Below are 920,631 nucleotides of genomic sequence, written 5' to 3'. Positions count from 1 at the left end.
GTCCATGAGGGTGTCGATGACGGGGGTGGTGAGCACCGGGTGGGGGCTGATCTCCAGGAAGACGTTCTCCAACCCGTCCTCAGAGGCGGCGAGTTGTCGTACGGCGGCGTGGAAGCGCACGGGTTCGCAGAGGTTGTCCGCCCAGTAGTCGGGGCCCAGTTCGGGACCGGCCACCGGGGCGCAGCGCACGGTCGAGAACAGCTCGGTGTCGGTGTCGCGGGGGGACAACCCGGCCAGAGCGGTGGCGAGTTCGGAGTGCAGCGGCCGCATCTGCGGTGAGTGCGAGGCCACGTCGACGTCCACCGGGCGGCACAGCACCCCGTCCGCCTCCAGTCGGGCCGAGAGGTCCGCGAGGGCGGCCGGGTCGCCCGCGAGCACCGTGCAGACGGGGGAGTTCTCGGCGGCCACGCACACCGACGGGACCCGGGCGACGGCCTCGCGGGCGCGGTCGGCGGACAACTCCACGACGAGCATGGCGCCTCCGCCCGCCACCCGTCGCATCAGCCGGCTGCGACGGCAGATCACCGCCGCCGCGTCCCGCAGCGACAGCGCGCCGCTGACGCAGGCCGCCGCCACCTCTCCCATGCTGTGCCCGACGCACACCTCCGGTTCCACACCGAGGTCCCGCCAGGCCGCCGCCAGGGCCACCTGTACGGCCCACAGGGCGGGCTGGACGATCTCCACCCCGCCGGGGCAGCGGTCCGCGTCCCGGGTCAGCAACTTCTCCACAGACCAGCCCAGTTCAGCCTGCACGGCTCGGTCGCAGGCGCGCAGCGTGGTGCGGAAGGCATCGTTCGTGGCGAGCAGGCCGCGGCCCATGCCGAGCCACTGCGAGCCCTGCCCGGAGAAGACGAACACGGGGCGGCGCGGACCGGCGAACCCCGCCTCACCGAACCCGCCGTCGGGCGTCCGCTCACCGGTCTCCAACGCTCTGAGCACCGAAGCCAGTTCGTCGTGCGAGGTGCCGACGGCCCACAGCCGGTGCGGGCCCGCATCACGGCGCGTCGCCGCGGTCGCGCAGATGTCGCCGAGCGACTGGCCGCGGCCCGCGCCGTCCGGGCCGAGGTGGTCCGCGTACGACGCCGCCAGACGGCGCAGCGCGGCGGCCGAACGGGCGGAGAGGACCAGGAGGTGAGGGTCTTCGGACACCGGCGCGGTCTGCTCGACCGGTTCCCGCTCGTCGATGAACTCCCCTACGACGACATGGGCGTTGGTGCCGGACAGGCCGAAGGAGCTGACGCCCAGGAGCCCTCGCGGGCCGGCCTTGGCCAGCGGGGTGTTCTCGGTGACGACGGAGACGGCCGGGCGCTCGCCGGTGAGCAGTGGGTGCGGGTCGGACAGGTGCAGGGAGGCGGGTATGACGCCGTGGCGGGCGATCAGCACCGACTTGATCAGTCCCGCGATACCGGCGGCGGCCTCGGCATGCCCGATGTTGGTCTTCACGGAGCCGCAGCGCAACGGCCGTTCACCGCCCGCCGCCTCGGCCAGCGCCCGCAGTTCCACGGTGTCACCGGTCGGCGTGCCGGTGCCGTGCGCCTCGACGTAGTCCAGCTGCACCGGTTCGATGCCCGCGCTGCGGCACGCGTCGCCCAGCATCCGGACCTGACCGGACACGGCCGGCTTCAGCAACAGCCCGCTGCCCTGGCCGTCGTTGGTGACCGCGCTGCCGAGCAGCAGGGCGAGCACCGGGTCGCCGTCGCGCAGCGCGTGCGGCAGCGGCTTGAGGACGACCGCGCCGACGCCCTCACTGCGTACGAACCCGTCGGCCGAGGCATCCCCGAACCGGCACCGCCCGTCCGGCGAGAGCATGCCGCCCTGCGAGTAGGCGATGGAGTCCCGTGGGGACACGATGATGTTGACGCCCGCCGCGATCGCGAGACCGCTCTCGCCGGTCAGCAGGCTCTGCCGGGCGGTGTGCACGGCCACCAGCGAGGAGGAGCACGCGGTGTCCAGCACCAGACTCGGTCCGCGCAGGTCGAGCGCGTAGGAGACCCGGCCCGCGGTGACCGCCCGCAGGCGCCCGCCCACGGTGTCGCGGACGCCGGGGCCCTCGTCGGGGCGGCCGGACTCGCCGTACTCGGCGGTCGCCTGCCCCACGAACACGCCGGTACGGGAACCCGCCAGGCCGGCCGGCGCGATCCCCGCCGACTCCAGCGCCTCCCATACGACGTGCAGCAGGATCCGCTGCTGGGGGTCCATGCTCCGGGCCTCGACCGGCGAGATCCCGAAGAACGCCGCGTCGAAGGAGAAGGCGTCATCAAGGAAACCGCCGTCCCGGGAGACGGTCTTTCCGGGGGCCGGAGTCCGCCCGGCGTAGTGGTCGTCGATGTCGAATCGGTCCTCCGGGATCCGGGACACGGCCTGGGAGTTGGCCATCAGGAGATCCCAGAATTCCCCGATGCTGTTGGCGCCAGGAAAGCGGCACCCCATGCCGACGACGGCTATGGGGACGCCACCTGCGCACGGGAAGCGCTCCACGTACGTTCACCTTCGATCAGAGCCGACGAGAACAAACACGACCGCCTCGCCGCGGGGACACGGGCAAAAGCCGAGGTCGGCGGCAGTGGTGAGGCGGGTTTGAGTGCGGTTTGAGGTGCGCGGTGCAAGTGCGATGCAAAGTTACACCGGGAACCAAGATTGACCTGGAGGGTCATGACCGCGTCTCATTACTCGTCTTGCCATGCGAGATGGCGTTGCTCCGACCCTGGGGACTGTGCGCACCGGAGGGCCACCTGAGCATGGCGATAGGCAGATGCTCTACCTCGCTTCTTCGCCGTCATCGCCCTCAGTGGGTGTGATTTGCGGTCGCGATCTACTTTGAGGGGTGGAGGTGGGGCTGGAGGCGTCCTGCGGGATTCCCCCCTGAAGAAAACCCATTGTTAAGTGATGGAGTTGGCTCTCTGGTCGCGGCTGATGCTCACCCCTTCTCACCGCTCCGGGGTTCGCTGGCTGACCATCTTCGCTTATATTCGTATGCAAATCCGGCGATCCGGATTCCGCTATGGCCCCCACTCGCCGCCGCTTCCCCCCGTCCCCCGGCCGACCGGGGTGTCGGCCACTGCCCCGGGCGGCGTAATCTAAGGGCGCCATGCCGTACGAACCTCCCACTCACACTGTCGAGCGCTCCCTGCGTGCCACGACCGGAGCGAAGGTCATCGCCGGTGTCGACGAAGTGGGGCGCGGCGCCTGGGCCGGACCCGTCACCGTCTGCGCGGCGATCACCGGACTGCGTCGACCTCCCGCGGGCCTGACCGACTCCAAGCTGCTGACCGTCAAGCGGCGCACCGCGCTGGACGAGATCCTGCGGGGGTGGGTGACGGCCTACGCGCTGGGGCATGCTTCCCCCGAGGAGATCGACGGCATGGGGATGACGGCCGCGTTGCGGCTCGCCGCAGGCCGCGCCCTGGACGCACTTCCGGTCCGCCCCGACGCCGTGATCCTCGACGGGAAGCACGACTACCTCGGTGCCCCATGGCAGGTGCGTACGGTGATCAAGGGCGATCAGTCGTGCGTCGCCGTCGCGGCGGCCTCGGTGATCGCCAAGGTTCAGCGCGACAAAATGATGGCCGAACTGGCCCTCGACCATGCAGACTTCGGGTTTGCGGACAACGCCGGGTATCCGTCACCCGTGCACAAGGCCGCACTGGAAGAGCGGGGCCCCACCCCGCACCACCGTTTGTCGTGGGCGTATCTTGATGCGCTGCCCCAGTGGCGGCATCTCAAGAAGGTCCGCAACTGGGCGGACGGAAGCGTTCCGGAAATCGAGGGTCAGCTCGGCTTCGACTTCTGACGGTTCCGATCGCACTGATGTGCCACCCCGTTCATCAGCGCCACTTCAACGTTTGATAAAAATCAGCTCATGCCTCTCATTCCCGAGGAGCCTCAGATTCACGAGAGTGCCCAGGGTCCCCGCGTCACGCCGGCCAGCGGCCGCACCGCACCGACCCCTCGCCCCGTACCCGGCCCCCGTCCCGTGGCGCCGTCCCGCCCCGGTCGTCCCGGCCCTCAGCGGCCTACGCCGCCGGTGCAGCGCACGCCGCGTGACGTGGCTCCGGCCAATCCCGGTCCCTCCGGTCCGGCCGCCCCTGCCGCAGTCGCGGGCCCGCAGATCCAGCTGATCCCGGCCTCGGCCGAGGGCGCGGTCGACGCCGCCGAGGAGGCCGTCGACCTGCTGCTGGACTCGGGCCGCGCTCCCGGCGACGTGCTGGTGATCACCACGGGTGCCCAGCACCCGTGGGCCGAGCACGAGCTGTCGTTCGGCGAGACCGCCTACTGGGCCCAGCACGACGCGGGTGACGACGTCTTCTACACGGACGCCGCCATCGCCGCCCGCGCCGGTTCCCGCCCGGTGGTCGTCGTGGCCGTCAACGGGGGCGCCGCCTCCGCCGACGTCCTCTCGCTGGCCCACAGTCGCGCCGGAGCCCTGCTGATCGTCTGCGGCGACCCGCAGCAGATCAACTCGGTTCTCGGCACCAGCGCCTGAACCACGCGCCGGGCTCCTGGAGCCGGCCGCCGCCCGAGGGGGCACCGCACGGTGCGCCCTTCGGCATGCCGTCCGGCCGCGCGCCTCGGCGCCGACCGTCCTGACCATGGGGCGGCCGTGCCTCCGTCAGCGCCTCGGCGGGCCTTGGGGAACCCCTGTGCCTGGGGAACCCCTGTGCCTGGGGAACCCCTGTGCCTGGGGAACCCCTGTGGGGGAGGCACCTGGCAGTTCCAGGGTGCTTGGTCCAGGGTGCTTGAACGGGTCGTGTCCGGTGCTTGAGCAGGTCACGTCCGTGCTTGTGTCGGCGCCCGGCCCGGTCCGCCGGACCCGTCGTCGGACTCGCGCCGTCCCTCAGCGGGCCGCCGCGCGGCGCAGGACCTCGGAGACCGGGCCGCCGGTGCGCGGCACGGGCGGCGGGGCATCCGCCGTGGCGAACGGCTCCGGCGCCGAGTGCGCGTGGGGACGGCGGCCACCGCGCCCCTCGCCCAGCACCTGCCAGCCGTCGTGGGTCAGCGTGATGTACGCCCCGCACCGCAGCCCGTGCAGCGTGCAGGCGTCACGCAGCCCCCACATCCAGGCACCGTCCTCCTCGGTCCAACGCGCGTCGCCCTCACGGCAGTAGAGCAGGACGGCGGTCCGCACCGGGGTACGGCGGCGCAGGTCGTGCGGTATGACCCGGCGCAGCTGGGACAGCAGCGCGTTGCGGAACATCCAGCCGTCCGCCGGTGCGGCCCGGCGGGTGAACGAGGCGCTGGCACACAGCCGTTCGTCCGGATCGAGGACGGCCACGATCACCGTGGACGGCCGCGGTCGATGCCGGGCGTGCAGTCCGCTGACGACCTCACGCGGGTTGCGCAGCAGCGGGATCCCCGCGGCGGCCCACTCCGCCGGCTCCAGTACACGGCCGGCGGAAGCGGCGGACGTCGACAACGAGGCCGCCGAGGGCGAGGCGAATCCGAAGGTCACGTTCCTCCCTTCGGCTACGCGCCCACACAGCGGGCGAGGTCGGATTCGGGGACCGCGCACCGCAGCGAAGCCCAACCGGATCACGAACCGACCGTGCGGGGAGCGGATCTCAATTCTTCCTGTCGAACTGGAATGCGGCAACGAGCAATTGGGGCCGCCGCCGGGTATCGGGTGGTGCGTGGCTTATATCCCTACCCAAGGCTCGGGCGGATGACGCATGGGGTGCTCGGGCGTCTCCAGGACTGGTACCCCGAACAGGGCCTGACCTTCGGACCGACAACGGCTGACTTTCGGGCCGTCGCCGACTGATGTCCAGGCTGACACCGACTGGGTTCCGGGCTGACACCGGCGGGCTTCTGGGCTGACGTCGGCCGCCCTTCGGACCGACACCGGCCGACCTGCGAGCCGGCGCCGAGCGCCCTTCGGGACGAACGACTCCCGCCTTTCAGGACGTCTCCGGCCCCCGGGCTGATCTAACCCCCCGGGCCGACCCCCGCTTCCCGACCGCCCCCGACTTCCAGGCCGCACCCGGTCTTCCCAGCCGCCCCCGGCTTCCGAGCTGAACATCCCCGAACACCCCCTGACGTCGAGCCGAACTCCCGTGACCTCCCTGCCGGGTGCCACCGAGCCGAACGCCTTACACCCCCGCTCAGCCCTGAACCGCGAGGACCAGCGGCAACACCCCCTTCGCACCCGCGCGGCGGAGCAGACGTGCCGCGACCGCGAGGGTCCAGCCGGTCTCCGTGAAGTCGTCGACCAGCAGCACCGGACCGTTCGCCCCGGCCAGCGCCGTCGCGAGGGCGGGCGGCACCGCCAACGCGCCGTCGAGCGCCTTGAGCCGCTGCGCGCTGTTGCTGCGCGACACCCGGGGCGCGTCCTCGTCGTACGTCACCGACCCCAGCAGCGGCATCCGCCCGGTCTCCGCGATCCGCGCGCCGAGGGAGTGGACGAGCTGCGGCCGGGTGCGCGAGGCGACGGTGACCACCCCGACCGGCCTCGCCTGGGCGCCCTCGACACCGGGTGCCCAGCCGCCGGGTCCCTTGGCCCAGTCGGCCAGCACGTCGATCACGGCGCGCGCCACGTCGTCCGGCACGGGCCCGTCCGGTGTCCGCGGCGCGAGCAGCGGACGGAGCCGGTTGCCCCAGCCGATGTCCGAGAGCCGTCCCAGCGCCCGCCCCGGCGCTGCCTGCTCACCAGCCGGAATACGCCCCTTGAGCCCGATCCCGATGGCCCCGAGCCCGGTCGGCCACATCCGCCGGGGCTCCACCTCCACCCCGGCGCGGCCCAGGTCGCTGCGTGCCGCGTCGAGCGCGGCGGAGGAGGCGTCGGCCGTGAAGCGCGGCCCCGCGCAGTTGTCGCAGCGGCCGCACGGCTTGGCCCCCTCGTCGTCCAGCTGCCGTTGCAGGAACTCCATCCGGCACTCGGTGGTGTCCGCGTACCCGCGCATCGCCTGCTGCTCGGCCGCCCGCTGCCGCGCCACCCACGCGTACCGCTCGGCGTCGTACGACCACGGCCGCCCGGTCGCGAGCCAGCCGCCCTTGACCCGGCGCACCGCCCCGTCCACGTCGAGGACCTTGAGCATGGTCTCCAGCCGGGAGCGGCGCAGCTCGACCAGGGGCTCCAGCGCGGGCAGGGACAGGGGCCTGTCCGCGCTGGCGAGGACGTCCAGGGTGCGCCGCACCAGCTCCTCGGAGGGGAAGGCGAGCGAGGCGAAGTACTCCCAGATCGCCTCGTCCTCCCGGCCCGGCAGCAGCAGCACCTCCGCGTGCTCCACCCCGCGGCCGGCGCGGCCCACCTGCTGGTAATAGGCGATGGGGGAGGAGGGCGAGCCGAGGTGGACCACGAAACCGAGGTCGGGCTTGTCGAAGCCCATGCCGAGCGCGGACGTGGCGACCAGCGCCTTGACCCGGTTGGCGAGCAGATCCTCCTCCGCCTGCTGCCGGTCGGCGTTCTCCGTCCTGCCCGTGTACGAGGCGACGGTGTGGCCCCGCTGCCGCAGGAACGCGGTGACCTCCTCGGCGGCGGCGACCGTGAGGGTGTAGATGATGCCGGAGCCCGGCAGATCGTCGAGATGGTCGGCGAGCCAGGCCATCCGGTGCGCCGCGTCCGGGAGCCGCAGCACGCCCAGACTCAGGCTCTCCCGGTCCAGCGGGCCGCGCAGCACCAGCGCGTCGGAGCCGCCGCCGGTGCCCAGCTGCTCGGCGACGTCGGCGGTCACCCGGGCGTTGGCCGTCGCGGTCGTGGCCAGCACGGGGACGCCGGGCGGAAGGTCGGCGAGCATGGTGCGCAGCCGCCGGTAGTCGGGGCGGAAGTCGTGGCCCCAGTCGGAGATGCAGTGCGCCTCGTCCACGACCAGCAGTCCGGTCGCCGCGGACAGCTTGGGCAGGACCTGGTCGCGGAAGTCGGGGTTGTTGAGCCGCTCGGGCGAGACGAGCAGGACATCGACCTCGCCGGCGGCGATCGCGGCCTGCACGTCCTCCCACTCCTCGGTGTTCGAGGAGTTGATGGTCCGGGCGCGGATACCGGCGCGCGCCGCCGCCTCCACCTGGTTGCGCATGAGCGCGAGCAGCGGCGAGACGATCACCGTCGGCCCGCTGCCCCGGGCCCGCAGCAGCGAGGTCGCCACGAAGTACACCGCGGACTTGCCCCATCCCGTGCGCTGCACGACCAGCGCCCGCCGCCGGTCGGCGACCAGCGCCTCGATCGCCCGCCACTGGTCCTCGCGCAGCCGGGCGGCGCCCGTGCCGTCCCCGACGAGCCGGGCGAGGACGGCGTCCGCCCCTGCCCGGAGATCCGCGTTGCTCGTGTGCTCGTGCTCCATGCGTTCCATACAACAGGACGGGACCGACGAACGGGCGGGCCGGCGGCGGATCTGTGGACAACCCTCGACGGCTTGTCGTGTCCCTGATTCGACTTATCCACAGGCCCGAGCGGGTTCGCGGGATCCGCGAGATCGTCGGCGCATGACGAATCACAGCGAAACCACCGCGCAGGTCACCCTGCGCACCCCGGCCGAACTGGCCGACGCCCTGCCCTACCTGCTGGGATACCGGCCGGAGGACAGCATGGTCCTGGTCGCCCTGCACGACAGCGGGGGGAAGGGCAGGTTCGGCGGCCGGGCCCGGCTCGGCATTCCCGCGCACGAGGAGGACTGGGAAGAGGCCGCTCGGCAGCTGGCCCGGGGCCTGGTGACCAGCAGCGAGCGACGGGGCGCCAAGCCCGAGCAGCTGGTGGCCTACGTCTGCCAGGAACCCGCCCCGGGAGAACACGGCCGGGACGTCAAACGCCGTCTCGCCCGCCTCGCCCATCTGCTGCGCATCCAGTGCGGCGACCTCGACGTGCCGGTCATCGAGGCGCTCTGCATCTCCGACGGCCGCTACTGGTCGTACTGCTGCCCCGTCGAGGACTGCTGCCCCGAGGACGGCACGCCGATGGGCCTGCCCGGCACCTCCGTCCTCGCCGCCGCGGCTACCTACGCCGGCATGCAAGTCCGGGGAACCCTCAAGGAGTTGCGCGCCCGGCTCCAGCCCTGGGAGGCCGCTGCGGCACGGGAACAGGAGGCCGCGCTCGACGCGGGCGGGCTGGCCCTGGTGCCCCGCATCCTCGACGAGACGGGCCGCGCGGAAGTGGCCGAGGAGACCATCGTCCTCGCCGAGCGCGTCATCCACCGCCTCGCCGCGACGACCCCGGTCGCGGGCGCCCTTCCGGCCGACCTGCGCGACGACGGCCTGATCGGCCACGACGAGGCGGCACGGCTGATCCTCGGCCTCCAGGACCGCGACACCCGCGACCGCGCCGCCGCCTGGATGGAGGGCGACGAGGCGGCCCCCGCGCTCCGGCTCTGGCGCGCCCTCGCCCGCCGCTGCGTCGGACCGTACGCCGAGCACGCCGCCCCTCCGCTGACCCTGGCCGGCTGGGTCGCCTGGTCCACGGGCGACGAACTCGAAGCCCGCGAGGCCCTGGCCATGGCCCTGGGCGCCGACCCGGACTACCTCTTCGCCCGCCTCCTGCACCAGGCGTGCAACGAGGGGGTGGACGTGGAATCGGTCCGCCGCTGCCTGCGGGCGGGGCGGGCCGGGGGCGCGCCGGGCACGGAACGCGCGCAGGAGGGCGGGGCGCTCCCGGCGGATGCCTCGGCGACGACTGCCTCGGTCGCGACCGGACCCACGAAGTGCGCGGAAAACGTGGCGGGCCCGACGCCCGCCGGCGAATCGGATCCGGCCGCGCGCATCCGCCGGCGCCGCCGACTGCGGTCCGCCCTCGCAGCCGCCGGGGACGGTCCCCGCGCCGCCCGCGTGCCCGGCCCCCGGCGCCGCCCGACGGTCCCCGCTCCGGCCGCCGGACGCGCTCCACGCGCCGGTACCCGGCACCCGGCGGGCACCCGCATGCCCACCAAGGGAACGGGGGAGAGCATGACCTGAACCGGACGGGAGCCTGCCTCGTCTCCCCTGATGCGACGAAGCGGAAGCACCGGCGGCCTCGGCGAAGGACGTGTTTATCGTCAGGAAGACGACTATGATCGCGGCATGCCCTACGACCCGTCAGCCTTTCCGCCCTTCGCCGTCACCGTGGACCTGGTCGTGCTGACCGTTCGCCGCCATGCGCTGTGCGCGTTGGCGGTACGCCGGGGCGAGTCGCCCTTCCAGGGACGGTGGGCACTGCCCGGCGGCTTCGTACGGGCCGACGAGGACCTGAACCAGGCGGCGGCACGCGAACTGGCCGAGGAGACCGGGCTGCACGCGCACGACCCCTCGACCCCCGCCCAGGACAAGGGAGCACACCTGGAGCAACTCGCCACCTACGGCGACCCCGAGCGGGATCCGCGGATGCGCGTGGTCAGCGTCGCGCACCTCGCGCTCGCCCCCGACCTGCCCGCACCCCGCGCGGGCGGCGACGCCAGCAACGCGCGCTGGGCCCCGGTCGAGGAACTGCTCCAGCAGGACGGTTACGGCCGCGACGGCGACCCCGTCGCACCGCTGGCCTTCGACCACGCCCAGATCCTCGCCGACGGCGTGGAGCGGGCCCGCTCCAAGATCGAGTACTCCTCGCTGGCCACCGCGTTCTGCCCGCCCGAATTCACCGTCGGTGAGCTGCGCCGGGTGTACGAGGCGGTGTGGGGGGTGGCCCTCGACCCGCGCAACTTCCACCGCAAGGTCACCGGGACCCCCGGGTTCCTCGTTCCGACGGGAGGCACCACCACACGCCAGGGCGGCCGCCCGGCCCAGCTCTTCCGGGCCGGTGGGGCCACGCTGCTCAACCCGCCGATGCTGCGCCCCGAGGTCTGACCGCCAGGGCAGGAGGCGGCGCGGAGCCCGGCCGCGGCCCAGGGGACCGAGCCTCCCGTTGCGTCGAACGGTGGACAGGGACCGGCGCGAGGGCGCGGCATTCATCGCTAAAGCCCCCCATACACCAAAAAACCGGACATCGCACGCTATCTTGATGCAGGTGATCCAAGCCTTCGGCCTGACCAGCACCTCCCGCAAGGCGCGGCCGCCCGCTGTCGACGACGTCTCCTTCGAAGCGCGGGCCGGCCGGATCACCGTGCTGCTGGGGGCCTCCGGCGCCGGCAAGACCACCGCCCTGAGGCTGATGCTCGCCCTGCGTCCCGGTCGCGGCATCACCTATTTCCGGGGGCGGCCCCTGTACCGGATCGCCCACCCGGCGCGCGAGGTCGGCGTGCTGCTCGGCGACGTACCGGGACATCCGGCACGCTCGGTCCGCGGACATCTGCGCATGCTGTGCGCGGCGTCGGGCGTCCCGGGGCACCGCGCCGACGAGGTCCTCGAAGCCGTCGGCCTCGTCAGCTTCCGGGAGGAACGTCTCGGCACCCTCTCGCGCGGCATGGACCGCAGGCTCGGCCTCGCGTGCGCCCTGCTGCCCGACCCGCACACACTCGTCCTGGACGACCCCACCCGCGGCCTCTCCCCCGGAGAGGCGCAGTGGCTGCACGGCATGCTGCGCGCCCACGCCGACCAGGGCGGCACCGTGCTGACGACCACGGGCGACCCGAGGGAGGCCGCGCGCATCGCCGACCGGGTCGTCACGCTCGACACGGGCAGGCTCGTCGCCGACCAGGAGGCCGGGGAGTTCGCCCGCACCCGGCTGCGCCCGCGCGTGGCCGTGCGCAGCCCGTACGCCGGGCGCCTCGCCGCCGCGCTCACCAAGGAGGCCCGCACCGGCCGCCGTTCCGTCGAGGTCGTACGCGAGGGCGGCAACCGCCTCTCCGTGTACGGCACCACCACCTCGGTCGTCGGCGAGACGGCCTTCCGGCACGGCATCCTCGTCCACCAACTCGCCGACGAGATCGGCGACATGGGACCCGGCATCGCCGTGGACAGCGCGCTTCCCGAGCGCGCGCTGTCCGTGGGTGGCCCGGCGGGCGGCCGTACGCCACCGGAGCGCGAGAAGACGGTGTTCGGCTTCTCCGTGCCGGACCCGCCCACCATGACCCGCACGGAACCAGCCGGTTCGCCCTCCCCCTCTCAACGGCCTCGGACCGGCTCCTCGGGAACCTCGGCGCTCTCGACGGCCCCGGCCCCGGCTTCGCCGAGGAAACCCGTCGAAACCCCACCCCGAGCCGAAGCGCGCGTGGCCCTCGACGCCGAGATCACCGCCCGCCCCACCGGAAGGCTGGAAACCGGCCTGGCGCGCCTCGCCCGCACCCGCGTCATCCCGACCCGCATCGCCACCACCCACATCTCCGCCCTCCGCACCCTCCTGCCCGGAGCCAGGGGACCCTTCGCCCGTCCGTCGTGGACGGTTCACCCCGGAACCCGGACCGACAGGGACAACGACAGCGCCCACGCCTTCGACACGAACTCCCCCCTCCCGCCGCCCATCTCCGTCCGTCCCGCACCCACCCCCCTGCGCCCCCTGCGCTACGAGATCCGGCGGGCCGCGGGCATCGGCACCGGGTTCCTGATCTGCGGCGCGGTGCTCGCGCTGTCCGTGCTGACCGCCGTGGCGCTGGCCGGAATCGGGCACACCCCGCAGGCGCGGCTGTTCGCGGCATGGCCCCGGGAGCTGCCGCTGCCGCCCGTCGCGCTCGCCGCCGGACTGCTCGGGGCGCTCGCCTTCGGCGACGAGTTCCGCCACCCCGCGCTCGCCGCCGACCGGGGCACCGTGCCCCGCCGGCTCGGGCTGCTGGCCGCGAAACTCCTCGTCACCGGCGCCACCGCGACGCTGCTCGCCTTCCTCGTCGCGGGCTGCGACGCCGAGGCGCTCTATCTCGTCTACGGCCGGGAGCTGACCCAGGTTCCCGACGACTGGCTTGCGCTGAGCGCGAGTTGGATCGCCCTCGTCGTCGGGTGCGCCTGGGCCGGGGTGCTCGCGGCCGGTGTCTTCCGGTCCACCTCGGGCGGGCTCGCCGCCGTCCTCGCCGTACCCGTGGCCGTCGTACCCCTCATGCACACGGCGTTCCGGGGGTCGGCCGAGCGCACGGTGGCCGGTCTTCCGTCGCGGATGCGGGAGGTGTTCCTGCTCCAGTGGCCGTTCGGAGGGGACCGGTATGTGCTCGCGGTGGCGCGGCTGCTCGTCCAACCCGTCGGTGGCGCAATGGTGTTGTCCCTGGCGGCACTGCTGTGCGCGTATCTGTTCACCACCCTGCGCGCCAGGGCCTGATGACCGAGGTTCTTACGGTTCTGGTGCCGCTTGTGCCCACAACTCCCCGGGGGCGGCTCGTTTCTTTCCGATAAGGCGTCAATTGCGACGGGGTGAGCGATCACCCTTTCGTGTGCTTTTCACCAAAGACCTCAAGGGAGTTGGAGACGACGCCGACAAAGGATCCGTGAGTACCCTTGCGCACACCATGATGACCGCCGCCCGTTCCACCGACTCCGGTCTGGTCGGTCCGGGCGAACTCGACCGCTACTCCTACGGTGACGCCTCGGTGGGCGACCGCGTAGGAACGCCCGCCTGGGACGGAGGCGAATCCGAGCTGGGCCGGGTCGGCCGGCGGCCCGCGGGCAGCCGCGGCCGCGGGCTGCACGGCCAACTCGTCCAGCAGCTGGGTCAGATGATCGTCTCGGGCGACCTGGGCGCGGACCGCCCGCTGGTGCCCGAGGAGATCGGCCAGCGCTTCGAGGTCTCCCGGACCGTCGTCCGCGAGTCCCTCCGCGTGCTGGAGGCCAAGGGCCTGGTCAGCGCCCGGCCGAACGTGGGCACGCGCGTCCGTCCCGTCAGCGACTGGAACCTCCTCGACCCGGACATCATCGAGTGGCGGGCCTTCGGCCCCCAGCGCGACGACCAGCGCCGCGAGCTCAGCGAGCTGCGCTGGACCATCGAGCCGCTCGCCGCCCGTCTCGCCGCCGGACACGGCCGCGAGGAGGTGCAGCAGCGCCTGTCCGACATGGTCGAGATCATGAGCCACGCCATGGCACAGGGCGACGCGCTCACCTACTCGCGTGCCGACACCGAGTTCCACGCGCTGCTCATCCAGGTCGCGGGCAACCGCATGCTGGAGCACCTCTCCGGCATCGTCGGCGCCGCCCTCCAGGTCTCTGGCGGCCCGGTCACGGGCTGCGACCGGCCGAACGACGCGTCCCTCGCCCAGCACGCACGGATCGTCGACGCCCTCGGCACCGGCGACGGCGGTGCGGCGGAGGCCGCCATGCGCCAACTGCTCACGGCGCACCCCGAGGTGGAGCGGGTGGTTCCCGCCCCGCGCGAGCACTGACCCGCCCCGCGGGCGGTGCGGTCGCCGGTGTGCGGCGTCCCCGCGGTTCCCATGACGCGTCGGCCCGGGTGCAGGTCGTCGTACCCGCCGTCGCCGGACCCCGCCGGATCCCCTCAGGAGCCCGGCGGGGTCCGGCGATGCGGCGGGCGATACCTTTTGCCCGTATCTGACCGTCTATGTTCGCTTACGAGGTGTGACTCGGGCCACGCGGAATGGGCGTAACACTCATGGGAACAGCGCGATGACCTAAGAGGTGACAGCCGCGAAGGGAATACGGACGCCAGACATGGCGCTGTGCATCTTCCCGGCCCGCGCCCGCACCGTCGGCCCATCCCCCGGCCGGTGGTCGGTTCCCGTCCGCAGTGGACGGTGCCGGAAGCCGTTTTCCAACGTTCCGAGAGGTTGTTCGTGTCGGCCAGCACATCCCGTACGCTCCCGCCGGAGATCGCCGAGTCCGTCTCTGTCATGGCGCTCATTGAGCGGGGAAAGGCTGAGGGGCAGATCGCCGGCGACGATGTGCGTCGGGCCTTCGAAGCTGACCAGATTCCGGCCACTCAGTGGAAGAACGTACTGCGCAGCCTCAACCAGATCCTTGAGGAAGAGGGTGTGACGCTGATGGTCAGTGCAGCAGAGCCCAAGCGCACCCGAAAGAGCGTCGCAGCGAAGAGCCCGGCCAAGCGCACCGCCACCAAGACGGTCGCGGCGAAGACGGTGACCACCAGGAAGGCCACCGCCACCACGGCCGCCCCCGCGGCGTCCGCCGACCCGGCGGATCCCGCCGACGAGGCCTCGCCCGCCAAGAAGGCCGTGGCCAAGAAGGCGACCGCCAAGAAGACGGTTGCCAAGAAGGCCACCGCCAAGAAGACGGCGGCCAAGAAGACCACGGGCAAGAAGGACGACGCCGAGATCCTCGAGGACGAGGTCCTCGAGGACACCAAGGTCGGCGACGAGCCCGAGGGTACCGAGAACGCCGGCTTCGTCCTGTCCGACGAGGACGAGGACGACGCGCCCGCGCAGCAGGTCGCCGCGGCCGGCGCCACCGCCGACCCGGTCAAGGACTACCTGAAGCAGATCGGCAAGGTCCCCCTGCTCAACGCCGAGCAGGAGGTCGAGCTCGCCAAGCGCATCGAGGCCGGCCTGTTCGCCGAGGACAAGCTCGCGAACGCCGACAAGCTCGCCCCGAAGCTCAAGCGCGAGCTGGAGATCATCGCCGAGGACGGCCGCCGCGCCAAGAACCACCTGCTGGAGGCCAACCTCCGTCTGGTGGTCTCGCTGGCCAAGCGCTACACCGGCCGCGGCATGCTCTTCCTGGACCTCATCCAGGAGGGCAACCTCGGTCTGATCCGCGCCGTCGAGAAGTTCGACTACACCAAGGGCTACAAGTTCTCCACGTACGCCACCTGGTGGATCCGTCAGGCGATCACCCGCGCCATGGCCGACCAGGCCCGCACCATCCGTATCCCGGTGCACATGGTCGAGGTCATCAACAAGCTCGCCCGTGTGCAGCGCCAGATGCTCCAGGACCTGGGCCGCGAGCCCACCCCGGAGGAGCTGGCCAAGGAACTCGACATGACCCCGGAGAAGGTCATCGAGGTCCAGAAGTACGGCCGCGAGCCCATCTCCCTGCACACCCCCCTGGGTGAGGACGGCGACAGCGAGTTCGGTGACCTCATCGAGGACTCCGAGGCCGTCGTCCCCGCGGACGCCGTCAGCTTCACCCTCCTCCAGGAGCAGCTGCACTCGGTCCTGGACACCCTCTCCGAGCGCGAGGCCGGCGTCGTCTCCATGCGCTTCGGTCTCACCGACGGCCAGCCGAAGACCCTGGACGAGATCGGCAAGGTCTACGGCGTGACGCGTGAGCGCATCCGCCAGATCGAGTCCAAGACCATGTCGAAGCTGCGCCACCCGTCGCGCTCGCAGGTGCTGCGCGACTACCTCGACTAGCCCGCGGTCCGGTCGACGGCCGACCGGTCCCCGGACCGATCGGCCGGGCCGGTCGTACGACACCGAAGGCCCGGCTCCCCTCGTGGGAGCCGGGCCTTCGTGCTGCGGGCGGAGACCATGTGGATCACTCTGGGTTCTCCGGTTCACACCCTGAGTGAGGAGTCGACATGCGCCGATCCCCTGGCCGTGCACTGATCCGGCCGCTCGTCCTCGCGGCCACCGTCACCGCCATACCCCTGGTGAGCGCGTCCCCGGCGGCGCCCGCGGCGGCCCGGAGCGTGGTCGTGGGGGGATTCCCCATCGACGTCTCGCAGGCCCCCTGGACGGTGGCGCTGTCCAGCCGTGACCGGTTCGGAGGCACCCGTGCGGGCCAGTTCTGCGGCGGCGTGGCGATCGCCCCCACCACGGTGCTCACGGCCGCCCACTGCATGAACGACGACGTCCTCGGGGCGCCGCCCGGCCATGTGCGCGACCTCAAGGTGATCGCGGGCCGCACGGACCTGCTGTCCGACGAGGGCCAGGAGATCGCCGTCAAGGACGTCCAGGTCAACCCGGACTTCGACAGCGCGACGAACTCCGGCGACTTCGCCGTCGTCACGCTCGCCGAACCCCTGCCGCAGAGCGCGGTCATCGCCATGGCGGGACCCGGCGACCCGGCCTACGCACCGGGCACCAAGGCCCGGGTCTCCGGCTGGGGCGACCTGACCGGCGGCGGCGACTACGCCCACCGGCTCCACGCCGCGGATGTGCGGGTGCTCGCCGACGACCGTTGCGGCCGCGCCTACCCCGGCGGTCCTGACGGCGTCTACCGGGCCGCCAGCATGCTCTGCGCGGGAGAGGCCGCCGGAGGTCCGGACGCGTGCCAGGGGGACAGTGGTGGCCCGCTGGTGGCCGGCGGCCGGCTGATCGGGCTCGTGTCCTGGGGCAGCGGCTGCGGGCGCGCCGGGAGCCCCGGCGTCTACACCCGTGTCTCGGAGGTCGTACGCGCCCTGGGAACGGGCGGGGACGGGAAATCACCCACGAAAGCCCGCGAGAGGCCCCACAGGAACTCCTGAGGGCCTTGCGCGGGCTGGTGAGGGTATGAGCGCGGGCGGTCGCTCCGAGAAGGAGCGGCCGCCCGTTCACCGGCCTGAGCCGGTGTCGGCTCGTCGTCCGTGCGAGATTCAGCGCTCTTCTTCGGAAGTGGTGCTCGGGGCGGTCGTCAGCCGCTCCGTCTCGTCCTGTATCTCAGCGGCGATCTTCTTGAGTTCCGGCTCGAACTTGCGTCCGTGGTGGGCGCAGAAGAGCAGCTCTCCGCCGCTGAGCAGGACGACGCGCAGGTATGCCTGGGCGCCGCAGCGGTCGCAGCGATCAGCGGCCGTCAGCGGGCTCGCGGGGGTCAGAACAGTAGTCACGTCGCCTCTTCTCTAGCTCGACGAGCTGTCGTACCAGGGTCAACATCCAACCAGCCCGAAAACGTTCCCGCTCGTGGCTTTTCCTGGAAAAATTTTCCGGGGCGGCTGTCTGCTGCCGGTTGGCGGCGAATGTGCCGTAGTGCGTGTTGGGGATGCTTACGGGTTCGCGCTGTCTAGTATCTCGGTCCTCCCGGCTGGCTTGCCGGTCGTTCATGAGGACGTGCCCGGAGCCTAAATGGTTCATGCCTCCAAGGGAACGTGATATGCACTTCACCCCATCGAGGGATCGAACGTGTATGCGAGCCTCGACTAGTCTGTGGAGCCGCCGAGGGTGGCGTTACACCGGCTCTACCTGGCCTCGGTACCCTCTGACGGGCAACCGAAGCCTCCCCCTTACCCAGAAGGGGGCAACCTGAAATTCAGCGAGGAGCGAACCGCGTGACCGCCGATACGTCCGTGCCGTCCACAGCTCTGCTGGCAGGAGCAGACCGCGACGGTTCCAACTACACCGCGCGGCACCTGCTCGTCCTCGAGGGTCTCGAGGCGGTGCGCAAGCGTCCGGGCATGTACATCGGCTCGACCGACAGCCGCGGCCTGATGCACTGCCTGTGGGAGATCATCGACAACTCGGTGGACGAGGCCCTCGGCGGCTACTGCGACCACATCGAGGTGATCCTCCACGACGACGCGTCCGTGGAGGTCCGCGACAACGGCCGCGGCATCCCCGTGGACGTGGAGCCCAAGACCGGCCTGTCCGGCGTGGAGGTCGTCATGACCAAGCTCCACGCGGGCGGCAAGTTCGGCGGCGGCTCGTACGCCGCCTCCGGCGGTCTGCACGGCGTCGGCGCCTCCGTGGTCAACGCCCTCTCCGCCCGTCTCGACGTCGAGGTGGACCGCAGCGGCAACACCCACGCGATCAGCTTCCGGCGCGGCGTGCCGGGTGCCTTCACGGGCGCCGGCGCGGACGCGAAGTTCGAGGCCAAGAGCGGTCTGCGCAAGGCCAAGAAGATCCCCAAGACCCGTACCGGCACGCGCGTGCGCTACTGGGCGGACCGGCAGATCTTCCTCAAGGACGCCAAGCTCAACCTGGAGACGCTGCACCAGCGTGCCCGGCAGACCGCCTTCCTGGTGCCCGGCCTGACCATCGTCGTCCGCGACGAGTACGGCCTGGGCGAGGGCGGCAGCAAGGGCGAGGAGTCCTTCCGCTTCGACGGCGGCATCAGCGAGTTCTGCGAGTACCTGGCGGGCGACAAGCCGGTGTGCGACGTGCTCCGCTTCTCCGGCAAGGGCACCTTCAAGGAGACCGTCCCCGTCCTGGACGAGCACGGCCAGATGACCCCGACCGAGGTCGCCCGCGAACTGGGCGTCGACATCGCCCTGCGCTGGGGCACGGGCTACGACACGAACCTGCGGTCCTTCGTCAACATCATCGCCACGCCCAAGGGCGGCACCCATGTCTCCGGCTTCGAGCAGGCCCTCACCCAGACGATGAACGACGTGCTGCGCGCCAAGAAGATGCTGCGCGTGGCCGAGGACAACGTCGTCAAGGACGACGCCCTGGAGGGCCTCACCGCCGTCGTCACCGTGCGCCTGGCCGAGCCGCAGTTCGAGGGCCAGACCAAGGAGGTCCTCGGCACCTCGGCGGCCCGCCGCATCGTGAACCAGGTGGTCACCAAGGAGCTGAAGGCGTTCCTCACCGCAACCAAGCGGGACGCGGCCGCTCAGGCGCGTGTCGTCATGGAGAAGGTGGTCGCCGCCGCCAGGACGCGTGTCGCGGCCCGCCAGCACAAGGACGCCCAGCGCCGCAAGACGGCCCTGGAGTCCTCGTCCCTGCCGGCCAAGCTCGCCGACTGCCGCAGCGACGACGTCGACCGCAGCGAGCTGTTCATCGTCGAGGGCGACTCCGCGCTCGGCACCGCCAAGCTGGCACGGAACTCCGAGTTCCAGGCCCTGCTGCCGATCCGCGGCAAGATCCTCAATGTGCAGCGCTCGTCCGTGACCGACATGCTCAAGAACGCCGAGTGCGGCGCGATCATCCAGGTCATAGGAGCGGGCTCGGGCCGCACCTTCGACATCGACCAGGCCCGCTACGGCAAGATCATCATGATGACCGACGCCGATGTGGACGGCTCGCACATCCGCTGCCTGCTGCTCACGCTGTTCCAGCGCTACATGCGGCCCATGGTCGAGGCCGGGCGTGTCTTCGCCGCGGTGCCGCCGCTGCACCGCATCGAGGTCGTCCAGCCGAAGAAGGGTCAGGACAAGTACGTCTACACGTACTCGGACCGCGAGCTGCGCGACAAGCTGATGGAGTTCCAGACCAAGGGCATCCGCTACAAGGACTCCATCCAGCGCTACAAGGGCCTCGGCGAGATGGACGCCGACCAGCTGGCCGAGACCACCATGGACCCCCGCCACCGCACCCTGCGCCGCATCAACCTCGCCGACCTCGAAGCCGCCGAACAGGTATTCGATCTCTTGATGGGCAACGACGTGGCGCCTCGCAAGGAGTTCATCTCCAGCTCGGCGGCGACGTTGGACCGGTCGCGGATCGACGCCTGACGCTTGCGGCGGGCTGGGGCCGGGGTTCCGGTCGGGACGCGTGCTTCGGCCGGGGCGAGTGCTCCGGTTGGAGCGGGTTCGACTGAGGCCGTGCGCGCGGGGCGGGGGAGCGGGGGCGGATTTGGTGCCCCGCGCCCGCCTGACCTGCGGGGTACGGCCATGTTGCGGGAGCCGGTGAGGTTCAGATGGTCCGTACCCCCGGCCAGGCGCGGATGGCTCGTGCCCCGGCCAGCGCCGGCCCACCGCGCTGATGGGTCGGCACCGGCCGACGGATCAGCCCACCGGGCACACTCAGCGGCACAAGGTGCGCAGGGCTGTGAGGCAGTCCGCGGCCCGGCGCCGAGGCTCGGTGTCGACGCCGGCCCAGGCGATCCGGGCGTCCGGTCGGATCAGAACGGCGGTGACGTCCCGCCAGACCTGATGCGACGCTTCGGTGTCGACGGTGACCGTCCGCTGGTCCACACCGCCCGCGGCACACGGTGTCCGCCACCCGTCGAGGTCCAGCAGCACAGGCCGGCCACGGCGCATCAACGGGTGCGGGGTGGGTGCCTCGGCCGAGTCCAGGGTGAGGCCGGCCAGCCGCGTACCAACCAGCGGGTGTGCGCCGGGCGCGATGCCGACGGGGAGCGGGTCGTCGAAACCGGCGATCCGGCGGGCCCACTGGCGGTTTGTCCGCGGCTCGGCCAGCGCGGCCGACCAGACCTCGCGCAGCGCGATCTGCTCCGGGCTCGCCGCCGCGAACAGAGCGAGTTGCGCGCGGGTGTTGTCGATGACGGCGCGCCCGGCCGGCCGACGCTCCGTGTCGTAGCTGTTGAGCAGTCCCTCGGGAGCCCGGTCCTGGAGGGTGGCGGCCAGCTTCCAGCCCAGGTTGGTGGCGTCCTGGATACCGAGGTTCATGCCCTGCCCACCGGCAGGGAAGAACATGTGCGCCGCGTCCCCGGCCACCAGCACCCGTCCGGCCCGGTACCGCGCGGCCTGGCGGGTGGCGTTGCCGTAGCGCGAGAGCCACCGGGGGTTGCGGATGCCCAGATCCCGTCCCAGTAGCGCCCGGGTCTGCTCGCGCACCTCTTCCAGCGTGAGCGGTTCACCGGTGCCGCGGTGCATGGTGGCCGTCGACAGGCCCGCCAGCCGGTGGACACCGTCGCCGATCGGTGCCGCCAGGAACGAACCGGCCGGTCCGGAGGCGGAGAGCGGCGCGGTGGGCGGCTCGTCCAGCTCGACGTCGGCGAGCCACCCGGTCAGCGTGGTGTCCTGGCCGGGGAAGTCGATGCCGGCCGCCTGGCGCACCGCACTGCGGGTGCCGTCGCAGCCCACCACCCAGCGGGCCCGCTCGGTCCGGTGGGTGCCGTCGGCCCGTATCACCACCTCGACCGCGTCCGGCCCCTGGGTGAGCGAGACCACCTCCTCCCCGCGCAGCACCCGTGCGCCCACGGCGACCGCGTGCTCCTCCAGGAGCTGTTCGGTGACGGACTGGCCGAGCGCCAGCATGAACGGATGCGCCGCTCCGATCGTGGAGAAGTCCAGCCTGGTGGTCGCCGCCCCGAAGTGACCGGTCGGCACCGGGGTGCCCTGTTCGATGAACCGCTCCGCGAGCCCGCGGGTGGCGAAGGTGTCCAGCGTGCCGGCCTGCATACCGACCGCGCGCGACCGTCCGTCCGGCGCCGCCCGGCGTTCCACGACGGTCACCTCCACCCCGTGCAGGCGCAGCTCCGCGGCCAGCCAGAGCCCCACCGGACCGCCTCCGGCGATGAGCACGTCGAGCATGACCATCACTTCCTCTCGCTCTTGTCCATTGGATAAGAGTGAGCATGCCCTAGAATTGTCCATTGGACAACAGGGGTTGGGGCGACAGGGCGCGCGAGCCGACCGGAGAGGCGCATCGGATGGGTACGACACGGGGCGAGATCGTCGCCGCCACGCTGGCAGTTCTCGACGAGCAGGGACTGGACGGCGTGACCATGCGCGCCGTCGCGGCCCGGCTCGGCGTGCAGCACAACACCGTCCGCTGGCACGCCTCCAGCAAGGGCCGCCTGCTCGAACTCGCCTCCGACGAACTCCTCGCGCACTGTCTCGACGAGCCACTGCCCGAGGCGTTCCCCGAGCGGCTCAGGGAACTGAGCCGCCGCTGCCGCACGGCACTGCTGTCCCACCGCGACGCCGCCAGGATGGTCGCGGGCGTCTTCGCGGCCGAGCCCCACACGCTGCGCTACGCCGACACCGTGATCGACACTCTGCTCGCGGCCGGCCACTCACCGCGCACGGCCGCGTGGACCCACTGGTCGATCTTCTACCTGACCCTCGGTCTCACCCAGGAACAGCAGGCCGCGCAGGAAGCCGCACCGGCTCTCCACCCGGACCAGGCCCCGGCCGACAGCTACCCCGCCCTGGCCCAGGTCCTGCCGCACGTCGGCCCCGACAGCTTCGACGAGCGATTCGAATTCGCCCTCGGCCTGATCATCGCCGGCCTCTCCCGAGCGGAGATGTCCCTTGGGCCGGGGGCCGGCGCCGACGTGGATGACTTTCCGGCCGGCTGACCAGTCGGCCGTTGTTCAGCCAGCCAGCCAGCCAGCCAGCCGGGCAGCAGGGCAGTCGACCGGGCTGGGCCGGGCTGGGCCAGGTCGGGTCCGGCGGGGCCGGGTCGAGTCGGTCCCGACAGATCCGGCACCCGTGGTCCGACCCGCCGGGGCCTGACCCCTGCGCGGTCGATCGGACACGCGCCTGCCGCCCCCACCCCATCCCGCCCTGCGCCGCGCCCGCCCTCACCCCAACCCCACTTCGCCTCAACCTCACCCCCCCCGAGATCCCACCCCCTCCCACCCCACCCCGTCTCCACCCCTGGGTGGAGGTACGTCCGCCAAGATCTCCACCTGTGATCCACCCCGGCTCCGATCTCCCGGCCTGCGGATTTCCGTAACTTCGAAGCGTCGGGCAGCGCTCGCTCCCGGCGAACGACTTCTCGCTCACGGAGGATCTGATGGTGGGGCTCGCCAACGCGCTGGTGATCGTGGCCGTCGTCGCGCTCGTGCTGGTACGACAGTTCCGCGCACGCCCGATCGACACGGACCGCCGCTGGTGGCTGCTGCCCCTGATCCTCGGGGTCATAGCGCTGCGCGAGCCCGGCATCCTCGACGCCCACCACCACGTCGAGTCCGCCGCACTGCTCGCCGTGGAACTCCTCATCGGCCTGGCCATGGGCGCGGGCTGGGCCTGGACCACCCACGTCTGGACCGAGCCGGACGGCGCGGTGTGGAGCAAGGGCACCAAGGCGAGCGCCGCCGTCTGGGTCGCCGGCATCGCCCTTCGCATGGGCGTCTTCGCCATCGGCGCCGCCCTCGGCCTGCACCAGCACAGCTCCGCCCTGCTCCTCGGCTTCGCCGCCTCCCTGCTGGTCCGCGCCGGAATCCTGACCTGGCGGGCGGGCTACCTCGGCGCCCGCAAGCCCCTGACCACCCAGCCTCTCGGCGCCACGAGCCGCCCCGCCGCGGCGTACGGTGACGGCAGGCCCGCCGGAGAGGAGCGCCTGTGACCGAGAGCGCCTGGACGCGGTGGCCCTCGAAAGAGGCGCTCGGCCGCGCCGGAATCACCCGCCCCCGCCGCCTGCTCGCCTGGGCCGTCAGGATTCTGGTGATCGCCCTGCTGCTGTGGGGCGCGTACAACCAGAAGCACGTCGGCGCCTGGACCGGGGCCGCCGCCCTCGCGGGCGTCGTCGCCGCCGGATTCCTCGGCTGGGCCTTCTTCCGCACCACCTATCAGCACCGACTGCTGCCCTCCCTGCTCCTGCTGGCGACGCTCATGGGCATCGCGGTCGCCGCCGAGGCCATGGGATTCACGGCGCTGGCCCTCGTCCTGTGGTGCGGCTGCGGGATCACCGCCCTGGAGCGGCTCCCGCTCGTGGCCGCGACCCCGGTGACCTCGGCGGGCCTCGCCGCGTACTCCGCCTTCAACAACGACGTCTGGCTGACCACCGCCGCCTCGGTCGCGGGCATGGCCCTCGCCGGCTACGTCCTGCGGCTGGACGCGGAGGCCCGTGGCAACGCACAGCGGCTGCTCGACCAGGAGCGGGCCGCGCGAGCCGCCGAGGCCGAGTCCGCGGCACTCGCCGAGCGGGCCAGGATCGCCCGCGAGATCCACGATGTGCTCGCCCACAGCCTCTCCGCGCAGCTCGTCCACCTGGAGGCGGCCCGGCTGCTGATCGAACGGGGCGCCGATCGCGAGCGGATCCTGGAGCGGGTGGTGGCCGCCCGCGGCATGGCCCGCGACGGTCTCGCCGAGACCAGACAGGCGCTGTCCGCGCTGCGCGGCGAGCTGACACCGCTGGAGGACTTCCTCGGCGAACTCGTCAGCGGGGCCGAGGGCGCGGCGGTCACCGTCACGGGTGAGCCCAGGCCCCTGCCGGCCGAGGCGTCCCAGGCCGTGCGCCGGGTCGCCCAGGAGGCGCTGACGAACGTCCGCAAGCACGCCCACGGCGCCAAGGTGGACCTGCGCCTGGACTACAGCGACCACCAAGTGACGCTGAACGTGCGGGACTCGGGCGGTCGGCCCGGCGACCTCACGTCCTCCGGCGGCGGGTACGGTCTGCTCGGTATGCGCGAGCGCGCCGAACTGCTGGGCGGCTCGCTGGACGCGGGGCCGGACGAGGAGGGATTCGCGGTGACACTGAAGGTGCCCGTATGACCGAGCCGGAGGGGGAGAAGAAGCCGGCGCGGGTGGTGGTCGCCGACGATCAGACCGTCGTCCGGGAGGGCATCGTGATGCTGCTCGGACTGCTGCCGGGTGTCGAGGTCATCGGCGCCGCGGGAGACGGTGAGGAAGCGGTGCGGCTGGTCGGGGAGCTGTCCCCGGACGTCGTCCTGATGGACCTTAGGATGCCCCGCTGCGACGGCGTGGAGGCCACCCGGCGGATCCGGGAGCAGTATCCCGGGACCCAGGTGGTGGTGCTCACCACGTACGCCGACGACGAGTCGCTGTTCCCCGCGCTGCGGGCCGGTGCCCGGGGGTATCTGACCAAGGACGCGGGCGGCGAGGAGATCGTGCGGGCAGTGGAGAGCGTGCTGTCGGGGGAGGCGGGGCTGTCGCCGAGCGTGCAGCGCCGGCTGCTGGAGCGGCTGTCCCAGGCCGAGCCCCGGTCGGCCGGGGTGGTGCCCACGGCTCCCGTTCCGCCGGACGGGCTGACCGTGCGGGAGACCGAGGTGCTGGTGCTGATCGCCGAGGGGCTCAGCAACCAGGAGATCGCCCACAGGCTGCATGTCTCGAACGCGACCGTGAAGACGCACATCAACAACCTGTTCGCGAAGACGGGCCTCAAGGACCGGGCGCAGGCGGTGCGTTACGCCTACGCCAAGGGACTGGTGCGGCCGCCCGCGGGGTGAGGTCACCTGATGGGGTGAAGAGCCCGGGGAAGAAGAGTCACGGAACTTCCGGGTCTGCCCATCCTTGGGCATGCAGTCAAGCGATGATCGTGCCCGCGGAGCAGGGGACGGTCCCGAGCGTTCGGCCGGGAACCGGAGGGACCACGGCGCACCCACCCGCGATGTGCGGCACGAGGACCCTTGGTGCGACCCGTCGGCCCAGGGCTGGGACGAACCGCACGGCGCCGGGTCACCCGCGCCGACCGTGCCCTCCGCGCGCGGCGAGCCGGACGCGGCGGAGCGTGCCCGCGACGTGTACATCGAGGTGCAGCGCAGCGCCGCCTTCCAGGAAGTGCGGGGCAGATACCGGCGGTTCGTGGTGCCGGGGGTCGCGGTCTTCCTGAGCTGGTACGTGGCGTACGTGGTCGCGGCGACCACCGTTCCGGGGCTGATGGCGCGGCCCGTGGTGGGCGCGGTGAATGTGGCGATGCTCGCGGGGCTGGGGCAGTTCCTCACCACGTTCCTGCTGACCTGGGCCTACGCCCGGCACGCGCGGCTGCGGCGGGACCGGGCGGCGCTGGAGCTGCGCTGGGACACCCAGGAGATGACCCGGGAGACGCGGGGAGGTGCTCGGTGAGCGGCGAGCATCAGACGCTGGCGCTGCTGCTGTTCAGCGGGTTCGTGGCGGTCACCCTCGGGATCACGACGTGGGTGGGCTGGCGGCGGCACGGTTCGGCGGAGGAGTTCTACACGGGCGGGCGGCTGTTCTCTCCGATGGAGAATGGTTTTGCCATCACGGGCGACTACATCTCGGCGGCCTCCTTCCTGGGCGTCACCGGGCTCATCGCGCTGTACGGCTACGACGGGCTGCTGTATGTGGTGGGCTTTCTCGTGGCATGGCTGATGGTGCTGTTCCTGGTGGCCGAACTGGTGCGCAACTGCGGGCGGTTCACCCTGGCCGATGTGGTGGCCGCGCGGATGAGCGAGCGCCCGGTGCGGATCGCGGCGGGCACATCGTCGGTCGTGGTGTCCGTGCTGTACCTGGTGGCGCAGATGGTCGGCGCGGGCAGCCTGGTGGCGCTGCTGCTGGGGCGTACGAGCGGGGCGGCCCAGGCGTGGACGGTCATCGGGGTCGGCGCCCTCATGGTGATCTATGTGTCGCTGGGCGGGATGCGGGCCACCACCTGGATCCAGATCGTGAAGGCGGTGCTGCTGCTCGGCGGAACGGTCGCGCTGACCGTGCTCCTTCTGCTGCGGTTCCACGGCGATGTCGATCAGTTGCTGGTCACGGCCGCGCAGCGCAGCGGCCACGGGGACGCCTTCCTCGCGCCCGGCCTGAAGTACGGCGGGAGTTGGACCGCCCGCCTCGACTTCATCAGCCTCGGTCTCGCGCTGGTGCTGGGCACCGCCGGACTGCCGCACATCCTGTCCCGCTTCTCCACCGTGCCGACCGCACGCGCCGCGCGGCGTTCCGCGGTGTGGTCGATCGGCCTGATCGGCGGGTTCTATCTGCTGACGATCGTCCTCGGCTTCGGGGCGGCGGCGGTCGTGGGCCCGGGCGCCCTGCGCGCCTCGAACGCGGCCGGGAACACCGCGATACCGCTGCTCGCCCTCGACCTGGGCGGTGGTGCGGGTTCCACTGGAGGAACGGTTCTGTTCGCGGTGGTCGCCGCCATCGCCTTCGCCACGATCCTCGCGGTGGTCGCGGGCATCACGCTCGCCTCCTCCGCCTCCGTGGCCCACGACCTGTACGCCTCCCTCCGCCGTTCGCGCGGCGAGCAGAAGGGCGGCGGGGTGCGTCGCGAGGTGGCCGTGGCGCGGTTTGCCGCCGTCGGGATCGGTGTCGTGGCGATCGCGCTCGGCCTGCTGGCCCGGGACCTCAACGTCGCCTACCTGGTCGGACTCGCCTTCGCGGTCGCCGCGTCGGCGAACCTTCCGGTGCTCATGTACTCGCTGTTCTGGCGCGGCTTCACCACCCGCGGCGCGGTGTGGGCCGTGTACGGCGGGCTGGTCCCGGCGCTCGGGCTGGTGCTGCTGTCCCCGGTGGTGTCCGGCTGCCGCGGCTCGCTGTTCCCCGGCGTCGACTTCCAGTACTTCCCGTTGCAGAACCCGGGCATCGTCTCCATCCCGCTCGGCTTCCTCGCCGGCTGGCTGGGCACGGTCACCTCCGACGAGATCCCCGACGAGGCCAAGTACGCCGAGACGGAGGTGCGCTCCCTCACCGGCGCCGGGGCCGTCTAGCGGGCCGGGGCGGCCACCGTCACGGCGCCACCCACGCGTACCGGTGCTCGGGGCGGCCGGTGTCGCCGTACTTCAGGGAGAGCCGCAGGCGGCCGGCCTGTTCCAGGTGGCGGAGGTAGCGCTGGGCCGTGGAGCGGCTCAGGCCGGTGCGGGCGGCGACCTCGTGGGCGGAGAGCGGATGGTCGGCGTCGTACAGGACGTCGCATATCAGGTCCGTCGTCGGCGCGGTGTGGCCGCTCGGCAGGCCGGGCGCGGAGAGGGCGGGAGCGGTGCGCAGCGCCCCGAAGATCCGGTCCACCTGTTCCTGGCCCGCCACACCCCGGCCGCCGACCCGGTCGACCGTGCGCCGCAGCGCGGCATAGGAGTCGAGGCGGGTGCGCAGCGCGGCGAAGGTGAACGGCTTCACCAGATAGTGCAGGGCGCCCAGACGCATCGCCTGCTGGACGGTGGCCACATCGCCGGCCGCCGTGATCATGATGACGTCCGCGCCATGGCCCTGCTCCCGCATGCGGTGGACGAGTTCCAGGCCGGTACGGTCCGGCAGATAGTGGTCGAGCAGCACCAGATCGATGGCGCCGCGTTCCACGGCGGCCAGCGCCTGGGCGGCACTGTGCGCGCGGGCGGCCACCCGGAACCCCGGAACCTTCCCCACGTATTTGGCGTTTATCTCAGCGACGCGGAAGTCGTCGTCGACCACCAGGACGTCAATCATCAGGCCTCTCCTTCAAGGCCGGCGGGCGTCCGGCCCGCCCGTGCGGCTCCGCAGTTGTAGCGCGAGCAAAAAGAGCACAACAGGTTCTTGCGAGCAAAAGAACGCCTTGCGCACACAAGACTGCTGCTCGTGCGGGGTCGGACCTACCGTCCCGGGTCATGAGCGCACACACCGGCCCCGCCATCGAGCTGCGGGGCGCGAGCAAGACCTTCAGAACCCCGTCAGGGGGACTGCACACGGCCGTGCGCGGTCTGGATCTCACCGTGGGACGCGGTGAGTTCGTGGCCGTCGTGGGTCCGACCGGCTGCGGCAAGTCCACCACGCTGACCCTGGTCAGCGGGCTGGAGGAGCCCACCGAGGGCGAGGTGACGGTCGCCGGGGAGCCGGTCGGCGGCGTCGGCGACAAGGTCGGCTTCGTCTTCCAGCAGGACGCCACCTTCCCCTGGCGCACCGTCCTGTCGAACGTCATGGCGGGCCCCCGCTTCCGGGGCGTCCCCAAGGCGGAGGCCCGGCAGAAGGCCCGCGAGTGGCTGGCCCGGGTCGGGCTCGCCGCCTTCGAGGACCGCTACCCGCACCAGCTCTCCGGCGGCCAGCGCAAGCGCGTCGCCCTTGCCGCCACCTTCGTCAACGACCCCGAGATCCTGCTGATGGACGAGCCGTTCTCGGCGCTCGACGTGCAGACCCGGGCGCTGATGTCGGACGAACTGCTGGAGCTGTGGGAGGGCACCGGCGCCTCGGTCGTCTTCGTCACCCACGACCTGGAGGAGTCCATCGCGCTGGCCGACAAGGTCGTCGTGATGACCGCCGGGCCCGCGACCGTCAAGCAGGTGTTCGAGATCGATCTGCCCCGGCCGCGCAAGGTCGAGTCGGTGCGCCTCCAGCCGCGGTTCATCGAGATCTACCGGGAGATCTGGGAATCGCTCGGCGAAGAGGTCCGCATCACCCGCGAGAGGGGTGCCGCCCATGTCGCCTGAGGTTCTCGACGCCCCGGTCGCCGCCAAGGTCCCCGACCGCGCGCGGAGCCGCGCCCAGGCCGCCCGCCGCCGCAAGCTCCTCGTCAACGCCGCGCGAGTCGTGCTGCTGGTCGCCGTGCTCGGCCTGTGGGAGGCGCTGTCCCGGGCGAAGGTCATCGATCCGTTCAACTTCTCGATGCCCTCCAAGATCTGGGACCAGATCGCCACCTGGATGACGCACGGCACCGCGCTCGGCTCCCTGGGCGAGCAGGTCTGGTTCACGCTCTACGAGGCCCTGCTCGGCTGGCTCGTGGGTGTGGTCGCCGGTGTCCTCCTCGGTATCGCGCTGGGCCGGATCGGCCTGCTCGCCGAGGTGCTTGGTCCATACATCAAGGTGCTCAACTCGATTCCCCGGATCGTCCTGGCGCCCATCTTCCTGATCTGGTTCGGACTCGGTCCGTCCTCCAAGGTCGCCTCCGCCGTGGTGCTGGTCTTCTTCCCGGTGTTCTTCAACGCCTTCCAGGGCGCCCGCGAGGTGGACCGCAACCTGGTGGCCAACGCCCGCATCCTGGGCGCGAGCGACCGCAGGGTGACGCTCCAGGTGGTCATCCCGTCGGCCACCTCCTGGATCTTCACCAGCCTCCATGTCAGCTTCGGCTTCGCGCTGATCGGCGCGATCGTCGGCGAGTACATCGGCGCGACCAAGGGCATCGGCCTGCTCGTCGCGCAGTCGCAGAACACCTTCAACGCGGCCGGTGTGTACGCCGCGATGGTCATCCTCGCCGTCGTCGCCCTCGCCGCCGAGGGCCTGCTGACCTTCGCCGAGCGGCGCATCTTCCGCTGGAAGCCCGCCGGTTCGGACAGCTGAGCCGACGACGGCCGAGCGGGCTGGCCCGCACCACCGGCCGGCCCTGCCCTCCATGCGACCAGCACAGCCCCCCGCACCCTCACCCGCACCGCCCCTCACAAGGACGTGAACCGCCATGCGCAAGACCGCCAGACACGCCTCCCTGGCCGCCGCCGGCCTGCTCGCCCTGTCCTCGCTCACCGCCTGCGCCGACGACGCGGCCGGTTCCGCGGCCGGCTCCGGCGGGGGCGGCGGCAAGGGCGAGAGCGTCAAGATCATGGTCGGCGGCCTCGACAAGGTCATCTACATGCCCGCGATGCTCACCCAGCGCCTCGGCTACTTCCAGGACGAGGGCCTGAACGTCCAGCTCATGTCCGAGCCCGCCGGGGTCCAGGCCGAGACCGCGCTCGTCGCCGGCCAGGTGCAGGGCGCGGTCGGCTTCTACGACCACACCCTCGACCTCCAGGTGAAGGGCAAGTCGGTCGAGTCGGTCGTCCAGTTCTCGCGCGCGCCGGGCGAGGTGGAGGTCGTGTCCGGCAAGGCCGCGGGCGATGTCACCTCGCCCAAGGACTTCAAGGGCCGCAAGCTGGGCGTGACCGGGCTCGGATCCTCGACCGACTTCCTCACCAAATACGTGGCGGTCAAGAACGGTGTGGACGTCAGCGAGTTCACACCGGTCGCGGTGGGCGCCGGACCGACCTTCGTCGCGGCGCTCCAGAAGGGCTCGATCGACGGCGGCATGACCACCGACCCGACCGTGGCGACGATCCTCGACAAGAAGGCCGGGAAGATCCTGCTCGACATGCGCACCCCCGAGGGTTCGCAGGAGGCGCTGGGCGGGCCGTACCCGTCGTCCAGTCTGTACATGCAGACGGAATGGGTGAACGGACACAAGGCGACCGTCCAGAAGTTGGTCAACGCATTCGTCAAGACGCTCAAGTGGATGTCCACCCACAGCGCCGACGAGATAGCCGCCAAGATGCCCGCCGACTACTCCCAGGGCGACAAGGCGCTCTACACCCGGTCCATCAAGAGCACTCTGCCGATGTTCACCGACGACGGTGTGATGCCGGAGAACGGCCCCGAGACCGTGGAGAAGGTGCTCAAGGCGTTCAACCCCAACATCAAGAACGCGGACGTCGACCTGAGCAAGACCTACACGACCGAGTTCGCCAAGGCGGTCAAGTAGCTTCGCCAAGACGGTCAAGGAGTACGGCGGGCGGTCAACACAATCAACTGTTGCGTGCCGTGGGCTCGGGCTCCAGCCTGGGGCCGGGCTCCAGCTCCGGCTCGCTCAGCGCCTCCGGCAGCACCACCGTGAACTCCGCGCCGCCCCCGCCGGCGGTGTCCACGGTCGCGCTGCCACCCTGGCGTTCGGCGAGCCGGCGCACCAGTGACAGCCCGAGCCCCCGCTTGCCGTGCGCGGGCGCCCGCTTGGTCGACCACCCCTCGGTGAAGACCAGCTCCCGCTGGTCCACCGGCACTCCGGGCCCGGTGTCCCGCACCCGGAGCACGACCGTACGGCCCTCGACGCGCAACTCGACCTCCACGCGCGCGTGCGGGGTGCCCGCGACCGCGTCCAGGGCGTTGTCCACCAGGTTGCCGACGACCGTGACCAGCCCCCGCGGATCGACCAGCCGGTCCGGGAGCCTGCTGCGTTCCGACACCCACAGGGCGACCCCGCGCTCGGCCGCCACCGTCGCCTTGCCGACCAGCAGGGCGGCCAGCAACGGGTCCTGGACCTTCTCGGTGACCTGCTCGGCGGTGACCCGGTGATCGCCGACCACCTCCCCGACGAACTCCACCGCGTCGTCGTACATCTCCAGTTCCAGCAGCCCGAGCAGGGTGTGCATCCGGTTGGCGTGCTCGTGGTCCTGGGCGCGCAGGGCGTCGATCAGCCCGCGCGTGGAGTCGAGTTCGCGCCCCAGCTGCTCCAGTTCGGTGCGGTCGCGCAAGGTGGCGACCGCGCCGCCGTCGCCGGTGGGCATGCGGTTGGCGACCAGCACCCGCCGGCCGCGCACCGTCAGCAGATCGGTGCCGGTCACCCGCCCGGCGAGCACATCGGTCGTACGGCCCTCGCCGAGCGCCTCGTCGGGGACACGGCCCACGGCCTCGTCGCCGATGCCCAGCAGCCGCCGCGCCTCGTCGTTGAGCAGCCGGATCCGGCCGCCCCGGTCCAGGGCGACCACCCCCTCGCGGATGCCGTGCAGCATCGCCTCGCGCTCCGCGAGCAGCGCGGAGATATCGGAGAAGGCCAGGTCACGGGTCTGCCGCTGCACCCGGCGAGAGATCAGCCAGGCGGCCAGCGCGCCCACCGCGAGGGCGCCCCCGGCGTAGGCGAGCAGCCCCGGGATGACACCGATCAGCCGGGCGCGCACGCTGTCGTACGCGATACCGACCGAGACCGCCCCGATCAGGCGGTGGCGGGCGTCGTACAGCGGCACCTTGCCGCGCGCGGAGCGCCCCAGGGTGCCCCGGTCGATCTCCATGACCTCCTTGCCCGCGAGGGCGCCGGAGGGGCTGGTGGACACGGTGCGGCCGATCTGCGAGGTGGTCGGATGCGACCAGCGCACCCAGTGCCGGTCCAGGACCACGATGTACTCGGCGTGCGTGGCGCGCCGGATCCGCTCGGCCTCCTGCTGCACCGGGCCGTCCTTGGTCGGCGGCGTGGTCAGCAGGCCCTGGGCGATCTGCGGGTCCTGGGCCGTGGTCTCGGCGATGGCCAGCGCGCGGCGCATCGCCTCGTGGTCCAGCTGTTTGCTCAGCGGCGCCAGGAACAGGCCGGTCACCAGCACCGCGACGCCCGCGGCGATCGTCACCTGCATGAGCAGCACCTGCGAGAACACCCGCCGTGGCATACCGAGACGCAGACGGCGTGCGGAGGGAGTCGGACTCATGGGGGACGACAGTACGGGTTGTGCCCGCCGCGCGGTTCAGCTCGCCAGCGCGGTCGGGCGCAGCTCACGCACCGCGACGACGGTCATCCGCGCCGGTGTGCCGAGCACCGCGGCGCCGCAGCTCTCCGGGCGCGGCGGCAGCGACGCCCCGCGCGCCACGGTGACCCGCCAGCGGCGGCCGTCGGCATGGGCGACGGTGACCGCCCAGCGCGGCGCCGCGCCGTCGGTCCGTACGACGCCCAGCACGCCCGCCCGGTACTCGCCCGCCACCTCACGCACCGCCAGCTCGGCCGCCTGACCGGGGCGTTCGAAGGCGGAGCAGCCGCGGCACCCGACGACCTCCACCCGGCCCTCCCGGACGCCGTCCAGAGCCTTCTTGAGGGTGTGCGCGTCGGCGCGGCCGTAGACGTAGCCGTACGGCAGCACGAGCACCGTCGGCGCGAAACGATGTCCACCCAGATGAGTGACCTCCCAGACCCCGTTCTCGCCCGCCGCGACGAGTTCGGTGGCGAGCGGGCGGCCGAGCAGGGCGCAGCAGCGGTCCCGCTTGCCGTTGGTGCACACGAGCGCGAGCGGATCACCGGTGTGCGGGCGCCCGCCGAGCACCGCGTCGAAGGACCGGTGGTCGCCCGCGCCGAGGGCCCTGAGGTCCAGGTCGAGGAGGCGCCGGGGATCGCGGGTGCCGACCGCGCGCAGCCAGCCGCGGCCCGGCACGGTGTGAGCGGCGTAGACCTGGCGGATCTCGGGGGTGCCGGGGTCCGCGTGGCGGCCGGGGCGGCGGATGAGCGCCACGCGTACGCCGGTGCCCTCGGCGGCCCGCTCCAGCGCGCGGCCGACCGCCGGGTCCAGATGGCTCGAAGTGAGTGCTTTGGCGCCCCACGGGCCGGGCTGTTCCAGCAGCAGCCACGTCGTCGCCGTGGCCGCCGTCGCCGAAACGGGCTCGTCGAGGCTGAGGGAGACGGAGGCGCACCTACTCACAGAGGTGAGCCTAACCTGACTCAGGGCAGGGCGACTTCCGGCCGGGACTGCGCCGCGCTCAGGGGAGCGCGGCGGCCCTCCGGAAGGGGCGCGCGGCCCCGGGCGGGCGGCGCGCGGCGACTCAGTCGGTCTCGGCCTCCGGGAGGGGCTGCGGCGGGCGCGGGCCGACGTAGTGGCCCACGGGGCGCATCCGCAGCGGGCGCTCGCCGTACTCCTCCAGCGCGTGCGCGATCCAGCCCGCAATACGGGCCACGGCGAAGATCGTCTCGCCGGCGGTGGCGGGCATCCCGAAGGAGGAGGTGAACACCGCGAGCGCCAGGTCGACATTGGCGTGCAGCGGGGTGTGCCGGGCGGTCGTGGCGACGATGTCCCGGGCGGCGAGCAGGGCGGGTTCCGCGCGGGGGAGCCGCTCCAGCAGGCCGAACAGGACCTGCGCGCGGGGGTCCTCGCCGGTGTAGAGGCGGTGGCCGAGCCCGGGGATGCGGCGCCCGGCGCGCAGTTCGTCGGCGATCACCGGGGCCGCGTTGCCCAGTTCGAGCACGTCCAGCAGCATCCGGTGGGCCAGCCCGCTGCTGGCGCCGTGCAGCGGACCCTCCAGGACGCCGAGACCGGCCGAGACGGTCGCGTAGGCGTGCGCCCGCGCGGAGGCGGCGACCCGGACCGCGAGCGTGGAGGCCGCCAGGTCGTGGTCGGCGAGCAGGACCAGGGCGGCGTCCAGCACGCGTACGGCGTCCTCGTCCGCCGGGCGGGCGGTCAGCCGCGACCACAGGCGGTGGGCGAGCGGCGCGTCGTCCCCGGGATCGCCCACGACCGGCGGCAGGGCGGTGACGAGCGTGGGGATGAGCACGCGCGCCGTGTTCAGGACGGCCTCTTCGGACAGGTCGAAGCGCAGCGGGTCCTCGGCCGCCGCGGCGATCGTCGCGACCCGCAGCCGGTCGATGGGGGAGGTGTGCTCGGGCAGCGCCTGCACGGCCCAGCGGGCGACGCGCACGGTCGGCTCCGGCGCGGTGAAGGCCGTGCCGGGGACGAGCCGGCCGGTCCACAGCCACTCCGCGACCTCCTCGTAGGAGTGGCGGGAGGCCAGTGCGGTGGCGTCGACGCCCCGGTAGTAGTACCGGTCGGCCTCGATCAGGGTGATCCGGGTGCGCACCGAGAGATCGCCGCCGGAGCCCGGGATCCCGGCGCTCTCACGGCGGTTGCGCCGGGCCAGGTCCTCCACCTCGCGCGCCTCGAAGGTGCTGGCGCGGCCGCCGGGCTCGCGCTTGCTGCTCAGCAGGCCGCGGCTGACATACGCGTAGACCGTCTCCGGCTTCACGCCGAGCAGCTCGGCGGTCTCCTTGGTGGTCAGCCTTCGCCCCGGGCGGTTGGGGGCGGGTTCGTGATCGCGCATGAGGGTCACCGTAGCGGTCTCTGCACACCTTGATGTCCAACTTTTCTTGTATTGATTTAATCAACATTGACAGGTAATGCATCAAGAGTGGACAGTCGGATCAAGCTCAGGGAGGACAATCATGGCCATCAACAGGACCGCAACGCCCCTCGTCGACGTCCCGCGCGGCCTCGCCGGCGTCGTCGTGACCGAGACGCAGATCGGCGACGTACGGGGGCGGGAGGGCTTCTACCACTACCGGCAGTACTCGGCGGTGGACCTCGCGCGCACCCGCCGCTTCGAGGACGTCTGGCATCTTCTCGTGCACGGCACCCTGCCCGACGCCGGGCGCGGTGCCGCCTTCGCCGCCGAGACCGCGGCGCTGCGGCGCCTGCCCGAAGAGGTCCGGGCGAGCCTGCCCGCGATCGCCGCCGCGAGCCGCGTCTCCGGCCCGCTGGCCGGACTGCGCACCGGACTCTCCCTGCTGGGCGCCGCGCGGGGATTCGGGCCGCTGTACGACCTGGACGCCGACCGGCGCCGCGCCGACACGCTCGCCGCCTGCGCCGCCGTACCCACGCTGCTCACCGCGTTGTACCGGCTGGGGCGGGGACTGGAGCCCGTGGAGCCGCGCGAGGACCTGCCGTACGCGGCCAACTACCTGTACATGTTGACCGGTTCGGTGCCCGATCCACGTCGAGCCCGGGCGGTCGAGCAATACTTGATCTCCACTATTGATCACGGATTCAACGCATCAACCTTTACGGCGCGGGTCATCGCGTCCACCGGAGCCGACGTGGCGGCCTGTCTGACCGGTGCCGTGGGCGCGCTGTCCGGCCCGTTGCACGGCGGGGCGCCCAGCCGGGCCCTGGACACCCTGGACGCGATCGGCACGCCCGACCGTGTCGAGCCCTGGATCCGGGAACGGGTGCTGGCCGGCGAGCGGATCATGGGCTTCGGGCACGCCGTCTACCGCACGGAGGACCCGCGTTCGCGGATGCTCCGGGAGATCGCCCTCGGATTCGGCGGCCCCCGGGTGGAGTTCGCGGTGGAGGTCGAACGCCGGGTCGAGGCCGTCCTCGCCGAGCTGAAGCCGGGCCGTGAACTCCACACCAATGTCGAGTTCTACGCCGGTGTGGTCATGGAACTGTGCGGCCTGCCCCGGGAGATGTTCACCCCCACCTTCGCGGCGGGCCGGGTGGTCGGCTGGAGCGCCAACATCCTGGAACAGGCGGCCGACTCGAAGATCATCCGCCCGGCGGCGCGCTATGTGGGGCCGGAGCCGGCGGTGGCGGTCCCCGCCGTCTGACGGGCCGGCCGTACGACCCGGGCCGCCCCGCCTGCCCACCCCGGGGGCGCGCGCCCCCACTCCCCGAACCCTTTTATCCTGGTCCGCAGCCCGGTCACAGGAGAAAGGTCGCCCCTTGGGGAACAGCTTGGCGCACGAGACGGACGGCGGTCGTCGTCCCCAGCAGCAGATCCCGGTCGTCGTCCTGGCCGGGTTTCTCGGATCGGGGAAGACCACGCTGCTCAATCATCTGCTGCACCGCAGCGCGGGCAGCAGGATCGGGGCGATCGTCAATGACTTCGGCGCCATAGAGATCGACGCGCTGGCCGTCGCGGGCGCCCTCGGCGACTCCACCGTCTCCCTCGGCAACGGCTGCCTGTGCTGCGCCGTCGACGCCGGTGAACTCGACGTCTACCTGGGCAAGCTCGCCGCTCCCGCAACCGGCATCGATGTGATCGTCATCGAGGCCAGCGGACTCGCCGAGCCCCAGGAACTGGTGCGGATGGTGCTCGCCAGTGAGCACCCCGGCATCGTCTACGGCGGTCTGGTCGAGGTCGTCGACGCCGCCGAGTTCGACGACACGCGCGCGCGGCACCCCGAGATCGACCGGCATCTCGCGCTGGCCGACCTGGTCGTCGTCAACAAACTGGACCGGACCGCGGACCCCGAACGGGTGCTCGCGCTGGTGGGGTCGCTGACCGACCGGGCCGCCGTCGTGCCCGCCACCTACGGACGCGTCGACCCCGAGTTCCTTTTCGACTGCCGGCCGAGCGAGGAACGCATCGGCCAGCTGACCTTCGACGATCTGCACGAGCACGGCGACGAGCAGGGCGACGACCAGGGCGACGGCCACGACACGGACGGCCTCGGCGGCAGCGGCCACGCCGGGCACCTGCACACCGGCTACGACAGCGTGTCCTTCGTCTCCGACGTCCCCCTGGACCCGCGCCGCCTGATGCGGTTCCTCGACAGCCGGCCCGAGGGGCTGTACCGGATCAAGGGGCATGTCGACCTCGGCCCCAACGACCCCCGCAACCGGTACACCATGCACGCCGTCGGCCGGTTCCTGCGCTTCTACCCCGAGCCCTGGCCGCCCGCCGACGAACGACGCACCCAGCTCGTCCTGATCGGCTCCGGCATCGACACCGAGGCACTCGGCGAGGAACTCAAGGGCTGCGAGAGCGACGCCCCGCACGCCGACGAGCACGGCATGTGGGGCGTCCTGCGCTACGTACAGGGCTCCGAGGACGAACCCGGTCCGGAGCCCTACGACGGCTAGGGCCTCTCGTTTGGATCACGCCGGGCTCGCGGGCCTGATCCAAACGAAAGACCCTAGAAGACCGGCCCCGCGACCACCGACACCGTCTTCGGCAGCGAGGTGCCCGAGCCGTCCCGGCGGGGATCCGGCTCCGGCAGCTCGGCCGGGGTGCCGTTCTTCTGCGCGGCCCGCGCGGGCACCGGGCCCGTCCAGGCCAGCGCCAGACAGTCCTCGCCCTTCAGGAACCGCTGGCAGCGCACGCCGCCGGTGGCCCGGCCCTTGCGCGGGTACTGGTCGAACGGTGTCAGCTTGGCCGTCGTCTGCACCGAGTCGTCCAGGGTGCCGCGCGAGCCGGCCACCGTGAAGACCACCGCGTCGGCGGCCGGGTCGACCGCCGTGAAGCAGATGACCTTCGCGCCCTCGGTGAGCTTGATGCCCGCCATACCGCCCGCCGGGCGGCCCTGCGGACGCACGATCGAGGACTGGAAGCGCAGCAGCTGCGCGTCGTCCGTGATGAAGACCAGGTCCTCCTCGCCGGTGCGCAGCTCCACCGCGCCGACGATCCGGTCGCCCTCCCTGAGCGTGATGACCTCCAACTCGTCCTTGTTGGACGGGTAGTCGGGCACCACGCGCTTGACGACACCCTGCTCGGTGCCGAGCGCGAGACCGGGGGAGGACTCGTCCAGGGTGGTCAGGCAGACCACCGTCTCCTCGCCCTCCAGGGACACGAACTCCGCGAGCGGGGCGCCCCCGGAGAGGTTCGGCGCGCCCGTCGCCTCGGGCAGCTGCGGCAGGTCGACCACATTGATCCGCAGCAGCCGGCCCGTCGAGGTCACCGCCCCGATCTCACCGCGCGCCGTCGCCGGCACCGCCGAGACGATCACGTCGTGCTTGACCCGCTTGCCGCCCGCCTGGTCGGGGAACGGCTCGGCGGTCGCCGTACGCGCCAGCAGCCCCGTGGAGGACAGCAGCACCCGGCACGGGTCGTCGGCCACCTGGAGCGGCACGGCCACCGCCGGGGCGCCGCCCGCCTCCAGCAGGACGGTGCGCCGGTCGGTGCCGAACTTCTTCGCCACGGCGGCCAGTTCGGCCGAGACCAGCTTGCGCAGCTCCTGGTCGGAGTCCAGGATCCGGGTCAGCTCCGCGATCTCCCCGGTGAGCTTGTCCTTCTCCGCCTCCAGCTCGATGCGGTCGTACTTGGTGAGGCGGCGCAGCGGCGTGTCGAGGATGTACTGCGTCTGCACCTCGCTCAGCGAGAAGCGCCCCATCAGGCGCTCCTTGGCCTGCGCGGAGTTGTCGCTGGAGCGGATCAGCCGGATGACCTCGTCGATGTCGACCAGGGCGGTCAGCAGGCCCTCGACCAGGTGCAGCCGGTCGCTCTTCTTGCCGCGGCGGAACTCGCTGCGCCGGCGCACCACGTTGAAGCGGTGGTCGAGGTAGACCTCGAGGAGTTCCTTCAGGCCGAGGGTGAGCGGCTGGCCGTCCACCAGGGCCACGTTGTTGATGCCGAAGGACTCCTCCATCGGCGTCAGCTTGTAGAGCTGCTCCAGGACGGCCTCGGGCACGAAGCCGTTCTTGATCTCGATGACCAGGCGCAGCCCGTGCTCGCGGTCGGTGAGGTCCTTGACGTCGGCGATGCCCTGGATCTTCTTCGCGTTGACCAGGTCCTTGATCTTCGCGATGACCTTCTCCGGGCCCACCGTGAACGGCAGTTCGGTGACCACCAGGCCCTTGCGGCGGGCGGTCACGGGCTCGACCGAGACCGTCGCGCGCATCTTGAAGGTGCCGCGGCCGGTCGCGTACGCGTCCCGGATGCCGTCCAGGCCGACGATCCGGCCGCCGGTGGGCAGGTCCGGGCCGGGGACGTGCTTCATCAGCGCGTCCAGGTCCGCGTTCGGGTTCCTGACCAGATGGCGGGCGGCGGCCACGACCTCGCGCAGGTTGTGCGGCGGCATGTTGGTCGCCATGCCGACCGCGATGCCCGAGGACCCGTTGACCAGCAGGTTCGGGAAGGCGGCGGGCAGGGCCACCGGCTCCTGCTCCTGGCCGTCGTAGTTCGGCGCGAAGTCGACCGTGTCCTCTTCGATCGACTCGGTCATCAGGCTGGTGGCCTCGGCCATCCGGCACTCGGTGTACCGCATGGCGGCCGGCGGGTCGTCGTTGCCCAGCGAGCCGAAGTTGCCGTGGCCGTCGACCAGCGGCAGCCGCATGGAGAAGGGCTGCGCCATGCGCACCAGGGCGTCGTAGATCGACGCGTCTCCGTGCGGGTGCAGCTTGCCCATGACCTCGCCGACGACACGCGCGCACTTCACATAGCCGCGTTCGGGGCGCAGGCCCATCTCGTTCATCTGATAGACGATCCGGCGGTGCACCGGCTTGAGACCGTCACGGGCGTCCGGCAGGGCGCGCGAGTAGATGACCGAGTACGCGTACTCGAGGTAGGAGCCACGCATCTCGTCCACGACGTCGATGTCGAGGATCTTCTCCTCGTACGAATCGTCGGGCGGCGGGGTCTTCGTGCTGCGGCGGGCCATCGCTGCCGGCTCCTCCTGATCTGATCGCTCGCCTTCGGGGCGCGCACCCTTCGGCTCGCTCGTGCTGAAGCGTCTGACGGATCTGTCGCGGACCATTGTGGACCGGGGCACTGACAACCCGGACCGGCGCCCCGGACGATCACCAGGATCCGGGTGCGAGGCAGGCTACGCGATCCGCTGTCGGCGTACGTGCCGCGGGAACTTCGCCGAGGCCTCGCACGCTTTGCATACAGTGGCAGGAACGGCAGGAAGAACGCGGTTTCACAACCGCCTCCGCTCGCGAAGGGACGTACATGCCCATGGGTCACACGACCACAGCCGAGGCAGGCTCCGGGGGCCTGACAGCGACCGAGCACCGCCTGGCCAACGGTCTGCGCGTGGTGCTCTCCGAGGACCACCTGACCCCCGTGGCGGCGGTCTGCCTCTGGTACGACGTCGGCTCCCGCCACGAGGTCAAGGGACGCACCGGCCTGGCCCACCTCTTCGAGCACCTGATGTTCCAGGGTTCCGGACAGGTCAAGGGCAACGGCCACTTCGAGCTGGTGCAGGGCGCAGGCGGCTCGCTCAACGGCACCACCAGCTTCGAGCGCACCAACTACTTCGAGACCATGCCCGCCCACCAGCTGGAGCTCGCGCTCTGGCTGGAGGCCGACCGCATGGGCTCGCTGCTGACCGCCCTGGACGACGAGTCCATGGAGAACCAGCGCGACGTCGTCAAGAACGAGCGCCGCCAGCGCTACGACAACGTCCCCTACGGCACCGCCTTCGAGAAGCTGACCGCGCTGTCGTACCCCGAGGGCCACCCGTACCACCACACGCCGATCGGCTCCATGGCGGACCTGGACGCGGCCACCCTGGAGGACGCCCGCCAGTTCTTCCGCACCTACTACGCGCCGAACAACGCGGTGCTCTCCGTGGTCGGCGACATCGACCCCGAGCAGACCCTCGCCTGGATCGAGAAGTACTTCGGCTCCATCCCGGGCCACGACGGCAAGCCCGCGCCCCGTGACGGCTCCCTGCCGGAGGTCATCGGCGAGCAGCTGCGCGAGGTCGTCGTCGAGGAGGTCCCGGCGCGCGCCCTGATGGCCGCCTACCGGCTGCCGCAGGACGGCACGCGTGAGTGCGACGCGGCCGACCTCGCCCTGACCGTCCTCGGCGGCGGCGAGTCCTCCCGGCTGTACAACCGGCTGGTGCGGCGCGACCGTACGGCCGTCGCGGCCGGCTTCGGGCTGCTGCGGCTGGCCGGCGCGCCCTCCATGGGCTGGCTGGACGTGAAGACCTCCGGCGACGTCGAGGTGCCGGTCATCGAGACCGCCATCGACGAGGAGCTGGCCCGGTTCGCCGAGGAGGGCCCCACCGCGGAGGAGATGGAGCGCGCCCAGGCCCAGTTGGAGCGCGAGTGGCTGGACCGGCTCGGCACCGTCGCGGGCCGCGCCGACGAACTGTGCCGCTACGCCGTCCTGTTCGGCGACCCGCAGCTCGCCCTGAACGCCGTGCAGCGCATCCTGGAGGTCACCCCCGAGGAGGTCCAGGAGGTCGCCAAGGCCCGGCTGCGCCCCGACAACCGCGCGGTCCTGGTCTACGAGCCGAAGTCCCCGCAGGCCGTCGAGGACGCCGAGGTGCCCGAGGACCCCGAGTCACAGGCCACCGTAGAGGCCGGAAACGAGAACGAGGAGACGGCCAAGTGACCGAGCAGCTCGCCACCATGGACTTCCACCCGCAGCCGCAGGCCGGCGAGGCGAAGCCGTGGGCCTTCCCGGCCCCCGAACGCGGCGCGCTCGACAACGGCCTGACCGTGCTGCGCTGCCACCGTCCCGGCCAGCAGGTCGTGGCCGTCGAGGTGCTCCTGGACGCCCCGCTGGACGCCGAGCCGGCCGGCCTGGACGGCGTCGCCACCATCATGGCGCGCGCCTTCTCCGAGGGCACCGACAAGCACTCCGCCGAGGAGTTCGCCGCCGAGCTGGAGCGCGCGGGCGCCACCCTGGACGCCCACGCCGACCACCCCGGCGTCCGGATCAGCCTGGAGGTCCCCGCCTCGCGCCTGGCCAGGGGCCTCGCCCTGACCGCGGACGCGCTGCGCGCCCCCGCCTTCGCCGAGAGCGAGATCGAGCGGCTGGTCCGCAACCGCCTGGACGAGATCCCGCACGAGCTGGCCAGCCCCGCCCGCCGCGCCGCCAAGGAGCTCTCCAAGGAGCTGTTCCCGGCGACCGCGCGCATGTCCCGGTCGCGCCAGGGCACCGAGGAGACCGTCGAGAAGATCGACGCGGCCGCCGTACGCGCGTTCTACGACCGCCATGTGCGCCCCGCCACCGCCACCGCGGTCGTGGTCGGCGACCTCACCGGCATCGACCTGGACGCGCTGCTCGGCGAGACCCTGGGCGCCTGGACCGGCACCCCGGGCGAGCCCCGCCCCGTGCCCGCGGTGACGGCCGACGACACCGGGCGTGTCGTCATCGTCGACCGGCCCGGCGCCGTCCAGACGCAGCTGCTCATCGGCCGGGTCGGCTCGGACCGGCACGACCGGGTGTGGCCCGCCCAGGTGCTCGGCACCTACTGCCTCGGCGGCACCCTCACCTCCCGCCTGGACCGCGTCCTGCGCGAGGAGAAGGGCTACACCTACGGTGTGCGCGCGTTCGGCCAGGTGCTCCGCTCCGGACCCGACGGCAACGGCGCCTCCATGCTGGCCATCAGCGGCTCCGTGGACACCCCCAACACCGGCCCCGCGCTGGACGACCTGTGGAAGGTGCTGCGCACCCTCGCGGCGGAGGGCCTGACCGACGCCGAGCGGGACGTCGCCGTGCAGAACCTCGTCGGGGTCGCGCCGCTGAAGTACGAGACCGCGGCGGCCGTGGCGGCCACGCTCGCCGACCAGGTGGAGCAGCACCTGCCCGACGACTTCCAGGCGACGCTGTACCGGCAGTTGGCCGCGACGGGCACCGTGGAGGCCACCGCGGCGGTCGTCAACGCCTTCCCGGTGGACCGCCTGGTGACGGTCCTCGTGGGTGACGCCTCGGAGATCAAGGCGCCGGTCGAGGCGCTGGGCATCGGCGAGGTCACCGTGGTGGCGGCCGAGTAACCGCACGCGCCCGCGACCCCCTTGGGGGTGGGGCCCTGACGGCCTACGGGTCGTCAGGGCCCCACTTTGTTCCACTCTCCTCCCCAGATGTCCGGATTAAGGCGGAGGTTGCCCGTCTGCCCTGTGGGATGGCTTACAAAAACCGCGTTCTGTTTGGGGATTGGAAGCCGGTCCGCTTAGCGTCGTCCGGGTTGTCCGTCGGGCAGTGCGCCGCAGCCGCGGCACCGGACAGCCATCGCCGAGTCCCCGGGGCGCGAGCCAGGGGAGCCGGGGACCCACACGTCCCTGGGGTGAATCGGGCGTCCGTGCGCGAGCGCGGGGCCCGTAGGAGACCTTCCTGCTCCGAACCCGTCAGCTAACCCGGTAGGCGAGAGGGAAGGAAAGGAACAGCCACACACATGGCGTTCATTTGCGCCGCCGGGAAGCACCGCAAGCCCGGCCGGGTCAAGCGCACCGCCGCCCAGGCGGCCGGCGTCGCGGCCCTGACGACCACCGGTGTCATCGGCACCCTCGCCGCGTCCCCGGCGCTCGCCGCCGAGCACACCGTCGAGCAGACCGGCCTCACCCCGGTGCTCACCGCCGGCGACGACCTCGCCGAGCACATCGACGCCCAGGCCGTCGCCCAGCAGCGGATCGCCGAGCACGAGGCGGCCGAGAAGGCCGCGGCGGTGCGCGCGAAGGAGGCCCGCGCGGCCAAGGCCCGCGCCGCCCGCGAGGCCGAGCGCAAGCGGCTGAACGCCTTCGTCGCCCCGATCGCGCACTCCTACGTGTCCACGGGCTACAAGGCCAGCAGCTCTCTGTGGTCCTCCGGCTCCCACACCGGTATCGACTTCCACGCGATGACCGGTACCTCCGTGCACGCGGTCGGCGCCGGCACCGTCGTCTCCACCGGCTGGGGCGGGGCGTACGGCAACCAGATCGTGCTCCGCATGGCCGACGGCATGTACACCCAGTACGGCCATCTGTCGTCCATCGGTGTCACGGTGGGCCAGCAGGTCACCGCGGGCGAGCAGATCGGCCTGTCCGGCGCGACCGGCAACGTCACCGGCCCGCATCTGCACTTCGAGGCGCGCACCGGCCCCGACTACGGCTCCGACGTCGACCCCCTCGCCTACCTCCGCGGCCACGGCGTGAACGTCTGACCCACCCGCACGGCATCGAAAGCCCCGGCCCACCCGGCCGGGGCTTTCGCCATTCCCCGGCGGTTCTCCCCGGACCCTGTCCAAAAAATATCCATGGTTCGGGGACCGCCATCGGAAATTCCGGCGCGGTGGAATAGAGTCACGGAAAACACGCGTCCGTCGTCGGTGTCGTGTCGCGGGTATTAAGGCGGAGGTCGGTCATGCGTATTCCGGCGCAATCGGTGTGCACGGCGATCCGGGACGACATCGTCGCCGGCGCCCTCGAACGCGGCGGCCGCCTCACCGAGGAGGTGCTCGCCCGCCGCTACGGCGTCTCCCGTGTCCCCGTGCGCGAGGCCCTGCGCACCCTGGAGGCGGAGGGCTTCGTGGTGACCCGCCGGCACGCGGGCGCCTGCGTGGCCGAACCGACCGAGCAGGAGGCCGCCGACCTGCTGGAGATGCGCCTGCTCCTGGAACCGCTCGGTGCGGCGCGGGCCGCCCGGCGCCGTACCGAGGCCCATCTCAAGGTGCTGCGCGGCCTGGTCCGGCTGGGTCAGGAGCGCGCCAGGAGGGGCGGCAGCGAGGACCTGCGCGCCCTGGACGGCTGGTTCCACGAGACGCTGGCCCAGTCCTGCGGCAGCCCCTCGCTGACCTCGACACTCGTCCAGCTGCGCCACAAGATCGCCTGGATGTACACGGTGGACACACCGCCCGACCTGGTCGGCACCTGGGCGGAGCACGGCGCGATCGTGGACGCGGTGGCCCGCGGCGACGGCGAGCGCGCCCGCGCGGTGACCGCGCTGCACACCGAGCGGGCGACGGCGGCGCACCGGCTGCGGATCCCGGGGGCCGCGGCGCGCACGCGGACTTCGCAACATGCCGTAAACATGTCCGGTGCGGGGAATTAACACGGGTGCCGTATACAAAGTGGGTGGGATATTCGGCAGTCGCGTATTTCCCGGTGTCCTGAATTCCCGTGAGCGGGCCGAGGTGAAAGCTGCTCATGGCTAATGCGGTGGCACTCCGAAAACGCGGAAACCGCGCCAGAAACGCGGAAGCCGCGCCACCCGCTGGGGATGGCGCGGCTTCTCAAAATCCGCCTGGACCTGTCCGGATCCCGCTCAGACCGTCTCGGGAAGCTCTTCCAGGCCCTCGGTGACCAGCTTGGCCAGCCGGTCCAGGGCGGCGTCCGCGCCCTCGGCGTCAGAGGCGAGCACGATCTCCTCGCCGCCCTGGGCACCCAGGCCCAGAACACCCAGCATGGACGCCGCGTTGACCGGGGTGCCGCCGGCCTTGCTGATCGTCACCGGGATACCTGCGGCCGTGGCGGCCCGGACGAAGATGGAGGCGGGGCGGGCGTGAAGACCCTCGGCCCAGCCGACGTTGACGCGGCGCTCAGCCATGTGTTGCTGCCCTTCACTGTTCAGGGTTGTCTAGACCAGTGTTCCATATCGTGACGCGTGCCAGAAGAGGGGCTGCGCACCCCCTCCGCCGTGCTCCACAGAGTGCCCCGCGCCGTTGTCGTACGCGAGCCGTACGCTGGGCCCCATGCGAACCTCGGCGGAACCGCAGAGCCGGTATGAGTACCCCGCGCACTGGGAGGCTGACGTGGTGCTGCGGGACGGCGGGACCGCTCGCATCCGGCCCATCACCGTCGACGACGCCGACCGCCTGGTCCACTTCTACGAGCAGGTCTCGGACGAATCCAAGTACTACCGTTTCTTCGCCCCTTACCCCCGGCTCTCCGCCAAGGACGTCCACCGCTTCACCCACCACGACTTCGTGGACCGGGTGGGCCTCGCGGCCACCGTGGGCGGCGAGTTCATCGCGACCGTGCGCTACGACCGCATCGGGGCCGGCGGTGCGCCCGCGTCCGGACCCGCCGACGAGGCCGAGGTCGCCTTCCTCGTGCAGGACGCCCACCAGGGCCGGGGCGTGGCCTCCGCCCTGCTGGAGCACATCGCGGCCGTCGCCCGGGAGCGGGGTATCCGCCGCTTCGCCGCCGAGGTGCTGCCCGCCAACAACAAGATGATCAAGGTGTTCACGGACGCCGGGTACACCCAGAAGCGCAGCTTCGAGGACGGCGTCGTACGCCTGGAGCTGGACCTCGAACCCACGGACCGCGCCCTCGCCGTGCAGCACGCGCGCGAGCAGCGGGCCGAGGCGCGCTCGGTGCAGCGGCTGCTCGCGCCCGGCTCCGTCGCGGTCATCGGCGTCGGCCGCGCGCCCGGCGGGGTCGGCCGCAGCGTCCTGGCCAACATCCGCGACGCCGGGTACGAGGGCCCGCTGTACGCCGTGAACAAGGCGTTCCCGGAGGACCTGGCGGAGGTCGACGGGGTGGCCGCGTACCGCTGCGTGCGGGACGTCGACGGACCGGTGGACCTGGCCGTCGTCGCCGTACCGGCCGAGTACGTGCCCGCGGTGGTCGCCGACTGCGGGGAACACGGCGTCCAGGGGCTGGTGGTGCTCAGCGCCGGGTACGCCGAGAGCGGCCCCGAGGGCAAGGAGCGACAGCGGGCGCTGGTGCGGCAGGCGCGCGCGTACGGCATGCGGATCATCGGGCCCAACGCGTTCGGCGTCATCAACACCGCCGCGGACGTACGGCTGAACGCCTCCCTCGCGCCCGAGATGCCGCGTCCCGGCCGCATCGGCATGTTCGCCCAGTCCGGCGCCATCGGCATCGCGCTGCTGTCCCGGCTGCACCGGCGCGGCGGCGGGGTCACCGGCACGACCGGCGTCTCCACGTTCGTCTCCGCGGGCAACCGGGCGGACGTGTCCGGCAACGACGTCCTCCAGTACTGGTACGAGGACCCCGACACCGACGTCGTCCTCATGTACCTGGAGACCATCGGCAACCCGCGCAAGTTCACCCGGCTCGCCCGGCGGACGGCGGCGGCCAAGCCGCTGGTCGTGGTGCAGGGGACGGGTACGGCACCGCAGGGGCACGCGGTGCGCGCGACGCGGCTGCCGTACGCGACCGTCTCCGCGCTGCTGCGGCAGGCCGGGGTGATCCGGGTCGACACCATCACGGAGCTGGTCGACGCCGGGCTGCTGCTCGCCCGGCAGCCGCTGCCCGCCGGGCCCCGGGTGGCGATCCTCGGGAACTCCGAGTCGCTGGGCGTGCTGACGTACGACCGGTGCCTCGCGGAGGGGCTGCGCCCGGCGCGGCCCCTCGATCTGACGACCGGGGCGACACCGGAGGACTTCCACCGGGCGCTGAGCGCGGCGCTGGCCGACGACACGAACGACTCCGTCGTGGTGACGGCGATACCCGCGATCGGGGAGGCGTCGCCGGGGGACGCGGAGCTGGCGGAGGCCCTGCGGTCGGCCGCCGCCGGGGTGCCGGGGAAGCCGGTGCTGGTGGTGCACGTGGAGCTGGGCGGGCTGGCGGAGGCGTTGTCGGCGGCGGCGAGCACGGCACCGGCGGCAACCGTGAAGGCATCCGGTACCGAGAGGGCACCTGGCACCGGGGACCCGGCCCGGCCTGCGGAACGTCTGCCCACCGCGGAGCCGGTGTCCACCACCCCCGCCCCACCCCCCGACGGCACCCGCCTCATCCCCGCCTACCCCGCCGCCGAACGCGCCGTACGCGCGCTCGCCGAAGCGGTCCGCTACGGGCAGTGGCGGCGGGAGGCGGCCGAGCCCGGGAGGGTGCCCGAGTACGAGGACATCGACGAGAAGGGGGCCGCGCGGCTGATCGGGGAGCTGCTGGAGCGCGGGGAGGGACTCACCATCTCGGACGCGCAGACCTGCGAACTGCTCGCGAAGTACGGCATCCAGGTCCGCCGCGCGCTCCCCGCGCCCACCCCCGAGGACGCCGTCGAGGCCGCCCGCGCCCTGGGCTACCCGGTGGCCCTGAAGGCGACCGCCCCGCACCTGCGGCACCGCGCCGACCTGGGCGGCGTACGCCTCGACCTGGCGGACGAGGAGCAACTGCGCCGGGCGTACGCCGAGTTGAGCGAGCTGTTCGGCAAGCCGGAGGAGCTGCGGCCGGTGGTGCAGGGGATGGCACCCCGGGGCGTCGACACCGTCGTACGGACCGTGATCGACCCGGCGGCCGGTGCCGTGCTGTCCTTCGGTCTCGCCGGCGCGGCCTCCCAGCTGCTGGACGACACGGCGCACCGGCTGATCCCGGTCACCGACCGGGACGCGACCTCCCTGGTCCGGGCGATCCGCACCGCGCCCCTGCTGTTCGGCTGGCGCGGCTCCACCCCCGTCGACACCCCCGCGCTGGAGGAACTGCTGCTGCGGGTCTCCCGCCTGGTCGACGACCACCCCGAGGTGGTCGCCGTCACCCTGGAACCGGTCGTCGTGGCCCCGCACGGCGCGAACGTGCTCGGCGCCACCGTCCGCCTCGCGCCCCCGCCCGCCCGCGACGACCACGGCCCGCGCACCATGCCCGCCTACTGAGCAGCGGCCCATGGAGATCGCCGGCAGCGGCGCTCCCCGAGGGCAGCTGACGGGAATGGGAGATGCGCGGCTGGGACGCCGGGGCGCCGCGGCCGGCCGCCGATCACGGCCTCACGGACCACCACGCCCTGGAAGTGGTCTTCGTCGCACCCGCCCTGGTCTTCTGCCCACTCGCCCTCCAGGACCCCGCCCTCCGCGCCACCGCCGAGGCGAGCGCGCCTGTCCCGGGCCCTCGGAAAGAGGCCGGCCGCCGTGGTCGCGTTCGAGGCGGACGCGAGTGGATTCGAACCCGTGACCTGTCCGATCGCCGCCGAGCGGGTGGAGATCCGGCACGGGCCGGTCCCGAGGAACACGCGGCGACCGGACCCGCCGCCCCCGGTTCCGGCGCCCCGAGGCACCCGGACCCCCGGCCCGCGGCGCGCCCCGTTGGCCCGGAGTGCCCCCGTCCACGCACTAGGATGGACGCCATGGCCAAGACCAGTACGACGACCCAGGGGCTGCGAGCGGCGATCGAGCGCAGCGGCTACTACCCGGCCCTCGTGGCCGAGGCGGTGGAGGCTGCCGTGGGCGGCGAGCCCATCCGGTCGTACCTGGTCCACCAGGAGACCACGTTCGACCAGAACGAGGTGCGCCGCCATGTGACCGTCCTGGTCCTCACCGCCCACCGCTTCATCGTCAGCCACACCGACGAGCAGGCCGCCGACAGCACCTCCCCGACGCCGTACGCCACCACCTCCACCGAGTCCGTGAAGCTCGGCCGGATCTCCTCCGTGGTGCTCAGCCGGGTGGTCGCCAACCCCGAGCAGTACACCCCGGGCACCCTGCCCCGCGAGGTCGTGCTGACCATCGGCTGGGGCGCGGTCAGCCGTATCGACCTGGAGCCCGCCGCCTGCGGCGACCCCAACTGCGACGCCGACCACGGCTACACGGGCAGCTCCACGGCGGACGATCTCAGCCTGCGCGTCAGCGAGGCCGGGGACGGCCCCGAGACGGTGCGCGAGGCGCTCGCCTTCGCGCAGGCCCTCTCCGAGGCGACCGCGGACCTCGACCGCTGATGTCCCAGCTCTCCGCCTGGGACCACCCGGAGCCCCTCGCCCTGGCCACCGCCCCGTTGCCCGAGTACGGCACCGGCTCTCTCGCCGACCTGCTCCCCACGCTCGCCGCCGGCATGGGTGTCCCCGGCACGACCGCCGCGATCACCGAGCTGGCCCCGGTCGACCGCGCCTGCGTCTTCCTGGTCGACGGCCTCGGCTGGGAGCAGCTGCGCGCCCACCCCGACGAGGCGCCCTTCCTCACCTCGCTGCTCGGCAGCTCGCGCGGCGGCACCGGGCGGCCGCTCACCGCGGGCTACCCGGCGACCACCGCGGCCTCCCTCGCCTCCGTCGGCACCGGCCTGCCCCCCGGCGCCCACGGCCTGCCCGGCTACACGGTCCGCGACCCGGCCACCGGCGCGCTGATGAACCAGCTCCGCTGGCAGCCGTACACCGACCCGGGCCGCTGGCAGCCGTACCCCACGGTCTTCCAGCTGGCCCATGACGCGGGGGTGCACGCCGCGCAGGTTTCCTCGCCCACGTTTCAGCACACCCCGCTCACCAAGGTCGCGCTCAGCGGCGGCAGCTTCCACGGCAGGCTGTCCGGCGAGGAGCGGATGGACCTCGCGGCCGCGCAACTGGCCGCCGGTGACCGCGCGCTGGTGTACACGTACTACGCCGAACTCGACGGCGCGGGCCACCGCTACGGCGTCGCCTCCGACACCTGGCGCGGCCAGCTGATGTACGTCGACCGGCTCGCCCAGCGCCTCGCCGAGCAACTGCCCCCGCGCAGCGCGCTCTACGTCACCGCCGACCACGGCATGATCGACGTGCCGTTCGACGAGGAGCACCGCTTCGACTTCGACACGGACTGGGAACTGAGCGCCGGGGTCGCCCTGCTGGGCGGCGAGGGCCGGGCCCGCCATGTGTACGCGGTGCCGGGCGCCGCGAACGACGTACTGACCTGCTGGCGCGAGGTGCTCGGCGAGCAGTTCTGGGTGGCCTCGCGCGACGAGGCGATCGAAGCCGGCTGGTTCGGCCCGCAGGTGGACGAACGGGTGTACGCCCGGCTCGGCGACGTGATCGCGGCGGCGTCCGACGACGTCCTGATCATCGCGTCCGAGCGGGAGCCCAAGGAGTCCGCGCTGGTGGGCAACCACGGTTCGATGACTCCCGTGGAGCAGCTGGTCCCGCTGCTCGAAGTACGCTCCTGACGCTGCCCCTGCCCGCTGTCCCGCCCCTCTCGCCGAAAGGTGCTCAACTCCTCATGCCCGAGCTGGTGTTCTTCTCCGGAACGATGGACTGCGGGAAGTCGACGCTGGCTCTGCAGATCGAGCACAACCGCTCCGCGCGGGGCCTGGCCGGGATGATATTCACCCGTAACGACCGCGCGGGCGCGGGCAAACTGTCCTCGCGTCTCGGCCTGGTCACCGACGCGGTGGAGGTCGCCGACGCCCAGGACCTCTATGTGTACATCGTGGACCACCTCTCGCAGGGCGGCCGGATCGACTATGTGATCGCGGACGAGGCGCAGTTCCTCGCGCCCGTGCAGATCGACCAGCTGGCGCGCGTGGTGGACGACCTCGGCGTGGACGTCTTCGCCTTCGGCATCACCACCGACTTCCGCTCCAAGCTCTTCCCCGGCTCCCAGCGGCTCGTGGAGCTGGCCGACCGTGTCGAGGTGCTCCAGGTGGAGGCGTTGTGCTGGTGCGGCGCCCGCGCCACGCACAACGCCCGTACGGTCGGCGGCGAGATGGTGGTCGAGGGCGCCCAGGTGGTCGTCGGGGACGTCAACCAGGCGGCGGACGAGGTCGGTTACGAGGTGCTGTGCCGCCGCCACCACCGGCGCCGCATGACCGCCGCGACGTCCCGCGCGGCGGCCCTCTCCCCGGACGTCCTGCCGGTCTCCTCCTCCTGACCCGACCAGAACCCCACCCGCGCCAGCCGCGCCGGACCGTGGGCGCAGGTCTTGTCGCCGGTCTTACTGGACCGTTCGGCGCGGATCTCGCTGCGGTTGCATCGGGCTTCAGCGTGGGTGCTGTCGCGGTTCGCATCGGGTGCCCGGCGCGGGTTCCGCCGCGTCGTGCCGGACGGTTGGCGCGGGGCCTTGTCTCCGGTCGTACTGGGCGTTCGGCGCGGGAGCTGTCGCGGCTCGCATCGGGCGCCCCGCGCGGGCTCTGCCGCGCCGCACCGGACCGCCGACGCCGATCTTGTCGCCGGTCGCGCCGATCCGTCGGCGCAATTCCCGCCGCGGTCGTACTGGACCGTTCGGCGTGGGTGCTGTCGCGGATCGCGTCGGGCGCCTAGCGCGGCCCTCGCCGCGTCGGACCGTCGGCGCAGGTCTTGTCGCCCGTCGCACTGGACGCTCCGCGCAGGTGCTGGCGCCCGTCGCACCGGACGCTCGGCGCAGGTGCTGGCGCCTGGCACACCGGGCGTTCGGCGCGGGCCCCACCACCAGCCGCACCGACCGTACCGGCAGGTACCGACCGCACCGGCATGCACCGATCGCCCCAGCGCTCACCGGCCGGACCAGCACTCACCGACCGCCCCGACGTGCTCCGGCCGCCCCGGTCGCGGCCATCGAGGACGCGCGGCGCCGCCCCGTGCCGTCCCACCCCGTCAGCATGGATCCTGGATCACCGAGAAGACGGCGCCCTCCGGATCCGCCACCGTGGCCACCCGTCCGTGCGGACTGTCATGGGCCGGGTGGACGATCCGGCCGCCCAAACCCGTCACCCGGTGCAGCGTCTCCGCCGTGTCGGCCACCTCGAAATAGGTCCCCCAGTACGGCCCCCGGTCCCGGGGCAGCCCATGGCCCACACCCTGCAGCCCGGCCACCGGGCGCCCGTCGACGCGCAGGGTCACATAGTCGAACCCGGCGGACACCTCCGGCTCCGCCTCGTAACCGAACACGCTCGCGTAGAACTTGGCGACGCTCTCCGTCTCGAACGTCAGCAGCTCGTTCCACACGGGCGCGCCCGGCACCCCGGTGATCGCCGGGGCCAGATGCGCGGGCGCCTGCCAGATGCCGAACACCGCGCCCGACGGGTCCGACGCGATGGCCAGCCGCCCGGCCTCGGCCGCGTCCAGCGGGCCGACCGCCACCGTGCCGCCGCACAGCCGTACCGCCTCCGCCGTGCGGTCCACGTCGTCCGAGGCGAGATAGGGCGTCCAGGCGATCGGCAGCCGGTTCTCCGGCGGCAGCTGGCCCATGCCGGCCACCTCGCGCCCGTCGAGCAACGCCCGCACATACGGGCCGAGCTGCTGCGGGCCCGGCCGGAACTCCCAGCCGAACAGCTCCCCGTAGAACTCCTCGGTGGCGGTGAGCCGGTGCGCCATCAGACTCACCCAGCAGGGTGTGCCGGGCGCGCGCAGCGCCTGCGGACCGGCCGACTCCCGTGCCTCGGTCATCGATCACTCTCTCCCCGGCCGCCTTGTGCGGCGGCCGTGTCGCTTTCGCTCCTCCGGCAGGTGTGTGCACGCCGCCGGCGCGTACGCCCGTACCGGTGTGACGGCATCTTCCACGGTTGCGCGCCCCTGTGCTGTCGCCGCGCCGCCGGTTCGGTGGTGTGTTCCGGAAGAATGCCTGGGCTGACGTCCTCCGCCGCTTCCTGACGATGTCCGACTGATGTCCGACTGAAGTCCGCCGGATGTACGGCATGTGCCCGATCCCCTACGGGTCGTGATCGAACCTGCCCGGCCGAGCAGAGTAGCCCTACCTGGACGCCGCGGCCACCCCTGGCGTATGCATGGCGGCATGACAGTCATCATCACCGCACCCGAACTCGCCGAGGCGCTCGCCGGCGAGGCGCCGCCGGTCCTGCTGGACGTGCGCTGGCAGTTGAGCCTGGCGAAGGCGGCGGGCGCCCCGCCCTTCGACGGCCGGGCCGAGCACGCGGCCGGGCACATCCCCGGCGCGGTCTTCGTCGACCTGGACCGGGAGTTGGCCGGGGCCCCGGGCGGGCACGGCCGCCATCCGCTGCCGGACCTCGCGGAGTTCGGCGCCGCGATGCGCCGCGCGGGCGTGTCGGCGAGCCGTCCGGTCGTCGTATACGACGGCGGGCAGGGGTGGGCCGCCGCGCGCGCGTGGTGGATGCTGCGCTGGACAGGTCACCCGGACGTGCGGGTCCTCGACGGCGGGTTGCCGTCCTGGACGGGGGAGTTGTCCACCCGGGTGCCCGTCCCGGCCGAGGGCGACTTCGTGCCGGCGCCGGACGCGACGGGTCTGCTGGACGCGGACGAGGCCGCCGAACTGGCCCGTACAGGCGTGCTGCTGGACGCCCGCGCGGGGGAGCGGTACCGGGGCGAGGTGGAACCCGTGGACCGGGTCGGCGGGCACATCCCCGGCGCGGTCTCGGCGCCGACGACGGAGAACGTGGGCCCCGACGGCCGCTTCCTGCCCGCCGTCGAGCTGAAGGACCGCTTCAAGGCCCTCGGCGTCTCCCCGGACGCGCCGGTGGGCGTCTACTGCGGCTCGGGCGTGTCCGGCGCCCATGAGGTGCTGGCGCTCGCGGTGGCGGGCATTCCGGCGGCCCTGTACGTCGGCTCGTGGTCGGAGTGGTCCGCGGACCCGTCCCGGCCGGTGGCGGTGGGCGCCGACCCCCAGTAGCCGCCACGGCGGCACCAGAAGCGGCGCAAGAAGCGGCACAAGAAGGGGCGGGACACCTCGGTGTCCCGCCCCACTTGGCGTCGTACGGCGTTCTACTCCTGCTTCTTGCGCCGGGTGCCGAACACGATCTCGTCCCAGCTCGGGACGGCCGCGCGGCGGCCTGGGCGGACCCCGTCGGCCTCGGCCTGGCGGTCCGTGGCGCCGGTCAGCCGGTCGCGGTGGCTGCCGACCGAGCGGGGCATGAGGACGTCCGCGTAGGCCGAGCCGGCCGAGGCGGCGGGCGCCGGCGGCTCCTCCACGGCGGCCTCCTCGTCGGGCTCGTCCGGAGTCTCCGGGGCACGCTCCGGCACCACCATGTCGCCGCGGAAGGACGGCACCGCCTCCAACAGGCTGGTCAGCGAGTCCCGTTCGCCGCTGGTCTCCTCGGCGGGCTCGGACGACTGCGCGGGCAGGCTCGGCCGCTCCCGCTCGGTCTGCCGGTCGAGGGCACGGTCCATCGAGCGCTCGCGCGGCAGCCGGGCGATGCGCGGGACGAACGGGAAGCTCGGCTCCGGTACGGCGAGATCGTCGGACTCGCCGATCAGCGAGCGCGCCTCGTCGTCCACGGCCTGGACCAGCCGCCGGGGCGGGTCGTACGTCCAGCTCGCCGAGTGCGGTTCACCGGCGACCAGGTAGACGAGCAGCACCTCCCAGGTGCCGTCGTCGCGGCGCCAGGAGTCCCACTGCACGGTGTCCTTCTCGGCGCCGCGCAGCAACAGGCGTTCCTGGACGGCCTCGCCGAGCAGCGGGCCCGAGTTCTCGCCGGGGCGGCGGACCGGGGTCTTGCGGGCGCGCTCGGCCATGAAGGCGCGTTCGGCCAGCACCGGACCCTCGAAGCGCCGCACCCGGTCGACGGGGATGCCCGCGAGCTGCGCGACCTCTTCCGCCGTGGCACCGGCTCGTATCCGCGCCTGGATGTCACGGGGGCGCAGATGGCTCTCGACCTCGATCTCGATCTGGCCGAGGCGTGGCCGGTCGCCGCGCACGGCGGCGCGCAGCCGCTCGTCGATCGGAAGCGTGTACTCCGTTGCGTCGGCAGCCTTCAGCACCAGCCGTGTGCCGTCATTCGAGACGGCCACGACACGCAGTTCGGGCATGGGGACCTCCCGGGTGGTGCCTGCCGACGTCACGTGCGTCGCTGCTTCCGCTAGTCGAGTGTGGCCTGCCCGGGTGCAGCCTGCCACAACCTTGCCGAGTTGCCCGGCGTGTCGGGCAGGGGCCCTGAATCGCCGTTATGGCACGGTAACCAGTTCGCCACGCTAAGTGACAAAGTCTGTCACCCTGTGCAACTAGCCCCCTCCCGGCGGTCCTTGGTGGCCGCGGACACCCAGGTGGGAGGCCGGACCCAGGGCTCGCAACAGTACTCCATTCGGGCCACGTGCGTGGATTGGCGCGCCGCCCAACTTCTGGCAAGGGAGGCGTTCGAGCCCCGCGCAACCGGTTTTGTGGATCATGAACGTGGCGAAGTTCACGCAATCCCCAGAAACGGAACTAATGGTTTCGCGCATACGTCCCTATCTCGTGCAGTCGGTACCCCGATGTCGATCAAGTACGGGAAAGGCAGGCAAGTTCCGGGTATGCGCGAAACACCCGATGCGGAGCGGAAGCGGATCGACCTGAACGTCCCGCAGGTGGCGGGCAGCGCCCTGGCGGCCGTCATCGCGGCGAAGCTGGCCTCCTCCTTCGGCGTGTACGGCACGATCCTCGGCGCCGGTGTCGTCAGCGTGATCGCCACCTGCGGCGGCACCCTCTTCCAGCATTTCTTCCGGCGCACGGGGGAGCAGTTGAGGGTGGCCAAGACACCGGCCGCGGTGTCCGCGGCGCCGGGCGCGCCCGCCGAGGGCGAGTTCTCCGAGGGCACCGTCTACCGCGCGCGGGTCAAGAGCTGGCGGCGGCCGGTGATCGCGGCCGCTCTCGTGTTCGGGGTGACCATGGGCGGCATCACGACGTACGAACTCGTGTCCGGCAGCAGCTTCAGCGGCGGGTCCGGCACGACGGTCGGCGACGCGGTCGGCGGCCGGAAATCCGGCGTCCACCGAACGGATGACCCCGGTCAGCCCCCCTCGCACACCTCCCCGGGTGACGGCTCCCCGTCGGCCGGCGACGCCACCCCGGGCACGGAGCCGGGATCCGGCTCGGGCACGGACTCCGGCTCGGGCGCGGACTCCGGCAGCGGTACGACGGACTCCCCGACGCCCTCCCCGAGCGGCTCGCCGGACGGGCGGACCGACGGGGACCAGGCCACCCCGGCCCCCACGCCCAGCGGTTCCGCCGGGACGCCTACGAGCCCAGCACCCTCCGCAAGTAGTCGTTCCGGAACAGCCGATCCGGGTCGAGACGCTCCCGCAACGCCGTGAACTCGGCGAACCGCGGATACACCCGCGCGAGGTACTCCGCGTCCCGGGTGTGCACCTTCCCCCAGTGCGGCCGCCCCTCGTGCGCGGTGAAGATCCGCTCGGCGGCGGTGAAGTACGACTGGTACGGCGTGCCCCGGTACATATGGACGGCGATGTAGGCGCTGTCCCGGCCCGAGGCGGTGGACAGGGTGATGTCGTCGGCCGGGGCGGTGCGCACCTCCACCGGGAAGCTGACGCGCAGCCCCGAGCGCTCGACCATCGCCTTCAGTTCGCGCAGCGTCTCCACCAGGGCCGCGCGCGGAACGGCGTACTCCATCTCCACGAAGCGCACCCGGCGCGGCGAGGTGAAGACCTTGTAGGGGATGTCCGTGTACGTCCGCGCGGACAGCACCCTGCTGGAGATCCTCGCGATCCCGGGGATGCTCGCGGGCACGGCCCGGCCGGCCCACTGGGTCACCTGGAAGAGGCCGTTGGAGAGGAACTCGTCCTCGAACCACCCGGCCGGCTGCCCCACGGGCCGCTCGGGACCCGCGCTGCGGTTGTTGCGCTTGGTGTTGGTGTTCCCGGTGTGCGGGAACCAGTAGAACTCGAAGTGCTCGTTCTCCGCCCAGAGTTGATCGAACTCGGCGAGCACCCGGTCGAGGGGCATCGGCTCCTCGCGCGCGGTCAGCAGGAACAGCGGCTCCACGGCGAAGGTGATCGCGGTGACGATGCCGAGCGCGCCGAGCCCCAGCCGGGCGGCGGCGAAGACCTCGGGGTTCTCCGTCGCGGAGCAGGTGAGCACCGAGCCGTCCGCCGTGACGAGTTCGAGGCCCTTGATCTGGGCGGCGATGGAGGCGGAGTCGCGGCCGGTGCCATGGGTGCCGGTGCTGGTGGCCCCGGAGACCGTCTGCTCCATGATGTCGCCCATGTTCGTGAGCGACAGACCCTCGCGCGCCAGCGCGGTGTTGAGCCGCTTGAGCGGGGTGCCCGCCTCGACCGTGACCGTCATGGACTTCCGGTCAATGTTGCGTATGCCGGTCAACAGTTGAGGGCGTATCAACACCCCGTCGGTGGCCGCTATCGAGGTGAAGGAGTGCCCGCTGCCGACGGCCTTCACCGGCAGCCCGTCCTCCCGCGCCCGGCGCACCGCCTCGGCCAGCTCCTCCACCGAGACCGGCGCCACCTGCCGGGCGGGCCGGGCCGCGACGTTCCCGCCCCAGTTACGCCATGTGCTGTTCGCGCCGCTCGTCTTCCCGCTCGCCGTGCTGCTCAACGGTTCCCTCCCGACCCGCGGCCGGCCTGCGCAGCCGGCGGTACCCGAGGAAACCGACCACGACCGCGACGGCCCCGGAGAGCACCGGGACCCCGTACCCGGCACGTGCCCCGGCGGCGTCGATCACCGAACCGGCCAGCGAGGAGCCGAGCGCCACGCCGACCGCGAGGCCGGTGCTCACCCAGGTCATGCCCTCGGTGAGCTGCGCGCGAGGTACGTGCTCTTCGATGAGGGACATCGTCGTGATCATCGTCGGTGCGATGGACAGCCCCGCAACGAACAGCGCCACGGCCAGAAGCGGCAGGTTTCCGACCAGTAGGAGGGGGATCATACTCACGGCCATGGCCGCCACGCCCAGCAGCCAGCGGCGCTCCGCCGCCCCGGCCAGGCGCAGCAGTCCGAAGACCGCGCCGGCCGCGCAGGAACCGGCCGCGTACAGGGCGAGCACCAGGCTCGCGGCGCCCTTGTGGCCGCGTTCGTCGGCGAAGGCGACCGTGACCACGTCCACCGAGCCGAAGATCGCGCCGGTCGCCACGAAGGTCGCCACCAGCACCTGGAGCCCCTTCGAGCGCAGCGCGGTGCCACCTCCCGCGCCGTGCTCCTCGCGGGGGTGCGGCGCGGGCTCGGTGGCGCGCAGGGCGGTCAGCCAGCACACCCCGGCCGCCAGGAAGACGGCGGCGAGCAGCGGGCCCGCCTCCGGGAACCAGACCGTGCACAGGCCGATGGAGACGATCGGCCCGAAGACGAAGCAGACCTCGTCCATGACCGACTCGAACGAGTAGGCGGTGTGCAGCTTGGGCGTGCCCCGGTACAGGGCGGCCCAGCGGGCCCGGATCATCGCGCCCAGGCTCGGCACCGCGCCGATCCCGGCGGCGCAGACGAACAGCACCCAGTCAGGACCCCGGAAGTGCGCGGCCAGCAGCAGCCCGGCGGCCGCGGCGAGGGCCACCAGGGTCGCGGGCCGCAGCACCCGGCTCTGCCCGTGCCGGTCCACCAGCCGGGAGACCTGTGGTCCGAGCACGGCGGCCGACAGCGCGATGGTGGCCGACAGCGCGCCCGCGAGCCCGTAGCGCCCGGTGAGCTGGGAGATCATCGTGACCACACCGATGCCCATCATGGACAGCGGCATCCGGCCGAGGAGCCCCGCGGCCGAGAAGGCCTTGGTGCCGGGCACGTCGAAGAGGGCTCTGTAGGGGCTGGGCACGTGGTCTCCGAGGCGGTTCCGGTAAGGCGCGAATGCGGTGGATACAGCTTACGAGTTAGGTGAACCTAAGTGCACTCGATTTCGGCTGGGGAAATTTCGGTATGAACCATCTGGATCCCGACTCTTCACCCCGCGGTTGCCGGGCTGTCGGTACCGGATGGCAGGATCGAGACATGCCAGACGCGCTCGATGCCACTCCGTACGACGCCCTGCTCCTGCTCTCCTTCGGCGGCCCCGAGGGCCCGGACGACGTGGTCCCGTTCCTGGAGAACGTCACGCGCGGGCGCGGCATCCCGAAGGAACGCCTGAAGGAAGTCGGCAAGCACTACTTCCGGTTCGGCGGGGTCAGCCCCATCAACGGCCAGAACCGCGCCCTCCTGAAGGCCCTGCGCGAGGACTTCGCCGGGCACGGCCTGGATCTGCCGGTCTACTGGGGCAACCGCAACTGGGCGCCGTACCTGACCGACACCCTGCGCGAGATGGTCGCCGACGGCCGCCGCCGCATCCTGGTCCTCGCCACCAGCGCCTACGCCTCCTACTCGGGCTGCCGCCAGTACCGCGAGAACCTCGCCGACGCGCTCGCCGCCCTCGAAGCGGAGGGCCTGGAGCTCCCGAGGATCGACAAGCTGCGGCACTACTTCAACCACCCCGGCTTCGTCGAGCCGATGGTCGACGGCGTGCTGCGCTCCCTCGCCGACCTCCCCGAGGACGTCCGCGACGGCGCCCACATCGCCTTCAGCACCCACTCCATCCCCACGGCCGCCGCCGACACCTCCGGACCCGTCGAGGCCCACGGCGAGGGCGGCGCCTACGTCGAGGAGCACCTGGACGTGGCCCAGCTGATCGCCGACGCCGTCCGCGAGCGCACCGGTGTGGACCACCCCTGGCGCCTCGTCTACCAGTCGCGCTCCGGCGCCCCGCACATCCCGTGGCTGGAGCCCGACATCTGCGACCACCTGGAGGAGCGGCACGCGGCCGGCGTCCCGGCGGTCGTCATGGCCCCCATCGGCTTCGTCTCCGACCACATGGAGGTCCTGTACGACCTCGACACCGAGGCCACCGCCAAGGCCGGGGAACTGGGCCTGCCGGTGCGCCGCTCGGCCACCGTGGGCGACGACCCCCGGTTCGCGGCCGCCGTGCGCGAACTGGTCCTGGAGCGCGCCGCCGCCGAGCGCGGCCAGGACATCACCCCCTGCGCCCTGGGCACCCTGGGCGCGAGCCACGACGTCTGTCCCGTCGGCTGCTGCCCGGCCCGGGCGCCCCGCCCGGCCGCCGCGGGCGCCGACAGCCCCTACGCGTGAGGAGACCCGTGACCGAGGCCCTGCACCGGGACCTGCTGCGGCTGGCCCAGGAGGCCGCCCGCCGGGCCGGCGAGCTGCTGCGGGACGGCCGCCCGGCCGATCTCGCCGTGGCGCGGACCAAGTCGAGTCCGATCGACGTCGTCACCGAGATGGACATCGCGGCCGAGAAGCTGATCACCGATCTGATCTCCGGCCGGCGCCCCGACGACGGCTTCCTCGGCGAGGAGGGCGCCTCCGCCGCCGGGACCAGCGGGGTGCGCTGGGTGATCGACCCGCTCGACGGCACCGTGAACTACCTCTACGGCCTGCCCACCTGGGCGGTGTCCATCGCCGCCGAACAGGACGGCGAGACCGTCGCCGGGGTCGTCGCGGCCCCGATGCGCGGCGAGACGTACCACGCGGTACGCGGCGGCGGCGCCTGGATCACCGGCGCGTGGGAGGGCGAGCGGGCGCTCACCTGCCGCCCCGCGCCCCCGCTGGACCAGGCGCTGGTCTCCACCGGCTTCAACTACGTCACCGAGGTGCGCGCCCACCAGGCCGAGGTGGCCGCCCGGCTCATCCCGCTGGTCAGGGACATCCGGCGGGGCGGCTCGGCGGCCATCGACCTGTGCGACGTGGCCTGCGGCCGGCTCGACGGCTACTACGAGCGCGGCCTGAACCCGTGGGACTACGCGGCGGGGGACCTCATCGCCCGGGAGGCGGGCGCGCTGACCGGTGGACGGCCCGCACAGCGCCCGTCACGGGAGCTGACGCTGGCGGGGACCCCGGGCGTCTTCGAGCCCCTCCAGGGGCTGCTGGAGGACTTCGGCGCCTGGCACGACTGACGGGGCCCGCCTCCCGGCGGCGGCCCGGAGGAATCGCGCCCCGGTGGCGCGGGGGCACCGCCCCGGACGACGCGAAGGGACCCCGGCGCTGGATTCGCCGGGGTCCCTTCGCGTGCTGGTGTCACGCCGGTGCGCTCGGGTGGATCAGACGCGGGTCGCGCCGACCTCCACACCGTGTTCGGCGGCGAGGCGGCGCAGGTCGTCCAGCTCTGCCTGCTCCACCTCCACGAGGAAGTCGTCGCCCTCGTCGCGGGCCCGCGACAGGTCCGACTCGGTCGTCTTTATGCGCTGGAGAAGTCCTGCGGTGAAAGCGTCCATGCTGCGCCCCCTCGTCCTGGGTCGGTGGGTCGGTGGCACGGGGGTGTGCCGGGTGGGAAAGGACGATCACGTCTCCCGCAGGTGCCCGGCGCGCCCGGCCGGGCGCGGCTACGGTGCCGGACACCCGCGCCCGCCCTGCACAAGCGGATCGCGAGGTACCGCATGGTGCTGCGGCACATGCAGAGCGTGATCGCGGGGTGTAAACCCGTCCTCCCCCCGCTCCCGTTCCGGGAAACCTCGGGGTGCGGAAATTCTCGTATTCCCGTCCCGGACGCCCGTTCCTGCGGCCGGACCCCCCTTACAGCCGACTTATGGCCGAAAAGGGCAGGATGGAGGTCACACTCCACGAACACCCCTGCCCGCGCCGGCGCCCCGGAGCGCTGCGCGGGTGGACACAGGAAGGACAAGCGACGTGCGCGTACTCGTCGTCGAGGACGAGCAGCTGCTCGCCGATGCGGTGGCCACCGGACTGCGCCGGGAGGCCATGGCCGTCGACGTCGTGTACGACGGTGCGGCCGCCCTGGAGCGCATCGGCGTCAACGACTACGACGTGGTCGTCCTCGACCGCGACCTCCCGCTCGTGCACGGCGACGACGTCTGCCGCAGGATCGTCGAGCTGGGCATGCCCACCCGGGTGCTGATGCTCACCGCCTCCGGTGACGTCAGCGACCGCGTCGAGGGTCTGGAGATCGGTGCCGACGACTATCTGCCCAAGCCGTTCGCGTTCAGCGAGCTGATCGCCCGCGTGCGCGCCCTCGGCCGCCGCACCAGTATGCCCCTGCCGCCGGTCCTGGAGCGCGCCGGCATCAAGCTGGACCCCAACCGCCGCGAGGTCTTCCGCGACGGCAAGGAGGTCCAGCTCGCGCCCAAGGAGTTCGCGGTCCTGGAGGTGCTGATGCGCAGCGAGGGCGCGGTCGTCTCGGCGGAGCAGCTGCTGGAGAAGGCCTGGGACGAGAACACCGACCCGTTCACCAACGTGGTCCGGGTGACGGTCATGACCCTGCGCCGCAAACTCGGCGAGCCCCCCGTGATCGTCACCGTGCCCGGCTCCGGCTACCGGATCTGACCGGCCATGGCCGCGACCCCCACGCACCCGCAGGCACCCCCGAAGCCCACCTGGGACCCCCGGCGCCCCGAGCCGCCCTTCCCGTGGCTGCGGCCCACGATCCGTATACGGCTCACGCTGCTGTACGGCGGCATGTTCCTGATCGCCGGCATCCTGCTGCTGTCGATCATCTACCTGCTCGCCGCGCAGGCCATCAGCACCGGCAACCAGCCGCTGTTCAAGATCGTCAGCTTCCAGGAGCTGAAGGTCTCCAGCGACAACTGCCCCGCGATCAACACCACCAGCCTGCCGCTGGCGGACTTCAACAACACGATCAGCCAGTGCGTGGACCACCAGCGCCAGGTCGCCCTGGACAACCTGCTCAGCCGCTCGCTGCTGGCCCTGCTGGGCCTCGCCGTGATCGCCTTCGCGTTCGGTTACGCGATGGCCGGCCGGGTGCTCTCCCCGCTCGGCCGGATCACCCGCACCGCCCGCGCGGTGGCCGGCTCCGACCTGTCCCGCCGGATCGAGCTGGACGGCCCGGACGACGAGCTCAAGGAGCTGGCGGACACCTTCGACGAGATGCTGGAGCGCCTTCAGCGGGCCTTCACCGCCCAGCAGCGCTTCGTCGGCAACGCCTCGCACGAACTGCGCACCCCGCTCGCGATCAACCGCACCCTCCTGGAGGTCCACCTCTCCGACCCGGGCGCGCCGGTGGAGCTCCAGCAGCTCGGCAAGACGCTGCTGGCCACCAACGAGCGCAGCGAGCAGCTGGTCGAGGGCCTGCTGCTGCTCGCCCGCAGCGACAACCAGATCGTGGAGCGCAAACCGGTCGACCTGGCCGAGGTGGCCGGCCAGGCCATCGACCAGGTGCGCTCCGAGGCGGAGGCCAAGGGCGTCGAGATCCGCGGCGAGCGCGCCCCGGCCGTGGTGCAGGGCAACGGCGTGCTCCTGGAGCGCATCGCGCTGAACCTCGTACAGAACGCCGTGCGGTACAACGTGGCGGAGGCGGGCTGGGTCGAGGTGGACACCGAGGTCCAGCACGGCCAGGCGGTGCTCACCGTCTCGAACACCGGTCCGGTGGTGCCGGCGTACGAGATCGACAACCTCTTCGAGCCCTTCAGGCGGCTGCGCACCGAGCGCACGGGCAGCGACAAGGGCGTCGGCCTCGGCCTGTCCATCGTGCGATCCGTGGCCCGGGCGCACGGCGGGCACATCGCGGCGCGACCCCGCGAGGGCGGTGGCCTCGTGATGCGTGTGACACTTCCGCTGTGATCCGTGGCCCCTTCCGTCGACACACGCGGGAGATGTTCGCTTCACGCGGAATTTTTCAGGGGCTGAATGGGCTTCTGTCTGTGTGATCGATCACATGGGCGGATTTCCGGCCATGTACGGTCAGTGATTACGACAGAGGCCAGAAAGCCTGAAAAGTCCTGGTTTTCAGGGCTCTTGATCACGGGAAGTACACGTTGAGGCGCCTTTGAGGTGCGGTATTCGAAGCGTGTACGGTCCACACCGCCATCCAAGCCGATCACTCTTGAGGGATCGGGTTGGGTGTCGATTGAGTAACAGCCCTTGATGTGAGGCAAAATCTCCGCCTCAGGTCGGGCACAAGTCCGGCCTCTCACGCGTTACGTGCGCTGGAGACACCGCAGACACCCAGAGGGGGAGAGCGATATGGCAACCGACTACGACACTCCACGCAAGACAGACGATGACGTCGACTCGGACAGCTTGGAAGAGCTGAAGGCCCGGCGGAACGACAAGACCACCTCCGCGGTGGACGTCGACGAGTTCGAGGCCGCCGAGGGCCTGGAACTGCCCGGAGCGGACCTCTCGAACGAGGAGCTGGCCGTCCGGGTCCTGCCGAAGCAGCAGGACGAGTTCACCTGCATGAGCTGCTTCCTGGTCCACCACCGCAGCCAGCTGGCCCGCGAGAAGAACGGTCAGCCGATCTGCCGCGACTGCGACTGAGGACGGGTCGGCCATGACTGGCTCGACCCCTCCCCGGAAGCGCCGCTTCTCCCTGCGGAAAGCGGACCAAGGGCCGCTCGACGGCCCACTCGGCGCGCGTGACGACGAGCGTGGCTCCCCGGACACGGGAGCCCCGCTCGAACCGACGGCGGACCGGGCCGACCACCCGGCGCCGAAGCGGCGACCCGTGCCCATCGCCAGGCGACAGGCACGGGTCATCGGCGGCAAGGCCCGGGTCCTCGCCCGGGAAGGCGCCCGCAGGAGCGGTGACCGCGCTCGTGCGGGTCTGGCGTACCTCGCGGACCGTGTCATCGACATCGCCCCGCGGGTGCCCGTACGCGACCTCGCGACCCTGCGCGGGCAGTTCCCCGGTCTCGGACCCGAGGAACTGGCCGACAAGCTGGTGGCGGGCGCCGCGGCCGCGACCTCGACCATCGGGGCCGGGGTCGGTGCGGCGGCGATGCTGCCCGTGCCGCCCGCCCTGCCGACCGAACTGGCCGCGGAGATCACCGGGGTCGCGGCGGTCGAACTGAAACTCATCGCGGAACTGCACGAGGTCTACGGCCTGAGACCGCCCGGCAGCCTCAAGGTCCGCAGCACCGCGTATCTGTCCTCCTGGTCGGGGGAGCGCGGCGTCGACGTGATGAAGCCGTCGACCTACGACGCGGCCCTCGGCGGCCGCATGAAGCGCGAACTGCGCCAGCAGATCATGAAGCGGATGGTGCGGGACATGCCCACACTGATGCCGTTCATGGTGGGCGCCGCGGTCGGGGCGGTCCTCAACCGCCGCGACACCAGAAGACTCGCGGCCCGGGTCCGCGGCGACCTGCGCAAGATCCAGGTGCCCTGGGAGGAGCTGGACCAGCTGCCGCCCCTGGAGCAGCCTGCGAAGCCCCTGAGACTGCCCGGTCTCCACAAGGGGCTCTGACCCGCCCCGAGATCCCCTGGGCCCTCCCCGGGCCCGTTCCGGCCCTCCTGGGCCCTTCCGGGGACGTCCCGGCGGCCCGGTTCCCGGCTCCGGGCCCGGTTCCTAGCTCTCCGCGCTCTCCGCCGGGGCGGGGGCGTTCGCCGCGCGCGCCGCCTCGATCGCCGCCGCCAGCTGCTCCGGCTCACGCGTCGAGAGGTACAGGTACGGCGTGGGGTCCTCGGGGTCCGTGACGATCACCCGCAGCGCCCTCGGGATGTACGCGCGCAGCAGCAGGAACGCGCGGACGTCGGCCTTGTAGGTGCGCCAGGCGCGGGCCTCCTCCGGCTCCAGCACCTCGCACTCGCCCAGCGCCGACACCGGGATCTTCGCCTCGCCCGCGATCAGCGAGTCGCCGACCACGCGGATGCGCGGGGAGCCGTACGAACTGGCGACCACCGCGGCCGCGGCCGTACCGCCCACCAGGCCGCCCAGGATCGGCAGGGTGCCGAACGGGAACACGATCAGGGCGCAGGAGACGCCCACGAGAAAGCTGATCAGCCACCACGAGCGGGGGGCGGTGAGGCGTTCTTCGTACGGGGTCGCGGAGTGCTGCATGAAGCCAAGCTTGGCACGGGTTCCTGTACGAGCTCGGCGCGGGATCCTGTACGGGCCGACGCGCGGGTAAGGTCTGCGCTCGTGAGTGGTCGTTCCGCAAGCCTTCAGCCCCCAGCCGACGCGGTGAAACCGGTACGGCACCCCGACGCGCCCGCGCCCGGGGACCTTCTCGGCGCCCACTACGAACACTGTTTCGGCTGCGGCCCCGGACAGCCGCACGGGCTGCACCTGGAGGCACGGGCAGGCGAGGGCGTCACCCTGACCGCCGAGTTCACCGTCCAGCCCGCCCACCAGGGCGCCCCCGGCCTCGCGCACGGCGGGGTGCTGGCCACCGCCCTGGACGAGACCCTGGGCTCGCTGAACTGGCTGCTGCGGACCGTCGCCGTCACCGGACGCCTGGAGACCGACTACGTGCGGCCCGTCCCGGTCGGCACCACGCTGCATCTCGCGGCCGAGGTCACCGCCGTCGCCGGGCGGAAGATCTACTCCCGTGCCGTCGGCCGACTCGACGGCCCCGAGGGACCGGTCGCCGTGCGCGCCGACGCCCTCTTCGTCGAGGTGAAGGTCGACCACTTCATCGACCACGGCCGCCCGGAGGAGATCCGGGCCGCGATGAGCGACCCCGACCAGGTCCGCCGGGCCCGCGCCTTCGAGGTGAACCCATGAGCCCCCAGGAGCACGCGAACCCCGCCGGCCGCCCCCCGCTGGACGTGCGGATCCGGCGCGTGGATCCGGACGTACCGCTCCCGGCGTACGAGCACCCCGGGGACGCCGGCGCCGATCTGCGCACCACCGAGACGTGCGAGCTGGCACCCGGTGAGCGGGCCGTTCTGCCCACGGGAGTGTCGATCGCCCTCCCGGAGGGGTACGCGGCCTTCGTGCACCCGCGGTCCGGCCTCGCCGCCCGCTGCGGTGTCGCCCTGGTGAATGCTCCAGGGACGGTTGATGCCGGGTACCGTGGGGAGATCAAGGTGATCGTGGTGAATCTCGACCCGCGCGCGAGCGTGCGGTTCGAGCGCTTCGACCGGATTGCCCAACTGGTCGTCCAGCAGGTCGAGAGGGTCCGCTTCCAGGAGGTCGCGGAGCTTCCCGGCTCCGTGCGGGCCGAAGGGGGCTTCGGGTCCACCGGTGGCCATGCCGCGGTGGGCGACGAGAGCGGCACAAGCGGTCGGTCCGCCGAGGGCGGTCCGACGGGTGGGAATCGATACGCTTCGGTCGTATCCGACCGGGAAGGACAGTGACGTGTTCGGACGTCGCAACAAGAAGGGTGCCGCCGAGGACGCGGCCGGCGAGGCCGAGCAGGTCGTCGACAGCGTCGACACCGAGGCGGACGAGGAAGCGGAGGCCGAGCGCGAGCGCGTCCGGCTGGAGCCCGGCCCGCGGCCCGAGGGCCCGTGGGACAGCACCGAGGTGCACGACCCGGCCGAGGGCCGCGTGGATCTCGGCGGTCTGTTCGTGCCGGGCGTGGACGGCATGGAGCTGCGGGTCGAGGTCGCGGGCGACGCGATCGTGGCCGCCACCGTCGTCCTGAACGACAGCGCCGTCCAGCTCCAGGCCTTCGCCGCGCCCAAGCGCGAGGGCATCTGGGGCGAGGTCCGCGAGGAGATCGGGGCCGGGATCACCCAGCAGGGCGGCATCGTCGACGAGGTCGAGGGTCCGCTGGGCTGGGAGCTGCGGGCCCAGGTGCCGGTGCAGCTGCCGGACGGCACGGGCGGCTTCCAGGTGGTGCGGTTCGTCGGCGTCGACGGCCCCCGCTGGTTCCTGCGCGGTGTGATCTCCGGACAGGGCGCGGTCCAGCCGCAGGCCGCCGGGCTGCTCGAGCAGATCTTCCGGGACACGGTCGTGGTCCGCGGCGAGGGCCCGATGGCGCCCCGCGACCCGATCGTCCTCAAGCTGCCGAACGACGCCCAGATGGTTCCCGAGGGTGTCCAGCAGGAGGAGGGCTCGCGGTTCTCCGGTGGCATGGGACAGCTGCAGCGGGGCCCGGAGATCACCGAGGTCCGCTGACGGCGTCGGCAGCGATACACGGGCCGTGCCGCCGAGGCGCGGCCCGTTTTTGCGGCCGTGCGCCGTTTTCGCGGCCGCCCGCCGTCGGGGGAGCCTTCCGTCGCCGGGTGCGGGTCCGCCGCGGCCGATCGCGCGGTTCCCCCACGGCCCCCGCCCCCGTCAGGGTTCCGTCAAAGTGCTCGCGTACGCCCGCCCCTGTCCGGTTCGTCCCCATCGTTGGCCGTAAGGTCGACGCTGCGTAGGCACGGGTGAGCGGAAGACAATGGAGCCATGGCACGCGGGAAGCTGCGGATCTATCTCGGGGCGGCGCCGGGGGTCGGGAAGACGTACGCGATGCTCGCCGAGGCACACCGGCGGACCGAGCGCGGTACGGACTGCGTCGTGGCGTTCGTGGAACACCATGAGCGGCCGCGCACCGAGGTGATGCTGCACGGCCTCGAACAGGTGCCCCGCAAGGAGCTGGAGTACCGCGGGGGCGTCTTCGGGGAGATGGACGTCGACGCCGTGCTGCGCAGGGCGCCCGCCATCGCCCTGGTGGACGAGCTCGCCCACACCAACGTCCCCGGCTCGCGCAACGCCAAGCGCTGGCAGGACGTCGAGGAACTGCTCGCCGCCGGGATCGACGTCATCTCGACCGTCAATATCCAGCACCTGGAGTCACTCGGCGACGTGGTCGAGTCCATCACCGGGGTGCGCCAGCGCGAGACCGTCCCCGACGAGGTGGTACGGCGGGCCGGGCAGATCGAGCTGGTCGACATGTCCCCGGAGGCGCTGCGCCGCCGGATGGCGCACGGGAACATCTACCAGCCCGACAAGGTCGACGCGGCGCTGTCCAACTACTTCCGCCCCGGCAACCTCACCGCCCTGCGCGAACTGGCGCTGCTGTGGGTCGCCGACCGGGTGGACGAGTACCTGAACCAGTACCGCAGCGAGCACCGGGTCTCCAAGATCTGGGGCTCGCGCGAGCGGATCGTCGTCGGGCTCACCGGCGGCCCCGAGGGCCGTACGCTCATCCGCCGCGCCGCCCGGCTCGCCGAGAAGGGTGCCGGGGGCGAGGTGCTCGCGGTCTACATCGCCCGCAGCGACGGGCTGACCGCCGCCTCCCCGAAGGAACTCGCCGTCCAGCGCACCCTCGTGGAGGACCTCGGCGGCACCTTCCACCACGTGGTCGGCGACGACATACCGGCCGCGCTCCTGGACTTCGCACGCGGCGTCAACGCCACCCAGATCGTGCTCGGCTCCTCGCGCCGCAAGGCCTGGCAGTACGTCTTCGGGCCCGGCGTCGGCGCCACCGTCGCCCGGGAGTCCGGCCCCGACCTCGACGTCCACATCGTCACCCACGAGGCGGTCGCCAAGGGCCGCGGACTGCCCGTGGCCCGCGGCGCCCGGCTCGGCCGCACGCGGATCCTCTCCGGCTGGGCGATGGGGGCCGCGGGCCCCGCCGTGCTCGCGCTGCTGCTGAACACCGTCGACATCGGCCTCGCCAACGACATGCTGCTGTTCCTGGCCGTCACGGTCGCGGCGGCCCTGCTCGGCGGCCTGCTGCCCGCCCTCGCCTCGGTGGCGTTCGGCTCTTTGCTGCTGAACTACTTCTACACACCGCCGCTGCACCGCTGGACCATCGCCGACCCGAAGAACATCGTCGCCATAGTCATCTTCTTCGGCGTCGCCGTGTCGGTCGCCTCCGTGGTGGATCTCGCCGCCCGCCGCACCCACCAGGCGGCCCGGCTGCGCGCCGAGTCCGAGATCCTGTCCTTCCTGGCCGGCAACGTGCTGCGCGGCGAGACCAGCCTGGAGGAGCTGCTGGAGCGGCTGAGGGAGACCTTCGCCATGGAGTCGGCGGCCCTGCTGGAGCGGCAGAGCGACGTCGAACCGTGGACCTGCGTGGGCCGGGCCGGCTTCGGGCCCGTCCTGGAGCGCCCCGAGGAGGCCGACGTCGACATGCCCGTCGGCGACCACATGGCGCTCGCCCTGACCGGCCGGGTGCTGCCCGCCGAGGACCGCAGGGTGCTCGCCGCCTTCGGCGCCCAGGCCGCCGTCGTCCTCGACCGCAGGCGCCTCCAGGAGGAGGCCGACCAGGCCCGGACGCTCGCCGAGGGCAACCGCATCCGCACCGCCCTGCTGGCCGCCGTCAGCCACGATCTGCGCACCCCGCTGGCCGGGATCAAGGCCGCCGTCTCCTCGCTGCGCTCCGCCGACGTCGACTGGTCCGAGGAGGACCGCGCCGAGCTGCTGGAGGGCATCGAGGAGGGCGCCGACCGGCTCGACCACCTCGTCGGCAACCTCCTGGACATGTCCCGCCTCCAGACCGGCACCGTCACCCCGCTGATCCGCGAGATCGACGTGGACGAGGTCGTACCGATGGCCCTGGGCGGCGTGCCGGAGGACAGCGTCGACCTGGACGTGCCCGAGACCCTGCCGATGATCCTGGCCGACCCCGGGCTGCTGGAGCGCTCGGTGGCCAACCTCGTGGAGAACGCCGTCAAGTACAGCCCGGGCGCCCGCCGCGTCCTGGTCTCCGCCAGCGCCCTCGCCGACCGGGTGGAGGTCCGTGTGGTGGACCGCGGCCCCGGCGTGCCGGACGCGGCCAAGGACCGTATCTTCGAACCCTTCCAGCGCTACGGCGACGCCCCGCGCGGCGCGGGCGTCGGGCTCGGCCTCGCGGTCGCCCGGGGCTTCGCCGAGGCCATGGGCGGCACCCTGACCGCGGAGGACACGCCCGGCGGCGGCCTCACCATGGTCCTGAGCCTGCGCAGCATCCACGGTCGGCAGCCGGTCGAGGAGTCCCCCGAGACGGCGTCCACCCCCGCCCCGGCCCACGGTGGGCCGGGCAGCGCGGAACCAGAAAGGCAGACCCTATGCTGAGCCCGAGCGGGGACCGGACCCCCACGCGGGTCCTCGTGGTCGACGACGAGCCGCAGATCGTGCGCGCCCTCGTGATCAACCTCAAGGCACGCAAGTACGACGTCGACGCGGCCGCCGACGGCAGGACCGCCCTCGACCTCGCCGCCTCCCGCCACCCCGACGTGGTCGTCCTCGACCTGGGTCTGCCCGACATGGACGGCGTCGAGGTGATCAAGGGCCTGCGCGGCTGGACCCGGGTGCCGATCCTGGTGCTCTCCGCCCGCCACTCCTCCGACGAGAAGGTCGAGGCCCTGGACGCGGGCGCCGACGACTACGTCACCAAGCCGTTCGGCATGGACGAGCTGCTGGCCCGGCTGCGCGCCGCCGTGCGCCGCGCCGAGCCGGTCGGTGCCGGCGAGGACGACGTCACCACCGTGGAGACCGAGGGTTTCGCCGTCGACCTGGCGGCCAAGAAGGTGCACCGCGGCGGGCGCGACGTCCGGCTCACCCCCACGGAATGGCACCTCCTGGAGGTGCTGGTCCGCAACACCGGCCGTCTGGTCAGCCAGAAGCAGCTCCTCCAGGAGGTGTGGGGGCCGTCGTACGGGACGGAGACGAACTATCTGCGCGTCTACATGGCGCAGTTGCGCCGCAAGCTGGAGACCGACCCCTCGCACCCCCGGCACTTCATCACGGAGCCCGGGATGGGGTACCGGTTCGAGAAGTGACAAGGCCCGTAAGGGGGAAGTGTGAGCGGGGATACGGCGCTGTCGGTGGGCCCCGGTACGCTTCAGATATGAGTGCTGTTCCTCGTTCAGAAAAGCCGGCCGGCCGGTTCCGGCGCATGCTCGACCGGCTCTCCACGTCCCAGGAGGACCTGGAGTCGGAGGAGCTGCGCGAGGACGCCGAGACGGCGGGTTGTACGAAGATCGGCGACTGCCAGGACCGGCAGATCGTCACCGTAACTGGTACCTTGCGCACGGTCACCCTGCGTCCGCGCGCCGGAGTCCCGGCCCTGGAGGCCGAGCTGTTCGACGGCTCCGCGGCACTGGACGTGGTGTGGCTCGGCAGGCGTTCCATCGTGGGCATAGAACCGGGGCGCAAGCTGATCGCATCGGGCCGGATCTCGCTGAGCCGGGGCCGCCGGGTGCTCTTCAACCCGAAGTACGAACTGCGACCCCTCGGACGGGAGTAGCCGGTGACGTCCCTCGACAAGCCGACCGAAGACACCGACCAGAACCCGCCCGGCGAGCCCGGCGAAGGCGACGCCCGCGCGGTGACGGAGGCGGCGCTGTTCGAGGCGTTCGGCGGCGTCCGCGGCATGGTCGAGACGGTCGTGCCGGGCCTGCTGTTCGTCGCGATCTTCACGATCAACAAGGACCTGCACCTCTCGGCGATCGCCGCGCTGGCCGTCTCCCTGGTGCTGGTCGTGGTCCGGCTCGCCATGAAGGACACCGTCAAGCACGCCTTCAGCGGTGTGTTCGGCGTGGTCTTCGGCGTGGTGTTCGCCATGTTCACCGGCAACGCCAAGGACTTCTACCTCCCCGGCATGCTCTACACGCTGGGCCTGGCGCTCGCGTACATCATCTCCACGCTGCTCGGGGTCCCCCTGATCGGCGTCGTGCTGGGCCCGGTCTTCAAGGAGAACCTCTCCTGGCGCACCCGCAACCCGGGCCGCAAGAAGGCCTACGCGAAGTCGAGCTGGGCCTGGGGCCTGATCCTGCTCGCCAAGTGCGCGATCCTCTTCCCGCTGTACTGGTGGTCCGACACCGCCCAGCTCGGCTGGGTCCTCGTCGCCCTGAAGATCCCGCCCTTCCTGCTGGCCGTCTGGCTCACCTGGGTCTTCCTCGCCAAGGCGCCCGCGCCGATCGACGTCTTCGCGGAGATGGAGGCCGAGGAGCAGGCCGAGAAGGCCGAGAAGGAGCGCAAGGCCGCCCTGGCCGCGGAGAGCGGCGAGCCCGAGCCCCTGCCCGGCCGCCATCGCCGGCAGGCGTGAGAGCCGTGCCGTAGGCGGTCGTTACGACGACGAAGGGCGCCCTTGTCCACCAAGGGCGCCCTTTCGCGTGCTCAGGGCCGTCGGACCCGTCAGGCCTCTTCCCGCCTGCGCACCGACAGCAGCTCCTCCAGCTGCTCCTCCCGGGCCTGCGCGGCCACGAACAGCAGCTCGTCGCCCGGCTCCAGGGAGTCGTCCCGGGACGGCGTCAGCACCCGGGTGCCCCGGATGATGGTCACCAGCGAGGTGTCCTCGGGCCAGTGCACGTCCCCGACCTGGGTGCCGGCCAGGGCCGACTCCTCGGGCAGCGTCAGCTCCACCAGGTTGGCGTCGCCGTGGCTGAAGCGCAGCAGCCGTACCAGGTCGCCGACACTCACCGCCTCCTCGACCAGGGCGGACATCAGACGCGGGGTGGAGACGGCCACGTCCACGCCCCACGCCTCGTTGAACAGCCACTCGTTCTTGGGGTTGTTGACCCGGGCGACGACACGCGGGACGCCGTACTCCGTCTTGGCGAGCAGCGACACCACCAGGTTGACCTTGTCGTCACCGGTGGCGGCGATCACCACGTTGCAGCGCTGGAGCGCCGCCTCGTCCAGGGACGTGATCTCGCAGGCGTCGGCCAGCAGCCACTCCGCCTGCGGCACCCGCTCCACCGAGATGGCGGTCGGGGCCTTGTCGATGAGCAGGATCTCGTGGCCGTTCTCCAGCAGCTCGCCCGCGATCGAGCGGCCGACGGCGCCGGCTCCGGCAATGGCGACCCTCATCAGTGACCGCCTTCCTCTTCCGGACCCCCGGCGAACGCCGCCTCGACCGTGTCCACGTCGTCCGTCCGCATCATCACGTGCACGAGGTCGCCCTCCTGGAGCACCGTCTGGGAGGTGGGCAGGATCGCCTCGCCCAGCCGGGTCAGGAACGCCACCCGGACGCCCGTGTCCTCCTGCATCTTGCTGATCTTGTGGCCGACCCACTTCGGGGAGGCGTGCACCTCGGCGAGCTGCACCCCGCCGGTGGGATCGCGCCACAGCGGCTCGGCCCCGGAGGGCAGCAGCCGGCGCAGCATCTGGTCGGCGGTCCAGCGGACCGTGGCCACGGTCGGGATGCCCAGACGCTGGTAGACCTCGGCGCGCCGGGGGTCGTAGATACGGGCCGCCACGTTCTCCACGCCGAACATCTCGCGCGCGACCCGCGCGGAGATGATGTTGGAGTTGTCGCCGCTGGAGACGGCCGCGAAGGCGCCCGCCTCCTCGATCCCCGCCTCGCGCAGGGTGTCCTGGTCGAAGCCGACTCCGGTGACCCGGCGGCCTCCGAATCCGGGTCCCAGCCGACGGAAGGCGGTCGGGTCCTGGTCGATCACGGCGACCGTGTGCCCCTGTTGCTCCAGGGTCTGGGCGAGAGCGGAGCCTACTCGCCCGCAGCCCATGATGACGATGTGCACGACCGTCCTTCCGATGTCAAGAGTCGTTGGCTTGGCCTGAACAGGTTCTCAGACTGTCGCCCAAGCTACACACGCATCACCTTCACCGGGCACCCCCGTGCCCCGGTACGGCCCGCGCACGGGGCCCGGCACCGGTCTCAGCGCCAGGCTCGTACCGGTTCACAGGGGGTCATCCGCTCGTCTGCGAGTGATGCTGCGCACGCTGCACACGGTCAGGATTCCGAGGGCGGCCAGGGCGAGCACCGCTCCGATCAGCTCAGCGGTCGGCGGCATGAGGCCTCCACGGGTCGGCGACAGGCGGGGTTTGCCATCTAGGCACGACCCGAGCCCGAGCCACGGAATCCGTACATCGATCCGCCGCCGAGTTCACCCATGGGGAAGATATTGCGGACAGGGTGGGCGGCTGCCAGTTCGAAGGCTTACGATCCTCTCTCGTGTCCAAACTGACCGACGTGCCCAAACGGATCCTGATCGGGCGCGCACTGCGCAGTGACCGGCTGGGGGAAACCCTCCTGCCCAAGCGCATCGCACTCCCCGTCTTCGCCTCCGACCCGCTGTCCTCCGTCGCCTACGCGCCGGGGGAGGTTCTGCTGGTCCTGTCCATCGCGGGCGTGTCGGCGTACCACTTCAGCCCCTGGATCGCCGTCGCGGTCGTCGTGCTGATGTTCACCGTGGTCGCTTCCTACCGCCAGAACGTGCACGCCTACCCGAGCGGTGGCGGCGACTACGAGGTGGCGACCACCAACCTCGGCCCCAAGGCCGGCCTCACCGTCGCGAGCGCCCTGCTCGTCGACTACGTGCTGACGGTCGCGGTCTCCATCGCCTCGGGCATCGAGAACCTCGGCTCGGCCATCCCGTTCGTGGTCGAGCACAAGGTGCTCTGCGCGACCGTGGTGATCGTCCTGCTGACGCTGATGAACCTGCGCGGCGTCAAGGAGTCCGGCAAGCTCTTCGCCATCCCGACGTACGTGTTCGTCGGCGGCGTCTTCGTCATGATCCTCTGGGGCGCGTTCCGCGGCCTGGTGCTCGGCGACACCATGCGGGCGCCGACCGCCGACTTCCACATCAGGGCCGAGCACCAGGGCCTCGCGGGCTTCGCGCTGGTCTTCCTGCTGCTGCGCGCCTTCTCCTCCGGCTGTGCCGCCCTGACCGGCGTCGAGGCCATCTCCAACGGCGTCCCCGCCTTCCGCAAGCCGAAGTCCAAGAACGCGGCGAGCACCCTCGCGGCGATGGGCCTGCTGGCCGTCACCATGTTCTGCGGCATCATCGCGCTGGCCGCGACGACCAAGGTCCGCATGGCCGAGAACCCGGCCACCGACCTGCTGCACAACGGCCACCCGATCGGCTCCGGCTACGTCCAGAACCCGGTGATCTCCCAGGTCGCCGAGGCGGTCTTCGGCAAGGGCAGCTTCCTGTTCGTGCTCCTCGCGGCCGCCACCGCGCTGGTGCTGTTCCTCGCGGCCAACACCGCGTACAACGGCTTCCCGCTGCTCGGCTCGATCCTCGCCCAGGACCGCTACCTGCCCCGCCAGCTGCACACCCGCGGCGACCGGCTCGCCTTCTCCAACGGCATCGTGCTGCTCGCCGGCGCCGCCGCGCTGCTGACCGTGATCTACGGCGCCGACTCCACCCGCCTGATCCAGCTCTACATCGTCGGCGTGTTCGTCTCCTTCACGCTGAGCCAGACCGGCATGGTCCGGCACTGGAACCGCCACCTCGCGGTCGAGAAGGACCAGGCCAAGCGCCGTCACATGATGCGCTCGCGGGCGATCAACACCTTCGGCGCCTTCCTCACCGGCCTGGTGCTGGTCGTCGTCCTGGTCACCAAGTTCACGCACGGCGCCTGGGTGGCCCTGCTGGGCATGTGCATCTTCTTCGCGACCATGACCGCGATCCGCAAGCACTACGACCGCGTCGCCGAGGAGATCGCCGCGCCCGAGGAGCCGGACGACGACCTGGTCCGCCCCTCCCGGGTGCACTCCGTGGTGCTGATCTCCAAGATCCACCGCCCGACCCTGCGGGCCCTGGCCTACGCCAAGCTGATGCGCTCCGACGGCCTGGAGGCGCTCACGGTCAACGTGGACCCGGCCGAGACCAAGGCGCTGCGCGACGAGTGGGAGCGGCGCGGCATCGACGTACCGCTGAAGGTCCTCGACTCGCCGTACCGCGAGGTCACCCGGCCGGTGATCGAGTACGTCAAGGGCCTGCGCAAGGAGTCCCCGCGCGACGCGGTCTCCGTGATCATCCCCGAGTACGTGGTCGGCCACTGGTACGAGCACCTGCTGCACAACCAGAGCGCGCTGCGCCTCAAGGGCCGCCTGCTGTTCACGCCCGGCGTGATGGTCACCTCCGTGCCCTACCAGCTGGCCTCCTCCGAGGCGGCCAAGATGCGGGCCCGCAGGCGCCAGGAGTGGAGCGCGCCCGGCGCGGTCCGCCGGGGACCCGCGGGGGAGCGGCCCAAGGAGCCGTCCGAGCCGTCGGGATCGGCAGGGGCGTCGGGAGCGTCAGGGACATCGGGCTCGTCGGAGGCACCGGGCTCGTCCGGCTCGTCGGCGAAGGACTGACGGGACACCGAGGTACGGGACCGGGGCGGCGAGGCCGTAGACTGGTGGGCTGTTGTCGGTCCACCGGTCTGCGCTCGACCGCCCCGGACCCGTCTTGGCAGCTCGTCTGCGCCCTGCAGTCCTGTCGTGCAGTCCCGCTGTCGCTGTCCCTCTGTCGCGAACCCGATCCTCTGGAGCCACCCACCATGCAGGCAGAACCGACCACGTCTCTGGTGGGCGAGGAGTACGAGGTCGAGATCGGCCCCGTCGCCCATGGCGGCCACTGCATCGCCCGCACCGCCGAGGGCCAGGTCCTCTTCGTCCGGCACGCGCTGCCGGGCGAGCGAGTGGTGGCGAAGGTGACCGAGGGCGAGGAGGGCGCCCGCTTCCTGCGCGCGGACGCCGTACGGATCCTGGAGGCGTCCAAGGACCGCATCGAGGCACCCTGCCCCTTCGCCGGACCCGGCCGCTGCGGCGGCTGCGACTGGCAGCACGCCAAGCCGGGCGCCCAGCGCCGCCTGAAGGCGGACGTGCTCGCCGAGCAGCTGCGGCGGCTCGCGGGCCTCACCCCGGAGGAGGCGGGCTGGGACGGCACGGTGGTCCCGGCCGAGGGCGACAAGCTGCCCGCCGGCGAGGTGCCGCAGTGGCGCACCCGGGTGCAGTACGCGGTCGACGCCGAGGGCCACGCGGGCCTGCGCCGCCACCGTTCGCACGAGGTCGAGCGCATCGACCACTGCATGATCGCGGCGCCCGGCGTGTCCGAGCTGGGCATCGAGAAGCACGAGTGGGCCGGCATGGAGTCGGTCGAGGCGATCGCGGCGACGGGCTCCCAGGACCGCCAGGTGATCCTCACCCCGCGTCCGGGCGGCCGGCTGCCCCTGGTCGAGCTGGACAAGCCGGTCTCCGTCCTGCGGGTCGACGAGAAGTCCGGGGGCGTGCACCGCGTCCACGGCCGCCCCTTCGTCCGCGAGCGCGCGGACGGCCGTACCCACCGCGTCGGCGCCGGCGGCTTCTGGCAGGTCCACCCGAAGGCGGCGGACACCCTCGTCACCGCGGTCATGCAGGGCCTGCTCCCGCGCAAGGGCGAGATGGCCCTCGACCTCTACTGCGGCGTCGGCCTCTTCGCCGGCGCCCTCGCCGACCGCCTCGGCGACCAGGGCGCGGTCCTCGGCATCGAGTCGGGCAAGCGCGCGGTCGAGGACGCCCGCCACAACCTGGCCGACTTCCCGCGCGTCCGCATCGAACAGGGCAAGGTCGAATCCGTCCTCCCGCGCACGGGCATCACCGAGGTCGACCTGATCGTCCTCGACCCACCCCGCGCGGGCGCCGGCCGCGACACGGTCAAACACCTCGCATCCCTGCGGGCCCGCCGCATCGCCTACGTGGCGTGCGACCCGGCGGCGCTGGCCCGGGATCTGGGGTACTTCGGGGAGAACGGGTATCGGGTGCGGATGCTGCGGGCGTTCGATCTGTTTCCGATGACGCATCATGTGGAGTGCGTGGCGATCCTGGAGCCGGCTGAGAAGGGCCGTTGACCTTCGGTTTTATGCTTTCGGCGGGTCTCTTGGACCTCTTTCCGGGTGAACATCACGTGGACTGCCCAGGTGCTCTGGATGAGCCGTCTGACCTGGTACTTCGTTTAGTGCGCGCGTCGAGCGGCCGGTGCGTCCTCTGCGCGGCCAGGTGGTTGGGAGACGGGTTGACGCCCGTTTGACGCTCGTGCTGATGGCCTGTCAGGGCATGAGACCTAGGTCCAGTGAGTGGTCTTGGTGCGCCCGAAGTGCCCGTCGGACTCTCGCAGCCCGCGGCCAGCGCGCGCATCCAGCGGCTGGAGAGAACGGGGTCATCACCGGCTACCGAGCGACAGTCGACCCAGCAGCCCTCGGTCTGAACATTCACGCGGTTATCCGGCTGCGCACCACGCACAACCAGCTCTCACACGCGCTGGACTTGGCCTCCCGGACTCCTGAGATCGCCTCCACTCTCAGAGTCACCGGGGAAGACTGCCTCATCTTCGACGTCTACTGTCCGCAGGCAGGACGACTCGAAGAAGCCGTCGACGCACTTGCCCGTTACGGCCCTGTCACCACATCCCTCGTGCTGCTCCGCTCCTACCCCCGGAAGCCGCTGACCGACGCCGCGTCAAAAACGTCATGACCCGCAACATCCAGCCTGGTTTCGCGCCGCCGCGGGCGGCTGCAGGGCGAGGGGGGAGTCGATGACCGACCAGGCACCGGGCCCCCTGCCCCTCGCGCGTCACTTCTGCGGTGGGTCGACGGCACACCGAGGTGCTGCGACACGGGCCCCGGTGCTGCCGGGGCCCGTGTCGGAGGGCACTTGCCCGTTGCGGTGCCATTTCCGGACGGCTCTGCTCCGGCGATCGGTTCAGCCGTTACCGAGACATGGCGCTCACACGGCGCAGGACCTCGTCGGGGCCCAGAACACAGGCGACGGCGAAGAGGTCCGGGCTGCGGGTGGAGCCGGTGAGGGCGACACGGATGAGCTGAGACGCCTCGCGGATCGAACCGGGGTACGCATCGGGGTTCTTCTTGTACTCCTTGGGGGTCGCGGCGAAGCCGTGCTTCGCGGCCAGGTTCCTGATCTGGCCGAACCACTGCTGGGGGTCCTCCAGATGCCGGTAGCCGTCGACGAAGTCGCCCGCGAACGCCCTGACCAGGTCGGCTTTCAGGCCACCCAGCCGGTCGTCGTCGGCGGGTACGAGGGAGAACAGTTGGGGGAAGAAGAACCCGTACGCGGACCGGAAATCGGACCACTTGCGCAGGTCTTTGCGTGGGTTGTCGACCCCGTCCCGCTCGACGGCGAGAGCGGCCAGCGCCCGTTCGGGCTCGGCGTCCAGCACAGGTACGAGACCGGGGTCGTGGCTCGCCGCCCACTCGCGCACAGAGGAAAGGATCTGCTCGCCGCTCAGCGTGGCTACGTAATCCGCACTGATGTCCTCGAGCTTGGCGATGTCCACCAGCGGCCCCGCGACCCCGCACTCGGCCAGCCGGATCGGCTCGTCGAGGGCCTGGTCCGGCGGCAGTTCGGCGAGCCGCCCGTTGGCCAGGCCGCGCAGGTAGTACAGGACCGCCTCGGCCGGGTAGCCGGCCGCCATGTAGAAGTCGACCCCCGACTCCTGGTCCTTGCGCTTCGACAGCTTGCGCTTGCCGCCGGGAATCTGCTTCATCAAGGGGGCGATGTGCGCGTACGCGGGAGGTTCGAAGCCGAGTGCCTCGAACAGCTGGAGGTGCACCGGGACGGAGGAGATCCACTCTTCGCCGCGCACCACCAGGTTCACGCGCATCAGGTGATCGTCGACGACGTGTGCGAAGTGGTACGTCGGCAACCGCAGTGCCTTGTCGGACGACTTGAGGATCACCACGTCGTTGCGGTTGTCCTCGTGCTCGATACGGCCCCGGATCAGATCGTCGAACGATCTGCGCGCACCCGCCGCGGCTGTGGAGCGGAAGCGGACGACGTAGGGAGCGCCGTCGTCGAGCCTGGCCCGTACGTCGGCAGGGTCGGCGTCGCGCCAGACGGCCCAGTCGCCGTAGTAGCCCGTGGGCACCTTTGCGGCCTCCTGGCGACTGCGGATGTCGGCCAGCTCCGTCTCCGTCGCGAAGCAGAGGTACGCCTTTCCATCGCGCAGCAGTTCCCTGACGTAGGTCAGATAGATCTCCTGACGCGCCGACTGCTGGTAGGGACCGTACTCCCCGTGTCCCTCCTGCTCGTCGGCGCTCAGCCCGAAGTAGGCGAAGGCGCGGCCGAACTGTGCGACGGCGCCGTCCACTTCACGTGACTGGTCGGTGTCCTCGACCCGCAGCAGATAGACACCGCCGCTACGGCGGGCGAGATCGCGGTCGATCATCGCGACGTAGATGCCGCCGATGTGAACCGTGCCGGTGGGGGAGGGCGCCATGCGGGTGACCTGCGCGCCCTCGGGCAGCGCACGCCGCGGGTAACGCTGTTCCCACTCCTGTGGGCCGGGCAGATCAGAGGGGAACAGCGCGTCGATCGCGCTCCGGTCGAGCATGGGCGGTCTCAGTCTCCAATGTGGGTGCTGGGCAAGGGGATTCAGGCTACCAACCGGCGTCGGCCGGTCCGTCGTGGACGGCCGCGGACGAGGGAATCCGGTTGTGTCTGGAAGCAAGCCCGCGAGGGTCGAACAGTGAAATATTTTTACAAAAAAATAAGCCTGGCGAGATTTAATGAAGCCGACACAATTGACGGTTGTCCCTGGAGTGACGGGCTTTTTTGGCTCCGCCGCCTGAACACCCCCTTTCGGACCCTGGGCCCGTCCGTAACGATCTATGAGTGATCGTCAGGCAAGAGCGAGGGGGAAGCTGATGGGCAGCTTCGCGGAGGACAGGTCCGTCGTCACTGATATCGATCGGCACCCGAGAGACGGGGCCGTATCACCGCACCGTCCGCCCTGGGCAGTCACGCACGGCCGTATCGAAGCCCTCCCGATCGCGTCGTTGCTGCCGGCGGATTCGCCCAGGATGGCGGGAACGGACCAGGAGCACGTCTGCCGCCTGATGGAAGTGGGAAGCGAGCTGCCGCCCATCCTGGTCCAGAGATCGACACGACGAGTCGTCGACGGTATGCACCGAGTGCAGGCCGCGGCCATGCGCGGCGACGACAGGATTCTGGTCCAGTACTTCGAGGGCGACGACGCCGAGTCGTTCGTGCAGTCCGTGCGCGTGAACGTGGCCCATGGGCTCCCGTTGTCCACCGGCGAGCGCGAGATGGCCGCCGAAAGGATAATTCAGGCATACCCGGGCTGGTCGGATCGGGCGATTGCGGTAGTGGCCGGCCTCAGCGCTCCGACGGTCGCGGGCATTCGCCGACGCTCAACTGAAAATTCCTGTCAGTTGAGCAAGAGAATGGGACGCGATGGCCGCATGCGCCCTGTTGACGGAACGGCAGGACGACAGAAGGCCATGGAAATCATACGCGAACGCCCGGATGCGTCTCTTCGGGAGATCGCTCGGGAAGCTGGAATATCGGTCGGAACGGCGCACAACATTCGGGTGAAACTCCGTGCCGACACGAACAGCACCGGAGGCGAGTCCTGTCGGAACGAGATGAACAGGGACCGGCAGCCGGTCCCTTCCGTATCGTCTGACCCGGCCGCCCGTGGCGCGTCGACGTCCCAGGAGGTGCAGCGGGCACATCGCGAGATCCTTCTCAGTCTGCGCAAGGATCCCTCGGTGCGGCTGACCGCGCGAGGCCGGTTCCTGCTCCAGTGGCTCGGCGTCCTCTCTGTCGATGCCGACAGGCTGAAACAGCTGGTCGGCTCGGTGCCGGACCGCTGGGTGGTCGCTGTGGCACGGCTCGCATGGGACTGCTCCAACGCCTGGCAACAGCTGGCCGCCGAACTGGAGCGGCGGACGGACGCGTTGTGAACGCCCTTTGTCATCCTCTGTCCTCCTCGATTCGAAGCGGGTGCACATGGACTACGCCAAGTACCGGGAACTCTTCCGGCGGGACGGATACGTCGTCGTTCGGGGCTTCCTCGATCCGCGGGAACTGCGGGAGATACGCGGCGAACTGCGCCGTTTCCTCGACGAGGTGGTGCCGAGCCTCCCCGAGGCCCAGGTGTTCTTCACCGCGGGTGCCGGCGGCAGACTCGCGGTGCGGCAGATCCACCGGATGAACTGCGATCCATTCTTCGAGGCCTACCAGCGGCACCCCAAGTGGCTGGGACTGGCCCGAACCCTGCTCGGCGAGTCCGTCGTATCCCGTCCTCCGGTCTACTTCAGCAAGCCGCCGCAGAGCGACTTTCCCACTCCACCGCACCAGGACAACTGCGCCTTCGCGCTGAATCCGCCCAACGGAGTGGAGATGCTGCTCGCCGTCGACGAGAGGTTCGACGAGGAGACCGGCTGTCTGCGCTACGTCCCGGGATCGCACCGGGAGGGGCCGCGACGGCATGTCTACAGCGGAGTACGGGGGTTCGCGCTGGAGATAGCGGACTTCGGACCCGAGGACGAGGCCCGTGAGGTCGCGGTCGAGATGGAGCCCGGCGACCTGGTCTGCCACCACCCCCTCACCATCCACCGCGCACGCCGCAACAGGTCTCCGGAGCGCTTCCGGTCGGGCTTCAGCATGTGGTTCCGCGGAGAGAGCACACAGATCGAAGCGGCTGCGGTGGAGGACTACGACCGCAGCGCCCGCCGTGCCCAGCTGGCCGGGCGGTAGGCGATGACCGCCCGCATCAAGGACTTCGAGCCCCGCGACGTTCGACCCGGCGACACCATTGTCGTCTTCGGAGCCGGTGACGTGGCCCAGCTGACCCAACATGCCCTGGAGATGATGGGTATCCCGGTCGGCTTCTTCTGCGATCCGCTGCTCACCGAGGACTCCGCCACCCTGCGCGGAACACCGGTGCTGCCGCCCGCTGCCCTGGACCGGCTGGACCCGGGCACGACCTGCGTCATCGATGCCTGGGACCACACGCGCTACGCGCGTCAGCCGGCGCTGCTCGCACGCTTCAGCCGGCTCTTCGTCGCGGTGTCGCTCCTGGGTCGCACGGCCTTCGGCGAAGCGGCCCCGGTGCTGCCCGCGGAACGCCCCCGGCGGATCGCCCATTACACCGCCCAGTGCGAGCCGCTGCTGACCGGCGCGGGCCGGCTGCGGCTGCGCTCGCTGGACGTGGTGGTCACCGAGGCGTGCACGATGCGCTGCGTCGACTGCTCGAACCTGATGCAGTACTACGCCCACCCGCGCCATTCGGACCTGGACGAATTGCACACGGCGCTGGACAGACTGCTGGCCGCCGTCGACGGTGTCGAGGAGTTCCGCGTCCTTGGTGGTGAGCCGTTCGCCAACCCCCGTGCCGGGCAGGTGGTGCGCACGCTCACCGGTATGGCGGACACCGCCCGGGTGGTGGTGTACACCAACGGCACTATCGTGCCGCGCGGCGACCTGCTGGAGTCGCTGGTGCACCCCAGGATGCTCGTCAAGATCACTGACTACGGTGAGCTGTCGAAGCGGCACGACGACCTGTGCGACACACTGACCGACCACGGTGTCACCTGGGTCAGCCAGAAGCCGGTCTGGACCGACTCCGGTCGCATAGGCCGGGTGGACCGCACCCCGGAAGAGCTCGACCGGACTTTCCGCGACTGCTGTGTCAACGATCTCCTGACCCTGTTGAACGGTCGGCTGTACCTGTGCCCGTTCTCGGCCAACGCCATGAACCTCGGCGCTGTGCCCGACGCCCCGGACGACGTGATCGACCTGCGCACGGACTGGCCCGCCGACGAACTCAGGGCTCGGATCGAGGCCCTGTACCACCGGCACAGGCCCCTCACCGCATGTTCGTTCTGCCGGGGGCGCGACCAGACGACCCCCACGGTGGAGCCGGCGATCCAGGTGCGCCGGCCCCTGCCACTGACGGTCGTATCGGGGCCGCGCTGACATGGACGCGGCCACCGACCGGCCCGCACGGCGGGGAAGAGGGATCCGGCCGCCCAGGGTCGCCGTCCTCTCCATCGACGCCGTCGGCCACCTCAACCCCCTGCTCGCCGTGGTGTCCGCGCTGTCCGGTCAGCCGTGGAGTGCGGTGGTACATGCCTACGGTTCGCCGGGTCTGGGCGGGCTCTACCGGGCGGCGGGTGCCGGGTTCACACCGCTGGCCTTCCGGACGCCCGCCCCGGGAGCGCTGCCCGTGTCCGGTGCCCGCCCCTCGGACCTGGCGGTCAGGAGCTTTCTCGCTCCTCAGCAGGGCCTGGAGGAAGTGGTGCGGAAGCTGGCCGAATTCGGGCCCGACGTGCTCGTGCACGACGTCTTCGACCTGCGCGGAGCGGTCGCGGCGGGAGCGCTCGGCGTACCGGCGGCCACCCTGCTGCCGTTCGCCGGACTGCGTGCCCTGGGCACCGGTTTCGTCGCCGAGCACGGTACCCGCGGACCCGATCTGGAAGCCGCCAACGACCGGCTGGTCAGGGACTTCGGCGTCGATGTCCTGGGGGACGCGGCCTGTCTGCCCGTACTCTTCCCGTCTCGGCGGCTGTCACTGGTCACCGCGGTACAGCCGCAGTCGCCACCACCCGGCGCCCCCGGTACGGGGGGACTGGACGCCCTGGAGCGGGAGCTGGGGGCGGCGCTGCACTGGGTCGGGCCGTGCGTCGGCGAGGTGCACTGGGGGGCGGATGCCGGCGACGGCCTCTCCCCGGACGTGGTACGGCGACGCCGAGCCGACGGTGCGCTGACCGTCCTGTTCTCCCTGGGCACGAACATCACGACGTTTCGCCGCCGCGCGCCCATGGGCGGGGCGCCGTCCGGGGCCGCGTTCTTCGCCTCCGCCGTGGACCTGCTGTTCTCCGCCCTGGGCGACGACGACCGCTTCCAGCTCCTGGTGGCGAGGGGCGGCGCCGACACACCGCGGGCGTGGCCGGGCAACGCGGTGGTGGCGGACGTACTGCCGCAACGACGGCTGCTGGCCGGGGCGGTGGACGTCTTCGTCACGCACCACGGCTACAACTCGACGGTGGAGGCGACGCTCCACGGCGTGCCGATGATCGCCTTCCCGGGCTACGGCGACCAGGTGGCCAACGCGGAGTTCAGCGTGGCGCGCGGGGCCTCCGTCGCCCGCTGGGACCTGCGCAGCCCGGTGACCAGTTGCACGCCGCAGGCCCTGCGCGCGGCGGTGACGGAGGCCGGGTCGCCGGCCGGGCCCGCGGCCGTGCTGCCCGGCCTGCGGCGGGAACTCTTCGCGCCCGGCGGCAGCAACCGCGCTGCCGAACTGATCCTCGCGCTCGCCTGATTCCCCGGCTACCCGAGGCTGCGGCCCGGCGTCCGCGCGCCCGGCACCCGGCGGCTCAGGTACCGAGCGGCTGACGCAGCATGCGCCGCTCGCCGTCCTCGGCACCGGCGGCCGGGGCGTCGACGAAGCCGTTGCGGCGGAACAGGCCGACCGCGGGGTCATTTCCCGCCATGACCGACAGGGCGACCGCGCAGCCGGGATGCGTGCGCCGGGCCCAGGCGAGCACCGCGCCGACGGCCGCGTCCCCCACACCCCACCCGCGCGCCTCCGGCGCCACCCACAGGGAGATCAGCTCCACCAGGCCGCCGGTGCCCGGTGCGGTGCCGCTGACCATGCCGACTGCCCGGTCCCCATACCACAGCACGGCGTTGAAGGATACATCCGTCAGCCGGCCGCGCCAGCGCTCCTCGGTGTCCCGTGGGCCCGTCCAGTCCGCGAGCGCCGACGCATACACCTCGGGGGACTCGGCGAGGGCCCGCAGCCGCAGCCGCCGCCACAGTGCCCAGTCGTCGGCGCAGAGCGTACGAACGTCGATCATGATCCGTCTCCTGGTGTGAATTCCGGTGGCCGGGGTGGCCGATCTTTGAACATTGAGCAGCCTTGACAGTATTTGCACTGCAAATTTAGTGTTGGCGAGCGAAATAGATTCCGGGACTTTTGGTGAAACCGTCTTTGGGGGATTCCTGAATGGATGTGCTGACGCGGCGAATCGGCGAACCTCGGATCCTGTGCCTCTATGCGACACTGCAGTACTATCCCGACGAGGTCTGCCGCCCGGACAGTTCCCTGGGGCTCATCTACCTCCATTCGGCCCTGAGGCAAGCGGGGTTCCAGGCGGACCTGCTCGACGCGAGCATCGGCCGACCGGGACGCGACGATCTGTCCGACACGTTCTACCGGCGAACTCCGCTGCCTGAGGTCGCACCGGACCTTTTTCGCATTGGAATGACGCCCGAACGGATACTGGAGGAGGTCGAGCCGTTCGACGTCATTGCAATCAGTTCCATTTTCACTCAGCAAACCGGTCGCTGCATCGAAATCGCCCAACTGGTGAAGTCGGTCTATCCGGAAAAGATCCTGGTGGCCGGCGGGGTCAACGCGCGCAGCCTCAAAGACTACTTCCTCGACCGGGGCTTCGACGCCATCTTCCTTTCCGAGGGTGAGAAGTCCCTCGTGGCCTTCGCCGAGTTTCTGCGCTCCGGGCGGCCTTCGCTGGACGAGGTTCCCGGCATCAGCTTCCGGCGCGACGGCAGGACCGTGACCGCGCCCGCCGGCCCTCCGGTGACCGATCTGGACGAATACCCCATGCCGTCCTGGGACGCGCTCCCCAACGAGCAGTACTGGGAGATCAGCGAGCCATGGGGCGGCCGTGACGGCTGGCTGGAGGACCAGAAGCCACGCTTCGCGTCGATCCTGACCTCGCGGGGCTGCCCGTACCGCTGCACCTACTGCCACATCTCGAAAGAAGTCGGCGGCGAGGCCGGTGACATCGGGCGGCTGCGTTTCCACAGCGTCGAACGCGTGGAACAGGAACTGGACACCCTCAAAGGGCTCGGCGTCGAGTTGGTCTACATCAACGACGACTCGCTGCTCGCCTGGAAACACAGGGTGCACAAGGTCCTCGACCTGCTCCAGCGCTACGACTTCCTGCTGGCCGACATCAACGGCGTGAACATCCGGCACCTGTTCAAGCGGACGGGCTCCGGTGACCGGCTGGAGGTCGACGTCGAACTCCTGGAACACCTCTACACGGCGGGATTCCGCCGGATCGGCCTCCCCTTCGAGTCGGGATCGCAACGTCTCCTCGACAAGTACTCGACCGCGAAGTGGCGCATCGACAAGTGCGACGTCTTCGAACTCATCCGGACCATGGCCGACATGGGGTTCACGACCAACGCCAACTTCATGGTCGGATACCCCGACGAGACCCTTGAAGAGCTGAGCCAGACCTACATGCTGGCCCGTCGCGCCATGGACGCGGGCCTCGACGGGTGCGGTTTCTTCATGGTGCAGCCCTTCCCCGGCACCGCGCTGTACGACGAGGCCGTGGCCAGCGGGCAACTGGACCCGGTGACCCGGCCGGACGACATGGGATGGTCCAAGTCCCAGTCGCCGTCGCCGTTCCGCGATCTGAAGATCGATCCGCAGGTACTGCACTACTCACGGAACCTCGCCTTCGCGATGCTGAACAGCGACCGGCGGAGCCGGGCCTGGCTGGAACCGACCGCCCCCGCTGCCGCCTCCCCCGTCTCCGCCGCCGCCCCCGGCGCACGGCCCGGTGAACGCCCCCTGCTGCCCGTGGTGTGACCCCGCAACAGTCGGCCGAGAGGGACAAAGGAAGACGCAGATATGATCATCTTGGGCACTAAGCCGGTGCAACACGACGCCTGTTTCGCCCTGCTGAAGGACGGAGAGCCCGTCTTCGTCTACGAGCAGGAGCGCTTCAACCGCGTCAAACACGGTATGTCGAGCGACCTGTCCACGCTCTTCGAGGCACTGCGGGAGCACTCCGTCGATCCGGGCCAGATCGACCTCGTCACCCAGTGCATCGACCCCGCCCGCCTCGACGAACGCAAGCGCCAGACCCGCGGATTCCTGGACGGGCCGGCGGCCGAGGAGACGGAGCGGCACCTCGACTGGAGGCTCCCCACCTGGCGGCGCTCACTGATCGCCGCTGGCTTCCCGGCCGACCGTGTCGTCGACATCCGCCACCACCTCTGTCACGCCGCGGGCGTCTACTACGCCAGCCCGTTCCAGGACGCCGCGATCCTCAGCGTCGACGGCAGCGGCGAGACCGAGACCGCCATGCTCGCGCACGGCTCCGGCAACGACATCAGGACCCTTCGCACCACCCCGCACCCCCAGTCCCTGGGTCACCTCTACCAGGCGGTCACCTTCTGGCTCGGGTGGGGGTTCGGCGAGGAGGGCAAGACCATGGCCCTGGCCGGCTACGGCGATCCCGATCGCTTCCGCAAGCGGCTGGAGGAGTTCGTGCCGGTAGCCGAGGACGGCTCCTTCGCCTTCACGCCCGGATTCGTCCGGCCGGGCAGCCGGTACACATCCGAGGAGATCAAGGACGAGGTCCTCACCGGTGTCTTCGGCCCGCCACGACGCGCTGGTGAACCGCTCTCCTCGGTCCACCAGGACGCGGCGGCCGCCGTCCAGGCCGTCTGCGAGGACATCATGCTGAGGTCCGCCCGCTTCCTGAAGGAACGCACCGGCTCCCGGAACCTGCTGGTCACCGGCGGAGTCGCACTCAACTCCGTGAGCAACGGCGTGATCATGCGCAGCGGGTTGTTCGATCGCGTCGTCGTCTACCCCCAGGCCAACGACTCGGGGACCGCACTGGGCGGCGCCCTGTACGCCCACCACCGGCTCGGCGACCGGGAACGCCGCCGGGTCTGGTTCATGGAGCACGCGTACTGGGGCCGGCACATCGACACCGAAAACGTGGAGAAGGCCGCCGCCACCTTCGGCCAGCAGGGCAGCCGGGTGAGCGACGTGGTCCGCGCGGCCGCCCGGCTCCTCGCCGACGGACGGACGGTGGGCTGGGTGCAGGGGCGATCCGAGATCGGCCCCCGGTCCCTCGGCAACCGCTCCATCCTCGGCAACCCGCTGGTGGACGGCATCAAGCAGCGCATCAACGACGGCATCAAACACCGGGAGAACTGGCGGCCGTTCGCCCCCTCGGTACTGCGCGAGGACCTGTCGACCTACTTCGAGGCCGACCAGGACCTGCCGTACATGACCGTGGTCGCGGAGATCAGGCCGCAGTGGCGCACACGGCTCGCCTCGATCGGGCACGTCGACGGCACGGCACGGGTCCAGACCGTGACCGAGCGGAGCAACCCCCGATTCCATGCCCTGCTCAAGGCGTTCAAGGAGCTGACCGGAGTCGGGGTCCTCCTCAACACCTCGTTCAACGACCGGGGCGAGCCCCTCGTGCAGACCAGCGAGCAGGCACTGCGCCTGTACACCAGCTCGGAGATGGACGCCCTGTGCATCGGAGACTGGCTCTTCACGGACAAGCGCACGTTCGCCGCTCGGCCGTTCGCGCCCTGCACCGACAACTTCGCCAAGCTCCCCGGCAGCCGGCTCCTGCTCCTGGAGGACCGCACGAGGATGCCGGCCGAGATGCGCGCGCACCTGCTGAGGTTGCACCCCGGACTCGTCGTCGCCGACGCGGCGCAGGACGACGTAGCGGACCTGCGCGCCGAGTACGACGCGGCGGTGCGCTACGTGGACCGCACGGCCGACGCGTTCATCTTCGACCGGTCGCTGTACTTCTCGGCGACGGCCGAGACATCACGGCAGATCATGCGGGAGGCCGGAATCCCCGTCTACTGGATCGACCGGCGGGGCGATGTCGTACCCGCTCGTGACGTTCTCTACGTCCACCACGACACCGTGGACTGTCCCGTGCCGTCGTCGTACGAGGGGTACTGGAACCGTGGCCGCTGACCTCGACTGGCTCAAGGGCGAGGTGACCGGCGACGTCATCACCTACACCCATCCAGGCGGGCTGACAGTACGGGCGGAGAGGGGCGAGAAGAAGGACCGGCTGCGCATCCTCCCGCTGACCCGCCTACAGGCCGCCCTGCTGGACCATCTCACGGCCGTGCCGGCCCTCGCCGCCGGGAAGAGGGTCTTCGAACCCTTCGCGGGCTCAGGGGCCTTCGGCTTCATGGCTCTCCGTCTGGGGGCACGCCACGTCGACCTGCTCGACATCAACCCCAGAGCCGCGCAGTTCCATCGCGCGACGACGGCCGCCAACGGGTTCCCACCGGACAGGGTCACCTCCCACACGGCGGACATCCGCACCCACCGGACCGGGGAACCGTACGACCTCGTCCTCGCCAATCCGCCCTTCCTGCCCACTCCCGACTGCATCGCGGGCACGCTCAACTCCAACGGAGGACCGGAGGGGAACACCCTCGTCGAGGTGCTGCTGGAGCGACTGCCGGAGCTGCTGCGGCCCGAGGGCCACATGTTCGTCATCCTCTACCAGTTGATCCGGGAGGGGATGCCCCTGGTGGCGCGGGCCGCGCGCCGGCACGCCACCGGACGACCCATGGAGTTCACGCTGCTACAGGAAACTCCGGTGCCGTTCGAGGTCTACGTCGACGCCTACGAGCGACGGCATCCCGCGGACCGCACGGGGATCCGGCAGTGGCACACCGACCTCGTCCGGCGGCACGGAACCGGGCTGTCTCTCGCCCATCTCGTGATGCACGTCGGAGCACGCACCGCCGCGCCGGGCTCCTGCGTGGTCAGGAACGACGCGGCCGGACGGTTCGGCAGCGCGTACCTGCTCGCCGAGGACGACCCCGACTACCTCCCGGTCGACGGCCGTCGGCACTGAGCCCCGGCCCGCCCGGCGATCCGCACGCACTGGAGTCCCTGGAGACCATGGTGAAACTCCCCACAGTCGACTTCGCACGCCCTGGCGCGGCGGTCGGCCTGCGTACCGCCCTGTCCGCGACCGGGTGCGCCGTACTCGTCGGCGCCCCGGTCATGGCCGGGACGGTGGAGCGCGTCTACGACGAATGGCTCGCGTTCTTCGACTCCGACGCCAAACACCGCTACGCCGCCGGGTCCGTGCGGCCGGACGGCTATTTCGCGCCGCCCCGGCCCACCGCGGGCAGCGATTTCGTCGGAGACCGGAAGGAGTTCTTCCATATCTATCCCCGGGGCCGCTATCCGGTCGAGGTGCCGGACACGGCCCGCCGGTACTACGACGAGGCTCTGGCTCTCGCCCGCACCCTCCTGGGCTGGCTCGATGTGCCGTCGGCCACCGGGCCCGATCCCGCTCCGCTGCCGCTGGCCCGGACGACCGATGGCGCCACGGCCACCGTGCTGCGGGTACAGCGTTACCTGCCGGCGGCAGACGGCGACGCACCGGACACCGAACGGGCGCTGGCCCACACCGATATCAACCTGCTGACCCTGCTGCCCGCACCGAGCGGCCCCGGACTCCAGATCCAGCACGATGGGACGTGGCTGGACGTGCCGGCACCCACCGGCTCGATCGTTGTGCAGGCGGGGGAGATGCTCCAGCTGGCGACCGCAGGGCGCTACCCGGCGGCCCTGCACCGGGTGGTGCATCCCGGCGGCGCGTCGGACAGCGGGTCACGCATGTCCCTGCCGCTGTTCGTCCATCCCGCGGACGACACGGAACTGGAACCCGGATGCACGGCTGCGGGCTTCCGGGCCGAACGCATCGCCCAGCACGGCTCCCGTGGCTGGAACGTCGTGGCCGGTGGTTCGAGAGAGCGAGACGGCGGATGAGTCAGGACCGCACCCCGCCCACCGGATCCGCCGCGCGGGAGACGTCGTACGTCCGGCTGCTTCCGGGCAGTCGCACTCCGACGTACGCCTTCGTGCATCCCGTCGGCGGCTCGGTCAGCGGCTACGTCGATGTGGTCGCGGCGCTGCCCGCGGGGACCGAGTGCGTCGGGGTGCGGGCGCGGGGCCTGTCCCCGCAGGGCGAGCCGCACCACGACATCCCGACCATGGCGACCGACTACCTCGACGAACTGCTCGCCTACCACGAGCCGGAACAGCTGGTACTGGCCGGATACTCGTTCGGCGGGCTGGTCGCCTTCGAGATGGCCCGCCGGCTGCGGGAGCGGGGCCGTACTCCGGCCGGAACCGTTCTGCTCGGCACGTACGTCCCGCGTCACGACGTTCCCCGGGCCGAGCGTGTGGCGACCTTCGCCCGACTGGTGAGCGTCATCTACCGGGTGCCGCTGGAGCGGTTGCGGCTCGACGGGCTGGACGACGCCGAGATGGTCGACCGGGCCGCCGAGGTGGCCGGCCGGTGCGACACCCTGCCCGCCGCATACCGGCAGGCCGACCTGCGCCGCCTGTTCCAGGTGCTCGCCCTCAATCTCCGAATGGCCCAGGAGTACGACGTGCCGCCCTACGACGGCCTCGTGCACCTGGTGCGCCCGGAGCGTCCCGATCCGCGGGACACCCTGCACGCGTGGCGGAGCCGCTGCCCGTCCGGCGTGGTCACCCACGACATCGGCGGCGAGCACAACGAGCTGATGTCCGCGGACCGCGGCGTCCGCATCGCACAGGCCCTCGCCGCCCTGTGGCCGGCGTGAGGCACGGCGTCACCCGGCACCGGCGCACACCCGCAGTACGGAAGCAGAGCAACGAAGGGGAAGAGACCGCCGCTCATGACCGAGACCCTCAAGAAAGCCCCCGACGAACTCAACGAGGTACATGACGTGGCGTCGTTCAGCGACGCCGGAAGGTGCCGGGTCACCCCGGTGGCGCGCTTCGCACCGGCCGTAGCCCAGGCGGTGGTGGACACGCTCACCGGCCTCGTCCGCACCGCCCACGAGACCTCGGACGCCACCACCTGCGACGCGGACGGGATCGTGCGCGCCCAGACCTTCGAGGAGGGCGACGTCTACATGCTGGAGGCGCCCTTCGACGGCTACTTCGCCGACCGCTATCTGATGGACTTCTACGACGTCAACCAGCGTGGCATCTGTTCCCGGATGCATCTGCACACCGGGCTCCGCTTCGTCCGCATGATGACCGGCACCGACACCCGGATCCGGGTGTCGAGCCTCGCACCCTTCGAGGTCCTGGAGGTCAAGGGCGTCACCCCGTTCCTGCCCCACCGGTTCGTGGACGAACTGCCCGATGCGCCGGACGGAACGGCGATCACCCGCTACAACCTCGTCGTCCCCGAGAACTCCTGGATCGACCTTCAGATCCCGCGGGCTGTGTCCCACCAGTTCAACGCCATAGGCCCCAACGCGGTCATCGACTCGGTGCACCCCGAGGAATCGATCGAGACCTTCCGGGAGAAGATGTCCGGCTACCGCATGATGGCGCAGACCGTGTTCCTCGCCGAGGAGCTGCCGGCCGCCGGCACCTGCAACGTGCTGCCCGAGGACGCACCCCGGCGGCACGCCCGGTCCGACGGCCTGCGCCGGCAGGTCGAAGCCGTCGTCAGGGAGACCGTTTCGGACGGGCCGGACACCGACGCAAGCCTGGCCGGCGCCGACTCGCTCGCGGTCGTACGACTCCTGGTGGCCCTGGAGAAGCGGTTCGGGATCAGTATCGCCGCACAGGAGGTGGTGGCGGAGAACTTCCGCTCGCTGCACGCCCTGTGCGCGCTGGTGGACTCCCACCTCGGCCGTCCGGCCGGAGACGCCGGGTGAGGCGGGCGATGTCGACCAGCGCCTCGGAGCCGGCCACCGGTGCGCATCTCCTCGTCCAGGACGGTGTCGCCGCGGACCCGCCCGCACACGCGACCGTGATCGCCTCCCTCCTCGCCCTGGCCCGGAGCGATCCGCGGCGCCCCTTCCTGACCTGGTGCCCGGACGACGGCGGCCCCCAGGTGCTGACCTACGGCGGTCTCGAACAGCGCAGCCGCGTACTCGCCCGCGCTCTCACCGGCCGTCTGCCGGCGGGGGCCACCGTGGCCCTGCTGCCCGGCAACGACATCCCCTCGGTCGTCGCGGTCTTCGCCGCACTCCGCGCCGGGATGCCCTGCCTGTTCCTCAACCCCGGCGACCCGTCCCGGCGGCTGCGGTCGATCCTCGACGAGCACCCGGTGGCCACCGTCCTGTGCTCGCCCTTCGCCGGCCCCGAGGCACGGCAGGTCGCCGACACCGTCCTCGATCCGGACGACGACCCCCGGGGCGACCCTCCCACCGCTGTCGGCCTCCCCGGTGACGGCACCGTACCGGCGAGCCGACCGGCCTTCCTGTTCGGCACCTCGGGGTCCACAGCGGCGAGCAAGCTGGTGGTCCAGCCGCACCGCGCGCTGACCAGCAACGCCGAAGCGGTGCGGCGCCACCACGATCTCGACGGGCACACCACGCTGCTGGGCGGGCTGCCGATCCACCACGTCAACGGTGTGCACTTCACCCTCGTCGCGCCCGTGCACGCCGGCGCCCACGTGGTCCTGCCGCAGCACATCTCGCCGTTCACCTACCGTGCGCTCCTCGACACCCACCGGCCGCACATCGCCAGCGTGGTGCCACCGGTCCTGCGGATGCTGCTGGCCACCGGGCGCGGCTGGCGACCGCCGGCTTCCCTGCGCTACTTCGTGTCGGCCGCCGCGCCGCTCACCAGGAGTTTGGTGCGCGAGGTGGTGGATGTCCTCGGCGTGTGGGTCCTCCAGGGGTACGGGCTCTCCGAGGCGACCAACTTTTCCACCACCGTGCCGCACGATCTGTCCGAGGCCGCCTACCGCGCGGTGATGCTGGACGCCGACATCCCCTCTGTGGGCGTCGCCGTGCACGGCAACGAGGTGGAGGTCTTCGGCCCGGGGCACACCCGGCTGGGCGAGGGCGAGCCGGGGGAGATCCGGATCCGCGGCCACAACGTGATGGAAGGCTACGCGGGCAGACCCGACCTGACCGCCGACGTCCTCGCCGGTGGGTGGCTGTGCACCGGGGACATCGGCTACTGGGCCACGGGCCCGGACGGACGCAGGTACTTCCACCTCACCGGACGCACGAAGAACGTCGCGAAAGTACGCGGAGAGAGCGTGTCCCTCGAAGAGGTCGAGCGGGCGCTGCTGTCGATCCCGGCCGTCGACGACGCCGCCGTTCTGGCCCTGCCGCACGAGACGTCGGACGAAGAACTCCTCGCGCTCGTCGTCGCGCCGGCCGGTGACCTGTCGGTGATCCGCGCCCGGCTCGCCCGGCTGCTCCCCGCAGTGGCCCTGCCTGCCCGCTGGCAGGAGCTCGACCGCATCCCGCGCACCGCCACCGGAAAGCTCCAGCGGCCCCGGCTCGCGGAGCGCTTCGCGCACCAGGCGGCCAAGTGAAAGGGACCTTCCGGGAACGCCCGGACCATCCGCATGTCGCGCTGCGGGACAGGCTCCTCGACCAGGGGCGCGGCTACGACCTGCCCCTCACCCCGCTGCCCGGCCGGGCCGACGCGCCCTGGGAGACCGCCCGGGCGGTCCTGGACGCCCAGGTGCGACCGCACGGAATCGGGCTGCTCGACCTGGACAGGGTCATGTCCAACGAGGAGTTCCTGGCTTTCGGCGCGGTCCTCGGCACCGCGCAGCCCGAGCGGTCCGCCGACGTCGCCGGCATGGTCGACGACGGTGTGATCCTCAACCTGCGGACGTGCCGGCCCGCCACCGCCGACCCGGCCCGGCAGCCCTTCGCGGCCAACCCGCTGACCCTGCACTCCGAGAGCAGCGGCGCCCCGGTGGCCGCCCAGCCGCGCTACATCGTGCTGATGTGCGTTGCGGCGACAGAGCAGAAAACCGCCGGGCAGACCGTGCTGGTGGCCATGTCCGACGTCCACGACGCACTGTCCCCCGGCACCCGGAAACTGCTCGGGCACCTCCGCTACGACCGACCCGGGGAGGTACCGGCCGTCCTGCGCCACTGCGACGGGCGTCCCGTCTTCTCCCTCCGCGACTTCCACCACACTCCCATGGACTGGACCCTCGACACCCGCGCCGACGACCCGGCCGAGGTGAACCGTGCCCTCGCAGAGGCGTACGCCGCCCTGTACAGCAGGCGCTGTTCCGGCTTGCGCTGGGTGCCCGGACGGCTCGCCGTCATCGACAACACCAGGTACTTCCACGGCCGTACCCGTGCCCCGGAGCCGGCACCCGGCCGCGTCCGCCATCTCAAGCGGCTGCGCGTCCTGACCGCGAGCGGCCGATGACGAGCACACAACTGGTGCTGTTCGCCGAGCCGCGGCAGCCCCGCCCGGCGGTCGAGCTGCCCGTCACCCTGGCCGGGGCCCGTCCGGCGCACGTGCCCCTGGCGCCCCTGCGGCTGGACTTCGGCCCGGACGAGCACCTGGCCGAGGTGTACGAGCGGGCCGGCGACCCGGCCGACCCGGCCGAGCTGCGCGACCTCTACGTGGGCCGGGCGGAGGACATGCTCGGCGCCCGTGCGGCCCGCCCCGGGCTCGCGGAGCGGTGGCGGGCCGCCCGTCCGCGCCGCTCGGTGACCCCGGAGGAGATCCTGTCCTCGCGTGCCACCGTCCGTTTCGTCAAGGAGATGTTCAACCACTACTTCCGCGACGACCTCTACGGCTCGCTGCGCCGGCCGGGCCAGCTGATCCTGTCGTCGGGGTCCGTGGACGAGGAGGCCTGGGGCCTGCCCGCCACGGTCAAGGACTGCATCACCTACGCCCTGGACCGGGACTGGTACGGATACTCGGACTCGCGCGGCCGGGAGCCGGCCCGGGAGGCGGTCGCCGCCTACGAGTCGGCGAGACTGCCCGGGGCGCACTACGACCTGCGCAACGTCGCACTGACGATGGGCGGTACCTTCGCGGTCCACAGCATCGCCGACTTCGCGCTGACCGACCGGACCACGTCGGCACCAGCCCTGTGCGCCATACCGAACTACCCGCCACTGGTCGAGTCCCTGGCTCGGCGCGTCGGCACCCGCCTGGTGCCCACTCCGTCGGTGGGCGGGGTGACGTCACTGGCCCCCCTCATCGAACAGCTTCGCCCGGACACCCCGCTGGTGCTCCTCCAGACCGCGGCCAACCCCACCGGCGCCCTGGTGGACGAGGCCGAACTGGAGACGCTCATCCGACGGACGAGCCCCGGCACCCTCGTCGTCCTCGACGAGTGTCATGAGTGGCTGGGGCCGCAGCCGCACTGGTCGCCCGCCCGCGCCGCCGACAACGTGGTGCGGGTGAGCAGCCTGTCCAAGAACTGGTCGGCTCCCGGCCTCAAGGTCGGGTGGCTCCTGGCGAGTTCCGCCTTCATCGACGCGTACTACGAGTACGCGTCGAGCAGCTACGGCGGTCCGCCCTCGTTCTTCTACACGGCCATCGAAGTACTGGCCCGGATGGAGCGCTGGCGCCTACAGGGACGGGAGACGGCGGGCCCGGCGGAACTCGCCGAGTTCGAGAGCGGATACGGCCTGACCGTCGACGGCCTCGGCGCCGCCTACCGGAGCTACGCGGAGGAGCGCGCCGAACGGGAGCTGACGCTCTGCCGGACGCGGGACGAGGTGACGCGCCGGCTGCTCCTGCCTGACACCGACGTCACCGCGGCCCGCTACTCCATCAACCTCGCGGTCGGCCTGCGCGGTTACCCCGACTCCTACCTTGCCTTCAGGGAGCTGTTGCACCGTCAGAACGTGTCGGTGTTCCCGGGACTGCTGACGTTCTGCCTGTCCGGCGGACTTGTGCGGGTGACCACCGCACGCCGCTGGAGCGAGCTGGCACCCGCGCTGTCGCGCATGGAACGCTTCCTCGGCGAGCGCCGGCCTGCCGGGTCAATTGCGGCAGAAGGGTAGCCGGCCCAGGAGCCGGGCCAGGGCGAGCGCGAGCGGAGCCGCAACGGCCGAATCGACCAGCGGACGCACCGTGCCGGCGATCCGCGCGGCGGTCGGCACGGCGACCGCTCCCACCGCCCGGGCCTCCTCGTCCCCGTCGGCGGCCACCACGATCAACGGCGACCTCGCCGCCGTGCGCCGCGCGAACTCCAGGGCCTGTGCCCGGTCGGGGCCCGGAGTGAGGAAGAACAGGACGGGATGGTGTACGCCGTGCCCGAACCGGTGCACATGCCACCAGTCCTCGTCATCGGTCGCCATGGCCGGGACTCCGGCGATCTCGCTGAACTTGGCCGCCAGATAGCGGGCGGTGCCCAGTGCCGAGACCGGGGAGACCACCTGGACCAGCGGTGCCGGTGAGAGCAGCCGAGCCACGGCGCCGGCGCCGGCGCGGGCCCCGAGGATCACCGCCCGCTGCGTCCGTGCGAGCAGGCAGGGATCCAGGGCGGCCGTCGCGCCTGCGTCCGCCCCGCCCCAGGCGTGGGCCAGGTGCAGCAGGGACAGCAGCGTGGCCTGGTAGGTGCGGATGCCCGGGGACGGGGCGGACGGGCCGGGGTCGAGGACCACCGCGGTGTCGGCGGCCCTTGCCAGTTGCCCGTCGGCCGCGCAGGTCACCGCGACGGTGGGGTGGCCGAGCCGGCCGGCCGCCGCCATCGCCTCCAGGACGGTCGGGTTGCCGCCCGAGGCCGAGATGCCCACGACGGTCGCCGGTTTGCCGCACACGGCCTGTGACGGCACCCGGGTGAGGAACTCGCCGCCCGACATGGCCCGGCCCCGGATGCCCGCCGCAGCGAACGCCGGCAGTGCCGCTATCGATGCGTACAGCGAGTCCCCGCTGCCGAGCAGCACCAGCCGCCGGGGCGCACCCAGGCGGCGGGCCGCCGTCGCCGCCTGCGCGGCCGGCGCCGAGAGGGCCAGCAGGTCCTCGGGCAGGGCGGAGGTCTGCCGGTGCACCTCCTCCAGGCTGTAGGCGCGGGCGCTCATCGGCCGGCCTCGTGGACCAGTGCGGCGAGCCGCCGCACCCGGTCGACCTCAAACCTGCCGCTGCCGTCGTCCGCCGTGAGGCAGCCGCTGACGAAGGCCCCGTCCGCGTCGGCCAGCAGCCGTGCGGCGCTGTCGTGCGTGACGAAGCCGCCCAGCATGACCGTCGCCTGCGGCGCCCGGGCCCGCACGTCGGCGATCTTCTCCAGGGTCGCCTTCTCGTCCGGGTGGGCGAGGCAGACCGCGTCGGCGCCGACCTGGATGGCGCGCCGGGCGACCCCGCCGGTCGTCTCGTCCTGGCCAGCCCACCGGAAGTGCATGGAGTCGATGTCGGCGACGAGACGTACACCGAAGGCGTCCAGCGCCCTGCGGTACTCCATGATGCGCAGGGAGTCGGGCTGTACCCAGCCGTGCGTGGACAGGGTGGCCCCCACGAGCGCGTCCGCGCGGACGAAGGACGCGCCGGTGACCTTGGCGACCGCCAGGGAGGCCCGCACCGCGTGCCGCATGATCTGGACGCCGAGGTGGAAGCCGTCCCCGACCTCTGCGGCGACCCGTGCCGCGCACAGGGTCATCGCGGCGATCCGGGCGGGATCGGCGTCGTCGTCGACGGTGTACACGCGGTCCACCGTCTGTAGCAATGCTCCATCGGCTCCCCCGGCACGTAGCGCGGCGGCCGCCCGTACCGCGTCGTCGACGATGGCGGGCAGGGAGTCCGGGACGTGGAACGGAGTGCCCGGAAGCGGCGGCAGGTGGATCACGCCGTAGAGCACCTTGGGGCGGGCGGAGGCCGGGTCAGTCGGCGGGGCGGGGCAGGCCGAAGGCGTAGGTCGTGACATGGGTGTAGGTCCTTCCCGGAAGCAGGACGGCGGAGGGGAACGCGGGATGGTTGGGAGCGTCCGGCCAGGCCGTGGGCTGGAGACACAGCCCGGCGCGCGGCCGGGGGAGATGGTCTCCGCTGTACACGGCGAGCCCGGGCTGGTTCGTCTCCAGGCGCAGGGCCCTGCCGCCGGCGGGGTCGCGGAGTACGGCGGCCGTCCCGCCGTCGGGCCGCAGCACGAGACAGTGGTCCAGCGCCGTGGAGCCGAGGGTGCGGGGCTCGCGCGGGTCGAGCCCGCAGCGGGACACGGGCAGCAGACGTCCGGTGGGCAAGAAGTGGGCGTCCGTTTCGAGTACAGCGTCGGCGTCCACTTCGAGGGTGTGGCCGTCGGCGGTGCCGCCGCCCGACAGGTTCCAGAAGGCGTGCAGAGTCAGCCCGCACAGCGTCGGCCGGTCGGTGGTCGCCGCGTACCGGACCACGAGCCGGTCGTCGGTGTGCAGCTCGAAGGTCGCGGTGCAGTGCAGCCGGCCCGGATAGCCCTGGTCGCCGTCCGGGCTGCGCAGGCTCAGCGTGATGCGGCCCGCGTCCGGCCCGCCGACCGCGTCTCCGTCCCACACCTGGGCGTCGAAACCGCGCGGGCCGCCGTGGATGTGATGGCTTCCCTCGTTGAGGGCGAGCTGGTGCACGCGGTCGGCGACGGGAGCGCGACCCCGCGCCACGATCCGCGCGTAGCGGCCCATCGTGGATCCCACATACGCCCGTCCGGCGCGCTGCTCGTACGCCTTGAGGTCGGGGAGCCGCACGACCAGATTGGTGCGCGAACCGCCGTCCGCCACCGAGACCTCGACCAGGGTGGCGCCGTAGTCCCACACGGCCACACGCATCCTGCCGCTGTCGAGCCCGTACTCGTGCACCGCCCGGCCTTGGGGCTCGTCGGCGGTGTGTCCGACGGGCCGGCTCCAGGCCCGGACCGTCGTCATCGCGGTCCGCCCTCCGGGCCCGTACCGCGGGGGATGGGCAGCTGTAGCCAGGTACGGCGCGGCGCGGTGTCCCTGGTGGCGTGCCGGACGAATCCCAGGGTGGTCAGCAGGGCGAGGACGTCGGACAGATCCGGGTTCGCCTCGGCGCGCAGCGCGTCGGCTCCGGCGGCGGTGGCCCGTTCGATCGCGTGCCGGATGGCACGCAACCCGAGGAACGGGTCGGGAAAGCCCGGACGGACGGCTAGGCGCTGCATGTACCAAGGAGTGCGGGAGTACGGCAGCCGACCGGCGTCCGCGTCGAACGAGGGCATCGCTCCCACCGAGACGGTGGCGACGGGTAACCCGTCCACGGTGCCGAGGCGGACCGAGCCCTGCTCGACCAGGTGCCGGGTCGCAGCCGTCCGGCGGTGGGGTGCGGGGGTGCCGGTACGCAGTGCGGCGGCCCGGTCCGACTCCTCGACCAGGGCGTGCACGGTCTGCGCGTCCCGCGCCGTCTGCCAGTACAAGGTCATCGTCATGCCAATTCCCTCAGGGCCGGGGCCACTTCGGTGGCGAAGCGTTCGACGGTCGTGAAGTCCAGCGGGGGACGCACGCCCAGCAGGAAGTCGCGGACACCCAGTTCGACGTAGGGCGCGAGCCGGTCCAGGCACTGCTGGGCGGTGCCGAAGCCGATGTACTCCGCCAGGTCGGCCGGGTGCCCGACGCTCCCGCACGCGACGGCTTCGCGGGCCTGCCGGGCACCGCGCGCGTCTGCGGTGATGACGGCCCGGAAGGTGACGGAACGACGCACGGAGGAGGGGGCACGGCCGATCCGCGCGCAGTGTTCGTCGAGTGTCGCGGCCGCGGCGGCGTAGGACGCCGGCTCCAGGGCGAGGCAGTTCCACACGTCGGCGTGCTCGGCGGCCACGCGCAGCAGGTGTGGGCCGCGGCCGCCGATCACCAGCGGCACCCGGTGCTGCACCGGCCGGGGGTTGAGATGGGCCCCGCGCAGCGTGAAGTGCTCACCCGCGAAGTCCACCGGGCCGCCCTCCCACAGCGCCCGGACGATACGGCAGGCCTCGTCGAGCCGCTCCAGGCGCACGCGGGGCGGCGGCTGCTCGATGCCGTACTGGGCGAAGGCGAGGTCGTCGCCGCCCGCGCCCAGACCGAGTTCGAGCCGTCCGCCCGAGACCTGGTCGACGGTCGCGGCCGCGATCGCCAGCAGGGCGGGATGGCGCCAGGTGACCGGTGAGACCAGCATGGCGCATCGCACGCGCGGGGTGACCGCCGCCAGCGCGGACAACGCCGTCATTCCGTCCAGACACGGCCCGTCGGCGCCGAATATCGGCGGACGGAAGTGTTCGAACAGGGAAACCCAGTCGTATCCAAGGGACTCCGCCGTATGCCAGAGAGTCCGGAGCGACGCAAAGTCCGGGTACTGCTGGCCCGAGTGGAGGCCTATTCGCAAAGCCGGGGGATCGTCCACTTTCTCTCTTCCCGAGGGGTCTCTACAGGGATTCATTCTTGCCGGGGCGGCGAACCGAGCCGGTGATCAACCAGGGACGAGCGCTCAACTCCCGTTTGCCTCGAAAGGCGTGACGGGTGAATAGACTCCGCGATATGTCTGGCGGAATCGAGTTCACCAGCCGACTTCCGTATTTCTCGATCCGTTTCGCAATTGCCTTGCCAAGCCGGCGTCACGCCGCGGGCAATGGCACAGGGAATCCGCGGCCAGGGGAAGAGGCCGGAGGAAGGAGGGACAGAGCCGTGAAGCACACCGCGCCGCACTTCACGGACGCCCCGACGGTCCGGTACGCGGACGCCGTACGGCAGCGGTGCCGGCTGATGGGCGCGGCGTGGGCCGCGGGGCCGGCGCTGTGCTGCCGGCTCTGGGCGGTGCAGCTCGTGCGCGCCGTGCTGCCGACCCTCGGCGGCCTGGCGACGGGCTGGCTGGTATCGCTGCTGATCTCCGCACCGCACGAACGCGGGGAGCTGGGCGTGGCCGTGGCCCTGTGCTGCCTTCTGCTACTGGCCGGCCAGGCGGCCGACGCCTTCGCACCCGCCGTGGAGTTCAGCGTCTCCCAGCGGGTGGATGCCTGGCAGCGGGACCGGATCGCCGACCTGATGGGCCGTCCGCCGGGCATCGCGCACCTGGAGGACCCCGAGGTGCAGGACCGGCTCGCCGCGGCCACGCTGAAGGGACTGCCCGGCTGGGCCTCGTACACCTTCGGTACCGCCGCGGTGGGTCAGATCGTGCTGGTCACCAGGGTGGCGGGCGCCTGCCTCGCCACCGTGGTGCTGGCCGCCGGGTTCTCCTGGGCGTGGGCGCTCGCGCTGCTGGCGTCGACCCTCGTCGTGCGGGCCCTCACCCGGCGGGAATGGCTGGCCCAGCACGGCACGGTACGGCGGCTCGCCCCCCCGGCGCGGCGGTCGAACTACTGGGCGGACGTGGCGGTCATGCCGTGGGCGGCCAAGGAAGTGCGGATCTTCGGTATGGCCGACTGGACCCTCGGCCGCTTCCGCGAGACGACGAGCGGCCGGGCGGGTGGCCTCGCCCGGGTCCGGCTGGGGCTGTTGCGCCGGTCCGCCGCCACGTCCCTGTTGCTGGCGTCCGGGGTGGCGGCCGTCCTCGCGGCCCTGGCCGGGGCGGCCGCGTCGGGGCGCATCACTCCCGGCTCCCTCGCCGTCCATCTCGGGGCGCTGTGGGGTGTCGTCGCGGTCCACGGTATGGACGTCGAAGCCTTCGACGTGGCCTTCGCGGGTCTTCCCACCCTGGCGGGGCACCGGGAACTCCACGCCCGGGTGGCGAGGACCAGCCGGCCGACCCTGGCCGGGACGGCGCACACGGCCCCTCCCCGGCCCGTGCGCGGCAGGCCGCCGCACGTCCGCCTGGAAGCGGTCGAGTTCCGCTACGGGCCCACCGGCCCCCGTGTGCTGGACCGGCTGGACCTGGAGATCGTCCCCGGTGAACTCCTGGCCCTGGTCGGGGCCAACGGCGCCGGGAAAACCACGCTGACCAAGCTCATCACCGGCATGTACGGGACCACCGGGGGCCGGATCACGGTCGATGGCGTGCCGTTGACGCCCGACTGGGCGCAGGACTGGCGGACGCAGGTGGCGATCGTTTCCCAGGAGCCCGTGCACTACGACCTGTCGTTGCGCGACAACGTGCTCCTTGGCGCACCCGCGCACGGCGTCGACCACGACCTGCTGGAAGCGGTCGCGGCGCGGGCCGGGATCGAGGACCTGGTCGGGAAGGCGGCGGCGGGCTGGGACACGCCGCTGTCCCAGAGCCACCCGGGCGGCATGGACCTCTCCGGAGGCCAGTGGCAGCGGGTGGCTCTGGCGCGGGCTCTGTACGCGGTGGCGCGGGGAGCCCGGCTGATCATCCTCGACGAGCCGACCTCCCACCTCGACGTCCGCGCCGAGTCGGCCGCGTTCGACCGCGTCGCCGCCACCGCCGGGGACGCGAGTGTCCTGTTGATCTCCCACCGTCTGTCCACGGTCCGCCGGGCCGACCGGATCCTGCTGCTCGACGGCGGCCGGATCACGGAGGCGGGACGGCACGACGAACTCGTCGCCCGCGGCGGCACCTACGCGGAGATGTTCGCGGCCCAGGCCGCACGCTTCGGCGAGTCGGCCACGACGGAAGGCCGGGCCTCATGACCCGGCTCGCGGCGATCCGCTGGGCCTATGCGGTGGCCTGGCGGGAACAGCGGGGCGCCGTCGTGTCCCTGCTCGTCCTGCAAGCCGTCGACGTGACGGCCACCGCGGGCTTCGGGCTGGCCATGCGTGCGGTGATCGGAGCCGCCGTGCGCGGCGATACCGGGGGCGCCGTGCTCGACTCCGTACTCGCAGCCCTGTGCTGGGTGTGCACGGCCGTCGGCGGCTCCGCCCGCACCAACCTGATCCTGCTGCTCGCCGAGACGGTCGCCGTACGCCTGGACGAGCGGTTCCTGCGCAACGTCACCCGGATCAGCCGGCTGGACGAGCTGGAGAGCGCGGAGAACGCCGACCGGACGGCGGTGTTGCGCGGCGGTGCCGACCTGGCCGCCACCTATGCCTGGCGGCTGCTGGACGTGGCGGTGACCGTGCTGCGCCTGGCGGTCGTGCTCGCCCTCCTCGGCACGGTCGCGCCCGCCATGACCACCCTGCCGGCGGCCCTCGTCCCCGTGCTGTGGCTGCAGCGGCGCGGGCAGGCGCGGGTGTCCCGCAGTGTGCGCGCCTCCGGGCCGGACACGCGGCTCGCCGAGCACCTCTCCACCCTGCTCACCGAGCCCGGCCCGGGAGTGGAGATCAAGGTGACCGGGGCCGGGCCGCGGCTGCGCGAGCTGGCGGGCGCGGCCTGGTACCGGCTGACACGCCGGCAGGAGCGAGCTCGGTACACGGCGGCCGCGCTGGCCGTCCTCGGCTGGACGGTGTTCACGGCTGTCTACGGGAGCGCCCTGCTCACCACCGTGGACGCGGTGACTGCGGGGCAAGCCGGACCCGGGGACGTACTGCTGGTGGTGACGCTCGCCGCGACCTTGTGCGTACAGACGGAGAACGCGGTGACGACGCTGCAACGGCACGTGCAGGGCGTCCACTACCTCGACGCCTTCCGCCGTCTGGAAGCTCTGGCCGCTTCGGCCGAGGGGCCGGGAACGGTGCCGGTGCCGCGACGACTGCGTGACGGCATCGTCCTGCGGAGCCTCACGTTCACCCACCCGGGCGCCGCGACCCCCGTCCTGCACGGCATCGACCTGAACCTCGTGGCCGGCTCGACCGTCGCGCTCGTCGGCGAACACGGCGCGGGCAAGACAACCCTCGTCAAGCTGCTGTGCCGGCTGTACGAGCCGACCGGCGGCGGCATCAGCGTCGACGGACGGCCACTGGACGGCATCTCCGCGCAGAACTGGTGGGCTCGCACGACCGCGAACTTCCAGGACTACGCGCGCTTCGCCTTCCTGGCCAGGGAGGCGGTGGGCGTCGGGGACCCGACCGCCCTGGACGACCTGCCCCGGATCGAACGAGCCGTGCTGCTAGGCGATGCCCGGCAGGTCGTCGACCGGCTGCCCGCCGGCCTGGAGACACAGCTGGGCGCGACCTTCGCCGGCGTGGAACTCTCCGGAGGCCAGTGGCAGCGCATCGCGCTCAGCAGGGCGTTCATGCGTCAGGACCCCCTGCTGTTCGTCCTCGACGAACCGGCCGCCGCCCTGGACCCGCGGAGCGAACACGACCTGCACCAGCGTCAGATGCGGGTGGCCAGGCAACTGGCCCGGCAGTGGGGGACGGTTTCCCTGGTCGTCTCCCACCGTTTCTCCACCGTGCAGATGGCGGACCACATCGTGGTGCTGCACCACGGCCGTATCGCCGAACAGGGATCCCATCACGAGCTGCTCGCCCGCGACGGCATGTACGCCGAGCTGTACCGCCTCCAGGCCGACGGATACCGGCCGGACGTGCCCCCCGCCCGTGCTGCGGGCACCCCGACGCCCCAGCCCGGCCCTTCGATGGAGAGGGAATGATCCTGCACAACGCCACGAAGCCGCCCCGCCATCCCCGGCTGGTCGAGAGACACAACGCCACCGCACGCGCCGTGACGTGCGGTCCGACGCTGGTGGAACTCCTGGACGAGGCCGCCGCCGAGAACCCCGATCTCCCCGCGCTGCGCACCGTCGAGGGAGTCTCGCTCACCCACTCGGAACTCGTACTGGACAGCGAGCACCTCGCCCACGGCCTGGCCGGGCTCGGGGTGGCACGCGGCACCCCGGTGGCCGTGCTGCTGGATCACACACCGGAAGCCGTGGTCGCCCTCCACGCGGTCGTCCGGGCGGGCGGCCATTATGTTCCGCTCGACGTGCGATGGCCCGTGCAGAGGATGACGGACATCATCAGGACGTTGGCGATCCGCCATCTGATCGTGTCGGCGGGGCTGGAGCGGACCGCGTTCGAGGCGGCCGCCGCCGAGTCCGGTCTGCGGACCGTGGTCGTCGGCGCCGCCCCGAGGAAGGAGCAGTCGTCCGGCGTCGACGCCGCTGCACCGGCGGCCCCCGCGCGTCCCGAGAAGACCCTGGAGATCCGCAGGCTCGTCGGCCCGAGCCCGGTGGCCCGGGCGGACGGGCTGTGGCACGCTCTGGCGCGGCACGGTCTCGGCCCCGGACCGGTGCCGGACGGAGTCGACCGCAGGGCCGTGCTGGACGAGGACTTCCAGGGCCTGCGCTCGGTCGTCCTCGCCGACGCCGTCCGCGAGCTGCCGTCACCGGGCGCGCTCCGGGAGATCCTCCACCTGCTGGCCGACGCGCTCCCCGGGAGAACCGAGATCCTGATCACCGGCATCCACCAGCCCCTCGGCAGGGCGTCGGCCGAGGGCCCGCTGCGCATCCCGCCCGGCTGGTGGGCCACGTACGCCGCCGGCTGCCCCGGAATGGCGTACGAGGTACGGCTGCCCGAGACGGACGCCTCCGCCGGCCACGAACCGGCGTACGAGGTGGTGCTGCGGGTCCCCGCCCGGACGCCCGCGTCGATGGTGAGGCCGGAGCGCGGAACGGCCGAACTCCCCTGGCACGCCACGGAACTCACCGGCGGCCGGCTCCCCGAACGGCCCCGGCCCGACGACCTGGCGTACATTGTCTTCACCTCCGGCTCCACCGGAATACCCAAGGGCGTGGCGGTACGCCATCACAGCGTGCTGAACCTGGTCGACTGGTTCAACCGGCGCAACGGAATCGGCCCGGCCGATGTGCTGCTCCAGACCGCGGCCTTTAGTTTCGACCTGTCCGTCTACGACGTGTTCGGTCTGCTCGCGGCGGGCGGCAGCCTGCTGATGCTGCCGCACCGCGACCTGGCGGAGCCGGACCTGGTCGCCGAGGCCCTGGCCGGACACGGGGTGACCCTGTGGAACTCGGCCCCGGCGGCCTTCACCCGCACCCTGCTGTTCGTGCCGCAGACCCCGACCGCGCACCGCGACTGCCTGCGCCGTGTCTTCCTCAGCGGCGACTGGATCCCGCTGGACACGCTGTCCACGCTGCGCCGTGAGTTCCCGGGCGCGACCCTGGTGGCCCTCGGTGGCGCCACCGAGGCGACGGTGTGGTCCAACGACTTCGTCGTCGACCGGGTCGACCCGGGCTGGCGCAGCATCCCGTACGGACACCCGATGCAGAACGTCCGCTACTACGTGCTGCGCGACGATCTCTCCCCGTGCGCCGTCGACGAACCCGGTGAGCTGTATATCGCGGGCGACTGCGTGGCGGTCGGTTACGTGAACGACCGGGAACTCACCGAGAAGCGGTTCCTGCCGGACCCCTGGGCCACGGAGCACGGCGAGGACGCGCCGACCACACCGGCCGGCCGCATGTACCGCACGGGTGACCGGGCGAAGTGGACCTCGTCCGGCTGGGTCGAGTTCCTCGGCCGCGTCGACGCGCAGGTCAAGGTCCGCGGCTACCGGATCGAACTGGGCGAGATCGAGCACGCGGCAAGGCAACTGCCCGACGTCGACGAGGCCGTCGCACTGACCGTCGGCAACCCACGGGATCCGGTCCTGGCGGTCGCCATACGCACCCGGGTCGCACTGCGCGGCGACGAAGTGCTGCGCGGTCTGCGCACCCGGTTGCCGGAGTACATGGTCCCGGCCCGCGTGCACCTGGCCGACTCGCTGCCCGTCGGGCCGACCGGAAAGGTCGACCGGGCGGTGCTGAGTCGCATCCTGCGCACCGGAGCGGGCCGGCACATACCTGAGGGGAAACAGTGAACACACTTGTGGACGGGGCTACGTGGCCGACGGATACAACAGGGTCACACGGGCTGCCGGACTTCCTCTCCGTGCCTCGGCGCGACCCCAAGCCCCGGCAGCGGGGTGTCACACACGTCCTGGACAAGGGCACGCCGATCGCGCTGCTCGAAGCCTTCCTGGGTACCCAGGCCCATCTCATCGACTACCTGAAGATCGGCTGGGGCACCGCCTACATCGACCCGGTACTCAGGGAACGGATCGCGCTGTGCTCGGCGGCCGACGTACGGCTCTGTCTCGGCGGCACCCTGTTGGAGGTGTCGGCAGCGCAGGGCAGGATCGCCGAACTGTGCCGCTGGGCCTCGGCTGCCGGCGTACACGCCCTGGAGGTCTCCAACGGCCTGCAACTGCTCACCCCCGCCGAGAAGGCGCGGCTGATCCGCACACTGACCCAGGACTTCGTCGTGCTCGCCGAGACCGGCGCGAAGTCGGACGACGTGCCCGTCGTCGCGGACGACTGGGTGCGCGAGCTGGAGGCCGACCTCGACTCGGGTGCCGACCTGGTCATCGCCGAGGGCAGGGAGAGCGGCACCGTCGGCCTTTACGACACCCGCGGTGACGTCCGAGCGGATCTGGTCGAGGCGATCGCCCGTCGGCTGCCGCTGGACCGCATCCTCTTCGAGGCCCCGAGAAAGTCCCAGCAGGTGTGGCTGATCAGCCGGTTCGGCAGCCAGGCCAACCTCGGGAACGTGTCCCTGGAGGAAGTCCTGGCCCTGGAGACCTGCCGGCTCGGACTGCGCGCCGACACCGCCGGGGCGCTGACCATCGGAGGGCACCATGGCGCCTGACGGAGGTACCCTGTCCGCCGCGTCGCAGCCGGTCGCGCCGCACCGGGCCGGCCTGCTGGGCCCACCCGCGCCGAACACGGTGAGCCGCCCCTACCGGGGGTTGTCCGTGCAGGAGACCGACGTCCCGCTGACCACCGAGGCGCTGACGGCTCATCTCACCGGCCGGGAGGTATACCGGCGCACCGACTACCTGGTGCTGCGCAACGGCGACGACCTGGCCCTGGTCCAGGTGCGCAGAGAACCGAGCATCGGACTGTTCGAGACGGTGGCGGAGGCCGCTGTGCTCGCCGGGCCCGGAGAGACGGTGTGGATCGATGCGCCCGGCACCGACGTCGGCAACGCGACGGCGCTGGCGCAGGTGGCCGCCGCGCACCGGGCGGCCGGCATCCGCGCCTATGTGGTGCGGGGGCTGTTCGAACACGTCAACTTCATCTGGGATCCGCAGCCGCTGCGGATCCGGGTCGGCGAGGTGGTGCCGCCCGAACCGCCGAAACTGTACGCCATGGCCCGGCAGGCCCTCGCCTTCGACGAGGAACTTCCGCCGATCGACCTCCAGTTGGAGGCCATCGACATCGAGCGGGAGGTGGCACGGCATCCCGCCCCCGCCTATCTGCTGCCCTGCCGGGGAAGCGGCATCGACCTGGACGTCCCCGTCGCCTTCCTCGACACCCGCCCCGCCCGGCAGAGCGACTGGCTGCTGGTCGGCTGTGAACGGTCCGCGCAGTTCCATCGCCATTTCTACGGTGACGCGCCACCGCGGGCGGACATCTGCCCCCGCCGCCGGGCGCCACAGGACGGCGAGCTGCGGCTCACCAAGTGCTGCCTGCTGGAGCGCGGCATCGAGCACCGGGACAAGACCGTGGTGGTCCCCTGGGGGGCCAACCTCGGCGAAGTGCTCGGCGCCCTGCGCCTGCTCGCCGGACTCACGGACGGCGCCCCCGCACCGAACACAGAAGGGCGATGACGATGAGCGCACACCTATGCGACTCGTTGCTCTACGGGCATCTGTGGAGCACACCCGAACTGCACGAACTGCTCGACGACGAGGGACGTATCGGCGCCTGGCTGGACATCCTCACCGCGCTGGCGCTGGCCCAGGCCGACTCGGGGATCATCCCGGCCGACGCCGCGCGGCAGATCGCCGAGCACGCCCGCCCCGAGCGGATCGATCTGCGGGAACTCGCCACCGAGACCCGGGCGACCGGCCACTCCACGCTGGGCCTGATCCGCTGCCTGCGGCACCGGCTCCCCGCTACCGCCCGCGAGTGGGTCTACTACGGCGCCACGGTTCAGGACCTCTCCGACACCTGGCACGCGCTGATCGCCCGCCAGGTCATGGCGATCGCCGACCGGGAACTGGCCGCCCTGGTCGACAGCTGCGCCGACCTCGCGCGCCGGCACCGGGACACCGTGATGTGCGGCCGGACCCATGGGCAGCCGGGGCAGCCGGTGACCTTCGGGTTCAAGGCGGCGGTGTGGGCCTCCGAGCTGGCACGGCACCGGACGCGCCTGGCCGAGGCCGCCGAACGTATCCAGGTGGTCCAACTGGGCGGCGCGCTCGGGACCATGGAGTTCTGGGGCGCACGCGCTGAGCGGCTCCTGGCCCGTTTCGCCGAACGGCTGGGCCTCGGGGCCCCGGACATGGCCTGGCTCACGGCCCGTGACCGCGTCGCCGAGTTCCTGAACCTGCTGGCCCTGGTCACGGCGACGCTCGCCAAGATCGGGCAGGAGGTGTACACGCTGCAACGCCCGGAGATCGGCGAACTCGGCGAACCCTGGGAGCCGGGCCAGGTCGGCAGCATCACCATGCCGCACAAACGCAACCCCGAACTGTCCGAGCATCTGGTCACCCTCGCCAGGGTGGTCCGCTCCAACGCCGCCCTCGGGGTCGAGGGCATGGTCCACGAGCACGAACGCGACGGCCGTGCCTGGAAGACGGAGTGGCTGATCGTCCCGGAGGCCTGCATGCTCACCGGGGCCGCGCTCTCCCTGGCCCGGCGCCTGCTGAGCGGCCTCGAGGTGCACCCCGAACGGATGCTCGACAACGTACGGGAGCGTGGCGGCTACCTCATGTCGGAGGCCGTGATGCGGACGCTCGCCGAACGCCTCGGCAAGCACACCGCGCACGAAGTCGTGTACGAGGCCGCACTCGCCGGCCGCCGCGACGGCGTGGGGCTGCGGGCGGCGCTGCTCGACGAGGCCAGAGTGACGGAGGTGCTGTCGCCCGACGAGATCGACGACAGTCTGGATTCGGGGCGCTCCGTCGCTGCCGCCGGCGTGTTCGTCGACCGGGTGCTGTCCTCCCTGGCGGCCGCTCCGGGTGGAGCCGGCGCATGAGCCCCCTCGACGCGCTGCCGCGCCTTCCCCTGGTCAACGCCCCCACGCCGCTGCAGCCCGCCGCGCGACTCTCCGCCGTACTGGGCACGGAGGTCTGGTTCAAACGGGACGACCTCACCGGTGTCGGCCTCGGCGGGAACAAGGTCCGTGCCCTGGAGTACCTGATCGCGGATGCCCTGCGCGACGGCTGCGACAGCCTGGTGACCGGGGCGGGCCCCCAGTCCAACTGGGCCACGCTGGCCGCGGTGACGGCGTCCCGGCACGGGCTCGAACCCCACCTCGTCTACTACGGACCGCCCGTCGCACCGGTCGGCAACCATGCCCTGGCCGAGCTGGTCGGCGCCGACATCCGCTTCACCGGGAGCACGGAGCGGACATCCGTCGACGCAGGCATCGAGACCCTGACCCGGGACCTGCGCGCGCGGGGGAGGCGGCCGTACGCGCTGCCGCGCGGCGGGGCGACCCCGCTCGGATCCATCGGCTATCTGCGGGCGAGCGGTGAACTGGCCGACCAATTCGACGAAGCCGGGCTGAAACCGGAGTCGGTCTGGCTGGCCACCGGCTCCTGCGGCACTCAGGCGGGTCTCGTGGCCGGAGCGCGGATGTGGGGCACCTCCTACCGAGTGACGGGCGTGTCGGTGAGCCGTCCGGTGACCGAATGCGCGGCGCGGGTCACCGAACTTGCCGACCAGGCCGGACGGCTGGCCGGCCTCACCGACACCGGCGCCGACGACGTCGAGATCCTCGACGGCCTCGCCGGGTCCGGCTACGGCAGGCCCTCGGCGGCCGGCACCGAGGCCGCCCGGCTCGTGGCCCGCACCGAAGGAGTCTTCCTGGACCCCGTGTTCGGCGCGAAGGCCATGGCGGTACTCGTCGACCGGGCTCGTGCGGGGCGGCAGCGCGGTCCCGTCGTCTTCCTGGTGTCCGGTGGTGCCCCCACGCTCTTCGGCTCCCCGGGGACATCGTTGCCGCCGACTCCGTCCGATTCCCCTGAGAGGCGACCGTGAGCACGACGAGACCCGAGGGATACCTCGGCGCCCAGGCCCGCATCACCCGCGGTCCGGCACCCGAACTGGTCGAGGCCGGATACGCGGTGGAGACCGCCGACGCTCCGCTGCTCCACCACGGTCTGGGTCTGGCCGATCTCGCCCATCTGCTCGCCCTGCACGAGGCGGGCGTGGTGCCGACCCGGGCCGCCGCCGCCCTGTCGGCCGAACTCCTGAGGATCACCGAAGCACCGGCCGAGGCATTCCCCTACGACCCGGTGTACGGCGACGCCTACAACAGCCGGGAGCGCGAGCTGGAGCGCCGGCTGGACACCGCCGCCGGCTGGCTGCACACCGGGCGGACCCGGCGCGAGGCGGGGCGCATCGCCTTCCGTGTCGCGCTGCGCGGACGGCTGTTGGCCCTGCACGAGGCCGTGGCGAAGTTCGTCGCCGTGGCCGGGGCGCGGGCCGACGCCCATGCCGACGCCCTCTGGGCCGACCACACCTACCTGCAACCGGCCCAGCCCTCGACCTTTGGGCACTACCTGGGCGGATTCGGGGAGGAGGCGGTACGGCACCTGGACCGTATAGAACAGGCCTTTGCGCTGGTCGACCAGGCGCCCGTCGGGGTCGGCGGGGTGGGCGGATCCAGGATCGCACTCGACGCGGCGCGGACGGCGGCGCGGCTGGCCTTCACCGACCGGGGGGCGCACACCCGCGACATCATGTGGGCGACCGACGGGGTGACCGATGCCGCCCTCGCCGCGGTGCAGGCCGCCATCACCGCCGACCGGTTCGCCGAGGACATGGAGATCTTCACGAGCCCGGCCTTCGGATACGTCATCCTGGACGCGTCGCTGTGCCGCGCGTCGGTGCTCCTGCCGCAGAAGCGCAACCCGTACGCGCTGGCGGTCGTCCGGGCCGGCGCTTCCGCTCTGATCGGCACGGCCGCCGGCCTCCTGACGACCGCACGTACCCCGTCCGCCCGGACGGACAACTGGCTGCACACCTACCGCCAGGTCACCGAGGCGGTCGATGGCGGTCGGCGCACGGTGGAGCTGGCCGCGCGGGTGATGGACACACTGGAGGTCGACACGTCGGCCCTGCGCACGGCGGCCGGGGCGCATTTCACCGGCGCCGCCGACCTGGCGGAGGAACTGGTCCTGCGCTGCCGGGTCGACTACCGGTCCGCGCACCGGATCGTCGGCGCCGCCGTCGCCCGGGCCCTCGACGAGGGAGTCGCCACGCTCACCCCCGCGGACCTGGACGGTGCGGCCAAGGCGGTACTCGGCCGTCCCCTGACGCTGGACGAGGCCTTGCTGCGTGACGCGCTCGACCCGCGAGCCATCGTCGCCACCCGCACCGTGCGGGGCGGCAGCGCACCGCAGCAAGTCCGGGCCCACGCCGAACGGCTGGCGGAGCGCGCCGGGCGGGCGGCCGACTGGTCCGCGGTCCACCGGACCCGGATCGACACCGCCGAGGAACGGCTGCTCGCCGAGGCGAGGGCCCTGGCGGCGCGCGTTCCCCCTACCTGACCGACACCTGTGGTGCGACCGTCCGAGGAGCTGCCTTGCCCCCTTCCCCGTCCATCCCTTCGCCGCAGCCCTACGACGTCGTCGTCGTAGGAGCCGGAGCCGCCGGACTGTCCGCCGCCGTGCTCCTCGGCCGCTCCAAGCGGCGGATTCTCGTACTGTCCCTTCCCACCCGCCGGAATTCGCCTGCCGAGGCGGTCCGCAACGTCCCCTTCGCCCATGGCATGCCTCCCGCCGAGGTGTACGCCAAGATGGAGGCCGACGCTGCCTCGTACGGTGTGCGCTTCCTCTGGGACGAGGCCGTCTCCGCGCGGTTCTCCGACGACGACGAGTACGTCGTGGTCGAGACGGGGGCCTCGGGGCCGGTCACCGCTCGGAGGTTGCTGCTCGCCGCGGGAACCGTCAACGAACTGCCGCCCTGGCTGCCGGATGGCGTCTGGGGGAAGACGGTCTTCGACTGTCCCTACTGCCACACCTACGAACACAGCGGGAAGCACTTCGTGTCCCTCGGGGCAGGGGAGGAGGCGCTGAAGCACTCACTGCTGTGCCGCCCGTACGCCAAGGGCCTGACCACGCTCGTGCGGGATCCCGCGGCCGCCGAGAGCGGACTGGCCGACCGGCTGCGCGAGCACGGATGTGAGGTCCTTGTCGACACGGTCGGCAAGGCCGAGCGACTGCCGTCCGGCGAACTGGCCCTGACCACGGAAGCGGGCCGGACGATCACCACCGGTGTCGTGGTCCTCGACTTCGTCATCAGGCCCAACCAACGCCTGCCCCGGTCCCTCGGACTGGAACTCAACGCGCACGGCTACCCACGGGCAACCCTCTTCGGGCAGACGTCGCACCGACTCGTCTACAGCGCCGGCAACGCTCCCGGATCTCCATACTTCATGTGGACGGGGGCGGCGTGCAGCGGGATCAACGCAGCCAGGAAGATTTCGGAGGACATGGCCCTTGAGTAGCTCAGCGGCGCGGGGTTCTGGCTCCGACGTGGACCGGATCGTCACCGGCCACTGGCGGGACACCCTGCAACTGGACGACGACTACGAGGACTACACCTTCTACGAACTGGGGGGTACCTCGCTGACCGCAGCCCAGTTGGTCTTGACGCTCGGCCGCGAGCTCGGCTGCCGCATCTCCGTACAGGCTGTCGCCGACTACCCGACGCTTCGGCAGTTCCGCGCCCATGTCCTGAGCATTGCCGCGCAGGCGGGGGCGTGACATTTAGTGGCCGGCTGGAGCAGTGATGCCGCTCCGGCCGGCCTGGTGCACCAGGCCGGTGGCCGGCCGGTCAACTCTGGGGGCCCCATGGTGTAGTCCACCACCGGATCGCTGAATGTCCTCGAGAACCAACGCGTTGCCCCTGCTGGAACGGCAGCAAGACCAACGAGGTTCGCAGCTCGTCATCCAGCAGCGAGTACATGGACATGGGGGTACCGCATGCTGTCGCGGTTGAGGCCGGGCCGTGCGGCTTTCCGCCGGGTGAGGGACCGTCGGCCGTGACGCTCGTTCGACGCTCTGGCATCCCGCCGCGCCCCTTCTCGGGCCGAGAAACCCTTTCCCTGACCTGCACTCTCCCAGCCGCGTGGTGAGCGACCTGTTTCCGATGACGCATCATGTGGAGTGTGTGGCGATTCTAGAGCCGGCCGCGAAGGGCTCCTGAGCTGTGATTTTGTCCGCGCGCTTCATGTGCGGTGTGGGCGTTGCGGGCGATATGTCGACGCTGGAATGACGCTCATTTGACGCTCTTTCTGATGGGGTGTCAGGCCTTCCCTCCGATAGGTCACACCATGTCAAGGTAGCGAGCATCAACGGGGCACTGAGCGCAGACGTACTTGGCCCTGCTGGTCGGATGTCCCGGAAGAAAGAGGTCCCAGGGGGCTCCCTGCGCTGGCAGACGCTGTCAGCCCTTGTGGTGGGCCGTGCGGACACGTTGTCCGGGGTGCCGTTGCGCTCCAGGGCTGTCTTTGGAGCTTCCCCGCATGGGGATACAGGGCTTGGCCGTACGGTGGGGCTTGGCATGCGGCGTGGACAGTACCGGGCTCGGCGCGGTTCTGCTTCGACGGGACGCGAGGGAGGGCTGTGCGGGGTAATCGGCGCGCGGTGATGGTCACGACGGTGCTGGTCCTAGCGGTCTTCGCCGGTGTGCTGTCGTTGCTGAGCTGGGACCGGGCGAATCAGGTGGCTGGGACGGTGTCCGCGGTGGTCGGTGTGGCGGCCCTTGGGGTCGGCGTCTGCGGGTTGCTGGCTCCGGCCGGGAGCACGACCGTACAGGTGTCCAGGACCGGACGTGCCACGGCCACCGACAGCGGGGACGCCGACATGGGTGCCGTCGCCCTCCCGAGGAGCGTGGAATGAACACCAGGAACCAGCGGGCCATCAAGGTGATGGCGGACTATGAGTGCCACCCGCTTTGGCTCACCGGTGCTGATGCCGGCGACGTTGCGCCCAGCGACTCTCGCCTGAATCTGTCGCCTCAGTTGGCGCATCGATTCACCGCTTGGGCTGGACAATTCGATCAAACACTCAACCACGACGACCCCATCTCGTCCGGTTTCCTGACGCGTCAAGCCGAGGAAGAATTCGTCGCGACAGGAGAGTCGCTCGCAAGTGACCTGGCGCGAGAGCTCGGATCCGGCTGGAGAGTTCTCTACCAAGACATTCGGTCGGACACGACACGAGAAGTCCGTCATGGCTGAGTAGCTCCCGTGTGTGGTTGTACAGTTTGTTGAGCTGTACAACCACACACGACGTTCCCGAAACGTCCAGACCGGACTTCGGAAAAATCCGGGTCTCGCCCAACGGGGTCGCGTCCAGGGAGCGGTGTCAACGAGCGCCGCTACCCGGCCGAGCGTCTCATACGCCTCCGCTGGGTACATGAGAGCGCCTACTTCGCTCTACATCACACGATCCTGCACGCACAGATGTTGCGCTCCTGCGCCGGGCGACGGTCAAGGCGGCGGAGTCCCGGCCAGATGTCGATCCCGACCGGTGCGGCCAGCGTCCAGGAGCGGTGCTGGCGCCCGATCCGGATAAGCGCGCCGGGGAGCCGCTGCGTGGCCAACCGCAGTACTGTCCTGCGGCTCCACAGCGGGTCAACCCGCACGCGTCCCTCCCACAGCGCACAGACGGGGAACTGTCCACGCTACGGGCGCCGACCGAGCGTGTCGAGCCCGTTTGCGTGACATGCAAACGCCTTGCAAAAGTGGGGAGTTGATGGCCGTTAGGCTCGTCGGCGCGGTGTGCTGGGTACGCGCCCCGAACTACGGGGCACAGTTGTTCGGAGGCACTCCATGGCAAGCAGCGCTACCCGATCGCCTTGGGCCACCGACCCGACGACCGGTCCCGTCCGCCGTGTACGGGACGTGGCGCCGGCCGACTTGCGGGACAAGCAGGTCGGCCTCTTCATGCGGGACTACCCCTACGACTCGGTCATGGCCGCAATGGTCCTCGGACAGGCGTATGCGTACCTGCTGACCACGATGAGCCACCGGGGCGAGGGGCTGGGCCTGGCACCCGGCAAGCTCGTCGACATCGGCGTCCACATGGTCATTCTGGACACCGTGGCGTATGCCGAGCTGTGCGAGAAGTTCAACGGCGGACAGTTCCCGCACCATCGGCGAACCGACCCACGATGAGATCGCGGCGGCCACGATGGGCCGGGTGACCACCAGCACCGCAGACCTCTGGCACCACTACGGCCGCGCCCGCGCCACCAGTGACCGCACGGTCTCCGGAACCTTCACCTGGAACTGGGAGCAGAACGGCGGGCCCGGCCCGGAGCTGCGCGGTGACCTGACCGGCCGCCTGTGTAGGAGATCTGCGGGCGATGCCTGGCGTGTACGACGCGCTGTACAGCGTCTTCGGCGCCCTGGACTTCACTGTCCCCCCGCGAGTTGCTGCCCGCGGTGGCAGCTTCCCTCAAGCCAGGCGGGCGGCTGGTGTTCGCGACTCTCGCCCACTACCTGAACGGGGCGCCCGCCCAGCCCGATGCCGTGGCCGCCGACATCCCGGCAAGAACCCGGGACGGCGACGCCACCACCATGCGTCGCTGGGGGCCTCCAGGAACACGTGTGGACCAAGCTGCTCGATGAGGCCGGGTTCACTGACATCACCGCCGACACACTGCTGATGAGCGCTCCCCGTCCGTCCTGGAGCGGCACCCTGCTCTACAGCCAGGAGAGAGCCGGTTCCGCCGGGGTCGACCTGCCACCAGCAGATCGAGCACGCGCCGCCCCTCACTACGGCCACGGACCAGGAACGGAAGACATCCGCGGGGGAGCGGGCCGTCTATCCGAGGCACGCGAACGGTGGCAGGCTCCGGCGATCGAGTCTGAGGCGCGAACATCGAGGTTTGGCCGGCGGCGTGGGCGAGGGCGGCGGCCGTAGCGGTGTGGGCGCGGATGAGGCATGGTGACCGACAAAGGACTGGCGGCTATCGACGCCGTTGGCGTGGTGTATGCGATGCACGGGCGGCCTCACCAGCCCGGTGTGGACGATCATGTCGTGCAGGCGCTCGTCGATGACCGCACCCGCCCGGCCGGACACCGGACGATGACCGCCCTCCTGCCCTCCGCGTACCCGCGCGACACCGGGGGCCAGGCCGTGGCTGCGCCTACTGACTCACAACCGGTCCGCGGCCCCTTAGCTTGTCTTTTAACCCCTGAAGCTGTCGCGCTCGATGATGCTCTCGGGACGTCTGGTCGTTTTCCCGACGTCGTGGTGGGTCGCGGGGTGGCGGTTCTTCGGGCCAGGTGGCCTTCCTGGCCAGGGTGTTGAAGGTTTTGGTGCGCGGGCTGGACAGTGCAGGTGCGGGCGGAGGTTTTGAAACCCTCGGCGGACGCGGGCCGGGGTGAGACGTGCGGGTTCGGCTGGCTTCTCCCCGGGGCGGCGGAGGTCGGCCGCGGCTTCGCGGGTGAGCCGGAGCTGGGTGTGGGCCGTGACCACGAGCCACGTCCAGCGTTCTCCGGCCTCGGGGGGCGGAGTCTCGGGCGGGTCCAGCCGAGCGTCTGCAGGCTGTGGCCCGCGTAGTAGACGAGCAGGGTGTCCGTGGCCGTGTCGACGGCTTCCTGGACCGGCCGCGACACGTCACGGGGGACGGAGGGGTTCGCGACCCCGGTGACGTGACCGGGCGGCAGCTTCCACAGGTCTGTGAACAGGTCACGGAGCAGGGCCGGATTGCCCGCCACGGCTGGCAGGTCGTTAAGGGAGGTGAACTCGCTCGCTCCGATCAGCCCGACCCGGGTCCCGTCCGGGTCGGGCAACGCGGTCAAGCCGACGAACCTCCCGTACTCGCGCAGTCGGTCAGGAGGAAGCGCATCAGCTTCTCCGCGTCCTTTTGGCTGTCCCCGCTGATTTCGACGCGGGTGCCGTCGGGCCGCTGTACGACGAGCGTCGGTGACCGCGTGCGGGTGGACCGCCGAGAGGCGACAGCGGCGGTGAGCGAGGCAGCGCTGAAGCCACTGCTGGGGACGAGGAAGAGGATGTCTATCCCGTCGCCTTGCTGCCCGGGCACGGGTGTAAGCGAGCTTCCCAACTCGGCTCGGACATACCGTCGTACCGCCCGGTTCTCTTCCAACCAGGCTCCAAGGGAGCGTAGTTGAACCTCGACGGCGGCTGAATTGCCAGCCGCGCCCACAGTGATGATCGTCGTACGCTCAGCTTGAGGCTCGCAGCGAATCGACATGCTGATTTCTACTCGGTGGAGGTGTTATTCGCGAGGAACGCGGTGAGGTAGCGGGCACGCGGAACCTGGCTGACGTCGGCGGGGTGGTGTAGCTGTGCTCGGCCGGAAGGAACCGGACTTGGCGAACGGCTCTGATGAGGGTGCTGCCGCCGACTCTGATGAGCTGGGCGGTCAGGCCCGCTCCGTGTCAGCTGCCGGCGTCCCTTCTCTGCCAAGACTTCCTTGCCGATGGCCAAGCCGGTTGTCCCCGACCGCAACGGCGATCAGCTCGGGGGTGCCAGGAGGTGGGCCGGAGTGACATGGTGCAGGTGGAAGAGGAGGTCGTAGGAGGCCACGGGGGCGATGTCGTGGAGGCGCTCCGGGTAGGACGTGCCGATGTTGCGGGTGGGGCGGGGGGTGTCCAGCCACGCGCGGGCCGCGGCCGGGGTTGTGCGCAGGTCCATGTAGTAGTCGCCGGGGCGCACCCGGTCGAGGAAGAGCTCGGTGCTGTTCTGCGGCGGGGCTCCCACTGTGTAGACGCGGGCCGTGCCGTCGGGGCCGGTCGCGTTGAAGGAACCGTCGCCGAACGTGGTGGCGACGCTCACGTACCTCTTGCCCAGCCGTTCCCGCAGGAACGCGCCCTGCATCCGCGGGTATCGCCGGTCGGAGGAGAGGTAGGCGATGTGGCTGTCGTGCGCCGACAGGAGGATCTTCTGCCCCGTCCGGGCCTGCCACCAGGCGACATTGTCCGCCATCAGCTGGTCGCGATAGGCCATCGACGCCCGCAGTTGCCGAGGGTTGTCGAAGTCGAAGGCGTAGCCGCGCGCGGTCTGCGCCAGGGCCCGGGCGTTCTGGACCGCCCAGGCGTGGGCGTTCTCCGTCGCACCGGGGGGAACCGGCTGCCGGGCGAGCAGGGACAGCGCCGCCTCCGCGCGGACGGCCATGGCGCGCCGCTCGGCCAGGGGCCGCTTCAGATACGCCTTCATGTAGGTGCCCGCCGGGGTGGTGGGCCGCAGCCCCCGGTAGAGCGCGGTGAGGCGCGGAAGCAGGTCCGGTCGGTGGCGGGCCGCGTACCCCAGCACCCTGTCGTACTGCTCCGGACCCGCCCATGCGAAGTCGTCGCCCATGAACCGCACCGGGTCGCCGGGATGCCGGACGTTGTACGCGCGCATCCACTTGACGAGGGCGAGGTACTCCCCGGTGTTCCACCACGCGTACGTGTCCTGGAACTCCTCCCGCATGATGCGCCGCGGGTCACCCTCGCCCGTGCGCACGTACGCGTCCAGCCGCAGGCCGCTGCTCCAGCTCGTCTCCAGCGCGAAGGCGCGGAAGCCCTTGTGCTCCACCAGATAGCGCAGCACGCGGGACTTCAGGGCGAAGAACTCGTGCGAGCTGTGCGTCGCCTCGCCGAGCCCCACCACCTTCGCACCGTCCACCATGCGTCCCAGCGGGCGCAGGTCGGCCAGGCCGCCGTACGACCCGGTGGTGCGCAGGGGGTGGGCGACGCGCTCGGCCGCCCGCAGCGCACGTGTCTCCTGCGATGGCACTGGGCCGGAGCCGAGGGCCCCCATACAGAGCAACAGGCACAGGATGAGTACGGACCGGTTTCGCTTCATACGGCAAGGGTCCGCTTCCGGGCGGTCTCAGGGCATCCGACGCACCCCCGACTTCCCTGGGTGCTGCCCCTACCCCGGGCATGCCGCTAAACTGGAAGAGGCTCTACCGGTTCCATGGTGAGACGGGCGACCCGCTCGGCGGCCGGCACCAGATAGAAGTGATCGCCCTCCAGCACCGTGACAGCGAAGGAACCCGACGTCACGGCGCTCCACCCGGCCGCCTCCTCCGGTGTGACCCGCGGGTCCCGGTCGCCCGTAAGGGCGTGGACGTCGGCGTGCAGCAGGGGTGCGTCGGTCCGGCGGCGGTAGCTGTCGATCAGGTGGTAGTCGTTCCGGATCGCGGGCATGAGCAGCTCCCGCAGGTCCGGGTCGTCGAAGACGGCCGCGTGGGTACCGCCCAGGCACCGGACGGCCTCGACCAGTTCCTCGTCCGTCTGTACGGCCGGGCCCGCGGCACCATCGGGAGACCGGCCGGAAACGCACAGGCGGGCGATGTGGGCGGCGGCGCCTGCCTGCTGGAGACGCAGGAGCGTTTCGTACGCGACGGCCGCGCCCATGCTGTGACCGAAGAACACCGTGGGCAGCGGCGGCAGGGTCAGCAACTCGTCCGCGATTGCCGACGCCAGCGGGTTCATCGTCGGGATCAGGGCTTCCCGGAAGCGGTTCTCGCGGCCGGGGTACTGGACGGTCAGCAACTCCACCGAGGGGTCCACGTACCGCGCCCATGGGCGGAAGAAGCTCGCCGCGCCGCCCGCGTGCGGAAAGCAGACCAGGCGGCGCGCCGGGTGCTCTGGCCGGGTGTGGCGGGTCACATAGGTCGAGGGGGAGGACGAGGGCATGTCGAGAGGTCCGATCGTGGGTCGAGGTCGGCCTCGCGCAGCGCGGCGAGGCTGTGGACGCGAGGTTTCGGGCTCGATGACCGCGGACGGGCGGCCACCTCCCGTTCGCCGGGGTCTGCGCAGCCGCGTGAGCACATCAGCCCGTGAGGGGGCCCGGCCGGGAGGAGGTCAGCGCCAATTCATGGAAACCTCAAGGCTGCTGTAGCCCTGCACGAGATTGGAGCGCATCCAGCGCACCTCGCCGGCCGGTTCCACCTCCCGTGCCTCGGCGGCCAACTCCTTGAGCAGAGCGGCAAGTTCGAGTCGGGCCAGAGCGGCGCCGAGGCAGTGGTGCGGACCGTTGCCGAACCCCAGGTGCCGGTTGGGCGTACGGTCAGGGACGAAGCGATGCGGGTCGGGGAAATGCCGCTCGTCGCGGTTGGCGGCGGACAGCCACGCCACCACCGACTGCCCCTTGAGGATCTCCTGGCCACCGATCTCGCAATCCTCGGTCGCCACCCGGAGGACGTGCGCCGCCGGGGACGTCCAGCGGACCACCTCCTCCACGGCGGAACCGGCGAGTTCCGGGTCGGCGTGCAGCGCGTCCAGGGTGCCCGGGAACGCCTGGAAGGCATGGAAGGCGCCGGTGATCGAGTGCCGGGTGGTCTCGTTGCCTCCTATCAGGACGTTGTCGCAGTTGATGAGCACGTCCTCGGCGCTCAGCCGCCCGTCCTCCAGCAGCGCGCTCACCAGGTCGGAACCGGGCGTACGGCGGCGCTGTTCGATCAGTTCGTGGAAATAGAAGAGGATCTCTGTGTGCGCCTCGGCCGGGGTCATCTTGTCGAAACTGCTCTCCTCGCCGCCGAAGGCGTGGTTGGTCAGCTCGATCAGCTGCTCCCTCTCGCTGAGCGGCACGCCGATGACCTCGCACACGATGGCCGCGGGGAGCCGCGGGCCGATGCCCTGGGCGATGTCGGTGGAGTCCTGCGACCGCAGCCGGTCGACGATGTCCCGGACCTCCCGGTGGAGCACCGACCGGAGTTCGGGGGCGCGCAGCCGCGAGAGGAACGGACCGATGAGCCGCTTCAGCGTGGAGTGCCAGCCGCCTTCGCTCACCACCAGCATCCTGCCGCCCGAGCTGTCGGGATGCTCGGGGCCGAAGCCGATCATCATGCCGTACTCGGAGGTGAAGGGTGCCTTGGGGGAGAGGACGGCGGCGACGTCGCGGTGGGAGAAGACCGACCAGAAGCCGGAGGGGGAGACGCCGGGATCGCTCCAGACTTTCGCTTCCGCCCGGGTGTACTCGCCCCACATGGTGAAGCGGGCATCGGTGGTGTAGAGATCAGGATCGGCCAGATCAACGGGGGCCGGACGGAAGGGGGTCGGGTCAAGGGCAGTCGGGTCAATGCTCATGGTGGCTGTCTCTGTCTGTCAGCGGACGGGGGGAGGAGTGGCCGCGGCATCAGCGTCGAGGACCTCGCCGGCGCAGGAGTTGCCGGCGTCGGCGTCGGGCCGTGCGGTGACGGCCGCGCCGGGTTGTGGCATGTCACGCAGCGCCGGGCTCAGCGATGTCAGCAGGGCGATCACCGCCATCACGGCCGCGCAGCCGAGCAGGCCGGCGAACCGGCCCGCGAGGTCCAGCACGATGCCGCCGGCCAGTGGGGCGATCGCACCGCCGCCGCCGCTCGCGATGGCCGCCACGCTCACCACCCGCCCACGGTGGCTGTCCGGGGTGAGCCTCAGCTGGTAGGTGGTGAAGCAGGCGTTCGCCGTCGGCGCCGCGAAGGCAATCGCGCCCAGCAGCACCCCCGGCGTCCAGGCGCCCGGCAGCACCGCGATCCCCACCGTGAGCACGACAAACGCCCACAGTACGACGTGGATGGGCCGGGCGCCGGTCAGGACCCGCTGGAGCAGCGGTGCGGCGAGGGAGCCCAGCAGGCCGCCGACGCCCAGCAGCGCCGCCATCACACCGATGAGGCCGGTGGCCATGCCGCCGGTCCGCGCGGAGGCGATGACGACGAAGTAGATGACGCCGAAGAAGAAGTTCGTCGCCGTCGCGCACAGCAGTCCCACGCGCAGGAACGGATGGGAGGTGATCCAGCGGATCCCCTCCAGCAATCCCCGTCCGCTGAGCACCGGCCGGTCGGCCGGGACGCCGGCGGCCGGCGGTTGCCGCTTCAGGAACAGCAGCATGACCAGCGCCGCCAGATGCGCCAGGCAGCCGACGACGAACGGCAACGCGTTCTTCAGCGCCAGCAGGAACCCACCGGCGGACGTGCCGGCCAGTTGGCCCGCGTAGGTGCGCGCCGCGTTCATGGCCACCGCGTCGGAGAGCCTCTCCTCCGCCACCAGGCTCGGGATCATCGCCTCCCCTGCCGCCATCGTCAGGGCGGTCGACACACCGTTGACCAGGGCGAGCGCCACCAGCGCGGGCAGCGAGACAGTGCCCGCCCACAACAGCAGGGCCAGCGCGCCGAACACCGCCACCAGCGCGGCCTGGCACCACAGCATCACCGTCCTGCGGTCGTACCGGTCGGCGATGGCTCCGGCGGGCAGCCCCGCCAGGAGCATCGCCGCCGCGTCGACGAAGCCGATGATCCCCGCTCGCGCGGGTGAACCGGTCAGCGCCAGCACGATCAACGGCAGCACGATCAGCGACGTGCTGTACGCGAACTCACCGAGCGCCGAACCCACCCACAGCAGCGTGAAACCGCCACCCCGCCGTGTCTTCTCCGACGGCATCAGCCGAGGAGCCGTGAACGCGACTTCGTCCGCACATAGGTGCGTCGCAGATCGCGGACCAGGCTGGTGCGCTTGAGCCAGCGATCCGTCCCGTCGTAGCGGGGCGTGAACGTGTCCCGCCCGTGGACGGCCCGGTGGTTGTCGATGAACACGGCGTCCCCGGGGCTCAGGACGACCCGCTCCGCGGCGGCGGCCAGCAGGCCGGCTGCCTCCCGCAGGGCGGTATCCGCTTCGGTGTCACCGGGTACCGCGTCGGTGAAGTCCGCGTCGATCCGCAGGTACGGCGCCTCCTCGGGGCCGAACAGCACGGACGCCACCTCGTGCGGGCGGTCCGCGAGCGCCGACGGGTTCTCCGCGCTGTGCTGCGGCACCACCTGGTGGGAGTCGTCCGGGAAGAACCGGAAGCGGTCCTGGTGCAGGACCCGCCGCGTCGGCTCCGGGAAGTCCACCGACTCCACCAGCGCCACCGTCGTACCCACCGCCTCGGGATTGCGCAGGCACATCAGGGCCACGTAGTCACCCCGGCAGGAGTGGAACACGTCCTCCGTGTGCAGCGTGAGCTGCTGCCGGCTGCTCGCGCTGGTCAGGGAGTTCTCCTGCCCCTTGGACGGGCAGACGTCGTGTACGAGGCGGCCGTCCTGCTGGTTGACCCAGCCGAACGGCTCACCGAGCACGGAGCCGACGAGCAGCAGCACCAGCTCCTCACGGATCGCGGCGGCCTCCTTCTCCGCGACCTCCCAGCTCGGCGGGGTCGGTACGAGAGCCTCGTCGACGGGCAGGTTCCCCAGCAGGATGACGGCGTCCTCGGCCGCGCGGGACGACACCAGGAACCTGCGTATTCCTACCGGGAGCCGCTCCGCCTCGGCGCGGATGTCGTCCGCCCACTCCAGCGGTGTCCAGACGGGATGGGTGGCGAGGAACTCGTCGGCCACGGCGGCCAGTTCGTTCTTCTCGATGTCACTCAGCACATAGCGAGCCACAGCAAAGCCTTCCGATGATGGTCAGTTACCGGCCGCGGCGGCGATCTGCCGCAGGGCGGTGGCGAAGTCGTCCGCGAGTCGGCGAACGGTGGTGGCGGTGTGGGCGGACGGCGCGTACAGCCAGTCGACGCGCAGCTCGCCGCGGCTCACGGCGGCGACGACGTCGATCAGGTGCGGACGGGTCTCGCCGGGCGCCTGGTCGGCGCCGAGGCCGTCCAGCCGGTCCTGGATCAGGCCGCCGCCGTTGTCGGCCGCGCCGTCCCACTGGCCCAGGTAGTTGAAGCTGATCCGCGGCTGCGAGGCGGCGGCGAGGGCGGTGTGCGCGGCGCTGCCCGGCTCGGAGAGGTAGCGCAGGGCCCCGTAGCCGAGCCCGCGGCCGGGCAGCTTGCGCAGGGTCTTCTTGACGGTCTTCAGCGCCGCCTCCCAGGGGCCCTTCGGAACGTCGAGGGCGACGGGATAGATCGTGGTGAACCAGCCGACCGTCCGGGACAGGTCGATGTCGTCGAACAGCTCCTCACGCCCGTGGCCTTCGAGGGCGATCGTCACCGGACCGCCCGTCCAGTCCCGCAGGACCCGGCCCAGCGCGGCCAGCAGTACGTCGTTGATCCGGGTGCGGAACGCGGCGGGCGCGCGCTGGAGCAGCGCGTCCGTCGTGGACCGGTCCAGTGCCGACGACTCCACGGCGACCTCGCCGTACGTGCCGGCCGCCGGCCCGTCGCACGGGATGTCCATGGCGCCGGACAGGGCCTTGCGCCAGTACGCGGTCTCGTGGTCGAGGGCGCCGGAACGGACGTACGTGGTCAGGCGCTCCGCCCATTGCTGGTAGCTGCTGGTCCGGGGGCCGAGGTCCACGGGCCGGCCCTCGGCGAGCTGCGCGTAGGCGATGGACAGGTCGTCCATGACGATGCGCCACGACACGCCGTCCATCACCAGATGGTGCACGGCCAGGAACAGCCGGGGCGGCGCCCCCGCCGGCAGGCGCAGGAAGACGCCCCGCACCAGGGTGCCCGCGCGCAGGTGCAGCGCGCGCTGGGCCTCCAGCGCGGCCTCGTCCAGGGCTCGTTCCCGGTCGGCCACGGCCGTCAGGTCCCGGACCCGGAGCAGCCCCTCCGGGCGCTCGCCGTACTCCTGGACCCAGCCGCCCGCGCCGTCGTCCGCGTACCGCATGCGCAGAGCGTCGTGGTGGTCGACCACCGCCGCGAGGGCACGTTCCAGCACGGCGGGGTCCGTGTCCGGGGCGAGGGCGACGTGCACGGACATCGCGTACCGGTCCGGATCGACGGTGTGCTCGGCGAAGAACCACCGCTGGACGGGTGTCAGTTCGACCCTGCCCGCCGCCTCGGGCGCCTGCTCCCTGGTGGCCGGCGCGTCGGCATCCGAGTGCCCTATGGCGGACGCCAGTTCGGCGACGGTCTGGTGGATGAACATCTGCTTGGAGGTCAGGTGCAGCCCCGCCTGGCGGGCGTGGGAGATGAGTTGGATGGAGAGGATGGAGTCGCCGCCGAGTTCGAAGAAGTTGTCGTGGACGCCGACGTGTTCGACGTCGAGGACCTTGGCCCAGAGGGCCGCGAGGGTTTCTTCCGTCTTGTCGCGGGGTGCTTCGTAGGCGGTGGCGAGCCGTCCCGTCTGCGTCTCCGGTTGGGGTAGTGCGCGGCGGTCGGCTTTGCCGCTGGGGGTGAGGGGGAGGTGGTCGAGGGGGATGAAGAGGGCGGGGATCATGTGGTCGGGGAGGGTGTGGGTGAGGTGGGTGCGGAGTTCGGTGGTGGTGGGGTTGGTGTCGGTGACGGTGTAGGCGATGAGTCGGCGGTGGCCGTCGGTGCTTTCGTGGGTGGTGACGACGCATTCGTTGATGTGGGGGTGGGTGAGGAGTGCGGTTTCGATTTCGCCGAGTTCGATGCGGTGGCCGCGGATCTTGACTTGGTCGTCGGCGCGGCCGAGGTGTTCGAGGGTGCCGTCGGGGAGCCAGCGGGCGATGTCGCCGGAGCGGTACATGCGTTGGCCGTGTGGGTTGTGGGGGTTGTGGGGGTTGTGGGGGAAGCGTTCGGTGGTGAGGGTGGGGCGGTTGAGGTAGCCGCGGGCGAGTCCGCCGCCGGCGACGTGGATTTCTCCGGGGATGCCGGTGGGTGTGGGGTTGCCGTGTTCGTCGAGGAGGTAGACCTGGTATCCGGGCAGGGGGCGGCCTGCGGGCAGGCGGGTGTGGTGGGTGAGGTGGTCGGCGGTGATGTCCTGGTAGGTGACGTGGACGGTGGTCTCGGTGATGCCGTACATGTTGACCAGGCGGGTGTGGGGGGAGTCGTACCGCTCGAACCAGGTCTTCACGTGCTTGGGTTCGAGAGCTTCTCCACCGAAGATCACCCAGCGCAGATCCGGCAGAGTGGGCGCGGAGTTCTGTGCGGCCCGTTCGACCAGCTCGCGGAACATGGACGGCGTCTGGTCCAGGACGGTCACATGTTCGTCACGCAGGAGGTTCCACATGGTGTCGGGGTTGCGTGTGGTGTCGTGGGGGACGATGACGGCTCGGCCGCCGGTCATGAGGGAGCCCCACAGTTCCCAGACGGAGAAGTCGAAGGCGTAGGAGTGGAAGACGGTCCATACGTCGTCCGGGCCGAAGTCGTAGAGGGTCTGGGAGTTGGCCATGAGGTGGAGCACGGTGTGGTGTTCGATGGCCACGCCCTTGGGGCGGCCGGTGGAGCCCGAGGTGTAGATGACGTAGGCCAGGTCCGTCGCGGTCACCTCGGTTGGGGGAGGTGTGCTGGGCAGGCCGGTGATGGTGTCGTGTTCGGCGTCCAGGTCGACGATGTGTATGTCTGTGGTCGGGAGGGTGTTGTTCAGTCCTCGGTGGGTGACGAGGATCGTGGCCTGTGAGTCTTCGAGCATGTAGGCGAGCCGGTCGGCGGGGTATGCGGGGTCGAGGGGGAGGTAGGCGGCGCCGGATTTGAGGATGCCGAGGAGTCCGGTGGCCATCTGGGTGCCGCGTTCGACGGACAGGGCGACGAGGTGTCCGGGGCCTGCGCCCAGGGATATGAGGTGGTGGGCCAGGCGGTTGGCGGTTTCGTCGAGTTCGCGGTAGGTCAGGGCCTCGTCCGCGCAGGTCACGGCTGTGGCGTCCGGGGTGGTCGCGGCGTGTGCGGCGACCCGTTCGTGGATCGTGCCTTCCCAGGGGGCGATTCCGGGGGTGAGCGCCCACTCGTGCAGCAGCCGTTCCCGCTCACCCGGAGCCAGCATCGGCAACCCGGAGACCGACCGCGACGGCTCGGCCACCGCGGCGGCCAGCAGCGTGTTCAGATGCTCCCCGAACCGCGCGACGGTCGACGCGTCGAACAGCTCGGCACTGTATTCGACGAGCGCACGCACTCCGCCCTCGCGTTCCTCGAACTCGACGGTCAGGTCGAACAGCGCCGAGTCCCGCTCCAGCGGGTAGTCCGAGACGTGGACCTCGCCGAGGCTCGGCCGCATGCCGGGCGCGTTCTGCAGCACCACCATCGCCTGCACGAGCGGGGTGCGGCTCGTGTCACGCTCCGGCTGTACCGCTTCCACCAGGCGCTCGAACGGCACCTCTTCGTGGGCGAACGCGTCGAGCACCGTCTCCCGCACCTGTCCGAGCAGGGTGTCGAAGGGCGTGTCCGGGTCGATGTGCGAACGCAGCACGACTGTGTTGACCAGGAAGCCGACCAGCTGCTCCAGACCCGCGCCGCCCCGGCCTGCGGAAGCCGTGCCGACGGCGACGTCCCGCTGCCCGGTGTAGCGGGCGAAGACCACCTTGACGGCCGCCGTCAGCGCCATGAACAGGGTCGCGCCCTGCGCACGCGCCAGCTCTTTGAGCCCGTCCACGGTGGCGGCCGGCACGTCGAAGCCGTGGACGCCCCCCTTGGCCGAGCGCACGGCCGGGCGCGGCCGGTCGGTGGGCAGGTCCAGCGGTGTGATGCCGTCGAGGCGGCCGCGCCACCAGTCGAGCTGCTCCTCCAGCAGCCCGCCGTCCTCCAGGCGTGCGCGCTGCCAGGCGGCGAAGTCCGGGTACTGGACGGCGACTTCCGGCAGGCGGGCCGCGCGGCCCTCGGTGCGGGCCGCGTACAGCTCGCCCAGCTCCCGCGAGGCGACGCCCATCGACCAGCCGTCCGTGACGATGTGATGCATTCCCAGGACGCACACGTGCTCGTCGGCGCCGAGCCGGACGAGGAGAACCCGGACGACGGGGCCGGTGCGCAGGTCGTACGGGCGGGCCAGCTCCTCCTGCGCGAGCTCACGCAGCCGCTGCTCGCTCGCGGCCTCCTCGGCGCGCCACTCCGGTTCCAGCACGGAGTGGACGATCTGCACGCCGCGGCCGTCGACCACGTCGAACGTCGTCCGCAGCGCCTCGTGGCGGGCCACGAGATCACCGACCGCCGCGCGGAGCGCGGCCGAGTCCAAGGGGCCCGTCAGACGCAGCCCGACGGCCGAGTGGTACTCGGTGCCGCCCTCGTCGAAGCCCTCCAGGAACCACAGCCGCTGCTGCCCGAAGGACATCGGCAGCAGACCGTCGCGCGGCACGACCGGGATCACCGCGGCGCCGGCCGCCTCCTGCGCGTTCGGGGCGACGGCGGCAGCGAGCTCGGCGACCGTCGGCGCCTCGAAGAGCAACCGCGGCGAGAGCTGTCCGCCGAGCGCCTGGCGGGCGTGGGAGATGAGTTGGATGGAGAGGATGGAGTCGCCGCCGAGTTCGAAGAAGTTGTCGTGGACGCCGACGCGTTCGACGTCGAGGACCTTGGCCCAGAGAGCGGCGAGGATCTCTTCCGTCTCATTGCGCGGGGCGGTGTAGGTGGCGTCGAGTCGCTCGGCACGAATCCCGGGTTGGGGTAGTGCGCGGCGGTCGGCTTTGCCGCTGGGGGTGAGGGGGAGGTGGTCGAGGGGGATGAAGAGGGCGGGGATCATGTGGTCGGGGAGGGTGTGGGTGAGGTGGGTGCGGAGTTCGGTGGTGGTGGGGTTGGTGTCGGTGACGGTGTAGGCGATGAGTCGGCGGTGGCCGTCGGTGCTTTCGTGGGTGGTGACGACGCATTCGTTGATGTGGGGGTGGGTGAGGAGTGCGGTTTCGATTTCGCCGAGTTCGATGCGGTGGCCGCGGATCTTGACTTGGTCGTCGGCGCGGCCGAGGTGTTCGAGGGTGCCGTCGGGGAGCCAGCGGGCGATGTCGCCGGAGCGGTACATGCGTTGGCCGTGGGGGTCGTGGGGGTTGTGGGGGTTGTGGGGGAAGCGTTCGGTGGTGAGGGTGGGGCGGTTGAGGTAGCCGCGGGCGAGTCCGCCGCCGGCGACGTGGATTTCTCCGGGGATGCCGGTGGGTGTGGGGTTGCCGTGTTCGTCGAGGAGGTAGACCTGGTATCCGGGCAGGGGGCGGCCTGCGGGCAGGCGGGTGTGGTGGGTGAGGTGGTCGGCGGTGATGTCCTGGTAGGTGACGTGGACGGTGGTTTCGGTGATGCCGTACATGTTGACCAGGCGGGTGTGGGGGGAGTCGTACCGCTCGAACCAGGTCTTCACGTGCTTGGGTTCGAGGGCTTCTCCACCGAAGATCACCCAGCGAAGCGCGGGGAGCCGCTCTTCACCGGCCTCCGCGGCGTGCTCCACCAGCTCGCGGAACATCGACGGGGTCTGGTCGAGCACCGTGACGCCCTCCTGTCGCAGGAGGTTCCACATGGTGTCGGGGTTGCGTGTGGTGTCGTGGGGGACGATGACGGCTCGGCCGCCGGTCATGAGGGAGCCCCACAGTTCCCAGACGGAGAAGTCGAAGGCGTAGGAGTGGAACACGGTCCATACGTCGTCCGGGCCGAAGTCGTAGAGGGTCTGGGAGTTGGCCATGAGGTGGAGCACGGTGTGGTGTTCGATGGCCACGCCCTTGGGGCGGCCGGTGGAGCCCGAGGTGTAGATGACGTAGGCCAGGTCCGTCGCCGACACTCCGGTTGGGGGAGGTGTGCTGGGCAGGCCGGTGATGGTGTCGTGTTCGGCGTCCAGGTCGACGATGTGTATGTCTGTGGTCGGGAGGGTGTTGTTCAGTCCTCGGTGGGTGACGAGGATCGTGGCCTGTGAGTCTTCGAGCATGTAGGCGAGCCGGTCGGCGGGGTATGCGGGGTCGAGGGGGAGGTAGGCGGCGCCGGATTTGAGGATGCCGAGGAGTCCGGTGGCCATCTGGGTGCCGCGTTCGACGGACAGGGCGACGAGGTGTCCGGGGCCTGCGCCCAGGGATATGAGGTGGTGGGCCAGGCGGTTGGCGGTTTCGTCGAGTTCGCGGTAGGTCAGGGACTCGTCCGCGCAGGTCACGGCTGTGGCGTCCGGGGTGGTCGCGGCGTGTGCGGCGACCCGTTCGTGGATCGTGCCTTCCCAGGGGGCGATTCCGGGGGTGAGCGCCCACTCGTGCAGCAGTCGTTCCCGCTCGCCCGGAGCCAGCATCGGCAACCCGGAGACCGACCGCGACGGCTCGGCCACCATGCCCGTGAGCAGAGCCTCCAAGTGGCCGGCCAGCCTTTCGACGGTGGTGGCGTCGAACAGCTCGGGGTCGTAGGCCAAGGCGTACGCCAGCTCGTCACCCGCGTACGCGACGAGATTCAGCGGGAAGTTGGTGACGTCGGCACCCTCCAGACCGTGGAGCCGCACGCCGCCGCCAAAATCGCCGGCGTCCCCGTCCACGGGGAAGTTCTCGAACGCCACCAGGCTCTCGAAGAGGTTCGTACCGCGCTCGACTCCGCTCCAGCCCTGGATGCGCGGCAGCGGCACGTACTCGTACTGGCGCGCCTCGACCTGGGCCTCCTGTACGCGGACCAGCCACTCGGCGACCGACGCGTCGCCGTCGACGGCCACCCGCACGGGCAGGGTGTTGATGAGCATGCCCACCATCGACTCGGCACCCGGCAGGGCCGCCGGGCGGCCCGAGACGGTGGCGCCGAACACGACCTCCCGCTCACCGGCGTACCGGGACAGCAGCAGTGCCCAGGCGCCCTGCACCACCGCGTTGACGGTGAGCCGATGGGTCCGGGCGAACGCGTACAGGCGTCGCGAGGCATCGACGGAGAGCCGCGTCACCAGCCGCTCCGTGGACTGCGCGCGGTGGCTGGCGGCGGGACGGCGGTCGTACGGCAGCACGGTCGGCTCGTCGAACCCGTCCAGCAGTGCCCGCCAGTAAGCCTCCGCCTCGGACAGGTCCTGGCGCTCCAGCCACTCCACGTACGCGCTGAACGGGCGCCGCGCGGGCAGCACCGGTTCCGCGCCGGTGGCCAGCGCCCGGTACGCCGTGGTCAGCTCGTCGAGCATCTGGAAGGTGCTCCAGCCGTCCAGCAGCACGTGGTGGGACGTGCGCACCACTCGTACGGACGTGTCCGAGGTACGGGCGATGACGATCCGCGTCATCGGGGCGGCCGACAGGTCGATGCCGCGCTCCCGGTCCTCCGCCAGGTGGAGCTCCAGCGCCCGGCCCTGCTCGTCGGCGCTCAGACCGCGCCAGTCGAGGTGCACGACCGGTGTCGCGACGTGCCGGCGCACGACCAGCAGCGGGCGGTCCACGCCCTCCCACACGACGGCGGCGCGCAGGATCTCCAGGTGGTCGGTGACGTGCTGCCAGGCCCGCTCCAGCAGGCCGGGGTCGGACACCCCGTCGAGAACGAAGCTCATCTGCTCGAAGTAGGCGCCGGACCCGGGTTCGGAGAGGGTGTGGAACAGCATGCCGCTCTGCATGGGGGTGAGCGGGAAGATGTCCTCGACGTCCCGGCCGTCGCCGGCGATACGGTCGACGGCCGCCTGGTCGAGCCCGGCGAGGGGGAAGTCGGACGGCGTCGCACCGCCGGCCGCCGGGCCCAGGCAGTGGTCCACCAGGGCCCGCAGTGCCGCCACGTGCTCGCCCGCCACGCGCTCCACCGTCGACCGGTCGAAGACCTCACCGGAGAAGATCCACGTGAAGTCGAGGTGGCCGTCCTCGACCATGCCGACGACATCGAGGAGGTACGGGCGGGGCTCGTCCGGCGCGTGGTCGTGGCCGAGGGCGGGAAGGCGGTCACGGACCAGCCCGTCCGGCGTGGTCGTGCCGTCCCACTGGCCGAGGTAGTTGAAACTGATGGGCGGGAGCCGGTCCGCGCGCAGCGCATGACCGGGTGTGCCCGGCGCGGACAGGAAGCGCAGCGCGTCGTAGCCGAGGCCGCGGCCCGGCACGGCCCGCAGCTGCTCCTTGACGGACTTGAGCGTGTCGCCCCAGTCGCGTCCGGCGGGCAGCTTCAGGGCGACCGGGAAGTGGGTCGTGTACCAGCCGACCGTGCGTGACAGGTCCAGTTCCTCGAACAGTTCCTCCCGGCCGTGCCCCTCCAGACCCAGGACCAGGCGCTCGGCGCCCGTCCAGTCGGCCAGGGCACGGCCGAGCGCGGTGACCAGCAGGTCGTTGATCTGCGTGCGGTACACCGACGGCAGGCGGTGCAGCAGCGCCTCGGTCTCCTCGCGGCCGAGGCGCACCTCGACGGTCTGCTCGGTGGCCGTGACGTTGCGGCCGCCCGGGTGGTCGACGGGCAGAGCGGAAGCCCCGTCCGGGGCGACCGAGCGCCAGTGGGTGAGTTCGTGGTCGAGGGCGCCGGAGCGGACGTGCGTGGTCAGGCGCTCCGCCCACTGCTGGTAGCTGCTGGTCCTGGGGCCGAGGTCCACGGCGCGGCCCTCGGCGAGCTGGGCGTAGGCGGTGGACAGGTCCTCCAGGACGATCCGCCAGGACACCCCGTCCATGACGATGTGGTGGACGGCGAGGAAGAGGCGGGGTGCGGCGCCGTCCGCGCTGTGGAACAGGACGCCCTTGACCAGGGTGCCGCTCGCCAGGTCGAGGGAGCGCTGCGCCTCCAGAGCCGCACCGTTCAGCACGGCCTCGGTGCTCTCGCCGTCGGCGATGTCGCGGACGGTGAGGAGGCCGGACGGCTGGTCGCCGTACTCCTGGGTCCAGGTGCCGCCGTCGCGGGTGTACCGCATCCGGAGGGCGTCGTGGTGGGCGACGACCGCCTCCAGCGCCCGCTCCAGCAGCGGGGCCTCCGTGCCGGGAGCGAGCTCCAGGTGCACGGACATGGCGTAGTGGTCGGGGGCGACGGTGTGCTCGTCGAGGAACCAGCGCTGGATGGGAGTGAGCTCGACGCGTCCCGAGACCTGCGCCGGCGCCGTCGCGGAAGGCCGCGTCTCGGTGGTGACGACGGGGGCGAGGGTGGCGATGGTCTGGTGGAGGAAGAGGAGGCGGGAGGTGAGGTGGAGTCCGTTCTGGCGGGCTCGGGAGACGACTTGGATGGAGAGGATGGAGTCGCCGCCGAGGTCGAAGAAGTTGTCGTGGACGCCGACGCGTTCGATGCCGAGGACGTCGGCCCAGACGGTGGCGAGGGTTTCCTCGGTGGTGTCGCGGGGTGCGGTGTGGTCGGTGCCGGTGCGGGCCGCGGACAGGTCCGGTGCGGGCAGGGAGCGGCGGTCGACCTTGCCGCTGGGGGTGAGGGGGAGCCGTTCCAGGGGTACGTACAGCGCCGGCACCATGTAATCCGGCAGCAGCTCCGACAAGTGAGCCCGCAGGCCGGGCGCCCCCACGTCGGCGCCCTCGCCCACGACGTACGCCACCAGACGGCTGCGGCTGGTGGCGTCCTGCCAGGGCAGCACGACCGCGTCCCGTACATCCGGGTGGGTCAGCAGGGCGCTCTCCACCTCGCCCAGCTCGATGCGGAAGCCCCGGATCTTCACCTGGTCGTCGGCGCGGCCCAAAAACTCCAGATCCCCGGAAGCCAGCAGGCGCGCCCGGTCGCCGGTGCGGTACAGCCGGTCGCCCGGCACGAACGGGCTGTCGGCGAACCGCTCCGCGGTCAGCTCCGGACGCCCGTGGTAGCCGCGCGACACACCGTCGCCGCCGATCCAGATCTCGCCCGGCACACCCGGCGGGAGGAGGTTGCCGTGCGCGTCGAGGACGTACACGCGGGTGTTGGGCAACGGGCGGCCGATCGGCACGTACACACGGCCGCGCAGGCTCTCCTCGGTCGGGGCGAAGACCGTCGAGTCGACCGTCGCCTCCGTGCCGCCGTATGCGTTGACGACAACGCAGTCGTGCCGGACGCGGTGCAGCAGGGCACGGCAGTCCTCGACGCGCCAGGCCTCGGAGCCGACGGAGATCAGCCGAAGCGGCGGGAACGCCCCACCGCGGCGGTCCACTTCCTGAAGGACGGCATTGAGCAGCGACGGCACGATCTCCAGGCCCGTCGCGTCCGTCTCGGCGATCAGATCGAGGAGCGCCGACGGCTCAGTGGTGACGTCCTTCGACGCGATGATCAGCGCCCCGCCGAAGGGCAGGGAGCGGATCAGGTCGGCGAAGAACAGGTCGACGGACAGGCTGGACACCGACAGGAAACGCGGCTTCAGCTCCTTCAACCCGTACCGCTCGTCCCAGGCGGTGAGGATGTGCCGGACGTTGCGGTGCTCGACGGCGACACCCTTGGGCTCGCCGGTCGACCCGGAGGTGTAGATGACGTACGCCAGATCGGCCGCGGTGACGGCGGTACGCGGCGGGGTGGCGGGCAGCCGCCCGATCGCGTCCCGCTCCGCGTCCAGGTCGACGAACCTCAGCCCCTGCCCGGAGGGCAGACGGTCTCGCACCGCCGACTGCCCGACGACGATCCGGGCACCCGAGTCCGCCAGCATGTACGCGAGGCGGTCGGCCGGGAAGCCCGGGTCGAGCGGCACGTACGCGGCGCCCGCCCGCAGGATGCCGAGCAGGCCGACCGCCATGGCGGACCCGCGCTCCACGCTGAGCCCGACCAGGGAGCCGGGGCCGGCGCCGAGCGCGATCAGGTGGTGGGCGAGCCGATTGGCGCGCTCGTGCAGCTCCCGGTGGGTGAGCGTGGCGTCCTCGGCGATCACGGCGACCGCGTCGGGGGTCTGCGCGGCCTGCGCCGCCAGCCGCTCGTGGACCAGGGAGTCGTCGCCCGTCGCCAGCCGCGTGGCGTTCCACTCCTCGGCGACCTGCCGGCGCTCGTCGTCGGTGAGCAGCGGCAGCGCGGCCACGGGCCGGTCCGGGTCGGCCACGGCGCCGGCCAGCAGCACGCCGAGGTGGCCGGTCAGCCGGGCCACCGTACGCTCGTCGAAGAGCTCGGTGCTGTACTCGACCAGACCGCACAGGCGGCCGTCCCGCTCCTCGAACTCGAAGGTCAGGTCGAACAGCGAGGCGTGGCGCTCCAGCGAGTACGGGGAGACCGTCGTACCCGGCAGGGCCAGGGTGTCGGCGGGGGTGTTCTGCAGGACGACCATGGCCTGCACCAGCGCCGTCCGGCTCGGGTCGCGCTCCGGCTGCACCGTCTCGACCAGCTTGTCGAACGGCACGTCCTCGTGTGCGAACGCGTCCAGGACGGTGTCCCTCACGCGCCTCAGCAGCTCCGTGAACGTCAGCTCCGGGGCCACCTGGGTGCGCAGTACGACCGTGTTGACCAGGAAGCCGACCAGCTGCTCCAGCTCCTCGCGCCCGCGCGCGGCGGCGGAGGTGCCGACGGCGATGTCCTCCTGACCGGACCAGCGGGCGAAGACCGCCTTCACCGCGGCCGTCAGCGCCATGAACAGTGTCGCGTTCCGCTCGCGGGCCAGTTCCTTCAGCCCCGTGACCGTGCCGGTGGGCAGTTCGAACGCGTACACCGCGCCGGCCGATGAGCGGACGGCGGGCCGCGGCCGGTCGGTGGGCAGCTCCAGTGGCGCGATGCCCTTCAGCTGAGTGCGCCACCAGTCGAGCTGTGCCTCCAGCAGCCCGCCGCTCTCCAGACGCGCGCGCTGCCAGGCGGCGAAGTCCGGGTACTGGACGGCGACTTCCGGCAGGCGGGGTTCGCGGCCCTCGACGCGGGCCGCGTACAGCTCGCCCAGCTCGCGGGCGACGATGCCCATGGACCAGCCGTCGGTGACGATGTGGTGCATCCCCAGGACGCAGATGTGCTCGTCGTCGGCCAGGCGCACCAGCAGCACGCGGACGAGGGGGCCCGACTTCAGGTCGTACGGGCGCGTCATCTCCGCCCGCACGGCCTCCCGCGCCGTGTCCTCGCCGTCGGCGTCGGCGGTCACCCAGTCGGGGTCGAGCCGGTCATGGACGATCTGCACGGCTCGGCCGTCACGGGAGGCGAAGGACGTGCGCAGCGCCTCGTGGCGGGTCACCAGGTCGCGTACGGCGGTGCGCAGCGCCTGCGCGTCGAGAAGCCCGGTGATACGCACGGGCAGCGCCGAGTGGTAGTCGGCCCCGCCGGGCGCGAAGTCCTCCAGGAACCACAGGCGCTGCTGGCCGAAGGACAGACGCAGTTCACCGTCGCGCGGTACCGCCGGGACCGGCGGCGCGGTCTCGGCGGCTCCGCCCTGGCCGGCCAGGCGCTGGGCGAGCGCCTCGCGGAGCCGTTCGGGAAGGGCGGCTGCCCGGTCCGCGCGGGAAGACGGTGTGTTCATTGGCGGGATCCCCCAGAGAATTGCTGGTCAGCAGATCGAGAAGGCGGCCCGTCCGGTCCTGCCGGGGTGGTGGCGGGCAGGACCGGGTGGCGGGCGTGGCCGGATGTCGGCCGGGACGAGGCGGGCGGGCTCAGGCGACGGACGTGCGCAGACTGCGCGGGCGCATGTCGGTCCAGTTCGTCTCGACGTACGCGAGGCACTCCTCGCGGGGCCGGCCGGCGAGGACGGTCTCCCAGCCGTCCGGGGCGGCCGTGCCGGACGGCCACAGCGAGTGCTGGCCCTCCTCGTTCACGAGGACGTCGTACGAACGGTCGGACTTCTCGAACGGGTTGGACATGGCGGCGGCCTTTCGGATGAGAGGTGAAGAGTGGGAGAAGGAAGGGGAGGGAGTCAGGACGTCCCGGCGGCGGCTTCCAGCTCCGCCAGGACCAGCTCCTCGACGCCGGCGGCGGTCTCGGCGACCGTCGGACTCTCGAAGAGCGCACGCGGTGACAGATCGGTGGCGAACAGGGCGTTGATCCGCGACACCGTGCGCAGGGCGAGCAGCGAGTCGCCGCCCAGCTCGAAGAAGTCGTCGTGGACCCCGACCCGTTCGGCGCCCAGCAGTTCCTGCCACACCTCGGCGATGAGCTCCTCGGTGGGCGTGGCGGGGGCCTCGTACTCCGTGCCGGTGGCGAAGCGCCGCTCCGGTGCGGGCAGCGCCGCCCGGTCGACCTTGCCGTTGGCGGTCAGCGGCAGCGCCTCCAGCGTGGTGAACACCGCCGGGATCATGTGGTCGGGCAGTGACGCCGCCAGGTGTGCGCGCAGCTCGGCCGCGTCGGGTACCGGCGCCCCACCGGCCGGGACCACGTGGCCGACCATGACGGTGCGGCCCGACGCCGGGTCGGTGTGCGGGACGACAGCCGCGTCGCCGACCGCAGGATGGGTCGCGAGCGCGGCCTCCACCTCACCCGTCTCGACCCGGAACCCGCGGATCTTGACCTGGCCGTCGGTGCGGCCGAGGAACTCCAGGGTGCCGTCCGCCCGCCACGCCACCAGGTCCCCGGACCGGTACATCCGGGCGCCGGGGGCGGCGGCGAACGGATCGGCGACGAACCGCTCCGCCGACAGGCCCGGCCGCCCCAGGTAACCGTGGGCCAGACCGTCGCCGGCGATGTACAGCTCGCCCGGCACGCCGATCGGCGCGGGCGTGAGCCCCTCGGCCAGCACATACACCCGGGTGTTGGGCAGCGGGGAACCCAGCGGCACGGAGCCCGTCCCCGGGGCGTCGCCGCTCACCGGGCGGCGCACGTCGTGCGTGGTGGTGAACGTCGTGGCCTCGGTGGGGCCGTACCCGTTGGTGAGCCGCAGCGCGGGGTGGGCGTCCAGGACCCGGGCGCAGTGCTCCGGAGAGAGCCGGTCACCGCCCGCGACGAGCTGCCGCAGCCCCGCGAGCGCGCCGATGTCGTCGTCGGCGATCTGGTGGAACAGACCCGCGGTGAGCCATAGGTGCGTGACGCCGTGCTCCTTGAGGAACCGGCCCAGCACCGCTGTGGTGGGCAGCCCCTGAGGGTGCACTGCCAGCCGCGCCCCGCGCAGCAGGGCCGCCCAGACCTCGAAGGTCGACGCGTCGAAGGACAGCGAGGCGAACTGCGCGACCGTGTCGCCCGGACCGACGTCCGTGTACGCCGCCTCGTGCACCAGCCGGACGACGGCCCGGTGCGGGGTGAGCACGCCCTTCGGGGTCCCGGTCGAGCCGGACGTGTACATCACGTACGCGACGTCGTCCGGGCCCGGCCCCGGCACGGGCGCCGTCGCCGGCCGCGTGGCGACCGCCGGGGCGTCCCGGTCCAGGTCGACGGCCGGCGTTCCCGAGTACGGCAGCCGGTCGCGCGTCCCCTCCGCGGTGACCACGAGCTGCACCCCGGCGTCGCCGATCATGTACGTGAGCCGGTCGGCGGGGTAGCCCGGGTCCAGCGGTACGTACGCGGCGCCGGCCTTCAGGACCGCGAGCAGCGCGGTGACCGCGTGCGCGCCGCGCTCCAGGCACAGGCCGACGAAGGTGCCGGGGCCGGCGCCCAGGGACACGAGATGGTGGGCGAGCCGGTTGGCCCGCTCGTCCAGCTCCCGGTACGTCACCTCCTCGCCGTCGAACATCACGGCGACGGCGCCGGGGTGCGCGGCGGCCCGGGCGGCGAACAGCTCCGGGAGTGACGCCTCGGGCAGGTCGTGGGCCGTGTCGTTCCAGGCCCGTACGGTCAGTTCGGCCTCCGGGACCGTGAGCATCGAAACCGCGGCCACCGGCGACGCCGCCTCGCCGGCGGCGGGGAGCGCGGTCAGAAGGGCCTCCAGGTGACCGCACAGCCGGTCCGCGGTGTCCCCGTCGTACAACTCCGCGTCGTACGCGAGGGTGTAGGTCAGTTCGTCGCCGCCGTACGCGATGAGGTTCAGCGGATAGTTGGTCGCCTCGGTGCCGGTCAGGCCGCGGACGCGCAGCCCATGGGCGGCGGCCGCCCCGTCGTCCATCGGGTAGTTCTCGAAGACGACCAGGGTGCGGAACAATTCCTCGCCGCGCTCCACCTCGCCGCACGCCTGGACGCGCGGCAGCGGCATGTACTCGTACTGGCGCGCCTCGACCTGCGCCCGCTGCACCTGTGCCAGCCAGTCCGCGACCGGCGCGGTCCCCTCGACGCGGACCCGGACCGGCAGCGTGTTGATCAGCATGCCGACCATCGACTCCGCGCCCGGCAACTCCGCCGGGCGGCCCGAGACGGTGGCGCCGAACACGACGTCGTCGACCCCGGCGTGGCGGGCGAGCAGGAGTGCCCAGGCGCCCTGGAGCACAGTGTTCACGGTGAGCCGGTGTCGGCGGGCGAAGTCGAACAGCTCGCGGGAGGCTCCCGGCGCCAGGCGGCGCGCGATCCGGGAGGTGGAGCCCGTGCGGTGGCCCGGCACAAAGTGCCGGACTGCGGGAAGCGGCGTAGGCGCCCGGAAACCCGCGAGAACCTCCCGCCAGTACGCCTCCGCCCCTGCCAGATCCTGCCGCTCCAGCCACTCCACATAAGCGCCGAACGGCCGCCGCGCGGGCAGCGCCGGCGCCCGCCCGGCCGCCAGGTCCGCGTACGCCCGGTAGGTCTGCGTGAGGACGTCGAACGCGGACCAGCCGTCCAGCAGGATGTGGTGGAAGGCGCACACCAGCCGCACCGACGTGTCCGACAGCCGGACGAGGGTGAGCCGCATCAGCGGAGCGGTGGTCAGATCGACCGGCCGGGCGCGATCCTCCGCGAGGAGGCGGCGCACCGCGTCGTCCCGCTCCGCGGCCGGCAGGGCACGCCAGTCGAGGTGGGTGACGGGCAGCTCCGCCCGGCGGTGGACCACCATCAGGGGGCGCTCCACATCCCGCCACTCCAGCGAGGTGCGCAGCGCGCTGATGTGATCGGCCACCTCCTGCCAGGCGCGGGCGAGCAGCGCCGGGTCGCTCACGCCGTCGAGCTCGAAGGACATCTGCTCCGCGTACGCGCCCGGGTCGGACAGCGTGTGGAAGAGCATGCCGCTCTGCAGCGGGGTGAGCGGGTGGATGTCCTCGACGTCCCGGCCGTCGCCGGCGATGCGGTCCACGGCCGCCTGGTCGAGCCCGGCGAGCGGGAAGTCGGACGGCGTCGCGCCGCCGTTGCCCGGCCGCAGGCAGTGCTCCACCACGCCGCGCAGCGCGGCGAGGAACGCCTTGGCGAGCCGCCGCACGGTCGTGGTGCGGTGCGCGGCGGGGGCGTGGATCCAGTCGATACGCAGCTCGCCGTCGCCGATGGCGGCCACGATGTCGATGACATGCGGCCGGGGCTGCTCGGGCGCCTGGTCGGCGCCGAGCGCGGCCAGGCGGGCGCGCACCAGACCGTTGTCACCGGCGGCCCCGTCCCACTGACCGAGGTAGTTGAAACTGATCTCGGGCTGCGGGGCGGCGGCGAGAGCGGCGTGCGCGGCGCTGCCCGGCTCGGACAGGTGGCGCAGCAACCCGTATCCGATGCCGCGGCCCGGGACCGCCCGCAGCCGCTCCTTCACCGACTTCAGGGCCTGCCCCCAGTCGTCCCCGGTGACGTCCAGCGTCATGGGGTGGATGGTGGTGAACCAGCCGACCGTCCGGGACAGGTCGACGTCGTCGAACAGCTCCTCGCGGCCGTGGCCTTCGAGGGCGATCGTCACCGGGCCGTCCGCCCAGTCGCCCAGGACACGGCCGAGCGCGGTCAGCAGAACGTCGTTGATGTGCGTGCGGTAGGCGGCGGGCACCCGCTGGAGCAGCGCTTCCGTCTCGGCGCGGTTCAGCCGTACGGACGTGACCGCTGCCGCGCCGAAAGTGTTGGCGGAGTTCTCGCCGTGCGCGTCACACGGCAGCGGGCGGACGGTGGCGACCGTGTCCTGCCAGTGGGTGAGTTCGTGGTCGAGGGCGCCGGAGCGGACGTGCGTGGTCAGGCGCTCCGCCCACTGCTGGTAGCTGCTGGTCCTGGGGCCGAGGTCCACGGCGCGGCCCTCGGCGAGCTGGGCGTAGGCGGTGGACAGGTCCTCCAGGACGATCCGCCAGGACACCCCGTCCATGACCAGGTGGTGCACCGACAGGAACAGACGCGGCAGCCGTGACGGGCCGAGGCGGAAGAACACGCCCCTGACCAGGGTGCCGCTCGCCAGATCGAGCGAGCGCTGCGCGGCGAGGGCCGCCTCGTGCAGGGCGGCGTTCCGCTCGTCGTCAGCCAGCGCCGACAGGTCCCGCAGGGTCAGCCGCTGCCCGCCGACGTCACCGTCGCCGTACTCCTGGGTCCAGGTGCCGCCGTCGCGGGTGTACCGCATCCGGAGGGCGTCGTGGTGGGCGACGACCGCGTCCAGCGCCCGCTCCAGCAGCGCCGTGTCGGTGTCCGGGGCCAGCTCCACCTGCGCCGACATGCCGTAGTGGTCGGGGCTGACGGTGTGCTCGGTGAAGAACCAGTCCTGGATGGGAGTGAGTTCGACGCGGCCGACGGCTGCCGGCGGTGTGTCGTCGGCGGGGGCGTGAGTGGGCGTGGTGAGGGGGGCGAGGGTGGCGATGGTCTGGTGGAGGAAGAGGAGGCGGGAGGTGAGGTGGAGTCCGTTCTGGCGGGCTCGGGAGACGACTTGGATGGAGAGGATGGAGTCGCCGCCGAGGTCGAAGAAGTTGTCGTGGATGCCGACGCGTTCGATGCCGAGGACGTCGGCCCAGACGGTGGCGAGGGTTTCCTCGGTGGTGTCGCGGGGTGCGGTGTGGTCGGTGCCGGTGCGGGCCGCGGACAGGTCCGGTGCGGGCAGGGCGCGGCGGTCGACCTTGCCGCTGGGGGTGAGGGGGAGCCGTTCCAGGGGTACGTACAGCGCCGGCACCATGTAATCCGGCAGCGAACCGGCCAGGTGCGCGCGCAGTTCACCGGTGGACAGCTCACGGCCGCCCACCAGGTAGGCGACCAGACGCCCTCGGCCGGTCTCGTCGTGGTGGACGACGACCACCGCGTCCCGCACATCGGGGTGGCGGCCCAGAGCCGTCTCGATCTCGCCCAGCTCGATGCGGAAGCCGCGCAGCTTGACCTGGTCGTCGGCGCGGCCCAGGTACTCCAGGCTGCCGTCCGCCCGCCACCGGGCCACGTCACCCGAGCGGTACATCCGATCGCCCGGCTCGCCGTACGGGTCCGCCGTGAACCGCTCCGCGGTCAGCCCCGGACGCCCGTGGTAGCCGCGCGCCAGGTGCGGGCCGGCGATGTACAGCTCGCCGGGCACGCCGACGGGGACCGGCTGGAGCGCCGCGTCGAGCAGCCGGACGCGGGTGTTGGGCAGCGGCGTGCCGATCGGCGGTACGGCCCCGCCGGTGAGCGGCGCGCTCATGGTCGCGACGACGGTCGCCTCGGTCGGGCCGTACGCGTTGACCATCCGTCGTCCGGCTGACCAGCGGGCCACCAGATCCCCGGTGCTGGCCTCACCGCCGACGACGAGGGTGCGCAGACCGTCGAGTCCGTCCGGCGTCAGGGTGGCGACGGCCGAGGGCGCCAGCAGAGCGTGGGTGATGCGGCGCTCCCGCAGGAACGTCTGCAGCGCCTCGCCGACCAGTGGGCCATGTGGCGGCAGGACGAGCGTGGCGCCCGCGGGGAGCGCCATCAGCACCTCCATGACCGCGCCGTCGAACGACGACGAGGCGAACTGCAGGACTCGGCTGTTTTCGTCCACCTCCAGTCGCTCGGTCTGGGCGGCGGCGAGGTTGCCGACACCGCTGTGGGAGACGAGCACGCCCTTGGGGGTGCCGGTGGAGCCGGAGGTGTAGATGACGTACGCCAGGTCACCGGCGCGCGGACCGGGTTCGGGCGCGGTGGCGGGCAGTGCGGCGAGCACGTCGCCGTCCCGGGCCAGGTCCACGATCCGGGCGCCGGTGTCCGGCAGCCGCCGCACCAGCTCGGTGCGGGTGACCACGAGGCCGGCGCCGGAGTCCCGGAGCATGAACGCGAGCCGGTCCGCGGGATAGCCGGGGTCGAGCGGCAGATAGGCGGCGCCGGACTTCATGATGCCGAGGAGGCCCACGACCAGCTCCGCACCGCGCTCGACGCACAGGCCGACGAACGTACCGGGGCCGGCGCCCAGGGACACCAGGTGGTGGGCGAGCCGGTTGGCCCGTTCGTCCAGCTCTCGGTAACCGAGGACGGTGTGCGCGTCCTCGACGGCGGGCGCGTCCGGACGCCGTCGCGCGCTCTCCGCGACCAGCTCCGGGAACGTGCCGGTGGGGGCGGGGCGCACGGGGCCGTTCCAGCCGATGACGGTCTGCCGGTACTCGTCCTGCGTCAGCATCGGCAGGGTGGCGAGGGGCCGGTCGGCTTCGGCCGGGACGGCGCAGAGCACGGTCGTCAGGTGCCCGGCGAAGCGGGAGATGGTCGCCTCGTCGAAGAGAGCGGTGCTGTATCCCACCCGGGCGGTCAGGCCGTCGCCCGTCTCGAAGAACTCGACCGTCAGGTCGAACGGCGCCGCCTCCCGCGCTACCGGGTGGTCGGCGGCGCGTACGCCGGGCAGCCGCACGGGCTCGGCCGGCGCGTTCTGCAGGACGACCATGGCCTGCACCAGCGGCGTGCGGCTCGCGTCACGTGCGGCACCGACGGCGTCCACCAGCCGCTCGAAGGGCACGTCCTGGTGGGCGAAGGCCTCCAGGACGGTCTCCTTGAGCCGTGTCAGCAGCTGCGCGTACGACATGCCGGGGTCGACATGGGAGCGCAGCACAACGGTGTTGACCAGGAAGCCGACGAGGTTCTCCAGGTCACGGTGGTCGCGCCCGGAGGAGGCGGTGCCGACGGCGATGTCCTCCTGGCCCGACCAGCGGGCGAAGACGGTCTTCACCGCGGCGGTCAGCGCCATGAAGAGGGTCGCGCCGTGCCGCCGCGCGAGGTCCCTGAGGGCGGTGGTGGTGTCGGCGGTGACGGGGAAGGTGTACACGGCGCCGGCCGAGGAGCGCAGCGACGGCCGCGGCCGGTCCGTGGGCAGCTCCAGCGGGGTGACGCCGTCGAGGCGCTCGCGCCACCAGTCGAGCTGCCGGTCGAGGAGCCCGCCCCCCTCCAGGCGACCGCGCTGCCAGGCGGCGAAGTCCGCGTACTGGACGCCGGTCTCCGGCAGGCCGGGTTCGCGGCCCTCGGTGCGGGCCGTGTACAGCTCGCCCAGCTCACGGGTGACGATGCCCATGGACCAGCCGTCGGTGACGATGTGGTGCATGCCGAGGACGCACACGTGCTCGTCGTCGGCGAGGCGGACCAGCAGCACGCGGAACAGCGGCCCGGCCGTCAGATCGTAGGGGCGCTGCGTCTCGGCGCGGACGAGTTCGCGCAGCCGCTCGTCACGCAACGCCTGCGCGAGGCCGCTCAGATCCTCGGTGCGCCACTCGGGGGCGAGCCGGGGGTGGACCACCTGGACACCACGTCCGCCGACGACGCCGAACGTCGTGCGCAGGGATTCATGGCGGCCCGTCAGGTCCTCGGCGGCGGAGCGCAGCGCGGCGGTGTCGAGGGCGCCGGTGAGGCGCAGCGCGGTCGCGGTGTGGTACTCGGCGCTGCCCGGGTCGAAGTCCTCAAGGAACCACAGCCGCTGCTGACCGTATGACATGGGAAGGGCGCCGGCGCGCGGGACGACGGGGATCGCCGGGTCCTCGTCCGTCTCGTCGGGGGCGAGGGAGGCGGTGAGTCCCGCGATCGTCGGGGTGTCGAAGAGGATGCGCGGCGGCAGGGTCATGCCGAGCGCGGCGCGCATCCGGGAGACGGCGCGGACGGACAGGATCGAGTTGCCGCCGAGGTCGAAGAAGTTGTCGTGGACGCCGATGTCCTCGATGCCGAGGACATCGGACCAGACACCCGCGAGGGTCTCCTCGACGGCGTTGCGCGGTGCGGCTCGACCGGCGCCGGACCGCTCCTGGACCGCGGCCGGGTCGGGCAGCGCCTTGCGGTCGACCTTGCCGTTCGGCGTGAGCGGCAGCGTGTCGAGCACCACGATCACGGACGGGACCATGTGGTCGGGCAGGCCCTCGGCGAGGTGGGCGCGCAGGTCCTCGGGGGAGGGGCGGCGCACCCCGGACGGCGACACGTAGGCCAGCAGGTTGGTGTTGTGGGTGAGGACCACGGCCTGGGCCACGTCGGGATGGAGCGCGAGGGCGCTCTCGATCTCACCCGGCTCGATGCGGAAGCCGCGCACCTTCACCTGGTCGTCGGCACGGCCCAGGTACTCCAGGTTCCCGTCGGTGTTCCAGCGCGCCACGTCGCCGGAGCGGTACATGCGCTCGCCGGGCTCGCCGAACGGGTTGGCGACGAACCGCTCGGCGGTGAGGCCCGGACGCCCGTGGTAGCCGCGGGCGAGGCCGACACCGGCGATGTACAGCTCGCCGCGCACACCGGCGGGCACCGGGCGCAGGGCGTCGTCGAGGACGTACACGCGGAAGTTGGCGATGGGCGTGCCGATCGGCGGGACCGTCGCGCCGCTGAGCGGGGCGCTCATGGTGGCGCAGACGGTCGTCTCGGTCGGGCCGTAGGCGTTGATCATGCGCCGGCCGCGGGACCAGCGGGCGACCAGGTCGGCGGTGCTGGCCTCGCCGGCGACGACGAGGGTGGCGTCGTCGGGCAGGCCGTGCCCCTCGGGGAGGACGGCGACGGTGGCGGGGGTGAGGGTGGCATGAGTGACGCCATGTGCGGCGGCGTAGGACGCGAGCGGCTCTCCGGGGGCGAGGGTCTCCTTCGAACCCATGACCAGCGTCGCGCCGGTCAGCAGCGCCATGCACACCTCCCAGAACGCCGCGTCGAAGCTGGCGGAGGCGAACTGCAGCACGCGGCTGCCGGGAGTCACGTCGAACGCCTGAACCTGTACGGCCGCCAGGTTGCCGATGCCGCTGTGGGAGACGAGGACTCCCTTGGGACGGCCGGTGGAGCCGGAGGTGTAGATGGCGTACGCCAGGTCCTCCGGTGCGAGCGCCACGTCGGGCGCGGTGGCCGGGTGGGCGTCGAGGGCGGCGCGGTCGGCGGTGAGGTCGACCAGGGTGGCTCCCGTCTCCGGCAGCCGGTCGCGCAGCTTCTGCTGGCTGACGACGAGGCGGGCGCCGGAGTCCTGGAGCATGTGGGCGAGCCGGTCGGCCGGATAGGACGGGTCGAGCGGCAGGTAGGCGGCGCCGGCCTTCATGATGCCGAGCAGAGCGGCGGCCATCTCGCCGCTCCGCTCGACGCACAGCCCGACCAACTGGTCGCGCCCGGCGCCGCGTTCGATCAGGTGGTGGGCGATCCGGTTGGCCCGCTCGTCCAGTTCGCGGTACGTGAGGGAGCCGTGTTCGTCGATGACGGCGACGGCGTCGGGCCGGGCGGTGACCTGGGCGGCGTACAGCTCGGGAAAGGTGCCGGTGGGCACCTCGCGCGCGGTGTCGTTCCAGCCGCGCACGACCTGTTCGAACTCGCCGTCGGTGAGCAGCGGCAGCGTGGTGAGGGGCGACTCCGGGCTCTCGGCGGCGCCGGCCAGCAGGACCGTCAGGTGGTCCGCCAGGCGGGCGGCCGTGGCCTCGTCGAACAGGGCGGTGCTGTACCTGACCCGCAGACGCCGCCCGGCGGGGGCGATCTCGACGGACAGGTCCAGCGGGTCGAAGTCCCGCTCCTTTTCGGTCAGCTCGCCGAGGTCGGCGACCATGGCCTGGATGTACGGCGTGATGCTGGTGTCCGGCGCGGGGGCCAGGGCCTCGACGAGGTCCGGGAAGGGGACGCCGTCGTGGGCGAGGGCGTCCGCCAGGGTGCGGGCCGTGTCGCGCAGCAGGGCCGTGAAGGGGGCTGCGGCGTCCACTTCGGTCCGCAGGACGATCGTGTGCCCGGTGCGTGGGGAGACGGTGCCGAGGGCTGTGTCCTCCTGCCCGGAGTAGCGGGTGAGCAGGGCGGTGACGGCGGCCGCGAGGACGGCCGTGCGGCTGGTGGCATGGCGTCGGGCCAGCTCCGTCAGCGTTCGGGCGGCGGAGCCGGGTAGCGCGCGGGTGTGGACCGCGGTGTCGGCCGACCGGACGACGGGGCGTGACCGGTCGGCCGGGAGCTCCAGGGGTGGGACGCCGTCCAGCCGGGCCCGCCAGAACTCGGTCTGGTCGGACACTGCCCGGTTCACCGGTGCGTCGGCGCGAGCCACGTGGGTACCTCCAGAAACGGGGCGGCTTCCGGCCACTGGTGGGCATGGCGAGGCACGGAAACCGGAGAGAGCCGGAAAGTTGGAATGCTGGAAAGGTGGAGCGGGGAGGGCGGTGCCGGCCGGAGCGTGATGGCGGGGGCCGGCGCGCGTCCGCGGTCGGCGAGGGGCTACGCGGCCGACGTCCGCCGGGCGGAGCGTCCGCCGAGTTGCATGAGGACCACATCGCCCGTGGCGGTTTCGGTGACGAACCGGCCGGAGAAGGGGGCGGTCTCGGCGTCCGTGCGCCGGGCGTCGAAGGTCAGGTCGCCGCGGAGCGCGAGGCCGGCGGTGAGACCGGTGGCGTCTGTCAGGCGCAGGGTGGTGCCGTCCTGGTGGGTGCGGACGGTGAAGCGCGTGTCGCCGTTGCGGTAGTCACCGGTGAAACGGTTGAGACCCGTCTGCACGGCAGGTGCGGTGGAGGTCGTGGGGCGGTGGTCGCCCACCGGTATACCGTGCTCCCGCAGGATGTCGACGAGGTCGGCCCACAGCAGGGTGCCGGTGGTCGCGTTGGTGGTCAGTGCGACGGCGGTGCCGGTGCGCGGATGGAACCGCAGGTGCGCGGTGCCGCCGTCGGCCGTGCCATCGTGTCCGAGCCAGGGGCCGTCGGGCGAGGCGTAGTGGGCGAGGCCGAGGCCCCATCCGTCGGCCATACCGAAGGCGTTCGCGCGGGGATCCCGGGCCGCCATCTCGGCACGGTCCGCGGCGGGGAGCAGGGCGTCGGCGTCGGGGTGGTCGCCCAGGTGCAGGGCGGCGAGCGCGACCAGGTCGTCGGCGCTGCCGGCCAGCCCGCTCGCCGGTGCCCAGCCGTCCGGCACGTACACGCCGACGGGGTGCACGCCGCGCTCGCGGCCCGGCCGTACGGTGTGGCCGTCGGCGACGGTGCGAAGGCCTGCCGCCGGGCCGCCGCTCAGGAACACCGGGTCGATACCGAGCGGTCGTAAGAGGGAATTTTCGACGACCGCCTGCCATTTCATGTCACCGACCGTCTCGATGACGTGTCCGGCGATGTTGTAGCCGGTGTTCGAGTAGGAGAAGTATCGACCGGGTTCGTGCAGGGGAGAGGTGAGCACGGCGCTTGCCGTGTAACGCGCCAGGGACGATTCCCGGCTGCTGTCGAGTTCATGGTCGGCGACCAGCCCCGCGGTGTGAGAAAGCAGGTGCCTCAGGGTGACGGCGGACATTCTCCCGTCCACCGCCCCGTCGAACTCCGCCAGGTATTCACAGACCGGGTCGTCCCATTCCAGTTCGCCCTGCGCGACGAGTTGGGCGACTACGGTGGCCGTGAACGCCTTGGTCACCGAGCCCAGGGCGAAGGCGGTGTCCACCGTCACCGGCCGGGCGGTCCCGACGCGTGTCACACCCGTGGCCACCGATACCCTTTTCCCGGCCCGGCGGATGGTCAGCTGCGCGCCGGGAACAGAGTGGTCGTGCGTGAGTCCTCGCAACCGGTCCGCCGTGAAAGGCGCTTCCACATCTCCCCCTTGATGGATGTCATCGGTACGGCTACCCGCACCGCGGAGGTGCGGGTAGCCGTACCCCTTCATCCTCGATCACACGTTCAACGAACGGCAAGGGCTTTCGATTTAGAGAAAAGATGCAGGTCAGACAGGGTGAATCGACCAAGGGAGAGTGGCGGTCACCGTGGTCGGCCCACCCGGCGGACTGCTGACCTCCAGCTGCCCGTTGAGGGCGGCCGCCCGGTCCTCCAGCCCCCGCAGGCCCGTCCCGGCCGCCGGTGAGGCGCCGCCCGTGCCGTCGTCCGTCACCGCGACGACGAGCTGGTTGTCGTGTTCGTCCAGGCGGACCCGAATGCACGTGGCGGACGCGTGCTTGACCGTGTTCGCGAGGCATTCCGCGACGATGTAGTACGCGGTCGACTCCACGCTCACATCCGGGCGCCGAGCGAGCGCGCCGCACACGGTCACGGGCACGTGAAAACGTTCGGTCAATGCCGTGACGGCCGCTTCGAGACCGCGGTCGCTCAGAATGGGCGGCTGAATGCCGCGCACCAGGTCCCGGATGTCGTCGAGCGCCCTGCCGATTTCCTGGTGGGCTTCTTCGACGAGCGCGGACAGGTATTCCGCATTGTCGCTCCGGCGGTGTTTCGCGTACGACAGGCGCATGAGCAGAGCCGCCAGGCGCGCCTGTGCCCCGTCGTGCAGATCCCTTTCCAGGCGGCGGAAATCCGCGTCGTTGACCCGCAGCGCCGCAACGCGCTGGCGTTCGGCCGCCTGCTCCCGCAGCTGCGCCTCGGCCTCGTCGATACGGCTGAGGACGCGCCGCACCAGCCGGGCCCGGAGCTTGCCCATCCAGAACAGCAGCACCACGAGCACCGAGAAGAGCACCACGGCCGCGGCAGCCACCGACACGCGCGTGACCGCCCCGGTCACCAGCAGGGTCACGCCGGGTCCGAACGCGAGTTGCTCGGGCGGCCCGACCGGCAGGGCCACGGCGAACAGGACCACAGGGAGCGCGAGTGCCGCGAGCGGCAACAGCCAGACCGAGCCCAGCAGCAGCAGTCCGAGGTAGCCGATGTCGTCCCGGCGCGGCTTGGTGGAGCGGCGCTCCCGCTCCACCTCCCGGTTCGCCTCCGCCGACCGGTGCGAGGGGTCCCCGGGGTCGCCGACGACCGAGTGGGCGAGCAGGCGTTCCAGGTCGGCGACGGCCCGCAGCAGCGGCAGGCTGAATGACATGCCGTCGTGCAGGGCCGCCATCCGGGCTGCCACCTGCCGCGGAACCTCGCCCACGGCCTGGTCGGCTCCCGGCGGTCGCCGCCGCGCCGCGGCAACGGCCCGCCGAACCACCGCCGCCGTACCGTGCACAAGGGTGACGACCACCGTCGGCAGGCCGACGAGCAGGAGCCACGAGACGGCGCGCAGCGCCAGGGAGGCCGCCAGAAGGGGGACCAGCAGCAGGCCGACCAGACTGCCCACGGAGAGGTAGATCAGGCCCGCGGCCACACGGTAGGGGGTCGGAAAAGTCATGGGGCTACGAATTGCGATACGTCAGCCGGCTCAGTCCTTCAGCCTGTCCAGGCCCCGTAGATAATCCAGCACCGCCAGCACCCGGCGATGGTTCTCACCCGAGTTGGGAATCTGCAACTTGCCCAGGATCGACGTGACATGCTTTTCCACCGCGCGTTCGGAAATACCGAGCCGATTCATGATTCCACTGTTGGTCAGCCCCGTCGCCATGAGTTCGAGTACCTGGCGTTCGCGCGGTGTCAGCAACTCGGTGGCACGCTTCTCGCGCGGACTGCCGACGAACTGCTTGAAGACGTCGGAGTCAAGGACGGTCTCCCCGTGCTGCACCCGGTGCAGGGCCGAGAGGAACTCCTCGAAATCTCCGACGCGTTGCTTCAGCAGATAACCCGCCCCTGCCGACGCGTTCCGCACCAACTCCTCCGCATAGGTGGGCTCCACGTACTGGGAAAGGAGCAACACGGCCGTGTCCGTGCGGAGCTGCTGTATGTCCAGAGCGGCACGTATGCCCTCGTCCGTGAATGTGGGCGGCATGCGGACGTCCATGATGACCACATGCGGCCGAGCGGTACGGACGACTTCCAGAATCCCCGTCGCGTCGCCCAGCGAGGCGACCACTTCAATTCCCTCGTCCGCCAGCAGCCTCGCCATCCCGGCTCGCAGGAGCGCGGAATCCTCGGCGATCGCGACGCGCATGGAGACTCCCGCTCGTTAGGATCGTGCCAGCCAATGGCCGGGCATGATGCCACCCGATGGCTGAAAGAAGTGAAGTTGTATGGGGGGCATCAGCATAGGGCGGCACGATGGACGACGCCACGCCCGGCAAGGCGCGGCCAGGGGCCCGACGGGCCTACCGGCGGGAAGCGACCATCGAGACGCCGGCTTGCCGCAGCAAACGCCCCGACGCCGCCAGACTCACCACCACCCCCGCGAGCACGCACGCCGCCGTAAGTGCCGAGAGCATCCCCCACTCCACGCTCAGCGGCGCCTCGCCACCGAACACGGTGAGCGCTCCCCGGTAGGCCCGCGCACCCAGCGCGACCACTCCCGCCGCGATCAGCACACCCAGCGCGGAGGTGGACAGCGTCTCCCACAGAGCCATGCGGCGGACCTGCCCCGCGCTGACGCCGAGCATCCGCATACCCGCGACCTCCCCGCCGCGCCGGCTGTACGACATCACCAGCGTGCCCGCCACGGCGATCAGCGCGTACAGGGACGCGGGCACCGTCAGCACTCCCAGCACCAGCCGGTTGAGCCGGTCCTGGTCGGTCGCCGTCCTGCCGAGCCACTGCGCCGACGGCACGACCCTGACCCGGTCGCCCCCCAGACGCGCGGTCAGCTCGGCGGCCGTCGCCCGTGCCGAGCCCGCGGCCTCCTCGTGGAGCAGCACGGTGGCACGCGACGGGGCCGGGGCCGTACCCCGCGCACCGTCCGGCAGCAGCAGTGAGGGCACGGCCGAGCCGCCGTCCAGCACCGCCACCACGCGGGCCTTGATGGGCCGACCGCCGAACAACCCGTAGGTCACGGTCGATCCCGCACGTTTCCCGTACCAGTCGGCGAACTCCCGCGACACGGCGACCGTCCCCGGCCGTAGCGGTCCGAGCGTTCCGCCGACCACGGAGATCCGGTGCGTGCGGGCCAGGGCCGGCGGGTCCGCGATCGCCGCCTGTTCCTTCCACACCGAGTACGGGCCCGCCACCGCCACCTCCAGCTCGGCGGGGGCGGAGACGGCCGCCACCGCCGGATCGGCACGTAGCGCCTTGATGTCGGCCGCGCTCAGCGCGTCGCCCCGAGTGGGTTCCACGACGAGCTGTGCGACCGTGCGCGCACGGTCGTCCGCCTGCGTCGCCGCGCCCGTGGTGGACAGCACCGTGGTGAAGGCGCCGACGACCGTGAGGATCGCCAGTACCGGCCCCACCAGGGACGCCGTGCGCCGCCGCGACGTACGCACCGACTCGGCGGCCAGGCGCCCGGCCACCGGGTCCAGCCAGCGCAGCGGCAGCGCCATCAGCCTCAGCAGCGGCGGCAGGTACACCGGTCCCAGCAGCGTGGCGGCGACCGCCAGCGCCATGGTGCCGAACAACGCGAGCGGAGTCGCCGCCTCCGCCCCGGCGCCGGGCGCCAGAGCCAGCATCACCGCACCGCTCACCAGCGCCAGCCCGCCCGTCACCCCGCGCCCCGCCGTCATGGTCCGGGCGTCCAGGTCCGCCTCGCGCAGCGCCTCCGTCGGGCGGACCCGGGCGGCGCGCCTCGACGCGGCGAGGGTTCCCAGCACGGCCATGAACAGGCCACTGCCCGCCGCGAACACGAGCGGCCAGAGCAACGGTCCCTGCCGCAAATCGACCGGGGACAGGCCGGTGCCGTTGAGTGCCCCGACGGCGACCGGCGCGGTCACAGCGGCGACCGCGCACCCCACGAGCGCGGCGGGCACCGCCACCGCCAGCGCCTCGCCCAGCACCATCCGGCGCACCTGCGGCCCGCCCGCGCCCACCAGGCGCAGCAGCCCCATGTCGCGTCGGCGCAGGGCGATGCCGAACGCGCAGGTGCCGGTGACGACGACGATCGTCACGAAGGCGGACACCACCCCCGCCATCGCCAGCACGCTCTGCACCCCGCCCATGTCCACGTCACCGCCGGACAGGGTGTGCGCCGCACCGGTGCCGTCCGTGAGCGTCACCGAAGGGCGGCCGGCATCCGTCGAGGTCGGCACCGCCCAGGTCGCGGCCAGCGCCGAGGCGGACACGCCGATCAGCGCCACGCCGAGCGTGAGGGCCACGAAGGTACCGGTGAACAGGGCCCAGTAGTGCCGCACCGAGCGCACGGAGATCCGCCACATCACCGCTCCCACATGCTCAGCCGCTGGGCGACCGCGTCGGCCGTAGGGTGGTCGAGCCGCCCGACGACCTGGCCGTCCGAGAGGAACACGACCCGGTCCGCGCAGGCCGCCACCGCCGGATCGTGCGTCACCATGACGACCGTGCGCCCCGCCCGGTCCACCACGGTCCGCAGCAGTTCCATGACCTGCCGGCCGCTGGACCGGTCCAGAGACCCGGTCGGCTCGTCGGCGAAGACGATCTCGGGCTCGGCGACCAGCGTGCGCGCGATCGCCACCCGCTGCTGCTGGCCGCCGGACAGCTGCGCGGGCCGTCGGTCCGCCTTGTCCTCCAGGCCCACCTCGCGCAAGGCCTCCAGGACCCGGTCCCGTTTCACCCGCCGGCCCTGCAGCCGCAGCGGCAGCGCCACGTTCTCGTACGCGCTCAGCATCGGCAGCAGATTGAACTGCTGGAAGACGAAGCCGATCCGGCTCCTGCGGACCGCGGTGAGTTCCCTCTCGTCGCAGGCGGCGAGATCCGTGTCGCCGAGCAGGACCCTGCCGCTGTCGGGCTTGTCCAGACCGGCCGCGCAGTTCAGCAGTGTCGTCTTGCCGGAGCCGGACGGGCCCATCACAGCGGTCATCGCGCGCTGCGAAAAGCCCAGACTGACCTCGCGCAGCACCGGGACCGGGCTCGCGGCGCCCGCGTAACTCTTGGAGACGGCGGCCAGCTGGACAGCGGGAAGCTGGACATCGGTGAGCAATGACATGCTCCCAGTCCAGCAGAGCGGGCCGCCCAGGTCAGTGGACCTTCGCAGAGTCCCGGGGGGCGGGTTTTCCCTACCATCCGCCGGGCGCGCCGGCCGGATAGAGTAGCCGGTGGCCCCGCACGCGCACGCCCCGGAGGGACACGCACCATGACCGTCGCCGTCTGGGAGTCCTTACGGCGGAACCCCCTGCGGTTCGCCTTCTCCACGTGGCCGCTGCGGTGCTGGGCCTTCCTGCTGAGCGGAACCGTCCTCGGCTTCGCCGTGCTGTTCCTGCTGACCGCCCTCCTCTTCGTCGGCGTCGGCCTGTCCGTGGTCGGAGTCGGCCTGCTCGTCCTCATGGCGGTCGCCGTCTCCGGCATCCCCGTCGCCGCCCTGGAACGGCGCCGGTTACGGCTTGTGGAACCGGAGCCCCTCCTCGACCCGCACGGCTCCCTGCCCGGTACGGGTGCCTGGCCGTGGCTGCGCACCCGGCTGCGTGAACGGGCCACATGGCGGGAACTGGGGTACACGCTCGCCCTGGGGGTCGTCTCCACCACCACGGGGTTCGGCTTCGCCGCCTTGTTCGGCCTGTCGGTGATCCTCACGCTGACACCGGCCATCGTGTGGGCGATCGCACCCGACACGGTGATGCTGGTGCCCGGCAGGTCCATCTCCGACCCCGTGGCAGCCCTGCCGGGCAGCGCCATCGGCCTGTTCGGGCTGTTCGTCTCGGCCTACGTGGGCGGGCTGCTCACCGGCGCGCACGTCTGGGTCGCCCAGTTCCTGCTGTCGGCGCGGGACGAGGACCTGAGTTCCCGGGTCATCGAACTGACCCGCTCCCGCGCCCGGTTGATCGACGCCTTCGAAGCCGAGAGGCGACGCATCGAACGCGATCTGCACGACGGCGCCCAGCAGCAACTCGTGGCACTCAGCATGACCCTGGGGCTGGCCGAGATGGAGCTGCGAGGCCAGGACTCGCCGGCTGTCGCGCTCATCGCCCGAGCCCGCGGCGAGGCCCGCGAGGCCCTGGGCCAGTTGCGTTCCCTGGTCCGCGGCATCCATCCCCAGGTCCTCACCGACCACGGCCTGCCCGCCGCTCTCGCCGAACTCGCCCTGCGCAACCCGATCCCGGTGACCGTCGACATCGATCTGCCGCACCGGTTGCCACCGGCCATCGAGACGACGGCGTACTTCACCGTCACCGAGGCGCTGACCAACGCCTCCAAGCACAGCGGTGCCGACCAGGTCACCGTCGTCGGACGGCTGCGCGACGACAAGCTGGTCCTGCTGATCACCGACAATGGGCACGGCGGCGCCGATCCGGCCGCCGGTGCCGGTCTGCAGGGACTGGCGGACCGCGTGGCCATTCTGAAAGGGAGACTCGTCGTGACAAGTCCCGTCGGCGGACCCACGCAACTGCGGGCGGAGGTGCCGTGCTCCGCATAGTGCTCGCCGAGGACGCCGTCCTGCTCCGCGCCGGCCTGGTGGAGCTGCTGTCCCAGGTCGGACACGAGGTGACAGCCGCTGTCGGGGATGCCGGGGAACTGGCGCGTGCCGTGGACGCCGACCGGCCGGACGTGGTCATCACCGATGTCCGGATGCCGCCCGGCTTCCGCGACGAAGGGCTGAAGGCGGCTTTGGAACTGCGCGGCCGGCACCCCGGCCTGCCGGTGCTCGTGCTGTCGCAGTACATCGCCACGGCCTACGCGACACAGTTGTTCAGCGGCAGTTCGCCGGCCGAGGGGGGACTCGGGTATCTGCTCAAGGACCGGGTCGGAGAGGTCGCCGACTTCCTCGACGCGCTGGACCGCATCGCCGACGGGCAGACGGTGATCGATCCGGAAGTGGTTCGCGTGCTGCTGCAGCAGCGTGCCGCCGACGAGCCGCTGCAGCGCCTGACGCCCCGCGAGCGGGAGGTACTGGCTCTCATGGCGGAAGGCCTCAACAACCAGGCCATCGCGCAGCGGCTCACCATCACGGAGGCGTCGGTGGTCAAGCACTCGAGCAACATCTTCATGAAGCTGGATCTCGACCCGGCGGAGGGCAACCGCCGAGTCCTGGCCGTCCTCGCCCACCTGCGCGGGCAGCCCCCGCGAGTCTGAGCGGAGGCACCCTCAGGAGGCCGCGGCTCCGTCAGCCTTCCCCGCCACTTCGCTCGGACACCGCCGCGCTGAGATCCGCACCGGGGGAGAGCAGCTGGGCCAGCCGCTGTGCCGACACGTCCCAGGACCACCGCGAAGCCACCCAGGACCGGCCGGACTCGCCCATCGCCGCGGCCTTGTCCGGGTCGCGCAGGATCCCCGTCACAGCACGGGCCACGGCCCCTTCATCCGTGCCGTCCACGACGGTCCCCGTCACCCCGTCGACGACCGCGTCCGGCGCGCCCCCCGAGTCTCCGGCGACCACGGGCAGCCCGCTGGCGGCGGCCTCCAGGAACACGATGCCCAGCCCTTCCGCCTCCAGCCCGGCCTTGCGGGTCCGGCACGGCATGGCGAACACGTCCGCCGCCGAGTAGTACGCAGCCGTCGACGCGTGATCCAGCCCGCCGACGAACACCACGTGGCCGTCGGCGTGCAGCCGTGCGAGCCGGCGCAACCGGTGCTCGTCCGGGCCGCGGCCCACGATCACCAGCACCGCTTCCGGCACGGCCTGCCGTATGCGGGGCATCGCCCGGATCAGCATGTCCTGGCCCTTGCGCCGGACCAGCCGTGAGACGCACAGGACGACTTTGCGGTCCACGATGCCGTGCCGCTCCCGGATCTGCCGGGCCCGGCCGGGCTCCGGCAGGAACGCCGAGGTGTCCACGCCGGGAACCAGCCGCGCGAGTCCGGCCCGCGGCCCCAGCGCCGGCGCGATACGACGCCGGGTGTACTCGCCGAGGTAGGTGACCGCGTCCACATGGTCGCCGATGCGTCGTAGCACCTGCCTGGCGCCCGGTGTGCGTGCCCACCAGATCTCGTGACCGTGCGTGGTGGCCACCATCCGCTGGATCCCGCCGCGCCGCAGTGCCGGCGCCATCGCCGCGAGGGGAGCGGCGGCGCCGAACCAGACCCGGTCGCAGCCGTACCGCCGGGCGATCTCCAGAGCGCGGCGGGTCACCCTGGGGGTGGGCAGCAGCTTGCCGCTGGGATCCCGGACCACCGGGAACGGCAGCGTGGCGTCGTACTCGGCGGCGCCCGGCTCACCGGACGTGTAGACGACCACGTCGTTGTCGGGTATGCGCGTCGCCATGGCGTGGACGAACGTTTCGATGCCCCCTTGGCGGGGCGGGAAGTCGTTGGTGACGATGAGAGTGGTGCCCATGGTCGGTCGCTGCCTTCGGGACGGGGACGGTCAGGTGGTGAAGAGGTAGTTGCGGCGGTCGTCGGTGATGCGGGTGACGGGATCCCAGCGGCCACGGCGCCAGCAGTGGGCCCGGTAGCCCAAGTCCCGCAGGTGGGTGAGGACATCGGCCGGATCCGCGCCGTACTTCGCCAGGTGGCGCCGCTCGATCTCCAGCAGCAGCGTGGGCCGGTGGCGGAGCAGAGTGGCCGAGCCTCCCTTCAGCAGGGCGAGTTCAGTGCCCTCGACATCGGCCTTGACGAACGTCAGCCGCTCCAGGGCGATCTCCTGGGCCAGCTGGTCGAGGGTCCGGACCGGGGCCGGCACGGTGCGGGAGTCGCGGAACTCGGTATTGGGGCCGGGCCCGTCCGCGCCCGCGGTGAGATAGGCCCGCCCGTGCACCGGCAGACCTCGCCGTACCGGCAGGCTGAGCGTTCCGTATCCGCACCAGTCACCGAGGGCGGCGCGGTGCACGGTCACGTTGCGGGCGCCCAGGAGCCGCGCGGTGCTGCGCAGCAGGCGGTAGGGACCGGGCAGCGGCTCGACGCTGTGCACCCGGCCGGACGGCCCGGCCAGGGCGGCCAGCACCCAGGTGTACAGCCCGTACTCCGCGCCCGCGTCCACGCACACCGATCCCGCCGGTACGAACGCCCGTAGACCCGCCACCTCGTCCTCGACGAACGGGAACCGGTGGGCGCCCCACCGCAGGGTGGCCGCCACCGCCGCGATACGACGGGCCCTCACCGGGTGCCCCCCGGGGCCGCCACGGGGGTGGGACGCGCAGGCCGGGAGTCCCGTACGACGAGGCCGTGCGCGGGCTCCTTGCGCTCGGTGCCGCCCAACAGCCGGGCGAACACGACCAGGGCGACCGGCAGGGCGAGGTACCCGAAGCGTCCGGCCGGCGCGAGGAGGAACGCCGCGGACAGACCGACGGCGAGCCGGTCGGCGGCCGACACGAGATCGTGCGGCGGCCGTACCAGAAGGGACAGGGCGACGGCCAGCCCCGCGGCCAGTAGCAGGGCGACCGCCGCGTACCAGCCGGCCGGCCCGCCGTCGGCGAGCAGTCTGCCCGGCAGCGGGCTGGCCGCCGGAGTCTCCCATGGCCCCCGCCCGATCGGAAAGGCGAACACCTGCTGCACCAGGGGCCCGGGTGACGACAGCGCGCTCGGCAGAACGAGCAGGGCCGTGCCCGCCACTGCCACGGCCGCCCCGCGCACAGCTGGGCGGGGGCCGCCCCGGCGGGCGAGCAGCGCCACGGCGACCGCGACGGCGGGCCAGGCCGTCCACTTGAGGGAGCAGGCAGCGGCGAGCGCGAGACCGCTGGCCGACGACCGCCCCCGCGCCGCATACGCCAGCGCGAGAACCAGCAGCCCGATCAGCGGCAGGTCCACGCCGCTGACGCACAGCGGCAGGGCCACGGCCGGTGAGGCGACGAACGCGCCGACACCGTACATGCTCGTCGTGTTTCCGGCAGCCGCCCTCGGACCGCGGGCAGGGCGCCGGGCCGCACGCCGAGCCGTCCACAGGCAGCCGAGGAACGCCGCCGCACACCAGAGCCGGGCGTCACCCAGCACCCTGGGCAGTGCGCCGCTGTCGCCCAGCACCGCACGCGGCAGCCCGAACACCGCCATGCCCGGCAGGTACGGGGTGACCTCGGCCACAGTGCGGGGATGCGCCAGGTACGGTGTGGACTGGTGCACCGTCAGCAGCCCGGCGCGCTCGATCACGCCGACCTCGCTCTGCGCCGAGCCGGTCAGTACCAGCAGTGCGAGGGGCACGACGACGGCACCGCCGACGGCGAGCCAGACCGATACGGCATGTCCGCGCCGGCGCGGTGACAACGCGGCGACCGCCGCGCAGAGGTAGCCCGCGCAGGCGCTCATGCCCCACAAACGGTGCGGCTCGGGTGCCGTGATCAGCGGGAAGACGGCGGCCCATACGGCGGCCGCGAGCCAGCCGCAACACCACAATGCGCGGTTGTCCGAGGGAAGTTGATGCCTATGAGTCAGCACCCGTCCATTGCACCGGGGAGCGCCTTGCCGGGGCATGACAGCCAGGTCGAGACCTCAAGGTCGGGTTTACCCGACCATGGAACCGATGTGTACCGCAGGGGGTCTCGGCATCAGGGCAGGTCAGCTTGTCTCAAAGTCGTCAGCAAGGGATCAGCGGGATCTACGCTCGGTGGCGCCCTGCGATCTTGAAGGAGCGAGAACAGCAGTGAAGAAGAAGCGAGTTGTCATCGTGACCGGCGGGGGTACGGGCATCGGGGAGGCCACCGCCCGGCTGCTGCGCGAGGGAGAGCACCATGTGGTCGTCTCCGGCCGGCGCAGCGAGCCGTTGCGACGCCTCGAACAAGAGACCGGGGCGCTCGCGCATCCGTCCGACGTGCGGGACCCCGAGGCCGCCGACAGTCTCGTCGCGGCAGCGTTGGACGCGTACGGACGGATCGACGGAGTGGTGCTCAACGCGGGCATCGGGCGCGGAGGGGCCGTGGGCGACCTGTCGTTGGAGGACTGGGACGAGGTGATGCGCACCAATGTCACCGGCCCACTGCTGCTCCTGCGCGCGGCGATCCCGCACCTGCTGGAGGCGAGCGGCGCGGTGGTCGCCGTCGCTTCGGTGTCCGCGCTGCGCAACGGCACGAGCAACGCGCCGTACGCCACGTCCAAGGCAGCCCTGCTCCAGCTGTGCCGTTCCGTCGCCGTCGACTACGGCGGTCAGGGGGTGCGAGCCAACGTCGTGTGCCCGAGCTGGGTGCGGAGCGAGATGGCCGACCGCCGCATGGCGCGCTTCGCCGCCGAAGCGGACCTGCCGGGAGACGGCGTGGACACGGCCTACGAGGAGGTGACCGGATTCCTTCCGCTGGGTCGTCCGGGTGAGCCGCGGGAGATCGCGGAGGCCGTTGCCTGGCTGCTGTCCCCCGCGGCGTCGTATGTGAATGGCGCCGTGCTCACCGTCGACGGCGGGGCGACGGCCCTGGACCCCGGGACGCTCGGCTTCGACTTCCGTGTGGTGCCGCGCGACGACGAGGCGGGCACTCGTCGGTAGTACCGTCGGTCCCGCGGCTCCCGGCCCGTCCTCTGTCGCTCGCGAGGGGGTGGGTCAGGGCCGCCGGGCCGCGACGGCTTCGCTGTCGCACGGCAGCGCGTCCGTCATCGACGGCCACATCCGGGCGATCGTCAGCAAGGTCGCCGCGCTTCCGTGCTCCACGCCGGGGAGGGGGCGGGCGGCGGACGGTGACGCACCGACGAGTTTGGCCCGCCTCGCCTGTCCCAGTGCGCCGGCGAGTGCGGCGGCGGCGAGCCGGTCGTCCCGCACTCCTGCCCGCTGGGCGTGTCGGCGCGCGTCCTCGTAGGCGCCGGGCCGGGAGTATTGCTGGAGCACCAGGAGCGCGTCATAGGTCTCGATGGTCTGTCTGTGCGCCTGCAGCGCCAGCGGGGAACGCGGGCGCAGCACCTCCTGGATCCTGGTCTGCTGTGGACTGGCAAGCGCCACTTGGGGCACTGCCACGACGAGATCGCGCCACAGCGGCCACAGCCGCCAGGTGACCCGCAGAGCAGTCCAGGTTCGGGCCGCGGCCGTCGCCGTGGGGACCAGCAGTGATACCGCCCGGATGATGCCGTGAACGCCGATGACCAGCGACAGGTAGGGAAGGATGGCGGGGGCGCCGCCGAAGAGGTACCAGAGATAGCCGCCCCAGAAGGCGACCGCGAAGACGCTTCCCACCGCGAACAGCCGCAGCGACCAGACGAGATCGCGGTCTGCGGTACGCAGGCTGTACGACCAGCACACCGTGAGGGCGACGGCGTCACCGACCAGATGGGCCACGACGAGGATCAGCCAGTAGGCGGACCCCGCATCGGCGGGTCCCTGAACGGAGGGAGCGCTCTCGCCGGGGTGGACCGCCTGCAACAGGCTCAGGACGAGCAACGCGCCCATGGCTGCCGCCAGCCCCACCACGACGGAGAGGTGCAGGCGGCGAGCGCGGGTGGAGTCGACCATGAAGAGAAGGACCAGCCCGGCACTGAGGACACCGATCAGGTTGCGGACCAGGGCGATGGTGCGGACGTCCGTGCCGGCGTCCGTGAGCAGTTCGACGATCCTGGGCTGGAAGAGGGTGATGGCGACGGTCGCGGCCAGGACGCTGAGCCACAGTCCCCGTTGCTGGGCCTGACGCAACGCGGGCCGGGCGCGGCATACGACGGCGAACCACATGATGAAAACGCTGCCGAGCCCCACCTGAGTCGCCAGCTCACTCGCCGACATCGACCGTCACTCCCAGGAAGGCGCCGAGTCGTCCCAGCGGGCCGGCCATGGGGCCCGTCTTTCCGGCGCTCTGTATAAGGCTGGCAATCATCTCGGCTTCTTGTTCCTCGGTGGTCGTGTAACTGGTGCGTGCCATCAATCGTTTGACGAGGTGGGGCTGCAGGCCGCCGAGGAGCTGACCCGCCAGTTCATCGCCGTGGGCCGTCGTCCCCCGGTGGTGGTCGCACAGCACATGGCCGATCTCGTGCAGAATGATGTGTTCGCGATGCAGGGGCGCCGTACGCGCCTCGTAGAAGACGTAATCGGCGTCATCGGTACCCAGCCAGAGACCGCAGGCTCCGGCGATCGCCGCCTGCTCCGGCAGCTCTTTCAGAACGAGCGGGCGGCCCCTCAGCTCCTCCACCCGCACAAGAATCGCGTCGAGGGACAATGACCCGTGCATCCCGAGATCGCGCAGGATAGCCGTACACTTCCGCTGCAACTCGGCGTAGTCGCCCGTCCTTCTCACCTGCTGTCACCCCCGTCCCGGCAGACGCAACCACGGAAACGTCACAGGGCGCCTGAGTGGGTGCGTGAGCGGGCATCGTTGCTTCTGCTCTCGTCGGTCGTTAACGCGCCGGCGCTCTGAATGATTCCTATCGGTTGTGGCGTCCCTGCGCGCCGGACTCGTCGGACATCGCGTTCACGAGCGCGAGCAGAGCGTCGAGTCCTGCCTCCGACAGGCCATCGGCGCGAAAGGCCAGCGTGCGGACCTTGTTGTTCCCCAGGGCGACGGCGAACTCCATCTGGCGCCGCACCCTCTCCGAGACCTCCTCGTCGGTGAAGTAGTCCGGTGTGACGCCGAAGTGCTCGGCCAGGACGCGGAGATGGTCGCGGGTGACGTTCCGTTTCCGCCCCGTCGCCAACTCCCAGAGGTAGGTGGCCGAAAATGTACGCCCTGTGCTTTCGTGGATTTCTTCGGCGATTTTGCTGTAAGGGGGCCGGTTGCCCCGGTAGTACGCGTTGATGATGTCCTCAAGCCGCCGAGCCAGGGACGCCGGACCTGTGGTGCCCTTGTCATCGCTGCTGATACTGGCCAATTCTCCAACTCCTGTGTGCCACGCCGCTCCTGTGTCCCGTCAACAAGATATGGCACTCGATGTGCGCACAACCATTCCCGGAGGCCGTCCAGCCCTGAGCGCGGAGCCGGTACGCGTCGCGTGGCCGCCCTGACGCGGGAAATGAGGGCCCCAGCGGATCAGTTGACACCCTTTCATCCGCTGAGTACGGTTCCCGAGTGCTTGTGTCGGCCTATGCGTATGGGGAACGCCTGACGACCCGGTGACCCGCCACGCGTTCTTCGTCGGCACGTCCGGCGCCGCGGGGGTGCCGAGAGGGAACAGCACAGGGGGAACAGCAGGCATGACATCCGCTCCACAGCCAGACGAACTGCGACCACATGACCCACGAATCGCACGTGTCGAGTTGAGGAGATAGCGCAGTGGTCTGCCTGCGTCTCACGGTGGAAGATCTTTCCCGTATTCGCTTCGTCGACTCCCTCGGGCCGGACATCGAGGCCCGCTTCGCCGAACTCAGGTACACGGAGGTGCGACCGGACGAGCTCGCGGAGTGGCGCATGAAAGTACGGAGAAGGCTGCGGGGGCCGGGGTCGGCACCTCACGCCGACATCCGCCGCTTCCGCTCGGTGGCCGTCGTGCCCTTCTGGGGGCGCATACGGAACTACCTGCGGCTGGAGCGTGAGACACGCGGACGCGCCGTCCTCTCCGGCGGCGTCGAGGGTGTCCTCAACGAACTGCACCCGGACATCAGTTGGCGCGCCCCGCTGCTTCACGTGGACAACGAGCGGCAAGGGCATGGCATCGAGCTGTGCGGGCAGGGCCTGGTCATCGCCCCGTCGCTGTTCGCGCCCGGTCCCATGGTCCTGGACGCGCAGACCGGGGGCCACGACGCTCCCGTCCTTGTCTACAACGTCACGCCCACCACCGAATCGGCGGCCGGGCTCTGGCAGCAGGAGGAAGAGGACCGGGCCGCAGCTCTGAGCGAGCTCCTCGGACAGACCCGTGCGAACGTCCTGGAGACTTTGCAGGCTCCCGTGTCCATCGGCGAGATAGCGCGCCGTCTCGACCTCTCGCACCCTTCCGTCAGCAGGCACCTGGGCATCCTGCGCCGGTCCGGGCTGGTCTCCGCCGAGCGCCGCGACAACCTGACCATGCATCGGCTGACACACCTCGGTGAGGCGGTTCTCGGCCGGCAGGACTGACAGGCCGGACGGACAGCGGTCATAAGGGGGCGAATCCGGCCATGATGTTCGTTTGACGCTCCGGGGCCGGCGGATGTGACGTCGGCAGAAAGACCACGCATCACCCGCTCCGGGCGAAGGTCTCCTGATCCGCGGCTTGTGTGCGCATCCGCTCGGTCTTCGCGCAGTTCGCCGCGTTGCGTCCCGCAAAGGCGCCGGGAAACTGGCTGCGCGCTGCGGCGGCCGCCGAGCAGCGCGTCATGTCCGTCCGGACCGCAGGCGCGCGGCAGGGTTTTGATGCCGACGTACGACCGTTCCGCCCGCGCCCTCCCTTTCGAAGGCGCGGGCGGTCCGTGTCGGCCGGGACGTGGGTCAGACCCGGACGCCGAACATGAACGGCCCGCCGATGGTGTCCATCGACTCGTAGCGCACGACCGTGCCGGTGCGCGGGGCGTGGAGGATCTGGCCGTTGCCGGCGTAGAGGCCGACGTGGTGGAGGTCGTCGAAGAAGAAGACCAGGTCGCCGACCTGGAGCTGGCTCCGGGTGAGGCGGGTGCCGATGCCCGCCTGTTCCTCGGAGGTGCGCGGTATGTGGACGCCGGCCTGTGCGTAGGCCCAGGAGGTCAGGCCCGAGCAGTCGTAGGAGGCGGTGCCGGTGGCGCCGCGGAAGTACGGCTTGCCGAGCTGGCCCTGGGCGGCGGCGAAAGCGGCGGCGGCCCTGCCGGAGGCGGAGTTCTCGTCGCCGAGCTGCACCCGCTCGGTGGCGGAGCGGCTGGCCCGCTGCTGTTCGTCGGCGAGGGCCGTCTTCTCCTTGGCGGTCAAGGTGTTGAGCAGCTTCTGCGCCTCGGCCAGCTTGCCCTGCATCTCCTGCTTCTTGTGCCCCAGCTCGGTACGGGTGGTGGCCAGATCCTTGAGCTTCTCGGTGGCCTCGGCGCGCTGCTGGGCCAGTTCGCGCTGCTTGGCCTGGATCTTCTTCAGGGCGGCGACCTGCTGGCCGCTCAACTGGTCGAGCGTGGACGCCTTGTCCAGGAAGTCGTCCGGGTCGGAGGACAGGAAGAGCTGGACCGAGGCGTCGAGACCACCGGAGCGGTACTGCGCGCTGGCCATCGAACCCAGGCCGTCCCGCAGCTTGTTCAGCTCCTGCTGGCCCCGGGCGACACCGTCCTGGATCGCGGAGATCTCCTTCTGGAGCTTCTGCTGCTTCTCCTTGGCGCCGTTGTACTTCTCGGTCGCCTGCTCCGCCTGTTCGTAGAGCTTGTCGACCTTCGCCTTGACCTCGTCCTTGCCGGGTTTCTGGCCCGGTGCGGCGTTGGCGGCCTGCGCGCTCAGGGCGACGGCTGCGGCTGCGGCGGTGGTCAGTACGGTGACACGCGTTCGGCTGGGCTGCCTGGGTCGTCGATGGGAGGCCACGGGGGCGAACTCCTTGCTCCTTCAGCCGCCTGCCAGCACGGCGGTGGGCGGGACCCTCCGCCGTCACTCCGTTCGAGTGAGCACTGAAACGGGGGTTGGAGCATGACCTTAATGAATTTCTTACCATTGGATCAAACGTTTGCGTGGCCTCGCGGTCGGTCGACGGGACGCAGTCGCCTGAGGCAACGAGCGCACGGCATCGCGGAATTGGGCGTCCCTCACCGGCGGGACCGACCGCGTCGCCGGTGGCCGTGCCTCACATCGTGGCCGTGGTCTCGTCCAGGGCCGACAGTGCCGCGGCGGCCTCCGTCTGGCGTGGGCTGCGCAGTTCGGTGAGGTCGTCTCGCGCGGCCAGCAGGGTCGCGCGGGCCTCCGGGTGGCCCAGGGCACTGAGGACGTGGCCCAGGTCGAGGCGGGCCGGGGCGGCCCATGCGGGCATCTGGGCGGCGTCGAAGGCGGAGAGGGCCTGGCGGAGCGGGGGTTCGGCCTCGGTCCAGCGTTCCAGGGCGGCCAGGTCGTTGCCGATCTGCTGGCGGGCGACCGCGTGGTACAGCGCGATCAGCTCGTCCGTACGGCCCGGGATCCCCGCGCGGCAGATCCGCTCGCTGCGGCGGTGGGTCTCCAGCGCCTCCACCGGCTGACCGGCCTGACGGAGCAGTGTGCCGAGGGAGTTGAGGATCGTCAGCTCGGCCAGCCGGGCCTGCGCGGAGTCCTGCGAGGCCAGGCAGCCGGCCCCCGCGCGCAGCCGCGCCTGCGCCTGCGGCACCAGGCCCTGCCGGTGCAGCGCGCCCGCGCCGTAGCCGAGCGCCCAGCCCTCCTGGAGGCCGTCCCCGCAGTCGCGGGCCGCCGCGAGCGCGGCATCGGCGGTGGCCAGCGCGCTGTGCGGGTCGTAGGCGCACATGTTGTAGGACCAGGCGAGGTAGTTCAGGTGGATCGCCTCGTCCCGTCTGCTGCCCAGCAGGCGCGCGGAGTCGGCGGAGCGCTGGAACACCTCCACCCACTGCTCCCAGTGCTGGTTGAGGTCGGAGAACCAGTGCATCGCCTGCGCGGCGTCGAGAACCTGCTGGTGACGGCCGGTCTCATGGGCCCGGCGCAGCGCGGCGAGCCACTGGGCGCGCTCGGCCTCCAGCCAGGCCCGCGCCTCCTCCCGGCCGGCGGGGGCGCTGTCCGGGTCGGGGTCGCCGTCGTACGCACCGCCCGGAGGGCTCCCCTCGTGCTCCACGTCGAAGTGCAGCGCGGCCGCGGTGGCCCGGCGCAGCATCCACCGCGTGGTCCGGTCGAGGGCGGCGTCGCGAAGCTCGGGGGCGTCCTCAAGGGCGACCTGCTCGGCCGCGTAGAGCCTGAGCAGGTCGTGGAAGCGGTACCGCTCGGCGGTGGCATCGCTCTGCAGCAGCCCGGCGTCGGTCAGCTCCTCGGCGCAGGCGACGGCGTCGTCGTAGGACAGCCCGGCCAGCAGTGCGCCGGTCTCCGGGCTGAAGTCCGCACCGGCGGCCAGTGCGGCACGGCGCAGGAACGTCCGTACATCTGGGCGCAGTTGGCGGTACGACAGGGCGAACGCGGCACGCACCCGCAGGCTTCCGGCCTGGAGGCCGTCCAGTCGGCGGCCCTCGGCGGCGAGGCGGGTGACGAGCTTGCTCAGACGTTCGTGCGGGCGGCTGAGGAGCCGTTGCCCGGCGATCCGCACGGCCAGCGGCAGATGTCCGCACAGGTCGGCGAGGTCGCGCGCGGCCTGCGCCTCCGCCCGTACCCGGTCCGGGCCGATGATGCGGGTCAGGAGTTGGACCGCCTCCTCGCGCCGCAGCAGGGCCAGACCGGTGCGGTGGACGGACTCCAGACCCGCCAGGGAGTGCCGGCTGGTGACGATGGTCAGCGCCGGTCCGGAGCCGGGCAGCAGCGGGCTGACCTGGGACTCGTCGACGGCGTTGTCCAGCAGCAGGAGGATCCGCCGGTCGCCGGCCAGGGATCGCCACAGGCCCGCGCGGTCGTCGGTGCCGGCCGGTATCGCGGCGTCGGCGATGCCCATCGCGCCCAGCAGCCGGGCGAGCGCGTCCCGGGGCGTGGTCGGCTCGGGGTCCATGCCGTGCAGGTCCAGCGCGAACTGCCCGTCCGGGAAGTGCGGGGCGAGGCGGTGCGCGGCGTGCACCGCGAACGTGGTTTTCCCCAGGCCGGGTTGACCGGTGACCACGGTGACCGCCGGCCGGTCAGGACCGGTGTCCCGCGCCAGCTCCAGCAGCCGGCCGAGGGCCGGACCGCGAGCGGTGAAGTCCTTGATGTCGCGGGGCAGCGCCAGGGTGCCGGGGCCGGCCGGTCCGGTGGCGGTGCGGGGGCGCGGACGGCCCACGGCGGCGGACTTCTCCAGGTCGGCCGCCTCGGTGTCGTCCAGGCCCAGGGCCCCGGCCAGCATCTGGACCGTACGACGCTGCGGTCCCCGGGTGCGCCCGCGCTCCATGTCGGCCAGGGCCCGCACGCTCACCCCGGCGGCGTGCGAGAGCGCCTCCTGGCTCAGTCCGGCGCGGGTCCGCAGATGGCGCAGCCGCTGCCCGAAGTCTCCTGTGACAGGCGTGCCGTCGCGCACCGTCGAAGCCCCCTGACCGTCCGGCTCGTCCGGATGCGAGCCCCCGGCAGAAGTATGGCGGACGGCATTTCTGCCGGTGGAATCGCATGGGACGCGCGGGCCGGGGGTGGTGGACTCAACTCCGGGCACCGACAACCGAGTTGCCGTACCGCGCGCACGCCGGTCCCGGCGAGTTCGTGGGCACTCCGTCGCCCGGCTTCGCGCTCCCGCCGTACGACTTCGCGCGCACCCTCCGACCGACTGGCGGCCGGGTGGGGCGCGGAGAACCACGTAACAGGAACAGCACGACCTCAGGCCGGGGCGCCGAGCCCCGGCCCTTCACCACCCAACGGGGGAACCTCCATGAACGCGCTCCACCGCACCGCCCTGCTCGCCGCCACGGGCACGGTCCTCGTCCTGTCCCTCACCGCCTGCCAAGGTGACGGTGACACCAAGTCGGCGCCGAAGTCCGGCTCTTCGGTGACCGTGCGGCCGCCGAGCGGCAAGGCGACCGACGTGTCCGGTACGGCGGGGTCCACCAACTCGGCCGGTACGGGCAGCTCTTCCGGTTCGAACGGCTCCAACGGATCGTCGGGTGCGGCCGGTTCCCACCGCGGCGGCTCCACCGGGACATCCGGTACCTCCGGCGAGCAGGCGTCCGCCTCCACCCCGGTCTGCACCGCCGGGGACGTCCACATCACCGCCGCCACGCAGGGCGGCCCGCCGTACACCCACATCGTGCTCACGGCGAAGAACACCTCCCGCCACTCCTGCCGGCTGACCGGCTTCCCGCACATCCAGTTCCTGGAGAGCCACAAGCAGGACGTGCCGGCCGTGGCCAAGAGCAAGCCGGAGGCGCCGGTCGTGCTCGCGGCGGGTGACCCCGCCTACGCCCTGGTCAAGCTGTCGGACGGCGGGCGCGAGGAGGACAACGAGCCCGTGACCGCGTTCTCCGTCATGCTCGCGGGCGACCCGACGGTCATCGCCGTCACCGCGCCCGGCAGCGAGGGCATCGCCGTCGACCCGGCGAAGGCCCTCACCGGGTACTGGACCCCCGAACTCCGCAACGGCGCGGACGACTTCTGAGCCGCGCGGCGGGCCGGGGACCCGCCACACGCCCACGATCACACCGGTGTCGGTGTCGGTGTCGGTGTCGTGTTCCTGGCCCACGCCGGTGTGATCGCATCACGGTACGACGTCACCGCCGTCACCGAACAACCCTGCCCCCAAAGGGCGTTGACGATCGAACCCGGGCAGGATCAGAAACGTCCCGCCCGCCGTCGTCGTCGTGAAATCCAGCAGCGCGTCGGCGGCGTCCATGTGGGTGAGCGTGGCGGTGAACGTCCGCAGGTCGTTCTGGAAGCTGATGAAGAGCAGACCGGGGGCGGGCTCGTCGACGCTGTAGGAGCGGCGGAGCATGAGGCCTGCGCCGACCACGTTGGCGTGGGCCCTGCGCACATGGGCGTTCGCGGGGACCAGGTAGCGGCCGTCGGGCGTCTTGGCCCCGAGATCCGGACCCGAGGCGGCCGTGCCCCCGGAGAGCGGGACCCCGCTGGACCGGCGGCGACCGAAGACCGCCTCCTGCTCGGCGACCGACAGGGCGGCGAACCGCGGCAGGTCCAGCTCCATGCGTCGTACGACGGCCAGGGTGCCCCCGGTGACCGCGGGCGGCCCGGTCAGCCACAGGTCGCGGCGTTGTTCGGCGGCCGTGTGCGGACCCACGATGCCGTCGATGAAGCCCAGCAGGTTCCGCGGCGCGGCGAGATCCGTACCGACGGGCACGTTCGTACCGCGGCGCCCCGACTGCCGCCAGCGTTCACGGACGCGGTCACCGGCCCGGTCCAGGAGCGCGGCGGCGGCGACCGGGACGACCAGCGGGTCGCTCGCGCAGATCTGGAGCAGCAGGTCACCGCCGCGCGCCCCGGGGGCGATGCGTTCGCGGGAGAACCGCGGAAGGTCGGTCGCGCCGGGCAGCGAGGCACCGGCCGCACGCACCAGCCGGGGGCCCACGCCGACGGTCACGGTGAGGTCGCCCGGCGAGAGCCCCAGCAGCCGGGGGTCGGTCCCCGCTGTCAACGTACGGATGGACGCTCCGAGTTCGGCCAGCAGCGGTTCGACTGGCACGGTCGTACCGATGTCGGCGACCACGATCAGCAGGTTGCCCTGGGCCGGTTGGGGAAGCGTGACCCCCGCCTGGTGCGGGCCCAGCGCCGGGACCCGGGTCTCTGTCGTCCTGGCGGAAGCGCCGTGCCGCCCCGGCCCGTTGGCGTCCGCCGTGCACCCGGCCGTGAGACCCGCGGCCATCATGGCGCCGGTGACATCGAGGAACGCGCGGCGTGACGGGCGGTGATCGGCTCGGTGCATGGGGTGCAGGGTGCCACACCCGAAACGCCCATGCCGCTCAAGTTCCTTATTCCGGTGCGGAATTCGCCATCGTGCCAGACTGGGATCATGCCTCGATCAGCTCTTCGCCTGATGGCGGTGGCAGTACTCGGCGCGCTGGCGTTCGTGACCGGCTGCGGTGGTGGCGACGGAGGCGGCGGCGGTGGTGACGGCGGATCGGGCACGGGCCGGCGACCGGACGGCGCGCGGGTGACGATCCACGTGCCCGCCGACGCCCCGACCATCTCGGCGGCGGTGTCCCTGGCCCACCCCGGTGATCTGGTGCTGGTCACCCCCGGCGTCTACCACGAGTCGGTGCGGATCAAGACGCCCCGCGTCACCCTGCGCGGCGCGTCCCGGGACAAGGTCGTCATCGACGGGCGGCTGCGGCAGCCGAACGGGGTCGTCGTGGCGGCGCCCGGGGTGGCCGTGGAGAACCTGACCGTGGAGAACAACACGCAGAACGGGGTGCTGGTGACCGGTTCGGCGGCGGCGGTGGCCGGACTGCCGGGGCGAAATGGCGGCTACGACACGGGAGATGAGCCGGTCACCTTCCTGAAGTCGTTCCTGGTCTCGTACGTGACCGCGACCCGCAACGGGCTGTACGGCATCTACGCGTTCTCCGCCCAGAACGGCGTCATCGAGCACTCCTACACCTCGGGTGGCGCCGACTCGGGGATCTACGTCGGACAGTGCAAGCCGTGCCGGGTCGTGGTGCGGGACAACATCGCCGAGCTGAACGCGGTCGGATACGAGGGCACCAACGCGAGCGGCGACATGTACGTCGTCGGCAACCGCCTCGTCGGCAACCGCGTCGGCCTGACCACCGACTCCGACCACCAGGAGAAGCTGCTTCCGCAGCGCGGAGCCGTCGTCGCCGGGAACCTGATCGCGGACAACCAGCAGACCCGGACCCCCGAACAGGCCGACGGCGGCTGGGGGATCGGTATCGGCGTCGACGGCGGCAGCGACAACCGGTTCCTCCGCAACCGCGTCACCGGAAATACCAACGCCGGGTTCGTGATCACCGCGACCGCCGACGTACCGCCCGACGGCAACCGGATCACCGACAACACCTTCGCCGGCAACGGCGTCGACGTCGGCTGGACGTTCCCCACCGCCACGCACGGCAAGGGCAATTGCCTGCACGGCAATGCGCTTCGTACGACCGTGCCCGCGCGGCTCGCCACGACGGCGAGGTGTCCTGCGGCAGCCGACTCACCCTCCCCGTCTGGCACTTGGACGGCGCCGACGGGGCCCAGAGGCATCCCGTTCACCGAGGTGGCCGCGCCCGGCCCGCAGCCGCAGTTCCCGGATGCCACGACCACCGGCGCCACCGAGGTGCCGGCGGTTCCGGTGCTCCCGGACATCGCGAACATTCCCCTGCCGCCGACGTCACTGCTCGCCACCGACGCGCGCGTGCGGATCTCCTGAACGACGGGAACGGGAACGGGAACGGGAACGGGGGCGGGGACGGGGACGGGGACGGACCAGGCCGTGAGCGACGGGGTGGGGCCAGGCCGAGGACGACGGGGTCGGGCCCGGCCGCCACGCCATCTGCCGCCCCACCTCCTGCCTCCGGCCGCCCCACCGCCTGCCTCCGGCCACCCCGCCCCCCTGCCTCCGGCCACCCCATCACCCTGCCTCCGGCCGTCCCGCCCCTGCCATCGACCACCCCTCCCGCCCGCTACCCGGCCGGTGTGACCCCTGGTGCGGGCCGCACGGGAACGTATTTCCGGTCGTCGAAATCAATGACCACCGGCTGCGATTCGGAAGCCACGCTCGCCCGCACCCGATACATGGTCCCGTCCGCGCCGATCCAATACCGAACGGAATCCCCGGTATTGGATGTGGCGGCGGCTCCCGAAGTGCCTAATTTCGCATGCGCGTTCGGCCCGGTCATGACTTCCACCGAATGGCCACGCACCGTGTCCTGCCCGACCGTCTCCGCGCCATTCTGCGGCAGCAACTCCGCGTTGTCCGGCCGGTCGCTGCCCAGGCCGAGCGCGATGGCCAGCGAACTGTCCAGCGAGCTGCCGGACTTCTGGAGCGGGCGGCGGTACCAGCCGGACGCGGGCGGCGAAGGCGGTGCCGTGGCCGGGGCGTCGGCCATGGGGTGGACGAGTACGGCGGCGGCCGTCCACTGGATCAGCCCGTCACCGGACGTGTCGCGCCCGGCGCCGCGCACCACCCCGTACCCGATCCCGGCCCGGTAGTCGACGGACCCGGTGATCACCAGGCCACCGGCGGTGCTCGGCACGGTGATCGTCACCGCGCGCCCGCCCGCCTGATAGTTGAGGAAGCGCGTGATGGCGAGCCGGTTCGCCTCGTCCGGCGTCAGCGCGCGCCGGGGCGCCGAGTCACCGCCGTCGCCGATGAGGAAGAACGTCGTCGCCGCGACGGCCGCGAGGGCGAGCGCGCCCGCGACCCAAGCCGGTCCGCGCCATCGGCGGCGCCCGTCCGCCGTACCCCGCCGTAGACCTCGCTCGATTCTCTTGGTCCGCACGCGGCGCGATGCTAACAGCTGCCGCGGACGTGTCTTCTCTTTTCCCGTTTCGGTCATATGACGCGACGTCAACTTGTACTCTCCGAGCGGGGGTTGCCGTCATTCTGCCGCGTCGGGCGATGACGTAGACAACGCGAAGGAATGCGATGCCATTACGTAGGCTGCTGCGGGTGGGGCTGTCCGGTCTGTTATTGATGGGCGGCGCCACCGGTACGATCGCGACAAGCGCCGGGCAGGCCGGCGCCTCGGCCTCCGACGGCACTCTGACCGTCGAGACACTGCGGGACTTCTTCGGCACCGGTGTCATCAACACGACCATGGACGTCCCGCAACGGGGCATGAAGGTCGATGTCACCGACCCCGCCGGGCACCATGTCACCGGCGTCACGGACGCCACCGGAAAGGTCGTCGTCCAACCCTCCGACAAGGGGCTGTCCGGCGGCCGGTACCGCGTCGACGTCACCGTCCCCGCGCCCTACAGCGACTATCTGCGGGCGGCGCCGGCCTCGACGGCGGAGAACCACTTCGACAGCTTCACCTCGTTCGCGGACGTCGCGGGCGGCAAGGACGCCTCGGTGATCACCGGTGTCTGGGATGCCGCCGACTACGCCCTGCCGGACTCCCGGTACTTCGTGCCGGTCCAGAACGGCGGCAGCGGCACGGACACCCGGGCACTGGTGGCCTTCGGCACGGGCGCCCGCGGCAACTGCCCCGACAAGTCGGCGTGTCCGGACGTACTCGACACACAGGAACAGGTGGGCACCACGTTCGGGCTCGCCTACGACAAGGGCCGACAGCGGCTCTTCCAGGCGGAGTTCGCCCGGCGGTACACCAAGTACGGTCCCGACGGCGGCGATGCGATCTACACCGTGCCGGCTACCGGCGGGGGCGCCCCGAAGCTGTTCGCGAAGGTGCCGGGCGCCTCGGTCACCCCGCACGACACCGCCCGTCTGATCAAGGACGCGGGCTTCACCGACGCGCCCGGCAAGGAGAGCATCGGCGGGCTGGCCCTGTCCGAGGACGGCTCGACGCTGTACGCGGTGGACCTGCGCACGCGGTCACTGGTGAGCTTCGACGCGACCGGCACCTCCGCCTCGGCGCCCCGGGCGACCGTGCCGATCCCGGACCCGGGCTGCGCGGCGTCCGGCGACTGGCGGCCCTTCGGACTGACCACCCATGACAACACCCTGTACATCGGCGGGGTGTGCGACGCGGAGAGCACGCAGAAGCGCGATGACCTGAAGGCCGTCGTCTATACCTACGACGGCAAGCGGTTCACCCCGGTGCTGACCCACGCGCTGACCGACCAGCGCGGCAATGTGCTCAGCAGCGACGCCGCCTTCCCGCAGGCCCACTTCTGGAACCCGTGGAACGGCAGTCCGAAGGACTGGGACAGCTTCAAACTGAACGGTACGATGATCGACCCGCAGCCGGAACTGGCCTCCATGGCCTTCGCCCGCGACGGCTCGATGGTCCTCGGCTTCCGCGACCGGTTCATGGACATCGTCAGCTGGGGCGGCCTCGACCCGAGGCCGTCGAACGACGACGCCGAGAACGGCATGTCCGGCGGCGACATCAACATGGCCTGCGCCAAGCCCACCGGCGGATACGACTGGGAAGGCACCGGAACCTGCCCGAACCACGCCGCTCCCGCCGTCGACGGCGCCGAGGCGGCGGGCGTCGTCGAGTACTTCCCGGGCGACTTCTTCCCGAACGGCGGCTCCGCGACCCAGCCCGGACCGCACCAGGAGTCCTCGCTCGGCTCGGTCGCCTACATCCCGCAGCAGCAGTGGGTCGTCAGCACGCAGATGGACCCGACCGGCAACGTCATCACCGACGGCACCGGCTACTACGACATCACCACCGGCGCCGGGCCCGGCAACGCCCCGGCCGCCAACGCCTACCAGTTCATCGGCCCGAACCAGAACGGGTTCGGCAAGGCCGGCGGCCTCGGCGACATCGCGTACGCCGCGGCCAACGCGCCGATCCAGATCGGCAACGTGGTCTGGTACGACGGCGACCACAACGGCATCCAGGACGCCGGGCAGGTGCTGCTGCCGGGCGCGACGGTCAGCCTGCTGGACGCCGACGGCAAGCAGGTCGCCACGACGAGGACCGACGCCGACGGGGAGTACTACTTCGGCGGGGTCGGCGCGGACTACCAGCTGACGCCCGGCGCGAAGTACACCGTGCAGTTCGACGTGTGTACGGCGGACACCAGCGGCGTGCCGGGCCAACCCGCCGCCGACGACCTGAGGTTCACCCTCCCGCGCGTCGGCACCGACCGGGCCCACGACTCCAACGTGACCCCGCCGACCACCGGGCAGCTGTGCAGTGGGCAGGCGCCGGTCACCGCACCCGCGAGGCCGGGCGGTGTCGACCACACCATCGACGCCGGCGTGTACATCCCCAAGGCGAAGCCGCCGACCCCCACCCCGTCGCCCTCGGCATCCACACCCTCACCCTCGGCGCCGCCGACCGCCGCACCGTCCACCGGCCCGGCCCCGGGCGGCACCGATCAGGGCGGCGGCGGCCCCCTCGCCAGCACCGGCATGGCCGACATGGGGAGGATCCTCGCCCTCGTCGCCCTGCTGCTCAGCGCGGGCGCGGCAGCCGTCCACTTCGGCCGCAGGCGTCGTACCAGGCGCCCCTGACACATCCCGAACCCCTGGGGCCACCAGGCCCTTTACGACCCCCACGCCCCCTAGGGAAGACGGGCCGGTGCGCACCGCACCGGCCCGTCGCCACGACCACCCGACCTTCACGGGAGGGGGTGCCGCACCGCTGTCGACGTCGCCCTACCCGGCCGCCATGCCGACGACGGCGAGCAGCACGATGCCGACCACCAGGCACAGCGGGATCAGCCCGAGGATGCCCTGCAGCCGCTTGAACACCGACTTGCCCGGATTCAGCGGAGGCCGGTGCCCGGCCACGACCGGCTCCGGAATACGGCGGACCGTGGACAGCGCGCCGAGGTTGATCAGCAGCGTGATGGGCGTGATCACCACGGACATCGGCCCCCACCACCCCTGCACCATGGTGTCGGCCTGCATCTCCCGGAAGGTCGCCAGCGCACAGGGACGGCACATCGTCCCCCGGCGGCGCAGGGAACGCATGATGATCACCATGCCCTGATGCCCCCGCATCGTGACCTGCGCCGCGGGCCCGGCTCCGCACAGCTGGCACGCCTGCATCGCCCCACCGACCGGCATCCCACCGCTGTACGGCTGCGCCTGCGGCTGCTGGTACGGGCCGGGAACAGGGGCTTGCTGATACGGCCCCGGAGCGGCGACGGGCGCGTACTGCGCCGCCCCCGGCTGCGCATAGGGCCCCGGCGCGGGCGCGTACGCCCCCGGCACCTGGGCGTACGCCCCCGGCGCCTGCTGCTGATATGGCCCTGGAGCCTGCGGATACGGCCCCGGCGCCTGCCGAGGGTCGGGATACGACGGTGGCGTGCTCAACTGCGGCCTTTCAAATGGGCATGACAGAACTGAGTGGAACGGCACCGCAGCCTACTCATGCTGCGCAGATGAATTCGCCCCGAAGCCGTGCTGACTCGACGCGAGGAGCGTTCCGTACGCTCCGTCAGCGTACGGGCACAATCCGTGGATTGTACGGGGCGTCTTGCGCCACTCTGAGTGCTGTCGAGCGCGTTGACACAGCACAGCACGTACGCACCTGGAGGTGGCCGCGGATGGGGAACGGCGCGAGCGAGAACGAAGACGACCCGAATGCCTACCAGTTGGACCGGGAGCCCGATCCCTCCGACAGCCTGCGGACGTTCGGTGCCTTCGTCCAGGCCCTGCGCGAGCACGCGGGGTACAGCAGGGCCGAGTTCGGGGCGCTGGTCGGGTACTCCAAGTACACCGTCGAGTCCGTGGAGTACGGACGGCGCATGCCGGACAGGTCCTTCGTGGAGGGGGCCGACTCGGCGACCGGGAACACGGGCGCCCTGAAGAGGGCGGCGAAGCACCTGACGCGGAGCGACGTGGGGTTCGCGGCGTGGTTTCGGCAATGGGCCCGGCTGGAGCGGATCGCGGTCAGTCTGCTGACGTACGAGTGCCGGGTGGTGCCAGGGCTGCTGCAGACGGAGGCGTACGCGAGGGCGGTCTTCGAAGGGACCGTGCCCGTGGCGCCGGACGACCAGCTGGCGAACTTCATGGCTCAGCGAATGGAACGGCAACGAATGCTGTTCGAGCGGCCCACCACGCCGTTCGACTTCATTGTCGAGGAGCATGTCTTCCGGCGCCGGTTCGGGAACACCGAGCAGATGCGAGAGCTGTTCGACCACGTGCTGGAGCTGACCTCGCTGCGTAACGTGACGCTCCAAGTCGTCCCGCTGGAGAGCGGGCTGCACAGCTGTCTCGATGGCCCGCTTCAGCTCCTGGAGACACCGAAGGGCCAGCGACTCGCATACTCAGAAGGCCAGCAGAACGGTCGGCTGATCTCCGATCCCAAAGAGGTCAGTCTGCTCTACCGGCGCTATGACACACTGCGCTCGCAGGCCCTGAACGCCAAGTACTCGCGGGGTCTGTTGGAGCGACTGCGAGGAGAGCTATGAGCAGGACAGAACTGGCCTGGTTCAAGTCAAGCTACAGCGGCAGCCAGGGTGACGACTGCGTCGAGGTCGGCCTGGCCTGGTTCAAGTCAAGCTACAGCGGCAGCCAAGGTGACAGCTGCGTCGAGGTCGCCCTCGCCGAGCAGGCCGTTCACGTACGCGACTCCAAGGACATCACGCGCCCGGACTTCGCCGTCGGGCCGGAGGGCTGGACGCGGTTCGTACGGTACGCGGCCGGAATCTGAACCGAACGCGAGGCGTGCCCTGACCCCCGGGTGGGGCCGGTGGCACGCCTCTCGGCGTCCTAGGCCGTCTCGTACCGGTTCTGCTCCTTGACGACGCGGGGACGAAACGAGCGACGCCGTTTCCCATCTCCTTCCCTGAAGGCCGGGTACGCCAGGCGCGATGCGCGAGGTGACGATGGTCACCGTGCGCCGTGCTCCCTCGGGGTTTCGTCCGTGCGGCCTGCTCTGGTGGACCGGTGGTCGGCCGGTCGTGCCGGCTCAGGGCCGGTGTCGTAACTCTCCCTCGGAGCAGACCGAATGGACCCCGTCCAGAAGCTTCAACGTGCCCTGCTGATCCTGGTCGTCGCGGGGCTGGTCACCTACGTGGCCTTCCTCAACCCGCCGCTCGGCGTAGCCCTGCTCGTGGGCGTCGGCGTCGCCGTCTTCGTTCACCAGGTGCTGAGTTGAGCGTCCGGTCGCTCGAACTCGTGGTCCGAAAACGCACCGTACCGGGTCCGCCCCACGGCATGGATGGATGAAGCGGTGAACCGCCGCAGGACAGTGCCGAGTTGGCTGACCGACGGGAAGGACTGGTCCCTATGCGCAATGCCCCCGATGTTCGAGGGCCGACGGAGCCGAACGACCCACCGAGTATCCCGCCGGACTCCGTCCCCGTCCCCGGCACCCGTCCCGCCCCGGAGTCCAAGCCCCGTCGGTGGCTGACGGCCGAACAGGTCGAGGAATTGCGGCGGTTGAAGCCGTTCCTCGAAGGCATGGTGCGCCAGGCGCGCATGCAGTACATGCCGGAGGACCTGGTGCAGAGCTGCGTGCTCCAGCTGGTGCGCGCCTGGTCGAGGCCGGACTTCGCCCTGGACCGACGGGACGGCGGACGGGCCTTCGCGCGCAAGGTCATGCGCGATGTCATCGCGGACGCGGTGCGCGGCAGGGACCGTGATCTCTCGTCCCCGGTGCGCGAGTTCCCCGAGGTGCCGGTCGAGGCGGACGAGGGTGACCACGCACGGGAGGTCCGGCTCAAGGCCATCGACCGGTTCCTCGCCGAGAAGCTGACGGACAAGCTGTACCCGGTCGGCAGGCTCGCGATCGTCGAGGGTCTCGGCCAGGCGGAGATCGCGCGTTGCCTCAGGATCGACCGGCATACGGTGGGCCGCCGGTTCAAGGACGTGTGCAAGGCCCTGGAGCCCTACAAGGAAACGATCTACGACGAGGTACTGGGCGACGTGACGAGCTAGTGCCGCTACTCGGACTCACGGGAGGGGGCCCACAAGTCGCCTCCCGTGAGCCCAGGTTGGGTCCTAGCGACCCGGAGAACGACAAGGGTCACACACGCACCTCGGGAGGGAACACGCGGGATGTATCAAACATTCGAACTACTCCGCCAGGCGGCGGAGGCATGCCGGGCGCCGACTCGGCGGCCACCGGAGGAGATTGATCCGGTGAGCTGGGAGGCGCTGCTGGATCGCGTCGAGGATCAGATGGAGGAGGACGACCGAGACGGCGAAATCGTCTCGGCCGACTCGCTCACGCTTCATATCCGCTGAACGGCGATGAGGAGAACCAGCGGCCGGGGAATGCGCGGGGGGTTCGAGGCCAGATCCGCACGGGGGAGGGACCCGGGCTCGGACACGTAGCGCCGCGGCGGCTGGACACCAGGCCCGGCGTGCTGGCTCTTCGGGGGAGAGGGGCGGCACGCCGGGCAAGCGTCTGTTCTGCCGGGATGATCAAGCCGATCGAGCTCGTCATGTTCGATTGCGACGGTGTCCTGGTCGACAGCGAGCGCATCGCCGTCCGCCTCCAGGTCGTCCTCGGCGCCGCACTGGGCCGGCCGTTGAGCGAGGACGACGTCGTCGGCCGGTTCATCGGCCGCTCGCACGCCGCGATCCGCGCACAGGTCGCCGACCGGCTCGGCGCGGAGACCGCCGCGATCTGGTCGGAGCGTTTCGAGGAGCTGCACCACGAGGCCGTCGACACCGAACTCGCCCCCGTCGAAGGGCTGGTGGAGGCCCTCGACGCGATCACGCTGCCGACGTGCGTGGCCTCCAGCGGTTCCCATGACAAAATGCGGCACACTCTGGGCCGTACCGGAATGCGGCACACTCTGGGCCGTACCGGACTGTACGACCGGTTCGCGGGCCGCATCCAAAGCGCCTCCGAGGTCGCCCGCGGCAAGCCCGCGCCGGATCTTTTCCTCCACGCCGCCCGGAGCATGGGAGTCGAGCCGGCCGCCTGTGTGGTGGTCGAGGACAGCGGGCCCGGTGTGCGGGCCGCGCGCGCGGGGATGCGTGCGTGCGGGTACGCCGGGGGGGGGGGCTCACGCCCGCCGAGCGGCTCGCGGGACCCGACACCATCGTCTTCCACGACATGCGCAAGCTGCCCGCGCTCGTTACCGAGCAGTAACACGCCGCGCTGTCAGTGCCGTGCGCTTCACTGTCCGTCGTGGGGCTCACGCAAGCGCGGGCTTTCAGTAGCCGCCCAGCAAGGTCCGCACCCGGCGCAGGGTCTCCGGGCCCACCGCGCTGTGCCAGCGGGAGGGGTCGGCGGGGCGGCGGCCCCACAGGAGGAGGAGCCGGGTGGCCGCGTCGCTCTCGATGGTGGCGGGACCCTCCGGAGCGGCCAGGCGGATGCCGGCGGTGTCGGCGTCGGCGGTCAGCACGACGTCGTCCGTGCCGGGTGTACGCAGCCGGGCTTCGAGGCGTTCGTCCGGGCCGAGGTTCAGATCGGCTCGGCCGCGGGCCAGCAGGGGGCGGCCGACGGAGACGACGCTGTGTTCCGTCATCCAGGGCTCGTCGAGCGCTCGTACGGCCGTACGGTCGTCGCCGGTCAGGTCCCAGCGGTGCAGGATCAGCTCCTCGCGCATGTGCTCGGCGAAGAAGGGGGCCGTCACCGTCCGGCCGGTCCATGTGATCTCCGTGTCCGGCGAGAGGTCCCGCGCGGCGGCCGCGGTGATGTCCGTCAGGTGCGCGCAGTTGCGCAGGAAGGCCGACCAGAGGTCGGCGTCGGACAGGCGGCGGTAGGGGGCCTCACGGTCGAAGCCGCGGGTCTCCACAGGCGTGCCCGCGAGGAACGCCTGAAGGACACGGGCCAGTTCCTCGGCGTTCCCCGTCTGGTGGATCAGCACGTCCCGTACCGTCCACGCCTCGCACCACGTGCCGTCGTCGGGCCGCCGCGCCTGCACGGCGCGGACGAAGGGGACGAGTTCCGGCAGGGTCTCGGCGACCTCGTTGGGGATCATGCGGCCATGGGTGACCGGGGCGGGGGGTCGGCCAAACCGGCCGGACGACTCAGCTCGTGCCCGTGTCGGCGACCAGGTCCGTGAGGCGGTGCAGCAGCGTGACCAGCAGGGCGCGCTCGGCCGGGGTGAACGCCTCGTAGGCGCGCGCCTGGCGCTCGCGCAGATGGCTCCGGAGCACGGCGAGCCGCTCGGCGCCGTCGTCGGTGAGGCTGACGAGGACGCGCCGTTCGTCCTCGGGGGAGCGGCGGCGTACGACGATCCCCTTCGACTCCAGCTGCTGGAGCATCCGGGTCGCGGTCGGGACGCTGACGTCCGCGCTGCCGGCCAGCCGGCCCACCGGCAGGTGCGGCTCCGTGGCCAGCGGTTCGAGGAGGGCGACCTGGGGGAGGGAGAGGCCGCCGTAGCGCTCCGCGCCGGTCGTACGGGCCCGGCGCATCGCGAAGAAGAGGGCGTCGGCGGCCTGGGAGATCTCCTCCGCGCCGATGTCGCCGTGCGCCGTCGGCCGGGAGGTGTCGGCCGTCGGGGGGCGGTCGTCGTCCGCGGTCGGCCGGTCGCCGATGCCGTCGCCGTCGCCGTCGTCGAAAAGGTTGTTGCGTCTGTCACTCACGGGTGCTACTTTAGCAAAGCAATCGTTAGCAGACTAAATGTTAGGAGGGTAAGAGGGGATGGCCGCTTCTCGACGTATCGATGTCCACCAGCACCTCATTCCAGGGGCCTATCGGGAGGTGATGGAGCGGCATGGCGCCACAGCCGCGGGCTGGCCCACCCCCGCATGGGACGCGGAGAGCGCGATCGCGATGATGGACCGCCGCTCGATCGCCACTGGTGTCCTCTCGGTCAGTTCGCCGGGCACTCACTTCGGTGACGACGCGGAGGCGCGCGCGGTGACCCGGAGTGTCAATGAGTACGGCGCGGAGCTGGTCAAGGACCGCCCCGACCGCTTCGGACTCTTCGCGAGCCTTCCGCTGCCGGACGTGGACGGCGCACTCGCCGAGGCCGCGTACGCACTGGACGAACTGCGTGCCGACGGCGTGGTGCTGATGTCCAACGCCCACGGCCGTTACCTCGGCGACAAGGAGTTCGCCCCGCTCTGGGAAGAGCTGGACGCCCGCGGCGCCGTGGTGTTCATCCACCCCACCGGCTCGGCCCTGCCCATGCTCGACGGCCTGCCCGGCCCCGTGGTCGACTTCCCCTTCGACACCACCCGCACCGCGCTGCACATGGCGGTCAACGGGGTGATGAGCCGGCACACCCGGATGAAGGTGATCCTCTCCCACGCGGGCGGCTTCCTGCCCTACGCGGCCTGGCGGTTCACCGCCGGCGCCCAGTTCAACCCCGGCACCACACCCGAGGGCATCCTGGCCGACCTGCGGCGCTTCTACTTCGACACCGCCCTCTCCGCCAGCCCGTCCGCCCTGCCCTCCCTGCTCGCCTTCGCGGCTCCGGGCCATGTCCTCTACGGCAGCGACTGGCCCTTCGCGGCCGAGGAGTACGGCACAGTCTTCGACTCGATGCTCGACGGCTACGACGGATACGAACCGGGACGGCTCGACGCGATCAACCGGGGCAGCGCTGAGGCCCTCTTCCCGAGACTCCGGGCGGCCTGACCGGTCGCCTTGGAGCGCGGGGGAGCGGCGGTACGGCTCCGGTCGTGCTCCCCGTCTCAGCCGGGGTCGGCCGGTCTGCGCGGGTGGGTGCCGGTCGGTAGGTGGAGCGGGAGCGGTGGTGCTCTTCGCCGGGGCCGGGGCCGGGGGCGGTGCCTGTGCTGGCGCCTGGGGCGGGGGCGGGGGCGGACATGGAGTCTGGGCGGCGGTGGGGCCTGGTCTCGGGGCCAGGGTCGAGGGGCGGGCCCGGACCTGGCGGGGCCGGGGTGGGCCGGTGGCGGGTCAGGCCGACGGGGTGCGGAGGGCCAGGACCGCCATGTCGTCGTGGCCGTCGCTGGGGTGGTGGTCGGCGAGGGCCTGGACGAAGTCGTCCAGGGGGAGGGAGGCGTACTCGGTGACGAGTTCGGACAGTTCGGCCAGGCTCTGGTCGATCGGGTGGTCGGGGTGTTCGACCAGGCCGTCGGTGAAGAAGACCACGGTGGCGCCGGGTGGCAGGGGACACGAGTGGTCGGGGCGGGGCAGCCCGGGGTCGACGCCGAGCGGCAGGCCGGGATCGGCGAACAGGTACTCAGGCGGGCGGCCCGGCGCGAGCAGCAGGTGCGGGACATGGCCGGCGCTGCTCCAGGTCAGCCGCCAGCCTGCCCCTTCCGGTTCGATACGGGCCAGCGTGGTGGTGGTGATGGGGTTGTCGGTGATGGCCTGAAGGGTGTGATCCAGTTGGGACAGGATGGTGCCGGGCGCGCTGGCCCGGTCGAACAGCAGGGCGCGCAGCATATTGCGGGTGGAGGCCATGGCGGCCGCGGCCGGCAGATCGTGGCCGACCACGTCCCCGATGACGACCGCCACGACATCGCCGGGCAGCGGGATGGCGTCGTACCAGTCACCGCCGAGCTGGCTGGGCTCGGCGGCGGGCCGGTAGACCGCGGCGGCGGTGAAGGGGCGCAGATCGGGCAGGGTCGGCAGGAGCAGGCGCTGGAACTGCTCGGCGCCCTCGCGGACCCGTTCGAAGAGGCGGACGTTCTCGATGGCGATGCCGGCGGCGCCGGCCAGGGCGATGACCACGCTCTCGTCGTCGGCGTCGAAGGGCTCTCCGTCCTGGCGCTCGGAGAGATAGAGGTCGCCGTAGATCTCGCCGCGGACGCTGATGGCGACGCCGAGCAGGGTGCCCATGTACGGATGGTTGGGCGGGAAGCCCACGGAGGACGGATGGGCGGCGATGTCGTCGACCCGCAGCGGCTCGGGGTGGTGGATCAGCTCGCCGAGGACGCCCCGGCCATGGGGGAAGTCGGTTCCGGCGAGGGCGGCCCGTTCCTCCTCGGTGAGTCCGGCGGTGATGAACTGCTCCAGCTCGTCGCCGGAGGGGGCGAGCACCCCGAGGGCTCCGTAGCGGGCGCCCACCAGATCCATGGCGGTGGTCACGATGCGGTAGAGGACCGAGGGCAGTTCGTTCTCACGGGTGATGGCGACCACCGCGTCCAGCAGGCCCTGGAGCCGGTCCATGGCGTCCAGCAGGCTGCGCATCTGCTCGTCCATGCGGCCCAGCTCGGTCCGCAGGCGGACATGCAGGGCGGAGTCCTCCGGCGGCCTCGGCGACGCCCCGTTCTCGGGCCCGGCCATCAGGGACTCCCCGCGGCCGGACGCCCGGACTCGGAGCGGTACATCGCGCCCTCCTGGGGTGACCCTGAGTCATCAGCGGCCGGGGCACGGCACGGCGAAACTGGCCTTTCGGTCATCTGTCAAAAAATAGGGCAGTGTGCGCCGTCCCACCGCTCGCCCGGGGCTGCGACACGCGGGCGGACCTCGAAACATGGGCGCGGCGGCCGCCCCGGACCGAGGCCCCGGGCTCTCGAACGCGGCCGGGTACGGCCCAAGTGATGGGATAACTCCCCGCTCAAACAGGTCAGTTGAGGCAATCACGGAGCGTGGTGCGCTGTGCTGGCCTCTTGGATTCCGTCCATGGACCGATGACGGCCACGCCGGTCGAGCACAGCTCCTTCCATCTCGCTTTCCTGGACGGTCTGTTCAGCCCGCGCCCACAAGCCCCCACCCACCCGGACCCGCGCAGCTCGGTCCTCCCCGTCCGAGGCCACTCCCGCCCTCCCCACCCGGCGCACCCCCTCCCCACCCAATGCGACCCCCACTCCCCCCGGCCGAAACTCGCCCCAGCCTCCCCCCCCAGCACCGCCTGCCCTCCCTCCCCCCAGCGCCCCACTGCCCCTCACCCAGCCCCCTTCCCCCAGCGCCCCCTCCCTCCCCACCCAGCCCCCGCTCCCCCCTCCCACACCCCCTCCCGCCCCCGCCCCCCGCGCCCTCGTGTGTCCCGGTCGGCCGGGGTCGGGAAGGGATGCGATGGTGGAAACAGGGCAGGTGGTCGGTCTGGTGAAGGCAGGCAGGGAGGAGCACGATGGACTGGCGCGCGTTCGCCGAACGGATGGCAGCTCTGGCGCGGGATCTGCTGGCGCAGGAGACGGTCACCGACACCCTGGAGCGGATCACCCGCTCCGCCACCGAGCTCGTGCCCGGCTGTGACGCGGCCGGGGTCCTCATCCTGCACGCCAAGGGCGTCCGCACCCTCGCGCCGACCGACCAGGTGGTGATCGACAGCGACCAGTTGCAGGAGAGCCTCCAGGAAGGACCCTGCTACGACGTCGCACGCCCCGAGAGCGACGAGCGGGTGTTCCGGATCACCGATTTCCGCGAGGAGCACCCGGGCTGGCCCCGCTATGTGAGACAGGCCCGCGAGCTGGGGCTCGGCAGCATGATGGGTTTCCTGCTGTACACCGAGGAGGAGGACCTCGGCGCGCTCAACCTCTACTCCCGCAGTCCGGGCGCCTTCGGCGACGCCAGCGAGACGGCCGGCTGGCTGCTCGCCTCGCACGCCGCCGTCGCCTTCTCCAGCGCCCGTACCCACGCCCAGCTGGAGCAGGCCGTCGCCACCCGGCACGTCATCGGCGAGGCCATGGGCATCCTCATGGGCAGCCGCGACCTCACCGAGGACCAGGCCTTCGCCGTGCTGCGCCGCTACTCCCAGGACAAGAACGTCAAGCTCCGCGACGTGGCCCGGCGGGTCTGCGAGCGGGGCGGCCTCGGCTGACCGGACCCCGGCCGACCAAAACCCAGTCGACCAAAGCTCAGTCGACCAAAGCTCAGCCGATCAAGACTCAGCCGACCGGATCCGACCGGCTCCCGCCGCCTCCCCCGAACGCCCCCAGGATCCGTTCCGCCGCCAGCGTCGCCGTCAACTTCCCTTCCCTGACCTGCCGTTCGAGCTCCGGGGCCGCCGCCCGTACCGCAGGGTCCGCGTGCAGCCGGCCGAGGAGTTCGTCGCGGACCATCGCCCAGGTCCAGCCGACCTGCTGGTCCCGCCGCTTGGCGGCGAGCCGGCCCGTGGAGTCCAGCAGCGCCCGATGCTGCTCCAGCCGTTCCCACACCGTGCCGAGGCCCGTGGACTCGCGCGCGCTGCAGTGCAGCACCGGCGGGGTCCAGAACGCGTCCTTGCCGTGCATCAGCCGCAGCGCGCCCGCCAACTCCCGTGCCGCCGCCCGCGCGTCGCGTTCGTGCGGGCCGTCCGCCTTGTTGACGGCGATCACGTCGGCCAGCTCCAGGACGCCCTTCTTGATGCCCTGCAACTGATCGCCGGTGCGGGCGAGGGTCAGCAGCAGGAAGGTGTCGACCATGTCGGCGACCGCCGTCTCCGACTGCCCGACGCCGACGGTCTCCACGAGGATCACGTCGTAGCCCGCCGCCTCCATCACCACCATCGACTCCCGGGTGGCCTTCGTGACCCCGCCCAGCGTGCCCGCGCTGGGGGAGGGCCGTACGAAGGCCACCGGGTCGACGGACAGCCGTTCCATCCGCGTCTTGTCGCCGAGGATGGAGCCGCCGGTGCGGGTCGAGGAGGGGTCCACGGCGAGGACCGCGACCCGGTGGCCCAGCGAGGTCAGCATGGTGCCGAACGCGTCGATGAACGTCGACTTGCCGACCCCCGGCACCCCGCTGATGCCGATCCGCCGGGCCCGGCCGCTGTGCGGCAGCAGCCGGGTCAGCAACTCCTGCGCCAGCACCCGGTGCTGCGGCCGGGTGGACTCGACGAGGGTGATGGCGCGGGCCACCAGGGCCCGCTTCCCGTCGAGCACACCCTTCACGTACGTGTCGAGATCGATCGGGGCCATCGCGGCCCTACAGCTCGTGGCCGAGGTCGGTCGCCAGGCGCTGGACCAGGTCGTACGCCGCGTCCGGGATCACCGTCCCGGGCGGGAACACGGCCGTGGCGCCCATCTCCAGCAGCGTGGGCACGTCCTGCGGCGGGATCACCCCGCCGACCACGACCATGATGTCCTCACGGCCCTCCTCCGCCAGCTTCTCGCGCAGCGCCGGTACGAGGGTCAGGTGGCCCGCGGCCAGCGAGGACACGCCGACCACGTGCACATCCGCCTCGACCGCCTGCCGGGCGACCTCGTCCGGCGTCTGGAACAGCGGGCCGACGTCGACGTCGAAGCCGAGGTCGGCGAACGCGGTCGCGATCACCTTCTGGCCCCGGTCATGGCCGTCCTGGCCCATCTTGGCGACCAGGATGCGCGGCCGGCGTCCCTCCGCCTCCTCGAAGGCGTCCACCAGGGCGCGGGTGCGGTCCACGGACGGGGACTCGCCTGCTTCGTTGCGGTACACACCGGAGATCGTACGGATCTGGCTCGCGTGCCGGCCGTACACCTTCTCCAGGGCGTCGGAGATCTCGCCGACGGTCGCCTTGGCGCGGGCCGCCCGCACCGCCAGCTCCAGCAGGTTCCCGGTGCCCTCGGCGGCCCGGGTGAGCGCGTCCAGCGCGTCCCGGCACGCCTGCTCGTCCCGCTCCGCGCGCAGCCGGCGCAGCTTCTCGATCTGCTGGGCGCGCACCGAGGAGTTGTCGACCTTGAGCACGTCGATCTGCTCGTCGCTGTCGACGCGGTACTTGTTGACGCCGATCACCGGCTGGCGCCCGGAGTCGATGCGGGCCTGGACGCGGGCCGCCGCCTCCTCCACGCGCAGCTTGGGGATGCCGGCGTCGATGGCCTGCGCCATGCCGCCCGCCTGCTCCACCTCCTGGATGTGCGCCCAGGCCCGGCGGGCGAGGTCGTACGTCAGCCGCTCCACATAGGCGCTGCCGCCCCACGGGTCGATGACCCGGGTGGTGCCCGACTCCTGCTGGAGGAGCAGCTGGGTGTTGCGGGCGATGCGCGCGGAGAAGTCGGTGGGCAGCGCGAGCGCCTCGTCCAGCGCGTTGGTGTGCAGCGACTGGGTGTGGCCCTGGGTCGCAGCCATCGCCTCCACACAGGTGCGCGTGACGTTGTTGAACACGTCCTGCGCGGTCAGCGACCAGCCCGAGGTCTGCGAATGGGTGCGCAGCGACAGGGACTTGGTGTTCTTCGGCTCGAACTGCGCGACCAGCTTGGACCACAGCAGCCGGGCCGCCCGGAGCTTGGCGACCTCCATGAAGAAGTTCATGCCGATCGCCCAGAAGAACGACAGGCGCGGTGCGAACGCGTCCACGTCCAGGCCGGCTTCGCGCCCCGCGCGGATGTACTCCACACCGTCGGCGAGGGTGTACGCCAGCTCCAGGTCGGCCGTCGCACCCGCCTCCTGGATGTGATAGCCGGAGATGGAGATGGAGTTGTAGCGCGGCATCCGCTGCGAGGTGTACGCGAAGATGTCGGAGATGATCCGCATCGACGGCTTCGGCGGATAGATGTAGGTGTTGCGGACCATGAACTCCTTGAGGATGTCGTTCTGGATGGTCCCGGCCAACTTCTCGGGCGGTACGCCCTGTTCCTCCGCCGCCACGATGTACAGCGCGAGCACCGGCAGCACGGCGCCGTTCATCGTCATCGACACGGTCATCCGGTCGAGCGGGATCCCGTCGAACAGCTGCCGCATGTCGTAGATCGAGTCGATCGCCACGCCCGCCATGCCGACGTCGCCGGTCACCCGCGGGTGGTCGCTGTCGTAACCGCGGTGCGTGGGCAGGTCGAAGGCGACCGACAGGCCCTTCTGGCCGGCCGCGAGGTTGCGCCGGTAGAAGGCGTTGGACTCCTCGGCGGTGGAGAAGCCCGCGTACTGGCGGATCGTCCAGGGCTGGTTGACGTACATCGTCGGGTACGGGCCGCGCAGGTACGGCGCCATGCCCGGGTAGGTGTCCAGGAAGTCCAGGCCCTCCAGGTCACGCCCGGTGTACAGCGGCTTGACCCCGATGCCCTCCGGGGTCTCCCACAGCGGCTCGGCGCCGCCGGTGGCCTGCTTGAGGGCCGCCTGCCACTCCTCGGCGCCGCCACCGGCCACCGGGGTCCCCAGCTCGATGCCGGAGAAGTCGGGGATTCCCATCAGGACACTCCCATGCGGTCGAGGGTCGCGGACAGCACATCGACGGCGTCGCAGCCCGCGAAGACGTGACGGTCGACGCCGGCGTACTCGCCCCGGCCCGCCAGGAACACCTGCCGGGCACCGGCGGCGCGCAGCGCCCCGGCCGCCCGCTCGGCCTGTTCGGCGTACGTCGCGTCGCCGGAGCACAGCACGGCCTCGGTGGCGCCGCTGTCCTCGAAGGTTCCCTCGGAAACCGGCTCGATGCCGCCGGCCTGGAACAGGTTGGCGGCGAAGGAGGCCCGCGCGGTGTACTCGGCGGCCGAGCCGAGCGTGGCGAGGTAGATCCGGGGCCGGGCGCCGGTCGTCGCGAGATGGGCGTCGGAGCGGGCCCGCAGCTCCTCGAACGCCTCGTCCCGGCGCACCCGGGGCAGCCCGCCGGACGGCGCCTGCGGCGCGGGCGCGCGCTCCACCGGCTTCTCGGCCAGCAGCGGGAACTCGCTGACCCCGGTGATGGGTTCGCGCCGCTTGGCGAGCTTCTTGGAGCGCTCCGCCCAGGTCGTCGCGAGGTCGGTGCGCAGCCGTCCGGAGCGCAGCACGGCCGCCTGGCCGCCGTCGCGCTCGATCGTCCGGAAGAACTCCCAGGCGGCCTCGGCCAGTTCGTCGGTCAGCCGCTCCACGTACCAGGAGCCGCCCGCCGGGTCGATGACGCGGGCGAGGTACGACTCCTCGATCAGGATCGTGGAGGTGTTGCGGGCGATGCGCCGGGCGAACGCGTCCGGCAGGCCGAGCGCGTGGTCGAACGGCAGCACCGTCACGGAGTCGGCGCCGCCCACCCCGGCGGCGAGCGTGGCGACCGTGGTGCGCAGCATGTTCACCCACGGGTCGCGGCGGGACATCATCACCGGCGACGTCACCACGTGCTGCGTCTGGGCGCCGGGCGCCCCGCTGACCTCCGCGACCCGCGCCCACAGCCGGCGCGCGGCGCGCAGCTTGGCGATGGTCAGGAACTGGTCGGCGGTGGCCGCGTACCGGAACTCCAGCTGCCCGGCGGCCTGTTCGACGGTCAGGCCCGCCTCGGTGAGCGCGCGCAGATAGGCCACACCGGTGGCGAGCGAGGCGCCCAGCTCCTGCGCGGCCGAGCCGCCGGCCTCGTGGTACGGCAGCGCGTCCACGGTCAGCGCGCGCAGCCCCGGACAGGTGTCGGCGCAGCGCGCGGCCAGGGCGGCGTACGGCGCGAAGTCCTGCGCGGCGCCGGTGCGGGCCTCGTGGCCGAGCGGGTCGCCGCCGAGGTTGCCGCGTACGTCCTCGGGCTCGATGCCCTTGTCCGCGTACAGGGCCAGCAGCGCCTCGGCCGCCTCGGCGGTGTCCCGCCCGGCGTCCAGCACGACGGGCGCGAGGTCCAGGTAGACGCCCTCCAGGGCCCGGCCCAGGTCGGCGAGCGGGATGCCGCCCTCGCCCAGTGCCAGCCACAGCGAGGTGCCGCCGTTCTCCAGATCGGCGAGGACCGCGCCGTCGGCGAGCGCCGTGTGCCGCTGGCGTACGTCCCAGCCGCCCGCGACCCCGCCCTCGGGGCGCGCGCCCCGTACGAACGGGGCGAAGCCCGGCAGACCGGGGTCGGGCGCGGTGTCGCGCGCCGTGTACAGGGGACGGGTGCGCAGCCCGTCCTCCAGCGTCGTGGACAGAGCGTCCTCAGCTGCCGCGCCCGAGACTTCCTTGCCCGACTTGCGCAGCACACCCTCGACCAGGCGTTGCCACTGCTCGTGTGTCGCGTCAGGGAACTCGGCGGCCAGTGGGAGCCCGTCGTCAGGCAGGACCGTCATGGCTCGGATGCTAGGCCAGGGCGCTCAAAAGAGTGCAGAGCAATCGCTTGTGAGTTTTCTCCCCTTGCGGCTGTGACCGGCACCGCTCCCGTAGGTGATCACCCTGGTACGACGGCGCGGCCCGGCCTCGACGGAGACCGGGCCGCAGGGGGCGGGTGGGGCCGTTCAGCCCTTGACGCGCAGCTCGGACCGGCGTACGTCCCGGGTGGAGAGCGTCTGGGGGCCGCCGGTGAAGGCCCGCAGCCGCAGCCGGGTGTTCCGTTTCCTCGGGAGCGTGAAGCTGCCGGAGGGGGCGCGGAGTTCGACGGTCGCCGCGCCGTGCGCGGGGATGGTGGCCGGGCCGTGGGCGAGCGGCCAGTAGCGGGTCATGCCCTGGCCGGTGGTGAGCATGTAGTGCGGGGTGAGCGGGTCGTCGCCGGTGTTGGCGACCCTCAGGGTCACCCCGGAGACCGTGCCGGGCGTGAGGGGCCGTACCGCCGTGATGTCCATCCGCAGCGGCGGGCTCCCGGTGGCCGCGAGGACCGCGCTGACCAGGGCGGGCGCGAGCAGCACCGGGACGGCCGCGAGCCGGACGGCCCTGCGCCGGGGACCGGCCAGGAAGCGCGGCCGGGGCTGCCACGCCTGCGCGAACTCCGGCAGGGGCGCGGTGACCGCGGCCGCCAGCCACAGTGGGGTCATCATCAGGTAGTAGCCGTCCTGCGAGCGCGTCGCCAGGAAGAACGCGCACCACGGCAGCACGGTCGCGGCCGGTCCCAGGCGCCGTACGAACAGCACGAACAGGGCGAGCAGGGCGGCGGCCAGCAGCATGCTCGCGTGGCCGTACCAGTCGAGGCGGTCGCTGCCGTGGGTGAAGTACAGCGAGATGCCGACGATGCCCTGGCCGTGCAGCACCGCGCCCTGGGTCAGCGGCAGCACGATGCCGCGCAGCCACGGGCCGGGCTCGGTCACGATCAGATAGGCGTCGATCAGCAGGAAGGCCAGGACGGCGACCCCGGTGATCCGCAGCACCACGCGCGCGGCCGCCCGGCCGCCCAGCTCGCCGCGGCGCACCGCGTAGATCCCGGCGAGCAGGAACGGCGTGACGAACCAGGGGAGTTGCTGGGCGGCGCAGGCCGCGCCGAGGCAGGCGGCACGGGCGACGCCGACCGCGCCGAGCCGGCCGCGCGCGCCGAGCCGGGGCCAGCGGACCACCACCGGGACCAGCAGCGCGAGGGCGAGGATCGCCGGGTAGCCCTGGCGGCCGTAGCTGGGCAGCAGGCCGAAGCCGAGGAAGACCATCGTGGCCGCCGACCGCCACTGCGCCGGGACCAGCCGCCACAGCGCGATCGCACCCGCGATCAGGGCGAGGGTGCCCACCGCCGTCGCCGGGGCGCCGCCGTGGCCGAGCCACAGGAACGGGACGGTGAGCAGCGGCGCGAGCGGGGGATAGCCGTACGTGTAGTCGTATCCGCCGGTCGTCGTCGCGGTCAGGGCGACGCCCTTGACGCGGAACAGCCATGGCCACGGATGCTCGTACAGGTTGTGCCCGTGGACGAGTTCCTTCGCGGCCTGGGTGGTCAGCAGCGCCTCGTCGCCGCCGCCGTGGTTCAGCGCCCACGCGCACAGGGCGAGGACGACCGCGGTCACCAGCACCACCAGGTCGAGGCGCGCCAGCGAGCGGGTCCGGCGGACCGTCAGCGCGAGGACGCCGGTCACCAGGATCGCCGCGTAGCACAGGGAGATGACCCCGGCGAGGACCAGGCGGTGCGTGGCCGCCTGCGTCCAGACGGAACGCGTGCCGATGAAGAGGCTCACGTCGGCCAGGAGCGTGAGGACGCGATGCCACTGCGCGGGCCCGCCGGACGCCTGCGCGCGCGGCCCGGGTACGGCGGACACCGCCGACTGCGTCCGCCGGCCGGGCGTCACCTGCTGTGTTTCTGCCAAGTGCACGGGACCGGACGCTAGCGGCGGTGCGTGACCGGTGTGCGACCAGCGGTGAAGAGTCCGGTATGAGGGCGGTAAGAAGCGGGCATATTCGCACATCTGCTCATGGATGGGGCGGTGTCGGCGCCACCGGACCGATCGACTCCGTGTCGTTGTGTGTCGCTGTTGGGCCGAACGGGTGACTTGGCGTAAGAATTGCCTGGTGCAGGCATGGAAAGCGAGCAAGGTCGGGGGGAGCCGGTGAGCCGTTACGACGTCACCGATGAACAGTGGGAAGGGCTCGCCCAGGTCGTGCCACTACGGGGCCGCGACGCGTGGCCCTCGGCGGTCAACCACCGCTCCCTACCGGACGACGAGACCGAGACCCGGCGCCGTTTCGTGGTCCTCCGCGTCAACGTCTTCGCCGACGCCCGCGAGGTCGCCGAGACGGTGATGGCGGGCGCGCCCGTCCTCCTCGACCTCTCCGGAGCCGAGGGGGACGTCGCCAAGCGGGTCCTCGACTTCAGCACGGGCGTCGTCTTCGGCCTGGGCAGCGGGATGCACCGGGTGGACCGCAACGTCTTCCTGCTGACCCCGCCGGGCACGGAGGTCAGCGGGCTGCTGGAGGGCGCGGGGTGAGCGCGGGCCCACCCCATGGCTCCCCGTAGCTCTCCGGAGTGAGGCCGGTCCCGTTGTTGCCGTGAACGCCCCCGATCGTGGGAACCTCCACCGGGGAAACGGTTCGCCCCCTCGGTGGCGCCCTACGTTCCGGGGATGGCCATGCCTTTCGCGTCCGCTGAGCCGCCGGTGGCCGAGGGGTTCTGCGGGACCCTTCCGCCGAAGTCCCGCGAGCCCCTCGATGTACGGCCCCGGATCACCGAGCTGCGCCTGTCGGCGTTCGCCGGGCACCGGGGCGCCGGATTCCCCCTCGGGGCGGTCACGGTGTTCGCCGGCCCCAGCGGCTCGGGGAAGACCACGGCGCTGGCGGCCTACGAGGCGCTGGCCCGGCTCTCCGGCGGCGCCCCGCTCGTGGAGGCGTTCCCGGATCCCGTCGCCTGCGTGCCCGACCGGGCCCGGCCCGACGGCGAGGGACGGCGCGGCTTCCGGATCGGCTGTACGGCCGACGGCGCCGAGGGGCCGGTCCGGCTCGACCTCGCCGTACAGGCCGAACCGCAGCTGCGGATCGTGGGCGAGCGGCTGAGCGCGGGCGATGTCGTCCTGCTCCAGACCGCGTTACGGGACCCGGGGCGCCGCGCCGTGCAGGCCGCCTGGCACACCGCGGGCACCGCTCCGGTGACCCGCGCGCCGCTGCCCGACGACCGCCTCGGCACCGCCCTGCTCCCGCTGCGCGTGGCCGGCAAGACCGACGGCCAGCGCAGGGTGCTGGCCGCGGCCGAGCAGATGGTCGTCGCCCTGCGCTCGGTCTTCGTCTGCGATCCCCGCCCCGACTGCATGCGCACCCCCGTGCCCACCGGCTCCGGCCGGCTGATGCCCGGCTGCGACAACCTCGCCGACGTGCTCTGGCGCACCCGCGCCGAGTGCGCCCGCAGACACGGCCGGCTGGTCGAGGCGCTGCGCGCGGGCTGCGCGGGACCGGTGCACGACCTGATCGCCGAACCCCTCTTCGACGGCACGGTGCGCGCCCTGCTCGACCGCGGTGACGGCCACCGCACGGAACTGGCCCGCCTCGGCGAGGGCGAACTGCGCTATCTCGCCCACACCTTGGTCCTGCTGACCGGCCCCGGCGTCCTGGCCATGGACCCGCCCGGCGAGGTCCCCGACGCCCTGCGCTCCCTCACCGTCCTCGCCGACGGCTTCGACCGCTCCCTCGACCCGGGCCAGCGCCGGTCCCTGCTGCGCCTCGCGGCGGCCATGGGCGAGTACGGGCACATCCGGCTCGTGGCCGCGGTGAACGACGCCTCCTGGTGCGCGGGGGCCGAGGGCGTCACAGTGGTACACCTGAACCGTGACGGAACACCCTGACCTCCCCCGACTCCAGCGCCGACTCGCCGAGTTCGCCGCCGCCCGGAACTGGGGGCAGTACCACACCCCCAAGAACCTCGCCTCCGCGCTGAGCGTGGAGAGCTCCGAACTGGTCGAGATCTTCCAGTGGTTGACCCCCGAGGAGTCGGCCCGGGTGATGTCCGACCCCGCAACCGCGCACCGCGTCCGCGACGAGGTCGCCGATGTCCTCGCCTATCTCCTCCAGTTCTGCGCGGTCCTGGACATCGACCCGCTGACCGCCCTGTCCGAGAAGATCGATCGCAACGAACACCGCTTTCCGGCGCCCGAGAAGTGACAACAGACGGACTCCCTGGTTCCATTATCACTCTCCGAAGTCAATTCACCTGTCGAATCCGAATTGTTGTCCCCAGATTTCGGGCTTCCTCTAGCTTTTCGCACCAACGACCCTCACTCTGGGTAGTGGACAGGAGAGCCAGTGAACGTACGAGCGAGTGCGTGGAGGGACGGGGGCGACGGATGGACGCGGTACGACTCATCCTCACCGGCAGACGAGCCCTGGCGAGCGGCGCGGACACACACGAGTTGATGGCGGAGGTGTGGCAGGCACAGGCCCTCGCCCAGGCGATCGGCAGCAGGCTCGCGGTCTCCGGACCGCCGGAACTGCGCGGCGAGGCGCTCGGGCTGACCGAGCTGGCGGGCCGGGGCTGCGGCGTCCTCGACCCGCCCGAGCTGGACCTCGGCGATCTGCGCGCCGCCCAGCTCACCCGGCTGGACGACGCCCGCGAGACCCTGCTCTGCCTCGGCGGACTGCTCGGCGAGGTCGGCATGGCCCTGGTCGGCATGGCCAGCGCCGCAGCGGACGAGACGACGTACTGGCAGTGCATGGAGGCCATCGACGCCGCCGACGAGTCCCGCGACCGGGTCCGCGAGATGCTGCGCAAGCTCGCCGCGCGGGAGGAGGTGTTATCGGCCGACGACAACCAGCGCAGCCCCTTCGGAGGCGCGCCCTGCGCGTAGCCGCCGCGCAGGGACCGTGTACGACGGTTCGCGCCGGGAGCCCCGCGTCGGCGCGCGGCACCGCCCGCGGGAGACGGTGCCGGTCCCGGCCGCCCGGTCAGGCGACGTGCGGCATGACCTCGGACGCGATCAGCTCCAGGTGGGCCAGGTCGTCCAGGTCCAGCATCTGCAGGTAGACCCGCCCCGAACCCACCGCCGCATAGCGCCCCAGCTTCTCCACGACCTCCGCCGGGGAGCCCGCGAGACCGTTGGCCTTCAGCTCGTCCACCTCGCGGCCGATGGCCTCCGCCCGCCGCTCGACCTCGGCGTCGTTCCTGCCGACACAGGCGACCAGCGCGGTGGAGTAGACGAGGTCGTCGCCCTTGCGCCCGCGCTCCTCGGCCGCCGCCCGCACCCGGCCGAACTGCCGCTCGCTGTCCTCGACGGAGGCGAAGGGAATGTTGAACTCGGTGGCGTACTCCGCCGCCAGCGCCGGCGTCCGCTTGGCACCGTGACCGCCGATGAGCACCGGCACCCGGCTCTGCGCCGGCTTCGGCAGCGCGGGGGAGTCCTGCAACCGGTAGTACGAACCGTCGTAACTGAACCGCTCGCCGACCGGCGTCTCCCACAGCCCCGTGACGATCGCCAGCTGCTCCTCCAGCCGCCCGAACTTCTCCTTCGGGAACGGGATGCCGTACGCCTTGTGCTCCTCCTCGTACCAGCCCGAACCGAGCCCCAGCTCCACCCGGCCGCCGGACATCTGGTCGACCTGCGCCACCTGGATGGCCAGCACACCGGGGAGGCGGAAGGTACCGGCCGTCATCAGGGTGCCGAGCCGGATGCGGCTGGTCTCCCGGGCGATGCCGGCGAGGGTGATCCAGGCGTCGGTGGGGCCGGGCAGACCGTCCGCGTTGCCCATGTGGAGATAGTGGTCCGAGCGGAAAAACGCGTCATAGCCCAGTTCCTCGGCGGCCTTGGCGACACGCAGCAGCGTGTCGTAGGTCGCGCCCTGCTGGGGTTCGGTGAAGACTCGAAGATCCATGCGTCCATCATGCCTGCCGTTGCGCGCGCAACCAGGCACAAAGCCGCCCGGAGGCGTGAAAACCGGTGGTCAGCGGGGTGCTCGGGCCGCCAGACTCGGACATGTGTTCCTGACGATCTCTCTCCGCGGCGACGCCGCCCACCCGGCCACCGACCTCGGGTACCTGTTGCACAAGCACCCGGGCAAGGCACAGCGCTTCTCCACGTCCTACGGCACCGCGCACGTCTTCTACCCGGAGGCGGACGACGCGCGCTGCACGGCCGCCCTGCTGCTGGAGACCGACCCCGCGGCGCTGGTGCGGCGCGGCAAGGGCAAGGGCCGCGGCGGCGCCCCCGACGCCGCCCTCGCGCAGTACGTCAACGACCGCCCCTACGCCGCCTCCTCCCTCCTCGCCGTCGCGCTGAGCAGCGTCTTCTCCAGCGCCATGCGCGGGATGTGCGCCGCCCGCCCCGAGCGGGCCGCCGCCCCGCTGCCGCTGCGCATCGAGGTCCCGGCCCTGCCCGCCCGCGGTGGCGCCGCGCTCGTACGCAAGCTGTTCGAGCCGCTGGGCTGGACCGTGGACGCCGAACCGGTGCCGCTGGACGCGGAGTTCCCGCAGTGGGGCGACTCGCGGTACGTCCGGCTCGTGCTCGAATCCGAGACGCTGACCCTCGCCGAGGCGCTGCGCCACCTGTACGTGCTGCTGCCGGTCCTGGACGACGCCAAGCACTACTGGGTCTGTGCCGACGAGGTCGACAAGCTGCTGCGGGCCGGCGAGGGCTGGCTGCCCGGCCACCCGGAGCAGCAGCTGATCACCAGCCGCTATCTCTCCCGCCGCTGGTCGCTGACCCGGCAGGCGCGCGAGGCGCTGGAGCTGGTGCGGCTCGCCGAGGCCGACGACAGCGAGGTCGAGGCCATCGACAACGCGGTCGGCGAGGAGACCGAGGCGGAGGAGAAGCCGACCCCGCTCGCGGTGCTGCGCCGGGAGGTGATCGTCGGCGTGCTGCGCGCCCGCGGCGCCGCCCGGGTGCTCGACCTCGGGTGCGGGCAGGGGCAGTTGGTGCAGGAACTCCTCAAGGACGTCCGGTTCACCGAGATCGTCGGGGTCGATGTGTCGGTGCGGGCGCTCACCATCGCCGCCCGGCGGCTCAAGCTCGACCGCATGGGCGAACGGCAGGCGTCCCGCGTCCGGTTGACGCAGGGCTCGCTCGCCTACACCGACAAGCGGCTCAAGGGCTACGACGCCGCCGTGCTCAGCGAGGTCGTCGAACACCTCGACCTGCCCCGGCTGCCCGCCCTGGAGTACGCCGTGTTCGGGCACGCCCGCCCCCGCACGGTCGTGGTGACCACCCCGAACGTCGAGTACAACGTCCGCTGGGAGACCCTGCCCGCCGGACACGTCCGGCACGGCGACCACCGCTTCGAGTGGACCCGCGCCGAGTTCCGCGCCTGGGCCACCGAGGTCGCCGAACGGCACGAGTACGACGTCGAGTTCGCGCCCGTCGGCCCCGACGACCCCGAGGTGGGACCGCCCACCCAGCTGGCCCTGTTCACCCTCCGCGCCGAGAAGGAGGCGAAGGCGGCATGACCGAGACACGCAAGGGGCGGGCCCTGCCCGTCACCGACCTCTCCCTCGTGGTCCTCGTCGGCGCCTCCGGCTCCGGCAAGTCCACCTTCGCCCGCAGGAACTTCAAGCCCACCGAGGTGATCTCCTCCGACTTCTGCCGGGGCCTGGTCTGCGACGACGAGAACGACCAGGGCGCCACCCGCGACGCCTTCGACGTCCTGCACTACATCGCCGGCAAGCGGCTCGCCGCCGGGCGCCGCACCGTCGTGGACGCCACCAGCGTGCAGCAGGACAGCCGCCGCCGGCTGATCGAACTGGCCAAGCAGCACGACGTGCTGCCCATCGCCATCGTCCTCGACATACCGGAGGAGGTGTGCGCCGAGCGCAACGCGGCCCGCGCCGACCGCGCCGACATGCCGCGCCGGGTCGTCCAGCGGCACATCCGCGAACTGCGCCGCTCCCTGCGCCACCTGGAGCGCGAGGGCTTCCGCAAGGTGCATGTGCTGCGCGGGACCGAGGAGGCCGAGAGCGCCACCGTCGTCACCGAGAAGCGCTACAACGACCTCACCCACCTCACCGGCCCCTTCGACATCATCGGCGACATCCACGGCTGCTCCGCCGAACTTGAGTCGCTGCTGGGCACGTTGGGCTATGTGGACGGCGCCCACCCGGAGGGCCGTACGGCCGTCTTCGTCGGCGACCTGGTCGACCGCGGCCCGGACTCCCCGGGCGTGCTGCGCCGCGTGATGTCGATGGTCGAGTCGGGCCACGCCCTGTGTGTGCCGGGCAACCACGAGAACAAGTACGGCCGTCACCTCAAGGGCCGCGATGTCCAGCACACCCACGGCCTCGCCGAGACCATCGCCCAGATGGAGGGCGAGAGCGAGGAGTTCCGGGCGCGGGTACGCACGTTCCTCGACGGACTGGTCAGCCACTACGTCCTCGACGGCGGCAGGCTCGTCGTCTGCCACGCCGGACTGCCCGAGAAGTACCACGGCCGCACCTCCGGCCGGGTCCGCTCGCACGCCCTGTACGGCGACACCACCGGCGAGACCGACGAGTTCGGCCTGCCCGTGCGCTACCCGTGGGCGGAGGACTACCGGGGCCGGGCGGCGGTCGTCTACGGCCACACCCCGGTACCGGACGCCACCTGGCTCAACAACACCATCTGCCTGGACACCGGCGCCGTCTTCGGCGGCAAGCTGACCGCGCTGCGCTGGCCGGAGCGGGAACTGGTCGACGTACCGGCCGAGCGCGTCTGGTACGAGCCGGCGCGCCCGCTGCGCGCCGAGGCGCCCGGCGGAGCGGACGGGCGGCCGCTGGACCTCGCCGATGTGCGGGGGCGCCGGGCGGTCGAGACCCGGCACGCCGGCCTGGTCGCGGTCCGCGAGGAGAACGCGGCGGCGGCCCTGGAGGTCATGAGCCGCTTCGCGATCGACCCGCGCCTGCTGCCGTATCTCCCGCCGACCATGGCGCCGACGGCCACCTCCGAGGTGGACGGCTATCTGGAGCACCCGAGGGAGGCGTTCGCGCAGTACGCGGCGGACGGGGTCGCGCGGGTGGTGTGCGAGGAGAAGCACATGGGCTCGCGGGCCGTGGTCCTGGTGTGCCGGGACGCGGCGGCGGCGGTGAAGCGGTTCGGTGTGGACGGCCCCACGGGCGCGCTGTACACCCGCACCGGGCGCCCCTTCTTCGACGACCGGACGATGACCGAGGAGATCCTCACCCGACTGCGCACGGCGGTGTCGGACGCCGGTCTCTGGTCCGAACTGGACACGGAATGGCTGCTGCTGGACGCCGAGCTGATGCCGTGGTCGCTGAAGGCGGCGGGTCTGCTGCGCAGCCAGTACGCGGCCGTCGGCGCGGCGGCCGGGGCGGTGTTCCCGGGTGCGCTGGCCGCGCTGGAGGCGGCGGCGTCCCGGGGCGCGGAGGTGGGCGAGCTGCTCGACCGGCAGCGCGAACGCGCCTCGGACGCGGCCGCGTTCACCGCCGCGTACCGGCGCTACTGCTGGACCACCGACGGCCTCTCCGGCGTCCGCCTCGCCCCCTTCCAGATCCTCGCCACCGAGGGCCGCAGCCTCGCCGCGCTCCCGCACGACGAGCAACTGGCCCTGCTGGACCGCCTGGTGGAACACGACGGCACCGGCCTGCTGGCCACCACCCGCCGCCTCTACGTCGACACGGGCGACCCCGAGTCGGTCGCGGCGGGCGTCGACTGGTGGCTGGAGATGACCGGCCGCGGCGGCGAGGGCATGGTCGTCAAGCCCCTCACCGCCCTGGCCCACCGCCCGGACGGCCGCCTGGTCCAGCCCGGCATCAAGTGCCGGGGCCGCGAGTACCTCCGGATCATCTACGGCCCGGAGTACACCCGCCCCGACAACCTCGCCCGCCTGCGCCGCCGCTTCCTCAACCACAAGCGCTCCCTCGCCCTGCGCGAGTACGCCCTCGGTCTGGAAGCACTGGACCGCTCGGCCGGCGGCGAGCCGCTGTGGCGGGTCCACGAGGCGGTCTTCGGCGTCCTGGCCCTGGAGTCGGAGCCGGTGGACCCCCGGCTGTAGGGCGCCCCCGAGCCGGGTGCCCTCACCCCACCAGCCGCAGCCGCTCCCCCCACACCCCCACCCGGACCCGCTGCCCCCACGTCAGCTGGAGCGCGTCGGTCTCGATGCCGTCGCCGAAGGCGATGAGGTGGTCGGACTCCACGGTGAGGGTCAGGGTGGCGGACGTGTCCAGTTGCCCGGCGACCAGGGTCGTACCGGTGGCCGGGGAGGGCCAGGCCTCGCGGACGTACCAGAGGAGGCGGGGCTCGGTGGGGGAGGGGAGCGGGAGGTGCGCGCCCCGCTCCTGCCACAGGGAGCGGAGCCAGCCCGTGGCGCCCGTCCCCGTACCCACGAGGACCCCGGAGGAGGCCTGGGTCTCGACGGCACCCCTGTCGCCGTCGAGACCCAGGCGGTACCGGGCGGTCTGGTGGCCCGCCGCGCCGAGGTAGATCTCGTTGAGCGCGACCAGCCGCTGCGTGTCGTCGGCCTCCGCCGCCACCATCGTCAGCTCCTCGCAGCCAGTACTCGGTGCAGCGAGCAACTTCGCCGCGTCCCGCGGCCGGTGCCGTACCAGCACCCCCGGATTGCGTCCCGGGTCGGTGTCGATGCCGATCACCGGCTGCCCGGTCAGATACTTCGCCACGTTGGCGACCAGACCGTCCTGTCCGACGACCACGACGACGTCCTCGGGCGCGAACAGGAACCGTTCGAGGTCCGCGCGTTCCACCCGGGCCTGCCGCCAGGTGAGCGGCACGGCCGCCGCCACCTCCGCCAGCGCCCGCCGCGTCCCTTGGTGCCGGGCCGCGATCTCCTCGATGTCCCGGCCCCGGGAGGCGAGCACGAACGCGGCCTGGCCGTGCGTGCCGTACCGGGCCACCAACTCCTCGTACTCCGTGGTGCGATGGACCAGCACGGCCCGCGGCGCGAGACTCACGCCCCGGCCCCGCCGGAACCGGAGCCCGCCCCACCGAGCTTCGCCAGCAACCCCGTCAGCACATCCGGCGAGATCGTCACGCTCTCGATGTCCGGCAGATTCTCCGCCACCCGCATCGCCGCCAGCGCGTGCAGCGTCGCCACGTCCGCCTCGCCGTGCACCCGCAGCCACGCCGCCCGCGCCTGCGCCCGCGCCTCGCCCACCTCGCGCTCCTGCTCGGCCGCCGCGCGGGCCAGCCGTACCACCTTGTCCGCCTCGGCCTCCGCGAGCCGTACCGTGCGGGCCGCCTCGGCCTCCGCCCGCACCGCGTCCGCGGCCGCCTGCTCCTCCGCCTCGCGCCGGGCGTTGGTGCCGCGCTGCTCCACCAACTGCTCCTCGCGCCGGGCGAGTTCGATGCGGCTGGCCAGCTCGTTCTCGGCGATCGCGCGCTCCCGCTCGACGGCCACCGCGCGCCGCTCGTACGTCGCCCGGTCCGCCTCCTGCTGGATCTGCTCCCGCGCGGGGGTGCGCAGCGCGCGTTCGACCTCGGGCTCGGGGCGTACGGCCACCACGCGCACCGCGACCACCTCGACCCCGGTGTCCGGCAGCCGGGGCTGTGCCGCGAGCCCGGCCGCGAGCCGCTCGCGCACCGCGCTCACCCCGTCGGTCAGCGCGGCCGACAGCGGGGTGCGGGCCAGCACGTCCAGGGCGTGCTCCTGCGCCGTCTCCGTGAGCAGGGTGGCCAGTTGCTCCAGCGGCGTGCCCCGCCAGGCGCCGGTGTCCGGGTCGACCGAGAAGTCGAGCCGGGCGGCGGCGAGCGCCGGGTCGCCGATGCGGTAGGTGACCGTCGCCTGCACCGTCACGTCCTGGAAGTCGGCCGTACGGGCGTGGAAGGTCATCGCCAGCTCACGGTCGTCCACCGGCACTTCCGAGAGGGCGGCCGTCAACGAGCGGAACCAGAAGCTGAGTCCGGGGCCGTCGTGCACCAACGTCCCGGAGCGGTGATGGCGGATGTGGGCCGTCGGTGTGCCCCGCAGATGGCGCCAGCCGAGACGCCGGGTGATGTCGGCCATGAGGCCCCCCTCGCTTCTTTTCGTCGTCAAGACGATAAGCGGGGCATCCGGTTGTCGTCAAGTAGACGACAACCTCCCGAGGTGGAGGCGATCGAACTGAAGTCGCAACAAGAGCGCTCCGAAATGGCCGAGGGGAGGGTGAATCCGGTCCCCGGTGGTCAGGATGGTCACATGGGATTCCATGTCGACTCCGAGGCCGGGCGGCTGCGCCGCGTCATCCTGCACCGGCCCGATCTCGAGCTCAAAAGGCTCACCCCCAGCAACAAGGACGCCCTCCTCTTCGACGACGTCCTCTGGGTGCGCCGGGCCCGCGCCGAACACGACGGCTTCGCGGACGTCCTGCGCGACCGGGGCGTCGCCGTCCACCTCTTCGGCGATCTGCTGGTCGAGGCCCTGGAGCTGCCCGAGGCCCGCACCCTGGTCCTCGACCGCGTCTTCGACGAGCGGGAGTACGGCCCCCTCGCCACCTCCCATCTGCGCGCCGCCTTCGAGAACCTGCCCGCCCGCGAGCTGGCCGAGGCGCTCGTCGGCGGCATGACCAAGCGGGAGTTCCTCGCGGCGCACGCGGAGCCGACCTCCGTCCGCTTCCATGTGATGGACCTGGACGAATTCCTCCTCGCCCCGCTGCCCAACCACCTCTTCACCCGCGACACCTCCGCCTGGATCTACGACGGGGTCTCCATCAACGCCATGCGGCTGCCCGCCCGGCAGCGCGAGACCGTGCATTTCGAGGCGATCTACCGGCACCATCCGCTCTTTTGCGACGAGCCGTTCCACATCTGGTCCCAGGGCCAGGCCGACTACCCCTCCACCATCGAGGGCGGCGACGTCCTGGTGATCGGCAACGGCGCGGTCCTCGTCGGGATGAGTGAGCGCACCACCCCGCAGGCCGTGGAGATGCTCGCGCACAAACTGTTCGCGGCCGGGTCCGCCCGTACGATCGTGGCGCTCGACATGCCCAAGCGGCGCGCCTTCATGCACCTCGACACGGTGATGACGATGGTCGACGGCGACACCTTCACCCAGTACGCCGGGCTCGGCATGCTGCGCTCGTACACCATCGAACCGGGCGTGAGCGAGAAGGAGCTGAAGGTCACCGACCACCCGCCGGAGCACATGCACCGCGCGATCGCCGCCGCCCTCGGGCTCGGCGAGATCCGGGTGCTGACCGCCACCCAGGACGTGCACGCGGCCGAGCGCGAGCAGTGGGACGACGGCTGCAATGTGCTCGCCGTCGAACCCGGTGTCGTCGTCGCCTATGAACGCAACTCCACCACCAACACCCATCTGCGCAAACAGGGCATCGAGGTCATCGAGATCCCGGGCAGCGAGCTGGGGCGGGGCCGGGGCGGACCCCGGTGCATGAGCTGTCCGGTGGAACGGGATCCTGTGTGAGAAGCCGCACCTCACGGGGCTGCATAAACTTACTGAAGGTCGTATAGAATTCCGGAGTATCTACAGCCGTACCCCTGTACCCCTGGAGCGCCCCCCATGGCGACAGTCCCGACCGCCCTCGCCGGCCGCCACTTCCTCAAGGAGCTGGACTTCACCGAGGAGGAGTTCCGCGGCCTGATCGAGCTGGCCGCGGAGCTGAAGGCCGCCAAGCGGGCCGGGACCGAGGTCCAGCACCTCCGGGGCCGTCATATCGCGTTGATCTTCGAGAAGACCTCGACGCGCACCCGCTGCGCGTTCGAGGTCGCGGCCGCCGACCAGGGCGCCCGCACGACGTACCTCGACCCGTCCGGCTCGCAGATCGGGCACAAGGAGTCCGTGGGGGACACCGCCCGGGTGCTCGGCCGGATGTTCGACGGCATCGAGTACCGCGGCGACAGCCAGGCCAAGGTCGAGGAGCTGGCCGCCCGGGCCGGCGTGCCCGTCTACAACGGGCTCACCGACGACTGGCACCCCACCCAGATGCTGGCCGACGTGCTCACCATGACCGAGCACTGCGCCAAGCCGCTGACCGGGACCGCCTTCGCCTACCTCGGCGACGCCCGCTTCAACATGGGCAACTCCTACCTGGTCACCGGCGCCCTGCTCGGCATGGACGTCCGCATCGTCGCGCCCGAGGAGTACTGGCCCGCCCCGCAGATCGTGGCCCGCGCCCGCGAGCTGGCGAGGACCAGCGGCGCGGTGATCACCCTGACCGAGGACATCGCGGAGGGCGTCCGCGGCGCCGACTTCGTCGCCACCGACGTCTGGGTCTCCATGGGCGAGCCCAAGGAGGTCTGGGCCGACCGGATCAAGGCGCTCGCGCCGTACGCCGTGACCATGGACGTCCTGCGCGCCACCGGCAACCCGGACGTCAGGTTCCTGCACTGCCTGCCCGCCTTCCACGACCTCGGCACCAAGGTCGGCCAGGAGATCCACGAGGCGTACGGCCTGACCTCCCTGGAGGTCACCGACGAGGTGTTCGAATCGGCGTACTCCGTCGTCTTCGACCAGGCCGAGAACCGGCTGCACACCATCAAGGCCGTGCTGGTCGCCACACTCGGCCGCTGAGTCTGTTGCCCTCCGCCGACCAGGGATTATCCTGATCGGCGGCCTCGGAACCACCCATTCCGAGGCCGCCGGCGCGACCGTCGTCCCGTCGCTCGCACCCGCGACGCCACCCGTCGCACCCGCCGCTCGCACCGGCGGCCGTCACCCGGCCGCCCGCACCACCAGAAACGAGCACCGTCCGCAATGCCCGCTCCCCGCATCAAGTCCCCCCACCTGCTCGTCGCCGAATCCGGCGCCGACCGCGAGGGACACGGCCTGAAGCGCACGATGGGGCTCTTCCAGCTCATCTGCTTCGGCGTCGGCGCCATCGTCGGCACCGGCATCTTCGTCGGCCTCTCCGACTCCGTCGCCCAGGCCGGCCCCGCCGTCGTCGTCTCCTTCGTGCTCGCCGCGATCACCTGCGTGTTCACCGCCTTCTCCTTCGCGGAGCTGGGCGGCGCGATCCCGGTCTCCGGCTCCTCGTACTCCTTCGCCTACGCCGGCCTCGGCGAGTCCACCGCCTTCCTGGTCGGCTGGTGCCTGCTGCTGGAGTACGGCATCTCCATCTCGGCCGTCGCGGTCGGCTGGAGCCAGTACGTCAACGAGCTGCTGCACAGCCTCATCGGCTGGCAGCTGCCCGCCGCGCTGTCGGCGGGTCCGGGCGACGGCGGCATCGTCAACCTCCCGGCCGTGCTCGTGATCGCCATGGCCTCCGTGCTGCTGGTGCGCGGCGTGCGCGAGAGCGCCGGCGCGACCGCCGCCATGGCCGCCGTCAAGCTGGTGATCCTGATCGCCTTCTGCGCGATCGGCTACAGCGCCTTCAAGCACGGAAACCTCACCCCGTTCTCCCCGGCCGGCCTCGGCGGCATCGGCGCGGGCACCACCGCCGCGTTCTTCTCGTACATCGGCTTCGACGCGATCACCACCGCCGGTGAGGAGGCCAAGAACCCGCGCCGCGACATCCCCGTGGCGATCATGGTCTGCATGGGCATCGTGACGCTGCTGTACTGCGCCGTCGCGCTCGCGGCCATCGGCGCCATCGGCGGCAAGCAGGTCGCGGGCCGCCCCGCCGCCCTGTCCTACGTCGTCAACCAGGTCACCGGCTCCACCATCGGCGGCGGCGTGATCGCCTTCGGCGCGGTCGTCGCCATCGCCTCCGTGGTCCTCGCGGTGATGTACGGCCAGACGCGCATCCTGATGTCGATGTCCCGCGACGGCCTGATCCCGCGCGTCTTCGAGAAGGTCTCCCCGAAGACCTCCACGCCGGTCGTCGGCACCCTGATCGTCGCGGGCGTCTTCGCGCTCCCGGCGGCCTTCGCCTCGCTCGACGCGGTGATGAACCTGTGCACCATCGGCACGCTCGCGATCATGGCCGTGGTGAACCTCGCGGTGATGACCCTGCGCCGCCGCGAGCCGGGCCTCGCCCGCAGCTTCCGGGTGCCGCTCTACCCCGTGGTCCCGCTGCTCGGCATCGCCTTCTGCCTGTACCTGGTGTACGAGACCGGCTGGCGCACCTGGATCCAGTTCGCGCTGTTCCTCGCGGTGGGCTTCCTCGTCTACGTCGCCTACGGGCGCCGGCACTCCACGCTGGGCCGCGCCCTGGCCGCCGAGGCGGACCGGGCCGGTGTCACAGCGGCCGGCGCGGAGCGGGAATCGCAGGCAGTGTGAACCACACCGCCTTGCCCCTCGGGGTGGGGCGGTGTCCGCAGGCGGCGCTCAGGGCGCGGATCAGCAGCAGTCCGCGCCCGCCCTCCTGCCACAGGTCCGGTTCTTCCATGACCGGCTGGGTCAGCCGGCCGGGCGGCGCGGGGTCGGGGTCGTGCACCTCGACCTGGCAGCCGGTCGGCAGCAGCTCCACCACCAGCTCTATCGGGCCGCGGCCCGCGGTGTGCTCCACCGCGTTGGCCACCAGCTCGGCCGTGAGCAGCTCCGCCGTGTCGCAGTCGGCCGCGTGCTCCACCTCGGAAAGGGCCGTCCGCACCAGGGCGCGGGCCACCGGCACCGCCGCGGCGGTGTGCGGCAGCGCCATACGCCAGGAGGCCGACCAGAAGGGCGTCACGAAGTGACTCGACGGGGGTGGTGGTCGGGCGACGGGCGGGCGGGGCGTTCGTGCAAGGCGAGTCCGTTCATGGAGCAGGCTGTCCTGCTTTCGACTGTAGGAATGGTACGGGCCCGGTCGTCCGAATCGGTCGGCGGGCTTCGCCCGGGACCCCCGCTCCGGTGCCCGGCGCCCTGCCCGCCCCGGCGCCCCGCCGCGCACGCCGGGGCCCTCTGTTACGGCCGCCGCGGCCGACCGGTGACACCGGTGACGATCGACGCGATCCGGCCGAAAGACGCCTTCGGCGCCCCGGCTTGTCGCGTGCCCGTGACGACAGTCACAAACGAGTGATAACTTCGGAGGATCGCGCAACGTACGGCACCGCCGCCCAAGGAGGCCGCACGTCATGAGTCCCTTCACCGGCTCCGCCCGCCGCACCGCCGACTGGGAGCATCTGCGCCTCCGGATCGCCGACGGGGTCGCCACGGTCACCCTCGCCCGCCCCGACAAGCTCAACGCCCTCACCTTCGGCGCCTACGCCGACCTGCGCGACCTGCTGGCCGAGCTGTCCCGGGAGCGCGCGGTGCGCGCCCTGGTGCTGGCCGGGGAGGGGCGCGGGTTCTGCTCCGGCGGCGACGTGGACGAGATCATCGGCGCCACCCTCGCCCTGGACACCGCCCAGCTGCTCGACTTCAACCGGATGACCGGCCAGGTGGTACGGGCGATCCGCGAATGCCCGTACCCGGTGATCGCCGCCGTCCACGGGGTCGCGGCGGGCGCCGGCGCCGTCCTCGCCCTCGCGTCGGACTTCCGGGTCGCCGACCCGAGCGCCCGCTTCGCCTTCCTCTTCACCCGGGTCGGCCTGTCCGGCGGCGACATGGGCGCGGCCTATCTGCTGCCCCGGGTCGTCGGCCTCGGCCACGCCACCCGCCTGCTGATGCTGGGCGAGCCGGTCCGCGCGCCCGAGGCCGAGCGGATCGGCCTGATCAGCGAACTGACCGAGGAGGGGCACGCCGACGAGGCCGCGGCCGCGCTGGCCCGCCGCCTGGCCGACGGCCCGGCCCTGGCCCACGCCCAGACGAAGGCCCTGCTGACGGCCGAGCTGGACATGCCGCTGGCCGCGTCGGTCGAACTGGACGCGGCGACCCAGGCGCTGCTGATGAACGGCGAGGACTACCGCGAGTTCCACGCCTCCTTCACGGAGAAGCGACCCCCCAAATGGCAGGGAAGGTGAGCTGTCATGCCGACGGCGCCCGACCACCCCGCGCGCATCGCCGTCATCGGCGGCGGTCCCGGCGGCCTTTACGCCGCCGCCCTCCTCAAACGCCTCGACCCCACCCGCGAGGTGACCGTCTGGGAACGCAACGCCCCCGACGAGACCTTCGGCTTCGGCGTGGTCCTCTCCGACGAGACCCTGGGCGGCATCGAACACGCCGACCCCGTCGTCCACGAGGCCCTGCAACGCCACTTCGTCCGCTGGGACGACATCGACATCGTGCACCGCGGCACCCGCCACACCTCCGGCGGCCACGGCTTCGCGGCCCTCGGCCGGCACCGCCTCCTGGAGATCCTGCACACCCGCTGCCAGGACCTGGGCGTCCGCATCGAGTTCCGCACCGAGGCCCCGCCCGCCGACCGGCTCCTCGCCGAGTACGACCTGGTCGTCGCCGCCGACGGGGTCCACAGCGCCACCCGCGGGGCCTACGCCGACGTCTTCCGGCCCAGGATCACCGGCCACCGCTGCCGCTACATCTGGCTCGCCGCCGACTTCGCCTTCGACTCCTTCCGCTTCGAGATCGCGGAGACCGAGCACGGCGTGATGCAGCTGCACGGCTACCCGTTCTCACCCGACGCCTCCACCGTCATCATCGAGATGCGGGAAGAGGTCTGGCGGGCGGCGGGATTCGACGAGATGGACCCGCGCGAATCGACCGACCGCTGCGCCAAGATCTTCACGGAGGCGCTGCGCGGCCGCCCGCTGCGCTCCAACAACTCCGCCTGGACGACCTTCCGTACGGTGGTCAACGACCGCTGGTCGCACGGCAGCCTCGTCCTCCTCGGCGACGCCGCCCACACCGCCCACTTCTCCATCGGCTCCGGCACCAAACTGGCCGTCGAGGACGCGCTCGCCCTGGCCGCGTGCCTGCGCGAACAGCCGGACGTACCGGCCGCGTTGACGGCGTACGAGGCGGAGCGCAGGCCCGTCGTCGCCTCGACCCAGCGGGCCGCGCGGGCGAGCCTGGAGTGGTTCGAAGACCTGGACCGGTACCGGGACCAGCCGTCCCGCCAGTTCGCCTTCAACCTGCTCACCCGCAGCCGCCGCGTCACCCACGACAACCTCCGGCTGCGCGACGCCCGCTTCACCGAGTCCGTGGAGCGCGAGTTCGGCTGCCCGCCCGGCACGCCCCCGATGTTCACCCCGTTCCGGCTGCGCGGCCTGACCCTGCGCAACCGCGTCGTCGTCTCCCCGATGGACATGTACTCGGCCACCGAGGGCGTCCCCGGCGACTTCCACCTCGTCCACCTCGGCGCCCGCGCGCTCGGCGGCGCGGCCCTGGTCATGACCGAGATGGTGTGCGTGAGCGAGCAGGGCCGCATCACCCCCGGCTGCGCCGGCCTCTACAACGGCCGCCAGGCGGAGGCGTGGCGGCGGGTCACCGACTTCGTGCACCGGCAGGCGCCGGGCACGGCGATCGGGGTCCAGCTCGGCCACTCGGGCCGCAAGGGCTCGACCAAGCTGATGTGGGAGGGCATCGACGAGCCGCTGCCCACCGGCAACTGGCCGATCGTGGCCCCCTCCCCGCTGCCGTACCGCCCGGGCAGCCAGACCCCCCGCGAAGTCTCCCGCGCCCAACTCACCGACATCCGCGAGCAGTTCACCTCGGCCGCCTGGCGGGCCGCCCGCGTCGGCTTCGACCTCCTCGAACTCCACTGCGCCCACGGCTACCTGCTCTCCGGCTTCCTGTCGCCTCTCACCAACCGCCGCACCGACGCGTACGGCGGCTCACTGGAGCGGCGCCTGCGCTTCCCGCTGGAGGTCTTCGACGCCGTACGCTCGGTATGGCCCGCCGAACGCCCCATGACGGTCCGCGTCTCCGCCACCGACTGGGCCGAGGGCGGCACGACCGCCGAGGACGCGGTCGAGATCGCGCGCGCCTTCGCGGCCCACGGTGCCGACGCGATCGACGTCTCCACCGGCCAGGTCGTCTCCGACGAGCGGCCGGACTTCGGCCGCTCCTACCAGACCCCGTTCGCCGACCGCATCCGCCACGAGGTCCGCGTCCCGGTGATCTCGGTGGGCGCGATCTCCTCCTGGGACGACGTCAACTCCCTGATCCTGGCGGGCCGCACCGACCTCTGCGCCCTGGCCCGCCCCCACCTCTACGACCCCCACTGGACCCTGCACGCCGCCGCCGAACAGTCCTACGACGGCCCCGGCATCCACTGGCCCACCCCCTACCGCCCGGGCAGCCGCCGCCCCCAGACGGGCCGCACGGACACCCCCAAACCCCGCCTGTCGTTGAACGATTGAGGACGCCGGTCCTTGCCCTGTCCGGGGGCTGCTCCCGGAGACGACGACGGCGGTGCTCCCGGCTACCACAGCCGGGGGTGGCGGCGGCTTCGACCGCGCTGTCGCCGCTGCGGCACGGCTGCGGCGACAGCGGGGGACGGGGGACGGGGGACGGGGGACGGGGACGCGGAGAACGGGGACGGGGGGCCGACCAGTCCGGCGCGATCGCCGGCACCGCTCCCGTCGCCCCGCCGAACGGCACTCCCACCCCGAGGCTGCCCACGACCCCACCCCGGAGGCTGCCCACGACGACGACCAGGGAACGGCGAGCAGGCCGTAACCCTCCTCATCCTCCTCCCGACCCCTCCTCCCGACCTTGGACCCGCAGTCCATTTTCTCCCCTCCGCCGCTAGAAACACCAGGTCAGCGGCGTGCGGGGGCGCCATGGTCCGGAATTGTGCCGACGGCCACAGCGAACGGGTTGCGCGAAGGCGCATAATGAGTCATGACAAAGCCTCCTGCGCCGAAGCGCCACCTGCCGACGAGCCCCTTCAAGGCCCCGGTCGCACCGGTCCCCAAGCACTTCGCCCTGGGTGATCAGGTCACGCACGACATGTACGGCCTCGGCCGGGTGATCGGCATCGAGGAGGGCGTCGCGGCCCTCGTGGACTTCGGCTCCTCGCAGATGCGGATCTTGAGCCCGTACAGCAAGATGACCAAGCTGTAGCAACACCGCGGTGCCCGGTCACGGCACGCCAGGACCCCGTTCGGGGGACCTGTCACGAAAGAGAGCCCTCCCATCGATTCCTCCTCGCTGTTCTCCGCTCCGGAAGGGCAGCCCCGCTGCCCCACCGCGGCCTCGCCGCCCCCGGCGACCAACCCCTTCCAGGCCCCCGACTTCGGCGAGGCCGACACCTTCCCGCCGGACGACGCCCAGCCGCCCACCTCGAACACCCGCGGACTACGCTCCAAGGCGGCCTAGCCCCGCGCACGCCGGCGGCGCCTGACCCTGGGCGGGAAGCTCCGGGTGGCGGGCCAGGAACACCAGGTAGGCGATCGCCGCCGTCGCCCCCAGCAGAGCCCCCCCCCGCCCACCAGGGCTCGCCGTCCGCCCGCCCGTCCTGCTCTCGACGCCCGGTACTCGACCCAGGCCCGCACCAGCCCGATGAGGGCCGACGGCAGCGCGCCGAAGGAGACCAGCCCCCAGAACGGGCAACAGAACCACCACACCAAGGACGCCCCACCGAACCAAACGGCGACCTCCGCCTCGTGGTGTGCCGCGTCCGACGAGCCGACAGAACCCATGAACTGATCCAAGCGGGGGGCTCGGCGGGGGCGGTCGCCGGGACTCAGGTCAAGAAGGCGCCTGGCGCGCACCACGTCGCGGATCCGGCAGGTTGTGCCACTCGTGAGTGCAACCTCCGGCGCAGTACAGCTTCCTCCTGCGAGTGTCCGCGACCCCGAAGAGGGCCACGAGCAGCCGGAACGCCTTGGTGAGCGCGTGAGCGCGTGGGCCGGAAGCGCCGCCATCTTGAAGCGCCACTTTGTGAGCATCACCGCCGGCGTGCGAGCGGCCCGTATCCCGGACCTCGCGATGCTCTCCGCCACATCACCCTCACCCGCGCGCGCCTGCACCCCCATGGTTGGAATCGACGGTACGCGGTGTTGTGCAGCGTGCAGCGCGTCCGTATCTCGCGGTCCGGAAGCGGTTCGGAAGCCGCTCGGTTCTGGCCACGGAAGCGGTGGCGCTGGTCGCATACAAGACGTCAACCTCTCGTTCCTACAACGCTGTCCACCGCCGGCTCGTGAGGGCCGTAGCGTACGGGACGCGTACAGGCCCGCCACGAGAGCAAGCGGGCGGATGCGCCGCACTGCCATGATCCTTGGAGAACCCCATGACCGCCCCAGGGCCGACCCCGCCTGCCGAGCGTCCCGACACACCGGCAACCCACCGCGCGCCGCCCACCTATCGGCCACCAGGGCTGATCCCCCCGAACGGACCCGCCCGCACCTGGGGGCTCGTGGTCATCGTCACGCCTCTGCTGCTGGTCCTGGTGATGTCGCTGTTCAGCGGTTCGGCCGACGGTTCCGGCCCGACCGGCCCGTCCGGTTCCTCCGGGCCCGGCCTCCTCGGTTCTGGCCCCCGGGGTACAGCTGACCAGCCGACGTACGCGGCTTCGACGGCGCCCGCGTCGCAGTACGACAACACCGGTACACCGGATGTCCCCAGCAGTCCCGAGACGTCCATGACCGACAGCTATGGGGACGACGGCTACGCCGATCCCACGGACACCCCGAGTGCCAGCGCCGGACCGGGCGAGGTCGTCGCCGCCTACTTCGAGGCGATCAACACCCGCGACTACCAGACCGCCTGGGCCCTCGGCGGCAAGAACCTCGACTCCAGCTACAACACCTTCGTCTCGGGCTATGGCTCCACCGAGCAGGACACCATCCACATCGTGTCCGTGCGGGGTGACGAGGTACGGCTGACCATCGAAGCACTTCAGACGGACGGTACGACGCACTCGTACGACGCCGTCTACACCGTCAGCGGCGGTGTGATCACCAGCGGCAAAGGCACCCAGACCGGCTGACACCCACCGGGTGTGCCCGGAGGGGCGTGCCCCACGAGCGGAGCACTGAACCACCATGGTCACAGAAGTATCCACCCCCCGTCCGCCCGGCCCGGCACCTCAGAAGCCGCCGGAACACCGCGGGTACGCGCGCACCAGAGCCACCAGGCTGCTGTCAGCGGGCGCCTACCTGGATCGCGGGTACCGGCGCGCCGTCATCCGCGAACTGCTGACGAGGCGTTTTCGGGTCGTCGCGCCCTCTTTCGGGTACGACGCGGTGTCGGTCCTCGCCCACGCCCTGGCCGCGCGCCGGCTGCATCGCATCCAGTGGGGGATCACGGGCGGCGCGGCAGCCGTGCTCCTGCTGGCGTCGGGCAGCGGGTTGCTCAACGAGCCCCTCGGCGTCATCACGCTGTGCTGGGTGCTATGGGCGGCGGCCTATCTGCGGCGGATCGTCACCCTGCACATCCTGATGACCCGGCTGCGCGAGAACGGCCCGGACGGCGGGTTCGACGGTGCCTGCCCGTCGCACACCAAGCTGACCGCCGAACTCGCGCGCAAGATCGACCACGAGCAGGCCAGTCGCAGCGGGCTGGTCTTCTACGGCGGCTACCGTCCCTTCGTCGGTGCGGGCCTGCCGCTGCGCGACTGGTCCAACGCGCAGTTGTTGCTCGGCGCTCCGAAGACCCGGATCACGTCCCGCAGGAGCGCGGACGGTTCGCCGATCGACCTCGACACGATCGAGCGCAGGCAGGTGATCCCGTTCACCGTGCACGAGATCACCAGCCAGATCGCCGCCCGGATGGCCGCTGATCTGCGTGACGAGGCCTGCGGCGACGAGCGGATCGACGGGCTGACCGTCGAGCAGCGCCGCTACACCACCGCGATCCGCACCAACGACCGTTCCATGGGCGCCGACTGGTCCGAGCTGCCCGGTATGGACGACCAGCCCGGCATCCACTGGCGGGAGGACTATGACGCGGCCCGCGAGTACCTGTGCGTGCGCGTCGGGTCGTGGAACGAGGAGCTGGTCACCTCGATCTTCGTCGGGTTCGATCTCAAGGGCAACACACTGCACACCGAGTTCCACACCTATGTGCTCGGGCCGCTCGTGGAGGACTTCCACCTCGTGGACCAGCTGCCCCGCGCCATCGACGGGCGTCTGGCGGTGCGAGTGGCGTGGGACATGTTCACGGGCCTGCTGCGCTGGTGGACGATGCTGTGGCTATGGCCGCTCCGGCTGGTCCCGGAGCGGTTCCTGCCGACGTGGGCCGTCCGCTGGACCCGGCCTTCGCGGGCCAGGAGGGCCAGGAGGACGATGGCAGAGCTGCTCCTGACGGACCAGGTGACGGACACCAGCGAGTTCCGGCTCGGCCGGTACGCCAGTCCCTGGCTCAACTGCGGAGCATTGGCCAGTGTCAGGGAACTGGCCACCAGCGAGACCTACCATCACTTCTTCCAGCAGGTCGACGCGACCAAGTACATGGAGATCGTCGAGCGCCGTCTGCTCCAGAACATCCGCGCGTTCCTCGATGAACACGACATCGACCTCGCCGATCACGACCGTGCCCAGACCAACATCTTGCTGGGCGACAGGAGCCAGAACTTCTTCGGCGGCCAGCAGAGCGATATCAGCTACAACTTCCAGCCACGACAGAGCAGTTGATGAGAGAGGGCGGGGACATGCCCGGGAGCCAGGGACACACCGGCGGCGACAGGAGCCAGAACTTCTTCGGCGGCCGGCAGAGCGGCATCGGATACAACGTCTACAACACTCCCCAGGAGAGCGAGCCGTCCACCGAGCAGGAGGCGGCGCGGGCGGCCCAGGCGCGCGCGGACCACGGTCGCAGCCGCAGCGTCTTCGTGGTGTACGGCCGCGACGAGGAGGTCCGCACGGCGATGTTCGGGCTGCTGCGCCGGCTGGATCTGCGCCCGCTGGAGTGGGAGCGGCTGGTCCGGGCCACCGGAGGGACCGCACCGTTCCTCGGTGAGGTCATCGAGAAGGCACTGTCGCAAGCGCAGGCGGCGCTCGTGCTCCTCACCCCGGACGATGTCGCCAAGCTCCATCCGCACTTGTCGGGCGACAACGAGCCGTCCTACGAGACTCGGTCGACCGGTCAGCCCCGCCAGAACGTGCTGATCGAGCTCGGCATGGCGCTGATGGCCTACCCGGAGCGGACGATCATCGTGCAGGTCGGTCAAGTACGGCCCGCCGCGGACCTCGCGGGCCGCAACGTGATTCACTTCGACGGCACCGAAGCCGCCGTCGCAAAAATTGTCGAGCGGCTCAAGGGGGCCGAGTGTGACCTCGACGACACACGGCCGGACTGGCGCGACCTCTCATACTTCAGGAATCTGGCGGCCTATCGCCGGCTGGCCTGACGGACGGTGCGACGGCGGGAGGCCATGGGCCTTCCGGCCCTTCGTGCGACATCAACGGATGTACGTACGCCGTCAGATCCGTACGTGTACTAGCGGTACGTATCTGACGCCAGGGCGCCGAGGAACGCGGACAGTTCCCGCATATCGACGCTCCCCAGTTCCTCGGGCCGTATCACCACACGTAGTTCACGACAGATCACGCTCTCCCTGGATCGGGACACGAAGGAAATCAGGATCAGCCGGAGCAGGCTGTCCCGATCGAGGTACCCGAGCCGTGCCAGCCCGGAGCCGACCAACGGCATCGCCACCCGCTCCAGTTGGGCGTGCGTGCGCAGCGCGTCCCACAGACCGCCGAGGCCCCGCCACAGATCCTCCACGCTGGAGGCGGCGACGTAGTCGTTGCCGATCCGGCTGTAGGCCACGCCGAACACCAGCCGTGGTCGGGCACCCAGCACCGCCACCGTGCCGATCGGGTAACGGTCGAGTTTGCCGAGTGGTTTGTCCGCCCGCGCCTCGCGCCTGGTGGGCTCGGCCGAGACGAGTGCCCCGGCCAGCTCCGCGTCCAGGCGGGACGCGTCGCCGCCGTACCCGCGGTCCAGCAGTTGCGCCTGCACGGTCTCGTCGTTGATGACCCGGCCGCCGGCGGACAGGGTGTCGAAGGTGTCGCAGAACCCGACGACGAGATGGGCGGGCTGGTCGAATACGTCCCCTCCCTCGACCACCACCGTCATATCGGGCCGCCGGAAGACCTGTCGCACCCGGGTCGCCGGTCTGGCCCGGAGCAGCCCCCACCCGAGGCAGGCCCCCACTGACAGTCCGACGACCAGGCCGGAAGCGATCTGCGGCACGAACGGACCAACGATCTGGAACACGGCGGACAGCCCGCCGAAAGCCGTCATCGTGTCACGTGCAAAGGCATGCCAGGCGTGCCGTGTGCCCCGCCGAGGACGAGGGAGTGCGCGAGAGCAGCGGCGACCCGGGCGTGGTCGAGGGCGCGGCCCGGTGTGTGGCCGGGCGGATCCCGGGGGTCCTGCAGGGTCCGCCGGGCCTAGAGTGGCGGGATCATCCGAAGACATGAGTACCCCACGATCTGATGGTAATGTTTCAGCCACCGCAATCTGACGCAGAGTGATGAACGAAGGCTCGGGGGGCGACGGGATGTCCGGTGCGGGAACGCGTATCCGAGTGAAGGTACTGGGCCCGGTCCGGCTCGAAGTCGATGGCGTTCCGGTCCGGCTGACGCCGCTGACCGTACGATTGCTGGTCCGTCTGGTGGTGGCCGGGGGCGAGGCGGTACCGGTGCGGCAACTGCGTCGCGACGTATGGGGACTCGCGGACGAACCCCGTCAGCTGGACCAGCGAAACCGCAACGAGGTCCAGAAGAGGATCCTGGAATTGCGGCGGGCGTTGTCCCCCGGTCGGGACGGCGTCGGAATGAGCATCCTGCGCACCGAGCAGCAGGTCACCGTGCAAGGTCCGCAAACCGCGTACCGTCTGGTGCTGCGACCCGAGGAACTGGACAGCACACGCTTCACCACGATCGTCAGCGATGCCCTGCTCGCACCGCCGGCCACCGCGGCACACCGGCTGACCGAGGCGCTGTCCCTGGTGCGCGGTCGCCCATTGGCCGAGGTGAACGGTGAGGGGTTCGCGGTGCCCTTCATACGCCGCCTGACCTCCCTCCAGGATTCCGCGCGCCGTGAGCTGGTGCGTGTGCAGACGGACTTGGGTCATCCCGAACGCGCGCTGCCGGTCGCCGAACTGCTTGTCCATGAATACCCCGAAGACGCTGAGGCCGCGCGTGTCCTCGACGCGCTGCGTGCGGAGCTGCGTGCTCGGCACGGGGACGAACTGCTGCGGCACCGGGTCCCGTTGGCCGGCCAGCGGGCCGATGTGGTGTTGGTGCGCGGCGACCTGTTCGATCAGGCGGACTGCAATCTGGTGATCGGGTTCTCCGACACCTTCGACACGGAGACCGCCGAGGATCTTGTGATCAGCCGCGAAAGCGTTCAGAGCCAGCTTGTCGACCGGCTGTTCGCCGGACAGCGCCGGCTGCTGGACGACAAGCTGAGGATGGGGCTGCGCAGGACGAAGGCGGTCGGTACCGAGAGTGCGCGGTCCAAACCGCTGGGCCGGAGGGTGCGTTACCCGGTGGGCACCACCGTGGTGGTGCCGGTCGACGGCCGCCGGGTGTTCGCCACCGCCTATTCGCATCTCGGCAACGATCTGGTGGCCAGGTCCAGCGACAGTGACCTGCGGCTGAGCCTGGAGAACCTGTGGGCCTCGGTGGCGGTCCACGGCATGTTCAAGCCGGTCGCCGTTCCGCTGATCGGCTCCGGACTGGCCCGTGTCACCGATCTGGACCGTGGCCAGCTCGCCGCCCTGATCGTGGACTCGTTCATCGACGCCTGCCGTCGTCACCCCGCTCTGACCCCCGAACTCCGGCTCGTCGTCCGGCCTCAGGAACTGGGCCAGACCGACCTGACCCCTGTGGAGCAGCGCTTCCAGGACCTGGTGCCCGGACCGCGCGTGACGGATTGACGGCGAGGCCGGGCGGGGGCCGGGACGCTTCCCCCGGGACTGCGGGCCGCTCCGCATCTCGCAGTTCCCCCTTCGCGGATCTCCCGCCGCCCGGCGCCATGTGCCGCCGCACCCGGCCTCGCCGTTGTCCACCAGACCATCCCGGACACTTCCGCCGGTACCTGCCAACCGCTTCCGATCCGATTCCGAAGCCCTCCTGCCGGTGGTGCGTGCCGCCGGTCAGGCGTCCGGTACCGGAACTCCAGGGCCCGGCAAACGTGTTTGCCCTTCGTGGCAGCGGCAACGCGGAGTTCATGACTCAGACGAACAGTGGCACCAATCAGGAATCCGTGGACAAGGCCCGGCGGGCGACCGCCAAGGTGACTGCGCCGGCGGCGCAGGCGGCCGGGAAGGCGGCGGACAAGTCGGACGAGGTGGCGGCGGAGGCCGTCGGGGTGGCGGAGCGTACGGCCGGGGCGGGGGCCGCGGTGGTGCGGGGTACGGCCGAGCGGGTGCAGGCCGGCCGGCAGGCGGTCGTCGCCGCCTCGGGGCACGCCGTGGGCGCCGCCAGGACCGCGTGGACGGTGGTCGCGAAGCGGAAGGCCATCGCCGCCGGGGCGGGCGTCGGGCTGTCCGCGCTGGGGGTGCTGTCGTATCTCGCGGGGCGCCGGGCGGGACGCCGTACGCAGGGGCCGATCACCCGGCTCACCGGCGGACGGATCTGAGAGGGCGTCGGCGGAGGCCCGCTCAGGGGGTCTGCCGTGCGAACTCCGCGCCCGCGTCCCGCAGTCGCTCGTGCAGCGCCCTGAAGACCTCCGACGAGCGCACGCCCGGCCAGTCGGCGGGGAGCAGGTCGGTGGGCAGGCCGGGGTCGGTGTAGGGGAGGTGGCGCCAGGAGTCGAGGGTGCGGAGGTAGTCGCGGTAGGCGTCCTGCGGCGGGGTGTCCGCGCGGTGTTCCCAGGCGCGCAGGAGCGGGGCGTGGGTGTTCAGGAAGCGGATGTGCTCCTCGGCGATCGAGGCGAGGTCCCACCAGCGGGCGACCGCCTCGGAAGTGGGGGCGAAGCCCAGGTGGTCGCCGCGGAAGAAGTCGACGTACGGGTCCAGGCGGAGGCGGCGCAGGGTGTGTTCGGTCTCCTCGTGGAGACGCGACGGGGCGATCCAGACGCCGGGGGCCGCCGTGCCGAAGCCCAGCGCGGACAGGCGGGAGCGCAGCACATGGCGCTTCTGGCGTTCCGTCTCCGGCACCGAGAAGACCGCCAGCACCCAGCCCGCGTCCTCGGGCGGCGCGGCGGCGTAGATGCGGCGGTCGCCGTCCTCCATCAACTGGAGGGCCTCGGGCGAGAGTTCGTAGCCGGCGGCGCCGGTCTCCGTGCGGGCGGGCAGCAGCAGGCCGCGGCGCTTGAGGCGGGACACCGAGGAGCGTACGGAGGGTGCGTCCACGTCGACCGCGGCCAGCAGCCGGATCAGCTCGGCGACGGGCATCGGGCCGGGCATGGAGCGGCCGTACGCGCCGTAGAGCGTGACGATGAGGGATCTGGGGGCGTGCTGCTCGGACACGATGATCATCTTAGGTCGTCGGCATCACTGCTGGTCACTCGGGGTGCGTAGGCGGAACCGCTGCAACTTGCCGGTGGCGGTGCGGGGGAGGGCGGAGAGGAAGACGAACTCGCGCGGGCATTTGTACGGCGCCAGTTCGGCGGTCAGGAACGCGCGCAGCGCCTCCGGATCGCGGCGGGCGCCCTCGCGCAGCACCGCGTAGGCGACCACCACCTGGCCGCGGACCTCGTCCGGACGGCCGACCACCGCCGTCTCCATCACGTCCGGATGGCGCAGCAGGGCGTCCTCCACCTCGGGCCCCGCGATGTTGTACCCGGCCGATATGATCATGTCGTCGGCGCGGGCCACATAGCGGAAGTAGCCGTCGGGTCCACGGACGTACGTGTCGCCGGTGATGTTCCAGCCGCCGCGCACGTACTGGCGCTGGCGGGGGTCCGCCAGATAGCGGCAGCCGACCGGGCCGCGCACGGCCAGCAGCCCGGGTTCGCCGTCGGGCAGCGGGGTGCCGTCCGGATGCTGCACCCGCGCCTGCCAGCCCGGCACCGGCACGCCCGTGGCGCCCGGTCTGGTGCCGTCGTCCGCGGCGGAGACGAAGATGTGCAGCAGCTCGGTCGCGCCGATGCCGTTGATGATCCGCACCCCGGTGCGCTCGTGCCACGCCCGCCAGGTCGCCGCGGGCAGGTTCTCCCCGGCCGACACGCAGCGCCGCAGCGAGGAGACGTCGTGGCCGTCCAGCTCGTCCAGCATGGCGCGGTAGGCGGTCGGGGCGGTGAACAGGACCGAGACGCGGTGCTCGGCTATCGCCGGGAGGAGCCGGCGGGGGCCGGACTGCTCCAGCAGGAGGGCGCTCGCGCCGGCCCGCAGCGGGAAGATCACCAGGCCGCCGAGGCCGAAGGTGAAGCCGAGCGGGGGGCTGCCCGCGAAGACGTCGTCGGGGCGGGGGCGCAGGACGTGCCGGGAGAAGGTGTCGGCGACGGCCAGCACGTCCCGGTGGAAGTGCATGCATCCCTTCGGGCGTCCCGTGGTGCCCGAGGTGAAGGCGATCAGGGCGACGTCGTCGCAGGCGGTGTCGACCGCGGGGTAGGGGGTCCCGGGCGCGGCGCGGCGCAGCAGGTCGTCAGGGGTGTCGCCGCCGTACGTGGTGATGCGCAGCCCGGGTATCCCGGCCTTCGCCAGGTCGTCCACCGCGCGGACGTCGCACAGCGCGTGGCCCACCCGGGCGATCTCGCAGATGGTCGCCAGTTCGTGCGGGCGCTGCTGGGCCAGCACGGTGACGGCGACCGCGCCCGCCTTCAGCACCGCGAGCCAGCAGGCCGCGAGCCAGGGGGTGGTGGGGCCGCGCAGCAGCACCCGGTTGCCGGGTACGACGCCCAGCTCGCCGGTGAGCAGATGCGCGACCCGGTCGACCCGGGCGCGCAGCTCGTCGTACGTCCATAGGGACCCGTCCGGGGTGCGGAAGGCCGGGCGGGTGCCGTCGGCGTGGCCGAGGAGTTCCACCGCGCAGTTCAGCCGGGCCGGATAGCGCAGCTCCGGCAGGTCGAAGCGCAGCTCGGGCCACTCCTGTGGCGGCGGGAGATGGTCGCGCGCGAAGGTGTCCACGTGGGCCGAGAGATGCATGGCGTCGCCCCTTTGCCGTGACGGACGTCCGGACGGGCATTCCTGGCGGGCTCGTGAAGGGAGCGTATCGTGTTGGTGACGGCAGTCAACTGTGCGCGATAACGTCGTACGGGTGGACGGTCGCCGTGGTCCGTCCCGGAGGGAGGACCGGCAGTGCCCGCATTCTCACTCGAACCCGAGCGGCTGGCCTGGTGCGCGCGACTTCGGGCGCTCGCCGCCGAACGGCTGCGCCCGCTCGCCGACAAGGGCGCCCCCGGCCGTGTCAACCGGCCCCTGCTGGCCGAGCTGGGTCAACTCGGCCTGCTCACCAAGCTGTTCACATCCGGAGCGCTCGATCTGTGCCTGATGCGGGAGTCGTTGGCGCAGGGCTGTACGGAGGCGGAGACCGCGCTCGCCCTCCAGGGGCTCGGCGCCCACCCCGTGCACGCGCACGGCAGCCCGGCCCAGCGGGAGCGCTGGCTGCCCCGGGTCGCCGAGGGCGGCGCGGTCGCGGCCTTCGCGCTGAGCGAGCCCGGCGCCGGCTCGGACGCCGCCGCGCTGGCGCTCGCGGCCGAGGAGCGCGGACCGGGGCAGTGGCGTCTTACGGGGGAGAAGTGTTGGATCTCCAACGCGCCCGAGGCCGACTTCTACACCGTCTTCGCGCGCACCGCGCCCCGCGCCGGCGCCCGGGGCGTGACGGCGTTCCTCGTCCCCGCCGACCGGCCCGGACTCACCGGCCGCGCACTGGAGATGATCTCCCCGCACCCCATCGGCGCCCTCGACTTCGACGCGGTGCCCGTCACCTCCGACGACGTGCTCGGCGAGGTCGGCCGGGGCTTCGCCGTCGCGATGGGGACACTCAACCTCTTCCGGCCCAGCGTCGGGGCGTTCGCGGTCGGCATGGCGCAGGCCGCGCTGGACGCGACCCTCGCGCACACCCGTCAACGGCAGGCGTTCAAGGGCCGGTTGATGGATCTCCAGGCGGTGTCGCACCAGGTCGCGGAGATGGCGCTGCGCACCGAGGCGGCCCGGCTGATGGTGTACGCGGCGGCGAGCGCGTACGACGAGGGCGCGCCCGATGTGCCCCGCCGCTCCGCGATGGCCAAGCTGCTCGCGACGGAGACCGCGCAGTATGTCGTCGACACCGCCGTGCAGTTGCACGGCGCGCGCGCCCTCGAACACGGCCATCTGCTGGAACACCTCTACCGCGAGGTGCGGGCGCCGCGCATCTACGAGGGCGCCAGCGAGGTCCAGCGGGGCATCATCGCCAAGGAGTTGTACGCCGCTCAGGACCAGGAGGCCCGGTGACCACCGAACGCGTCAACCCGCCCGAGCTGGCCCCGCCCACGGGGTTCTCGCACGCCGTCGTCGCGACCGGGTCCACGGTGGTGTTCCTCGCCGGGCAGACCGCGCTCGACGCCGACGGGAAGATCACCGGCGACACCCTGGCCGAGCAGTTCGAGCGGGCGCTGGGCAATCTGCTCGCCGCCCTGCGCGCGGCCGGCGGCACGCCCGCGGATCTGGCCCGGGTCACGGTGTACGCCACGGACGTCGCCGCGTACCGGGCGCAGGCACGGGAACTGGGGCGGCTGTGGCGCGCGGCGGCGGGCCGGGACTATCCGGCGATGGCCGTCGTTCAGGTCGTACGACTGTGGGACGAATCGGCGCTGGTGGAGCTGGACGGGTTCGCCGTACTGCCGTGACGCGCCACCGCCCGGGTGACGGTCACGCCCGCCGGGGTGGGTGACGGGTACCAGTGGAGGCCCCCGAAACGGTGCAAACCTGGAGGTATCCATGTCTGTCCGCCCCGCCCTCGCCACGGTTCTCGGCGGCGCCGCCCTGCTGGCCCTCGCCGCGGGACCGGCCCATGCCACGGGACCGGCCCTCACCGCCGGTCCGGCCCGTACCGAGGGATCGGCCCTCACCGCCGGTCCGGCCCGTGCCGCGGGATCGGCCCTCGCCGTGGTGCCGGCCCTCGCCGCGCCCGGCGAGTCCGTCACCGTCGACACGGTCGGCCGCCTCGCCGCCGACGGCACCGTCACCCTGACCGGCACCTACCGCTGCACCGGCAACACCGGCCCGGTCTTCGTGACGTCCGGCCTGAGCCAGCGCGACCCCCGGGTGAGGCACGGCATCGGCGGCACCGTCGCGCGCTGCGACGGTACGACGCGCACCTGGTCCAACTCCGGCCAGGTCACCGGCGAGACCCTCCGGCCCGGCACGGCCCACGTCCAGGCCACGGTGATGGAACTGCGCCCGGTGGGGCTGGTGCCGCTGCCGGTGTTCCACGCCACCGCCGACCAGGACATCACCCTGGCCCGGGGGTGATCCGGGGCGGCCACGCGGGAGCCGGGGTCCAGGGCAGGCGCACCCGTACCGGTGGCGCGCCTCCCTGGGCCGTCCAGGTGGTTACGCCCGCTGCCAGCTGTGCGGCGCGTGGAAGGAATGCGGGCGCCAGGACGTCGTACCCGGGGAGGACGCGTCGGTGCCGGGGCCCGGGAGGGCGCTGCGGCTGAGCAGGAGGACGGTCAGGGCGGCCAGTTCCTCGTCGGTGGCTTCGCCCCGCTCGACCCGGATGGGGGGAGTGGGGGAGGGAGTGGACACGGACATGGGGACCTCCGTCATTGAGGGGGGTTGCCGTGCTTGCGGGCGGGGCTCTCCGCGTGCTTCGTGCGGAGCATCGCCAGCGACCGCACCAGGACCTCGCGGGTCTCGGCGGGATCGATGACGTCGTCGACGAGGCCGCGCTCGGCGGCGTAATAGGGGTGCATCAGCTCGGACTTGTACTCCTTGACCAGCCGCGCGCGCATGGCCTCGGGGTCCTCGGCGTCGGCGATCTGGCGGCGGAAGATGACATTGGCCGCGCCCTCCGCGCCCATCACCGCGATCTCGTTCGTCGGCCAGGCGAACGTCAGGTCCGCGCCGATCGACTGGGAGTCCATCACGATGTACGCGCCGCCGTACGCCTTGCGCAGGATCAGGGAGATGCGCGGCACGGTGGCGTTGCAGTAGGCGTACAGCAGCTTCGCGCCCCGGCGGATGATGCCGCCGTGCTCCTGGCCGACGCCCGGCAGGAAGCCCGGCACGTCCAGCAGGGTGACCAGTGGGATGCTGAACGCGTCGCACATCTGCACGAAACGCGCGGCCTTCTCGGACGCCTCGATGTCGAGGACGCCGGCGAGGGTCTGCGGCTGGTTGGCGATGATGCCGACGACCTGGCCGTCGAGGCGGGCGAGCGCGCAGATGATGTTGCGGGCCCAGCGCTGGTGGACCTCCAGGTACTCGCCGTCGTCGACGATCTCCTCGATCACCTTCGTCATGTCGTACGGCCGGTTGCCGTCCTCCGGCACCAGATCGGCCAGCGCCTCGCAGCGCCGGTCGGCCGGGTCGGAGCACTCCACCCGCGGCGGGTTCTCCCGGTTGTTGCCCGGGAGCAGCGAGAGGAGGTAGCGGACCTCCTCCAGGCAGGTCTCCTCGTCGTCGTAGGCGAAGTGGCAGACCCCGCTGGTCTCGGCGTGCACATCCGCGCCGCCCAGGCCGTTCTGGGTGATCTCCTCGCCGGTGACCGCCTTGACCACGTCGGGTCCGGTGATGAACATCTGCGAGGTCTCGCGCACCATGAAGACGAAGTCGGTCAGCGCGGGGGAGTAGGCGGCGCCGCCCGCGCACGGGCCGAGCATCACGGAGATCTGCGGGATCACCCCGGAGGCGGCGGTGTTCCGCCGGAAGATGCCGCCGTACCCGGCGAGCGCGGTCACGCCCTCCTGGATGCGGGCGCCCGCGCCGTCGTTCAGCGACACGAGCGGCGCGCCGGCCGCGATGGCCATGTCCATGATCTTGTGGATCTTGGTGGCGTGGGCCTCGCCCAGCGCGCCGCCGAAGATCCGGAAGTCGTGCGCGTAGACGAAGACCGTACGGTCCTCGACCGTGCCCCAGCCGGTGATCACACCGTCCGTGTACGGCTTCTTCGCCTCCAGGCCGAAACCGGTGGCCCGGTGCCGCCGCAGCGGCTCGACCTCCTGGAAGGAACCGGGATCCAGGAGCAGTTCGATCCGCTCCCGTGCCGTCAGCTTGCCCTTGGCGTGCTGCGCCGCGGTCGCCTTCTCGCTCGGGCCGGCGAGCACGCTCTCGCGTATGCCGGCCAGTTCCGCGATATGGGACTTCATCTCTGCCTGCCTCTGCGGTGAGGTGACGTGACATCGGACGCCGCCCGCGCCGGGCCGCCGCCGGGGTGATCCGGACACGATCGTGACAACGCGGTCTGACCGGGCGCTGACGGGCCGCTTACGGTCCGGCCCACCGTGCCCCGACCGCCTGCCGCGGTGACACCGGGTGCCGCGCTCACACCGGCTGCAACGCCGTCGGGACCGGGTGATCGCCGGTGAGCGCCGGATCGTGCGAGAGGATCGCCAGCTCCACCTTGCGCAGCGCGGGCGACGGCTGGATCCCCAGCTCCTCGTCCAGCCTGCGGCGCATCCGGCGGAACACGTCGAGCGCGTCGGCCTGCCGGCCCGAGCAGTACAGGGCGACCATCAGCTGCTCGCAGAAGCGCTCGCGCAGCGAGTGGTTGGTGTGCGCCTCGGCCAGCTCCGCGAGCACCGAGGCGTGTCTGCCCAGGCGCAGTTCGGCGTCGAAGCGCAGTTCCATCGCGCGCATCCGGTACTCCTCGTACCGCGCCCCGGCGAGCTGGCACATGGTGCCGCCGGGGAAGCCGCCGAACACCGGGCCCCGCCACAGCGCGAGGGCCTCGCCGAGCATCCGCGCGGTGTGCTCGGGGTCCTTGGGCCCGGCCGACTCGGCCTGCCGTACGGCCCGTACGAACTCCGCCGCGTCCAGCTCGCCCTCGCCGACGCTGAGCCGGTAGCCGGCCGGATGGATGGTCACCCGGGAGGCCGGGCGGTCCGGCTCCAGCGCGCGCAGCCTGCGCCGCAGCCGGCTGATGTGCGCCTGGAGGGCGTTGGCCCGGTGGTCGGGCAGGGTCTCGCCCCACATCTCCTCCGCCAGGCTCTCCCCGGACACCGGCCGGCCCTCGCTGACCAGCAGGGTCTGTACCAGAGTGCGCTGCAGATCGCCGCACACGTCCGCCTCACCGGCGGCGGTGCGTATCTCCAGCGCTCCGAGAACGGAGAACCTCAGCATATCTTTCCCCCTAGATGACAATTCCTCGCCGACGGTGTTTCCGGAGTGGTGCTGCCGTGAAAGAAAGAATGGCCGAACGCGCCTTGCCCCGGCGGGCCTCGACCTGTACCGCGGCCCGCCGGGGCGTTAGTTCCGCCGGGACGGGGGGCGGCCGGCGGCTTCTGGGTGGTGCCGGTGCCCGAATGCGTTCGGAGGGGCACCGGCTGGTGGTGCGGAATTCACGGACGGACGCCTGAGTCGTCCCGCCGCCCGGGGCGGGAAGCGCGTCCAGCCATGGTTCCGGCCGTGGCGGAGAGGGCAGGATTTGAACCTGCGTGGGCCGTAAGGCCCGACCAGCGCGGTGCACACGGTCCCCGATCAGCCACTCCGGGCACCTCTCCCCGTGTCCGGCTCCGGATTCCGTCGCCGTTCACATCAACCACATTGGCAGTAACTGCTGACGGAATGCTGACACGGTTCTGACACAGGTAAATGAATGCCCAACTGCTCTTTTCCAGGGCAACGTCGCGGTGCTGTACTCCCTTTGACGGAAAACGCTCCCGAAAGGGGTAAGGGAATGACCGCGATCACCACCGAGACCGGTGCGGACAGTCTGATTCTCGACGCGATACGAGCCCACACCACGAGCGAGAACCCGAGTTCCTTCCTCGCGCTCAACAGCGGAAACAGTGTCTTCACCGTCCCAGGCGTGGACGGTGTCGTCGTCTACCGCCGCACCGGCCGCTGGGCCGTGCAGTTCGGCGGCCCGTTCACGGCCGAGGGCGACTACGACACCCTCCTGGACGCCTTCCGGACCTACGTCCGGGACGAGGGCCTGAGCCTGGTCGGCGTGCAGCTCCAGCGCGCCGACGCCGAGCGGTACGCGGCGCGCGGCTGTGTCGTCAACCAGATCGGCGCCTCCTGGGCGGTGAGCCTGGCGGACTTCACGCTGCGCGGCACCAAGTTCATGCAGCTGCGCAACAAGATCTCCCGCGCGCTGCGCAACGGCCTCCAGATCCAGGAGGTCGACGCGGCCGAGGTCGCCGACGACATCGCCGTGATCGACAAGGCGTGGCTCGGCTCCAAGGGCGGCGCGCAGCAGCTGGAGTTCCTGGTCGGCCAGATCGGCGGGCCCGCCCAGGCGCAGCGCCGGCTGTTCAGCGGCACCATCGACGGCGAGCCGGTCGCCTACATCTCGTACTCGCCGGTCTACGGCAGCCGGGCCGGCTGGATGCACGACCTCAGCCGGCGCATCCCCGAGGGCTCCCCGGGCCTGATGGAGGCCATCAACGCGCACGCCATCGAGGTCTTCCGCGCCGAGGGCGTCGAGTGGCTGCACTTCGGTTTCACGCCGTTCACCGGGCTCGACGCCGGTCACGAACTGGAGGGCCACAGCCCGGCGTTCCAGTGGCTGATGCACGCCCTGTGGGCCGAGGGCGCGGCGCTGTACCCGGCGCAGACCCAGCTGTCGTACAAGCAGAAGTGGGCCCCCGACCTGCTGATCCCCGAGTACGTCGCCTTCGACGGACCGCAGGCCTCGCTGCCCGGCTTCGCGCACATCTTCCGCGCCTGCAAGGCGTTCTGACACCCGCCCGAACCGACAGGAGACGATGAGATGAGCCAGTCCACCGAGGACCTCTCGCACGCCGTGGTCGAGCAGCTGATGGCCGTCATCGGCGCCCCCGACGACGCCCAGGTCGCCGAGAGCGCCGACGCCGCCGTGCGCGCCCTGGACGACCGTCTGCGCGCCGAGGCGACCGCCTGAGTGGCCGCACGGGCGGCCCGGGTACCGGCCGTCGGGGCGAGCTTGGCCCGATCAGACCGGTATCAGTGCCACATCAGTGGTGCACGGAACGCTGGACGTACGTTCGCCCGGTGGTCCGGGTCCGGGAGTGCCGCACTGTACTCCCGTCGCCCGGGTCCGCCGGGCGGGCCACAGCCCGCGGCGGTGACGCCTCGCGGGAGCTGAAGTTCCGACTCGCGGCGCCCGCAGGTCCGCAGGTCCGCGGGGCAGCGGCGCCGCCGCCCGGTATCGGGCACTTTCTCCCAAGGAGAGCAACGCATGCAGCGTCCGCACATACAGGAAGCCGTGGCCGCGGCCGCACCGGGCGGCGAACGCACCGGCGCGTCGGCCACCTTCGCCGAACTGCTCAAGCGGGTCAAGGCCGAGGGTCTCCTCGATCTGGACCCGCGCTACTACGTGGGCAAGCTCGCCCTCAACACCGCCCTGCTGGCGATCGGGTTCGTCGCGTTCTTCGAACTGGGCAACACCTGGTGGCAGTTGCTCACCGCCGTGTGGATGGGCCTGTGCGGCGGCCAGTCGGCGTTCATGTGGCACGACGCCGGCCACAAGGCCATGTTCCGCAGCAAGAAGGCCGCCTCCGCCGTCGGCTACGTGCACGCCAACCTGGTCAACGGGGTCAGCTACGGCTGGTGGGTCAACCACCACAACCGGCACCACTCCAACCCCAACCACCTCGACATGGACCCGGACATCGGCCGGCGTACCGCCATCTTCGACATCAAGCAGTACCCGACCCGCAAGGGCACCCAGAAGCTCGTGGTGCGCTACCAGAGCGTGATGTTCTTCGTGCTGCTGGTCCTCGAGGGCTTCAAGATGCTGAAGACCGCGGTCGTGTCCATCACCGGCGGCAAGACCAAGCGCCCCCTGCTGGAGACCTCCCTCATCCTGCTGCGCGCCGCCATCTACCTCACCTGCGTCTTCACCGTCCTGTCCCCGGGACTCGCGGTCGCCTTCATCGTCGTCCAGCACGCCGCCCTCGGCGTGTACTTCGGCATGATCTTCGCCCCGAACCACAAGGGCATGGAGGTCCGCGACGGTGAGGTGGAGACCCTGGACTGGCTGCAGCGCCAGGTGCTGACCTCCCGCAACATCCGCCCCAGCCTGTTCATCGACTTCCTGTACGGCGGCCTCAACTACCAGGTCGAGCACCATCTGTTTCCGGCCATGCCGCAGAAGAGCCTGCCCCGGGCCCGCGAGCTGACCATGGAGTACTGCGCCGAACGCGGGGTGCCGTACCACGAGGTCGGCTTCTGGCGCTCGTACCGCGAGGTCGCCTCCTTCCTCCACAAGGTCAGCGCGCCGGTGCGGCGCGGTGACGTCGAGGAGCAGATCCGCCGCCAGGCCGTGGAAGCGGCCTGACCCCCCAACCCCCCTTGAGTACCTCCTGCTTACCCCCACACCTGGCCCCCGGGCCGCACGCCCGGGTCCGCCGGTGACCCGGGCGGTTCCTTCCCCAGAAGCACAGCGAAAGCGTGCGACAGCAGTTTCCAAGGAGCCAGCCCCATGTCCCAGACCACCGCCGCGGCCGGCGGTCGCACCGCTCCCGTCCCGATCGGCGCCCGCCTGGACCGCATGCCGATCACTCCCCTGCACCGAAGACTCACCGCGGTCATCGGTGTCGGCCTGTTCTTCGACACCTTCGAGAACAACCTCTCCGGCACCATCGGCAAGGTGCTGCAGAGCGACTTCGGCTTCGGCACGACCTCGCTCAAACTCGTCCTGGCCTCCGCGTTCGTCGGCCAGTTCATCGGATCCCTGACGCTCGGCCGGATCGCGGACCGGTTCGGCCGGCGTCGGGCCTTCCTGGTCAACCTGGCGATCTACTCGGCCTGTTCACTGCTCGGCGCCTTCGCCCCGAACGCCGCCTGGCTGATCGTCACCCGCTTCCTCGCCGGCCTCGGCATCGGCGCCGAACAGGCCCTGTCCGACTGCTACCTGGCGGACGTCCTGCCCGCCTCCAAGCGCGGCCGGTTCATCGCCTGGGCCTACACCCTCGCCTTCTGCGGGGTCCCCGCGGTCGGCTTCGCCGCCCTGTGGCTGGTGCCGCTCTCCCCGCTCGGGGTGGCCGGCTGGCGCTGGCTGTTCGTGCTCGGCGCCCTCGGCTCCGCCGCCGTCTGGGTGCTGCGCCGCCAGCTGATCGAGTCCCCGCGCTGGCTCGCCGCCACCGGCCGCACCGAGGAGGCCGACCGGCTGGTCGCCCGCCTGGAGGCCGAGGCGGCCGGACAGGGGCTGCCCCTGGACCCGCCCGCCCCGCAGCAGGACACCGGGACCCCCGCGGGGCAGACCCGCCTGCGCGACATCTTCCGGCCCGGTCTGCTGCGCCGCACCCTCGTGCTCTGGGTGTTCTGCGTCCTGTCCGTCGTCGGCTACTACGGCTTCGGCACCCTCGCCCCGCAGATCGTCGCCGCCAAGGGTTACGGCGTCGTCGCCGGGCTCGGCTTCACCGCGCTGTCCTTCCTCGGCTACCCGGTGGGCTCCGCGCTGGTGCTGCCGATCGTGGACCGCATGGAGCGCCGTACCCTCGTCGCCCTCTCGGCCGCCGCGATGGTGGTCGCGGGGCTCGGCTTCGCCTACGCCGGGTCCGCGGAACTCATCGTGCTGTGCGGGTTCGCCTACACCCTGTTCAGCAACGTCTTCTCCAGCGTCTCGCACGTCTACCTCTCCGAGCAGTACCCGACCGAGATCCGGGCCACCGCCGCGGGCGCCGCGTACTCGCTGTCCAAACTCAGCGCCGGCGCCCTGCCGTTCGCGCTGCTGCCGGTCCTCGACGCGCACGGCCCCGGCGCGCTGTTCGCCGTCATCGCCGCCGCCATGGCCGTCCTCGCCGTCACCGTGCTGTCCCTCGGCGAGCGCACCACCGGTGTGTCCCTGAAGTGAACAACACCTATCGAGCAAGGAGTTGAGCATGGCCTACGTCATAGGACTGCCCTGCGTCGACATCAAGGACCGCTCCTGCGTCGACGAATGCCCCGTGGACTGCATCTACGAGGGCCGCCGCGCCCTGTACATCCATCCGGAGGAATGCGTGGACTGCGGAGCCTGCGAACCGGTCTGCCCGGTCGACGCCATCTACTTCGCGGACGACCTGCCCGAGGAGTGGGGCGACGACCACGCCGCCTCCAACGCCGACTTCTTCGCCGCCCTCGGCTCGCCCGGCGGCGGCAGCGCGGTCGGCCCCCAGGACCATGACTCCCCGCTGGTGAACACCCTGCCGAAGAAGGTGTCGGCATGAGCGGCATCCTCGCGGGCAAGCGCATCCTGGTGACCGGCGTGGTCACGGACGCCTCCATCGCCTTCCATGTGGCCCGGATCGCCCAGGAGGAGGGCGCCGAGGTGCTGCTCACCGGCTTCGGGCGGCTCTCCCTGATCGAGCGGTTCGCGGCGAAGCTGCCGAAGCCCGCCCCCGTCATCGAGCTGGACGTCACCGACCAGGACCACCTGGACACCCTGGCCGAGCGGCTCGGCGCGCACACCGACGGTCTCGACGGCGTGGTGCACTCCATCGCCTTCGGGCCCCAGGGCGCCTTCAGCTTCCTCGACGGCACCTGGGACGACGTCTCGACCGCCGTGCACGTCTCGGCGTACTCCCTCAAGTCCCTGACCACCGCCTGCCTCCCGCTGCTCAAGCAGCGCGGCGGCTCGGTCGTCGGGCTCACCTTCGACGCGGCCGTGGCCTGGCCGCACTACGACTGGATGGGCGTCGCCAAGGCCGCCCTGGAGTCCACCAGCCGCTATCTCGCCCGCGACCTGGGCGAGTTCGGCATCCGCAGCAACCTGGTCGCGGCGGGCCCGCTGCGCTCCATGGCCGCCAAGTCCATCCCCGGCTTCGGTGAGCTGGCCGACGTCTGGACCACCGGGCGGGCCCCGGCCGGCTGGGACCTCACCGACCCGGAGCCGGCCGCCCGCGGCGTCGTCGCCCTGCTGTCGGACTTCTTCCCGCGCACCACCGGCGAGATCGTCCATGTGGACGGCGGGGTGCACATGATGGGCGCCTGACGGCGCGGACACGGGAAGGGGGCGGGTGCCGGACCGGCACCCGCCCCCTTCCCGTGGTGTCACTCGGTCGTGCCGCCCGGCAGGATCCGCCGGAACCCGGTGTACGGCTGGAGCGCCGCCGGCAGCAGCACCGAACCGTCGTCCTGCACGCCCTGCTCCAGCAGCGCGGCCACCGTACGGCCGATCGGCAGCGCCGAGCCGTTCAGCGTCGCGGCCGGCGTCTTGCGGCCGTCGGCCCGCTTGACCCGGATGTCCGCGCGCCGCGCCTGGAAGGTGCCGCAGTCGGACACCGAGGAGATCTCCCGGAAGGCGTCACCGCCCGGCAGCCACACCTCGATGTCGTACGTCATCCGCGCCGAGAAGCCCATGTCGCCCGCGGGCAGCAGCACGGTACGGAAGGACAGTTCGAGCCTGCGCAGGCACTCCTCGGCGTGCCCGACCATCAACTCCAGCTGTTCCTGGGCCTCTTCCGGCGCGCAGATCCGCACCAGCTCCACCTTCTCGAACTGGTGCAGCCGCAGCACGCCCCGGGTGTCGCGGCCGTACGCGCCCGCCTCCGCGCGGAAGCAGGGGGTGCGGGCCGTGTAGGCGTACGGCAGCGCCCGCGCGTCCAGCAGCTCGCCGGAGACCAGGTTGGTCAGCGGCACCTCCGCGGTCGGGATCAGGAACAGCTCCCGCTCGCCGACCTGGGTGCGGAACAGGTCCTCCTCGAACTTGGGGAGCTGTCCGGTGCCGGTCATGGTGTCCCGGGAGACGAGGAACGGCACCGACTGCTCGGTGTAGCCGTGCTCGCGGGTGTGCAGGTCGAGGAAGAAGTCGGCGAGGGCGCGCTCCAGGCGGGCCCCGGCGCCGTGCGCCACGCTGAACCGGGCGCCGGACAGCTTGGCCGCGGCCGGCGGGTCCAGGATGCCGAGGGTCTCGCCGATCTCCGCGTGGTGCCGGGCGCCCTTCGCCGGACGCGGCGCGGGTCCGCCCCGGCGCACCTCCACGGCCTCCTTCTCGGAGTCGCCGTCCGGGACGCTGTCCAGCGGCAGGTTGGGGATGCCGAGCAGCAGCTCGGTCAGGTCTCCCGCGGCCACCCGGGCGAGGGCCTCCGCCTGCTGCACCTCGGCGCGCAGCGCGCGGGCGGCCTCCTTCTCCGCCTCGCTGGGCGGGCCCGAACGGCGCGCCTTGGCCGTTCTGTTCAGCTCGGTGCGCAGCCGGGTCACCTCGGCGTTGGCGGCCGAACGGGCGCGCAGCGCACCGCCCACGGCGTCCAGGTCGAGGTCGTAACGGCGGCGGGCCAGGCGGCGCCTGGCGTCCTCGCCGGCCTCGATCAGCTCATTGGGATCGTGCATGGCGGTCTCCTGACGGGGTGGGGGAGAGGTCGGGGGTGGCGGGGGCGGCGGTGTGCCGGGTGCCGAGCAGCCGGTAGCGCAGCGGATGGGCGCCGCGCAGCCGGAGCGCGTAGATGAGGCCGCCGAGCGCGACCAGCGGCAGCAGCCAGGGCAGCGCGGCGATCACCTCGGAGGGGGAACCGGTGAGCATGTCGAAGTTGCCGACCACCAGCCACACGGAGGTGGCGAGCCCGGCGAAGCCCAGCAGCGGGGCGAGGGTCTCCTTCCACCAGTGCCCGTGCCCGGCGCGCAGCCGCAGCCCGAGCACCGACAGCGCGGCCAGTGCCTGGAGCGTGACGATGCCGAGGGTGCCGAGGCCGAGCATGCTGGTGGTCAGGTCGGCGTACGGGTCCAGGCCCGCGACCGCGAACCCGGCCAGCACCAGCGCGGTCACCACGCTCTGCCAGACGCTCGCCCGGTGCGGGGAGCCGTGCCGCCTGTGCTCGGCGGCCAGGGTGCGGGGGAGCAGCCCGTCCTGGGCGAGGACCTGGGCGTAGCGGTTGGCGGCGCTGTGCAGGGCCAGCGTCGCAGCGAACAGGCTGGTGCACAGCAGGACTTGGAGCAGCGTGCTGCCCGCCGAGCCGAGGAAGTCGTCGCCGAGTCCGAAGAACAGGTCGCCCATCTGCTTGCCCGCGACCTCGCGCACATGGTCCGGGCCGATCTCGCCCACCGCCAGCCAGCTGGTCAGCGCGTAGAACCCGGCGATCAGCGCGGCGGCCGCGTACGTCGCCCGGGGCACGCTGCGCTCCGGGTCGCGCGCCTCCTTGCCGTACAGCGCCGCCGACTCGAACCCGATGAAGGACACGAACGCGAACATCAGCGAGACCCCGACGCCGGGGCCGGCGGCGGTGTGCGGGGAGAACGAGGCGGCGGGCAGCGCGTGCACCCCGTGCCGGACGAGGATCGCCACGTCCAGCGCCGCCAGCACCCCGATCTCGCCCAGCATCAGCAGGGCCAGCACCCGGGCGCTCAGCGCGATCTCCCGGTAGCCGAGCACCGCGGTCAGCACCAGCCCGACCGCCGCGCACCACTCCCAGGACACCGTCAGCCCATGGGCGGCCAGCACGAGCCGGGTGAAGTATCCGAGGGCGCCGGCCAGCCCGATGGTCGCGCAGTTGTACGACAGCAGTGCCATGTATCCGGCCGCGACCGCCGGGGGCCGGCCGAGCCCGTCGGCGACGGAGGCGTAGAACCCGCCGGACCCGCCGGTGCGCCGCGCGCTGACCGCGTACCCGGCCGAGAAGCAGAGCAGGGTCACCCCGGCGAACAGGAACGCGGCCGGCACCCCGGCCCCGTCCCCGAACGCGAACGCGAGCGGAACCGTACCGACCATCGCGGAGAGCGGGGCCGCGGCGGCGACGATGAGAAACAGGATGTGCGCCGTACCGAGCCGCCCCGTGGCGGGCGGCGAACCACTGGTGGTGGACATGGGTGCTCCAGATATGGGGAGTGGGGTGGGGACTGTGGGGGGTGGCGTAAGACCAACAGCCGCCCGCGGAGCGTTCTCAGCGGACGGCTGTTGCGATGCGGGGCGGCTGCTCAGGCGGGTGCGATCGCCAGAGCGGTGTTCTGCCCCCCGAACCCGAGGGAGTTGCTCAGCGCCAGATCGATCGGCATCTCGGTCAGGGTCTGTGCCAGCTTGATCTCCATCCGCGCGTCCGGCATCACCAGGTTGGCCGTGGGCGGGATGAGCTCGTGCTCCACGCTGAGCACGGTGAACGCGGCTTCGACCGCCCCCGCCGCACCCAGCAGATGCCCGGTGACCCCCTTCGTGGACGTCACCACCGGATCGCCGCGCAGCGTCCGCTGGATCATCCGCGCCTCGGACAGGTCGTTGAGCGGCGTCGACGTGCCGTGCGCGTTGACGTGCTCGACGTCGTCGGGGTCGGCCCCCGCGTCGGCGAGCGCCGCGCGGACCGCCGCCTCGATGCCGGCGCCGTCGGGATGCGGCGACGTCATGTGGTGGGCGTCGGCCGTGGCGCCGTACCCGATGATCCGCCCGTGGATGTGCGCCCCACGGGCCCGCGCGTCGGCGACGCGCTCCATCACCAGGATCCCGGCCCCCTCGCCGGCCACGAACCCGTCGCGGTCGGCATCGAAGGGACGGGAGGCGGACGCCGGGTCGTCGTGCCGCTTGGAGAGCGCGCCCATCTGGGCGAACCCGGCCATGACCAGCGGGGTGATCATGGCCTCGCTGCCGCCGGCCAGCACGATGTCGCAGCGGCCGAGCGCCAGCAGGTCCCGGGCGGTGCCGATGGCCGTCGCGCCGGACGCGCACGCGGTGGCCACCACCAGGTTGGGACCGGTCGCCCCGAACTCGATGGCCGTCTGACCGGCCAGCATGTTCGGCAGCTGCATCGGCAGCAGCAGCGGTGACACCCGGTCCGCGCCCTGCTCGCGCAGCACATGGTGCTGTTCCTCGACCGTGCCCGGGCCACCGTCGGCGCAGCCGAGGACCACGCCCACCCGGGCGCCGTCCCAGGTCTGCGGGTCCAGGCCCGCGTCGGCCACCGCCTCGTGCGCGGCGACCAGCGCGAACTGCACGAACCTGTCCAGGCGGTGGGCCCGGCGCGCGCTCAGCAGGCTCTCGGGATCGAAGCCGGGGACCCGGCAGGAGAGCTGTACGGGGTTGTCGGCCAGCACCGGATCGAGGGCCGCGGCCGGCCTGCCGTCGCAGACCGCCGCCCAGCTCGGTCCGACCCCGATCCCGCCGGGGGTGATCAGACCGAGCCCGGTGACGGCGATGTCCATCGCGGCCATCAGACCTTCGCGCTCCGCTCCTCCATCAGCCGGACCATGTCGGCCACGGTCTCGGCTTCCAGGAGGTCGTCGTCGCTGACGTCCAGGTCCAGCTCGGACTTCAGCAGCAGCGACAGCTCCACGACGGCCAGCGAGTCCAGCTCGATGTCCTCGCGGGTGGCCTCGGGGGTGATGGCCTCGGGCGACACCTTGAGCTTGTTGGACAGGATTTCCTTGAGCTGCTCCAGCATGACGATTCCTTTCGAAGGTCTTTTCTGACGATCGGTCAGATGGTCTGGAGTTCGGGCCAGACGACCGTGGCCGCGCCCCAGGAGAGCCCGCCGCCGAAGGCGGTGAGCAGCACCCGGTTCCCCGCGGTCAGCCGCCCGTCGGCGGTCGCCTCCGCGAGCAGCAGCGGGATCGAGGCGGCACCGGTGTTGCCGACCCGCGCGATATTGCTGAGCCGCCGCTCCTCGGGGATGCCGAGCCGGTCCGAGACGGCCTCCAGGATCCGGGCGTTGGCCTGGTGCGCCGCGAACCGGTCGACGTCGTCCAGACGCCAGCCGGCCCGCTCGACGGCCTCGGTGGACGCGCTGGTCATCCGCTCCACCGCGTGCCGGTACGTCTCCCGGCCGAGCATCTTGAAGTAGTAATCCTCCGGGGCGGCCGGGCGGCCCGAGGAGCGCTGCCGGGAGCCGCCCGCCGGGACCTCGATGAGATGGCTCAGCTCGCCGTCGCTGCCGAGCACCAGCGGCCCGAGCGCGCCGGGTTCGTCCGGCGAGCCGGCCCGCAGCACCACCGCGCCCGCGCCGTCCGCGAAGATCACCGCGGTGGTGCGGTCCTCCGGGTTGATGATCGTGGTGAAGGCGTCGGCGGCGATCAGGAGCACGCTGTCGGCGACCCCGGAGGCGATCAGCCCGGCGGCGGACGCGAGGCCGTACAGGAACCCGGAGCAGACGGCCGCCACGTCGAAGGCGGGCACCTGGCCGAGCCCGAGCCGCGCGGCCACCTGGGGGGCGGTCGCGGGGCAGGGCTGGTCCGGGGTGGTGGTGGCGAGCACCACCGCGCCGACCTGCTCGTCGCCCGCCGACTTCAGGGCCCTCAGGCCCGCCTCCACCGCGAGGTCGCCGGTGGAGGTGCCGGGGGTGATGTAGAACCGCTCGGCGATCCCGGTACGGGTGCGGATCCACTCGTCGGAGGTGTCGAGGCGCTGCGAGAGATCCTCGTTGGTGACGATGTTGGGCGGGACGTACGAGCCGATCCCGGTGACGACCGCCGCCCGCCCGGTACTCATGCGCCGGCCTCCGAGGCGAGGACCTCGACGGGCAGGCCCATGTACTTCATGCGGACCTCGGCCATCTCGTCGGTCCACTGCTCGGCCATGTCGTAGCGCTGGTCGGCAGTGGTGTCGAGGAGGCGGACGCCCGGCCAGACCTCGTAGTCGCCGATCAGGTCGGCGTGCTTGAACATGCCTTCCTGGAACAGCTCCTCGCGGTGGATGACGAACTCCCGGTCCGGCAGCTCGTCCCACAGCTCGACGCCGGAGCGCAGGATCTCCAGGAGCCGGGGGGTGTACTCGGGGTGCTCGACGAGGTGGTCGCGCAGGATGGTGCTGGCCACGGTGAGGTGGCGGATCTCGTCGATGGCGGTGCCGCGGGAGATCTCGCCGGTCGCCGGGGACAGCGGGGTCCACTTGCGCTCGCTCAGCTCGGCGGCGGGGGCGAGGACGCCCTCGATGATGATGGCGAACACGCCGACGCCGCCGGGGAAGTCGGCCTTGTCGCGGACGATGTCCAGGGTGAAGTCCACCACCGGGTTCAGGACCCGCTTGCGGTAGTCCTGGGTCATCTCCTCGATCTCCCGCAGCAGGGCGCTCTGCGGGATGCCGAGGTCCACCAGGTGCTGGCGGAAGACGCGGGCGTGCCGGGCCTCGTCGATCAGCTGGGTGGCGTAGAACTCCATCTCGGGGATGGAGGGCGCGATGGTCACGTAGTGGCCGAGCAGCCGGGTGGCCAGTTCCTCGGAGAGGGCCCGGAAGCCGAACTCCAGGATCAGCGCCTCGCGCAGCGGGCCGGGGGCCTTCAGGAAGTCGGGGGTGAGGGCGTCCACATGGTGGCCGGTGGCACCCCGGTCGCGCAGGGTGCCCTGGGCGACGGAGGTGAACCAGTAGGCGAGGTCGCACTCCTCGGGGCCGAGGGTGAGTTCCTTCGCGCCGTCCAGCAGGCCGGGGGCCTTCTCCCAGTCGGCCTCGGGGGCAACGGGTGCGGTCATGATGCGGCGGTCTCCTTCGCCGGACGCAGGGAACCGGCGAACAGCCCGCCGGTGTAGCTCAGCAGCGGCAGGCCCTCGTCCGCGGTGGCCCGGACGACATGGCCGAGCAGCAGCTCGCTGTCGCCCGCGGCGTGCGCGGAGTGGAACCGGCAGACATAGTGGGCGAGGGCTCCCGCGATCAGCGGGGCCTGGGCGTAGCGGTCGGTGGTCCAGGCGAGGCCGGCGAAGGCCGCACTGCCGTCGGGCCGCGAGCTGTTCGCGAACCGCCGCGCCACGTCGGCCTGTTCGCCGCCGAGCACATTGATCGCGAACCGGCCCTCGGCGGCGGCGAGCCGGGCGAAGGACGAGCCCGCCCGCAGTACCACCCCGACCAGCAGGGGCGAGCGCGAGACCAGGGTGACGGTGCTCGCGGTGGTGCCGTGCATCCGTTCCTCGGGGCCCGTGGTGAGCACGGACACCGCGGAGGCCAGGTGGTACAGGGCCCGCCGGCGCTCGGCCGGGTCCTGGCGCACCGCCCGGCGCACCGGGGTCGCGGCGGTGGTCATCGTACGGCCTCCGTCTCGCGTACGACGGGCCGCGCGGGGACGTGCCCGACGGGCACCGGGTCCATCTCGTGCCCGACCGGCTTGGGGTGCGCCAGCCCCAGGTCGTCCAGGAGGTGGAGGTATCCCGCCTGGCGCACCGGCTCGAAGGGCAGCGCGAAGGACTTCATGAAGTTGCCGAACAGGCCCCGGTCGCCGAAGAGATGAAACGGCAGCACCAGCAGCGCCCACTCCGGCTTGACCAGCCAGCACCACAGCGCGGCGACCGCGCCCTGGGTGATGAGGCTGTGCATGACGTTGTAGAGGACGTAGTACGCCTTGTGGATCGGCCGCCCGCCGCTCTTGCGGAAGGCGATGGCGCCGGGGATGTAGCCGATCAGGTCGATGTAGAGGAACAGCCCGAGCGCCGGCAGCCAGCGGATGTCACCGAAGTGGTAGATGATCATCCCGGTGGTGACGGCGAGGCCCACCAGGTACTCGGCGCGGTGCAGCGAGTAGGTGCGTGGGGTCTCGAAGGGGTTCGCCTGGTCCATGGTCAGCTCCTTCGGCCGGTGCTACGCGCCGACCGTGGCGGGCGTGTTCAGCTCGATGCCGCCCTGGATGCGCACGGCCGGGTACAGGCCGGTGAGGGCCCAGGCGACCGTCTCCTTGATGACCCGCTCGGCGATCGGGTCGAGGATGCCCTCCAGGCTCGGGATGCCGAAGTCGAAGTCGGCGTCGAAGCGGACCACGACGTCGTCGCCGTTCTGCTTGACCGACCAGACGCCGGTGAAGGAGTCGAAGTCGCCGTCGGACTGCTCGAAGCGGATCTCGCCCGCCTCCGGCAGCACCGTGTCGTCCTCGGTCCAGCGCAGCAGGCCGCTGCGGAAGTGCAGCTCCCAGCTGGAGGAGGGCTTGGGCTCGGGGTACGCGGAGTGCACGGTGGTCGCGTTGACGTGCGGCGCGAGATCCGGGTACTTCTCCCAGCGCCGTACGGCGTGCAGTACCTCCTCGGCCTGCTCCGCGGGAATCAGGGATTCGAGTTCGACGTGCCGCACGATCAGTTACCGCCTTCCGGCATAGTGGCCGCGCCCTTGATGAGGTCCCGGGTGGCCAGGTCGAAGGAGTTGACGAGGTAGTCGAGGTCGGTGTCGCTCAGCACGGCGGGCGGGGTGAACCGGACCACCGAGCTGCCGTTCATGGAGTGGTTGGCGACCACGCCGTGGTTGAACAGCTCGATCAGCAGCTCGCCGGCGAGGCCCGCCTCGACCAGCTCCACGCCGATGAGCAGCCCCTGGCCGCGGACGTCCACGACCAGCTCGGGGATGTTGCGGTGGGCGACCTCCGCGATCCGCGGCAGCAGCCGGGCGCCGAGGTCCATGGAGCGGGTGACCAGGCGCTCCTCCTTGACGGCGCGGACCGCGCCCATCACCGCGGCCATCAGCACCGGCTGCCCGGAGAAGGTGGCGGTGTGGACGTAGGGGTCCTTGTCGAATGGACGGAACGCCTTGCGGGTGGCGACGGCCGCGGACACCGGCATCACACCGCCGCCGAGCGCCTTGCCGGCCAGCAGCACGTCCGGTACGACGCCTTCGAGGTCGGCGCCCCACCACTCGCCGAGCCGTCCGAACCCGGACTGCACCTCGTCGAGGATGAGGAAGCCCTCGTACTCGCGGACCAGTTCCTCGACCCGCTTGAGGTAGCCCTTGGGCGGGATGATCACGCCGCCCTCGCCCTGGACCGGCTCCAGGATCACGCAGACCTCGCCAGGGTGGGCCCTCAGCTCGGCCTCCAGGGCGTCGGCGTCACCGAACGGCAGGTGCTGGAAGTCGGGGATCAGCGGCCGGAACGGCGCCTGGTAGACCTCCTTCGCGGTCGCCGACAGGGCGCCCAGCGTCTTGCCGTGGTAGCCGCCGCGCATCGAGACGGTCCGCTTGAAGCCGCCCGCGCGGGCCAGCTTCAGACCGGTCTCCACCGCCTCGGCGCCGGACAGCGCGAAGTGCACCCGGTCCAGGCCGGTGGGCAGCACCGACACCAGCGCCTCGGCGGCGCGGGCCACCGTCGGCTCCAGCAGGATGCGGGTCGCGGTGGGGTGGGTGCGCAGCTGGCGCTCCACCTCCTCCATGACGATCGGGTGCCGGGCGCCCATGATGAACACGCCGTAGCCGCCCGCGTTCAGGAAGCGCTCACCGTCACTGGTGGTGAGCCAGGCGCCCTCGGACGCCACCTCCATGTGGCTGCCGAACAGCTCCGCGAGCGTGGCCCGGCCCTTGCTCAGGTGGGCCCGGTACAGGTTGAGGATCTCGGCCTCGTCGTCGACGACGGGCGCGTGGGGGGAATCGTGCAAGACGGTCACGTGTCACTCACTCCATGAGAGGGGACTTTTCAACGCCGTTGATGGGAGCGCCCCTTCAGGGGCGCGGGGCTGTGTTCGATGTGCGGCTCCGCCGCGTGGGCGCGCTCAGCCACAACGGACCCGCAGCCGACCGACTACGCGAGAACCAAGGGCCCTCCGTCGAAGTACGTCAGCAGCGGCTCCGACGCGGCGATCCGGGACGGCGGGTGGAAGGCCAGCGCCCTCGTCGCGGCAGCGGCCTGCGCGGAGGCGGAGTTCGTGATGAAGTCCATCCCGCCCAGCAGCTCCAGCGCCCGCGCCACGATCCCCGGCAACGCGTTCTGCACCGCGTACCGGGCGACCAGCACCCGCGCCACCGACTCCTCGTCGCCCGGCTCGCGCCCGGTGCCCCGGGCCACGCCTTCGAGGAGGGCCAGCGCGGCCTCCATGTCGACGGCGAGTGCGGCCCGCTCGTCCGCGCTGCCCCGCTTGCGGGTCAGCACCTGCTCGACCAGCGCCGCCGCGGCGCCCGCGTACCCCGCGGAGATCAGCATCTCGAACCAGACGAACCCGGCGGACTGGAGGTCGTCCAGGCGGGTGGGGTCGTCCGCGCCGGCCCGCACCACCATCTCGCTGGGCACGAACACGTCCTCCAGGCGCACCTCGTCGCTCTCGGCGCCGGCCAGCAGGTCGTTGCCCCAGAACCGGTGCACGGACAGGCCCGGCGCGTCGGCCGGGACCAGCGCGAGCGCCAGCTCGGGCTCGCCGCCGTCCTCGCCGTGGATCGCGGTGGACGCGGTCAGCAGGCTCATCGAACGCGACAGGCTGCACGGCTTCTTGGAGCCGGAGAGCAGGAAGCCACCCTCCACCGGACGCGCGGTCACGGCCGGCTTGAGGATGTTCGCGGCGGTACGGCCCTCCGACCAGCCGGAGCCCAGCACCTGCTGGTCGGGCACGATCTGGTGCAGCAGCTGGGTCTGCGCCGGGGTGAGCCGGCCCGACTTGACGGCGAGCGAGTACAGCATCGCGGCGGTGAAGTGGTGCATGGAGACGGCCGCGACCAGCGACGGCGAGATCGCGCCGAGGGCCAGCTGCACCCGCAGCGCCTCCAGCGGGGCCGCGCCGTGGCCGCCGTACGTCTCGGGTATCAGCAGGCCCACACCACCGTGGATGCGGAACAGGTCGATCACCGGACTGCCGGGTTTCTCCCGTTGCTCGTAAGGGAGTTGCTCCAGTTCCTTGAGCAGTCCGGGGTGGAACCGCTCGCACACGGTCCGGGCGACATCGAGGGAACGCACGGGAAAACCTCCGGGGACGGGGTGGGTTCAGGCGCCGAAGACCGCGTCGTACGGGCTGACGTCGCGGGCGATGCTGACTCCCTGGACGTGGGAGGTCTTGAGCATCGGGTAGTTGGCCTCGCCGAACGCGCCGCCGGTGCGGCCGGTGCCGCCGTGGCTCGGCAGGTAGGGCAGGAAGCCGATGTGGGAGTCGTTGACCTTCAGCAGGCCGCCGTTGACGGTGCGCCGCACGAACGTCTCGACCACGTGGTCGGAGCGCGACCACAGCGAGTTGCGCAGCCCGTAGTCATTGCTGTTGACGAACTGAAGGAACGATTCGAGCAGGGCGTCGTCATGATCGCGCTCGGCGACCACGATCGGGATCAGCGGGAAGAAGGTCTCCTCGCGGACCACGTCGTACGTCCGTGCCCGGTCCAGGCCGTCCACCCGTACCACCGTCGGCTGGAGGAACACACCCGTCTCCGAGACCGTGCCGTCCACCTCGGTGCGGTTGCCGCCGGTGACCAGCTCCGCGCCGTTGTCCAGCGCCTGGCGCAGCAGCCGGAAGAACCGCTCACTGCGCCGCACCGGCGACAGCAGCACGTCCTCCTCCTCGGGCAGACCCGGCTTGATGCCCTTGACCTGCTCCTTGACCTCGGCGATCAGTGCCTCGGCGACATCCGGGTGGGCCAGCACGTAGTTGGGGACCATGCAGATCTGTCCGGAGCCGTAGAACGCCTCCGTGATCGCCTCGGCCGCCCACTTCACGTCGGCGTCCCTCCACACCACGATCCCGTCGTTGCCGGCGAGTTCGAGGATCGGCTTCTTGCCGTGGGCGACGCACTGCTGCTCGAAGCGCAGGCCCTCCTGGCTGCCGCCGATGTAGAAGATGTCGTTGATCAGCGGATCCGCGATCCAGCGGTCCATGGTCTGCTTCGGATTGGAGCAGACCGCGTTGAGCACGCCGGGCGGGGCGTCGAACTCCTCCAGCAGCGGAGCGACGATGTCGCGCAGCAGCCACATGGTGGAGAGCGCGATGCTGCGGGGGGCCCGCACGACCACCGCGTTGCCGGCCATCAGCGCCAGCACGCACAGCGCGGCACTCGGCAGCGGGGCGTTCTGCGGCGGGTTGAAGGCGACCACTCCGTCGGGCTGGCGGTGGAGGATCAGTCGGCGGCCGTTGTACTCCTTCTCGACCCGCATCTGCTTGTCGTACCAGCGCAGCGATCCGGGCGCGTAGATCTGGAGCAGGCAGCTCAGCTCCCAGCGAGCGAGCTTGACGGGGTGGGACTCGGCGACCAGCATCCGCAGGAACTCGTCCTCGTGCTTGATCAGTTCCTCGCGGAAGCGGGTGCCGAGCTTCATCCGCCGCTCCAGCGGAACGGCTTGCCACTCGGCGGCGGCCGCCGCGGCGGCCTGCGTGGCGAGGTCGATGGAAGCGTCGTCCGCGATCGCACAACGCCCCACGACGTAGGGGTGCTTGGCCGCCTCGGACTCCGGGTCCTGTTCGAGGGAGCGCTTCAGGCTCACGCTGGTGAACACGTCTTCCAGCAGCGAACGCCCGCTGACGGTGTACACCCAGCCGTCGCCGGCGACGTCCTTGCCCGCGATGTAGAGGTCGTAACTCTTCAATCCGGAAGGTGCCTCAGCACTCTCCTCCTGCGCGGCTTCGCGAAGCATCTTCAGCCTTTCGGATATGGCGTGTGGATTTCTTGAAGCAATGCGAGCGTGACAGCGGAATCTGATCCGGCGCTGACACCCGACTGATCCAGCCAACCCACCCCACCCGCGCCGTCAGTGGGGCGTCAGCCGCCGCTGCTTGCATGAGGCGCATGTCACCCGTCGACAGCACCATCCAGCGGTTGCGTGAGCTGCCGCGCAGTGAACTGACCGAGGAAATCGAGACAATCGTCCTCAGGAAATTCAAGGCCGTCCTTCTCATGGACGATTCCGAGGACCTCCCCGTCGACATCTCCTACTTCGACCTCGGGCTCACCTCGCTGCGCCTGACCGAGATACGCCAGAGCCTGGAACAGCTCCTGGATCTGTCGATCAACGTCAATGTGCTCTTCAACGAGCCGACCATCACCCACCTCGTCGACCACCTGACCCAGGCCGTCCAGGAAGTTTGAGGAGTCGTTCCATGCCGCGTAAGGAATCAGCGCAGGCGCCCGAGCCGGTAGCGATCGTCGGAATCGGTCTGCGGTTCCCCGGCGGCAGCGGCTCGCCCGACGAGTTCGACGACTTTCTGCGCGAGGGCCGCAGCGGAATCCGCCCCATCCCCACCGATCGCTGGGACGTCGAGGCCTTCACCCCCGAGGGCCCCGACGACAAGGGCAAGATCCGCGCCTCGGCAGGCGGGTTCCTCGACCGCATCGACCTGTTCGACGCGGGCTTCTTCAACATCTCCCCGAAGGAAGCCCGTTACATGGACCCCCAGCAGCGGCTGCTGCTGGAGACCGCCTGGCAGGCGCTGGAGCACGCCGGCATCGACCCGGCCCCGCTGCGCCGCGGCAACGGCGGCGTGTACATCGGCGCCAGCTCCATCGACTACGCGCTGGAGCTGGACTCGCTGCCGTACGAGGAGCTGGACGGCCATCTCGCCTCCGGCATCACCATGTTCCCGCTGTCCGGACGCCTCTCCTACTTCCTCGGCTGGCGCGGCCCGAGCATGAGCGTGGACACCGCCTGCTCCTCCTCGCTGGTCGCCCTGCACCTGGCCGTGCAGGCGCTGCGCGGCGGCGAGACCGACATCGCGCTGTGCGGCGGCGTCAACGCCCTGCACCACCCGCGCATCCCGGTGATGTTCTCCAACGCGCAGATGCTGTCCCCGGACGGCCGGTGCAAGACCTTCGACGAGTCGGCCGACGGGTACGCACGCGCCGAGGGCTGCGGCATCGTCGTCCTCAAGCGGCTCTCCGACGCCGAGCGCGACGGCGACCGGGTGCTCGCCCTGGTGCGCGGCACCGCCGTCGGCCAGGACGGCGACAGCGCCGGCCTGACCGTGCCCAACGGGCCCGCACAGGAGAAGGTCATCCGCAGCGCGCTGAGCGCGGCCCACCTCGCGCCCGAGGACATCAGCTACGTCGAGGCGCACGGCACCGGCACCCCGCTCGGTGACCCCATCGAATTCGGCGCCATCGGCGATGTGTTCGTGGACTCGCACACCAAGGACCAGCCCGTGGTGGTCGGTTCGGTGAAGACGAACCTCGGGCACATGGAGCCGGCCTCGGGCATCGTCGGCGTCATCAAGACGGTGCTCATGCTGCGCTCGGGCACCATCTACCCGCACATCAACCTGGACAACCCCTCCGCGCGCATTCCCTGGGACCTGTACCCGCTGCGCGTGCCGACCGCCCCCGAGCCCTGGAAGGCGGAGGTCAAGCGCGCCGTCGTCAACAGCTTCGGCTTCGCCGGGACGATCGGCGCGGTGGTCCTGGAGGAGGCGCCGGAGCACCCCGCCGAGGAGAACGGACAGACGGGCGCCGCCCCGCTGTTCACCCTCTCCGCGAAGAACGCGGCCGCCCTGCGCGAACTTGCCGCGGACTACCGGGCGTTGCTGGAGGAGCGGCCCGAGATCTCCGTCGCCGCGCTCTGCCACAGCGCCAACACCACCCGCGCGCACCACCCGTACCGCGTCGCCGCCCCCGTCGCCGACCGCGCCGCCCTCGTCAAGCTCCTCGACAAGACCGCCGAGCACGAGCACGAGGGCCCGACCGGCATCCGCAAGACCGCGTTCATGTTCACCGGCCAGGGCTCCCAGTACGCCGGGATGGGCGCCGCCCTCTACGAGGCGCTGCCCGTCTTCCGTGCCCAGGTCGACGCCTGCGACGAGCTGTTCGCCGCCCACCTCGGCCGCTCGATGCGCGAGCTGCTGCTCGGCACCGCCCCCGACCCCGAGGCCATCGACCGCACCGAGTACACCCAGCCCGCCCTGTTCACCCTGGAGTACGCGCTCGCCCAGCAGTGGATGGCCTGGGGCGTGAAGCCCAACGTGCTCATCGGGCACAGCATCGGCGAGGTCGTCGCCGCCGCCGTGGCCGGGCTGTTCAGCCTCCCGGACGCCGTCAAGCTGGTCGCCGCCCGCGCCCGGCTGATGCAGGCCGTCACCGCCGAGGGCGGCATGGCGGCCGTCTCCGCGCCGCTGGAGGACGTCGCCCCGCTCCTGGAGGGCCACGCGGACCTGGCCGTCGCCGGCGTCAACGCCCCCGACCAGACGGTGATATCGGGCGCCACCGCGGCCCTGGACGAGGTGAGCGCCGCCCTCGCCGAGCGGGGCGTGCGCGTCGAGCGGCTCAAGGTCTCCCACGCCTTCCACTCCCCGCTGATGGCCGAGGTCTACGACGACTTCCGCGCCGCCCTCGACGGCATCGAGTTCCACGAGCCGAGGATCAGCCTCATCTCCAACGTGACCGGACGGCTCGCCCGCTTCCGCGAGATCGGCAACCCCGGCTACTGGGTGCGGCACATCGGCGAGCCCGTGCGCTTCCTCGACGGCATCCGCGCCGTCGCCAGGCGCGGCCGGCACGCCCTGATCGAGGTCGGCCCGCAGGCCGGGCTCACCGCGCTGGCCCGCCGCTCGGTCACCGTCGAGGACCACGTCTGGCTGGCCAGCCTGCGCCGCCGCGACACCACCACCGCGACCACGCTGACCGCCCTCGCCGACTACTACGCGGCCGGGCTCGCCGTCGCCTGGGACGGCTACCACGCCGGACACCCCGCGCCCGCCCGGGTGGACCTGCCGACGTACGCCTTCCAGCGCAAGCGCTACTGGCTGCCCTCGGTCACCCCGCGCCGCTCCGCCGCGAACGGCACCGCCCGCCACCCGCTGCTCGGCACCGAGGAGCGATTCGCCAGCGGAGTAAGGGAGTTCACCGCCGAGTTCATGGCCGAGGAGCTGGGCGCGCTCGCCGACCTGGCCGCCGACGACCGCACCGTGCTGCCCGCCGGCGCCTATGTCGACCTGCTGCTCGCGGTGCAGGACGCGGTGCAGGGCCACGCCCGCAACGCCGTCCGCGACCTCAGGCTGCTCGCCCCGCTGGAGCTGCCCGCCGAGACGGTCACCGCGCTGACCACCCGCTGGCGGCCCCGCCCCGGCGGCGGCGCCGATGTCGAGGTGTACACGCTGGTCGGCGGCGAGGAGAACCTGCACGCCACCGCCACGGTCGCCGCCGACCCCGAACCCCTGGTCCCGGTCTCGGAGCTGGCCGAGCTGGACGCGGGGCTCGCCCCGGCCGCCCAGCACATCGACGACGAGGACATCTACACCGACCTCGCCTCCGTCGGCCGCCCTCAAGGCCCCCGCATGCGCCTCCTGGTCAAGGCCGCCCGGCACGGCGACGGACTGGTCACCGGCGAACTGACCGGCCGCGACGCCAGTGCCGTCGAGCACGTCCCGGCCGAGCTGCTGGAGGCCGCCGTACAGGCACTGGTCGTCCTCGACCCCGAGGGCCCGGTGTTCGTGCCCCGCGAGATCGCCTCCGTACGGCACTTCCGCAAGCCGCGCGGCGAGCAGCTGCGCGTCCTCGCCCGGGTCCGCGGCGAACAGGACCGGCGCCTCGCCGATGTGCTGCTGCTGGAGAACGGCGACCCGGTCGCCGAACTCCTCGGGGTGCGCATGGCCCGTCCCGAGGGCCGCGGCGGCCGCCGCCAGTTCCTGCACCGCCCCGAGTGGGTGCGGCGCGCCCTGCCCGCCCGTGGCGGCGCCCCCGCCGCCCGGCACGTCGTCCTCCTCGACCCCTCGGCCGCCCGCGCCGCCGAGCTGACCGCCGAACCCGGCCTCAAGGTCACCTGGCTGCCCGATCTCACCGATCTCAAGGCCGCCCTGGAGGACCCCACCGTCACCGACATCTGCCGGCTGTGGCGCCAGCGCCCGGGACCGATGTCCGCCGAGCAGCTGCGCGCCGAGTGCGAGGACAACTACCGCGAACTCCTCACCCTCATCGGCGCGTTGGAGACCGCGAACCGGCCGCCCAGGCTGTGGCTGGTCACCGAGGGAGCCCAGTGGCTGCCCGGCGACCCGGCCGGTGACGGCGGCCACCTGGGAGCGGCCACCCTGTGGGGCTTCGGCCGGGTGCTGCTCACCGAGTACGCCCAGTACCGGGCCACCCTCGTCGACCTCGCGCCCGGCAGCGGCCTCGCCCCGCTGGCCGAGGAGTGGCGGACCGAACCGGCCGGTGAGTACCAGGTCGCCCACCGTCCAGGCCGCCGCTATGTGCGCCGGCTGCTCGCCGGTGACGCCAGCCTCACCTGGTCCGGCGGCTTCGAGCTGCGGGCCCCCGACTCCGGTGACCTGTCCGACCTGGTGCTCGCGCCGGTCGCCGACCGGGCCCCGGGGCCGGACGAGGTCCAGGTCCGGGTGAGCGCCGTCGGTCTGACCGCCGAGGACGCCCGCGCCGCCCTGGACACCGGGCGCGCCGAACGCGCCGAGGAGACCGGCGAGGTCGAACTCCCGCCGCTGCTCGGCCAGTTGGCCCGAGGTACCGTCCTCGGGGCGGCCGAGGGCACCAGGTTCGCGCCGGGCGACGAGGTCCTCGTACGCCACGACGGGACCTTCCGCGCCACGCTCACCGTGCCCGCGGTCGCCGTCGTACCGGCCACCGGCGACGACGGCTCCGACCTGCGCTTCGGCCTGGACGAGACCGGTGAGGCCCTGCGCACCGCCCTGTCCGACCCGGCCGGACCCGCCTGGGTGACCCTGCCCGAGGACCTCCAGGAGCGGCCCGAGCCGGCCGACGAGGTGCCCGCCGGGCTCCGCGCCGACCGCACCTACCTGGTCACCGGCGGCCTCGGCGGCCTCGGCCTGGTCACCGCCCGCAAGCTGGCCGCGCTCGGCGCCCGCCACCTCACCCTGGTCAGCCGCAGCGGCAAGGCCACCGAGGAGGCCGCACCGGTCCTCGCCGCCCTCGCGGCCGACGTCGAGATCGACCTCGTACGCGCCGACATCTCCCGGCCCGGGGACGTCGAGCGGCTGGTCCGGCACATCGAGGCGGGCGCGCGCCCGCTCGGCGGGATCGTGCACGCCGCCGGTTCCTACGACAAGAAGCTGATCTCCGAGCTGACCTGGGAGTCCATCGACGCCCAGCTCGCCGCGAAGGCCTACGGCGGCTGGCTGCTGCACGAGGCCGCCGAGAACTCCTTCCCCGAGCTGGAGTTCTTCGTCACCTACTCCTCCATCGCCTCCGTCCTCGGCGGCGCCACCCAGGGCCACTACGCCGCCGCCAGCGCCGGGCTCGACGCGCTCGCCGAATGGCGCGGCCGGCGCGGGGTGCCGGGCCTGTCGGTCAACTGGGGCGCCTGGGCCCGGGTCGGCATGTCGGCCCGCCTGGAGGAGCACCTCAGCCAGGAGATCGAGCGCAGCGGCGTCCGCTTCTTCTCCCCGACCCGCGCCCTGGACACCCTGGCCCGGCTCTGGGGCCGGCCCCGCACCCAGCGGATCGTCGGCGAGTTCGACTGGGACCGCTACGTCTCCGGCAGCGTCAACGGCGACCTCTTCTACGACCGGCTCGCCCGCCGGGGCGGCGAGGAGGGCACCGGTCTCGACCTCACCGCCCTCACCGCGCTCCCCGACGCCGAACGGCTCGCCGCCGTCACCGGCGTGGTGAGCGAGAAGGTCGGCGCCGTCCTGCACCTGGAGGAGGGCGACGAGCTGGACCTGAACAGCGAGTTCGTGTCGCTGGGCCTGGACTCCCTGATGGCCCAGCAGGTCAAGGCCGCACTGGAGCAGTCGTTCCGGCTGCCCCTGCCGGCCTCCCTCACCCACGACCACCCCACGGTCCGCGCGCTGGCCCAGTTCGTCGACGGGCAGCTCGCCCCGGCGCCCGCGGCGTGACGGTCGGACAGTTCGACAGAGACGGCACATCACCATGAGCGACATACCGAGAGAGCGCTGGACGCTCCACCACTCCGCCCGCGCCCACGCCGGGACCCGCCCCGACCACCCGGCGATCATCTGCGAGGGGCACGTCACCACCTACGACAAGCTGCACCGCGACAGCAACCGCGCCGCGCACGCCCTGCACACCAGCGGGGTGCGGCACGGCGACCGGGTCGCCTACCTCGGCCGCGAGTCCGCGAACTACTACCTCGTGATGATCGCCTGCGCCAAGGCGGGTGCCGTCCTGGTGCCGGTCAACTGGCGGCTCACCCCGGCCGAGGTCGATCACATCCTGCGCGACTCCGGCGCCACGCTGATCTTCGTGGACGACGAGTTCTGGGACACCGTCGCCGCCGTACGGCCCCAACTGCGCGGCCTGCGCAGGGTGATCCGGGTCGACGGCACCGACGCCGACGGCGAACCCGCCCGCGGCGCCGGGCTGCTCGCCTGGGCCGCCGACCAGCCCGAGACCGACCCGGCGCCCGGCACCGGACCCGACGACGCCGTCATCCAGATCTACACCAGCGGCACCACCGGGCTGCCCAAGGGCGCCGTCCTCGCCCACCGCAGCTTCTTCACCCTGCCGCACGCCAGCCGCGAGCGGGGCGTGGACTGGATCGACTGGCTGCCCGAGGACGTCGCGCTGATCTCCCTGCCGGGCTTCGGCGTCGCCGGCATCGGCTGGTTCCTGCACACCTTCAACGCCGGCGGCACCAATGTGATCATGCCGCAGTTCGACCCGCAGGAGGCCGTCCGCCTCATCCGCGAGCACGGCGTCACCACCACCTTCGCCGCACCCGCGATGCTCCAGGCGATGGCCGCCGAACGCGGCGCCGGACCCGAGGCGTTCACCTCCCTGCGCAAGATCGCCTACGGCGCGGCGCCCATGTCCGAGACGCTGCTCAAGCAGTGCCTGGAGACCTACCGCTGCGAGTTCGCGCAGATCTACGCCAGCACCGAGACCGGCAGCGTCGCGGTCTGCCTGCCGCCCGGCGACCACCACGCGGGCAGCACCCGGCTCATCTCGGTGGGCCTGCCCTGTCCCGGCAACGAGATCAAGGTGGTCGGCCCCGACGGCGAGAGCCTGCCGCCCGGCGAGATCGGCCAGGTCTGCGTGCGCGCCCCCTCCCGGATGCTCGGCTACTGGAACCTGCCCGAGGCCACCGCCCGCACCCTGGTGGGGGAGTGGCTGCACATGGGCGACGCCGGATTCCTCGACGAGGACGGCTATCTCCACCTGTGCGACCGCATCAACGACACGATCATCGTGGCCGGGCAGAACATCTACCCGGCCGAGGTCGAGAAGGCCCTCGCCGCGCATCCGGCGGTCGCCGACGTGGCCGTGGTCGGGCTGCACGACGACCGCTGGGGCGAGAGCGTGCACGCGGTGGTCGTCCTGCGCCCCGGCGCCAGGGCCACCCCCCGCGAGCTCCTGCTGTCCCTGCGCGGCCGGATCGCCGACTACAAGATCCCCGGCACCTACCACTTCGCCGACTCCCTGCCCCGCAACCCCTCGGGCAAGATCCTGCGCCGCGCGGTGCGCGAGCGGCTGACGGCGCAGACCAGGGCCGTCGCCGGGAGTGCCGTATGACCACGTCCCCCGACCTCCCCGCGGAGAGTGACACGCCCATGAGTACCGAACCGCTGCGGATCGGCATCCTCCTGCCCACCCGCGAGCAGGCCATCAACGGCACCTACGCCGCCGCCCCGCTGCTGGACTTCGCCAGGAACGCGGAAGCGCTCGGCTTCGACTCGCTGTGGGCCGGTGACTCCCTCACCGCCCGCCCCCGCCTCGACCCCCTGGTCGTGCTGTCGGCCGCCGCCGCCGCGACCCGGCGCATCACCGTCGGCACCGCCGCCCTCACCCCCGCCCTGCGCCACCCCCTCATCGGCGCCAACATGATCGCGAGCCTCAGCCATGTGGCCGCCGACCGGCTGATCCTGGGGCTGGGTTCGGGCTTCCCGATGCCCGAGACCGAGGCGGAGTTCGAGTCCGTCGGCGCCTCCTTCCAGGGCCGCGTCGGCCGCCTGGACGAGATCGCCGCGCTGTGGCGCGCCGCCTGGCGGGCCGGGGAGGACGGCGAACCCACCGAGTTCGAGGGCAGGTTCTGGCAGGCGGAGAACCTGGACCGGCTGCCCTCGCCCGCCGTGCCCGGCGGCCCGCCGCTGTGGCTGGCCGGCAGCGACACCCCCAAGGTGCTCGCCCGCGCCGCCACCCGCTACGACGGCTGGCTCCCCTTCCTCCCCGACGTCGACGCCTACGGCCGCGCCGCCGCCCGGCTCGGCGAACTCGCCGCGGAGGCGGGGCGCACGGTGGTCCCCGGGCTGTACGCCACGGTCACCGTGAACAGCGACGAGGCCGCCGCCGAGGCCGAGCTGGAGCACTACATCAGCCACTACTACGGCCGCTCGCTCAAGCAGATGAGCACCATCCAGGCATACGCCTGGGGCAGCGCCGAGAAGTGCGCCGAATGGCTCGGCGGATACGTCCGGGCCGGTGCCCGGCACCTGGTGATCCGCATCGGATCCCTCGACCCGGAGCCCCAGTTGAAGGAGATCGCCGAGGTGCTGCTGCCCGCGGTACGCGCCCTCGGCACCGCACCCACCGTAGGGAGTACGCAGTCGTGACCACCGCCATCGGCACCATCGGCAGCCAGATGTCCAGCGAGGGACACTGGTTCCACCCCGTGGAGCCCTCGCCCGACGCCTCCATCCGGCTGTTCCTGCTGCCCCACGCGGGCAGCGGCGCCATCATCTACCGCGACTGGGAACGCCTGCTGCCGCCGGACATCTCCCCGCAGGCCGTCACCCTCCCCGGCCGGCACAACCGCCGCGAGGAGGAGACCTACGAGAACTTCTGGCCGCTGCTCGAAGCCCTGCACGAGGCGGTCCTCAACGACCTCGACGACCGTCCGTTCGCGTTCTTCGGGCACTGCCTCGGGGCCCAGCTGGCCTTCCGGCTCGCCATCCGCATGGAGGAGGAGGGCGGCCCGGTCCCCGCGATGGTCGGCATGTCCGGCTGGTCGCCGGTCGGCTTCTTCAAGCCGACCGAGGAGCAGAGCCGGATGCCGGAGCCCGAACTGGTCGAGTGGATCAAGAAGTTGGGCTCCTTCCCGGCCGAGGTCTACGACAACCCCGAGATGCTCGCCCTGGTCGTGCCCGCCCTGCGCTCCGACCTGCGGGTCGCCGGGGACTACGACGACGACGGCGCCGGCGTCAGCTGCCCGCTCGCCTCCTACGGCGGCCGCAGCGACCCGCTCCAGGAGGCCCCGGACGCCATGACCCACTGGGCCGGGCGCACTCCGACGTACCTGGGCCACAACGAGTACGAGGGCGGCCACTTCTACATCGACACCCACGCCCAGGCCGTCACCGCACACTTCGCGCACCGGCTCCAGCGGACCGTGGCCACCGCCGTGAGCTGACCGGGGGGAACGGCGCATGTCAGCGCCGTGTCAGCGGGCCGCGAGATGGTGACAGGCGGCCCGCCGACACGGCGTTCGTCGGTCTCTCCCCGACGTACTGCCGAGGCCACCCATCCGAGAGAGAAGCAGCAGCATGAGATTCGACAAAGATCTCTTCATCGCGTCGGCCGGGTCATGGATACCGGACACGATCACCGTGGCACAGGCCACCGCCGAGGGCCTGGTCGACCAGGAGCACCGCGACCTCGGCTTCGAGAACATCGCCGTCTCCGACGAACTCTCCGGCCCCGAGATGGCCGTACGCGCGGGCCGTCTCGCCGTCGAGCGCTCCGGTGTGGCGCCCGCGGACGTCGGCCTCGTCCTGCACTCCTCCGGCAGCTACCAGGGCCACGACATGTGGCCCGCCGCGGCGTACGTCGCGAACGAGACCGTCGGTTCCGGCGTCCCCGGCTTCGACCTCCAGCAGCGCTGCAACGCCGCCGTCGGCTCCATCGGCCTGGCCGCCGGATACATCGGCTCCGGTCTCGCCACCGAGGTCCTGCTCACCACCGGCGACCGGTTCGCCGCGCCCTGGGTGGACCGCTGGAACATCCAGATGAACCTCATCTTCGCGGACGGCGGCAGCGCCCTGCTGCTGTCCGGCCGCACCGGCTTCGCCCGGGTGGTCGCCGCCACCCTGGGCGCCGACAACTCGCTGGAGCGCTGGAACCGCGGCCTCGAACCCTTCGCCCTCCAGCCCGGCCCCGAGGTACGCCTGATCGAACGCGGCAGGCAGCACGCGGCCACCCCTCAGGCCGATGGCTCCTGGGAACGCTACGAGGCCGCCCTGATGTCCACCACCGGGCGCGTGATGGCCGAGGCGGGCGTGTCGACCGAGGACATCGCCCGCGTCGTCACCCCGCACGTCCACCGCAACAAGACCCCGGAGAACTTCGACCTGCTGGGCTTCACGGAGAAGCAGAGCACCTGGGAGGTCGGCCGCAAGTACGGGCATGTCGGTCCCGGCGACCAGTTCCTCGGCATCGAACACCTCGTCCTGGAACGCGCCGTCGGACCGGGCGACCTCGTCCTCGTCGTCGCGGCCGGCGCGGGCTTCAGCTTCTCCGCAGCCGTACTGGAGATCCTGCACACCCCGTCCTGGTGACAGGAGGGGCGGCTCCCCAGTCCACCCCCGCCGCACGATGAAAGGAACGGCCGTCATGGCCCTACAAGAACCCCGGGAAGCCGCCCCGGACCAGAACGGGAACCAGCCCGGCGCCACCGGCGAGAGCCCCCCGCGGGCCGCCGCCGCGCCGCCGGCGCCCGCGGCCCCGCACTGGGCGATGCTGCCGATCATCCTGATCGGCACCTTCGTCATCACCCTCGACGTGTTCATCGTCAACGTGGCGATCCCCGCCACCCAGCGTGATCTGCACGCCGGTTCGTCCGCCGTGGAGTTCATCGTCGCCGGGTACGCGCTCGCGTACGCGGCCGGACTGATCACCGGCGGCCGGCTCGGCGACCTCTACGGCCGCCGCCGGATGTTCCTGATCGGCGTGGCCCTGTTCACCCTCTCCTCGGCCTGGGCCGGCAGCGCGCCCACCGCCGGGCAGCTGGTGGCGGCCCGCGTCGCCCAGGGCCTCGCCTCCGCCCTGATGGGCCCCCAGGTGCTCGCCATCATCGGCACCGTCTACAGCGGGCCCGCCCGCATCCGCGCCTTCAACGCCTTCGGTCTGACGATGGGTCTCGCCGGGGTGTTCGGCCAGCTCATCGGTGGTGTCCTGATCCACCTGGACATCGCCGGGCTCAGCTGGCGCACCTGCTTCCTGGTCAATGTGCCGATCGGTGTCGCCGCGCTGGTCTTCGCGCCGCGCGTGGTGCCCGAGTCCAAGGCGCAGGGCAAGTCCCGCCTCGACCCGCTCGGCATGCTGCTGGTCTCCGCCGGTCTGGTCGCCGTCGTCCTGCCGCTCGCCGAGGGCCAGCAGAAGGGCTGGCCGGAGTGGACCTGGGTGTGCCTGGCCGCCTCCCCGGTGCTGCTCGCCCTGTTCGCGCTGTACCAGCGGCGGCTGGCGGCGGCCGGCCGCGGCCCGCTCGTCGACCCGGCGCTGTTCCGCCAGCGCTCCTTCACCGTCGGTGTGACCACGGCCCTCGTCTACTACTCGGGCATGGCCTCGTTCTTCCTGGTGCTCGCCCTCTACCTCCAGCAGGGCTGCGGGCTCAGCGCGCTCGACTCCGGCCTGGTCTTCCTGCCGCTCGGCGTGGGCTTCCTCGGGGTGTCGCTGACCGCCAAGCAGATCGCCGCGGTGCTCGGCCGGCAGACCCTCGCGGTCGGCGCGCTGGTGCTGACGGCCGGCCTGATCGGTTTGTACGCCGCCGTGGAGCACATCGGCACCCACGGGCCGGTCGCTTGGCTGGTGCCCGGACTGCTGGTCGGCGGCGCCGGGATGGCGATGGTGATGGCGCCGCTGGCCACCGTGGCCCTCGCGGGCACCGACCCGCGCTACGCGGGCGCGGCCTCCGGTGTGCTGTCCACCGCCAACCAGGTCGGCGGCGCGATCGGTGTCGCGCTGGTGGGCGTGGTCTTCTACCACGTCCTGGGCCGCGGCACCGGCCCCGACGCCTTCGCCGACGCCTTCCGGGCCAGCGTCTATCTGCTGGTGCCGTTCGCGCTCGCGGTCGCCGCCCTGGTCCAGCTGTTCCCGCGCCCGCCCAAGAAGGCGCCCACGTCCTGAGCCGTGCGGCGACCGGCCCGTCCGCGGGCCCGCCGCCGGCTCCCGTCGCGCGTGTCCGCCGACGGACATGCCGTCAGCGCACCACAGAGGAGACTCGTCCATGACCACCAAAGCGGAACCGACCGGCAGAGTCGCCGCGTCCGCGCCGCCGACGGACCACGGGGAAACCGGCGGCAAGCCCGCCTGGGGTGTTCTCCTCGTGGTGCTGCTCGGCCTCTTCATCGCCAACATCGACTTCTTCATCGTCAATGTGGCCATCCCCTCGCTCCAGCGGGACATGCACGCCACCAGCGCCGAGATCCAGCTGGTGGCGGCGACCTTCAACATCGGCCTGTCCGCCATGCTCATCACCGGCGGCCGGCTCGGCGACCTGTACGGCCGCCGCAAGGTGTTCGCCATCGGCCTGGCCCTGTTCGCGCTGGCCTCGCTGGCCTGCGGTATCGCACCGGACATGGCCGAGCTGATCGCGGCCCGCGCGGTGCAGGGCGCCGCCGCCGCGCTGGTCATCCCGCAGGTCCTCGGCATCCTGACCACCGCGTACTCGGGCAGGGCCAGGGTCGCCGCGTTCAACGCGTACGGCATCACGATGGGCGCCTCCGCCGTGTTCGGCCAGCTGATCGGCGGTCTGCTGATCAAGGCCGACCTCTTCGGCTGGGACTGGCGGACCATCTTCCTGATCAACGCCCCGATCGGCGCCGTCGTCCTGCTGCTCACCCCGAAGGTGGTCCCCGAGTCCCGCGCACAGGGCCGTACGGGACTCGACTGGACCGGTGTCGTGCTGGTGACCGCGGGCCTCACGGCCATCGTGCTGCCGCTGGTCCAGGGCCGCGAGCAGGGCTGGCCGACCTGGACGTGGGAGTGCCTGGTGGCGGCCGTGCCGCTGCTGGCCGCGTTCTGGTGGACGCAGCGCCGCAAGGCCGCCCGCGACGGGTCGCCGCTGGTCCACCCGAGCCTGTTCGCGGACCGCGCGTTCGGCGTCGGCGTCGTCTCCCTGCTGGTGTTCTTCGCCGCGATGGCCTCCTTCTTCCTGGTCCTCGCGCTGTACCTCCAGGAGGGCCGCGGCGTCTCCGCGCTCAGGTCCGGACTGCTGTTCATGCCGCTCGGCCTCGGCTTCTTCCTCGGCTCCGCGCAGTCGCCCAAGGTCGCGGCCAAGCAGGTGCTCGCGCTCGGCGCGGTGCTCCAGGCCGTCGGCAACCTCGGCCTGGCCGAAACCGCGTGGCACCTGGACAGCACCGGGAACGTGGCCTGGTGCATTCCGGCCATGGTCGTGGCCGGTCTCGGCATGGGCTTCGTGATCGCCCCGCTCGCCTCGCTGGTGCTGGCCGGGGTCGCCCCGCAGCACGCGGCCGCCGCGTCCGGTGTGTTCTCCACGGCCCAGGAGATGGGCAACGCGATCGGCATCGCCGTGCTCGGCGTGGTCTTCTTCGGGGTTGCCGGATCACAGGTCACCGCGCACTCCTACGCCCACGCCTTCAGCGTCGGACTGCTGGTCCAGGCGGGGATCTGCGTCCTGGTCGCCTGCCTGGTGCAGCTGCTGCCCCGGCCGGCGGCGGCCGAAGCGGGGGCGGTGCCGGCCACCGAGGCGGCACCGGCCGTCTGAGGCCCCTTCCGATCGCCCCGACGGGGGCCGGCGCACGAGCGCCGGCCCCCGTTCGCGTGTTCCGGAACAGCGCATCCCGCTCCCCTTGACCTCTCGTAAACCAGCCATTGACTGGCCGAAAACGAATCAGTTACCCGTCAGATTTACGTCAGTTACGCTCGCCACGATGTCCTTCCAACGCTGAGATTCAGCCAACGGAGGGAACCCGATGTCCGCCTGCGACCAGCACCAACTCGCCGCGTGGCCGATGCCCCGCACCTGCCCCTACGCGCCGCCGGACGCCTACCGCGACCTGCGCGAGGACGCGCCCACGCGAGTGCGCATCCGCGGCGGCGACGCCTGGCTGGTCACCCGGCACGCGGACGTGCGCCGGGCGCTCAACGACAACCGGTTCAGCGCCGACGACCAGCAGCCCGGCTTCCCCCTCCGGATCCAGCTGCCGCCGGAGCCCGGAGTGATGTCTTTCAGCCGCATGGACGACCCCGAGCACGGCCGGCTGCGCCGGATGGCGCTGACCGAGTTCACCGCCCGCCGCACCCGCGCCCTGCGCCCCGAGGTGGAACTCCTCGTCGACCACCTGCTCGACGAGCTGGAGCGCAGACCCAGACCCGTCGACCTCGTGACCGAGTTCGCCGTACGCCTGCCCGCGCTGGTCATCGCCCGCATGCTCGGCGTGCCCGAGCGGGACGAGGCCGACTTCACCGAGCAGAGCCGCGTCGTGCTGTCCCAGGAGGCCGGCCCCGAGGAGACCTACGCCGCCTTCGTCACCATGACCCGCCTGCTCGACCGGCTGGTGACCGAGCGCACCGCCGACCCGCGCGACGACCTCGTCAGCCGCCTCGCCACCCGCTATGTGGCGAGCGGCGAGCTGACCCACGACGAACTCGTGGCCATGGCCCGCTTCTTCCTCGTCGCCGGGCACGAGACCACGGCCCACCAGATCGCTCTCAGCGTGCTCAGCCTGCTGCGCGACCCCGGGCAGCAGGCCGAACTGCGCGCCGATCCCTCTCTGTTCAAGCCCGCCGTCGAGGAACTCCTGCGCTACTGGTCCATCTCGCAGGACAACCAGGTGAGAGTGGCGGTGGACGACATCGAACTCGGCGGCGCACACATCCGCAAGGGTGAGGGAGTCGTTCTCGCCATCCCCGCCGCCAACCACGACGAGTCGGTCTACCCCGGCGCCGAGCGGCTCGACATCCACCGCGACGCCGCAGGTCACCTCGCTTTCGGCTTCGGCCCCCACCTGTGCCCGGGCGCCTCGCTGGCCCGCATGGAACTGGAGGTCTGTCTCAGCCGGCTCTTCGCCCGCTTCCCCGCGCTGCGCCTGGCCGTGCCGGTCGAGGACGTCCGCTTCCGCGAGAACACCCTGGTCTACGGCCTGGAGGAACTTCCCGTCACCTGGTGACACCCGCTTCAGGTAAAGAGTTCCTCATGGTGGCCGGAACCAGAGGGTCGTGCCCCACCACGGCCCTGCCCCGGCCCCGTCCGTCAGTTCCGGGTCAGCTCCAGGTCAGCGCGGCTTGGCAAAGTCATTACCCACGTCGCTTCTGAAAGATCCCACACCGAACCGCACACGGGCCCCCGCCGGGACCCGTGTCAGTGCTACGTCAGCGCGGTGTCAGCGTGGTGCGCGACAGTGGCGTCACGACGTCCGCGCGCACGGCTCGGAGGAAGGAATTCCCCTTGCCGCCCCGCGTCGACGAACCCACCGTCGTGTCGAGCACAGGAAGCGAGTCGGTGCCGCGGATCGCCTTTGCCCCCCGGACCTGGAGGACAAACATGTCGCTCGCCGACCACACCGACATACTGGACTGGCCCTTCGCCCGGACCGAGGACGGCAGTCCGCCGCCCATCCTCGCCGAACTGCGCCAGGCGCCCCCGTGCGTGGTGCGCATCCCGGCCGGCGCGGCCGAGTCCCGGCTGGGCTGGCTCGTGACCCGGTACGCCGATGTGCGCCAGGCGCTCGCCGACCCCCGGCTCAGCGCCGACGAGACGTTACCGGGTGCCCCCGTGCGCATCCAGGTGCCGCCCGGCGGCAACCCCAGCTCCTTCCTGCGCCTCGACGACCCGGAGCACGCCCGGCTGCGCGGCATGATCCAGACCGAGTTCACCGCCCGCCGGGTCAAGCGGCTGCGCGAGCCCGTGCAACGCCTGGTGGACGAGCTGCTGGACGAGCTGGCCGCCCAGCCCCAGCCCGCCGATCTGCACGCCGTCTTCTCCCGGGCGCTGCCCACCCTCGTGATCGCGCGCCTGCTGGGCGTCCCCGAGGAGGACTCGCCGTTCTTCATCGAGAAGACCCGCGTCACCATCTCCCAGGAGGACCCGGCCGTCTCCCAGGCCGCGTTCGCGGAGATGTCCGAGTACCTCGCCAAGCTGGCGCTGCGCAAGCTCACCGAGCCCGGCGACGACCTGATGAGCCGGCTCGCCGTGCGCCACCACGCCACCGGCGCCATCACCCTGGACGAACTCGTCGGCATCGCCCGCCTGGTGCTGGTCGCGGGCCACGAGACCACCACCAACCAGATCGCCCTGAACATCCTCGCCCTGCTGCGCGACGACGACCTGCGCGCCCGGGTCGCCGCCGACGACGGGGCGCTGATCCCCAACTTCATCGAGGAGTCGCTGCGTTACTGGTCGATCTCCCAGGACGCCATGGTCCGCCTGGCCCTGGAGGACATGGAACTGGGCGGTGTGCGCCTGGAGAAGGGCGACGCCGTGGTGATCTCGGTGCCCGCCGGCAACCACGACGAGACCGTCTTCACCTGTCCGCACCGCATCGACCCCGAGCGCGACACCAGCGGCCACCTCCAGTGGGGCTTCGGCCCGCACTACTGCCAGGGCGCCCCGCTGGCCCGCCTCGAAATGGACCTGGCGCTGCGCACGCTGCTGCGCCGCTTCCCGAACCTTCGCCTCGCCGCCGATCCGCGCACGCTGTTCCGCCGGGGCACCGTTTTCCACGGGGTGACCCGTCTCCCCGTGACCTGGTGACCGCCGGTCACCGCAGCAACCGACCGAAAGATCGAGAAACGGAGTCGTCATGACTCAGGAGTTAACTCCGGACATCGCGGCGGAGGGGCGCGAGCGGACAGCCTCCGACGGCGCCGCGGCCCCCTCGTCGGGCGCCCTGGCGGTGGTCCTCATCGGCACGTTCATCACCGTGCTCGACTTCTTCATCGCCAACGTGGCCGTCCCGGCCATCAAATCCGACCTGCACGCCACCGCCGCCCAGGCCCAGCTGATCATCGTCGGCTACGGCGTCGCCTTCACCTCGGGCCTGATCACCGGCGGCCGGCTCGGCGACCTCTACGGCCGGCGCCGGCTGTTCGCCCTCGGCATGGTGCTCTTCATGATCACCTCGGCCGCGTGCAGCTTCGCGCCCACGGTGACCTTCCTCGGTGTCGCCCGCATCCTCCAGGGCGGCTCCGCCGCGCTGATGGTCCCGCAGGTCCTCGGCATCATCAGCACCGTCTACACCGGCGCCGCCCGCGACCGCGCCTTCACCGTCTACGGCCTGGTCATCGGACTCGCCGGTGTCTTCGGCCAGTTCATCGGCGGCGCACTGATCTCCGTCGACGTGGCGGGGCTCAGCTGGCGCACGATCTTCCTGATCAACGTACCGCTGTGCCTGGTCTCCCTGGCCATGACCCGCCGTACCATCCCCGAGTCCCGGGGCCAGGGCGGCACCCGGCTGGACCTGCTCGGCGCCCTGCTGATCACCGTCGCCCTCGGCCTCATCGTGTTCGCGCTCCTGGAGGGTCAGGAGCGGCACTGGCCGGCGTGGGTGTGGGAGTCGCTGGCCGTCGCGGCCGTGCTGCTCGCCGTCACCGTCTGGCATCTGCGCCGCCGGTCCGCCGCCGGGCGCGGCCCGCTGATCGAGCCGGGCATGTTCCGCTCCCGGCTGTTCTCGGTGGGCCTGCTCGCCACGGTCGCCTACTTCCTGGCCATGGGCTCGTTCTTCTTCACCCTCGCCCTCTACCTCCAACTGGGCCGGGGCATGAGCCCGTTGGAGTCCGGCTCGATGTTCCTGGCGCTGGGCGTCGGCTACTTCGGCGCCTCCATCGTCTCGGCCCGGTTCGCCGCCTCGGTCAACGCCCGCCGGGTCGCGGCCGGTCCGCTGATCCTCGCCATCGGCTACACCGCCATCGCGCTCACCGCCCGGGACCTGAAGCTGGACGGCTCCGCGCTCTGGCTGCTGCCGATGCTGCTGGTCGCCGGGCTCGGCATGGGCCTGACCACCGGCCCGCTGACCAACCTGGTGCTCGGCGGCGCGGTCCCCGAGCACGCGGCCGCGGCCTCCGGACTGCTGAACACCGCGCAGGAGGGCGGCGCCGCCGTCGGCGTGGCCATCGCAGGCGCCGTCTTCTTCCCGGCCCTGGCCCGCGCGGGCGGCAAGGCGGACGCCTACCCGCACGCCTTCACCGTCACCCTGATCCCGCTCGTCTGCCTGGGCCTGCTCGCCTCGCTGCTCGTGCTGTCGGCCCCCGGCCGCACCGCCCGGAGCTGACGCCACGCACCATCGGCGGCACGAGCGTCCCCACCACCACTGGAAAGGAGGCACACCGCGATGCCGTACCTCACCACCCGGGACGGAACCCGGCTGCACTACGACGACTGGGGCGACGGACGCCCCGTCGTACTGCTCGGCGCCGCCATGGCGGACGCGCGCATGTGGGAGTTCCAGGCCCCGTTCCTCGCCGGGAACGGACTGCGCTGCGTCACCTACGACCGGCGCGGCAGCGGCCGTTCGGACAAGCCCTGGACCGGATACGACTACGACACCCTCGCCGGCGACCTCGCCGACCTGCTCGACCACCTCGACCTGAGGGACACCGTGCTGGTCGGCTACGCGGTCGGCGGCGGGGAGTGCGTGCGCTACCTGTCCCGGTACGGCGACGAACGGGTCACGGGCCTCGCCCTGGTCGCCTCGACCACCCCCTACCTGCTGCGCGGCTCCGACAACCCCGACGGGCTCGACCTCGCCCTCTTCGACCAGATCGAGCAGGCCATCAAGGCCGACCGGGCCGCCTGGCTGTCCGAGCTGACCTGGCCGTTCTTCGCGGGCGCCGAACCCGACCCGGAGAACCTGCCGATCTCCCCGCAGCTGGCGAAGTGGCTGATCGAGATGTGCCTGAACACCTCGCCGAGAGCCGGCATCGAGATCTACCGCACGCTGCTCACCACCGACCAGCGCGCGGAGACCGCCGCGGTGCGGACACCCACCCTGGTGATCCACGGGACCGCCGACCTGGCCGCCCCGTACCCGCTGTGCGCCCCGCGCACCACCGGGCTCATCCCGGACAGCAGGCTCATCACCTACGAGGGCGCCGCGCACGGCCTCTTCGCCACCCACGCGGACCGCCTCAACGCCGACCTGCTGGCCTTCGTCAAGGAGTGAGCCCCGCCGCCTCCCGGCAGCCGTGTCCGGCCCCTCACCGCGAGGGGCCGGACACGCGCGTTCGCGGCCCGGGCGCCGTGTCAGCGCCGGGTCAGCGCCATGACAGCGCTCCCCGGCACAGTGGTCATCGCCGCGACACCGGGGCGCACCAGCCCGGTACCCCGGTGCCGACCGACGAAGGAGTACGCCCCATGGCAGACACCGCAGCCCCGGGTCCCACCCGGGCACTCGTCCTGGGCAACCCCGCTTCCGGCAGCCACTCGCCCGAACTGGTCGAGGAGGTACGCCAGTTGTGCGCCTCCACGCTGGAGCGCGCCGAGGTCCACCTGACCACGGGACCGGGTGACGCCACGGTCGCCGTGCGCCGGGCCCTGGAGCGTGCCGACGGCGCCCCCGACCTGATCGTCGCCATCGGCGGCGACGGCACGGTCCGCGAGGCCGTGCAGGGCCTGGTGCCGGCCGACCACGGGGCCAGCCTCGCGGTGATCCCCGGCGGCACCGGCAACTCCGGCTACAAGATGCTGTGGGGCGAGCGGTCCTGGAGCGAGGCGCTCAAGGCGGTCCTCACCGACCACGGCGTCGGCGGCAGCGCCCGGCTGCGCAGGCTCGACCTGGCGCGCCTCGCCGAGACCCGCAACTACGTCTACCTGGGAGCCTGTTCCGGCGTGATCGCCGACGCGCTGATCACCGCCAAGCAGATTCCGCTGAGCGGCCGCGAGCGCTACGTCCGCGCCTTCGCCGACACCGCCGACGGGTACGAGCCGTACCCCGGCCGGGTCACGGTCGACGGCCGGATCGTGCACGAGGGCCCCACCGTCCTCGCCAACGTCGGCGGCGGCCCCTACCGCGGCGGCCGCTTCCACGTACTGCCCGACTCGCTGCTCGACGACGGACTGCTCGACGTCTGCGTCATCGGCGGCGACGTCACCGCGGCCGAGGTCCCCGAACTGACCCTGAACGCCGCCCACATGTCCCATCCGGCGACCGTCTACGCACGGGGCCGCCGGATCACCGTGGAACGCACCGACGGCCGCCGCCTCCCGCTGGAGCACGACGGTGAGTACCAACACGGCATCGGCGCCGCGGCCACCTTCGAGGTGCTCCCCGGAGCCCTCCCCGTGTGGGCGCCTGCCACCCCCTGAACCAACCGTCCGAAGAACCGAAGAAGCACCACCCGAATAAGGAGATCGCCCGCATGAGCGACCTGACCACCACCGTCACCCGCTACCTCGACATCTGGAACGAGGCGGACGCCGACAAGCGCGCCGCGACCATTGCCGAGCTGTTCACCGCCGACGCCCCGTACATCGACCCGCTGGCCGCGGTCGAGGGTCGCGAGGGCTTCGCGGCTGTGGTGGCCGGCGCCCGCGACCAGTTCAAGGGCCTCTCCTTCGAGCTGCACGGCACCGTCGACGCCCACCACAACCAGGCCCGCTTCCAGTGGGGCCTGGTGACCGAGCCGGGCGCCGAGCCGGTCGCCATCGGCTTCGACGTCCTCGTCGCCGACGAGGCCGGCAAGATCAAGGCCGTCTACGGCTTCCTGGACAAGGTCCCGGCCGCGTAACACGGCACGCGCCGCGGGAGCACCGGCTGAGACCGGTGCTCCCGCACCCGTGTCGAGGACCGACGTCCTCTCCCTCGACGCACGCACGGAAGGTACCCGCCATGACCGCCGTCCTCGCGGAGAGCGTCGCCCGGGCGCTGTGCGACGACTGGGCCGAGCAGGCCGAGGTCTCGTCCCTGTCCGCCCGCCATCCCGCCGGTACGGACACCCCGCTGCGCGAACTCTCCCACTGGGCCGCCACCCTGCGCCCGCAGGCCGTGCCCTGCCGGGTGCTCAAACTGGCCGCGAGCCAGGTGCTCTCGCAGATCGCCTCCATCCGGGCCGGGCTCCAACACCCCCTGGGCCGCAAGCTGGTGGCCGCCTTCGGGCACCCCATGCAGCGCGACCCCCGCCAGGCCGCCGGGGTCTTCGCCGCGCTCGGCTCCTGGCTCAACCTGGACGACACCGCGTACGCCGGCCACCTGTCGAACTCCACGGTCGCCGTCCCCCTCGCCTTCGCCTACGCCCGCCGCCTGGACGGCCTCTCCCTGCTGACCTCGGTGGTCGTGGCCAACGAGTGCGCGGCCCGCATCACCGCCTCCGCGACCCTCGGACCGCTGCGCGGCCAGAGCGCCGTGCACACCCATCTGGCCGGCGCGGTCGCCGGGCGGCTGCACGCCGACCGGGCCTCCGCGAGCCTGTACGAGAACGCCTTCGGACTGGCCTTCGCCATGCCCAACTGGCCTTTGATGCGCGCCTTCCTGGCCAGCGACGCCCGGCTGTTCAACACCTTCACCCCGGTGCGCACCGCGATGGACGCCTGCGACGCGGCGTACGCCGGGCTGCGCGGCGCGCCCGACATCATGGAGCACAGCGACGGCTTCCTCGCCCGCTTCGCGACGGTCCCGCTGCCGCAGGCGGTCGCCAAGGGCCTCGGCCGGCGCTGGCACACCGACACGCTGTCCTTCAAGATGCACCCCGGCGGACCCGGCATCGACGCGGCCGTGGACTGCGCGGCCGAGATCCACCGCGAGCTGGGCCCACTGCGGCCGCAGGACGTGGCCGAGGTCGTCGTGGAGGCGTCCCTGTACACCCTGTTCGCGGGGGAGCGGGCCGCCGCCTACGTCACCGGGCCGGGCTCCCCGCTCGGCGCGCTGGTCCTGGACGTGCCGTACCCCGTCGCGACGACCCTCCTCACCGGCGAGTTCTCCGTGGACGACTTCTCCTCGCCGCGCGTGGACGACCTCGACCGGTGGGCGCTGGCCAAGCGGATCCGGCTGGAGCACGACACCGAGATGACCCGCGAACTCTTCCTGTCCGACGCCCCGTTCGGGGAGGCGGTACGGGAGGCGGGGGACCTGGCGGTGCCGTGGCTGCGCGGCTTCGGCGGCGACGAACTCGTGGACCTGGTCGGCGCGATCCGGGCCGACAACCGCGACTTCTCCCGCTCCACCAAGGCGACGGGCGCCCGCGTCACCGTCCGCCTGACCGACGGCCGTACGGTCTCCCGCACCCGCCTGATCCCCGTCGGCGCAGCCGGCCCCGAGACCCGCCACTCCCACGCCGACCTGGTCCGCGAGAAGTTCCTCTCGGTGGGCGGTTCCCACGAGGTCGCCGACACGGTGGACCGCCTGCACCGGATGCGCCCTTCGGCGGTACGACGCTGGATAGAGACGGCGTTCCTCGACTGAGGGCTCTGCTGCTGTCCAGCTCTCCTACGCCCCCCAGACCGCCGGCCGCCGCAACGTCGCCACGAACTTGTACCGCGACCCCCGATACACCGACCGCACCCATTCCACCGGCGTCCCCTCCGCGTCCCGTGAGTGCCGGGACATCAGCAGCATCGGCAGCCCCACATCCGTCGCCAGCAGCGCGGCCTCCCGAGGCGTCGACAGCGAGGTCTCGATCGTCTCGTCGGCCGACGTCAGCCGCACCCCGTACACCTCCGTCAACGCGGTGTACAGCGACGGGCACGACGCCAGCACCCCCCGCAGCCCCGGGAACCGCCGCGCCGACAGATGCGTCGTCTCGATCGCCATCGGCTCCCCGCTGGCGAGCCGCAGCCGCTCGATCCGCAGCACCCTTTCCCCCGCGGCGACCCCCAGCAGCCCCGACAGCCGCTGGTCCGCCGGCACCTCCCCGACATCGAGCACCTGCGAGGCCGGTGACAGCCCCTGCGCCCGCATGTCCTCGGTGTGCGAGGTCAGTTGCAGCGTCCGGTACAGCTTCGGCTGCGCCACGAACGTGCCCTTGCCCTGGATCCGGTCCAGCCGTCCTTCCCCGACCAGCTCCTGGAGCGCCTGCCGCACGGTGGTCCGGGAGGTGTCGAACTGCTCGGCGAGCACCCGTTCCGCCGGCACCGCCGCACCGGGCTGGAGCGCCTCGGTCATGGCGAGCAGCCGCTGCTTGATGCGGTAGTACTTCGGCACGCGCGCGCCGCTGACGTCGGTGGTCATGCCTGCCTTCCGGCTGTGTCGATGGGCTCCCGTTATAGCGACCAAGTGCCCTATGGTCTAGTCCAAATGAACGGACCGGACGAAAGGGACGGACGCGGCCGCGAGCGCGGCCAGGAAGCGGACGAAAGCGCTCCGGTGTCTTTCTCGTAACGGCCTCGATCCGCCGCCCGGACCACCCTTGACACCCCGAAAGGTCTAGGCCAAGCTCCACCGTACTGGTCTACACCATTAGTGGCCAGGTCCCGAGCCCTACGTGCAACAGCGTCGTACGCAGGTCACCGCCGAGGGCGTGGGGGGTTGAGTGGCATCCCTGAGGAGGGTGGCGTGAAGCGCAAGCTCGCTTCCGCGATCGTGATCGCGGGCATGATGGTCTCCGTTGCGGCGTGTGGCGGAAACGACGGCAATGACAGCAAGGACGCGGGTCCCAGCAGCTGGAAGGGCCAGACCCTGACGGTGTGGACCATGGACGGCTCCGCGCCGCCGCAGTGGTCCAAGGACGTGCAGGCCGCCTTCGAGAAGAAGACCGGCGCCAAGCTGAAGTTCGAGACCCAGAAGTGGGACGGGATCCAGCAGAAGATCACCACCGCTCTCTCGGAGGACAACCCGCCGGACGTCCTGGAGGTCGGCAACACGCAGACCCCGGCCTACGCGTCCACCGGCGGTCTCGCGGACCTCGGCGACCTCAAGCAGTCCATCGGCGCCGACTGGACCGCCTCGGTCTCCAAGTCGTCCGTCTACGAGGGCAAGCAGTACGCGGCCCCCTGGTACTTCGCCAACCGCGTCGTCATCTACAACAAGAAGATCTGGGCCCAGGCCGGCATCAAGTCCACGCCGAAGACCCGTGACGAGTTCCTCAAGGACCTCGACACCATCGGCAAGAAGACGGACGCCGAGCCGATCTACCTGCCCGGTCAGAACTGGTACTTCCTGGACGGCCTGATCGTCGGCCAGGGCGGCGACCTGGTGAAGAAGCAGGGCGACAAGTACGTCTCCAACCTCGCGGACCCGAAGGTCACCGCGGCCATGGAGATCTACAAGAAGTACGCCGCCTACTCCAAGGCCCCCAAGGACAAGGACGAGGCCACCCCGCAGCAGGCCACCGTCTTCGCCAAGGGCAAGACCGGCGCCTTCATCGGCATGGGCTGGGAGGCGGCCACCGCCATCCAGGCCAACAAGTCCATCGAGAAGGACCTCGGCTACTTCACCATCCCTGGTGCCACCGCCGACAAGCCCGAGGGCGTCTTCCTCGGCGGCTCCAACCTCGCGGTCGCCCAGAACAGCAAGAAGCAGTCGCTGGCCAAGGAGTTCCTGAAGGTCGCCCTGTCCGACCAGTACGAGGGCGAGCTGGCCAAGCTGAGCGGCATCATCCCGAACAAGGAGTCCCTGGAGAGCAACCTCAAGGGCAACGCCGCCGCCGAGGCCGCGGCTCCGGGCGCCGCGGTGGGCGGCACCACCCCGCTGATCCCCGAGTGGGCCGCGGTGGAGAACACCCCGAACCCCATCAAGTCGTACATGACCGCCGTGCTGAACGGCAAGGCCCCGGCCGCCGCCGCCAAGGACGTCGAGGGCGAGATCAACCAGCGTCTGGCCCAGCAGAACTGACCCCGCGCCGGGGCGTCCCAGCGACGCCCCCGGCACACCTGCGCCGCCCGCGTCCTTCGGCGCCCGGCGGGGCACACGATTTCGTACGGCCACGGAAGAGACGACGACTCATGTCAGTGCAGACCGAAGGCACGGACACGGCCGGGGGGCCCGCTGTCCGCAAGGGCGGGGCGCCGGCGCCGCCGCGCGGTGCGGAGCGGGCCTCCCGGTCCCCGGCGGGCCGCCTTGCCGCCGCCCCCTATCTCCTCCTGCTGCCCGCGCTGGTGGCCACACTGGTCCTGCTGGGCTGGCCGCTGGTCAAGAACGGCATGCTGTCGTTCCAGAACCTCAACCCGCGGCAGCTCATCCAGCACCTCACCGAGTGGAACGGCTTCCACAACTACCAGCAGGTCCTGACCGGTTCGGACTTCTGGAAGGTCGTCGAGCGCTCGGTCCTGTTCACCGCCGCCAACGTCGTCCTGATCATGCTGATCGGCACCCTGATCGGACTGCTGCTGGCCCGCCTCGGCAAGAAGATGCGCCTCACCCTGCTGGTGGGCCTCGTCCTCGCCTGGGCCATGCCCGTCATCGCCGCCACCACCGTCTACCAGTGGCTGTTCGCCCAGCGCTTCGGCGTCGTCAACTGGGTCCTGGACAAGCTGGGCTGGCACTCGATGGCCGACTACAACTGGATGGGCAGCCAGCTCTCCACCTTCTCGGTGATCGTCCTGCTCATCGTGTGGCAGTCGATCCCGTTCGTCGCGATCAACCTCTACGCCGCGACGACCACCATCCCCAAGGAGCTGTACGAGGCCGCCTCCCTGGACGGCGCCGGCGCCTGGCAGAGCTTCACCTCGGTGACCCTGCCCTTCCTGCGGCCCTTCCTCTACTCCACGACCTTCCTCGAGGTCATCTGGGTCTTCAAGGCGTTCCCGCAGGTCTTCGCCATGAACGAGGGCGGACCCGACCGGCTCACCGAGACCCTGCCGATCTACGCCTACGTCGAGGGCGTCGGAAACCAGCACTTCGGGGTCGGCGCGGCGATCTCCTTCCTCACCATCCTGACCCTGCTCGTCATCACCTCGTACTACCTGCGCATGGTGCTCAAGCAAGAGGAGGACGAGCTGTGAAGCGCTCGCTCTTCGGCCGTATCTGGCCCAACGCGACCGCCGTCGTCCTCTTCGTCGGCTTCGTGTTCCCCGTCTACTGGATGTTCGCCACGGCCTTCAAACCGACCGGCGACATCATCACCGACAACCCGGTGTGGTTCCCGAAGCACTTCACCTTCAGCCACTTCGACCGCGCGGTCCACGCCGACCACTTCTGGACCCTGGTCGCCAACTCCGTGACCGTGACGCTCTGTTCGGTCCTGCTGTCGCTCGTCATCGCCCTGTTCGCCGCCTTCGCGCTCGCCCGGATGCGGTTCAAGGGACGGCGCGGGTTCATCGTCACCTTCATGCTGGCGCAGATGGCCCCCTGGGAGGTCATGATCATCGCCATCTACATGATCGTGCGCGACGGCGACATGCTGAACAGCCTCATCCCGCTCACCGTCTTCTACGCGATGATGGTGCTGCCCCTCACCGTCCTGACGCTGCGCGGCTACATCGCCGCCGTGCCGAAGGAGCTGGAGGAGTCGGCGATGGTCGACGGCTGCACCCGCCTCCAGGCCTTCCGCAAGGTGATCTTCCCGCTGCTCGCGCCCGGCCTCATGGCCACCTCGCTGTTCGGGTTCATCACCGCCTGGAACGAGTTCCCGCTGGTCCTGATCCTCAACAAGGACATCGAGAAGCAGACCCTGCCGCTGTGGCTGTCGCAGTTCCAGACCGCCTTCGGCGACGACTGGGGCGCCACCATGGCCGCCTCGTCGCTGTTCGCGCTGCCCATCCTGATCCTCTTCATCTTCCTGCAACGCAAGGCTGTCAGCGGTCTGACCGACGGCGCCGTGAAGGGATGACGTCCGATGACCACACTCGCCACCGGCCCAGACACCCTGACCCGCGACGCCCTCGCGGTGCTGCAACCGGGCTTCGACGGCACCACCGCCCCCGACTGGGTGCGCCGCCGCCTCGGTGAGGGCCTCGCCTCCGTCGCCCTGTTCGGCCGCAACGTCGTCACCGAGGAACAAGTCACCTCCCTGACCGCGCAGTTGCACGCCGAGCGGGACGACCTCCTGATCGCCATCGACGAGGAGAGCGGCGACGTCACCCGCCTCGATGTGCGCACCGGCTCGTCCTTCCCGGGCAACCACGCCCTCGGCGCCGTCGACGACCCCGACCTCACCCGCGCCGTCTCCCGCGAGCTGGGCCGCCGCCTGGCCGCCTGCGGCGTCAACTTCGACTGGGCGCCGTCCGCCGACGTCAACGCCAACGCCGACAACCCGGTCATCGGCGTCCGCTCCTTCGGCGCCGCCACCGACCTCGTCGCCCGGCACACCGCCGCCTGGGTCGAGGGCCTGCAGTCCACCGGCGTCGCCGCCTGCACCAAGCACTTCCCGGGCCACGGCGACACCAACATCGACTCCCATCACGCCGTACCCCGCATCGACGCCGACGCCGAGACCCTCTTCGCCCGCGAACTGCCCCCGTTCCGCGCGGCGATCGCCGCCGGCACCCGGGCCGTCATGAGCGCGCACATCCTCGTCCCGGCCCTGGACCCCGACCGCCCCGGCACCCTCTCCCGCCGCATCCTCACCGAGCTGCTGCGCGAGGAACTCGGCTACCAGGGCCTGATCGTCACCGACGGCATGGAGATGCGCGCCATCTCCGGCACCTACGGCCTGGAACACGGCGTGGTCCTCGCCATCGCGGCCGGCGCCGACGCGATCTGCGTGGGCGGCGGACTGTGCGACGAGGGCACCGTGCTCGGTCTGCGGGACGCGCTCGTGGCCGCCGTGCGCTCCGGTGAACTGCCCGAGGAGCGGCTCGCCGACGCGGCCGCCCGGGTACGGGAGCTGGCCCGATGGACGGCCGGCGCGCGCGGCGACGCGGCACGCACCGAACCGGCACCGGAGGTCGGCCTGACGGCCGCGCGCCGGGCGCTGCGCGTGACCCGCTCCGGGGCCGCCGCTCCCGTCGACTCCCCTGTCTACATCGCCCAGTTCAACCCCGAGCCCAATATCGCCGTCGGCGACCAGACCCCCTGGGGCGTCACCGCCGAGCTGAGACGGCTGGTGCCCGGCAGCGCGGACGGCTCCTTCACCGGCACGGACGCGGGGGCCCGCGCCCTCGCCGCCGCCGGGGACCGCCGGATCGTCGCCGTCGTCCGCGACGAACACCGCCACGACTGGATGCGCTCCGCCCTCGACACCCTCCTCGCCGCCCGCCCTGACACCGTTGTCGTGGAAATGGGCCTGCCCCAGGCGAGACCGCGGGGGGCCGTGCACATCGCCACGTACGGCGCCGCGCGCGTGTGCGGGGTCGCGGCGGCGGAGGCGGTCGTGCGGGGCTGATCGGGGAGTACGAGGGCTCGGGGGAGCCCTGGTGTTCCGGCTGGGGTGGGTCCGTGGGGGCTTACGGCGGGCGGGGCGGGGGCGTCGCGGTGCGCGTACGGCTTGACGCGGTGCGCGTACGGCAGCTCGGCCGGTGCCCGCGCGGGCGTGATTGGCCCACGGGGACGCGGTGGGCCTGCGACCGGGGCGGGCCCCGGGGACGTGCGGCCGGATCGGACTTCGTCCAGGCCGACCGAAACGGGCCCCAGGGCGCCACCCCTGACCGGACCACCCCCGGCGGGCCCTCATAGGGCCCCGGTCGTATCCGCCGATCACCCGGGGCCGCTCACCCTGACCAGCTGAAGCCCCACCGAACCGACCAACCGCGCCCTGTCCGTCCCGGACGGATCGGGCGCGGCCCATCCGGCCCAGGTCTGGACCCCCTTCTGTCCGGACCGCCGCCATCCCAAGCAGGGTGGGCCCGGCCCGACCCGGCAGGGCCGAGCCCACCCACCCCGGTGAGTACCCCGCGCCCCTCAGGCGCGCGGGACCGTCCTCGATATGCGGCTGCGCCGCGGGGCGCGACCAACCACTACGCACCCGCACCCGTTCGTGCGGCGCGTCCCCACCCACTCGAAAATCCTCGTGGCCCCTTCGCACCCTCGCGTATGCCACCGGCACATGTCTCACCGCCACCCACATCCGTCACCCCGGAGTGCTCGCATGCAGACACCAGCCCCTTACCTCCACCGCGCGGCATCCGGCCGCCCCTACTTCAGCGGCGACGGCGAGACCTACCTCGCCCCGACCCCGTTGCGCGACATCGAGAAGTCCCGCCCGCTGCGGGTGCTCTCGGAAGCGGACTTCGCGTTCTGGCAGACGTACGGCTATGTCGTCGTCCGCGAGGCCATCACCCCCGGCGAGGCCAAGCAACTCCTCGACTTCGCCTGGGAGTTCCAGGGCCTGGACCCGGACCGCCCGGAAACCTGGTACGAGCGACCGGACTTCCGCTCCGAACTCGACCAGCACCTCTTCATCTACGGCTTCGTCGAGTCGTACCACCACCAGCTCCTCTGGGACAGCCGGCAGAGCCGGCGGGTCCACGACGCCTTCGTGGACGTCTGGGACTGCGAGGAACTGTGGGTCACCCTCGACCGCCTCAACCTCAACCCGCCCAACACCGGCACCCGTTCACGCTCGCTGATCGAGCCCACCACCGAGGGCTTCGACATCGATCTGCACTGGGACGTGGACACCACCCTGGCCGTGCTGCCCCAGCGCGTGCAGGGCATCATCGCGCTGAACGACACCCGCCCCGAACTCGGCGGCTTCCAGTGCGCCCCCGAACTCTTCCGCCGCTTCGAGGAATGGCGCCTCGCCCAGCCACCCGGCCGCGACCCGATCCGCCCGAACGCCGACCGCGCCGAGTTCCCGGTGGTCCGCCCCGACCTCCAGGCCGGTGACCTGCTCATCTTCAACGGGCTGCTCGCGCACGGCGTCGCCCCCAACCACTCGGAGCGCGGGGTCCGGGCCGTCCAGTACCTGTCGATGATGCCCGCCCTGGAGGAGCACACCGCTTTGCGCGACTCCCGCGTGCACTCCTGGCGCACCCTGGCCACCCCCGACTGGAACGCCACCCTCCTCGGCGACGCCCGCCGCCCCGAGGCGGCGCGCTACGGCACCGCCGAACTCAACCCCCTGGGCCGCAAGTTGCTCGGCCTCGACTCCTGGACCGGCGGAGGCGACGCCCAGTGAAGCACCGCATCTGCCTCAGCCTGCCCACCAACCGCGCCTGCCCCGCGACGATCACCGCCCTGCACCAGGAGGCCGCCTACGCCGTCCGCCACTTCGACGTGGACGTCCACCTCCTGATCCTCGACTCCGCCGACGCCCCCACCCGCGCCGACCACCTCCGGGTGATCGCCGCGCTCCCCGAGATCCCCCAGGTGACCGTCCACCACATGGACGAGGACCAACAGCGCGCGAAGCTTAGCGAGTTGCTTTCCTCAGCGGGTCTGCCCTCCGACCTCCTCCACCTGCTGCTCCCGCCCGCCGTCTCCTACGGCGCCTGCACCAACCGCGCCTTCCTGTTCGCCGCCGCGCTCGGCTGCCGTTCCGTGCACCGCAGGGACTCGGACAGCACCTATCAACTCCACGCCGGACAACCGGTGTTCCCCATCCACCACGAGCTGCCCTGGCTGGGCCGCCCGGCCGCCGAGGCGACGGCCGCCGGTCTGCACACCGACCTGGACCCGGCCCACGCCCACCGCCCGGTCTCCATGGCCGGCGCCTCCTTCATCGGCGAACTCTCCGTCGACATAGCGGAGATACGCCGTCTCGACCCGGCCGTCTACCACGACGTCGTCAGCCTCTGGGCGCCCACCGACTGGCCTGAGGAGCGCAAACGGGACCTGGTCGCCGAGTCCTTCACCGGCGCGGGCACCGCCCCGTTCACCGGTGACCGCTCGACCCTCACCCTGGTCGACCCGATGCGCGTCGACATGTGCAACATCGCCTTCGACCGGGCCGTCTACGAGCGCGTCCCGCTGCCGCCCGCCACGGACACCATCGGCAGCGACTACTTCCTCCTCCACCTGGTCCACGACGCCACCCTGCCCGGCATCCTCCACAACCGGCACATCGAGAACTTCCACACCCCCGAACGCCGCACCCCCACCGGCTTCCCGGCCTATCAGCGCCGCTTCGTGAAGTTCCTGCTGTCGATGCGCTACTTCCACCATGTCTACGACCGCATGACCGCCACGGGCCCCGCCCTCCTGGACGACGACGGCCGGCTCCGCCCCGACCGGATCACCGGGTTCCTCCACGAGAGCACCACCCTGGACCCCGGCGAGAACCTCTGGCGCCTGGACCGCCTGGACACGTCGTACCGCAAACTGGGCGGCGGCTACGCGGAGTTCGCCGACCAACTGCACGCCGAGCGCGACGAGTTGCTGACCGAGGCCGCCTCGGACATCACGGCGTACGCGGACTTGATCGACGCCTGGCCCGCCCTGATCGAAGCGACCCGCACATGAGCGCCCCCAAGGGGCGCGAGGAACCGCGCGACCGACCACAACGCACCCGCACCCGCCCGGCCACACTCCCCGGCACCCCCACAGACGCACTCACCACCGCCCTGTCCACCACCGCCACCGACCGCATCGTCTACAACCTCACCGGCATAGAACACCAATACGACTCCCTCCTCACCGAACTCCCCGGCACCGACATCCGCTTCGCCCTCAAGGCATGCCCCGTCGACGACGTCCTGCACTGCCTCGCCACCCGCGGCGCGGGCTTCGACGCCGCGAGCCCCGCCGAGATATCCCAAGCCCTCCGCACCGGCGTCGACCCGAGCCGTATCCACTACGGCAACACCATCAAGTCCGACCACGACATCGCCGAGGCCCACCGCCAGGGCATCCGCACCTTCGCCACCGACAGCGTCGAGGACGTCACCGCCATCGCCCGGCACGCCCCCCGCGCCCGCGTGTTCTGCCGCCTCGCCACCAGCGGGGAGGGCGCCCTGTGGGGCCTGAACCGCAAGTTCGGCTGCGCCCCCGAGGACGCGGTACGCATCCTGGACACGGCCCGTTCGGCCGGCCTCACCCCCGCCGGTCTGTCCGTGCACGTCGGTTCCCAGCAGATGACCGCCGAGGGCTGGCAGGCCGCCTTCGACCTGCTCGCCGAGACCCTGACGGCGCTGGCCGGGCGGGGGATCGTACCGGACCACGTCAACCTCGGCGGCGGACTGCCCGCGCTCGGCTACCGGGACCGTCACGGCGACCCCCTCGACCCTCCCCTCGACAAGATCTTCGCCGTGCTCCGCGAGGGCATGGACCGGCTGCGCGCCCTCGCCCCCGTCACCTTCGTCATGGAACCGGGCCGCCATCTGGTCGCCGACCACGGCGCCGTCCGCGCCCATGTCGCCCGCCTCACCCACCGCAGCGGGCCGGACGGCGAGGACACGCACTGGCTCTACCTCAGCTGCGGCAAGTTCAACGGCCTTTACGAGATGGACCAGTTGACCCACCACATGGTCTTCCCCGGACAGCCGGACGCGGGGGAGACCGTACCGGCGATCGTCGCCGGCCCGACCTGCGACAGCGACGACGCCTACGGCGCCGGCCTGCACCCGGTCCGCGTCCCGCGGTCCCTCGCCTCCGGTGACCCGGTGTGGATCCTCTCCGCCGGCGCCTACGCCACGAGTTACACCACCGGCGGCTTCAACGGCTTCGGACCGCTGCCCTGCGTCTGCGTCCGCGCGCACAACTCCCCAGACGACGAACGGCCTTGAAATGAACGACCACATACGCATCCGGGAGATAGCGGCCCCCGACTGGCCCGCGCTGGCCGCCCTCGAACACGAGGCGTACGCGCACCTCTCCCTCGCCGAGGGCGAGCATCTGCTGCGCTCCCGCGCCGCCGCCTCACCCGCGACCTGCTTCGCCCTCACCGTGGACGGTCAACTGGCGGGCTACACCCTCACGTTGCCCTACCCCCGCCCGCACTGCCCCGACCCGACCCGCCCCGAACACACCCGCCACGACACCACCAACCTGCATCTGCACGACCTGGTCGTCAGCGCTCCGCTGCGCCGCAGGGGACTGGGCAGCCGCCTGGTGCGCCACGTCACCGAGACGGCACGGGACCGCGGCTTCGAGACGGTCTCCCTGATCGCGGTGGCCGGCAAGGAGACCTTCTGGCGGGCGAACGGCTACGCGCCCCACCCGGAGACCCCCGTCCCGTCGGCCTACGGCGCCGACGCCCTCTACATGTCGGCCCGTCTGCCCCGCGAAGCGCTGAGGACGTCCTGATGCCCACCCCCTCCTTCTCCCGCGCGAAGTGGTCGATCGCGGCCCTGTTCTGCTTCCTCGGCTTCCAGTACGGCACCTGGGTCTCCCGCCTCCCCGCGCTGAAGGCCCGCCTCGATCTGGGAGCCGGGGAAGTGGGCCTCCTCCTGATGGCCTGCGGTGCGGGCGCGGCGGCCGCGTTCCCGCTGGTCGCGGTGCTGATGCGGCGCCTGGGCTCCCGCACCCTGTCGCTCGCGTCGGCGCTGGCCCTGATCGTCGTACTGGCCGCGCTGTCGGTCGTACCGAACTACCCCCTGGCCCTTCTCGCGGTCTGCGCCGACGGGGTCGCCGTCGGCTGCCTCAACGTCGCCATGAACGCGCAGGGCGCCGCACTGGAGTCGTCGTACGACCGCACGGCCATGTCCCAGCTCCACGCCACCTTCAGCGCGGGCCTGCTCACCGCGGCCCTCCTGACCTCCGGGGTCACCAGCCTGACGCCCTCCGTCCCGGCCCATTTCGCCGTCGCCGGCGCGGTGTTGCTGCTCCTGCCGGTGTGCGCCCGCCGCGGCCTGCTCCCCGACGCGCCCGCGCCGACGGAGACCGCGACGGCGACGGCGGCCACGGGGAAACAGCGCACGCGACGCCGGTCCCTCCCCTCCGGCCTGACCCTCCTCATGGGCTGCGCCATGACCTTCGGCACGATCACCGAGGGCGCGATGAACGACTGGTCGACCCTCTACCTCAAGGACACCGTCAAGGCGTCCTCGACGGTCGCCCCGCTGGGCATCGCGGTGGTCTCCGCGACGATGCTCCTGGCCCGCGCCTGCGCCGACCGCTGGCGCGACCGCTGGGGCGACGGCCCGGTGGTGCGCGCGGGCAGCGCACTGGCCGCCGCCGGACTGGGCCTCGCCCTGCTGACCGGCGGCGTGCCCGCGACGCTCCTCGGTTTCGCCTGCGTCGGCCTCGGCGCGGCCGCCATCACGCCGTGCGTGTACGTCGCCGCCGCCGAACGGGGCTCCGACGCCCTGTCGTTGGTCGCCGCCATGGGCACCACGGGCCTACTGGCCGGCCCCGCCTTGATCGGCTTCGTGGCAACGGCGGGCGGCCTCACCCTGGGCATGGCAGTGGTCGCCGCCTCGGCCCTCGCGGTCACCGCCACCGCGATCCGGATCCCCTGGAACATCCGCTCCACCCCGGAGCCTCAGATGAGTCCCTTGCCCTCGATGACCGACGACAACCGAGAGGGCAGCGCCGCGTAGCCACCCCTGCGCGCCGAACTCCCTGCCCGCGCCGGAGACGCCGGACCTGATGCCGGTGTGTCGGCGGTCGACGTCAGCGCGATGTTGCCGTGTGGGAGAGTTCCGGCCTCATCGAGGTGGCATAACGCGGAATGAGGAATTCCGTACATATGCATCACGTGTCTCCTTTAGCGTGATCGCATGAGCGAAGATCGTTCCTTCTCGGTACCGGCCCTTCGGGATCTTGTGTCGGACGAGGACTGGTTGGGGCTGACGCGGTATCCGTCCTGGACGTATCCGACGGACCGAACCGTGTTACGGCAGGGTGAGCGAGGGACTCATGTGCTCGCCCTGATCAGTGGACTGGTCAAAGTGGTCCGAACCGACCGGGACGGGCGGCAGCGACTGCTCGCCTTCCGCGGACCGGGGGAGATCCTGGGCGAGATGGCGCTGCAGCAGGGAGGGGTGCGGCTGGCCGATGTGCAGACGATGAGCAAATGCAAAGCATCTGTGATCCCCGCTGAAGATTTCCACCGTTTCGTGGACGAGCGCGGGCTTGCGTACACCTTGGCCGTGTTGGCGTCCCATCGACTGCGGGAACAGGCCGAGATTTATGACGGCGCTGTGCACGAACGCCTCGCCGCGGCGCTGCTTCGCCTTGTCGAACTCTCCGGCGGCGTGCGGTCCTTTCCGCTGACCAGAGAGGAGATGGCCCAGCACATCGGAGTGGGACGCAAGTCCGTCACCAAGGCACTGCTGCAGCTGGGAACGGATCAAGTGAGGGTCGCCAAGAGCCGGATAAATGTGATCAATGTCGAAGACTTGAGAAAGACCCTCGCCGGCAGCACTGGCATGTGACGGCCGAGTGTCCCACGTCACGTTCCGTCTGTGCCTGTGGAACGGAGCGAATACGCGACCGCTGTGAAGCTCAAGACGCACGACCACCGCACGTACGGCGTCGTCGCCCGGCCTGTCTCGGCCGGGCGGCCTTCACAGAGGAGCGACATGCACGAGCACATCGGCGAATTGCCTCGGGGAATGGCCGGTTCGTACAGCCGCAGCCGCCCGCTGCCCCCGTACCGGGGCATCCTTGCCGTGGATGCCAAGGACTTCACGGGGCGACCGGCCATCGAGCACGAAGTCATCAGCCGTGTTGTACCCGAACTTCTCAGGACGGCGCTTATCAGAGCGGAACTGGGAGAACTCTGGAACGACCGCAAGTTCCCCGCCTCCACGGGCGACGGCTATGTACTCGGCTTCGACCCCTCGCTGATGCCCTTCGTGGTCCATCCTCTCCTGCTCACGCTGCAGGAGGTACTGACGGACCACAACATCCTGTCTCACGGAGTAGCACCCATCAGACTCCGAGTCAGCCTGCACATCGGCCCGCTGCCCGACACCGGTGACGAGTTCAGCGGCAACGGCACGGCACGCAACGACACGCACCGACTGCTCGATTCCCGCCCCGTGAAAGCTGTGCTCGCCTCGCACAAGGCGAACATCACGCATGTCGCGGCCATCCTCTCGGATCGCTGCTTCCAGGAGGCGGTCGCCAGCGGGTACACCGGCCGCCACCCCGATCACTTCGTGGAGGTGGCCGCCACGGTCGACGGCAAGCCGTTCTTCCAGCGGGCCTGGATCTACGTACCCCAGCCGTCCGGACCGCTGCACGAGGAGATTCCGGCCGGTGACGTCGCTCAGGAGCCGTCCCTGGAGAAGGCTGCCCCTCCGGTGGAGGCCGGCGAGCGAGAGAGCCGGCATGTGCGGAACAGTGCCCCGAACGGAAACATCAACACGGGCACCGTCCACGGTGGGCAGAGCGTTTCCAACTCCCACGTCGCCGGGGATCACGTGACAGGCAACAAGGCCGGTCACGTCCGTGGCTTCCAGGGAGACCAGGTCCGCGGCGACAAGTATCAGGGCCGGCAGTGACCGCGGATGCACAGGCGGCTCCCAAAGAGCCTGGACCTGGCACGTCGCCGGAGGACTCGTCCCAGAAGGAGGAGCTTCCCACGGAGGCGGAGCACGACGTCTCCGAGTTGATCGACGCCATCGGCGGGGCGGCAGGCACCCGAGGCCCGGTCGTGTACGCGCCCTATGCGAATCTCAACGCCGGCTCTGTACACGGCGGTCAACGTGTGCACAACGGGCCCGCCGGCGAGGGACGGGGGCGGCAAGCGGCCAGGGTGCGCGAGGGGCCGATCCCGGAGGCCGAAGTGCAGGCGGCGGCATTCGGGTTCGCGGAACCCGAATGGTTCGACACCGCTCTGGAACAGCTGAGCCAGGGACTGCTTTTCCTTGCCGGGCGGCCGGGCTCCGGCCGCCGCACGGCGGCGCTCAATCTACTGCGTGCGAACTGTGGGGAGGAGGCTCCGTTGCGCGCCCTGGACAGCGTCGCGGAGCTGGACCGCTGGCAACCCACCGACACTTCGGCCCGTGGCTACCTGATGGACGGACTGTTCCCGACCCGGCCGCTGGGGCCCGGTGTCCTGGGGCATGTGCGGTCGCTGCTGGAGCGAGCCGGGGCATGCATGGTCATCGTCCTGCCCGATGACGCGGCTCTGCTGCGTCGACTCGAACAGGACCTCCACGTCAGACCCACCGAGTGTGTACCGCCGCGGCCTGCCTTGGTGTTCGCCAGTCACTTCGAAGCCGCTGTCCCGAGTCAACTCGAACGAGAACGCCTGCTTGCGGCGCTGGACCAGAACCATGGTCTGGGAGACCTGCTGGTACCCGAGTTGGTGCCGGCCGAAGTGGTCGAACTGGTGGCGACCCTCGTGGCGGCGGACGGTGACCCGAACGCGCTCGGTGACCTACAGGCCCGGCTGAGTTACCGGGCCGAGCGGGAAGTCCCCGCATTCATCCAGGGGTTACGCGATGAGCCTGACGCCCTGGCCTTCCTGCTGGCTGCCTGTGTCTTCGAGCGGCTGGACTACCGGATCCTCCGGGAGGAGGCGGACCGGTTGCTGAAGTTGTCGAACGGGCGTCTGGCGGCCATGCTGCCGGCGACGGACGCCCAGGGAGCCGAGAACGCGGAACGGCCCAATCCGGACTTCGTCTTCCGGCGCTCCCTGACGGAACTGCTGCACGCTGTCCGCGCTTCTCGGCAAACGCGCGAGATCCGCACCGGGGGCTCCTACGCGCACAGCGTGGAGCCGGTTGTGTTCGTCAGGCACCGGCAGGCCGAAGCGGTGCTCAGGCACGTGTGGCGAGAGTACGGGCAGTTGTCGGATCTCTTGGTCGAATGGCTGCGGGAGGTGAACCGCGCCGCTGAGCTGACCTTGCCGGTAGGTCAGGTCATGGGCAGAGCGGCGAGCTGGGGAGGCGGACGGCGGGCATTGCGGCACATCCAGGCTCTGGCCGAGTCCGAGCGTACGACCAGCCGCCTCATCGCGGCGCACGCGCTGGGTATCGCGGCCGAGGACCCCGTGCTGGTCGGCGAGGTGCGCTATCGCCTCCAGCGCTGGAGCCTGGCAGCCAGCTCCACCTTGAGAACCACGGTGGCGTACGCATGCGCTGCGGAGTTCGGGCTGGCGCGCCCGGACCTGGCACTTCAGCTCCTGCGCACCCTCATCTCAGGCGGACAGTTTCGCGCGGGAGAGGGGGAGGACGAACGGGTGTTCATGGCGGTGCGCGCAGCGGTCCTGAACCTGTTCCAGGCCGGCAACGAGGAAAAGGTGTTCGGTCGGCTTCTTGAGTGGCTGAGCACCGAGGAGTTCGACCAAGAGCCCTTGCTCGTGTTGTTCAGCCAGCTACTGAGATCCCCTTCGTGGTTCCAGCGGAAACTCGCCGAAGAGGCTCCTGAAGCCGGGCTGATCGCCGACACCGTTCGGCACGCACTGAACCTGGACAGCTCGTTCGACTCCACCTGTTCCGACTTGCTGCGCTGGGCTGAATGGGGGCAATGGGACGAAATCCTGTTCCGGGCGGTGGAAAACCTGTTCACCGTCTTGGCCGGTTCCATGCAGTTCGGCGAATTCCGACTGTTCGTGGAGATGGACGAGCGAGGCAGCGATGGCTGGGCGGGGCTGAAAGTGGCACGTGCTGCGCTCAGCAGATGGCGCGAGGGCGATACCGGGAGACGGTCATGAACGACGAAACAACCGAGCGGCTCTACCACAGGGCGTCAAAGCCGCCCTGGCGGGAAATCCTCAGTCATCGCTGGTTCGCCGCGAAGGATTGGTCCCTGGTACTCAGAGACGGCACGGGAGACTACTTCCTCCTCGGCCGCCGTGGGGACCCCGAGGACGTCGGCGCGTACGCGCCCGTGCCCGACGAAGCTGCCGCACCTGCTCTCGGCGGCACCTATACCGAGGCCTTCCGGGTGGATGGGACCGAGCACGTGGACACGCGTGCGGTCGGCCTTCCCACCGTGTACGGCACGGAGTCCGTGGATCTGTGGGTGTCGTGGTGGGTCCACGACCCTGTGCGTGTCGTTCGTACGAGGACTGTGCACGGCTGGCATGTGGTCCGCACGCATCTCACGGCCTCCCTGCACCACTTGGCGGAGGCCCAGATGGTGGCAGGAAACGGGCTCGGCGCTCCCGAGATCATGCAGCATCTCGGCATGCCGCAACGCATGGAGGAGACGGGCCTGAGCTACCGGGTGTTCGATGTGCGGCTCCGGGAAAGCGGTGAGGAACTCCTCCTCGGGCAGGAGGAAGGCGAGGGTGTTCGCTATTCCTGGACTCCCAGTCGGCGTGGAGAGTACGAGTTCTGCCTCCAGGCGCTGCACGCCGGCCCGGTGTCCCTCGCGGCGCTCTGGCTGCTCAGGCACCCCGACCAAGTGCGACAGGTGCTGGACTGGGCAGTCGATCACCCGACCCTGCTCAGTCCGCCGCGCACCGACTGGCAGGAGGAACTGGCTGCCCTGCTCGGGAAGCTGACCGACCAGGAACGCAAGGAGATCTCCTACATCCTGCGTGATCGCATCTCTGCGCTGGGTCGGCCGGTCCCCAGCGCGCCCCTCTGACCCCGGCAGTAAAACTCGGATCTCGAATGAATGGACGGGTATGCGTCTACGGACAGCATGCCCGTCCATTCGCATATGGTGCTCCGGGCGCCACCTGAATGTGATCGCAGTCACCCCCTGTGCGAGCTTCGGGAACAGACCGATGTGCAGATCTCCGGGAACCTTGAGGAAATCCCGGAACCCGCACACGACTCGTCCAGGAGGAGCCCATGCCGCTACCCCCGCACCCCGGAATCTTTGTCACCGTCGAACGGAATTGTGCCGACAGTGACCCGACGCCCAGACTTCGACTTCGCGAAGAAACTGAAGAACTTGCCGTTCCTCTTTCCCTGCCTCAGGCCCGCCAGGCGCTCTATGACCGGTCCATGCGCCCCGCCGTGCGCTCCGACCTGTGGCGCCAGATCGCGGAACGCCGGCGTCTCGGGGACGACGGGGTCGGCTGGCCGCTGGCGGTGGTGTGGCTGGGCCTTCCGGGGCTTCGACGGTCCGCGTTCAGAATCGCCCGGTCGTGCCGTGCCGATCGGGGAGAAGTGGAGGCCGAGCTCGTCACCTGCTATCTCGAAGCGCTGGACGGGGTCGAAGCGTACAGTTCCGACCCCGGCGGTCAGGTGTTGCGCTCAGCCTGTTCGCGGGCATGGGCTTTATGGCGTGCCGCCCGCGCCGAGACGGTCGTGGACGACGTGGAGACCTCCCGACGTGCTCCCGTCGAATGGGATGCGGAAGGTCCCTGGGAAATGTATGACGACCCGCCTGAGGGGTCGTTCGGATTTTCGGCGCCTGTACGAATCGCCGTCCCTGCCCACCGTGTGGAAGGCGTGCGGCTCGGTGCGCTGGCCCAGACATGGAACATGGCCGGGACAGCCAAGGGCGCCCGATACCAGGACCGAGGCCGTCAGGTCGCCAAGATCTCCCTGCGGCGCGTCGGGAGGAAGGGATGAGCGGCCACGCCGAGTCCCCTCTTACCTTCCGTGAGATCTTCAACCTTCCGGTCAGTATCGACTTGAGAACGGCGGCCAGAGCATTCGGCATGTGCCTGGACACCGCCTACCGGCTTGTCGCCGAGGACACCTTTCCCTGCCCCACTGTCCGGGTCGGCCGACGCCACCGGGTGCTCACGGTGGACCTGCTGCAGGCATTGGGCATCGAGGAGCGTCCGGTCTTCGCCGACGAAATCGCCGATGGAATCGCGCTCACTCTCTTCGACTGACGGCCGACCTCGGCTCACGAAGGCGTTGGTGCACGGTCGGTCAACACCGTTGGCACGCACGGCGCCATCGCCCCACCTTCCCCCGCTACCTTCCGGACCGAGCGGCGGCGCAGGGGCGGGAGAGCCAGGCGAGGCTGCCGTCATGGGACCGCGCGGCTGTTTATCCGGGCGGCCGCGGGCAAAACGCAGTCCATGAGAGGCATCGACTCCGTCATACGAACCGTGGCCCACGTGCTCGCGGGCATCCTGGTCGTCTGGATTCTCATGGACCTGCTCCACGCCAACCGGGGCAACACCGTCGTCGGCTGGTTCCACTCCGCCGCCGACTGGCTCGCCGGGTGGTCGATCGGTCTCTTCCACGTCTCCGGGCACACCCTCCAGGTGCTCCTCGACTACGGCATCCCCGCGGTCGTCTACGTGGTGATCGCGAATGTCGTCGCGGGCAGGGCGTTCGCCAGGGCGTAGGTTCTGGCGTCAGATGGGGGCCGTGTGAGGACTGCGAGCCCAGGGATGCCGCCGCACCTCGTTCGGCCCGCTCCTCAGCGGGGCAGGACGAGGTGCGGCGGCATCCGTGTGTCAGATGTCCCGGAAGATCTCGATCTGCGCCCCGATCGAGTTCAGGCGCTCCGCGAGGTCCTCGTAACCCCGGTTGATGACGTACACGTTGCGCAGCACCGACGTCCCCTCCGCCGCCATCATCGCCAGCAGGACGACGACCGCGGGGCGCAGGGCCGGGGGGCACATCATTTCGGCGGCGCGCCAGCGGGTGGGGCCCTCGACGAGGACGCGGTGCGGGTCGAGGAGCTGGAGGCGGCCGCCGAGGCGGTTGAGGTCGGTGAGGTAGATCGCCCGGTTGTCGTAGACCCAGTCGTGGATCAGGGTCTGGCCGGAGGCCACCGCCGCGATCGCCGCGAAGAAGGGGACGTTGTCGATGTTCAGGCCCGGGAACGGCATCGGGTGGATCTTGTCGATCGGCGCCTCCAGCTTGGAGGGACGGACCGTGAGGTCGACCAGGCGGGTACGGCCGTTGTCCGCGAAGTACTCCGGCGAGCGGTCGTGGTCCAGGCCCATCTCCTCCAGGACCGCCAGCTCGATCTCCAGGAACTCGATCGGCACCCGGCGCACGGTGAGTTCGGACTCGGTGACCACCGCCGCGGCCACCAGGCTCATCGCCTCGACCGGGTCCTCGGAGGGCGAGTAGTCCACGTCGACGTCGATGTTGGGCACACCGTGCACGGTCAGCGTGGTGGTGCCGATGCCCTCCACCTTCACGCCCAGCGCCTCCAGGAAGAAGCACAGGTCCTGGACCATGTAGTTGGAGGACGCGTTGCGGATGACGGTCACGCCGTCGTGCCGCGCCGCGGCCAGCAGCGCGTTCTCGGTCACCGTGTCGCCGCGCTCGGTCAGCACGATCGGGCGGTCGGGGCTGACCGTGCGGTCCACCTGCGCGTGGTACTGGTTCTCGGTCGCCGCGATCTGCAGCCCGAACCGGCGCAGCGCGATCATGTGCGGCTCGATGGTCCGGGTGCCGAGGTCGCAGCCGCCGGCGTACGGCAGCTTGAACTGGTCCATGCGGTGCAGCAGCGGGCCGAGGAACATGATGATGGAACGGGTGCGTACGGCCGCCTCGGCGTCGATCGCCGTCATCTCCAGCTCGGCCGGCGGGACCAGTTCCAGGTCGACCCCGTCGTTGATCCAGCGGGTGCGCACGCCGATGGAGTTGAGCACCTCCAGCAGGCGATACACCTCCTCGATGCGCGCGACCCGGCGCAGCACCGTGCGCCCCTTGTTCAGCAGGGACGCGCAGAGCAGGGCCACACAGGCGTTCTTGCTCGTCTTGACGTCGATGGCGCCGGACAGCCGTCGGCCGCCGACGACCCGCAGATGCATCGGGCCCGCGTAGCCCAGCGATACGATCTCGCTGTCCAGAGCCTCACCGATGCGGGCGATCATCTCAAGGCTGATGTTCTGGTTGCCGCGCTCGATGCGGTTGACCGCGCTCTGGCTGGTGCCGAGCGCCTCCGCGAGCTGCGTCTGCGTCCAGCCCCGGTGTTGCCGGGCGTCACGGATGAGCTTGCCGATGCGTACGAGGTAGTCGTCTGCCATGAGGTTGAGGTTATCTCAGATATGAGATGGCGCCCCGCTGGGGGGTCCATTTGGGTGATGGCGCGTCAATGACCTGCGGGTTCCCCGGGGGTGTGCAGGGCGTGGGCGATTCGTTCCGTAATGCCGCTCATTACGGATTTGGCCGCCGATGGGGCGATGAGGCCATGGGATTACGGGGCTGCGATGGCGCGACGGGGGAGCGGGGACGAGTAGACGACGCTGGTCGTCACGGACCCCAGGACACCGATTCGGCCGGAAATCTCCTCCAGGTGGCGCATCGAGCGTGCCGCCACCTTGATGACGAAGCAGTCGTCACCCGTCACGTGATGCGCCTCCAGGATCTCCGGCATCGCCTCGACCAGGTCGTGGAACGGCTTGTAGTTGCCGTTCGGATAGCGCAGTCGTACGAACGCCAGGATCGTCAGCCCGACCCGTTCCGGCTCCACGACCGCCGCGTAGCCGCTGATGACCCCGGCCTCCTCCAGCCTCCGCACGCGTTCCGTGACCGCGCTGGCCGACATGGAGACGGCCCGCGCGAGGTCGGCGAAGCTGGTCCGGCCGTCCCGCTGGAGGGCGTCGAGAATGCGCCAGTCGATGGCGTCCAGTGATATCGCGGTCATGGTCGAGAAATAGCACGGATTCCCCGGCCGAACGGGTGACATCGCCGTGGATCGAACCTTCAGAACGTCGATCGCGGTCCGTAGATTTCTAGCCGGAGGGCCGGACCACCTCAGCGCCGAGCCCCGCCGGACCAAGAGCCGCGCCCCGCCGGACCAAGAGCCGCGCCCCGCCGGACCAAGAGCCGCACCCTGCCGGACCAAGAGCCAAGCCCCGCCGACAAGAAAGGCCCCACCCTCATGTCCACGACCGCCTCCGCCACCCCCACGACCGCCCCCGCCACCCCCGCCGAAACCACCACCCCCACCGAAGCCGCCGCCCACTTCCGCGCCTCCCTCCGCTTCCACACCGACGTCGCCGACGTGGCTGCCGCCCTCGCCGCCCCCGGCGGCCCCGGCTTCGTCCTCCTCGACTCCCGCTCCACCGGCTCCTGGGACCAGGGGCACATCCCCGGCGCCGTCCACCTCCCCACCGCGCTCATCCCCGCACAGGCCCCCGCCCTGCTCGACCGGGCCGTCCCCGTCGTCACCTACTGCTGGGGCCCCGGCTGCGACGGCGCCACCCGTGCCGCCCTCGCCCTCGCCGAACTCGGCTACCAGGTAAGGGAGATGCTCGGCGGCTTCGAGTACTGGGTGCGCGAGGGCTTCGCCTACGAGACCTCGCGGGGCCCGGAGCGCCGCGACGCCGACCCCCTGGTCGCCCCGGTCGCGGCCACCTGCGGCTGCTGACCTACGGCCGCGGACGCGGACGGACCGGGTCCTACGACGCCTCGCGCGTCCAGGCCCGCACCGCCAGCCTGCCCGTCGTACCGAGGTCGAGGTGGGGCGTGACCGTCACCGGCGCGGCGCCCTCCTTCGCCCGCACTCTGACGTACGGGACGTCGACCGCCGTACCGAACTCCGTGGTGTTGCGCCACATGAGGCCCGAGACCGCGCTCTCGCCGGGCTTCAGGACCAGCGGGCGGGCCGGGTCGTCGAAGCCGGTGCCGGTGCTGATGCCGCCGCTCCCGTCAAGGATCCGCACGCCATGGACGGGCGCCAGGTCGTCGTCCAGCAGGTCCAGCCGCGGGTACCCGTCGAGCGGGTAGTCGCGCTTGCCGCAGTTCTCCAGGCGCAGGCCCACCACGCGCAGGCCCATCGCGGCGTCGCCGTCGTCGGCGGTCAGACGGATGCCGGAGGGCGGGCACACGCCGGGCGCGGGCGGTGCCTCGGCGGCGGGCACCCGGGTCACCCGGGCGACCTCGACCCGGCCGACCCGCGACGACCCGGGGGCCGGCGGTCCCAGCCGTACCGTGCCGCGCCTCGTCGCGCCCGGGGCGACCGAGCGCACGGTCTCGAAGTGGTTGCCCATGACCGCGCCGCTGTCCGTGGTGAACTCGAACAGGACCGTGTACGTCAGCGCCCGGGTGCCGCTGTTGGTGACCTCGTACGCGGCCGAGATCCCGGAGTCGGCGCCCGGGAGCGGATCGGCGTGCACCACGTGGTCGGAGGGGATGGGGCTCGGGGTCGCGGCGGGGATCGTCACCGACGTGATCCGGACACCGTCCACGGGCGGATCGGACACGGGAACCGCAGACCCGGAGCCGGACTCAGACCCAGACCCCGGTCTCGCCGCGCCGGAGACTCCCACCTGCTCGGACCCGCACGCCGTGAGCACCAGAAGCGCGGCGACGGCGGGAACGGCGGCGGAAAGGAGCGAGGAGGTGGCAGTGCGCATCCGCGCATCCCATCAGCGCTCCGCCCCCCGGGCCATGGCGGAAGCCACAGTTCCGGCCATCAGCGTGCACCCGCCCGACAAGGAAAGCGGCCGGTCCTGCCCGCGTCGGACATCACGCGGACCGCGCCCTCGTCGAAACCGCGGCGAGGCGCGGCGCAGCACATCCTGGCGGCAGGGGCCGCCCCGGCATGACCATCCGGCACCCATGTACTAGAGTTATCTCGACATCGAGATATCTGCCGAGGCGCACCGTAGCCGCCACCCCAGTAAGGCAAGCCTAACTTAGCCTGACCTTACTGGAAGGGCCAAACCGGCGTGGCGGCAGGATTGACGGTGGTAGGCGCACATCAATGAAGGAGACTGTCGTGTCGGCGAACAGCTTCGACGCCCGCAGCACGCTGCAGGTGGGCGACGAGTCGTACGAGATCTTCCGGCTGGACAAGGTGGAGGGCTCGGCCCGCCTGCCGTACAGCCTCAAGGTCCTGCTGGAGAACCTGCTCCGCACGGAGGACGGCGCGAACATCACCGCCGACCACATCCGTGCCCTCGGCGGCTGGGACTCGCAGGCCCAGCCCAGCCAGGAGATCCAGTTCACGCCGGCCCGCGTGATCATGCAGGACTTCACCGGCGTGCCCTGCGTCGTGGACCTCGCCACCATGCGCGAGGCCGTCGCGGCCCTCGGCGGCGACCCGGCCAAGATCAACCCGCTCTCCCCGGCCGAGATGGTCATCGACCACTCCGTCATCGCCGACAAGTTCGGCACCGCCGACGCGTTCAAGCAGAACGTCGACCTGGAGTACGGCCGCAACCGCGAGCGCTACCAGTTCCTGCGCTGGGGCCAGACCGCGTTCGACGACTTCAAGGTCGTCCCGCCGGGCACCGGCATCGTGCACCAGGTGAACATCGAGCACCTGGCCCGTGTCGTCATGGTCCGCGACGGCAAGGCCTACCCCGACACCCTGGTCGGCACCGACTCGCACACCACCATGGTCAACGGCCTCGGCGTCCTCGGCTGGGGCGTCGGCGGCATCGAGGCCGAGGCCGCGATGCTCGGCCAGCCGGTCTCCATGCTGATCCCGCGCGTCGTCGGCTTCAAGCTCACCGGTGAGCTGCAGCCCGGCACCACCGCCACCGACCTCGTGCTCACGATCACCGAGATGCTGCGCAAGCACGGCGTCGTCGGCAAGTTCGTGGAGTTCTACGGCGAGGGCGTCGCCGCCACCTCCCTGGCCAACCGCGCCACCATCGGCAACATGTCGCCGGAGTTCGGCTCCACCGCCGCGATCTTCCCGATCGACGACGAGACCCTCAACTACCTGCGTCTGACCGGCCGTTCGGACCAGCAGGTCGCGCTGGTCGAGTCGTACGCCAAGACCCAGGGCCTGTGGCTGGACCCGAAGGCCGAGCCGGACTTCTCCGAGAAGCTGGAGCTGGACCTCGCCACGGTCGTCCCCTCCATCGCCGGCCCGAAGCGCCCGCAGGACCGCATCGTCCTCGCGAACGCCGCCGAGCAGTTCAAGCAGGACGTCCTCAACTACGTGGACGTCGTGGACGAGGCGGGCCAGGAGTCCTTCCCGGCCTCCGACTCCCCGGCCGTCCGCCCGAACGGCGGCCCGTCCAACCCGGTCCAGGTCACCGCCCCCGACGGCTCGACCTACACGATCGACCACGGCGCGGTCACCGTCGCGGCCATCACCTCCTGCACCAACACGTCCAACCCGTACGTCATGATCGGCGCCGCCCTGGTCGCCAAGAAGGCGGTCGAGAAGGGCCTGTCCCGCAAGCCGTGGGTCAAGTCCACCCTCGCCCCGGGCTCGAAGGTCGTCACCGACTACTTCGACAAGGCCGGCCTCACGCCGTACCTGGACAAGCTGGGCTTCAACCTGGTCGGCTACGGCTGCACCACCTGCATCGGCAACTCCGGCCCGCTGCCGGAGGAGGTCTCCAAGGCGGTCAACGACCACGACCTCGCCGTGGTCTCGGTCCTCTCCGGCAACCGGAACTTCGAGGGCCGCATCAACCCCGACGTCAAGATGAACTACCTGGCGTCCCCGCCGCTGGTCGTCGCGTACTCCATCGCGGGCTCCATGAAGGTGGACATCACCCGTGACGCCCTGGGCACCGACCAGGACGGCAACCCGGTCTACCTGAAGGACATCTGGCCCTCCGAGGCCGAGGTGAACGAGGTCGTCGCCAGCGCCATCGGCGAGGACATGTTCAACAAGTCCTACCAGGACGTGTTCGCGGGCGACGCCCAGTGGCAGTCGCTCCCGGTCCCGACCGGCAACACCTTCGAGTGGGACGCCGAGTCCACCTACGTGCGCAAGCCCCCCTACTTCGAGGGCATGGGCATGGAGCCGGCCCCGGTCGCCGACATCACCGGCGCCCGCGTGCTGGCCAAGCTGGGCGACTCGGTCACCACCGACCACATCTCCCCGGCCGGCGCCATCAAGGCCGACACCCCGGCCGGCAAGTACCTCACCGAGCACGGTGTGGAGCGCCGCGACTTCAACAGCTACGGCTCGCGCCGCGGCAACCACGAGGTCATGATCCGCGGTACGTTCGCCAACATCCGCCTGCGCAACCAGATCGCGCCGGGCACCGAGGGCGGCTACACCCGCGACTTCACCCAGGCCGACGGCCCGGTGTCCTTCATCTACGACGCCTCGCAGAACTACCAGGCCGCCGGCATCCCGCTGGTCGTCCTGGCGGGCAAGGAGTACGGCTCCGGTTCGTCCCGTGACTGGGCGGCCAAGGGCACCGCGCTCCTCGGCGTCAAGGCCGTCATCGCCGAGTCGTACGAGCGCATCCACCGCTCGAACCTCATCGGCATGGGCGTGCTGCCGCTCCAGTTCCCCGAGGGCGCCTCGGCCGAGTCCCTCGGTCTGACGGGCGAGGAGACCTTCTCCTTCGCCGGTGTCACCGAGCTGAACAACGGCACCACCCCGCGCACGGTCAAGGTCACCACCGACACCGGTGTGGAGTTCGACGCGGTCGTCCGCATCGACACCCCCGGCGAGGCCGACTACTACCGCAACGGCGGCATCATGCAGTACGTCCTGCGCAGCCTGATCCGCAAGTAAGCGATCGGTAACCGCGGTTGAGGGCCGCGCCCCTGTTGACGGGGGTGCGGCCCTCTCTTGTGTCTTTGTCTTTCAGGGGCGCGGGGAACTGCGCGACAAGCCACGACGGACCCGCACCCGGCCACCCACCGCCGAACCCACCCCCATCGCCGCGAACCCGACCTCAGATCGCGTCGAACGAGTCCAGCGTCAGCTCCGGCCCGGCCGGCGGAGCCCCCCGCAGCGCCATCTCCGCCCAGATCACCTTCCCCTGCGGCGAATACCTCGTCCCCCACCGCTCCGTCATCTGCTGCACCAGGAACAGCCCGCGCCCGCCCTCGTCCGTCGTCGCCGCGTACCGCAGATGCGGCGACGTGTTGCTCCCGTCGGCCACCTCGCAGATCAGCGCCCGGTCCCGGATCAGCCGCAGCCGGATCGGCTCGGAGCCGTACCGGATCGCGTTGGTCACCAGCTCGCTGAGCACCAGTTCCATGCCGAACGCCTGCTCGTCCAGCCCCCACTCCTCCAGCCGTTCGGTCACGGCCCGCCGCAGCCCCGCGACGGCGGACGGATCGGCCGGTACGTCCCACTCGGCCACCTGGTCCGACGTGAGCACCCGGGTCCGCGCCACCAGCAGCGCGACATCGTCCTTGGGCCCCTGCGGCAGCAGCTCCTCCAGCACCGCCCCGCAGCTCGCGTCCGGGGAGCGGTCGGGATGCCCGGCCAGCGCCCGCCGCAGCAGTTCGAGGCCCTCGTCCAGGTCGCGGTTGCGGTCCTCGACCAGACCGTCGGTGTACAGCACCAGCTGCGTCCCCTCGGCCAGCTCCAGCTCCGCCGTCTGGAACGGCATGCCCCCGAGGCCGAGCGGCGGACCGCCGGGCAGCTCCGGGTAGGTGACGCTGCCGTCGGGATGCACCAGGGCGGGCGCCAGATGCCCGGCGCGGGCCATGGCGCACCGGCGCGTGATCGGGTCGTAGATCGCGTACAGGCACGTGGCCCCCACGATCGCGCCCGAGTCCTCCCCGTCCCCCTCGTCCTGGTCGATGCGCCCGACCAGGTCGTCCAGATGGCTGAGCAGCTCGTCGGGCGGCAGGTCGAGGGTCGAGAAGTTGTGTACGGCGGTCCGCAGCCGGCCCATCGTGGCGGCGGCGTGCAGCCCGTGCCCGACGACGTCGCCGACCACCAGCGCCACCCGGCTGCCCGGCAGCGGGATCACGTCGAACCAGTCCCCGCTCACCCCCGACTGGGACTGGGCCGGCAGATACCGGTAGGCGACGTCCAGGGCGCTCTGCTCGGGCAGGGCGCGCGGCAGCAGGCTGCGCTGGAGGGTGACCGCGAGGGTGTGCTCACGGGCGAAACGGCGCGCGTTGTCGACGCTGACGGCGGCGCGGGCCACCAGCTCGTCCGCCAGCGTCAGATCCTCCTCGTCGAAGGGGTCGCGCTTGGCCCGGTAGAAGTTGGCGATGCCCAGCACCACCCCGCGGGCCCGGATCGGGGCCGAGATCAGGGACTGGATGCCGTACTCCAGGATGTTCTCGGTGCGCTGCGGGTCCTGGGCCCGCCAGTCCGTCGCGGCGGCCAGATCGGGCACCAGTTCGGAATGGCCGGACCCGTAGCCTCGGGCCTGCGGGGTGAACGGCTTGAAGGCGATCAGCCGGTCCCGCTCGTACAGCGGATGGTCGCCCCGGATGCCGTGCACGGCGATACGGCGCAGGGTGGCCGCCGTGGGCGCGGGCTCCTCGCCGTGCAGGATCCCGTCGTCCAGGTCGACCGTGACGTAGTCCGCGAAGCGCGGTACGGCGATCCGCGCCAGCTCCTCCGCGGTGCGCCGCACGTCCAGGCTGGTGCCGACGCCGAGCCCGGCGTCGTAGAGCAGCTTCAGCCGCTCCCTGGCGACCTCGGCGCGCCCGGACAGTGCCTGGAGTTCGGTGGTGTCCCGCAGGGTCACCACGGTGCCGCCAGGGGCTCCGCCGCGGTCGGTGGGCCGCTGGTTGACGGCGAGCAGCCGTTCGCCCGCGAACAGCACCTCGTCGGTGGCCTCGCGCCCGGAGGCCAGCAGCTCCACCGTCTCGGGGTCGAGGCCGGGCAGCTCGGACAGGTGGGAGCCCTCGGCGTCGGGCGGCAGCCGCAGCAGGCGCCGGGCCTCGTCGTTGGCGAGCAGCAGCAGGCCGTCGTCACCGACGATGAGGACGCCCTCACGCACCGAGTGGAGCACGGTGTCGTGGTGCTCGTACATCCGGGTCATCTCGTCGGGGGCGAGGCTGTGCGTCTGCCGCCGCAGCCGCCGCCCGACCAGCGCGGTGCCGCCGGTGGACACGGCGAGCGCGCCCGCCCCGGCGGTCAGGATGATCGGGATCTGCCGGTCCACCTCGTTGGTGACGTTCTTGACCTTGAGTCCGGCGGAGACGAGGGCGGTCACCTTGCCGTGCGCGTCCTCGATCGGCACGGTGGCCTGCATCTCGCGCCCCAGCGGTCCGTGCACGCTCTCCGTGTAGACCTGCCCGGCCAGCGAGGGCGCGATGGTGCCCACGAACCGCTGGCCGATCTTGCTGGGCATCGGGTGCGTGTAGCGGATGCCGTGCGTGTCCATGACGACGATGAAGTCGACCCCGGCCGCCTTGCGCCCCGCCTCGGTGAGCGGCTGGAGCACCTTGGAGGGCTTGGGGGCCGCCAGCGCCTGGAGGACGCCGGGGGAGTGGGCGAAGGTCTCCGCCACGGCGACGGAACGCCGCCGCGCCTCGGCCTGGGTGTCCCGCTCGGACTGGAGGAAGAGGGCGAGCACGCCGCTGAGCACCAGCAGCACCACGAGGGCCACCTGGAGCAGGAAGACCTGCTTGGCGACGCTCCACTGCCTCCCGCCGATCACAGATCGCCACAGCAGGCGTCTGAGCCGAGCAACGGTGTCCGACATGCCGCATTTGTAGCACCGGGGTCCGCTCCGTGGCCACGCTCCGTCCACGGATTGGACATGTGTTCTAGGGGGTGGAACCGCCGAAGATCCGCAGCGGCGGTTCCGGTGCCGTCGCTACGCGGTGACCGCGGCGGTGAAGGCGGCCCAGCTGAGGGGGCCGACCCGGAGGGTGGGGGCCTCGGAGGGGTCCTGCTTGGAGTCCCGGACGAGGATGGAGTGGGCGCAGGAGGCGACTTCGACGCACTGGCCGCCTTCGCTGCCGCTGTAGCTCGACTTGCGCCAGGAAACGGCCACTTCGAGGCACTGGCCGCCTTCGCTGCTGCTGTAGCTCGACTTGAACCACTGAAGTGCGGCGCTCATTGCTCTCCTACCAGACGATCAAGCAGTTCTCTTGAGACCTCGACGGCGAGGACGGCGCGTCCGCTGTTCACCGGACCGAGGAGGTGAAGGCGGCCCAGGTGAGCGGGCTGACCCGGAGTGTGGGAGCGTGGGAGGGGTCCTGCTTGGAGTCCCGGACGAGGATGGAGTGAGCGCAGGAGGCGACTTCGACGCACTGGCCACCTTCGTCGCCGCTGTAGCTCGACTTGCGCCAGGAGACGGCGACCTCGAGGCAGGCGCCGCCTTCGTCGCTACTGTAGGTCGACTTGAACCACTGAAGTGCTTCCGCGCTCATTGCTCTCCTAGCAGGCGGTCGAGCAGGTCCTTGGAGTACTGGATGTTCAGGGCCTGTGTCCGCAGCATCGCATATTTGCGTGCCAGGCGAGACACCTCTTCGGGGTCGGAAACCCACTGGCTACCGCGTTGCGATTCGGTGTAGGCGATCTGCTGATGGTCGGGGGTCTCAAGTAGAGCGAAGGGTCCAGCGACGCCTGCGTGGACAGGGCTGCCCAGCGGTAGCACCTGGAGTGAGAGGCAAGGCAGTTCGGCCACTTCGCGCAGGAAACGCATCTGCTCCTCCCGGGTCTCCTCGCTGCCGATCCTCAGATGCAGCGCGGGCTCCCACACCACGAAACTCAGCGTCGGCGGGCTCTTACGCTTGAGGATCTCCTGGCGACCGAGCCGCAGGCGCAGCGTCGTCTCCAGTTCCTCGGCGTCGTACGCCGGAACGCGATTTTGCAGTACCGCGCGAGCGTAGGCCTCGGTTTGCAACAGACCAGGGATGACCATGGCGTCGTACCACGACAACGCGACCGCGACTTTCTCCTGATCCACGTACTCCTCGACCCACAGCGGATACTGGTCGATCTCCGGCAGGTTCGTCACTCCCGCCGCCAGCGTCCCCTTGGTGCCCAGAAGCTCGTCACACCTCTCGGCGATATCCAGCTTCAGGGGACGTCGGCCCTGTTCGATCGACGCGATGGTCTCGTCGTTGACATTCAGTGCCGCGGCCAGCGCGGGTTGGCTCATACCCGCCGCCCGGCGCGCCGTGCCCAGTTGACGGCCGAGCATCTTCATGGCCGACTGGTTCTTCCTTCGTGCAGGCGTCATGACTGTTGAACTCCCCGTGCCGTCCGTACGCCACCCCGCACGATCCCGTACAAACAATCTGTACGGGATCACCTACTGCCGCAGAATAGTCACGCTGCGCGACATTCGCCCCGTGAATGAGCAGATTGAACTCCTGCGTCAGCGCGACCAGTTCTACGCGCGGGCCCGCCGCTCCGTCCCCGCCGCCAGACGGTTCACGGAGTGGTCGTTGTCGTACTGGGGGCTGACCGAGTGGGAGCGGAGCGCGGATGTGTTGCTCTGCGTGAGCGAGCTGGCGACGAACGCGGTCGTGCACGGTGTCCCGCCGGGCCGGGGCTTCCTGCTGCGGCTGCGTTACGACGGCGCCCTCGTCCGGATCGAGGTCCACGACAGCGGAACGGGTGTTCCCGAGGTCGCGCACCCGGTCCTGGACGAGGGCGGCCGGGGGCTGCTGCTGGTGTCGGTGCTGTCCGACAAGTGGGGCGTGGGGGAGCGGAACCCCGGCAAGATCGTGTGGTGCGACTTCGCCGTGCCCCGGAGGCGGCCCGTCACATGAAGGGCAGCGGGGTGGCCAGCAGCCAGTTGGCCGAGGCCGCTCCGCCGCCGCAGGCCGTCGCCCAGCCCGCCCACTCCTTGCCGGACAGGACCCGCGCCGCCCGCGCGGCCTCGGCGCCGAGGATCACCCCGAAGAAGAGCGGCAGCCACAGATCGTCCCACGCGGTCTCGGGCCCCCCGATGAGCAGCCATCCCACCACGCCCGCGGCCGGCGCCGCGGCCACATGGGACCAGGAGATCTCCTTCGGGGCACCGGCCGGGGCGCGCCGGCGCTGTACGACGATCAGCGCGATCTCTGCGAGGGCTGCGGCTATGGCGATCAACGGGAGCTTCCTGCGGGGGAGGTGGGAACGAAGTCGGCGAACGGAATCATAAAGGATGCGCTTTACCGACTCTTGGGGTGCCGTCGGCCCGGGTGGACGGCGCGGGGCCCCGGGTGCCGTACCGCACCCGGGGCCCCTGCCTGGCCGCTCACCTCACCCCAGCAGCTCCACCTCCGCCAGCGTCGCCGGACCGTCCAGCACCAGCCGGTACCTGGCGTACGCCCCCGGCGCCGCGATCGTGAACGCCCGGGTCTGCCGGTTCCACGGGAAGGTCTCCCCAAAGCGGTGGTCCAGCGTCCGCCAGGTCGTGCCGTCGGCGGAGCCCTGGAGGGTCCAGCCGGTGGGGGCCTCGGTGTGGTCGGCCGGGGAGGTCAGCGTGTACTGCACCGGCTTCGCGGCGCGGCCCACCGGCAGTTCGACGGTGTCCGCCGTCGCCTCCGTCGCCGAGGTGTTGTCGAACAGAGCGCCTTCGCCGCGCAGCAGGTCCGTCCGGGGCGCGGGCACCTGGTCGTCCTGGGTGATCGACACCGGTCCCGCGTTCTTCCCGGAGCCCCACGCCGAGGGCCGGGGCCCCATGGTGAACGTCAGCTCCCCGCCCTTGGCCAGCAGCGACTGCGGCAGCGAAGTGGACGTCCAGGGAAGGCCGTTGACGGTGACGCTCTGGACGTACACGTTCTTCGCGCTGTTGCCCGCAGCCCTGACCACCAGGTCGCGCCCGTTCTCCAGATGCACGGTGACCTTCTTGAACAGCGGGGACCCGATGGAGTAGTCGCCGCTGCCCATGACCAGCGGGTAGAAGCCGAGCGCGGAGAAGAGGAACCAGCCCGACTGCTCGCCGTTGTCCTCGTCCCCGTGGTAGCCCTGCCCGATCTCGCTGCCGAGATAGAGCCGGGACAGGATCTGCCGCACCGCCGCCTGCGTCTTCCACGGCTGCCCGGCCGCGTCGTACATGTACGAGACGTGGTGCGCGACCTGGTTGGACTGCCCGAGCATGCCCATCCGCACGTCCCGCGCCTCGGTCATCTCATGGATGACCCCGCCGTAGGAGCCGACGAACTCGGGGGACGCGGTCTCCGGGGTAGCGAAGAACTGGTCCAGCTTGTCGGCGAGTTGACCCCGTCCGCCGTACAGATCGGCCAGGCCGCGGGTGTCCTGCGGCACGGAGAAGGCGTAGCCCCAGCCGTTGGTCTCCGTGTAGTCGTAACCCCACACCCGGGGGTCGTAACTCCCGGAATCCAGGCGCCAGTCGCCCTTGGCGTCCTTGCCCTGGAAGAAGCCGGCCTTGGGGTCGAAGAGGTTCACGTAGTCGCGGGCGCGGTTGAGGAAGTAGTCGGACTCCTCCTTGTAGTGCCTCTCGCCCGTCTTCCTGTACAGCGCCGCGCCCATCTCCGCGATGCCGTAGTCGTTGACGTACCCCTCCATCGCCCAGGACAGCCCCTCGGCGGTGTCGGTGCTGGTGTAGCCGAGGAACGGCGAGGTGCTCATGCCCTTGCGGCCCACCCCCGAACTCGGCGGCACCACGGTCGCGTTCTTCAGCGCCGCCTCGTACGCCGCCCTCGCGTCGAACTTCACGCCCTTGACGTAGGCGTCGGCGAACGCCACGTCCGAGGAGGTGCCGGTCATCAGGTCCGCGTAGCCGGGGGAGGACCAGCGCGAGGTCCAGCCGCCGTCCTTGTACTGCTGCACGAATCCGTCGACCATCGCGCCCGCCTGAGAGGGCGTCAGGAACGAGTACGCGGGCCATGTCGTCCGATAGGTGTCCCAGAAGCCGTTGTTGACGTACACCGTGCCGTCCACGATCTTCGCGCCGGTGTGCGTCGGGGTGTCCTGGCTCTGCATCGGGGAGAACGGGGACGCGTACCGGTTCTTCCCGTCCACCTTCTCGTAGCCCGAGTTGGGGTACAGGTACAGCCGGTACATGCTGGAGTACAGCGTGGTCAGCTGGTCCGGCGTGGCGCCCTGGACCTCGACCTTGCCGAACAGCTTGTCCCAGGTGCGCTGCGCCCGCGCCTTCACGGTGCCGAAGGACGTGCCGTCCGGGATCTCCTGGCGCAGATTGTCCTTCGCCTGGTCGACGCTGATCAGGGAGGTCGCCAGGCGCAGGGTGACCGTGCGGTCGGCGCCGGCCGCGAAGCGCAGATAGCCCTTCACCCCGCTCGCCGACCCGTCCGTGACCGGCTTGTCGAACACGCCGTACACGAACAGCCGGGTCGCGCCGGTCGACAGGCCGGACTTGACGTCCGAGTAGCCGGTGACGGTCCCGTGCTCCTTGTCCAGCGTCAGCCCGGCCTGCTCGGTGACGTTGTCGAACAGCACGCCGGCGTCGGAGCCGGGGTAGGTGAAGCGCATCACCGCCGCGTGGTCGGTCGGCGCCATCTCCGCCTTCAGCCCGTTCTCGAACCGTACGCCGTAGTAGTACGGCCGCGCCGTCTCGTTCTCGTGTCGGAACGCCAGCTCCCGCGCCTCCCGGCCGGTGTCCGGGGTCCCGGCGGCGGCCGACGGCATCACCTGGAAGGTCTGCCGGTCGCCCATCCAGGGGCTCGGCTCATGGCTCGCGCTGAACGCCTGGATCGTCGGCAGATTGGCGTCGTTGTTCGCATGCGCGTACTCGTAGAGCCAGCTCAGCGACGACGCGTTGGTCACCGGCGTCCAGAAGTTGAAACCGTGCGGCAGCGCGGTCGCGGGGAAGTTGTTGCCGCGCGAGAAACTGCCGCTGGAGTTGGTGCCGCGCGTGGTCAGCGCGTAGTCGGACAGATGCGCCTTCGGCCGCTCGGGCGCGACCGGCCTCAGCGACACGTCGTCGATCCAGCCGCGGAACTTCGCCGGCCCGGTGGGGGAGTCGTACCCGACGAGGATCCGGTCGACCGTCTTCCCCGCCGCGACCGAGCCGATCCGCGAGACGACGTTGTTCCACTGGTTGACGTACAGCGACTTCGCGTCGCCCTGCCCGCGCGGCGACAGCCCGAACCCGTGCTGGTCCAGCGCGCCCAGGTCGCTGAGGTAGGTGCCGTCGGTGAAGGCCAGGTCGAGCGAGACGTTCGTGGCGTCGTAGTCCCGGTCGCCGTCGGCCATCGAGGGGAAGATCCGGTACGACAACTGCGTGTCGCCCCCGACCTTCACGTTCACGTCGAACACCTTGTTGTAGGAGTACGCGCGCCCGCTCGCCGTGTGCCGCCCCGCGTACCGCAGCGCCCGCGTCCCGGTGAACCCGGCCCGCGCCTTGGCCGTCGGCGAGGCGGTCGGCCCCTTGTCGACCAGCGTCAGCATGTCCTGCGGCACCGGACCACCGCCGCCGCCCGTGGAGAACTGCACATCGGCGAGCTGGAGGATGTCCGGCGCCCCGTTGTTCTTCGTCACCTCAAGCCGGAAGTGCTGGTACTCCGCCGCCTGCTGAAGGTCGTACGACCTGGTCTGGAACCGCTCCGAGAAGGTCTCGCCCGCCCGTGTGTCGAGGGTCTTCCAGTCCTTGCCGTCGGTGGAGCCGAGCAGCGTCCAGTCCCGCGGGTCGCGCTCGGCGCCGTCGTTGGCCGAGGTCAGCGCGTACGTCCGCACCGTGACCGGCTTGTCCAGGTCGAACTCCGCCCAGCCGGTGGGCTGGAAGGTCAGCCACTTGGTGCCGGACTCGCCGTCGGCCAGGTTCTCCTTCACCTCGCCCGCGCCGGCGTTCTCGCCGCTCGCCCGGACCTCGGTGACATGGTCGTTCACATTGCCCGGTATGCCGGTGCTGTAGCCGCCGTCCACGCCCGAGGCGCGCGGGGAGCCGTCCGCGCCGGTGTCGACCGTGCTCAGCCAGTCCGGGGCGGGATCACCCGCCTCGAACGAGGACGCGAACTCCCGGTCGGTCACCGGCGCCTTGGCGGGCAGCGCCACCGCGGCGCCCTGCGCGCTCACGGCCATGACGAAGGCGGCCGTGAGCACGGCCGCCGGGCCCCATCTGTGCCGAGTTCTCCGCTGCATGTACGGATTTCCTCCCCGCGCCCTTGTGGACAACGTTGTCATAGGCGGTACACAGGAACCAAGTAGGTGGTCAAGTGGTGGATGATGTCAAGGGTGTTGGGCGTGTCATTCCGGGGTTGATGTCGCGCGGATTTCCCAGAGGCCGCGCACAGCCCGTTCCCATGTCCGCGAGGTCTCAACTCGGAAAAGACCCGCCGCCTACCCTGTATTCGATCTTGCTCCGCTGGCGGGAAGTGGACTATACCTGTCGGCGCCCGGTACAAGAGCAATCCCGGCAGTTCATGCACGAAGCACTTCCTGCACCACCAGCTCGACCCGACCGCGGTGCCGGGCAGGATCCGGTTCACCGCCTGAGTCCTGGAGAAGGCGAGGACTTGAGCATGGGATCCACTGCGCACCACGACCGTGAGGGTGTCGGCCGCCGAGAACTGATCAGGCGGTCCGCCGCGCTCGGCCTGGTCGCCGTTCCGGGGATGAGCCTGCTGTCCGCCTGCGCGAGCAGCGGCGGCGACGGCCAGACCAAGGCGAAGGCCGGAAAGAAGACCGCCAAGAACCCGCTCGGCGTGAACGGCACCGCCAAACTGGAGTTCGTCCTCTTCGACGGCGGCTTCGGCAAGGAGTACGCGCAGGACGCGGTCAAGATCTACCAGAAGGACTTCCCCAAGGCCCAGGTGAAGTTCTCCGCCACCCAGAAGATCCAGTCCACGCTCCAGCCCCGCTTCAACCAGGGCAACCCGCCGGACCTCATCGACAACTCCGGCGCCGAGCAGATGGACATGGGCGTCCTGGTCGGCAAGGACCAGCTGGCCGACCTCACCCCGCTGCTCGACGCGCCGTCGTACGACGACCCGGGCAAGAAGGTCCGCGACACGCTGCGCCCCGGCATCGTGGAGATGGGCCAGTTCGACGGCAACCCGGTGTGGATCATGTACTACGCGTACACGGTCTACGGCGTCTGGTACTCGCAGAAGGCGCTCGACTCGCTGGACGCCGAGTACCCGAAGACCTGGGACGAGATGCTCCAGGTGTGCGCCAAGGCCAAGAAGAAGGGCATGGCGGGCTGGACGTACGCGGGCAAGTACCCGTACTACATCCCCTTCTCGCTCTACCCGATGATCGGCAAGGTCGGTGGCGTCGAGGTCCTGAACGCCATCGACAACCTGGAGCCGAACGCCTGGAAGCACCCGGCCGTCAAGGCATGTTTCGAGGCGTACTACGAGCTGTTCAAGAAGGGCTACATCCTCAAGGGCACCCCGGGTCTCGACCACATCCAGTCGCAGACGGCGTGGGCCAAGGGCGAGGCCCTGTTCATCCCGAACGGCTCCTGGGTGGAGAACGAGTCGGCGAACGTCATCCCCAAGGACTTCGACCTCGCGGTCTCGGCGCCCTCCGGCATCGACAGCGGCGACAAGATGCCCTTCGGCACCATCTGGGCCTCCGGCGGCGAGCCGTTCATCGTGCCCTCCAAGGCGGCGAACCCCGAGGGCGGCATGGAGCAGCTGCGCATCATGCTCTCCGAGGCGTCCTCGAAGAACTTCACCTCCAAGGTGAAGTCGCTCTCCGCCTACAACGGCGGCACCGACGGCATCGAGCTGACCCCGGGCCTGAAGTCCGGCGTGGCCGCGCTCAAACTGGCCGGCAGCAACGTGGTGAACCCTCGCCTCCAGGACTGGTACGTCCAGTTGCAGAAGGAGAAGATCGGCGTGGGCGCCCTCGGCGAGATGATGGCCGGCCGGCTCACCCCGGCGGAGGCCATAAAGAAGATCCAGGGCTACGCCGACGAGGCGGCCAAGGACACCACCATCAAGCACTACAAGCACCAGTAACCAGCACCCCCGAGCGCACCGGAGTAACGATGCAGCACGGCAAGTACCGGTTCATCGTGGGGTTTTTGGTACTGCCCCTGGGACTGTACGCGCTGTTCGTGGTGTGGCCCTTCATCCAGTCCATCTACTACTCGTTCACGGACTGGACGGGCCTGAGCCCCGAATTCAAGATGGTCGGCTTCGACAATTACAAGAGGATGTTGCACGACGACGTCTTCTGGAAGTCGTTGCAGCACAGCCTGCTCTTCGCTCTGGTGCTGCCGGTCGTGACGATCAGTCTGGCGCTTTTCTTCGCTTTCATGATCAATGTGGGCGGACGACGCAGAAGGGGCGGCCCCGCGATCACGGGTGTGCGGGGCTCCTCCTTCTACAAGATCGTTTATTTCTTTCCGCAGGTCCTGTCCATCGCGATCGTCGCGCTCCTCTTCCAGTTCGCCTACAACCCGGACAGCGGAGCGATCAATTCGCTCCTGCGCGGGATCGGACTCGGGCATGTGCAGCCGCTGTGGCTGGGTGATCCGGGCCTCGCCCTGTGGTGCGTGATGGCGGTGCTGGTCTGGTCCACCACCGGCTTCTTCGTGGTCCTGTTCTCCGCGGGCATGGCCTCGATCCCGGCCGAGCTGTACGAGGCCGCCCTGATCGACGGCGCGGGCCGCGCCACCACCTTCTTCCGCATCACCCTGCCCCTGCTGTGGGACACCGTGCAGTCCGGCTGGGTCTACATGGGCATCCTCGCGCTGGGCGCCGAGTCGTTCGCGGTCGTACAGATCATGACGACCGGACCGGGCGGGCCCGACTACTCGACCACCGTGCTGGTCCTGTACGTGTACCAGAAGGCGTTCCGGGACGGTCAGGCCGCCTACGCCACCACCATCGGCGTCGCCCTGCTGGTCGTCACGCTCGCCTTCGCGGCGATCGTGATGCGGCTGGGCCGTCGCGAGCGGCTGGAGTTCTGAAGCGATGAAGACGACCGAGACCCCCGCCCCGCCGCCGGCCGAGCCCGGTGCGAGCGTCTCCGAGGTGGACGCGCCGGTTTCGAAGCCCGGCCGCCGTAAGAAGGAGGGCGGCGTCCTCAACGTCTTCTCCCACGGCGTGCTGGTCATCTGGGCGATCATGGTGGTCACGCCGCTGCTGTGGGCGGTGATGACGTCCTTCAAGGACGACGGCTCCATCTTCGGCTCGCCCTGGGCGCTGCCGGACCGGCTGCACTTCGGGAACTGGGCGCGCGCCTGGACCGAGGCCAACATGAGCGGCTACTTCCTCAACACCGTCCTGGTGGTGGGCGGTTCACTCGTCGGCACCCTGGTGCTCGGCTCGATGGCCGCCTATGTGCTCGCCCGGTTCGACTTCCCGGGCAACCGCTTCATCTACTACCTGTTCATCGGCGGCATGAGCTTCCCGATCATGCTGGCGCTGGTCCCGCTGTTCTACGTCGTGAACAACATGGGCCTGCTGAACACCATCCACGGGCTGATCCTGGTCTACATCGCGTACTCGCTGCCGTTCACCGTCTTCTTCCTCACGGCGTTCTTCCGCACCCTGCCGACCTCGGTGGCGGAGGCGGCGTTCGTGGACGGTGCTTCGCACACGCGTACGTTCTTCCAGATCATGCTGCCCATGGCCAAGCCCGGTCTGATCAGCGTGGGCATCTTCAACTTCCTGGGCCAGTGGAACCAGTACATGCTGCCCACGGTCCTCAACACCGACCCCGACAAGAAGGTCCTCACCCAGGGACTGGTCCAGCTCGCGGTCAGCCAGGGCTACAAGGGCGACTGGTCGGGCCTGTTCGCGGGCCTGGTGATGGCCATGCTGCCGGTGCTCGGCGCGTACATCATCTTCCAGCGCCAGGTGGTGCAGGGGCTCACCGCGGGGGCGCTCAAGTAGCACCCCCTCCGAGCGGGATCGCTCTCCGTAGTCGTTCGCTCTCCGTAGTCGTACCCGCGCACGCCGTTCCGGACCTCCGGGCGGCGTGCGCCGCTGTGGCGTACCCCTGATCCGGCTCAACCTCTTGACGTGAGTCACCCCGAACGGCTCAGCTTAGAGTTCACTAGTTGGACATACACGGGGCCTCGCCGAAGCGGCCCCGCGCTCAGGAGGTCGTCGTGGAGACTCCAGGGTCGCAGTCGTCACTGCACCGAGCCAACCTGGAGCGGGTGGTACGGGCCGTCCGGCTTGCCGGTTCGCTCACGCAGGCGGAGATCGCGCGGACGACCGGCCTGTCCGCCGCCACGGTCTCCAACATCGTGCGGGAGCTGAAGGACGGCGGGACGGTCGAGGTCACGCCCACCTCGGCGGGCGGGCGCCGGGCCCGCAGCGTCAGCCTCAGCGGCGACGCGGGCATCGTGATCGGCGTGGACTTCGGGCACCAGCACCTGCGGGTCGCGGTCGGCAACCTCGCCCACCAGGTGCTCGCCGAGGAGGCCGAGCCGCTGGACGTGGACGCCTCCGCCGCCCAGGGCTTCGACCGGGCCGAGGAACTGGTCAGCAGGCTGATCGTGGCCACCGGCGTGGACCGCTCCAAGGTCGCGGGCGTCGGCCTCGGCGTGCCGGGCCCCATCGACCTGGAGTCGGGCACCCTCGGACACAGCGCCATCCTCCCCGGCTGGGGCGGCACCAAGCCCGCCGAGGAACTGGAACAACGCCTCGGCGTGCCCGTCCACGTGGACAACGACGCGAACCTCGGCGCCCTCGGCGAGCTGGTCTGGGGCAGCGGCAAGGGGGTGCGCGACCTCGCCTACATCAAGGTCGCCAGCGGCGTCGGCGCCGGCCTGGTCATCGACGGCACGATCTACCGCGGGCCGGGCGGCACCGCGGGCGAGATCGGGCACATCACCCTGGACGAGTCGGGCCCGGTCTGCCGCTGCGGCAACCGCGGCTGCCTGGAGACCTTCGCGGCGGCCCGCTACGTCCTGCCGCTGCTCCAGCCGAGCCACGGCTCCGATCTGACCATGGAGGGCGTCGTACGGCTCGCCAGGGAGGGTGACCCCGGCTGCCGCCGGGTGGTCGCCGACGTCGGCCGCCACATCGGCAGCGGAGTGGCCAACCTCTGCAATCTCCTCAACCCCAGCAGGGTGCTGCTCGGCGGCGATCTCGCGGAGGCCGGCGAGCTGGTCCTCGGCCCCATCCGGGAGTCCGTCAGCCGCTACGCGATCCCCAGCGCCGCCCGCCAACTCACCGTGCTCCCCGGGGCACTTGGGGGCCGCGCCGAGGTCCTCGGCGCGCTCGCCCTGGCCCTGAGCGAGATGGGCGATTCGGCCCTTCTGGACGGATCCGCCACCGGCGCTCCGGCCGTGTCCGCCCCTGCCTTCACTTAGAGAAGGAATGGCACCGTTGCCATCTCGTTAAGGATTTACTTCTTGACGTCGCACGTGTGGCCGAGTTGACTTCCAGCCACCTCGGCCGCAACGACGCGGCCTCGTCAGGGAGGTTTGAGAAGTGAACACGCGTATGCGTCGTGCGGCCTTCGCCGTGGCCGCTGGTGCCATGGCCGTCTCGCTTGCCGCCTGTGGCAGTGCCAAGGAGTCGAAGGGCGACAGCTCTTCCTCCTCGTCCTCCGCGAAGAAGGGCGACAACATCAAGGTCGGCCTCCTGCTCCCGGAGAACAAGACCGCCCGTTACGAAAAGTTCGACCGCCCGCTGATCGAGAAGAAGATCAAGGAGCTGACGAACGGCAAGGCGACGATCGACTACAACAACGCCCGTCAGGACGCGAACCTGCAGGCCCAGCAGGTCGACACCATGATCACCAACAAGGTGGACGTCCTGATCGTGGACGCGGTCGACGCCAAGGCCATCCAGAACTCCGTGCAGAAGGCCGTGGACGCCGGCATCAAGGTCGTCGCCTACGACCGCCTCGCCGAGGGCCCGATCAGCGCCTACACCTCCTTCGACAACGAGAAGGTCGGCGAGACCCAGGGCCAGGCCCTGCTGACGGCGCTGGGCAGCAAGGCCACCAAGTCCTCCAAGATCGTCATGATCAACGGCTCGGTCACCGACCCGAACGCCGCCCAGTTCAAGGCGGGCGCCCACAAGGTCCTCAACGGCAAGGTGACGATCGCCAAGGAGTACGACACCAAGGAGTGGTCGCCGGACAACGCCAACTCCGAGATGGAGGCGGCGATCTCCGCGGTCGGCAAGGACAAGATCGCGGGCGTCTACTCCGCCAACGACGGCATGGCCGGCGGTATCATCACCGCCCTCGACGCGGCCGGCCTCAAGGTCCCGGTCACGGGCCAGGACGCCGAGCTTGCCGGTGTGCAGCGCATCGTCGCCGGTTCGCAGTACATGAGCGTCTACAAGCCGTACGCTCCCGAGGCCGACGCCGCCGCCGAGATGGCCGTCGCCCTCGCCCAGGGCAAGTCGCTGGACTCCGTCGCCAAGGACAAGGTCTCCAGCTCCTCCCAGAAGGACGTCCCGTCGGTCCTCGTCCCGGTCACCGCGCTGACCAAGGACAACGTCAAGGACACCGTCATCAAGGACGGCGTCTACACGGTCGCCGACATCTGCACCTCGCAGTACAAGTCCGCCTGCGACAAGCTCGGCCTGAAGTAAGCCGTGGCAACCCGCCCTCTTTCCCGGGGAGTTCACCCCCGTACCCCCCGGGGAGCCCCCTCGTGAGGGGAGAGGGCGCCCCACTGTCCTCCGGCGCTCCGCGACACATACAGCCCCGCAAGCTCGGCGCGGGGCGCCGGACGGAACCCCCCAAACTTCTGCACAACCTCCCGCCGGGTCAGGCGGCGAAGGAGATGGTTCACGTGTCCGCTACGCCCGTGCTGGCGTTGCGCGGGGTCTCCAAGCGGTTCGGTGCCGTCCAGGCGCTCACCGACGTAGAGCTTGAGGTCCACGCCGGTGAGGTGGTCGCCCTGGTGGGCGACAACGGTGCCGGAAAGTCCACGCTGGTCAAGACGATCGCCGGTGTGCACCCGATCGACGAGGGTGTCATCGAGTGGGACGGCAAGCCCGTCTCCATCGGCCGGCCCCAAGACGCCCAGGCACTGGGCATCGCGACGGTCTACCAGGACCTCGCGCTGTGCGACAACATCGATGTCGTCGGCAACCTGTTCCTCGGCCGCGAGCTGCGGAAGTGGGGCGTGCTGGACGAGGTCGAGATGGAGCGCCGCTCCCGCGAGCTGCTCACCACGCTGTCGATCCGCATCCCCAGCGTCCGCATCCCGATCGCCTCCCTCTCCGGCGGTCAGCGCCAGGTGGTGGCCATCGCCCGCTCCATGCTCGGCGAGCCCAAGCTGGTCATCCTGGACGAGCCCACCGCGGCCCTCGGCGTCGAACAGACCGCCCAGGTCCTCGACCTGGTGGAACGGCTGCGCGAGCGCGGCCACGCCGTCGTCCTCATCAGCCACAACATGGCGGACGTGAAGGCGGTGGCCGACAAGGTCGCCGTGCTGCGCCTCGGCCGCAACAACGGCGTGTTCGACGTCGCCTCGACCTCTCAGGAAGAGATCATCTCCGCCATCACCGGCGCCACCGAAAACGCCGTGACCCGCCGTGCGGCGCGTACCACCAAGGAGGTCCAGAAGTGAGCCTGGACAAGACCTCCACGCCTCCCGAGGACTCCACTCCCAAGGACGCCGTAGTGGAGAACCCCGAGGCGGCGTCCGCCGCGGTCACCGCGGTCGACCCCCGCCTCCTCGTCCGCGAACAGGGCCTGATGGGCTACTGGAGCGAGTTCAAGCGCAAGATGAAGGCCGGCGAGCTGGGCTCCATGCCCGTCGTCGTGGGCCTCGTGATCATCTGCGTGATCTTCCAGGTACTGAACTCCAACTTCCTGTCCGCGCAGAACATCAACGACATCACGATCACGATGGTCGGCACCGGGATGATCTCGGTCGGCATCGTCTTCGTGCTGCTGCTCGGCGAGATCGACCTGTCCGTCGGCTCGGTCAGCGGCGCGGCCAGCGCCCTCGCGGCCGTCCTCGCGGTCAACCAGGGCTGGCCGGAGTGGGCGGCCGTGCTGCTCGCCATCGCCTCCGGCGCCGCCATCGGCGCGCTGCACGGCTTCTTCTTCGCGGTGCTCGGCGCGCCCGCCTTCGCCGTCACCCTGGCCGGTCTGCTGTTCTGGCTCGGCTTCATGCTGAAGGTGCTGGGCGCGGACGGCACGATCAACCTCGACTCGGACGGTCTGGTCGGCAAGCTCACCACGTACTACTTCTCGGACGTGGCCGCCGCCTACGGGCTCGCCGTGGTCGTGGTCGCGGTGTTCTTCCTCACCTCGTTCCTCGCCAACCGGCGCCGGGAGGCCGCGGGCGTCCCGTCCCGGCCGCTCAGCGACACGGTCCTGCGGACCGTGCTGCTGGCCGTGATCTCGTTCGCCGCGGCGTACATGTACAACCAGTACAAGGGCCTGCCGCTGGCCACCGTGATCTTCCTGGTGTTCCTGATCGGCTCGGACTTCGTGCTGCGCCGCACCCCGTACGGCCGCAGGATCTTCGCGCTCGGCGGCAGCGTCGAGGCGTCCCGGCGCGCCGGTATCAACGTGACGGCGGTCCGCATCTCCGTCTTCGCGATCTCCGGTGGCTTCGCGGCGATCGGCGGCCTGTTCCTGGCCTCCAAGATCGCCTCGGCGAACCAGAGCGCCGGCACCGGCGACCTGCTCATGAACGCGATCGCCGCCGCCGTCATCGGCGGCACGTCCCTGTTCGGCGGCCGGGGCCGCACCTGGAACGCCCTGCTGGGTGTCCTGGTGATCGTCTCGATCCAGTACGGACTCCAGCTGGAGTCCATCGCCGAGCCGGTGAAGTACATGATCACCGCGGCCGTTCTGCTCACGACCGTCGTGATCGACTCGATCACCCGCAAGACGCAGAAGACGGCGGGCCGCGCCTGACCGTAAGCGACGAGCAGCCCCCGTGCCCTCACGGCCACGGGGGCTGCCCGTTTGCCGCCCGGAACCGAATTGACGCCCTATCGGTCCCATGGCGATACTTCCCGAACTTCATGATCATCTGTGGGTGTTCCCAGCCCACACATCACGGGAGGGAAGACATGAAGAAAATGCTGGCCGCCCTTGTGTCGGCGGTCTTCTTCGCGACCACGTTCCTGGCGACACCCGCGCTGGCGGCCCCGGCGGCGGCCCCGCAGGCGCGTGCCTCGGCGCAGGCCACCGACCGTGTCCTGTACGACGTCGACTTCTTCGTCGGCGAGCGGGTGGGCGCGAAGGACGTGCGGAAGCTGAAGCTCAAGCCGAAGAAGGCGTGGGACGAACTGCACCGCTGCTTCAACTGCAGCTTCCCGGTGGACGGCGCGCCGAAGAAGTTCCCCTCGGAGAACCAGTACATCAAGCTCAAGGCCTGCGGCATCGGCCACTACGCGTGCAAGAACGCCCCGGTCCGCTACCACAAGAGCAACAGCTACCCCTACACCTGGTTCTTCCTCGCGCAGAAGGGGCACTTCGACGGCAAGGACTCGATGGTCCGCTTCCGCTTCTACGACGACAAGCAGGGCTTCCTGCACCTGAAGGTCTACGCGACCGTCACCCACCCCACCGTCCCGGACTCGGTCAACAAGGAGTTCGCCACCATGAAGTGGCGGGCCTTCGCCCACATCCTGGGCATGCACCTGGAGTAGGGGGGACCGCCGCGGAGCCGGATCGCACGGGCTCCGCGGCCGCCCGCGTGAACCCCGGCCGCCCGGCAGCCGATCCGCGACGCATGAGGTCGGTCACACGACTGTCCGGGCACCTGCCGAGATCGCCCGATCGAGTGATGCCGCTCGGCGACCTGGAGCACCACGCGCCACACCGGAAAGTTAGACTCTGGCGAGCCCGGCAAGCTCGATCAGCTCTATTGCAAGGAGGCACGGGTGCCGCTGCTGACCCGCATCACGGGACCGCGCGATCTGGACCGGCTCAGCCTGGAGGAGCTGGACCAGCTGGCAGGGGAGATCAGGACCTTCCTCGTGGAGGAGGTCTCCAAGACCGGCGGACACCTCGGCCCCAACCTCGGCGTGGTCGAGCTCACCATCGCCCTGCACCGGGTGTTCGAGTCCCCCAAGGACAAGGTGCTCTTCGACACCGGCCACCAGTCCTATGTGCACAAGCTCCTCACCGGCCGGCAGGACTTCTCCCGGCTGAAGATGAAGGGCGGCCTCTCCGGCTACCCCGCACAGGCCGAGTCCGCGCACGACGTCATCGAGAACAGCCACGCCTCCACGGTGCTCGGCTGGGCCGACGGCATCGCCAAGGCCAACCAGCTCATGAAGCGCGACAGCCACGTCGCCGCCGTCATCGGTGACGGCGCGCTGACCGGCGGCATGGCCTGGGAGGCGCTCAACAACATCGCCGCCGCCAAGGACCGCCCCCTCGTCATCGTCGTCAACGACAACGAGCGGTCGTACGCCCCCACCATCGGCGGCCTCGCCAACCACCTGGCCACCCTGCGCACCACCGACGGCTACGAGCGCTTCCTCGCCCGCACCCGCGAGGTGCTGGAGAAGACCCCCGTCGTCGGCCGCCAGCTGTACGAGACCCTGCACGGCGCCAAGAAGGGCCTGAAGGACTTCATCGCCCCGCAGGGCATGTTCGAGGATCTGGGCCTGAAGTACGTCGGCCCGATCGACGGCCACGACATCGAGGCGCTGGAGTCGGCGCTGGCCCGCGCCAAGCGCTTCGGCGGCCCGGTCATCGTGCACTGCCTCACCGAGAAGGGCCGCGGCTACCAGCCCGCCCTCCAGGACGAGGCCGACCGCTTCCACGCCGTCGGCAAGATCCACCCGGACACCGGCCTGCCGATCGCCGCCTCCGGCGCCGACTGGACCTCCGTGTTCGGCGAGGAGATGGTCAGGCTCGGCGAGGAGCGCGAGGACCTCGTCGCCATCACCGCCGCCATGCTCCAGCCGGTGGGCCTCGACAAGTTCGCGAAACGCTTCCCCGAACGGGTGTACGACGTCGGGATCGCGGAGCAGCACGGCGCCGTCTCCGCCGCGGGCCTCGCCCACGCGGGCGTCCACCCCGTCTTCGCCGTCTACGCCACCTTCCTCAACCGCGCCTTCGACCAGGTCCTGATGGATGTGGCGCTGCACAAGTGCGGCGTCACCTTCGTGCTCGACCGGGCCGGCGTCACCGGCACCGACGGCGCCTCCCACAACGGCATGTGGGACATGTCGATCCTCCAGGTCGTCCCGGGCCTGCGGATGGCCGCGCCGCGCGACGCCGACCAGGTGCGGGCCCAGCTGCGCGAGGCCGTCGCCGTGGAGGACGCGCCGACCGTGGTGCGCTTCTCCAAGGGCGCGGTCGGCCCCGCCGTCCCCGCCGTCGGCCGGGTCGGCGGCATGGACGTCCTGCGCGAGGCGGGCACCGAACGCCCCGACGTCCTCCTGGTCTCCGTCGGCGCCCTGGCCCCGATGTGCCTGGAGATCGCCGGCCTGCTCGACAAGCAGGGCATCTCCACCACCGTGGTCGACCCGCGCTGGGTCAAGCCCGTGGACGAGGCGATGGCCCCGCTGGCCGAACGGCACCGGGTCGTCGTCACCGTCGAGGACAACAGCCGGGTCGGCGGCGTCGGCTCCACCATCGCGCAGGCGCTGCGCGACGCGGGCGTCGACGTGCCGCTGCGCGACTTCGGCATCCCGCCGCGCTTCCTCGACCACGCCTCGCGCGCCGAGGTGCTCACCGAGATCGGGCTCACCGCGCCCGACATCGCCCGCCAGGTGACCGGACTGGTCGCCAAGCTGGACGGCCGGTTCGACCGTACGGCGGACCCGGTGGACTCCGTGGAAACCGCGCGCGACTAGGACCAGCGCTCCCGACCGGGCCGGTCCCGCCCCTCCTTGCGGTGGCGGAACCGGCCCGCTTGCGTAAGCCTGCCTGTCACAGGGCTCTCGCGGCCCGACCCTCTCGATCAAGTCGACCAGGTCGAGGACGACACGCGTGGGAGGCAGCAACGTGAGCAGCTCGCTCTTCCGGACGAAGAACGTCGAGCAATCGATCCGGGACACCGAGGAACCCGAGCATGCGCTCAGGAAGTCGCTCTCCGCGCTCGATCTGACCGTTTTCGGCGTCGGCGTGATCATCGGTACCGGAATCTTCGTTCTGACCGGACAGGTCGCGAAGAACAACGCCGGCCCCGCGGTCGCCCTGGGCTTCGTCGCCGCCGGTGTGGTCTGCGCCCTCGCCGCCCTGTGCTACGCCGAGTTCGCGTCCACCGTCCCGGTGGCGGGCTCCGCGTACACCTTCAGCTACGCCTCCCTGGGCGAACTGCCCGCCTGGATCATCGGCTGGGACCTGGTCCTGGAATTCGCGCTCGGCACCGCCGTGGTCGCCGTCGGCTGGTCCGGCTACATCCGCTCACTGCTGGACAACGCGGGCTGGCACCTGCCGGACTACCTCTCCGGACGCGACGGCGCCCACGGCTTCGGCTTCGACATCCTCGCCGCGCTCCTGGTGCTCGTCCTGACCGCGATCCTCGTCCTCGGCATGAAACTGTCGGCCCGGATCACTTCGCTCGTCGTCGCGATCAAAGTGGTCGTCGTGCTCATCGTGATCATCGCCGGCGCGTTCTTCGTGCAGGCGCGCAACTACCACCCCTTCATCCCGCCGGCCCAGCCGGTCCCGGCCGGTGCCAGCCTCAAGGCGCCGCTGGTGCAGCTGATGTTCGGCTGGGCGCCCGCCAACTTCGGCGTGATGGGCATCTTCACCGCCGCCTCCGTGGTGTTCTTCGCCTTCATCGGCTTCGACATCGTGGCCACCGCCGCCGAGGAGACCCGCAACCCGCAGCGCGACGTGCCCCGCGGCATCCTCGGCTCGCTGATCATCTGCACCGTGCTCTACGTGGCCGTCTCCGTCGTCGTCACCGGCATGCAGAACTACACCCGGCTGTCCGTGGACGCGCCGCTCGCCGACGCCTTCAAGTCCATCGGGCACCCCTGGTACGCGGGCGTGATCAGCTTCGGCGCCGCCATCGGCCTGACCACCGTGTGCCTGATCCTGCTGCTCGGCCAGACCCGGGTGTTCTTCGCGATGAGCCGCGACGGGCTGCTGCCGCGCTTCTTCTCCCGGGTGCACCCCCGGTTCCGGACCCCGCACCGGCCGACCATCCTGCTCGGAGTGATCATCGCGATCGTCGCCGGTTTCACCAGCCTGAGCGAGCTTGCCGAACTGGTCAATATCGGCACATTGTTCGCGTTCGTGGTCGTCGCGATCAGTGTGATCATTCTGCGCAGGACGCGCCCCGACCTGCCCCGCGCCTTCCGCACCCCGTGGGTTCCGGTCGTTCCGATCGTATCCGTGTGCGCCACGCTCTGGCTGATGCTCAATCTGCCCGCAGAGACCTGGCTGCGGTTCGCCATCTGGATGGTGATCGGCTTCGCCGTCTACTTCCTCTACGGCCGCTCCCATAGCCGTCTCGCCCACCCCGAGCAGCCGACGGAGCCGGAGCCCGCGCCGCCGGTGTCCTGACCGGCGGCTCAGCCGAGCACCGCGCGCGGCCCGGTGACCCGCGCCCCCAGCGCCGTCACCCGGCGCCGCAGCTCACGGTCCGCGGTGACGACCAGACAGACACGGCCCGCCGCCTGCGCGGCCAGCTCCACGATCCGGTCGTCCCCGCTGCCGGACGCCTCCGTCACCCGCACCCCCGGCACGGACGCCACCCCGCGCGCGGCGCCCTCGACCACCAGCACCAGTTCGACCGGCCCGGGCAGCTCCGCCGTACCGGAGGCGGCGTACGCCACCAGGCGGTCGCGCAGCCGTTCGGCGGCGCCGCGCCGGTCGCGCCACCAGCCGTCGGGCACCGAGCCGACCACGTTGGCGCCGTCGACGACGAGCAGGGGCGGGGGCGTCTCCGAAGCGGGGGTGTCCGCGGCATCCGTCATGTCGGCCATGTTCCCTCCCTCGCGCGCCGCTCGGGCGCCGCGCGGTTCACGTCGTTCCGGTGGAGCGGGCCCAGCCGCCGGTGATCTCGGTGACCGCGGCGACCGCCCGATCGGCCCGGACACCGCCGGCCCGCACCGCCGGGGACCATTCGACGTGCAGGAACGGCACATGGTCGGCATCGGCGTCATGGCCCTGCACGTTCTGCGTCCCCTCCAGCGGGCAGGCGCGCGCCCAGGCCCTGCACACCGACAGCCCGCGCGCTCCCAGGGCGTCCGCCAGCCTGCGCGCGTCCGCCCGTCCCACCGTTCCGGCGCCGGTGGAGGCCACCGCGTCATAGCCGGGGGCGGAGGACGCGGCGAAGCCATGGACCTGGACGCCCGGCAGCGCGCGCCGGGCCAGTTCGGCGCAGACGGCGCTGAAGACGGTGTCCGTGCGGTGCGCCACGTCCGCGGAATTCCCCTCCCCGGCCTTGCGATGCGCCCCCGCGATCACCAGGACACCGCCGGGGGAGCCGCGCAGCACCCGTACGCCGAGCTGTTCGGTGCCCCGGTCGAAGACCGGGTGCGGGACCTGCACCGACCAGCTCGGCCGGTGGTCCAGGTCGATGTACACCCGCCCCCAGCCGCGGGGCGCCACCGCGTCGTCGGTGCGGTCGGCCACCTCGGCGAGACGGCGCCCGGACACCCGGTCGACGACCGTGCGCAGACTGAAGTCCCGCTGGGCGAGCAGCCGTTCGGCCTCACCGCGGTCTCCGTCGAGCAGCAGTCCGACCGCCCTGGCGACGGCCGCGCGGTCCGCGCGGGCCGGGTGCCGGTAACCATGGCCGGGCCCGAACCGGCCGGTGTAGTCGGCGACCGTTCGCGCCAGGTCGATCCGGGCGACGCCCTCGGGCGCGGGCCGCCCGTCGAGGCCCCGGGAGCCGTGCGACAGCAGGGTGAGCGCACCGGCGAGAACGCCCGCCACCAGCAGGAACGCCGCGATCGCCGTCGGGCGTGTACGGGGGAATTTCATGGTTGTATCAAGATATCCCGGTGAACAGACGCCTGAGCCGTACCCTGCTGACCCTGCTGCCCCCGCTCGCCCTCGTCGCCACCGTGTCCGGCTGCGGCCTGCTCGCGGACGGCTCCGACTCCGAAGGCCGAGGGGGCGGCCGCTCCTTCACCGTCGCCGCCGCCGGGGACATCCTGATGCACCCCGAACTGGTCGATCAGGCACGCGCGGACGCCAAGCGCACCGGCAAGGGCGTGGACGGGCTGGACTTCGGGCCGATGATGGCCGGCATCAAGCCCGTGATCAGCAGGGCCGACCTGGCGATCTGCCATTTCGAACCGGTCATGGGCCGGGCCAGGGGCCCGTTCGAGGGCTTCCCGGACTTCCAGGTGCCGCCGCAGACCGCGCGGACCATCAAGGACATCGGGTACGACACCTGCTCCACCGCCTCCAACCACACCCTCGACCACGGCTACGCGGGGGTGAAGCGCACCCTGGACGCGCTCGACGAGGCGGGTCTGAAGCACACCGGATCCGCCCGCACCCGAAAGGAGGCGCTCACTCCACTGGTCCTGGACGTCAAGGGCGTCAAGGTCGCCCAGCTGTCCTTCGCCTACGGCTTCAACGAGCCGCACGAGCTGCCCGCGGGCAAGCCCTGGGTCGCCGACCGGCAGGACCTCGGCCGGATCCAGGCCGCCGAGAAGCGCGCCCGCGAGGCCGGGGCGGAGGTGGTGATCCTCTCCCTGCACTGGGGCCGCGAGCACCACCCCGAGCCTTCGTCCTCGCAGATCTCCTTCGCCCGGCAGATAGCCGAGCACACCGGCATCAACCTGGTCATCGGCCACCACGCGCATGTCGTGGAGCCGATGGAGAAGGTCGGTGACACCTGGATCACCTACGGCCTCGGCAACCAGATCGCCCGCCACGAGGTGCCCACCGGGCTGACCGAGGAAGGGGTGATCGCCTGGTTCACCTTCACCGAGCACGGCAAGGGCCACTGGGCGGTGCGGCCCCGCTTCGAGCCGACGCTGCTGACGATCCCGTCGGACACCGAGGGCGCCGAGGGTGCCGCGGGCGACGGCACCGCCGGCCGGGACGGCGACGGCGTGCGCGACTACCGCCTGCTGGACGTGCCGGCCGCGCTCCGCGACGACTCCGGGCTCAGCGCGGCTCAGCGGGCCCGGCTGCGGCTCGCCTTCGAGCGCACCGAGGGCACCCTCCTCAACCGGGGCGCGGCCGAGGACGGTCTGAAGCCGCTGACGGCCCTGCCCGAGTAGGACCGAATGTGACCGAACCTGTGAGTCTGCTGAGCACTGTTGCCTAGATCACCCTCCTCTTACCGCAACTTCACCTGGTCCTTACATGTCTGGTCTCCGGGCACGTTCCTGCGTTCGACGTGCCCGGAACCCGTAGCCATGAAAGGACCGTCCCGTGGCGTCACCGCCCCCGGCGCGGCAGCACCGAGCCCGTCGCCGCGCCGATATGTCGCTGATCGGCGGTATTCGCCCACCGATCGCGGTCCTGTCGGTGCTCCTGCTGACGCTCGCCGCGATCACGGCGCTCGTGCTCGGCCGGATCGACAACGCCGGGGTGCCGAAGGCGGTCCTCACCTCCCAGCAGCACTTCGCGGAGGACGGCGCCGTCGCGCTGCGCGCCTCCATCGACGAGTCCGTCACCGATGTCACCCGCTCCGCCGCCCTGTTCAGCGCCGGACAGCCGGTCTCCGGCGACGCCGTCCTGGACAAGCTCGGCAGCAGCTACCAGAAATGGGCCGGCGCCGCCGTCGTCGAGATCCGCTCCGGCAAACTGGTCGCCGCCCGCGGCGAGACGGTGCCGCTGCCCTCCGTGGACATCTCCGCCCTCGGCGGCCCAGGCGGCCTCACGCCCCGGACCGTCCGGCTCGGCAACGGCGAGGTACGACTGCTCTCCTTCGGCCTGCTCACCTGGCCGGGCCGGCCCCAGCTGCTGCTGGTGACCTCCAGCAACCTGAAGCTCCCCGGCATCAGCGTCGGCCGGTTCCGCTCCATCGCCGTCGTGGACCGCACCGGCACGATCCTCAGCAGTGACGGGATCCCCGAGCCGGAGCAGGTGAGCAACAAGCTCGACCGCAAGGCGGCCAAGGCCTCCCAGGCCCAGCTGACGGACTTCGCCCGGACCGCCGCCCGCCGGGGCACGCGGGACCCGCGCAGCGGCAGGGAACCCGGCATGGGCGGCTACCAGGGCGTCAGCGGCAGCCTGCTCGGCGGACATGTGCTCAGCGACCGGTCCGTCGCCGGATACGCCACCCTCGCCGCGCCCCAGCCCGGCGAGGCCACCACCGCCGCCGGACTCGGCCTGTCCGTGGTCGCCATGGTTCAGGTCACCGAGGAGTCCACCGGCACCGCCTCACCCGCTTTCGGCCTGTTCGCGGGCGGCGCGCTGCTCGTCGTCGGCGCCCTCGCCACAGCCGTCCTGCTGGGCACCGTGCAGCGCCCGCTGATCCGGCTGTTCCTGGAGTCCCGCCGGCTCACCCGCGGCGATCTGACCCGGCCCGTCACCGTCCCCGGCCACGGTGAGGCCCACCGCATCGGCGCCGCGCTCGACCGGCTGCGCCGCCAACTGCTCGGCGAGACCCCCGAGGCCACCGGCACCGCGCCGCGCCCGCGCGGGCCGCGCCGCGTCGGCATCCGGGCCCTGCTGGCCGCCTGCGCGGTCCTGCTGCTCGCCTGGTCCGCCCCGCTGATGCTGCTGCTCAACCGCGCCGACGACTCGGTCGTCGTACCCAGACAACTCGTCAGCGACCAGCGCGAACGCACCGACACCCTCAGCGACCGGGTGCGCCGCGCGCTCAACGAGGGCGACGCCGACCTGCAGTCGGTCGCCTCCCTGATCGGCAACCGCACCGAGCCCGCGGCCATGAACGCGGTGCTGGAACGCACCATCAACGAGAACCAGCGCTACCGCTCGCTCTACGTCGTCGACTCCGCCGGTGTGATCCAGGCCCGCAAGGGCGCGGCGCCCCAGGTCGTCCAGGCGCAGCGGGTGTCCGACCACCCGCTCAGGCTGCTCGGCCAGGGCGGTCGCAGGCCCGTCGTCGTCGGCGCCGCCGAACTGCCCGGCCGCGGCGGCGCCCGGCTCGTCGGGGAGTTCCGCGTCGAGTTCTTCAACGCCCTGCTGAACCGGCCCGGTCTCGGCGTGGTGCGGCTCGTGGACGACCGCGGCAGGGTCATCGCCGGGAACACCGGCTTCCTCGCCTTCCAGGCACTGCCCGACGAACGCCTGAAGGACCTGGTCGAGGCCAGCGCCCAGCCGCTCGGCAAGAAGCCGCGCGCCAGCGGTGTGCTGTACCGCGCGCACGGGGTGCGCATCGCCGCGGCCGCGCCGTTCTCCGGCAGCGGCGCGGCCCAGCCGCTCGGCTGGAGCGTGGTCAGCTGGCAGCCCGTCTCCCGGCTCGCGATCCCCGGCTACGAGAGCCAGAACCGTACGGTGCTCGCCGGTCTGCTCGGCGGCACCGCGGCCGTGGCCTGCCTGGGCTGGCTGCACATCGTGGTGGCCCGGCCGCTGCGCACGCTCGCCGACCGGGCCGAGGCACTGGCCGACGGCGACCGCAAGACCGTGCTCTTCCCGCAGCACCACGACGAGGTCGGCGCGGTCACCCGGTCCCTGGAACTCGTCCGGCAGCAGCTCCAGAGCAGGCGCCGCCAGGAACCCGGGCACACCCCGGCCGCCCCGTACCGACCCGAGCAGCACTCAAGGAACTGATCACCCGTGCTCTTCCTCTACACCGTGCTGCTCGTCGGCTGCGCGATCCTGCTCGCCGCAGGCGTCGTGGAGCAGCGGCGGCACTTCACCAGCCTCCACCACATACCCACCCGGGTACTGGTCAACGGCATCCGCGGCAAGTCCTCCATCACCCGCCTGTGCGCGGGCGCGCTGCGCGGCGGCGGCCTGACGACGGTCGCCAAGACCACCGGCACCGCCGCCCGGTTCATCCATCCGGATGCCACCGAGGAGCCGGTCTACCGCAAGTTCGGCATCGCCAACGTGGTCGAGCAGATCGGCATCGTGCGCCGCGCCGCCGCCTACCAGCCGGACGCCCTCGTCATCGAGTGCATGGCCGTCATGCCGGCCCTGCAGGAGATCAACCAGTCCAAGCTGATCCGCTCGACCATCGGCGTGCTGTGCAACGTCCGCGAGGACCACCTCGCCGAGATGGGCCCCACCCTGGACGACGTCGCCCGCTCGCTGTGCCGTTCGATGCCCGAGGACGGCATCTGCGTCACCGCCGAGCAGGAGCGCTTCCACATCCTCCAGGAGGAGGCGGACGCCCGGAACTGCCGGCTGGTCTACGCCGACCCGGACACCGTCACCGACGAGGAGCTGCGCGGCTTCAGCTGGTTCACGTTCAAGGAGAACGTGGCCATCGCGCTGACCGTGGCCGAACTCCTCGGCGTCGACCGGGCCACGGCCCTGCGGGGCATGTACGACGCCCCGCCGGACCCCGGTGTGCTCTCCGTCGAGCGGTACCGCACGCCCGAGGGCAAGCGGCTGCGGTTCGCCAACGTCTTCGCGGCCAACGACCCCGAGTCGACCCTGATGAACATCAACCAGCTGCTCGACCTCGGCGCCGTCCACCGCCCGCTCAGCGTGGTCATCAACTGCCGCCCCGACCGGGTCGAGCGCAACGGGCAGATGGGCGAGATCATCCCCCGGCTCGACCCCGAGCACGTCTTCGTCATCGGCCACCCCGCCAAGTCCGCCATCGACGCCATTCCCGCCGAGTTCCGCTCGCGGGCCGTGGACCTCGGCGGCGACCGGCGCGACCCCGGCGAGTTCATGGCCGAGCTGCTCGGCCGGCTCGGCCCCGACTCCTCGCTGGTGGCGATCGGCAACATCCACGGCCAGGGCGAGATCCTGCTGGAGCACCTGGCCGAACTGCCCGCCGACGACACCCCGGACGACACCGGGGGCGGTCCCGCGGACGAGCCGCGATCGGTGCCCGCCCATCCCGAGCACACCGACACCGCACAGCTCTACGTGCCCCGTATCGACCCCTATCAGGGCTACCCGCAGGCGTACGAGGAGCGCTACGCGCAGCAGCCGTACGACGGCCACCAGTACGCCGGACAGCCGTACCCCCCGTCGCACCCGCAGCAGCCCGAGACGCCGCAGCCGTACACCCCGCACCCCCAACAGCCCGACACGCCGCGGCCGTACACCCCGCGGCCGCACGCCCCGCAGCCCCCGCAGGACTTCGGGCGCGGACCGTTCGAACCCCGTGTCGCCCCGGCTCCCCGCCAGCCCCTCGACGACGACAGCCAGCAGTGGCACAGCCCAGGAGAAGCGCGTTGATCCCCTCCGTCCTCACCCCCGAGATCGCCGCGATCGGCATCGGTCTGGGGCTGATGTTCTCGCTGATGTGCTACCTGACGACGAACCTGTCGCCCGGTGGCATGATCACGCCCGGCTGGCTCGCCCTCACCCTGATCGAGGACCTCCAGCGGGCCGCGCTGGTGGTCGGCGTGACCGTGCTGACGTACCTCGCGACCCTGCTCATGCAGAAGTTCGTGATCCTTTACGGCAAGCGGCTGTTCGCGGCCGTCGTGCTCAGCGGTGTGCTCATCCAGGCCACCGTGATCATCGTGCTGCAGATGGAGTTCCCGCTGCTGTACGCCAACCAGACGCTCGGCTTCATCGTCCCCGGCCTCATCGGCTACCAACTGGTGCGCCAGCCCAAGGGGGCCACCCTGCTGTCCGTCGGCTCGGTCACCCTCGCCACCTATGTGGTGCTGACCGCCGGCATCCTCCTCGGCGCCATGCCCTCCGCCTGACCCGCCCGTACCCGACGACGCACCCCCTCGCACCCCTGGAGCCATCACCATGCCGAAGCGCAAAGGCCGCCCCGTCGTCCACGCGGCGACGGTCCTCGCGCTGCTCGCCGGCAGCGCCTACTTCACCTACGACCTGCGCAAGGACGAGCAGGCCAAGGTCCCGGCCGCCCAGACCATCTCCGACGACGGCCTGATGAACTCGGGCCAGGGGACCGGCAAGCAGACCTGGGAACGGCTGAACAACCCGGCTCGCTCGGTGCTGCGCGACGGCAAGGGCGCGGTCGTCGCCACCTTCACGGACGGCGCCCGCACCGCCACCCTCAAGGGCCCCGCCCGCACCTTCGCCGAACCCGCCACCACCAGCACCAAGGTGGTCACCGACGACTGGGTACGGCTGCTGCCCGAGCCGTGGACCAAGGGCTCCGAGAGCCAGCAGTGGTTCAAGGACTGGTTCAAGCAGTACGCCGGCAGCGAGGAGGACGACATCTTCGCGTTCGCCTTCCAGTACGTGCAGGGCGCCCCGGTCAAGAAGGACGCACAGGGCGTGCAGTACGCGGGCCACGCCTTCTACGGGCCGTACAAGCCCGACGGCGTCGACCGCTACGAACAGACCGATTTCTACGACTACCTGGGCATCCCGTACACCTTCCGGGACGGCACCACGATGCGGCCGCGTCCGGACCGGCTGCGGTCCGTGGACTGCTCCGGCTATCTGCGGCTGGTGTACGGCTACCGCGCCCGCTACCCGCTGCGCGCCTCCGACGCCGCCGGTGACGGGCTGCCGCGCACCGCCGACGGGATGGCGCGCTCCACGGCCGGCGTCGACATCGTCAAGATCCAGGGCCCGGGCCCCTGGTACGAGCGGCCGAAGAACATCGACGTCCTCCAGCCGGGCGACCTGCTGTTCTTCAAGATGGACCACCGCACCGGCAACCACATGGACCACTCCGCGATCTACCTCGGACCGGACACCGAGGGCCACAAGGTCTTCGTCTCCAGCCGCAAGGAACAGAACGGACCCACCATCGGGGACAAGGGCGGCGTCTCGCGGCTGGACGGCAACGGCTTCTACGCCGGGCTGTTCCGCAGCGCGAAGCGGCTGTGACCGCGGGCGCGGGCGCGGGCGGCGAGGAGGGCGGGGGCCGGGCGCCCAGGGTCCCGGCTTAAAGTGACCGGGTGAACGGAGACTGGCTCCTTCGCGGCCGAGACGGCCGGCTCAGTGTCTACCAGTCGTCGGGCGACGCCGTCCTGTGCCGGGCGGAGAGCACCCCCGGCGGCCCCTGGACCGGACCGCGCAGGGTCGGCGGCGAACAGAAACTGCATCCCGTCCCGGCCCTCGGCCAGGGCGCGGACGGCTATGCTCACCTGGTGTCCTGGCGGCCCACCGGCACGGGCGAGGCGGGCCTCGTGCACTCCACCCACTTCCGCGCCCACCTCGCCGCCCTGGACTGGAGCCCGGTCGGCCACCCCGACAAGAAGGACGACCGCACCGGGCAGCCCGCCGTCGCCGTGGACGCCGAGGGCCGCGCCCATGTCTTCGTGCGCAACAAGGGCGGCGGCGTCAGCATGCTCGCGCAGAAGGAGAAGGGCGGCTGGGAGCCCTGGCGGGACCTCGGCGGCGAGGGCGTCCAGGACGGACTCGCCGCGGTGACGGGGGAGTCCGGCAGGGTCGAGCTGTACGCGGCGGGCCCCGAGGGCCTCCTGTACTGGCGTCAGGAGGCCCCCGGCGCCCAGCCGGTGCTCCAGGAACCCCTGAAGGCCGCGGTCCGCCCGGGAACCCTGTACGCCCTCGCCACGTCCGCCGGCCGTACGACGCTCTACTGCACCGGCACCGACGGCGAACTGCGCGCCTGGCGGCCCGGCGGCGAACCGGTCACCCTGCTGACGGCCGCGGGCCACGGCCCGGTCAGCGCCGTCCGCTGCGACCTCGACGGCCACGACTGCACCCTGCTGGCCCAGCGCTCCGCCACCGGCCGCGTCGCCTTCGCCGCCTACCCGACCGAACTGGAGTCCGCCGGCGCCTGGTGGACCGAGTCCGGCCCCCCGCTCACGGTGGACGCCCGGGTGTCCCTCACGACGGACCGGGACGGCCGCGTGGTCGCCGCCACCCTGTCCCCGTCGACCGGCCGGCTCCTGCTGACCCGCCGCAAGGACGAACCGGGCCTCGCGCTGGAGGCCTGGCGGACGGTCTGAGCGGGCCGAGAGCCGTACGGCTGTACCGGACGTGAAGGGCCCCCGCCGAGGCGGGGGCCCTTCACGTCGACGCCGCCGGTGTTACGCCGGGACGCTCGCCACGCCCGGGGCCAGGAACGGCTTGCCGTTCACGCGCTCCGAGACGCCCTCGCGGTCCAGGTACGGCGTGATGCCGCCCAGGTGGAAGGGCCAGCCGGCGCCCGTGATCAGGCACAGGTCGATGTCCTGGGCCTCGGCGACGACGCCCTCGTCCAGCATGAGCCCGATCTCCTGCGCCACGGCGTCCAGCACGCGGTCGCGCACCTGCTCCTCGGTCAGGACGACATCGCCCTGCTTGAGGAGCGCCGCGACCTCGGGGTCCAGCTCCGGCTTGCCGCTGTCGTAGACGTAGAAGCCGCGCTTGCCGGCCTCGACCACGGCCTTGAGGTTCGGGGAGACCGTGAAGCGGTCCGGGAAGGCCCGGTTGAGGGTCTCCGAGACGTGCAGGCCGATCGCCGGGCCGACCAGTTCGAGCAGGACCAGCGGGGACATCGGCAGGCCCAGCGGCTCGACCGCCTTCTCGGCGACCTCGACCGGGGTGCCCTCGTCGATGACGTTCTGGATCTCGCCCATGAAGCGGGTCAGGACGCGGTTCACGACGAACGCCGGGGCGTCCTTGACCAGCACCGCGGTCTTCTTCAGCTTCTTGGCGACCGCGAAGGCGGTGGCCAGGGAGGCGTCGTCGGTCTGCTCGCCGCGCACGATCTCCAGCAGCGGCAGGATCGCGACCGGGTTGAAGAAGTGGAAGCCCACGACCCGCTCGGGGTGCTGGAGCTTGGCGGCCATCTCCGACACGGACAGCGAGGAGGTGTTGGTGGCGAGGACCGCGTGCGCCGGGGCGACCGCCTCGACCTCCGCGAACACCTTCTGCTTGACGCTCATCTCCTCGAACACGGCTTCGATGATGAAGTCCGCGTCCGCGAAGCCCTCGGCCTTGTCCAGGACACCGGTGACCAGCGCCTTGAGGCGGTTGGCCTTGTCCTGGTGGATACGGCCCTTGCCGAGCAGCTTGTCGATCTCGGCGTGGACGTAGCCCACACCCTTGTCGACGCGCTCCTGGTCGATGTCGGTCAGGACGACCGGCACCTCCAGACGGCGCAGGAAGAGCAGCGCGAGCTGGCTGGCCATCAGACCGGCGCCGACGACGCCGACCTTGGTGACCGGGCGGGCCAGGCTCTTGTCCGGGGCGCCGACGGGACGCTTGCCGCGCTTCTGCACCAGGTTGAACGAGTAGATGCCGGCGCGCAGTTCGCCGCCCATGATCAGGTCGGCGAGCGCCTGGTCCTCGGCGTCGTACCCCTGCTGGAGGTCACCGCCTCGGGCGGCCTCGATGATCTCCAGGGCGCGGTAGGCGGCCGGGGCCGCGCCGTGCACCTTGGAGTCGGCGATGAAGCGGCCCTTGGCGACGGCCTGGTCCCAGGCCTCGCCGCGGTCGATCTCCGGGCGCTCGACCGTGACGTCGCCCTTGAGGACCTGGGCGGTCCACAGCAGCGACTGCTCCAGGAAGTCGGCACCCTCGAAGAGGGCGTCGGCGATGCCCAGTTCGAAGACCTGCTTGCCCTTGAGCTGCTTGTTCTGGTTCAGCGAGTTCTCGATGATGACCGAGACGGCCTTGTCGGCGCCGATCAGGTTCGGCAGCAGGGTGCAGCCGCCCCAGCCGGGGACCAGACCGAGGAAGACCTCGGGCAGCGAGAACGCCGGGATCGCCTTGGAGACGGTGCGGTAGGTGCAGTGCAGACCGACCTCGACACCGCCGCCCATGGCCGCGCCGTTGTAGTACGCGAAGGTCGGCACGGCGAGGCCCGCGAGGCGCTTGAAGACCTCGTGGCCGCCCTTGCCGATGGCGAGCGCGTGCTCGTGCTCCTTCAGCAGCTCGACGCCCTTGAGGTCGGCGCCGACGGCGAAGATGAACGGCTTGCCGGTGATGCCGATACCGGCGATCGTGCCGTCCGCCGCCTCCTGCTCGACCTGGTCGATCGCCGCGTTCAGGTTGGCGAGCGAGGCCGGTCCGAAGGTGGTCGGCTTGGTGTGGTCCAGGCCGTTGTCCAGCGTGATCAGCGCGAAGCGGCCGGCGCCGAAGGGGAGGTCGAAGTGGCGTACGTGCGCACTGGTGACGACCTCGTCGGGGAACAGGTCCGAAGCCTGCTTCAGAAGCTCGGTGGTGCTCACTTGTCCCCCTCGAAGTGCGGGTTCTCCCAGATGACCGTCGCGCCCATGCCGAAGCCGACACACATGGTGGTCAGGCCGTAGCGGACGTGCGGCTGCTCCTCGAACTGGCGGGCCAGCTGCGTCATGAGCCGGATGCCGGAGGAGGCCAGCGGGTGGCCGAAGGCGATGGCGCCGCCGTACTGGTTGACGCGCGCGTCGTCGTCCGCGATGCCGTAGTGCTCCAGGAAGGCCAGCACCTGCACGGCGAAGGCCTCGTTGATCTCGAACAGGCCGATGTCGGAGATGGACAGGCCCGCCTTGGCGAGCGCCTTCTCGGTGGCCGGGATCGGGCCGTAGCCCATGACCTCGGGCTCCACGCCGGCGAAGGCGTAGGAGACCAGGCGCATCTTGACCGGGAGGCCGTTCTCGCGGGCGAAGTCCTCGCTGGCGACGATCGACGCGGTGGCGCCGTCGTTCAGACCGGCCGAGTTGCCGGCGGTGACACGGCCGTGGACGCGGAACGACGTCTTCAGGTTGGCCAGGCCCTCCAGGGTGGTCCCCGGGCGCATCGGCTCGTCGGCGGTGACCAGGCCCCAGCCGGTCTCGCCGCCGACGGGGGTGGTGCGGCGCACCGAGATCGGCACCAGGTCCCGCTGGATCTTGCCGTCGGCGTACGCCTTGGCGGCCTTCTCCTGCGAGAGCACCGCGTACTGGTCGGCACGCAGCTTGGTGAGGCTCGGATAGCGGTCGTGCAGGTTCTCCGCGGTCATGCCCATGAACAGGGCCGACTCGTCCACCAGCTTCTCGCTGACGAAGCGCGGGTTGGGGTCGACGGCCTCGCCCATCGGGTGGCGGCCCATGTGCTCGACGCCACCGGCGATGACGGCGTCGTAGGCGCCGAAGGCGATGGAGCCCGCGACGGACGTCACGGCGGTCAGACCGCCGGCGCACATGCGGTCGATGGAGTAACCGGGCACCGACTGCGGCAGACCGGCGAGGATGCCGGCCGTGCGGCCGAGGGTCAGACCCTGGTCACCGATCTGCGTGGTCGCGGCGATGGCGACCTCGTCGATCTTCTTCGGGTCCAGGCCGGGGTTGCGGCGCAGCAGCTCCCGGATCGCCTTGACGACGAGGTCGTCGGCGCGAGTCTCGTGGTAGATGCCCTTCGGGCCCGCTTTGCCGAACGGGGTGCGGACGCCGTCGACGAAGACGACGTCCCTGACGGTACGAGGCACGATGGCTCTCCTCCATGGTGCGGGACGCTGAGCGCTTGCTCAAGCCCATGCTACTTGCGAGTAATGTAGTTGCCCAGCGTCAGGGGTGCCAGCGGCGAAGGTCACACCGGCAGGAGAGAGGGAGCCGTCCGGAGGTTGGCGCGATCTGTACGGCCTCGCGGCGCCCCGTCGGGGGGCGGGAAACGGCGCGAGCGGCCACGGGGGACCCGCGGCCGCTCGATCTCGATCCGTTCTACGGCGCTCAGGCGCCCTTTTCCGACAGCGCGCCCACCAGCACCGGCGTCACCAGCTCCACCTGCCACGGACGCGCGCCGTACCCCGCGAGCGCCGCCGAGACGGACCCCGCGTCGACCGCGGGCGGCTGCCAGCAGAGCCGGCGGACCGTGTCCGGGGAGATCAGGTTCTCCTGCGGCATGGACAGCCGCTCGGCGAGCGCCGTGACCGCGGCCCGCGCGGCGGACAGGCGCGCCGCCGCCGACGGGTCCTTGTCCGCCCACGCCCGCGGCGGGGGCGGTCCCGTCACCGGCTGCCCCGGCTGCGGCAGCTCGGACTCCGGGAGCGCCTTGGCCCGGTCCACCGCCGCCTGCCACTGCTCCAGCTGCCGGCGCCCGGTGCGGTGCCCGAACCCGTTCAGCGCGGCCAGCGCGTGCACGTTGCCCGGCAGGGCCAGGGCCGCCTCCACGATCGCCGCGTCCGACAGCACCTTGCCCGGCGACACGTCACGCCGCTGCGCGATGCGGTCCCGCGTCTCCCACAGCTCCCGTACGACGGCCAGCTGCCGGCGGCGCCGCACCTTGTGCATCCCGGACGTACGGCGCCAGGGCTCCTTGCGGGGCTCGGCCGGCGGGGCGCTCGCGATCGCGTCGAACTCCTGGAGGGCCCACTCCAGCTTGCCCTGGCGGTCCAGCTCCTTCTCCAGGGCGTCGCGCAGGTCCACGAGGAGTTCGACGTCCAGCGCGGCGTAGCGCAGCCAGGGCTCGGGCAGCGGGCGGGTGGACCAGTCGACGGCGGAGTGGCCCTTCTCCAGGACGAAGCCGAGGACGTTCTCCACCATGGCGCCGAGGCCGACCCGGGGGAACCCGGCGATCCGGCCGGCCAGCTCGGTGTCGAACAGCCGGGTGGGCAGCATGCCTATCTCGCGCAGGCACGGCAGGTCCTGGGTGGCGGCGTGCAGCACCCACTCCACGCCGGACAGCGCCTCGCCGAGCGCGGACAGGTCGGGGCAGGCGACGGGGTCGATCAGCGCGGTGCCGGCGCCCTCGCGGCGCAGCTGCACCAGATATGCGCGCTGGCCGTAGCGGTACCCGGAGGCGCGCTCGGCGTCCACGGCGACCGGCCCGGAGCCGGCGGCGAAGGCGGCGACCACGTCGGCGAGCGCCGCCTCGTCGGCGACGACGGGCGGAATGCCCTCGCGGGGTTCGAGAAGGGGTGTCGGCGCCTCCGTCACAGAAGATCCGGCGTCGTCGGGAGACGTGTCTCCATTGCTGCGCCGGGTGCTGTCTGCTGCGATGTCTTGGGCGTCGGTCACCTGTCAAGGGTATCCATGCGCGGACAGCGCCCGTCGCCGGAACGTTCCGTCGACGGGCGCCGAGGGGTCGTAAACCAGTCAGCCCGGTGAAATCGCCGGTTCAGGGGAGTGAATCGGCCGCATTCCGGAAGGGGTCGGTGGGAAAGGGGGTGGGGAGGGAGGCGGAACGGGGAGCAGGGAGGGGAGCGGGGCGGAGGACGGGGTGGGAAAAAGGGGAGATCGGGGGAAGGCGGGTGGGGGAGGGGTCAGTGGATGATTCCGGTGCGCAGGGCGACGGCGACCATGCCGGCCCGGTCGCCGGTGCCCAGCTTGCGGGCGATACGGGCGAGGTGGCTCTTCACGGTCAGGGCGGACAGGCCCATGGAGACGCCGATCGCCTTGTTCGACTGGCCCTCCGCGACCAGGCGCAGCACCTCGACCTCGCGTCCGGACAGTTCGCGGTAGCCGCCCGGGTGGCTCGGGGCACCCGGGGGGCGGCGGTGCATGCGCGCGGCGCCGCCGAGGGGGGCGGCACCGGGCCGGGTGGGGAGCCCGATGTTGGTGCGGGTGCCGGTGACGACGTAGCCCTTGACCCCGCCGGCCAGCGCGTTGCGGACCGCGCCGATGTCGTCGGCGGCGGAGAGGGCGAGCCCGTTGGGCCAGCCCGCGGCGCGGGTCTCGGAGAGCAGGGTCAGGCCGGAGCCGTCGGGCAGGTGGACGTCGGCGACGCAGATGTCGCGGGGGTTGCCGATGCGGGGACGAGCCTCCGCGATGGACGAGGCCTCGATCACGTCGCGCACACCGAGCGCCCACAGATGACGGGTGACGGTGGAGCGCACGCGCGGGTCGGCCACGACCACCATGGCGGTCGGCTTGTTCGGGCGGTAGGCGACCAGGCTTGCGGGTTGCTCAAGGAGAACGGACACCAGGCCTCCTGGGTGGGGGGACGGGGCCGGCTTGTGGGGAAGAAGCCGGGACGAACCGTGCTTTCAAGGTCACAGTCGTCTTCGGCAGCAAACGTGTCCGCCTTTAGAGAGTGATCACGATCTAGTGAGTAACAATCCGTGCAATTCGGACACGCGCTCGATCACCCGAAGATCGAATCGGTCCGAGCGAATGCGATTCGAGGTCACAATGTGGCCGTATCGACAAAGAGATGGTCAATAAGGCGCCCCGGAGGATGACGGCGGCGATGACGCGCCGTCACTTCACCGGGACTGCGGACCCCTGCGCTGCGGCAGCGTCACCACCGAGGTGTCGCCCGGACCGGCCGGCGGCAGCCCGCCGACCTGGGCCAGCAGATCGCACCAGGAGATCAGGTGGGCCGCCGCGTCCGGCACCCCGCCGCGGCCCTCGCGCGGCGTCCAGGAGGCCCGGATCTCGATCTGCGAGGCGGCCGGCCGGTCGGCGAGACCGCCGAAGTAGTGCGAACTCGCGCGGGTGACGGTGCCGCTCGGCTCGCCGTAGCCGAGGCCGCGCGCCCCGAGCGCCCCGGTCAGCCAGGACCAGCACACCTCCGGCAGCAGCGGATCGGCCGCCATCTCCGGCTCCAGCTCCGCCCGCACCAGCGTCACCAGCCGGAACGTGCCCCGCCAGGCGTCGTGCCCGGCCGGGTCGTGCAGCAGCACCAGGCGCCCGTCGGCCAGCTCCTGCTCGCCGTCGACCACCACCGCCTCCAGCGCGTACGCGTACGGCGCGAGCCGCTGCGGCGCGGGGGTCGGCTCCACCTCGATCTGCGGGCGCAGCCGGCAGCCGCGCAGGGCGTCGACCGCGGCCCGGAACGCCGGCGGACCCGCGGCACCAGGGTGCCGGTCCGCCTCCTCGGTGTCCTTCACGTCGCCCAATCCGTCAGCGCCTTCCGACCTGTGTCCGTGAGCCGCAGCCATGCGGGGAAGAGTAAGGGGAATCGGGCCTCTGCGCAGGCAAGACACCCCGCGACGTGCGCTTCCTCGCCGCCTGTGCACGGCCCGTCCACACCGCATGCGAGACTTTTCCCGTGACCGCCAACGACGCCCCTCGGGGCAAGCAGCCGACCGCGACGTACGACAGCGCCTTCCTCAAGGCGTGCCGGCGTGAACCCGTGCCCCACACCCCCGTGTGGTTCATGCGCCAGGCCGGCCGCTCCCTGCCCGAGTACCTCAAGGTGCGCGAGGGCATTCCGATGCTGGAGTCCTGCACGCGGCCCGAGCTGGTCACCGAGATCACCCTCCAGCCGGTGCGGCGGCACCACGTGGACGCGGCGATCTACTACAGCGACATCGTCGTCCCGCTCAAGGCCATCGGCCTCGACCTCGACATCAAGCCCGGCGTCGGCCCGGTCGTCGAGCAGCCCGTCCGCACCCGCGCCGACCTGGCCCGGCTGCGCGAGCTGACCCCCGAGGACGTCTCCTACGTCACCGAGGCGATCGGGATGCTCACCCGGGAGCTGGGCCCCACCCCGTTGATCGGCTTCGCCGGCGCCCCCTTCACCCTGGCCAGCTACCTGGTCGAGGGCGGCCCCTCGCGCACGTACGAGAACGCCAAGGCGATGATGTACGGCGACCCCGAGCTGTGGGCCGACCTGCTCGACCGCCTCGCCGGCATCACGGCCGCCTTCCTGAAGGTCCAGATCGAGGCCGGCGCCTCCGCCGTGCAGCTGTTCGACTCCTGGGCCGGCGCGCTCGCCCCCGCCGACTACCGGCGCTCGGTGCTGCCCGCCTCGGCCAAGGTCTTCGACGCGGTCGCGGAGTACGGCGTGCCGCGCCTCCACTTCGGCGTGGGCACCGGCGAGCTGCTGGGCCCGATGGGCGAGGCCGGCGCGGACGTCGTCGGCGTCGACTGGCGCGTCCCGCTGGACGAGGCCGTCCGCCGCGTCGGCCCCGGCAAGGCGCTCCAGGGCAACCTGGACCCGACCGTGCTGTTCGCGGGCAAGGACGTCGTCGAGGCCAAGGCCCAGGAGGTGCTGGACGCCGCCGCGGGCCTGGAGGGCCACATCTTCAACCTCGGCCACGGCGTGATGCCCAAGACCGACCCGGACGCGCTGACCCGCCTGGTGGAGTACGTCCACGGCGCGACCGCCCGCTGACCCTCACCAGGTCGGGTAGGAGGGCCGCGCGCGCCTGCCGAACAGCAGGCCGGGCGGCTCCGGCGGGGGCGGGGTGCCCGGCTTCAGCGGCAGGGCGATGAGCAGGCCCACCAGGAAGCCGATCACATGGGCGACGTACGCCACCGTCCCCGCGTCGGACACGCCCTGCCCGGACGAGTACACGGCCTGGAGCACGAACCAGAAGCCCAGCACCAGCCAGGCGGGCAGCCGCAGCGGCAGGAACACCAGGAACGGCACGAGCACCCAGACCCGGGCCCCGGGCCACAGCACGAGGTAGGCGCCGAGCACCCCGGCGATCGCGCCCGACGCGCCGATCAGCGGGGCGCCAGAACCGGCGTTCAGCAGCGCGAAGCCGTACCCGGCCGCGTAACCGCAGACGACGTAGAAGACGACGTACCGGATGTGGCCCATCCGGTCCTCGACGTTGTTGCCGAAGATCAGCAGGAACAGCATGTTGCCCAGCAGGTGCAGCCAGCTGCCGTGCACGAACATCGCCGTGAACACCGACAGCGGCGGCGACTTGTGGAAGCCGCGCGGCGCCACCACGCAGCCCGGGCCGTGCGGTCCGACGCCCACCTGGCCCGTCGGCACCAGCTGCGGCACCTGACCGTGGACCAGCTCCCTCGGGACCGCCGCGAAGCGGTCCATGAAGGACTCCAGATGGCACAGCTGCGCGAGGCTCTCGCCGCCGGCCAGCGAGCCGGGCATGCCGGGCGTCCACAGGAACACCAGGACGTTCGCGGCGATCAGCGCGTATGTCACCCAGGGGGTGCGGCGCACCGGATTGATGTCATGGACGGGAATGACCACGAAGGAGTAGTGCCCGGCGAGCCCGCGGTCAATCGAGCGGTCCCGCCGGGCGGTCACGCGCCGGTCAGCTCCCGCGCACCTTTCCCGCCGCCTTGCGCGCGGCCACCAGGACCGGGTCCCACACCGGCGAGAACGGCGGCGCGTAGCCGAGGTCCAGGGCGGTCATCTGCTCCACCGTCAGCCGCGCGGTCAGCGCCACCGCCGCGATGTCCACCCGTTTGGCCGCGCCCTCCCGCCCCACGATCTGCACGCCCAACAGGCGTCCGGTGCGGCGCTCGGCGAGCATCTTGACGGTCATCGGGGAGGCATCCGGGTAGTAGCCCGCCCGGCTGGTCGACTCGATGGTGACCGCCTCGAACTCCAGGCCCACCCGGTGCGCGTCCTTCTCGCGCAGCCCGGTGCGGGCGATCTCCAGGTCGCAGACCTTGCTGACCGCCGTGCCGACCACGCCCGGGAAGGTCGCGTAGCCGCCGCCCGCGTTGGTGCCGATGACCTGGCCGTGCTTGTTGGCGTGGGTGCCCAGCGGAACGTACTGCTCCCGCCCCGAGACCAGGTTCAGCACCTCCACGCAGTCACCGCCCGCCCAGATGTTCTCGTGCCCGCGCACCCGCATGGATAGATCGGTGAGCAGCCCCTCGTGGGCGCCGAGCGGCAGCCCGGCGGCGCGCGCGAGGGCGGTCTCGGGGCGGACGCCGATGCCGAGGACCACCACGTCGGCCGGGTACTCGGCGTGCTCGGTGGCCACCGCGCGGACCCGGCCGTCCTCCCCGGTGAGGATCTTGGTGACCTCGGTGCCGTTCACCATGGTGATGCCGAGGCCCTCCATGGCGCGGTGCACCAGGCATCCCATGTCCGGATCGAGGGTCGACATGGGCTGCTCGCCGCGGTTGACGACCGTCACCTCGAAGCCCCGGTCGATCAGCGCCTCGGCCATCTCCACGCCGATGTACCCGGCGCCCACGACCACCGCGCGCCGGCCCTTCGCGCGGGCCAGCGTGTCGATCAGCGCCTGCCCGTCGTCCAGGGTCTGCACGCCGTGCACCCCGGGGGCGTCCGCGCCCGGCAGCTCCGGGCGGACCGGACGGGCCCCCGTCGCGATCACCAGTCTGTCGTACGACGTCCAGGACTCGGCGCCGGAATCCAGCTCCCGCGCGCGTACCCGCTGCCCCGGCACGTCGATCTCCGTGACCTCGGTGCGCAGCCGCAGATCGATGTCCCGTGCGCGGTGCTCCTCGGGGGTGCGGGCGATCAGCTCGTCCCGCCCGGCGACGGCGCCGCCCACCCAGTAGGGGATGCCGCACGCCGAGTACGAGGTGAAGTGACCGCGCTCGAACGCCACGATCTCCAGCTCCCCGGGCCCCCGCTGCCGCCGCGCCTGCGACGCCGCCGACATGCCCGTGGCGTCCCCGCCGACGACGACCAGCCGCTCCCGCCCCTGATGCATGCTCATGGGGACACGCTAGAGGGTCCCGGCCCGACGCGGCGCGGGACCTACGGCCCTGGCGGCGCTGTCAGTGGGGTCTGAGAGAGTGGGGACCATGAGCGCAACGGGTATGAACGCCGGGCACGCCGTCGTCATCGGAGCCGGTGTCGCCGGTCTGGCCGCCGCCCACCGGCTGCTGGAGCGCGGCGCGCGGGTGACGGTGCTGGAGGCGTCCGAGCGGGTCGGCGGCAAGCTGCTGCCCGGCGAGATCGCGGGCGTCCGGGTCGACCTCGGCGCCGAGTCGATGCTCGCCCGCCGCCCCGAGGCAGTGGCCCTCGCCCGCGAGGCCGGCCTCGCCGAGCGGCTCCAGCCCCCGGCGATCGCGAGCGCCGCCATCTGGACCCGGGGCGCGCTGCGCCCCATGCCCAAGGGCCATGTGATGGGCGTGCCCGGCACCGCCGCCGCCCTCGCCGGCGTCCTGTCCGAGGACGGTCTGGCCCGCATCGGCCGGGACGCCGTCCTGCCCCGCACCTCCGTCGGCGACGACGTGTCGGTGGGGGAGTACGTGGCGGCGCGCCTCGGCCGCGAGGTCGTGGACCGCCTCGTGGAACCCCTGCTCGGCGGGGTGTACGCGGGCGACGCGTACCGCATCTCGATGCGCTCCGCCGTCCCCCAGCTCTTCCAGGCCGCCCGCGCGCACGCCTCCCTGACCGAGGGCGTCCGCGAGATCCAGGCCAAGGCCGCCGCGGCTTCGCAGACCGGGCCCGTGTTCATGGGCATCGAGGGCGGCGTGGGCACCCTGCCGCTCGCGGTCGCCGAGTCCGTCCGGGCGCGCGGCGGCGAGATCCGCACCGAGGCACCCGTCACCGAGCTGCGCCGGGACCCCGCGGGCGGCTGGCGGGTCACCGCGGCCGGACAGCTGCTGCACGCCGACGCCGTGGTGGTCGCCGTACCCGCCCCGGCCGCCGCCCGGCTGCTGCGCCCCGAGTCCCCGGCGGCCGCCGCCGAGCTGGCCGCCGTCGAGTACGCCTCGATGGCCCTGATCACCCTCGCCTACCGGCGCGCCGAGGTGTCCCTGCCCGAGGGCAGCGGCTTCCTGGTGCCGCCGGTCGACGGACGCACCATCAAGGCCGCCACGTTCGCCTCCCAGAAGTGGGGCTGGATCGCCGACGAGGACCCGGACACGCTCGTCGTGCGCACCTCGGTGGGGCGGTACGGCGAGACGGCGGTCCTCGGACGCGACGACGCCGACCTGGTGGAGGTCTCCCGGCACGACCTCCGCGAGGCCGCCGGCATCGAGGCCGCGCCCGTCGAGACCCGGGTCACCCGCTGGACCGACGGGCTGCCCCAGTACCCCGTCGGGCACCACGGCAGGGTGGCCCGCATCCGCGAGCACATCGCCAGGCTTCCGGGCCTCGCGGTCTGCGGCGCGCAGTACGACGGCGTGGGCATCCCCGCGTGCGTCGCGAGCGCGAACGCGGCCGTCGACCAGCTGTCCGGTGATCTGCGCGGGGCCGAGGAGCTGACGGCCCACCCGGTGCAGAGCCTCCACGGCGGAGCAGGAGAATAGGGACCATGAGTGACGACGCCCCCACCACCGAGTCCGGCAGGATCCCCAACAAGGGCAAGCTGGCCAAGGACCTGAACGATGTCATCCGCTACACCCTGTGGTCCGTCTTCAAGCTGAAGGACGTGCTGCCGGCCGACCGCGCGGGCTACGCCGACGAGGTCCAGGAGCTGTTCGACCAGCTCGCCGCCAAGGACGTGACGATCCGCGGCACGTACGACCTGTCCGGTCTGCGGGCGGACGCCGATGTGATGATCTGGTGGCACGCGGAGACCAGCGACCAGCTCCAGGAGGCGTACAGCCTCTTCCGCCGCACCAGGCTGGGCCGCGCGCTGGAGCCGGTGTGGTCCAACATGGCGCTGCACCGCCCGGCCGAGTTCAACCGCTCGCACATCCCGGCGTTCCTCGCCGACGAGACGCCCCGCGACTATGTGAGCGTCTACCCCTTCGTGCGCTCGTACGACTGGTACCTGCTGCCCGACGAGGACCGCCGCCGCATGCTCGCCGACCACGGCAAGATGGCCCGCGGCTTCCCGGACGTGCGCGCCAACACGGTCGCCTCGTTCTCGCTGGGCGACTACGAGTGGATCCTCGCCTTCGAGGCGAACGACCTGTCCCGCATCGTCGACCTCATGCGCCATCTGCGCGGCTCCGAGGCCCGGATGCACGTCCGCGAGGAGGTCCCGTTCTACACGGGCCGCCGCAAGGACGTGGCGGAGCTGGTGGCGGGCCTGGCGTAGGGCTCAGCCCGCCTTCCGTCCCTGGCCGGGGACGGGTTCGGCGCGGGGCGCGCAGGACGCGTTCCGCGCCGGGAGGCGGCCCGTCAGCAGGTAGTCGTCCATGTAGTCGTCGACGCACTTGTCGGGGCCGCCGCCGATGCCGTGATTGCCCGCGCCGCGCTCGGTCACCAGCAGGGAGCCGGCCAGCCGCCGGTTCATCTCCAGGGCCCCCGCGTACGGCGCGGCCGCGTCCCGCTCGGCCGCCAGGAGCAGCACCGGGGGCAGCGCGCCGGGCGCGGTGCGCACGTCCAGGGGCCGCTGCCGGGGCGCCGGCCAGTACGCGCAGGGCAGGTTCATCCACGCGTTGTCCCAGGTCTCGAAGGGCGCGACGCGGGCCAGCCGGGTGTTGTCCCGGTCCCACACCGCCCAACGCGTGGGCCAGGGGGCGTCGTTGCACTCGACGGCCGTGTACACGGCGCTGCCGTTCTCCGCCGCCGCGGCCGACCCGGGGTCCGGCGCGGCCAGTCGGACCAGCGGCTTCGGGTCGCCGCGCAGGTACGCGGAGAGGGCGGCGGCCCGGCCCGGCCAGTAGGCGTCGTAGTACCCGGCCGTCAGGAACGCGTTCTGCAACTGGCCGGGACCGACCTTCCCGCCCGCCGGCTTCCGGGCGAGCCGCGCAGCGGCGGTGTCGTAACTGCCCTGCACCTTCCGGGGCGTGTCGCCGAGCCGGTAGACGTCGTCGTGCCGGGCGATCCAGTCCCGCACGTCCGCCCAGCGCTTCTCGAACGCGGCCGACTGGTCGAGGTTGCTGCGGTACCAGACCTGCCGCGGATCCGGGTCCACCGGCGCGTCCAGCACCATCCGGCGCACCTGGGAGGGGAACATCGCCGCGTACAGCGAGCCGTAGTACGTGCCGTACGACGCGCCCATGAACGTCAGCCGGTCCTCGCCCAGCGCGGCCCGCAGGACGTCCAGGTCCCGCGCGTTGTTCAGGGAGTTGAAGAAGCGCAGCCCGGGGCCCGAACGCCGGGCGCAGCCGCGGGCGTACGCCTTCGCCTCCGCCACGCGCCGGCGTTTGTACGCCTCCGAGGGCCGTGTCGGCGCGAGCGTGGGCGCCTTGCCGAACTCCTTCGGGTCCTCGCAGGACAGCGGGGCGGAGCGGCCCACCCCGCGCGGGGCGTAGCCGACCAGGTCGTAGGCGGCGGCGATCCGTTTCCAGACGGGCAGGGTGCCGGCCAGCGCGAAGTACATGCCGGAGGCGCCGGGACCGCCGGGGTCGTAGACGAGGGCGCCCTGCCGGGGGACCTTCCGGCCGCCGTCCTCGCCGGTGGCGGGGGCGCGGCTGACGGTGAGCGCGATCCGCTTCCCGTCGGGGTGGGCGTAGTCGAGGGGGACGGAGACGGTGCCGCAGCGCAGTCCGGCGGGGGAGTGGGGGACGGCCGGCACGTCGGCGGGGTCGCAGGCGCCGTAGCGGATGCCGGTGGCGCGGGCGCGGAGGGCGGCGACGACGGTGCCCCGCAGTTCGGCGGCGCCGGAGGGGAACGGCGCGCCGGGCAGGCCCGGCGCGGCGGTACGGCTCGGCGTGGCGTCCACCGGGGCGGTGGCCAGGGCGGTCAGCACCAGGGAGACGGCGGCCGAGCAGACGGCGACGGCTTTCATTCGGCATCCCTTCGGTCACCGCTGCGGACACCAGGGATGTTTCGTGCCGCCGCCGGGGAAGGCAAGCACCGCCCGGGCGGTGTCGGCGCCAGTGCCCCGATGCGCCCCCTACTCCCGGTGCGGCGCGTCGCGGTGGGCGAAGGCCGCGCGCAGCTCCGGTTCGCCGATCGCGCGGATGCCGCGCAGTGCGACGGAGGTGAGGAACGACGGCTCGGCACCGGGGCGCCGCCGCAGCAGCGCCCCCAGCACGCGCTGCCCGGCGGGGGAGGCCCACGGCGAGTACGGGTGCACCTCGAAGCGGGCTATGGCCAGACAGCTCAGCGACAGGGTGAACGGCAGCAGGAACCACAGGCCGACCATCAGGCGCGAGGTGTCGGCCTGGACCGGCAGCAGCAGCGCGGCGACGGCGAGGACCGGCACGGCGAGCGCGGCGGCGCGGACCTGGCGCACGGCCGCGCCGATGGTGGGGCCCGCCGCGTCGGGCACGGCGAGGCCGCTGCGCACGAGACGGTCGGCGAGGCGTCGGACGGCGTCGGTGCGGGCGGCGCGGATGCGGACCGGCGCGATACGGGACTGGCCGTCGGGGCCGATCGCCCCGATGACGGACCGCTCGATCTCGTCCCGGCCGAGCGGGTCGACGACGGTGGCCCAGCCGGTGTGGGCGAGGTGCAGGCGCCGCTGGCGGGCCATCGACAGGAGCGTGACGTCGGCGACGCGCTGGGGTCCGCCGGACAGGAACGCGGCCTCGTACAGGGTCAGGTCGAGGTCTCCGGCCGCTGCTCCGGGGCCCGGGTCCAGGGCCGCGGCGCGCATCGCCGCGAGACAGAGCCGGACGCAGGCCGTAGCGGTGAACGCCCAGGCGGGGAGCAGGAGGAGGAGCCAGAACATGACGTGTTTTGTATGCCAGGGCGGCGGGTGGGCGCCAGGATTTTTCACATGCGGACGGGGTGCGGCCGGTTCGGCGCGCGCCCCCTTGAGGGGCGGTTCAGGACCGTCCCGGCAACACCCTGCGCGCCGCCCGTGCCACCCGGCCCCGGCGCACCGGTCCCTCCCGTTCCCGCCACCACCGACGCAGCTCGCGCCTCGGGAGCCCCGGCCGCTCCCCGTCCAGCAGGAACCCGGCGAAGTCCAGCGCGTCCCGCCGGTACCCCCCGCGCATCGGCCGCCGGCGCGCGTACTCCAGGAACGCCTCCCGGTACGACGCCCCGAGCAGCACCGGCAGCTCCGGCGCCACCTTCGCCACCACGTCCGCCCGCTTCGCCGCGAGCGCCCGCGCCTGTACCCCCAGCCGTACCCGGTCGAACCCCTCGGGCACGGGCGTCCGGGCCACCAGCGAGGACAGCACGGCGGCCTGCGCGACCCCGAGCCGCTGACGGGCCTCCTCGGTGCCGCCGGGGTCCTCGCCCACCGGCGAGACGGCCCGCGCCTCCACGTCCCCCCGCCGCCCGCCCTCCACCACCTTCCGGATCGCCCCCAACTCCCGCTCCAGCTCGGCCGGTTCCGGGAAGTTCTCGTCGCGCTCCAGCAGGACGCCGGGCGGGGCGACCCGGGCGGCGAGGTCGGCCAGGATGCCGAGCACCGCGTCCGGCACCGGGTGCGCGTGGCTGTCGTGCCACACGCCGTCGCGCTCGACGCCGCCCGCGACATGGACGTAGGCGATCGCCTCCAGCGGCAGCCCGTCCAGCGCCTTCGCCGGGTCCTCGCCGCGGTTGACGTGGTTGGTGTGCAGGTTGGCCACGTCGATCAGCAGCCGTACGCCGGTCCGCTCGGCCAGCTCGTACAGGAACTGCCCCTCGGTCAGCTCCTCGTCCGGCCAGGAGAACAGCGCGGCGATGTTCTCCACGGCGAGCGGCACCGGCAGCGCGTCCTGGGCGATGCGCACGTTCTCGCAGAGCACGTCGAGCGCGTCCCGGGTACGCGGCACGGGCAGCAGGTGGCCCGCCTCCAGCAGCGGCGAGGCGGTGAGCGCGCCGCCCGCCCGGACGAACGCGATGTGCTCGCTCACCAGCGGCGACCCGAGCGTCTGAGCGCGTTCGGCGAGCGCCGCGAGCCGGCCGGCGTCGGGCCGCTGCGCGCCGCCGAGCCCGAGGGAGACACCGTGCGGCACCACGGTCACCCCGCGCTCCCGCAACCGCCCCAGCGACTCGGGGAGATGGCCGGGGCAGACGTTCTCCGCCACGACCTCCACCCAGTCGATGCCGGGCATCCGCTCCACGGCCTCGGCGATCTCCGGCCGCCAGCCGATCCCGGTCCCCAGTCTCCCCATGGCCTGTCCCCCTCCTCGCCCCCCGGCGCACGCGTCGTACATGACCCCCGGAGCCCGCCCCGAACCCCCGTCCGGCCGCCTTCAGAGCAACATTTGAGGTTCGGACCGGGTCGCGGGCCGGGGTTCCGGCCGCGCGTCAGGCCGGACCGGCTTCCCGGGGGACCCGGTCGACGCGGTGCAGATCCGGGACGCAGAGGTTGAGCACGGTCGTCGCGACGATCAGCGCGGCGCAGGCCAGGAGCACCCCCTGGCTGCTCCACGCGCGCACCGCGAGGGCGGTGAGGAGATAGCCGAGGGGGATGGCGAGCCGTTCGCCGACACCGTTGAACGCGCTCATGCGGCCCTGTTCCGCCGAGGGCACATGCTGCTGGAACGCGGTGGTCCAGGCGACGACCGCGACATCGAGCCCGATCCCCGCGAGGAAGGCGGCCCCGAGCACGAACGGCAGCGCCATGCCCCAGGCCATGGCGGCCAGCGGCAACGCGAGCGAACCGCCCGCGGCGACGGCGACCGCGAGCAGCCGGTACGGCTTCCACCGCAGGCACACCACGGTGCCCGCCAGCAGCCCGCAGGAGAACGCCGCCTGGACCAGGCCCCAGTCGCGCGCCCCGGCGTACCGGCGGGCGGCGACGAGCGGGCCGAGCAGCTGGAAGCCCGCCAGCCACGCGGCGACGAGGACGGTCCCGGCGGCCGTGTAGGTCCACAGCCAGGTACGGGACCGGAACCCCGCCCACCCGGCCCGCAGATCGGCCAGGACACCGCGGGCCGCGGCGGGCGGCACGGCCAGGCGCAGGCCCAGCAGCAGGACGGCGGCGACGGCGAACGTGCAGGCGTCCCAGGCCAGCACCCAGGCCGCGCCGCTCAGCGCGACGACGAAGCCGCCGACGACCGGACCCAGCACCTTCACCGCGTTGCCCGGCAGTCGCAGCAGCGCGTTGGCCTGCTGGAGGTGCTCCCCGGGAACGATCTGCGCGACGGCACCCTGGGTGGCCGGCACGATGAACGACGCCGCCGTCCCCGACGCGAAGCCGCACACCGCGATCGACACCGTCGTCGCGTGCCCGGTGGCCACGGTGACGGCCAGCACCCCCTGCGCGCCCGCCGCCGCGAGGTTCCCCAGGAACAGGATGCGGCTGCGCGACCACCGGTCCGCGAACAGGCCGCCCATGAGCAGGAACAGGATCGTGGGCACGGTGTTCACCGCGAGCACGAGCCCCAGCGCCCCAGCCCCGCCGCCCTCCTCGATCACCGAGTAGGCGAGCGCGAGCGGCGCCATCGCGGACCCGGACGCCGAGATCACGTTCGCCGCCACGAACCGCCGGAACGCGGGGAGGCGCAGGGGCGATTCGAGGGTCTTGGGCGCCTCCGGGGGCTTCGATGCCTTCGGTGAGCCGGTGGCCGTCTCCATGATCCCCCTCGGACTTGGTGGAGCGTGCACCTTAATGCAGCCGCTGCCCCACGCGAGACCGTTCTTCGAAGCTAACGACGAGCGCACTCGGGGCAGGCCGTGCCCGCTGCGGTTCGCCGACCGGCCGACCCGGCCAAGCCCGCGGTGACGATGAACGCGGCGATCGCGGCGACGATGCCCAGCCAGGCCGGATGCACGGCGGCGGGCCAGAGGACGAGTCTGCTGATGCCGCCGCCGCTGTCGGGGTTCACAGTGGTGACCGCGGCGGCGGTCGCGGCGATCACAGAGCCGAATTCGAGGAGCGCGAGCCAGCTGAGAAACCTGGACCACCCGTGCTTCTCGACCGGCTTCATGTCCTGGCCGCAGCGCCCACAGTGGCGGCGGCAAACCACCGGTTCCGGTTCGGTGACGGCGGACGCGGCTGCCTTCGTCCTCAACGCTTTGATCGCCTCGATTTTGGCGGTGCCGGTCAGTTCCGGGTGCTCCCGCTCGATCTGGTCCCGGGCATCCCTCAACCGCATCTGTCATCACCTTCCGGCTTCAGAGATGGTCGGGCGGACCATCCCACCGGCCCGACATCCGGTCAAGGCCAAGTTCGGCAGGAGGTGCGCTCAGCGCAACGCCGGATGATCAGCCATCACCGTGCACGAACCTGGAGCGATCTCGGTCAATCCCGGTGTCGTATCAGTCAGCGAGGGACACGGCGCGCCTGTCACCGTCATCTGGAGGGCCGACACGTGAACCACCGCCCGGCTCCCAACGTCGACTGCGCTCTGCACCAGCTGAAGCGAGGGCGCGTCCCCGAACCGCCGCGTTGCCCCGTCACTAACCATCCACGAAGGACGGACACCCCCATTGGTAGACACGTCGCCCGGTGAGACGTACGCCGAGATCGCTGCCGCCACAGCCGCGCTGACCACCGTCCGCAACCAGTGGGCCCGCCACCCGCAGTGGCCCGAGCCGCTGCCCGAGAAGCGCGGCAGATGCCTCGTCTTCGATCCGGCCGCCGTGGACCGGTTCGTCACCGAGTACCTCGACCGCCAGGCCGCCGACCTGGAGCCCGTACGGCTATACACCGCCCGCGAGATCGAGCAGCTGACCGGTATCACCGCCGCCACCATCCGCGCCGACCGCTCCCGAGGACGCGAGCACCGATCACGGCTGGAGTCAGCTTGCCGCAGAGTGGTGGACCGCTCCCTGTCAGCCGGTCGCCGGGCACGTCAGCGGGTGACGGACGCACGGCTGATGAGGCCGACGGCAGATTCGTGACGAATCTGGGGGGGACCAAAGTTTCGGAAAGTTGAGCGCCGCGCGAAGTCGCAAATCTAGCCCGGTTGGGTCGGCCGCCACATTTCCCAGACACCAGATTTGTTGGAGCGCTAGGGTAGAGACATCACGCATCTATGGATGCGTTTGGGTGGGGTCGTGCGGTTCGTGGCACCACCTGATGCGGGTGACCCCTCGTGCCTTTGGCGTAGACGACGAGGGGCCACCTTTACACCAGCCAGTGACCGTGTCGCAGTGCCCAGACCAGGAGGGCGGCAAGGACGGCTGCAACCGTACTGGCCGTTACCTGGTCAAGCCAGCGCTGCGCGCGGTCACTGGTCCATCGGACGCGGAACCGCACGCGCAAGGCTCGGTAGGCATCGGCGCGCTGATCGCGCGAGTCCGCCCACCTGGGTAACAGCGCCTCAATGAGGCGCCGCAGGTTGCCTACAGGACACATGTTCACTTCCTCCCTCACGCTCCGCGAGCAGTCCGGCGCCCACGGCGCCGCCACGGGGACCGTCGCCTTGCTAACTCGTGGCGCACAAGGGGGAGATGAACCTGGTTGGAAGTATGTCCGACGGTGTCCAGTGGTGTCTCAGGATCCACAGAAGACGGGCAATCATGTGGTCGGTGCATGAGGCGTACGCTGGCGTCGAGCCCCCGGCAGAGGGCAGGCGTACCGGGCGGTCGTACACCGTCGGCGTCACGAGCGGGCCGCGCGAACCCGTGCGTCTGGGAGGGGCAGAGCCCCGGCCCGCTCGCAACTTCCCGTAATCGCAAAGCCGTTGTCGGACCCTCGTGTCATCCTTCCTTCCAACTCTGTGTGGAGGGGAGGTGAAGAACATGCCGAAGAAGCAGAAGGCGGCCGTGGCCATGATCGCGGCGCTGGCTGCGCAGGCGTACCTGAGCAAGGTTGCCAAGCAGCAGGGCGCCGCGCTCGGCCTGCCGCTCCTGGCCGTCGGCGCGATCGGCTACGTCATCAGCGCTGCTCTGTAGCCGCAGTCGGGCCCTCGCTCTGCCGGCCGAATCGGCGAAGCCAGGGCCCACCGCGCGTGCTAGGGCCAGCTTGCCATGCAGCACGAACGACACCGTGAGAACCAGCCAGGAGAACGAATGCCGCTCAATCAGGAAACCAGCAACGCCAAGGCTGGGGCGCAGGCGGCCCTCTTCAACGCCATCACCGAGGCAGTGGCCGCCCTTCAGACGAACGGTGGAAGCGCCGCACGAACCGAGGGGCTGAAGAACCTCGCCGAGGCGTACGCGTGGCTCATCTACCCGAACCAGTCCCATTGGCCGACCGCAGTCCAGGCGAGCACCTCGTCGCACTTCCGGGCGGCGAGGCGCTCACCGTGATCAGTCCTCGTCGTCGTACAGAGCAGAGAACGACCGCCGCGCCGCGCCACCCGTGTAGGTCGTCAGCTAGGCCAGTCCTCGGCGGTTAGAGGTCGCGGATCCCGAAGCCTTTGTACGAACTGGTCGATGAAGCCGTGGCCACCGGCGAGCGCGGCCTTGGACGGGCACGGGCCCATGCCGAGCATGCGGCGGATCAGGCGATGCATGCGGCCAGCGTGCCACTGCACATGGCCAAGCCCTCGTCGGTGACGGGAGCCTGGCCGTGCGCGGGCACCACCCCGCGCTGCTGCGCCGGACCCGCCAAGACACAGCGCCAGCACGGCGAACCTACCGATGCCCGGCCCCAACGACTCTCCAGGACTACGGACTCCGGCCATCCTGCGGACCGTGGCCGCACACTGGACGCGGGACCAGCGCGAACACCACCGGACGTGACTGCCGGCCCCTCGTCACCACCCTTCAAGCCGCATGCTCGCTCGGCATGCAGCCCAAGACGTTCCGTGACTGGGCGCGCCGCGGCGCCCTGCACCCGGCCGGATCACGGCCTAACCCCAACCGCGGCCAGGCCCTTGCCCTGTGGGACTTGGCCGACATCGCTGACACTCCTTGCTCCGCCTGACCCAATGTGTGGCCAGCTGCAAGGTCACGAGTGGGGCAATGCCCGTTGAAGCTGCATCGAACCCGTGTTAACTGCCATGACAGTCAACCATTTTGGGAACCGAGAGGAATCGCTGCATGGACGAGAGACCGGAGATCGCTCCCGAGTTGCCGCCGATGCCGACCGCTCCGCCAGCGCCACCCAGGTCCACGCGCAGACGCGCCGTGCTCTGGATGGTGATCGCGGCTGTGCTCATCGCGGGCATCTCATCTGGAGTCACCGTAATGATCATCTCCGGCTCTGACAGCTCGGCTCCGGTCTCCAAGCCCAAGACGGTCGCCTCTGCATCTGCGGCACCTGCTGAGGACGACGCCAAGGCCACCGAGGCGAGCTACAACGACAGTCCAGTGCCGGACGACTTCGCCTTGACCTTGAAGACCACTGAGCGCCAGTGCTTCGGCAGTGCCGGATGCAACGTCACTGTCGAGCCGAACCTGACGTACGCCGGCGTCACGCCGCTCGACCCGGACAAGTCCTATTCGATCACGTATGAAGTTCATGGTGATACCAGCGGCCCCGTCATCCAGACCATGGAACTGAGTGATCAGGACCAGCTCTCCTACACGCCGGTCTCGATTTCCACCGCGAGCCGTTCAGCGAAGGTGAGCGCCAAGATCACGGATGTCACGGTCTCGTCGTAGAGCAGCGACCACAAGGTTGCTCTGCGCCTTCGGAGATCAGCCGAGCTGAACAGCCCATGCTTGACAGAAGATCGCTGCGCGCTGATTGTGTGAGACGTTGGCAGCGCAGTCGAGTGGTCTCCCGCCGAACACTGCCATCCCCCACCACCACGAGCCCGGCCTGTGCGCCGGGCTCCGGCATGTCCAGGGTGGTGATGGCCGTGGACCAAGGCGCGTTGGCCAAGGTACTGGTGAGCACCGAGCTGGCCGACGAATTCGAGGCCCACGCCCACTTCCTGGCCTCCTCCAAGCGCCCGCCGACGACCCGGGCGCGCTGGTCTGCAGAAGGGACAGCACCCCCAGCCGACCGACCACGACACGCCCACCAGCGCGCTGCGGTCCCTCGGACTCGACCCGCAACGCTGACAGCACTGAAAGCGAAGCCCCCGCCGCATCCCTACGGCGGGGGCTCTTCGGCATGCCCGCGGACGAGCAACGTGGAAGGCCCTGCTCGCCCGCCTCGGGGGCAACGGCCGGGCAGGGCCAGCTTGGTCATTGCCTTGGTGTAGCAGGACGGTAGAAGGGCTGGGTAGGGCGCCAGGGTTCGGGCATGGGCGGCAGCTTGCCTAACGCCGGCAGAGGGACGCGCTCGGCACGGGCGTTCGCGTCCCTCCCGGCCTCGGCGGCCGCAGCGCCCCGGTCATCGGCGACGCCGGTGGGTGTCCACTGGCACCCGTCCCACTCCTGGATGAACCGCGGAGTGTCCGGGTCTACGTGCGCGCCCTGTTCCGGCCGGTCGCCGAGCGGGGTGGCCCGCCGCTCCCCGCGTGCCGGGCGGCGCAGCTCGCGGCGCTCTGCCCATTCCGCAAGGGGCTCGTCGTCCATCGGTCCCTCCCTCGTTGGCCGTCTTCAGTGTGCCGCGCATCCACGGGCCGGGCACCCCGAGCCGGTCAGAGCGTGGCCGTCCAGCCGCCCCGCGACAGCGTCGTCACACCGTCAGGGCTGATGGTGACCTGTGCCCCGTACACGGGAAGCTCGCCGTGCTCCAGCCACCGCCAGCGGATTTCGTCCAGCAGGTCGTAAAGGCGGCGCGGGCCGCCCTGGTGGACGGTCGCGGTGCGCTCGCCCGGCGCGGTCCGGGCCCGCGCCCATGACCCGTCAGAGTGCAGCATCCACGTCAAGCGGCCCCCACGGTCATCGGTGCCGGTGCGGTGCTCGATCCCCGGCGCCATCAGCGACAGCATCGACCACAGGTCCCACGCCTGCATCACGTCCAGCACCGGGAACGGTGACAAGGTCACCTCGCCGTCCTCCCCGCTGGCGGCGAACAGTTCATCGAGGCGGGGCGGGTAGTCGGCGTCCGCCCGGGTGGCCATGAAGGAGGCCCGGTCCCACTCGACCCGGCCGATCGCGCCGCCGTCGGGCCCCTTATCGGCCGTGACGATCAGTCCGGTGCCCGCGATCGTCGTCACCAGGCGCCCGTGCGGAGCGAGACCGCGCAGCCACGAGGCGGGAATTCGGGGTACGGACACCATGGACACGATCCGGTCGAAGACGCCAGGCAGGTCGGCGGTGGCGTCGGCGGCGACGACGTCCGGGCGGTAGCCGATACGCTCCAGCCGCTCGGCAGCCGCCTCCGAGAGATACGCATCGACGTCGAGTGTCGTCACCATCTCGGCGCCGAGCCGGTGGCAGGCCAGAGCGGCGCTGTATCCGGAGCCGGTGGCCACGTCCAGCAGGTGCGCGCCCGGGGCGAGGCGGCCGTGCCGGAGCATTGTGAGGACCAGGCTCGGGTGCGTGGAGGACGAGGTGGGCAGTCCGGTGTACGTCTGGCCGGGCTCGGCCAGGTCGGCGTGCACCGGCCCGATCCGCGTGACCAGCGTCGTGTCCGAGTAGGCAGCGCGAGCCCACGTCTCCTTGTCGGCGGGACCGTCGACCATCTTCCAGCCGCCCCCGCCGGGCGTGAACCAGCGCCCCACCAGCTGGTGCCGGGGTGTAGCGCTGACCGGGCCCCACCAGGCCGAGCCCGGATACGTGACCTCGGCCGCGAGGGCGGCTGCATATGGTTTCCAGTCCATCAGCTGACTCCTTGCAGTTCATCGGCGATCGCCTCGGCGATCGGCAGGCCGGTCGCCGAGGCGATCCAGTCCCACTGCCCGCACGGGTTGACCTCCAGGAACGTCCACTGCCCATCGGGTCCCACGATGAAGTCAGCTGCACCGTAACGCAGTTGTAGCCGGTCCATCAGGGTAAGCATCCCAGTCGCCACCACCCCTGGCACTGCGCTGGTCGTGTAGGTGAGAGATCCGTAGTCGCTGCGCCAGTCCTCGTGCCCGGCGTCGCTGTCGGCGTGGATGGCCGCGGCGAACATCTGCCTGCCGACGACGGTCAGGCGCACCTCATACGCCTTGTCCACCCACGCCTGGAACAGGTGCGCGGTTGTGCTGACCCCGCGCAGGTCGAGCAGGTCGTCCGGGCTCAGCCGCTTGGTGTAGACGGACTTCAGGCGACCGTCCTCGATGAGTACGGGCGAGGACACCGGTTTGCACACCACTGGTCCGCCAGCCTCGATGGCGAACTTCTGCACATCGCCTGGCCGGTTGGTGATCAGCGTGGCTGGAATCCGAAGCCCACACGCGCGAGCGGCGGCAAGCTGCACGGGCTTGTACTCGGCGCGCGCCATCGCCGTGGGATGGTTCACCCATCGACAGTCCAGTGCGGACAGGACACCGCCGAGGCCGGCGCGGGCCTGGGCGGCGGCGAACCGCGCCTCCGGGCCGGACATCCCCGTGGGGAACCGGAACGCCCCGGGGGCGCGGTAGTACACCGCGCCGACCCGGGACAGCTCCACCGTCCGGTACTCGGTGGCGAGTTCGCCCGTCCACGCCTGCTCCTGGTCGATCCGGCCGGCCAGGCCGAGTTGCTGCGGGAAGTCCGCGGTATCCATGCGGAACACGTCTACGCTGCGACTCTCCAGCTCGACCACGATCCGGTCCGTAGGCCAGTCATCGCGAGCTGCGACGATCAGAACGGGCGCGGACATCAGTCCTTCGGCCCCTCGTCCAGCGGAGGCGGGTTCGAGACCGAGCCGTCCGGCACCGTCGGCGAGTGCGTGTTGGCCATACAGGTCAGCAGGCCACCGTCGTAGGAGATGCTGACCTGCCGTCCCCGGTCGTACTCGTGAGCCGGGAGGGGGATGGCCGCAGTGGAGTCGGGGATGCGGGCACCCCGCAGCACCCACGGCCGGGTATCCGGGCCGGACGGCATCTCCTTGCTGTAGGGGGTCGTGCTCCCAAGCGGGGTGAGCGGAAACGCTTCGTGGTCGAGCGCTGTTGTCATGTGCCTCTCCTGTCAATGACGGCGCGGCGGATGCCGAGCCTGATCTGTGTGGGCTCCGCACCGATACCCGGCGTGGGTGATGGTGCAGAGACCCGGCATGGGGCGTTGCTTGCCGTGGAAGAACAAGAAGCCATGCTCCCCGCGCCGGGCGCTAAGGCCGGTGTGAGGTGACGCCCTCACACGGGGAGCGGTCTGTCTAAGTGCCTGGACCCAGTCGGCGTTCGGCCGTTCGTCAGGTGGATCGCCCCGGCTGGTACAGAGCGCGTCTACAGCAGCTGGGCCACGAGGGCACTTCGCCCGGGTGCTCTGTGGCGATGTGTCGCGCGAGGTTGATCTGCTCGGCGGAGCAGCCGGCGTCCGCCCAGATCTTCTCGGCCAGGAGGACCAGCAGCCGGTGCAGGTGAACATGAAGGGCGCAGGCACCGGTAAGGCGTTGTCCTCGGATTCCATCGTTCTCCTTCGTGGCGCTCACCCCGCCCGGGTCTTCCGGATTCCGGGCGGGGTGGCGGTCCCGCCGCGCTCGTGGCGGAAGGCGAGCCAGCTGCCTTCCAGCGGCGGGACTGGTGGGTGCGGCCCTGACCCGAGACGGCCGCCATGGGAGTGCTCCAGTGCGAGGCCCTCGTAAGCACAGGACGAGGGCAGAGGCGGTCACAGCGGCTACATCCAGGAGCAGGCCGGCGATCGTCCTCACTGTGACGACGGCGTCCCGGCGTCTTCGAAGTGGTCGAGGAGCGCCCGCAGGACACGGGCCAGGCGACGGGCGTACTCCACCTCGCCGTCGGGGCCGCGGGCCGGGCATGCCTGGAGCTTGCCGCGGGCCTCGCCGACGCACGCGCTCACGCAGTACCGGCCGGAGCTCTCCCTCGGCAGCTGGCCGAGCTTCTTCTCCACCTCGGGGATCAACTGAACCAGATGGTCGCGCAGCATGAAGATGAGGGAGCCGCGCTTCTCGGGTGCCAGGGGCGGCGCGTCGGTCTCGCCCCCGGGCTCGAGTGCCAGGAACACGTTCTGGCGCATGGTGGCGGTGTCCACCTGCTCCGTGCTCGCAGCCTGCTTCGCGGTGGCGTTCATCGGGTCACCGGCCGACCGAGGCGGCGGAGCGGGCACTGGCACGCGGGGTAGGAGTCGCGCTGGGGCAGCGGCGGCAGTTTGCCGTCGATGGCCACGGTGACCGTGCCGCGGTCCTGGGTGATCATGCCGTAGCGGTCCACGGTGTACACCCGCATCGTCATCCGGCCACCCCGTGCGTTCGTCGACGTCTGGGCGGTAGCGTTTGTCATGTCGACGCTCCCTGTTGGGTTCGAGCGCTGGCCATGCCCCCGGGCCGTTGACGCGGTCGCGGGGGTTCGTCTGTAAGCAGGATGCCGACATGAAAAGGCCCTAACTATCAGACATCACTGATAGCTAGGGCCAACGGTTATCGAGGCGTCACATACCCAGCCAGGAACCGTAATTGGTGAAGGAGTCAGGCATTCGACGCCTCGCCGCGTCCAGTCCGGCATAGGTCTCACGGACGGTCGGGTGATAGCGAGTCTGCTGGGGAGCCAGCTTGCGTGCCTTGAGCAGGTTCTTGAAGGCTGCCTCGGTCTGGCCCGTCCACATCTGGGCCCGCGCAACCTCCGCATGATGGTGGGCGAGCCGGGACGGCGGCCACCCGTCCGCGATCACCATGTCCTCTGCCTGGCGTACGGCCTCGGGGTACAGGTCCAACTCCGCCAGGACACTCACTCGATGCGCGCCGACGTTCGTGGGCCCGAAGGACAGCCAATGCACTTTCTCGGCCGGCCCGGTGCGCTTCGCGATGCGGGCCGCCTCGGCGAGGTGTCCCTCAGCGGTGTCCGTGTCCTTCTCCCGGCCGGCGAGTACGGCAGCGCCCAGGTGCAGCTGCCCGGTGACGACGTCCAGGACGTGCCCAGGCTCGGCCTGTTCCAGGGTGGACATGCCGAGGCGGACCAGCCGCTTGCCCGTCTTGTAGTCGCTCGCCCGCAGGTAGGCCAGGGCGCGGAGGTACTGGCGCATGCCGCTCAGCACCGGATCAGAGGCGCGCTGCGCCGCCCAGTCCATGCGGTCCAGAGCGACCGTGCACAAGTCGGGGAAGCCGAGCTTGGTCGTGACGTCGTACGCGGTCCGGTAGGTGGTGGCCAGCAGTTGCCAGCTGCGCGCAGTTCCGCTGATGTGAGCCGTCGTCGTCGCCTCGTGGATCAGCGCTGGCAGCTCCGTCGCGACCTGCTTGATGTTCGTGGCGCGCACCTGGGCGCACAGCTGATCGGCGTGCTCCTGCAGCACTGGTAGCGCGCGCGGACTGACGTCCGGGTCGGGACCGAGGTCGTAGATGTTCAGCGCCTCGCGGATCGGGTTGATGAGGCCATCCAGCTGGTCCTGTCGCAGCTCGTCAACATACGGCTGGCCGTTGAGATCCGAGACCTGGACAGACAGGGCGCGGGCCAGCGCGCCTACCACCGAGGGGCTGGGCGGCATGGCGCCCTGCTCGACCTTGGTGATCGTGCTGTAGGAGACGTGGGAGAGATCGGCCAGTTCACGCTGGGTCAGGCGACGGGCTTTACGCGCGTGCGCGATGCGTGTGCCCGTGTGTTCTACAGAGGGCGGGGGCATACTGGACTCCGTTCTGAACTCGACACTCAGAACGGTACTCCTTGAGGCAACGGGCGTACCTGGTACGGGCCTTACGGTCGTTCGACCGTAAGGCCCCGTTCTGTTCGTGTGGGCGGATCGCGGCGTAGTCAGGACTTCATCGGAATATCGCCTGTCGCATCGGCTCCCCAGTTCCGCGGCGTCCCGAGGCTTCCCGGACGACGTACGCCCATCGCGCTGGCGCACGTTGGCACTGAACCGGGGGCGAATGGCTGGTCAGGGTCGTCGCAAGCGTCCCAGCGGTGCGAAATGTTCGCCGCCCTCCACTGCAACAGTCAGCCCGGGGGCGATCTCGGTGAAACCGGCATCGCGGACCAACGGCAGCCCGCTGTGGGTGAGCCGGGTCCAGTCGGCGGGGGTGGCGGTGCGGACGGAGAGGGGGTAGTCGGCGGCGCGCCAGGCGGTGCGGGCGGGGGCGGGCAGGGCCCACCAGGCGAGTTGGGCGGCGTGGCCGGTCTGGGCCATGGCCTTGCCGGCGGACATGTCGAGATCCGGGTTGAGCCACAGGACGGGTGCGGTGCGGTCGGGGTCCGACGGGGGCTCGGGGTCGTCCAGTTCGGTGCCGGAGACCTGGAGCTTGGCCAGGTCCTTGGGCCAGCCGTCCAGGGGGATCGGCGGGAAGACCCGTACCTCCGCGCTCCCGCCGGTCACCGTGATCCCGGGCAGCGTCCCGGCGCGCCGCCACTCCGCGCCCCGGGCCCGCCGGACCACCTTGCGGATCCGGGCGTCCTCCCAGTTCCGTACGGCCTCGGCCCACTCGCCGTCGCCGAGGGCCCGTTCGTCGCCGAGCAGCGTCAGGACCGCCCGCGCGGACGTCTCCAGGGCGTCGGTGCGGGCGGGCGGCGTATCGCGTTCGAGGCGGACGACGAGGGGCAGCACGTACTGCGGGGCCTCGTCGCGCGGGGACGGAAGGGGGGTCTCGGCGGGGATCGGAACATCGCTCACGGGGGGCCACCCTACGAAGCCGGGCGCACACCGAGCAACGCGCGCCCACCGGGGCGGGACCCGCGCGCGTCCCCCGTCGCGAGGACCGTCCACGCCCCGCGGGCCACCTGAAGAAGAATGACCCCATGCACCGTGACCTGCGACTGACCGCCGTGGGCCGCCGCTACGGCGTCCGCGGCCCCTGGGTGTTACGAGGCGTCGACCTCACCGTCGCCCCCGGCACCCTGACCCGGATAGAGGGGGCGAACGGCACCGGGAAGTCGACCCTGCTGCGGCTGATCGCCCGGCTCGACGCGCCCACCGAGGGCCGGATCACCGGCCGCCCCCGCACGGCCTACGTGCCGGAGCGGTTCCCCTCCGCGCTGCCCTTCACGGCCGCCGGCTACCTGACCCGGCTCGGCACCGTCCACGGCCTGTCCCGCGCCTCCGCCGCCCGTGCCGCCGGGGCCTGGCTGGAGCGGTTCGGGGCGGCCGCGTACGCCGGGACGCCGATGGCGCGGCTCTCCAAGGGCAGCAGCCAGAAGATCGCCGTCGCGCAGGCGCTGCTCGCCGATCCCGAACTGCTGGTCCTGGACGAGGCGTGGACCGGGCTCGACGCGGACGCGCGGGACGAACTGGAGCGGGCGGTGGCCGAGCGGACCGCCGCGGGCGGCGCCGTCGTCTTCGTGGACCACGACCCGCGACGCCTCGCGGGGGCGCCGGACGCGACGTACACCGTGGCCGGCGGGGGGATCGAGGCCCGTACGGGCGGCGGCGGTCCGGCCGCCGGGCCGCTCGCCGCCGTCGTCGTACAGGGCGCCGGACCGCTGCCGCCCGACGCGGCACGGCTCGCCGCCACCGCCGGGGAGACCGGCCCCGGCCGCCACCGGCTGACCGTCCCCGTCTCCCACTCCGACGTCCTGCTGCGCGCCCTGCTCGCGGCCCGCCCGCCCTGGCATGTCGTCAGCGTCGCACCACCCCTCGCCGCCGAGCCCCCGCTCGCCGCCGAGCCACCCCTCGATCCCGGGAGCCGGGCATGAGCGCACTCCTGCGTTACCACGTCGAACTGCTGCTGCGCTCGCAGCGCTGGCTGGCCCCGGTGATCCTGTACGCCGCGTTCCTCGGGGTCGGGGTGCAGGGCGGGCAGCCGGTGCTGGACTCGCTCGGGTACGCGGCCGCCGGGCTGCTGCCGGTGGCGGCCTGGCTGGTGCGGATCTGCGTCACCGGGGAGCCGCCCGCCGCCCGCGCCGTCGTGGCCGCGCCGCACGGACCCGCGCGGGCGCACCTCGCCTGTCTGCTGACGGCGCTGCTCGCGGCGGCCGTCCTCGGTACGGCGGCGACGCTCGTCGTCACCCTGATCAGCGACCCGGCGAGCAACGGCGCCCAGTTCAAGGTGGACCGGCTGGGCGCCGGCGCGGCCGGTCTCGCGGCGGCGTACGCCTGCGCGCTGCTCGGCGCGGCTGTCGGCGCGCTGACCCACTGGCCGCTGCTGCGCTCCGCCGGCCGCGCGGTGCCCGCGATGCTGCTGGGCGCGCTGCTGGCGACGGTGCTCGCGGGTTCCCCGGCGCAGGCCGCGGTCAGCGGCCTGGTCACCGGTTCGCGGTCCGGCCGGGTGCCGGTGCCGCTGCTGCCGCTGGCCGGGGCGGCCCTGCTGGCGGCAGCGGCCTTCGCCGCGGCCTGCGCGCTCACCGCCCGCAGAACGCCCTGACCGGCCGCGGAACGCCATCACCGCTCGCGCAACGCCCTGACCTCAGCGGTGGCCCTGGGTCGCGGCGATCATCTGGGAGACCTTCACGAACGTGTAGCCGCGCTTGCGCAGCTCCGGTACGACGGTGCGGACGACCTGCTCGGTGGTCGGCGCGGCGCTGCGGGTGCAGTGCATGACGACCACCGAGCCGGGCCGCACCCCGTCCAGCACCTGCTTGGCCACCGCGTCGGCGTCCGTGGCGAACGCGTCCCCGCTCACCACGTCCCACTGGATCGCGGTCACCCCGAGCCCGCTGAACGCGCGCAGCGTCTGCTGGTCGTAACAGCCGCCGGGGAAGCGGAGGTAGGGCAGCGCGTTGCGCAGGCCCGCCTTGCGGAAGGCGGTGTACGCCCGCGTGACGTCCGCGCGGCCGTGCTCCGCGTCCATGGTCGGCAGGCCGTAGCAGCTCGGGGTGAACGCGTAGTGGCTGTAGGAGTGGTTGGCGACCTCGAACTGCGGGTCGGCCCCGAGACTGCGGGCCTCGTCCGGGTACTCCTCGGCCCACCGGCCGGTCATGAAGATCGTCGCGGGCACCTTCAGCGTGCGCAGGGCGCCGATCAGACCGGGGTTGTCGAAGTGCTCCCCGGACGCGGCCCGGGGCCCCTCGTCGGCGGTCATGTCGGCGTCGAAGGTGAACGCCACGATCTTGCCCTTGTCGCGCGGGCCGTGTTCGAAGACCGGGGTGAGGCCGCCGGGGCCCGGGGCGAGCACGGGCGGGCGGGTGGCGGACGGGGAGGCGGAGACGGGGGACTTGACCGGGGCCGGGCGGGTGCTGCCCGTGGGGCCCGCGGTTCCGCAGGCGGCGAGAGCCGCGCCCAGGGCACAGACGGCGGTGACGGCGGAAATTCGACGCGCTAGTGGGATCACCGTACGAACGTAAGACTTATTGACCGTTTGTATGGCGATATGTTCCGTGGCGCGGCGGTACGGTCACCCGCGCGGCGGTCGGTTCAGGGACGGTCGGCTCGGGGGTGTGCGGCTCGGGGGTGTGCAGCTCGGGGGTGTGCGGCTCGGGGACGCGCGGGGTCGCGGCGGGGCGTCACTCGGTGTCCCGCTCCGGATCGTCCGCCGCCACGCCCGGGGCCGATTCGAGGTCCCGCTGCTCCAACGGCCGTACCGCGGGCCCCTGGAGCACCCGCCCGTCCACGTCGAAGCGGGAGCCGTGGCAGGGGCATTCCCAGGCGCGTTCGGCGCGGTTGAAGGCGACCAGGCAGCCCAGATGGGTGCAGCGGGCCGAGACGGCGTGCAGCGCGCCCGCGTCGTCGCGGTGCACGGCGAGCCGCTGCTCCCCGGCCCGCACCAGCGCGCCGTCGCCCGGCGCCAGGTCGTCGAGGTCGACCGACGGTTTCATCCGGTCGCCGACGAAGTGCCGGGCCACCTCGGCCTGCGTCTTCAGCAGCGCGGGCGCCTCGCGCACCACCGACTTCAGGCGCCGGGGGTCGTACAGCTCCCGCCAGGGGCTGTCCCGGCCGGTGATCAGCGCGGCCAGCAGCAGCCCCGCCATGATGCCGCCGCTCAGGCCCCAGCCGCCGAAGCCCGTGGCCACATAGGTGTGCCGGGCGCCCGGATGCAGCGGGCCGACCAGCGGCACGGTGTCGGTGGCGTCGTTGTCCTGGGTCGCCCAGGCGTGGTCGAGGCGCACCCCGGGGAAGTGCCGCTCGGCCCACGTGGCCAGCCCGTCGAGAGCGGCGCCGGGATCGCCGGTGCCCGGCGTGAAGTGCTCCCCGGTGACCACGAGCAGCCGCCCGCCGCCGTACGGCGCGGTGCGCACCGAACGGGTGTTCTCCTCGGGTGTGATGTACATGCCCCCGGGATCGGGCCCGTCGCCCAGCGGCCCGGCGACGACCAGTTCGCGGCGCGGGTGCAGCCGGGCGAACAGCAGGGCGCGGTCGAAGATCGGGTAGTGCGTGGCGACGACGACGTCCCGGGCGGTGACGGTACGGCCCGACTCCGTCGTCAGCCTGCACGGTTTCGAGCCGCCGCCCTCGTCCAGGCCGACGACCCGGGTCCCCTCGTACACCCGGCCGCCGCGCGCGATCAGGTCCGCGGTGAGCGCCCGCAGGTACTTCACCGGGTGGAACTGCGCCTGCCCGGCCACCCGCACCGCGCCCGCCACCGGGAACGGCAGCCCGGTCTCCGTGGTGAACGACGCGTCCAGGCCCGCCTCCCGCGCGGCCCGCGCCTCCGCCCGCACCTCGTCCACCCGCTCCGGGTCCCGGACGTAGGTGTACGCGTCCCGGTCCTCCCACTCGCAGTCGGTGCCCCACTCGGCCACCAGGTCCGCCGCGTGCGCGATCGCCTCCGACTGCGAACGGGCGTACAGCCGCGCCCCCTCGGGCCCGCGGGTGTGCCGCAGCCGGTCGTAGATCAGGGTGTGCTGGGCGGTCAGCTTGGCCGTGGTGTACCCGGTGACCCCGGCCGCCACCCGCGCGGCCTCCAGTACGACGACCCGCAGCCCGGCCCTGGCCAGCTCGTACGCGGTGCTCAGGCCGGCCATCCCGGCGCCGATCACGGCCGCGTCGGCCTCGATGTCCTCGGCGGGGACGGGATGGGCGGGACCGGGTGCGGTGTCCAGCCAGTACGACTCGGTGATCTCGCGCATGGCCGCCGGGTACCCCCGGCCGGGGGCGGCTCACGTCTCCTTCAGCAGCCGCTCCCGGCACTCGGCCAGATCGAGCGGCGACTGCGGGTACCTGGGGTCCAGCTCCCGCAGATGTTCGAGGAGCAGCCGGCCGACGGCCCAGTTCCGGTACCACTTGTGATCGGCGGGGATCACGTACCAGGGCGGGGCGGCGCAGTGTTCGAGGGCCCGCTCGTACGCCTCCTGGTAGGCCGGCCACAGGGCGCGCTCGTCGATGTCGGAGGGGGCGAACTTCCAGCGCTTGTCCGGGCGGTCCAGACGGCGCAGCAGCCGGCGGCGCTGCTCCTCGTAGGACAGGTGGAGGAAGCACTTGACCACGGTCACGCCGTCCTCGGCGAGGGCGCGCTCGAAGTCGTTGATCCGGCCGTAGCGGCTGCCGATCTCGGCGGGCGGCACCAGGTGCCGGACACGGGCGACCAGGACGTCCTCGTAGTGCGAGCGGTCGAAGATGCCGATCTCACCGGGCTGGGGGAGCGCGTGGCGCACCCGCCACAGGAAGTCGTGCCGCAGCTCCTCGGCGGTGGGCGCCTTGAAGGCCCGGATACGGCAGCCCGAGGGGTTGAGGTGGCCGATCACATGCTTGACCGTGCCGCCCTTGCCGCTGGTGTCCATCCCCTGGAGCACCAGCAGCACCCGGCGCCGGTCGCCCGCGGTGCCCGCCGCCCACAGCCGCTCCTGGAGCCCGGCCAGTTCCTCGCCCCTGCGCGCGGCGTCGGTGAGCGAGGCGTGTTTGCCGCCGGGGGCGCCGGGTGTGGCCGTCGGGTCGTGCGCGGTCAGGTCGACGGCCTTGCCCGGGTCGAGGCGCAGCAGCCGTCGCAGATCTCGTTTCGCCACGGGCGTCCCTTCCGGTTCGGAGTCCTTCGATGGTGCGCCGCCCGGCATCCGACACGCCAGCCCGGACCTCTCGGCGATGCCGCGGGTACAGGCGGTCAGGGCGCGCCGCGGGCCATCGGGGGAGGCGCCGGGGGAGAGGGGCGGGGCGGTGGTCGGTGGCGTGGGCCGTGAGGACGTGGCGGTGCGGGTGATCGCCGTGCGGCGGGGCAGGGACGGCGGTCAGGGCGACCGCCACGAGCGCGCCGAACTCACGCTCGGCGCGCTAGTCGGTGCGGGGGCCTCCGCCGGGGTTCTGTGCGAGGTGATGGGCGATCCCGGGGGCGGGTGCCGGGGCGCCGTCGAGGTCCGGGGCCTGTGCGCGGTCGGGGTCCGGGGGCTGCGCCGGGTCGCCGTCCGGGGCGGTCTCCTCAGGGGCGATCTGGGGCACGGGCTCCGGCGGGGTGAGCCTTTCGGGGCCCGGATCCGGGGCCCGGTGGGTCGTACGGTCGGCCGGGGTGTCCCCCCGGTTGCCCCGCTCCAGGAAGTGCAGCAGTTCGACCGGGATCGGCAGGACCAGGGTGGAGTTCTTCTCGGCGGAGACCGCCATCACCGTCTGGAGCAGGCGCAGTTGGAGCGCGGCCGGGGTGCCGGACATCTGCTGGGCGGCCTCGGCGAGCTTCTTGGACGCCTGGAGCTCGGCGTCGGCGTTGATGATCCGGGCCCGGCGCTCCCGGTCCGCCTCGGCCTGGCGGGCCATGGACCGCTTCATCGTGTCGGGCAGCGAGACGTCCTTGATCTCGACCCGGTCGACCTGGATGCCCCAGCCCACGGCCGGGCTGTCGATCATCAGCTCCAGGCCCTGGTTGAGCTGCTCGCGGTTGGACAGCAGATCGTCCAGGTCGCTCTTGCCGATGATCGACCGCAGCGAGGTCTGCGCCATCTGCGAGACGGCGAACTTGTAGTCCTCGACCTTGATCAGCGCGCTCGCCGCGTCGACCACCCGGAAGTAGACGACGGCGTCCACCCGCACGGTGACGTTGTCGCGGGTGATGCCCTCCTGGGCGGGGATCGGCAGCGTGACGATCTGCATGTTGACCTTCGCCAGCCGGTCCACGAAGGGAATGATCAGCGTGAGACCCGGCGGCCGTACCTCACCGGCGACCCGGCCGAGCCGGAACAGCACCCCGCGCTCGTACTGCTTGACGACGCGGGCCGCCATCCCCATGTACACCAGGGCGACGCAGACCAGCGCGACGACCGCCCCCACCAGCTCCGGGACCATGACGACCTCCTCATCCAGAGGTCTGATTCGTCTGTCGATGCAACGATATGCCTTTTTTGGCCCAGGCGGATCAGAGGGACTCGAAGGTGTCCGTATCCGCCCGGTGGGCCCGCACCGCGCCGGTGTGCACCTCGTAGTACCAGCCGTGCAGCCCCAGCCGGCCCTCGGCGAGTCCCCGCTCCACGCACGGGTACGAGCGCAGCCGCAGCAGCTGGGTCAGCACATGGCACCGCACGGCCTCGGCGACCTCCGGATCCTCCGGCGCGCCGGACGGGCGCGGGGCGGCATGCGCCAGCCAGTCGCGCACGGCCGGTACGGCGGTCAGGTCGTCGCCCCGCACCAGCGCGCCGACGGCGCCGCAGTGCGAGTGGCCGCAGACCACGACGTCGCGGACGCCGAGCACCTCCACCGCGTACTCGATGGTGGCCGCCTCGCTGGTGGGGTGGGCGGAGGTGTGCGGCGGCACGATGTTGCCCGCCGTGCGCAGCTCGAACAGCTGGCCGGGGCGGGCGCCGGTGATCAGGGCCGGGACGACCCGGGAGTCGGAGCAGGTGATGAACAGGACCTGCGGGGACTGGCCGTCGCCGTGCCGGGCGAACTCCTCAGGGCGGTGTCCGAAGTTACGGGCATTGTCGATGAGGGGCTGCATAGGGGTCCATGCCTCTCGTGCGAGCCAACCATTGGTCAACGGAAGGTCAAGAAAGACATTAGCGCGGCAAAGCCCCCGGTGGGGGGCAATTCACCCTATAGGGGGATGCCGGCCCTCTGATCAGGGACGGACAAGCCCCTTCGCGTCCCGGGCGAGCGCCGTGAGACGGGAGATCGCACGGAAGTACTTCTTGCGGTAGCCGCCGTTCAGCATCTCCTCGCTGAACAGCTGGTCGAACGGCAGTCCGGACGCCAGCACCGGGACCTCGCGGTCGTAGAGCCGGTCCGCGAGCACCACCAGGCGCAGCGCCGTCGACTGGTCCGGCACCGGGCGCACATCGGTGAGGCAGACCGCCTTCAGGCCGTCGGTCAGCGCCCCGTACCGGCTCGGGTGCACCTTGGCCAGGTGGTCCAGCAGATGCGGGAAGTCGTCGAGGGAGGCGCCCTCGGTGGCGTACGCCGCCCTGGTCACCTGCTCGTCGGTGAACGGCGCCGGCGCCTCGGGCAGGCCCCGGTGGCGGTAGTCCTCGCCGTCGATGCGCAGGGCGCGGAAGTGGGCGGACAGGCCCTGGATCTCACGCAGGAAGTCGGCGGCCGCGAACCGGCCCTCGCCCAGCTTGCCGGGCAGCGTGTTGGAGGTGGCGGCGAGCGCGACACCGGCCTCGACCAGCTTGCCGAGCAGCGTGGAGACGAGCACCGTGTCGCCCGGGTCGTCCAGCTCGAACTCGTCGATGCACAGCAGCCGGTGTTCGGACAGGGTGCGCACGGTCTGCTGGAAGCCGAGGGCGCCGACCAGGTTGGTCAGCTCCACGAAGGTGCCGAACGCCTTGCGGGAGGGCTCGGCGGGGGTGGCGTGCCACAGGGAGGCGAGCAGATGGGTCTTGCCGACGCCGTAGCCGCCGTCGAGGTAGACACCGCGGGGGCCCGCCGGGGCCTTGGGCGCCTTGGACCGGCCGAAGCCGAGGAAGCCGCGCCGGCCCGCGCCGGAGGCGTGCGCCCCGCCGAGCCCGGCCGCGAAGCCCTCAAGGACCGTGACGGCCTCGGTCTGGCTCGGCTGGTTCGGGTCCGGTATGTACGTCGAGAAGCGCACCGAGTCGAAGCGCGGTGGCGGCACCATCTCGGCGACCAGGCGCTCCGCGGGGACGTGCGGCTCGCGCTCGCAGAGGGAGAGGGGGCCCGCTTCGGTCAGGGCGCTGGATCCGGGGGCGGTGGTGGAGGACGACACGGTCACCCATGCTAAGCGCCGTGTCACACTGCACGACATGCGACGCCTGTTCCCTGTGACCGACGAAACACCAGCCCAGGCCTCCGATGGGGGCGAAAGGGGCGCGGCGGGCGCCGACCACGAGTGGAGCCTCGCCGAGCTGGCCGCCGCCTACGCGTACCCGGCGGAGCGGCCCTGGCTGCGCGGCAACATGGTGTCCTCGCTCGACGGCGCCGCCCAGCACGACGGCCGCTCCCAGCCCCTCTCCAGCGCCACCGACATGCGGATCTTCGGCACCCTGCGGGCGCTCGCGGATGTCGTGGTCGTCGGTGCGGAAACGGTACGGCAGGAGGGGTACCGCCCGGCCCGCGCGCGGGCGGAGTTCGCCGCGGCGCGCGAGGCGGCCGGCCAGGGCCCCGCACCGGCGATCGCGGTCGTCACCGCGAGCCTGGACCTGGACTTCTCGCTGCCGCTGTTCACCGCGCCCCTGGTGCCCACGCTGATCCTGACCGGCGCCGCGGCCGCGCCCGAGAAGGTCGCCGCCGCCGAGAAGGCCGGCGCCCGGGTCGTCGTCGCCGGTGAGGGCATGGGCGTCGACCCCGAGCGCGCCGTACGCGCCCTCGCCGGGCTCGGCCACCACCGGCTGCTCACCGAGGGCGGGCCCCGGCTGCTCGGCCAGCTGATCGCCGCCGAGGTGCTGGACGAGCTGTGCCTGACCCTCTCGCCGACGCTCACCGCGGGGGCCGCGCAGCGCGTCGCCGGGGGGCCGTCGGTCGCCGTGCCGCGCCGATTCGAACTCGTGTCCCTCCTGGCGGAGGACGGATTTCTGTTCGGTCGCTACCGCAGGCCCTGAAATCAGCGGAATCTGCCGTTCCGTTTGGTCTTCGGCGGGCACACTTAGACCCGCAGTACCCGTGCAGGCGCGGGGGAAAATGGTTTCCGCAGGGGTCCGGCCACGGCCCACGGAGGAGAAGAGGCGTTTGGTGTTCACGAGCGTACTGATGATCGAGAAGGCAATGACGTCCGCGGACGTCGAGTTCGTCACCACCTTGCACGGCGACGAGCCGGTCGCCTTCCATGTGCTCCTCCAGCCGCGCGGCGACCAGGCGGACCGCCTGCTGCGGGCCATCGACGACATCGCGCTCGGCGAACTGGACGAGGCGGTGCGCGAGCACGAGACCCCGGAGGGGGAGGACGCGCGCAGCGTCGGCCGGCAGGCCCTGGACGTCTCCGTCGCCGCCTTGCGGGCCTCCGGCAGCGCGGCCGACGGGCGGCTGGTCGAGGACCATCCGCTGGACGCCCTGAAGGCGATGGTGGCGGAGGTGGGCGCGGACGAGGTGATCGTGCTCACCGACCCGCACTACGTGGAGGAGTTCTTCCACCGGGACTGGGCCTCGCGGGCCCGGCACAGGGTCGGGGTGCCGGTGCTGAAGCTGTTTTCGCACAGCAAGGCGTAGGGGCTTCACCGAAGGCGGGGGCCGAGCGCATAGGCTAGGCCCCGCTTCAGCTCGTACCGTCTCTGGGGAGAAACGCATGGCACCCGGCCTTCCTGCCGCCATGGACCGACCGCACTTCATCGGCATCGGCGGCGCCGGGATGTCGGGGATCGCGAAGATCCTCGCGCAGCGCGGGGCCGAGGTCGCCGGCAGCGACGCCAAGGACTCGGCGACCGCGCGGGCGCTGCGGGAGCTGGGGGTCACCGTGCACCTCGGGCACGCGGCCGGGCACCTCGCCGACGACGCCAGCTGTGTCGTCGTCTCCTCGGCGATCCGCGCGGACAACCCGGAGCTGGCCCGCGCCGCCGAACTGGGCATCCCGGTCGTGCACCGCTCGGACGCGCTGGCCGCGCTGATGGACGGGCTGCGCCCGATCGCCGTGGCCGGCACGCACGGCAAGACGACCACCACCTCGATGCTGGCCGTCTCGCTCGGCGAGCTGGGCCTGAAGCCGTCGTACGCCATCGGCGGCGACCTGGACGCGCCCGGCTCCAACGCGCTGCACGGCGCGGGCGACATCTTCGTGGCCGAGGCGGACGAATCGGACCGCAGCTTCCACAAGTACGCCCCCGAGGTCGCCATCGTCCTCAACGTCGAGCTGGACCACCACGCCAACTACGCCTCGATGGACGAGATCTACGAGTCCTTCGAGACCTTCGCCGGGAGGATCGTGCCCGGCGGCACCCTGGTGATCTCCGCCGACCACGAGGGCGCCCGCGAGCTGACCCGGCGCCTGGCCGGATCGGTGCGGACGGTGACGTACGGCGAGGCCGCGGACGCCGACGTCCGGGTCACCTCGATCGTCCCGCAGGGCCTGAAGAGCCTGGTCACCGCCGTGATCGACGGTGCGGAACTGACCTTCGCGGTCTCCGTGCCCGGCCGGCACTACGCGCTCAACGCCGTCGCCGCGCTGGCCGCCGGTGCCGCGCTCGGCATCCCGGCCGCCGAGCTGGCGCCCGCCATCGCCGCCTACACCGGGGTCAAGCGGCGCCTCCAGCTCAAGGGCGAGGCCGCCGGGGTGCAGGTGATCGACTCCTACGCCCACCACCCCACCGAGATGACCGCGGACCTGGAGGCCATGCGGGCCGCCGCCGGGGACGCCCGGATCCTCGTCGTCTTCCAGCCGCACCTGTTCTCCCGCACCCAGGAACTGGGCAAGGAGATGGGCCAGGCCCTCGCGCTCGCCGACGCCTCGGTGGTCCTGGACATCTACCCGGCCCGCGAGGACCCGATCCCGGGCATCACCAGCGAGTTGGTCATCGACTCCGCGCGGGCCGCGAACGCCGAGGTCACCGCGGTGCACGACAAGACGGAGATCCCGGCCGTGATCGCGGGAATGGCCGGGCCCGGTGATCTCGTTCTCACCATGGGCGCGGGCGATGTGACCGACCTGGGCCCGCTGATCCTGGACCGCCTGTCGCAGCAGTAAGGGGCTGAGACCCATGTCGTACGACATCGAGAAGCCGGACGAGCAGTGGCGCGCGGAGCTGAGTCCGAGCGAGTACGCGGTGCTGCGCCAGGCCGGGACCGAGCCCGCCTTCACCGGTGAGTACACGGACACCACGGCCAAGGGCGTCTACTCCTGCCGTGCCTGCGGGGCCGAACTGTTCACCTCAAAGACCAAGTTCGCCTCGCACTGCGGCTGGCCGTCCTTCTTCGACCCGAAGGACACCGACGCCGTTGAGCTGATCGAGGACCGCTCCCACGGGATGGTCCGCACCGAGGTGCGCTGCGCCCGCTGCGGCTCCCACCTCGGGCATGTCTTCGCGGGGGAGGGGTATCCGACCCCCACCGACCAGCGGTACTGCATCAACTCGATCTCGCTGAGGCTGGCGCCCGAGGAGGGCTGACCCGCCTCGGACGGGCCGGATGGAGCGGGCCGTCGCCGTCTAGACTTTCGCGGCAACGGCCCGCGCGTCGTCGGCCGTGCCGTGGCCGCGGGCGGGCGGAGAGCTGTCAGACCCGAAGGGTGCCCGGCGTTTTGATACGGATAGATGCAGTCACGAAGCGGTACGACGACGGCACGGTCGCGGTCGACCGGCTGTCGCTGGAGATACCGGACCAGGCGATCACCGTCCTCGTCGGGCCCTCCGGCTGCGGCAAGACGACGACCCTGCGGATGATCAACCGGATGGTGGAGCCCACCGAGGGCAGCATCCTCCTGGACGGCGCGGACATCCGGCGGCAGCCGGTGAACTCCCTGCGCCGCTCCATGGGTTACGTCATCCAGAACGCGGGGCTCTTCCAGCACCGCACCATCCTCGACAACATCGCCACCGTGCCCCGGCTGCTCGGCTGGAGCAAGCAGAAGGCGCGCGAGCGGGCCGCGGAGCTGATGGAGCGGGTCGGCCTCGACACCTCGCTGGCCAAGCGGTACCCGTACCAGCTCTCCGGCGGCCAGCAGCAGCGCGTCGGCGTGGCCCGCGCGCTCGCCGCCGATCCGCCGGTGCTGCTGATGGACGAGCCGTTCTCCGCCGTCGACCCCGTGGTCCGCAAGGGACTCCAGGACGAACTGCTGCGGATCCAGGACGAGTTGGGCAAGACGATCGTCTTCGTCACGCACGACATCGACGAGGCGATCAAGCTGGGCACCATGGTCGCCGTGCTGCGCGAGGGCGGCCGGCTGGCCCAGTTCGCCCCGCCGGCCGAGATGCTCAGCGCGCCCGCCGACGCCTTCGTGGAGGACTTCCTCGGCGCCGACCGGGGCATCCGGCGGCTGTCCTTCTTCCCCTCCGACGCACTGGAGCTCGCGACCGCGCCGCTCGTCCCGCTCGACGCGGACGCCGCACGGCTCGCCACCGCCGCCGACGCGCCCTACCTCCTGGTCACCGACGCCGACGGCCGGCCGCTCGGCTGGGCCGAGCCCGGCGCGCCCCTCGACCGGGACCGGCTCCTGGACCACGGGCGGCCGTTCAGGGCCGGCACCGACTCGCTGCGCACCGCCCTGGACGGGGCCGTGCTGTCGCCGACCGGCTGGGCGGTCGCGGTGGACGGCGAGGGGCGCGCCGTGGGCGTCGTGTCGCAGCAGGCCATCGGGGAGGCGATCCGCGCCGCGCACGGCCGGGCGGGGGCCGAGGTGAAGGCCGCCTCATGAACGGTTTCTTCGATCTGCCGAGCGACCTCCAGTACACCTACCTCGGCCTCGTCGGACTGCATCTGCGCGAGGCGCTGATCCCGGTCCTGGCCGGGCTGCTCGTCGCGCTGCCCATCGCCCAGCTGTGCGCACGCTTCCGCTGGGTCTACCCGCCCGTGCTCGGCCTCACCACCGTGCTCTACTCCATCCCCTCGCTCGCCTTCTTCGTCGTCCTCATCGACTACTTCGGGCAGAGCGAGACCACGGTGATGATCCCGCTCGCGGTCTACAGCCTGGTGGTGCTGGTCCCCGGCATCGTGGACGGCGTCCGCTCGGTGCCCCAGGAGACACTGGCCGCCGCCGAGGCGATGGGCTTCGGCCCGCTGCGCCGCTATCTCCAGGTCCAACTCCCCATCGCCGCACCGGCGATCATCGCCGGGCTGCGGGTGGCGGTCATCTCCAGCCTGTCCCTGGTCAGCGTCGGCATGCTCATCGGCAACCAGGGCGCCCTGGGCAACATGCTCTACGACGCCAACACCTACCACCGGCCCGCCCTCGCCGTTAACTCGGTACTGACCACGGCGGTGCTGGGCGTCCTGGCCGATGCCCTGCTGGTCCTCGTGCGCCGACTGCTGACCCCCTGGATGCCGAGGAAGGGCACCGCCCGGTGAACGTACTGCACCTCGTCCACGCCTTCTTCGGCGACGGCGCCCACTGGCACGGCTACGACGGCATACCGGCCCGGCTCGCCGAGCACGTCACCTACTCGCTGGAGGCGCTGCTGATCGCCGCCGTGATCGGGCTGCCCGTCGGCCTGGTCACCGGGCACTACGGCCGGGGCGGCAACGCGCTCGCGCTGATCGCCACCGCCGGGCGGGCGCTGCCCAGCTTCGGGCTGCTGGTGCTGATGGTCCTGTGGATCGGGCTCGGCCTGGTGCCGGTGATGATCCCGCTGGTGGTGCTCGCCGTACCGCCGATCCTGGTCACCACCTACGAGGCGGTGGCGACCGTCGACCCGTCCCCGGTGGACGCCGCCCGGGGCATGGGGATGTCCGAGGGGCGGGTGCTGTTCCGGGTCGAGGTGCCGGTCGCGCTGCCGCTGATCCTCTCCGGGCTGCGCGCGGCGGCCGTGCAGATCATCTCCACCGCCACCATCGCGGCGTACGTCGGTCTCGGCGGGCTCGGCCGGTACATCATCGACGGCCTCTACCAGCGGGACTACGAGAAGGTCGTGGGCGGCGCCGCCCTGGTCGCCGGGCTCGCCCTGGTGACCCTCCTGCTGTTCTGGGCGGCCGCCCGGGTCACCGTGTCCCGCGGTGTGCGCAGGAGCACCTGACCGGCCGTCCGCAGTTCCCCCTCGTCCCCCTTCATCGAGTTCGTTCCCCTTCATCAAGAATGCGTTACAAGAGCCGGGCGCGCCGTTGACTCGGCGCCGAGCCCGTGGATTGGATCAGGTAGTGACTTCAACAAGCCAGATCAGCAGGTCCATACGGAGGAACCGGGGCGCGGCGGCGGCGGTCGCGCTCGCGATGGCGACGGCCCTGCTCGCGGGCTGTTCCGCCAAGTCCGGCGGCGTGGTCGTCGGCTCCAACAACTTCCCCGAGAGCAACCTGCTCGCCGACATCTACGGCGAGGCGCTCAAGGCCAAGGGGATCGACGTCACGTACAAGCCGAACATCGGCAGCCGTGAGACCACCTACGGGCTGCTGAAGAACGGCTCCGTCGCCGTCCTGCCCGAGTACAACGGGGCGCTGCTGGCCTACCTCGACCCCAAGGCGACGCCGAAGAGCGCCGAGGAGACCACGGCGGCCATCAAGGCCAAGCTCGCCTCCAAGCTGACCCTGCTGGACCCCTCGTCGGCGCAGGACAAGGACAGCCTCGCGGTCAACGCCGAGACGGCGCGGAAGTACCACCTCACCACGGACTCCAGCGCCGCCGATCTGAAGGCCGTCGCCAAGGACCTGGTGATCGGGGGCTCGCCGGAGTTCCAGACCCGGCAGCAGGGCCTGGCGGGCCTGAAGTCCGTCTACGGCCTCGACTTCAAGTCCTTCAAGGCCCTGGACGCGGGCGGCACGCTCACCCAGACGGCGCTGAAGAAGAACGATGTCCAGGTCGCCGACATCTTCAGCACCGACCCCACCATCGCCAAGGAGAAGTTCGTCGTCCTCAAGGACCCCCAGAACCTCTTCGGCTTCCAGAACATCCAGCCCGTCGTCTCCAGGACGGCCCTCCCCAAGAAGGGCGTCGCCGCCCTGAACGCGGTCTCCGCCAAGCTCGACACCGCGACCCTGCTGAACCTGGACACCCAGGTCCAGCTCCAGCACAAGGACCCGCTGGACGTGGCGAAGGCGTGGCTGAAGTCGGCGGGGCTCGACTGAGGCACGTGCGACGCGAAGGGCGGGGCGCGGCCGGGAATTCCCGGCCGCGCCCCGCCCTTGTGCCGTCGGTCAGAGGTCGAACTCGTGCGGCGGCAGTTCCAGGGTGAAGCAGGCCTCGCGGACGACGGCCTGTTCGGTCTTGTCGAAGTCGCCGTCGGCGCCGCCGATGACGATGCCGATCTGGATCACGGCGCGGGCCTCGGCGGGCTTCTTCTTGGCCTTGGCGATCTCCTGGAGGATGCTCACCTTGCCGAAGGCGAAGTCGGTGGTGAGCTTGTTCAGGTTCTCGTCGAAGCGGCGGCGCAGGTCGTCCGCAGGGAAGTTCTGGAGCACCTCATTGGTGGCGATGAGCTGAGCGACGCGCTGGCGCTCGGAGGGGTCGACGGTGCCGTCCGCCGCGGCCACGAGGGCGCACATGGCCATGCTCGCGTCCCGGAAGGCGCCGCTCTTCAGGTCGTTCTTCTTCGCCACCAGCTGGTTCTGCATCTGCGACGCGGATTCCTTGACGCGGTCCCACAGGGCCATGCTCGCTCCTCATATCAACGGCAGGTGCCCCGCGGCACCCACCGGCAACTTCTACAACACCGTAGAAACTGACGGTGGGGCCGGAAAGTTCCGGGACGTCATACCGCGCTCGTCCCGGCCTCCTCGGCGAGGGCCCGTGCCCGGCGGCGCCCGCGGCGGCCCACCCGGGGCTCCTGGTCGGGCAGCCAGCCGAAGGCGAGGCAGCTGCCGGCGACACCGAGCAGCAGGCCGATGAAGAAGCCGCCCAGATTGGACGTGACCCAGGTGCCCAGCGACACCAGCACCCCGACGATGGAGTAGAAGAGCCGCTGCGCGGGGTTGAAGAGGATCAGCAGACCCAGCAGCGCCATCAGGCCCGGCAGCAGATAACCGGCCAGCCCCTGCATGCCGATGTGCATCACGACCTTCAGCGACGCCTTCTCGGTCAGCAGGATCTCGCCGCCGCCCAGGGCGAGCAGCAGCCCGCCCCAGAACGGCCGGCGGGCCCGCCAGGACCGGAAGGAGCGCCCGGCACCCGGCCGGGAACGGTCGGCCACGGCGCTCAGCAACCTGAGTCGCTGAAGCGCAGCTTGAGACCCGGCAGCTTGAACACTCCTGCCGTGGTCGCGTAGTTGGTCTGCCGCAGGTGGTCGATGTGCACGCTGTCGGCCTGCTGGCTGAAGACGCCGATCGGGCCCTTCGCGTTGGCCTCGGTCAGCGTGCTCGCGTCGTTGCCGATCTCGATGTGGTTGAACGACGCGTCACCCGACATCGCGGTGGAGTCGGTGGTCAGGTCGGACGCGCTGACCTTGGTGGCGCCGCTGCCCGCGGTGATCAGCAGGTTGGTGCCGCCGAGGTCGACGCTCTGGCACAGCTTGGTGAGGGTCGCCTTCTTGATCGCCGAGGTGACGATGAGCTCCTGGCCGCCGGTGTCACCGGCGTTGGGGCTGCCGTCGGCCATGTTGTCCAGGCCGCCGAACTGTTCGAATCCGGTGCCGTCCAGCTGGCTCGCGGTGACCGTGAACGGCATGCCGGAGATGGCGAACTGCACGCCCAGCGCGCCCTGCGCGGTGAGGACCGCGAGGCCGGCGGCGACGAGGGTGGCGGGCACCGCCATCACCGCGGCGCGACGGGCCCGGACGCGGCCCCGTCTCCCGGTCGCGGGGGCCGCGGTGCTGCTCGGTGCTTCGGACGGTGAACCGCTTTCCGGGTTCTCGGGGGTGTTGCCGGTGGACGAGAGGTCCGGGGACGAGGCCATGTCTGCTCCCATGGGCATGGATCAACGCGGGTTGGGCTTCAGTGGCGCGATGTCCTGGCGCGGACAGCGGCCGCCGCGGACGCCTCCTCGCACTCCCGGCGGGCGCAAGGGCTTTCTCGTTACGCGGCGGTAGCCTTTCGAGGAAGTTACCGCCGGTTACATTTTGGGGTCAAGGGAGATGTGAAAAAAGGGTGTCGACGGTGCGTGCGGGCCGCTGAGGGTCTCAACTTCCCCTGTGTACAGATGGGTTGAGCGGCCCGATGGGTTGACGCCGGTGGTTGACGGGGTTACAAATTCTTCAGATTCCACGGATCCGTGGCGCCGGATCCCCCGAGCGGCAGCGGCCGTGCCCTCTCTGGGCACCGGCCGCGTTCCCGGCCCTTACGCGGCACCCGCTCCATCGGTCACCGATCGTCTCGAACTCGGGCCGCCGCGCACGCCGGCCCCTGCGAACGGCGGCCGCTTCGAACGGTGATCTTCCCGCACCGCGCGCGAGTACGGCACGGACAGCTCCCCATGGGTCCGTACCGGCATTCCCCTTGTTCGTCCGGCCCAGCCGATTCCCCCCGGGCACCGGCCGGTGTCCGGCCCGCCGCCGTCGCCGGTCCGCCGCGTAAGGAGAAGGCGTGACGGACCCGCGCCGGCGGCGACATCCGCACCACCCGGCACCGCCGCGCACCGCCCCCACCCCCCACGTCCGTGTTTCCCCACCTCATGAGAGAGGCACCCGCATGCGTACGCGTACCCTCATCGCTCTCGCCGGCACCGCCACCGCCACCGCGCTCGCCCTCGTGTCGGCCGGTCCGGCCTCCGCGGCCGGCTCGGTCCTCACCAAGGGCAGCGCCGGCGGCACCGCCGTCGCGGTCGGCGACACCCTCACCGCGCCGCTGGCGAGCGGCACCTCGGCCACCTTCTACTCCAGCTCGACCGGCACCAGCGGCGTGAAGTGCGGCACCTCCCAGTTCACCGCCAAGGTGACCGCCAACCCGACCGCGCCGGGCACCGCCACCGAGTCCCTCACCGGTCAGACCTTCAGCGGCTGCACCAGCAATGTCACCGGTGTCCTCGGTGTCGGCAGCGTGACCATCGACAACCTGCCCTACACGGCGGCGGCCTCCTCCAGCGGCACCCTCACGGTCTCGCCCCTGAGCGGCTCCGTCATCCAGTCCACGGTCAAGCTGAACACCCTGCTGGGCAGCGTCACCTGCGTCTACCAGGGCCCGAGCCTGGCCGGGAAGACGGCCAACGCCGACAACAGCATCACCTTCACCAACCAGCAGTTCACCAAGACCTCCGGGTCCTCGCTCTGCTTCTCCACCGCGTACTTCAGCGCCAAGTACGCCCCGGTGACGGACGCTGGGTCCTCGGTCTACGTCAACTGACGTCCCCCGGGCGGTCGTTTCGGGCCGTTCTGAACGCAGCGCCCAGGCGGCGCCGACGCGGTGCTCTCCGGCATCGCGGCGGCGCCGCCCTGCTGTGCGCGGTCATGCCGGCAGGGGTCGTACTGCCTTACAGCGCAAGGCAGTTGGCCTTTTTCGGCCCTCCGGTGAGACGCCGTTGAGGAGCCGGTCGTCCGCCTCGTATCGTGGCGATCATGGGGGCTCCCGTTGTCATTCGGTGAGTTATCGTATGCAAGGGGTTAAAAACAAACCGCATGTCCCGTTCGTTCGTCTCGCGAGGAGGGGTCCCAGCATGGCGAGGCAGTTACGCGCCGAACAGACCCGGGCCACGATCATCACGGCCGCCGCCGATCTGTTCGACCAACACGGCTACGAATCCACCAGTCTGAGCGACATCGTCGCACACGCGAAGGTCACCAAGGGTGCCCTCTACTTCCACTTCGCCGCCAAGGAGGACCTGGCGCACGCGATCCTGGAGCTGGAGAACCGCGCGGCCCGCCGTCTGGTGGCCGATCTCGACGGCCGCGGCTACTCCTCCCTGGAGGGCCTGATGCGCACCACCTTCGGGATCGCCCGGCTCGCCGTGGACGACCCGGTGCCGCGCGCCGGACTGCGCCTCGCCACCGCCGACGTGAAGGTACGGCCGCCACTGCGCCACCCCTACACCGAGTGGCTGGAGTTCGCCGGCCGCAAGTTCACCGGGGCCGTGCGCGAGGCCGATGTGCACGGGGACCTGGACGTCTCGGCCGCCGCCCACTCGCTCGTCTGCTTCTTCTTCGGCACCCGCGTCGCCGGCCGCTTCGAACCCGTGGGACGCCTGCCGCGCCGGGTCGCCGAGATGTGGCACCTGATGATCCGCGGCCTGGTCCCGGTGCACCGCCGCCCCCGCTACGTCACCCTCGCCACGCAGCTGGAGCGGGAGATCAGAACCGCGTGAGACGCGCGGTACGGTGACGGACATGCCCGAAACCCCGTTCGCATCCGTGATTCTCGGCAACGAACCCGGCTCGTTCCCGCACGGTGTGCTGGCCGAGCGGCACCCGGAGATCGTCCGCCAGGTGCGGGACGCCCTCCCGTACGGCCCCGGGCAGCACCGGGCGCTGGACGAACTGCTGAAGAGCTGCGCCGAGGGGACCGTGGAACCCCTGCCCGCCGACGCCCCGGACCGGGCGGCGTGGCACGCGTGGGGCCTGGCCGAGTACGCCGGGCGGTCCTGGTTCGACGTGCCGTGGCTGTGGTCCGAGAGCTACTTCTACCGCCGGCTCCTCGAAGCCGTCGGCTACTTCGCGCCCGGCCCCTGGCGGGGCATCGACCCCTTCCGGCCCGTCAAGCGCGCGGAACTGGCCGCGCCCGAGACCGACCGGGAACTCGCCGCCCTCGACGACCTGCGGGAACTGCCCGAACCGGAGCGGGACCGCGCCCTGCTGCACGGCTCGCTCTGGGGCAACCGCGCCGACCTGGGCTTCCTGCTGTCCGCCGAGGGCGCCGAGGCCCGGGAACCAGCGCCCGCGCTGGTCGCCGACGACAGCGAGCGGCTGTGGACGCTGCTGCCGCCCGGCGGAGCCGCCGACCTCGTCCTGGTCGCGGACAACGCGGGGCGCGAACTCGTCCCCGACCTGCTGCTGATCGCCCATCTCCTCGCCGGGGGCCGGATCGCGCGGGCGGTGCTCCAGGTGAAGCCGTACCCGTACTACGTCTCGGACGCGATCATGGCCGATGTGCTCGACGCCCTGGAACGGCTGCGTACGGCGCCGGGCGCGGCCGGGGAGCACGGGCGGCTGCTCCGCTGCGCCATGGCCGACGGGCGGCTCACCGTGCGCGCCCACCCCTTCTGCTGCGCCCCGCTGCCGTACGAGCGGATGCCGGACGACCTGCGTGCCGAGTTCGCCGCCGCCACCCTCACCGTCTTCAAGGGCGACCTCAACTACCGCCGTCTGGTGGGCGACCGGCGCCGCCCGCCGACCGCGTCGTTCGCCGCGGCGACCGCGTACTTCCCGGGTCCGGTGGCCGCGCTGCGCACCCTGAAGTCCGAGGTGGTCACCGGGCTGGCCGCCGCCACCGAGGAGCGGCTGGTGGCGGCGGAAGGCCAGCGCTGGCGCACGGACGGCACCCACGCGCTGATCCAGGTCAACCCAGGTGCACCGGCAGCGACTTGAGCCCGTTGATGAAGTTCGACACCAGCCGCTCGGCCGGCCCCGCGGGGCGCAGCACCGGCAGGGCGCGCAGCGCCTCCGCGTAGAGCAGCCGCAGTTGCAGGCGGGCGAAGTGGGCGCCCAGGCAGACGTGCGGGCCGTCCCCGAAGGAGACGTGCGGGTTGGGGGAGCGGGCGAGGTCCAGCCGGCCGGGCTCGGCGAAGACCCGCTCGTCGCGGTTGGCGGAGGCGTGGAAGACCACGACCTTGTCGCCCGCCGCGATGCGCCGGCCCGCCAGCTCGGTGTCCCGCGCGGCGGTGCGCCGGAAGGTCAGCACGGGCGGGTGCCAGCGCAGCAACTCCTCCACAGCCGGGGCGAGTTCGGCCTTGCCGGTGCGCAGCAGCTCGTACGGCTCCGGGTGCTCGGCCAGGGCCAGCAGGCCGCCCGGGGCCGCGCCGCGGACGGTGTCGTTGCCCGCGACCGTGAACAGGAAGAAGAACATCTCCAGCTCGGGCCCGGTGAGTTCGGGGTCGGCGGCGAGGGTCGTCATGATGTCGTCGGCGGGGTGCCGGCGCTTGTGCGCGGCCAGTTCGCGCGCGTAGGCGAACATGTCCCGCAGCATCGCCGGGGAGCGCGGGTTCAGCGGCTTGCCCGAGCCGTCGAGGACCCGGGGAGCGGCCTCGTCCGGGTCCTGGTAGCCGATCACCCGCCGCGTCCAGCGCAGCAGCAGCCGGCGGTCGCCCTCCGGGACGCCCAGCAGATCGGTGAGGTTGAGCAGGGCGTACTCGTCGGTGACGGCCGCCACCAGGTCGACCGTGCCGTCCCCGAGCGCGGCCCGCTCCCGTGCCGCCGCGAACAGCGTCCGCGCCCGCTCCCCGGCGAGGGCCGCGAACCGCTCGATCCGCCCCGGGGTGAACGCCCGGCTCACCAGCCGCCGCAACCGCCCGTGGTGGGGCGGGTCCTGGTTGAGCATCATGCGCCGGATGAACGGCAGATCCTCCGGGTCGGGGTCCCGGATCTGGGTCGCGCCGAGGCGCGAGGAGTACGCGGCCGAGTCCTTCAGGACCCGCACGACGTCCGCGTGCCGGGTCACCGCCCAGAACCCGGGACCCGCGGGCCAGCCCAGCACCTCGGGCTCCTCCTGCCAGGCCACCGGATGCTCGTCGCGCAGGACGCGGTAGGCGTCGTACGGCACCCCGGAGGCGTACCGGCGCGGGTCGAAGACGTCCGGCACCGGACCGGCGGTTCCTGTGCTCACGCCTCGTCGCTCCCGTCCGCGCGCAGGAAGTCCTCCACCACCCGGATCAGCTCCAGCGGTGTCTCGTCCATCGCGTAGTGCCCGGCCCCGGGCAGGGCGACGAGATGGCCGTGCCGGTACCAGGACAGCCAGGTCCTGCGCATCAGCTCGGGCGGCAGGGCCGGGTCCAGTTCGCCCGCCACGGCCAGCGCGGGCACCTCGCTGCCGGTCACCTCGGCGTGGAAGTCCTCGCCCGCCCACGAGTCCAGCCAGGCCCGGAACGCCTTCGCGTCGCTGCGCTGGAACGAGGTCCAGACCATCCGGTCCAGCCAGGCGGCCGGGCGGCGCCCGCCGGTGGTGAAGTCGATGATCGCGCGCCGGTTGCCCGCCTTGTGCGCCGCGTCCGTGAACAGCGCGCCCTGCTCGCCCGAGAGCGGCATCCCCGCGGCCGGCACCGGGGACACGCCGACGACCCGGCGCAGCCGCCCGGGCGCGAGCGCGAGCAGCCGCTGGGCTACCGCGCCGCCCATGGAGTGCCCGATCACCGAGAACCTGGCCCAGCCCAGCCGGTCGGCCAGCGCCACCAGGTCCACGGCCGCCTGAGCCGTCGTATACGGCCCCGGGGCGTCCGCGGCCTCCCCGTAGCCGCGCAGATCGACCGGCACATACGTGAAGCTGGTGCGGTCCAGGTCCGGCAGGACGGCCGCGTAGGCGGAGCGGTCGGCGAACCAGCCGTGCACGGCGAACACCCGGTGGGCGCCGTCGCCGTGCACCTCATGGGGCAGCACGAAGGAATTCATGCGCCTACCGTGGCCCGGGCACCTGAGCACGGCAAGGGCGCGGACGGGGCCCACCTCGGGGCCGGTTCACGCGATGGTGTGATCATGTCCCGCGCGTGGGATGGGTGTTCGGGGTGCCGGGTAGGGCCCGGCCATGACGCAGCCGTTCGAACTCCCGCACTTCTACATGCCGTTCCCCGCGCGGCTCAATCCGCACCTCGACGAGGCACGCGCCCATTCCACCGCGTGGGCCCGCGAGATGGGCATGCTGGAGGGCTCCGGGATCTGGGACCAGGCCGACCTGGACGCGCACGACTACGGGCTGCTGTGCGCCTACACCCACCCCGACTGCGACGGCGCCGCCCTCTCGCTGATCACCGACTGGTACGTGTGGGTGTTCTTCTTCGACGACCACTTCCTGGACATGTTCAAGCGGACCCAGGACCGCGCCGCCGGCAAGGCCCACCTCGACCGGCTGCCGCTGTTCATGCCGATCGACCCCCAGGCCCCCGTGCCCGAGCCGGAGAACCCCGTCGAGGCGGGTCTGAAGGACCTGTGGGCGCGTACGGTGCCCGCGATGTCGGTGGACTGGCGCCGCCGCTTCTCGGTGTCCACCGAGCATCTGCTCAACGAGTCGATGTGGGAGCTGTCCAACATCAACGAGGGGCGGATCGCCAACCCCGTCGAGTACATCGAGATGCGCCGCAAGGTGGGCGGGGCGCCCTGGTCCGCCGGGCTCGTGGAGTACGCGACCGCCGAGGTGCCCGCCGCCGTCGCGGAGACCAGGCCGCTGCGGGTGCTCATGGAGACCTTCGCCGACGCCGTCCACCTGCGCAACGACCTGTTCTCCTACCAGCGCGAGGTCGAGGACGAGGGCGAGAACAGCAACGGCGTGCTCGTCCTGGAGACCTTCTTCGGCTGCACCACCCAGCAGGCCGCCGACACCGTCAACGACATCCTCACCTCACGCCTTCACCAGTTCGAGCACACCGCGCTCACCGAGGTGCCCGCGATCGCCCTGGAGCACGGCCTCACCCCGGCCGAGACGGGCGCGATCGCCGCCTACGCCAAGGGACTCCAGGACTGGCAGAGCGGCGGCCACGAATGGCATCTGCGCTCCAGCCGCTACATGAACAAGGGCGCGCGCAGCGACTCGCCCTGGCGGCTGCCGAGCGGCCCCGGCACCTCCGCCGCGCACATCGGCGCCCTGCTCGCCTCCGCCGCGCACGAGCGGCTGCGCGCCTACTCGCATGTGCCCCACCAGAAGGTCGGGCCCTCGATCCTGCCCGAGTTCCACATGCCGTTCGCCCTGGAGCTCAGCCCGCACCTGGACGCCACCCGCCGCAACCTGCGCGCCTGGTGCGACCGGATGGGCATCCTCCAGGAGGGCGTCTGGGACGAGGACAAGCTGCGCGCCTACGACCTCGCCCTGTGCTCCGCCGGACTCGACCCGGACGCCACCCCGGAGGCCCTCGACCTCAGCGCCCAGTGGCTCGCCTTCGGCACCTACGGCGACGACTACTACCCCCTGGTGTACGGCCATCGCCGGGACCTGGCCGCCGCCCGCCTCACCACCGCCCGGCTGTCGGCCTGCATGCCCGTCGACGGCGAGCCCCCGCTGGTGCCCGGCAACGCCATGGAACGCTCCCTGGGTGACCTGTGGGCCCGCACCACCGCCCCGATGAGCACCGGGCAGCGGCGCACCCTCAAGCAGGCCGTGGACACCATGACCGAGAGCTGGGTGTGGGAGCTGTCCAACCAGCTCCAGAACCGCGTCCCCGACCCGGTCGACTACCTGGAGATGCGCCGCGCCACCTTCGGCTCCGACCTCACCCTGAGCCTGTGCCGGATGGGCCGGGGCCCCGCGGTCCCGCCGGAGGTCTACCGCAGCGGCCCGGTGCGCTCCCTGGAGAACGCCGCCATCGACTACGCCTGCCTGCTCAACGACATCTTCTCGTACCAGAAGGAGATCGAGTACGAGGGCGAGATCCACAACGCCGTCCTGGTGGTGCAGAACTTCTTCGGCGTCGACTACCCGACCGCGCTCGGCGTCGTCCACGACCTGACCACCCAGCGCATGCGGCAGTTCGAACACGTGGTCGCCCACGAACTGCCCGTGCTGTACGACGACTTCGGGCTCTCCCCGCAGGCCCGCACGGCGATGGACGGTTACGTCGACGACCTGCGGAACTGGCTCGCGGGGATCCTCAACTGGCACCGCAGCGTGGACCGTTACAAGGACGCCTGGCTGTCCCGGCGCGCCCACGGCTTCCTGCCCGACCGCCCGCCCGTGCGCCCGCTCCTCACTCCGGGCTGATCCACCGTTTCGGTGGGGAGAAGACGGAGGTGCCGGGCGAACTCAGGCTGTATGCGGCGTCACCGGCGGCGGCAACGACGGCTGGGCGGACAACGCGGTCGGCGCCGGCGGAGCCCAGCTGTCGGAGTACCCGAACGACCACCAGACGACCCAGCGGTGGTACCACGACCACGAGCAGTGGAGCTTCCTCGACCTCGCGCCCATCGTGCACCCCATGCACATCCACCTGGCCGACTTCCAGCTGCTGGGCCGGGACGCCCACGACGTCTCCGGCTTCGACCCGGCGGCCGGCGGCACCCGCGCCCCGATCCGCCACGACGCGGGCACCGCGATCCCGCTCGCGCCCAACGAGCAGGGGTACAAGGACGTCTTCAGGGTGCCCGGCGGCCAGCCGCTGCGGGTCATGGGCCTTCGACGGGGCGCACGACGGCGGCCACGGAGGGCACATGGGCTGAGCCGACCCTGAGTGGGGGGCCGGGGCCGGGGCCGGTGCGCGGGGTGTCCGTAGTGACTACCCGCCGCGGGCGCCCCGTCAGTCTCACTCGTTCGTGTCTCGTCGCCGGCCGGTGCGCCGGGTAGATGACCGGCCGGAGGCGAGCGAACCATGGAACACACTGCGTTGCGGCCCAGGCCGCTGCCCGGCCGGGGCCCCCGCACGGGCGGCGGCCCTCGCACGGGCGGCGGCCCCGCCCACCATCCGCACGCCGCGTCCCGGCGCGTACGGCGGCTGCGGACCCTGCTGCTCGGCGTCTGCGCGGGCACCCTGCTGGTGCTGTCCGGCGTGGGCATCGGCGCGGTCGGCGCCACGGTGCTCGGCGCGGGGCAGAGCGCCGAACCGCACCCCCCGGCCGCGGCCCCGCCCGCGCGGGACAGCGGACCCAAGGCCACCCTGGGCGTGGAGGCCGTCGACTACGGCAGCCCGGGCGCGCTGGTGGTGGGTGTGCACACGCCCGGCCCCGGCTCCCGGGCGGGCCTGGCCCGCGGCGACGTCCTGCTCCAGTTCGGCGGCGCCCGCGTCGACACCGCCGCCGACCTGGCCGGGGCCGTCGCCCGCGCCCGCCCCGGCAGCGAGATCCTGCTCACCGTGCGGCACAGCGGCGGCGGATTCCAGCAGCTGACGGTGGTGCCGGGCGTGGTGACCTGAGCGCGGCGGGGTCCGGGGGCCGCCGGCCATGACGGCCGGGTGCCGTAGGTCCTGCCGACCTCTGCGACCCGCCGCGCGCGCGGCCGCGCCGTGCCCGGCGGACGCGGGATCGTCCGATCGGGTCGCGTGGCCCGGTCCGGGCGGGCAGGATGCTGCCCGGGGTGCCTTCCGCGCGCCCCGGCACCTGCCCGACCAGCCAGAACCGCCCGGAGGCCCGGATGACCGGTAGGACGACCACGCCCTTCAGCGCAGCCGACCACAAGGCCCGCATGGAGCGTGCCGCGCGTGCCGCGGCCGACGCCGGACTCGCCGGGCTGCTCGTGGCGCCGGGCCCGGACATGGTGTGGCTGACCGGCTACACCCCCACCGCCGTCACCGAGCGGCTCACCCTGCTGGTCCTCGCCCCCGGCCAGGACCCCGTCCTGGTCGTCCCCACCCTGGAGGCCCCGGACGCCGAGCACTCCGTCGCGGGCGAGGCGCTCACCCTGCGCGACTGGACCGACGGCAAGGACCCCTACGCCGTCACCGCCGAGCTGCTCGACGGCCGCGGCCGCTACGGCATCAGCGACAACACCTGGGGCATGCACGTCCTCGGCCTCCAGCGCACCCTGCCCGACAGCTCGTACGCCGCCCTCACCGACTCCCTGCCCATGCTGCGCGCGGTCAAGGACGCCGCCGAGGTGGAACTGCTCGCGGCCGCCGGAGCCGCCGCCGACGCCGCGTTCGAGGAGATCCGCAAGGTGACCTTCGCCGGGCGCCGCGAGTCCGACCTCGGCCGCGACCTCGCCGCGCTGCTGCGCCGCTTCGGCCACTCCCAGGTCGACTTCACCATCGTCGGCTCCGGACCCAACGGCGCCAACCCGCACCACGAGGTCGGCGACCGCGTCATCCGGCGCGGCGACATGGTCGTCCTCGACTTCGGCGGCCTGAAGGACGGCTACGGCTCCGACACCACGCGCACCGTGCACGTCGGCGAGCCCACCGAGGAGGAGCGCCAAGTCCACGACATCGTGCGCGAGGCCCAGGAGGCCGGCTACCAGGCGGTGCGGCCGGGCGTGGCCTGCCAGGACGTCGACCGGGCCGCCCGCGCGGTGATCACCGACGCCGGGTACGGCGAGTACTTCATCCACCGCACCGGGCACGGCATCGGCGTCACCACGCACGAGCCGCCGTACATGATCGAGGGCGAGGAGCTGCCGCTGGTGCCCGGGATGTGCTTCTCGGTGGAGCCCGGCATCTATCTGCCCGGCCGGTTCGGGGTGCGCATCGAGGACATCGTGACGGTGACCGAGGACGGCGGCCGCCGCCTCAACAACACCGGCCGCGAGATGGTGACCGTGGACTGACGGCACGAGCCCGAGCCCGGGTCCGAGGCGGCCCCGGGCGACCACCCCGACGACACCCGGAACGGCAACGCGCGATCCATGACCCAGGCACCGACCCCCACCGCGGACACCGTCCGCCAGCTGGTCCGTTCGCTGCTCAAGGAAGGCCCGGACGGCGACGGACCCGACGTCCGGCCTGTCCGGGAGGGGCACGCGTACACCTGGTGGGTCGGCACCCGCCAGGTGCTGCGGCTCGCCCCCGACCGGGAGGCGTCCGCCCGCCGCCGCCGGGAACTGCGGCTGCGCGCCCTGGTCCGGCCGCACGTCCCGGTCGCGGTGCCGGTCGGCGTCGCGCACGCCGACTGGGCGCCCGGCCTCGCCTGCACCCTGGACACCGTGGTGCCCGGCGGCACCGCCGAGGAGCACGAGGTCTCGGCGGCCGGCGAGGCCGATCTCGCCGGACTGCTCACCGGGCTGCGCGCGGTGCCGGTACGGCAGGCCGACGCGCTCGGCGTGCCGCGTGCCGCCCCGCGCTCCCTGGAGGCGCTGCGCCGGATGGCCGTGCACGCGGCCGAACGGCTCGCCGCCGCCGACGAGTTCGACGCCGCGCCGATGTACCAGCTCACCCCGGCCGGGGCCGCCCAGCTGGCCGCGCAGCCCGGTGTCGCCGTGCTCACCCACCACGGGCTGACCGGCGAACACGTGGTGGTCAGCGCCGACGGGCGGGTGCGCGGCGTCCTCGACTGGACCGAGGCGGCGCTCGGCGATCCCGCCGAGGACATCGCGGGGCTCGCCGTCGCCGTCGGCTCCCCGGCCGCCGTCCGCGCCGCCACCCTCGCCGGGTACGGGGCCCGCCCCTGCCTGCGCGGCCTCTGGCTCGCCCGCTGCGACACGGTGCTGCGCCTGATGGACCGCCTCGACGACCGCGCTCCCGGCGACCCGACGCTGCTGCGCAGCCGGCTGCACCGGGCGTGGGAGCCGATCCTGCTGGAGCGGGTGACGGACTTCAAGACGGCGGGGGAGGAGCCGTAACGGGCGTTCCCCTCAGGCTACTTCCCCCCCCGCCTCAGGAATCCTCCCCTCAGGGCTGCTTCTTTCCGTCTCAGGGCTGGCTGAGCACCACGCACGACTCCCCGGGCAGCTGGAGCATGCCGTCCGCGCCCGGCGGCTCGACCGGCTCCCACGCGGCGAGGACCAGGGCCGGGCGGGAGCCCAGCGGGATGGCGGCCGGTTCCTCGCCCAGGTTCACCGCGACCCGTACGTCGCCCCGCCGGAAGGCCAGCCAGCGGGCCTGCCCGTCGTAGGCGACCTTCGTGTCGGCGAGGTCCGGGTCGGTCAGGTCCGGCTGGTCGCGGCGCAGCGAGATCAGCCGCCGGTACCAGTCCAGCATCCGTGCGTGCGCCACCCGTTCGGGTTCCGACCAGTCGAGGCAGGAGCGCTCCCGGGTCGCCGGGTCCCCCGGGTCCGGTACGTCCTCCTCGGCCCAGCCGTGCGCCGCGAACTCCCGGCGCCGCCCGCGCCGTACCGCCTCCGCGAGTCCGGGGTCCGTATGGTCGGCGAAGTACTGCCAGGGCGTGCCCGCGGCCCACTCCTCGCCCATGAACAGCATCGGGGTGAACGGCGCGGTCAGCACCAGCGTCGCCGCGCAGGCCAGCAGGCCGGGGGAGAGCCGGGCGGAGAGCCGGTCGCCCTGGGCGCGGTTGCCGATCTGGTCGTGGGTCTGGGAGTAGCCGAGCAGCCGGTGCCCGGCCACCCGCGCCCGGTCCAGCGGTCGCCCGTGGTGCCGGCCCCGGAAACCGGAGTACGTGCCGTCGTGGAAGTAGCCCCCGGTGAGCGTCCTGGCCAGCGCGGCGAAGGGATCGCGCGCGAAGTCCGCGTAGTAGCCCTGGGACTCGCCGGTCAGCGCGGTGTGCAGGGCGTGGTGGAAGTCGTCGTTCCACTGCGCGTGCAGCCCGAGCCCGTTCTCCGCGCGCGGCGTGATGAAGCGGGGGTTGTTGAGGTCGGTCTCGGCGATCAGGAACAGCGGCCGGTCCACCTCCGCCGCGAGGTGGTCGACGGCGGCTGACAGCTCCTCCAGGAAGTGGACGGCCCGGGTGTCGTACAGCGCGTGCACCGCGTCCAGGCGCAGCCCGTCGAGCCGGAAGTCCCGCAGCCACGCCAGCGCGCTGCCGACGAGGAACGCGCGCACCTCGTCCGAACCGGGCGCGTCCAGGTTCATCGCCGCGCCCCACGGCGTGGTGTGGGTGTCGGTGAAGTACGGCCCGAAGGACGGCAGATGATTGCCGGAGGGCCCCAAGTGGTTGTGCACGACGTCCAGGACGACACCGAGTCCCAGCTCGTGCGCCCGGTCCACGAACCGCTTCAGCGCCTCGGGGCCGCCGTACGGCTCGTGCACCGCCCACGGCGACACCCCGTCGTACCCCCAGCCGTGCCGCCCGGGGAACGGACACAGCGGCATCAACTCCACGTGGCTGATGCCCAGTTCCACCAGATGACCGAGCCGGTCCGCCGCCGCGTCCAGGGTGCCCTCGGGGGTGTACGTGCCCACATGCAGCTCGTAGAGCACCGCGCCCGGCAACTCCCGCCCCGGCCACGGCACCCGCCACCGGTACCGCTCCTGGTCCACGACCGCGCTGAGCCCGTCCGGCCCGTCCGGCTGGCGGCGCGAGCGCGGGTCGGGCAGCACCGGACCGTCGTCCAGCGCGAATCCGTACCGGGCGCCGTCACCCGCCGTCGCCTCCCCCTTCCACCAGCCCTCGCGCTCCGGATCGCGCGCCAACGCCCGCGCGGCGCCCTCGCACCGGAGCGTCACCCGGTCTGCCTGCGGTGCCCACACCTCGAACTGCACGGACGGTTCCCCTTCGTCTGTTCACCGTGATGTCCCGCGCTCCCATCGTGCCCGCCCCCGCCGTCGATCTCCCCTTCAATCGGCGCCTTTCCCTCCAGGTGTCGTGCGATGTTCCCCGGCGGGCCGCGCGGAAGTACCGGCCCGTGGGCGCCGATTACCCGTTTTCTGGACACTCGCGGCCCACTGACCGACAATCACAGGCGTGACGTCGTCCTTCGAGTTCCCCACCGCCCCGGCCCCGGCGTCCGCGCGGCTGTCCGACACGGAGCGGGAAGCGGCGCTGGAGGTGCTGCGGGACGGCGCGGCCAAGGGCCGGCTGTCGCACGAGACGTTCGTGCGCCGCATGGAACTGGCGCTCGCCGCGCGCCACGCCGACGAACTCGCCGTCCTCGTCGCCGACCTGCCCCGCGAGAACCGCCTGTCCCGCGCGGTCTTCGGCACCGTGGAGGCCGTCTCCGGCTTCACGGTACGACTGCGCCGCGCCTGGCAGGCCGAGCGGCTGCCCAAGCTGCTGCTGCCGGGACCGGCCCACACCCGCCCGCTGCGGATAGGCCGCGATCCGGGCAACGGGCTGCGGCTGACCCATGAGACGGTCTCCCGGGTGCACGCCGAACTCAGCCACCAGGGCGGGCTGTGGATCCTGCGGGACCTCGGCTCCACCAACGGGACCACCGTCAACGGCCGCCGGGTGATCGGCGCGGTCGCGGTCCGCGAGGGCGACCAGGTGGCGTTCGGGCGGGTGGCGTACCGGCTCTCGCTGAGCTGAGCTGAGCTGAGCTGAGCTGAGCTGAGCTGAGCCGAGCCGAGCCGAGCCGAGGTGGGCTGAGCCGAGCGTGCGGCCCCGGCCCCGGCGCCGCGGTCGCGCGAACGGGTGACCCGCACTGCGGAACGGCGGACGTCCTGCCGATGCAACGGGCATGACGTACTTCACCAGAGCGACCGCGGCCGCCGGCGTGCTGCTGGCCACCGCCGGTCTCCTCGCCGCGGGCCCCGCCCAGGCGGTACCCCATCCGCACGGCAACCGGCTGCACCTCACGATCACCCGCTCGGGCCTGCGGGCCGACAGCGGCCGCAGCGCCCTGCTGCGCTGCCTGCCGCCCCACGGCCATCCGTACGCGGCCGAGGCCTGCGCCGAACTGGCCGTCGCCCGCGGCGACATCGACCGCATCCCGGCCCGCAAGGTGTTCTGCCCGCGGATCTACTCCCCGGTCACCGCCACGGCGCGCGGCCGCTGGAACGGCCGGCTGGTCGACTTCCGGCGGACCTACACCAATTCCTGTGAACTGCGGGCGCGAACGGGGTCGGTCTTCGACCTCGGCGACTGACCGGCGGCCCCCAGGCGCCGCCCGTCCGGCCGGTGTCCCTACTGATACGCCTGCTCCCGGGCCTGCCGGGCCGCCAACAGCACCGTGCGCGACTGGTGCTCCACCTGGTGGTCCAGCGGCACCCAGCGGGCCCGGAAGCGCTGGGCGAAGGCGTCGGACCAGGCGGCCACGAGCCGTTCGAGGTCCGGCGCCGCCCGGTCGCCGCTCTCCCGCAGTACCCGCAGCAGCATCGCGGCCGCCCGCAGCGGCAGCCGCCGCCCGAACGCGTCCACGCTGCCGACGTACGCCATCGTGGTGGCGGCCGGCGCGGTGTGGATCCAGTCCGCGGCCAGGCCCGGGATCAGCTCCAGCGCCCAGCGCGCGGCCCGCAGCAGCGGCCCCTCGGCGCCGTCGAGCCGGGGCAGCGCCTCCGCGAGCACCCGCTCCACCTCCAGCGAGTCCCGCAGCAGCCGCCGGGCCAGGCGCCGTATCGCCGCCGCCGGTGCCGGGTGCGGCGCCGGGTCGTCCACCAGGTCGCTGGCCCACATCGGCACCTCCACCACGGCCGTCAGACCCCCGTAGCGATGCGCGTGGTACCAGGTGCTGTGCCGGGCGTCGTCCGGCATGCTCGGGTAGGCCACGCCCGTCTCCGGGCCCGGCATCACATGCACCCCGGGCCCGGACGCCGGCCAGCCCGCGGCGTCCGAGGCGCCGGTCTCCACCGGGATGTGCAGCTGGGCCGCCGACTTGGCGAACGGCTCCGCGAGACCCGGCACGTCCCGGGTCAACTGCACCCAGCTGCCGCCCAGATCGGTGCCGTGCAGGGTCACCTGGAGGTAGGGGCGCAGCTCGTCGATCACCCCGGTCAGCGCCTGGGTCTCGGGCGGCAGCCGGTCCGGGGGCAGCACGGACGGCGACCACTCCGGCTGCTCGGCGCCCGTGGGCCGGTAGAAGCCGAGGTGGTAGTCGAGCAGGCTGCGCGGGGCGGGGGTGACATGGAGGGCGGCGCCGTCCGGGTCCGCGCACAGCAGGAAGTGCCAGGAGATGCCGGAGCGCAACTCGGGTTCGGCCAGGACCCGTTGGGCCAGTACCCGCAAAGTGGAGCCGCCGGTGGGCTCGTTGGCGTGGGCGCCCGCCACCACCAGCACCGACCGCCGTGCGTGCCCCACCGACAGCAGGTGCAGGGGACGCCCCGCGCGCGAGCGGCCCACCTGCCGCAGCGCGCACAGCCCGGGTTCCGAGGCGGCCAACGCCCGTGCGGAGGCCACCAGTTCGGGAACGCTGGGATAGCGCAGCTCCGGCAGGAGACTCACCCCCGATTCGTCCGCCCTGCTTCGCCCTCCCAGTCCCGCACGGTGCGCGGTGGCTGTCAAGCGTGTGGCCGGATGCCCGGGCGGCATGTGCCGACCGGAGCCGGGGCCACCGCACGCACGGCGCTCACCGCTGGTGCGGCCCCCGCCCCGCGAGCGTCGGAAACACCTCGCCCACCGCCTCCGGGAGCCACCCGTGCACCATCCCGCACCATCCCCTTCGCCGACGCGGGCAACGGCATGCCACGCACGGCAGGCTCATGCCCCGCCCCCGCCCCCGCCCGCGCCCCTGCGCCTCGGCCTCGGCCTCGGTGAGAGGTCCGCGAGTCACGGGGGGCGGGGGCCCCGCCGTGATCGCCCCGGAGCCGCCGCCCGCACGGCGCTGTTGTGCTCCCGGCGGCCCGCCGACCCACCCGTGAGCGGTGGTCCGGCGGTCCGAGTGGCTGTTTCTCATTCCTCCGTGAGGCGTTCCAGCAGCGCGACCGGCTGGGGTCCGAACAGGTCCGCCAGGCGTACCCGGCCGGTGAACTGCCGGGCCGGGTCCAGGACATCGCCCCATCGGCCGGGGGGCAGCGGGAGGCTCGTGTCCTGCCAGCCGCCCGATCCGGTGAGCCGCAGCGAGAGCCGGGTCACCGCTGTGATCACCTCCCCGGAGCGGGCGAAGGCCGTGCAGTGCTCCGCCGCCGGGCCCTCGGCGGCCAGCGGATCGTAGGTCGCTGACGCCCCGAAGGCATCGGGCCTGCGGGCGCGCAGCCGCAGCGCCGCCCGCGTCAACGCGGCCTTCTCGCCCGGGTTCTCGGGCGGCAGGGCGGCCGGGCGGCGGTTGTCCGGGTCCACCAGCGCGCGGAACTCGCCCTCGGTGCCCTGGTAGACGTCCGGGACGCCCGGCATCGTCAGGTGCACCAGGGCCGTGCCGAGGACATTGGCGCGGATGTGCGGCTCCAGCGCCTTGCGGAAGGCGGTCACGCGTTCGCCGGGCGGCCCGCAGGGACCGGCCGCGGCGAAGGCGGTCACCGCCTCCTCGTACGGCGTCTCCCGCTCGGTCCAGCTGGTGTACATGCCGGCCTCGCGCACATGCTTCAGCAGGTACTGCCGCACCCGCTCCTCGTCGGCCGGGCCGAGCCCGAACACCGTCTGCCAGGCCGCCCAGGCCAGCTGCCCGTCCGGGGTGCCCTCCTCGGCCCGGGTCAGCTCGGTCACCAGCTCCGCCCAGCGGCCGGGGCATTCGGTGAGGACGGCGAGGGCCGCGCGGACGTCGGCGCTGCGCTTGGTGTCGTGCGTGGTGACGGCCGTACCGGTGAGCGGCCGCTCGTCCTGGACGCGGGCGCAGTACATGTGGAACTCGCGCGGGGAGATCCCCGGCCGCCCCGGGTCGCCGCCCACCTCGGTCGCCGACAGCAGCGGCACATAGCGGTAGTACGCCGTGTCCTCCACCGACTTGGCCCGCAGCGCGGAGGCCGTCTGCGCGAACCGGGTGCGCAGTTCGAGCCGGTCGGCGTGGTCCGGCGCGGCCGGGTCCCCGGGCGCCTCGACGAGCAGCTGCCGTACGACGTCGACGGCCGCCGCCTCCTCGGGGACCACGAAGGCGAGCCGGGCCTCCTCGGCGGCCTCCTCGGTGACGACGGCGGCCGCGTCCCCGGAGGCGTAAGGCCGGTAGACCCGCATCCGGACCAGGAGTTCCTCCAGGGCCGTGCGCAGCGCCCAGGGCGCCCGGTCGCGCAGCGCGAGGTCGGGGGAGTGGGCGCACAGCCGTGCCGCGACCCGGGTGAGCCGCTCGGTCTCGGTGGCCAGCTCGTGCGTGAGCACCTTGTAGGCGGCCCGGCGGACCGTGGCGTCCCAGACACCGCCCCGGTCCGACTGCGGGGCCGCGAACCGCCGGTACTCCGTGAGGAGCTCCACCGCCCCGTCCGGGTCCGTGAACAGGCCGTCGACCCGGCGCAGCGCGTCGTAGCCGGTGGTGCCCGCGACCGGCCAGGAGGGCGGCAGCCGCTCGTCGTCGGCGAGGATCTTCTCGACCACCGTCCAGCGGCCGCCGCTCGCCTCGTGCAGCCGGGCCAGATAGGCGTCGGGGTCGGCGAGCCCGTCGGGGTGGTCGACGCGCAGCCCGTCGGCCACGCCCTCGTCCAGCAGCTGGAGGATCTTGGCGTGGGTGGCGTCGAACACCTCGGGGTCCTCCACCCGCAGCCCGATCAGCTCCGAGATGCTGAAGAACCGCCGGTAGTTCAGCTCGGTCCGGGCGAGCCGCCACCACACCGGGCGGTACCACTGGGCGTCCAGCAGCTCGGGCAGCGCCAGCCGCTCGGTGCCGGCGCGCAGCGGGAGGACCTGGTCGTACAGGCGCAGCGTGTCGCCGTCGACCCGGAAGTGTCCGAGCTCGGTGCCGAGCGGGCCGCCGAGCACCGGCAGCAGCACCCGGCCGCCCCCGGCGTCCCAGTCGATGTCGAACCAGCGCGCGCAGGCCGATTCCGGTCCCTCGCGCAGCACCTCCCACAGGGCGCGGTTGTGGCCGGGCGCCATCGCCATGTGGTTCGGCACGATGTCCAGGACCAGGCCGAGGCCGTGCTCCCGGGCGGTCCGGGACAGCGCGCGCAGCCCCTCCTCGCCGCCGAGTTCCGCGCGGACACGGGTGTGGTCCACCACGTCGTAGCCGTGCGCGGAACCCGGGACGGCCTCCAGGACGGGGGACAGATGCAGATGGGACACGCCGAGCGAGGCGAGGTGGGGGACGGCCGCCGCGGCGGCCGAGAACGGGAAGGCGGGCTGGAGCTGGAGCCGGTAGGTGGCCGTGGGCACCCCCGGTCCGGGTCGCGCAGAGGTCATGGGGACCTACGTACCCGCCCTGCCGCGTTTCGTGTCACCCGGACCGGGCCGGTGGGTGAGGCGGCTCATCCGCGCTCACCCACATGGCCTACACCGCGCTACGCCGGACGCTGGAGGACCATGAGGCTGCGGTCCTCCAGGGCCAGCCGGTCGCCCGCCCCCGCCTTCGCCCCCGAACCCGGCGGGATCCCTTCGGCGCGGGCCGTGTCGACCACCACCTGCCACTGCCGGCCGTGGTTCACCGGCACCCGGAAGTCCAGCGGCTCCGGGGAGGCGTTGAACAGCAGCAGGAAGGAGTCGTCGGTGATCCGCTCGCCGCGCGGGCCCGGCTCGGAGATCGCGTTGCCGTTGAGGAACACCGTCAGCGCGGAGGCCTCCGCCGCGTCCCAGTCCTGCTGGGTCATCTCCGCCCCTTCCGGAGTGAACCAGGCGATGTCGGACAGCCGGCCGTGGCTGCCCTCCACCGGGCGGCCGTGGAAGAAGCGGCGGCGGCGCAGCACGGGGTGGTCCCGGCGCAGCCACACCATGGTGCGCACGAACTCCAGCAGCTCCCCGCCGTCCTCGGGCCAGTGCAGCCAGGAGATCTCGTTGTCCTGGCAGTAGGCGTTGTTGTTGCCGCGCTGGGTGCGGGCGAACTCGTCGCCGTGGCTGATCATCGGCACGCCCTGGGACAGCATCAGCGTGGCGAGGAAGTTGCGCGTCTGGCGGGCGCGCAGCGCGAGCGCGTCCGGATCGTCGGTCTCGCCCTCGGTGCCGCAGTTCCAGGACCGGTTGTGGCTCTCGCCGTCCCGGTTGCCCTCCTCGTTGGCCTCGTTGTGCTTGTCGTCGTACGACACCAGGTCGCGCAGCGTGAATCCGTCGTGGCAGGTGACGAAGTTGATGGAGGCCAGCGGGCGGCGGCCGTCGTCCTGATAGAGGTCGGAGGAACCGGTCAGCCGGGAGCCGAACTCCGCGAGCGCGCTCGGCTCCCCCCGCCACAGGTCCCGTACGGTGTCACGGTACTTGCCGTTCCACTCGGTCCACAGCGGCGGGAAGTTGCCCACCTGGTAGCCGCCCTCGCCCACGTCCCAGGGCTCGGCGATCAGCTTGACCTGGGAGACCACCGGGTCCTGCTGCACCAGGTCGAAGAACGAGGACAGCCGGTCCACCTCGTGGAACTGCCGGGCCAGCGTGGCCGCGAGGTCGAAGCGGAAGCCGTCGACATGCATCTCGGTGACCCAGTACCGCAGCGAGTCCATGATCATCTGAAGTACGTGCGGGGACCGCATCAGCAGCGAGTTGCCGGTGCCGGTGGTGTCCATGTAGTAGCGGGGGTCGTCGGTGAGGCGGTAGTACGACGGGTTGTCGATGCCCTTGAAGGAGAGTGTCGGGCCCAGGTGGTTGCCCTCGGCGGTGTGGTTGTAGACGACGTCCAGGATGACCTCGATCCCGGCCTCGTGCAGCGCCCGCACCGCCGACTTGAACTCCAGCACCTGCTGGCCGCGATCGCCCCAGGAGGCGTACGCGTTGTGCGGGGCGAAGAACCCGATGGTGTTGTAGCCCCAGTAGTTGCTCAGGCCCAGGTCCACCAGCCGGTGGTCGTTGACGAACTGGTGTACGGGCATCAGCTCCAGCGCGGTCACACCGAGTCTGGTCAGATGCTCGATGACCGCCGGGTGGGCGAGCGCCGCGTACGTGCCGCGCAGCTCCTCCGGGAGCCCCGGGTGCCGCATGGTCAGGCCCTTGACGTGGGCCTCGTAGATCACCGTGTGGTGGTACTCGGTGCGCGGCGGACGGTCGTCGCCCCAGTCGAAGTACGGGTTGATCACCACCGAGGTCATGGTGTGCGGCGCCGAGTCCAGGTCGTTGCGCCGCTCGGGCGCGTCGAAGTGGTAGCCGTACACCTCCTCGCCCCAGCGCACCGCGCCCGCGACCGCCTTCGCGTACGGGTCGAGCAGCAGCTTCGCCGCGTTGCAGCGCAGCCCCCGCCCGGGGTCGTAGGGGCCGTGCACCCGGAATCCGTAGCGCTGCCCGGGCATCACCCCCGGCAGGTACGCGTGCCGCACGAACGCGTCGCTCTCCCGCAGTTCCACCGCCGTCTCCGAGCCGTCGTCGTGCAGCAGACACAGCTCCACTCGGTCCGCGGCTTCGGTGAAGACCGCGAAGTTGGTGCCGGCGCCGTCATAGGTGGCGCCGAGCGGATACGTCTCTCCAGGCCAGACCTGCATGGCAATGACTCTCCCAGGTGGGCGGGCCGCCCGGGGGCCGGTCCGCGCGACGGCACGAAGTCTCCCCGAAAGCAGGAACGGGTCCGGCCGGGTACCCCCGGCTATGAATCCGCTCACTCCTCGTGTGCGGACGGTGGGGAACGGCCCGGAAACGCCAAGCAGTTGAGCAAAGCAGGCGGGGAACCGACCTGTCCATCCGGCTGCACCGCGCAGCGCTCCCGGAGTACCCTTCCTTGATCGTTGAGACGGGAAAGGCCCGGGGACGGAAGGCGGTGCACGGGTGGGCTCGGGAGGGCTGGAGCTGCCCCCTGGTGGCGAGGGTCACGAGGGAGACTCCGCGGACGTCCCGCCCGGCGCGGTGTCCCTGGCACGGCCGATGGACGCGGGTTCCATCGGGCCGGAGCTGGACTGGGGCGCGGACGCCTGGCACGAGGTGCGCACCCGCGCCCAGCGGGCCGGCCGGGCCTACATCTGGCTGAACCTCGTGGAGCAGCGGCTGCGTTCGGTCGTCGCCGCCGTCCTGCGGCCCGTGTACGAGCCCGTGCACGGCGACGAGTGGGTGGTCGCCGCCGCCGGACCGGCCGGGCAGGAATGGGTGCAGCGCGCGGTCGCCGTGCGCGAAGTCAGCCGCCGCAAGGGCTACTTGCTCGACCCGGCCGACGACAACGTGCTCAGCTTCCTGACGCTGCCCCAGCTGCGCGAGCTGATGGTGCAGCACTGGCCCTGCTTCGAGCCGTACTTCGACGAGCGCCGCGACCTCGAACTCGCCCTGGACGAGCTGGAGGTGACCCGCAACGTCGTCTCCCGCAACCGCGCCCTGTCCCAGGCGGTGCTCGGCCAGGCGGAGCGGGCCTCGGCCCGCCTCCTGGAGATGCTCGGCGCGGGCGGCGACGTGCCCTCCGCGCGCCGGCTGCCCGTCGACGCGGTCGAGGACCTGGTCGGCGACCGGTACGCCGATGTGGTCGCCGTCCACTCCGACCGGGTGCGGCTGATGCGCCAGTTCCCCGCCGAGGACATCTTCGGCGGCGCGCGGCGCCTGGACGCCATCGGCATCGGCCTCAACCTGCTGGTGCAGAACTTCTCCGGGCGGCGCCTGGTCCGGCTCGCCGAGTCCGGCTGCCGCATCCGGCTGCTCTTCCTCAACCCCGCCTCCAGCTCGGTCAAGCGCCGCGAGCGCGAACTCGGGATGAAACGGGGCGAACTGAGCCGCTCGGTCGAGATGAACATCCTGCACATGCGCCGGGTGCGCTCCCGGCTGCGCGACCCGGACGCCTTCCAGATCCAGGTGTACGACGAGACACCGCGCTTCACCGCCTACCTGGTGGACGGCGACGGCGCCGACGGCATCGCCGTGGTGCAGTCCTATCTGCGCGGGGCGCGGGGGATGGAGTCGCCGGTCCTGGTGCTGCGCAACGGCAGCCGCCTGGTCACCTCCGACGACGCGGGCGAAGCCGGGCTGTTCCCGACCTACCGCGAGGAATTCGAGCTGACATGGGCGGATTCACGCCCTGTGTCCTGATCCGTCCCTCCTGTCCGCGCCGCCCCTGCCGTCCGTGTCATCCCTGTCGGCCCTGTCGTCCGTGCCGAAAAGCGGAAGGCGGTCCTCTGATTGTCAGTGCCCCGTGCGAGGGTGGAGACCACTGGGGGAACGCACCATCGAGAAGGGGGACCGCCCATGGGCTGGCACCAGGAGCTGCTGGTCGGCTTCGACCTGGAGACGACCGGCACGGATCCGCGCGAGGCACGCATCGTCACCGGCGCGGTGATCGAGGTCAGGGCCGGTGAGCCGCTGGGCCACCGGGAGTGGCTGGCCGATCCGGGCGTCAAGATCCCGGCCGACGCGGTCGCCGTGCACGGGATCAGCAACGAGCGGGCGGCCGCCGAGGGCGAGCCCGCCGACCGGGTCGCCGACGCCATCGCCGAGGCGCTGGTGTCGTACTGGAAGACGGGCGTCCCGGTGGTCGCCTACAACGCGGCGTTCGACCTCACCCTGCTCTCCGCCGAACTGCGCCGCCACCGGCTGCCGTCGCTCGCCGACCGCCTCGGCGGGACGGCCCCCGCGCCGGTGATCGACCCGTACACCATCGACCGGCGGGCCGACCGCTACCGCCGCGGCAAGCGGAACCTGGAAGCGGTCTGCGCCGAGTACGGCATCGTCCTGGACGCGGCGCACAACGCGTCCGCCGACGCCCTCGCCGCGGCCCGCCTCGCCGCCGCGATAGCCGTCCGCCACCCCAAGATCGCCGCCCTCGGCCCGGCCGAACTGCACCGCCGGCAGATCGAGTGGTACGCCGAATGGGCGGCCGACTTCCAGGCGTTCCTGCGCCGCAAGGGTGACGCGACGGCGGTGGTGGACGGGCTGTGGCCGCTGCGGGACCTGACGCCCGAGACGGTGTGACGAGGACCGTCCGGCCGATGTGACCACGGCCGATGTGATCAGAAGGGGTACCAGCGCACCGACTCGTCCCCGTCCCGCAGCGACGCCACCCGGCGGCGGAACTCGGCCAGGGCCTTGGGATTGCTCGGCGCGTGCTGGGAGACCCAGGCACAGCTGGCCGTCTCGCGGGCGCCGCGCAGCACCGAGCAGCCCTCCCACTCCCGCACGTCCCACCCGTAGGTCTCGGTGAAGGCGTCGTACGACGCGGCGGGCAGCCCGTACCGGTCCCGGGAGAGGGCCATCACCACCAGGTCGTGCTCGCGCAGATCGGCGGAGAAGGTCTCCAGGTCCACCAGGACCGGACCGTCGGGCCCGATGTGGACGTTGCGGGGCAGCGCGTCGCCGTGGAGGGGACCCGGTGTCAGACGGGGCGTCAGCGCGGCCGCGGCCGCGGCGAAGCCGTCCCGGCGCGCCCGCAGGAAGGCCGCGTCCTCGGGGTCGATCGCCTCGCCCGCCAGCCGCAGCCAGCGCTCCACCCCGCCCAGCAGCTCCCGCCGCGGCAGCGCGAACGGCGCCGCGGGCAGGGCGTGCACCAGGCGCAGCAGCCCGGCCAGGTCGCGCGGCTCGGCGGGGCGTACGGCGTCCGGCAGCCGGTGCCACACCGTCACCGGATGACCCTCGACCAGCCGCGGCTCCGGCTCGGCCGCCCGCACCGCCGGCACGCCCGCCCCGGCGAGCCACCCGGCGATGTCCAGCTCGCGCCGGGCCCGCTCCAGCAGCTCGGCGTCGCGCCCCACCTTCACGACCAGGTCACCGGCGGCGAACACCGCGTTCTCGCCGAGTGCGAGCAGCGTCGCGTCCCCGGCCCCCGCCGCGGGCACGCCCGCCGCGGCCAGTACGTCCCGCGCCCGTGCCTCGTCCATCGTGGTGCCTCCGTGCCGCCGTCTTCTCCGAGCCGTTCCGGGGAGAGCCGGCGCCGCCGTTCCCCCCGGTCAGTCTCCCATCCGGGCGGCCCGGCACCCGCCGGGCGTCATGGGATGTCCGTTCCGCCGTCAGAGATCCACTTTGTGATTACGAAAGCTTGTTGAACAAGTCACAGCTGTGTTCAGAGGTTGATCCGGCCCCCGCCGAACCGGCATTGTTTCGCGCAGCCCGCCCCCCGGGGGCCGGGCTCCGGCCGTCGTGCCCGCCCCCACGGGGCACGACGGCCGCTCTAAGCTGAGCGCGTGACGACCTATGCGGCGCTGTTGCGCGGGATCAACGTCGGCGGGAACCGTAAGCTCCCGATGGCCGACCTGCGCGCCCTGCTCGGCACCCTCGGCCACACCGGTGTGCGCACCCATCTCCAGAGCGGGCAGGCCGTGTTCACCGCCGACCGGGGCGACGAGGAGTCCCTGGCAAGGGAGTTGAGCCGGGCGATCGAGGAGCGCTTCGGCTTCCCGGTGGACGTGCTGGTGCGCGACCACGCCTATCTGGCCGAGGTGGTCCGCGCCTGCCCCTTCCCGGCCGCCGAACTGGAAGCCAGGCAGCTGCACGTCACCTACCTCTCCGCGCCCGTCACCCCCGACCGTTACGCACACCTCGACCAAGTCGCCTACCTGCCCGAGGAGTTCCGCCTCGGCGACCGCTGCCTGTACCTGTACGCCCCCGACGGCCTCGGCCGCTCCCGGCTCGCCGAGGCGCTCGGCCGCCCGCGGCTCGCCGAGGACCTGGTCGCCACCAGCCGCAACTGGAACACCGCGGTGAGACTCGCCGAGCTGACCGCGCCACCGGCGTGACGCGGGTGTGATGGGATCGGGGCCATGCGCCACATCGTGATCGGAGCGGGAGCGGTCGGCGGGGCCGTCGGCGGGCGGCTGGCCCAGGCCGGGCGCGAGGTCGTCCTCGTGGCCCGGGGCGGGCATCTGAGGGCACTCGCCGAGCACGGGCTGCGGCTGCGCGTCCCCGAGGGGGAGTCGGTGCACCGGCTGCCGGCCGTCGAGGGCCCGGAGCCGCTCGGCGAGCTGCGCGCCGACGACGTCCTGCTGCTCGCCGTGAAGACCCAGGACACCACGGCCGCCCTGGACACCTGGGCCGCCGCCCCGGTGACCGGCGGCGGCACCGCCGGCGAACGGCTGCCGCTGCTCTGCCTCCAGAACGGCGTGGAGGGCCCCCGGATCGCGCTGCGCCGCTTCCGCCGGGTGTACGGCGTCTGCGTCTGGCTGCCCGCCACCTTCGTGGAACCCGGCGTCGTCTCCGCCCCGGGCGCCCCGCTCACCGGCATCCTCCACCTGGGCCGCGCCGAGGGCGGCACCGACGACACCGCCCGGCGGATCGCCGAGGACCTCACGGCCGCGCGCTTCGAGGCGCCGGTCGTGCCGGACGTGGCCCGCTGGCAGTACGCCAAGCTGCTCGGCAACCTCGCCAACGCCCAGGAGGCCCTGAGCGGCCCCATCGAGGGGGCTGCCGCCGAGGGGCTGTACGCGAGGGTACGGGCCGAGGGGGAAGCCGTGCTGGCCGCCGCCGGGATCGCCCACGCGAGCGTCGGGGAGCAGCGGGCGGTGCGCGGCGACAAGGTGAACCTGGTCCCGCCGGCGGGCGCCCCGCGCGGCGGCGGCTCCTCCTGGCAGTCCCTCGCGCGCGGCACCGGCAGCATCGAGGCGGACTACCTCAACGGCGAGATCGCCCTCCTCGGCCGGCTGCACGGCGTGCCCACCCCGCTGAACGAACTCCTCCAGCGCCTCGCCCGCACCTTCGCCCGCGAGCGCCGGGCGGCCGGCTCCCTGCCGCTCGCCGACCTGGTCCGGCTGGCCGACGAGGCGCGGGAGGCGTCGGCCTGAACCACCGCCGAAACGAAAGGCGAGCGGCCGCGAACGGTGAACTCCGCTTCCGGTGAACCGGAGTTCGATCAGACACCCGCCACAGTGGCCGATAACCGCCCCTGTGGAGCGCCGACATGACCGTCCCCTGTGACATCCGCGTCCCCCGGGACGCAGAACGGAGTGCCGTCGCGGTCCGACGTCACAGGGGAACGCCGGACCGCGACGGCTTTTACCACGGGCCTCACTCGTACGGGGACGGCTCCGCGAACAACGCGACAAGTCCGCCCCGTTGTCCCTAGGGTGAGGCACGCCGGACGGCCGGAACGACACCGCTCATCCCCGCAGCGGAGCGTGTGCCCACCGTTCCGCTACCGCGTCCGGGGCCGTCGACGGACACCCGGCCACCCGCGGGAGTGGCGATTTTCGGCCTACCTCCGATCCACGAGCGAGGACAGGACATGAGCACCTACGATTACGGACACCCCAACAATCCCGGACAGTACGGTGAGTTCGTCGGCCTCGACCTGACCCACGGCACCCCGCCGCTTCAGGCCCTGATCGCGGTCTCCGCCCGGCTCACCGAGGCGCTGCGCAGGGAGTGCCCCGGGCTCGTCCGGCAGGGCCAGATCATCGAGGCGGCGTTCGCGGAGTCCGCCGACGACGGGCTGCCGCCCAACCGCGGCCGCATCCGCTCCGCCCTGGACGACATCTGCATCGGGGCCTCGGCCGGCACCGCGAGCCTCGCCTACACCCGGCAGCTGGTGCAGGCCCTCGGGCTGTGACAGCGCGCGGAGGTTCCCCTCAGGCGCCGATCGCCTGGAGCGCCGGGCGGCACGCGGCGTCGTACCGCCGCAGCAGCAGCCGCGCCACCTCCGGCGCGGGCCCCAGCACCTCGGCGAGGACGTCCGCCCCGGCCGCGCCGCGCGCGATACGGTCCGGCAGGAAACCGGGGGCGAGGACGTACGGCGCGACGGCGACCCGCGCGCAGCCGAGCGCCCGCAGCTCCCGTACGGCGTCCTCGGTGCGCGGCAGGCGGGCGGAGGCGAACGCGGGCCGCACCGCGCACCAGCCGGTGCGCCGCCACTCCCGCGCGATACCGGCGATCACCGCGATCGCCTCCGGGTCGCTGGACCCCGCCGAGGCCAGGACGACCCCGGTCGAGGACTTGTCGGCGGGGCTGAGCCCGGCCTCGTACAGCCGTCGCTCCAGGGCCGTCAGCAGCAGCGGCGACGGGCCGAGCACGGCCGCCTGCCGGATCCGCAGCCGGGCCGGCGCCGCCCGCAGCACCGCCGGGATGTCGGCCTTCGCGTGGAAGGCGCGGGTGAGCAGCAGCGGCAGCGCCACCACGTCCCGGGCGCCCTCCGCCGCGAGGGACTCCAGCACCCCGTGGACGGAGGGCACGTTGAAGTCCAGGAAGCCGGTCTCCACGCGCAGCCCGGGGCGCTGCGCGCGCACCCGCTCCACCAGGGCGTGCACGGTGGCGGCGTGCCGCGCGTCGCGGCTGCCGTGGGCGATGACGAGGAGCACGGGCGCTTCCATACGGTTCAGCCTTTCACCAGCAGGCCGCGGCTGCGCAGCACCCACCGCTCCAGCGGACTGAAGATCAGCAGGTCGATGGCGATGCCGACGAACAGGATCAGCAGGATGGCCTCGAACACCATGGCCATGTCGCTGGCCGTACGCGCGTTCTCCAGGAGCTGGCCGAGGCCGGTGCCCAGGTCGGGGAAGTTCGCGATGATCTCGGCGGCCATCAGGGAGCGCCAGGAGAAGGCCCAGCCCTGCTTCATGCCGGCCACATAGCCGGGCAGCGCGGCCGGCAGGGTGATGTGCCAGGTGCCCTTGACGCCGGTGGCGCCGAGCGTACGGCCCGCGCGCAGGAACAGCGGGGGCACCTGGTCCACGCCGGACACCAGCCCGTTGGCGATGGACGGCACCGCGCCGAGCAGGATCACCGTATACATCATGGAGTTGTCCAGACCCAGCCAGATCACGGCCGGGGGCACCCAGGCGACCGAGGGCAGCGACTGGAGGCCGGACAGGATCGGCCCGATCGCGGCGCGCACGAACTTCACCCGGGCCACCAGCAGCCCCAGCGGGGTGCCGATCACCAGGGCGAGGCAGAAGCCGAGCAGACCGCGCGAGACGGACGTCCAGATGTAGCCGAGCAGCTTGCCCTGGAGCCAGTCGTCGCGGAAGGCCCCCCAGACCGCGCCCGGCGTGGGCAGCTTGGTCGGGTCGTCCACGATCCTCAGGGTGATCAGGCCCTGCCACACCAGGAGGACGACGACGATCGCGGTGAGCGGCGGCAGGACCTTGTCGACCAGGGTCCTGCGGAAGGGCGTACGACCCGAGGGGGCCGTCTCCAGCGCGTCGAGGCCCGCCTCCACGCTGCCCGCGGCCGGGGCGTCGGTGGTCGTCGTGTCAGTGCTGGCCATGGCGGCGGATCTCCCCACGCAGTACTTCGGTGATCTCCAGGGACAGCTCCGCCACAGGCGCGTCCTCGATGCGGCGCGGCTGCGCGATGCCGACCTCCCACTCGCGGGCCACCCGGCCCGGCCGGGAGGACAGCAGCACCACCCGCTGCGCGAGCCGCACGGCCTCGCGCACGTTGTGGGTGACGAACAGCACGGACAGGCCGGTCTCCGACCAGATCCGGGTCAGCTCGTCGTGCAGCACGTCCCGGGTGATGGCGTCCAGGGCCGCGAACGGCTCGTCCATCAGCAGCAGCCGGCTCTCCTGGGCGAGCGCCCGGGCCAGCGCGACCCGCTGGCGCATACCGCCCGACAGTTCGTGCACCCGCTTGCCGTACGCGCCCTGGAGACGGACGAGTTCGAGGAGTTCCTCGGCCTTGCCGCGCCGCTCGGGTCGGGGAACTCCCCGCAGCCTGAGGGCGAGTTCGATGTTCTTGCCGGCGGTAAGCCAGGGGAACAGGGCGTGTTCCTGGAACATCAGCGCGGGACGGCCGTCGGTGCGGATGGTGCCGGTGGTGGGCTCGTCCAGGCCCGCCACCAGGTTGAGCAGCGTGGACTTGCCGCAGCCCGAGGCGCCCAGGAGGGTGACGAACTCGCCGGGCGCGACATCGAGGCTGATGTCGTCCAGGACGAGCTGGGAGCCGCCCGGCGTGGCGAAGGACTTCGAGACATGCTCAAGGCGTGCGGCGTACTCCACCGACCGCGCGGCCTTGGCGAGGGTCGTGGCCATGGTCGTCACCTCCTGGGACGTCTTCGGGGCGTCAGCTGGTGCCGAGGCCGGCGGCGTCGACCGGGCTCGCGCCCTGGGCCTTGAGCACCTTGTCGAGGATCGTCAGGTCGTAGATCCCCTTGAGGTCCGGCTTCTTCAGCAGACCGGCCTTGACCGCGTGCGCCGCCTCGGTGTCCAGGGTGGCGGCCAGCGGGTCGTCGGTGAACTGGACGGACTTCCACGCCGGGTCGAGCACATCGGCCGGCAGCGCCTTGCCGGAGTCCTCCGCGAGCTGCTTGTTCGCGGCCTGCTTCGCCTGCTCCGGGTTGGCGTTGATCCACTTGTTGGCCTCGACGGACGCCTTCAGGACCGCCTCGACCGCCTTCGGGTGCTCCTTGAGGAACGCCTGGCGCACGATGATGTTGGTGATCACGAACTTGTTGCCCGGCCACAGCGAGGACTCGTCCAGGAGCACCTTGCCGCCCTCGGCGACCAGCTTGGACGCGGTCGGCTCCGGCACCCAGGCGCCGTCGATGGAGCCGGACTTGAAGGCGTCCGGGGTCACCTTGTTGTCGCTGCGGACGACCGTGACATCGCCCTTGCCGCTCTGCGGGTCGACCTTCCAGCCCTGCTCCGCGGCCCAGTTGAGGAACGCCACGTCCTGGGTGTTGCCCAGCTGCGGGGTGGCGATCTTCTTGCCCTTGACGTCCTTCAGGGACGTGATCTTCTTCGGGTCGACGACCAGCTTGACCCCGCCGGACGCCGAACCGCCGATGATCTTCAGGGACTTGCCGTCGGACTTGGTGTAGCCGTTGATCGCCGGGGACGGGCCGATCCAGCCGATGTCGATGGAGCCGGAGTTCAGCGCCTCGATCTCGGAGGGCCCGGCGTTGAAGGTGGCGTAGTCGGCCTTGGTGGCGCCCAGTTCCTTCTGGAACAGGCCCCGCTCCCGGCCCACCAGCGCGGTGCCGTGCGTCAGGTTCGGGAAGTAGCCGATCTTGACGGAGCCGAGACCGTCGATCTTCCTGGCACCGGCGGCGACCTTGGCGGTGTCGTCGCTCTTGGCGTCGGAGCCGTAGCCGCACGCGGCGAGCGTGAGCAGGGGCAGAGCGGCGAGCGCGGCTATCGAGCGGCGCAGGAACGGGGAGTTGTTGATGGCAGGCACGGGAGGGGTTCCTCTCGTTGGCCCGGCGGGTCACGGTCTCTCAGGTCGTGGCCGGGAGGTCGGCAGGTCTTCGTCTGTGGGGGGTGAGGGCGCGCGAGCGGTGCGCGTACGTCAGCGCACACATCGTGTGACCCCGCCCTGTCCGCTGCCGAGGACGCCGCTGCCGACGCGGCCGCCCTCCTTCGCGAACGTGGAGTAGACATCGGGGGAGTTCATGCTCAGAAGTCCCAGCCCTCGTCGTCGGCGGCGACCTTGACGGGCTCCGGCGCGGCGAAGGACTCGCCGACCATGCCCGCGGTGAGGGTGGTGCCGTCGGCGGGGTCGATCAGGATGAAGGAGCCGGTGCGGCGCGAGTCGGCGTAGGCGTCGACGGGCAGCGGTTCGGCGGTACGGATCTTCACCCGGCCGATGTCGTTGGCGGCGAGCTGCCCGGGGTGCGGGTGCAGGGACAGGTCGTCCAGGGTGAGCCGGGACGGGATGTCCTTGACGATCGCCTTGACGGTCCGGGTGCCGTGCTTGAGCAGCACCCGGTGGCCGACGGTCAGCGGGGCGTCGGCGACATGGCACACCGTCGCCTCCACGTCCTGCGTGGTCGGCGGCGCGTCCTTGGCCGGCACGATCAGGTCGCCGCGCGAGACGTCGAGGTCGTCCGCCAGCAGCAGGGTCACCGACTGGGTGGTCCAGGCGACGTCGACCGGCTCGCCCAGCAGGTCGATGCCGGAGATCGTCGTGGTCCGCCCGGACGGCAGCACCGTGACCTCCTCCCCGACCCGGAAGCTGCCCGCGGCGATCTGGCCCGCGTAGCCCCGGTAGTCGGGGTGCTCGGCGCTCTGCGGGCGGATCACGTACTGCACGGGCAGCCGGGCGTGGCAGTGTGCCAGGTCGTGGCTGACCGGGACGGTCTCCAGGTGTTCCAGGACGGTGGGGCCGCCGTACCAGTCCATGTGCGCGGACGGCTCCACCACGTTGTCCCCGGCGAGCGCGGAGATCGGGATCGCGGTGACCTCGGGGACGCCCAACTCGGTGGCGTAGGCGGTGAATTCCTCGGCGATCGCCGCGAAGACGGGTTCCCGGTAGCCGACCAGGTCCATCTTGTTGACGGCCAGCACCACATGCGGGACGCGCAGCAGGGCGGCGATCGCGGCGTGCCGGCGGGTCTGCTCGACCACGCCGTTGCGGGCGTCGACCAGGATCACCGTCAGCTCGGCGGTGGAGGCGCCGGTGACCATGTTGCGGGTGTACTGCACATGGCCGGGGGTGTCGGCGAGGATGAACCGCCGCCGGGGCGTGGCGAAGTAGCGGTACGCCACGTCGATCGTGATGCCCTGTTCCCGCTCGGCGCGCAGCCCGTCGGTGAGCAGGGCGAGGTCGGGCCCGTCCTGGCCGCGGCTCGCCGACGCCCGCTCCACGGCCTCCAGCTGGTCGGCGAGCACCGACTTGGAGTCGTGCAGCAGCCGTCCCACCAGGGTGGACTTGCCGTCGTCGACGGAGCCGGCGGTGGCGAACCTGAGCAGTGTGGTGGCCGCCAGGGCCTCGGTCGTGACAGTGCTCATGGTTAGAAGTACCCCTCGCGCTTGCGGTCTTCCATCGCGGCCTCGGACAGCTTGTCGTCCGCGCGGGTCGCGCCCCGCTCGGTGAGCCGGGACGCGGCGATCTCCGCGATGACGGCGTCCAGGGTCGTGGCGCCGGAGTCGACGGCGCCGGTGCAGGACATGTCGCCGACCGTGCGGTAGCGCACCAGCCGCGTGACGACCCGCTCGCCCGCGCGCGGGCCGCCCCACTCGCCGGCCGTCAGCCACATCCCGGCCCGCTGGAACACCTCCCGCTCGTGCGCGAAGTAGATCGCCGGCAGCGCGATGCCCTCGCGGGCGATGTACTGCCACACGTCCAGCTCGGTCCAGTTCGACAGCGGGAACACCCGGACGTGCTCACCGGGCGCGTGCCGGCCGTTGTAGAGGTTCCACAGCTCGGGGCGCTGGCGGCGCGGGTCCCACTGGGAGAACTCGTCGCGCAGCGAGAACACCCGCTCCTTCGCGCGGGCCTTCTCCTCGTCCCGGCGCCCGCCGCCGAAGACCGCGTCGAACCGCTCCGACTGGATCCTCTCCGTCAGCGGCAGCGTCTGGAGCGGGTTGCGGGTGCCGTCCGGGCGCTCCTTGAGGACCCCCCGGTCGATGTAGTCCTGCACGGAGGCCACATGGAGGCGCAGCCCGTGCCGCTCGACCGCGCGGTCCCGGTACTCCAGCACCTCGGGGAAGTTGTGCCCGGTGTCCACGTGCAGCAGCGAGAACGGCACCGCCGCCGGCGCGAACGCCTTCAGCGCGAGGTGCAGCATGACGATCGAGTCCTTGCCCCCGGAGAACAGGATCACCGGGTTCTCGAACTCGCCCGCCACCTCACGGAAGATGTGCACGGCCTCGGACTCCAGCGCGTCCAGGTGCGACAGGGCGTACGGGCTGTCCGTACCGCCCTGGGCCTCGGCGAGCGTGGTCATATCAGTCCCCTCTCGCTGAGCAGGGCGGACACGGCGGCCGCGGACTCCTGCACACTCTGGTGCTGCGACTCGACGCGCAGTTCGGGCGCTACGGGCTCCTCGTACGGGTCGTCCACACCGGTCAGCCCGGTCAGTTCGCCCGCCGCCTGCTTGGCGTACAGCCCCTTCACATCGCGGACGCTGCACACCTCGACGGGCGTCGCCACATGCACCTCCAGGTACGGGGTGGCGTTCTCCTCGTGCCGCTTCCGTACGGCGTCCCGGCTGTCCGCGTACGGCGCGATCACCGGTACGAGGGTCAGCACCCCGTTGCGGGACAGCAGTTCGGCGACGAAGCCGATGCGCTGCACATTGGTGTGCCGGTCCGCGCGGGAGAAGCCGAGGCCCGCGGAGATGAACTCGCGGATCTCGTCGCCGTCGAGCACCTCGACCCGGCGGCCCCGGGCACGCAGCCGGCCCGCCAGTTCGTGGGCGATGGTGGTCTTGCCGGCGCTCGGCAGACCCGTGAGCCAGACGGTGGCTCCGGTGGTCACGTCGTTCTCCTGGGTCTGGATCTGGGTCTGAGCTTGAGTCTGGGTCTGGGTCTGGGTCTGGGCTTGGATCTGGGTCTGGGGCTGAGTGCGAGTGATCTGCTGGGGCCGCACCTGATGACCCGTCATCCGTGCAGCCCGCACTCGGTCTTGGCGCGCCCCGCCCAGCGACCGGCGCGCGCGTCCTCGCCCTCCAGCACCCGCCGGGTGCAGGGGGCGCAGCCGATGGAGGCGTAGCCGTCCGCCAGCAACGGGTTGGTGAGGACGCCGTGTTCGGCGACGTACGCGTCCACGTCGTCCTGGGACCAGCGGGCGATGGGGGAGACCTTGACCTTGCGCCGCTTCTCGTCCCAGCCGACCACCGGGGTGTCCGCCCGGGTCGGGGACTCGTCGCGGCGCAGTCCGGTCGCCCAGGCCCGGTAGTTCGCCAGGCCCTCCTGGAGGGGGCGCACCTTGCGCAGGGCGCAGCACAGGTCCGGGTCCCGGTCGTGCAGCCTCGGACCGTACTCGGCGTCCTGCTCGGCCACCGTCTGCCGCGGGGTGAGGGTGCGGACGCTGACGTCCATCACCGCCGCCACGGCGTCCCGGGTGCCGATGGTCTCCGGGAAGTGGTAGCCGGTGTCCAGGAAGACCACGTCCACGCCCGGACGCACCCGGGAGGCGAGATGGGCGACCACGGCGTCCTCCATCGAGGAGGTGACGCAGAACCCCTCGCCGAAGGTGTCCACCGCCCAGCGCAGGATCTCCGGCGCCGGGGCGTCCTCCAGCTCACGCCCCGCGCGCTCGGCCAGGTCGCGCGACTCGTCGTCGGTCAGCGGCTTCTGATCCGTCGTCATGTCCGCTCGCCCTCCTGGTCGTCGGCCCGGCGCAGTCCCTGCGCGAGCAGTCCGAGGAACTTCAGCCGGAACGCCCGGTTGCACGCCCCGCACTGCCAGGCCCCATGGCCCTCCTCGCTCGGCCGCAGGTCCTCGTCGCCGCAGTAGGGGCAGTAGAAGGGGGCCGCGCGCTCGCTCACGACAGGGCCTCCTCGGAGGCGCGGGACGCCCAGACGGCGAACCGCTCGCCGTCCGCGCGCTCGGCCAGATAGCGCCGCAGCACCCGCTCGACGTAGTCGGGCAGCTCGTCCGAGGTGACCTTCAGGCCGCGCACCTTGCGGCCGAAGCCCGCCTCCAGGCCGAGCGCGCCGCCCAGGTGCACCTGGTAGCCCTCGACCTGGTTGCCGTCGTCGTCCAGGACCAGCTGGCCCTTGAGGCCGATGTCGGCGACCTGGATCCGGGCGCAGGCGTTCGGGCAGCCGTTGAGGTTGATGGTCAGCGGCTCGTCGAACTCCGGGAGGCGGCGCTCCAGTTCGTCGATCAGGGCGCTGCCGCGCGCCTTGGTCTCCACGATGGCGAGCTTGCAGAACTCGATGCCGGTGCAGGCCATGGTGCCGCGCCGGAAGGAGGACGGGGAGACGGTGAGACCGAGTGACTCCAGGGCCGAGGACAGCGACTCGACCTGGTCCTGCTCGACGTCCAGCACGATCATCTTCTGCTCGACGGTGGTGCGCACCCGCCCCGAGCCGTGCGCCTCGGCCACCTCGGCGATCTTGGCGAGCGTGGTGCCGTCGACCCGGCCGACGCGCGGCGCGAACCCGACGTAGAAACGGCCGTCCCGCTGCCGGTGCACCCCGACGTGGTCGCGCCACCGCCGCACGGGCTGCGCGGGGGCCGGTCCGTCGGTCAGCTTGCGCCCGAGGTACTCGTCCTCCAGCACCTGCCGGAACTTCTCCGCACCCCAGTCGGCGACCAGGAACTTCAGCCGGGCCCGGTTGCGCAGCCGCCGGTAGCCGTGGTCCCGGAAGATCGAGATGACGCCCTCGTAGACGTCGGCGACCTCCGCCAGCGGCACCCAGGCGCCCAGCCGGACACCGATCTTCGGGTTGGTGGACAGCCCGCCGCCGACCCACAGGTCGAAGCCGGGCCCGTGCTCGGGGTGTTCGACCCCGACGAACGCGACGTCGTTGATCTCGTGCGCCACGTCGAGGAGCGGGGAGCCGGAGATCGCGGACTTGAACTTGCGCGGCAGATTCGAGTACGTCGGGTTGCCGATGACCCGGCGGTGGATCTCCTCGATGGCGGGGGTGCCGTCGATGATCTCGTCCTCGGCGATGCCCGCCACCGGGGAGCCGAGGATCACGCGGGGTGTGTCACCGCACGCCTCGGTGGTGGACAGGCCGACCCCTTCGAGCCGCCGCCAGATCTCCGGCACGTCCTCGATGCGGATCCAGTGCAGCTGGATGTTCTGCCGGTCGGTGATGTCGGCGGTGCCGCGCGCGAACTCCTGGGAGATCTCGCCGATCACCCGCAGCTGCCCGGTGGTCAGCCGGCCGCCGTCGATCCGCACCCGCAGCATGAAGTACTCGTCGTCCAGCTCCTCCGGCTCCAGGATCGCGGTCTTGCCGCCGTCGATCCCGGGCTTGCGCTGGGTGTACAGACCCCACCAGCGCATCCGGCCGCGCAGATCGTTCGGATCGATGGAGTCGAAGCCGCGCTGGGAGTAGATCGTCTCAATACGTGTCCGTACGTTGAGACCGTCGTCGTCCTTCTTGAACTGCTCGTTGCCGTTGAGCGGGGTGAAGTGGCCCTGGGCCCACTGGCCCTCACCGCGGTGACGGCTCACCTTGCGGCGGGGCGCGGAGGCGGCGGGGTTCTGTGGGGAGGCGGCCATCGTTACTACGTCCTTCGGACAGGCTGCGGACAGGGAGAAGCGGCTCTGAAAGGCTCTGACCTGCGCGAAAGCGGGCGCGCGGCGTGAGCTTGGGGCCGGGCGCGGGCAGTGGCCGAGCGGGGAGCGGGAGGCGGGGGAGCGGCGGTGCTGTAAGGGTCAGCTCACCGGACAGATGGCGCTGGACATGCGGCCGAGGTCGACGTGCCGCCGACTCACCAAGGCAATTCCAGTTCCAGGCATGTCGGCAGCGTGTCACGGCGATCTGGACACAGTCCAGCTTCTTCCGTCATGTGGACACCCTTGTCTCGTATCGCGGGACAAGGGTGCGTTGGCTCACATGCGGTGCGGGAAGGCTTGTCGGGGCAGGTCAGGCAGGGTATGCGCCCGGCCACGGACCCGGGTTCGACACGTCCGGCTCCAGCTCGACCCGGGTGTCGTACAGCTTGAAGCCGCGCCGCTGGTAGTTGGCCATGGCGAACTCGCCGTCCTTGTCGCATGTGTGCACCCATACCCGCTTCGTCGGCGCGAGCCCCGGCCGGCGCTCGGCGAGGTCCCAGGCGCGCGCGGTGCCCCGCGCCAGCAGGTGCCCGCCGATGCCACGGCCGCGGAAGGCGGGCAGCAGCCCGAAGTAGAGGATCTCCACGGCGCCGTCGTCCTGCGCCTCCAGCTCCAGGAAGCCGGCCGGGGTGCCGCGGTCGTACGCCACCCAGGTCTCGACGCCGGGCCTCTCCAGCAGCTCCTGCCAGCGCGCGTACGGCCAGCCGAGCCGGTCGGTCCAGCGGATGTCCCCGCCGACGGCCGTGTACAGGAACCGGTTGAACTCGGGGGAGGGCACCTCGGCCCGGACGATCCGCACCTCGCCGTCGGGCGCGGCGGCGGGCAGCAGATCGGCCGGGGACGTCTGCTCCAGGTACCAGGTGGTGACAGGGACGCTGCTCATGCGGGCCAGGGAATCATCCCGTCCCGGTGTCTGTCGATCGACCCCTTCGTGCGCGGCCGGACCGGGAACGGGCCCGGCGGGTCAGCCCAGCGACCGGTCCAGTTCCGCCAGCGGCACCGCGAACAGCATCCGGTCGGACAGGGACCACACCTCACCGGTCGCACGCCCGTACGACAGTGAGCCCGGGGACTCGGCCCAGCAGCGGTGGGTGGCGTCCGCGCCGCACCGGGCCGCCTTCGCGCCCCGGGTGTCCTGCCGCCACAGCCCCCCGTGCCCGTCCTGCGAACCGGGCAGCCGTCCCACATACCAGGACGTGCGCGGGGCGCCGGGCTCCCGGTACGCGAGCACGCCCCGGATCCCGGTCACCCTGGTCCGGTACTCCTCCACCGCGTCCACCCGGCCCTCGGCGTTCGCGGCGAGCAGCCCCGCGCGGCGCGGGTCCGTGCTGAACGCGTACCGCCACAGCCGGGCCGGGCGCTCCCCGCCGGGCGAGGTCCACTCCGCGGCGACCAGGCCGGCCGGTGCCGTGCCCGCGTCCAGGGCGAGCGCGCTCGGACAGGGCGCGCCGGTGGCGGAGCAGCGGCCCGCCGTATAGCTGTAGCTGCCGACCGCGGGCATCACATACCCGTACCCGTCGGCGGACCAGCCGCCGCGCACCCGGCCGATCGCGGGCCCGTCGACCGTGGCGCGCTGGATCCGGTCGAGGTCGTACACATAGAGGACGGCGGAGCCGCCCCGGCGGGCGGTGACCAGCAGCTTGTCCTGGTACCAGACCATGGAGGAGACCCGGGAGCCCAGGCCCCGGTAGTCGCGGCCGCCGTCCACCGGCACCACCAGCAGCACCCAGCGGTAGGCGAGGCGGTCCGGATCGTCGGCGTCCACGACGGCGACCCGGGCGAGACCGCGCTCGGCGTCCGGGCCGGTGCGGGTGCTGTGGGTCCAGCCGCTGAGCAGGACCCGGTGGGTGCCCCGCGCCCCCTCCCCGCCGGTGTCCCCGGGCGCGGTCACCGAGGCCGGCCGCCAGCCCGTGGCACCGGTGTCGGCCGGGTCCCAGCAGTAGGCGCGGCTCGGGGCGGGCGCGACCGGCAGAGAGGCGCGGTCGGTGCCGTCGCAGCCGGATCCCTCGCGCAGGGTGCGGTCCGCGCCCCGGAGCACGGCGTCCACGCCGACCGGCCGGCCCATCGAGGCGGCCAGGGTGTCCAGGGTGCGGGCGGGCACCAGGTGCTCGCGCAGCCGCAGCAGCTTGGTGTCCGTAGGGGCGGTGAGCGGCTTGAGCGCGCCGGGGCGCTCGGTGACCTGCGCCTGGGACGTGCTGATCAGGGTGGCGGCCGCGGTCAGGGCCAGTGCGGTCCCGGTCAGTGCGGCGCGCAGGGCCGCGCCCCGCCTGCGCCGACGATGTCTGCCGCGTTGCTTCATGTCGTCCCCTCTTCAGGGCCCTTGCGCTCCGGCGCGCGCCGTCGCCCCGGCCCCCCGGCCGAGGCGGGTCAACTGCGCCCGCCGGTCGTTGCGTTGACACCGCGGCCGGGCCCGTAGGGGATGCTACGGCAGTAACGGTCCGCGCAGGGCGAAGACCCCGCAAATACCCGGAAGTCACGCCGGAAGCGCCGTGCCCCCGCCGTCACGCGGGCCGGGGCCGCTCCGCCGGCGGGGCCGTCCGCCGGTGCGCCACCACCGCCGCCGTGGAACGGGGCAGCAGGTCACGGGGGTTCTCGGGAAGGACGACCTCGACGTCGGCCGCATCAGAGAAACGATACGGCCGATGCTGGAGAAGTCCCCCGAGATAGCGCCGGATCCGCGACATCTCCGCCCGCACCGTCACCGTACGTGACGGGTCGTGGAAGAGGTCACCGGCCAGCTCCGCCGCCCCCCGTCCGCCCGGGTGTTCGGTCAGCAGGAACAGCAACTCGGCGTGGCGCGGGCTCAGTTCCCGCGACCAGGCGCCCGCCGAGCCGGGCGCCGACACGGTCACCGCGGCGCGCTCCGGCCGGGACAGGTCCAGTACGACACGGGAGGCGGCCGCCGTGCCCGGCTCCTCGTCGGCGCGCAGCAGCCAGCCCTCGCCGAGCGGTTCCGCCGCGCACCAGCCGAGCGAGGGCAGCCACCGGCGGCCCGGCACCAGCGACTTGGGCAGCGTCACCCGCCGCAGATACGGCATCCCGGTCACCGCCGCCGCCCAGCCGTCCCGGTCCACCACCAGCGCCCGCCCGTCCAGCCGGGCCAGCACCGGCGCCGCGACCGCCCGCAGCCGCTCCAGCGAGCCCAGATGCAACTCCCGCAGCCGCGCCTCCGCGAGCTTCGCCACCGCGTCCACCCAGGAGAGGGTCGCCGGATGCATGGTCTCCAGCGGGCCGCTCACATCCACCACTCCGAGCAGCCGGCCGTCCCGCGGATCCGTGATCGGCGCCCCCGTGCACGTCCACGAGGTGTGCGACCGTACGAAGTGCTCGGCGGCGAACACCTGCACCGGCCGCCGTACGACCGCGGGGGTGCCCACCCCGTTGGTGCCGACGACGTCCTCCCGCCAGTCCGCGCCCGGTTCAAAGCCGAGCCCGTCCGCCTTGCGCAGCACCGCCGGGGACCCCTCGCGCCACAGCACCCGCCCGTCCGCGTCGGCGACGACCATGATGTGCTGGGCGACGTCCGCGACCGAAAGCAGCCCCTCGCGCAGCACCGGCAGCACATGCCGCAGCGGTGACTCCTCCCGCCGCCTGCGCACCTCGTCCGGGGGCAGCGGGACCGATCCGGAGCCGCGGTCCGGGTCGACGCCGCTGCGCAGCATCCGCCCCCAGGACTGCTCGATCACCGGCCGCGGCGCGAGCGGCACGCGCTGCCCGGCGAGCGCGGCCTCGCGCACGTCGCTCAGCATCCGCGCCGCCCGCGCCGCGTCCACGGCGGCCAGGCGCGCCACGTTCATCGGCGGGTTCACCACGGGTTCTCCTCCCGGAGCGGGGGGTCGTACTCAATCGGCCGGCCGTCCGGACGGCGCTTTCCGGCCGGTCGTCCCTCACATACTGCCGGGCCGGACAGGCCGGAGGCACAGACTCCGCGCATGCGCACCGACAAGTTGCAACCCCCTGCAACCCTGGTGAACCGTCCGATCCCGGCCGAGACTTGACCAGGACGCCCCGCGTGGCGTCCACGGGCCGCAACGTGCCCGGGTGGCGGGGGTGGTGCCGTGTCGGCGCAGCACCACCCCCGGCCCGCACCGGCGGTTTTCGGCCAGGGCGCCCGACTCCCTTGCACGGCAAGGCGGTTCAGCGGACCGGCCGCGCGCGCTCCACCACCGGCACCAGGTCCAGACCCCCCGGCAGCGTGCCGAACGTCCCGCCGTGGTCGCCGCCGAGCCGGGAGGCGCAGAAGGCGTCCGCGACCGCCGGCGGCGCGTGCCGCACCAGCAGCGAGCCCTGGAGCACCACCGCGAGCCGCTCCACCAGCCGCCGCGCCCGGCCCTCCGCGCCCGCCAGGTCGGCGAGTTCGGTGAAGAGGTCCTTCACCGCCCCATCCAGCCGGTGGTCGGCGCCGTGCGCCCGCCCGATCTCCGTCAGACACGCGTCCAGGGCGTCCGGCTCCCGCTGGAGCGCCCGCAGCACATCGAGCGCCTGCACGTTCCCGGCGCCCTCCCACACGGAGTTGAGCGGCGACTCGCGCACCAGCCGGGGCATCCCCGACTCCTCCACATACCCGTTGCCGCCCAGGCACTCGGCGGCCTCGACCACAACGGGCGCGCACCGCTTGGTGATCCAGTACTTGGCGACCGGCACCGCGAGCCGCAGGAAGGCGCGCTCCCGCTCGCTCCCGTCGTCGTACGCCGCCGCGAGCCGCAGCCCCAACGCGGTCGCCGCCTCCGACTCCAGCGCGAGGTCCGCGAGCACATTGCGCATCAGCGGCTTGTCCAGCAGCCGCCCCCCGAACGCCTCCCGGTACGCGCAGTGGTGCGCCGCCTGCGCCACCGCCTGCCGCATCAGGCCCGCCGAGCCGAGCGCGCAGTCGAGGCGGCTCGCCGCGACCATCCCGATGACGGTCCGCACCCCGTGCCCCTCCTCGCCGACCCGGCGCGCCCAGGTGCCGTCGAACTCGACCTCGGCGCAGGCGTTGGACCGGTTGCCCAGCTTGTCCTTGAGCCGCTGGAGCAGGAAGACATTGCGCGTGCCGTCGTCCAGGACGCGCGGCACCAGGAAGCAGGTCAGGCCCCCGGGCGCCTGCGCCAGCACCAGGAAGGCGTCCGACATCGGGGCGGAGCAGAACCACTTGTGCCCGGTGAGCGCGTAGGCGCCCTCCTCCGCGAGCGGACGGGCCCGCGTGCTGTTGGCGCGCAGATCGCTGCCGCCCTGCTTCTCGGTCAGGCCCATCCCGAAGAGCGCGCCGGGCTTGCGCGCGGCGGGCCGCAGCTCGGGGTCGTACACCGTGGAGGTCACCCGCGGCTCCCAGAGCGCGGCGAGCGCGGGATCGGCGCGCAGCGCGGGCACGGCCGCGTGGGTCATGGACAGCGGGCAGCAGGTGCCCGCCTCGACCTGGGTCCACAGCAGGAACCCGGCCGCCCTGCGCACATGCCCGGCCGGCCGGGCCCAGGCGCCGGTCAGCCCGGCCGAGACGCCCTTGCCGAGCAGCCGGTGCCAGGCCGGGTGGAACTCCACCTCGTCGATCCGGTGGCCGTACCGGTCGTGGGTGCGCAGCCGGGGCGGCTGCTCGTCCGCCTGTCTGCCCCACTCCTGGAGCTGCGCCGAACCCCCGGCCCGCCCCAGCGCGGACAGCTCCGTGCGCACCTCGTCGAGCAGTTCGCCGGGGGTGTGCCGCTCGACGGCGTCCACGAGCGCGCGGTCGGCGGCGAAGAGGTCGTAGCCGGCCAGCGGGGGCGGCTGGTTCGTCACGGTGTGGGTGGAGAAGCCTGCCATGAGGGCGAACCTACCCGGAACGGCGGCGGTGCGAGCATCCAGGATGACACGGGGCGGCCGGGCGGCGGGAGGAAACGGGACAGCCGGGTGCGGGTCGTGCGCGGGCGCCCGCCGGAACGCCCCGCGAGGTGAGCGGGGGCGCTCGCTGCGGATACCTTTGGGTCGTGCAGCCAGCAAGTGATTCCCCCGAACGGCCGGTCGGACGGCTCCACCGGGCCCGCGCTCTCTACCGGAACGTGTCCAAGCGCAGGACCGCCTGGCTGCTGCTCAAGGACACCGTCAACTCCTGCATGGAGTACCGCATCCTCGGCCTCGCCGCCGAGGCCGCGTTCTTCACCCTGCTGTCGGTGCCCCCGCTGCTGCTCTGCCTCATCGGGCTGCTCGCCTACGTCGACACCTGGACCGGCGCGCACACCATCCGCAGCCTGGAGACCAATCTCCTCGACGCCTCCCGGACCGTCCTGTCCGACAAGGGCGTCAAGGAGATCACCGAACCGATCCTGCACGACGTCATCAAGGGCGGCCGGCCCGATGTCATCTCGCTCGGCTTCCTGTTCGCCCTGTGGTCGGGGTCCCGCGCGGTGAACGTCTTCATCGACACCATCACGGTCATGTACGGCCTCGACGGCGTCCGGGGCATCGTGCGCACCCGGATCATGTCCTTCGTGCTGTTCATCGTGGCCCTGCTGATCGGCTCGGTGGCGCTGCCGCTGATGGTCGCGGGACCGGACGCGGTGGTACGGGTGGTGCCCTGGTCGGAGACGGTCGTACAGGTCCTGTACTGGCCGGTCGTCATCGTCCTGTCCGTCGTCTTCCTGACCACGCTCTACCACGTGTCCGTGCCGGTGCGCTCGCCCTGGATCGAGGACGTGCCCGGCGCGCTGGTGGCCCTCGCGATGTGGGTCTTCGGCAGCTTCCTGCTGCGCATCTACCTCGTGCACACCATCGAGGGCGCCACGATCTACGGCTCCCTCGCCGCGTCCGTCGCCGTCATGCTGTGGATCGGGGTGTCCGCCTTCGCCGTCCTGGTCGGCGCGGCGGTCAACGCCGCGATCGACCGGGTCTGGCCGGCCGCCGCGACGGCCGCCGCCCGCGAGGCCAACGAGCGGGTGCGGCACGCGCAGGTCGCCGAGTACGTCGCCCGGGCCACGGGGGCGCGGGAGAACCTCCAGGACGACCCCGACGACCCGGACATGCCGTCCGAGTTCCCCGAGCGCTGGTCGCGCTTCCTGCCGCCGGAGGACGTCACCTCACGGCTGCGGGGGCCCGCGTGGGGCGGCCACGGGACGCACCGACGGGTGACGCCCAAGGGGGAGAAGGGGGACGGCGAGCAGACCGACGGCCCGCAGGTGAACGGCACCGGCCCGCAGGTGAACGGCACCGGCCCGCAGGCCGACGGGGGCGGCCCGCAGTTCCCGGGCAGCGGCGGCGGCCCCCGCATCCCCGGCGACGGAAGCGGCGAGAACCCTTACCGGCAGTGGTGAACCGGGAGGGCCGCCGGCCGCCGCGACGGCCGCCGTCCTTCAGCCGAACGTGACCGGTCCCCGGGGCGTGTCCACGGTGAAGCGGAGCGCCAGGGGCCCCTCGGCCAGGTCGAGCCCGGTGCCCAGGGCCGCCAGCGGGCCGCGCACCTCCTCCGGTCCCGGCACGGTCGCGGACACCTTGAGCAGCGGGGTGACCGGCAGGCCCGAATCGGCGGGGTGGCGCGAGTCGCCCCAGTCGATCAGGAACGGCACCAGGCCCGAGGGATGCGCGTCCTCGCCGCCGGTCAGGCGCCACCGCAGCAGGCCCCCGTCCGGGGTGCGGCGGCTCATCGGGTGCGCGGGCCCCGGGTCGTAGCCCCGCGCGCGGGCCGCCGCGATCGTCCGGTCCAGGTCCGGCGGGCTGATCGCCCAGGTCAGCACGCACGGCCCGGCCAACTGGTCCACACCGAAAGGCCGTTCACCGGCCGGCGCCGGCTGCTCCGGGTCCGGGCCGACGATCTCCAGATAGGCCCGGCCGCCGAGCCCCACCAGATGGTTCCGGGTGCCGTGGCCGAGGTGCGCGCCGCCGGGCGCCGGGGTCACCCCGGTGCGCCGCGCGAACTCGGCGACGGACGCGGCCAGATCGGGGGTGGCGAGGACAAGATGGTCCAGATGCGCGGGAATGGCGTTCACCCGGTGGGAGGCTACGGTCAACGGCCGCCCCGTTCAAGGCCGTCACGCGGGGCCGGCCCTCATCGACCGCACCGTGCGGGCCAGTTGACGTAGACCCACGTCATGAGGTCACCGCAGGCTCCCGCCCCCCCGGTCGCGGACCCGCGCCACCCCGCGATCCGGCACCTGCCCGCCGTGCGGGAACGCGCCGACGAGCGGTACGACTCCGACGCCCGCCCGGACCACCCGCCGGGTCTTCCGCGCCGGGCTCGGGCGCGCCCCTGCGCCTGTAGGGATCCGGACTTTCTCGCTCACCTGGACGGCGGCATCGGTTGGGCGGATCGGCTCCTCAAGTGACGTTTCTGCGGTGAACGGATTGCGCCATTCCAGTGAGTAAAGCTGGCGTCATGGCAAGACAATGTGAGTACCTAGAGATGCTCTTGGATTGGTAAAGGGCACTGAGGTGCTGCGGCCCTCGCCGCCGTGCCGTACCCACAGAAGGAGCCGGACCTTGACCCACGGTAAGAAGCTGCGCGACCGCATCGCCGGGCCCGGGACCACACCGCTGATCGGCGTCTACGACATGTACTCCGCGTCGATCGCGGCCAAGCACTACGACGGGATGTTCGTCTCGGGATTCGGCTTCGCCGCCTCGTACTACGGCCTGCCGGACATCGGATTCATCGCCTGGCCCGACATGGTGGCCTTCGTCCAGCGGCTGCGGGGCGCCTTCCCGCACCACCACCTCCTCGTGGACATCGACGACGGGTACGTCGATCCCGAGGTCGCCTGCCACGTCGTCGAGCACCTGGAGCGCATCGGTGCCTCCGGCGTGATCCTGGAGGACCAGAAGCGGCCCCGCCGCTGCGGACACGCCGACGGCAAGCAGGTGCTGCCGCTGGAGGAGTACCTGGAGAAGCTGAACCAGGTCCTGGAGACCCGCAAGGACCTGGTCGTCGTCGCCCGCACCGACGCGACCGACGAGCACGACATCCTGCACCGCGCCGAGCGGCTCGCCGCGACCGACGCGGACGTGGTGCTGGTCGACGGGGTGCGCAGCGTCGAGTGGATCAAGCGGATCCGGGAGGTCGTCGGCACCAAGCCGCTGCTGTTCAACCAGATCGCCGGCGGCAAGTCGCCCCGCCTCTCCCTCGGCGAGCTGTCCGACCTCGGCGTGGACGTCGCCATCTACAGCACGCCCTGCCTGTTCGCCGCGCACGAGGCGATGGACTCGGCGCTCACCGGGCTGAAGGCCGCCGACGGCCGGCTGCCCGTGGTGGACCCGGCCAGCGGCATCGGGGTGCAGGCGTCCACCACGCTGCTGGAACGCAACATCGCCCGCGACCGGCTCGCCCCCGAGAGCGTGGGCGTGTGAGGGCCGCCCGCTTCGGCACGGCGGCCGTGCTCACCGCGGCCTTCCTCGGCGCGGGAGCCGCCCCGGCACTCGCCGACAACAGCCTGGTCACCCTGGTCGACAACTCGCACGCCGACTCCTGGCTCGAGGTCGACCGCACGGCCAATGTGCAGACCGGCAAGGGCGACGCGGGCAGCGACCACGACGGCAGCGCGGTGGACGCGATCGAGGCCCTCTTCGGCAACCCTCCGGCGCCGGACGAGGACTGAGGACCCGAGGGACTGAGGAGGGCGCGCGCTCACGCGGCCGGTCGGTCGTACGGCCGCGTGCTCGGGGCGGCGAGGGCCGGGTATCCCCCCCGCGAGGGGGGCGCCCGGTCCTTGCCGTACCCGGTCCTTGCCGTACCCGGTCCTTGCCGTACCCGGTCCTTGCCCGTACCCGGCCCGGCGCCGTCGCCCCGGGCCGTCGTGCGGAGGGCGGCCCGGTACGCCGAACGGCCCAGCCGGAGGTCTGTGCACCGGAATACACCGGCCCCCTGTGGTGCTCTGGAAATGAAAGGTGCATGACGGCGAAGGGCTGGTGGGCGATGACGGCAGACCCGATGGGCCCGGTGGTCCGCACGCCCCACGGCGCCGTACGCGGCCGCCGTGAGCGCGGTGTCGCCGTGTTCCGGGGCATCCCGTACGCCGCCCCGCCCGTCGGCCCCCGCCGCTTCCGGCCCCCCGAGCCGCCCGAGCCCTGGGACGGGGTGCGGGACGCGGCCGAGTTCGGCCCGACCGCGCCGAAACCGCCGTACTCCGAGGCGTTCGCCCAGTACCTCTCCGACCCCTCGATCCCCGGCGACGACTGCCTCAACCTCAACGTCTGGACACCCGACCCGGCCCCCGGGGCCCGGCTGCCCGTCCTGGTGTGGCTGCACGGCGGCGCCCTGACCAGGGGCTCCTCGGCCGTCCCGGTCTACGACGGCCGTACCTTCGCCCGTGACGGCGTCGTCTGCGTCTCGGTCAACTACCGGCTGGGCATCGAGGGCTACGGACTGTTCCCGGACGCACCGCCCAACCCCGGCCTGCGCGACCAGCTCGCCGCGCTGCGCTGGGTGCACGAGACGATCGCGGCGTTCGGCGGCGACCCCGACCGGATCACCCTGTGCGGCCAGTCGGCCGGCGCGATCAGCGCGGGCGTCCTGCTCGCCTCGCCGCACACCGACGGCCTGATCCGGCGCGCGGTCCTGCAGAGCGGCCCGCCGGAGGTCTGCGAGCGGGACAAGGTACGGCGGATGGTGCGCCGGATGGCCGCCCGGCTGAAGATCCCCGCGACCGCCGCCGCCTTCGCCGCCGTGGACCGCGAACTGCTGCTGCGCACCCAGGCCGAGGTGGGCCGGCTCGCCGGTCCGGTGCTCGGCGGACCGGCGTTCGGTATCGTCGTGGACGGCGACCTGGTGCCCCGCGACCCGCTGGAGGCCCTGATCGACGGCGACACCGCCCGGGGCGTGGACCTGCTGGCGGGCTGGACCCGGGACGAGTACCGGCTGTGGCTGGTGCCCGGGGGGCTGCTGGAGCACATCGACCGGCTCGGTGCCGTCGCCGTCGCCGGGGCCATGGCCCGCTGCCACGCGAGCCATGAGATACCGCGCGGCTACCGGGCCCTGCACCCGGACGCGGGCGCCGCCGAGATCGTCGGCCAGATGGTCACCGACCACATCCTGCGCGTCCCGCTGCACCGCCTCGCCGACGCCCGCCCCGCCACCAGCCACCTCTACGAGTTCGCCTGGCCCTCCCAGCGCCCCGACCTGCGCGCCTGCCACGCCCTGGAACTCGGCTTCGTGTTCGACTCCGGGGACATCCCGGAGTCCCGGAGACTGGCCGGGGAGGGCGCCCCGCACCAGCTGTGCGACGAGATGCACGGCGCCTGGGTGCGCTTCGCGGCCACCGGCGACCCCGGCTGGGAGTCCTGGAACGCCGACCACCCCGTCCGCGTCTTCGGCGACGGCCCGGCGTACACCGCCCACGGCCCCCGCGACGCCGAGTACGCCCTCTGGTCCACCACCCCCCGCACCCCGCCGCCCCGCCGTCCCGCCTCCGTCCCCCGCGCCCCCGGCGCCGAACTGGCCTCCGCCATGCGCCGCTTGCGCCGGTCGGTGGGGGCGCGTCGACGCTGAGTCCCGCGCCGGGCGCACCCCCGGCTTCGGCGGCGCCCCGGGTGCGGCGATCGGGCCCCGCCCTCGGACGGCCTCGGCGGGGAAGTCCTCGACGGGCCGGGGTCGCCCCTCCGGCCCCTGGGCGGAGCCATGCGGGCCAGTGCGGCGGTCTCCCTCACGGGAATGCCCTGCTCACCACCCGCCGAGAGCGGCTCCCACGCGTGCGGATGGCTCCGTGCTCAGGCGCGTTTGACGCACAGCGCGGTCTCGCCGAGGGAGTGGGTCTGCCAACGGGACGGGTCGCCGAGATGGGAGGTGACCGTACGGTCCGGGCCCAGGATGAGGTTGCCCGCGATCAGTGTCCCGCCGGTCCGCAGCAGGCGATGGAGTTCCCGGACGACCTCGCCGGTCGGTGTGAACCCGTCGAAGAACGCCACGTCGTAGGAGCCGCCGTCCAGGGTCTTCAGGACCGTCTCGGCGTTGCCCGGCAGGACGTCGACCCGGTCGTCCATCCGGTGCGCGGCGATCTGCTCCCGGGCCAGGCGGACGTGGACGGGGTCCATGTCGATCGTCTGCACGCGCGCGCCCGGCGCCGCCCGGGCCATCGAGAGAGCCGTGTAGCCCAGCGCCGTACCGACCTCCACGATCCGCCCGGCACCGGCCGCCGCCACGATCGCCGCGGGCAACGACCCCTCCCCGTAGGCGAACGCCCCGCAGCGGTGGGCGCGCCGGTGCCGCCGGGTCGCGGCCTGGACGTCGGCGAACGGGTCCGCCACCGCCAGTGGCCTGCGGACGGCGGCGATCGCCGCGACGGCCACCGGACGGAACCTGTTCACCAATGTGCTCGGCATCGCCTGCTCCTTCGTTCGCGGCGGGCCGCTCCACTGCCGCGGCCCTCGGGTACCGTCCCGCCCGGATCGAGGCCCAGGCCGTGGAAACGGTTCGCGGACGAACCGCTTCCGGTCGTCGCGCGGGCCGCGACCGGCCCGGTCACGCCCCCAGGGCCCGGCCGGCCGCGGCCAGGGCGATGCGGCGCGGGGCGAGCCGGGCCGCCGTCGCCGACACGCGGTTGCCGAGCCCGGCGATGACGCTGGACGGGGTGCGGCGGCCCGCCAGGGCGCGACGGGTCGCCGCCACCACGTCGGCGGGCGTGGCCATCCGGCCGACGATCGCCTTCCTGCTGCCGACGACGTCGAAGAACTCGGTGGCGACCGGTCCCGGGGACACCGCCAGCACGCGCAGCGCGCGGTCGCGGTTCTCATGGGCGAGGGCCTCGGTCAGGCTGAGGACGAAGGCCTTGGTGGCGCCGTACAGAGCCATGGCCGGGGTGGGCTGGTAGGCCGCCGTGCTGGCGACGTTGACCAGGGCGCCGCGGCCGTCGGCGGCCAGCTGCGGGAGGAAGGCCCGGGACAGTTCGGCGACCGCCCCGACGTTGAGCCGGACCATGCGCGCGATCTGCTCCGGGTCCTGTTCCGCGAACGCGCCGTGGCTGCCGAACCCGGCGTTGTTGATCAGGGTCTGCACGGATCTGCCGCGCGCGGCGAGTTCCTCGCGCAGTGCGGCGGCGGCGCCCGGCTCGGCGAGGTCCATGGCTATGGGCATGGCGGAGACGGAGTACCGCTTCTCCAGTTCGGCGGCGAGGGTCTCCAGCCGGTCGAGGCGGCGGGCGACGAGGACGACGCCGGCGCCGCGCTCGGCCCACTGCCGGGCGAACTCCTCGCCCAGGCCGGAGCTGGCGCCGGTGATCAGGGCCGCGGTCCCCTGATAGGACATGGTGGGCATGGGAGAGGGCTCCGCTTCGGTCGGTCGTGCGGTCGGGGTGTGCCGGTCCCGTCAATGTAGGCAAGTGACATCATTGTAGTCAACTGACAACATCGGGAGGGACAGCGTGGCCGAGGGCTCCTACCATCACGGCAACCTGCGGGCCGCTCTGCTGGAGCGGGCGGAGGAAGTGCTGGCCGAGAGCGGCGCCGTCGGGCTGTCCCTGCGGGGGCTGGCCCGGGACCTCGGCGTGAGCCACGCCGCCCCGACCCGCCATTTCCGCGACCGGCAGACCGTGCTGGACGCGCTCGTGGTCGACGGCTTCACCGACCTGAACCGGCGCATGGCGACGGCGGCCCAGGGCCCCGGCCCCGTCGAACGCCGGATGGCCGCACTGGGGCGCGCCTACGTGGGGTTCGCGACCGAGCGGCCCGCCCTGCTGGAGCTGATGTTCACCGTCAAGCACGAGCAGGAACCGGACGGCGAGATCAGCGCGCTCGGGCACCGCAGCCTGGAGATCGCGGCGGAGCTGATCGCCGAGGCCCAGCGGACCGGCGCCGTCCGCCCCGGCAACCCGGTGCGCCTCGCCCAGGTCGCCTTCTCCACCGTCCATGGCCTGGCCGTGCTCGCGGTCGGCCGGCTGCTGGACGAGACACCGGTCGGGGAGGCGGCCGACCTGGCCCTGGAGATCCTGCTGACCGGCCTGCGCGGCACCCCCTGAGCACGCCCCCCGGATCGCGGACGGGGTGGGACGCCGTCGACTCCGGTGCCGGCAGCGGTCGTACGGGTCAGGCGATCAGTCCTCGCTGCACGGCCACCCGGACGGCCGAGGTGCGGTCGCCGCAGCCGAGCTTCTCGTAGGCGCGGCTCAGGTACGTCTTCACGGTGGTCTCGCTGATGTGGAGCGCCGCGCCGATGGCCGCGTTCGTCCGCCCCTGGGCGGCGTGCCGGAGCACGGCCACCTCCTGCGGGGACAGCGCCGGGGCGGCCTGGGGGTTGCGCACCCGGTTGAGGAGGGTGTGCTGCGCGGGCTCCGCCAGCACGGTCTCGCCGCGCGCCGCCGCCCGCACGGCACGGGCGAGGGCGTCGGGCACGATGTCCTTGAGCAGATAACCGGAGGCGCCCGCCTCGATGGCCCGCAGGATGTCCTGGTCCGTCTCGTAGGTGGTGAGCACCGTCGGTGTGGTGGACATGGGACTTCCCCCTGAACCGGAGACCTGGACGCGCCCCCCCTGCCGTGCGCACCGGTGGGCCCGGTACCGATGACAGGCCGGACCCCGTGTCCTGCGACCGGAGGACACGGCCGCCCCGCCCGCCGGTCAGACCGGCTCAGCCCGCAGCGTCCGCGCGATCGAGGCGATGCTCCGCGGACCCACCCGGCAGCAGCCGCCGATCAGACGCGCGCCGGCGGTGTGCCAGGAGGTGACCTGGGCGGGCGTGAAGGTGCCGGGGCCGCTCCAGGTGTGGGAGGCGGGCTGCCAGGATTCGCCGCTGTTGGGGTAGACCACGACCGGTTTGCCGGTGATACGGGCGGCGAGTCCGACGGCGGGGGCCGCGTCCTGGGGGGCGCAGCAGTTCACGCCCACCGCGATGATCTCGTCCGCGTCGGCCGCGAGCGCGAAAGCCTCCTCCAGGGGCTGGCCGGCCCGGGTGCGGGGGCCGTCGACCGTGTACGACAGCCACGCCGGGACCCCGAGTCCGCGTACCGCCCGCAGCAGCGCGGTGGCCTCGTCGGTGTCCGGGACGGTCTCCAGGGCGAGCACGTCCGGCGCGGCGGCGGCGAGTGCTTCGAGACGGGGGCGGTGGAAGCGCTCCAGTTCGGCCACGTCGAGCCCGTAGCGGCCCCGGTACTCGGAGCCGTCCGCGAGCATCGCGCCGTACGGCCCCGCCGAGGCGGCCACCCACAACGGGCGCTCCACACCCGCGTCCCGCGCCCGCCGGGCCGCGTCCCGGGCCAGCCGGACGCTCAGCGCGAGCAGACGGGCCGCCTCCGGACGGTCGATGCCGCGCCGGGCGAAGCCCTCGAAGGTGGCCTGGTAGCTGGCGGTGATCGCCACGCTCGCGCCCGCCAGGTAGTAGGCGAGATGCGCCTCGGTGATCGCCTCCGGCCGTTCGGCGAGCAGCCGCGCCGACCACAGCTCGTCGCTCAGGTCATGCCCGGCGGACTCCAGCTGGTTGGACAGCCCGCCGTCGAGCACGACCGTCCCGGCGGCGAGGGCCGTGGCGAGGGCGGGGGAGGAAGCGTTGCCGGTCATGACGGCGACGCTAGTCCACCGGACGGGGGAACGGCGGGTGGTGTCCAGGGGGTGGTCACGACACCGGCGCCCCCGCATGCTCCGGTCCGTGCCGAACCGGCCCTAGGGTCTTTCGTTCGGATCAGGCCGGATCAGGGAGCGGGGTCTGGTGCCGTGCGTCGCAAGGCGGAGGAGGGCGGCATGGCGGAGCCATGGCAACCGACGACAACGCCGCGAGGCGCGCGGTGCCAGGGCCCGCGAGCCCGGCGTGATCCGAACGAGAGGCCCTAGCGTGGCCGTATGACCGCAGACCTCAGTGTGACCTCCTTCGCCGCGCTGCACCGCCCCGGTGAGCCGCTGCTGCTGCCGAATGCCTGGGACCACGCCTCGGCCGCCGCCCTGGCCGCCCGGGGCTTCCCCGCGATCGCCACGTCGAGCCTCGCGGTGGCGGCGGGCGTCGGGCTGCCCGACGGGGCGGCGGCCACCCGGGAGCACACGGTGCGGCTCGCCCTGACGCTCGGCGCGGGCTCGTACCACCTGTCCGTGGACGCCGAGGACGGCTTCGGCGACGACCCCGGGGAAGTGGCCCGGCTGGCGGCGGAGTTGTGGGCCGCGGGCGCGGTCGGCGTCAATCTGGAGGACGGCCTCGGGGCGAGCGGGCTGCTCGCCGCGAAGATCCGCGCCGTCAAGGCCGCCGTACCGGGGATGTTCGTCAACGCCCGCACCGACACGTACTGGTCGGGGGACGGCGACGAGCAGGACACCCTCCGCCGTCTGGACGCCTACCAACAGGCTGGCGCCGACGGCGTGTTCGTGCCCGGCCTCACCGACCCGGCCCGCATCGCCGCCCTCGTACGGCACCTCGGCGCCCCCCTCAACCTCCTCCACTCGCCCGCCGGACCCACCGTCGACCGCCTCGCCGAGCTGGGCGTGGCCCGGATCAGCCTCGGCTCCCTGCTGTACCGCAGGGCGCTGGGCGCCGCGCTGGACGCCATGACCGACATCGCCGCCGGTCGGACGCCGGGCGGTACGACCCCCTCCTACGACGAGGTGTGCGCGCTGGAGCGCAGCACCTCGGTCAGCAGGCCGGCGAACTCCGCCGGGTGATCCAGCGCGCCCAGATGCCCGCCGGGGAACTCCGTGAACGCGGCGCCCAGCCGCCCGGCCAGGCACTCGGTCGTCCGGTGCAGGAGTTGACCGCGCGAGTCGGCGCCCGCGACGAGCGTGAGCCGGGCGGCCGGCTCCGGCGCGGGGACCGGCGTGTACGTGGTGAACGGGCGCAGCACCCGGGCCAGGAAGACCCCCATCGGTGTCGCCGACTCGCCCTCGGCGGGCGGCCGTTCACCGCCGTCCAGCTGTCCGAGCAGCTCGGCGCGCCGCTCGGCACCGTCCGGCAGCACGGTCACACACGGCGGCTCGTGCGCGACCGCGTGCGCGAGGCGCTCCGGATGCCGCGCGAGCAGATCGAGCACGGCGATACCGCCCGAGCTGGTCCCGAACACATACGCCGACTCGCCCTCGGGCAGCACCGCCGTCAGCACCCGGTGCGCCCCCTCGCTCCAGTCCGCCACCCGCTGCTCCAGAACCGGCAGGCCGAGCCGGCCATGGGCGAGCCCCAGCGGGTCGTACGTCACCACGGTGAACCGCGCGGCCAGCGCCTCGACCAGCGGCCCGAGACCCATGGGGTGCCCGGCGCCGCCCGGCAGCAGCAACAGCACGGGGCCCTCACCCGTGATGTCGTAGTGGTCGCGGGCGTCGTCCGCCGTCTCGGTCATCGCTCATCCTCTCCGAGGCCCGGAGTCCGGGCGCCGATCGTCCTGACCGGCCGACAGTACGGGCCGCCCCGCCCCGAAGCCTCCGAATTAAGCGGTGCCCGGAGCGGGGGAGAAGACGAAGGAGAACTCGGCCGGTTCCGCGCGCAGTCGGTGGTGGGGGAGCGGGCCGGGGCCGCAGGACTGGGAGCCGATGCCGTGCTGGGCGTGGTCCAGGTTGACCCAGACCGTGTCACCCGGCACCAGATCGGTCCGGTGGGCGGCGGCGTCCAGCTGCTCCGTGGTCCAGCGGCGGGCCGTCAGGAGGAACAGGGGCTCGCCCTCGACCCGCAGACCGCCCAGCTCCGCCCAGCGGACGTCGATCCGGGCGCCGTTCTCCTGCGGACGGACGTACGGCGTCTGGAGGTCGGCCACCGTCGACTCCCAACGCCCGGCCAATGCCGCCGACTTGGTGTCCGGATACGCCTCGCCGGGACCGCCGCCGAACCATCGGACCCGGTCGCTCGGGGGCGCGGGCAGCCCGAGGCGGATGCCGAGCCGGGGCAGCGGCAGCGTCCAGTCGCCCTCCGGTACGACGCTGACGGCCAGCCGCAGCCGGTCCCCGTCCGCCGTCCAGCGGTACATCGCCGCCAGCCCCAACTCCCTTCCGGCGGGCGCCACTCGGGTGCGCACGGTCAGCGCGTGGTCACCCGTCTCCACCGCGTCGAGACGGTGCCGCATCCGGTGCAGGCCGAGTCTCCGCCACAGCGGTCCGCAGCGCGGGTCGTGCTGCCAGGCGGCGCCCTCGTCGTTGTCGGTGGTCGCCCGCCACACGTCCAGCCGGAGACCGGTGACCGTCACGCCGCCGATCGCGGTCAGCGCGCCGGTGCGCGCGTCGAAAGTGCCGGGGCCCAGGGTGAACGCTCCATCGTCCGGGCGGAGTTGGGCGGTCGCCGGAACCCGAGGGGGCGTGCGGTCCGAGACCTGGACCTGGCCCCACGCGACGACATGCCCGCGCCCCGCCCACGGCGCGTCGGCCGCGAGCACCGCCCTGACCAGCCAGTGCGCCTCCCCGTCCGGCGCCCCGGCCGGTGGCGCGGGGAGTCCGACGTCGGCCGACTCGCCGGGCGCCAGGGCGGGCACCGGCAGCGCTCCGGTGGCGAGTGTCTCCCCGTCCACCTGGTACGACCAGGAGAACGCGAGCGCCGACAGATCGGCGGCGTCGTACCCGTTGGTCACCCGGACCGTGCCCGCGCTGCCGTCGCCCGTGATGCCGACCGGCTCCAGCACCTTCTTGTACTCGGCCAGGCCGGGGGACGGCCGCCGGTCCGGGAGGACCAGCCCGTCGCAGACGAAGTTCCCGTCGTGCAGCTCCTCCCCGAAGTCGCCGCCGTAGGCGAAGCCCAGCTCCGGATGCGCGATGCCGTGATCGATCCACTCCCAGACGAAGCCGCCCTGGAGACGCTCGTACGACGTGAACAGCCTCTGGTAGTCGGCGAGTCCGCCGGGGCCGTTGCCCATGGCGTGCGCGTACTCGCACAGCACGAAGGGGAGCCGGCGCCTGCGCCGCGGGCCCCCGTCCAGACGCCGGCCGATGCGCTCCACCTCCGCGTGCCCGGCGTACATCCGTGAATAGACGTCCGTGTCACGGCAGTCGTGGTCGCCCTCGTAGTGGATCGGGCGGGCGGGGTCGCGGGCGCGGATCCACTCGGCCATCGCGGTCAGACCCCGGCCCGTACCGGCCTCGTTGCCCAGCGACCACAGGACGACCGACGGATGGTTCTTGTCCCGCTCGACCGTCCGGGCCGCCCGGTCCAGCAGGGCCGGGGTCCAGCGGTCGTCGTCAACGGGGTTGTCGCGCCAGCCCAGTTCGGTGAAGCCGTGGGTCTCCAGATCGCACTCGTCGATCACCCACAGCCCGTACTCGTCGCACAGGTCCAGGAACGCCGGATGCGGCGGATAGTGGGAGGTGCGCACGGCGTTGATGTTGTGCCGCTTCATCAGCAGCACGTCCGCGCGCATGGTCGCCAGGTCCAGCGCGCGGCCCCGCTCCGGATGCCACTCGTGCCGGTTGACGCCCTTGAACAGCACCGGCCGTCCATTGACCTCGATCAGGCCGTCCGTCACCGCCACCGTGCGGAAACCGATCCGCAGCGGCACCCGTTCACCGCCGGTGGCCAGCACCCCGTCGTACAGGTGTGGCACCTCCGCCGACCAGGGCCGCACCGGCACCGTCACCGGCTGTCCGGCCGGGACGTCGATGCCGAGGTCCGCGACCGTGACCCGGCCCGCGACGTCCGAGTCGACGCGCAGGGTGCCGGTGCCCGTGCGATGGTCGTACGAGGCGTGCACGAAGAAGTCCCGTACGCCGTCGGCGGGGCGGTGCAGCAGGGTGACATCGCGGAAGATGCCGGGCAGCCACCACTGGTCCTGGTCCTCCAGATAGGACCCCGCCGACCACTGGTGCACCCGTACGGCGAGCACATTCCCGGCGGCCCTGAGCAGCGGCCCGACCGCGAACTCATGGGCCAGCCGCGACCCTTTGAACGTGCCCAGCTCGGTGCCGTTCAGCCAGACCCGGGCGCAGGACTCCACCCCGTCGAAGCGCAGCACCGCCCCGTCGCCGTCGCCGTGCGGCCAGTCCGCCGGGAGGTCGAAGCACCGCAGATGGTCGCCGGTCGGGTTCTCGGTCGGCACGCGCGGCGGATCGACGGGGAAGGGGTAGCGGTGGTTGGTGTACACCGGGGAGCCGTGGCCCTGGAGGACCCAGTGGCCGGGGACCGCGATCTCGGCCCAGCCGCCGGCGTCGTACCCCTCCCGCGCGAAGGGCTCGGCCTCGGCCGTGGGCGACAGCCGGAAGCGCCAGGAGCCGTTCAGGGAGAGGGACGGGGCGTCGGAGGACGCGTACCGGGCGCGGGGCGGCAGCGCACCGGAGCCGGGGGAGACGTCCTCGACGTACTCGGTGCCGTTGCCGTTGCAGGGGAAGGGGTCGACGGACATCGGTCTCCGATCTGGAGCCACACACGACGCAGGGGTGGGGTCAGGCGGGAGGGATGCTCACGCGAGGCTAGACACGGCACCCGGCACCCGACAAGGGCGCCCACCCCCTGACCAGACAAGGGCGCCCACTCCCTGCCCGGAACACTCCCCGCCCCCACAGACCGTCAGCCGCCCAGGACATCCGCGACGAACGCGTTGGTGAACTTGCCCGTCGGATCCAGGGACCGGACGAGCGCCCGGAAGTCGCCGAGGCGTTCGTACCGCCCCCGCACCACCGCCGCCGGCATGCCGAACACCTTCCCCCAGTGCGGACGCGGCTCGAACGGCTCCAGCGCCTCCTCCAGGCCGCGCACCACGGGCCGTACGGCCGCCTCGTCCCGCACCCAGGTGAAGTGCAGCGCCACCGAGTCCCGCGCGTACGCCGGACTGAGCCACTGCGGATCGGCGGCGACCGTGCGCACCTCGCAGGTCTGGAGCACCCCCGCGACGCTCTCCCGTATCCCGTCGACCGCCCTCAGCGCGCCGAGGGCCGCCGAGCGCGGCACCAGGTACTCCGACTGGATCTCCGCCCCGCTGCTCGGCGTGAACTCCGCCCGGAAATGCGGCAGTCGCTCATGCCACGGCCCCACGACACCCAGCTGCTCGGTGCAGTTGACGGCGGGCATGCCCGGCACCGGATGCACCGGCCCAGCCGCCGGCGCCGCCCAGGGGAAGTCCACCGCCGGCCGATCCGCGCGCCGCTTGACCCACACCTGGCGGAAGCCCGGGTTCCGCCAGTCCGTGAACAGGCTGACGCTGTACGCCGAGCCGGCGACCGTCTCGAACTCCAGCCCCTCCAGAGGAAGTTCGGTGAACACCCGCTGCTCCACCTCGAACGCCGTTTCGAGGTCGAGGGTGAGCGCGGTGACCACGCCCAGCGCGCCCAGCGAGGTCACGGCGCCGCCGAAGCGGGCGTCGCCCCGGGCGACCGTCACCGTCGTACCGTCCGCGACCACCAGCTCCACCTCCCGCACCGCCGAGGCCAGCGGCGGGTTGGCCATGCCCGAGCCATGGGTGCCGGTCGCCACCGAACCGGCCACCGAGATGTGCGGCAGCGAGGCCATGTTCGGCAGGGCCAGGCCGTGGGCGTGCACGGCGCGGGCCAGCTCGGCGTAGCGGACCCCGCCCGCGACCCGGACCGTCCGCGCCGCCGTGTCCACCTCGGTCACCGGCGCCAGCCCGGCCGTCGACAGCAGCACCCCGTCCGGGCCGGGATCGGCGATCCGGTTGAAGGAGTGCCCGCTGCCCAGGACCCGCACCTTCGCCGCGCCGGACACCAGGGCGCGCAGCGCGTCGAGCGAGGCCGGGCGCCGGTACTCCTTCGCGTCGTAGGCGATCGTGCGGGCCCAGTTGGTGACGGTCTCCCTCATGCTGCCGATCCTCTCGCCGGGGCGGCGGGTCCGTTGGCCCCCTTCTCCGCCGCGACCTACGGTAAGGACAGCCATGCCGCACCGAGCCCGGAGGGTCCGTCCTTGCCCGAGCGCCCGCAGGCCGTGCTCGCCATGGCGGCCGAGAACGTGCCGCACGTCTTCCCGCCCGGCCTCCTCGCCCGCCTGCGCACCCACCTCGACCTCGATCCCGCCCTGGTCGCCCAGGACTTCACCGAGCCCCGGGCGCGCGCGGCCCTCGCCCGCGCCGAGGTCCTCGTCACCGGCTGGGGCTGCCCCCTCCTGGACGCGGCCGCCCTGGACGGCGCCCCGAAGCTGCGCGCCGTGCTGCACGCGGCCGGTTCGGTCAAGGGCTTCACCACCGCCGAGGTGTGGCGGCGCGGCATCCTCGTCTCCTCCGCCGCCGACGCCAACGCGCTGCCCGTCGCCGAGTACACCCTCGCCATGATCCTGCTCACCGGCAAGGACGTCTTCGCCCTGCGCGAGGAACTGCGCGAGCGCCGGGACTTCCCGTACGGCGCGATCCTTCCCGGGCTCGGCAACCACGGCCGCCGCGTGGGCGTCGTCGGCGCCTCCCGCGTCGGCCGCCGGCTGATCGAACTGCTGCGCCCCCACGACCTCGCCGTCACCCTCGCCGACCCCACCCTGGACGCCGGGGAGGCCGCACCCCTCGGGGTGCCGCTGCTGCCCCTGGACGAGCTGCTGCGCACCAGCGACGTCGTCACCCTGCACGCCCCCGGGACCCCCGCCACCCGGTACCTGATCGGCGCCCGCGAGCTGGCCCTGATGCCCACCGGGGCGGTGCTCCTCAACACCGCCCGCGGCTCCCTCGTCGACCATGACGCGCTGGTCGCGGAGGTGCGCACCGGGCGGCTGCGCGCCGTCCTGGACGTCACCGACCCCGAACCGCTGCCCGCCGGCTCCCCGCTGTTCGAGCTGCCGGGCGCCTTCGTCACCCCGCACCTGGCCGGTTCCCAGGGCAACGAGGTGGCCCGCCTCGGCCGGGCGGTGGTCGAGGAGGCCGCGCGGCTGGCGGCCGGCGCGGGACTGCGCCACGCCGTCGACCCGGCCGCGCTGGACCGGCTGGCCTGACCCCGGACCGCCCGGGAACCCCGCCCCGGACGCGCCCACGGGACCCGGCACCGCCGCGCCCTGGCCGGGGGCATACGGTGGGGCAGTACGCCTGAGCCGGGAGGAGACATACGGATGGGCACACGCACCGCACTGGTCGAGGATCTGATGGAGCGCTTCCCGCACGTGCCGCGGGAAGCCGTCTTCAAGGAGGACCTGCTCCGCGGCGGTGTCGCCTTCGACAAATCCGCCCTGAGCGACAACGAGGGCGGCGACGTCAAGCCGAAGTCCTACTTCATCTTCTCCTTCGACCACGGCACCCTGCCCGAGCTGGGCGAGGCCGCGCTGCGCCGGCCCCCGGAGGAGATCATCCTCACCGGCGGGCCGTACGACCTGCGCCGTACGGTCGTCTCCGTACGGGTGAACCCCGCCTCCCCCTACCGGGTCGCCGCCGACGACGGGGGAGTGCTCGGCCTCTACCTCGACGGCAAGCGGATCGCCGACGTCGGGGTGCCGCCGATGCCGGAGTACTACCGGCACACCCTGTCCAACGGGAAGTCCGTGATGGAGGTCGCGCCCACCATCCAGTGGGGTTACCTGATCTATCTGACCGTCTTCCGGGTCTGCCAGTACTTCGGCGCCAAGGAGGAGTGCCAGTACTGCGACATCAACCACAACTGGCGCCAGCACAAGGCGGCGGGGCGGCCGTACACGGGTGTGAAGGACGTCGAGGAGGTCCTCGAAGCCCTGGAGATCATCGACCGGTACGACACCCAGAAGGCGTCCACCGCCTACACGCTCACCGGCGGCGCCATCACCAAGACGGTCGCCGGGCGCGACGAGGCCGACTTCTACGGCCACTACGCCAAGGCCATCGAGGAGCGCTTCCCGGGCCGCTGGATCGGCAAGGTCGTCGCCCAGGCGCTGCCCAAGGACGACGTGCAGCGGTTCAAGGACTACGGCGTGCAGATCTACCACCCCAACTTCGAGGTGTGGGACCGCCGGCTGTTCGAGCTGTACTGCCCCGGCAAGGAGCGCTACGTCGGCCGCGACGAGTGGCACAAGCGGATCCTGGACTCCGCCGAGATCTTCGGCGCGCGCAATGTGATCCCCAACTTCGTGGCGGGCGTGGAGATGGCCGAGCCCTTCGGCTTCACCACCGTCGACGAGGCGATCGCCTCCACCGCCGAGGGGCTGCGCTTCTTCATGTCGCACGGCATCACGCCCCGCTTCACCACCTGGTGCCCGGAGCCGACCACCCCGCTCGGCAAGGCCAACCCGCAGGGCGCGCCGCTGGAGTACCACATCCGGCTGCTCCAGGCCTACCGGCAGACGATGGAGGACTTCGGGCTGTCCTCCCCGCCCGGCTACGGCCCGCCCGGACCCGGCCGCGCGGTCTTCTCGGTCAGCTCCTTCATGGACAGCCTGCCCGCACGGGAGACGGCCGAGGAGGAGCCGCAGGTCAAGGCCTGAGCTGTCACCCTGAGTGATCGCTTGCGCACGGTCCGCTTGTCAGCGGGGCCGGGCCCGTGAAAGGCTCGGTTCCGCGGGGTTTATGACAACTCCGTCGTCCCTGTGGTGAGTTGACCTCGCCCGTGATGCAGGAGTTCCATGCCCGACCTGCCGACCCCTCAGGACGACGCCGAGGCCGCGCTGTTCTCGGAGTCCTGGGACGCGGTGCTCTCGTACGCCGCCCTGTGCGCCTCCGGTTCCGCCACCGCCCACCGGCTGGCCACCGAGGCGTTCACCCTCGGCATGCGCGAGGTCCGCGCCGCCGGTCGCACCCATGTGCGCGGCGCGGGCCGCCGCCCCGCCCGGCTGCCCACGATCCCGGCCCTGCTCACCGCCGTGCGCGCCACCGCCGCCGGCTGGTCGGCCGCGGGCCAGGGCCGGCTGCTCGCCCCTGGCCTTCCCCAGTGGCTGACCTCGCCCGAGGCGTCCCGCCTCACCGGCTCGCCCCGTGCCCATCCACCGGCGCTGCGGGCCCTGCGCGACCTCGGCGGGACGGACGCGGCGCTGCTGTGGCTGGCCGAGGTGGAGGCCCTGCCGCTGCCCGCGGCGGCGCACCGGCTCGGTCTGGACCCGGCCACCGCCCGGACCGAACTCGACCGGGTCCGGGCGCTGTTCCGGGAGCGCTGGCGGCGCGCCCGGGGTGACGCCCCGGAGCCCGAGAGCGCGGGGCTGGCCGCCGTACTGGCGGGCGGGGTGCTCGGCTGGGGCGGGCTCGACTATCTGGAGCGGCGCCGGCGGTCCGCCGAGGCCCGGGCCGGGACCGGCCGGGCGGGGGAGGCCCCCAGGGGTGAACCCGAGGAGCGCCCGGGGCTCAGGCGGCTGCTGCGCGGCGGCGGGATGTTCGCCACCGCCCTGCTGCTGTCGGCGACGGCACTGGGCGTCTCGCTCATGGCCCCCGGCGGTTCGGGCGCGGACTCCTTCACCGCCCGGGACGACACCGCCGCCACCCGCGACGACACCGCGGCACCCGACGACAGCGGTACGTCCGGCCACGGCGCCGCCACCCGGGGCGGCGGCCGGGGCGGCACCCGCCCCACCGTCGCGGGCTCCTCGCCGACCCCGACACCGACCCCGAGGCCGACCCCGAAGTCCGAGTGGAAGTCGACGTCCGGTCGTGAACCGACCTCCGCCCCGGATCCGGCGCCCGCGGGCCCGTCCGCCTCCGCGCGGGTGCCCGCCGGTCAGGGCGGCCGGGACCTCGGCCGTACGAGGCCCGAGCCCGCCCCCGACTCCCCGCCCAGGGCCTTCTCCTCCCTGGCCCACGGCCCGGTGGGCGTGCCGGTCCGCCCGGCCGCCCCGCCGTCGTCGTCCTGCCGGGTCGTCTACGACCTCGTCAGCCAGTGGTCCGGCGGCTTCCAGGCCACCGTCACCGTCACCGCCGAGCGGGCCCTGGACGGATGGCGGGTCGACTGGACGTTCCCGGACGGCCAGCGGATCGGCCGGATCTGGGACGTCACCGCCCGGCAGCACGGTTCCCGGGTCACCGCCACCGCCGCCGCCTACGACCGGGCCGTCCCGGCCCGCACCGCCGTGTCCTTCGGCTTCACCGGCACCTGGACCGGCGCCGACCGCGCCCCGGACGTCTTCACGCTCAACGGCCGGCGCTGCGCGTAGCCGCCGCGCCGCCCCCTTCCCGGGGGCCACTGGTCTCTACCTGACGAGCTGTCGTACGGCCGTCTCACCTGGACGTATCACGAGTCGTGATCGTTCTCAGAGCGTATTGCGTCTTGGACGGCCCCTGGTCCGGTGCTGGACTGGGTCCACTGCGGATCCCGGCCGAACCGGCCGCGGACCGCGCGCCATCGGCGCGACCTCGATCCAGGAGAACGCGATGCCTCTCATCCACGTGCAGCAGACCCCCGGCAAGACCGCCGAGCAGAAGGCCGAGCTGGTCCGCGAGCTCACCGACGCGTACGTCAAGGCCACCGGCAGCAAGCCGGAGAGCGTCTGGGTGACCGTGCAGGAGATCGCCACCGACAGCTGGTCCATCGCCGGTGAGACGCTGGCCGCCCGCGCCGCCAAGCGCTGAACCCAGGGGCCGACACCCGAGCCGCCGTTCCCGGGCGCACATCCCCCGTTTCGCCCGGGAACGGCTTCCCCTTTCGGTCGACACGAGTCTTGACCAAGGAAGTTGCCACGTGCCATGAAGACCGCAACGACACGCACCCCCTACGCGCTGTTGCTCGCCGTCCTGTCCTCGCTGAACGCGGGTGGCCTGTTCGCCTCCGACATCAACCTGCCGGGCGTGCCGGCCACCGCGCACGCCTTCCACACCCCGGTCGCGTCGGTGCAGTGGACGTTCAGCGCGTTCATGATCGGCATCGCGGTCTCGCAGGCGGTCTACGGGCCCATATCCGACGCGTACGGCCGTAAGCGCGTCATCGTCTCCGGGCTCGGCCTGTTCGTCCTCGCCTCCCTGGTGTGCGCCGCGGCGCCCACGGTCGAGGTGTTCGGCGCGAGCCGGCTCCTCCAGGCGCTCGGCGCCGGTTCGGGCATGGTGCTCGGCCGGGCCGTGATCAGCGACCTGTACGAGGAGAAGGACGCGGCCCGGATGTTCGCCACGGTCATGCCGATCGTCGGTGTCTCCCCGTCCGTCGCCCCGCTGATCGGCGGCTATCTGACGACCTACGTCTCCTGGCGCGCGCCGTTCGTGGTCACCGCGGCGATCGGCCTGGTGACCCTGGTCGCGATGATCACCGCGATCCCCGAGAGCCTGCCGCCGGAGCGCCGCAGCAAGCACCTGGGCGCCACCCTCAAGGGCTACCCGAAGCTGCTGTCCCGCCCCCTGTTCTGGGCCTACACGGTCAACCTGTGCGTGGCGTACGGCGGTTACTTCGGCTACCTGGCGGCCTCCCCGCTGGTGTTCGAGAAGATGCGGCTGGCCACCGAGACCACCAGCTACTGCTACATCACCGTCTCCCTCGCCTACGTCGCGGGCAACCTCACCTCGCGCGCCCTGGTCCGCACCCGGTCCGTCAACCGGCTGCTGTGGATGGGCCACGGGTTCTTCCTCGTCGGCGCGCTGATGATGCTGGGCCTCGGGCTTAGCGGGGCCGGCGGCCGCTGGGGTCTGCTGGTGCTGGTCTTCATGCCGGTCATGACGTTCGGCAACGGCTTCCTGCTGCCGCTGTCGATGAGCGCGGGCGTGACCACGTTCCGCGCCACCGCCGGTTCGGCGTCGGGCCTGATGGGCGCGCTCCAGCTGCTCTCCGCCTCGCTGGGCATCTACCTGTCCAGCCGGCTGCCCGCCGGTGACCTGTTCGCCCTCGGCTGGTTCGTGCTGATCGCCGCGGTGCTGGGCATCTGCGCCTTCGCCCTGTTCCTGTCGCTCGCCGCCCGGACGACGGCGCCCGTGCCCGTCTCCGCGCCGGTGCGCGACGGCGGAGAGCGGCCGACCGACCGCCCGGCCGCCGACCTCCAGGAAGCCGCCATGGAATAAGCCCACATGGGGCCGTACGACCGACGACGGCGGCACCCGTACCGCGCTGGTGCGCGTACGGGGGCCGCCGTCAGGTGTGCGAGGATTCCTCTGCGGCGACCCCGAAGCCTGTATCGATCTATTCATCAACAGAGCTGATTTGAGTTTCCATCACAGGGCCGCCCGTCGAGGATTGGGGGGTCCTGTGGAACTGCGCCAGATCCAGTACTTCGTCGCCGTCGCGGAGGAACTGCATTTCGGCAGGGCGGCGCAGCGGCTGCACATCGGCCAGCCCGCGGTCAGCCAGCAGGTGCGCCGGCTGGAACGGGAGCTGCGCACCCAGCTCTTCGACCGCTCCAGCCGCACGGTCACGCTCACCGCGGCCGGGCAGGCGCTGCTGCCCGAGGGCCGCCAACTGCTGAAGGCGCTGGACTCCTTCGCCGCCAAGGCCCAGCGGCTGGCCGCCCAGAAGGACGCCACCTTCCGCGTCGGGATCAGCTCCGCCCTCGGCGAGCGCCTGGACGACTTCCTGGACGCGCTGCCCGGCTCCGGGACCGGCACCCGCTTCGAGTTCCAGACCCTCGGCGCCCACCACCGCCTGGAGGAGGTACGGGCCGGCCGGCTGGACGCCGCCTTCGTGCGGGGCGTCGAGAGCGCCCCCGGACTGCGGCTGCTCACCCTCTGGTACGACCCCCTGGTCGCCGCGCTCCCCGCCGCCCACCCGCTGTCCGGCCGCGCCAGCCTGAACCTCGCCGACCTGGCGGGAGTTCCCCTGCGCATCGCCTCCCGCGGCGAGAACCCGGCGCTCTACGACGCCGTCGTCGCCGCCTGCCGCAAGGCCGGTTTCGAACCCACCTTCGGTGCGCCCTTCACGGGTTTCCAGGACACCCTCGCCGAGATCGGCGCGAGCGGCGACGGCTGGACCCTGATGTACCCGACGGCGGCCGACACGGTCTCCTCCCGCCGGATCGCGCTGCTTCCGCTCGACGGGGAGCCCATCACCATGCGGATGTTCCTCGCGCTGCCGGAGAACGCGGACCCGATGCGGCTGGAACTGCTCACCGAGACGGCGGCGCGGGTTCGCCGCAAGACGATGGGGTCCGCCTGACCGCCTGACGGACCCCGCCGCACGCGCAGCGCCCCGGGAGGGACCGCAGTACGGGTCCCTCCCGGGGCGCTGACACTCGCTCGGACCGGCCGCCCTACAGGCTGAGCATCCTCAGCGGCGCGTCCCGCACGACCTCCGTGATCCGGCTCTCGTCGAGACCGGCCTTCGCGAACCAGTCCCGGCTCTGTGTCGTCCACTCCCCGATGTCCATCTGGGACGTCTGCCCCAGATCGGAGCTGTAGAGGGCGCGCGGCACCTTGGCGAGGACGGCGGAGAAGTCGTCCCAGTCCTGGTAGCCCAGCAGGTGGGTCAGCGCGGTCTGCTCCGCGTACACCTGTTCCGCCGAGGCGATGTCCAGCAGATCGGCGCAGCTCAGACCGGTCATCGGGTTGGCCGGCTGATTGAGCATCACCCGCGGCACGTCGAGCCGTACCGCCTCCTCGACCAGCAGGAGCACCTCGCGCCCGTCGGCGTGGCCGGTGGAGATCACGATCGGCAGGTCCCGGGCCATGCGCAGGATCTCCCGCGCCTCGGGCCGGAGCGCGCCGTCCCCGTCCGTGACGGTGAGCGGCCGCAGCCCGTCCCGGGCCAGCAGCGGATGCGCCGGGGTACGGGACAGCCGGCTCGTGTGGGTCCGCCCGGTCACCGTCGGCAGATGGACGATCAGGCGCAGCCCGCTGTCCTCACCGTGCTGGACGACGGCCTGCTCCACGGCCCGGGTGTCCAGGCCGCCCGCGATGTCGTTGAGCACGATCGAACCGGACACGGGCAGGCCCTGCTGACGGGCCTCCCACGCCTGGGCCGCGGTGGAGCCCAGGTGGTTCTTCAGCACCACCCAGCCGCCGAGCCGGGCGTACTGCTCGCCGGCCGTGGTGGCGGTGTGCCGCCGCACATAGGCGTCCGGGCCGACGTGGTAGTGGACGTCCACGAACGCCGCCTGGCCGGTGCCGGGCGCGGGCCGCGGTTCAGTGGTCGTCACGGCCCTCGTCCTCCCAGGGGCGCGCGTAGCCGTAGCGGGCCCGCGCCTCGTCCAGCCGGATACCGTCCGCCGCGGCCTCCCGGATGCGGCGCTCGGTCCGCTCGACGGCCTCGGCGCGCCGGACGACCTCGTCGACCAGGTCGGCGGGGACGCGCAGCGCCCCGTTGTCGTCCGCGAACACCAGGTCGCCGGGGCGGACCACGGTGCCGGCGATGTCCAGGTCGACACCGGTGCGGTCGAGCACCACCCGGTTCTTGCCGCTGACCATGGTGACGGCGGTGCTGAACAGCGGGTACCCGGACTCGCGGGTCTCCCGTACGTCGCGCACGGCCCCGTGCACGACGGTGCCCGCGATGCCCCGGCGCAGCGCCACCGAGGTGAGCAGGGAACCCCAGTTGGTGCAGGCGCCGGTGCCGCCGTTGTCCGCGACCACGACCGAGCCGGGCGGCACGTCGTCGATGTAGTTGGCGGCGTTGTGGAACGCGCCGTCGTCCTCGACGGGCCGGTAGCGCAGGGTGAACGCGGGCCCGAAGGCCACGCTGCCAGGCGTGCGGGCGGCGATGCCGGGCAGCACGAACGGCGCGGCCCGCAGGCTGTCCAGCGCGTCGGAGAGGGCGGCCGTGTCCAGCCGGGCCAGGCGTGCGCTCAGCTCGCTGTCGAGCAGCGGGTCGGCGGATGCGGTGGTCATACGGTCTCCTCCACGAGCTGACGGGCGATGGTCCAGGCGGCGAACTGTCCGGCGTACCCGAGGACTTCGGGACCCCGGTTGGGGACGGTCAGCTCGCCGGTGCGCTCCCGCGCCCCGTCCCGCACCGCGCACCGGAGGCGGACGGTGCCGGTGTGATCCTGCGGGCCGCCGCCGTCCCAGGCCGCGTCCAGCGTCACGGACACCCGGCCGGACGGCTCCCGGTCCTCGGCCGGCCGCCGCTCGGCGGCCAGTTCGGCGGCGAACCGGCCGCCGGTGACCCGGTCCTCGGCCTCCAGACCCAGGCCACGCGTGTCCAGCAGCTCGGCGAGCTCCTGGACGGCGGTGCGCTCCCTGCTGGTGACGACGTACGCGCCGAGCGCGTCGTCCAGCCGCTTCGCCAGCTCCGCCGCGCTCTGCGGCGGGCAGTCGATCCGGACGTCCACGTAGGGGTAGTGCCAGCGGTAGGCGGGCTTGACCCGCAGCCCCAGGTCCCGCACCAGGGCGTCCACCGCGGCGGCGGCGTCCGCCTCGATGACCCCGAGGGTACGGCGGAACACCGTGACGACGGGCTCCGGTTCGGGGAGGTGGGCGATGCCGTCGCGCAGGAAGGCGTCGAGCATCGGCAGGCACTCGCGCGGCGGGCCGGGGAGCATCACCACGGTGGTGCCCTGCACATCGAGGCGGCAGCCCCAGGCGGTGCCGTTGGTGTTGGGCAGCAGTTCGGCGCCCTCGGGGAACTGCGCCTGGCGGCGGTTGTCCTCGTGGACGGCGACCCCGAAGCGGGTGAGCCGCTCGACGACGCCCTGCCACGCCTCCTCGCGGTGCTCCAGCGGCCGGCCGACGGCGCGGGCCACCCCGACCCGGGTCACATCGTCCGAGGTGGGGCCGAGACCGCCCATCACCACGACCACGTCGTCGCGGCCGAGGCAGGAGCGCACGGCGTCCGCGATCGCCGCCTCGTCGTCACCGACGGTGTGCCGGACGCGGACCGGTACGGCACGGGCGGCCAGCCTGCGGGACGCCTCGCCCGCGTTGCTGTCCTCCAGTACCGCCCGCAGCAGCTCGTCCCCGACGGTGACGACGGCCGCGGTGTGGACGCGCGGCACGGCACGGCAGGCGTCCAGCACGGACGCGGCGCACTCGGCGGTGGTCGCCGTACCGCCCAGGTCGTACGTCACCCGGTCCCGGCGGCGCGTGACATGCGAGACCGCGTCCCGGACCTGCCCGGCGGCCTCGCCGAAGCCGAGGTGTTCGAGGAGCAGGCCGACGGTGAGGAAGGCGGCGAGCGGGTTGGCCCGGCCGGTCCCGGCGAGGGCGGGGGCGCTGCCGTGCACCGGCTCGAAGTAGTTGCCGTTCTCCCCGATGTTGGCGCTGGGCGCGAGGCCGAGGCCGCCCATCACCCCGCCGCCGAGGTCGGACAGGATGTCGCCGAACATGTTCTCGGCGACGATGACCCCGAAGCGCTCCGGGCGGCGCGCCATCCACAGCGCGACCGCGTCCACGTTGAGGATCTCGTACTCGATCTCCGGGTAGTCCGCGGCGATCTCCTCCAGGCGCTCGCGGGCGTAGGCGCTGCTGCGCCGCAGCACGTTCGGCTTGTCCGCGAGGGTGACCCGGCCGTGCCCGTGGGCGCGGGCGTGCTCGAAGGCGTAGCGCAGGATGCGGTCGAGGCCGTGCCGGGTGAGCATCCGCACGCTCGCGGTGGTGGCCTCGCGGCCGCTGATCCGCGCGTTGGGGTGGTCCGCGACGAGCGGCCACATCTGCTCGGGCACCTGGTCCCAGTCGAGGCCCGCGTACAGACCCTCGGTGTTCTCGCGCACCACGCAGAAGCGGTACGGGGTGCCGCCCAGGTAGCTCTCGACCGGCCGGAGATTGGCGAACAGGTCGAGGCGCTGGCGCAGTTGGATGATCGGCGACACGTACTGCGGGGCCTGCTCACGCAGGTGCGGTGCCAGGTCGGCCAGGGCCTCGCGTCCCGGCTTGCTGGTGGTGGCGCCGAGCAGCACCGCGTCGCTGCGGCCGATCAGGTCCCAAGTGCGCTGCGGCACCGGGGTGCCCTCGGTGCGCCAGAACTCCCAGCCGATGTCGCCGTGTTCGAGGGTGATGGGCAGCCCGAGGGCGTCGATCACCGGGAGGGCCGCATCGAGTACCTCGGGGCCGATGCCATCGCCGGGAAGTACTGCGACGGTCTTACTGGTCATGGATCCTCTTCTGTTGCTGTGGTGCCAGGAACGCGGCGACGGCCCGCCGGGTGGCCTCCGGCTGGTCGGCGTGGGGGCGCATGCCCGCCCCTGGAATGCCGACGCCGTTGTGCCCGGGGCCGGTTGCGAGGTGCCGCTCGCCCACGAGGTTCGACTCGGTGCCGTAGACGTGCAGCAGTCTGCCCGGGAACGCCTCGACGCGGTCGCGCAGATCGGCGCGGTGCAGCAGGCGCAGACCGGTGGCCAGGCGCCGGCCGGACAGCGGGTCGTCGGCGCCGTCCCGCCCGCTGTCCGGGGTGTCCCGGGGGCCGGCCGGGGCCGGTAGGGGCGCGGGGTCCGCCGGGCCGCGGACCACCTCGTGCAGCAGGTCGAGCGCGGCGGCTGTGCCCCGCTCGGCCACGGCCGCCGCGATGCGCTCCAGGGTCGCGTCGAGCGTCCCGTCGGCGACCGTGGGGGAGGACAGCAGGACGACGTCGGCCCGGTGCGTCCACGGCTGGTCGAGCAGTTGCTGGACGACGGCGCCGCCCAGGGCGTTGCCCACCAGGACGTCGGGCTCCTCGGCGCGCAGGACCCCCGCCCACCGGTCGGCGAGGAGCCCGAGGTCGTCCCCGTCGCGCAGCAGCGACAGGGTGTCGTACACCGTCACCCGGTGGCCGGTCGTCACCAGCGCCTCGGCGACCGGCTCGAAGAAGGCTCCCCGGTCCCAGCGGGCCATGACGGGCGCGAGCACACAGGCGGTGCGGGGCGCGCCCGCCCCGCCCAGGTGCACGGCGACCGGGGCCCGCAGGGGTGTCGCGGCCGGCGAGGTCATGCCGCGACCACCGGGCTGGTCAGCTCGCGCGCCGCGCTGAAGGCGGCGCCCATGTGGTCCACGGGCAGCTTGGCGCGCTCCTCGACGGAGAGGTCGAAGTGGCCGAGGACCAGGTCGGGCAGCGGCAGCGAGGGTCTCGCCTCGGCGATCTCGGACTCCATGCGGTGCGCGAGGGTGAGGATCCGCCCGAGGTCGTACCGGTCGGTGTGCCCGGCGCGGCCCAGGTAGGCGAGCCACTGCTCGGTGATCAGGTTGCCGGGGCCCTTGCCCATGCCGAGGACCGAGGAGTCGATCCAGGTGGCACCCGCGTCGACCGCCGCGATGGAGTTGGCGAGCGCCAGGCCCAGGTTGTTGTGCGCGTGCAGGCCTATCTCGGCGCGGGTCACCGAGCGCACCAGGGTGACCAGGCGGGAGACCTCGTCCGGCAGCAGACTGCCGTTGGAGTCGGCCAGGTAGATCACGTCCGCGCCCGAGTCCTCGGACATCGCGGACAGTTCCACGAGCCGCCGCCGGTCGAGCTGGCTGACGCGGGTGATGTTCACGGTGGTGGTGAAGCCGAGGTCCGCCGCCTTGCGGAGCACGGCGAGACCGGGCTCGGGCGTCGTGGACGGCAGGCAGAACCGTACGAGCCGTACGCCGGCCTCGTACATCTGGGTGAGGTCGTCGTCCTCGATGTTCTTCGGGTGCAGGATCATGCAGATCCGCTCGGGCGGTATGACCTCGGCCATGGCCCGTATGTAGTCGTCGGCGCCCGTGCCCGTCAGCCCCAGGTCGGGCTTGGGCTGGAAGGACCCCTTGCGGTAGCCGATCTCCACCCATTCGATTCCGGCCGCGACGCTCTCCCGGGCGTGCTCCAGGGCGTATTCGAGGGTGAAGCCGAAGTTGTTGCGGTATCCCCCGTCTCGCAGCGTCACATCGAGATTGGTGACCATGTCTCCTCCGTTGACTGTCCGAGGTGGCGGCGGGGAGCGAGAATGATGGATTCCATCGTGCACCGCAGCGAAAAGTCGGTGTCAGCAGATAAGTGACACATGGTGTCGATTTCCCCCGTCCCCCGTTGCCCTGATTCCTGATTGATTCGTTCGAGAATTCCGGACGCGCCGTCAATGCGTAGTCACTTCGCCGGCCGGGCCCCCGTGGGCGGAATGGATGCTAGCCGTCCCGGCGCGGGAAGTGCAAGGTGGAGATGGCAGCCGGTGGCCATCCTTATATCGCGCCGAATTGGCAGAAGAAATTTACTTTCCATATACCGTCGCCGTCGGGGGTGTTTGGCCTGCGTGGTGCGTCACGCGTCAAGTCCAGCATCGGCGCACGGGTCGTCCAAGACTCAATTTGCTCTGGTATCGATCATGATCGGTGATGATTCGAGGTGGCCGCCGTCATGGCATACTCACCGGACTCGCCCCCGAAACCGAACGTTCAAATTCGTGTTACAGGATCGCGGACGACAGCGTTGTCAATCAAGAGCCCCGAAGGAGAATCCGCGATAGCCGATCCGGTGCCTCTCGCCGGCCTCGACACCGTCCCCTGGGCGGACGCGCTGCCGGTCCCCGCGCTGCGGTCCGCGCCGGCCCGCTGCCTGACGGGGCCCACCCCGGCCCCGGCGCCGCGACCCCCGGTCGAACTGGCCGCCCTGCGCGCACTCACCGACCTGGGGCCCGAAGTCCGGTCCTTCGCACCGCTGTTGCGCGCGTACCGCGACCGCGCCGAACGGCTCTGCGGCGGGGGCGGCCCGCGGGGCATGGCGCTGGACGAGGAGGTGCGACGGCTCGCCGCCACGGCCTGTCGGCCGGAGCGCGTCAATTCGGTGGCACACGCGGCCGTGCCGTCCTAGGGTGATGATCACGTCGTGCGGCGAGGGCCGCCGACGTTCGAGCGCGGAAGAAGCGGAAGGAGGTGTCGACGATGGCTGTCACTGTGCCGGGCGCCGCCCGCATCCAGGAACTCCCCGAGTCCGCCTCCGTGGCCACCGGCTGACCCGAGCGCGTCGCTGACGACCGCTCCCGCCCGGGGCCACCCCCCGAAGGGTCTCCCTTGACTTCCAGCTCCGCTGTGTACTCCGCCCTGGCCCCCTACGGCTGGGACGACGAATGGGCCGACGCGTTCACCCCGTACGCCACCGAAGGCCTGCTGCCCGGCCGGGTGGTCCGGGTCGACCGCGGCCAGTGCGACGTGGTCACCGCCGGCGGGACCGTCCGCGCCGACACCGCGTTCGTCACCCCCCACGACCCCATGCGGGTCGTCTGCACCGGCGACTGGGTCGCCGTCGAGGAGGGCGGCAACCCCCCATACGTCCGGGCGTATCTGCCGCGCCGCACCGCCTTCGTGCGGTCCACCTCCTCCAAGCGGTCCGACGGACAGATCCTCGCGGCCAACGTCGACCACGCCGTCGTCGCCGTGTCCCTCGCCGTCGACCTCGATCTCGGCCGCGTCGAACGCTTCCTCGCCCTCGCGTGGGAGTCCGGGGCGCAGCCCGTGGTCGTGCTCACCAAGGCCGACCTGGTGACCGACCCGGTCACCCTGTCCCACCTCGTGCGGGACGTGGAGAACACCGCGCCCGGCGTACCCGTGCTCGGCGTCAGCGCCCACTGCGGCGACGGCCTCGACGTCCTGCGCGCCCTCGTCGGCGGCGGCACCTCCGTCCTGCTCGGCCAGTCCGGTGCGGGCAAGTCCACCCTGGCCAACGCGCTGATCGGCGAGGACGTGATGGACGTACGGGCCGCCCGGGACGTCGACGGCAAGGGGCGGCACACCACGACCACCCGCAACCTGCTCGCCCTGCCCGGCGGCGGGGTCCTGATCGACACCCCGGGGCTGCGCGGGGTCGGCCTGTACGACGCCGAGAGCGGGGTCGGACAGGTGTTCGCCGAGATCGAGGAACTGGCCGAGCGGTGCCGCTTCCACGACTGCGCCCACGAGAGCGAACCCGGCTGCGCGGTGCGCGCCGCCGTGGACGGCGGGGAACTGCCCGTCCGCCGTCTGGAGAGCTACCGCAAACTGGTCCGCGAGAACCAGTGGATCGTGGCCAAGACCGACGCCCGCCTGCGCGCCGAGATCCGCCGCGACTGGAAGCGCAAGGGCGCCGAGGGCCGGGCCGCGATGCGGGCCAAGCAGGGCCGCTGGGCATGACCCCCGCGGATGGGGCCGCCCCGGCCCCATCCGCACCTCCGGCCATCCGCCCGCCCGACAGTCCGGTACGCCCGGTCATCCGCCCGCCCGACGGTCCGTCACGCCCGACCATCCGCACGCCTGACCGACCCGGTCGGTACGTGTACGGCTCGACCGGTATCCGGCGGGGGTCCCGGCAGGTCGCGCTGTGTCCCCCTCCTCGGCGAATGCTAGAAATACATCATGAAGAGGCGTTTCGGCCTGTTTTCGGGGTGGGACGCTTCCGCCCCGGTCGGAGCGTCCCCCGCTGCCGCCGACTCCGGTCGGTTCAGGTGGCTGCCGCCCGGTGCCCGGAGCGTCGCCGGACAGATGTTCGTACTTCAGTTGATCATCCTGCTGCTGTTCGGTGTGGCGGCGGGCACCGTCCTGGTGGTCCAGGCCAGGCAGGCCGGTGTGAACGAGGCGCGGCAACGCACCTTCGCCGCCGCCGCCGGCTTCGCCCACGCCCCCGGCACCCTGGCCGCGATGAACTCCCCGGACCCCTCACCCCTGCTGCAACCCCACGCCGAGCAGGTCCGCAAGGAGACCGGCATCGACTACCTCGTGGCGTTCAGCCCGGCCGGCATCCGCTGGACCCACCCCAACGCCCACCTCATCGGCCGACATGTGATCGGCGACTACGCGCAGCCGCTGCACGGACACGCGCGCACCTACACCCTGAACACCCCCATCGGCGTGGCCGTGGAGTCCACCGTCCCCGTGCTGGGCGACCACGCCAAGGTCGTCGGACTGGTCACCGCGGGCATCACCGTGCGCAACATCCACCACCAGGTGATCCGGCAGCTGCCCCTGCTGCTCGCGTCCGGCGGCGGCGCGCTGCTGCTGGCGACGGGCGGCATCGCCCTGGTCAACCGCCGGCTGCGGCGCCAGACCCGCGGCCTGGAACCGGCCGAGCTGCGCCGGATGTACGATCACCACGACGCCGTGCTGCACGCCGCCCGCGAGGGCGTCCTCATCGTCGGCGTCGACGGCACCCTGCTGCTCGCCAACGACGAGGCCCGGCGCCTGCTCGGCCTCCCCGAGGACGCCGAGGGCCACCCGCTCACCGACCTCGGACTCGCCCCGTCCCTCGCCGCCCTGCTGTCCTCCGCCCGCCCCGCGACCGACGAGGTGTGCGAGGCCGGCGACCGGCTGCTCGCGGTGAGCGTCCGCCCGACCGCGCCGCACGGCTGCCGGCCCTCCAGCATCGTCACCCTGCGCGACACCACCGAGCTGCGGGCCGTCGCCGGGCGCGCCGCCGTCGCCCAGCGGCGGCTGCGGCTGCTGTACGACGCCATGAGCAGGATCGGCACCACCCTCGACGTAGGGTGCACCGCCGAGGAACTGACCCGGTTCACCGTCCCCCGGTTCGCCGACTACGCCTGTGTGGACCTCCTCGACTCGATCCTGCGCGGCGGGGAGCCCGAGGGCACGATGATGCGTCGTACGGCCCTCACCGCCATCGACACCGGCCACCCGCTCTACCCCGTCGGCACCCTCGTGGACTTCGCCTCCCAGACCCCGCAGGCCATCGGCCTCGGCACCGGCGCCCCGGTCCTGGAACCCGATCTGCGCCAGGACGGCGGATGGGAGCGCAACGACCCCGACAACGCGCGCCGCATCCTCGCCCATGGCATCCGCTCGATGCTGGTGGTGCCGGTGCGCGCCCGGGGCGTCCTGATGGGTGTGGCGAGTTTCTGGCGTAATGCGGACGCCGAGCCGTTCGAGGAGGAGGACCAGGCGGTCGCCGAGGAACTGGTGGCGCGGGCCGCGCTCGCCATCGACAACGCCCGCCGCTACACCCGCGAGCACACCACCGCCGTCACCCTCCAGCGCAGCCTGCTGCCGCGCCGCGTCCCCGACCAGTCCGCGCTGGAGGTGGCCTACCGCTATCTGCCCGCGCAGGCCGGGGTGGGCGGCGACTGGTTCGACGTCATCCCGCTGCCCGGCGCCCGGGTGGCCCTCGTCGTCGGCGATGTCGTGGGACACGGGCTGCACGCGACGGCCACCATGGGCCGGCTGCGCACCGCCGTGGCCAACTTCTCCGCGCTCGACCTCAGCCCCGACGAACTCCTCGTCCACCTGGACGAACTGGTCAGCCGCATCGACAGCGACGAGCGGGGCGACGCCCAGGGCGCGGGGGAGTCCGACGGGTTGCTGCGGGACGGGCGGGTCGCGCGCGACGGCATCGCGAACGTCACCGGCGCCAGCTGCCTGTACGCGGTCTACGACCCGGTCGCCGGGCGCGTCACCATCGCGCGGGCCGGACACCCCGGCCCCGCCCTCGTGCTGCCCGACGGCACCGCCACCTACCCCGACGTGCCGGTCTCCCCGCCGCTGGGCCTCGGCGACGGCATGCCGGTGGAGACGCTGGAGCTGGAGCTGCCCGAGGGCTCGTACCTGGTGCTGTACACCGACGGGCTGCTGGAGGACCGGCAGCGGGACATCGGCGCCGGCCTCGACCTGCTGCGCGACACCCTGGCGGGCCCGGCGGGGGACGGCCCCGAGGCCCTGTGCACGGCCGTCCTGGACGCGGTGCTGCCCGCCCGGCCGATCGATGACGTCGCCCTGCTGGTGGCCCGCACCCGGCTGCTCGGCCCCGAACACGTGGCCGAGTGGGAGGTGCCCCGCGATCCGGCGGCCGTGGGCCCGGTCCGCGCCGAGTGCGCCGCCACGCTGGAGGCATGGGGGCTCGGCGACCTCGGCTACACCGCCGAGCTGATCCTCAGCGAGCTGATCACCAACGCGGTCCGCTACGGCTCCCCGCCCATCCGCGTCCGCCTCCTCCACGACCGGGGCCTGATCTGCGAGGTCGCCGACGGCAGCAGCACCGCCCCGCATCCGCGCCGGGCCGCGGCCACCGACGAGGGCGGCCGCGGACTCTTCCTCGTCGCCCAGCTCGCCTCCCGCTGGGGCACCCGCTACACCGCCCGCGGCAAGGTGATCTGGGCCGAGCTGTCCCCCCAGGAGGACACCCCGGCACCGGCCGCCGGCGCGGACGCGGCGGACAGCGCGGACGACATCCTGGACCAGTGGGAGAGCATCTAGCGGCTCCCGTCCTTGATCTGGCCGGACCGGGGCGTGGGGTCAGATGCCGAACGCGGCGGCGTAGTGGACGGTGCCGCCGGGGAGCGGACGGCCGGCGTCGAGGCTCAGCGCCATCAGGGCGTCGTCGGGGACGTCGACGGTCAGACGGATGCCGTGGTCCGAGGCACGGGTGAACCCGAACCGGGGGTAGTAGGCGGGATGCCCGAGGACGACCACATGGTGTTCGCCCCGCGCCCGCGCCGCGGCCAGGGCGGCGTGGATCGCCGCGGTGCCCGCGCCGGTCCGCTGAAGCTCCGGCCGGACCGCGCAGGGGGCCAGGGCCAGGGCCGGCGCGGTGCCGATATGGCACCGGGTGAGCAGCGCGTGCCCCACCGGCCGGTCGGCCTCGTCCACCGCGACGAGGGAGAGCCCCTCGACCCAGGCGGCCGGATCGGCACGCAGGGCGTCGACCAGGTCGGCCTCGGCGGGGGTCGGGAAGGCGGCGAGATTGATGTCGCGGACGGCGGGAATGTCGGCGCCGGTCTCGGCGCGCGAGATCCAGGTGTTGCCCATGATGTCGGATGTCCGTTCAGGGAGAGGTTCGTGTGGTGGCCCCGCGAGCTCACGCTCTCGGCGGGGCGGCGACAGGAGGGTCAGGCCACGGCCCGGGGCATGAGGGAGACCCGGACACCGCACACGGTGGCCATGAGCGCGGTCATCGACCCCACCTCCCGCGTCTTCCGCTCCTGATCGAACACGAACCCCGCCATCCTACCGGGCGGACTGCGTGTCCGTTTTCCGCCAGCCGTGGTCCGGGCGGCGGGCCACACTGGGACCTGTGATGGACGAGGACAGCAGGTACGAGGCGGTGCGCGGCCGGGACGGACGGTTCGACGGCGCGTTCTTCTTCGCCGTCGAGACGACCGGGATCTACTGCCGGCCCAGCTGCCCCGCGGTGACCCCCAGACGGCGCAATGTGCGGTTCTATCCGACGGCCGCCGCCGCCCAGCGCTCCGGGTTCCGGGCCTGCCGCCGCTGCCGGCCGGACGCGGTGCCCGGCTCGGCGGAGTGGAACGTGCGCGCGGACGTCGTCGGCCGGGCCATGCGGCTGATCGCCGACGGCGTGGTGGACCGCGAGGGCGTCGCCGGGCTCGCCACCCGGCTCGGCTACAGCGCCCGGCAGGTGCAGCGCCAGCTCACCACCGAGCTGGGCGCGGGACCGGTGGCACTGGCCCGCGCGCAGCGGGCGCACACCGCGCGGGTCCTGCTCCAGACCACCGGGCTGCCGGTCACCGAGATCGCGTTCGCCGCCGGGTTCGCCAGCGTGCGGCAGTTCAACGACACGGTCCGCGAGGTGTACGCGGCCACCCCGACCGAGGTGCGCACGGCCGCCCCGCGCGACGGCGCCCGCCGGGCCGCCGACGGCACCGGCATCCCGCTGCGGCTCGCCCACCGTGGCCCCTACCAGGCCGCCGCCGTCTTCGACCAGCTCGCGCGGGAGGCCGTGCCGGGGGTCGAGGAGGTCACGGGACGGCCCGGCGCGCGCACCTACCGGCGCACCCTGCGGCTGCCGTACGGCACCGGGATCGCCGCCGTCGCCGAGCGCACCCGGGCGCCGCGCGCGGGCACCGGCACCCATCCGGGCGGCTGGCTGGACGCGCGGCTGCACCTCACCGACCCGCGGGACCTCACCACCGCCGTGCAGCGACTGCGCCGGCTGTTCGACCTGGACGCCGACCCGTACGCCGTCGACGAGCGCCTGAGCGCCGATCCCCGTCTCGCCCCCCTGGTCGAGGCCCGCCCCGGGCTGCGCGCCCCCGGTGCCGTCGACCCCCTGGAGGCGGCGGCCCGCGCGCTGCTGGGCCCGGCCGGGTGCGGGCGCCTGGTCGAGGCGTACGGCAAGACCCTCGACACCCCGGACGGCGCCCTCACCCACCTCTTCCCGGAGGCGGCGGCGCTCGCACCGCCCCACGGTGTGCCCGCCCCGCTCTCCGCGCTCGCCGCCGCCCTCGCCGACGGCACCCTCCGCCTCGACCCCGGCGCCGACCGGGACGACGCACAGCGGGAGTTGCTCGCGCTGCCGGGGATGGACGCGGCCACCGCCGCGCTGATCCGGGCCCGCGCGCTCGGCGACCCCGATGTGACCCCGCCCGGCGTCCAGGCGTCCGACGCCTGGCGCCCCTGGCGGACCTATGCCACCCAACACCTCTACACGGCAGGAGAGTTGCCCCGATGACCGCCGGAAGCTTCACCCACCTCGACACGCCCCTCGGCCGGCTGCTGCTCACCGCCGACCCGGACGGCACCCTCACCTCGCTGCACTGCGCGCGGGACGTCCCCGCCGGACTGCGGGAGGACCCGGAACCGTTCGCCGAGGTACGCGAACAGCTCGACGCCTACTTCGCCGGTGAACTCAAGGAGTTCCGGCTCCCGTTGCGGGCGTCCGGCACCGAGTTCCGCCGACGGGTCTGGGCCGCCGTCGACGAGGTGCCGTACGGCAGCACCCTCACCTACGGCGAACTGGCCGCCCGCATCGGCGCCCCGCGCGCCGCCGTCCGCGCGGTCGGCGGTGCCCTCGGCGCCAACCCCCTGCTGATCGTGCGCCCCTGCCACCGCGTCATCGGCGCCGACGGCTCCCTGACCGGCTACGCGGGCGGCCTCACCCGCAAGACCCGTCTGCTGACCCTGGAGGGCGCGCTCGCGGGGTAGCCGTATGCTGACCGGGCCGTGGTACGCCTGGTGCGGTCGGAGGACCTGGACGTGAACGGCCTTGTGACGGTGCTCTTCTTCGGCTTCTTCCTCTCGGCACCCCTCTGGATGACCTGGGGCACCGGAAATGCCTCCGGGATCCGTGCCAGGACCAGGCCCGGCTCCGGCGCCGAGCCGGTGGTCGTCGTCTTCGCCGCCGTCCTGCTCTTCGTGCCGGCCGCCGGACTCGCGTCGGTCTTCGGGGTGTGAACTCCGGGGCGTCAGCCGGCCTTGCCGGTCGGCCTCGGCGTCAGCGGCTTGCCCCGGGAGCAACTCGCCCGCGTCAGGGCGAAGGCTCCTCAAGGCCCCAGCTGAGCACGCGCTCGGGGTGGATCCGGATCACCTCCTCACTGAGCTGCGGCCCCAACTCGTGAGGCCCGACGAGGAGTTCGGCCGTGCCCCGGATGTCGACACCGCGCACCCGCCAGGGATCGACGCTCACGATGTCGTCCACGACGAGCGCGATCCTCGGGTTCTCCCGCAGATTGCGCCACTTCTTGGTGGTGCCCATCGCGTAGCCGCCGATCAGGATCGTGCCGTCGTCCTGGAGGCGGTAGCCGACAGGGTTCGCCTGCGGCCGGCCCCGGGGATCGACGGTGGCCATCCGGCCGAGGCGCTGGGAGCGCAGATACGACAGTTCCGCCGCGCTGAATCCGGTCATGACAGCAGCCAAGCACCCCCCGCCGCCGCCCGCATCGGCTGAACGTCCTACGCCCCGCGTCCTACACCCGGCTCACGAGCCCGTGTCGACACCTCCCGCCCCTCGCCCATTGGGCCGACCGGGTGGAATCGCGGCCGACTTACGGCGACGCGGGCCGCCGCTGTGACACGGTCGCCTCCGGCGGAGCACGGGGAAGGGCGGGCGCACATGGGCAAGGTGAAACGGGTCCTCACGGTCCTGCTGCTGGCGCTGGCCCTGCCGGGCACCCGGGCCACCGTCGGCGTCGCCGCCGCACCCGGTGTCGTCCACACCGCGCCCCGCTGGAGCGGAAGTTGGGAGACCGCGCCCTCCGGGACCACCGCCGCGCGGCCCGGCGCGGCGATCCGCAACGTCGTCCGGCTCAGCGTCGGCGGCACCGCCGTACGGGTCCGGATCAGCAACCGGCTCGGCACCGAGCCGCTGCGGCTCGGGGCGGTCACCGTGGCGCTGCGCCGGGCCCAGGGCCCGGACGCCGCACCCGGTACCCTGCGCCCCGTCACCTTCAAGGGCGCCCCCGCAACGACCGTCCCGGCGGGGCGGGACACCGTCAGCGACCGGGTGCCGCTGGCCGTGCCGGACGCCGCCGACCTCCTCGTCACCGTGTACACACCCGAGGACGACGGCCGCGCCACCTACCACGCGAGCGCCCTCCAGACCAGCTACGTGGCCCCCGAGGGCGCGGGCCATGCCGATGACACGAGCGGGTCGTCGTACCGGACGATCATCAAGTCCTGGTACTACGTGACCGGCGTCGACGTCCTCGGCCGCGCCACCGGCAGCGTCGTGGCCTTCGGCGACTCCCTCACCGACGGCACCGGATCCACCCCGGACACCGACCGCCGCTGGCCCGACCGGCTCGCCGCCCGGCTGCGCGACCACGGGCTCGGCGTCCTCAACGCCGGGATCAGCGGCAACCGGCTGCTGCGCGACGGCACCGGCCCCAGCGCCCTCGCCCGCCTCGACGCCGACGCCCTCGACCGGGCCGGGGCCCGCATCCTCGTCGTCCTCGAGGGCATCAACGACATCAAGGGCCTGCCCCCGGCCAACGACCCCGCCGCCTACGCCGACGCCTACCGCACCCTCGTCTCCCGCGCCCACGCCCGGGGCATCCGGGTCGTCGGCGTCACCCTCACCCCGTTCCGCGGCTACGCCGCCTACACCGACGGCCGCGAGGACGTACGGCAGCGGATCAACGCCTTCATCCGCACCGGCGGCGCCTTCGACGCGGTCGCCGACGCCGACGCGGCCGTCCGCGACCCGGCCGAGCCGACCCGGATCCGCCCGGCGTACGACCCCGGCGACCATCTGCACTTCACCGACGCCGGGATGGCGGCGGTGGCGGAGACGGTCCGGAGGGCGCTCGGCCGGATCAGTCCGGGCGGCCACGGGTGACCCAGCCGCGCTCGTAGGCGTGCCAGCCCAGCTGGAGCCGGGTGGTCACCCCGGCCAGCTCCATCAGCCGCTTCACCCGGCGCTGCACGGTGCGCAGGCCCAGATCCAGCTGCTTGGCCACGCTCGCGTCTGTCAGCCCGGCCAGCAGCAGCGACAGCACCTCCAGATCGGTGGCGTCCGGACCGTCCGGCACCTCCTCCGCCGCGCCGTCCGTGTTCAGCCGCAGCGGCAGCGCCTCCCGCCACACCGACTCGAACAGCCCGGCCAGCAGCTCCAGCAGACCGCTGGCATGCACCACGAGCGCGGCCGGCTCCGCGCTGTGCGAGGTCAGCGGCACCATCGCGAGCGAGCGGTCGGCCACCACCAGCTTCGTCGGCACCCGGTCCGCCATCCGCACCCGCTCGCCCCGGCCGAGCGCCTCCGTCAACCCGCCGAGCGCCTGCGGCAGATCGAGCACCGCCCGTTCCACCACCACCCGGTAGCGCACCCCGCGCCCGGTCGCCTGCTCCTCCGCCTCGTTCTCCGGCGCGGTCACCGCCACCGGATCCCCGGTCACCAGCGCGCACACCTCATCGGCGGCGCCCAGTTGCAGCTGGAGGAAGCGCTGCGCGACCGCCGAGGCGCCGGTCACCACCTCCACCAGGTCGTGCACCGCGGGCTCGGCCGCCGCCGCCCGGTACTCCCGCGCGAGCAGCGCCGCCGCCAGCTCGGCCCGCTCCAGCTCGTGCCGCTGCCGGGTGAGCAGCGCGCCCAGCGCCACCGCGGGCGGCGCCGCCACCCAACGGCCGGGCCGCGCCGAGGAACGGGCCGCGAGCCCCTGCCGCTCCAGCCCCTGCAACGCGCGCTCGGTGTCCGGCACCCCCAGCGTCAACCGCCGTGCCAGATCGGCCACATCGGCCGCGCCCACCGCCACCAGCGCCCGGTACGCCGCCTCGTGCCGGTCGTCCAGACCTATCGCCGTCAGCATCGCCCGCGTCCCTCCCCTGAGTACGCCCCGAGTACGTACGTACAAGCCACCTGAGTGCACGGCGTCCCGGGCACCGGCCGTCCGAGAACAGGCCGTCGCCGAGGGCCATGGCTGGCGGGAACCGGCCACGGCGTAAACCCGCCGCCGCCATCATCGCCGGATCACAGGTGTGTCTGCCAAGGTGGGCCTCGGTACGGCAGCCATCGGTGCGCCGCGATCCGGCCACCCGTCGGGTGGCCGACACAGTCCGGTCCGCGAGGACCGAGCACGCCGTCGGGCGGTCCCCCCGTGGGGGGTGGGGCCGTCCGGCGGCCGTTCACCTTTTCGCGGCCGGAATTTCCCGATGCCCCGTTTTCCCCGCGCCCGCGTGGTGACAATCAGGGCATGAGCCAGCAGGGGGGAAGGCCCACCGCCCGTCCCGAGGACGACTGGTGGGGTCAGCTGTACGACGACGCCACCGGGGACACGGGCCCGACGACCACGCCCGACTCCCTGGACGACCGCTTCACCTCGGCCCGGAACACGGTGCGGGAGAGACCGGCCCCGGACGATGCGCAGGCGCCGCCCGACGCCCCGTCCTCGGCCGACGCCCCGTCCTCGGCCGACGCCCCGTCCCCGGCCGACGCCCCGTCCTCGGCCGACGCTCCGGGCAGGCCGGGTGTTCCGGGTCCGTCGGATGGCGGGGTTCCAAGTGGGGCTCGGGGAGCGTCCGATGCTGCGGCTCCGGTGGACGGCCGGGCTCCGGTGGGTGTTCCGTCTCCGGTCGACGCGCCGGATCCGCGTGATGCCCAGGGTCTGCACGACGCCTGGGGTCCGCACGATGACGTGGTCCCGCCTGACGCCCGGACACCGTCGGATGGTGCCGAGGTTTCGGCTGACGCCCCGTCTCGGGCCGATGCGCCGGGCACGCCCGATGTTCCGGGGCCGTCCGCTGGTGTGGCATCGTCCGGCGTTCGGGGGGCGTCCGATGTCGTGGTTCCGGCGGACGGTTCGTCCTGGGGTGACGTTCCGGGCCCGGCGTCCGAGGCTCCGGGCCCGTCCGGTGGCGCGGCTCCGCCCGGCGTCCGGAGGGCGTCCGATGCCGAGGCACCGGCCGATGCCCCGCCGTGGGGCGACATTCCGGGTTCGCCCGACGGCCGGGCCGCGTCCGACGCCACGGATTCGACCGACGTACCGGTAACGCCCGTTGCCCCCACCCCGCCCGGCGCCCCGAGGCCCCCCGACCACCCCACCCCGCCCCGCACCCCCAGGCCCCCCGACAACCCCGCCCCGCCCGGCGCCCCGAGGCTCCCCGACGCCCCCGCCCGTCACGTCCTCCCCGTCCAGTCGGCCCGGCCCGACCTTCCCGCACGGCGTCCGGTCCGCGAGTCCCCTTCCGTCCCCGAGCCCGCCTCGGCTCTCGACTTCGTGGGGTCCGGGCCGCCCACCTACGATCCCGAGCCCACCGCCCTCCCCGAGGCCGAGCCCGAGGAGCTGGGGGAGCTGGTGCCGGACACCGTCCTGGACGGGGCCCGGTACGGGACGTGGACGCTGCGGTCGGTGTCGCTGAGCGGGGACTCGGCGCGCTACCGGGGCGAGCCGCGCCGGGACGCGCTGCTGACCGCGCGGTTCGGCACCGGCGAACACGCCCTCGTACTCGTCGCGATGGCCACCGGCGCCCGGGCCACCCCCGAGGCGCACCTCGCGGCGGCCGAGGCGTGCCGCTGGATCGGCCGGGCGGTGGGCCGCAGCCACCGGCGGCTCGCCGAGGACATCCGCGCCACCCGCCGCGCCGACCTGAAGGCGGGCCTGCACCGGCTCACCGACCGGGGCCTCGGCCGGCTCCGCGCGAGCGCCGCCGAACGGGGCGCACGGCCCGAGGAGTACACGGCCACCCTGCGCTGCCTGCTGCTGCCCGCCGACCCGTACTGCCGTACCCGTGTCTTCTTCGGCGTCGGCGACGGCGGCCTCTTCCTGCTGCGGGACGGCACCTGGCGGGACATCGAGCCGCGCGCCACGGCGGACGAGCCCCCCGCCCCGCCCCGGGCACCCGGGCCCGCCGAGGACGACGACCGCCTCACCCTCGACCTCGGCCTCCCCGCCCCGCCGGACCCGTACGAACCCCGGCCCGAGCCGCCCCCGCCCGCCCGCGACCCCTTCCGCTTCCAGGTCTCGCTAGCCCGCCCGGGTGATGCGCTGCTGATGTGCACCCAGGGCCTCGCGGAGCCGCTGCGCGGTGAGCCCGCCCTGAGCGCCTATCTGTCCCGGCGCTGGTCCGGCCGCCGCGCGCCCGGCCTCGCCGCGTTCCTCGCCGACGCCCGGGTACGGGTCAAGGGCTACGCCGACGACCGTACGGCCGCGGCCCTGTGGGAGGCGTAACCGCCCCTCGTGTGCCTCCATGGAACCGGGGCACCACGCACGGATCCGGGACGGGTCCGGGGTCCCGCACGGATCCCGGACCCCGGAAGGGGCAGACGAGAGAACATGGCCAAGCAGAACGTAGCCGAGCAGTTCGTCGACATCCTCGTCCGCGCCGGCGTGCGCCGCCTGTACGGCGTCGTCGGCGACAGCCTCAACCCGATCGTGGACGCCGTCCGCCGGCACTCCCATATCGACTGGGTGCACGTCCGCCACGAGGAGACCGCCGCCTTCGCGGCCGGCGCCGAGGCCCAGATCACCGGGAAGCTGGCCGCCTGCGCGGGCTCCTGCGGCCCCGGCAACCTGCACCTCATCAACGGCCTGTACGACGCTCACCGCTCCATGGCCCCCGTGCTCGCCCTCGCCTCCCACATCCCCTCCAGCGAGATCGGCCTCGGGTACTTCCAGGAGACCCACCCCGACCGGCTCTTCCAGGAGTGCAGCCACTACAGCGAGCTGATCTCCAGCCCCAAGCAGATGCCCCGGCTGCTCCAGACCGCCATCCAGCACGCGGTCGGCCAGAGCGGCGTCAGCGTGGTCGCGCTGCCCGGCGACATCGCCGCCGAACCGGCCCCGGAGAAGGCCGCGCAGAGCGCCCTGGTCACCTCCCGGCCCACCGTCCGCCCCGGCGACGCCGAGATCGACGCCCTCGTGGAGATGATCGACCAGGCGGGCAAGGTCACCCTGTTCTGCGGCAGCGGCACGGCCGGGGCGCACGCCGAGGTCATGGAGTTCGCCGAGAAGGTCAAGTCCCCGGTGGGACACGCCCTGCGCGGCAAGGAGTTCATCCAGTACGACAACCCGTACGACGTCGGCATGAGCGGGCTGCTCGGCTACGGCGCCGCCTACGAGGCGACCCACGGGTGCGATCTGCTGATCCTGCTCGGCACCGACTTCCCGTACAACGCCTTCCTGCCCGACGATGTGCGGATCGCCCAGATCGACGTACGGCCCGAGGTGCTCGGCCGGCGCTCCCGGCTCGACCTCGCCGTGTGGGGCGATGTGCGCGAGACGTTGCGGTGCCTCGTCCCGCGTGTCAAGGAGAAGACCGACCGGCGCTTCCTGGACCGGATGCTGAAGAAGCACGCCGACGCGCTGGAGGGCGTGGTCAAGGCGTACACCAGGAAGGTCGACCGGCACGTCCCGATCCACCCCGAGTACGTGGCCGCCGTCCTGGACGAAGTCGCCGACGACGACGCGGTGTTCACCGTCGACACCGGCATGTGCAACGTCTGGGCCGCGCGCTACATCTCGCCCAACGGCCGCCGCAGGATCATCGGTTCTTTCTCGCACGGCTCGATGGCCAACGCGCTGCCCATGGCGATCGGCGCGCAGTTCACCGACCGGCGCCGGCAGGTGGTGTCGATGTCGGGCGACGGCGGATTCGCCATGCTGATGGGCGACTTCCTGACGCTGGTGCAGCAGGACCTTCCGGTCAAGGTCGTGCTGTTCGACAACTCCTCGCTCGGCATGGTCGAGTTGGAGATGATGGTCTCCGGACTGCCCGCGTACGGCACCGCCAACGCCAACCCGGACTTCGCCGCCGTGGCCCGCGCGTGCGGGGCGTACGGGGTGCGGGTGGAGAAGCCCAAGCAGCTCGCGGGGGCGCTCAAGGACGCGTTCCGGCACAAGGGACCGGCCCTGGTGGACATCGTCACCGACCCCAACGCCCTGTCCATCCCGCCGAAGATCAGCGCCGAGATGGTCACCGGGTTCGCGCTGTCCGCCTCCAAGATCGTGCTGGACGGCGGGGTCGGCCGCATGGTCCAGATGGCCCGCTCCAACCTGCGCAACGTGCCCCGGCCCTGACACCACCCGGTCCAGGGAGTTGATTTCGGCCAGTTTCACGGCCCGTGACGACATGCCGACCGGCTGTGCCGGGCGCGGCGGTCCGGCCGTCACGGGGCGTCAGCGGCGTCAGGCGGCCGCCCCGAGGGCCCTCACCGGGTCCCCTCGGCCGTCCCGCGCCCGGCTGCGGAGGGCCCCGGGAGTGGCCGAACCGCCGGTCATCGGGCCGGGGCCAGGACTGGCCGTTGGTCCACTGGGCAAGCATCCCCCCGTGAACGTGTTCGACCAGGAGGGGCAGGGTTCGAGCGGCGTGCGGGCGGGGGCCATGGAGAGGCAGGCGCGAGGAGGCGGTCCCGTGACCACCGGGATCCCCTCCGCGGAACCGGGGGACGGCACGGGGGAGACCCCGGGGGAAGTCCTGGGCGGCGCCCGGGAGGCGGTGGGCACCGTACGGACCGTAGGGGAGCCACGGCGGGTACAGGCCGTCGGTGAACCGCGGTCCGCGCCGGCCACCGGGGAGCCACCGGGTCGCCTGGTGCGGATTCCCGTCGACGATTCCTTGCAGGACGGGCGGGACGGGCGGGACGGACGGGAGCGGCGCGGCGGGCGCGGCCGGGTCGTGGAGCCGCCGCAGCGGCTGTGGCGCAGGCTCGGGCGGGCGGATCTGCGCTCGGTGCCCGAGGCCCGCCGGGAGCTGCGCGAGCTGCTGCGGGACTGGGGCAAGCCGGGACGCTCGGAGATCGCCGAGCTGCTCACCAGCGAACTGGTCACCAACGCGCTCGTGCACACCGACGACGACGCCGTGCTCACCGCGGTCGTGGCACCGGGCGGACTCCGGGTGGAGGTACGGGACTTCGTGCCCCGAAGACCCCAGGTGCGCACCCCGGACCCGGACGACGACACCCACGGCCGGGGCATGGTCCTGGTGGAGTCGCTCGCGGACGCCTGGGGCGTACGGCCGCACGGGGTCGGCAAATCGGTGTGGTTCGAACTGGGCGCCGAGGCGGCGTGAGCGGCGACGGCCGGGGGCCGGGTGCGGACATGGGCCGGGGGCGCGACCCGTACGGTCACACCCCCGGCCCATGAACTCCACTCGCTCCCAGGGCCTCTCGTTCGGATCACGCCGGGCTCGCGGGCCCTGGTGCCGCGCCTCGCGGCGTTGTCGTCGGTTGCCATGGCTCCGCCATGTCGCCCCCCTCCGCCTTGCGACGGACGGCACCAGACCCCGCTTTCTGATCCGGCCTGATCCAAACGAAAGACCCTAGCCGAACTGCTGCTCCATCTCCTTGAGCTTGCGCTCCAGGGAGTCCAGTCGGGGCAGGGCCATGGTGTCGTCCTCGGCGGTGAGGTCGACGGTCACCGGCTCGGACCCTTTGGCCACGGGCTCAGACCCTTTGCGGACCGGCTGGAGGGAGGGACGGGAGGGCACCGGCAGCTGTTCCGCGGCCGCTATGGCAGGCTCCGCGGTGGTGGCGCCCGAGGAGCCGCGCTCCACCGCCTGCACCTCGACCTGCCGGCCGCCGCCGACCCGGTTCACGAAGCGGCCGTGGCCCCGGCTGATGGCCTTGAGCTGGGCGCGCTCCATCCGCTGCTGCTCGCGCCTGCGCAGGCGCGACTGCTCCTTCTGCCGGTTGTCCTCGCGGACCTCCTCGACCGCCTCGTCCAGGCTGCGCACGCCCTCCAGGAGCATCAGCGACCACGCCTTGTAGGTCTCGCGGGGCGCGCGCAGCCAGCGCACGATGCGGATCTGCGGCAGCGGACGCGGCACCAGGCCCTGCTCGCGCAGCGCGGCGCGGCGGGTCTGCTTGAGCGCGCGGTCGAACAGGACGGCGGCCGACAGGGACATGCCGGAGAAGAACTGCGGGGCGCCCGCGTGGTCGACGCCGCGCGGCGCGTGCACCCAGTTGAACCAGGCCGCGGCCGCGGCGAACATCCATACGAGGATGCGCGAGCCGAGGGCCGCGTCACCGTGGCTGGCCTCGCGCACCGCGAGGACGGAGCAGAACATGGCCGCACCGTCGAGGCCGAACGGCACCAGGTACTGCCAGCCGTCGGTCAGGCCCAGGTTCTGCTCGCCGAAGCCGACGAGGCCGTGGAAGGACAGCGCGGCCGCCACCGCCGCGCAGCAGAACAGCAGCACGTAGGAGGCGGTGCCGTAGATGGCCTCCTTGCGGCGCCGGCGCTCCTCGCTGCGCTCCCAGGAGTCGTCCGCACTCGCGTTCTCCCCGGAGGAGCGCTTTCCGCGCGCGAGCACCGCTACCGCCGCCACCATGCCCAGGAGCAGTACGGCGCCCGGAAGCAGCCAGTTCAGCGATATGTCGGTCAGTCTCATCAGGGGTCCCTTGCATTGGGATAGGGCGTAACGCCCGCCATATTGACCCACTCCGGGCGGCCCTCAGGGGGTTTCGCGGCAAGAGGCCGCCAAGGAGGTGCGAGGGGATGACCAGGGACGGCGATCTGCTCGAACTGCCGCATGAGGGGCGGGAGTTGAGTTCGAATAAGACTACCCGTACGGATGGTTCAACGGAAAGTTCCTGCGAGAGGTGAGGAAGTTGTGAATCACCTGTCCGTGCGCGGCGGCCCGATTCGAGTTGATCTTAGTGGACCGCGGGGGTCCGCTCACCCCCGATCGACCGTGCTGACCGACCTCGATCGAGTTTGACGTACCGCTCGGTACGTCTAGGGTGCTTGACGAACAACCGACAACCCGTCGTTAATGACCCCAAGTACCGACAAGCCGCCAGGAGGACCCCGTGAGGCAGGGCGCGCAGGGCTCCGCGGCGGCGTACACGCACAGTGAGGGACTGGTTCCCGGCCCGCGCCGGCCCGAGGACGGGCGGCCCGTGATACAGCGGGCCTCGGTGCGCGGGCAGATCCTGGAGGCGCTGCGCACGGCGCTGGTCGCGGGCGAGCTGAAGCCGGGCGAGGTGTACTCGGCGCCGCTGCTCGGGGACCGCTTCGGGGTCTCGGCGACGCCCGTGCGCGAGGCGATGCAGCAGCTGGCCCTGGAGGGCGCCGTCGAGGTGGTGCCCAACCGCGGGTTCCGGGTGGTCGAGCGGGGCGTGCGGGAGCTGGCCGAGCTGGCGGAGGTGCGGGAGCTGCTGGAGGTCCCGGTGATGCTGCGCCTCGCGCGTACGGTCCCGGCCGCGCGCTGGGCCGAGCTGCGGCCGCTCGCCCAGGACACGGTCCGCGCGGCGGCGTCCGGCTGCCCCGCGACGTACGCCGAGTCCGACCGCGCCTTCCACCGCGCGATGCTGGCCCTCTCCGGCAACGACGAACTGGTCCGCATCGCCTGCGACCTGCACCGCCGCGCCCAGTGGCCCCTGGTCGGCGGCCCCGTCCGGCACGCCCGCGCGGACCTCGTCGCGGACGCGGCGGAGCATGTGTCCCTGCTGGAGGCGCTGGTGTCCCGGGACTTCGAGGTGGTGCGGGAACTGGTGGCGGAACACTTCGCGGGCGCGGCCTGAGCGCAGCCGGAACGGGCGCGGGTGGAGCAGGCACGGGCGGCCGTACCCGGGCGCGGGTGCCGGTACCGGCGCGGATCCGTCGTGGCTCGTCGCACGGTTCCCCGCGCCCCCCCCGCACGCTCCCTCCCGCACACCCCCGCGCCCTCCTCACGCCGTGACCGGCCCCGCCGCCGGAGGCACCAGCTGCGCCGCCAGCCACGTCGGCACGCCCCCCAGGAGGCGGAACAGCCGCCGCGCCTCGTCCCGCAGCCGGGTCGCCGCCGGTTCGTCCTCCGTGTCCGCCAGCGACACCAGCGCGGGCGCCGTACCCACGAGGTACCCCAGCTCCTCCCGGATCCGCAGGGACTCGGCGAACCCGTGCCGCGCCTCCGCCAACTCCCCGTCCCGCAGGGCGAGTCCGGCGAGATGGCGCCAGGTGAACGACAGCAGCAGTGGATCGGGGTGCGCGGTCGCGCCCGCGTGCGCCCGGCGGTACGCGGCGCGCGCCGCCTGCGGGGAGCGGGACAGGTTCTCCGCGAGCAGCCCCCGCCGGAAGTCCAGCAGCGCCCGCCCCGCCGCCCCCGGCGGGATCAGCGCCGCCGCCCGCCCCAGCGCGGCCCGCGCCTCGTCCACCCGGTCCCGGACGCCGTGCAGCGTCGCGGCGTACGCGAGCTGCCCGCGCTCGCAGGCGGCCGCGCCCCGCTCCTCGTCGGTGTGCGCGAGCGCCTCCGCCGTACGCAGCGCGTCCTCCGCGTCCGCCCAGCCGCCCTCCGTGTACAGGCAGCGCTCCACCAGCAGCATCGCCCGTTGCAGCGCCGCGCCCGGCGTGTCCCCCGGCAGCAGGGCCGCGGCGTCGGCCCAGCAGGCCCGCGAGCGCAACCGCCATACCGCGGTCTGGAGAGGATCGTCACCGTCGGTCGTTCCGTTCCCAGACATGGCGGTATACGCCACGTTGACCTCCCCAGGCACGCCATCGGGCTGTTGAGTGGTGGCGGCATTCCAGCACCGATCGCCACACCTGGCCAAGGGGGTGGGTGAAAGATTTCACAAAGTCGTGGGGGCGTGGCGCGGACGCGATTGGTCCGCTTCGCCCCGCCCGGCTCAGCTCATCCGCAGCGCCAGGAAGAAATCGAGCTTGTCCTCCAGCCGCGACAGGTCCCGTCCCGTCAACTGCTCGATCCGCCCGACGCGGTAGCGCAGCGTGTTGACGTGCAGATGCAGCCGGGTGGCGCAGCGGGTCCAGGAGCCGTCGCAGTCGAGGAACGCCTCCAGGGTCGGTATCAGCTCCGCGCGGTGCCGGCGGTCGTAGTCCGTCAGCGGGTCGAGCAGCCGGGCCGTGAAGGCGCGGCGCACATCGTCCGGGACGAACGGCAGCAGCAGCACATGGCTGGCCAGCTCCTGGTGCCCGGCCGCGCAGACCCGGCCGGGCCGGGCCGCCGCCACCCGGCGGGCGTGCCGTGCCTCCTCCAGGGCGCCGCGCAGGCCCTCCGCCGAGTGCACGGCCGCGCTGACGCCGAGCGTGAGCCGCCCGTCGCCGTCCAGGCCCGCCGACAGCGGCTCGCGCACCACCTGGAGCAGCGCGTCGGCGAGCAGCCCGGTCTCCGCGCCCGCCCGGTCCGCGGCGACGGCCGGTACGGCGGGCAGCGGCACCAGCGCCACCGCCTCGTCCCCGGTGTGCGCCACGGCGATCCGGTCGGCGGGCTCGGGGCCGGTCGCCAGCGGGTCGACCAGCACCTCCTCCAGGAGCGACTGGGCCACCGGGCCGCCCTCGATCTCCTCGCCGTCCCACTCCACCCGGGCCACCACGACCTGCCAGTGCGGAGCCGCGCCGAGACCGGGCAGCAGCACCGGCGCGGCCACCCGCAGCCGGGCCGCGATCTCCGCTGGCGCCGCGCCCGTCTGCACCAGCTCCAGGACCTCCTGGGCGAGCCGGCGCCGTACCGTACGGGCCGCCTCCCGGCGGTCGCGCTCCACGGCGATCAGCTGGGTGACGCCCTGGAGCAGGTCCATCCGCTGCCCGTCCCAGTCGCTCGCGTCCGCCTCCACGGCCAGCAGCCAGTCCGACAGCACCGTCTCGCGCACATCGCGCGCGGCGCCCGGGGTGCGCCCCGAGGAGCGGATCGGGAAGAGCGAGTACGTCGTACCGTCCAGCTGGACCCGGTGCGGGCCGCGCCGGCCGGTGCGGGTGGCGGCCAGCTGCTCGGCGGCCAGCCGGGCGCAGGTCCCGGCGGGCAGCTCGGGGCCCGCCACCTTGGAGCCGGCGATCAGCCGGCCGGTGGGGGAGAGCACCCAGGCGCGCAGGTCGAGGTCGGTGCCGAGCAGGTCGAGCACCACATCGGGGCCGCCGCCCGCCGGGCCCGAGGTCATCATCCGGCGGTGCCGGTCCACCACGGCGGCCAGGTCCCCGGCGCGCTCACCGGACACCTGTCGTACGACATGCTCGGTGACCGTCGCGAAGGCCACCGACTCGTCCACCGCGAGCAGCGGCAGCCGGTGCCTGGCGCAGGCCGCGACCAGGTCCTCCGGCACCCCGCCCAGCTCGGCGGTGCCCGCCGCGAGGGCCGCCACCCCGGCCTGCACCAGCAGGCGCACGAACGGCTCGGAGTCCGCCGCGTCCCGCCGCCAGGCGAGCCCGGTCAGCACCAGCTCGCCACCGGCGAGGTAGCGGCTCGGGTCCCGCAGGTCGGTCGTCATCACACCGCGCACCGAGCGGTCCAGCTCGTCCTCGCCGCCGAGCAGCAGCAGGCCCAGCGCGTCGGTGTCCAGCAGTGCGCGCAGCCGCATCTCAGTTGCCGCCGTTTCTGTGTCTCGAAACCTACGATGGATCTTCGGAGGGTGACGGGCGTGTGGCCGTTTCCTCGGGAAAACGGAGAGGTTACCGATGTCCTCCGTTCATACGAATCTACAAGATGCTTCCCCTGGCCAGCGAACTCCTTCATGGTTTCGGTGACTGACCCCGTCGGAGTACACGGCGGTGTACTGACTCCACTCCACGTCAACACGACAGGAACGAGCCGGGCCCGCCGCACACGGATTGGCTCAAATCCGCAGAACCCCGAGACGAAGAAGAGAGCCGGTCATGGACTTCCTTCGCCCCGCCAGCTGGGAGGAGGCGCTCGCCGCGAAGGCCGCGCATCCCACCGCTGTGCCGATTGCGGGTGGCACCGATGTGATGGTCGAGATCAACTTCGACCACCGCAGGCCCGAGTACCTGCTCGACCTCAACCGCGTCGTCGATCTCTACGAATGGGAGACCGGCGAGGACTCCGTGCGGCTGGGTGCCTCCGTGCCGTACAGCACCATCATGGAACGGCTCCGTGCCGAGCTGCCGGGCCTCGCGCTCGCCTCGCACACGGTCGCCTCCCCGCAGATCCGCAACCGCGGCGGCGTCGGCGGCAACCTCGGTACGGCGTCGCCCGCCGGCGACGCCCACCCCGCCCTCCTCGCCGCGGGCGCCGAGGTCGAGGTGGCGTCGGCGGCGCGCGGCACCCGGATGATCCCGATCGACGACTTCTACACCGGCGTCAAGCGCAACGCGCTCCAGCCCGACGAACTGATCCGCGCCGTCCATGTGAAGAAGGCGGACGGCCCCCAGCAGTACTCCAAGGTCGGCACCCGCAACGCCATGGTCATCGCCGTGTGCGCCTTCGGCCTCGCCCTGCACCCCGAGAGCCGCACCGTGCGCACCGGCATCGGCTCGGCCGCGCCCACACCGGTGCGCGCCAAGGCCGCCGAGGAGTTCCTGAACGCGGCGCTCGCGGAGGGCGGCTTCTGGGACAACGGGAAGACCATCACCCCCGCCGTCGCCAAGCAGTTCGCCGACCTGTGCGCCGCCTCCTGCAACCCGATCGACGACGTCCGGGGCACCGCGAGCTACCGCCGGCACGCGGTCGGCGTCATGGCCCGCCGGACGCTGACCTGGACCTGGGAGTCGTACCGCGGCACCCGCCGCACCGAGGGAGCTGCGTGATGCGCGTCAACTTCACCGTCAACGGACGCCCGCAGGAGGCCGACGACGTCTGGGAGGGCGAGTCCCTGCTCTACGTGCTGCGCGAGCGGCTCGGCCTGCCCGGCTCCAAGAACGCCTGCGAACAGGGTGAGTGCGGATCCTGCACGGTACGGCTCGACGGCGTGCCGGTCTGTTCCTGTCTGGTCGCGGCCGGACAGGCCGAGGGCCGGGACGTGGTGACCGTCGAGGGCCTCGCCGACCACGCCCGGCAGCGCTCCCGCGGCGGCTCCGGCCAAGCCTCCGACGGCGTCTGCCTGGACGCCGCCAAGGGCTGGGCGGCCAAGGGCGGGACCGACTCCCAGGCCGGCGAGGGCGCCGAACTCGCCCCGGTCCAGCAGGCGTTCATCGACGCCGGCGCCGTCCAGTGCGGCTTCTGCACCCCGGGCCTGCTCGTCGCCTCCGACGAACTCCTGGAGCGCAACCCCAACCCGTCCGACGCCGACATCCGCGAGGCGCTGTCGGGCAACCTGTGCCGCTGCACGGGCTACGAGAAGATCATGGACGCGGTCCGCCTGGCCGCCGCCCGCCAGTCCGAGGGGGTCTGACCATGCCGGCCAACGGAGTTCCCGCGAAGATCACCCAGGGCTCGGGCACCAAGGGCGGCATCGGCGAGTCCACCCTGCGCCCCGACGGCACCCTCAAGGTCACCGGCGAGTTCGCCTACTCCTCGGACATGTGGCACGAGGACATGCTGTGGGGCCAGATCCTGCGCTCCACCGTCGCGCACGCCGAGATCGTCTCCATCGACACCGCCGAGGCCCTCGCCCTGCCGGGCGTGTACGCCGTCATGACGTACGACGACCTGCCCACCGAGGTGAAGCACTACGGCCTGGAGATCCAGGACACCCCGGTCCTCGCGCACGGCAAGGTGCGCCACCACGGGGAGCCGGTCGCGATCGTCGCCGCCGACCACCCGGAGACCGCCCGCCGCGCCGCCGCCAAGATCAAGGTGGAGTACCGCGAACTCCCCGTGATCATCGACGAGAAGTCGGCCCTCGGACCGGACGCCGTCCTCGTCCACGAGCACCGCGACGACCACCACATCGGGCATGTCGCGCACCCGAACATCGTGCACCGCCAGCCGATCGTGCGCGGCGACGCCGCCGCTGCCGCCGCCCGGGCCGATGTGATCGTCAGGGGCGAGTACACCTTCGGCATGCAGGACCAGGCCTTCCTCGGCCCCGAGTCCGGGCTCGCGGTGCCCGAGGAGGACGGCGGTGTCCACCTCTACATCGCCACCCAGTGGCTGCACTCCGACCTGCGCCAGATCGCGCCCGTACTCGGCCTGCCCGAGCGCAAGGTGCGGATGACGCTGTCCGGCGTCGGCGGCGCGTTCGGCGGCCGCGAGGACCTGTCCATGCAGATCCACGCCTGCCTGCTGGCGCTGCGCACCGGCAAGCCCGTCAAGATCGTCTACAACCGGTTCGAGTCCTTCTTCGGCCACGTCCACCGCCACCCGGCCAAGCTGTACTACGAGCACGGCGCCACCCGCGACGGCAAGCTGACCCACGTCACATGCCGGATCGTCCTGGACGGCGGCGCCTACGCCTCCGCCTCCCCGGCCGTCGTCGGCAACGCCTCCTCGCTGAGCATCGGGCCGTACGTCGTGGACGACGTCGACATCGAGGCCATCGCCCTCTACACCAACAACCCGCCCTGCGGCGCGATGCGCGGCTTCGGCGCGGTCCAGGCGTGCTTCGCGTACGAGGCCCAGATGGACAAGCTGGCGAAGGAACTCGGCCTGGACCCGGTGGAGTTCAGGCAGCTGAACGCCATGGAGCAGGGCACGGTCATGCCCACCGGGCAGCCGGTCGACTCCCCGGCGCCGGTCGCCGAGCTGCTGCGCCGCGTCAAGGCGATGCCGCTGCCGCCCGAGCGCCAGTGGGAGTCCAGCGAGGGCGCCGACGTACGGCAGCTGCCCGGCGGCCTGTCCAACACCACGCACGGCGAGGGCGTCGTCCGGGGGATCGGCTACGCGGTCGGCATCAAGAACGTCGGCTTCTCCGAGGGCTTCGACGACTACTCCACCGCCCGGGTGCGCATGGAGGTGATCGCGGGCGAGCCGGTCGCCACCGTGCACACCGCGATGGCGGAGGTCGGCCAGGGCGGTGTCACCGTGCACGCCCAGATCGCCCGCAGCGAGCTCGGCGTCGCCCAGGTCACCATCCACCCCGCCGACACCCAGGTGGGCTCGGCGGGTTCGACCTCCGCCTCCCGGCAGACGTACGTCACCGGCGGCGCCGTCAAGAACGCCTGCGAGCTGGTCCGCGAACGGGTCCTGGACATCGGCCGGCGCAAGTTCGGCTCCTACCACCCCGCCTGGGCCACCGCGGAGCTGCTGCTGGAGGGCGGCAAGGTCGTCACCGACGGCGGCGAGGTGCTCGCCGACCTGGTCGACGTCCTGGAGGACGAGGCGGTGGAGCTGGAGGAGGAGTGGCGGCACCGGCCGACCGAGGCCTTCGACCTGCGCACCGGTCAGGGCAACGGCCACGTCCAGTACTCCTTCGCCGCGCACCGCGCCGTGGTCGAGGTCGACACCGAACTCGGCCTCGTCAAGGTCATCGAACTGGCCTGCGCCCAGGACGTCGGCAAGGCGCTCAACCCGCTCTCCGTCGTCGGCCAGATCCAGGGCGGCACCACACAGGGCCTGGGCGTCGCGGTGATGGAGGAGATCATCGTGGACCCGAAGACCGCGAAGGTCAGGAACCCCTCCTTCACGGACTACCTGATCCCGACCATCCTCGACACGCCGACCATCCCGGTCGACGTCCTCGAACTCGCCGACGAGCACGCCCCGTACGGGCTGCGCGGCATCGGCGAGGCCCCGACGCTGTCCTCGACCCCGGCCGTCCTCGCGGCGATCCGCGCGGCGACGGGCCTCCAGCTCGACCGGACGCCGGTACGCCCGGAGCACCTCACGGGCACGGCCTGACACACCCCCCCGCCGTCGCGGGCACGCGTGCCGCCCCAGGCGGCGCGGGTGGGCGCGACGGCACCCCGACGCCGGGCAACCGCTCGTTCCCGGCCCACCCCCACCCCCCATACGTGCCACACCGGGCCGTCCCCCGGGTTACGTGCACATCCCAAATCCCGCTCAGCTCGATGGAGTTGACCGGGTGCCCCTGTGAACCTTGGGAGACGGCACCATGACCCGATCATCAGTGGAGCCCAGGACCACGGCCGAGGACGCCGGCGACGGCAGCCGCGTCCCGGCCGGCCGGTCCTGGCTCGACCGGTACTTCCACATATCCCGGAGAGGATCCACCGTCGCGCGAGAGGTGCGCGGCGGGGTCACCACCTTCATGGCGATGGCCTACATCCTGCTCCTCAACCCCCTGATCCTGTCCGGCAAGGACGTCCAGGGCGACACGCTCGGCCAGAAGGCCCTGATCACCGCGACCGCGTTCGCCGCGGCCCTCACCACACTGCTGATGGGCTTCGTCGGCAAGGTGCCCCTCGCGCTCGCCGCCGGCCTCTCGGTCTCCGGCGTCCTGTCCGCGCAGGTCGTGCCCGACATGACCTGGCCGCAGGCGATGGGCATGTGCGTGCTGTACGGCGTCGTCATCATGCTGCTGGTCGTCACCGGCCTGCGCGAGATGGTCATGAACGCGATCCCGCTCGCGCTCAAGCACGGCATCACCATGGGCATCGGCCTGTTCATCGCCCTCATCGGCTTCTACAAGTCCGGCTTCGTGCACCAGGGCAAGGGCGGCCCGCTGAGCCTCGGCCCCGCGGGCCAGCTCACCGGCTGGCCGGTGCTGCTCTTCGCCGGCACCCTGCTGCTGATCTTCATGCTCCAGGCCCGCAACGTCCCCGGCGCCATCCTCATCGGCATCGTCTCCGGCACGGTCGTCGCCGCCGTCCTCAACGGGCTCGGCGTCATCGACCCCCGCCAGTGGGCGTCCGGCGCCCCCGAACTGCACGGCGGCGCCGTCTCGATGCCGGACTTCTCGCTCTTCGGACACATCGGCTTCGGCGGCTGGGACAAGGTCGGCGGGATGACCATCGCGGTGATCGTCTTCACCCTGGTGCTCGCCGGGTTCTTCGACGCGATGGCCACCATCATCGGCGTCGGCACGGAGGCCGGGCTCGCCGACGACAAGGGGCGGATGCCGGGGCTGTCCAAGGCGCTGTTCATCGACGGCGCGGGCGGTGCGATCGGCGGTCTGGCCGGCGGCTCCGGCCAGACGGTCTTCATCGAGTCGGCGACCGGTGTCGGCGAGGGCGCCCGCACGGGCCTCGCGTCCGCGGTGACCGGACTGCTCTTCGCGGCCTGCCTGTTCTTCACCCCGGTGACCGCGATCGTCCCGCAGGAGGTGGCCTCCGCGGCGCTGGTGGTCATCGGCGCGATGATGCTGATGAACGCGCGGCACGTGGACTGGGGCGACCGCGCCACGGCGATCCCGGTCTTCCTGACCGTCGTCCTGATGCCGTTCACGTACACGATCACCACGGGCGTCGCGGCCGGAGTCGTCTCGTACACGGCGATCAAGGTGGCCCAGGGCAGGGCGCGGGAGATCGGCGCGTTCATGTGGGGGCTCACCGTGATCTTCCTCGTGTACTTCGCGCTGCACCCCGTCGAGAGCTGGCTCGGCGTCCACTAGCGCCGCGCCGCCGCCCCCTTCCCGGCAACCATCCTGAGGAGACCGACAGATGCTGGACATCGCCGAGGAGTTGAACCGTTGGATCGGCCAGGGACGTGACTTCGCCGTCGCGACCGTCGTCGCCGTCGGCGGCAGCGCGCCCCGGCAGCCCGGTGCCGCGCTCGCGGTGGACGCCGACGGCACGGCCGTCGGGTCGGTCTCCGGGGGGTGCGTGGAGGGCGCGGTGTACGAGCTGTGCAGGCAGGCGCTCACGGACGGGGACACCGTCCTCGAACGCTTCGGGTACAGCGACGAGGACGCCTTCGCGGTCGGCCTGACCTGCGGCGGCGTCATCGACATCCTGGTGGTGCCGGTCCGGGCGGACGACCCCGCCCGGCCGGTGATCGCGGCCACGCTGGCCGCCGCCGCGCGGGGGGAGGCGGCGGCGCTCGCCCGGATCGTGGCCGGCCCGGCCGGCCTCCCCGGCCGCGCCCTGCTGGTCCGGCCCGACGGATCGTACGACGGCGGTTACGGCGCCCACCCCGAACTGGACCGCACCGTCGCCGCCGAGGCCCGCGCCCTGCTGGACGCGGGCCGCACCGGCACCGTGGAGATCGGCGCCCGGGGCTCGCGCTGCGGGGCGCCGGTCACCGTCCTGGTGGAGTCCTCCGTGCCCCCGCCCCGGATGATCGTCTTCGGCGCGATCGACTTCGCCTCCGCGCTGGTCCGGGTCGGCAAGTTCCTCGGCCATCACGTCACCGTGTGCGACGCCCGCCCGGTCTTCGCCACCCGCACCCGCTTCCCGGAGGCCGACGAGATCGTGGTCGAGTGGCCCCACGCCTATCTGGAACGCACCGGGACCGACGGCCGTACCGTCCTGTGCGTCCTCACCCACGACGCCAAGTTCGACGTACCGCTGCTGAAGGTGGCGCTGCGCCTCCCGGTCGCCTACGTCGGCGCGATGGGCTCCCGCCGCACCCACCTGGACCGCGCCCGACGCCTGCGTGAAGTCGGCCTCACCGAGCGGGAGTTGTCCCGCCTGCGGTCCCCGATCGGCCTGGACCTCGGCGCCCGTACGCCCGAGGAGACGGCCCTGTCGATCGCCGCGGAGATCGTCGCCGCCCGCCGCGGCGGCACCGGCACCACCCTGACCGGCGGCCACACCCCGATCCACCACGACCCGGCACCCCGACCCCGGATCGGCTCGGTGGCCTGACCCCCCGGGAGACGCGGGCTGCCGCGTCCCGCTCGGCCCCCGCCGAACCCGAACCCTCGTGTGCCGCCCGGCCCCCGGGGACCGGGCCGGCACCCACACCGCCACCGCCACCGGCCGCGAACCGTCCCCCGCCCAGGGGCGGGGAGGCCCGCACGAGCCGCTACGGCTCACGAGGCGAGGGCCACGGCGAGTTCGCTCGGCCGGGCGGCGAACGGGCTGTGGCCGCCGGGCAGGGTACGCACGCTGAACGGGTTACCGGGGAAGGCCCGGTCGGCCTCCGCGATCATCAGGTCCTGCGCGGCCGGTGCGAGCGCCCGGTCCTCGGCGCAGCGCACGAAAGTTCGTGGAATTCGTCCCCACCGTGCCGCGGTCAGGGTGACCGGAGCCGTCGGGATCGCCAGCGGCAGATCAGGGCTCAGCGCGGACCGCCACCGGTCGAAGCGGTCCAGGGGGGTGTCGTGGTAGTACGTTTCCCGCAGTTCGTCGAGGTAGGCGGGATCCGGTGAGAGCGGATTGATCCGTACGGCGCCCAGGGCCCCGGGGTCGCCGAGGTTCAGGTTCTCGCCCCGGGCGGTGGCGTTCTCGGGTGAGCCCAGGTAGTCGAAGAACCGCGGCCGCCCGCCCGGGACGAACGCGGACAGGTAGACGATCCGGTCCACCAGCCCGGGCGCCCGCTCCGCGGCCAGGGACGCGGGGCCGCCGCCCGCGCTGTGCGCGACGAGCACGACAGCGCGATGGTGACGCACCTGGCGCAGGACGTTCAGTACCGTCTCGGCGCAGTCGTCCATCGTCAGGGGGGCGAGCCGGGACTTCTCGGTCAGCAGGCCCGGCTGACCGGGCAGCAGGTATCCGGTGGGCAGGGGCGCGTCGAAGCCGTGCCCCGGCATGTCGACGGCCACGCTCGCGGCGCCCAGTCCGGCCAGCGCGCGCTGCGTCGCCGCCCACTGTCCGGAGCCGTGCCAGGCGCCGTGCACGAAAACGAAAACGGTGTCGGTCAGAGATACGTTCCTCATGGCTCCATTCCAGACAGGAACCACAGCGCCATCTCTTCGTACATCTGGTAAGCGGCACGGCGATATCTTTGAGGTATCGCCAGTAGCCGATGTGACGTCGATGAAGGGGTGGGTCGTGGAAGCGCGCCACCTGCGGTACGCGGTCGCTCTCGCCGAGCACGGACACTTCGGCCGGGCGGCCGGCGAACTGGGCATCGCGCAGCCGCCGCTGTCCAAGCAGATCGCCGACCTGGAGCGCGAGGTCGGGGCCCGGCTGTTCGACCGCACACGCCGGGGTGTCTTCCCCACCGCCGCCGGTGAGGCGTTCCTCGCGCGGGCGCGCCGGGCGCTCGACGAGATCGCGGCGGCCACGGTCGACGCGGGCCGGGCCGCGCGCGGCGAGACGGGACGTCTGCGCCTCGGCTTCGTCGCCTCGGCACTGCTCGACCCGCTGCCGGGCGTGCTGCGCCGGTTCGGCCGCGAACGGCCCGACGTGAGACTGGAACTGCACGAGATGGCGACCAGCCGCAGCGGCCCGGCTCTCGTCGCCGGGGAACTGGACGTGGCCCTCACCCTCGGCCCGCCACGAGGTGCCGGAGCCGAGCATCTCGTGTCCGTCCCGATCGGACGCGACCACGTGATCGCCGTGGTCAGTACGGTGCACCCGTACGCCGGTCAACACACGGTGAGTGCCGACCAGTTGCGGACACAGCCGCTGATCATGTCGGCCGGCGAGGACGAGCCCGCTGTAGTCGCCGGACTGCGCACCCTGCTGGGCGCGGACTCCCCGGCTCTCGGCGGTGCGACCGTCGCGAGGGACGTGCACACGATCATCGGCCTCGCCGCCTCCGGCGTGGGCGTCGGCCTGGGGCCGTCCCGTATGAGGGCGGTCCCGCGTCCGGGAGTGCGGTTCTGTGAAGTGACCCCGCGCACCCCCCTGCCCGATCTCATCCTGTCCTTCGCGGCCCGCGATCACTCCCCGGTGCTGCGCGCCTTCCTCGACACCATCCGGAAGAACTGCCCCGACGTCGGTGCCGCGCTCGACGACCGGCTTCGGCCTCACAGGTGATGCGGGCCGGTCGTCCCTTCGCCTGCGCGTCCGCTCCGCGACCGGCGCCGAGCGCCCCGGACGGCCGAGGCGCCGCTCGGGAGCGGGCGGCGACAACGGGGCCCCGCCCTTGCGCAATCCAAGGCCCCAGCCTCCGAGACCCGCCCAGTCCCCACTGAACGCCCCCCCGGGCCACGCCTCCCCGAAAAGCCATTGCCGACCGCCTCGGCGCCTGTGTTCCATGAGGGCATGGTCTCCCTCGACCGGCTGTTCGCCTTCTCGGCGCTGGCCCTTGTGCTGATCGTGATACCCGGCCCGAGCGTGCTCTTCGTCGTCGGGCGGGCCCTCGCGCACGGCCGGCGTGCCGCGCTGACCACGGTCGCCGGGAACACCCTGGGCGCGTACGTCCTCGTCGCCGCCGTGGCCCTCGGCATCGGACCGGTGGTGGAGCGCTCGGTGCTCCTCTTCACCGCGCTCAAGCTCGCGGGCGCCGCCTACCTGGTGTACCTCGGCATCAAGGCATGGCGGCAACGCGGTTCGCTGCGGGCCGCGTTCACCCGGCCCGGCCCTCCGGAGCGGGGCGGTCTGCGCACCCTCGGGGAGGGCTTCGCGGTCGGTGTGGCCAACCCCAAGACGATGGTGTTCTTCGCCGCCGTACTGCCCCAGTTCGTGGACCGCGCACAGGGGCACGTGCCCCTCCAGATGCTGTTGCTCGGCCTCGTCTTCAACCTCATCGCGCTGGTCTCGGACAGCGTCTGGGGCCTGGTCGCCTCCGCCGCCCGCGACTGGTTCGCCCGCTCGCCCCGCCGGCTGTCCGCGGTCGGCGGCGCCGGCGGCCTGGCGATGATCGGCCTGGGCGTGACGGTGGCGGCGACGGGCCGCAAGGACTGAACCCCGCCCAGGCGTACGGCCGTTCGGCCCCGCCCGGAGCCGGTCCCGCTCAAGCCCGCCTGAGCAGCCGGTTCACCCCGCGCCCGAAGACGATACGGGCCGTACGCCTCACCACCCCGTCGAACGCCTGCGGCAGGAACCGCACCCGCAGCTCCTCCCGCCACACCACCCGGCTGCGGCCCCCGGGCCCCGGCCGGACCTCGATCTCCGCCCAGCCGAGGATCACCCGGCCCCGCTTCTCCAGCCGGCACAGCCCGCCCTCGCCGTCCGCGGGCGGGCGCCAGACGGTCACCTCCATGGGGTCGTCCATGGTGAGCGGGCCGAGGCCGGAGCGCGCCGTGAAACGGGTGCCCACCCGGGTCGGGCCGGGGGTCAGCACCCTGACCCGGGTCAGCGGCACGGCGATCGAGTGGCGGGGCCACTCGGTGATCCGGCGCCACGCCTCGTCCAGCGGGAGCGGCACGGTCCGGGTGAGGGTGAAGGTCGGCACGTGCCGATCGTAGGCACTGGCCCTCGCGCGGCCGGGAGTTCGGTACCGGCTCACCCGGTCGGCCCAGCACCCCGGGGCTCAGGGCCGGTAGACCTTGCCCGGCTCGGCCCTGCCGGGGGCGAGGAGCTGGGGGACCGTCACGAAGGTGTACCCGCGCTTCTTGAGGGCGTCGATGATGCCCGGTACGGCGGGCACGGTACCGGAGTAGATGTCGTGCAGCAGGATGATCCCGTCCCGGTCGGCCTGGTCGAGGACGCGCTTGGTGATGAGCGCCGAGTCGGTGGTCGCGTAGTCCTTCGCGGTCACGCTCCACAGGACCTCCGCGAGCCCCAACTCCTTGCAGATCTCATGGATGTTGGCATCCGTACGGCCCTGCGGCGGGCGCATCAGCGTGGGCTTGCGTCCGGTGATCCGCTTGATCGCGTCGTTCGGCCGCCGCAACTCCTCGCGCACCTGGTCGTCGGATATGTCCGTGAGGATCTTGTGGTCCCAGGTGTGGCTCGCCACCTCGTGGCCCTCGTTGGCCATGCGCTTGACCAGCTGCGGGTACTTCTCGATGTGCCGCTCGCCGAGCAGGAAGAACGTCGCGTGGACCTTCTTCTCCTTCAGGATGTCCAGCAGCTTCGGGGAGTTCTCGCTGGGACCCGCGTCGAAGGTCAGCGCGATGCACTTGGCCTTGCGGCAGTCGACACCGCCGAGGCTCGCCGGCGCCCCCTGCGCCGCCTCCTTGCGCGCGGTGCTCGGCGAGGTGGTGTCGACCTGAGCGCAGCCGGTCAGCGCCAGCGCCATGCCGACGGCGGCCGGGACGAGCGCGGCCGGACGGAACCCTCGGCGCCGTTCCCGCATCTTCTCTGTCGCGGACACCGGCGCGGGCGTCTTCTTGATCGAAGGAAACACGCCGGGACTATACACACATTTTATAGTCCATTTGTGCGAATGTGGGGCAATTGTTCACATAAGGTGTTCGCCATCGACCCGGGCCCCGGCCTGCTCGATCCGACGGTGGACGACCGGGCTCACCTCCATCGCCTCGACGCCCGGAGGTCGAGCACGGCGGCGGCGCGGCCGCACCATCCACCGGCTCTGCCCGAGCGCTCCCGGATCGACGACCCCGACCACCCGGATCGCCCCGGCCCGTCGCATCCGGCGGTAGCGGCGGGCGACGGTCGGCCCGGAGATCCCGAGGACCTTCGCCGCGGTCGCGGATCCCACCCGTGGATCGATCCGGAGTGCCCGAAGGATTCGCACGTCGTCCGACTCCGGGATGTCGGATGCGGCGATTTCGGGGCGCGGCATGGCGGTGATGCCACAGACGGCGGCGTTTCCAGCTCGCCGTGCGGCGCGCCTGGCCGAGGCTTGCAGGAGCACGACGACACGGGTACGACGACCGACCGATGAAGGGCCTGCAACCATGCCTGCACCCACCTCGAAGAGAACGCCCCCGACCGCCTTGATCGTCGCCGCCGGCCGTGGGCTGGGCCGCGCCGTCGCCGAGCAGTTCCTCGACAGGGGATGGCAGGTCATCGGCACGGTCCGGCCGGGCCGTCCGCGATCCGGGCTGCACGAACTCGCCGAGACCGCCGGCGGCAGGCTGGAGATCGAGACGCTGGACATCGACGAGCCGGACCAGATCGCGGCGCTGCGCGGACGCCTGGACGGCCGCGTGCTGGACGTCCTCTTCGTCAACGCGGGAATCACCACGCGGGACGAGCACATCCCCGTCGGCGAGGTCACGACCGAGGAGTTCAACGCCGTCATGCTCACCAACGCGCTGAGCCCGATGCGCGTCATCGAATCCCTGCAGGACCTCGTCACCCCGACCGGTCTGATCGGCGCGATGTCGTCCGGCCAGGGCAGCATCGCCAACAACGAGACCGGGCGGCGAGAGGTCTACCGGGGCAGCAAGGCGGCCCTGAACCAGTTCATGCGCAGCTTCGCGGTCCGCCAGCCGGAGCCCGCGCGCACGCTGCTGGTCCTGGCACCCGGCTGGATCCGCACCGAACTGGGCGGACCGGACGCCCCCCTCGGGATCGAGGACAGCATCCCCCGGCTGGTGGACGTCATGCTCGCCCAACTCGGCACCCCCGGCGTACAGTTCCTCGACTACCAGGGCCGAACCGTCCCCTGGTAGCCCCCGGGGGGCGTGTTGCGCGAGGCGTACCTCACCCGCCGCCACCCGGCCCCGCCTGGCACCGGGCCTCGCCACCACGCCTCTCCCCGGCCGCCTCCTGCCTGGACGCCTCCGGCACCACGCCGCCCCCGTCCGCGACGCCTGCGGGTCCCGGTCAGGCCTTCGCCCACTCCAGCTTCAGCCGCCGCCCCTGCTCGCGGCCCGCCCTCGCCGCCGGTTCGCGGGTCGCCGGGTCCAGCGGGTTGGCGCCGATCGCGGCGGTCGAGGCGTCGTCGGGGCCGACGACGAGGACCTCGGCGCCCTCGGCGCGCAGGGCCGCGACCGTGTCGTCCAGCGGGTGGTCGCTCGGCAGGGGCTCGACGGGGCCCAGCGGGACGAGGACCAGCACGCGGTCGGCACCGGAGGCGAGGTCGGCGTTGGCGACGGAGCGGACACCGCCGTCGATGTAGCGGCGCCCGGCGATCGTCACCGGCGGCCACACCCCCGGGACGGCGCAGCTGGCGGCGACCGCGTCGACCAGCGGGACACCCGAGTCACGGTCGAAGACCCGCGTGTCACCGGTCTCGGCGTCGACCGCGACGACCTTCAACGCCCGCCGGGGCCAGCCGTGTTCGGGGAGCCTGGACTCGATCACCGCGAGCCGCTCGGGCTCGCCGACCGTCCGCGCGGCGAGGGCCACCCGGCCGACCGCGCCGCGCAGCTCCGCCGCCGAGGACGCCGTGGCCATCGTGACGCCGATCTCCGCGGCGAACCTGTCGATGTCCATCTCGGCCATGATCTCGCGCGCCTGCAGGGCGGGCTCCACCTGCCGCGCGTACAGCTTCTCCACGCCGAGCCCGCTGCCCAGTTGGGCCGCGACGGTCGCCCCCGCCGAGGTGCCCACCAGCAATCCGGCCCCGGTGACGTCCTGCCCGGCATCGGCGAGTCCCGCGAGCAGCCCGGTCATCCAGGCGATCCCGCCCACCCCGCCGCCACCCAGCACCAACGCCTCGGTCATCTCTGCCCCTCCAGCACTCTCCGACATCGCACCGGCCTCACCGGCCCCAGGAGGAACCCTTCCCTCCGCCGCCCCCGCCCAAGGTCCCCCCACGGGTAAAGGCCCAAAAAGGACCGGACGGCGTCCGGAATCACTCCGAGGTACTGATGTCGGCGACGCGCACCTCGGAGGGTGTGCCCTCGGCCGAGGGACGCGACTTCTCGAACGGCGTGTCGACCGTTCCCCGCACGGACACGCCGGACGCGACCCGCCTGGTCACCGTCCGAGTGGTTCCGTTCTCGAAGTCGAACACCACGGTGTAAGTGACCGCGTGGCCCTCGTCGTTGCGGATGGCGTAGTCCGCGCTGAACACCTGCTCGCCGCGCTCGTACCGGACCCCGGAGTCCGTGATCTCCACGGGTTCCGGCGAGCCGGTGGCCGGCTGGTCGTCGGTGTTCATGCGGTGCGCGAGCCAGGCCACCGCCCCGAGGACGACGGCGATAGCCACGATCCAGCCGACGACAACTCTCCCGGCCACCACGCCATCTCCTCCGACACCGGTCCGTCCGCCCATGGCCCGGCCACTGTAGACACCGCGTGTTCACGCAGGTCAAGGGGCGAAGACCGGGGCCGCGCGGGACCGGCGTGAAAGCGACTGCGGCAGCGACCGTCATCCGGAACGCGGTGATCGGGCGTGCGACCCGGCAGGTCACTGGGTGCATTCCGCGATGCGGAGGAGGGCGCGAGGGGGTCGCCGGTGCCACCCGGCGTGGCCGGATCCGTTCGTGGAAACCGGTGTCACCCGGCGTGGCCGGATCCGTTCGTGGAAAGGGGGGCGCTGCGGGCTGCTCGTGGTCGCTCGCAACGCCCCCCTGGCCTTACCCGAGGGGTACTCGGGAGATCTTCCGGGTCACGAGTTCACCTGTGCGGTGACCTGGTCCGAGAAGGTGGCCAGCCGGGTGTAGACACCCGGGTAACCCGCCTCCGCGCACCCCTCGCCCCAAGAAGTGATCCCTGCCAGGACGCCCCCGATGAGCAGGGGACCGCCGCTGTCGCCCTGGCAGGTGTCTACGCCGCCGGAGCTGTATCCGGCGCACACCATGTCGGACTGCACGTAGTCCGAACCGTAGGCGGAACGGCAGCTCGCGTCGGACACGACCGGTACGGTCGCGGTCCGCAGCTGGTTGGAGGAGCTGCCGTTCTCCGAAGTCGTGCCCCAGCCGAGGATCCGCGCCGTGGTACCGGCCGCGTACACACCCGTCTGGGAGGAGGAGACGTACGACACCGGCTGGTACGGCATCGACGTCGACAGGGTCAGCACGGACACGTCGTCGCCGTTGGTGGCGTCCGTGTAGTCCGGGTTCACCCAGATCTTGCTGACCTTGCTCACCGTGCCGTCGGTACCGTTGAGCTTGGTACGGCCGCCGACGACGCGGACACTGTCGGGGGTCTCGCCGGCCATGCAGTGCGCGGCCGTCACCACCTTGGTGGCGGACACCAGGGTGCCGCCGCAGAACTGGCTGCCGGACGCGTCCGTGATCTGCATGACGAACGGGTACGCCGTGGTGGTGGTCGTCGTACCGCCGACGATGGGCTGGGGAGCTGCGCTCGCCGTGGGGGAGGCGAGCAGCGCGGTCGTCGCGGCGGCGGCGGTGGCCACCAGGATCGCGGCGGTGCGTCTGGCACGTGTGGGCCCGAACATGAGTCTCCTCAGTGGGGTTGCACCGGTGGGGGGTTCGCACGGGTAGAGGGGTTGTGCACGGTGGTGGGGGGTGGGTCCGACCCCCTGTACCCGGGCGAGCGGTACGCCCATTACGCTAGGTCCCGGAACCTTCGGCTCCCAATGAGGGAACCCCCTAGGGGGTCGGGTGAGGGAAAACCCTCGGTCCGGTTCAGTTAACAGGCGCCCCGCTCAGTGCGCGCGCCGACCTGCGGCCAATCGGACGATGTCGACCCGCGACCGGATCCCGAGCTTGCGGTAGACCCGGGTGAGCGTGGCCTCGACCGTCTTGACGCTGATGAACAGCCGCGCCGCTATCTCCCTGTTGGTGGCACCCTCCATGACCAGCGCGGCCACCTGACGCTCCATCGCGGCCAGGACGTCCAGCACGTCGAGCGCGTCCAGGGCGGCGGGCACGGTCCGCACGGGTTCGGTGTCGAGGGTGGTGAGCGCCTCGTCCACCTGGCGCAGCCACGGCAGCGCCCGGCAGCGGCGGAACATCCGGGTCGCCTCGTCGAAGGCCGCGGGCCCCGGGCGCCGGCCGCGCAGCCGGGCCAGCGCGAACGCGGCCCGCGCCTCCTCCAGGCCGTAACCCAGCTTGCCGAGCCGGTCCTGAGCCGATCTCAGCCGGTCGAGCGCCGCCTCGCCCGCGCCCTGCGCGGCCCGCACCAGGGCCTCGGAGCGGTCGAGCACGGCGAGCACGCTCTCCCGGCCGAGCCGCAGCGCGTGCTCCCGCGCGGTGTCGATGACGTCCTGCGCCTCGGCGGGTTCACCGATACGGACCAGCGCCTCGGCGAGGTCGCCCTGCCAGCGGCCCCGGGCCGGGTCGGTGATGCCGAGGCCCAGCTCCAGGCTGCGCACCCGGCGCAGCGAGCGCACGGTGCCGGCCGGGTCCCCGGCCACCAACTGGGCGTACCCGAGCGCGCCCAGGGCCCGGGAGAGGTACATCTGGTCGCCGTCCCCCTCGGCGTGCTCCACCGCCTCCCGGGCGAGGGTGAGCGCCCGGTCCACGTCTCCGCCGGACGCCTCCGCGAGCGAGGTCAGCATCGCCGAGGCGGTCTCGCCGATCCCGGAGTCCCGGGCCAGCTTGAGGCCCTCGCGGGCGAGGTCGAGGGCGCGGCCGCAGTGCCCGGCGCGCAGTTCGGTCTCGGCGAGGCCGCGCAGGAAGTGCACCTCGCTCTCCACCGAGCCGCGCCGGCGCACCTCGCGCAGCAGCCCGGTGACGGTGGCCCGCGCCTCGGCCAGCTGGTCGCCCATGACCAGCCAGCGGAACCGGGCGCTGCCCGCCCCGTTGTGATGCCAGGCCACCCGCGGGTCCTGGGGCTCGCGCAGGGCCCGTTTGATGGTGCGGGGCGCCTCCGGATGGCCCATCAGGGTCTCGGTCTGCGCCTGGAAGGCGAGGGCGAGCAGCTCGGTGCGCCGGTCCTTGCTGCGCGCGGCCAGCTCGGCGGCGTGCGCGGCGGCGTCGCGGGCCGCGGTGAAGTCGCCTTCCACGATCAGTGCCCGCCAGCCCAGCTGGTAGTGGACCAGGGCGAGCAGCCGCGGATCGTCACCGGCGTCGGCGAGGGCCTGCGGGAAGAGGGCGTCGACCTCGGCCATGGTGTGGCCGGCGGTGTCGATGACGATGATCCAGGCGCGCACCCGTTCGGCGGGCACACTCGCCCGTTTGAGTACCTCGCGGGCGATGTCCCGGGCGAGGTCCACCTCGCCCGCCGTGATGGCGTCCTCGGCGGCGACCAGCCGCCGTTCCTCCGGGCTGGGCACGCCGTCCACCGGGGTGTGCCGGGCGGCCAGCAGCCCCAGCTGGGCGGCGACCGAGGGCGCGCCGCGGTCCCGGGCGAGGGCGGCGGCCTCGGCGAGCCGGGCGGCGACCTCCGGGTCGGCGCCGGTGGTGGCGAGGGCGAGGTGCCGGGCCCGCTCGATGGGATCGGAGGCGGCCGTGGACAGCGCCGCGTGCGCGGCCCGCCGCTCCTGCGCGGGCGCCTCCGCGTACAGCGCGGCGGAGATGAGGGGATGCGCGAAGCGTACGGCGGGGCCGTCCGACTCCGTTGCCAGCAACCCGAGTTCGGCGGCCTGGGCGCACTCCGCCTCGGCGTTCTCCCGGCCCGCCGCGTGCAGCAGCGCCGGGGTGGGCCGGGCGCCGGCGCTGGCCACCAGCAGGGTGCGGCGGGCCTCCACGGACAGCATGTCCAGGCGGCTGAGCACCAGGGCGCGCAGCGAGGTGGGCACCGGCAGCGGCTCGCCGGGGCGCGGCGGGGTGCGGCTCTCGGCGAGGGCGCGGCCGAGTTCCAGCGCGAACAGCGGGTTGCCGCCGCTGGTGCGGTGCACCTCGCGGACCGTGGAGCGGGGCAGAGCGCCGTGGCCGCGGTGGCCGAGCAGCTCGGCGATCCGGGCGTGCGAGAGCGGCCCGATCCGCACGGCGAGGGTGTCCGGCGGGCAGGACCGCAGATGGCGGTCGTACTCCTGGCTGTCCCGGCCCTCCGTCCTTACGGCGCACAGGAGTTGGACCGGGGTGCCGCCGAGCCGGCGGGCGGCGAAGCCGAGCAGTTCGGCGCTGGCGGGGTCCAGCCACTGGAGGTCGTCGGCGACGACCAGGACCGGGCCGCGGACGGCGAGCGCGCGCAGCGCGGACAGCACCGCGAGGCGCAGGGCGAGGCCGTCGCGCTGGAGGCTGGACTCGCCGCGGCCGGTGAGCGCCGACTCCAGCGCGGTGCGCTGGGCGGCGGGCAGCCGGGGGCAGACGTCGTCGAGCACCAGGCCGAGGAGGTCGGCGAGGGCGAGGAACGGAAGGTGGGATTCGGACTCGGTCGCCGAGCAGCGCAGGACGATGTGCGCGGTGGCGGCGTATTCCTCGGCCAATGCCCGCAGGACGGTCGATTTCCCTATTCCGGCCGGGCCGTGGAGCAGCACACTGCCGCCGGAGGCGAGTCGGGCGCGGGCGGCGGCGCACACGTCCTCGCGGCCGATGACCAGGTCCGAGCGGCATCGGGCAGACTCCTGGAAGTCCCGTCGCACGGTCACCGCTCCCCTCGTGTGTCGTGTCCGGACCAAATTCTAGGCAACGATCCTTGAAATTCGGACGGAAGCCGTGGTGAGGGAAATAACAAACGGTCAAGCATGAGGAAATTCAAAGCATCCGCGCATGAATGGGAAGGTTTCCTTCATGTCTCGGGGGGCTACGGAAGCAGCCCCGCCCTGCGTGCCGCGGTCACCGCCTCCCCCCGCGTATGTGCGCCCAACTTCCGCATGGCCGAACGCAGATAGCCCTTGACCGTCTCCGGGCGCAGCCCCAGCCGCTCGGCCACCGCGGCGTTGGTCGCACCCGCCGCGACCCAGGACAGCACGTCCAGTTCGCGCGGCGCCAGAGCCGGTCCGCCGGACGGCCGCGGCGCCGTCAGCAGCCCGCAGGCGGCCAGCAGATCGGCGCGCAGGGCCGCATCGGTGATCCGGGGCGCCAGCGCCCGCAGCGCCGCGTGCGCCTCCCGCACCTGCTCCCAGGCGCCCGTACCGGGCCCCGCGCCGGTCTCCGGGCCGCCGCACGGCCCTGCCCCCGCGTCCCCGGGAGCGCCCCGCCCGGCCGCCGTCAGCAGCTCCCACGCCTCGTCCCGCAGTATCAGTGTCTGCTCCACGTCCCGCGCCACCGCCACCGCCGCGCCGAGCGCCCGGTCGCCGAGCGGCTGGGCCGAACGCAGCGCGCCGTACAGCACCCCGCGCACCCGGCGCCGTACCACCACCGGCACCGCGAGCACCGAGCGGATGCCCTCGGCGGCCACCGGGATGTCGTACTCGTGGCTGATGTGCCGGGAGTTGGAGTAGTCCGTCACCGCGCACGGCCGGGCCAGTGCCACCGCCTTGCCGCCGAGTCCGCTGCCCGAACTCACCGCGAGCGAGCGCAGCGCGGCCGTCGCCGTGCCGCTCAGCTCGCTGATGCGCACCTGGGGCCGGCCGGACTCCACCAGCCCGCCGAAGGCGACCGGCAGCCCCGTCGCGCGCCGCAGCCTGAGCAGCGCACCGCGGATCTCCACCACCGTCACGGCCTCTGCTGTCACCTCATCGCTCCTTCGGTGCGGCTGATGTGCGGACCACACCCCCGTGCGCACAGGGACCACACCCCCGTTCGGGGGTAGTGAGACCTGCATCACGGATTAGACGATGCCAGGGAGCCGCCCGGCAATGGTCGGGAGCAGAGGAGGACGACGGATGACGACGGCGACCGATGCCTTCAGGAACGCACGGGACTTCCTGCTGGCACACCGCGAGGACTACGCCACCGCCTACGACGGGTTCACGTGGCCCCGGCCGGAGCACTTCAACTGGGCGCTGGACTGGTTCGACGTGATCGCCGCCGGCAACGACCGCACCGCGCTGCACATCGTGGAGGAGGACGGCCGCGAGGTCCGGCTGTCCTTCGCCGAGCTGTCCGAGCGCTCCGACCGGATCGCGAACTGGCTGCGCGCGCGGGGCGTCGCCGCCGAGCACCGCGTCCTGGTCATGCTCGGCAACCAGGCCGAGCTGTGGGAGGTCATGCTGGCCGCGATGAAGCTGCGCGCGGTCGTCATCCCGGCCACCCCGCTGCTCGGCCCCGCCGACCTGCGCGACCGCGTCGGGCGCGGCCGGGTCCGGCATGTGCTGGTGCGGGCCGAGGACACCGCCAAGTTCGCCGAGGTGCCCGGCTCCTACACCCGGATCGCGGTCGGCGGCACACCGGCGCAGGGCTGGCTTTCGTACGAGGACGCGTACGACGCCCCCACCGGCTTCACGGCCGACGGGCCCACCCTCTCCGACGACCCGCTGATGCTCTACTTCACCTCGGGCACCACCGCCCGCCCCAAGCTGGTCGAGCACACCCATGTCTCGTACCCCATCGGCCACTTGGCGACCATGTACTGGGTCGGCCTGAAGCCCGGTGACGTCCATCTGAACATCTCCTCGCCCGGCTGGGCCAAGCACGCCTGGTCCAACCTGTTCGCCCCGTGGAACGCCGAGGCGACCGTCTTCATCTTCAACTACACGAGGTTCGACGCGGGCCGGCTGATGGCCGAGATGGACCGCGCCGGGGTCACCACCTTCTGCGCCCCACCGACCGTGTGGCGCATGCTCATCCAAGCCGACCTCGGCCAACTGCGCACGCCGCCACGCGAAGTGGTGGCCGCGGGCGAGCCGCTCAATCCCGAGGTCATCGAACAGGTGCGCCGTGCCTGGGGGTTGACCATCCGGGACGGCTTCGGGCAGACCGAGACCGCCGTGCAGGTCTCCAACGCACCCGGCCAGCGCCTGAAGACCGGCTCCATGGGCCGCCCCAGCCCCGGCTACAAGGTGGAGCTGCTCGACCCGGTCACCGGCGCGCCCGGCGCCGCCGAGGGCGAGATCGCGCTCGACCTCGGCGACCCGCCCATCGGCCTGATGGCCGGCTACCACGGCGACCCGGACCGCACCGCCGAGGCCATGGCGGGCGGCTACTACCGCACCGGCGACATCGCGGCCCGTGACGAGGACGGCTACCTGACCTACATCGGCCGCGCCGACGACGTCTTCAAGGCGTCCGACTACAAGATCAGCCCCTTCGAGCTGGAGAGCGCGCTGCTGGAGCACCCGGCGGTGGCCGAGGCCGCCGTGGTGCCCGCCCCGGACGACCTGCGGCTCGCGGTGCCCAAGGCGTACGTCGTCCTCGCCGAGGGCTACGAGCCGGGACCCGACACCGCCAAGGTCATTTTCGAGCACTCCCGCCAGGTGCTCGCCCCCTACAAGCGCGTGCGCCGCCTGGAGTTCGGCGCGCTGCCCAAGACCGTCTCCGGCAAGATCCGCCGCATCGAGCTGCGCGAGGCCACCGCGCAGGGCTCGGCGGACGAGTACCGCGAGGAGGACTTCCGGTGAGCGCGGGACGTGCGGCGAGCGCCCCGCTGCTGTCGTACGCGCACGGGACGGGCACCACCGCGCTGCTCGGCGAGACCATCGGCGCCAACCTCGCCCGTACGGCGGCGACCTGGCCGGACCGCGAGGCCCTGGTCGATGTGGCGGCCGGGCGCCGCTGGACGTACGCCGCCTTCGACGCCGACGTGGACCGGCTCGCCCGCGCCCTGCTGGCGAGCGGCATCGCCAAGGGCGACCGGGTGGGCATCTGGGCGGTCAACCGCGCCGAGTGGGTGCTCGTGCAGTACGCCACCGCCCGTGTCGGCGCCGTCATGGTCAACATCAACCCGGCCTACCGCACCCACGAGGTGCGGTTCGTCCTGCGCCAGGCGGGCGTACGGCTGCTGTTCGCCTCCCTCAGCCACAAGACCAGCGACTACCGGGCCATGGTCGAGGAGGTCCGCGGCGACTGCCACGAGCTGCGCGAGGTCGTCCACCTCGGGGACCCCGGCTGGGAGGCGTTCACCGCACGCGGCGAGGGCGAGGACCGGAGCGAACTGGCCGCGCGGGAAGCGGAGTTGTCCTGCGACGACCCGATCAACATCCAGTACACCTCCGGCACCACCGGCTTCCCCAAGGGCGCCACCCTCTCCCACCACAACATCCTCAACAATGGCTATTTCGTCGGGGAGTTGGTCAAGTACACGGAGCAGGACCGCATTTGTATCCCGGTCCCCTTCTACCACTGCTTCGGCATGGTGATGGCCAACCTGGCGGCCACCTCGCACGGCGCCTGCATGGTGATCCCGGCCCCGTCCTTCGAGCCGAGGGCCAGCCTGGAGGCGGTGCAGCGGGAGCGGTGTACGTCCCTGTACGGCGTCCCGACCATGTTCATCGCGGAGCTGAACCTCCCGGACTTCGCGTCGTACGACCTCTCCACCCTGCGCACCGGCATCATGGCGGGCTCGCCCTGCCCGGTGGAGGTGATGAAGCGGGTCGTCGCCGAGATGCACATGGCCGAGGTCGCCATCTGCTACGGCATGACCGAGACCTCGCCGGTGTCCCTGCAGACCCGCACCGACGACGACCTGGAGCACCGCACCGCAACCGTCGGCCGCGTCCTGCCCCACCTGGAGGTCAAGGTCGTCGACCCGGCCACCGGGGTCACCCGACCACGGGGCGCGGCAGGTGAGTTGTGCACCCGCGGCTACAGCGTGATGCTCGGCTACTGGGACGAGCCAGAGAAGAGCGCCGAGGTCATCGACGCGGGCCGCTGGATGCACACCGGGGACCTCGCGATGATGCGCGAGGACGGGTACGTGGAGATCGTCGGCCGCATCAAGGACATGATCATCCGGGGCGGCGAGAACATCTACCCGCGCGAGATCGAGGAGTTCCTCTACGCCCACCCGAAGATCAGGGACGTACAGGTCGTCGGGGTGCCGGACGAGAAGTACGGCGAGGAGGTGCTGGCCTGTGTGATCCCGCGCGACGACGGCGACCCGCTGACCCTGGAGGAACTGCGCGCCTTCTGCCGGGGGCGGCTCGCGCACTACAAGGTGCCGAGCAGGCTCGGCATCCTCGACGCCTTCCCGATGACGGTGTCGGGGAAGGTGCGGAAGATCGAACTGCGGGAGCGGTACCGGGACTGAGCCGTCCCCCTCAGCCCCGACGCGCGCGGCGCCCCGGTTGCGGGGCGCCGTCGGTGTTCAGGGCGTCGGCGGGGTCGTTCACCGGCTGCGGGACGCCCGCGAGGTCGAGGACGAACAGCGGTACACCGAGCGAGTCCGCGCAGGCGCGGGCGGCGTCGGTGTATCCGGCGAGGGAGAAGTGGACGCAGTCGGCGGACTCCGTCATCGCGGTCAGCCACAGGCACTCCACGTCCCGGGGTGCGGCGGGCCGTGCCGTCGGGTCCACCTGGGCGAGCAGTCCCCGGGCGGCGAGCCCGATGCCGTTCACCGGCCGCTGGTCGGCGCGCCGGATGTCCCCGTACCCGAGCCAGCGCAGATACAGCGCGGTCGCGGTGACGGCGTCCCGGGCGGTGCGCACGGCGTGCGGCTGGAAGGCGCGGCGGGACGGGGCCGGGTCGAGGGACTCCGGCCGGGCGCGGGGCTCGGGGTGGGCGGCACCGGGCTCGGCGTGGGCGGGGGACGGCTGGGCGCGGGCCCCCGCCGGGTCCGGGTGTGTCTCCAGCACCGGGATCCGCAGCACCGTGCCGCAGGGGCAGCCCAGTTCCGGGCGGGGCCAGTGGTTGAGCCGCCCGCACACGGCGCACACGGCGTCGATCCACTCGTCGCCCCAGGTCCGGTGCCCGGCGACCACCGGCGCCGCCACCCGGTCCAGCCGCGGGGCGGCCGGGGTTCCGCAGGCGCAGGGATACGCCGGTGCGGTGTAGACATGCTCGCGCCGACAGGCCGGACAGCGCACCGGCACGCTCTCGGGCATGGCCCACTCACTCTCGCACGACACCTCGGGACAGCGCTCTCATGGTGCTCCCGCCGTACGGCGTTTGTCCGGCATTCCCCCACCACTTGCCGGTGTCTTGGTGTCTCTTGACGAGGTCAACACCCACCTCTAGATTACTTCCAGATAGTAGAAAGCAAATTCCATAGTGCGGAATTTGACGGGACTCTCTGGAGACAGTGCTCACCGCGGGGCGCGACGGGAGTACGCATCCGACACCGAGGCAGGAGTACTCGATGGCTCGTATGACCGCTGCCCGCGCGGCAGTTGAGATCCTCAAGCGCGAGGGCGTCAGGGACGCCTTCGGTGTGCCGGGCGCCGCGATCAACCCGTTCTACAAGGCCCTCAAGGAGGGCGGCGGCATCCAGCACACCCTCGCCCGCCATGTCGAGGGCGCCTCGCACATGGCCGAGGGGTACACCCGCGCGCGGCCCGGCAACATCGGCGTGTGCGTCGGCACGTCGGGACCGGCCGGCACCGACATGATCACCGGTCTGTACTCGGCCTCCGGCGACTCGATCCCGATCCTGTGCATCACCGGGCAGGCGCCCACGCATGTGATCCACAAGGAGGACTTCCAGGCCGTCGACATCGCCGCGATCGCGGGCCCGGTCACCAAGATGGCGGTGACCGTGCTGGAGGCGGCCCAGGTCCCCGGCGTCTTCCAGCAGGCGTTCCACCTGATGCGCTCCGGCCGGCCGGGACCGGTGCTGATCGACCTGCCGATCGATGTGCAGCTCACGGAGATCGAGTTCGACCCGGAGACGTACGAGCCGCTGCCGGTGTACAAGCCGGCCGCGACCCGCGCGCAGATCGAGAAGGCGATGTCGTACCTGCTCGCCGCCGAGCGGCCCGTCCTCGTGGCGGGCGGCGGCGTCATCGGCGCCGACGCGTGCGCGCTGCTCACCGAGTTCGCCGAGCTGACCGGCACCCCCGTCATCCCGACTCTGATGGGCTGGGGCGCGCTGCCCGACGACCACGAGCTGAACGCGGGCATGGCCGGCGTGCAGACCGCGCACCGCTACGGCAACGCCACCTTCCTGGAGTCCGACTTCGTCCTCGGCGTCGGCAACCGGTGGGCGAACCGGCACACCGGCTACAAGCTGGACGTCTACCGCGAGGGCCGCACCTTCGTGCACGTGGACATCGAGCCCACGCAGATCGGCCGGATCTTCCCGCCCGACTACGGCGTGGTCTCCGACGCGCGGGCGGCACTCGAGATGTTCGTGGAGGTGGCGCGCGAACTGAAGGCGGCGGGCCGGCTCCCCGACCGCGCGGACTGGATCGCCTCGTGCCAGGAGCGCAAGGCCACGCTGCTGCGCCGTACCCACTTCGACGACGTGCCGATGAAGCCGCAGCGGGTGTACGAGGAGATGAACCGGGCCTTCGGCCCCGAGACGCGGTACGTCACCACGATCGGCCTCTCCCAGATCGCCGGCGCGCAGATGCTGCATGTGTACAAGCCCCGGCACTGGATCAACTGCGGGCAGGCGGGCCCGCTCGGCTGGACGATCCCGGCCGCGATCGGCGTCGCCAGGGCCGACCCGGAGGCGGCGGTGGTCGCGCTGTCCGGCGACTACGACTTCCAGTTCCTGATCGAGGAACTGGCGGTCGCCGCCCAGCACCGGATCCCGTATGTGCACGTCCTGGTCAACAACGCCTACCTGGGCCTGATCCGCCAGGCGCAGCTCGGCCTGGACATCGACTTCCAGGTCAATCTGGAGTTCGAGAACATCAACACGCCTGAGATCGGTGTCTACGGCGTGGACCACGTCAAGGTCGCCGAGGGCCTGGGCTGCAAGGCCCTGCGGGTCACCGAGCCGGACCGGCTGGGCCCCGCCTTCGAGGAGGCGAAGAAGCTGGCGGCGCGGTACCGGGTGCCGGTCGTGGTCGAGGCGATCCTGGAGCGGGTCACGAACATCTCGATGAGCCGCACGATGGACATCAGCGACGTCACCGAGTTCGAGCCTCTCGCCACGGAGGCGTCCCACGCGCCGACGGCGATCGGCGCGCTGAAGCGCTGACGCGATCCTGCGGAAGGGGCGGCCCGTTCACGGGCCGCCCCTTTCTTCCGTACGCGTTCCTACGCCTCGCGCTCCGAGAGCCCCGGCCAGTCCTCGGGCCCGCCGCCCTGCCACTCGATGAGGTCGTCCTCCTCCACCTCGACCCGGTCCAGATCGGCGAGGCGCAGGATCTCCACCACATCGTCCAGGTGCGAGGCCAGCCCGAGCGTCACCTCCCCCTCGGTGACGCGCCGGGAGCCGTCCAGGGCGGGCGCGTGGACGACGATGTGCGGGTGCTGCGTCGGACTGCCCATACCGCCAGCGTGCGACGCCCCCGGTGTTTGCGCACGTCGGGATTGTCAGACCCGGCGGGCAGACTTGCGCGTATGGCGACACGCAGTGACAAGGCCCTGGAGACGCAGCTCCGTGTGGTGGAGAAGGAGACGGCCGCGCCGCCGGTGCGGTTCGCGCTGACCGCCGTCCTCACCCACATGCACAGTGGCCCCGGCGGCAGGCGCAGAGGGGGGAAGGAACTCGTGCGCCTGCTCAAGGTCGCCCGGGGCACCGCGGCGGAGGTGGGGGAGTGGCGGGTCGTACGGCTGCTGCAGGACTCTCTGGACCACGCCGAGGGCCGGATCCTCCGGCCCGACCTCGATGAGCTGTACCGGGTCTACCGGGACGGGGCGCGCAAGGTCCGCAACCGCGATTTCGTGGCGTCCTCCCTGCGTGGCATGCACGAGTGGCTGGTCGCGGTGAGCGAGGCGTATCTGCGGGACCACCCCGGCGCGAGCGCGCAGGACGTGCTCGCCCACTTCAAGGCCCAGCGCGCCGACACCGGCTTCCTGCGCGCCCCGGACGACCGGCCGGGACGCTATGTGATCCCGCGCGGCACGTCGGAGATCTCCCTGTGGCTGGAGCGCCTGCTGCGCAGCGACCGGATCGGCATCGAGGACCCCGCGACGCGGGCCCGCCGCCTCGCGACCTCGCCGGAGGCCCTCGCGTTGCTCGCCGCCGACCACGACGGTCGGCTCATCCTTCAGGCCGCCGAACTCCAGCGCCGTACCGCGGGTCTCCGCGCCCTGCGGGCCGTCGTGGACGACGCCGCCGCCACGGAAGCGGACCTCCAGCGCGCCCTGCAAGGGAACCACTGGATCTTCGGTGGGCGGTACGTCGGGGAGGCCGCCCGGCGCCGGCTGGTGCCCGGTGACGAGGTGGACATCCCGCTGATACGCGCGGACGGCGCCCTGCACATCGTGGAACTGAAGCGGGCCATGGGGCTCAAGCGGCCCCTGATCAGACGGCACCGCAACGCCTGGGTGCCGGCCGACGCCGTGCACGAGGCCGTCGGGCAGGCCGTCAACTACCTCGTCGGGCTGGACGAGAACCGGGCCCGGATCCGCGAGGAGTTCGGCATCGAGACCCGCCGGGCCGGCGCCCTCGTGCTCCTCGGCCACCCCGCCCTGCACGCCGAGGTGCCGGAGGAGGAGGTCGCGGAGACGCTGCGGACCTTCAACGCGCATGTCACCCGCGTGGAGGTCCTCACCTACAAGGAACTCCTCGACAACGCCGAACGCTCCCTCGCCGGGGACTTCGACCCGGCGTAGGGAGCGTCGTGCTGGTGCCGTCCGGCGGCGCGGCGCTGGGCGCGACAGGTAGGTCGCGCCGCCGGACGGGGTAGGGGTGGGTGGGACCGCGGGGGTGTGAGGGAGACGGGGGCTCTTCACTCTGGTCGAGAAGAGACCCGGCTCCTTGACCACCGCACTGGCTCGCACGCCGCCGCGGTCCTCGCCCTGCCCGCGTCCGCCCCGGACGGCCACCCCTCAATCCGGGCCGTCGGTGCGGCGCGGGCCGCGTGCGCGGGAATGACCTCCCGTCAGTCCCCGCACGCCGCCTGCTGATCGGCCGGCTCAGTCCTCGCGCAGGGCCTCGACCGCTTCCCGCACCCGCCTGCCGTACTCCGGGTCCGCCGCCTGGAAGTGCGCGAGGTTCTTCTCGATCACGTCGTCGCGGGAGACCTGGGCGAGACCCCCGGCGATGTTCGCGACCAGGCGCCGCTTCTCCTCCTCCGACATCAGGCGGTACAGCTCGCCCGCCTGGTAGAAGTCGTCGTCCTTGGTGTGCTGCGGCGCGGCGTGGGTGCCGGTGTGGCCGGAGACGGGCAGCGGCGCCGCGAGGGGGCGGCCGGTCTCGGCGGGGCCGTCGTGGGAGTTCGGCTCGTAGTTCTTGGCGTACCGGCCCTGCAAGTTGGCCGCCATCAGACCGTCGCGCCCGTAGTTGTCCGCGGTCGTCGCACGCGGCGCGTTCACCGCCAGCTGGGTGTGGTTGACACCCAGGCGGTACCGGTGGGCGTCCGCGTACGCGAACAGCCGGCCCTGGAGCATCTTGTCCGCCGAGGGACCGATGCCCGGCACGAAGTTGTTCGGGGAGAACGCGGCCTGCTCGACCTCGGCGAACACATTGTCCGGGTTGCGGTCCAGGACCAGGCGGCCCACGCGCTGGAGCGGGTGGTCCCGGTGCGGCCAGACCTTCGTCAGGTCGAACGGGTTGAAGCGGTAGTCCGCCGCGTCCGCCGCCGGCATGATCTGCACGTACAGCGTCCAGGAGGGGTGCACGCCCCGCTCGATCGCCTGGAGCAGGTCCGTCTGGTGGGAGTTGGGGTCCTTGCCCGCCTGCTCCTGCGCCTGCTCGGTGGACAGGCAGCGGATGCCCTGGTTCGTCTTGAAGTGGTACTTGACGAAGAAGCCCTCGCCGGCGGCGTTCGTCCACTGGTAGGTGTGCGAGCCGTAGCCGTTCATGTGCCGGTACGACGCCGGGATGCCGCGGTCGCCCATCAGCCAGGTCACCTGGTGCGTGGCCTCGGGGGCGTGCGCCCAGAAGTCCCAGACGTTGTCCGGCTCCTGCTTGCCGGTGAACGGGTCCCGCTTCTGCGAGTGGATGAAGTCGGGGAACTTCAGCGGGTCCTTGATGAAGAACACCGGGGTGTTGTTGCCGACGAGGTCGTAATTTCCCTCCTCGGTGTAGAACTTGAGCGCGAAGCCGCGCGGGTCGCGCACCGCGTCCGCGCCCCCGAGGTTGTCGGCGACCGTGGAGAACCGCGCGAACACCTCGGTGCGCTTGCCGATCCCGCCGAGGAAGGCGGCGTGGGTGTACCCGGTGACGTCGTCGGTCACCTCGAAGTGGCCGTAGGCACCGGAGCCCCGGGCGTGCACCACCCGCTCCGGGATCCGCTCGCGGTTGAAGCGCGCGAGCTTCTCCAGGAGGTGCTGGTCCTGGAGCAGGAGCGGGCCGCCGACGCCGGCGGTGGCGGAGTTCTGGTTGTCGGCGACCGGGGCGCCGGACTCTGTCGTGAGCACGCGCTGCGACATCGTGGACCTTCCATGCGGGTGGCAGCGGAAATAGTCTTCCGCTTTGTGGAGCCTAGAAGTCTGCGTGGAGCCTAGGAGCGGGGTGAACGGGGCGTCAACAGTTTGTTGAAAGTGGTTCCGGGCCGCGGTGTCGCATCGGGCGCGACGGGACAGGTGTCAGCGGCACCGCGACCCGGAAGTCTCGAAGGGGGCCCGGGGGCCGGTCCCGGGAGGTGTCAGACCTGGGCGCCGGACAGCCGTTCCACCGACCGCAGCAGGGCCGAGTGGTCCAGGCCGCCGTCGCCCTGCGCGCGCAGGGACGCCACCAGTTGGGCGACCACCGCGCCGACCGGCAGGGCCGCGCCGACGCTGCGGGCGGCGTCGGTCACGATGCCCATGTCCTTGTGGTGCAGATCGATCCGGAACCCCGGCGCGAAGTCGCGGTTCAGGAAGTTGTCCTTCTTGCGCGTCAGCACCGTCGAGCCCGCGAGGCCCCCGTTCAGTACGTCGAGCGCGGCCGCGAGGTCCACGCCCGACTTCTCCAGGAAGACCACGGCCTCGGCGCACGCCTGGATGTTGACGGCGACGATCAGCTGGTTGGCCGCCTTCACGGTCTGCCCCGAGCCGTGCGGCCCGCAGAGCACGATGGTCTTGCCGAGGGCCTCGAAGAGGGGCTTCGCCTCGTCGAAGTCGGCCTGCTCGCCGCCGACCATGATGGACAGCACCGCCTCGACGGCACCGGCCTCGCCGCCGGACACCGGGGCGTCCAGCACCCGGACGCCCTTCTCCTTCGCGGCGGCCGCCAGCTCGATCGAGGTGCCCGGCGTGATCGAGGACATGTCGATCAGCAGGGTGCCGGGGCGGACGTTCTCCAGGATGCCGTCCGGGCCGTAGGCGACGGCCTCCACCTGCGGGGACGCGGGCACCATCGTGATCACCACGTCGGCGTCGCGCACCGCCTCGGCGATCGAGGGGGCCGCGGTGCCGCCGGCGGCGGCCAGCCGGTCCAGCTTCGCCCGCTCCAGGGTGTGGCCGGTGACGTCGTAACCCGCCTTGATCAGGTTCTCGGACATGGGGGAGCCCATGATGCCGAGGCCGATCCAGGCGATCTTCGGGAGTGTCTTGCTCATGTTCGGGGGTGCCTCTCTCAACTGCTGTGCGAAGTCGGGGGAGTTCAGCGCGCGGGGCGCGCCTCGCGCGGGAGCCAGTCGAAGGCCTCGGCGCTCGGGCGGTCGCCCGGCTTGTACTCCAGGCCCACCCAGCCCTCGTAACCGGCCTTCCGCAGCCGGCCCAGCAGCTCCGCCAGCGGGAGCGAGCCGGTGCCGGGGGCGCCGCGGCCCGGGCTGTCGGCGATCTGGACATGGCCGGTCCGCGCCGCGTAGCGGTCGATCACGGCGGGCAGGTCCTCGCCGTTCATGGCCAGGTGGTACAGGTCCATCAGGAACGACGCGTTCCCGAGGCCCGTCGCCGCGTTGACCCGGTCGGCGACCTCGACCGCGGCCGGCGCCGACACCAGCGGGTAGCGCGGCGACTCGGGCGCGTTGAGCGCCTCGATCAGCAGCGTCGCGCCGATCCGGTCGGCGGCGCGGGCCGCGAGGGTCAGGTTCTCCAGGGCGAGCGCGTTTTGCTCGGCCGGGTCCACGCCGTCCACGCGGTTGCCGTAGAGCGCGTTGAGCGCCGTGCAGCCGAGGGACGCGGCGAAGTCCGCCGCCACATCGACGTTGGCGCAAAACCGCTCGGACTCCTCGCCGGGGACGGACAGGGCGCCGCGATCGGGGCCCGGAAGCTGTCCGGCGTAGAAGTTCAGTCCGGTCAGCTGTACGCCCGCGTCCTCGACCGCCCGTTTCAGGGCGTCCAGGCGGGACTGCTCGGGGGTGGGTGAGTCGACCCAGGGCCACCACAGCTCGACCGCGGTGAAGCCCGCCGCGGCGGCGGCCGCGGGGCGCTCCAGGAGCGGGAGTTCCGTGAAGAGGATCGACAGGTTGACGTTGAAGCGCTGGTCTGCGGCTGTGCCCCAGTCGAAACCTGGCATGTCGGGCCGCGCTCCCTTCCGTGGTAGTAATTCCGCATTACGGAAGTTCTTTTCTGCGTATTGGAAGATTGCCGCCGTGTGTCAGTGCTTGTCAAGGGGGCCCGCAGGCCGGTTCCCGCTGGGGCGCCCCGGGGCGCGTACCGCGCGTTAGGTTGTGCGCGTGCGATTGAGAGTGGAGTTCACGACCGAACCCTTCGACCTGGAAGAGGCCCCCGCGCACGCCCTGGCGGCGCGCGAGGTCATCGAGACCGCGGCCCTGGACGCCGTGGACGTCGGCCCGTTCGGCAACACCGCCGAGGGTGGCGCCGAGCAGGTGCTCACCGCGGTGGACACGCTGCTGCGCCGGAGCCTCGCGGCCGGTGCCACCCGGATCTCGCTCCAGGTCAACGTGCTGGGCGACGGGGGTACCGAGGGTGGCACCGGCGGCACCGGTGGCGAGCCGGGCAGCGGTGACCAGGCCGGGGAGGGTGATGGATGACCGGGGAGGAGCCCTTCATCGCGGCCGTGAAACCGCTGGTCGACGCCATGGGCGGGACGATGGTGCCGCCCGGCGAGGCCGGCCCCGAGGATGTCGTGCTCGCCTGGGAGGGCGCGGACGTCGTCGCCGTACGGCTGCCGCAGCTCGCCGACTCCCTCGATCACATCCTCGTCGCGATGGAGCGCAGGGAGGGGCGGCCGCTGTCCGAGCTGGACCGCAGGGCCAAGCAGGAGGTCGTGCGGATACTGGAGGCGCGGGGCGCCTTCGCCGTGCGGCACGGGGTGGAGACCGTGGCAGGCGCGCTGGGCGTCAGCCGCTTCACCGTCTACAACTACCTCAACCGGGAGAAGGGTGTGTGAAGCGGGTGTGTGAGGCCCTCCGGGGGGTGTCGTGGCCTGTAACGCCTCGTAACGCGGATTTTTCAACAAAGTGTTGACGTGGCGTTTCCGGGGGCGTTAGCTATCGGCAGCCCGTTCAGCACGAAGGCCGAATCCGGCCACGGAGGCTCCCGTGACGTCGACTTCCACGCCCCCGGGCCTGGCCCGGTTCAACGATCTGGAGGGGCGGGCGGCCTTCGCCGCCCTCCACGAGGCGTGCGCCTCCACGGCATGGGCACGACGGCTGACCGCCGCCCGCCCCTACGCCACCGCCGACGAGCTCTACGCGGCGAGTGACGCCGCCCTGGCCGAGCTGACCGCCGCCGATCTGGCGGAGGCGATGGCCGGGCACCCGCCGATCGGGCGGCCCCGGCCGGGCGATCCGGCCTCGGCCCGCGAGCAGCGCGGCATGGCCGGCGCGTCCGAGGAACTCAAGGCCGAGATGCTCGAACTCAACCTGGCATACCAGGAGAAGTTCGGGCATGTCTTCCTGATCTGCGCCACCGGTCTGACCGGCGAGCGGATGCGGGACGCGGTCCGGGAGCGGATCGGCAACGCGCCGGAGCGGGAGCGGGAGATCGTCCGCACCGAGCTGCGGAAGATCAACCGCATCCGACTGGCCCGACTCGTCGAAGAGGACGCCTGACCCATGAGCACCAGCACCACCGCCTCCGTGTCCACGCACATCCTGGACACCTCGATCGGCCGCCCCGCCGAGGGTGTCGCCGTCCGCCTCTTCGCCCGCGCGGGCGGGGACGCGGACTGGGTGGCGCTCGGCGGCTCCGCGACCGACACCGACGGCCGGTGCAAGGACCTGCCGACGCCACCGGCGGGTACCACCCAGGTACGGCTCGACTTCGCCGTGGAGCCGTATTTCCGAGAGCAATCAGCGAACCAGCAAGCCGATGCGCAGCAGGACGCCCCCGCGAATCGGGACAGCGGACCGGCCGTGTTCTTCCCCGAGGTGGCGATCACCTTCGCCGTCGTACCGGGCGAGCACTACCACGTACCGCTGCTGCTCAACCCGTTCGGCTACTCCGTTTACCGAGGGAGCTAGCTACATGACCGTCAATTCCCGCCCTGGCCGCCCTGTGATCCTGGGACAGAACCAGTACGGCAAGGCCGAGAACCGAGTCGTCAGGATCACGCGGGACGGCGCCACCCATCACATCAAGGACCTCAACGTCTCCGTGGCGCTGAGCGGCGACATGGAGGACGTCCACTACTCCGGCTCCAACGCCCATGTGCTGCCGACCGACACCACCAAGAACACGGTGTTCGCGTTCGCCAAGGAGTACGGCATCGAGTCCGCCGAGCAGTTCGGCATCCACCTCGCCCGGCACTTCGTCACCTCGCAGGAACCGATCCAGCGCGCCCGGATCCGGATCGAGGAGTACGCCTGGGAGCGGATCGCCACCTCCGACGCGAACTCCCGGTTCATCGGCGCCGACGAGGTCAAGCACTCCTTCGTCCGCAAGGGCCAGGAGACCCGGCTGACCCAGATCACCTACGACGGCTCGTCCTGGGAGGTCGTCTCCGGTCTCAAGGACCTGACCGTCATGAACTCGACCAACTCCGAGTTCTGGGGCTACGTCAAGGACAAGTACACGACCCTCCAGGAGGCCCACGACCGCATCCTGGCGACCTCCGTCTCCGGCCGCTGGCGGTTCAACTGGACCGACGACGAGCAGAAGATGCCGCACTGGGAGAAGTCGTACGAGCAGGTCAAGAAGCACATGCTCCAGGCGTTCGCCGAGACCTACTCGCTCTCCCTGCAGCAGACGATGTACCAGATGGGCGCGCGCATCATCAACAACCGCAGCGAGATCGACGAGGTCCGCTTCTCGCTGCCCAACAAGCATCACTTCCTGGTCGACCTGGAGCCGTTCGGGCTCAAGAACGACAACGAGGTCTACTTCGCCGCCGACCGGCCCTACGGCCTGATCGAGGCGACGATCCTGCGGGACGGCTGCGAACCGCGGATCCCGGTGGACCTCACCAACCTCTGATTCACCCCCCGCACCCGATCGACCTCCTTTTCGGCACCCGCGGCCGGGGTACCACCCCCACCGGAGCCCGGCCGCGGCACTCAAATCTCCCCAGGGTCCTGCCGTGCCCTCCCCACAGAAGTCCGTTGAGCGAAAAGGACGCACCATGGCAGCAGCCCAGCGCATCGTCATCGAGAACTGTTCGATCGCGACCGTCGACGCCGACGACACCGAGTACGCCTCCGGGTACCTGGTCCTCGCCGGCAACCGCATCGAGGCGCTCGGCGCGGGGCCGGCACCCGGGAACCTGGAGAACGTGGTCCGCCGGATCGACGCCACCGGTCATCTCGCGACCCCCGGCCTGATCAACACGCACCACCACTTCTACCAGTGGCTCACCCGGGGCCTGGCCACGGACCACAACCTGTTCGACTGGCTGGTCGCGCTCTACCCGGTCTGGGCGCGCATCGACGAGTCCATGGCCTACACGGCGGCCCAGGGCTCGCTCGCCATGATGGCCCGCGGCGGGGTCACCACCGCCATGGACCACCACTACGTCCACCCGCGCGGCACCGGCGACCTGTCCGGCGCGATCATCCGCGCCGCCCGCGAGACGGGCGTCCGCTTCACCCTCGCCCGCGGCTCCATGGACCGCGGCGAGTCGGACGGCGGACTGCCCCCGGACTTCGCCGTGGAGAGCCTGGACGGCGCGCTCGCCGCGACCGAGGCCACCGTCGAGGAGCATCACGACCCCTCCTTCGACGCCATGACCCAGGTCGCCGTCGCGCCCTGCTCCCCCTTCTCCGTCTCCACCGAACTCATGCGCGACGCCGCCCAGTTGGCCCGCCGGCTCGGCGTACGGCTGCACACGCACGGCTCGGAGACGGTGGAGGAGGAGAAGTTCTGCCACGAGCTGTTCGGCATGGGCCCCACCGACTACTTCGAGTCCACCGGCTGGCTGGGCGAGGACGTGTGGATGGCGCACTGCGTCCATATGAACGACTCCGACATCGACGCCTTCGCCCGCACCGGGACCGGCGTCGCGCACTGCCCCTCGTCCAACGCCCGGCTCGCCGCGGGCATCGCCCGGGTCCCGGACATGCTCGCCGCCGGCGTCCCGGTCGGCCTCGGCGTCGACGGCACCGCCTCCAACGAGTCCGGTGAACTCCACACCGAGCTGCGCAACGCCCTGCTCATCAACCGGCTCGGCGCCCACAGGGAGGCCGCGCTCAACGCCCGCCAGGCCCTGCGGCTCGGCACCCACGGGGGCGCCCGCGTCCTCGGCAGGGCCGCCGAGACCGGCTCGCTGGAGGCGGGCAAGCTGGCCGACGTGGTGCTCTGGAAGCTGGACACGCTGGCCCACGCCTCCATCGCCGACCCGGTGACCGCCCTGGTCTTCGGCGCGGCCGCCCCGGTCACCGCGTCGTTCGTGAACGGCCGTCAGATCGTGGCGGACGGCCGCCTGCTGACCGTCGACGAGGACGCGATCGCGCGCGCCACCCGCGACGAGGCCCGGCGCCTGGCGCGGCTCGCCGCTCAGCGCTGACCCCCCGACTCCGGCCGGGAGGGACGGCTCCCGGCCGGCAGCCGTGGACCCGAGCGGGGCCCACGGCGGCCGGCTCCGGGGCGCGCGAGCGTGCGCGCCCCGGAACGGTTCCCTTCACGACCCTTACGGGTCCCCGTCCACGACCCTCCCCACGGGTCCAGTTCACGACCCTCCCCACGGGTCCCCGTCCACGACCCTCCCCTGGGTCCCCGGTCCCTCCCCCACTCTCGGCTGCGCTCGAGCGGGAGGTGCCCCCATGCCCGTCGCGCACCACCTCCCTGACACCCACGTCCACAGCCGACGTGTCTAACCGACCGGAGGAGCCCGCCGTGTCCGCCCAACCCGCCGAAGCAGCGCCAGTCCCCGTCCACCCGGTGGACGAGAAACTCCCCGCCCTGAAGATGGCGACCAGCGGCCTCCAGCACGTGGCCGCCATGTACGCGGGCGTCGTCGCCCCGCCCCTGATCGTCGGCGCGGCCGCCGGTCTGTCCGGCACCGACCTCACCTTCCTCACCGGTGCCTGTCTGTTCACCGCGGGGCTCGCCACCTTCCTCCAGACCCTCGGCTTCTGGAAGATCGGCGCCCGGCTGCCCTTCGTCAACGGCGTCACCTTCGCCGGTGTCGCCCCCATGACGGCGATCATCGCCTCGGCCAAGGACAAGTCGGACGCCCTGCCGATGATCTTCGGCGCGGTCATGGTCGCCGGCCTCCTCGGCTTCCTCGCCGCCCCGGTGTTCTGCAAGGCCGTCCGCTTCTTCCCGCCGGTCGTCACCGGTACGGTCATCACCCTGATCGGGGTCTCCCTGCTCCCGGTCGCCTTCGGCTGGGCCCAGGGCCCCGACCCGTCGGCCCACGACTACGGCTCGGCCACCAACCTCACCCTGGCCGGCGTCACCCTCCTGATCGTCCTGCTGCTGCGCCGCTTCACCCGCGGGTTCGTCAAGCAGATCGCGGTACTGCTCGGCCTGATCGCCGGCACGCTGATCGCGATCCCGTTCGGGGCCACCGACTTCTCCCCGGTCGCGTCGGCCGACCTGGTCGGCTTCCCGACCCCCTTCCACTTCGGCGCCCCGCAGTTCCACATCGCCGCGATCCTGTCGATGTGCGTGGTGATGGTGGTCTCGATGACCGAGTCCACCGCCGACATGCTGGCCCTCGGCGAGATCGTCGAACGGCCCTCCGACGAACGGACCATCGCGGCCGGCCTGCGCGCCGACACCCTGGGCTCCGCCCTCAGCCCCCTCTTCAACGGCTTCATGTGCAGCGCCTTCGCCCAGAACATCGGCCTGGTCGCCATGACCCGCATCCGCAGCCGCTTCGTCGTCGCGTTCGGTGGCGGCTTCCTCGTCCTGATGGGCCTGTGCCCGGCCGCCGCGTCCCTGATCGCCGTCGTCCCCCGCCCGGTCCTCGGCGGCGCGGGCGTCGTCCTCTTCGGCTCGGTCGCCGCGAGCGGCATCCAGACCCTGGTACGGGCCGGCCTGGACAAGGACAACAACGTGCTCATCGTCGCGGTCTCCCTGGCCATCGGCATCGTGCCGATCACGGCCCCGGACTTCTACCACGCGTTCCCGGACACGGCACGGATCGTCCTGGACTCGGGAATCTCCACGGGCTGCGTCATGGCGGTCCTGCTCAACCTGGTCTTCAACCACCTCGGCCGGGGCCGGGACGCACAGGACGTCACCCATCCGATGGAGGCGGGGGAGGAGTTGACGCCGGTGCAGTGAGGGTGGGGGCGGGGGGTGGGGCCGGGTCCGCCAGGGCCTGTCGGCATTCCTCGGCCTCCGCGGTGATGGACGCGGCGAGATCCTGGTTGTCGGCGACGGCCGCGATGACTTCGTCGTAGATCACGACGGCCTGGTCGCATCTGTCGTGTGCACAGCGGCAGCGGGCCCGCCACAGGGGCAGGACCCATTGAGGTACCCCCGGACTGCCGCCGGCCTCGGTCAGGTCTCTCTCGACCTCGTCCAGCATCCGCTCGGCGTCCGTGCACCGATTCTGGACGAGCAGGACGTCCACCAGCAGGACGCGCAGGCGTATCACGCTCGCGTCGGCGGGGTCGAGTTCCGCGAACTCCTCGGTCAGGATGTCCCGTAACCCGGCCTCCGCCCGCTCCGGCTGGTCCGATACGAGCTGGAGGTGCGACCGCTTCTCGGCGAACCGCACCAGGGTGCTGATGCGGTTGGCGGCGGTGGCGGTGTTCGACCGGTACCAGTCCAGCAGCCCGCCGAGCAGGTCCACCGCCTCGTCCGTGCGGTCCTGCTGGGCGAGGTTGTCCGCCAGATGCCGGATCATGTCGCGGTAGAGCGGCGAGCCTTCCTCCGCGGCTTCCTCCAGCCGGACGAGGATTCTGCGGTAGTACGTCTCCGCCCCGGTGAGCAGACCCGCGGCATCCAGGGCGTGGGCGGCCTGGTGGGCGAGGGGGACGTCGAGGGTGTTCTCCGGCCCGTCGGGGACGGCCAGCAACTCTTCTGCTCTCTCGGCGGCTTCGTCCGTCCTGCCCAGCTTCACCAGAACATGCACGAGATCGGCGATGACCAGCACCGGCTTGGGCTGGGACAGTTGACGCGCGGCCTCGGCCATCGCGCGCAGTTCCTGTTCGGCCTCGACCACCCGGCCGGCTCGGCGCAGCGCCCTCGCCACCTCCCGCCGGGCGGAGACCGTGCGTTCGTCGTCCGCGCCGTAGTGCCGAACATATGCCTCGTACACCTGCTTCGCCTCGGCGGAGCGGTCGCTGTCGTCCCACTGGTCATAGCTGACGCGCCGGGCGGCCAGCCGGATCGGATGCCGCTCGGGCAGGGCCGGGGCTCGCTCGCTCAGTGCCGAGGCCAATTCCCGCATGAGCGCGTGATTGTTGGACCCGGCCGCGTAATTGCGCGCCGCCATGCCCGCGCGCAGGAAGACGACGAGCGCCTCCTCGGGTGCGTCGGGCACCTGGCGCAGGCCCGCCCGCACGTGCGGAACCAGGAGCTGCCAGATCTTCCACGTTTCCGGGCCGGTCGTGAACACGGCCAGCAGGGTGGCGATCACCGAGGCCGACCGCCACAGGCGGGTCCGGGTACGCTCCGGGGCGTTGCGGATCTGGAGGGCGTTCGTCTCCAGGACCAGGGGGTGGGCCGTCAGACAGGTCAGGACGACGACCGACTCCGTCCCGTGGCCGAAGGCCAGCGGTATGTCCTCCACGCCCAGCAGGCTCAGGTCCACCAAGGCCTCGATGGCGGCCTCGCAGTGTGCCGCGTCGCCGGGCAGCAGCTCGGGATCCTTCTCCAGAGCGGTGCGCAACAGGTCCATCGGGAAGGGCGCGCGCCCGAAGCAGGAGAGCAGCCGCATCAGCGGTCGAGCCTCGGGTATGCCCTGCCCCGCCAGAAGGTCGAGGCTCATTTCCCAGGTGCGGCCGACCAGGCGGCGCAGCCGGCGTTCGTCCGGGAGGCCGTCCGAGCGCTCGCCACGATCGAGCAGTTCCGCTCCCAGTCGCTCCAACTCCCGTAAATATCCGGCGAAGTCCCGCACCGGGCCGTGGTCTCCTCCTGCGGTGAGCAGCCCGATTCCCCGCCGTGCCCGGGCGAGGAACGATCCGGCCAGCCGCAATGCCAGTGGCAGGCCTCCGAGCTGTTCCGCGAGCCGCCGAGCATCCGCCTCGCTCCCTGCTTCGCCCGCGAGGTCGATCAGGACGGCCGCTCCGTCCTCCGGTGCCAGCGTGTCCACCGGTCGGCAGGCCGCCGCACCGCCCCACAGCACCGGATTGCCGATCCGGGACGTGACCACGGTGAGCCCGGCCGCGCTCGCCCGGATCCATCCCGCGCCGTCACCCACCATGCCGTCCACGGTCGAGGCCACCGACTGCTCGTCCAGATTGTCGACCACCAGCAGCCACGGCCGGTCGGCACCGTCGAGGGCGCGCCACACCAGGTCGGTCGCGCTCGACCTGCCGGACCACGCGGCGTCGATGTCGTGCTCGGACACGCCCAGCTCTCGGGCGACCTGACGCATCCCGGTGCTGAGCCGGTCCCGGGAGGCGCCGGAGATCCAGAAGACGCGGTGGCCCAGACCATGGGCGAACCGTGCCAGCCGCAGCGCCACCGTGGTCTTGCCGCAACCGCCCAGCCCGCACAGCACCTGGATCCGGTCGGAGCCTTCGGTCACGACGCTCTCAAGCGCGGTCAGCAGCTCGTCGCGCCCCCGCACCCGGCACGGTAGTTCACCGTAGGGCGCGCGGACCGAGAAGGTGCCGGGCCCGGCGTCGGCCGCCTCGCGCGTGGCTGCCGTGACCTCGGCGGGCGCCGATGCCCCGGCGCCGTCCGGCCGGCTCCGCCGAGTGCTCTTCCACTCCCGCTCGCTCTCCTTCGCCTGCTCCACGGCGCGCTGCCACTGCGTACTCGCACCCCTCCCGCCCACCCTGAGCAGCGCCGCCACGGTGGTCCAGGTCGGCGCGCGCGAACCCGACAGCGCGTCCGAGACGGTGCTCCGGCCCAGGCCGCAGACGGCCGCGATGTCCCGGACCCCCGTGAACCCCGCGTCGGCCAGCAGTTCCCGCAGCCGTCGCGCCAACTGCCGCATCGGCTCAGGAGCCTGCGGATCGAGGGGCTTCAGCATGATTCCCCCCGTCGACGGCCTCCGCTCCCGGCCCGTCGTCATACCGCCCCCCACCGCGTCGTTGCCCCTCGACCGAGCCTACGTGGTCGGCGCACCCGTCCGCCCGACGACCGCGCATGTCCGCGCGCGGACACCTCGGACACCCGGACAGCGCGTTCCATCCGCAGGTGACGGCCGTGCTGTCCGAGCCCTGTCCGAACGGGCTTCAGGCCGGACGGGGCGCCCCGTAGACCGGAGCCACGAGGCCGGACAGCGGCGCCGGGCAGCGGGTTCGGCAGCGAGAGGGAGGAACGAACGATGCACCTCGTTCAGTTCATCGACCAGCACCGGGCGGAGATCGCCTTCGTGATCCGGGCGACCGCGTCCGTGTGGCGTGCGGTGCGACGGGCAAGGCGGGTCAGGGCGGAGTCTCAGCCCGAGCGCGATCCGCAGGGTGGCCGCGCCGGGAGCCGGTCGGTGAAGTAGGAGCGGGGAGGGACGCCGATCAGGGCGCGGAAGCCGGTGGGTAGGCCGGGGTGCGGTACGTCCGTGACGGCGACAACGCGCTACCACGAGGGGGCGTTCCGTGCCGCTTGGCCGACGCCTCCGGGCTGCCGCCCCTACCCCCTCCCGGCTACAGGCCGAACAGGGCCGGGTCGGAGGCGAGTTCTTCGAAGATCTTGGCCGGGTCGGCGACCAGTCTGCGTTCGTTGAGGTCCAGCAGGCCGCTGAGGCCGGTGACTTCGGCGGCCAGGGTGCCGTCGGCCTTGCGCATTTCCTGGTGGACCTTGAAGGTCTTGCCGGAGGTCCACTCGAAGACGCAGGTCACGTCCACCTCGTCGCCCGCGAGGAGTGCACGCAGGTAGCGGATGGTCGTCTCCAGGACCACCGGGCCGACACCGGTGCGCACCAGGTCGGTCTGGCCGATGCCGGCGGCCTGGAGCAGCGACCAGCGGGCGTGCTCGGCGTAGCTCAGATACACGGCCTGATTCAGGTGGCCCTGCACATCGGTCTCGTACCCGCGGACGGTGACGCGGACGGAGAACGGTTCGCTCACGGCTTTCCCCTCTTGCTCCGGTACGACGGCTGCTCCGGTACAGCGGTTGCTTTGCCACGGCGGCTGCTTGCCACGGCGGCTGCTTGCCGCGGCGGCGCTGCCCGTCCGGTGATCCTTCCACGCGCGGCGCGCGGCACGTCTCCGGGTCAGGCACGGCGCGGGGACGCCAGCAGATACCGCGTCCGGGTCCGGGGCTCGGTGTACTCGCCCGGCTGCCATCCCGCCCGCTCCAGCGTGTCCGCGCAGGCCGACAGTGTTGTCGCGTCCGGCGCGTACACGGCGACCGCATCCGGCTGCGGGGTCGCACGCACCCGGTAGCCCGGGGCGGACGCCGTCTCCGGGGGATGCCCGGCCGCCTCCAGGGCGAGGGCGGCGGCCCGCACCAGATGGCCGCGCTCCCATGCGCAGGGCCGGTCGACCGAGCCGTCCGGGTTGGTCATCCGGCGCAGCTCCAGCAGGCCCTGCCATGCACCGCGCACCTCCCGCAGCCGCCCGGGGTCCGAGGGCAGGACCGCCTCCTCCGCCCCGCCGACGCGTGCCGCGAACACACCGGCGGAGGGCGCCGGTTGCCCGGGTTGCTCCGGTGTGCCGGGTGACCCCTCCTGTACGCGCCGGCCTTCCGGGGTCAGGAAGTGGTCGTGCGGCGGGCGCGGGTGCCGGAAGGCGAGGCCCCGCCGCACCAGCGCCGTGAGCTGCGCCTCCGTACCGCGCAACCGGCCGGTGACCGGGTCGGCGGCGTCGATCACCCGCCGCTGGGCGGCGGTCGGTTCTCGGCTCACGGTGCGCCCCCTCCGGGTTCCGCCGGGTACGGCCGCCGGGTTCAGCGACTCGAAGGAAAGCGTAGGACGAGGGTCTGACAACAAGGCCCCGGAGGAGGACGCGGACCTGACCGTGGGAGCCGTGGATCCCTTCCTCAGCTCGGCCGGATGTTCCAGCCCGCCACCACCGGCCGGCCGTGCTCCGTGCCGAGGCGGCACAGCGCGCCCGTGGCCAGCTGGAACAGGGCGCCGCGCCCGGCGGGGAGGCCGAGGTGGCGGGCGGTCAGGACACGCAGGAAGTGGCCGTGGGCGACGAGGACCACGACGCCCTCGGTGTCGCACAGCGCGGCGTCGACCTTGGCCAGCATGCGGTCGGCACGCTCGCCGACCTGTTCCGGGCTCTCCCCGGGACGGCCGGGCGGACCCGGCGCGACACCGTCGGTGAACAGGAACCAGCCGGGGCGGGTGCGCTGGATCTCCAAGGTGGTGACGCCCTCGTAGCCGCCGTAGTCCCATTCGCGCAGGTCGGCGTCGACCCGGGCGTCGTGGATGCCGATCAGCTCGGCGGTCTCCCGGGCCCGTCGCAGGGGGCTGACGAAGGCGGCGCCGATACGGTGCGAGCGGATCAGCGGCACCAGTCGGCGCGCCTCCTCACGGCCGCGTTCGGTCAGCGGTACGTCGGTCCAGCCGGTGTGCCGTCCGGACCGTGACCACTCGGTCTCACCGTGCCGGACGAGAAAGAGGTCACCCATCCCAGCGCCTTCCCGCTCGTCTGGCAGCACCGTGCCACGGAGGACCGGCGCCCGCAGGCCGGACTGCGCCAGACGGCCCCCGTTCGAAAGATCAGCCGTTCATCGTCCAGCGGATCACCTGCTCATCACTTCACATGTCGTCCGCTCATCATCCAAAGGATCAGCTGCTCATCGGCCCGTTCACCACCAGATCGTGCCTTGTCGGGCACCCCGCCTTGGCCGAAGAGGCTATTGACTCCAAGGAGACAACGGCCGAAGCTCGTGCGCCTTGGCAGGTCCATAGGCTCGGGGGGAATCATCGACGGCGACCGCACGTCCGAAGCACCGTTGAGCGGGTTGTCCTGGGCTCCGCCGGATTCCGCGGGCGCCCCGCACGCCGTGCCCACCCAGGAACAGAGGCGCGTGGCACCTCCGGCACGCCCCCTGGCGGTGCTCCTGCACTCCCGGCAGCCCCTCACCACCGACCCGGCGGCCACCTTCGACCCGGCGCACTGGGAGACCGTCGTCCTCACCGACGCCGAGGGCGGGGCCGACGCGGTGATGCGCGAGGACGCGCCGGGCGGGGCTCCGGCCGTCCGCACGGCGCCGCGCGACACCTGGGCCCCGGAGATACGGCGCCTCGCCGGGGACCGGGCGGTGCAGATCGTCACCAACGACGAGTACTGCCTCATCGGCTGCGCCGGACTGCGCGCCGAGTTCGGCCTGCCCGCCCGGCACCCGGACCGGCCCGCGCACTACATCGACAAGGTGCTGATGAAGGAGCGCCTGGCCGCGGCCGGGGTGCGGGTGCCGCGCTTCCTCGCCCTCACCGAGGGGGTGCCGGAACCGGGCGCCGGTCTCGCCCTCGTCGCCGGCACCGTCGGCCTGCCGGCCGTCGTCAAGCCCCGCCGGGAGGCCAACTCCCGCGGGGTCGCCATCCTGCGCACGGAGGCCGAACTGCGGGACTGGCTGGCCGGGCACCGGGGTGAACAGGACTGGCAGATCGAGGAGTTCCTCGACGGCACCTTCCACCATGTCAACAGCCTGGTCCGCGACGGAGTGCCCACCCCGGTCCAGACCGGCACCTATCTCGGCCCGCTGCTCGACCTGCCCGACGGCCGCCGCCTCGGCGGCTGGACCATCCCGTACGACAGTGAACTGTCCCGGCGCGCGCAGGAGTTGAACCGCGCCGTGGTCGCCGCGCTCGGCGCCGAGGGGGCCTTCGTCGTGCACACGGAGTTCGCCGTCAACGGGGACGGCGAGCTGATCGTGGTGGAGGTCGCGGGGCGGGCGCCCGGCGCCCTGGTCTCCGAACTGGCCCGGCTGCACGCGGGGCTGAACCTGGAAGAGGCCGATCTCGCCCTCCAGGCCGACCTCCCCGTCCCGGAGCCGCGCCCCACGGGCACCCAGGCCGCGTGGGTGTGGATCCCCGTCATGCCGGGCGAGCGGTACCGGCACGCCCCCGGGACGACGAGCGAGCGGCTCGTGCACGTCCGCCGGGCCGCCCGGCGGACCCACACCGGCACCTCGGGAGCCCTCGGCGTCTCGGTACTGCTGTGGCACGCCGACCCGGACGTCCTGGCCGCGGACGTACGGACCGCGTCGACGGCGGCGTGGTGCGGCGCGTGAACCACGCGCACCGGCGCCGCTGACCCTGCGGTCGGCGCCGGTACGGCTGGTGTGCCCCCCTCGCCGCTACTGCCGATACCCCCCGAGGAACCTCCCGATCCGCCCGATCGCCGCCTCCAGGTCGTCGGCCTGGGGCAGGGTGAGGATGCGGAAGTGGTCGGGGGAGGGCCAGTTGAAGCCGGTGCCCTGCACGACCTGGATCTTCTCGCGCAGCAGCAGGTCCAGGACGAACTTCTCGTCGTCGTGGATGCGGTGCACCTTGGGATCGAGGCGCGGGAAGGCGTACAGCGCACCCTTGGGCTTGACGCAGGAGACGCCGGGGATCTCGTTGAGCTTCTCCCAGGCCACGGTGCGCTGCTCGTACAACCGGCCGCCGGGCACGGTGAGTTCGCGGATGGACTGGCGGCCGCCCAGCGCGGCCTGGATGGCGTACTGCGCGGGCGCGTTGGCGCACAGCCGCATGGAGGCGAGCATGGTCAGCCCCTCCAGGTAGTTCTTCGCGTGCTGCCGGGGACCGGTGACGACCAGCCAGCCGGAGCGGAAGCCCGCCACGCGGTACGTCTTGGAGAGCCCGCAGAAGGTGAGGACGACCAGGTCGGGGGCGAGGGCGGCGGCCGAGTGGTGCACGGCGTCGTCGTAGAGGATCTGGTCGTAGATCTCGTCGGCGAACACCATCAGGCCGTGTCGGCGGGCGAGGTCCAGGATGCCCTCGACGACCTCCTTCGGATACACCGCGCCCGTCGGGTTGTTGGGGTTGATGATGACCACGGCCTTGGTGCGGTCCGTGATCTTCGAGGCCATGTCGGCGAGGTCCGGGTTCCAGTCGGACCCCTCGTCGCACAGGTAGTGCACGGCCTTGCCGCCCGCCAGCGTGGTCACCGCGGTCCAGAGCGGGAAGTCCGGGGCGGGGATGAGGATCTCGTCGCCGTCCTCGACCAGCGCCTGTACGGCCATGGAGACCAGCTCCGAGACGCCGTTGCCCAAGTAGACGTCGTCCACGTCGACTTCGAGGCCCAGGTTCTGGTAGCGCTGGGCGACGGCGCGGCGGGCGGAGAGCACGCCCCGGGAGTCCGTGTAGCCATGGGCCCGGGGCAGCATCCTGATCATGTCCTGGAGGATCTCCTCCGGTGCCTCGAACCCGAAGGCCGCGGGGTTGCCGGTGTTCAGGCGCAGCACGCTGTGGCCCGCCTCCTCCAGCGCGTCCGCGTGCTCGATCACCGGGCCGCGGATCTCGTAACAGACCTCGCTGAGCTTGTTCGACTGCCGGAACTCCATGCGTCCCTCCGGGAACTCGTGTTACTTGGTTTTACCAAGCGGGAGCTTGGAAAGTCCAACAAGACGTCTAGACTGCGTCGCATGCCACCTCGCCGAAGCTACGACCAGTACTGCTCCGCGGCCCGTGCGCTCGACCTCGTCGGCGACCGCTGGACCCTGCTGATCGTCCGGGAACTGCTCGCCGGCCCGCGTCGCTACACCGATCTGCACGCGGACCTGCCCGGCGTGAGCACCGACGTCCTCGCCTCCCGGCTGAAGGACATGGAACGCGACAGCCTGGCCACCCGGCGCCGGCTGCCGCCCCCCGGCGCGGCCACGGTCTACGAACTCACGTCACGCGGAGCCGAGTTGCTGCCCGTCCTCCAGGCGTTCGGCGCCTGGGGCGAGGCCGAACTCGGCGAGCGCCGCCCGACGGACGCGGTCCGCGCCCACTGGTTCGCCCTGCCGCTGCTGCGGGCGCTGGAGGGTCTCGGAGTGCGGGGGCTGGTCGAAGTCCGGCTGGAGGAGGGCGACTTCCATGTCCGCGCGGGCAAGGAACCGACGGGCAAGGAACCAACGGACACGGCACCGGTGTACGGCGACGGGCCCGCCCCCACCCCCGCGGACGCGTGTCTCACCCTGACGACCCCGGTCTCCGAGGCCGTGGCCCGCGGCACCCTCTCCCTCCTGGCGGCCCTGCGCGCCGGGGACATCACGGTGGAGGGCGAGGGGCCGGTGGCGAAGGCGCTGCGGGAGGGATGACGGAGCGCCCGAAGTGACGGTCCCGGCCGGTGGGTTCAGGAGAACGCCGACAGGCTCCATTCCCCCGAATGACCGGGCGGGAGCCCGAGGTCGTGCCGGACGGCCGCGTAGTACGCCTCCCGAGCGGCCCGCTGCCGCGCCATCAACGCCCGCCAGGACTCGGGGTCGTGGACCTCGCCGCGCATGAACCGCTCCATGTCCATCACGGCGACGACCCACTCGCGGGCCCGGTCCACCACGCCGGTGCTGCCCAGCATCAGCAGCGCCTCCCCGGCGGGATCCCTGGCGTCGGTCGCCTCGGCCAGCTGGGAAGCGGCCTCTTCGGGGGAGAGCGGGTGCGGATGCGGGTCGACGCCCAGATGGGCCGCCATCCGGTAGGCCAGGGTGACGGACTGCTTGAGCGCCCTCGCGTACTCGGAGTAGATCGCCAGCCGCCGCTCCTCCCAGCGGGCCGCCCGCTCGCGGTGGAAGCGGATCCGATCACCGCGGGCGATCGCCAGATACGAGCCGACGGCGCCGATGACGACCCCGACCAGCGCCGGAAGCTGCTGTATGAACGCGGACATGGCGCCAAGCTATCGGCTGCCGCACCCGGCCGGGGGCAGAAAAAGAGCCCGGCCAGAGTCAGAACGAAACGCCCCACTGGGGGGTAGAAAGGGCTCGGCCGCCGGTTTCAGAGCGAAGCGCCCGGCTGGAGCAGAACAGGGCCCGGCCGGCGTCGGAACGAAGCGCCCGGCTGCGGGCAGATGGCAGCGTCCGGCCGGGTCAGAAGACAGCGCCCGGCCAGGGCCAGGAAGAAGCGCTCAGCCGAAGGCGGAGAAAAGCGCCCCAGCCGAAGACGGGGAGAAGCGCTCGGCCCGGGGCCGGAAAAGAAGCGCTCGGCCCGGGGTCGGAAAAAGGGCCCGCCACACGGGCGGGCCCTTCTCCACGGCGCGGTCAGACGGTCGGCGGCCTGCCGTGTCCCCGCGTCAGCGCGTATCCGCCGATGCCCGCCAGCGCGGCGAGCACCGCGCCGATGCCCGTCCACACCCAGCGGTCGGACCACCAGCCGGAGGACCAGCCGTCGCGGGAGCCGAAGCTGGAGAGCACGGCGGTCTTGGAATCGTCGCCCCGCGCCTCGGACTTGACGGCGATGCCGGGGACGAGCGGCTTGCCCAGGGACCCGTCGACGGCCGAGGGGCCGCCGATGTCCTTGGAGTCCACCTGGATCTCGGCGTTCACCGGCTGACCGAGATCCGAGGCGCCGAGGTCCACGACCGTCAGCCGCACGTAGTACGTGCCGGGCAGCGGGTCGTTGGCCCACGGCTCCGCCCAGCCGCGCACCGTACGCATCACACACGCCAACTCGACCGAGTTGGCACCCTGTTCTGCGGTGCGGGAAGAGGCGCCGTACTGGCAGGACTGGCGGCGGCGCAGCCCGTCGAACACATCGAGCTGCCAGGTCTCGGCGCCGTGCGCCTGCGGCAGCTTCACTCTCGCCGTGACCGTCGGCCGCTGCCCGGTGTCCGCCGGGAACGACCAGTACAGGTAGTCACCGGTGGACCCGGCAGCGGTGGCCCGCTGCCCCTGCTGGAGCTCCGTCGCCGTACGGAAGGACGTGCCCGCCTGCGTGGGCGCCGAGTTCTCGGAGCCGTCGGAGGCGCTGGGGGAGGGCGAGGAATCGGCGGCGGCCGGTCCCGCGGCAAGACCGAGGGCGAGCAGCGTCGCACCCAGGGCGCTCAATACTCGTACGGCACGCATCAGTTCGTCCTCCAGATCGCGACGCGCCAGCGCGACAGCCAGCCCCACAGCACACCCGCGAGGAAGCCGATGAGCACCAGCGTGCCCAGCAGCCACCAGCCGCGGCCGAGACCGAACGAGGCCACGTCGTGCGCCTGGTCGGGACCGTTCACCACGTCCACGGTCAGCTCCAGCGGCAGACCCGGCGTGCTCTTCACGCCCGCGGGCGCCGAGAAGGAGTGCGCGACCTCCAGGCACACCGTCTCCGGCGGCGCGTTGTCGTCGTCGCTCGACGGCTTCGGGTAGCGCAGCCCGGTGGAGATCATGTCGGTGCGCCCGGTACCGGCCGCCTCACCGCGGACGATCTCCCGCCCCTTGGCGGTCACCGCCCGCAGCAGCACCCCGTAGGAGGGGTTCACGGCCCGGTCGTCCGCGACGCTCACCGAGGCGCGCAGCTCCTGGCCGGGCTTGACGTCGACCTTGTACCAGCGCTGCTGCCCGAAGGCCGCGCGGTCGGTGTACAGACCGGACTTCAGCATCGGCGCGCTGGTGCACTGCCCGGCGCCCGAGGTGGCCACCGGCGTCACCACCGGATCGGCCGCCCGGTGCACCAACTGGCCGACACGGTCCGTCAGTTCCTCCTTGTGCTGCACGGAGGTGTACGTGCCGCCGGTCGCGTCCGCGATGCAGCTGAGCTGGTCGCGGGTCTTGGAGTCGGGCACCAGGCCGAGGGTGTCGATGGTCAGGCCGATGCCCTTGGCGGCTATCTCCCGGGCCACCTCGCACGGGTCCAGCGGCTGACAGGTGTCCTCGCCGTCGCTGATCAGCACGATCCGGCGGGTACCGGAACCCCCGTCGAGGTCGTCCGCCGCCTTCAGCAGCGCGGGCCCGATCGGCGTCCAGCCGGTCGGCTGGAGCGTCGCCACCGCGGTCTTCGCGTCGGTCCGGTCCAGCGGGCCGACCGGATACAGCCGCGCGGTGTCCTTGCAGCCCTCCTTGCGGTCGTTGCCGGGGTAGTTGGCGCCGAGCGTGCGGATGCCCAGTTCCACGTCCTGCGGGGTCGCGTCGAGCACATCGTCGAACGCCTGCTTCGCCGCCGCCATCCGGGTGCCGCCGTCGATGTCCCGGGTCCGCATGGATCCGCTGACATCCAGCACCAGTTCGACCTTCGGAGCGGCCTGCTCCGTCTCGTCGGCGGCCGCCGCTGTCGGGAACGTGAGCCCGGCGGTCAGTGCGGCGAGCAGAGCGCACACTCCTACCGCCAGCCGTTGTCTTCTGATCATCGACGGATCCTATTGATCAACCGCGCCGGGCTCCAAAACGAGCGGGTGGGGCAGGTCCGTCCACTGGTCGCCCGGTGTCCCCGGCGACAGCCGCATCAGCGTCAACGCCTTCGCGGGCACCGGACCTTCACGCAGCGCCGCGAGATCGGAGGTGTCCGGAAGGTCCGGCACGACCGCGGCCAGGGCCGCCCCGAGCGCCGCTCCGGAGCCTGCCACCGAGGCCAGCGCGCCCGCCACCAGGGAGCCGAACAGCTTGCGGCGCAGGGCGGTTTCGTCGTCCGTGACCAGCCGTCCGGCGAGCGCGGGCGGTGCGATGCCGTGCCGGGCGAGACGGGCCGGGCTGATCCGGATGTCGGCCAGATCGCGGTAGACCAGCCGCAGCGGGCGCCCGTCGGCGGCCAGCACCACCAGGAGGTTCTGCCCGTGCGCCTCCAGGGCCACCCCGAGATCGAGCAGCCGCAGTCCCACGGTGAGCGCGAGCCGGGTGAACGCGGCCAGCCACCCGGGGTCCCGGGTCAGCGGTGTGGTGGCGAGCGCGGCCACCGGCAGGACCCGCTCGCCCGGCCCCGCACACCGCTCGGGCGACTCCCGCAGCAGCGCCGCCAGTTCGGCGGACCCCGCGGTGACCGCGCTCAGGGTGCGGGTGATGTCCAGCAACCCGCCGCTGCGCTCCGCGAGTTCGGCCGCGAAGTCGGACAGGATCGCCGCCGCCTTTACCGAGTACGGCGAGATGTCCCGCACCGAGGAGGTCAGCCGGGCGCTCAGCGCCGTCTTCACATGGAGTCCGCCGGGCACGGCCAGCGTCCGCAGGGACATCAGCGGGTGGGCCGGGCGCCAGTCGTCGTACGACCGCTTCAGCACATGCGCCGCCTGCCACGGGTGCACCGGCACCAACAGCCGCCCTCCGTCCCGCAGTTCCTGCGGCCACTCACCGGTCACCAGGCATTCGGCGGCCGGCACCGGCAGCGTCCCGAGCGGTACCACGGGCCGGTGCTCCGGGGCGTACGCCAGCTGGTCCGCGACCGAGAACCCGGGCCGGGAGCGGCAGTTGGGATGGAAGGGGTGTCCGTCCACCACCCGCTGCTCCCACTCCCAGTCGAGTTCCGGCCACTCCTCCGGGTGGTCGGCGGCGGCCCGGGACAGCGCCAGGGAGGCCACGCTGTGCCCCAGTTCCGCCGCGAACCCCTCGGCCCCCGGCCCCACCCCGGCACCGGCCGCCAGCTCCGCCGTCAGCCGGGCGGGATCGTCGTACCACTGCCGGTCCAGGCGCACGGCGGTGACATAGGCGTGCGTGGCGTACGGGTCCGGGTGCGGGCCGTGCAGGGTGCGGCCGTCGGCCAGCCGGAGCGTCAGGCCGGACGCCCCGCGCGCCCGCCCGGTGATCCAGGGCAGCGGCTCGTGCGCGAGCCCCCGCCACAGCCGGGTCAGCACGGCCGCGCGGGCACCGGGCAGCTCGGCGCCGTACCGGGGCAGCAGCCCGGGGCGTTCGGACCGCAGCTCCGCGGCGACCTCGGCCTCGGCGGTGGGGGAGTGGGGCACGGTCGGCTCCTCGATCGCGGCCGGTACGGGGCACGATGGTCGGGTACGGAAGACAACATCATGGTCGGCTACGAAGCCATACTGATCGCTTCCGGGTCCCCTGCGAAGAACGCGCCCCCCGGGTGCGACGCTCGAAGGAGAACGGCTCGGCGAAGTACGCCACCGAAGCCCGAAGAAGAACGCCGCCGAAGAACGAATGGATCGCGTGGACCTCAAGCCTCCCGCAGCCGCCCCCGGCCGGCTCGCCGACGCCTATGCGGCCGCCCCCCTGCTCAACTGCCTGCTCCGGGAGGTGGCCGAGCCGCTGCCCGGCGCCCCCGGGGAGCGGCCGGTCCACCGGCTGCCCGACACCGGACGGCTGCTGCGCGTGCGCCCCGGCCGCCGCCCCGCCGACCCCGAGGTGTTGACGGCCGGCGCCTGGCACCGCGTCGGCCATCCCGAACTGGTCAAACTCGTCGCCGAGGAACTGCGCCGGCACACCGGGCTGCCCGGCGGCGACCTGCCCGCCGAGATGATCGACAGCCGTGAGGCCGTCGCCGCGCTGCTCGCCGCCCGCGCGCGTACGGCTCCGCCCGCCGACCCCTATCTGCGCTCCGAGCAGTCCCTGATCACCGGCCACCCCTACCACCCGGCGCCCAAGGCGCGCGGTGGCGGCCCGGTCGCGTCCTGGCTGCCGTACGCCCCGGAGGCGCACGCCCGCTTCCCGCTGGTGCTGCTCGGGGTGCGCGAGGACCAGGTGGCCGAGGAGGGCGACACCCGCGCCCTGGACGCCCTGGGCAGCGCCCCGCCCGGTTACCGGCTGCTGCCCGCCCACCCCTGGCAGCTCGACCTGGTCGCCGACACCCTCGCCCCCGCCTTCGCCGACGGCCGTCTCGTACGGCTGGGCACGACCCCCTTCGACACCTGGCCGACGGCCGCGATCCGCACGGTGTACGAGCCGCGGGCCGACCTGTTCCTGAAGTTCAGCCTGGACGTGCGGATCACCAACGACATCCGCCGGCTCTGGCGCCACGACCTGCGGCGGCTGTGCCGCACCGACAGCGCCGCGGGGCGCGCCTTCACCGCGATGAGGGCGCCCGCCGCGACCGGGGCGACCGCCACGACGGGGGCATCCGGTACGACGGGGGCATCCGCTACGACGGGGGCATCCGCTACGACGGGCATGTCCGCCGCGTGGCTCGCCGACCGGGGCCATCGCACCGCGTCCTTCGCGTACGAGGAGCTGGCCGTGGTGGTCCGCGACGGGCTGCGCGACCATCTGCTGCCGGGCGCCGTGCCACTGCTCGCCGCGGGACTTGCCGAGGGCTTCGACGGCAGCCCGCTCGCCGCGACCGCCGACCCCGCCGCCTGGTGGGAGGCGTACCTGGGGCAGGTCGTGCCGCCCGCGCTGACCGCGTTCGACGCGCACGGGGTCGTCCTGGAGGCGCATCTCCAGAACACCCTGGTCGCGGTGGACGCCTCCGGTATGCCCGTACAGGCGCTGTTCCGGGACGCCGAGGGCGTCAAGCTGCTGACGGAGATCCCGCGCGCCGCGGGCTGGGAGCGGCTGGTCTACTGCCTGCTCGTCAACCACCTCATGGAGATCGCCGGCGCCCTGGCCGAGCGGCATCGCGGGTACGACCCCTGGCCCGCCGTGCGCCGGTCACTGGCCCGGCACGACCTGCCCGAGATCCCCGCCCTGCTCGGCTCGCCGACCCTGCCGGGCAAGACCAACCTGCTGCTGCGGTGGACGGGCGCGGACGGGGCGGACGCGCGGTATCGGCCGCTGCCCAACCCGCTCGCCGGCCGCTGACCCGGCGTCCGTACGGCTCACCGGAGAGGCGGTGGCGGCTACCGGGCCGTGCCGAAGTCCTGTGTCCAGTAGCTGCCGGGCTGGGCGAGACCGACGCCGATCTCCTGGTAGCCGCAGTCGAGGATGTTGGCCCGGTGGCCGGGGCTGGACATCCAGCCCGCCATGACCTCGGCGGCGGTCGAATACCCGTACGCGACGTTCTCGCCGTACGCGCTCCATGTGTACCCCGCCTGCGTGATGCGGGTGCCCGGGTCGGAGCCGTCGGAGCCGGTGTGCGACATGTTCTGGTGGGCCGCCATGTCCGCGCTGTGCGCCTGCGCGGCCTCGGTGAGCTTCGCGTCGAGCGTGAGCGGCCGGCAACCGGCCTTCGCGCGCTCGGCGTTGACCAGCTGCACGATCTGCGCGGTGACGCCGGACGCGGCGGTGGCGGACGGCGTGGCCGTCGTCGGGGTGCTCGACGCGGTGGGGGCGGGCGCCGGGGCGTCGGTCTGCTCGGGCTGGGCGGCCGGGGGCGTGCCGCTCGGCCGCGCGGCGGCCGGCGCGGCGGTGGTGAGCGGGGCGCCGGGTGTCTTCGCGAGATGGCGGGGGTGAGGGTGGTGCGCCCGCTGCTTCGGTACGGCGAGGGATATGCCCGGCTGCCGGGGTATCGCCGGCTGTCCCGGCGTGGCCGTGTCCGTAGTGGGCGCGGGCGTGTCCGCCGACCCGAGAGTGGTGGCGCCGGTGGCGGACGCGCTCTGGTCCGCCGTACCGGACGGCCAGTTCGCGCAGGCCAGTGCGGCGGACGGCACGCCCACCGTGCCGACCGCGACGGCGCCGATGACCATGCGCCGGAAATACTGCGTCTTGCGATGCTTGCCCATTGTGTGAACCTCGCTCGGTGATCGCCGAGCGCCCAGTCTCAGCACGGGCCGCAGAGGACCGCAACGAGCCCTCCTACTACCCGGCCTCGTAGCCACGACGGCCTCTTGTCAGACGCCCGCGAAGGTGCCGACTTCGCGATCGCGACGTTCACTGTCACCCGGTGCCCCGTCAGGAGGGCGCCCGCAGGGACGAATAGGGAGAGGTGTCCCGCGTTCCGGGAGCGGTCGCTCCCGAAGCGGCTCGCGTCGATGCCAAGACGGACAAATCCTATATGTCATCGGACAGTCGCCTACTATGCGGGACCCTTAGTGGCTGATCCCGTGTGAGGGTTGTCACGCGGGTGGCCGGCCACCCGGCACCCTCACCCGCACGCCCTGGGCGGCAACTGATCCCGCTCGCGAACGAGTCCGGTTTGTCTGGAGTCCGCACCGCCATACGCGTTGCCTCGTTCGGCCTGACGCGGTCGTGCCGGCCGGGGGCGGGTCGGATACCGGTCGACCACTCCCCGGCGGCGGCCGGTGCTCAGCATGCGTCCCGGCGGCGGGTGACGGCGAGGGCCGCCTCGTGCTCGGGGTCGGACGGCCGTGTCGCGGACGGAGCAGGGGGGAGGGGCTGCGGTTCGGGGCGGCCGCGTAGTACCGCGACGGCGTGCGCGAGGTCGTCCGCATCACCTGGAGCGCGCCCTCCCGTGAGGTGAGCACGCAGAGGCGGACCGCGTCGTCCCGCACTCCTCGGCCAGGGCCCTGCTCGACATGACGGAGCACGAGAGCGGGCCCGCCCACACGGTGGTCGTCCGCACCGGCAGGGGCCCGCGCGCGCTGTCGTGCCGGCTCGGCGGTACGACCGTGACGGCCGCCGGACCGGGCACGGACCGAGCCGATACCGACTCATCCGCACCACCCGCATCCCCCCGCCCCACCCGCTCGTTCCCGCCCCGCCGGTCCGTTCCCGTCCCACCCTCCCGGATTCGCTTCCGTCCCTGGTCAGAGGCCGTTTCCGGGCGTTACCCGCGGGCGGTAACGGAGCGGGATCCTCGCGGGATCGCCCGTCTCCATATTCGAGGTGTCGGAAAGACCGGAGACACTCCAGGGGGCGGACAACATGGCTCGTAAGCTCACCAACTCGATCCGGATCGCCGTGGCCGTGGTGGCGCTGGCGCTGGGCGCCGCGGCGGCCGAGGCAGGCCACATGGACACGCAGCGGCACGGCCACCACGTGACGGCCGAGGACAAGGGCCCGACCGTCACCACCCCGGTCGTGGGCGCGTAGTTCCCGGCTGTCGGCGGTACGACGGTGCGTGTGGTTCCCGGACCGTCGGCGGTACGACGGTCAGCTCTGTACGGCGGTCAGGTGCGCCGGGCGTTCGGGGGGATGCCCATCGCCGAGAACAGTTCCTCGGCCTGCGCCGCCTGCTCGGCCGCCCACGGTTCGTCGCCCAGTGCCGCCGCCGCGGCGGCCAGGCCGGCCAGGGCGTAGGCCTCCTCGACCCGGTGGCCGACGGAGGACGCCAGTTCATGTGCGCTGCTGTGCAGGGCGAGGGCGGAAGCGTACTCCTGCTTCCGCCGCAGCACCCGGCCGATCACATTCTCCAGCTTCGCCTGGCGCAGCGGCGAGGAACCCGCCTGGGCGAGGGCCAGGGCACGGTCCGCGAAACCGGACGACTCGTTGGGCCGGTCCAGGCGCTGGGCGATGTCGGCCGACAGCGCCAACGTCATCGCGACATGGCCCTGGTCCATCGACTCGTCGCACAACTGACGGGCGAGGGCCAGTGTTTCATCGGCCTCCGCGTAGTCGCCGAGGCCCGTCTGCGCCAGGGCCAGATCGGTGAGCGCCACCAACCTCCCGCCCTGGCGCCCGAGTTGCTCGGCGAGCCGCATCGCGCGCAGGGCCGCCTCGGCGGCCTCCTGGTACTTGCCCCACTGCTCGTACAGGGCGCTCAGCGCGGTGAGGCTCTCCGCCTCGGCGCGAGGCGATTCGAGTTCGCGCTCACAGGTGATCGCCCACTGGAGGTGGGCGAGCGCCTCGGGGAAGCGGCCCAGCAGGCTCTTGTACAGGCCGAGCGTGCTCTCGGTGTGTGCCTGGGTGTGCCGGTCGCCCAGCCGGGCGGCGACGTCCCGGCCCTCCTCGGCGACCTTGACGCCCTCCTCGTAGCGGCCGAGCTTCCAGCAGGCGACGCCCAGGTTGGACAGGCTGACGCCGAGCAGGTCCAGGTCGCCCAGGCGCCGGGCGGCCGTGACCGCGAGACGGCACAGCTGCGCGAACTCCTGGAGGTGGCCGCGTGCGTTGAGGTGGAAGACGAGATTGCGGGTCAGGCACACCGCGTGCCGGTCATGGCCGGACCGCTCGGCCAGGGTGACCAGGGACAGCAGCCCCGGGTGCTCGCGGGAGAACCAGACCTGCGCCAGCTTCTCGTGGGTGAGGTCCGGGAGCGTGGCCGTGGACGGCGGGATCCCGGTGGGCCGGCGCCTGCGCCCGGGGAACAGCACCTCGCAGGCCGCCTCGGTGGCCGTCAGGTAGTAGTCGAGCAGCCGCTCGACCGCGGCCCCGTCGTCCTGCGCGGCCGGCTCGCCGCCGAGGCTCCGGACGAAGCTGCGCACCAGGTCGTGCATGGTGTACAGGCCGATCTCCGGTTGCAGCACCAGGTGCACGTCGAGCAGCCGTTCCAGGGTGTCCTCGGCGGTCCGCACGTCCATGCCGAGCAGGGCGGCCGCCGAGTACACGTCGATGTCCCCGCCGGGGTGCAGGGCGAGGGTCCGGAAGGCGGTCCGGGAGTCCTTGTCCAGGGCCTGGTACGACAACCGCAGCGTCGCCGCGATGCTGCGCTCGCCCAGGCTGAGTTCGTCCAGCCGCCGGGTCTCGTCCCGCAGCCGCTCGACCAGGTAGGCCAGGGTCCAGCGGGGGCGGTTGCGCAGCCGCGCCGTCGCGATGCGCAGGGCGAGCGGCAAGTACCCGCACAGGCGGGCCAGTTCGGCGGCGGCCTCGGGCTCGGCGGACACCCGCTGTCTGCCGAGGATGTCCTCGATCAGGGTGGCGCTCTCCGCGGGGGACATCAGGCCGATGGAGATCCAGTCGGCTCCGTCGAGGTCCACCAGCCGGGCCCGGCTGGTGACGAGGAGGAGGCACTCCGGGGAGGCGGGCAGCAGATGCAGGATCGTTCCGGCTTCGGTGGCGTTGTCGACGAGGACCAGGACCCGCTTGTTTCTCAGGGTCGCCCGCCACAGGGCCGCGCGCCCGGCGTCGTCCTCCGGCAGCTGCTGGCCGGGGCCCGGTACGCCCATGGTGCGCAGCACGGAGGCGAGGGCCGCGCCGATGGTGACGGGCTGCTCGCCGGGGGTGTATCCGCGCAGGTCGATATGGATCTGGCCGTCCGGGTAGGCCGCGGCGAGCCGGTGCGCGGCCCGTACCGCCAGGGTGGTCTTCCCGCTGCCGCCCATGCCGTCGATGGCCACGATCCGGGTGGCCCGGCCGTCCTCGTGCCGCGCGTACCTCAATAACTCCTGGAGTTCACGGTCCCGGCCGGTGAAGTCGGCGAGGTCGTGCGGGAGGGTGGCGGGCGCCTTGATCTCGGGGGCGGCCGGGAGGGCGACGGGGGCTTCCCAGGACTTCGGCGCGGCGGCGAGTTCGGGGCTCTCCCGGAGGATTCCCTCGTGCAGCCTGGTCAGTTCGGGGCCGGGGTCGATGCCGAGTTCCTCGCCGAGGAGCCGGCGGGCCTCGGCGTACTCCTCCAGCGCGGCGGCCTGACGGCCGGACCGGTACAGCGCGAGCATCAGCTGGCCGCGCAGGGTCTCGCGCAGGGGGTTCTGGTGGACGAACTGGCGAAGGTCGACGACGAGTTCGGCGGACTCGCCGAGGCCGAGCCGCAGGTCGAAGAGCTGCTCGGCGGCGGCCAGCATGCGCTCCTCCAGCATGACCGAGGCGCGCTGGATGACCGGAGTGCCCTCGCCGGAGAGCAGAGGGCCGCGCCACAGGGCCAGGGCCGCCTGGAGCGCGTCGACGGTCCGGGCGGGGTTCTCGGCGGCCAGGGCTTCCTTCGCGGTGCGCAGCCGGGCGTCGAACTCGGCCAGGTCCAGCTGGGACTCGGTGACCACGACACGGTAGCCGGGGCCCTCGGTCACCAGGGTCTCGCTGCCGCCGGGTATGCGCCGGCGCAGATCGGCGACGGCTTTGCGAACCTGGTGGGGAGCGGTCGCGGGCGGGTCCTCGTCCCAGACGGCCTCGACGAGCCGGGAGACGGGCAGCATCTTGCCGGACTCCAGCAGCAGCATGAGGAGCACCCGCTCCTGGATCGCCCCGCCCAGACGGAGTTTGCTGCCGCCCTCCCACACCTCCAGCGCGCCCAGCAGATCGAATCTCAGTGGCCCCCCATCACCTGCCACCTTGGATCCCCTCACCGGTCGGAGTCATGGATCTCACTGTCCGTATGATCATATGTCGTCCGTGAAACGGGCGGTAGTGTGGTGTAGACCAGTAGCGGTGAAGGGCGAAGGCCGGAAACGCCGCCGCCTTTCCTCCTGCCATTCTGCCCGCGCATTGCCTGAACGGCCCTTGGTTCGGGACCAAAAAACGCAGAGACATGTCATACGTCATCGCTTCAGCGAAGGCGGGAATTGTGGCGACGCAGCCCTATTGAGGGCACGAAGCAGGAGCGCGCCGAGCCCCCCCCTCGGTCTATGCTCACCCCGTGGCACGCAGGGCGGAAGAGGCTGGTGACGTAGGGACATGCTGAGAGAGGTCACCGCGACCCGCTACATCGAGCCCCTGCGCTCCGGCGGCTCGGTCCCCGGGATCGTCGAGGCCGACGACCTGGGCACGTACGTCGTGAAGTTCACCGGTTCGGCACAGGGGCACAAGGCGCTGGTCGCGGAGGTGATCGTCGGCGAACTGGCCCGCGCGCTCGGGCTGCGCTTCCCGGAGCTGGTCCTCGTGCACTTCGACCCGGCCGTCGCCGCCGCGGAGCCGCACCAGGAGGTGCGCGACCTGCACAGCGCCAGCGCGGGCGTGAACCTCGGCATGGACTGTCTGCCGGGCGCCCGCGACCTCACCCCGGAGCTGGCCCGCGACTTCCCGGTGGACCCGCTGGAGGCCGGCCGCGTGGTGTGGCTGGACGCGCTGACCGTCAACGTCGACCGCACCGTGCACAGCTCCAACCTGATGGTGTGGCCCACCCTCGGCACCGTGCCGCCCCGGCTGTGGCTCATCGACCACGGCGCCGCCCTCGTCTTCCACCACCGCTGGGACACCACGGCCCCGGGCAAGCGCTACGACTTCCGCCACCACGCCCTCGGTTCGTACGGCCCCGACGTCCGCGCCGCCGACGCCGAACTCGCCCCGCGCGTCACGGAGGAGCTGCTGCGCGCGATCGTCGCCGAGGTGCCGGACGCCTGGCTGGCCGAGGACGCCGGGTTCGCCACGCCCGACGACGTACGGGACGCCTACGTCGGCCACCTCCTGGCCCGGGTGCGGCTGTCGGCCGAGTGGCTGCCCACCGACTTCCCGAGCCGCGAGCAGGTCGCCGCCGAGGAGGCCGCCCGCGCCGCCCGTACCCAGGCGGGCCGCCCGGACTGGCTGAAGCAGGTCCCCGATCTGCACGGCAAGCCGGCCGTGGAGCACGACGGGGCGGTCCATCTGCGCTGACGGGCCCGGGTCAGACGCCAGGGTGGCCCGGGGACGGAACCCCGAGCCACCCGGAGACCCCTGGGGGCTCAGCCCCTGAGCTGCTCGTACGCCGGCAGTGTCAAAAAGTCGGCGTAGTCCTCGTCCAGGGACACCCGCAGCAGCAGGTCGTGCGCCTCCTGCCAGTGCCCGGCGGCGAACGCCTCCTCGCCGGTCTCGGCGCGGATGCCGTCGAGTTCCTCGGCGGCGATCCTGCGGGCCAGCTCGGGCGTCGCCTTCTCGCCGTTCTCGAACTCGACGCCCGCGTTGATCCACTGCCAGATCTGCGAGCGGGAGATCTCTGCGGTGGCCGCGTCCTCCATCAGGTTGAAGATGGCGACCGCGCCGAGGCCGCGCAGCCACGCCTCGATGTAACGGATGCCCACCTGCACGGCGTTGACCAGACCGGCGTACGTCGGCTTCGCCTCCAGCGAGTCGACGGCGATCAGGTCGGCGGCTGCCACGTGCACGTCCTCGCGCAGCCGGTCCTTCTGGTTCGGCTTGTCGCCGAGGACCCGGTCGAAGGACTCCATGGCGATCGGCACCAGGTCGGGGTGGGCGACCCAGGAACCGTCGAAACCGTCGTTCGCCTCGCGGTCCTTGTCGGCGCGGACCTTCTCGAAGGCCACCTTGTTGACCTCCGCGTCCCGGCGGGAGGGGATGAAGGCCGCCATGCCGCCGATCGCGTGCGCGCCGCGCTTGTGGCAGGTGCGCACGAGGAGTTCGGTGTAGGCGCGCATGAACGGGGCGGTCATCGTGACCGCGTTGCGGTCCGGCAGCACGAACTTGGGCCCGCCGTCGCGGAAGTTCTTCACGATGGAGAACAGGTAGTCCCAGCGTCCCGCGTTCAACCCCGAGGCGTGGTCGCGCAGTTCGTAGAGGATCTCTTCCATCTCGTACGCCGCCGTGATGGTCTCGATCAGCACGGTGGCGCGGACGCTGCCCTGCGGGACGCCCACGTAGTCCTGCGCGAACACGAACACGTCGTTCCACAGGCGTGCTTCGAGGTGCGACTCGGTCTTCGGCAGGTAGAAGTACGGGCCCTTGCCGAGGTCCAGCAGCCGCTGCGCGTTGTGGAAGAAGTACAGGCCGAAGTCCACCAGCGCGCCCGGCACCTGACTGCCGTCGGCGGCCACGAGATGGCGCTCGTCCAGGTGCCAGCCGCGCGGGCGCATGACGACGGTGGCCAGCTCCTCGTCCGGTCGCAGCGCGTACGACTTGCCGGACCTCGGGTCGGTGAAGTCGATGTCCCGCGTGTAGGCGGCGATCAGGTTGAGCTGGCCGAGGACGACGTTCTCCCAGGTGGGCGCGGAGGCGTCCTCGAAGTCGGCGAGCCAGACCCGGGCGCCCGAGTTGAGCGCGTTGATGGTCATCTTGCGGTCGGTGGGCCCGGTGATCTCGACGCGCCGGTCGTTCAGCGCGGCCGGGGCCGGGGCGACCCGCCAGGAGTCGTCCGCGCGGATCGCGGCGGTCTCGGGCAGGAAGTCGAGCGTGGAGGTGCGGGCGATCTCGGCGCGGCGCTCGGCCCGGCGGGCCAGGAGTTCATCACGGCGCGGGGTGAACCGCCGGTGCAGCTCCGCCACGAAGGCGAGCGCCGCGTCCGTGAGGACCTCTTCCTGCCGGGGCAGGGGCTCGGCGTCGACGATGGCCAGCGGGGACGGCGCTGGTGCGGACATGAGCTGTCACTTCCTTCAGCGGTGGCACCACGTGCCAAGTGGCACGAACGGGATGAATCGCGCCCGCTGTGCGGCCGGACGCTTCTGAGCAGTGGATACTAGTTTCCTCATTGTGGAACTTCAATGGTTTGTTGATGTCGAGATTCTCCGGGTCGAGGCAAGCTGACGCCGGGTGCCACCGATCCCGGCCGACGACACCCCCGTTCATTCGAGGTGGCTCAGGTCGGCCTCGGTGTCGATGTCGTACGGCCGCGCCACATCCGCGCACTCCACCAGCCGGACGGCGCCCTCGTGGGCCTTCAGGTAGGCGCGGGCGCCCCGGTCGCCGGTGGCGGCTTCCGCGATCCCCGCCCAGTGGGCGGCCCCGAACAGCACGGGATGCCCGCGCGTCCCGTCGTACGCGGCCGAGACCAGCGCGTTCTCGCCGTCGTACGCCCCAAGGACCCGCGCCACCGCCTCGGGCCCGATGCCCGGCTGGTCGACCAGCAGGACCAGGGCCGCCCGTGCGTCCGTCCGGGCGAGGGCGGCGAGGCCCGCGCGCAGCGAGGAGCCCATGCCCTCGGCCCAGCGCGGGTTGTCGACCAGGACGCAGTCGCCCAGGTCCGCCCGCGCGCGCACCTCCTCGGCCCGCGCGCCCAGCACCACATGGATACGCCCGGCCCCGGCCGCCCGGAGCACCCCCACCGCGTGCTCGACCAGTGGCCGCCCCCGGTGTTCCAGCAGTGCCTTGGGCCGTCCGCCGAGCCGTCGGCCGCCCCCGGCGGCCAGCACGAGAGCGGCGACCCGGGCGGCGGGGTCCTCGATGTCCGTCATGGCTCCTGCATACCCGACGGCGGCCCGGCTTTCAGGATTCCGCGGGCTGAATTTCGGCATGCCCCATGGCGCTCGCCGGGCCGGGTGGCGTTTACTGGCCCGCGCACGACGGCGTGGCTGCCTGGGGAGGGCTGCTTTGCGGAGCTTGGGGCACAGGCCGGTGACCGGCGGTGAAGAGGATCCGAGGGTGACGGAGCTGCGCACGGCGGTGTCCCGGTTACGCCGCCAACTGGCCGCTCTGCGCACGGACTTCCCGGACCGGGCGACAGCGGAGGACGAACTGGCCGCGCTCGCCGCCATGACCTCCGGCGGCTCCCCGGAGATACCCCGGCTGCGCGGCTCGCTGCTGCTGCTCGCGGGCGCCATCGGCTCGATGAGCGCCCTGTCGGGGGCCCTGCGGGAGGTCAGGGCGGCGGTGGACCTGTTCGGGGAACCCGCGCGCCGGGGCCAGGAGTCGCTGCCCCGCCCGGATCACTCCTCCGACGCGAACAGCCCCCGCTCCTGAGCCTGTTCGCGGATGCGGCGGTACAGCGCGGTCAGCGTCCCGCGCACCCCCACCCGGGGCAGCTGGAGCCGGTCCAGCGCCTCGGCGCCGGCCGGCATGTCGTGCCGGCCCTGACCGGTGAGCGGGCGCATCAGGGCCGGGTCGAGCCGGTCCACCCCGCGCACCAGACGCGCCTCGGGGGTGCCGCTCTCCTCGTACTCGTGCCACAGGTCCGGGAACTCGGCGGCGAGCGGACCGGGCAGCGCGCCGTACCGCCGCCGCGCGACGGCCTCCTCCGCCCGCGCCTTCTGGTCCCGGTCGCCCGCACTCCAGGCCGAGGGGTCGCCGGTGTCGATCTCCACCAGGTCGTGCATCAGGCACATCTTCATCATCCGCGCCAGGTCCAGCGACCGGCCGCTCTCCCGCTCGAACTCGCCGTGCAGCAGCCGGCGGACCAGCGCCAGATGCCAGGAGTGCTCGGCGGCGCTCTCCCGGCGGTCCGGGGTGGCGTTGTCGTGCCGCTCGACATCGCGGAGCCGGGCGGTATGGGCGACGGCGTCGAACAGGTCGCGCGGCCCGGGTTCTCGCATCGGTGGCTCCCCTTCCCCGGCGGCAGGGCGGACGGGACCGGTGCCCGGGGACCCTACATGCCGGAACTCGCCAGCGACCGGGACAGCTCGGCCGCGACCTGCTGGAGCACCGGCACGATCTTGTCCGTGGCGTCCTCGGTCACCCGGCCCGCCGGGCCCGAGATGGAGATCGCCGCGGCCGTCGGGGAATCCGGTACGCAGACGGCGAGGCAGCGCACCCCGACCTCCTGCTCGTTGTCGTCCACGGCGTACCCCTGCCGCCGCACCTCGGCCAGCGCCGCGAGGAAGCCCTCCGGTGTGGTGATGGTCCGGTCCGTCGCCGCGGGCATACCGGTACGGCCCAGCAGTGCCCGCACCTCGTCGTCCGGCACCGCCGAGAGCAGCGCCTTGCCCACGCCCGTGGAGTGCGGCAGCACCCGCCGGCCGACCTCGGTGAACATCCGCATCGAGTGCTTGGACGGCACCTGTGCCACGTACACGATCTCGTCGCCGTCCAGCAGCGCCATGTTCGCGGTCTCGCCGGTCTCCTCCACGAGCCGCGCGAGGTACGGCCGCGCCCAGGTGCCGAGCAGCCGGGACGCCGACTCGCCGAGCCGGATCAGCCGGGGGCCGAGCGCGTAGCGCCGGTTGGGCTGCTGGCGCACATAGCCGCAGGCGACCAGGGTGCGCATCAGCCGGTGGATGGTGGGCAGCGGCAGTCCGCTGGTCGCGGACAGTTCGCTGAGGCCGACCTCGCCGCCCGCGTCCGCCATCCGTTCCAGCAGGTCGAAGGCGCGCTCAAGGGACTGGACCCCGCCACCGCCGGAGGCCTTGGCGGATTCGGGGGTGCTGGCGCTCGACGTCGGCACGGCACGTTCCTTTCGGGGCGAACGGAGGGCAGCAGCCTACCCGGCGGACGGTTGACTCCCCGCTTGTGCGGAGCTACATTCTGTCTACTGGAATTCTAATTCCGCTTTGTGGAAACGTCCAGGGTGTCACCCTCCCCCTCTCGCCGGGCGGACGCCCCTTGACGGCGCCGAACCGGGAGTGAAGACTCCTTCAACAGAACGTTGAAATCCGTTTCGTGGCTGTATATCCCGTTCCCCGGGCATGAAGACCCGGGCGTCCGACGGCGGTACAGAAAGGGGTCCGGGTGTCCGACGCTGAACTGGTGCTGCGCTCCAGGCGTGTCATCACCCCGGAGGGGACACGGGCCGCCACGGTCACCGTGTCCGCCGGGACGATCACGGCCGTACTGCCGTACGACACCGAGGTCCCGCCCGGCGCCCGTCTGGTCGACGTCGGCGACGACGCGCTGCTGCCCGGCCTGGTCGACACCCATGTGCACGTCAACGACCCGGGCCGCACCGAGTGGGAGGGCTTCTGGACCGCCACCCGCGCCGCGGCCGCCGGCGGCATCACCACCCTCGTCGACATGCCGCTCAACTCCCTGCCGCCGACCACCACCGTCGAGCATCTGCGGATCAAGCGGGACGTGGCCCGGGACAAGGCGCACATCGACGTCGGCTTCTGGGGCGGCGCCCTGCCCGACAACGTCAAGGACCTGCGCCCGCTGCACGACGCCGGGGTCTTCGGCTTCAAGGCGTTCCTGTCCCCGTCCGGGGTGGACGAGTTCCCGCACCTCGACCAGGAGCAACTCGCCCGCTCCCTCGCGGAGATCGCCGGCTTCGGCGGCCTGCTGATCGTGCACGCCGAGGACCCGCACCACCTGGCCGCCGCCCCGCAGCACGGCGGCCCCCGCTACGCCGACTTCCTCGCCTCGCGCCCCCGCGACGCCGAGGATACCGCCATCGCCGCGCTGATCGCCCACGCCCGCCGCCTGGACACTCGGGTGCACGTCCTGCACCTGTCCTCCGGCGACGCGCTGCCGCTGATCCGCGCCGCCCGCGCCGACGGCGTCCGGATCACCGTGGAGACCTGCCCGCACTACCTCACCCTCACCGCCGAGGAAGTCCCCGACGGCGCCAGCGAGTTCAAGTGCTGCCCGCCGATCCGCGAGGCCGCCAACCAGGACCTGCTGTGGGCCGCGCTCGCCGACGGCACCATCGACTGCGTCGTCACCGACCACTCGCCCTCCACGGCCGACCTGAAGACCGGCGACTTCGCCACCGCCTGGGGCGGCATCTCCGGCCTCCAGCTCAGCCTCTCCGCCGTGTGGACCGAGGCCCGCAGGCGCGGCCACACCCTGGACGACGTCGTGCGCTGGATGTCCGCGCGCACCGCCGCCCTCGTCGGACTCGACGCCCGCAAGGGCGCCATCGCCCCCGGCCGCGACGCCGACTTCGCGGTCCTCGCCCCCGAGGAGACCTTCACCGTCGACCCGGCCGGACTCCAGCACCGCAACCGGGTCACCGCGTACGCGGGCCGCACCCTGCACGGCGTCGTCAGGTCCACCTGGCTGCGCGGCCGACGCATCGTCGCCGACGGCGAGTTCACCCCGCCGAAGGGCACGCTGCTCGACCGCCCCTGAGCCACGGCCCCGGCCACGGGGTGACCCGCAGACCCATCCGGCCGACCCCGACTCCCGAGAGGAAGCACTGATCACCGTGACGGCGACATCAGGTTTTACCGGCGACGCGCACCCCTACGGAGGCGGTGACCCGTACGCGGACTACCGCACCGCCGACTTCCCCTTCACCCAGTACGCCAACCTCGCCGACCGCCGCCTCGGCGCCGGTGTCGTCGCCGCCAACGACGAGTTCTTCGCCCAGCGGGAGAACCTGCTGGTGCCCGAGCGCGCCGAGTTCGACCCCGAGCACTTCGGGCACAAGGGCAAGATCATGGACGGCTGGGAGACCCGCCGCCGGCGCGGCGCCAGCACCGAGGACCCCTGGCCCACCGCCGAGGACCACGACTGGGCCCTGATCCGCCTCGGCGCCCCCGGGGTGATCCGCGGCATCGTGGTGGACACCGCCCACTTCCGCGGCAACTACCCGCAGGCCGTCTCCGTCGAGGCCGCCTCGGTCCCCGGCTCGCCCTCGCCCGCGCAGCTGCTCGGCGACGACGTGAAGTGGACGACCCTCCTCGCGCGCACCCCCGTCGGCGGCCATGCCGCGAACGGCTTCGCCGTCTCCGTGGAGCAGCGCTTCACCCACCTGCGCGTCAGCCAGCACCCCGACGGCGGCATCGCCCGGCTGCGCGTGTACGGCGAAGTCGTCCCGGATCCCGCGTGGTTGGCGGTGCTCGGCACCTTCGACGTGGTCGCCCTGGAGAACGGCGGCAGCGTCGAGGACGCCTCCGACCGCTTCTACTCCCCGGCCACCAACACCATCCAGCCCGGCCGCTCCCGCAAGATGGACGACGGCTGGGAGACCCGGCGCCGCCGCGACCGGGGCCACGACTGGATCCGCTACCGGCTCGGCACCCAGTCCCGCATCGGCGCCGTCGAGATCGACACCGCGTACCTCAAGGGCAACAGCGCGGGCTGGGCATCGGTCTCGGTGCGCGACGGCGAGGACGGCGAGTGGCGCGAGATCCTGCCCCGCACCCGCCTCCAGCCCGACACCAACCACCGGTTCGTGCTGCCGGAAGCGGCCGTCGGCACCCACGCGCGCATCGACATCTACCCCGACGGCGGCATCTCCCGGCTGCGCCTGTACGGCTCCCCGACCGAGGCCGGGACGGCCCGACTGGCCGCGCGGCACCAGGAACTGGGCGGCTGACACACCGTCACACGGATCGAGGGGCGGGCACCGCGGGGAGGCGGGCGCCCGCCCCTCGTGCTGTCCGCGGTGCGTGCCGCCCGTACAGCGAACCAGCAGGTGGTGGGGGGTGAACAGGGCCGAACGGCCCCATCGGACAGGGCCGGACGGCGCCGGGCCCGCGGTGCAATACTGGCTCGTCTTCCGGCCGGACCTCCGGCGCCGTGAGGCACGGGTCCACCGCCACCGTCTTCTTCCAGCGGTGAACTCGCGCACGGCGCAGGAGAGTTGCGCGGCGCCATGACCAGGCACACCGCGCGGGCCACGCGAAGACGGCGCCGAGAGGGCGCGCCGACGACCGCCGGGTACGGGGCCGGGCACGGGCGGGCGGCGCGCGACGTACCGCAGGGAGAGAGCCAGTCCGTGAACACCACCAGAAGCGACGGCCACGACGAGTACCACGCCCTCCTCGCCCGGCGGGACGCGATGCGCCTGCGCCAGCAGCTCCTGTCCCCGTCCGCCCGTCCGGACGCGGGCACGGGAACCCGGCGGGCCGGTGCGCGAGCCGCTCACGGGCAGCCGTACGACGGCGCCGCCGACCAGCGGATCATCACCCGCCAGCTGCCGCTGGTCACCCCCTTCGCCAAGCTCATCGGGCATCTCTACGACGCGATGTTCGAGCGCCACCCCTATCTGCGCTCGCTCTTCCCCGACTCCATGGAGTTCCAGCGGGTCCATCTGGAACGGGCCTTCTGGTACCTGATCGAACACCTCGACCGGCCGCAGGAGGTGGCCGACTTCTGCGCCCGGCTCGGCCGCGACCACCGCAAACTCGGCGTCCAGCCCGTGCACTTCGAGGTGTTCGAACAGGCGCTCGCCGAGGCCCTGCGGCGCAGCGCGGGCGCGCGCTGGAGCGAGGAGATGGAACAGGCGTGGCTGCGCATGGTGCGCTTAGCCGTCACGGCCATGGTGGACGGCGCGGCGGGCGCGCTGGCCGAACCGCCGTACTGGAACGGCACGGTCACCGCCCACGAGCTGCGCGGCCCCGACCTCGCGGTGCTCCGGGTACGCCCCGCGGAACCGTTCCCCTACGAGGCCGGCCAGTACACCCGGATCCAGACCCCGCTGCTGCCGCTGACCTGGCGGCCGTACTCGATCGCCTGCGCGCCCCGCCCGGACGGCGAACTGGAGTTCCACGTCCGCCGCACCGCCCCCGGCGGCGTCAGCGACGCGCTGGTCACCGGCACCCGCGCCGGCGACCAGCTCCGCCTCGGCCCCGCCCAGGGCTCCATGGTCCTGGACGGCGACCCGGCGCGGGACGTCCTGATCGTGGCCGGCGGCACCGGCTGGGCCACCGCCCGCGCCCTGCTCGAAGAGCTGTCCCAAAGCCCCCTGCACCGCGGCACCCACCTGTTCGTCGGCGCCCGCACCCTGGACGAGCTGTACGACACCGCCGCCCTCGCCCGCCTGGAGAAGAGCTGCTCCTGGCTGCGGGTCGTGCCGGTGATCGGCGAGGAGTCCGGCGCCGCCGAGAGCGGCTCGGTGGCCGACGCGGTGGCCCGGCGCGGCGACTGGTCCGGCCACACCGCCTACGTCAGCGGCCCGCCCATGATGGTCACCGCCACGGTGTACGGCCTGACCGCGCTGGCCCTGCCGCCCGACCGCATCCACCACGACCCGGTCGACGGCACCCTGCCCCCGGCCGCGCGACCGTCCCGGGCCGGGGCACCGGCGGCGATCACCGGAAGGTGAGCCACGCCACGCGCGCCGCCCCGGAACTCTTCCCCCCTCCTCCCGCGTTCTTTCGGACGTGACCCTTCAGCAAGAGATCGTCGGCAACGCCATGCAGATGGCGGTCGTCAACCTGAACCCCGGCCAGACCGTGTACTGCGAGGCCGGGAAGTTCCTGTTCAAGACCACGAACGTGACCATGGAGACCCGGCTGTCCGGCCCCTCCGGGAGCGGCGGGCAGCAGGGCGGCAGCGGCGGCATGGGCGGCCTGCTGCGCCAGGCCATGGGCACCGCCATGCAGGTGGGCCAGCGGATGCTCGCGGGCGAGTCGCTGGCCTTCCAGTACTTCACCGCGCAGGGCGGCCAGGGCACGGTCGGCTTCGCGGGCGTGCTCCCCGGCGAGATGCGCGCGCTGGAACTCGACGGGCACCGCGCCTGGTTCGCCGAGAAGGACGCGTTCGTGGCCGCCGAGTCCTCGGTGGAGTTCGGCATCGCCTTCGCGGGCGGCCGCACCGGCATGAGCGGCGGCGAGGGCTTCATCCTGGAGAAGTTCACCGGGCACGGCACCGTGATCATCGCGGGCGCGGGCAACTTCATCGACCTCGATCCGGCGGACTTCGGCGGCCGCATCGAGGTGGACACCGGCTGCGTGGTCGCCTTCGAGGAGGGCATCCAGTACGGCGTCCAGCGCGTGGGCGGCCTCAACCGTCAGGGCGTCATGAACGCCGTCTTCGGCGGCGAGGGCCTCTCCCTGGCCACCCTGGAGGGCAACGGCCGCGTCATCCTCCAGTCCCTGACCATCGAGAGCCTGGCCAACGCCCTGAAGAAGGCCCAGGGCGGCGACAAGCAGGGCCCGACGGGCGGCCTGTTCTCCACGCACGCGGGGTGAGCGCCGAGAGTCCGCGTGCGCGGGGAGGTCACAGAGCGCGCCGCCACGTCTGGCCGACCAGGTCGTGGCCGAAGCTGTGGTGGGCCTCCGCCGCGACCGGCTCGAAGCCGTGCGCCTCGTAGATGCGGCGGGCCGTCTTCAGTACGTCATTGGTCCACAGCGTGATCGCCCCGCACCCGGCCTCGCGCGCGAAGCGCAGGCATTCCTCGACCAGACGGGTGCCGAGACCGAGCCCGCGCGCGGCGGGGTCCACCAGCAGCAGGCGCAGCTTCGCGGTGCCCTCGTCGTCCCCGGGCGCGCAGAAGACGCAGCCGGCCCGCGCCCCGTCGACCTCGGCGATCCACGCCGCCCGCGGTCCCGGGCCCGCCGCGCGGGTGTGGTCGGCGACGATCCGGGCGACCAGCGCCTCGAAGTCCGCGTCCCAGCCGAACTCCCGGTCGTACAGCTCACCGTGCGCCATCACCACCCAGCCCAGGTCCCCGGGCCGGCCGAGCGGACGGACGACCACCTCGTGTTCCGTCGCCATCGGGACCACCCACCTCTCACTGAAACGACTGTTTCAGTACACTAACCCGGGTGGCCCGATCCGAAGCAACCCCTTCTCCGCGCCGGCAGGAACTGCTGGAGGCGGCGTACGCCCACGCGCTGCGCAGCGGCCTGGCCGGTCTGTCCCTGCGCCCGCTCGCCGAGGAGATCAAGTCCTCCCCGCGGGTGCTGCTGTACCTGTTCGGCAGCAAGGACGGCCTGGTCCGGGCCCTGCTGGCGCGGGCCAGGGCCGATGAGCTGGCCGCCCTGCGACGGCTCGCGGCCGCGCGCGATCCGGCGGCGGGGCTGGGGCCGGTCGCCCGCGAGCTGTGGCGCTGGCTGTCCGAGGACGCCCACCGCGGTCTGCTGACGCTCTGGGTCGAGAGCTACGCCCGCTCCCTCGTGGAGCCCGACGGCCCCTGGGCCGGATTCGCGAGCGACACGGTCGGGGACTGGCTCGCCCTGCTCGCCACCAGCCAGGGGCCCGGGGTGCGCGACACCGAAGCGGGCCTGGCCCAGCGCACGTTCGTGCTCGCCGCCCTCAGGGGAGCCCTGCTGGACCTCCTCGCCACCGGCGACCTGGAGCGGACGAGTGCGGCGGTGCGCGACCTGCTGGCCGCGGTGGAGTGACCCCGGCGCACGACCGGTGGCGCACCGCACATTCGGTGGCTTATATGTGACCTTCTTGTGGGCCTCCCGAGGAGGAAGGTGAACTCGTTGAAAAACACGGTTACCTGCGGGGGAATTCCACGGTGTTGTCGTTGACATGTCCTTGTCTACGCGCGTCATCATGGCGGCATGCGAATCCCCCCACGCGCCGCTCGTATCGGCGCCGCTGCCGCAGTCCTGTCCGCACTCCTCGTCGGCGGCACCGTCTCCGCCACCACGGCGGACGCGTCCGTCGTCTCCGCCGCCTCCGTCGGCAGCATCTGCCACAGCGACCTGCCGTCGCAGGCCGACGACACCCTCGACCTCATCGCCCAGGGCGGCCCCTATCCCTACTCGCAGGACGGCACGGTCTTCTCCAACCGCGAGGGCGTCCTGCCCAGCCGGTCCTCGGGCTACTACCACGAGTACACCGTGGTGACCCCCGGCGCCCCCACCCGCGGCACCCGCCGCATCATCACCGGTGAGCGCAGCCAGGAGGACTACTACACCTCCGACCACTACGAGACGTTCGACCTGATCGACTTCGACTGCTGAACCACCGCCGGACAACAGCTGATCCGCACCGAGCCCCGCCCCGCGGCCCCACCCCACGTGACGGCCGCGGGGCGAGCCGTGTCCGGCCGCCCGGCACATCGTTTCCGGCCATCTCCCGCTTTCCGCACGGCATTTCCGCGCGGCCGGGCACCATGCGGCCACCGTGCGCGTTCTCCAGGCACCGGGATGCGCCCGGACGGCCTCGGGGGGAGTCCGGAAGGGGAGTCATGGACCGACAGGCAGTGGATCTGGGGGAGTTCGGGGACGCGTTCCGGCGCGACCCCCATCCGGTGTACGCCATGCTGCGCGAGCGGGGCCCGGTGCACCGGATCCGGATACCCCACGCGGACGAGGACTACGAGACCTGGCTCGTCGTGGGGTACGAGGAGGCGCGCGCCGCCCTCGCCGACCCCCGGCTCGCCAAGGACGGCACGAAGATCGGCGTGACCTTTCTCGACCAGGAGCTGATCGGCAGAGATCTGCTGGCCACCGACCCGCCCCAGCACACCCGGCTGCGCGGCCTCGTCACCCGGGCCTTCACCATGCGCCGGGTCGAGCAACTGCGCCCGCGCGTCCAGCGGATCACCGACGAGCTGCTGGACGAGATGCTGTCGCCGGGCAGCGCCGGCCGCGCCGACCTCATCGCCGCCCTCGCCTACCCGCTGCCCCTCACCGTCATCTGCGAACTGCTCGGCGTCCCCGAGATGGACCGCACCGAGTTCCGCAAGATCTCCACCCAGGTGGTCGCCCCGACCGACCACGGGTCCGAGCGCGAGGCGATCGACCGGCTCGGCGAGTACCTCACCGAACTGATCGAGGACAAGCGCCGCTCCGGGGTCACCGGCGACCTCCTCGGCGACCTGGTCCGCACCACCGCCGAGGACGGCGACCGGCTCTCGGCCGAGGAGCTGCGCGGCATGGCCTTCCTGTTGCTCATCGCGGGCCACGAGACCACGGTCAACCTCATCGGCAACGGCGTCCTCGCCCTGCTCACCCACCCCGATCAGCTCGCCGCCCTGCGCGCCGACATGAGCCTGATCGACGGCGTGGTCGAGGAGACGCTGCGCTGGGAGGGCCCGGTGGAGAACGCCACGTTCCGGTACGCGGCCGAACCGCTGGAGCTCGGGGGCGTCCGCATCGAGAAGGGCGAGCACGTGATGGTCGGCCTCACCGCCGCCCAGCGCGACGGCGCCCGCTTCCCCGCCCCCGAGCGCTTCGACATCCGCCGCGACACCCGCGGCCACCTCGCCTTCGGCCACGGCCTCCACTACTGCCTGGGCGCACCCCTGGCCCGCCTGGAGGGCCGCGTCGCCCTCTCCGCCCTGCTGGAGCGCGCCCCCGGCCTCGCCCTGGACGGCCCGCACGACGAGTGGCTGCCGGGCATGCTGATGCGCGGCCTGCGGACCCTGCCGGTGCGCTGGTAGGGGGGAGGAGCGGCGGGCGGCCGTACGACGCGGGCGTGAACGCGGACGCCGTACGGCTCGCACCCGGCCGTACGGCTCGCGCCTTACCGTCGTACGACCGCCCCGCGACCGCCTCCCGTACGGCCTCTCAGCCGCCCCCGGCCGTGGGTGCGGGCGCCGCCGGAATCTCCGCCATCGCCACCGCCCGCCGCTCCCGCCGCGAGATCTCGCACGCCTCGGCGATCCGCAGGGCCTGGAGGGCCTCGTGGCCGTCGCAGGGGTTGGCGCGCTCGCCGTGCAGCACCTCCACGAAGGCGCACAGCTCGGCCTCGTACGCGGGCGCGAAGCGTTCCAGGAAGCCGGTCCAGGGCTTGTCGGCGGGCGGTGGCCCGGTCGGTTCGGTGGAGGCGAGCGGGGTGCGGTCGTCCAGGCCGACCACCACGGTGTCGCGCTCCCCGGCCAGCTCCATACGGACGTCGTAGCCCGCGCCGTTCACGCGGGTCGCGGTCGCGGTGGCCAGGGTGCCGTCGTCCAGGGTGAGCAGCGCCGCGCCCGTACAGGCGTCGTCCGCCTCGCGGAACATCGCGGATCCCGTGTCCGAACCGGCCGCGTAGACGTCGCTGACCTCCCGGCCCGTCACCCAGCGCAGGATGTCGAAGTCATGGATGAGCGTGTCCCGGAACAGCCCGCCGGACAGCCGCAGCCAATCGGCCGGGGGAGGGGACTGGTCGCAGGTCAGGGCCCGTACGGTGTGCAGCCGGCCGAGCCGCCCGGCGCGCACCGCCGCGCGCGCCCCGGCGTACCCCGCGTCGAAGCGGCGCTGGAAGCCCATCTGGAGCACCGTCCCGGCCGTCGCCACCTCGGCGAGCGCCTGGAGCGTGCCCGGCAGGTCCAGGGCGATCGGCTTCTCGCAGAAGACCGGCAGCCCCGAGCGCGCCGCCCGGCCGATCAGCTCGGCGTGGGCCGCGGTCGCCGTGCTGATCACCACCGCGTCCACGCCCCACCGGAAGATCTCGTCCACCCCCGGCGCCGCCGTCTCGCCCAGCCGGTGCGCGAGCAGCTGCGCCCGCGCCGGATCGGCGTCCGTGAGGATCAGCGAGCCGACCTCGCGGTGGCGGCTGAGGGTGTTCGCGTGAAGGGTGCCGATGCGGCCCGTACCGATGACCCCGATGCGCATGGAAACAAAGTGACGGCGCGGCCCGCCCCCTGTCAATTCATATGTCAGGACAACCGGACTTCACGACTTCCCGTCAACTGCGCACGCGGCTACGCTCGGGCCCGTGCCGAAACCAGATGTGGACCCGACCGTCGCGCTCGAACTCCGCGTGGACCGCGGTTCGCCGGTGCCGTTGTACTTCCAGCTGTCCCAGCAGCTGGAGGCCGCGATCGAGCACGGAAGCCTGACCCCCGGGAGCCTGCTGGGCAACGAGATCGAGCTGGCCGCGCGGCTCGGCCTGTCCCGGCCCACCGTCCGCCAGGCCATCCAGTCCCTGGTCGACAAGGGGCTGCTGGTGCGCCGCCGGGGCGTCGGCACCCAGGTCGTGCACAGCAGGGTCAAGCGCCCGCTGGAACTGAGCAGCCTCTACGACGACCTGGCGGCGGCCGGCCGGCGCCCCACGACGAAGGTCCTGGTCAACACGGTCGTCCCGGCCACCGCCGAGATCGCGGCCGCGCTCGGGACCACCGAGGGCGGCGACGTCCACCGCGTCGAACGGCTCCGGCTCGCGCACGGCGAGCCGATCGCCTACCTGATCAACCATCTGCCGCCCGGCCTGCTCGACCTGGACACCGCCCAGCTGGAGGCCACCGGCCTGTACCGGCTGCTGCGCGCCGCCGGGATCACCCTGCACAGCGCCCGCCAGTCGATCGGCGCCCGCGGCGCCACTGCCACCGAGGCCGAGCGGCTCGGCGAGGCCGACGGCGCCCCGCTGCTCACCATGTGCCGCACCACCTACGACGACACCGGCCGCGCCGTCGAGTACGGCGACCACACCTACCGCCCGAGCCGCTACGCCTTCGATTTCCAGCTGCTCGTACGGCCCTGAACGCCTCGGTCGTTCGTCGCATTGTCCGGACAAGGTGACCGGAATCTCCTCCCCGGCCGTCCGCCCGCCGGCCCCGGTGACCGATACTGAAGTGTTTGGGGCTGGTGAGATCGCCGCCGGGACACACCCACGGTGAGGTCGCCCGCCCCATCCGCACATCGGAGCAAGGACAGCTGAGAGTCAGCTGGAGACAGCGAGAAGGGCACGGCCTCGTGGCACGGTTTCGGACCTGGGCAGTCATGGCGCTCGCAGGGGCACTCTCGGTGTGCCTGGCGGGCTGCAGCAGCACCGGCGGGAAGCGGGCCGAGGACGCCCGCAAGGCCGCCGTCGCCCAGGGCAGGTCGGCGGTGAACACCCCCCGCTGGACCTTCGCGATGATCACGCACTCGGGAGACGGCGACACCTTCTGGGACATCGTGCAGAGCGGCGCCAAGCAGGCCGCCGTCAAGGACAACATCAACTTCCTGTACTCGCACGACGACGACGCCCAGCAGCAGGCCCAGCTGGTGGACGCGGCGGTCGACAAGAAGGTCGACGGCATCATCGTCACCCTGGCGAAGCCCGACGCCATGAAGGCCGCCGTCCAGCGCGCCGAGAAGGCCGGCATCCCGGTGATCACGGTCAACTCCGGCTCGCAGGAGTCCAAGGCGTTCGGCGCGCTCACCCACATCGGCCAGGACGAGACCATCGCCGGTGAGGCCGTCGGCGACGAGCTGAACGAGCGGGGCAGGAAGAAGGCCCTGTGCGTGCTGCACGAGCAGGGCAACGTGGGCCACGAGCAGCGCTGCGACGGCGTCGCCAAGACCTTCCAGGGCAAGCTCCAGAAGCTCTACGTCAACGGCACGAACATGCCCGACGTGCAGTCCGCCATCGAGGCCAAGCTCCAGGCCGACAAGTCCCTGGACAGCGTCGTCACCCTCGGCGCGCCCTACGCCGACACCGCCGTGAAGGCGAAGAACGACGCGGGCAGCAAGGCCGAGGTGGACACCTTCGACCTCAACGCGCAGGTCGCGACCTCGCTCCAGAACGGCACCCTGGGCTTCGCGGTGGACCAGCAGCCCTACCTCCAGGGCTACGAGGCGATCGACCTGCTGTGGGCCTACAAGTACAACGGCGACGTCCTCGGCGGCGGCAAGCCGGTGCTGACCGGCCCGCAGATCATCACCAAGGACCAGGCGGCCACGCTGAAGGCGTACACCGAGCGGGGCACCCGATGACCGCCGAGCGGACCCCCGAGCGGAACGCGGTCGAACGGAAGACCGAGGTGCCGGTGGCCGACGAGCGGATCCTGCGGACCTCTCCGCTGAAGAAGCTCCTCGCCCGCCCCGAGCTGGGCTCCGTCGTCGGCGCCCTCGCGGTCTTCCTCTTCTTCGCCTTCATCGCCGACGGCTTCCTGCGCGCCTCCAGCCTCAGCACCGTCCTGTACGCCTCCTCGACCATCGGGATCATGGCCGTACCGGTGGCGCTGCTGATGATCGGCGGCGAGTTCGACCTGTCGGCCGGTGTCCTCGTGACGTCCTCGGCGCTGATCTCCTCGATGTTCAGCTACCAGATGACCGCGAACACCTGGGTCGGCGTCGGCGTTTCCCTGCTGGTCAGCCTCGCCATCGGCGCCTTCAACGGCTTCATGCTCACCCGCACCGGGCTGCCCAGCTTCATCATCACGCTGGGCACCTTCCTGATGCTGTGCGGCATGAACCTCGGCTTCACCAAGCTGATCGACGGCACGGTCTCCACCAAGACCATCGCCGACATGCAGGGCTTCTCCAGCGCCCGCGCCGTCTTCGCCTCCACGGTGAGCGTCGGCGGCGTCGACTTCAAGATCACCATCCTGTGGTGGCTCGCCCTGGTCGCCGTCGGCTCCTGGATCCTGCTGCGCACCCGCGTCGGCAACTGGATCTTCGCGGTCGGCGGCAACGAGGACGCGGCCCGCGCGGTCGGCGTGCCGGTGGCGAAGACGAAGATCGGCCTCTACATGGGTGTCGCGTTCGGCGCCTGGATCTCCGGCCAGCACCTGCTCTTCTCCTTCGACGCCGTCCAGTCCGGCGAGGGCGTCGGCAACGAGCTGATCTACATCATCGCCGCCGTCATCGGCGGCTGCCTGATCACCGGCGGCTACGGCAGCGCGATCGGCTCCGCCGTGGGCGCCCTGATCTTCGGCATGACCAGCAAGGGCATCGTCTTCGCCGAGTGGAACCCCGACTGGTTCAAGTTCTTCCTCGGAGCGATGCTGCTCCTCGCGACCCTGCTCAACGCCTGGGTCCGCAAGCGCGCGGAGGCGACGACATGACGGACGACGTGACGCCCGGGACGACGGCCGGGACGACGGACGAGACCACCCCGACGGCGGCGGCGCCCGCCCTGGTCGAGCTGTCCGGCGTCGGCAAGCACTACGGCAATGTGCGCGCCCTGGACGGCGTGTCCCTCCAGGTGCACGCGGGCGAGATCACCTGCGTCCTCGGCGACAACGGCGCGGGCAAGTCCACCCTGATCAAGATGATCGCCGGACTGCACCAGCACGACGGCGGCACTTTGCGCATCGAGGGCGAGGAAACCCGCCTCGCCTCCCCGCGCGACGCCCTGGACCGGGGCATCGCCACCGTCTACCAGGACCTGGCCGTCGTGCCCCTGATGCCGGTCTGGCGCAACTTCTTCCTCGGCTCCGAGCCCCGCACGGGCACCGGCCCCTTCAAGCGCCTCGACACCGCCCTGATGCGCCGCACCACCCGCGAGGCGCTGCTGCGCATGGGCATCGACCTGCGCGACGTCGACCAGCCCATCGGCACTCTCTCCGGCGGCGAACGCCAGTGCGTGGCCATCGCCCGCGCCGTCCACTTCGGCGCCAAGGTCCTCGTCCTGGACGAGCCGACCGCGGCCCTGGGCGTCAAGCAGTCCGGCGTGGTCCTCAAGTACGTCGCCGCCGCCCGCGACGAGGGCCTGGGCGTCGTCCTGATCACCCACAACCCGCACCACGCCTACCTGGTGGGCGACCGGTTCGTACTGCTGCGCCGCGGCACCATGGTGGGTAATCACACACGGGACGAGATCACCCTGGACGAGCTGACCGCGCAGATGGCCGGCGGCTCCGACCTGGACGTCCTGCGCCACGAACTCCAGCGCGACTGAGGGTCCCGAGGGGCGCCGCGGTCAACCGGGACACCACCGGGATCGCCCGCCCCTCGCCCTCGCCCTGTACGACACGCTTACCGTCGTTGAGGCACAATCGACCAACGATGAGCACCTATCGCGACCTCACGGCCCCCATCGGCTCCCGCCGCGCCCCCGTCCTGCGGACGGTCGGCACCCGGGAGCGCCGGTCCCACCTGACGGCCCCCCGTGTCCCCACCGTCGGCATCGACATCGGCGGCACCAAGGTGATGGCGGGCGTCGTGGACGCCGACGGCAACATCCTGGAGAAGCTCCGCACGGAGACCCCGGACAAGTCGAAGAGCCCCAAGGTCGTCGAGGACACCATCGTCGAGCTGGTCCTGGACCTCTCCGACCGGCACGACGTGCACGCGGTCGGCATCGGCGCCGCCGGCTGGGTCGACGCGGACCGCAACCGCGTCCTGTTCGCCCCCCACCTGTCCTGGCGCAACGAACCGCTGCGCGACCGGCTCAGCGGCCGCCTCTCCGTGCCGGTGCTGGTGGACAACGACGCCAACACGGCCGCCTGGGCCGAGTGGCGCTTCGGCGCCGGGCGCGGCGAGGACCACCTGGTGATGATCACCCTGGGTACCGGTATCGGCGGCGCGATCCTGGAGGACGGCCAGGTCAAGCGGGGCAAGTTCGGTGTCGCGGGCGAGTTCGGCCATATGCAGGTCGTGCCCGGCGGCCACCGCTGCCCGTGCGGCAACCGCGGCTGCTGGGAGCAGTACAGCTCCGGGAACGCCCTGGTCCGCGAGGCGCGCGAGCTGGCCCAGGCCGACTCGCCGGTCGCCTACGGGATCATCGAGCACGTCAAGGGCAACATCGGCGACATCACCGGTCCGATGATCACCGAGCTGGCCCGCGAGGGCGACGCGATGTGTGTGGAGCTGCTCCAGGACATCGGCCAGTGGCTCGGCGTCGGCATCGCCAACCTGGCCGCCGCCCTCGACCCCTCCTGCTTCGTCATCGGCGGCGGCGTCTCGGCCGCCGACGATCTGCTCATCGGCCCCGCCAGAGACGCCTTCAAGCGCCATCTCACCGGCCGCGGCTACCGCCCCGAGGCCCGTATCACCCGCGCCCAGCTCGGCCCCGAGGCCGGCATGGTGGGCGCGGCCGACCTGGCCCGCCTGGTGGCCCGCCGGTTCCGGCGGGCCAAGCGCCGCCGGGTCGAGCGGTACGAGCGCTACGAGCGGTACGCCCAGGCCCGCCGCGAACGGGACACCGCATGACCGCCTCCACCTCCGTGCCCCGCCAGGCCGCCGCGCCGCGACCGGGGCGGCCTCCCGAGGACCCCCGCCACAAGGCCAGGCGCCGGGCGCTCACCCTGCTGATCATCGTGCTGCTCATCGGTGTGCCGGCCGGTTATCTGGTGATCTCGGCGAACCAGAGCCGCAACAGCGGCAAGGACAAGGAGGCCAAGTACTCCGCGACCGGCCTCACCGCGGGCTGGCCGTCCAAGGTGCAGCGCCGCCTCTACCAGGTGAACGTCCCGCGCCCCGCCGACCGCATCGCCTCGTACGAGACCAACAACTGGAAGACCAGCCGCCTGTACGTGCAGTTCCGCACCAACCCGGCCGGCCTGGACACCTTCCTCCAGTCCATGGGCTCGCGCCGTGACGAGCTGAAGAAGGGCGACATCGCCGTCGGCTCCCGCGACCGCAAGGTCAGCGGCTGGACCTTCGGCGGCTCCGGCCCCTGGTACGGCCTCACCCACACCCAGAAGAACCCGGCACCCACCCAGGACGTGGTCGTGAACATGGCCGACCCGAGCTTCCCGATGGTGTACGTGGTGTCGCGGACCGTGCCGTAGCCCCTGCTCCGGGGCCGGTTGTCAGACCCCGCCCGTAGAGTCGGAGACGTCTGATCCGAGGTGCGGGCGGGAGGTGGCAGAACGTATGAGCGGTGTGGTGACGACGGCCGAGCGGACGGCGGGTTCCCGGACGGCGTCCGCAGGGGACCCGGTGCCGGTGCGCCTGGCCGCGCTCTACCTGCCCGCGCCGCTGCCGCGCGAGGGCCGTATCGCCTTCTGGGACCCCGACGGCGAGCCCCTGCCCGCCGCGGCCGGCGACCCCGAGGAGCTGACGGTCGTACGACCGCACGGCGCCACCGTGCGCCGCCGACGGGTGCCCGCGCTCAGCCTGCCGCTCGCCGCGGCCCTGCCCCTGCTGGTCCGCGCCCGCCGGGACCCCGCCGCGCACCCCGCCACCGCCTGCTGGGGCGCCGCCGCGCTGCACGCGCTGCGGCTCGTCGCCTGGGGGCGGCTGCTGCCCGGCCTCACCTCGGGCGGCCAGGACGCCTGGCGGGCCGGTCCGCTGGAGCCCGGCGACATCGCCCACCTGCGCGCGATCGCCGCCGCCCTGCCCCCGGAGGGACACGCCGTGCCGCTGCCGGACCCCGGGCCGCTGCGGCTGCCCGAGCCGGAGGCGCTGGTCCGCTCCTTCCTGGACGCGATCGCCGACACCCTGCCCCGCACCCCCGCCGCCGCCCACGCCTGCGGCCGCCCCTTCGCCGCACGCGAGCCCCAGTCCCTGCCGGGCGCGCACGCGTGGGCGGCCGAGGTCGCCGCCGGCATGGACGCGGGCGTACGGATCTCGCTGCGCCTGGACCTGTCCGCGTACGACGCCTTCGACACCGGCGCGAGCGCGGGCGCCCGTGCCGCCGGGGCCGCGATCGTGCAGGTCCACAGCCTCGCCGACCCCACCCTCGTGGCCGACGCGGCCGCCCTGTGGGCGGGCGAGGCCGACACCGCCTTCGGGCCCCGCGCCCGGGTCGACGCGGCCCTCGCCGTGCGCCGCGCCGGACGCGTCTGGCCGCCCCTGGACCGGCTCGCCGAACAGGACGTGCCCGACGTCCTCGCCCTGTCCGAGGAGGAAGTGGGCGACCTGCTCGGCCTCGCGGCGAGCAGGCTGGCCGCCGCCGGGGTCGCCGTGCACTGGCCCCGGGACCTCGCCCGCGACCTCACCGCCACCGCCGAGGTGCGGCCCGCGCCCGGCTCCGCGACCGACGGCACCGGCTTCTTCGAGAGCGCGGACCTGCTGAGCTTCCGCTGGCAGCTCGCGCTCGGCGGGGACCCGCTGGACGAGGCCGAGATGGACGCCCTCGCCGAGGCCCACCGTCCCGTCGTACGACTGCGGGACCGCTGGGTGCTCGTCGACCCCGCCCTCGTCCGCAAGGCCCGCCGCCGGGAACTGGGCCTGCTCGACCCCCTCGACGCGCTGTCCGTGGCGCTCACCGGCACCGCCGAGGTCGACGGCGAGACCGTCCGGGCCGTGCCCGTCGGCGCCCTCGCCGCCCTCCGCGACCGCCTCACCGCGGGCCTGCGCCCCGCCGAGGCGCCCCCCGGCCTCGCCGCCACCCTGCGCGACTACCAGCTGCGCGGCCTCGCCTGGCTCGACCTGATGACCTCCCTCGGCCTCGGCGGCTGCCTGGCCGACGACATGGGCCTCGGCAAGACCGTCACCCTCATCGCCCTGCACCTGAAGCGGGCCCGCAGCGCACCCACCCTCGTCGTCTGCCCCGCCTCCCTGCTGGGCAACTGGCAGCGGGAGATCAACCGGTTCGCCCCCGGCGTCCCCGTCCGCCGCTTCCACGGCACGGAACGCACCCTGGCCGAGCCCGACGGCGGCTTCGTCCTCACCACGTACGGCACGATGCGCTCCGCCGCGGCCCAACTCGCCGGGCACACCTGGGGGATGGTCGTCGCGGACGAGGCCCAGCATGTGAAGAACCCCTACTCGGCCACCGCCAAGGCGCTGCGCACCATCGAGGCCCCCGCGCGGGTGGCGCTCACCGGCACCCCGGTGGAGAACAACCTCTCCGAGCTGTGGGCCCTGCTCGACTGGACCACCCCCGGACTGCTCGGCCCGCTGAAGTCCTTCCGCGCCCGGCACGCCCGCGCGGTGGAGAACGGCGAGGACCAGGAGGCCGTGGACCGGCTCGGCCGCCTCGTCCGGCCCTTCCTGCTGCGGCGCAAGAAGTCCGACCCGGGCATCGTCCCGGAGCTGCCGCCGAAGACCGAGACCGACCACCCGGTGCCGCTCACCCGCGAACAGGCCGCGCTGTACGAGGCGGTGGTGCGTGAGTCGATGCTGGCCATCGAGACCGCCGAGGGCATCGCCCGCCGGGGCCTCGTCCTGAAGCTGCTCGGCGCGCTGAAGCAGATCTGCGACCACCCCGCGCTCTACCTCAAGGAGGCCGGGGCCACCGACCGGCTGGTCCACCGCTCGGGCAAACTCGCCCTGCTGGACGAGCTGTTGGACACGGTCCTCGCCGAGGACGGCTCGGCGCTCGTCTTCACCCAGTACGTCGGCATGGCGCGGCTCATCACCGCCCATCTGTCCGCCCGCGCGGTCCCCGTGGACCTGCTGCACGGCGGCACCCCGGTGCCGGAGCGCGAGCGCATGGTCGACCGGTTCCAGGACGGCGCCACGCCGGTGCTCGTCCTCTCCCTGAAGGCCGCGGGCACCGGCCTCAACCTCACCCGTGCCGGGCATGTCGTGCACTTCGACCGCTGGTGGAACCCGGCCGTCGAGGAACAGGCCACCGACCGCGCCTACCGCATCGGCCAGACCCAGCCCGTCCAGGTCCACCGCCTGGTCACCGAGGGCACGGTCGAGGACCGGATCGCCGAGATGCTCGCCGCGAAGCGGGCTCTGGCCGACGCCATCCTCGGTTCCGGTGAGGCCGCCCTCACCGAACTGACCGACCGCGAACTCTCCGACCTCGTCTCCCTGCGGAGCACCCCATGACCCCCACCGACCCCGCCCGCCCGGCCGACCTGGCCCGCGAGGCCCTGCGGGCGGCACGCCGCCGGGCCCTGCCGGGGGCTGAGCGGGTGGAGACACGGACGGCGTCGGAGGGCTCGGCCGGGACGGAGGGGGCCCGGGGGGCGGACGCGGGGACCCGGGGGGCGGATGTGGGGGCTCAGGAGGCGGACGCGAGGGCCCAGGGGTCGGATGTGAGGGCCCAGGGGGCGGGCGCGGGGACTCGGCGGCCGGATGCGAGGGCTCAGGGGGCGGGCGCGAGGGGTGAGGGAACGGACGCGGGGTTCGAGAGGGCGGACGCGGGGTTCGAGGGGGAGAGGGCGGAAAGGGAGGGAGGGGAGAAGACCGGCCTCGGGCGTGACTCCGCGCCCGCTCGTGACCTCAGCCTGCGCCGTGATTGCAGTGTCGGTCATCACTCCGACCAGGGTCGTCACTCCGACGAGGGCCGTGCCTCTGGCCAGAGCGGTGCCAGCGGTCAGGGCCGTGCTACCGGGCAGGGCCGTGACCCCCGTCTCGACCGTCACTTCGACCTGCGCCGTGATTCCAGCCTCGGCCGTCACTCCGACGAGGGCCGTGCTACCGGGCAGGGCCGTGACCCCCGTCTCGACCGTCACTTCGACCTGCGCCGTGATTCCAGCCTCGGCCGTCACTCCGACCAGGGCCGCCATTCCGGTCAGGGCCGCGGCAACGGCTTCGGCCGTGAGACCGGTCTCGGTCGTGACACCGGTCTCACCCAGGGCGCCGCTCCCGGCCATGACACCGATCCCGGTCGCGACCTCACCCCCGACCGTGATGCACACCCTGACCGTGAGACCCACCCCGACCGTGGCTCCACTCACGGCCGCGTCTCCGACTCTCGCCCCGATCCGGACCTGAGCCCCGATCGTGAGACCGACTCCGACCGTGACCTCACTCCCGGCCGCGTTTCCGACTCTTGCCCCGGCCTGGATCCGAGCCCCGGCCTGGATCCGAGCCCCGGCCTGGATCCGAGCCCCGGCCTGGACCCGAGCCGTGGCCTCGATCCCAGCCCCGGCCCGGACCCCAGCCCCGACTCCGGCCCGGGTCCCGACTCCAGTGCGAGTTCCGGCCCCGGCCCGAGTCTCGCCGCCGACATCACCCCCCGCCCCCGCCCCGGCGACATCGCACGGGAGGCCCTGCGGGCCGCGCGGCGGGAGGCGTTGCGGGTGGAGGCGGAGGCGGCGGAGGCCGAGCGTGGTGGGCGGCGTAAGGCTGGACGTTCGGTGGGGGCCGGCGCCGAGGCCCGTACCACCGAGGGCCGTGGCAAGGGCGGACCCTCCTCCACGCGTCCCGCCGAGCACGACCCCTCCCGTGCCGCGCGGCTCAAGGCGGCCGGTGAGATGCGGCACTTCCTCAAGAACGCCTTCCGGATGCCGCCGGAGACCGATGCCGAGGTGGAGGACGAGCCCGCGCCCTCCCCTCTCCCCGAGCACGAGCACGAGCACGAGCCCGCGCACGAGCCCACCGTCCCGCACGCGCCGCCGACCATGGCCACACCGCACCGGGACGGTGAGCACCGGCGCACGTTCCCGCCGTTCGCGCCCCGTGGGGAGCGCGCCGGGGACGGGCCGTTCGCCGGGACCTGGTGGGGGAACGCGTGGGTGACGGCGCTGGAGCGGGGCGCGCTGGACGCCAAGCGGGTGGCGCGCGGCCGGGGGTACGCGGACCAGGGGCATGTGGACGCGATCACCGTCACCCCGGGATCCGTCCTCGCCTATGTGCGGGGGAGCCGCCCCCGCCCGTACCGCGTCCAGGTGCGGGTGCGGCCGCTGGCGGACGCCGAGTGGGAGCGCTTCCTGGACGCGGCCGTCGACCGGCCCGGCCATATCGCCGCGCTGCTCGACAAGGAGCTGCCCCAGTCCCTCGCCGACTGCGGGGTCCCGCTGCTGCCCGGCCCCGGCGACCTCGCCCCCCGGTGCAGCTGCCCCGACTCGGGCCACCCCTGCAAGCACGCGGCCGCCCTCTGCTACCAGACGGCGCGGCTGCTCGACGCCGACCCCTTCGTGCTGCTGCTCCTGCGCGGCCGGGGCGAGCGGGAGCTGCTCGACGCGCTCTCCCGGCGCAGCGCCGCCCGTGCGGCCCGCGACGGACAGGAACGGCAGCCCTCCGCCCTGCCCGGGATCCGCGCCACCGAGGCCCTCGCCCCGCGCGAGCGCCCCCCGCTGCCCCCGCCCGCGCCGGTCCCCGCGCACCCCGAGCAGCCCCCGGCGTATCCCGCGGCCCCCGGCGGCCCGGACCCGTTCGCGCTGGACCAGCTGGCGACCGACGCCGCCGCCCGCGCGCACGCGCTGCTCGGCACCGGACGCGACCCGGTCGGCGAGCTGTCCCTGTGGCAGGACGCGGTACGGCTCGCCGCGGCCCGCCCCGGCTCCGGCCTGACCGTGACGACCCGCGCGCTCTACGCGACGCTCGCCCGGGCCACCGACCGCACCCCGGCCGACCTCGCCCGGGCCGTCGCCGCCTGGCGGCAGGGCGGGGTGGAGGGGCTGGCCGTCCTGGAGGAGCCGTGGGACCCGCCGGCCGGCCGCTTCGACCGGGCCAGACCGCTGCTGCTCGCCGCCGACCTGCCCGCGTTCCGGCCCTGGCGCAACCGGCTCACCCATCCGCTCGGCCATGTCCAGCTCCGCCTGGGCCGCGACGGGCTGTGGTACGTCTACGAGTCCGAGCCCGGCGAGGAGGACTGGTGGCCCCGGGGCACCCCCGACCTCGATCCGGTCGGCGCGCTCACCGGACTCGGCACCCCGGACGGCGGCTGACCCAACACCCCGGTCCCGCGCGGGCCTGGAAGGCGGACATGGAAAAGGCCGGTGCCGGCAGCGTGGGAGCTGCCGGCACCGGCCTTCGGAGCGGGGACCGCGTCGACTGCCGCGATCAGTACGCCGAGTTGACGTTGTCGATCGAACCGTAGCGGTGGGCGGCGTAGTTGGCCGCGGCGGTGATGTTCGCCACCGGGTCGGTGATGTTCTTCGCGGTACCGGAGACGTGGTACGCGTTGAAGGTGGGGGAGATCACCTGGAGCAGACCCTTGGACGGAACGCCGTTCTTGGCGTTGATGTCCCAGTTGTTCTGCGCGTTGGGGTTACCGCCGGACTCGCGCATGATGTTGCGCTTGAGACCGTCGTAGCTACCGGGGATGCCCTTGGCCTTCATGATGGCCAGCGACTGCTTGATCCAGCCGTCCAGGTTGTTGCCGGAGCCCGCCTTGGCGGCGGTGGTGTGGGATGCCTTGACCACAGAGGCGTGCACCTGCGGCATCTCGGCGGCCTGCGCGCCGGTCGGCACCAGGGTCAGGGCCGCGGCAGCGGCTCCGGTGGTGGCGAGACCGGTGACGGCGAGGCGGGCGATGCGGGTGCGGGTGGTGGCCATGGTCATGCGTGAACTCTTCCTCTGGGGGACAAGGTCGTGCCTGCCGCGAGTCTCGCGGTGGCGGTGGGGCGGTGAGCCCCGCGCTGCGGGTGGGACCGGGCGTTTGATCCCGGCGGAGATCCGCTCGGTCCGGCCCGTTGCTTCCCGGCAACGACAGCAATGGTTAGCCGGGCCCGAAGTGCTTGGCAAGGATGTGACGTACTACCCGACTTCGGAGCGATGACCGTTATGCCCTGGTATGGAGATATCCGCGCAGCTCAGGGCCCCCGGTTCCTACGGCCTGGCCTAGGACGTGATGTGGCTCCTATGGGTGGCGTCACAAGCCGGGGCCCCGAAACGGCCCGAAACGGCCCGATTCGGGGGAGGGGAAGCCGGTCGCGAGGCGGTTTCCGGCGACCCTCCTTTTCGACGCACAGTGGGAGCCCGATGACGGTCCGTGGACCGTGCCGGGGCTTCTCCACGGCGTCCCCGGCGGTCCCTGGGGTTGACGGAGCCCCCGGCCCAAACTGATGATCTTGCCGGACATCCTGACGATCCCCCGGTCGCTCGCGCGACCCAAGGAGAGGGCACCCCTTCTATGGACACCGCGCCGGACACCGCGCCCGCAACGCCCTGGACCATCGCCGTACTGGGCCCCGGAGGCATCGGCGGCCTCCTCGCGGCCCTGCTCTCCCGTGCCGGACACCGCGTGATCTGCCTGGCGGGCGAGGACACCGCGCGTACGTTGGCCCGGGACGGCATCCGGGTGTCCAGCGGGCAGCACGGTGGCTTCACCGCCCGGGTGGAGGCCGACACCGAACTGCGCGAGCCCGTCGACCTGTGCCTGGTCACGGTCAAGCACACCGCGCTCGACGCGGCGCTCGACCGGGTGCCGCCCCGGTTCGCCCGGGGGTTCGTGCTGCCGCTGCTCAACGGCGTCGAGCACGTCGCCGCGCTGCGCGCCCGCTACGGCGACGGACAGGTCGTACCGGCCGTCATCCGGGTCGCGTCCGCCCGCCCCGCCCCGGGCGTCGTCGAGCACGGCAGCCCCTTCACCGAGATCGACGTGGCCGGCGCGGACGAGGCCCGGCTCGCGCCGCTGGCCGCCGTGCTGAACGGCGCCGGGGTGAAGACCCGCACGGTCGCCGACGAGAACGCCGCCCTCTGGGCCAAGCTGGCCTTCCTCGCGCCCTTCGCCCTGCTCACGACACGTTACGGACTGCCGATCGGCGGTGTCCGGGACGAGCACCCCGAGGAGCTGGCGGCGCTGGTCGAGGAGACCACCGCGGTGAGCCGGGCCTGCGGGGGACCGGGCGACGCCGCCCAGGTGCTCGCGCGCTACGACGCCTTCCCGGCGCCGAGCAAGTCCTCCATGCTGCAGGACGCGGAGGCCGGCCGGGCGCTGGAGCTGGACGCGATCGGCGGCGCCGTACTGCGGGCGGCCGAGCGGCACGGCATCGAGGTGCCGCTCGTCACCCGCCTGGTCGCGGAACTGTCCGACGGCACGGCGGTGGCCCCCTCCGCCTGACCACCGGCACACGGGACGGCACGGCGCGGGACGCTGCACGCTCCTCGGCCGTGCCGTCCCGCGCAACGAGCCGGACGATCACCGTGTCGGCTCGTCCGGCAGCAGGGCCGTAGCCCAGTCGGTGACGCCGGTGGCGTCGGGGCCCAGCCGCTCGTTCACGCGTGCGGCGCCGCCCGGTCCGGGGAGACGATCACCCGTCGCGGACGGCGCCCGCGCATTCCGCGCCCCGGTCAGCGGGGCCCCGGCCGCTCCTCGGACCAGAGATCCTCCCGGCCCAGCTCGGATATCTCGTACTTGCCGAGCGAACTGAGCAGCATCCGCATCTCCAGCGCCAGGCACTCCACCAGGTTCACCAGACCGCTCTGGGGATCCTCGTCCACCGCCGCGAGCGCGGCCCGGCCCAGACCCACGGCGCGGGCGCCGAGCGCGAGGCACTTGGTGGCGCGCGCCCCCTCCCAGATCCGCCCGGTGACCAGCAGGCAGTGGTCCTGGGGGTCGATCCGGCCGAGGCACTCCGCGAGCGGCAGCCCGACATGGCCGAGGAACGCCCGCGGCGCCCAGCCGGTGCCGCCCTCGGCGCCGTCCACGCCGACCGCGTCCGCCCCGGCCGCCCAGGCGACGGCCGCCGCCTCGCCCACATCGCGGGCCGGCGGCAGCTTCACCCACACCCGGCAGCGCGGATAGTTGTTCCGCATGAGCCGGATCTGGTGCCGCAGGATCTCGTCGGTGAAGGTGCCCGGACTGCTGCACCGCAGCACCGCGTCGCTGTGGGCGCCGAAGACGTCCATGAGGTCGTACTGCGCGGAGAGCGCCGTGGCCTTCTCCCGAGGTACGAGCGTCATGCCGCCCAGACCGGGCTTGGCGCCCTGGCCCACCTTCAACTCGAAGGCCAGACGGCCCGATTCGAGCAGCGGCTGCACCGCGGGATCGCTGTAGACGAGGTTCCAGACCTCGGCGTCGGCGTCCTCGGTGCTCTGCTGGACGACCACACCGCCCTGTCCGTCGGGGACGGCGGCGGCGTACTCCGTGATCCTTTGCAGCAGCGAGCTGGGAGCCGTCTCCGTCATGCGGCCGTATCCGGCGACAGGGACGATGTTCTCGCCAATGACCATGGGGATGCCCAGCCGGCCCGCCTGGCGTGCTACGGCCTGGCCGAGGTCGCCGCTGGCGACCCGGGTCGAGCCGAACGCGGAGACGTAGACCGGCAGCGGAGCGCTGAACCCCCCGATGGTGGTGGCGAGTTCGGCGTCCGACACCACCGGCTCGCGGCCCAGGTCGATCAGCCGCTCAAGGCGCCGGGGCACGAAGACCGGGGGCACCAGCCGGGTCCGGTCGATCGCGTCCAGGGGCACGTCCGGCTCCGGGGGCCCCTGCCCGAACATGGTCGTCCCGTAGCCGGCGGCTTCGGGGAACGCCGACGCGGTGCCGTGCCGGGCGCGTTCCGCCACCTGCTGCCGGGGGAAGCCCGGGGCGTGGAGATCGGTCATGGCCGCGGGTCCCCCGGGAGCTTCGGGTAGCCCGACGCCTGCCAGGCCGCGTCGAGGCCGCACAGGAACCGGGTGAAGCGCTCCACGCCGAGCCCGAAGCCGGCGCTGGACGGGAGTCCCTCGCGGGCCAGCGTCAAGTACCAGTCATACTTGGCGGGGTTCTCGCCGGTTTCCCGGATGCGCATGACGAGATTGCGATAGTCGGATTCGCGTTCGCTTCCGCTCATCATCTCGCCGAAACCGCCCGGGAAGATGAGGTCGAAGTTGCGCAGCACCCCCGGCTCCGTCGTGCTCTCCTTGTCGTAGAAGCCGCGCGAGCCCTTGGGGTAGTCGGTGATGAAGAAGGGGTGGGCGGCGGCCCGGGAGATGATCTCCTCGCCCTCCCAGTCCACCTCCGCACCGGCCTCCTGCGCGTGCCCGCGGGCCTGGAGGTCCGCGACGACGTCGGCGTGGCTCCGGCGGCCGTAGGGGCCGGCGAGTATCTGCTTGAATGCCTCCAAGTCGCGGCCGAGCACCGCCAGTTCGGGCTGGGCGTGCACGAGGACGTACTCCACCACGTGCTTCGTGAGCCGCTCGGCGATGTCCAGGGCGTCCTCGCGGGAGCCCTCGCCGATCTCCACGTCGAGCTGGTGGAACTCCACCAGGTGGCGGTGGGTGACCGCGGTCTCCAGCGGTTCGAGTCGCACGTTCGGGGCCACGTGGAAGATCTTGTCGAAGCTGAGCAGGGAGGCCTGCTTGTACAGGATTCCGCTGGTCATCAGCTTGTAGCGGTGCCCGTAGTAGTCGATGTCGACCTGCTTGGCACCGCGGGCGCCGGGGTCGGTGACCGGTCCGATCGTGGGCGGCAGCAGCTCCTGGAAGCCCTCGCCGACCAGGAACTCCCTGGCCCCGGCAAGGAACTTGCTCTGCACCGCCAGCGTGGCGCGGGTCCGGTCCGACGTCAGGTGGGCGCGTGGGGTGGGCAGTTGGACCCTACCCGTCTCCTGGGACAACCTCGTAACCTTTCATGTCCGTCGGTCGCGTCGGCCGGCCGATCCGGGGCGAAACATTCCGCTCACCTCAGGCTGAACCAACGTTGAGAAATCATTTGCCTTTGCTCTGACCTATTTCGTAAGCGAACGCAAGCCGGTCGCAACCTTTGCGTGTGAGATGAAGCACAGCCCTTCAAGGCCGTCCCTCGTCCGCGAAGTCAAAGTCGGAGGTTTACTCTCTACTGCGAGCAGCGTCGTGATCTTGACGTAACGTCAGGAGACGTGTCAAGGTCGGACACAAGTCGCATGGCGTCGGCAGAGTTCTTCTGATCCGCCATTTATCTCCTTGTTCGGCCGTCGGCTGTAAAGACCAAGTCTTTTCGGGTGGGTAGCTATGGACGATCTGAAGTTGCACTGGTGTTCGCCTCTGGACAGTGGCCAGCAGAAGGCCACCGACAAGTACCAGGCAGGTGAGCTCGATTTTGACGGGATAGTTGATTTCGCCCGTGAGGCGGATGAACTCGGGGTTGATTCCCTCCTCATGGGAATCAGTTACCACATGCCCGATCCCCTTCCGATGATCGGTGCTCTCGTCCGGGAAACCGAACGGGTCAAGTTCATCCTCGCCTACCGCCCCGGACTGCTTTCTCCCACACTGTTCACCCAGATCGTGAACACCGTCTCCTGGATGTCCGACGGGCGCATCGCGCTGAATCTCGTCGCCGGAATATCCCCGGCCGAGCAGGCTTTTTACGGTGACTTTCTCGCGCATGACCAGCGGTACGCCAGGTCCGAGGAGTTCCTCGATGTCTGCCACCGCTTCTGGCGCGGCGAGACGCCGCTGACCCACAAGGGCGAGCACTACACCATCGAGGACGCGCAGCTCGGCCTCGGCTACAAGGGCGGCGGCCGTCCGCACATCTACATCAGCGGTGCCTCCGCCGTCGCCCAGAAGACCGCGATCAAGTACGCCGACTGCTGGCTGCGTTACGGCGACACCCCCGAGGGCATCGCGGCCGTCACCGAGCCGCTGCTGTCCCAGGGCTGCGAGGTCGGCATCCGGATGCACGTCCTCGCCCGGGAGACCCGCGCCGAGGCGCTCGCCGCCGTCGAGGACATGATGCGCGACCCCGACGAGCAACACCGCGCCTGGGTCAGCGACTTCGTCGGCAAGTCCGACTCCGAGGCCGTCAAGACCTCCTTCCGGCTCGCCGACACCGCCTCCGACGACTGGCTGTCGCCGATGCTGTGGTCCGGCGCCGTCGCCTACCGGGGCGGCCCGGCGCTGTGCGTCGTCGGCAGCTACGCGGAGGTCGCCGAGTACCTCTACGCCTACAAGGCCGCGGGCGTCAGCGAGTTCATCTTCTCCGGCTGGCCGACGCGCGACGAGATGCGGATCTTCTACACGCATGTCGCCCCGCTGATCCGCGAGCACGAGCGGAACGCGGCGGCGGGTTCGTGACCCCTCAACCCCGCTACGGCCGCGGCCTGTTCGGCGCGGGCGTGCTGCTCGGTCTGATGGCCGAGCAGGTCGTGATGTTCGCGGTACCGCTGCTGCTCTTCCAGGACACCAAACAAGTCTCCACGCTGGGTTACGCGTTCGCGCTGGAGTGGCTGCCCGGTCTGATCGCCTATCCCTTCGCCGGCCTCATCGCCGACCGGGACGGCGGCGCCCGGCTGTTCTCCGTCGTGACCGGCTCCCGCGCGGTGGTGCTCGCCGTGGTCGTGGCGGTCCTGCTGACCCGGCCCGGCTGGACCACGCCCGCCCTGATGACCAGCGGTGCGGTCCTGTCGATCCTGGTCGCGCCGACCCGGATGTCCGTCGAGAAGATGGTGCCCCAGCTGGCGGCGGGCGAGGCCATGGCGCGCACCCAGGCACTGGTGCAGAACATGGAGCTGCTCGCGATGGCCCTCGGGCCGGCGCTCGCCACGCTCGCCGCCGCGCTGATCGGCAAGGTGTGGCTGCTGGCCGTCGCCGCCTCCGTGTTCGCCCTCGCCGCCGCCTGCTGGCTGCCGCTGCCGCGCGGCGAGCGGCCGGGCGAACCGACGACCACGCGGGAGACCATGCGCGAACTGGGCCTGGGCTGGAAGCTGATGGCCGGCAACCGCCCCGTCCTGCTGCTCGGCATCCTCAACTTCGGCATCAACCTCGTGGTGGCCTCGGTGCTCAGCGCCAACGCGGCACTGGTGACCGGCGTCTTCGCCGCGCCCGACTGGTCGTTCGCGCTGCTCAACACCTGCGTCGGCGTCGTCGGACTGGTCAACCTGCTGGTGATCCCGCTGGTCCTCAAGCGGTTCGAGGTCCCGCTGCTCGGTGTGCTCGGCTTCGCGGTGCTGTGCGCCGCGCTGCTGCTGATCGGCATCGCCGGCTCCTTCCCGGTCTACGCCGTGCTGTTCATCGCGGTGCTCACCGGGACCGCGTACTACAACGTCTTCAACCGCACCTCGCGGGTGAAGGTGATCCCCAGGGAGCACCTCGGGAAGGTGATGGGGCCCTTCTACCTGCTCAACCTCCTGTCGTACCCCATCGCAGGACTGCTGGTCGGCAGCGTCGGGGCCACGTACGGGCCGCAGCGCCTGGTGGGCGTGCTCGCCGTGGTGCTCAGCGTCTTCGGCGCCGTCCTCCTGCCCCTGACCATGCGCAGCTTCCGCCGGACGCTCACGGATCGTGAACGACTTCCCGTAGGAGTGCAGTCTTGAGTACGTCCTTCCGGTGCCTCGTGAGCACCGTCGAATCCGATTCCCACATCTGGAACCTGGTCTATCTCCAGAAGCTCCTGGAGGAGCACGGCGGCCTGGTGCGCAACCTCGGCAGCTGCACCCCGGTGCCGGAGGTGCTGCGCGGCATCGAGGAGCACCGCCCCGATCTGCTCGTGGTCTCCAGCATCAACGGGCACGGCCATCACGGCGCCCGGCTCCTGATGACCGAACTCCGGCGCCGGGGCGTCGAACTGCCCTGTGTCGTGGGCGGAAAGCTGACCACCTCGGAGTCGGACAACGACCGGGTGCGCCGCGATCTGATCGCCCAGGGCTGGGCCGACGTGTTCACCGGCGAGGAAGCCGTCCCCCGCTTCCGGGACTTCCTCCACCGCGGCAGGCAGCACGGCTTCGCCGCCTGGCAGCCGCCCTCCGCCCCCGTACCGCCGTGGGACAACCAGGAACTCATGATCGCAGGAGCAGTCTGAAATGCACATCGTCATCGTCAACCGCTGGCCGCGTTTCTCCGACGGCGTGCGCTGGGACAACGAGCTGACGCGCTACGAGGAGTTCATCGACCACGACGCCCACCGGGTCAGCTATGTGGTGGACCCGCTCGGCGCCGAGGGCGTGCTCGCCGACCCCGCGAAGATCGCCGCGCAGGTCCAGGTCGACGACGTCAACGACTTCGAGGCGCTGCGGGACGCGGTCGCCGAGATCACCCGCCGGGTCGGCCCGGTGGACCAGCTCGTCGCGCTGTCCGAGTTCACCCTGGAGATCGCCGCCCGGGTCCGCCGGGACCTCGGCATCCCCGGCCCGACCCCGGACGAGGTCGCGGTCTACCGCGACAAGGTGCGGATGAAGGAGATCCTCGCCCTCAAGGGCGTCCGGGTCCCGCGCTTCGGCAGCTGCGAAACCCCGGAAGCGGCCGTGGAGTTCGCGCGGAGCGCCGGCTACCCGGTGATCCTCAAGCCGGTCGACGGCGCCGCCAGCATCGGCGTGCACCGCGTCGAGGACGAGGGCCGGCTCACCGAGCTGCTGCCCACCCTCGACCTGTCCCGGTACGAGATCGAGGAGTTCGTCACCGGCCGCATCTTCCACATCGACGGCTACGCGGACGACCACGCGGAGGTCCCCTTCCAGGTCGTCTCCCGCTATGTGAACGACTGCCTGGCCTTCGGCCTCGGCGCCCCGCTCGGCTCCGTGGTGGTCCAGAACAGCGAACTGCGGGACCGTATCGAGGCGTTCAGCCGGGAGTGCGTCGCCGCCCTCGGCATCCGCACCACCCCCTTCCACCTGGAGGTCTTCGTCACGCCCGACGACGAGCTCGTGTTCCTGGAGATCGGCGGCCGGGTGGGCGGCAGCGAGGTGCCGCACCTGCTGAACAAGCTCTTCGGGGTCAACCTCTTCGAGGTCTGGCTGCGTGCCGTGGGCGGCGAGTCCACCGCGCGGATCACCACCAAGTCCGGCGATCCGTCCGGCGGCTGGCTGTGCGTGCCCAAGCCGGCCGACCTGCCCGCGCGGGTCACCAAGGCCGTCTCGCTGCGCGCGAGCGTGCCCTCGATCTGGCGGGAGCTGCTGCCCCCGGTCGGCGAGGTGCTCCAGCCCGGCGGCTCCTACGACGCCCTGCACAGCGGCCGCTTCATCCTCCTGGGCGACGACGAGTCCCGGGTGGAGGCCGACATCCACCGCATCATCGACACCTTCGAATTCGAGGCCACGCGCATATGAACCAGCACACGGGGGAGCCCGCGAACGAGCGGTACCCGACGCTGCACGCCCAGCTGACCGGCTTCCTCAGCGATGTGGAGCTCGACGGCGTCAAGGCGACCGGAGAACGGCTCGTGGAGGCCGCGGGCGGCATCGACGCGCTGCCCGACTACAAGGTCATGGTGGCCTACGGCGGCGGCAAGGACAGCACGTACGTCGTCGCGTTCGTGCGCGCGGTGCAGCTGCACCTCGCGCTGAACTTCGGCCGCACCTTCACGCTGCGCGTCGCCAACATGCGGCACGCGGGCGTGCCCCGGGCCGTCATGGAGAACATCGACCGCGTCTACCGGGCGCTCGGCCTGCTCGACGACGACCGGGCGGAACTGCTGACCATCGACCACACGCTGGTCCGCCCCTTCCACGTCGACCTGCCGCTGCCCGAGCGCCTGATCGACATGAACCGCGTCGACGTCCTGATGAACGGCCACCGCGCCGCGGGCGACGGCCGGCCGACCTTCTGCAACAGCTGCAACCTGGCCGTCGCCGACTTCTACGGCCGCGCCGCCTGGTTCGACGGCGGTGTCGACGTGGTGATGACCGGCGACTCCCGGCGCGAGCAACTCCTGTACTCCGCCTGGATCATGCGGCTCGCCAAGGCATCCGGCGTGGATGTGCAGGAGTGCCGCACGATGGGCTTCCGGGGCATCCTGCTGGCCCTGCGCGGCATCGGCGACACCTACTTCCGCGAGCTGTTCGGCGACGACAGCGAGAGCGAACTCGCCGAGCGCGAGGTGTCCACCGGCGACCGCTCGATGCAGCCGCAGTTCATCTCGGTCTACGACCTGGTGAGTTACCGGGTGCACGACCACTGGGACCTCATCGTGGACTTCCTCGGGTTCCAGTTCGACGAACTCGCCTTCAGCTTCAGCGAGTCCGACTGCGCCAACCCCGGCCTGATGGCCCATCTGCGCGCGCTGCGGGCCGAGTTCGTCCAGGGCCGGACGTACGACGAGGGCCTGGCCGAGTACCTGGAGCTGGCCGAGGAGCTGATGCACAAGAAGGAGATGCCGCAGAACCTCGTCGACCTCGCGCTCAGCCGCTACGACACCCCGGAGAAGCGGATCCACCGGCGGCAGCTCTCCGCCGAGTTCGCGCGGGAGGCGTTCGGACTGTCCGAGGAGGCGCTCGTGGCCATGGTGTTCTCGCCCTTCACCGACCGCGGCGCACGGCTGGCCGCCTTCCTCGAACGCTGCCACCCCGACAGGGCGGCCGCGGCGGACCGCATCCACGCCGTGCTCGGCGCGGCGGACGCCGGGACCGACGACGAGACCGCCGCCTGGCTCCAGGAGGTCTCCGGCCTCGGCCTCACCCACCTGCGCACCCTCTACACCAGCAGCCTGGTCGACTTCGGCACCCCGGGGACGATCATCTCCCGCGTCCGGGCCGGCGACCCGCACAAGTACCACGTGGCCACCATCGACCCGGCCAGCGGAGCCCCCGCCACCGAACTGATCTCAGGGCGGTGACCGGCTACCTCGACCGGTTCGTGGCCGGCCGCCGGGCCGACCGCACCCTGGTCGTGCAGCCCCGCATGGGCTTCGGCAGGATCGGCGCGATGGCGGCCGGGCTGCGCGAGGTGGCCGCCCTCGACTTCCCCGTGGTGGGCACGATCACCATCGACAGCTACACCCGGGTCGGCGACCACACCACCCCGCTGGAGCGGCTGGCCGCGGACGAGGAGCTGAACGGCTACCCGCTCGTCTCCCACCCCGCGGCCGCCACCCGGGACATGCTGACGGACCTGTACGGACCGGAGTTCCCCGTACAGGTCCGGCACGGCACGGCACGACCGCTGGCCGTGTTCCGCCGGCTGGTCGAGGTCGGCCTGGACGCCACCGAGGGCGGCCCCGTCTCGTACTGCCTGCCCTACAGCAGGCTCCCCCTCGCGGACGCGGTGCGCGCCTGGTCGGAGAGCTGCCTGATGCTGGCCGGGGAGACCGGGCACGGGCACATCGAGAGCTTCGGCGGCTGCCTGCTCGGCCAGCTCTGCCCGCCCTCGCTGCTGGTGGCGACGGCGGTGCTGGAGGGCTGCTTCTTCCACGCCCACGGGCTGCGCCACATGTCCTTCAGCTACGCCCAGGGCACCCTGGCCGCACAGGACCGCGGGGCCCTGCGGGCGCTGCGCACCCTCGCGTCCGAACTGCTGGGGGACACCACCTGGCACGTGGTCCTGTACACGTACATGGGCCTGTTCCCGCGCACCCCGGCGGGCGCCGGGGCCCTCATCGAGGACAGCGCGCGGCTCGCCCGGGACGCGGGCTGCGAGCGGCTGATCGTCAAGACGGTCTCCGAGGCGTGGCAGATCCCGAGCGTCTCGGAGAACCTGTCCGCGCTGCGGCTCGCCGCCGCCGCCGCGCGCGGACCGGCGGCCGCCCGCGGTGCCGAGGAGGACGCGTACTACGAGGAGACGCTCGCCGAGGCCCGGGCCATCGTGGAGGCGGTGCTGAACCTCGACGCGGACATCGGCACCGCGCTGACCGAGGCGTTCCGGCTCGGCCTGCTCGACATCCCCTACTGCCTCCACCCCGACAACAGGGCGGCGGCGACCTGCGTCATCGACGAACGCGGCGCGCTGGCCTGGGGGTCCACCGGAAACCTGCCCCTGAGCACCCCCACCCCCCGTACCGCCGGCCGGCTCTCCTCCGACGATCTGTACGGGATGCTCAACCACGTGGCGCAGCGCTACGACAGCGCGTCGTCCGAGCCCAGATTGGTTCCCCGCCCATGACTGTCCCGCACCAACCCCAGGACCGGCCCGCCCTGGTCCTGGTGGACGCGTTCTCCACGGGGGCGATGCTGGCCCGCGAGGCGGCCGGGACCCATCGCGTCCTGCATGTGCGCTCCCGCGACCTCGCGTCCGGCACCTTCGGCGCGAGCCTGCCGAGCGCACTGCTCGCCGAGGACCTCACCTACCCCGGCCACGAGGCCGAGGTGCTGGACCGCCTGAGGGCGCAGCGCCCCGTGGGCGTCGTCGCCGCCAGCGAGTTCGGCGTCGAGGCGGCGGACGAACTCGCCCACCGGCTCGGGCTGCGCGGCAACGACCCCGCGCTGTCCGCCGCCCGCCGCGACAAGTCCCTGATGATGGAGGCCCTTTCCCGGGCGGGCGTGCCCACGGCCCGGCAGTGCCGCTCCGGCGACCCCGCCGAACTGCTCGCCTGGTGGCGCCGCCACCCGGACATCGCGCGCCTCGTGATCAAGCCGCTGGACAGCGCGGGCTCCGACGACGTCTACACCTGCGACAGCGAGCAGGAGGTCCTGGACGCCTGCCGGGCCGTCCTCGGCAAGACCAACATCATGCTCCGGGTGAACGAGGAGGTGCTCGCCCAGGAGTACCTCGCCGGGGACGAGTACATCGTCAACACCGTGAGCCGCGACGGGAGTCACTGGTTCACCGACGCCTGGATCAGCCGCAAGCAGGTACGGGAGGGCGGCCGCCGGATCTACGAGGCGGAGGACCTGCTGACGCCGGACGACCCGGTGCTCGACGTCGTCCTGCCGTACATCGCACGCTCCCTGGACGCCCTCGGCATCACCGACGGGCCCGCGCACAGCGAGCTGATCCTCACCGCGCGGGGCCCGCTGCTCCTGGAGACCGGGGCGCGCGTCTCGGGGCTGGCCAACCCGGCCGCGCTCGACCTGTGCACCGGCGCCAACCAGGTGAGCCTCACCCTCGACTGCCACGCGGGCGACGGCGTCGCGCTCGCCGCCCGCCCGGCCCGCTACCCGGTGCTCCAGCGGGCGCGCTGCGTCAACCTCATGGCGCGTCGTGCCGTACCGCTGCCGCTCGCGGCCATCACGTCCGCGCTGGAGCGGATCCCGGCCTTCGAGAGCGTCCGGTTCCGGATCGCCGACGGCGCGGCCACCCGGCCGACCGTGGACCTCAACTCCTCGCCCGGCGCCGTGTTCCTGGTGCATCCCGACCCCACCGAGATCGACAACGCACACAAGGTGATCCGCGAGCTCGAGCACGAACTGCTCTGAATCCGAAAGCATGGTGAGATCCACATGTCCCTAGACAGCGAGCGGTTCCGCAAGATCTTCGGCTCCTTCCCGACGGCCGTCGCCATCGTCACGGCGCTGGACGAGCAGGGCAGGCCGCGCGGCTTCACCTGCAACGCCGTCTGCTCGGTCTCGGCCGCGACGCCGAGGCTGCTCGTCGGGGTCGGCAAGAGTTCCCAGACGTTCCCGGCGCTGGCCGCCTCCGGCGCGTTCGTGGTCAACTTCCTCGCCGAATCCGGTGAGCAGGCCTCCCGCACCTTCGCCGACAAGGGGCCGGACAAGTTCGCGGGCCTCGTCTGGGAGCCCTCCGCGCATGCCGGGGGCGCGCCGATCCTCACCGACATCGCGCTCGCCTACGCGGAGTGCCGCACCGTGCAGACCGTCGACGCCGGGGACCACTGGCTGCTGATCGCCGACGTCCACGGGGGAGACACGTACTCCCGGGAGCCGCTGCTGTACTGCCGCGGCTCGTACAGCACCTGGCCGGCCGCGGCGGCGAGTCACTGAAGCGCGGTGATGGTTCGCCAGGAGGCCCGGCCGTCCGCCGGGCCTCTTCCGCACAATTCAGATGCACAGCGCGCGTGCCTGGACCTTGCCGGCGAACTGCCTTGCGTACCAGCCCTTGCCGCCGGCGAGGGGCGCGCTGGCCGTCACCGCGTCCTGGGACTCGCCCCAGCCGTTCTTGTACCAGCTCTGCGCGTAGTAGCCGCCGCCGACCGCGTCGGTGCCCTCCGGGCAGTGCGCGTCCGAGTCGGCGTGCTCGCCGCTGGTCGGTCCCACGACGACGCGCGGTGCCTCGTCCTGCGGCACGCACACCGCGCGGGCCTGGACCCGGCCGGTCATCAGGCCCGCGAACCAGCCCTTGCCGTCCGACAGCGGGGCGTCGGCCTGGACGCCGTCGTAGGGCTCACCGCCGTTGGACTGGCTGAAGGCGGCCGTGTTGTAGCCGCCGTTGAGGACGCGCATGCCCTCCGGGCAGTGGGCCACCGACGGTTCGCCCGGCTCGCTCGCCGGGCCGACCACGGTCCGCGCCCGCGAGACGGGCGCCGCCGCGGCCGTCGCCTGGGCCGACGCGGTGCTCAGGCCCCCGACCGCGACGGCGCTCGCACCCACGAGACCCGCGGCGGCGACGACGGCGGCCAGACGGTGGTTCTTCACGCGTGACACGTTCCCTCCCGATTGCTCTGTGCGTCCTTGGTGTCGCGAACAGTGATTGTCATCGGGATGGGGAGCGGCCGCGTCCGTTGCACGGGTTCCGCCGCGTCAAACCCCTCTTGGGAGGGACGGCGGCGTCGGATGTCCGCTTCCGGAGTCCATTACGGATACGGTTCGGTCGATGAGCGGCTGTCAAATAGGCAAAAGGGCGCGGAAGTCGGGCAAATGCCAGGTGCAACCGGCGGCGAACAGTGTGTAGTTTGCCAACTGATTCAACGGACGCCCCTTGCCCCGACGCCCGTCCCTCCTGTCAGACGCCCAGACGCATCCGAGATCCGCGAGGTCCCCATCCATGATCGAGATACCGGAGCTGGCCTTCGGAGGCCTGGCCGCCGGGACGGTGTCGGCACTAGCTCTGGGCAGCGGCCTGTGGCGCTCCCGGCGTGAACGCGCCCGGCTGCGACAGGAGATGACCGGCCTGCGCCACCAGGCCGAGCAGTCCGCCCGCGCCGGCGCCGAGGAGGCCGAGCGCCTCCGCCAGGCGTTCGCCGCCGAGCTGGAGCACCTCGCCACCCGGCGCATGCCGGCCGAGGCGTCCCGCACCGCGCACCCGCACGTACCGGTGCCCGGCCCGGTCGGCCCCGAGGGTGCCGCGACCGAGCCGGTGCTGGCGGCCCTGCGCACCGCGGTCCTCCAGGAACGCAAGCGGGTCGACGCCGCCGCCCGCGCCGGTATGCGCGGCACCACCCGGGAGATCCAGGCGAGCCTCTACCGCCTCCAGGACATCCTCCACGGACTCCAGCAGCGCTACGACGAACCGGAGTTGGCCCAGGACCTCTACAGCCTGGACCACGAGAACGAGCAGTCGCTGCGCCGCGCCCAGGTCGCCGCCGTGGTCTGCGGGGCCTGGGTCGGCCTGGCCCGCGAGGAGTCGCACCTCGTCGACGCCGTCACCGGCGGACAGGCCCGGCTCTCCGGCTACCGGCGGGTCAAGCTCCACAACCACCTCGACCCCGGCACCGCGCTGGTCTCGCACGCCGTGGAGCCCGTCGCGATCATCGCCGCCGAACTCCTCGACAACGCGCTGCGGCACTCCTCCCCGGACACCTCGGTCGTGGTCAACCTCGAACACGTCCACAACGGCGTCACCGTGACCGTGGACGACGCGGGTGTCGGCATGGCGCCCGACGAACGGGCCGCCGCCCAGCGGGTGGTCGGGGGCACCGATCCGATCATGTTCTCCGACCTGGGCGACCCGCCCCGGATGGGCCTCGCCGCGATCGGCCAGCTGACCCGGCAGTTCGACCTCTCCGTCGACCTGTCCACACCGTCGCCCTACGGGGGCGTACGGGCGGTCCTGCTGGTCGACAGGCACCTGCTGAGCCACATCGACCCGGCGCTGCGCCCCGCCGCCGCCAGCACCTCGCCCTCCACCCGCACCGGGGAGGTGCCCCGGCCCGAACCGCTGGCCGAGCACGCGCGACACGCCAAGCACGTGCAGCACCCCGGGCAGGCGAAGCACGCCGAGCACGTGCAGCACCCCGGGCAGGTGAAGCACGCCGAGCACACCCACGCGCCCGCCCAGCCGGTGCCCGACTCCGCCCGGCAGGCGTCCGGTCTCGACCGCCCGGCACCCGGCCACGATCGACCGGTGTCCGGCTCCGAACGCCCGTCGCCCGGCGACGACCGGCCGACGCCCGGCCCGGACCGGCCCGCGCCCGCCGCCGACGACCTCCCGCGCCGGCGCCGCCGCCAGGTCTCGCCGGACCAGGCCGCGATGATCCGGCCGAGCGCGGCCGAGACCGCCGCCCCCGCCCGCTCGCCCGAGGAGACCGCAGCGGCCCTCGGCGCCCTGCAGTCGGCGACCGCCGCTGCCCGTGATGCAGCTCGATCCGAAGGGACCGCTCCCCGATGACCAACCGCGACACCGGTGACACTGCGTGGGTTCTCGACCCGATCCTCGAAGTCCCGCATGTGAAGGCCGCCGTCCTGCTCACCAGGGACGGCCTGATCTCCGGCTTCTCGGAGGGGCTCACCCAGGAGTCGGCCGAGCGGGTCGCCGCGATCACCTCCACCGTGCAGGGCGCCTGCCGTACCGCGGCCGCCGCGTTCGCCGACATGCCCGCCGCCCAGCTGCGGCAGGTCGTGATCGAGTCCGACCACGGCTACATCCTGGTCGCCCCGACCGACCACGGCACCTGTGTCGCCGCGTACGGCGACCCCGAGGTCCGGCTCGACCTGCTCGGCCACCGCGTGCACTCCCAGGTGGCGCGGCTCGGCGAGAAGGCGATGGCCGCGGCCCCCCGCGCGGCCGAGGGCGGCGCTTTGCTGTGAGGGGCCACCGGTCCGGCCGTCCGCTGGTGCCCGCCTACCTCTCCACCTCGGGGGTGGCCCGGCCCAGCCGTAACAGCCTGGAGCGCCTGTCGGTGCTCACCTCCACCGCCGGGCCGGTCTTCGGCGACCTGCCCGCGGCCCAGCACGCGCTGCTCCAGTCGCTGGAGGGCGGCTCCCTGACCGTGGTGGAGGCGGCGGCGCTGCTGCGGCTGCCCGTCTCCGCCATCCGGGTCCTCGCCGCCGCCCTGATCGACCAGGGGCTGGTGACGGCACGCCCGCCCGTCCCGCCCGCCGCCCAGCCCGACCACGACCTGCTGAAGAGAGTCGCCGATGGCCTCCGCGCCCTCAAGCTCTGAACCCGCCCCGGCCGAGCACCGGGTCGCCGACTCCGGTGTCCGGGCCGGGGAACTCCGGGCCGGGGAACTCCACCTTCCCGCCGCGGCACGGGAGTTGGTGAAGATCGTCGTCGTCGGCCCGTTCGGCGTCGGCAAGACCACCCTGATCGACTCGGTGTCCGAGATCCGCCCCCTGCACACCGAGGAGCACCTCACGCAGGCGTCCACCGCCGTCGACGACCTCGACGGGGTGCGGGACAAGAAGACCACCACCGTCGCCATCGACTTCGGCCGGATCACCCTCGGCGGGGAGACCGTCCTCTACCTGTTCGGCACCCCCGGGCAGGAGCGTTTCCGCGCGCTGTGGGCCGACATCGCCTACGGGGCGCTCGGCGCCCTCGTCCTCGTCGACAGCCGCCGCCTGGACGCCTCCTTCGACGTGCTCGGCCTGGTCGAGGAGTCGGGGCTGACGTACGCCGTCGCCGTCAACACCTTCCCGGACTCCCGCCATTACCCCGAGGAGCAGCTGCGGGAGTCCCTGGACCTGGCTCCGGACACCCCGCTGGTGGAGTGCGACGCCCGGGACCGCAACTCCTCCGTCGACGCGCTGCTCGCCCTCGTGGAGCACCTGATCGACCTCGACGCCCGCGCGGTGGCCGGGGAGGTGCGCTCATGACGCCGTACCCCGCCCCCGCGGAGTCCTTCGACCGCTCCACCCCGGTACGGCTGTGGGAGGACGGCTTCGCCGTCGACCCGCGCCGCTACTACGAGGCGCTGCGCGCCCAGGGCCCGGTCGGCTGGGCCGAACTCGCCCCGGGCGTACCGGCGTACGTGGTCACCGACCGCCGGGCCGCGCTCGACATGCTGCACGACGACGCGACCTGGTCCCGCGACCCGCGCCCCTGGCAGGCGACGGTCCCCGAGGACCTGCCGATCCTCGGCATGATGCGCTGGCGGCCCAACACCCTCTTCTCCGACGGCGCCGAGCACCTCCGCTACCGGACCGCCCTGCTCCAGGCCTTCGACCTGGTCGAGCCGCACGACCTGCGTGAACGGGTGCTGCGCGCCGTGCACATCCTGGTCTCCCGGTTCGGCCCGCGCGGCGAGGCGGACCTGGTGAACGACTTCGCCCGCCCGCTGATGACTCTGGTCTTCAACAGCATCTTCGGCTTCCCCGAGGGCGAGGCCGACCGCCTCAACGACGCGCTCGGCGCGATGATGGAGGGCGGCGAGGCGTCCGTCCAGGGCGAGGCCGAGTACGGCAGGTACGTCATGGACCTGATCGGCGCCAAGACGGCGAAGCGCGGCGACGACCTCACCAGCCGGCTGCTCGACCACCCGCTGGGCCTGACCACCGAGGAGGTCACCTGGCAGGTCTTCCTCACCCTCGGCGCGGGCCACGAGCCGTCCACCAACCTGGTGAGCAACGCGCTCTCCCGCATCCTCGGCAACCCGGCGTACTACTCCACCCTCACCAGCGGCTCCCGCACCGTGCGCGACGCGGTCCTGGAGGTGCTCCGCCACGAGACCCCGCTCACCAACTACGGGGTGCTCTACGCCCGCAAGTCGCTCAGCTTCCACGGCGCGTGGGTGCGGGCCGCGGTGCCCGTCGTCGTGTCGTACGGGGCGCTCGCGCTGTTCGCGGACGAGGGTCAGGGCGCGACGCGCCATCCCCGGGACGCCTCCCACCTCTCCTTCGGCGCGGGCCCGCACACCTGCCCGGTCAAGCACGAGGGGCTGCTGATCGCCACGGAGGCCATCGAGCGGCTCACCCAGTGGCTGCCCGACATGGAGCCCACCGTGCCGCGCGACCGGCTCACCTGGCGCCCGGGCCCCTTCCACCGCTCCCTCGTCTCGCTGCCGGTCCGGTTCACCCCCTGCGCCCCCGACCGTCCCACCGGCCCGACGGCCCCTTCCGCGCTCTCCCAGACTGGAGCCCGAGCATGACCACGACGCCCGTCCGTGTGCCCATCGACCCGTTCGGGTCCGACATCGTCGCGGAGAGCGCGCGGCTGCGCGCCCTGGGACCGGTCGTCCCCGTGGAGCTGCCCGGCGGGATCCCGGCCTGGGCGCCCACCGGGTACGACACCCTGCGCACCCTGATCCTCGACCCGCAGGTCAGCAAGGACCCCCGTAGACACTGGCGGTTGTGGCCCGAGGTCGGCGAACACCCGGAGTGGGGCTGGGTGCTGGGCTGGATCGGCGTGGTCAACATGCTCTCCACCTACGGCGCCGACCACACCCGGCTGCGCCGCCTGGTCGCGCCCAGCTTCACCGCCCGGCGCACCGAGGCGCTGCGCGGCCGGGTCGACGCCGTCGCCGCCGAACTCCTCGACAAGATGGCGGAGTCGGGGGCGTCCGGCGCCGTCGTCGACCTCAAGGAGGCGTTCGCGCAGCCGCTGCCGATGCTGATCATCTGCGAGCTGTTCGGCGTGCCCGACCACCTCCGGCCGAGCGTCGCCGAACTGATCGCGGCGATCATGGACACCAGCGACCCGAGCCCCGAGCACGCGGCCTTCGTGCAGCAGCGGATCGGCACGGTGATCCCCGCGCAGATCGCCTACCGCGCCGAGAACCCGGGCGACGACCTCACCTCCGAGCTGATCCGGGTCCGCGACGAGGAGGGCGACCGGCTCAGCGCAGAGGAACTGCTGTTCACCCTCCTGCTGGTGATCGGCGCCGGATTCGAGACCACGGTGAACCTGATCGCCAACGCCGTGGTCGAGCTGCTGACCCACCCCGAGCAGCTCGCCGCGGTCCGCTCCGGGGAGCTGGGCTGGGACCAGGTCATCGACGAGGTGCTGCGGGTACGGCCCTCCATCGCCTCCCTGCCGCTGCGGTTCGCGGTCCGCGACATCACCGTGGACGGTGTCACCATCCCCGCGGGCGACGCGATCCTCACCACCTACGGCGCGGCCGGCACGGACCCGGCGCACTACGGGGAGACCGCCGAGGCGTTCGACGCCGCGCGCGCCGCCGACGACCACCTCTCCTTCGGCATCGGCGTGCACCGCTGCATCGGCGCCCCGCTGGCCCGGATGGAGGCCCGCACCGCCCTGTCCGCCCTCTTCGACCGCTTCCCCGGCCTGGCCCCCGCCTTCACGGCCGGCGAGCTGCGGCAGGTCCCGTCCTTCATCGCCTACGGCTGGCAGACGGTTCCGGTACGGCTGGACGGCTGACGAACGCCCGACCGCATGCCGGGGCCAGCCGGCCCGCCACGGAGGGGGAGCGCAGATAGGAGACCACCAGCTCCTCCAGGCTGGGGAGTTCGGCGTCGGCCGCCCGTGTCCGCGTCGGCTCGTCCACGCGTACGAGCGTGAGGTGGCGTGGCTCGGCGTCCACCGGGTCCACGGGATGCACCCGCCACGGCGCCAGACCCGCATGGCACTCCAGCAGGCCGAGCCGGTCGAGGAGCCGGTGCGCGGCGAGCAGCTCGGACAGCTCGCCGGCCGGCCGGATCCGGCCGCCGTCGATCAGCAGCAGATGGTCGATGGCCTCTTCTAGGTCCCCCAGCACATGGGAGGAGAGCAGGACTGTGCCGCCGTCCTCCGCGACATCCCCGAGCAGCAGAGCGAGGGCGGCCCGGCGCACCAGCGGGTCGAGATCGCTCAGCGGTTCGTCGAGCGGCAGCATCCCGGGCCGCTTGCCGCGCGCGGGGGCGAGCGCCAGCAGGGAGCACTGACCGCCCGAGAGCGATCCGATCCTGCTGTCGTGGGATATTCGCCCCAACTCCAGGACTTCCTGGGCACGTTCGCGGTCCCAGCGGGGGTTGAGATCGCGGCCCATGGCCAGCAGCTCGGCGGCCCGCAGCCGCGGGTACAGGGGGCGGTGCTGGTCGACGAAGGCGACCTCGGCGAGCAACGCGTCGGCGCCGGCGGGCTGTCCGAGCACGGTGAGCCGGCCCGAGTCCGGACGGACGAGCCCGGCGGCGGCCGACAGCAGCGGGATCTTGCCCGCGCCGTTCGGACCGACGATGCCGCACACCGCGCCGCGCGGCACGCGGAAGGTGCAGTCGGCGAGCAGCTCCCGGCGCCGCGCGCCTCGTCCGGCGCGCAGCCCGACCCCTTCCGCCTGGACGGCCGTCGGGGCGTGCGTCGTCACCGCGTCCGCCCCTCGGGCGCCCGCTCCGCGAAGCACGCGTTGCCGACGGAGACGACCAGGGCCATGACGTCCTCCCGCTCCAGGCCGTGCTCCCTGGCGCGGGCCATCCACTGCTCCAGCTCATGCCGCAACCCGGAGCCGTCGACCCGGTCGGCACTGCCGAGCGTGCCCACCTCGAACGTGCCCAGCCCCGTCCTGGACTCCACCAGGCCTCGCCACCACAACTCCTGACATACCCTCAGCTGGGTATTGCCGTTGACCACGGCGCTCTCCACCGCCTCACGGGCGGGGGGCAACTTGTCCCCGGGCTTCAGGATGCCAGCCGCAGGGCCTGTTCGGTCTGCTCGATGATCTGCTGATAGGCGGGGGTGCCGCTGGATCTGCGTGGCTGGTACTTCATCAGGTAACCCTTTCCCTAGTTGATCAGGGCAAGTAGTCACTGCCTGAGACGGTGTCAAACCGTCGCGCGCGGGGGCTCCGGGATCGACGAAGCCCCACCGGAGCACTCCGGTGGGGCTTGGGTTTCGGATCAGGCGGCCGTCGGTAGTCCCGCCGGTGCCGGGGTGAGCGCTTGCTGATGGCGGCGGGCGACGGTGGTCGTGCCGAGCAGGAGTCCGTCGGGGCTGAAGTGCGGGGGCGGAAGATGGTTTTCGAGGGCTGGGAGGTAGTTCCACCGTGTCGAGGGGTGGGCGGAGTGCGCGTAGTGGTGGAGGTCGCCGTAAGGGAGCCAGGTGAGGGCGGCGAGGGCGGTGAAAATTCGGCTGCGCGGGTAGAGACGCAGACAGCGCCCCGCTTCGATCTGAGCGGGGGTGCCGATGCGTCGCTCGGGATCGAACCAGGTGTGCTCAACCAGCAGAGACATCCAGGCGAGCTGTGGATAGAGCAGCAGTCGCGGCAGCATGACCCCGCACACCAGAGCGGTCCACCCGCCGGCCAGGTACGCGGCTGCGGCGACGGCGGTCGGAGCGCAGACACGGTGCCAGGCGCCAGGCCCCCGGAGGTGCGCGGCGAGGCCGGCGGTGGTGATACGGATGCCTCGCGGTGTGAACGGATGGATCAGAGCGGCCGCATACCGGAGGCCGGAGATGCCGGGGCGCAGGCCCGCCCGGCGGAGTTCGGCGAGATTGGGGTCGCCGGCCAGGGTGGCGTTGGGGTGGTGGTCGCGGACGTGCCGACTGCGGCGCGCCAGGAGAGGGCCGAGCGCGAGGGGGTGATGAACGAATGCCTCGCCGAGCAGGTGGTTGGCGCGGTTGCTGCGGGCCAGGACGCCGTGGACGGCGAAATGGCTGATCTCCTGTAGATGCCGGAAGTGGACCGCGATCGCGGCCGCCGCCGCAGCGGCGAGGAGCGAGCCGTGCGCGGCGAGCATCCACCATCCCGTGATCTGCGCCCACTGCCCGGTCAGCAGCAGGGACGGTGTGAGGTCGTTGGCACGCAGGCGTTGGAGGGCCATGAGCTCCCGAACCCCGGCGGAACGGGGCCGCTGACGCGCGAAGTGCAGTCGGTCGATCTGGCGCAGGGCGACGCCGACGACGATAAGCGCTAAGGCGATCGACATGATGTTCCTGGTACGGACGAGCGGAGACGGGTAGATCACCCGCGAGGTCGTCACGCACAGTACATCTAGTGGACTAGTTTGGTGAATGGGCAAGGGAAACGGCCTCCGCCCCAAGAGGGCGGAGGCCGCGCGTGGCAGACGATCGATTTGCTCTACAAGGCGTCGACGGTCGCGCTGACCCGCTGCTCGTCCCAGGCGCCGGCGTCGAACACGGAGCGCACGACGGTTTCATAGGTCCGCAGGGCACGCGGTGCGGAATCGGCGCCGTTGCCCCAGACGCCTTCGAAACGGAGACGCCAGCGATCGACCCCCTTGAAGTACACCGAACTGCGGCCGCGGGTGTAGTCGGCGTCTCCCTGTTCCTCCTCGACCAGTACAGCGGCGGCGGCGAAGACGACATAGTCGACGGCTTCGTCGGCGCGCAGCCGGTCGCGTACGGCGAGGCCGCAGATGACGCCGATGTCGCGGTGCCGGCCGATGAGTTCCAGCAGGGCCCGGGCGAACTCTTCCTTGAGCAGGTCGTCGCGGTAGACGATGAAGAGACGGTTGATGGTGCCGTGGCCCTCGAGGAAGCGGCGGTTGGCGGCGAGGTATTCGCGGCGCTGGTTGAGCAGTTGGGGGTTGGTGGTCAGGTCCGCGGCGAGGAGGCGTGGGGGATCGGAGGCCGCGTCGGTGAGAGTGTCGATCAGCAGTGCCGACAGGCGGGGGACCTCGGAGGCGTAGACGCGGAGGTGGCCGTCGGCGATCTCGCCGTAGTCGGAGACGAGTTCACGTTCGAGATGGGCGCGGACGAGGTCGTAATACCGGACGTCGTCAATGGACTTGAGGTTGTTGGTTCTGCGCAGGCGGATGTAGGCCCTGTGTGTCCACAGGTGGCCGATGGCCAGGATCACGATGAGGGCGCCCTGGAACACAACGAGCGCTTTGAGGTCGACGCGCTCGGCGGCCCAGCCGATCACCGGCGTGACCAGCCCGGCGATGCCGATCACCGCGCCCAGTACGGGTGAGCCGAGCGCATCGGTGACCCGAGCCAACGGGTCGCGCTGCTGCTCCGGCATGAAGTCTTCCCCCTTCGACGGCCGGAAGGCCGGACAAGAGCATTCCCGGCAGACATGTGGCCAGGTGCTGTCAGATGAGTGGCGAGGGCAGGGTGATGTCGTACTCGATGTTCCAGCGACTTGCCGGGACGAGGAAGTCCGCGGTCTCCACCGCGCGGCCGTCCGCGGCGAAGTGTGTACGCTCGATCAGCGTGGCCTGTGCCCCGGCCGCGATGCCCAGCAGATGTGCCTGGTCGCGGTCGGCCTGGACGGGTCGGGGCCGCTCGACGGCCCGTGCGACGACGATTCCCAGGTGTGCCATACGGGCGATCACTCCGGCGCCGGCCAGTGGGCCGCCCTCGGGCAGGACGACCACGGTGCCGCCGGTGATCGCCATGGGCTCCCAGCTGGTCGCCAGCATCACCGGCTGCCGGTCGGCGAGGAACTCGTAGAAGGTGCGTACGCAAGGATCGCCGGTTCGGATGTTCAGCCGGTCGGCGATGTCCGAGGGCGCGGGGACCTTGGCGGTGGAATCCGCCTCCCAAGTGCCGGTGAACCCCGACGGGGCGACACCCGTCTGATCCGATACGGCCGGGATGCGACGGAGAATGTGCCGCGCAACAGGTGCCCGGACGTAGGTACCGGAGCCCGCACGGCCCTCCAGAAGGCCTTCGGCGATCAGCAATTCCTGCGCGCGGCGGATGACGTTCTCCCCGACCCCGAATTCGGCACCGAGTTTGCCTCGGGAAGGAAGCCGGTCGCCCGGATCCCAGGAGGAGTTGGCGATACGCAGCCGAAGGCCCTCCGCAACCCGCAAGTAAGGCGCGCCTGCTGAGTTGGAGTCAGCCATCGATCTCCTCGGGCACGTTGCCGACCGGTACGTGTTGACAATCTAGTTCACGAGCTGAAATCTAGTTAACTAGAAGTACTCTTTGTGATCACAGGTCGATTCGATTGCGAGCCACTGTGGACCACCCCTGCCCAAAGGCCGCGATCGACGACGCCATCGCCCGGCTCACCGCCCTCACCGGCACCGAGCCCCGGCTCGTCCGCGAACCAGGTGCCGTCCGTATCGAGACCGACGTCACCGAGGACTTGCTCGAACGGTGGGACCAGCTCCTCGCCGTCCTGGAGCTGGGCACCGCTTTCGGGCTCACCGATACCGCTACTGGCCAAATCGCCTGGCTGAGCTTCACGGCAGGAGGAGGCAAGCCGTCATGACCGCCACTGCCGTCGGCCCAACCACGTATCCCTTCGTCAAGGGACACGGCGCCGGCAACGACTTCATCGTGCTGCCCGACCCCGGGGGCCGATTTCCGCTGTCCGCCACCGAGGTTGCGAGGCTGTGCGACCGCCGCTCCGGCATCGGCGCCGACGGCCTCCTGCGCGCCGTCCGCTGCGACGCCACGCTCGAAGCCGATGGCATGGCCGCGGACGCCGAGTGGTTCATGGACTACCGCAACGCCGACGGCTCCCCCGGGCAGATGTGCGGCAACGGCATCCGGGTCCTGGCCCGTTACCTCGTCCATGCCGGACACTGCCCGCCCGGGGCTCTCACGCTCGCCACCCGAGCGGGCCCACGTACCGTCCATGTCCCGCACGGCAGCGCCGGTCTCGACGGGCCTGTCACCGTCGACATGGGCAGGCCCCATCTGTCAGGCCTCGCGGACATCGTCGTCACCGCGGGGGCCGACGCCTGGCCCGCCCTCCATGTCGACATGGGAAATCCGCATGCCGTCGTCTTCGTCGACGACCTCGCCGATCCAGGTGATCTTGTTTCGCCGCCCGTCGTCACCCCGGCGGACGCGTACCCGGAGGGTGTCACCGTCGAATTCGTGGTCCGCCGTGCACCGTTCGACCTCGCCCTACGCGTTCATGAACGGGGCGTCGGGGAAACCCGCGCATGCGGTACCGGCGCCTGCGCCGCTGTGGCTGCCCTGCCCGCTGGCCCTGCGCCCGGCGACCACACGGTTGACATGCCCGGTGGCCGGCTCCGCGTATCCGTTCTTGCCGACGGCTCCATGCGGCTGACGGGCCCTGCGGTCATCGTCGCTCAGGGCACTGTGTCCCTGTAGGGGGTCACCGCCGGCCCGTCATCGGCGGTGAAGGCGCCGGTCATGGCCAGACCCACGGTGCACACGGCCGCAAGGGCCACGGCGGCGAGGACGGTGACGATGGGGCGTTCTCTGCTGTAGAACCGTTCGGGCTTGTCCGAGGCGGGGAGCCGGGCGGTGCGTCGGCTGGACCATCGAAGGTACAACCTTGTCCCTCCGTTCGGTTATTCGCTGGTCGGGTCCGCCCTTACCGAGGGATTCGGAGAGCGGGCGTAGGTGTTGATCGCGGCGGCGATAAGAGTGAGAGCCGGCCCGCCGCTGTGGGCGAGCTGGCTGAGCCGCGTGAAATCGTGCAGGTAGCGCTTGACCTCACCGGCCTGTTTGACGGTCAGGAATGCCGACACCAGCTCGACGTTGACCTGGCGGTCATCGAACACCCAGAAGTCCTCCACCGGCGGCATCAGACTGCGATCGGCGCTCAGGGGGATGATGCCGAGGCTGACGGAGGCCAGCACGCTTACTTCCAGTAGCCTGCTGAGCTGCTCGATCATGACCTCTTGCGGTCCCATCCGCCGGTAGAGCACGGACTCCTCCAGGACCACATCGAACTGCTTACCCCTCTCGGTCAGCACTTTCTGCTTGTCCATGCGGGTGACGACCGCGGCTTCCACGTCGTCGGGAAGGCCGCGGCGCTCCCGGATGCCGGCCAGGACCGCTTTGGTGTAGGCGCGCGTCTGGAGCGGACCGGGGATCAGGTTCTGGGCGTACGCCCTGAATCTGCGTGTCTGGTCCCACAGGGGAAGAACTCTTTCCTGAGCGCGCTTGAGTCCTGCCTTCTCCATGGCCCGCCACTCGACGTACATGCCGTCGATACCCCGGGCGATGCCGATGAGTTCCGCCGCGGCGGAACCATCTCCGCAGGCCCGTGACCAGACCTCGATGTCCTTCGGCGACGCGGCCTTGTGACCGTTCTCGATACGGCTGCACTTGGATTCGTGCCAGCCGCACCGGCGCGCCAGCTCACGGGCCGTCAGGCCGTGTTGCTGCCGTAGGGCGCGTAGCTGCTGCCCCAGGGCGAGTCGGGCTTCCCGGATGCTCGAAGAGGTAGGCATGCGCACAGTGTGCAGCCTTCCGGCTCACGGCATCTAACGGCGTGAATGCCCAACTGGCCCGGGACCCCCGTGGTCAATCGGCTATGTTCTCCGTCTTCTTTGCGGTTTTGTGCGGCATGGCTTCATGTCTCGGGAAGAGGGACAGCAGTCGGGCAGGGAACTCGACGACGGTCTCGTGGTCGGGCACAAGGATGGACGACAGACGGGCGGGGTCGTTCACCTTCCACGACTGCAGCAGGTAGCTGTCCGTCTCATCGTCGTAATAGAGAGTTGGGCTGCCATTGTTCGGGCTCTCCGGGTCCTTGCACAGCAAGTGCAGTGCCACAGATACCTCCATGTGGCCAGGGGCGTCTTGACCCTTCGAGGGTGAACGATTGCGCACCGTGACGCCGGATACTTGCGGGGACTTGCGATGGGTGCTCACCAGATGTCAGAGGGTTTGCGGATACTTGCTCTGCTCCGCTCGTAGGCGAGTCGAGGAGTCAGCTTCAGCCGCATGATCGAACCGTAGATGTGGACTCCGGTCTGACGTGACGATCAAGGGGGAGCGCACAGGGACGGCGGTCGATACACCGTGTCCGGTCGACCACGCAGTGAGCGGAATCCGCGTTCAGACGCTTGCCCAAGGCCAGGACGGCATTCCGAGCCGCTTCCGCATCTTGCTCGCCGCCCGGTCGGTGGACCGGGCGGAAGGCCACCGTACCCATCTGTCACTCCCGTGTCGGCTGTTTGTCCTGGTACGAGACGAATCCGGCGTGGGTGAGGGCCAGCCCGGCCGGATATGCCGTCGGAGCCGAGCGGATGCGACTGACCGGTAGACTGGGGCGTGATGCCGAAAAGCCGCCACGCCCCACCGGAGCCCGGGGAGCCGCAGGACGTGCCCAGTGGAGCCGGGTGGATGCCGCACGGCTACTCCCTGGACCCCCACACCCACACGGCGGGCCAGCTCGTCTACGCGGCCGCCGGAACGCTGGCCACCACGACGGAGCGCGGCACCTGGGTGGCCCCGGCCAACCGCGTGACGTGGACACCGCCCGGCTTCACCCACTCCCACCGCTTCTACGGCCGTACCGACGCGCGCCTGCTGACCGTTCCGGTCGAGCTGTGCGGCGAACTCCTCGGCCGTCCCAGCGTGTTCGCGGTCAGCCCGCTGCTGCGCGAGGCCGTCCTGACTCTGACCGCCGGCCGGCCCGAGACGCGCCCCGGCGCCCACCGGCGGCTGCTCGCCGTGGTCGTCGACGAGTTGTCCGAGACCCCCGAGCAGTCACTGCACCTGCCGGTGGCGGCCGACGACCGGCTCCGCACCGTCACCGACCTCCTGCACGCCGACCCCGCGCGGCCCGCGACCCTGGCCGAACTCGGACGCGCCGCCGGAGCCGGCGAGCGCACCCTGAGCCGGCTGTTCCACAGCGAGTTCGGCATGAGCTTCCACCGGTGGCGCACCATCCTGCGCATCCACCACGCTCTGGCCCACCTGACGGACGGCATGTCGGTCACCGACACCGCGATGGTGTGCGGCTGGTCGAACCCGTCCAGCTTCATCGACGCCTTCAACGACGTCGTCGGCCAGACCCCGGGCAGCTACCAGGCGGACCTGCGCAACAGCCCCGCGGCGATCTAGCGGCCGGCCCCCGAAGGGCCACCGCCCCCCGAAGGGCCACCGCCCCCCGAAGAGCCACCGCCCCTTCCCGAAGAGCCACTGCCCCTTCCCGGAGAGCCACCGCCCCTTCCCGAAGAGCCACTGCCCCTTCCCGGAGAGCTTCGCCCCCGGAGAGCCCGCCCCCAAGCGCCCCCGGACTCGCCGTTGTGGCGGGTTTTCGGTACCGGGTGTCCATTCACCGGTGGCCGGCGGGTGCGGCCGGGTTCCACAGTGGTGTCGACGCCGCGCCACTCGGGCGGCAGGGCCGTCCATGTTCCGCCGTGCGCGGCCCCGTTCTCTGTGAGGAGCTCGAAGAACCATGACCGGAACCGGCAAGGACACGACCGTCGTGATCGTAGGGGGCGGAGTCGCCGGACTCGCGCTCGGCAATTTCCTCCTGCGCGAGAAGATCAGGTGTGTCGTCCTCGAAAAGCACGACCGTGCCTACGTGGAGCAGCGGCAGCGGGCCGGCTCCCTCGATGCCGGCGGCGTGCGCCTGCTGGACGAGTGGGGGCTGGGCGCGGCCGTGGAGGGCTACAGCCATGGCGACCTCGACTCGGGTCTGCCGCTGCTGATAGACGGGGAGAGGCGCCTGTGGAAGAGGGGCGACGACGAGGAGGACGAGGTCGACGGGGCGTTCTGCCCGCAGCAGATCCTCGTCCGCAACCTGATCAGGGTCTTCCTGCGCGACGGCGGTGATCTGCGCTTCGGGGCCCAGGACGTGTCGCTGCACGGCATCGACTCCGACGAGCCGCTGGTCCGCTACCGGGACGCCGACGGCGCGACGCGGACGGTCACCTGCGACTTCGTCGCCGGCGCCGACGGCTACCGCGGTGTCAGCAGGACGGCGATCCCCGAGGACGTCCTCACCTGCTCCGCCCACGAGTTCGGCTACGCCTGGCTGACCGTGATGGCGCAGGCGCCGGCGGACCCGCCGGCCGTGCTGGCCGTGCACTCGCGCGGTTTCGCCGCGCAGATCACACGCGGTCCGAAGGCGAGCCGTCTCTATCTGCAGTGCCCGCTCACCGACACCGTCGAGCAGTGGCCCGACGACCGTGTCTGGAGCGAGTTGGAGGCGCGTTTCGGCGAGCCCGTCAAGGTCGGGGGCCCGATCACGAGCAAGCAGGTGGTGCCGCTGCGCGGAGTGGTCTTCAGCCCCATGAGCCACGGCCGGCTCCATCTGCTCGGGGATGCGGCCCATCTCATCTCGCCGATGAGCGCGCAGGGCATGAGTCTCGCCCTCCACGACGCCGATGTCCTCGCCCGCGCGATCGTCCGGCAGGTCACGGAGAACGACGCGAGCCTGCTCGACGGCTACTCCGACGCCTGTCTGGACCACACCTGGGAACGCCAGGCATCCGCGGTCTGGATGACCCAGACCATGCACGACGCCGGTGACCCCGCCTACGAGGGCGAATTCCGCAGGCAGATCGCCCGGAAGAACCTGGAGACCATGCTGGAGCCGCCGACACCGCCGCACCCGGCCTCGTAAGACGTCGTTCCCCCCCCGGTGGCCGGGCGCGTCGGGCGTGCAGGGGGACAAGGGTTACGACCACGACCACCCGCGGAAGTGGCCGCGCTCCCGCGGTGTCCTTCCGAGCGTCGCGCGCCCCGGGGTGGAGAGTTCGGCCCGCCTGGGCCGCCACCGCCGGGTGGCCGGGCGGACGGTAGCGGGCGTCACGGGACCGGCGACGGAGTGTTCCGGTCGTCGTCGGGGAAGGTGATGCCCATGCCGATGCGTTCCTTGCTGCCGGCGGCCAGAGTGGTCATGACGCGTCGGAGCGGGGGCAGGTTGGAGAGCCGGATCTGCTGCATCTGCAGCCAGAAGCGGGGGCGGGTGACGTAGACGTTCCCGCCGCGGCGCGCGCGTTCCTGGCAGTCCGCGACGAAGGGCCGCATCCGCCGGTCGTAGCGGGCGAACGCGAGGTGGTGATCGCCGTGGGCGGCGGCCAGTTCACCGGCCAGGACGTAGGCGCCGACGATGGCCAGGGTCGTTCCCAGACCGGAGGCGGGTGAGGCGCAGTAGCCCGCGTCTCCGACGAGCGCGACCCGTCCGAGGTGCCACGAGTCCATGTGGACCTGGCGCAGATCGTCGAAGTAGAAATCGGGGCTGCCCGTGACCTCGTCGAGCAGACGGTCGGTCTGCCAGCCGTCACCGGCGAAGTGAGAGCGCAGCAGCGCCCGTAGGCCCTCGTCGTCGTACTGGTCGACGTCGAGGTCCGGGTCGGTTCTGGTGAACATCACGCGAGTGGAACCCGCGCCGGCGAAGTAGCAGACCCGACGATCCGGTCCCGCGGCGTAGAAGGTCTCCCAGCGGTCGTAGCCCAGGAAGTTCGGGACCGCCCCGATGGCGATGTAGCGCCCGAGCCGGTGCAGGCGGTGGCTGTCCGCCGGGAACGCGATCGACCGGGTGGCGGAGCGGATGCCGTCGGCGCCCACCACCAGGTCGAACTCCCTAACCGAGCCGCTCGCGAACGCGACGGTGACCGCTGTGCCGGTCTGTTCGAGTGCCACCGGGTGATCACCGTAGACGTACTCGGTGGTGGCACGGGTGCTGTCCAGTAGCAACGCTGCCAGGTCCATGCGCATCAACTCGATGCCGGGGCCGCCCGCGACTCCGCCCGTGAAACTGAACGCGGTGGTCCGGGCCAGGGTCCGGCCGCGGGCGTCGACGAAGTCCATGCCCCGGATGCCGGTCCGGGCGGCGCGCGCGGCGTCGAGCAGCCCCATTTTCGTCAGCACGTCGACGGCCCTGCCGTGCACGTCGATCGCCTGACCGCCCCCGCGCACCTGCCGCGACCGCTCGACCACCGTCGGGGTGAAGCCGTGGCGGGCGAGCCAGAACGCCAGGGTCGGTCCCGCGATCCCGGCACCGACGATCAGGACCCGGCTGTTGCGCACGCTGACTCTCGGTTCGGTTTCTCCCATGCCAACGAGCCTCATCCACAGGGCCGTTCGCGTCCAACGATGAACGGCGCTGATTACAATCAACGATTGTGATCGGTCTGGAGCTTCGGCAGCTGGAGTACTTCGTCGCCGTGGTGGAGGAGCGGAACTTCACCCGGGCGGCGGCACGGTTGCACGTGGTGCAATCCGCGGTCTCGGCCGGACTCAAGACGCTGGAGAGGCAGCTGCGGGCCGAACTCGTCCACCGCACCTCCCGCGAGGTGTCCCTGACCGAGGCCGGTCGCGCCCTGCTTCCACGGGCCCGCGACACACTCACGGCGGCCCGGGCCGCCGTCGATGCCGTCGACGAGGTCCAGGGCGGGATCCAGGGCGAGGTCCGTGTCGGGGTGATGGCCTCGCTGCCCGACATCGATCTTCCCGCCGCCCTGGGCCGGATGCACGCGGACCACCCACGGGTGCGGGTGCGGCTCAGCCACCGGCCGGGCGGTTCCCGCGAGCTCGCCGACGACCTGGCCGCCGGCCGTCTCGATCTGGCCCTGCTGTCCGAGCCCGGCCCCACCGGTCACCGCCTGCGGCTGACCCCGCTCGTGTCCGTCGGCATGCACCTCGTCGTGGCCCCGGCACATCCCCTGGCGGGCCGCGGAGCAGCGGCCCTGGCCGAGCTGGCCGACGACCTCTTCGTCGACTTCCCGATCGGCTACGGCTGCCGGTCGATCGTCGACCGCGCGTTCACCGCGGCCGGGCGGTCCCGCTACGTCTCCATCGAGGTGACCAACGCCGAGACGGCCACGGCGTACGTGCGCAACGGGTTGGGGGTGGCGATCCTGCCCGACGCCTACATCGGCCCATGCCCCACGCTGCGCATCATCGGCCCGGGCAGTGACAACCTGACCTGGTCGTTGTCGCTCGCAACCGCCAAGAACCGGCGCTCCGGCGCCGCGACGGACGTGCTGGCAGCGATGATCGAGGAAACGGCACGCCGGCGCACGACCGAGCGACAACGCGCCGCGCCGTGACTCAGCCGAGCCAGTGCTCGTACCGCCGCACGGCCAGGACGATGACCGCTGTCCGGCCGGGCGGCCGGGCCCGCCGGCGCGGACCTGTCGCCTTTCAGACGGTTGCGCAGGCGGTCGGCGAGGTGGCCGACGGCGCTCGTGGACAGCGGCAGCCGGCACTGCTGAATCAGGGAGCCGGCGTCCCCGGCGTATGCGTTGGTGGTCTCCACACAGGTCTTGAGCATCACTGGCGCCACAAACTCCGCACCACGGGAAACGACGTCCGAGAACGCCGTCCGCCGGGGCGCCATGGCCTTCCGCCGTGCCCGTGGTGCCGAACGGCGAGGGCCATGAGCCGCCGGGTTCCCCGGCCGTGTGAGGGCTCGTGGGACGTGAGAGGGTCTTGGGCGTGAGCGAGACACCACCGAACACCCTGCAATACCGCCTCGACGGGCCGGAAGAGGCCCCCGTACTGATCCTGGCTCCCTCACTGGGCACCACCTGGCACATGTGGGACCGGCAGATCCCGGAGCTGGCCGAGCAGTGGCGGATCTTCCGGTTCGATCTGCCCGGGCACGGCGGGGCGCCCGCGCATCCGGCCGGGTCCGTGGGGGAGTTGAGCGCCCGGTTGCTCGCGACCCTGGACTCGCTCGGTGTGCAGCGCTTCGGGTACGCCGGCTGCGCGCTCGGCGGTGCCATCGGGATCGAGCTGGCCCTGCGCCACCCCGAGCGGCTGGCCTCGCTCGCGCTGGTCGCGGCCTCGCCCCGGTTCGGGACGGCCGACGAGTTCCGGCAGCGCGGTGTGATCGTACGCACCAACGGCCTGGACCCCATCGCCCGGACCTCGCCGGACCGCTGGTTCACCGGCGGGTTCTCGGCGGCGCAGCCCGCGATCACCGAGTGGGCGGTGCAGATGGTGCGCACCACGGACCCCGGCTGCTACATCGCCTCCTGCGAGGCCCTCGCCGCGTTCGACGTGCGGGCCGAGCTGGGCCGCGTCGCGGCCCCGACGATGGTCCTGGTCGGCTCCGAGGACCAGGTCACCGGCCCGGCCGAGGCCCGCACCCTGGTCGCGGGCATCCCCGACGCCCGGCTCGCGGTCGTGCCCGGCGCCTCCCACCTGGTCCCGGTCGAGCAGCCGGCCGCCGTCACCGATCTGCTGGTCCACCACTTCTCCACGGCCTGGCAGCAGCCGTACGACACCGGGCAGATCGCCCTGCCGGGGGCGCAGGTCACGGCGCCGCTGCCGATGGTGCCGCCGCAGGCCGTGGTCCCGGTCGCGGAGATCGCCCCGCCCGCCGCCGCGCCGCCCGCGGACCGGGCCGACCGGTACGAGACCGGGCTCAAGATCCGGCGCGAGGTGCTCGGTGACGCGCGCGTCGACCAGGAACTGGCCGGAGCGGACCGGTTCTCCGGGGACTTCCAGGAGTTCGTCACCCGCTACGCCTGGGGTGAGATCTGGGACCGGCCGGGCCTGGACCGCCGTACCCGCAGCTGTATCACGCTCACCGCGCTGATCGCCGGCGGTCACCTGGACGAACTCGCCTCCCACACCCGCGCCGCCCTGCGCAACGGCCTCACTCCCGACGAGATCCGCGAGATCCTCCTGCACACCGCCCTCTACTGCGGCCTCCCCGCCGCCACCAGCGCCTTCAAGGTGGCCCAGCGGATCATCCAGGAGGAGACGACCCCGGCGGAGTGAGCCCGGACGGCCACGGGGCGCGCGGGACCCGCCCCACGGGCGCCCCGCGGCCCACCCCCGGGCGTCCCCGCGCCCCCTCGGGCAGGATGGTGAGGCATGAAGCTCACCAAGAAGTCCCATGCCTGCGTCCGGGTGGAGAAGGACGGGCAGGTGCTCGTCATCGATCCTGGGGGGTTCAGCGAGGAGGACGCCGCGCTCGGCGCGGACGCGATCCTCGTGACGCACGAGCACGCGGACCACTTCGACGAGTCCCGGCTGCGGACGGCGATGGAGGACAACCCGGCCGCCCGGATCTGGACGCTGCGGTCCGTCGCGGACAAGATCGCGGCGGCGTTCCCGGGCCGTGTGCACACCGTCGGGCACGGCGACACCTTCACCGCCGCCGGCTTCGACGTACAGGTGCACGGCGAGCTGCACGCCGTGATCCACCCGGACATCCCGCGCATCACCAACGTCGGCTACCTCCTCGACGGCGGGAAGATCTTCCACCCCGGCGACGCCCTCACCGTCCCGGACCGGCCCGTCCAGACGCTGATGCTCCCGGTCATGGCCCCCTGGAACAAGATCGCCGAAGTGATCGACTACGTCCGCGAGGTGCGCCCCCAGCGCGCCTACGACATCCACGACGCCCTGCTCACCGACCTGGCCCGGCCGATCTACGACCACCAGATCGGCGCCCTCGGCGGCACCGACCACCAGCGGCTCGCCCCGGGCGCCTCGGCCCCGGTGTGAGGCGGGGCGGGACGGGTTGTCGTACCCGCCAGGTAGGTTGTGGAGCATGCGCATCGCGACCTGGAACGTGAACTCGATCACCGCCCGCCTCCCGCGCCTGCTGGCCTGGCTGGAGAGCAGCGGCACCGACGTGCTCTGCCTCCAGGAGGCCAAGGTCGCCGAGGAGCAGTTCCCGGTCGAGCCGCTGCGCGAGCTGGGCTACGAGGCCGCGGTGCACGCCACCGGCCGGTGGAACGGCGTGGCGGTGCTCTCCCGCGTCGGCCTGGCCGACGTCGTCAAGGGACTGCCCGGCGACCCCGGCTACGAGGGCGTGACCGAGCCCCGCGCCATCTCCGCCACCTGCGGCCCCGTCCGCGTCTGGTCGGTGTACGTGCCCAACGGCCGCGAGATCGACCACCCGCACTACGCGTACAAGCTCCAGTGGTTCGAGGCCCTGCGCGCCGCCGTCCTCGGCGACGCCCAGGGCAGCCGGCCCTTCGCCGTCCTCGGTGATTACAACGTGGCGCCGACCGACGACGACGTCTACGACCGGGCCGCCTTCGAGGGCGCCACCCACGTCACCCCCGCCGAGCGCGCCGCCCTCACCGCCCTGCGCGAGGCCGGCCTCGACGATGTCGTACCGCGCCCGCTCAAGTACGACCACCCGTTCACCTACTGGGACTACCGCCAGCTCTGCTTCCCCAAGAACCGCGGCATGCGTATCGACCTGGTGTACGGCAACGCGGCCTTCGCGGGCGCCGTCAAGGACGCCTACGTCGACCGCGAGGAGCGCAAGGGCAAGGGCGCCTCCGATCACGCGCCCGTGGTGGTCGACCTCGACGTGTGATGCCACGCTGGGTCCATGAACCTTCCGTTCCTGGGCCCACGGCACAAGAAGCACCCCGCGCTGCCCGCCGACCCCGAGTCGGTGACCGCGCTGCTGTCCGAGTGCGATCTGCTGCGCGCCCAGGCGGCCCGGGGCGGCGTCCGCCTGGACGACACCCCGGCCTCCCTGGAGGCCCTGGACCAGATGGTCCCGCGCTGGCGCGAGGACGCCGAGACGCTGCCCTGGCTCGGCCATGACGCCGGGCTGTACCTGGGCACCGTGGTGGTGCGCACCGTACCCGGCGCCGCCTGGCGGATCAGCGCCGGCGGCGAGCCCGTGCTGCGCCTCGCCTCCGGCCGCGAGGTGGAGGTGGTGGACGCGGGGCGCCAGTGGGCCGCGACCGGCGTGCCCGAGCTGTCCCAGCTGTACGCGGAGATCGCCGAGGTCTGAACCCCCGGCGGCCCCGGGACCACGCCCTCCTCCCCACTCCCTCCTCGCCGTGCCCTCCCCACCACGGCCTTAAAATACGGCTAATGCCGGAAAGGCCGTGTCGCCCCCCGACTCCCGGGCCCGGCTGGATAGTTTGCGGCGACCACCACCCAGCGGAGAGTGGAGTAGGGCTGCGTATGGCCGTCGATCCGTTGATCGAACCGAGGAACGGCGTCTGGAAGAAGGCGCACCAGGCAACGCGCACCGGCCGGTTCACCCGGCGCCCCGTCGATCCCCGTCCGTCACCCGCCTTCGCGGCCCACCCGTTACCGGGGTCCGCGGACGCGTCCGGCATCCGGCCCCGGCGACCGCCCGCGGGCCCTCGGACAGGCCCTGTACCCATGCCGGGAACCCCGGCCCCCGACCTCTCGACTACGATGGTGCGTTCCGCCCCGTGGTGAGGTGATCAAGCCCCACCGCACCGGGACGGAGGCACTGCCGCCGGTTGGGGACCCCATGGCCCCCGCACCGTGAGAGGGGCGGCAGTTCACACGGGCCAGGCTCGTCCGGCGGCAGCCGGAGATCACTGCTCGCACCGGCGAGGAGAAGGTCAGCTGCGCCGGACGAGTTGCGCTCGACGGGCCGTCACCGCCCGCGCCTCACGCGGACCCCGCGGGCTCCGGCTCGGGCAGCGGCAGCGGAGAGCGCGCCGCCCGGCTCACCTCCGCCACCAGTTCCACCATGTCCAGCCCGTACGCCCCCGAGTTGAGAACCTTCAGCAGGAGGACGAACGCGCCGGTGCCGTACTTGCGGGCCAACCGCTCGTGACGGCGGGTGAGATGGCGGGTCGCGTCCTGATGGGTGATCGCGCTCCGGCCGCAGAACAGGAACACCGGACGGGCCCGGCCCTCGGTGGTGACCCGCGCGAGCAGCACGTACTCCACACCCCCCCGCTCCATCCGGTACTCCCGCGCGCCGACGCGGAACGTGCCGCGCTCGGCGACCGGTTCGGCATCGGTGGCGATCCGCAGCCCCGGCGTGCGGGCCGGCCGGCCCAAGGAGGCGGAGAGGGCGGGCGCCACCAGGCCCAGGACGATGTGGCGCACGTCCTCGGGCATGGCCGGGCACGGTAGTGGGCCAGAGTGTCCTGGGCGTACCGGTGTTCGAACTGTGACGGTCGTGTGGCGAGCGGCCGAGGGGTACTGTCGCTAGTGTGACAATCTGGCTACGCTGCGCTGATTGTCCCGACGGGAGGTACGGATGGGTCGTCCAGGCACGCGGAGACTGGCGGTTCTGACGGTGGTGTCGGCCGCCGTGGTGACGATGGGGGCCGCGGCGCCGCCGCCCGCCCCGAAGACGGGCGAACCGGCCGGCAAACAGCCGGTGGCCGTGGGCTACGGCGGTGCCGTCGCCAGCGTCGACAAGGACGCCACCGCCGCCGGCATCGAGGTTCTCAGGAACGGCGGCAACGCGGTGGACGCCGCCGTCGCCACCGCCGCCGCGCTCGGCGTCACCGAGCCCTACTCGTCCGGCGTCGGCGGAGGCGGCTACTTCGTCTACTACGACGCGCGGACCCGCACGGTCCACACCATCGACGGCCGCGAGACGGCACCGCGGAGCGCCGACTCCGACCTGTTCGTGGAGAACGGCAAGCCGCTCTCCTTCAACGACGCCGTCAGCAGCGGACTCAGCGTCGGCACCCCGGGCACCCCCGCCACCTGGCAGACCGCCCTCGACCAGTGGGGCAGCCGGAAACTCGGCAGCGTCCTGAAGCCGGCCGAACGGCTCGCCCGCGACGGCTTCACCGTGGACGACACCTTCCGCTCGCAGACCGCCGACAACGAGACCCGGTTCCGCTACTTCCCGGACACCGCGAGGCTGTTCCTGCCCGGCGGCAAGCTGCCCGCCGTGGGCTCGACCTTCAAGAACCCCGAACTCGCCAAGACCTACGAGGAGTTGGCGAAGAAGGGGATGGGGGCGATCTACCACGGCGACATCGGCGACGACATCGTCAGGACCGTCGAGCACCCGCCCGTGGACCCGGCCTCCGGCTGGAACGCCCGCCCCGGCAAGCTCGCCGAGAAGGACCTCGCCGTCTACCGCGCCAAGCTCCAGGCGCCCACCAGGACGTCGTACCGCGGGCTCAACGTCTACTCCATCGCCCCGTCCTCCTCGGGCGGCACCACGGTCGGTGAGGCGCTCAACATCCTGGAGAGCTCCGACCTGTCGAAGATGAGCGAGGCGCAGTACCTGCACCACTACATCGAGGCCAGCCGGATCGCCTTCGCCGACCGCGGGCGCTGGGTCGGCGACCCCGCCTACGAGAAGGTCCCCACCCGCCAGTTGCTCTCGCAGAAGTTCGCGGACTCGCGGGCCTGCCTGATCAAGGACGACGCGGTCCTCACCAGCCCGCTCGCCCCCGGCGACCCGTACCACCCGAAGGGCTGCGCCCGGGGCGGCAAGGCGGCGCCGACGACGTACGAGGGCCAGAACACCACCCATCTCACGGTGGCCGACAAGTGGGGCGACGTCGTCTCGTACACCCTCACCATCGAGCAGACCGGCGGCAGCGCGATGACCGTGCCCGGCCGGGGCTTCCTGCTCAACAACGAGCTGACGGACTTCTCCTTCACCCCGGCGAGCCCCTCCGTGCCCGACCCGAACCTGCCCGGTCCGGGCAAGCGGCCGCGCTCCTCGATCTCGCCGACGATCGTCCTCGACGGCCACAACCGGCCCGTGGTGGCGCTGGGTTCGCCCGGCGGCGCGACCATCATCACCACCGTGCTCCAGACCCTGACCGAGTTCCTCGACCGGCGTCTGCCCCTGGTCGACGCCATCGCCGCGCCCCGCGCCAGCCAGCGCAACGCGGCCCAGACGGAACTCGAACCCGCCCTGTACGACAGCCCGTTGAGGCAGCAGCTGGAGGCCATCGGCCACCACTTCACCCTCAACCCGGAGATCGGCGCCGCCACCGGAGTGCAGCGGCTGCCGGACGGCAGATGGCTGGCCGCGGCCGAGAAGGTACGACGCGGCGGCGGCTCGGCGATGGTGGTCGACCCCACCCCGTAGGAGCCGTACGCACGACGTGCGCGAAGGTGCCGGGGGCGGCTGGCCCCCGGCACCTTCGCTTACGGGTCTCATCCGGCGGGCGGGGCCTGCGCGGCCTCCGGCGGCGGGGGTGTCAGGAAGTCCAGCTGCCCGTCCTTGACGTCCACCGTGACCCGGCCGCCCTCGGTGACCGTGCCGTTCAGCAGCAGCCGCGACAGCCGGTTGTCCACTTCGCGCTGGATGGTGCGGCGCAACGGCCGGGCGCCGTACTCCGGTTGGTAGCCGCGCTCGGCGATCCAGTCGACCGCCGCGTCCGTGAACCGCACCGAGACGCCCTGGCCGTCCAGCAGCCGCCGGGTGCTCTCCAGCAACAGGTCGGTGATCTGCCGCAGTTGCTCGCTCGTGAGCTGCCGGAAGACCACGATCTCGTCGATGCGGTTGAGGAACTCGGGCCGGAAGTGCTCGCGCAGCGGCCGCATGATCTGCTCCCGCCGCGCCTCCTCGTCGGCCTCCGCGCCGCCCGGCCCGAAGCCGATCCCGGCGCCGCGCCGGGTGATCGCCTCGGAGCCGAGGTTGCTGGTCATCACGATGACCGTGTTGGTGAAGTCGACCGTGCGGCCCTGGGAGTCGGTGAGCCGGCCGTCGTCCAGCACCTGGAGCAGGATGTTGAAGACGTCCGGGTGCGCCTTCTCCACCTCGTCGAGCAGCAGCAGCGAGTACGGGTGCCGGCGCACCACCTCGGTGAGCTGCCCCGCCTCCTCGTGGCCCACGTAGCCGGGCGGGGCGCCGACCAGCCGGGAGACGGTGTGCCGCTCCTGGTACTCGCTCATGTCGAGGCGGACCATGCGGTCCTCGCTGCCGAACAGCGCCTCGGCGAGCGCGCGGGCCAGCTCGGTCTTGCCGACACCGGTCGGGCCGAGGAAGAGGAAGCTGCCGATCGGGCGGGAGGGGCTGGCGAGCCCGGCGCGCGAGCGCAGCACGGCCTCGGCGACCACCGCGACGGCCTCCTCCTGGCCGACGACCCGCTGGTGGAGGTGGTCCTCCAGACCGAGCAGCCGTTCCTTCTCCTCCTGGGTGAGCCGGCTGACCGGGATGCCGGTCTGCCGCGAGACGACCTCGGCGATGGACTCCGCGGTCACCTCCAGCTGCCCCTCGTCGGCCTGCTCGCCCCCGGACGCCTCGGCGATACGTTCCTTCAGCTCGGCGATCCGGTCGCGCAGCTGCTTGGCCTGCTCGTAGTCCTCGTCGGCGACCGCCTGGTCCTTGTCCCGGACCAGCTGGTCCACCTCGCGCTCCATCGCCCGTACATCGGTGCCCTTGGTGCGGGCGCCGAGCCGGACCCGGGCGCCCGCCTGGTCGATCAGGTCGATCGCCTTGTCCGGCAGCCGCCGGTCGGTGAGATACCGGTCGGACAGCTCCACGGCGGCGACGAGCGCCTCGTCGGAGTAGCGGACCTGGTGATGGGCCTCGTAGCGGTCGCGCAGCCCGCGCAGGATCCCGATGGTGTCCTGCACGGTCGGCTCGGGCACCAGGACCGGCTGGAAGCGGCGGGCCAGCGCCGCGTCCTTCTCGATCCGGCGGAACTCCTCCAGGGTGGTCGCGCCCACGATGTGCAGCTCGCCCCGGGCCAGCGCGGGCTTGAGGATGTTGCCCGCGTCCAGCGCGCCGCCCTCGCCGCCGGAGCCCGCGCCGACGACGGTGTGCAGCTCGTCGATGAACACGACCAGCCGGTCGGAGTTGGCGCGGATCTCCTCCACGATGTTGTTCAGCCGCTCCTCGAAGTCGCCCCGGTAGCGGGTGCCGGCCACGACCCCGGTCAGATCGAGGGCGACCACCCGCCGCCCGGCCAGCTGGTCCGGCACGTCCCCGTCGGCGATCCGCTGCGCGAGGCCCTCCACGATGGCCGTCTTGCCCACGCCCGCGTCGCCGATCAGCACGGGGTTGTTCTTGCCGCGCCGGGACAGCACCTCGACGGTCTGCTCGATCTCGGTGTCCCGGCCGATCACCGGGTCGACCCGGCCCTCCCGGGCCAGGTCGGTCAGGTCACGGCCGTACTTGTCCAGGGTGGGCGTGCCGGTGGCCCGCTGCCGCTCCACGCGCACCTGGCCGGTGCCCTCCGGCGGCTCCGGCGGCAGCCCGCTCGCCGGGAAGCGGGCCGCGTGCAGGATGTGCCCTGCGGCCGAGTCCGGGTTCGAGGCCAGCGCGCTGAGCACATGTTCCGGGCCGATGTAGCCCGCGCCGCTGGAGCGGGCCATGTCGTGCGCGTCCAGCAGTGCCCGTTTCACCGCGGGGGTCAGGGACAGCGAGGTCGGCGGCGGTACCTCGCCCGGCGGGTGCCGCACCGGTCCCGCCCGGTCGTCTATCTCCGTGGCGAGCGAGTCCGGATCGGCCCCGGCCCGGGTCAGCAGGCTCCGCGTGGGCTCCGTGGAGACGGCCGCGCGCAGCAGGTGCTGGGTGTCCAGGTCCCGGCTGCCGTGCTCGGCCGCGTACTGCGCCGCCCCTTTGACCAGCTCCCGCGCCGGCTGGCTGAGCAGCCGGCCGATGTCGATGTGCCGCGGGCCTGGCGCGCTGCTGCCTCCGGCGGCGCCGCTGAAGAAGCGGGCGAGGAATTCGCCGAAGGGGTCAGGAGGGTAGCCGTTGGTCATGGCGATGCTTTCCTTCGCTGACGGTGGCTCCGCCGGGTAACCGGGGTGGGGCTGCTCATGCCCACGATGGCATGAAGTGTGGGGGTGGGCATGTTCGCCCAAGAGGGGGGGTGAGCGCGGTTGCACGGCGGCCTGCGGGTCCGTCTCGGTTGATCGCGCAGTTCCCCGCGCCCCTCAGGTCGGGACGCGTGCCGTGAGGATCCGGGGACCCCGCTCCGTGATCGCCACCGTGTGTTCCGCGTGGGCCGCGCGGGAGCCGTCCGTCGTGCGCAGGGTCCAGCCGTCGGGGTCCTCGCGGTACTCGTCGCGGCCGCCGCCGATCAGCATCGGCTCGATCGCCAGGACCAGGCCGGGGCGCAGCGGGAAGCCGCGGCCGGGGCGGCCCTCGTTGGGGACGCCGGGGTCCTCGTGCATACGGCGGCCGATGCCATGGCCGCCGAAGTCCTGCGGGACGCCGTAGCCCGCCGTACGGCAGACCCGGCCGACGGCGTGGGCGATGTCACCGACGCGGTTGCCGACCACGGCCGCCGCGATGCCGGCCGCCAGGGCCCGCTCGGCGGTGCCGACCAGCCGTACGTCCTCGGGGCGCGCGCGGCCCACCGTGAAGCTGATCGCCGAGTCGCCGGCCCAGCCGTCCAGCAGGGCCCCGCAGTCGATCGAGACCAGGTCGCCGTCGCGCAGCCGGTACCCGGTGGGGATGCCGTGCACGATCGCGTCGTTCACCGAGGCGCAGATCACCGCGGGGAACGGGGTCGGGGCGAAGGACGGGCGGTACCCGAGGAAGGGCGAGGTCGCCCCCGCCGCCCGCAGCACCTCCCGTGCGACCTCGTCCAGCTCCAGCAGCGAGACCCCCACGTCCGCCACCTTGCGTACGGCACTCAGGGCCTGCCCGACGACCTGGCCCGCGGCATGCATCGCGTCGACGGACGCGTCCGTCTTCAGTTCCACCATGCCAATTACTATACCGGTATTTGTATTGGGGTCCCGCGCGAGGGCAGGCGGTATTTGAATGGGGGAGCGCGGCGGGCACAATGGACGCATGGTGCGCACCCCCCTCACCCCCGAAGAGCACGAGCGCGGCGAGCGGCTCGGCCGGCTGCTGCGCGAGGCGCGCGGTGACCGCAGCATGGTCGAGGTCGCCGCCGCGGCGGGCGTCTCGGCCGAGACCCTCCGCAAGATCGAGACCGGCCGCGCCCCGACCCCGGCGTTCTTCACGGTGGCGGCGCTGGCGCGAGTGCTCGGCCTGTCGATGGACGACCTGGCGGTGCACTGCGCGCTGGTCGCCATCTGAACGAACGGCGCTCAAGCGCCCCGCCAGGGGTGCGGGGAACCGCGCGACGAGCCGCGGCGGACCCGCGGCGCCCAGGGCCGAAGCCCCCGCTCGCCCACCGGAGTGTGAATCGGCGGGTTGGCGGTGATGGTCTTGGCAAGGCGGCCCAGGAGGCTTACGTTCGTGCCTCTACGGCCTGCTCTACGGGCGTAGAGGCTCTGACGTCATGTCGAAGGAGCGGCTCATGGCCGACGTCGTCCGCGCCGCGCTGGTCCAGGCCACCTGGACCGGCGACACCGAGTCCATGGTGGCGAAACACGAGGAGCACGCCCGGGAGGCGGCCCGGCGGGGCGCGCGGATCATCGGGTTCCAGGAGGTGTTCAACGCCCCCTACTTCTGCCAGGTCCAGGACCGGGAGCACTTCCGGTGGGCCGAGCCCGTGCCCGACGGGCCGACCGTACGGCGGATGCGAGACCTCGCGCGGGAGACCGGGATGGTGATCGTCGCGCCGGTGTTCGAGGTCGAGCGGTCCGGGTTCTACTACAACACCGCCGCCGTGATCGACGCCGACGGCACCTACCTCGGCAAATACCGCAAGCACCACATCCCCCAGGTCGAGGGCTTCTGGGAGAAGTACTACTTCCGCCCCGGCAACATGGGCTGGCCCGTCTTCGGGACCGCCGTCGGCAAGGTCGGCGTCTACATCTGCTACGACCGCCACTTCCCCGAGGGCTGGCGGCAACTCGGCCTCGGAGGCGCCCAGTTGGTGTACAACCCCGCCGCCACCCACCGGGGCCTGTCCGCCCACCTCTGGCAGCTGGAGCAGCCCGCCGCGGCCGTCGCCAACGAGTACTTCGTCGCCGCCATCAACCGGGTGGGCCAGGAGGAGTACGGGACCAACGACTTCTACGGCACGTCGTACTTCGTGGACCCCCGCGGCCGGTTCGTCGGCGAGACCGCGGGCGACGAGGGTGAGGAACTCCTCGTCCGCGACCTGGACTTCGCACTCATCGACGACGTACGGCAGCAGTGGGCCTTCTACCGCGACCGCCGTCCCGACGCCTACGAAGGGCTGGTGCAGCCGTGAGCGACCTCTACTCCCGCCACCGCAGGGTGATGCCCGACTGGCTCGCCCTCTACTACGACGACCCGATCGAGATCACCCACGGCGAGGGCCGCCACGTCTGGGACTCCGACGGCAACCGCTACCTGGACTTCTTCGGCGGCATCCTCACCACCATGACCGCGCACGCGCTGCCCGAGGTCACCAAGGCGGTCGGCGAACAGGCCGGGCGCATCCTGCACTCCTCGACCCTCTACCTCAACCGCCCGATGGTGGACCTCGCCGAGCGCATCGCCCAGGTGAGCAACATCCCCGACGCCCGCGTCTTCTTCACCACCTCCGGCACCGAGGCCAACGACACCGCCCTGCTGCTCGCCACCACGTACCGGCGCAGCAACACCGTCCTGGCCATGCGCAACAGCTACCACGGCCGCTCCTTCTCCACCGTCGGCATCACCGGCAACCGCACCTGGTCCCCGACCTCGCTGTCCCCGCTACAGACCCTCTACGTGCACGGCGGCGTCCGCACCCGGGGCCCCTTCGCGCACCTGGACGACCGCGCCTTCACCGACGCCTGCGTCGCCGACCTGAAAGACGTCCTCGGCCACACCCGGCCCCCGGCCGCGCTGATCGCCGAACCCATCCAGGGCGTCGGCGGGTTCACCTCGCCGCCCGACGGGCTGTACGCCGACTTCCGCGAGGTGCTGCGGGAACGCGGTGTCCTGTGGATCTCCGACGAGGTGCAGACCGGCTGGGGCCGCACCGGCGACCACTTCTGGGGCTGGGGGGCGCACGCCGCGAGCGGCCCGCCGGACATCGTCACCTTCGCCAAGGGCATCGGCAACGGCGCCTCCATCGGCGGTGTCATCGCCCGCGCCGAACTCATGAACTGCCTGGACGCCAACAGCATCTCCACCTTCGGCGGCACCCAGCTCACCATGGCCGCGGGTCTCGCCAACCTCGCCTACCTCCTCGACCACGACCTCCAGGGCAACGCCCGCCGGGTCGGCGGCCTGCTCATCGAGCGGCTGCGGGCCGTCGCCGCCCAGCTGCCCGGGGTGCGGGAGGTCCGCGGGCGCGGGCTGATGATCGGCATCGAGCTGGCGAAGCCGGGCACCGACGAGGCCGATCCGCAGGCGGCCGCCGCCGTCCTGGAGGCGGCCCGCGCCGGTGGCCTGCTCATCGGCAAGGGCGGCGGCCACGACACCAGCGCGCTGCGCGTCGCCCCGCCGCTGTCGCTGACCGTCGCGGAGGCCGAGGAGGGCGCCGCCGTCCTGGAGGACGCGCTCAGGAGCGCCTACGCGTAACAAACGCGTACGACACCAAGGGGACACCTGGCACTGCCGAGCAAGGGGATACGGCCATGACCACCACCTCCGCCTCCCGTCCCGCCGCCCCGCCGGAACCCGCCCTCTCCGTGCGCCAGGTGCTCACGCTGGAACGGGTGCTCGCCGGGGAACCCGAGGTGGTGGCCGGCGCCGGCGGCCTCGACCGGGCGGTGCGCTGGGTGCATGTCGCCGAGGCCGCCGACGTGGGCGTGATGCTCACCGGCGGCGAGATGGTGCTCACCACCGGCGTGCTGCTCGCCGGGGACGAGACCCGGCAGGCCGAGTACATAAGGTCCCTGCACCGCGCCGAGGCCGCCGCCGTGGTCCTCGGCCTCGGGCGGGCCTTCCCCGCCCCGCCCGAGGTGATGCGCCGCGCCGCCGAACGCTGCGGCCTGCCCCTGGTCGTGCTGCACCGGCCCTTCCCCTTCGCCGAGCTGACCGAGGAGGTGCAGTCCCGGCTGGTACGGCGCAAGTTCGCGGCCGTCAGCCTGTCCGAGGCGGTCCGCACCGACCTCACCGCGCTGATCACGGCGGGCGCCCCGCTCCAGCGGCTGCTCGACGAGGTCGCCCGGCACAGCGCCTGCCCCGTCGTCCTCACCAACCTCGCCCACCGCGTCCTCGCCACGGCGGGGGAGCGCTCCGCCGTGGACGACGTGCTGCGCGACTGGGAGCGGGTCGCCCGGCAGGCCGGCGGCGGCGCCCTGGACGCCTGGATCAGCGCCGAACTCGGCGGCCGCGGCGAGCGCTGGGGGAGGCTGCTGCTGTGCGGCTACCGGGGCGAGACGGCCACCGGACGGCTGCTCGCCGACCGCGCCGCCGAGGCCCTGGTGCTGCACCGCATGCTCGGCGGCTCCGCGCTGAGCTGGGAGGAGCAGTCCGCGCAGAGCCTGCTCACCGACCTCGTCTCCGGTGTCGTACCGGCCCGCCAATTGCTGCCGCGCGCCCGCGCCGCCGGGCTGCCGGTCAATCTGCGCACCTTCGTGCCACTCGTCGTCCCGGGCGCCGAACCCGCCGTACTGGACCGGCTGTTGCGGGTGCTGGGCCTGTCCGGGCTCGCCGCCGAACTGGCCGACGGAGTGACCGCCGTACTGCTCAGCCTGCCGCGCGACCGGCCCGCCGACGCCCTCACCGCGCTCTTCGCGGCCCGGCTGCGGGAGGGCACCGGGCGGCCGGACGCCGTGGTCGCCGCCGCCGACCCGCGCACCGGCTGGGACGAGGTGCCCGCGGGACTGCGCGAGGCCCGCCATGTCGCCGAGGCCGTCGCAGGCTCCGCCGCCGCCCTCGGCCTGCCCGCCGTCGTCCGCCTCAAGGACGTCCATCTGCGGGGGCTCGTACGGCTGTTGCGGGAGAACCCGCATGTGCAGTCGTTCGCGGAACGGGAGTTGGACGGGCTGCTGCGCGGGGCCGAGCCCGAGTTGCTCGAAGTGCTGCGCACCTACCTCGCCACCGGCCGCAACAAGTCCCGCACCGCCCGGCTCCACCATGTCTCCCGGCCCGCGCTCTATCGCCGCCTGGAGGCCATACAGGGCCGCCTCGGCGTCGACCTGGACGACTTCGAACAGGCGGCCTCCGTGCACATCGCGCTGCTCGCGCATGACGCGCAACAACGCTGAAACCTGTGACCACCTGGGAAAACGGCGGTGAAACATGGGCCCGCGCAGACATGACACGGTGGCACGCGAGACGCCCGGGGACGTGACACGCTGCCCGTCGAAGCCGGCCCGCCCGCTTCCTAGGCTCACCGCACACCCAGCTACCGGAGGTCCCGATGAGCCGAGTGATCCGTGCCGCCCTCTTCCAGACGGCCTGGACCGGCGACAAGGAATCCATGATCCAGGTCCACGAGCAGGCGGTCCGCGACGCGGCCGCGCAGGGGGCCCAAGTCCTGTGCTTCCAGGAGCTGTTTTACGGCCCCTACTTCTGCCAGGTCCAGGACAAGGCGTTCTACGACTACGCCGAGCGGATCCCCGAGGGTCCGACCGTCCAGCGCTTCCAGTCGCTCGCCCGCGCCCTCGGCATCGTACTGATCCTGCCGATGTACGAGGAGGAGCAGCCGGGCGTCCTCTACAACACCGCCGCCGTGATCGACGCGGACGGCAGCTACCTCGGCAAGTACCGCAAGACCCACATCCCCCAAGTGCGGGGATTCTGGGAGAAGTTCTACTTCCGGCCGGGCAACAGCGGCTGGCCCGTCTTCGAGACCGCCGTCGGCAGGGTCGGCGTCTACATCTGCTACGACCGCCACTTCCCCGAGGGCTGGCGGGCGCTCGGCCTCGAAGGCGCCGAGATCGTCTTCAACCCCTCGGCCACCTCCCGGGGTCTGTCCAAGTACCTCTGGCAGCTGGAGCAGCCGGCCGCGGCCGCCGCCAACGAGTACTTCGTCGGCGCGATCAACCGGGTCGGCGTGGAGGACCTGGGCGACAACGACTTCTACGGCACGACCTACTTCGTGGACCCCGAGGCCCAGTACGTCGGCGAGGTCGCGAGCGACAAGGAGACCGAACTGGTCGTCCGCGACCTGGACATGGCCAAACTCCGCGAGGTCCGCGACCGCTGGCAGTTCTACCGCGACCGCGCCCCGGGCGCGTACGGCCCGCTGACGGCGCCGTAGGCGCCGCGTCCCGAAGGGGCGCGGGACGGTACCCGATGTGCGGCTACCGCCGCGTGGGCGCGAGCCACCACAACTCACCCGCAGCCGACCACGAGAGAGGACCAAGTGACCGGCCGAAAAATCATCCGCGGTGGTCTCGTCGTCACCGCATCCGACGAGACCCACGCCGACGTCCTCATCGAGGACGGCCGCATCGCCGCCCTCGCGGCCTCCGGCACCCCCGCCGCCGCCGCGCTCACCGCCGACCTGACCATCGACGCCACCGGGAAATACGTCATCCCCGGCGGCGTCGACGGCCACACCCACATGGAGATGCCCTTCGGCGGCACCTACGCCTCCGACACCTTCGAGACCGGCACCCGCGCCGCAGCCTGGGGCGGCACGACCACCATCGTGGACTTCGCCATCCAGAGCGTCGGCCGCACCCTGCGCGAGGGCCTGGACGCCTGGCACCAGAAGGCCGAGGGCAACTGCGCGATCGACTACGCCTTCCACATGATCGTCTCCGATGTGAACGAGGAGACGCTCAAGGAGATGGACCTGCTGATCGAGGAGGGCGTGACCTCCTTCAAGCAGTTCATGGCCTACCCCGGGGTGTTCTACTCCGACGACGGCCAGATCCTGCGCGCCATGCAGCGCGCCGCCGGCAACGGCGGCCTGATCATGATGCACGCCGAGAACGGCATCGCCATCGACGTCCTGGTCGAACAGGCCCTCGCCCGCGGCGAGACCGACCCGCGCCACCACGGCGAGGTCCGCAAGGCCCTGCTGGAGGCCGAGGCCACGCACCGCGCCATCCGGCTCGCCCAGGTCGCGGGCGCGCCGCTGTACGTCGTCCACGTCTCGGCCGCCGAGGCGCTCGCCGAGCTGACGCGGGCCCGCGACGACGGGCTGAACGTGTTCGGCGAGACCTGCCCGCAGTACCTGTTCCTGTCCACCGACAACCTCGCCGAGCCCGATTTCGAGGGCGCCAAGTACGTGTGCTCCACGCCCCTGCGGCCCAGGGAGCACCAGGCGGCGCTCTGGCGGGGGCTGCGCACCAACGACCTCCAGGTGGTCTCCACCGACCACTGCCCGTTCTGCTTCAGCGGGCAGAAGGAGCTGGGCCGCGGCGACTTCTCCAGGATCCCCAACGGAATGCCGGGCGTGGAGAACCGCATGGACCTCCTCCACCAGGCCGTGGTCAACGGGCACATCTCGCGGCACCGCTGGATCGAGATCGCCTGCGCCACCCCGGCGCGGATGTTCGGCCTGTACCCGAAGAAGGGCACCATCGCCCCGGGCGCCGACGCCGACGTGGTGATCTACGACCCGCACGCGGAGCAGGTGATCTCCGCCGAGACACACCACATGAACGTCGACTACTCGGCCTACGAGGGCAGGCGGATCACCGGCCGGGTGGAGACGGTCCTCTCGCGCGGCGAGACCGTCATCGACCGGCGGGAGTACACCGGGCACGCCGGACACGGCGTCTACACCCCGCGCTCCACCTGTCAGTACCTCACCTAGGAGCAGTGCCCATGGACTTCGGACTCGTCCTCCAGACCGACCCGCCGGCCTCCCGCGTCATCGACCTCATGCGGCGCGCCGAGCACAACGGCTTCAGCCACGGCTGGACCTTCGACTCCGCCGTGCTGTGGCAGGAGCCGTTCGTGATCTACAGCCAGATCCTGGCGCGGACCGAGCGGCTGACGGTCGGGCCGATGGTCACCAACCCGTCCACCCGCACCCCGGAGGTCACCGCCTCCACCTTCGCCACCCTCAACGACATGTTCGGCAACCGCACCGTGTGCGGCATCGGCCGCGGCGACTCCGCGATGCGCGTCGCGGGCCGCAGGCCCAACACCCTCGCCCGGATAAGCGAGGCCATCAAGGTGATCCGCGCCCTCGGCCGGGGCGACGCCGCCGACCTCGGCGGCGGCGCGGTCGTCAAGTTCCCCTGGGTCCGCCCCGGCGCTCAACTCCCCGTCTGGATGGCCGCGTACGGCCCCAGGGCGCTGAAGATGACCGGCGAGGAGGCCGACGGCTTCATCCTCCAGCTGGCCGACCTCTACCTCACCGAGTACATGGTGAAGGCCGTCAAGGACGCGGCGCAGGCGGCCGGCCGCGACCCCGCCGAGGTCAGCATCTGCGTGGCGGCACCGGCGTACGTCACCGCCGACGACTCGCCCGAGGCCCTCGCCCACGCCCGCGACCAGTGCCGCTGGTTCGGCGGCATGGTCGGCAACCACGTCGCCGACCTGGTCTCCAAGTACGGCGCGCACTCCGCTCAGGTCCCGGAGGAACTCACCGAGTACATCAAGTCCCGGCAGGGCTACGACTACGCCCACCACGGGCGCAGCGGCAACCCCGACACCGAGTTCGTGCCCGACGAGATCGTGGACCGCTTCTGTCTCATCGGCCCGCCCGAGCGGCACATCGAGAAGCTGACCGCGCTGCGTGCCCTGGGCGTCGACCAGTTCGCGCTGTACGACATGCACGACGCGCAGGAGGCCACCATCGACGCCTACGGCACCCAGGTGATCCCCGCCGTCAACTCCTAGCCCCACCCGTCCCCTTCACCGTCCCACCCGGCTCCTCCTCCCGGTCCCCTCGGGGGTCCGCCCCAACCCCCCACCCCTGGTCACCCCTCCCCGCCTCCCCGCGGGGAGGGGCTGGTGCCCGCACGGCCTCCGCCGACCCGTCCCGTTCCCGATTGGGGCCCGCCCATGACCGACACCGCTCCCACGCACATACCACCCTCGGCCCAAGTCACCCTCGCCGACGGCCGGGTGGAGCTCGCCCCCGGCGCTCCGCGGCCCAGCGGCCGCTACGCCAACGAGGACCTGCTGCCGGTCCCGGCCGGCCGGCGCACCTGGACGACGTACAACTTCTCCGCGCTGTGGGTCGGCATGGCCCACAACACCGCCTCCTGGACACTGGCCTCCGGCCTGATCGCCGTCGGCATGGACTGGAAGCAGGCGGTGTTCACCATCGCCGTCGCCAACCTGGTCGTCCTGGTGCCGATGCTGCTGACCGGGCACGCCGGACCGAAGTACGGCATCCCCTTCCCGGTCTTCGCCCGCGCCTCCTTCGGGGTGCGCGGCGCCAACCTCCCCGCCGTCGTACGGGCGTTGGTGGCCTGCGGCTGGTTCGGCATCCAGACCTGGATCGGCGGCGAGGCCATCTACTTCCTCGCCGGGAAACTGATCGGCGGCAGCTGGTCGAACGCGGCGCACCTCGGCGGCCACGCCTGGACCATGTGGCTGTCGTTCGCCCTCTTCTGGGCCCTCCAGGTCGCCATCATCCACCGGGGGATGGAGACCATCCGCCGCTTCGAGAACTGGGCCGCGCCCTTCGTCCTGGTCGGCGCGTTCGTGATGCTGTGGTGGATGGCGTCCAAGGCGGGCGGGGTCGGCCCGCTGTTCGACCAGCCGGCCACGCTCGGCTGGGGCGGCGGGTTCTGGAAGCTGTTCTGGCCGTCCCTGATGGGCATGATCGGCTTCTGGTCCACGCTGTCCCTGAACATCCCGGACTTCACCCGCTACGGCCGCAGCCAGAAGGCCCAGACCTGGGGCCAGGCGCTCGGCCTGCCCACCACGATGACCCTGTTCGCGTTCCTGTCCGTGCTGGTCACCTCCGGTTCGCAGGCCGTCTACGGCAAGCCCGTCTGGGACCCGGTACAGCTGGCCGCGAAGACGGACAACGTGGTCGGTCTGCTCTACGCCCTCGTCACGGTCCTGGTGGCGACCCTCTCGGTGAACATCGCCGCCAACCTGGTCTCCCCGGCCTTCGACTTCTCCAACGTGGCGCCCAGCAAGGTGAGTTTCCGCACCGGCGCGCTGATCACCGCCGTCCTCGCCGTGCTGATCTTCCCGTGGAAGCTGTACTCCGACCCGCAGGGCTACATCTTCACCTGGCTCGGACTGGTCGGCGGGCTGCTCGGCACGGTCGCCGGCATCCTCGTCGCCGACTACTGGATCGTGCGCCGCACCCGGCTGGACCTCGCCGACCTCTACCGCGCCGGCGGCCGGTACTGGTACGCGGGCGGCTGGAACTGGCGGGCGGTCCTCGCCTTCGTCGTGGGCGGCGTCCTCGCGATCGGCGGCGCGAGCCTCAAACCGCTGTACGACGGCCGCCCGATCCCGGCCCTCGCCCCGCTCGCCGACTACGGCTGGGCCGTCGGCCTCGGCACCTCGCTGGTGCTCTACCTGGCGCTGACCCTGCCGACCGGGCGGAAGGAGGGGGCGGTGGCGGCCGGTTGAGCGAGGGTCCGTCCGTCGGCCAGCCCTCGGACGGCCCCTGCGGGCACGTGGTGGTCGCAGAGGTGCAGCGCGGTGGCCGCGGCGGCTCACCGACCCGGCGGCAGGACGATCACCCGGAACCTGACCCGGACCCGGACTCTGACCCGGCTCCGGGCTGCCCGCCGCCGAGCGCTCCGACCGCCGCCCGCGCCACCTTGATGGCGCCCTTGTTGATCTCGTCCGTCCCCGGCGCCTTCTTGGTGTCGAAGTCGCTGCCGCTGTACGTCACCACGACCAGCGCGTTGGAGACGCGCACGATCACCACGCCCTCGCGGGTCTGCTGCTTGTCGTCGGTGGACAGGCCGACCACGGAGTACGCGCCGTCCCCGAGCCCCGGCACGGCCCCGCCGCCGCTCTTCCGGCTCACCTGCTGCTGGTACTCCTGCTTCGCCTCGTCCGCGGAGCCGCTGATCTCGTAGGAGACGTCGAGCCAGCGGTAGTCGTAACCGTGCAGGGCGTTCCAGGAGCAGGTGCGGCGCAGCTTCGGGTCGGTCGAGGGGATCTCCTTGCCGGCCGGCTTCGCCCCGGGCACCAGGTCGCCGACGACCGAGGCGGACACGGCGGAGCAGGGCGAGGAGGCGGTGGAGTACGACTTCGCGGCGGCCGAGGCGGAGGGCGCGGCGGACGACGACGGCTGGTCGGACGCGCTCGCCCCGGATCGGTGCCCGGTGGACGCCTGGGGCGCGGCGGGGGTGGTGGACAGCGCCCACCCGGCACAGGCGAGGACCACGACCGGGGTCAGCCGGGCGGTGAGGGCGAGCGGCAGAGGCAGAGAACGCACGGCGCACATCTCGTGAGAGGGGGGACGGGGACGACAGTGTCACACGACTGCCTGTGCGACGGAAGCGTGAACCCACTGGGCGTCGGGGTCCGATACTGGTAGGGGCTCGTATTCAACTGTCGCCAGTTTCTCGTGGGACCCAGCCTGCTGGTGACTTTGCGTGATCTCCGGTGGCGTATCGGCTCCAGGTCCCGCCGGTCTCCTTGAGGAGGCGGGTGGTGGTCTTGTCGTGGTAGCCGAGAGCGTCTGCGACGACGGGGGCGGGCATTTCCAGGAGTTGTTGCCGGATGGCGGCGCCGCGGGCTGCTGCCACTGGGACACCGATCTCGTTGAGGAGTGCGGACAGGTGGTCGGGGCGGAAGGGCTGGCCCGCACCGCGGCCGGGGAACAGCCAGGGGGACGCCTGGTTGGTGGCGGTGTTCATGTGGTCGCGGTCGGCGATGTAGTCCCGCAGCAGGGAGGCGGCCGGCTCGGGGACGGGTGAGGCCGGTTCCCCGAGCCGGAGCAGGACTGCGTCTCCGTCGTGGATCACGTCGTCGACGGTGAGCCGGACGATCCGGGTGAGGGGCTGGGCATAGAGAAGCACGATGACGCCGGCGACGCGGAGGTTCGTCGGCGTGTCCGGATCGGTCAACAGTCGACCGAGGGCGTCCAGGCGTTCGTCTTCGCTCAGCGCGGCTCGCCGGGTGGTCTTCATCGCGGGTAGCGAGAGCGAGCGTCGGCAGTGGCGGCTCTGCATGGCCCAGTTGAGGAAGGCCCGAAGGCAGTTGCGGCCGTGCTCGCTGTTCTCGGCCCACCAGGCGTCGACGTCGGTCTGGCCACAGGTGGCGAGGGTGGTGTTCCGATCGCCGAGCCACTGGAGGAAGGCGGTCGCGTGCTTGATCTGCTCGGCGGCGAAGCGGCGGATGCTGGGTGTGATGTGGCCGCGGTCGGCTCGTGCCCGCAGTCGAGGAAGGACGCGCCAGGTCGCGAAGAGCCTGATCGTCTTCGCGTGCTCGGGGTTGGCGATATCGGCCAGATGACCGGGCAGCCAGCGCTGGAACGAGCAGATGTACTTGTCGACGGCGGGTAGGACCCCACTCGCCATCAGCAGTTCTTCCAGGTGAGCGCCCGACCGCCAGGGCTGGAGTTCGTGGAAGGCGTCGTGGGTCAGCGGGATCTGGCCGAGGCCGAGCTGCCGGAGCCGCTCGGAGGCGTTTCCCGGTTGGTCGCGGCGCATGGCCAGCCAGGCCAGCCCGCTGCTGGGCTTATCCATCGCCACCAGCAGGTCGAACAGCGGTGTCAGTTCCGGGCGGACGCGGCCAGTGCCGTCGTCCAGCAGAGCGGTGAGCCGGTCGGCGAGCGTGCAGCGTTCGCAGAGCCGCCCGCCCAGGAGCTTGCCTTCGAAGCCGCAGCGTGAACAGTCGAAGGTCTGGGAGAAACCTGCGCAGGTCGTGCAGATCGCGGCGCCGTCGCCGGGACGGAGACCGGGAAGCGCCCGGTCCTGGCCGCATCCGGGGCAGGTGCCCCGTGTCCGAACCGCGCGGTCCGAACAGGTCCGGCAGACGTAGCCGTCCGGCCAGGTGCCGGCCTTGTGCTTGCGGCGTCCGCAGCGGCAGCACTCCGCCAGGAACCAGCGTTCGTACTGCTCGTCGGTGGCATAGGTCCGACTCATGCGTCGGGCAGGATGCGGGCCGCGCGGGGCCGCAGCTTGGCGACGTTCGCGGACAGGGCCGGAAGGTCGCCGGTGGCGGTCTTGCGGACCCCGGCGTTCTCGGCGGTGGTGGCCACCAGGTCGGCCGGGGTGCAGGTGAGGATGTCGCAGAGTGCGGCCATGACCTGCAACGACAGCCGTTCCGGGGTCCCGGAGACCAGACGGTGGACCTGCGAGGCGGACAGGTCGATCCCGCGTTCACGCAGCAGCGGGACCAGCTCGGTGGCCGTGAAGATCTGATGTTGGGCCATCACCTCGCGCAGCCGCCAGGTGTAGCCGACCTTGCGCTTCATGCGTTCCTCCCGCTTCGGGTCTGAAGGGCCGCAGCGATGGTGTCGTCCAGGTGCCGGCGCAGGGTCCGGGTGCGGAAGTCCGACGAGACACAGGTGTAGATGGAGGTGGTGCTGGCGTGCTCGTGACCGACCTGTTCCTGGACGAAGCGGGGGTCCCACCCGTCCTCGATCAGGTGGGTGACGTAGGACCTCCGCAGCGAGTGGAAGTCCAGTCCGTCGTCCAGGCCCAGGGCCTCGCGGTATGCCTTGAAACGGGAGTTGATCCGCTGGCAGCCGATCCGCAGGCCCCGTTCGGACGGCCACGCTGCCGGGTTGCCGTCGGTCCCGAAGTGAGGGCGGACCTCGGTGAACCACTCGTCCAGGACGTCCGGGGTCCAGTCGAACACGGTCAGCACTCCGCGGCGCTTGGGCGGCGAGCCCTTCTTCGCCTTGCCGAACCTCACCTGGCAGCGGCCGAACTCGCCGAACTCGGCCCCGTGGGGGTTCCGGCCGAAGTCGGCGGCATCGAGCATCCGCGTTTCGTTGCGCCGTGTCCCGTAGGCGTAGGCGGTCTTGAACACGGTGGCGTCGCGGAACGCGGGCAGCCAGCCCTTGCGGCCCAGCGAGCGGATGCGGGCGACCTCGTCGTCGCAGTGGGCGAAGAAGGCGTGCAGCTCAGCCTTGGTGAACGCCCGCTTCTTCGGGTCGGACTCATTGTCCTGGACGTGCACCGCGGTGTTCCACTCGTGCACCACCTGAACCGGGTGGGTGCCGAAGCGCTCCTCGCAGGTCGCGGTCCACTCATAGAGGGGGTCGGTCACGAAGTGGCAGAAGGACCGGACGGCCTCCGAGTACGAACGGATCGTCGAACGCTTCAGATCGCGCAGCGAGCGCAGATCCCCGAGCCACTCGTCGACCATCGCCGGCGTCCAGTTCCACGGGTAGGTGTTCACGTACGCGGTGAACGCCTTCACCGCGTTCTCCCGGCCCTCCACGGTCGTGCGGGCCAGATTCCGCGCCAGCTGCTGATTGGCGAACCCCGTCAGCATCGCCGTGAAGACCTGTTCCTCCGGCCGCAGCAGCGCGACCCCGTCCACCAGATGCAGCCTTGCCGCACCCGGTATCGACCCGTTGAACCCCACCGATTCACCACTCTCCGCGACTCGCATCTGATGCGAGGAAATCGCATCCTATGCGAGTCGCCAGAAAACCCGCAGGTCAGCCCCCTGGATGGGTGGCGGCAAGGCTGTGTCTGCCGCTACTGTCACCGGTAGCTCAAGCGCCCAACGCCACGAATCCGCAGCGCGGTTGGCGCCCCCCTTCAGGGCGATTCGCACGCTGTCGCCAATTCGCATCTGATGCAATTGGCGGCGGTTGGAACATCCGTGCCGGATCGTGCGCCAAGCGTTCGTCGGCCCTGGTGGGCGGTCCCGGCAGCCGCCTCGTCCCGTGAACGGCGCCGGTGATCCGGGCGGAGCCCTCTGCCGTCATGGCGCCGGACCTGCCGGCGATGAAGCCGGCTTCACTGTCCGCCGGGGGCGCCCGTTCCCCGGTCGCCGTCCGCGCGCGTCAGTACGGCGCTGGTGACCAGGTCGAAGAGGTGGCTGGCGCGGGGTGCGAGAGTGGGTTGATCGCCGACCCACGCGAGCATGGCTATCAGGGCGAAGAGGTCATCGCCGTCGATGTCGTTCCGGGCCGCGCCTGTGGCCTGAGCCCGGGTGAGGAGCCGGGCACCGGCCGCGCGCAAGGTGACGCACGAGGCGTGCAGGGCGGATTCGGGGTCCTCGATGGCTGCCGCCATCAGAACGGTCACCCCTCGGTACTCGGTTGTCCAGGCGACGCAGTCGCGCACCCATGAGACGAGAGCGTCCTCGGCCGTGTGCGTTGTCTCAAGCTCGCTCGCTCTGGTCGTCAGGTCGGCGAAGCTCGCGTGGAGCAGGCCCTCCAGGAGCGCCTCGCGCGTCGGGAAGTGCCGCAGCAGCGTCGCGAGGCCGACGTCGGCTCTGCGCGCGAGGTCGCGCATCGACACGTCGATGCCCTGCTCGGCCACGACGGGACCCGCCACGGCGAGCAGATGGTCACGGTTTCTCCGCGCGTCGACTCGCATCGGTCTCCTCACGGTCTCCTCACTTGACCAAACGGTTCACTGATCCATATATTCGGATCGGTGAACCGTTTATGTGGTCCACTGATCCGGATAAGCGTATACCGTGCCGTAGGCAGGAGAAACACGATGCCGACCCGCATGATGAAAGCGATCCGGCTGCACGAGTTCGGCGGCCCCGAGGTGCTGCGCCACGAGGAGGTGGCGGTTCCCGAACCGGCCGCGGGCGAGGTACTCGTCCGCGTGCGGGCGGTCGGTCTCAATCCGCCCGACTGGTACGTCCGCGAGGGCATGCCCGGCATCCCTCCTGAGTTCAGGCCCCCGTTCGACCTGCCCCTGATCCCGGGGACCGACATCTCGGGTGTCGTGGAAGCCGTCGCCGCCGATGTTTCCGGCTTCACGGCCGGGGACGAGGTGATGGGGCTGCTGCGCTTTCCCGCCCTGATGCAGAGCGGCGCGTACGCCGAGTACGTCACCGCACCCGCCTCCGACCTCGCGCCCAAGCCGGCCGCCGTGGACCACACACACGCTGCCGCACTGCCCATGTCGGGGCTGACGGCGTGGCAGTACCTGATCGACGTCGGGCACGATCACCGGTCCCCGTTCCAGGAGGCGAGGCACCGCCCCGTGGCGCTGGGCAGCGACACCACGGTGCTCATCAACGGAGCCGGCGGCGGCGTCGGCCACCTCGCCCTGCAACTGGCCAAGTGGAAGGGGGCCCGCGTCATCGCCGTGGCCTCCGGCACCCACGCGACCTTCCTTCACGGCCTCGGCGCCGACGAGTACATCGACTACACCAAGCAGCGCCCCGAGGACGTCGTCCGCGACGTGGACCTCGTTCTGGACGCCGTCGGGGGCGCCGGCAGCCGACGCTTCCTGCCCACTCTCAAGCGCGGCGGCGCACTGTACCCGGTGTACTTCGGAGAGTTCGACGACGAGGAGAACGCGAGGCTGGGCATCACCGTATCCGGCACGCAGGTACGGGCGAACGGCGCTCAGCTCGCGGAACTGGGACGCCTGATGGACGCGGGCAGGATCCGCGTCGCCATCGACAGCACGTTCGCGCTCGCGGACGCCCGGGCAGCACACAAGCGCGCCGCCCAGGGACACATCCAGGGCAAGATCGTGCTCACGGTCCCTTAAGGCCGGCCGGCGGGCCGGGGAGCCGGCCCGGCGCCCCTCAGCACACGATCTGACACGGATGTCCTCGGCCCCCCTGCCCACGCGATCACGGACTCACCCTCGGGACGTACCGCCCCGCCCCTTTTGCGCCTCCAGCCAGCGACGGGCGCCGACCTCGCTCGGTGATTCGCGCACGGCGAGGAGCGCGGCCATCGCGCCGACGCACCACGCGACGATCGGCGGCAGGACCGGCGCGGCGAGCAGCAACGGGATGAGACCCGCCCGGGACCAGTACACGGCACGCCGCGACTCGGTCCGTCTGACCGCGCGGACCGCGTGGGGTGTCGGCGGATCCTGCAACTGCCTGCGCAGTTTCCGCCGTTGGCTGACCCACCCCCAGACGATGGTCGCGCACGAAGCGACGATCTGCGCGATGTCCCAGGCCCGCCGCGCATCGTGCGGAAGACAGGTGCGCGGGGCACCCGAGTACAGCACGAGCGCGATGTAGCAGAAGAACGCCAACACGACCAGGAGGAACAGGGCATTGACCGTACGGCGCAGCCAGTAGCGCGGCCCCCGTGCGTACCAGGTGGTGCCGAGCCCCGGCAGCTCGGGGATCCGGGCGGGTACCGAGGAGGCCGCGGCCTCAGAAGATGCTCTTGATGCCATGCCACACATCGTCTTTCAGTCGAACGAAGTCGTCGCCGGTCTTGGACAGCACGTGCCCCGACCCTGTCAGCACACCGCCGACCACACCGTGGTCGTGGATGTCCTCGCTCCAGTGCTCATGGAAGGAGTGGTCGATGATGCCGGTCGCGCCGATCACCACGGCACCGCCGACCCCCGCCACCACCGCGACGGGCACATCGACGGGCGCCGCCGCGACCAGGCCCGCGGTGATGGCCGTACCGGCCGCGAGGCCCGCGATGTTGGCGCCCCCGTCCACCGCGATCGACTTCTGCCACGACCACCCCTTGTCATGGTCGTCGGACGCCTCCAGCAGACCGCACGCGCCGGCTGCGGCCACGTCCAGCACCGGGATCTCCTTCAGGAAGTCCGGCACCGCCTCCAGGCTCTTGCCCGCGCGCAGCAGATCCGCCGCGTCGGCCAGCTTCACGTTCAGCGCACGGTCGTACGGCAGCTTGGTGCTGCCGTTCTCGGCGCGCGCGATCGCGTCCTCCAGGTCGTCCACCTTGGTGAGCGCGTCCTTGTACGCGCCCTTGGCGGGCAGGTCCTTGGGCAGCGCCTTGCCCGCCTTCTGGTACGCCTTGCGCTCGGCGCGCAGCTCCTTCTTGGCGTCCTGCGCCGCCTGCTTGGCGTCGTCCAGCTTGGAGCGGGCCGCCTCACCGCCGGCGCGGGCGTCCTCGGCGTCGTACGCGTACAGGCCGCGCAGATAGTCCGCGATGGTGACCTTGTCGCCGGTGGCCACCGAACTGTCCTTCGACGTCACCTGGTCGTACAGATCCGACAGCTGCCGCGCCGCTTCGAGGCGCGCGTGCTGGGCGGTGTGCAGGATCCGGTCGCGCACCTTCGCGTAGTCGTTCATCGCGGAGATGGTCTTCTGGTCGTCCGCGCTCGGCGGGTTCGCCGTCATGATCGGCTGCGGCGCGCCCTTGGCGTCGCAGACCACACCCTTGCCGGACGCCGTGTGCTCGGCGTTCTGGAGGGAGGTCTCACAGGTGTTCAGCGCGTCGGCGAGGGTGCCCAGGATGGTGCCCGCCTGGTGCACCAGCTCGGCGAACCCGCCGGCCGTGATCTCGTCCTCGCTCCACTTGCCGCGGAACGTCTCGGCCGCCTCGCCCTTCCAGCTCGCGTCGCCCGCCAGCTTCTCCACCGCGGTGCTCAGCGGCTTGACCACGCCGTCGAGCTTGTCCTTGGCGTTCTTGTACGTGGTGGCCATCGTGTGCAGCCCGCCGATGTCGCCGCCCACCCAGCTGTCGCTCATCCGTCCAGCCCGTCCGTCAGGTCCTCGAAGAGACCATGGATGTCCACGTCGTGCCGGTGGAAGGAGTCGCGCGCGTACGCGGCCTTGTCGCCGTGGTCGTCCATGCGGTCGGCGAGCACGGTGTGCAGGCCGATGATGAGGTCCGCGACCTCCTTGATGGCGGCGTCCAGCGCCGGATCACCGCCGCTGACGACGGCCGGGGAGACGTCCGGGGCGAGCTTGCGGTAGTCGCCCGCCTGGTCGTGGAAGGCCTTGGCCAGGCCGGTGAGGTCGTCGTAGACGACCTTGAAGTCGGCCGTCACCGGCGCACCTCCCGTGCGAGGGCGGCCAGGTCCTCGGGCCGCCAGTTGGGTTCCCCGGGCGTGACGCGCGGATCGAGCAGGACCAGCACGCCCCGCCCGTCCATCTCCTCGGCCAGCGGACCGAGCGAACCGGCCACCCACGGCTGCGCCTCGCCGAGCGCCGCCGCCAGCTTCGCCGGGGAGGTGAAGGCGAACGCGACCGTGCCCTGCGTGGGGTGTTCGAAGAGTTCCACCATGATGAACGGCACCCGGGCCGGGCGGCCCCCGCTGCCGGTCCCGGCGACCGAGCGCGGATGCGCGGGCACGCACACCGGCGTGTGGTAAGGCGGCACACCCGGCCGGGGACCGGGGCGGCCGTCGGCGGCGGGCGGCGGGGGAGGGGCGGACTCGGCGAGGTCCAGCAGGGCCGAACGACGCGGTCGCGGCCCGTCCTGCGCGGGCTCTCCCCCCGGCGGTCCGGGTTCCGGCTCCACGAAATCGAGCAGGCGTGAACGTATCGGCGCCGTCACCGCCGTCACCTCTTCCCCGTGGTCGTGCGTGGCCGATTCAGGCCCGACCACGGTAGCCAGCGGACGGCGGGGCAAATCCGGCTATGTCAGGGCCATGGCCTCGACATGCACGGAACTCATACAGGGGCTTGGGCCGGACATGGGCATGCCTTGACCTTGTCCTGAACCGTGTCCCCGCGCGCGGACGATCACGGCACCCGCGCGGTCCACTCCCCGGTCGTGAACTTCGTCCGCGCCAGTTCCCGGGCCCGCGCCAGCTCCTCGTCGGTGACCTTGCCCGGCGCGAGGCCGTAGCGCCCGCGGAAGGAGTCGATCATGCGGTCGATGACGGCCTCACGGGCAAGACCGGTCTGCCGGCGCAGCGGATCCACCCGCTTCTTCGCGCTCCGCGTCCCCTTGTCCGACAGCTTCTCCCGGCCGATGCGCAGCACTTCGGTCATCTTGTCGGCATCGATGTCGTACGACATGGTCACATGGTGCAGCACCGCGCCGGGACCGCCGCCGGGGCCCACGACCCGCTTCTGCGCGGCGCCCGCGATCTTGCCCTGGTCGGTGGCGATGTCGTTCAGCGGCTGGTACCAGGCGCGGATGCCCATGTCGCCGAGCGCGGCGAGCACCCAGTCGTCCAGATAGGCGTAGCTGTCCTGGAAGGACAGGCCGTGCACCAGGGACTCGGGCACCGACAGGGAGTACGTGATGGTGTTGCCGGGCTCCACGAACATCGCGCCGCCGCCGGAGATCCGCCGCACCACCTCGATGCCGTGGCGTGCGGCGCCGTCCGGATCCACCTCGTTGCGCAGCGACTGGAAGCTGCCGATGATCACCGCGGGGGCGCCCCACTCCCACACCCGCAGCGTCGGCGGGCGCCGGCCCGCGGCCACCTCGGCGGTCAGCACCTCGTCCAGGGCCATGTGCAGCGCCGGGGCCTGGGGGCCCTCGTGGATCAACTGCCAGTCGTAGTCCGTCCAGTCGGTGGCGTGCGCCAGCGCCCGGCGCACCGCGATCGCGATGCCCTCCGCCGTCAGCCCGTACATCACCGTGCCCGCGGGCAGCGCCGCCTCGATCCGCGCGGCGAGCCCGGCCGCGTCGGTGCCCGCGGGGGCGCCCTCCAGCGCGCCGTTCACCGCGTCCAGCGCCTCGTCCGGCTCCAGGAAGAAATCGCCCGCCACCCGGACGTCGCGCAGCACGCCGCCGTCCGTCTCCACATCCACGACGACCAGCTTGCCGCCGGGCACCTTGTACTCTCCGTGCACCGCCTGGGCCCTCCGTTTCCCTCAGCGTGATCAACGCGCGGCCTCCCCGAGGTGTTCCCCGGGGGCCGCCCCGCCCAGGCTCCGTCAAAACGGCGCCAAGATACCGGGGCGCGCCGCCAAGGAAGCGCCAACGGCCGCATCGCCGCCGCGCCCGGCCGCTTCCTTGGGAGGAGGAACCTTCCCGTGCGGGGAGTCGGATCAGTGAGCGGAGCGCGTCGGCGGCGATGAGTGGCGTACGGACCGGACGACTGAAGGTCTACCTCGGCGCGGCCCCCGGGGTCGGCAAGACCTACCGGATGCTCGACGAGGGGCGGCGGCGCGCCGCCCGTGGCGCGGACGTGGTGGTCGGCTTCGCCGAGTGCCACGGCCGGCCGCGCACCGAGGCGATGCTCGACGGCCTGGAACGCGTCCCCCGCGCCGTCTGCTCCCACCGGGGCGGCCGGTTCGAGGAGATGGACCTGGGCGCGGTCCTGGCGCGGCGCCCGCGGGTGGCGATCGTGGACGAGTGCGCGCACAGCAACGTCCCCGGCGAGGGCCGCAACGCCAAGCGCTGGCAGGACATCGAGATCCTGCTGGCCGCCGGGATCGACGTCGTCACCGCGCTCGACATCCGGCACCTGGAGTCCCTCAACGACGTGGTCGAGAAGATCACCGGCGTCCCGCAGCACGAGACCGTGCCCGACGAGGTGGTGCGCCGGGCCTGGCAGATCGAACTGGTCGACATGCCGCCCGAGGGGCTGCGCCGCCGGATGGCGCACGGCAACATCTACGCCCCCGAGGCCGTCGACGCCGCGCTCGCCAGCTACTTCCGCCCCGGCAACCTGACGGCGCTGCGCCAGCTGGCCCTGCTGTGGGTGGCCGACCGGGTGGACGAGGCGCTCCAGGAGTACCGCCTGCGGCACGGCATCGGCCGGGTCTGGGAGACCCGGGAACGGGTCGTCGTCGCGCTGACCGGCGGCCCCGAGGGCGACACGCTGGTACGACGGGCCGCCCGCATCGCCGACCGGTCCGCGGGCGGCGATCTGCTCGCCGTGCACGTGGCCCGCAGCGACGGCCTCGCCGCCGGTGTCTCGCACGCCTCGCTGGCCCGGCAGCGGCGGCTGGTCGAGGACCTCGGCGGCAGCTACCACTCGGTCGTCGGCGACGATGTGGCCGCCACCCTGGTCGAGTTCGCCCGCGCCGAGAACGCCACCCAGCTGGTCCTGGGCACCAGCAGACGGGGCCGGCTCGTGCGCTTCCTCACCGGACCCGGCACCGGGGAGACCGTCACCGCCCTCTCCGGTGACATCGACGTGCACCGCGTCACCCACGAGCGGGCCGGGCGCGGCACCCTGCTGCCGTCCCGGCGGCGCACCCTGTCCCCGGCCCGGCTGATCGCGGGACCGGTGGCCGGGCTGGTGCTGCCGGTGCTGCTCACCGCCGTCCTCGCCCAGCTGCGCGGCCCCCTCAACCTCACCAGCGAGGCACTGCTGTTCCTGCTCACGGTGGTGGGCGTGGCCTGCATAGGCGGGGTCGTCTCGGCGGTGATCGCGTCGGTGACGGCGTCCCTGCTGCTCAACTACTGGTTCATCCCGCCCGTCGGCTCGTTCACGCTCGCCGGACCGAACGCCCTCGTGGCGCTCGCGGTGTTCGTGGTCGTCGCGGCCGTGGTGGCCGCCGTCGTGGACCGCTCCCTGCGCCTGTCCCGGCGCTCGGCGCGGGCGACGGCCGAGGCGGAGACCATGTCCTCGCTCGCGGGCAGCATCGTGCGCGGCGAGGCGACCATCCCGGCGCTCCTGGAACGGACCCGGGAGACGTTCGGCATGGACCGCGCGGACCTCCTGGACGAGCCGCCGGACGAGCCCGGGGTGACCGCCGTGCCCGCGGGCCCCGGCGCCTGTCTCGCCCTGCGCGGCCGGGCCCTGTCCTCCTCCGAACGCCGGGTGCTCGCCGCGTTCGCCGCGCACGTCGGCTCGGCCGTGGAGCGCGCCCGGCTGGCCCAGGCGGCGGCCGAGGTGGAACCGGTGCGGGCCGCGGACCGGCTGCGCACCGCGCTGCTGCGGGCCGTCGGCCACGATCTGCGCACCCCGCTGGCCGCGGGCTGGGCCGCCGTCACCTCCCTGCGCGGCCGCGACGTCGCCTTCTCCGCCGAGGACCGCGAGGAACTCCTCGCCACCGCCGACGAGTCCATGGCCAAGCTCAACCGCCTGGTGGAGAACCTCCTCGACCTCAGCCGCCTGGAGGCCGGGGCGCTCACCCTGAACCTGCGGGAGACGTCCCTGGAGGAGGTGCTGCCGATCGTCCTGGCCGACGAACCCGGGGCCGAGGCGGCGGACCTGGAGGGGATCCCGCCGGTGCTCGCCGACCCGCCGCTGCTGGAACGCGTGCTGGCGAACCTGGTCGGCAACGCCGCCCGGTACTCACCCGCCGGGAAGAAGGTGCTGATCACGGCCAGCGCGCTGGCCGGACGGGTGGAACTACGGGTGATCGACCGGGGCCCCGGCCTCCCCGCCGACGGCCGCGAGCGGCTCTTCGAGCCCTTCCAGCGGCTCGGCGACACCGACAACACCACCGGCCTCGGTCTCGGCCTCGCCCTGGCCCGGGGCCTGACGGAGGCGATGAACGGCACGCTCGACCCGGAGGACACGCCCGGCGGCGGACTCACGATGGTGGTCTCGCTGCCGTCCGGGGAGCGGGCCGAGGGCGGCGGGTGCGCGGAGCACCCCTCGCCCTCCGGACCGGCCGCACCCCTCGCCGGAGGCACCTGACGGGCACATCGACCGAGACCCGCACCCACCCGGCCCCCAGGATCTGATCGCCCTGTGACCGGCTCGCCCCCGCGGCGGCCCGTCAACGTCCCGTCAAAACAGGCAGGCCGGGCGCGAAGAAGGCGACAGGACAGGTCGGCGGGGGCGGGGGAGAGGGCAGAGGCTGGGTGCCTCCGCGCGCCCCGGTCCCGGCGCGCGGCCGAACGATGAGGAGCACGCGCCCATGTCCGTCCTGACCACCGCGCCGGATGCCGTCCCCGCCGGCGAGGAACCGCCGGATACCGGCGAGCGGCACCGGCTGACCGCCGTCACGGGCCTCGCGGCACTGTCGCTGGACGCGATGGCGTCCGTGGCGTACGGCCCCGAGGCGATCGTCCTGGTCCTGGCCGGCGCCGGCGCGCGCGGCCTCGGCTTCACGATGCCGGTGACGCTCGCCATCGCGGCCCTGCTGGCGGTGCTGGTCGCCTCCTACCGGCAGGTCATCGCCGCCTTCCCGGACGGCGGCGGCTCCTACGCCGTGGCCCGGGCACACCTCGGCGTCCGCACCAGCCTGGTGGCCGCCGCCTCCCTCGTCCTGGACTACGTCCTCAACGTCGCCGTCGCCGTCACCGCGGGCGTCGCCGCCCTGACGTCCGCCTTCCCCGGCCTGTACGGCCACCGGCTCTGGATCTGCCTCGCGGTGCTCGTCCTGATCACGGGCGTCAATCTGCGCGGCATCGTGGAGTCGGCGCGGGCGTTCATCGTGCCGACCGCCGTGTTCGTCGGCTCGGTCTTCGTCCTGATCGCCGTCGGGCTGTTCCGCTCCCACCCGGTGAGCACGGCGGCAGCGGCCGGGCACGCCTCGGTCGTCGCGGACAACGCCACCACCGTGGGCGCGCTGCTCCTGCTGAAGGCCTTCGCCTCCGGCTGCGCCGCCCTGACCGGCGTGGAGGCCATCGCCAACGCCGTGCCCTCCTTCCGGGTGCCCCGCACACGCCGCGCCCAGCGGGCCGAGATCGCCCTCGGCGCCGTACTCGGCCTGATGCTGATCGGACTGTCCGTGCTGATCGGCCGGTTCCACCTCCAGCCGGTCCAGGGCGTCACCGTCCTCGCCCAGCTCGCGGACGCCGCCCTCGGCCACAACGCGGCGTTCTACGTCATCCAGTTCGCCACCATGATCCTGCTGGCCCTCTCCGCCAACACCTCCTTCGGCGGGCTGCCGGTGCTGCTGAAGCTGCTCGCCCGCGACGACCACGCCCCGCACGTCTTCGCCCTGAAGGCCGACCGCCAGGTGCACCGGCACGGCGTCCTGGCGCTGGCCGTGGTGTCGGCCGCGCTGCTGGTGTTCTCCGGCGGCGACACCAACACCCTGGTCCCGATGTTCGCCATCGGCGTCTTCGTCGGTTTCACCATCGCCCAGGTCGGCATGGTCCGGCACTGGCGCGCGAGGCGGGGCCGCGGATGGCGCGGCAAGGCGCTGCTGAACGGCTGCGGCGCGCTGCTCACCGGCGTGGCCGCGGTCGTCGTCACCGCGAGCAAGTTCACCGAGGGCGCCTGGCTGATCGTTCTCGCGCTGCCCGCCCTGGTCGCCGCCTTCGAGGCCGTGCACCGCGCCTACGGCCGGATCGACGAGCGCCTCGGGCTCGGCCTGCTCCCGTGCGCACCGCACCGCGAGCGCTCCCTGGTGATCGTGCCCGTCTCCTCGCTGTCCCGGCTCACCTCGGAGGCGCTGACGGCGGCGGCCTCCCTCGGCGACGAGGTCCGGGCGGTGAGCGTGTGCCATCCCGACCCCGAGGACCGGGTGCGGGCCCGCGCCTTCGAACGCTCCTGGCGGGACTGGGACCCCGGCGTCGAACTGGTGTGCCTGGCCCCCGAGCGGCACGGCCTGGGCCGCCCGATCGCCGCGTACGTCCGTGCCGTGGCCGCCGCCGAGCCCGGCACCCGGGTGACCGTGCTGATCCCGGAGGCCGAGCCGGAGCGGCTGTGGCAGCGGCTCCTCCAGAACCAGCGGGGCGCGGTCGTGGCGCACGCGGTACGGCGCGAGACGGACGCGGTGATCTGCCGGCTGCGCTTCCGGCTGTGAACCGGCCACCCGCGCCACGGGCCTACCGGCCAGTACGGACCACGCCCGTAAGAGACCCGTCAAAGGCGAAGGGGCCGCCGTAAGAGGGGCGTCAACGACGACCGGAACCGGCCACAGAGGCGTTTTCCTCTAACCGTCCGCTTCTTTCGCACCTCATTCCAGGAGTTCACGATGGCCGATCTGGCCTTCGTCGTCACCACGGTCGTGTCGTTCGCGCTGGTGGCTCTCGTCGCCAAGGGGGTGACGAAGCTGTGACCGCCGAGAACATCGTCGGCCTGATCGTGGCCGTCGCCCTGCTGGGCTATCTCGTCCTCGCCCTGATCTTCCCGGAGAGGTTCTGACGGTGAGCCCCGTACTCGCAGGCTTCCTGCAACTGCTCGCCCTCATAGGCGTGCTGGCACTCGTGTACCTCCCGTTCGGCGGCTACATGGCCCGGGTCTACACCTCCCCCCGGCACCTGCGGGCGGAGAGGTGGATCTACCGGGGCATCGGGGCGAACCCGGACGCCGAGATGACCTGGCCCGCTTATCTGCGCGGGGTCCTCGCCTTCTCGGCCGTGAGCGTCCTGTTCCTCTACCTGCTCCAGCGGTTCCAGGGGATGCTGCCCGGCTCGCTGGGCTTCGCCTCGGTCGGCCCGGCGCAGTCGTTCAACACGGCCGTGTCGTTCGTGACCAACACCAACTGGCAGTCGTACTACGGCGAGCAGACGATGGGGCACGTGGTGCAGACCGCCGGTCTGGCCGTGCAGAACTTCGTCTCCGCCGCGGTCGGCATGGCGGTGGCGGTCGCCCTGGTGCGCGGCTTCGCCCGCTCCCGCACCGGTGAACTCGGCAACTTCTGGGCCGACCTGGTGCGCGGCACCGTACGGATCCTGCTGCCGGTCGCCGCCGTCGCCGCCGTACTCCTGGTGGCCGCGGGCGCGATCCAGAACTTCTCCGGCATCCATGAGGTCGGCCAGTTCATGGGCGGCTCCCAGCAGTGGAACGGCGGCGCGGTCGCCTCCCAGGAGGCCATCAAGGAGCTGGGCACCAACGGCGGCGGCTACTTCAACGCCAACTCCGCCCACCCCTTCGAGAACCCCACCGCCCTCACCAACCTCCTGGAGATCTTCCTGATCCTGGTCGTCCCGTTCTGCCTGACCCGCACCTTCGGGGTGATGGTCGGCTCGGTGAAGCAGGGCTACGCGATCCTCGCCACGATGGCCACCATCTGGGTGGGCTTCACCCTGCTGATGATGGCGGCGGAGTTCGCCCATCACGGCCCGGCGCTCCAGGCGGCGGGCGGCGCGATGGAGGGCAAGGAGACCCGCTTCGGCGTCGCCGGTTCCTCGATCTTCTCGGTGGCGACGACGCTCACCTCCACCGGCGCGGTGGACTCCTTCCACTCCTCCTTCACCGGCCTCGGCGGCGGCATCACCATGCTCGGCATGATGCTGGGCGAGATCGCCCCCGGCGGTGTCGGCTCCGGCCTGTACGGCATGCTGATCATGGCCGTGATCGCGGTGTTCATCGCCGGTCTGATGGTCGGCCGCACCCCCGAGTACCTGGGCAAGAAGATCGGCGGCCGCGAGATGAAGCTCGCCGCCTGCTACATCCTCGTCACCCCGACGCTGGTGCTGGTGTTCACCGCCGCCTCGATGGCGCTGCCGACCCCGCCGCACTCGATGCTCAACCCGGGCGCGCACGGCTTCTCCGAGGTGCTGTACGCCTTCACCTCCGCGTCGAACAACAACGGCTCGGCCTTCGCCGGTCTGAACGCCAACACCGACTGGTTCAACACCATGACCGGGCTCGCGATGCTGTTCGGCCGCTTCCTGCCGATGGTGTTCGTGCTCGCGCTCGCCGGCTCCCTCGCCGGGCAGCGCCCGGTGCCGGTCACCACGGGCACCCTGCGCACCGACAAGCCGCTGTTCACCGGCCTGCTGGTCGGCGCGATCCTGATCGTCACCGGTCTCACGTACTTCCCGGCGCTCGCGCTGGGCCCGCTCGCCGAAGGACTGGCGTGATGACGACCCGCACCCCATCCCACGAGGACACGATGTCCGCTCCCACCCTCGCGCCCCACCAGGACGCGCCCACCGGCCGCAAGGCCGACGAGGGCCGCGTCGGAGCGGGCCTGTTCGACCCCAAGCAGTTGCTCAAGTCCCTGCCCGAGGCGATGCGCAAGCTCGACCCCCGGGTGATGGTGAAGTCGCCCGTGATGTTCGTGGTGTGGGTCGGCTCGGTCCTCACCACCGCGTTCTCCTTCAAGGACCCCGGCGACTGGTTCGGCTGGACCATCAGCGCCTGGCTGTGGCTGACGGTGATCTTCGCCAACCTGGCGGAGGCCGTCGCCGAGGGCCGCGGCAAGGCCCAGGCCGACACGCTGCGCAAGGCCAAGACCGACACCGTCGCCCGCCGGCTGGTGAACGGCGCCGAGGAGCAGGTCCCCGGCACCGCGCTGACCATCGGCGACCTGGTGGTGTGCGAGGCCGGCGACATCATCCCCGGTGACGGCGATGTCGTCGAGGGCGTCGCCTCGGTGGACGAGTCGGCGATCACCGGCGAGTCCGCCCCGGTCATCCGCGAGTCCGGCGGCGACCGCAGCGCCGTCACCGGCGGCACGAAGGTGCTCTCCGACCGCGTCGTCGTCCAGATCACGACGAAGCCCGGCGAGACCTTCATCGACCGGATGATCGGCCTGGTCGAGGGCGCGGCCCGGCAGAAGACCCCCAACGAGATCGCGCTCAACATCCTGCTGGCCTCGCTGACCGTCGTCTTCCTGCTGGCCTGCGCCACCCTGCCGCCGTTCGCCGACTACGCGGGCACCCACCTGACCATGGTGGTGCTGGTGGCCCTGCTGGTCTGCCTGATCCCGACCACCATCGGCGCGCTGCTGTCCGCGATCGGCATCGCCGGCATGGACCGTCTCGTGCAGCGCAATGTGCTCGCCATGTCGGGCCGTGCGGTCGAGGCCGCCGGTGACGTCTCCACCCTGCTGCTGGACAAGACCGGCACCATCACCCTCGGCAACCGCCGGGCCGCCGAGTTCGTGCCGGTGCGCGGGACGACCGAGGCCGAGGTCGCCGACGCGGCCCAGCTGTCCTCGCTCGCGGACGAGACCCCCGAGGGCCGTTCCGTCGTCGTCCTCGCCAAGGAGCGCTACGGACTGCGTGAACGCCACCAGGGCGAGCTGACCGGAGCCGAGTGGATCGCCTTCACCGCGCAGAGCCGGATGTCCGGCGTCGACATGGACGGCCGCCGGATCCGTAAGGGCGCCACCGCCTCCGTCATCACCTGGGTGACCGAACGGGGCGGCGGAGTCGGCCCGGACGCGCAGGAGTTGACCGACCGGATAGCCGCAGCGGGCGGCACCCCGCTGCTCGTCGCGGTGCAGGACGAGCGCGGCGCCCGCGTCCTCGGTGTCATCCACCTCAAGGACGTCGTCAAGGAGGGCATGCGCGAACGGTTCGAGGAACTGCGCCGCATGGGCATCAGGACCGTGATGATCACCGGCGACAACCCGCTGACCGCGAAGGCGATCGCCGAGGAGGCGGGCGTCGACGACTTCCTCGCCGAGGCCACCCCCGAGGACAAGATGGCCCTCATCAAACGGGAGCAGGCCGGCGGCAAACTGGTCGCGATGACCGGTGACGGCACCAATGACGCGCCCGCGCTCGCGCAGGCCGACGTCGGCGTCGCGATGAACACCGGCACGTCGGCCGCCAAGGAGGCCGGCAACATGGTCGACCTCGACTCCGACCCGACCAAGCTGATCGAGATCGTCGAGATCGGCAAGCAACTCCTCATCACCCGGGGCGCGTTGACGACGTTCTCCATCGCCAACGACGTGGCGAAGTACTTCGCGATCATCCCGGCGCTGTTCGCGGCCGTCTACCCGGGCCTGGACAAGCTGAACATCATGCGGCTGTCCTCGCCGGACTCCGCGATCCTGTCCGCCGTCGTCTTCAACGCGCTGATCATCATCGCGCTGGTGCCGCTGTCCCTGAAGGGCGTGCGGTACCGGCCGATGAGCGCGGACAGGATGCTCCGCCGCAACCTCGGCCTCTACGGCATCGGCGGCCTGATCGCCCCCTTCATCGGGATCAAGTTCATCGACCTGCTCATCTCCCTCATCCCCGGAATCGGCTGATCGCCATGAACAACTCCGTCACGAACACCGCCCGGTTGCTCTGGGCGGGCCTGCGGGCCCTGCTGGTGCTGACCCTGGTGACCGGCGTGGTCTACCCGCTGGCCGTCACCGGTGTCGCCCAGGCGCTGTTCCCCGGCAGGGCGAACGGCTCCGAGATCACCTCGCACGGCAAGGCCGTCGGCTCCTCCCTCATCGGCCAGCAGGGCTACGGCCTGAAGTACTTCCAGCCCCGGCCCGCCGCCGGCCTCGGCACCAACTCCGTCAACACGCGGTACAAGCTGATCCTTTCCGGGGCGACCAACCTGGCGGCCGACAACCCCAAACTCGTCAAGGCCGTCGAGGACGCCCGGGCGAAGGTCGTCAAGGACAACTCCGTGCCCGGCTACACCGTCCGGCCCGCCCAGGTCCCGGCGGACGCGGTCACCTCCTCCGGCTCCGGCCTCGACCCGGCCATCTCCCCGGCGTACGCCGAGCTACAGGTGCACCGGGTCGCCGAGCGCAACGGCCTGTCCGTCGCGCGGGTCGAGCGGCTGGTGAAGGAGCACACCCAGGGCCGCGCCCTCGGCTTCGTGGGCGAGCCGCAGGTCAACGTCCTCGAACTCAACATCGCGCTGCGGGACCTCGCCGCGGGGCGGTGACGGCCCGGACCCACCCGCGCACGGGAGCCGGCGCCCCGGGAGACACCCCGGCTGCGCCGGCTCCCGCGGCTCCCCTTACGCCCCACGCCCTACGCCCCACGCCCTACGCCCTACGCCCTACGCCCTACGCCCCACGCCCTACGCCCTACGCCCTACGCCCTACGGACAGGAGAGTGACTCCCATGACCCGGGTGCTCGTGGCCGAGGACGACCCGCAGCTCGTACGGGCCCTCGTCATCAACCTGCGGGCGCGCCGCTACGGCGTCGACGCCGCCCCCGACGGAGCCACCGCCCTGCGCCTCGCCGCCGCGCGCAGGCCCGATGTGGTCCTGCTGGACCTCGGGCTGCCCGACATGGACGGTGTCGACGTCATCAGGGCGCTGCGGGGCTGGACCCGGGCGCCGGTCATCGTGCTCTCCGCCCGGCAGGCGTCCGGCGACAAGGTCGCGGCGCTCGACGCGGGCGCGGACGACTACGTCACCAAGCCGTTCAGCATGGACGAGCTGCTGGCCCGGCTGCGCGCCGCGGTCCGCCGCACCGAGGACGCCCCGGCCGCGCCGGAACCGGTCCTGGTGGAGACGGCGCACTTCAGTGTCGACCTGCTCGCCAAGAAGGTACTGCGGGACGGCAGCGACGTACGGCTCACCCCGACGGAGTGGCAACTGCTGGAGATCCTGGTGACCAACCCCGGCCGGCTGATCACCCAGCGGCATCTGCTGCGCGAGGTGTGGGGAGTCACACGGGCCGACAAGACCAACTATCTGCGGGTCTACATGGCCCAACTCCGCCGCAAACTGGAGAACGACCCCGCGCATCCCCGGTATCTGATCACCGAGCCGGGGATGGGGTATCGGTTCGAGGCGTGAGCGGGGAGCGGAGACCGGGGGCCGGGGCGGCACGGGATCGGGGCCGGGCGACGGGCTGAGCCCCGGCCAAGTGGGGCTCGGGTGACGGTTCGAGAGCGGCCAGGGGGGACCTGGGCGACGGTTCGAGTTCCGGCCGTGTGGGTTCCCGGGCGTCGATTCGGGCCGTCGGACGGCTCGGGTCGGGGGCGTTGGGGGGCTGGCCGGTTCGGTTGCTGGGGGGGGAGGAGGAGGCTCGGGTTGCGGGCGCGGGCTCCGGGAGTCGGGGTGCCGGTCCTGGGCGGCGCGGGCCTCGGGCGATCCCGGCGCCGGGCGTCGGTTCAGGCGTCGCAGGGCTCGGGTCGCGGACGCTGGTGCAGCCTGCCGGACGGCTCGGTCCCGGGTCTCAGGTTCCGGCCGGGTCGAGTCGCGGGCGCTGGATCGGGCTACGGGAGTCGGTGCTGGTCTTGGGAGGCGTGGGCCTCGGACGACTCCGGTACGGGGCATCCGTTCGGGCCACCGGACAGCACGGGCCGAACTCAAGCTGCCGGACCGTCCGGGACCAGGGCCGCTCAGCTTCAGGACGGCCGGTTCGCCCTTCGGCCGGTTCGGGCCGGGGCGCGGGCTCGGGTTTCGGGCGTCGGTCCAGGCCCCGGACGGCTCAGATCACCGGACGGCACGAGCGAACTTAAGGCCCGGACGATTCAGCTTCGGGTGTCGACTCAGGTCATCGGACGGCTCGTACCCCGGACCCAAGCCCTGGACGGCGCGGCCCAACCCCAGGCGGCTCACCCCCCAAGGGCGGCGCACCCCCATGGCTGTCGGTTCCCCCTCCGGTCCCAAGCCCCGCACGCTCGAACCCAGGGCGATCGGACCTAGCGCGGCCCCGGCCCCTGCCCTGTGCAGCTCAACCCCCAGACGGCTCACCCTCCAGGGCGGCTCAGCCCCGGTCCACCGGTTCCCCCTCCGGTCTCCTTAGGGCGGCTCACCCCCCAGCCACCGGTTCCCCCTCCAGCCCGCCCAGCTCCCGCCTCCGCCTCACACTCCCGGCGGCACCACCCCCAACTCCCGCTCCACATCACCACTGTCCAAGCGCAGCCGCAACGCATTGCGGCGGTGCGCGTTCGTCAGCGCGGCGTGCAGAGGGGAGGGCGGGATCGCGAGGACGGGGCAGGTGGCGTGGGCGAGGCAGTAGCGGCTCACGGAGGGCCACAGGGCGCGGCGCAGCCGGCCGCGGCCACCGGTACCGATCACCAGGAGGTCGGTGTCGCGCCCGGCGAGCCGCACCAGCGCGGGCCCGGGGGCGCCCCGCGCGACGAGCGTCCCGCCGGGCAGCCCCGACGACGCGCCGCCGAACACCGCGCGCAGCGCGTCGAGAACCCGTTCCCGGGCGAGCCGTTCCCACTCCGGGACCAGCGCGCCCGCGGCGGGGAAGCGGCGCGCGGCGAGATCTCCCTCGGGCGGCTCCCAGGCCGTCACCGTCCACAGCTGCGCCCCGCGCCGCCGGGCCTCGACGGCGGCCCGCCCGAGCGCGGCGAGACTGCCGGGCGAGCCGCTGACCCCGACCAGCACACGCGCCGCCGCCGACTCCTGGTACTCGGACATCACTGCCACCTTCTGCGGACGGCCGCCGGGAGACGACAAGGACGCACACCCCGGCCGGCGGCTCCCGGGGGTCCCTCCATCACACCCGCGTTCCAGGCCCCGGAACAGGGCGTACGCCCTTTCTTGGCGCTCCGCTGACGCCCTGTCCGGGACCCTCCGCGCGGTGCCGTCAGCAACCCGTCAAAGCCGCCCGGATCCCCGTCAGCGTCACGTCAGGAAGGGTCCGGCAACCGGGTGGCGCGGGCATACCGTCGACAGCGAACCCCGGGCCGCCTCCCCGCGTCCGGGGTCTCCCAAGACTCCACGCTCCCTGCCTCACGGGAGGCACCTCATGACAGAACTCCGCTACGGCGACGACCCCGAGCCCCCCGAACCGTCCCCGGCCGGATCCCTGTACGTGCCGGTCCGGCCGGGACCCTCCGGGTACGCGGTACGGCTCTTCCGTACCCCGCTCGGCGAGCGCACCGCCGTCGGCTTCACCTCCGTACGCCGGCTCACCGCCACCCTCGGCTCCGGTCACGCCTTCATCCGCCTCGCGGGGACCGAAGTGCGCACCCTGACCGCACCGCTCGGCGTTACCGCCCTCACGGTGGACCCGCAGTTCACCGCCCCCGCGCCCGCCCCGGTGCCACGGCCCGCACCGGCCGCCGCCCGCGCACCGCGGACCGCCCGGATCGCCTGAGCCCGGCCCCCCGACGACGGAACACCCGACGACGTAACGCCCGACGACGTAATGCCCGAAAGAGGAACGCCGAGATGACCACGGTCCACGAACTGCCCACGACCACCGGCGCGTTGTCGGTCTGGCCCGCCTCCACCACCGAACCCCGCGCGGGCGCCCTCGCGGTGGGCGGCGTACCGCTCGCCGAGGTCGCCGACCGCTTCGGCACCCCCGTCTACGTCCTGGACGAGGCCGAGGTGCGCGACCGCTGCCGTACCTACCGCGACGCCTTCCCCGACACCGAAGTCCTCTACGCCGCCAAGGCGTTCCTGTGCCGGGCCATGGCCCGCTGGATGGAGGAGGAGGGCCTTGGACTCGACGTCTGCTCCGCAGGGGAACTCGAACTCGCCGTCACCACCGGCTTCCCGCCCGAGCGGATCGTGCTGCACGGCAACGCCAAGACCCCGCGCGACCTGGAGTCCGCGCTGCGCCTGGGCGTCGGACGCGTCGTCATCGACAGCCCCTCGGAGATCGCCCGGCTGGCCGCCGCCGTCGGGCCGGACGGCCGGCAGAAGGTGATGGTGCGCGTCGTCCCCGGCATCAGCGCGGGCGGCCACGACAAGATCCGTACCGGCACCGAGGACCAGAAGTTCGGCCTCTCCATCCGCGACGGCTACGCACTGCACGCCCTCACCCGCATCCTCGACCAGCCGAACCTCGAACTCACCGGCCTGCACTGCCACTTGGGCTCCCAGATCACCACCGTCAAGCCGTATCTGACCGCCGTGCGCCGGATGGTCGGCCTGATGGCCCGGCTGTACGGGCAGTACGGCGTGGTGCTGCCCGAACTGGACCTCGGCGGCGGCCACGGCATCGCCTACCGGCCCGGCGAGGAGGCCCTGGACCTCACGTCGCTCGCCCGCAAGGTGCGCGCCGAACTCGCCGACGCCTGCGCCTCGGCCGGGCTGCCGGTGCCCCGCCTGATCATCGAACCGGGCCGGGCGATCGCGGGCCCCGCCGGGATCGCGCTGTACCGGGTGCTGTCGGTCAAGCACACCGGCGAGCACGTCTTCGTGGCCGTGGACGGCGGCATGAGCGACAACCCGCGCCCCGCCCTGTACGGCGTGCGGTACGCGCCCCGGCTGATCGGCCGGCACAGCGCCGCCGACCCGGTCCGCACGACCGTCGTGGGCCGCCACTGCGAGGCGGGCGACGTGCTCGCCGCCGACGCCGAACTGCCCTCCGACATCCGCCCCGGCGACCTCCTCGCCGTACCCGTCGCGGGCGCCTACCACCTCTCCATGGCCTCCGGCTACAACCTGGTCGGCCGCCCGCCCGTGGTCGCCGTACGCGACGGCCGGGCCCGGCTGCTGGTCCGCCGGGAGTCACTGGAGGACCTGCGCCGCCGCGACGTGGGCCTGTGAACCGCGGCCGCCCCGCCGGAGCGCTCCGGCGGGGCGACCGTGCCCCGCCGCGCGGCACATGTCCACGCCATATATGGTCTTCATGTGGCCAATATGAACGAAGATATCAACCTCACCAAGCGCCTGCTGGAGCAGTTCCTGGTGGTAGCCGACGAGGAGCACTTCGGCCGCGCCGCCGAACGTCTGCACATGAGCCAGCCGCCCCTGAGCCAGTCGATCCAGCGGCTCGAACGGGGCCTCGGCGTGCGGCTGTTCGAGCGGGGGCCCGGCGGGGTCTCCCTCACCCCGGCGGGCGAGGTGTTCGCCGTGGACGCGCGGCGGCTGCTGGACGCCCAGTCCGCCGTGATCGAGCGGGTACGACGGGTCGCGAGCGGTCTGGAGGGCGATGTCCGGGTCGGCTATGTGACCGTCCTGAGCCATCACTATCTGCCCGCGCTGCTGCGCGCCGCCGCCGAGGAACTGCCGGGCCTGCGCGTCCATCTGCACCAGGACACGCCCGCCGGTATCGCCGAGATGGTCCGTTCCGGCGCCCTGGACCTCGGGTTCCTGCGCGACCCCTCGAACCTGTCCGCCGAACTCGTCAGCGACGCGTTCGCGGTGGAGCGGATCGCCGCCGCGCTGCCCCACGACCACCGGCTGGCCGGCGCCGACGTCATCGACCTGGCCGACCTGCGCGACGAGGACTTCGTGCTGCCCGCCCCCGGCGCGCTGCCCGCCCTCGCCCAGCAGGTCCAACTCGCCTGCCACGAGGCCGGGTTCATCCCGCGCGCCCGCGCGGAGGCCGACGACCTCACGGGCCTGTACAGCTACGTCGCCTCCGGCCTGTGCGTCGGCCTGCTCCCGGACCGTCTGCGCGACTTCCCCATCCCGGGCCTCGCCTTCGTCCCGCTGCGCGACGAGTCGCCCCTGCTGGAAACCGTCGTGGTCGCCGTCCGCCGCCCCTCCGCCGACGCCACCGTGCTGCGCCTGCTGAACCTGATCACCCGCCGCGCCACCGACTGAGCCGCCGGACCGCCCGACGCCGACGCCGTGCCACCGCATGAGCACCGCCCTCGTCGTCGGCGGCACCCACGGCGAGGAGGCGATCCCGCCCGGCCTGCTGCACGGCCACTGCTCCGCCGTCCACCCCCTGGCCGTCGCCTCACCCGCCCACCGGACCCTCGGCCTGGGCCCGGCACGGGCTGCGCCGGCGGCTGCCGGGCATCGACGGCACCCGTCCCGCCCTCGACCCCTACGCCACCGGCCCGCCCGGCGTCTTCTGCTGCTCCGCCGCCGTCCCGCCGGGCCCCGGCGCCCACGGCATGCGCGGGGCGGGATCGGCGGCATCGGCCCTGCGCCATCCGGGAGTTCGGCGGAGCCGGGCGGAGTGAGGACGGGAAGCGGGACCCTCGGTAGCCTGGCGACCGACCGGAATCAGCCCGCACTCCCGCGAGGTGAGACGTGCAGTTCACCACCCGGCCCACCCTGCAAGGCACCTTCGGCATGGCCTCCGCCACCCACTGGCTGGCCGCCCAGTCCGCGATGGCCGTGCTGGAGGACGGCGGCAACGCCTTCGACGCGGCCGTGGCGGGCGCTTTCGTGCTGCATGTCGTGGAGCCGCATCTGAACGGCCCGGCCGGGGAGGTGCCGATCCTGCTCGCCCCCGCCGGCGGCCCGGCCCGGGTGCTGTGCGGACAGGGCGTGGCCCCGGCCGCCGCCACCGCCGCGCACTACCGGGACCTCGGCCTGGACCTCGTCCCCGGCACCGGCCCCCTCGCCGCCGCCGTGCCCGGTGCCTTCGACGCCTGGCTGCTGCTCCTGCGCGACCACGGCACCAAGTCCCTTGAGGACGTGCTCAAATACGCCATCGGCTACGCGGAGCATGGCCACCCGCCGGTGGAGAACATCGCCGCGACCGTCGACGGCGTACGGGCCCTGTTCGAGACGGAGTGGACGTCCTCGGCGGAGCTGTACCTGCCGGGCGGCCGCGCGCCCCGCCCCGGTGTGCCGCTGCGCAACCCCGCCCTCGCCGCCACCTGGCGCCGGCTGCTCGCCGAGACCGCGCGGGCCGGGAACCGGGAGGCCCGCATCGACGCGGCCCGCGAGGTGTGGCGCGGCGGCTTCATCGCCGAGGCGCTGGTACGGCAGTCCCGGCGCCCCACCCTGGACACCAGCGGCGAACGGCACACCGGGACGCTGGACGCGGCCGATCTCGCCAACTGGTCGGCGACGTACGAGGATCCGGTGTCGTACGACTGGAACGGCTGGACCGTCTGCAAGGCAGGACCCTGGAGCCAGGGCCCCGCCTTCCTCCAGCAACTCGCCCTGCTGCCACCGGAACTGCCCGAGTACGGCAGCGCCGACTACGTCCATCTCCTCGTCGAGGGCTGCAAGTTGGCCATGGCCGACCGGGAGGCCTGGTACGGCGACGCCGCCGGGGTGCCGCTCGCGGAGCTGCTGTCCGACGAGTACAACGCCGGGCGGCGCGCGCTGATCGGGAGCGAGGCGTCGTACCAACTGCGCCCCGGCGCCCCCGGTGGCCGCACCCCCCGGCTGCCCGACCTGGCCCGTAAGCCCGCGCCGCTCGCGGAGGAGGGGTTCGACCCGATGGGCGTGGGGGAGCCGACGGTCGCCCGGCTGTCCGGCGATCCCCGGGTGGCCGCCGACGGGAGCACCCGGGGCGACACCTGCCATCTCGACGTGGTCGACCGCTGGGGCAACATGATCGCGGCCACGCCCAGCGGCGGCTGGCTCCAGTCCAACCCCGTCGTGCCCGAACTGGGCTTCCCGCTCGGCACCCGGCTCCAGATGGCCTTCCTGGAGGAGGGCCTGCCGAACACCCTCACCCCAGGCCGCCGCCCCCGCACCACCCTGACCCCCTCCCTCGCGCTGCGCGACGGCGTCCCGGTCATGGCGTTCGGCACGCCCGGCGGCGACCAGCAGGACCAGTGGCAGCCGCACTTCTTCCTCGCCGTCGCCCTGCGCGCCCCGGTCCGCGGCGGCCTCGACCTCCAGGGCGCGGTGGACGCCCCCAACTGGCACAACGACGCCTTCCCCAGCTCCTTCTACCCGCGCGGCCACCGCCCCGGCGCCCTGACCGTCGAGTCCCGGATGCCGGACGCGGTGGTGGCCGGACTGCGCCGCCGCGGCCACGACCTCACCCTCGGGCCCGCCTGGTCCGAGGGCCGGCTGTGCGCGGTCGCCCGCGACCCGGAGACCGGCGTCCTGTCGGCGGCGGCGAACCCGCGGGGGATGCAGGGGTACGCGGTGGGACGCTGACCATTCGGCTCCCTCGGGTTCCCAGGGTCCCTCGACTCCCTCGGGTTCCCAGGGTCCTTTGGCCGCCCGCGCGCCCGCCCGCGCACCTGCCCGCCAGCCGCGCCGCCCGCCCGCGCACCTGCCCGCCAGCCGCGCCGCCCGCGCGCCGCCCCGGCGCGTGCCGGATGCCGCCCCGCGCTGTCGGTGACCCGGCATATCCTGACCCCGAGTGGCCAGCGGTTGACGAAGGGGTCCGAGGTGCCGTCGATGCTCGATGCGGTCGTGGTGGGTGCGGGGCCGAACGGACTGACCGCCGCGGTGGAACTGGCCCGGCGGGGCTTCTCCGTGGCCCTGTTCGAGGCGTGCTCCACCGTGGGCGGCGGTGCCCGCACCGAGGAGCTGACCCTGCCCGGCTTCCGGCACGACCCGTGCTCGGCCGCCCACCCCCTGGGCATCAACTCGCCCGCCTTCCGCGCCCTGCCCCTGGAGCGCTACGGCCTCGAATGGCTGCACGCCGAGCTGCCCATGGCGCACCCCTTCCCCGACGGCACCGCGGCCGTGCTCTCCCGCTCGGTCGCCGAGACCGCCGCCTCCTTCGGACCGCGCGACGCGGGGCCGTACCGAAGACTGGTCGAGCCGCTGCTCGCCCACTGGGACACGCTCGCAGGGGACTTCATGTCCCTGCCGCTGACCGCGCTGCCCCGCGACCCCGTCACCCTGGCCCGCTTCGGACTGGCCGGGCTGCCGCCGTCCACCTGGCTGATGCGCCGGTTCAGGGACGAGCGGGTCAAGACCCTGTTCGCCGGGCTCGTCGCCCATGTGATGGCCCCGCTGGACGGGCTCGCCACCGGTGCCGTCGGCCTCGTCTTCGCGCTCGCGGCGCACGCCCGCGGCTGGCCGGTGGCCCGCGGCGGCTCCCAGGCCATCTCGGACGCGCTGGCCGCCTACCTCCGCGACCTCGGCGGCGCGGTGCACACCGACTACCAGGTCAAACGCCTGGACGACCTGCCGCCCGCGCGCGCCTACGTCTTCGACACCTCGCCCGCCGCCCTCGCCCGCATCGCCGGCTTCGGCGCTTACTACGACCGCTACCGCTACGGCCCCAGCGTCTTCAAGATCGACTACGCGCTGGACGGCCCGGTCCCCTGGACCGCCCCCGAGGCCCGGGTCGCCGGCACCGTCCAGATCGGCGCGAGCCGGGCCGAGATCGACACCGCCCTGCGGGCCGCCTCCCGCCAGGGCCGCGCCCCCGAGAGACCGTTCATGATCACCGTGCAGCCCAGCGTGGCCGACCCCGGCCGCGCTCCCGAGGGCAAGCACGTCTTCTGGGCGTACGGCCATGTCCCCAACGGCTGGTCCGGTGATCTCACCGACGCCATGGAGCGGCAGCTGGAGCGCTTCGCCCCCGGTTTCCGCGACCGCGTCCTCGCCCGCGCCGTCGCCGGCCCCGCCGAGATGGCCGCCCGCAACGCCAACTACGTGGGCGGCGACATCGCCTGCGGCGCCGCCTCCGGGCTCCAGCTGCTGCTGCGGCCCCGGCCGACCCTCTTCCCGTACCGCACCCCCCACCCGGCGGTCTTCCTCTGCTCCTCGGCCACCCCACCGGGACCCGGCGTCCACGGCATGTCGGGCCACAACGCGGCGAAGGCCGTCTGGCGGAGACTGAGGCAGACGTGACCTCCGGCAGAGACTGAGGCAGACCTCGTGTCCGGCGGAGACCGGGCAGACATGACCTCCGGCGGAGAGTGAGACGGACATGACCGGCATCCTGCTCGTCCAGGGCGACATCACCCACCAGCGCGCCGACGCGATCGTCAACGCGGCCAACTCCTCGCTGCTCGGCGGCGGCGGGGTCGACGGCGCCATCCACCGCCGCGGCGGCCCCGAGATCCTCGCCGAGTGCCGCGCCCTGCGCGCCGCGCGCTACGGCCGGGGACTGCCGACCGGACAGGCCGTCGCGACCACCGCGGGGCGGCTCGACGCCCAATGGGTGATCCATACCGTCGGACCGGTTTTCAGCGAGAGCGAGGACCGCTCGCCGCTGCTCGCCTCCTGCTACCGCGAGTCACTGGCCGTCGCCGACGCGCTCGGCGCCCGCACGGTGGCGTTTCCGGCCATCTCCACCGGCGTCTACCGCTGGCCCATGGCGGATGCCGCCCGGATCGCCCTGGAGGCCGTCCGCTCCGCGGAGACGGCCGTCGAGGAGATCCGCTTCGTGCTCTTCGACGCGCAGGCGTACGAGGTGTTCGCCCGTCAGATGAGCTGAACCGACGGCTGTTTCACGCCCTCTCACCTTCTTCTCGTCGCCCTTCTTTCACCGCTTGCGGACAACTCGCGGAGCCCTATCCGGAATTGTCGGAGCAGGAGCGGGTAATCACCGCAACCCGGGCGTTGAGCAGGCTTGTTGGCCTGTCTCGGCGGAGCAAAGGTTCCCCTAAGCGGGTGATAGCATCCCCGCGTCTGTGACCTTGGTCCCCTCGGCTCAGGCACCGCAGAAAACGGTTTCGGTCCGGTCCTCCGCGCGACCTGCCCGGCCCGTTCGCGACCGGTCGTCCCACACCGGTGGTGCGGTGCACTTCCGCCAACGGTCGCGGGCTAACCGCCAGGAAAGGTTTCCATGATTCGAGACGCACTTGTCTGGTGCCTGGTTGTCGTGGCGGCGCTCGGCGTCGCCGCGGCCGTGGTCCTCAGTCGTCGCGCCAAGGCCATCGCGGCGAACAAGGACAGGTCCGAAGCCGCACTGACCCAGCGACTGAGCGAGGCCGACGGCCGGCTCGCGACTTTACGAGCGGAGCTGCACCAGCACCGGACGGACCACGCCAAGACCATCCAGGAAGCCGAGGAGGCGGCGGAGGACAGCACCAAGGCCGTGCTCAAGGGTTCCGCGCGCTTCCTGCAGAGCCTCGCCGCCGAACAGCTGGCGCTGCTGGAGGAGATCCAGCGCAAGTACGGCGGCCACTCCGTCCTCGGTGACCTCCTGGAGGTCGGCCACGCCAACGCGCAGATGGCACGCAAGGCACAGGGCATCGCCGTGATGTGCGGCGCCCCGCTGGGCCGCCGCAGCCGCGCCGCCAGCGTCTACGACGTGGTGCGCAGCGCCCAGGGCCAGATCCGCAACTTCCGGCGCGTGGAGATCATGCAGCAGACCGGCTTCGCGCTGAAGGCGTCCGCGGTCTCGCCCGTCGCCCTCGCCGTCGCCGAGCTGCTCGACAACGCTGCCAGCTTCTCCCAGCAGGGCTCGCCCATCGAGGTGACGTTCCAGCGGGTGCAGAAGAACCTCTGCATCGTCATCGACGACGCGGGCGTCGGCATGAACGACGAGGAGCGGCAGAAGGCCACCGCCCTGCTCTCCGGCCAGTACCGCCCCCGGCTGTCCCAGCTGGGCAACCAGCCGAAGTTCGGCTTCCCGGTGATCGGCCTGCTGTCCCAGCAGTACGGGTTCCGGGTGGACGTGACCGGCGTCTCCCGCTACGGCGGTGTGCGCGCGGTCGTGCTGCTGCCCGAGGAGCTGTGGACCGAGGAGGAGACGGCGCCGGTGAACGAGGTCCAGCCCGTTGTCGAGCAGTCCGGCGGTCCCGCCGCCCGGCCCGAGCCGGTGGCCCGCACCGCGGGCGGCCTGCCCCGGCGCGGCGCCCGCCAGGTGCCCATAGCCAGCGTTCCCGACCAGGACACCGTCGGCCTGCCGCACGTCCCGGCGGCGGAGGAGGACGCCGGCCGCGCGGCCGGCCGCAGCCTGGGGGCCTTCCAGCGCGGCACGCTCTCCGGCCGCAACCTCTCCGCGGCACCGTCCGAAGGGTCCGATGACACATGATCACCGACCTGTCGTGGATGCTCGAGGACATCGTGGCCAACGTGCCCAAGGCACGCCACGCCGTCCTGCTGTCCGCGGACGGCCTGCCCCGCGGGGCGACCGACGGCATGGCCCAGAAGGACGTGCGGACCATCTCCGCCGCCATGGCGGGCATGCAGTCGCTGAGCCGGGCCACGTCCCACTTCGCCGGGGACGGCCCGGACCGGCAGTGGAACCAGACCATCATCGAGTTCTCGCACGGCTGGATCTTCCTGATCGGGGCCGGACAGGGCGCCTATCTCGCGGCGGCCGCGGCACCCGACGTCGACATGCAGCAGATCTCCTTCCGCATGCACCGGCTCGTCGCCCGGCTCGGCAACAACCTCACCTCGCCGCCCCGGGTGCACGCCGACGAGGCCGGGGCACGCGCCCAGCGCGCCCGCACCGGCCAGGAGATCGGCACCGGCATCCGGATCGCCGACCTGGACGAGGTGATCGGCGAGGTGCGCGGCGCCCGGCACGCCGTACTGCTCGGCGGCGACGGACTGCCCCGCGGCGCCACCACCGGCATGAGCCAGGACCTCGCGGACACCATCTCCGCCGCGATGACCGGCATCCACGCCTACAGCCGGGCCACCGCCCAGTTCGCCGGCGTCCAGGCGGACGCGTCCTGGCGGCAGACGGTCATCGAGTTCCAGCACGGCTGGATCTTCCTGATCTCCGCCGGGCGGGGCGCCTTCCTCGCCGCCGCGGCCCAGCACGACGCCGACATCGAGGATTTCACCACCCGGCTGCACCGGGTGGTGCCGCGTCTCGGCGCCTATCTGTCCCCGCACGGGGAGGCGAGCCGCGCGTGAGTGACGAGCCCGACGAGGACCTGGAACTCACCTCCGCGTTAGTCCCGTTCTTCGTGATCACGAACGGGCGATCCCTGCCCCCGGAACACGCCTACGGGCATACGACGCTCGTGTCCGCGAGCGAGCACGCCGCCACCACGGTGCGCACGCTCACCCCGGAGGCCCGGCAGGTTCTGGACCTGGTCATGGACGGATTCCTGTCCGTGGCCGAGGTGGCCGCCCACACCCGTCTGCCACTGGGGGTCGTCCGGATCCTGCTGGCCGAGATGGAGGACGGCGGCCTGATCATCGCGCGGAAGCCGGTGCCCCGCGCGGAACGTGTCGACCGTGACGTACTGAACGCCGTGCTCGACGGCCTCAGAGCCCGATTCGGAGCGTGATTCGTGTACCTGGATTCAGGTGTCCGTACGGCGGTGAAGGTGCTCGTGGTGGGGCACTTCGGGGTCGGCAAGACCACGTGCATCGCCAGCATCTCCGAGATCGAGCCGCTGCGGACCGAAGAAGAGATCACCGAGGCCAGCGAGGGCTTCGACGATCTGTCGGGCACCCCCGACAAGACCACCACGACGGTCGCCATGGACTTCGGCCGTCTGACCATCAACGACGAGGTGGTGCTGTATCTCTTCGGCACCCCCGGCCAGGAACGCTTCAAGGAGATGTGGGAGGAGCTGTCCCGGGGAGCCCTGGGCGCGCTCGTCCTCGTCGACCCCGAGCGGCTGTCCGAGTCGTTCCCCATCCTCGACCTGGTCGAGCGGTTCGGGCTGACGTACGCCATCGGGGTCAACCACTTCGACGGCACGCCCGGCTACCCCCTCTCCGAGGTGCGCGAGGCCCTCAACCTGACCGCGGACACCCCCGTCGTCCCCTGCGACGTCCGCAGCGAGCAGTCGTCGGCCAACGCGCTGATCACCCTCGTGCACCACCTTCTCTCCCTCATCGACTAGGAGCCCCCCGCTCATGCAGCAGCGACCCGGCATAGAGCCGCCCCCCGGCTGCCCCGCACACGGGAACATCCCGCTCTACGGCCCCCACTTCGGCTCCGACCCGGACGGCCACTACGCCCATCTGCGCGCCCTCGGCCCGAGCGCGCCGGTGGACATCGCGCCCGGCGTCGAGGTCGAGCTGGTCACCAGCTACGACGCCGCGCTCTACATCCTCCAGAACCCCGCCTCCTTCGTCCGCGACTCGCGCCGCTGGAACGCGCTGAACGAGGGCCGCGTGCCCGAGGACAGCCCCGCGCTCCCGATGCTGGCGTACCGGCCCAACGCGCTGATGAGCGACGGCGCCGCGCACGCCCGTCTGCGCCAGGCCGTCACCGACTCCCTGGCCAGCGTCAACGAGCTCCAGCTGGTGCGTCAGACGCAGGCCTCGGCCGACTACCTGATCAGCCGCTTCAGCTCGGAGCGCATGGGCCAGGCCGAGCTGATGGCGGAGTACGCCCAGCCGCTGCCGCTGCTGGTCTTCAGCGACCTGTTCGGCTGCCCGCCCGAGATCGGTGACCGCGTCATCGCGGGCATCACCGGCCTCTTCTCCGGCAGCGCCGGCGCCGACCAGCTGCTGGCCGAGGCGCTGAACGAGCTGATCGCCCTCAAGCGCCGCAACCCCGGCGACGACCTGACGACGCGGCTGATGCAGCACTCGGCGCAGCTGACCGACGAGGAGATGATGCACCAGCTCATCACCCTCCTCTCCGGCGGCACCACGCCGCTGTCCGCCATGATCGGCACCGCGAGCGCGCTGATCCTCGGCGAGGAGTGGCAGTCCGGCCTGCCGGTCGAGGACGCCGTCACCCAGGTCCTGTGGAACTACGCGCCGATCGCCAACTACGCGGCCCACTACCCCACCCACGACGTGGAGCTGGGCGGCCGGGTGGTCAGGGCGAACGACCCGGTGCTGATCTCCTTCGCGGCCGCCAACACCGACCCCCGGCTCGCCGAGCACCGCGAACAGCTCAGCGCCAAGGCCCACTTGGCCTTCGGCGCGGGCCCGCACGCCTGCCCCGCCAAGGACCCGGCGTTCGTGATCGCGGTGACCGCCGTGGAGACCTTGCTGAACCGGCTCCCGGACATCGAGGTCCGGATGCCGTTCAAGGACCTCGGCTGGGTCCCGGCGCCGTGGAGCCGTTCCCTGGTGGCGCTGCCGGTGCGCTTCACCCCGCGCATCGTGGTGCCGACGGCCGCGCAGAAGACGGAGTCCCCGGCGGCCCCCGCGGGCCATGTCACGACCACCCCCCGGCCGGCGGCGAGCAGCGCCCCCAAGCCCAAGTCGGGCCTGTTCAGCCGCTTCCTGGCGTGGACGCGGGGAGAGTGACGAGGGCGGCCCTCGGCCCGCACGGCCTCGACGGCGACCGCGTCGCGAAGGACGGGGGTCATCGGTTTCCGGTGGCCCCCGCCGTGCCGGTCCCGTGTACGGGTTTGGGTAGCATCGCGCGCAGTGCCTGACCACAGGCCGATGCCGAAGAGGCGAGCCGTGCCCGAGCCGCAAGGAGTCCGATGAACCCCGCCGTCACCGTCCCCGCCGCGGTGGGCACCGGCCTGCTGGACGACTTCTCGCTGGAGATGACCGGCAAGGACGTGCCCGCGCTGGAGGAGGCGCGGGGCAGCATCCCGCGGGGCACCCGGATCAACGTCACCTTCCTCGCCGGTGAGGACCACGCCACCCGGCTCGCCGCCGCCCGCGCGGTCCGCCGGCTCGGCTTCGTCCCCGTGCCCCACATATCCGCCCGCCGGCTGCCCTCGCGCGCGGCCCTGGAGGAGTTCCTCGCGGGCCTCGCCGAGGACGGCACCGCGGCCGACGTGTTCGTCGTCGGCGGCGACCCGGCCCGCCCCGAGGGGCCGTACGAGGACGCCCTCGCCGTCATCCGCACCGGACTGCTGGAGCGCTACGGGGTGCGCCACATCGGCATCAGCGGCTATCCCGAGGGCCACCCCGCGATATCCGGCCCCGCGCTGTGGTCGGCGCTCACCGACAAGGCGGCGGCCATCGGCGCCGGACCCTTCACCGGCGATGTGATCACCCAGTTCGGCTTCGACGCCGACCCGGTCCTCGACTGGCTGGCGGCCGTCCGCGCCCGGGGCGTCGACCTGCCCGTCCGCATCGGCGTCCCCGGCCCCGCCGGCATCCGCCGCCTCGTCGGCTACGCCACCCGCTTCGGCGTCACCACCAGCGCCTCCGTGGCCCGCAAGTACGGCTTCTCGCTGACCAATCTGCTGGGCACGGCGGGCCCCGACCGCTTCCTGCACGCGCTCGGCGAACGGTACGACCCCGCGCGCCACGGCGTGGTCAAGGTGCACTTCTACACGTTCGGCGGCCTGCGCGCCACGGCGCAGTGGGTCGGCGCGTTCCGTGAGCGGGCCCGCTGACGGCCACCGGCGGCGGCCCGGCCTACGTGTCGGAATTCCGCCAGCGCGCCGCTTCCGCCCTGGTCATCCTGGAGACATGCAGACAGCGACGCACCTCGACCGGGAGCATTGCGTACGCGCCGTGCAGTCCAAGGACGCCCGGTTCGACGGATGGTTCTACACGGCCGTGCTGACCACCGGCATCTACTGCCGGCCCAGCTGCCCCGTCGTCCCGCCCAAGCCCCGGAACATGACGTTCTACCCGAGCGCGGCCGCCTGCCAGCAGGCCGGGTTCCGCGCCTGCAAGAGATGCCGCCCGGACACCAGCCCCGGCTCACCGGAATGGAACCAGCGCGCCGACCTGGTGGCCCGCGCCATGCGCCTGATCACCGACGGCGTCGTGGACCGCGAGGGCGTGCCCGGCCTCGCCGCCCGGCTCGGCTACAGCACCCGCCAGGTGGAGCGCCAGCTGCTCGCCGAGCTGGGCGCGGGACCCCTCGCGCTGGCCCGCGCCCAGCGCGCCCAGACCGCCCGGCTGCTCATCGAGACCACCGCGCTGCCGATGGCGGAGATCGCCTTCGCGGCCGGGTTCTCCTCCATCCGCGCCTTCAACGACACCGTCCGCGAGGTCTTCGCCCTCTCCCCGAGCGAGCTGCGCCGCCGCGTCCCGGCCGGCCGCGCGCCGGGCGACAGCACGCCGGGCACGCTGTCCCTGCGGCTGCCGTTCCGCGCCCCGCTCAACCCGGGCAACCTCTTCGGCCACCTCGCCGCCACCGCCGTACCCGGCGTCGAGGAATGGCGGAACGGCGCCTACCGCCGCACCCTCCGGCTGCCGTACGGCCACGGCATCGTCGCCCTCGGCCCGCGCCCCGACCACGTCGCCTGCCGCCTCACCCTCAGCGATCTGCGCGACCTGGCCGTGGCGATCAGCCGCTGCCGCCGGATGCTCGACCTGGACGCCGACCCGGTCGCCGTCGACGACCGGCTGCGCACCGACCCGCTGCTCGCCCCGCTGGTCGAGAAGGCGCCCGGCCGCCGGGTGCCGCGCACGGTGGACGAGGCCGAGTTCGCCGTACGGGCCGTACTCGGACAGCAGGTGTCCACGGCCGCCGCCCGCACCCACGCGGCCCGCCTCGTCACCGCGCACGGCAAGCCCCTGGACGACCCGGAGGGCGGCCTCACCCATCTCTTCCCGTCGCCCGGGGCGCTGGCCGCCCTCGACCCCGAGACCCTGGCGATGCCTCGCACCCGGCGCACCACCTTCACCACTCTGGTGGGTCAACTCGCCGACGGTACCCTCCACTTGGGGGTGGAATCCGACTGGGCCGAGGCCCGCGCCCGGCTGCTCGCGCTGCCCGGCTTCGGACCCTGGACGGTCGACGTCATCGCCATGCGCGCCCTGGGCGATCCGGACGCCTTCCTGCCCACCGACCTCGGCATCCGCCGCGCGGCCGGTGAGCTGGGGCTGCCGTCCACCCCCGCCGCGCTCACCGCGCGCGCCGAGGCATGGCGTCCGTGGCGGGCGTACGCGGTGCAGTATCTGTGGGCGACCGACAGCCACCCGGTCAACTTCCTTCCCGTATAAGAAAGTTCCTCCATGATCCGCCACACCGAGACCGACAGTCCGTACGGCCGGCTCACCATGGTCGCCGCCGACGGCGCCCTGTGCGGCCTCTACATGACCAGCCAGCGGCACCGCCCGCCCGAGGAGAGCTTCGGCCTCCGCGACGACTCGCTGCCCTGCTTCACCGCCGCGCGGGAGCAGCTGGAGGCCTACTACACGGGCGAGTTGCGCGAGTTCACCCTCGAACTCAACCTGCGCGGAACCCCGTTCCAGCGACGCGTCTGGGACCAGCTCACCCGCATCCCCTACGGCGAGACCCGCACCTACGGCCAGCTCGCCGACACTCTCGGCAACCCCGGCGCCTCCCGCGCCGTCGGCCTCGCCAACGGCCGCAACCCCATCAGCATCATCGTGCCCTGCCACCGCGTCGTCGGCAGCGACGGCAGCCTCACCGGCTACGGCGGCGGCCTCGACCGCAAACGCCGCCTCCTGGACTTCGAACGCGGCACGGCCCTGTTCTGAGTCAGCCCGCCGGGTCCCCGGCTGCCGCGTCCCCGGCTGCCGCGTCCCCGGCCGCCGCGTCCTCGGCGAGGGCGGCCAGCAGCCGGGGCAGCGCGGTCCCGATGGGTTCGCGGATCACCTCGTCCGCCCGGTCGTCGTACGGCGTGGGTTCCGCGTTGACGACGATCAGGCGGGCGCCGTGGTCGGCGGCGACGCCCGCGAGGCCGGCGGCGGGCTGGACCTGGAGGCTGCTGCCGACGGCGATGAACACCTGGCACGCCTTGGTGACGGCCACGGCCTGGCCGAGGACCAGGGGGTCGAGGTGTTCGCCGAACATCACGGTGGCGGACTTCAGGATGCCGCCGCACTCCCGGCACCGGGGGTCGTCCTCACCGGCGTCCAGGCGCTCCAGGGCCTCCTCCATCGGGCCGCGCGTATGGCACAGGGTGCAGATGAACTCCCGGGCGGTGCCGTGCAGTTCGAGAACCTTGCGGGCGGACGTACCGGCGAGCTGGTGCAGGCCGTCCACGTTCTGTGTGATCACCCGGACCGGTACCCCGGACCGCTCCAGCTCGGCGATCGCCCGGTGGGCGGCGTTGGGCCGGGCCCCCAGCGCGTGGGTACCGCGCCGCATCTGCCAGGACCGGCGCCGGATCTCCGCATCACCCATGTAGTACTCGTAGGTCACCAGCTTCTCGGCCTCGGGGTCGCGCCGCCACAGCCCGTCCGGGCCCCGGTAGTCGGGGATCCCGGAATCGGTGGAGATACCTGCGCCACTGAGAATGGCCACGAGAGGCTTGCCCATGGGGCGAGGGTAGGGCGCGGGGGCGGGCGGGGCGAATGGATATCGACGCGGCCGACGCGGCGCCTCGCGCGTCAGTCCACCCGGTGGCCGTTCTCCAGCTCGGCCGGGCCGGAGCCGTCGGCGAGGGCGTCGAGGGCGGCGAGGACGCGGCGGCCGAGGGCGCCGGGCAGGTGCGCGGCGAGTTCCGAGCGCGGGACCAGCCGCCAGGACAGCAGCTCCTCCTCCTGGAGCCGGATCGCGCCCAGTTCGTCGTCGGTGAGCACCCCGCCGTCGTACACGTACGCCACCAACGGCGGCCGTCCCGTCCCCGGCACCCAGTCCACGGCGAGCAGCCGCCCAGGCGCCCGGTCGAGCCCGATCTCCTCCAGCGTCTCCCGCCGGGCCCCCTGCCGGGGCGTCTCCCCGTTGTCCGACTCCACCGTGCCGCCCGGAAGCCCCCATCCCTCACGGTAGTTGGGCTCGACCAGCAGCACCCGGCCTGCCCCGTCCCGGAAGAGCGCGGCGGCCCCGGCGAGCACCCGGGGCAGTGAGGCGATGTACGCGGCGTAGTCAGCGGTGGAGGTCATGGGGGCAGGGTATCCAGCCGGGGCCGGGGGCAGGGCTGCGAACCGCCTCGTGCCAGGCGCACCCTGCGTTCGGCCAGCGCGCTGATCCGCACCCCGTCGAACCCGAACACCGCGCTGCGGACCGTGTCTTCGAGGGGCTCCGTCCAGTGGCCGGGCAGCGTGGCGGCGTCGGTGCGGACCCCGGCCGCCGAGCCCGCCGTCGCCCCGTTGGAGCCGGTGTCCAGACCGCCGCGCACGGTCAGGGCGGGGGTGCGGGTGAAGTCGTCGTCGCCGTACAGCAGCCCCGCGGTGAGGACGGCCGCGTTCGGCACCACATGGATCCAGCCCCGGGACTCTCCCCGGTCGCGGTGTCCACGGTGTCCGCCCAGTCCAGCCCGGCCTCGTGCGGCGACATGACGCGGCGCACGCCCCGGGCGAGGCGGCCACTCGCCGGGATCACGCCGAGCGCGCTCCCCAGCGCGGCCCGCACGCTCGGCGCGGTGAAGGCGGCCGCGATCAGCGCGGCCGCGAACATGGCGCCGTACACACCGTTGCCCGTGTGCGACAGCACGGCGTCCCGCCGGGCCGGACCGGCCGCGCGCCCGGGATCGCCGGGGCAGGCCCAGCCGAAGACGTCCGCGCGGATGAGGGCGCCGATCCACTCCTGGTAGGGGTTGTCGTACGTCGCCGTCAGCGGGGGCCGCAGCCCGTTCGCCGGATTGCGGTACGCGGCCCGTTCCGCGGTGAAGGTCTGGAGGTACGGCAGCCGCAGCAGCCACAGCCCGCCGACGTCCTCGGTGCTGAAGCCGAGGCCGCGGCTCTCCAGCAGATGCAGTCCGAGGAGCGTGTAGTCCACGTCGTCGTCGCGGCAGCTGCCGTGGATCCGGCCGCGGACGCGGGAGCGCCGCTCGGGGCGCGGTAGGGCGGTGTCGGCCGGGTCGGCGGGTTCCGGCAGGTAGTCGGTGAGCGGCAGCGCGCCGCAGCCGCCTGGGCACCGGTCGATGCGCGGACGGGTCCACACCTCGCCCCGCTCGACCGGCTTGCCGAGCATGTTGCCCGTGATCCGGCCGAGCCGGCCGCCGTGGATCCGGTCGGCGAGATCGGTGGGCGGGGGCCGCTCGCTGCTCATGGCAGGGGGCTGCCCGTTTTCCCCGGACCCGCCCCCGGGCCAGCTCAGCCCGTGGTCGGGGCATGACGGCGAGGGGGCGCCGAGGTTAGGGTCGCAGCGGCGCGACCGGTCCCGACGAGTGCGGGGCCCGGAGAGCAAGGGGATGGCAAGGTGGCGGAAGCTGTGGGCGAGAGCCGTCGGGTACTCATCGCCGCGGACAAGTTCAAGGGCTCGCTGACGGCCGTGCAGGTCGCCGAGCGGGTGACGGCCGGGCTGCGCCGGGTGGTGCCGGACCTGGTGGTCGAGGCGCTGCCCGTCGCGGACGGCGGCGACGGGACCGTGGCGGCGGCGGTCGCGGCCGGGTTCGAGCGCCGTGAGGTGCGGGTGGCCGGGCCGCTGGGGGAGACGGTGACGGCGGCGTTCGCGCTGCGCGACGGCACCGCGGTGGTGGAGATGGCCGAGGCGAGCGGACTGCACCGGCTGCCGGCCGGTGTCTTCGCCCCGCTGACGGCCTCCACGTACGGCTCCGGTGAGCTGCTGCGGGCCGCGCTGGACGCGGGCGCCCGGACGATCGTGTTCGGTGTCGGCGGCAGTGCCACGACGGACGGCGGCGCGGGCATGCTGGCGGCGCTCGGGGCGCGGTTCCTGGGGGCGGACGGGGAGCCGGTGCCGCCGGGGGGCGGCGGTCTGGCCGACGTGGCCCGCGCCGACCTCTCCGGTCTCGACCCCCGGCTGTCCTCCGTCTCCCTGGTGCTCGCCAGCGACGTCGACAACCCGCTGACCGGACCGAAGGGCGCGCCCGCGGTGTACGGCCCGCAGAAGGGGGCCTCGCCGGACGACATACGGGCCCTGGACGCGGCGCTCGGACGCTACGTGAGGGTGCTGGAGGCCGCGGTCGGGGCGAAGGCGGTGGAGTACGCGGCGGCGCCGGGCGCGGGGGCGGCGGGCGGCATCGGTTACGGCGCGCTGCTGCTCGGGGCGCGGTTCCGGCCCGGGATCGAGATCATGCTCGACGTCCTCGGCTTCGCGCCCGCGCTGGACCGGGCGTCCCTGGTGATCACCGGCGAGGGCTCCCTGGACGAGCAGACGCTGCACGGCAAGGCCCCGGCGGGGGTCGCGGCGGCGGCGCGGGCGGCGGGCAGGGAGGTGGTGGCGGTGTGCGGGCGGCTGGCGCTGGAGGAGCGTGCGCTGCGGGCGGCCGGGATCAGCCGGGCCTACCCCCTGACGTCCGTCGAGCCCGACGTCTCCCGCTGCATCGCGTCCGCCGGGCCGATCCTGGAACGCGTCGCGTCCCACCTCGCCGAGGACCTGCTGACCTGACCCCCTGGGGGCTCCGCCCCCAGACCCCCTTTTCCCACCCGCCCACCCGAAACTCTCGGCTGGAAGGTGAGCGCAGAGGGCTCGGCCGACCGGAGGGAACGCCCGGCGCCCGCGCGGGGCGTCGCCGAGAGCGGCAGCCATCTCCCGGCGCCGGCAACCGGGACTCCCCGGCGCCCGCTCCTCGGCCGACCGAGTCGGGTGGTGGGTGGGCATAGGGCCGGGGGTCTGGGGGTCTGGGGGGGGTCTGGGGGTCTGGGGGGGGGGAGCCCCCGGGCGGTGCCGGAGCCCCCGGGCGGAACCCGGTACGTTCACCCCGCCCGGCCGAAAAGAGCAAGGGCCCCGACTCCAGCCAACCCTGGATTCGGGGCCCTCGGTCAAGACGCCGTCACGGCAACTGCGCCGCCCGCGCCTCCCGCCGGTTGTCGCGGAAGTTGTTCACCCGCCGCGCCGTCGCGAACAGCGGGATCACCGCGCCCATGACCAGCTGGAGCGCACACCCCGTCTGAAGGAGCAGCTGACCGCTCGGAGCGTCGAAGGCCCAGGCCGCCAGGAGGCCCATGGACAGGACGATCCAGGACAGCATCGCCCCGGCGAGCCGCCCCCGCGGCTTCGGGTACTCGACCCGGCTCACCATCAGCCACGCCGTACCGACGATCGCCAGCAGCGTCGCCACGAACGGCAGCTCCAGGAGCACGATCGAGACCACGGTGAGCGCGCCGAACGGCGAGGGCATGCCCTGGAACACGCCGTCCTTCATCGTCACGCACGAGAAGCGGGCGAGCCGCAGGACGACGGCCAGGAGCACCACGATTGCCCCGAGCGCCGCCACTCTCTGGTGCGCGTCGTCCGCGACCATGCCGTAGACGAGGACGAAGTACGCCGGCGCGAGGCCGAAGCTGATCAGGTCGGAGAGGTTGTCCAGCTCCGCGCCCATCGGCGAGGACCGCAGCTTGCGCGCCACCAGTCCGTCGAACAGGTCGAACACCGCCGCGCAGAGCATCAGGATGACCGCCGTGGCCGCGCTGTGGCGGGCCATGCCGGACTCCTGGCTGCCGGTGAGGTGCGGGATCAGGATGCCGGTGGTGGTGAAGTACACCGCCATGAAGCCGCACGTGGCGTTACCGAGCGTGAGGGTGTCCGCTATCGACAGGCGGAGCGAGAGCGGCATCTCCTCCTCGTCGTCCATCTCGTCGGCCTCGGGCACCCAGTTCGCCTGGGTCTCCGGATCAATCACGGTCAATGCGAGTCACCCCAGCCACGGTCTTCTGTCCGACCTCGACCGCCACCTCCACGCCCTCGGGCAGGTAGAGATCGACACGCGAGCCGAAGCGGATCAGACCGATACGGTCGCCCTGCTCGACCTTCGTGCCCGACGGGAGGTAGGGCACGATGCGACGGGCCACCGCGCCGGCGATCTGGATCATCTCGATGTCGCCGAGTTCGGTGTCGAAATGCCAGACTACGCGCTCGTTGTTCTCGCTCTCCTTGTTGAAAGCCGGAACAAAGCCGCCGGGAATGTGCTCGACCGACGTCACCGTGCCCGCGAGCGGCGCGCGGTTGACATGAACATTGAGCGGGCTCATGAAGATGGCGACGCGGGTGCGACCGTCCTTCCAGGGCATGATGCTCTGCACCACACCGTCGGCCGGGGAGATGACCCGGCCCGGGGCGATCTCTCGCTCGGGGTCGCGGAAGAACCACAGCATGCCCGCCGCGAGCGCGGTGGCGGGCACGGCGACGGCCTTGGCGGCGCCCGAGCGGCGGGCGCGGGCCAGGCTGAGGGCTGCGGTGGCGACGGTCGGGAGAAGCCACGGCGATGCTCCGCGCGCGAGGCGTACGCCGGCTCGGCTGTCGCGAGGTGCAGAGGTTTGGCTGTGGGGCATGGATGACCTTCGTAGCGGATGAGGCCGCACAAGACGGGGGACGGCGGCTTTTCCGGGGATCGTACCGGTCGCGGGCCACAACTGGGTAAGCCAGGAAGCCGAGTCGGCGGCCGAAGACCGGCTGAACAACCTCTACGGGGTGTGATCTTCCCCTCGAAGAAAACACCCCGTATACGGACAATCAGCCCTGGAATCGATACTCTTCGAGCAACCGGCGGCCGATGATCATTTTCTGGATCTCGGCGGTACCTTCACCGATGAGCAGCATCGGCGCCTCACGATACAGGCGCTCGATCTCGTACTCCTTGGAGAAACCGTACCCGCCGTGGATGCGGAAGGCGTCCTCCACGACCTCCTTGCAGTACTCGGAGGCGAGGTACTTCGCCATGCCGGCCTCCAGGTCGTTGCGCTGCCCGGAGTCCTTCTTGCGCGCCGCGTTGACCATCATCGCGTGGGCGGCCTCGACCTTGGTCGCCATCTCGGCCAGCTTGAACTGGATGGCCTGGTGCTGGGCGATCGCCTTGCCGAAGGTGTGCCGCTGCTGGGCGTACCGCACACCCAGCTCGAAGGCGCGCTGGGCGACACCGCAACCGCGGGCCGCGACATTGACCCGGCCGACCTCCACGCCGTCCATCATTTGGTAAAAACCTCGGCCGGTGACGCCGCCGAGCACCCGATCGGCCGGGACCCGCAGCCCGTCCATGATCAGCTCGGTGGTGTCGACGCCCTTGTAGCCCATCTTCTCGATCTTGCCGGGGACGGTGAGGCCCGGGCGGACCTCGCCGAAGCCCGGCTCCTTCTCGACCAGGAAGGTGGTCATGGACTTGTGCGGGGCCGTGCCCTCCGGGTGGCCCTCGTCGCTGCGCACCAGGACGGCCACCAGCGACGACGTGCCGCCGTTGGTCAGCCACATCTTCTGGCCGGTCAGGACGTACTCCTCGCCGTCCTTGACCGCCTTGGAGCTGATCGCCGACACGTCGGAGCCCAGCGCCGGCTCCGACATCGAGAAGGCGCCCCGGATGTCACCGGCCGCCATCCGCGGCAGGAAGTGGTCCTTCTGCTCCTGCGTGCCGTGCTGCTTGAGCATGTACGCGACGATGAAGTGGGTGTTGATGATGCCGGACACCGACATCCAGCCGCGGGCGATCTCCTCGACGCACAGCGCGTAGGTGAGCAGCGACTCGCCCAGACCCCCGTACTCCTCGGGGATCATCAGACCGAACAGGCCCAGCTCCTTGAGCCCGTCCACGATCTGCTGCGGGTACTCGTCGCGGTGCTCCAGCTCGGTCGCGACCGGGATGATCTCCTTGTCGACGAAGTCCCGGACGGTGGAGACGATCTCCTGCTGGACGTCGGTCAGACCGGCGGTCTGGGCGAGACGGGCCATGGCCTACTTCTCCTGCTGCTTGGGTTCCGAACGGGGGGTGTCGTCCCGCAGGGGCGTCGTTCGAGGGTGGTGGGAGACGGGCGGGCGGCCCGGCTGCTCGCCGCCGCGCTCCTTGATGTACGTCTCGGTCGGGACCATCACCTTGCGGCGGAAGACGCAGACCAGGGTGCCGTCCTGCTTGTAGCCCTTGGTCTCGACGTAGACGATGCCGCGGTCGTTCTTCGACTTCGACGGCCACTTGTCCAGCACGGTCGTCTGGCCGTAGACGGTGTCGCCGTGGAAGGTCGGCGCCACGTGCTTGAGCGACTCGATCTCCAGGTTGGCGATCGCCTTGCCGGAGATGTCCGGCACGGACATGCCGAGCAGCAGCGAGTAGATGTAGTTCCCGACGACGACGTTCTTGCCGAAGTCCGTCGTCTTCTCCGCGTAGTTGGTGTCCATGTGGAGCGGGTGGTGGTTCATGGTGAGGAGACAGAACAGATGGTCGTCGTACTCCGTGACCGTCTTGCCCGGCCAGTGCTTGTACGTCGCCCCGACCTCGAACTCCTCGTAGGTGCGTCCGAACTGCATCGCGCTCAGCCCTCCGGGATCTCGAACTTGGTGGTGCGGCGCATGCCGGCCGCGCGCCCCTTGCCGGAGATGACCAGGGCCATCTTGCGGCTGGCCTCGTCGATCATCTCGTCGCCGAGCATCGCGGAGCCCTTCTTGCCGCCGGCCTCGGACGTGTAGTAGTCGTACGCGTCCAGGATCAGCTCGGCGTGGTCGTAGTCCTCCTGCGAGGGCGAGAAGATCTCGTTGGAGGCCTCGACCTGGCCCGGGTGCAGCACCCACTTGCCGTCGAAGCCGAGCGCGGCGGCGCGCTGGGCGACCGCGCGGTAGCCGTCGACGTTGCGGATCTGGAGGTAGGGGCCGTCGATCGCCTGGAGGTCGTTGGCGCGGGCGGCCATCAGGATCTTCATCAGGATGTAGTGGTAGGCGTCCGCCGGGTAGCCGGGCGGCTGCTCGCCCACGACCAGGGACTTCATGTTGATGGAGGCCATGAAGTCGGCCGGGCCGAAGATGATGGTCTCGATGCGCGGGGACGCCTGCGCGATCGCGTTGACGTTGTTCAGGCCCTGCGCGTTCTCGATCTGCGCCTCGATGCCGATCCGGCCGACCTCGAAGCCCATCGTCTTCTCGATCTGGGTGAGCAGCAGGTCGAGCGCCACGATCTGCTCGGCGTTCTGCACCTTCGGCAGCATGATGCAGTCGAGGTTCGGACCGGCGCCCTCGACGACCGTCACGACATCGCGGTACGTCCACTCGGTCGTCCAGTCGTTGACGCGGACCACCCGTGTCTTGCCCGTCCAGTCACCCTCGTTGAGGAACTTGACGATGGTGTGCCGCGCCTCGGGCTTGGCGAGCGGGGCGCACGCGTCCTCCAGGTCCAGGAAGACCTGGTCCGCCGGCAGGCCCTGCGCCTTCTCCAGGAAGCGCGGGTTCGAGCCGGGTACGGCGAGACACGAACGCCGCGGGCGGAGACGGTTGACGGGGGCGGTCATGCGGGGACCTCCAAGGGGTCGAGCTTGTTCGCGGTCCGGATCTCGTCGACGATGCGGCCGATGATCCCGGTGATGTCGAAGTCCTTCGGGGTGAAGACGGCGGCCACTCCGGCGGCCCTGAGCTGCTCGGCGTCACCGTTCGGGATGATGCCACCTGCGATCACCGGTATATCTGTGGCACCCGCCACACGCAGGCGCTGGAGCACGTCCGGGACCAGCTGGGCGTGCGAGCCGGACAGGATCGACAGGCCGACCGCGTGCACGTCCTCCGCGAGGGCCGCGTCCACGATCTGCTCGGGGGTGAGCCGGATGCCCTGGTAGACCACCTCGAACCCGGCGTCGCGGGCGCGTACGGCGATCTGCTCGGCGCCGTTGGAGTGCCCGTCGAGGCCCGGCTTGCCGACCAGGAAGCGCAGCTTGCCGACACCCAGGTCGCGGGCGGTGGCGTCCACCTTGGCGCGGACCTCGGCGAGCGCCGAGCCGGCCTCGACGGGGACGGCCACCGGTGCGGAGGAGACCCCGGTGGGCGCCCGGTACTCGCCGAACACCTCGCGCAGCGCGCCCGCCCACTCGCCGGTCGTGGCCCCGGCCCGGGCGCACTCCAGGGTGGCCTCCATCAGGTTGCCGGTGCCGCGTGCGGCCTCCTTCAGCCGCTCCAGCGCCTTGCAGGGGCGCGGGTGGTTGAACGGCGGCTGGTAGCGGGTGTCCCGCCACCGCTGGAGGGACTCGACGACCCGGGCCTCCACCGCCGGGTCCACCGTCTGGATCGCGGTGTCCAGGTCGGCGGTGAGCGGGTTGGGCTCGGTGCCCTCGAAGGCGTTGACGCCGATGATCTTCTCGTCGCCGGACTCGATCCGGGCCCGCCGCTCCGCGTGCGAGGCGACCAGCTGCGACTTCAGATAGCCGGACTCGACGGCGGCCATCGCGCCGCCCATCTCCTCGATCCGCTCCATCTCGGCGAGGGAGTCGGTGACCAGCTGCGCCACCTTGGCCTCGATCACCTTCGAGCCGTCGAAGATGTCCTCGTACTCCAGCAGATCGCTCTCGTAGGCGAGCACCTGCTGGATGCGCAGGCTCCACTGCTGGTCCCAGGGGCGGGGCAGGCCGAGCGCCTCGTTCCAGGCCGGGAGCTGGACGGCACGCGCGCGGGCGTCCTTGGACAGCGTGACCGCCAGCATCTCCAGCACGATCCGCTGGACGTTGTTCTCCGGCTGCGCCTCGGTCAGGCCCAGGGAGTTGACCTGGACGCCGTAGCGGAAGCGGCGCTGCTTGGGGTTCTCGATGCCGTACCGCTCGCGGGTGACCTGGTCCCAGATGCGGCCGAACGCCCGCATCTTGCACATCTCCTCGACGAAGCGGACGCCCGCGTTCACGAAGAAGGAGATGCGCGCGACCACGTCGCCCATGCGCTCCTGCGGCACCTGGCCGCTGTCGCGCACGGCGTCCAGCACGGCGATCGCGGTGGACATCGCGTACGCGATCTCCTGCACCGGCGTGGCCCCGGCCTCCTGCAGGTGGTAGCTGCAGATGTTGATCGGGTTCCACTTCGGGATGTGGGAGACCGTGTACGCGATCATGTCCGTCGTCAGGCGGAGCGAGGGTCCCGGCGGGAAGACGTGCGTGCCCCGGGACAGGTACTCCTTGACGATGTCGTTCTGGGTCGTGCCCTGGAGCTTGGTGATGTCCGCGCCCTGCTCCTCGGCGACGACCTGATAGAGCGCCAGCAGCCACATGGCGGTGGCGTTGATCGTCATCGAGGTGTTCATCTGCTCCAGGGGGATGTCCTGGAACAGCCGGCGCATGTCACCGACGTGCGAGACGGGCACGCCCACCCGGCCGACCTCGCCGCGCGCGAGGATGTGGTCGGGGTCGTAGCCGGTCTGCGTCGGCAGGTCGAACGCCACCGACAGACCCGTCTGGCCCTTGGCGAGGTTGCGCCGGTACAGCTCGTTGGACGCCTCGGCCGTCGAGTGGCCGGCGTACGTCCGCATCAGCCACGGACGATCTTTCTGACGCTCTGTCATCTACGGCTCTCAGATGTTCCGGAAACGGTTGATGGCGTCGATGTGCTGGGCCCGCAGCTCCTCGTCGCGCACGCCGAGGCCTTCCTCGGGGGCGAGGCACAGGACGCCGACCTTGCCCTGGTGCAGGTTGCGGTGGACGTCGTAGGCGGCCTGGCCGGTGTCCTCCAGGGAGTACACCTTCGACAGGGTCGGGTGGATCTTGCCCTTGGCGATGAGGCGGTTGGCCTCCCAGGCCTCGCGGTAGTTGGCGAAGTGCGAGCCGATGATCCGCTTCAGGGACATCCACAGGTAGCGGTTGTCGTACTCGTGCATGTAGCCCGAGGTGGAGGCGCAGGTGGTGATGGTGCCGCCCTTGCGGGTGACGAAGACGCTGGCGCCGAAGGTCTCGCGGCCGGGGTGCTCGAAGACGATGTCGATGTCCTCGCCGCCGGTGAGCTCGCGGATGCGCTTGCCGAAGCGCTTCCACTCCTTGGGGTCCTGGGTGGTCTCGTCCTTCCAGAACTTGTAGCCCTCGGCGTTGCGGTCGATGATCGCCTCGGCGCCCATCGACCGGCAGATGTCCGCCTTCTGGTCGCTGGAGACGACACAGATCGGGTTGGCGCCGCCGGCCAGCGCGAACTGCGTGGCGTACGAGCCGAGTCCGCCGCTCGCGCCCCAGATGAGGACGTTGTCGCCCTGCTTCATGCCGGCGCCGTTGCGGGACACCAGCTGGCGGTAGGCGGTGGAGTTGACCAGACCGGGGGCGGCGGCCTCCTCCCAGCTGAGGTGGTCCGGCTTCGGCATCAGCTGGTTGGACTTGACCAGGGCGATCTCGGCGAGGCCGCCGAAGTTGGTTTCGAAGCCCCAGATGCGCTGCTCGGGGTCGAGCATCGTGTCGTTGTGGCCGTCGGAGGACTCCAGCTCGACGGAGAGACAGTGGGCCACGACCTCGTCGCCGGGCTTCCAGGCGTTGACCCCGGGGCCGGTGCGCAGGACGACGCCCGCGAGGTCGGAGCCGATGATGTGGTACGGCAGGTCGTGCCGCTTGGCCAGCTCGTTGGTGCGGCCGTAGCGCTCCAGGAACCCGAACGTGGACAGCGGCTCGAAGATCGAGGTCCACACCGAGTTGTAGTTGACCGAGGAGGCCATCACGGCCACCAGGGCCTCGCCCGGTCCGAGCTCGGGCACGGGCACGTCGTCCAGGTGGATCGACTTGCGTGGGTCCTTGTCGCGGGTGCTCAGGCCCGCGAACATCTCCGTCTCGTCCTTGTGCACGGTGATCGCCCGGTAGGACTCGGGGAGCGGCAGTGCGGCGAAGTCGGCGGACGTCGCGTCCTTCGACTGGATCGCGTCGAGGATGTCCTTCACGGTCACGGTATTGCCTCCGGCGGTGAGCGCCCTGAGGGAGGGGCGCTTGAGGGTTCGTCGGTGCGGGGGTGCGTGCTGCTGAGGGTTTGTGGAACGTGCCGTCGGTTCGGCCCGGTGGTGCTTCGGCAGCGCTTTGTGGCGCGGGAGGTTGCCTGTGACGCAGGCGTCCGGGCGCGCGGGCCATGAGGCCCTCGGGGACAGCCGGCGAACGAATGGTCGCTGCTCGCCGGCCGCCCGGACCTCTTCAACGTATGACACCGCGTGTCAGGTGACAAGGCACTGAGTGCCAGAAGTTCCTCTCAGATGAAATCTTTACGTAACCAATGAGCGATGATCGATCGAACGGCCCCCGGAATCCGCGCGAAAAGCGCCCCTGACATGGCAAAACGGCCACCCCGAGGGGTGGCCGTCGTCACAGCGGTGGAGCGGTGTCGGAGCGGTGAGGGAGCGGGTTCAGCGCTCCTTCAGCGCCTCCTCGATGGTGCGCATGACCTCTTCGAGGGGGGCGTCGGTACGGGCGACGGTGACGAGCACCTCGCCGTGCGGGGAGACCGTCGCCGGGGCGGTGGCGGCCGGCCGGGCGGCCGTGCTCCGTCCGGCGCCGATGCCGGTGCCGAAGGTCTTGCGGACGATCGCGAACGCGTGGTCGAGCTGCGCCTCCACATCGCCCTGGCCGTCCGCGCGCAGCCAGCGCCGCAGCACATGGTTGTGCGCGGTGACGACGGCGGAGGCGGCGACCTCGGCCAGCAGCGGATCGTCGTTGGCGTCGTCCGCGTGCGCGCGCTCGTCGAAGTGGCCGAGCAGATAGCGGGTGAACAGGCGCTCGTAGCGGGCGACGGAGGCGATCTCGGCCTCGCGCAGGGTGGGCACCTCGCGCGTGAGCCGGTAGCGGGCCACCGAGATGTCCGGGTGCGCCGCGTACATCCTCATGACCTCTTTGATGCCCCGGCACACCGTGTCCAGGGGGTGCTCGTGCGCCGGAGCGGCGTTGAGGACCGCCTCGGCGCGGACCAGGGTGTCGTCGTGGTCCGGGAAGATCGCCTCCTCCTTGGAGCGGAAGTGACGGAAGAAGGTGCGGCGGGCGACTCCGGCCGCCGCCGCGATCTCGTCGACGGTGGTGGCCTCGTACCCCTTGGTCGCGAACAGCTCCATGGCGGCGGCCGCCAGTTCTCGGCGCATCTTGAGCCGCTGGGCGGCGGCGCGACCGCCTGCGGCACTTTCCGGCGCGTCGGGCGTAGCTGGTGTACGTGAGGACTTGGCGGGCTGGGACATGACCCGAACGTACTGCATGGACGCGCTGCCATGTGCGGGAGTCCGGTTTGCCCCGCCAGGACCCGAAGGGCCTGGCGGGGGCGCCATGGCGGGGCCGAGCAGCCCGCCCCAGTCCGTCTCCGCGTCCGTCTCCGCGGTGGACCAGTCGCCGACGCCGTCAGCGGCGGGCATACTCGCGGAAGCCGCGGCCGGTCTTGCGGCCGAGGCAGCCCGCGGCCACCAGGTGCTCCAGGAGCGGGGCCGGGGCGAGACCGGGGTCGCGGAACTCGCGGTGCAGCACCTTCTCGATGGCCAGCGAGACGTCCAGGCCGACCACGTCCAGCAGTTCGAACGGGCCCATCGGGTAGCCGCCGCCGAGCCGCATCGCCGCGTCGATGTCGTCCAGCGTCGCGTAGTGCTCCTCGACCATCTTGACCGCGTTGTTCAGGTACGGGAACAGCAGCGCGTTGACGATGAAGCCGGCCCGGTCGCCGCAGTCCACCGCGTGCTTGCGGACCTTGCGGCAGACCTCGCGGACGGTGGCGTGCGCATCGTCGGCGGTCAGCACCGTGCGCACCACCTCGACCAGCTTCATGGCCGGGGCCGGGTTGAAGAAGTGCATGCCGATCACGTCCTGCGGGCGTGAGGTGGCGCGGGCGCAGGCGACGACGGGCAGCGAGGAGGTGGTGGTGGCGAGCACCGCGCCGGGCTTGCAGACCTTGTCCAGCGTCTGGAAGAGCTGCCGCTTGACCTCCAGGTCCTCGGCGACCGCCTCGACGGCCAGGTCGACGTCCGCGAACGCGTCGTAGGAACCGGCCGGGGTGATCCGCTCCAGGGTCTGCGCGGCCGCCTCGGCGGTCAGCCGGCCCTTGTCCACGGAGCGCGCCAGCGACGTGCCGATCCGGGCCTTGGCGGCCTCGGCCTTCTCCTCGCTGCGGGCGGCCAGGACGACGTCGTAGCCCGCCTTGGCGAACACCTCGGCGATGCCGGAGGCCATGGTGCCGGAGCCGGCGACGCCCACCGAGCGGACCTCGCGGCCCGGGACGCCGGTGCCGTCCGCCGCCGGGGTCAGCGGGTCCGGCACCACGGTGGCGCTGCCCGGCGCCTCGTAGGTGTAGAAGCCGCGCCCGGACTTGCGGCCGGTCAGGCCCGCCTCGCTGAGCTGCTTGAGGATCGGGGCGGGCGCGTGCAGCCGGTCGCGGGACTCGGCGTACATGGCGTCCAGGACGGTGCGCGCGGTGTCGATGCCGATCAGGTCGAGCAGCGCCAGCGGGCCCATCGGCAGGCCGCAGCCCAGCCGCATCGCCGCGTCGATGTCCTCGCGGGAGGCGTAGTGGGCCTCGTACATCGCGGCGGCCTGGTTGAGGTAGCCGAACAGCAGGCCGTCGGCGACGAAGCCGGGGCGGTCGCCGACCGCGACGGGCTCCTTGCCCAGTTCCAGCGCGAGATCCGTGACGGCGGCGACGACCTGCGGCGCGGTCAGCACCGAGGAGACGACCTCCACCAGCTTCATCGCCGGGGCCGGGTTGAAGAAGTGCAGTCCGAGCACGCGCTCGGGGCGGGCCGAGTCGGCGGCGAGCCGGGTCACCGACAGCGCGTTGGTGCCGGTGGCGAGGATGGTCTCCGGGCGGACCACGCCGTCCAGTTCACGGAAGATCTGGTGCTTGATCTCGTACGACTCCGGGACCACCTCGATCACGAGGTCGGCGTCGGCCGCCGCGGCCAGGTCGGTGGAGGTACGGAAGCGGGAGAGGGCGTCCGCGCGCTCGGCCCCGGTCAGCCGGCCGCGCTCGACGGAGCGGGCGGTGGAGGTCTCCAGGGCGGCCAGCGCGCGGGCGGCCTGGGCCTCGCCGATGTCGATGCCGACGACCTCGCGGCCGGCCTGCACGAGGACCTCGGTGATGCCGGTGCCCATCGTGCCGAGGCCGACGACGGCGATCTTCTTGAGGGACAGAGGGGTGTCGGACAGGGGAGTGGCCATCGCGGGACTCCAGGTATGAGGGTGACGACGAGGAAGCGCCGGGTGCGCCGAGGGTGCACCGCGGAGCGCGAAGGAGTGCGGGTGTTGCCGGGCTGACGAGCGCACACGCCCGGTGCAGGTGCCGACGGGCGTGCACACGCCCGGCGGCGGCGATGTCTTCCGACCGGCTCTGTCCCGAAGCCGGGTCGTACTCCCGGTACTTGGCGCACGAGGCGCACCCGGTGTACCGAACCGTTCCTTGCCCGCGACGGCCGCGTCACCAGACCGTCACCAGCGGAGTGCGAGAGGGTTGCTCGCTCGTATGAGCTTAACCGGTGGGTAACGAGCGCGCCAGTCCCCGGAAGGGTTCTTTGTGCGCCAGGTGCCTCCCGTTGCCACGGCAACATGCTTAACCTGATGCCGTGGACGAAGAGTTGCGATCGGTCACGGAACGCTTACGGCAGGAGTCGGGGGGCTCGGCGGCCTTCGACGCCCTGCTGGCGACCGGGGACCTGGACGAGCTGGCGGAGGTCCTCACCGCGCCCGGACAGCCTTTGTGGGCAAGGGAGTTGGCCGCCTTCCGGCTCGGGCGCGCGGGCGACCGGCGCGCCTTCGAGTCCCTGGTGCTCCTCCTCAACCACCGCGACCCCCCGCGCTGCGCGGGCGCCGCGCACGCGCTGGCCCGGCTCGGCGACCCCCGCACCGCCCGCGCGGCCGCCGCCCTCGCCACCAACGAACTCCGCGTCGCCTACGCCCTGCACCCCGTACGGCTCCTGGTCGTGCTGCGCGCCCCCGAGTCCGTGCCCGCGCTGATCACCACCCTGGAGCGCCGGCTGCGCCCGCACGATCCGTACCGGCGGGTCTCCCTCGCCTGCGTGGAGGGCCTCGGTGCCCTCGGCGACGTCCGCGCCCGGCGGGTCCTCACGGAGGCCCTCGCCCATCCGTCGCTCGCGGAGGCGGCGGTGCACGCGCTGGCCCGGCTGCCCAAGGAGAAGCGGACCGGCTGACGGCGCATCGACGCGGGTCGACGAGGGGCGGCGCTCGGGCCTGTCGGGCCTGTCGGGCTTTGATGGCGGGCCGGGCGGTTCGGCGCCCGGCCCGCGGCTTGTGCGATCAGGGCCAGTACGCGGTGCACGCCCGGTGCCCGGCGTGCCGTCCGCAGGCCTGCGCCTCCAGGTGCCAGCCCTTGCCGTGCACATACGCGACCGCGCGGGTGTTCTGCGCGCCGCCCGAGTGCACGGTCGCCGAGCAGACGCCGAAGTCCGCCCACGAGCCGTAGTCGACGTCCCACTCCAGGGTGACCGTGTCGCCCTTGCCCGCGCCGGAGACCGCCGCCCAGACGTAGTACGGCGCGCCCTGCTTCGCGTTGCCGTAGCGCACCTCGACCCTGGCGCCACCGATCCGCAGGGCGGGGCCGGTGTGCCGACGGCCGCTCGGGATCCGGGTGTTGGGATCGACGCTCGTACCGCACGAGGCGGCGGCGCCGGCCGGCCGCGCCGTCTGGGCGGCCGTCGCGGTCGCGGCCGACGCGGCGGCCAGCACCGCCACGCCGGCCATCGCGGCCACCACGCCCCTGGACTGGATCACCATGCGGCTGCCCCCTCTTGCCGACTGCGTGGTGTCACCGATCATTGACACACCGTGCGCACAGTGGCCCGAGGCCGAGGTTGACAGCAGTGCGGGGGAGCGGGCAAGGAGCAGTGGGGGCACGTCCCGCGCACCGCCCCCGCGCACCGGGCGCGCGGGCGGCGATCAGCTGTCTTTCATACGGCGGACGTCTTCCTCGTCCCATGCCTCCGTGTCACGCGGCTCGGCGTACGGCGCGTCGGACTCGGGCGGATGACCGCCGGCGATGGCCCGCTGCCGGGCGGTCTCGGCGTCGAACTCCAGGCCCAGCAGGATCGCCAGATTGCTGATCCACAGCCAGATCAGGAAGATGATGATGCCGGCCATGGCGCCGTAGGTCTTGTTGTACGACGCGAAGTTCGCCACGTAGAGCGCGAAGCCGGCGGAGGCCACCATCCAGATGAGCAGGGCCAGCAGGCTGCCCGGGGTGATCCACTTGAAGCCCCGGACCTTCGCGTTCGGGCAGGCCCAGTACAGGATGGCGATCATCAGGACGACCAGGACGACCAGCACCGGCCACTTGGCGATCGACCACGCGGTCAGCGCCGCGTCCCCCATGTGCAGCGCCTGCCCGACGTGCCGGGCCAGGCCGCCGCTGAAGACCACGATCACGGAGCAGACCAGCGCGATCAGCATCAGCACCGCGGTGACCCCGATGCGTACCGGCAGCACCTTCCAGATCGGGCGGCCCTCCGGCACGTCGTACACGGCGTTCGCGGTGCGGATGAAGGCGCCGACGTAGCCGGACGCCGACCACAGGGCCACGACGAGGCCGACGATCGCCAGGATCGATCCCGTCCCGGCGCTGTTCTGAAGCTGCTCCACGGTCCGGGTGAGCACGTCCCGTGCGGAGCCGGGGGCGAGCTGCCGGATGCTGTGCAGCAGCCGGTCGGTGGTCGAGCGCCCGGTGATGCCGAGCAGCGCCACCAGCACCAGCAGCGCGGGGAACAGGGCCAGCACCGAGTAGTAGGTCAGCGCCGCGGCCCGGTCGGTCAGCTCGTCCTTCTGGAACTCCTTGATGCTCCCCTTGAGGACGGCCCGCCAGGCGCCCTTCGGCAGCTGTGCCGGCGACCGCGGCGCCCTCTTCTCCACCTCCGGCCCCGGCCCGGCCTCCTCGGGCGTCGGCACCCGGGATTCCGGCTCGCCGTCGTCGCGGTCCCTGCGTCCTGGAAGATGCGGTTTTTCCATGGATCCCGTGTACCCCGAACTCCCGGGAATCCGTGTGGGTGAAACGGGTGTGAAACGGGCGCGGAGCGGGGCGTGTCAGGCCGTGGACCCGGTCTCCGGGAGCACCGCCAGCGCCTCGACCTCCATCAGGAAGTCCGGGGAGACCAGTCCGGCCACCTGGATCGCGGAGGAGGCCGGGAGGCGGTCGTCGGGTATGTGGGCGCTCCGGGCGGCACGGACGGCCGGCAGGTGGGCCATGTCGGTGACGAAGTACGTCAGCTTCACCACGTGCTCGAAGCCCGCGCCCGCCGCGGCCAGGCAGCGGCTCAGGTTCGCGAAGACCTGCCGGGCCTGGGCCACGGGGTCGCCGGGGCCGACCAGCTCGCCGTTCTCGTCCAGGGCCGGCTGGCCGGAGACGGCGACCAGGCGGCCCGTCGCCGCGACCACATGGCTGTACTGCGCCGCGGGGGCGACACCGGCGGGGGCGGCGATCCTGATCGGTTCGGTCATGAGCCCCGTCATGGACCACACCACTGACAACGCCGGTGCGGAGACCACTGACAACGCCGGTGCCGAGAGCATCACTCGGCGATGCCCCCGGCCGCCCCCGTCAGGGCACCCTCAGCTCCGGAACCCCAGCAGCCCGTGCAGGATCGATCCGCGCGAGGCCGTCGACGCCGCCTTGGACGCGAGGGGCGTCGGGTCCGGGGACTTGGCGCAGACCGCGTCGGCCGGACCGGAGGAGCGGGGCACCTTGCCGTCGGCCAGGTAGGCGAAGAGGTAGCCGTCCAGGCAGGAGTTGCCGCTCAGGGTGATGCCGTGGTTGCCGCCGCCCTGTTCGACCACGAGGCTGGAGCCGGTCAGCAGCCGGTGGACCGCGACGCCGCCGGCGTACGGGGTGGCCGCGTCGTCCGTCGCCTGGAAGAGCAGCGTCGGCGGCAGCTCGGCGTTGGCCACGCTCGGCTGCCGGGCGCGGCCCGTCGGCCAGTACATGCACGGCGCGTTGTACCAGGTGTTGTTCCAGGCCATGAACGGCGACTTCTCGTGCACCGCCCACGCGTCCTGCCGCCAGCGCGCCCAGTCACGCGGCCAGGCGGTGTCCCCGCACTGCACGGCCGTGTACACGCTGTAGCCGTTGTCGCCGGAGGAGTCCACGCCGGCGAAGTCGTCGTACGCCTCCACCAGCGGCTCGGTCTTCCCGTCGTGCACGTAGGAGGCGAACGCCTCGGCGAGATAGGGCCAGTAGCCGTTGTAGTAGCCGCCCGGCATGAACGTGTCCTCCAGCTCGGACGCGCCCACCCTCCCCCCGGCCGGCTTCTTCGCCAGGTCCGCCCGCATCGCGTACCACGCGGCCTCGACCTTGGCGGGGTCCTTGCCGAGCCCGTACGTCGCGTCGTACTTGGCGATCCAGGCCATCAGCGCGCGGTGCCGGTCGTCGAAGGCCCGCTCCTGGCCGATGTTGTCCGCGTACCAGACCCCGGTCGGGTCGACGATCGAGTCCAGCACCAGCCTGCGGACCCGGTCGGGGTGCAGCCTGGCGTACACCGCGCCGAGGTAGGTGCCGTACGAGTAGCCGAAGTAGCTGATCCGCGACGCGCCGAGGGCCTCGCGGATGCTGTCCATGTCCTGCGCGCTGCTGACGGTGTCCATGTACGGCAGCACATCGGCGTACCGCTTGCCGCACGCCGCGGCGAAGGACCGCGCGCGCTCCAGGTTCGCCTGTTCGAGTGCGGGGGTGGCGGGCACGGTGTCGGGGCGCACCGGCTCGAAGTGGCCGGGCACGCAGTCGAGGGCCGGGCTGCTGCGGCCGACCCCGCGCGGGTCGAAGCCGATCACGTCGTACCGCGCCGCCACCTCCTTCGGCAGCGCCGAGGCGACGAAACCGGCGAGCGTGGTCCCGCTGCCGCCGGGGCCGCCGGGGTTGACCAGCAGCGGGCCCTGCGAGGCCGCCGCGGTGTGCGGGACGCGGGACAGGGCGAGCGTGATCTGCCGGCCCGCCGGGTCCGCGTGGTTGAGCGGCACCTTCAGCGACGCGCATTCGAGCGTCGGATAGTCGCCGGTGGCGCACTTCTTCCAGGTGAGCGGCGCGGGCGCGGCGGCCTGCGCCGGCATTCCGGTCAGCGAGCCCGCCAGGACGGCGGCGGCCGCGCACAGCACGGCTGCGCGTCTTCTCATGGGTCCTCCCGGGACGGAGAGGTCGAGCGGACCGCGCGATCGCGGTCCTCGCCGCATCGTCCCGATGCGAGGCCCCCGGAGAACGTGTTGCGCCGATAGTTGACCCTATTGCCCGCCTGAAGCGCTCGAATTGCCCGCGCGAAGCCCCCGAACGCTCCCGAGGGGGTTTCACATCAGGGTGAGCTGCGTCGGCTCGGCCGCCTCGGGCACCGGCGCGGGCTCCACGGGGCGGATCCGGCGGGCCGCGCCCGCGCGCGTGGGCCCGATGCCGTACTCCCGCGCCAGCTCGTGCACCTGACGGGTGATCCGGCGCTGGTACCAGGTCGGCGCGTAGGACCCGCCGGCGTACATCCGCTCGTATCGGCCCACCAGATACGGGTGGTGCTCGGCCAGCCAGGCCATGAACCACTCCCGCGCGCCGGGCCGCAGGTGCAGCACCAGCGGGGTCACCGAGGTCGCCCCGGCCGCCGCGATGGCCTCGACGGTCGCCCGCAGCTGCTCCGGACGGTCGCTCAGGAACGGGATCACCGGCGCCATCAGGACACCGCAGCCGATGCCGTGCTCGCCGAGGACGCGTACGACGTCGAGGCGCCGCTCGGGCGCGGGCGTGCCCGGCTCCACGGTGCGCCACAGCCCGGTGTCCAGGAAGCCGACCGAGACCGAGATCCCGACGTCCGTCACCTCCGCCGCGCGCACCAGCAGGTCCAGGTCGCGCAGGATGAGCGTGCCCTTGGTCAGGATCGAGAACGGGTTCGCGTGCTCCGTGAGGGCGGAGATGATGCCCGGCATCAGCCGGTAGCGGCCCTCGGCGCGCTGGTAGCAGTCCACGTTCGTGCCCATGGCCACGTGGTCGCCCCGCCAGCGGCCGGAGCCCAGCTGGCGGCGCAGCACCTCCGGGGCGTTCACCTTGACCACGATCTGGGTGTCGAAACCGATGCCGGTGTCCAGGTCCAGATAGCCGTGCGTCTTGCGCGCGAAGCAGTACACACACGCGTGCGAGCAGCCCCGGTACGGGTTCACCGTCCATTCGAACGGCATCCGGGAGGCGCCCGGCACCCGGTTCAGCACCGAGCGCGCCCGGACCTCATGGAAGGTGATTCCTCGAAATTCGGGCGTGTCGAAGGTGCGGGTGGTCACGGCGTCCGCGCCGAACAGGGCGGCGTCGGGGGTCCGGCCGTGTTCGACCGGCTCGTCGGTGAGGCTGTCCCAGCGCATGAGCCGTCCTCCTCGGTAGCACTCGCCGTCACAATAGAACATCTGTTCCCATGATCGTGCGCACCCGGACCCGCCCCCCGTCCCGGGCCCCGGCACACCCCCCGATTTGGGCGGCCGGGACCCGGGGTGGTTGGCTTTTCCCAACCCCGAGCAATCAGGTCCTGGAGGAACGCAATGGCGCAGGTCGAGGCCACTACGGAGCGGGTCGTCGCGGCGGACGCGGAGAAGGTGCTCGACGCCCTCGCCGACTACCGCGGCACCCGGCAGAAGCTGCTGCCCGAGCAGTTCAGCGAGTACGAGGTGCGCGAGGGCGGTGACGGCGAGGGCACCCTCGTCCACTGGAAGCTCCAGGCCACCAGCAAGCGGGTGCGCGACTGCCTGCTGGAGGTGAGCGAGCCCACCGACGGCGAGCTGGTCGAGAAGGACCGCAACTCCACCATGGTCACCACCTGGCGCGTGACCCCCGCGGGCGAGGGCAGGGCCCGCGTCGTCGTCACCAGCACCTGGAAGGGCGCCGGCGGCATCGGCGGCTTCTTCGAGCGGACCTTCGCCCCCAAGGGCCTCGGCCGCATCTACGACGCCGTGCTCGCCCGGCTCGCCACCGAGGTCGAGAAGTAGTCCCAACCTCCGCGCGGTGAAGGGGCGTTGGGCCCCCGCAGGGGTCGCCCCTTCACCGGTTCGAGTGGAAGTCCCGCCCACCGGGAACCGCCCCGTAACCCACCGCTGTTGTTCGTAGTTGTCGCCTCGCGCGAGAAATTGCACGGGTACGACAGCCGCGATGACGGCGACGAGGGGAGCGGCACGTGGGCGGGACGACTCTGGTGGATCACGACACACTCGTGCTGCTGCCCACGGCCCGGAAGGCCGCCGAGGGTGCCGTGGACGAACCCCCGGCGGACGACGCGGCGCACCGCGCGGCGGGCGGTCCCGGGACCCCGGCGCCTGGCGCCGCCGCCTCGCTGAGCCCGCGCCGGGTGCGGCTGGTCTTCCTCGGGCTGATGCTGGCCATGCTGCTGGCCGCCCTCGACCAGATGATCGTCGCCACCGCCCTGCCCAAGGTGGTCGGCGAACTCCACGGCCTGGACCGGATGTCCTGGGCGATCACCGCCTACCTGCTGACCTCCACCATCGGCCTGCCGCTGTACGGAAAGCTCGGCGACCTCTTCGGCCGCAAGGGCGTCTTCCTGTTCGCCATCGCGGTCTTCGTCCTCGGCTCCGCGCTCGCCGGACGCGCGGGCAGCATGGACCAGTTGATCGCCTACCGCGCCCTCCAGGGCGTCGGCGCGGGCGGGCTCATGATCGGTGTGCAGGCGATCATCGCCGACATCGTGCCGCCCCGGCAGCGCGGCCGCTACATGGGCCTGATCGGCGCCGCCTTCGGAGTCGCCTCCGTCGCCGGCCCCCTGCTCGGCGGCTACTTCACCGACCACCTCTCCTGGCGCTGGTGCTTCTACGTCAACGTGCCCTTCGGACTGGTCACGTTCGTCGTGGTCGCCGCCGTCCTCAAGCTGCCCAGGCCCGAAGTGCGCGGCCGACTGGACGTGTCGGGCACCCTGCTGCTCGCCGCCGCCTCGACGTGCCTGGTGCTGCTGACCAGTTGGGGCGGCACCGAGTACGCGTGGGGGTCCCGGCAGATCCTCGGCCTCGGCGCGGGCGCGCTCGCCGCCACCGTGCTCTTCCTCGTCGCCGAGCGCTTCGCCGCCGAACCCCTCATCCCGCTGCGGCTGTTCCGCGACTCCGTCTTCAACGTCACCTCTCTGGTCGGCCTCGTCATCGGTGTCGCCCTGTTCGGCGCGGCCAGCTATCTGCCGACCTTCCTCCAGATGGTCGACGGGGCCAGCGCCACCGGCTCCGGGCTGCTCATGCTGCCCATGACGGCCGGCATCGTCGTGGCCTCCCTGCTGTCCGGCCAGCTCATCAGCCACACCGGGCGCTACAGGATCTACCCCGTGCTCGGCAGCGCCGTCTCCGTCGCCGGGATGTGGCTGCTCTCCCGCCTCGACGCCGACACCTCCCGGCTCCAGTACAGCATCTGGATGGCCGTACTGGGCGCGGGCATCGGCCTGGTGATGCCCGTCCTCGTCCTCGCCGTGCAGAACTCGGCGCGCCCCGCCGACCTCGGCACCGCCACCAGCGCCAACAACTACTTCCGGCAGATCGGCGGCAGCGTCGGCGCCGCCGTCTTCGGCACCCTCTTCGCGAACCGGCTCGCCCGCGCCCTGCGCCGGGAGCTGCCCCCGCGCGCCGGCGCCCGGCTGCCCGACCCCGAGTCGCTCACCCCGCAGCTGGTCCACGCCCTGCCCCCGGCCCTGCGCGACGCCTACGTCCGCGCGTACGCCGACGCCATGCCCCGGATCTTCCTGTACCTGGTCCCGGTGCTCGTCCTCGGCCTCCTCATCGCCTTCTTCCTCAAGGAGAAACCCCTGGTGTCCCACCACGCCACCGAATCCGACCCCGACAGCGCGCACACCTCCGTCCCGCAACCCCGCGCGTACGCCGCCGGGATCCCGGTGTGCGGCACCGTGCAGCACCCCGACGGCACCGTGGTGCCCCGCGCCGCGCTCACCCTCATCGACGTCACCGGACAGCAGATCGGCCGCGGCGCGAGCGGCGACGACGGGCGGTACGCGCTGAGCACGCCCGGCTCCGGGTCGTACGTCCTGATCGCCGCCGCCGGGGGCCACCAGCCGCAGGCCGTCTCCGTCACCGTCGGCGAGCGGCCCGTGGAGCTCGACGTCGTCCTCGGCGGCGCCGGGCGGCTCGCGGGCAGCGTGCTCACCGCCGACGGCACTCCCGTACGGGACGCCACCGTCACGCTCACCAATGTGCACGGCGAGGTCGTCGCCACCACCCGCAGCGGCCGCGAGGGCGGGTACGTCATCACGGAGCTGGTCGCGGGCGAGTACACCCTCGCCGCCAGCGCCCCCGCCTTCCGCCCGGCCGCCCTCCCGGTCAGCGTGCAGGCGTCCCGGGAGACCCGGCAGGACGTCGAACTCGCGGGCGGCGCCGTGCTGCGGGGCGTCGTGCGCGCGAGCGGGGGGCGGGTCGTGGAGGACGCCCGGGTCACCCTTCTGGACGCCGCGGGCAACGTCGTGGACACCCTCACCACAGGAGCGGACGGCGCCTTCCGCTTCGTGGATCTGTCCTCCGGCGAGTACACGGTCATCGCCGCGGGCTACCCGCCGGTCGCCACGGTTCTCCAGGTCGCGGGCGGCGGCCGCACGGAACGGGACCTCCAGCTGGGGCACGAGGACTGAGGCGGCGCCCGCCCTGGTGCCGGGCCGCGCGCCGGTGCGATCATGTGAAACCAATTCCCGGATTGCCACACATCGCGACCGGCCGCCGCCGTACCGTAGTGGCCAGGCGGCACAGATCGTTTGCGAACAGCCGTGGGGAGAAGGGGCCTGGGCCATGGAGCGTGGCAGCGAGCGGGACACGTCTCCCGGGCGCGGCGCCGCCGACACCGACGCGGGCCGGATTCCGCTTGCCGTGATCGTCGTGGACCGTGACGGCCTGGTCTCCCACTGGAGCAGCGGGGCACGGCGGTTGTTCGGCGTGGCCCGCGAGGACGCCGTCGGACGCCCCGCGGGCGATCTGCTGCCGGTCTCCGGCGCCCTGCCCGACCGACTCCGGGACGAGCCCATGCCGGACGCCTACGAGGCGTACGACGGGGAGCCGAACGGCGGCGCTGAGTACGGCGGTTCGGACGACGACGACCTGGTCCCGGGCCCCGACCTGGAGGCGTCCCTCGGCGGCCAGACCTCCTTCGCCACGGCCGGCCGCGCCCACCTGTCCGCACCCCGGCCACGGGAGACGGACGACGGGCCGCATCCGGACGACGTGCCGCACCCGGACGGCGGTCCGGTGCCCGACCCCGAGCGGCTCGATGTGCTGTGGTGGGCCTACCCGTTGGTCGGCCCGGGACCCGCCCGGCTGCTGGTGCTCGCCGCCGACGCCGTCCGGCTGCGCGAGGAGCGCGGCTACGATGACGAGACCGCCGAACGCATCGCGCCCGGCTTCGCCCGCCACACCGAGCTGCCCGCCTTCGACGAACTGGAACGGCGGCTGCCGGAGATCCTGCCCAACATGGGCCCGGGACTCAGCGGCCGCATCGTCTCCCAGGTCCTCGAACTGGGCTACCCCGTGCTGGAGTTCAGCCAGTTCGAACGGGTCCCGGTGACCCCGTACTGGGGCGTGCCCCGCCGTCTCGGCCGCGCCCCCGTCGAGGCCGCCGAGAGCCGCGTACCGCGCCAGCGCACGCCCGTCGTGACCGCAGTACCCGCGGGCGCCGAGCAGGACCTGGAATACGCCGCCGTCCGTGAACGCCTCGAATTCCTCAACGAGGTCAGCTCCCGCATCGGCTCCTCGCTCGACCTCGGCGAGACCATCCGCGAGGTCACCAGCGCCGCCGTGCCCCGCTTCGCCGACTTCGCCGGCACCCATCTGCGCGCGGCCGTCCTCGCGGGCGAGGGCTTCCCGGACGGACCGCCCGACGCCAGCACCGTCATGTTCCGTGTGTGGGTCGAGCACAACGACGAACCGGGCCGCTGGGACGACACCGTGCCGGTCGGCGAGGCCTTCGCCTTCCCCGAGCACACCCCGTTCTACAAGTGCATGGTCGCCGGCGACCCGGTGCTCATCCCGCAGGTCACCGGCGAGCTGTCCGAGCGGATCTCCGGGGAGTTCGAGAAGCGCGACCTCAGGCCGCTGATCGGCGGCCGCTCCCTGCTGATCGTGCCGCTCAAGGCGCGCAATGTCGTCCTCGGTTTCATGGTGCTGATGCGCCGCCCCGACCGGCCCGAGTTCGACGACATGGACCGCACCACCGGCGCCGAACTCGCCGCCCGCGCGGGCCTCGTGCTCGACAACGCGCGCATGTACACGTACCAGGAGAACGTCGCCGACACCCTCCAGGACAGCATGCTCCCGCAGGTCACCCCGCGAATGGCCGGGTGCGACGTGGCCACTCGCTACCTTCCGGGCACCCTGCTCGGACGGATCGGCGGCGACTGGTTCGACACCATCAAGCTGCCCGGCTCCCGGACCGCCCTCGTCGTCGGCGACGTCATGGGCCACGGCCTCAACTCGGCCGCGATGATGGGCCAGTTGCGCACCGCCGTACAGACCATGGCCACGATGGAGACCCCGCCCGCCCAGCTCCTGCGCAATCTGGACGACCTGGCCCGCCGGCTCGGCGACAACTACCTCGCCACCTGTCTGTACGCGGTCTACGACCCGATCCGCGGCGAGGTCACCCTCGCCAACGCCGGGCACATCCCGCCGGTGGTGGTGCGCGCCGAGGACGGCGGCAGCGAGCTGCTCGACCTGCCGACCGGCGCGCCCATCGGCGTCGGCGGCGTCCCGTTCGAGGCGGCCCGGATCCGGGTCGCGCCCGGGGACCGGCTGGTGCTGTGCACCGACGGGCTGGTCGAGGTGCGCGGCTCGGACATCGGCGAGGGCCTCGCCGCGCTCTGCGAGTCCGCCGCACACCCCGCCGCCTCCATGGACGACGCCTGCGACACCATCATCCGCGCCCTCAACACCCGGGGCGGCCGCAAGGACGACGTCGCCCTGCTCATGGCCCGGCTCAACGGCATCCCCGCCGAACACGTCGCCGAGTGGCGGCTCGACAACGATGCCCGCGAGGTGGGCCGGGCCCGCCGCCTGGTCCGCGAGCAACTCCTCGCCTGGGGGCTGCCGGAGCCGGTGGAGAGTGCCGAACTGCTGGTGAGCGAGGTCGTCACCAACGCCGTACGGCATGCCGAGGGCGACCGGATCGGGCTGCGGGTGGTGCGCACCGACGCGCTGCTGTTCGAGGTCACCGACGACGAGCCCACCCTGCCCGCGATGATCGCCGCCGGACCCCGGGACGAGTACGGGCGCGGGCTGCGCGTGGTCAGCAGGCTCGCCCGCGAATGGGGCGCGAGCGGCAGCGGGCACCGTAAGACGGTCTGGTTCGAACAGTCGGTCACGGGAAGCCACTGAACCGGCGAGAGCCATCGGTACGTCCGGTGAAGGTGGCCGCCCGGCTCTTGCCCGCACCCCGGTCCGCGCGATATCCCGATCACGGCAACCGATCGTGGGAGAGCGTATGAACGTTTCGGACAACTACCGCGGCAACTGGGAGAGTTACTGGAGCGAGACCTCCGACGCTCCGGGCGAGGCGATCTGGGACTCGGACCCCTCGCTGACCGCTAAGCCGCACTCCGCGCTGCTCCTGCCGCACGCGGACCCGGCCCGCACCATAGTCGACCTCGGCTGCGGCAACGGCACCCAGACCCGCTATCTGGCCACCAGGTTCGCCCGCGCCGTCGGCGTCGACCTCTCGCACGCGGCCGTCGAACACGCCCGGCGCGCCGCCGGGGACGCGCCCGTGGAGTTCGAACAGCTGGACCTGACCGACGGCGACGCGGTCAAGGCCCTGCACGACCGGCTCGGCGACTGCAACGTCTACATGCGTGCCGTCATCCACCAGAGCGAGCCCGCCGCGCGCCCCGCGGTCGCCGCCGCCGTCGCCACGCTGATCGGCGGCGCGGGCCGCGCCTTCGTCGTGGAGCTGACCCCCGCCTCCCGCGATGTCCTCGGGCGCGCCGCCGCGGAGCCGTCCGGCCCGCCGCCCAAGCTCCAGCGCGTCTTCCACCACCACCTCAAGCCCGCCGACGCCGACGAGGGCGAGATCCCCCGCCTGCTCGGGGAGGCCGGTCTGACCGTCCTCGCCGAGGGCGACACCGTCCTCCCGCAGACCGAGCACCTCACCGACGGCACCCGTATCGACCTGCCGGCCCGCTGGTTCGTGCTCGCGGGGCGCTAGCTGCGGCCGAGCCTCGCCCGCGGAGCGCCGCAGGCCCCCTGACCGGCGGTAAGAAGCCACCGGGGCGAGGTTCGTGGCATGTGTAGCCGGGGACCCCCGCAGCGCGTAACGTGACGCTCCATGAAGATCCTCATCAGTGCCGACATGGAGGGGGCCACCGGTGTCACCTGGCCGGCGGACGTGCTGCCGGGGACGCCGCAGTGGGAGCGGTGCCGGGGGATGTTCACCTCGGACGTGAACGCCGCCGTGCAGGGTTTCTTCGACGGCGGCGCCGACGAGGTGCTCGTCAACGAGGCCCACTGGACGATGCGCAATCTGCTGCTCGAACAGCTGGACGAGCGGGCGGAGATGCTCACCGGGCGGCACAAGGCGCTGTCCATGGTGGAGGGCGTCCAGCACGGGGACGTCGACGGGATCGCCTTCATCGGCTACCACGCGGGCGCCGGGATGGAGGGCGTGCTCGCCCACACCTACCTCGCCAACCAGATCACCGGCGTCTGGCTGAACGACGAACGCGCCAGCGAGGGTCTGCTCAACGCGCATGTCGTCGGCGAGTACGGCGTCCCCGTCGTCCTCGTCACCGGCGACGACGTGGCCTGCGAGGACGCGCTCGGCTACGCGCCCGAGGCGCTGAAGGTCGCCGTCAAGGACCATGTGTCGCGGTACGCGGCCGTCTGCCGCACCCCGGCCCGCACCGCCGCCGACATCCGCGCCGCCGCCAAGGAGGCCGCCCGGCTCGCCGTGCGCCACGCGCCCGTGGAGGCGGGGCCGTTCACCGTCGCCGTGGAGTTCGACGCCGAACATCTGGCGATGGCCGCGACCGTGGTCCCGGGCGTCGCGCGCATCGGCGAGCGGAAGGTGGCGTACACCAGCGCCACCATGTACGAGGGCATCCGGACGTTCAAGGCGGTCACCACGATCGTCTCCAGCGCCGTGGAGGAGCAGTATGGCTGACCCGCAGTCCCTCCACGAGGTCGTGGAGTTCACCTCGGAGCTGATCCGGATCGACACCACGAACCGGGGCGGCGGCGACTGCCGGGAGCGGCCCGCCGCCGAGTACGCGGCCGAGCGGCTGGCCGGCGCCGGCCTCGAACCGCTGCTGCTGGAGCGCACCCCGGGCCGTACCAATGTGGTCGCCCGGATCGAGGGCACCGAGCCGGGTGCCGACGCCCTGCTGGTCCACGGTCATCTCGACGTGGTGCCCGCCGAGGCCGCCGACTGGAGCGTGCACCCGTTCTCCGGGGAGGTCCGCGACGGGGTGGTGTGGGGGCGGGGCGCCGTCGACATGAAGAACATGGACGCGATGATCCTCGCGGTCGTCCGCTCCTGGGCCCGCACGGGGGTACGGCCGCGCCGCGATCTGGTCATCGCGTTCACCGCCGACGAGGAGGCCAGCGCCGAGGACGGCTCCGGCTTCCTCGCCGACGCGCACGCGGAGTTGTTCGACGGCTGCACCGAGGGCATCGGCGAGTCCGGCGCCTTCACCTTCCATGACGGCGCCGGACGGCAGATCTACCCGATCGCGGCCGGGGAACGCGGCACCGGGTGGCTCAAGCTGACCGCGCGCGGCCGCGCCGGGCACGGCTCCAAGGTGAACCGGGAGAACGCGGTGACCCGGCTCGCCGCCGCCGTCACCCGCATCGGCGAGCACCGGTGGCCGGCCCGGCTCACCCCGACCGTGCGCGCCGCGCTCGCCGAACTCGCCGCGCTGTACGGCATCGACGCCGACTTCGGCGATGTCGACCGGCTGCTGGAGAAGCTGGGCCCGGCCGCCGCACTGGTCGAGGCGACCGTCCGCAACAGCGCCAACCCGACGATGCTGGAAGCCGGTTACAAGCTGAACGTGATCCCGGGCGAGGCCGTCGCCCATGTCGACGGACGCTATCTGCCGGGCGGCGAGGAGGAGTTCGCCGCCACCCTCGACCGGCTCACCGGACCGGACGTCGACTGGGAGTTCGCGCACCGCGAGGTCGCCCTCGAAGCACCGGTGGACTCGGCGCTCTTCGACCGGATGCGGGCCGCCGTAGGGGAGTTCGCGCCCGAAGGGCATGTCGTGCCGTACTGCATGTCGGGCGGCACCGACGCCAAGCAGTTCTCCCGGCTCGGCATCACCGGCTACGGCTTCGCACCGCTGAAACTGCCCGAAGGGCTCGACCATCAGGCGCTGTTCCACGGCGTGGACGAACGCGTGCCCGTCGAGGCGCTGCACTTCGGCGTCCATGTCCTCGACCGCTTCCTGCGCACGGCCTGACAGAACTGGGGGAGGACAACATGCTCAAGACGCCGTACGGCAGCTGGCCGTCACCCATCGACGCGGCACTCGCCGCCGCCCACGACGGCCGCCCGGACTGGGTGGGCTACGTCGAGGACGAGACCTGGTGGACCGAACCCCGCCCCGGCGAGGGCGGTCGCCGCGCGCTGATACGGCGCCGCGCCGACGGCACCGAGGAATCGCTGCTGCCCGCGCCGTGGAACGTGCGCACCCGTGTCATCGAGTACGGCGGCCGGCCCTGGACCGCCGAGATCCACGGCGGCACCCCCCTCGTGGTGTTCGCCCACTTCGCCGACCAGCGGCTCTACCGCTGCGAGCCCGGCGGCGAACCCCGCCCGCTCACCCCGCTCTCCCCGGCCGGGGGCGGACTGCGCTGGGCGGAACCGCACCTCGACCTCGAACGGGGCGAGGTGTGGTGCGTGCTGGAGGAGTACACCGGCGACGACCCCGACGACGTCCGGCGCGTCCTCGCCGCCGTACCGCTGGACGGCTCGGCCGCCGAGGACCGGGGCGCGGTGCGCGAACTCACCGAGGAGCGGCACCGGTTCGTCACCGGGCCCCGGATCTCCCCGGACGGCCGGCGCGCCGCCTGGCTCGCCTGGGACCATCCGGGGATGCCCTGGGAGGGCACCGAACTGCGGGTCGCCGAGGTCGGCGCGGACGGCACCCTGCAGGGCGCGCACACCGTCGCCGGGGGAGCGGACGAGGCCGTCGCCCAGGTGGAGTGGGCCCCGGACGGCAGGCTCCTGTACTCCAGCGACCGCGGCGGCTGGTGGAACCTCTACCGCGACGACGTCCCGCTGTGCCCCCGCGAGGAGGAGTTCGGCGGCCCGCTGTGGCAGCTGGGCCTGCGCTGGTTCGCACCGCTGGACAGCGGGCTGATCGCGGTCGTGCACGGCAAGGGCTCGACCGTGCTCGGCATCCTGGACCCGGAGTCCGGGGAGATCGTCGACGCGGCCGGCCCCTGGACCGAGTTCGCCGCGAACCTCGCCGTGCACGGCGGCCGGGTCGCCGCCATCGGCGCCAGCCCGCGCACCGCGTACGAGGTGGTCGAGCTGGACACCGTCACCGGCCGCGCCCGTGCCGTCGGCGCCCGCCACGCGGACCCGGTGGACCCCGCCTACTACCCCGAGCCGCAGATCCGCGTCTTCACCGGACCCGACGGCCGCGAGGTGCACGCCCAGGTCTTCCCGCCGCACCACCCCGAACACACCGCGCCCGACGGTGAGTTGCCGCCCTACGTCATCTGGGCGCACGGCGGCCCCACCAGCAGGGTGCCGCTCGTCCTCGACCTGGAGATCGCCTACTTCACCTCCCGGGGCATCGGCGTCGCCGAGGTCAACTACGGCGGCTCCACCGGGTACGGCCGCGCCTACCGCGAGCGGCTGCGCGAGCAGTGGGGCGTGGTCGACGTCGAGGACTGCGCGGCCGTGGCCCGCGCGCTGGCCGAGGAGGGCACCGCGGACCCCGGGCGGCTCGCGATCCGGGGCGGCAGCGCGGGCGGCTGGACCACCGCTGCCTCCCTCACCACCACCGATGTCTACGCGTGCGGCACCATCCTCTACCCGGTCCTGGACCTGACCAGCTGGGCCGCCGGCGGCACCCACGACTTCGAGTCGCGCTACATGGAGTCCCTGATCGGCCCGTTCACCGAGGTGCCGACCCGCTACACCGAGCGCTCGCCCGCGAGCCACGCCGACCGGCTCGCCGTGCCGTTCCTGATGCTCCAGGGCCTGGACGACGTGATCTGCCCGCCCGTGCAGTGCGAGGAGTTCCTCGCCCGCGTCCAGGGCAAGGGCGTCCCGCACGCCTATCTCACCTTCGAGGGGGAGGGGCACGGGTTCCGCAGGGCGGACACCATGATCCGCGCCCTGGAAGCCGAACTCTCCCTGTACGCCCAGGTGTTCGGGCTGGACGTGCCCGGTGTCCCCCGGCTGGAGCTGCGCCGGTGAACCCCCTCACCCGCCCGCCGAGGCTGGCCCCGGGCGCCCGGGTGGCCGTCGTCGCCCCCAGCGGACCCGTGCCCGAGGAACGCGTCCAGGCCGGCCTCGACGTGCTGCGCGGCTGGGACCTCGACCCCGTCGTCATGCCCCATGTCCTCGACCGGCACGCCGAGTTGGGCTACCTGGCGGGCACCGACGCCGACCGGGCTGCGGACCTCCAGAACGCCTGGTGCGACCCCTCGGTGGCCGCGGTGCTCTGTGCCCGTGGCGGCTACGGCGCCCAGCGCACGGCCGACCTGGTCGACTGGGACGCGCTGCGCGCCGCCGGACCGAAGGTGTTCCTCGGGTTCAGCGATGTCACCCATCTGCACCAGGCGTTCGCCACCCGCCTCGGCCTGGCCACGCTGTACGGGCCGGTGGCGGCCGGGATCGACTTCATCAAGAGCACCCGGGCGCAGGAGCACCTGAAGGCCACGCTGTTCGCGCCCGAGACGGTACGGACCATCGCCACGACCGGAACGGCGCTGGTGCCCGGCCGCGCCCGCGGGGTGACCCTCGGCGGCTACCTCGGCGGGCTCGCCGCCGACCTCGGCACCCCGCTCGCCCGCACCGGTGCGCGCGGCGGGCTGCTGATGATCGAGGACGTGACCGAACTGCCGTACCGCATCGACCGGTTGCTCACCCAGCTGCTGCGCTCCGGCTGGCTGGACGGGGTCGCCGGGATCGGGCTCGGGTCCTGGGAGCGCTGCGGACCGTACGAGGAGGTGCGCGCCGTCCTCGCGGACCGGCTCGGCGGGCTCGGGGTGCCGGTCTGCGAGGAGATGGGGTTCGGGCACTGCGCGGACGCGCTGACGATCCCGTTCGGCGCCGAGGCCGAGCTGGACGCGGACGCGGGGACGCTGACACTGGCGGAGCCCGCGCTGAGCTGATCACACCCGGCAAGAGGGGACGCGTAAGCTGGCCGGATGCCGCACATCGCGTCCCGCCATCTCGCCGAAGGCCCTCGGGTGGGCATCCGTCACTTCACCCTCCAGGACGGCCCCGAGTTCACCGCGCGCGCCCGCGAGAGCAAGGACCTGCACCGCCCGTGGCTGTTCCCGCCGGACGCCGAGGACGCGTACGCCGAGTACGCCGGACGGCTGATCGACGACCCCACGAAGGCCGGCTTCCTGGTGTGCGAGCGCGAGGGCGGGGACATCGCCGGGTTCATCAACGTCAACAACATCGTCCGGGGCGGCTTCCGCTGCGGCGCCCTCGGGTACGGCGCGTTCGCGCACGCCGCCGGGCGGGGCCTGATGCGCGAGGGCCTGGACCTGGTGATCGGCCACGCCTTCGGCCCGCTCGGGCTGCACCGCCTGGAGATCAACGCCCAGCCGGAGAACACCGCCTCCATCGCGCTGGCCCGCGCCGCCGGATTCCGCCGGGAGGGCTTCTCCCCGAAGATGATCTACATCGACGGGGACTGGCGGGACCACGAACGCTGGGCGATCACCGCCGAGATGCGCGCCTGACCTCGGACGGCCCACCCCGCCGGAACCTCGCGCCCTTTGCGCAATCCTGACCGGCAGCTCCCCTGGCCGAGTCACCGCGCGCCGGGTTCCATGGTCGTCGTGACAAGGATCCGACGTGAGGTACTGACCCTGCCCGCCGCCGAGTTGGGCCCGGACAACCCCCTGCCCCCGCTGCGCCCGCTCGACGAGGTCCACCGCGTCGACGACCGGGACCGGGAGGACATACCCCGGGACATGGCGCGCGGGCTCGGGTACGCGCCGCTGCGCAGCCTGCTCCCGGTCCGCCTGCGCGACGGCTACGACAGGACCCGCGAACCCCGCGCCCTCGACGCCCTGGTGATCGAGAACGACCGGCTGCGCGCCACCGTCCTGCCCGGCCTCGGCGGCCGTGTCGCCTCCCTGCTCCACCTGCCGACCGGACGCGAACTCCTGTACCGCAACCCGGTGTTCCAGCCCGCCGACTTCGCCCTCAACGGCGCCTGGTACTCCGGCGGCATCGAGTGGAACATCGGCGCCACCGGCCACACCACCCTCTCCTGCGCGCCCCTGCACGCCGCGCGCGTGCCCGCCCCCGGCGGCGGGGAGATGCTGCGCCTGTGGGAGTGGGAGCGGCTGCGCGACCTGCCCTTCCAGGTCGACCTGTGGCTGCCCGACGGCTCCGACTTCCTGTACGTCGGCGTCCGCGTCCGCAACCCGCACGAGCATCCGGTGCCCGCCTACTGGTGGTCCAACATCGCGGTGCCCGAGGAGGTCCGGGTCCTCGCCCCCGCCGAGGAGGCCTGGCAGTTCGGCTACGAGCGGCGGCTGCGCCGGGTGCCCGTCCCGTCGTACGCGGGCATCGACCGCACGTACCCCCTCAACAGCCCTTACGCCGCCGACTACTTCTACGACGTACCGGACGGCCGGCGCCGCTGGATCGCCGCGCTGGACGCGGCCGGGCGCGGGCTGGTGCAGACCTCCACCGATGTGCTGCGCGGCCGCAAGCTGTTCGTCTGGGGCAGCGGTCCCGGCGGGCGCCGCTGGCAGCGGTGGCTCACCGAGCCCGGCACCGGCGGCTACTGCGAGATCCAGGCGGGCCTCGCCCGCACCCAGCTGGAGCACGTCCGCCTGGACGCGGAGAGCGAGGTGTCCTGGCTGGAGGCGTACGGCCCGCTGGACAGCTCGCCCGCGGGGGAGTGGCCCGGCGCGGTCCGGCAGGCCGAGGAGCGGCTGGAGTCGGTGCTGCCACGGGCCCGTGTCGAGGAGGCGTACGCGCGGTGGCGGGCGCACGCCGACACCGAACCCGGCGAGATCCTCGCCACCGGCTCCGGCTGGGGCGCCCTCGAAGTGCTGCGCGCCGGACGGAAGCTGCCCGGCACGCCCTTCCCCGAGTCGACGCTCGGCGAAGCCCAGGAACCCTGGCGGGAGTTGCTGCGCACCGGCGGCCTGCCCGCCCCGCGCGGCCCGGAACCGGCCGGTGAGACGCTGGTCGCCCCGCACTGGCGGGACCTGCTGGAGACCGCGCCCGCCACCTGGCACACCGAGTACCACCTCGGCATCGCCCAGTGGCACGCGGGCGACCGCGCCCAGGCCGTCCGCAGCTGGGAACGCGCCCTGCCGCTCGCCCCCGCCCGCTGGCCGCTGCTGCGCGCCCTGGCCGTCGCCGACGCGGACGACGGCCACCACGAGCGGGCCGCCGACCGGTACGCCGACGCGTTCACCGACCTGTGCGGCGCGGGACGCCCCGAGGACGCGGACCGGATCGCCCAGCGGGCCGCCCTCGGCCGCGAGACGCTCGAAGCGCTGCTGCGGGTCGGGCGGACGGCGGACGCCCGCGCCGTCCTCGACCGGCTGCCGCCGGCCGTGCGGCAGCGCGGCCGGTTCCGGCTGCTGGAGGCGCAGTTGCTGCTCGCGGAGGGCCGACGGGCCGAGGCGCGGGCCGTGTTCGACACGGGCTTCGAGGTCGCCGACCTGCGGGAGGGCTCCCAGGTGCTCGACCGGGTGTGGGCCCGGCTCACCGACGAACCCCTGCCCGCCCGCTACGACTTCAGGATGCGCCCCGATCCCGCCTGAGCACTCAGCCGCGCTGGTCCACGTACTCGAAGATCGATCCGTCCGGGTGCATCGCGAGCATGTTGCTGCCCGCCGGTGTCGGCACCGGCTCCACCAGGATGCGGGCGCCGAGGCCGGTGAGCAGCTCGCGCGCCTCGCCCACGTCCTTGACGGCGATGGTCGCGGCGACCTTCCGCAGGATCTCCAGCTCGGCCTCCGGACCGCTCATCAACAGGAAGGAGCCGATCGCGGCGACCTGGACCCCGCCGCGCTCGAACCGCTGTGCCGTGCCACCGGCCAGCCGCTCGTAGAAGGGGATCGCGGTCTCGATGTCGGCAACGCAGATACGCAGCGAGGCGCCCATAATCTCCATGCGGCCGAGCCTAGTTGGGACGGACGCCGGTGCGCAGGTACCCGCGGAGTTACCCGGGGTGCGCACAGGGTACCCGCGTGACATGAACCGTTCGCAGCCTTTGGATCATCTGGAACATCTCGACAAGGAGCTGGTCGAGGAGCTGGCTCAGGTGGCCCGCGTGACGGTACGGGAGGAGCTGCGCGAGCAGACGCGCAAGCAGCGCCGTACCGCCGTGCTCTACGGAGCCTCGGGCGCCGCCGCCCTGTACGCGGGTGGCGCGGTCGTCGTCGCCGTCGGCCTGGCCCTGGCGATCGGGCTGCCCGGCTGGGCGGCCGCGCTGATCACCGGGGCGCTGATGGCCGCGGTGGCGTACGCGCTGCGGGCCAGCGCCCACTCCTCGTCCTCCGGGCACCAGCCGCACCCGCCGCACCGCGTGGTCGGCGGGACCCCGCCGGTCGCCCCGCCGGGCGGCCTCGGCATGCCGTACCCGCCGATCCCCAAGAATCCGCCGATGACCCCGGCCGACCTGGACGACCCGCGCCGATGACCGGCGCGGGGAGTCCCCCGGGGGGGCGTGCCCCCTGACAACGCTCCCCGGGCCCGTCATCCCTCTCATCCCTCGGCCAGCCGGGGCAACACCTTCGTCCGGTAGAAGTCGAAGAAGCCCTGCTGGTCGGGGCCGATCTGGTTGACGTACACGCGGTCGAACCCGGCACCGGCGAAGGCGCGCAGGGCGGCGGCGTGTTCGTCCGGATCGTCCCCGCACACCACGTTCTCCCGGACCATGTCCTCGGTGACCAGCTCGTGCAGCTGCTCGAAGTGCCGGGGGGAGGGCAGGACTTGACCCATCTCGCCGGGCAGCAGCTCGTTGTACCAGAGCCGGTGCACCGTACGGACGCACTCCTCGCGGTCGGTGCCGTAGCAGACCTTGGTGCCGCCGCTGACCGGTTTGGCTCCGCCGCCGCCCTTCCGGAAGGAGGTGACCATCTCCTCCTCGGGCATCATCGTGATGTAGCCGTCGCCCACCCGGGCGGCGAGGGCGGTGGCCTTCGGGCCAAAACCGGAGATGTCGATCGGGACCGGCTCGTCGGGCACGGTGTAGAGGCGGGCGTTCTCCACGGTGTAGTGCGTGCCGTGGTGGTCGACCTCCTCGCCGGTGAACAGCCGGCGCATCACCTGCACCGCCTCCTCCAGCATCTCCAGACGTACGTGCGCCGGGGGCCAGCGGTCGCCGAGCACATGCTCGTTCAGCGCCTCGCCGCTGCCCAGGCCCAGCCGGAAGCGGCCCTGGGTCTGTACCGCGCAGGTCGCCGCCGCGTGCGCCGTCACCACCGGGTGCATCCGCACGGTCGGGCAGGTCACGGCGGTCTCGATGGGCAGCGACACCGCCTCCGAGAGCGCGCCGATCACCGACCACACGAAGGGGCTCTGCCCCTGCGCGTCGTTCCACGGATGGAAGTGGTCCGAGATCCACAGCGCCTGGAACCCGGCCTGCTCGGCCATCCTGGCCTGTTCCACGAGCGCCGCGGGGCCGTGCTCCTCGCTCGCCAGGAAATATCCGTACTCGGGCATGGGGGAAACCTCCGGGTGCCGGAAGCGGGTGCGGACGTCCGGGGCCGGGTAACCGGAGGTACCGGGGCGAAACGCGGTCCGGCCCGGCGGGCGGGGGCGGCCGGCCGGCGCCCTTGTGCTCCGCCCGGGTGAGTGCCCCCGCGTTTGGTTGCCCCGGCCCCGGATACGCGGAAAACCTCGCACGAGCCCACCGCACGCGGCGTCCCGCGGGCGGCCGCGCGCTGATCACCGGCGCCGGTCCCGCGGGCCGCCGGGCCGGTCCCGGACGCCCCCGCGCTCCGGTGCACCCGGGTGCCCCCTGCGGACGCCTACCGGCCGACGCACACCGACCGACGACCACGATCTCGCGCAAGGAGACCCATGGACACCGCCGAACTCGCCGAACTCGGACAGCAGTTGCGCGTCGACAGCGTACGGGCCGCAGCGGCGGCGGGCTCCGGGCACCCCACGTCCTCGATGTCCGCCGCCGACCTGATGGCCGTACTCCTCGCCAACCATCTGCGCTACGACTTCGAGCGCCCCGAGCATCCCGCCAACGACCGCTTCGTGCTGTCCAAGGGCCACGCCTCGCCCCTGCTGTACTCCGCGTACAAGGCGGCCGGCGCCATCGAGGACGGCGAGCTGCTCACCTTCCGGGGGCTCGGCAGCCGGCTCGAAGGGCATCCGACGCCCCGCAGGCTGCCCTGGGTGGAGACGGCCACCGGCTCCCTCGGCCAGGGACTGCCCGTAGGGGTCGGCATCGCCCTCGCCGGGCTGCGCCTGGACCGCACCGGTTACCGGGTGTGGGTGCTGTGCGGGGACAGCGAGCTGGCGGAGGGCTCGGTGTGGGAGGCCGCCGAGCACGCCGGGTTCGAGAACCTGGACAACCTGAAGGTCATCGTGGACGTCAACCGGCTCGGTCAGCGCGGCCCCACCCGGCACGGCCACGACCTGGACGCCTACGCCCGCCGCTTCCAGGCCTTCGGCTGGCACACCATCGAGGTCGACGGCCATGACGTGGACGCGATCGACCGGGCCTACGGGGAGGCGCTGTCCACCACCGGACAGCCCGTGGTGATCCTCGCCCGCACCCTCAAGGGCAAGGGCGTGGCCGCCGTGGAGGACCAGGAGGGCCACCACGGCAAGCCGCTGCCCGACGCCGACGAGGCCATCGCCGAGCTGGGCGGCCCCCGTGAGCTGCATGTCCGCGTGGGCGAGCCGCCGGCCGCCGCCGCGCTGCGCGACCGCACCACCGAGGTGGTCCGGCTCCCGCGCTACGACAAGGGCGACGAGGCCGCCACCCGGGACGCCTTCGGCGCCGCCCTCGCGGCCCTCGGCGACGCGCGCGGCGACGTCGTCGCCCTGGACGGCGAGGTGGGCGACTCCACCCGCACCGAGGAGTTCGGCAAGGCGCACCCCGATCGCTTCTTCGAGTGCTACATCGCCGAGCAGCAGCTCGTCGCCACCGCCGTGGGCATGGCGGCGCGCGGCTGGGTACCGTACGCCGTGACGTTCGCCGCGTTCCTCACCCGCGCCCACGACTTCGTGCGCATGGCGGCCGTCAGCGGCTCCGGGATCAACCTCGTCGGCTCGCACGCCGGGGTCGCCATCGGGCAGGACGGGCCCTCGCAGATGGGCCTGGAGGACCTCGCCATGTTCCGCGCCATCCACGGCTCCACGGTGCTCTACCCCTGCGACGCCAACCAGACCGCCCGGCTGGTCGCCACCATGGCCGGACTGGACGGCATCCGCTATCTGCGCACCTCCCGAGGCAAGACCGCGGTGCTCTACGACGCCGACGAGGAGTTCCCGGTCGGCGGCAGCAAGACGCTGCGCTCCTCCGAGGAGGACCGGCTGACCATTGTCGCCGCCGGGGTCACCGTGCCCGAGGCGCTCGCGGCCGCCGACCGGCTCGCCGAGGACGGCATCGCGGTCCGGGTGATCGACCTGTACTCGGTCAAGCCCGTCGACGCCGAGACGCTGCGCCGGGCCGCCGAGGACACCGGCTGTCTGCTCACCGTCGAGGACCACCACCCCGAGGGCGGCATCGGGGACGCCGTCGCGGAGTCCTTCGCCGACGGCCGCCCCGTGCCCCGCCTGGTCCGGCTCGGGGTCCGTACGATGCCCGGCTCGGCCGCCCCCGACGAGCAGCTGCACGCCGCCGGGATCGACGCCCTCGGCATCGTGGCCGCGGCGAAGCTGCTGGTGGAGGAGGCGGTGGTGCGGTGAGCGAGGACGCCGACCGGCCGATACGGGCCGGTCGGCGCACCGTACGGATCCAGCGGCCGGGGAAGATCCTCTTCCCCGGCCGCTGGGGCGCCCCCGAGCACACCGAGGGCGGCCTCGCCGACCGCGACCCCCCGGGCCTCGACGGGCCCCTTCATGCGGAAAGCCACCCCTGAGCACGACCCGGAGTGGATCACCCGCGCACCCTGCCAGCCGAACTCGCCCCGCCCGCCGCCCCGTTGACCACCTGTGACGTCGCCGAACTCGCCGCCGCACGGCACCCGGACCGGCTCACCACCGCCGTCCGCGAGGACGACCGCGGCGGCCGCCTCCACCTCGGCCCCGGGGCCCCATGCGCGCCGCTGGACCATCGCCGACGCCCCGGAACAGGCCCGCACCGACCCGTGGGCGGAGCCGCCGGCCCGGGGCGTGGTCTCGGCCCGCGCGGCGGCGTCTCACGGACCTGCGCGACTGAGCACGGCCGGGAAGGTTTGGCCACGGGATGAGCGGCCACCCGCACCAAAGAGGTGGCCATGTCGAACACAGATCGCACAGCACGGACACAGAATTCACGAGAATCCCGGAAATCCGAGCGGGAAGACGACCAAGAGACATCGCAGGAAATCGAACAGGAGCCGGACGCGGAGCCCCGGAAGCCCCGCAAGACCACCCGGACGACTCGTAGGGCCCCCCGGCCGTCCTCCGACGGCGAGGAGTCCACGCACGAGCCCGAAGGGCGCCGACCGCCCCTCATGGAGGTGCTGCGGCAGGCGCGCGGCCAGCTCGCCGAGCTGACCGGACTCGAAGCCGAATCGGTCTCCTCCTTCGAGCAGACCGAGGACGGCTGGTCCCTGGAGGTCGAGGTACTGGAGCTGTCCAGGGTGCCGGACACCATGAGCCTCATGGGCAGCTACCAGGTCGAACTCGACCGGGAGGGGCAGCTGACCGGCTACCGGCGGGTCCGCCGCTACGAGCGCGGCAGAGCCGACGCACGCTCCGGCGGCCGGTAGACGGGTCGCACAGAACAAACAGTCGGGTTTCACAGACCAACCATTCAGTAACCGACCTGGAGGAGGAACGGCGGGCATGACCGTTGTCCCGGCACAGCAGAGCGGCGGCGGTGGAGGCAGCAGCGGCCTCTACGACGTACTTGAACTGGTTCTCGACCGTGGCCTGGTGATCGACGCCTTCGTGCGCGTCTCCCTGGTGGGTATCGAGATCCTGAAGATCGACGTCCGCGTGGTCGTGGCGAGCGTCGACACCTATCTCCGCTTCGCCGAGGCGTGCAACCGCCTCGACCTGGAATCCGGACCCAACAAGAGCCCCGGCCTGCCCGACGTGGTCGGCCAGGTCACCGAGTCCGGTGCGCGCGGCAAGTCCAAGGGCGCCCTCTCCGGCGCCGCCGAGACCATATCCGACGCGTTCAAGCAGGCGCGCGACGAGGGCGACGAGGAACGCCCCCGCGCCCGTAGGACCACGAGCCGTCGCCGCAAGGAGGAGCAGGAGTGAGCACGTACGTCTACGGGATCACCGCCCGTTCCCACCCGGCGCTCCCCGAGGGGATGACCGGTGTCGGCCAGCCGCCGCTGCCCGTGCGGCTCCTCACCGAGGGTGAGCTGACCGCACTGGTCAGTGACGCTCCGGAGAGCCTGCGTCCCAAGCGCAGGGATCTGCTCGCGCATCAGAACGTGCTCGCCGAGGCGGGCGCCGGCGGCTGCGTGCTGCCCATGCGGTTCGGCAACGTCGCCCCCGACGACGACACCGTCACCCATGTCCTGGGCGAGCGCGCCGACCATTACCGGGAGCGGCTCGCGGCCCTGGACGGCAAGGTCGAGTTCAACGTCAAGGGCAACCACGTCGAGGAGGCCGTCCTCCACCTGGTGATGGCCGAGCAGCCGGACCTGCGCGCCCTCGCCGACGCGAACCGCAAGGCGGGCGGCGGCAGTTACGACGACAAGATCCGCCTCGGCGAGATGGTCGCCGGCGCCGTCAAGGCGCGGGAGGCCGAGGACGCCGCCCAGGTGCGGAGCCTGCTGGAGCCGACCGCCGCAGCCGTCAGCGCCGGACCCGAGTCCACCGGCTGGCTGCTCAATGTCTCGTTCCTGGTCGCCCGGGACACCGCCGAGGAGTTCCTGGCCGCCGTCGAACGGATCCGGGCCGACCGGCCCCACCTGGAACTGCGCGTCAACGGCCCGCTGCCGCCGTACAGCTTCGTCGAACCGGGCCCCGCCCGCCCGGCGGACGCGGACTCCGCCGCCGCGGCGTCCTGACGGGCGGCGAACGACCCGAGCGGCCCGGACGGAGAGCGGAAGGAGGACCCCATGGGACTGATCAAGGAAGTGCTGCTGCTGCCCTTCGCGCCCGTGCGCGGCAGCGGCTGGGCGATCAACCAGGTGCTCCGCGAGGCGGAACGTATCTATTACGACCCCGCCACCGTACGGGCCGAACTCGCCCGCCTCGAAGAGCAGTTGACGGCGGGCGAGATCACCGAGGAGGAGTTCGACCGGCGCGAGGACGAACTGCTCGACCGGCTGGAAGCCCCCCAGGGCCCCGGCGACACCACAGGCAACGGAACGGGACGATGAACCGAACGGCACTGGGCCTCGCCATAGGGGCCGGATACTTCCTGGGACGCACCAGGAAACTGAAGATGGCCATCGCGGTCGGCTCGCTCGTGGCGGGCAAGAAGCTCAACCTCGGCCCGGGCGCGCTCGTCGACCTCGCACGTAAACAGCTGCGCGACAACCCGCAGTTCAAGGAGATCGGCGACCAGCTGAGCACCGAACTGCGGGGCGTCGGCAAGGCGGCCTCCGGGGCCATGGTCGAACGGCAGTTGAGCAGTCTCGCCGACCGCCTCCACGACCGCACCGCCCAGGTGCGCGGCGAGGTCTCCGAAGCGCCCGCGGACGAGGCCGACGACGATGCCGAGGAGGAGCGCGAGGACGAGCGCGCCACCGGCCACGAGGACCGCGAGGACAAGGGCGAGGGCCGCGCGGCCGACCGCGACGACGAGCCGGACGACGACGAGCCGGACGAGGACGAGCCGGACGACGGCGGCCGGACCACCGGCAAGTCCCGGGCCCAGAAGCCCGCCGCGAAGAAGACCGCGGCGCGGCGGACCGGCACGGGCACGGCGGAGAAGTCGGCCCCCGCGAGGAAGAGGACGGCGGCCAAGAAGACCGGCGCGCAGCGCCAGACGGCCGCGAAGAAGCCGGCCGGCTCCCGCCGCGGTTCCGCGAAGGGCGGCGATGAAGGATGACAGACACCGTGGGATCCGCGGCCTCGGCCGCGGGAAAGGCCAAGGACACCAATCCGCTCTCCGACCTCGCCCACAGCGAGGCCGCCGACCGGCTGAAGGAGGAGGCGCAGGAGTACCTGTCCGCGCAGGCCCAGCGGCTGCTCACCGGTCTCGGCCGCAAGCTCGGCGAGACCACCGGCAAGCTGAACGACATCGCCGAGGGCAACAGCCCCGGCTTCGCCAAACTCGCCCTGGACGGCGGCCGCAAGCTCGCCGAGGGCAAGGGGCCCCTGCGCTCCGCGCTGGAACTCGGCGCCTCCCGTGTGAAGGACAACGTCATGGACGCGGTCAAGAACCTGGGGGGCGGCAAGAAGGGCGGCAAGGGCCGCAGCGGCCACAAGCCCACTGTGATCATGGAGTTCATCGACGTCGGCGTGCCGCTGCGCACCGCCTACGACCAGTGGACCCAGTTCCAGGACTTCTCCACCTTCGCGCACGGCGTCAAGAGCGTCTCGCGCGCCGGAGACACCGAGACCGACTGGCAGGCGAAGATCTTCTGGTCCAGCCGCAGCTGGAAGGCCCGCACCACCGAGCAGATCCCCGACCAGCGCATCCAGTGGACCTCCGAGGGCGCCAAGGGCAGCACCAAGGGCGTCGTCACCTTCCACGCGCTCGGTGACAACCTGACCAGGGTGCTGCTGGTCATCGAGTACTACCCGAGCGGCTTCTTCGAGAAGACCGGCAACATCTGGCGCGCCCAGGGCCGCCGGGTCAGGCTGGACCTGAAGCACTTCGCCCGCTTCATCACCCTCAAGGCGGAGGCGGACGACGGCTGGCGCGGCGAGATCCGCGACGGCGAGGTCGTCCGCAGCCACGAGGACGCGGTCGCGGAGGAGGAGTCCCAGGAGGAGGAGTCCGAGGAATCCGGGGAGCCGGAGGACGAGGAATCCGGCGAGCCGGAGGACCGGGCCGAGGGCGAGGAGGCCGAGGACTCCGAGGAGCCGGAGGAGTACGAGGACGAGGAGGACGACTCGTACGAGGACGAGGACGAGGAGCCCGAAGAGGACGACGAGGAGCAGGAGGGGGAGTACGAGGACGAGGAACCCGAGGACGAGGAGTACGAGGGTGACGAGGAGGAAGAACCCCAGTACGCCGAGCGCGGGAGCCGTCGATGACGACACCCGCCTCCCGGCCGGGCGGATTCGCCGACCCGTACGGCGGCTCGGGCGGCTCGGGCGCGAACCTGGCCGACATCCTGGAGCGCGTCCTCGACAAGGGTGTCGTCATCGCCGGTGACATCCGGATCAACCTGCTCGACATCGAACTGCTCACCATCAAGCTGCGGCTCATCGTCGCCTCGGTGGACAAGGCGAAGGAGATGGGGATCGACTGGTGGGAGAGCGACCCGGCCCTGTCCTCCCGGGCCCGCCGGGACGAGCTGACCCGGGAGAACGCGGAGCTGAGAGAGCGGCTGGCCCGGCTGGAGGAGCTGGAGCCGGGCCGCGCGCGGAAGGAGGCGCCATGACCGGACTGCGCTATGTGTACGCCGTGTGCCGCCCCCTCGGGGCGCCCCTCCAGGCCCAGCTGACGGGCATCGGGGGCGCCCCGCCGGCCCTGCTGTCCCACCGCGGCCTGATCGCGGTGGTCAGTACGGTCCCCGAGGCCGACTTCTGCGAGGAGGGGCTCAAGGCCCATCTGGAGGACCTGGACTGGCTGGCCGCGAGCGCCCGCGCCCACCAGGGCGTGATCGACGCGCTCACCACCGTCACCACTCCGCTGCCGCTGCGCCTGGCGACCGTCTTCCGGGACGACAGCGGGGTGCGCAGCATGATGGAGGCCCGCGAGACGGACTTCCGCCAGGCCCTGGACCGGCTGGAGGGCCGGGTGGAGTGGGGCGTCAAGGTGTTCACGGAGCCGCCCGCCGAGCCCGCCGCGGGCGAGCGGGCCGGGACGGCGGAGAAGCCGGACAAGCCGATGAGCGGCCGCGACTATCTGCGCCGCCGCCGCGCCGACACCCGCGCCCATGAGGCGGACCTTCAGGCCGCCGAGGCGTTCGCGGACGCCCTGCACCAGCGGCTGTGCGCGCACGCCGAGGACTGCCGGCTGCATCCCCCGCAGAACGCCTCGCTGTCCGGCGCCCGGGGCCGCAACGTGCTGAACGCGGCCTATCTGGTGCCCCGGGACCGCTCCGAGGAGTTCGTGGAACTGGTGGACCGTACGAAGGACGAGGCCGGCGGGCTGCGGGTGGAGCTGACCGGGCCCTGGGCCGCGTACTCGTTCAGCGGACTCGCCGAGGAGGACGCGCGGCAGGGCGCGCGGGCGGGGGAGGGCCGGTGACCGTAGTGGAACGCCGGGAGATCGCGCTGGTCGACCTGCTGGACCGGCTGCTGGCGGGCGGCGTGGTCATCACGGGCGACATCACGCTGCGCATCGCCGACGTGGACCTCGTCCGCATCGACCTGAACGCGCTGATCAGCTCGGTCAACGCCTCCGTTCCCTCACCGTTCGAAATGCTGCCCGAGCTGCCCGCGAAGGAGCTGTGATGTCCGCCCCCAAGCGCCTCGACCTCGAACCCGACACGGTCGAGCGCGACCTGGTGAAACTGGTGCTCACCGTGGTGGAACTGCTGCGCCAGCTCATGGAGCGGCAGGCCGTACGGCGCTTCGACACCGGTGACCTCACCGAGGAGCAGGAGGAGCGGATCGGGCTCACCCTGATGCTTCTGGAGGACCGGATGGCGGAGCTGCGCGACCGCTACGGGCTGCGGCCCGAGGACCTCAACCTGGACCTCGGGCCGCTCGGCCCCCTGCTGCCCCGCGACTGAGTCGCGGGGCACCGCGTACGCCGGGGCTCACGCCTCCTTGCGGCACAGGATCTCCCCGTGCAGGACCGCGAACCAGCCGTCCTCCTGCCGCCCCCACTCCCGCCAGGCGTCCGACACCGCGCGCAGCCGCTCGGGCGTGGCATGGCCGCCCGCCGTAGCCCGTTCGGCGTAGGCGGAGGCCACGGTGCGGTCCGCCCACAGACCGCTCCACCAGGCGCGTTCCTCCTCGGTGGCGAAGGTCCAGGTGCCGCAGCTCGCGGTGATGTCCCGCAGCCCGGCGGCCAGCGCCCAGGACTTCAGGCGGCGCCCGGCGTCCGGCTCGCCCCCGTTGGCGCGCGCCACCCGCTCGTACAGCTCCAGCCAGTCGTCCAGGCCGGGCAGCGCCGGGTACCAGGTCATCGCCGCGTAGTCCGCGTCCCGTACGGCGATGAACCCGCCCGGCCTCGTCACCCGGCGCATCTCGCGCAGCGCCTGCACCGGGTCGCCCACGTGCTGGAGCACCTGGTGGGCGTGGACCACGCAGAAGGTGTCGTCCGGGTAGTCCAGGGCGTGCACATCGGCGACCGCGAAGTCGACGTTGGCCAGTCCGCGTGCGGCGGCCGTCTCCCGCGCCTGCTCCAGGATGCCCGGGGCGCGGTCGACGCCGGTCACCCGGCCGTCGGGCACCAGCTCGGCCAGATCGGCGGTGATGGTCCCCGGGCCGCAGCCGATGTCCAGGACCCTCATGTGCGGCTTGAGGGAACCGAGCAGATAGCCCGCGGAGTTGGCGGCGGTGCGCCAGGTGTGCGAACGCAGCACCGACTCGTGGTGCCCATGCGTGTAGACGGCCGTCTCCCGTGCTTTCGGCATGCCGGTTCCCCTGCTCGTCGCGTCCTCGACGCGTTTCCCGTCGCGCCGGCCGCACCGGCCGGCGCCACGGTTCACGGTACGCGCGCGGGCCGCATGATGAGACCCACGTTTTGCGATATGGACTGACTGGCTGTCAGGAAATGACCTGCCAGGAAATGGCGGTCGGGAAATGGCCGTCGGGAGATGACCGTCAGGAGGTGACCGTCAGGAAGTGCTGGGCAGCGGGCGGTAGACCGTCAGCGCCTCCGGCAGCTTCTCCACCGTCACCTCGCCCGAGACGGTCGTGACCTCCCCGTCGTAGGCCAGCGGGGTGCCCGGCGCGAGGCCGGTCAGCCGCAGCCGGTTCACCTGGACGGCGGCATGCGCGGGCGAGCGGGTCAGGGGCCCCGCGGCGGCCGCGGCGAGCAGCCGCAGCGCGGGCCGGCCGCTGCCGTGCACCACACGCACGTCCAGCAGGCCGTCCGCCAGATCGGTACGGCGGCCCGGCGCGAGCCCCATCCGGTGGTAGACGCCGTTTCCGGCGAACAGCATCCACAGCGGCCGCCGTTCACCGCCCACCTCCACCTCCAGCGGGTGCTGCCCCTCGCGCAGCACCCGCAGCACGCCGAGCAGCCCGGCCGGCCAGCTGCCGATCCGGTGCGACCAGGAGTCCCGGGCGCGCACCAGCTCCGGATACACCCCGAGGCTCAGCGTGTTCAGGAACAGGCCCTCGGTGCCGTCCGAGACGAACCGGCCCGCGTCCACCCGTACCGCCTCGCCCTTGCGCACCGCGCGGGCCAGATCGCGCTCGTCCTCCACGCCCAGGTCGTACGCGAAGTGGTTCAGGGTGCCGCCCGGCAGCACGGCCAGCGGCAGCCCGTGGCGCAGGGCGACGGCGGCGGCCGCGTTCACGGTGCCGTCGCCGCCGCACACCCCGAGCACCCGGGCCCGCGTCGCCGCCTTCGCGAGCGCGTCGCCCGTCTCACCGGGCTCGCACTCCACGATCTCCGCGCGCGGCAGCGCCGCCCGCAGCGCGCTCACCCGGTCCGAGGTGCCCGAGCCCTGATTGGCGACCACCACCAGGCCCTCGCCCTCCGGCAGCGCGGGCACCTCGGCGCGCGGCCGGGCGCCCGGCACCGCCGCCGCGCGGGCCGGCACGAGCCGTCGTACCAGGAAGGCGGCGCCCACGCCCAGCGCCGCACCCGCCAGGACGTCGCTCGGGAAGTGCACCCCGGTGTAGACCCGGGAGGCCGCCACCGAGAGCGCCAGCGGCGCGACCGCCGCGCCCCACGCCGGGGACTCCAGTGCCACCCCGACGGCGAAGGCCGCCGCCGACGCCGCATGGCCCGAGGGGAAGGACGTGGTGACCGGCTGGTGCCGCAAGCGCCGCCCGAGCGGCACCGGGTCGAGCAGCGGCCGGGCCCGGCGCACCGAGCGCTTGCCGAGCGTGTTCACGGTCGCGGAGGCGACGGCCAGTGAGGCCATGCCCCGTACGGCGGCCCGCCGGGCCCTGGGCGTACGGGTCGCCGCCACCGCGGCGGCCACGCCGGCCCACAGCACACCGTGGTTGGCGCTGCGGCTCAGCCGGGGCAGCACGCGCTCGGCGCCCGGCCAGTTCCAGCGGGCGGCCCGCTCGAAGAGCCGGCCGTCGGCCGCGAGCAGCCGTTCGTAGAGGGGGTGCGGGGCGGCGGTCGGGGCGGTCAGGTCCACGTCCGGGGTCTCGGTCTCGTTCATAGGGGTGCGGTTACCCTGAAGTGCCCGTTTCCTGCCCCACCGCGTCCCCTGCCGCGCGGACGCCGCCCGGACGCCACAAGGAGAACGCCCGGATGCGCCTGCTCCTGATCCGTCACGGCCAGACCACGTCCAATGTGCGCCGGCTGCTGGACACCGCCGCGCCCGGACCCGGTCTCACCCCGCTCGGCGAGGCCCAGGCCGCGGCCCTGCCCCGGGCGCTGGCCGCCGAGGACATCGGCGCCCTCTACGCCTCCCCGCTGATCCGCACCCAGCTCACCGCCGCCCCGCTGGCCCTCGCGCGCGGGCTCGACGTCACCGTCCGCGACGGCATCCGGGAGCTGTCCGCGGGCCACCTGGAGATGCTGCCCGGCGACGCCCCCGAGGCGCAGGCGTACATGCGCACCGCCTTCGCCTGGTCGGCCGGGCACACCGCGCTGCGCGTCCCCGGCGGGGAGAGCGGCGAGGAGGCGCTCGCGCGGTACGACGCCGTGGTCGAGGAGGCGTACCTCAGCGGCGCCGGCACGGTCGCCCTGGTCAGCCATGGCGCCGCGATCCGGATGTGGACCGCCGCCCGCGCCCGCAACATCGACGTCGCCTTCGCCGCCGCCCGCCCGCTGGCCAACACCGGTGTGATCACCCTGGAGGGCGACCCGGGCACCGGCTGGCGGGCCCTGACCTGGGAGGCCCACACCGTCGAACCGCCGGGCACCCCCGGCCCGACGGGGGAGCCGCTGGGCACCACCGGGTGAACCGTGGCGGCGGCACGCGCGCGGCCCCCCCCGGCGAACCGGAGCGGGGGAGCCCGCGCGGCCGTCCGGCGAACCGGGGCGCCCACGGGGTCCGCGCGGCCGCGTCCGATAACGGTTTGCCCCTGTCCGCCCCCGGACCGGAGAATGCGGCCTCATGGGACATCTGGAAGCCGCGCACATCGAGTACCACCTCCCCGACGGGAGGACGCTGCTCGGCGATGTCTCCTTCCGGGTCGGCGAGGGCTCGGCCGTCGCCCTGGTCGGCCCGAACGGAGCGGGCAAGACCACCCTGCTGCGGCTGATCTCCGGCGAGCTGAAGCCGCACGGCGGCTCGGTCACCGTGAGCGGCGGCCTCGGCGTGATGCGCCAGTTCGTCGGCTCGGTGCGCGACGAGACGACTGTGCGGGACCTGCTGGTCTCCGTCGCGCCGCCCCGCATCCGCGAGGCCGCGCGGGCGGTGGACGAGGCCGAGCACGCCGTCATGGCGGTGGACGACGAGGCCGCCCAGCTGGCCTACGCGCAGGCCCTCTCCGACTGGGCCGAGGTACGCGGCTACGAGGCCGAGACGCTGTGGGACATGTGCACCACCGCAGCGCTCGGAATGCCGTACGACAAGGCGCAGTGGCGCCAGGTGCGCACCCTGTCCGGCGGTGAGCAGAAGCGCCTGGTGCTGGAGGCGCTGCTGCGCGGCACCGACGAGGTCCTGCTGCTGGACGAACCGGACAACTACCTGGACGTCCCCGGCAAGCGGTGGCTGGAGCAGCAGCTCAAGGAGACCCGCAAGACGGTGCTGTTCGTCTCCCACGACCGCGAACTCCTCGCCCGCGCCGCCGAGAAGATCGTCTCCGTCGAGCCGGGACCGGCCGGCGCGGACGCCTGGGTGCACGGCGGCGGCTTCGCCACCTACCACGAGGCCCGCCGTGAACGCTTCGCCCGCTTCGAGGAGTTGCGCCGCCGCTGGGACGAGAAGCACGCCCAGCTGAAGAAGCTCGTCCTGAACCTCCGTCAGGCCGCCTCCGTCAGCCATGAGATGGCCTCGCGCTACGCCGCCGCGCAGACCAGGCTGCGCAAGTTCGAGGAGGCCGGGCCGCCCCCGGAGCCGCCCCGCGAGCAGGACATCACCATGCGCCTCAAGGGCGGCCGTACCGGCGTAAGGGCGGTCACCTGCGCGGGACTTGAGCTGACCGGCCTGATGAAGCCGTTCGACCTGGAGGTGTTCTACGGCGAGCGGGTCGCCGTCCTCGGCTCCAACGGATCCGGCAAGTCGCACTTCCTGCGGCTGCTGGCCGGCGAGGACGTCGCGCACACGGGCCGGTGGAAGCTCGGCGCCCGCGTCGTGCCGGGCCACTTCGCGCAGACCCACGCGCACCCCGAACTCCAGGGCCGCACCCTGCTGGACATCCTGTGGAAGGAGCACGCGCAGGACCGCGGCCCGGCCATGTCCCGGCTGCGCCGCTACGAGCTGACCCAGCAGGCCGAGCAGTGCTTCGAGCGGCTCTCCGGCGGCCAGCAGGCCCGCTTCCAGATCCTGCTGCTCGAACTCGCGGGCGTCACCGCCCTGTTGCTGGACGAGCCGACCGACAACCTGGACCTGGAGTCCGCCGAGGCCCTCCAGGAGGGTCTGGAGGCGTTCGACGGCACGGTCCTCGCGGTCACCCACGACCGCTGGTTCGCCCGCTCCTTCGACCGCTTCCTGGTCTTCGGCACCGACGGCCGGGTCCGCGAGACCCCGGAGCCGGTGTGGGACGAGCGCCGCGTGGAGCGGGCCCGGTAGCCGCCGGCGGGCGCACGCCGGCATGCGGAGGCCGTGGGGCCGGGATGTTCGTACAGTGGATCCAGGAACGCGGGTACCCGGACCCCATGAACGGACACGACGAGCGGGGCACCACCATGACCGGAGTCGACCCCAGCCGACTGGACGACCAGCAGCTCATGAAGGAGCTGGAGACGATCCACCGCACGCGCCACGACACCCTCCTGTACGCCTCGAACGACGCGCTGCGGGCCCACAACGAGCGCATGGCGCAGCTGGAGGGCGAGTATCTGCGCCGCAACCCGCGCCGCCTGGTCAGCGCGGCCCGCACCCGTGAGGGCGCCAGGGAGCGCCACTGCGGTGAGTCGGTGACCCCGGGGCAGCCCGGCACCTGAGCCGGTCCGCCCGCGCGATACGGCACCGTGAGCGCGATACGACATGGTGAGGGGGCCGACCCGCTCCGGGCCGGCCCCCTCACCATGTCGTCGGGGAAGCCGGGGAAGCCGGGGCCTCAGCCTGCCGCCTCTTCGAACACCCGCAGGTACGTCTCGCAGAACGCCTTGAGGTCGTCCGGCTTACGGCTGGTCACCAGCTTGTTGGGCCCGTGGTCGCAGACCTTGACCTGCTCGTCCACCCAGGTGCCGCCCGCGTTGCGGATGTCCGTCCGCAGGCTCGGCCAGGAGGTCAGCACCCGGTCCCGTACGACGTCCGCCTCCACCAGCGTCCACGGGGCGTGGCAGATCGCGGCGACCGGGCGCCCCTGGCCGAAGAAGTCCTTGACGAAGGCCACGGCCTTCTCGTCCGTCCGCAGGAAGTCCGGGTTCGCCACCCCGCCGGGCAGCACCAGCCCCCCGAAGGAACCGGCGTCCGCCTCGCCGACCACCTCGTCCACCTCGAAGGTGTCCGCCTTGTCGAGATGGTTGAACCCCTGAACCTTTCCGGACTCGGTCGACACCAGCACCGGCTCGTGCCCCGCGTCCGAGGCCGCCTTCCACGGCTCGGTCAGCTCCACCTGCTCGACGCCCTCGGGCGCCACCAGAAACGCGATACGCATGATTCTCGTACTCCTTTCCCGGCACTCCGCGCCGCCTCGGCGGTGCGGTCGCGCCGTTTCCCTGCCCTGTCCGCACCCTGGCGGCGCGGCGGCTCCTCGCCGTACGGCACATCAGCGGCACCAGCACGCCGAAGGGCATCGACCCGACGGGGTGTCCCGGCGCGAGCCGTGCCGCCCGGCCTCGCTCATCCGCCGTCCGTCAGCGCCTCGGCCAGCTGCTGCACATTGCGGTACCGCTCGCCGCGCGGCAGCTCCGCCACCGCGTCCACCAGCGGATCCGGCGCGTTGTCCTGGCGCAGTGCCGAGACCAGCTCTCCCGGGCGGGCCGGGAAGGCGCTGCGATTCAGGCTGCGGGCCAGCTCCAGCCGCACCTTCTCCAGGGACGCCGGGGAACCGGTCCCGCCGACCGGGCCGCCGGTCACCTCCGGGTCGTCGTCGGCGGCGGGCTCCGGGTCGTGCCACTCCTCGGCCCGGGTCGGGTGCCCGGACCTCAGCAGGCCCTGCAGTTCGTGCTTCATCTCGTCGTCCCGGTGCACGTTCAGCCGGTCACTGCCTCGCTGCATATCTCCCTCCAGGGGTCGAACCTTCGCACCCGCGTACCCGGTACGGCACTGCCGACACCGCCGCCTAGTGCCTGGTCCGACCGGGCAGGAACTCCTGGACCTTCGCCTTCAGGCCCTGCTTGACCACCGAGCCCCGGTCCGGGTCGCCCTTGAGGACCGAGGCGGCCGTGGCCTCCATCTGCTCCCAGGTGGCGTGCGGTGGGACCGGCGGTACGGCGGGGTCGGTCAGGAACTCGATCACGCAGGGCCTGTCCGCCGCGAGCGCCGACCGCCAGCCCGCCTCCACGTCCTGCGGCTTCTCCACCCGGATGCCCTCCAGGCCGATCGACCGCGCGAAGTCGGCGTACCGCACGTCCGGGAGCTCCTGCGAGGGCAGGAAGGACGGCGCGCCCTCCATCGCCCGCATCTCCCAGGTCACCTGGTTCAGATCCCGGTTGTTCCACACCGCGACCACCAGCCGGGGATCCGACCAGCGGTCCCGGTACTTGGCCGCGGTGATCATCTCCGCCAGCCCGTTCATCTGCATCGCGCCGTCGCCGACCAGCGCGACCACCGGCCGGTCCGGGTGCGCGAACTTCGCGCCGATCGCGTACGGCACCCCGGGCCCCATCGTCGCGAGCGTCCCGGACAGCGAGCCGCGCATACCGGGCCGCATGGTGATGTGCCGTGCGTACCAGTTGGCCACCGAGCCCGAGTCGGCGGTGAGGATCACATCCTCGGGGAGCAGCGGATCGACCGCCCGCGCCACGTACTCCGGGTTGATCGGGTCGGCTTCGAGGGCGGCGCGCCGGTCCATCGTCTCGTGCCAGCGCCGCACGTTCGCGGCCACCGTGTCGTACCACTCCCGGCCGCCCCGGTCGGTCTCCAGCAGCGGGATCAGCCGCTGGAGCGTCGCCTTCGCGTCGCCGACGAGATTCACCTCGTACGGGTACCGCATCCCGATCATGTGCGGGTCGAGATCGATCTGCACGCCGCGCGCCTTGCCGAAGTCCGGCAGGAACTGGGCGTACGGGAACGAGGACCCGATGGTCAGCAGCGTGTCGCAGTCCCGCATCAGCTCGTACGACGGCCGGCTGCCCAGCAGCCCGATCGGCCCGGTGACGTACGGCAGCTCGTCGCTGAGCACGTCCTTGCCGAGCAGCGCCTTGGCGACGCCCGCACCCAGCAGCTCCGCGATCTCCCGCACCTCGGCGACCGCGCCCGCGGCGCCCTGCCCGATCAGGATCGCCGGCTTGTCGCCCGCGTTCAGCACCTCCGCGGCCCGGCGCAGCGCGTCGTCCGACGGCGTCGTCGTCCACTCGCTCGCGCCCAGGCTGGAGGGCACCATCTTGAACGAGTGCGTCGGCGGCGAGTAGTCCAGCTCCTGCACATCGCCGGGGATGATCAGCGCGGTCGGACAGCGCCGCGCGTACGCCGTACGGATCGCCCGGTCCAGCACGTTCGGCAACTGCTCGGGGACCGTCACCGTCTCCACGAACTCCGAGGCGACGTCCTTGTACAGCGTGTGCAGGTCGACCTCCTGCTGGTAGGAGCCGCCCATCGCGCTGCGGTCGGTCTGGCCGACGATCGCCAGGACCGGCACATGGTCGAGCTTGGCGTCGTACAGGCCGTTCAGGAGGTGGATCGCGCCCGGTCCGGAGGTCGCCGCGCACACACCGATGCGCCCGCTGAACTTCGCGTACCCGACCGCCTCGAACGCGGACATCTCCTCGTGCCGCGACTGGATGAACCGCGGCTTGTCCCCGGCGCGGCCCCAGGCGGCGAGCAGGCCGTTGATGCCGTCGCCCGGATAGGCGAACACCTGCTCGACATCCCAGGCGCGCAGACGCTCCAGGACGTGGTCGGACACCTTCTTGCTCATGGAGGGGCCTCCCCAATGGGGTCGCGAAACGGACGATCCGGTCAGCGTCGACCGAGTTGCCGGTGGGCAGTCCGGAAAACCTCCCGGGGGTGCGCGAGTCCCGCGCACGCTCCGGCGCGCGGGGGCCGCGCGCCGGGCCGCGCCGTCACCCGGGTGGGCGTCCGTGTCCCGCGAATGGGGCCCGGCCGCGCGCGCCGGGGCGTGGGCCGGGCTGTGATGGCTGGGGAGGGAGAGGTACGGCCCCGGGCGCCGCAGGGCGTGGGCGCCGCACCGCTGCCCCGGCCGCCCGTACGACCGCTTCTGTACGACCGTCAGTCCGCCGTCCGCCCGTCCGCCCGTCCGCCCGTCCGCCTGTCCGCCGTCCACTGTCCGCCGTGTCCGTCCCCCGCCATCAGCCGTCCGCCATCAGCCGCCCGGTATCCGCCGTCCGCCGCAGCTCCCGAGGAGCCCTTCCATGCGCCGCACCGTCCGCGTCCTGCCCGTCGCCCTTGCCGCCGGCGCCGCGCTCGCCCTGACCGGCCCCGTCGCCCTCGCCGCGGCGGCCACCCCCGGCGCGGGGTCCGCGAGCTGCGCCCCCACGACGACCGTCCCGGAGCCGCAGATGCCGGGCACCACCCGCGCACCGGCACCCGCGCCGGACCCGGACACCGGGGGCGGCGGGGGCCGGGTGCCCGGACCCACCTCCCGGGCGAGCGGGGGCCCCGGCACGGCGTGCAGCGGGACCGGGGCGGGCAGGACGGACGGGACCGGGGCGGGCAGGACGGACACGGGCACCGGGACCGGCACCCAGTGCCGGGCGGGGGAGACCTGCGCCGGGGACGCACGGCAGTGCGCCGGCGCCAAGAGCGGGTCCTGCGCCGACGACGACCGCGCCTGCGACGGCGCCCGCTCCGGCGCGTGCGAGTACTCCGACGACGACTCCTGCCGCGAGCCCCGCTTCGCCTCCGGCCGCTCCGGGAACTCCTACGACGACGGCGTCGGCGGCGACGACCGCGACGGCGACACCGGCTGGAGCCCCGGCGGCGGCGACGAGGACGACGACTGCGCCACGGGCGGGGGCGGCACCCAGCACGGCGTGGCGGCCGGCGCGGGCGGCACCTTCAGCGACTCCGTCCCGGCCCTGGCCGTGGGCGGCGCCCTGATCGCCGCGGCCTGCGCGGGCGCCGGCTACCGGCTCCACGGCCGCCTCCGCCCCGGCGGAGGTGACCGGCCCGCGGATGTGTGACCCGCACAACTCCCGCCCCGGCCATGGAGTTACACCCAGCGGGTACACAGCATCCCGAGGACACCCCCGACCCACCGGACCCGGCCACCGGCCGCCGCACCTGTGGCACCGTCCGGCGCGGGGCGGGACGGGTCCGGGGCGGCACACAGGACGGCACGGCCCCGGGCGGGGCGGCACCACGGACTGCGCGGAGGCGGAGATGCGGCGGACGGACCCCGAGGGCCACGGCCCCGTCCGCTACGGCCCGCCCCTGCCCGGCGACGGCCTGCCCGTGCTCCCCGAACTGACCGCCGTGGTCGCCGCGGCGGCGGGCCGCGCCGACGCCCAGCCCGTCGGCGGCGCCCCCGCCCTGCTGGAATCCGCGTGCGGATACTGGACCCGCCGCGCCCTGCCCTGCGTCCCCGACCAGGTCGCCGCCGGCCCCGGCGCCCCCGCGCTGCTCCTCGCCCTCACCGCCGCGCTGGCCGGGGACGGCGCCGACGTCCTCGTGCCCCGCCCCTGCGCCGCCTGGTGGGCCCCCTACGCCCGGGTCCTCGGCCGGCCCGTCTTCCATGTGCCCACCCCCGCCGACAGCGGCGGCGTCCCCGACCCCTACGCGCTGCTGGAGACCGTGCGCCGGGTCCGCGCCGAGGGCGGCGACCCCCGGCTGCTGGTGCTGTCCGTCGCCGACGACCCCACCGCCACCGTCGCCCCGCCCGAACTGCTGCACGAGACCGTGGAGGCCGCCACCGCCGAGGGCCTGCACCTGGTCAGCGACGAGACCTGGCGCGACACCGTGCACGCGCCGCACGACACCGTCCTGCTCAGCCCCGCCGAGATGCGGCCCGACCAGGTCACCGTCGTCACCGACCTGGCCGGCGCCCTGCTGCCGCCCGGCTGGCCCGCCGCCGTCGCCCGCTTCCCCGCCTCCGACGCCGGACGGCACCTGCACGCCCGGGTCCTGGACATCCTCACCGGGCTCGGCGCCCGCATCGCCACCCCGGTCGCCGCGGCCGCCTGCTACGCCCTGGACGAACCCCCGCCCGTCACCGAGCGCCGCGAGGCCGCCGTACGGCTGCACGCCCGGCTGGCCCGCGCGGCACACGCCGAGATCACCGCCGCCGGCGCCCTCGCCCGCCCCCCGCAGGCCGGGCGCCATGTCTACGCCGACCTGAGCCCCTTCCGGGAGGCGCTCGCCGCCCAGGACGTGACCGACGCCCAGGAGTTGGAGGACTTCCTGACCGCCCGGACCGGTATGCCCGCGCCCGGCGGCCACCGCTTCGGCGACGATCTGGCGGCACTGCGCGTACGGCTCGGCACCGCGCCGCTGCTGGCCGGCACGGACGAGGAACGCGCGCACGCCCTGACCTCGCCCACCCCATGGGAACTGCCCTTTGTGCAAAGCCCGTTGATCTCCTTGAGGTCGGTCCTCGACGATCTCCGTGACGACGCCCAGCGACGGGAGCCTCCTCGATGACGCAGCAGACGCAAGAGCCCGGACCGACCTCGCCGGCCGGCAACCCGCCCACGGCTGCGACGACTTCGACGGCGACCGGCACCCGCACGGGCACCGGCACCGGCACCGGCGCGCCCCCCTTCCCGCCGCTGGCCGAACCCCGCCCGCTGGGCGAGCGCCGGGTGTGGCCGCGCACCTTCCACGACCGGCTCACCGCACCGCTGCCCGGCCTGAAGGCCCTCGCCCGGTTCGCCCGCGAGGGTGCCGTACGCCCCGACGCGCAGGGCCTCGCCGACATCTCCCGGCTGCCGTACGCGCCCGCCCCGCTGCCCCGCGCCGACACCGGCACCCTCGCCGTCACCTGGGCGGGGCACGCCAGTTGGGTCGTCCGGATCGGCGGTCTGACCGTGCTCACCGACCCGGTCTGGTCGCGCCGCATCCTCGGCACCCCGGCCCGCGTCACCCCCGTCGGCGTGCCCTGGGACCGGCTGCCCCGGATCGACGCGGTCGTCATCAGCCACAACCACTACGACCACCTGGACGCCCCCACCCTGCGCCGGCTCCCGCGCGACACACCGGTGTTCGCGCCCGCCGGACTCGGCCGCTGGTTCCGGCGCCGCGAGTTCACCTGCGTCACCGAGCTGGACTGGTGGGAGGGCGCCGAACTGGGGGGCGTCCGCTTCGACTTCGTGCCCGCCCACCACTGGTCCAAGCGCACCCTGACCGACACCTGCCACAGCCTGTGGGGCGGCTGGGTCCTCACCGCCCCCGGCGGCCCGCGCCTCTACTTCGCCGGTGACACCGGCTACGGCCACTGGTTCTCCCGCATCGGCCGCCGCTACCCCGGCATCGACCTCGCCCTGATGCCCATCGGCGCCTACGACCCCCGCTGGTGGCTCAGCGACGTCCACTGCGATCCCGAGGAAGCCGTCCAGGCCACCCTCGACCTGGGCGCCAGACGCATGGCCCCCATGCACTGGGCCACCTTCATCCTCTCGGCGGAACCGGTCCTGGAGCCGCTCACGCGGGTGCGGGCGGCGTGGGAGAAGGCGGGACTCGCCCAAGAGGACCTGTGGGACCTGCCGGTAGGCGCTTCAAGAACCCTGGACTGAACGCCCCTCCAAGGAGCGCGAGGCCCTTACGGGGCTACCGGAACCGCCGCACAAAACCCGGCACCGCACTGATCACCACGGTCAGCACCACCGCCACCACGACCCCCTCCCACGGCTCGGGAAACAGCGAACCCCCCACGATCCCGATCACCTGGTACGTCACCGCCCACGCCAGGCACGCCGCCACATTGCCCCGCGCGAACCGCCGCAACGGCCATTCCGCCATGAGGCACGCCAGCATCACCGGAATACGACCGGCCGGCACCAGCCGGGAGAGAACGAGCACCGCGACCCCGTGGTCGGCCAGCTTCCCCCGCGCCTGCTCCAGCCGCTCCTTTGGCGCCCGCGACCGTATCGCCCGGAGCCACCGTGACCCGCCCCGCGACCGCATCCCCCGCCACCCCAGCCAGTACAGCGCCGCGTCCCCGAGGAACGCGGCCAGCGACGCCGTGACGAACACCAACGCGAGCGCGAACGGGGCGGTCTGATGGAACGCCACCACCGCCGCCGAACTCACCAGCGCCCCGGTCGGCACCACCGGCACCAGCGCGCCGATCAGCACCAGCAGGAACAACGACGGGTAGCCGAGCGCCTGTTGCGTCGACTCCGGCGGCACGGTGGACGTCGTCACCGCGGCCAGCACCACCGCCGCCGCGAGCCGCGTCACCGGGCGACCGCCGGCCGGACGCTCTCGCCGTGCGCGAGCTTGTGCACCGCCACCTTCGGCGCGGCCAGGGCGGCGAGCCGTACGAACTCGTCGCCCGGCGCGTGGAATTCGTGCGGCCGCACCGCGTCCATGCCGATCGGCCAGTACGTCCCGTAGTGCACCGGTATCGCCGCCTGGGGTGCCAGCAGGTCCAGGGCCTGCGCCGCCCGGCCCGCGTCCAGATGCCCCTCCCCGAGGAACGGCCCCCAGCCGCCCACCGGCAGCAGTGCCACCTCCACCGGTCCCACCTGCTCGGCCATCGCGTCGAACAGCCCGGTGTCCCCGGCGAAGTAGGTCCGCGCCTCCCCCTCGACGACGAAGCCCAGCGCGGGCGAGCGGTGCGGGCCCACCGGCAGCCGCCGCCCGTCGTGCCGTGCGGGCACCACCCGCACCAGCAGCTCGCCGACGCGTATCCCGTCCCCCGGGGCCACCTCGGTGACACGGAGGTGCCGCAGCCGGCGTACGCCCGGCACCGCCTGGAGTGCGCCCCGGGGCACAAGCAGGCGCGTGCCCGGGTCGAGCGCCCCCAGTGACGGCAGATGCAGATGGTCGGCGTGCAGATGGGAGACCAGCACCACGTCGGCACGCCGGGCCTCGTCGGAGGGGAGCGCGCCCCGTCGGCGCCGCAGATGCGCGAGGCGATGGGCGAACAGGGGATCGGTGAGCACCCGTATGTTCGAATCCTCGATCGTGCAGGTGGCATGACCCCACCAGGTGATCTCCACCGGCACCTTCTTCGCCTCCTTCACGCGCCTGTCCGAAGCCTACGTGCAGGAGTAGGGTCGGCGGCGAAAACCGGAGGTGAGGGGGACGCCATGGGACAACCACGGGGCGCCTCCGGCGCGCGCACACCGGCCCGGGTCATCGCCATCGCCAGCCTGACCCCCCTCGAAGAACTCGACGCCGACCCCTTCCTCGTCGACAGCCGCACGCAGCACGCCATGTGCGCCCGCTGGGCGGACGAACACGGCTACGTCGTCGCCCGGGAGCTGCTCGTCGGCGGGCTCCGCTTCGACCATCGCGCCCTGTGGGACGGCGTACGCCCCGGCGTGGACGTGTTCGTGGCGCCCAGCCTGCGGGTGCTGCGCCGGGCCCTGTCCTCCGTCGAGGAGTTCACCGCCGAGTGCGCCCGGCGCGGGGTGCGCGTGGTCACGGTGGGCCGGGCGGAGCCGTCGTACGACGCGCAGATGAAGGCCCGGGTGCACCGGCGGCTGTCCATGCCGACCGCCGGATACGACGGACGGTGAGCCCCGGGTCAAGACGAACGGGGAGCCCCGGGACACGACGGACGGTGAGCTTGGCGTCACTCCTTCGGGTGGTTCCCGCCCGGTATGACAAGGTGGAGGGCGGCCCGGTCGCCCCAGCGCACCGGGACGGTGATCTCGCCGCGGGGCGGGGGAGGGTCGAGGCGGAGGAAGCGCGGGCGTGCGGGGCGTAGGGTGGCGGCGGGCCGCCGGTCGGATCGGATGGCGGCGGATCGCCCGTCAGATCGGGCGCAGCGTCGCCGTGTGGGCCGTCTCCACACTCACCATGCTGGCCCTCGCGCTGCTCCTGCCCGACTTCCGGCTCCAGTCCGCCGACGGCGACAGCGCCACCCGGATCGCCCTGACCGCCGCCCTCGGCGCGGGCGCGTTCGGCATCCTGTCCGCCGTGGTGTGGCCGCTGCTGGTCCGGCTGCTGCTGCTCGTCCCCGCCCTCGTCCTCGGCCTGCTGGTCTTCTTCCTCAACGGCTCGCTGCTGCTGGTCGCCCTGCGCCTGAACCCCACCGGCCGGGGCGCGGTCGCCCCGGAGACCGCCGTCGTCGTGGCCGCGGTCATGTCGGCCGTCGCCTCGGCCACCGGCGGCGCGCTCGCCGTGCGCGACGACGAGGCGTACCGGCGCCGGCTGCACCGCCTCGCCGCCCGCCGCCGAAGAACCGATCCGCCCTGTGCCGCCACCCCCGGTCTGGTCCTCCTCCAGCTCGACGGCGTCGGCCACGACGTCCTGACGGCGGCCGTGGACAAGGGGCTGATGCCGGCCCTCGCCCGCCTGCTGGCGGGCGAGGGCACGCAGCCCCCCACCCACCGCCTCACCCCCTGGCACACCGACTGGTCCAGCCAGACCGGCGCCAGCCAGCTCGGCATCCTGCACGGCAGCACCTACGACGTCCCCGCCTTCCGCTGGTACGAGAAGGACCGCGAGGAGGTGATGGTCTGCAACCGGCCGACCAGCGCCGCCGAACTCCAGCGCCGCGCCGTCGCGCACACCGGGGACGGCGGGCTGCTCACCGAGGACGGCGCCAGCCGCGGCAACCTCTTCAGCGGCGGCGCCGGGGAACAGGCCCTCGTGCTGTCCATAGCGGCCCGCCGCCGAAGCCCGGAGAACCGTTCCCGCGCCGGGTACTTCGCCTACTTCTCCGACCCGGCCAACGCCGTGCGCACCGCCCTGTCCTTCGTCGCCGAGGTGGCCCGCGAGATCGGCGAGTCCACCCGCGCCCGGATCCGCCGCCGGCGCCCCCGCGTCTCCCGCGGCGGCCTCTACCCGCTGGTCCGCGCCTTCGCCACCGTCGTGGAACGGGACGTCGTCGTCGCCGCGGTGATGGGCGACATGCTCGCGGGACGCACCGCCGTCTACGCCGACCTGGTCGCCTACGACGAGGTGGCCCACCACTCCGGCCCCTACAGCCGCGACGCCGAGAAGGTGCTCACCCGCCTCGACCGGAGCCTCGCCCTGCTCGCCCGGGTCGCCGACCACGCCCCGCGCCCGTACCGCCTCGTCGTCCTCTCCGACCACGGCCAGAGCCCCGGCGAGACCTTCCACGCCCGCTACGGACTCACCCTCGCCGACCTGGTGCGGGCCGGCTGCGGACTGCACGTACCGCGCCGCGCCGAACGCACGCACAGCGGCACCGAGGCGCGGGCCGCGGTACGCGCCGCCCTGCGCCGCCCCGTGGAGGAGGGTGAGCGGCACCGCCCCGCCCGCCGCCGCGAGCCGATCGTGCTGGCCTCCGGCAACCTGGGCCTCGTCTCCTTCCCGGACGTGCGCCACCGCATGACCAGGGAGGAGATCGACGCCCGCCACCCCGCCCTGCTCACCACCCTCGCCGACCACCCCGGCATCGGCTTCCTGCTGGTCGCGAGCGAGGCGCACGACGGCGTGGTGCTCGGCCCGGGCGGCACCGAGATCCCGCTGGCCGACCTCGACCGCGACCCCGGACCGCTGGCCCGCTTCGGCCCCGGCGCCGTCGAGGCGGTGCGCCGCACCCACTCCTTCCCGCACACCGCCGACATCATGGTGAACTCCGCGTACGAGCCCGCCGACGGCGAGGTGCTCGCCTTCGAGGAGCAGATCGGCTCCCACGGCGGGCTCGGCGGCGCCCAGTCCCGCCCGTTCCTGATGTCCCCGCTGGAACTGTCCGAGCCCGTCGCGGCGGGGGAGCGGCTGACCGGGGCCGAGCAGGTGCACCGGGTGCTGCGCCGCTGGCTCGGCGAGCTGTCCGGACCCGAGGTCCCGCTCGCCGGGGCCGCCGCCGAGCAGGGCGAGCGGGCGGCCTGACGACGCGGGCCACGGGCGCCGCAGAACCCCCGCCTCCGCCGCCCGGATGTGATCGGATAGGGATCCCGGACACCCGGCAACGGAACCGCACCCTTCCGAAAGGAACCATCGTGGCCACCACGCGCACCGCGCACACCGAATGGGAAGGCAACCTTCTTCAGGGCCAAGGCGTCGTCAGCTTCGACTCCTCCGGCATCGGCGCGCAGCCGGTGTCCTGGCCGTCGCGCGCCGAGCAGGCGAACGGCAAGACCAGCCCGGAGGAGCTGATCGCGGCCGCCCACTCCAGCTGCTTCTCCATGGCCCTCGCCCACGGCCTGTCGGGCGCCGGCACCCCGCCCACCAAGCTGGAGACCAACGCCGACGTCACCTTCCAGCCCGGCACCGGCATCACCGGCATCCACCTCACCGTGCGCGGCACCGTGCCCGGCCTGGACGAGGGGGGCTTCCGGTCGGCCGCCGAGGACGCCAAGAAGAACTGCCCGGTCAGCCAGGCGCTCGCCGGTACGACCATCACCCTGACCGCCGAACTGGCCTGAGCCGGGGCGTCGCCGAGCGGCGCACAGGTGCCGCGCTCCTCGCCGGGGCGCGGCACCTCGGGTCGTAGAGCGGTCGCCCTCGCCCGGCTCGGGGCCCGTACGGCTCAGAACCGCGCCCGGTACTCCCGCAGGATCTCCCGGGTGCGCCGCGCCGAGGCGGCCCGCGCCGTCATATGGTCCAGCACCTCCAGATGCGCGGCGACCTCCCGCCGCGCGTCCAGATACAGGGCGCCGGTCAGATACTCGGTGAACACCATGTCCGGCAACTCCGGCTCGGCGAACCGGAACAGCGTGAACGGCGCGTACGTCCCCGGGTGCGGGCCCGCCGCGAACTCCGCGATCTGGAGCGTGATCCGGTCCTTCTCGGCGCACTCCACCAGCCGGTCCAGCTGGTCACGCATGACATCGGGGGACGCGCTCACCGGGCGCCGCAGCACCGTCTCGTCCATGATCACCCACAGGTGCGGGGGATCCGCGCGCTCCAGCAGCCGCTGCCGTTCCATCCGCAGCGACACATGCCGCTCCACCGACTCCGGCTCGCTCTGCCCGATCGTCCCCGCCTCCATCACCGCCCGCGCGTACGCCTCGGTCTGGAGCAGTCCCGGCACGAAGTGCGGCTCGTAGGAGCGGATGATCCGGGCGGCGCCCTCCAGGCTGACGTACAGACTGAACCAGTCGGGCAGCACATCGTGGAACCGCTGCCACCAGCCCGGCTGGTTGGCCTCCTCCGCCAGCCGCACGAACGTGGCCGCCTCGTCCCGCGCCACCCCGTAGGTGTCGAGCAGCACCTGCAAGTACGGGATTTTCAGCGCGACTTCGGCCGTCTCCATGCGCCGTACGGTCGCCGCCGCGACCCGCAGCACCCCGGCGGCCTCCTCACGGCTGAGACCCGCCGCCTCCCGCAGCTCCTGCAACCGCCTGCCGAGCACCACCTGGCCCACGGTGGGCGCGGTCCGCCGCTCACTCACGCCACGCCCTCCCCTGCCGTGCCGCCTTGGCGCGCAGCAGTCTGTCACGCGACGCCCGCTCGCACAGCGGATCGAGCGGACCAAAGGATCACAGGTTCGTCAACCCGTGGGACGGGGCGTCAACCAGCCATCGTCTGGAGGTACTTCGCGGTCGCCGGATCGGCCGGCAGGAAGGTCTCGATGGCGAGTTCGGCGACGGTGACGTCCATCGGCGTGTTGAAGGTGGAGATGGAGGACACGAACGACAGGATCCGGCCCTCGTGTTCGACCCGCATCGGCAGCGCGAAGTACGGCACCGGCTCCTCCGGGTCCTCGCCCGGCGCGTCCTCGGGCACCGGGTACGCCGTCACCTCCTCGTACAGGGCGCGGAGTTGGTCCGAGCGGTGCAGCGCGAGCTGCCGTTCCATCTGCGCGACCAGATGTCCGCGCCACTCCCGGAGGTTGCGGATCCGGGGTGCGAGGCCCTCGGGGTGCAGGGTCAGCCGCATCGCGTTCGGCGGTTGCAGCAGCTTCTCCGGGATGCCGTCCAGCAGCATCGTGATGCCCCGGTTGGCAGCCACGACCGTGTACCCGGCGTCCACCACCAGCGCGGGGTAGGGCTCGTAGCCCTGGATGAGCCGCTCCATCCCGTCGCGCAGGGCGTCCAGGGCGGGATCGTCCAGCGGGGTCTCCGGGTAGTGCGGGGCGTAACCGGCGGCCAGCAGCAGCGCGTTGCGCTCCCGCACGGGCACGTCCAGATGCTCGGCGAGCCGCAGCACCATCTCCTCGCTCGGGCGGGACCTGCCGGTCTCCACGAAACTGATGTGCCGGGCGGAGGAGTCGGCCCGCAGGGCCAGCTCCAGCTGGGAGACGCGACGCCGCTCCCGCCAGGCACGGAGCAGCGGACCCACCCCCTTGCTGCCGGGGGCGGCGGTGGACACGGAAGCTTCGGTGGCGACCATGGTCATACCTCGACCCTAAACGAGAAGTGCGCGCCCCAACGACCGCGCGCCCGCGGACGCGCCAGGTCAGGCCGGAAACGATGGCGCCCCAGCCGGTATCGGCCCCCTGGACGCGTCACCCGTTCTCCCGGTCCGGCGCGTGGCACGCTGGGAGGAGATCCGCCCCACCGTCCCGAAGGGAGCCGCGCCATGGCCGTCGCACCGCTGTCGCAGAAGGAGATCGAGGACCGGCTCGCCGAACTCCCCGGCTGGTCCGCGGACGGCGACCGGCTCACCCGCACCTACCGGCTCCCCTCGCACTTCGCCGCGGCCGCCCTGGTCATGCACATCGCCCGCATCCAGGACGAGCTGGACCACCACTCCGACTGCACCCTCGGCTACCACTCCGTCGACCTCACCCTCGCCACCCACAGCGCCGGCGGCACCCTCACCGAGAAGGACTTCGCTCTCGCCCGCAGGGTGGAAGACATCGCCCCGGGCCACGGCGCACACTGAGCGTCGTGCTGGACTACGACAAGGAAGCCCGTGTCTACGACGCCTCACGCGGTGGCGAGGCACGCGCCGAGGCCGCCGCACGCGCCGTCCTCGATCTGATACCCGACCGTCCGGGCCGCCTCCTCGACCTCGGCTGCGGCACCGGCATCGTCACCCGCAGGCTCGCCGCGGCCCGCCCCGCGACCCGGGTGACCGGCGCGGACCTCGCCGCCGGCATGATCCGCCGGGCCGCCGCCCGCCTGCCCGGCGCGATCGTCCGGGCCGACAGCCGCCGACTGCCCTTCCCCGGCGCCGCCTTCGACGGCGTCACCAGCGTCTGGCTGCTGCACCTGCTCACCGACCCCGACGACCTGGACGCCGTCCTCGCCGAGTGCGCCCGCGTCCTCCGGCCCGGCGGGGTGTATGTCACGACGGTCGACAAGGCCGCCGCGCACGACGTGGGCAGCGACATCGAGGCCGCCCTCGCCGGCCGCCCGATCCGCCCCGCCGCCGACGCCGCCGACCTCGTGACCGCGCACGCCGCCCGGCACGGGCTCGCTCTCGCGGGACGGTCCGCCTTCCCCGGCGTCGGCCAGGGCCGCAGCCCCCGCAGCACCATCGCCGACCTGTACCGGGGCTGGTTCAGCCTGCTGCCGCCCGGTGATCCGCGCCGGGGGACGTACGCCGCCCGGCTCGCCGCCCTCCCGGACCAGGACCGCCCGCGCGCGGACCCGACGTTCAGCCTGCGCGCCTTCCGCAAGGACTGACGGGTATTGGGTCGTCGGGTGCGCGTGTGACTGAGGTCGGGCGCGGGTAGCCGGTGGTCCACCCGAGTCCCCGCCGGATCGCCGTCTCCACCGGTGAGTACGCCCCGTCCGGCCGCTCCAGCTCGTAGGGCACCGCGGGCTCCAGCGGCGGCTGCGCCATGAGCCGGGGCCGGGTGCCCCGGTGCGGCTGCGCCGCGTGCACCAGGAACGGATGGCACAGATAGACGTCGCCGGGGCGCCCGGTGGCGAGCGCGAGCGGCCGGTGCTCGCTGGCCGCGACCAGCTCCGGCGCGATCTCCAGCCCGGAGACACCTGCCTCGCCGTACGGTTCCAGGACCCGCGGCACGTCCAGATGCGAGCCGACCCGGATCCGGGTCGGCGCGTCCTCCTCGCCCACCTCGCTGAACAGGAACAGCATCAGCAACGCCCGGTCCCGGGAACGGAGATTGGTGTGGAACCAGGTGGCGCCCTCGGGCAGATAGCTGCCCTCGATGTGCCAGCCGGCGTCGCCCGGGTCCTCGGGGTGCGGGAAGCGCAGCGGGAACGTGCCGAGCGAGTACCGTGGCAGCCAACGCCGTTCACCCACCAGCAGGTCGAACGCGGTGTGCAGGGCGGGGGAGTTGGCGGCGGCCGCGAAGGGACCCTGTGCCAGGCCGCCGATCCGCACCACCGGGTCCTTCCAGGTGGCGGGGTCCTGAGGGTCGTACCCCGTCTCCCGCCACAGCAGCCGCGCGCAGTCCTCGGCGACCCGGGGCGCGACCGCGCCCTCGATCTTCACGAACCCGTCGGCGAGGAAGCGCTCCACCATGTCGTTGCCCATGCGGGTCATGGTGGACGAGGTAAGGCGGTGGGGCATCCGGTTTTCCGGCGGCCTCCCCGGCCCGGATTTGCCGGGTCGGCAACGGAGCTGGCCCCCGCCCGGTGTGCCGTCGCACCCTGACGGCATCCGGAAGAGAGGCTGACCACCATGGCGCACGACCACAACGGCGATCACACCCGCTGCCAGGGACACGAAGAGGACCACGGGCACAAGCACGGCCATGGGCATGCGCACGGCCACGGGCACGGCGCGGACCTCGACTGGAACGAGCTGGGCCCCCACCTTGAGGCCCAGGCCGAACTGTTCGCCCCCCTGTACCGGCAGGCCCTGTCCTGGCTCGCGGACGAGTCCGCCGAGCCGGGTCTGATCGCGGACGCGGGCAGCGGCCCCGGGGTCCTGTCCTGCCTGTTCGCCGAGGTGTTCCCCGGCGCCCGGGTCGTCGCCGTGGACGGCACCGCGCCGCTCCTCGACCGGGCCCGCGCCCGCGCCGGCCGCCTCGGCCTCACCGATCGCGTCGACATCCTGGCCGGTGAACTCCCTGACGTGCTGCACCAGTTGCCGAAGCCGGCCGATCTGCTGTGGGCCAGCCGCAGCCTGCACCACCTCGGCGACCAGCGGGCCGCGCTCACCGCGTTCGGGCAGCGGCTCGCCCCCGGCGGCACCCTGGCCCTCCTCGAAGGCGGTCTGCCCTCCCGCTTCCTGCCCCGCGACCTCGGCATCGGCCGCCCGGGGCTCCAGGCGCGGCTGGACGCGCTGGAGGAGGACCGGTTCACGCGGATGCGGGCCGAACTGCCCGGCTCCGTCGCCGAGACCGAGGACTGGCCGGCCCTGCTGACCGCCGCGGGCCTGCGGTACACCGGCAGCCGCAGCTTCCTGCTCGACCTGCCCGCCCCGGCCGACGACCGGACCCGCGCCTATGTCGCCGCCACCCTCGGCCGGGTGCGCGAGGGCTTCGGCGACGCCCTCGCCGCCGAGGACCGGGACACCCTCGACCGGCTCCTCGACCCCGTCGACCCCGCGAGCGTCCACCGGCGGCCGGACGTCTTCCTCCTGTCCGCGCACACCGTGCACACGGCCGTACGCCCCTCCTGACCGCGCCCGGCGCCCGGCGGCACGTGACTTCGAGAGCGTTCCAAATGGTGAACTCCCCGTCCATCCAACGGCATTCGGATACCCAGGGGGAAACCATGAACGACTCTCCGGTCGCGCTCATCACCGGCGGCGGCAGCGGTATCGGGGCCGCCGTCGCCCGGCAGCTGCTGGCCGCCGGACACCGGGTCGCCGTCACGGGCCGCACCGAACGGCGGCTGCGGGACTTCGCCGAGGGCCTGGGCGACCCCGGGGCACTGACGACGGTCGTCGGCGACGCGGCGTCGTACGACGACATCCGGCACGCGGTCGACCGCACCCTCACGGCGTACGGCCGGCTGGACACCGTGGTCGCCAACGCCGGGCTCGCCACCCATGACTCCGTGGCCGAGGGCGACCCGGCCGGCTGGTCCGAGACGGTCCTCACCGACGTCCTCGGCCCGGCCCTGCTGATCCGCGCCTCGGTCGACGCGCTCGAGGAGACACGCGGCCGGATCGTGCTCGTCGGCAGCGTCGCCGGATTCGTGAACACGCCGGGCAACCTCTACGGGGCGACCAAGTGGGCGGTCACCGGGCTCGCCGAGAACACCCGGCGGCAGGTCACCGAGTCCGGCGTCGGCGTGACGCTGATCGCCCCCGGCCGGGTGGAGACGCCGATCTGGGACGGCTCGGGCGGCCTGCCCCGGGGCACCCGCTGACCGCCGACCAGATCGCCGACTCCGTGGCCTGGGCGATCCGGCAGCCGGCCGGGGTCGATGTCAACACCGTGGTCGTACGTCCGCTGGGTCAGCCCAACTGACGCAGGAACGACGCTAGTTGTTCGCTATGAACTGCTGCGCCAGCTGGTCGCCGAGGGAGACGGCGGCGCTGTGGCTCTCGATGGGGGAGACCTTGGAGTTCTTGAACAGGATGTAGGTCACGCCCGAGTCCGCGCCGCCGGTCGCCGGGTCCGGGTCGATCCCGAGCGCCTTGGCGGTGGCGTACGACGCCTCGCCGATGATCTTCGTGGGGCCGGTGTCGCCGACGACGGCGTACTCCACCTTGTCGCCGTAGACGACGGCGACCACGCCACCGCCCTTGATCCCGTAGTCGGAGTACTTCCAGATGCTGCTGGTGCTGGGCACCACGACATAGGGCAGCGACTCGGACTTCAGGGGCTTGCCGTCGGACTGGTGGAAGGCGGTGTCGTCCTGGTACCAGGGGTCGCGGTCCTCGTTGCAGTTGGTGGTGCGCTGGCCGTCGCAGTCGATGTCCATGTCGGCCTTCCAGAACACCGCGCCGTTCTTGCCGCAGACCGGGACCGTGGCCGAGGTCTCGTCGTCGGTCTTGTACTTGCCGTTGGAGATCTGCGCACAGGACTTCACCTTGGCGAGCAGGTCGGCCGCGCTGACCGAGCCCTCCTGGGCGCCCTTCGGCGCGGCTGCCGGCGCGGGGTCCGCGAGCGCGTGCGCGGGCATCAGGCCGGCGGCGAGCAGGGCGGCCCCGGAGGCCGCGGCGAGGGTCAGTGATCGAAGACGCACTGTGGGGGACCCTTCTGTTAGGAAACTTTCCTTACCGGGCGGCTCCACCGTGACGTAGGTGCCATGTGCGCGTCAACCCTGCGGTCGCGAACCCGCGAAACCCCGTGCGTATTGCGATGGTTCGCGCCCCATGGTGAGACTGGAGGCACCGGAGGGGTCCGTGTCGTCCGCGCCCGGGAGGCGAGGTGCCATGTTCGTACGCACGGTGTACGCGACCGGGGATCCGGCCCGGCTGGACCCGGCCCTGCGCGCCCTGAACAGCCGGGGCCACGATCTGCTGGAGGAGCGGCCCGGCTACCGGGGCGCGGGCGTCTTCGTCGACCGCGAGCTGGGCAAACTGCTCACGGTCAGCTGGTGGGAGTCCGAGGAGGCGCAGACCGACAGCGACGAGGTGATGCGGGAGCGGCGCCCCGCGCTGCTGGAACCCTTCGCCGCGTCGGTGGCCGTCGAGCACTATCGCGCCGCCGTCTTCCACGCCCTGCCGCTGCCCGTGACCGGCGGCGGACTGCGCGTCGCCCGCCTGGAGTTCGACCCCCGGGACGCGGACCTGCTGGCCGACACCTTCCACGCGACCGCGCTGCCCCGGCTGGAGACGGTGCCGGGACTCGCCCGCACGGCGCTGCTGCTGGACCGCGACCGGGGCCGGGGCATCGCGGGCACGGTCTTCACCGACCACCACGCCCTCGCGTCCGCCCGCGCCGGCCTGTCCGCGATCCGCCGCTCCGGCACGGCCAAGGCACGGGCGACGGTGGTGGCGCTGGAGGAGTTCGAGGTGGTGCACGCGGATGCGCATGCGCTGTGAGAAAGAGCGGGGGCGCCGTGGTCCCCGGGTCCGTCGGGGCCGGCCGCGCGGTTCCCCGCGCCCCTTCGAGGCGTCGGCCGCGCGCACAGGGCTCCCCGTACGCGCGGCCGGAAGAGAATCGTCAGCCCATGTCGAACGTCGCCGGGTCCGGCCCGATCCGCCGGTCCTCGTTCAGCGCGCCGATCGCCGCCAGATCCTCCGCGTCCAGGCTGAAGTCGAACACCTCGATGTTCTCCTTGATCCGCGAGGGCGTCACCGACTTCGGGATCACGATGGTGCCCTGCTGGACGTGCCACCGCAGCACCACCTGCGCCGGAGTGCGGTTGTGCTTCTGCGCGATCGCCACGATCGCCGGCACCTCCAGCAGCCCCTTGCCCTGCCCGAGCGGCGACCATGCCTCCGTCCGGATGCCCTGCTCCGCGTGGTACTCCCGGGCCGCGTGCTGCTGAAGATGCGGGTGCAGCTCGATCTGGTTCACGGCGGGGACGACGGACGTCTCCTCCGCGAGCCGCCGCAGATGCTCGGGAAGGAAGTTGGACACTCCGATGGCGCGGACCCGGCCGTCGGCGTACAGCTTCTCCAGCGCCTTGTACGTGTCGACGTACGTGTCCCGGGCCGGCAGCGGCCAGTGGATCAGGTACAGGTCGAGATGGTCGAGCCCCAGCTTGCCGAGCGACGTGTCGAAGGCGCGAAGCGTCGCGTCGTACCCCTGGTCGCTGTTCCAGAGCTTGGTGGTGACGAAGATATCCTCGCGGGGCAGACCGGAGGCCGCGATGGCACGGCCGGTGCCCTCTTCGTTGCCGTACGCAGCGGCCGTGTCGATGCTGCGGTACCCGGCCTCGAGCGCCGTGCCGACGGCCTGCTCGGCCTCGTCGTCCGGCACCTGCCACACGCCGAAGCCCACCTGGGGCATCTCGACACCGTTGTTGAGGATGATCGGGGGGACCTTGCTGCTCACGAGCTCGTGATCCTTCGCTGGTCGACGACGTGGTTCTTCATCGTCAACGATCACACACCACGATACATTCCTGACGCGCCTGGAACCTCCGGATCCGTCCCGGTCCGTCAGGACTTGTACAGCGCCTCGACCTCGCGCTCGTACGCCTTCTCGATCGCCTTCCGTTTCAGCTTCAACGACGGTGTCAGCAGGCCGTGTTCCTCGGTGAACGGCTGCGCCAGTATCCGGAAGGTGCGGATCGACTCGGCCTGCGAGACCAGCGTGTTCGCGGCGACCACGGCGCGCCGCACCTCGGTCTCCAGATCCGGGTCCCGCACCAGCCGCGCGGGCGCCATCGCCGGTTTGCCACGCATCTGGAGCCAGTGCTCGACGGCCTCGTGGTCGAGGGTGACCAGGGCGGCGATGTAGGGGCGGTCGTTGCCGACCACGATGCACTGGCTGACCAGCGGATGGTCGCGGACCCGCTCCTCCAGCACCCCGGGCGAGACGCTCTTGCCGCCGGAGGTCACCAGGATCTCCTTCTTGCGGCCGGTGATCGTCAGATAACCGTCCTCGTCCAGCGAGCCCAGGTCCCCGGTGGCCAGCCAGCCGTCGTGCAGCGATCCGTCGGTCGCCTTGGGGTTGTTCAGATAGCCCTGGAAGACATTGCCGCCGTACAGCCAGACCTCGCCGTCGTCGGCGATGTGCACGGTCGTCCCGGGGATCGCCTGGCCGACCGTGCCGTAGCGGGTGTGCTCGGGCGGGTTCGCGGTCGCCGCGGCCGTCGACTCGGTCAGGCCGTAGCCCTCGTAGATCTGCACGCCCGCGCCCGCGAAGAACAGCCCGAGGCGTCTGTCCATGCCGGAGCCGCCCGACATGGCGTTGCGGATCCGGCCGCCCATCGCGGCCCTGACCTTCGCGTACACCAGCTTGTCGAACAACTGGTGCTGCATCCGCAGCCCCGCCGTCGGCCCCGGCCCGACGCCCCAGGCCTTCGCCTCGACCGCCTCCGCGTACCGCACCGCGACATCGACCGCCTTCTCGAACGGCCCCGCCTTGCCCTCCTTCTCCGCCTTGCGCCGGGAGGCGTTGAACACCTTCTCGAAGATGTACGGCACCGCCAGGATGAACGTCGGCTGGAACGCCTGGAGGTCGGGCAGCAGGGCCGCGGCGTTCAGCTGCGGCTGGTGGCCGAGCCGCACCCGGCCCCGGACCGCGGCCACCTCCACCATGCGCCCGAAGACATGGGCGAGCGGCAGGAACAGCAGCGTGGACGCCTCTTCCCCGCGCCTGGAGTGGAACACCGGCGCCCAGCGGTCCACCACGCTGTCCGCCTCGAACATGAAGTTCCCGTGCGAGAGCACACAGCCCTTGGGGCGGCCCGTGGTGCCCGAGGTGTAGATGACCGTGGCCACCGAGTCCGGGGTGACCGCCTGCCGGTGCCGGTGCACCACCTCGTCGTCCAGATGCGCGCCGGCGTCGTACAGCTCCCGCACACAGCCCGCGTCCAGCTGCCACAGCCGGCGCAGCCGCGGGAGCCGGCCGATCACCGTGGCGATGGTCATCGCGTGGTCCTCGTGCTCCACGATCGCCGCGGTGACCTCGGCGTCGTACAGCATCCAGAAGCACTGCTCCGCCGAGGAGGTGGGGTAGACCGGCACCACCTGGGCGCCGATGGTCCACAGGGCGAAGTCGAAGAGCGTCCACTCGTAGCGGGTACGGGACATGATCGCGACCCGGTCGCCGAACCGGACCCCGCTCGCCAGCAGGCCCTTGGCCAGGGCGAGGACCTCGTCGCGGAACTCGGCGGAGGTCACATCGCGCCACTGCCCGGCAGCGTCCTTGCGGCCGAGGGCCACCCGCCCCGGGTCCGTCTCGGCGTGCTCGAAGACCGCATCGGCCAGACCACCCACCGGCGGTGCCGACGTGAGAGGCGGGTTGGTGAACTCGCGCAATCCTCGCTCCCCGATCCTCGCTGCCTGAACGCGCCGGTGATGTGCGGCACAGCGCCGTGAAAGCTACCTCACACCCTGAGCGGAGGGGAGGGGTGCGGAAACAGAGCAAACCGCGCCTTCCGCCCGATGGTTGTCCGGAAAATGCCCGCACATGGGGAAGGGACGGACACAATACTGACGGGTCAGTAAGTTTCGGGGGCGTAATCTCCACCGAATCTGTACGCGCCGATTACCGCTCTGTACAGGGCGATTACGGCCACGACCACGCCGTCCGCGGCCCGGCGACGGCCCCACCGCGCCCCTCCCGTGCGGCCACCGGCATCCGGCCCGCCGCCGAGGTCCCTGTGAAGAGCGCCACACCGCCGTCAGCCGCCATGGCGCCGCAGCCGCTCCCCGCCCGCAAGCACCGCCGCCGCGAGGGCGTCCGCCGCCTCCTGTGTCCCCGGCCGGTGCCGGCCGTGCGCCAGCACGAAGTCGACCTTCCCCAGCTCCGGCAGCCCCACGCGCTCCGGCAGCCGGAACAGGCCCGGCGGGACCAGCCGGCGCGCGTGCGCCATCACCCCGAGCCCCGCCCGGGCCGCGGCGATCAGCCCGTTGAGGCTGCCGCTGGTGCAGACGATCCGCCAGTCGCGCCCCTGCCGCTCCAGCGCCTCCAGGGCCCGCGCCCGGGTGATGCCGGGCGGCGGGTACACGATCAGCGGAACCGGCCGGTCGGCGTCCAGGCGCAGCCGCTCGGCGCCGATCCACACCAGGTCGTCGCGCCACACCAGCGACCCGCGCGGATCCTCCGGGCGCCGCTTGGCCAGCACCAGATCGAGCTTCCCGGCGGCCAGCCGCTCGTGCAGGATCCCGGACAGCTCGACGCTCAGCTCCAGATCGACCTCGGGATGGTCGTAGCGGAAGCCCTCCAGGATCTCCGGCAGCCGGGTCAGCACGAAGTCCTCCGACGCGCCGAACCGCAGCCGCCCGCGCACCCGGGTCCCGGTGAAGAACGCCGTCGCCTGCTCGTGCACCTCCAGGATCCGGCGCGCGAAGCCGAGCATCGCCTCGCCGTCCTCGGTCAGCTCCACGGAGTGCGTGTCCCGGGCGAACAGCGGACGCCCCGACGCCTCCTCCAGCCTGCGCACATGCTGGCTCACCGTGGACTGGCGCAGGCCGAGACGCCGGGCCGCCTGCGTGAAGCTCAGCGTCTGGGCGACCGCGAGGAAGGTCCGCAGCTGGTTCGGGTCGTACACGGCCCCCAGCGTACGTCGTCGCTATCGCGAATCATGATGACAGTGAGAGTGGTGTGCGGGATTCCCGATCGAGGCGGGGCAAGGGATCATCAGGAGAGGCCCGGTCCCACGGGCCCGACCGGAATGCCGTCGCACACCCCCTGCCGTCGCACACCCATCGGAGCATCGTGACACGCCTGCGCTGGCCGAGCTGGATGCCGATCGACCCGTACATCGTGCTGCTCCTCGGCACGGTGGGCCTCGCCGCCCTGTTCCCGGCCCATGGCACCGGCGCCACCGTGGCCTCGGGCGCCTCGACCGCCGCGATCGCCTTCCTCTTCTTCCTCTACGGCGCCCGCCTCTCCACCCGCGAGGCACTCGACGGACTGCGCCACTGGCGGCTCCATGTCACCGTGCTGGCCTGCACCTTCCTCGTCTTCCCCGCGCTCGGCCTGGCCGCCCGCGCCACCGTGCCGGTGCTCCTCACCCAGCCCCTCTACCAGGGCCTGCTCTTCCTGACCCTGGTGCCCTCCACGATCCAGTCGTCCATCGCCTTCACCTCCATCGCCCGCGGAAACGTGCCCGCCGCCATCTGCGCCGGCTCCTTCTCCTCCCTGGTCGGCATCGTCCTCACCCCGCTGCTGGCGGCCGTACTGCTCGGCAACAGCGGCGGCGGTTTCTCCGCCGACTCCCTCGTCAAGATCGTGCTGCAACTGCTGGTGCCGTTCCTCGCCGGGCAGCTGCTGCGGCGCTGGATCGGCCCCTTCATCACCCGGCACAAGAAGGTCCTCGGACTGGTCGACCGCGGTTCCATCCTGCTCGTCGTCTACACCGCCTTCAGCGAGGGCATGATCCAGGGCATCTGGCACCAGGTCAGCCCCGCCCGGCTCGGCGCGCTCCTCCTGGTCGAGGCCGTGGTCCTCGCTGTGATGCTGGTCGGCACCTGGTACGGGGGCCGGGCCCTCGGCTTCGACCGGGAGGACCGGATCGCCATCCAGTTCGCCGGCTCCAAGAAGTCCCTCGCCTCCGGCCTGCCCATGGCGAGCGTCCTCTTCGGCGCCCACGCCTTCCTGGCCGTGCTTCCGCTGATGCTCTTCCACCAGATGCAGCTGATGGTGTGCGCGGTCATCGCCAAGCGCCGCGCCCATGACCCGGGGGTCGAGGACGAGGACGGGGCCGGGGACACCGGCCGGGGCACCGAGGCCGAGGACGGTGCTGCCGCTGGTGCCGAGGCGGGTGGCGGCGCCGAGGGGTCAGCCGCGCACCCGGTCCAGGGGCAGCCACAGAACCGTGTCCTCCGGTGACCGCAGCGCCTTCGGGTCCGCCAGCTCCTGGTCGGTCAGCGCCCGGTCCCAGACGTGCACCTCGTCGATCCCACCGGTGAAGAAGGCCCGGCTGTCCATGCGCTGACCTATGTGCACACCGAAGGGCGAGTCACGGCTCACCGAGCCCGGCACATCGGCCACCAAAGCCTCCGTACCGTCGACGAACAGCGACAGCGTCCCGCCGCCCCGGCGCAGCACCGCGTGGTGCCACTGGCCGTCGTTGTACGCGCCGTCCGTGCGCACGGCCACCGTCCGCGAGGCCGCCGCGCCGTCCCGGGCGGTGATCAGTCCCTGTATCCGGTGGTTCGCCGGCTCCCCGCGCAGCCACACCTGCGGCTCGCTGGTCCCGATCCCGCCCATCCACAGCAGCGGCTGCTCCCCGGTCACCGCCGTGTACCGGAACCACAGCGACGCCGTGAAGTCCTTCGCCCCCAGGGGAAGACTCGCGCGGTACGGCAGCCGTACGGCGTCGTCCGTGCCGTCGAAGGCGAGCGCGCCCCCGAAGACGCCGTCCGTCTCCTGCGCGCCGCCGAGCACCGCGGCCGGATGGGCGCCCGGGGCCAGGTCCGGGGTGACCGGGTCGGGGTCCCGGCGCGGGGTGAGCCAGTCCTCGGTGAACCGGGCGAAGCGGATTTCGTCCCGCGCGTCCACCGCCCCGCCCTCGTAAAGCAGACCCACGGTGTCCCCGCCCATCCGCACCAGGTCCGAGTAGCCGGACCAGTCGGTGGTGACGACCGTGCCCCGGTCCACGCTGTCCCAGGTGCGCCCGCCGTCGTACGAGGAGCGGATCATCATGGTGCGGCGCCGGTCGGGGTCGGCGGGGCAGGCCAGCAGAACGCGGTCGCCCAGGCGCAGTATCGACCCCTGCACCTGCGGGGTGTACAGGTCGGGCAGGGCGCGGAAGGGGGCGGTGAAGCTGTTTCCGCCGTCGCGGCTGGTGGTCTGGGTGCGCTGACCGAGGTCGGTGCCGTCCGTCTCCCGGCCGCTGACCAGGATCGAACCGTCCGCGCGCTCGGCGAGGGTCAGCTCGGACGGCTTCTGCCGGAAGGTGCCGTCGTCCGCGATGGGCCAGGTGTCGGTGGCGCCGATCCGCCAGTGGCCGCCGTGGTCGTCGCTGACGACGAGCGCCGCGTGATTGGCGGTGATCCGGCTGCCGTTCCACGTCTCGGCGTTGACCCCGAACACCAGCCGGCCCGCGTACCGCCCCTTGGTGAGCTGTATCCCGTGCACCGGACCGGTCGCGTACCAGGAGTTCCAGTCGGCGGGCAGGATCTCGGGGCTCAGGTCGCGCGGCGCGGACCAGGTCAGGCCGTCGTCGTCGCTGTACTGAAGATGCGGGGTGCGGTCGCAGGGGACCGAGCAGCTGGCGCTGTCCGTACGCCCCGTGTTGTACGTCTCGGCGAGCCAGACCCGGCCGGTCGTCCGGTCCACGATCGGCGCGGGGTTGCCGTGGGTGTCACCCGCGCCCTCGTCGACGACCCGCAGCGGGCTCCAGGTGCGGCCGTCGTCGGTGGACCGTTTGACCACGATGTCGATGTCGGCGGCGTCCCCGCAGTTGAGCACCCGGCCTTCGGCGAAGGCCAGCAGCGTCCCGTCCGTCGTCCTGACGACCGCGGGGATGCGGAAGCAGGCGTAACCCGGGTCCTGGGACGCCCGGAACAGCACCTGCTGCTCGAATTCGGGCGAACCGGCCGCCTGTTGGGTCCGCTGGGCCTGCTGGGCCTGCTGGATCGGCCGGGCTTGGGCCGGTCGGGCGTGGGCCGGTTGGGCCGGCAGCAGGGGTGCGAGGAGTGCGGCCGTCATGACGGCGGCCGTGGCGAGTACGGGTCTGAGTCGGGCGCGAAGACATGTCGGCACGTGCGGCCTGCCTCTCGTCGGCCGGACATCTGGACGTCCGGACATCCCATGTCCAAGGTGCGCCCCATCGAAGGTAGTTGGGCCTTTGGTGTCATACAAGAAGTGTGCCGGGAACCGCCGCGCGAAACGATGGAGCCCGCCACCGGAAACATCCGGGGGTTTACCGGAGCAAGCGTGCGGGGGTTCATGGCCGCAGCACGACCTTGCCCAGGTTGGACCGCGTCTCTATCGCCGCGTGCGCCCGCGCCGCCTCCTCCAGGCCGAACTCCGCGTGCACGACGGGCCGTACGCTCCCCTCGTCGAAGAGCCGCCACAGCTCCCGGCGCCACCGCTCGTACAGCTCGGGCCGGCCACGGGCGATCAGGGCCATCTGGAAGCCGATCACCGACTTGGCGCCCACGAGGAGGTCGTACGCCCGGACCGTGCCGCCGCCCGAGCTGTAGGCGACCAGCCGGCCGTGCGGGGCGAGGGCGGCGACGGCAGGGGTGAGCAGGTCGCCGCCGGCCGCGTCCAGGACGCAGTCCACGGGGTCTCCCCAGCTGTCGTCGGCATACCGGACGCAGTCGTCCGCGCCGAGGGAGCGCACGAACTCCGCCTTCGCCGGGTCGGAGACGGCCCCCACCACCCGCCCCGCACCCCGCGCCCGCGCCAGCTGCACCGCCAGGTGCCCGACCCCGCTCGCCGCCGCCGTCACCAGCACCGACTCGCCCGGCTCGGGGCGCGCAGCCGACAGGGCGCCGAGCGCCACCAGCCCGCTGCGCACCAGCGCGACCGCGTCCACCTCGGTGGCACCCTCCGGTATCGACGAGGCCATGGCCTCGTCCAGCACCGCGTAATCGGCGTACCCGTGTCCGAAGCACAGCCCCGTCACTCGGTCGCCGGGGCGGAACCGGGTCACCTCGGCGCCGACCGCCATCACCTCGCCCGCCGGTTCACCGCCCAGCGGTATCGGCTCGGCGGCCTCGCGCACCTTGCGGACGACCGGCAGCGTGACCCCGATCGCGGCGCAGCGCACGAGCAGCTGGCCGGGACCGGGCTCGGGGATGTCGGCCTTCTCCGTGAACAGGGGGCCGCCGGGGGAGTCGTACCGGACGCGACGCATCGGGCCTCCATGGCCGGTTCGTCGGACCGGCGGATCGGTGGCGGGGCAAGGAGAGAGAGTCCAAGCCCGCACGGGGTCGTTGGGAGTTCCAACGGTATGCCGAAAGTCGTGGGGAAGTCCAATGATTTCTCGGATAGGCTGCTGCCCATGGCTGCCGAAACGTCCCCGCGTGCCGAAACACCCCCGTATGCCGGAACATCCCCGCGTGTCGAACCGTCGCGGACGCCCGGACCGCCCCTGACCGCGATCCGGGCACTGCCCAGCTGGATCCTCGGCCGGGCCGCCGCGCGGGGCCGGGCCCTGGTCGCCGACGCGCTCGCCGCCGAGGGCCTGAAGATGTGGCACCACGTGGCGCTCTCCGCCGTCCGCGACCTCGCCCCCGTGGCCCAGGCCGACCTCGCGCGGGGCATCGCCCTCGACCCCAAGGACCTCGTGGGCATCCTGAACGACCTGCAGAGCGCCGGCCTGGTCGTCCGCGCGCCGGATCCCGGGGACCGCCGTAAGAACGCGGTGTCCCTCACCGAGAAGGGCGGCCTGCTCCTCGAACGCTGCGAGCAGGCCGCCCGTACGGCCAACGAGGAGTTGCTCGCTCCGTTGTCGGCGGCCGAACGCGAGCTGTTCGTACTCCTGTTGACGCGGATCTCCGGCACGGAGGGGTGACCGGGCGGGGCGGGGGAGGGCGGCAGCGGGGTGGTTGAGGGAGGCGGCGGGGTGACGGAGCGGGGTGGTTGAGGGAGGCGGCGGGGTGACCGGGCGGGGTGGTTGAGGGAGCGCGCCCACCCGGCCCACCGGCAGTGACCCGGCCGCCCCGCTGTACAGCCCCTCGCGCTCCGCCTCCGCCAACTCCCGCCACGACTCGGTGCGTACGACTTCGGGCGCGACCACGTTGACCCGCAGTGGCGCCAACTCCAGTGCCAGCGCCCGCGTCAGGGACTCCATCGCCCCGCACAGCGCCGACACCACGCTCGATCCCGGTAGCGGCCGGTTCCCCGCCGTACCCGTGGTCAGTGCGATCGACCCGCCCGCCCGGATCGACCCGGCGCCGTACTTCACCGCCCGGTACGCGCCTCACCGCCGGGTGTCCAAGAACCGCTGCTCCCGGGCCGGTTCGGTGTCGGCCACGCTCTCCAGCAGCAGCGTCTCGTCCGCCGTGTACACCACGCGCGAGGGAGCCGGGGAGATCGGGAGGGTTGAGGGAGCTGGGGAAGCCGGGGGAGGTGCCCAGTGGTCGGCCAGGCGCCGGTCAGCCCTTGGTCGTCTCCGTCTCCTTCTCCAGCGCGATCCGGTCGTCCCCCGCGTACACGTTCATCGAGCTGCCCCGCAGGAACCCGACGAGCGTCAGGCCGGTCTCCGTGGCGAGGTCCACGGCCAGCGACGACGGTGCCGACACCGCCGCCAGCAACGGGATCCCGGCCATCACGGCCTTCTGCGCCAGCTCGAACGAGGCCCGGCCGGAGACCAGCAGCACCGTCCGGGACAGGGGCAGCCCACCGTTCTGGAGGGCCCGCCCCACCAGCTTGTCGACCGCGTTGTGCCGGCCGACGTCCTCCTTGACGTCGAGCAGTTCCCCGTCCTCGGTGAACAGGGCGGCCGCGTGCAGACCCCCGGTGCGGTCGAACACCCGCTGGGCCTCCCGCAGCCGTTCGGGCAGCTCGGCCAGCAGCTCCGGCGTGACGCGGAGACGGGGGCTGTCGGCGATCGGCCAGCGGGCGGTCGTACGGACGGCGTCCAGGCTGGCCTTGCCGCACAGTCCGCACGAGGACGAGGTGTAGACGTTCCGTTCGAGGGTGAAGTCGGGGAGGGAGACGTCCGGCGCGGTCTTCACATCGACCACGTTGTAGGTGTTCGAACCGTCCGCGGTGGCACCCGCGCAGTAGACGATGTTCTGGAGGTCGGACGTGGCCGCCAGCACGCCCTCGCTCACCAGGAACCCGGCCGCGAGCGCGAAGTCGTCGCCCGGGGTGCGCATGGTGATCGCCAGCGGCTTGCCGTTCAGCCGGATCTCCAGGGGCTCCTCGGCGACGAGTGTGTCCGGCCGGGTGGAGACCGCGCCGTCCCGGATGCGGAGGACCTTGCGCCGTTCCGTGACTCGTCCCATGTCCTGATCAGCCCCGGTTCTGTACGTGCTGGCGGCCGAAGCGGCCCTTGGTGCGGGAGGTGCGATGCGGAGATCCCATTGTCCTGCACATGCATTGTCCTGCACATGGAGGACGAGCCCGCCGCCGTCCGCTGCGCACGAGGGCCCGGTGGTGCTGAGGGGAGCCGACAATTCGTATGCCCGTTTCCTGTGGCTTCACGTGCCCTCGTACTGGTGAGTCACTCAGCAGACTGTGGGTCCCGTTACCACGGCAACAAGGGGGACCTCCGTCATGCACGGCTCTCGCATCGCCGCCATCGGCCACTATCAGCCCACCCGGGTGCTCACCAACGAGGATCTGGCCGGCATGGTCGACACCAGCGACGAGTGGATCCGCACGCGGGTGGGCATCCGCACCCGGCACATCGCCGGCCCCGACGAGCCGGTGGACGAGCTGGCCGCGCACGCCGCCGCCAAGGCCCTCGCCACCGCGGGGCTCGGGCCCGCCGACATCGACCTGGTCCTCGTCGCCACCTCCACCGCGATCGACCGGTCCCCGAACATGGCCGCCCGGGTCGCGGCCCGGCTCGGCATCCCGGGGCCCGCCGCGATGGACATCAACGTGGTGTGCGCCGGCTTCACCCACGCGCTGGCCACCGCCGACCACACGATCCGCGCCGGGGCGGCCACCCGTGCCCTGGTCATCGGCGCCGAGAAGATGACCGAGGTCGCCGACTGGAGCGACCGCAGCACCTGCGTCCTCGTCGGCGACGGCGCGGGAGCGGCGGTCGTGGAGGCGTGCGCGCCGGAGCAGGAGCCGGGGATCGGGCCCGTGCTGTGGGGGTCGGTGCCGGAGATGGGGCACACGGTACGGATCGAGGGCACGCCGCCGCGGTTCGCGCAGGAGGGGCAGAGCGTCTACCGCTGGGCCACCACCCGGCTCCCGGCCATCGCCCGCAAGGCCTGCGAGCGCGCCGGGATCGCCCCCGAGGACCTCGCGGGCGTCGTCCTCCACCAGGCCAACCTGCGCATCATCGAACCCCTCGCGGAGAAGATCGGCGCCGTGAACGCAGTGATCGCCCGCGATGTGACGGAGTCCGGCAACACCTCCGCCGCGAGCATCCCGCTCGCCCTCTCCAAACTGGTCGAGCAGGGCGCCCTGCCTACCGGCGCCCCGGTCCTCCTCTTCGGCTTCGGCGGAAACCTGTCGTACGCCGGTCAGGTCATCCACTGCCCGTAGGGCGCGGCCCACCCAGGCTTACGATCACTCTGTGTACGCGCCACCCCGCACCACGTACACACCCGCCCACCCCGCCCGGCTCCGCCCACCCGAGCGAAACACGCAGGTGAAACGCACTCCGAAACCTTGGTATTGTTGTCCATGTCGCCGCGAGGGAAGCCCTCCGCAAGGCGACAGGCACCTGGTCCGGGTGGCGGAATGGCAGACGCGCTAGCTTGAGGTGCTAGTGCCCTTTATCGGGCGTGGGGGTTCAAGTCCCCCCTCGGACACCAGCAGAGACCCCAGTTGATCTGGGGTTTTTCTGTTTCTCCGGCTGTGGCGTGACCAACCACGTGACCAACAGCCGGGCGAATCCCCAGGTCAGACCAGGGATGACAGGCCGAGTCGACCCGCTCCGGAAGCGGCCAGCCGCCGCGCTCCGTCCTTACGTGAGTGCCCGTACCGGGCCATGGTGTAGCCCGGCGAATGGTGCCGGACGTTCGCGGAGACCTCGACGGGGTTCTCCCCGGCCTCCAGGTCGTTCGTGACCTTGCTGTGCCTCCAGTCGTGGATCCGGAAGTCCTCCGGCAGGTGCAGGCGCGTCCGGAGGGTGCGCCAGCGCGCCGAAACCTTCTCGGGGTCCTGCGGTCCGCCCGCTCACTCCGGTACAGCTTGAAGCCGTCGCGGGCGAAGACGAGATCACTGTCCGCCCACGCGGAGCCGAGTCGTTCCCGTTCCGCGATCTGGCGTTCCCTCTGCCACTTCAGGACGTTCATCACGGACTGGTCCACGTAGATGACGGCGTTGTCGTCGCCGTCCTTGGTGAGCTTGCGCAGCCGGTAGGTGTTGCCCTCCTCGACCACGACCCAACCGAGTTCGATGGACCCAGCGTCCCAGTTGATGAGGGACCACTTCATGCCGAGCGCCTCACTGCGGCGCACGCCGGTAGCGGCGTACACGGTCCACAGCGGGGCGTCCCGCAGACAGTGGTGGGTCAGACCTCCGTCACAGGCCCGGTTGCCGCACGGCTCCCACACCGTCCCCAGGAACCGGGTCGTCTGACCGTCGTCCAGGGTCGGATATCTCGACTCCTGCGCCCGGATCTGCCGGGCGGTGGGAGGGTGCGCCGTCGCGGCGGGGTTGACGGGTATCAGCTTGGGCACTGCCGCCCCCAGTGCGCCGGACAGGATGTTGTGCACGTGGCGCACCGACTTGGCCCCGAGCGGCGGACGTGGACCGCTGGATCGACCGGGAGTGCCTGGTCGCCGCATAACCGGACCCCGCCCACCGCCTCGCGAAGGGAGGCACATGGCCCGCCGCCCGGCGGGGACCACTGGCGCACACGTGTGCGCCGCACAGGAAGGACCACATCTCAGTGCGTATCGACTTCGGCCCCGGTGTCGAGTGGGGCGGTCTCTCCCAGGCGGAGTGCGAACTCATGGCGCGGGATCACCGGCACCAGCTCGACTACCGCGTGTACTTCGCTGCCCTTTGGAGAGCGAACCAGAGCGGTCACGCCGAGTTCCGAATGGGCGAGCTGGCCCGCGTCCTCGTCGGTAGGGAGGGAGGGCTTCCCTCCGCGCAGAGCGTCACCAACGCGGTCGGCCGGGCGAGGTCCCTGGATCTCGTCGGACGGAACTCAACCGTCCGTTGCCTGACCTTGCCGCATCATCGCTTCCAAAAAGGCGGGCGGGGAGGACGTGGGTGTCACGTGCACTGGGACGCCATCCCTTGGGCACACTCCGCTTAATCCCGCCTGGGCTACATGCGACAGGTGTACGAACACCTTGAACCTACATCCCGGACGTGACGCAAGAACACATGCCGCGTGTTGCCATACATGCCATGACCTGCGGGAACGTTCGGCTGCTCTTTATCTATCTCAGTAGGCGTACAGTCCTGCAACGTCTGGAAGCCTGGGCCCCTTACGGGGCCGAGTGGCCAAAGCGCCTTCCACTCACGACGCAACGGCGAACGGATGTGGGGCGCGGCAGTGCCCCCAGGTCAGGGCACCGGCGGAAGAGTCACCAGGGAGGGGGGGCGGCTCCGCCGCCACAGAGCGAAGCCACTTACGCCAAGCCTCGTGAGCCTCCAGTCTTGTGCAGGCTCACCCCGCCGGCTGGAGCCTTACCCTGGCCCTGACCTGTGGGTTTCCTCTTGTGCTTCTCTTCGCCGTTGCCCTGGCGGCCCTTGGAACCGTGGCAGATTCCGAGCTGCTAAGACGTGGCGGTTCGAGCCTGCCCCCTTCGGGGGTCATACCCCCACCCCTTCGCCGTCGCCCCTCTCTCCGCCGACGCGCCCGCCTCCCCTGTCAGGCGAACGGCTGTGCGCCACGCTGAGCACCTGGCAGGGCGGGAGTCAGGCGAGCGTCCAGCCTCCGACAGCAGGCCGCGAAGCAGGCGCACAGCGCCCTGCCGTGGCAGGCACGTCAGGCTTTCAGTGGAGCGCGGCAGCGCCCACCAGGACGACAGGACAGGGCATCTCATAAACCATCGTTAGTGAGACGACTCGATAGCCGTCGAGCCGTGTCCGTTTCGCTCCGCTCTCGCCGTCTCGAAACTCGTCTCAAAAGATCCCGCTCGGCGCTGGCTTTCAAGACACGTTTTTGAGACGGTCTGGCCATGCCGAAGAAGATCACCCCGGCCGAACAGGTCGAGCGCCACGACTGCCCCAAGTGCCAGGCCCCCGCAGGAAGCCCCTGCCGTACCGGCGCGGGCAAGGTGGCAGCCAGCTACCACACGGGGCGCTTCGCCCTCGTGCCCGCCTTGAAGGCGGAACTCACCGTGAAGACCCCGGCCGACAGGCAGCCTGGCAAGGCGTGGACACAGGGCGCACCCGTGGCACAGGCGCCCGAAGGGAAGCCGGGCGCAGCGATCCGGCTCGGCTACGCCCGGTGCTCCACGGTGGGTCAGGAACTCCAGTCCCAGTTGGACGCCCTTGCCGGGGCCCAGTGCACCCGTGTGTTCTCCGAGAAGATCAGTACCCGCGTGAAGGAGCGGCCCGAGCTGGAGAAGGCCCTCACCCTCGCAAGGGAGATCAGGCAGGCCGCACCCGGGCAAGCCGTCATCCTCACCGTGGTCGAGATGAAGCGACTCGCCCGCAACGCGGCAGAGTTGATGTCCCTGTCCGCCACCCTCCAAGCGGACGGCATCCAACTGGAACTCCTCTCCGGTCCCCTCACGGGGGTGTACGACCCGAACGGGGCGGGCGCCATCGTCTTCGCCGTACTCGCCGTCAGTGCGGAAGTCGAGCGGGAGGGCATCCGGGAGAAGACCTTGGAAGGTCTTGATGCTGCGGCCCGCAAGGGCAACCACGGGGGACGCCCCACCGTCGTGGACGACGACAAGCTAGCCGCAGCCCGTGCCCGGCACGCCAAGGGAGAGAGCGTCACCGCCATCGCCAAGGCGCTGGGGATCTCCCGAGCCACCCTCTACCGGCATATCGGTGAGAGCGCCTGAGACAGGCGCACAGGGGCGCAGTCAGGCGCTCACCTCGGAGTGCACAGGAACGGGCGGGCGCACTCCGGTGAGCGCCTCCGCTCGGGCAACCAGGCGGGGCGCAAGGTCCGGGTACCAGCCACGGGCTACGGCTTGCAGCATCTCGGCCAGGGTCGCGAGTTCCCCGATTCGGCCGGCGGGGGTGTCGAGTGTCGACGCGAATTCCTTGCGGATGCGGGCGGCTACGTCAGGGACAAGCAGGCTGTTGGCGTGGAGGAGTCCCACGTCGTAGCCGAACGGCACGAGGCCCCACCGCTCCCAGTCCAGCAGGCACAGGGGCGCGGTGGTGAGGTTGCCCCAGTGCAGGTCACCGTGACCGGTCACCCGCTTCACCCTGGCGGGGGCCGGGATGCCAAGGAACTGGGGGAAGGCCCGTTCGATCCACCCGTCCCGGACGGTCGTCTTCGCACCCTCCGCTTCAGCAAGCAGGGCAAGGGCTTGGCGAAGGTCCGCCCACCACTCGTCAGGCAACCCGGGGTCGTGGTCGATGTCGGCCCGGTCCGGGGACACCACCGGTTGCGTGAGGTAGTCCAGGACTTCCGCCTCGAAAGCCCACTCGCCGTCAGTCCAGTCGTGCACCCCGTACAGGCGGGGGCGGGGCACGCCGTCAGGCACCAGTTCCGAGGCCCCGACGATGCCTTCCCCCGCCTTCCTGCCCGCGTTCCTCTTCGCCGTCCGGCTGACCCGTAGCCACCGGTCCCCCGCTCGGCGTCCGAGAGTGACACCGAGGAAGCCCCACGCCAGCGGCCCCGTGCAGGTGAGGCCCAGTGCCTTGGCCGCCCGGTCGTGGGCGGCCTCCATCAGGGCCTGCACATCCTCATTCACCGGCGAGTTCATCCGTCACCCTCCTGAGCTCCTGGGCCGTCAGCGGCGCAGCCAGAGCCTTGGCCACATCGTCCCAGTGCTCGCGGGTGCTCGTGGAGGTGAGGACGACATCGAGGCCGGGGCACGAGCCAACGGACAGCAGGGCAGCGGCTGCGGCCGACAGGCCGGGGCGGATGAGGTTCACCAGTTCGGGTGTCATGGCGTCGAGGAGTTCGCCCCCGTGCAGGGGAGCGGAGCCGAAGGTGATCAGCCCCGCGTCCTTCGCCTGCACCAGTGGTCCGCCGCCGTTCAGGGCCTGTGTGATCGGGGCATCCATGATCAGGCTGACGGGCATCTGCAAGCCCGTGAAGTGGTGCTCGGCGGAACCGGCCGCCTGCCGGGCGAGCGTGAGCAACTCGGGCACGCTGAGCGCTCCGGAGGCCAGGCCCGACCAGGTGGCAACGCCGTACCCGCCGATCCTGCCCGCGTGGGCGAACTCTTCCAGCGCCGTGAAGGCTTGCCGCACCCGCCCGTGCAGAGCGGCACGGTCAAGGCCGTGCCCGTGGTGCTCCGGGTTGTGCACGAACACCAGGTCCACGCGCCCGAGCGCGGCCAACGACCGCTCCGTCTGCCAGCGGACGAAGCCCCGCTCAAGGCTGTGCCTACCGGCCGCCTCTTCCCGGGCGAGCACGCCCTCAGCCAGGGCGGCACGGCCCTGCTCCTCCGTGAAGAACCCCGACTTCGTGGCTACCCGCACGGTCGGGTACTCCCCGAGGACCGGGCGCAGTTTCTCATGCGCCCGACCACGGGCGTAGTTGGGTGCCGTGTCCACCCAGGGACTACCGGCCGCCAGGGCGGTGCGTGCCGCCCGACTGACGGCACGCACGCGGTATGTCCCCAGGCAGAGCGCGGCGGTCACAGCGCCGTCCCCACGACTGCGACGGCGTGGCCGTCGATGAGGACGGAGACCAGTTCGGCCACCTCCTTGACCTCAAGCCCGGCGGAGTCGGCGAGTTCGCCGAGCGTGGTCGGCTGGTTGGTCAGCAGCGTGCCCAGCGCGGGCGCGGCGGACTCGGCGAAGTCCCAAGCCGTACCGGCCGCAGAGAAGGTGACCGTGCCCTGTTCGCGGTTCGCCGTCAGGCGGCCCCTCGGAGTGGTGAGCTTGACCGCGATCTCCCCCCGTGCGGGGAGTTCGCCCACGTAGGGCAGGGACGGAATCGCGTGGCCCAGATCCGTCGTGTCGATCGACTCCGCCCACCGCTCCACGAGGCGGGGGTCCGCCATCATGTCGGCCACCTCGCGGCGTACAGCGTCGATGAAGTCCGACTGTTCCGCCGACGAGCCGAAGCGCGGAATGTCCCGGCGGAGCGCGAGGGACGCCCTGAGCTGATCGACGACCCACAGCATCAGGTCAGCACCTGTGTGCGGGACCATCCCGAACGTGAGGTGGAGGGACTCTGTCCCCTGATCGGCGGTGACCGAGTGCCACCAGCCGCGCGGCAGGTAGAGCACGTCGCCCGGGGACAGAACGAGGTCCGCCATCGGGTCGCCCTCCGGCTCCTCCGGCGACTCCACGTCCCGGAAGGTGGGCGCTTCACGGGTCATCCCCCACAGGCGCCACCGCTTTGAGCCGTGCAGTTGGACCACGACCACATCGTGGTCGTCCCAGTGCCGGCCGAAGCCCTCCCGCTCGGTCCACGAGGCGTACACGTTGGCCTGCACGGAAGTTCCGAGGAAGCGTTCCAGTGCCTCCGCAGCCGCCCCCACGGCGGGGTGGATCTTCTCCACCGCGTCAAGGACCAGCGACGCCCCGTCCCTGAGCTGGGCGTGGAAGTCGGACGGCTGGATGCGGGACCAGGTGACCGCGCGGCGGTTCGTGGTGGGGATCGCGTAGCGGTGGAGCGGGACCATCTCGCCGTCGACCGACAGGCGCAGCCGGGGCGGCTCCAGCCGCTGCGTGGCGATGATCCGATTCAGGTCATCCCAGGAGAACAAGCCCGCCGTGTCGGCGACCCCGGGGAAGTGCGCGTATGAGCGGTGGTACGTCTGGGCGAGGAACCTGTCCCCGCCCAGACGCCCCGCCCACGAGGCTGCATCAAGCAACGTGGGCGCTCCCGTCAGTCGTTGCCGTCGGAACGGCCACTGCTGACGTCAGACTCCTGCTCGGCACGGGTGCGCGCGGCCACGATCTTCCGCTTCGCGACGAGCAGGCCACCCCCCTCGGGGGCCACCGAACCGGTGTTCTCTTCCACCATCGGACTACCTCTCTTCTCGGGCACTCCCGCCGGGAATCCGGCAGGAAGCAAAGGGGGACAGCGACGAGTGCGGCAGTTACCGGAACGCCAGGGTTCCAGCGAGAACCAGGGCACAGCCGCCGAGGATCGCGGCCAGGTAGAGCGGCCCCGCGTACCGGCCAAAGCGGCGCAGCACCCAGTGGCCCAGGCGACGCATCACGTCGCCTTCGGCTCCACCACCACGGGGCGGAGAGCACTGGCAGGCAACGAACTGCGACCCGTGCACCGAGGGCACCCGCACGGCGGGTACTTGGTCGGCGAACCCAGGATCACCGCATGGCGCGGCTCCACCTGCACCTCACGAACCGGGCCGTACGTCCGGCCGCCGTCGTACGACACCCGCAGAGTCATGCGCCCCGTCACGAGCGCACACCACCATCAGGGCCGAACGTCCGCCGGTACTCCAACCGCTGACCTACGCCGTAACGCACCCGCTCTTCGTTTCGCTCGGTCGCTGTCATGGGGGAAATCATTGGCCCAGAAAGCGGCGGCTGTGTAGTTCTTTCCCGTCATGGACTAAAGATCATGAACGGCAGGCGGTAGCCCACTCCGTCAACAAGGCTCGCGCTTCGGCCCCGAACAGCGCGTATCCCTCCAGTGTCGAGAACAGTTCCACATGCATTTCGATGTCGCGCGGATCTCTCAGGATCACGACTCCGGTGGTGTTCTCCACAGTGGCCAGGGTGTTGTCGTAGACAGTGAAGGTGTCCATCGGAGCCATGGGCTTATGGCCCGCGATCGGGATGACACCGAGCTTCACATTCGGCAGGTGGGTCAGTGAGGCCAGCCGGTCAATCTGCATCGCCATCGCGGCCGGGGGCAGGAGTGGCCACCTCACGGCCTGTTCGGTGAGGATGAAGGTGAACCGCTTCTTCGTGTCGTAAAGAACCTCCTGCCGCTCCAGCTTCCTCGCGATCGTCTTAGTGACATCAGCCGGTGAATGGGCAAGGCTGGCCCGGATGTACTCAGGGGTGGACAGCAGTCCCGTAATCATCGAGAGCAGGAAGAAACGGAACTCGGTAGAGGAGGATTCGAGCGCGGCAAGTTCGGTCTGCTTCTTCTCCAGCCCCCGTCGCCGTAGCGAGCGCAGGTCTTGCCACTCGGTATTGGCCAGCCTCGCGAGGGCTATGACCTCCTCGATGACCTCGGGCGGAGCAACGACAGCCCGGAGGATTCTTTCCAGGTCGAGCAGGCTCGGTTGCGCTTTCCCGTTCTCGATCCGACTGATCTTCGATTGGGACATGTTGCAACGCCGAGCGAGCCGGTCCCCAGTGAGGCCGGCTCGCTTACGTAGTTCTTTCAGCAGGACGGCCAGTTCTTGCTTCGGCTGCCCCAACTGTTCAGGGTCGAACGTCACCCGCTCACGTACTCCAGGAATGGAACCGACTCGGCAACGGCAATCCGCTTCCACTGCCGATACGGCTCAGGATCACCCTCGTACAGTTCCCGGTTAATCTGTGTCCCGTCCGCTCGGTAGTTCATCAGCACCACCTTGGACTCATCGAACATCCAGAAGTCCTGACCTGGAAGCCCCGGGTTCTCTCGGTCAGTGAGGTCGAGAATGCGGATATCCTCGCCCGCCTTCACGTGGTGCCGGTAGTAATACTCGAACTCGAACCGGAGGTAGTCCGAGAGCGGGCGGGTTACGACATGCACCCTGCCTACGCTCTTCCCTTCCGAGGCCCATTGCCGAACCTCGTCCATCCAGGCCGACGTGTAATCGTCCGGGGACTTCTCCCCGGCGAGGAAGCGCTTCAGCCTCTCCGCTTCCTGGGGCATGGTGTAAACGGGCAGCGTCTCCAGCCGCCACGCCTCACGCTCCATGGAATCAAAGCAGTCATTCCACGCGTCACCATCCAAGTGCACGGATTGCCTCCCTGAGAACCGCTTCCGGGATTTCCACGAGCCCCTCCCCGGCGGGCGGGGTGAAGGCGTCGGACACGTCGCCCTGCACGACGAACGATCCCGTGGCCGTGCGGTACACGTTCGGGCAGTCCTTCTCCCCGCACTCGCCGTTGCCGTTGCCCGTGAGGCGGGTGAGTGCCGAACGTTCGGACATGCCAAACCCCCTTGCTCTGGACCCGTTTGGGCCGCCTGGCCAACGACAGTAGAGGGGGTGGCGCTACGCGTCTATGCGTGAACGCGACTATGCGTGTCCTTGCATAAACGGGTCCCCGACCGCGCCAGCCCACCCCGGTACGCGGTCATGTACGCGACCGTGCAGACTGGGCGTAGCCCCGTGGCGCCGTCCGGGAAGCCTGACCAGGGACGGACGCCTTGGAGGAGGGTTGGTCACATGACCAACGTGTGACCAACAGGGGCCCGAGAGGGCCTGAAACAGCAGGAAAGAACAGGAGAAGCGCCCCGCCGAAATGGAGCCTGTCAGCGGGCGTTTCCCCAGGTCAGATCGGTTGTGGGCTGGTGCCCGAGTCGAGAGTTCAAGTCCCCCCCTCGGACACCAGCTGAGACCCCAGTTCATCTGGGGTCTTTTGCATTTCTGCGCTGTGGCGTGACCGGCCACCCGACCAACGGCCCAGCGCCCCCCAGGACAGGCCAGACCAGGGGCAATAGGACGCGGCGGCCCGTACCGGAGGGCGCTGAGAGAAGGCGAAGACGCCGCCCGGCTGGAGGCCGCAGTGGATGAGGGGCAGCAACAGGCCGGGGTCGGTGAACCAGGCCGCGCCGAAGACACCGTAGATCGCATCGAAGATCGTGGACGATTCCCGCAGGTATGCGTTGGTGAGCTGTCGCTGCGGCCTGGCCTGCGAGTAAGCGTCCCACGCGGAGCTACGAGCGTCAGTCATAGTGAGGGTGACCAACCGTGGCCGGCCCCGGATGCCCTCCACGGGGCCGTTTGTGGAAGGTCGTCACGGCAGGGCGAGGACATCGGCGATCGCGGAGCGCGTCTCCTCGTCCTGGAGGGACCAACCGGTAGTCCCGGTACGTCGGTCGACGGCCATCGGTCGGACGCAGGCACGCAGCGCGGGCGTAGACCCTCCATGGGACGCGTGATCGGCAATCCATTGCGCGCTCGTCAAAGCGAGCCGCGAGCCAAGCCAGGGCGTTGCTCGTCGCTTTTGCGATGCAGGGGGCGGCTCCGGCCCGGTGGTTGTGTTGACGGCGCTGCGGAACGGCCGCGCGCTCAAGGAGCCTCGATGCGCCGGGCAGCTTGTCTCGTCGCCGCGCTTCCGTGCCCGTCGTGGCCGCGTGGGGCGAGCCATGCCTTCCGAAAGGGCCATGGCCCGGGCCCGGATTTCGGCTGGTCGGGCTGACGGGGTGCGTCGCCGTCAAGACGCGGGGCGCGCCTCAAGTCCGTCCGGACGCGGGAAGTTCGCCGGGGCGGTGCCGGTCCCTCGGAGGAGCCCGAACCGTCGGCCGCGACCGCCGAGCCCCGGTGTCGAACCGCCCGCTCCGCGAACTTCGCTCCCAGAAACTGCTGTTGGCCTCGTTGACACGCCGTAAGCCCACGCGTTTCACTCGACACCTGTGCATGGCAACGTTGTCAGGCGTCGACCGAAGGCGTCCGGCACCGAGGCCGTCACCGACGTCCCTGCCCTTCGGCACACCAGCACCTGTGCGAAGCACGAAACGCTGCGGAGGCAACCGATGGTCCGACCCCGACGTTCAGCCGTGCCACGTGATCGAAGGAGATTCCGCCGACGCCTGGCCGTGATCTCCGTCGTGGGCATCGCGGCATTCCCGCTCCCGGCGACAGCGGGCGCCTATGCCGCGAGTGCGGCGCCGCCGGCCCTGGTGAAAGACCCCGCGTCCCTCGTCAACCCGCTGATCGGCACCTCCGGAGAGGTGGACACCTTCCCCGGCCCCGACATGCCGGCCGGCATGGTGCAGTGGGGTCCGGACACGACCCCCGACCGTCCCTCGGGCGGCGGTTACGAGTACGACGACAAGAAGATCTCGGGCTTCAGCCTCACCCATGTCTCCGGACCCGGCTGCGGTGTCGCGGGTGACCTGCCCGTCCTTCCGGTGACCGGCGCGCTCTCGGGCAACCTCGGCAACGCGTCCGTCGGCTTCAGCCACGCCGACGAGCAGACGGGTATCGGGTCGTACAAGCTCACCGACGCGAACGGCGTCACGACCCGGCTGACCGACACCACCCGCGCCGGCCTCGGCTCCTTCACCTTTCCGGCGGGCAGTCAGGCGAACCTGCTGTTCAAGCTCAGCGGCGGTGCCACCCAGGTGGACGGGACCCGCGTCCAGGTGGTGAACGACAAGGAGATCAGCGGCTCCGTCGACAGCGGCCACTTCTGCGGTGCGAAGAACCGGTACACCCTGCACTTCGACATCAAGTTCGACCGGTCGTTCACCGGCAGCGGCACCTGGGTCGGCGGCACCATCAACCCGGACGCGACCTCGCTGAAGGCGGGCAAGGCCGAGCGGAACGCGCGGCCGCACCCGTCGAAGCGGCTGAAGGAGAAGCACTTCACCGTCCCCGCGGCCCCGTCCCCGACCGTGCACGGCGACGCCGCGAAGTCCTCCGGTACGGGTACGCCCTCGCCGTCGTCCTCCCCGGCCCCGAGCACCGGCACCACGCCCACGTCTACGACCACACCCTCGGCCACGTCCTCGGCCACGAACAAGGCCGCCCAGCCGCCCACCACGGGCGCGAACGGGATGTACCTGACCTTCGACACCTCCTCGAACCCCACGGTGAAGGCGAAGGTCGGCATCTCCTACACCAGTGACGCCAACGCGGCGGACAACCTCACCACCGAGATCAGGAACTGGGACCTGGACGCGGTGCAGCGGGCGAACCACGACGCCTGGAACACGGTGCTGGACAGGATCCGGATCGGCGGCGGCACCAAGGACCAGCAGGTGCAGTTCTACACGGCGCTCTACCACGCGCTGCTGCACCCGAACGTCTTCTCGGACGACAACGGCCAGTACATGGGCATGGACAACCAGGTCCACAAGCTGGCCAAGGGCCAGCGGGCCCAGTACGCCAACTACTCGGGCTGGGACACCTATCGCTCCCAGACCCAGCTGATGGCGATGGCCGAGCCCAAGGTCACCAGTGACGTCGTCACCTCGATGCTCAACGGCTACGACCAGACGGGCCTGCTCCCCAAGTGGGCCTCTAACAACGGCGAGAGCTACGTCATGGTCGGCGACCCGGCGGCCGGCATCATCGCGGACGCGTACGCCTTCGGCGCCCGGAGCTTCGACACGGACAAGGCGCTCGCCGCCCTCCAGCACGAGGCCACCGCGCCGAACAACGACCGCCCCGGCGAGTCCGTACGGGACGCCAAGGGCTACCTCCCGCTGGACGAGAACGACTACGGGTGCTGCAACTTCTACGGCCCGGTCTCCACACAGCTGGAGTACGACTCCGCCGACTACGCCCTCGCGGCCTTCGCCAAGTCACTGGGCAGGACGGCCGTTTACCAGAAGTTCGCCACCCGCGCCCAGGACTGGATGAACGTCTTCAACCCGCAGACCGGCTACATGCAGGCGAAGGACAAGGACGGCCGCTTCGCGGGCGGGTTCACCCCGGGCACCTCCAACGGCTTCGTCGAGGGTACGTCGGCCCAGTACACGCCGATGGTCCCGTTCAACCTGAAGCAGCTCATCCAGGCGCGCGGCGGTGACCAGGCGTACTCGTCCTTCCTGGACAGCCTGCTCGACAACATCACCGACCCCGGCAACACCGACGCCAACCTGAGCAACGAGCCCAGCGTGGAGATCCCCTGGGAGTACGACTACACGGGCCAGCCGTGGAAGACCCAGGAGGCCGTCCGCGCGGCGCAGCTGAATCTGTACTTCAACGCGCCGGTCGGCTCGTTCGGCAACGACGACCTCGGCGCGATGAGCTCCTGGTACGTCTGGTCCGAGCTGGGCATGTACCCCGAGACCCCGGGCACGGACACCCTGGCGCTCGGCAGCCCGGCCTTCCCGGTGGCGCAGGTGACGCCCGCCGGCGGCAGGACGGTGCGGATCAACGCGCCGCAGGCGGCACCCGACGCGCCGTACGTGCACTCGCTCGACGTCAAGGGCAAGGAGTGGAACGCCTCCTGGCTGACGTACGGGCAGTTCAAGGGCGCGGGCACCCTGGACTTCACCCTCGGCACCCAGCCGGACAAGTCCTGGGCCTCCGGTCCGTCGGCGGTGCCGCCGTCGGACACCACGGGCGGGGACCGCGTCCTGGCCGCTGCCGGTCCGGCCAGTGACGGCCTGGTGCTCCAGCCGGGCGCGTCCGGTGACGGCACGCTCGATCTCACCAACCTCGGTGGCAAGGACGTCACCGTCGACTGGAAGGCGACCGCGCCGTCGGGTGTCACGCTGGACCCGGCGTCCGGCTCGGTGAAGGTGCCCGCCTCGGGCAGCGCGGAGGCGAGGGTGCGCGTCACGGCGGGCGCGAGCGAGGGGACGTACCCCGTCGCCTTCGCGCTGACCGACCACGACACCGGGGCGGCACTGAACGGGGCGGCCCTGCGGGTCGCCGTGGCCAAGGCCGGTGAGCTGTGGCCGTACGACACCAACGAGGGCATCTATCCCGACGGTACGGCCTTCTCGGGCGGCTTCGACAACGGCGGCTGGGCGTTCTCGCAGAACGCGCTGTCGGCGGCCGGGGCCACGAGCGGCTCCACGCTCACGGTCGACGGCGTCGCCTACACCTGGCCGGCGGTCGCGTCCGGGCAGCTGGACAACCTGGAGATGGCCGGCCAGACCATCCCGATGCCGGCCGGTACGTCGGGAGCGTCACTGGGCCTGCTGGGTACGGCGACCAACGCGCCGACGGACGGCAGCGGCGTCTCGGGCACGCTGACCGTCACCTACACCGACGGCAGTACCGCCAAGGCCACGGTCGGCTTCTCGGACTGGACGCTCAACGCCGGTTCGACCAAACCGATGGCGGGCGACACCACGGCCGTCACGACGGGCTACCGGAACACCGGCAGCGGCGGCCGCGACGGCGTGAAGACCTACGTCTTCGCGACCAAGGTCCCGCTCGACGCGTCCAAGCAGGTGGCCTCGATCACCCTGCCGGTGACGGGCTCCTCGGGCAGCGACCACCTGTTCGCCTACGGCTTCGGCCGGTGACACCCGGGAGACGGTGACACCCGGAAGACGGTGACGGCGGTGGGCCGGTCCCGGCGGCGCGAACCGCGGGGACCGGCCCTCTCGGCGCCGGTCACCGCCACAGGTCCCGGCTCGTGCACACGCGTGCGCCCATGTTCCGCTCCATCATCCGCAGCGCGGCCCGGGCGAGGTCCTCGTGGATGTGGGCCACGGCATCCCGGGGGACGATCACCTCGAAGTGACGGATGTGGGCGTCGAGGGCCGAGTAGAGCACGCACTGCTCGGTCACCTGCCCGGTCAGTACCAGCCGGTCGATGTTCTGCTGGCGCAGGAGGTATTCCAGGGGGGTCTCGAAGAAGACGGAGTGGCGGGCCTTGACGACGAAGAGGGAGTCCCGGTCCGGCCGCAACGGCTTCACCAGGTCGTTGTGCGGGCCGTGCAAGGCGTGGTCGAGCAGCTCACCGTGATGGGAGCGCCACTCACCGAAGTTGTCGTTCACATAGATCACCGGTGCGGAGAGGTCCCGCGCGCGTCGCAGGAGGTCCGCCACGACCGGTACGACCGTCCGGGCCGAGGGAATCAGCAGGTCGGCGTCCTTGTGGTCGTACGTGTTGATCATGTCGATGACCAGCAGAGCGGTGTTCTTCACCCTCGCCGAGTTCCCTGTTTGCGGGGGGCGCATCGGCCTGCGGCGCGTCGTCGGGGTGCCATCGGCGACGCGCCGGGCAAGCTTCTACGAGCCGCCGCCGAGCTCGGCGACCAGATCACCGGCGGTCACACGGACCAGACTCTCCGAGGCGTCCCCGGCTCCGGGGAAGAGCCGGTAGTACGTGCCCGAAGCCCGTGCGGGGCCGATGGAGCCATGGACCGTCGCCAGGAACACCCGAGTACCGGAGGCGAGTTCGGCCGCCGCCGTGCCGGGGTCCGGGTGCGGCAGCCGCTCCTCGGCCTCCGCCAGGGAGGAGACCCGGGCGGCGAACGCGGCCGCGTCCTCGTTCGGCCGGCGCCGGAAGCGCAGCAGCGCGGGCTCCGGTTCCCGGCACACCACGGCCACCTCGGGGGAGCGCGCCGCCGCCCGCCACGCCGCGAGGTCCCAGAGGGTGGTCCGGCTGCCGGAACCGAACTGCTCCCCCAAGTCCCGGGCCACGGTGGAGAGTTGGGAGCCTCCGTGCGAGCCGATGCTCTGGAAGCCGGGCCTGGACGTCAGATGGGTGTCCGTCCACAGCATGCGGCGCCGGCCCAGGTCCACGACCATCGGCAGGCACACGCGCGACTCGCCCGCCAGGTCGAAGCGCTGGCGGACCGTGCGCGGGTCGTACGACGCGTCGCGCGGGCCCTGCGCGGGCAGCGCCATGAAACCCGCGAAGGCGTCCCGCAGCTCCTCGAACGGCACGTTGTTGAAGCTGAAGACGAGCGGGACGGCGTACACATCGCCCCGTTCCGCCAGCCGCTCCAGGTCCAGGTCCACGTACTCGGTGGCGCCCTGCGGGGCCGGGGCGGAGGTGAGGTCGCCGGAGTGGACCGCGGCCCGCGTGCCGTGCACGAGGTTCGTGTAGTCGCACAGGCCGGTGAACCCCCACTCGGCGTCGAAGAACGCGACCGACAGGTCCAGGTCGGTGCGGACGCCCTCCGGTTCGGTCCAGTGCAGGAACAGCCGCAGCACCGCGCCCTCGGGCAGGGTCTGCGTGCTGCCCCGAGGTACCGCCACCAGCGCCTTCGCGGTGGACCGCTCGGTGAACGGCACGGTCAGGTCGGCCAGGCCCGCGTCGAGCACCGACAGCTCGTACGGCTCCCCGGCGGCGAACCGGCGCAGCAGCTCGGCCTCCAGCAGCGTGACCGCCGCGGTGACCAGTGCGGCGGGCAGCGCGGGCCGCCGCTCCGGAACGGACAGGGCGCGGGTGACGTCGCCGCGCGGGAAGAACACCCGGCGGCGGCCGGTACGGTCCTCGGCGCGGACCCGCAGGGCCCCGAGCGCCGACAGCAGCGGCCCCGGGCCCACTTTCGGCAGGCCGCGCAGCAGGGCCTTCTCCAGTTCCGGCACGAGGGTGTCGCGGGGGTGCAGGCGCAGCAACAGGTCCAGGCGGCGCACCAGTTCGCCGGGGCGTTCCCCGGCGAGGGCAGCGGCCCGGCCCGCGTCGCCCTCGGCCAACGCCTGTTCCAGCCGCCCGGCCCAGGTGGCTGGGCGGAGCCGGACGCCGTCCACGGAGGAACCGTCCATGCGGGCACTGTCCCCGGGGAAACCGTCCGTACGGGCATTGCCCATGCGGGAACTGTCCACGCGGACGGCGTCCGGGTGTGCGGCGGCCGTCTCCAGCAGGGCGGCGCCGAAGGCCGTGCCGGGATCCACCCGGGTTCCGCGCAGCACGGCGAAGGCGAGGGCGGCACGCGGATGCCGGGCGTGCCGTTCGAAGGGGTGCAGCACCTCCGCGGCCCGCTTCCACGCGGTGGGGTGCCGTAGGACGTCCTCCACGAGGTACGGCGTCGGCAACGCGTCGAGTACCGCGAGGAGTTCGCGGCGCAGCGGGCGCGGCAGGCCGGTGAAGGGCGACAGTGTGACCAGCCCGGCGTCGCCGTCGGAGAGCGCGGCGAGCAGCCGCAACACGTCGGTGGCGGTGGTGAGTCGCTCGGTCAGCAGCTTCCGTACGGGCAGGCCGTCCGGTGCCTCGCGGATCAGCGCGCCCAGCACCGTCGCCTTGGTCTCCCGGACCGGGATCTCCTGCGGCAGCAGGCCCCGGCCGGCCGGGGTGAGCGGCAGCAGGGTGAGCAGGTCGCCGCGGTCCTGCGGGGAGAGCGGAGTGCGACGGGCCAGCAGGGAGTCCACCGCGGTGGTGGCGTCGGCTTTCATGTCGGTGCCGAAACGCAGCAGCCGCAGCGGGCCGGGCAGCGGTGCCTTGGCGGCGCCGACGGCACGCACCGGCCGCAGGAAGGGGTCGTCCGCGTCGATCCGGCGGTGGCAGACCGGGCAGCCCGCGTAGTCGGACCCGTCCCAGCACAGCCGGCACACCAGGTGCGCGCAGGGCGAGACGGGGAACACCGTGCGCGCCTCGCCGCACAGCACGCAGGGGTGGTCCGGCTGCTGGAGCAGGAAGGCGAAGACCCGGTCCACGTACAGCGCCTCGGTGTCCCGGGGCACGGTGCGCGGGAAGCGGCGCAAGAGCGGGATGTGGACGCGGTCGCTGCCGAGCAGGTCGTCGACCAGACCGACCACTCGGGCGTGCGCGACCGCCAGCTCCTCAGCGGTCAACGAGCCGAGCGCGGTGTGCAGTTCGGCGCAGAGGACGTGACCGCGGCCGAGCAGTTCGGCTTCGAGCCGACGCAGTGCCGGTCCTGTTCCGCCGCCGGACGAGGACGGTCCGTCCACGTAGACGGTCTGGATACGGCGCAGCAGCACGGACTCGGCAGCGAGCAACAGGGGGTTCCTCCACGGTGACTTGGGACAGAAGAACGGGGGCGGAGAGTGGGCGCGCCGGGTCTTTTCGAAGAAGGTGAGAAGGATGCGCGCCGGGGAGCCGCCCCCGTTGCCCTGATCCCATCACAACGCCGCGCGGGGACCAAACGAATTATCGGGCGGATGCCAGGAGTTCGCGGCCGGATGCCAGAAGGGTGCCTGCCGCCGGGGAGCCACAAGGGCGCGCGCCGCCAGGGCACTTCACCCCTTCGCCGGCCGTCGTCGCCGGGTGGCCGTCAGGAGTCCTGCGGTGCCTTGATGATGGTGCCGTGCTTGTCGAGGGTGTGCGTCTGCCAGTAGATGTCCCACTTGTCGTCCACGTGCTTCGGCGTCTTGTCCTCGGGGTAACGGAAGGTGCCCTTCGGGACCTTGTGGCCGTCGGGGACGCACTGGCCGCCGGTGGCGCCGATGTTCTGCACGGGGTACTCGCCGTTCGAGCAGATCGCGTCGGCGGTCGAGCAGCCGGTGAGCAGCACGGCGAGGGTGGCGGTGGAGCAGGCGGTCAGTGCCGCGGCGGTTCGGGTGGTCCGTCGGCGGGTGCGGTGCGTGGTCATGTGTTTCCCCTCGGACGGGATCGGCGGCCTTCGACGGACCAAGCCTGGCGGAGGGCGGGGGTCGCGCGGATCGGTACGCGTACTCATTCGCGGAGGCCGGGAACGTGAGTACCTGCGCGCAGAGGCGTCGTTCTCCTCTCTCGTCGAACCGCCAACGGGCCGCTGTGGCCGGTCAGTCCGGGGTGGGCCGTACCGGGGTGTCGCAGATTGGGCAGCCGGTGGCCGGGCTGTCGGCGGCAAGGGTGTCCGTCGCCGGAAGCTCGCACCGCGGGCAGGTCGAGGGGGCGAGCTGTCCGGTGGTGGCGGGCCGGGCGCGGTCGCGCGGGCAGCGGTTGGGGCACCCGGTCCAGCCGTGGCCGAGGCCGCTGAGCTGAACCCGGAAGAGGGCTCCGCACAGGCAGCAGCGGACGCTCCACGCCGCCGTGGGGCTTCGGAACGGCTCCACGGCCTCCAGCTTGAAGCACGCCAGTTCGGCCTCGGCCTCGCGGGCCAGCAGCTTGCGGGCCGGGGTGACGGCGGGCTCCAGACGGTCCGGCGCCCGGTGCACCTTCTTCCACGCGCGGATCCAGTCACCCCAGGTCCGCTCGGGCACCGCGCAGGCGTGCAGCACGGCCATCAGCTGCGACTGGCTGGTGGGGAAGGCCTGGCGCGTGAGTATGCGCTGGGCCGTCGACCTCGACAACTGCACCAGCTCGGGCCGTTCCTCGACCCTGCGCTCCATGGCGCGGTAGCTCAGCCCGGCGCGGTCCCGCAGGTCCGCGAGCGCGTGGCTCATGTCCGCCCGGTCGGCGATCAGGTCCGGCCGGGGCGCCTTCCCCGGACGGCCCGAGGTCGCGCGCCGCCGGTCCCTGCGCCCCTCGGCGCGCCTCGCCTTCAGCCAGAGGGCACGCGCCTCGCCGTCGGCCAGCCCGCAGGCCGCCTCGTAGGCCAGCACGACCCTGAGTGTCGGCAGTACGGCCCCGCCGGATGCCCGTTGCAGCGTCGTGGCGCTGTACTTGGTACGGTACGCCAACGCCTTGTTGGTGAGGCCGGCGCGGGCCTTGCACCACCTGAGGTAGCAGGCGAGTCCGCCAAGGGCGCTGGTCGGACGCAGGACCGGGTTCTCGGTGCGGCCCACGATCGGCTACCGGGGCAGGGTGTCCGACTGCGCGCGGGCGAGCTGACGCAGCGCCCGGGCCGCGGCGCCGGAGCCGAGACGCGTGACGGAGACCGACAGGAGCCCGGCAGCGCCGAGTAACGCCATGACCTCCCTGACCGGCATGCCGTCCGCCGACAGGACGGCCGCCACGATGATGATCACCACGACGACGGCGGCGTCCGCTCCGCTGAGGCTCCGGCTGGAAGAGGTGTCGGGTACGACGCAGAGCGCCATGGTGTCGTTCACGTGCATGTGCGGTTCCCTACGGGTGCGGATCTCACGGCGGACGCCGTGGGTCTGGCTCCAACAATTGGTCATAGGCCACGGGCAGTTGACGCTACGTCGTGACGCGACAGCATGGTGCCACCGCACGAGCCCCCGGACATGCCATTGATGCCTACTCGTCTCATCTGTCGATTTGAAGCAGATGCGCTTTTCAGGTCACACCGTCTTCGGGACAGTGGGTGTTCAATTCCGGCGGCCCTGTGGCCTGGCCGTTCTTCACGCCCGTCCGGGGGGTCGCCTCACCGCGCCCTGGGCAAGAGGTGGTTTCCTGCGTTCCGTCCCAGTTCTTTTTGCTGGCGACGGCGCGGACTGCGACGATCCCTGCGCAATCCCGTACGCGACTGGCTCCAACACCAACCGCACGGATTCGGTGGTCCCTGTTGACGCACGGACGACCCAAACGGCCGGCTTCGGCGACGCCGGGGCCGGCCGTACGTGTCCGAGAGGGGAGCCGTCGGCATTCGACGGCGACCGGCCCGCCGCCGATGTCTTCGTACCGCCTGCTCAGCCTTCCCGGCCGCGTTCCTCGCCGTCCCCGCGCCGACGGAGCACTCGCTCGGTGAAGCCGCTCGAGAGCTTGCCGGTCACCGATCTGGCCCGGTCGAAGGTCTCGATCCCGAGGCGCCTGGCGGCATCGACACCCTCGGCTCCCGTCTCCAGGACCTTGTCCCTCGTCTCCGCGGCCGCGTCCACCCATCGTCGCGCGTCCGACGACCGGCGATCGCGCTCGATCCCGAGCCGCTCGCGGAAGTCGACGACGGCGGTCGCGACATGGTTGCTGGAGTGCACCACAGCCGGGGACGCGGTCGGATGCAGCAGCACCTTCGTGTTGGCCGTGCCGACAGCCGTGTCCATGCGGGCCATCAGCCGCTCGGTGCTCCGTGAGATGAGCTCCATCCGGTTCTGCCGGGCGGCCCGAAGCGCGAGGCGATGCCGGTCCACCTCATCCGGAGACGCGTCCAGCACGCGGTCGAGTTCGAGCACGCCGATCGCGTTGTGCAGTTGGAGGCAGCGAGCCAGGACTGCGAGCCACTCCCGAACGCCGACCTCGGCGTCCTTGGCGGCCCTGGCGAGATCGCCGATCCTGGTCTTGTTCTCCATCTTCTCGGCCAGCGCGTCGAGTTGACGCAACGCGTAGGCCTGGGTGCGCGCGATCGCCATCGAGGTGGTCTGCACCTTCGACCAGGTGACCTCGGAGACGCGACCCACCTGCTCGCGGATGGTCATGGCCTCCTCGATGACGAAGCCCGCTCCGATCATGTCCGCCAGCACCGTGTCCTTCTGGGCACGCAGCACGTCGTCGACCTTCTTGTCGATGGCGGCAAGGTAGTCGGTGATCTCGTCCATGGTCTGCTGCATGGCAAGCTGCGCCATGAGCCCCGCGGCACCTGCCAGAAGCGCCGGGTTGGTCAACAGCGATCCGGGCGTTCGCACCAGTTCGAGAAGGCCCTTGATCTTGCCGTTCTCCGTCAGTACAGCGCGACTGGCGTCCGCATGTGAGCCCTTCATCAGCCGGTGCTTCTTCAGAGCCTGCGCGGACTGCTCGGTCAACTTCACCCAGCGCCCCGATTCGGCCGCGATCCCGGAACCCGCCTGCGTGGCTCCGGCCATGGCACCAAGAGCTGATCCGAGCCTTGGCAGTCCGAGGTCCTTCGACGGCAGTCCTTCGGAGACGAGGAAGCGTTCGACCGCCGCCGGACTGCCGATGACCGCCAAGCCCTCGCCGTCGCTCATCAGCTGAATGTCGTCATCCATCGTCGGCTCCTGATAAGGCTCTTCACAGGTGAGGGCATGGGCAGTGTGCGGCGCCGGCCGGCTGGGGACGGCGTCCTCCGACGACGGACGGTCTCACACCGCCTGTCCGGAAGATCTCGACGTGCCCGACGCTACCTTCGCCTGCCCTGACCTGACTACGGTGCACAACGCCCCTGGCGCCGGCGGAGTTGCGTGAGAAGACTCCATCTTGAAATTGATGGCGACCGTGCCCCTGGGCCGCGACCGGGCATAAAAGGTGCGGTCAGTACGTGCGCGTGAGGGCGCGCAGGATTTTGCCCAGTGGTGGGCTCGCGGAGCCGTGGGGTATGCCGGTGCCCCGGGCGAGCATGGCTTTCGCGGTGAGGAGTTCGATCTCCACCAGGGCGCCGGCGAGGCGTCGGCCGCCGGGTGAGGCCAGGGTGTGGAGGGGCTCGGCGGCCGACAACGACCGGTGGGCGCTTGCGACTTGGTCGGCTATCAGGGCCGACAGGGGTGAACCGCCGACGCCGGTTCGCAGGTCGTCCGGAGTGACCCCGAAGCGCTCCATCGCCTCGACCGGGATGCCGGTGCGTCCCTCCTCGATGTCCTCGGCGAGGTCGTTGACGAAGTCGAGGCGCTGGCTGCCCTCGATGAAGGTCCGGCAGGCCGCGCGGTACGGAAGGTCGTCGGCTTCCGGTGCGAGCAGTCCGGCGACGAGCATGAAGGCGGGGTACGAGTAGGCGTCCACGTACGCCTGGTAGTCCGCCTCGGTGGCGAAGCCCGTGCAGTGCGGTTCGGCGGTGGCGGTCGCCAGGTAGGTGTCCACGAGGCCGCCCAGTCGCGGGTGCGCGGCGACGGTGTGGGCGAGGGTGCGGAGGAGGGGGCTGTCGCTCGTGCCCGTCCGCAGGGCGTCGCGCACCTGGCGTTCCCAGTCCGCCCACGCCGCCTCGCGCTGCGGGAGGGGGCCGGTGTCCAGGAGGTTGTCGCCGTGGTGCATCACGGCGGTCGCGGCCATCACGTGGGGCAGCAGGGGGCGGGCAGCAGCGGCCTGGCCGCGAGGTACGCGGTGCGGCGGAAGCGTCGTACCGCACGCCGTTGACGGTCGTGGTCCGCGCGCAACCCCGGCTCCCGGACACCGGCGGCGTCCAGGCTCTTCGTCCACCCTCGCATGGGCCGATCGTAGGGTGCGGGCGGACCGTTCTCGAACAGCCGTATGTCCGCCGCAGCGGTGCGCCCGGACTCGTGGGCCGGGCGCACCGCTGTCTCAGCGCCGGACCGGGGCCGGGCCGGTCTCGGTCGGGTGCGGGGCCGGGGCGTCGGCGGCCTTGCGCGGGGACGGGATGAAGGAGGCGACCGCGGCGGAGACGAGGGCGACGCCGCAGCCGATCAGCAGGCCGGTGCGGAAGCCGTCCTCCGAGGCGATGGTGTAGCCGCCCAGGTCGATCGTCATATGGGCCAGTACGACGCCGATCACGGCCGAGCCGATCGTGGTGCCCAGCGACCGCATCAGCGTGTTGAAGCCGTTGGCCGCCGCGGTCTCGGAGAGCGGGACCGAACTCATGATGAGCGCGGGCATGGAGCCGTAGGCGAGGGCGACACCGCTGTTGATGACGATGCCGGAGAGCATGATGCCCCAGGCCGTGCCCATGAGGGGCAGCGCGAGCGCGTAGCCGGCGGCCATCACCACGGCGCCGCAGGTGAGCGCGAGCTTCGGGCCGCGCGCGTTGATCAGCTTTCCGCCGAGCGGCGAGATGACCATCATCATGATGCCGCCGGGGGCGATCCACAGGCCTGCCGCCAGCATCGACTGGCCCAGACCGAATCCGGTGGCCTTCGGGAACTGGAGCAACTGCGGTGCGATCAGCATGAAGGAGTACATGCCGACGCCGATGAGGACCGACGCGGCGTTGGTGATCAGCACCCGCGGCCGGGCCGTGGTGCGCAGATCGATCAGCGGGTCACGGGTGCGCAGCTCCCAGAACCCCCAGGCCGGCAGGGCGACGACGGCGACGGCGAACAGTACGAGCGTGCTGCCCGAGGCCCAGCCCCAGTCCGCGCCCTTGGAGATCGCCAGCAGCAGCGCGACCAGCCCGATCGCCAGCCCGAGCGCGCCGAGCGCGTCGAAGCGCTGGCCCTTGGCGCCGGCCGGGACGTCCGGTACGACGACGAAGATCAGCACGCCGACGATCACGGCGAGGGCGGCCGACCCCCAGAACAGCAGCTGCCAGTCGGCGTACTGCGCGACCGCGGCGGCCAGCGGCAGGCCGATCGCGCCGCCGATGCCCATCGACGCGCTGACCAGGGCGATGGAGCCGCTGAGCTTCTCGGCGGGCAGGACGTCCCGCAGCAGCGCGATGCCCAGCGGGATCATGCCCATGCCCATGCCCTGAAGGCCGCGTCCGACGATCATCGGCACGACGGACGCGGACAGCGCGCACACCACCGAGCCGATCACCAGCGGCACCACGCAGATCAGCATCATCCGCCGCTTGCCCACGAGATCGCCGAGCCGCCCGGACACCGGCACGCAGACCCCGCCGACGAGCAGGGTGACCGTGACCACCCAGGCGGCGTTCGACGACGAGGTGTGCAGGATCCGGGGCAGTTCGGCGATGAGCGGGGTCACCAGGGTCTGCATGATCGCGGCGACGGTTCCGGCGAGCGCCAGGGTGGCGACGACACCGCCCGTTCTGCGGCTCGGCTGCGGGGCATCCAGCTGCGGGGCATCCATGGGTGACTCCTCGATTCGTCCGGTCGTACGGTCATCCGGTGGTCCGGGGCCGGTGGGGCGGGCGGGATGTGCATGATGCACATCGGTCGGCATGCGGCGTCGGTGTGTATCGCGCACATCGTATGCAGTATTCATATCGCATGTGCCATGCATGTCGCCCGCTCGCCTGGAGACCTTCCCCGCCGGGCCCTGAGATACGGTCGACTTCTGAAGGAGGCACGTACATGGGGAAGCCGTCGCACCTGGTCGAGTTCGAGCACATGGTGCTCGGGCGGCATCAGCTGAGCAGTACCACCCGCCGGCACCAGGAGGGCCGGATGGAGCGGAGCGCGTACATCATGCTGAGCCGGATCGAAGTGCAGGGGCCGATGACGATCGGGCAGCTCAGCGACGCCTTCCAGCTCGACGTGTCCACCGTCAACCGGCAGACCGCGCACGCCATGCGGGCCGGGCTCCTGGAACGGATCCCCGACCCCGAGGGGGGCATGGCCCGCAAGTTCCGGCTGACCGGGGAGGGCGAGCGCAAGCTGTGCGAGGAACGCGCGCTGCACGTCCAGGATCTGGACCGGGTCTTCGAGGACTGGTCGGCCGACGACGTGCAGAACTTCGCCCGCTACCTCCAGCGGTTCAACACGAGCGTGGAACGGATCACCGGCCAGCCGTGGCCGCGGTCGTGAGCCCGGTCGCGGCGTCCCGGCCCCGCCGAAGCGGGACCACCGAGCGGCGGCCGGGTCCGTGTCGAAGGCGCGCATCCGGCGCAGCGGGAAGCGCAGCAGGACCAGCGGGGTCGCCGACGGGGCGGCCGTCAGGAACCACAACGCCCCCCGTACACCCGCCACTTGGCCGAGCCCGCCCGCGAGCAGACCGCTGAGCGGGAGGACGCCCCAGACCGGGAAACGCATCGTGGCGGTCATCCGGCCCAGCAGATGCGGCCGTCGGCCGAACCCTAGTGGCCCGCCGCAGCGGCCCTCCGGTCGTTGCGCAGTTCCGTCGCCAGTTGGGTGACCGCCGTGTACAGCGGGTTCGCCGGGTCGACGCCCCAGCGGTGCAGATAGACGAGGAGCTGGGTGACGACGGTGTCGTACTCCACCAGGGTGGAGCTGTTCGGAGCGCTCAGCTTCTCGATCTGCATCAGGCGTTGGTAGGTCGCGTCATCGAGCTTGCCCTTGAAGAGCATCGCGTAGCGGCCGACGCCCTTGGCCGGGTCCGTGGCGTACGTCAGCTTGGACCTGAAGAGGTTCTTCTGATCCTCGGTGAGCGTCCCGTCGCTGTCCAGGAGCGCTTGCAGGGTGTCGACCCGGCCCTTGCGCTGCGTGGCCAGCGCCGTGATCTCGGCGTCGGCGAGGTTCTGCCGCAACAGCAGCAGGATCTGCGTGTTGCCGAAGCTCTCGCCGGCGTCCACGTGCGTGAGTTCGTGGGCGAGCGAGCCCAGCCGCTCGGTCGCGCCGTCCCCCTGCACCATCATGTGCTTGAGGGTGTACTTCTCGGCGACACCCGGTTCGGACAGCTTCGTGCCCGGCATGCCGGTCGTGAAGTTGACGATGCCGCGGTTGGCCAGCAGGTCGCCGAGGGTGTCCCGGGTGACCTGCGGGGCGTTGGGGTCCGTCCGGATCTGGTCCAGCAACTGGAGATCGTCCCCGACGAGGGTGCTCTTCTCCGCGTCCGTCAGCGCGTTGACGGCTTGGAGCAGCGGGTTATGGAGATGGACGCTGGCCATGGACACTTCGCTGTTGATGTCCAGGTGCGCGGTCCGGACGCGCTGCAGGACCGCCTCCTGCGCGGTGAGGAGCGCGCGTGCCTTCGGCAGAGGGGCCGCCAGCCCGACGGCGTTCGCGAGCTGCCGGAAGATCGCGGCCTCGGGCTGGCAGTCGTCGAGCAGGTCCTGCACCACCTGCGCGTGCCGTCCCGATTTCGAGTGCGCGAGGTAGTTCTGGGCGGCCTGGACGAGGTTGTCCAGCTGATCGGCGCGGCCCGCGAAGTTGTCGGGCCGTGCCGTGGGCCCATGGCAGGTGGTGAGGGCCTGCTCGACCGCGACGATGGATCCGCCGCGCTTCTGCAAGGGGCCGACAGTGGTGCTCCCTTGGAACTCGGCGACCGACATCAGCCGGGCGACGGCCAGCCCCGCGCCGGCGTGCGCCTCCGCGACCGGCGCCCGGCCCGAACCGTCCGCCACCGCTCCGGCCGCCCCGCCGTCCACCGCTCCGGCCGCCGCCCCGTCGGCCGTCACCCGCCGCGCGACCCGCTCCGCCTCCCGCTCGAACCGGTCCGACGGATCGCTGACGGCGAGCCCGCCCCCGGTGTCCGTCCCGGCGACCGGACCGCGCCGCTGCTGCACGACATGCGTCAGCTCATGGGCGAGCACGGTGCGGCCCGCCTCGGACGAGGGGTCGTAGCGGTCCTTGCGGAAGACGATGTGCGCGCCGGAGGTGTACGCCTCGGCGGACACGGAGGCCGCGGACTCGTGCGCAGCCCGGTCGGTGTGCACCCGTACATCGGAGAAGTCCGCGCCCAGCCGGGCCTCCATGTCGCCGCGCACCGAGTCGTCCAGGGGCCGGCCGGGGGAGCGCAGCACCCCGCGCACCGCGGCCGACTGCTGTTCGGCCGCCTCGGACCGCTCCGCCCCGGCGCGCTCCAGCATCTCGCCGACCGCCGCGTTGCCGATCAGCCGTTGCAGCGAGGCCATCGCGTCCGGCGATGGCGCGCCCGCCTGCCCGGGCCGCTGGGCGTCCGCCGCTCGCGCCGTGGTGGACCGGGGGCGCGAGCCCTTTGGCGTGGGATCCTCGTGTCGCTTCCGGTGCTCGTGCACAACTCTCCTCACCACGCCGAGTCCTGCCCCACCCTTCGGGTGTACGACACGCATGCCCCGCCCGGACAGGGCGGGCCGGGCAACATACGGGCAGAGCCGCTGCCCGAGCGGTCACCGGTGACGCCGAGGGGGAAGCCGCTCCAGGGCGGGGACGGTCAGGTGGTGCGCAGCGGCACCGGCAGATGGTCCCCGAGGTGGACGTGGGACAGCCGTCAGCGGCCGCCGGACCAGTCGAGCGCCGGTGATCCCGCAGTGGTAGAGCCTGAGGCGGAAGGCGTCGGACTCCGCGACCGCCCGGACGACCGTGCCGATCGCGACGACCTCGGCACATGGTCACCAGGGAGCGGCCCGAGGAGTTCCTCCAGAAGGCCCGCGCCTTCCTCGCGGAGGCGGCACGGTGACCGGACTCCTCACCCCCGCGCACTCACGCAGGCGTAACTGGCTTCCGTCACCGCCGAGTTGGACGCCGTGCCCGTACCCTTCCGGTTCGCCCTGTCGGCCGCGCGGCTGCCCACGGCGACGTTCGGACCGCGGAGCTGGTGCTCGGCGCCGAACTCCTGCTGCTCCCCGACATGGGCCACGACCGCCCCCGGGAGCTGTGGCCCACGCTCACCGACGCCCTGGTCGTCCACACCGGCTGAGCGCGCACGGGCACGGCCACGGTGGCAGCCCTCACCGTCCGGCTACGGACGTGATCGCCCGGACACGTTCCGGTCCGCCGCGTCGACCACCCGGAACCGTTCGGCCACGATCAGCGCGTCGTCGTCCACGACGGGTGTGTGGCCGAGCAGTTCGGTCACCTGCGCACCGCGGAAGAAGTCGCGGTGGGCGGCGGCCCACTCCCGCGCGTTCGCGTAGCCGCGGCCCTCGTCCAGCGCGAACCGGTCGTCCACCTCGCCGAACGGGATCACCCGGGCCTCGGTCAGTTCGATCACGACGGCCGTACGGTCGTCCGAGTCGAGCACCGCGTACCGCTGGCCGGCCTCGGGGAGGGGCTGCCCCATCCGCTCCAGGATCTCGACCAGCGCCGTCATGGCCGTCTTGCGGCCGCTGATGATGGCCTCGACCCCGCTGTCGCGCTCCGGCCCGGGAAAGGCGAGGGCGAGCTTGGGGAGATCGTCAGCACTCATGCGGCCGAGCGTACTCGACGGAATATCCGAACTCGCCCGTATACCAGCGCAGTTGCACCGGAAGGCGGAAGGCGGAAGGCGGAAGGCGGAAGGCGGAAGGCGGAAGGCGGAAGGCGGAAGGCGGAACGCGGAACGCCGGTCCGTCCGACCCGCGGCGGGGGGTCGGACGGACCGGCGTGGATGCGCTCACCCGGTCCGGATCGGTCCCGGACTACTTGGTGAAGGCGCCGGTCCCGTTCGGGGTGCCGAGACCCGTCGGGCCGTCGTACCCCTTGCCCGCCTGGCACAGGTAGGCGACGTCGCAGGACCCGTTCGAACCGCTGGTCACGTCGTTCAGCTGGTCCGGGTGGGAGTACGGGTACGACGCCGGAGTGTCGCCCGAGCCCGGGGCGCCCGCGAGGGCGTAGACGCCGGCGATGAACGGCGCGGCGGCGCTGGTGCCGCCGTACACGTTCCAGCCGCTGGCCTGGTAGGTGTCGTAGACGGCGAGACCGGTGGCCGGGTCGGCCACGGACGCGACGTCGGCGACCGCGCGCTTGGCGCAGTCGGTGTCCTTCTGCCAGGACGGCTTGGCCTCGTACTGCGAGCAGCCGGAGCCCGCGCCGTCGCCGCCGGCCGAGGTGCCCCAGACGGTCTCGGAGTAGCCGCGGCTGCTGCTGTCCTTCTTCAGCGAGGTGCCGCCGACCGCCGTCACGTACTGCGAGGCCGCCGGGTACTCGACGCCGTAGCCGCTGTCACCGGAGCTGACGGTGATGGCGACGCCGGGGTGCTTGAAGTACTGGTCGTCCGCGGTGGTGTCGTCGGACCCCTCGCTGCCGCCGTAGCTGTTGGACACGAACTTGGCGCCCTGCTTCACGGCCTGGTTCACGGCCGCGCCCAGGTCGTCCATGTTCGCCGACTTGGCCTCGACCAGCAGGATGTTGCACTGCGGGCACGCCGCGCTGACCATGTCGACGTCGAGGGAGATCTCCCCGGCCCAACCCGCGTCCGGTGTCGGGTAGTTGGAGCCGCCGTCCTGGTCGATCTTCTTGAAGCAGCCGTTGTCCGTGCTGCACTCGGGGAGGTTGTACTGGGAGCGGTAGGCCGCCAGGTCCTTCTCGGCGTTCGGGTCGTCGTTGGCGTCGACGATCGCGACCGTCTGACCCTTGCCGCCGTCCTTCGGGAGGTTGTAGGCGGCGGCCAGGTCGGACGGTCCGAAACCCTGCGGGGTGTCGTTGCGGCCGAGGGACTTGTGCTGGGCGATGTCGGTGCGCTCGACCGACTGGCAGGCCATGTAACCGGGCTTGCTCGGCTGCGAACACAGCCGGTGCGTGTGCACCGAGGTGGCCGCGGAGGTGGTCGCCGCGTGCGAGGCGGCAGGGGTGGTGGCGAAGGCCGACGTCTGCGTGGCGACGGCCACGCCGCCGGTGATCAGAGCCGCCGCGGACAGCAGGGCGGGGGCGCTGCGGCGTATGCCGGTCCTTCTGCGGTGGGAATGCAAAAAACTGCCCTCCGTGGGGGGATGGTCGACTCCGGGCGACGGCCGATAGGCGTGTCAAAGGCATGACAACCCACCGTTGGGGGTGGCCGGCCGGAGTCTGGTTCTGGGCATGTGAATGGATGTGCCACCCCGGTCGGTGGTGGCTGGGGTTGAGGTTATTGACTGTTTGCCGTTGAGAACAAGGGCAGTTGGTAAAACCTTGGCCCGGGCTTCCGGACCGGCCGATATCTTCTGCGGCCATGGAGCTGGACGACGCCACCGTCAACCGTCTGACGTCCCTCGGGCTCGCCCGCTACGAGGCCCGGATCCATCTGTCGCTCATCCGGCGCGGCTCCTGCACGGCCGCCGAGGTGGCCCGCGAGGCCGATGTGCCGCGCCGGCGCGTGTACGACATCCTGGACGCCCTGGTGCGGCGGCAGTTGGCCGCCGCACGCCCCGGACGTGTGACGACGTACTCCGCCGTGTCCCCCGAACTCGCCCTCGCCCGGCTGATGTCGGCCCAGCGGGAGACCGTCGACCGGCTGGGACGGGCCTCGCGGGAACTGGCCGGTCTGCCGGGCCCGCTGCGGACCCAGGGCCGGGAGCACACGGCCCCCCCGGACTGCATCGAGGTGCTGCGCGACCCGAAGGCGATCGGTGAACGTTTTGCCGGTATTCGGTTTCAGGCCCGTCACGAACTCCTCACCTTTTGCAAACCCCCTTTGTCGCGCCGCCCGAGAACACGGCGGGCATCACCGCAGTGCGCCGCCTCCGTCGGAGCGGCGCACGGTCCGCGCGATCTACCTCTCCGACACCCTGGCCGACCCCGGGACGGCCGACCATGTCCGCCGGTTCGCGGCGGCGGGGGAGGAGGTGCGGTTCGCCCCCGCCCTCCCCCTCAAGCTGGTCATCGCCGATGCCGCACTCGTCCTGTGCGACCTGCCGGACCCGGTGGCGGGGGCGGGCACCACGACGACCCTGTTCATCGAACATCCCGCCCTGGCGGCGTGCCTGCGGCTGGCGTTCCACACGGTGTGGGCGACGGCACGGCCGGGACCGGAGTCGTGAACTCCCGCCCAGGGGTGGGGAGATGAATGGTGCGGGGGAGTGGAGGTATGTGAAGAAGCGGTGTGGTGGCGCGCGAAAGCGGTGGCGGGACCACCGGCTGGTGATCCCGCCACCGCTCGCCCTGCCCGAGCTGCCCGAGCTGCCCGAACTGCCTGGTCAGGGGCGCAGGATCAGCCGGATCGGGTCGCCGGTCTTCTTCTCAAGGCGTTCGACCGCCTCGGCCGCCCGCGCCAGCGGGAGTTCGCCACTGATCGAGGCGGAGAAGTCCAGCCGGCCGCCCCGGATCAGGGACAGCAACTGCGGCAGCGCGACCGGCATGTCGGAGCCGTAGTGGCCGAGGATCTGCTGCTGGAGGTAGCTGAAACGGGTGCCGTCGGCGACGGTCAGCGGCTGGTCGGTGAGGCCCACGAGAACCAGTCGGCCCTTGGGCGCGAGCACCGACAGCGCCTGCGCGCGGACGGCCGGGACCCCGGCGAAGTCGAACGCGGCGGCGAGACCGGCCCCACCGGTCGCCTCGCGGATCCGCTCGCGCAGCGCCGGGTCGGCCGAGTCGAGCGCCAGGTCCGCGCCCTGGGCGAGGGCGCGCTCGCGGGCGGTGGGATTGGGGTCGATCGCGACGACGGGGCACGCGCCGACGGCCCGCAGCAGCTGCACGGCGTGGACGCCGAGCCCGCCGACGCCCCAGACGCCGACCGCCTCGGCGGGCCGCACGGCACCCGTGACGGTGATCGCACCCCAGGGGGTGGAGACCGCGTCCGGGATGATCGCGCCCTGGTCGAAGGGGATGGCCTCGGGCAGCTCGGTGAGGGCGTGCTCGGAGGAGAGCGCGTACTCGGCCCAGCCGCCGTCGTAGTCCACGCCCCGGGTGTACGTGACGCCCTCGCGGATCTCACCGGCGTACAGCACGACCCGCTGACCCGGGGTCCAGCGGGTGACGCCGGGGCCGGTCTCGGCGATGGTGCCGGACACCTCGTGGCCCAGGGTGACCGTGTCGCCGCGCAGCAGCAGCGGGGTGAGGGTGCCGTCGATCAGATGGACGTCCGACAGGCAGACGCCCGCGGCCTCCACCTTCACCAGGACCTGGCCGGGACCGGGTTCGGGCTTCGCCACTTCCTCGATCCGCAGGGTGCGGCTGGGGATGTGCAGCCGGGCGGCGAGCATCTGCTCCATGAATGGCCTCCTTGGCACGGCGGCGACCCCTGGGACCGCGAGCCCCTTAACGCAAGTCGCCTTGCGATGAAACCTACGCCCGCCCTCGGGGTAAAGCAAGTGGCCCTGCGTTATGGTCGGACCATGCCGTCGCCCGACCAGCCCTCGTCCGACCGGAACGCCCCGCCCCTGCGCCGCCGAGGGGCCCGGATGCGCTCCGCCGTGCTCGCCGCGACCGTGGACGTCCTGACCGAACACGGGCTCGCGGGCACCACCGTCGGTGCCGTCGCCCGCGCCGCCGGCGTCCATGAGACCTCCGTCTACCGGCGCTGGGGGACCCGCGAGAACCTGATCCTGGAAGCGCTGACCGAACAGCTCGACGCGGCGATGCCGGTGCCGGACACCGGACACGTCCACGACGACCTCGCCGCCTACTTCGGCGCGCTCGCCCGGCTGCTCGCGACGGCGCAGGGCCAGGCGCTGCTGCGGCTGAGCGTCGAACGCGACGACACCCTGCCGGACCGGCGCCTCCCCTACTGGACCGAGCGCCTCGAACGTGGCGCGGTCATGGTCCGCCGGGGTGTCGAGCGCGGCGAACTCGCCCCGGACACGGACCCCGGCCTCGTCATCGAGGCCGTCAGCGGCGCCCTCTTCACCCGCGCCCTGATCAGCGGCGCTCCCCTCGACGGCCGCCTCGCCACCCGCCTCGTCACCCTGACCCTCACGGGCACCCTCCCCCACACCCCGACCCCGCCCGCGTGACCGAACCGGCGGCCGGCTGACCGGGGAGTTCCCCCCGGCGGTGTTCATCGTCGCCGCCGACCCGCGCCTCGCGGCGGCCGGTCGTACGACGACGCCCGCCCTCCCCGAGAAGCCGCGCACGGAACAGGTGCGTGCCTGGGGCGAATGCGCGGAGCCGTCCCAGGGTCCGGAATGCCGGGACGCCGTACGGCGGTTGGCGCAGGCGCAGGCGCAGGCGCAGGCGCAGGCAAGCGAAGGGCGAGCCGGGCCGGGATCTGTGGGCCGTCCCGGCCGTGCCCAAAGAGCCCGGCGTTCCTGTCCGGCTGAACGGTCCGTGCCCTGCGTGCTCGACGGTCCTGAACGCGCGCGGACGTGAGGAACCTGTGCCGGATCCCTTGACGGCGGGCGTCCGCGCCGATTAACTCACGTCCTAAATTAAGACGTGAGGGTCTTCGGAGGGGAACGGCCGGACCGGCCGGTCCCGGAGCGCGATCCCGAAGGTTCTCGACGCCAGGAAGGGACACCTGGAGACATGCGCAGCATCCGAGCCGCGGCCGTCGGCGCCGTCACCCTCTCTCTCGCCCTCACGGCGACGGCCTGTGGAGGCGGTTCGTCCACGGGGGGCGGGTCCAACGACGCGCCGAAGACGCTGACCTACTGGGCCTCCAACCAGGGCGCCAGCATCGCCGTCGACAAGCAGGTCCTCCAGCCCGAACTCGACAAGTTCCAGAAGCAGACGGGCATCAAGGTGAAACTGGAGGTCGTGCCCTGGCCCGACCTGCTCAACCGGATCCTGACCGCGACCACCTCCGGCCAGGGCCCCGACGTGCTGAACATCGGCAACTCCTGGAGCGCCTCCCTCCAGGCGAGCGGCGCGCTGCTGCCCTGGGACGCCAAGAACTTCGACAAGATCGGCGGCAAGAGCCGGTTCGTGCCGTCCGCGCTCGCCTCCACCGGCGTCCAGGGCAAGGACCCGGCCGCCGTACCGCTGTACGCGCTGGCGTACGCGCTCTACTACAACAAGAAGATCTTCGCCGACGCCGGGATCTCCCAACCGCCCGCCACCTGGGACGAGTTGACAGCCGACGGCAAGAAGATCAAGGCCAAGGGCATCTCCCCGCTGGGCGCCGAGGGCTCCAACGTCTCGGAGAACATCCACCACATCTTCGTCTTCGCCAAGCAGCGCGGCGCCGACTTCTTCACCGCCGACGGCAAGCCGGACTTCACCGATCCCAAGGTGGTCGACGCGGTCACGAGTTACGTCGATCTGATGGCGAAGGACAAGGTCATCCCGACCGGGGACGCCGAGTACGCGCAGAACCAGTCCGTCAGCGACTTCGCCAAGGGCCACCAGGCCATGCTGCTGTGGCAGTCGGCCTCCGCCAACCTCGCCTCCCAGGGGATGAAGGACAGCCAGTACGGCGTCGCGCCCGTGCCGGTGCGCTCCGGTACCCCCGGCCCTGGCACCCAGATCAACTCGATGGCCGCCGGCATCAACATCGCGGTCTTCCGCAACACCCACAACCTCGACGGGGCGACGAGGTTCGTGAAGTTCATGACCTCCGACGACGAGCAGAAGATCCTCAACAAGGCCTACAGCTCCATCCCGGCGGTCACCTCGGCGCAGAACGACCCCGCGTTCAGCACCCCCGCCAACACGGTGCTGAAGAACACCCTCGCCACCAGCGCCGCCGCCCTGCCGCAGGTGCCCACCGAATCGCAGTTCGAGACGACGGTCGGCACCGCCGTCAAGGACCTGTTCGCCGACGCCGCCGCCGGGCGCGCGGTGACCACCGCCTCGGTCAGGGCCGCGCTCCAGAAGGCCCAGCAGCAGATGCCGGCGGCGTAACGGCCATGACCACCCACACCCTTGAGGAGTCGGTGGCGAAGTCCCCTCCCGGGACGGCGGCGTCCTCGGCCCGCCGCCGGCCCGGGAGGATCCGCCGCGCCTGGCTGCCGTACCTGCTGCTCCTGCCCGCTCTCGTCCTCGAACTCCTCGTCCATCTGGTGCCGATGGTCATCGGCATCGTGATGAGCTTCAAGGAACTCACCCAGTTCTACATCCGCGACTGGGGCACCGCCCCCTGGTCAGGGCTCGGCAACTACCGCCTGTCGGTGGACTTCCACGCCCCCGTCGGCGAGGCCCTGCTGCACTCCTTCCTCGTCACCGTCGCCTTCACCCTGCTGTCCGTCGCCCTGTGCTGGCTGATCGGCACGGTCGCCGCCCTCTTCCTCCAGGACACCTTCCGCGGCCGGGGCCTGCTGCGCGCCCTGTTCCTGGTGCCGTACGCGCTGCCCGTCTACGCGGCCGTCATCACCTGGGTGTTCATGTTCCAGCACGACAACGGCCTGGTGAACCACGTCCTGCACGACCAGCTGCACATCGGCGCCCAGCCCGCCTTCTGGCTCATCGGCGACAACAGCTTCTACGCCCTGCTGACCGTGTCGGTGTGGAAGGGCTGGCCGTTCGCCTTCCTCGTGGTGACGGCCGGACTCCAGAACATCCCGGGGGAGTTGTACGAGGCGGCCGCGCTGGACGGCGCCGGCATATGGCAGCGGATCCGCCGCATCACGCTGCCGTCGCTGCGCCCGGTCAACCAGGTCCTGGTCCTGGTGCTGTTCCTGTGGACGTTCAACGACTTCAACACGCCCTACGTGCTGTTCGGCAAGTCCGCGCCCGAGGCCGCCGACCTCGTCTCCGTGCACATCTACCAAGCCTCCTTCGTCACCTGGAACTTCGGCACCGGCTCCGCCATGTCCGTCCTGCTGCTGCTCTTCCTGCTCGTGGTGACGGGCGGCTATCTGCTGGCGACCTCGCGGGAGCGGAGGACCTCCGATGTCTGACTCGCCGCTGGCACCGCCGCGTTCGTTCCGCTGGGCCCGGCGCGTCTTCCTCACCCTGCTCACCGGCTTCGTACTGCTCCCGGTGTACGTGATGCTCTCCAGCTCGCTGAAGCCGCTCGCGGACGTCTCCGGGAAGTTCCGCTGGGTGCCGAGCGGGCTGACCGTCCGCCCGTACATCGACATGTGGTCCACGGTGCCGCTCGCCCGCTACTTCGTGAACTCGCTGATCGTGGCGGGCTCGGCGACCGTACTGTCCGTCGTCGTCGCCGTGTTCGCCGCCTACGCGGTCAGCCGCTACGACTTCCGGGGCAAGCGCGTCTTCACGGTCACCGTGCTGTCCACCCAGATGTTCCCCGGCATCCTCTTCCTGCTCCCGCTGTTCCTCCTCTACGTCAACATCGGCAACGCCACCGGCATCGCCCTGTTCGGCTCCCGCGGCGGCCTGATCCTCACCTATCTCACCTTCTCCCTGCCGTTCTCCATCTGGATGCTGATCGGGTACCTCGACTCGGTGCCGCGCGACCTGGACGAGGCGGCGCTGGTCGACGGCTGCGGACCGCTCGGCGCGCTGTTCCGGATCGTCGTACCGGCCGCGATCCCCGGCATCGTCGCGGTCGCCGTCTACGCGTTCATGACCGCGTGGGGCGAGGTGCTGTTCGCGTCGGTGATGACCGACGACACCACCCGCACCCTCGCCGTCGGCCTCCAGGGCTACTCGACCCTCAACGACGTCTACTGGAACCAGATCATGGCCGCCTCGCTGGTCGTCAGCGTGCCTGTGGTGGCCGGATTCCTGCTGCTCCAGCGCTATCTGGTGGCCGGGCTGACGGCGGGTGCCGTCAAATGACCGGCAACACCCCGTATTCCGAAGGGACTTCCGTGTCCGAACGCATCGACCTCGCCGCACTCCCGGACGGCTTCCTGTGGGGCACGGCCACCTCGGCCTACCAGATCGAGGGAGCCGTCGCCGAGGACGGCCGGACACCCTCCATCTGGGACACCTTCTCGCACACCCCGGGGAAGGTCGCGGGCGACGACAACGGCGACGTCGCCTGCGACCACTACCACCGCAGAGGCGAGGACATCGCCCTGATGCGCCGCCTCGGCCTCAACGCCTACCGGCTCTCCGTCGCCTGGCCGCGCGTCGTCCCCGGCGGCACCGGCGCCGTGAACCCCAAGGGCCTCGCCTTCTACGACGCGCTGGTGGACGACCTGCTGGCGGCGGGCATCACCCCGTCCGTCACCCTCTACCACTGGGACCTGCCGCAGACGCTCCAGGACCGCGGCGGCTGGCCGGAGCGGGACACCGCCCACGCGTTCGCCGCCTACGCCGACGCCGTGGCCCGGCGCCTCGGCGACCGCGTCAAGCTCTGGACGACGCTCAACGAGCCGTCCTGCTCGGCCTGGATCGGCCACCTGGAGGGCACCATGGCCCCCGGCTGGACGGACCTGACCGCGGCGGTCCGCGCCTCCTGCCATCTGCTCCTCGGCCACGGCCTCGCCACCGAGGCCGTCCGCGCCGCCGTCCCGGACGCCCGGATCGGCATCGTCAACAACCTCTCCACCGTGCACCCGGCCACCGACCGCCCCGAGGACGCGGCGGCCGCCCGCCGGCACGACGGCCACGTCAACCGCTGGTGGCTCGACCCCGTGCACGGCCGTGGCTTCCCGGCCGACATGGCCGAGACGTACGGCGTCGAACTCCCGCTGCACGAAGGCGACGTGAAGACGATCGCCGCGCCCCTGGACTGGCTGGGCCTGAACTACTACTTCCCGGCCCATGTCGTCGACGACCCCGAGGGCCCCGCGCCCTACGCCCGCGCCGTCCGCCGCGAGGGCGTCCCGCGCACCGGCATGGACTGGGAGATCGACGCCGGCGGCATCGAGACCCTGCTGCTCCGGCTCACCGAGGAGTACGGCGCCCGCACCCTCTACGTCACCGAGAACGGCTCCGCCTTCCCCGACACGGTCCGCCCGGACGGCACCGTCCACGACCCCGAACGCCAGGACTACCTGGAGGCCCACCTCGCCGCCTGCGCCTCCGCCGCCCGCCGGGGCGCCCCGCTGGCCGGCTACTTCGCCTGGTCCCTGCTGGACAATTTCGAATGGGCCTACGGCTACGACAAGCGCTTCGGCCTGGTCCACGTCGACTACCGGACCCAGACCCGCACCGTCAAGGACAGCGGCCACCGCTACGCGGAGATCATCCGCGCCCACCACGACCGAAGCCGCAGCGCCGCCTGAACCCGACCGGCGGCCCCTTGCCCGCGTGCCGGGGTGAACGGGGACGGGGCGCTGTCCGGCCCCGTTCAGAGGTGGGCGTCTCGGCCGTCTTCCGTCGGGCAGCGCCAGTACAGGGTCCCGCTCGACACATGAGGCGTCGCGGGGTGCGTGTGGCCGGGTGCCGGGCACGGGGGTACCGGGCGGCCCCCGGTGGATTCGACGACGCTGTCCTGGAGTTGCTCCGCCAGGAGGAGCAGCGCCTCGGATTCGGGCAGCGTGTCGTCCAGGTCCACCGTGACCGAGGAGCCGTCCGCGTAGGCAAGGGTGACGTGCACACCTGCCCCGGTGCCGGGGGCCGTGCCTTCCGTACCGACCTGGAGCACGGCCTCTTCCGGCACTTCCAGCCGGCGCAGAAGCGACTCCGCCCAGCCGCGTACCGTCCGTACATCGAGCGTCATGAGCCGCTACCCCCGTCTGCCGGTCCTACTTCTTCGCCGTCACGTCCGCCGCCCAGGTCAGCGAGCCGGTGCCCGGTCGGCCGCCGATGTTGACGCGGAAGGTCATGTAGTCCTGGAACTGGACGTGATCGGCATGCTTGACCGGCTTCAGCGTTCCGTGGAAGTGGTAGCTCCTGCCCACGACATGCCCTGCGTTCTTCGGCATCCGCTTCCCGTTTCGCCACCAGGAGACACCGGACTCATCGACATTGCCGGTAATGACGGACTGCACTCGGGCGGAGATCTTGAATCCCCAGTTGACAGTGGAGTAGTGACAGTTGAACCGGGCCGCGAGGGTACCGTTGGCGTTGCTCCAGCTCGGGTTCTTGTCACAGCGCAACGTGGCGGAACCGCGCTTGGCGGTGCCGGTCCGCGCCGCCCGGCCCGGCGCCGCGCGCAAGCTGCCCTCGCGGAGTCCGAGCTGCGCGCCGACGCGATCCAGCTCCACGCGGGAGAGTTTCGGGTCACCGTTCAACGTGAAGCGCAAAGTCGTGCGCACGTTCCCGGTGGTCGTGGTCGCCGCGTAGGTCCGACCCGCGGCGTCCGTGACAGCCGCAGTACTCACCGCCGCCCCCGCGCCGGGCCGCTCCGGAGCCGCCCGGGCCGCCGGGGCGACGAGCACGGCCGCGACGAGCACGGTCGCGCCGACCGTGGTCACGGCAACCGGGCCGCCCCGCGTCCTCCGGCCCCGACCCGCACTGCCCGTCCAGCCGCGAGCTGTCCCACCACGTTCCCCGTTCACCACACCGCTCCCCTCGGTCAGGTGGCTCTCCACGCCGTGATGCTCTCCACGGCCACCCTCCGCGACGCCCGAACGCGCGATCATTCACCTGGACGAGCGATAGCAGGCACCGGATTCCCCTCCCGGACGACCGCGACGGCCCGGCGGACACCGCCGGACGGCCGGGGACCGGACCGGGCATCGGTGGCGCACGGATCAATCCGGCGTGGCAGGATCCCTGACTGTGAGCGCATCCCCGGCAGTGCGAGGCCTGCGGGCCGCGGTGTTCGCCGCGGTGTGCGTGCTGCTCGCCGCCGCGGGCCACGGGCTGGCCATGGGGGAGATGCCCTCGACGCGCTGCGACGGCGCCGGTTTCCTCGCGGTCTTCGCGCTCGGCTGGACGCTGGGCGCGCGGGAGCGCTCGGGGCCAGGCATCGGCGCGGCGATGCTGCTCACCCAGGCGGGGCTGCACCTGGGCTTCGACGCGGCCCACAGCCCCTCCGGTACGGCCCCCACCGGCGCCCGTATGCCCGGCATGCCCGGCATGACCGGGCCCGCCGCTGACGCCACGGCCGCGCACACCATGGCCCACGCCACGGCCGCCCACCTCCTCGCCGCCCTGGCCGCCTCCTGGTGGCTGCGGCGGGGCGAGGCCGCGCTCTGGTCGCTGCTGCGGCGCACCGCCGCGCTGGTCCCCGCCCTCCTCACCCCGTGGCGGGCCGCCCCGCTGCCCGCCACCACCGAGCCGGTCCCACGCGACCGGTCCGCCGCCGTCCCGCCCCGCCGGGCCCCGCTGCGGCACGCGGTCACCCGGCGCGGCCCGCCCGCCCCGATCCCGTACTCGCCCTGACCCCCGACCTTTGTCACTCGTCACCGTACGGAGATCGACTCACCATGTCCGCATCACGCATCGCCCTGCGCCGCGCCGGCGCCGTCACCGCCCTCACGGCCGCCTCGGTCCTGCTGGCCGCCGGTGCCGCGTCCGCGCACGTCACCGTCCACCCGGAGAGCTACGCCAAGGGCGCCACCGACGGCGTGCTGACCTTCCGCGTGCCCAACGAGGAGGACCACGCCCACACCAGCAAGGTCCAGGTCTTCCTGCCCACCGACCACCCCGTCCTCGGCGTCCTGGTCCACCCGGGGGACGGCTGGACCGCCAAGGTGACCACCACGAAGCTGAAGACGCCGGTCAAGACCGACGACGGCACCATCACCGAGGCCGCCTCCGAGATCACCTTCACCGGGGGGAGGATCGAACCGGGGCAGTACGAGGACTTCGACGTCGCCTTCGGTGAACTCCCCGAGAACACCGACCAGTTGGTTTTCAAGACGCTCCAGACCTACTCGGACGGCAAGGTCGTCCGCTGGATCGAGCAGCCCGCCTCGGGCGACGACGAGCCGGAGAACCCGGCCCCGGCGCTGAAGCTCACCGCGGACGACGCCTCACCCGCCGCCGCCCCCGCCGAGACGGCCGCCACCACCACCGCCAGGGCGAGCGACTCCACCGCCCGCGAACTCGGTGTCGCCGGCCTGGTGGTCGGCGTCGTGGGCCTGGCCGCGGCCGCGTTCGCGCTGCTTCGCGGCCGGTCCTCCGCGCGGTCGTAGCCGCGGCCGCCGGTGGGTCCCGCAGCTCCGCGCGACCCACCGGCGTGCCGGACCGGCGCGGACCGCCGGGAATGCCGTCCCTCCCGTGCGCGGTTGATCTCTGCATGACTCAGGACTCCACGCAGGACGCGCTCCTCCCGCTGCTCGCCGCAGGACACGGCGGCGTACTGGTCACCCTCCGCCGCGACGGCCGGCCCCAGCTGTCCAACGTCAGCCACGCCTGGGACCCGGACGAGCGGATCATCCGGATCTCCGTCACCGACGACCGCGCCAAGACCCGCAATCTGCGCCGCGACCCCCGCGCCTCGTACCACGTCACCAGCGACGACCGCTGGGCGTACACCGTCGCCGAGGGCACGGCCGAGCTGTCCCCGGTCGCCGAGGACCCCCACGACGAGACCGTGGAGGAGCTGATCCGGCTCTACCGCGCGGTGCTCGGCGAGCATCCGGACTGGGACGAGTACCGCGCCGCGATGGTCCGCGACCGCCGGCTGGTCGTCCGCCTGCATGTCGCACGGGTGTACGGCATCCCCCGGCGCTGACCCGGCTAGGGCCTGTCCGGCGATTCCCGTCCGCCGCGCGACACCATGCGCGCACGCTCGGCCGCGCCCTCCGTCCGCGCCTCGATCGCCCGCAGGACGGCGACCATGTCCTCGCCGCCATGGCCCTGGGCGACCGTCTCCTCGAAGAGGGCGTGGCAGACGTCGAGCAGCGGGGACGCGAGACCGGCCCTGCGGGCGGCCTCGGCGACGAGGCGGTTGTTCTTCAGGACGTCGAGTGCGGCCGCCTGCACCGCGAAGTCCCGCTCGCGCAGCTTGGGCGCCTTCATCCGGGAGACCGGGCTGGCCATCGGGCCCGCGTCGAGGACGTCCAGGAACAGCCGGGGGTCCAGGCCCTGCCGTTCGGCGAAGTGGAACGCCTCGGTCAGCCCGGTCACCAAGGTGATCAGGAACAGGTTGACCGAGAGCTTCATCAGCAGCGCGCCGGGGACCGCACCGCACTCGAACGTCTGCCGGCACATCGGCGAGAGCAGCGGCCGTACCGTGTCCACGGCGGCCTGTTCGCCCGCGAGCATGGCCACCAGCTGCCCCGCCTCCGCCGGTACTCGGGACCCGGACACCGGCGCCTCGGCATAGCGGCCACCGGCGGCGCGGACGTCCCTCTCCAGCGTGCGCGAGTACTCGGGCGAGGTCGTGCCCATGTGGACGACGGTCCGCCCGGCGACCCGCGCGGCCAGCTCCGGGGTGCCGCGTCCGAGCACCGCGTCGAGGGCCGGCTCGTCGGCGAGCATCAGCAGCACCACCTCGGCCCGCGCGAACACCTCGGGGGCGTCCCCGGCGACCTCGGCACCGGCCGCGCGCAGCGGCTCGGCGCGGTGCGGGGTGCGGTTCCACACCACCAGGGGGGTGCCGGCGGCCGCCAGGCGCAGGGCCATGGGCCCGCCCATCACTCCGAGACCGATGAATCCGACGCGCACGGTGGCCGCCCTTCGCTGTAGGGGCCGGTTATGACAGTGGTCATAGTAGCCAGGATTATGACGGCGGTCATAGGGTGGTCCCCGGACGAGAGACGGAGGCGGGACATGGGCGAGCGGCAGCGCGGCCCGCGTGAGCGGATGGTGTTCAGCGCGGCCCAGCTCATCCGGCGCGACGGGGTGAACGCGACCGGCATGCGCGAGGTCGCCGCACATGCCGGGGCCCCGCGCGGCTCCCTCCAGCACTACTTCCCGGGCGGCAAGGAACAGCTGGTCGCCGAGGCCGTGGCCTGGGCCGGACGGTACGCGGGCAACCGGATCGGGCGCTTCGTCGAGCAGCTGGCCGAGCCGGTGCCGAGCGCGCTGTTCGCGGCGATGGCCGCGCAGTGGACCGAGGAGTACGACCGGGACGGCTTCGGCGCGGGCTGCCCGGTCGCCGCCGCCACCGTCGACCGCGCCGCCGCCGACGAGGCGACCCGCGCCGCCGTGGCCGCCGCGTTCACCACCTGGCGGACCCCGCTCGCCGAGGCCCTCACCGCCATGGGCGTACCCGCCGACCGGTCCGCCGCCCTGGCCACGCTGATGATCAGCACCCTGGAGGGCGCGATCCTGATGGCACGGGCCGAGAAGGACGTACGGCCCCTGACGACGGTGGTGCGGGAACTGGGCCCGCTGCTCGACGCGGCGGTGGCCCGGCCCGCGTGAGGCCGAAAGGCGTCAGCGGCCGGCCGCGTCCGCCCCCTCCGGGGTGAGGTACGCGATCACCATGTCCCCGAGCATCTCCCGGTAGTGCTCCCGCCGCTCCGGGTCCACCAGGTCGCGGCCGAACAGGGCGCCGAACGCCCGCCGGTTGACGGCGCGGAAGAAGCAGAACGAGCTGATCACCGCGTGCAGGTCGACCGCGTCCACGTCCGCACGGAAGGCCCCCGACGCCCGCCCGTCGGCGAGGATCCCGCGCAGCACGTCCAGCGCCGGGGAGCCGAGCGCGGCGAGCCGTCCCGAGGGCGCGGAGTCCTCGGCGCACGGGAGGTTCTCGATGCTCAGCAGGCGGATGTAGTCGGGGTGTCGTTCATGGTGGTCGAAGATCAGCCCGGCCAGTCGCCGGATCGCCGCGACCGGGTCCAGGTGGGCGACGTCCAGGCGCCGCTCGGCCTCGCACAGCGCGCCGTAGGCCCGTTCGAGGACGGCCGTGAACAACTGCTCCTTGCCGCCGAAGTAGTAGTAGATCATCCGCTTGGTGGTGCGGGTGCGGGCGGCTATCTCCTCGACGCGGGCGCCCTCGTAGCCGGCCCGCGCGAACTCCCGGGTGGCCATGTCGAGGATCTCGGCCTTGGTGCGGGCGGCGTCGCGCACCCGCCCGTCGGGTCGTACCGGTTCATCGACGCTGGTCATCGGGTGGTTCCTTCGGGCCTCGGGCCGGCGCGGTGGCGTGCTCGGTGCCGTCGATTCTAGGACGCGAACATGACAGTGCGGATATGGCCGTGGCCCGGAACACACGAGGTGCCCCGGGCCACGGACGGGAGGAGCCGTGGTCGCCGGCCGCTACGGCCGCCGGTTCCACTCGGCGATCACCGGCTGCCCGTGCTCGGTGGACAGCCGGCTGACGGTGCCGGTGGCCAGCTGGAACAGCCGGCCCTGCGCGGGCGCGAGGCCCAGCCGCCGGGCCGTCAGGACCCGCAGGAAGTGGCCGTGGGCGACGAGCACCACATCGGGGCCGTCCGCGGCGAGCGCGGCGGCCACCCGGGCCAGCACCCGGTCGGCGCGGGCGCCGACCTCGGCCGGCGACTCGCCCGGATGCCCCTTCGGCCCCGGTGCCGCCCCGTCGGTCCACAGGTCCCAGCCGGGGCGGGTGCGGTGGATCTCGGCGCTGGTGATGCCCTCGTAGCCGCCGTAGTCCCATTCGTGCAGGTCGGGTTCGGGCTCGGCCCCGGTCAGGCCCGCGAGTTCGGCGGTGCGCAGGGCGCGGCCGAGCGGGCTGCTGAGCACGAGGGCGTAGGTCCGGCCGGACAGGAGCGGGGCGAGGGACTTGGCCTGTTCCTCGCCGTGGTCCGTCAGGGGCAGGTCGGTGAAGCTGGTGTGCTGCCCCGACCTGCTCCACTCGGTCTCCCCGTGGCGGACCAGCAGAAGGTCCGCCACGATCAGCCCTTCTTCTCGACCGCGTGGCCGCCGAACTGGTTGCGCAGCGCGGCGATCATCTTCATCTGCGGCGAGTCGTCCTGCCGGGAGGCGAACCGGGCGAACAGCGAGGCGGTGATGGCCGGGAGCGGCACCGCGTTGTCGATGGCCGCCTCGACGGTCCAGCGGCCCTCGCCGGAGTCCTCCGCGAAGCCGCGCAGCTTCTCCAGGTGCTCGTCGTCGTCCAGGGCGTTGACCGCGAGGTCGAGCAGCCAGGAGCGGATGACCGTGCCCTCCTGCCAGGAGCGGAACACCTCGCGGACGTTCTCCACGGAGTGCACCTTCTCCAGCAGCTCCCAGCCCTCGGCGTACGCCTGCATCATGGCGTACTCGATGCCGTTGTGGACCATCTTGGAGAAGTGCCCGGCGCCGACCCGGCCCGCGTGCACATAGCCGTACGGGCCCTCCGGCTTGAGCGCGTCGAAGATCGGCTGGAGCTGGTCCACGTTCTCCTTCTCGCCGCCGACCATGAGCGCGTAGCCGTTCTCGAGGCCCCACACACCGCCGGAGACGCCCGCGTCCACGAAGCCGATGCCCTTGATGGCGAGCGCCGCGGCGTGCTTCTCGTCGTCCGTCCAGCGGGAGTTGCCGCCGTCGATCACCGTGTCGCCGGGCTCCAGCAGGTCGCCCAGCTCGTCCACGACGGTCTGGGTGGCGGTGCCGGCCGGGACCATCACCCACACATGGCGGGGCGCGTCCAGCTTCTCGACCAGTTCGGCGAGGCTCTTGACGTCGGAGACCTCAGGGTTGCGGTCGTAGCCGATGACGGTGTGGCCCGAGCGGCGGATGCGCTCGCGCATGTTGCCGCCCATCTTGCCGAGACCGATGAGACCGAGCTGCATGATCAGTTCTCCGATGCGTTCTTGAGAGTGCGGTAGGCGGCGACGAGGGCCGTGGTGGAGGGGTCGAGGCCGGGGACGTCCGCGCCCTCGGTGAGGGCGGGTTCGACGCGCTTGGCGAGGACCTTGCCCAGCTCCACGCCCCACTGGTCGAAGGAGTCGATGTCCCACACCGCGCCCTGGACGAACACCTTGTGCTCGTACAGCGCGATCAGCTGGCCCAGCACGGACGGGGTCAGCTCGGCGGCGAGGATCGTCGTGGTCGGGTGGTCGCCGCGGAAGGTGCGGTGCGCCACCTGCTCCTCGGGCACGCCCTCCGCGCGGACCTCCTCGGCGCTCTTGCCGAAGGCGAGGGCCTGGGTCTGGGCGAAGAAGTTGGCCATCAACAGGTCGTGCTGCGCCTTCAGTTCACCACTCAGCTCGCCGACCGGGCGGGCGAAGCCGATGAAGTCCGCCGGGATCAGCTTGGTGCCCTGGTGGATCAACTGGTAGTACGCGTGCTGCCCGTTGGTGCCGGGCGTGCCCCACACCACGGGACCCGTCTGCCACTCCACCCGGCGCCCGTGCCGGTCCACCGACTTGCCGTTGGACTCCATGTCCAGCTGCTGGAGGTAGGCGGTGAACTTGGACAGGTAGTGGCTGTACGGCAGTACGGCGTGCGACTGGGCGTCGTGGAAGTTGCCGTACCAGATGCCCAGCAGGCCCAGCAGCAGCGGGGCGTTGGCCTCGGCCGGGGCGGTGCGGAAGTGCTCGTCGACCAGGTGGAAGCCGTCCAGCATCTCCCGGAACCGGTCCGGGCCGATGGCGATCATCAGCGAGAGGCCGATCGCGGAGTCGTACGAGTAGCGGCCGCCGACCCAGTCCCAGAACTCGAACATGTTGTCCGGGTCGATACCGAACTCGGTCACCTTGCCCGAGTTGGTCGAAAGCGCCACGAAGTGCTTCGCAACGGCCTTCTCGTCCCCGTCGAACGCTTCGAGCAGCCACGACCGCGCGGACGTCGCATTGGTGATCGTCTCGATCGTCGTGAACGTCTTGGACGCGACGATGAACAGGGTTTCGGCCGGGTCCAGATCGCGCGTCGCCTCGTGCAGGTCCGCGCCGTCCACGTTCGAGACGAAGCGAACGGTCAGATCACGGTCGGCGAAGCTGCGCAGCGCCTCGTACGCCATCGCGGGCCCGAGGTCGGAGCCGCCGATACCGATGTTGACGACATTGCGGATGCGCTTGCCCGTGTGCCCGGTCCAGGCGCCGGAGCGCACCCGGTCGGCGAAGTTGCTCATCTTGTCGAGGACGGCGTGCACCCTGGGCACCACGTTCTCGCCGTCGACCTCGATCACCGCGTCCCGGGGCGCGCGCAGCGCGGTGTGCAGCACCGCCCGGCCCTCGGTGATGTTGATCTTCTCGCCGCGGAACATGGCGTCCCGCAGCCCGAACACATCGGTGGCGGTGGCGAGTTCCTGGAGCAGGGCCAGGGTCTCGTCGGTGATCAGATGCTTGCTGTAGTCGATGTGCAGATCACCGACCCGGACCACGTACCGCTCGGCGCGGTCCGGGTCCGACGCGAACAGCTCGCGCAGGTGCAGCGGCTTCTCGGCGCGGTGGTCGGCGAGCGCCGTCCACTCGGGCCGGTGGATGAGGTTGGGATAGTGGGCGTCGGCCATCTCAGGCGTTCTCCTTGGCGGCCTCGCCCCGCAGGGCGACGGCGTACATCTCGTCGGCGTCGAGGCGCCGCAGCTCCTCGGCGATGAGTTCGGAGGTGGGGCGGACCTTCAGGGCGAGGGTGCGCGGCGGCTGACCCGGCAGGGTGAGCGTCGCGAGCGGTCCCTCGGGGCGGTCCAGGAGGATCTCGCCGTCGCCGGTGCCCAGCCGTACGGCCGTGACCACGGGACCCTCGGTGACCACGCGGTCCACGCTCACCCCCAGCCGTGCCTCCAGCCAGCGGGCCAGCAGCTCGGCGCTGGGGTTGTCGGCCTCGGCCTCCACGGCCGCCGACGTCACCTTCGCCCGGGCCTGGTCGAGCGCGGCGGCCAGCATCGAGCGCCACAGCGTCAGCCGGGTCCAGGCGAGGTCGGTGTCGCCGGGCGCGTAGTTGCGGGCCCGGGCGTTCAGGACCGCCATCGGCCGCTCCACCGCGTACAGATCGGTGATCCGGCGCTGCGCGAGCGCGCCGAGCTGGTCCTTGGACGGGTTGTCGGGCGCGTCCACCGGCCACCACACGACGACCGGGGCGTCCGGCAGCAGCAGCGGCAGCACCACCGAGCCGGCGTGGTCGGAGACCTCGCCGTAGGTGCGCAGCACCACCGTCTCGCCGGTGCCGGCCTCGGAGCCGACCCGGACCTCGGCGTCCAGGCGCGAGTGGGTGCGGTCGCGCAGGGTGCGGGCGTGCCGCTTGATGACGACCAGGGTGCGCGAGGGGTGCTCGTGCGAGGCCTCCTCGGCGGCCCGCATCGAGTCGTAGGCGTTCTCCTCGTCCGTGACGATGACCATCGTCAGGACCATGCCCACGGCCGGGGTGCCGATCGCCCGGCGGCCCTGCACCAGCGCCTTGTTGATCTTGCTTGCCGTGGTGTCGGTCAGGTCGATCTTCATGGCCTGCGCCAGCTCCGTCCGTCTCGTGCGAGCATCTCGTCGGCTTCCCGCGGTCCCCAGCTGCCCGACGCGTACTGTGCCGGACGGCCGTGCGCCGTCCAGTACTGCTCGATCGGGTCGAGGATCTTCCAGGACTCTTCCACTTCCTGGTGACGCGGGAACAGGTTGGCGTCACCCAGGAGCACGTCCAGGATGAGCCGCTCGTACGCCTCCGGGCTGGACTCCGTGAACGACTCGCCGTAGGCGAAGTCCATGGACACGTCCCGGATCTCCATCGAGGTGCCCGGCACCTTGGAGCCGAAGCGGACCGTCATGCCCTCGTCCGGCTGGACGCGGATCACGATCGCGTTATGGCCCAGCTCCTCCGTCGCCGTGTGGTCGAAGGGGGAGTGCGGGGCCCGCTGGAAGACCACCGCGATCTCCGTCACCCGGCGGCCGAGCCGCTTGCCGGTGCGCAGATAGAACGGGACGCCCGCCCAGCGCCGGTTGTCGATGCCGATCTTGATCGCGGCGAAGGTGTCGGTCTTCGACTTCGGGTCGATGCCGTCCTCTTCGAGGTAGCCGACGACCTTCTCGCCGCCCTGCCAGCCGCCCGCGTACTGCGCCCGCACGGTGTGGTCGCCCAGGTCGTCGGGGAGCCGTACCGACTTGAGCACCTTCAGCTTCTCGGTGAGCAGCGCCTCCGCGTCGAACGCGATGGGCTCCTCCATGGCGGTGAGCGCCATCAGCTGGAGCAGGTGGTTCTGGATGACGTCACGGGCGGCGCCGATGCCGTCGTAGTAGCCGGCCCGGCCGCCGATGCCGATGTCCTCGGCCATCGTGATCTGCACGTGGTCGACGTAGCTGCGGTTCCAGATCGGCTCGTACATCTGGTTGGCGAAGCGCAGCGCCAGGATGTTCTGGACCGTCTCCTTGCCCAGGTAGTGGTCGATGCGGAACACCTGGTCCGGCTCGAACACGTCGTGCACCAGCGCGTTCAGCTCACGGGCGCTGGCCAGGTCGTGGCCGAACGGCTTCTCGATGACCGCGCGCCGCCAGGAGCCCTCGGGCGGACTCGCCAGGCCGTGCTTCTTCAGCTGCTGCACGACCTTCGGGAAGAACTTCGGCGGCACCGAGAGGTAGAACGCGAAGTTGCCGCCGGTGCCGCGGGAGGCGTCCAGCTCCTCCACGGCGTCCTTGAGCTGCTTGAACGCGGTGTCGTCGTCGAAGTCGCCGGGGATGAAGCGCATGCCCTCGGCGAGCTGCTGCCACACCTCCTCGCGGAACGGGGTGCGCGAGTGCTCGCGCACCGAGTCGTGGACGACCTGCGCGAAGTCCTGGTCCTCCCACTCGCGGCGGGCGAAGCCCACCAGGGAGAAGCCCGGCGGCAGCAGGCCGCGGTTGGCCAGGTCGTACACGGCCGGCATCAGCTTCTTGCGGGACAGGTCACCGGTCACCCCGAAGATGACCAGGCCCGACGGGCCCGCGATGCGCGGCAGGCGGCGGTCCCGGGTGTCCCGCAGCGGGTTCACCCAGTCGGCGGCCGGGACGATGGGCACCCGTACCTCCTCGGGTGCCGGGGCGGGGCTCGCTTTTTCGGTCATCGCGCGTCAACTCCCTTGCTCTCCAGGGACTTCGCCACCGCGTCCAGCAGGTCCTGCCAGGCCACCTCGAACTTGGCGACGCCCTCGTCCTCCAGCTGCTGGACGACCTCGTCGTAGGAGATGCCGAGCCGCTCGATCGCGTCGAGGTCGGCACGGGCCTGCGCGTAGCCGCCGGTCACCGTGTCGCCGGTGATCTCGCCGTGGTCGGCGACGGCGTTCAAGGTGGCCTCCGGCATCGTGTTGACCGTGCCCGGCGCGACGAGGTCGTCCACATACAGGGTGTCCTTGTACGCGGGATCCTTCACACCGGTGGACGCCCACAGCGGGCGCTGCTTGTTCGCCCTGTCACCGGCGAGGGCCGACCAGCGGTCCGACGAGAAGACGTCCTCGTACGCCTCGTAGGCCAGCCGCGCGTTGGCGAGGGCCGCGCGGCCCTTGAGCGCGAGGGCCTCGTCGGTGCCCAGCGCGGTCAGCCGCTTGTCGATCTCGGAGTCCACCCGGGAGACGAAGAACGACGCCACCGAGTGGACGGTGGACAGGTCGACGCCGCGCTCGCGGGCCTTCTCCAGACCGGCCAGGTAGGCGGCCATGACCTCGCGGTAGCGCTCCAGGGAGAAGATCAGGGTCACATTGACGCTGATGCCGAGCCCCACGACCTCGGTGATCGCCGGCAGGCCCGCCTTGGTCGCCGGGATCTTGATCATCACGTTGGGGCGGTTCACCAGCCAGAACAGCTGCTTGGCCTCGGCGACGGTGGCCGCGGTGCGATGGGCCAGACGGGGGTCGACCTCGATGGAGACCCGGCCGTCGCGGCCGTTCGTCGCCCGGTAGACGGGCTCCAGGATGTCGGCGGCGTCGCGGACGTCGGCGGTGGTCATCATCCGCACGGCCTCGTCGACGGTCACGCCGCGTGCGGCCAGATCGGTGAGCTGCTCCTCGTACCCCTCGCCGGAGCCTATGGCCGCCTGGAAGATCGACGGGTTGGTGGTGACACCGACGGCGCTGCCGCTCGCCACCAGGTCGGCGAGGCTGCCCGAGGTGATCCGCCGCCGGGACAGGTCGTCCAGCCAGATGGACACACCCTCGTCGGCAAGGCGCTTGAGGGCTCCCGGGGTGGCGATTGCTTCGGTCACAGTGATCATCTTTCTTTGTGTGTCGGTGTCAGGCGCGCGCGGCGGCGAGCGACTCGCGGGCCGTCGCGGCGACGTTCTCGGGGGTGAAGCCGAACTCGGTGAACAGGGTTCCCGCGGCGGCGGAGGCGCCGAAGTGCTCCAGGGACACGATCCGGCCCGCGTCACCCACATAGCGGTACCAGGTCAGCCCGATGCCGGCCTCCACCGCCACCCGGGCCTTCACGGCCGGCGGCAGCACCCGCTCGCGGTAGGCGCGCGGCTGCTCCTCGAACCACTCCACGGACGGCATCGAGACCACCCGGGTGCCGGTGCCCTCGGCCTCCAGCAGCTCCCGCGCGGCCACGGCGAGCTGCACCTCGGAGCCCGTCGCGATGATGATCACCTCCGGGACCTCCGTCGAGGACTCGCGCAGCACATAGCCGCCCTTGGCCGCGTCCTCGTTCGGCGCGTACACCGGCACGCCCTGGCGGGTGAGCGCGAGCCCGTGCGGGGCGGGACTGGTGGCGTGCCTCTTCAGGATCTCGGCCCAGGCGATCACGGTCTCGTTGGCGTCCGCCGGGCGGACGACGTTCAGGCCCGGGACGGCCCGCAGCGAGGCCAGGTGCTCGACGGGCTGATGGGTCGGGCCGTCCTCACCGAGGCCGATGGAGTCGTGAGTCCAGATGTACGTCACCGGCAGCTGCATCAGCGCGGACATCCGCACCGCGTTGCGCATGTAGTCGGAGAACACCAGGAAGGTGCCGCCGTAGACACGGGTGTTGCCGTGCAGGGCGATGCCGTTCATCTCCGCCGCCATGGAGAACTCCCGGATGCCGAAGTGCACGGTACGACCATAGGGGTCGGCGCTCGGCAGCGGGTTGCCCTCGGGGAGGAAGGAGCTGGACTTGTCGATGTCGGTGTTGTTGGAGCCGGCGAGGTCGGCGGAGCCGCCCCACAGCTCCGGCAGCACCGGGCCGAGCGCCTGGAGCACCTTGCCGGAGGCGGCGCGGGTGGCGACCGGCTTGCCCTCCTCGAACACCGGCAGGGCGTCCTCCCAGCCCGCGGGCAGCTCGCCCCGGCTGATCCGGTCGAACAGGGCGGCGCGCTCCGGCTCGGCGGTGCGCCACTCGGCGATCCGCTTGTCCCAGGCGGCGTGCGTCTCGGCACCCCGGTCCAGGGCCCGCCGGGCGTGCTTCAGGACCTCGTCCTCGACCTGGAAGGACTGCTCCGTATCGAAGCCGAGGAGGCGCTTGGTGGCCGCGATCTCCTCGGCGCCGAGCGCGGAGCCGTGGGACGCCTCGGTGTCGCGGGCGTTCGGGGCGGGCCAGGCGATGATCGTGCGCATCGCGATGATCGAGGGCCGCCCGGTCTCGTCCCGGGCCGCCTGGAGGGCCGCGTACAGGGCGGCCACGTCCACGTCGCCGTCGGCGGTGGGCGCGACGCGCTGGGTGTGCCAGCCGTACGCCTCGTACCGCTTCAGGACGTCCTCGGAGAAGGCGGTCGCGGTGTCGCCCTCGATGGAGATGTGGTTGTCGTCGTAGAGGAAGACCAGGTTGCCGAGCTTCTGGTGGCCGGCGAGCGAGGACGCCTCCGCGCAGACGCCCTCCTCCAGGTCGCCGTCGGAGACGATCGCCCAGACGGTGTGGTCGAAGGGGGAGGTGCCCGCGGGGGCCTGCGGGTCGAACAGGCCGCGCTCGTAGCGGGCGGCCATCGCCATGCCCACCGCGTTGGCGGCGCCCTGGCCGAGCGGCCCGGTGGTGGTCTCCACGCCCGCCGTGTGCCCGTACTCGGGGTGGCCCGGGGTGCGGGAGCCCTGGGTGCGGAACGCCTTCAGGTCGTCCAGCTCCAGCTCGTACCCGGCCAGGAACAGCTGGGTGTACAGGGTCAGCGAGGTGTGGCCGGGGGAGAGGACGAACCGGTCACGGCCGGTCCACTCCGGGTCCGCCGGGTCGTGACGCATCACCTTCTGAAAGATCGTGTACGCGGCAGGTGCCAGGCTCATCGCGGTGCCCGGGTGGCCGTTGCCCACCTTCTGCACCGCGTCGGCCGCCAGCAGCCGGGCGGTGTCGACGGCCCGCCGGTCGAGATCGGTCCACTCGAAGCCACCGGAAGTCTGCGTGCTCATCTTCAAGAAGTCCTCGTTCAGTACGGAAGGGCTGGCCGGACGCGTTCAAACTTAAAAGTCTGACTTTTTCGACGGAAGGGCGGGATGTGTCACCCTGTGGTGAATCTGGGACAGTGATCGCGGAGCAGGGACGGCACGAAAAGGACATGGCTGACACAACGCCCCAAGGCGGGGCCACCACCGGAGCCGACGGTGGTGCGGACGGCACGGCCGACGGCATCAGAACCCTCCCCTTCCCGGCCGAGCTGGCCGTCGGCGGTGTCGGCATGCGGATCGGCCGCATGGGGGCCGACCGCGGCTGGCGGGCCGACATCCCGCTGGACCGCGTCCACCGCATCGACTTCCATGTCGTCCTGCTGTTCACCGAGGGCCCCGTACGCCATATGGTCGACTTCACCGAGTACGAGGCCGCCGCCGGCGACCTGCTGTGGATACGCCCCGGACAGGTCCACCGCTTCTCCCGCGAGTGCGTGTACCGCGGAACCGTGCTGACCATGCAGCCCGGCTTCCTGCCGCGTGCCACCGTGGAGGCCACCGGCCTGTACCGCTACGACCTGCCGCCGCTGCTGCGCCCCGACGCGCCCCGGCTCGAAGCGCTCCGGGCGGCCCTGGAGCAGCTGCGCCGCGAGTACGAGGACACGACGACGCTCCCGCCGAGCCTGCACACCGCCGTCCTGCGGCACGACCTGACCGCGTTCCTGCTGCGCCTCGCCCATCTCGCCGCCAGCTCGGCGCCCGGTTCACGGCAGCAGTCGGACAACACCTTCACCCTGTTCCGGGACGCGGTCGAGCAGGGCTTCGCCACCAATCACAGTGTCAGCGCCTACGCCGACGCCCTCGGTTACTCCCGCCGCACCCTGGTGCGCGCCGTCCGCGCCGCCACCGGCGAGACCCCGAAGGGCTTCATCGACAAACGGGTCGTCCTGGAGGCCAAACGCCTCCTCGCCCACAGCGAGCTGCCCATCGGCCGGGTCGGCGCGGCCGTCGGCTTCCCGGACGCGGCGAACTTCTCCAAGTTCTTCCAGCTCCACACCGGGCGGACACCGGTGGCCTTCCGCACCGAACTGCGGTAACCGCCGGGGCACTTGACCTGGAGTGCGCTCCAGATCCGAGCATGGGCCGCATGAACACCGGCCGGGTGCGCACCACCCCACCCCAGATCGTCCTCGGCACCATGGACTTCGGAATCCGACCGTGCCTTCGCGGTCCTCGACTCCTTCGTCGCCGGCGGCGGCCGCTGGCTCGACACCGCGAACTGCTACTCCTTCCGGGCCGAGCCCGAGGGTGTCGGCGGCGCCGCCGAACGGGTCATCGGCGCCTGGCTCCGGGCCCGCCCGGGGGCGCGCGACACGGTGCGGATCGCGACGAAGGTCCGGCAGAACCCGCTGGTGCCAGGCTCCTGGTCGCAGGGCGCGGAAGGGCTCTTAGCCCCCGCCGTCCGCGAGGGCGTCGAGGGGAGCCTGCGCCGCCTGGGCGTCGACCACCTCGATCTGCTCTGGGCACACGCCGAGGACCGCGCGGTGCCACTGGCCGAGACGGTCGGCGCCCTCGGCGAACTGGCCGGAAGGGGAGTGGCCCCGCGGATCGGGGCGGCCAACCACGCCGCCTGGCGCGTCGAACGCGCCCGGTCCCTCGCGCGGGAGCGGGGCGTGGCGCCCTGGACGGCCCTGCAACTGCGCCACTCCCTCCTCCACCGCGCCCGCTCACCCCCGTCGCGGAGGCCGGCCACCGCCTGCTCACCGCCGAGGACCTGGACCTCGCCGCGTCGGAGGGGCTCGCGGTGTGGTCGTACAGCTCGCTGCTGTGGGGCTCGTACACCCGCCCGGACAAGCCGCTGCCGGCCACCTATGACCACCCCGGCACCCGGCGGGTCCTCGCGGTCCCGGACGCCGTCGCCGACGGGCTCTCGGCCACCCGGAACCAGGTCGTGCTCGCCCGGCTGATGCGGCAGGGGATCGATCCCATCGTCGGCGCGAGCCGGACGGAGCATGTCGAGGAGGCGCTCGCCGCGCGCCGAGCGCCGCTCGACGACGCGCACATGGCGCGTTTCGCCGAGGCCCGGTAGCGGCGGCCCCCGACGGGTGCGGGAGCCCGCCCCGGCAGAACCGAAGGAGTCCCATGACGACCCTCTCGCCCGCGGCCACCGCCGACCGCACCGGCGTCTCCCTGGACACCCTGCGCTACTACGAGCGCGAAGGGCGCATCGGCCCGATCCGGCGCTCACCGGGCGGCCGCCGGGAGTACACCGAGGACGACGTCTTCCGGATCGGCCTGGTCACCTGCTTGCGGGAGGCCGGACTCGGCATCGCGGACCTGCGTGACTTCGTCGCCCTGCTGAGCGCCGAACAGCCCGCGCCGGACCGCGTCGCCTTCCTGCGCGGGCGCCGCGCCGCCCTGGAGGAGCGGGTGGCGGCGCTGCACCGGGCCATGGCGGTCCTCGACGAGAAGATCGCCTGCTACGGCTGAGCCCCGGACGACCCGGCCCGCGCCGCCCGCTCCAGCGCCTCACGGGCCGCGAGGTACCCGGCGATCTTGAAGGCCAGTCCGCTGGATCCGAAGGTGTCCGCGCGGGCCTCCCGCAGCACCACCCGGGTGGCCGCCACGACCCCGTGCTCAGGCAGGCTCAGCCCCTCCTCGATGCCCGCGGCGGCCGCGGCGAAGAAGCGCGGCAGTGCGTCGGCGGGTTCGTAGGCCACCGTCAGCCCCTCGGCCGCCTCGAAGGAGACACCCTCGGCCGCGGGCTCGAAGTCCACCACGATCAGCGCGAACTGGGGCGCGCAGTTCTGCTTCCGGTGCAGCACCCGCACCCCGCGGATCGGATGCGGCGGGAACCGGGACGGCGCTGACGTCATGCCGGAACGCTACCCCGGCCCGGTCGCGGATCAATGCCGGAAGCCGAAGCCGAAGCCGAAGCCGAAGCCGAAGCCGAAGCCGAAGCCGAAGCCGGATGCCGGATGCCGGATGAAGATGAAGGGGGGCGCGGCCGAGCGGTGTCACCTACCGGCCGCCGCCCCGAGCCGGGCTCCTACCCCAGGTGGTACGCGTACACCGTCGTCGCCACCGCGCACACGCCCGGTGCGATCACCTCGGTGCGCAGGGTGCCGGTGCCGGGGTCGTAGTCGACGCCCTCGGCCTCGAACGTGCCCTTGCACAGGCTCTGCTGGGGCAGCCCGAGGAGGCTGCTCACCCGGCCGGTGACCGGCCCGCCGTCCAGCGGGTGCGGCAGATCGACCTGGAGGAGCGGCTTGCTCTGCGGGAAGAGTTCGCCCGAGCCGTCGTCGGAGGCGCACACCAGCCGGGTCGCGGTCACGAAGTCGCAGCCCTGGATGTCGCGCACCGGCTTGTCCAGGCTGATCTGCCCGGCCTGGGCCAGCGTCCCGCCGGTGCGCGGGGTGGCCGGGTTGAGCAGCGGCGCGGGGAACACCTGGAGCCGGTCCTGGTCCTCCCACTCGCCGGAAACCAGCCACTGTCCGTCGGGCGAGACGGCGGCGAAGGAGTTGTTCACCTTCTCGCCCGGATCCAGCGGGTGCACATAGTCGTACCGCTTGCCGTCCGGCGTGGTCACCGCGTACATCTTCGACGTCGCCGTGTCCGCGCCCTGGTAGGCGTCGAAGACATAGCCGCGCGCGATGTCCGGGTCGCCCACATGGTTCCAGCCCTTGATCCGCAGATCCAGCGGGATGTCCAGCAGTCCGCGGTGCAGCACCGAGCCGTCGGCCCGGGTGGCGAGGCCCTGGCCGCCGCCCAGGGTGTCGGTGTACGACGTCCCGGCCGCCGTCCACCGGGCCGGCTCGGACGCGGACGCGCTCGGGGCGGCGCACACGAGGGCGCCCACCAGTGCGGTGAGCGCGGCGAGTTGACGCTTCATCAGGCTCCTGTCACAGCTGTGGAGTCGGGACCCGCATGCAACCACGGATCGGCGGCCGGCGGGTGACGGCCATGCGTCGGGTGTGCCGGTTCCGGCCGACGCCCCGGCGATTTCCGGGACAGGACGGGGGAGCGGGGGAGGCCGGGACGTGCGCCGGGAGGCGGCGCACGGGGATGATGGGCCGTGGCAGGGTTCTCGGGACTCGGGAAAGGTGCGTGGGTACGTGAGGCTGACGATTCTGGGCGGTGGCGGCTTCCGCGTGCCGCTCGTGTACGGCGCGCTGCTGGCCGACCGCGCCGAGGGCCGGGTCACCGAGGTGGTCCTGCACGACCTGGACGCCGGACGGCTGCACGCGGTCTCCCGGGTCCTCGCCGAGCAGGCCGCCCAGAGCCCCGACGCGCCCCGGGTGACCACCACCGCGGACCTCGACGAGGCCCTGCGCGGCGCCGACTTCGTCTTCTCCGCGATCCGCGTCGGGGGCCTTCAGGGCCGCGCGGACGACGAGCGGGTCGCGCTGGCCGAGGGGGTGCTCGGGCAGGAGACGGTCGGCGCGGGCGGCATCGCCTACGGGCTGCGCACCGTGCCCGTCGCCACCGACATCGCCCGCCGGGTGGCCCGGCTCGCCCCCGACGCCTGGGTGATCAACTTCACCAACCCGGCCGGCCTGGTCACCGAGGCGATGTCCCGGCACCTCGGCGACCGCGTCATCGGCATCTGCGACTCCCCGGTCGGTCTCGGACGGCGCGTCGCCCGCGTCCTCGGCGCCGACCCGGAGGACGCCTTCGTGGACTACGTCGGCCTCAACCACCTCGGCTGGGTGCGCGGTCTGCGCGTCGCCGGACGCGACGAACTCCCCAGGCTGCTCGCCGATCCCGCGCTGCTCGGCTCCTTCGAGGAGGGCCGGCTCTTCGGCCCCGACTGGCTCGGCTCGCTCGGCGCGATCCCCAACGAGTACCTGCACTACTACTACTTCAACCGCGAGACCGTCCGCGCCTACCAGGAGGCCGAGGCGACCCGCGGCGCCTTCCTGCGCGACCAGCAGGCCCGCTTCTACGCCGAGGCCGGGCACCCGGACGTCTCCGCGCTCGGCGCCTGGGACCGCACCCGCGCCGAGCGCGAGGCGACGTACATGGCGGAGAACCGGCAGACCGCGGGCGCCGGGGAACGCGAGGAGGAGGACCTGTCCGGCGGCTACGAGAAGGTGGCCCTCGCCCTGATGCGCGCCATCGCCCGCGACGCCCGTACGACCCTCATCCTCAACGTCCGCAACCAGGGCACCCTGCCGAACCTGGACGCCGACGCGGTGATCGAGGTCCCCTGCCTGGTGGACGCCAACGGCGCCCACCCCCTGGCCACCGCCCCGCTGCCCGACCACGCCACGGGCCTGGTCTCCTCGGTCAAGGCGGTGGAACGCGAGGTCCTCGCCGCCGCCGAGTCCGGCTCCCGGGCCGGCGCGCTCAAGGCGTTCGCCCTGCACCCCCTGGTCGACTCGGTGAACGTGGCGCGCCGGCTGACGGACGGCTACCTCGCGGTCCATCCGGGTCTGGCCTACCTCAAGTAGACCGGCCGGGCAGGCACTTGAACGCCGCACGCAATTATGTTCTTGTGGACCAGACGATCCGCTGATCAGAAGGGGGAAACGGGGTGGAGCCGACGGCCGGTCCCGGCCAGTTGCTGGCCATCAGCGATCTGCACATCTCCTACCCGGAGAACCGGGCGCTCGTGGAGCAGCTGTACCCGACGGGCGACGAGGACTGGCTGATCGTCGCGGGCGACATCGCGGAGACGGTGGAGGACATCCGCTGGACCCTCGCCACCCTCGCGGCCCGCTTCCGCAAGGTCCTGTGGACACCCGGCAACCACGACCTGTGGACCCATCCGAAGGACCCCGTGCAGCTGCGCGGTGTCGCCCGCTACGAGCACCTGGTCGAGGTCTGCCGCGAACTCGGCGTCCTCACCCCCGAGGACCCCTACCCGGTGTGGCAGGGGCCCGGCGGACCGGTCGCCGTCGCCCCGCTGTTCCTCGGCTACGACTACAGCTTCCTGCCCGCCGGCTGCACCACCAAGGCCGAGGGCCTCGCCTACGCCGAGAGCACCGGCATCGTCTGCAACGACGAGTACCTGCTGCACCCCGACCCGTACCCGAGCCGCGAGGCATGGTGCCGCGACCGGGTGGCGTGGACCGAGGAGCGGCTCGCGGCGCTGCCCGCGGACCTGCCGACCGTGCTGGCCAACCACTACCCGCTGCACCGGCACCCCACCGAGGTGCTGTGGCACCCCGAGTTCGCCATGTGGTGCGGCACCGGGCTGACCGCCGACTGGCACCGCCGGTTCCGCGTCGCCACCATGGTCTACGGCCATCTGCACATCCCCCGCACCACCTGGCACGACGGGGTCCGCTTCACCGAGGTCTCGGTGGGCTACCCCCGCGAGTGGCGCAAGCGTTCGCAGGCGCCGGGCACGGCGCGCCGCATCCTGCCGATGGAGGAGGTGGAAGCCGGTGATCGAGGAACTGCTCCCGGAGTCGGTCGTGGCCGTGGAGGCCCAGCGTGACGACCCGCTGTGGGACACCCCCCTGCACCCGGAGGAGGAGGCGCTCGTCGCCCGCGCGGTGACCAAGCGGCGCCGCGAGTTCGCCGCCGTGCGCGGCTGCGCCCGGCGCGCCATGGAGAAGCTCGGCATCCCGCCCGGTCCCGTGGTCAGCGGTGAGCGGGGCGCCCCGCAGTGGCCGGCGGGCATCGTCGGCAGCATGACCCACTGCGACGGCTACTGCGCCGCCGCGCTGGTCCGCGCCGCCGACCTCGCCTCGCTGGGCATCGACGCCGAACCGCACGGCCCGCTGCCCGACGGCGTCGGCGCCTCCGTCTTCCTGCCCGCCGAGACGGCGCGCCTGGAGCGGCTCGCCGGGCAGCGGCCCGCCGTGCACTGGGACCGGATCCTGTTCAGCGCCAAGGAGTCGGTGTACAAGGCGTGGTTCCCGCTCACCCGCAAGTGGCTGGACTTCTCCGAGGCCGACATCACCCTGTGCCCGTCCCCCGACGGCGCCCCGCACGGCACCCTGCACGCCGAACTCCTGGTCCCCGGCCCCCTCGTCGGCGGCCGCCGCCTCCAGGTCTTCGACGGCCACTGGGCCGCCCGGGACGCCCTGGTGACCACCGCGGTCGTCATCCCGCACCCCGCCTGACGGGCCCGGGCGCCCGGCCGACGAGCCCGGGCGCCCGACAGGCACCGCTGCGACGGTCCCGCATCCCCCGGACCGGCCCGGCGCCCGCTCAGCGGGCCGACGGGCACCACTCGCCCAGCATCCGGAAGAACTCCTCCTCGTTGCCCGTGAGGCCCGCCCGTGCCAGGGCCGTCTCCGCCTCGGCGAGCACGGACGGCGGCACCAGGGCGGGCGGCGCCCCGACCGGTGGACCGTCGAAGGCGGCGCGCACCGTGTGCAGCAGCCGCAAGTAGGCCTGGACGGCGGTGCGCTCATGGTCGGTCAGTACGGCGGTGGGCATCGGTCGGCTCTCCCCGGGTAGGCGTCACGGTCACGCGCGCTGCGGCGCACGCACACCAGCTTGCCGCCCACCACTGACAATCGGGCGAAACCGCCCCTCGGCGCCGCGTCCCGGCGCCGTCAGGCCTCGGGCCGCTTCACGCTCTCCAGGAGCATGTCCAGCCATTCCGCGACCTTGTCCCGGTGCTGGTCGGTCGGCAACTGCGCGGCCCGCCAGGCGATGCCGCGCACCCCGTGGTCCTGGAGCAGCCGCTCCAGCGGATCCTCGGCGGGCCCGGCCGCGGCCCGCTCCCGGTCGGCCAGCTTCTGGAGCAGCTCCTGCTCGGTGCGCTGGAGCGCGCCCGCGAGCGCCTCCGGGTCCTCCGCCGTCAGAAACCCGGCGTGCACCCGGAAGAAGCGCTGCAACGCGTCGCAGTGCTCCATGGTGGGCCGCCGGTCGCCGTTGATCAGGGCACCCGCCTGCTGCCGGGACATGCCCGCGCCGTCGGCGATCTCCTGCTGGGTGTACTTGCGGCCGTTCGGCTTCAGCCGGGTGCGCCGCAGCAGCCCGAGGCGCTGCAGGAACCGCGCCTGCACATCGGGTTCGCCCGCCGGACGCCCGCTGAGCAGCGCCTTGACCACCGGCTCGGGCACCCCGCAGGCGACCGAGAGCCGCGCGACGTCGAAGACCTCGGCCTGGGTCACCCCGAGGCGCTCGGCGAGCGCGGTGACGCGGGCGACGACGGCCGGCAGCTGGGCGGTCGCCGCGGCGCCCGGATCCTCGTAGCCATCCGTCACCGACAGAACTCCTACGTCTCTTGAGCAAGGGCAACAGGTGCGTCCGTGCATCCCGCATGCCCGGTACCAGGACCGGCGGTCGCCGTGAACTTCCCGGAGATTAGCCCGTGCCGTGAACCCACATCCAGGTGTCGCCACAACTGTGGCGAATTTCAGCCGTCAACCGGCGTGGAATGCCACGATAGTTGACATCACTCCTCGTGGGGAAGCAGGATCGCATCGCCGCGTGAAGGCCGCAGAGGCAAGAGGGGTGACCTCCCGATGGCACATCAGGCAGGAGGGCAGTGGCCGGCGCCGCGGCCCGTCCCCGAGACCTCCGAGACCCAGTCGTACCTACAGGACTACGGCGTGCTGCTGGACGCCGTGCCCTTCCCGTCCCTGGTGGTGGACCACCGCTGGGACGTGGTGCTGGCCAATGACGCCTACGCCACGCTCTTCGGCGGGGCGCGCCCGCACCCCACGGCCATGCCCGGGGACAACTTCCTGCGGTTCGTGCTGTTCCACCCGGACGCCGGGCTCGTCCTCGGCGACCACGAGGCGGGCTGGTGCCTGCCGATGCTGGCCCAGTTCAAGGGCGCCATGGACGCCTACGGGCACGATCCCGAACTCCAGGCCATCCGCCGGGACATCATGCAGGACCCGCTCATGGACGCCGCCTACCGGCAGGGCCTGCCGCACTGGATCCGGGCCGTCGGCGAGCGCGGCACCCGGCTCGACGGTGCCGTACGGCTGCTGCTGCACCCCGATCCGCGCCGGGGCCCCACCGAGTGCCGGATCGTGGACGAGACGCCGCAGGCCCTGCGCGAACTGGGCTGCCGGCGCCTGACGCTGGTCCCGCGCGACTCCCGGGGGCCCGCCGCGCCGGTCCGCCGTCCGCGCAGACAGCGTGCCACGCCGGCGCATCTGACGGTGGTCCCGCCGCCGGAGGGCTGACGCCGTCCACGAGCCGCACTTTTCACATCGGTGTCACCTCACCCTTCCCTGACGTTCGCCGCGCTTGGAACACTCGGCCCGGCACAGCACGGACGTCAGGACGAGAGGACCCACCCCCCATGACCGAAGTCAACCGCCGGCGCTTCCTCCAGATCGCGGGCGCCACGACGGCGTTCACGGCGCTGTCGAGCAGCATCCAGCGCGCCGCCGCACTGCCCGCGAACCATCGCACCGGATCGGTCGAGGACGTCGAGCACATCGTCGTCCTGATGCAGGAGAACCGTTCTTTCGACCACTACTTCGGCTCGCTCAGGGGCGTCCGGGGCTTCGGTGACCCGCGCGCGGTCAGCCAGAACGGCCGCTCCGTCTGGCAGCAGTCGGACGGCACCCGGGACATCCTGCCCTTCCACCCGGACGCCGACGACCTCGGCCTCGCCTTCATCCAGGACCTGCCGCACGGCTGGAACGACGGGCACACCGCGTTCAACGGCGGCAAGTACGACAAGTGGGTACCCGCCAAGTCCGCCACCACGATGGCGTACCTCACCCGCCGGGACATCCCCTTCCACTACGCCCTCGCGGACGCCTTCACCATCTGCGACGCCTACCACTGCTCGTTCATCGGCTCCACCGACCCCAACCGCTACTACATGTGGTCGGGTTACGTCGGCAACGACGGCAAGGGCGGCGGCCCGGTCCTCGGCAACGACGAGAAGGGATACGGCTGGACGACGTACCCCGAGCGCCTGGAGCAGGCGGGCGTCTCCTGGAAGATCTACCAGGACATCGGCGACGGCCTGGACGCGAACGGCGGCTGGGGCTGGATCGGCGACGCCTACCGGGGCAACTACGGCGACAACTCGCTGCTCTACTTCAACCGGTACCGCGACGCGAAGCCCGGCGACCCGCTGTACGACAAGGCCCGCACCGGCACGAACGCGAAGGCGGGCGAGGGCTTCTTCGACCGGCTGAAGGCCGACGTCAAGGCCGGGACGCTGCCGCAGGTCTCCTGGATCGCCGCCCCCGAGGCGTTCACCGAGCACCCCAACTGGCCCGCCAACTACGGCGCCTGGTACGTCTCCCAGGTCCTGGACGCGCTCACCTCCAACCCCGAGGTGTGGGCGAAGACGGCCCTGTTCCTGACGTACGACGAGAACGACGGCTTCTTCGACCACGTCGTGCCGCCCTTCCCGGCCGCCTCCGGGGCCCAGGGCAAGTCCACGGTCGACGCCTCGGCCGACCTGTACCCGGGCGGCGCCGGATACACGGCGGGACCGTACGGTCTCGGCCAGCGGGTGCCGATGCTGGTCGTCTCGCCCTGGAGCAAGGGCGGCTACGTCTGCTCCGAGACCTTCGACCACACCTCGATCATCCGCTTCATCGAGCAGCGCTTCGGGGTGCGCGAGCCGAACATCTCGCCCTGGCGGCGGGCCGTGTGCGGCGACCTCACCAGCGCCTTCGACTTCTCCCGCAAGGACACCAGGCCCGTCTCGCTGCCCTCGACGGCCGGCTACGAGCCGCCGGACCACGACCGGCACCCCGACTACGTGCCCAAGCCGCCGGCGAACCCCTCGCTGCCCCGGCAGGAGCGCGGCAGCCGGCCCACCCGCCCGCTGAAGTACGCGCCGCTCGTGGACGGTTCGGCGGACACCTCGGCCGGCACGTTCACCCTCAGCTTCGCCTCCGGCGCGACGGCGGGCGCGGTCTTCCTCGTCACCTCGGGCAACCGCACCGACGGCCCCTGGACCTACACCACCGAGGCGGGCAAGTCCCTGTCCGACACCTGGAACTCGGTGTACTCGGGCGGCTCCTACGACCTCGCCGTGCACGGACCCAACGGCTTCCTGCGCGTCTTCAAGGGCCGCAACAAGGCGGCGGGCCCCGAGGCGAGGGCCCGGCACACCGGCGACCACGTCGAACTCACCCTCACCAACAAGGGATCCGGCACGGCCCGGCTGAAGATAGCCAGCGGCTACGGCGGCGCCCCGGTCACCGTGTCCGTACGCCCCGGCGCGAGCGTCCGGCACACCGTGGACCTGACGGGCAGCCGCCTCTGGTACGACCTGACCGTGACCTCGGCGGACGACCCGGCCTTCCTGCGCGGCTTCGCCGGGCACGTGGAGAACGGGCGGCCCGGTGTGAGCGACCCGGCGCTCGCGACGGAGTGAGCGGGCGATGAACACCGCTTCCGCCGGGCTGGTCAGGTACTGGTCAGAGCAGGGTAGTGTGCCCCGGTGACCACGCAATCAAACACTCCGGCAGGCTGGTACCCGGACCCGCACGGCGCGCCGCAGACGCTCCGTTACTGGGACGGCAGCCAGTGGACCGAGCACACGAACAACCAGGCCCAGCAGCCCGCGGGGGCCCAGCAGGCCGCGCCGCAGCAGCAGTTCCCGCAGCAGCAGGCCCCCGACGCCCGGGTGCAGCGCCAGGTGCAGCAGCAGGCGGGCGTCGTGGCCGGCGGCCCCGGCGGCGGCACGCTGTTCACCGAGCCCGTGCTGGTGGTGAACCAGAAGGCCAAGCTGATCGAGCTGACCAACGAGTACAAGGTCATGGATCAGCACGGCCGCGAGCTCGGCTCGGTCACCGAGGTCGGGCAGGGCGCGCTGCGCAAGATCCTGCGCTTCGTCTCCAGCTGGGACCAGTTCCTCACCCACAAGCTGGAGATCCGCGACGCCTACGGCCAGCCGCAGCTGCTGCTGACCCGGCCCGCGAAGATCTTCAAGTCCCGGGTGATCGTGTCCCGGCCGGACGGCTCGCCGGTCGGCGAGATCGTCCAGCAGAACATGATCGGCAAGATCAACTTCGCGATGAACGTGAACGGCCAGCAGGTCGGCGCGATCAAGGCGGAGAACTGGCGGGCGTGGAACTTCGCGATCGTCGACCACACGGACAGCGAGGTGGCCCGGATCACCAAGACCTGGGAAGGCCTCGCCAAGACGCTGTTCACCTCGGCGGACAACTACGTCCTCCAGATCCACTACCAGCTGCCCGAGCCGCTGCTGAGCCTGGTGGTCGCGACGGCCCTGACCGTCGACACCGCGCTCAAGCAGGACTCGCGGGGCTGGAACTGACCGCCTCCCGTACGGGGGCACGCACCACAGAGCGGACAGCACGGCAGCACACCGAGCACGGCAACGGCGGTCGGGGCACGCGGGAACGCGCGCACCGGCCGCCGACGTCTGCGGGGACCACGGTCAGCGCGCCGTGAGATGCCCCGGCCGTTCGGGCCGCTCGGGCTGCTCCGGCAGCCGGGGCCGCAGAGCGGGTTCGGCCGCCGCCGTGCCCGGCCCCAGGGCGAGCACCGCGGCCACCGGATGGTCGTGCGGCTCCGCGCCGTCCGCCGTCTCCTTCGTCCCCTTGGTGACCCGGGTGAGCAGCACCACGCCCCGGGCGGCGAGCGCCGCCCCGGCGAGCGCCAGCAGCACCCCGCCCGCGCCGCCGGTGAGGCCCTGCCCGAGCAGGGTGAGCCCGATCAGCGCGGCCGCCACCGGGTTGGCCAGGGTGACGACCGCCAGCGGGGCGCCGAGGCCGCCGCGATAGGCGGTCTGCGACAGCAGCAGCCCGCCGACGGCGAACGCCGCGACCAGCACCGCGACCACGATCACCTCGGTGCTCAGCACCGGGCCCGAGCGGTCGGTGGCGGCCACGGTCACCGTCTGGGTCAGCGCGGAGGCGACACCCGAGGCGAACCCGGACGCGGTCGCGTGCCGCAGCCCCGGCCGGGCACCGGGCCAGGACAGGGCGCCGATCAGCGCGGCCGTCGTACCGGCCACCGCGACCGCCGCCGGCAGGCTGAGCACCCGGGAGGGCGCGGGGCCCGACGCGGTCACCAGCACCGCGCCGAGACCGAGCAGGGTGAGCGCCGTACCGCGCCACTCCACCGCGCTGACCCGCCGCCCGGCCGCCCGCGCGCCCAGCGGCACGGCCGCCACCAGGGTCAGCGCGCCGAGCGGCTGTACGACGGTCAGCGGGCCGTACTTGAGGGCCGCGACATGCAGCAGCGCCGCCCCCGCGTTCAGGCCGACCGCCGACCACCAGGCACCCGTGCCGAGCAGCCGCAGCAGCCCGGCTCCGGCGTTGCGGGCGGCCAGGCGCTCCTGGGCGACGGCGGCGAGCGCGTAGGCCACGGCCGAGACCAGGGACAGCGCGACGGCGACCAGCTCGGCGGCGTTCACCGGCCCGCTCCCGCCAGGACCCGCTGGCGCGGGACGATCCGGCCGGTGCCGCGGCCCGCCGTCGGGGCGGGGGTGCGGTGCGGGGGACGGAGCAGGGCGAGGGCGACGCCGAGCATGGCGGTCGCGGCGAGCGCGTCGAGCCAGTAGTGGTTGGCGGTGCCCACGATCACCAGCAGGGTGAACAGCGGGTGCAGCAGCCACAGCCGGCGCCAGCGCGAGCGGGTGGCCGTGATCAGGCCGATCGCCACCATCAGCGCCCAGCCGAAGTGCAGCGAGGGCATCGCGGCGAACTGGTTGGAGAGATGGTCGTGGGCCGGCGGGCCGTACACGGAGGGGCCGTAGATCCGGGCGGTGTCCACCAGGCCGGTCCCGGCCAGCATCCGCGGCGGGGCCAGCGGGAAGGTGAAGGGCAGCACCAGGGCCGCCGCGGTGACCACGGCGAGGACCCGGCGGGCCCAGACGTAGTGCGCGGGGCGCCGCAGGTAGAGCCAGACCAGGAAGGCGACCGTGGCCGGGAAGTGCACCGTGGCGTAGTAGGTGTTGGCCACGTGGACGAGGGTGCCGCTGTGCAGCAGTGCCGACTGGACGGCGGTCTCGCGCGGCAGGTGCAGCGACCGTTCGAGGTTCCACACGTGACGGGCGTTGTGGAAGGCGCGCAGGGTGTGGCCGGTGGCCAGCTGCCGGCCGAGCTTGTAGACGAGGAAGAGCCCCGTGACGAGCAGGAACTCGCGTATGAGTCCCGGACGCGCGGCGGCGTCCGGGTCCGTTTCTGCCTCGGCAGGCTCGGTGAGCGCAGTCATCCCCCGGCCCCTTCGCTGACGATCGTGTGTGGCGGTGCTTCGGTTCGGTGCGCCGACTCGTTGGTACGTTTCCGTACCGATACGTTGGTGTACCGATACGGCAGTGTACCGATACGATGGAGTACCGGTACACTCGTGTATCGATTGAAGTGCGACACACTGGAAACTGGGCCCCGGGGGCGCCCGAGCCCATGAGTGAGGGGAAACACCACATGACGTCGCAGGCCGCGGAGGGACCGGACACGGTCGTCGCCTCGCGCCGCTCCAAGATCACGCCGGAGCGTGAGCGGGAGTTCTTCGACGCCGTGCTGGAACAGATCCGCGAGTGCGGCTACGAGTCCGTGACCATGGAGGGCGTCGCCTCCAGCACCCGTTGCAGCAAGTCCACGCTCTACCGGCAGTGGAAGAACAAACCCCAGTTCGTGGCCGCCGCGCTGCGCGCCCGGGGGCGGGTGCGCTTCGCCGGCATCGACACCGGTTCGCTCGCCGAGGACCTGCGCCAGGCCGCGCGGGCCGCGGGCGACTGGTCGGGCAAGGACACCAAGCTGCTCCAGGCGCTCGGGTCCGCGGTCACCCAGGACCAGGAGCTGGCCCAGGCGCTGCGCGAGGCGCTGGTGCACCCGGAGATCGCCGCGCTCCAGGAGATCCTCGGCCGGGGCGTGGCGCGCGGCGAGATCGCCGCGGACCATCCCGCGCTGGAGTTCGTCCCCGCCATGATGTTCGGCGTGCTGCGCGTCCGGCCCGTGCTCAGCGGCCAGTACGCCGACGCCGACTATCTGCTCCGGTTCGTGGAGGCCATCGTGCTGCCCGCGCTCGCACTGACATGAGACCCAGGCCGCCGTTCACGGGATGACCGAACGGCGGCCTGCCCGCGCCGCACCGTGGGGACGGGGGCGGCGCGCACCCCCCGGCCGGGCGGGGTTCCCCTTGAGCGGAGGGGAACCCCACCCGGCCGGACCCTTTTCGCCCCGGGTCAGACGGACTGGCCGTTCCCGCCGCCGGAGGAGACCTTGATCCCCTTCAGGATCTCGTCGATGACCGAGGTGTCCTGCCCGACGTCGATGCCGAAGCGCACGACCACCATCTGCCGGGCGTCGTTCGGGGAGGGGAAGGCGACCGACTCGACCAGGCCGTCGGCGCCCTTGCTGGTGACCGCCTTCCAGCGCACCAGGTAGCCCTTCTGCCCGGCCACCGTCACCGCCTCGGCGGCCAGTTGCTGGTGCGAGGTGATGCTGCCGTAGGTGCTGCCGCCGTACGACTCCTTCGCGTTCGCCGCGATGTCCGCCTTCGCGACCTGCTCCGCGGTGTCGCCGTCGGTGCCCAGCGCCACGGCGGGCGCGGTGTAGGCGCCGCCCGCCGTACAGGTCTGGGAGCTGTTGCCGGGGCACTTGTAGGAGTTGTCCGAGGTGACCTGCGCGCCGACGCTGATCGCCTGTCCGGTCCAGCCCTTCGGCACGGGCAGGCTGACGCCGTCGATCGAGTCCGGCACGGTCCCGCCGCCCTTGATCTTGGGCGCGGGCGAAGGCGAGGGCGACTGGCCGTCGGAGCCACCCGAGCCGTCCTCGCCGCCGGAGCCGCCCAGGCCACCGGAGCCGCCCGGGGCGCCCTGCCCGCCGGAAGCGCCACCGGAGCCGTCGGAGCCACCGGGGCCGCCCGGTCCGCCGAAGCCGCCGCCGTTCTGCCCGCCGCTCGCGCCGTGCTGTGCCCCGGCGCGGTCGTTGTCCTGGCCGTCGTCATGGGTGAGCGCGTACACGCCGATCCCGATGCAGGCCAGCACCGCGACCGCCGCGGTGACGGCTATGCCGGTCCGCAGCCGGGTCCGGGAGGGCGGCGGGGGCGACGCGGGATAGGAGGGGTGGCCGGTGTACGCCGGGTAGCCGGGCTGTCCGGGCGGGGGCTGGTGGCCGGGGTAGGCGCCGTAGCCGGGCGGCACCTGACCGGTGGGCGGTGTCTGGCCGACGGGCGGCGCCTGGCCGGTGAGCGGCAGGGGAGTGGTCTGCGCTGCGGGACCGGGACCGGCGGCAGGGGGCTGGCCGGCGGGCGGTACAGGACCCGCCTGGGCTCCCGCGCCCGCCTGGAGGCCGGTGCCGGCCTGCGCTCCCGTACCGGCCTCTGCTGCCGGGTCGGCCTGCGCCGCCCGGCCGTTCTCCGGCGTCCGGCCGTCGTCCGACGCCCGACCCGCCTCCGGTCGGTCCCTCTCCGTCCCATCCCTCTCCGGTCCGTCCCCCTCCGGCCGGCCCGCCGGAGGCACCTGCGCCGGGGGACCCCACGTCGCGGCCGTCCCGGCCGGGCGGATCCGGTCCGTCCATGCCTTGCCGTCCCACCAGCGCTCGGTGGGCGGGCCGTCATGCGTCTGCCCGGGGTCGGGGTACCACCCGGGAGGAGTCACCTGCGTCATGGCCCCACCGTATGAGGCATCCGTGAAAGTGCGATGAGAGGATCTGCCGCCAATCCCGCCGACCCGGGACATATCACCTCCCGAATTCTTCGGCCGTTTCCGTCCGGCCCTCCTCCCCGTCCTCCACCACCAGCCGCACCGGCGCGCACGACGCGGGCGCCGGCATCCGGAACCCGTCCCGCCCCGGTGTCACCGATCCCAGCACGCTCGGCCGCCGCGCCCCCGTGCTGCGCGGATCGGTGCCCGCGAGACCGTGCACGGTGAGGAAACCGAGGACGGCGAAGGCGTACGCCTCCTTCGCTGCGGCGGGCAGCCCGAGACCGTCCGAGGAGCGCAGCGGAATCCCCCCGAGCAACTCCCCGAGCAGGCGCACCAGCACCGGATTGCGCATGCCCCCGCCGGACGCGATCACCTCGGTCGCGCCGACCGACCGCACCGCGTCCGCGACCGTCCGCGCGGTCAGCAGGGCGAGCGTGGCCAGCACGTCCTGCGGGCGGCCCCCGTCGAAGGCCCCGGCCGCCCGCAGATACCCGGCGTGGAACAGCTCCTTGCCGGTGGTGCGCGGCGCGGGCAGCGCGTAGTACGGCTCCGCGAGCAGCCGGTCCAGCAGCCGCGGGTCGGGGCGGCCGCGCGCGGCGAGGGCGCCGTCCGCGTCGTAGGACAGTCGTCCGCCGCTGAACTCCCGGGCCGCCGCGTCCAGCAGCGCGCAGCCCGGTCCGGTGTCGAAGGCGGTGCCGTCCGGCGCGGTCAGATTGGCGATGCCGCCGATGTTCAGCGCCACCGGGCGGCCCGGGCGCCCCCGCAGCCACAGCAGGTCGAACAGGCTGACCAGGGGCGCGCCCTGGCCGCCCGCCGCGACGTCCCGGGCCCGGAAGTCGGCGACCACGGGCAGCCCGGTCGCCTCCGCGATCCACGCGGGCTGCCCGAGCTGCAAGGTGCCGTGCACCCGGCCGTCCGCCACCCAGTGGAAGACCGTCTGCCCGTGCGAGGCCACCAACTCCGCCCGTCCCGCGCACAGTTCACGGTCCGCCCGTACCGCAGCCGCCGCGAACGCCCGCCCGATCCCGGTGTCCAGGCGGCACACCGTCTCGAACCCGCACTCCGCGGGCGGCATTGCCTTCGCGAGCGCCGCGCGCAACGGCTCCTCGTAGGGCGCGCTGACCATCCCGAGCGGCCGCAGCGCCAACGTGTCGCCGTCCAGCCGCAGATCACCGGCCGCCGCGTCCACGGCGTCGTACGACGTCCCGGACATCAGCCCGATCACTCGCACCGCTTCCTCCAACCCGCGTCCGGTGGACCCTCTTCCGGTGTCCGTCTGAGCCAACTCCCCTCCTGCGGTGCCCTCTTCAGCAGGGCCGCCGCGCTCACGGCGCACGCCGCCGCCGCGTAGTACCCGGGTATGTCCGGGTTCCCGGTCCGGCGCACCGCCTCCGTGATGATCAGGCCCGCGCAGCCGGAGAAGACCGCGTTGGACAGGGCGTAGGCGAGACCGAGGCCGGTCCAGCGGATACGGGAGGGGAACATCTCGGCGAGCAGGGCCGGACCGGGGCCCGCCATCAGGCCCACCACCGCACCGGCACCGGCCAGGGCGAGGGCCTTCGCCAGGGCCGAAGCGCCGGGGTCCTGGAGCAGGTCGAGCACCGGCAGCGCGGCCGCCACCACCAGCATCGCGCCCGCGAGCAGCACCGGCCGCCGCCCCACCCGGTCGCTGAGCACCCCGGCCGGCAGGATCGCCGCGGCGAACCCCGCGTTGGCCACCGTCGCGGCCAGCAGTGCCTGCGCGAAGCCCGTGTGCAGCGCGGCCTGGAGGTACGACGGCAGCACCACCAGGAAGGTGTATCCGGCCGCCGCCCAGCCCGTCACCCGCCCGGCCGCGAGCAGGAGCGCCCCCCAACCGAGCCTCTCCTCAGGGGATTTGGGCCGTTCCAGGAACTCCGGTGTCTCCGCGAGGCCGGTGCGCAGCCACAGCGCCAGCAGGCCCAGCGGCACGGCCAGCAGGAACGGCAGCCGCCACCCCCACGCGGACAGCCGCTCCGCGCCCAGCACCGCCGCCGTCACCGCCGTGACCCCCGCGCCGCCCAGCAGCCCCAGCGCCACGGTGAAGGACTGCCACGCCCCGTACAGCCCGCGCCGCCCCGGCGGGGCGAACTCCGTCAGCACCGCCACCGCACCGCCGAACTCCCCGCCCGCCGCGAGCCCCTGCACGATCCGCAGCAGCGTGAGCAGCCAGGGCGCGAGGGCCCCCACCGCGCCGTACGTCGGCAGCGCCCCGATCAGCGCCGTCGCGCCCGACATCAGCGCCACCACCCCGATCAGCACCGGCCGCCGCCCGTACCGGTCGCCCAGCCTGCCGAACAGCACCGCGCCGAGCGGCCGGAAGAAGAACGCGAGCGCGAAGGAGGCGTACGTCCGCACCAGCCCCGCCACCGCGCCGCCGCCCGCCGGGGTGAAGAACCGCTCGGCGAGCACGGTCGCGAGGAAGCCGTAGACCGCGAACTCGTACCACTCCACGAAGTTCCCGACCGAACCCGCCGCCACCGCCCGCACGCCGGGGCCCCGGACCGCCGTACGTCCGGGCGGAATCCGCCTCGTCTCGCTCACCGCTGACGCTCCGTCCGCCGACGACACCGCTGATCGGGGCGGGCCCGCGTCGCCCGGCCGCCCGAACTTTCACCCGGCTGTGCAAGAGCTGCCCCGACCGTCCACCACATATCCCACCGGAGGGCTACGCTCGGGGTCTGTACGTCATTCGGGCGACCTTGGGGAGGGATCGGGATGACGGAGGGACGGCCGGCGGCGGCCGCTTCGGCTCCCCTGTGGGAGCGGGACGCGGAGATCGACACCGTCGCGCGGGCCATCGAGGAGCTGCGCGCCGACGAGTCCTCCGCGGGCGGCCTGCTGGTCTTCCGCGGCGAGGCGGGCATCGGCAAGACCGCGCTGCTGACCGAGGCCCGCCGCATGGCGGAACGCCGGGGCTGCACCGTGTGGTACACCCGCGGCGCCGAGACCCTGCGGTCCGTGCCCTTCCACGTCGTACGGCAGCTGCTCCAGCCCGCGCTGCTGTCGCTGCTGCCCGAGGAGGCCCGCGAGTACCTCGGCGACTGGTACGACATCGCCGGTCCCGCCCTCGGCATAGCCGAACCGCAGGAGGAGAGCGCCGACCCGCAGTACGTGTGCGACGGCCTGGTGGCCGCCGTCCGCCGGCTCGCCCGCCGCGAATGGCCGCTCGTGCTGCTGATCGACGACGCGCACTGGGCCGACCAGGAGACCCTGCGCTGGCTCGCCGCCTTCGCCGAACGCCTGGAGGACCTGTCCGTCCTGGTCGTGGTCGCCCGCAGGCCCGGCGACGTCAGCGGGGAGAGCGCCCGGTACCTCGAAGCGGTCGCCGAGGCCGCGGCCCACCCCGTCAGCAATCTGCGCGAACTCACCCCCGACGCCGCGGCCGGACTGACCCGTGCCACCCTCGGCCGGCACGCCGACGACGCGTTCTGCCGCGAGGTCTGGGCCGTCACCGCGGGCAATCCGTACGACGCCGTGGAACTCCTCGCCAAGGTGCAGGAGAGCGAACTGCCGCCGGTGGAGGCCCGCGCCGGGGAGCTGCGCGCCCTCAACCGCGCGGCCCGCGGCGGCGGACTCGTCGACCGGATCAAGGAACTCGGCCTGCACGCCACCCAGTTCGCCTGGGCCGCCGCCGTCCTCGGCACCGGCATCACCCTGGAGTCGGTCGCCCGCCTCGCCACCATGGACGAGGACACCGCCCGGCACTGCGCCGGTCTGCTGCGCACCGCCCGCATCCTCACCACGCCCGAGCCCACCGCCGGTGAACACCGGTCCGGCGAGCTGGAGTTCGTGCACCCGCTCATCGCCTCCGCCGTCTACAACTCCATCCCGCCGGCCGTGTGCACCGCCATGCACGGCGTGGCCGCCGAGATCGTCACCGAGCTGGGCCGGGGCGCCGCCGATGCGGCCCGGCACCTCCTCGAAGTCCACCCGGAGGCCGACGAGACACTGGTCGAGCGGCTGCGCGAGGCCGCCCGCGAACACCTCGCCGTCGGCGCGCCCGACGCGGCCCGCGTCTGCCTCGAACGCGCCCTGGAGGAGCCGCCCCGCCCCGACATCCACGCCCATGTCCTGTACGAACTGGGCTGTGCCACCCTGCTGACCGCGCCCGCCGTCACCATCGGCCATCTGCGCAGCGCCCTCGGCATGCGCGGCCTCGACGGCAGCGACCGCGTCGACGCCGTGGTCCGCCTCTCGCAGGCCCTGCTCCACAACGACCAGTTGGAGGAGGCCGTCCGCACCATCGAGGCCGAGGCCGCCCGGCACGAACCCGGCCCCGTGCGGATGCGGTTGCAGGCGTTCCAGTACATGTGGGAGGGCATCCACGGCGAGGGCGCCGCCCCGGCCCGCTCCCGCAGCCTCGCCGAACTCGCCGCCACCTGCACCGGCCGCGACAACACCGAACGCGCGCTGCTGATCCTGCGTGGCTTCGACGCCATGACGCACGGCGAGAGCGCCGCCGAGATCGTCGACCTGTGCGACCGGGCCCTCGTCAACGGGCGGCTCGCGCCCGGCCTCGGCTGGACCGACCGCGAGTGGGGCATCGAGCTGCTGATGATGCTCGGCAGCGCCTACGTCTACACCGACCGGCTCGACCGCGCCGAGAGCCTGTTCGCCCAGGCCCTGCGCGTGTACACCGGTGCCGGCTGGCACGGCGGACATCTCTCCCTGGCCAACGCCTACCTGGGTCTGGCCTACCGCCGGCAGGGCCGCCTGCGGGACGCGGAGGCCCATCTGCGCGAGGCCCTCGTCCTCGCCGAACGGGTGGGCCGACGCCTGCCGTTGCACTGGTCCGCCACCTGCGGTCTGGTCGACACCCTGCTCGCCCGCGGCCGCGTCCAGGAAGCCTGGTCGGTCGCCGAACAGTACGGCTTCGCCCCGCCCTATCCGTCCACCATCGTGCTGCCCGACGTCCGCTCGGTGCGCGGCCGGCTGCTGCTCGCCGTCGGCCGTACCGAGGAGGGTGTCGACGAGCTGGAGGCCGCCGAGAAGACCGCCGTCTCCCGGGGCGGCCACAACCCGGTCCTCGCACCCTGGTCGGTCGACCTCGCCCGGGCCCTCGCGGTCCAGGACCCGGCGCGCAGCAAGCGGCTCGCCGCCGACGCCCGCCGGCAGGCCGAGCGCTTCGGCACGGACACCGCCATCGGCGAGGCCCTGCGCTGTGCCGCCGCGCTGGAGACCGGCGCCCGCGCAGTCCAGCTCGCGAGCCGCGCCGTCACCTATCTGGAGGCATCGCCCTCCCAGTACGAACACGCGGCCGCCCGCATCGAGTACGGCATCCTCGCCCGCTCCGCCGCCGACCTCCACCGTGGCCTCGACCTGGCCCGCGCCTGCGGGGCGGACGGCCTGGTGGCACAGGCGCGGGCGGCGCTCGACGAGGGAGGGGCACGGTGACCCTCCCGCGCCGTACGGCGGTTCAGACCGCCCGCGCGAACACCACCCGCACCTGACCGGCGGCGAAGTCCAGCGGCCCGCCGTCCGCCCCGGTGAACGCCGTACCGCCGGTCACCGCCGGACGGGACCAGGTGGTCGCGAAGGAGCGCCCGTCGCGCAGCACCTCCGCCCGCCCGGCGCCGACCGTCTCGGTGGAGGGGGTGGGGTTGCCGAGGACGTCGTGGTACGGCGAGTCGTGGATGCCGACGTACTGGACGACGACCGTGGGCGGCGCCGGGCGGGGGCCGTCCGTGGTGACCGTGGGGGTGCCGTCCAGCGCGATCAGCCAGCCGTGCCGGGCCGCGGACCAGGTGAAGGTGAAGCGGGCCGCCGGACAGCGCACCGTGCGCGAGGTCACCGGGGTGCCGCCGGAGGGGGCGGGGCCGTAGCGGAAGCCCGTGGTCAGCGCGCCCGCCCCCGGGGCGGAGAGCAGCAGGCGCGCGGGGCGCAGACAGAGGTTGTGGGGCGCCGCCCGCGTGCTGTCCCGGTAGTAGGCACCGGCCGCCCGGTCGGGCGACTCGGACCGCACCGGCGCCCGCCCGATCAGCGGCAGCAGCTTGCGCTGGGCGCCGGAGAGGCCAGATACGGCCGGTCGAACTGGCCGAGCAGCTCCAGATCGGACGCGCGGGCGCTGCGCACCGGCCCGACGGTGCTCGGCAGCCGGGTCGCGTACACCGCCATCAGCCTGCTCAGACCGCCCTCGACCTGCTCCGCGTACACCACGTCGGCGGCGTCGAGCCCGGTCTGCGGGCGGGCCGCCGGCACATTGTCGATCTTCACGGCGAGCGGGGAACCGCCGGCGGCCGTGGAGGCCGGGGGCGCCGTCGGGACCGGGCCCCGGTCGTGCCGGCCGCCGTGCCCGGCACACCCCGACGCCAGGGCGGCGGCCAGTACGACCGCCGTCACCGCGCCGCCTCGCGCACCACGTCTCCCGCCCACCCCCGCCACCCCGTCCGTCACCCGCCGTCCGACCGCACGCACGCGGTTCATACCCCCGGCACCCCCGTCCGGCACCCGTGCCGCGCCCACCAGGGGATTCGGCGCCCGACGTCACGGGTACCCGGCCGCCACCGCGGAACCGGACGTACGCGATCAAGGGAGCGCGACCTCATGAAGGCAGTCACCTGGCAGGGCAGGCGGGACGTGCGGGTGGAGGACGTGCCCGACCCGAGGATCGAGGAGCCCACCGACGCCGTCATCCGCATCACCTCCAGCGGGCTGTGCGGTTCGGACCTGCATCTGTACGAAGTGCTCACCCCGTTCATGACCCCGGGCGACATCCTCGGCCACGAGCCCATGGGGATCGTGGAGGAGGTCGGCTCGGAGGTGACGAACCTGAAGCCCGGCGACCGGGTCGTGGTGCCCTTCCAGATCTCCTGCGGGCACTGCTTCATGTGCGACTCCGGGCTCACCACCCAGTGCGAGACCACCCAGGTCACCGGCGAGGGCATGGGCGCGGCCCTGTTCGGCTACACCCGGCTCTACGGCGCCGTACCAGGCGCCCAGGCCGAGTACCTGCGGGTGCCGCAGGCGCAGTTCGGGCCGATGAAGGTGCCCGACGGCCCGCCGGACGACCGCTTCGTCTATCTCTCCGACGTGCTGCCCACCGCCTGGCAGGCCGTCGAGTACGCGGCGGTCCCGCCCGGCGGCAGCGTCGCGGTCCTCGGCCTCGGCCCGATCGGCGACATGTCCTGCCGGATCGCCGAGGCACGCGGCGCCGAACAGGTCTTCGGCATCGACCTGGTGCCCGAGCGGCTCGCGCGGGCGAACCGGCGGGGCGTGACGACGTACGACCTGAGGACCTTCGACGACGAGAAGGCGCTGATCCACGCCATCCGCGACGAGACCGGCGGCCGGGGCCCGGACGCGGTGATCGACGCCGTCGGCACCGAGGCCCACGGCAGCGCGGCGGCGCGGCTCGCCCAGCAGGCCACCTCCCTCCTGCCGCGCGCACTCGCCGCCCCCCTCGCGGAACGCTTCGGCGTGGACCGGCTCGGCGCCCTGTACATGGCGATCGACCTGGTACGACGCGGTGGCACCATCTCGCTCAGCGGTGTCTACGGCGGCATGGCCGACCCGATCCCGCTGCTCACCCTGTTCGACAAGCAGATCCAGATGCGGATGGGGCAGGCCAACGTCCGCCGCTGGAGCGACCGGATCATGCCGTACCTCACCGACGAGGACCCGCTCGGCGTCGAGGACTTCGCCACGCACCGGGTGCCGCTGTCCGAGGCGCCGCACGCCTACGAGATGTTCCAGCGCAAGGAGGACGGCGCGATCAAGATCCTCATGAAGCCTTAGCCGGCCGGGTCCCGAGAGGTGCGACGGCGGAGACCTCAGCCCTTCTCCCCGAGGATCTCCGCCAGGTCGTACCGCACCGGCTCCTCCAACTGGGCGTACGTGCAGCTCTCGGGCGTCCGGTCGGGGCGCCAGCGGCGGAAACGGGCGGTGTGCCGGAAGCGCTGCCCGTTCTCCATGTGGTCGTAGGCGACCTCGGCCACCCGCTCGGGCCGCAGCGGCACCCAGGACAGGTCCTTCTTGCCCGACCAGCGGCTCGGCGCGCCGGGCAGCCGGGCGCTCTCGTGCGCGGCCTCCTCGGCCCAGGCCGCCCAGGGGTGCCCGGTGACGTCGTCCATCCGCAGCGGCGCCAGCTCCTCGACCAGTTCGGCGCGCCGCTTCATGGGGAACGCGGCCGACACGCCCACATGCTGGAGCCTGCCCCGCCCGTCGTACAGGCCGAGCAGCAGCGAGCCCACCACCGGGCCGCTCTTGTGCAGCCGGTACCCGGCCACGACGACATCGGCCGTGCGCTCGTGCTTGATCTTGAACATGGCCCGTTCGTCCTGCCGGTAGCGCAGGTCGAGCGGCTTGGCCACGATCCCGTCGAGCCCGGCGCCCTCGTACCGTTCGAACCACTGCCCGGCCACCGCGAGATCCGTCGTCGCGGGCGCCAGATGCACCGGCGGGGTGGCATCGGCGAGAGCCCGGTCCAGCAGCGCCCGGCGGTCGGTGAGCGGCACATCCAGCAGGGAGTGGTCGTCCAGCGCCAGCAGATCGAAGGCGACGAACGACGCCGGGGTGCGCTCCGCAAGCGTCCGCACCCGGGAGGCCGCCGGATGGATCCGCTCGGTCAGCGCGTCGAAGTCCAGATGCCCGTCCCGCGCGATCACGATCTCCCCGTCGAGCACGCACCGCCCCGGCACCCGCTCCCGCAGCGCCTCGACCAGCTCGGGAAAGTACCTGGTCAACGGCTTGCCGGTGCGGCTGCCCAGCTCGATCTCGGCGCCGTCGCGGAACACGATCGAACGGAACCCGTCCCACTTCGCCTCGTAGAGCATGCCCGGCGGGATCCTCGCCACCGACTTGGCGAGCATCGGCTTCACGGGCGGCATCACGGGCAGCTCCATGGCTCCGATTCTGCTCGCGCGCGCTCGCGGGCGCCCGGCATGCGCACCCATGCGCGCCCGGTGTGCGAGCCGCGCGGGGGGCGCCTACGGTGGCCGCATGGCCGAAGCGCTGGAACTGGAGGTGGCCGGGCGGACCGTACGGCTGTCCAGCCCGGACAAGGTGTTCTTCCCGGAGCGCGGCTTCACCAAGCTGGACCTCGCGCGCTACTACATCGCGGTAGGCCCCGGCATCCTGCGCGCCCTGCGCGAGCGGCCCACCACCCTGGAGCGCTACCCGGACGGCATCGAGGGGGAGTGGTTCTATCAGAAACGCGCCCCCAAGGGCATGCCCGACTGGATCCCGACCGCCCACATCACCTTCCCCAGCGGCCGCAGCGCCGACGAGATGTGCCCGACCGAGGAGGCCGCCGTGGTGTGGGCCGCCCAGTACGGCACCCTCACCTTCCACCCCTGGCCGGTGCGCGCGGGCGATGTCGACCACCCCGACGAACTCCGCATCGACCTCGACCCGCAGCCCGGCACCGACTACACGGACGCCGTCCGGGCCGCCCACGAACTGCGCGCCGTCCTCGACGAGTTCGGCGGACTGCGCGGCTGGCCGAAGACCTCCGGCGGCCGGGGACTGCATGTCTTCGTGCCCATCGAGCCCCGCTGGACCTTCACCCAGGTACGGCGCGCCGCCATCGCCGTCGGCCGGGAGCTGGAACGCCGGATGCCCGAACACGTCACCATCAAGTGGTGGAAGGAGGAGCGCGGCTCCCGCATCTTCGTCGACTACAACCAGACGGCCCGCGACCGCACCATCGCCTCCGCCTACTCGGTACGGCCCCGCCCGGAGGCCACCGTCTCCGCGCCGCTGCGCTGGTCGGAGGTCGACTCCGCGCGCCCCCGCGACTTCGACCTGGTCACCATGCCGGCCCGGTTCGCCGAACTCGGCGATGTGCACGCCGGCATGGACGCCCACCCGCACTCCCTGGACGCCCTGCTGGAGCTGGCCCGCCGCGACGAGCACGACCACGGGCTCGGCGATCTGCCGTACCCGCCGGAGTACCCGAAGATGCCCGGCGAGCCCAAACGCGTCCAGCCGAGCCGGGCCCGCAAGGACCCCGCGTCCTGACCACCGAGGACGCCGCGCCGGGCACCGAACCCTCGATATCCTGGGCGGTAACCGGCCGATGAGGAGTCCCGTGGTGCCCGAGGCAGTGTCCCGTCCCACCCTGGAGGCCGTGGCGACGCGCGCCGGGGTCTCCAGAGCCACCGTGTCACGGGTGGTCAACGGCGGATACGGCGTGCGGGCCCCGCTCGCCGAGCGGGTACGACGGGCCGTGGCCGAACTCGGCTACGTCCCCAACCAGGCGGCGCGCAGCCTCGTCACGAAGCGGCACGACGCCGTCGCCGTCGTCATCGCCGAACCCGAGGCCCGGGTCTTCACCGACCCCTTCTTCGCCCTCCAGTTGCGCGGCATCAGCAAGGAACTGACGGCCCACGACAACCAGTTGGTGCTGCTGCTCACCGAGGGCCGGGACGACCACACCCGGGTGGCCCGGTATCTCGCCGGGGGCCATGTCGACGGCGCGCTGGTCTTCTCCCTGCACCTGGACGACCCGCTGCCCGGACTCATCCATGACGCCGGGGTGCCCACCGTGTTCGGCGGCCGGCCGGGCTGGCGGGACCGCACCGGCACACCGGTGTACGTGGACACCGACAACCGGGGCGGCGCGCGCACCGCCGTACGCCATCTGGCCGGGCTCGGCCGCACCCGGATCGCGCACATCACCGGCGCCCTGGACCAGACCTCGGCCGTGGACCGGCTCGACGGCTACCGGGACGTCATGGCGGAGACGGCCGAGGGGGGCGGCGATCCCTCGCTGGTCGTGGAGAGCGACTTCACCCCGGCCGGCGGGGAGCGGGCCATGCGGGAACTCCTCGACCGCCGCCCCGACGTGGACGCCGTGTTCGCCGCGAACGACCTCACCGCGCTGGGCGCGCTGCGCGTGCTGCGGGAGCGGGGGCGGCGGGTTCCCGAGGACGTGGCCGTGGTCGGCTTCGACGACATGCTGCCGCTGGCCGAGCAGTCCGACCCGCCGCTGACCACGGTCCGTCAGGACATCGAGCGGATGGGCCGCCTGATGGCCCGGCTGCTGCTGCGGGGACCGTCCGCGTTGCGCGGGGCGTCGGCCGGGGACGGGGACGGGGACCCGGGTCCGGAGAGTGCCTCCGGTCCGGGTGACGCCTCCGGTCCGGGCGACGTCTCCGGTCCGGGCGACGTCTCCGGTCCGGGTGACGTCTCCGGTCCGGGTGATGCCTGTCTTAGGGGCGACACATCTGCCCCGGGTGACGCCTCCGGCCCGGATGACACCGCTTCGGCGGCCCGGACGCCGGGGCCCGGTGTGATCCTGCCGACCACCCTCGTCCGCCGGGCATCCGCCTGAGCGGTACGCAGCTCGTGAGCCGTGAGCCGTGAGCCGTGAGCCGTCAGTCGTGGGCCGCTAGCCGCGGTGGTGAGTCGCCGTCTGCCGGCGGCCAGCCGCCCCTGGCCGGCCGCCGCCCGACAGTTGCCCGTGGCAGGTCGTCGTCCGCCGTGAGCCCGGCCCTCACCCCAGCAGGTCCGGGCCCCGGCCCCCGGTCATCGCCTCACCCCCGCGCCCGCGCCCGCTCGCTCCTGATCACCGCGAACCGCGCGCCGTACGGATCGGCCAGCCCGGCCATGCGCCCCACGCCCTCGACCGTCACGGCCGGGGCGCGCACCGAGCCGCCGAGCCGCTGCGCCTCGGCCGTGATCGCGTCCGTGTCCTCGACCGCGAAGTACGGCAGCCAGTACGGCTCGTCCGCCGCCCGGGCCAGCGGCACCATCCCGCCGAACATCGCGTCCTCCCCGGCGCCCGCCGGGTTCACGCACGTGTACACACCGCCCGGGAAGGACACACCGGAGGTCTCCAGGCCCAGCACCCGGTGGTAGAAGGCCGCCGCCGCCGCGATGTCCGGGGTGTGCAGCTCGGCCCAGCACAGCGCGCCCGGCGCGTCCGCCACGTCCACGCCCTCGGTCCGGCCGGGCTGCCAGACCCCGAACCGCACACCGGCCCGGTCGCCGAGGACCGCCATGTGCCCTTGGCCCATCACGTCCACCGGCCCGAACAGCACCTGTCCACGGGCCTGTTCGACCGCACGGGCGGTCGCCGCGGCGTCCGGGGTCCTGAAGTACAGCGTCCAGGCGGGCGGCCCCTGACCGGGCCCGCACTGCATGCCACCCGCGACGGTCTTCCCGTCCAGCTGGAAGAAGCCGTACCCCCCGGCGTCCGGGCCCGCCGACTCGAAGTGCCAGCCGAACAGGGAGCCGTAGAAGGAGCGCGCGCCGTCGATGTCCGGTGCGCCGAGGTCGAGCCAGTTCGGCGCGCCGTCGACGAAATCGGTGGTGAGCATTGCCGCCCTCCTCGAAGGGTCCCGTCCCGTGCACTGCCGAGTCTGGCACCGCCCACTGACAACCGCCGCCGGAGTACCGCCGGGGCGCGCCCTCACCTTCGGTGATCCCGCATGTCCGCCGGGTTTTCGAGAATTCCGCGCGCCGCCGTGCAACCGGCCGGCCCCCCGGAGCATCATCGATGCGGCCGGGGGCCCCGACGACGGCGTTGAGCGCGCGTTGATCGAACGTTTTTCGCCGATCGGCATGATCCTGGCCATGCACCTCGACACCATCACCCCGGCCGACCCCACCTGGCAGGCGCAGGCCCTGTGCGCGCAGACGGGGCCGGACTTCTTCTTCCCCGAGCCGGGCAGCTCGGTCCGCGAGGCGAAGCGCATCTGCGGGATGTGCGAGCTGCGCCCGGCCTGCCTGGAGTACGCCCTCGCCAACGACGAGCGCTTCGGCGTCTGGGGCGGGCTGTCCGAGAAGGAACGCCTCGCGCTGCGCCGCACCTCCGGCTGACCGGCCGCCCGCGACCGGGCGCCGGCCGGCCGGTGACCGGCTCGATCAGTGGCCGGCGGCCCGCGCCGCCATCCGCGCCTTGCGCGCCGCCAGCTTCTCGTCGAACCGGGCCGCCTCCATGTCCAGACCGCCCATGTACAGACCGACTTCCTCCTGCGCCCGCCGCCCCTCGGGGCCGAGGCCGTCCAGCTCCATGACCTTCAGGAAGCGCAGCACCGGCTGGAGCACGTCGTCGTGGTGGATGCGCAGGTTGTAGACCTCGCCGATCGCCATCTGCGCGGCGGCCCGCTCGAAACCGGGAATGCCGTGTCCGGGCATCCGGAAGTCGACGACGACGTCCCGGACCGCCCGCATCGTCAGGTCGGGCGCCAGCTCGAACGCCGCCTTGAGCAGGTTCCGGTAGAACACCATGTGCAGGTTCTCGTCGGTCGCGATCCGGGCGAGCATGCGGTCGCACACCGGGTCACCGGACTGATGGCCCGCGTTGCGGTGCGAGATCCGGGTGGCCAGCTCCTGGAAGGCGACATAGGCGACCGAGTGCAGCATCGAGTGCCGGTTGTCGGACTCGAAACCCTCGCTCATGTGCGCCATGCGGAACCGCTCCAGCTGGTCCGGGTCCACCGCGCGCGAGGCGAGCAGATAGTCCCGCATCACGATGCCGTGCCGGCCCTCCTCGGCCGTCCAGCGGTGCACCCACGTGCCCCACGCGCCGTCGCGGCCGAACAGGCTGGCGATCTCATGGTGGTAGCTGGGCAGGTTGTCCTCGGTCAGCAGGTTGACGACCAGCGCCGTACGACCGATCTCGGTCACCTTGGACTGGTCCTTCGCCCACGCCTCCCCGTCCTCGAACAGGCCCGGGAAGTTGCGCCCGTCGCCCCAGGGCACGTACTCGTGCGGCATCCAGTCCTTGGCGACCTTCAGATGCCGGTTCAACTCCCCTTCCACCACTTCCTCCAGGGCGTACAGCAGCCGGGCGTCGGTCCAGACGGACGGGCTGCCGAGATGGGGGGAAGTGATCGTCACGGGAACTCCAGGGGGACGCCGAACAGGGGAGAGCACAAACGAGGGGTACCGGCGAGCGGTGCCGGGAAACCTACGTGATCGTAAGCTACGAATCCGTAGGTTACGAAACCGTAGGTTAAGTCGCCGTAAGAGACCCCCTGATCAGGGGGTGCGTCAGGGTGACCGGGCATACGGAACAGCCCCAGGACACGTCGGTCCCGGGGCTTTCGGAGGGCGGCGTCCACCCGGTCAGGCGTACAGCCCCCGCAGTCGTACGGACAGGCACGTCACCGAACCCTCCAGCTTCTCGAACTCGCCGATGTCCACGGTGACCACCTCGTAGCCGAGGTCGGTGAGCAGCTCGGCGGTCTTCGGGGCGCTCGCCGCCATCAGCAGCCTGTGCCCGCCGAGCAGCACCAGGTGCGCGCCGGACTCCTCGGGCACCGACAGGAAACCGGGGAACAGCGAGGGCCGGTCCACCTTAGGAATGTGCCCCACGACGGTGCCGTCCGGCAGCGCGGTCACGGCCGACTTCAGATGCAGCACCTTGCTCACCGGTACGGCCACCACCCGGGCGCCCAGCGGCTCGAACGCGGCCCGCACCTGCTGCACACCGGCCGCGTCGGTGCGCCCGCTGCGGCCGACATAGACCGTGTCGCCGACCTTCAGGACGTCGCCGCCGTCCAGAGTGCCCGGGTCCCAGACCCAGTTCACCGAGCAGCCGAGGCCGGCCACCGCCTCCTCCACGCCGGCGGTCTCCGGGCGGCGGGACGCACTGCCCGGCCGGGTGATCAGCGCGACATTGCGGAACAGGACGACGGTGTCCTCCACGAACACCGAGTCCGGGCAGTCGTCGGCCGGTTCGACCTCGAACGTCTCCCAGCCGTGCGCCCGCAGTGCCTCGACGTACGCCTCCCACTGCTCGGTGGCGAGCCCGACGTCGACCTTCTGCCGCTCGGCATAGGTCACCAGGCCCTCGGCGAGACGGGGGCTCGGGCGGCGGACGAGGGCCTTCTTGCTGGGCACGACGGGCCTTTCCGGTCGGGGATGCGGTGCCTGCGCCGCGGGTGCGACGCCGGTCCGCCATCATGCAGTCCGACGTGCCCAGGACAAAACCCTCGTCACCAGGCTGTGGCCCTCCTGAGATGCTCCGCCGTCCTCGCGTCGCCGGTCCTCTAGCCCACCTCCTCCGGCGCGACCTCCGTCAGCTCGCCGTCCGCCATCAGCAGCCAGCGGGTGATGCCGATCGACTCCAGGAACGGCAGGTCGTGGCCGGCCACCAGCAGCGCGCCCTCGTACGAGTCCAGGGCCGAGGTGAGCTGGCGCACGCTCGCCAGGTCGAGGTTGTTGGTCGGCTCGTCGAGCAGCAGCAGCTGGGGCGCCGGTTCGGCCAGCATCAGCGCGGCCAGCGCGGCCCGGAAGCGCTCGCCGCCGGACAGGGTGGCCGCCCGCTGGTCGGCGCGGGCGCCCCGGAACAGGAAGCGGGCCAGACGCGCCCGGACCCGGTTGTTGGTGGCGCCCGGCGCGAACCGGGCCACGTTCTGGGCGACCGTCAGCTCGTCGTCCAGCACGTCCAGGCGCTGGGGCAGGAACCGCAGCGGGACATGCGCGGTGACGGTGCCCTCGGTCGGTGCCAGCTCCCCGGCGACCGTGCGCAGCAGCGTCGTCTTGCCCGCGCCGTTGCGCCCGACCAGCGCGATCCGCTCCGGGCCGCGCAGATCGAGGACGCCCTCGACGCGCGCCCCGTGGGCCATCGCCAGATTCTCCAGGGTGAGCACCTGCCGGCCCGGCGGTACGGCGGTGTACGGCAGGTCGACGCGGATCTCGTCCTCGTCCCGCACCGCGTCCACCGCGTCGTCCAGGCGCTCCTTGGCCTCGGCGAGGCGCTCCTCGTGCATGATGCGGTGCTTGCCCGCCGACTCCTGGGCGGCGCGTTTGCGGGCGCCCATCACGATCTTCGGCTCGCGCTTCGACTCGAACATCTTCTGCCCGTACCGCTTGCGGCGGGCCAGCTTGACCTGGGCGTCGGACAGTTCGCGCTTCTGTTTGCGCACATCGGCCTCGGCGACCCGCACCATCCGTTCGGCCGCCTCCTGTTCGAGGGCCAGCGCCTCCTCGTAGGCCGAGAAGTTGCCGCCGTACCAGGTCACCTCGCCGGAGCGCAGTTCCGCGATCTGGTCGACCAGGTCGAGGAGTTCACGGTCGTGGCTGACGACGACGAGCACGCCGGGCCAGGCGGCGACGGCCTGGTGGAGGCGGCGGCGCGCGTACAGGTCGAGGTTGTTGGTGGGCTCGTCCAGGAGCAGCACGTCCGGGCGGCGCAGCAGCAGTGCCGCGAGCCGCAGCAGTACCGACTCGCCGCCGGAGACCTCGCCGACGGTGCGGTCCAGGCCGATGCGGTCCAGGCCGAGTTCGCCGAGGGTGACCAGGGCGCGCTCCTCGACGTCCCAGTCGTCGCCGACCGTCTCGAAGTGCCCTTCGGCCACGTCGCCCGCCTCGATGGCGTGCAGCGCGGCCCGCTGCCCGGCGATGCCGAGGGCCTGGTCCACGCGGAGCGCGGTGTCCAGGGTGACGTTCTGCGGGAGGTAGCCGACCTCGCCCATGACCTTGACGGTGCCGTCGGCCGGGGCGAGTTCACCCGCCAGGAGCTTCAACAGGGTGGATTTCCCGGACCCGTTGACGCCGACAAGTCCGGTCCTGCCGGGGCCGAAGGAGAGGTCGAGCCCGTCGAACACGGTGGTGCCGTCGGGCCAGGCGAAGGACAGGGACGAGAGGGTGACGGAAGAGGAGGACGCGGATGACATGGGGGCCTCGCGGGGGAGTGGGTGCGATTTCGCGGACGCGTCTGGAGACACCGCGAGGCGGGAACCGAAGGGTCACCCGGAGGCCGTACAAAAGAAAAAAGGGCCTGTGCCGGAGGACGGCTCGAACGCCGAGGGTCGTACGCCACGCACACCTCACCGGTGCGACGCGGTGTCTCCGAACCTCAGACGAGCAACGTCCTTCTCCGATCGACGACAACAGGACCGAGGTAAACGGTAGGAGCACCCCGGAAGGGAGTCAAAGCATTTATCGGCGAGGCGCGCGTGTGCGCATGCCCCGGCCGCCGTCCTCCGTCGTGCGAGGCGTCCCCGTCAGGCGTCGCGCATCAGTTCGGCCAGGTGGTGGTCCAGGTCCAGCTGGAGGTGTTCGAGGCCGACCGGCACCAGTTCGCCGGTCGACTCCAGGAAGCGGCGTATCTCGCCCGCGCGCACATGGACGACGGCGGTGCCCTCGGGGGCGTGGAACTCCAGCACGATGCGGTCGTAGCCGTACGGCCGCACCCGTACGTCGCCCTGGCCCTCGGGAGCGAGCAGTCCGGCGGCGAGCAGCTCCCGGGCGAAGGTCCAGCAGACCTCGACGCCTTCCAGGGTGGCCGGGGCCGGGAAGGTCATCCGCACGGCGAACGGGTCGCAGCGGTCGTACCGCAGCGTGGCGGGAATGCTCTGCATACGCGGCGCGGCGGCGACGAGGCGGGCTTCTACGGGCTGCTCGATGACGGTGGACAACGCCTTGCTCCCTCGTGACGGCTGGACTGCGGCCTGGTGACTCCCGGCACTGGGTGAGACGTCGGAACCGGCCGGTACGTGCACCTGGGGGACGAGTGACCTCGGTCACCGCGTTCATGCACGCGGGACCGCCCCCGGCGGCACGGCAGCCGGCCCTCTGGACGGCGACCGGGCGGTGGACTAGCTTCGCCCGCCATGAGGCGCATGGGGAGCACGAGGGACAAGCGGGACATGAGGGACGCGCGAAACCTGCGGCGGGTGAGCAGGCTCACGGCGGCGGGAGTCGCGTGCGGCGCGGCGCTGGCCGCGCTGACCGTCCCGTCGGCCGCCGCGCTCGACCGGCATCAGGGCGTGCACTGGGCGGCGAAGGACCCCGGCACCCCGCAGGTCCGCTACCGGGGCCTGGCCGCCGTCGACCGGCACACCGCCTGGCTGGCCGGCACCGCCGGCACCGTGCTGCTCACCCGGGACGGCGGCACCTCCTGGCGCGATGTCTCGCCGCCCGGCGCGGCCGGACTGGAGTTCCGGGACGTCGAGGCGTTCGACGCGCGGCACGCGGTGGTCCTGGCCATCGGCGAGGGCGAGGCGTCCCGGGTGTACCGCACCGACGACGGCGGGGCGAGCTGGACGGAGTCCTTCCGCAACACCGACCCGGACGCGTTCTACGACTGCATGGCCTTCTTCGACCGCCGCCACGGCCTCGCCATGGGCGACCCCGTGGACGGGAGGTTCCGCATCCTGTCCACCAGCGACGGCGGCCGCTCCTGGCGGGTGCTGCCCCCGGCCGGGATGCCGCCCGCCCTGGACGGCGAGGCGGGCTTCGCGGCGAGCGGGCAGTGCCTGGTCACCTCCGGAGCCAGGGACGTCTGGCTGGCCACCGGCGGCGGCGCCCGCGCGCGGGTCCTGCACTCCGCCGACCGCGGTCTCACCTGGACCGCCGCCGACACTCCGGTGCCGGCCGGCGACCCGGCCCGCGGGGTCTTCGCGCTCGCCTTCCGCGACCGCGCCCACGGCCTCGCCGTCGGCGGCGACTACCGCGCCGACCAGCCCTCGCCGCAGGCCGCCGCCGTCACCAGGGACGGGGGCCGCACCTGGCAGCCGTCCGCCACACCCCCGCCCGCCTACCGCTCCGGCGCCGCCTGGCTCCCGCACAGCCGCGCCTCGGCGCTCGCCGTCGGCCCCACCGGCACCGACCTGACCACGGACGGCGGGCGCACCTGGCGCACCATCGGCACCGGTTCGTACGACACCGTCTCCTGCACCCCCGACCTCGGCTGCTGGGCGGCCGGCGAGCAGGGCAGGGTGGCCCGGCTGGAACGGTGAGGTAGGCGCGCCGACAGCCGGGTACTCGCGCCCCGAAGGCGTCGTACGGGCCCTTGGAGACCGCTCGTACGGGCCTTCGAGTCGAAAGGAGTGACCATGCCGGCCGGTTCCAGCCCCAAGCGCGAACGCCAGTACGAGCACATCAAGGAGAGCGCGCAGGACCGGGGCGAGAGCGCGGGACGCGCGAAGGAGATCGCCGCGCGGACCGTCAACAAGGAGCGCGCCCGGTCCGGCGAGTCCCGGACGGCGAGCCGCACCTCGACCCAGGACATGTCGTCGGGCAAGCGCGGCGGCCAGCGGTCGGGCAACCGGACCGGCCCCCAGGGCCCGACCCGCGACCAGCTGTACAACGAGGCGAAGCAGCGCGGCATCGAGGGCCGTTCGAACATGAACAAGGACCAGCTCCAGCGCGCGCTGAACGCCAAGAAGGGCTGACGGACGCGCGCCTCAGGCCGGGATCTGCCGGTACCGGGCCAGCTCCGGGACCGTCGTGGTGGCGATGAACTCCGTGATCCGGTAGGCGCACACCTCGCCGACGGTGTACGGATCGGCCGCGACGATCTCCTCGATGCGGGCGCGGTCCTCGGCGACGGCCAGGATCACCCCGCCGTCGCGCGGGTTCTTGCGCCCCGACGCCAGGAAGACGCCCTTGTCGAACTGCTCCGCCAGCCACGCCATGTGGTCGGCGTGCAGGGCGTTCACGGCGTCGAGCGGCGCGGTGTAGGTCAGCTCCAGTACGAACATGATCGCGAGCCTAACCCCGGGGGCGGGGCGGCCCGGGGCGGGCACGTACAGTCGGCCCTCATGACGACCGTAGGCATACCGGCGGGCTGGCCCGCCACGGAGGCGCAGGCCCGCGCGGTCCAGGACGAACTGCGCGGCCGGGTGGTGCTCGACGAGCCCGGACCGCCGCCGGGCACGGGCCGGGTGACCGGGGTCGACGTGGCCTACGACGACGAGCGCGACCTGGTCGCCGCCGCGGCCGTCGTCCTGGACGCCGCCACCCTGGAGGTCGTCGCCGAGTCGACCGCCGTCGGCCGGGTGTCCTTCCCGTACGTCCCCGGCCTGCTCGCCTTCCGCGAACTGCCCGCGGTCCTGGCCGCCCTGGAAGCCCTGCCCTGCGCGCCCGGCCTGGTGGTGTGCGACGGCTACGGCCTCGCCCACCCCCGCCGCTTCGGCCTGGCGAGCCATCTGGGCGTCGTCACCGGACTGCCCGCCATCGGCGTCGCCAAGAACCCCTTCACCTTCACGTACGACGAGCCCGCGCCCGCCCGCGGCAGCTCCGCACCGCTGCTCGCCGGGGCCGAGGAGGTCGGCCGCGCCCTTCGTACCCGCGACGGCGTCAAACCCGTCTTCGTCTCCGTCGGCCACCGGGTGTCCTTGGCCAATGCCCTCGCCCACACGCTGGCCCTCACCCCCGCCTACCGCCTCCCGGAGACCACCCGGCACGCGGACGGCCTGTGCCGCAGGGCGCTCAAGGAGGCGACGGCGGGCGGGCCCCCTCAGTCGTCGGCGAGCCGCCAGACACCGACTTCCTGGTACCCGGAGTCGTAGACGGGCGAGCCGTCACCCGGCTCCAGCGCGTAGTGGTGCAGATTGCCGCCCCAGTAGCGCAGGATCCGGCTCAGCTCGGCGGCACGCTCCTGCGCCGACGTGTTCTCGTCCACGGTCACTTCGAGCACGAACTTCACGGTCTTAGCGCCTCCTCGGGCTCCGGTGGGTCGCAAACGCCCCATCCTCGCACCGAGCCTCGGGACAAGACGCCCGCACCGGACGGTCCCGGTCACCGCTCGGCGGCCACCCGGAAGGTGATCCCGGCAGCCCGCAGCCGCTCCGTGAGCGCGTCGCCCATCGCCTGGACCGTCGTCACCTGGCCGGATGTCTTCGGCAGCTCGTCGAGGGCGAGGCAGAGCGCGGCCTCCGCGAACATCTTGGCGGTCTCGTCGTACCCGGGGTCGCCGCCCGCGACCTCCGTGTAGACGCGGCGACCCCCGCCCTCGCCGACGAAGCGGACCCTGAACCAGCTCCTGGCCCGCTTCTCCGCGCTGGGCCCCGCGCCGGGAGCGAGCCGGCCGGACAGCCAGTGGCGCACGGGCGGCAGCTGGGCGGCGGCCACCGCCGCCCCGACCGCGACCGCCCCGCCGAGCGCGACCGGCAGCCGGCGGACCGCCGCGAAGTGCCGGTAGCGGAAGTCGGGGCCGTAGCGGTCCAGGGCCCGCGCGGAACGGCTCACGATCCGCGGGTCGATGGTGGGCAGCGGCAGCGCCCACGCGCCGACCTCCCGGGCGAACCGCGGCGCCCCGGCCGGCGCGCTCACCCGGCGCCCGTACCGCCGCGGCTCGTGCCGGGCCCGGTCGCGGGCGGCGGCCAGCATCGCGCGCCCGCGCGCGAACTGGTCGAGCGCCGAGGCCAGCGTGCCACCGGAGAACGCCGCGTCGGCCGTGACATAGCCGTCCACGCGGAGCGGCACACCCTCCGGCAGATGTCTCACCGTGAAGTACACGCCCAGATCGTGCGGCACGGAGTCGAACCCACAGGCGTGCACCAGGCGCGCGCCGGTCTCCCGGGCGCGGGCGTCGTGCCGTACGTACATCAGGTCCACGAACTCCGGCTCGCCCGTCAGGTCCAGGTAGTCCGTCCCGGCGTCCGCGCAGGCGGCGACCAGCTCCTCGCCGTGCCGCAGATACGGCCCCACGGTCGTGGCCACCACCCGGGCCCGCTCGGCGAGTTCGCGCAGCTCGGCCGGCCGCCCTGTGTCGGCGCGCAGCACGCCGATGTCCGCGCCCGCGGGCAGCCGGTCCCGCAGCCGCCGCAGCTTCATCTCGTCGCGTCCGGCGATCGCCCAGCGCAGGCCCTGCGGCGCGTGCGCCGCCAGATACCGCGCCGTCAGGGTGCCGACGAAGCCCGTCGCCCCGTAGAGCACCACGTCGTAGGGACGGTCCAGCCCGTTCATGACCCACCTCGTCCGCTCATGCCACCCCTCGGTCGCGCAGCCCGCGCCGCTGTCGGTGGCCGAGGCTAGCGTGAGGAGAGCGCCCCGGAGGCGACCGGGTGATTTTCAGCCGGATGGACACTTGGCTAAGCGCTTGCTCGTTCAGGTCTTGTGCCGGATGGAACGCGTTCATAGCATCACCGGTGTTACATCAGTTGTGTCACACGCTTGGGGGACGGCATGAGCACGGCGGCACCAGCAGGGCGGGGCCCGCTCGGTGGCGTGCGCGTGGTGGAGCTGGCCGGCATCGGACCGGGCCCGTTCGCCGCCATGCTGCTCGCCGACCTCGGCGCCGACGTGGTCCGGGTGGACCGCCCCGGCGGCCCCGGCCTCGGCATCGACCCCGCCCACGACGTCACCAACCGCAACAAGCGCTCCGTCGTGGTCGACCTCAAGTCCCCGGACGGCGCCGCCCGCGTCCTGGATCTCGCCGAGCGCGCCGACATCCTCGTAGAGGGCTACCGGCCGGGCGTCGCCGAGCGCCTCGGCGTCGGCCCGGCCGACTGCCACGCCCGCAACCCCCGCCTGGTCTACGGCCGGATGACCGGCTGGGGCCAGGGCGGCCCCCTCGCCGAGCGCGCCGGCCACGACGTGTCGTACATCGCCCTCACCGGCGCCCTCGGCATGATCGGCCGCCCCGGCGAGCCCCCGGCCGTGCCCGCCAACCTCCTCGGGGACTACGCGGGCGGCTCGCTCTACCTGGTCGTCGGCGTCCTCGCCGCCCTGCACCACGCCCGCGCCACCGGCACCGGCCAGGTCGTGGACGCCGCCATCGTGGACGGCACCGCCCATCTGTCCGCGATGATCCACGGCATGCTGTCCGCCGGCGCCTGGCAGGACCGGCGCGGCGCCAACCTCCTGGACGGCGGCTGCCCCTACTACGGCACCTACGAGACCGCCGACGGCGGCTACATGGCGGTCGGCGCCCTGGAGGACCGGTTCTCGGCCGAGTTCCTGCGCCTGCTCGGCCTGGACGACCTCCAGAGCGCCCGCACCGACCTCACCAGGTGGCCGGAACTGCGCGCGGCCGTCACCGCCCGCTTCCGGGACCGCACCCGCGAGGAATGGACCGCCCTGTTCGCGGACTCCGACGCCTGCGTGGCCCCCGTACTGTCGCTGCGCGAGGCCCCGCACCACCCGCACCTGGCCGCCCGTGCCACCTTCACCGACCACGGCGGCATCACCCAGCCCGCCCCCGCACCCCGTTTCTCCGCCACCCCCACCACCGTCCGCACCGGACCCGCGCTGCCCGGCGCGGGCGCCGAGGCCGTGGCCCGGGACTGGGACATACCCGCGCTCACCGGAGACGACCGGCCGACCCCGGCCGCCGACTGAGCCCGCCCACCCATCCGCTGCGCAACCGAACCGCTCGGCCGACCCTCCCGAAAGGCATCCCAGTGAGCACCGAAGCGTACGTGTACGACGCGATCCGCACCCCGCGCGGCCGAGGCAAGGCGAACGGCGCCCTGCACGGCACCAAGCCCATCGACCTGGTCGTCGGCCTCATCCACGAGATCCGCGACCGCTTCCCGAACCTGGACCCGGCCGCCGTCGACGACATCGTGCTCGGCGTCGTCGGCCCCGTCGGCGACCAGGGCTCCGACATCGCCCGTATCGCCGCGATCGCCGCCGGGCTGCCGGACACCGTCGCGGGCGTGCAGGAGAACCGCTTCTGTGCCTCGGGCCTCGAGGCCGTCAACCTGGCCGCCGCCAAGATCCGCTCCGGCTGGGAGGACCTGGTCCTCGCGGGCGGCGTGGAGTCGATGTCCCGCGTCCCGATGGGCTCCGACGGCGGCGCCTGGTTCAACGACCCGATGACCAACCTCGACGTCAACTTCGTGCCGCAGGGCATCGGCGCCGACCTGATCGCCACCATCGGCGGCTTCACCCGCCGGGACGTGGACGAGTTCGCGGCGCTCTCCCAGGAGCGCGCCGTCAACGCCTGGAAGGAGGGCCGCTTCGCCCGCTCCGTGGTCCCCGTCAAGGACCGCGCCGGGCTGGTCGTCCTCGACCGCGACGAGCACCCGCGCCCCGGCACCACCGCCGACACCCTGGCCAAGCTCAAGCCGTCCTTCGCCGACATCGGCGAACTCGGTGGTTTCGACGCCGTGGCGCTGCAGAAGTACCACTGGGTGGAGAAGATCGACCACGTCCACCACGCGGGCAACTCCTCCGGCATCGTGGACGGCGCCTCGCTCGTCGCGATCGGCTCCAAGGAGGTCGGCGAGCGCTACGGCCTCACCCCGCGCGCGCGGATCGTCTCGGCCGCCGTCTCCGGCTCCGAGCCCACCATCATGCTCACCGGCCCCGCCCCCGCCACCCGCAAGGCCCTCGCCAAGGCCGGCCTCACCATCGACGACATCGACCTGGTCGAGATCAACGAGGCGTTCGCCGCCGTCGTGCTGCGCTTCATCGACGAGATGGGCCTGCCGCTGGAGAAGGTCAACGTCAACGGCGGCGCCATCGCGCTGGGCCACCCGCTCGGCGCGACCGGCGCCATGCTCGTCGGCATGCTCGTGGACGAACTGGAGCGCCAGGACAAGCGCTACGGCCTCGTCACCCTGTGCGTGGGCGGCGGCATGGGCATCGCCACCGTCATCGAGCGCATCTGAACTCCCCGCGGAACCAAGCGACTTCAACGGAGACGACTGTCATGACCGAGAGCACCACCATCCGCTGGGAGCAGGACGACACCGGTGTCGTCACCCTGGTCCTGGACGACCCGAACCAGTCCGCGAACACCATGAACCAGGCGTTCAAGACGTCCATCGAGGCGATCGCGGACCGCGCCGTGGCCGAGAAGGACTCCATCCGGGGCATCATCTACACCTCCGCCAAGAAGACCTTCTTCGCGGGCGGCGACCTCAAGGAGATGATCAAGGCCGGTCCCGAGGACGCCCAGGCCGTCTTCGACACCGCGACCGCGATCAAGAACGCGCTGCGCCGCATCGAGACCCTCGGCAAGCCGGTCGTCGCCGCCATCAACGGCGCGGCCCTGGGCGGCGGTTACGAGATCGCCCTCGCCTCCCACCACCGCGTCGCGCTGGACGCCCCCGGCTCCAAGATCGGCCTGCCCGAGGTCACCCTCGGCCTGCTGCCCGCGGGCGGCGGTGTCACCCGTACCGTGCGCCTGATGGGCATCACCGACGCCCTGCTCAAGGTGCTGCTCCAGGGCACCCAGTACAACCCGCGGCGCGCCCTGGAGAACGGGCTGATCCACGAGGTGGCGAAGACACCGGAGGAGATGCTGGCCAAGGCCCGCGCCTTCATCGACGAGCACCCCGAGTCCCAGCAGCCCTGGGACGTCCCGGGCTACCGGATCCCGGGCGGCACCCCGGCCCACCCGAAGTTCGCCGCCAACCTGCCCGCCTTCCCGGCCAACCTGCGCAAGCAGACGAACGGCGCGCCCTACCCGGCCCCCCGCAACATCATGGCCGCGGCGGTCGAGGGCTCCCAGGTCGACTTCGAGAACGCGATCACCATCGAGACCCGCTACTTCACCGAGCTGGTCACCGGGCAGACCGCGAAGAACATGATCCAGGCGTTCTTCTTCGACCTCCAGGCCGTCAACTCCGGCGCCAACCGGCCCAAGGGCATCGAGTCCCGCGAGGTCCGCAAGGTGGCCGTGCTCGGCGCCGGCATGATGGGCGCGGGCATCGCCTACTCGTGCGCCCGCGCGGGCATCGACGTCGTCCTCAAGGACGTCTCCCTGGAAGCCGCGCTCAAGGGCAAGGACTACTCCGAGAAGCTGTGCGCCAAGGCCGTCTCCCGGGGCCGTACCACCCAGGAGAAGGCGGACGCGCTGCTCGCCCGGATCACGCCCACCGGGGACGCCGCCGACGTGGCCGGCTGCGACGCGGTGATCGAGGCCGTCTTCGAGGACACCGCGCTCAAGCACAAGGTGTTCCAGGAGATCGAGTCCGTTCTCGCGCCCGACGCGCTGCTGTGCTCCAACACCTCCACCCTGCCCATCACCACCCTCGCCGAGGGCGTCGAGCGCCAGGCCGACTTCATCGGCCTGCACTTCTTCTCGCCCGTCGACAAGATGCCGCTGGTCGAGATCATCAAGGGCGAGCGCACCGGCGACGAGGCCCTCGCCCGCGCCTTCGACCTGGTCCGGCAGATCGACAAGACGCCGATCGTCGTCAACGACTCGCGCGGCTTCTTCACCTCCCGGGTGATCGGCCAGTTCATCAACGAGGGCGTCGCCATGGTCGGCGAGGGCATCGAGCCCGCCTCCATCGAGCAGGCCGCCGCCCAGGCCGGCTACCCGGCCAAGGTGCTCTCCCTGATGGACGAGCTGACCCTCACCCTCCCGCGCAAGATCCGCGACGAGACGAAGCGGGCCGTCGAGGAGGCCGGCGGCACCTGGACCACGCACCCGGCCGACGGCGTCATCGACCGCATGGTCGACGAGTTCGGGCGCCCCGGCCGCAGCGGCGGCGCCGGCTTCTACGACTACGCGGAGGACGGCAAGCGCGCCGGACTCTGGCCGGGCCTGCGCGAGCACTTCACCAAGACCGGGTACGAGATCCCGTTCGAGGACATGCGGGAGCGGATGCTCTTCGCCGAGGCGCTGGACACCGTGCGCCTGGTGGAGGAGGGCGTGCTGACCTCCGTGGCCGACGCCAACATCGGCTCCATCCTCGGCATCGGCTTCCCGGCCTGGACCGGCGGCGTGCTCCAGTACATCAACGGCTACCAGGGCGGCCTGCCCGGCTTCGTGGCCCGCGCCCGGGAACTCGCCGGGACCTACGGCGAGCGGTTCGAGCCGCCGGCGCTGCTGGTGGAGAAGGCGGACAAGGGCGAGCCCTTCACGGACTCAGCCGCCTGACGGTCCCTCGCCGCTGAGCAGCTCGCTCAGCTCCTCGCGCAGCGAACGCTGGAAGGTGGTCAGCAGCGCCTGCACCACCAGCGGGTGGATGTGCGCGGACAGGTCCCGCACATCGCGGGTGTCCCGCTCGGCCACCTCGCCGCGGAAGAGCCGGGCGAGCTCACGGGCCGCGGCGCGCGAGTGCTCCATGAGCACCTCGCGCGCCGCGAGGACCGTGCCCTGGGACAACGGCACGTCCAGCAGTTCGAGGCCGAGCCGCAGCAGCCCGGTGTCGACCCGGAAGCCGTCGTCCGCCCCGCCGTCCGCCGCGTCGGTGCCGCTCGCCTCCCGGGTGATCAGGACCCCGGCCGCCGCGAGGCGCTCCAGCTCCTCGTCGGCCAGCACCCGTCCGGCCCGCCGGTCCAGCTCGGCACGCGAGAGGGTCTCCACGGAGTCCGGCACCCAGGAGGCGACCACGGCCCGGTGGATGGCCAGGTCGTAGGCGGACAGATCGGAGGGCAGCTGCCCCAGGTACCGCTCGATCGCCGCCAGCGTCATCCCCTGGCGCTGCAACTCCTCGATCAACGCCAGCCGCGCCAGGTGCCGCGCACCGTACCGGCCCACCCGCCGCGGTCCGATCACCGGCGGCGGCAGCAGCCCCTTGCTCCCGTAGAAGCGCACGGTCCGCACCGTCACTCCCGCCCGTGCGGCCAGCTCGTCGACGGTGAGGCTCATCTCCCCGGCATCGGTCGTCATGTGCAGCAGTATCGCTGTCACACCACTGCTGTGAAACCCGTCGGGGCGCCGGGTACGCGCCGTGGTGAACATCATGTGGACGCTGAGAAGATCGTGTGAGAAGCAACGCTCTGTGACGTAGGACACCGCGTAATGCCCAGCGTGTCTGGGAAGCTGCTGGCTTGGTCTGTGCCGCGACTCATCGGGTGGTGCGGGCCAAGCCCTGCACGACCCCCGGGCCCAGGCCCGGGCGCACCAGGAAGTGGTACCACCCGTGAGCAAGGACGCCGTGGAATCGGCACAGCCCGCACCTGCGCAGGCGGCCCAGACGCCCGCCGACGCGGGCGACGCCGGCTACAGCAAGGACCTCAAGGCCCGCCACGTCAACATGATCGCCATCGGCGGCGCCATCGGAACCGGCCTGTTCCTCGGCGCCGGAGGGCGCCTGCACAACGCGGGCCCCGCGCTCGCCCTGGCCTACCTGGTCTGCGGCATCTTCGCCTTCTTCGTGGTGCGCGCCCTGGGCGAGCTGGTCCTGTACCGGCCCTCCTCCGGGTCCTTCGTGTCGTACGCGCGTGAGTTCCTCGGCGAGAAGGGCGCCTATGTCGCCGGCTGGATGTACTTCCTGAACTGGTCGACCACCGGTATCGCCGACATCACCGCGATCGCGCTCTACACGCACTACTGGAGCTTCTTCACGCCCATCCCGCAGTGGGTGCTGGCGCTGATCGCGCTCGCCGTGGTGCTCACCGTGAACCTGATCTCGGTGAAGATCTTCGGTGAGATGGAGTTCTGGTTCGCGATCATCAAGGTCGCCACCCTGGTGGGCTTCATGCTCATCGGCATCTTCCTGCTGTCCACCCAGCACCATGTCGACGGCTACACGCCGGGCCTGAGCCTCATCAGCGACCACGGCGGCATCCTCCCGCACGGCATGATGCCGGTCGTCCTCGTGATGCAGGGCGTGATCTTCGCGTACGCGGCCCTGGAGCTGGTCGGCGTCGCCGCCGGCGAGACCGAGGAGCCGGAGAAGATCGTCCCGCGCGCGGTGAACTCGATCATGTGGCGCGTGGGCCTGTTCTACGTCGGCTCGGTCGTCCTGCTCGCGCTGCTGCTGCCCAGCTCGGTGTACTCCGCCGACCAGAGCCCCTTCGTGACCGTCCTGTCCAAGATCGGCATTCCCGCGGCCGGCGACGTGATGAACCTCGTGGTCCTCACCGCCGCCATGTCCTCGCTGAACTCCGGCCTGTACTCCACCGGCCGCATCCTGCGCTCCATGGCGATGTCGGGTTCCGCGCCCAAGTTCACCCGGGTGATGAGCCGCAGCCAGGTGCCCTACGGCGGCATCCTGCTGACCTGCGGCATCTGCGTCCTCGGCGTCGGCCTGAACTACCTCGTGCCCAGCCAGGCCTTCGAGATCGTGCTGAACGTCGCCTCGCTCGGCATCATCAGCACCTGGGTGATCATCATGATCTGCCACGCGATCTTCGTGCGCCGCGCCCGCGCGGGCCTGGTGACCCGGCCGCACTTCCAGCTGAAGTTCTCCCCGGTCACCGAGATCGCCACGATCGTCTTCCTGCTGGTCTGCCTCGGCATGATGTGGGACGACCACGAGGTCGGCCGCAAGACCCTGCTGCTCATCCCGGTGATCGCCATCATGCTCGTCGCGGGCTGGTTCGGCGTCCGGCGCCGGGTGAACACGGACCTCGACCAGCAGCCGACCCAGCCGGCGAAGTAGCGGCCGGGCGCCACTGTCAGTGGCAGCCCCTACGGTGGCGTCATGCCGGAGAACACACTCGTCCGGGGTGACGCCACCACTCCGTCGGGCGAGGGCCAGAAGACCATCACCCATGTCTGCGACGACATCGGCGGCTGGGGCGACCTCGGCGCCTCCGTGCACACGCCGCCCCGCGCAGGCTGCGGCCTGGCCGGTGGCGAGTGGTCCCGTGTCGAGCCGCTCGTCACGGAGCGGCTGATCCGGCGGGGGATACCGGTGACGGTGTACGACCACGGGGACTGAGTCGGCCTGCTGCGCGGGGCGCCCAGGGGCGACGGCTCCGGCGACGGCCTGTCCGGTCGGCCGCGAGCGGTGGGCCGGGCCCGCTCCCGCCCGGTCCGTCACGCCCTCCCGCCCCGTCACGCGCGCGCGATGAGCCGGGAGGGCGGACAGCCTCAGGCCGTCCGGGCGGCCCCGGTGCGGAGGGTCAGCGGTCGTGGCCGCCGTGCGCGGCCTCGACGGCCTTCCAGGACTTCGGCTGCGCGAGCGGCGTACCGGCGGCCGCGAACCCGCGCGCCGCCGACCCCGTCGGCTTCACCGGCTGGTAGAGCCAGGCGTCGAAGAGCCCCGCGAGAGGTTTGCCCGAGATCTGCTCGGCGTACTTCTCGAAGTCGGCCACGGACGCGTTGCCGTAGGCGTGCGCCTTCGGCCAGCCCTTCAGGATGCGGAAGAAGGCGCGGTCGCCCACCCTGTCGCGCAGCGCCTGGATCGCGGCCGCGCCCCGGTCGTACACGGCGTCGTCGAACTGGTCGTCCGGACCGGGATCGCCCGGCGCGACCTTCCAGAACGGGTCGTCGGCCGGATGCGCGGAGTACACCTGGTCGGCGAGCTGCCGCGTCGTGCCCTGGCCCTCGTGCTCCGACCACAGCCACTGCGCGTACGTCGCGAAGCCCTCGTTGAGCCAGATGTCCTTCCAGCCCTTCAGCGACACGTCGTCGCCGTACCACTGGTGGGCCAGCTCGTGCACGACCACCAAGGGGTTGGCGCCCTTCGCGAACTGCTTGGGGCTGTAGTAGACGCGGGTCTGGGTCTCCAGCGCGTACCCGGTCGTCGTGTTCGGGACATAACCACCCGCCGTGGCGAACGGATACGGCCCGAAATAGTTGCTCAGCCAGTCGACGATCTCCCCGGTGCGCTCCACGCTCGCCCGCGCCGCCGCGTCCCCGGCGCCCAGGTCCTTGCTGTAGGCGTTGATCACCGGCACCCCGTGCCCGGACCGGCTCCTGGTGATGTCGAACCTGCCGACCGCGAGCGTGGCCAGATAGGTCGCCTGCGGCCGGTCCTGCCGCCAGGAGTAGCTGGTCCAGCCCCGCTTCGAGGAGACCGAGCGCAGCGCCCCGTTGGAGATCGCCTGGGTGCCCTCCGGCACGCTGACCGAGACGTCGTACGTCGCCTTGTCGCTCGGGTGGTCGTTGCTCGGGAACCACCACCACGCCGACTCCGGCTCGTCCGCCGCGACCGCGCCGTCCGGTGTGCGGTGCCAGGTGGTGAAGCCGTAGGCGCTCTTCGTGGACGGCACCCCGCGGTAACGGACCTCCACCGTGATCGGCGTGCCCTTCGCCAGCGGCCGCTTCGGCGTGATCACCAGTTCATGCTGCTCGGCATGGGTGAAGGACGCCTTCACGCCGTTGACCCGCACCTCGCTCACGTCCAGCAGGAAGTCCAGGTCGAAACTGGACAGATCCTGGGTGGTCCGCGCCCTGATCGTCGCGGTGCCCCGCAACTCGTCCGTCTTCGGCTGGTAGCGCAGCCGCAGGCCGTAGTGCGAGACGTCGTAACCGCCGTTGCCGTAGTACGGGTAGTAGGGGTCGCCGATGCCCGGCGCGCCGGGGGAGTAGCTCGCGGCCGATGCCGGGATCGCCAGCAGGAGGGAGGCCGCCGCCAGTGCGCCGGGCGCGATGATTCTGCGGTGCACGTCAGCTCCAAGTCGTGGGGACTGCGGGTGAGTTCACGAGACTGTCCGGAGCCTATTCACCCCCTGTGCCCCTTGCCCTGTCCATGACCCCTGCTGTCACACGATCGCCATTCGGCCGCAATCAGCCACCCGGGTGCCGTAACGCACTCTTCTTTACGGCAGTTGACAGGACTATCGTCCGCGCATGCCGAAGAGCACATCTGTCCGAGCGCCCCTGCGCACGCGCCTCACCCTCTGGAGAGCGCTCGCCACGGCGGCCGTCGCCGCCCTGCTGGCCACCTTCCTCACCCCGGCCGCCGCCCAGGCCGCGCCGCCCCGCGAGAGCGCCCCCGTCTACTCCTACGCCCACGCCGTCCGCGAGTCCGTGTGGGTGGACACCGGCCTCGACGAGGACGGCGACGGCAGGCCCGACCGCGTCGCCGCCGACATCGTCCGCCCCGCCGAACCGGCCCGCGAGGGCCGCAAGGTGCCGGTCATCATGGACGCGAGCCCCTACTACTCCTGCTGCGGGCGCGGCAACGAGAACCAGGTCAAGACGTACGACGCGAGCGGCCATGTCGTCCAGATGCCGCTGTTCTACGACAACTACTTCGTGCCCCGCGGCTACGCCTTCGTCGGCGTCGACCTGGCCGGCACCGACCGCTCCGACGGCTGCGTCGACGTCGGCGGCCGCTCCGACGTGCAGTCCGCGAAGGCCGTGATCGACTGGCTCAACGGCCGCGCCACCGCCTACACCAGCCGCACCGGGACACACACCGTCAAGGCCACCTGGACCAACGGCAGAACCGGCATGATCGGCAAGAGCTGGGACGGCACCATCGCCAACGGCGTCGCCGCCACCGGCGTCAAGGGCCTGAAGACCATCGTGCCGATCAGCGCCATCTCCTCCTGGTACGACTACTACTTCGCCCAGGGCGCCCCGCTCTACGACGGCGGCCCCGCCGACCTCGCCGGATACGTCGAGAGCGACGCGGCCGGGGCCCACTGCGCCGCCGAGCAGAAGAAACTCACCGACGGCAGCCCGCGCAGCGGCGACTGGACCCCGCTGTGGACCGAGCGGGACTACGTCAAGGACGCGGCCAAGGTGCGCGCCAGCGTCTTCGTGGCGCAGGGCATGCAGGACCTCAACGTCCGCACCAAGCACTTCGGCCAGTGGTGGGACGCCCTGGCGAGGAACGGGGTCGAGCGCAAGCTGTGGCTCTCCCAGACCGGCCATGTCGACCCCTTCGACTACCGGCGCGGCGCCTGGGTCGACACCCTGCACCGCTGGTTCGACCATGAACTCCTCGGCTACGACAACGGCATCGACCGCGAGCCGGTGGCCGACGTCGAACGCCACCCCGATCAGTGGGTCACCTCCGCCACCTGGCCGCCCGCCGGCACCCGCGCCACCACCCTGCGCCCGGCCCCCGGCACCACGCCCGGCGTCGGCACCCTCGGCCTGCGCCGCGCCACCGGCACCGAGACCTTCACCGACGACCCCAAGCTCGGCGAGACCGACTGGGCCGCCCATCTCACCACGTCCACACCCGAGAAGACCGGCTTCCTCACCGCGCCCCTCACCGAGGACCTGCGCCTGTCCGGGATGTCCCGGGTGACGGTCACCGCGACCCCGACCACCGCCTCGGCCCATCTCTCCGCCGTGCTCGTCGACGTCGGCCCGGACACCATCCGCGACTACGCCGACGAGGCCGAGGGCATCACCACCCTGAAGGACCGCACCTGCTGGGGCGCGAGCACGGCCGGCGACAGCGCCTGCTACCTGGAGACCGCCGCGAAGACGGCCAAGGTCGACTACACGGTCCTCAGCCGCGGCTGGGCCGACCTCGGCCACTACGCCTCCCTCACCAAGGGCGTCCCCCTCACCCCGGGCAGGTCCTACACGATGACCCTCACCCTGGCCGCCACCGACCACGTCGTCCCCAAGGGCCACCGCCTCGCCCTGATCATCGCGGGCACGGACCACGACCTCATCGACCCGCCGGCCACCAAGCCGGCGGTGACGGTCCACCTGGGCGGCACCTCGGCCCGGTTGCCGCTGGTGGGCGGCGCGCAGGCGTTCGCCCGCGCGACATCCGGTACGACCGCGAAGTCCCCGGCGCCGCAGCAGCTGACGGGCCTGCGCGCACCGCGTACGGCCACGCGGATTCCGGCGGGCTGACCGCGATCGCGGGTTCAGGCGGCCGGGTCCGGCACCAGCCCGGCCGCCTCCCGCGCACATCCCCACGCCACCGTCACGCCCGCACCGCCATGGCCGTACGAATGCACCACGGTCCGCCCGCCGGGCAGCGGCTGCCGCTCCAGCCGTACCGCGTCCCGGTACGGCCGCAGCCCCACCCTGTGGGCCAGCACCCGAGCCCCCGCGATCTCTGGCCGCACCCGCGCGCACCGGGCCACGATCTCCGCCGCCGTGTCCGGATCCGGCTCCAGCGACCAGTCGTCCTCCTGCGCGGTACCGCCGAGGAGCAGCCCGTACGGCTGCGGGATGAAGTACGCGGCCACCGGCGAGGAATGGTCGACGGACGTGTAGTACGTGTCGATCCCGGGGTTCTCCACCAGCACCAGCTGCCCCCGCACCGGGCGCACCGTGTCGTCCCCGGCCAGCGAACGCGCCCCGAGCCCCGCGCAGTTGACCACCACGTCCGCGGGCACCTCGGCGAGATCGGTCACCTCGCGCAGCGCCACCGTGCCACCGGCCCGCACGAGCCGCTCCCGCAGCCACGCCAGATGCGTCGGCATGTCGATCACCGGCAGCCGCGCCGCCAGCCCGTCCGGCACCGCGCGCAGCCCCGGCACCCGGGCCGCCCAGTCGCCGAGCTCCTCCAGCCGGGCCCCCTGATGGAGGCCGTCGACCAGGCGTACGCCCGTCCGCTCGGGCGCCGCCGCCAGCTCCTCGTACACCGCGAGGGTCTCCAGCGCCCAGGCGCCGACGAGCCGCTCCGGATCGATGCGGTACGGCCACCACAGGCCGCCCGCGACCGCCGACGTGGTCGCCTCCGCGGGCTCCCGCGTCCATACGCTCACCCGGCGCCCGGCCTCGGCCAGCACCACGGCCGTGGTGAGTCCGACGACCCCGCCGCCGACCACGATCACTTCGCCGTCCGTCTCACGGTCCACGCTGCTCACGCTGTTCACGTGTGGACCATAGGCCCTGTCCCGCCGTCCCCGTCAGGGCCCGGCACGCATCGGCCGAGGTGGGGATCCTCACAGGAGGCGAGGCGGGCGGAACCGGGCCGGGCGGCGGGCCCACTAGGATCGGCGTCCTGATGACTGCCACCCTCGTCGCCAAGAACCTCGCCGCCGGGCACGGCGACCGCTCGCTCTTCTCCGGGCTCGACCTCGTCGTGGCGCCCGGCGATGTGATCGGGCTGGTCGGCGCCAACGGCGCGGGCAAGTCCACGCTGCTGCGGATGCTCGCCGGCCTGCTCGCGCCCGAGCAGGGCGAACTGCGCCTGTCCCCGCCCACCGCCACCGTCGGCCATCTGCCGCAGGAGCCCGAGCGCAGGCCGGGGGAGACCGTCCGGGAGTTCCTGGCCCGCCGCACCGGCGTGGCCGAGGCACAGCGGCTCATGGACGAGGCCACCCAGGCGCTGGTCGACGGCGCGCCCGGCGCGGACGACGCCTACGCGGTGAGCCTGGAGCGCTGGCTGGACCTCGGCGGCGCCGACCTGGACGAGCGCGCGGCGGAGGTGGCCGACTCCCTCGGCCTCGCCGTCGGCCTCGACCAGCCGATGACCTCCCTCTCCGGCGGCCAGGCGGCCCGCGCCCAACTCGCCTCCCTGCTGCTCTCCCGCTACGACGTCTTCCTCCTGGACGAGCCCACCAACGACCTCGACCTCGACGGCCTGGAGCGCCTGGAACGGTTCGTCACCGGACTGCGCGCGGGCACCGTCGTCGTCAGCCACGACCGCGAGTTCCTCACCCGCACGGTCACCAAGGTCCTCGAACTCGACCTGGCACAGGGGCAGATCAACCTCTACGGCGGCGGCTACGAGGCCTACCTGGAGGAGCGCGAGACGGGCCGGCGGCACGCGCGGGAGGAGTTCGAGGAGTTCGCCGACAAGAAGGCCGCCCTCCAGGACCGGGCGCAGATGCAGCGGTCCTGGATGGACAAGGGCGTCAAGAACGCCCGGCGCAGGGCGGGCAACGACAACGACAAGATCGGCCGCAAGTTCCGCAGTGAGGCCAGCGAGAAGCAGGCCGCCAAGGCCCGGCAGACCCAGCGCATGATCGAGCGCCTGGACGTGGTCGAGGAGCCGCGCAAGGAGTGGGAGCTGCGGATGGAGATCGCCTCCGCGCCGCGCTCGGGCGCCGTGGTGGCCACGCTGCGGGACGCCGAGGTCCGGCGCGGCGACTTCGCCTTCGGACCGGTCAGCCTCCAGATCGACTGGGCCGACCGGATCGCGGTCACCGGGGCCAACGGCGCCGGCAAGTCGACCCTGCTGGCCGCCCTGCTCGGCCGGATCCCGCTGGACTCCGGGCACGCGGCCCTCGGCTCGGGTGTGCTGATCGGCGAGGTCGACCAGGCCCGGGGCCTGTTCCACGGCCCCGAGACGCTGCTGGACGCCTTCTGCGCGGCCGTCCCCGACACCGAACCGGGAGAGGTCCGCACCCTGCTCGCCAAGTTCGGCCTCAAGTCGGACCATGTGCTGCGCCCGGCCACGAGCCTCTCCCCGGGCGAACGCACCCGCGCCGCCCTCGCCCTGCTCCAGGGCCGGGGCGTCAACCTGCTCGTCCTGGACGAGCCCACCAACCACCTCGACCTGCCCGCCATCGAGCAGCTGGAGTCCGCCCTGGACGCCTACACGGGCACCCTCCTGCTGGTCACCCACGACCGCCGCATGCTCGACGCGGTCCGGGTGGGCAGGCGCTGGGAGGTCGCGGCGGGCAAGGTGACCGAGCACTGACGGCGCCGGGCCCCGGGGGTACGGCGTCCCCGGGGCCCGGCGGGTCATGGCGTCAGGTCAGGAGGGCAGCACCTTCCAGGAACCGGTGCCGGTGCCGCGGTCGCTGTAGGGGCTGGTGGAGACGCCGTACTTGGCGCCCCCGCCCTGGGAGGAGCGGCCGTTGGTGTCGAGGAAGCCACCGTTGGCGGAGCCGTAGTCGTTGAGCAGATGCACGATGTCGTCGGTGCGGATGTGCCCGTCGTTCGGCGAGGACCGCACGCCGAAGATGTGCCACTTGCCGGTGCCGGTACCCCGGTCCTTGGTGGTGGTGGCGGACACGTCGTACTTGGCGCCCGACTGGTCGGAGACGCCGTTGGTGTCCAGGTAGGTGTGGTGGCTGCCGTACTGGTTGATCAGGTAGACGACGTCACCGCTGACCACCCGGGCGCCGGTGGCCTTGCCGGTGGCGGAGACGACCCGCCACTCCGAGGTGGCCGGACCGCGGCTGTCGGGCCGGTCGTTGGTGCTCACGTTGTAGGTGGCGCCCCGCTGGCTGGAGACACCGTTGGTGTCGAGGTAGCCGCCGTCGCCGCCGTACTGGTTCTGGAGCAGGATGACGCTGCCGTACGTCAGCTCACCTCGGGCCGCGGCGCCGGTGGCCGCCGTCGGAGCGGCGAACGAGGCCGCCGCCGCGGCGACCGCGGCGGCGGCCGTGCACGCCGCCAGGCGCTGCTTGGTAGTGCGGAACACAGAGTCCTCCCCATTGCTTCGCGTGCACGGTCACGTGCACAGAAGCGAGTGTGGAGGGGGCGGGTGGGCGCTGTGCCCGCTTCGTGCGTTTCCTCGCGCCAAACCCCTCGATACGGGGAAAAGTCTGGTTCGGCCGGTGACCGCCGGTGCGGAAGACGCCGGGAGGGGCCAGAGCCGTGCCGGCCCCGGCCCCTCCCGCGACCGGTCGGTCAGCGCTGCTTCGGGTCCAGCAGACCCGCGCGGCGCAGCGCGTCCGCCATGGCGCTGTTCGCGGGGGCCGGCGCCTGCCGTCCGCCCCGGTCACCGCCACCGCGGCCCTGCCGCTGGCCCTGACCGCCCTGCCGCCGGCCCTGGCCCTGGCCCTGGCCCTGGCCCTGGCCGTCTTGTCCCTGACCGCCCTGACCGCTCTGACCGCCCTGGCCCTGGCTCTGGCCGCCCTGCCGCTGCTGGGGCGGGCGGGCGCCGCGCTGGCGCCTGCCGCCGCCGGACCGGTCCACGGGCGCCGCCTCGTCGTCCAGGCGCAGGGTCAGCCCGATCCGCTTGCGCGGGATGTCCACCTCCAGGACCTTCACCTTGACGATGTCACCCGGCTTCACCACGTCCCGGGGGTCTTTGACGAACGTCTTGGACATCGCCGACACATGGACCAGGCCGTCCTGGTGGACGCCGATGTCCACGAACGCGCCGAAGGCCGCCACGTTCGTCACCACGCCCTCCAGGACCATCCCGGCGGACAGGTCGGAGATCTTCTCCACGCCCTCCTTGAAGGTGGCCGTCTTGAACGCCGGACGCGGGTCGCGGCCCGGCTTCTCCAGCTCCTTGAGGATGTCCGAGACGGTCGGCAGACCGAAGGTGTCGTCCACGAAGTCGGCCGGGCGCAGCGAGCGCAGCACGCCCGTGTTGCCGACGAGGGAGGCCACCTCCTGGCCCGAGGTCTTCACCATGCGCCGCACCACGGGGTACGACTCCGGGTGCACGCTGGAGGCGTCCAGCGGGTCGGCGCCGCCGCGGATGCGCAGGAAGCCCGCGCACTGCTCGTACGCCTTCGGGCCGAGCCGGGCCACCTTCTTCAGCTCCGAGCGGGAGGTGAAGGGGCCGTTCTCGTCCCGGTGCGCCACGATGTTCTCCGCCAGCCCGGCCGAGACGCCCGACACCCGGGCGAGCAGCGGCACGGAGGCGGTGTTGACGTCCACACCGACGCCGTTCACACAGTCCTCGACCACCGCGTCCAGCGAGCGGGAGAGCTTCACCTCGGACAGGTCGTGCTGGTACTGGCCGACACCGATGGACTTCGGGTCGATCTTCACCAGCTCGGCCAGCGGGTCCTGGAGGCGCCGGGCGATGGAGACCGCGCCGCGCAGCGACACGTCCATCCCGGGCAGTTCCCGGGAGGCGTACGCGGAGGCCGAGTACACCGAGGCGCCGGCCTCCGAGACCATCACCTTGGTGAGGTTCAACTCAGGGTGCTTGGCGATGAGTTCGGCGGCGAGCTTGTCGGTCTCGCGGGAGGCGGTGCCATTGCCGATCGCGACCAGTTCGACCGCGTGCTCCTTCGCGAGCCGGGCCAGCTCGGCGAGCGCCTCGTCCCACCGGTTGGCCGGGACGTGCGGGTGGATCACGTCCGTGGCGACGACCTTGCCGGTGGCGTCGACCACGGCGACCTTCACACCGGTGCGGAAACCGGGGTCCAGGCCCAGCGTGGCGCGGGTGCCGGCCGGGGCGGCGAGCAGCAGGTCGCGCAGGTTGGCCGCGAACACGTTCACCGCCTCGTCCTCGGCGGCCGTGCGCAGCCGCAGCCGCAGGTCGATGCCGAGGTGCGTCAGGATGCGGGTGCGCCAGGCCCAGCGGACGGTGTCCGTCAGCCACTTGTCGGCCGGTCGGCCGCGGTCGGCGATGCCGAAGCGGTGGGCGACGATCCCCTCGTACGAGGACGGAGCCGACGGGGAATCGGGCGCCTCCTCGGGCTCCAGGACGAGGTCGAGCACCTCCTCCTTCTCGCCGCGCAGCATCGCGAGGACGCGGTGCGAGGGCAGGTCGGTGAACGGCTCGGCGAAGTCGAAGTAGTCGGCGAACTTGGCGCCCGCCTCCTCCTTGCCCTCCCGCACCTTCGCGGCCAGGCGCCCGCGCACCCACATGCGTTCGCGCAGCTCGCCGATCAGGTCGGCGTCCTCGGAGAACCGCTCGGTGAGGATCGCCCGCGCGCCCTCCAGGGCGGCGGCCGGGTCGGCGACGCCCTTGTCCGCGTCCACGAACGCGGCGGCCGCGGACAGCGGTTCCACCGACGGGTCGCCCAGCAGGCCCTCGGCCAGCGGCTCCAGGCCCGCCTCGCGCGCGATCTGCGCCTTGGTGCGCCGCTTCGGCTTGTACGGGAGGTAGACGTCCTCCAGGCGCGCCTTGGTCTCGGCGCCGCGGATCCGGGCCGCCAACTCCTCGGTGAGCTTGCCCTGCTCGCGCACCGACTCCAGGATCGCGGTCCGCCGCTCCTCCAGCTCCCGCAGATAGCGCAGCCGCTCCTCGAGCGTGCGCAGCTGCGCGTCGTCGAGCATCTCGGTCGCTTCCTTGCGGTAGCGGGCGATGAAGGGCACGGTCGAACCGCCGTCGAGCAGTTCCACCGCGGCCTTCACCTGCCGCTCCCGTACGCCGAGTTCCTCGGCGATCCTGCCTTCGATGGATCCTGCTTCGATGGACCCGGGTGTCGTCACGATCCCGTACCGCCTTCTCCACTGAGGTTGCGCGGCAATTGTGGCAGGTGACACCGACAACCGTGGATCAGGGCGGCTTCCGGCGGGGCGGCCGGGCACGACGCCGGGCCCGGCCGCCCCGCGCATGGCGCCGATGGCAGAAAAGGTGGGAAGTTCGTCATTGCGGCCATCCGGGCGGGCCCGAAGAATCGAGGCATGCCGCAGCGCAGCCTTCTCTTCGTCGTCTTCGACGGGGTCCAGAGCCTGGACGTCACCGGGCCCCTCGAAGTGTTCGCCGGTGCCGAGGCGCACACCCCCGGCACGTACCGGATCCGCACCGCGTCCCTGGACGGCGCCCCGGTGCGCACCTCCAGCGGGCTGACGCTCGTCCCGGACGAGGCGCTCACCGGGGCGGCGGACCCGCACACGCTGCTGGTCCCCGGCGGTGAGGGCACCCACGCCCCCGACCCGCGGCTGGTCGACTGGCTGCGGACCCACGGGCCGCGCGCCCGGCGGCTGGTCTCGGTGTGCACCGGAGCCTTCCTGCTCGCCGCCGCGGGACTGCTCGACGGCCGCCGGGCCACCACCCACTGGGCCTACTGCGAGCGACTCGCGCACGACCGTCCGGCCGTGCGCGTGGACCCGGAGCCCATCTACGTCCGCGACGGCCGCATCGCCACCTCGGCGGGCGTGACCTCGGGCATCGACCTGGCGCTCGCCCTGGTGGAGGAGGATCTGGACCGGGACGTCGCGCTGTGCCTCGCCCGGCATCTCGTGGTCTTCCTGCGCCGTCCGGGCAACCAGGCCCAGTTCAGCGTGCAGCTGGCCGCCCAGACCGCCCTGCGCGAGCCGCTGCGGGACGTGCAGCGGTGGATCACCGAGCACCCGGACACCGACCTGAGCGTCGAGGCCCTGGCCGCCCGCGCCACGCTCTCCCCCCGCCACTTCGCCCGCGCCTTCCGCGACGAGACCGGCGTGACCCCGGGCCGCTATGTCGACCGGGTCCGCCTGGAACACGCCCGCCGGCTGCTGGAGGACACCCCCGACGGCGTCGAGGAGATCTCCCGGGCCAGCGGCTACGGCACCCCGGAGGCCATGCGCCGCGCCTTCCTGAAGGCGTTCGGCACCGCACCGGCCGAGTACCGGCGCCGTTTCCGCCCCGCCGCCGTCGACTGAGGACCACCGTTGCCGACCGAACCGAAAGGAACCGCCGTGCAGATCGCCGTCGTCGTCTACGACCGCTTCACCGCCCTCGATGTCGTGGGGCCCTACGAGATCCTCAGCCGCCTCCCGGACGCGCATCTCACCTTCGTCGCCGAGCGGGCCGGAGCCGTCCGCACCGAGACCGGCTTCCTCGCCCTCACCGCGGACCGCGCTCTGCACGAACTGCCCCACCCGGACATCGTGGTCGTCTCCGGCGGTCCCGGCACCCTGGCCCAACTGGAGAACCCCGTGCTGCTGGACTGGCTGCGCGCCGCCGACGCGACGAGCACCTGGACGACCTCGGTGTGCTCGGGCTCGCTGCTGCTCGCCGCCGCCGGGCTGCTGGAGGGCCGCCGCGCCACCAGCCACTGGACCGTGCTGCCGATGCTGGAGAAGTACGGCGCCCGGCCCACCGGCGAGCGGGTGGTGACCGAGGGCAAGTACGTCACCGCGGCCGGGGTCTCCTCCGGCATCGACATGGCGCTCACCCTGGTCGGCCGGATCGCGGGCGACGAACACGCCCAGGCCGTCCAGCTGCTGACCGAGTACGACCCCCAGCCGCCCTACGACGCCGGGTCCCCGGACAAGGCGCCCGCCCATCTCGTCGAGGAACTGCGGGCGGGCGGCCGTTTCGATCTGTCCTGACCGCGAAGGGGCTTCGCGCAGGCGGCGGGGCCGGGCAGGAGATGTCCTGCCCGGCCCCGGTGAGCTCCGATGCCGACGACGACTCGTGGACCGGATCAGTGCCGGCGGTGCCCGCGGCGGTCGTGGTCGCCGAAGCGGCCGTCCCAGCCGTTCCGGTGGCCGTAGCGGCGGCCGTCGTCGCGGTGGTCCCAGCCGCGCCGGTGGTCACGGCCCCAGCGGTCGCCGGGGTACGGGAAGCGCCGCGCGTCAAAGGAGACGGCGTGGTGCGGTCGGTCGGCGGGCCGGGCCGCGGCGGCGGTCGGCAGGGCGGCCGCGCCCACGACGGCGGCGGCCAGGACACCGGCGGCGGTCGGTCTGCGGACAGAGGCGGGAACGGACACGAGGTCCCCCTGCTTCCTGCGGTTCCACGCCCCCGCGCCCCCAGGCTCACCCGGAAGTGGGTAGCAGACTGCGCCCGGTACCACTCCCGCAGCCGCGCCGCGTCCACCTCGTCGGCGACCGTCGGGCGCGCCTCACGCGGGTGGTGTCCAGGTGAAGTGCGGGGTGCGGCGGTCCAGGAAGGCGGATACGCCCTCCGCTGTGTCGTCGGCGGTGCGGGCCTGTTCCGTCCAGTGGGCGTCCCGGTCCTCGCGGCCGTTCGCGAACTCCTTGGCGGCGGCCTGGGTGAGCCCCGAGCGGGAGACCAGCGTCCGCGTCAACTCGGCGATGCGTTTGTCGAGTTCGCCCGCGGGCAGCACCTCGTCCACCAGGCCGGTGCGCAGCGCGCGCCCGGTGTCGATCAATTCGGCCGTGAACAACAGGTACTTGGCGGCGGCCGGGCCCACCAGGGACACCAGCCGGCGGGTCGAGGAGGAGGGGTAGACGATGCCGAGCCGCGCCGGGGTCACCCCGAACAGGGCGCCCTCCTCGGCCAGTCGGAGATCGCAGGCCGCCGCGAGCTGCACCCCGCCGCCCACGCAGTACCCGCGCACCGCGGCCACGGTCGGCTTCGGGAACGCGGCCAGCGCCTCCTCCGCCGCCACCGCGAGCCCCTGCGCCGGATGGGCCGAATCCCGCAGCGTGGAGATGTCCGCGCCCGCGCAGAAGGTCGTGCCCTCGCCGGTCAGCACCAGCGTCCGGACACCGGGATCGCGGGCGAGTCGCGCGAGCAGCGGTGGCAGTGCCCGCCACATGTCGGCCGTCATGGCGTTGCGCTTGGCCGGATTGCCGATCACGACCGTGGCGACGGAGTCGTCGACCTGGTGGGACAGCTGAGGCTCCATGCGCCGGATGCTATCCACCCGCTCCCGGAGCCCCGCCACCGCCCCCGAGCGGGAAGCCGCCCCCCGAGCGGGAAGCCGCCCCCCGAGCGGGAAGCCGCCCCCCCGAGCGGGAAGCCGCCCCCCCCCGAGCGGGAAAGGGAAAAGGGAGAATACTTATCAAGGGGATTCAGGGGAATCAGCGGAATCGACGGATTCCCGAGGAGGTGGCGATGGCCAGGACGCGCAAGCCCAAGGACAGGGCGACTTCCATGCGCCAGGGGTTCGGCCTGCTCGCGGTGCTCGGCGTGATCCTCGTCCTCGCCGGACTCGTCGGACTCGTCTACACCGGGGTCGCCACGCTCACCTCGATGCTGCTGTTCGGCTGGCTGCTGCTGATCGGCGGGATCGTCGGACTGCTGCACGCGATCCAGGCCCGCGGCACCAACTACTTCTGGCTCGGCGTGATCGTGGCCGCCCTGAACATCGCGGCCGGCGTCGTCGTCATCCGGCTCCCGCACGCGGCCGCCGCCGCGCTCACCATGTTCGCCGCGCTGCTGTTCCTGTCCGCCGGCCTCTTCCGGATGGTCGGCAGCATCGTCGTACGCGGCCCCCAGTTCGGCTGGACCCTGCTGCTCGGCGTCTTCGACCTGCTGCTCGGCATCCTGGTCCTCGCCCACTGGCCCGGCAGCAGCCAGTACGTCATCGGCGCCTTCTTCTCACTCGCGCTGCTCTTCGACGGCCTCGGCCTGATCGCCACCGGCTACGGCGGCCGTCGGATCATCGGTCTCGTCAGCGAGCAGCCGCAGACGGGAAAACAGTCCGACACGTGACGTTGTCATAAGCAGTCGGTCAGAAAGCGCTCGATATCCGGCGACTTCTGGTCAGATGTCCGAGGCGGAGCCGCTCGTTACCAACACTCGTCGCGTGGTGACAATCGAGCGTGAGGGTGGCGACCGGACGATGGACAACCACGGGCGCGGGGACGGCCCGGGCCCGGCGGGGGACGCCGAGCGGGCGCCCCACCCACTGCCGTACGAGGGTGTCTGGCGGTTCACCGCGGCCGCGGTGGACGCCTCGGTCCCGCAGGCCCGGCACGCGGTGCGGGACCTGCTGCTGCGCCAGGGCGTGCCGGTCTCCGACGAGCTGGTGCAGGGCCTGCTGCTGATCGTCTCCGAGCTGGTCACGAACGCCGTGAAGCACGCGGCGCTGCTCTCGCCCGTGGTGGCCGTGGAGGTCGCGGTCGGCGCCGAGTGGGTGCGGGTGTCCGTGGAGGACAACCACCCCTACCGCCCGACGGCCCTGGAGGCCGATCACGGCCGGACCGGCGGGCGGGGGCTGCTCCTGGTGCGCGAGGTGGCCCGGGAGGCGGGCGGGGTGGTCGACGTGGAGCACACCGCGAGCGGCGGCAAGGTGATCTGGGCCGCCCTGCCGCTCAAGCCCGGGTATCCCTGAGGCGCCCGCGCACCCTTGAGGTTCACGGCGCCGACGCGGTGAAAGGCGTCACCAGCCCGCGGCCGGGCCCGTCAGCTCCCGGACCGCGGGGCGGGCCGCGTCCAGGACCGTCATGAACCAGGCCGAGAACGTGTCCCGGGCGTGGCGCTCGGCCAGCTCCTGCGCGGTCACGAAGGCGGTCGCGGCGACCTCCTCCGGGTCGGCCGCGAGCGGCGCCTGCACCAGGCCGACGAACAGGTGGTTGAACTCCTGCTCCACCAGGCCCGAGGCCGGGTCCGGGTGGTTGTAGCGCACGGTGCCCGCCTCGGCCAGCAGCGAGGGGGAGACGCCCAGCTCCTCGTACGTACGCCGGGCGGCGGCCGCGAACGGCGCCTCACCGGGGTAGGGGTGGCCGCAGCAGGTGTTGGACCACACGCCGGGGGAGTGGTACTTGCCGAGCGCCCGCTGCTGGAGCAGCAGCCGGCCCTGCTCGTCGAAGAGGAACACCGAGAACGCGCGGTGCAGCTGCCCCGGCGCCTGATGGGCCGCGAGCTTCTCCGCGGTGCCGATGGTCACGCCCTTCTCGTCGACGAGTTCCAGCAGGATCGCCTGTGCGGCGCCGTTCGTCGAGCTGTGCGTCTCGGTGGCAGGTGTGATCGGCATACCCATCCTTCGCCTCGGTCTTCGCCCCCCAAGTCTGCCGTACGAATCCGGCACTCCCGGCACTTCCCGGCACACTCGCATGTCAGGGCGGGCGACGGCGCCGGAAGGGGGACCCGGTAGATCATCGTGCCCTCAGGCCCCGGGAGGGAACCGTCCGGGTGCCATCGAACGGATGAATGGCTTCCGTGTCGGGCGCGGCGACGGACCGCCGGTGGTACTGCGGCGGCGGGCCGCCGGTGCCGAGGGGCCGGCGGCTCAGTGGCAGAGCCGCGCCTCGTGCTCCGCGTGCCCGCCCGGCTCCAGCTGGAAGGTGCAGTGCTCGACGTCGAAGTGCGTGCCGATGCAGCCCTGGAGCTCGTGCAGCATCTTCTCGTGCCCGATGGCGTTGAGCACCTCCGAGCTGACCACCACGTGCGCGGACAGCACCGGCATGCCGGAGGTGATCGTCCAGGCGTGCAGATCGTGTACGTCCTCCACGCCGTCCAGCGCGAGGATGTGCGCCCGGACCTCCGCCATGTCGACGTTCTTGGGCGCCGCCTCCAGGAGCACGTCCAGCGTCTCCCGCAGCAGCTTCAGGGTTCGCGGCACGATCATCAGACCGATGACGATCGAGGCGATCGGGTCGGCCGCCTTGAAGCCGGTGAGGAGGATCACGGCGGCGGAGATCATCACCGCGACCGAGCCCAGCGCGTCGGCGGCGACCTCCAGGAACGCGCCGCGCACGTTCAGGCTCTCCTGCTGGCCGCGCATCAGCAGGGTCAGCGAGATGGAGTTCGCCACCAGGCCGATCGCGCCGAACACGATCATCAGACCGCCGTGGGTGTCCGCGGGGGCGACGAACCGCTGCACCGCCTCGTACAGGACGTAGCCGCCGACGCCGAGCAGCAGCACGCAGTTGGCCAGGGCGGCGAGGATCTCGGCGCGGGCGTAGCCGAAGGTGCGGTTGGCGCTCGGCGGGCGGTTGGCGAAGTGGATCGCCAGCAGCGCCATGCCGAGGCCCACCGCGTCCGTCGCCATGTGGGCGGCGTCCGCGATCAGCGCGAGGGAGTCCGAGAGGAGTCCGCCCGCGATCTCCACCACCATGATCGTCAGCGTGATGCAGAGGGCGATCCGCAGCCTGCCGAGGTAGGCGGCCGCGGCCGTGCCCGTAGGGGGCGCATGGGTGTGCGCATGCCCGTGATCGTGCCCAGCCCCCATGGCGGAACCGTCCTTCCGTGGTCGTCCGGAGGCCCAGTCAACTACGGGCGGGGGGTATCGGGCAACGCGGTACTGAACACCGTTGTCATGTGCCCTGACCTGCGGAAACGATCCGCTGGTCAGGGCGCTGCGGGACGCCTCGCGCCCCCTCGCGGGTTACTTCCCGTGGTGCAGCCGCCAGCCCTCCCAGGCCGAGCGGACCATCTCGTGGACGTCGCGGCGGGCGCGCCAGCCCAGCTCCCGGGCGGCGCGTTCGGCCGAGGCGACCGCGCGGGGCGCGTCACCGGGCCTGCGGGGCTCCACGACCGGTTCCCGGCGGTCGCCGGAGACCTCGCCGACGATGGTGATCAGCTCCCGGACCGAGACGCCCTCGCCGCGGCCGATGTTCAGCGTCAGATCGCCGGCCGGGGTGTCACCCGCGAGACGGCGCGCCGCGGCGAGGTGGGCCTCGGCGAGGTCGGCCACGTGGATGTAGTCCCGTACACAGGTGCCGTCCGGCGTCGGGTAGTCGTCGCCGAAGATCCGGGGGGCCTCGCCGCGGGTGAGCCGGTCGAAGACCATCGGCACGATGTTGAACACACCGGTGTCCGCGAGTTCGGGCGCCGCGGCGCCCGCCACGTTGAAGTAGCGCAGGCACACGGTGGAGATGCCGTGCGCCCGCCCGGCCGCCCGGACCAGCCACTCGCCCGCCAGCTTGGTCTCCCCGTAGGGGTTGACCGGGGCGCAGGGGGTGTCCTCGGTGATCAGGTCCACGTCCGGGTTGCCGTACACCGCGGCGGAGGAGGAGAACAGCAGCCGGCGGACGTCGGCCGCGGCCATGGCGTCCAGGAGGGTGGCGAGGCCGCCGACGTTCTCCCGGTAGTAGCGGGTGGGGTCGGCGACGGACTCGGCGACCTGCTTGCGGGCGGCGAGGTGGACGACGCCGGTGACACCGTGCTCGGTGAGGGCCTCGCGCAGGCGGGGGCCGTCGAGGGTGGAGCCGGTGACGAGCGGGACGTCGGAGGGGAGGCGGGAGGGTACGGCGGCGGAGAGGTCGTCCAGTACGACGACCTTCTCGCCGGCGCCGGTCATGGCGCGCGCCACGTGCGCCCCGATGTATCCGGCACCGCCGGTGATCAGCCACGTCATGCTTCCCCACCTTATGCTGGCGGTTCACTCTGTAGCCCTCGGCGACCGGGCGCACACCCCTCGTTGACGCGCGTGTCCCGGATGCCCGGGTCTGCGGCCGCGGTTTGTGGGGTGGGGGCGGGATCGCTCATGATGATCGCGGCAAAGGGCGGGGCCCCGGCCGCGGGACGGGTCGTGAACGGCCGGTGAACACGGGCTTCGGTTCATCCGATACCCTCTGCCGACATGCCGCCCGGGTGCCGCAGGCCAGGGGCGCCCCACCATGCAGAAGACCGGTGCCGACGCGCCGGCGCCCAGGGAGTGAGTTCGGTTGCCGACCGCCATCGTCACCGGTCAGCCGGTCCCCGGATCGTCGCTCGAGAGCGATCTGCGGTCCCTCGGCTTCGACGTCCGGATGGCGGAGAGCACCGCCGAGACCGAGACCCTGCTCGCGGCCGCCCCCGCCGGTGACCGCGTGGCCGTGGTCGACGCCGGTTTCGTCGGCCATGTGCACGCCCTGCGGCTCGGCCTGACCGACCCCCGCTTCCCGCTCGCCGCCGTCCCCGGCGCCGTCACCGCTCAGCCGGCCGCCCGGCAGGCGCTGACCCGTGCCGTGGCCCGCGAGACCTCCTCGGGCGGCGGCACCGCGGTCGCCGTCGGCAGCCTCGCCGACCGGATCGTCACCGAGCTGGACGCCGACGGCAGCGAGGTCCACCGCCCCGAGCTGGGCAGCCTCGTCGCCGTCGTACCCGCCGACCCGCAGGCCCGCAACGAGGCACGGCAGGCCGTCGCCGCCGTGGACGACGAGGCCGTACGCCTGAAGTCGGCCGTGAAGTCCCGCGACGGCTTCTTCACCACGCACTGCGTCAGCCCGTACTCGCGCTACCTCGCCCGCTGGTGCGCGCGCCGCGGTCTGACCCCGAACCAGGTCACCACCGCCTCGCTGCTCACCGCGCTGATCGCGGCCGGCTGCGCGGCCACCGGCACCCGCGGCGGTTTCATAGCCGCCGGTGTGCTGCTGATCGCCTCCTTCGTGCTGGACTGCACCGACGGCCAGCTCGCTCGCTACGCCCTGAAGTACTCCACCCTCGGTGCCTGGCTCGACGCCACCTTCGACCGGGCCAAGGAGTACGCCTACTACGCCGGTCTCGCCCTGGGCGCGGCCCGCGGCGGACACGACGACGTCTGGGCGCTCGCGCTCGGCGCGATGGTCCTCCAGACCTGCCGGCACGTGGTCGACTTCTCCTTCAACGAGGCCAACCACGACGCCACCGCCAACACCAGCCCCACCGCCGCCCTCTCCGACAAGCTGGACAGCGTCGGCTGGACGGTCTGGCTGCGCCGGATGATAGTGCTGCCGATCGGCGAGCGCTGGGCGATGATCGCGGTCCTGACCGCCGTCACCACCCCGCGGATCACCTTCTACGCGCTGCTCGTCGGCTGCGCCTTCGCCGCCACGTACACCACCGCGGGCCGGGTGCTGCGCTCGCTGACCCGCAAGGCGCACCGCACCGACCGCGCCGCGCAGGCGCTGGCCGACCTCGCCGACCCCGGCCCGCTCACCGAGGCCGTCGGGCGCGTCGCCCGGCGCGGTCTGCCCGGCCTCGCCGTCCCCGCCGCCGCCCTGCTCGGCGGCGCCGCGGTCGTCGCCTGCTCGGCCTTCTCCGGCTACGGCTCGGTGGTGCCGGTGATCGGCGCCCTGGTCTACGTCCTCACCTCGGCCCTCGCCGTCGCCCGCCCGCTCAAGGGCGCCCTCGACTGGCTGGTCCCGCCGTTCTTCCGCGCCGCCGAGTACGGCACCGTCCTCGCGCTCGCGGCCGAAGCGGGGGTGAACGGGGCGCTTCCCGCGGCTTTCGGGCTGGTGGCGGCGGTCGCCTACCATCACTACGACACGGTGTACCGCATCCGCGGCAACGCCGGAGCGCCGCCGGCCTGGCTGGTGCGCTCCATAGGGGGGCACGACGGGCGCACCCTGCTCGTCACCGTCCTGGCCGCGGCGCTCACCGCCGCGCAGTTCACGGCCGCGCTCACGGTGCTCGCCGTGGTCGTCGCCCTGGTGGTGCTCGCGGAGAGCATCCGGTTCTGGGTGTCCGCAGGGGCACCCGCCGTACACGATGAAGGAGAAACCGCATGATCGGCCTCGTGCTGGCGGCCGGCGCCGGACGGCGTCTGCGCCCCTACACGGACACCCTGCCCAAGGCGCTGGTGCCGGTGGGGCCCGCGGGCATAGAGGGCGAGCCCACGGTTCTCGACCTCACCCTCGGCAACTTCGCGGAGATCGGTCTCACCGAGGTCGCGGTCATCGTCGGCTACCGCAAGGAGGCCGTCTACGCGCGCCAGGCCGCCCTTGAGGAGAAGTACGGCCTGAAGCTGACGCTCATCGACAACGACAAGGCCGAGGAGTGGAACAACGCCTACTCCCTGTGGTGCGGGCGCGACGCGCTCAAGGACGGTGTGATCCTCGCCAACGGCGACACCGTGCACCCGGTCTCGGTCGAGAAGACGCTGCTGGCCGCGCGCGGCGACGGCAAGAGGATCATCCTCGCGCTGGACACCGTGAAGTCCCTGGCGGACGAGGAGATGAAGGTCGTCGTCGACCCTGAGAAGGGCATGACGAAGATCACCAAGCTGATGGACCCGGCCGAGGCCACCGGTGAGTACATCGGTGTGACGCTGATCGAGGGCGACGCGGCCGAGGAGCTGGGCGACGCGCTGAAGACGGTCTGGGAGACCGACCCGCAGCAGTTCTACGAGCACGGCTACCAGGAGCTGGTCGACCGCGGCTTCCGGATCGACGTGGCGCCCATCGGCGACGTCTCCTGGGTCGAGATCGACAACCACGACGACCTGGCCAAGGGGCGGGAGATCGCGTGCCGCTACTGACCCGGCTGATCCCCTCGCCGGTCGTCGTGGACATCCGCCCGGGTGCCCTGGACGACCTGGCCGGTGTCCTCGCCGACGAGCGCATCTCCCAGTCGGGCCGCCTCGCCGTCGCCGTCAGCGGCGGCTCCGGCGCCCAGCTGCGCGAACGCCTCGCCCCCTCGCTGCCCGGCGCCTCCTGGTACGAGGTGGGCGGCGGCACCCTGGACGACGCGATCCGGCTGGCCGGCGAGATGAAGTCCGGCCACTACGACGCGGTGGTCGGACTCGGCGGCGGCAAGATCATCGACTGCGCCAAGTTCGCCGCGGCCCGCATCGGCCTGCCCCTGGTCGCCGTACCCACGAACCTCGCGCACGACGGCCTGTGCTCGCCGGTCGCCACGCTGGACAACGACGCGGGGCGCGGCTCCTACGGCGTGCCGAACCCGATCGCGGTCGTCATCGACCTGGACGTGATCCGCGCGGCCCCGGCCCGCTTCGTCCGGGCCGGCATCGGCGACGCCATCTCCAACATCAACGCCATCGCGGACTGGGAGCTGTCCCACCGGGTCAACGGCGAGAAGATCGACGGTCTCGCCGCGGCCATGGCCCGCCAGGCCGGCGAGGCGGTGCTGCGGCACCCGGGCGGCATCGGCGACAACGGCTTCCTCCAGGTGCTCGCCGAGGCGCTGGTCCTCAGCGGCATCTCGATGTCGATCTCCGGCGACTCCCGGCCCTCCTCCGGCTCCTGCCACGAGATCAACCACGCCTTCGACCTGCTGTTCCCGAAGCGCGCGGCCGCCCATGGCGAGCAGTGCGGGCTCGGCGCGGCCTTCGCCATGTATCTGCGCGGGGCCCACGAGGAGGCCGGGCACACCGCCCAGGTGCTGCGCCGGCACGGGCTCCCGGTGCTGCCGGAGGAGATCGGCTTCACCGTGGACGAGTTCGTCCGCGCCGTGGAGTTCGCGCCGGAGACCCGGCCCGGCCGCTACACCATCCTCGAACACCTCGACCTCAAGCCGAACCAGATCAAGGACATCTACGCCGACTATGTCAAGGCCATCGGTAGCTGAACTCCGTCCGGTCGTCCACCCCGCCGGGGTGAAGGACCGGCGCAGCGGTGAGCACTGGGCGGGACGCCTCTACATGCGTGAGGTCTCCCTGCGCGTCGACCGCCACCTGGTGAACACCAGGGTCACGCCCAACCAGCTCACGTACCTGATGACCCTGTGCGGTGTGCTCGCGGCCCCGGCCCTGCTGGTGCCGGGGATCTGGGGCGCCATCCTCGGCGTGGTCGCCACCCAGCTGTACCTGCTGCTGGACTGCGTCGACGGCGAGATCGCCCGCTGGCGGGGGCAGTACTCCCTGGCCGGTGTCTACCTGGACCGCGTCGGCGCCTACCTCACCGACGCGGCCGTGCTGGTCGGCCTCGGGCTGCGCGCGGCCGACCTGTGGGGCCCCGGCCGCATCGACTGGCTGTGGGCCTTCCTCGGCACCCTGGCCGCGCTCGGCGCGATCCTGATCAAGGCGGAGACCGACCTGGTCGGCGTCGCCCGGCACCAGACCGGCAAGCCGCCGGTGCAGGAGGCCGCCGCCGAACCCCGCTCCTCCGGGATGGCGCTGGCCCGCCGGGCCGCCTCGGCGCTGAAGTTCCACCGGCTCATCCTCGGCATCGAGGCCTCGCTGCTGATCGTGCTCCTCGCCATCGCCGACCAGATCCACGGCGACCTGTTCTTCACCCGGCTCGGCACCGCCGTCCTCGCCGGTATCGCCCTGCTCCAGACGCTGCTGCACCTGGTGTCCATCCTCGCCTCCAGCAGGCTGAAGTGAGCGCGGCCCCGCGCGTCGGCGCCGTCATCATCACCATGGGCAACCGGCCCGAGGAGCTGCGCTCCCTGCTCGACTCGGTGGCCAAGCAGGACGGTGACCCCGTCGAGGTGGTCGTCGTCGGCAACGGCTCCCCGGTGCCCGACGTCCCCGAGGGCGTGCGCACCGTCGAGCTGCCGGAGAACCTGGGCATCCCGGGCGGCCGCAATGTCGGCATAGAGGCGTTCGGTCCCGGCGGCCAGGACGTCGACATCCTGCTCTTCCTGGACGACGACGGCCTGCTCGCCCGGCACGACACCGCCGAGCTGTGCCGCGAGGCGTTCGCCGCCGACCCGGAGCTGGGCATCATCAGCTTCCGCATCGCCGATCCCGTCACCGGCGAGACCCAGCGCCGCCATGTGCCCCGGCTGCGCGCCTCGGACCCGATGCGTTCCTCGCGGGTGACCACCTTCCTGGGCGGCGCCAACGCGGTGCGCACCAAGGTGCTCGGCGAGGTCGGCGGGCTGCCCGCCGAGTTCTTCTACGCCCACGAGGAGACCGATCTGGCCTGGCGGGCACTGGACGCCGGCTGGCTGATCGACTACCGCTCCGACATGGTGCTGCTCCACCCGACGACCGCGCCCTCCCGGCACGCCGTCTACCACCGCATGGTGGCCCGCAACCGCGTCTGGCTCGCCCGGCGCAACCTCCCCGCCCTGCTGGTCCCCGTCTACCTGGGCGTCTGGCTGCTGCTCACGCTGGCCCGCCGCCCCTCGCGGCCGGCTCTCGCGGCCTGGTTCGGCGGCTTCAAGGAGGGCTGGACCACGCCCTGCGGTCCGCGCCGTCCGATGCGCTGGCGCACGGTCTGGCGGCTCACCCGGCTGGGCCGTCCCCCGGTCATCTGAGAAGCTTCTTACCTGAACAGCAAGCTTCTTACCGAGAGAGTCCGGGTTCTTACTCGTGAGTCACACAACGCATGACGCCGGTGTCGCGGTGAGCGCGATACCGTCGCCCGACGAGGGGCTGACGCCGGCCGAGCTGGCCGCCAGGTACGGACTCGCCGTCAGCGGCGCCCGTCCCTCGCTGGTGGAGTACGTCCGTCAGCTGTGGAGCCGGCGCCACTTCATCCTCGCCTTCTCGCAGGCGAAGCTGACGGCGCAGTACAGCCAGGCCAAGCTCGGCCAGCTGTGGCAGGTCGCCACCCCGCTGCTGAACGCGGCCGTGTACTACTTCATCTTCGGCGTCATCCTGCACGCCAGCCGCGGCATGTCCCATGACGTGTACATCCCGTTCCTGGTCACCGGCGTCTTCGTGTTCACCTTCACGCAGAGCTCGGTCATGTCGGGCGTGCGCGCCATCTCCGGGAACCTCGGCCTGGTGCGCGCCCTGCACTTCCCGCGCGCCTCGCTGCCGGTCTCCTTCTCGCTCCAGCAGCTCCAGCAGCTGCTGTTCTCGATGATCGTGCTGTTCATCGTGGCGATCGGCTTCGGCAGCTACCCCGGCATGTCCTGGCTGCTGATCGTGCCGATCCTGGCGCTGCAGTTCCTGTTCAACACCGGTCTCGCGCTGATCGTGGCCCGCATGGGCGCCAAGACGCCGGACATGGCGCAGCTGATGCCGTTCGTGCTGCGCACCTGGATGTACACCTCCGGCGTGATGTTCTCCATCAGCACGATGATGGCGGACCGCCCGGAGTGGGCGGTGCGGCTGCTTCAGGTCAACCCGGCCGCGATCTACATGGACCTGATGCGCTTCGCGCTGATCGACGGCTACGGCGCCTCGAACCTGCCCCCGCACGTGTGGGCGATCGCGGTGTTCTGGGCCGTGGCGGTCTTCGCCGGCGGCTTCGTGTACTTCTGGAAGGCGGAGGAGCGGTACGGCCGTGGCTGAGCAGAACGCCGAGCAGCACCCCCAGCAGAGCATCACGGACACCGGCGAGCGCCGCCCGACGGTCATCGCGGACGATCTGCACATCGTCTACCGGGTCAACGGCGCCAAGACCGGCAAGGGCAGCGCGACGGCCGCTCTCAGCCGGATCCTCAAGCGCGGCGAGGAGCGCGGCGTGCGCAAGGTGCACGCCGTACGCGGGGTCTCCTTCGTCTCCTACCGCGGCGAGGCCATCGGCCTGATCGGCTCCAACGGCTCCGGCAAGTCCACCCTGCTGCGCGCCATCGCCGGCCTGCTGCCCGCGGAGCGGGGCAAGGTCTACACCGACGGCCAGCCCTCCCTGCTGGGCGTGAACGCGGCCCTGATGAACGACCTGACCGGCGAGCGCAACGTCATCCTGGGCGGCCTCGCCATGGGCATGTCGCGCGAGCAGATCAAGGAGCGTTATCAGGACATCGTCGACTTCTCCGGGATCAACGAGAAGGGCGACTTCATCACCCTGCCGATGCGCACCTACTCCTCCGGTATGGCGGCGCGGCTGCGTTTCTCGATCGCGGCCGCCAAGGACCACGACGTCCTCATGATCGACGAGGCCCTCGCCACCGGTGACCGCAAGTTCCAGAAGCGCTCCGAGGAACGCATCCGGGAACTGCGCAAGGAGGCCGGCACGGTCTTTCTGGTCAGCCACAACAACAAGTCCATCCGTGACACCTGCAACCGCGTGCTGTGGCTGGAACGCGGTGAGCTGCGCATGGACGGGCCGACCGAAGAGGTGCTCAAGGAGTACGAGAAGTTCACGGGCAAGTGAACCGTTTCGGCCAGGGCCCCGCCGGCGACCTGCCGGCGGGGCCCTGCGTCTGCAAAGGAAGCGTCAACTCCCAAGGCTCTCAGGAATCTTGACGCCAATCGGTGTGTTCTTGTGATGTGCGGGACACCCCCTCGAATCTTGATGTGTTGTACAACGTAAGCTGTACCGGTGCCGGAAAGCGGCAAGTGGGGCGATAATGCGCGACACCCTGCGCCAGGCCACGCCCCGCGAATTGCCGGGCGGCGTGTCCGAAATAGTGTGTATTGGGTCGGCAGTGTAGAACGGGAGATGTGACGGCAATGGCTACGGAAACTCCCCAGCTCAACGCAGCATGTGCCGTTGCCGCCCCGGGCGCCGCCCGATGACGGCCACCAGACCGGCGCCGGACCTGGAACGCGCCACCCTCGACAAGGCCGCGAGCGAGAACTTCCCCGTGGCCCCCTTCTTCCTGCCCCGCGACTGGCGCGACGACCTCATGGCGGTCTACGGCTTCGCCCGTCTGGTCGACGACATCGGCGACGGCGACCTCGCCCCCGGCGGAGCCGACGCCGAACTGCTCGGCGTGTCGGCCACCGACGCCGGCGACCGGCTGCTGCTGCTCGACGCCTTCGAGGCCGATCTGCGCCGGGTCTTCGACGGCACCCCGGGCCATCCCCTGCTGCGCCGGCTCCAGCCCGTCGTACGGCGCCGGGCGCTCACCCCCGAGCCGTTCCTCGGCCTGATCGCCGCCAACCGCCAGGACCAGCTCGTCACCCGGTACGAGACGTACGACGACCTCCTCGCCTACTGCGAACTGTCCGCCAACCCCGTCGGCCGCCTCGTCCTCGCCGTCACCGGCACCTCGACCCCCGAGCGGATCCGTCTGTCCGACGCGATCTGCACCGCGCTCCAGATCGTGGAACACCTCCAGGACGTCGCCGAGGACTTCCGCCGCGACCGGGTCTACCTCCCGGCCGAGGACATGAAGCGCTTCCATGTCACGGAAACGGATCTGTCCGCGAAAACCGCGGGCGCATCGATGCGCGCCCTGGTTGCATACGAAGCACAACGCGCCCGCGATCTGCTGAATGAAGGCGCCCCCCTGGTGGGTAGCGTCCACGGCAGGTTGAAGCTGCTGCTCGCGGGGTTCGTGGCGGGGGGAAGGGCGGCGGTCCGCGCGATCGCCGCCGCCGAATACGACGTTCTTCCCGGCCCGCCCAAACCAGGCAAGGTCCAGTTGCTGCGTGAGGCGGGCGTGATTCTGCGAGGAGAGGGGTGATCCGGACCGTGGAGTCTGCGTCGCACGTGTCCGCACCGGTGCTCGCCGCCTACCGCTACTGCGAGACGGTGACCGGACAGCAGGCCCGTAACTTCGCGTACGGCATCCGGCTGCTGCCCACACCGAAGCGGCGCGCCATGTCGGCGCTGTACGCGTTCTCACGGCGTGTCGACGACATCGGCGACGGCGATCTGGCCGACGACGTGAAGGTGGCACGGCTCCAGGAGACCCGGGCCCTGCTCGCCCGGATCCGGGAGGGCGGCGTCGAGGAGGACGACACCGACCCGGTGGCCGTCGCCCTCACCCATGCCGCCGACGCCTTCCCGATCCCGCTCGGCGGCCTGGACGAGCTGATCGACGGCGTCGAGATGGACACGCGCGGGGAGACCTACGAGACCTGGGACGACCTGAAGGTCTACTGCCGGTGTGTCGCCGGTGCCATCGGCCGCCTCTCGCTCGGCGTGTTCGGCACCGAACCGGGCGCCCGCGGCGCCGAGCCCGCCGCCGAGTACGCCGACACGCTCGGCCTCGCGCTCCAGCTCACCAACATCCTGCGGGACGTCCGCGAGGACGCCCTGGGCGGCCGTACCTATCTGCCCGCCGACGACCTGGCCAAGTTCGGCTGCTCGGCCGGGTTCGAGCGGCCCACGCCGCCGGAGGGCTCCGACTTCGCGGGGCTCGTGCACTTCGAGGTCCGCCGCGCCCGCGCCCTCTTCGCCGAGGGCTACCAGCTGCTGCCCATGCTCGACCGGCGCAGCGGCGCCTGCGTGGCCGCCATGGCCGGTATCTACCGCCGTCTCCTCGACCGCATCGCGCGCGACCCCGAGGCGGTGCTGCGCGGCCGGGTCTCGCTGCCCGGACACGAGAAGGCGTACGTCGCCGTGCGCGGCCTGTCCGGCCTCGACACCCGGCAGGTCACCCGTCACGGCGCCGGGCGGCCCGTCGGGAGGCGCGCCTGATGGACCTCACCGAACCAGCGGACTTCCGCCGCTCAACCCCGCGCCCCGGCGTGGCGTCCCTGACTGCGACGACCGTACGTGCACCGTTCAACCAGCACGGTCGGCACGCACGGAAGGACGCACCATGAGCGACGGCGCACGCCCCGCACCGGGACAGCGCACCCCCGAGAGCGCGGCACGCGGCGCCGTCGTGATCGGCGGTGGCCTCGCCGGCATCACCGCGGCGCTCGCCCTCGCCGACGCGGGCGTGCGCGTCACCCTGCTCGAAGGCAGGCCCAGGCTGGGCGGCCTCGCCTTCTCCTTCCAGCGCGGCGGACTGACCGTCGACAACGGCCAGCACGTGTACCTGCGCTGCTGCACCGCCTACCGCTGGTTCCTCGACCGGATCGAGGGCGCGGCGCTGGCACCGCTGCAGGACCGCCTGGACGTGCCCGTCGTGGATCTCGCCAAGCCCGAGGGCCGGCGGCTCGGCAGGCTGCGGCGCGACCCGCTGCCCGTCCCCCTGCATCTGGGGCGCAGCCTGGCCGCCTATCCGCACCTCTCGCTCGCCGAGCGCGCCTCCGTCGGGCGTGCCGCGCTCGCGCTCAAGGGGCTCGATCTCGCTGATCCGGCCCTGGACACCCAGGACTTCGGCAGCTGGCTGGCCGCCCACGGCCAGTCCGCGCGTGCCATCGAGGCCCTGTGGGACCTGGTCGGGGTCGCCACCCTCAACGCGGTCGCGGGCGACTCCTCGCTGGGGCTCGCCGCGATGGTGTTCAAGACCGGTCTGCTGTCCGACCCGGGAGCGGCCGACATCGGCTGGGCCCATGTCCCGCTGGGTGAACTGCACGACCGGCTGGCCCGCAAGGCGCTCGACTCCGCGGGCGTGCGTACCGAGGTCCGTTCACGCGTCACCTCCGTCTCTGCCATGGAGAACGGCGGCTGGCGCGTCGAGGTTCCCGGCGAGAGCGTCGAAACCGACGCGGTCGTCCTCGCCGTACCCCAGCGCGAGGCGTACGAACTGCTGCCGCCCGGCGCCCTCGACGCCCCCGAGCGGCTGCTGGAGATCGGCACCGCCCCCATCCTCAACGTGCATGTGGTGTACGACCGCAAGGTCCTCGCGCGGCCCTTCTTCGCCGCCCTCGGCACCCCCGTGCAATGGGTCTTCGACCGCACCCACGCCTCCGGGCTGCGCTCGGGCCAGTACCTCGCGCTGTCCCAGTCGGCCGCGCGGGACGACATCGACCTCCCGGTCGCGGAGCTGCGCGAGCGCTACGTCCCGGAGCTGGAGAAGCTCATCCCGGGCACGCGCGGCGCCGTGATCGAGGACTTCTTCGTGACCCGGGAGCGCACGGCGACGTTCGCGCCCACCCCCGGCGTCGGCCGTCTGCGGCCCGGCGCCCGCACCAAGGCATCCGGCCTGTACCTGGCCGGAGCGTGGACCGCCACCGGGTGGCCCGCGACCATGGAGAGTGCGGTCCGCAGCGGAGTGAGCGCGGCCGACGCCGCGCTGCGCGCCCTGGGCCGGCCCCGCCCGAGCCGTCTCTTCGCCTTCGAGGAGGCGGCCTGATGCCTCATCGGCAGCCGGCGGCAGGCCCCCGCACCTTCGGTACCGCAACAAGAGGAGAGACTGTGCCCACTGTGCCCCCGGCCTCGACGGAGACCGCGGTGGACGTCACCGCGCTGCTGGAGCGCGGACGGACCCTGGCCACACCGGTCCTGCGTGCGGCCGTCGACCGCCTCGCTCCTCCCATGGACACCGTCGCCGCGTACCACTTCGGCTGGATCGACGCCGCCGGCAACCCGGCCGACGGCGACGGCGGCAAGGCCGTACGCCCCGCGCTCGCCGTGCTCTCCGCCGAGGTCACCGGCAGCGCGCCCGAGACCGGCGTGCCGGGCGCCGTCGCCGTCGAACTGGTCCACAACTTCTCGCTGCTGCACGACGACCTGATGGACGGCGACGAGCAGCGCCGCCACCGCGACACCGTCTGGAAGGTGCACGGCCCCGCCCAGGCCATCCTGGTCGGCGACGCCCTGTTCGCGCTGGCCAACGAGCTGCTGCTGGAGCTCGGCTCGGTCGAGGCCGGCCGCGCCACCCGCCGTCTGACCACCGCGACCCGCGCCCTGATCGACGGCCAGGCCCAGGACATCTCCTACGAGCACCGCGACCGCGTCAGCGTCGAGGAGTGCCTGGAGATGGAGGGCAACAAGACCGGCGCGCTGCTCGCCTGCGCCTCCTCCATCGGCGCGGTCCTCGGCGGCGCCGACGACGCCACCGCCGACGCGCTGGAGCGCTACGGCTACCACCTCGGCCTCGCCTTCCAGGCCGTGGACGACCTGCTCGGCATCTGGGGCGACCCGGAGGCCACCGGCAAGCAGACCTGGAGCGACCTGCGCCAGCGCAAGAAGTCGCTGCCGGTGGTCGCCGCGCTCGCGGCCGGCGGACCCGCCTCCGAGCGGCTCGGCGAGATCCTCGCCGCGGACGCCAAGAGCAGCGACTTCGAGAACTTCTCCGAGGAGGAGTTCGCGGCCCGCGCCGCCCTCATCGAGGAGGCCGGGGGCCGCGAATGGACCGCCGAGGAGGCGCGCCGCCAGCACACCATCGCCGTCAGCGCCCTGGACGCGGTCACCATGCCGGACCGGGTGCGGGCCGCCTTCACGGCCCTCGCCGACTTCGTCGTCGTACGAAAGAGATGATCACTATCGGTCGAACAAGCCTCGCGTAGTCGCCGGCCGGTGGCGCGACAGGAAGCACACCGGCCGACGGCGGACCCACAGCAGCACGTCTCGCACGACTGTACGAAGGGGAAGCCATGACAGCGACGACCGACGGAAGCACCGGGGCCACCTTGCCGTCCCGCGCTGCCGCGGCCAGCGACACCACCCTCACGACCCCCGAGGCGGCCGGGGTACCGGAAGCCGCCGCACGGGCCGCCCGCCGCGCCACCGACTTCCTGCTCTCCAGGCAGGACGCCGAGGGCTGGTGGAAGGGCGACCTGGAGACCAACGTCACCATGGACGCCGAGGACCTGCTGCTCCGCCAGTTCCTGGGCATCCAGGACGAGCGGACCACGCAGGCCGCCGCGAAGTTCATCCGCGGCGAGCAGCGCGCGGACGGCACCTGGGCCACCTTCTGGGGCGGGCCCGGCGAACTGTCCACCACCATCGAGGCGTACGTCGCCCTGCGCCTGGCCGGCGACGCGCCCGACGCCCCGCACATGGCGCGGGCCGCCGCCTGGATCCGCGAGCGCGGCGGCATCGCCTCCGCCCGGGTCTTCACCCGCATCTGGCTCGCCCTGTTCGGCTGGTGGAAATGGGAAGACCTGCCGGAGATGCCCCCGGAACTGATCTGGTTCCCCGGCTGGATGCCGCTGAACATCTACGACTTCGGGTGCTGGGCCCGGCAGACGATCGTGCCGCTCACCATCGTCTCGGCCAAGCGCCCGGTGCGCCCCGCGCCCTTCGCCCTGGACGAGCTGCACACCGACCCGGCGAACCCCAACCCGGCCAGGCCCCTCGCCCCGGCGAACACCTGGGACGGGGCCTTCCAGCGCCTGGACAAGGCGCTCCGGCAGCTGCGCAAGGTCGTCCCGCGCCGGCTGCGCAGGGCCGCGATGAACGCCGCCGCCCGCTGGATCATCGAGCGGCAGGAGAACGACGGCTGCTGGGGCGGCATCCAGCCCCCGGCCGTGTACTCGGTCATCGCCCTGCACCTGCTCGGCTACGACCTCGAACACCCCGTGCTGCGCGAGGGGTTGGCCTCCCTGGACCGGTTCGCCGTCTGGCGCGAGGACGGCGCCCGGATGATCGAGGCCTGCCAGTCCCCGGTGTGGGACACCTGCCTCGCCGCCATCGCGCTGGTCGACGCCGGACTGCCCGTCGACCATCCCCAACTGGTCAAGGCCGCCGACTGGCTGCTCGGCGAGGAGATCGTCCGGCCCGGCGACTGGGCGGTCAAACGCCCCCAACTTCCCCCGGGCGGCTGGGCGTTCGAGTTTCACAACGACAACTACCCGGACATCGACGACACCGCCGAGGTCTCCCTGGCGCTGCGCCGGATCCGGCACCACGACCCGGAGCGCACGGACCGGGCGATCGGGCGCGCGGTGCGCTGGAACCTCGGCATGCAGTCGAAGAACGGCGCGTGGGGCGCCTTCGACGTCGACAACACCAGCCCGTTCCCCAACCGGCTGCCGTTCTGCGACTTCGGCGAGGTCATCGACCCGCCGTCCGCCGACGTCACCGCGCACGTGGTGGAGATGCTCGCCGCCGAGGGCCTCGCCCACGACCCGCGCACCCGGCGCGGCATCGCCTGGCTGCTCGCCGAACAGGAGCAGAACGGGGCGTGGTTCGGCCGCTGGGGCGTCAACTACATCTACGGCACCGGGTCGGTGGTCCCGGCACTGACCGCGGCCGGGATGCCGGGCTCGCACCCGGCGATCCGGCGGGCCGTGAGCTGGCTGGAGTCGGTCCAGAACGACGACGGCGGCTGGGGCGAGGACCTGCGCTCCTACCAGCACGTCAAGGAGTGGGCCGGCCGGGGCGCCTCCACCCCCTCGCAGACCGCGTGGGCGCTGATGGCGCTGCTCGCGGCGGGGGAGAAGGACTCCAGGGCCGTCGAGCGGGGCGTCCAGTGGCTCGCGGCCACCCAGCGCGAGGACGGCACCTGGGACGAGCCGTACTTCACCGGCACCGGCTTCCCCTGGGACTTCTCCATCAACTACCACCTGTACCGGCAGGTGTTCCCGCTCACCGCGCTCGGCCGGTATCTGCACGGCGACCCCTTCGAGCGGCAGCTGCTCGCCAAGGCCCCCCGGCCGCGGCCCGTGGAGGCCAAGCCCGCCGGGTCACCGCTCTCCGAGGCCAAGGGGAGCTGATGTGAACGTCCAGCCCGCCCCGGCCCCGCTGCTGATCGCCTGCGCGCTCGGCATCGAGCACCTCGCCCTGCGCTCGGGCGACCGCGGCGGGGCCGGCGGGCCGGTCACGTTCCTCCGTACCGGGATGGGGCCGCGGGCGGCGCGGCGCTCCCTCACCCGCCACCTCGCCCGGCCCGCGCTCACCGACGCCGCCGTGCTGGCCACCGGCTTCTGCGCGGGCCTCACCCCGGGCATGCACCCTGGCGACCTGGTGGTCGCCGAGGAGACCCGGGACCCGCACGGGACCGTCCCGTGCGTGGGCACCGAACTGCTGGTGAAGGAACTCGCGCGGCGGCTGCCGGGCCGCGCGGTCCACACCGGCCCGCTCACCGGCTCCGATCATGTCGTCCGCGGCCCCGAACGGTCCGCCCTGCGCGCGATGGGCGCGATCGCCGTCGACATGGAGTCCGCGGCCACCCTGCTCGGCGCCGTGACCGCGGGCGAACGCCCGGTCGCCGCCGTCCGGGTGGTCGTCGACACTCCCGAACACGAACTCGTCCGGATCGGCACGGTGCGCGGTGGAATATCAGCATTCCGCGTTCTTCGTTCCGTACTTCCCGCATATTTCGAATGGCACCGTTCTTTGCTGCTCCCCCGGAGGTGAGCCCAGATGGCCATGCCGCTGCGTCAGTCCATCAAGGTCGCTACATACCTGGCCGAACAGAAGCTCCGCAAGCGGGACAAGTTCCCGCTCATCGTGGAGCTCGAACCGCTTTTCGCGTGCAACCTCAAGTGCGAGGGCTGCGGCAAGATCCAGCATCCGGCCGGGGTGCTCAAGCAGCGCATGCCGGTCGCCCAGGCGGTGGGCGCGGTGCTCGAATCGGGTGCGCCGATGGTCTCCATCGCGGGTGGCGAGCCCCTGATGCATCCTCAGATCGATGAGATCGTGCGGCAGTTGGTGGCCAAGAGGAAGTACGTCTTCCTGTGCACCAACGCGATGCTGCTGCGCAAGAAGATGGAGAAGTTCACCCCCTCGCCGTACTTCGCCTTCGCGGTGCACATCGACGGGCTGCGCGAGCGGCACGACGAGTCCGTTGCCAAGGAAGGCGTCTTCGACGAGGCGGTGGCGGCCATCAAGGAGGCCAAGCGGCGCGGCTTCCGGGTGACCACCAACTCCACCTTCTTCAACACCGACACCCCGCAGACCGTCGTCGAGGTGCTCAACTTCCTCAACGACGAGCTGAAGGTGGACGAGATGATGATCTCGCCCGCCTACGCCTACGAGAAGGCCCCGGACCAGGAGCACTTCCTGGGTGTGGAGCAGACCCGCGAGCTGTTCCGGAAGGCGTTCTCGGGCGGCAACCGCAAGAAGTGGCGGCTCAACCACTCCCCGCTCTTCCTGGACTTCCTGGAGGGCAAGGTCGACTTCCCGTGCACCGCGTGGGCGATCCCGAACTACTCGCTCTTCGGCTGGCAGCGCCCCTGCTACCTGATGAGCGACGGGTACGTGCCGACGTACCGGGAGCTGGTGGAGGACACCGACTGGGACAAGTACGGTCGCGGCAAGGACCCGCGCTGCGCCAACTGCATGGCGCACTGCGGCTACGAGCCCACCTCCGTGCTCGCCACCATGGGCTCCCTGTCGGAGTCGCTGCGGGCCCTGCGCGAGACGGTCTCGGGAAACCGGGCGTAGGGCGATGACCGCCGTACCCTTGGGCGTTCCCGAGGTGCCGGCCCGGCAGGTGGCCCCGCGGCGGCGGTCGCGGGAGATCCACGTCGGGCCGGTGGCGGTCGGGGGCGGCGCCCCGGTCTCGGTGCAGTCGATGACGACGACCCGTACGTCGGACATCGGCGCCACCCTCCAGCAGATCGCCGAACTCACCGCGTCCGGCTGCCAGATCGTCCGCGTCGCCTGCCCCACGCAGGACGACGCGGACGCCCTCGCGGTCATCGCGCGCAAGTCGCAGATCCCGGTGATCGCGGACATCCACTTCCAGCCCAAGTACGTCTTCGCGGCCATCGAGGCGGGCTGCGCGGCGGTCCGGGTCAACCCGGGCAACATCAAGAAGTTCGACGACCAGATCGCCGAGATCGCGCGCGCCGCGAAGGACCGCGGCACGCCGGTCCGGATCGGGGTCAACGCCGGTTCCCTGGACCGGCGGTTGCTCCAGAAGTACGGCAGGGCCACGCCGGAGGCGCTGGTCGAGTCGGCGCTGTGGGAGGCGTCGCTCTTCGAGGAGCACGACTTCCGGGACATCAAGATCTCGGTCAAGCACAACGACCCGGTCGTGATGATCGAGGCGTACCGGCAGCTGGCCGAGCAGTGCGACTACCCGCTGCACCTGGGTGTCACGGAGGCCGGTCCCGCGTTCCAGGGCACCGTCAAGTCGGCCGTCGCGTTCGGGGCGCTGCTGTCGAGGGGCATCGGCGACACCATCCGGGTGTCGCTGTCCGCGCCGCCGGCCGAGGAGGTCAAGGTCGGCATCCAGATCCTGCAGTCCCTCGGTCTGCGCGAGCGCCGCCTGGAGATCGTCTCCTGCCCCTCCTGCGGCCGCGCCCAGGTGGATGTCTACCGGCTCGCGGACGAGGTCACGGCGGGGCTCGACGGCCTCGAAGTGCCGCTGCGGGTGGCGGTGATGGGCTGTGTGGTCAACGGCCCCGGAGAGGCCCGTGAGGCCGATCTGGGAGTTGCCTCGGGCAACGGAAAGGGGCAGATCTTCGTCAAGGGGGAGGTCGTGCGGACCGTCCCGGAGTCCCGGATCGTCGAGACCCTGATCGAGGAGGCGCAGCGGCTCGCCGAGCGGATGAAGTGAGTCCACGTAAAGCACGGAGCGAGAGGGGGCCACGAACGTGACGATTCTGGAGACGATCCGGCAACCGCGTGACCTGAAGGGGCTGTCCGAGGCGGAACTCGGCGAACTGGCCGGGGAGATACGCGAGTTCCTGGTGCAAGCGGTCTCGCGCACCGGCGGTCATCTCGGACCCAACCTGGGCGTGGTGGAGCTGACCATCGCCCTGCACCGGGTCTTCGAGTCACCGGTCGACCGGATCCTCTGGGACACCGGCCATCAGACCTATGTGCACAAACTTCTGACAGGACGTCAGGACTTCTCCAAGCTGCGCGGCAAGGGCGGCCTCTCCGGCTACCCCGCGCGCGAGGAGTCCGAGCACGACGTCATCGAGAACAGCCACGCCTCGACCGCGCTCGGCTGGGCCGACGGCCTCGCCAAGGCGCGCGAGCTGAAGGGGGAGCGCAGCCATGTGGTCGCCGTCATCGGGGACGGCGCGCTGACCGGCGGCATGGCCTGGGAGGCGCTGAACAACATCGCGGACGCCCCGGACCGGCCGCTGATCATCGTGGTCAACGACAACGCGCGCTCCTACGCCCCCACCATCGGCGGACTCGCCGACCACCTGGCCACCCTGCGCACCACGAACGGCTACGAGAAGGTTCTCGCCTGGGGCAAGGAGGTCCTCCAGCGCACCCCCGTCGTCGGCGCGCCCCTCTACGAGTCCCTGCACGGCGCCAAGAAGGGCTTCAAGGACGCCTTCGCCCCGCAGGGGCTCTTCGAGGACCTGGGCCTGAAGTACCTCGGCCCGGTCGACGGGCACGACATCGGGGCCGTCGAGTCCGCGCTGCGCCGCGCCAAACGCTTCCGCGGGCCCGTCCTGGTGCACTGCCTCACCGAGAAGGGCCGCGGCTACGAGCCCGCGCTCGCCGACGAACTGGACCGCTTCCATGCCATCGGCGTGATGGACCCGGCGACCTGCGAACCGCTCACCGCCGCCGGCGGGCGGTCCTGGACCTCGGTGTTCGGCGAGGAGATCGCGCGGATCGGCGAGGAGCGCGAGGACGTCGTCGCGCTCACCGCGGCGATGCTGCACCCGGTCGGCCTCGGCGCCTTCGCCGAGCGCTTCCCGGACCGGGTCTGGGACGTGGGCATCGCCGAACAGCACGCGGTCACCTCGGCCGCCGGGCTCGCCACCGCCGGACTGCACCCGGTCGTCGCCCTGTACGCCACCTTCCTCAACCGCGCCTTCGACCAGGTGCTGATGGATGTCGCCCTGCACCGCTGCGGGGTCACCTTCGTCCTCGACCGGGCCGGCGTCACCGGCCCCGACGGCGCCTCCCACAACGGCATGTGGGACATGTCCCTCCTTCAGGTGGTGCCGGGCCTGCGGATCGCCGCCCCGCGTGACGCGACCCGGCTGCGCGCCCAGTTGCGGGAGGCGGTGGCCGTGGACGACGCGCCGACCGTGGTGCGCTTCCCGAAGGAGAACGTCGGCCCGGACATCCCGGCCGTCGACCGGGTGGGCGGCATGGACGTGCTGCACCGGGCGGAGGGCGCGAAGGTGCTGCTGGTCGCCGTCGGTGTGATGGCGCCGGTGTGCCTCGGCGCGGCGGAACTCCTCGCGGAGGGCGGCACCGGATGCACGGTGGTCGACCCCCGGTGGGTCAAGCCGGTCGACGCCGCCCTGCCGCGACTGGCCTCGGAGCACCGGCTGGTGGTCGTCGTGGAGGACAACAGCCGTGCCTCCGGCGTCGGTTCGGCCGTCGCGGGGGCCCTCAGGGACGCCGGAGTGGACGTGCCGGTACGGCAGTTCGGCATCCCGGACCAGTTCCTGCCGCACGCCAAGCGCAGTGAGGTACTGGCCGACCTCGGTCTCACGCCGGTGGAGATCGCCGGACGCATTTCAGCGAGCCTGGCCGTCAAGGATGTCGACGGCACCGTCAAGGAGAGTGCATGACCAGCGAGTTCGACCTCGGCGCCCTGCTCGCCGAGCGCGGAGCCGAGCGCTACGAGCTGCACACGAAGTACCTCAACCCGCAGCTCCCGCGCATGTTGCACACCATCGGCTTCGACAAGGTCTACGAGCGCGCCGAGGGCGCCCACTTCTTCGACGCCGACGGCAACGACCACCTGGACATGCTCGCCGGGTTCGGGGTGATGGGCCTCGGCCGCCACCACCCGGTCGTCCGCAAGGCGCTGCACGACGTCGTCGACCTGGACCTCGCCGACCTCACCCGGTTCGACTGCCAGCCGCTGCCCGGACTGCTCGCCGAGCGGCTGCTCGCCCACAGCCCGCACCTGGACCGGGTGTTCTTCGGCAACAGCGGCACCGAGGCGGTCGAGACGGCCCTGAAGTTCGCCCGCTACGCCACCGGCCGGCCCCGCGTCCTGTACTGCGAGCACGCCTTCCACGGGCTGACGACCGGCTCGCTGTCCGTCAACGGGGAGAACGGCTTCCGCGACGGCTTCGCCCCGCTGCTGCCCGACACCGCCGTACCCCTCGGTGATCTCGACGCCCTGGCACGGGAGTTGAAGAAGGGCGATGTGGCCGCGCTGATCGTGGAGCCGATCCAGGGCAAGGGCGTGCACGAGGCGCCGCCCGGCTATCTGCGCGCGGCCCAGGAGCTGTTGCACAGGCACAAGGCCCTGCTGATCGCGGACGAGGTGCAGACCGGCCTCGGCCGCACCGGCGACTTCTACGCCTACCAGCACGAGGACGGCGTGGAACCGGACCTGGTGTGCGTCGCCAAGGCCCTGTCGGGCGGCTATGTCCCGGTCGGCGCGACCCTCGGCAAGGACTGGATCTTCAAGAAGGTCTACTCGTCCATGGACCGCGTCCTGGTCCACTCGGCGAGCTTCGGCGCCAACGCGCAGGCGATGGCGTGCGGGCTCGCCGTGCTGTCGGTCATGGAGAACGAGCAGATCGTCGCGGGCGTGCGCACCACGGGCGAGCTGCTGAAGTCCCGGCTCACCGAGCTGATCGACACGTACGAGCTGCTGTCGGACGTGCGCGGCCGGGGTCTGATGATCGGCATCGAGTTCGGCAAGCCGTCCTCGCTGAAGCTGCGCAGCCGCTGGGCCATGCTCCAGGCCGCCCGCAAGGGTCTGTTCGCCCAGATGGTCGTCGTACCGCTGCTCCAGCGGCACCGGATCCTCACCCAGGTCTCCGGCGACCACCTCGAAGTGATCAAGCTGATCCCGCCGCTCGTCTTCGGCGAGGCCGACGTGGACCGGTTCGTCGAGGGCTTCGCCGCGGTGATGGACGACGCGCACAGCGGGGGCGGACTGATGTGGGACTTCGGCAAGACGCTGATCAAGCAGGCGGTGGCCAACCGCTGACCGTCGGTACACGCCGGGCCTGACGGGCCGCCCGCGAGGCCCGGCGCCGCCGCTTTTGCCTCGGAGGCAAGAAATTTGCCCGACGGGCAAAAGTGGCGCTGAATGGAGGCATGAACGCCTCAGATGCCGCATCGCCCGCGGCGGGCCAGGGTGACGATCTGCCCGCCGTGGCGCCGCAACTGCGCGCACTGCGCCGACGGGCCGGCCTCACCCTGGAGGCCGCGGCCCGGGACGCCGGACTCTCACCGGCCCATCTGTCCCGGCTGGAGACCGGGCAGCGACAGCCCTCGCTGCCGATGCTGCTCGCGCTCGCCCGTATCTACGGTACGACGGTCTCCGAACTCCTCGGCGAACGGGTCGCCGACCAGAACGCGATCGTCCGGGCCGCCGACATGGACCCGACCCGGGCCGCCGGGTGGACCTACTTCCAGGCCGGGGCCCCCGGCCGCGGGATGCAGGCCCTGCGGGTGCACGCGCCCTACGGCACCCAGGGCGACATCGTGCGCGTCCACCCCGGCGAGGAGTGGCTCTACGTCCTGAAGGGACGGCTGCGGCTGCGCCTCGGCGACGCCACGCATCTGCTCGCCCCCGGCGACAGCGCCCACTTCGACTCGCTCACCCCGCACCGCCTCGCCGCCGAGGACCCGGACGGCGTGGAGCTGCTGTTCGTCCACACCCTGCTGCAGAGCCCCACGGCCGCACTGTGCCTGGGACACCTGAACGGAGAGCTGTCATGAGCGACCTGGAGACCAAGTTCCCCCGTTCCCTGTGGATCCGGCTGATCATCTACATCGCCTTCGGGCACCTGCTGGCCGCGTTCCTCTATCTGCTGTTCGCGCTCGGCGGCAAGGGCTGAGCCCGCGCCCGCGCACCGGGCGGGCGCGGACCGGACACCGGGGTCAGTCCACCAGCCGCGCCCGCAGCCGCTCCCGGGTCCCGGGCGTCAGCCGCAGGCCCTGCTCCAGATAGCGGTCCACGCCGCCCCACGTCTCGTCGATGCTGTCGAAGGCGGCCGCCAGATACTCCGCGCGCGCGTCGAACAGCGGGCTGAGCAGCTCCATCACCTCGGGCGTGTACGCGCCCTGCTCGCTGCCGCTGCGCCGCACCTTGTAGCGGCGGTGCTTGGCGTTGGACTCCAGGTAGTCGGCCATGATCGCGTCCCGCTCCACCCCGGCGGCGAGCAGGATGACGGCTATGGAGATGCCCGCGCGGTCCTTGCCGGCCGCGCAGTGCAGCAGCGCCGGGACGCTGTCCTCGGCGATCGCGTGCAGCACCCGGGAGTGCTCGCTGGTGCGGTTGCGCACGGTCGAGCGGTACGAGGCCACCATGCGGGCCGCGCCCTTGCCGTCGTCCAGGATCGCGCGCAGCTCGTCGAGGTCGCCGTCGCGGACCAGCTTCCAGAACTCGGCGCCGTCCGCCGGGTCGCTCAGCGGCAGATTCACATTGCGCACGCCGGGCAGCGCGATGTCCGGGCCCTCGAGCTTCTGGTCGGCCGCGTTGCGGAAGTCGAAGACGGTGTGCAGGCCCAGGGAGGAGAGGAAGACCGCGTCCTGCGCGGTCGCGTGCGCCAGGTGACCGCTGCGGAACAGCACGCCCTGGCGCAGCCGGCGTCCGTCCACGGTCGGCAGCCCGCCGACGTCACGGAAATTGCGCACACCGGCCAGCTCCGGCTCGGTCGACGGGACCTGCTGCGTCACGGGGGCTCCTCCCGATCGGTCCCCGCCGTCACGGCTCGCGGCGGGCGCTGCGTCGACGATACGGCATTGGTTTCGTGGGGCAATGAGTTGTCCACAGGCATGATCGACGGGGGGCGGCCGGGCGCCAACAGCCCTGCCCGTGACTGTATTCCTGGAACGGGGAAAATCGCGGAGTGGCTCATCTCACCGTTCGTCAACCCCTTCCTACGGTCGCGTAAGTCACACCCCGCGGTGAATCATGGCCCGACGTGGCAGACGATTCGAAGAGTGACAGCAGATCAGTGATCGGGTCGTACGTGGCGGTGGGGGACAGCTTCACCGAGGGCGTCGGCGATCCCGGCCCCGACGGGGCGTTCGTGGGCTGGGCGGACCGGTTCGCGGTACTGCTCGCCGATCGGCGGCCCGAGGGGGACTTCCAGTACACCAATCTCGCCGTGCGCGGGAAGCTGCTGGACCAGGTCGTGGCCGACCAGGTCCCGCGGGCGGCCGAACTCGCCCCGGATCTGGTCTCCCTGTGCGCGGGCGGAAACGACATCATCCGCCCCGGCACCGACCCGGACGAGGTGGCCGAGCGGTTCGAGGCGGCCGTGGCCCGGCTCGCCGAGACGGCCGGCACCGTCATGGTGACCACCGGCTTCGACACCCGGGGCGTCCCGCTGCTCAAGCACCTGCGCGGCAAGATCGCCACGTACAACGGGCATGTGCGGGCCATCGCCGACCGGTACGGCTGCCCGGTGCTCGACCTGTGGTCGCTGAGGTCCGTGCAGGACCGCCGGGCCTGGGACAGCGACCGGCTGCACCTCTCGCCCGAGGGGCACACCCGCGTCGCGCTGCGCGCCGGGCAGGCGCTCGGTCTGGAGATCCCGGCCGACCCGGAGCAGCCGTGGCCGCCGCTGCCGCCCCGGGGCACCCTGGACGTCCGCCGCGACGACGTGCACTGGGCCCGCGAGCACCTCGTGCCCTGGATCGGCCGCCGGCTGCGCGGCGAGTCCTCCGGTGACCACGTCACCGCGAAGGGCACCCTGTCGCCCGAGGACATCCGGATGCGCATCGCCTCCGTGGCCTGAGCGACCCGGAACAGCCGACGCCCCGCCTCGCACCCCACCGGGTGCGGTGCGGGGCGCGCGCGTCTCGCCGTAAATGTCCGCTTGCCGCCCGCGTGCCGCTCCCCGCCCGGCGGCAGAAGTCATGCAACTCGCTTTCGGAATTCCGGTTCGCGTTCTCTCGTTCCCGCATGGAAATCGGTGACGCCCGCGCCGGCTACTCGGGGTGGCGGTCGCGGCCGTTCGGAAGCTCGCCCGAACGGGTCTCCTCCAAGAGGGCCGTGTACTTGCGCGAGAGCTCCTCGTACCGCTCGTCCGCCCTGTCCCCGGCGCGTTTACGCCGGGTCATGACGTACAGAGCGAGCGGCCCGGTGATCATCGAGACGACCGGGATCAGCGCCCACCACGGCATGGTTCCTCCCCTGGATGCGTGGTGCCCCGGCGGATGGCCCGGCGCACCGGATCGCAGCGTATGCCCTTGCGATCGGATCGCCAACGCCCCATCTCCTGGCGGCCCTTGAGCCGCTCGCAGGTCACCCGACGTTTTTCTCCGGGCACTGGACGGCGCTGCGTCATCGAATCTAAGTTCCCGTCTCGGCAGTGGAATTGAGCGCGCCGACGGGTCTTCGGCGTGCCCGGCTCCGCGCCGCCGTACCACCGCTGTGCACCCCCACCGAGCATCCCCCGCCTCGACGCTGAAAGGTGACGGTGAAGACAGGCACCCCTGCGCCGGACAGCGCTTTCCCCGCACCCGGGACCCGCCGGCCCCGGTTCCTCGTGCTCGGCCTGCTCGCCATCACCGACGGCCACGAAACGGTCGTACTCCAGCCCTCCCGCCCCGCCTCGCTCCTCGCGGCCCTGCTGCTCCACCCCGGCGCGGTCGTCGGATCGGAGCTGCTCCAGCGGGTCGTCTGGGGCGACCGGCCGCCCGCGGGCGGCAGATCGGCGCTGCACACCTGCGTGCTGCGGCTGCGCCGGCTCTTCGCCAAGTACGGCATCGCCGATCACGCCATCGAGGCGGTGCCCGGCGGCTACCGGCTGCACGCCGACGCCGGCACCGTCGACCTGCTGCACTTCCGCGAACTGCTCGCCCGCTCGTACGCCGCCGACGACCCGGAGTCCGCGCTGCGCCTCGCACGCGCCGCGCTCGCGCTGTGGGGCGAACCCCTGCTGACGAACGTGCACTCCGACGAGATCCACCGCGACCTCGTACCCCGTCTGGCCGAGGAGCGACTCCTCGCGGTGGAGCGGGTGTTCGACGGCGAGCTGCGTCTGGGCCGCCACCGCGAGCTGATCCCCGAGGCGCGCGAGGCCGTGCGCGCCCACCCCGGGCACGAGGGGCTGTCCGCCCTGCTCGTCGAGGCGCTGTACCGCTCCGGTCGCCGAGCCGAGGCGCTCGCCGAGTACCGCAGGATCCACGCCCACCTCACCGAGGAACTCGGGGTGGAGCCGGGACCGGTACTGCGCGGCCTCCAACTCGCCGTACTGCGAGGCGAATTGCCCGAAGGGCGGAACGGACCGAGCGAACCCGGCGCACCGGCGGCGGCCCTGGTGTCCGGTGGCCGGCCGCTGCCGGTCGGGAGCGGCGGGTCCGGCGAGCCGCCCCCGGGGCTCGGGCGGGGCTCGCCCAGCGCCCCCGGGGCCCTGGTGCTCAGCACGCTCGTGGACGCCGGGCTGCTCCAGGAGGACCCCTCCGGCCGCTATCGCGTCCACGAACTGCTGCGGCTGTTCGTCCAGGCGGCCGGTGCCAGCCTCCCCGGCGCCCCCGCCGTCCCGCACGACCCGACGGACCTGTCTCCGCCGGCCACCGGCCGGCCCTCCCCGTGAGCATCGAAAGGTCTCCCCGCCCATGCCCCACGCCCCCGCCTCCCCCGAGGAGATCGCGCAGTCGCGGCCCCGCATCCGCCGGGACGTGCTCTACACCCGGACCCCGGACGGAGTGCTCTTCCACAACGCCCACGGCGGGTTCAACGTCCGTACCCGCAACGCGTACCGCTTCGCCACGCTGATCGTGCCGCACCTCGACGGCGAGCGGCGGGTCGAGGAGCTGTGCGCCGGGCTGGGGGACAAGCAGCGCGACATGGTGGTCCAGCTCGTGCGCGCGCTCTACGCGCGTGGTTTCGCCCGGGACGCCGGTCCCGAGCCCCCGGCCGACGCGCTCGCGCCACAGGTCGGCGAGCGTTTCGCGCATCAGCTCGACTACCTCGACCACTACGCCGACGACGCGACCGGACGGTTCACGCGCTTCCGTGACACCCCGGTCGCGGTCCTCGGGGACGACGCCCTGGCCCGCTGGGCCGCGCTCGGCCTGCTGCGCAACGGCGGCGCCGCCGTGGCCATCACCGAACAGGCGTCGCCCTACAGCGAGTTGCGGGCCGAGCGGCACGGGGTCGAGGGCAGCGCGGAGATCGACGCCGAGGCCGCCGCGCTCGCCGGGGCGGGCTGCGCACCCCGGCTCGCCCGACTCGGGGAGGCCGCCGACGGCACGTACGGCTGGGCCGAACTGGAGGGCTGGGCCACCGTCCTGGTGACGCCCGCCGCCGGGCCGAGGCAGCTGCTGCGGCTGCTCACCGAGGGCGTGCCGGCCGGGCGCCGGCTGCTCGGCGCGTGGACCTTCGGCGACCGCGCCGTCATCGGCCCCGAGATGACCGCCGGGCGCACCGGCTGCTGGTGCTGCGCCGCGCTGCGGCTCGGCGCGGGCGCCGACGCGGCCGACAGCGCCGACCTGTGGGCGTCCGTCGGACCCGCCGCGCCGCTCGGCGCGCCCGCGCCCCTCATCGGCGGCCCGCTCGCCGGGATGCTCGGCAATCTGCTCGCCTTCGAGGTGTTCCGCCTGGTCACCGGGGCGCTGCCCGCCGAGACCCGTGGACAGCTCGTCGTCCAGGACCTCGGCTCCCTCGATGTGCTGACGGAGCCGCTGCTGCCGCATCCCCGATGTCCCTACTGCTCCGCCGCCCCCGACGGTGAGTGCGCGGAGGCCGTCGACGCCCTGCGCACCGCCCACCCCGAGGACGAGTCCGCCGCCGCGCCCGCCGACGGCGCCGCCGACGAGGACGTCGCCCGCGCCGCGCTCGCCGCGCTGGAGCGGCGCGACGTCCTGGTCCGCGAAGCGGCAGGCGTCTTCACCGCGTACGCCGACGACGAGTGGGAGCAGACCCCGCTCAAGATCGGCACCGTACGGCTGGGCCTCGCGCCCGGGCGGATGCGCGAGGTGTCCGCCGCCGATGTCCACCATGTCGCCGGGGCCCGCCTGAACGCGCTGTTCCGCGCCGCCGAGGTGTACGTCGAACACGTCGTCCCGCCCCAGGTGCTGCCGTCCGCCGCGCTGGAGGCCGCCGCGGGCAAGTGGACCCGTCTCGCCCCCGCCCAACTCGCCGTCTCCAGCGGCCTGGACGTCCCCGCCGACCGGATCGCCCACTTCAGCGAGGCCACCTCGCTGCTCGACGGCCGGACCGTGCTGGTGCCCGCGGGCGCCGTGCGCACCTTCGGCGGCTGGAACGACGCGGGCCTGTTCGAACGGACCTCCGCCGGCACCGGCGCCGCGGGCAGCCCCCGGGCCGCGCTCGCCCGCGCCCTGCGCACCGCGCTCGCCCACGACGCCCTGGCCGCCGCCGTCCGCCGCACGAATCCCGTACGCACCGTGGACCCCGCGACCCTCACCGGGGACCCGGAGCTGCGCTTCCTGCTGCGGTCGGCGGAGAACCTCGGCGTCACCGTCGAAGTCCTGGACCTGGGCAGCCCGTTGCTGCCAATCGTGCTCGCCCGGTTCACCGACGCGCCGAGCGGCGCGGCGCGTTGGGCCACCGGCAGCGCGCTCCGGCACCGCGATGCCGTGCTGGAGGCGCTGCGCGATCTGCTCGGCGCGGAGCAACTGCGCCGCGCCGGGGGCGAGTCCGACGCCGGTGACCCGCTGTGGGCCGACCTGGACGCGGCGACCCTCGTCCCCGACGGCGTCGTACCGGCCCCCGCCGTGGAGACCACCTGGCCCGCCGTTCTCGACGGCCTCGCCGCGGCCGGACGGGACGCCTTCGCGGTGCGGGTCGCCGCGCCCGACCTCGCCGAGGGCGCCGTGTTCGCGTCGCGTGTCGTGCTGACCCGCGGGACGCGCCGTGCCCACTGAGACCGAGACCGTGCCGCACCCCGCCCCGCCCCCGGCCACCGGGCCGTGGGACGCGGTGTGCGCCGCGCTCACCACCGCACTCGCCGGACACCCGGGCACCCCGCCGGCGACGGTGACCCCGCTCGGCACCCGCGACGAACTCGCCGTCGGAGCAGATGAGTTCACGCGGGACGCGGTACCGGTCGGCCTGTACGGACACCACGCCCTGGTCGGTCCCGTACCGGCCGAGGGCGCGCCCGGCTGCCCCCGGTGCCTCGCGCGCCGCTGGCAGGCGGTGCGGGCCGGACACCTGCGGGACGCGCTGGAACGCGGCGACGGACCCCGGGCCACCGGCACCCCGCCCTGGCTGGCCGGCTTCACGGTGGACGCCCTCGCCACGCTGGTCGCGGCGGTGGCCCGCGGGGAGCGGGGCGGCCGGCACCCGTGGGTGTGGCTGCTGGACCTGGAGACCCTGCGCGTCAGCCGCATCGCGCTGGTGCCCGACGGCGAGTGCCCGTCCTGCGCAACCCGCCCGGACGACACCGCCGAGGGCGCCCGGATCACCCTGGACCCCGGCGCCAAGCACGACCCGGACGACTTCCGCTCACGCCCGCTCGCCGCGTACGACCTGGTGCCGGAGGCGTTCGTCAACCCCGTCACCGGCGCCCTCGGCCCCTCCTTCGCGCCCGACCTGGCCTCCGCGTCGACCTCCTCGGTGATCGGCGCCTTCACCACCCGCTCGGGCGACTACCTGCGGGAGTGCTACTGGGGCGGCCACACCGGCTCCTACGGCACCAGCGTCCGGGTCGGGGTGCTGGAGGGACTGGAGCGGTTCGCCGGGATGCGGGCCCGCGCCAAGCGGACCGTGGTCGGCGCGACCCTCGACGACCTCGGGGACCTCGCCGTCGACCCGCGCGTCACCGGCCTGTACTCCGACGCCTTCCACGCCGCCGCCCCCGAGGTGCCGCGCTTCGCCCCGGACCGCCCGGTGGACTGGGTGTGGGGCTGGTCGCTGCGCGACGACCGGCCGGTCCTCGTGCCCGAGATCGTCGCCTACTACCACGCGCCCGGCGGCATCCGGCGGCGTTTCGTCCAGGAGAGCTCCAACGGCTGTGCCTCCGGCGGCAGTCTGACCGAGGCCGTCTACCACGGGCTGATGGAGACCGTCGAACGCGACGCCTTCCTGCTGGCCTGGTTCGGCCGGCCGCGGCTGCCCGAGATCGACCCGGCGAGCAGCACCCGGGCCGCGACCCGCGCCATGGTCGACCGGCTGGAAATGTACGGTTACCGTGCCCGGTTCTTCGACACCCGCGTCACCTTCCCGGTACCCGTGGTGACCGCGGTCGCCGAACGCGTCGACGGCGGGCCCGGACTGCTCTGCTTCGGCGCGGGCGCCTCCCTCGACCCCGAGGCCGCGCTCGCCGGCGGGCTCTGCGAGATCGCCACCGACGCGGTCAACCTGCGCCGCCGCACCGCCCGCGACGCGCCCCGGCTGCGGCGCATGGCGGGGGACTTCGCCCAGGTCCAGGTGCTGCACGACCACCCCCTGCTGTACGGGCTGCCCGAGATGCGCCGGTACACCGACTTCCTGCTGCGCGGTCGCGAGGACGCCGAACGGGTGCCGCTCGCCTCCCTCGCCACCGGGGAGGGCGCCCTGACACCGGCCGCCGACCTGCGCACCGACGTGGCGGCATGCGTCGCCGCCGTCACCGGGCACGGCTTCGACGTCGTCGTTGTCGACCAGACCGCCCCGGAACAACGGGAGTTGGGCCTGCACACCGTCAAGGTCCTGGTGCCCGGCCTGCTCCCGATCGACTTCGGCACCAGCCGGCAACGCGCCCCGCTGATGCCCCGCATGCGCACCGCGCTGCGCGAAGCGGGCCTGCGGAACGCCGACTTGACGCCCGCCGATCTCAACCCGGCGCCGCATCCCTTCCCCTGACCCGGCCCCCCTCGCCTTCATCGCCCCGTCTCCCGGTGCCCCGCGCACGGCTCGGGCGGCCGACCCCGACCACAGACAGCAGAAAGGGAAGTGACCATGGGATACGCCCATGAGTACGCGACCGCGGTGATGCGGCGGGGCAGGATCCCCATGGAACCCGCCGACTTCGTGCCCGACTGGGCCGACCGCCCCCGCAAGGGCAAGTTCTTCCCCGGCGCCCCCGTCCTGCCGCTGCCCGACGGCGGCTGCGCGGACGACGCCACGCTCGGCCGGGGCCTGTTCGGTCCCCGTGGCACCGGCGCGTTCACCCTGCCGCTGCTCGGCGCGATGCTCCGCGACTCCTACGGGCTGACCGGCCGCCGCCTCGCCGTCCAGGCCAACAGCGACCTCGGCTCCCTGCCGTTCCACACCCACGCCAACTGGTCGCGCGGCACCTCCTCCGGCGGCGGCCTCTACCCCATCGGCATCCACTGGATCAGCGGCGCGAGCGGTCCCCTCACCCCCGGCGTCCACTACTACGACACCCCGCGCAACGCCTTCGCCAGGATCCTGTCCGGCGATGTCACCGGCGAGGTGCGGGCCGCCCTCGGTGATCTCGAAGAGGCCGCGGGGACCGACCAGTTCCTGGTGCTGGGCGTGACGTTCTGGCAGAACGCCTTCAAGTACAACAGCTTCTCCTACCACGTCGTCACGATGGACATCGGCGCCCTGCTCCAGACCTGGCGCATGTGGGCCCGGGCGCACGGGCTGCACATCGGCGGCGCGCTGTGGTTCGACGAGCCTCGCCTCGGCCGGGTGCTCGGGCTCGACCCCGAGGAGGACGGGGTGTTCGCGGTGGTGCCGCTGAAATGGGAGAAGGCCGAGGAGGAGAGCGCGGGGGAGGAGGGCACGGGGAGAGATGCTGCGGGGAAGAGGGCTGCGGGGAAGGAGGCCGCCCCGCCGACCCCCGCCCCGCCGACGCTCGCCCCGCCGACCCCCGCCGCCCGTGTCCGCCGTGTCCCCGACGAGCGGTCCCGCCGCGTCCTGACCTTCCCGACCGTGCGCGCGATCCACACGGCCACCCTGGAAGGCGCCGCCGACCGCCCGGCACCCGGTGCGCTGGACTCCGCGCTGGTCACTCCGCCCGGCCCCGGTGAGCGCGTCGCGCTGCCCGCGCCGCCCGCGCTCGATGCGACCGTACGCCGGGCACTGCGTGAACGCCGCAGCAGCTTCGGCCGGTTCAGCGCCGCCGCCCCGCTCGACCCGGCCCGGCTCTCCGCCGCGCTGGCCGCGGCCGTCGCCGCCGGCACCCTGGACACCGACACGGAGACACCCGGCGCGGCGCCCCTGACCCGGCAGTACGTCTTCGTCAACCACGTCCGGGGCATCGCGCCCGGCGTCTACGAACACGACTGGACGTCGGGCGAGTTGGTTCTGATGAAGTCCGGTGACTTCGGCGGCTTCCTCCAGGAGAACTACTTCCTCGCCAACTACAACCTGGAGCAGGCCGCCGCCGTCCTGGTGCCCGCGGCCCGTACCCACGCCGTCCTCGACACGGTCGGCGACCGGGGTCTCAGGCTGGTCAACGCCGTCATCGGCGCCACCGCGCAGGCCGTGTACACCGCCTCCTCGGCCGCGGGCATGGGCTGCGGTGTCGCGCTCGGCTTCGACTGCGTGTCCTTCGCGGAGGAACTCGGCCTCGCCGCACGGGGCGAGATCCCGCTGCTCGTGATGATGATCGGCAACGAGGCGCCCCGCCCGGCCGGTTACCGCTTCGACATCGTGGCCCCATGACCCGAGGACCCCGCTCCGCCCCCGAGGCGGCCGCACACCCCACAGGAAAGGGGGAGGGCGTGAGCCCGACCGCCACCATCCCGGCCGAGGACGTCCCCGCGGAGGACGGCCCGGGTCCGGACACCTCGGTCTCGCCTTCCGGCACCCCGGCCGCATCGGCATCGGCGTCGGCGGCTTCGTCGGTCGAGTCGGCCCCGTCGGTCGAGTCGGCCACGTCCGCGGAGAACACCCCCGCCGGACCCGCGACCCCGACCCTGCGCCACCGCTTCATGCTGCGCGTCTCCGGCCTCCCGGTGGAGACCGCCGCCGCCCTGCGCGCCCCAGAGGCCGCCGACTGGGCCGCGCGGACCGCCGCCGAGCAGGACCGGCTCGCCGCGCTCGGCGCCCGGCTCAGCGATCCGCTCTCCGAGGCGGTCGGCGGCACCGATGACGCGGTGCTGCGCCGCCGGCTGCTCGCGCTGCGCCGCCAGGTGTTCAACAACCGTCTGCCCGGAGACCTTTCGGCGGCCCGCGCGCTCGCCGAGAGCCTCGGCGGGGCCGCCGGTGCCGATCTCGCCGAGTGGCTGGCGGCCCGGGTCCGCTGGGAGGAGCTGCGGGCCGAGGGCGAGGCCGTGCTCGCCGCCGGGTTCGGCCGCACCCGCGCCGCACTGCGCGAACTGGCCCTGGACGACCGGCTGCGCCGCGGCCTGCTGCTGGCCTCGCCCACGCTGGAGGAACGGCTGGACGCGTTCGCCGCCGACCCGGCGCCGGTACCGGGCAAGCGCGCCCGCAAGATGGAACGCTCCCTGCTGTCGTACGTGTACCGCACCGCCTGCAAGACCAGCCCGTTCAGCACGCTCACGGGCGTCGCCGTCGGCCGGTTCGGGGACGAGGGGGACGGTACGGCGCTCACGCGGGTCGGCGACGACTGGACGGGCCACCCCCGGCTGAACGTCGTCGCGCTCGCCCGCCTCGCCGAACTCGTCGCCGCCGACCCCGCGCGCCGCGCCGATCTCCCTATCGCCCTGGCCTCCGGCTGGAAGCTGGACGAGGACCGCGTCCGCTATGTCCAGCGGGCCGTCACGGCGGGCGACGACAGCGCCGCCGTCAGCTTCGACGCCGCCCAGGACCGGCTGTTCTTCCTGCGCCGCCAGGGCACCCTCGACGGCATGCTGGCCCTGCTGCGCGACCACGAAGGGCCGATGAGACACGGTGAGTTGGCGCTCTGGCTGGCCACCACCACCGGTGCCGGCGCCGAGGAGGCCGAGCGCTATCTCGCCGCGCTGCGCGACCTCGGCATGCTGCAACTTTCGAGCCTCGCCACCGGTGTGCACAGCGGCGACCCGGTGCGCGCCTTCCAGCGGTCGCTGCGGGCCCTGGACCGGCCGTGGGCCGAGGCGCTCGCCGCCCGCCTGGACGGCCCCGCCGACCTCCTGGCCCGCTTCCCGGCGGCGGACGTACCCGCCCGCCGTGCCCTGCTCGACGCGCTCCGGTCCGAACTCCACTCTTTCCAGGCCGAATTGGGCGCCGAACGCCTGTCCCTCCCGCAGACCCTCGTCTACGAGGACGTCTCGGCCGGTACCACCACCGCCGACCTCGCCGAGTGGACGCGGCTCGCCGAGGGCCCGCTGCGTTCGCTCGGACGGCTGCTGCCCGCCTTCGACGTGGCGCTGCCCCAGCGCCTCACCCTCAAGGGCTTCTTCCTCGCCCGCTTCGGCCGCGGCGGACGCTGCGAGGATCTGCTGCGCCTGGTGCACGACTTCCACGAGGACATCTTCCGGCAGTACCTCCAGTTCACCTCCGCCAAGGACGACTTCCTGCCGGACGGCAGCCACGCCCCGGAGGAGAACTGGCTCGGCCTGCCCGAGATCACCGCGCTGGACCGCGCCCGCGCCACCTTCACCGCCCGGATGCGTGAACGCTGGGCGGAACTCCCGCCGGACGCACAGGAGTTCGTACTGGACGACGCCCTCACCGACGAGGTCGCCGGGGCCCTCGGCGGCGCCGCCCCGGCGTTCCAGCCGTACAGCCACTTCCTCCAGCTGGCCCGCCGCGACGGCGACCCCCTGGTCGTCCTCAACGACTCCTTCGGCGGCCTCTGCTTCCCCTTCACCCGCTTCACCCACTGCTTCGACGGCCCCGAAGGCCCCGGACCGACCACCGCGATCCGCGCCGAGCTGCGTGAACTGCTGCCGCCCGGGGCCGTGTTCGCGGAGGTCACCGCCGGTTCCGCGACCACCAACCTGAATCTGCACGGCCGGCTGACCGACCACGAGATCGTCTGCCCCGGCGAGACCAGCTCGGCACCCGAGGAGGCCCGCCTGCACCTGGACGACCTGTACGCCGTGCACGACGAGACCACCGACCGGCTGCTGCTGCGCTCACGCCGGCTGGGCCGCGAGGTCGTCCCCCTCTACCTCGGCTACCTGGTGCCCATGGTGCTGCCCGAGATCCCCCGCACCCTGCTGCTGTTCTCCCCGACCGCCCGCCCCAAGCCGGACGTCTGGCGCGGTGTGCCCACGGGACCCGAGCGCGCCGGAGTCACCCGCCGCCCCCGCGTCCGCCACCACTCGCTCGTCCTCCAGCGCCGCTCCTGGACCGTCGCCGACGGACACCTCCCGCTGCGCGCCCCGGGCGTCACCGACGCCGACTGGTACCTCGGCTGGCACCGCTGGCGCGTCGAACACGGCCTGCCCGAGCGGGCGTTCGCCACCGTGCACGAGGAACGCGACGGCGCCGGGACCGGCGGCTGGTTCGGCGGCGCCAAGCCCCAGTACGTCGACTTCGCCAGCCCGCTCTCCCTCACCGGACTCGAAGGACTCCTCGCCGGAAAACGCGCCCGGACCGTCTTCGAGGAGATGCTTCCCGGCGAGGACGAGCTGCACGTCACCTCGCCCCGTGGCCGTCATGTCGCCGAACTCGCCGTAGAGATGCTGCCCGCCCCGGCCGGCCCGCCCCAAAAGGACGAAACCCGATGACCGCACCCACCCCCGCCGTGGACACCACCACCGAGGACACCCCCGGCAGCTGGCTCGCGGTGCACGTCTTCTACGCGGCCAGCCCCCGCCCGCTGCTCCTCCAGTGCGTCAAGCCCCTGGTGGACCGGCTCACCGAAGAGGGCCTGATCACCGGGTATTTCTTCATCAACTACTGGCTGGAGGGCCCCCATCTGCGGCTGCGCCTGAAGCCGGCCCGCGCCGCCGACACCGGCACCGTCCGGGAGCGCGCCCACGCCGCCCTCGACGCGTTCCTGCGCGAACGCCCCGCGCTCTACGAGGTCAAGGCGGGCTTCTTCGCCGAGCTGTACGAGACCCTGTTCACCCTGGAATACAGTCAGGAGGAACGTGCCCGATTCCTCGGCCCCGACGGACGGATGAAGCTGCGCCCCAACAACAGCTTCGAGGACCGCCCTTACGAACCCGAGTACGGCAAGTACGGCGGCCCCGCCGGGATCGCGCTCGCCGAATGGCACTTCCAGCACTCCAGCGACCTCGTCATCGAGGCCACGCGCACCATGAACCTCCATCTGCGCACGGTGCTCCTCGGCCTCTCCGCCCAGCTGATGATGGTCATCTCCGGTACCTTCCTCGCCGCCGACGAGGCCCTGCTGACCTTCCTCGACCGCTACCACGGCTTCTGGAACAACGCGTTCAGCACCACCAACTACACCGCCGACAAGGGCTATGAGCGGGCGTACACCGCCATGGGCGACCGGCTGCCCGAACGCTTCCGGCACATCCGCGCGGCGGTGGTGTGCGGCGAACTCGAACGGCTCCCCGCCTTCCTGCGCGGCTGGGCCGCACACTGCGCCGAACTCCGCGACCGGGCCGCGAAGTCGGCGGAACAGGGCGACCTGGTCTTCCGCTCCTTCGACGGCACCCGCGACATCCACGCCACCGACCCGGCGCACGCCCTGCCGATGCTTCTGTCGCCGTATACGCACATGACCAACAACCGGCTGGGTATCACCGTCCGGGACGAGGCGTTCCTCTCCTACGTCCTCGCCCGCGCCCTGCGCGACGGCGCCCCGGAGGACAGCAGATGACCACCGACGCCTTCCTGGCCGCCCGGCCGCGCGTGCGCCCCGACATCGTCCTCGGCCCCAGCCTGCTGCGCGGCCCGGCCCGCATCCATCTGCTGAAGGACCCGCGCACCGGACGGCGCCTGGAGGTCGGCGCCAAGGAGCACTTCATCATCACCCGCCTCGACGGCACCCGGTCCCTGGAGGAGATCGGGCAGGCCTACTCGGGCGTGTTCGGCACCCGGCTCGGCGAGGCCCAGTGGGGGCAGATGCTGCGGCTGCTGGGTGCCCGGGGCCTCCTCGACGGCGGTCCCGCGCCCATCGCGTCCGCCCCGGTCCCCACCCCCGCCGAGCGGCCGAGCGGCTTCCTCTCCGGGCACACCCGGATGGTCGCCGACGCGCCCGCCCTCATGGACCGCCTGCACCGGCTCACCGCCCTGGACCGCAGGCCCGCCCTGCTGGCCGTGCTCACCGCCCTGGCCGTCGGCGTGCTCGCCGCCGTCGCCCTCAGCGCCGGGACCCTGTGGCGGCAGACGGTGCACACCGCCGAACAGCCCGTGCTGCTGTTCGCCGTCGGCTGCGTCCTGTGGTGCAGCCTCGCCCTGCACGAACTCGCCCACGGCCTGTTCGCGCGCACCTGGGGCGGCCATGTCAGCGAGATCGGGCTGCGCTGGATCCTCGGCGCCACCTACCTCTACTGCCAGGTGGACGACGTCCAGTTCCTCGGCAGCCGGGCCCGCAAGGTCGCCACCGCCTGCGCCGGCGTCCTCGCCAACCTCCTGTTCCTGGTGCCGTTCCACGTCGCGTGGCTGCTGCTCCCGGCCGATGCCCAGGCCCGGCCCGCGTTCGGGGCGCTGCTGCTGCTCGGCGTCGTCACCGGCCTCGCGAACCTGCTGCCGCTGGCACCGCTCGACGGCTACCGCGCCCTCGGTCACGCCCTCGGCGTCTCCGGGCTCGCCGAGGGCAGCCGCGCCTTCACCGCCCTCGCCGCCCGCGCCCTGCTGCGCCGCGGCCCCGGCCTGGGCGCCTACCCGCCCCGGCTGCGCCTGCTGTACGGCGGCTTCGCCCTGCTCACCGCCGCCCAGACGGCCGCGCTGCTCGCCCTCGCCGGGCTGGTCCTGCGCCATCTGCTGCCGGACAGCATGGCGCTCCTCGCCTGGTGGCTGCCGACCGCCCTGCTCGCCGCCGCCCTCCTGCTGTGGGGGCTCGGCAACGTGGGCCGACGGCTGCGCGGACGCCGTACGGAAGACCGTACCGAGAGCCGTACGGAAGGCCGTACGAAGAGCCGTACGGAAGACCCTGACGCAAGCCGTGCCGAAGGCCGCACTCGGGGCCCTGGCGAGAGCCGGGCACCGGGCCCCGCGCGGTCCGCCGCCCCCACCTCCACGTCTCCGGGACCCGGTCAAGTCGCTGGTGCCCGAGCCCTGTTGGACCCCGCAAGGAAAGGCGAGATGAACGAACCCCACGCACAGACCGGGATCGCACCCGGCCCCGCCGCCACCACCGAGCCGGTCGTCGTCCTCGACGGCGTGATCAAGCGGTACGGGGAGGTCACCGCGCTCGACGGCGTCTCCCTCACCGTGCGGCGCGGTGAGTTCTTCGGCATCCTCGGCCCCAACGGCGCGGGCAAGACCACCCTGGTGGAGATCGTCGAGGGCATGCGCGAGGCGGACGGCGGCACCGTCAGCCTCCTCGGCCAGAGCCCCTGGCCCCGGGACACCGCGCTGCTCGCCCGGATCGGCGTCCAGACCCAGGCGTCCGCGTTCTTCGCGCGGCTCACCGCGGGCGAGCACCTGCGCACCGTCGCCGCGCTCTACGGCATGGACCCGGACGCGGTGCGTATCGCCCTTGAGCGGGTCGGGCTCACCGAGAAGGAGAACGCGCGCGTCGACCATCTCTCCGGCGGCCAGCGGCAGCGCCTCGCCATCGCCACCGCGCTGCTGCACGAACCGGAGCTGATCTTCCTGGACGAGCCCACCGCCGCCCTCGACCCCGAGGCACGGCGCGAACTGTGGGCGCTGCTGCGGTCGTTGCGCTCCGAGGGCCGCACCATCGTGTGCACCACCCACCACCTGGACGAGGCCGAGGCGCTGTGCGACCGGGTGGCGATCGTGGCCGGCGGCCGGATCATCGCCCTGGACACCCCCCGGGGCCTCATACGCTCCCTGGCCGCCCCCGCCCGACTGCTGCTGCCCGCGGCCGAGTTGACGCCCGAGGCGGCGCTCGCTTTGCCCGGCGTGGACCGGGCCACCGTCGAGGGCGACGAACTCGTCCTGGAGACCTCGGCCGTCAACCACGTCCTGACCGCGCTGGGCGACCTCGTCGACATCGAGTCGGTCACCGTGCGCACCGCCACCCTCGAAGACGCCTACCTCAGCCTCACCGGCCATGGAACGGAGCACCGCAGTTGACCGCCTACGCCGCACTGACCAGGGCCGGTTACATCGCGAGCGTGCGCGACCGTACGACCCTCTTCTTCACCTTCCTCTTCCCGCTCGCCTTCCTGGTCCTCTTCGGCCTCATCTTCCAGGGCCAGCGCGTCAACGGCGGGATGGCCTCCATCAACTACACCGCCCCCGGCGTCCTCTCGTGGGGCGTCGGCAACGCGTGCGTGTTCTCCGTCGGGTTCGCCCTGATGCAGTGGCGCCGTGACGACCTGCTGCGGCTCATCTGGCGCACCCCGACCCCGCTGCGCTCGCTGATCGCCTCCCGCTGGACCCTGGCCCTCGGTGTCGCCGCCGCGCAGACGGTGCTGTTCACCGCCGTGGCACTGCTGCCGTTCTTCGGGCTGAAACTCAACGGCCCCTGGTGGGCGGGCGTTCCGCTGCTGGTGCTCGGCGTCACCGCGTTCCTCGCCATGGGACTGGTCGTCGGCAGCCTCGCGAACACCCCGGAGTCGGTCGCGGCCATCGCCAACCTGGTGATGGTGCCGATGGCCTTCCTGTCCGGCTCGTTCTTCCCCGACGACCTGATGCCGGGCTGGCTGCGCACGGTCGCCAAGGTGCTGCCGCTGCACTACCTCAACGACGGCCTCACCGACGCCATGGGCGGGCGCGGCGACCTCGGGGACATCGGCCTGGACTGCGTCGGACTCGTCGTCTTCGCCCTGATCTTCGGCCTGATCGCCACCCGGATCTTCCGCTGGAGCAACCGGACATGACCACCGTCACCGCCCCCGCCCCGGCGGCGGCACCCCTGGAGGCCGCCCGCGCGGCCCTCCAGGACCGCCTTGCGGCCCGCGCCGCCGCGGCGGGGCTGCTGCCCGCCCCCGCCGTCTCCCGCGTCGGCGACAGCAACGTCCTCGGCGACCGTCCCGTCCCGGCCACGCCGGTGCCCCCGCACACGGCCGAGATCCATCTCACCGCCCAGGCCGTGCTGTTGGGGCCCTGGGGCGGCACCGGCAGTGCGGGCCGGGCGTGTGGCACCTGCCTCGCGATGCGCCGCCAGCGGCTGCGCACCCGCACCGAAAGGGACGCGCTGGAGACCGGCACCGGGACCACGGCCGCCGGTCCCTGGCCCGCCCTGCCCGACCATCTGGTGGACGCCGTCTGGTCCCTGCACCGCCTCATCGCCGCTGGCGCCGCCCGGCACGAACCCCCCGGCCCCGACGGGGAGTTGCCCCGGGTCACCGAACTCGACCTGGCGACCCTCCAGGTCCGCACCTTCCCGCTGCTGCCCGACCCGATGTGCCCGCACTGCCGCCCCGCGACCGCCGAAGCCGTGGCCGAGGCGGCGGCCCAGCACACCGTGGGACCCCTGACCTCCCGCCCCAAAACCGGCCCCGACGCATACCGTTCGGGCCGCCCCGGCGACTTCCCCGTGCCGGTCAAGGGGCTCGCGAACCCGGTGTGCGGGGTGCTGGGCGGCGGCACCTGGATCGACGTCACCTCGCCCACCACCGCGCCGGTCGCGGGCAGCGTCTTCATGCGGGGCTACGCCGGGCTCACCGACGTCACCTGGAGCGGCCAGGCCAACTCCTTCGCCCGCAGCCGCGAGTTGGCCTTCCTGGAAGGACTGGAGCGCTACGCCGGCACCCACCGCCGCCACCGCGCCCCCGTCGTCACCGCCGCCTACGACGACCTCGGCGACCGCGCCCTGGACCCCCGCACCTGCGGGCTGTACGCGCCGCGCACCTACGCCGAGGACCCGATGGTCGAACCCTTCGACCCGGCCAGGCCGATCCCCTGGGTCACCGGCTGGTCACTGCGCGACGAGCGGCCCGTACTGGTGCCCGCCCGGCTCGTCTACTACAGCGCGGGCACCCGCGAGGACAACTTCGTCTTCGAGTGCTCCAACGGCTGCGCCACCGGCGCCGGTGTGGAGGAGGCGGTCTTCTTCGGACTGCTCGAACTCCTGGAGCGGGACGCCTTCCTGCTCGGCTGGTACGGCGACCTGCCGCTGCCGGAGATCGACCTGGACTCGGTCGGCGGCGCCCGGGTACGGGCGATGGCGGCCCGCGCCGGACTCCAGGGCTACGACGTCCATGTCTTCGACAACCGGGTGGACCTGCCGGTACCGGTCGTCACCGGCCTCGCCGTCCGCCGCGACGAGGGACCCGGCACCCTGGCGTTCGCGGCCGGCGCCTCCTTCGACCCGGAGACCGCCGTGGAGTCGGCGCTCTCCGAGATCCTCACCTACATCCCGCACCTGCCCCGCCAGGTCGCCGAACGGCCCGCCGAACTCGCCGCCATGGCAGAGGACTTCGACAAGGTCGTACGACTGCCCGACCACGCCGCCCTGTTCGGGCTGCCCGTCATGCGCGAGCACGCCCGAAGCTACCTCGCCCCGCCCCGAGTGGCCCCGCTCGCCGAGCTGTTCGCCGACTGGGACCGGCGCCGGCCCCGCACCACCGATCTGCTCGACGACGTCACGCTGCTGCGCGATCTGCTGGCCGACGCGGACTGCGATGTCATCGCCGTCGACCAGACCACACCGGAGCAGCGGCGGATGGGTCTGCGCACGGTCGCCACGCTCGCGCCCGGGCTGCTGCCGATCGACTTCGGCTGGCCGCGCCAGCGGGCGCCGCACCTGCCGAGGCTGCGGACCGCGCCGTACCGCGCGGGGCTGGTGCCCGCCCCGCTGCGGGAGGAGGACCTGCGGCTGGTGCCGCACCCCTTCCCCTGACCGACCGTGACGTGCCCGGAACGCGAAAGGTCCCCGGCAGGGCCGGGGACCTCTCCGCCGACGTCGGACGTCAGGCGGTGCAGGAGGTGGTGCTGGTGGTGCTGGAGCAGGTGCTGGTGGAGGAACAGCTCGTCGACGAACCGAGCATGACCTCGCTGGCGTCCGAGTAGTCGGTGATCTCGAAGGTCTCCGACTCCAGGTCCAGGATCTCCTGGGCGAGGGAGGCGAGGGCGTTGTCGGACATGACGACTCCTTCCGTTTCGGGGACGGTGCGAAACAGCCGGCCGGGCGGTGCGGACCGCGCCACCCCGCCACCGCGGGAGCGTCACGGCCTTCCGGCACTCCACAGTTCTACGCGCGTCCGCGCGCACCCCCCTTGCCGTTCGCTGTCACCTCGCTGACACCCGCCCGAGGAGCCACTGACATGAGCACCAAACCCACCCGAACCACCTATGAACTCCCGGGCTTGGCCGACCTGTTGGCGCCGACGGCCGAGTTCTACCTCGACCTGCACCGCCACCCCGAACTCTCCGGCGCCGAAGCGCGCACCGCCGCCCGGTTCGCGGACCGGCTGGAGGCCGACGGCTACCGGGTGCTGCGCGGCATCGGCGGCCATGGCGTCGCGGCCGAACTGCGCAACGGCGAGGGCCCCGCCGTCCTGCTGCGCGCCGAACTCGACGCGCTGCCGGTCGCCGAGGCCACCGGCGCGCCGTACGCCAGCACCGCCACCACCACCGGGCCCGACGGCCGTCCGGTGCCCGTGATGCACGCCTGCGGCCACGACGCCCACCTCGCCTGTGCGGCGGCCGCCGGACGCTGGCTCGCGGCCCGGCGGGACCGGTGGCGGGGCACGCTGCTCCTGCTCGGCCAGCCCGCGGAGGAGACCCTCGGCGGTGCCCGGGCCATGCTAGAGGACGGCCTGTACGACCGTGTCACCCCGCCCGACGAGGTCCTCGCCCAGCACACCGCGCCCTTCCCGGCCGGGATGGTGGCGCACGCCGAGGGCCCGGTGCTGGCCGGGAGCCGCACCCTGTCGGTGGCCTTCGAGGGCGACGGGGGCCACGCCGCCACCGCGCACCTCGCCGCCGACCCGCTGCGGGCGGCGGCCGGGCTGGTGACGCGGCTGCCCGAGGTCGCGGCCGGGGAGAGCGGGCGCCCCGCCGTCACCGCCACCGCGCTGCGCGCCGGGGACACCGGGCACCCCGGGAACGTGCTCCCCGACCGCGCCGACCTGCTCGTCTCCCTGCGCGGCTTCTCCGAACCGGCCCTCGACCACGCCGTCGCGGACGTCGTACGGCTGGCCCACGCCGAGGCCGCGACGGCCGCGCCGCGGCCCCGGGTCACCGTCACCACCGTCTCCCGCTCCGGGATCACCGTGACCGACCCGGAGGTCACCGACGGCGTGCGCACCGCCCACCGGTCCGCGTTCGGCGCCGCCCGCGTCACATCCTGGCCCCCCGCCCTGGCCACCGAGGACTTCCCGCTCCTGACAGGCGCGGGCGCGCCGCTGCACGGCCACGGCGGCATCCGGGGCTGCTACTGGATGCTCGGCGCCACCGGCCCGGCCCAATGGGCCGCGGCCCCCGGCCCCGACCCCGCGGCGAGACTCCGCGCACTGCCGGCGAACCACTCGCCCCGCTACCTGCCGAGCGTGCGGCTGACGTTGCAGACGGGGATCACGGCGATGGTGACGGGGGCGTTGGCGCGGCTGGGGGCGGGGGAGAGGGCGATCGGCTGAGGGCGGCGGACGAGGGCCGCGTGCGGCTGAGGTGGTGGGCGGCGCCGGGCGGCGGACGCCGCCGCTCCGGCGCCGACCACCCACGAGCAGGCGCCCGTACGGGGTGACCATGAGCGGCCGGGGCCCGGGGCCGGCCCGGTCGGAGCCGGCAGGCGCCCGGTCGAACCCGCCCCGGCGGCCCTGCCCCCTCAAGCCCGCCCCGTCAACCTCCCCCGCTCCACCCCCAGTTCCCGGGCCAGCGCCTCGTCCACCCACTCCTGCGCCCGCGCTCGCGGTACCGAGCCCGGGTACGAGGTCAGCTGGACGGCGAGGCCGTCGAGGAGGGCGGTCAGGCGCAGGGCCGCGGCCCGGGGGTCGGGGCAGGTGAACTCGCCGGCGGCGACGCCCTCGGCGATGACCTCGGCGAGGGCCGCCTTCCACCGGCGGTCCAGCTCGCGGGTGACCTCGCGCAGGGCGGGTTCGCGCAGGGCGACGGCCCAGCCCTCGATCCACAGCCGCCAGCCCTTGGCCTGACCGGTCGGCGCGTACCAGCGCACCGCGGCCCGCAGCCGGCGCAGCGCGGTCGTCCGCCGCCCGAGCAGCTTGCGCAGATGCGCGAGATCGCCCTCGGCGGCGTGCGCGAACGCGGCGGCGACCAGCTTCTCCTTGGTCGAGAAGTGGTACAGCACCAGCGCGTTGCTCACCCCGAGCGCGGCCGCCACATCGGCGATCCTGACCGCCGCCACGCCCCGCGCCTCGATCTGCTCGACGGCGGCCCGCAGCAGCTCCTCCTGCCGCTCGGCCACGCTCAACCGCACTCTCGCCACCCGGTCACCCTAGTCCGTCCACTCCGCCCGCTCCGTCCCGCCGGTACGACCCGAACCGCTCGGCGAGCACCGGCAGCCGGTCGGCCGCCACGGCGTGCGCCGCCGCGCGGGGTGTCGTACCGTCGGCCGCCGCCCGGTCGAGGACCAGGGTCAGCAGGGCGCGCATGGAACGGCGGACGTGGGCGAACGCCCCCTCCGCGTCGGGGCCGATGTCGCCGAACAGGGTCCACCACCACCAGGCGTTCGTCGCCGAGTTGACCACCACGTCCGGCAGCACGGTCACCCCGCGCGCGGCCAGCAGCGCCTCCGCCTGCGGCAGCACCGGCATGTTGGCCGCCTCCGCTATCCAACGGGCCCTGATCCGCGCCTGGTTCGAGGCGTCGACGGCGTACGACACGGCCGCGGGCACCAGCACCTCCGCGTCCGCCGCCAGCCAGGCGTCACCGGGCAGCCGGCGGTCCGCGGGGCGCAACGCGGAGCGGTCGACCGTGCCGTAGCCGTCCCGCGCCGCGAGCAGCGCCTCGACATCGAGGCCGTCCGGGTTGGCGATCGTGCCCTCGACATCGGCGACCGCGACCACGCGCAGACCCGCCCTTGAGAGGAAGCGCGCCGTCGCCCCGCCCATGGTGCCGAGGCCCTGCACGGCGACCCGCGTCCCCCGGTGCGGCATCCCCGCGCGGTCCAGCGCGGTCAGCACCGACTCGGCCACCCCGCAGCCCCCGGCCAGCTCGTCCAGGCCGATGCCGTCCACCTCGACCGCGAAGGCGTCCGCGAGCCGCGCCCGGGCCGCCGCCTCGTCGTCCAGCAGCGGGTACACCGCCTGCACGGTGGAGACCAGGCCCGCCTCGGCCGCCGCCCGGTCCACCAGGTCCTGGGTGAGGCCCAGGTCCTCACCGGTCGTCCAGCAGCTCTCGACGTACGGCCGCACCGCCCGCAGATAGCGCACCAGCAACCCGTACGCCGCCGGGTCGCGCGGATCGCAGTCGATGCCGCCCTTCGCGCCGCCGAGCGGGACATAACGGCCCTCGGGGTCGTAGTGCAGGGCCTCCTTCATGGTCATGCCCCGGGCCAGGCCGGTCACCTCCTCCAGCGTGCAGCCGGGGCGCATCCGCAGCCCGCCGCTGGACACGCCCCGCACCAGCCGGTCCACGACGAGGAAGCCCTGCCTGCCGGTCACGTGATCGGTCCAGGTGAGGGAGATCAAGGGGGCGGTCATCGGCGGGTCCTCGGGGTCGTCGTACTGAATGCCGAGTCAGTATCGGGCGGGGTCCCGCGCTCGTCAACGTACTGAATCAGCATTCAGTAGTACCGGGTCGTTTCCGGGTTGTCGGATGGGCCGACCATAATGGAGGGCCCCACCACTCCACCGGGAGGTACCGTGACCGGTCCGCGTTCCTCGACCTCAGGGCCCCGTGTGCCGCGCCCGGCGGCCTTCGGCGCGGACCCGGGCGGTGAGCGGCTGGCACGCATCCGCCGCTCCCCGCACTTCAAGGACGGCGTCTTCCAGAACCCCGGCGGCACCGCGCGCACCCGGCCCTCCGGCTCCACGCTGGACTTCGCGAAGGTCTTCTTCGACAAGGAGACCCGCCCGCTGCGCGCCCCCAGAGGCACCGTCCCGGTGCACCCCACGACCTTCGCCGACCTCGCCCGGCCGCCCGCCACGGGCCTGCGGCTGACCTGGGCGGGGCACTCCAGCGTGCTCGCCGAGATCGACGGCCACCGGGTGCTGTTCGACCCGGTGTGGGGCGAGCGCTGCTCCCCGCTCCCCTTCGCCGGGCCCAAGCGGCTGCACCCCGTGCCGCTGCCGCTCGCCGCGCTCGGGGACGTCGACGTGGTGGTGATCTCCCACGACCACTACGACCACCTCGACCTGCCCACCATCAAGGCGCTGGCCGGGACCGACACCGTCTTCGCCGTGCCGCTCGGCGTCGGCGCCCACCTCGAACACTGGGGCGTCTCCCCGGACCGGCTGCGCGAACTGGACTGGCACGAGTCGACGCGTATCGGTGGCATCACCCTCACCGCCACCCCGGCCCGCCACTTCTGCGGCCGGGGCCTGCGCAACACCCAGCACACCCTGTGGGCCTCCTGGGTCGTCGCCGGCGAGGAGCACCGGATCTACCACAGCGGCGACACCGGCTACTTCGACGGCTTCAAGGACATCGGCGCCGCCCACGGCCCGTTCGACGCCACGATGGTGCAGATCGGGGCCTACAGCGAGTTCTGGCCGGACATCCACATGCGTCCCGACGAGGGGCTGCGCGCCCATCTGGACCTCCAGGGCGGCGCCCCGCACGGCGTGCTGCTGCCGATCCACTGGGGCACCTTCAACCTCGCCCCGCACCCGTGGGCCGAGCCGGGGGAGTGGACCAAGGAGGTCGCCGAGGAGGCCGGCCAGGCGGTCGCCCTGCCCCGCCCCGGCGAGCCCTTCGAGCCCGCCGGGAAGCTCCCGGCCGAGGCGTGGTGGCGAGGCGTGTCCGGCGAGGTCCGCCGCACCTGGCGCTCGGTCGGCGCCCTGGTCGCGGAGCCGCCGAAGCGCGGCTGAGGCACACATCCGGGGGTCTCAGCCGTTGTCGGTGAGACCCTCCACCAGGGCCCGCAGGCCGTCGAGGTAGGTGTCCTCGGCGGTCAACGGGCCCCAGGCGTCCGCGAGTTCCGCCAGGCGGGGGAGTTCGCCCGGTTCGAGGCCGGTGAAGACCTGCTCCCGGTAGGTGGGGCGGTCGTCGTCCGCGCGCCGGCGGTCCGCGGTCGTACGGACCACGATCTCCCCCGCGGTGTAGTACCAGATCGCGCGGTATCCGTGGACGGCCCGCTCGGGCGTCAGGCCGCAGGCGACGAAACCGTCGACGATCTGCTCGACGAACCACAGCGCGGCGGCGGACATCAGGTCGTCCGCGGTCAGCACCTCCACGATCCAGGGGCAGTCGGCGAGCGCCCGGTGGATCGCGGCGGCGGCGACGACGATCCGCTCGCGCGGCTCGGCGGGCATCCCGGTCCGGCGCAGCGTCCGCGCCGCGTGGTCGTCCAGCAGCAGGACGAGCAACTCCTCCTTGTTGCGGACATGGTGGTAGAGCGCCATCGGCGTGCTGCCGATCTCCGTGGCAAGCCGCCGCATGGTGAGCCGTTCCACGCCCTCCTCGGCCACGATCCGGCGGGCCGCCCCGATGACCTCCTCGCGGGTGAAACGGGGAGGTCGGCCAGGGTTCCTGCGCGGTGCGGACGGCTGCGGCATGCCCTCATCATCCCCCACGGGTCGACAGCGGCGGTGCGCCGGGGCTATTTTTCTTACAAGTATAGAAACTCAGAGGACCGGCTGGAAGGAACCCCTCATGACGACGACACCCCTCGCCCCCGTCGACCTGTTCGCCGCCGCGCTGCACATCGACCGGGACGGCCGGGTCATGGCCGCCGAGCGGCGGATGGCCGGCGGCGACCCCGGCTCCTGGCACCTCGCGGCGTTCCACGCGGAGACGGACGCCGATGTGCACGCCGACCACTGGGAGATGCACCCGGAGGCGGACGAGGCGGTGTGCTGCCTGACCGGCGCCGTCCGCCTCCACTTCCGGCCCGCCGAGCCGGGCGGTGCCGAGGAGACGGTGCGGCTGCGGGCGGGCTCCGCCGTGATCGTGCCCCGTGGCCGCTGGCACCGCGTACGGCTGGACGCGCCCAGCGACCTGATGTCGCTCACCCTGCGCCAGGGCACGCGACACGAGCGCATCGAAGGCCAAGGGGGACACGCTCAGTGACATTCGCGGGTGTCCGGGGAGGGAGGGCGAGCGCGGTTCGGCGAACGGTGAACGCCGTCGGGCGGGGCCTGGGCCGAGCTGCGGGCCGGGAGGTCGGCCCTGGTCGGCCGTCCCGACCCACTCGCTCTTTCTGACCGCTTTTGATCGGACCTTATCGATATTTTTCGACCCGATCGGAGCACACGCGACCCGGTCATCGGTCTTTCGTACGGGGCCTCATACCAGAGCGGGACGCTGGGCGGGGGAGTTTGGCAACTGCCCCTCGCACATGAGGCGGAGGCGACTACCGTGAGTGTCCGACCCCAGGCCCGACGGACCCGTACGAGGACGCAGAATGTCTCACCTTCGCGCACCGGCCACCCGTGCCGACCGCCGGGAGGGCGGGCGGCACGGGCGGCCGGTCGCCCGACCCGCTCCCGCACTGCCCGAGACGCACATACGGCCCCAGCTGATGCGGCTCGCCGTGCTGCCCCCGCTCGCGGTCGCCCTCGGCGCCACCGCCGCCGTCCTGTTCACCATCCGCTCCACCGGCGCCCGCACCGGCCCCGTCCTGTGGGCCGTGCTCGGCGGCGCGGTCACCGTGGCCGTCGCGGGCATCCTGATCGCCGCCGTGGCCGCCGACCGCGCCGCCCGCGGTGTCGCCGAGCGCATCGACGCCCTGCGCCGCACCGCCGCGCGCGGCGAGGCCGACCTGCAAGAACTCGTGGACGCCCTGCGCCAGGGGGAGGCCCCGCCGCAGCGCCCGTCCCGCCGCAGGGCGCCCACGGACGCCGACGACTTCGAACTGCTCGCCGCCGACCTGGCCCGCGCGCACGAGGGCGCCGTCACCGCCGTCGTGCGGGCCGCCCAGCTCTCCAGCCACGCGGGCAACGAGCAGAAGCTCGAAGTGTTCGTCAACCTCGCGCGCCGGCTGCAGTCGCTCGTGCACCGTGAGATCTCCATCCTGGACGACCTGGAACACGAGATCGAGGACCCCGACCTGCTCAAGGGCCTCTTCCACGTGGACCACCTGGCCACCCGCATCCGGCGGCACGCCGAGAACCTCGCCGTGCTCGGCGGTGCCGTCTCCCGGCGCCAGTGGAGCAACCCGGTGAGCATGACCGAGGTGCTGCGCTCCGCCATCGCCGAGGTCGAGCAGTACTCCCGGGTCAAGCTGGTGCCCCCGATCGACGGCGAACTGCGCGGCCACGCCGTCGCCGACGTCATCCACCTGCTCGCCGAACTCATCGAGAACGCCACGGTGTTCTCCGCCCCCGGCACCCAGGTGCTGCTGCGCGCGGGCCTCGTCACCTCCGGGCTCGCCGTCGAGGTCGAGGACCGCGGGCTCGGCATGCCCGTCGGTGAACAGAACCGGATGAACGCCCTGCTGGCCGACCCCGACCAGGTCAACGTCGCCAGCCTGCTGGCCGACGGCCGCATCGGCCTCTACGTCGTCTCCCAGCTCGCCCGCCGGCACGGCATCGGCGTCCGGCTCCAGAGCAACATCTACGGCGGGGTCCAGGCCGTACTCGTCGTCCCCGAGGCCCTGCTGGGGACGCCGCAGGCGGAGTGCGCGCCGGAGACCACCGCCCTGCCGCCCGCACAGCCCCGGGTGGAACCGCCCGCGCCGGTGTGGCAGGCACAGCAGGCGCAGCCGGTACGACCCGCGCCCGTGCCCGCGCCCGCGCCGATGAGCCCAAGCCCCGCCGCGCATACGGAAGTTCATACCCACGAGGACCCGCCCCCGCTCCCCGTCCGCGACACCCACCGCGAGCGCCCCACCCCCGCCGAGGCCGCACCCGGCATCCGCGCCCGGCACCGCGCGGTGGCCGACGAGCACGACGGCGTCCTGCCCACCCCGCGTGCCGACACGGTGCGCGGCACCATGGCCAGGCCCCAACTGCCGCGCCGCCGGGCCCAGGAGAGCCTCGCCCCGCAGCTGCGCGGCGGCCCCGCGCCCCGGCAGGAGGGCGACACCCTCGGGGGCCACGACCCCGGACTGATGGCGGCCTTCCAGCGCGGCATCGGGCTCGCCGAGGCGGCCCCACCGCGAACGGACCGTGAGCATCTGCACGCCGGGCACCCCGGCCACGCACCGCTCTCCGTCCACCCGCCCGCCGAGCCCGCGCGCCCGCGCGTCCACCGCCCGGAGCAGGAGCCACCCCAAGGGCACCTGATACAGGGCGACCTGAGGAATTCCTCTGCCGGCCCGTCCCCCCTGTCCAGCGGCCCGTCCGAGGGAAGCGCACCGGCCGGCTGACCCCTCGTACCAGGCCCGCACCGGGCCCCGTACGAGCCGTACCACCCCCCAACCCCCAGCGCTCCCACCGAATTTCGTGACCCCAAGGAGTCGATCCACCATGGCGAGCGATGCGCCGACCGCTCACGCATCCGACCTCGACTGGCTGCTCAGCGGCCTCGTGCAGCGCGTACCGCACACCAGCAGCGCGGTGCTCCTGTCCTGCGACGGGCTGGTGAAGGCCGTGCACGGCCTCGACCCGGACAGCGCCGACCACATGGCCGCCCTCGCCTCCGGCCTGTACTCGCTCGGCCGCAGCGCGGGCGTCCGGTTCGGGGACGGCGGCGACGTACGGCAGGTCGTCGTGGAACTCGCCTCGACCCTGCTGTTCGTCACCACCGCCGGATCCGGCACCTGTCTCGCCGTGATGGCGGGCCGCGAGGCCGACGCGGCCGTGCTCGGCTACGAGATGGCGATGCTGGTCAAGAGCGTGCGCCCCTACCTGATCACCGCCCCCAGGCAACACGCCGGCGGACCCACGGCGCCGAGGCATTGAGCGTGGCCGCGGCCGGCGACGGGCCCTGGCTGGACGACGCGGCCGGACGGCTGGTACGCCCGTTCACGGTCAGCAACGGCCGCACCGAACCCAGCGTCGCACTCGATCTGATCTCCCAGGTGATGGCCACCGGGGTCACCCCGCTCGGCTACCTCGGCCCCGAGCACGCCCAGGCGCTCGACCTGTGCCGGGCACCCGTCTCGGTCGCCGAGGTCGCCGCCCACCTGAAACTGCCCGCCGTGGTCACCAAGATCCTGCTCGCGGACCTGGTCGACTGCGAAGCGCTGACCACCAAGCCCCCCGCGTTCCACCACACTCCCACCGACCGGTCCCTGCTGGAGGCAGTGCTCGATGGACTACGACGACAGCTCTGACCCGTTCCCCACCGCGCTCAAGATCCTCGTGGCGGGCGGGTTCGGGGTCGGCAAGACCACCTTCGTGGGCGCGGTCAGCGAGATCGCCCCGCTGAGCACGGAGGAGCTGCTCACCACGGTCAGCGCCGCGACCGACAGCCTCGAAGGCATCGAGAACAAGATGGAGACCACGGTCGCCATGGACTTCGGCCGGATCTCCCTCGATCCGGACCATGTGCTCTACCTGTTCGGCACCCCCGGGCAGGAGCGGTTCTGGTTCATGTGGGACGAGCTGTCCGAGGGCGCGCTCGGCGCGGTGATCCTCGCCGACACCCGCCGGCTCCAGGACTGCTTCGCCGCCGTGGACTTCTTCGAGGAACGCGGAATCGGCTTCATCGTCGCCGTCAACGAGTTCGACGGGGGCCACCGCTACGACACCGAGGAGGTGCGCGCCGCCATCGACCTCGACCCCGAGGTGCCGGTCGTGCGCTGCGACGCCCGGATCTCCAGCTCCGGCGTGGGGACCCTGCTGGCCCTCGTCCGCCATCTGCTCGCCCACACCCCGGAGCACGCGCCGAGCCACGGCGCCGCGCACCGGTGAACCCGACCGACCGCCCACGGAGTTCCCCAGATGAGGCACCCGCACAGCGACGGAGCCCGGCCATGAGCTACGAGCCGTCCCGGCCGGTCCGCGGTCTGCTGCTCACCCCCGAGGACAAGGAGGCCCCCGCCCGCGTCCGGCGGCTGCGGGCACTCGGCCTCGGGGAGCGCCCCGACCCCGCGCTCGACGCTTTCGCGGACCATCTCGCCCGCCTCACCGGCGCGCCCTACGCCATGGTCAACTTCGTCGGCGAGGAACGGCAGTACTTCGCCGGCCTGTGCGTCCCGGCCGTCGCGCCGCTCCCGGGGGAGGACGGCGGCCGGGCGCAGTGGGGCCGGACCCTGCCCCGCGACCACGGGTTCTGCCCCCATGTGGTGGTCCGCCGCAAGGCCCTGGTCCTGGACGACGTCCGCGACTACCCCCGGTTCGCGGGCAACCCGGTCGTGGACGAGTACGGCATCCGCTCCTACCTCGGCGCCCCGCTCCTCGACGGCACCGGCATGACGCTCGGCACCGTGTGCGCCGCCGACACCGGGCCGCGCGCCTGGGGCAGGGCAGGGCTGGAGACGATCAAGTCGCTGGCCGCCGATCTCGTCGTACGGATCGAACGCAGCGCACGGGACGGGCTGCCCATCTGACGGTCGGCTCGTACGGCAAAGTCATATGACAAGAGGGGCGTGAAGGAAAGCTGAGGCGCCGGTTAAGAAAAGCTCGATGGATTACGGCGCGTCCATGCGGCAGATTGCAGGGTGATTCCACCCCTCTGACCCGGTGCGGGCGCGGCCCTTCGGCATGCCCGTGTACGGGACCTCACCCACAGGAGCCGTACGAGTGAAGGCGCTGGTCAAGGACAAGGCGGAGCCCGGACTCTGGCTGACGGACGTCCCGGAGCCCGCGATCGGGGCCGGCGACGTACTGATCAAGGTCCAGCGGACCGGTATCTGCGGCACCGACCTGCACATCCGGGCCTGGGACGGCTGGGCGCAGCAGACGATCAGCACCCCGCTGGTGCTCGGGCACGAGTTCGTCGGCGAGGTCGTGGAGGTCGGCCGGGGCGTCACCGACGTCCAGGTCGGCGACCGGGTCAGCGGCGAGGGCCACCTGGTGTGCGGCAAGTGCCGCAATTGCCTGGCCGGGCGCCGCCATCTGTGCCGGGCCACCGTCGGCCTCGGCGTCGGCCGCGACGGCGCGTTCGCCGAGTACGTCGCCCTGCCCGCGACCAACGTCTGGGTGCACCGCGTCCCGGTCGACCTCGATGTCGCCGCGATCTTCGACCCGTTCGGCAACGCCGTGCACACCGCGCTGTCCTTCCCGCTGGTCGGCGAGGACGTCCTGATCACCGGCGCCGGACCGATCGGCCTGATGGCCGCCGCCGTCGCCCGGCACGCGGGCGCCCGCAACGTCGTCGTCACCGACGTCAGCGAGGAGCGCCTCCAGCTGGCCCGCAAGATCGGCGTGAGCCTCGCGCTGAACGTCGCCGAGACCACCATCGCCGACGGACAGCGGGAGCTGGGGCTGCGCGAGGGCTTCGACATCGGCCTGGAGATGTCCGGCAGGCCCGAGGCCATGCGCGACATGATCGCCAACATGACGCACGGCGGCCGGATCGCCATGCTCGGCCTGCCCGCCCAGGAGTTCCCCGTCGACTGGGCCCGGATCGTCACCTCGATGATCACCATCAAGGGCATCTACGGCCGGGAGATGTTCGAGACCTGGTACGCGATGTCGGTGCTGCTGGAGGGCGGCCTCGACCTCGCCCCCGTGATCACCGGCCGGTACGACTACCGCGATTTCGAGTCGGCCTTCGCGGACGCCGCCGGCGGCAAGGGCGGCAAGGTCATCCTCGACTGGACCGCGTAACCCGACCGGACCGCGTAACCCGACCGGACCGCGTGAGCCGTACGTCACCCGCTCGGCGTACGCCACCCGCATCACCTAGGAGCTTCTGTCATGTTCGAGACCGTCCGCGACGATCTGCGCACCACCCTCGACGAGATCCGTGCCGCCGGCCTGCACAAGCCCGAACGGGTCATCGGCAGCCCGCAGTCCGCGACCGTCAGCGTCACCGCCGGCGGCCGCCCCGGCGAGGTCCTCAACTTCTGCGCCAACAACTACCTCGGCCTCGCCGACCACCCCGAGGTGATCGCCGCCGCCCACGAGGCACTGGACCGCTGGGGCTACGGCATGGCCTCCGTCCGCTTCATCTGCGGCACCCAGGAGGTGCACAAGGAGCTGGAGGCGCGCCTGTCCGCGTTCCTCGGCCAGGAGGACACCATCCTCTACTCCTCCTGCTTCGACGCCAACGGCGGTGTCTTCGAGACCCTGCTCGGCGAGGAGGACGCGGTGATCTCCGACGCCCTCAACCACGCCTCCATCATCGACGGCATCCGGCTCTCCAAGGCCCGCCGCCACCGCTACGCCAACCGCGACCTCGCCGACCTGGAGGCGAAGCTCAAGGAGGCGTCCGGCGCCCGCCGCCGGCTGATCGTCACCGACGGCGTGTTCTCCATGGACGGCTACGTCGCCCCGCTCGGCGAGATCTGCGACCTCGCCGACCGCTACGACGCGATGGTCATGGTCGACGACTCGCACGCCGTCGGCTTCGTCGGCCCGAGCGGCCGCGGCACCCCCGAGCTGCACGGCGTGATGGACCGGGTGGACATCATCACCGGCACCCTCGGCAAGGCCCTCGGCGGCGCCTCCGGCGGCTATGTCGCCGCCCGCGCCGAGATCGTCGCCCTGCTGCGCCAGCGCTCGCGCCCCTACCTGTTCTCCAACACCCTCGCCCCGGTGATCGCCGCCGCCTCCCTCAAGGTCCTCGACCTGCTGGAGTCCGCCGACGACCTGCGGGTGCGGCTGGCCGAGAACACCAAGCTGTTCCGCTCCCGGATGACCGCGGAGGGCTTCGACGTCCTCCCCGGCGACCACGCCATCGCCCCCGTGATGATCGGCGACGCGGCGCAGGCGGGCCGCATGGCCGAGCTGCTCCTGGAGCGGGGCGTGTACGTGATCGGGTTCTCCTACCCGGTCGTCCCGCAGGGCCAGGCCCGCATCCGCGTCCAGCTGTCCGCCGCGCACTCCACCGAGGACGTCAACCGGGCGGTGGACGCGTTCATCGCGGCGCGCGCGGAGCTGGCGGCCTGACCAGGGGATATCACCTGGGATAATCGGGGGCATGATCGAGGCACGGCGGCTCCACATCCTCCGTGCGGTGGCCGACCACCGCACGGTCACCGCGGCGGCCGCCGCCCTCTATCTCACCCCGTCCGCCGTCTCCCAGCAGCTGACCGCCCTGGAGCAGGAGACCGGCCACCGGCTGGTCGAGCGGGGCGCCAAGGGGGTACGGCTCACTCCGGCCGGCGAGATCCTGCTCGGCCACACCAACATGGTCCTCGCCCAGCTGGAGCGCGCCGAGGCGGAACTCGCGGCGTACGGCTCGGGCGAGGCCGGCACGGTCACCGTGGCGGCCTTCGCGACCGGCATCGCCCAGGTCGTGGCCCCCGCGGTGGCCCGCCTCGCCGGCACCGCGCCCGGCATACGCATCCGCGTGAAGGACGCGGAGGGCGACGCCAGCCTGCCGATGGTCCTGGACCGGCAGGTGGATGTGGCGGTGGCCGTCGAGTACCGGGGCGCACCGTCCGCCGACGACCCCCGGCTCACCCATGTCCCGCTGTACGCGGAGCCGTTCGACGCCGTGGTCCCCCTCGGCCACCGGCTCGCCGACTCGGCCGAGGTACCCCTCGCCGAGCTGGCCAAGGACCCCTGGATCGGGCCCTACCCCGGCAACCCCTGCCACGACGTCGTCGTACTCGCCTGCGAGAGCGCGGGGTTCCAGCCCCGCCTCGAACACTCCTCCGACGACTTCCGCGCCGTCGTCGCCCTCGCCTCCGCCGACGCGGGTGTCGCCCTCGTGCCCCGTTCCGCCCTGCGCGGCATGGACCTCAGCGACGTGGTCGTACGCCCGGTGGACGGCGTGGCCCCCACCCGCCGGGTCTTCGCCGCGGTGCGCCGGGGCGCGGAGGGGCATCCGCTGATCAGGCCGGTGCTGGCGGCGCTGGGCGGGGCGGCGGGGGGCTGACCGCCGGGCATTGTCAGTGCCCGGCGCTACGGTGCGTGGCATGCCGGATGCCGAAGCCGTACGCCGTATCGCGCTGTCCTTCCCCGACACCACGGAGAAGACGGCCTGGAACATGCCCACTTTCCGGGTGGCCGGGAAGATGTTCGCGACCCTGCCCGAGGACGAGACGTCCCTCGCCGTGCGCTGCCCGAAGGAGGAGCGGGACGAACTGGTGCTGGCCGAGCCGGAGAAGTTCTGGATCGCCGGACACGAGGCGCAGTTCGCCTGGATCAGGGCACGGCTCGCGACCCTGGAGGACGAGGCCGAACTCCGGGACATCCTCGCCGACTCCTGGCGCCAGGCCGCCCCGCCCCGACTCCTCGAATCCCACCCGGAGTTGGGCACCCCGCCCACCCGGTGAGAATCCCGGCGGCCGGGGAGGCGACGTGGCATGATCCCGCGCGGTCGCCAGGGAGGGAGCCGCAATGGGCGGGACGGAGACGGGTGGATCCGGCAGCGCGGGGGACGCACAGGGCGGCCGGGACGACGACGGCCGACGGGCAGCGGAGCCGGACGCCGGGGCGGTGGGCCGGTCGGGGGAGAGGTCCGATGCCACGGTGGCGGGCCTGCCGGGCGGGGAGTCGGACGACGGGGCGGTGGGGCGGCCCGTGGCGGACACGCCCCCGGCGCCGAGCTGACGCCGCGTCCCGCCCGCCCCCGCTCACACCCCGGCGCGCGCGCCCAGGAACCCCCCGATCCGCTCGCGCAGACTCCGCGCGTCCAGACCGTGCGCGGCGGTGTGCTCCTCGACGGTGCCGTAGCGGCGCAGCTCCCGGCGGCCGACCCCGAGGCCGAGGACCCGGTGCGGGAGGTCCGCGAGGGCGTCGTTCACCGCGGCGGTCGACGTGCCCGCGAGATACGGCTCGACCGTCACCACGTCCGTCCCCGCGGTACCGGCCGCCCGGCGCAGCCCGGCCGCGTCGAACGGTCGTACGGTCGTCGCGTACAGCACGGTCACGTCCATGCCCTCCGTCGCGTCCAGCACCGCGTCCAGCAGCGGGCCCACCGCGATCACCACGCCGGCCCGTCCCTCCCGTACGGTCACGAACCGCTCGCCGTCGACCGGCAGCGCCCGCCGGTTGGACTGCGCGGACAGCCGTACGTACACCCGGTCGTCGCCCGCCGCGACCGCGTGCCGCAGCAGGGTCCCGGCCTCGTCGGGGTGGCCCGGCACGTGCACGGTCCAGCCGTCCAGGGTGTCCAGCAGGGCCACGTCGCCCGGCGCCATATGGGTGAACCCGCCGGCCGGCCAGTCGTAGGAGGCGGCCGCGCTGACCAGTACCGCTCCCGTGCCCTGATGCCCGAAGTCCAGCTTGACCTGCTCGAACGGCCGCTCCACCAGAAAACTCGCGAACGTGTGCACGACGGGCCGCAGCCCGGTCAGCGCCATCCCGGCCGCCGCCCCCACCAGCAGCTGCTCGCGGATGCCGACGTTGACCACCCGCTCGGGATGCCGGGCGACGGCCTCGTGGAAGGCGTCCTTGCCGATCTCGGCGAGGACCACCGCGACCCGCGGGTCCTCGTCCAGGAGCCGGGAGACGACGGGAGCGAAACGGTCACGCATGGTGTCCATGGAGATGTCGCCCTTTCGGAGCGTGAGGGAAGTCTTTCGGAAGAGGGGGGGCGTTTCTCAGGCGGTCTTCGGCTCGACCCTGGCCACGACCACGTGCGGGCGCCCCGGATGCGGCGCCGTGAACGCCTCGTACAGGGCCGTGTGGTCCCGCCCGTCGACGGTCGCCGCCGACCAGCCCGCGGCCTCGAACCGGGCGGCGATCCCGCCGGGCCGGGCGTGGCTCGCGGAGGAGTTGTCCACCACGACGGTGTGCAGCCGGTCGAGACCGGCGGGCCCCGCGAAGGCGATGGCCTCGTGATTGCTGCCCTCGTCCAGCTCGGCGTCCCCGATCAGCACCCAGACCGCCGGATCGGCGAGCCCCTGGGCCCGCAGCCCCAGCGCGGCCCCCACCCCGATGGGCAGCCCGTGGCCGAGCGATCCGCTGCCGATCTCGGCCCCCGGCACCAGAACCCGGTCCGGGTGGTGGCCGAGCGGGGAGTCGTACCCGCCGAACCCGGGCAGCCACTCGACCGGCAGGAACCCCTTGGCGGCCAGCACCGCGTAGTACGCCATCGGGCCGTGTCCCTTGCTCAGCAGGAACCGGTCCCGGCCCGGGTCCGCCATCCGCTCCGGCGTGACGCGCAGGACCCGGTCGTAGAGCACCCACAGCACGTCGAGGGTGGAGGTGGCCGCCGGGCCGTGCTTCTCGTCCCCGGTCATCAGGCTCATCAGGCGGGGCAGGTCGGCGTACCCGTGGGTGCGGTGGTCGTCCGCTGTGATCGTCATGAACGACAGCGTGCAACCTCGACCAAGCTTGAGGTCAACCCCGGACGTCGTGCGCGATCACCGAGCCGAGTGCGGTATTGTTTCCCTGCACGTTGCGACCGGGGAAACCGCAGGTCAAACGGCAACGGGACGTGGCGCAGCTTGGTAGCGCACTTGACTGGGGGTCAAGGGGTCGCAGGTTCAAATCCTGTCGTCCCGACTCGTGAGAGTCGTAGATCAGGGCTGGTTCCGGAGGTTCTCCGGTACCGGCCCTCGGTCGTTTCCGGGGATCGTTCGAGATGCGCGCACCCTGGTGCGGGTGAGTCCATGGGCATGGCAGGGCCCCGGCGTCCGCCGGGCCGTGCCGTCCCCGTTCGGAACACCGCAGGAGGGCTGTCATGGCCAGTACCCCGGACAAGACACTCAACGGCAAGGTCGCCTTCGTCGGCGGCGCGTCCCGCAATCTCGGCGGGCTGATCAGCACGACCCTCGGCGCCGAGGGCGCCCTGGTCGCGGTGCACTACAACAGCGAATCCTCCCGCGCCAAGGCCGAGGACGTCGTCGCGCAGATCAACAAGGGTCCGGGTGAGGCGTTCGCCGTCCAGGCCGACCTGACGAAGGTCGCCGAGGTGGAGCGGGTCTTCGAAGAGGTCTTGGACCGGTTCGGCAAGCTCGACTACAGCATCAACACCGCCGGCATGGTGCTGAAGAAACCGCTCACCGAGATCACCGAGGAGGAGTACGACCGTATGTTCGCGGTCAACTCCAAGGCCGCCTTCTTCGTGATGCGCGAGGCGGCCCGCCGGATGGACGACGGCGGGAAGATCATCACGATCGTCACCTCGCTGCTCGCCGCGTACACCGGCCTGTACTCCGTGTACGCGGGCAGCAAGGCCCCCGTCGAGCACTTCACCCGCGCCCTGTCGAAGGAACTGTTCGGCCGGAACATCTCGGTCAACAACATCGCCCCCGGCCCGATGGACACCTCGTTCTTCTACCCCGCCGAGGACGACGACTCCGTCGCCTACCACAAGTCCTCCGCGATGAACGGCGAGCTCACCAAGATCGACGACATCGTGCCCTGGGTCCGCCACCTGCTGACCGAGGGATGGTGGGCCAACGGCCAGACGATCTTCCTCAACGGCGGCTACACCACCCGCTGACCCGGCCCCGGGCAGGACGGCCGCCCCCGGCGCCCCGGCACTACGGGGCGCCGGGGGCGGCCGGGGCGGCCTGCGCCACGGGCCGCAGGCGGACCGGGAGGGTCGTGTGGCCGTTGCTGATCAAGGTCGGCAGCGGACGCAGTTCCGTGGCGGGTACCGCGAGCCGGGCCTCGGGGAAGCGGGCGAAGAACTGCCGCAGGGCGGCGGCCACTTCGAGGCGGGCGAGCGGGGCGCCGAGGCAGAAGTGGACGCCGTGGCCGAACGCCAGGTGATCCTTCGTGGTCCGGGTGGCGTCGAAGCGGTCGGCGTCCGCGCCGTACCAGCCGGGGTGGCGGTTGGCGGCGGCGTAGGAGGCGAGGATGGCCTCCCCCGCCCGGATCGTCCTCCCGTCGGGCAGCGGGATGTCCCGGAGCGCGAAGCGCATGGGCAGGTGCTTGACGGCGGACTCGTGGCGCAGGGTCTCCTCGACCACGTCGTCCCAGCCGCACCGGCCGCTGCCGACATGGGCCGGCTGCGCCGGGTCGGTCAGCAGGGAGGTGACGGCGTGGTCGATGACGTTGACGGTCGTCTCGTACCCGGCGCTGACCATCAGCACCAGGGTGTCGCGCAGTTCGGCGTCCGACAGGGAACCGCCGTCGCCCTCCTCGTCACGGGTGGCGATCAGCAGCGAGGTCATGTCGTCGCCGGGCGAGGCACGCTTCGCCGCGATCAACTCGTCGAACAGCCGGTAGAGGGCGGCCGTGTTGGCCGCGGCCTCCTCGGCGGACAGGGTGGTGGCGAACACCCGGTCCACCACCGTACGGAGCCCGTTCGACCGGGCGGCGGACAGTCCCATCATCCGGCCGATGACCGCGATCGGCAGCGGATAGGCCAACCGCTCGCGCAGGTCCACGACTTCGCCGTCCGGGAGGGCTTCCAGGTCGTCGAGGATGCCGGTGACCAGGGCCTCCACGACGGGCGTCAGGGCGGCGATGCGGCGGGCCGAGAAGGCCGGGGCGATCAGCCGGCGCAGCCGTCGGTGGTCGGTGCCGTAGGCGGTGAACATGTTGTCGACCGCCACCCAGAGGGCGAGTGGCCAGGTGGGGACCGTGGCGGCGAAGGCCGGCCAGTGCGCCCGCGCGTCCTTGGAGACGGAGGCGCACGTCAGGAGCTGCTTCAGGAGGTCGGGATCGGAGACGGACCACGCGGTCACCCCGAGGATGTCCACGGGCGTGGCCGCGCCACGGGCGTACAGCGCCCGGTGCTCGGCGTGGTGGTCGGAACCGGCGGGGTCGAGGACGAGAGGCTGCTCTTCGGTCACGGCCAGGGCTCCTTCGACGGGAGTCGGGAAGGACGGCGGAGGAGCGGTGAGGGCGCGGGTCCCACGGTCGCCCCGGTTCGCCTGTCAGCGGGCCGGGCGAGAGGCGAACCGCCGTCGGCTCCGGGGGGTACGAGCGCGTGGACCGGTACCGGTGAGCGCGTCGTCCGTGCGCGGGTTCAGGAGTGCCATGTCCGAACGCCTCCCTGGCAAGGTGTCGCGCACCGCGTGCCGCAGGGGAGGCGGAGTCCGGCTTTCCCCCCCCGGCAGCCGGCCGTGTGAGCAGGGTAGACCTCGCCTGTCGGGTCAGGGGGCCGTGGCCGGGGAAGATACGCCGGAAGGCTCCGTCGGCATCCGTTGACGCGAGTACGGCCCCCGCGCCGTGTCGTGAGGGGCGTGACAGGGGCTTGTCACCGGGGAGGGCGATGCTCCCCGGCCGTCGTCAGCCGTCGCGTCCGGGCAGCATCGCCAGCGCCCGGGAGCGCTGGGCGACGAGATCGTCGTACGTGCCGTCGCGTTCGGCCCAGCGGTGCGTCAGGACGCCCCGCACGAGGATCTCGTCGGGGGTGGGGTCGGCCGAGAGCAGGTCCATGACCTCGGTGGCGAAGGCGTCCAGCGGCAGCGCGTGCGGGTTCACCTTCTCCTGGCCCGCCGTGGCGACGGCCGGGGGGACGAGTTCCACGACGCCGACACCGGTGCCGGCGAGCTGGGCCCGCAGCGCCTCGGAGTAGGCGTGCACCGCTGCCTTCGAGGCGGCGTAGCTGGGCATGGGCGGGAAGGGCAGGAAGGCGATGCCGGAGGTGACGGTGACGAAGGTGCCGGCGCCCCGCCCCACCAGATGCGGGGTGAAGGCGTCGATCACCCGGATGGTGCCGAGCAGGTTCGTGTCGATCGTGGTCCGCGCCGCCGCGAAGTGCGCCGGGTCGCGCAGATCCTCCATGAGCATGACGCCCGACATCGTCACCACCGTGTCCAGCTCCGGATACCGGGCGAGCACGGCGTCACGGGCGGCGGCGACGGACGTACCGTCGGTGACATCGACCTCGAAGGTGCCGAAGCCCTCCGCGGCCAGTTCCGCGAGCGCCTCGGGGTTGCGGCCCCCGACGGCCACGGTGCTGCCCGCCGCGGCGAACCGCCGGGCCAGCTCGCGCCCGATGCCCGAGGTGCCGCCGACGACGAGAACGGTGCGGTGGGAGAGATCCATGAGATCTTCCTTTCTTCTCAACGCTTCTCAACGCTTCTTAGAACTGCTCGAAATCCGTGCTCCATCAGTCTTGGCGGCGACCGCCGTCCGTGGCAGGGCCCCCGTTCTCCCTGGTCCTGACAGGGCCCCCGCTGCGACCCGCGCCCCGCATTACGGTGGCGGTATGAAAGACGAGGAATCCGGCAACCGGCTCGGCGCCTATCTGCGGGCCCGGCGCGAGCTGGTCTCCCCGGCGCAGGCGGGGCTCCCGCCCGGCGGCAACCGCCGGGTGCCCGGGCTGCGCCGCGAGGAGGTCGCCCTGCTCGCCGGAATCAGCCCCGACTACTACCTGCGCCTGGAGCGCGGCCGCGACAAGAACCCCTCACCGCAGGTCCTCGAATCGCTCGCCCGCGTCCTGCGCCTCGACGACATCGAGCGGACGTACCTGCTCGGCCTCGCCGCCGCCCGCCCCAGGGCGCCGCGCCGCAAGCGCCCCGAGCGGGTACCGGCGCGGGTGCGCGAACTGCTCGCCCATCTCCAGATCCCCGCGTTCGTGGAGGGCCGCGCGTTCGACGTCCTGGCCTCCAACCCCATGGCCGTCGCGCTCTCCCCACGCCTGACGCCCGGCCACAACCGGCTCCGCTCGCTCCTCCTCGACCCCGAGGAGCAGGCCTTCCACCAGGACTGGGCGAAGGCCACCGCCGACTTCGTCGCCGCGCTGCGCACCACCATCGGGGACGACACCGACGACCCGCGCTTCGTCGAACTCGTCGGTGAACTCGCCCTGTCCAGCCGGCGGTTCCGCACCCTGTGGGCCCGCCATGACGTCCGGAGCCTGGACGGCGGCACGACCACCGTGCACCACCCCGTCGTCGGCGAACTGCGCCTGCACCGCGACAAACTCCCCGTGGACGACGTCATCCTCGTCGTCTACTACCCCGACAAGGACAGCGACAGCGACGAGAAACTGCGGCTCCTCGCCGCGCTGACGCAGACCGGATCCCCCGCCGGTCCAAAACCGGCACCCGAGGAGTCACCGGACGCCGAGCGCCGCGTACCCCCGGGGCCCGAGGGGTAGAGGACGGACGTGAGGGGACCGGGGGAAGCGGGGCTGGACCCGGCACGGGTCGCCGAGGTGCTGGTGGCGGGCGCGCCGGGGCGGCGGGGGTCCGGGTACCGGGTCGGGGACGGGCATGTGCTGACGGCCGCCCATGTCGTCGCGGGGACGACATCCGTACGGGTACGGTTCGACGCCGACCGGCCGGGGGAGTGGAGCGCCCCCGCACGGGTCGTACTCTCCGCCGGGCCCGCCGATGTCGCACTGCTGGAGATCGAGGACGTACCGGCGGACCGTACCGGCGTCGAACCGCCGCGCTATGCCGCCGTACCCGACGCGGACGTGGTGCTGCCCTTCAGCGCGATGGGCTTCCCTCGGTTCAAACTGCGCGAGGGCGGGGACACGCCCGGCCGCTACAGGGACTCCTGCCATGTCACCGGCACCGTCTCCGTCCTGTCCAACCTCCGCGAGGGCACCCTGGAACTGGCCGTCGCCGCCCCGCCCGCCGACCCCGAGCCGCACCGCTCCCCCTGGGAGGGCATGTCGGGCGCGCCCGTGTGGTGCGGCGGCGCGGTGATCGGCGTGGTGAGCGCCCACCACCGCTCCGACGGCCTGGGCAGGCTCGCGGCGGGGCGGGTGGAGCGGTGGTACGAGTCGCTCACCGCCGACGAGTCGGCGTGCTTGCGGCGGCGGGCCGGTCTGCCGTCGCGCACCGCCCTCGGCCTCGCCGACGGCGTCGACGGGCGGCGCCCGGCCGTCGGTCTCGCGGGGCTGCCGCCCGATCTCCCCCTGCGTGAACTCGCGGAACTGGTCGACGCGTTGACCGCCCTGCCGCTACTGCGCGGCGGCAACGGCATGGGACTCGTACTGGACAGCATCAGCGACCGGGTGGCGGCCAACAGCCCCCGTGATCCCCGGCTGCGGATGGACGTCTACGGCATCGTGCGCACCTGTCTGCGCTATCCGGGCACGCTCGACCAACTCCTGGAGGCGGTACGGCTGCTGGAGGGGCCCTCACCCGAAGTGGACCGGCTGGACGGCGCGGCGGCCCGGCTCGCCCGGTTCCGCGGCTGACTCGATCTCGCGGCGCCGAAAGGCCGCAGGGTTGCGGGGCGTGCGGTGCTGGGTCATGCTGGTCGAGGCACTGATCGTGCACAACTGGTAGGTAACGGAGGGGACTTGGCAGCCTTGGAGCATCCGATGCCTGCCGTCGAGTCCGGTCTCGTCGATCTCTCGGGAATCTCCCTCGAAGCACTGCGCTCCCTGGACGACACGACGTTCACCGAGTCCCTGGAGCAGCTGCTGCACCACATCGACGGGCCGCAGGCCATCACGCTGTCGTACAGCCCGTCCCGCTTCGACTGAGCGACGAGGTGATCAGCAGGGTGCAGTGGGGGACACGTGGCCGCTGACGCCACGACGACGGGGGAGCATCTGCCGTACCACCGGCTCTCGGCGGCCGGCGTCCGGGCACTCGCATCCGGCGAGGGCGACGGCGCGGTCATGGCGGAACTGCTGCGCGCCGAGCGCAGCCGCCGGCTTCTGCTGCTGCGGGCGCTGCGCAACGGAGCCTCCCCGAAGGACACCGGCCCGGACGGCACGGACGCCTTCGCGCAGGGCTGGGAGCTGCTGGAACGCGCCCAGCGACACGCCCCCGAGGTGTGCGAGGACCTGCTGATGTCCCCGAACACCGGCATGTGGGTGTCGCTCGCGGTGCGCCGGATCAGGGGCCGGGTCTACGAGGACGCGCCGCACTGGGTGGTCATGGGGCATCTCGCCGCCCTCGCGGCCGCCGCCGCGGCCCGGGCCGGGCTGGACTTCGGCATCACCGTTCCCGTGCGCCGCGGTTTGGTGCCGCTGCCCACCCTGGGCTGTGCGGTGCTGCCGGACCCCGGTCCATGGGGCACCGCCCGGGTCACGGGGCGCACCGGCCGGGTGCGCGTCACCGGTGCGGGCGGTGCCGTAGAGGTTCCCGCCGACCCGGACCGGCGCGCGCCGGACTGGATACCGGTGCGCCGGACGACGCTGGGGGCCGGGGACCGGACGAAGACCCTGGTGCTGGAGGAACTGGACCCCTACCGCACGTTCCCTCACCCGAGCGAGCCCAGCCTGCTGCCCCCGGTGGAGGCGGCCTACTGGGAGGCATCGCTCGCCGAGGCGTGGGAAGTGCTGCTCCGCGACGATCCGGAGAGCGCCGAGGCGATGCGCCGGGGCCTGCTGTCGGTGGCGCCGACCCCCGTGAGAGAAAGGTTTCGGCCGCATAGCAGCACGGCAGGTGACGCCTTCGGCGGTGTCACCGCGTCCCGCCCGGACGACGTCGCCCAGCTCGCCGCGACCCTCGTACACGAGTTCCAGCACACCAAGCTCGGCGGGCTGATGCACCTGGAGCCGCTGATCGAGCCTTCTGCTGCACCCGAGACGCCCGAGACCCTGCTCTACGCCCCCTGGCGCGACGACCCCCGCCCGCTCGGCGGACTGCTCCAGGGCATCTACGCCTTCTTCGGCGTGACCCGCTTCTGGCGTGCCCACCGCGACTCCGCCGACCCGGGCTACGCGCCCCTCGCCCACTTCGAGTTCGCGCTCTGGCGCGGCCAGGTGTGGGCCGCGCTGAACGCGGTGGGCGGACACGAACGGCTCACCCCGCTCGGCCGGTACGTGGTCGAGCGCCTGACCGAACGCTGCGCCGCGTGGATGACGGAGGAGGTGCCCGCGACACCGCTGCGCCTGGCCGAGGAGGCGGCGGCCGACCACCGCGCCCGCTGGCGCGCCCACCATCTGCGCCCACCGGCGAAGGCCGTCGAGGAAGCGGTCCGCGCCTGGCAGCGGGGCGCCGAAGAACCGCCGTCGGCCCTCGCGGCGGAACCCCTTCTGGTCCCTGACGAGGGGGTCCGCTTCTCGGACGGCACCGCGGTCCTGGCCCGCCACCACCTCGGCGACCCCGGCGGAGCCTGGCGGCGCCCCGGCGGTGTCGACGGCGCCGACCCGGCCGAGGTACGGCTGCTGCACGGTGCGTACGCCGAAGCCCGCGCGGCGTTCGCCGACCGGCTGTCGGCCGAGGGGGCGCCGGTGTCCGCCTGGGCCGGCCTCGGCCGCGCCCTCGCGGCCGACCCGGCCCACCGGGCCGCCGCCGGCCTCCTTCGCCACCACCCGGAGCGGGCCCGCGCCGTACAGGACGCGTTGGCGGCGAGGACCGGCCGCCGCGCGGACCCGGTACGCCTCGCGGCCTGGCTGGCGGTCTGACATCGGGCGGCACACGGCCCCCGAATACGACTGGCCGGGGGCCGGCCGGACGGCACGGCCCCCGACTCCCGTCACAGCGGCAGCGGATCGATGTCGCAGTTGGCCCGCCCGCGGTCCCGGAACTGCACCGTCGCCGGGTGCCGCGTCCCCGAGTCCGACTGGAGGCGCGGGGCGTCCAGGACGCGCTCCATGCGGATCAGCGTGTCCTCGCGCAGCGCCGCGCACTCGGCCTGGGCGCCGGTCGCGCGGAGGTCCAGGGACAGGTTGGCGGCGCAGGCGAGCGTGGTCGGATGGTCCTCGCCGAAGGAGACCCGGCACAGGGCCAGCGCCTCCTCACCGCGTCGCCGCGCCTCCTCGTGCCGGCCCATGGCGGCCAGGTCGCTGGCCAGGTTGATGGCGCAGACGAGGGACAGGGGGTGCGCCGCGCCGAGCCGGTCGGTGAGCGAGGCGAGCGCCGCCTCGTCCAGCCGCCGCGCCTCCTCGGGCTGCCCGAGGAGGCGCAGGGTGACGGCGAGGTCGATGTCCGCGGACAGGACATGCGGGTGGTGCGGGTCGTAGATCTGCCGGTATCCCTCGCACGCCTTCACACCGCGTGTCCGCGCCGCCTGGAGATCGCCGTTCTGCCGCAGCGCGATCGACAGGGCCAGCGCCGAGGCCAGCGACTGCGGATGGGTCTCGCCGTAGCGGCGGGTGAACTGGCCGTGCGCCTCGGTGGCCAGCTCCAGCGACCGCGCGTGGTCGCCCGCCTTGCGGTACGCCTCACTGAGCTGGCGCTTGGCCTCGACCGTGGTGGGGTTGTCACGGCCGAACACGTCCTGGCAGGCACTGAGCACGGACTCCTGGAGAGAGCGCGCCCCGATGTAGTCCCCGGTCTCGCGGGTGTCGATCGCGACGTGGTTCTCGGAGTGCAGGGTCCGCCGGTCCTCGCGGCCGTACAGCCGCATCTTCAGGCTCAGCGTGCGCAGGTCGAGTTCGAGCGCCCCCTTGAAGTCACCCACCAGACGCAGGCTCACACAGAGGTTGTGCGCGACGTTGAGCGTCGTCGGGTCGTCCTCGCCGAAGGCCCGGTGCGCCCGTTCGTACGCCATCCGGTCCAGCTCGGCGCCGGTGGCGAACCTGCCCTCCACGCGCCGTACCGCCGCCTCCAGCTGGATCGCGTCCAGCGCGTCCTCACGGTTGTCCTCGGCGTCGGAGGGGGCGGTGCGCTCGTACACCTCCCGGAGGTGGCCGACCAGCCGCGCCGCGTCGTCGAACCGGCCCACCACCCAGTACATGAAGCAGAGCCACTGCCCCATCAGCAGGGTCTGCTGGTCCTCCTCGCCGAAGATGTCCAGCCAGGACTTCCACGCCTGTTCGGAGAAGTCGAGCGACACCTCGTGGTCGCCCCACCAGTACAGGTACTCCGCGATGTTGCGCACCAGCTGCCGTACCCAGGGCTGGTCCGACTTGATCGCGCCCGCGGCGATCACATGGCTGTACAACTCCGCGTACCGGGGCCAACTCGCCGGTTCCATGGGCGCCTTGGGGTCGGCGGCGGCCAGCAGCGTATGCGCACCGTGCCGCATCCGCGCCTGCTCCTGGGGCGACATGCGGTTGTTGAGGACCAGCTGCACCAGGCGGTGCATCTCGATGGAGTTCGTACGGTGGTCGATCCGCGCCAGCGAGTACCGGTTGACCTCCCTTATGGCGCGGGCGAGCCGCATCGGGTCGTTCAGCGCGGCGTCCAGCTCGGGGAAGATGCTGCTGTTGCCGAGGCCGGAGAAGATCGAGCGGGAGATCGGGTCGGGCGCGAAATAGGAGCACAGCTGGAGCAGGCGCAGGGCGGCGGGGCTGCGGGTCTCCAGGTGGTCCAGGGAGACGTTCCAGGCGGCGGCGACGGGGAGTTGGTAGTCCGGCGGCGGGGCCACCTCCAGCAGCTCCATGCGCTTGTTCTCGAACAGCCGCAGGTACTCGGACGCCGGCATTCCCGTCTCGGCCCGCCAGGCCGCGGCCTGTTCGAGGGCCAGCGGCAGATCGCCGAGCGCCTCGGCCAGCGCGTCGGCCTCCTCCTCGCGCAGCGGCGGCCCCGAACGGCGCAGCAGCTCCTTGCTCTCCTCCCGGGTGAACACGTCCACTTCGAGGGAGCCGCCCACCTGCCCCCAGCGCCGGTTGCGGGAGGTGACGAGGATGGTGCCGTGGCCGCCCTGCGGGAAGTAGTGGCGCACCTGTTCGGGGTTGTCGGCGTTGTCGAAGATGAGCAGCCAGCGCGAGTAGGGCCGGCCCTCGCGCAGCGCCTCCCGCACCGCCGGGCCCGCGATGTTGGCCTCGGTGGTGGTCACCAGGCCCAGCCGCTGGGCCAGTTCCACCAGCGCCTGGCCGATCTGGCCGGGCCGCTCGGAGGGGATCCACCACACGATGTCGTACTCGGACTGGTGCCGGTAGGCGTACTCGATCGCGAGCTGGGTCTTGCCGACGCCGCCCATGCCGTGGATCGCCTCCGGCAGCACCGTGGTGGTGCCCTCCCGCAGCCGCTGGTCGAGCAGCTCCAGCAGCTCGTCGCGCCCGGTGAAGTTGGGGTTGCGCGGCGGCAGGTTCCCCCAGACGCGCGGCTGTGCGGTGCGCTCTCCCTCCGCGGTGTCCTGAGGCGGTGTCGGCATCGATGAGGCTCCTTCGGAAACGGTCCGGGATTCCGGCCCGGCGGCGGGCCCGTCCGCGTCGGGGACCGAGGCGGACGGCGCGGATCCCGTGGATGTGCGGCGCGTCTTTTCCAGGGTGAACTTCTCCAGGCTGACCGCGTAGCGCCGATCGTGCCAGCTCAGCACCCTGGCCAACATCGCGGCGCGCTGGTCGTACCGCCCCGACAGGGCGCGCAGCGCGGTCAGCTCCACCCGGAGGAAGACGATGTTGCGGCTGTCGACGCCGGGCATCGCCAGCGTGTCCAGCGGTTCGTCCGGAGCGGGCAGCAGGGAACGGGTCGACTCGTCCCCGGCCAATAACCCCCGGACGTCGTACAGCACCCGCGCGGTGGCGCTGCGGCGGCCCAGCGCCAGCAGTTCCTCGCGGACATCGGGCGCGAAGTCGAACACCACGTCCGTCGGGCCCTCGCCCCGCGCCGGTACGGGCCGTACCAGACCGCTCATCAGCAGCTCGGAGACATGCACCGGGCCCGCGTCCGGGGTGGCGGCGACGAGCGCCCGGATGACGGGCAGGCTCAGCGGCGCGGCGGCCAGCCGGGTCGCCAGCGTGAACGCCGTGGGGCTGGCCGCGGCCCGGAAATCGGAGACACGTTCGGCGGCGGGCACCGGGCTGTGCGGGTCGGGCACGTCCTGCGCCCAGGGCAGGGCACGCGCCGCGTCGGGCCTGCTCTTCCACTCCCGCGCCTGGACGGCGGCCAGATCCAGCCACTCGGGTTCGCCGGACACCAGCCGCAGCAGCACGGCCGCCCACCGCTCGGACAGCGCCAGCACGGGTACGACGACGGGGGCCGCCGCCTCCGCCTCCGCGTCCCGTCCCCCGCCGTCCCCCGAAGCGGCCGGAGCCTCGCGCTCGGCCCAGCTCCAGGCGCTGTTGGCCGCCCAGGGGCGCGGCGAGCGGATCCGCACCCGGTACACGTCGAGCCCGGTGCGGAACCACAGGTGCGGGGAGAGCAGATGGGCCACGGCGACCGGCTGCGCGCGCCCCCATGCGCGCAGCAGCGGATGCACGGTGCCCAGGCGCCAGCCGGTGGCGATGCCGTCGGTCAGCACCAGCACCACCCGGCGGGTGCCCGGGTCCGGCGCGCCCAGCGGCTCCTCGGCGCGCGTCTGCGCCGGGTCCGTCTCGTCGGTGCCCAGCAGCCGTACCACCCGCACCCGGGTGAACCGCCCGGCCCGCTCCAGCTCCTCGACCAGATCGCCCCGCACGGCGCCGTCCCACACCCGCATGGTGGGATGCGCGTCGACGACGAGCACCGCCTCCACGGGATACGGCCCGCTCTCTTGGCCGAGCCGGCTCAGCACACGGGCGGCCTCCCGGCGGGCCCGCGCGGCCTTGGCCGGCCGCTGTTCGTCGTCATCGTGCATGGGGGCTCTCAAGGCGTCGTAGTGACGGTGAGAGGGCGGTGGAGTCCCGCAGACTCCAGGCATGCGTGACATCCACGCACCAAGCCTTGCAGCGTGGGCACCCCCGAAGCAAGGACGCACGGAAGCACGCGGACGGTGTACGCCGCAGCATGGCGGAAGCAGGGCGGCGGACAGCGAACGGACCCGGGCCGGTGGAATCACGCCGGTGCATGTCGGGCACCCCCACTCACCACGCGCGGACGGTCGGTGGACACGCGGAGCGGGCCGGCCGCCTCACGGCTTCACCGGCACGTGCGCGGGCCCCGGCGGCTCGGGCTTGCGCTCCGGATCGTCGAGCAGGATCGCCAGATGGCGCCCCACATGGTTGTCCCACCCCTCCGGCCCCATGGCCAGTGCCTCCTTGCGCCAACGTCCGGTCCGTTCCAGCAGCCCGGCCAGCCCCCGGTCCTGCACGATCTCGGCCGCCGCCTCCTTGAAGGCGGGATCCGAGCAGTCCCCGCGGTGCCAGAGCATGGCCGGGACCCCCGCGCGCAGCCCCGCCAGGTACTCCTGGCGGCTGGTGGCGGAGTCCGAGCCGGGCGGCTCGCTGAGGACCAGGCAGACGGCCTGCTCGTCCTCCTTCAGCTCCCGCTCCAGATGGAAGTGCGAGTGGCCGGGGCGGTTCCAGTACGAGTGCGTCTCCGCCGGACGCTCCTTGAACTGGCGCCACTTGTTGTGCCAGGGCCGGTGCCACGCGGCCTTGCGCAGGCGTTCGAAACTGCGGATCAGGACCGTGTAGTCCATCACCAGGGGAGTGGGCGAGGCGGAGTCCGCCTCCTTGTGCCACCACTCGACCGGTTCCCCCAACAGCTCCCACGGGAGGATGAATTCGAGTACGACGGGTTGCCGCAGGTCCGACCAGCGTTCCTCGGTCTGCTCGATGAGCGTGTCCACCTCGGCCGGCAGGTCGTCGCGGTGCAGATGCAGGGTCTCGCCCGGGACGGGGTGCCAGCTCTCCGCGTCCGACTGGCGCCAGTGGGACAGGTAGTACCGGTCGGGGTCGACGCCGTCCGGCTCGAACTGGATCATCAGATAAGCGGGCATGAGCGAGGCCGGCTGATCGGTGACGCTCTCGTGCTGCCACTCGGCCATCTGGTCCTCGAAGCCCCAGGTGCGGGCCTGCCCGCGGTTCCAGCGGCGCAGCCGCTCGGCGGCCTCCCGCAGCCCGTCCTCGACCAGTTGGTCCGCGGCCAGCGACAGGAACGCCATGCTCACGGGCAGTTCCCGGGCTGCCGAGTTGCCGCCGGCCAGGCGTAAGAACACCGCCCAGCCGGTGTCGCACCAGGCGGGCAGCTCCTGGGTGCGGGAGCGGCTGGCCCGGCGCGCCATCGCCGCGAGCGCGGCGGCGGAGCGCAGTTCCATCAGGTCGGGGCGCAGCGGGTGCAGATCGGCGCCGTCGAAGAAGTCGACCGCCTCCCACTCGTCCACCAGGCGGCGCAGCGCCAGCACGGTGACGGACTGCTCCTCCACATAGCCGAGGCAGCGCACCAGGCAGGGCAGCCCGTCGGGGATCCGCGCGCACACCTCCACGAGCTGGAGCAGATACGGGCGCAGCGTCCTGTTCTGCAACGGCTCGACGGGCGCGCCCAGTTCCTGGCCCAGCATGGTCACCAGCAGGTCGGCACTGGTCGGGTGCCGCAGGGTGACCGATTCCTGGAGCACGTCGACGACCTTGGCCACCAATTCGTTGCGAACCCGCGCGGGGTTCCGCCCTTCCACCCCCGTGACCTCCGATCGTCACCTGCCGCCGGTTCTCTCCCACTGGCGGTGCCGACCAGCGTACGGCCACGCGTCCCGCCACGTCAGGGTGTCGGGACAGCGGAACGGCCGTACCGCCGCGGCGCTCGTCGTCAGCGTTCGCCCTCTTCTTCCTCCCCCGAGATCAGCACCTTCACCTGTGTGCCGTCCGGCGCGACGAGTTTCGGGTGCAGGGCGAGGCGGACCCGATGGGTGCGCGAGGACTCCGACTGCCCCTCGGCACCGGCCTCCACCACCCAGAACCGCACCTTGCCGCCCGCGCCGCCCTTGCGGCTCACCACGACATCCGCCTCGATCTCGACGGCCCCGAGCTCGAACCGCACGACCCCGGACGGACCTTCGCTCAGGGCGGCGTTCAGCTCCTGGCCCAACTCCCTGATCATTTCCGCCAGTTCGATCACATGGCGATCCTATCGGGAAAGGGGGTCCCGTGGAGGGTGAAAGGGCGTTAGAACGCCTTCTTCCTACGACCTGACATCCATAGTTGAGTGCCGCGAGGGGCAGCGATCGTGGCATATACCGGCCGAATGATTGACAAGCCATAACTCACTTGTTTTTCCCGGCGTTCACCCTCGTGCGGGCGAGTGCCCGCGTTCAAGTCTGGAAGGCAGGGAACCGATGAAACGGGTCACCCGAAACGGTGTGATCGCCCTCGCGGCCGCCTCGGGCGCGATCGCTGTGGCGGGGCCGGTGTACGCCGACTCCACGGCGGACAGCGCCGCGGTCGGCTCGCCGGGGCTGATCTCCGGCAACGGGATCCAGCTCCCGGTCCACGTTCCGGTGAACGTGTGCGGGGACACGGTGAACGTGGTGGGGCTCCTCAACCCCGCGATGGGCAACAGCTGCGCCAACACGGGCGGCGGCGCCACCAGGGGCGGCTCCGCCAACGGGGGCGGGGCCACGGCCGCCGGGGCGGAGAAGGGCTCGCCGGGCGCGGTGTCCGGCAACGGCATCCAGCTGCCGATCGATCTGCCGGTGAACATCAGCGGCGACAGTGTCAACGTGGTGGGGATCCTCAACCCCGTCTTCGGCAACCACTCCGAGAACACGTCGAGCACGCACGGCACGCGGCCGGTGACGCCGCCGCGGGTCACCCCGCCGAGGCACACCGCGCCCCCGGCCCACCCGCAGCCGCACGTGCCGCCCGCGCGCACGGCCCCGGAGCCGCCCGCGGCCGCGCACCAGCCGACGGGCACCCTCGCCCACACCGGCGCGGACGGCACCCTCACGGCCGCCTTCGCGGGCGCCGCCTCGCTGGTCGGCGGCGCGGCCCTGTACCGGCGCTTCCGCCCGGGCGCCACGCGCTGATCCCCACCGCCCGGCACGGCGGGAAGGCCCCGTGGGACCCGTCCCACGGGGCCTTCCCGCCAGCGGTGGAGACGACGGTCGTACGACGGCCCGTCGCCCTCCCGCCGCGAGCCCGCCGGGAACGCCACGCACGCGACGATCGCCACGGCCCAGGAGAGCGTGACCGGACGCAGGCCCCGGCCGAGCCCGCCCCGCCCGGTCGGATCGGCCATCCGGTCCGCGAGGGAGGCGCCGAGCGGGCGCGTGACGACGTACGCCGCCCGGAACGCGGTCACCGCGCCGAGGACACCGCCGCGACGAACGAGCGCCGGAACCGAGATGGCGACCGCGCACAGGACGGCCGGGCCCAGGTGCCCGAGGCCGGTGCCGGCGGTGAGATCGCCCGCCGCCGTGCCCAGGGCGAAGGCGGCGGGTACGGCCGCCCGGTAGAAGCCCTCGCGGTGACGAACGCGAGACCGCGGGGGCCGGACCCGGCACCTCGGCGAGGAGACCGGGGCCGGCCCCGCCCATGCCGGTGGTGAGGCGGTGCGACGCCCGTGGTGGTCAGCCGTCGGCCGGGGGCGTGCCGAAGGTCGTGCCCGTGAAGTCGCGTCCCTGGATCACGGGGGCCGAGAACGTGCCGCCCGAGATGGAGTTGTGGACGTCCCCGCCGGTGAGGGAGACCCGCCGGGCCGCCTCGTCCCAGCGCCGCAGCCGCTCCTCGAACTCCGCGTCGGCGGCGGCCCGTCGGGACAGCGCGCTGCTCAGCGCCCGCGCCGCCGCCGCGTCGCCCGGATCCCGGGCCAGCCTCGCCAGCTCCGCCTCTCCCGACCCCTCGGGCGCGGAACCCTCCGGGTCCACCGCGCCACCGCGCCGGAACGGGCGCCGTACCAACTCCCCGAGCGCCGTCCACGCCTGGCGGCCCAGCTCCCCGCCGGCCCCACCCGCCAGAGCCGTCAGCAGCCCCATCGACACCGGATCCATGAGCGAGGTCCCCCGTCCCGTCCCGTTCGGCTGGCCCCTCCACTGTGCGGGGTGGACGCGCCGCCTTCAAGAGCGCCCTGGGGCCCCGCGGTGGCCGGGAATGTGCGGCCGCCGCATACGGCAGGCCGTCTCAGGGGTAGAGCCCGGTGACAGGTGAATATGACAACGGGCGGGGGAGAAAAGGATGGGAGCGACAGGAGAGGGCGGCCGGGACGGCTCGGTCGGCAACAGCATCGCGAGCGGTACCTTCTCGGGACCGGTGGTCCAGGCCCGTGACGTCCATGTGCACATGCCGCCGAAGGAGTCCTTGCCGGTACCACGGCAACTCCTGCCAGTGCCGCACCACTTCACCGACAGAGCCGAGGAACTCCACGCCCTCAACGGCCTCTTGGCCAGCGAGGACGACCCGCAGACCGGGCCCCCGCTGATCGTGGTCAACGGCCCGGCCGGGATCGGCAAGACCGCCCTGGTCTCCCGCTGGCTCCGCACCCAGGAAGCAGCCTTCCCCGACGGGCAGTTGTACGCCGACCTGTACGGCCACGCCGCCGAGGGTCCCGCGGACCCGGCCGAGGTGCTCGGACAGTTCCTGCGCTCCCTCGGGGTCGCCGCCCCGCCCGCCGGACTAGCCGAACAGGCTTCGCTGTGGCGGTCGGTGACGGCGGGGCTGCGCGTCGCCGTCATGCTGGACAGCGCCTACACGGCGGCACAGATCCGGCCGTTGCTGCCCGGCGGTTCCGGCGCCCTGGTGGTCGTGACCAGCCGGCAGCGGCTGACCGGACTGCGCCTGGACGGAGCCGCGTTCTTCCGGCTGGACGCGCTCGATGCCGCCGCCGGTCTCGAACTGCTCACACGCGGTGTCGGCGAGGCACGCGTGGCCGGTGAACGCAGCGCCGTGGAACAGGTCGTCCAGCTGTGCGCCGGGGTCCCCCTGGCGGTGTGCCTGGCGGCGGCCCGGCTTGCCGCGCGCCCCCGGCAGCCCATCGCCGCCCTGGCGGATTCCCTCGCGCCGGACGCCGACCGGCTGGCCGCACTGGAAGTGGAAGGGGAGATCACGGTGAGCAAGGCCCTCGACGCGTCGTACGCGGTGCTCGACCAGCGTGCCGCACGCCTCTACCGCATGCTGGGCACGCTCCCCGTGCCCACCTTCGACACCCGCACGGCCGCCGCCGGGTGCGCCGAGAGCGAGCAGTGGGCGGAACGCCGGCTCGACGAACTGATCGAGGCCAACCTGGTCGAGGACATCGGCCCCGACACCTTCCGCTTCCACGACCTCGTCCGGGTCCACGCCCGCTCCTGCGCCGAGACCCACGACGGCGAGGACGCCCGGACCGAGGCGCTCAGACGCGTCGCCGACTGGTATCTGCGGACGACCACCGCCGCCGAACAGCTCATCACCCCGGCCCAGTTCACCCTCCCGCGAACCTACGCCCACCCGACCCCGCTGCCCGCGCCGTTCGAGGCGGAGAAGGGCGCGCTGGACTGGCTCGACGCCCACCGCCACCACCTCATGGCCCTGCTGCGCACCGCCGCCGGGCGCGCCTGGCACGCCACCGCCTGGCAACTGGTCGACGCCATGTGGCCGTTGTTCCTCCGGCTGCGCTACTACGACCTGTGGGCCGAGGCCCACACCATCGGCCTGGCGGCCGCCCGCGCCGACAAACACCCCGAGGCCGAACGCCAGATGCTCAACTCCGGCGCCATCGGCCTCTCCGCGGCGGGACGCGTCGAGGAGGCCGCCGACTGGTACACCCAGTCACTGGCCGCCGCCCGCGCCGCGGGTGACGTCCGGGACGAGGGACAGGCCCGGCTCGGGCTCGGCAGCTGCCGGATGGCCACCGGGCGGCTGGACGAGGCCGTGCGCCATCTGGACCTCGCCGTGCGGATCTGGGAGGAGTGCGGCTACCGCCGGGGCGTCGCGCTCGCCGGGATCCTGCTCGGCGAGACCGCTCTGCGCCGGGACGACCCGGTCACCGCGATCCCGCTCTTCGAGGAGGCCCGGCGGATCCTGATCGAGGTGGCCGACCCGCACGACGCGACCCGCGCCCTGGCCTTCCTCGGCCGCGCCCATGCCCAGGGCGGCGAACGCACCCTGGGCACAGATGAGTTGACCGAGGCACTGGAGGCGTTCCGCGCCTCGGGCGCCCTGCACTGGCAGGCCCGCACCCTGGAGATGCTGGGGCGCGGCGCACGGGAGCAGGGCGCCGAGACGGAAGCCGCCGAGTACCTGGCCGAGGCGCGCTCCCTCTACGAGGTCACCAGCCCCGCCGACGCGCGCCGCCTGGAGTGAGCGCACGCCCCCGCCGCCGTACGACCGCCCGCGGCGGCCTGCCGCAGGGGTCGTACATACGCCAGTTCGGCGAGGGAGCGGCCCTCGACCAGCCACGCGTGCAGACAGGAGGCCAGCAGCGGCTGGTCGGGACCGACCGCCTCCGCCACCATCCGCGGCCCGCCGCCCCGCCCACCGGCGGCCGAGCCCGCCAGGGCCAGCCAGCCGCCCCCGGACAGCGGCACCGCGGCGAGCGCGCACGACGGATGGCGCGCCGCCACCCGGGTGAGCCAGCGCGCGGCCGACGCCGGGGGCCGCGGCCGTACCCCGTACAGCACATCCGCACAGGCCAACCGGCGGTTCTCGGGGGCCGCATCGGCGTTCACGGCGAAGTGCTCGTCACCCTCCGTCAACGCCCTCGCCCCGGACCGGACGTGACCCGCCTCGGCGATCAGCTCCGTACCGGATCCCGCCGCCCCCATGCGCACCCGCAGCACCGGCCTCACCCAGGGGGCGGCTCCGGACGCCTCCCCGCCCGGGGACAGCAGCCGTACGACGACCAGGCCGCTCATGCCGGCACCTCCTGCCCCGCCGCCGGCCACGCGCTCAGCGGCGGCGGCGCCGGGAGCTGGGCCGTGACCGGCGCATGGGCGGGCTGTCCGAGCCCGAGGGTCCGGTACAGCAGCCGCCGCATATTGCGGTGGAAGCGCCCCGGTTCCGAGGTGATGCGGGCGCTGATCGCCGCGTACTCCTCGCGCCGGTACTCCGCCGCCGCGTACCGGAGCTGGTCGACCAGCGGATGCACCGGCGACAGCGCGGGTGCCGTCAGGGCGAGCGTGGCGGCCGGGGAGGCGGGGTTGATGTCCTGCGCCGGTGAGGAGGCGAGCAGGATCGGCGCCGGGGTGAGCGTCCCGTACAGGGTGACCGAGCCGTGGTCGCCGATGATCCAGTCCGCGGCGATCAGCACACTGCGCCACTCCGCCTCCGGCGGCAGCAGCGAGATGCCCAGCCGGGCACAGCGCCGCAGCCAGGACCGCACCTGCCAGGCGCCGTGCCCCGACCACACGTTCGGGTGGGCCAGGACGACGCACCGGTACTCGTCGCCGGGCAGTTCGGCCAGCAGCCGGGGCAGCAGCGCCTCGAACCGGCCGAACGAGGAGCGCGCGCCCCAGGTGGACGCGACCACCACCAGCTTCTGCGAGCCGCGCAGTCCGAGGGCCTCGCGGTAGCGCTCGCGCAGCGGCAGGCTCACGGACATCCGGTCGTACACCGGATCCCCGACGACGTGGGCGAGCGGCACCGCCTCCGGGCAGTGACGGGCCAGCTCCGCCAGATCGGCGTGGTGCGGCATGACCAGCGCCGCCGGTAACTTCCCGCCGGGCGCGAGGTCCGTCCGGCGCAGCCCGGCCACCCCGGGCTCGGTGGCCGACGGGACGAGCTTGAGGTACGCCGCGCCGTGCGGCAGCGTGATCAGCGGCGCCGACAGCCGCTCGACGCCCTTCGGACCGGCCGCCACCGCCACGTCGAAGGGCAGCCGGACCGCCTCCTCCCACGGCAGCACCGCGCAGCCGAGCCGCTCCAGATAGCGCGGCACCTCGTCGCCGAAGACGTGCGGCGGCGCCGTGAACGCCACCTGGACCCGGAAGTCGTCGTCCACCAGCGACAGGATGTCGACCAGTCGTTTCGCGTAGGTGATCGTGTGTGCGACGGTCAGGACGGTCTTGCGGCCGACCAGTGTCCGCCATTCCCTGCCGGTGGCCGATGGATCGGCCTGTGAACCCAATGCCGACACGATGTACCCCCGATGTGTCTCGTGAGTGCCCCTGCGGGCCGTTGCTCCGGCTCTGCCCGGCGCCACCGGACGAAAGCCTTGCGGCGACCTTGCAGAAACCTGACAGGGGCGGGGGCCGGCCGGGATCCGGTGCCGGGCGGGGTTCGCCCGCCCGGCACCGGACCGGGGTCAGAACACCAGGCCGACGTGGGCCAGCGCCTGCTTCAGCAGCGCGCCGTGACCGCCGGGCATCTCGCTCTGCAGGGCCTCGGAGGACGCCTCCTGCGGACTGAACCACACCAGGTCCAGGGCGTCCTGGCGGGGCCGGCAGTCACCGGTGACCGGGACGACATAGGCGAGGGACACCGCGTGCTGACGCGGGTCGTGGTACGCGGTGACGCCCGCCGTCGGGAAGTACTCGGCCACGGTGAACGGCTGGAGGGAGGCCGGGACCCGGGGCAGCGCCACCGGGCCGAGGTCCTTCTCCAGATGGCGCAGCAGCGCGTCCCGGACCCGCTCGTGGTGCAGCACCCGCCCGGAGACCAGGGTCCGGCTGACCGTACCGTCCGGGCCGATGCGCAGCAGCAGTCCGATGCTGGTGACTTCGCCGCTGTCGTCGACCCGCACGGGCACGGCCTCGACGTACAGGATCGGCATCCGGGCCCTGGCCATCTCCAGCTCGTCCGAGGTCAGCCAGCCGGGCGTGGTATCGGTCATGTCAGACATTGCTTGATCATACTTTCCGGGTGGGGCGGCCGCGGGGGTCGCGGGCCGGTTCGGATACGGGCGGTCCATAGAGCCGGCGGGCGTTGTCGCGGCCCGTCCAGGCCGCGATCCGCAGGGCGTCGGACAGGGACAGCTCATCGGCCTCCACACGATGTCGCAGCAGCTCGGCGAGGCCCTGACGAAAGCACAGGGCACCCAGGTGGTGGAACTCCGCCACACCGTAGGCGTCCGAGCTGTACAGCAGCTTGCGGAACGGGGTGATCTCCAGAGCCTCCGCCAGCACCACCCCTGCCCGCGTGGGGCCGGTGTGATGCAGGGCGAGCCCGACATCCAGGTACACCCGCTCGAACACCGCGGCCAGATAGGCGGCCTGGCGGTGGTAGGGCCAGCAGTGCAGCAGCAGCACGGGGATCGTGCCGGCGACACGGTGCAGCCAGTCGGTGAGCAGCGCGGGATCGGCCCGGTGCAGCCGTACGTCCGCGTCCCCGAAACCGGTGTGCAGCTGGAGCGGCAGCCCCAGGTCGACGGCGGTCCACAGCAGGTGCCGCACCAGGACCGGGTCCGCGAGGCGGCCGCCCGCGCCGAGCCAGCGCCGCGCCGCCGCGGTCACCTCGGCGTCCGGGGGCCGCCGCGGATCGAGGGCGAACCCGGTGCGATAGGCGGCCACCGACTTCACCGCCACCACACCCGGCCGCCGCACCGCCTCCTCCGCCGCCGCGCGGAACACGGCCGCGTACTCGCCCGCCTCCACACCCCGCGCGGCCACCTCCTCGGCGATCCCCTCCAGCCGTACGACCTCGTACGCGGCGGCGCCGGACGCCTCGGCCAACTCGGCGGGGGAGGTGAGCGGTCGCGGCGCGTAGCCGGTGTCCACGCAGAACGCCCCGGCACCGGCCGCCGTCAGGAACCGCCGGTTCACCTCCCGCCACCCCAGCTCCGCGCGCCGGGCCACGTACGCGTCCGGCGGGGCGTGCCGGGGCAGGTCCAGCAGAGGCGCGCAGTGCCGTCGTACGGCGATGCCCACCGGGCTGTCGAAGGGCGAGACACCCGGCCAGGCCTCGCCCTCGGTGAGCAGTGACTCGAACTCCTCGAAGGACAGGTCGGAAACCGTCGCGCCATGGCAGTGGTGGTCCACCAACTCCAGTGCGGCCAGAGCCTCGTGGACCGGCCCGGCGGGCGTCATGGTCAGTACGCCCAGCGGTAGGCCGCCGCCACCCGCTCGTCGTCCAGCCCCTCCACGGCGGCCACTTCACCGAGCCGTACGGCGCTCACCGCGTCCGCGAGGACCGGGCCCAGCGCGGCCCGCAGCACGTCGTCCGCGCGGAACTCCGTCACCGCCCCGGCCAGCGTGGTCGGCAGCCGCCGTACGCCGAGCTTCGCCGCCTCGTCCGCGTCGTAGCGCGCCGGGTCGCCGGTGATCTCCTCGGGCAGCGGGCGTCCGGCCGCCAGTCCGTCGAGTCCCGCGGCGATCAGGCAGCCGAGCGTCAGATACGGGTTGGCGGCCAGGTCGACGGGTTTCACCTCCAGGTTGGCCTCCTGCCGCTGCCGGCCCGCGCTGCCGGTGACCAGCCGCAGCGCCGCCTCCCGGGTCTCGCGGCCCCACGCGGTGAAGACGCCCGCCCACTGGGAGGGCCGCAGCCGCAGATAGCTGGCCGGGCTGGGCGCGTTGATCGCGGTCAGCGCGGGCAGATGCGCGAGGATCCCGGCCGCGAAGGACTCCGCGTCCGGCGTCAGACCGTACCGGCGCTCACCGCCCGCGTGCAGGTTGGCGCCGTCGCGCCAGCAGGACAGATGCACATGGCCGCCGTTGCCGACGCTCCCGGCGAGGACCGCGGGGGAGAACGACACCCGCAGCCCGTGCCGCTGGGCGACGGCCCGGATCGTCTGGCGCACCAGCACACTGCGGTCGGCCGCCGCCACCGGGTCCAGGGCGCCCGCCGACAGCTCGAACTGCCCGGCCGCGTACTCGGGATGGACCTGGTCGACGGCCACGCCCTGGGCGTCGAGCGCGCCCAGCAGATCGGCGAGCAGGTCGCCCAGCTCCACCTGGCGGATCGCGCCGTACGCCGGTCCGGACACCGCCGGCACGAACTCCCCGGCGGGCGCCGAACCGAGCCCGAGGGCCCACTCGATCTCGAAGGCCGCCTTGAAGACGAGCCCGTGCCGCTCGGCCGCCTCGGTGACCATGCGGCGCAGGAAGGTACGGGCGCAGCCGGGGTGCCGCTCGCCCTCCTGGGTGATCCGGTCCACCGGCGCCCACGCCCAGCCGGGCTGCCCGGCCAGCGCCACCAGCTGGTCCAGGTCGGGGTAGAGCCTCAGGTCGCCGTCGGGGGAGCCGAGCACCTCGGTGCTGACGATCGAGTCGTCGGCCAGGAAGGTGTCGAACACCGGGGACATCCCGACGCCCCAGGAGACGGCGGCCTCCAGCCGGGCCGTGGGGACGGTCTTCACCCGGGTGACGCCCGCCGTGTCCACATACGCCAGGACGATGCCGCGCACGTCCTGCGCGGCCAGCGTGGCGGTGAGCGCGGCGACCCGACGCAGATCGGCGGGACGGCCGCCGGGCACGGGGTCGGCGAGAGTGGTCATACGTGTCCTTTGCGGGCGGGGCCCGGTGGGGGCAGTCGGTTCAGGTAGGAGAGGGGCTTCGGTTCAGGTGGGGGAGTGTCTTCGGGTTCGCTTCCCAGGGGGGCGCGCCGAGATCCGCCGCGCGGATGTCAGCGCTTCACGGCGACCGCGCCGAACTGCGGGACCGGCGCGGCGCCCGGCCCGGCACGCCACTGGGAGCAGGGCACCAGGCCCGGCTCCACCAGGACGAGGCCCTCGGCGTCCAGCAGGAAGGAGGCGATCTCGGCGCGGCTGCGGGCGGTGATCGGCGGGGTGGCGTGGGCGTTCCAGAACTCCATCGCGGCGACATTGCCCGCGCCGCCCACCTCGGCGTCGGTGGTGGGGTGGGTGAGCACCAGATGGCTGCCGGAGGGCAGCGCCGCCATCAGGCGCCGCACGATGGCGAGGGCCTCGCCGGTGTCCAGGACGAAGTTGAGGATGCCCAGCATCATCAGCGCGACCGGCCGCTCCAGGTCGAGCGTGTCGGCGGCGCGCCGCAGGATGGCGTCGGGGTCGTGCACATCGGCGTCCACGTAGTCCGTGACGCCCTCCGGTGAACTGGTGAGCAGCGAGCGGGCGTGCACCAGCACGATCGGGTCGTTGTCGACGTACACGATGCGGGACTCGGGAGCGAGGCGCTGGGCGATCTCATGGGTGTTCTCCACGGTCGGCAGGCCGGTGCCCACGTCCAGGAACTGCCGTATGCCCTGCCCGGCGGCGAGGAAGCGCACGGCGCGCGCGAGGAACTCCCGGTCCGCGCGGGCCACCTCCCGGATCACCGGGAACATCCCGGCGACCTGCTCGCCGACCCGCTGGTCGACCTCGTAGTTGTCGCGGCCGCCGATCCAGTAGTTCCAGACCCGGGCGTTGTGCGCCACGGACGTGTCCAGCCGCGCTCCGGTGCTCACAGCCTCACCGTCGGTCACGTCTCTCGCCCCTCTTCCGTGCGGGTGCCCGCCGTCATTGTGCCGCCGGGTGCTCGCGCTGTCCCGGGAACCACGCACGGTCGGCGGTTCGGGGTGGCTCGGGGACGTTCCCGCCCATGAGGGACACTGGACGGGTACCCTGACCCCGGCCGGAAGCAGGACATGCCCGCCATATCCACGCCCCTCCTCGACGTGCCCGGCCCCTCGGCGGGCCCCGCGGACATCCGGCTGATCGTCACCGACATGGACGGCACCCTGCTGGACGACGACAAGCGGATCCCGGCCGGCCTGTGGCCGATGCTCGCCGAACTGCGCGAACGCGGGATCCTGTTCAGCCCGGCGAGCGGCCGCCAGTACGCCACCCTGGCCCGGCAGTTCGCGGAGGTCGCCGAGGGCATGGTCTTCATCGCCGAGAACGGCACCTATGTGGTCCGCGACGGCGTCGAACTCAGCTCCGACCCGCTGGAGCGCGCGACCGCGGCCGGGGTCGCGCGGGCGGTACGGCGGCTGAACGCGGCCGGCGGGGACGCGGGCGCCGTGGTCTGCGGCAAGCGCGCGGCCTACGTGGAGCGGAGCGACGAGGCGTTCCTCGCCGAGGTGCGCCGCTACTACGTCGAGCACCGCGTCGTCGACGACGTCACCGCGGTGGACGACGACCTCATCAAGGTCGCCGTCTTCGACTTCCGCTCCGCCGAACGCTCCACCGCCCCCGCGCTCGGGGCCTTCGCCGCCACCCACCAGGTCGTGGTCTCCGGGGAACACTGGGTCGACGTCATGACCCGCACCGCCGACAAGGGCACCGCGCTGCGCGCCCTCCAGCGGACCCTGGGCATCACCCCGGCGCAGACCATGGTCTTCGGCGACTACCTCAACGACCTGGAGATGATGGACGCGGCGGAGTGGTCCTTCGCCATGGCCGACGCCCACCCGGACGTGCGGGCGCGCGCCCGCCATCTGGCCCCGTCGAACAACGAGAACGGCGTACTGCGGACGATCGGCCGGGTCCTCGGGCTGTAGCCGGCCCGCTCAGTCGGCCGCTGTGCGGGCCACCCCGCCGTACAGGGAGACGGGCCGGTCGCCGTCCGGGCCCTCGCCGGGCCGCCACTCGGCGACCGGCACGACACCCGGCTCCAGCGGCTCAAGTCCCTTGAAGAAGACGCCCACTTCGGCCCGGGAACGAGCGACCAGGGCCACCGCGCCCACCGCGTGGGCGGCGACGCCCTTCGCCGCGTTCTCCGGTTCGAAGTCGCCCGTCGTCATCGACAGCACCGGACAACTGCCGGGCGCCGGCGCCTCCATGAGCCTTGCGGCCATCTCCTGAGGGTGTCCCGCTCGCGATGGACGCAGGGCGGCCCGGCACGATCACGCGGCGCGCTGGAGGCAGTCCTCGGCCACGTCCTTGTCGAGCGCCGCCCGCACCAAGGCGGCGGCCAGCACGGCCGGTTCGGTGTCCCCGGCCAGCTCGGTCAGCTTCGCCGGGTCCTTCGGCAGGCCGAGCCGCTCCGCGCCGTCCAGGGCCTTGCCGTCCAGATAGGGGCCCACTTCCGGCCAGACGCGCTGCGCCTCGCGCAGGAAGATGTCGGCGCCGGCCGGACCGACCCCCGGCTCCTCCTGGAGCAGCCGCTTCAGCTCCCCGGTGTCGCCGTCCGCCTCCTTGTGCAGCCGCCGCAGATCGCCGCCCCAGCGCTCGCTCAACAGCTCGGCACCGTCGCCGAGCTGGGTGGCGGTCCGCTCGTCGTAGCGGCGGTAGCCGCCCCGGCCCAGCGCGTCGACCCGCCGCTGCCAGTCCGCGTCGGCCATCCGGCGCGGACTGTCCAGCCGGTCCTCGTGCAGGGCACGGGCGGCGGCCACCGCCACCGAGGCCCGGATCCGGGCGCTCAGCAGCAGTGACAGCACCAGCAGCCGGTACAGCGGCTGCGGGGTGTCCGCCAGCCGGATTCCCGCCTCCTCGGCGTAGGTCCGCCCGTACCCGGACACCAGCTCCCGTACGACGCGTTCGTCCCGGTTCATCGCGTCACTCCCTCGCCGCTGTGTCCCCGCCGCCGCTACGGCTTGAGCGGGTCGTGGCCCAGCGTCATCAGCCGGTGCCGCCGCCGGGTGTCCTCCGGCGTCCGCTCCGGTCGCGGCTCGTCCTCCATGTCCACCAGGTCACCGACGGTGTCCACGACCTTGTACATCACGCGGACGTCGTCGTCGGTGAGATCGGTGCGGCGCTTCTGGAGGATCGCGAGGACATGCCGGCCGGTCGCGCTGCCCGCCTCGTCGGGCAGCGGCTCCGTCCGCTCACCGGCGTCGCGGACCCTGAGCCAGGCCGCCAGCTCCGCCGAGGTCATGTTCACCACGCGGTGGAAGTCCTCCCACAGCGCCTCGGTCTCCAGGGCATCGGCCACGGGGCTCCCCTCTCGCTCTGGGACGGGTGTCGGATCTGCTTCCGCGCGAGGTGTCAGAGTGCCTGGTTCTCCGCCGCGAACATCCACCGCTCCTTCTCCAGGTCGGCGGTGATGGAGATCAGCAGGTCCTGCGTCACCGGATCGGCCTCCTCGGTGGCCGCGATGCGCTCGCGCAGCCGCCCGATGGCCGCCTCCAGGGTCGAGACCATCAGCTCGACCACCTCGGTGTCCCGCAGCCAGCCGTCCTTGGTCCCGGGCAGCGCGAAGGTCGCCGCGATCGTCTCGGGCCGGCCGTCCGGCGACACCCCCAGCGCGGCGGCACGCTCGGCGACCGTGTCGGAGTGGGCACGGGCCGTCGCCACCACCTCGTCCAGCTGGAGGTGGATCGAGCGGAACCGGGGGCCGACGATGTTCCAGTGCGCCTGCTTCCCGATCAGCGACAGACCCAGCAGATCGATCAGGGTGTCCTGGAGCGCGGGCGCGGTGACGCCGAGGGCCTTCTCGGACAGCGTGCTCTTCACCACGGTCATGGTGCCTACGTCCCCTTTCATCAGTGTCGTACGCCTTGCACAAGCGACGTACGATCTCGTCCGAAAAGGCGGGTGCCCCACGTTCGGGGACGCAAACAGCCCTGCTCAGCGGGGTCGGCGCCGGTCCCGGTGGGTGCCCGGCCTCAGCGGGCGAGCACCCGGTCGAGGAACCGCGTCACCTCCGCGAACGCCTCGTCCCGCACCGTCTCGTGGAACACCTCGTGCCGCGCCCCGGGGAAGATCCGCTCGGTGAGATCGCCGCCGGCGAGCCGTTCGACGCCGGGCCGGCTGCCGGCCGGCGGCACCAGCCGGTCGTCGTCCCCGTGCAGCCACAGCACCGGCAGCCCGGCCGCGTCGCCGCCCTCCGCCACCACGTCCAGGGTGCGCGCGAACGCCTGGAGGGTGGGCCGCTTCATCGGCCCGTGCCAGACCAGCGGATCGGCGGCGTACGCGGCGCCCACCGCCGGATCGCGGGAGAGCGCGCCCGGACTGATCGGCGTGTCCGGGATCTCCGGCAGCGCCAGCAGCCGCCCCGGCAGCTCCCAGGCGCCGATCACCGGCCCGGACAGGATCAGCGCGGACAGCTCCGGGCGGTGCAGCTGCGCGTAGCGGGCCGCGATCAGGCCGCCCATGGAGTGGCCCACCAGGACCAGCGGCAGCCCCGGGTGCGCGGTGCGGGCGAGATGGGCCGCGCGGCCCACATCGGCGACCACGTCCTCGAAGTCCTCGATCAGCACCCGCTCACCGGCCGAACGGCCGTGCCCCATGTGGTCGGGCGCGTACACGGCGGCCCCGTGCCCGGTGAGGACGGCGGCGAGCCCGTCGTACCGGCCCGCGTGCTCGCCGTACCCGTGCGCCAGCAGCGCGAGGAAGCGGGGCGCGGGGTGCTCCCACGCGCGGACGGCGAGGTCGCCGCGGGTGCCGTCGACGACGTGCGCGCGAACGTGGGGCATCTCTCCTCCAACTGCCTGGGTACGGTTCGGGAGGATCTTCCCAGGGGGCCGTTCCTGGGTCTATAGTCCAAAACTAGCAGTGCTAATTAAGAGCTGTTCCGGTCCGCTGATCCACACCGTCGTAGGTCAGGAGTCGAAGCCGTGCGTCCCGTCCACTTCGCGGCAGCCCGCCGTACCCCCATCGGCAAGCTGCGTGGCGCCCTCTCGTCCGTCCGGCCCGACGATCTCGCGGCGGCCGTGATCCGCCAACTGGTCGCCGAGGTACCCACGCTCGACCCCGCCCGGATCGACGACGTCTACTGGGGCGCCGCCAACCAGGCGGGCGAGGACAACCGCAACGTCGCCCGGATGGCCGCCCTGCTCGCGGGCCTGCCCGAGTCCGTGCCCGGCGCCACCGTCAACCGGCTGTGCGCCTCCGGCCTCGAAGCCGTCACCACCGCCGCCCGCGCCATCGCCGCGGGCGAGGCCGACATCGTGATCGCCGGCGGCTCCGAGTCCATGAGCCGCGCCCCCTTCGTGCTGCCCCGCCCCGACGAGGCCCTGCCGCACCGCATGGAGACCTTCGACACCCGGCTCGGCTGGCGTCTGACCAACCCCGCCATGAAGGACCTGCA

At 72.2% G+C, this 920,631-nt stretch carries 782 protein-coding genes, 3 tRNA genes, 11 pseudogenes and 1 riboswitch (2 of these 797 only partly in view); of the genes and pseudogenes, 450 read left to right on the top strand and 346 right to left on the bottom strand.

All coding sequences use genetic code 11. The annotated features are described in order from the left end of the window. Positions 1–2,478, bottom strand: partial view of a type I polyketide synthase gene (locus tag QHG49_RS09645; protein ID WP_301488620.1) — the 5' portion only. It extends 1,602 nt beyond the left edge of the window; the window shows 2,478 of its 4,080 coding nt (coding positions 1–2,478); it begins with the start codon at positions 2,476–2,478; the stop codon falls past the left edge of the window. Positions 2,479–3,088: 610 nt separating this feature from the next. On the opposite strand from QHG49_RS09645, the gene QHG49_RS09640 reads away from it, so the two are divergent. Together QHG49_RS09640 and QHG49_RS09635 are read left to right on the top strand one after the other, a co-directional pair. Then, on the top strand, positions 3,089–3,790 hold the full coding sequence (locus QHG49_RS09640) for a ribonuclease HII (protein ID WP_301488619.1): 702 nt from the start codon (positions 3,089–3,091) through the stop codon (positions 3,788–3,790). Positions 3,791–3,859: 69 nt separating this feature from the next. Further along, on the top strand, positions 3,860–4,483 hold the full coding sequence (locus QHG49_RS09635; RefSeq protein ID WP_159705652.1) for a hypothetical protein: 624 nt from the start codon (positions 3,860–3,862) through the stop codon (positions 4,481–4,483). A 351-nt stretch (positions 4,484–4,834) separates the two neighbouring features. On the opposite strand, the gene QHG49_RS09630 is transcribed toward QHG49_RS09635, so the two are convergent. Together QHG49_RS09630 and QHG49_RS09625 are read right to left on the bottom strand one after the other, a co-directional pair. Beyond that, on the bottom strand, positions 4,835–5,449 hold the full coding sequence (locus tag QHG49_RS09630) for a hypothetical protein (RefSeq protein WP_145487489.1): 615 nt from the start codon (positions 5,447–5,449) through the stop codon (positions 4,835–4,837). Between the two features lie 649 nt (positions 5,450–6,098). Further along, positions 6,099–8,279 carry a RecQ family ATP-dependent DNA helicase gene (locus tag QHG49_RS09625; protein WP_301488616.1) on the bottom strand — a complete coding sequence of 727 codons (2,181 nt, stop codon included), beginning with the start codon at positions 8,277–8,279 and terminating at the stop codon, positions 6,099–6,101. Positions 8,280–8,412: 133 nt separating this feature from the next. On the opposite strand from QHG49_RS09625, the gene QHG49_RS09620 reads away from it, so the two are divergent. The 6 genes from QHG49_RS09620 (at position 8,413) to QHG49_RS09595 (ending at position 17,122) form a co-directional block, all read left to right on the top strand. Then, positions 8,413–9,870, top strand: a complete 1,458-nt coding sequence (locus QHG49_RS09620; RefSeq protein ID WP_159705658.1) for a DUF4192 domain-containing protein — start codon at positions 8,413–8,415, stop codon at positions 9,868–9,870. A gap of 105 nt (positions 9,871–9,975) precedes the next feature. Next, complete coding sequence (locus tag QHG49_RS09615) at positions 9,976–10,734, top strand: NUDIX domain-containing protein (protein WP_159705660.1); 759 nt, start codon at positions 9,976–9,978, stop codon at positions 10,732–10,734. Positions 10,735–10,888: 154 nt separating this feature from the next. Continuing rightward, complete coding sequence (locus QHG49_RS09610) at positions 10,889–13,069, top strand: ATP-binding cassette domain-containing protein (RefSeq protein ID WP_301488612.1); 2,181 nt, start codon at positions 10,889–10,891, stop codon at positions 13,067–13,069. A gap of 166 nt (positions 13,070–13,235) precedes the next feature. Beyond that, positions 13,236–14,123, top strand: coding sequence for a FadR/GntR family transcriptional regulator (locus QHG49_RS09605; protein WP_145487493.1), 888 nt, complete (start codon positions 13,236–13,238; stop codon positions 14,121–14,123). A 408-nt stretch (positions 14,124–14,531) separates the two neighbouring features. After that, positions 14,532–16,067: an RNA polymerase sigma factor gene (locus tag QHG49_RS09600; protein ID WP_301488609.1), complete on the top strand. Its 1,536-nt coding sequence runs from the start codon at positions 14,532–14,534 to the stop codon at positions 16,065–16,067. Positions 16,068–16,234: 167 nt separating this feature from the next. Beyond that, entirely contained in the window at positions 16,235–17,122 is an 888-nt protein-coding gene (locus tag QHG49_RS09595) for a serine protease (RefSeq protein ID WP_301488608.1), read from the top strand. 108 nt (positions 17,123–17,230) lie between these two features. Here QHG49_RS09595 and QHG49_RS09590 read toward each other — a convergent pair whose 3' ends face one another. Next, positions 17,231–17,461, bottom strand: coding sequence for a hypothetical protein (locus QHG49_RS09590; protein ID WP_145487496.1), 231 nt, complete (start codon positions 17,459–17,461; stop codon positions 17,231–17,233). A gap of 438 nt (positions 17,462–17,899) precedes the next feature. Between QHG49_RS09590 and QHG49_RS09585 the strand changes: the two genes are divergently transcribed. Continuing rightward, positions 17,900–20,023 (top strand): type IIA DNA topoisomerase subunit B, encoded by a 2,124-nt coding sequence (locus QHG49_RS09585; protein ID WP_159705664.1) that lies wholly within the window; start codon positions 17,900–17,902, stop codon positions 20,021–20,023. A 291-nt stretch (positions 20,024–20,314) separates the two neighbouring features. Here QHG49_RS09585 and QHG49_RS09580 read toward each other — a convergent pair whose 3' ends face one another. Continuing rightward, positions 20,315–21,787 (bottom strand): FAD-dependent monooxygenase, encoded by a 1,473-nt coding sequence (locus QHG49_RS09580; protein ID WP_301488607.1) that lies wholly within the window; start codon positions 21,785–21,787, stop codon positions 20,315–20,317. A 119-nt stretch (positions 21,788–21,906) separates the two neighbouring features. Between QHG49_RS09580 and QHG49_RS09575 the strand changes: the two genes are divergently transcribed. The 6 genes from QHG49_RS09575 to QHG49_RS09550 all read left to right on the top strand — a co-directional run bounded on the left by QHG49_RS09575 (position 21,907) and on the right by QHG49_RS09550 (position 27,612). Next, positions 21,907–22,557 (top strand): TetR/AcrR family transcriptional regulator C-terminal domain-containing protein, encoded by a 651-nt coding sequence (locus tag QHG49_RS09575; RefSeq protein WP_159705666.1) that lies wholly within the window; start codon positions 21,907–21,909, stop codon positions 22,555–22,557. 440 nt (positions 22,558–22,997) lie between these two features. Then, positions 22,998–23,549: a CcdC protein domain-containing protein gene (locus tag QHG49_RS09570; protein ID WP_301488605.1), complete on the top strand. Its 552-nt coding sequence runs from the start codon at positions 22,998–23,000 to the stop codon at positions 23,547–23,549. Beyond that, positions 23,546–24,697, top strand: a complete 1,152-nt coding sequence (locus QHG49_RS09565; protein ID WP_145487501.1) for a sensor histidine kinase — start codon at positions 23,546–23,548, stop codon at positions 24,695–24,697. Before QHG49_RS09570 ends, QHG49_RS09565 begins: the two co-directional genes overlap by 4 nt. Next, positions 24,694–25,392 (top strand): response regulator transcription factor, encoded by a 699-nt coding sequence (locus QHG49_RS09560; RefSeq protein WP_301488603.1) that lies wholly within the window; start codon positions 24,694–24,696, stop codon positions 25,390–25,392. The genes QHG49_RS09565 and QHG49_RS09560 overlap by 4 nt, the downstream gene beginning before the upstream one ends. A 70-nt stretch (positions 25,393–25,462) precedes the next feature. After that, positions 25,463–26,008 (top strand): DUF485 domain-containing protein, encoded by a 546-nt coding sequence (locus QHG49_RS09555; RefSeq protein WP_301488601.1) that lies wholly within the window; start codon positions 25,463–25,465, stop codon positions 26,006–26,008. Then, on the top strand, positions 26,005–27,612 hold the full coding sequence (locus tag QHG49_RS09550) for a cation acetate symporter (RefSeq protein ID WP_301488599.1): 1,608 nt from the start codon (positions 26,005–26,007) through the stop codon (positions 27,610–27,612). Before QHG49_RS09555 ends, QHG49_RS09550 begins: the two co-directional genes overlap by 4 nt. 19 nt (positions 27,613–27,631) lie before the next feature. On the opposite strand, the gene QHG49_RS09545 is transcribed toward QHG49_RS09550, so the two are convergent. Next, positions 27,632–28,324: a response regulator gene (locus tag QHG49_RS09545; RefSeq protein WP_145487506.1), complete on the bottom strand. Its 693-nt coding sequence runs from the start codon at positions 28,322–28,324 to the stop codon at positions 27,632–27,634. A 158-nt stretch (positions 28,325–28,482) separates the two neighbouring features. Here QHG49_RS09545 and QHG49_RS09540 point away from each other — a divergent pair, with 158 nt between their 5' ends. The 3 genes from QHG49_RS09540 to QHG49_RS09530 all read left to right on the top strand — a co-directional run bounded on the left by QHG49_RS09540 (position 28,483) and on the right by QHG49_RS09530 (position 31,313). Further along, positions 28,483–29,298, top strand: coding sequence for an ABC transporter ATP-binding protein (locus QHG49_RS09540; protein ID WP_145487508.1), 816 nt, complete (start codon positions 28,483–28,485; stop codon positions 29,296–29,298). Beyond that, on the top strand, positions 29,288–30,145 hold the full coding sequence (locus QHG49_RS09535) for an ABC transporter permease (protein ID WP_301488595.1): 858 nt from the start codon (positions 29,288–29,290) through the stop codon (positions 30,143–30,145). Before QHG49_RS09540 ends, QHG49_RS09535 begins: the two co-directional genes overlap by 11 nt. Positions 30,146–30,260: 115 nt before the next feature. Continuing rightward, the gene (locus QHG49_RS09530; protein ID WP_301488592.1) at positions 30,261–31,313 is read left to right on the top strand and encodes an ABC transporter substrate-binding protein; all 1,053 of its coding nucleotides are present in this window, start codon (positions 30,261–30,263) and stop codon (positions 31,311–31,313) included. Between the two features lie 43 nt (positions 31,314–31,356). Here the strand turns inward: QHG49_RS09530 and QHG49_RS09525 are convergent, their stop codons facing one another. From QHG49_RS09525 to QHG49_RS09515, 3 genes are all read right to left on the bottom strand, one after another. Next, positions 31,357–33,021: a sensor histidine kinase gene (locus QHG49_RS09525; RefSeq protein WP_186337703.1), complete on the bottom strand. Its 1,665-nt coding sequence runs from the start codon at positions 33,019–33,021 to the stop codon at positions 31,357–31,359. A gap of 36 nt (positions 33,022–33,057) precedes the next feature. Then, the gene (locus QHG49_RS09520) at positions 33,058–33,999 is read right to left on the bottom strand and encodes a sucrase ferredoxin (RefSeq protein ID WP_301488589.1); all 942 of its coding nucleotides are present in this window, start codon (positions 33,997–33,999) and stop codon (positions 33,058–33,060) included. A 121-nt stretch (positions 34,000–34,120) separates the two neighbouring features. Continuing rightward, positions 34,121–35,389: a citrate synthase gene (locus QHG49_RS09515; RefSeq protein WP_301488587.1), complete on the bottom strand. Its 1,269-nt coding sequence runs from the start codon at positions 35,387–35,389 to the stop codon at positions 34,121–34,123. A 121-nt stretch (positions 35,390–35,510) separates the two neighbouring features. On the opposite strand from QHG49_RS09515, the gene QHG49_RS09510 reads away from it, so the two are divergent. After that, entirely contained in the window at positions 35,511–36,674 is a 1,164-nt protein-coding gene (locus QHG49_RS09510) for a citrate synthase/methylcitrate synthase (RefSeq protein WP_301488585.1), read from the top strand. A gap of 115 nt (positions 36,675–36,789) precedes the next feature. Continuing rightward, positions 36,790–37,932 carry a GTP-binding protein gene (locus QHG49_RS09505; RefSeq protein WP_301488582.1) on the top strand — a complete coding sequence of 381 codons (1,143 nt, stop codon included), beginning with the start codon at positions 36,790–36,792 and terminating at the stop codon, positions 37,930–37,932. A 53-nt stretch (positions 37,933–37,985) separates the two neighbouring features. Here QHG49_RS09505 and QHG49_RS09500 read toward each other — a convergent pair whose 3' ends face one another. After that, entirely contained in the window at positions 37,986–40,445 is a 2,460-nt protein-coding gene (locus QHG49_RS09500; protein WP_145487521.1) for a DNA topoisomerase (ATP-hydrolyzing) subunit A, read from the bottom strand. A gap of 293 nt (positions 40,446–40,738) precedes the next feature. Between QHG49_RS09500 and QHG49_RS09495 the strand changes: the two genes are divergently transcribed. The 4 genes from QHG49_RS09495 (at position 40,739) to QHG49_RS09480 (ending at position 45,550) form a co-directional block, all read left to right on the top strand. Next, positions 40,739–42,133, top strand: coding sequence for a pitrilysin family protein (locus tag QHG49_RS09495; RefSeq protein WP_301488580.1), 1,395 nt, complete (start codon positions 40,739–40,741; stop codon positions 42,131–42,133). A 17-nt stretch (positions 42,134–42,150) separates the two neighbouring features. After that, entirely contained in the window at positions 42,151–43,521 is a 1,371-nt protein-coding gene (locus QHG49_RS09490; protein WP_301492745.1) for a pitrilysin family protein, read from the top strand. 226 nt (positions 43,522–43,747) lie between these two features. Then, positions 43,748–43,906, top strand: a riboswitch (cyclic di-AMP (ydaO/yuaA leader). Between the two features lie 13 nt (positions 43,907–43,919). Then, entirely contained in the window at positions 43,920–44,663 is a 744-nt protein-coding gene (locus QHG49_RS09485; protein WP_301488578.1) for a M23 family metallopeptidase, read from the top strand. Positions 44,664–44,863: 200 nt separating this feature from the next. Then, the gene (locus tag QHG49_RS09480; RefSeq protein ID WP_301488576.1) at positions 44,864–45,550 is read left to right on the top strand and encodes a GntR family transcriptional regulator; all 687 of its coding nucleotides are present in this window, start codon (positions 44,864–44,866) and stop codon (positions 45,548–45,550) included. A 213-nt stretch (positions 45,551–45,763) separates the two neighbouring features. On the opposite strand, the gene QHG49_RS09475 is transcribed toward QHG49_RS09480, so the two are convergent. After that, entirely contained in the window at positions 45,764–46,045 is a 282-nt protein-coding gene (locus QHG49_RS09475; protein ID WP_159705692.1) for an HPr family phosphocarrier protein, read from the bottom strand. 145 nt (positions 46,046–46,190) lie between these two features. Here QHG49_RS09475 and QHG49_RS09470 point away from each other — a divergent pair, with 145 nt between their 5' ends. The 4 genes from QHG49_RS09470 to QHG49_RS09455 all read left to right on the top strand — a co-directional run bounded on the left by QHG49_RS09470 (position 46,191) and on the right by QHG49_RS09455 (position 52,001). After that, a complete protein-coding gene (locus QHG49_RS09470; protein ID WP_201300684.1) occupies positions 46,191–49,052 on the top strand; it encodes a bifunctional GNAT family N-acetyltransferase/acetate--CoA ligase family protein in 2,862 nt (953 codons plus the stop codon). 467 nt (positions 49,053–49,519) lie between these two features. Continuing rightward, complete coding sequence (locus QHG49_RS09465) at positions 49,520–50,107, top strand: DUF5998 family protein (protein ID WP_145487531.1); 588 nt, start codon at positions 49,520–49,522, stop codon at positions 50,105–50,107. Continuing rightward, positions 50,107–51,297 carry an alkaline phosphatase family protein gene (locus QHG49_RS09460; protein WP_159705694.1) on the top strand — a complete coding sequence of 397 codons (1,191 nt, stop codon included), beginning with the start codon at positions 50,107–50,109 and terminating at the stop codon, positions 51,295–51,297. The genes QHG49_RS09465 and QHG49_RS09460 overlap by 1 nt, the downstream gene beginning before the upstream one ends. A 53-nt stretch (positions 51,298–51,350) precedes the next feature. Then, positions 51,351–52,001 carry a thymidine kinase gene (locus QHG49_RS09455; protein ID WP_145487534.1) on the top strand — a complete coding sequence of 217 codons (651 nt, stop codon included), beginning with the start codon at positions 51,351–51,353 and terminating at the stop codon, positions 51,999–52,001. Positions 52,002–52,702: 701 nt separating this feature from the next. On the opposite strand, the gene QHG49_RS09450 is transcribed toward QHG49_RS09455, so the two are convergent. Continuing rightward, positions 52,703–53,494, bottom strand: coding sequence for a VOC family protein (locus QHG49_RS09450; RefSeq protein WP_301488571.1), 792 nt, complete (start codon positions 53,492–53,494; stop codon positions 52,703–52,705). Between the two features lie 346 nt (positions 53,495–53,840). Here QHG49_RS09450 and QHG49_RS09445 point away from each other — a divergent pair, with 346 nt between their 5' ends. After that, positions 53,841–54,692 carry a sulfurtransferase gene (locus QHG49_RS09445; protein ID WP_301488568.1) on the top strand — a complete coding sequence of 284 codons (852 nt, stop codon included), beginning with the start codon at positions 53,841–53,843 and terminating at the stop codon, positions 54,690–54,692. 92 nt (positions 54,693–54,784) lie between these two features. Here the strand turns inward: QHG49_RS09445 and sepH are convergent, their stop codons facing one another. Continuing rightward, the gene (gene sepH / locus QHG49_RS09440; protein WP_159705698.1) at positions 54,785–55,828 is read right to left on the bottom strand and encodes a septation protein SepH; all 1,044 of its coding nucleotides are present in this window, start codon (positions 55,826–55,828) and stop codon (positions 54,785–54,787) included. Positions 55,829–56,308: 480 nt separating this feature from the next. On the opposite strand from sepH, the gene QHG49_RS09435 reads away from it, so the two are divergent. Then, on the top strand, positions 56,309–57,088 hold the full coding sequence (locus tag QHG49_RS09435) for a hypothetical protein (RefSeq protein ID WP_301488565.1): 780 nt from the start codon (positions 56,309–56,311) through the stop codon (positions 57,086–57,088). Here QHG49_RS09435 and QHG49_RS09430 read toward each other — a convergent pair. Then, on the bottom strand, positions 57,012–58,343 hold the full coding sequence (locus QHG49_RS09430; RefSeq protein ID WP_145487542.1) for a D-arabinono-1,4-lactone oxidase: 1,332 nt from the start codon (positions 58,341–58,343) through the stop codon (positions 57,012–57,014). The two genes, QHG49_RS09435 and QHG49_RS09430, sit on opposite strands and share 77 nt — an antisense overlap. After that, positions 58,291–59,547 carry an MFS transporter gene (locus QHG49_RS09425; RefSeq protein WP_301488563.1) on the bottom strand — a complete coding sequence of 419 codons (1,257 nt, stop codon included), beginning with the start codon at positions 59,545–59,547 and terminating at the stop codon, positions 58,291–58,293. The genes QHG49_RS09430 and QHG49_RS09425 overlap by 53 nt, the downstream gene beginning before the upstream one ends. A 173-nt stretch (positions 59,548–59,720) precedes the next feature. Between QHG49_RS09425 and QHG49_RS09420 the strand changes: the two genes are divergently transcribed. After that, positions 59,721–60,848, top strand: a complete 1,128-nt coding sequence (locus QHG49_RS09420; RefSeq protein ID WP_159705706.1) for a ferrochelatase — start codon at positions 59,721–59,723, stop codon at positions 60,846–60,848. Between the two features lie 8 nt (positions 60,849–60,856). Next, entirely contained in the window at positions 60,857–61,672 is an 816-nt protein-coding gene (locus QHG49_RS09415) for an inositol monophosphatase family protein (RefSeq protein ID WP_159705709.1), read from the top strand. 144 nt (positions 61,673–61,816) lie between these two features. Here the strand turns inward: QHG49_RS09415 and QHG49_RS09410 are convergent, their stop codons facing one another. After that, entirely contained in the window at positions 61,817–61,990 is a 174-nt protein-coding gene (locus QHG49_RS09410) for a hypothetical protein (protein ID WP_164932606.1), read from the bottom strand. 412 nt (positions 61,991–62,402) lie between these two features. Here QHG49_RS09410 and QHG49_RS09405 point away from each other — a divergent pair, with 412 nt between their 5' ends. The 4 genes from QHG49_RS09405 (at position 62,403) to QHG49_RS09390 (ending at position 65,937) form a co-directional block, all read left to right on the top strand. Further along, positions 62,403–63,056: a response regulator transcription factor gene (locus tag QHG49_RS09405; protein WP_085566949.1), complete on the top strand. Its 654-nt coding sequence runs from the start codon at positions 62,403–62,405 to the stop codon at positions 63,054–63,056. Between the two features lie 6 nt (positions 63,057–63,062). Beyond that, entirely contained in the window at positions 63,063–64,310 is a 1,248-nt protein-coding gene (locus QHG49_RS09400; RefSeq protein ID WP_159705711.1) for a HAMP domain-containing sensor histidine kinase, read from the top strand. A gap of 402 nt (positions 64,311–64,712) precedes the next feature. After that, positions 64,713–65,009: a DUF4193 domain-containing protein gene (locus tag QHG49_RS09395; protein WP_037654155.1), complete on the top strand. Its 297-nt coding sequence runs from the start codon at positions 64,713–64,715 to the stop codon at positions 65,007–65,009. Between the two features lie 13 nt (positions 65,010–65,022). Beyond that, a complete protein-coding gene (locus QHG49_RS09390; protein ID WP_145487551.1) occupies positions 65,023–65,937 on the top strand; it encodes a hypothetical protein in 915 nt (304 codons plus the stop codon). Positions 65,938–66,039: 102 nt separating this feature from the next. Here the strand turns inward: QHG49_RS09390 and QHG49_RS09385 are convergent, their stop codons facing one another. Then, positions 66,040–66,531 carry a DUF3093 domain-containing protein gene (locus tag QHG49_RS09385; protein ID WP_145487553.1) on the bottom strand — a complete coding sequence of 164 codons (492 nt, stop codon included), beginning with the start codon at positions 66,529–66,531 and terminating at the stop codon, positions 66,040–66,042. Between the two features lie 81 nt (positions 66,532–66,612). On the opposite strand from QHG49_RS09385, the gene QHG49_RS09380 reads away from it, so the two are divergent. From QHG49_RS09380 to QHG49_RS09350, 7 genes are all read left to right on the top strand, one after another. Beyond that, a complete protein-coding gene (locus QHG49_RS09380; protein WP_301488544.1) occupies positions 66,613–67,197 on the top strand; it encodes a PaaI family thioesterase in 585 nt (194 codons plus the stop codon). Further along, complete coding sequence (gene dut / locus QHG49_RS09375; protein ID WP_145487556.1) at positions 67,194–67,772, top strand: dUTP diphosphatase; 579 nt, start codon at positions 67,194–67,196, stop codon at positions 67,770–67,772. The genes QHG49_RS09380 and dut overlap by 4 nt, the downstream gene beginning before the upstream one ends. Position 67,773: 1 nt before the next feature. Next, positions 67,774–68,538, top strand: a complete 765-nt coding sequence (locus QHG49_RS09370; protein ID WP_145487558.1) for a DUF3710 domain-containing protein — start codon at positions 67,774–67,776, stop codon at positions 68,536–68,538. 270 nt (positions 68,539–68,808) lie between these two features. Then, positions 68,809–71,403, top strand: a complete 2,595-nt coding sequence (locus QHG49_RS09365; RefSeq protein ID WP_145487559.1) for a sensor histidine kinase KdpD — start codon at positions 68,809–68,811, stop codon at positions 71,401–71,403. Continuing rightward, positions 71,397–72,110 carry a response regulator gene (locus QHG49_RS09360; RefSeq protein ID WP_145487561.1) on the top strand — a complete coding sequence of 238 codons (714 nt, stop codon included), beginning with the start codon at positions 71,397–71,399 and terminating at the stop codon, positions 72,108–72,110. The genes QHG49_RS09365 and QHG49_RS09360 overlap by 7 nt, the downstream gene beginning before the upstream one ends. 68 nt (positions 72,111–72,178) lie before the next feature. Further along, entirely contained in the window at positions 72,179–72,577 is a 399-nt protein-coding gene (locus QHG49_RS09355; protein ID WP_078967283.1) for an OB-fold nucleic acid binding domain-containing protein, read from the top strand. Between the two features lie 3 nt (positions 72,578–72,580). Next, entirely contained in the window at positions 72,581–73,378 is a 798-nt protein-coding gene (locus tag QHG49_RS09350; protein ID WP_145487563.1) for a DUF3159 domain-containing protein, read from the top strand. A gap of 89 nt (positions 73,379–73,467) precedes the next feature. Here QHG49_RS09350 and QHG49_RS09345 read toward each other — a convergent pair whose 3' ends face one another. Next, positions 73,468–74,142: a TrkA family potassium uptake protein gene (locus QHG49_RS09345; RefSeq protein WP_145487565.1), complete on the bottom strand. Its 675-nt coding sequence runs from the start codon at positions 74,140–74,142 to the stop codon at positions 73,468–73,470. Beyond that, entirely contained in the window at positions 74,142–74,813 is a 672-nt protein-coding gene (locus QHG49_RS09340; RefSeq protein WP_128792054.1) for a TrkA family potassium uptake protein, read from the bottom strand. The genes QHG49_RS09345 and QHG49_RS09340 overlap by 1 nt, the downstream gene beginning before the upstream one ends. A 434-nt stretch (positions 74,814–75,247) precedes the next feature. On the opposite strand from QHG49_RS09340, the gene QHG49_RS09335 reads away from it, so the two are divergent. Further along, on the top strand, positions 75,248–77,377 hold the full coding sequence (locus QHG49_RS09335; protein ID WP_301488532.1) for an APC family permease: 2,130 nt from the start codon (positions 75,248–75,250) through the stop codon (positions 77,375–77,377). A gap of 185 nt (positions 77,378–77,562) precedes the next feature. Then, positions 77,563–78,891 carry a class I SAM-dependent RNA methyltransferase gene (locus QHG49_RS09330; RefSeq protein ID WP_159705715.1) on the top strand — a complete coding sequence of 443 codons (1,329 nt, stop codon included), beginning with the start codon at positions 77,563–77,565 and terminating at the stop codon, positions 78,889–78,891. An 857-nt stretch (positions 78,892–79,748) separates the two neighbouring features. Here the strand turns inward: QHG49_RS09330 and QHG49_RS09325 are convergent. After that, on the bottom strand, positions 79,749–81,389 hold the full coding sequence (locus QHG49_RS09325; protein WP_301488528.1) for a glutamate--tRNA ligase: 1,641 nt from the start codon (positions 81,387–81,389) through the stop codon (positions 79,749–79,751). A gap of 313 nt (positions 81,390–81,702) precedes the next feature. Here QHG49_RS09325 and QHG49_RS09320 point away from each other — a divergent pair, with 313 nt between their 5' ends. Genes QHG49_RS09320 through QHG49_RS09305 form a run of 4 tightly spaced genes read left to right on the top strand, consistent with a single transcriptional unit; the run spans position 81,703 to position 86,126 of the window. Continuing rightward, on the top strand, positions 81,703–82,764 hold the full coding sequence (locus QHG49_RS09320) for a ParB N-terminal domain-containing protein (RefSeq protein ID WP_159705719.1): 1,062 nt from the start codon (positions 81,703–81,705) through the stop codon (positions 82,762–82,764). Between the two features lie 46 nt (positions 82,765–82,810). Continuing rightward, the gene (locus QHG49_RS09315) at positions 82,811–83,560 is read left to right on the top strand and encodes a phytanoyl-CoA dioxygenase family protein (RefSeq protein ID WP_159705721.1); all 750 of its coding nucleotides are present in this window, start codon (positions 82,811–82,813) and stop codon (positions 83,558–83,560) included. Positions 83,561–83,563: 3 nt separating this feature from the next. Continuing rightward, the gene (locus QHG49_RS09310) at positions 83,564–84,781 is read left to right on the top strand and encodes a radical SAM protein (RefSeq protein ID WP_159705723.1); all 1,218 of its coding nucleotides are present in this window, start codon (positions 83,564–83,566) and stop codon (positions 84,779–84,781) included. A 1-nt stretch (position 84,782) separates the two neighbouring features. Then, positions 84,783–86,126: a hypothetical protein gene (locus tag QHG49_RS09305; RefSeq protein ID WP_159705725.1), complete on the top strand. Its 1,344-nt coding sequence runs from the start codon at positions 84,783–84,785 to the stop codon at positions 86,124–86,126. Between the two features lie 55 nt (positions 86,127–86,181). On the opposite strand, the gene QHG49_RS09300 is transcribed toward QHG49_RS09305, so the two are convergent. After that, entirely contained in the window at positions 86,182–86,664 is a 483-nt protein-coding gene (locus tag QHG49_RS09300; RefSeq protein ID WP_159705727.1) for a GNAT family N-acetyltransferase, read from the bottom strand. Positions 86,665–86,813: 149 nt separating this feature from the next. Here QHG49_RS09300 and QHG49_RS09295 point away from each other — a divergent pair, with 149 nt between their 5' ends. From QHG49_RS09295 to QHG49_RS09255, 9 genes are all read left to right on the top strand, one after another. Then, positions 86,814–88,433 carry a B12-binding domain-containing radical SAM protein gene (locus QHG49_RS09295; protein ID WP_301488521.1) on the top strand — a complete coding sequence of 540 codons (1,620 nt, stop codon included), beginning with the start codon at positions 86,814–86,816 and terminating at the stop codon, positions 88,431–88,433. A 42-nt stretch (positions 88,434–88,475) separates the two neighbouring features. Further along, positions 88,476–90,587 carry a carbamoyltransferase C-terminal domain-containing protein gene (locus tag QHG49_RS09290; RefSeq protein ID WP_159705733.1) on the top strand — a complete coding sequence of 704 codons (2,112 nt, stop codon included), beginning with the start codon at positions 88,476–88,478 and terminating at the stop codon, positions 90,585–90,587. Continuing rightward, entirely contained in the window at positions 90,577–91,488 is a 912-nt protein-coding gene (locus tag QHG49_RS09285) for a methyltransferase (RefSeq protein WP_159705735.1), read from the top strand. Before QHG49_RS09290 ends, QHG49_RS09285 begins: the two co-directional genes overlap by 11 nt. Before the next feature lie 50 nt (positions 91,489–91,538). After that, a complete protein-coding gene (locus QHG49_RS09280) occupies positions 91,539–92,414 on the top strand; it encodes a 2OG-Fe(II) oxygenase family protein (protein WP_301488518.1) in 876 nt (291 codons plus the stop codon). Further along, positions 92,411–93,235, top strand: a complete 825-nt coding sequence (locus QHG49_RS09275; protein WP_301488516.1) for an alpha/beta fold hydrolase — start codon at positions 92,411–92,413, stop codon at positions 93,233–93,235. The genes QHG49_RS09280 and QHG49_RS09275 overlap by 4 nt, the downstream gene beginning before the upstream one ends. A gap of 75 nt (positions 93,236–93,310) precedes the next feature. Then, complete coding sequence (locus QHG49_RS09270) at positions 93,311–94,309, top strand: acyl carrier protein (RefSeq protein ID WP_159705741.1); 999 nt, start codon at positions 93,311–93,313, stop codon at positions 94,307–94,309. An 8-nt stretch (positions 94,310–94,317) separates the two neighbouring features. Next, positions 94,318–95,928 carry a class I adenylate-forming enzyme family protein gene (locus tag QHG49_RS09265; protein WP_159705743.1) on the top strand — a complete coding sequence of 537 codons (1,611 nt, stop codon included), beginning with the start codon at positions 94,318–94,320 and terminating at the stop codon, positions 95,926–95,928. Further along, positions 95,925–96,788, top strand: coding sequence for a TauD/TfdA family dioxygenase (locus tag QHG49_RS09260; protein WP_159705745.1), 864 nt, complete (start codon positions 95,925–95,927; stop codon positions 96,786–96,788). Before QHG49_RS09265 ends, QHG49_RS09260 begins: the two co-directional genes overlap by 4 nt. Beyond that, a complete protein-coding gene (locus QHG49_RS09255; RefSeq protein ID WP_159705747.1) occupies positions 96,785–98,386 on the top strand; it encodes a pyridoxal phosphate-dependent aminotransferase in 1,602 nt (533 codons plus the stop codon). The genes QHG49_RS09260 and QHG49_RS09255 overlap by 4 nt, the downstream gene beginning before the upstream one ends. Here the strand turns inward: QHG49_RS09255 and QHG49_RS09250 are convergent. From QHG49_RS09250 to QHG49_RS09230, 5 genes are read right to left on the bottom strand one after another with little or no spacing between them, the layout of a single operon-like run. Beyond that, positions 98,366–99,406, bottom strand: a complete 1,041-nt coding sequence (locus QHG49_RS09250; RefSeq protein WP_159705749.1) for an SIS domain-containing protein — start codon at positions 99,404–99,406, stop codon at positions 98,366–98,368. The genes QHG49_RS09255 and QHG49_RS09250 overlap by 21 nt on opposite strands. After that, the gene (locus tag QHG49_RS09245) at positions 99,403–100,176 is read right to left on the bottom strand and encodes a BtpA/SgcQ family protein (RefSeq protein WP_159708629.1); all 774 of its coding nucleotides are present in this window, start codon (positions 100,174–100,176) and stop codon (positions 99,403–99,405) included. The genes QHG49_RS09250 and QHG49_RS09245 overlap by 4 nt, the downstream gene beginning before the upstream one ends. Before the next feature lie 22 nt (positions 100,177–100,198). Further along, complete coding sequence (locus QHG49_RS09240; protein ID WP_301488509.1) at positions 100,199–101,203, bottom strand: aldose epimerase family protein; 1,005 nt, start codon at positions 101,201–101,203, stop codon at positions 100,199–100,201. Continuing rightward, on the bottom strand, positions 101,200–101,721 hold the full coding sequence (locus QHG49_RS09235; protein ID WP_301488507.1) for a hypothetical protein: 522 nt from the start codon (positions 101,719–101,721) through the stop codon (positions 101,200–101,202). The genes QHG49_RS09240 and QHG49_RS09235 overlap by 4 nt, the downstream gene beginning before the upstream one ends. Next, positions 101,718–102,704 (bottom strand): LLM class flavin-dependent oxidoreductase, encoded by a 987-nt coding sequence (locus QHG49_RS09230; protein WP_301488505.1) that lies wholly within the window; start codon positions 102,702–102,704, stop codon positions 101,718–101,720. Before QHG49_RS09230 ends, QHG49_RS09235 begins: the two co-directional genes overlap by 4 nt. Positions 102,705–102,949: 245 nt before the next feature. Here QHG49_RS09230 and QHG49_RS09225 point away from each other — a divergent pair, with 245 nt between their 5' ends. The 12 genes from QHG49_RS09225 (at position 102,950) to QHG49_RS09170 (ending at position 118,234) form a co-directional block, all read left to right on the top strand. Continuing rightward, a complete protein-coding gene (locus QHG49_RS09225; protein WP_159705756.1) occupies positions 102,950–104,848 on the top strand; it encodes an ATP-binding cassette domain-containing protein in 1,899 nt (632 codons plus the stop codon). Beyond that, a complete protein-coding gene (locus tag QHG49_RS09220; RefSeq protein ID WP_159705758.1) occupies positions 104,845–106,689 on the top strand; it encodes an ABC transporter ATP-binding protein in 1,845 nt (614 codons plus the stop codon). Before QHG49_RS09225 ends, QHG49_RS09220 begins: the two co-directional genes overlap by 4 nt. After that, positions 106,686–108,914: an amino acid adenylation domain-containing protein gene (locus QHG49_RS09215; RefSeq protein ID WP_159705760.1), complete on the top strand. Its 2,229-nt coding sequence runs from the start codon at positions 106,686–106,688 to the stop codon at positions 108,912–108,914. The genes QHG49_RS09220 and QHG49_RS09215 overlap by 4 nt, the downstream gene beginning before the upstream one ends. Positions 108,915–108,985: 71 nt before the next feature. Next, the gene (locus QHG49_RS09210) at positions 108,986–109,741 is read left to right on the top strand and encodes a phosphosulfolactate synthase (RefSeq protein ID WP_201300685.1); all 756 of its coding nucleotides are present in this window, start codon (positions 108,986–108,988) and stop codon (positions 109,739–109,741) included. After that, positions 109,731–110,705 carry a hypothetical protein gene (locus tag QHG49_RS09205; protein ID WP_201300686.1) on the top strand — a complete coding sequence of 325 codons (975 nt, stop codon included), beginning with the start codon at positions 109,731–109,733 and terminating at the stop codon, positions 110,703–110,705. Before QHG49_RS09210 ends, QHG49_RS09205 begins: the two co-directional genes overlap by 11 nt. A gap of 2 nt (positions 110,706–110,707) precedes the next feature. Next, a complete protein-coding gene (locus QHG49_RS09200; RefSeq protein ID WP_301488499.1) occupies positions 110,708–112,078 on the top strand; it encodes an adenylosuccinate lyase family protein in 1,371 nt (456 codons plus the stop codon). Continuing rightward, on the top strand, positions 112,075–113,085 hold the full coding sequence (locus QHG49_RS09195) for a 1-aminocyclopropane-1-carboxylate deaminase/D-cysteine desulfhydrase (RefSeq protein WP_301488497.1): 1,011 nt from the start codon (positions 112,075–112,077) through the stop codon (positions 113,083–113,085). Before QHG49_RS09200 ends, QHG49_RS09195 begins: the two co-directional genes overlap by 4 nt. Then, positions 113,082–114,599 (top strand): lyase family protein, encoded by a 1,518-nt coding sequence (locus QHG49_RS09190; RefSeq protein ID WP_301488495.1) that lies wholly within the window; start codon positions 113,082–113,084, stop codon positions 114,597–114,599. Before QHG49_RS09195 ends, QHG49_RS09190 begins: the two co-directional genes overlap by 4 nt. A 35-nt stretch (positions 114,600–114,634) precedes the next feature. After that, positions 114,635–115,558: an NAD(P)/FAD-dependent oxidoreductase gene (locus tag QHG49_RS09185; protein ID WP_301488493.1), complete on the top strand. Its 924-nt coding sequence runs from the start codon at positions 114,635–114,637 to the stop codon at positions 115,556–115,558. Further along, entirely contained in the window at positions 115,551–115,817 is a 267-nt protein-coding gene (locus QHG49_RS09180) for an acyl carrier protein (protein WP_301488491.1), read from the top strand. The genes QHG49_RS09185 and QHG49_RS09180 overlap by 8 nt, the downstream gene beginning before the upstream one ends. Positions 115,818–116,950: 1,133 nt before the next feature. Then, positions 116,951–117,295 (top strand): hypothetical protein, encoded by a 345-nt coding sequence (locus QHG49_RS09175; protein WP_301488489.1) that lies wholly within the window; start codon positions 116,951–116,953, stop codon positions 117,293–117,295. Between the two features lie 594 nt (positions 117,296–117,889). Then, positions 117,890–118,234 (top strand): hypothetical protein, encoded by a 345-nt coding sequence (locus QHG49_RS09170; RefSeq protein ID WP_370530444.1) that lies wholly within the window; start codon positions 117,890–117,892, stop codon positions 118,232–118,234. 1,018 nt (positions 118,235–119,252) lie between these two features. Here QHG49_RS09170 and QHG49_RS09160 read toward each other — a convergent pair. From QHG49_RS09160 to QHG49_RS09095, 15 genes and pseudogenes are all read right to left on the bottom strand, one after another. Continuing rightward, a pseudogene (locus QHG49_RS09160) lies at positions 119,253–119,608 on the bottom strand (transposase); the annotation flags it as partial. 257 nt (positions 119,609–119,865) lie between these two features. Continuing rightward, positions 119,866–120,282, bottom strand: a complete 417-nt coding sequence (locus tag QHG49_RS34080; RefSeq protein WP_370530443.1) for a hypothetical protein — start codon at positions 120,280–120,282, stop codon at positions 119,866–119,868. Between the two features lie 263 nt (positions 120,283–120,545). Further along, on the bottom strand, positions 120,546–121,877 hold the full coding sequence (locus tag QHG49_RS09155; RefSeq protein ID WP_159705778.1) for an erythromycin esterase family protein: 1,332 nt from the start codon (positions 121,875–121,877) through the stop codon (positions 120,546–120,548). Between the two features lie 86 nt (positions 121,878–121,963). Next, positions 121,964–122,716 (bottom strand): thioesterase II family protein, encoded by a 753-nt coding sequence (locus QHG49_RS09150; protein WP_301488485.1) that lies wholly within the window; start codon positions 122,714–122,716, stop codon positions 121,964–121,966. Between the two features lie 168 nt (positions 122,717–122,884). Then, positions 122,885–124,108 carry a cytochrome P450 gene (locus QHG49_RS09145; protein ID WP_159705782.1) on the bottom strand — a complete coding sequence of 408 codons (1,224 nt, stop codon included), beginning with the start codon at positions 124,106–124,108 and terminating at the stop codon, positions 122,885–122,887. A gap of 18 nt (positions 124,109–124,126) precedes the next feature. Further along, the gene (locus QHG49_RS09140; RefSeq protein WP_159705784.1) at positions 124,127–125,437 is read right to left on the bottom strand and encodes an MFS transporter; all 1,311 of its coding nucleotides are present in this window, start codon (positions 125,435–125,437) and stop codon (positions 124,127–124,129) included. Continuing rightward, entirely contained in the window at positions 125,437–126,417 is a 981-nt protein-coding gene (locus QHG49_RS09135) for a TauD/TfdA family dioxygenase (protein WP_301488479.1), read from the bottom strand. The genes QHG49_RS09140 and QHG49_RS09135 overlap by 1 nt, the downstream gene beginning before the upstream one ends. A 21-nt stretch (positions 126,418–126,438) precedes the next feature. Continuing rightward, positions 126,439–138,837: a non-ribosomal peptide synthetase gene (locus QHG49_RS09130; RefSeq protein ID WP_301488477.1), complete on the bottom strand. Its 12,399-nt coding sequence runs from the start codon at positions 138,835–138,837 to the stop codon at positions 126,439–126,441. 130 nt (positions 138,838–138,967) lie between these two features. Then, complete coding sequence (locus QHG49_RS09125; RefSeq protein WP_159705788.1) at positions 138,968–139,174, bottom strand: MbtH family protein; 207 nt, start codon at positions 139,172–139,174, stop codon at positions 138,968–138,970. Positions 139,175–139,227: 53 nt separating this feature from the next. Continuing rightward, a complete protein-coding gene (locus QHG49_RS09120) occupies positions 139,228–149,433 on the bottom strand; it encodes a non-ribosomal peptide synthetase (RefSeq protein WP_301488475.1) in 10,206 nt (3,401 codons plus the stop codon). 200 nt (positions 149,434–149,633) lie between these two features. Continuing rightward, complete coding sequence (locus QHG49_RS09115; protein ID WP_301488473.1) at positions 149,634–150,977, bottom strand: serine hydrolase; 1,344 nt, start codon at positions 150,975–150,977, stop codon at positions 149,634–149,636. Positions 150,978–151,106: 129 nt separating this feature from the next. Next, on the bottom strand, positions 151,107–152,489 hold the full coding sequence (locus QHG49_RS09110) for a sensor histidine kinase (protein WP_301488471.1): 1,383 nt from the start codon (positions 152,487–152,489) through the stop codon (positions 151,107–151,109). Positions 152,490–152,519: 30 nt separating this feature from the next. Continuing rightward, on the bottom strand, positions 152,520–153,182 hold the full coding sequence (locus QHG49_RS09105; protein WP_301488469.1) for a response regulator transcription factor: 663 nt from the start codon (positions 153,180–153,182) through the stop codon (positions 152,520–152,522). Between the two features lie 154 nt (positions 153,183–153,336). Then, positions 153,337–155,322: an FtsX-like permease family protein gene (locus QHG49_RS09100; RefSeq protein ID WP_301488468.1), complete on the bottom strand. Its 1,986-nt coding sequence runs from the start codon at positions 155,320–155,322 to the stop codon at positions 153,337–153,339. After that, the gene (locus QHG49_RS09095) at positions 155,322–156,068 is read right to left on the bottom strand and encodes an ABC transporter ATP-binding protein (protein ID WP_301488466.1); all 747 of its coding nucleotides are present in this window, start codon (positions 156,066–156,068) and stop codon (positions 155,322–155,324) included. Before QHG49_RS09095 ends, QHG49_RS09100 begins: the two co-directional genes overlap by 1 nt. A gap of 147 nt (positions 156,069–156,215) precedes the next feature. On the opposite strand from QHG49_RS09095, the gene QHG49_RS09090 reads away from it, so the two are divergent. Beyond that, positions 156,216–157,493, top strand: a complete 1,278-nt coding sequence (locus QHG49_RS09090; RefSeq protein ID WP_159705800.1) for a sensor domain-containing protein — start codon at positions 156,216–156,218, stop codon at positions 157,491–157,493. Next, positions 157,493–158,149, top strand: a complete 657-nt coding sequence (locus QHG49_RS09085; RefSeq protein WP_236576488.1) for a response regulator transcription factor — start codon at positions 157,493–157,495, stop codon at positions 158,147–158,149. Before QHG49_RS09090 ends, QHG49_RS09085 begins: the two co-directional genes overlap by 1 nt. A gap of 31 nt (positions 158,150–158,180) precedes the next feature. On the opposite strand, the gene QHG49_RS09080 is transcribed toward QHG49_RS09085, so the two are convergent. From QHG49_RS09080 to QHG49_RS09070, 3 genes are read right to left on the bottom strand one after another with little or no spacing between them, the layout of a single operon-like run. Further along, positions 158,181–159,350: a glycosyltransferase family 4 protein gene (locus tag QHG49_RS09080; protein ID WP_301488462.1), complete on the bottom strand. Its 1,170-nt coding sequence runs from the start codon at positions 159,348–159,350 to the stop codon at positions 158,181–158,183. Positions 159,351–159,380: 30 nt separating this feature from the next. Next, positions 159,381–160,112 carry an FkbM family methyltransferase gene (locus QHG49_RS09075; protein WP_159705804.1) on the bottom strand — a complete coding sequence of 244 codons (732 nt, stop codon included), beginning with the start codon at positions 160,110–160,112 and terminating at the stop codon, positions 159,381–159,383. Further along, positions 160,109–161,251, bottom strand: a complete 1,143-nt coding sequence (locus QHG49_RS09070) for a glycosyltransferase 87 family protein (RefSeq protein ID WP_236576489.1) — start codon at positions 161,249–161,251, stop codon at positions 160,109–160,111. The genes QHG49_RS09075 and QHG49_RS09070 overlap by 4 nt, the downstream gene beginning before the upstream one ends. Positions 161,252–161,585: 334 nt before the next feature. Here QHG49_RS09070 and QHG49_RS09065 point away from each other — a divergent pair, with 334 nt between their 5' ends. After that, positions 161,586–162,416, top strand: a complete 831-nt coding sequence (locus tag QHG49_RS09065) for an SDR family NAD(P)-dependent oxidoreductase (protein ID WP_159705808.1) — start codon at positions 161,586–161,588, stop codon at positions 162,414–162,416. Positions 162,417–162,470: 54 nt separating this feature from the next. On the opposite strand, the gene QHG49_RS09060 is transcribed toward QHG49_RS09065, so the two are convergent. The 3 genes from QHG49_RS09060 to QHG49_RS09050 all read right to left on the bottom strand — a co-directional run bounded on the left by QHG49_RS09060 (position 162,471) and on the right by QHG49_RS09050 (position 164,713). After that, positions 162,471–163,634: an MAB_1171c family putative transporter gene (locus QHG49_RS09060; RefSeq protein ID WP_159705810.1), complete on the bottom strand. Its 1,164-nt coding sequence runs from the start codon at positions 163,632–163,634 to the stop codon at positions 162,471–162,473. Continuing rightward, positions 163,621–164,142 carry a regulator component gene (locus QHG49_RS09055; RefSeq protein ID WP_159705812.1) on the bottom strand — a complete coding sequence of 174 codons (522 nt, stop codon included), beginning with the start codon at positions 164,140–164,142 and terminating at the stop codon, positions 163,621–163,623. Before QHG49_RS09055 ends, QHG49_RS09060 begins: the two co-directional genes overlap by 14 nt. 127 nt (positions 164,143–164,269) lie before the next feature. After that, the gene (locus tag QHG49_RS09050; protein ID WP_301488455.1) at positions 164,270–164,713 is read right to left on the bottom strand and encodes a hypothetical protein; all 444 of its coding nucleotides are present in this window, start codon (positions 164,711–164,713) and stop codon (positions 164,270–164,272) included. Between the two features lie 422 nt (positions 164,714–165,135). Between QHG49_RS09050 and QHG49_RS09045 the strand changes: the two genes are divergently transcribed. Continuing rightward, positions 165,136–165,894, top strand: a complete 759-nt coding sequence (locus tag QHG49_RS09045) for a helix-turn-helix transcriptional regulator (protein WP_301488453.1) — start codon at positions 165,136–165,138, stop codon at positions 165,892–165,894. 351 nt (positions 165,895–166,245) lie between these two features. Here QHG49_RS09045 and QHG49_RS09040 read toward each other — a convergent pair whose 3' ends face one another. Together QHG49_RS09040 and QHG49_RS09035 are read right to left on the bottom strand one after the other, a co-directional pair. After that, a complete protein-coding gene (locus tag QHG49_RS09040) occupies positions 166,246–167,283 on the bottom strand; it encodes a C40 family peptidase (RefSeq protein WP_159705816.1) in 1,038 nt (345 codons plus the stop codon). Positions 167,284–167,539: 256 nt separating this feature from the next. Continuing rightward, complete coding sequence (locus QHG49_RS09035) at positions 167,540–169,858, bottom strand: helix-turn-helix domain-containing protein (protein ID WP_301488450.1); 2,319 nt, start codon at positions 169,856–169,858, stop codon at positions 167,540–167,542. A 342-nt stretch (positions 169,859–170,200) separates the two neighbouring features. Between QHG49_RS09035 and QHG49_RS09030 the strand changes: the two genes are divergently transcribed. Then, positions 170,201–170,923, top strand: coding sequence for a DUF4232 domain-containing protein (locus tag QHG49_RS09030; RefSeq protein ID WP_301488448.1), 723 nt, complete (start codon positions 170,201–170,203; stop codon positions 170,921–170,923). A gap of 99 nt (positions 170,924–171,022) precedes the next feature. Here the strand turns inward: QHG49_RS09030 and QHG49_RS09025 are convergent, their stop codons facing one another. Continuing rightward, on the bottom strand, positions 171,023–172,201 hold the full coding sequence (locus QHG49_RS09025) for a Dyp-type peroxidase (protein ID WP_301488447.1): 1,179 nt from the start codon (positions 172,199–172,201) through the stop codon (positions 171,023–171,025). Positions 172,202–172,288: 87 nt separating this feature from the next. On the opposite strand from QHG49_RS09025, the gene QHG49_RS09020 reads away from it, so the two are divergent. Continuing rightward, positions 172,289–173,653 (top strand): right-handed parallel beta-helix repeat-containing protein, encoded by a 1,365-nt coding sequence (locus QHG49_RS09020; RefSeq protein WP_301488445.1) that lies wholly within the window; start codon positions 172,289–172,291, stop codon positions 173,651–173,653. 253 nt (positions 173,654–173,906) lie between these two features. On the opposite strand, the gene QHG49_RS09015 is transcribed toward QHG49_RS09020, so the two are convergent. After that, a complete protein-coding gene (locus QHG49_RS09015) occupies positions 173,907–174,725 on the bottom strand; it encodes a hypothetical protein (protein ID WP_236576491.1) in 819 nt (272 codons plus the stop codon). 146 nt (positions 174,726–174,871) lie between these two features. On the opposite strand from QHG49_RS09015, the gene QHG49_RS09010 reads away from it, so the two are divergent. Then, positions 174,872–177,379, top strand: a complete 2,508-nt coding sequence (locus QHG49_RS09010; RefSeq protein ID WP_301488442.1) for an SdrD B-like domain-containing protein — start codon at positions 174,872–174,874, stop codon at positions 177,377–177,379. A 144-nt stretch (positions 177,380–177,523) separates the two neighbouring features. Here QHG49_RS09010 and QHG49_RS09005 read toward each other — a convergent pair whose 3' ends face one another. Continuing rightward, positions 177,524–177,937: a hypothetical protein gene (locus QHG49_RS09005; RefSeq protein WP_301488440.1), complete on the bottom strand. Its 414-nt coding sequence runs from the start codon at positions 177,935–177,937 to the stop codon at positions 177,524–177,526. Between the two features lie 482 nt (positions 177,938–178,419). On the opposite strand from QHG49_RS09005, the gene QHG49_RS09000 reads away from it, so the two are divergent. The 5 genes and pseudogenes from QHG49_RS09000 (at position 178,420) to QHG49_RS08980 (ending at position 181,922) form a co-directional block, all read left to right on the top strand. Then, positions 178,420–179,286 carry a helix-turn-helix transcriptional regulator gene (locus tag QHG49_RS09000; protein ID WP_301488439.1) on the top strand — a complete coding sequence of 289 codons (867 nt, stop codon included), beginning with the start codon at positions 178,420–178,422 and terminating at the stop codon, positions 179,284–179,286. Continuing rightward, positions 179,283–179,528 (top strand): DUF397 domain-containing protein, encoded by a 246-nt coding sequence (locus QHG49_RS08995; RefSeq protein WP_301488437.1) that lies wholly within the window; start codon positions 179,283–179,285, stop codon positions 179,526–179,528. Before QHG49_RS09000 ends, QHG49_RS08995 begins: the two co-directional genes overlap by 4 nt. A gap of 297 nt (positions 179,529–179,825) precedes the next feature. Beyond that, positions 179,826–179,975 carry a hypothetical protein gene (locus QHG49_RS08990; RefSeq protein WP_301488434.1) on the top strand — a complete coding sequence of 50 codons (150 nt, stop codon included), beginning with the start codon at positions 179,826–179,828 and terminating at the stop codon, positions 179,973–179,975. A gap of 284 nt (positions 179,976–180,259) precedes the next feature. Then, positions 180,260–180,757, top strand: a complete 498-nt coding sequence (locus QHG49_RS08985) for a sigma-70 family RNA polymerase sigma factor (protein ID WP_301488432.1) — start codon at positions 180,260–180,262, stop codon at positions 180,755–180,757. A gap of 485 nt (positions 180,758–181,242) precedes the next feature. After that, a pseudogene (locus tag QHG49_RS08980) lies at positions 181,243–181,922 on the top strand (HAD family hydrolase). A gap of 64 nt (positions 181,923–181,986) precedes the next feature. Here QHG49_RS08980 and QHG49_RS08975 read toward each other — a convergent pair. Beyond that, on the bottom strand, positions 181,987–182,757 hold the full coding sequence (locus QHG49_RS08975) for a maleylpyruvate isomerase N-terminal domain-containing protein (RefSeq protein WP_301488430.1): 771 nt from the start codon (positions 182,755–182,757) through the stop codon (positions 181,987–181,989). Positions 182,758–182,806: 49 nt separating this feature from the next. Continuing rightward, positions 182,807–183,364 (bottom strand): MarR family winged helix-turn-helix transcriptional regulator, encoded by a 558-nt coding sequence (locus QHG49_RS08970; protein WP_301488428.1) that lies wholly within the window; start codon positions 183,362–183,364, stop codon positions 182,807–182,809. 58 nt (positions 183,365–183,422) lie between these two features. Here QHG49_RS08970 and QHG49_RS08965 point away from each other — a divergent pair, with 58 nt between their 5' ends. Beyond that, positions 183,423–184,364 carry an amidohydrolase family protein gene (locus tag QHG49_RS08965; RefSeq protein ID WP_159705834.1) on the top strand — a complete coding sequence of 314 codons (942 nt, stop codon included), beginning with the start codon at positions 183,423–183,425 and terminating at the stop codon, positions 184,362–184,364. A 279-nt stretch (positions 184,365–184,643) separates the two neighbouring features. Here the strand turns inward: QHG49_RS08965 and QHG49_RS08960 are convergent, their stop codons facing one another. Further along, positions 184,644–185,978 carry a PP2C family protein-serine/threonine phosphatase gene (locus QHG49_RS08960; RefSeq protein WP_301488425.1) on the bottom strand — a complete coding sequence of 445 codons (1,335 nt, stop codon included), beginning with the start codon at positions 185,976–185,978 and terminating at the stop codon, positions 184,644–184,646. A gap of 787 nt (positions 185,979–186,765) precedes the next feature. Here QHG49_RS08960 and QHG49_RS08955 point away from each other — a divergent pair. Then, positions 186,766–187,455: a GAF and ANTAR domain-containing protein gene (locus tag QHG49_RS08955; RefSeq protein ID WP_159705836.1), complete on the top strand. Its 690-nt coding sequence runs from the start codon at positions 186,766–186,768 to the stop codon at positions 187,453–187,455. A gap of 67 nt (positions 187,456–187,522) precedes the next feature. On the opposite strand, the gene meaB is transcribed toward QHG49_RS08955, so the two are convergent. The 4 genes from meaB to QHG49_RS08935 form a co-directional block, all read right to left on the bottom strand. Next, positions 187,523–188,533, bottom strand: coding sequence for a methylmalonyl Co-A mutase-associated GTPase MeaB (gene meaB, locus QHG49_RS08950; RefSeq protein WP_301488422.1), 1,011 nt, complete (start codon positions 188,531–188,533; stop codon positions 187,523–187,525). A 7-nt stretch (positions 188,534–188,540) separates the two neighbouring features. Next, complete coding sequence (scpA, locus tag QHG49_RS08945; RefSeq protein ID WP_301488420.1) at positions 188,541–190,715, bottom strand: methylmalonyl-CoA mutase; 2,175 nt, start codon at positions 190,713–190,715, stop codon at positions 188,541–188,543. Then, entirely contained in the window at positions 190,715–192,514 is a 1,800-nt protein-coding gene (locus QHG49_RS08940; RefSeq protein ID WP_301488418.1) for a methylmalonyl-CoA mutase subunit beta, read from the bottom strand. Before QHG49_RS08940 ends, scpA begins: the two co-directional genes overlap by 1 nt. A gap of 165 nt (positions 192,515–192,679) precedes the next feature. After that, positions 192,680–194,443 (bottom strand): hypothetical protein, encoded by a 1,764-nt coding sequence (locus QHG49_RS08935; protein ID WP_370530442.1) that lies wholly within the window; start codon positions 194,441–194,443, stop codon positions 192,680–192,682. A gap of 204 nt (positions 194,444–194,647) precedes the next feature. Between QHG49_RS08935 and QHG49_RS08930 the strand changes: the two genes are divergently transcribed. The 4 genes from QHG49_RS08930 (at position 194,648) to QHG49_RS08915 (ending at position 197,398) form a co-directional block, all read left to right on the top strand. Further along, positions 194,648–195,055, top strand: a complete 408-nt coding sequence (locus tag QHG49_RS08930) for a cell division protein SepF (RefSeq protein ID WP_111580911.1) — start codon at positions 194,648–194,650, stop codon at positions 195,053–195,055. A gap of 141 nt (positions 195,056–195,196) precedes the next feature. Continuing rightward, positions 195,197–196,399 carry an AAA family ATPase gene (locus QHG49_RS08925; protein WP_201300824.1) on the top strand — a complete coding sequence of 401 codons (1,203 nt, stop codon included), beginning with the start codon at positions 195,197–195,199 and terminating at the stop codon, positions 196,397–196,399. Next, positions 196,383–196,715, top strand: coding sequence for a nucleotide pyrophosphohydrolase (locus QHG49_RS08920; RefSeq protein ID WP_145486683.1), 333 nt, complete (start codon positions 196,383–196,385; stop codon positions 196,713–196,715). Before QHG49_RS08925 ends, QHG49_RS08920 begins: the two co-directional genes overlap by 17 nt. Before the next feature lie 182 nt (positions 196,716–196,897). After that, entirely contained in the window at positions 196,898–197,398 is a 501-nt protein-coding gene (locus tag QHG49_RS08915) for a DUF6099 family protein (RefSeq protein ID WP_186337700.1), read from the top strand. A 97-nt stretch (positions 197,399–197,495) separates the two neighbouring features. Here QHG49_RS08915 and QHG49_RS08910 read toward each other — a convergent pair whose 3' ends face one another. After that, the gene (locus QHG49_RS08910) at positions 197,496–198,419 is read right to left on the bottom strand and encodes an LLM class F420-dependent oxidoreductase (protein ID WP_301488413.1); all 924 of its coding nucleotides are present in this window, start codon (positions 198,417–198,419) and stop codon (positions 197,496–197,498) included. A 103-nt stretch (positions 198,420–198,522) separates the two neighbouring features. On the opposite strand from QHG49_RS08910, the gene QHG49_RS08905 reads away from it, so the two are divergent. Further along, positions 198,523–199,986, top strand: a complete 1,464-nt coding sequence (locus QHG49_RS08905; protein ID WP_301488411.1) for a 3' terminal RNA ribose 2'-O-methyltransferase Hen1 — start codon at positions 198,523–198,525, stop codon at positions 199,984–199,986. Beyond that, positions 199,983–202,523, top strand: a complete 2,541-nt coding sequence (locus tag QHG49_RS08900; protein ID WP_301488409.1) for a polynucleotide kinase-phosphatase — start codon at positions 199,983–199,985, stop codon at positions 202,521–202,523. Before QHG49_RS08905 ends, QHG49_RS08900 begins: the two co-directional genes overlap by 4 nt. A gap of 22 nt (positions 202,524–202,545) precedes the next feature. Here QHG49_RS08900 and QHG49_RS08895 read toward each other — a convergent pair whose 3' ends face one another. Both QHG49_RS08895 and QHG49_RS08890 read right to left on the bottom strand, forming a co-directional pair. Further along, the gene (locus QHG49_RS08895; RefSeq protein ID WP_159705850.1) at positions 202,546–203,436 is read right to left on the bottom strand and encodes an NAD(+)/NADH kinase; all 891 of its coding nucleotides are present in this window, start codon (positions 203,434–203,436) and stop codon (positions 202,546–202,548) included. Further along, positions 203,433–204,488: an SPFH domain-containing protein gene (locus QHG49_RS08890; protein ID WP_159705852.1), complete on the bottom strand. Its 1,056-nt coding sequence runs from the start codon at positions 204,486–204,488 to the stop codon at positions 203,433–203,435. Before QHG49_RS08890 ends, QHG49_RS08895 begins: the two co-directional genes overlap by 4 nt. A gap of 171 nt (positions 204,489–204,659) precedes the next feature. On the opposite strand from QHG49_RS08890, the gene QHG49_RS08885 reads away from it, so the two are divergent. The 3 genes from QHG49_RS08885 to QHG49_RS08875 all read left to right on the top strand — a co-directional run bounded on the left by QHG49_RS08885 (position 204,660) and on the right by QHG49_RS08875 (position 208,637). Then, entirely contained in the window at positions 204,660–205,883 is a 1,224-nt protein-coding gene (locus tag QHG49_RS08885; protein WP_301488404.1) for an arginine deiminase, read from the top strand. A 96-nt stretch (positions 205,884–205,979) separates the two neighbouring features. Continuing rightward, complete coding sequence (gene argF / locus QHG49_RS08880) at positions 205,980–206,990, top strand: ornithine carbamoyltransferase (RefSeq protein WP_301488401.1); 1,011 nt, start codon at positions 205,980–205,982, stop codon at positions 206,988–206,990. Positions 206,991–207,173: 183 nt separating this feature from the next. Further along, on the top strand, positions 207,174–208,637 hold the full coding sequence (locus QHG49_RS08875; RefSeq protein ID WP_301488399.1) for an amino acid permease: 1,464 nt from the start codon (positions 207,174–207,176) through the stop codon (positions 208,635–208,637). Here QHG49_RS08875 and QHG49_RS08870 read toward each other — a convergent pair. Then, on the bottom strand, positions 208,597–208,998 hold the full coding sequence (locus QHG49_RS08870) for an ATP-binding protein (protein WP_145486705.1): 402 nt from the start codon (positions 208,996–208,998) through the stop codon (positions 208,597–208,599). The genes QHG49_RS08875 and QHG49_RS08870 overlap by 41 nt on opposite strands. 415 nt (positions 208,999–209,413) lie before the next feature. Between QHG49_RS08870 and QHG49_RS08865 the strand changes: the two genes are divergently transcribed. From QHG49_RS08865 to QHG49_RS08855, 3 genes are all read left to right on the top strand, one after another. After that, on the top strand, positions 209,414–210,241 hold the full coding sequence (locus QHG49_RS08865) for an enoyl-CoA hydratase family protein (RefSeq protein ID WP_301488397.1): 828 nt from the start codon (positions 209,414–209,416) through the stop codon (positions 210,239–210,241). A gap of 6 nt (positions 210,242–210,247) precedes the next feature. After that, positions 210,248–212,539 carry a bifunctional salicylyl-CoA 5-hydroxylase/oxidoreductase gene (locus tag QHG49_RS08860; protein ID WP_145486673.1) on the top strand — a complete coding sequence of 764 codons (2,292 nt, stop codon included), beginning with the start codon at positions 210,248–210,250 and terminating at the stop codon, positions 212,537–212,539. A 484-nt stretch (positions 212,540–213,023) separates the two neighbouring features. After that, positions 213,024–213,245, top strand: coding sequence for a hypothetical protein (locus QHG49_RS08855; RefSeq protein WP_046422025.1), 222 nt, complete (start codon positions 213,024–213,026; stop codon positions 213,243–213,245). A gap of 627 nt (positions 213,246–213,872) precedes the next feature. On the opposite strand, the gene QHG49_RS08850 is transcribed toward QHG49_RS08855, so the two are convergent. Further along, a complete protein-coding gene (locus QHG49_RS08850; protein WP_236576717.1) occupies positions 213,873–213,992 on the bottom strand; it encodes a DUF5958 family protein in 120 nt (39 codons plus the stop codon). Positions 213,993–214,764: 772 nt separating this feature from the next. Here QHG49_RS08850 and QHG49_RS08845 point away from each other — a divergent pair. From QHG49_RS08845 to QHG49_RS08835, 3 genes are read left to right on the top strand one after another with little or no spacing between them, the layout of a single operon-like run. After that, positions 214,765–215,112, top strand: a complete 348-nt coding sequence (locus QHG49_RS08845) for a hypothetical protein (RefSeq protein ID WP_301488391.1) — start codon at positions 214,765–214,767, stop codon at positions 215,110–215,112. A 55-nt stretch (positions 215,113–215,167) separates the two neighbouring features. Continuing rightward, a complete protein-coding gene (locus tag QHG49_RS08840; RefSeq protein WP_301488390.1) occupies positions 215,168–216,757 on the top strand; it encodes a hypothetical protein in 1,590 nt (529 codons plus the stop codon). A 17-nt stretch (positions 216,758–216,774) separates the two neighbouring features. Next, positions 216,775–217,473, top strand: coding sequence for a nucleotide-binding protein (locus tag QHG49_RS08835; protein ID WP_301488388.1), 699 nt, complete (start codon positions 216,775–216,777; stop codon positions 217,471–217,473). Between the two features lie 89 nt (positions 217,474–217,562). Here QHG49_RS08835 and QHG49_RS08830 read toward each other — a convergent pair whose 3' ends face one another. Further along, a complete protein-coding gene (locus tag QHG49_RS08830) occupies positions 217,563–218,198 on the bottom strand; it encodes a macro domain-containing protein (protein WP_301488386.1) in 636 nt (211 codons plus the stop codon). A gap of 460 nt (positions 218,199–218,658) precedes the next feature. Between QHG49_RS08830 and QHG49_RS08825 the strand changes: the two genes are divergently transcribed. Together QHG49_RS08825 and QHG49_RS08820 are read left to right on the top strand one after the other, a co-directional pair. Further along, positions 218,659–220,014, top strand: a complete 1,356-nt coding sequence (locus QHG49_RS08825) for a macro domain-containing protein (protein ID WP_301488384.1) — start codon at positions 218,659–218,661, stop codon at positions 220,012–220,014. Between the two features lie 293 nt (positions 220,015–220,307). Beyond that, positions 220,308–220,718: a hypothetical protein gene (locus QHG49_RS08820; protein ID WP_145486667.1), complete on the top strand. Its 411-nt coding sequence runs from the start codon at positions 220,308–220,310 to the stop codon at positions 220,716–220,718. Between the two features lie 22 nt (positions 220,719–220,740). Here QHG49_RS08820 and QHG49_RS08815 read toward each other — a convergent pair whose 3' ends face one another. After that, a complete protein-coding gene (locus tag QHG49_RS08815; RefSeq protein WP_301488381.1) occupies positions 220,741–221,559 on the bottom strand; it encodes a PaaX family transcriptional regulator C-terminal domain-containing protein in 819 nt (272 codons plus the stop codon). A gap of 15 nt (positions 221,560–221,574) precedes the next feature. Next, positions 221,575–223,167, bottom strand: a complete 1,593-nt coding sequence (locus QHG49_RS08810) for an AMP-binding protein (protein ID WP_301488379.1) — start codon at positions 223,165–223,167, stop codon at positions 221,575–221,577. Between the two features lie 153 nt (positions 223,168–223,320). Between QHG49_RS08810 and QHG49_RS08805 the strand changes: the two genes are divergently transcribed. From QHG49_RS08805 to QHG49_RS08795, 3 genes are all read left to right on the top strand, one after another. Continuing rightward, entirely contained in the window at positions 223,321–224,454 is a 1,134-nt protein-coding gene (locus tag QHG49_RS08805) for an acyl-CoA dehydrogenase family protein (RefSeq protein WP_301488378.1), read from the top strand. Next, positions 224,451–224,849, top strand: coding sequence for a RidA family protein (locus QHG49_RS08800; RefSeq protein WP_145486663.1), 399 nt, complete (start codon positions 224,451–224,453; stop codon positions 224,847–224,849). Before QHG49_RS08805 ends, QHG49_RS08800 begins: the two co-directional genes overlap by 4 nt. A 91-nt stretch (positions 224,850–224,940) precedes the next feature. Further along, positions 224,941–225,474, top strand: coding sequence for a DUF6299 family protein (locus QHG49_RS08795; protein WP_370530441.1), 534 nt, complete (start codon positions 224,941–224,943; stop codon positions 225,472–225,474). Positions 225,475–225,555: 81 nt separating this feature from the next. On the opposite strand, the gene QHG49_RS08790 is transcribed toward QHG49_RS08795, so the two are convergent. The 4 genes from QHG49_RS08790 to QHG49_RS08775 all read right to left on the bottom strand — a co-directional run bounded on the left by QHG49_RS08790 (position 225,556) and on the right by QHG49_RS08775 (position 228,665). Beyond that, the gene (locus QHG49_RS08790; RefSeq protein ID WP_145486661.1) at positions 225,556–225,756 is read right to left on the bottom strand and encodes an acyl-CoA carboxylase subunit epsilon; all 201 of its coding nucleotides are present in this window, start codon (positions 225,754–225,756) and stop codon (positions 225,556–225,558) included. Positions 225,757–225,767: 11 nt separating this feature from the next. Beyond that, positions 225,768–227,312, bottom strand: coding sequence for an acyl-CoA carboxylase subunit beta (locus QHG49_RS08785; RefSeq protein WP_159705874.1), 1,545 nt, complete (start codon positions 227,310–227,312; stop codon positions 225,768–225,770). 175 nt (positions 227,313–227,487) lie between these two features. Beyond that, a complete protein-coding gene (locus tag QHG49_RS08780; RefSeq protein WP_159705876.1) occupies positions 227,488–228,285 on the bottom strand; it encodes an AfsR/SARP family transcriptional regulator in 798 nt (265 codons plus the stop codon). Positions 228,286–228,571: 286 nt separating this feature from the next. Next, positions 228,572–228,665, bottom strand: a tRNA-OTHER gene (locus QHG49_RS08775). 176 nt (positions 228,666–228,841) lie between these two features. On the opposite strand from QHG49_RS08775, the gene QHG49_RS08770 reads away from it, so the two are divergent. The 6 genes from QHG49_RS08770 (at position 228,842) to fabI (ending at position 234,064) form a co-directional block, all read left to right on the top strand. Then, positions 228,842–229,849 carry a DUF2156 domain-containing protein gene (locus QHG49_RS08770; protein WP_301488372.1) on the top strand — a complete coding sequence of 336 codons (1,008 nt, stop codon included), beginning with the start codon at positions 228,842–228,844 and terminating at the stop codon, positions 229,847–229,849. Between the two features lie 30 nt (positions 229,850–229,879). After that, complete coding sequence (locus tag QHG49_RS08765; RefSeq protein WP_167532167.1) at positions 229,880–230,029, top strand: hypothetical protein; 150 nt, start codon at positions 229,880–229,882, stop codon at positions 230,027–230,029. Between the two features lie 297 nt (positions 230,030–230,326). Then, complete coding sequence (locus tag QHG49_RS08760) at positions 230,327–231,427, top strand: acyl-CoA desaturase (RefSeq protein WP_145486657.1); 1,101 nt, start codon at positions 230,327–230,329, stop codon at positions 231,425–231,427. A 144-nt stretch (positions 231,428–231,571) separates the two neighbouring features. After that, a complete protein-coding gene (locus QHG49_RS08755; protein WP_145486656.1) occupies positions 231,572–232,945 on the top strand; it encodes an MFS transporter in 1,374 nt (457 codons plus the stop codon). A 28-nt stretch (positions 232,946–232,973) separates the two neighbouring features. After that, positions 232,974–233,300: a ferredoxin gene (fdxA, locus tag QHG49_RS08750; protein ID WP_301488368.1), complete on the top strand. Its 327-nt coding sequence runs from the start codon at positions 232,974–232,976 to the stop codon at positions 233,298–233,300. Then, positions 233,297–234,064 (top strand): enoyl-ACP reductase FabI, encoded by a 768-nt coding sequence (gene fabI, locus QHG49_RS08745; RefSeq protein WP_086807063.1) that lies wholly within the window; start codon positions 233,297–233,299, stop codon positions 234,062–234,064. The genes fdxA and fabI overlap by 4 nt, the downstream gene beginning before the upstream one ends. A gap of 59 nt (positions 234,065–234,123) precedes the next feature. On the opposite strand, the gene serS is transcribed toward fabI, so the two are convergent. The 12 genes from serS to QHG49_RS08685 form a co-directional block, all read right to left on the bottom strand. After that, complete coding sequence (gene serS, locus QHG49_RS08740) at positions 234,124–235,401, bottom strand: serine--tRNA ligase (RefSeq protein ID WP_145486654.1); 1,278 nt, start codon at positions 235,399–235,401, stop codon at positions 234,124–234,126. Next, positions 235,385–236,869 (bottom strand): APC family permease, encoded by a 1,485-nt coding sequence (locus tag QHG49_RS08735; RefSeq protein WP_301488364.1) that lies wholly within the window; start codon positions 236,867–236,869, stop codon positions 235,385–235,387. Before QHG49_RS08735 ends, serS begins: the two co-directional genes overlap by 17 nt. A gap of 110 nt (positions 236,870–236,979) precedes the next feature. Then, positions 236,980–238,200 carry a beta-ketoacyl synthase gene (locus QHG49_RS08730; protein WP_159705884.1) on the bottom strand — a complete coding sequence of 407 codons (1,221 nt, stop codon included), beginning with the start codon at positions 238,198–238,200 and terminating at the stop codon, positions 236,980–236,982. Then, the gene (locus QHG49_RS08725; RefSeq protein WP_010983730.1) at positions 238,200–238,430 is read right to left on the bottom strand and encodes a phosphopantetheine-binding protein; all 231 of its coding nucleotides are present in this window, start codon (positions 238,428–238,430) and stop codon (positions 238,200–238,202) included. The genes QHG49_RS08730 and QHG49_RS08725 overlap by 1 nt, the downstream gene beginning before the upstream one ends. 35 nt (positions 238,431–238,465) lie before the next feature. Beyond that, positions 238,466–239,473: a beta-ketoacyl-ACP synthase III gene (locus tag QHG49_RS08720; RefSeq protein WP_301488352.1), complete on the bottom strand. Its 1,008-nt coding sequence runs from the start codon at positions 239,471–239,473 to the stop codon at positions 238,466–238,468. Further along, on the bottom strand, positions 239,470–240,450 hold the full coding sequence (locus tag QHG49_RS08715; RefSeq protein ID WP_145486650.1) for a VlmB-like protein: 981 nt from the start codon (positions 240,448–240,450) through the stop codon (positions 239,470–239,472). The genes QHG49_RS08720 and QHG49_RS08715 overlap by 4 nt, the downstream gene beginning before the upstream one ends. Continuing rightward, complete coding sequence (locus QHG49_RS08710; RefSeq protein WP_145486649.1) at positions 240,447–240,995, bottom strand: flavin reductase family protein; 549 nt, start codon at positions 240,993–240,995, stop codon at positions 240,447–240,449. Before QHG49_RS08710 ends, QHG49_RS08715 begins: the two co-directional genes overlap by 4 nt. Then, a complete protein-coding gene (locus tag QHG49_RS08705) occupies positions 240,992–241,525 on the bottom strand; it encodes a hypothetical protein (RefSeq protein WP_145486648.1) in 534 nt (177 codons plus the stop codon). Before QHG49_RS08705 ends, QHG49_RS08710 begins: the two co-directional genes overlap by 4 nt. A 21-nt stretch (positions 241,526–241,546) precedes the next feature. Beyond that, the gene (locus QHG49_RS08700) at positions 241,547–242,029 is read right to left on the bottom strand and encodes a type II toxin-antitoxin system RatA family toxin (RefSeq protein WP_159705890.1); all 483 of its coding nucleotides are present in this window, start codon (positions 242,027–242,029) and stop codon (positions 241,547–241,549) included. 2 nt (positions 242,030–242,031) lie between these two features. Beyond that, positions 242,032–243,327, bottom strand: coding sequence for an aspartate aminotransferase family protein (locus tag QHG49_RS08695; RefSeq protein ID WP_145486646.1), 1,296 nt, complete (start codon positions 243,325–243,327; stop codon positions 242,032–242,034). A gap of 134 nt (positions 243,328–243,461) precedes the next feature. Continuing rightward, positions 243,462–244,604, bottom strand: a complete 1,143-nt coding sequence (locus QHG49_RS08690; protein WP_145486645.1) for an acyl-CoA dehydrogenase family protein — start codon at positions 244,602–244,604, stop codon at positions 243,462–243,464. A 27-nt stretch (positions 244,605–244,631) separates the two neighbouring features. Continuing rightward, a complete protein-coding gene (locus QHG49_RS08685; RefSeq protein ID WP_301488344.1) occupies positions 244,632–246,263 on the bottom strand; it encodes an aldehyde dehydrogenase in 1,632 nt (543 codons plus the stop codon). A gap of 152 nt (positions 246,264–246,415) precedes the next feature. Here QHG49_RS08685 and QHG49_RS08680 point away from each other — a divergent pair, with 152 nt between their 5' ends. The 15 genes from QHG49_RS08680 (at position 246,416) to QHG49_RS08610 (ending at position 268,824) form a co-directional block, all read left to right on the top strand. Then, positions 246,416–246,715, top strand: coding sequence for an acyl carrier protein (locus tag QHG49_RS08680; RefSeq protein WP_145486644.1), 300 nt, complete (start codon positions 246,416–246,418; stop codon positions 246,713–246,715). An 11-nt stretch (positions 246,716–246,726) separates the two neighbouring features. Continuing rightward, on the top strand, positions 246,727–252,414 hold the full coding sequence (locus QHG49_RS08675; RefSeq protein WP_301488343.1) for a type I polyketide synthase: 5,688 nt from the start codon (positions 246,727–246,729) through the stop codon (positions 252,412–252,414). Between the two features lie 34 nt (positions 252,415–252,448). Continuing rightward, positions 252,449–254,050 carry a fatty acid--CoA ligase gene (locus tag QHG49_RS08670; protein ID WP_145486642.1) on the top strand — a complete coding sequence of 534 codons (1,602 nt, stop codon included), beginning with the start codon at positions 252,449–252,451 and terminating at the stop codon, positions 254,048–254,050. Between the two features lie 38 nt (positions 254,051–254,088). Continuing rightward, on the top strand, positions 254,089–255,087 hold the full coding sequence (locus QHG49_RS08665) for an LLM class flavin-dependent oxidoreductase (RefSeq protein WP_301488341.1): 999 nt from the start codon (positions 254,089–254,091) through the stop codon (positions 255,085–255,087). 29 nt (positions 255,088–255,116) lie between these two features. After that, a complete protein-coding gene (locus tag QHG49_RS08660) occupies positions 255,117–255,884 on the top strand; it encodes a thioesterase II family protein (protein ID WP_159708653.1) in 768 nt (255 codons plus the stop codon). Positions 255,885–256,017: 133 nt separating this feature from the next. Then, a complete protein-coding gene (locus QHG49_RS08655) occupies positions 256,018–257,028 on the top strand; it encodes a ketoacyl-ACP synthase III family protein (RefSeq protein WP_301488339.1) in 1,011 nt (336 codons plus the stop codon). Positions 257,029–257,083: 55 nt separating this feature from the next. After that, positions 257,084–258,595: an MFS transporter gene (locus QHG49_RS08650; protein WP_159705900.1), complete on the top strand. Its 1,512-nt coding sequence runs from the start codon at positions 257,084–257,086 to the stop codon at positions 258,593–258,595. A gap of 100 nt (positions 258,596–258,695) precedes the next feature. Further along, the gene (locus tag QHG49_RS08645) at positions 258,696–260,195 is read left to right on the top strand and encodes an MFS transporter (RefSeq protein WP_301488335.1); all 1,500 of its coding nucleotides are present in this window, start codon (positions 258,696–258,698) and stop codon (positions 260,193–260,195) included. A 208-nt stretch (positions 260,196–260,403) separates the two neighbouring features. Continuing rightward, complete coding sequence (locus QHG49_RS08640; protein ID WP_301488333.1) at positions 260,404–261,600, top strand: cytochrome P450; 1,197 nt, start codon at positions 260,404–260,406, stop codon at positions 261,598–261,600. Between the two features lie 374 nt (positions 261,601–261,974). Further along, positions 261,975–263,183 (top strand): cytochrome P450, encoded by a 1,209-nt coding sequence (locus QHG49_RS08635; protein WP_145486638.1) that lies wholly within the window; start codon positions 261,975–261,977, stop codon positions 263,181–263,183. 49 nt (positions 263,184–263,232) lie between these two features. Continuing rightward, positions 263,233–264,699 (top strand): MFS transporter, encoded by a 1,467-nt coding sequence (locus tag QHG49_RS08630; RefSeq protein ID WP_145486637.1) that lies wholly within the window; start codon positions 263,233–263,235, stop codon positions 264,697–264,699. Positions 264,700–264,759: 60 nt separating this feature from the next. After that, on the top strand, positions 264,760–265,590 hold the full coding sequence (locus QHG49_RS08625) for an alpha/beta fold hydrolase (RefSeq protein WP_159705904.1): 831 nt from the start codon (positions 264,760–264,762) through the stop codon (positions 265,588–265,590). Between the two features lie 191 nt (positions 265,591–265,781). After that, positions 265,782–266,732, top strand: coding sequence for a diacylglycerol kinase family protein (locus QHG49_RS08620; protein ID WP_301488328.1), 951 nt, complete (start codon positions 265,782–265,784; stop codon positions 266,730–266,732). A 53-nt stretch (positions 266,733–266,785) separates the two neighbouring features. Continuing rightward, positions 266,786–267,154 carry a nuclear transport factor 2 family protein gene (locus tag QHG49_RS08615; RefSeq protein ID WP_301488325.1) on the top strand — a complete coding sequence of 123 codons (369 nt, stop codon included), beginning with the start codon at positions 266,786–266,788 and terminating at the stop codon, positions 267,152–267,154. Between the two features lie 101 nt (positions 267,155–267,255). Next, a complete protein-coding gene (locus tag QHG49_RS08610) occupies positions 267,256–268,824 on the top strand; it encodes an MmgE/PrpD family protein (protein ID WP_159705908.1) in 1,569 nt (522 codons plus the stop codon). Between the two features lie 24 nt (positions 268,825–268,848). On the opposite strand, the gene QHG49_RS08605 is transcribed toward QHG49_RS08610, so the two are convergent. Next, a complete protein-coding gene (locus QHG49_RS08605) occupies positions 268,849–269,589 on the bottom strand; it encodes a GntR family transcriptional regulator (RefSeq protein WP_145486632.1) in 741 nt (246 codons plus the stop codon). Between the two features lie 324 nt (positions 269,590–269,913). On the opposite strand from QHG49_RS08605, the gene QHG49_RS08600 reads away from it, so the two are divergent. The 16 genes from QHG49_RS08600 (at position 269,914) to QHG49_RS08525 (ending at position 287,278) form a co-directional block, all read left to right on the top strand. Further along, positions 269,914–271,191: an extracellular solute-binding protein gene (locus QHG49_RS08600; protein ID WP_145486631.1), complete on the top strand. Its 1,278-nt coding sequence runs from the start codon at positions 269,914–269,916 to the stop codon at positions 271,189–271,191. A gap of 110 nt (positions 271,192–271,301) precedes the next feature. Beyond that, positions 271,302–272,300 carry a carbohydrate ABC transporter permease gene (locus QHG49_RS08595; protein WP_145486630.1) on the top strand — a complete coding sequence of 333 codons (999 nt, stop codon included), beginning with the start codon at positions 271,302–271,304 and terminating at the stop codon, positions 272,298–272,300. Next, positions 272,297–273,127: a carbohydrate ABC transporter permease gene (locus QHG49_RS08590; RefSeq protein WP_159705923.1), complete on the top strand. Its 831-nt coding sequence runs from the start codon at positions 272,297–272,299 to the stop codon at positions 273,125–273,127. The genes QHG49_RS08595 and QHG49_RS08590 overlap by 4 nt, the downstream gene beginning before the upstream one ends. Before the next feature lie 6 nt (positions 273,128–273,133). Further along, positions 273,134–274,621: a glycoside hydrolase family 3 protein gene (locus tag QHG49_RS08585; protein ID WP_301488318.1), complete on the top strand. Its 1,488-nt coding sequence runs from the start codon at positions 273,134–273,136 to the stop codon at positions 274,619–274,621. Positions 274,622–275,323: 702 nt separating this feature from the next. Next, positions 275,324–276,355, top strand: a complete 1,032-nt coding sequence (locus QHG49_RS08580; protein WP_301488316.1) for a phytanoyl-CoA dioxygenase family protein — start codon at positions 275,324–275,326, stop codon at positions 276,353–276,355. Further along, positions 276,352–277,638: a DUF6271 family protein gene (locus QHG49_RS08575; RefSeq protein ID WP_301488314.1), complete on the top strand. Its 1,287-nt coding sequence runs from the start codon at positions 276,352–276,354 to the stop codon at positions 277,636–277,638. Before QHG49_RS08580 ends, QHG49_RS08575 begins: the two co-directional genes overlap by 4 nt. Next, entirely contained in the window at positions 277,635–278,900 is a 1,266-nt protein-coding gene (locus QHG49_RS08570) for a type III PLP-dependent enzyme (protein WP_159705931.1), read from the top strand. Before QHG49_RS08575 ends, QHG49_RS08570 begins: the two co-directional genes overlap by 4 nt. Position 278,901: 1 nt before the next feature. Further along, a complete protein-coding gene (locus QHG49_RS08565) occupies positions 278,902–279,420 on the top strand; it encodes a GNAT family N-acetyltransferase (RefSeq protein ID WP_145486624.1) in 519 nt (172 codons plus the stop codon). Continuing rightward, a complete protein-coding gene (locus QHG49_RS08560; RefSeq protein ID WP_145486623.1) occupies positions 279,420–280,655 on the top strand; it encodes an MFS transporter in 1,236 nt (411 codons plus the stop codon). The genes QHG49_RS08565 and QHG49_RS08560 overlap by 1 nt, the downstream gene beginning before the upstream one ends. A gap of 180 nt (positions 280,656–280,835) precedes the next feature. Beyond that, on the top strand, positions 280,836–281,492 hold the full coding sequence (locus QHG49_RS08555; protein ID WP_145486622.1) for a Crp/Fnr family transcriptional regulator: 657 nt from the start codon (positions 280,836–280,838) through the stop codon (positions 281,490–281,492). Between the two features lie 147 nt (positions 281,493–281,639). Continuing rightward, positions 281,640–282,566, top strand: a complete 927-nt coding sequence (locus QHG49_RS08550) for a hypothetical protein (RefSeq protein WP_159705933.1) — start codon at positions 281,640–281,642, stop codon at positions 282,564–282,566. Positions 282,567–282,673: 107 nt separating this feature from the next. Then, positions 282,674–284,725 carry a hypothetical protein gene (locus QHG49_RS08545; RefSeq protein WP_301488309.1) on the top strand — a complete coding sequence of 684 codons (2,052 nt, stop codon included), beginning with the start codon at positions 282,674–282,676 and terminating at the stop codon, positions 284,723–284,725. Then, on the top strand, positions 284,722–285,606 hold the full coding sequence (locus QHG49_RS08540; protein WP_301488307.1) for a hypothetical protein: 885 nt from the start codon (positions 284,722–284,724) through the stop codon (positions 285,604–285,606). Before QHG49_RS08545 ends, QHG49_RS08540 begins: the two co-directional genes overlap by 4 nt. A gap of 209 nt (positions 285,607–285,815) precedes the next feature. Further along, complete coding sequence (locus QHG49_RS08535; protein WP_301488305.1) at positions 285,816–286,544, top strand: hypothetical protein; 729 nt, start codon at positions 285,816–285,818, stop codon at positions 286,542–286,544. Next, positions 286,541–286,813, top strand: coding sequence for an AlpA family transcriptional regulator (locus tag QHG49_RS08530; protein ID WP_301488302.1), 273 nt, complete (start codon positions 286,541–286,543; stop codon positions 286,811–286,813). Before QHG49_RS08535 ends, QHG49_RS08530 begins: the two co-directional genes overlap by 4 nt. Before the next feature lie 192 nt (positions 286,814–287,005). After that, a complete protein-coding gene (locus QHG49_RS08525; protein ID WP_301488301.1) occupies positions 287,006–287,278 on the top strand; it encodes a hypothetical protein in 273 nt (90 codons plus the stop codon). A 111-nt stretch (positions 287,279–287,389) separates the two neighbouring features. Here QHG49_RS08525 and QHG49_RS08520 read toward each other — a convergent pair whose 3' ends face one another. Together QHG49_RS08520 and QHG49_RS08515 are read right to left on the bottom strand one after the other, a co-directional pair. Continuing rightward, positions 287,390–288,919, bottom strand: a complete 1,530-nt coding sequence (locus QHG49_RS08520; protein WP_037655348.1) for a UDP-N-acetylglucosamine 1-carboxyvinyltransferase — start codon at positions 288,917–288,919, stop codon at positions 287,390–287,392. Positions 288,920–289,089: 170 nt separating this feature from the next. Beyond that, positions 289,090–289,539: an Lrp/AsnC family transcriptional regulator gene (locus QHG49_RS08515; RefSeq protein ID WP_145486615.1), complete on the bottom strand. Its 450-nt coding sequence runs from the start codon at positions 289,537–289,539 to the stop codon at positions 289,090–289,092. A gap of 237 nt (positions 289,540–289,776) precedes the next feature. Here QHG49_RS08515 and QHG49_RS08510 point away from each other — a divergent pair, with 237 nt between their 5' ends. Further along, the gene (locus QHG49_RS08510; RefSeq protein ID WP_301488296.1) at positions 289,777–290,265 is read left to right on the top strand and encodes a rhodanese-like domain-containing protein; all 489 of its coding nucleotides are present in this window, start codon (positions 289,777–289,779) and stop codon (positions 290,263–290,265) included. 31 nt (positions 290,266–290,296) lie between these two features. Here QHG49_RS08510 and QHG49_RS08505 read toward each other — a convergent pair whose 3' ends face one another. Next, positions 290,297–291,253, bottom strand: coding sequence for a DUF4232 domain-containing protein (locus QHG49_RS08505; RefSeq protein ID WP_301488295.1), 957 nt, complete (start codon positions 291,251–291,253; stop codon positions 290,297–290,299). A gap of 365 nt (positions 291,254–291,618) precedes the next feature. Here QHG49_RS08505 and acnA point away from each other — a divergent pair, with 365 nt between their 5' ends. Beyond that, positions 291,619–294,336 (top strand): aconitate hydratase AcnA, encoded by a 2,718-nt coding sequence (acnA, locus tag QHG49_RS08500; protein WP_145486612.1) that lies wholly within the window; start codon positions 291,619–291,621, stop codon positions 294,334–294,336. A 163-nt stretch (positions 294,337–294,499) separates the two neighbouring features. Here the strand turns inward: acnA and QHG49_RS08495 are convergent, their stop codons facing one another. The 4 genes from QHG49_RS08495 to QHG49_RS08480 all read right to left on the bottom strand — a co-directional run bounded on the left by QHG49_RS08495 (position 294,500) and on the right by QHG49_RS08480 (position 298,681). Beyond that, positions 294,500–297,226, bottom strand: coding sequence for a SpoIIE family protein phosphatase/ATP-binding protein (locus QHG49_RS08495; RefSeq protein WP_159705955.1), 2,727 nt, complete (start codon positions 297,224–297,226; stop codon positions 294,500–294,502). Between the two features lie 114 nt (positions 297,227–297,340). After that, positions 297,341–297,586, bottom strand: a complete 246-nt coding sequence (locus QHG49_RS08490; RefSeq protein WP_301488292.1) for a DUF397 domain-containing protein — start codon at positions 297,584–297,586, stop codon at positions 297,341–297,343. Positions 297,587–297,653: 67 nt separating this feature from the next. Then, positions 297,654–297,899 carry a DUF397 domain-containing protein gene (locus tag QHG49_RS08485; RefSeq protein ID WP_301488291.1) on the bottom strand — a complete coding sequence of 82 codons (246 nt, stop codon included), beginning with the start codon at positions 297,897–297,899 and terminating at the stop codon, positions 297,654–297,656. Next, positions 297,896–298,681 (bottom strand): helix-turn-helix transcriptional regulator, encoded by a 786-nt coding sequence (locus QHG49_RS08480; RefSeq protein ID WP_159705961.1) that lies wholly within the window; start codon positions 298,679–298,681, stop codon positions 297,896–297,898. The genes QHG49_RS08485 and QHG49_RS08480 overlap by 4 nt, the downstream gene beginning before the upstream one ends. Before the next feature lie 145 nt (positions 298,682–298,826). On the opposite strand from QHG49_RS08480, the gene QHG49_RS08475 reads away from it, so the two are divergent. Further along, the gene (locus tag QHG49_RS08475; protein ID WP_159705963.1) at positions 298,827–299,249 is read left to right on the top strand and encodes an ATP-binding protein; all 423 of its coding nucleotides are present in this window, start codon (positions 298,827–298,829) and stop codon (positions 299,247–299,249) included. On the opposite strand, the gene QHG49_RS08470 is transcribed toward QHG49_RS08475, so the two are convergent. Further along, on the bottom strand, positions 299,242–299,571 hold the full coding sequence (locus QHG49_RS08470) for a hypothetical protein (RefSeq protein WP_301488286.1): 330 nt from the start codon (positions 299,569–299,571) through the stop codon (positions 299,242–299,244). The genes QHG49_RS08475 and QHG49_RS08470 overlap by 8 nt on opposite strands. A 153-nt stretch (positions 299,572–299,724) precedes the next feature. Next, the gene (locus QHG49_RS08465; protein ID WP_301488284.1) at positions 299,725–303,528 is read right to left on the bottom strand and encodes a GH92 family glycosyl hydrolase; all 3,804 of its coding nucleotides are present in this window, start codon (positions 303,526–303,528) and stop codon (positions 299,725–299,727) included. A gap of 380 nt (positions 303,529–303,908) precedes the next feature. On the opposite strand from QHG49_RS08465, the gene ngcE reads away from it, so the two are divergent. From ngcE to QHG49_RS08415, 10 genes are all read left to right on the top strand, one after another. Then, positions 303,909–305,354 (top strand): N-acetylglucosamine/diacetylchitobiose ABC transporter substrate-binding protein, encoded by a 1,446-nt coding sequence (gene ngcE / locus QHG49_RS08460; protein WP_301488282.1) that lies wholly within the window; start codon positions 303,909–303,911, stop codon positions 305,352–305,354. A 29-nt stretch (positions 305,355–305,383) separates the two neighbouring features. Beyond that, positions 305,384–306,310 (top strand): carbohydrate ABC transporter permease, encoded by a 927-nt coding sequence (locus QHG49_RS08455; protein WP_145486605.1) that lies wholly within the window; start codon positions 305,384–305,386, stop codon positions 306,308–306,310. Between the two features lie 4 nt (positions 306,311–306,314). Further along, on the top strand, positions 306,315–307,238 hold the full coding sequence (locus tag QHG49_RS08450) for a carbohydrate ABC transporter permease (RefSeq protein WP_159705969.1): 924 nt from the start codon (positions 306,315–306,317) through the stop codon (positions 307,236–307,238). A gap of 218 nt (positions 307,239–307,456) precedes the next feature. Next, positions 307,457–308,668, top strand: coding sequence for an ROK family transcriptional regulator (locus QHG49_RS08445; RefSeq protein WP_159705971.1), 1,212 nt, complete (start codon positions 307,457–307,459; stop codon positions 308,666–308,668). 133 nt (positions 308,669–308,801) lie between these two features. Next, positions 308,802–309,905 carry a sugar ABC transporter substrate-binding protein gene (locus QHG49_RS08440; RefSeq protein ID WP_201300826.1) on the top strand — a complete coding sequence of 368 codons (1,104 nt, stop codon included), beginning with the start codon at positions 308,802–308,804 and terminating at the stop codon, positions 309,903–309,905. Between the two features lie 194 nt (positions 309,906–310,099). Further along, on the top strand, positions 310,100–310,891 hold the full coding sequence (locus QHG49_RS08435) for an ATP-binding cassette domain-containing protein (protein ID WP_167532168.1): 792 nt from the start codon (positions 310,100–310,102) through the stop codon (positions 310,889–310,891). Beyond that, complete coding sequence (locus tag QHG49_RS08430; protein ID WP_145486600.1) at positions 310,888–312,195, top strand: sugar ABC transporter permease; 1,308 nt, start codon at positions 310,888–310,890, stop codon at positions 312,193–312,195. Before QHG49_RS08435 ends, QHG49_RS08430 begins: the two co-directional genes overlap by 4 nt. A gap of 158 nt (positions 312,196–312,353) precedes the next feature. After that, positions 312,354–312,935 (top strand): hypothetical protein, encoded by a 582-nt coding sequence (locus QHG49_RS08425; RefSeq protein WP_145486599.1) that lies wholly within the window; start codon positions 312,354–312,356, stop codon positions 312,933–312,935. A 234-nt stretch (positions 312,936–313,169) separates the two neighbouring features. Beyond that, positions 313,170–315,098, top strand: coding sequence for a 1-deoxy-D-xylulose-5-phosphate synthase (gene dxs, locus QHG49_RS08420; RefSeq protein WP_145486598.1), 1,929 nt, complete (start codon positions 313,170–313,172; stop codon positions 315,096–315,098). 151 nt (positions 315,099–315,249) lie between these two features. Next, positions 315,250–316,761 carry an amino acid permease gene (locus tag QHG49_RS08415; RefSeq protein ID WP_159705975.1) on the top strand — a complete coding sequence of 504 codons (1,512 nt, stop codon included), beginning with the start codon at positions 315,250–315,252 and terminating at the stop codon, positions 316,759–316,761. 8 nt (positions 316,762–316,769) lie between these two features. On the opposite strand, the gene QHG49_RS08410 is transcribed toward QHG49_RS08415, so the two are convergent. Together QHG49_RS08410 and QHG49_RS08405 are read right to left on the bottom strand one after the other, a co-directional pair. Then, on the bottom strand, positions 316,770–317,174 hold the full coding sequence (locus QHG49_RS08410) for an NTP pyrophosphohydrolase (RefSeq protein WP_159708659.1): 405 nt from the start codon (positions 317,172–317,174) through the stop codon (positions 316,770–316,772). A 46-nt stretch (positions 317,175–317,220) separates the two neighbouring features. Beyond that, positions 317,221–318,186 (bottom strand): hypothetical protein, encoded by a 966-nt coding sequence (locus QHG49_RS08405; protein ID WP_301488271.1) that lies wholly within the window; start codon positions 318,184–318,186, stop codon positions 317,221–317,223. A 20-nt stretch (positions 318,187–318,206) separates the two neighbouring features. Here QHG49_RS08405 and QHG49_RS08400 point away from each other — a divergent pair, with 20 nt between their 5' ends. From QHG49_RS08400 to QHG49_RS08375, 6 genes are all read left to right on the top strand, one after another. Next, complete coding sequence (locus QHG49_RS08400) at positions 318,207–319,442, top strand: CapA family protein (RefSeq protein WP_244319837.1); 1,236 nt, start codon at positions 318,207–318,209, stop codon at positions 319,440–319,442. A 205-nt stretch (positions 319,443–319,647) separates the two neighbouring features. Continuing rightward, positions 319,648–321,906, top strand: a complete 2,259-nt coding sequence (locus QHG49_RS08395; protein ID WP_301492739.1) for a HAMP domain-containing protein — start codon at positions 319,648–319,650, stop codon at positions 321,904–321,906. A 6-nt stretch (positions 321,907–321,912) separates the two neighbouring features. Next, positions 321,913–323,496 (top strand): poly-gamma-glutamate synthase PgsB, encoded by a 1,584-nt coding sequence (pgsB, locus tag QHG49_RS08390; RefSeq protein WP_301488266.1) that lies wholly within the window; start codon positions 321,913–321,915, stop codon positions 323,494–323,496. Beyond that, positions 323,493–323,975: a poly-gamma-glutamate biosynthesis protein PgsC/CapC gene (locus QHG49_RS08385; RefSeq protein ID WP_145486594.1), complete on the top strand. Its 483-nt coding sequence runs from the start codon at positions 323,493–323,495 to the stop codon at positions 323,973–323,975. Before pgsB ends, QHG49_RS08385 begins: the two co-directional genes overlap by 4 nt. A gap of 49 nt (positions 323,976–324,024) precedes the next feature. After that, positions 324,025–325,080 carry an NlpC/P60 family protein gene (locus QHG49_RS08380; protein WP_159705983.1) on the top strand — a complete coding sequence of 352 codons (1,056 nt, stop codon included), beginning with the start codon at positions 324,025–324,027 and terminating at the stop codon, positions 325,078–325,080. Between the two features lie 71 nt (positions 325,081–325,151). Next, positions 325,152–326,168: a hypothetical protein gene (locus QHG49_RS08375; protein ID WP_301488260.1), complete on the top strand. Its 1,017-nt coding sequence runs from the start codon at positions 325,152–325,154 to the stop codon at positions 326,166–326,168. 81 nt (positions 326,169–326,249) lie between these two features. On the opposite strand, the gene QHG49_RS08370 is transcribed toward QHG49_RS08375, so the two are convergent. The 5 genes from QHG49_RS08370 to QHG49_RS08350 all read right to left on the bottom strand — a co-directional run bounded on the left by QHG49_RS08370 (position 326,250) and on the right by QHG49_RS08350 (position 332,983). Continuing rightward, positions 326,250–328,376: a 3-hydroxyacyl-CoA dehydrogenase NAD-binding domain-containing protein gene (locus QHG49_RS08370; RefSeq protein WP_145486591.1), complete on the bottom strand. Its 2,127-nt coding sequence runs from the start codon at positions 328,374–328,376 to the stop codon at positions 326,250–326,252. After that, entirely contained in the window at positions 328,373–329,590 is a 1,218-nt protein-coding gene (locus QHG49_RS08365; RefSeq protein ID WP_145486590.1) for an acetyl-CoA C-acyltransferase, read from the bottom strand. The genes QHG49_RS08370 and QHG49_RS08365 overlap by 4 nt, the downstream gene beginning before the upstream one ends. Positions 329,591–329,831: 241 nt before the next feature. Then, a complete protein-coding gene (locus QHG49_RS08360) occupies positions 329,832–331,118 on the bottom strand; it encodes a ribonuclease D (protein WP_159705987.1) in 1,287 nt (428 codons plus the stop codon). Between the two features lie 245 nt (positions 331,119–331,363). Beyond that, positions 331,364–332,023 carry a response regulator transcription factor gene (locus QHG49_RS08355; RefSeq protein ID WP_046419368.1) on the bottom strand — a complete coding sequence of 220 codons (660 nt, stop codon included), beginning with the start codon at positions 332,021–332,023 and terminating at the stop codon, positions 331,364–331,366. Positions 332,024–332,305: 282 nt separating this feature from the next. Beyond that, positions 332,306–332,983, bottom strand: a complete 678-nt coding sequence (locus QHG49_RS08350; RefSeq protein ID WP_145486588.1) for a DUF3000 domain-containing protein — start codon at positions 332,981–332,983, stop codon at positions 332,306–332,308. Between the two features lie 110 nt (positions 332,984–333,093). On the opposite strand from QHG49_RS08350, the gene hemE reads away from it, so the two are divergent. Then, positions 333,094–334,161 carry a uroporphyrinogen decarboxylase gene (gene hemE / locus QHG49_RS08345; protein WP_159705989.1) on the top strand — a complete coding sequence of 356 codons (1,068 nt, stop codon included), beginning with the start codon at positions 333,094–333,096 and terminating at the stop codon, positions 334,159–334,161. Between the two features lie 3 nt (positions 334,162–334,164). On the opposite strand, the gene QHG49_RS08340 is transcribed toward hemE, so the two are convergent. Beyond that, positions 334,165–334,992 (bottom strand): rhomboid family intramembrane serine protease, encoded by an 828-nt coding sequence (locus QHG49_RS08340; RefSeq protein ID WP_145486696.1) that lies wholly within the window; start codon positions 334,990–334,992, stop codon positions 334,165–334,167. 64 nt (positions 334,993–335,056) lie between these two features. Next, entirely contained in the window at positions 335,057–336,442 is a 1,386-nt protein-coding gene (locus QHG49_RS08335; RefSeq protein ID WP_301488250.1) for an FAD-dependent oxidoreductase, read from the bottom strand. A gap of 88 nt (positions 336,443–336,530) precedes the next feature. On the opposite strand from QHG49_RS08335, the gene hemG reads away from it, so the two are divergent. Next, the gene (gene hemG / locus QHG49_RS08330) at positions 336,531–337,985 is read left to right on the top strand and encodes a protoporphyrinogen oxidase (RefSeq protein WP_301488248.1); all 1,455 of its coding nucleotides are present in this window, start codon (positions 336,531–336,533) and stop codon (positions 337,983–337,985) included. 5 nt (positions 337,986–337,990) lie between these two features. Continuing rightward, entirely contained in the window at positions 337,991–338,722 is a 732-nt protein-coding gene (gene hemQ / locus QHG49_RS08325; RefSeq protein WP_145486584.1) for a hydrogen peroxide-dependent heme synthase, read from the top strand. Positions 338,723–338,725: 3 nt separating this feature from the next. Here hemQ and QHG49_RS08320 read toward each other — a convergent pair whose 3' ends face one another. The 5 genes from QHG49_RS08320 to QHG49_RS08300 all read right to left on the bottom strand — a co-directional run bounded on the left by QHG49_RS08320 (position 338,726) and on the right by QHG49_RS08300 (position 344,555). Next, positions 338,726–340,360: an alpha/beta hydrolase gene (locus QHG49_RS08320; protein WP_301488246.1), complete on the bottom strand. Its 1,635-nt coding sequence runs from the start codon at positions 340,358–340,360 to the stop codon at positions 338,726–338,728. 108 nt (positions 340,361–340,468) lie between these two features. Then, the gene (locus QHG49_RS08315; RefSeq protein WP_301488244.1) at positions 340,469–341,248 is read right to left on the bottom strand and encodes a TIGR04222 domain-containing membrane protein; all 780 of its coding nucleotides are present in this window, start codon (positions 341,246–341,248) and stop codon (positions 340,469–340,471) included. A 97-nt stretch (positions 341,249–341,345) separates the two neighbouring features. Next, positions 341,346–342,626: a DUF692 domain-containing protein gene (locus tag QHG49_RS08310; protein WP_145486581.1), complete on the bottom strand. Its 1,281-nt coding sequence runs from the start codon at positions 342,624–342,626 to the stop codon at positions 341,346–341,348. Positions 342,627–342,762: 136 nt separating this feature from the next. Next, a complete protein-coding gene (locus QHG49_RS08305; RefSeq protein WP_301488240.1) occupies positions 342,763–344,034 on the bottom strand; it encodes an MFS transporter in 1,272 nt (423 codons plus the stop codon). A gap of 71 nt (positions 344,035–344,105) precedes the next feature. Continuing rightward, entirely contained in the window at positions 344,106–344,555 is a 450-nt protein-coding gene (locus tag QHG49_RS08300; protein WP_301488239.1) for a hypothetical protein, read from the bottom strand. Between the two features lie 334 nt (positions 344,556–344,889). On the opposite strand from QHG49_RS08300, the gene QHG49_RS08295 reads away from it, so the two are divergent. The 4 genes from QHG49_RS08295 to QHG49_RS08280 all read left to right on the top strand — a co-directional run bounded on the left by QHG49_RS08295 (position 344,890) and on the right by QHG49_RS08280 (position 347,955). Beyond that, positions 344,890–345,303, top strand: coding sequence for a hypothetical protein (locus tag QHG49_RS08295; RefSeq protein ID WP_301488237.1), 414 nt, complete (start codon positions 344,890–344,892; stop codon positions 345,301–345,303). Between the two features lie 843 nt (positions 345,304–346,146). Beyond that, on the top strand, positions 346,147–346,299 hold the full coding sequence (locus QHG49_RS08290; protein ID WP_159706009.1) for a hypothetical protein: 153 nt from the start codon (positions 346,147–346,149) through the stop codon (positions 346,297–346,299). A gap of 117 nt (positions 346,300–346,416) precedes the next feature. Continuing rightward, positions 346,417–346,656: a hypothetical protein gene (locus QHG49_RS08285; RefSeq protein ID WP_159706011.1), complete on the top strand. Its 240-nt coding sequence runs from the start codon at positions 346,417–346,419 to the stop codon at positions 346,654–346,656. 735 nt (positions 346,657–347,391) lie between these two features. Continuing rightward, positions 347,392–347,955 carry a hypothetical protein gene (locus QHG49_RS08280; protein WP_159706013.1) on the top strand — a complete coding sequence of 188 codons (564 nt, stop codon included), beginning with the start codon at positions 347,392–347,394 and terminating at the stop codon, positions 347,953–347,955. Positions 347,956–348,486: 531 nt separating this feature from the next. Here the strand turns inward: QHG49_RS08280 and QHG49_RS08275 are convergent. From QHG49_RS08275 to QHG49_RS08240, 8 genes are all read right to left on the bottom strand, one after another. Beyond that, positions 348,487–348,819: a DUF6087 family protein gene (locus QHG49_RS08275; RefSeq protein WP_236576505.1), complete on the bottom strand. Its 333-nt coding sequence runs from the start codon at positions 348,817–348,819 to the stop codon at positions 348,487–348,489. Positions 348,820–348,884: 65 nt separating this feature from the next. After that, positions 348,885–350,012 (bottom strand): protein-L-isoaspartate(D-aspartate) O-methyltransferase, encoded by a 1,128-nt coding sequence (locus QHG49_RS08270; protein ID WP_159706015.1) that lies wholly within the window; start codon positions 350,010–350,012, stop codon positions 348,885–348,887. Then, the gene (tgmB, locus tag QHG49_RS08265; protein ID WP_159706017.1) at positions 350,012–350,977 is read right to left on the bottom strand and encodes an ATP-grasp ribosomal peptide maturase; all 966 of its coding nucleotides are present in this window, start codon (positions 350,975–350,977) and stop codon (positions 350,012–350,014) included. The genes QHG49_RS08270 and tgmB overlap by 1 nt, the downstream gene beginning before the upstream one ends. Then, a complete protein-coding gene (gene tgmA / locus QHG49_RS08260; protein WP_159706019.1) occupies positions 350,977–351,273 on the bottom strand; it encodes a putative ATP-grasp-modified RiPP in 297 nt (98 codons plus the stop codon). Before tgmA ends, tgmB begins: the two co-directional genes overlap by 1 nt. Before the next feature lie 687 nt (positions 351,274–351,960). Next, complete coding sequence (locus tag QHG49_RS08255) at positions 351,961–352,344, bottom strand: DUF6415 family natural product biosynthesis protein (RefSeq protein ID WP_159706021.1); 384 nt, start codon at positions 352,342–352,344, stop codon at positions 351,961–351,963. Next, positions 352,341–352,553, bottom strand: coding sequence for a hypothetical protein (locus QHG49_RS08250; RefSeq protein ID WP_159706023.1), 213 nt, complete (start codon positions 352,551–352,553; stop codon positions 352,341–352,343). The genes QHG49_RS08255 and QHG49_RS08250 overlap by 4 nt, the downstream gene beginning before the upstream one ends. 148 nt (positions 352,554–352,701) lie before the next feature. Beyond that, positions 352,702–353,886 carry a helix-turn-helix domain-containing protein gene (locus QHG49_RS08245; protein ID WP_301488229.1) on the bottom strand — a complete coding sequence of 395 codons (1,185 nt, stop codon included), beginning with the start codon at positions 353,884–353,886 and terminating at the stop codon, positions 352,702–352,704. 255 nt (positions 353,887–354,141) lie between these two features. Beyond that, positions 354,142–354,870 carry a peptidyl-tRNA hydrolase gene (locus QHG49_RS08240; RefSeq protein ID WP_159706027.1) on the bottom strand — a complete coding sequence of 243 codons (729 nt, stop codon included), beginning with the start codon at positions 354,868–354,870 and terminating at the stop codon, positions 354,142–354,144. A 125-nt stretch (positions 354,871–354,995) separates the two neighbouring features. Here QHG49_RS08240 and QHG49_RS08235 point away from each other — a divergent pair, with 125 nt between their 5' ends. Both QHG49_RS08235 and QHG49_RS08230 read left to right on the top strand, forming a co-directional pair. Next, on the top strand, positions 354,996–355,889 hold the full coding sequence (locus QHG49_RS08235) for an ATP-binding cassette domain-containing protein (RefSeq protein ID WP_301488225.1): 894 nt from the start codon (positions 354,996–354,998) through the stop codon (positions 355,887–355,889). Then, positions 355,886–356,557, top strand: a complete 672-nt coding sequence (locus tag QHG49_RS08230) for an ABC transporter (protein ID WP_145486568.1) — start codon at positions 355,886–355,888, stop codon at positions 356,555–356,557. The genes QHG49_RS08235 and QHG49_RS08230 overlap by 4 nt, the downstream gene beginning before the upstream one ends. Positions 356,558–356,599: 42 nt before the next feature. On the opposite strand, the gene QHG49_RS08225 is transcribed toward QHG49_RS08230, so the two are convergent. The 6 genes from QHG49_RS08225 to zapE all read right to left on the bottom strand — a co-directional run bounded on the left by QHG49_RS08225 (position 356,600) and on the right by zapE (position 363,205). Further along, the gene (locus tag QHG49_RS08225) at positions 356,600–357,463 is read right to left on the bottom strand and encodes a polysaccharide deacetylase family protein (protein ID WP_145486567.1); all 864 of its coding nucleotides are present in this window, start codon (positions 357,461–357,463) and stop codon (positions 356,600–356,602) included. 172 nt (positions 357,464–357,635) lie between these two features. After that, positions 357,636–359,198: an FAD-dependent oxidoreductase gene (locus QHG49_RS08220; RefSeq protein WP_301488222.1), complete on the bottom strand. Its 1,563-nt coding sequence runs from the start codon at positions 359,196–359,198 to the stop codon at positions 357,636–357,638. Between the two features lie 30 nt (positions 359,199–359,228). Continuing rightward, entirely contained in the window at positions 359,229–360,119 is an 891-nt protein-coding gene (locus tag QHG49_RS08215) for a PPK2 family polyphosphate kinase (protein WP_370530440.1), read from the bottom strand. 214 nt (positions 360,120–360,333) lie between these two features. Further along, positions 360,334–361,332 carry a slipin family protein gene (locus QHG49_RS08210; protein ID WP_301488218.1) on the bottom strand — a complete coding sequence of 333 codons (999 nt, stop codon included), beginning with the start codon at positions 361,330–361,332 and terminating at the stop codon, positions 360,334–360,336. Positions 361,333–361,402: 70 nt separating this feature from the next. Then, positions 361,403–361,981, bottom strand: coding sequence for a carbonic anhydrase (locus tag QHG49_RS08205; protein ID WP_145486564.1), 579 nt, complete (start codon positions 361,979–361,981; stop codon positions 361,403–361,405). Positions 361,982–362,101: 120 nt separating this feature from the next. Next, entirely contained in the window at positions 362,102–363,205 is a 1,104-nt protein-coding gene (gene zapE, locus QHG49_RS08200) for a cell division protein ZapE (protein ID WP_159706033.1), read from the bottom strand. 37 nt (positions 363,206–363,242) lie between these two features. Here zapE and QHG49_RS08195 point away from each other — a divergent pair, with 37 nt between their 5' ends. From QHG49_RS08195 to QHG49_RS08160, 8 genes are all read left to right on the top strand, one after another. After that, positions 363,243–364,037, top strand: coding sequence for a pyrimidine reductase family protein (locus tag QHG49_RS08195; RefSeq protein ID WP_159706035.1), 795 nt, complete (start codon positions 363,243–363,245; stop codon positions 364,035–364,037). 130 nt (positions 364,038–364,167) lie between these two features. After that, positions 364,168–364,641, top strand: a complete 474-nt coding sequence (locus QHG49_RS08190) for an indole-3-glycerol phosphate synthase (protein WP_186337714.1) — start codon at positions 364,168–364,170, stop codon at positions 364,639–364,641. A 76-nt stretch (positions 364,642–364,717) separates the two neighbouring features. Next, positions 364,718–366,109, top strand: coding sequence for a UDP-N-acetylmuramate--L-alanine ligase (gene murC / locus QHG49_RS08185; protein WP_301488212.1), 1,392 nt, complete (start codon positions 364,718–364,720; stop codon positions 366,107–366,109). Positions 366,110–366,122: 13 nt separating this feature from the next. Continuing rightward, complete coding sequence (gene msrB / locus QHG49_RS08180) at positions 366,123–366,530, top strand: peptide-methionine (R)-S-oxide reductase MsrB (protein ID WP_145486559.1); 408 nt, start codon at positions 366,123–366,125, stop codon at positions 366,528–366,530. 131 nt (positions 366,531–366,661) lie between these two features. Beyond that, positions 366,662–367,774 (top strand): ABC transporter ATP-binding protein, encoded by a 1,113-nt coding sequence (locus QHG49_RS08175; protein WP_167532170.1) that lies wholly within the window; start codon positions 366,662–366,664, stop codon positions 367,772–367,774. Continuing rightward, positions 367,771–368,424 (top strand): ABC transporter permease, encoded by a 654-nt coding sequence (locus QHG49_RS08170; RefSeq protein WP_301488207.1) that lies wholly within the window; start codon positions 367,771–367,773, stop codon positions 368,422–368,424. The genes QHG49_RS08175 and QHG49_RS08170 overlap by 4 nt, the downstream gene beginning before the upstream one ends. Continuing rightward, positions 368,421–369,089 (top strand): ABC transporter permease, encoded by a 669-nt coding sequence (locus QHG49_RS08165; protein ID WP_301488205.1) that lies wholly within the window; start codon positions 368,421–368,423, stop codon positions 369,087–369,089. Before QHG49_RS08170 ends, QHG49_RS08165 begins: the two co-directional genes overlap by 4 nt. Before the next feature lie 121 nt (positions 369,090–369,210). Further along, on the top strand, positions 369,211–370,131 hold the full coding sequence (locus tag QHG49_RS08160) for an ABC transporter substrate-binding protein (RefSeq protein WP_145486556.1): 921 nt from the start codon (positions 369,211–369,213) through the stop codon (positions 370,129–370,131). 69 nt (positions 370,132–370,200) lie between these two features. Here the strand turns inward: QHG49_RS08160 and QHG49_RS08155 are convergent, their stop codons facing one another. The 3 genes from QHG49_RS08155 to QHG49_RS08145 all read right to left on the bottom strand — a co-directional run bounded on the left by QHG49_RS08155 (position 370,201) and on the right by QHG49_RS08145 (position 371,893). Beyond that, the gene (locus tag QHG49_RS08155; protein WP_145486555.1) at positions 370,201–370,656 is read right to left on the bottom strand and encodes a tellurite resistance TerB family protein; all 456 of its coding nucleotides are present in this window, start codon (positions 370,654–370,656) and stop codon (positions 370,201–370,203) included. A 98-nt stretch (positions 370,657–370,754) separates the two neighbouring features. Further along, on the bottom strand, positions 370,755–371,192 hold the full coding sequence (locus QHG49_RS08150; RefSeq protein ID WP_186337699.1) for a DUF6114 domain-containing protein: 438 nt from the start codon (positions 371,190–371,192) through the stop codon (positions 370,755–370,757). A 5-nt stretch (positions 371,193–371,197) separates the two neighbouring features. Further along, a complete protein-coding gene (locus QHG49_RS08145; RefSeq protein ID WP_145486553.1) occupies positions 371,198–371,893 on the bottom strand; it encodes a DUF6230 family protein in 696 nt (231 codons plus the stop codon). Positions 371,894–372,624: 731 nt separating this feature from the next. Here QHG49_RS08145 and QHG49_RS08140 point away from each other — a divergent pair. From QHG49_RS08140 to QHG49_RS08130, 3 genes are all read left to right on the top strand, one after another. Continuing rightward, positions 372,625–373,275 (top strand): Tat pathway signal sequence domain protein, encoded by a 651-nt coding sequence (locus QHG49_RS08140; RefSeq protein ID WP_301488200.1) that lies wholly within the window; start codon positions 372,625–372,627, stop codon positions 373,273–373,275. A gap of 310 nt (positions 373,276–373,585) precedes the next feature. Next, positions 373,586–374,230 carry a ScbR family autoregulator-binding transcription factor gene (locus QHG49_RS08135; RefSeq protein WP_159706043.1) on the top strand — a complete coding sequence of 215 codons (645 nt, stop codon included), beginning with the start codon at positions 373,586–373,588 and terminating at the stop codon, positions 374,228–374,230. A 22-nt stretch (positions 374,231–374,252) separates the two neighbouring features. Beyond that, a complete protein-coding gene (locus tag QHG49_RS08130) occupies positions 374,253–375,449 on the top strand; it encodes a damage-control phosphatase ARMT1 family protein (RefSeq protein WP_301488197.1) in 1,197 nt (398 codons plus the stop codon). Here QHG49_RS08130 and QHG49_RS08125 read toward each other — a convergent pair. Continuing rightward, the gene (locus tag QHG49_RS08125) at positions 375,421–376,683 is read right to left on the bottom strand and encodes a cytochrome P450 (protein ID WP_301488195.1); all 1,263 of its coding nucleotides are present in this window, start codon (positions 376,681–376,683) and stop codon (positions 375,421–375,423) included. The genes QHG49_RS08130 and QHG49_RS08125 overlap by 29 nt on opposite strands. Beyond that, a complete protein-coding gene (locus QHG49_RS08120) occupies positions 376,680–377,462 on the bottom strand; it encodes an alpha/beta fold hydrolase (protein WP_301488192.1) in 783 nt (260 codons plus the stop codon). Before QHG49_RS08120 ends, QHG49_RS08125 begins: the two co-directional genes overlap by 4 nt. 133 nt (positions 377,463–377,595) lie before the next feature. Between QHG49_RS08120 and cyc2 the strand changes: the two genes are divergently transcribed. The 5 genes from cyc2 to QHG49_RS08095 all read left to right on the top strand — a co-directional run bounded on the left by cyc2 (position 377,596) and on the right by QHG49_RS08095 (position 383,259). Further along, a complete protein-coding gene (gene cyc2 / locus QHG49_RS08115; RefSeq protein ID WP_301488191.1) occupies positions 377,596–379,758 on the top strand; it encodes a germacradienol/geosmin synthase Cyc2 in 2,163 nt (720 codons plus the stop codon). A gap of 118 nt (positions 379,759–379,876) precedes the next feature. Then, positions 379,877–380,224 (top strand): multicopper oxidase domain-containing protein, encoded by a 348-nt coding sequence (locus tag QHG49_RS08110; protein WP_370530565.1) that lies wholly within the window; start codon positions 379,877–379,879, stop codon positions 380,222–380,224. Positions 380,225–380,362: 138 nt separating this feature from the next. Further along, entirely contained in the window at positions 380,363–380,902 is a 540-nt protein-coding gene (locus tag QHG49_RS08105; protein ID WP_159706053.1) for a PDZ domain-containing protein, read from the top strand. A gap of 218 nt (positions 380,903–381,120) precedes the next feature. After that, the gene (locus tag QHG49_RS08100) at positions 381,121–382,248 is read left to right on the top strand and encodes an aminopeptidase P family protein (RefSeq protein WP_301488187.1); all 1,128 of its coding nucleotides are present in this window, start codon (positions 381,121–381,123) and stop codon (positions 382,246–382,248) included. Positions 382,249–382,326: 78 nt separating this feature from the next. Next, the gene (locus QHG49_RS08095) at positions 382,327–383,259 is read left to right on the top strand and encodes an aminoglycoside phosphotransferase family protein (RefSeq protein ID WP_301488185.1); all 933 of its coding nucleotides are present in this window, start codon (positions 382,327–382,329) and stop codon (positions 383,257–383,259) included. Between the two features lie 70 nt (positions 383,260–383,329). On the opposite strand, the gene treZ is transcribed toward QHG49_RS08095, so the two are convergent. Next, positions 383,330–385,075 (bottom strand): malto-oligosyltrehalose trehalohydrolase, encoded by a 1,746-nt coding sequence (gene treZ / locus QHG49_RS08090; RefSeq protein WP_145486542.1) that lies wholly within the window; start codon positions 385,073–385,075, stop codon positions 383,330–383,332. A gap of 202 nt (positions 385,076–385,277) precedes the next feature. Between treZ and QHG49_RS08085 the strand changes: the two genes are divergently transcribed. Together QHG49_RS08085 and QHG49_RS08080 are read left to right on the top strand one after the other, a co-directional pair. Then, a complete protein-coding gene (locus tag QHG49_RS08085; protein WP_145486541.1) occupies positions 385,278–385,841 on the top strand; it encodes a DUF1707 and FHA domain-containing protein in 564 nt (187 codons plus the stop codon). A 151-nt stretch (positions 385,842–385,992) separates the two neighbouring features. Beyond that, positions 385,993–386,400 (top strand): SSI family serine proteinase inhibitor, encoded by a 408-nt coding sequence (locus tag QHG49_RS08080; RefSeq protein ID WP_301488181.1) that lies wholly within the window; start codon positions 385,993–385,995, stop codon positions 386,398–386,400. A 38-nt stretch (positions 386,401–386,438) separates the two neighbouring features. Here QHG49_RS08080 and QHG49_RS08075 read toward each other — a convergent pair whose 3' ends face one another. From QHG49_RS08075 to glgX, 3 genes are all read right to left on the bottom strand, one after another. Next, the gene (locus tag QHG49_RS08075) at positions 386,439–387,692 is read right to left on the bottom strand and encodes a M14 family zinc carboxypeptidase (protein ID WP_301488179.1); all 1,254 of its coding nucleotides are present in this window, start codon (positions 387,690–387,692) and stop codon (positions 386,439–386,441) included. Between the two features lie 447 nt (positions 387,693–388,139). After that, positions 388,140–390,509: a malto-oligosyltrehalose synthase gene (treY, locus tag QHG49_RS08070; protein WP_201300694.1), complete on the bottom strand. Its 2,370-nt coding sequence runs from the start codon at positions 390,507–390,509 to the stop codon at positions 388,140–388,142. A gap of 98 nt (positions 390,510–390,607) precedes the next feature. Continuing rightward, positions 390,608–392,716 carry a glycogen debranching protein GlgX gene (gene glgX / locus QHG49_RS08065; RefSeq protein WP_301488176.1) on the bottom strand — a complete coding sequence of 703 codons (2,109 nt, stop codon included), beginning with the start codon at positions 392,714–392,716 and terminating at the stop codon, positions 390,608–390,610. Between the two features lie 280 nt (positions 392,717–392,996). Here glgX and QHG49_RS08060 point away from each other — a divergent pair, with 280 nt between their 5' ends. Together QHG49_RS08060 and QHG49_RS08055 are read left to right on the top strand one after the other, a co-directional pair. Beyond that, complete coding sequence (locus QHG49_RS08060; RefSeq protein WP_145486537.1) at positions 392,997–394,235, top strand: SAV2148 family HEPN domain-containing protein; 1,239 nt, start codon at positions 392,997–392,999, stop codon at positions 394,233–394,235. 156 nt (positions 394,236–394,391) lie between these two features. Then, positions 394,392–395,114, top strand: coding sequence for a 3'-5' exonuclease (locus QHG49_RS08055; RefSeq protein ID WP_301488173.1), 723 nt, complete (start codon positions 394,392–394,394; stop codon positions 395,112–395,114). A gap of 38 nt (positions 395,115–395,152) precedes the next feature. On the opposite strand, the gene QHG49_RS08050 is transcribed toward QHG49_RS08055, so the two are convergent. Beyond that, positions 395,153–396,016, bottom strand: coding sequence for an aminoglycoside phosphotransferase family protein (locus QHG49_RS08050; protein WP_145486535.1), 864 nt, complete (start codon positions 396,014–396,016; stop codon positions 395,153–395,155). A 303-nt stretch (positions 396,017–396,319) separates the two neighbouring features. On the opposite strand from QHG49_RS08050, the gene QHG49_RS08045 reads away from it, so the two are divergent. The 3 genes from QHG49_RS08045 (at position 396,320) to QHG49_RS08035 (ending at position 398,676) form a co-directional block, all read left to right on the top strand. After that, positions 396,320–396,871 (top strand): DUF1697 domain-containing protein, encoded by a 552-nt coding sequence (locus QHG49_RS08045; protein WP_301488170.1) that lies wholly within the window; start codon positions 396,320–396,322, stop codon positions 396,869–396,871. 24 nt (positions 396,872–396,895) lie between these two features. Further along, the gene (locus tag QHG49_RS08040) at positions 396,896–397,912 is read left to right on the top strand and encodes a ketopantoate reductase family protein (RefSeq protein ID WP_145486533.1); all 1,017 of its coding nucleotides are present in this window, start codon (positions 396,896–396,898) and stop codon (positions 397,910–397,912) included. Positions 397,913–398,352: 440 nt separating this feature from the next. After that, the gene (locus QHG49_RS08035; protein WP_145486532.1) at positions 398,353–398,676 is read left to right on the top strand and encodes a hypothetical protein; all 324 of its coding nucleotides are present in this window, start codon (positions 398,353–398,355) and stop codon (positions 398,674–398,676) included. 19 nt (positions 398,677–398,695) lie between these two features. Here QHG49_RS08035 and QHG49_RS08030 read toward each other — a convergent pair whose 3' ends face one another. The 15 genes from QHG49_RS08030 to QHG49_RS07965 all read right to left on the bottom strand — a co-directional run bounded on the left by QHG49_RS08030 (position 398,696) and on the right by QHG49_RS07965 (position 413,801). After that, positions 398,696–399,433, bottom strand: coding sequence for a sirohydrochlorin chelatase (locus tag QHG49_RS08030; RefSeq protein WP_159706071.1), 738 nt, complete (start codon positions 399,431–399,433; stop codon positions 398,696–398,698). 5 nt (positions 399,434–399,438) lie between these two features. Further along, positions 399,439–400,329: an ABC transporter permease gene (locus tag QHG49_RS08025; RefSeq protein WP_145486530.1), complete on the bottom strand. Its 891-nt coding sequence runs from the start codon at positions 400,327–400,329 to the stop codon at positions 399,439–399,441. Next, a complete protein-coding gene (locus QHG49_RS08020) occupies positions 400,316–401,095 on the bottom strand; it encodes an ABC transporter ATP-binding protein (RefSeq protein ID WP_159706073.1) in 780 nt (259 codons plus the stop codon). The genes QHG49_RS08025 and QHG49_RS08020 overlap by 14 nt, the downstream gene beginning before the upstream one ends. 31 nt (positions 401,096–401,126) lie before the next feature. Next, the gene (locus QHG49_RS08015) at positions 401,127–402,239 is read right to left on the bottom strand and encodes an aliphatic sulfonate ABC transporter substrate-binding protein (RefSeq protein WP_301488160.1); all 1,113 of its coding nucleotides are present in this window, start codon (positions 402,237–402,239) and stop codon (positions 401,127–401,129) included. 218 nt (positions 402,240–402,457) lie between these two features. Continuing rightward, complete coding sequence (locus QHG49_RS08010; RefSeq protein ID WP_301488158.1) at positions 402,458–403,792, bottom strand: sulfate adenylyltransferase subunit 1; 1,335 nt, start codon at positions 403,790–403,792, stop codon at positions 402,458–402,460. A 2-nt stretch (positions 403,793–403,794) separates the two neighbouring features. Further along, positions 403,795–404,730 (bottom strand): sulfate adenylyltransferase subunit CysD, encoded by a 936-nt coding sequence (gene cysD, locus QHG49_RS08005; RefSeq protein ID WP_145486525.1) that lies wholly within the window; start codon positions 404,728–404,730, stop codon positions 403,795–403,797. Then, a complete protein-coding gene (cysC, locus tag QHG49_RS08000; RefSeq protein ID WP_301492738.1) occupies positions 404,727–405,284 on the bottom strand; it encodes an adenylyl-sulfate kinase in 558 nt (185 codons plus the stop codon). Before cysC ends, cysD begins: the two co-directional genes overlap by 4 nt. 101 nt (positions 405,285–405,385) lie before the next feature. Then, positions 405,386–406,096: a phosphoadenylyl-sulfate reductase gene (locus QHG49_RS07995; RefSeq protein ID WP_301488155.1), complete on the bottom strand. Its 711-nt coding sequence runs from the start codon at positions 406,094–406,096 to the stop codon at positions 405,386–405,388. After that, on the bottom strand, positions 406,093–406,275 hold the full coding sequence (locus tag QHG49_RS07990; RefSeq protein ID WP_301488153.1) for a hypothetical protein: 183 nt from the start codon (positions 406,273–406,275) through the stop codon (positions 406,093–406,095). The genes QHG49_RS07995 and QHG49_RS07990 overlap by 4 nt, the downstream gene beginning before the upstream one ends. Further along, a complete protein-coding gene (locus tag QHG49_RS07985; protein WP_159706081.1) occupies positions 406,272–407,969 on the bottom strand; it encodes a nitrite/sulfite reductase in 1,698 nt (565 codons plus the stop codon). Before QHG49_RS07985 ends, QHG49_RS07990 begins: the two co-directional genes overlap by 4 nt. 156 nt (positions 407,970–408,125) lie before the next feature. Continuing rightward, entirely contained in the window at positions 408,126–408,209 is an 84-nt protein-coding gene (locus QHG49_RS34075; RefSeq protein WP_313958857.1) for a putative leader peptide, read from the bottom strand. 127 nt (positions 408,210–408,336) lie between these two features. Next, positions 408,337–408,909: a GNAT family N-acetyltransferase gene (locus QHG49_RS07980; RefSeq protein ID WP_145486521.1), complete on the bottom strand. Its 573-nt coding sequence runs from the start codon at positions 408,907–408,909 to the stop codon at positions 408,337–408,339. An 81-nt stretch (positions 408,910–408,990) separates the two neighbouring features. Then, positions 408,991–410,325 (bottom strand): hypothetical protein, encoded by a 1,335-nt coding sequence (locus QHG49_RS07975; protein WP_301488149.1) that lies wholly within the window; start codon positions 410,323–410,325, stop codon positions 408,991–408,993. A gap of 202 nt (positions 410,326–410,527) precedes the next feature. Then, complete coding sequence (locus QHG49_RS07970; protein ID WP_370530564.1) at positions 410,528–411,823, bottom strand: GAF domain-containing protein; 1,296 nt, start codon at positions 411,821–411,823, stop codon at positions 410,528–410,530. A gap of 340 nt (positions 411,824–412,163) precedes the next feature. Then, positions 412,164–413,801, bottom strand: coding sequence for an acyl-CoA dehydrogenase family protein (locus tag QHG49_RS07965; RefSeq protein ID WP_301488145.1), 1,638 nt, complete (start codon positions 413,799–413,801; stop codon positions 412,164–412,166). Positions 413,802–413,965: 164 nt separating this feature from the next. Between QHG49_RS07965 and QHG49_RS07960 the strand changes: the two genes are divergently transcribed. After that, on the top strand, positions 413,966–415,285 hold the full coding sequence (locus QHG49_RS07960; RefSeq protein WP_301488144.1) for a YihY/virulence factor BrkB family protein: 1,320 nt from the start codon (positions 413,966–413,968) through the stop codon (positions 415,283–415,285). Positions 415,286–415,324: 39 nt separating this feature from the next. Here the strand turns inward: QHG49_RS07960 and QHG49_RS07955 are convergent, their stop codons facing one another. After that, on the bottom strand, positions 415,325–415,957 hold the full coding sequence (locus QHG49_RS07955) for a VOC family protein (RefSeq protein WP_159706089.1): 633 nt from the start codon (positions 415,955–415,957) through the stop codon (positions 415,325–415,327). Positions 415,958–416,447: 490 nt separating this feature from the next. Between QHG49_RS07955 and QHG49_RS07950 the strand changes: the two genes are divergently transcribed. The 3 genes from QHG49_RS07950 (at position 416,448) to QHG49_RS07940 (ending at position 419,448) form a co-directional block, all read left to right on the top strand. After that, positions 416,448–417,311 carry an oxaloacetate decarboxylase gene (locus QHG49_RS07950; protein ID WP_159706091.1) on the top strand — a complete coding sequence of 288 codons (864 nt, stop codon included), beginning with the start codon at positions 416,448–416,450 and terminating at the stop codon, positions 417,309–417,311. Next, positions 417,308–417,559, top strand: coding sequence for a hypothetical protein (locus QHG49_RS07945; protein ID WP_186337697.1), 252 nt, complete (start codon positions 417,308–417,310; stop codon positions 417,557–417,559). The genes QHG49_RS07950 and QHG49_RS07945 overlap by 4 nt, the downstream gene beginning before the upstream one ends. Before the next feature lie 317 nt (positions 417,560–417,876). Then, positions 417,877–419,448 carry a carboxylesterase/lipase family protein gene (locus QHG49_RS07940; RefSeq protein WP_186337712.1) on the top strand — a complete coding sequence of 524 codons (1,572 nt, stop codon included), beginning with the start codon at positions 417,877–417,879 and terminating at the stop codon, positions 419,446–419,448. 218 nt (positions 419,449–419,666) lie between these two features. Here QHG49_RS07940 and QHG49_RS07935 read toward each other — a convergent pair whose 3' ends face one another. Beyond that, positions 419,667–420,278 (bottom strand): O-methyltransferase, encoded by a 612-nt coding sequence (locus QHG49_RS07935; protein WP_301488140.1) that lies wholly within the window; start codon positions 420,276–420,278, stop codon positions 419,667–419,669. A gap of 139 nt (positions 420,279–420,417) precedes the next feature. Beyond that, a complete protein-coding gene (locus tag QHG49_RS07930) occupies positions 420,418–421,209 on the bottom strand; it encodes an SDR family oxidoreductase (protein WP_201300695.1) in 792 nt (263 codons plus the stop codon). A 106-nt stretch (positions 421,210–421,315) separates the two neighbouring features. On the opposite strand from QHG49_RS07930, the gene QHG49_RS07925 reads away from it, so the two are divergent. Next, on the top strand, positions 421,316–421,909 hold the full coding sequence (locus tag QHG49_RS07925) for a TetR/AcrR family transcriptional regulator (protein WP_301488136.1): 594 nt from the start codon (positions 421,316–421,318) through the stop codon (positions 421,907–421,909). 67 nt (positions 421,910–421,976) lie between these two features. Here the strand turns inward: QHG49_RS07925 and QHG49_RS07920 are convergent, their stop codons facing one another. After that, a complete protein-coding gene (locus QHG49_RS07920; RefSeq protein ID WP_159706097.1) occupies positions 421,977–422,381 on the bottom strand; it encodes a response regulator transcription factor in 405 nt (134 codons plus the stop codon). 126 nt (positions 422,382–422,507) lie between these two features. Continuing rightward, complete coding sequence (gene mmuM / locus QHG49_RS07915; protein WP_301488132.1) at positions 422,508–423,443, bottom strand: homocysteine S-methyltransferase; 936 nt, start codon at positions 423,441–423,443, stop codon at positions 422,508–422,510. 279 nt (positions 423,444–423,722) lie between these two features. Between mmuM and QHG49_RS07910 the strand changes: the two genes are divergently transcribed. After that, positions 423,723–424,529, top strand: a complete 807-nt coding sequence (locus tag QHG49_RS07910; RefSeq protein ID WP_159706101.1) for an isocitrate lyase/phosphoenolpyruvate mutase family protein — start codon at positions 423,723–423,725, stop codon at positions 424,527–424,529. On the opposite strand, the gene QHG49_RS07905 is transcribed toward QHG49_RS07910, so the two are convergent. From QHG49_RS07905 to QHG49_RS07895, 3 genes are all read right to left on the bottom strand, one after another. Then, positions 424,463–425,197 (bottom strand): alpha/beta fold hydrolase, encoded by a 735-nt coding sequence (locus QHG49_RS07905; protein ID WP_301488129.1) that lies wholly within the window; start codon positions 425,195–425,197, stop codon positions 424,463–424,465. The genes QHG49_RS07910 and QHG49_RS07905 overlap by 67 nt on opposite strands. An 87-nt stretch (positions 425,198–425,284) precedes the next feature. Further along, entirely contained in the window at positions 425,285–428,173 is a 2,889-nt protein-coding gene (locus QHG49_RS07900) for a glycoside hydrolase family 2 TIM barrel-domain containing protein (RefSeq protein ID WP_301488126.1), read from the bottom strand. Between the two features lie 164 nt (positions 428,174–428,337). Beyond that, positions 428,338–429,582 carry an FAD-binding protein gene (locus QHG49_RS07895; protein ID WP_301488125.1) on the bottom strand — a complete coding sequence of 415 codons (1,245 nt, stop codon included), beginning with the start codon at positions 429,580–429,582 and terminating at the stop codon, positions 428,338–428,340. 102 nt (positions 429,583–429,684) lie between these two features. Here QHG49_RS07895 and QHG49_RS07890 point away from each other — a divergent pair, with 102 nt between their 5' ends. The 6 genes from QHG49_RS07890 (at position 429,685) to QHG49_RS07865 (ending at position 436,709) form a co-directional block, all read left to right on the top strand. Then, positions 429,685–430,692: a hydroxyacid dehydrogenase gene (locus tag QHG49_RS07890; RefSeq protein ID WP_301488122.1), complete on the top strand. Its 1,008-nt coding sequence runs from the start codon at positions 429,685–429,687 to the stop codon at positions 430,690–430,692. Positions 430,693–430,806: 114 nt separating this feature from the next. Further along, positions 430,807–432,144 (top strand): radical SAM protein, encoded by a 1,338-nt coding sequence (locus QHG49_RS07885; RefSeq protein ID WP_301488120.1) that lies wholly within the window; start codon positions 430,807–430,809, stop codon positions 432,142–432,144. Positions 432,145–432,282: 138 nt separating this feature from the next. Then, a complete protein-coding gene (locus QHG49_RS07880; protein WP_301488118.1) occupies positions 432,283–433,797 on the top strand; it encodes a cellulose-binding domain-containing protein in 1,515 nt (504 codons plus the stop codon). A 217-nt stretch (positions 433,798–434,014) separates the two neighbouring features. Next, entirely contained in the window at positions 434,015–434,212 is a 198-nt protein-coding gene (locus QHG49_RS07875; RefSeq protein ID WP_145486504.1) for a 4-oxalocrotonate tautomerase family protein, read from the top strand. Between the two features lie 114 nt (positions 434,213–434,326). Beyond that, a complete protein-coding gene (locus tag QHG49_RS07870) occupies positions 434,327–435,622 on the top strand; it encodes a multidrug effflux MFS transporter (RefSeq protein ID WP_159706111.1) in 1,296 nt (431 codons plus the stop codon). Positions 435,623–435,806: 184 nt separating this feature from the next. Beyond that, entirely contained in the window at positions 435,807–436,709 is a 903-nt protein-coding gene (locus QHG49_RS07865) for a LysR family transcriptional regulator (protein ID WP_145486502.1), read from the top strand. A gap of 94 nt (positions 436,710–436,803) precedes the next feature. Here the strand turns inward: QHG49_RS07865 and QHG49_RS07860 are convergent, their stop codons facing one another. From QHG49_RS07860 to QHG49_RS07840, 5 genes are read right to left on the bottom strand one after another with little or no spacing between them, the layout of a single operon-like run. After that, a complete protein-coding gene (locus tag QHG49_RS07860; RefSeq protein ID WP_301488114.1) occupies positions 436,804–437,688 on the bottom strand; it encodes a DUF6282 family protein in 885 nt (294 codons plus the stop codon). Continuing rightward, the gene (locus QHG49_RS07855) at positions 437,675–438,376 is read right to left on the bottom strand and encodes an RraA family protein (protein WP_145486500.1); all 702 of its coding nucleotides are present in this window, start codon (positions 438,374–438,376) and stop codon (positions 437,675–437,677) included. Before QHG49_RS07855 ends, QHG49_RS07860 begins: the two co-directional genes overlap by 14 nt. Next, positions 438,373–440,577, bottom strand: coding sequence for an isocitrate/isopropylmalate family dehydrogenase (locus tag QHG49_RS07850; protein WP_301488112.1), 2,205 nt, complete (start codon positions 440,575–440,577; stop codon positions 438,373–438,375). The genes QHG49_RS07855 and QHG49_RS07850 overlap by 4 nt, the downstream gene beginning before the upstream one ends. Further along, positions 440,567–441,388, bottom strand: a complete 822-nt coding sequence (locus tag QHG49_RS07845) for an alpha/beta fold hydrolase (RefSeq protein ID WP_159706119.1) — start codon at positions 441,386–441,388, stop codon at positions 440,567–440,569. The genes QHG49_RS07850 and QHG49_RS07845 overlap by 11 nt, the downstream gene beginning before the upstream one ends. Then, complete coding sequence (locus QHG49_RS07840) at positions 441,385–442,320, bottom strand: 3-hydroxy-3-methylglutaryl-CoA lyase (protein ID WP_145486497.1); 936 nt, start codon at positions 442,318–442,320, stop codon at positions 441,385–441,387. The genes QHG49_RS07845 and QHG49_RS07840 overlap by 4 nt, the downstream gene beginning before the upstream one ends. A 566-nt stretch (positions 442,321–442,886) precedes the next feature. Here QHG49_RS07840 and QHG49_RS07835 point away from each other — a divergent pair. From QHG49_RS07835 to QHG49_RS07825, 3 genes are all read left to right on the top strand, one after another. Next, positions 442,887–443,222 (top strand): hypothetical protein, encoded by a 336-nt coding sequence (locus QHG49_RS07835; RefSeq protein WP_301488109.1) that lies wholly within the window; start codon positions 442,887–442,889, stop codon positions 443,220–443,222. 200 nt (positions 443,223–443,422) lie between these two features. Then, positions 443,423–444,517: a ribosome small subunit-dependent GTPase A gene (gene rsgA / locus QHG49_RS07830; RefSeq protein ID WP_301488107.1), complete on the top strand. Its 1,095-nt coding sequence runs from the start codon at positions 443,423–443,425 to the stop codon at positions 444,515–444,517. A gap of 348 nt (positions 444,518–444,865) precedes the next feature. Next, positions 444,866–447,583, top strand: a complete 2,718-nt coding sequence (locus tag QHG49_RS07825) for a SpoIIE family protein phosphatase (protein ID WP_301488105.1) — start codon at positions 444,866–444,868, stop codon at positions 447,581–447,583. 39 nt (positions 447,584–447,622) lie between these two features. On the opposite strand, the gene QHG49_RS07820 is transcribed toward QHG49_RS07825, so the two are convergent. Continuing rightward, the gene (locus QHG49_RS07820) at positions 447,623–448,135 is read right to left on the bottom strand and encodes a GNAT family N-acetyltransferase (RefSeq protein ID WP_301488104.1); all 513 of its coding nucleotides are present in this window, start codon (positions 448,133–448,135) and stop codon (positions 447,623–447,625) included. A gap of 268 nt (positions 448,136–448,403) precedes the next feature. Here QHG49_RS07820 and QHG49_RS07815 point away from each other — a divergent pair, with 268 nt between their 5' ends. From QHG49_RS07815 to QHG49_RS07805, 3 genes are read left to right on the top strand one after another with little or no spacing between them, the layout of a single operon-like run. Next, entirely contained in the window at positions 448,404–449,798 is a 1,395-nt protein-coding gene (locus tag QHG49_RS07815; RefSeq protein ID WP_301488102.1) for a DNA-3-methyladenine glycosylase 2 family protein, read from the top strand. Continuing rightward, a complete protein-coding gene (locus QHG49_RS07810) occupies positions 449,795–450,271 on the top strand; it encodes a methylated-DNA--[protein]-cysteine S-methyltransferase (protein ID WP_159706134.1) in 477 nt (158 codons plus the stop codon). The genes QHG49_RS07815 and QHG49_RS07810 overlap by 4 nt, the downstream gene beginning before the upstream one ends. Positions 450,272–450,322: 51 nt before the next feature. Next, positions 450,323–450,520 carry a hypothetical protein gene (locus QHG49_RS07805; protein ID WP_301488099.1) on the top strand — a complete coding sequence of 66 codons (198 nt, stop codon included), beginning with the start codon at positions 450,323–450,325 and terminating at the stop codon, positions 450,518–450,520. 73 nt (positions 450,521–450,593) lie between these two features. Here the strand turns inward: QHG49_RS07805 and QHG49_RS07800 are convergent, their stop codons facing one another. Beyond that, positions 450,594–450,971, bottom strand: a complete 378-nt coding sequence (locus QHG49_RS07800) for a PPOX class F420-dependent oxidoreductase (protein WP_159706138.1) — start codon at positions 450,969–450,971, stop codon at positions 450,594–450,596. Positions 450,972–451,178: 207 nt separating this feature from the next. On the opposite strand from QHG49_RS07800, the gene QHG49_RS07795 reads away from it, so the two are divergent. Next, positions 451,179–452,402 (top strand): GDSL-type esterase/lipase family protein, encoded by a 1,224-nt coding sequence (locus QHG49_RS07795; RefSeq protein WP_301488097.1) that lies wholly within the window; start codon positions 451,179–451,181, stop codon positions 452,400–452,402. Here the strand turns inward: QHG49_RS07795 and QHG49_RS07790 are convergent. After that, a complete protein-coding gene (locus QHG49_RS07790) occupies positions 452,380–453,369 on the bottom strand; it encodes a LuxR family transcriptional regulator (protein ID WP_145486487.1) in 990 nt (329 codons plus the stop codon). The genes QHG49_RS07795 and QHG49_RS07790 overlap by 23 nt on opposite strands. 1,407 nt (positions 453,370–454,776) lie before the next feature. On the opposite strand from QHG49_RS07790, the gene QHG49_RS07785 reads away from it, so the two are divergent. The 3 genes from QHG49_RS07785 (at position 454,777) to QHG49_RS07775 (ending at position 458,566) form a co-directional block, all read left to right on the top strand. Continuing rightward, positions 454,777–455,727, top strand: coding sequence for a protein phosphatase 2C domain-containing protein (locus QHG49_RS07785; RefSeq protein ID WP_301488095.1), 951 nt, complete (start codon positions 454,777–454,779; stop codon positions 455,725–455,727). 105 nt (positions 455,728–455,832) lie between these two features. Beyond that, positions 455,833–457,575, top strand: a complete 1,743-nt coding sequence (locus tag QHG49_RS07780) for a pyruvate dehydrogenase (RefSeq protein WP_301488093.1) — start codon at positions 455,833–455,835, stop codon at positions 457,573–457,575. A gap of 598 nt (positions 457,576–458,173) precedes the next feature. Then, positions 458,174–458,566, top strand: coding sequence for an ATP-binding protein (locus QHG49_RS07775; protein ID WP_145486689.1), 393 nt, complete (start codon positions 458,174–458,176; stop codon positions 458,564–458,566). A gap of 249 nt (positions 458,567–458,815) precedes the next feature. Here the strand turns inward: QHG49_RS07775 and QHG49_RS07770 are convergent, their stop codons facing one another. Further along, complete coding sequence (locus tag QHG49_RS07770) at positions 458,816–459,886, bottom strand: DUF2637 domain-containing protein (protein WP_159706146.1); 1,071 nt, start codon at positions 459,884–459,886, stop codon at positions 458,816–458,818. Between the two features lie 421 nt (positions 459,887–460,307). Between QHG49_RS07770 and QHG49_RS07765 the strand changes: the two genes are divergently transcribed. Next, positions 460,308–461,021: a GntR family transcriptional regulator gene (locus QHG49_RS07765; RefSeq protein WP_159706148.1), complete on the top strand. Its 714-nt coding sequence runs from the start codon at positions 460,308–460,310 to the stop codon at positions 461,019–461,021. A 147-nt stretch (positions 461,022–461,168) separates the two neighbouring features. Here the strand turns inward: QHG49_RS07765 and QHG49_RS07760 are convergent, their stop codons facing one another. Continuing rightward, the gene (locus tag QHG49_RS07760; RefSeq protein WP_301488091.1) at positions 461,169–461,936 is read right to left on the bottom strand and encodes a hypothetical protein; all 768 of its coding nucleotides are present in this window, start codon (positions 461,934–461,936) and stop codon (positions 461,169–461,171) included. Positions 461,937–462,101: 165 nt separating this feature from the next. Beyond that, a complete protein-coding gene (locus QHG49_RS07755) occupies positions 462,102–463,784 on the bottom strand; it encodes a PucR family transcriptional regulator ligand-binding domain-containing protein (protein WP_145486451.1) in 1,683 nt (560 codons plus the stop codon). A 295-nt stretch (positions 463,785–464,079) separates the two neighbouring features. On the opposite strand from QHG49_RS07755, the gene QHG49_RS07750 reads away from it, so the two are divergent. The 5 genes from QHG49_RS07750 (at position 464,080) to QHG49_RS07730 (ending at position 470,808) form a co-directional block, all read left to right on the top strand. Further along, entirely contained in the window at positions 464,080–464,970 is an 891-nt protein-coding gene (locus tag QHG49_RS07750) for a xanthine dehydrogenase family protein subunit M (RefSeq protein ID WP_145486450.1), read from the top strand. Next, the gene (locus QHG49_RS07745) at positions 464,970–465,554 is read left to right on the top strand and encodes a (2Fe-2S)-binding protein (RefSeq protein WP_145486449.1); all 585 of its coding nucleotides are present in this window, start codon (positions 464,970–464,972) and stop codon (positions 465,552–465,554) included. Before QHG49_RS07750 ends, QHG49_RS07745 begins: the two co-directional genes overlap by 1 nt. Positions 465,555–465,556: 2 nt before the next feature. Then, positions 465,557–467,941, top strand: coding sequence for a xanthine dehydrogenase family protein molybdopterin-binding subunit (locus QHG49_RS07740; protein ID WP_301488089.1), 2,385 nt, complete (start codon positions 465,557–465,559; stop codon positions 467,939–467,941). Positions 467,942–468,155: 214 nt separating this feature from the next. Beyond that, a complete protein-coding gene (locus QHG49_RS07735) occupies positions 468,156–469,613 on the top strand; it encodes an NCS2 family permease (protein ID WP_145486447.1) in 1,458 nt (485 codons plus the stop codon). Between the two features lie 49 nt (positions 469,614–469,662). Then, a complete protein-coding gene (locus QHG49_RS07730) occupies positions 469,663–470,808 on the top strand; it encodes an XdhC/CoxI family protein (protein WP_159706156.1) in 1,146 nt (381 codons plus the stop codon). A 167-nt stretch (positions 470,809–470,975) separates the two neighbouring features. Here QHG49_RS07730 and QHG49_RS07725 read toward each other — a convergent pair whose 3' ends face one another. Next, positions 470,976–471,821, bottom strand: a complete 846-nt coding sequence (locus tag QHG49_RS07725; RefSeq protein ID WP_145486445.1) for an alpha/beta fold hydrolase — start codon at positions 471,819–471,821, stop codon at positions 470,976–470,978. Between the two features lie 115 nt (positions 471,822–471,936). Between QHG49_RS07725 and QHG49_RS07720 the strand changes: the two genes are divergently transcribed. Both QHG49_RS07720 and QHG49_RS07715 read left to right on the top strand, forming a co-directional pair. After that, on the top strand, positions 471,937–472,869 hold the full coding sequence (locus tag QHG49_RS07720; protein WP_145486444.1) for a LysR family transcriptional regulator: 933 nt from the start codon (positions 471,937–471,939) through the stop codon (positions 472,867–472,869). Positions 472,870–473,097: 228 nt separating this feature from the next. Then, on the top strand, positions 473,098–473,739 hold the full coding sequence (locus QHG49_RS07715; RefSeq protein WP_301488080.1) for a LysE family translocator: 642 nt from the start codon (positions 473,098–473,100) through the stop codon (positions 473,737–473,739). Positions 473,740–473,788: 49 nt separating this feature from the next. Here the strand turns inward: QHG49_RS07715 and QHG49_RS07710 are convergent, their stop codons facing one another. The 3 genes from QHG49_RS07710 to QHG49_RS07700 form a co-directional block, all read right to left on the bottom strand. After that, positions 473,789–474,229: an SRPBCC family protein gene (locus QHG49_RS07710; RefSeq protein WP_301488078.1), complete on the bottom strand. Its 441-nt coding sequence runs from the start codon at positions 474,227–474,229 to the stop codon at positions 473,789–473,791. A gap of 78 nt (positions 474,230–474,307) precedes the next feature. Continuing rightward, positions 474,308–475,075 carry a polysaccharide deacetylase family protein gene (locus QHG49_RS07705; RefSeq protein WP_301492736.1) on the bottom strand — a complete coding sequence of 256 codons (768 nt, stop codon included), beginning with the start codon at positions 475,073–475,075 and terminating at the stop codon, positions 474,308–474,310. Positions 475,076–475,180: 105 nt separating this feature from the next. Beyond that, entirely contained in the window at positions 475,181–475,597 is a 417-nt protein-coding gene (locus tag QHG49_RS07700; RefSeq protein ID WP_301488076.1) for an AsnC family transcriptional regulator, read from the bottom strand. Between the two features lie 43 nt (positions 475,598–475,640). Here QHG49_RS07700 and QHG49_RS07695 point away from each other — a divergent pair, with 43 nt between their 5' ends. Further along, on the top strand, positions 475,641–476,360 hold the full coding sequence (locus tag QHG49_RS07695) for an SDR family oxidoreductase (RefSeq protein WP_301488075.1): 720 nt from the start codon (positions 475,641–475,643) through the stop codon (positions 476,358–476,360). Positions 476,361–476,514: 154 nt separating this feature from the next. Here QHG49_RS07695 and QHG49_RS07690 read toward each other — a convergent pair whose 3' ends face one another. The 5 genes from QHG49_RS07690 to QHG49_RS07670 all read right to left on the bottom strand — a co-directional run bounded on the left by QHG49_RS07690 (position 476,515) and on the right by QHG49_RS07670 (position 483,195). Next, entirely contained in the window at positions 476,515–477,357 is an 843-nt protein-coding gene (locus tag QHG49_RS07690; protein WP_301488073.1) for a patatin-like phospholipase family protein, read from the bottom strand. 130 nt (positions 477,358–477,487) lie between these two features. Beyond that, a complete protein-coding gene (locus QHG49_RS07685) occupies positions 477,488–477,874 on the bottom strand; it encodes a hypothetical protein (RefSeq protein ID WP_301488071.1) in 387 nt (128 codons plus the stop codon). A 372-nt stretch (positions 477,875–478,246) separates the two neighbouring features. Beyond that, positions 478,247–479,038: a trypsin-like serine protease gene (locus QHG49_RS07680; RefSeq protein ID WP_145486438.1), complete on the bottom strand. Its 792-nt coding sequence runs from the start codon at positions 479,036–479,038 to the stop codon at positions 478,247–478,249. Positions 479,039–479,248: 210 nt separating this feature from the next. Further along, a complete protein-coding gene (locus tag QHG49_RS07675) occupies positions 479,249–482,077 on the bottom strand; it encodes an AAA family ATPase (RefSeq protein ID WP_301488069.1) in 2,829 nt (942 codons plus the stop codon). Between the two features lie 155 nt (positions 482,078–482,232). After that, positions 482,233–483,195, bottom strand: a complete 963-nt coding sequence (locus tag QHG49_RS07670; RefSeq protein ID WP_301492735.1) for a helix-turn-helix transcriptional regulator — start codon at positions 483,193–483,195, stop codon at positions 482,233–482,235. Positions 483,196–483,256: 61 nt separating this feature from the next. Here QHG49_RS07670 and QHG49_RS07665 point away from each other — a divergent pair, with 61 nt between their 5' ends. Both QHG49_RS07665 and QHG49_RS07660 read left to right on the top strand, forming a co-directional pair. Further along, positions 483,257–484,930, top strand: a complete 1,674-nt coding sequence (locus tag QHG49_RS07665; protein WP_301488068.1) for an AMP-binding protein — start codon at positions 483,257–483,259, stop codon at positions 484,928–484,930. A 26-nt stretch (positions 484,931–484,956) separates the two neighbouring features. Next, positions 484,957–486,558: an AMP-binding protein gene (locus QHG49_RS07660; RefSeq protein WP_301492734.1), complete on the top strand. Its 1,602-nt coding sequence runs from the start codon at positions 484,957–484,959 to the stop codon at positions 486,556–486,558. Between the two features lie 10 nt (positions 486,559–486,568). Here QHG49_RS07660 and QHG49_RS07655 read toward each other — a convergent pair whose 3' ends face one another. Continuing rightward, entirely contained in the window at positions 486,569–487,351 is a 783-nt protein-coding gene (locus QHG49_RS07655) for a hypothetical protein (RefSeq protein ID WP_301488065.1), read from the bottom strand. A 254-nt stretch (positions 487,352–487,605) separates the two neighbouring features. On the opposite strand from QHG49_RS07655, the gene gcl reads away from it, so the two are divergent. Then, complete coding sequence (gcl, locus tag QHG49_RS07650; RefSeq protein ID WP_301488063.1) at positions 487,606–489,393, top strand: glyoxylate carboligase; 1,788 nt, start codon at positions 487,606–487,608, stop codon at positions 489,391–489,393. 59 nt (positions 489,394–489,452) lie between these two features. Here the strand turns inward: gcl and QHG49_RS07645 are convergent, their stop codons facing one another. Further along, positions 489,453–489,686, bottom strand: a complete 234-nt coding sequence (locus tag QHG49_RS07645; RefSeq protein WP_301488061.1) for a hypothetical protein — start codon at positions 489,684–489,686, stop codon at positions 489,453–489,455. A 72-nt stretch (positions 489,687–489,758) separates the two neighbouring features. Here QHG49_RS07645 and QHG49_RS07640 point away from each other — a divergent pair, with 72 nt between their 5' ends. Continuing rightward, entirely contained in the window at positions 489,759–490,976 is a 1,218-nt protein-coding gene (locus tag QHG49_RS07640; RefSeq protein WP_301488059.1) for a Shedu anti-phage system protein SduA domain-containing protein, read from the top strand. A 303-nt stretch (positions 490,977–491,279) separates the two neighbouring features. Here the strand turns inward: QHG49_RS07640 and QHG49_RS07635 are convergent, their stop codons facing one another. The 3 genes from QHG49_RS07635 to QHG49_RS07625 form a co-directional block, all read right to left on the bottom strand. Further along, positions 491,280–492,737, bottom strand: a complete 1,458-nt coding sequence (locus QHG49_RS07635) for a catalase (RefSeq protein ID WP_301488057.1) — start codon at positions 492,735–492,737, stop codon at positions 491,280–491,282. A gap of 215 nt (positions 492,738–492,952) precedes the next feature. Beyond that, on the bottom strand, positions 492,953–493,846 hold the full coding sequence (locus tag QHG49_RS07630; RefSeq protein WP_301488054.1) for a 2-hydroxy-3-oxopropionate reductase: 894 nt from the start codon (positions 493,844–493,846) through the stop codon (positions 492,953–492,955). 44 nt (positions 493,847–493,890) lie between these two features. Continuing rightward, positions 493,891–494,748, bottom strand: coding sequence for a TIM barrel protein (locus QHG49_RS07625; protein ID WP_301488053.1), 858 nt, complete (start codon positions 494,746–494,748; stop codon positions 493,891–493,893). Positions 494,749–494,908: 160 nt separating this feature from the next. Here QHG49_RS07625 and QHG49_RS07620 point away from each other — a divergent pair, with 160 nt between their 5' ends. From QHG49_RS07620 to QHG49_RS07590, 7 genes are all read left to right on the top strand, one after another. Continuing rightward, positions 494,909–495,226 (top strand): hypothetical protein, encoded by a 318-nt coding sequence (locus QHG49_RS07620; protein ID WP_236576515.1) that lies wholly within the window; start codon positions 494,909–494,911, stop codon positions 495,224–495,226. Then, positions 495,223–495,585 (top strand): helix-turn-helix domain-containing protein, encoded by a 363-nt coding sequence (locus QHG49_RS07615; protein WP_301488050.1) that lies wholly within the window; start codon positions 495,223–495,225, stop codon positions 495,583–495,585. The genes QHG49_RS07620 and QHG49_RS07615 overlap by 4 nt, the downstream gene beginning before the upstream one ends. A gap of 151 nt (positions 495,586–495,736) precedes the next feature. Continuing rightward, positions 495,737–496,249: a 2-oxo-4-hydroxy-4-carboxy-5-ureidoimidazoline decarboxylase gene (gene uraD / locus QHG49_RS07610; protein WP_301488048.1), complete on the top strand. Its 513-nt coding sequence runs from the start codon at positions 495,737–495,739 to the stop codon at positions 496,247–496,249. 3 nt (positions 496,250–496,252) lie between these two features. Beyond that, entirely contained in the window at positions 496,253–496,660 is a 408-nt protein-coding gene (uraH, locus tag QHG49_RS07605; RefSeq protein ID WP_159706178.1) for a hydroxyisourate hydrolase, read from the top strand. 4 nt (positions 496,661–496,664) lie between these two features. After that, a complete protein-coding gene (pucL, locus tag QHG49_RS07600) occupies positions 496,665–497,612 on the top strand; it encodes a factor-independent urate hydroxylase (RefSeq protein ID WP_145486427.1) in 948 nt (315 codons plus the stop codon). 145 nt (positions 497,613–497,757) lie between these two features. After that, entirely contained in the window at positions 497,758–499,137 is a 1,380-nt protein-coding gene (locus tag QHG49_RS07595) for an 8-oxoguanine deaminase (RefSeq protein WP_301488044.1), read from the top strand. 329 nt (positions 499,138–499,466) lie between these two features. Beyond that, on the top strand, positions 499,467–500,864 hold the full coding sequence (locus tag QHG49_RS07590) for a nucleobase:cation symporter-2 family protein (RefSeq protein WP_268982808.1): 1,398 nt from the start codon (positions 499,467–499,469) through the stop codon (positions 500,862–500,864). On the opposite strand, the gene QHG49_RS07585 is transcribed toward QHG49_RS07590, so the two are convergent. The 4 genes from QHG49_RS07585 to QHG49_RS07570 all read right to left on the bottom strand — a co-directional run bounded on the left by QHG49_RS07585 (position 500,818) and on the right by QHG49_RS07570 (position 506,276). Then, a complete protein-coding gene (locus tag QHG49_RS07585) occupies positions 500,818–503,730 on the bottom strand; it encodes a hypothetical protein (RefSeq protein ID WP_301488041.1) in 2,913 nt (970 codons plus the stop codon). The genes QHG49_RS07590 and QHG49_RS07585 overlap by 47 nt on opposite strands. A 613-nt stretch (positions 503,731–504,343) precedes the next feature. After that, positions 504,344–504,766 carry a thioesterase family protein gene (locus QHG49_RS07580; protein ID WP_301488039.1) on the bottom strand — a complete coding sequence of 141 codons (423 nt, stop codon included), beginning with the start codon at positions 504,764–504,766 and terminating at the stop codon, positions 504,344–504,346. 146 nt (positions 504,767–504,912) lie between these two features. Next, entirely contained in the window at positions 504,913–505,545 is a 633-nt protein-coding gene (locus QHG49_RS07575) for a hypothetical protein (protein ID WP_301488038.1), read from the bottom strand. Between the two features lie 134 nt (positions 505,546–505,679). Next, entirely contained in the window at positions 505,680–506,276 is a 597-nt protein-coding gene (locus QHG49_RS07570) for a histidine phosphatase family protein (RefSeq protein ID WP_145486422.1), read from the bottom strand. Between the two features lie 402 nt (positions 506,277–506,678). Here QHG49_RS07570 and QHG49_RS07565 point away from each other — a divergent pair, with 402 nt between their 5' ends. Further along, on the top strand, positions 506,679–507,884 hold the full coding sequence (locus QHG49_RS07565; protein WP_301488034.1) for an acetyl-CoA carboxylase biotin carboxylase subunit family protein: 1,206 nt from the start codon (positions 506,679–506,681) through the stop codon (positions 507,882–507,884). 66 nt (positions 507,885–507,950) lie between these two features. Here QHG49_RS07565 and QHG49_RS07560 read toward each other — a convergent pair whose 3' ends face one another. Then, positions 507,951–509,159, bottom strand: a complete 1,209-nt coding sequence (locus QHG49_RS07560; RefSeq protein ID WP_301488032.1) for a pyridoxal phosphate-dependent aminotransferase — start codon at positions 509,157–509,159, stop codon at positions 507,951–507,953. Between the two features lie 81 nt (positions 509,160–509,240). On the opposite strand from QHG49_RS07560, the gene QHG49_RS07555 reads away from it, so the two are divergent. Then, positions 509,241–509,900 (top strand): helix-turn-helix domain-containing protein, encoded by a 660-nt coding sequence (locus QHG49_RS07555; RefSeq protein ID WP_301488031.1) that lies wholly within the window; start codon positions 509,241–509,243, stop codon positions 509,898–509,900. Between the two features lie 35 nt (positions 509,901–509,935). Here the strand turns inward: QHG49_RS07555 and QHG49_RS07550 are convergent, their stop codons facing one another. The 4 genes from QHG49_RS07550 to QHG49_RS07535 all read right to left on the bottom strand — a co-directional run bounded on the left by QHG49_RS07550 (position 509,936) and on the right by QHG49_RS07535 (position 514,441). Next, entirely contained in the window at positions 509,936–510,466 is a 531-nt protein-coding gene (locus QHG49_RS07550; protein WP_301488029.1) for a hypothetical protein, read from the bottom strand. 370 nt (positions 510,467–510,836) lie between these two features. After that, a complete protein-coding gene (locus tag QHG49_RS07545) occupies positions 510,837–511,640 on the bottom strand; it encodes a hypothetical protein (protein WP_301488027.1) in 804 nt (267 codons plus the stop codon). Beyond that, the gene (locus tag QHG49_RS07540) at positions 511,640–512,902 is read right to left on the bottom strand and encodes a VWA domain-containing protein (RefSeq protein ID WP_159706192.1); all 1,263 of its coding nucleotides are present in this window, start codon (positions 512,900–512,902) and stop codon (positions 511,640–511,642) included. The genes QHG49_RS07545 and QHG49_RS07540 overlap by 1 nt, the downstream gene beginning before the upstream one ends. 9 nt (positions 512,903–512,911) lie before the next feature. After that, positions 512,912–514,441: an IucA/IucC family siderophore biosynthesis protein gene (locus tag QHG49_RS07535; protein ID WP_301488024.1), complete on the bottom strand. Its 1,530-nt coding sequence runs from the start codon at positions 514,439–514,441 to the stop codon at positions 512,912–512,914. Positions 514,442–514,637: 196 nt separating this feature from the next. Here QHG49_RS07535 and QHG49_RS07530 point away from each other — a divergent pair, with 196 nt between their 5' ends. Continuing rightward, positions 514,638–516,233, top strand: a complete 1,596-nt coding sequence (locus tag QHG49_RS07530) for an IucA/IucC family siderophore biosynthesis protein (RefSeq protein WP_301488021.1) — start codon at positions 514,638–514,640, stop codon at positions 516,231–516,233. 38 nt (positions 516,234–516,271) lie between these two features. On the opposite strand, the gene QHG49_RS07525 is transcribed toward QHG49_RS07530, so the two are convergent. Next, complete coding sequence (locus QHG49_RS07525) at positions 516,272–517,093, bottom strand: CAP domain-containing protein (protein WP_301488019.1); 822 nt, start codon at positions 517,091–517,093, stop codon at positions 516,272–516,274. A gap of 1,102 nt (positions 517,094–518,195) precedes the next feature. Here QHG49_RS07525 and QHG49_RS07520 point away from each other — a divergent pair. Continuing rightward, positions 518,196–518,363: a hypothetical protein gene (locus QHG49_RS07520; protein WP_301488016.1), complete on the top strand. Its 168-nt coding sequence runs from the start codon at positions 518,196–518,198 to the stop codon at positions 518,361–518,363. A 77-nt stretch (positions 518,364–518,440) separates the two neighbouring features. On the opposite strand, the gene QHG49_RS07515 is transcribed toward QHG49_RS07520, so the two are convergent. Further along, positions 518,441–521,470 (bottom strand): BTAD domain-containing putative transcriptional regulator, encoded by a 3,030-nt coding sequence (locus QHG49_RS07515; RefSeq protein ID WP_301488014.1) that lies wholly within the window; start codon positions 521,468–521,470, stop codon positions 518,441–518,443. Between the two features lie 343 nt (positions 521,471–521,813). On the opposite strand from QHG49_RS07515, the gene QHG49_RS07510 reads away from it, so the two are divergent. Continuing rightward, positions 521,814–522,728 (top strand): HipA family kinase, encoded by a 915-nt coding sequence (locus tag QHG49_RS07510; protein WP_159706202.1) that lies wholly within the window; start codon positions 521,814–521,816, stop codon positions 522,726–522,728. A 68-nt stretch (positions 522,729–522,796) separates the two neighbouring features. Here QHG49_RS07510 and aceB read toward each other — a convergent pair whose 3' ends face one another. After that, positions 522,797–524,422: a malate synthase A gene (gene aceB, locus QHG49_RS07505; RefSeq protein ID WP_301488011.1), complete on the bottom strand. Its 1,626-nt coding sequence runs from the start codon at positions 524,420–524,422 to the stop codon at positions 522,797–522,799. Between the two features lie 204 nt (positions 524,423–524,626). After that, positions 524,627–525,235 (bottom strand): NTP transferase domain-containing protein, encoded by a 609-nt coding sequence (locus QHG49_RS07500; protein ID WP_145486411.1) that lies wholly within the window; start codon positions 525,233–525,235, stop codon positions 524,627–524,629. Positions 525,236–525,293: 58 nt separating this feature from the next. Between QHG49_RS07500 and QHG49_RS07495 the strand changes: the two genes are divergently transcribed. After that, positions 525,294–525,740, top strand: a complete 447-nt coding sequence (locus QHG49_RS07495; RefSeq protein WP_301488008.1) for a DUF5955 family protein — start codon at positions 525,294–525,296, stop codon at positions 525,738–525,740. On the opposite strand, the gene QHG49_RS07490 is transcribed toward QHG49_RS07495, so the two are convergent. Both QHG49_RS07490 and QHG49_RS07485 read right to left on the bottom strand, forming a co-directional pair. Continuing rightward, the gene (locus tag QHG49_RS07490; RefSeq protein WP_301488006.1) at positions 525,707–526,309 is read right to left on the bottom strand and encodes an HD family hydrolase; all 603 of its coding nucleotides are present in this window, start codon (positions 526,307–526,309) and stop codon (positions 525,707–525,709) included. The genes QHG49_RS07495 and QHG49_RS07490 overlap by 34 nt on opposite strands. Before the next feature lie 53 nt (positions 526,310–526,362). Beyond that, positions 526,363–527,157, bottom strand: a complete 795-nt coding sequence (locus tag QHG49_RS07485; protein WP_145486408.1) for an IclR family transcriptional regulator — start codon at positions 527,155–527,157, stop codon at positions 526,363–526,365. A gap of 284 nt (positions 527,158–527,441) precedes the next feature. Between QHG49_RS07485 and allB the strand changes: the two genes are divergently transcribed. The 4 genes from allB to QHG49_RS07465 all read left to right on the top strand — a co-directional run bounded on the left by allB (position 527,442) and on the right by QHG49_RS07465 (position 532,570). Next, positions 527,442–528,779 (top strand): allantoinase AllB, encoded by a 1,338-nt coding sequence (gene allB, locus QHG49_RS07480; protein WP_301488002.1) that lies wholly within the window; start codon positions 527,442–527,444, stop codon positions 528,777–528,779. Between the two features lie 76 nt (positions 528,780–528,855). Beyond that, on the top strand, positions 528,856–529,971 hold the full coding sequence (gene alc, locus QHG49_RS07475; RefSeq protein WP_301488000.1) for an allantoicase: 1,116 nt from the start codon (positions 528,856–528,858) through the stop codon (positions 529,969–529,971). A 402-nt stretch (positions 529,972–530,373) separates the two neighbouring features. Beyond that, the gene (locus QHG49_RS07470) at positions 530,374–531,702 is read left to right on the top strand and encodes a globin domain-containing protein (RefSeq protein ID WP_301487998.1); all 1,329 of its coding nucleotides are present in this window, start codon (positions 530,374–530,376) and stop codon (positions 531,700–531,702) included. Between the two features lie 58 nt (positions 531,703–531,760). After that, positions 531,761–532,570 (top strand): AIM24 family protein, encoded by an 810-nt coding sequence (locus tag QHG49_RS07465; protein ID WP_159706210.1) that lies wholly within the window; start codon positions 531,761–531,763, stop codon positions 532,568–532,570. Between the two features lie 28 nt (positions 532,571–532,598). On the opposite strand, the gene QHG49_RS07460 is transcribed toward QHG49_RS07465, so the two are convergent. Beyond that, positions 532,599–533,096, bottom strand: coding sequence for a GNAT family N-acetyltransferase (locus tag QHG49_RS07460; protein WP_301487995.1), 498 nt, complete (start codon positions 533,094–533,096; stop codon positions 532,599–532,601). Between the two features lie 50 nt (positions 533,097–533,146). On the opposite strand from QHG49_RS07460, the gene QHG49_RS07455 reads away from it, so the two are divergent. The 3 genes from QHG49_RS07455 (at position 533,147) to QHG49_RS07445 (ending at position 535,722) form a co-directional block, all read left to right on the top strand. Further along, a complete protein-coding gene (locus tag QHG49_RS07455) occupies positions 533,147–533,725 on the top strand; it encodes a TetR/AcrR family transcriptional regulator (protein WP_301487993.1) in 579 nt (192 codons plus the stop codon). 168 nt (positions 533,726–533,893) lie between these two features. Beyond that, entirely contained in the window at positions 533,894–534,298 is a 405-nt protein-coding gene (locus QHG49_RS07450; RefSeq protein ID WP_159706216.1) for a ribonuclease domain-containing protein, read from the top strand. Between the two features lie 227 nt (positions 534,299–534,525). Further along, positions 534,526–535,722: a cytochrome P450 gene (locus QHG49_RS07445; protein ID WP_301487992.1), complete on the top strand. Its 1,197-nt coding sequence runs from the start codon at positions 534,526–534,528 to the stop codon at positions 535,720–535,722. A 127-nt stretch (positions 535,723–535,849) separates the two neighbouring features. On the opposite strand, the gene QHG49_RS07440 is transcribed toward QHG49_RS07445, so the two are convergent. Then, positions 535,850–536,878, bottom strand: a complete 1,029-nt coding sequence (locus QHG49_RS07440; RefSeq protein ID WP_159706220.1) for a Gfo/Idh/MocA family oxidoreductase — start codon at positions 536,876–536,878, stop codon at positions 535,850–535,852. A 118-nt stretch (positions 536,879–536,996) separates the two neighbouring features. Between QHG49_RS07440 and QHG49_RS07435 the strand changes: the two genes are divergently transcribed. The 8 genes from QHG49_RS07435 to QHG49_RS07400 all read left to right on the top strand — a co-directional run bounded on the left by QHG49_RS07435 (position 536,997) and on the right by QHG49_RS07400 (position 548,433). Further along, positions 536,997–537,746 (top strand): GntR family transcriptional regulator, encoded by a 750-nt coding sequence (locus tag QHG49_RS07435; protein WP_301492733.1) that lies wholly within the window; start codon positions 536,997–536,999, stop codon positions 537,744–537,746. A 212-nt stretch (positions 537,747–537,958) separates the two neighbouring features. Further along, positions 537,959–538,963 carry a sugar ABC transporter substrate-binding protein gene (locus QHG49_RS07430; RefSeq protein WP_301487990.1) on the top strand — a complete coding sequence of 335 codons (1,005 nt, stop codon included), beginning with the start codon at positions 537,959–537,961 and terminating at the stop codon, positions 538,961–538,963. Further along, complete coding sequence (locus QHG49_RS07425; RefSeq protein WP_145486399.1) at positions 538,960–540,036, top strand: ABC transporter permease; 1,077 nt, start codon at positions 538,960–538,962, stop codon at positions 540,034–540,036. The genes QHG49_RS07430 and QHG49_RS07425 overlap by 4 nt, the downstream gene beginning before the upstream one ends. Continuing rightward, on the top strand, positions 540,033–540,872 hold the full coding sequence (locus QHG49_RS07420; RefSeq protein WP_301487988.1) for an ATP-binding cassette domain-containing protein: 840 nt from the start codon (positions 540,033–540,035) through the stop codon (positions 540,870–540,872). The genes QHG49_RS07425 and QHG49_RS07420 overlap by 4 nt, the downstream gene beginning before the upstream one ends. A gap of 107 nt (positions 540,873–540,979) precedes the next feature. Then, complete coding sequence (locus QHG49_RS07415; RefSeq protein WP_085567314.1) at positions 540,980–542,125, top strand: ROK family glucokinase; 1,146 nt, start codon at positions 540,980–540,982, stop codon at positions 542,123–542,125. Beyond that, positions 542,122–542,706 (top strand): sugar kinase, encoded by a 585-nt coding sequence (locus QHG49_RS07410; RefSeq protein WP_145486398.1) that lies wholly within the window; start codon positions 542,122–542,124, stop codon positions 542,704–542,706. Before QHG49_RS07415 ends, QHG49_RS07410 begins: the two co-directional genes overlap by 4 nt. An 85-nt stretch (positions 542,707–542,791) precedes the next feature. Further along, complete coding sequence (locus tag QHG49_RS07405; RefSeq protein WP_301492732.1) at positions 542,792–545,644, top strand: DEAD/DEAH box helicase; 2,853 nt, start codon at positions 542,792–542,794, stop codon at positions 545,642–545,644. Positions 545,645–546,639: 995 nt separating this feature from the next. Beyond that, on the top strand, positions 546,640–548,433 hold the full coding sequence (locus tag QHG49_RS07400) for an SWIM zinc finger family protein (RefSeq protein WP_370530563.1): 1,794 nt from the start codon (positions 546,640–546,642) through the stop codon (positions 548,431–548,433). Positions 548,434–548,548: 115 nt separating this feature from the next. Here the strand turns inward: QHG49_RS07400 and QHG49_RS07395 are convergent, their stop codons facing one another. Further along, positions 548,549–549,049 carry a transglycosylase SLT domain-containing protein gene (locus tag QHG49_RS07395; RefSeq protein ID WP_370530439.1) on the bottom strand — a complete coding sequence of 167 codons (501 nt, stop codon included), beginning with the start codon at positions 549,047–549,049 and terminating at the stop codon, positions 548,549–548,551. A 571-nt stretch (positions 549,050–549,620) separates the two neighbouring features. On the opposite strand from QHG49_RS07395, the gene QHG49_RS07390 reads away from it, so the two are divergent. Further along, a complete protein-coding gene (locus QHG49_RS07390; protein WP_301487984.1) occupies positions 549,621–550,550 on the top strand; it encodes a ketopantoate reductase family protein in 930 nt (309 codons plus the stop codon). 230 nt (positions 550,551–550,780) lie between these two features. On the opposite strand, the gene QHG49_RS07385 is transcribed toward QHG49_RS07390, so the two are convergent. Then, positions 550,781–552,037 (bottom strand): glutamate synthase-related protein, encoded by a 1,257-nt coding sequence (locus QHG49_RS07385; protein WP_301487981.1) that lies wholly within the window; start codon positions 552,035–552,037, stop codon positions 550,781–550,783. Continuing rightward, positions 552,034–553,029, bottom strand: a complete 996-nt coding sequence (locus QHG49_RS07380; protein WP_145486394.1) for an asparagine synthetase A — start codon at positions 553,027–553,029, stop codon at positions 552,034–552,036. Before QHG49_RS07380 ends, QHG49_RS07385 begins: the two co-directional genes overlap by 4 nt. A gap of 373 nt (positions 553,030–553,402) precedes the next feature. On the opposite strand from QHG49_RS07380, the gene QHG49_RS07375 reads away from it, so the two are divergent. From QHG49_RS07375 to QHG49_RS07340, 8 genes are read left to right on the top strand one after another with little or no spacing between them, the layout of a single operon-like run. Then, positions 553,403–554,470 (top strand): LLM class flavin-dependent oxidoreductase, encoded by a 1,068-nt coding sequence (locus tag QHG49_RS07375; protein ID WP_145486393.1) that lies wholly within the window; start codon positions 553,403–553,405, stop codon positions 554,468–554,470. After that, positions 554,467–555,708 (top strand): MFS transporter, encoded by a 1,242-nt coding sequence (locus QHG49_RS07370; protein ID WP_301487978.1) that lies wholly within the window; start codon positions 554,467–554,469, stop codon positions 555,706–555,708. Before QHG49_RS07375 ends, QHG49_RS07370 begins: the two co-directional genes overlap by 4 nt. A gap of 20 nt (positions 555,709–555,728) precedes the next feature. Then, a complete protein-coding gene (locus tag QHG49_RS07365) occupies positions 555,729–556,193 on the top strand; it encodes a cobalamin-dependent protein (RefSeq protein ID WP_236576521.1) in 465 nt (154 codons plus the stop codon). Between the two features lies 1 nt (position 556,194). Continuing rightward, on the top strand, positions 556,195–557,436 hold the full coding sequence (locus QHG49_RS07360) for an acetyl-CoA carboxylase biotin carboxylase subunit family protein (RefSeq protein WP_145486390.1): 1,242 nt from the start codon (positions 556,195–556,197) through the stop codon (positions 557,434–557,436). Beyond that, positions 557,433–558,941: a hypothetical protein gene (locus tag QHG49_RS07355; RefSeq protein ID WP_159706230.1), complete on the top strand. Its 1,509-nt coding sequence runs from the start codon at positions 557,433–557,435 to the stop codon at positions 558,939–558,941. Before QHG49_RS07360 ends, QHG49_RS07355 begins: the two co-directional genes overlap by 4 nt. Continuing rightward, positions 558,938–560,203, top strand: a complete 1,266-nt coding sequence (locus QHG49_RS07350) for a methylaspartate mutase (protein WP_301487975.1) — start codon at positions 558,938–558,940, stop codon at positions 560,201–560,203. The genes QHG49_RS07355 and QHG49_RS07350 overlap by 4 nt, the downstream gene beginning before the upstream one ends. After that, a complete protein-coding gene (locus QHG49_RS07345) occupies positions 560,200–561,456 on the top strand; it encodes an ATP-grasp domain-containing protein (RefSeq protein WP_145486387.1) in 1,257 nt (418 codons plus the stop codon). Before QHG49_RS07350 ends, QHG49_RS07345 begins: the two co-directional genes overlap by 4 nt. A 24-nt stretch (positions 561,457–561,480) precedes the next feature. Then, entirely contained in the window at positions 561,481–561,981 is a 501-nt protein-coding gene (locus tag QHG49_RS07340; RefSeq protein WP_145486386.1) for a flavin reductase family protein, read from the top strand. A 57-nt stretch (positions 561,982–562,038) separates the two neighbouring features. On the opposite strand, the gene QHG49_RS07335 is transcribed toward QHG49_RS07340, so the two are convergent. After that, entirely contained in the window at positions 562,039–562,632 is a 594-nt protein-coding gene (locus QHG49_RS07335) for a hypothetical protein (RefSeq protein ID WP_145486385.1), read from the bottom strand. A 349-nt stretch (positions 562,633–562,981) separates the two neighbouring features. On the opposite strand from QHG49_RS07335, the gene QHG49_RS07330 reads away from it, so the two are divergent. The 6 genes from QHG49_RS07330 to QHG49_RS07305 are packed head-to-tail and all read left to right on the top strand — an operon-like array spanning position 562,982 to position 568,477. After that, positions 562,982–564,544, top strand: coding sequence for an ATP-binding protein (locus tag QHG49_RS07330; RefSeq protein ID WP_301487972.1), 1,563 nt, complete (start codon positions 562,982–562,984; stop codon positions 564,542–564,544). Then, positions 564,541–564,963, top strand: coding sequence for a roadblock/LC7 domain-containing protein (locus QHG49_RS07325; RefSeq protein WP_145486383.1), 423 nt, complete (start codon positions 564,541–564,543; stop codon positions 564,961–564,963). The genes QHG49_RS07330 and QHG49_RS07325 overlap by 4 nt, the downstream gene beginning before the upstream one ends. Further along, positions 564,960–565,319, top strand: a complete 360-nt coding sequence (locus QHG49_RS07320; protein ID WP_145486382.1) for a DUF742 domain-containing protein — start codon at positions 564,960–564,962, stop codon at positions 565,317–565,319. Before QHG49_RS07325 ends, QHG49_RS07320 begins: the two co-directional genes overlap by 4 nt. Next, complete coding sequence (locus QHG49_RS07315; RefSeq protein ID WP_145486381.1) at positions 565,294–565,974, top strand: ATP/GTP-binding protein; 681 nt, start codon at positions 565,294–565,296, stop codon at positions 565,972–565,974. The genes QHG49_RS07320 and QHG49_RS07315 overlap by 26 nt, the downstream gene beginning before the upstream one ends. Next, the gene (locus tag QHG49_RS07310; RefSeq protein WP_159706236.1) at positions 565,971–567,245 is read left to right on the top strand and encodes a cytochrome P450; all 1,275 of its coding nucleotides are present in this window, start codon (positions 565,971–565,973) and stop codon (positions 567,243–567,245) included. The genes QHG49_RS07315 and QHG49_RS07310 overlap by 4 nt, the downstream gene beginning before the upstream one ends. Continuing rightward, entirely contained in the window at positions 567,242–568,477 is a 1,236-nt protein-coding gene (locus tag QHG49_RS07305; protein ID WP_301487967.1) for a cytochrome P450, read from the top strand. The genes QHG49_RS07310 and QHG49_RS07305 overlap by 4 nt, the downstream gene beginning before the upstream one ends. On the opposite strand, the gene QHG49_RS07300 is transcribed toward QHG49_RS07305, so the two are convergent. The 5 genes from QHG49_RS07300 to QHG49_RS07280 form a co-directional block, all read right to left on the bottom strand. Beyond that, the gene (locus QHG49_RS07300) at positions 568,431–569,399 is read right to left on the bottom strand and encodes an ATP-binding cassette domain-containing protein (protein WP_159706240.1); all 969 of its coding nucleotides are present in this window, start codon (positions 569,397–569,399) and stop codon (positions 568,431–568,433) included. The genes QHG49_RS07305 and QHG49_RS07300 overlap by 47 nt on opposite strands. Then, positions 569,396–569,605: a hypothetical protein gene (locus tag QHG49_RS34070; protein ID WP_370530438.1), complete on the bottom strand. Its 210-nt coding sequence runs from the start codon at positions 569,603–569,605 to the stop codon at positions 569,396–569,398. Before QHG49_RS34070 ends, QHG49_RS07300 begins: the two co-directional genes overlap by 4 nt. Positions 569,606–569,928: 323 nt before the next feature. Then, positions 569,929–570,957: a dihydrouridine synthase gene (locus tag QHG49_RS07290; protein ID WP_301487963.1), complete on the bottom strand. Its 1,029-nt coding sequence runs from the start codon at positions 570,955–570,957 to the stop codon at positions 569,929–569,931. A 152-nt stretch (positions 570,958–571,109) separates the two neighbouring features. Continuing rightward, positions 571,110–572,015, bottom strand: a complete 906-nt coding sequence (locus QHG49_RS07285) for a hypothetical protein (RefSeq protein WP_301487961.1) — start codon at positions 572,013–572,015, stop codon at positions 571,110–571,112. A gap of 70 nt (positions 572,016–572,085) precedes the next feature. Beyond that, positions 572,086–572,844: a GntR family transcriptional regulator gene (locus QHG49_RS07280; protein WP_301487958.1), complete on the bottom strand. Its 759-nt coding sequence runs from the start codon at positions 572,842–572,844 to the stop codon at positions 572,086–572,088. Positions 572,845–572,948: 104 nt separating this feature from the next. On the opposite strand from QHG49_RS07280, the gene QHG49_RS07275 reads away from it, so the two are divergent. Both QHG49_RS07275 and dapF read left to right on the top strand, forming a co-directional pair. Continuing rightward, complete coding sequence (locus tag QHG49_RS07275) at positions 572,949–573,215, top strand: hypothetical protein (RefSeq protein ID WP_186337694.1); 267 nt, start codon at positions 572,949–572,951, stop codon at positions 573,213–573,215. Next, positions 573,212–574,069, top strand: coding sequence for a diaminopimelate epimerase (gene dapF / locus QHG49_RS07270; RefSeq protein ID WP_159706249.1), 858 nt, complete (start codon positions 573,212–573,214; stop codon positions 574,067–574,069). Before QHG49_RS07275 ends, dapF begins: the two co-directional genes overlap by 4 nt. A gap of 203 nt (positions 574,070–574,272) precedes the next feature. Here dapF and QHG49_RS07265 read toward each other — a convergent pair whose 3' ends face one another. Further along, positions 574,273–575,160: a helix-turn-helix transcriptional regulator gene (locus QHG49_RS07265; RefSeq protein ID WP_301487951.1), complete on the bottom strand. Its 888-nt coding sequence runs from the start codon at positions 575,158–575,160 to the stop codon at positions 574,273–574,275. 73 nt (positions 575,161–575,233) lie between these two features. After that, a complete protein-coding gene (locus QHG49_RS07260; protein WP_145486371.1) occupies positions 575,234–575,485 on the bottom strand; it encodes a hypothetical protein in 252 nt (83 codons plus the stop codon). A gap of 504 nt (positions 575,486–575,989) precedes the next feature. On the opposite strand from QHG49_RS07260, the gene QHG49_RS07255 reads away from it, so the two are divergent. Together QHG49_RS07255 and QHG49_RS07250 are read left to right on the top strand one after the other, a co-directional pair. Then, a complete protein-coding gene (locus QHG49_RS07255) occupies positions 575,990–576,781 on the top strand; it encodes an AraC family transcriptional regulator (protein WP_301487949.1) in 792 nt (263 codons plus the stop codon). A gap of 337 nt (positions 576,782–577,118) precedes the next feature. After that, positions 577,119–578,291 carry a 4-hydroxybenzoate 3-monooxygenase gene (locus tag QHG49_RS07250; RefSeq protein WP_301487947.1) on the top strand — a complete coding sequence of 391 codons (1,173 nt, stop codon included), beginning with the start codon at positions 577,119–577,121 and terminating at the stop codon, positions 578,289–578,291. Positions 578,292–578,476: 185 nt separating this feature from the next. On the opposite strand, the gene QHG49_RS07245 is transcribed toward QHG49_RS07250, so the two are convergent. Continuing rightward, complete coding sequence (locus tag QHG49_RS07245) at positions 578,477–579,727, bottom strand: FAD-dependent monooxygenase (RefSeq protein WP_301487946.1); 1,251 nt, start codon at positions 579,725–579,727, stop codon at positions 578,477–578,479. A 68-nt stretch (positions 579,728–579,795) separates the two neighbouring features. Between QHG49_RS07245 and QHG49_RS07240 the strand changes: the two genes are divergently transcribed. The 5 genes from QHG49_RS07240 to QHG49_RS07220 all read left to right on the top strand — a co-directional run bounded on the left by QHG49_RS07240 (position 579,796) and on the right by QHG49_RS07220 (position 584,390). Next, positions 579,796–580,722, top strand: a complete 927-nt coding sequence (locus QHG49_RS07240) for a LysR family transcriptional regulator (RefSeq protein ID WP_301487945.1) — start codon at positions 579,796–579,798, stop codon at positions 580,720–580,722. Positions 580,723–581,110: 388 nt separating this feature from the next. Then, positions 581,111–582,403, top strand: a complete 1,293-nt coding sequence (locus QHG49_RS07235; RefSeq protein ID WP_159706257.1) for an alpha/beta fold hydrolase — start codon at positions 581,111–581,113, stop codon at positions 582,401–582,403. Positions 582,404–582,499: 96 nt separating this feature from the next. Then, the gene (locus QHG49_RS07230) at positions 582,500–583,135 is read left to right on the top strand and encodes an MBL fold metallo-hydrolase (protein ID WP_159706259.1); all 636 of its coding nucleotides are present in this window, start codon (positions 582,500–582,502) and stop codon (positions 583,133–583,135) included. 46 nt (positions 583,136–583,181) lie between these two features. Beyond that, positions 583,182–583,961 (top strand): exodeoxyribonuclease III, encoded by a 780-nt coding sequence (locus tag QHG49_RS07225; protein ID WP_145486365.1) that lies wholly within the window; start codon positions 583,182–583,184, stop codon positions 583,959–583,961. 15 nt (positions 583,962–583,976) lie between these two features. After that, the gene (locus QHG49_RS07220) at positions 583,977–584,390 is read left to right on the top strand and encodes a DUF6278 family protein (protein ID WP_145486364.1); all 414 of its coding nucleotides are present in this window, start codon (positions 583,977–583,979) and stop codon (positions 584,388–584,390) included. A 638-nt stretch (positions 584,391–585,028) separates the two neighbouring features. Here QHG49_RS07220 and QHG49_RS07215 read toward each other — a convergent pair. Then, entirely contained in the window at positions 585,029–585,487 is a 459-nt protein-coding gene (locus QHG49_RS07215; RefSeq protein ID WP_370530437.1) for a hypothetical protein, read from the bottom strand. Positions 585,488–585,629: 142 nt separating this feature from the next. Between QHG49_RS07215 and ggt the strand changes: the two genes are divergently transcribed. Continuing rightward, positions 585,630–587,438 carry a gamma-glutamyltransferase gene (gene ggt, locus QHG49_RS07210; protein ID WP_301487939.1) on the top strand — a complete coding sequence of 603 codons (1,809 nt, stop codon included), beginning with the start codon at positions 585,630–585,632 and terminating at the stop codon, positions 587,436–587,438. Between the two features lie 68 nt (positions 587,439–587,506). Here ggt and QHG49_RS07205 read toward each other — a convergent pair whose 3' ends face one another. Both QHG49_RS07205 and map read right to left on the bottom strand, forming a co-directional pair. Further along, positions 587,507–590,062, bottom strand: a complete 2,556-nt coding sequence (locus QHG49_RS07205; RefSeq protein WP_301487937.1) for an ATP-dependent Clp protease ATP-binding subunit — start codon at positions 590,060–590,062, stop codon at positions 587,507–587,509. A 174-nt stretch (positions 590,063–590,236) separates the two neighbouring features. Then, positions 590,237–591,013, bottom strand: coding sequence for a type I methionyl aminopeptidase (gene map, locus QHG49_RS07200; protein WP_301487935.1), 777 nt, complete (start codon positions 591,011–591,013; stop codon positions 590,237–590,239). A gap of 88 nt (positions 591,014–591,101) precedes the next feature. Between map and QHG49_RS07195 the strand changes: the two genes are divergently transcribed. The 8 genes from QHG49_RS07195 (at position 591,102) to QHG49_RS07160 (ending at position 600,578) form a co-directional block, all read left to right on the top strand. Further along, positions 591,102–591,353 carry a helix-turn-helix domain-containing protein gene (locus tag QHG49_RS07195; protein WP_145486360.1) on the top strand — a complete coding sequence of 84 codons (252 nt, stop codon included), beginning with the start codon at positions 591,102–591,104 and terminating at the stop codon, positions 591,351–591,353. Between the two features lie 223 nt (positions 591,354–591,576). Continuing rightward, positions 591,577–592,419, top strand: coding sequence for a nitrilase-related carbon-nitrogen hydrolase (locus tag QHG49_RS07190; protein ID WP_159706265.1), 843 nt, complete (start codon positions 591,577–591,579; stop codon positions 592,417–592,419). A gap of 29 nt (positions 592,420–592,448) precedes the next feature. Then, positions 592,449–593,702, top strand: coding sequence for an aspartate aminotransferase family protein (locus QHG49_RS07185; RefSeq protein WP_145486470.1), 1,254 nt, complete (start codon positions 592,449–592,451; stop codon positions 593,700–593,702). Positions 593,703–593,758: 56 nt separating this feature from the next. Further along, positions 593,759–595,336, top strand: coding sequence for a PucR family transcriptional regulator (locus tag QHG49_RS07180; RefSeq protein ID WP_301487930.1), 1,578 nt, complete (start codon positions 593,759–593,761; stop codon positions 595,334–595,336). Between the two features lie 155 nt (positions 595,337–595,491). Further along, on the top strand, positions 595,492–596,334 hold the full coding sequence (locus QHG49_RS07175; protein WP_145486357.1) for a nitrilase-related carbon-nitrogen hydrolase: 843 nt from the start codon (positions 595,492–595,494) through the stop codon (positions 596,332–596,334). 105 nt (positions 596,335–596,439) lie between these two features. After that, a complete protein-coding gene (gene hydA, locus QHG49_RS07170; RefSeq protein WP_301487927.1) occupies positions 596,440–597,843 on the top strand; it encodes a dihydropyrimidinase in 1,404 nt (467 codons plus the stop codon). Positions 597,844–597,854: 11 nt separating this feature from the next. Further along, positions 597,855–598,877 (top strand): TIGR03842 family LLM class F420-dependent oxidoreductase, encoded by a 1,023-nt coding sequence (locus QHG49_RS07165; RefSeq protein ID WP_301487925.1) that lies wholly within the window; start codon positions 597,855–597,857, stop codon positions 598,875–598,877. A gap of 165 nt (positions 598,878–599,042) precedes the next feature. After that, the gene (locus QHG49_RS07160) at positions 599,043–600,578 is read left to right on the top strand and encodes an NCS1 family nucleobase:cation symporter-1 (RefSeq protein ID WP_159706273.1); all 1,536 of its coding nucleotides are present in this window, start codon (positions 599,043–599,045) and stop codon (positions 600,576–600,578) included. A gap of 109 nt (positions 600,579–600,687) precedes the next feature. Here the strand turns inward: QHG49_RS07160 and QHG49_RS07155 are convergent, their stop codons facing one another. The 5 genes from QHG49_RS07155 to QHG49_RS07135 form a co-directional block, all read right to left on the bottom strand. After that, the gene (locus tag QHG49_RS07155; protein WP_301487922.1) at positions 600,688–601,398 is read right to left on the bottom strand and encodes a hypothetical protein; all 711 of its coding nucleotides are present in this window, start codon (positions 601,396–601,398) and stop codon (positions 600,688–600,690) included. A gap of 112 nt (positions 601,399–601,510) precedes the next feature. Next, entirely contained in the window at positions 601,511–603,052 is a 1,542-nt protein-coding gene (locus tag QHG49_RS07150) for a hypothetical protein (RefSeq protein WP_301486697.1), read from the bottom strand. Continuing rightward, complete coding sequence (locus tag QHG49_RS07145) at positions 603,049–603,384, bottom strand: helix-turn-helix transcriptional regulator (RefSeq protein WP_301486699.1); 336 nt, start codon at positions 603,382–603,384, stop codon at positions 603,049–603,051. The genes QHG49_RS07150 and QHG49_RS07145 overlap by 4 nt, the downstream gene beginning before the upstream one ends. Then, a complete protein-coding gene (locus QHG49_RS07140; protein WP_301486700.1) occupies positions 603,381–604,532 on the bottom strand; it encodes a site-specific integrase in 1,152 nt (383 codons plus the stop codon). Before QHG49_RS07140 ends, QHG49_RS07145 begins: the two co-directional genes overlap by 4 nt. 353 nt (positions 604,533–604,885) lie before the next feature. Then, positions 604,886–605,470: a TetR/AcrR family transcriptional regulator gene (locus QHG49_RS07135; protein WP_301487920.1), complete on the bottom strand. Its 585-nt coding sequence runs from the start codon at positions 605,468–605,470 to the stop codon at positions 604,886–604,888. A gap of 126 nt (positions 605,471–605,596) precedes the next feature. On the opposite strand from QHG49_RS07135, the gene QHG49_RS07130 reads away from it, so the two are divergent. Next, a complete protein-coding gene (locus tag QHG49_RS07130; protein ID WP_301487917.1) occupies positions 605,597–606,610 on the top strand; it encodes an NADP-dependent oxidoreductase in 1,014 nt (337 codons plus the stop codon). Positions 606,611–606,703: 93 nt separating this feature from the next. Here the strand turns inward: QHG49_RS07130 and QHG49_RS07125 are convergent, their stop codons facing one another. The 5 genes from QHG49_RS07125 to QHG49_RS07105 form a co-directional block, all read right to left on the bottom strand. Then, positions 606,704–607,258 (bottom strand): hypothetical protein, encoded by a 555-nt coding sequence (locus tag QHG49_RS07125; protein ID WP_201300702.1) that lies wholly within the window; start codon positions 607,256–607,258, stop codon positions 606,704–606,706. Beyond that, positions 607,236–608,534, bottom strand: coding sequence for a WXG100 family type VII secretion target (locus tag QHG49_RS07120; RefSeq protein ID WP_301487915.1), 1,299 nt, complete (start codon positions 608,532–608,534; stop codon positions 607,236–607,238). The genes QHG49_RS07125 and QHG49_RS07120 overlap by 23 nt, the downstream gene beginning before the upstream one ends. After that, a complete protein-coding gene (locus QHG49_RS07115; protein WP_145486350.1) occupies positions 608,531–608,836 on the bottom strand; it encodes a DUF6317 family protein in 306 nt (101 codons plus the stop codon). Before QHG49_RS07115 ends, QHG49_RS07120 begins: the two co-directional genes overlap by 4 nt. Next, positions 608,833–609,345, bottom strand: a complete 513-nt coding sequence (locus tag QHG49_RS07110) for an SAV_915 family protein (RefSeq protein WP_301487913.1) — start codon at positions 609,343–609,345, stop codon at positions 608,833–608,835. Before QHG49_RS07110 ends, QHG49_RS07115 begins: the two co-directional genes overlap by 4 nt. A 188-nt stretch (positions 609,346–609,533) precedes the next feature. Further along, positions 609,534–610,598: a biotin/lipoate A/B protein ligase family protein gene (locus QHG49_RS07105; RefSeq protein WP_159706281.1), complete on the bottom strand. Its 1,065-nt coding sequence runs from the start codon at positions 610,596–610,598 to the stop codon at positions 609,534–609,536. Positions 610,599–610,822: 224 nt separating this feature from the next. On the opposite strand from QHG49_RS07105, the gene QHG49_RS07100 reads away from it, so the two are divergent. The 7 genes from QHG49_RS07100 (at position 610,823) to QHG49_RS07070 (ending at position 621,042) form a co-directional block, all read left to right on the top strand. Continuing rightward, positions 610,823–613,345, top strand: coding sequence for an ATP-binding protein (locus QHG49_RS07100; RefSeq protein ID WP_301487910.1), 2,523 nt, complete (start codon positions 610,823–610,825; stop codon positions 613,343–613,345). 223 nt (positions 613,346–613,568) lie between these two features. Further along, a complete protein-coding gene (locus QHG49_RS07095) occupies positions 613,569–615,407 on the top strand; it encodes an APC family permease (RefSeq protein WP_301487907.1) in 1,839 nt (612 codons plus the stop codon). A 251-nt stretch (positions 615,408–615,658) separates the two neighbouring features. Then, positions 615,659–615,748, top strand: coding sequence for a K(+)-transporting ATPase subunit F (gene kdpF / locus QHG49_RS07090; RefSeq protein ID WP_037659531.1), 90 nt, complete (start codon positions 615,659–615,661; stop codon positions 615,746–615,748). Positions 615,749–615,750: 2 nt separating this feature from the next. Continuing rightward, entirely contained in the window at positions 615,751–617,412 is a 1,662-nt protein-coding gene (kdpA, locus tag QHG49_RS07085) for a potassium-transporting ATPase subunit KdpA (protein ID WP_301487896.1), read from the top strand. Then, positions 617,412–619,538: a potassium-transporting ATPase subunit KdpB gene (gene kdpB, locus QHG49_RS07080; RefSeq protein ID WP_301487894.1), complete on the top strand. Its 2,127-nt coding sequence runs from the start codon at positions 617,412–617,414 to the stop codon at positions 619,536–619,538. The genes kdpA and kdpB overlap by 1 nt, the downstream gene beginning before the upstream one ends. 5 nt (positions 619,539–619,543) lie before the next feature. Continuing rightward, positions 619,544–620,176, top strand: a complete 633-nt coding sequence (locus QHG49_RS07075) for a potassium-transporting ATPase subunit C (RefSeq protein WP_301487891.1) — start codon at positions 619,544–619,546, stop codon at positions 620,174–620,176. Positions 620,177–620,367: 191 nt separating this feature from the next. After that, positions 620,368–621,042: a response regulator gene (locus QHG49_RS07070; protein WP_360056503.1), complete on the top strand. Its 675-nt coding sequence runs from the start codon at positions 620,368–620,370 to the stop codon at positions 621,040–621,042. A gap of 1,014 nt (positions 621,043–622,056) precedes the next feature. Here the strand turns inward: QHG49_RS07070 and QHG49_RS07065 are convergent. Next, positions 622,057–622,623, bottom strand: coding sequence for a universal stress protein (locus QHG49_RS07065; RefSeq protein ID WP_301487888.1), 567 nt, complete (start codon positions 622,621–622,623; stop codon positions 622,057–622,059). Between the two features lie 331 nt (positions 622,624–622,954). On the opposite strand from QHG49_RS07065, the gene QHG49_RS07060 reads away from it, so the two are divergent. The 14 genes from QHG49_RS07060 (at position 622,955) to QHG49_RS06995 (ending at position 638,019) form a co-directional block, all read left to right on the top strand. Continuing rightward, positions 622,955–623,305 carry an SAV_915 family protein gene (locus tag QHG49_RS07060; protein ID WP_145486342.1) on the top strand — a complete coding sequence of 117 codons (351 nt, stop codon included), beginning with the start codon at positions 622,955–622,957 and terminating at the stop codon, positions 623,303–623,305. 74 nt (positions 623,306–623,379) lie between these two features. Continuing rightward, positions 623,380–624,708: a diaminopimelate decarboxylase gene (gene lysA / locus QHG49_RS07055; protein WP_301487885.1), complete on the top strand. Its 1,329-nt coding sequence runs from the start codon at positions 623,380–623,382 to the stop codon at positions 624,706–624,708. A 93-nt stretch (positions 624,709–624,801) separates the two neighbouring features. Beyond that, positions 624,802–625,710 (top strand): LysR substrate-binding domain-containing protein, encoded by a 909-nt coding sequence (locus QHG49_RS07050; RefSeq protein WP_145486340.1) that lies wholly within the window; start codon positions 624,802–624,804, stop codon positions 625,708–625,710. A gap of 480 nt (positions 625,711–626,190) precedes the next feature. Then, the gene (locus tag QHG49_RS07045) at positions 626,191–627,966 is read left to right on the top strand and encodes a gamma-glutamyltransferase family protein (RefSeq protein ID WP_301492729.1); all 1,776 of its coding nucleotides are present in this window, start codon (positions 626,191–626,193) and stop codon (positions 627,964–627,966) included. A 246-nt stretch (positions 627,967–628,212) separates the two neighbouring features. After that, positions 628,213–629,622: an NAD(P)/FAD-dependent oxidoreductase gene (locus QHG49_RS07040; protein ID WP_201300704.1), complete on the top strand. Its 1,410-nt coding sequence runs from the start codon at positions 628,213–628,215 to the stop codon at positions 629,620–629,622. Between the two features lie 79 nt (positions 629,623–629,701). Next, positions 629,702–630,211, top strand: coding sequence for an O-acetyl-ADP-ribose deacetylase (locus tag QHG49_RS07035; protein WP_301487882.1), 510 nt, complete (start codon positions 629,702–629,704; stop codon positions 630,209–630,211). A 351-nt stretch (positions 630,212–630,562) separates the two neighbouring features. Then, on the top strand, positions 630,563–631,756 hold the full coding sequence (locus QHG49_RS07030; protein ID WP_145486337.1) for an ATP-binding protein: 1,194 nt from the start codon (positions 630,563–630,565) through the stop codon (positions 631,754–631,756). Then, complete coding sequence (locus tag QHG49_RS07025; RefSeq protein WP_236576525.1) at positions 631,753–632,592, top strand: roadblock/LC7 domain-containing protein; 840 nt, start codon at positions 631,753–631,755, stop codon at positions 632,590–632,592. Before QHG49_RS07030 ends, QHG49_RS07025 begins: the two co-directional genes overlap by 4 nt. Continuing rightward, positions 632,589–632,972 carry a DUF742 domain-containing protein gene (locus QHG49_RS07020; RefSeq protein ID WP_145486336.1) on the top strand — a complete coding sequence of 128 codons (384 nt, stop codon included), beginning with the start codon at positions 632,589–632,591 and terminating at the stop codon, positions 632,970–632,972. Before QHG49_RS07025 ends, QHG49_RS07020 begins: the two co-directional genes overlap by 4 nt. A gap of 3 nt (positions 632,973–632,975) precedes the next feature. After that, positions 632,976–633,536: an ATP/GTP-binding protein gene (locus tag QHG49_RS07015; RefSeq protein WP_145486335.1), complete on the top strand. Its 561-nt coding sequence runs from the start codon at positions 632,976–632,978 to the stop codon at positions 633,534–633,536. Positions 633,537–633,549: 13 nt separating this feature from the next. Further along, a complete protein-coding gene (locus tag QHG49_RS07010; RefSeq protein WP_301487875.1) occupies positions 633,550–634,902 on the top strand; it encodes a cytochrome P450 in 1,353 nt (450 codons plus the stop codon). 182 nt (positions 634,903–635,084) lie between these two features. Continuing rightward, on the top strand, positions 635,085–635,954 hold the full coding sequence (locus QHG49_RS07005) for a methylenetetrahydrofolate reductase (protein WP_186337691.1): 870 nt from the start codon (positions 635,085–635,087) through the stop codon (positions 635,952–635,954). A 76-nt stretch (positions 635,955–636,030) separates the two neighbouring features. Continuing rightward, positions 636,031–637,518, top strand: coding sequence for an AlkA N-terminal domain-containing protein (locus QHG49_RS07000; protein WP_301487873.1), 1,488 nt, complete (start codon positions 636,031–636,033; stop codon positions 637,516–637,518). 12 nt (positions 637,519–637,530) lie between these two features. Continuing rightward, positions 637,531–638,019 (top strand): methylated-DNA--[protein]-cysteine S-methyltransferase, encoded by a 489-nt coding sequence (locus QHG49_RS06995; protein ID WP_159706299.1) that lies wholly within the window; start codon positions 637,531–637,533, stop codon positions 638,017–638,019. Position 638,020: 1 nt separating this feature from the next. Here QHG49_RS06995 and QHG49_RS06990 read toward each other — a convergent pair whose 3' ends face one another. From QHG49_RS06990 to QHG49_RS06980, 3 genes and pseudogenes are all read right to left on the bottom strand, one after another. Then, entirely contained in the window at positions 638,021–638,803 is a 783-nt protein-coding gene (locus QHG49_RS06990; protein WP_301487869.1) for a Sir2 family NAD-dependent protein deacetylase, read from the bottom strand. 71 nt (positions 638,804–638,874) lie between these two features. Then, positions 638,875–639,369, bottom strand: a complete 495-nt coding sequence (locus QHG49_RS06985) for an NUDIX hydrolase (RefSeq protein ID WP_301487867.1) — start codon at positions 639,367–639,369, stop codon at positions 638,875–638,877. Continuing rightward, a pseudogene (locus tag QHG49_RS06980) lies at positions 639,366–640,399 on the bottom strand (ADP-ribosylglycohydrolase family protein). The gene QHG49_RS06985 and the pseudogene QHG49_RS06980 overlap by 4 nt, the downstream one beginning before the upstream one ends. Positions 640,400–640,639: 240 nt before the next feature. Between QHG49_RS06980 and QHG49_RS06975 the strand changes: the two are divergent. After that, positions 640,640–641,776 carry a glycerate kinase gene (locus QHG49_RS06975; protein WP_301487865.1) on the top strand — a complete coding sequence of 379 codons (1,137 nt, stop codon included), beginning with the start codon at positions 640,640–640,642 and terminating at the stop codon, positions 641,774–641,776. Positions 641,777–642,161: 385 nt separating this feature from the next. Here QHG49_RS06975 and pssA read toward each other — a convergent pair whose 3' ends face one another. The 9 genes from pssA to QHG49_RS06930 form a co-directional block, all read right to left on the bottom strand. After that, entirely contained in the window at positions 642,162–642,980 is an 819-nt protein-coding gene (gene pssA / locus QHG49_RS06970) for a CDP-diacylglycerol--serine O-phosphatidyltransferase (protein ID WP_145486461.1), read from the bottom strand. A 22-nt stretch (positions 642,981–643,002) separates the two neighbouring features. Then, positions 643,003–643,659, bottom strand: coding sequence for a phosphatidylserine decarboxylase (locus QHG49_RS06965; RefSeq protein WP_145486329.1), 657 nt, complete (start codon positions 643,657–643,659; stop codon positions 643,003–643,005). Positions 643,660–643,840: 181 nt separating this feature from the next. Continuing rightward, positions 643,841–645,046: an acyl-CoA dehydrogenase family protein gene (locus QHG49_RS06960; RefSeq protein WP_145486328.1), complete on the bottom strand. Its 1,206-nt coding sequence runs from the start codon at positions 645,044–645,046 to the stop codon at positions 643,841–643,843. 3 nt (positions 645,047–645,049) lie between these two features. Continuing rightward, on the bottom strand, positions 645,050–645,616 hold the full coding sequence (locus QHG49_RS06955; protein ID WP_159706307.1) for a MaoC family dehydratase: 567 nt from the start codon (positions 645,614–645,616) through the stop codon (positions 645,050–645,052). 5 nt (positions 645,617–645,621) lie between these two features. Continuing rightward, positions 645,622–646,587, bottom strand: a complete 966-nt coding sequence (locus tag QHG49_RS06950) for a CoA ester lyase (RefSeq protein WP_145486326.1) — start codon at positions 646,585–646,587, stop codon at positions 645,622–645,624. Then, positions 646,584–648,611, bottom strand: coding sequence for a protein meaA (locus QHG49_RS06945; protein ID WP_159706309.1), 2,028 nt, complete (start codon positions 648,609–648,611; stop codon positions 646,584–646,586). Before QHG49_RS06945 ends, QHG49_RS06950 begins: the two co-directional genes overlap by 4 nt. Positions 648,612–648,620: 9 nt before the next feature. After that, entirely contained in the window at positions 648,621–649,958 is a 1,338-nt protein-coding gene (ccrA, locus tag QHG49_RS06940) for a crotonyl-CoA carboxylase/reductase (protein WP_301492728.1), read from the bottom strand. Between the two features lie 453 nt (positions 649,959–650,411). Continuing rightward, positions 650,412–651,248, bottom strand: coding sequence for a TetR family transcriptional regulator (locus tag QHG49_RS06935; RefSeq protein ID WP_186337690.1), 837 nt, complete (start codon positions 651,246–651,248; stop codon positions 650,412–650,414). Between the two features lie 139 nt (positions 651,249–651,387). Beyond that, on the bottom strand, positions 651,388–653,190 hold the full coding sequence (locus QHG49_RS06930) for a 3-hydroxyacyl-CoA dehydrogenase family protein (RefSeq protein WP_301487855.1): 1,803 nt from the start codon (positions 653,188–653,190) through the stop codon (positions 651,388–651,390). A 401-nt stretch (positions 653,191–653,591) separates the two neighbouring features. On the opposite strand from QHG49_RS06930, the gene QHG49_RS06925 reads away from it, so the two are divergent. Continuing rightward, on the top strand, positions 653,592–654,176 hold the full coding sequence (locus QHG49_RS06925) for an adenylosuccinate lyase (protein WP_301487853.1): 585 nt from the start codon (positions 653,592–653,594) through the stop codon (positions 654,174–654,176). A 106-nt stretch (positions 654,177–654,282) separates the two neighbouring features. Here the strand turns inward: QHG49_RS06925 and QHG49_RS06920 are convergent, their stop codons facing one another. From QHG49_RS06920 to QHG49_RS06900, 5 genes are all read right to left on the bottom strand, one after another. Continuing rightward, positions 654,283–654,759 carry a hypothetical protein gene (locus QHG49_RS06920; protein ID WP_301487851.1) on the bottom strand — a complete coding sequence of 159 codons (477 nt, stop codon included), beginning with the start codon at positions 654,757–654,759 and terminating at the stop codon, positions 654,283–654,285. 162 nt (positions 654,760–654,921) lie between these two features. Continuing rightward, entirely contained in the window at positions 654,922–655,983 is a 1,062-nt protein-coding gene (locus QHG49_RS06915) for a YihY/virulence factor BrkB family protein (protein ID WP_301487849.1), read from the bottom strand. A 75-nt stretch (positions 655,984–656,058) separates the two neighbouring features. Continuing rightward, positions 656,059–656,472 carry a RidA family protein gene (locus QHG49_RS06910; RefSeq protein ID WP_301487847.1) on the bottom strand — a complete coding sequence of 138 codons (414 nt, stop codon included), beginning with the start codon at positions 656,470–656,472 and terminating at the stop codon, positions 656,059–656,061. 111 nt (positions 656,473–656,583) lie between these two features. Next, entirely contained in the window at positions 656,584–658,137 is a 1,554-nt protein-coding gene (locus QHG49_RS06905; protein WP_301487846.1) for an alpha/beta hydrolase, read from the bottom strand. A gap of 168 nt (positions 658,138–658,305) precedes the next feature. Beyond that, entirely contained in the window at positions 658,306–659,352 is a 1,047-nt protein-coding gene (locus QHG49_RS06900) for an Rv2578c family radical SAM protein (protein WP_301487845.1), read from the bottom strand. A 174-nt stretch (positions 659,353–659,526) separates the two neighbouring features. Between QHG49_RS06900 and QHG49_RS06895 the strand changes: the two genes are divergently transcribed. The 10 genes from QHG49_RS06895 to QHG49_RS06845 all read left to right on the top strand — a co-directional run bounded on the left by QHG49_RS06895 (position 659,527) and on the right by QHG49_RS06845 (position 673,941). Continuing rightward, positions 659,527–659,970 (top strand): SRPBCC family protein, encoded by a 444-nt coding sequence (locus tag QHG49_RS06895; RefSeq protein WP_145486316.1) that lies wholly within the window; start codon positions 659,527–659,529, stop codon positions 659,968–659,970. Between the two features lie 185 nt (positions 659,971–660,155). Beyond that, the gene (locus QHG49_RS06890) at positions 660,156–662,609 is read left to right on the top strand and encodes an MFS transporter (protein WP_370530436.1); all 2,454 of its coding nucleotides are present in this window, start codon (positions 660,156–660,158) and stop codon (positions 662,607–662,609) included. A gap of 154 nt (positions 662,610–662,763) precedes the next feature. After that, positions 662,764–665,337, top strand: a complete 2,574-nt coding sequence (locus QHG49_RS06880; protein WP_370530435.1) for a SpoIIE family protein phosphatase — start codon at positions 662,764–662,766, stop codon at positions 665,335–665,337. 106 nt (positions 665,338–665,443) lie between these two features. Further along, positions 665,444–666,163, top strand: a complete 720-nt coding sequence (locus QHG49_RS06875) for a class I SAM-dependent methyltransferase (RefSeq protein WP_145486314.1) — start codon at positions 665,444–665,446, stop codon at positions 666,161–666,163. A 120-nt stretch (positions 666,164–666,283) separates the two neighbouring features. Next, positions 666,284–667,117 (top strand): M55 family metallopeptidase, encoded by an 834-nt coding sequence (locus tag QHG49_RS06870; RefSeq protein WP_301487840.1) that lies wholly within the window; start codon positions 666,284–666,286, stop codon positions 667,115–667,117. Further along, positions 667,110–668,414: a M20/M25/M40 family metallo-hydrolase gene (locus tag QHG49_RS06865; protein ID WP_159706327.1), complete on the top strand. Its 1,305-nt coding sequence runs from the start codon at positions 667,110–667,112 to the stop codon at positions 668,412–668,414. The genes QHG49_RS06870 and QHG49_RS06865 overlap by 8 nt, the downstream gene beginning before the upstream one ends. Before the next feature lie 20 nt (positions 668,415–668,434). Next, the gene (locus tag QHG49_RS06860) at positions 668,435–670,387 is read left to right on the top strand and encodes an LpqB family beta-propeller domain-containing protein (RefSeq protein WP_301487839.1); all 1,953 of its coding nucleotides are present in this window, start codon (positions 668,435–668,437) and stop codon (positions 670,385–670,387) included. After that, complete coding sequence (locus QHG49_RS06855; protein WP_301487838.1) at positions 670,384–671,307, top strand: LD-carboxypeptidase; 924 nt, start codon at positions 670,384–670,386, stop codon at positions 671,305–671,307. Before QHG49_RS06860 ends, QHG49_RS06855 begins: the two co-directional genes overlap by 4 nt. Before the next feature lie 36 nt (positions 671,308–671,343). Further along, positions 671,344–671,889 carry a GNAT family N-acetyltransferase gene (locus QHG49_RS06850; protein WP_159706333.1) on the top strand — a complete coding sequence of 182 codons (546 nt, stop codon included), beginning with the start codon at positions 671,344–671,346 and terminating at the stop codon, positions 671,887–671,889. 90 nt (positions 671,890–671,979) lie between these two features. After that, positions 671,980–673,941 carry a DUF5107 domain-containing protein gene (locus QHG49_RS06845; protein ID WP_301487836.1) on the top strand — a complete coding sequence of 654 codons (1,962 nt, stop codon included), beginning with the start codon at positions 671,980–671,982 and terminating at the stop codon, positions 673,939–673,941. 4 nt (positions 673,942–673,945) lie between these two features. Here QHG49_RS06845 and QHG49_RS06840 read toward each other — a convergent pair whose 3' ends face one another. Then, a complete protein-coding gene (locus QHG49_RS06840) occupies positions 673,946–674,293 on the bottom strand; it encodes a VOC family protein (RefSeq protein WP_159706337.1) in 348 nt (115 codons plus the stop codon). An 82-nt stretch (positions 674,294–674,375) separates the two neighbouring features. Between QHG49_RS06840 and QHG49_RS06835 the strand changes: the two genes are divergently transcribed. After that, complete coding sequence (locus QHG49_RS06835; RefSeq protein WP_145486306.1) at positions 674,376–674,822, top strand: phage holin family protein; 447 nt, start codon at positions 674,376–674,378, stop codon at positions 674,820–674,822. A gap of 65 nt (positions 674,823–674,887) precedes the next feature. Here the strand turns inward: QHG49_RS06835 and QHG49_RS06830 are convergent, their stop codons facing one another. Continuing rightward, the gene (locus QHG49_RS06830; RefSeq protein WP_145486305.1) at positions 674,888–675,847 is read right to left on the bottom strand and encodes an LLM class F420-dependent oxidoreductase; all 960 of its coding nucleotides are present in this window, start codon (positions 675,845–675,847) and stop codon (positions 674,888–674,890) included. Positions 675,848–676,207: 360 nt separating this feature from the next. Between QHG49_RS06830 and QHG49_RS06825 the strand changes: the two genes are divergently transcribed. From QHG49_RS06825 to QHG49_RS06770, 12 genes are all read left to right on the top strand, one after another. Next, entirely contained in the window at positions 676,208–678,055 is a 1,848-nt protein-coding gene (locus tag QHG49_RS06825; RefSeq protein ID WP_159706341.1) for a transketolase, read from the top strand. Then, positions 678,052–678,228, top strand: a complete 177-nt coding sequence (locus QHG49_RS34065; protein WP_236576527.1) for a hypothetical protein — start codon at positions 678,052–678,054, stop codon at positions 678,226–678,228. The genes QHG49_RS06825 and QHG49_RS34065 overlap by 4 nt, the downstream gene beginning before the upstream one ends. 357 nt (positions 678,229–678,585) lie before the next feature. Continuing rightward, positions 678,586–679,062, top strand: coding sequence for a gas vesicle protein (locus QHG49_RS06815; RefSeq protein WP_301487830.1), 477 nt, complete (start codon positions 678,586–678,588; stop codon positions 679,060–679,062). Between the two features lie 76 nt (positions 679,063–679,138). After that, positions 679,139–679,561 (top strand): gas vesicle structural protein GvpA, encoded by a 423-nt coding sequence (locus QHG49_RS06810; RefSeq protein WP_145486303.1) that lies wholly within the window; start codon positions 679,139–679,141, stop codon positions 679,559–679,561. After that, positions 679,558–680,322 (top strand): GvpL/GvpF family gas vesicle protein, encoded by a 765-nt coding sequence (locus QHG49_RS06805; RefSeq protein ID WP_159706343.1) that lies wholly within the window; start codon positions 679,558–679,560, stop codon positions 680,320–680,322. Before QHG49_RS06810 ends, QHG49_RS06805 begins: the two co-directional genes overlap by 4 nt. Positions 680,323–680,373: 51 nt before the next feature. Beyond that, the gene (locus QHG49_RS06800) at positions 680,374–680,637 is read left to right on the top strand and encodes a gas vesicle protein GvpG (RefSeq protein ID WP_037654781.1); all 264 of its coding nucleotides are present in this window, start codon (positions 680,374–680,376) and stop codon (positions 680,635–680,637) included. Beyond that, entirely contained in the window at positions 680,634–681,311 is a 678-nt protein-coding gene (locus QHG49_RS06795; RefSeq protein WP_301487821.1) for a DNA primase, read from the top strand. The genes QHG49_RS06800 and QHG49_RS06795 overlap by 4 nt, the downstream gene beginning before the upstream one ends. Next, positions 681,308–682,465, top strand: a complete 1,158-nt coding sequence (locus QHG49_RS06790; protein ID WP_301487819.1) for an SRPBCC family protein — start codon at positions 681,308–681,310, stop codon at positions 682,463–682,465. The genes QHG49_RS06795 and QHG49_RS06790 overlap by 4 nt, the downstream gene beginning before the upstream one ends. Then, entirely contained in the window at positions 682,462–682,815 is a 354-nt protein-coding gene (locus QHG49_RS06785; protein WP_145486299.1) for a gas vesicle protein, read from the top strand. Before QHG49_RS06790 ends, QHG49_RS06785 begins: the two co-directional genes overlap by 4 nt. Continuing rightward, positions 682,812–683,627 (top strand): GvpL/GvpF family gas vesicle protein, encoded by an 816-nt coding sequence (locus tag QHG49_RS06780; protein ID WP_301487816.1) that lies wholly within the window; start codon positions 682,812–682,814, stop codon positions 683,625–683,627. Before QHG49_RS06785 ends, QHG49_RS06780 begins: the two co-directional genes overlap by 4 nt. Continuing rightward, a complete protein-coding gene (locus QHG49_RS06775; RefSeq protein WP_159706351.1) occupies positions 683,624–683,833 on the top strand; it encodes a gas vesicle protein in 210 nt (69 codons plus the stop codon). Before QHG49_RS06780 ends, QHG49_RS06775 begins: the two co-directional genes overlap by 4 nt. Further along, on the top strand, positions 683,833–684,114 hold the full coding sequence (locus QHG49_RS06770; protein ID WP_145486296.1) for a gas vesicle protein K: 282 nt from the start codon (positions 683,833–683,835) through the stop codon (positions 684,112–684,114). Before QHG49_RS06775 ends, QHG49_RS06770 begins: the two co-directional genes overlap by 1 nt. A gap of 27 nt (positions 684,115–684,141) precedes the next feature. On the opposite strand, the gene QHG49_RS06765 is transcribed toward QHG49_RS06770, so the two are convergent. Together QHG49_RS06765 and QHG49_RS06760 are read right to left on the bottom strand one after the other, a co-directional pair. Beyond that, a complete protein-coding gene (locus QHG49_RS06765; protein ID WP_145486295.1) occupies positions 684,142–684,963 on the bottom strand; it encodes a class I SAM-dependent methyltransferase in 822 nt (273 codons plus the stop codon). A 204-nt stretch (positions 684,964–685,167) separates the two neighbouring features. Further along, positions 685,168–686,676, bottom strand: coding sequence for a bifunctional phosphatase PAP2/diacylglycerol kinase family protein (locus QHG49_RS06760; protein ID WP_159706355.1), 1,509 nt, complete (start codon positions 686,674–686,676; stop codon positions 685,168–685,170). 92 nt (positions 686,677–686,768) lie between these two features. On the opposite strand from QHG49_RS06760, the gene QHG49_RS06755 reads away from it, so the two are divergent. From QHG49_RS06755 to QHG49_RS06745, 3 genes are all read left to right on the top strand, one after another. Beyond that, positions 686,769–687,425, top strand: a complete 657-nt coding sequence (locus QHG49_RS06755; RefSeq protein WP_145486293.1) for a histidine phosphatase family protein — start codon at positions 686,769–686,771, stop codon at positions 687,423–687,425. 154 nt (positions 687,426–687,579) lie between these two features. Beyond that, entirely contained in the window at positions 687,580–689,199 is a 1,620-nt protein-coding gene (locus tag QHG49_RS06750; protein ID WP_159706358.1) for an ABC-F family ATP-binding cassette domain-containing protein, read from the top strand. An 86-nt stretch (positions 689,200–689,285) separates the two neighbouring features. Further along, complete coding sequence (locus tag QHG49_RS06745) at positions 689,286–689,573, top strand: DUF6158 family protein (protein WP_145486291.1); 288 nt, start codon at positions 689,286–689,288, stop codon at positions 689,571–689,573. Between the two features lie 116 nt (positions 689,574–689,689). Here QHG49_RS06745 and QHG49_RS06740 read toward each other — a convergent pair whose 3' ends face one another. The 3 genes from QHG49_RS06740 to QHG49_RS06730 form a co-directional block, all read right to left on the bottom strand. Then, the gene (locus QHG49_RS06740) at positions 689,690–690,232 is read right to left on the bottom strand and encodes a type 1 glutamine amidotransferase domain-containing protein (protein WP_145486290.1); all 543 of its coding nucleotides are present in this window, start codon (positions 690,230–690,232) and stop codon (positions 689,690–689,692) included. A gap of 185 nt (positions 690,233–690,417) precedes the next feature. Next, the gene (locus QHG49_RS06735; RefSeq protein ID WP_159706360.1) at positions 690,418–690,795 is read right to left on the bottom strand and encodes a DUF2795 domain-containing protein; all 378 of its coding nucleotides are present in this window, start codon (positions 690,793–690,795) and stop codon (positions 690,418–690,420) included. 64 nt (positions 690,796–690,859) lie between these two features. Next, positions 690,860–692,656, bottom strand: a complete 1,797-nt coding sequence (locus tag QHG49_RS06730; protein WP_159706362.1) for a thiamine pyrophosphate-requiring protein — start codon at positions 692,654–692,656, stop codon at positions 690,860–690,862. Positions 692,657–693,110: 454 nt separating this feature from the next. Between QHG49_RS06730 and QHG49_RS06725 the strand changes: the two genes are divergently transcribed. The 3 genes from QHG49_RS06725 (at position 693,111) to QHG49_RS06715 (ending at position 696,428) form a co-directional block, all read left to right on the top strand. Further along, a complete protein-coding gene (locus QHG49_RS06725; protein ID WP_301487805.1) occupies positions 693,111–693,881 on the top strand; it encodes a hypothetical protein in 771 nt (256 codons plus the stop codon). A gap of 199 nt (positions 693,882–694,080) precedes the next feature. Then, positions 694,081–695,337, top strand: coding sequence for an aminotransferase class I/II-fold pyridoxal phosphate-dependent enzyme (locus QHG49_RS06720; protein ID WP_159706366.1), 1,257 nt, complete (start codon positions 694,081–694,083; stop codon positions 695,335–695,337). Next, positions 695,334–696,428, top strand: coding sequence for an MBL fold metallo-hydrolase (locus QHG49_RS06715; RefSeq protein ID WP_301487801.1), 1,095 nt, complete (start codon positions 695,334–695,336; stop codon positions 696,426–696,428). Before QHG49_RS06720 ends, QHG49_RS06715 begins: the two co-directional genes overlap by 4 nt. 34 nt (positions 696,429–696,462) lie before the next feature. On the opposite strand, the gene QHG49_RS06710 is transcribed toward QHG49_RS06715, so the two are convergent. Together QHG49_RS06710 and QHG49_RS06705 are read right to left on the bottom strand one after the other, a co-directional pair. Continuing rightward, positions 696,463–697,095 (bottom strand): VTT domain-containing protein, encoded by a 633-nt coding sequence (locus QHG49_RS06710; protein ID WP_145486284.1) that lies wholly within the window; start codon positions 697,093–697,095, stop codon positions 696,463–696,465. Next, entirely contained in the window at positions 697,092–697,865 is a 774-nt protein-coding gene (locus QHG49_RS06705; RefSeq protein ID WP_145486457.1) for an MBL fold metallo-hydrolase, read from the bottom strand. Before QHG49_RS06705 ends, QHG49_RS06710 begins: the two co-directional genes overlap by 4 nt. Positions 697,866–697,949: 84 nt before the next feature. Here QHG49_RS06705 and QHG49_RS06700 point away from each other — a divergent pair, with 84 nt between their 5' ends. From QHG49_RS06700 to QHG49_RS06690, 3 genes are all read left to right on the top strand, one after another. Further along, positions 697,950–698,381 (top strand): hypothetical protein, encoded by a 432-nt coding sequence (locus QHG49_RS06700; protein ID WP_046418194.1) that lies wholly within the window; start codon positions 697,950–697,952, stop codon positions 698,379–698,381. 178 nt (positions 698,382–698,559) lie between these two features. Further along, complete coding sequence (locus QHG49_RS06695) at positions 698,560–700,668, top strand: alkaline phosphatase family protein (RefSeq protein WP_301487798.1); 2,109 nt, start codon at positions 698,560–698,562, stop codon at positions 700,666–700,668. A gap of 110 nt (positions 700,669–700,778) precedes the next feature. After that, positions 700,779–701,204: an OsmC family protein gene (locus tag QHG49_RS06690; RefSeq protein WP_145486281.1), complete on the top strand. Its 426-nt coding sequence runs from the start codon at positions 700,779–700,781 to the stop codon at positions 701,202–701,204. A 104-nt stretch (positions 701,205–701,308) separates the two neighbouring features. On the opposite strand, the gene QHG49_RS06685 is transcribed toward QHG49_RS06690, so the two are convergent. Next, on the bottom strand, positions 701,309–702,172 hold the full coding sequence (locus QHG49_RS06685; protein WP_159706374.1) for a helix-turn-helix transcriptional regulator: 864 nt from the start codon (positions 702,170–702,172) through the stop codon (positions 701,309–701,311). A gap of 119 nt (positions 702,173–702,291) precedes the next feature. Continuing rightward, the gene (locus QHG49_RS06680) at positions 702,292–703,119 is read right to left on the bottom strand and encodes a helix-turn-helix domain-containing protein (RefSeq protein WP_145486279.1); all 828 of its coding nucleotides are present in this window, start codon (positions 703,117–703,119) and stop codon (positions 702,292–702,294) included. A gap of 183 nt (positions 703,120–703,302) precedes the next feature. Here QHG49_RS06680 and QHG49_RS06675 point away from each other — a divergent pair, with 183 nt between their 5' ends. Both QHG49_RS06675 and QHG49_RS06670 read left to right on the top strand, forming a co-directional pair. Continuing rightward, on the top strand, positions 703,303–703,608 hold the full coding sequence (locus QHG49_RS06675) for a 4a-hydroxytetrahydrobiopterin dehydratase (protein ID WP_145486278.1): 306 nt from the start codon (positions 703,303–703,305) through the stop codon (positions 703,606–703,608). 5 nt (positions 703,609–703,613) lie between these two features. Continuing rightward, positions 703,614–704,354, top strand: a complete 741-nt coding sequence (locus tag QHG49_RS06670; RefSeq protein ID WP_301487791.1) for a class I SAM-dependent methyltransferase — start codon at positions 703,614–703,616, stop codon at positions 704,352–704,354. On the opposite strand, the gene QHG49_RS06665 is transcribed toward QHG49_RS06670, so the two are convergent. Beyond that, a complete protein-coding gene (locus tag QHG49_RS06665) occupies positions 704,326–705,174 on the bottom strand; it encodes a phytanoyl-CoA dioxygenase family protein (protein WP_301487789.1) in 849 nt (282 codons plus the stop codon). The genes QHG49_RS06670 and QHG49_RS06665 overlap by 29 nt on opposite strands. Positions 705,175–705,321: 147 nt before the next feature. On the opposite strand from QHG49_RS06665, the gene QHG49_RS06660 reads away from it, so the two are divergent. Further along, positions 705,322–706,266, top strand: coding sequence for a trans-aconitate 2-methyltransferase (locus QHG49_RS06660; protein ID WP_301487788.1), 945 nt, complete (start codon positions 705,322–705,324; stop codon positions 706,264–706,266). A gap of 95 nt (positions 706,267–706,361) precedes the next feature. Next, positions 706,362–707,062 (top strand): annotated as a pseudogene (locus tag QHG49_RS06655) (SDR family oxidoreductase). A 13-nt stretch (positions 707,063–707,075) separates the two neighbouring features. On the opposite strand, the gene QHG49_RS06650 reads toward QHG49_RS06655, so the two are convergent. After that, positions 707,076–707,783, bottom strand: coding sequence for a glycoside hydrolase family 75 protein (locus QHG49_RS06650; protein WP_159706382.1), 708 nt, complete (start codon positions 707,781–707,783; stop codon positions 707,076–707,078). Positions 707,784–707,973: 190 nt separating this feature from the next. On the opposite strand from QHG49_RS06650, the gene QHG49_RS06645 reads away from it, so the two are divergent. Then, on the top strand, positions 707,974–708,585 hold the full coding sequence (locus tag QHG49_RS06645; RefSeq protein WP_301487784.1) for a hypothetical protein: 612 nt from the start codon (positions 707,974–707,976) through the stop codon (positions 708,583–708,585). A 121-nt stretch (positions 708,586–708,706) separates the two neighbouring features. Here the strand turns inward: QHG49_RS06645 and QHG49_RS06640 are convergent, their stop codons facing one another. From QHG49_RS06640 to QHG49_RS06630, 3 genes are all read right to left on the bottom strand, one after another. Further along, positions 708,707–709,543: an aldo/keto reductase gene (locus tag QHG49_RS06640; protein ID WP_301487782.1), complete on the bottom strand. Its 837-nt coding sequence runs from the start codon at positions 709,541–709,543 to the stop codon at positions 708,707–708,709. 107 nt (positions 709,544–709,650) lie between these two features. Then, a complete protein-coding gene (locus QHG49_RS06635; protein ID WP_301487780.1) occupies positions 709,651–711,477 on the bottom strand; it encodes a long-chain fatty acid--CoA ligase in 1,827 nt (608 codons plus the stop codon). A gap of 365 nt (positions 711,478–711,842) precedes the next feature. After that, positions 711,843–712,712 (bottom strand): LysR substrate-binding domain-containing protein, encoded by an 870-nt coding sequence (locus tag QHG49_RS06630; protein WP_145486270.1) that lies wholly within the window; start codon positions 712,710–712,712, stop codon positions 711,843–711,845. Between the two features lie 194 nt (positions 712,713–712,906). Here QHG49_RS06630 and QHG49_RS06625 point away from each other — a divergent pair, with 194 nt between their 5' ends. Next, on the top strand, positions 712,907–713,995 hold the full coding sequence (locus tag QHG49_RS06625) for a bile acid:sodium symporter family protein (RefSeq protein WP_301492721.1): 1,089 nt from the start codon (positions 712,907–712,909) through the stop codon (positions 713,993–713,995). On the opposite strand, the gene QHG49_RS06620 is transcribed toward QHG49_RS06625, so the two are convergent. Next, on the bottom strand, positions 713,945–715,873 hold the full coding sequence (locus tag QHG49_RS06620) for a sialidase family protein (RefSeq protein ID WP_301487775.1): 1,929 nt from the start codon (positions 715,871–715,873) through the stop codon (positions 713,945–713,947). The genes QHG49_RS06625 and QHG49_RS06620 overlap by 51 nt on opposite strands. A gap of 184 nt (positions 715,874–716,057) precedes the next feature. Beyond that, positions 716,058–716,975: a zinc-binding dehydrogenase gene (locus tag QHG49_RS06615; RefSeq protein ID WP_301487773.1), complete on the bottom strand. Its 918-nt coding sequence runs from the start codon at positions 716,973–716,975 to the stop codon at positions 716,058–716,060. A gap of 147 nt (positions 716,976–717,122) precedes the next feature. On the opposite strand from QHG49_RS06615, the gene QHG49_RS06610 reads away from it, so the two are divergent. Beyond that, a complete protein-coding gene (locus tag QHG49_RS06610) occupies positions 717,123–717,635 on the top strand; it encodes a MarR family winged helix-turn-helix transcriptional regulator (protein ID WP_159706394.1) in 513 nt (170 codons plus the stop codon). A gap of 126 nt (positions 717,636–717,761) precedes the next feature. Here QHG49_RS06610 and QHG49_RS34060 read toward each other — a convergent pair. Both QHG49_RS34060 and fdhD read right to left on the bottom strand, forming a co-directional pair. Then, positions 717,762–718,028, bottom strand: a pseudogene (locus QHG49_RS34060) (SDR family oxidoreductase); the annotation flags it as partial. Between the two features lie 190 nt (positions 718,029–718,218). Next, the gene (fdhD, locus tag QHG49_RS06605; protein ID WP_301487770.1) at positions 718,219–719,073 is read right to left on the bottom strand and encodes a formate dehydrogenase accessory sulfurtransferase FdhD; all 855 of its coding nucleotides are present in this window, start codon (positions 719,071–719,073) and stop codon (positions 718,219–718,221) included. A 271-nt stretch (positions 719,074–719,344) separates the two neighbouring features. On the opposite strand from fdhD, the gene QHG49_RS06600 reads away from it, so the two are divergent. The 3 genes from QHG49_RS06600 to QHG49_RS06590 all read left to right on the top strand — a co-directional run bounded on the left by QHG49_RS06600 (position 719,345) and on the right by QHG49_RS06590 (position 723,729). Beyond that, positions 719,345–720,292: a beta-ketoacyl-ACP synthase III gene (locus tag QHG49_RS06600; protein WP_159706398.1), complete on the top strand. Its 948-nt coding sequence runs from the start codon at positions 719,345–719,347 to the stop codon at positions 720,290–720,292. A 184-nt stretch (positions 720,293–720,476) separates the two neighbouring features. Continuing rightward, positions 720,477–720,564 (top strand) — tRNA-Leu (locus tag QHG49_RS06595). 2,328 nt (positions 720,565–722,892) lie between these two features. Next, complete coding sequence (locus QHG49_RS06590; protein ID WP_301487767.1) at positions 722,893–723,729, top strand: recombinase family protein; 837 nt, start codon at positions 722,893–722,895, stop codon at positions 723,727–723,729. Positions 723,730–723,750: 21 nt separating this feature from the next. Here the strand turns inward: QHG49_RS06590 and QHG49_RS06585 are convergent, their stop codons facing one another. The 7 genes from QHG49_RS06585 to QHG49_RS06555 all read right to left on the bottom strand — a co-directional run bounded on the left by QHG49_RS06585 (position 723,751) and on the right by QHG49_RS06555 (position 728,925). Continuing rightward, positions 723,751–724,605 carry a hypothetical protein gene (locus tag QHG49_RS06585; protein ID WP_301487765.1) on the bottom strand — a complete coding sequence of 285 codons (855 nt, stop codon included), beginning with the start codon at positions 724,603–724,605 and terminating at the stop codon, positions 723,751–723,753. Further along, complete coding sequence (locus QHG49_RS06580) at positions 724,586–725,491, bottom strand: aldo/keto reductase (protein ID WP_301487763.1); 906 nt, start codon at positions 725,489–725,491, stop codon at positions 724,586–724,588. The genes QHG49_RS06585 and QHG49_RS06580 overlap by 20 nt, the downstream gene beginning before the upstream one ends. After that, positions 725,488–726,675: a cupin domain-containing protein gene (locus QHG49_RS06575; protein WP_301487761.1), complete on the bottom strand. Its 1,188-nt coding sequence runs from the start codon at positions 726,673–726,675 to the stop codon at positions 725,488–725,490. The genes QHG49_RS06580 and QHG49_RS06575 overlap by 4 nt, the downstream gene beginning before the upstream one ends. A gap of 14 nt (positions 726,676–726,689) precedes the next feature. Then, the gene (locus tag QHG49_RS06570; RefSeq protein ID WP_169435287.1) at positions 726,690–726,827 is read right to left on the bottom strand and encodes a hypothetical protein; all 138 of its coding nucleotides are present in this window, start codon (positions 726,825–726,827) and stop codon (positions 726,690–726,692) included. A gap of 562 nt (positions 726,828–727,389) precedes the next feature. After that, positions 727,390–728,223, bottom strand: a complete 834-nt coding sequence (locus QHG49_RS06565; RefSeq protein WP_301487756.1) for a helix-turn-helix transcriptional regulator — start codon at positions 728,221–728,223, stop codon at positions 727,390–727,392. Beyond that, the gene (locus QHG49_RS06560) at positions 728,220–728,732 is read right to left on the bottom strand and encodes a DUF6879 family protein (RefSeq protein WP_186337948.1); all 513 of its coding nucleotides are present in this window, start codon (positions 728,730–728,732) and stop codon (positions 728,220–728,222) included. The genes QHG49_RS06565 and QHG49_RS06560 overlap by 4 nt, the downstream gene beginning before the upstream one ends. Beyond that, a complete protein-coding gene (locus tag QHG49_RS06555; protein WP_301487753.1) occupies positions 728,716–728,925 on the bottom strand; it encodes a hypothetical protein in 210 nt (69 codons plus the stop codon). Before QHG49_RS06555 ends, QHG49_RS06560 begins: the two co-directional genes overlap by 17 nt. Positions 728,926–730,547: 1,622 nt before the next feature. Between QHG49_RS06555 and QHG49_RS06545 the strand changes: the two genes are divergently transcribed. Further along, the gene (locus QHG49_RS06545; RefSeq protein ID WP_301487751.1) at positions 730,548–733,928 is read left to right on the top strand and encodes a lectin; all 3,381 of its coding nucleotides are present in this window, start codon (positions 730,548–730,550) and stop codon (positions 733,926–733,928) included. 91 nt (positions 733,929–734,019) lie between these two features. On the opposite strand, the gene QHG49_RS06540 is transcribed toward QHG49_RS06545, so the two are convergent. The 9 genes from QHG49_RS06540 to QHG49_RS06500 all read right to left on the bottom strand — a co-directional run bounded on the left by QHG49_RS06540 (position 734,020) and on the right by QHG49_RS06500 (position 743,782). Beyond that, positions 734,020–734,556 carry a cysteine hydrolase family protein gene (locus QHG49_RS06540; protein ID WP_301487749.1) on the bottom strand — a complete coding sequence of 179 codons (537 nt, stop codon included), beginning with the start codon at positions 734,554–734,556 and terminating at the stop codon, positions 734,020–734,022. Between the two features lie 84 nt (positions 734,557–734,640). Beyond that, complete coding sequence (locus QHG49_RS06535; protein ID WP_301487747.1) at positions 734,641–737,316, bottom strand: MXAN_6230/SCO0854 family RING domain-containing protein; 2,676 nt, start codon at positions 737,314–737,316, stop codon at positions 734,641–734,643. A 275-nt stretch (positions 737,317–737,591) separates the two neighbouring features. Next, positions 737,592–737,909 carry an SCO0607 family lipoprotein gene (locus QHG49_RS06530; protein ID WP_145489841.1) on the bottom strand — a complete coding sequence of 106 codons (318 nt, stop codon included), beginning with the start codon at positions 737,907–737,909 and terminating at the stop codon, positions 737,592–737,594. A 172-nt stretch (positions 737,910–738,081) separates the two neighbouring features. After that, positions 738,082–739,026: a helix-turn-helix transcriptional regulator gene (locus QHG49_RS06525; RefSeq protein WP_301487745.1), complete on the bottom strand. Its 945-nt coding sequence runs from the start codon at positions 739,024–739,026 to the stop codon at positions 738,082–738,084. A 6-nt stretch (positions 739,027–739,032) separates the two neighbouring features. Then, positions 739,033–739,299: a hypothetical protein gene (locus QHG49_RS06520; protein WP_145489846.1), complete on the bottom strand. Its 267-nt coding sequence runs from the start codon at positions 739,297–739,299 to the stop codon at positions 739,033–739,035. A gap of 537 nt (positions 739,300–739,836) precedes the next feature. Next, entirely contained in the window at positions 739,837–741,087 is a 1,251-nt protein-coding gene (locus QHG49_RS06515) for a hypothetical protein (protein WP_301487743.1), read from the bottom strand. Positions 741,088–741,349: 262 nt separating this feature from the next. Further along, positions 741,350–742,081 carry a squalene/phytoene synthase family protein gene (locus QHG49_RS06510; RefSeq protein WP_301487742.1) on the bottom strand — a complete coding sequence of 244 codons (732 nt, stop codon included), beginning with the start codon at positions 742,079–742,081 and terminating at the stop codon, positions 741,350–741,352. Then, entirely contained in the window at positions 742,081–742,236 is a 156-nt protein-coding gene (locus QHG49_RS06505) for a hypothetical protein (RefSeq protein ID WP_301487740.1), read from the bottom strand. The genes QHG49_RS06510 and QHG49_RS06505 overlap by 1 nt, the downstream gene beginning before the upstream one ends. A 94-nt stretch (positions 742,237–742,330) precedes the next feature. Beyond that, positions 742,331–743,782: an MFS transporter gene (locus QHG49_RS06500; protein ID WP_301492719.1), complete on the bottom strand. Its 1,452-nt coding sequence runs from the start codon at positions 743,780–743,782 to the stop codon at positions 742,331–742,333. A gap of 239 nt (positions 743,783–744,021) precedes the next feature. Here QHG49_RS06500 and QHG49_RS06495 point away from each other — a divergent pair, with 239 nt between their 5' ends. Beyond that, complete coding sequence (locus tag QHG49_RS06495) at positions 744,022–744,474, top strand: MarR family winged helix-turn-helix transcriptional regulator (protein WP_301487738.1); 453 nt, start codon at positions 744,022–744,024, stop codon at positions 744,472–744,474. A gap of 269 nt (positions 744,475–744,743) precedes the next feature. Here QHG49_RS06495 and QHG49_RS06490 read toward each other — a convergent pair whose 3' ends face one another. Then, positions 744,744–746,480 carry a DUF4157 domain-containing protein gene (locus QHG49_RS06490; protein ID WP_301487736.1) on the bottom strand — a complete coding sequence of 579 codons (1,737 nt, stop codon included), beginning with the start codon at positions 746,478–746,480 and terminating at the stop codon, positions 744,744–744,746. 638 nt (positions 746,481–747,118) lie between these two features. On the opposite strand from QHG49_RS06490, the pseudogene QHG49_RS06485 reads away from it, so the two are divergent. Next, positions 747,119–747,244 (top strand): annotated as a pseudogene (locus QHG49_RS06485) (alpha/beta hydrolase); the annotation flags it as partial. A gap of 42 nt (positions 747,245–747,286) precedes the next feature. On the opposite strand, the gene QHG49_RS06480 reads toward QHG49_RS06485, so the two are convergent. After that, positions 747,287–747,733 (bottom strand): ASCH domain-containing protein, encoded by a 447-nt coding sequence (locus QHG49_RS06480; protein ID WP_145489861.1) that lies wholly within the window; start codon positions 747,731–747,733, stop codon positions 747,287–747,289. A 211-nt stretch (positions 747,734–747,944) separates the two neighbouring features. Next, on the bottom strand, positions 747,945–749,213 hold the full coding sequence (locus QHG49_RS06475; protein WP_186337947.1) for a S8 family serine peptidase: 1,269 nt from the start codon (positions 749,211–749,213) through the stop codon (positions 747,945–747,947). A gap of 239 nt (positions 749,214–749,452) precedes the next feature. On the opposite strand from QHG49_RS06475, the pseudogene QHG49_RS06470 reads away from it, so the two are divergent. Both QHG49_RS06470 and QHG49_RS06465 read left to right on the top strand, forming a co-directional pair. Continuing rightward, positions 749,453–749,626, top strand: a pseudogene (locus QHG49_RS06470) (helix-turn-helix domain-containing protein); the annotation flags it as partial. Positions 749,627–750,065: 439 nt separating this feature from the next. Further along, positions 750,066–750,260, top strand: a complete 195-nt coding sequence (locus tag QHG49_RS06465; RefSeq protein ID WP_244320358.1) for a hypothetical protein — start codon at positions 750,066–750,068, stop codon at positions 750,258–750,260. Between the two features lie 156 nt (positions 750,261–750,416). Here QHG49_RS06465 and QHG49_RS06460 read toward each other — a convergent pair whose 3' ends face one another. Continuing rightward, on the bottom strand, positions 750,417–751,430 hold the full coding sequence (locus QHG49_RS06460; protein ID WP_301487734.1) for a zinc-binding dehydrogenase: 1,014 nt from the start codon (positions 751,428–751,430) through the stop codon (positions 750,417–750,419). A 123-nt stretch (positions 751,431–751,553) separates the two neighbouring features. Here QHG49_RS06460 and QHG49_RS06455 point away from each other — a divergent pair, with 123 nt between their 5' ends. From QHG49_RS06455 to QHG49_RS06435, 5 genes are all read left to right on the top strand, one after another. Continuing rightward, on the top strand, positions 751,554–752,171 hold the full coding sequence (locus QHG49_RS06455) for a TetR/AcrR family transcriptional regulator (protein ID WP_301487732.1): 618 nt from the start codon (positions 751,554–751,556) through the stop codon (positions 752,169–752,171). A 511-nt stretch (positions 752,172–752,682) separates the two neighbouring features. Further along, positions 752,683–753,999: an ABC transporter substrate-binding protein gene (locus tag QHG49_RS06450; protein WP_159706446.1), complete on the top strand. Its 1,317-nt coding sequence runs from the start codon at positions 752,683–752,685 to the stop codon at positions 753,997–753,999. 5 nt (positions 754,000–754,004) lie between these two features. Next, entirely contained in the window at positions 754,005–754,994 is a 990-nt protein-coding gene (locus QHG49_RS06445; protein WP_301487729.1) for a carbohydrate ABC transporter permease, read from the top strand. Between the two features lie 7 nt (positions 754,995–755,001). Beyond that, the gene (locus tag QHG49_RS06440) at positions 755,002–755,841 is read left to right on the top strand and encodes a carbohydrate ABC transporter permease (RefSeq protein WP_301492718.1); all 840 of its coding nucleotides are present in this window, start codon (positions 755,002–755,004) and stop codon (positions 755,839–755,841) included. Then, positions 755,838–757,238 (top strand): GH1 family beta-glucosidase, encoded by a 1,401-nt coding sequence (locus QHG49_RS06435; protein WP_301487727.1) that lies wholly within the window; start codon positions 755,838–755,840, stop codon positions 757,236–757,238. The genes QHG49_RS06440 and QHG49_RS06435 overlap by 4 nt, the downstream gene beginning before the upstream one ends. 65 nt (positions 757,239–757,303) lie before the next feature. Here QHG49_RS06435 and QHG49_RS06430 read toward each other — a convergent pair whose 3' ends face one another. Both QHG49_RS06430 and QHG49_RS06425 read right to left on the bottom strand, forming a co-directional pair. After that, a complete protein-coding gene (locus tag QHG49_RS06430; protein WP_301487725.1) occupies positions 757,304–757,675 on the bottom strand; it encodes a hypothetical protein in 372 nt (123 codons plus the stop codon). A gap of 25 nt (positions 757,676–757,700) precedes the next feature. Next, complete coding sequence (locus QHG49_RS06425; protein WP_301487723.1) at positions 757,701–758,372, bottom strand: hypothetical protein; 672 nt, start codon at positions 758,370–758,372, stop codon at positions 757,701–757,703. 307 nt (positions 758,373–758,679) lie between these two features. On the opposite strand from QHG49_RS06425, the gene QHG49_RS06420 reads away from it, so the two are divergent. The 3 genes from QHG49_RS06420 (at position 758,680) to QHG49_RS06410 (ending at position 760,582) form a co-directional block, all read left to right on the top strand. Further along, positions 758,680–759,285 (top strand): hypothetical protein, encoded by a 606-nt coding sequence (locus tag QHG49_RS06420; RefSeq protein ID WP_301487721.1) that lies wholly within the window; start codon positions 758,680–758,682, stop codon positions 759,283–759,285. Positions 759,286–759,329: 44 nt separating this feature from the next. Then, on the top strand, positions 759,330–760,040 hold the full coding sequence (locus QHG49_RS06415) for a YcnI family protein (RefSeq protein WP_301487719.1): 711 nt from the start codon (positions 759,330–759,332) through the stop codon (positions 760,038–760,040). A 104-nt stretch (positions 760,041–760,144) separates the two neighbouring features. Then, positions 760,145–760,582, top strand: coding sequence for a PPOX class F420-dependent oxidoreductase (locus QHG49_RS06410; RefSeq protein WP_145489891.1), 438 nt, complete (start codon positions 760,145–760,147; stop codon positions 760,580–760,582). Positions 760,583–760,587: 5 nt separating this feature from the next. Here the strand turns inward: QHG49_RS06410 and QHG49_RS06405 are convergent, their stop codons facing one another. Continuing rightward, positions 760,588–761,517: an NAD(P)-dependent oxidoreductase gene (locus QHG49_RS06405; protein WP_370530434.1), complete on the bottom strand. Its 930-nt coding sequence runs from the start codon at positions 761,515–761,517 to the stop codon at positions 760,588–760,590. Between the two features lie 105 nt (positions 761,518–761,622). Between QHG49_RS06405 and QHG49_RS06400 the strand changes: the two genes are divergently transcribed. Further along, entirely contained in the window at positions 761,623–762,219 is a 597-nt protein-coding gene (locus tag QHG49_RS06400) for a TetR/AcrR family transcriptional regulator (protein ID WP_301487713.1), read from the top strand. A 12-nt stretch (positions 762,220–762,231) separates the two neighbouring features. On the opposite strand, the gene QHG49_RS06395 is transcribed toward QHG49_RS06400, so the two are convergent. The 8 genes from QHG49_RS06395 to tkt form a co-directional block, all read right to left on the bottom strand. Further along, positions 762,232–762,906, bottom strand: a complete 675-nt coding sequence (locus tag QHG49_RS06395) for a TetR/AcrR family transcriptional regulator (protein ID WP_159706464.1) — start codon at positions 762,904–762,906, stop codon at positions 762,232–762,234. A gap of 150 nt (positions 762,907–763,056) precedes the next feature. Beyond that, positions 763,057–763,650, bottom strand: coding sequence for a histidine phosphatase family protein (locus QHG49_RS06390; RefSeq protein ID WP_159706466.1), 594 nt, complete (start codon positions 763,648–763,650; stop codon positions 763,057–763,059). A gap of 2 nt (positions 763,651–763,652) precedes the next feature. Beyond that, on the bottom strand, positions 763,653–764,531 hold the full coding sequence (gnd, locus tag QHG49_RS06385; RefSeq protein WP_145489904.1) for a phosphogluconate dehydrogenase (NAD(+)-dependent, decarboxylating): 879 nt from the start codon (positions 764,529–764,531) through the stop codon (positions 763,653–763,655). A 2-nt stretch (positions 764,532–764,533) separates the two neighbouring features. Continuing rightward, positions 764,534–766,192, bottom strand: coding sequence for a glucose-6-phosphate isomerase (gene pgi, locus QHG49_RS06380; RefSeq protein WP_159706468.1), 1,659 nt, complete (start codon positions 766,190–766,192; stop codon positions 764,534–764,536). Between the two features lies 1 nt (position 766,193). Continuing rightward, positions 766,194–767,120 (bottom strand): glucose-6-phosphate dehydrogenase assembly protein OpcA, encoded by a 927-nt coding sequence (opcA, locus tag QHG49_RS06375; RefSeq protein ID WP_145489909.1) that lies wholly within the window; start codon positions 767,118–767,120, stop codon positions 766,194–766,196. Continuing rightward, positions 767,117–768,703 (bottom strand): glucose-6-phosphate dehydrogenase, encoded by a 1,587-nt coding sequence (gene zwf / locus QHG49_RS06370; RefSeq protein ID WP_301487706.1) that lies wholly within the window; start codon positions 768,701–768,703, stop codon positions 767,117–767,119. Before zwf ends, opcA begins: the two co-directional genes overlap by 4 nt. After that, positions 768,700–769,845 carry a transaldolase gene (gene tal / locus QHG49_RS06365; RefSeq protein WP_145489913.1) on the bottom strand — a complete coding sequence of 382 codons (1,146 nt, stop codon included), beginning with the start codon at positions 769,843–769,845 and terminating at the stop codon, positions 768,700–768,702. Before tal ends, zwf begins: the two co-directional genes overlap by 4 nt. A gap of 19 nt (positions 769,846–769,864) precedes the next feature. Then, entirely contained in the window at positions 769,865–771,940 is a 2,076-nt protein-coding gene (gene tkt, locus QHG49_RS06360; protein WP_301487704.1) for a transketolase, read from the bottom strand. A 146-nt stretch (positions 771,941–772,086) separates the two neighbouring features. On the opposite strand from tkt, the gene QHG49_RS06355 reads away from it, so the two are divergent. The 3 genes and pseudogenes from QHG49_RS06355 (at position 772,087) to QHG49_RS06345 (ending at position 774,406) form a co-directional block, all read left to right on the top strand. After that, positions 772,087–773,013, top strand: a complete 927-nt coding sequence (locus QHG49_RS06355) for an AraC family transcriptional regulator (RefSeq protein ID WP_159706472.1) — start codon at positions 772,087–772,089, stop codon at positions 773,011–773,013. Between the two features lie 50 nt (positions 773,014–773,063). After that, positions 773,064–774,005, top strand: a pseudogene (locus QHG49_RS06350) (aldo/keto reductase). Positions 774,006–774,058: 53 nt separating this feature from the next. Next, the gene (locus tag QHG49_RS06345) at positions 774,059–774,406 is read left to right on the top strand and encodes a MerR family transcriptional regulator (RefSeq protein WP_301487701.1); all 348 of its coding nucleotides are present in this window, start codon (positions 774,059–774,061) and stop codon (positions 774,404–774,406) included. Here QHG49_RS06345 and QHG49_RS06340 read toward each other — a convergent pair. Together QHG49_RS06340 and QHG49_RS06335 are read right to left on the bottom strand one after the other, a co-directional pair. Beyond that, positions 774,397–774,792 carry a hypothetical protein gene (locus QHG49_RS06340; protein ID WP_301487698.1) on the bottom strand — a complete coding sequence of 132 codons (396 nt, stop codon included), beginning with the start codon at positions 774,790–774,792 and terminating at the stop codon, positions 774,397–774,399. The two genes, QHG49_RS06345 and QHG49_RS06340, sit on opposite strands and share 10 nt — an antisense overlap. Before the next feature lie 173 nt (positions 774,793–774,965). After that, positions 774,966–775,808, bottom strand: coding sequence for a hypothetical protein (locus tag QHG49_RS06335; protein WP_159706474.1), 843 nt, complete (start codon positions 775,806–775,808; stop codon positions 774,966–774,968). Positions 775,809–776,031: 223 nt separating this feature from the next. Here QHG49_RS06335 and QHG49_RS06330 point away from each other — a divergent pair, with 223 nt between their 5' ends. From QHG49_RS06330 to QHG49_RS06320, 3 genes are all read left to right on the top strand, one after another. Further along, a complete protein-coding gene (locus tag QHG49_RS06330; RefSeq protein WP_159706476.1) occupies positions 776,032–777,369 on the top strand; it encodes a 6-phospho-beta-glucosidase in 1,338 nt (445 codons plus the stop codon). Between the two features lie 83 nt (positions 777,370–777,452). Next, the gene (locus QHG49_RS06325; RefSeq protein ID WP_145489924.1) at positions 777,453–778,361 is read left to right on the top strand and encodes a metallophosphoesterase; all 909 of its coding nucleotides are present in this window, start codon (positions 777,453–777,455) and stop codon (positions 778,359–778,361) included. Then, a complete protein-coding gene (locus QHG49_RS06320; protein WP_201300708.1) occupies positions 778,309–778,992 on the top strand; it encodes a 4'-phosphopantetheinyl transferase in 684 nt (227 codons plus the stop codon). The genes QHG49_RS06325 and QHG49_RS06320 overlap by 53 nt, the downstream gene beginning before the upstream one ends. A gap of 88 nt (positions 778,993–779,080) precedes the next feature. Here QHG49_RS06320 and QHG49_RS06315 read toward each other — a convergent pair whose 3' ends face one another. Together QHG49_RS06315 and QHG49_RS06310 are read right to left on the bottom strand one after the other, a co-directional pair. Then, a complete protein-coding gene (locus QHG49_RS06315) occupies positions 779,081–779,311 on the bottom strand; it encodes a hypothetical protein (protein WP_159706480.1) in 231 nt (76 codons plus the stop codon). A 119-nt stretch (positions 779,312–779,430) separates the two neighbouring features. After that, the gene (locus tag QHG49_RS06310) at positions 779,431–780,087 is read right to left on the bottom strand and encodes a helix-turn-helix transcriptional regulator (RefSeq protein WP_145489929.1); all 657 of its coding nucleotides are present in this window, start codon (positions 780,085–780,087) and stop codon (positions 779,431–779,433) included. 261 nt (positions 780,088–780,348) lie between these two features. On the opposite strand from QHG49_RS06310, the gene QHG49_RS06305 reads away from it, so the two are divergent. The 3 genes from QHG49_RS06305 (at position 780,349) to QHG49_RS06295 (ending at position 784,094) form a co-directional block, all read left to right on the top strand. Further along, positions 780,349–781,020 carry a hypothetical protein gene (locus QHG49_RS06305; RefSeq protein ID WP_145489933.1) on the top strand — a complete coding sequence of 224 codons (672 nt, stop codon included), beginning with the start codon at positions 780,349–780,351 and terminating at the stop codon, positions 781,018–781,020. A 119-nt stretch (positions 781,021–781,139) separates the two neighbouring features. Further along, positions 781,140–783,188 carry a phosphocholine-specific phospholipase C gene (locus QHG49_RS06300; protein ID WP_301487692.1) on the top strand — a complete coding sequence of 683 codons (2,049 nt, stop codon included), beginning with the start codon at positions 781,140–781,142 and terminating at the stop codon, positions 783,186–783,188. A gap of 66 nt (positions 783,189–783,254) precedes the next feature. Continuing rightward, positions 783,255–784,094, top strand: a complete 840-nt coding sequence (locus QHG49_RS06295) for a phospholipid scramblase-related protein (protein WP_159706487.1) — start codon at positions 783,255–783,257, stop codon at positions 784,092–784,094. A 123-nt stretch (positions 784,095–784,217) separates the two neighbouring features. Here the strand turns inward: QHG49_RS06295 and QHG49_RS06290 are convergent, their stop codons facing one another. After that, the gene (locus QHG49_RS06290) at positions 784,218–785,198 is read right to left on the bottom strand and encodes a hypothetical protein (RefSeq protein WP_145489944.1); all 981 of its coding nucleotides are present in this window, start codon (positions 785,196–785,198) and stop codon (positions 784,218–784,220) included. Beyond that, positions 785,195–785,998: a phosphatase PAP2 family protein gene (locus tag QHG49_RS06285; protein ID WP_301487690.1), complete on the bottom strand. Its 804-nt coding sequence runs from the start codon at positions 785,996–785,998 to the stop codon at positions 785,195–785,197. The genes QHG49_RS06290 and QHG49_RS06285 overlap by 4 nt, the downstream gene beginning before the upstream one ends. A gap of 212 nt (positions 785,999–786,210) precedes the next feature. Between QHG49_RS06285 and QHG49_RS06280 the strand changes: the two genes are divergently transcribed. After that, a complete protein-coding gene (locus QHG49_RS06280) occupies positions 786,211–786,825 on the top strand; it encodes a TetR/AcrR family transcriptional regulator (RefSeq protein ID WP_159706491.1) in 615 nt (204 codons plus the stop codon). Positions 786,826–786,971: 146 nt separating this feature from the next. On the opposite strand, the gene QHG49_RS06275 is transcribed toward QHG49_RS06280, so the two are convergent. The 4 genes and pseudogenes from QHG49_RS06275 to QHG49_RS06260 form a co-directional block, all read right to left on the bottom strand. After that, positions 786,972–787,931, bottom strand: coding sequence for a hypothetical protein (locus QHG49_RS06275; RefSeq protein WP_236576722.1), 960 nt, complete (start codon positions 787,929–787,931; stop codon positions 786,972–786,974). A gap of 384 nt (positions 787,932–788,315) precedes the next feature. Beyond that, positions 788,316–788,396 (bottom strand): annotated as a pseudogene (locus QHG49_RS06270) (DUF2510 domain-containing protein); the annotation flags it as partial. Positions 788,397–788,469: 73 nt separating this feature from the next. Then, on the bottom strand, positions 788,470–789,666 hold the full coding sequence (locus QHG49_RS06265; RefSeq protein WP_301487689.1) for an anhydro-N-acetylmuramic acid kinase: 1,197 nt from the start codon (positions 789,664–789,666) through the stop codon (positions 788,470–788,472). Next, positions 789,657–790,997, bottom strand: coding sequence for an MFS transporter (locus QHG49_RS06260; RefSeq protein ID WP_370530433.1), 1,341 nt, complete (start codon positions 790,995–790,997; stop codon positions 789,657–789,659). Before QHG49_RS06260 ends, QHG49_RS06265 begins: the two co-directional genes overlap by 10 nt. A gap of 174 nt (positions 790,998–791,171) precedes the next feature. Between QHG49_RS06260 and QHG49_RS06255 the strand changes: the two genes are divergently transcribed. Then, on the top strand, positions 791,172–793,850 hold the full coding sequence (locus QHG49_RS06255; RefSeq protein WP_301487687.1) for an AAA family ATPase: 2,679 nt from the start codon (positions 791,172–791,174) through the stop codon (positions 793,848–793,850). Positions 793,851–793,872: 22 nt separating this feature from the next. Here QHG49_RS06255 and QHG49_RS06250 read toward each other — a convergent pair. Continuing rightward, positions 793,873–794,879 (bottom strand): annotated as a pseudogene (locus tag QHG49_RS06250) (DUF3048 domain-containing protein). A gap of 120 nt (positions 794,880–794,999) precedes the next feature. Between QHG49_RS06250 and QHG49_RS06245 the strand changes: the two are divergent. Then, positions 795,000–796,190 carry a zinc-dependent alcohol dehydrogenase gene (locus tag QHG49_RS06245; RefSeq protein WP_301487685.1) on the top strand — a complete coding sequence of 397 codons (1,191 nt, stop codon included), beginning with the start codon at positions 795,000–795,002 and terminating at the stop codon, positions 796,188–796,190. Between the two features lie 35 nt (positions 796,191–796,225). Here QHG49_RS06245 and QHG49_RS06240 read toward each other — a convergent pair whose 3' ends face one another. Then, positions 796,226–797,296: an ATP-dependent DNA ligase gene (locus QHG49_RS06240; RefSeq protein ID WP_159706499.1), complete on the bottom strand. Its 1,071-nt coding sequence runs from the start codon at positions 797,294–797,296 to the stop codon at positions 796,226–796,228. Between the two features lie 97 nt (positions 797,297–797,393). Here QHG49_RS06240 and ligD point away from each other — a divergent pair, with 97 nt between their 5' ends. Then, the gene (gene ligD / locus QHG49_RS06235) at positions 797,394–798,413 is read left to right on the top strand and encodes a non-homologous end-joining DNA ligase (protein ID WP_201300709.1); all 1,020 of its coding nucleotides are present in this window, start codon (positions 797,394–797,396) and stop codon (positions 798,411–798,413) included. 73 nt (positions 798,414–798,486) lie between these two features. Then, a complete protein-coding gene (locus QHG49_RS06230) occupies positions 798,487–799,728 on the top strand; it encodes a LacI family DNA-binding transcriptional regulator (protein ID WP_301487681.1) in 1,242 nt (413 codons plus the stop codon). Positions 799,729–799,930: 202 nt separating this feature from the next. Here the strand turns inward: QHG49_RS06230 and QHG49_RS06225 are convergent, their stop codons facing one another. Continuing rightward, positions 799,931–800,716: a VOC family protein gene (locus QHG49_RS06225; protein ID WP_301487679.1), complete on the bottom strand. Its 786-nt coding sequence runs from the start codon at positions 800,714–800,716 to the stop codon at positions 799,931–799,933. A gap of 256 nt (positions 800,717–800,972) precedes the next feature. On the opposite strand from QHG49_RS06225, the gene QHG49_RS06220 reads away from it, so the two are divergent. Then, positions 800,973–801,218, top strand: coding sequence for a WhiB family transcriptional regulator (locus QHG49_RS06220; RefSeq protein WP_037659718.1), 246 nt, complete (start codon positions 800,973–800,975; stop codon positions 801,216–801,218). A 45-nt stretch (positions 801,219–801,263) separates the two neighbouring features. On the opposite strand, the gene QHG49_RS06215 is transcribed toward QHG49_RS06220, so the two are convergent. The 4 genes from QHG49_RS06215 to QHG49_RS06200 form a co-directional block, all read right to left on the bottom strand. Further along, positions 801,264–802,241 (bottom strand): acyl-ACP desaturase, encoded by a 978-nt coding sequence (locus QHG49_RS06215; RefSeq protein WP_301487673.1) that lies wholly within the window; start codon positions 802,239–802,241, stop codon positions 801,264–801,266. Positions 802,242–802,469: 228 nt separating this feature from the next. Next, the gene (ddaH, locus tag QHG49_RS06210) at positions 802,470–803,246 is read right to left on the bottom strand and encodes a dimethylargininase (protein ID WP_301487672.1); all 777 of its coding nucleotides are present in this window, start codon (positions 803,244–803,246) and stop codon (positions 802,470–802,472) included. Between the two features lie 149 nt (positions 803,247–803,395). Beyond that, positions 803,396–805,024 (bottom strand): ABC-F family ATP-binding cassette domain-containing protein, encoded by a 1,629-nt coding sequence (locus tag QHG49_RS06205; RefSeq protein WP_301487670.1) that lies wholly within the window; start codon positions 805,022–805,024, stop codon positions 803,396–803,398. Between the two features lie 330 nt (positions 805,025–805,354). Continuing rightward, a complete protein-coding gene (locus QHG49_RS06200; RefSeq protein ID WP_159706507.1) occupies positions 805,355–805,768 on the bottom strand; it encodes an SsgA family sporulation/cell division regulator in 414 nt (137 codons plus the stop codon). Between the two features lie 231 nt (positions 805,769–805,999). Between QHG49_RS06200 and QHG49_RS06195 the strand changes: the two genes are divergently transcribed. Continuing rightward, complete coding sequence (locus QHG49_RS06195; RefSeq protein WP_301487668.1) at positions 806,000–807,091, top strand: oxidoreductase; 1,092 nt, start codon at positions 806,000–806,002, stop codon at positions 807,089–807,091. A gap of 96 nt (positions 807,092–807,187) precedes the next feature. Beyond that, positions 807,188–807,526: a plasmid stabilization protein gene (locus QHG49_RS06190; RefSeq protein ID WP_145489989.1), complete on the top strand. Its 339-nt coding sequence runs from the start codon at positions 807,188–807,190 to the stop codon at positions 807,524–807,526. 12 nt (positions 807,527–807,538) lie between these two features. Here the strand turns inward: QHG49_RS06190 and QHG49_RS06185 are convergent, their stop codons facing one another. Next, complete coding sequence (locus QHG49_RS06185) at positions 807,539–807,835, bottom strand: YciI family protein (RefSeq protein WP_159706511.1); 297 nt, start codon at positions 807,833–807,835, stop codon at positions 807,539–807,541. A gap of 60 nt (positions 807,836–807,895) precedes the next feature. Here QHG49_RS06185 and QHG49_RS06180 point away from each other — a divergent pair, with 60 nt between their 5' ends. Continuing rightward, the gene (locus tag QHG49_RS06180; protein ID WP_159706512.1) at positions 807,896–808,645 is read left to right on the top strand and encodes an endonuclease V; all 750 of its coding nucleotides are present in this window, start codon (positions 807,896–807,898) and stop codon (positions 808,643–808,645) included. On the opposite strand, the gene QHG49_RS06175 is transcribed toward QHG49_RS06180, so the two are convergent. Together QHG49_RS06175 and QHG49_RS06170 are read right to left on the bottom strand one after the other, a co-directional pair. After that, positions 808,594–808,782 carry a hypothetical protein gene (locus tag QHG49_RS06175; protein ID WP_301487662.1) on the bottom strand — a complete coding sequence of 63 codons (189 nt, stop codon included), beginning with the start codon at positions 808,780–808,782 and terminating at the stop codon, positions 808,594–808,596. The genes QHG49_RS06180 and QHG49_RS06175 overlap by 52 nt on opposite strands. 92 nt (positions 808,783–808,874) lie before the next feature. Further along, complete coding sequence (locus QHG49_RS06170) at positions 808,875–810,044, bottom strand: trans-acting enoyl reductase family protein (protein ID WP_301487660.1); 1,170 nt, start codon at positions 810,042–810,044, stop codon at positions 808,875–808,877. 219 nt (positions 810,045–810,263) lie between these two features. Here QHG49_RS06170 and QHG49_RS06165 point away from each other — a divergent pair, with 219 nt between their 5' ends. From QHG49_RS06165 to QHG49_RS06155, 3 genes are all read left to right on the top strand, one after another. Then, positions 810,264–811,418, top strand: a complete 1,155-nt coding sequence (locus tag QHG49_RS06165; protein WP_301487659.1) for a CaiB/BaiF CoA-transferase family protein — start codon at positions 810,264–810,266, stop codon at positions 811,416–811,418. Positions 811,419–811,480: 62 nt separating this feature from the next. Beyond that, positions 811,481–812,695, top strand: a complete 1,215-nt coding sequence (locus QHG49_RS06160; protein ID WP_145490006.1) for an acetyl-CoA C-acetyltransferase — start codon at positions 811,481–811,483, stop codon at positions 812,693–812,695. Between the two features lie 41 nt (positions 812,696–812,736). Beyond that, positions 812,737–814,917: a 3-hydroxyacyl-CoA dehydrogenase NAD-binding domain-containing protein gene (locus QHG49_RS06155; protein WP_159706516.1), complete on the top strand. Its 2,181-nt coding sequence runs from the start codon at positions 812,737–812,739 to the stop codon at positions 814,915–814,917. On the opposite strand, the gene QHG49_RS06150 is transcribed toward QHG49_RS06155, so the two are convergent. Further along, complete coding sequence (locus QHG49_RS06150; RefSeq protein WP_159706517.1) at positions 814,906–815,652, bottom strand: MerR family transcriptional regulator; 747 nt, start codon at positions 815,650–815,652, stop codon at positions 814,906–814,908. The two genes, QHG49_RS06155 and QHG49_RS06150, sit on opposite strands and share 12 nt — an antisense overlap. 253 nt (positions 815,653–815,905) lie before the next feature. Between QHG49_RS06150 and QHG49_RS06145 the strand changes: the two genes are divergently transcribed. Beyond that, positions 815,906–817,369, top strand: coding sequence for an amino acid permease (locus QHG49_RS06145; protein ID WP_301487654.1), 1,464 nt, complete (start codon positions 815,906–815,908; stop codon positions 817,367–817,369). 42 nt (positions 817,370–817,411) lie between these two features. Beyond that, positions 817,412–817,651 (top strand): hypothetical protein, encoded by a 240-nt coding sequence (locus QHG49_RS06140; protein WP_301487652.1) that lies wholly within the window; start codon positions 817,412–817,414, stop codon positions 817,649–817,651. Positions 817,652–817,835: 184 nt separating this feature from the next. On the opposite strand, the gene QHG49_RS06135 is transcribed toward QHG49_RS06140, so the two are convergent. Further along, the gene (locus QHG49_RS06135; RefSeq protein WP_301487651.1) at positions 817,836–819,323 is read right to left on the bottom strand and encodes a M1 family metallopeptidase; all 1,488 of its coding nucleotides are present in this window, start codon (positions 819,321–819,323) and stop codon (positions 817,836–817,838) included. 184 nt (positions 819,324–819,507) lie between these two features. Between QHG49_RS06135 and QHG49_RS06130 the strand changes: the two genes are divergently transcribed. Further along, on the top strand, positions 819,508–821,484 hold the full coding sequence (locus QHG49_RS06130) for a Xaa-Pro dipeptidyl-peptidase (protein ID WP_301487649.1): 1,977 nt from the start codon (positions 819,508–819,510) through the stop codon (positions 821,482–821,484). A 14-nt stretch (positions 821,485–821,498) separates the two neighbouring features. Here QHG49_RS06130 and QHG49_RS06125 read toward each other — a convergent pair whose 3' ends face one another. Further along, positions 821,499–822,416 carry an FAD-dependent oxidoreductase gene (locus QHG49_RS06125; protein ID WP_145490052.1) on the bottom strand — a complete coding sequence of 306 codons (918 nt, stop codon included), beginning with the start codon at positions 822,414–822,416 and terminating at the stop codon, positions 821,499–821,501. 173 nt (positions 822,417–822,589) lie between these two features. On the opposite strand from QHG49_RS06125, the gene QHG49_RS06120 reads away from it, so the two are divergent. Next, a complete protein-coding gene (locus tag QHG49_RS06120; protein ID WP_301487647.1) occupies positions 822,590–824,230 on the top strand; it encodes an ABC-F family ATP-binding cassette domain-containing protein in 1,641 nt (546 codons plus the stop codon). Positions 824,231–824,287: 57 nt separating this feature from the next. On the opposite strand, the gene QHG49_RS06115 is transcribed toward QHG49_RS06120, so the two are convergent. Both QHG49_RS06115 and QHG49_RS06110 read right to left on the bottom strand, forming a co-directional pair. Further along, a complete protein-coding gene (locus QHG49_RS06115; RefSeq protein WP_301487645.1) occupies positions 824,288–824,959 on the bottom strand; it encodes a hypothetical protein in 672 nt (223 codons plus the stop codon). Between the two features lie 209 nt (positions 824,960–825,168). After that, positions 825,169–827,661 carry a Tex family protein gene (locus QHG49_RS06110; RefSeq protein WP_301487644.1) on the bottom strand — a complete coding sequence of 831 codons (2,493 nt, stop codon included), beginning with the start codon at positions 827,659–827,661 and terminating at the stop codon, positions 825,169–825,171. Positions 827,662–827,856: 195 nt separating this feature from the next. On the opposite strand from QHG49_RS06110, the gene QHG49_RS06105 reads away from it, so the two are divergent. Further along, positions 827,857–828,816: a GlxA family transcriptional regulator gene (locus QHG49_RS06105; RefSeq protein ID WP_145490029.1), complete on the top strand. Its 960-nt coding sequence runs from the start codon at positions 827,857–827,859 to the stop codon at positions 828,814–828,816. A gap of 36 nt (positions 828,817–828,852) precedes the next feature. Next, positions 828,853–829,488 (top strand): DJ-1/PfpI family protein, encoded by a 636-nt coding sequence (locus QHG49_RS06100; RefSeq protein WP_145490033.1) that lies wholly within the window; start codon positions 828,853–828,855, stop codon positions 829,486–829,488. A gap of 95 nt (positions 829,489–829,583) precedes the next feature. Here QHG49_RS06100 and QHG49_RS06095 read toward each other — a convergent pair whose 3' ends face one another. Together QHG49_RS06095 and QHG49_RS06090 are read right to left on the bottom strand one after the other, a co-directional pair. Then, positions 829,584–829,868: a hypothetical protein gene (locus QHG49_RS06095; RefSeq protein WP_159706525.1), complete on the bottom strand. Its 285-nt coding sequence runs from the start codon at positions 829,866–829,868 to the stop codon at positions 829,584–829,586. Between the two features lie 132 nt (positions 829,869–830,000). Then, positions 830,001–830,750, bottom strand: a complete 750-nt coding sequence (locus QHG49_RS06090; RefSeq protein WP_159706526.1) for an enoyl-CoA hydratase/isomerase family protein — start codon at positions 830,748–830,750, stop codon at positions 830,001–830,003. A 209-nt stretch (positions 830,751–830,959) separates the two neighbouring features. Between QHG49_RS06090 and QHG49_RS06085 the strand changes: the two genes are divergently transcribed. Both QHG49_RS06085 and QHG49_RS06080 read left to right on the top strand, forming a co-directional pair. Beyond that, complete coding sequence (locus QHG49_RS06085) at positions 830,960–831,559, top strand: HdeD family acid-resistance protein (protein WP_301487638.1); 600 nt, start codon at positions 830,960–830,962, stop codon at positions 831,557–831,559. Positions 831,560–831,689: 130 nt separating this feature from the next. Next, the gene (locus tag QHG49_RS06080) at positions 831,690–832,181 is read left to right on the top strand and encodes an ATP-binding protein (protein WP_301492712.1); all 492 of its coding nucleotides are present in this window, start codon (positions 831,690–831,692) and stop codon (positions 832,179–832,181) included. 48 nt (positions 832,182–832,229) lie between these two features. Here the strand turns inward: QHG49_RS06080 and idi are convergent, their stop codons facing one another. From idi to galE, 3 genes are all read right to left on the bottom strand, one after another. After that, positions 832,230–832,823 (bottom strand): isopentenyl-diphosphate Delta-isomerase, encoded by a 594-nt coding sequence (idi, locus tag QHG49_RS06075; protein WP_301487636.1) that lies wholly within the window; start codon positions 832,821–832,823, stop codon positions 832,230–832,232. Between the two features lie 255 nt (positions 832,824–833,078). Beyond that, positions 833,079–834,020, bottom strand: coding sequence for a cation diffusion facilitator family transporter (locus QHG49_RS06070; protein WP_159706532.1), 942 nt, complete (start codon positions 834,018–834,020; stop codon positions 833,079–833,081). Positions 834,021–834,176: 156 nt separating this feature from the next. Further along, positions 834,177–835,148: a UDP-glucose 4-epimerase GalE gene (gene galE / locus QHG49_RS06065; RefSeq protein WP_301487632.1), complete on the bottom strand. Its 972-nt coding sequence runs from the start codon at positions 835,146–835,148 to the stop codon at positions 834,177–834,179. A 310-nt stretch (positions 835,149–835,458) separates the two neighbouring features. Here galE and QHG49_RS06060 point away from each other — a divergent pair, with 310 nt between their 5' ends. The 20 genes from QHG49_RS06060 to QHG49_RS05970 all read left to right on the top strand — a co-directional run bounded on the left by QHG49_RS06060 (position 835,459) and on the right by QHG49_RS05970 (position 856,526). After that, the gene (locus tag QHG49_RS06060; RefSeq protein WP_301487630.1) at positions 835,459–837,261 is read left to right on the top strand and encodes a DUF5941 domain-containing protein; all 1,803 of its coding nucleotides are present in this window, start codon (positions 835,459–835,461) and stop codon (positions 837,259–837,261) included. Next, positions 837,258–838,010: a sugar phosphate nucleotidyltransferase gene (locus QHG49_RS06055; protein WP_145492152.1), complete on the top strand. Its 753-nt coding sequence runs from the start codon at positions 837,258–837,260 to the stop codon at positions 838,008–838,010. The genes QHG49_RS06060 and QHG49_RS06055 overlap by 4 nt, the downstream gene beginning before the upstream one ends. Beyond that, positions 837,998–839,059, top strand: a complete 1,062-nt coding sequence (locus QHG49_RS06050; protein WP_085567612.1) for an iron-containing alcohol dehydrogenase family protein — start codon at positions 837,998–838,000, stop codon at positions 839,057–839,059. The genes QHG49_RS06055 and QHG49_RS06050 overlap by 13 nt, the downstream gene beginning before the upstream one ends. Then, positions 839,037–839,816: a CDP-alcohol phosphatidyltransferase family protein gene (locus QHG49_RS06045; RefSeq protein WP_145492154.1), complete on the top strand. Its 780-nt coding sequence runs from the start codon at positions 839,037–839,039 to the stop codon at positions 839,814–839,816. The genes QHG49_RS06050 and QHG49_RS06045 overlap by 23 nt, the downstream gene beginning before the upstream one ends. 35 nt (positions 839,817–839,851) lie before the next feature. Next, on the top strand, positions 839,852–840,697 hold the full coding sequence (locus QHG49_RS06040) for a glycosyltransferase family 2 protein (RefSeq protein ID WP_301492711.1): 846 nt from the start codon (positions 839,852–839,854) through the stop codon (positions 840,695–840,697). Between the two features lie 55 nt (positions 840,698–840,752). After that, a complete protein-coding gene (locus QHG49_RS06035; RefSeq protein WP_145492157.1) occupies positions 840,753–841,682 on the top strand; it encodes an ABC transporter permease in 930 nt (309 codons plus the stop codon). Next, a complete protein-coding gene (locus tag QHG49_RS06030; protein WP_370530432.1) occupies positions 841,675–842,487 on the top strand; it encodes an ABC transporter ATP-binding protein in 813 nt (270 codons plus the stop codon). Before QHG49_RS06035 ends, QHG49_RS06030 begins: the two co-directional genes overlap by 8 nt. A gap of 361 nt (positions 842,488–842,848) precedes the next feature. After that, the gene (gene hpnC, locus QHG49_RS06025) at positions 842,849–843,745 is read left to right on the top strand and encodes a squalene synthase HpnC (protein WP_159706538.1); all 897 of its coding nucleotides are present in this window, start codon (positions 842,849–842,851) and stop codon (positions 843,743–843,745) included. Continuing rightward, positions 843,742–844,704 carry a presqualene diphosphate synthase HpnD gene (gene hpnD / locus QHG49_RS06020; RefSeq protein WP_301487621.1) on the top strand — a complete coding sequence of 321 codons (963 nt, stop codon included), beginning with the start codon at positions 843,742–843,744 and terminating at the stop codon, positions 844,702–844,704. Before hpnC ends, hpnD begins: the two co-directional genes overlap by 4 nt. Then, on the top strand, positions 844,704–844,832 hold the full coding sequence (locus QHG49_RS34055) for a DUF6380 family protein (RefSeq protein ID WP_222128872.1): 129 nt from the start codon (positions 844,704–844,706) through the stop codon (positions 844,830–844,832). The genes hpnD and QHG49_RS34055 overlap by 1 nt, the downstream gene beginning before the upstream one ends. After that, on the top strand, positions 844,829–846,253 hold the full coding sequence (hpnE, locus tag QHG49_RS06015) for a hydroxysqualene dehydroxylase HpnE (RefSeq protein ID WP_159706540.1): 1,425 nt from the start codon (positions 844,829–844,831) through the stop codon (positions 846,251–846,253). The genes QHG49_RS34055 and hpnE overlap by 4 nt, the downstream gene beginning before the upstream one ends. After that, positions 846,253–847,380: a polyprenyl synthetase family protein gene (locus QHG49_RS06010; protein WP_107437218.1), complete on the top strand. Its 1,128-nt coding sequence runs from the start codon at positions 846,253–846,255 to the stop codon at positions 847,378–847,380. Before hpnE ends, QHG49_RS06010 begins: the two co-directional genes overlap by 1 nt. A gap of 116 nt (positions 847,381–847,496) precedes the next feature. Continuing rightward, complete coding sequence (gene shc, locus QHG49_RS06005) at positions 847,497–849,560, top strand: squalene--hopene cyclase (protein WP_301487617.1); 2,064 nt, start codon at positions 847,497–847,499, stop codon at positions 849,558–849,560. Position 849,561: 1 nt separating this feature from the next. After that, positions 849,562–850,203, top strand: a complete 642-nt coding sequence (locus QHG49_RS06000) for a 1-hydroxy-2-methyl-2-butenyl 4-diphosphate reductase (protein ID WP_159706544.1) — start codon at positions 849,562–849,564, stop codon at positions 850,201–850,203. Positions 850,204–850,209: 6 nt separating this feature from the next. After that, complete coding sequence (gene hpnH, locus QHG49_RS05995; RefSeq protein ID WP_159706546.1) at positions 850,210–851,232, top strand: adenosyl-hopene transferase HpnH; 1,023 nt, start codon at positions 850,210–850,212, stop codon at positions 851,230–851,232. A 4-nt stretch (positions 851,233–851,236) separates the two neighbouring features. Continuing rightward, the gene (ispG, locus tag QHG49_RS05990) at positions 851,237–852,352 is read left to right on the top strand and encodes a flavodoxin-dependent (E)-4-hydroxy-3-methylbut-2-enyl-diphosphate synthase (RefSeq protein ID WP_159706548.1); all 1,116 of its coding nucleotides are present in this window, start codon (positions 851,237–851,239) and stop codon (positions 852,350–852,352) included. A 37-nt stretch (positions 852,353–852,389) separates the two neighbouring features. Further along, positions 852,390–854,288 (top strand): 1-deoxy-D-xylulose-5-phosphate synthase, encoded by a 1,899-nt coding sequence (gene dxs / locus QHG49_RS05985; RefSeq protein ID WP_301487615.1) that lies wholly within the window; start codon positions 852,390–852,392, stop codon positions 854,286–854,288. Next, positions 854,285–855,670 (top strand): aspartate aminotransferase family protein, encoded by a 1,386-nt coding sequence (locus QHG49_RS05980; RefSeq protein WP_301487613.1) that lies wholly within the window; start codon positions 854,285–854,287, stop codon positions 855,668–855,670. The genes dxs (QHG49_RS05985) and QHG49_RS05980 overlap by 4 nt, the downstream gene beginning before the upstream one ends. Positions 855,671–855,780: 110 nt before the next feature. Then, positions 855,781–856,407: a helix-turn-helix domain-containing protein gene (locus QHG49_RS05975; protein WP_145492179.1), complete on the top strand. Its 627-nt coding sequence runs from the start codon at positions 855,781–855,783 to the stop codon at positions 856,405–856,407. Continuing rightward, positions 856,404–856,526 carry a DUF6126 family protein gene (locus tag QHG49_RS05970; RefSeq protein WP_145492181.1) on the top strand — a complete coding sequence of 41 codons (123 nt, stop codon included), beginning with the start codon at positions 856,404–856,406 and terminating at the stop codon, positions 856,524–856,526. Before QHG49_RS05975 ends, QHG49_RS05970 begins: the two co-directional genes overlap by 4 nt. A 43-nt stretch (positions 856,527–856,569) precedes the next feature. Here the strand turns inward: QHG49_RS05970 and QHG49_RS05965 are convergent, their stop codons facing one another. Then, positions 856,570–857,367, bottom strand: a complete 798-nt coding sequence (locus QHG49_RS05965) for a tyrosine-protein phosphatase (protein WP_159706550.1) — start codon at positions 857,365–857,367, stop codon at positions 856,570–856,572. A 281-nt stretch (positions 857,368–857,648) separates the two neighbouring features. On the opposite strand from QHG49_RS05965, the gene QHG49_RS05960 reads away from it, so the two are divergent. Then, complete coding sequence (locus QHG49_RS05960) at positions 857,649–858,434, top strand: SGNH/GDSL hydrolase family protein (protein ID WP_145492243.1); 786 nt, start codon at positions 857,649–857,651, stop codon at positions 858,432–858,434. A gap of 193 nt (positions 858,435–858,627) precedes the next feature. Here QHG49_RS05960 and QHG49_RS05955 read toward each other — a convergent pair whose 3' ends face one another. Continuing rightward, positions 858,628–858,822 (bottom strand): hypothetical protein, encoded by a 195-nt coding sequence (locus QHG49_RS05955; protein ID WP_145492185.1) that lies wholly within the window; start codon positions 858,820–858,822, stop codon positions 858,628–858,630. 296 nt (positions 858,823–859,118) lie between these two features. Between QHG49_RS05955 and QHG49_RS05950 the strand changes: the two genes are divergently transcribed. From QHG49_RS05950 to QHG49_RS05910, 9 genes are all read left to right on the top strand, one after another. Next, positions 859,119–860,237 (top strand): AfsR/SARP family transcriptional regulator, encoded by a 1,119-nt coding sequence (locus tag QHG49_RS05950; protein WP_301487608.1) that lies wholly within the window; start codon positions 859,119–859,121, stop codon positions 860,235–860,237. 22 nt (positions 860,238–860,259) lie between these two features. Further along, positions 860,260–862,530 (top strand): TOMM precursor leader peptide-binding protein, encoded by a 2,271-nt coding sequence (locus QHG49_RS05945; RefSeq protein ID WP_301487606.1) that lies wholly within the window; start codon positions 860,260–860,262, stop codon positions 862,528–862,530. Further along, entirely contained in the window at positions 862,520–864,451 is a 1,932-nt protein-coding gene (locus QHG49_RS05940) for a TOMM precursor leader peptide-binding protein (RefSeq protein WP_370530431.1), read from the top strand. The genes QHG49_RS05945 and QHG49_RS05940 overlap by 11 nt, the downstream gene beginning before the upstream one ends. A gap of 96 nt (positions 864,452–864,547) precedes the next feature. Next, on the top strand, positions 864,548–866,224 hold the full coding sequence (locus QHG49_RS05935; RefSeq protein ID WP_301487605.1) for a nitroreductase family protein: 1,677 nt from the start codon (positions 864,548–864,550) through the stop codon (positions 866,222–866,224). A 269-nt stretch (positions 866,225–866,493) separates the two neighbouring features. Further along, the gene (locus QHG49_RS05930) at positions 866,494–869,181 is read left to right on the top strand and encodes a lantibiotic dehydratase (protein WP_301492708.1); all 2,688 of its coding nucleotides are present in this window, start codon (positions 866,494–866,496) and stop codon (positions 869,179–869,181) included. Further along, positions 869,178–870,248, top strand: coding sequence for a lantibiotic dehydratase C-terminal domain-containing protein (locus QHG49_RS05925; protein ID WP_301487603.1), 1,071 nt, complete (start codon positions 869,178–869,180; stop codon positions 870,246–870,248). The genes QHG49_RS05930 and QHG49_RS05925 overlap by 4 nt, the downstream gene beginning before the upstream one ends. Next, positions 870,245–872,635 (top strand): ATP-binding cassette domain-containing protein, encoded by a 2,391-nt coding sequence (locus tag QHG49_RS34050; RefSeq protein ID WP_370530430.1) that lies wholly within the window; start codon positions 870,245–870,247, stop codon positions 872,633–872,635. Before QHG49_RS05925 ends, QHG49_RS34050 begins: the two co-directional genes overlap by 4 nt. Continuing rightward, positions 872,632–873,384 (top strand): ABC transporter permease, encoded by a 753-nt coding sequence (locus QHG49_RS05915; protein ID WP_145492196.1) that lies wholly within the window; start codon positions 872,632–872,634, stop codon positions 873,382–873,384. Before QHG49_RS34050 ends, QHG49_RS05915 begins: the two co-directional genes overlap by 4 nt. Further along, positions 873,381–875,348 carry a TOMM precursor leader peptide-binding protein gene (locus QHG49_RS05910; protein ID WP_301487601.1) on the top strand — a complete coding sequence of 656 codons (1,968 nt, stop codon included), beginning with the start codon at positions 873,381–873,383 and terminating at the stop codon, positions 875,346–875,348. The genes QHG49_RS05915 and QHG49_RS05910 overlap by 4 nt, the downstream gene beginning before the upstream one ends. Before the next feature lie 70 nt (positions 875,349–875,418). Here QHG49_RS05910 and QHG49_RS05905 read toward each other — a convergent pair whose 3' ends face one another. After that, on the bottom strand, positions 875,419–875,592 hold the full coding sequence (locus tag QHG49_RS05905; protein ID WP_037657426.1) for a thiazolylpeptide-type bacteriocin: 174 nt from the start codon (positions 875,590–875,592) through the stop codon (positions 875,419–875,421). 180 nt (positions 875,593–875,772) lie between these two features. On the opposite strand from QHG49_RS05905, the gene QHG49_RS05900 reads away from it, so the two are divergent. Continuing rightward, positions 875,773–877,086 carry an amidohydrolase gene (locus tag QHG49_RS05900; protein ID WP_301487593.1) on the top strand — a complete coding sequence of 438 codons (1,314 nt, stop codon included), beginning with the start codon at positions 875,773–875,775 and terminating at the stop codon, positions 877,084–877,086. Between the two features lie 188 nt (positions 877,087–877,274). On the opposite strand, the gene QHG49_RS05895 is transcribed toward QHG49_RS05900, so the two are convergent. Continuing rightward, a complete protein-coding gene (locus QHG49_RS05895; RefSeq protein WP_186337983.1) occupies positions 877,275–877,892 on the bottom strand; it encodes a TetR/AcrR family transcriptional regulator in 618 nt (205 codons plus the stop codon). Between the two features lie 4 nt (positions 877,893–877,896). Further along, positions 877,897–879,108, bottom strand: a complete 1,212-nt coding sequence (locus QHG49_RS05890) for a Glu/Leu/Phe/Val dehydrogenase dimerization domain-containing protein (RefSeq protein ID WP_301487589.1) — start codon at positions 879,106–879,108, stop codon at positions 877,897–877,899. Positions 879,109–879,270: 162 nt separating this feature from the next. On the opposite strand from QHG49_RS05890, the gene QHG49_RS05885 reads away from it, so the two are divergent. Then, positions 879,271–880,437, top strand: a complete 1,167-nt coding sequence (locus QHG49_RS05885; protein WP_301487587.1) for an MBL fold metallo-hydrolase — start codon at positions 879,271–879,273, stop codon at positions 880,435–880,437. Positions 880,438–880,455: 18 nt separating this feature from the next. Here QHG49_RS05885 and QHG49_RS05880 read toward each other — a convergent pair whose 3' ends face one another. Beyond that, a complete protein-coding gene (locus tag QHG49_RS05880) occupies positions 880,456–881,124 on the bottom strand; it encodes a TetR/AcrR family transcriptional regulator (protein ID WP_145492205.1) in 669 nt (222 codons plus the stop codon). A 97-nt stretch (positions 881,125–881,221) separates the two neighbouring features. Here QHG49_RS05880 and QHG49_RS05875 point away from each other — a divergent pair, with 97 nt between their 5' ends. From QHG49_RS05875 to QHG49_RS05825, 11 genes are all read left to right on the top strand, one after another. Continuing rightward, positions 881,222–881,638, top strand: coding sequence for a cupin domain-containing protein (locus QHG49_RS05875; protein WP_145492207.1), 417 nt, complete (start codon positions 881,222–881,224; stop codon positions 881,636–881,638). Between the two features lie 334 nt (positions 881,639–881,972). After that, a complete protein-coding gene (locus QHG49_RS05870; RefSeq protein WP_301487584.1) occupies positions 881,973–883,877 on the top strand; it encodes a sensor histidine kinase KdpD in 1,905 nt (634 codons plus the stop codon). A gap of 100 nt (positions 883,878–883,977) precedes the next feature. Continuing rightward, a complete protein-coding gene (locus QHG49_RS05865; protein WP_145492209.1) occupies positions 883,978–884,412 on the top strand; it encodes a roadblock/LC7 domain-containing protein in 435 nt (144 codons plus the stop codon). A 2-nt stretch (positions 884,413–884,414) separates the two neighbouring features. Beyond that, positions 884,415–884,786, top strand: coding sequence for a DUF742 domain-containing protein (locus QHG49_RS05860; protein WP_125210842.1), 372 nt, complete (start codon positions 884,415–884,417; stop codon positions 884,784–884,786). Next, positions 884,764–885,366 carry an ATP/GTP-binding protein gene (locus tag QHG49_RS05855; RefSeq protein ID WP_145492214.1) on the top strand — a complete coding sequence of 201 codons (603 nt, stop codon included), beginning with the start codon at positions 884,764–884,766 and terminating at the stop codon, positions 885,364–885,366. The genes QHG49_RS05860 and QHG49_RS05855 overlap by 23 nt, the downstream gene beginning before the upstream one ends. A gap of 62 nt (positions 885,367–885,428) precedes the next feature. Then, on the top strand, positions 885,429–886,004 hold the full coding sequence (locus tag QHG49_RS05850; RefSeq protein WP_301487576.1) for a GAF domain-containing protein: 576 nt from the start codon (positions 885,429–885,431) through the stop codon (positions 886,002–886,004). A gap of 193 nt (positions 886,005–886,197) precedes the next feature. Beyond that, entirely contained in the window at positions 886,198–887,226 is a 1,029-nt protein-coding gene (gene tdh, locus QHG49_RS05845; RefSeq protein WP_301487575.1) for an L-threonine 3-dehydrogenase, read from the top strand. A gap of 90 nt (positions 887,227–887,316) precedes the next feature. Beyond that, positions 887,317–888,510 (top strand): glycine C-acetyltransferase, encoded by a 1,194-nt coding sequence (locus QHG49_RS05840; protein ID WP_301487573.1) that lies wholly within the window; start codon positions 887,317–887,319, stop codon positions 888,508–888,510. A gap of 31 nt (positions 888,511–888,541) precedes the next feature. Beyond that, positions 888,542–889,444 carry a LysR family transcriptional regulator gene (locus tag QHG49_RS05835; RefSeq protein WP_159706576.1) on the top strand — a complete coding sequence of 301 codons (903 nt, stop codon included), beginning with the start codon at positions 888,542–888,544 and terminating at the stop codon, positions 889,442–889,444. Between the two features lie 40 nt (positions 889,445–889,484). After that, positions 889,485–889,844 carry an MmcQ/YjbR family DNA-binding protein gene (locus QHG49_RS05830; RefSeq protein WP_167532461.1) on the top strand — a complete coding sequence of 120 codons (360 nt, stop codon included), beginning with the start codon at positions 889,485–889,487 and terminating at the stop codon, positions 889,842–889,844. Positions 889,845–889,908: 64 nt separating this feature from the next. After that, positions 889,909–890,121, top strand: a complete 213-nt coding sequence (locus QHG49_RS05825; RefSeq protein WP_159706580.1) for a hypothetical protein — start codon at positions 889,909–889,911, stop codon at positions 890,119–890,121. Positions 890,122–890,144: 23 nt separating this feature from the next. On the opposite strand, the gene QHG49_RS05820 is transcribed toward QHG49_RS05825, so the two are convergent. Continuing rightward, the gene (locus tag QHG49_RS05820; protein ID WP_159706582.1) at positions 890,145–891,056 is read right to left on the bottom strand and encodes a transketolase family protein; all 912 of its coding nucleotides are present in this window, start codon (positions 891,054–891,056) and stop codon (positions 890,145–890,147) included. 57 nt (positions 891,057–891,113) lie between these two features. Next, on the bottom strand, positions 891,114–891,821 hold the full coding sequence (locus tag QHG49_RS05815) for a transketolase (RefSeq protein WP_159706584.1): 708 nt from the start codon (positions 891,819–891,821) through the stop codon (positions 891,114–891,116). Between the two features lie 125 nt (positions 891,822–891,946). On the opposite strand from QHG49_RS05815, the gene QHG49_RS05810 reads away from it, so the two are divergent. After that, positions 891,947–892,020, top strand: a tRNA-Pro gene (locus QHG49_RS05810). Positions 892,021–892,198: 178 nt separating this feature from the next. Beyond that, positions 892,199–892,963 (top strand): SDR family oxidoreductase, encoded by a 765-nt coding sequence (locus QHG49_RS05805; RefSeq protein ID WP_145491651.1) that lies wholly within the window; start codon positions 892,199–892,201, stop codon positions 892,961–892,963. Positions 892,964–893,003: 40 nt separating this feature from the next. On the opposite strand, the gene QHG49_RS05800 is transcribed toward QHG49_RS05805, so the two are convergent. Beyond that, positions 893,004–894,263, bottom strand: a complete 1,260-nt coding sequence (locus tag QHG49_RS05800; protein WP_301487565.1) for a cytochrome P450 — start codon at positions 894,261–894,263, stop codon at positions 893,004–893,006. Between the two features lie 439 nt (positions 894,264–894,702). After that, entirely contained in the window at positions 894,703–895,464 is a 762-nt protein-coding gene (locus QHG49_RS05795; protein WP_301487563.1) for an SDR family oxidoreductase, read from the bottom strand. Positions 895,465–895,627: 163 nt separating this feature from the next. On the opposite strand from QHG49_RS05795, the gene QHG49_RS05790 reads away from it, so the two are divergent. The 4 genes from QHG49_RS05790 (at position 895,628) to QHG49_RS05775 (ending at position 899,740) form a co-directional block, all read left to right on the top strand. Next, on the top strand, positions 895,628–896,521 hold the full coding sequence (locus tag QHG49_RS05790) for a helix-turn-helix transcriptional regulator (protein ID WP_301487561.1): 894 nt from the start codon (positions 895,628–895,630) through the stop codon (positions 896,519–896,521). A 9-nt stretch (positions 896,522–896,530) separates the two neighbouring features. Then, positions 896,531–897,574 (top strand): trypsin-like peptidase domain-containing protein, encoded by a 1,044-nt coding sequence (locus QHG49_RS05785; protein ID WP_301487559.1) that lies wholly within the window; start codon positions 896,531–896,533, stop codon positions 897,572–897,574. A 126-nt stretch (positions 897,575–897,700) separates the two neighbouring features. Then, the gene (locus QHG49_RS05780; RefSeq protein ID WP_159706592.1) at positions 897,701–897,865 is read left to right on the top strand and encodes a hypothetical protein; all 165 of its coding nucleotides are present in this window, start codon (positions 897,701–897,703) and stop codon (positions 897,863–897,865) included. Positions 897,866–897,901: 36 nt separating this feature from the next. Next, positions 897,902–899,740 (top strand): HEXXH motif domain-containing protein, encoded by a 1,839-nt coding sequence (locus QHG49_RS05775; RefSeq protein ID WP_301487557.1) that lies wholly within the window; start codon positions 897,902–897,904, stop codon positions 899,738–899,740. A gap of 71 nt (positions 899,741–899,811) precedes the next feature. Here the strand turns inward: QHG49_RS05775 and fxsT are convergent, their stop codons facing one another. The 3 genes from fxsT to QHG49_RS05760 all read right to left on the bottom strand — a co-directional run bounded on the left by fxsT (position 899,812) and on the right by QHG49_RS05760 (position 905,978). Continuing rightward, complete coding sequence (gene fxsT, locus QHG49_RS05770) at positions 899,812–903,780, bottom strand: FxSxx-COOH system tetratricopeptide repeat protein (RefSeq protein ID WP_301487555.1); 3,969 nt, start codon at positions 903,778–903,780, stop codon at positions 899,812–899,814. 273 nt (positions 903,781–904,053) lie between these two features. Next, positions 904,054–905,499, bottom strand: coding sequence for a hypothetical protein (locus QHG49_RS05765; protein ID WP_301487553.1), 1,446 nt, complete (start codon positions 905,497–905,499; stop codon positions 904,054–904,056). Between the two features lie 170 nt (positions 905,500–905,669). Then, positions 905,670–905,978 (bottom strand): trypco2 family protein, encoded by a 309-nt coding sequence (locus tag QHG49_RS05760; protein ID WP_145491674.1) that lies wholly within the window; start codon positions 905,976–905,978, stop codon positions 905,670–905,672. Positions 905,979–906,195: 217 nt separating this feature from the next. Between QHG49_RS05760 and QHG49_RS05755 the strand changes: the two genes are divergently transcribed. Beyond that, complete coding sequence (locus QHG49_RS05755) at positions 906,196–906,885, top strand: chaplin (protein WP_186337973.1); 690 nt, start codon at positions 906,196–906,198, stop codon at positions 906,883–906,885. A gap of 119 nt (positions 906,886–907,004) precedes the next feature. On the opposite strand, the pseudogene QHG49_RS34045 reads toward QHG49_RS05755, so the two are convergent. Together QHG49_RS34045 and QHG49_RS05750 are read right to left on the bottom strand one after the other, a co-directional pair. Further along, positions 907,005–907,160: pseudogene (locus QHG49_RS34045) on the bottom strand (hypothetical protein); the annotation flags it as partial. Positions 907,161–907,428: 268 nt separating this feature from the next. After that, positions 907,429–907,848: a hypothetical protein gene (locus QHG49_RS05750; protein WP_301487549.1), complete on the bottom strand. Its 420-nt coding sequence runs from the start codon at positions 907,846–907,848 to the stop codon at positions 907,429–907,431. Positions 907,849–908,032: 184 nt separating this feature from the next. Here QHG49_RS05750 and QHG49_RS05745 point away from each other — a divergent pair, with 184 nt between their 5' ends. After that, positions 908,033–910,135 carry a tetratricopeptide repeat protein gene (locus tag QHG49_RS05745; RefSeq protein ID WP_301487547.1) on the top strand — a complete coding sequence of 701 codons (2,103 nt, stop codon included), beginning with the start codon at positions 908,033–908,035 and terminating at the stop codon, positions 910,133–910,135. On the opposite strand, the gene QHG49_RS05740 is transcribed toward QHG49_RS05745, so the two are convergent. The 6 genes from QHG49_RS05740 to QHG49_RS05715 all read right to left on the bottom strand — a co-directional run bounded on the left by QHG49_RS05740 (position 910,093) and on the right by QHG49_RS05715 (position 916,126). Then, positions 910,093–910,686 carry a hypothetical protein gene (locus QHG49_RS05740; protein WP_301487545.1) on the bottom strand — a complete coding sequence of 198 codons (594 nt, stop codon included), beginning with the start codon at positions 910,684–910,686 and terminating at the stop codon, positions 910,093–910,095. The two genes, QHG49_RS05745 and QHG49_RS05740, sit on opposite strands and share 43 nt — an antisense overlap. Beyond that, the gene (locus QHG49_RS05735) at positions 910,683–911,906 is read right to left on the bottom strand and encodes a hypothetical protein (protein ID WP_201300711.1); all 1,224 of its coding nucleotides are present in this window, start codon (positions 911,904–911,906) and stop codon (positions 910,683–910,685) included. Before QHG49_RS05735 ends, QHG49_RS05740 begins: the two co-directional genes overlap by 4 nt. A gap of 168 nt (positions 911,907–912,074) precedes the next feature. Continuing rightward, positions 912,075–912,602 (bottom strand): NUDIX hydrolase family protein, encoded by a 528-nt coding sequence (locus tag QHG49_RS05730; protein ID WP_167532447.1) that lies wholly within the window; start codon positions 912,600–912,602, stop codon positions 912,075–912,077. 16 nt (positions 912,603–912,618) lie between these two features. Further along, positions 912,619–913,794 (bottom strand): amidohydrolase family protein, encoded by a 1,176-nt coding sequence (locus QHG49_RS05725; RefSeq protein ID WP_159706604.1) that lies wholly within the window; start codon positions 913,792–913,794, stop codon positions 912,619–912,621. A 2-nt stretch (positions 913,795–913,796) separates the two neighbouring features. Beyond that, positions 913,797–915,200: a glutamine synthetase family protein gene (locus tag QHG49_RS05720; RefSeq protein WP_301487541.1), complete on the bottom strand. Its 1,404-nt coding sequence runs from the start codon at positions 915,198–915,200 to the stop codon at positions 913,797–913,799. A 128-nt stretch (positions 915,201–915,328) separates the two neighbouring features. Next, entirely contained in the window at positions 915,329–916,126 is a 798-nt protein-coding gene (locus QHG49_RS05715; protein ID WP_370530429.1) for an SAM-dependent methyltransferase, read from the bottom strand. Positions 916,127–916,306: 180 nt separating this feature from the next. Between QHG49_RS05715 and QHG49_RS05710 the strand changes: the two genes are divergently transcribed. Next, positions 916,307–917,161, top strand: coding sequence for a Cof-type HAD-IIB family hydrolase (locus QHG49_RS05710; RefSeq protein WP_301487537.1), 855 nt, complete (start codon positions 916,307–916,309; stop codon positions 917,159–917,161). 9 nt (positions 917,162–917,170) lie between these two features. Here QHG49_RS05710 and QHG49_RS05705 read toward each other — a convergent pair whose 3' ends face one another. The 5 genes from QHG49_RS05705 to QHG49_RS05685 form a co-directional block, all read right to left on the bottom strand. Continuing rightward, entirely contained in the window at positions 917,171–917,458 is a 288-nt protein-coding gene (locus QHG49_RS05705) for an SAM-dependent methyltransferase (RefSeq protein WP_301487535.1), read from the bottom strand. Between the two features lie 48 nt (positions 917,459–917,506). Next, the gene (locus QHG49_RS05700; RefSeq protein WP_301487533.1) at positions 917,507–918,154 is read right to left on the bottom strand and encodes an endonuclease; all 648 of its coding nucleotides are present in this window, start codon (positions 918,152–918,154) and stop codon (positions 917,507–917,509) included. A 35-nt stretch (positions 918,155–918,189) separates the two neighbouring features. Beyond that, positions 918,190–918,534 carry a DUF3140 domain-containing protein gene (locus tag QHG49_RS05695; RefSeq protein ID WP_159706614.1) on the bottom strand — a complete coding sequence of 115 codons (345 nt, stop codon included), beginning with the start codon at positions 918,532–918,534 and terminating at the stop codon, positions 918,190–918,192. A gap of 53 nt (positions 918,535–918,587) precedes the next feature. Beyond that, complete coding sequence (locus tag QHG49_RS05690) at positions 918,588–919,064, bottom strand: Dps family protein (RefSeq protein ID WP_145491814.1); 477 nt, start codon at positions 919,062–919,064, stop codon at positions 918,588–918,590. A 143-nt stretch (positions 919,065–919,207) separates the two neighbouring features. Beyond that, on the bottom strand, positions 919,208–920,017 hold the full coding sequence (locus QHG49_RS05685) for an alpha/beta hydrolase (protein ID WP_159706616.1): 810 nt from the start codon (positions 920,015–920,017) through the stop codon (positions 919,208–919,210). Between the two features lie 141 nt (positions 920,018–920,158). Here QHG49_RS05685 and QHG49_RS05680 point away from each other — a divergent pair, with 141 nt between their 5' ends. Next, positions 920,159–920,631 carry the beginning of a thiolase family protein gene (locus tag QHG49_RS05680; RefSeq protein ID WP_301487527.1) on the top strand. Its footprint extends 715 nt past the window's final position, so the window shows 473 of its 1,188 coding nt (coding positions 1–473); the start codon lies at positions 920,159–920,161; the stop codon falls past the right edge of the window.

The organism is Streptomyces sp. WP-1, from assembly GCF_030450125.1.
GTDB classification, from domain to species: domain Bacteria; phylum Actinomycetota; class Actinomycetes; order Streptomycetales; family Streptomycetaceae; genus Streptomyces; species Streptomyces incarnatus.
This window is presented reverse-complemented; position numbering and strand designations above follow the sequence as displayed.

Excerpts from the sequence above, each read along its gene's own strand:
- QHG49_RS06205 (WP_301487670.1), bottom strand. The coding sequence starts at position 805,024 with ATGTCATCCGCGTCCTCCTCTTCCGTCACCCTCTCGTCCCTGTCCTTC.
- QHG49_RS09240 (WP_301488509.1), bottom strand. The coding sequence starts at position 101,203 with ATGACGACGGTCCGGGCCTGGAGCCGGCCCGTCGGACACACCGCCGAC.
- QHG49_RS06735 (WP_159706360.1), bottom strand. The coding sequence starts at position 690,795 with ATGCAGCGAGGCAGTGACCGGCTGAACGTGCACCGGGACGACGAGATG.
- QHG49_RS06245 (WP_301487685.1), top strand. The coding sequence starts at position 795,000 with ATGAAGGCAGTCACCTGGCAGGGCAGGCGGGACGTGCGGGTGGAGGAC.
- QHG49_RS08310 (WP_145486581.1), bottom strand. The coding sequence starts at position 342,626 with ATGGGGAGACTGGGGACCGGGATCGGCTGGCGGCCGGAGATCGCCGAG.
- QHG49_RS06835 (WP_145486306.1), top strand. The coding sequence starts at position 674,376 with ATGAACCGTTCGCAGCCTTTGGATCATCTGGAACATCTCGACAAGGAG.
- kdpB (WP_301487894.1), top strand. The coding sequence starts at position 617,412 with ATGACGACCCGCACCCCATCCCACGAGGACACGATGTCCGCTCCCACC.
- QHG49_RS08250 (WP_159706023.1), bottom strand. The coding sequence starts at position 352,553 with ATGACAAACGCTACCGCCCAGACGTCGACGAACGCACGGGGTGGCCGG.
- QHG49_RS09005 (WP_301488440.1), bottom strand. The coding sequence starts at position 177,937 with ATGCCGGTCGGTGGGGCGATGCAGGCGTGCCAGCTGTGCGGAGCCGGG.
- QHG49_RS06415 (WP_301487719.1), top strand. The coding sequence starts at position 759,330 with ATGTCCGCATCACGCATCGCCCTGCGCCGCGCCGGCGCCGTCACCGCC.
- QHG49_RS07940 (WP_186337712.1), top strand. The coding sequence starts at position 417,877 with ATGACGGCAGACCCGATGGGCCCGGTGGTCCGCACGCCCCACGGCGCC.
- QHG49_RS08640 (WP_301488333.1), top strand. The coding sequence starts at position 260,404 with ATGTCCGCCTGCGACCAGCACCAACTCGCCGCGTGGCCGATGCCCCGC.
- QHG49_RS08735 (WP_301488364.1), bottom strand. The coding sequence starts at position 236,869 with ATGTCCACCACCAGTGGTTCGCCGCCCGCCACGGGGCGGCTCGGTACG.
- QHG49_RS06170 (WP_301487660.1), bottom strand. The coding sequence starts at position 810,044 with ATGAACGGGCTGGACCGTCCCTACGACGTGGTGCTCTACGGGGCGACG.
- QHG49_RS09170 (WP_370530444.1), top strand. The coding sequence starts at position 117,890 with ATGGCAAGCAGCGCTACCCGATCGCCTTGGGCCACCGACCCGACGACC.
- cyc2 (WP_301488191.1), top strand. The coding sequence starts at position 377,596 with ATGACGCAGCCGTTCGAACTCCCGCACTTCTACATGCCGTTCCCCGCG.
- QHG49_RS06340 (WP_301487698.1), bottom strand. The coding sequence starts at position 774,792 with ATGACGTCAGCGCCGTCCCGGTTCCCGCCGCATCCGATCCGCGGGGTG.
- QHG49_RS09175 (WP_301488489.1), top strand. The coding sequence starts at position 116,951 with ATGAACACCAGGAACCAGCGGGCCATCAAGGTGATGGCGGACTATGAG.
- QHG49_RS09270 (WP_159705741.1), top strand. The coding sequence starts at position 93,311 with ATGACCGAGACCCTCAAGAAAGCCCCCGACGAACTCAACGAGGTACAT.
- QHG49_RS07595 (WP_301488044.1), top strand. The coding sequence starts at position 497,758 with ATGGCAGCAGCCCAGCGCATCGTCATCGAGAACTGTTCGATCGCGACC.
- hemG (WP_301488248.1), top strand. The coding sequence starts at position 336,531 with ATGAGCGCAACGGGTATGAACGCCGGGCACGCCGTCGTCATCGGAGCC.
- QHG49_RS08605 (WP_145486632.1), bottom strand. The coding sequence starts at position 269,589 with ATGACCACCGACGTCAGCGGCGCGCGCGTGCCGAAGTACTACCGCATC.
- QHG49_RS09465 (WP_145487531.1), top strand. The coding sequence starts at position 49,520 with ATGGCCAAGACCAGTACGACGACCCAGGGGCTGCGAGCGGCGATCGAG.
- QHG49_RS06305 (WP_145489933.1), top strand. The coding sequence starts at position 780,349 with ATGGCACATCAGGCAGGAGGGCAGTGGCCGGCGCCGCGGCCCGTCCCC.
- QHG49_RS07735 (WP_145486447.1), top strand. The coding sequence starts at position 468,156 with ATGACCCGATCATCAGTGGAGCCCAGGACCACGGCCGAGGACGCCGGC.
- QHG49_RS07345 (WP_145486387.1), top strand. The coding sequence starts at position 560,200 with ATGACTGTCCCGCACCAACCCCAGGACCGGCCCGCCCTGGTCCTGGTG.
- QHG49_RS09000 (WP_301488439.1), top strand. The coding sequence starts at position 178,420 with ATGGGGAACGGCGCGAGCGAGAACGAAGACGACCCGAATGCCTACCAG.
- hpnH (WP_159706546.1), top strand. The coding sequence starts at position 850,210 with ATGGCCATGCCGCTGCGTCAGTCCATCAAGGTCGCTACATACCTGGCC.
- QHG49_RS09420 (WP_159705706.1), top strand. The coding sequence starts at position 59,721 with ATGCCAGACGCGCTCGATGCCACTCCGTACGACGCCCTGCTCCTGCTC.
- QHG49_RS08910 (WP_301488413.1), bottom strand. The coding sequence starts at position 198,419 with ATGGATCTTCGAGTCTTCACCGAACCCCAGCAGGGCGCGACCTACGAC.
- QHG49_RS07120 (WP_301487915.1), bottom strand. The coding sequence starts at position 608,534 with ATGAGCGACAGCTGGGTGGGCGGCGACATCGGCGGGCTGCACACGATG.
- QHG49_RS09540 (WP_145487508.1), top strand. The coding sequence starts at position 28,483 with ATGAGCGCACACACCGGCCCCGCCATCGAGCTGCGGGGCGCGAGCAAG.
- ispG (WP_159706548.1), top strand. The coding sequence starts at position 851,237 with ATGACCGCCGTACCCTTGGGCGTTCCCGAGGTGCCGGCCCGGCAGGTG.
- QHG49_RS08490 (WP_301488292.1), bottom strand. The coding sequence starts at position 297,586 with ATGAGCGCCGCACTTCAGTGGTTCAAGTCGAGCTACAGCAGCAGCGAA.
- QHG49_RS08810 (WP_301488379.1), bottom strand. The coding sequence starts at position 223,167 with ATGCATCTCTCGGCCCACGTGGACACCTTCGCGCGCGACCATCTCCCG.
- QHG49_RS05805 (WP_145491651.1), top strand. The coding sequence starts at position 892,199 with ATGGCCAGTACCCCGGACAAGACACTCAACGGCAAGGTCGCCTTCGTC.
- QHG49_RS08975 (WP_301488430.1), bottom strand. The coding sequence starts at position 182,757 with ATGATCCCCAACGAGGTCGCCGAGACCCTGCCGGAACTCGTCCCCTTC.
- QHG49_RS06675 (WP_145486278.1), top strand. The coding sequence starts at position 703,303 with ATGGCCGTCGCACCGCTGTCGCAGAAGGAGATCGAGGACCGGCTCGCC.
- QHG49_RS06720 (WP_159706366.1), top strand. The coding sequence starts at position 694,081 with ATGCGGCGGACGGACCCCGAGGGCCACGGCCCCGTCCGCTACGGCCCG.
- QHG49_RS06795 (WP_301487821.1), top strand. The coding sequence starts at position 680,634 with ATGAACCGAACGGCACTGGGCCTCGCCATAGGGGCCGGATACTTCCTG.
- QHG49_RS08955 (WP_159705836.1), top strand. The coding sequence starts at position 186,766 with ATGGACTGGCGCGCGTTCGCCGAACGGATGGCAGCTCTGGCGCGGGAT.
- QHG49_RS07420 (WP_301487988.1), top strand. The coding sequence starts at position 540,033 with ATGACGGACGACGTGACGCCCGGGACGACGGCCGGGACGACGGACGAG.
- QHG49_RS08025 (WP_145486530.1), bottom strand. The coding sequence starts at position 400,329 with ATGGCCAGCACTGACACGACGACCACCGACGCCCCGGCCGCGGGCAGC.
- QHG49_RS06945 (WP_159706309.1), bottom strand. The coding sequence starts at position 648,611 with ATGACAGAGCGTCAGAAAGATCGTCCGTGGCTGATGCGGACGTACGCC.
- QHG49_RS08870 (WP_145486705.1), bottom strand. The coding sequence starts at position 208,998 with ATGGCGCTGCCGCACACCGCCGCGGCGGTGCCGGTGGCCCGCGCCCTG.
- QHG49_RS05825 (WP_159706580.1), top strand. The coding sequence starts at position 889,909 with ATGGGCGGGACGGAGACGGGTGGATCCGGCAGCGCGGGGGACGCACAG.
- QHG49_RS09490 (WP_301492745.1), top strand. The coding sequence starts at position 42,151 with ATGGACTTCCACCCGCAGCCGCAGGCCGGCGAGGCGAAGCCGTGGGCC.
- QHG49_RS05690 (WP_145491814.1), bottom strand. The coding sequence starts at position 919,064 with ATGACCGTGGTGAAGAGCACGCTGTCCGAGAAGGCCCTCGGCGTCACC.
- QHG49_RS08450 (WP_159705969.1), top strand. The coding sequence starts at position 306,315 with ATGAAGACGACCGAGACCCCCGCCCCGCCGCCGGCCGAGCCCGGTGCG.
- serS (WP_145486654.1), bottom strand. The coding sequence starts at position 235,401 with ATGCACGATCCCAATGAGCTGATCGAGGCCGGCGAGGACGCCAGGCGC.
- QHG49_RS09390 (WP_145487551.1), top strand. The coding sequence starts at position 65,023 with ATGACTGGCTCGACCCCTCCCCGGAAGCGCCGCTTCTCCCTGCGGAAA.
- QHG49_RS07315 (WP_145486381.1), top strand. The coding sequence starts at position 565,294 with ATGGCCTCCGCGCCCTCAAGCTCTGAACCCGCCCCGGCCGAGCACCGG.
- QHG49_RS05905 (WP_037657426.1), bottom strand. The coding sequence starts at position 875,592 with ATGTCCGACAACGCCCTCGCCTCCCTCGCCCAGGAGATCCTGGACCTG.
- QHG49_RS09010 (WP_301488442.1), top strand. The coding sequence starts at position 174,872 with ATGCCATTACGTAGGCTGCTGCGGGTGGGGCTGTCCGGTCTGTTATTG.
- QHG49_RS08410 (WP_159708659.1), bottom strand. The coding sequence starts at position 317,174 with ATGACGGATGCCGCGGACACCCCCGCTTCGGAGACGCCCCCGCCCCTG.
- QHG49_RS08155 (WP_145486555.1), bottom strand. The coding sequence starts at position 370,656 with ATGGCCCTGTGGGACCGCGTCAAGGAATCCGCGTCGCAGATGCAGAAC.
- QHG49_RS06505 (WP_301487740.1), bottom strand. The coding sequence starts at position 742,236 with ATGCGAGGGTGGACGAAGAGCCTGGACGCCGCCGGTGTCCGGGAGCCG.
- QHG49_RS08350 (WP_145486588.1), bottom strand. The coding sequence starts at position 332,983 with ATGGCTGCGGCTCACGGACACAGGTCGGAAGGCGCTGACGGATTGGGC.
- QHG49_RS06085 (WP_301487638.1), top strand. The coding sequence starts at position 830,960 with ATGGCCAGGACGCGCAAGCCCAAGGACAGGGCGACTTCCATGCGCCAG.
- QHG49_RS09095 (WP_301488466.1), bottom strand. The coding sequence starts at position 156,068 with ATGTCATTGCTCACCGATGTCCAGCTTCCCGCTGTCCAGCTGGCCGCC.
- QHG49_RS06800 (WP_037654781.1), top strand. The coding sequence starts at position 680,374 with ATGGGACTGATCAAGGAAGTGCTGCTGCTGCCCTTCGCGCCCGTGCGC.
- meaB (WP_301488422.1), bottom strand. The coding sequence starts at position 188,533 with ATGGCCCCGATCGATCTCGACACGTACGTGAAGGGTGTGCTCGACGGG.
- QHG49_RS08855 (WP_046422025.1), top strand. The coding sequence starts at position 213,024 with ATGACAAAGCCTCCTGCGCCGAAGCGCCACCTGCCGACGAGCCCCTTC.
- QHG49_RS09025 (WP_301488447.1), bottom strand. The coding sequence starts at position 172,201 with ATGCACCGAGCCGATCACCGCCCGTCACGCCGCGCGTTCCTCGATGTC.
- QHG49_RS08680 (WP_145486644.1), top strand. The coding sequence starts at position 246,416 with ATGTCACCCGTCGACAGCACCATCCAGCGGTTGCGTGAGCTGCCGCGC.
- QHG49_RS07330 (WP_301487972.1), top strand. The coding sequence starts at position 562,982 with ATGATCGAGATACCGGAGCTGGCCTTCGGAGGCCTGGCCGCCGGGACG.
- QHG49_RS06895 (WP_145486316.1), top strand. The coding sequence starts at position 659,527 with ATGGCGCAGGTCGAGGCCACTACGGAGCGGGTCGTCGCGGCGGACGCG.
- QHG49_RS06410 (WP_145489891.1), top strand. The coding sequence starts at position 760,145 with ATGACTCAGGACTCCACGCAGGACGCGCTCCTCCCGCTGCTCGCCGCA.
- QHG49_RS07130 (WP_301487917.1), top strand. The coding sequence starts at position 605,597 with ATGCCGACCCGCATGATGAAAGCGATCCGGCTGCACGAGTTCGGCGGC.
- QHG49_RS09625 (WP_301488616.1), bottom strand. The coding sequence starts at position 8,279 with ATGGAACGCATGGAGCACGAGCACACGAGCAACGCGGATCTCCGGGCA.
- QHG49_RS08710 (WP_145486649.1), bottom strand. The coding sequence starts at position 240,995 with ATGACCACCGCCGCGACCCCGGTGCGCCGGGCGGTGCGCCAGGACCCG.
- QHG49_RS06815 (WP_301487830.1), top strand. The coding sequence starts at position 678,586 with ATGTCGAACACAGATCGCACAGCACGGACACAGAATTCACGAGAATCC.
- QHG49_RS07025 (WP_236576525.1), top strand. The coding sequence starts at position 631,753 with ATGATCACCGACCTGTCGTGGATGCTCGAGGACATCGTGGCCAACGTG.
- QHG49_RS07265 (WP_301487951.1), bottom strand. The coding sequence starts at position 575,160 with ATGCCTACCTCTTCGAGCATCCGGGAAGCCCGACTCGCCCTGGGGCAG.
- QHG49_RS07870 (WP_159706111.1), top strand. The coding sequence starts at position 434,327 with ATGAAGACCGCAACGACACGCACCCCCTACGCGCTGTTGCTCGCCGTC.
- QHG49_RS08595 (WP_145486630.1), top strand. The coding sequence starts at position 271,302 with ATGTCAGTGCAGACCGAAGGCACGGACACGGCCGGGGGGCCCGCTGTC.
- QHG49_RS08270 (WP_159706015.1), bottom strand. The coding sequence starts at position 350,012 with ATGGACTGGAAACCATATGCAGCCGCCCTCGCGGCCGAGGTCACGTAT.
- QHG49_RS07050 (WP_145486340.1), top strand. The coding sequence starts at position 624,802 with ATGAACGAAGATATCAACCTCACCAAGCGCCTGCTGGAGCAGTTCCTG.
- QHG49_RS08300 (WP_301488239.1), bottom strand. The coding sequence starts at position 344,555 with ATGCGGTTGAGGGATGCCCGGGACCAGATCGAGCGGGAGCACCCGGAA.
- fabI (WP_086807063.1), top strand. The coding sequence starts at position 233,297 with ATGAGCGGCATCCTCGCGGGCAAGCGCATCCTGGTGACCGGCGTGGTC.
- QHG49_RS08335 (WP_301488250.1), bottom strand. The coding sequence starts at position 336,442 with ATGAGCATGCATCAGGGGCGGGAGCGGCTGGTCGTCGTCGGCGGGGAC.
- QHG49_RS08255 (WP_159706021.1), bottom strand. The coding sequence starts at position 352,344 with ATGAACGCCACCGCGAAGCAGGCTGCGAGCACGGAGCAGGTGGACACC.
- QHG49_RS05820 (WP_159706582.1), bottom strand. The coding sequence starts at position 891,056 with ATGGACACCATGCGTGACCGTTTCGCTCCCGTCGTCTCCCGGCTCCTG.
- QHG49_RS05980 (WP_301487613.1), top strand. The coding sequence starts at position 854,285 with ATGACCAGCGAGTTCGACCTCGGCGCCCTGCTCGCCGAGCGCGGAGCC.
- QHG49_RS08860 (WP_145486673.1), top strand. The coding sequence starts at position 210,248 with ATGCCGACGGCGCCCGACCACCCCGCGCGCATCGCCGTCATCGGCGGC.
- QHG49_RS06130 (WP_301487649.1), top strand. The coding sequence starts at position 819,508 with ATGCCGAAGAGCACATCTGTCCGAGCGCCCCTGCGCACGCGCCTCACC.
- QHG49_RS05700 (WP_301487533.1), bottom strand. The coding sequence starts at position 918,154 with ATGAACCGGGACGAACGCGTCGTACGGGAGCTGGTGTCCGGGTACGGG.
- QHG49_RS06740 (WP_145486290.1), bottom strand. The coding sequence starts at position 690,232 with ATGCGTATCGCGTTTCTGGTGGCGCCCGAGGGCGTCGAGCAGGTGGAG.
- QHG49_RS06220 (WP_037659718.1), top strand. The coding sequence starts at position 800,973 with ATGCACCTCGACACCATCACCCCGGCCGACCCCACCTGGCAGGCGCAG.
- QHG49_RS07495 (WP_301488008.1), top strand. The coding sequence starts at position 525,294 with ATGCCCCATGGCGCTCGCCGGGCCGGGTGGCGTTTACTGGCCCGCGCA.
- QHG49_RS07065 (WP_301487888.1), bottom strand. The coding sequence starts at position 622,623 with ATGTCCGAGTACCAGGAGTCGGCGGCGGCGCGTGTGCTGGTCGGGGTC.
- QHG49_RS09460 (WP_159705694.1), top strand. The coding sequence starts at position 50,107 with ATGTCCCAGCTCTCCGCCTGGGACCACCCGGAGCCCCTCGCCCTGGCC.
- QHG49_RS06960 (WP_145486328.1), bottom strand. The coding sequence starts at position 645,046 with ATGGCCCGTCTCGCCCAGACCGCCGGTCTGACCGACGTCCAGCAGGAG.
- QHG49_RS06450 (WP_159706446.1), top strand. The coding sequence starts at position 752,683 with ATGCGCAGCATCCGAGCCGCGGCCGTCGGCGCCGTCACCCTCTCTCTC.
- QHG49_RS06915 (WP_301487849.1), bottom strand. The coding sequence starts at position 655,983 with ATGGAAAAACCGCATCTTCCAGGACGCAGGGACCGCGACGACGGCGAG.
- QHG49_RS07245 (WP_301487946.1), bottom strand. The coding sequence starts at position 579,727 with ATGGGAGAAACCGAACCGAGAGTCAGCGTGCGCAACAGCCGGGTCCTG.
- QHG49_RS09555 (WP_301488601.1), top strand. The coding sequence starts at position 25,463 with ATGCAGTCAAGCGATGATCGTGCCCGCGGAGCAGGGGACGGTCCCGAG.
- QHG49_RS06190 (WP_145489989.1), top strand. The coding sequence starts at position 807,188 with ATGCCGGCCGGTTCCAGCCCCAAGCGCGAACGCCAGTACGAGCACATC.
- QHG49_RS08840 (WP_301488390.1), top strand. The coding sequence starts at position 215,168 with ATGGTCACAGAAGTATCCACCCCCCGTCCGCCCGGCCCGGCACCTCAG.
- QHG49_RS07630 (WP_301488054.1), bottom strand. The coding sequence starts at position 493,846 with ATGAGCAAGACACTCCCGAAGATCGCCTGGATCGGCCTCGGCATCATG.
- QHG49_RS06080 (WP_301492712.1), top strand. The coding sequence starts at position 831,690 with ATGGACAACCACGGGCGCGGGGACGGCCCGGGCCCGGCGGGGGACGCC.
- QHG49_RS05720 (WP_301487541.1), bottom strand. The coding sequence starts at position 915,200 with ATGACCACTCTCGCCGACCCCGTGCCCGGCGGCCGTCCCGCCGATCTG.
- QHG49_RS07800 (WP_159706138.1), bottom strand. The coding sequence starts at position 450,971 with ATGACCGGATTCAGCGCGGCGGAACTGTCGTATCTGCGCTCCCAGCGC.
- QHG49_RS08780 (WP_159705876.1), bottom strand. The coding sequence starts at position 228,285 with ATGCTGAGGTTCTCCGTTCTCGGAGCGCTGGAGATACGCACCGCCGCC.
- QHG49_RS06910 (WP_301487847.1), bottom strand. The coding sequence starts at position 656,472 with ATGACCGAACCGATCAGGATCGCCGCCCCCGCCGGTGTCGCCCCCGCG.
- QHG49_RS07460 (WP_301487995.1), bottom strand. The coding sequence starts at position 533,096 with ATGGCGACGGAACACGAGGTGGTCGTCCGTCCGCTCGGCCGGCCCGGG.
- QHG49_RS07145 (WP_301486699.1), bottom strand. The coding sequence starts at position 603,384 with ATGAAGCGCAAGGTCGGCTACACCTGGCGGCTGCGCGAGGTGATGGCC.
- QHG49_RS09230 (WP_301488505.1), bottom strand. The coding sequence starts at position 102,704 with ATGAATCCCTGTAGAGACCCCTCGGGAAGAGAGAAAGTGGACGATCCC.
- QHG49_RS07425 (WP_145486399.1), top strand. The coding sequence starts at position 538,960 with ATGACCGCCGAGCGGACCCCCGAGCGGAACGCGGTCGAACGGAAGACC.
- QHG49_RS08395 (WP_301492739.1), top strand. The coding sequence starts at position 319,648 with ATGTCGCTGATCGGCGGTATTCGCCCACCGATCGCGGTCCTGTCGGTG.
- QHG49_RS07000 (WP_301487873.1), top strand. The coding sequence starts at position 636,031 with ATGCAGACAGCGACGCACCTCGACCGGGAGCATTGCGTACGCGCCGTG.
- QHG49_RS09450 (WP_301488571.1), bottom strand. The coding sequence starts at position 53,494 with ATGACCGAGGCACGGGAGTCGGCCGGTCCGCAGGCGCTGCGCGCGCCC.
- QHG49_RS08495 (WP_159705955.1), bottom strand. The coding sequence starts at position 297,226 with ATGTCGGACACCGTTGCTCGGCTCAGACGCCTGCTGTGGCGATCTGTG.
- QHG49_RS06810 (WP_145486303.1), top strand. The coding sequence starts at position 679,139 with ATGACCGTTGTCCCGGCACAGCAGAGCGGCGGCGGTGGAGGCAGCAGC.
- QHG49_RS07795 (WP_301488097.1), top strand. The coding sequence starts at position 451,179 with ATGGGCAAGGTGAAACGGGTCCTCACGGTCCTGCTGCTGGCGCTGGCC.
- tal (WP_145489913.1), bottom strand. The coding sequence starts at position 769,845 with ATGATCACTGTGACCGAAGCAATCGCCACCCCGGGAGCCCTCAAGCGC.
- QHG49_RS06770 (WP_145486296.1), top strand. The coding sequence starts at position 683,833 with ATGTCCGCCCCCAAGCGCCTCGACCTCGAACCCGACACGGTCGAGCGC.
- QHG49_RS09480 (WP_301488576.1), top strand. The coding sequence starts at position 44,864 with ATGCGTATTCCGGCGCAATCGGTGTGCACGGCGATCCGGGACGACATC.
- QHG49_RS08035 (WP_145486532.1), top strand. The coding sequence starts at position 398,353 with ATGAGCACCTACGATTACGGACACCCCAACAATCCCGGACAGTACGGT.
- QHG49_RS08645 (WP_301488335.1), top strand. The coding sequence starts at position 258,696 with ATGACCACCAAAGCGGAACCGACCGGCAGAGTCGCCGCGTCCGCGCCG.
- QHG49_RS05870 (WP_301487584.1), top strand. The coding sequence starts at position 881,973 with ATGTCTCACCTTCGCGCACCGGCCACCCGTGCCGACCGCCGGGAGGGC.
- QHG49_RS07995 (WP_301488155.1), bottom strand. The coding sequence starts at position 406,096 with ATGACGACGGATCAGAAGCCGCTGACCGACGACGAGTCGCGCGACCTG.
- QHG49_RS07780 (WP_301488093.1), top strand. The coding sequence starts at position 455,833 with ATGGCCAAGCAGAACGTAGCCGAGCAGTTCGTCGACATCCTCGTCCGC.
- QHG49_RS06150 (WP_159706517.1), bottom strand. The coding sequence starts at position 815,652 with ATGACGACCGATGCCGGGGAGATGAGCCTCACCGTCGACGAGCTGGCC.
- QHG49_RS05705 (WP_301487535.1), bottom strand. The coding sequence starts at position 917,458 with ATGGCCGCAAGGCTCATGGAGGCGCCGGCGCCCGGCAGTTGTCCGGTG.
- QHG49_RS06520 (WP_145489846.1), bottom strand. The coding sequence starts at position 739,299 with ATGCACGTGAACGACACCATGGCGCTCTGCGTCGTACCCGACACCTCT.
- QHG49_RS06905 (WP_301487846.1), bottom strand. The coding sequence starts at position 658,137 with ATGAGAAGACGCGCAGCCGTGCTGTGCGCGGCCGCCGCCGTCCTGGCG.
- QHG49_RS06570 (WP_169435287.1), bottom strand. The coding sequence starts at position 726,827 with ATGGTGGAAGAGAACACCGGTTCGGTGGCCCCCGAGGGGGGTGGCCTG.
- QHG49_RS07325 (WP_145486383.1), top strand. The coding sequence starts at position 564,541 with ATGACCAACCGCGACACCGGTGACACTGCGTGGGTTCTCGACCCGATC.
- QHG49_RS07635 (WP_301488057.1), bottom strand. The coding sequence starts at position 492,737 with ATGTCGCAGCGCGTGCTCACGACAGAGTCCGGCGCCCCGGTCGCCGAC.
- QHG49_RS08100 (WP_301488187.1), top strand. The coding sequence starts at position 381,121 with ATGACCGGTAGGACGACCACGCCCTTCAGCGCAGCCGACCACAAGGCC.
- QHG49_RS07415 (WP_085567314.1), top strand. The coding sequence starts at position 540,980 with ATGAGCACCTATCGCGACCTCACGGCCCCCATCGGCTCCCGCCGCGCC.
- QHG49_RS07175 (WP_145486357.1), top strand. The coding sequence starts at position 595,492 with ATGAGCCGAGTGATCCGTGCCGCCCTCTTCCAGACGGCCTGGACCGGC.
- QHG49_RS06495 (WP_301487738.1), top strand. The coding sequence starts at position 744,022 with ATGGGGAAGCCGTCGCACCTGGTCGAGTTCGAGCACATGGTGCTCGGG.
- QHG49_RS08765 (WP_167532167.1), top strand. The coding sequence starts at position 229,880 with ATGAGCCAGTCCACCGAGGACCTCTCGCACGCCGTGGTCGAGCAGCTG.
- QHG49_RS09140 (WP_159705784.1), bottom strand. The coding sequence starts at position 125,437 with ATGCCGTCGGAGAAGACACGGCGGGGTGGCGGTTTCACGCTGCTGTGG.
- QHG49_RS06185 (WP_159706511.1), bottom strand. The coding sequence starts at position 807,835 with ATGTTCGTACTGGAGCTGACCTACACCGCGCCGCTCGACGCCGTGAAC.
- QHG49_RS07760 (WP_301488091.1), bottom strand. The coding sequence starts at position 461,936 with ATGTCTGGGAACGGAACGACCGACGGTGACGATCCTCTCCAGACCGCG.
- QHG49_RS09250 (WP_159705749.1), bottom strand. The coding sequence starts at position 99,406 with ATGAGCGCCCGCGCCTACAGCCTGGAGGAGGTGCACCGGCAGACCTCC.
- QHG49_RS08205 (WP_145486564.1), bottom strand. The coding sequence starts at position 361,981 with ATGCAGCCCCTCATCGACAATGCCCGTAACTTCGGACACCGCCCTGAG.
- QHG49_RS07975 (WP_301488149.1), bottom strand. The coding sequence starts at position 410,325 with ATGAAGCAACGCGGCAGACATCGTCGGCGCAGGCGGGGCGCGGCCCTG.
- QHG49_RS07045 (WP_301492729.1), top strand. The coding sequence starts at position 626,191 with ATGGCCTCCGCCACCCACTGGCTGGCCGCCCAGTCCGCGATGGCCGTG.
- QHG49_RS06790 (WP_301487819.1), top strand. The coding sequence starts at position 681,308 with ATGACAGACACCGTGGGATCCGCGGCCTCGGCCGCGGGAAAGGCCAAG.
- QHG49_RS08095 (WP_301488185.1), top strand. The coding sequence starts at position 382,327 with ATGACCCAGGCACCGACCCCCACCGCGGACACCGTCCGCCAGCTGGTC.
- QHG49_RS07405 (WP_301492732.1), top strand. The coding sequence starts at position 542,792 with ATGAGCGGTGTGGTGACGACGGCCGAGCGGACGGCGGGTTCCCGGACG.
- QHG49_RS08755 (WP_145486656.1), top strand. The coding sequence starts at position 231,572 with ATGTCCCAGACCACCGCCGCGGCCGGCGGTCGCACCGCTCCCGTCCCG.
- QHG49_RS05925 (WP_301487603.1), top strand. The coding sequence starts at position 869,178 with ATGACCGCACCCACCCCCGCCGTGGACACCACCACCGAGGACACCCCC.
- QHG49_RS09310 (WP_159705723.1), top strand. The coding sequence starts at position 83,564 with ATGACCGCCCGCATCAAGGACTTCGAGCCCCGCGACGTTCGACCCGGC.
- QHG49_RS08525 (WP_301488301.1), top strand. The coding sequence starts at position 287,006 with ATGAGAGGCATCGACTCCGTCATACGAACCGTGGCCCACGTGCTCGCG.
- QHG49_RS08990 (WP_301488434.1), top strand. The coding sequence starts at position 179,826 with ATGGACCCCGTCCAGAAGCTTCAACGTGCCCTGCTGATCCTGGTCGTC.
- QHG49_RS06860 (WP_301487839.1), top strand. The coding sequence starts at position 668,435 with ATGCTCAAGACGCCGTACGGCAGCTGGCCGTCACCCATCGACGCGGCA.
- QHG49_RS06870 (WP_301487840.1), top strand. The coding sequence starts at position 666,284 with ATGAAGATCCTCATCAGTGCCGACATGGAGGGGGCCACCGGTGTCACC.
- QHG49_RS08585 (WP_301488318.1), top strand. The coding sequence starts at position 273,134 with ATGACCACACTCGCCACCGGCCCAGACACCCTGACCCGCGACGCCCTC.
- QHG49_RS06455 (WP_301487732.1), top strand. The coding sequence starts at position 751,554 with ATGCCGTCGCCCGACCAGCCCTCGTCCGACCGGAACGCCCCGCCCCTG.
- QHG49_RS05970 (WP_145492181.1), top strand. The coding sequence starts at position 856,404 with ATGAGCGACCTGGAGACCAAGTTCCCCCGTTCCCTGTGGATCCGGCTG.
- QHG49_RS09445 (WP_301488568.1), top strand. The coding sequence starts at position 53,841 with ATGACAGTCATCATCACCGCACCCGAACTCGCCGAGGCGCTCGCCGGC.
- QHG49_RS06055 (WP_145492152.1), top strand. The coding sequence starts at position 837,258 with ATGATCGGCCTCGTGCTGGCGGCCGGCGCCGGACGGCGTCTGCGCCCC.
- QHG49_RS34080 (WP_370530443.1), bottom strand. The coding sequence starts at position 120,282 with ATGTCGATTCGCTGCGAGCCTCAAGCTGAGCGTACGACGATCATCACT.
- QHG49_RS07980 (WP_145486521.1), bottom strand. The coding sequence starts at position 408,909 with ATGAGCAGCGTCCCTGTCACCACCTGGTACCTGGAGCAGACGTCCCCG.
- QHG49_RS08195 (WP_159706035.1), top strand. The coding sequence starts at position 363,243 with ATGCGACGCCTGTTCCCTGTGACCGACGAAACACCAGCCCAGGCCTCC.
- QHG49_RS07730 (WP_159706156.1), top strand. The coding sequence starts at position 469,663 with ATGCTGGACATCGCCGAGGAGTTGAACCGTTGGATCGGCCAGGGACGT.
- QHG49_RS07340 (WP_145486386.1), top strand. The coding sequence starts at position 561,481 with ATGTCCCTAGACAGCGAGCGGTTCCGCAAGATCTTCGGCTCCTTCCCG.
- QHG49_RS05780 (WP_159706592.1), top strand. The coding sequence starts at position 897,701 with ATGCCTGCCGTCGAGTCCGGTCTCGTCGATCTCTCGGGAATCTCCCTC.
- QHG49_RS07850 (WP_301488112.1), bottom strand. The coding sequence starts at position 440,577 with ATGACCAGTAAGACCGTCGCAGTACTTCCCGGCGATGGCATCGGCCCC.
- zwf (WP_301487706.1), bottom strand. The coding sequence starts at position 768,703 with ATGACCGAAAAAGCGAGCCCCGCCCCGGCACCCGAGGAGGTACGGGTG.
- QHG49_RS07645 (WP_301488061.1), bottom strand. The coding sequence starts at position 489,686 with ATGGGCAGTCCGACGCAGCACCCGCACATCGTCGTCCACGCGCCCGCC.
- QHG49_RS08425 (WP_145486599.1), top strand. The coding sequence starts at position 312,354 with ATGAAGAAAATGCTGGCCGCCCTTGTGTCGGCGGTCTTCTTCGCGACC.
- QHG49_RS09275 (WP_301488516.1), top strand. The coding sequence starts at position 92,411 with ATGAGTCAGGACCGCACCCCGCCCACCGGATCCGCCGCGCGGGAGACG.
- QHG49_RS08020 (WP_159706073.1), bottom strand. The coding sequence starts at position 401,095 with ATGGCCACGACCCTCGCCAAGGCCGCGCGGTCGGTGGAGTACGCCGCA.
- ligD (WP_201300709.1), top strand. The coding sequence starts at position 797,394 with ATGGCCGAAGCGCTGGAACTGGAGGTGGCCGGGCGGACCGTACGGCTG.
- QHG49_RS06610 (WP_159706394.1), top strand. The coding sequence starts at position 717,123 with ATGGCTGCCGAAACGTCCCCGCGTGCCGAAACACCCCCGTATGCCGGA.
- QHG49_RS06300 (WP_301487692.1), top strand. The coding sequence starts at position 781,140 with ATGACCGAAGTCAACCGCCGGCGCTTCCTCCAGATCGCGGGCGCCACG.
- QHG49_RS08760 (WP_145486657.1), top strand. The coding sequence starts at position 230,327 with ATGCAGCGTCCGCACATACAGGAAGCCGTGGCCGCGGCCGCACCGGGC.
- QHG49_RS08050 (WP_145486535.1), bottom strand. The coding sequence starts at position 396,016 with ATGGACGAGGCACGGGCGCGGGACGTACTGGCCGCGGCGGGCGTGCCC.
- QHG49_RS06255 (WP_301487687.1), top strand. The coding sequence starts at position 791,172 with ATGACGGAGGGACGGCCGGCGGCGGCCGCTTCGGCTCCCCTGTGGGAG.
- QHG49_RS09125 (WP_159705788.1), bottom strand. The coding sequence starts at position 139,174 with ATGTCCAACCCGTTCGAGAAGTCCGACCGTTCGTACGACGTCCTCGTG.
- QHG49_RS07910 (WP_159706101.1), top strand. The coding sequence starts at position 423,723 with ATGACCGCAGACCTCAGTGTGACCTCCTTCGCCGCGCTGCACCGCCCC.
- QHG49_RS08660 (WP_159708653.1), top strand. The coding sequence starts at position 255,117 with ATGTCCAGCGAGGGACACTGGTTCCACCCCGTGGAGCCCTCGCCCGAC.
- QHG49_RS06985 (WP_301487867.1), bottom strand. The coding sequence starts at position 639,369 with ATGACCTCCACCGCTGACTACGCCGCGTACATCGCCTCACTGCCCCGG.
- QHG49_RS09155 (WP_159705778.1), bottom strand. The coding sequence starts at position 121,877 with ATGAAGCGAAACCGGTCCGTACTCATCCTGTGCCTGTTGCTCTGTATG.
- tkt (WP_301487704.1), bottom strand. The coding sequence starts at position 771,940 with ATGAGCACGCAGACTTCCGGTGGCTTCGAGTGGACCGATCTCGACCGG.
- QHG49_RS05910 (WP_301487601.1), top strand. The coding sequence starts at position 873,381 with ATGACCACCGTCACCGCCCCCGCCCCGGCGGCGGCACCCCTGGAGGCC.
- QHG49_RS07545 (WP_301488027.1), bottom strand. The coding sequence starts at position 511,640 with ATGCGTGCCGTACGAGTATTGAGCGCCCTGGGTGCGACGCTGCTCGCC.
- QHG49_RS09090 (WP_159705800.1), top strand. The coding sequence starts at position 156,216 with ATGACCGTCGCCGTCTGGGAGTCCTTACGGCGGAACCCCCTGCGGTTC.
- QHG49_RS07900 (WP_301488126.1), bottom strand. The coding sequence starts at position 428,173 with ATGTCCGTCGACCCCTTCCCCTGCAACGGCAACGGCACCGAGTACGTC.
- QHG49_RS09215 (WP_159705760.1), top strand. The coding sequence starts at position 106,686 with ATGATCCTGCACAACGCCACGAAGCCGCCCCGCCATCCCCGGCTGGTC.
- QHG49_RS08055 (WP_301488173.1), top strand. The coding sequence starts at position 394,392 with ATGGGCTGGCACCAGGAGCTGCTGGTCGGCTTCGACCTGGAGACGACC.
- QHG49_RS08040 (WP_145486533.1), top strand. The coding sequence starts at position 396,896 with ATGCGCCACATCGTGATCGGAGCGGGAGCGGTCGGCGGGGCCGTCGGC.
- QHG49_RS08505 (WP_301488295.1), bottom strand. The coding sequence starts at position 291,253 with ATGCGCACTGCCACCTCCTCGCTCCTTTCCGCCGCCGTTCCCGCCGTC.
- mmuM (WP_301488132.1), bottom strand. The coding sequence starts at position 423,443 with ATGACCGGCAACGCTTCCTCCCCCGCCCTCGCCACGGCCCTCGCCGCC.
- QHG49_RS07225 (WP_145486365.1), top strand. The coding sequence starts at position 583,182 with ATGCGCATCGCGACCTGGAACGTGAACTCGATCACCGCCCGCCTCCCG.
- QHG49_RS06590 (WP_301487767.1), top strand. The coding sequence starts at position 722,893 with ATGCCGAAGAAGATCACCCCGGCCGAACAGGTCGAGCGCCACGACTGC.
- QHG49_RS07060 (WP_145486342.1), top strand. The coding sequence starts at position 622,955 with ATGACAGAACTCCGCTACGGCGACGACCCCGAGCCCCCCGAACCGTCC.
- QHG49_RS07390 (WP_301487984.1), top strand. The coding sequence starts at position 549,621 with ATGGACACCGCGCCGGACACCGCGCCCGCAACGCCCTGGACCATCGCC.
- QHG49_RS05930 (WP_301492708.1), top strand. The coding sequence starts at position 866,494 with ATGCTGCGCGTCTCCGGCCTCCCGGTGGAGACCGCCGCCGCCCTGCGC.
- QHG49_RS06225 (WP_301487679.1), bottom strand. The coding sequence starts at position 800,716 with ATGCTCACCACCGATTTCGTCGACGGCGCGCCGAACTGGCTCGACCTC.
- QHG49_RS09295 (WP_301488521.1), top strand. The coding sequence starts at position 86,814 with ATGGATGTGCTGACGCGGCGAATCGGCGAACCTCGGATCCTGTGCCTC.
- QHG49_RS09110 (WP_301488471.1), bottom strand. The coding sequence starts at position 152,489 with ATGACTTTTCCGACCCCCTACCGTGTGGCCGCGGGCCTGATCTACCTC.
- QHG49_RS07895 (WP_301488125.1), bottom strand. The coding sequence starts at position 429,582 with ATGAGGGAGACCGTCACCAACTGGGCCCGCACGATCGCCTACGACGCG.
- QHG49_RS06840 (WP_159706337.1), bottom strand. The coding sequence starts at position 674,293 with ATGGAGATTATGGGCGCCTCGCTGCGTATCTGCGTTGCCGACATCGAG.
- QHG49_RS06335 (WP_159706474.1), bottom strand. The coding sequence starts at position 775,808 with ATGAAGCGTCAACTCGCCGCGCTCACCGCACTGGTGGGCGCCCTCGTG.
- QHG49_RS09060 (WP_159705810.1), bottom strand. The coding sequence starts at position 163,634 with ATGTCGGCGAGTGAGCTGGCGACTCAGGTGGGGCTCGGCAGCGTTTTC.
- QHG49_RS08785 (WP_159705874.1), bottom strand. The coding sequence starts at position 227,312 with ATGAAGTCCCATATCGCGGAACTGGCCGGCATACGCGAGAGCGTGCTC.
- QHG49_RS06920 (WP_301487851.1), bottom strand. The coding sequence starts at position 654,759 with ATGGTGATCCAGTCCAGGGGCGTGGTGGCCGCGATGGCCGGCGTGGCG.
- QHG49_RS06645 (WP_301487784.1), top strand. The coding sequence starts at position 707,974 with ATGTTCGTACGCACGGTGTACGCGACCGGGGATCCGGCCCGGCTGGAC.
- QHG49_RS07875 (WP_145486504.1), top strand. The coding sequence starts at position 434,015 with ATGCCTCTCATCCACGTGCAGCAGACCCCCGGCAAGACCGCCGAGCAG.
- QHG49_RS06510 (WP_301487742.1), bottom strand. The coding sequence starts at position 742,081 with ATGGCCGCGACCGCCGTGATGCACCACGGCGACAACCTCCTGGACACC.
- QHG49_RS08835 (WP_301488388.1), top strand. The coding sequence starts at position 216,775 with ATGCCCGGGAGCCAGGGACACACCGGCGGCGACAGGAGCCAGAACTTC.
- QHG49_RS09385 (WP_145487553.1), bottom strand. The coding sequence starts at position 66,531 with ATGCAGCACTCCGCGACCCCGTACGAAGAACGCCTCACCGCCCCCCGC.
- galE (WP_301487632.1), bottom strand. The coding sequence starts at position 835,148 with ATGACGTGGCTGATCACCGGCGGTGCCGGATACATCGGGGCGCACGTG.
- QHG49_RS06090 (WP_159706526.1), bottom strand. The coding sequence starts at position 830,750 with ATGGAGCCTCAGCTGTCCCACCAGGTCGACGACTCCGTCGCCACGGTC.
- QHG49_RS06105 (WP_145490029.1), top strand. The coding sequence starts at position 827,857 with ATGCCGCAGCGCAGCCTTCTCTTCGTCGTCTTCGACGGGGTCCAGAGC.
- QHG49_RS08555 (WP_145486622.1), top strand. The coding sequence starts at position 280,836 with ATGAGCGAAGATCGTTCCTTCTCGGTACCGGCCCTTCGGGATCTTGTG.
- QHG49_RS07810 (WP_159706134.1), top strand. The coding sequence starts at position 449,795 with ATGACCGCCGGAAGCTTCACCCACCTCGACACGCCCCTCGGCCGGCTG.
- QHG49_RS06155 (WP_159706516.1), top strand. The coding sequence starts at position 812,737 with ATGACCGAGAGCACCACCATCCGCTGGGAGCAGGACGACACCGGTGTC.
- QHG49_RS07205 (WP_301487937.1), bottom strand. The coding sequence starts at position 590,062 with ATGACCAACGGCTACCCTCCTGACCCCTTCGGCGAATTCCTCGCCCGC.
- QHG49_RS08995 (WP_301488437.1), top strand. The coding sequence starts at position 179,283 with ATGAGCAGGACAGAACTGGCCTGGTTCAAGTCAAGCTACAGCGGCAGC.
- QHG49_RS09330 (WP_159705715.1), top strand. The coding sequence starts at position 77,563 with ATGCAGGCAGAACCGACCACGTCTCTGGTGGGCGAGGAGTACGAGGTC.
- QHG49_RS06765 (WP_145486295.1), bottom strand. The coding sequence starts at position 684,963 with ATGCCGAAAGCACGGGAGACGGCCGTCTACACGCATGGGCACCACGAG.
- QHG49_RS09580 (WP_301488607.1), bottom strand. The coding sequence starts at position 21,787 with ATGCTCGACGTGCTCATCGCCGGAGGCGGTCCGGTGGGGCTCTGGCTG.
- QHG49_RS06935 (WP_186337690.1), bottom strand. The coding sequence starts at position 651,248 with ATGCAGTACGTTCGGGTCATGTCCCAGCCCGCCAAGTCCTCACGTACA.
- QHG49_RS09255 (WP_159705747.1), top strand. The coding sequence starts at position 96,785 with ATGACGAGCACACAACTGGTGCTGTTCGCCGAGCCGCGGCAGCCCCGC.
- QHG49_RS07440 (WP_159706220.1), bottom strand. The coding sequence starts at position 536,878 with ATGCGCATCGGGGTCATCGGTACGGGCCGCATCGGCACCCTTCACGCG.
- QHG49_RS08315 (WP_301488244.1), bottom strand. The coding sequence starts at position 341,248 with ATGTTCTGGCTCCTCCTCCTGCTCCCCGCCTGGGCGTTCACCGCTACG.
- QHG49_RS05900 (WP_301487593.1), top strand. The coding sequence starts at position 875,773 with ATGAGCACCAAACCCACCCGAACCACCTATGAACTCCCGGGCTTGGCC.
- QHG49_RS08530 (WP_301488302.1), top strand. The coding sequence starts at position 286,541 with ATGAGCGGCCACGCCGAGTCCCCTCTTACCTTCCGTGAGATCTTCAAC.
- QHG49_RS07695 (WP_301488075.1), top strand. The coding sequence starts at position 475,641 with ATGCCTGCACCCACCTCGAAGAGAACGCCCCCGACCGCCTTGATCGTC.
- QHG49_RS09495 (WP_301488580.1), top strand. The coding sequence starts at position 40,739 with ATGCCCATGGGTCACACGACCACAGCCGAGGCAGGCTCCGGGGGCCTG.
- QHG49_RS09130 (WP_301488477.1), bottom strand. The coding sequence starts at position 138,837 with ATGAACACACCGTCTTCCCGCGCGGACCGGGCAGCCGCCCTTCCCGAA.
- QHG49_RS05975 (WP_145492179.1), top strand. The coding sequence starts at position 855,781 with ATGAACGCCTCAGATGCCGCATCGCCCGCGGCGGGCCAGGGTGACGAT.
- QHG49_RS07570 (WP_145486422.1), bottom strand. The coding sequence starts at position 506,276 with ATGGGTGACCTCTTTCTCGTCCGGCACGGTGAGACCGAGTGGTCACGG.
- QHG49_RS08815 (WP_301488381.1), bottom strand. The coding sequence starts at position 221,559 with ATGATCATCGTGTCCGAGCAGCACGCCCCCAGATCCCTCATCGTCACG.
- QHG49_RS08685 (WP_301488344.1), bottom strand. The coding sequence starts at position 246,263 with ATGCTTCGCGAAGCCGCGCAGGAGGAGAGTGCTGAGGCACCTTCCGGA.
- QHG49_RS07855 (WP_145486500.1), bottom strand. The coding sequence starts at position 438,376 with ATGACCACCGCATCCGCCGACCCGCTGCTCGACAGCGAGCTGAGCGCA.
- QHG49_RS08130 (WP_301488197.1), top strand. The coding sequence starts at position 374,253 with ATGCCCGAAACCCCGTTCGCATCCGTGATTCTCGGCAACGAACCCGGC.
- QHG49_RS07745 (WP_145486449.1), top strand. The coding sequence starts at position 464,970 with ATGCGCGTCAACTTCACCGTCAACGGACGCCCGCAGGAGGCCGACGAC.
- map (WP_301487935.1), bottom strand. The coding sequence starts at position 591,013 with ATGGTGGAACTGAAGACGGACGCGTCCGTCGACGCGATGCATGCCGCG.
- QHG49_RS08770 (WP_301488372.1), top strand. The coding sequence starts at position 228,842 with ATGACCGCGATCACCACCGAGACCGGTGCGGACAGTCTGATTCTCGAC.
- QHG49_RS07815 (WP_301488102.1), top strand. The coding sequence starts at position 448,404 with ATGGACGAGGACAGCAGGTACGAGGCGGTGCGCGGCCGGGACGGACGG.
- QHG49_RS06460 (WP_301487734.1), bottom strand. The coding sequence starts at position 751,430 with ATGGAGCAGATGCTCGCCGCCCGGCTGCACATCCCCAGCCGCACCCTG.
- QHG49_RS09615 (WP_159705660.1), top strand. The coding sequence starts at position 9,976 with ATGCCCTACGACCCGTCAGCCTTTCCGCCCTTCGCCGTCACCGTGGAC.
- fdhD (WP_301487770.1), bottom strand. The coding sequence starts at position 719,073 with ATGGGACGAGTCACGGAACGGCGCAAGGTCCTCCGCATCCGGGACGGC.
- QHG49_RS07885 (WP_301488120.1), top strand. The coding sequence starts at position 430,807 with ATGGGCACACGCACCGCACTGGTCGAGGATCTGATGGAGCGCTTCCCG.
- QHG49_RS05750 (WP_301487549.1), bottom strand. The coding sequence starts at position 907,848 with ATGGATCCGGTGTCGATGGGGCTGCTGACGGCTCTGGCGGGTGGGGCC.
- QHG49_RS09100 (WP_301488468.1), bottom strand. The coding sequence starts at position 155,322 with ATGTGGCGGATCTCCGTGCGCTCGGTGCGGCACTACTGGGCCCTGTTC.
- QHG49_RS06715 (WP_301487801.1), top strand. The coding sequence starts at position 695,334 with ATGACGCAGCAGACGCAAGAGCCCGGACCGACCTCGCCGGCCGGCAAC.
- QHG49_RS05865 (WP_145492209.1), top strand. The coding sequence starts at position 883,978 with ATGGCGAGCGATGCGCCGACCGCTCACGCATCCGACCTCGACTGGCTG.
- QHG49_RS09455 (WP_145487534.1), top strand. The coding sequence starts at position 51,351 with ATGCCCGAGCTGGTGTTCTTCTCCGGAACGATGGACTGCGGGAAGTCG.
- QHG49_RS09535 (WP_301488595.1), top strand. The coding sequence starts at position 29,288 with ATGTCGCCTGAGGTTCTCGACGCCCCGGTCGCCGCCAAGGTCCCCGAC.
- QHG49_RS07970 (WP_370530564.1), bottom strand. The coding sequence starts at position 411,823 with ATGAACGTGGCGCGCCTGGCCGCCGTGGACGCGGCGCGGGCGGCGCGG.
- QHG49_RS08550 (WP_159705933.1), top strand. The coding sequence starts at position 281,640 with ATGCACGAGCACATCGGCGAATTGCCTCGGGGAATGGCCGGTTCGTAC.
- QHG49_RS05880 (WP_145492205.1), bottom strand. The coding sequence starts at position 881,124 with ATGCCGCAGCCGTCCGCACCGCGCAGGAACCCTGGCCGACCTCCCCGT.
- QHG49_RS08440 (WP_201300826.1), top strand. The coding sequence starts at position 308,802 with ATGCGTCGTGCGGCCTTCGCCGTGGCCGCTGGTGCCATGGCCGTCTCG.
- QHG49_RS07670 (WP_301492735.1), bottom strand. The coding sequence starts at position 483,195 with ATGCAGGTCTCACTACCCCCGAACGGGGGTGTGGTCCCTGTGCGCACG.
- QHG49_RS08655 (WP_301488339.1), top strand. The coding sequence starts at position 256,018 with ATGAGATTCGACAAAGATCTCTTCATCGCGTCGGCCGGGTCATGGATA.
- hpnC (WP_159706538.1), top strand. The coding sequence starts at position 842,849 with ATGACGGCCACCAGACCGGCGCCGGACCTGGAACGCGCCACCCTCGAC.
- QHG49_RS09435 (WP_301488565.1), top strand. The coding sequence starts at position 56,309 with ATGCGCGAAACACCCGATGCGGAGCGGAAGCGGATCGACCTGAACGTC.
- QHG49_RS08305 (WP_301488240.1), bottom strand. The coding sequence starts at position 344,034 with ATGGAGACGGCCACCGGCTCACCGAAGGCATCGAAGCCCCCGGAGGCG.
- QHG49_RS08135 (WP_159706043.1), top strand. The coding sequence starts at position 373,586 with ATGGCGAGGCAGTTACGCGCCGAACAGACCCGGGCCACGATCATCACG.
- QHG49_RS06930 (WP_301487855.1), bottom strand. The coding sequence starts at position 653,190 with ATGGCCACTCCCCTGTCCGACACCCCTCTGTCCCTCAAGAAGATCGCC.
- QHG49_RS09510 (WP_301488585.1), top strand. The coding sequence starts at position 35,511 with ATGGCCATCAACAGGACCGCAACGCCCCTCGTCGACGTCCCGCGCGGC.
- QHG49_RS05745 (WP_301487547.1), top strand. The coding sequence starts at position 908,033 with ATGGGAGCGACAGGAGAGGGCGGCCGGGACGGCTCGGTCGGCAACAGC.
- pgi (WP_159706468.1), bottom strand. The coding sequence starts at position 766,192 with ATGGCCGACGCCCACTATCCCAACCTCATCCACCGGCCCGAGTGGACG.
- QHG49_RS07375 (WP_145486393.1), top strand. The coding sequence starts at position 553,403 with ATGGACGATCTGAAGTTGCACTGGTGTTCGCCTCTGGACAGTGGCCAG.
- QHG49_RS09020 (WP_301488445.1), top strand. The coding sequence starts at position 172,289 with ATGCCTCGATCAGCTCTTCGCCTGATGGCGGTGGCAGTACTCGGCGCG.
- QHG49_RS05935 (WP_301487605.1), top strand. The coding sequence starts at position 864,548 with ATGGGATACGCCCATGAGTACGCGACCGCGGTGATGCGGCGGGGCAGG.
- QHG49_RS07715 (WP_301488080.1), top strand. The coding sequence starts at position 473,098 with ATGGTCTCCCTCGACCGGCTGTTCGCCTTCTCGGCGCTGGCCCTTGTG.
- QHG49_RS06745 (WP_145486291.1), top strand. The coding sequence starts at position 689,286 with ATGAACGGACACGACGAGCGGGGCACCACCATGACCGGAGTCGACCCC.
- QHG49_RS07705 (WP_301492736.1), bottom strand. The coding sequence starts at position 475,075 with ATGCGGGAACGGCGCCGAGGGTTCCGTCCGGCCGCGCTCGTCCCGGCC.
- QHG49_RS07125 (WP_201300702.1), bottom strand. The coding sequence starts at position 607,258 with ATGGCATCAAGAGCATCTTCTGAGGCCGCGGCCTCCTCGGTACCCGCC.
- QHG49_RS06660 (WP_301487788.1), top strand. The coding sequence starts at position 705,322 with ATGGCGCACGACCACAACGGCGATCACACCCGCTGCCAGGGACACGAA.
- QHG49_RS07985 (WP_159706081.1), bottom strand. The coding sequence starts at position 407,969 with ATGGCCGCCTCCCCACAGAACCCCGCCGCCTCCGCGCCCCGCCGCAAG.
- QHG49_RS08290 (WP_159706009.1), top strand. The coding sequence starts at position 346,147 with ATGCCGAAGAAGCAGAAGGCGGCCGTGGCCATGATCGCGGCGCTGGCT.
- uraH (WP_159706178.1), top strand. The coding sequence starts at position 496,253 with ATGAGCACCAGCACCACCGCCTCCGTGTCCACGCACATCCTGGACACC.
- QHG49_RS08795 (WP_370530441.1), top strand. The coding sequence starts at position 224,941 with ATGTCTGTCCGCCCCGCCCTCGCCACGGTTCTCGGCGGCGCCGCCCTG.
- QHG49_RS06880 (WP_370530435.1), top strand. The coding sequence starts at position 662,764 with ATGGAGCGTGGCAGCGAGCGGGACACGTCTCCCGGGCGCGGCGCCGCC.
- QHG49_RS07905 (WP_301488129.1), bottom strand. The coding sequence starts at position 425,197 with ATGACCGAGACGGCGGACGACGCCCGCGACCACTACGACATCACGGGT.
- QHG49_RS07165 (WP_301487925.1), top strand. The coding sequence starts at position 597,855 with ATGGACTTCGGACTCGTCCTCCAGACCGACCCGCCGGCCTCCCGCGTC.
- QHG49_RS08285 (WP_159706011.1), top strand. The coding sequence starts at position 346,417 with ATGCCGCTCAATCAGGAAACCAGCAACGCCAAGGCTGGGGCGCAGGCG.
- QHG49_RS09610 (WP_301488612.1), top strand. The coding sequence starts at position 10,889 with ATGCAGGTGATCCAAGCCTTCGGCCTGACCAGCACCTCCCGCAAGGCG.
- QHG49_RS07360 (WP_145486390.1), top strand. The coding sequence starts at position 556,195 with ATGCACATCGTCATCGTCAACCGCTGGCCGCGTTTCTCCGACGGCGTG.
- QHG49_RS05710 (WP_301487537.1), top strand. The coding sequence starts at position 916,307 with ATGCCCGCCATATCCACGCCCCTCCTCGACGTGCCCGGCCCCTCGGCG.
- QHG49_RS09150 (WP_301488485.1), bottom strand. The coding sequence starts at position 122,716 with ATGCCCTCGTCCTCCCCCTCGACCTATGTGACCCGCCACACCCGGCCA.
- QHG49_RS09030 (WP_301488448.1), top strand. The coding sequence starts at position 170,201 with ATGAACGCGCTCCACCGCACCGCCCTGCTCGCCGCCACGGGCACGGTC.
- QHG49_RS08480 (WP_159705961.1), bottom strand. The coding sequence starts at position 298,681 with ATGAAGATGCTCGGCCGTCAACTGGGCACGGCGCGCCGGGCGGCGGGT.
- QHG49_RS09290 (WP_159705733.1), top strand. The coding sequence starts at position 88,476 with ATGATCATCTTGGGCACTAAGCCGGTGCAACACGACGCCTGTTTCGCC.
- QHG49_RS06760 (WP_159706355.1), bottom strand. The coding sequence starts at position 686,676 with ATGAACGAGACCGAGACCCCGGACGTGGACCTGACCGCCCCGACCGCC.
- QHG49_RS09235 (WP_301488507.1), bottom strand. The coding sequence starts at position 101,721 with ATGACGATGACCTTGTACTGGCAGACGGCGCGGGACGCGCAGACCGTG.
- QHG49_RS09080 (WP_301488462.1), bottom strand. The coding sequence starts at position 159,350 with ATGGGCACCACTCTCATCGTCACCAACGACTTCCCGCCCCGCCAAGGG.
- QHG49_RS08030 (WP_159706071.1), bottom strand. The coding sequence starts at position 399,433 with ATGGAAGCGCCCGTGCTCCTCGTCATCGCCCACGGCAGCCGCGACGCG.
- QHG49_RS07510 (WP_159706202.1), top strand. The coding sequence starts at position 521,814 with ATGCTGAGAGAGGTCACCGCGACCCGCTACATCGAGCCCCTGCGCTCC.
- QHG49_RS09570 (WP_301488605.1), top strand. The coding sequence starts at position 22,998 with ATGGTGGGGCTCGCCAACGCGCTGGTGATCGTGGCCGTCGTCGCGCTC.
- QHG49_RS05755 (WP_186337973.1), top strand. The coding sequence starts at position 906,196 with ATGAAACGGGTCACCCGAAACGGTGTGATCGCCCTCGCGGCCGCCTCG.
- QHG49_RS06830 (WP_145486305.1), bottom strand. The coding sequence starts at position 675,847 with ATGCCCGAGTACGGATATTTCCTGGCGAGCGAGGAGCACGGCCCCGCG.
- QHG49_RS07385 (WP_301487981.1), bottom strand. The coding sequence starts at position 552,037 with ATGACCGATCTCCACGCCCCGGGCTTCCCCCGGCAGCAGGTGGCGGAA.
- QHG49_RS09345 (WP_145487565.1), bottom strand. The coding sequence starts at position 74,142 with ATGAGGGTCGCCATTGCCGGAGCCGGCGCCGTCGGCCGCTCGATCGCG.
- QHG49_RS08230 (WP_145486568.1), top strand. The coding sequence starts at position 355,886 with ATGAGCGCACTCCTGCGTTACCACGTCGAACTGCTGCTGCGCTCGCAG.
- QHG49_RS06195 (WP_301487668.1), top strand. The coding sequence starts at position 806,000 with ATGAGGGACGCGCGAAACCTGCGGCGGGTGAGCAGGCTCACGGCGGCG.
- QHG49_RS09315 (WP_159705721.1), top strand. The coding sequence starts at position 82,811 with ATGGACTACGCCAAGTACCGGGAACTCTTCCGGCGGGACGGATACGTC.
- QHG49_RS09525 (WP_186337703.1), bottom strand. The coding sequence starts at position 33,021 with ATGAGTCCGACTCCCTCCGCACGCCGTCTGCGTCTCGGTATGCCACGG.
- treY (WP_201300694.1), bottom strand. The coding sequence starts at position 390,509 with ATGACCTCTGCGCGACCCGGACCGGGGGTGCCCACGGCCACCTACCGG.
- QHG49_RS07520 (WP_301488016.1), top strand. The coding sequence starts at position 518,196 with ATGGCTCGTAAGCTCACCAACTCGATCCGGATCGCCGTGGCCGTGGTG.
- QHG49_RS07030 (WP_145486337.1), top strand. The coding sequence starts at position 630,563 with ATGATTCGAGACGCACTTGTCTGGTGCCTGGTTGTCGTGGCGGCGCTC.
- QHG49_RS06240 (WP_159706499.1), bottom strand. The coding sequence starts at position 797,296 with ATGGAGCTGCCCGTGATGCCGCCCGTGAAGCCGATGCTCGCCAAGTCG.
- QHG49_RS08145 (WP_145486553.1), bottom strand. The coding sequence starts at position 371,893 with ATGGCCTCGTCCCCGGACCTCTCGTCCACCGGCAACACCCCCGAGAAC.
- QHG49_RS08675 (WP_301488343.1), top strand. The coding sequence starts at position 246,727 with ATGCCGCGTAAGGAATCAGCGCAGGCGCCCGAGCCGGTAGCGATCGTC.
- QHG49_RS07215 (WP_370530437.1), bottom strand. The coding sequence starts at position 585,487 with ATGCCCGAGGACGTGCGCCACATCGTCCTGGGCCTGGTGGCGCCCGCC.
- QHG49_RS08215 (WP_370530440.1), bottom strand. The coding sequence starts at position 360,119 with ATGCCGGGCGGCGCACCATCGAAGGACTCCGAACCGGAAGGGACGCCC.
- QHG49_RS05840 (WP_301487573.1), top strand. The coding sequence starts at position 887,317 with ATGTTCGAGACCGTCCGCGACGATCTGCGCACCACCCTCGACGAGATC.
- QHG49_RS09560 (WP_301488603.1), top strand. The coding sequence starts at position 24,694 with ATGACCGAGCCGGAGGGGGAGAAGAAGCCGGCGCGGGTGGTGGTCGCC.
- QHG49_RS07395 (WP_370530439.1), bottom strand. The coding sequence starts at position 549,049 with ATGACCATGGCCACCACCCGCACCCGCATCGCCCGCCTCGCCGTCACC.
- QHG49_RS08010 (WP_301488158.1), bottom strand. The coding sequence starts at position 403,792 with ATGAGCACTGTCACGACCGAGGCCCTGGCGGCCACCACACTGCTCAGG.
- QHG49_RS06045 (WP_145492154.1), top strand. The coding sequence starts at position 839,037 with ATGTCAAGGCCATCGGTAGCTGAACTCCGTCCGGTCGTCCACCCCGCC.
- gcl (WP_301488063.1), top strand. The coding sequence starts at position 487,606 with ATGGCTCGTATGACCGCTGCCCGCGCGGCAGTTGAGATCCTCAAGCGC.
- QHG49_RS05740 (WP_301487545.1), bottom strand. The coding sequence starts at position 910,686 with ATGAGCGGCCTGGTCGTCGTACGGCTGCTGTCCCCGGGCGGGGAGGCG.
- QHG49_RS08900 (WP_301488409.1), top strand. The coding sequence starts at position 199,983 with ATGACCGAGACACGCAAGGGGCGGGCCCTGCCCGTCACCGACCTCTCC.
- QHG49_RS06400 (WP_301487713.1), top strand. The coding sequence starts at position 761,623 with ATGGGCGAGCGGCAGCGCGGCCCGCGTGAGCGGATGGTGTTCAGCGCG.
- QHG49_RS09265 (WP_159705743.1), top strand. The coding sequence starts at position 94,318 with ATGTCGACCAGCGCCTCGGAGCCGGCCACCGGTGCGCATCTCCTCGTC.
- QHG49_RS05725 (WP_159706604.1), bottom strand. The coding sequence starts at position 913,794 with ATGACGCCCGCCGGGCCGGTCCACGAGGCTCTGGCCGCACTGGAGTTG.
- QHG49_RS09400 (WP_159705711.1), top strand. The coding sequence starts at position 63,063 with ATGGCCGCGACCCCCACGCACCCGCAGGCACCCCCGAAGCCCACCTGG.
- QHG49_RS07190 (WP_159706265.1), top strand. The coding sequence starts at position 591,577 with ATGGCCGACGTCGTCCGCGCCGCGCTGGTCCAGGCCACCTGGACCGGC.
- sepH (WP_159705698.1), bottom strand. The coding sequence starts at position 55,828 with ATGCCCGAACTGCGTGTCGTGGCCGTCTCGAATGACGGCACACGGCTG.
- QHG49_RS05875 (WP_145492207.1), top strand. The coding sequence starts at position 881,222 with ATGACGACGACACCCCTCGCCCCCGTCGACCTGTTCGCCGCCGCGCTG.
- QHG49_RS06010 (WP_107437218.1), top strand. The coding sequence starts at position 846,253 with ATGCCTCATCGGCAGCCGGCGGCAGGCCCCCGCACCTTCGGTACCGCA.
- scpA (WP_301488420.1), bottom strand. The coding sequence starts at position 190,715 with ATGGGAATCCCCGACTTCTCCGGCATCGAGCTGGGGACCCCGGTGGCC.
- QHG49_RS07770 (WP_159706146.1), bottom strand. The coding sequence starts at position 459,886 with ATGAGACTGACCGACATATCGCTGAACTGGCTGCTTCCGGGCGCCGTA.
- QHG49_RS08670 (WP_145486642.1), top strand. The coding sequence starts at position 252,449 with ATGAGCGACATACCGAGAGAGCGCTGGACGCTCCACCACTCCGCCCGC.
- QHG49_RS06040 (WP_301492711.1), top strand. The coding sequence starts at position 839,852 with ATGGGCAACCGGCCCGAGGAGCTGCGCTCCCTGCTCGACTCGGTGGCC.
- hpnE (WP_159706540.1), top strand. The coding sequence starts at position 844,829 with ATGAGCGACGGCGCACGCCCCGCACCGGGACAGCGCACCCCCGAGAGC.
- QHG49_RS06285 (WP_301487690.1), bottom strand. The coding sequence starts at position 785,998 with ATGACTGCGCTCACCGAGCCTGCCGAGGCAGAAACGGACCCGGACGCC.
- QHG49_RS07755 (WP_145486451.1), bottom strand. The coding sequence starts at position 463,784 with ATGCGGCTGCGCGCACTGCTGGACACCGACGCGCTGGGCCTGCTGCTG.
- QHG49_RS08275 (WP_236576505.1), bottom strand. The coding sequence starts at position 348,819 with ATGGACGACGAGCCCCTTGCGGAATGGGCAGAGCGCCGCGAGCTGCGC.
- QHG49_RS07680 (WP_145486438.1), bottom strand. The coding sequence starts at position 479,038 with ATGTTCGGGCCCACACGTGCCAGACGCACCGCCGCGATCCTGGTGGCC.
- QHG49_RS07160 (WP_159706273.1), top strand. The coding sequence starts at position 599,043 with ATGACCGACACCGCTCCCACGCACATACCACCCTCGGCCCAAGTCACC.
- QHG49_RS06900 (WP_301487845.1), bottom strand. The coding sequence starts at position 659,352 with ATGCGCTGGGACAGCCTCACCGACGAGCCGGTCGAACACGGCCGGACC.
- QHG49_RS08515 (WP_145486615.1), bottom strand. The coding sequence starts at position 289,539 with ATGACCGCGATATCACTGGACGCCATCGACTGGCGCATTCTCGACGCC.
- QHG49_RS07095 (WP_301487907.1), top strand. The coding sequence starts at position 613,569 with ATGTCCGTCCTGACCACCGCGCCGGATGCCGTCCCCGCCGGCGAGGAA.
- QHG49_RS05835 (WP_159706576.1), top strand. The coding sequence starts at position 888,542 with ATGATCGAGGCACGGCGGCTCCACATCCTCCGTGCGGTGGCCGACCAC.
- QHG49_RS08885 (WP_301488404.1), top strand. The coding sequence starts at position 204,660 with ATGGGATTCCATGTCGACTCCGAGGCCGGGCGGCTGCGCCGCGTCATC.
- QHG49_RS07490 (WP_301488006.1), bottom strand. The coding sequence starts at position 526,309 with ATGCGAGAACCCGGGCCGCGCGACCTGTTCGACGCCGTCGCCCATACC.
- QHG49_RS05730 (WP_167532447.1), bottom strand. The coding sequence starts at position 912,602 with ATGACCGATACCACGCCCGGCTGGCTGACCTCGGACGAGCTGGAGATG.
- QHG49_RS06615 (WP_301487773.1), bottom strand. The coding sequence starts at position 716,975 with ATGCGTCGCGTCCGGTACGACTCCCCCGGCGGCCCCCTGTTCACGGAG.
- QHG49_RS06845 (WP_301487836.1), top strand. The coding sequence starts at position 671,980 with ATGGTCGTCGTGACAAGGATCCGACGTGAGGTACTGACCCTGCCCGCC.
- QHG49_RS06070 (WP_159706532.1), bottom strand. The coding sequence starts at position 834,020 with ATGGGGGCTGGGCACGATCACGGGCATGCGCACACCCATGCGCCCCCT.
- QHG49_RS08540 (WP_301488307.1), top strand. The coding sequence starts at position 284,722 with ATGAACGACGAAACAACCGAGCGGCTCTACCACAGGGCGTCAAAGCCG.
- QHG49_RS07100 (WP_301487910.1), top strand. The coding sequence starts at position 610,823 with ATGAGTGGCGTACGGACCGGACGACTGAAGGTCTACCTCGGCGCGGCC.
- QHG49_RS08940 (WP_301488418.1), bottom strand. The coding sequence starts at position 192,514 with ATGACGGTCCTGCCTGACGACGGGCTCCCACTGGCCGCCGAGTTCCCT.
- murC (WP_301488212.1), top strand. The coding sequence starts at position 364,718 with ATGGCACCCGGCCTTCCTGCCGCCATGGACCGACCGCACTTCATCGGC.
- QHG49_RS08625 (WP_159705904.1), top strand. The coding sequence starts at position 264,760 with ATGCCGTACCTCACCACCCGGGACGGAACCCGGCTGCACTACGACGAC.
- ngcE (WP_301488282.1), top strand. The coding sequence starts at position 303,909 with ATGGGATCCACTGCGCACCACGACCGTGAGGGTGTCGGCCGCCGAGAA.
- QHG49_RS09300 (WP_159705727.1), bottom strand. The coding sequence starts at position 86,664 with ATGATCGACGTTCGTACGCTCTGCGCCGACGACTGGGCACTGTGGCGG.
- QHG49_RS06850 (WP_159706333.1), top strand. The coding sequence starts at position 671,344 with ATGCCGCACATCGCGTCCCGCCATCTCGCCGAAGGCCCTCGGGTGGGC.
- QHG49_RS07750 (WP_145486450.1), top strand. The coding sequence starts at position 464,080 with ATGGACTTCCTTCGCCCCGCCAGCTGGGAGGAGGCGCTCGCCGCGAAG.
- fdxA (WP_301488368.1), top strand. The coding sequence starts at position 232,974 with ATGGCCTACGTCATAGGACTGCCCTGCGTCGACATCAAGGACCGCTCC.
- msrB (WP_145486559.1), top strand. The coding sequence starts at position 366,123 with ATGTCGTACGACATCGAGAAGCCGGACGAGCAGTGGCGCGCGGAGCTG.
- QHG49_RS06515 (WP_301487743.1), bottom strand. The coding sequence starts at position 741,087 with ATGGATGACGACATTCAGCTGATGAGCGACGGCGAGGGCTTGGCGGTC.
- QHG49_RS09200 (WP_301488499.1), top strand. The coding sequence starts at position 110,708 with ATGAGCGCACACCTATGCGACTCGTTGCTCTACGGGCATCTGTGGAGC.
- QHG49_RS08630 (WP_145486637.1), top strand. The coding sequence starts at position 263,233 with ATGACTCAGGAGTTAACTCCGGACATCGCGGCGGAGGGGCGCGAGCGG.
- QHG49_RS06395 (WP_159706464.1), bottom strand. The coding sequence starts at position 762,906 with ATGACCAGCGTCGATGAACCGGTACGACCCGACGGGCGGGTGCGCGAC.
- QHG49_RS08235 (WP_301488225.1), top strand. The coding sequence starts at position 354,996 with ATGCACCGTGACCTGCGACTGACCGCCGTGGGCCGCCGCTACGGCGTC.
- QHG49_RS06345 (WP_301487701.1), top strand. The coding sequence starts at position 774,059 with ATGACGACCCTCTCGCCCGCGGCCACCGCCGACCGCACCGGCGTCTCC.
- QHG49_RS07255 (WP_301487949.1), top strand. The coding sequence starts at position 575,990 with ATGCCGAAAAGCCGCCACGCCCCACCGGAGCCCGGGGAGCCGCAGGAC.
- ggt (WP_301487939.1), top strand. The coding sequence starts at position 585,630 with ATGGGTCGTCCAGGCACGCGGAGACTGGCGGTTCTGACGGTGGTGTCG.
- QHG49_RS05685 (WP_159706616.1), bottom strand. The coding sequence starts at position 920,017 with ATGCCCCACGTTCGCGCGCACGTCGTCGACGGCACCCGCGGCGACCTC.
- QHG49_RS07290 (WP_301487963.1), bottom strand. The coding sequence starts at position 570,957 with ATGTCGATCGCCTTAGCGCTTATCGTCGTCGGCGTCGCCCTGCGCCAG.
- QHG49_RS06555 (WP_301487753.1), bottom strand. The coding sequence starts at position 728,925 with ATGTCCGAACGTTCGGCACTCACCCGCCTCACGGGCAACGGCAACGGC.
- QHG49_RS06725 (WP_301487805.1), top strand. The coding sequence starts at position 693,111 with ATGCGCCGCACCGTCCGCGTCCTGCCCGTCGCCCTTGCCGCCGGCGCC.
- pucL (WP_145486427.1), top strand. The coding sequence starts at position 496,665 with ATGACCGTCAATTCCCGCCCTGGCCGCCCTGTGATCCTGGGACAGAAC.
- QHG49_RS09320 (WP_159705719.1), top strand. The coding sequence starts at position 81,703 with ATGGGCAGCTTCGCGGAGGACAGGTCCGTCGTCACTGATATCGATCGG.
- QHG49_RS07880 (WP_301488118.1), top strand. The coding sequence starts at position 432,283 with ATGCCCGACCTGCCGACCCCTCAGGACGACGCCGAGGCCGCGCTGTTC.
- shc (WP_301487617.1), top strand. The coding sequence starts at position 847,497 with ATGACAGCGACGACCGACGGAAGCACCGGGGCCACCTTGCCGTCCCGC.
- QHG49_RS09195 (WP_301488497.1), top strand. The coding sequence starts at position 112,075 with ATGAGCCCCCTCGACGCGCTGCCGCGCCTTCCCCTGGTCAACGCCCCC.
- QHG49_RS08170 (WP_301488207.1), top strand. The coding sequence starts at position 367,771 with ATGAACGGTTTCTTCGATCTGCCGAGCGACCTCCAGTACACCTACCTC.
- QHG49_RS34050 (WP_370530430.1), top strand. The coding sequence starts at position 870,245 with ATGACCACCGACGCCTTCCTGGCCGCCCGGCCGCGCGTGCGCCCCGAC.
- QHG49_RS06680 (WP_145486279.1), bottom strand. The coding sequence starts at position 703,119 with ATGACCATGGTCGCCACCGAAGCTTCCGTGTCCACCGCCGCCCCCGGC.
- QHG49_RS08580 (WP_301488316.1), top strand. The coding sequence starts at position 275,324 with ATGCAGACACCAGCCCCTTACCTCCACCGCGCGGCATCCGGCCGCCCC.
- QHG49_RS05890 (WP_301487589.1), bottom strand. The coding sequence starts at position 879,108 with ATGACCGCCCCCTTGATCTCCCTCACCTGGACCGATCACGTGACCGGC.
- QHG49_RS07135 (WP_301487920.1), bottom strand. The coding sequence starts at position 605,470 with ATGCGAGTCGACGCGCGGAGAAACCGTGACCATCTGCTCGCCGTGGCG.
- QHG49_RS08570 (WP_159705931.1), top strand. The coding sequence starts at position 277,635 with ATGAGCGCCCCCAAGGGGCGCGAGGAACCGCGCGACCGACCACAACGC.
- QHG49_RS08485 (WP_301488291.1), bottom strand. The coding sequence starts at position 297,899 with ATGAGCGCGGAAGCACTTCAGTGGTTCAAGTCGACCTACAGTAGCGAC.
- QHG49_RS07640 (WP_301488059.1), top strand. The coding sequence starts at position 489,759 with ATGGCGACACGCAGTGACAAGGCCCTGGAGACGCAGCTCCGTGTGGTG.
- QHG49_RS09635 (WP_159705652.1), top strand. The coding sequence starts at position 3,860 with ATGCCTCTCATTCCCGAGGAGCCTCAGATTCACGAGAGTGCCCAGGGT.
- QHG49_RS05790 (WP_301487561.1), top strand. The coding sequence starts at position 895,628 with ATGAAAGACGAGGAATCCGGCAACCGGCTCGGCGCCTATCTGCGGGCC.
- QHG49_RS08930 (WP_111580911.1), top strand. The coding sequence starts at position 194,648 with ATGGAAAGCGAGCAAGGTCGGGGGGAGCCGGTGAGCCGTTACGACGTC.
- QHG49_RS07690 (WP_301488073.1), bottom strand. The coding sequence starts at position 477,357 with ATGACCGAGGCGTTGGTGCTGGGTGGCGGCGGGGTGGGCGGGATCGCC.
- aceB (WP_301488011.1), bottom strand. The coding sequence starts at position 524,422 with ATGTCCGCACCAGCGCCGTCCCCGCTGGCCATCGTCGACGCCGAGCCC.
- QHG49_RS06780 (WP_301487816.1), top strand. The coding sequence starts at position 682,812 with ATGACCGGACTGCGCTATGTGTACGCCGTGTGCCGCCCCCTCGGGGCG.
- QHG49_RS07560 (WP_301488032.1), bottom strand. The coding sequence starts at position 509,159 with ATGGAGTTCCGGCAGTCGAACAAGCTCAGCGAGGTCTGTTACGAGATC.
- QHG49_RS07655 (WP_301488065.1), bottom strand. The coding sequence starts at position 487,351 with ATGCCCGAGAGCGTGCCGGTGCGCTGTCCGGCCTGTCGGCGCGAGCAT.
- QHG49_RS06965 (WP_145486329.1), bottom strand. The coding sequence starts at position 643,659 with ATGCCCCACAGCCAAACCTCTGCACCTCGCGACAGCCGAGCCGGCGTA.
- QHG49_RS08080 (WP_301488181.1), top strand. The coding sequence starts at position 385,993 with ATGACGTACTTCACCAGAGCGACCGCGGCCGCCGGCGTGCTGCTGGCC.
- tgmA (WP_159706019.1), bottom strand. The coding sequence starts at position 351,273 with ATGACAACAGCGCTCGACCACGAAGCGTTTCCGCTCACCCCGCTTGGG.
- QHG49_RS08865 (WP_301488397.1), top strand. The coding sequence starts at position 209,414 with ATGAGTCCCTTCACCGGCTCCGCCCGCCGCACCGCCGACTGGGAGCAT.
- QHG49_RS06755 (WP_145486293.1), top strand. The coding sequence starts at position 686,769 with ATGCGCCTGCTCCTGATCCGTCACGGCCAGACCACGTCCAATGTGCGC.
- QHG49_RS07010 (WP_301487875.1), top strand. The coding sequence starts at position 633,550 with ATGCAGCAGCGACCCGGCATAGAGCCGCCCCCCGGCTGCCCCGCACAC.
- QHG49_RS05945 (WP_301487606.1), top strand. The coding sequence starts at position 860,260 with ATGCCCCACGCCCCCGCCTCCCCCGAGGAGATCGCGCAGTCGCGGCCC.
- QHG49_RS08465 (WP_301488284.1), bottom strand. The coding sequence starts at position 303,528 with ATGCAGCGGAGAACTCGGCACAGATGGGGCCCGGCGGCCGTGCTCACG.
- QHG49_RS08220 (WP_301488222.1), bottom strand. The coding sequence starts at position 359,198 with ATGCGCGAGATCACCGAGTCGTACTGGCTGGACACCGCACCCGGTCCC.
- QHG49_RS09545 (WP_145487506.1), bottom strand. The coding sequence starts at position 28,324 with ATGATTGACGTCCTGGTGGTCGACGACGACTTCCGCGTCGCTGAGATA.
- QHG49_RS07445 (WP_301487992.1), top strand. The coding sequence starts at position 534,526 with ATGGACCGACAGGCAGTGGATCTGGGGGAGTTCGGGGACGCGTTCCGG.
- QHG49_RS08965 (WP_159705834.1), top strand. The coding sequence starts at position 183,423 with ATGGCCGCTTCTCGACGTATCGATGTCCACCAGCACCTCATTCCAGGG.
- QHG49_RS07540 (WP_159706192.1), bottom strand. The coding sequence starts at position 512,902 with ATGATCAGAAGACAACGGCTGGCGGTAGGAGTGTGCGCTCTGCTCGCC.
- argF (WP_301488401.1), top strand. The coding sequence starts at position 205,980 with ATGGCGACAGTCCCGACCGCCCTCGCCGGCCGCCACTTCCTCAAGGAG.
- QHG49_RS07585 (WP_301488041.1), bottom strand. The coding sequence starts at position 503,730 with ATGCTGAAGCCCCTCGATCCGCAGGCTCCTGAGCCGATGCGGCAGTTG.
- QHG49_RS05830 (WP_167532461.1), top strand. The coding sequence starts at position 889,485 with ATGCCGGATGCCGAAGCCGTACGCCGTATCGCGCTGTCCTTCCCCGAC.
- QHG49_RS07825 (WP_301488105.1), top strand. The coding sequence starts at position 444,866 with ATGTTCGTACTTCAGTTGATCATCCTGCTGCTGTTCGGTGTGGCGGCG.
- QHG49_RS09620 (WP_159705658.1), top strand. The coding sequence starts at position 8,413 with ATGACGAATCACAGCGAAACCACCGCGCAGGTCACCCTGCGCACCCCG.
- QHG49_RS06665 (WP_301487789.1), bottom strand. The coding sequence starts at position 705,174 with ATGGGCAACGACATGGTGGAGCGCTTCCTCGCCGACGGGTTCGTGAAG.
- QHG49_RS08705 (WP_145486648.1), bottom strand. The coding sequence starts at position 241,525 with ATGGACCAGGCGAACCCCTTCGAGACCCCACGCACCTACTCGCTGCAC.
- fxsT (WP_301487555.1), bottom strand. The coding sequence starts at position 903,780 with ATGCACGATGACGACGAACAGCGGCCGGCCAAGGCCGCGCGGGCCCGC.
- QHG49_RS06955 (WP_159706307.1), bottom strand. The coding sequence starts at position 645,616 with ATGCAGTTCGGACGCACCTACGAGGAGTTCGAGGTCGGGGCGACGTAC.
- QHG49_RS08665 (WP_301488341.1), top strand. The coding sequence starts at position 254,089 with ATGAGTACCGAACCGCTGCGGATCGGCATCCTCCTGCCCACCCGCGAG.
- QHG49_RS06480 (WP_145489861.1), bottom strand. The coding sequence starts at position 747,733 with ATGAGTGCTGACGATCTCCCCAAGCTCGCCCTCGCCTTTCCCGGGCCG.
- QHG49_RS06355 (WP_159706472.1), top strand. The coding sequence starts at position 772,087 with ATGGCTGACACAACGCCCCAAGGCGGGGCCACCACCGGAGCCGACGGT.
- QHG49_RS07965 (WP_301488145.1), bottom strand. The coding sequence starts at position 413,801 with ATGGCAGGCTTCTCCACCCACACCGTGACGAACCAGCCGCCCCCGCTG.
- QHG49_RS06730 (WP_159706362.1), bottom strand. The coding sequence starts at position 692,656 with ATGAGCAAGAAGGTGTCCGACCACGTCCTGGAGCGTCTGCGCGCCTGG.
- QHG49_RS09325 (WP_301488528.1), bottom strand. The coding sequence starts at position 81,389 with ATGCTCGACCGGAGCGCGATCGACGCGCTGTTCCCCTCTGATCTGCCC.
- QHG49_RS09475 (WP_159705692.1), bottom strand. The coding sequence starts at position 46,045 with ATGGCTGAGCGCCGCGTCAACGTCGGCTGGGCCGAGGGTCTTCACGCC.
- QHG49_RS07140 (WP_301486700.1), bottom strand. The coding sequence starts at position 604,532 with ATGCGAGTCGCGGAGAGTGGTGAATCGGTGGGGTTCAACGGGTCGATA.
- QHG49_RS06180 (WP_159706512.1), top strand. The coding sequence starts at position 807,896 with ATGACGACCGTAGGCATACCGGCGGGCTGGCCCGCCACGGAGGCGCAG.
- QHG49_RS08535 (WP_301488305.1), top strand. The coding sequence starts at position 285,816 with ATGCCGCTACCCCCGCACCCCGGAATCTTTGTCACCGTCGAACGGAAT.
- QHG49_RS07920 (WP_159706097.1), bottom strand. The coding sequence starts at position 422,381 with ATGTCCACCACACCGACGGTGCTCACCACCTACGAGACGGACCAGGAC.
- QHG49_RS06990 (WP_301487869.1), bottom strand. The coding sequence starts at position 638,803 with ATGGGCAAGCCTCTCGTGGCCATTCTCAGTGGCGCAGGTATCTCCACC.
- QHG49_RS06875 (WP_145486314.1), top strand. The coding sequence starts at position 665,444 with ATGAACGTTTCGGACAACTACCGCGGCAACTGGGAGAGTTACTGGAGC.
- QHG49_RS09530 (WP_301488592.1), top strand. The coding sequence starts at position 30,261 with ATGCGCAAGACCGCCAGACACGCCTCCCTGGCCGCCGCCGGCCTGCTC.
- QHG49_RS06750 (WP_159706358.1), top strand. The coding sequence starts at position 687,580 with ATGGGACATCTGGAAGCCGCGCACATCGAGTACCACCTCCCCGACGGG.
- QHG49_RS07615 (WP_301488050.1), top strand. The coding sequence starts at position 495,223 with ATGACCGGGGAGGAGCCCTTCATCGCGGCCGTGAAACCGCTGGTCGAC.
- QHG49_RS05855 (WP_145492214.1), top strand. The coding sequence starts at position 884,764 with ATGGACTACGACGACAGCTCTGACCCGTTCCCCACCGCGCTCAAGATC.
- QHG49_RS08635 (WP_145486638.1), top strand. The coding sequence starts at position 261,975 with ATGTCGCTCGCCGACCACACCGACATACTGGACTGGCCCTTCGCCCGG.
- QHG49_RS06700 (WP_046418194.1), top strand. The coding sequence starts at position 697,950 with ATGGGACAACCACGGGGCGCCTCCGGCGCGCGCACACCGGCCCGGGTC.
- QHG49_RS08875 (WP_301488399.1), top strand. The coding sequence starts at position 207,174 with ATGCCCGCTCCCCGCATCAAGTCCCCCCACCTGCTCGTCGCCGAATCC.
- QHG49_RS07035 (WP_301487882.1), top strand. The coding sequence starts at position 629,702 with ATGACCGGCATCCTGCTCGTCCAGGGCGACATCACCCACCAGCGCGCC.
- QHG49_RS09205 (WP_201300686.1), top strand. The coding sequence starts at position 109,731 with ATGGCGCCTGACGGAGGTACCCTGTCCGCCGCGTCGCAGCCGGTCGCG.
- QHG49_RS08560 (WP_145486623.1), top strand. The coding sequence starts at position 279,420 with ATGCCCACCCCCTCCTTCTCCCGCGCGAAGTGGTCGATCGCGGCCCTG.
- QHG49_RS09355 (WP_078967283.1), top strand. The coding sequence starts at position 72,179 with ATGAGTGCTGTTCCTCGTTCAGAAAAGCCGGCCGGCCGGTTCCGGCGC.
- QHG49_RS07195 (WP_145486360.1), top strand. The coding sequence starts at position 591,102 with ATGGTGCGCACCCCCCTCACCCCCGAAGAGCACGAGCGCGGCGAGCGG.
- QHG49_RS06865 (WP_159706327.1), top strand. The coding sequence starts at position 667,110 with ATGGCTGACCCGCAGTCCCTCCACGAGGTCGTGGAGTTCACCTCGGAG.
- hemQ (WP_145486584.1), top strand. The coding sequence starts at position 337,991 with ATGAGTGACGACGCCCCCACCACCGAGTCCGGCAGGATCCCCAACAAG.
- QHG49_RS05795 (WP_301487563.1), bottom strand. The coding sequence starts at position 895,464 with ATGGATCTCTCCCACCGCACCGTTCTCGTCGTCGGCGGCACCTCGGGC.
- QHG49_RS06625 (WP_301492721.1), top strand. The coding sequence starts at position 712,907 with ATGCCGATCGACCCGTACATCGTGCTGCTCCTCGGCACGGTGGGCCTC.
- QHG49_RS08915 (WP_186337700.1), top strand. The coding sequence starts at position 196,898 with ATGGACGCGGTACGACTCATCCTCACCGGCAGACGAGCCCTGGCGAGC.
- QHG49_RS07550 (WP_301488029.1), bottom strand. The coding sequence starts at position 510,466 with ATGTCCGCGTTCATACAGCAGCTTCCGGCGCTGGTCGGGGTCGTCATC.
- dut (WP_145487556.1), top strand. The coding sequence starts at position 67,194 with ATGAGCCCCCAGGAGCACGCGAACCCCGCCGGCCGCCCCCCGCTGGAC.
- QHG49_RS07840 (WP_145486497.1), bottom strand. The coding sequence starts at position 442,320 with ATGGTCACCAATCTCGATGTGACGCTGCGAGACGGGGGATACCGCAAC.
- QHG49_RS09500 (WP_145487521.1), bottom strand. The coding sequence starts at position 40,445 with ATGGCCCGCCGCAGCACGAAGACCCCGCCGCCCGACGATTCGTACGAG.
- QHG49_RS08405 (WP_301488271.1), bottom strand. The coding sequence starts at position 318,186 with ATGAAATTCCCCCGTACACGCCCGACGGCGATCGCGGCGTTCCTGCTG.
- QHG49_RS06825 (WP_159706341.1), top strand. The coding sequence starts at position 676,208 with ATGGACACCGCCGAACTCGCCGAACTCGGACAGCAGTTGCGCGTCGAC.
- QHG49_RS07150 (WP_301486697.1), bottom strand. The coding sequence starts at position 603,052 with ATGAGTCGGACCTATGCCACCGACGAGCAGTACGAACGCTGGTTCCTG.
- QHG49_RS08140 (WP_301488200.1), top strand. The coding sequence starts at position 372,625 with ATGCGTACGCGTACCCTCATCGCTCTCGCCGGCACCGCCACCGCCACC.
- QHG49_RS09595 (WP_301488608.1), top strand. The coding sequence starts at position 16,235 with ATGCGCCGATCCCCTGGCCGTGCACTGATCCGGCCGCTCGTCCTCGCG.
- QHG49_RS09470 (WP_201300684.1), top strand. The coding sequence starts at position 46,191 with ATGCGAACCTCGGCGGAACCGCAGAGCCGGTATGAGTACCCCGCGCAC.
- QHG49_RS07530 (WP_301488021.1), top strand. The coding sequence starts at position 514,638 with ATGGATCGCGTGGACCTCAAGCCTCCCGCAGCCGCCCCCGGCCGGCTC.
- idi (WP_301487636.1), bottom strand. The coding sequence starts at position 832,823 with ATGCCGATCACACCTGCCACCGAGACGCACAGCTCGACGAACGGCGCC.
- QHG49_RS08610 (WP_159705908.1), top strand. The coding sequence starts at position 267,256 with ATGACCGCCGTCCTCGCGGAGAGCGTCGCCCGGGCGCTGTGCGACGAC.
- QHG49_RS07935 (WP_301488140.1), bottom strand. The coding sequence starts at position 420,278 with ATGCCGAGCACATTGGTGAACAGGTTCCGTCCGGTGGCCGTCGCGGCG.
- QHG49_RS07180 (WP_301487930.1), top strand. The coding sequence starts at position 593,759 with ATGACCACCACCTCCGCCTCCCGTCCCGCCGCCCCGCCGGAACCCGCC.
- QHG49_RS08120 (WP_301488192.1), bottom strand. The coding sequence starts at position 377,462 with ATGAATTCCTTCGTGCTGCCCCATGAGGTGCACGGCGACGGCGCCCAC.
- QHG49_RS09145 (WP_159705782.1), bottom strand. The coding sequence starts at position 124,108 with ATGAGCATTGACCCGACTGCCCTTGACCCGACCCCCTTCCGTCCGGCC.
- QHG49_RS08245 (WP_301488229.1), bottom strand. The coding sequence starts at position 353,886 with ATGCCCCCGCCCTCTGTAGAACACACGGGCACACGCATCGCGCACGCG.
- QHG49_RS07665 (WP_301488068.1), top strand. The coding sequence starts at position 483,257 with ATGACGACGGCGACCGATGCCTTCAGGAACGCACGGGACTTCCTGCTG.
- QHG49_RS08615 (WP_301488325.1), top strand. The coding sequence starts at position 266,786 with ATGAGCGACCTGACCACCACCGTCACCCGCTACCTCGACATCTGGAAC.
- QHG49_RS06490 (WP_301487736.1), bottom strand. The coding sequence starts at position 746,480 with ATGGCCTCGCTGCAACGGCTGATCGGCAACGCGGCGGTCGGCGAGATG.
- QHG49_RS08455 (WP_145486605.1), top strand. The coding sequence starts at position 305,384 with ATGCAGCACGGCAAGTACCGGTTCATCGTGGGGTTTTTGGTACTGCCC.
- QHG49_RS07500 (WP_145486411.1), bottom strand. The coding sequence starts at position 525,235 with ATGACGGACATCGAGGACCCCGCCGCCCGGGTCGCCGCTCTCGTGCTG.
- QHG49_RS08720 (WP_301488352.1), bottom strand. The coding sequence starts at position 239,473 with ATGAGTACCGGGCGGGCGGCGGTCGTCACCGGGATCGGCTCGTACGTC.
- QHG49_RS08565 (WP_145486624.1), top strand. The coding sequence starts at position 278,902 with ATGAACGACCACATACGCATCCGGGAGATAGCGGCCCCCGACTGGCCC.
- QHG49_RS07555 (WP_301488031.1), top strand. The coding sequence starts at position 509,241 with ATGCCACCTCGCCGAAGCTACGACCAGTACTGCTCCGCGGCCCGTGCG.
- QHG49_RS07285 (WP_301487961.1), bottom strand. The coding sequence starts at position 572,015 with ATGCCGGAGCAGCAGCGCGACCCGTTGGCTCGGGTCACCGATGCGCTC.
- QHG49_RS06785 (WP_145486299.1), top strand. The coding sequence starts at position 682,462 with ATGACGACACCCGCCTCCCGGCCGGGCGGATTCGCCGACCCGTACGGC.
- cysD (WP_145486525.1), bottom strand. The coding sequence starts at position 404,730 with ATGACCACGCTCGCCGAGGCCCAGGGCGGTACGGACAGCCCGTACGCC.
- QHG49_RS07525 (WP_301488019.1), bottom strand. The coding sequence starts at position 517,093 with ATGGGCAAGCATCGCAAGACGCAGTATTTCCGGCGCATGGTCATCGGC.
- QHG49_RS08650 (WP_159705900.1), top strand. The coding sequence starts at position 257,084 with ATGGCCCTACAAGAACCCCGGGAAGCCGCCCCGGACCAGAACGGGAAC.
- QHG49_RS05850 (WP_301487576.1), top strand. The coding sequence starts at position 885,429 with ATGAGCTACGAGCCGTCCCGGCCGGTCCGCGGTCTGCTGCTCACCCCC.
- lysA (WP_301487885.1), top strand. The coding sequence starts at position 623,380 with ATGACCACGGTCCACGAACTGCCCACGACCACCGGCGCGTTGTCGGTC.
- QHG49_RS05955 (WP_145492185.1), bottom strand. The coding sequence starts at position 858,822 with ATGCCGTGGTGGGCGCTGATCCCGGTCGTCTCGATGATCACCGGGCCG.
- QHG49_RS09410 (WP_164932606.1), bottom strand. The coding sequence starts at position 61,990 with ATGGACGCTTTCACCGCAGGACTTCTCCAGCGCATAAAGACGACCGAG.
- QHG49_RS09395 (WP_037654155.1), top strand. The coding sequence starts at position 64,713 with ATGGCAACCGACTACGACACTCCACGCAAGACAGACGATGACGTCGAC.
- QHG49_RS09640 (WP_301488619.1), top strand. The coding sequence starts at position 3,089 with ATGCCGTACGAACCTCCCACTCACACTGTCGAGCGCTCCCTGCGTGCC.
- QHG49_RS05815 (WP_159706584.1), bottom strand. The coding sequence starts at position 891,821 with ATGACGATCACAGCGGACGACCACCGCACCCACGGGTACGCCGACCTG.
- QHG49_RS08925 (WP_201300824.1), top strand. The coding sequence starts at position 195,197 with ATGCCTTTCGCGTCCGCTGAGCCGCCGGTGGCCGAGGGGTTCTGCGGG.
- QHG49_RS09105 (WP_301488469.1), bottom strand. The coding sequence starts at position 153,182 with ATGCGCGTCGCGATCGCCGAGGATTCCGCGCTCCTGCGAGCCGGGATG.
- QHG49_RS06430 (WP_301487725.1), bottom strand. The coding sequence starts at position 757,675 with ATGACGCTCGATGTACGGACGGTACGCGGCTGGGCGGAGTCGCTTCTG.
- QHG49_RS06585 (WP_301487765.1), bottom strand. The coding sequence starts at position 724,605 with ATGAACTCGCCGGTGAATGAGGATGTGCAGGCCCTGATGGAGGCCGCC.
- glgX (WP_301488176.1), bottom strand. The coding sequence starts at position 392,716 with ATGCAGGTCTGGCCTGGAGAGACGTATCCGCTCGGCGCCACCTATGAC.
- QHG49_RS06995 (WP_159706299.1), top strand. The coding sequence starts at position 637,531 with ATGATCCGCCACACCGAGACCGACAGTCCGTACGGCCGGCTCACCATG.
- QHG49_RS07930 (WP_201300695.1), bottom strand. The coding sequence starts at position 421,209 with ATGCCCACCATGTCCTATCAGGGGACCGCGGCCCTGATCACCGGCGCC.
- QHG49_RS07310 (WP_159706236.1), top strand. The coding sequence starts at position 565,971 with ATGACGCCGTACCCCGCCCCCGCGGAGTCCTTCGACCGCTCCACCCCG.
- QHG49_RS07075 (WP_301487891.1), top strand. The coding sequence starts at position 619,544 with ATGAACAACTCCGTCACGAACACCGCCCGGTTGCTCTGGGCGGGCCTG.
- QHG49_RS07230 (WP_159706259.1), top strand. The coding sequence starts at position 582,500 with ATGAAGCTCACCAAGAAGTCCCATGCCTGCGTCCGGGTGGAGAAGGAC.
- QHG49_RS07740 (WP_301488089.1), top strand. The coding sequence starts at position 465,557 with ATGCCGGCCAACGGAGTTCCCGCGAAGATCACCCAGGGCTCGGGCACC.
- QHG49_RS09360 (WP_145487561.1), top strand. The coding sequence starts at position 71,397 with ATGCTGAGCCCGAGCGGGGACCGGACCCCCACGCGGGTCCTCGTGGTC.
- QHG49_RS08790 (WP_145486661.1), bottom strand. The coding sequence starts at position 225,756 with ATGTCCGTGTCCACTCCCTCCCCCACTCCCCCCATCCGGGTCGAGCGG.
- QHG49_RS07725 (WP_145486445.1), bottom strand. The coding sequence starts at position 471,821 with ATGAGGAACGTATCTCTGACCGACACCGTTTTCGTTTTCGTGCACGGC.
- QHG49_RS09515 (WP_301488587.1), bottom strand. The coding sequence starts at position 35,389 with ATGCGCGATCACGAACCCGCCCCCAACCGCCCGGGGCGAAGGCTGACC.
- tgmB (WP_159706017.1), bottom strand. The coding sequence starts at position 350,977 with ATGTCCGCGCCCGTTCTGATCGTCGCAGCTCGCGATGACTGGCCTACG.
- QHG49_RS08725 (WP_010983730.1), bottom strand. The coding sequence starts at position 238,430 with ATGCTGGAGCAGCTCAAGGAAATCCTGTCCAACAAGCTCAAGGTGTCG.
- QHG49_RS07625 (WP_301488053.1), bottom strand. The coding sequence starts at position 494,748 with ATGCCAGGTTTCGACTGGGGCACAGCCGCAGACCAGCGCTTCAACGTC.
- QHG49_RS09220 (WP_159705758.1), top strand. The coding sequence starts at position 104,845 with ATGACCCGGCTCGCGGCGATCCGCTGGGCCTATGCGGTGGCCTGGCGG.
- QHG49_RS08960 (WP_301488425.1), bottom strand. The coding sequence starts at position 185,978 with ATGGCCGGGCCCGAGAACGGGGCGTCGCCGAGGCCGCCGGAGGACTCC.
- opcA (WP_145489909.1), bottom strand. The coding sequence starts at position 767,120 with ATGAAGATCGACCTGACCGACACCACGGCAAGCAAGATCAACAAGGCG.
- QHG49_RS09575 (WP_159705666.1), top strand. The coding sequence starts at position 21,907 with ATGGGTACGACACGGGGCGAGATCGTCGCCGCCACGCTGGCAGTTCTC.
- QHG49_RS08820 (WP_145486667.1), top strand. The coding sequence starts at position 220,308 with ATGACTCAGACGAACAGTGGCACCAATCAGGAATCCGTGGACAAGGCC.
- QHG49_RS08730 (WP_159705884.1), bottom strand. The coding sequence starts at position 238,200 with ATGGCCGCGATGGACATCGCCGTCACCGGGCTCGGTCTGATCACCCCC.
- QHG49_RS06140 (WP_301487652.1), top strand. The coding sequence starts at position 817,412 with ATGCCGGAGAACACACTCGTCCGGGGTGACGCCACCACTCCGTCGGGC.
- QHG49_RS08715 (WP_145486650.1), bottom strand. The coding sequence starts at position 240,450 with ATGACCGCACCCGTTGCCCCCGAGGCCGACTGGGAGAAGGCCCCCGGC.
- QHG49_RS07845 (WP_159706119.1), bottom strand. The coding sequence starts at position 441,388 with ATGACCTCGCCGGCCGCGACACCCCTGCGGGCCCCGGTCGCCGTGCAC.
- QHG49_RS08845 (WP_301488391.1), top strand. The coding sequence starts at position 214,765 with ATGACCGACAGCTATGGGGACGACGGCTACGCCGATCCCACGGACACC.
- QHG49_RS07790 (WP_145486487.1), bottom strand. The coding sequence starts at position 453,369 with ATGCTGACGGCGATAGGTCTGGACGACCGGCACGAGGCGGCGTACCGG.
- QHG49_RS08510 (WP_301488296.1), top strand. The coding sequence starts at position 289,777 with ATGTCCACGACCGCCTCCGCCACCCCCACGACCGCCCCCGCCACCCCC.
- QHG49_RS08435 (WP_167532168.1), top strand. The coding sequence starts at position 310,100 with ATGGTTCACGTGTCCGCTACGCCCGTGCTGGCGTTGCGCGGGGTCTCC.
- QHG49_RS07305 (WP_301487967.1), top strand. The coding sequence starts at position 567,242 with ATGACCACGACGCCCGTCCGTGTGCCCATCGACCCGTTCGGGTCCGAC.
- QHG49_RS08520 (WP_037655348.1), bottom strand. The coding sequence starts at position 288,919 with ATGGCAGACGACTACCTCGTACGCATCGGCAAGCTCATCCGTGACGCC.
- QHG49_RS06445 (WP_301487729.1), top strand. The coding sequence starts at position 754,005 with ATGACCACCCACACCCTTGAGGAGTCGGTGGCGAAGTCCCCTCCCGGG.
- QHG49_RS09070 (WP_236576489.1), bottom strand. The coding sequence starts at position 161,251 with ATGAGCGCCTGCGCGGGCTACCTCTGCGCGGCGGTCGCCGCGTTGTCA.
- QHG49_RS09365 (WP_145487559.1), top strand. The coding sequence starts at position 68,809 with ATGGCACGCGGGAAGCTGCGGATCTATCTCGGGGCGGCGCCGGGGGTC.
- QHG49_RS08620 (WP_301488328.1), top strand. The coding sequence starts at position 265,782 with ATGGCAGACACCGCAGCCCCGGGTCCCACCCGGGCACTCGTCCTGGGC.
- QHG49_RS06530 (WP_145489841.1), bottom strand. The coding sequence starts at position 737,909 with ATGACCACGCACCGCACCCGCCGACGGACCACCCGAACCGCCGCGGCA.
- QHG49_RS06600 (WP_159706398.1), top strand. The coding sequence starts at position 719,345 with ATGCACGGCTCTCGCATCGCCGCCATCGGCCACTATCAGCCCACCCGG.
- QHG49_RS08320 (WP_301488246.1), bottom strand. The coding sequence starts at position 340,360 with ATGAAAGCCGTCGCCGTCTGCTCGGCCGCCGTCTCCCTGGTGCTGACC.
- QHG49_RS08210 (WP_301488218.1), bottom strand. The coding sequence starts at position 361,332 with ATGGTCCCGGAGCTGGTGGGGGCGGTCGTCGCGCTGGTCTGCGTCGCC.
- QHG49_RS07005 (WP_186337691.1), top strand. The coding sequence starts at position 635,085 with ATGAACCCCGCCGTCACCGTCCCCGCCGCGGTGGGCACCGGCCTGCTG.
- QHG49_RS07220 (WP_145486364.1), top strand. The coding sequence starts at position 583,977 with ATGAACCTTCCGTTCCTGGGCCCACGGCACAAGAAGCACCCCGCGCTG.
- QHG49_RS07450 (WP_159706216.1), top strand. The coding sequence starts at position 533,894 with ATGCGAATCCCCCCACGCGCCGCTCGTATCGGCGCCGCTGCCGCAGTC.
- QHG49_RS07820 (WP_301488104.1), bottom strand. The coding sequence starts at position 448,135 with ATGGGCAACACCTGGATCTCGCGCGCCGAGACCGGCGCCGACATTCCC.
- QHG49_RS08380 (WP_159705983.1), top strand. The coding sequence starts at position 324,025 with ATGCCGAAGCGCAAAGGCCGCCCCGTCGTCCACGCGGCGACGGTCCTC.
- QHG49_RS07410 (WP_145486398.1), top strand. The coding sequence starts at position 542,122 with ATGACCGCCTCCACCTCCGTGCCCCGCCAGGCCGCCGCGCCGCGACCG.
- dapF (WP_159706249.1), top strand. The coding sequence starts at position 573,212 with ATGACCGCCACTGCCGTCGGCCCAACCACGTATCCCTTCGTCAAGGGA.
- QHG49_RS07250 (WP_301487947.1), top strand. The coding sequence starts at position 577,119 with ATGACCGGAACCGGCAAGGACACGACCGTCGTGATCGTAGGGGGCGGA.
- QHG49_RS06315 (WP_159706480.1), bottom strand. The coding sequence starts at position 779,311 with ATGCCCACCGCCGTACTGACCGACCATGAGCGCACCGCCGTCCAGGCC.
- QHG49_RS09485 (WP_301488578.1), top strand. The coding sequence starts at position 43,920 with ATGGCGTTCATTTGCGCCGCCGGGAAGCACCGCAAGCCCGGCCGGGTC.
- QHG49_RS07185 (WP_145486470.1), top strand. The coding sequence starts at position 592,449 with ATGCCCGACTGGCTCGCCCTCTACTACGACGACCCGATCGAGATCACC.
- QHG49_RS06165 (WP_301487659.1), top strand. The coding sequence starts at position 810,264 with ATGAGCACGGCGGCACCAGCAGGGCGGGGCCCGCTCGGTGGCGTGCGC.
- QHG49_RS06120 (WP_301487647.1), top strand. The coding sequence starts at position 822,590 with ATGACTGCCACCCTCGTCGCCAAGAACCTCGCCGCCGGGCACGGCGAC.
- QHG49_RS34075 (WP_313958857.1), bottom strand. The coding sequence starts at position 408,209 with ATGCCTGGAACTGGAATTGCCTTGGTGAGTCGGCGGCACGTCGACCTC.
- QHG49_RS06435 (WP_301487727.1), top strand. The coding sequence starts at position 755,838 with ATGACCGGCAACACCCCGTATTCCGAAGGGACTTCCGTGTCCGAACGC.
- QHG49_RS34055 (WP_222128872.1), top strand. The coding sequence starts at position 844,704 with ATGGACCTCACCGAACCAGCGGACTTCCGCCGCTCAACCCCGCGCCCC.
- QHG49_RS07040 (WP_201300704.1), top strand. The coding sequence starts at position 628,213 with ATGCTCGATGCGGTCGTGGTGGGTGCGGGGCCGAACGGACTGACCGCC.
- QHG49_RS08105 (WP_159706053.1), top strand. The coding sequence starts at position 380,363 with ATGGAACACACTGCGTTGCGGCCCAGGCCGCTGCCCGGCCGGGGCCCC.
- QHG49_RS08890 (WP_159705852.1), bottom strand. The coding sequence starts at position 204,488 with ATGGCCGACATCACCCGGCGTCTCGGCTGGCGCCATCTGCGGGGCACA.
- QHG49_RS07280 (WP_301487958.1), bottom strand. The coding sequence starts at position 572,844 with ATGGCTGACTCCAACTCAGCAGGCGCGCCTTACTTGCGGGTTGCGGAG.
- QHG49_RS06950 (WP_145486326.1), bottom strand. The coding sequence starts at position 646,587 with ATGACCGCCCCCGTCAACCGTCTCCGCCCGCGGCGTTCGTGTCTCGCC.
- QHG49_RS07355 (WP_159706230.1), top strand. The coding sequence starts at position 557,433 with ATGAACCAGCACACGGGGGAGCCCGCGAACGAGCGGTACCCGACGCTG.
- QHG49_RS09305 (WP_159705725.1), top strand. The coding sequence starts at position 84,783 with ATGGACGCGGCCACCGACCGGCCCGCACGGCGGGGAAGAGGGATCCGG.
- gnd (WP_145489904.1), bottom strand. The coding sequence starts at position 764,531 with ATGCAGCTCGGTCTCATCGGTCTCGGCAAGATGGGCGGCAACATGCGC.
- QHG49_RS08280 (WP_159706013.1), top strand. The coding sequence starts at position 347,392 with ATGGACGAGAGACCGGAGATCGCTCCCGAGTTGCCGCCGATGCCGACC.
- QHG49_RS06280 (WP_159706491.1), top strand. The coding sequence starts at position 786,211 with ATGACGTCGCAGGCCGCGGAGGGACCGGACACGGTCGTCGCCTCGCGC.